Genomic DNA, 908,224 nt, shown 5'->3' with positions numbered 1-908,224 from the left:
CCGCCCTCGGGCGCCGGTCTGCTGTCGATGGCGCGCAACCGGCCCAGTGTCCGGTCGACGGCGTTCTCGGCCCGCTCCTCCTCCACGGTCAACAGCGTAGCGACCACCTCCGACACCGTTCGCGGGCTCGCCCCATCGGGCGTCCGGAGGAGGTGACCAGACCCATCCGGTGGATGACTGTCCGCGCCGGGCGGGTACGTGATACTCACCCGGAGAGCAAGCGCTGCGACGAGCAGTGACCGCCGATGACGAGGAGGCCGCCCGTGCCGATCGCCACGCCCGAGATCTACAACCAGATGCTGGACAACGCCAAGAGTGGCGAGTTCGCCTACCCGGCGATCAACGTGACCGGTACGGAGACCCTGAACGCGGCGTTGCGCGGGTTCGCCGAGGCGGGTTCGGACGGCATCGTCCAGATCTCCACCGGCGGCGCCGAGTTCCTGTCCGGGACCCGGGTGAAGGACATGGTCACCGGCTCGGTCGGCCTCGCCGAGTTCGCGCACGTGGTCGCCGACAAGTACCCGGTCAACATCGCCCTGCACACCGACCACTGCCCGAAGGACAAGCTCGACGGCTTCGTGCGGCCGCTGATCGCGGTCAGCCGGGAGCGGGTCGACCGGGGTGAGAACCCGCTGTTCCAGTCGCACATGTGGGACGGCTCCGCGGTCGAGCTCGAGGAGAACCTCTCGATCGCGGCCGAGCTGCTCGACGAGGCGGTCAAGGCGAAGATCATCCTCGAGGTCGAGATCGGCGTCGTCGGTGGCGAGGAGGACGGCGTCGCCAACGACATCAACGACAAGCTCTACACCGCCCCCGGCGACTACCAGCGCACCGTGGAGGTGCTCGGTGCCGGTGAGAAGGGCCGTTACCTGCTCGCCGCGACGTTCGGCAACGTGCACGGCGTCTACAAGCCGGGCAACGTGAAGCTCCGCCCGGAGATCCTGAAGCAGGGTCAGCAGGTCGCCCGCGAGAAGCTGGGCGCCGGTGCCGCGGACAAGCCGTTCGATCTGGTGTTCCACGGCGGGTCCGGTTCGCTGCTCGAGGAGATCCACGAGTCGCTGAGCTACGGCGTCGTCAAGATGAACGTCGACACCGACACCCAGTACGCCTTCACCCGCCCGATCGCGGCGCACATGTTCGAGAACTACGACGGCGTGCTCAAGATCGACGGCGAGGTCGGCAACAAGAAGGCCTACGACCCGCGGTCGTACCTGAAGAAGGCCGAGATCGCGATGAGCGAGCGCGTGATCGAGGCCTGCGAGGCGCTCAAGTCCGCAGGCAAGGCCCTCTGAGTTTCCCGGGAGCGGTCGTCGGGGCCCCGGCCCCGATGACCACCCGCGGGCCGCGCGGCGCCACAATGGCGGCATGAGTCTGCACGGCAACCTGCTCGAGCCCGAGTCCACGCGGCTGCCGGTGGACCCGGCCGCCGCCGAGCTGGACGGCGGCGCCGACCCGGCCGGTGTGGCCGCGGCCAGCCCGTCGTCGAGCATCGCCTGGGCGGTGCTGGCCGAGCGGGCGCTGGACTCCGGCGAGACCGTCGCGGCCTACGCCTACGCCCGCACCGGCTACCACCGCGCGCTCGACCAGCTGCGCCGCAACGGCTGGAAGGGCTTCGGCCCGGTGCCGTGGTCGCACGAGCCGAACCGCGGCTACCTGCGCGCCTGTGGGGCGCTGCTGCGCGCCGCGGCAGCGATCGACGAGACCGCCGAGGTCGAGCGGCTGCGCACGCTGATCGGCGACTCCGATCCGGCCGCGCTCGCCGCGCTCGGCATCGACTGAGCCGCCCCGTTCCGGCGTGACGGGCACGAGGAGGCCGGTGGCCCGGCTGCGGGCGCGCGGCCGGCTCGGTGCGCGCCGGGTGCGGGCGTCCTGGCTGCCGATCCTGCAGTGCGCGGTCGCCGCCGGGCTCGCGCTGTGGGTGGCCGGCGACCTGTTCGGTCACGTCCGGCCGTTCTTCGCCCCGATCGCCGCGGTGATCAGCCTGGGCGTCTCGCTCAACTCGCGATTGCGCCGGGCCGCCGAGCTGGTCGTCGGGGTCAGCCTCGGGGTGCTCGTCGGCGACCTGATCATCGCCGAGATCGGCAGCGGGGTCTGGCAGCTGATGCTGGTCGTCGCGCTGGCCATCACGCTGGCCACCTTCTTCGACGGCGGCAACCTGATCGTCGCGCAGGCGGGTGCGTCAGCGGTGCTGGTCACGACACTGCTGCCGCCGGGCGACAGCGGCGGCATCGACCGCTGCGTGGACGCGCTGATCGGCGGCCTCGCCGGCATCCTGGTCGCCGCCGTCATCCCGGTGAACCCGATCCGGTTCGTCCGGCGGGCCGCCCGCCGGGTGCTCGACGACCTGGTCACGGTGCTGACCGACATCGCGTCCGCGCTGCGCGAGCACGACCGGGCATCCGCCGCGCGGGCGCTGCGCCGGGCCCGCGACACCCAGGACGGGATCGACGAGCTGCGGGCCGCGGTCGGGGGCGCCGGCGAGGTGGCGGCCGTGTCGCCGTTGCACCGGCCCCGCCGGCGGATGCTGCGCCGCTACCGCGAGCTGGCCGACCGGGCCGACTACGCGCACCGCAACGCGCGGGTGCTCGCCCGCCGCACCCTGACCGCCATCGAGGACGACGAGCGGGTCCCGCCCGAGCTGGTCGACGCGATCACCGAGCTGGCCGGGGCGGTCGGCGCGCTGATCCGCGAGCTGGGCCAGGACGGTGACCGGGAGCGTGCCCGGCCGGCGTTCCTCGACGCCGTCGGGCATTCCCCGGTGCTGTCCGACCGGCAGCTCACCGCCGGGCCGCCGGACGGCACGGCGGCGGTCTCGGTGCCGGTGCTCGTCGCGCAGATCCGGTCGATCGCGGTGGATCTGTTGCAGGCGACCGGGATGAGCCGGACCGAGGCGTTGCGCGCGCTCCGGGGACGGCTCCCCGACGCCGACTTGGGCTGATCGGGGGAGTGGGGGTTCCGTCACGGTGCGGTCACGGAGCAGAATCGGCGCTGCTCGGCGCCGGGACGACTCGTCCCCCTGCACGGTGTGGTGTGGCCGCCGCCGTCGCCCGCACCGATGCCCGCACCGCGAGCGTCGCCCAGTGATCGGGGTCCACCACGTGCAGTTGCTCATCCGCTACGTCCTCGCCCCGCTGGTCCGGCTGCTGTGGCGCCCCGCCGTCCACGGCGCCGACCGGATCCCGGCGCACGGCCCGGTGATCCTCGCCGCCAACCACCGTGCCGCGGTCGACACCGCCTTCATCCCACTGGTGGCGTCCCGCCGGGTGGCGTTCCTGGGCAAGGCCGAGTACTTCACCGGGCGCGGCCTGCGCGGCCGCCTGATGGCCTCGTTCCTCCGCGCGCTCGGCTACATCCCGGTCGACCGGGGGAACGCCCGTGCGGGGCTCGCCGCACTCGCCGCGGGCCGCGGCGTGCTGCAGGCCGGTGGCGTCTTCGGGATCTACCCGGAGGGCACCCGCTCGCTCGACGGCAGGCTGCACCGCGGTCACACCGGGGTGGCCAGCCTCGCGCTGTCGACCGGCGCCGTCGTCGTCCCGGTGGGCCTGCGCGGCACGGAACGGGTGCAGCCGGTGGGCCGGCTGTTCCCGCGCCTGGCCCGGGTGGAGATCCGGTTCGGGGCACCGCTGGAGTTCAGCCGCTACGAGGGGCTGGAGGGCGCGCCGGCGATCCGGCGCGCGGTCACCGACGAGATCATGGACGCCATCGCCGACCTCTCCGGCCAGACCTATGTGGACTCCTACCACCGGCGTCCGGACGAGTCGCTGTCCGCCGCCTGACGCTCAGCCCGGCAGCACCGGATGCCACGGCTCGGTGTGCTCGTACCAGGCCCAGCGCTTGATCACCCGCGGGTAGGGCTCGCCGTCCCGGACGGGGGTGGATCCGGTGGAGCCGATCTGGATCGCCCGCCCGGTCGTCGCCGTCACACCGCGTCCGCCGCGGACCCGCACCCCGGCCGGGCCCGCCTCGACGACGAGCGCCGGGATCCGGCCGTGGAACACCCGGGTGGAGTCGCAGTAGGCCTCGCCGTACAGGTCGCGGATCTCGCCGCGCCCGACCAGCACCCCGCCGTTGTCGTCGCGCAGCAACGGCTCGGGGCGCGCGGTCCCGGACCGGGCGAGCGCGGCGGCGTGGGCCGGCGCGGCCGGGACACCCCAGCAGGCGGCGGCCGCGGAGCGGCGGGACACCGGCAGGTAGGCCACCTCGGTGCCCAGCGCCCCGGCCCGCAGCAGCCGGACCAGTACCGCGGCCAGGTCGGCGTCGTCGCCGTGCACGATCAGCCGGACGCCGGGATGCTCGGTGAGCAGCGGATCGACCTCGGTCTTTCCGGGCCGCGGGCCGACGGTGACCGAGCGCACCGCTGGATCGGACGCGAGGGACGCCGGTACCCGTTCCCGGCGCCAGGCGGGGCGGATACCGTATGTCCGACGACGGCGGCGCTGCGGCACGCAGGCGAGCAGCACCGCTTCGGGATCGGTCGACACCACTGATCGAGTACCCTCCTCGCCGCGGAATCCGGTAACCACGCCCGGGCCCGCGGCCGTGACGAGCGTGTGTGAACTGGAGTCTCTTACATGCCCGCAATCGTGTTGATCGGCGCCCAGTGGGGCGACGAGGGCAAGGGCAAGGCGACGGACCTGCTGAGTGGCGAGTTCGGCTGGGTCGTCCGCTACCAGGGCGGCAACAACGCCGGGCACACCGTCGTCACGCCGGACGGGCGCGACTTCGCGCTCAAGCTCATCCCGTCCGGGATCCTGTCGCCCGGCGTCAAGAACGTGATCGGCAACGGCGTCGTGGTCAATCCCGAGGCGCTGATCGAGGAGAAGGCCGGGCTCGAGCGCCGTGGCGTCGACACCTCCGGCCTGCTGATCTCCGCCGACTCGCACCTGATCATGCCCTATCACGTGGCGATCGACCGGGTCACCGAGCGCTACCTGGGCAAGGCCAAGATCGGCACCACCGGCCGTGGCATCGGCCCGGCCTACCAGGACAAGGTGGCCCGGGTCGGCGTCCGCGCCGCGGACCTGCTCGACGAGAAGATCCTGCACCAGAAGGTGGAGGCCGCGCTCGAGCTGAAGAACCAGATCCTGGTCAAGGTCTACAACCGGCGCGCGCTGGACTTCACCGAGGTCGTGGACACCGTCCTGGAGCAGTCCAAGGAGTTCGCCGACAAGATCGTCGACACCCGGCTGCTGCTGAACGAGGCCCTGGAGCGCGGCGAGACACTGCTGCTGGAGGGCTCGCAGGGCACCCTGCTCGACGTCGACCACGGCACCTATCCGTTCGTGACCAGCTCCAACCCGACAGCCGGCGGTGCGTCGGTCGGGTCCGGAATCGGCCCGAACAAGATCACCCGGGTGATCGGGATCCTGAAGGCCTACACCACCCGGGTGGGCTCCGGCCCGTTTCCGACCGAGCTCACCGACGAGATGGGCGACTGGCTGCGCAAGACCGGCGGCGAGGTCGGGGTGAACACCGGCCGAGCCCGGCGCTGTGGCTGGTTCGACGCCGTGATCGGCCGCTACGCCGTGCGGGTCAACGGGATCACCGACGTGTTCCTGACCAAGCTCGACGTGCTCTCCGGGCTGGAGAACGTGCCGATCTGCGTCGGCTACGAGGTCGACGGCCACCGGGTCGACGAGATGCCGATGACCCAGACCGGCTTCCACCACGCCGTCCCGGTGTACGAGGAGATGCCCGGCTGGTTCGAGGACCTCTCCGCCGCCCGCACCTGGGAGGAGCTGCCGCCCGCGGCGCAGGCCTACGTGCAGCGGATCGAGGAGCTCACCGGTGCGCCGGTGTCCGCGATCGGTGTCGGCCCCGGGCGGGAGCAGACGATCACCCGCTGATCCCGGTCTGGCGGCGGCGCCGACCGGCGCGGGCGGTGAGCCCGGGTCAGTCCGTCGGTGAGCTGCGCTCGTCGGACACCGGGGTCACCCCGATCGCGGCCAGCGGGGCGAGCGCGGCGAGCGCGAACCCGATGCCGTAGCCGGTCGCGCCGACCAGCGCGCCCAGTGCGGCCGGCACCATCGAGGCGACGATGTTCTGCCCGGTGTTCTGGACTCCCAGTGCCCGTCCCGACCAGGACGGCCCGGCGAGCTCGGCGGTGCTGGTGAAGGCCAGCCCGTTCGGCGCGACGGTGACGACCGCGCCGACCGCCAGCATGGCCACCGCGAGCCATCCGGCGACGGCGTCGCCGAGCGCGAACAACAGCAGCACCACCGCCGCGGCGGCGGCGACCTGGCGCATCGGCCGCAGCCGGGATCCGACACGGTCCGACCAGACCCCGGTCGCGATCCGCCCGGCCGCGCCCGCGACCTGGCTGGCCGCGACGAACGCGCCCGCCGCGGCCACGTGCCAGCCCTGCTCGCGGACGAGGTACTCGGTGGCGAACGAGGCGACCGCGAACTGCGGCACGACCAGCAGCGCGCTCGCGCCGTGTACCCGCCACAGCACCGGGGTGCGGTACGGGGAACGGTCCGGCGCCGCACCGGGGCGCAGTGGCGCCCGCGGCGGGTTCGGCGCCAGGGCCGCGACCAGGACCGCCGTCACCAGGCACAGCACCGCGGGGAGCAGCAGGGCCCGGAACGGCCCGACGGCACCGGCGAGGGTGGGCAGGGTCAGCCCGGCCAGTGCGACGCCGAGCGGCTGGGCGGTCTGCCGGATCCCCATCGCGGCGCCCCGTTCGTGGGCGCCGAACCAGCCCATCACCATCCGGCCGCTGGCGGCGAACACCGACGCGGCACCCGCCCCGCCCAGCCCGAGCAGGACCAGCAGCGCCGGTCCGGGTCGCACCGGTGCCAGCGCGGCTGCGGCGACGGCGATCGCGCACAGCACGAGCCCGATGCTCATCACCCCGCGCTCGCCGTACCGGTCGGCGAACGCCCCCCACAGCACCAGCGTGCACAGCAGGCCTGCCGTGGGCGCCCCGACGTACGCACCGACCTGCGCCAGCGACAGCCCGGCGGAGTCGCGCAGCAGCGGCACCAGGAACGGCATCCCGTAGACGAAGGAGCAGGCCGCGGTCTGCGCGAACACACCGACCGCCAGCACCAGCCAGCGGCGACGGCTGCGGGTCACGTCGGAAGGCACTCGTCCACGCTAGGTGCCGTCTCACCAGGTGGCGAATCCGTCCCGGATGATGGGACGGATCAGGAGGCGCACTCCCCGGTGTCCACCGGCCGCGAGCCGCCGTCGGCCGCGACGCCCAGCGCCCGCGCGACCTGCTCGGCGGTCAGCACGAAACCGGTCTCCGAGTCGTCCAGCGCGGCGCCGAACACCACCCCGACGACCTGGCCGTCCGGGTTGATCATCGGGCCGCCGGAGTTGCCGGACCGGACCACCGCGCGGACGGTGTAGACGTCGCGCAGCACGCTGCCCTGCTCGTAGATGTCCGGGCCGCGCAGCCGGATCCGCTCGCGGACCTTGCCCGGCGTCACGGTGTAGGGCCCGTCCAGCGGGTAGCCGAGGATGATCACGTCGTCGCCGACCCGGGCCGGATCAGGGGTGAACCGCAGTGGCGCCTCGTCCAGCCCGGGGACGGCGAGCACCGCCACGTCCACATCGGCGTCGTAGTGGATCACCTCGGCGTCCAGCTGGCGGGTCCGGCCGGCCGCGGTGGTGACCTCGACCGTCGTGCTGGACGTGCCCGCGACGACGTGCGCGTTCGTCATGATCCGCTGCGGTGCGACCACGAAACCGGTCCCCTCCAGGGCCCGGCGGCAGGCGGGTGCGCGCCCCCGGACCTTGAGCACCCGGTCCCGGACCTCGGTCACGACCGGGGACTGCGCGAGCGCCGAGTCGGGTGGCCCGACCGCGGCGACCGGGGTGCGCGAGAACGGGCTGACGACGTCCGGGAAGCCGGAGTCGTCGAGGATCTGGCGCAGCTCGGCGGGCAGCCGCCGCGCGGCGTCGGGCATCACGCCGTCGACCCCGGCGAGCACCCGCGAGTCGCGGACGCCGCTGGTCAGGGTGGCGATGCTGGTCGAGGCCAATGGCAGCGCGATCAGCCAGGCGGCGACCACCACGGCCACCGCCTGCACCCCGGCACCGAGCGCCGAGTCGACCTTGAGGGTGCCCTCGCGCCGGATCCGGTCCCGGACGAAGCGCCCCAGATAGACCCCGGTCGCCTCGCCGAGCGCGACGAACAGCACCACCGCGCCGATCCCGAGCAGCACCTTGGCCGGCTGGGACTCCACCTGATCGGCCAGCAGCGGCGCCAGACGCAGGCCCAGCACCGCCCCCGTCAGTACACCGAGGAACGACAACAGCGCGACCGCGACCCCGTGCCGCCAGCCGGACGCCGCCGCCAGCAGCGCCAGGATGACGACCACGACGTCGACCCAGCTCAGGCTCACCGGCCCACCTCGTCGGGACGGTCGGCGGGGTCGATCACAGGTGCTCCTCGCGGGTGTCGCTGCTCCGCCCGGGCGGCCGCCCAGGCCTCGTCGAGGTTCTCGATCCGCGTGCCGTCCCAGGGGCGTTCCCAGCCGGAACAGTGCAGCAGTGCGGACAATAGGCCCCCGGTGAATCCCCAGATCACCAGCCCCGAGATGCGGAAGGCGGGCCCGGTGTAGCCGCTCGGGCCACGCACGGTGAAGCGGTTGGCCGGGTCGGCGAGCTCCCCGACCGGCACCCGGACCACTCGCGCGACCTCGGCCGGATCGATCGCCCGGACCGGTGCCGGGGTGGCCCAGTGCGCCAGTACCGGGGTCACCAGGTAGCCGGTCGGTGGGATGAACAGATCGGGCAGCACGGCCAGCGGTACGACGCCCGCCGGATCGAGCCCGGTCTCCTCCTGCGCCTCGCGCAGCGCGGCGTGCACCGGGCCGGCGTCGCCCGGATCCAGTGCCCCGCCGGGGAAGGCGACCTGTCCGGCGTGCGAGCGGAGGGTGGCGGCCCGTTCGGTGAGCAGCACGTCCGGGCCGTCGGGGCCGAAGAGCATCAGCACGGCCGCACGCCGCGCCGTGGCCTGCTGCCCCGCCGGATCGCGCCGCGGGCCGAACCAGCCCGGATCCAGCCCCAGCGCGCCTTCCACCAGCGGCTTCAGTGGCTCCGGTGCGGCGGCGGGATCCGGCTCGGGGACGACGACGGCGGTCACGAGAGCCGTTCCACGACGGCCTCGACATCGTCGGCGGTCCGGAACGGGACCGGCGGGTCGACCATCGCCGGGGAGCCGTCGGCCCGGACGACGTAGTTGAACGGGAGCACCGGCGGGGTGTCCAGCACCGCGCGCAGCTCGCCACGCGGGTCGGTCAGCGCCGGGAGCGTGATCCCGAGCTCCGCGGCCAGGCCGAGCGCGGCCACCGGATCGTCCTGGACGTCCACGGTCAGCACCGGGAGCGCCCCGGGCCGCTGCGCGTACTCCTGCAGGGCCGGGAGCTCCTCCCGGCACGGCAGGCACCAGGAGGCCCAGAAGTTGACCAGCACCGCCCGTCCGGCCAGCACCTCGCCGACGTCGACGGCGCCCTCGGCGCCCAGGCAGGGCACGGTGATCCCGGCCAGCGGCCCGGCCGGCGGCGCGCCGGTCGGCTCCGGGCAGGGAGCCAGGGCCGCGGACTCGCGGGCGGCGGCGAGCGCGGCCGGATCGGCGGCGGCCGGGTCGCCGTCGGCACGGTTCGCCTGCGCGGCAGCGCCCGGCGGGCCGCTCGCGGGCTGTGGGGCCGGTGCGGAGGGCCAGAGGGCCCATACCCCGAGCGCGACCAGCACGGCGACCACGGCGGTCGAGACGATCTCCGAGCGCGAGGCGCCTGTCCGGCTCACCGCCCGTCCCCGCTGCCGGTGACTCCCGCCAGCTCCAGCAGCCGGTCCCGCTCCGGGCCCTTGACCAGCGCGGCGGCCTCGGCCTGGTCGGTCGGCCCGGTGCCGTAGGCGGGGCAGTCGGCCGCGAGGGTGCACACCCCGCAGGCGGGCTTGCGGGAGTGGCAGACCCGGCGCCCGTGGAAGATCACGTGATGGGAGACGATCGTCCAGTCCCGGCGCGGGACGAGCTCGCCCACCGCGTGCTCGACCTTGACCGGATCCTCCTCGGTGGTCCATCCCCAGCGCCGCACCAGCCGCCCGAAGTGGGTGTCGACGGTGATCCCGGGGACGCCGAACGCGTTGCCCAGGATGACGTTGGCCGTCTTGCGGCCGATCCCGGGCAGCTTCACCAGCTCGTCCAGCGTGGCCGGCAGCTCACCGCCGTGCCGGTCGACGACGGCGGCGCCCAGGCCGGTCAGCGAGGTCGCCTTGTTCCGGTAGAAGCCGGTCGACCGGATCAGGGTCTCCAGCTCGGTGCGGTCGGCCCCGGCGTAGTCGGCCGCCGTCGGGTACCGGGCGAACAGCGCCGGCGTGACCTGATTGACCCGCTCGTCGGTGCACTGGGCGGAGAGGATCGTGGCGACGGCCAGATCCAGCGGAGTCGAGAAGTCGAGCTCGCAGTGCGCGTGCGGGTAGGCCTCGGCCAGCGCGCGCAGGATCCGGTTCACCCGCCGTGCTCGCCCGATCGGGTTCTCCCCGGCCGCGACCCGTGCGGCGAGACCGGCCGCCGCGCGCCGGGTGGGCCGGGCCGTCCGTCGGGCGGAGGTACTCACGTCACCGAGCGTACGGGTGACCCCCGACAGCCGTGCGCCGTGTCACCACCGGCCCGGTCCGGCAGTGCGGCTCCGCCGGCTCGGTCCGGCAGTGCGGCTCCGCCGGCGCCGTCCGCCCGCCCGGCTCCGTCGGCGGCCCGTGCGGGCGCGGCGAACGGTCCCGGGGCTCCGCCGAACGCCTGCTCGGTGCCGAACAAGGTCACGAACACGTCACGAAGCGGGCGGTCCGGCTACCCCCGGAGCATCGGCGAGCGAACCAGTAGGAGAGGATCGGAGGTGCCATGACTGCCTGGTTGAGCGTCCTCGTCCCGCTGCTCGTGATGTTCTTCGCGCTCGGGATGGAACGAGTCGAGTCCCGTCTGCGGGAATCCACGGTGCGACAGGACGAGCTGGACGAGATGCTGGAACAGCCACGTCCGGACGAGGTACGGGCCCTCTTCCGGTCCGGGACGAGCCGCGCACTGGAGCTGTTCCGGCTGCGCAACCGCCGTCGGCGGGGGACTCGTCGCAGCCAGGTTCCGTCGACGTGACAAGATCGTAACGGGGGCCGCGGCGCGCCCGGTACACGCAACAGGCCCGATCGGATGAGAGTCCGATCGGGTCAGTGGTGCGCACGTGTGTGGCGAAGGCCTCTACACTGACGCGCCGACGACCCGCCGTGACGATCGCGGCCGGTGAACGAGGAGCATTGCAGTGGATGAGGTTCTGATCCGGGCCGGGATCTTCCAGGGGGTTGAGCCCCAGGCCGCCGAGGCATTGACCGAGGCGCTGGAGTCCGCCGAGTTCTCCCGTGGGCAGGTCATCTTCTCCGAGGGTGAGCCCGGTGACCGCCTCTACATCGTGGCCGGGGGGAAGGTGAAGCTCGGCCGCAAGTCACCGGACGGCAGGGAGAACCTGCTCATGGTGGCCGGCCCGTCCGACATGTTCGGCGAGCTGTCGATCTTCGACCCGGGCCCGCGCACGTCCTCGGCGACGGCGGTGACCGAGGTTCGCTGCTACACCATGGACCGCAGCGCGCTGCGTGAGTGGATCGGCAAGCGGCCGGAGATCGCGGAGCAGCTGCTGCGCGTGCTGGCCCGCCGGCTGCGCCGTACCAACAACATGCTGGCCGACCTGATCTTCACCGACGTCCCCGGACGGGTGGCGAAGTCGCTGCTGCAGCTCGCCCGCCAGTTCGGCTCGCAGGAGTCGGGTCTGCTGCGGGTCACCCACGACCTCACCCAGGAGGAGATCGCCCAGCTGGTCGGCGCCTCCCGGGAGACCGTGAACAAGGCACTCGCCGACTTCGCGCACCGTGGCTGGCTGCGGCTGGAGGGCAAGAGCGTGCTGATCCTGGAGCCGGAGCGGCTCGCCCGCCGCGCGCGCTAAAACACTGGTACGCCCGTCCCAGATCATGTGATGCTGGGCGGCATGCCCGCCTCACCCTCCGACTACCGGGACGCCCTGGGCGCTCCCGGTGCGGCTGCGCCGGTGTGCGCATCGGTGATCGGCCGTTTCCCGATCGCGATGCACAGCCTCGCGACCCTGCTCTACGTCCGGGAGATCGACGGTTCCTACGCGATCGCCGGCGCGGTATCGGCGTCGTTGCTGGTCGGGACGGCGCTCGGCACGGTCGTGCAGGGACGGCTGCTGGACCGGCTCGGTCCTAGCCGCCTGTTGCTGCTGCTCGTCGCGGTCTACGCGGTCGCGGTCGGTGGGTTCGTCGCCTGTATCGAGGCGCGGGCCGCGCTGCCGGTGATCCTGCTCGTCGGGCTGCTCACCGGGCTCGTGACGCCGGCCATCGAGGGCTCGTCGCGGGCGCTCTGGTCGGACCTGGTGCCGGTCGGCCGTACCCGTGAGGCGGCCTACACCTACGAGGCGATCAGCCTCGAGACCTTCTTCATCCTCGGCCCGGCGCTCGCCGCGCTGCTCGCGGTCTCCACCCCGTGGCCCGGCACCGCGCTGCTGGTCGCCGCGGCTGCCGAGATCATCGGGACCACCTGGTTCGCGCTGACCCGCGCGGTCCGGCGGCGCTCGGCCCGGATCCGGGCCGCCCGGGCCTCCGGAACGCTGTCCCGCGACGCCGGCCTGCTCGGCGTGATCCGCCGCCCCGGGCTGCGCACGGTCGCACTGGCGGCTCTCGGGTTCGGGCTCGTCGCCGGGACGGCGGAGGTCGGGGTGCTCGCCGCGACGGCGTTCGCCGGATCGCCCGCGATGGGCGGGATCCTGCTGTCCGCGTGGTCGGTGGTCTCGGTGCTCGCCGGCGTGCTGTACGGGCTGCGCCCCCGGCCGCGGTCGCTGGGCCTGCGGCTACCGGTGCTGCTCGGCGCGTTCGGGCTGCTGGTGACGGCGATGGGCCTGGTCTCCCCGATCGGCTCGCTGGTGCTGCTGGCCGTGGTGATGATGGCGGCGGGCGCGCTGATCACGCCGCAGGTCACCGCGCACTCACTGGGGGTCGAGCGGACGGCCCCCGCCGACTCGGCCACCGAGGCGTTCAACTGGGTGGTGACGGCGGCGGTGCTCGGCGTCTCGGCGGGGCAGGCGATCTCCGGCGTGATGATCGACCGGTTCGGCCCGGCCGGGTACGCCGCCGGAGGAGTGCTCGGCATGCTGCTCGCGGTGGTGCTGTGGACCCGCCGGGAGACGATGGCCGGGACCGCCGAGCGCACCCCCGCCCGGAGCGCGTCGTGAGCGGGGCCGGCGCGCTGCGACGACTGCGGGACGTGGTCGCGGCCGACATGGCGGGCGCGGACGTCGCGCACGATCTCGGGCATCTGGACCGGGTCGCCGGGCTCACGGCCCGGCTCGCGATGCGCGAGGGCCGGGACGGGTTCGTCGCCGCCGTCGCCGCGTACGTACACGACCACCACCGTGCCGCCGAGGCGCGGCTCGGCCGGGTCGTCGCACCCGCGGAGTGCCGCGACGAGGCCCGGGACGCGCTGCGCCGGGCCGCGATCGAGGAGGCGCTCTGGGATCCGGTACTCGACGCGGTGGAGGCCACCGGCCGCTACACGTTCTCGGCCGGGGAGCCGGCCCCGGACCCGGTGGGGGCCGCCGCCGTCATCGCGGCCTGCCTGCACGACGCCGACATGCTCGACGCCATGGGCGCCATCGGGATCGCCCGCGCGTTCGCCTACGGCGGCGCGATCGGCGAACCGCTGTGGGATCCGTCCGCGCCGCCGTCGTCGCAGCGCTACCGGTCCGGGCCGACCGGTTCGGTGGTCGCGCACTTCCACGAGAAGCTGCTCCGGCTGCGCGGGGAGCTGCGGACCGCGGCCGGTCGGGAGATGGGCGAGCGCAGGCACGCCGCCCTGGAGGAGTTCCTGCGCCGCTTCCGGGAGGAATGGGTGGACGCGCACGGCGACGACGCGACGGCGCCGCCCGCGCCCTGAGCCCTCAGCCGCGGAGGTGGTCGAGCTGGGCCCGTACCGAGAGCTCCGCGGCGTCCCACAGCGAGGTGTCGACGTCGGCGTAGACCAGTTCGACGACAGCGCGCGGCGGCGCGTCCGGCCCGAGCTCCTCCAGCGCGGCGCGGACCTGCTCCAGGCGCTGCTCGCGGTGCTTGAGGTAGGTGTTCGCGATCTCCGCGGCGTCCGGCAGCTCCGGTCCGTGCCCGGGCAGCACCGGCGTGCCGGTGGGCAGCTCGGCGATCCGGCGCAGCGAGTCCAGGTACGGGCCGAGTGCGCCGTCCGGGTACGCGATGACGGTGGTGCCGCGGCCCAGCACGGTGTCCCCGGCGAGCAGTGCGGCACCGTCCGAACCCGGACCGGTGAGCAGCAGCGACACCGAGTCCGATGTGTGCCCCGGCGTCGTCATGACGGCCAGCTCGACGCCCGCCGCGGCGATCACCGTGCCGTCGGTGAGCGGCTCGGTGCCCGACACCAGCGACGGATCGGCGGCGTACACGGGAGCGCCGGTGAGCTCGACGAACCGGCCGATGCCGCCGGCGTGGTCGTGATGACGGTGGGTCAGGACGACCGCGGCGACCGGCGCACCGTCGGCCAGCGTCTCCAGGTGGGTGCCATCGTCCTCACCGGGGTCGACGACGAGCCGTTCCCCGGAGTCGGGTACCGACAGCACCCAGGTGTTGGTGCCCTCCAGCGTCATCGGGCCGGGATTGTGCTGCAACAGCACCGATGCCAGCGGGTGCACCGCGCGCAGGCTGCCGTAGAGCGGATGGCTCATCTCGGATCACTCATCTCACGGTCTCCTCGTAGCGCCAGTCCGGGTCACCGGGCAGGGTGATCACCGCGACCCGCCCCTCGCGCCGGACCTCCGGTGTCACCGGGGAGATGTCCCGGCGGGCGGCGGCGTCGAGCACCGCGGCGGCGCTCGGGTGCCGGGCCAGGTCCTGCAGGGTGTGCAGGGTCGGCGCCATCAGCGAGAGCTCGCCGGCGGTGTGCCCGGCCAGCGCCTCGGCGGGCGCCCACCAGCGGGCCTCCACGGCTTCGGTGGTCGCGTCGTCGGCGACCTGCCCGTCGGGGACCCTGGCCACCAGGAACGCGGTGTCGTAGCGGCGCGGGTTCACCGGCGGGGTGATCCACCGGGACCACGGGACCAGCAGGTCGGCGCGCAGCTCCATGTCGTGCCGGTCGAGCAGGGCGGGCAGCGTGACGCGGCGCCCCTCCAGGTCCGCGCGCCAGGTCGGGGCCTCGGCGACCGGCACCGGCGGGCATCCGGGCCGGGACGCCAACAGCACCCCGCACTCCTCGAACGTCTCGCGGACCGCGGCCGTCACCAGCGCGGCGGCCAAGGTCTCGGGCTGGCCGAGCCGGGAGCCGAACCGGGCCGGTCCGGGGCCCCGCCAGCGCGCCGGGTCGGGTACGTCGTCGGGCGACACGCCACCGCCGGGGAACACCGTCATCCCGCCGGCGAACGCCATCCCGGTGACCCGCCGCTGCAGGAACACCTGCAGCTCACCGCCCTCCGGGGAGTCCCGGAGGAGCAGCACGGTGGCGGCGGGTCTCGGCTCGACCGGCTGCGGCCGGGCCGGGTGCGGAGCTGCGGTGCCCATGGTTCCGGACCCTAGGTCATCGTCCCGGCACCCGGGCCGTGAGAATGCCCGCATGCGGATCGGTCTCGTCGGTGCCGGGCCCTGGGCCCGCACGGTGCACGCGCCGGCGATCGCCGGCCACCCGCGCTGGACCGCGGCCGGCGTGTGGGCCCGCCGCCCCGCGATGGCGGCCGAGGTCGCGGCGATCAGCGGCGGTCCCGTCCACGAACGGCTCGACGACCTGCTCGACGCCTGCGACGCCGTCGCCTTCGCGGTGCCGCCGCAGGTCCAGGGCGAGCTGGTGGCGCGGGTCGCGGCCGCCGGGAAGCACGTCGTGCTGGAGAAGCCGCTCGCCGCCGACCTGGCCGCCGCCGAGCGGGCCGCCGCCGCGATCGACGACGCCGGGGTGTGCTCGGCGACCGTCCTGACATTGCGGTTCGATCCGGCGATCCGGGCGTGGCTGGACGCGATCCCGGCCGGCCCGCACGGAGCGGACACCGTCGGCACCGCGCGCTGGCTCTCCGGCGCGCTGCTCGGCGGCCCGTTCGCGACGTCGGCGTGGCGGGCCGAGCACGGTGCGTTGCTCGACGTCGGACCGCACCTGATCGACCTGCTGGACGCCGCGCTCGGCCCGGTCACCGGCGTCGACCAGGCCCGCCGCGACGAACCGGACCTGTGGCGGATCGGGCTCGCGCACGCGGGTGGGGCGCACAGCTCGCTGACGCTGTCGCTGCGGATCCCGGTCGACCCGACCGAGTTCGAGGTGTCGGTCGTCGGCGCGGCGGGGCGGCACCGGCTGGACACCCGTCCGGCCGACGCGGTGGCCTGCTACGCCCGGCTGCTCGACGATCTCGCCGACGCGGTCGCGGCGGGCGACCCGCGGCTGCCGGTCGACGCCCGCCGCGCGCTGCACCTGCAGCGCGTCGTCGAGGACGTGCGGCGGGCCGCCGAACGGTGATCAGCCGGGATCGGCGCGCGCGGTCCCGTTCCGCGGTGTCGGCTCGCCGCCGGTCTCCCGGGCCGCGAGCTCCTCGTGCAGGCGCTGTAGGAGGTCCTGCTCGGTCGGGCTGAGCCGGTCGACCAGGCCGCCCGTCGGCTGCGGCCGGGGTTGCGGTGAGGGGCGCGGGATGCCGTTGCGGTCGGCGGGCGCCGTGGCGGTGTCATCGCCGGTCGTGTCCTCGGCGATGAGCATGTGCCGGGGGCGGTGCGCCCCGCCGGTCTCGGGTGGGGCCGACGGCGGCGGTGCAGGCGCGTGCACGATCGGCACGCCGGGCGCCGGGGTCGGGTCGTCGGTCCCGGCCGCGGGCTCGGTCCCTTCGGGGGCCGGTGCCTCGGGTGCCGGTGTCCCCGAGGTCGTGCCTGCGTCGCCGGTCCAGGCTCCGGACGCCCAGTCCTGCAGCCAGGCGGCCTCGTCCGTGGCCGGTCGAGCGGGGGTCCTGGACGGCACGGCCCGCAGCGGCGCCGGTCCGGCGTGGGGTCGGTCCGGCAGGCCGTGCTCGACGTGGGACCGGTCCGGCAGGCCGGGGGCGGCAGGGGATCGGTCCGGTAGGCGATGTTCGGCGTGGGGCCGGTCCGGCGGGCCGGCCTCGGCGGGGTACTCCGGAACCGATCCGGGTGCGCCGGACGCACTGTCCGGGGCCGGGGCCGGGGCCGGGGTTCCGGCTGTCGGGTGCGGCGACGGATCGCGGACCGGATGCCCGTTGCCGGCGGCCGGCCCGAACTCGGAGTGGGCCGGCTCCCGGTGGTCGATCACGCTGCCGGTCGCGTCCCAGGCGTCGGTGCGGGCGCCCGCGTCGGCCGGACGGGTGCCGCGGACGACGGACAGGCCGGTCTCCGGGGTCGCCGGCTCGCCGGGCCGGGGCACGGCGCGAACGGGCAGCGGGCCGTCGGCCGACCGGTACCCGGTGCCGCCACCGGGCTCCGGGCCGCCGGGCGGCGGCTCCGGGGCCCCGCCGGGATCGGTACCGCCGGGACCCGTGTTCGAGGGCCCGGTGCCTGCGGGCCGTCCGTCCGGATCGGCGGACTCGAACCAGTCGCCGCCGGTGGACCCGCGCAGCGCGCGGATCGGCGGTGAGGGCCGCGGCGCGGGATGTGCCGCCGCGGCGGGGGTGTCGAGGTCCGCCGCGGTGTCTGCGGGGGCCTGCCCGGCGGGGTCGTCCGGGCCGGGGAGCCCGGCGTCGAACGTCCCGGCGCCGGGCGCGGGGCCCGGACCGGCGCTCGACGGCAGGTCGCCCGGCGGATGCTCGATCACCGGGGCCGGCGGTTCCACCGGCGGGGCCGTGGCGACGGGTGGTGCGCCGGTCGGCGCGGCGAGTCGAGTCGGTGCGGAGGACTCGGTGGGCAGGGAGTGCTCGGTCGGTGCGGAGTACTCGGACGGTGCGGAGTGCTCGGCCGTCGCGGTGAGTTCGGACGGGGCGGAGTACCCGGACGAGGCGGAGTACCCGGTCGGTGTGCTGAACTCGGGTGACTCGGGTGACTCGGGAAGCGCGGGTGACCCGGAGAGCTGGGGTGCCCCGGAGTGCTCGGCCGTCGCGAAGGCCTCGGACTGTGCGAAGGCCTCGGTCGGCGGGGAGTACTCGGACCGCGCGGGGTATCCGGACGGTGCGGCGGGGTCGGACTGCGCGGAGTACTCGGACCGTCCGCCGAGTTCGGACGATGCAGACGGCGGGAGCGAATCGGACCGCCCGCCGGGCGCGGAGACGTCGGGCGCCTCGGCCGACTCAGGCCTCCCCGACGGCTCGGTCGGCGTGGACGGTCCGAACCGTGATCCGGATTCCTCCTGCTCAGGGGCTCCGGATCCGTGCGGCGCCGGACCGGGGCCCGGCTGCTCGTCGACGGGCCCGGGCTCCGGCTGGCTGTGCCGGTCGGGCTCGTCGTCGGTCTGCGGGAGGCCGTCGTCGGGTGCGGCGGACGCGACCGCTCGGAGGGCGGAGCGCGGTTCCCGCACCGCGTCGTCCTCGGCATCGCGCCGGTCGAGGATCGACGGCTCCGCGTGCCGACGGTCATCCGGGATACGGGCGTCCGGGGCAAGGGCATCGGAAGCACGAGCGTCCGGGGTACGGGCATCCGGGGTACGGGCATCGCCGGTCCCGGGCCACTCGTCGTCGGAGCCGGTCGAGGGCGCCGGGTCATCCGCACCGACCGGCAGCGGCACACCGGCCTCCCGGGCGGCCCGGTGGTAGGCGGTGTCCTCGTCGTCGTCGCCGAGCACCTCGACCGACACCGACAGTCCGGCCCCGCGCAGCGCGGTCTGCGCCTGGTAGGTCAGGACCTCGGCGGAACCCCCGCCACCGGTGCGGGCCAGCAGCAGCGGATGCGGCAGCGGTCCCGGTGCGGACCCGGCCGGCGTCGTCCGCCAGGCCAGCCGCCAGCCGCCGTCGGGGGCCGGGACACCGGTCAGCGCGTCGGCGACGGCCTCGGCGTCCGCGGCCGGTCCGCTGCCGGTGAAGCGGTGCGCCATCCCGGCGGCGGAGGCGAGGTCACCGCGGGGCAGGCAGCGGTCGGCGTCCGGCTGGATCCGCCGCGCCGCGGCCTCCGCGATCAGGTCGAGCCGCACCGACGGCGGCAGCACGACCCGTCCGGCGACCAGCTCGGCCACCAGCAGTTCCAGTGCGTGCCCCTCCTCGCCGACGGCGACGAGCTCCCGCCCGGTGGCGAGCAGGTCGTCGTCCACCCGGCCGGCCAGCTCCAGCAACAGCCGGTACGTGGGGTCGGACATGGGGCCTCCTTGTCAGCCGGTGGGTACCGGCGACCTGCTCCACAGCGACACGGCGGCGGAACACGCCGCCCCGTGGTAGGCGGCCGGCGGGTCGTCGCCGACCCAGACCTCCACCCGCGGAACGTGCTCGCGTGCACCCGCAGCAGGCGCTGCAGGGTGGCGGTCAGCTCGACCGGCCGGTCCGCGTCCCGGACCAGCAGGATCCGCGCGCCGTCGTCCCGGGTGGCGACGAGCAGCTCGCCGCCGCCCGCCGAGGACACGACCGACATGGCCGACCAGGCGGCCAGGTCCGCATCGCCCGGCCCGAACGACGGCGGGGGCGGGGACGTGCCGGGAAGCACCGCGTCGACCAGGCGTCGCGACGGCGACTCCGGCACCACGACCTCGGCCAGCAGCGCGCGTTCGGTGTCGGTGATCCCGATCCGGTGCCGCAACAGCGTCCGCGGCAGGGTGGCGCTCAGCGCGTCGGAGTCACCGCAGGCGAGCCAGTTCCGCATCCGCCACAGCAGCTCGTCCGGAACCCGGCCGGCCAGCTGCAGGAGCAGCTCGTGCCCGGCCGGCGTCGTGCGCTCCGCTGTGCCCATGTGTTCGTCCCGCCGGTTCCGCTCAGCCGACCTCGACGGTCAGCTCGACCTCGACCGGCACGTCCAGCGGGAGGACGGCCACCCCGACTGCCGATCGGGCGTGTGCCCCCGCCTCGCCGAACACCTCGCCGAGCAGGTCGGACGCGCCGTTGATCACACCGGGCTGCCCGGTGAAGGACGGATCGGACGACACGAAGCCGACGACCTTGACCACACCGGTGACGGCGTCGAGCCCGACCAGGCCGTCGATCGCCGCGAGCGCGTTCAGCGTGCAGATCCGGGCCAGGCCGTAGGCGTCCTCCGGCGTCACGCCGGCGCCGACCTTGCCGGTCGCGGCGATCTTCCCGTCGACGAACGGGACCTGCCCGGCGGTGAACACCAGGTTCCCGGTGCGCCGGGCCGGGATGTAGGCGCCGGCCGGCGTCGCGACCGCGGGCAGGGTCAGGCCGAGTTCCTTCAGGCGGGCGAGTGCGCTCACTGCTGCACCGGCCGCTTGAAGAAGGCGACGAGCTGCTCCGCGTTCGCGCCGGCCGTGACGGTGACCAGCTCCCAGCCGTCCTGACCGAAGTTGTCCAGGATCGCCTTGGTGTTGTGGATCAGCAGCGGGGCGGTCAGGTATTCCCATTTCACAGCCGGGGAGCTCATGGCCGGACTCTAACCCGGACATCCGAGGGCGGACCGCACTCCCGCGACGGATGGCAGTCTGACTGCGACGGGCGTCCGTGTGGGCCCCGCCTCGTCGACGGGCCGCCCGCGGGCGTGCTCCGTACGGTGAACGTGTGACGACGACCGTCCACCCCGGTCGGGGGGAAGACAGCGAAGACAGCGCGACCGGCACCGGTCGTCCGGAGGCCTGGCCCGCCGGACTCGCGCAGGCACGGCTGCATGTCGTGTCCGGCAAGGGTGGAACCGGGAAGACCACCGTGGCCGCGGCGCTCGCGCTCGCGCTGGCCACCGGGGGCAGGCGGGTGCTGCTGGTCGAGGTCGAGAACCGGCAGGGCATCGCGCAGGTGTTCGACACCGCGCCACTGCCCTACGAGGAGCGCCGGATCGCGGTCGCACCGGGCGGCGGCGAGGTGCGCGCGCTCGCGGTCGACACCGAGGCCGCCCTGCTCGAGTACTTCGAGATGTTCTACCGGCTCGGGATGGCCGGCCGGACGCTGCGCCGGATGGGCGCGATCGAGTTCGCCACCACCCTCGCCCCCGGCCTGCGCGACGTGCTGCTCACCGGCAAGGCGAAGGAGTGCGTCACCCGCAGCGAGGCCGACGGGCGGCCCGCCTACGACGCGGTCGTCCTCGACGCGCCGCCGACCGGCCGGCTGGTCACCTTCCTCGACGTCACGAAGGCGATGGCGGACCTGGCGAAGGTCGGCCCGATCCACAGCCAGGCCGAGGGCGTCAACCAGCTGATCCACTCGCCGCTGACCGCGGTGCACCTGGTCACGCTGCTCTCCGACCTGCCGGTCAGCGAGACCCTGGACGCGATCGCCGAACTGGACCGGGCGGAGATCGGGGTCGGCACCGTCGTGGTCAACCGGATGCGGGAGCAGTGGCTGCCGGACCGGTCGCTGACCGCGGCCGCCGGTGGACGGGTCGACGCCGGCCGGATCCGCAACGGTCTGCAGAGCGCCGGGATCGAGCTGGCGTCCGACGAGATCGACGGCCTCGTCGCCGAGACCGTGGAGCACGCCGTCGCCGTCGCCGGGGAGACCGCCGCCCTGCGCAGGCTGGACACCGAACCCGATCCCCCGCTGCCCAGGCTGACGCTGCCCGCCGTGCTCGGTGGCGTCGACCTGGGGGCGCTCTACGAGCTGGCGGAGTCGATGACCGCGCAGGGTGTGCACCTGGAGGCACGGCGATGAGCGAACCGGACGTGCTGGACGTCGACGCACTGATCGACGACCCGGAGACGAAGGTGATCGTCTGCTGCGGCTCCGGCGGTGTCGGCAAGACGACCACGTCGGCGGCATTGGCGCTGCGTGCGGCCGAGCGGGGCCGTCAGGTCGTCGTGCTGACCATCGACCCGGCCCGCCGGTTGGCGCAGGCGCTCGGCCTGTCCGAGCTGTCGAACGACCCGGCGCCGGTGGGCGAGGCCGACGGCGAGCTGGCCGCGATGATGCTGGACATGCGCCGCACCTTCGACGAGATGGTGCAGGGCCACGCGCCGCCCGACCGGGCCGAGAAGATCATCGAGAACCCGTTCTACCAGGTCATCTCCTCGTCGTTCTCCGGGACGCAGGAGTACATGGCGATGGAGAAGCTGGGGCAGCTCGTCGCCGCCGGGACGTGGGACCTGGTCGTCGTCGACACCCCGCCGTCCCGCTCGGCACTGGACTTCCTGGACGCCCCGCAGCGGATGTCCCGGTTCCTCGACGGCCGGATGATCCGGCTGCTGGCCGCCCCCGCCCGGGCCGGTGGCCGGGGATTGCGCCGGATCGTCGAGGCCGGGTTCGGGCTGTTCGCGAAGGCCGTCGGGACGATCATCGGCGGCCAGATGCTGCAGGACGCGTCGGCGTTCGTGCAGGCCTTCGACACCCTGTTCGGCGGGTTCGCCGAGCGGGCCGAGAAGACCTATGCGCTGCTGCGCTCGCCGGGGACGGCCTTCCTGGTCGTCGCCGCACCGGAACCGGACGCGCTGCGCGAGGCCGCGTACTTCACCGATCGGCTGACGTCGGAGGACATGCCGCTGGCCGGGCTGGTGCTGAACCGGACGCATCCGGTGCTGGCCTCGGTGTCGGCGGCCCGGTCCCGGGCCGCGGCCGAGCAGGTCGGCGGACCCGGCTCGCAGATCGCGGCGGCCGTGCTGCGGCTGCACGCCGACCGGGTGGACCTGCACGAGCGTGAGGAGCACCTGCTCACCCGGTTCTCCGCGGCACATCCGTCGGTGCCGGTGGCGCGGGTGCCGTCGCTGGCCGGGGACATCGCCGACCTGGACGGGCTGCGGAAGGTCGGGGCGCTGCTGGCGGTCGAGCCGGAGCCGGGGGCGGTCGCGACCGGGAGCTGAGGCGGATCAGGGCATCGTGAAGAAGATCATCGGGTTGCGGGTGGTCCCCCGGGCCCCGGTGATCCCGACCTCGGCCCGCACCGCGTCGAGCATCCGCAGGTTCTCCCGCGCGGCGGGCCGGGCCGCGGTGAACCACGGGACCGAGTCGGCCTTCAGCCGGCGGAGCACCTCGGCGCCCTCGGTGAACGGGCGGGCCCACCGCAGGTGGAACACGTCGTGCACGCTCGTCGGGGTGCCGGACGGGATCCGCGGGAACAGGTTCGCCAGGTACCAGCGGGCGAACCGGCGCCCGTGGTCGGCGTCGACGAACAGGTAGCCGGTGTCGGCCGGGACCTCGCCGATGGTGTCCCGCAGATCGCCCTGGTGGAACGTCCAGCGCTGCCCGGCCAGCTCGGCGGGCACGCTTCGCCGCACATGGTCGACCAGGTCGAACGAGTGCAGCCGGCCGTGGTCGTTGTCGCGCAGCGCGGACAGGATCCAGGTGGTCGACCAGCCGTGGAACGTCCCGATCTCCACCACCTGCGCCGGCCGGTGATGGCGGAGCAGCAGGTAGGTGATCTCGGCCTCGACGTCGTCGAGCTGCGGGACGACCGTGGGTGATTCCGCCAGGAACGCCCGCTGCTGCGCGATCACGGCGGCCAGGTCGTCGGCATGTGTCCGGTAGAGGTCGGACAGGAGCTCCGGCCACTCGGTGGTCTGCACGTGGGGAACCTAGCCAGCGGCACTACGCGCCACGCGGCCGACCGGCGTAATGATCGCTGCGGGCCTGCCCGAGCAGGTCGGCCCAGTCGTCGACGTCCGGGCGGCGGCGCAGCAGCGCCCGCCGTTCCCGCTCGGTCGTCCCACCCCAGACCCCGAACTCGACCTGCTGGTCGAGCGCGTGCGCCAGGCACTCGGTGCGGACCGGGCAGCCGAAGCAGAACTCGCGGGCCTCCCGCTGCCGGGCCCCGGTGACGAACAGGTCCTCGGCATCGGAGGCGCGGCACCGGGCGGCTGCCCGCCAGTTCCAGACCGTGCCCGAGGGCCGCAACCCGGCGGGCCGCAGCCGGGGCCGCCCGGTGCGGCGCGAGTCGATCTGGGTGACGTTGTGCTCGGTCATGGCGGCGGGTCCCTCGGTCCGGGCGGGCCTCCCGACGGGCCCGCGTTCGACACCGTCGATTCTCGGCAGCGGGGCGGTGCCGGGGCAGCGCGCAAAACTACGCAACCCGGGGACACGGACCTGACGGCTTCCTGACTCCGCGGGCCGTACTCTTGCGCCGTGAGGTTCCCCCGGCGCCTGCTCCGCCCGATCGGCGTGCTCGCGGGCCTGTGCGTCCTGCTCGGCGTGGTCACGGCCGGGATGGCGTTCCCGCTGGCCGGTGGGCTCGGGGTGCTGTCGAACGATGCCGGTGACAGCGTCACCTCCAGCTCGGCGGACCTGGTGAACAATCCCGTTCCGCGGACGACCACGCTGACCGACTCCGACGGGCGCCCGATCGCCTACCTGTTCGACCAGAACCGGACAGAGGTCACGAACGAGCAGATCTCACCCGCGATGAAGGCCGCGACGCTCGCCATCGAGGACCGCCGGTTCTACGAACACGACGGCGTCGACTGGCAGGGCACGCTGCGCGCCGTCGTCGCGAACTCCACCTCCGGCAACGTCGTCCAGGGTGCGTCGACGCTGACCCAGCAGTACGTCAAGAACTACATGCTCTACGTCGAGGCCCGGACCGAGGCCGAGCGGCTCAAGGCGACCGAGCAGACGGCGGCCCGCAAGCTCAAGGAGGCGCGGGTCGCACTGCAGCTGGAGCGCCAGCTCAGCAAGGACGAGATCCTCAACCGCTACCTGAACATGGTGTTCTACGGCAACGGCTCCTACGGCGTGGCGGCCGCGGCGCGGACGTACTTCAACACCACGCCGGACCGGCTGACGGTCCCGCAGGCGGCGACGCTCGCCGGGATGGTCCAGTCGACGACGCGCTACGACCCGGCCCGGCACCCGGAGACCGCCATGCAGCGGCGGAACGTGGTCATCGACCAGATGCGTGGCCAGGGCATGATCGACGACGCCCAGGCGAAGGAGGCCATGGCGGCCCCGATCGGGATCGCGAATCCGCTGGTCCGGGTGCCGAACGGCTGCATCGGCGCCGGGGACACCGGCTTCTTCTGCAAGTACGTCGTCCAGTACCTGACCGAGGCCGGCTTCACCGAGGAGCAGATCCTGCGCGGCGGCTACACCATCCGCACGACGCTGGACCGCCGGGCGATGGAGGAGGTCAAGGCCGCGCTGGACCGTGAGGTCGCCCCGGACACCCCGAACGTCGCGAACGTGATGTCGCTGGTGCAGCCGGGCAAGGACCAGCACCGGGTGCTGGCGATGGGATCGAGCCGCACCTTCGGGCTGAACGCGGACGCCGAGGAGACCAGCTACGGCCTGCCGTATCAGCCGGTGAACCTGGGCGCCGGCTCGACGTACAAGATCTTCACCGCGGCCACCGCGCTGGAGAAGGGCCTGGGCATCAACTATTCGATGCAGGTCCCGGCGTCCGGTTACGCGTCCCCGATCTACACCGACGGCGGCGGCCGGCCGATCCCGGTCCGCAACGCCAGCGAGGGGCTCCCGGCGCGGATGAGCCTGACCGACGCGCTCGCTCAGTCGCCGAACACCGCGTTCATCAAGCTGGAGGAGTTCACCGGCGTCCCGGACGTCGTCGACATGTCGGTCCGGCTCGGGATGAAGTCCCTGGCGACGACGCCGTTCGTCGACCCGGGCTCCGGCCGCCGGACCGACCGCTCGATCGCCGAGGTGATCAAGGAGCAGAAGCTGGCGTCGTTCACCCTGGGCGTGACACCGACCAGCGTGCTGGAGCTGGCCAACGTCGGCGCGACGCTGTTCTCCGAGGGCATGTGGTGCCCACCGTCGCCGATCGACTCGATCACCGACGCGAACGGCGAGGACGTCGAGATCACCGAGGAGCCGTGCCAGCAGGCCGTCGAGCCGGGCCTGGCGAACACGATGGTCCACGGCATGAGCCAGGACGACATCTCCGGCACCTCCGCCGCCGCGGCGCGCGCGGCCGGCTGGACGCGGCCGATGGCGGGCAAGACCGGGACCACTCAGCAGAACAAGTCCGCGGCGTTCCTCGGGGCGGTGCCGGAGATGTCCGGCGCGGTCATCACCTTCGACAACTCGAACTCCCCGCGACCGTTGTGCGACGGCGGCAACGGCCCGTTCGCCTGCGGCAACGGCAACATCTTCGGCGGGAAGACCCCCGCCAGGACCTGGTACGGCGCGGTGTCGCCGCTGCTGGGCGACACGCCGCCGACCCCGCTCCCGCCGGCCGACCCGCGCTACCTCGACGGCGGCGCCGAGTCCCGGATCCCGGATGTCGTCGGCCGCTCGGCGGGGGCCGCCCGCGCCGAGCTGGAGGGCGCAGGCTGGCAGGTGACGACCCGGACGGTCGACAACCGGGCACCGGAGGGCACCGTCGTCGGGCAGGAGCCGCGCGGAGCGGCACTGCCGGGCGAGCAGGTGACCCTGCAGGTCAGCAGTGGATCGGTGCCCGCCCCGCCGCCGCCCCCGGGGCCGCCGCAGGGTGCGCCCCCACCGGAGGGCGATGGTCCGCCACCCGAGAACGGTGGACCTCCGGACGGCGACCAGGGTGACGGTGGCCCGCCACCCGGCGAGAACGGTGACGGGCCCCCCGAAGGGGGCTGACGGGTACTCCGCCGGCCGGATCCGGCCGTCACCCGGTCGGGCGTGCGTCGGCGGCATACCGCTTCGGGACGAGGCATCCGGCCTGGTCGCGGCTTAGCATGCGGGGCATGGCCGTGCGGTGGAGGAGCAGGCGTACCGCGCCGGCCCCCGCCGACGACGGACGCTGGGGCGTGGCGCGGCTGGTCGCCGAGCGCGAGGCCGCGCGGCTCGCCGGGGAGCGGGCCGCGGCGGGCCCGGGGTCCGGTGGGCTCCGGTCCCCCGGGGCGGCCGGTGGGATCGCTGTGGCCCCCGAGCCGGAGCCCGAGTCCGGTCCGGCGAGCGGAGCCGAGCGCATCGACGCGGCCGAGCGCATCGACGCGGCCGAGCACATTGACGCGGCCGAAGGCGCCGGCTCGGCCGACGAGGCCCGTTCCGCCGAGGATGCCGGCCCAGCCGAGGATGCCGGCCCAGCCGAGGATGCCGGCCCAGCCGAGGATGCCGGCCCGGCCGAGGACACCGACCCGGCCGATGAAGCCGACACCGCCGAGGACGCCGGCCCGGCCGATGAAGCCGACACCGCCCAGGACACCGACCAGGCCGAGCACCCCGATCCGGCCGACAACACCCACCCGTCGAGCGACGACGACGAGACCGGCTCCGCGGTCGACACCCCTGCCGGGACCGGCAGCGGCTCCGGCACCAGCGCCGGGGAAGGCCCCGCCCCGGCGACGGCCCCGGCCGATCCCCCGCCGTCGCGCACCGGCCGCGCATCCACCCGGCCGTCCCGCGGCGGGACGGTCCCCGGACCGCGGACGCCGGACGAGCCGGGGACCCCCAGCCTGCCCGCGCCCCGCCGTGCACCCACCGGCCCCGCCCCCGGGCTGCCGTCCCCCCGGCGCCCGCGCGGCGGCGATGCCGAGCCGATCGGGCTGATCTACCGGCCGCCCGCGGTGTCGGCGCGGCCCCGGGTGGAGATCGAACCCGGGCTGATCGGCTTCTCCCGGCTGACCCGCGGACGCAACGGCGCGCGGGCGTTCACCCTGTTCTTCGTGGCGATCTACCTGGTGATCATCATCCAGACGCTCTCGACCATCGTCTGAAGCGCCCGGCGCCGCCCGCGGACCGTCGGACCCCCCGACTACCCTGGTGATCCGGACGGCCCCCCGAGAATCGTCGTCCGCCACGGTCGCGATCCGTGAGGAGGTGAGCCGCGATCGTCACGCCTGTGTCGCCGCAGCCCGCCTCCACCGCGCACCGGGTGTCCTCGGTGCTCGCCATCCCCGCGTTCCGCAGGCTGTGGTCGGTCACCGCGCTCACCTCGACCGGCGAGTGGATGTCGTTGCTGGCGCTCACCTCGCTGGCCACGCACCTCACCGCGGGCGCCGGCTACACCGCGCAGAGCTTCGCGCTGGGCGGCGTCGTCGCCACGAAGCTGATCCCGTCGCTGCTGTTCGGGCCGTTGGCCGGGGTGCTCGCGGACCGGTTCGACCGGCGCAAGGTGATGGTCACCTGCGACCTGCTCAAGTTCGGGCTGCTGATCTCGATCCCGTTCGTCGGGTCGCTGTGGTGGCTGCTCGTGGTCACCCTGCTGATCGAGCTGTGCACCATGTTCTGGATCCCGGCGAAGGACGCAGCGGTGCCCAACCTGCTGCGCCGCCCGGATCAGATGGAGGCCGCCGCCCAGCTCGGCCTGGTCGTCACCTACGGCGTCGCGGTGCTCGCGGGCGCCGGCCTGTTCGCACTGGTCAGCAAGCTCGCCCCGCTCATCGACGCCGATCCGGCGACCGCGGTGTACATCGCGCTGTTCGTCAACTCGTTCGCGTTCCTGATCTCCGCGCTGGTCGTGTTCTTCCGGATCCCGGAGGTGTCCGGCCGGACCGGCGCTGCGGACCGCAAGCAGGCACCGCCGTCGATGCTGTTCCTGCTCCGCGACGGCTTCCGGTTCGTCATCGACACCCCGTTGGTGCGGGGTCTGGTCATCGGCATCGTCGGCGCCTTCACCGCGGGCGGCGCGGTGATCGCCACCGCCAAGCTCTACGCGTCCAGCCTCGGCGGCGGCGACGCCGCGTACTCGGTGCTGTTCGGCGCCGTCTTCGCCGGACTGGCGATCGGCATGGGGATCGGCCCGCGACTGGCCCAGCGGCTGCCGCACAACCGGCTGTTCGGCACCGCGATCGTCGCGGCCGGGCTGTCACTCGTCGTCGTCGCGGTGGCCGTGCACCTGTTCATGGCGATCGCCGCGGTGATGTTCGTCGGCGCCTTCGCCGGGATCGCCTTCCTCACCGGCCTCACCATCATCGGCACCCAGGTCGCGGACGGGATCCGCGGCCGGATCAACGCCTTCGTCCAGTCGCTGGTGCGGCTGGTGCTGCTCGGCTCGATGTCGCTGGTGCCGGTCGTCGTCGGCCTCGTCGCCACCCGGACGATCACCTTCGGTGACTCCGAGTTCCTCGTCGACGGCACCCGGTTCGTGCTGGCCGGCGGCGGTCTCATCGCCGCCGTGGTCGGCGCCGTCGCCTACCGGCAGATGGACGACCGCGGGCTCGAACCGCTGGTCACGGACCTGGTCTCGGCGCTGCGCTCCGGGGAGCGGCGCACCGGCGCCGGCGTGCTGATCGCCGTCGAGGGAGCCACTCCGCAGGACACGGTCGACCAGGCCCAGCGGCTCGCCGGCACGTTGCGTGAGCTGGGGTACGACGTCGTCGAACCAGGCCACGAGGAGCACGGCGGGATAGCGACCGATCTCGCGGGGCTGCGGGCGAAGGCACTCGCCGCCGCCGCGGTGCGGGCCGACCTGGTCGAGCGCGTGGTGCGGCCGTCGCTCGACGCCGGGGCCGTCGTCGTCGTGGACCGGTTCGTCGCCGGCCCGCTCGCCCGCTTCGGGATCGCCGCCGAGCAGACCGGCACCGGGCCGGACGACGGTGAGCTGGCGAGCCTGGCCCGCTGGGCGACCGGCGGCCTGCGGCCCGACCTGACGGTGCTGCTCGACCGGGCACCGCAGCCCCGCACGGAGCCGGGGGTGGCCGGGATCGAGCACGCCCGGGTGCAGCGGCTGCTGGCCCGCGCACTGGCCCCGGAGCCGCAACGACACGTGGTCGTCGACGCCGACGGCGACACCGACGAGATCGCCGGCCGCGTCCGCGACCGGGTGCTCCCACTGCTGCCCGCTGCGCCGGGCGTCGTGGCGACGGAGGGTGCGTCATGAGCGTCTGGGCCGATGTGGTCGGCCAGCCCGCCGCCGTCGCCGAGCTGGGCGGCGCGGCGTCGGATCCCACCGCGATGACGCACGCCTGGCTGTTCACCGGGCCCCCCGGGTCCGGCCGGTCGAACGCGGCGCGAGCGTTCGCGGCGGCACTGCAGTGCCCGTACCAGGGCTGCGGCGAGTGCGCCGCCTGCCGGACCGTGCTGGCCGGCACGCACTCCGACGTGCGCGAGATCGTCCCCGAGGGCCTGTCGATCTCGGTCGCCGAGATGCGCTCGCTGGTGCAGCTCGCGGCCCGCCGGCCGGCGACCGGCCGCTGGCAGATCGTGATCATCGCCGATGCCGACCGGCTCACCGAGGGCGCCTCGAACGCGCTGCTCAAGGCGGTCGAGGAACCGGCCCCGGAGACGGTGTTCCTGCTCTGCGCCCCGTCGGACCATCCCGACGACGTGCCGGTCACGATCCGCTCCCGCTGCCGGATGGTGCACCTGCGCAGCCCGTCCGCCGAGGCGGTGGCGGGCGTGCTGCGCGACCGCGACGGGATCGATCCGGACCAGGCGCAGTGGGCGGCGTCGGTGTGCGGCGGGCACGTCGGCCGGGCCCGGCGGCTCGCCCGCGACGCCCAGGCGCGGACACGGCGGGAGGAGATCCTCGGCGTGCCGACGAAGCTGCGCCGGCTCGGCGACGCGTTCTTCCACGCCGAGGTGCTGATCCGGTCGGCCGAGGGCGAGGCCGAGGAGCTGCGCTCCTCCCGGGACGACGCGGAACGCGAGGAGCTGGCCGTCGCGATGGGTGCCGGCGGGACCGGCAAGGGCGCCGCCTCGGCCGCCCGGTCGGCGAAGGCGGCGGAACGCGACCTGGAGAAACGGCAGAAGAGCCGCGCCACCCGGACCCAGCGGGACGCGCTGGACCGCGCGCTGGTGGATCTGGCCGGTTTCTACCGGGACACCATCGTCGTGGCCTGCGGCGCGCAGGTGGCGCTGACCAACCCGGACCGGGACCGCGAGGTGCGGCTCGCGGCGGCCGAGTGGGGGCCGGAGTCGTCGCTGTGCCGGCTGGAGGCGGTGCTGGCCTGCCGGGACGCCCTCGAGCAGAACGTCAAGCCGCGGATCGCGGTCGAGGCGATGATGACCGCGCTGCACCGTGGATGACCGGCCGCTGATCCTCACCGCCCTGCTCGACGAGGCCACCGACCGTCATCTCGACGGGCTCCGCACGCGGCACTTCCCGCCGGAGCGGCTACAGGTCGGCGCACACCTGACCCTGTTCCACGCGCTGCCCGCGGAGTTCTCGTCCGGCGTGGTCGCCGACGTCGCCGCCGCCGCGGACCGGGCGCCGTTGCCGGCCCGGGTGGCCGGCATCCGGTCGCTCGGCCGCGGTGTCGCGTACACACTGGACTCACCCGCGCTGCTCGCGCTGCGCCGGGATCTCGCCGGACGCTGGAGCGACCACCTGACCCGGCAGGACGCCGGCAAGTCCGAGCTGCACGTGACCGTCCAGAACAAGGTCCCCCCGGAGCGGGCCCGTGCGTTGCACGAGCAGCTCACCGCCGGTTTCACGCCCTGGGACGCGACGGTGACCGGCCTGGCGCTGTGGCGTTACGACGGCGGGCCGTGGGAGCCCGGCCCGCGTTACCCGTTCAGCCGCTGACGGTCCGGGTCAGCACGACGCGATCGCTGTCGCTGCGCGGCGACCCGCGCAGCTCCGGCGGGCGCGGCAGCGCACCCGGCAGCTCGGCGAGGCCGACGGTCAGGTCGGAGACGGTGAGGGTGACCGGCTCGGGGCCGGGATCGGCGAGCTCCACGCGCACCCCCTGCGGGCCGACCGCGTTCAGCTGGATCTCGTCGAGCGCTCCGTCCGCCCGCACCGGTGGCCGCCCGGCCGGGGTGACGGTCACGGCGGGCAGCGGCCGATCGGTACGGACGGCGACGGTCGGTGCCCCGCGCGGGCTCGTGACCTGCACGACCAGCCGTTCCGGTGTCCGTTCGACGATCTCGGCGGACGGCCCGGACACCGGCAGCGGTGCCGCCGGGCCGGTGCGCACCGGGGTCGGCCCCGGCCAGGCCGGCACCTCGGCGGGCTCGGCGTCCGCGAGGTACCCGGCGGTCCAGTCCGCGGGTGCGGTGTCCGCGCTGACCCAGCGGGCCTCGCCGGTGTCGGCGTTCTGCAGGAACGACAGGTGCGACGACTGCGGCTGCGAGAGGTCCGGGCGGTCCAGCAGCAGCCCGGTCGCGCTCAGCGCCACCGCGACCGCGAGCGCCCCGGCGGGTACCGCGAGCCGCGCGGCCGGCGTGCCTCGGCCGGTGGCCGGCGACGGTGTTCCGGTGGGCACCAGCAGCGCGGTCAGAGCGGCGAACGTCAGTACCTGCACGGCGGCCGCGATGCCGTCCGCGATCCCGGACAACGTGAAGAGGTCCCAGCCCAGCGGGATCAGCAGCGCGACGGCCGGGACCGCGCCGACGGTGACGGCGACCGTCGCGGCCACCGGACGCCGGTCGAGGAACGTCGTGGCGAGCAGGCCGAGTCCGAGACCGAGGGCCGGCCACGCGAACAGGTACGACAGCCCGGGCAGCGTCGCGGCGGTCACCACCCCCAGCACGGCGAGCAGCAGAGCCGCCCCGGCCGCCGCGGCGGACCTCCCGGCCCATCGCCGAACCAGGAGGTACCAGACCGAGGTGAGCAGCACCGCGAGCGCGACCGCGGCCAGCTGCACCGGCTCGGGACGGTGCAGGAACGGCCCGGTATCGGCGTACGACGGGCGGATCGCCACCAGCACCTGCCACAGCCCGATCGAGGCGAGCGTCCCGGCGATCGCCGTCAGCACGACGCCACCGGCCGCGCCGAGCACTCGGGGCACGGTCAGCAGACCCCGCCGGCGCCCGGCCAGGACAGCGCCGGCCACGGCGACCAGGCCGAGCCCGGCGACCGGCCAGACCAGCGCTCCCGGGTACACGACCAGCCCGCCGGCGACGCGGAAGTAGGTGACGTCGTCCGACGGCGGAACCCCGGACACGGCGGGATCGAGCGGAGCGAGATCGCGGTCCCCCAGCACCCGGGCCAGCCCGAGTGCCGCCGCCCCGTGGCCCTGCACGCTGGCCTCGCTCAGGTTCGCCGGCGAGTCACCGTCGGTGTGGTACTCGATCGGCTGCTCGACGAACGCGAAGTTCATCCCGGGGCGGCCGGCGTCGAGCACCCGGGTGAGGTCGGTGTCGTTGGGCAGAATCCGGTAGGCCTCGGCCAGCGACGAGTCCCCGACCGGGTGCGGCACCGCCTCGGCGAAGGCCCGGACCAGCTCCGCGTTGCCGGGCGAGGTCTGGAACATCAGCGACGGCCCGGAGACACCGCGGGCCTCGAAGTTGAGCGTCACCGTGGGCCGCGGACCGAGCTCCTCGCGCACCCAGGCCTCGGCCCCGAGCAGGCCGATCTCCTCGGCGTCGGTGATCAGCACGATCAGGTCGTTGCGCAGCGGAGGCCCGGTCCGCAGCGCCCGGACGGCCTCCAGGATCGCGGCGACCGACGACATGTCGTCGGCGGCGCCGGGCCCACCGGCGACCGAGTCGTAGTGCGCGGCGAGCACGACGGCCCCGGTCGGATCGGTCCCCGGGAGCGTCGCGACGATGTTGTCGACCGGGGCGGCGCCCACCCGGCCGTCCCGCTGGATCACCCCGGTCGACGAGTGCAGCCGGGTGGACAGCCCGGCCGCCGTCAGCCGGTCCACGATCTCGTCCCGGGCCCGGGTGGCGGCCGGGCTCCCCGCCGGCCGGGGCTCGCCGGCCAGCTCCTCCACCGTCTGCATCGCCCGCCCGGCGCTGAACCCGTCGGCCGGCGAATCGGCCCCGACCGGGGCCGGGGCGCGGCCGTCCCACCAGCTCATCCCGGCAAGCAGCACGAGCACCAGGACCGCCACCCATCGCGTCAGCACGATCCGGATGGTGCCCGCTGCGGAGGCGCCGTGGCGTCCGACTTTCGGTTGATCATCGGGGCGGTGGGGGCTGCGGCGGGGGGCGCGGGGATGGTCGCTACACTTGGCCCGCAGCACGCCGCCTTAGCTCAGACGGCCAGAGCAACGCACTCGTAATGCGTAGGTCGCGGGTTCGATTCCCGCAGGCGGCTCCAGGAAAGCAGCAGGTCAGCCAGCATGGCGGGCCTCCTGCTTCACCATCGGAAGATCAGACACCGGCCGGTCGGTCCGCACCTGGTCCGCATCCGCTTTGATCTTGGCCTCTTGGAGGCGGTCCGCGACCGTGTCGAGGTCGTCGGCGAACAGGTGCGAGTACGTGCGCAGTGTGACGACCGGGCTGGAATGGCCCAGCACCGTCTGGACCACCACGACCGTCGCCCCGGCCGCGATCGCCATCGACGCCGCCGTGTGCCGGAGCCCGTGCGGACTCAGTCCGACGATCCCGACCCGCGCGGCCGCGTCGTCGAAGACGTTCCGGCGGAAGTTGCCTCCGCAGCAGCCCCGCCGAAGTATCGACCGAGGTGTCAGTTCCGGTCCCACGGCGCCGGTGCGGCCGACAGCTCCCGGTTCACCTGACCCATCCGGATCTTGAACACCACCCGAGCCGCCCACAGCCCGGCGAGGAGGACCGGCAGGAACAGCCATGGCGTCAACGCGGCCATCGCCACGATCGCGGCGAAGAACCCGGCGACGCCGACCGCCATCGCCGTCTCGCCGGCAGCCTTGCGGCCTTCCCGCATGGTCCGCTCGGACTCGAGGACGTAGTCGGCTGCGGCGCGTTCCTGCGGGGTCATCATCGCCCGCCGCTGCACCTCGGCGCGGTGGTGCAGCTCGTTCACCCGCCGCAGCTCGTCGCGTGCACTCACCGACTGGCCTCCCTGTCCTGGTATCCCCGCTGTCACATTCGTCCCGCCCGGTCGGCGTGTTAGCTGCGCCGAGAGTCCCGGCGTGACGTCGCTGCCTGTAGCATCAGATTTGATCTTGGTCTGGTGGGCACGGCCGGGCGTCCGGGTCCGCTACTCGCCCGCGACGAAGCTGGTCTACGAGCTCGTCGAGGTCTCCGACGAGCGACAGCTCGCCCAGCGCGATCGCCATCGCCTCCAAGCAGCCGTTCTCTGGCTGGACCCGTACCATCACCGCCTCGCAGCTCTGTGCCGCCGATCATCGACTGCTGCTGCGAAGGGGCGGGGTGTGGTGGCCACGGGCGAAGTCGTCACGAACTCCGTGTCGTCGCGCCGCACACAACGTTGCGTGAACCTATCGCTGGTCATCAGAGTTGATGACCAGCGGAAACACGGCGGTGATCGTCCTCGACGTGACGGCCGAACGGCCCAAGCAGGGCTCGTCCGGTAGCGGGAGGTCGGGGACGTGGACAAGCAGACGTGGGAGTCGATGCCCCAACAGGACCGCGAGGAGTGGGCCCGGTTCCAGGCATGGCAGCAGCATCAGTGGTCCGCATCGGACTCGACCCAGATCCCCGTCCAGCGGTCCGCGGCGACGGAATCTGCGTCGACGGTTCAGTCTCCGAAGCGTCGCCGCCGCTGGCCCTGGGCAATCCTCATCGGAGTGGTAGCCGTCGCTGCCGGTGCCGGGATGGCGCTCACGACCGCCCGGTCGACCGGCAGCGTCGAGACCGACAGCGCGACGGCTGCCTCACCATCTGCTGTTCCGACGGCGGAGGAAGCATTCGTCGCGGACGTGCTCGACACCCCCGGTCTCAACAGCACCATGACCGACCAGGCGATGGTCGGGATCGGGCGAGGTGCCTGCGATGTGATGGCCTACCAGGAGTACAGCCGCGAAGACCTGGTCGCCGAGCTCGGCACGTCGAAGCTGGGCCCGCAGGTCGCTGCGGTCATGGTTGATGCCGCCCACCGGAACCTGTGCCCGCAGTACACGTTCCCCTCGGCGTCCTCCGGCCAGTCCGGTGCCCCGGCTCCGGTCGCGACCGGGCCGGCGACGTCGGTGTCGGACGGCACCTACGAAGTCGGTGCGGACATCGAGGCAGGCCGCTACAAGACGGACGGTCCCATCGCCGGTGCGCGGGCCTGCTACCAGGCTCGGCTCAGCGACGACTCCGGTGACTCGTCGTCGATCATCGCCAACGACATCACCGACGGCCCGTCCTCGGTCACGATCGGTGCGGGCGAGTTCGTCAAGTTCTCCGGTGGCTGCACCTGGACCATGCAGGGGGCGTCGTGAGCCGCCACGTGTTGCTCGCGATCGTGGTCGTCGCGCTGGCTGGGTTCGGGCTCGCCGGGGCCGCCGGGGCCGCGCCCTCGAAGTCGCAGCCGGGGTCCATCCCGCTCGCCGTCGTGGTGTCACCGCCGGCAAAGAAGTTGTCTCTGCCGGTGGGTGGGCAGCAGGCGGTCACCGCGGTCACCGACGCACGGGCTGCGGTCCAGGCGCTGCCGAAGTATGTGCTCACCTGCGAACCGGCGGCGGCGGCGCGGTTCGACAACCCCGATGACCCGGACATGATCACGAACAAGGACTGCCTCGACCTCATCGCGGAGAAGGAAGCAGCGCACCGGGCCTTCGCCGAGCAGAACTGGGTCGACCGCGACTGCATCGGGTACGGCTGCTCACCCGAGCAGGACGCCGAGCTCAACGCGGCCGAGTCCGCGGCGCAGGACGAGTATTGGGCCCGGTGCGCCTACACCGCACCCGGAGTCGACGGCTGCTAGGCCGCGTCTCAGAACGTTGACGACGTCGCCGGCCTGGACGACCGGCAGAGAGGCTGTCGCTCGAGACGGGCGGGACGGCCCAGAATTCGGTTGACTCCCGACGGGGGCGTGCCCGCGTGCCGGGCTGTCTGACCTATCTCCGCCTTCCAGAACGAACGCGTTGGGAGCGAACCCCGACGTGAGATGCGCAGGTCGATCAGAGCGCCCGTTCGAGCCCCGCCCACAGTTCGGCGCGAATCGCCTTCTTGTCGATCTTGCCCACCGGGGTCTGGGGCAGGCGGTCGACGAACATGATCCGCTTCGGCGTCTTGATCGGACCCAACATCTCGCGAACGGCCCCTATGACGGAGTCCGGATCCACGGCGTCCGGCTCGTTCGGCACGACGAAGGCGACGACGGCCTCGCCCCATTTCGGATCCGGTGCCCCCACCACAGCGCAGCCCCGGACGCCGTCGAGGCGGAGGAGCGCGGCTTCGACCTCCGCCGGATAGACGTTGAAGCCCCCCGTGATGATCATTTCCTTCAAGCGGTCGACGATGTAGACGAACCCGTCGTCGTCGATGTAGCCGATGTCCCCTGTGTGGTGCCAGCCGAAGCGGCGGATTGCGGCGGTCTCGTCGGCCTGGTGCAGGTACTCGGGTGCCACGAGGGCGCCGCGAGCGACGAGCTCACCCCGTTCACCGGCTGGGAGAAGTCGGCCATCCTCTGCCATCACCGCAACCCGACTGGAGAAGGTCGGGCGGCCACAGCTCGCGAGTCTCTCGGGGTGGTCCCCGGCCACTGCCGCAGCGACATCCGAGGGAGACAACCAGGTCAGCACCATCGGGGACTCCGCCTGACCCCAGCACTGGGCGATACAAGGGCCGAACAGCTCGACCCCCTGTCCCAGTCGCTCGGGTGACACGGGCGCCGCGGCCAGCAGCAGCATCTGCAGACTCGAGCAGTCCCGAGGCTTCGTCCGCTGCTGGTCGAGTACGCCGTAGTAGGCGGTCGGCGGGAGGAACACGGTCGTGACGCGGTGCTTCTCGATCTGGGTCAGGACGTCGTCGGCGTCGAAGCCCGGCCTGAGGATGATCGTCGCGCCGACGGAGGCGTAGATGACCGCGACCCCGCCCGCGGCGTGCGTCATCGGTGCCACCGCGAGGTTCACCGGATGCTCGGTGATCGACCAGTCCCGGGTGGCCGTCTCGGTCAACGCCGCCCACACGGAGTTCGGAAATCGGACCGCCTTCGACTTGCCGGTCGTCCCGCCGGTCGGCCAGAGCGCGCAGGTGACGTCCGGGCTGCCGAACGGGTCATCCCAGTCGGGGACGGTGGTACCGGCTCCTGCGGCGAGGAAATCCGTCATCGACGTCGCGCCGGGGAAGGGCCGGTCGAGCGCGACCACCGCGCGCACGCCGGGCACGGCGGCACGGATCCGGTCCACGTCCGCGGCAAATGCCGAATGCAGGAACAGCCATCGACAGTCGACGGTGTTGGCGAAGTCCAGGGTCGCCGACAGCGAGTTGAGGGGGTTGAGCGGGACCCAGGCCCCGCCTGCTCGCCAGAGCCCCCACATCGCGAGGACCGCCTCCGGGCAGTTCGGTGCGAGCACCCCGACCGCGTCACCGACCTGAAGGCCTGCGGCGTGCAGGCCGGCCGCGTAGCGCCACGACGCCGCCCTGGCCTCGCCGTGGGTGATGATCGTCGAGTCCGTGACGATCAACGGCCGGTCGGGGTCGCGGTCTGCGCCCTTGTCGATGTAGTCGATGACTCGCATGCTGTGCCTTTCGGAGGACAGTGGCCGACGTTGCTAGCTGACGCTGCCGAAGCAGGCCGGCGGGCGGCGATCGGCCCAAGGAGCGGCCCGTTCGATCTGCGCGGCGAGCCGGTACAGGATGTCCTCGCGCCCCTGAGCGGCGACGAACGAGACCCCCAGCGGCAGTCCGGCCGGGCTGACGTACAGCGGGAGCGAGATCGCGGGCTGGCCGGTCGCGTTCCAGACGTGGGTGATCGGAACGTAGCGGTAGTAGCGGTTCGCGACGTCCTCGAAGGTCTCACCCGGACGCATCCCGAGCTCACCGATCGCCGGCGCGACATCCGCCGTCGTGGGCACCACCAGGACGTCGTGCCCCGCCTCCCACCAGGCGGCGGTGTTCCGGCTGGCGGCGTTCCGCCAGTCGAGGTAGTCGAGGAAGTCGACAGCCGTGTTCCGTCGGCCGCGCTCGAGCATCGACCAGACCCATGGCGAGAAGTCCTCGGGGGTCAGCGCGCGTCCGATCGCCTGTTCCATCGTGTTCGCGGTCGAGGCCATGTAGGCGCTGCCCATTTCGAGGTAGCGGTTCGCGACCCCCTCGGTCTCCAGGAGGCTCGGGCGGGAGTCCTCCACCTCGTGCCCGAGCGATGTCAGCAGCTCCAGTGCCGTGTCCACCGCGTTCTCGGCATCAACGCTGAACGACGCGAGGTCGTCGGCCGTCTCGCGCAGATAGCCGATCCGCAACCTGCCGGGGTCGACCGTCAGTTCCTCGACGTAGGGCCGCGCCGGCGGAGGAGCCGGGTAGGGGTCACCGGGCATCGCACCACCGATGACGTCCATCGCCAGCGCAGAGTCCCGGACCGTGCGGGTCAGCGCTCCCTCCTCGGTGTGGCCGTTGGCGAACTCGCCGAAGGCCGGTCCCAGCGAGGTGCGTCCACGCGTCGCCTTGAGCCCGACCAGGCCGCACCACCCCGCCGGGATCCGGACCGAGCCGCCGGCGTCATTGCCGTGTGCGAGCGGGACCATCCCGGACGCGACGGCAACGGCGGAGCCGGTGCTCGATCCCCCGGCTGACCGGGACAGGTCCCAGGGATTCGGGGTGACTCCCCACGCGTCCGTCTCGGCCGAGACCGTGGCACCCCATTCCGGTGTCGCGGTCTGCCCGAGCCGGACGAGGCCGGAGTCGGTCAGCTTCTGCGCCACGTAGGAGGTGATCGGCGCGCGGAAGTCGAGGTCCTTGAGGACCTTCCAGCCCGAGCTCTGTGGTTCCCCGGCGAAAGTCTGGAGCAGGTCCTTGGCCACGTAGGGCACGCCGCGCAAGGGACCGTTCGGCAGTGACGCGTCGGCTGCTTCGGAGCGGGCCCGGTCGAAGCGCTCGTAGACCACAGCATTGAGGTGCGGGTTCAGCTTCTCGACCCTGGCGATGGCCGCGTCGACCAGCTCCGACGCCGACACCTCACCCTCGCGAACCAGGGCCGCCTGCGCCGTGGCATCGAGCCACGCGATCTCCTCGGTGTCCACCCGAACTCCCTCACCGTCGATGGGCTCGGTCGACCCGGCGTCGAGGACGCCATCGACCCCATGTGACCCGGGACGCTATTGGAGATTCACCGACATCGTCAAGACAGTGCTCATCTTGCTGTCAGCCGCCGACGGATGCCTTCATGAGACTCACAGATCTTCACTTAGAGTCGGCGCGGTTGCCGGGACATCCGTGCGGGGGGCGTCGGTCACCGGCACACCTCCCGGCCGTGCGGAGCGCCTCGCCGGTGGAGCCACGACGTCGCGCTCGCGCCCTCACCGGCTCAGGCCGAGGACCGCCTTCGCCAGGCAGGCGGTGTTGGTGATGTGACCCGGGAGCGACCGCAGAGCATGAATCCGGCAGAGGCTGTTCATGAGACAGAACGCGGCGTGAACCGTGACCGCCGCTTCGGCCTCGGTGAGGTCGGGACGGCTGCTCAGGACCAGGGCGACCCATTCGGCGACGTAGTCGCGCTGGGCGCGGTGAAGCCCACCGGAGTACTCGGGGGGCAGATGGAGCGTCTGGGTCACCAGGATGGCGATGATGTGCGGATTGCGTACGGAAAAATTTGCATAATGGGTGACGAGACGGTCGAGTGCATCGGTAGCGCTCGCGGCATGGGCCAGTGCCTCGTGCAGGCCCAGCCACAGTGCTTCGTTGCCGCGATGGAGAGCGGTGGCGAGTACTTCTGGCTTGCTGGCGAAATGGTTGTAGACGCTCGCTCCCGCGATTCCGGCAGCGGCGCCGATGTCGATCAGGCCGACGGACGGGTAGCCGCGCTCGGCGAACAGGCGACACGCGATCATGAGCAGTGCTTCTCGACGGGACGCCGGCTGCAGGCCCACCGATCCGTCGTCGACGACGGACTGGTCGTCGGGCAGGGCGACGGTCGAGACGGCGTCGACCGCCGTGGTCAGTATGTCGACGACGCTCCGATCGTCGAGGTCGGTGTGGTGATACGTGGGGCTGTCCAGGACCGACAGTGTCGCCCACGATCGCAAATCGGCCGCGTCGTCGATGCCGGCGCCGACCCGTTTCGCGAGACCGCGCACCCGATGCCGGAGGGTCCGCTGGTTCTCCACCGGAAGGTGCCCGACCTCGCGTTGCCACAGCACACCGAATTCGCGGTGCTTCAGCACGAATCCCGCAAGTTCGGTGATCAGATCTCCGTCGAGTGCTTCCATCTCGGCGAGCAGTACGTCGAGCACGGTGAGGAGCATCGATTCTTTGCTGCTGAAATGCCGGTATAGCGCGCTCGGCCCGATTCCGACGTCCGCCGCGATCTCCGCCATCGAGACACGGTGGTATCCGTCGAGGTAGAAGCGGTGGGCGGCCGCGGCAATGATGTGTGCGCGACGGTCGCGGGGGCGGCGCCCGGATCGGGTCTCGACGGTCACGGCTGCAGTATCCGCCATCGTCATCGCCCGGGCGGCGCGGCGGTGGCGACGTATGGCGGCTCATCCCAATCGGGGGTGTAGGAGTTGGGGTCTGAAGCCGCCGGTCTCGAGCAGGCTTCGGGCGATGTAGTTGGTCAGGTTGCGGAACCCGAGTGCGGAGCCGCGCAGGTGTTCGAGCCGTCCGTTGAGCGCCTCGGTCGGCCCGTTGCTGGTGCCGGGTCGTTCGAAGTAGGCGAGCACGTCGGCGGCTCGCTTCTTCAGGGTCCGGCCCAGGGTGGTGAGCTCGGTGAGCACCTTGGGGACGCCGGCGCTGAGGTCGGTGATCAGCTTCTCCATGAGCTCGCGGCCACGTTGCCGGTCCTCGTGGCGATAGGCGGCGATCATGCGCTGGTAGACACCCCAGGTCGCCTCGACCTCGACGTGAGCGTCATCAACGAACAGCGCGCGTAGCCTGTCGCTCTGCTTGTCGGTGAGCAGGTCCGCGCCGGTGTGCAGCGTGCGCCGCGACTTGTAGAGCGGGTCGTCCCTGAACCCACGGTGCCCGTGGATCGCGAGTTGGACCCGGCGCCGGCACCTGTCGAGGGCGTCACCGGCCAGGCGCACGACGTGGAAGGGATCCATCACCGTGACCGCGTCCGGGATCTCCTCCGCAGCGGCGGTCTTGAACCCGGTGAAGCCGTCCATCGCGACCACCTCGACCGCGTCACGGAAGGCGTCGTCGCGGTCGGCGAGCCAGGTCTTGAACGCCGCCTTCGACCGGCCCTCGACCATGTCCAGCAGCCTTGCTGGGCCGGCGCCATCGCGGACCGGGGTGAGGTCGATGATCACGGTGACGTACTTGTCGCCACGCCTGGTGTGGCGCCAGACGTGCTCATCGACGCCAATGACCTTCACGCCCTCGAACCGCGTGGGGTCGTTGATCAGCAGCCGATTGCCTTCGGCCAGGACCGCGTTGTTGGCGGTGTCCCACGCGACCCCGAGTCCCTCGGCGACACGGGCGACGGTGAGGTGTGCGACCACGATCCCTTCCAGCGCCCACCGCAACCCGGTGCGCGAGAGCTTCGCGCGTGGCTCCGCCGCGGCGCTGGTGTCTTGGCGCCACACGTGTCCGCAGTTGCCGCCGCTCATCTGAAAGTGACCACTGCTGATCAGTGGAAGTGACCACCCTTGCGACCCGCCGACTGAGATCCACCACCAGTAGGCGGGCCCCCTCGACGCTCCGGTTGAACCGGCCGGAAGTCGTCGAGGGAGCCCACTCGGGATGCTCGCATGGGAGTCGTACGTGGAAGCACAAGCACTACGCGCGCAGGGATGGACGATCTCCGCGATCGCCCGGCATCTGGGCGTCACACGGGTGACCGTGCGCCGCTATCTGAGCGGCGAACACACGCCGGGGCAGCGGGCCCGCAGCGTGCCGGATCCGTTCGAGGGGTTCGCCGAGTACTGCCGGCTGCGGCTCGGTGCGGACCCGCATCTGTGGGCGACCACGTTGTTCGACGAGGTCACCGCGCTGGGCTATGCGGGCTCGTATCCCTCGTTCACGCGCGCGCTGCGCGCCCGGGAGCTGCGCCCGGCCTGCGAGCCGTGTCGGTCGGGCAAGACCAGCCAGCGGGCGGTGATCGCCCATCCGCCGGGCGCCGAGACCCAGTGGGACTACCTGGAGCTGACCGACCCGCCCGCGCACTGGGGGTTCGCCGGCAGCGCGTTCGTGCTGCTCGGGGTGCTGGCGCACTCGAGCCGGTGGCGGGGCTGGATCACCGAGTCGCTCGATCAGCCGCACCTGATCGAAGGCCTCGACCAGGTCGTCGGCCGTCTCGGCGGGGTGACGCGGCGGTGGCGGTTCGACCGGATGTCCACGGTGTGTCATCCCGGCTCGGGCCGGCTCACGGTCAGCTTCGGACCGGTGGCGGTGCACTACCGGGTCGGGATCGACATCTGCCCGCCGCGGCACGCCTGGCGCAAGGGCGCGGTGGAGAAGAGCGCGCACGTGATCGCCCAACGCTGGTGGCGCACCCTGGCCGACGACACCACCCTCGCGGGGGCCCAGGCCGGGCTGGACCGGATCTGCGCCCGCCTCGACGGACGCCGCCGCGCCGACGCCGACGGGGGCAAGACGACCGTGGGCGCGCTGGCCGAGGCCGAGCCGTTGCGGGCGGCACCGGCGCCGCTGCCGGCGGTGCTGAGCGTCGAGCGCACCGTGTCCGAGCAGGCCCTGGTCGCGTTCCGCGGCAACCGCTACTCGATCCCACCCGGGCACACCGGCGAGATCGTGACCGTTCGCCACCAACTCGGCACCCCGGCACTGGACATCGCCACCGCACGCGGTGTCGCGCTGGCGCATCACCTGCGGTCCCCGGACGGAGCCGGCGCACTGGTGCGCCTCGACGAACACGTCGACGCCATGACCCGGGTGGTGCTCGCCGAGTTCACCGACCGCGCGCCCTGCCCGCGCAAGCACCGCCGCCCACCCACCGCCGACGCCCTGGCCGAAGCGGATCGGATCCGCCACGCCCAGGCCGGCCCGGCCAGCGGCGAGCAGGTCGTCATCGACTTCGACGCCTACGCCTCCGGCACCCGCCCGCTGCGCGGACGCGCCCACACCGGCGAGACCAGCGGACAGGATGGGCGGGAGAGCTCATGAACACCCACCGGCCCGACCATGCGGTCAACCAGGCTGAACCCGACGGCTCGAGCGAGGCGGCGACCTATCAGCGGCTGCGCGCTCACCTGGAGGTCCTCAAGCTGGGCACGGCCGCCGAGGCGTTGACCGGGGTGCTCGACGCCGCCCGCGCCGAGCAGCTCTCGCCCACCGCGGTGATGGAACGGCTGCTCGGGCTCGAGGTCTCCCACGCCGAGGCCCGTCGGTTGGCCGGCAGGTTGCGGTTCGCCTGCCTGCCGCACTCCTGGACCCTGGACGAGTTCGACTTCGCCGCCCAACCCGGGGTCGACGAGAAACTCGTGCGTGAGCTCGCGGCGCTGCGCTTCCTCGACGACGCCGGCAACGTCCTGTTCGTCGGTCCACCCGGCACCGGCAAGACGATGCTCGCGGTCGCACTCGCCCGGGCCGCGGTCGATGCCGGGCACCGGGTCTACTTCACCACCGCCGCCGAACTGGCCAAACGCTGCCGCAAGGCCGCCTTGGAAGGACGCTGGGCCACCGCGATGCGGTTCTACTGCGGCCCCCGGCTGCTGGTGATCGACGAGTTCGCCTACTCCCGCACCGCGCCGGACCCGGACGCGAACGCCGCCCTGTTCGAGGTGATCAACCGCCGCTATCTGAAGTCGTCGACGATCGTGACCAGCCACGCCGGAGTGGCCAGCTGGGGTGACCGGCTGGCCGACCCGATGCTGGCCGCCGCGCTGCTCGACCGGCTGCTGCACCGGGGCATCGTCGTCGCCATCGACGGGCCCTCCTACCGGATGCGGGCCCACCAGCAACGCAGTAACCAACTCCGGCTGGCGCTCGGCGAGCACGACCCGACCGGGCAGGGCCGATCATGACCATCCTGGGCGAGCACCCCTGCCCGGCCTGCGGCCGGCAGGTCACCGTGACCCGACGCAACCCCAACCGCCGGTTCTGCTCCTCGCGCTGTCGAGCCGCGCATCACCGCGACCACCCGCACACCGCCCCGGACGTCGTCCCGGACGCCGTTCCCGGCTCGTTCAACACCGCGAACGCCGTCACGCGCGATGCCCTCACCAGCCCGAACGGCGACCACGCCGTTCCCGACGCCGTCCCGAACGCCGTCCCACCCGGGCACGCCGTTCCCGCCGCGAACGGCGTCCAACGCTGCCCGCACTGCCGCACCGAGCTGGCCGTCATCACCGTCGTCGTCCCCGCCGGCGCCGCCCACATCCGCACCCCGGAGGTGACCCACATGACCCCGACCTGACCACTACTCTGGCCGCGCCAGGGTGGTCACTTCCACCGATCAGAACTGGTCATTTTCGCTGAGCGCCAGCACAGTCGGCACAGCGGTAGCGGCGCACTACAACTTCCAGCACGGTCGGTCGCCAGCCCAGCGGCTCGTGGGCCAACCGCCGGATCACGGTGTCACGAGCAGCGCCTTCGCTGCCGCACCGTCGGCAAGACTGATCTGGTTCCACCACGCGGCACGCGAGGACCGCACGATCCGGTTCAAGTCGTTGCCCGGTCACGCTCAGACCGAGGCCGTCGAGTCGAGCGAAGGCGGTCAGGTCAGGGCGGCCGAAGCCGGCCGGCGGGGTAGCGTCGGACACGTCGAGGTCTTTCGGATGGATGGCGTAGGAACCTCCATCGTCGGGAGACCTCGACGTCTATCTGCGGACCGACGCGCCGACCTACACCCTCATCTGGGAAGAGCCTGATTAGGTCGTCGGTTCGATTCCGACAGGCGGCTCCGGCGAACAGCCCCTGACCTGCGCAAACGCAGGGCAGGGGCGGTTCGGTTCTGGTGGTCGCGCAATGCGCTGGCCTCACGGCTCTGCCCGACACCGACGTCGCTCTCCTCTGCGACGGACCCCTCGCCGGCTGAGCGCTCGCGGCCGGCATCCTGTCCGTGTGCCGATATGCCTCGCTCCGCTCGGCAACGCAGCGTGGCGTTGTGTCGCGACCTGGACGTGCGAGGTGTCAACGGTGCGTCGGCGCAGCGATCGTTGTGTGCGCAGCGAGATGCTCCATGCCGCACGCGCGGCGCGCACGAACGCAACGCCCCGGAACGCCAACGACCCGTCATCGCTGCGACGCGCAACGCGTCTCCCGTCACGGCAACGGATCGCAACCACGACCCGTCCACGGCGCCTCGCGGGACGGAGGGCAAGTTGACACAGTTGCGCTGCCATGGAACCGGCGCTGGGTGGCGTCCCCGTTGGTGGTGGAAGTAGCGGCCCTGTCCGGCGTGGCTGACTTCGTAGGAGGGGCCACCGCGTGAGTCTCTGCGTGTACCCGCCAAGGAACACGTAGAGAGGTGCCACGCGATGGCCCTGGACCAGTCTGCCCTGCTCGAAGTCCTCGATGCACTCAAGGTCGCCGATGTCGGTGACCGTGTCCGCACTGCCGCGGAGACGATCTATCAGGCGTTGATCGAAGCCGAGCTCACCGACACGATCGGCGCTGCGCTGCACGAACGCAGCGATGCCCGCACTGCCCAGCGCAACGGGCACCGCACCCGTACCCTGTCGACCACCGCCGGCGATTTGGAGCTGCGGATCCCCAAGCTGCGCACCGGGAGCTTCTTCCCGTCGCTGCTCGAGCGCCGACGCCGGGTCGACCGGGCGTTGTTCGCGGTGGTGATGGAGGCCTACCTGCACGGCGTCTCGACCAGGAAGGTCGACGACCTGGTCAAGGCCCTCGGCGCCGACTCCGGGATCTCCAAGTCCGAGGTCTCACGGATCTGCGCCGACCTCGACACCGAAGTCGGAGCGTTCCGCGACCGCTCGCTGGCCGAGCAGCGCTTCCCCTACGTGTTCCTCGACGCCACTTACTGCAAGGCCCGGGTGAATCACCGCGTGGTCTCTCAGGCGGTGGTGATCGCCACCGGTGTCCGCGCCGATGGCTGGCGGGAAGTTCTCGGGTTCGCCGTCGGCGACTCCGAGGACGGGGCGTTCTGGACCGCGTTTTTGCGCAGCCTCAAGGCCCGCGGCCTCGGCGGGGTGCAACTGGTGATCTCCGATGCCCACACCGGGCTCACCCAGGCCATCTCGGCGGTGCTGCTCGGCGCGGCCTGGCAGCGCTGCCGGGTGCACTTCCTGCGCAACGTCCTGGCCCAGGTCCCCAAGGGCAACGCCGAGATGGTCGCCGCCGCGATCCGCACGATCTTCGCCCAGCCCAAGGCCGACATGGTCCGCGACCAGCTCAACGTGATCGCAGGGATGCTCGGCCGCCAATCAGCGAAGGTCGAGACCATGCTGCGCGACGCCGCCCCTGACCTGCTGGCCTTCGCCGATTTCCCTGCCGCGCACTGGAAGAAGATCTGGTCGACCAACCCGCTGGAACGGCTGAACAAGGAGGTCAAACGCCGCACCGACGTGGTCGGGGTGTTCCCCAACCCCGAAGCGCTGCTGCGCCTGGCCGGCGCCGTCCTGGTCGAAGCCCACGACGAATGGCAAGCCGGTGACCGCCGCTACCTCGGCGAAGCCACCATGGCACTACTCGCCCCGCCACCGGCCGGCGACCAACCAGTGGCAGGACCCGAACTCATCACGGCATGATCTGACCTGCAGAGACCCTCGCGAGCGACTTACACCAACCGAGGGGACGTCACCCCGCGCGCGCCGCGCCTGGCTCTCTCGATGACCACCGGTGAAACAGTGCCGCTCCAGGCTTGCGCCTGGTGTTGCCTGGCCTCCTCGTGATCGGCCCGTCGGGGATCGTCAACGTGGTGCGGGTGTCGAGGCGGTCGGGTCCGACGGCTCGGCGGGGCGCGATCGTCTCGTGCGTTGGCGGACTACGGGAGCTTGGACGCGAGGACGTCGGCCGCCAGGATCTCGGGTGCTGCGCCGAGGAGGTGCTGGTTGGCCATCAGGGCTGCGACGATGGCGCCGTTGGCGTGGGCGTCGCGAGCGGCCTCGTCGGGGAATGCATCGAAGATCCAGAAGGTGTCGGCGTGGGTCCTAGCCGCGAACCAGACAATCGTTCCTACTTCTTCGTTGGCGAGTGCGACAGCGCCAGCGAGCAGATCGGCGAGCGCGTCGTGCTGTCCATCGGCCGCGACGATCTTGGCGACGAAGGCATACGGAAGTGATGCGGGTGTGGACATGAGGGGTTCTCCTTGAAGTCGGGGTTCTTCGTGGGGCGAGTTCAGCGTATGACGAGCGAGGGCCGGTGGGGAGTGGCGTATACGGCAGTATTGCTATTGTTCGCGCCATGCGTATCGGACTGATCGCGATCGACGGCTGCTTCGGTTCGGCGGTCGCGTCGGTCATCGACATCGTGCGGGTGGCCGACGGAGCCCGCGGCGATGTCGACCCGCGGATCGACCCGATCGAACTCGCCATCCTCGGACCGAAACGGCGAGTGACCACGACGGCATCGATGACCCTGTCGGTGGACCACCCGCTGTCGGAGTCCGGAGAGTTCGACGTGGTCGTCGTCCCTGCGCTTGGAACCCTCACGGCCGCCGCGACCCACGACGCCCTCCAGAGCCGAGATGCTCGTTCGGTCATCGCCTCACTCGGGCGCCTCGACGACGCGACCACCCGGATCGCCGCGGCGTGCACCGGCGTGTTCGCCGTCGCCGAGACCGGACGGATGCATCATCGGCGGGCGACGACCAGCTGGTTCCTGGGGCCGGAGTTCCTGAAGCGCTATCCGACCGTCGCCCTCGATCTCGACACCATGGTCGTGGTCGACGGGAACCTCGTCACCGCCGGCGCCGCCTTCGCCCACATCGACCTCGCGCTCTCACTCGTGCGATCGATCAGCCCCGACCTGGCCCAACATGTCGCCAAGCTCCTCATCATCGACGAGCGCCCGTCGCAGGTGGCCTTCGTCGCCTACGAACATCTCCGGCACGAGGACCCGATCGTCGTCGAGTTCGAACGCTTCGTGCGCGTCCGCCTGGACGAACCGTTCAACGTCGCCGTCGTCGCGCAGTCGCTCGGCACCAGCCGGCGCACCCTCGAACGACGAGTCCGTGCGGCGCTCAACCTCACTCCGCTCGGCTTCGTCCAACGGCTTCGCATCGAACGAGCTCGGCACCTCTCAGCAACCACGGACCTCACCTCCGCCGAGATCGCGCGACGGGTCGGCTACGCGAACGCCGAGACTCTGCGGGTCAAGTCCGCTGGCGTGGTGTGTGACGACTACCGCGTGATCTTCTAGTTCTGTCAGGCGCTGAGCGCCGGGATCGTGTCTGTTGAGGTCACCTCCTCGCTGCTGGAGCCGGTGCCGGGGACTGCGGTGACGCGGGAGCGGGCGAGGACCTCGAGGCCGAGGTAGCGGCGTCCCTCGGCCCATTCGTCGTGTTGCTCGGCCAGCACGGCGCCGACGAGACGGATCAGCGAGTTGCGGTCCGGGAAGATGCCGACGACGTCGGTGCGACGCCGGATCTCGCGGTTGAGTCGCTCGGAGGGGTTGTTCGACCAGATCTGTCGCCAGACCTCTTTCGGGAAGCTGGTGAAGGCCAGGACGTCGGCGCGGGCGGTGTCGAGGTGCTCGGACACCGTCGGGAGTTTCTCCGCCACGCCGTCGAGGACCCGGTCGAACTGGGCGTGAACGCTGGTGGCGTCGGGCTGGTCGTAGACCGAGTGCAGCAGCGCCCGCACCCACGGCCAGCTGGACTTGGGGGTAGCGGCCATCAGGTTCGCCGCGTAGTGCGTCCTGCAGCGCTGCCAGGCAGCGCCGGGCAGGGTGGCGCCGATCGCGTGGACGAGCCCGGCATGAGCGTCGCTGGTGACCAGCCGGACCCCGGACAGGCCGCGGGCGGTCAGGTCTCGGAAGAACCCGAGCCAGCCGGCTCCGTCCTCGGCGGAGGTGACCTGCAGGCCGAGGATCTCCCGGTGCCCGTCAGCGTTGACGCCGGTGGCCAGCAGAGCGTGCACGTTGACCACCCGCCCGCCCTCACGCACCTTCAAGACCAGGGCGTCGGCGGCGATGAAGGTGTACGGGCCCTGGTCGAGCGGGCGGGTCCGGAACTGCTCGACCTGGCCGTCGAGGTCTCGGGCCATCTCCGAGACTTGCGACTTCGACAGTCTGGTGATCCCGAGGGACTCGACGAGCTTCTCCATCCGCCGCGTCGACACCCCGAGCAGATAGCAGGTCGCGACCACCGTCGTGAGTGCCCGCTCCGCCCGGCGGCGACGTTCCAGCAACCAGTCGGGGAAGTAGGAACCGTTGCGCAGCTTCGGGATCGCTACGTCGATGGTGCCCGCGCGGGTGTCGAAGTCACGGTGTCGGTAGCCGTTGCGGATGTTCGTGCGGGCCTCGCTGCGCTCGCCCCACGCTGCCCCGCACACTGCGTCGGCATCGGCGGACATGAGTGTGTTGATGAACGTGGTGAGCATCTGGCGCAGCAGATCGGGACTCGCCTGGGACAGCTGCTCGTGCAGGAACTCGGAGGGGTCGATACTGGAGGGTGCGGTCATCGCGTGGAACTCCTGAAGCACTGTGGAAGGTCTCCAGAAGATCACGCGGTGGCCGCCCCACACCTCGACGCCACGGCCCTGACCAGGACCGGGTCGCACACCACCTTGGTGGACGCCACTACTCTGCGCTCCCTCCTGCGCAGGGAGCGACGCCGTTCCTGACCTATCGCCATGCCTGTAGCCGGTGTCCTAGCGCTCGGTTGGAACCACCGGTGACGTCCCCTCGGTTGGTGTAAGTCGCTCGCGAGGGTCTCTGCAGGTCAGATCATGCCGTGATGAGTTCGGGTCCTGCCACTGGTTGGTCGCCGGCCGGTGGCGGGGCGAGTAGTGCCATGGTGGCTTCGCCGAGGTAGCGGCGGTCACCGGCTTGCCATTCGTCGTGGGCTTCGACCAGGACGGCGCCGGCCAGGCGCAGCAGCGCTTCGGGGTTGGGGAACACCCCGACCACGTCGGTGCGGCGTTTGACCTCCTTGTTCAGCCGTTCCAGCGGGTTGGTCGACCAGATCTTCTTCCAGTGCGCGGCAGGGAAATCGGCGAAGGCCAGCAGGTCAGGGGCGGCGTCGCGCAGCATGGTCTCGACCTTCGCTGATTGGCGGCCGAGCATCCCTGCGATCACGTTGAGCTGGTCGCGGACCATGTCGGCCTTGGGCTGGGCGAAGATCGTGCGGATCGCGGCGGCGACCATCTCGGCGTTGCCCTTGGGGACCTGGGCCAGGACGTTGCGCAGGAAGTGCACCCGGCAGCGCTGCCAGGCCGCGCCGAGCAGCACCGCCGAGATGGCCTGGGTGAGCCCGGTGTGGGCATCGGAGATCACCAGTTGCACCCCGCCGAGGCCGCGGGCTTTGAGGCTGCGCAAAAACGCGGTCCAGAACGCCCCGTCCTCGGAGTCGCCGACGGCGAACCCGAGAACTTCCCGCCAGCCATCGGCGCGGACACCGGTGGCGATCACCACCGCCTGAGAGACCACGCGGTGATTCACCCGGGCCTTGCAGTAAGTGGCGTCGAGGAACACGTAGGGGAAGCGCTGCTCGGCCAGCGAGCGGTCGCGGAACGCTCCGACTTCGGTGTCGAGGTCGGCGCAGATCCGTGAGACCTCGGACTTGGAGATCCCGGAGTCGGCGCCGAGGGCCTTGACCAGGTCGTCGACCTTCCTGGTCGAGACGCCGTGCAGGTAGGCCTCCATCACCACCGCGAACAACGCCCGGTCGACCCGGCGTCGGCGCTCGAGCAGCGACGGGAAGAAGCTCCCGGTGCGCAGCTTGGGGATCCGCAGCTCCAAATCGCCGGCGGTGGTCGACAGGGTACGGGTGCGGTGCCCGTTGCGCTGGGCAGTGCGGGCATCGCTGCGTTCGTGCAGCGCAGCGCCGATCGTGTCGGTGAGCTCGGCTTCGATCAACGCCTGATAGATCGTCTCCGCGGCAGTGCGGACACGGTCACCGACATCGGCGACCTTGAGTGCATCGAGGACTTCGAGCAGGGCAGACTGGTCCAGGGCCATCGCGTGGCACCTCTCTACGTGTTCCTTGGCGGGTACACGCAGAGACTCACGCGGTGGCCCCTCCTACGAAGTCAGCCACGCCGGACAGGGCCGCTACTTCCACCACCAACGGGGACGCCACCGAACCACCTCTCAGCACGTCGCGTCGACGCTCCTGCGTCGCCCCTGGACGACCCACTCGACACGCCCGCAGCACAGGCCATGTGACGTGCCCCGGCTTCCCGGACGGTCGGGGTTGGGTGGCTGTGATGTCGCTGCGTTCTCGTCGAGGGGGTCAGCAGACCCGATCAGGGTCGATTGGGATGAGCCGCGAAGGCGGTCAGGTCAGGGCGGCCGAACCCGGCCGGCGGGGTAGCGTCGGACACGTCGAGGTCTTTCGGATGGATGGCGTAGGAACCTCCATCGTCGGGAGACCTCGACGTCTATCTGCGGACCGACGCGCCCGGCCGACCTACACCCTCATCTGGGAAGAGCCCGTATGGCGGCCTGGGAGCCGTCGCTCCTGACGCGACGGGAAGCCTCGGAGGCCGGGGCGTCACGCGCCGGCGGCCCGACGGATGCGGCGCGCGCCGGAGCGCGGGACGCAGCTGCTCTCGTGGGGAAAACTTCTGAGGATTCTGTGATCCAGCATGCTTGCTGGTCGAAGCCTGGCGTGCTTCCCTAGGATAGCTATTTGCCATTCACATGATGACCGTGGGTGGCTGCCCGGGAGGGCGACGCCGGGGTCAGGGATCTGGTCGGGCGTCGCCCGGCGACGCGTGACCTCGCTGCTCGCTCTTCACCTCGCATCCGTGTACACGACCAGTTTGGGAATGACCATGACCCGAGTCGCCATCGTCGGCGGAGCTCGAACCCCCGTCGCGAAGATGGGGCGTGCCTACCGTGACGTCCACCCCGCAGACCTTCTCGCCGTCTCGATCGGAGCTGCCCTCTCCGACGCGGGCGTCGAGGCCGGCAGAGTCGATCAGGCGCTGTTCGGGGCCACCGGACAAGCCGGTGGTCAGGCGCAGAACGTCGGGCGGAACGCGTGGCTCGCCGCCGGCCTCCCCCACGAGGTTCCGGCGATGACCATGGACGCGCAGTGTCCGTCGAGTCACCTGGCAGCCCACCTGGGAGCCGCGACGATCGCGAGCGGTGACGCGTCGGTCGTAGTGGTGGGCGGAGTCGAGTCACTGACGCGAGTGCCCATGTTCACGACTGCGCAGGCCGGGCTGGATCGACCGATCCCGGCAACCCTCACGGAGCGATGGGACATGCCGCACCAGGGCGAGTCCGCCGAACGCGCCGCCGACAGGTACGCGATCTCGCGTCGAGCGTGCGACGAGTACGGGGTCCGGTCCCACCAGGCAGCAGCTGCTGCCTGGAAGGCCGGCCGGTTCGACGACGAAGCCACCTTCGTCCGGGCCGACGGAGCACCCCTGCTCCGGTCCGACGAGGGGGTGCGCGCCGACTCCGACATCGTCAAGGCGAGCGCGCTTTCCCCGGTGTATCGACCGGATGGGGTGAACACCGCAGCGAACTCGAGCCAGCTGTCCGACGGAAGCGCCGCGCTCGTCCTCGCCTCCGAGGAGATGTGCGAGCGAGACGGCCTCTCACCACTGGCCTGGATCAGGTCGGCGACCTGGGTCGGCAATGACCCCGACATCATCTTCGACGGGCCCGTCGACGCCACCGAGAAGGTCCTGGATCGCGCGGGAATCAGGACCGAGGACATCGCTCTGGCAGAGGTCCATGAGGCATATGCCGTTCCGGTACTGATCTGGCAGCAGCACTTCGGTTTCGATCTCGACCGCATCAACGTCGACGGCGGTGCGATCAGCATCGGGCACCCGTTCGGGGCGTCCGGAGCGCGGCAGATGCTCCACCTCGCCCATGCTCTCCGGCATGCCGGCGGCGGGCTCGGTCTCGCGACGATGTGCGGCGGCGGCGGAGTGGCCACGGCGACGATCATCGAGTCTGCTGTTTAGGCGGTTCGGGCGGGGGCGAACCGGCCGGTCGCGACGAGCACGACGACCAGCACCAGGGGCACGATCCAGCCGCTCCAGCCGAGGATCGTCGCCTGTGTGGTGTCGATGGTCGCACCGGCCTGGGAGAACAGCAGGAACGACCCGGCAGTGGCGTTGAACGCCGAGTGTCCGAGGGCGGCGGGCCACACCGACCCGGACCGCAGTCGCAGCCAGCCCAGGATCGCGCCGACCAGGACGCACATCGCCGACATCGCGGCGATGGCGAGCCAGCCCGGGGCGTCCGGGTAGTTGTAACCGAGCAGCAGGACCGGGGCGTGCCAGGTCCCCCAGATCACCCCGGAGACCAGGATCGCCGGCACCGGCCCCAGCGGCATCAGCTTCGGCAGCAGCCAGCCCCGCCAACCGATCTCCTCACCGAGCGCCGGCAGTACCCCGACGAACGCCGCCAGCGGGATCAGTGCAATCTGCACGGCAGCGAGCACGCCGAGCGACCCGGGTACCTGCCCGGATCCCACCTGGTCCGCCAGCGTCTGCCGGAACCCGGACAGGCCGGTGAAGTCGGCCGGATAGACCCCGATCAGCGCGCCCACCGGGAGTGACACCAGGACCACCGCCATGCAGACGGCGATCCCGGCCGCGATCCAGCCGAAGAGCCTTCCCACCGGACGCAGCGGCCACAGTCCGAGTGCCCGTGCCCGGTGTGCGGGTCGCTCCACGAGGAACACCACGACGACGGCGGCGATCGCCGGGGTCACCATCATCAGCATCGCCGTCGGGGTGAACACGGGATCGGCGAGACCATCACCGAGCCAGAGCGGCAGCGCGACGAGCCAGGCCAGCCCGAACGCCAGCACGAGGAACACGGCGATCGACCGCAGGTCGCGCCGCTCGATGCGCCCGGCGGCCGGACGCGTGACCGGCCCGGCGGCCGGGACGGTGCTCACGAGGTCTCCTGCGGGCGGATGAACAGACCGGCGATGCTGCGGTCGTCGCGGTAGCTGATCCGGGCGGTGTAGTCGCCCGCCTCCATGCAGAGCCGGGTGTCGGTGACGGTCACGTCCCCGGCGCGGACGACCTCGGGCGCCCCGTGCTCCTCGAATGCGCCGGACAGGCCGATGATCTGCGCCCACGCGGCGGCGAGCGAGTCCTCGGACAGGCCGTCGCGCATCGTCGCGTCGAACCGGGCGGTGACCTGCGGCCAGCGCCCGGCGGCCAGGTCCTCGATGGTCGCGACGGCCAGTTCGGCGGCGCCGGGCAGTGGGGCGGTGTTCATGGGTTCTCCCGTTCTGGGGTCGAGCGGTTTGCCGTAGCGCTGGAAGGCCGCCTGCCGGGACACTCCGAGCACGTCGCCGATGCTCTGCCACGTCGCGCCCGCCTGCCGGGCCTCCTGCACCACGACGCGCACGACGTCCTCGGCGGCGGCCCGGACGTCGAGGGCGTGCGCAATGGGTCCCGCCGGATCGCCGTCCGCGGTCAGGACGCGAGCCGCCAGCAGGGCGTCGGAGCGAGCCCTCAGCTCGCTCACCGCATCTGTCAACGTCACCTTCACGTTGTCAACTTTAGCCTGACAGGTCGTCGCCGACCACCAGGTGTCGGTGGTGCCTGTCACGGTGGCTCGCCAGGTCCGCACCCGGCCCTCCGGCGAGCATCGCGTCGTTGCGCTCGACGTCGGCCGGGCGGACCGGCTCCCCGCGATCGGCCGCGGCCGCGAGCTGCTCGACCTCCTGCGCGGAGCGCTTCGTCGCGTCCTTGTGGCGCACCCGGTCCGAACTGAACCGGGCGTCGTCGCAGCAGGCCCGGGATCGCCCACCCGGGGCGCGCGGTGCTACAGGGTCGCTCCGGCATCGACCGGGAGCAGTGCGCCGGTGACGTAGCGGGCCTCGTCGGAGGTCAGGAACAGCACCGCATTGCTGACGTCGCGGACCTCGACCCACGGGACCGGCATCGCGTTCATCTCCCGGCACCGCTCCCGGATGTCGTCGGGACCCGGGCTGGGCAGGTCCGGCCGGAACAGGGCGCACATCGCCGGATTGGTGACCATGTCGGTGTCGACGCCGGTGGGCAGCACGCAGTTCACCCGGATCATCCTGGGCGCCAGCTCGATCGCCAGGCTGCGCATCATCCCGGTCAGGCCGTGCTTCGCCGTGACGTAGTGCGCCAGGTTCGGGCGGGCCCGCAACCCGGCGGCCGAGCTGGTCAGCACGATCGACCCACCACCGGCGCCGGTCAGGTGCGGTATCGCGGCCTGCGCGGTGTTCCACGCCCCGGTGAGGTTGACGTCGATCACGTCCTGCCAGGTGGTCTGCCCCATCTCACCGGCCCCGGCGAAGCTGAGGATGCCGGCGTTCGCGCAGGCGATGTCCAGCCTGCCGAACTCCTCGACCCCCGTGCCGACCGCGGCACCGAGCGCGACCGGGTCGCGCACGTCGGCCTCGACCGCCACGATCCGCCCGCCCACCGCCCGGACCTCGTCGACCGTCCGCTCCAGATCCGCGGACGTCGCGAGCCGGTACGGCACGGAGTCGATCTGCCGGCAGATGTCCACCGCGATCACGGCGGCACCTTCCTCCGCCAGCCGCACCGCATGGCTGCGGCCCTGACCGCGGGCCGCGCCGGTGACGAGCGCGACGCGGCCCGCGATCCGTCCGGTCATCCCACTCGGCTCCCTCAGTCCATCCGCACGGTGGAGAAGTCGTGGTCGCCCACGATCGACACGGTCACCCCGTGCGTGACGTGCGGTGCATCGGCCTCGATGGAACCGGGGAAGCAGACCGGGACCACCGGTGCGCCGAGCTCGGCGGCATCGGCGACGACCTGCCGCACCGGGCCGGTGCGGTCCGCCTCGTCGGTGGACTGCCGGGCGAGATCCACCAGCTCCGCCCCGCCGGGTGTCGTGAAGTCACCCGGGTTGAACGTCCCACCGGGCAGATAGAAGTCGGTCAGGAAGGTCGTCGGATCGGGCCGGCCGGACTCGTACTGCCCGCCGACGGCGTCGAAGTTGCCGGTCTGTCGCAACGCGGTCAGTGACGGGTTGTCCATGATGTCGAGGTTCACGGTGATCCCGATCCGGGCCAGCTCGCCCTGGATCGCCTCGCCGAGGCGCTGGTAGGTGGTGATGTTCGAGACCGCCAGGGTGAACGTGAACCCGTCGGGCAGGCCGGCCTCGGCGAGCAGTGACTTGGCCTGCTCCGGGTCGTACTCGGGCTGGCCGACCTCGGGGGAGTGCGCCCAGTGCGTCTCCGGGTAGGGCTGACCCGCCGGACTGCAGTTGCCGTCGTAGAGGGTCTGGGCCATGGTCGCCCGGTCCAGCGCCAGTCCGATCGCGCGCCGCACCCGCGGATCGCCGAACTCCGAGCGGCCGGTGTTGAGCAGCATCGAGTGGAAGACGGTGCGTTCGAAGACCGTCGTGCGCATGCCGGACTGCTCGGCCTGGTCGATCTGGGACGGGAAGATGAAGCTCGCGTCCAGCTGCCCGGAGCGCAGTGCGTTCAACCGGGCGGTGTCGTCCGGGAAGCCGTGGATCTCGATGCCGTCCAGCTCGGTCGTGTCGGCATCGCGGTAGCCGTCCCACCGGGCGTAGGCGGTCCGGCCGCGGGTGAGCTCGGTCAGCTGGTACGGGCCGGTGCCGACCGGGTTGCGGGCGGCCTCGTCGCCGTCCAGCAGTGCCGGGCTGATCATCATCCCGGCCTCGCTCGCCAGCACACCGACGAGATGACCACCCGGCGCGTTCAGCCGCAGGACCACGTGCGTGTCGTCGACGACGTCGACGCTGTCCACCGTGGTCAGGCTCCGGGCCGTGAGGGTGCCGGAGCGTGCGGCGGCCTCCAGGTTGGCCCGCACCGCCTCGGCGTCGAACGGGGTGCCGTCCTGGAAGGTCACCCCGGGGCGGAGGGTGAGTGCGAGGCTGCGGCTGTCCTCGGCGAGGGTCCACTCGGTGGCCAGGGCGGGCTCGTACCCGCCGTCCGGGGTGGACTTGATCAGGGTTTCGTACACCGGGGTCAGGAAGATGTTGTACGCGGGCGCGCTGAGGTGCGGATGCATCGTGATCGGGTCGCCGCCGAAGCCGACCCGGAAGACCTTCGGACGATCGTCGCCCGCTGCACTGCCACAGGCCGTGAGCAGGAGCAGGGCGGTCACGCCCGCCAGCGCGACGGTGAGTCGACGGGCCATGGAGTCTCTCCTTTGAGATCTCAGCTGTCCTATAATCGGACAACTAGTCCACTATGTAGATAGTATCCGCGGGAGAGTGCGCTGGGAAGGGCCGATGATCCGTGCGGGCCGCGCCATCGCGGCCGAGTGCCGATTGCCGGTGCCGGAGCGCTGACCTGCACCTGCGCACGCCGGAACCCCGGGTCCGGCGGTGCCGGACCCGGGGTCGTCCACGCCCATCCGGGCCGTGTTCAGCCGGCCGGGAGGTGACTCCGCAGGTGATCGGTGAAGTCGGCGAAGTCCAGGGCCAGCTGCTCGGTCGTCCAGCCACCGGACCGGTGGGTCACGAACGCCTCGGACGGGTGCGCCCACACCGAGAACCGGTCGCCGCCGAACCCGAAGTACTGCCCGGTGACCTTCGCCGACTCCGCCGCGCTCAGGTACACGACCAGCGGCGCGACATCGGCGACCGTGCCGGTTCCGTTGTGCCGCAGGTGCTCGGGCACGGGTCCGCCGGCCTCCACCTGCTCGACGACCTCGGCCATCCCCGGGATCGTGGCTGCCATCCTGGTCAGCGCCTTCGGGATGACGGCGTTCACCGTCACCCCGATCCTGGCCAGCTCCACCGACCAGACCCGGACCAGCCCGACGATCGCCGCCTTGGAAGCGGCGTACGCGGTCTGCCCGAAACTGCCCAGCTGGCCCGCCGGTGACCCGATGAGGATCAACCGGCCGCCGTCACCCTGCTCCTTGAACTGCCTGGCGGCGGCTCGGCCACAGGTGATGGTGCCGCGGATGTGGCTGTCCAGCACCATGTCCATCTCGTCGTCGGCGAGCTTGAGCAGGGTCCGGTCGCGCAGCGCACCCGCGTTGGTGCACATCACGTCCAGCCTGCCGAACTCGCTCACCGCCCGCTCGACGAGCTGCTCGGCGGTCTCGGTCGGACCGACCCCGCCGACGTGTGCGACGGCCCTGCCGCCCGCCCCGGTGATCGCGGCGACGGTCTCGCCGGCCGCGTCGGCGTCCAGGTCGTTCACCACCACCGCGGCACCTGCGGCCGCCAGCGCCTCGGCGTAGGCGCGGCCGAGGCCGCGTCCGGAGCCGGTGACCACCGCGACCCGTTCACTGAGATCGATGTTCTGCATCCGTTGCGTTCCGTTCCCTGATCAGCCGGCGATCTTGATGGAGGCGAAGCCGTAGTCGCCGTACGTCGGCACCTCGAAGCCGGTGACGCCATCGCGGAAGGCAGCGACCCAGATGACGTTGCACACCGGGATCACCGGCGGTCCCGCCTCGAAGACCTCGCGGAACAGCTCCCGGGTCGGTCCCTCCCGCTCGGCCGTGTCGTCGGCCGCCCGGGACTCGGCGAGCAGGGCGTCCAGACCCGGCAGCGAGAAGTTCCCCGGGTTGTAGGTGCCGCCGGGCATGTAGAAGTCCACGGCGAACTGGCTGCTGTCCGGTCGCCCGGCCTGCAGCAGCGACACCGTCGCGCTGAAGTTGCCGGTCCGCCGGGCCTCGACCATCTGGCTGAACTCCAGCGGCCGGACGTCGGCGCGGAACCCGGCTTCGGTGAGCTGGGCCTGCAACGCCTGGGACAGGTTCTGGTAGGTCGTGTTCGGACCGTGTGCGAGCTCGATGGCGACCCCGTCCGGGTAACCGGCCTCGGCCAGCAGGGCCTTCGACCGGGCCGGATCGTGGAACCTGGAGATGTCGTTCAGCTCGGGCACGTTCGCCCAGAAGCCCGGGCCGAACGGCTGCACGCTCGGGGTGCACTCACCCGCGAACAGGCTGTCGTTGACCGCCTCACGGTCGATGGCGTAGACCAGCGCCTCGCGGACCTTGGGATCGGCGAACTCCGGCTGTCCGGTGTTGAGCAGGATCCCGTTCAGCGTGCTGTTCGGGCCCTTGACCACGCTGAGCCCGTTCGCCTCGGCCTCCCGGATCTGGCCGGCCGAGATCGTCGTGCCGTCGGTCTCCCCGGAGACGACCGAACGGAGCCGGGTCGGCTCGTCGGAGAACACCAGCATCTCGATGCCGGCGATCGAGGTCTCGGCGGCGTTCCAGTAGTCCTCGTTCTTGCTGAACGTGACCTTGCCCTGCTGCAGCCCGGTGAGGGCGAACGGGCCGGTGCCGACCGGCTTCGTGCCGAGGTCCGGATCGTCGATCGCCTGCGGCGACACGACGATGCCCGCCTCGCCCGCCAGGGCGTTGACCATGTAGCCGGACGGGGCGTCGAAGGTCAGCCGGACCGAGTTCGGCCCGGTCGCCTCCACCGTCTGCAGCGGTGCGAGCACGGTCTTCTGCGCACCCGACTCGCGGAACGCCTCGAGCGAGGTGACCACCGCGGCCGAGTCGAACGGCGCGCCGTCGGTGAAGGTGACCCCCTCGCGCAGGGTGAGATCGAGGACCCGGTTGTCGTCGGACAGCTCCCATTCGGTGGCCAGGCCCGGCTCGATGTCGCCCGCGGGGGTGCGGCCGATCAGGCTCTCGTAGACCACGTCCAGGAAGACCGGGTCCAGCGGCGCGGCCTGCCGGGGATCGAACGAGGTGGGCATGCCCGGAACCGCGTACTTGAAGACCGCGTTCGGGTCGTGCTCGCCGCCGCCCGGCTCCGTCGCACCGCCTCCGCCGCCGCAACCCGCGACGATCAGGGCGGACACGGTCAGCAGGCCGAGCGCACGGCACACCGTGCCTCGCCGGCTACCGGGGCGTCGGCTACCAGGACGTCGGTGACCGGGACTCGGACGAAGGTGGTTTCGGTGCTCTCTCACGTGACCTCCATTGGCCAGTGCGGGAATTCGGGGGATCGGGACCTGACCACCGGTCAGGCCGGGTGCAGACGCTTACCGGCGATCGCGGCACCCTCGGCGAGCGAGCGGAGCTTCGCCCAGGCGATCTCGGCGTGGCCGACCCGCGAACCGATGCCGCAGTCGGTTCCGGCCTGCAGGTTCTCCGCACCGACCACGCTCGCGAAGTTGACCAGCCGCTCGGCCACCAGCTCGGGGTGTTCCACCAGGTCGGTCGCGTGGCTGACGACGCCGGGGGCGAGGATCTTGCCCTCCGGCAGCTTCACGTCCTGCCAGACCCGCCACTCGTGCGCGTGCCGGACGTTGCCCGACTCGATCGCGTACGCGCCCGCGTTCACCTTCACCAGCAGGTCGGCGATGTGCACCAGCCCGATGTCCTGGGTGTGCGGCCGGTGCCCGCTGCCCCAGCAGGAGTGCATCCGGATCTGCTCGGACGGCAGCCCCGCGATCGCGTGGTTCAGCACCTCCACCGCGAACTCCAGGTACCGGCGGAGCTCCTCGACCGTCCACTCCGGATGGAACTGCCAGGTCGTCGCGAACTCCGGCTCGTCGATCTGCAGGACGAGGCCGGCGTCGGTGACGGCCTTGTACTCCTCGCGGAGCGCCTCGGCGACGGCGAACATGTATTCCTGCTCGTCGGCGTAGTGCGCGTTGCGCGCGCCGGCACCGAGGCTGAGCGGGCCGAGCGCGGCGATGAAACCGTCCACCGGCTTGCCCTCGACCGCCGACGTCAGCGCCGCCACGTCGGCGGCGATCGCGTCGTGGCCGGTGTAGCGGATCGGGCCGGTGCAGACGCGCTCGGTGGTCGGCAGGCGCGGCGCGGCGCCGGGCGTGGCGAAACCGGGCCGGACCGGCCCGCCGGAGCCGGTCAGCCACAGCCCGGACTCGTAGGTACCGGGGAAGTCGGCCTGGTCCCGGGCGGCGACGAAGGCTCGCTTCGGCCCGATCGCCGGGTCGATGTCCAGCACCTCCCAGCCGGTCACCCTGGCGTGGATGTAGCCGCTGTAGCCCGCCATGTTCGCGGCCTTGACGTACTCCCCGTCGTTGATCACGTCCAGCCCGCAGTCGATCTGCTGGGCGACGACCTCGGCGACGGCCCCGGGGAGCCGCTCCTGCAGCCGTTCCCGCGACGGCTCGCCGTCGCCGATCAGCTCGTCCAGGTCGGCGGGGCGGGGCAGGTTCCCGCCGTGGGTGGTGAGAATCCGGCCGGGTTCGCGCCTCATGGGGTCTCCTCGTCGAAGGTCGGGATGAGTCGGGTGAAGAGCTGGTCGGCGTACTCGGGGCCGACCCGCCCGGTGGCGATCGCGAAGCTGTGGGTCACCTCGGCGACGTAGAGCGCGCCGGTGGAGTCGCGGGCGATGCCGTGCGGCGCGATGAACGAGCCGTGCCCGCGCGTCTGCGGCCTGCCCTGCGCGTCGAGCACGGACAACCGGGACGGGAGGTCCTCGGTCACCTCCCCGTGCACGAACGAGCGGGTACCCGCGGGTCGCCACAGCTCGACGACGGACACCGTGCCGTCCCGGCCGACCACCAGGTCGCACGGCCGCTGCAGATCCGTCCACTGCTCGAGGAACTCCCCGTCGGGGGAGAAGATCTGGATCCGGTCGTTCTCCCGGTCCGCGACGTACACCCGCGCGTCCGGACCGATGTCGATCCCGTGCGGCAGGTGGAACTCGCCGGGACCGGTGCCGACCGAGCCCCAGGACCCGATCAGCTCACCGTCCGCGGTGAAACGATGCACCCGGCAGTTGCCGTAGCCGTCGGCGACGTAGAGCTCCCCGTTCGGTGCCACGGCGAGCGCGGTGCACCGGTTGAACGGGTCGCCCGGATACCGGACCCGCTCGACGCTGTGCACCCGGACCGGCCGGTCGCTCGTGTACCCGGTGTCGGACGGGGTGCCCGCGGTGCCGATGACCGCCAGCAGCTCGCCGGTCGGGGTGAACCGGCGGACGGTGTGGTCGCCGGCGTCCACGCAGTACACCGAGCCGTCCGGGCCGACGGTCAATCCGTGCGGGGTGGTGAACATGCCCCGGCCCCAGCTGCGGACGAACCCGCCCTCCGGATCGCGCACGATGACCTGCCCGTCGGAGCGGGTCAGCAGGTAGACGTGGTCGTCGGCATCGGTGTCGGTGTCGGTGACGTCGGTGTAGGCCGGCCCCGCAGGCCGCCCCGCCCAGCGCGGGTCCGCGCGCCAGCCGGCGATCATGACCGCTCCGCTCCGGCCGGCAGCCAGCCCCACGGGTGCGGTCCCCAGTGGGGCGCGATCAGCTCGCCGGCGCGCACGGTCTGCACCGGCCGCAGGCCGTGCGCGCCGGGGAAGGTGTCGCCTGCGGTGTCCACGAACTCGAAGTCGCCGTCGACGACCTCCAGGATCGTGAGGTCGGCCTCCCGGCCGACCTCGATCGCGCCGAGCTCGTCGGACTTGCCGATCGCCGCCGCCGCGTCCGTGGTGGTCATCCGGACGACCTCGGTCAGCGAGTAGCCGACGGCCATGAACTTCGCCATGCACTCCATCAGGCTCTGGAACGACTCGCCCATCGCGGTCAGGTCGCTGGACACGGTGTCCGGCGCCAGCCCGGCGTCGCGCTGCCTGCGGGCCACGTCGAACCCGAAGTTCCCACGGCCCAGCGCGGCGTCCAGCACCACGCCGCGCTCGCGGGCCTCGGTCAGCAGCGGCAGCATCAGGTCGTCGGCACCGAGCACGCCGCCGTGGTTGGGCGTGCACAGGTGGGTCAGCACGTCCCCCGGGGCGAGCTGTTCGATCGCGTACCGGGTCACCGGGGTGAGCAGGTGCGGATCCGGGCGGCGACGGGCGGACAGGTCGCCGATGTGCACCATCAGCGGGACCCCGTGCTCCTGGGCCACCTGCCTGCTGCGGCCCAGGATCTCCTTGCCGTGCTCGGCCATCAGCGGCCCGACCAGCCGGACCTTGATGCCCTGCACCAGGCCGGGGTTGGCCGTGACGCAGCGGCCGATCGCGTCCGGATCGATCTCGGTGAGCGCGTTGACGTCCACCATGGTCGGCATGGTGTGGGCGTAGCTGCCGATGTTGAGGTACGGGATCACCCTGGTCCGGGCCCGCGGCTGGATGTACGCCGAGAAGACGCCGATGTTGGCCACGCCGACGGAGCCGGCGTCGAGCACGGTGGTCACCCCGGACCGGACCCCGATGGTGTCCGGATCGCAGCCCTCCATCCCGACGCCGGGGGTGATCGCACCGTGGGCGACGTGGGTGTGGATGTCGAGCAGGCCGGGAACCACGTACTGCCCGGGGGCCCGCACCTCGACGACCCGGGCGACGCCGTCGGTCGGGAGATCGTCACCGATCGCCGCGATCCGGCCGTCGGCGATCGCGATGTCGGTGCGCCGGTCGATCGAGCGGCCGGGATCGAGGACGTGTCCGCCCTTGATGAGCAGGTCGACGTGCATGTGTCTCCTTTCGGGGGCCGGGCTAGAAGTGCGCCCAGCCGGTGGGCAGGGCGTCGAGCTGCACCACCCAGGAACGTTCGAGCTCGGAAATCCGGTCGGCCAGGCCGGCCGCGGTGAGGACGTCCCGGCCGTCGGCCCCCGGCCGGCGGGCAGCGGGCCCGGGGCCGACCGGGATCCGTTCCGCACGGACGACCGGGCCCGGCATGACCACCTCGCCGACCTCCTCGGAGATCTGGGTGATCGACAGGCCCTGGCCCCTGGCCCGTGGATCGGTCATCAGCTCGGCCAGACCGACCACCTCGTGCGCGGCGACACCGGACTCGCCGAGCAGCCGCACCCAGTCGGTCGCGGTCCGGCCGCCGAACGTGCCCGGCCGGCCGTCCGGGCCGGTGCCGAGCAGCGCGGTGAGCCGGTCCTCCTGGCCGGGCGTGGCGGCCACGAACAACCAGCGGTCCGACGCCCGGTGGAACCGGTGCCCGGGGCGCAGCCCGAGTGCCTCCGGGCCGCGCGGTTCGTCGCCCGGTGCGGTGGACACGGCGTAGCGGGCCTGGTGGTAGACCCCGGTCCGGGTCAGCGAGACGTGCCCCGCGCCACCGCGGCCGGTGCCGGCCCGGCGGTACACCCCGAGCGCGACCGCGAACGCGGCGAGCATGCCGGTGCCGTAGTCGAGCACGTTGTAGGGCCCCAGCACCGCGGGACCGTGGGTACCGCCGGTGCGCTCGGCGAGACCGGTGGCCGCCTGGCCCTGGGTCTCGTAGCCGCGCCGGCCCGCCCAGGGGCCGCTGCCGCCGTAACAGCTCACCGACACGTGCACCAGCTCCGGGCGGCGGGAGGTGAGCTGCTCGTGGCTGAGCCCGTAGCGCTGTGCCGTCCCGGCCGGCAGGTTGTGGGTGACCACGTCGGACTGCTCGATCAGCTGCCAGAGCACCTGCTCGCCCGCCTCGGACGTGACGTCCAGCAGCATGGTCCGCTTGCCCCGGTTGACCACGCCGTGCGCGCCGATCCGGCGTTGTGGGACGTTGATCTTGGTGACGTCGGCGCCGAACTCGGCGAGCACCCGTCCGGCGCTGGGACCGGCGAGGATCTGGGTCAGATCCAGCACCCGCAGCCCGGCGTAGGGGCCGTCGGCGGTGTCGGCGGCGGGCGGTGCGGGGGTGCCGGCCCGGACCTGCTCGCCGGTGGGCCGCCGCCACCCGGCCAGCACCTCGCCGGGATCGGCGGCCGCGGCGGGGGCCGCCCGGCCGGTCGGATCCGGGGTGCCGTCGAACACGACGGCGGCACCGGGCACGGTGAGCGGCCCACGGATCGGGTCGATCACCGAGACGGCCTGCCGGTCGGCCACCGCCTGCTCGGATCCCATCCACTCGACGGTGGTCCGGACCGCCGCCAGGGGTGTTCCGGCGGTGGCCGCCAGCTCCTCCCACTCGGCGGCGGGCCGGGAGGCGAACAGGCCGGTCAGCCGCGCACGCAGCGGGCCGGGATCGGCGGCGCTGCGGGCCCGGTCGGCCAGCCCCTCGCCGATCCAGTGCCCGACGCCCGCGGCGTCGAGGAACCAGCGCAGGAAGCGGTTGGTCGCTCCGATCGGGTTGAACTGGACGTAGCGGCCGTCGGCGCAGCGGTAGCAGCCGCTGCCGAGAGTCGAGATGGCCCGCTCCGGTGGCAGCCCGGTGGCGACCGGATACGCGCCGGAGCCGCCGATCGCCTCGAACATGGCCGCGTAGAGCGAGATCTCGAGCCGGTCCCCGAGGCCGGTCCGGTGCCGCTCGGTGAGCGCGGCCACGATCGCGACCGCACTGCAGAAGGCGGCGAAGTTCGACGCGACCGGGACGGCGGTGTAGGTGGGCCGGTCCGGGTCCCAGCCCGGTGGGGCGTTGCCTGCCCGTGGGCGGCAGTTCCCGGTCGCGGCGGCGATCACACCCTCCCAGCCCTGCACGCCCGCCCGCGGATCGGCCGCGCCGAAGCCGGGGATCGCGCAGTACACGAGCCCGCGATTGGCCGCCCGCAGCTGCGCCCAGCCCAGTCCGAGCCGATCGGTGACGCCCGGCCGGAAGTTCTCCACCAGCACGTCGGCCTCGGCCGCCAGCGCACGGGCCGCGGCGAGACCGTCCGGGGCCTTCAGGTCGAGCTCGACGCGGCGCTTGCCGCGGTCCAGGAACGGATCGGCCGCTGCGGCGCCGGGCCGGGCCACGCGCACGACATCGGCGCCCTGGTCCGCCAGCAGCAGCGCCGTCAGCGGGCCCGCGACGTGGTGGCCCAGGTCGAGCACCCGGACGCCCGCCAGCGGTGCGCTCATCGGAGGGTCTCCACCGGCCCGGCGGCGTCGATGCCGGCCGGGGCCGGGCTCGACGGCTGGTGCCGCAGGCAGGCGACGCGCCGGGTCGGCGACAGCTCCAGCAGCGGAGGATCGTCGGCCGCACACGCGTCCATCGCGACCGGGCACCGGCTGCGGAAGCGGCACCCGGACGGCGGCGACGCCGGGTCCGGCAGGTCGCCCTGCAGCACGGTGCGCCGCCGGGACCGCTGCAGCTGCGGGTTCGGCACCGGCACGGCCGAGAGCAGCGCCCTGGTGTACGGGTGCCGGGGGTCCTCGGCGATCTCCTGGGCGGTGCCCTCCTCGACGATCCGGCCGAAGTACATCACCGCGATCCGGTGGGCGAGGTGCCGGACGGTGGCGAAGTCGTGCGAGACCAGCAGCACCGCCTGGCCGCTGTGCTGCTGGATGTCGAGCAGCAGATTGAGGATCTCCGACCGGGTGGACAGGTCGAGTGCGGAGGTCGGCTCGTCGGCGACCAGCACCTCGGGACCCAGCGCCAGCGCGCGGGCGATGCACACCCGCTGGCGCTGCCCGCCGGAGAGCTCGTCCGGGCGCCGGTGGGCGAACTCGGGATCCAGGGTGACCCGTTCCAACAGCGGGCCCGCGGCGTCGAGGGCCTCGGAGCCGCTGATCCGGCCGTGCACCACCAGGGGTTCGGTGACCGCGTGCCCGACGGTCTTCGTCGGGTCCAGCGCGCCGTACGGGTCCTGGAAGATGAACTGGAGCCGGGAACGGAGCTCCTTCAGCTCCGCGCCACGTACCCGGGTGACGTCGCGGCCGCAGACCTCCACGGTGCCGGTGTCCGGTTCGGCGAGCCGGGCGATCAATCTGCCGACCGTCGTCTTGCCGGAGCCCGACTCACCGACCAGGCCGAGGGTCGTCCCGGCCCGCACCGTGAGATCGACGCCGTCCACCGCGTGCACCGACCGCAACGGCCGGCCGAACAGGGTCCGGGTCAGCGGGAAGCTCTTCACCAGGCCGGAGGCCCGGACGACCACCGCCGGATCCGGGCTCGTCGGATCAGACACGGGCCACCCCTTCCAGAGTCAGTTCGCCACCCGAGACCCGCCCGCACCGGGTGCGGTGACCGTGCTCCAGCTCGGTGTCGACCTGCGGCAGCGCGCACTGCTCGGGCAGGCCGTGCCCGCAGCGCGGGCGGAACCGGCAGCCGTCCGGGAACCGGCCCGCCGGCGGGACCCGGCCGGGAATCACGTTCAGCCGGGTGCGCGGACTGCCGGACTGCGGGACGGCCGCCAGCAACGCGCTCGAGTACGGATGCTGCGGGTCGTAGAACAGCCCGTCGATCGAGGTCCGCTCGACGACGTGGCCGGCGTACATCACGACGACGTCGTCGCAGAAGTCGGCGACGACACCGAGATCGTGGGTGACCAGCAGCACCGCCAGGTCCATGTCCCGCTGCAGGTCGCGCAGCAGCTGCAGGATCTCCGCCTGGATCGTCACGTCCAGTGCGGTGGTCGGCTCGTCGGCGATCACCAGCCTCGGGTCGCAGGCGATCGCGCCGGCGATCATCACCCGCTGCTGCATCCCGCCGCTGAGCTCGTGCGGGTAGGAACGGACCCGCTGCGCGGCGTTCGGGATGCCGACCCGGTCCAGCAGCTCCGCCGCGCGCAGGTGCGCGGTCCGCCGGCTCTCGCCCAGGTGTAGCCGGCGGGCCTCGGCGATCTGGTCACCGACCGTCATGGTCGGGTTGAGGCTGCTCATCGGTTCCTGGAAGACGATGCCGACCGGCCCGCCGCGCACCGAGCGCAGCTCGCGCTCGCGGCACCGCAGCAGGTCGACGCCGTCGAAGTGGACCGAGCCGGACCGGACCGGCAGCCCGGGCGGCAGCAGCCGCAGCACGGCCATCGAGGTCAGGCTCTTGCCGCACCCGGACTCGCCGATCAGGGCCAGCGAACGTCCCCGGTGCACGTCGAACGTGACGTCCTCGACGAGTCCGCGCTGGCCGGGCTCGCCGGGCAGGTCGATGGTCAGGCCGCGGACCGAGAGCAGTGGTTCCCCGGCCGGGCGCGATGGTGCGGTCACATCCGCCTCCGGATCCCGACGGCGTCGCGGATCGCGTCGCCGATCGTGTTGAACGACAGCACGGTCAGCACCATCGCCACGCCGGGCGGGATGACCGCGTAGGGCGCGTCGAACTGGCTGGCGTAGGCCGCCTTGAGCATCGATCCCCAGCTCGCGTCCGGGGGCTGTACGCCGAGCCCGAGGAAGCTCAGGCTCGCCTCGACGAGCAGTGCCACCCCCATCAGGATGGTCACCTGGACCATGACCGGCGCCGCGATGTTCGGCAGCACGTGGACGGCCAGGATCCGGCGTTGCGAGGATCCGATCGCCGTCGCCGACTGCACGAAGGTCTCCTCGGTCACCGCGAGTGCGGCGCCGCGGACGATCCGGAACATCGTCGGGGTGAAGATGATCCCGACCGCGATCATGGTGTTGACCAGGCCCGGCCCGAGCACCGCGACGATCGCCAGCGCACCCACCAGCGCGGGCAGCGCCAGCACGGTGTCGGCGAGCCGCCCGGTGACGGCGTCCACCCAGCCACCGCGGATCGCCGCCAGCAGGCCCAGCGGCAGCCCGATCGCGACCGCGATCCCGACCGAGATCAGCGGGGCGATGATGGTGATCCGGGACGCGGTGATGATCCGGCTGAGCACGTCGCGGCCGAAGTCGTCGGTTCCGAACAGGTGGGTCCAGCTCGGGTCGGCGAACCGGTTGGCCAGGTTCTGGGCGTCCGGGTCGTGCGGGGCGACGAGCGGCCCGATGATCGCGAGTACGACCAGCAGCGCGACGACGCCGACCGAGGCGGCGCTCGCCGGTCGCCCGACCACGGCGCGCAGCACCCGGTTCCGGCGCCTCGGGCTGCGCGGCGGCGGGGTCGCAGCGGGATCCACCCGGGCGGCCGGCTGCCCGGCCGGCTCCATCGTCCGAGGCTCGGGGGGAGGATTCATGCGGCTCTCACCTTCGGGTTGATCCAGCCGTAGGCCAGGTCGACGACGAGGTTCACGACCACCACGACCAGCGCGCAGAACAGCACGTAGCCCTGGATCACCGGGTAGTCGCGTTGCAGGACCGAGTTGACCGCCAGCGAGCCGAGACCGGAGATGCCGACCACGGCCTCGATCACGATCGTGCCGCCGATCAGCCGGCTGGTCTGCAGGCCGAGCACGGTGACCACCGGGATCGCCGCGTTGCGCAGGACGTGCCTGCCGATCAGGTGCGGCGTCGAGGCCCCGCGGGCCCGGGCGGTGCGGATGTAGGGCCGCGCGAGGACGTCCGCGACGCAGCCGCGGGTGTGCCGGGCCAGCTCGGCGGCGGTGGCCAGACCGAGCGCGGTCGCCGGGATCAGGATGTGCGAGAGCCAGGTGCCGAAGCCCCGGTCGAGCGGGACGTAGGTGGTGGCGGGCAGCCATCGCAGGGTCAGCGCGAAGACCGACACCAGCAGCATCGCCACCCAGAAGCTGGGCATCGCGATACCGAGGGTCGCCAGGGTGGAGACCGCGCGGTCGATCCAGCTGCCCTGGCGCAGACCGGCGATCACGCCGGCGCCGACACCGAGCAGCAGGGCCAGGATGATCGCGGTGAGCGTGAGGGCCAGGGTCGGCGGTGCCACGTCGAGGATCGCCTGGGTGACGGGCTGGTTGGTGAACAGCGAGTTGCCGAGGTCCCCTTGCAGGACTCCGCCGAGCCAGGACAGGTACTGCTCGTACACCGGACGGTCCAGGCCCAGCTGTGCGCGGATCCGGTCGACGTCGGCGACCGAGGCGTTGTCGCCCGCGATCACCTCTGCCGGGTCTCCGGGGATCAGCTGGACCATCAGGAAGGTCAGCAGTGAGACGAGCCAGAGAACGAGTAGGCCTCCACCGATCCGGCGGATGACCATCCGTGAGTTCATCGTCGCTCCGTCCGACGCTGGGCGGTGGTGACGCAGCCGCAGAGGGGGATGCTGGTCGCGGCGATCGTCCGATTATTGGACTTTCTGTTCGTTTACTGACACTTATCGTGCACCGTGGTGTGGTCCACGTCAAGGTGCGGACCGGCAGCAAACGCTGCTGCGCAGCGCGGATGCCGTGCGGCCGTGGAACGATCGGGCGCCCCCGGGCGGAGACGCCGCTGCCCCACCGCCGGGCCGCGGCGTACTCGCCGGGCCGCGGATCGGTGGGGCAGCGGTGGAGGGCGTCGGTGCACGTCGGGGCACGGCGCCGCGGGCCGCGGGCGGCCGTCGTTCCCGGGCGCCTGCGGCGAGATGTGGCCGAGCGGTCAGATGCCGCCGTCGGCGATCAGCCGGGCGGTGTCCAGCAACCGGCCGGCGACGTGCTCGACGTCCACGTCGCCCATCGAGACGACGCCGATGGCGGCGTCGAGGGAGTGCCCGTCCCCGTCGAACAGAGGGACCGCGATCCCCACCGCTCCCGCGGTGAGCCGCCCGCGGGAGACCGCGTAACCGGCCTCCCTGGCGTCCCGCACGGCGTCCGGATCCGAGGTCCGCGGCTTGCGGGCCATCAGGATCGCCAGGCCGCTCGCGCCCTGGGCCAGCGGATGCCGGGCACCGCTGTGCTGGGACAGGTGGAAGACCGAGGCGGGCGGCTCGAAGACGGACAGCGCGACCGCGTCGTCGCCCTCGGCGACGACACACTGCGCGGTGACCTCCAGCTCCTGCGCGAGCCGGCGCAGATGCGGTGCCGTCGCCCGGCGCAGCTCCGGATTGGCCTGCCGGGCCAGCTGCATCACGCCCAGGCCCAGCCGGTACCGGCCGGAGCTGCCCTCGGCCACCAGCCGGTGCGCGCGCAAGGTGGTGAGCAGCCGGTAGACGGCCTGCCGGTGCACCCCGAGCGAGGTCGCCAGCTCGGCGACCGTCATCTCGCGGTCCTCGTTCGCCAGCAGCTCCAGCAGTCGCAGCCCACGATCGAGGGTCAGCGAACCGCTCTGTGCCGGCCCGTCGCCGTCCCGCACCTCCGCGCTCATCTGCGACACCTTCCCCGACCTAGGCTGTGACCACCGGCTCCTGTCCGCCGGGCGTGACGGAGGGTCGTCACCCTATCGCTCGGCATCCGCCCGCTCACGATGCGCACGTCCGGTCGGCGGCGGCGGCGGCCGCTCCGGCGATCCGGCCGAACGCCATGCACTCGGCGAGACTGGCACCGCCCGCCGGGTAGAGCAGCCCGTGTATCGAGCCCAGCTCGCCTGCCGAGTACAGGTTCCCGACCGGGGTGCCGCCGACGCCGCGCACCCGGGCGCCCGCGTCCCGGCGTGGTCCGCCGACGGTGTGCGAACCGCCCGGGTACAAGGGCACCGCGAAGAAGCGCCGTCCGTCGAGGGGGACCAGGGTCGAGGGTGCACGTCCGAACTCCTCGTCCCGGCCCGCGGCGCAGGAGGCGTTGTAGCGCCGCACCGACTCGGTCAGCGCTTCCGCGTCGACGCCGCAGAGACCGGCCAGCTCGTGCAGCGTTGCGGCGCTCCGGATCCAGCCGCGCTCCAGCTCGGCGACGTTGTCACAGCTCCAGGTGTAGTCCTGCACCGGGCCGGCCGGGCCGGAGTAGGTGGGGACCAGCGGGCCCTTGTCGAAGCGCCGCTCGTCGAAGATCCACCAGGTGGGGATCCGCGGATGCGAGAGCCGCTGCGCGTCCATCCCGAGCAGCTCCAGGTGCGCGGCGTGCTGACGGCCCGGCTCGGCCAGGAACCGCTGCCCGGCGCCGTCGACGAACACCGCTCCCGGGTTGACCGCGCGGTCCGGGTCGGGCCCGAACCGTCCGGTGCCCCAGACGTCGATCCCGGTCCCCCCGGTGTAGCCGTTGCCGGGGAACCGGGCGACGAAGTGCCCCGGCCAGACGTTCATGTGCCACAGTTCGGCGCCGACCTGCTGGGCCATCCGGATCCCGTCGCCGGTGTTGTCCTGGCTGCCGTAGAACCAGGCCCGGGGAACCGGCAGGAACTGGCGTTGCAGAGCCGGATCGCCCTCGAACCCGCCGACCGCCAGCACCACGCCGCGCCGGGCTCCGATCCGCTGCTCGCGCCCGCCGTCGTCGACCCGGACGCCGAGCACGTCGCCGTCCGGGCCGGTGATCAGTCCGGTCGCCGCGGCGCCGAACCGGACCTCGATCCCGCGTTCGTCGACGAGCGAGCGGAGCAGACCGAACAGCGGGCAGCCCGGCCAGCGGGCCGCCCGCTCGGAGGGCAGCACCCGGTGCACCGTGACCGAGCCGTGGTCGGGCAGCGCGTCGTGCTCGCCGTGCAGGTCCAGGACGCTGTACTCGCCGCCCTGCGCGGTCAGCCAGGCCGGGTTCGCCGCGGTCTCGACCGCCCACGTCCGGATCAGTTCCGGCTCGACGGCCGTGTCTTCCCCGGACACCGCATAGGACGCCGTCAGATAGCGGCACGCGGCGTCGATGTCGTTGGGCACCAGGAAGAAGCCCGCCGCGTACCGGCTGTTCGGCCGATGCCGCTCGGCGGTCTGTTTCTCCAGCACCAGCACCTGTGCGCCGGCGTCGTGCGCGGTCACCGCGGCGACCGCGCCCGCGTCACCGAGCCCCAGCACGACGACGTCGACCGTGCGATCGAATCCTGTCCCGGGCATCAGCACCTCCTCAGCCGGTCTCCGCGGCGAGGCCGAACAGTCGCACCGCGTTCTCCTTGAGGATCTTCGGCCGGACCTCGTCCCGGAAGCCGGCCGCGGCGAAGTCCTCCAGCCAGCGCTCCGGAGTGATCATCGGGAAGTCCGATCCGAACAGCATCTTGTCCTTGAGCAGGGTGTTCGCGTACTGCACCAGCTGCGGCGGGAAGTACTTCGGAGACCAGCCGGACAGGTCGATGTAGACGTTCGGCTTGTGCATGGCGACCGACAGGGCTTCGTCCTGCCAGGGGAACGACGGGTGCGCCAGCACGATCTTCAGGTCCGGGAAGTCCACCGCGACGTCGTCGACGGCCATCGGGGTCGAGTACTTGAGCCGCAGCCCGCCGCCACCGCGCTGCCCGGCGCCTGCGCCGGTGTGCCCGGTGTGGAACAACGCGACCATCCCGTGTTCCTGCAGCACCTCGTAGAGCGGATAGGCCATCCGGTCGTTCGGGAAGAAGCCCTGTGACGTCGGGTGGAACTTGAAGCCCTGCACCCCGTGCTCGGTGATCAGGCTGCGGGCCGCCCGGACACCTGCCGCGCCGCGGTGCGGGTCGATGCTGGCGAACGGGATCAGCACGTCGGAGTGCTCCGCGGCCAGGTCGGCGATCTCCTCGTTGGGCGGGTTCGGCTCCCGGCCGGTCTGGTGCGCCGAGTCCACGGTGAACACGACCGCCGCCATCCGCCTGGCGCGGTAGTACTCGGCCAGCATCGGCACGGTGAAGCGGGTGACCTTGTCCGTCTTGAAGTACTTCGCCATCGCGTCGAAGCTCTCCGACCGGTCGGGCGCGGACGCCTCGGCGACCGAGAGCTGCACGTGGGTGTGCACGTCGATCGCGTCGACGGCATCGGGGTCGATCCTGCGGGTCATGTCGCCTCCCCGGCCGTGACGACGGTGGCCGAGCCGCCGAGCACGGCTCGTCCGTCCTGGTTGGTGGTGGTCAGTGTGACCTCGGCGAGCTGCTCGTCGCCCTCGGCCCGCACCTCGTCGATCCGTGCGGTCACCGTGAGGGTGTCGCCGGGCCAGGTCGGGGCCTGGAACCGGGCGCGGTAGCGGCGCACGTTCGCGGTGCCGAACCAGTCGACGAGCACCTGCCCGGCCAGCCCCATCACCAGCATCCCGTGCGACATCACCGTCGGGTGGCCCGCGACCTGCGTGGCGAAGGGCTCGTCGGTGTGCAGCGGGTTGAAGTCCCCGCCGGCTCCGGCGTACATCACGATCTGGGTCCGCCGGAGGTTCTCGACGACGACCTCGGTCCGCTCCTCGCCGACGGTCACGGCGACCGGCGCGGCGCTCATGCCGAGCCCTCCGCCGGACGGGTGCGGACGGTCACCGCGGTGGCGCGGGCGACCAGCTCGCCGTCGGCGTCGTGGAAGTCGGTGTGCCGCTCGGTGAAGTCCAGCACTCCGGAACGGCCCTCCTTGCTCCAGGTCCGCCCGTCCCGCTTGCTCGGGACCAGGGTCTCGCCGACCTGCAGCGGGCGGTAGTAGGTGAACTCCTGCTCGGCGTGCAGCCCGCCACCGCCGGCTCCGGCACCGCCCGGGCCGGCGCCGGAGCCCTGCCACGGCTGTCCCGGTCGCATCCGCAGGGGCCAGTCCGGGTCGAAGTGGGCATAGGCGATCGGGAAGGTCGGCGGCACGCCGCCGTCGGGCTCGGCGCCGAGCGCCCTGGCGAACGCCAGCACGTGCCCCCGTTCGATCGGGAAGCTCCGCTGGGTCATCTGTTCTCCTCCTGGTTCCGGGTGGCGAGCTGCTTCGCCCGGGTGCGGTCGACCTTGCCCGCCGGGGTGCGTGGCACCGCGTCGATACGGATCAGCGTGCGGGGATGCTTGTAGCGGGCGAGCCGGGCGTCCAGGTGCGAGATCAGTGCCTCGTCGGAGTGCCCGCTGAGCTCGCCGGCCACCAGCGCGGTGACCTCCTGGCCCCAGCGCGGGTCCGGCATGCCGATGACGACGGCGTCGGTGACGGCAGGGTGCGCGACCAGCGCCTGCTCGACCTCCTCCGGGAAGACCTTCTCGCCACCGGTGTTGATCACGCCGTCGCCCCGGCCGAGCAGGATCAGCTTGCCGTCGGCGTCGAGTGAGGCCAGGTCGCCGGGGACCGCGTAACGCACCCCGTCGATCACCCGCCAGGTGCGCGCGGTGCGCTCCGGATCACGCAGGTAGCCGACCGGCTGCGGGCCGGCGCTGGCCAGCACACCCACCCGGCCGCTGCCCGGCTCGACGTCGCGGTCCTGTTCGTCGAGCACCCTGGCCACCGGTGCCAGATCGAACCGGCCGTCTGCCAGGTCGGCATCGCGGCTCGCCTCGGCGACCCCGAACGGACCGCCCTCGGACGCGGAGATGTTGTCCACCAGCGTCATCGACCCCTCGGCGAGCAGGGAGCGTTTGACATCGACGCTCCAGGCCACTCCGGAGCTGGTGATCCGGCGCATGCTGGAGATGTCGTACGGGGTGCCGGTCGCGCGTTGCTCGCCGAGCGCGTCCACCAGCGGCCTGCCGAACGCGTCGCCGACGATCACCATCTCGGTGGCCCGCTCACGGCCCACCACCTGCCAGACCTCGTGTGCGTCCAGCGAGTGCGAGGTGCAGAAGCAGACGGTGCCGCCGCCGAGCAGCGTGCGCATCGCGTGGAAGAAGCCGGTCCCGTGCATCAGCGGCGACATCGGCAGCACCACCGGGACGGCGTCCCGCTCGCGCAGCCCGGCGACCGCGGCCCGGACCTCCGCCGGATCGGCCGGGGCGGCGATGCCCTGCTGGCGGAAGACCGAGCCGAGGATGCCGAGCAGGCCGGTGCGGTCCCAGATCACGCCCTTCGGTCGGCCGGTGGTTCCCCCGGTGAGCAGGATGATCCCGTGCTCGAACCCGGTCTCGTCGACGGCGGTGACCGGCTCCCCGCCCGCCGCGGCGTCCGCGTAGGACGCCGCGGTGCCGGCCGCGGAGTCGCCGGTCCGCAGCACCGCGGTCAGTTTCGGCAGCGAGCCGGCGACCCCGCCGACGCGCTCGGTCAGGCTCTCGTCGTGCACCAGCGCCACGGCCTCCACGTGATCGAGCACGTAGGCCAGCTCGGGTTCGCGGTACCGGTAGTTGATGTTGACCGGGACCGCGCCGATCCGGAAGGCGGCGAGCACCGTCTCCAGGTACTCGACCCCGTTGTAGAGGGCGATCGCCACGGTGTCCCCGAGGCCGACGCCGCGCGCGGCGAGCGTCCCGGCGACCCGGTCGGCGCGCGCGTGCAGCTCGGCGTAACTGATCCGCACGTCGCCGTGGGACACGGCGATGCGGCCGTCCGCGGCGTCGCCCGCCGCCCGCAGGGCCGCGGACACGCTCATCGGACTCTCATGGGTGGGCAAGGTGGCCTCCGATCCGGGAGTGCCCGCGAAGGAGGTCGCGGGAGATGATCATTCGTTGCATCTCGTCGGTGCCCTCGAAGATCCGCATCACGCGTACCGACCGGTACCACCACTCCAGTGGGAGCTCCCTGGTGTAGCCCAGGCCGCCGTGGATCTGGAGTGCACGATCCACCACCCGGCCCACCATCCCGGTGCAGTACAGCTTGGCGAGGGCCGCGGCGTGCCGGGCGTCGGCCCCCCGGTCGGCGTCCCACGCCGCCCGCAGTGCCAGCCAGCGGCCGGCTTCCAGCTCGGTCTCGGAGTCGGCGAGCATCCAGCCGATGCCCTGGTTGGAGCCGATCGTCCGGCCGAAGGTCTCCCGGGTGTTCGCGTAGCTCACGGCCATCTGCAGGCATCGGGTCGCGATCCCGACGCACTGCGCGGCGATCGTGTGCCTGCCCTTGCCGATCCAGCGCATCGCCAGCTCGAAGCCCGTGCCGACCTCGCCGAGGACCGCCGAGTCCGGCACCCGGACGTCGTCGAGGAACAGCGTCGCCGGCTCGTGCCAGCTGCCCATCGTGGGGATCGGGCTGGAGGTCCATCCCTGCTCGCGGTCGATCAGGAACGCGGTGATCCCCGGTTCGGCGACGGCGAAGACGATGGCGTAGTCGGCCTCGTGGCCACCGGTGATGAAGGTCTTCTGGCCGTTGATCAGCCAGTCGGCGCCGTCCCGGCGGGCGGTGGTGCTGATCGCCCGGGCGTCGGAGCCCGCGCCCGGCTCGGTCAGCGCGAAGCAGCCGCGCCGCACGCCCTCGATGGTGGGGCGCAGGTAGGCCTCCTGCTGGGCGGGCGTGGCGGCGAACAGGATGTTGTCCGCGGCCCCGCCGAACCGGAACGGCACGCAGGTCGTCGCCAGCTCCGTCGTGACCAGCGACTGCAGCATCGCCGGAAGGTCCATCCCGCCCCACTCGGCAGGGGTGGCGAGCCCCCAGAACCCGAACTCACGGGCCTTGCGCTGCAGCTCGGCCAGCTCGTCGTGCGGCAGGCCGGGCTCGCCGGAGCGCTCGCGCCGCAGGAACTCCGGCTCGCGCGGCAACAGCTCACGTTGCACGAACCGGCGGACGGTGTCCCGGATGTCGCGATCCTCGACAGTGAGTGCGAAGTCCATCGGAGGATCAGGTCCCGTTCCGGGCAGGCAGGTCGTAGGCCCGCGCGTTGGAGATCATCGCCGCGTCCATCATCCAGGCCTTCGCCCGCCGCGGATCCGCGGCGATGTCGGACATCTGCTGCTGGAAGCGGCGCCGCTGGTGCTCGTCCGACTCGGCCAGCGCGGTCGTGGTCCGGTGGGTGATCTCCTGGACCGTCTCCACCGCAGCCTTGCGCCGCCGGGTGGCCCACAGGTCCAGCACGCTCTCGTCGAGCTCGCCGCGGAGGTGGCCGGTGAGCTGCACGGACAGGTCGAACGCGTCGTGGATCCCGCTGTTCAGGCCCATCCCGCCCATCGGGCTGTTGATGTGCGCCGCATCGCCGAGCAGCAGCACCCGGCCGTGCCGGAAGCTGTCCACCACCCGCTGGTGCACCGCATAGGTCTTGCGTTCGAGCAGCACCAGATCGGGCTGGTCGCCGAGCAGCGTCCGCAGCCGCTGCCCGACGTAGGAGTCGGAGACGGCCTCCTCGCTGCTCACCTCCGGCGGCACCGAGACGACCACCCGCCACACGTCCGGCACCCGCAGCACCAGCAGATGCTCCACCGGGTCGGAGATGTAATTGACGTCGCAGATCCCCGGCAGCAGCGTGTCGATCGGGTAGTCGATGGACAGCACCAGATAGCGGTGCTCGTAGGTGAGCCCCTCGAACGGGCAGTCGAGCACCTTGCGAACTGTGCTGCGCGCCCCGTCGGTCGCCAGCGCCCAGCGAGCGGTGCTCCGGTGCGGCCCGGACTGCAGCACCACGTGGTCGCCGGCGTCGCGCAGGTCGCTGATCCCGCGGCCCATCCGGATGGTCACATCGGGATGTTCGGCGGCGAGTGTGTCCCGCAGGATCTGGGTGTACTTGTACTGCTCGAGCTGCAGCCGGAACGGGTACTCGGTCTCGTCGCCGAGCGCACCGAAGTCGAACTCGGCGATCAACCCGTCCGTCCGGTCCCGGACCTGGTAGCGCGGTGCGATCAGTCCGGCGGCGAGCATCGCGTCCGCGATGCCCAGGTGCCGGGCGATCTCGACGGTCGGCGGGTGGAACGTCGACGCCCGCCACTCGGTGCTGAGCTCGGGCTCGGACTCGAAGACGGTGACCCCGATCCCGGCCCTGGCCAGCGCCAGCGCCGCGGTCAGCCCGACCGGCCCCGCACCGACGACGGCGACCTCGGTGTCGGTATCCGTGCCGCTGCCGCTGCCGCTGCCGGTGCTGCTGCCGGTGCCGCTCGCGCGCCCCCGTGCGGTGCTCATCAGGTACTCCACTCGACGATGTGGTCGCACATGCGTGCGGCCAGCTCGGGGGTGCCCTGGAAGTAGTGGTCCGCGCCGGCGATCTCGACCAGCTCACGCCGGTCGTGCCGGACCGCGTCGTACATCCCACGGGCGTGGCTGGGGAATGCGGCACAGTCGGCGGAGCCGTACACCACCATCACCGGGGCGCTCACCCCGCGCAGTCGCTGGTAGGCGTTCGCCCGGCTGTGCGTGTGGCTCCACTGGCTGAGCCAGGACCGCAGGCTGGTCAGGTGCCCCAGCGATGCCGGCTGGGTGTTGGCGGTCCACGGATCGCCCCACAACGTTCCGGCGCGGCGGTCCGACGGATCCAGCGTGAGATCGGTGAACCGCAGGTCGGCGGCCGTCCCGTGGACGACGAACGGCAGGTCGTCCGGGCCCGGGCGGTCCAGCTTCGTGAGCTGGGTGAGCCGCTCGAACGCCCACCCGGAGATCCGCTCGTTGCGGGCGATCTGCGCGGCCCGGTAGCGCTGCACGAACTCCGCCGGGTACGGCGGCCCGTGCTGCGGGTCGAACATGTCCAGCCCGGGGTCCCGGCCGAACGGGTCCTGTTCGTCGACGATCGCGGGATCGAGTCCCTCGGTGTACACGGTCGCCCGCCCCGGGTGGGCCATCGCCATGACCAACCGGTCGGCCGGGATCAGCCCGGCGCCGGCGAGATCGACCGGGTCGCCGGCCGGGGTCTCGGTGATCGTCGGGTTCTCGGCCTGCTCCTGGTACAGCGCGGCCAATCCGCCGCCACCGGAGTTGCCGACCAGCACGATCTCGGAGTACCCGAGCCGGTGCAGGTGGGCGATCGCGGCACCGATGTCCAGAACGCAGTTCTCCATGATCAGTGCGGAGTCGTTCCCGACGTAACGGGTGCACAGGCCGACCGCGGCGACGCCGCGTTCGGCGAGATCGGACAGTGCGTAGTGGCCGAGGAAGTTCGACGCCGGGTGCACGATCAGCACGGCGGTGGTCGGGGTGCGGCGGTCGTCCCGCCAGAGGGTGGCCCAGATCTTGCCGCTGAGCCTGGCCACGCCGGAGTTGATGTCCAGACGTTGCCCGGCGGGCATCGGGATTCCGAGCAGTTCGCGGATCAGCACGTGCGGCCCCTCACCCGCGCTGGTTCCAGGCGTGCAGGTTGGCAGCCCCCTCGTGGGCGTCCTGCTCGGTGAGCTCGCGGGTCTGCAGGGTGAGCTCGATCCGGACGCCGTTGGGATCGAAGACGTAGAGCGACTCCCAGACGCCGTCGTGATCGACGATCCCGTTGACCTCGACCCCCTCGGTCTCGAAGTGCGTCTTCCAGGCCAGCAGCTCCTCCATCGAGTCGATGTTGAGCGCGAGGTGCCGGATCCAGGACGGCACCGCGTCCGGTTCGTACGCGGGCAGGCCGTCGACCTCGAAGAACGCGATCGCGCTGCCGTCGCCGAGCCCGAAGAAGGTGTGCAGGAACGGGGTCTTCGCCCCGCTGGAGGGCACCTCCTCCTGCCGGATCGCGGCGATCAGCGGGCACCGCAGTACCCGTGTGTAGAAGTCGTGCGTCCGTTGCGAGTCCCACGTCGGGTACGCGATGTGGTTCAGCGAGCGCGGGGCCTGCAGTTCCGAGGCGACGGTGTCGGCCATGATGCCTCTTCTCGATTATTGGACAGTGAGCCCGGTATCCGTACGGATAGTGCGGCCTGAAAAGGGGTGTTGTCAACCGATCACCCGCGGGCGGCGACACAACGGCCGGCCCGCTGCGGGCAGGGGTCGGCGGCGCCACCGGAGGTCGTCCGGTGGCGCCGCTCGTTGCCCGCCGGGCCGGGCGGATGTCAGCAGGTCACGGCGTGACGACGCTGCGCAGGGCGCGTCCGGCGAGCAGCTCGTCGAAGCCGCTCTGGGCGTCGGCCAGCGGGTAGCTGCCGGTGAGATAGCGCTCGAGCGGCAGCTCGCCGTCCAGGTAGCGGCGCGCGAGCATCGGCAGGTCGCGGTGCGCGTCGCAGTCGCCCCAGATCGACACCCGCAGCGAACCGCCGGTCAGGAACAGCTCGCGCAGGCCCAGCTCGACGGTGTCGCCGACCTTCGGTGCACCCACCACCACCAGCCGGGAGCCCACCGCCCGGACCTTCAGCGCCAGGTCGAGCGTGCGCGGACCGCCGACCGCGTCGAGCACCACGTCGGCGCCGCGGCCCCCGGTGATCCGGCGGACCGCCTCCACCGGGTCGGCGGCCCCGGCGTCCACCGTGTGCGTCGCCCCGAACGCGGTCGCCGGCTCCAGCTTCCCGGCCTGCACGTCGAGCGCGATGATCCGCTCGGCCCCCGCTGCGGAGGCCCCGGCGACGGCGGCCAGGCCGACCGCGCCGCAGCCGATCACCACCACGTCGTCGGACGGGCCGACCTCGGCGGTGTGCACCGCGGCGCCGTAGCCGCTCGGCACGCCGCAGCCCAGCAGCGCGGCGATCTCCGGCGGCACCCGCGGGTCGATCGGGACCACGTTGGCCGCCGGCACGATCGTCCGCTCGGCCAACCCGCCGACACCGAGTACCGGGGTGCCCGACACGCCGTCGGCGAGCGGGATCGGCGGGCGGCGCAGGAGCCGGGCCGCGCACCGGGTGGGATGCCCGGCCGTGCAGTGCCTGCACCGGCCGCAGGCCACCATCGGGGCGACCACGACGGTGTCCCCGATCCCGAGGCCGGCCCCGATGCCGTCCCCGGCCTGTGGGCCGAGTGCCGCGACCCGGCCGGTGACCTCGTGGCCCACCACGTACGGGAAGTCGGTCCCCGAGGTGCCGTGCATGAAGTGCACGTCGCTGTGGCACAGCCCGCAGGCGGTCACCTCGATCGCCACCTCGTCGCGCACCGGATCGCGCAGCGGGACGGTCTCCACCGCGATCGGTTCGTGCGCCCGGCGGACGACGGCGGCGCGATAGGTGTCTGTCATCTCGGCTCCTCCGGTGCGGTGGCTGCGGCGGGTTCGGCGTACCAGCGATGTGCTGCCTGCGGTGCGGTGTCCACGACGACCGTCCGGAGCTCGGTGTAGGCCTCGTGGCCGATCCGGCCGAGCTCCCGGCCGACGCCGGACAGGCCGACGCCGCCGATCGGGGCGTCCGGGGCGAGCGCGCCGTAGGAGTTGATCCAGAAGTATCCGGCGCGGACCGCGCGCGCGGTGTGCAGCGCACGTTCGAGGTCCCGGGTCCAGCACCCGCCGACCAGGCCGAACGGTGAGTCGTTGGCCAGCTCGACGGCGCGTTCGACGGTGTCGAAGCTCTGCACGGTGAGCACCGGCCCGAACGCCTCGTCCCGGATGATCGACGGCCCGGCGCCCGCCGGGGGATCGAGGTCCCGGAAGTCCAGCACGGTGGGCGCCAGGAAGGCACCGTCCGGGTGCACGTCGGCGGGTCTGCTGCCGCCGGCCCGTGCCGTGGCGCCTGCGGCGACGGCGTCGTCGATCATCCGCTGCACCCGTTGCTCCTGCTGCCGGGAGATCAGGCAACCCAGGTCGCTGGCCGGGTCGAACGGGTCGCCCACCCGGATCGCGCCGGCGATCCGGGCGATCCGCTCGGTCACCTCGTCGGCCACGGAGCTCTGCACCAGCAGCCGGGAGCCGGAGAAGCAGCGCTGCCCGGCGTTGCGGAAGATCCCGCCGACCGCGGCGTGCACCGCGGAGTCCAGGTCGGCGTCGGCGTAGACGATGTTGGCCGACTTGCCGCCCAGCTCCAGCAGGGTGCGCTTCATGCCGTCGGCGGCGTCCCGCATCACCTGCCGGCCGACCTCGGTGCTGCCGGTGAAGGAGACCATGGTGACGGCGGGATGGGTGACCAGCGCCCGGCCCACGTCGCCCGCTCCCTGCACGACCTGCAGCAGGCCGTCCGGCAGGCCGGCGGCGGAGAGCAACTCGGCCAGCGCCGGTGCGGCCAGCGGGCTCTGCTCGGGGGCCTTGAGCACGATCGCGTTGCCCGCGGCCAGCGCGGGGCCGGCCTTCTGCGCGGCGAACATCAGGGTCGCGTTGAACGGGATGATCGCGGCGACCAGGCCGACCGGATCGCGCAGGGTCAGCTTCAGGGTGCTGCCGTCGGCGGGCAGGGTGGAGCCCTCCAGGCCGGTCGCCCAGTTCGCGGCGCTGCGCAGGTGGGTGGCCGCGACCAGCACGTCGCCGCGCGCCTCGGCGAGGGTCTTGCCGTTGTCCAGGGTGATCAGCCGGACCAGCCGGTCGGCACCGGACTCCAGCAGGCCCGCCGCGTCGCGCAGGATGCGGGCCCGCTCGTGCGGGCCGGTCCGGGCCCAGCCGGGCTGTGCGGCGAGCGCACCGGCGATCGCGTCGTCGAGCAGCGCCGGGGCGGTGCCCGGCACCGTGGTGATCACGCTGCCGTCGCCCGGGTGCAGATCGGGGATCGGCGGGCCGCCGCCGTCGCGCAGCCGGCCGTCGATGTAGGTGTGCCGGTCGGGTACGGCCGGGTGCTCGGTCATCGGACCTCCTCTGGGCGGCGCCGGGCGCCGACGGCCCTGGCGGGGCGGCGCGGTCCGGTGCGAACGAGCGAGCGCTCTTACGTGGGAAGCGCTGCGACGCTACCATGCGATGCATTAGATATGGGACGTAAAGTCCGATAGTTGTTGACAGAGTTGTCGACACAGTTGTTGAGACAGCTGTTGAGGAGATCCCGTGGAGTACACCCATCTCGGCCGCAGCGGGCTGACCGTCAGCCGCCTGGTCCTGGGCACCGACAACTTCGGTACCCAGACCACCCCGGAGGACGCGGCGGCGATCATGGACCGGGCGCTGGACCTGGGGATCAACGTCATCGACACCGGTGACGTGTACGGCTGGCGCTTCGGCGAGGGGTACACCGAGCAGATCATCGGGACCTGGCTTGCCGGCGGTGCCGGGCGCCGGGACCGGACGGTGCTGGCCACCAAGCTCTACGGCCAGATGGCCGAGTGGCCGAACAACTCGGGCCTCTCCGCACTGCACATCCGGCGGGCCTGCGAGGCGTCGCTGCGCAGGCTCGGCGTGGACCACATCGACCTCTACCAGATGCACCACATCGACCGGACCACGCCGTGGGAGGAGATCTGGGAGGCGATGGACCTGCTCAAGACGCAGGGGAAGATCGTCTACGTGGGCTCCTCCAACCACCCCGGATGGCACATCGCCGCCGGTCAGGAGGCCGCCGCCCGCCGGGGCAGGCCCGGCCTGGTCAGCGAGCAGACCATCTACAACCTGCTCGAACGCACCGCGGAGCTGGAGGTGCTGCCCGCCTGTGCGCACTACGGCGTCGGCATGATGCCCTGGTCGCCGCTGGATGCCGGGCTGCTCGGCGGGATCCTCCGGAAGGAACGCGAGCAGACCATGGGCGGGCCGCTGCCCGGCGCCCGGATCGCCACCCACCGGGGCAAGCGGCTGGCCAAGCTGGATCGGCACCGCGACGCGGTGCAGGCCTACGAGGATCTCTGCGACGAGCTCGGCGCGAAGCCCGCCGACGTGGCCGTGGCCTGGCTGCTGGCCCGCCCCGGGGTCTCCGCGACGATCATCGGCCCGCGCACCGTCGATCAGCTCGTCGAGGCGACCGGCGCCTTCGACGTGCACCTCGGCGACGAGGTGCTGGCCCGGCTGGACGCGATCTTCCCCGGGCCGGGCCCCGCCCCGGAGGCCTACTCCTGGTGAGCCCGGCGGCATGGCCCCCTCCGGATCCCGGAAGGGGCCGTGCCGGCTCAGCGGAAGGTCTGGCGCAGGCCGAGCAGCCTGCCGACCCCGCGCTGCTCCAGGTACTCCGCGTGGTCCCGTACCCCGTGCACGTAGGTGTCGAGGTAGCCGGCGGTCTCGCCGGCGACCGCGCGATCCCGGTACTCGACGAGCTGTTCGCGGTCGTAGCCGTAGTGCCCCGGCGAGGACAGCGGATGCGCCCCGTACGGCGCGTGCGCCACCTTCTCCACGATCGCGCCGGGCATGGACACGATCCGCGGGTCCGGGGACGGCGCGTACTCGTCGAGCACCTCGTCGGTCGAGACGATGACGTGGTCGCTGGCCTTGGCCATCACGTCCTCGAACCGGCGCTGACCGAAGATCTGCACGTTGCCCTTGCGGTCGGAGACCTGCGCGTGGAACAGCCCGAAGTCCGCGCGCAGCGCGGGGATCGTGGTGACCGTCCGCCCGGTGTAGGGGTCGGTGGTGGTCCGGATCATCGGGTTGACCTTGGGCAGGTCGGTGCCCTCGTAGAGCGGGGGGAGCGCGACGAACGGCAGCTTGCTCGCCCCGGCCCGGAAGCCGTAGACGACCCAGGCCTCGTCCGCCTCGATGATCTCGATCGACTTCTCCTGCGCGGCCCGGCGGAAGTTCGGGGCCAGCCCGAGGAACTCCAGCCCGACGTAGGACACGTGCAGCTTCCGCACGCAACCGGCCGCGATCAGCATGTCGACCGGTGCGCCGGCGCTGGGGGTGGGGATCAGCTCGAGATCGCGCACCCCGCGCCGGATCAGCGCGTTCACCAGTGCCATCGGGCTGTTGTGCGAGTGCACCCCGCCGAGGGCGATGGTGGCGCCGTCCCCGATGTCGGCGACCGCCTCCTCGGGGGTGGTCACCTTGCTCGTGCTCGCGTCCACGCTCACCGTCCGGACTCCTTCGTCGCGGTGCCGAGCAGGGCCAGGCCCGTGCCGCTCGACAGCTCAGCTCTTCTGATCTTGCCGCCCTCGTCCACCGGCAGGGAGTCGACGAACTCGACCTCCCGGGGACGCTTGTAGGCGGACAGCTGACCGGCACAGTGCTCGATCACCTGCTGTGCGGTCACCTCGCTGCCCTCGGTGCGCTGCACCAGGGCCTTCACCGACTCGCCGTACCGCTCGTCCGGCACCCCGAGCACCGCGGCCCGGTGCACCCCGGGGCAGCTCTGCAGCACCGCCTCCACCTCACCGGCGTAGACGTTCTGCGCCCCGGAGCGGATCACGCCCTGCGCCCGGTCGGCGAGATAGATGTAGCCGTGCTCGTCGCGCCAGGCCATGTCGCCCAGGCGCAGCCAGCCGTCCCGCAGCACCGCCCGGGTGGCCTCCGGCTGGCTCCAGTACCCGGAGAACACGCTCGCCGCTCGGATCCGCATCTCGCCGACCTCGCGCGGTGCGACCACCCGGTCGTCGGCGTCGACCAGCTGCACCTCGGCGAACGCGGCGGGCCGGCCCACCGGCACGATCGAGGTCGGCCGGTCGGCGAGCAGCCGGTCGTGGTCGTCCGGGGTGAGCAGGGCGGCGAAACCGCCGGCCTCGGTGGCACCGAACGCGTGGTACAGCCGCACGTCGAGCGCCTCGACCAGGGAACGGATCAGGTTCCACGAGGTCGCCGCGCCGCCGTAGCCGATCAGCGAGAGCGTCCGGGCGCGGCCCGCGGCGAGTCCCGGGAGCGCCGCGACCAGGTCGACCAGCATCGTCGGCACCAGGAACGCGTGTGTCACCCCGTACCGCTCGACGTCGTCGACGAAGGCCGCCGCGTCGAACCGCTTGCGCAGCAGCAACGGGACACCCAGGTAGGCGGTGGTGGTCACGAACGACGCACCGACCCCGAGGCTCAGCGGCATCGAGATCCAGGTGGGCCCGCCACGGGGGACGTCGACCTCGCACAGGTAGTTCGCGGTGCTGGCCAGCTGCTGGTCGTGGGTGGCCATGCAGCCCTTCGCCGCCCCGGTGGTGCCGCTGGTGTAGCGCAGCGAGCGCAGGTCGGCGCCGCTGAAGACACTGACCCCACCGCACTCGCCGGGGACCGGCCCGTCGGCACCGGAGGCGACCAGCTCGTCGAAGGACTCGACGGGTACGTCCGTGTCGCCGGCGTCCACCGGGCCGACGGTGACGATCCGCCGGACCGCCGGGGCACCGGCGGCGGCCTCCACCGCGGTCGCCGAGTCGCAGATGACCACGGAGGCGCCGGAGTGCACCAGGATGCGGCGCATCTCGGTCGTGGTGAGCTTCGGGTTGACGCCGACGGTGACCAGGTTGGCCTTCCACAGGCCGTGGTAGGCGACGACGACCCGGTGGTCGTTGGCCAGGACGAGCGCGATCCGCTCCTGCTCGCGACAGCCGCGGTCGATCAACGCGTGCGCCAGCCGGTCGGTCGCGGTGTCCAGTTCGGACCAGGTCAGCTCGGCCTCGTCGGTGATGACGGCCGGTCGGTCGGGGCGGCGTACCGCGTTCTGCCGCAGGAGGTTCTCGATGCGCATGGCGGCTCCGGATCGGTCAGGAGGGGGCTCAGGCGGGGAGTGCGTTCTCGATCAGGTCGACGACGAACGCCGGGTGCTCGACGTGCAGGTGGTGCCCGGCTCCCGGCACGACCTGCACCGGGTGCCCGAGCGTCGCGCTCATCTCGTCCGGCCGGACGCCCGGATCGGCACCGCCGCAGGCGAGCCGGACGGGCCCGGTCACCCGTGCGGCGACCCGGGCCAGTTCGTCGGCGTCGGCCGGCGGATCGGCGGCGGTCCGCCGGTCGACGGCGAGCTGGTAGCCGCCGTCGCAGGCCAGGACGCCGGTGTCCAGCAATGCGGTGTCCGCATCCGCGGAGATGCCGCTGACCAGTGCGAACCGGCTGCGTGCCGGCTCCGGAGCGGGGAAGACCCGGGGTGCGCGGGCGGCCCGGCCGGCGCGGGCGGCGAGCTCCTCCTCCGCCCAGCCGACCCGGACGGCGAGCACCGCGGCCGCGCCGACCTCGATCCCGTGTGTGCCGTCGGCCAGGCTCAGCGCGACCAGCCCGCCGAGCGAGTGCCCGACGACCAGGTCGATCCGCCGCCCAGGGGGTATCGCTCGCGCGACCGCCGCGGCGTAGTGCGCGTGGTGGTAGTCCGGCAGCCGGTCGGACCGGCCGTGGCCGGGCAGGTCGACGGTCAGTACCTCCCAGCGGGCGCGGCGCCGGGCGATCTCGGCGAGCGTCGGCGCCCAGACCGCGGCGGTGGCGCCGGCGCCGTGCAGCAGCAGTACCCGTGGCCCGGATCCACCGGTCCGTTCCAGGTGGACGCGGGGGCCGGTCACGTCGCGCCGTCCAGGAACCCGGTGACGGCCGCGGCGAACTCGGCGGGCCGTTCGATCTGCGGATAGTGCCCGGCACCGGGGACGGTGCACGCCCTGGCCTCCGGGATCCGACCGGCCAGCTCCTGCCAGGTGTCGTCCGGGACGAGCGCGTCGTGCTCGCCGCGGACGAGCTGCACCGGCAGCGTGATCGCACCGTAGTCCCGGCGCGGCGCCCGGACCTGTGGGCGCCCTTCGGTGCCGGACCGGGCGGGGGAACGCAGTGCGGCGGCGGCCCCGGTCTCCCAGGCGCCGGGCAGGGCGGCGATCTCGTGCCTGCGCCGGAGCAGGTCCTCGTCGTCGCGGTAGGCCGGATCGTGGAAGAGCACCGCCATCGACGGGCGCAGCCCGTCCAGGGTCCCGTCGAAGGTCTCCAGGACCTCCCGGCCCGCCGCGACCGGCGGTGCGAGCCCGATGCCCGCGGCGACCACGGTGCGCAGCGGCCACGCCGCCCGGTCCCGGGCGGCCATGTCCAGCAGCATCCGCGCGCTCAGCGACGTCCCGACGGCGTGCACCGCGTCCACGTCCAGGGTGCGCAGCAGCGCCGACACCTGCGCGATCATCAGCCTGCGCTGCCCGCCCGCGAAGTCGCGGATCTTGCTGCTGCGACCGAAGCCGACGAGATCCGGCGCCAGCACGCGGTACCGGCCGGACCAGTGCGGGATGCAGTCCGCCCAGGTCAGCTCGGCGGCTGCGCCGTACTCCCCGCCGTGCAGCAGGAGCAGGACGGGCCCGTCCCCCGCCTCGAGGTAGTGCGTGCGGATCCCGTCGGCGACGACGTAGCGGCTGTGCAGGGTCATCGACCACCGACCGCGCCGTACCGGCGGAGCACGCCGTCGGTGTCGACCTCGGTGCGCAGCAGGTGCAGGTCCTCGGCGCTCGGCGGCTCGACGACCTGCAGGTCGTCGGCTACCGGCAGGTCGAACCCGGTGGCCTCCTGCACCTGCTCGACGGTCGTCCACGGGTGCAGCCGCGCGAGGCGCATGTGCTTGGACTCCGGCTCGAAGTCGAACACCCCGAGCGGGGTGAAGACCCGCCGCGGCCCGGAGGACTCGGGCCGGAACACCTTGCTGCGCGAGTCGCCGCCGTCCAGCCAGCCGGCGCCGCTGACGAAGTCCACCCGGTCCACGAACACCCGCGGGGTGTGGTGCTCGGTGTAGATGAAGCTGGACTTGAAACCGCCGGAGAAGACCAGCCCGATCGTTCCGGGCCCGCGCACCTTCGGGTTCTCCCAGTCCCCGATCATCGCCATGTTCAGGTTGCCGAACTTGTCGATCTGCAGGCCGCCGAGGAAGGCGAAGTCGAACCGGATGGCGGTCTCGAAGTCGACGACGTCGTCCAGGCTGTAGTGGTACTCGCTGGTGACCAGGTTCCGGTAGTCGGCCGAGGACTCGGTGAGCCGCCGGATCTTCGGGTTGGACGCCCCGCTGCCACCGCAGAAGAAGGTGAGGTTCGGGGCGTGGGTGAGTTGGGCCAGCCGCAGGCCGGCTGCGGGGATGTGCGACGCGGCGCCCACCGAGCCGAACTCACCGTCGCTCATCTCGTGGGCGATCGAGATGGCCATCATCTCGGCCCAGCTGTAGGTCTCGCCCGACACGGCGCCTCCCACTCTCCTGCGGCGGCAACCCTTGCACACCCGTGAGTTCACGATTAACGTACACTACGTCCGATTGTTGTTACAACACGCTGCGGATGGGGAGTGTCGATGACCGGAGCCACCGCGATCGAACGGGTCCTGCACGGGCTCGTCGACCTGCACTGTCATTCCGGGCCCAATCCGTTGCCCCGCCGGTTCGACCACGTCGAGGCGGCCCGGGACGGTGCCCGGCTCGGGATGCGTGCGCTGCTGGCCAAGTCGCACCACCACAACACGGTGATGGACCTGCTGGCGGTGCGCGAACAGCTGAGTGGGCTGTCCACGCAGGTCTACGGCGGGATCGCGCTGAACCAGTTCGTCGGCGGCATCAACCCGTACGCCGTCGAGCTGAGCCTGCGGATGGGCGGGCGATGCGTCTGGTTCCCGACGATCTCGTCCTCGGCGCACATCGATCACCACAACTCCGGTGGTGGTTTCCCGACGCCGACGATCCCGTTGAGCAGTAGCCGGACCGATGTCCGGGACGCCTCCGGCGCACTGCTGCCGCAGGCCCGCCGGGTGATCGAGCTGATCGTCGAGGCCGATGCGCTGCTCTCCGCCGGGCACCTCGCGCCGGACGACGTCCGGCTGGTCTTCGGCACGGCCGCCGAGCTCGGCGTGAGCCGGATGGTGCTCAGCCATCCCAACTTCGTGATCGGCTCGGACCCGCAGCAGTGCCGCGAGTTCACCGCGCTCGGCGCCTACATCGAGCACGAGACCGCGATGTACGACCCCGAGGTGGCGCAGGCCAAGGGCGGGCCGGAACAGCTGATGGAGTGGATCTCGGCGATCGGGCCGGAGCACACCGTGCTGGCCTCCGACCTCGGCCAGCACGGCCGTCCGATGCCGGTCGACTCCTTCATCCGGGTGGGCGGGGCGCTGCTCGACCTGGGGCTGCCGGAGAAGGACCTGGGGATGATCGTCCGGGACAACCCGTCGTACCTGCTCGGCCTGGACCGCTGACCGCCACGAGACGGAGGAACGTCGTGTACAGCCCCACCGACCCCCGGGCGACGCTGCCCGGGGGTACCGCGACCCGGTCCGACGAGCCGGTCGCCGAGTTCCAGGCGTTCGCGCTGGACGACCTGGCGCCGTCCGAGGTGAGCGAGGCGGGCAGCCGCACCTGGAATGTCCGCGGGCAGAACTTCGTGCTGGCCTACACCCGGGCCGTCGCCGGCGACCCGCTGGCCCGGCCGGCCGAGCTGCAGCGGCACGAGTACCTGGTCGTCGTCCCGCACGACGGAGGGAACGTCCGGATCGGTCACGACACCGCGGGCGCCGCCGAGCTGGCCGGCCGCGGGATCGCGATCGTGCCGGCCGGGGGGAGCGACCTCACCGCGGCCGGCGACCTCGATCTGGTCCGGCTGTTCGACGTCCGGGCCGCCGATCTGCTGCCGCGCTGCCACAACGCGGAGAGCTACCGGGAGCCGCACCCCAGGGTGGCCCGGCCGGAGCCGTGGCCGGACCCGGTCGGTGGGCCACGGATCCGGGTGTACCGCAACGCCGACCACCCGGTCTCGCCGGACCGGTTCGGGCGGATCTTCCGGTCCAGCGCGTTCATGGTGAACTTCGGCGACCCGAAGCACGGGCCCCGTGACCCGGACCGGCTCTCCCCGCACCACCACGACGACTTCGAGCAGTGCTCGCTGACCGTGGCCGGGGACTACGTGCATCACGTCCGGACCCCGTGGACGGCGAAGCTCTCCCAGTGGCGGCCGGACGTGCACGCCGAGATCGGCAGCCCCGGCGTGGCGATCATCCCGCCGCCGACCGAGCACACCAGCCGGGCGATCGGCGACGGAGAGCACCAGCTGATCGACATCTTCAGCCCGCCGCGGGCCGACTTCTCGGCCAAGCCCGGATGGGTCCGCAACGCCGACGAGTACCCGGCCCCGGAGTGGGTGTCCGGTGGCTGACCTGCCCGGCGCGCTCACCGGCCGGGAACCGGGCGCCCCCGCGGTCGGGGCCTGGATCAAGCTGGCCACCACCGAGAGCGTGGAGATCATGGCCGCGGTCGGGATCGACTTCGTGGTCATCGACCTCGAACACGCCCCGCTCGACCTGCAGACCGCCGCCGGGATGATCGTGCTGGCCCGCGCGTACGGGATGACCCCGCTGGTCCGGGTGCCCGGCCACGAACCCGCCACGATCGGCCGGGTGCTCGACTCCGGTGCCTGCGGGATCCTGGTCCCGCACGTGGACGACGCCGAGCAGGCCCGCGCGGTGGTGTCCGCGATGCGGTTCCCGCCGCACGGTGCGCGGGGCGCCGGCGGGACCAGCCGGGCCGGGCGCTGGGGCCTGCTGTCCCGGGCGGAGTACACCCGGTTCGGCAACGAGCAGGTGCTGTGCATCCCGCAGCTGGAGAGCGCGGAGGCGATCGAGGCGGCGCCGGAGATCCTGGCGGTGGACGGGGTGGACGCGGTCTTCCTCGGCGCCGGGGACCTGGCGTTGTCGCTCGGGCTCGGCGCCGGCGAACCTGCCGTGCGCGCGCTGCTGGACACCGGCCGGGCCGCCGCCGCGGCCGCCGGGAAACCGTGCGGGGCGGCGAGCGCCGGTGTGGACGGTGCGCTGCGGGCCGCCGAGCTGGGACACGGCTTCGTGGTGATCGGCAACGACGCGACCCTGCTCGCCAGGGCCGCCGACGCGCTGGTCGGTGGAGTGCGTGCCGGATTGCGGGGGACCCGGTGACCGGCTGTCCGCTCGTCGGAGCCTGGGAGCTGGTCGGCTACGAGGTACCGGACGCCGAACCGGGCGAGCGCTTCCCGCTCGGCCGGGAGCCGCTCGGGCGGCTGATCTACACCGCGGCCGGTGACCTGGCCGTGCACTACATGGCCGGGGACCGGCCCGCGCCCGCGACCGCGAACTGGCGGTTCACCACCGATGCCGAGAAGCTCGCCGCGGTCCGCGCCTACGGCGGCTACTCCGGCCGCTACACCTGGCACGGCGACCGGGTATCCCACCACGTCGAGGCCTGCATCCACCCCAACTGGATCGGCACCACGCTCGTCCGGCGGGTCGAGCTGACCGGCACCGACCTGGTGCTGCGGGTCGCGGAGCCCGGCCCGGCACCGACGCCGGTGCTGCGCTGGCGTCGCCGCAGCTGACCCGTCAGAGAGAGGATCGACGAGGTGCTCATCGATGCGCATGCCCACCTGGTCACCGACGAGCCGGGCTACCCGCACCTTCCCGGCGCGTCGCCGAACGCCCTGATGCCCGTCGAACGGCTACTGGAAGCGTTGCGGGACAACGGAGCCGATGCCGCGATCGCGGTGCAGCGGGCACATGTGTACGGCTTCGACAACAGCTACGTGCTCGATGCCGCCGCCCGGCACCCGGACCGGGTGCGGGCGATGTGCGTGATCGACGGGCAGGCCCCGGACGCGGTAGGCACCGTGCACCGGCTGGCCGAGCGCGGTGCGGTCGCGATCCGGCTCACCGCCCCCGGCGGCGATCAGCACGGCGGCCCGGCCGGGACCGGCTGGTTCGCGGGACCCGAGGCCCGCGCGGTCTGGGCCGCCGCGGCGGACACCGGATTGTCGATGTGCCTGCACATCTACCGGTGGAACTCCGCGGAGGTGCTGCGCGGGCTGCCCGCAGTGCTCGACGCGGTGCCCGGCGTCCCGGTCGTGCTGGACCACATCGCCGCGGTGGACGTGACCGGGCCGCCGGCCGGGGCCGAACCGTTGCTCGCGCTGACCGATCACGAGCAGGTGCACGTCAAGATCACCACGTTGAACCTGGCCCGGTTCGACGACCCGGCCCGCCCGGTGGACTGGTCGGTCGCGCGGTTCGGTGCGAGCCGGGTGCTGTGGGGCTCGGACGTCACCCAGACCCGCGGCGAGTACGCCGGCATGGTCGCGACCGCGCGGCGCGCGGTCGCCGGGCTCTCCGCGGCCGACGCCACCGCGGTGCTCGGCGGCACCGCGGCCCGGCTCTACGGCCTCCGGCCGGCGACGGCGGGATGAGCCCGGTGCTCGTCGACACGCACGTGCACCTGTTCACCGGGGCGCTGCCGATGGCCGCGCACGCGTGGACGGTGCCCGAGCGCGCCCTGCCGGTCGAGGAGTTCGAGACGCTGATGCAGCGGCACGGGGTGACCCACGGGGTCGTCTCCGCGATGAGCCTGCTCGCCGACGACGCCTACACGGTGGCCGCACTCCGCCGGAACCCGAGGCTGCGGGGCACGGTGACGGCCGGTCCCGGCACGGATCCGGCGGAGCTGCGTGCCCGGTGCACCGCCGCCGGCGTCGCCGGGATCCGGTTCCAGTGGCGCAGGCGCGCCGAGCTCCCGGACCCGGCCGATCCGGGCTACCGGCGGGTGCTGGACACGGTCGCCGATCTGGGCATGCACGTCGAGCTCAACGTGGAACGCGATCGTCTGGCTCCGGTGCTGGCCGGGCTGTGCGGGCACGGGGTGCCGGTCGTCGTGGACCACTTCGGCGACCCGCATCCCGAACTCGGCTACCGGACGCCGGGCGGCGAGGCACTGCTGCGCGCGCTGGACACCGGACGGGTGCGGGTCAAGCTGTCCGCCGGGTACCGCTTCCGGCCGGCCGCGGAGCGGCTCGTCGGTACTGCTGCGGAGCTGATCTCCCGGGCCGGGCCGGACCGGGTGTTCTGGGGAAGCGACGCCCCGTTCGTCGGGGCCCGCGAACCCACCGGCTACGCGGCCGAGCTGGCGTCGTTCGCCCGGATCGTGCCCGATCCGGCGGTCCGCGAGCGGATCCACCACGCGGCGCACGACTACTACTTCGGCCCCGCCCGATGACGGGCCGCTCGACGTGACGGGCCGCTCGAGGGGGCCGGGATCAGCGCTCTCCGGCCACCGCCAGGACGGTGTCCACCGGATCCCCGTTGGGCACCACGACCAGGCCGCCGGCCAGCGGACGGACCTGCTGCGCCAGCTCGGTGGCCAGCTCCAGGCCGACCCGCTGCCCACCGCTCCCGGCCCGGTCCAACAGATCCAGCACCCGGGGCGGGACGTGCACGTCGGGTACCTCGTGGGTCAGGTACTCGGCCTCGGCGAACCCGCTCAGCGGGCGGATCGAGACCAGCACCGGAGGGAGCGGCTCACCGATCTGTTCCAGCAGCCGCTCCAGGTCCTCCACCGCGTAGACCGGCCGGGTGATCAGGAACTGGGCGCCGGCCGCGATCTTGTCCCGGGCCCGGGCGGCCGCGGCGGCCAGGTCCCGGCCGCCCGGGTTGATCCGCGCGCCGATCTCGAAGGTGGTGCGGGTCGGCAGCGGGAGCCCGTAGAAGTCGGTGCCGTCGTTGAGCCCGGTGAGCAGTTCGATCAGGCCGATCGAGTCGACGTCCCAGATGCCGTCCACGTGCGGGTAGTCACCGACCAGCGGTGGATTGCCGGTCTCGCAGACGATCCGGTGCATGCCGAGCGCGTGCGCCCCGAGCAGGTCGGCCTGCAGGGCCATGATCGTGCGGTCCCAGGTGGACACCGTGGCCACGGTGTCCACCCCGAGCCGCTGGTGCAGGTGCAGCGCGAGGTCGACCGGGCTGAGCCGGGCGCGCACCCCGCCTCCCGCGCCGACCGAGATCAGGTTCACCCCGTGCTCGTGCAGCCGGCGCGCGGCGTCGACGGCCTGTTCGGTGCCTCCCCGGTCGTCCGGGGTCAGCTCGACCGCCAGCAGGTCGCTGTGGCCCGGGTCCCGGACGGCGGGCGCCGGCGCCGGTGCGGCGGGGACGGTGCCGGTCACCGTCGTCCGCCGGCGTGCCTGGCGTTCCCGGACGAGCTCGACGACACCGGCGAGCTGGGTCGGTGTGGTCCCGCAGCATCCGCCGACGACCCGGGCCCCCACCTCGACCAGCTGCCCGACGTAGCGCACGAGGTACTCGGCGTCGATGTCGTACTCGAACCGGGCCGGCCCGGTCCGGCGCGGCAACCCGGCATTGGGCTGGCCGGTCACCGGCAGGTCGGTGTGCTCGCACAGTTCCCGCACCACGTCGAGCATGTGCCGCGGGCCGAGCGTGCAGTTCGTCCCGATCGCCGCGACCTCGATCTCACCGAGCGCGTGCGCCACGTCGCGGGCCGGGTGGCCGCTCAGCGTGCGACCGTCCGGGCCGAACGTGGCCTGGGCGATCACCGGTAGGTCGGTCTCCTCGACCGCGATCCGGGCGGCCTCGAGCAGCTCGTCCAGGTGTCCGAAGGTCTCCAGGACGATCAGGTCGACTCCGGCCCCGTCGAGCAACCCCAGCTGCTCGGTCACCGCGTCGGTGCGGGCCGACGCGGAGACCCGTCTGCGCTGCTGGACGCTCACCGCGGGGGACACCGATCCCGCCACCAGTACCCCGGGCCGGGCGCCGGCGGCCTCCCTGGCGATCCGCACCGCGTCGCGGTTGATCTCGCCGAGCCGGTCGGCGAGGCCGAACTCGTGCAGCCGCAGCCGGTTGGCACCGAAGGTGTTGGACTGGACGATGTCCACCCCGGCGTCGACGTAGCGGGCGTGCACCGCCCGGACCAGATCCGGGTCCGAGCAGGACAGTGCGGGCAGTGACTGGTCGAGGGCGTTGCCCGCGGCGTGCAGCATGGTGCCCATCGCGCCGTCGCAGACCAGCACGCGGCCGCTCACCATCGCCCGGAACTCGGAGACCGTCAGGCTCATGATCCGTACCTCGACCCTTCGATGATCTCGACCGCGATCTCGGCCATCAACCGGTCCCGGTGCAGGTCGAGGCGCAGACCGGTGATCTCCTCGACCCGGCGCAGCCGGTAGGCGACGGTGTTCGGATGGACGTGCAGCCGGCGCGCGGTGCGGCTCGGGCTGCTGTTCTCCTCGAAGTACACCGACAGCGTCGTCAGCAGGTCCGCGCCGGTCGAGGAGCCGTCCGCGAAGAGCTGCCCGAGCACCTCGTCGCCGAACCGGCGCAGCTCGGCCGGGTCCGGGAACTGCAACAGCAGCCGGTGCACCCCCAGCTCGGCGAACGGCACCACCGCGCCCGGGACGGGTGATCGCAGGCCCGCGGTGAGTGCCCGGCGGGCCTCCGAGTACGAGCGGGCGACCTGCGCGGCCGCCCGGCACTCGTTGCCGATCCCGATCGCGGGAACCGCCACGCCGCGCCGGTGCAGTTCCTCGACGAGCCCCTCGGTCAGCTCCAGTGCCCGGGCGACCGCGGCCGGGAGGGCGGTCCCGGAGGTCGCGCCGTCCGGTTTCGTGCCGCTCGGAGGTGGTGCACCGGGGGGCCGGGCGGTGGTGCTCGCGCCGGGACCGGGCAGGACCGCGACCACCTCGTCGGCCCGGACCGCGAGGATGGCCTCCGGGGCGAGCGCGCCGAGCACCTGCTCGACGATCGCCGCGGTGGCCGGGGCATCGGAGTCGCGGGGCAGCGGTACCACGGTGACCGCATGCGGAAGCGCCTCGTCGTAACCCAGGTGCTGGGCCCACTGCGTCGCTTCGCCGCGGTCGATGTCGCGGGCCAGCAGCAGGCCCTCGACCAGTTCGCGGCGGGCCCGCCCGGCTGCGGCCGTGACCACCAGGTCCCGGCCCAGCAGCACCCCGCAGACCATCGCGGCGTGCTCGCCGGCCAGCAGCATCAGGTCCTCGCCGAGCCCGGTGTCGTTCGGCCCGTCCCGCTCCGCGGTGGACAGCAGGTAACCGGCCAGATCCTTGCCGACCGAGACGGGTGCGACGCCCACCGGTGTCTCCTGCCGGTGCCCCGGAACCTGCAGCGCGCGCCGGTTGCGCGCGGCCGCCGAGAGGATCCGGCTGAACCCGGCCGTCCCCGCGTGGTCCCGCGCGATCGCCAGGATCTCGGTGGCGGTGCAGGGGCCCGCCTCGGCGAGTACCTCCAGCCCGCGATCGAGCACCGCGACCGATGAGCCGGTGGCCGAGGCGAGCAGGCCGACGATCGCATCGAGATCGTTCTGCTGGGCGGCGGCCGCCGACAGGTGGCTGCACATCGCGACGAACCGGCGCAGCCGGAGCAGCTTCTCCGCGATTTCCGGTCGACCGGCGGCATCGGGAGACGGGTGCTCGGTGCGGCTCGGTGTCGAGTCCGCTGCTGCCATGTCAGCACAGTAGGGCCATCCCGAGGCGGGAGGCAACGACCGTTTCGCCGTCCATTGAAATCGACTGTGATATGACACAAAAAGTACCGATGTCGAGTAGTGCGGTGCCACATGTCGGCCGGATCGTGCCTCGATCCAGGGGGTCGGAGCACGTTGTGTAGGACGACAGTCCCGGGCCCGGATGTTCTGGCGATCGACCCGATGACCGACGACCGGATGACGTGTCAGGCTACTTCACATCGCATTCCGGCAATTCCTGTGGAAGACCGGATGCGTTCTCGTCGAGCAACGGTGTCCGAAGGGAGTGCGATATGGAGACCGAACGGTTTTCCTGGCCGAGGCCCTTCCGGCCGCGGATCCCCGGCTCGGGTGGCTACCGATCGAATCGGCTGCTGCGGCGCAACGCCGTATGGGCCCGGCTGGGCGCACTCCTGGAACGCACGCCGTGGGGGTACCGGCTGTTCACCGCGACCGAGCGGGTGACGAAGGAGCAGCTGTTCGGCTGCCGGATGTGTGGCCAGTGCGCCCTGCCGACGACCGGCTACACCTGCCCGATGACCTGCCCGAAGGAGCTGCGCAACGGCCCGTGCGGCGGGGTGTCACCGACCGGGATGTGCGAGGTGCATCCGAGCCTGCGGTGCGTCTGGGTGCAGGCCTACGAGCGTGCGGAGGCCAACGGGCACACCGGCGACCTGGATCTGCTGCACCACCCGGCGGACCACCGGGAATGGGGCCGCAGCGCATGGGTGAACCACTGGCAGGGGCACGAGACGCCCCCGGCGGACCCGGGTCCGCTGCTGCACCGTCAGCTCGGTGTGACCCCGCGATGAGCGGCGGACTGCGTGCGGCGCTGGCCGCGGGGCGGTTCGCCCTGACGGCCGAGCTCGGACCGCCCCGCGGCGCGGACACCGAGGACTTCCTGCACCGGGCCCGGTTGCTGTCCGGCTGGGTGGACGCCGTCAACATCACCGACAACCAGGGCGCGCGGGTCCGGATGTCCAGCCTCGGTGGCGCGGTCATCGCCGGACGGGCCGGCCTGTCGCCCGTCATGCAGCTGACCTGCCGGGACCGGAACCGGATGGCCCTGCAGTCCGACCTGCTCGCCGCCGGTGCGCTGGGCGTGCCGCAGGTACTGCTGCTGACCGGCGACCACCCCCGGTTCGGCGACCACCCGGAGAGCAGGCCGGTGTTCGACGTCGACGCGGTGCAGGCGATCGGGATCGCCCGCGCGATGCGGGACGACGGCGTGCTGCTCTCCGGGGAGCCGCTCTCGGCGAACCCGGGCTGGCTGATCGGGGCGGTGGAGAACCCGTTCGCGCCGCCGGCCGGATTCCGGGCCCGGCGGCTGGCGAAGAAGGTCGCGGCGGGGGCCGAGTTCGTCCAGACGCAGTACGTGTTCGACGTCGAGCCGCTGCGGCGGTGGATGGCCGAGCTGGTCGATCTCGGGGTGCCGCCGCGGTGTGCGGTGCTGCCCGGGGTGGGCCCGATCCGGTCGCTGCGGATGCTGGAGTTCCTGCGTACCGGGGTCCCCGGCATCTCGGTGCCCCCCGCGGTGGAGAAGCGCCTGCGCGGGGTGCTGCCGGGCCGGGTCGCCGAGGAGGGCATCCGGCTGTGCGTGGAGACGCTGCAGCAGCTACCCGACATCCCGGGGGTGTCCGGAGCACACGTGATGGCGTTCGGCTTCGAACGCGGTGTGCCGGAGATCCTCGATCGCGCCGGGCTCGGGCCCGTGCCGTGCGAGCCCGACCGACCCGTCGTCGTATCCGGAAGGTGAGCGCCGTGCTACTGGACGTCCGACCACACAGCAGGCTCCGCGGGGCCCGCGCGGTGAACCTGAACGACGCGGTGCTCCCCGTTCTCGACGCGGTGACCGCCAGCGACGTCGACCTCAGCCGGGTACGGGTGGTCGCCGACTGGGTGCAGTACCGGGACAACTTCCGCGGCGTCGTGCAGTCCCGGCGGATCGGTCAGGCCACGCCCGACACCGGCGGCCTGCCGCCGCCGGAACCGCTCGGTGTCCGCGACGACGACCTGGAGATCGCCGTGGACCTGCGCCGCTCGGGCTCGGTCCGCCCCGAGGAGCTGCACGAGCTGACCGCGGCGGCGCTCTCGGCCACCGGCGACGACCTCCCGCTGGAGGACTGGGGGCCGGGCAGCCGCAGCTGCGTGTGGGACTTCAACGCGCTCTACTGGTCGGCCCTCGAGCTCTGGGAGAAGTCCACCGGCCGCGGGTACGAGCAGGCGCTGCCCGGCGGGGAGAGCGACGCCCGCAACACCGAGGCCGCCCGCGAGCTCATCCTGGAGCTGTTCGGGGTGTGGGACCGTCTCGTCACCGCTCAGGCGCTGCCCGACGAGCTGTACGTGCTGGAGATCGGGGTCGGCAACGGCGGTCAGGCGAAGGTGTTCCTGGACGAGTTCGCCCGGCTCGACCAGGAACGGGGGAGCGACTACTACCGCCGGCTCCACTACCTGATGTGCGACTACTCGGCGCACGTGCTGGAACTGGCCAGGCAGGCGGTGGCCGAGCACGCCGAGCAGGTCAGCTCGTTCACCCTGGACGCGACCCGGCCGTGCACCGCGCTCGGCTTTCTCAAGTACAAGATCTTCCTCGTCTACGTGTCGAACGTCTACGACAACCTGCCCACCGACGAGGTGGCTCAGCTGGGCGGGCGTACCTACCAGGTCGAGATCAGGGCGCAGCTCTGCGCCGCCGACGCGGCCGAGCTGGCCGGGTCGATCGGGATCGGGATCGACCGGCTGCCCGACGTCGTGCACCGGCTGCTCCGGCTCGGGCCGTCGCTGCTCGCCGACGCGATGCCGGACCGGTTCCCGGACACCGGCGCCGCGGTCGACTTCTGGCGACGGGCCTGGGCCGCGGTGCGGCTGGACGAGCGCTACGTCCCGCTGGCCGGGCTGGACACCTACGACCTGGGCGGCGGGACCGACCTGGGTGGTGAGCTGCTGCGGCCGCTGCTGGAGTCCGGCGCCGACGTCCGGATGCACGTGAACAACGGTGCGCTGCAGAGCTTCGTGGACAGCCTGCGGCTGCTGCACCCCTACGGGCGGCTGGTCTGCCACGACCTGTTCGTCACCGAGATCGAGGGGTACCGCACGCACTTCCGGGGCCCGGGGAAGTACGACGGTTCGGTCGTCAACTGGGTGAACGGCCCGTTGCTCGCGCACGTGGGCCGGCGACGCGGGTTCGACGTCCGCTACGAACGGTTCCGGCACCGTGCGGGCGGCGGAAACATCGTGACGATGACCGCGCAGGCCAGGGACTGATGGCCGTGCTGCGGACATCGGTGGTGGGCTCCTATCCGGTCCCGGACTGGATGGAGCGGCTGAAGACCGAGTACTGCCGGGGCCGGATGAGCCGGGCCCAGCTGCTCGACGTGCACGAGACGGCGATCAAGGCCGCACTGCGCGACCAGGAGCTCGCCGGGATCGACATCGTCTCCGACGGCGAGCTGCGCCGGGACAACGACCTGGACTACCTGCTCGCCCGGATCTCCGGGATGGAGATCCCGCGGACCACGAAGGACTTCTACTTCGACTACTACGACGTGCGCGTCGGCACGCCGCTGCCGGCTCCGTCCGAGGCGACCTCGCTCGGCCTGGCCGACGACTTCGGGTTCACCGCGGCGCAGACCGAGCGCCCGGTGAAGTTCTCCTTCACCGGCCCGTTCTCGCTGGCCCGCCACGTCCGCAACGACGCCTACCCGGACCGCCGCGAGCTGGTGCTGGCGATCGCCCGGCTGCTCGGTGCCGAGGCGCACGCGCTCCTCGCGCGGGGCGCCACCCACCTGCAGATCGACGAGCCGTTCCTGGCCGGCTACCCGGACGAGGTGGGGCTCGCGGTGGAGGCGATCAACGTCGTCACCGCGGGTGTGCCCGCCGAGTGGGGGCTGCACGTCTGTTACGGCAACCGCTACGCCCGGCCCTCCTGGGAGGGGCACTACGACTTCCTGTTCCCCGCGGTGCTGGACGCCTCGGTGGACCACCTGGTGCTGGAGTTCGGCCGCAAGGGCCTCGGTGACCTGCCGATCGTCGCCGAGCAGGGCTGGGACCGCGGCGTCGGGCTGGGCGTGATCGACGTGAAGAGCCGGCGGGTGGAGAGCCCCGAGCTCGTCGCCGGCCGCATCCGCCGGGCGCTGGAGCTGTTCCCCGCGGAGCGCCTGGTGATCAATCCGGACTGCGGGCTGCGGCACCTTCCCGGCCCGATCGCCAGGGCGAAGCTGCACGCGATGGTCGCCGGGACCCGGCTGGTACGCGACGAGCTCACCGGCACCGCCGGTCCCGCCCGTGCACTCCCGCCCGACGACGCCGGCCTCCCGGCGACGCGCCCCGACCCCGAACCCGAACCCGATCACGGTCCGCCGGTGCCGGTACCGGCCGTGACCTCCGACGACACCCCCTCCGAGCACCGAGGAGACCTGAGACGATGACCTCGTCCGACGACCACGACTTCCTGTTCACCTCCGAGTCGGTGACCGAGGGCCATCCCGACAAGATGGCCGACGCGATCTCCGACGCCGTGCTGGACGCGATCCTCGCCGAGGATCCGGAGGCCCGGGTGGCCTGCGAAACCCTGATCACCACCGGGATGGTGGTGCTGGCCGGGGAGATCACGACCACGGCGACCGTGGACTACACCGGCATCGTCCGGGACACGGTGAACCGGATCGGCTACGACCGCGGTGACTTCGGTTTCGACGGGCACAACTGTGCGGTGCTGGTCGCGCTGGACAAGCAGTCCCCGGACATCGCCCAGGGGGTCGACGAGGCGCACGAGCACCGTGGGCGGACCTCCGACGACGAGCTGGACCAGGCCGGCGCCGGCGACCAGGGGATGATGTTCGGTTACGCCTGCGACGAGACCCCGGAGCTCATGCCGACCCCGATCGCGCTGGCACATCGCTTGTCGCGCAGGCTCTCCGAGGTTCGCAAGGACGGCACGCTGCCCTATCTGCGGCCGGACGGGAAGACCCAGGTGTCGGTCCGCTACCGGGGCGGTCGCCCGGTCGCGGTGGAGCGGGTGCTGGTCTCCACCCAGCACGCCGAGGACGTCACGACCGAGCAGATCCGTTCCGACATCTGGGAGCACGTCGTGGTCCCGGTGCTGCCCGCCGAGCTCTACGACGCCGCGACGCTGCGCGCGGAGCTGCTGGTCAACCCGACCGGGCGGTTCGTGATCGGCGGTCCGGTCGGCGACGCCGGACTGACCGGACGCAAGATCATCGTCGACACCTACGGCGGCTTCGCCCGGCACGGCGGCGGGGCCTTCTCCGGCAAGGACCCGTCCAAGGTGGACAGGTCGGCGGCGTACGCGGCCCGCTACGTGGCGAAGAACCTGGTCGCGGCCGGCCTGGCGGGCCGGGCCGAGGTCCAGGTCGCCTACGCGATCGGGGTGGCCCGGCCGGTGTCGGTGCTGGTCGAGACCTTCGGCTCGGAGACGGTCGACCGGAAGCTGATCGAGGAGCTGGTGGCCGAACACTTCGACCTGCGCCCGGCGGCGTTCCGCGACTACCTCGACCTGCGCCGGCCGATCTATGCGGCGACCTCGGCGTACGGCCACTTCGGCCGGACCGATGTGGACCTGCCGTGGGAGCGCACCGATCGGGCCGAGTCGCTGCGCGCCGCCGCCGGCCGCGCCACGGACGCCACCCCCGCGCTCGCCGGAGGTGTCCGATGAGCCACCCGAAGCTGCAGAACCGTGGCGGGCTCGACTTCGCGATCGCCGACATCGGCGGGCACGAGGCCGGGCGTAAGGACATCCGGCTGGCCGAGAACGAGATGCCGGGTCTGATGGACCTGCGTCGGGAGTATGCTGAGGCCAAGCCGTTGCACGGTGCCCGGATCGCGGGCTCGCTGCACATGACGACCCAGACCGCGGTGTTGATCGAGACCCTGGTCAGCCTGGGGGCTGATGTGCGGTGGGTGTCGTGCAACATCTTCTCCACCCAGGATGATTCGGCGGCGGCGACGGTGGTCGGTCCGCACGGCACGCCGGAGAAGCCGGCGGGTGTGCCGGTGTTCGCCTGGAAGGGCGAGTCGCTCGAGGACTACTGGTGGTGCACCGAGCAGCTGTTCAAGTTCACCGATGAGGCCGGCAACGTCGTGGGGCCGAACATGATCCTCGACGACGGTGGTGACGCGACGCTGCTGGTGCACAAGGGTGTGGAGTTCGAGCAGACCGGTGTGGTGCCGAGCTTCGCCGATGACGACCTGAGCGTCTCGGACGAGGAGCGGGTGGTGTTCGACACGCTGCGGCGCAGCCTGGCCGAGGACCCGAAGCGCTGGACGACGATCAACTCCGACATCCGTGGGGTCACCGAGGAGACCACGACCGGGGTGAACCGGCTCTACCAGCTGGCTGAGCAGGGCAAGTTGTTGTTCCCGGCGATCAATGTGAACGACTCGGTGACGAAGTCGAAGTTCGACAACAAGTACGGCATCCGGCACTCGTTGCTCGACGGGTTGAACCGCGCCACCGATGTGCTGATCGGCGGCAAGGTCGCGGTGGTGGCCGGTTACGGCGACGTCGGTAAGGGCTGTGCGGAGGCCCTGGCGGGTCAGGGTGCGCGGGTGATCGTGTCGGAGATCGACCCGATCTGTGCGTTGCAGGCGTTGCTGGAGGGCTTCCAGGTGGCCCGGGTGGAGGACGTCATCGGTTCGGCGGACGTGGTGGTGACCACGACGGGGAACAAGGACATCATCACCACCGAGCTGATGGCGAAGATGAAGCACCAGGCGATCCTGTGCAACGTCGGTCATTTCGACAACGAGATCGACATGGCCGGGCTGGGCCGGATCCCGGGCATCAACAAGGTCAACATCAAGCCGCAGGTCGATGAGTGGATCTTCCCGGACGGGCACACGATCCTGGTGCTGTCCGAGGGGCGGCTGATGAACCTGGGCAACGCGACCGGGCACCCGTCGTTCGTGATGTCGAACTCGTTCGCGAACCAGACGATCGCCCAGATCGAGCTGTTCACCAAGCACGACGAGTACAACAAGGACGTCTACCGGCTCCCGAAGCACCTCGACGAGAAGGTCGCGAAGGTGCACGTGCTGGCACTGGGCGGGGAACTGACCACGCTGTCCAAGGACCAGGCCGAGTACATCGGTGTCGACGTCGAGGGCCCGTACAAGCCCGAGCACTACCGCTACTGAGAGGCACGCATGACTGCCGTCCAGAGCCGTGCCGTGTCGCCACGGACCGCTCCGACCGAGAACCCGGACGAACTGGCCCGGCTGGTCGTCACCTGTATCGACCGCCCGGGCGTCGTCGCCCGCGTGTCGAGCTTCCTCGCCGAGCACGCGGCCAACATCGTCCAGTCCGATCAGGACACCACCGGCCCCTCCGGGGGGCGGTTCTTCCTGCGGATCGTCTTCCACCTCTACGACCTCGCGGCGCAGCTGCCCGCGCTCGAGCACGCCTTCGCGGTGGAGGTCGCGCGCCCGCTCGGCGCGGACTACAGCTTCCGGCCGGTCGCCGCGCGCACCCGCACCGCGGTCTTCGCGTCGCGGCACGACCACTGCCTGCTGGACCTGCTGTGGCGGACCCGCCGCGGCGAGCTCCCGATCGACGTGGTCCAGGTCGTCTCCAACCATCCGGATCTCGCCGACGACGTCCGCGCGTTCGGCGTCCCCTTCACCCACATCCCGGTCGGCCGGGGACCGCAGGCGAAGGAGGATGCCGAGCGCAGGCAGCTGGAGCTGGTGCGCGGCTGCGGCACCGAGCTCGTGGTGCTGGCCCGCTACATGCAGATCCTCTCCGCGAACTTCCTGCACTCCGTCGGCGCACCGGTGATCAACATTCACCACTCCTTCCTGCCTGCCTTCGCCGGCGCCGGTCCCTACAGCCGTGCCAAGGAGCGCGGGGTCAAGCTGATCGGCGCCACCGCGCACTACGCCACCGAGGACCTCGACGAGGGCCCGATCATCGAGCAGGACGTGGTCCGGGTCGACCACCGCGCCACCGTCGCCGAGCTCACCCGCCGCGGCGCCGACATCGAACGGACCGTCCTGGCCCGCGCCGTGGCCTGGCACTGCGACGACCGCGTCCTCGTCGACGGGCGCACCACCGTCGTCTTCTGACAGGAGCATCCACCATGACCATCGGCACCATCGCCGTGTCCGGGTCGATCGCCACCGACCACCTCATGAGATTCCCCGGCCGGTTCGCCGACCACATCCTCATCGGCAAGCTCGACCGGCTCTCGCTCAGCTTCCTCGTCGACCAGCTCGTCGTGCACCGCGGCGGCGTGGCCGCCAACATCGCCTACGGGATGGGCCTGCTCGGACGACGCCCGCTGCTGCTCGGCGCGGTCGGGGCCGACTTCGACGACTACCGCCGGCGGCTCGAGGAGAACCGCGTGATCTGCGACGAGGTGCTGGTCGTCGAGTCCGCACACACCGGCCGATTCACCTGCACGACCGATGCCGACGAGTGTCAGATCGCCTCGTTCCATCCGGGCGCGATGAGCGAGTCGAAGACCATCACCATCGCCCCGGTGCACGCCCGGCACGAGATCTCGCTGATCCTGATCGGCGCCTGCGACCCGGACGCCATGATCACCCACACCCGGCAGGCCCGTTCGCTGGGTGTCGACTTCGCCGCCGATCCCTCCCAGCAGCTGCCCCGCCTCGACGGTCAGCAGTGCCGGGAACTGATCGACGGCGCCCGCTACCTGTTCACCAACGAGTACGAGTGGCAGCTGCTCCGGGAACGGACCCGCTGGTCGGCCGAGGAGATCACCCGCCGGGTCGGGCTGCGGGTCACCACCCTCGGCCGGGCGGGCGTCGAGATCGCCGACCGGGACGGGCTCGAGCTGCGGATCCCGGCCGTCCCGGCCCGGGAGGTGCTCGATCCCACCGGGGTCGGCGACGGTTTCCGGGCCGGTTTCCTGTCCGGGATCGACGCCGGCCTCACCCCCGAGCGGGCGGCACAGCTCGGCGCGCTCGTCGCCGTGCTGGTCATCGAGACCGAGGGCGCCCAGGAATGGTCGATCTCGGAGGCCGATCTGCCCCGGCTCGCCGACGCCTACGGCGACGACGCGGTCACCGAGATCGCGCCGGTCCTGCAGTACGGCCGCACCAGCACCGTGAGCGCCGGCTGAACCGTCTCGGGGTCAGATCGGGTCCAGGATCCGGCTCAGGAACTGCCGGGTGCGGGCCCGTTCCGGCTCCACGAGCACCCGCGACGGCGGCCCGGACTCCGCGACCACGCCGCCGTCGACGAACAGCACCTGGTCGGCCACCTGCTGGGCGAACCGGATCTCGTGGGTCACGAGGACCATCGTCCGGCCGGTGGCCGCCAGGTCCTTGATCACCCGCAGTACGTCGCCGACGAGCTCGGGATCGAGCGCCGACGTGGGTTCGTCGAACAGCATCAGTTCCGGCTCCAGGGCCAGCGCCCGGGCGATTCCCACCCGTTGCTGCTGGCCGCCGGAGAGCTGGTACGGGTACTGGTCGGCCTTCTCCGCCAGGCCCACCTGCTCGAGCAGCCGCCGGGCGTCGTCGACGGCCTCCTCGCGGGGGCGCTTCTGGACGACGATCGGACCCTCGACGATGTTCTGCAGCACCGTGCGGTGCGGGAACAGGTTGTGCGCCTGGAACACCATCGCGGTCTGGGCGCGGAAGCGGGCCAGCGTCGCCCGGTCGATGGGCCCGGCGAAGTCGACGGTGACGTCGCCGATGCCGATCACTCCGGCGTCGGGACGGTCGAGGGCGTTCAGCGAGCGCAGCACCGTCGTCTTGCCCGAGCCGGACGGCCCGATCACCGCGGTGACGGTCCCGGCAGGCACCGCGAACGAGATGTCGCGCAGAACCTGGAGCGTCCCGAAGGACTTCTGCAGGCCCTGCACCCTCAGCAGGTCGCTCATCGCGCCACGTACCTCTCCAGCCGTGTCTCCACCCGGACCTGCACCGAGGACAGCAGCAGGCAGAGGACCCAGTAGTACACCGCGGCGACACCGTAGAGGGCGAAGAAGTCGAAGGTGGGCGCCGCCGCCAGCTGCGCCACCCGCAGCAGCTCGGTCACCAGGATGGTCGAGGCCAGCGACGTGTCCTTGACCAGCGAGATGAGCGTGTTCGACAGCGGGGGGACGGCGGTCCGCGCGGCCTGCGGGAGGATCACCCGCCGCAGCGTGGTGGTGTACCCCATCCCGATGGTCTGCGCGGCCTCCCACTGCCCCTTCGGGATGCTGAGGATCGCCGCCCGGATCACCTCGGCCGCGTAGCCGCCGACGTTGAGGCTGAACGCGATGATCGCCGCCGGGAACGGGTCGATCACGAGGCCGAGATCCGGCAGCGCGTAGAACACGATGAACAGCTGCACCAGCAGCGGCGTGCCGCGGATGATCGAGATGTAGACGCGGGCCGCCCAGGACAGCGGTGCGATCGAGGAGATCCGGGCCAACGCCAGCAGCAGCGCCAGTGCGAGGCCGATGACGAAGCTGATCGCCGTCAGCGGGATGGTCATGGTGACCGTGGCCTTCAGCATCGGCCACAGGTTGCGGCCGATCAGCTCCCAGGTGTCGGGATCCATCTACCGGCCGCTGACGTCCGCGCCGAAGTACTTCTCCGACAGCTGCTCCAGCGTGCCGTCGGCCTTCAGCTCGGCCAGTGCGCGGTCGACCTCGGCGATCAGCCCGCTGTCCTTGCGCGCGGCGAACGCCTGCTCGCTGGTGTCGCCGGTGGTGCCGGCGACCTTCACCCCGCGGTCGCCGGTGGTCTTCTCGTACTCGCCGACGGCGAGGGTGTCGTTGACGGTGGCGTCGACCCGGCCGTCCTTGAGCAGCCGCACGGCCTGCACGAAGCCCTCGACCGCTTCGACGTTCGCTCCGGCGCCGCGGGCGACCTCGGCCCAGTTGCTGGTCGCGGACTGCGCGGTGGTGCGGCCCTGCAGGTCGGCGAGGGTGCTGATGGCGGTGTCGTCGGCGCGGGTGACGATCACGCCCTCGGACACGGTGTACGGGGTGGAGAGGTCGTAGCGCGCCTTCCGCTCGTCGTTGATCGTGACCTGGTTGGCGACGAGGTCGATGCGCTGGGACTCCAGCGCGGCGAAGATCGAGTCCCACGGGGTCTGCACGAACTCGACCTCGCGGCCGAGCTTGCCGCCCACGGCGCGGGCGACCTCGACGTCGTAGCCGGTGAGCTCGCCGTCCGGGCCCTGGAAGCTGAACGGGCTGTAGGTGCCCTCGGTGCCGATCCGCAGTGTGTCCGAGCCGGCGCTGCAGCCGACGAGGGTGGTGAGGGCCAGTAGTGCGGCGGCCATGGCCAGGAACGTGCGGCGCACGAGGTCTCCTTCTGCGGTGGAACAGGGGGACGGGTTGCGACACCCCCGCAAGATCAGGGAACAGTAGGCCGGACGGTCCAGCACGTTCAACGTGCGAGGCCGGGCGGTCGCCGCATCAGCGCAGCGGCCGCTCCGACGCGAACTCCCAGATGATCGACGTCAGGTCGGGCCCGGCCCGGTCGGTGAAGGTCCCCGACGCCCGCGGCCCGGACCACGTGTGCCCCATGCCCTCGACCAGGTAGGAGTCGATGCTCGCCTGTCCGGGGACCCGGTGGCTGGTGCGGGTGTAGGGGTACGCGCCGGGCGGTTCGACGCGTTCGACCTCGTCGGGCGTGGTGTCGACGTCGGGCTGCCCGGTCTCGATGAGCGCGCCGAGCACCAGCCACTGGCGCACCAGGCGTTCGGCCATGAACGGCGGCACGACGTCGTCCTGGTCGCCCTGCACGACGATCAGCGGGACCTGCCGGGCGCGCGGTCCCATCGCCTCCAGTGCGAGGTACGCGGTGTCGACGGGGGTGACGGTGTCCAGGTCGTGCTCGGCCCGGTGGAAGCGGTACTCGCCGCCCGCGACCGAGGTCGCGGTCGCGATCAGGTCCGGGTAGGTGGCCGCGAGGATCACGGCGGTTCCGGCGCCGGAGGACGCGCCGGCGACGTGCACCCGGGTGGGATCGGCGCCGTACCTCTCGACGACCTGCCGGATGGCTCCGGCGATCAGCTCGGGCTCGCCCCGGTCCCGGTCCTGGTGGTCCGGGGACAGCGAGTTCCAGCAGAGGAACCCGTTGCGCAGCAACGACTGGGTCGGATAGACGACGAGGAAGCCCTCCCGGTCGGCGAGATCGTCGAACCGGGTCATCGACTTCATCGAGTTCAGCCCGTAGCCGGTCATGCCGCAGCCGTGGATCGCCACCATCACCGGCATCGACCGGTCGGGCCGCCAGGACGGCGGCACGTGCACCTGATAGGCCAGGTGGCCCTCGGCGCTGGAGTAGCTGCTGAGGTGGTCGGTCCCGGCGCCCGGATTCCGTGCCGCGGCGGTACCGGCGACGACACCCACCAGCACCAGCGCGCCCGCGAACACGGCCGCCAGCCGGCCTGCGATCCGCCGTCGACTCATACCGGCTGCCACCCCGCTCCGTTCCGGTCCGATGTGACCACTGTGTTCGCTCCTGTCCTCGTCGGGGGCCAGTACAGACCGTGCCGCGACGGCACGGTCAAGCCGGGGTCCTCCACCCGGTCCCACCGGTCCGGCGGTCCTCGACACAGGGGCTAGCGTTCCGGAACGCGTTTCGGCCACGGGAGGCACCTCCTCGGGCCGGCGGGAGGAGGCAGCACGATGTCGGAGCGGATGGCCCGGCTCTGGTTGCCCGAGTGGCGGCGCTCGGGGGTGAGCTCGGTGGTCGCCCTGCTCGGGGGAGGCACGCTGGTCGCGGTCCTGAGTGCACTGGACACGAGACTTGCGCTCGTCGATGGCTGGGTGCTGGTCCTGCTCGTCTACCTGAGCGTCTACCTGGTGCTGACGACCACGACCTTCGTGACGGCGACGCCGGCCCAGATCCACGACTGGGCGCGCCGGGAGAGCCGGGGGACGGTTCTGGAGCGCTACGTGCTGGGCACCGCTCCCGGCCCGGGTGTCTCGATCTTCATCGTGGCGACCGCGTTGGCGGTCGCGGTGCTCTGGCTGCCCGGCCACGGCGGCGGCAGCCTGCCCGATCCGGTCCGGATCGCGGTGGCGGTCGCGCTCATCGTCGTCGGGTGGGTGTGCGTGCTCGTCTCGTTCGCGGTCGCCTTCCACGCGGACGACATCGTCGAGGACCGCACCGCCCTGCGGTTCCCCGGCGACGCCGAACCGGAGTGGGCGGACTACGTCTACTTCGCGGTCTCGGTGATGACGACGTTCGGCACCACCGACGTCACCGTGCTCTCGCGCGAGATGCGCCGGACCGTCTCGGCGAACGGGGTGATCGCGTTCGTGTTCAACACGGTCACGATCGCCGCGACGGTATCGGCGCTGACCAGCTTCTGACGGTGCCCCGGGCCTCATCAGAGTTGATGAAAAGCGGAAACGCGCCGACGGCCGTACTCGACAGGACGTCTGAACAGCTCACGGAGGGCTCGTCCGGACGGTGGAGGTCGAGGACGTGGACAGGCCGGCCTGGGAGCCGATGACGCAGCAGGAACGCGACGAGTGGGCCCGGTTCCGGATGTGGCAGCGGTACCGGCACAGCGATCGGCACGCCGTCGCCGTGTCCCAGACACCGCCGGAGATGCCCGGCACGTCGAAGGCCCGGCGGATCCTGCTCGGGGTCTCGACGCTGCTCCTCGTCGTGACCGGCGCCGTCGCGCTGTCCGCCGCGGAGAGCACGATGACCGGACGGATGACCGTCGTCGGTGACGCCACCGCACCGGCGTCGGCGGAGCACGGTGGTGACCGCTGCGTCGCCCAGGGCCGGCACCACGACATCGCCGAGGGTGCGGCGGTGGTCGTCCGGAATGCCGGCGGTGTGGTCGTCGGCGTCGGAGGTCTGCAGGCCGGACGCTCCGGTTCCGGCGGCTGTGACTTCCCGTTCACCGTGGCCGGTCTGCCCTGCTCCGAGCGCTACTCGGTGCAGATCGGAACCCGGGACCGGGTGAGCGTCACCGCGGCCGAGGTCCGGAACGACGAGATCCGGCTCGGCGCGAACTGACGGGCCGGGTCAGCGGGCGGAATCCTCCGCCCGGGGTGCGTACGCGCGGAGGAACGCCTCCACCCCGAGTGCTACCGCCGCCGCGACGAGCGTGTCGTCGGCGTCGGCGGAGCCACCGGCGGTCAGCTCGGGGAGCTGTGCCTGGGTGAGCGCGATGAAGTGCTGGGCGGCGACGTCGGCGTCGTCGATGTGCAGCAGGCCGGCGTTGCCGAGCCGGGCGAGCCGGCCGGCGAGTGCCTCCCGGATGGGGCCGAACCCGGCCCGGCGGACCTCCTCGAACACTGCGGGATCGCGCCGGCTCTCGGCGAGCACCAGCCGGGACAGCGAACCGGCGCACCCGTCGCGCTGGCACCGGGTGAGCGCGACGCCGAGCTCGCCCAGCCCCGCCCGGAACCGGTCGGGATGCAGGTCCAGCGCGACGACGTGCTGGTAGGAGACCTCGTTCACCTGCCGGGCGATATCGGCCATCGTCTCCCGGAACAGCTGCTCCTTGCCGCCGAAGTAGGAGTAGACGGTCGGCTTCGACACCCCCGCGGCGCCGGCGATCGCGTCGACGCTCGCCCGTTCGTAGCCGGCCTCGCCGAAGACGGGCCCGGCGGCGTCGAGGATGGCGCGCCGCTTGTCGCGTTTGCGCACCGGCGGTACCGCCGGTGCCGCCGCGGCCTCGATGTCCGTCGTCCCCACGTACGCAGCCTAGCAACGCTCTACTTGAACGGCATTGAACTTTACTACACCGTTTAGTAGCTTGCCGAGCATGACAACTGGTTCGGTGCGGGCCGTCGACGGCCCGGGTACCCACAGGGTGCTCGTCTCGATGGCGCTCGCGGCGTTCATGGCCGTGCTCACCGGGACGACGGTCACCTCGACACTGGAGGCGCTCGGGGCCGAGCTCGGCGCTCCGATCTCCGGCGTCGTCTGGATCACCGTCGTCTACCTGGTGGCCGCGTCCGCCGCGGTCCCGCTGGTCGGGTGGCTGTCGGCGCGTTGGGGTCCGGCCCGGCTGCTGCAGGCGGCCCTGGTCGGTTTCGCCCTGAGCTCGCTGCTGTGCGGCTTCGCCTGGGACCTGAACAGTCTGGTGGTGTTCCGGGCGGTGCAGGGGCTGTCGGGTGGCCTGCTGGAGCCGGCCGCGATCGCGGTCGTCGGCCTGGTGACCCCCGCGGACGCTCTCGGCCGGGTGATGGGGCTGGTCTCGCTGGTGATCAACGTCGGGCCGGTGGCCGGTCCGCTGATCGGCGGTGCGCTGGTCGGGGCCGGCGCGTGGCCGTGGATCTTCTGGCTGAACGTCCCGCTCGCGGTGCTGGTGGGGCTCGGTGCCTGGCGGCTGGTCCCGGGGACGCGCTCGACCGGTGACCGCGCCGCGGTCGACGTCCGCGGCCTGCTCCTGCTGCCACCGGGATTCGTGCTGCTGCTGCTCGGGTTGAACCGGGCGGGCGCCGGCAGCGGTGCGCCGACCGTCGCCGTCTGTGTGCTGCTGGGGCTCGCACTGCTGGCCGGCTACGTCCGGCACGCGCTGCGCGCACCCGCCCCGCTGCTGGACGTGCGGTTGCTGCGGATCCCGTCGTTCGCGGCGGCGCTCGGTGTGATGAGCGCCGTGGGGCTGGTGATGTACACACAGCTCACCGTGCTGCCGGCCCTCGCCGTGCGGAGCATCGGTCTCGGGCCGGGATGGCAGGCGTTCCCGGTCGCGGTGCTCGGGCTGGGGCTGATGATCTCGATGACGTCGTCCGGGCGGGTCAGCGACACGACCGGCCCGCGGATCCTGGTCCGCGGCGGCGCGTCGGTCACCGCGGCGGCGGCGATCCTGATCCTGGCCGGGCACGCCCGCTGGCCGGCGGCCGCGGTACTCGCCGTGGTGTTCCTGCTCGGGCTCGGCTTCGGTGCCGTCGCCGCCCCGACCTTCGCCGGGCTGTACCGGGTCCTGCCCCGGGAGTCGATGGCGCAGGGCACCGCCGCGCTGTTCATCGTCGTCCAGCTCTTCGCCTCCGCAGGGGTGACACTCGTCGGCTTTCTGACCGCGGCCTCGGTCGATCCGGTCGGGACCGCCTACGGGGTGGTGGCGGTCGCAGCACTGCTGGTGGTCGCGGCGGCGCGGCTGCTGCCGGGGCGGCCGACGCTCACCCGATGACCCGGGATGCGTCGCGGTGCGGGGGTAGGGGTCGCCGGTCGACCGGGCCGAGCCGTCCTACCCACGGACGGGTGCTGGTCACCGCTCCGCCGCGCGCGGTCCCGTCGTCGCCGCGAGGGTGTCCACATGGGAACCACACGCGCACCGTTCGTGGCCGGGCTGTTCGCCGCCGGCCTGCTGCTCGCCGGTTGTGGCGGCGACCCGGCCCCGTCGGCGGCCGGGGAGATGGCCGCACCGCCCGCGCAGGCGGCCCCGGAGGAGGCGGCCGGATCCGCCGACCAGGCCGCCGCGGCGGCCCGCTGCACCGACGCGGTCCTCACCGCCACCGTCAACGAGCCCACCGGTGAGGGACAGCAGCGGACGGTCCTGGCCTGGCGGAACACCTCCGATCAGCCCTGCACGATGACCGGCTTCGGCGGGGTCGACCTGCGCGGACCGGACGACCCGACCTTCGGGCCGTCGTACTCGCTGCCGCGCTCGGCGGAGGAGCCGACCGCGATCACGCTGCAGCCCGGCGGCACCGGGATCACGACCATCACCACGCTGTCCGGCGGGGACTGGACGCCCACCGAGGTCGTGGTCACCGCGCCCGACGAGACGACATCGCAGACCCTGCCGTGGCGCGGTGGCCCGGTGCAGCGTCAGGACGGCGCGACCCGGCCCGGTTCCTTCATCGGCCCGGTGGAGCAGGGCTCGATCTGAGGGCCGGGCCGGGCCGGACCGGACGGGGACGGCACCGTTCAGAGCGCGAGCTGCCCGACGAGCAGCCCGGCACCGATCGCGACCATCGCCCCGCCGGAGACCCGCGACACCACGCGGGTCCAGGCGGGGCGGGCCGCCAGGAGCCGTCGCGAGCCGATCCCGACCGCGAGGTAGACGACACCGCAGCAGGCGACGTGGACCGCGCCGAGCAGCAGGATCTGCCCGCCCACCGGCCAGGCGCCGGACGGGTCGGTGAACCGGGGCAGCAGCGTGAGGAACAACAGCAGGGCCTTCGGGTTCAGCCCGCTGGTCCCGGCGCCCTTCGCGGCCTGCCGCAGCCACGCGCCGGTACCGGGCACGGCTTCGGCGCCGGTACCGGGGACCGTGCCGGCCGGGCGGGCCAGCCCGGTCAGCCCCAGCCAGATCAGGTAGGCGGCGCCGACCCCGGTGAGCACGGTCAGCGTGGCCGGGGAGCCCGCGACCAGCGCGGCGACCCCGGCGGCGACCGCCCCGGTCAGTGCCAGGTGCCCGGCGAGCAGTCCGGCCACCGCGGGCAGCACGGTCCGCTGCGCCAGGCCCGCCCCGATCACGTACGCCCAGTCCGCGCCGGGGGTGAGCACCAGCAGCAGCGACAGCCCCCAGAACGCGACGACCGCCTGCACCGCCATGTCCATCTCCTCCCCACTCGTACGTCCTGGGGGGAACGCTATGGCGGCCGGGCCGGAAGGTGTTTCCAAGATTGCGCGGTGCGGGCCTCGGCGGGGGAGAATTCTCGCTGTGGACGCCATCGACCGGAAGATTCTTGCCGAGCTGCAGCGTGACGGCCGGATCACCGTCACCGAGCTGGCCGAGCGGGTCCGGCTCAGCGTGTCGCCGTGTCACCGTCGGCTCCGTGCGTTGGAGGAGTCCGGCGCGATCGCCGGCTACCGGGCACATCTCGATCCCGGCGTGCTCGGCCTGGGCTTCGACTCGCTGGTCTTCGTCACCATGCGCGACGCCGACCGGGACACCGTCACCGCCTTCGAGGCGGCCGTCGCGGGCATCGCGAACGTCGTGCAGGCGCAGCGCCTGTTCGGCGATCCCGATTACCTGCTCCGGGTGATCACCCGGGACCTGTCCGCGTTCCAGAAGCTCTACGACGACCGGCTCGCCGCGCTGCCCGGCGTGCAGCGGCTCAGCTCGACCCTGGTGATGAAGAGCGTCGTCGAGGACCGGCCGCTGCCCGTGTGAGGCCCGCCGGGACGGATACCCGCGTGCAGGAGGTGGAGCGATGCAGCCGATACATCTGCCGCACGCCGCCGTCGTCCGTTCGGCTGCCCGGTACCTGCGCCATCTCGGGCTCGACCCGGACCCGTCCGGCCCGTCCGACGTGCAGAAAGTGGTACCCGGCGATCTGCACCGAAAAGGTGAGTAACCATACGCTGAGTAATATGCGGGCACGATGGTGTTGCCGAGTTTGATGGCGACGATTCCGGCCGTTACCTTGTTTGCAGCCGGCACGGGCTCCCCCTTTTTTGTCAGCGTGCCGGCAGGTGCCGGGACCGCGGATCCGCGTCCCGTAACTCATCAGGAGAAGAACTGTGCTGAAGAAGAAGGCCGGCCTCGTCGTCGCCGCGTCCGCCGCGGGCCTGCTCGCGCTGACCCCGCTCGCGTTCGCCGGCAACGACGGCAACGTGATCGACAAGGACGCCAAGGGTGTCGTCGCGGGCGTGAACGGCAACAACGCCCAGGTGCCGGTCCAGGCCTGCAACAACAACGTCCCGGTCAACGTGCTGGGTGTCCAGGTTCCGGTCGAGGACGCGGCCGCCGCCAACGGTCTGACCGGTGCCGCCGGCATCGCGGGCGAGGGCCAGGCGCGCTCGGGCGACTCGGCCACCGACCAGTCGGACACCTGCGCGCAGGAGGCCGGCGCCGGGGACTCGATCGACAACTGATCGTCCCTGAGATCGCCGGGGGTGCCCCGGGACCGTACGCGGCCCCGGGGCACTTTCGTGTTTCCGAGCCCCTCGCCGGACACGCTGTGTGTGCGGATCCCGGAATCGCGGGCGGTTCGCCCGATTTCCGGACAACCGTATCGTGGGAGTAACCATACGCACAGTGATATCGCCACTCGATGGGGTCAACGAAATTGTTTCCGGGGTGTCCGGTGGATAGATTGCAGCGCAGTCGGCACGGGCTCCCCCGTTTTGTCAGCGTGCCGGCAGGTAACCGGGGCCGTCTTCGCACGGGCTCGAGACTCATCAGGAGAAGAAAACTGTGCTGAAGAAGGCCGGAATCATCGTCGCGGCGTCCGCCGCCACCCTGCTCGCGGTCAGCCCGCTGGCGTTCGCCGGTGACTACGCCGCCGAGAGCTCGAAGGACGCGAAGCACCACGGCTCGCACGACGGCGGCGCGATCGACAAGAGCGCCGACGGCGGTCTGGTCGGCGCCCTGAACGGCAACAACATCAACGTGCCGATCCAGGTCTGCAACAACAACATCCCGGTGAACGTGCTCGGCGGGCAGGTCCCGGTCGAGAGCGGCGCGCTGCTCAACGGCCTGACCGGTGCCCTGGGCCTCGGCGGCGACGCGAAGACGAAGTCGGGCGACTCGGTCACCGACCAGTCCGACGCCTGCGCGCAGGAGGCCGGCGCCGGCGACTCGATCGGCTGATCGTCTCTCGTCGTGCCCCCGTCGACCGGCCGGTCGACGGGGGCACTGCCGTGTCCGGGGGCGGTGGGCAGGGGCCGGTTCAGCCCGCCGATCGGCGCCGGTCGCGCCGGGCCCGGGCGTCGCTCCAGCGCCGACGCTCCTCGTCGGTGCCGGGGACCAGCTCCGGTACCGGCACCGGGCGGCGGTCCTCGTCCATCGCGACCATCGTGAAGTAGCAGCTGATCGCGTGCCGCCGGGTGTGCTCGGTGATGTTCTCGGTGGCCACCCGGATCCCGACCTCCATCGAGCTGCGGCCGGTGTGGTTGACCGAGGCCTGGAACGTCACCAGCTCCCCGATGTAGATCGGCTCGCGGAAGCGGACCCGGTCCACCGACAGCGTCACGACGTAGGTCTGGGCCCAGCGGCTCGCGCAGCTGAACGCGACCTGATCGAGCAGCTTGAGGATCGACCCGCCGTGCACGTTGCCGGAGAAGTTGGCCATGTCCGGGGTCATCAGGACGGTCATCGCGAGCTGGTGGCGGGGTGGCTCCCCGGGCGCATTCACCCGCCGGAGGCTAGCGGTCCCGGCGGAGATGTCCCGAACGTCGCGATCTCGGCTGCCACTGCGGCCCAGGCGTCCGACTGCGGATCGACGACGCCGAAGTGCTCCACCCCGGGCAGGACCACCAGCCGGGTGCCCGGATGCCGAGCCAGGTAGGACTCCGAGATCGCGAGCGGGACGCGGTCGTCGGTGTCGCCGTGCACGATCGTCACCGGCCCTGGCGGCGTCGGTCGCAGCGCCGGGTCCAGCTCCGGATGCTCCGCCGCCGGCCCGCCCAGGTACTCGCGCACCGCGCCGTCGCCCAGATCGCGGTCGTCGGCGAGCGCGAGATCGGCGACCGGTGCCAGCGCGACGGTTCCGTGGACCAGGCCGGGCTCGGTTGCGGCCGCGTGCAGCACCAGGTGCCCGCCCGCGGAGTGGCCGACCGCGACGACCGGGCCGGAGTGCTCGTGTGCCGCGCGCAGCCCGGCCAGCACGTCGGCGACCGTCGCCGCCGGGTCGCCGGGGATCCGCCGGTACTCCAGCGAGGCCACCGGCCAGCCCGCCTCGTTGAGCGCGCCCGCCATCGGTCGCAGGTGCACCCGGTCGAACCGGGGCCGCCAGAACCCGCCGTGCACGAGCGCGACCAGCGGGCGTCCGGGCTCCCCGTCCGGCCACAGATCGAGGACCTGGTCGGGGTGCTCCCCGACGGTGACGGTGCGCGGCGGCTCGGGGGCCGACCGGGACAGGACCGGGGCGGTAGTCACGAAGGTGGTGTAGCACGATCGGCCGGGCGCCGCGCGCGCAGCGTCTTGCGCACCTCGATCCAGGACACCGCGAGCACCGGCACCAGCACCGCCGTGAGCCACTGGGCGCCGGTCAGCGGCACCAGCCGCAGCGCCGCCCGCAGCGGGGGCACCGTCATGACCATGGCCAGCGACGCCGCCGTCACCATCGTCCACAGTGGCAGGAACCGGTTCGAGAACAGCCCGGCCCGCAGCAGCGGCGTGCGTTCGGTCCGCATCACCCAGGCCAGCGCGAGGTAGCCCGACATCCAGCCCACGAAGGCGAGTGTCTGTGCGGTCGCGGTGTCCGTCCCGGTGTACGACGAGACCAGGTAGAGCCCGCCGACCGCGGCGAACAGCGAGGCGCCGCCGGCCAGCAGATCGGCCACCAGCGGCCGGTCGAGGAAGCGCTCCGACCTGCCCCGTGGCCGCCGGTCCATCGCGTCGCGCTCGCTGCGCTCGGCGGCGAAGGTCGCCGTGCCCGCGACGTCCATGTACATCTCCAGGACGACGATCTGGATCGGCGCGAACGGGATCGGCAGGCCGGCGGCGACCCCGGCCGCGGCCGTCGCCACCAGGCCCGCCTTGCAGGCCAGGTAGTACTTCACGCCCTTGCGCAGGTTGTCGTGCAGCGTGCGGCCCTCGCGCAGTGCGCGGGTGAGGGTGGAGACGTCGTCGTCGGCGAGGACCAGATCGGCGGCGTCCCGGGCGACGTCGGTGCCCGACGACCCCATCGCGACGCCGACGTCGGCGCGGGCCAGCGCCGGGGCGTCGTTCACCCCGTCCCCGGTGACCGCGACGACCTCCCCGCCGTCCTGCAGCGCGGTGACCAGCCGCAGCTTGTGGGCGGGGGTCACCCGGGCGAACAGCGTCACCCGGGTGAGGGCGGCGGCGAGGTCGTCGTCGCCGAGCAGGTCCAGCTCCGGGCCGGTGAGCAGCTCGGCACCGGGGATCCCGACCTGCGCGGCGACCGCTCGGGCGCACGCCGGATGGTCGCCGGTCACCATCAGCACCCGGATGCCGGCGCGGTGCGCCGCGTCGATCGCGCCGGCCGCTCCGGGCCGGGGTGGGTCGGACAGCGCGACGAGCCCGGTGAGCTCCAGGTCCCGCTCGGCGTCCTCGACCCGGCCGGGGAGCTCGGTGGCCGTCCGGGTCGCGACCGCGATCACCCGCAGGCCCATGGCTGCGAGCTGCTCCGCGCGGGCGAGTACCGCCGGATCCGCCACCCGGCAGCGGGCGAGCACCGACTCCGGGGCCCCGGTGGTGACGACCCGGTGGTCCGCCAGCACCACCGTCATCGATTCGCGGACCGGATCGAAGGCGAACCGGCGCACCGGTTCCGGCGCCGGTGGCAGACCGCGGTCGCGGGCCGCGACCAGGAACGCGACATCGGTCGGGTCGCCTGCCCAGCCACCGTCGGGTTCCGGGGTCGCCTCGGTGCAGGCGGCGCCGGCGGCGAGCAGCTCGTCAGTGGTGCCGGCCACCGGTTCCGCGTGGTCGACCGCCATCCGGTTCTCGGTCAGCGTGCCGGTCTTGTCGGTCGCGATGACGGTGACCGCGCCGAGGGTCTCGGCGGCGCGCAGCCTGCGGACCAGCCCGCGGCGCCGGGACAGCCGGTGCGCGCCGAGCCCCAGCACCAGGCTGATGATGATCGGGAGTTCCTCGGGGACGGTCGCGAACGCGAGCGTCAACCCGGTCAGCACCATGTCCCGCCACGGCTGCCCGCCCAGCACACCGATCAGTGGGACCAGCACGCTGAACCCGATCGCCAGCGTCGCGAGCGCCTTCGACAGGTCCCGCATGGCCTGCTGCAGCGGGGTGCGCGGTGGTCGCCCGGCGACGATCAGACCGGTGATCGCACCCAGCTCGGTCGAGGTCCCGGTGGCGACGACGACACCGCGGGCCCGCCCGGCGACGACGGTGGTACCGGCGAACGCCAGATTGGCGCGGTCGCCGAGCGGAACTGCCTCGTCGAGCACCCGCCGGGCGTCCTTGGCGGCGGCCACCGACTCGCCGGTCAGCGCGGACTCGTCGATCCGCAGGCCCCAGGTCTCGGTGAGCCGGACGTCCGCGGCGATCCGGGCGCCGGCCGCCAGTGGGAGCACGTCGCCGGGCACCAGGTCCTCGGTCGGGACCGAGCGGGTGCGGCCGGCGCGCAGCACCGGTGTGGTCGGGGCGGTCAGTGTCCCCAGTGCGGCGATCACCGACTTCGCACGGAACTCGGCGAACACCTCGACCAGCACCACCACGACGATGATCGCGACGATGGCGACGGTGTCCTCCAGGCGGCCCCAGAGGCCGTAGAGCACCGCCACCGCGACCAGCAGCACCATCATCGGCTCGGTGATCTCGTCCGCGAGCACCTGCCGGAAGGTGACCCGGCGGGGGACGACCCACCGGTTGGGTCCGTGCTCGGCGAGCCGGGCGGCGGCCTCGGTGTCGTCCAGTCCGGCCACCGGGTCGGTTCCGAGATCCTCCACGACCGAGTGTGCGGTCGCGGAGTGCGCGCTCATTCCTCGCGCGGCGGCAGGTCCGGCGCGACACCCTCGGCGCGGTAGACGGCCGCGGTGAAGGCCTCCATCGACCGGCGACAGCGGTCCAGCATGGCCTCGGCGTCCTTGAGTCGTTCGTCCGGGAAGAAGTCCCGGGCCGTGATCTTGGCCAGCCAGCCGGTGAGCCGGTCGATGTCCTGCTCGTTCTCCTCCAGTTCGGCGAAGGAGAAGTTGTCGCGCGCCGACTCCTTCTCCAGCTCGGCCAGCAGCGCGCCGGTGCGCTCGGCGAACTCGGCGAACTCCTTGGCGCGCTCGGCGCGGAACCGGGCGACGATCCCGTCGTCGTCGCGGGCGACGGTCTCCATCGCGTACGCGGAGCCGCCGTGTTCCCGGACGTAGCCGGCCAGGCCGTCGAAGAACTCCCGGTGGGTGTCGGTGGCGGGCAGCACCCACGCGCCGTTCTGCAGGCCGACGGCGCCGGCGGCCCTGGCGCGCCGCCACAGCGTCACCCGCGGACTCGACGGCGAGGCCGGCAACTGGGCGAGCAGCAGGACCCAGCCCTCGGTTGGCATGGGAGCGACGTTACGGGCGGGGTCAAGCACATGCAACAGGTGTTTCATCGCCGGTGGCAGCTCCGGGCCCGGAACGGCAGGCTGTCCCCATGTCCGCCTCCGCGTCCCGGCTCGGCCTCGGTCTGGCCGCCATCGCCCGCCCCGCCTACATCACCTCCGGCCGCGCGGAGCGGCTCGGCGCCGTCCGCGACGTCGAGACCCTGCGGACACGCACCCACGAGCTGCTCGACGCCGGCTACGCGGCGGGCGTCCGCTACCTCGACGTCGCGCGCTCCTACGGGCGCGCCGAGGAGTTCCTGGCCGGCTGGCTGGCCGCCCACCCGGAGATCGACGACGTCGAGATCGGGTCCAAGTGGGGATACCGCTACGTCGGCGGCTGGCGGATGGATGCGGAGCGCCACGAGATCAAGGACCACTCGCTGGACGCCTTCACCGAGCAGTACGCGCTGACCGGCGAGCTGCTCGGTGACCGGCTCGGGATCTACCACGTGCACTCGGCGACGCTGGACACCGGCGTGCTCGACGACACCAGGGTGCACCGCGCGCTCGCGCACCTGCGCGAGCGCGGCGTCCGGATCGGGATCTCCACCTCCGGTCCCGCGCAGGCCGACGCGGTACGCCGCGCGCTGGAGGTGCGGGTGGACGGCGAGCCGCTGTTCACCTCGTTCCAGTCCACCTGGAATCCGCTCGAGCCCTCGGCCGGGCCCGCGCTCGCCGAGGCGGCAGGCACCGGTGCCCTGGTGATCCTCAAGGAGGTGTTCGCGAACGGCAGGCTGGCTCCGGGCGGAGATCCCGCCGCCGTCGCGCTCGCCGATCGGTTCGGCGTGCCGGTGGACCAGCTGGCCGTCGCCGTGGCGCTGGCCAATCCGTGGGCGTGGCGGGTGCTGCTGGGGCCGGTGGACACCGCACAGCTCGGCAGCAATGTCGACGGTGCGCGGTGGACGGTCCCGGCCGGGGCCGCCGACGAGCTGGCCGCGCTGGCCGAGCCTGCCGAGCGGTACTGGACGGCCCGCTCGGCCCGCCCCTGGTCGTGACCGGCAGGGGGCCCCACCCGGGGTGATCGTTGCGTTGCGGACCGATACCGCGTTTCCTGCCGGGCGGACGCTCGTTTACCTTGCAGTCACCTGACGGCCGACGTCCCGACGCCTGTCCTGCGCCTCCCGTTCCCCGAACGACGCGGAGCCACCCGGACGCGGCGGCGGGCCGACTCCCCCGGCCGCGCAGAAGGAGGGGACATGACCGCCCAGCACCACCTGGCGCGCAGCGCCGACGAGGACCCGGCGACCGAGGTGATCCCGCGGTTCGACGACCGCGAGGCGGGTGCCCGGGCCCCCGCGCCCGCCGAGCCGTCCCCGGCGGCGCAGCCGCCGGTCGGGGCGCCGCACCTGGCCCTGCTGCGGCCGTCCCGGGTGGTGACCGTCGCCGGGGTGATCGCGGCGCTGCTCGCGATCGCCCACTTCGGAGCCGCCGTGTACGGGATCGGCCGCCCCGGGTTCGAGATCCCGGCACCGATCCGGCTCGGCAACGAGCTGAACATCTCCACCTGGTTCAGCTCGGCGGTGCACCTGGCGAACGCCGCGGTCCTCGCGCTGATCGCGGCGAACTCGGTGCGCCGGGAGCGCTGGCGGTGGATCCTGCTGAGCCTGGCCTGCGCGGTCGTCGCGATGGACGAGACCGCCGCGAACCACGAGCAGATCGGCTGGATCATCCACACCACGTTCGGGACCAGCGGCCTGCTGACCTACGCCTGGATCATCCCGGCATCGGTGCTGGTCCTGATCGTCGCGGTGCTCTGCCTGCCGATGCTGCTGCGTCGCCCGGGCAGCTGGATCGTGATCGCCGGTGCGGCGGTGTTCCTGTTCGGCGCGGTGGGCCTGGAAGCCGTCGGTGGTGCGGTGTTCGAGCAGACCGGCGACGTGCACGCGTTCGGCTACAACCTGCTGGCCGGCGCCGAGGAGACCTGCGAGATGGCCGGGCTGGTGATCGCGTTGGCCGGGCTGCTGCGGATCGCGGGCGGCAGCGGCCTGCGGATCGCCGGGACCTTCGTGGACGGTTCGCGCTAGCCGACGCGCGAGGTCCGCTTCGGCTCCACCAGCCGCAGCACCAGCTCGGTCCGCCCGCCCTCGGCGCCGAGCGCGGAGAGCAGCCGGGGCAGTGCGTGGTCGTCGATCAGGTCCCGCAGCGTGGCCAGGTCGGCCCCGGTCTCCGCGGTGACGTCGAGGTGCACTACCGGCCGGGTCCGGTCGCCGACGAGCACCGCGGCGGCCCGCTGGACCCCGTCGTAGGACTCGACGTCGGCGGCGAGCGCGGCGGCGGCGTGATCGGAGTGCAGCCGGGTGATCCCGGCGTCGCGGCCGGCGACCTGCGCGGCGGGCAGTGTCCAGTCCGAGGTCCGCGGCCGGCGCCGGGCCTGGGCCAGCAGCCAGCGCAGCGCCAGCAGCCCGACGACGACGGCCGCCGCCAGCGTCACCCACGGCACCCAGGCCGGCGGGTCGAGCGCGCCGGGCAGCAGCGGGGCGGACGGATCGAGCCCGGGCAGCAGCGACCGCAGCGATCCGCTGCCGAACGCCAGCCCGGCCGCGCCCGCGATCAGCAGCACGAGGCCGATCAGCAGCAGCAGGCTCCGGTTGAGGCGGGCCGGGGGGTTCGCGGCGGCCATCACGACTCCTTCGTTCCGGTGACCTTCACCCGGACCCGCGGACTGCGGGACGGGCCGATCGCGGCGAGCCGCTCGGACACCGCGTCACGGACCGCGGTGCGCAGCGCCGTCGCGTCGCCGAACGAGGCGTGCGCCGACACCGACGCCGTCCGCCGGGTGCTCGACACGTTCGCCCTGGCGATCCCGTCGACGCCGGTCGCGGCGTCGGACAGCGCCCGATCGAGGCTGCGCCGGGTGATGCCGGTGTCGGTCACGGTGGTGCCGGCCCCGTCCCGCCCGGCCAGCGGCAGCACCGTGGGGGTGCCGGGCCGCAGCGCGACCAGGAGCAGGAGCAGACCGACGAGCGCGAGCACCCCGGAGAGCGCCAGGAACGCGACGTCGGCGCCGGTCAGGCCGGCCCCGAACGCGTTCAGGTCGGCGAACGGGAGCACCGGCTGTTGGCCGATCAGCTGCTGCACGACGGCGACCGCCAGCAGCACGCAGGCCGCCAGCAGCACGAGGGCGACCAGCGAGGCGGCGACCGAGCGACGGGGACGGCGGATCATGCGAGATCCCTGCCCGTCGAGGACGCCCGCGGGAGGGTCAGCGCGGACACCGCGATGTCCACCCTGGCCACACCCAGACCGGTGAGCGACTCCACCTGCCGCACGACGTGTGCGCGGGCCCGGTCACAGGTCGCGGCGACCGGGGACGGGTAGGCGACGGAGATCCGGGCGTCGAGCCGGACCGACCGGCCGGAGACGGTGGCGGACACGCGGGGGCGCCCGCCTGCCTCGTCGCGGCCGAGCATCCGGTCGACGGTCCCGGACGTACCGCCGACACCGTCGGTCTCGGCCAGCGCGGCGATCGCGATCTTCTCGACGACCTGATCGGCGACGTCGACCCGGCCGCGCTGATCGACGGCCGGATCGGCGCCGGGTTCGAGCACCACGGTCGGGGCGTCGTGCGGGTGCGGCGGAGCCGTGGGCGACTCCGGGACGGTGGCGGTCACGACCGGCTCACCGGACCCGGTCGGAGCCGCGCCCGGTCAACCCGGAACGCTCCGAGAGCTCCGTGAGGTCGAGCCCGCCGTCCAGCCAGCGCCCGGCGAGCAGGCCGATCGCACCCAGCACGAGTGCGATGACGAACCCGCCGAATCCGCCGACGACCCCGGCGATACCGAGGAGCAGGCCGGCGAGCAGGCCGATCTGAGTGTTGTTGAGGATGGGCATCGCGCTCACGTCCTTGCAGAGGAGTGGATGGAGCTCCGGCGATTCAGCCGCGTTCCGCGGACGGGTGCTCGATCTCGCCGGCGTAGTCGCCGACCACCACGTCCACCCGTGCCGACCCGACGATCGGCTTCAGCACGGCGCGGACCTGGCCGGCGACCTCGGCAACCGTCGCCGGGTAGCGGCCGACCACGTGGATCTCGACCGCGTCGCCGTCCGGTGTGGACCGCAGCCGGACACCGCCGATCCGGCGCCCCGGCAGGTAGGTGGCGACCTCGCCGAACCGGCCGCCGTGCAGCCGGGCCACCGCGGGGCAGCTCAGCGTGGCGACGGCGATCCGGTCGGCGTCGGTTCCGGCCGCGGCGACCGGCGCGTTCACGCCACCCGCGACGGGGTGTCGATCCGCTTCGTCTCCTTGGCGTCCTCGTGGTCGTCCTCGGACGGCAGGTGCACGTCGTCGACGGAGATGTTGACCTCGACGACCTCGAGCCCGGTCATCCGCTCCAGGGCGGAGATGACGTTGCGGCGCACGGCCTTCGCCAGGTCCGCAATGGACACGCCGTACTCGACGACGACGTTGATGTCGACCGCGGCCTGCTTCTCGCCGACCTCGACCGAGACGCCCTGCGAGGCGTTGGTCGTGCCGCCCGGGATGCGCTCGCGCAGCGCGCCGAAGGCACGGGCCGCCCCGCCGCCCAGCGCGTGGATGCCGTTGACCTCACGAGCGGCCAGCCCGGCGATCTTGGAGACGACGGTCTCCGCGATCCGGGTGCTGCCGTGCTCGGACTGCAGAGCCGACGGGGTGCCGGTGACGGCGGGGGTCTTCGCGTCGGTGGTGCTCATGGTTGTTCACGCCTCCTGGTCGTGGCCCGAGATCCGTCGGGCCGGGTGAGGAACCGGATCGGGCCTGGATGACTTCCAGTGCCCAGTTGATCCGCCCGACACACGTGTGAGGTGTCGCAACGGTGGATCCTCACGCGAAGGTGTGAGTGACAGTGGTCACTATCGTGGCGGGAGGCCGATCGTCCATGCGCTGACCTCGCGCAGCGCCACCTGCCAGCAGGCCGGATCGACGTAGTTCGGCCCGGCCGCCGCCGTCGGCACGATCAGCGCGTCGGTGAAGTAGATCCAGTGGATGTCCTTCACCGGGATGTCCCGGCCGGGCCGCTCGTCGCCGCGGCCCTCGGCCATCTCGTCGAACATCTGCGCCATCGCCTGCGCCGACTCGTTGCGCGGGTCGTCGGCGGTGAGACCGCGCAGCTGATCACCGAGGCGATGCAGCCAGGCGGCGGGATGCACCGCGTTGCCGAACACCAGCCCGGCCGGGGTGGCCACGGTGAGCGGGACGCTGTTGCGCTCGTCCCGGTAGGCGATCGAGAGCACCGCCTGCAGGTAGCTGGGCGCCGAGAGCTCGGGGATCGTCACCACCCGCTGGGCGTCGGCCATACCGCCGGGACCGTCCGCGTCGACCGTCATGGGGCGCAACGCTAACGGTGTTCACGCAGGCTGCGACAGGTCCACGTCGCCCTGACGACAACTGCCGGACGGTTCAGTCGATGCTCCGCCGTCCGGTGCAGCCGGATACTCAGGAACGCCGGGTGCGGGCCGGGGCGCCGATTCCCCCGGTACGCGGCTGCGGAACCGCGGACCCGCCGCCGGGCTGCGCCGGCAGCGTGACCGGCCGGACGACGAGCGCGAACCGTGCCCCCGCCGCTCCGGGGCCGACCCCGTCGACGGTCTCGTGCCGGCGGGCGTCCAGGCCGCGTGCCGCGGCCGCCGCGTGCAGCCCGTCGTGCACCGCGTCCGCGGTGTTCACCTGGCCGAAGTCGCCGCGGTAGTGGTACGCCAGCAGCGCGCCGCCGGGCCGCAGTCGGTCCAGCAGGGCCGCGATGCCGACCCGCAGGGTCACCGGCTCCCAGTAGTAGAGGACGTCGCTGCAGACGATCAGGTCGAACGTGCCGTCCGGCATCTCGCGCGGCAGTGTCCGGCGGACGAACGTCCCCGACGGGACACGGGCGGCGGCCCGCTGCACGGCCGCGGTGGAGATGTCGACGCCGAGCAGTGAGTCGGCGTGCCCGGCGAGCCGCACCGACAGGTCGCCCTCGCCGCAGCCCACCTCCAGGACCCGCCGGAAGCGGCGACCGGACAGCGCGTCCATCACCGCGGCGTACTTCTGCTGCTCGTAGGGATTCAGACCGATCGAGTACGGATCGGGATGCCGGTAGAGCCGGTCGTGCGTGCGCCGCCCCCAGCCGGGCTGCCAGAGCCAGGTCTGCCCGGCCCAGCGGGGGTCCGCGTCGTCCCGGCCGATCCGGGCGAGCCCGCGGATCGGCGCCGCGGTGGCCCGGACCCCTGCGCTCAGCGTCAGCCGGGCTGCCCGGCGGGCGAGTGCGACCGGCGACGGGCGTGCGGTCTGGTCATCAGCCATCGGGCGCTCCGGGGAGGGTGGGGAACGGGCGGGGGTACGACCGGTGTGTCGCACGTGGGCGGGTCCGGCGTTACCCGAACGGCCGAGCAATCCCCGATGCGGTGACACGACGACGCCGGCACCCCGGGACGGGGCGCCGGCGTCGCGGCGGGGCGTGCCGAGCCCTACTGCGGGGTCACCTCGGCCATCTCGTTCCAGGCGTCGCCGTCGATGTCCTGGTAGTTGATCTTCGGCTTCTCCGAGACCACGGTGGACATGAAGGGGAAGAAGTTCTGTGCGTGATCGGTCTGGACGTGCGCCGTGCCGGCGTCGCCGTCACGGAACACCTCCACGATCACGAACTCGTTCTCCTTCTCGAAGTTCTCGTGGTAGTCGAAGGAGATGTTGCCCGGCTCCGAGTTCACGTTCTTCTTGTACTCGGAGATCCCGGACAGCCACTCGTCGCGCTTGTCCGGGCGGATCTGCGCCTTGAGGACGATGAGGATCACGCCGGCCTCCTGTTCACGGTCGTCGGTTCACGGTCGTCGGGAACGTCGCGGGCGATCCTTCCACGGACCGCACCCGTCCGAGCGTCTCAATGCTGGACGCCCGGTGGTTGTCCCGGGCGGGAAATCGGGTGCGGGTGTGCTCCGTCCGGCCTAGGGTCGGGCGCTTGTGAGCACTCCCGTGGCCGGCCCGTCGTCCGCTCGTCCACGGTGGAGGACCGTGCTGTGGTTCCTGCACGGCCTGCTCCGGTTCCTGCTGATCGTCTGGATGATCCCCTACGCCTGGTCAAAGCTGAACCTGACGCAGATGGGGCAGCTCGACTACTCCGCGGCGCTGACCACGATCGGCGAGAAGAGCCCGATGGGTCTGCTGTGGACGTTCATGGCGTACTCACCGCTGATCCAGTTCCTGGCCGGGCTGGCCGAGCTGGTCGTGATGCTGCTGCTGGTGTTCCGGCGGACCGCGTGGCTCGGCGGTGTGCTCGGGACGGCTGCACTGGGCACGGTGTTCCTGCTCAACATGACCTTCGACGTGCCGGTGAAGCAGCCGGCGCTGATCCTCACGATCGGCTTCCTGCTGGTCGCGGTGCCGGAGCTGGGGCGGGTGCTCCGGTTCGTGGCCGGCCGGCCGGTCGCCGGGACCGACGGCGTCCCCCGGTTGCTGCCGTGGCCGCGGGTGCGTGCGGTGACCCGGTGGCTCTCCCCGGTGCTCGGCGTGCTGGTCGTGCTGCTCGGTGGCGTCCTGTTCTGGCAGGTGCAGCCGCCGCGGGTGGGGTCGGAGCTGGCGCTGCCGGGCGTCTACCGGGTGGTCGAGGACCCGGCACCGCCCGTGGCCCGGCTCGCCGACGACACCCGCTGGCAGTCCGTCGCGTTCGGGCAGTGGGTCTACGACGGCCCGGAGGTCCCGATCCCGAGCTTCCCGGTCCCCGGGGAGGCCGGGCTGTCGATCCGGGCCGCGAACGGCGATCTCGTCGTGGGGAACTACCGGCCGGTCCGCGACGGAGTGGTCGAGCTGACGCTGCGGGAGGTGACCTCCGGGGCGCAGTCGATGTTCGGCGAGGTCGACCGCACCGTCGAGCTGAGCTGGGAGGTCCGGCCGGACGGGCGGGTCGCGCTGCGCGGCGACGGGCAGGACCTGCTGCTGGAGAGCGATCCGGAGCTGAGGTTCCTCTACGACCGCGGCTTCTCCTGGAACGTGGGCAACGAGGCCGCCGTCAACCGGTGAACCTAGGCTGTGGGGCATGACCCACGTCCGGCTCGGGCTCGCCGAGTGGACGGTTCTCGCCGTCGCCGGTGAGCGGCCGGTGCACGGATTCGCGATCGCCGCGCTCACCGCGGCCGACGGGCACCTCGGCCGGGTCTGGCAGATCCCGCGCCCGGTCGTCTACCGGGCGATCGGCAGGCTCGTCGACGCCGGCCTGATCACCGCGGAGGCCGTCGAGACCGGTGGCGGCCCGCCGCGGACGCTCTACGCGTCCACCGCGGCGGGCCGCGAGCAGGTCGACGCCTGGCTGGCCGCGCCGGTGCCGCACGTACGGGACCTGCGGTCGGAGTTCCTGCTGAAGCTGGCGGTGCTGCACCGGCGCGGCGAGGACCCGGCGCCGCTGGTCACCGCGCAGCGCCGGGAGCTGGAGCCGATCGTCGAGGCGCTGCGCATCGAGCGGGACGGCACCGGCGACGGCGGCACCGGGCCGGGCGAGATCGACGACTTCGATCGGATGCTCGTCACCTGGCGGCTGGTCTCGGCGGAGGCCGCGCTGGCCTTCCTCGACCAGATGTGACCCGGGCTTGACGACCTCGAACGGATACCGGATAGTTCTGGTATCCACTATGAGGGAGCGGTCGGGATGGACATGCGGATCGGGGACCGGGAGCGGGAACACGCGATCGAGCAGCTCGGGCGGCACGTCGGGGACGGGCGGCTCGACCTGGCCGAGTTCGACGAGCGGAGCGGGCGGGTGACCGCGGCGCGCACCCGGCCGGAGCTGACGGCCGTGCTGGCCGATCTGCCGCGGTTGCCGGATCCGGCGCGCGCCGCCATGGCCCGGCGGGCCGTGCTCGCAGTCACCTGGGGTCCGTGGCTGGTCACCGGCGTGGTCTGCCTGGTGGTCTGGGCGGCCGTCGCGCTCGCCGGTGGGGGTGTGCACGCCTGGCCGCTCTGGGTGCTCGGCCCGTGGGGTGCGCTGCTGGTGCTCGGCACCATGGTGCTGCCGGCCGTGCCGGTCGCCGGGCGGTGGGATGGCCGGCGCCCGGAGCGGGTATGCCGGGCACATGCCCCGACCTGACCTGACCTGGATCCCGCGCCTGCTCGGCGTGGCCACCGCCGCCTACGGTGCGGCGATCACTGCCAAGCCGGAGCTGTTCCTGCGGCCGACGAAGCTGGTCGAGGACGGCGGGGAGCCGACGTCCGAGCAGCGGACGTTCACGATGGCGATCGGCGGCCGGGACCTCGCGTCCGGCCTGGCCATGGTGTTCGCCCCGGCGGGCACACCGCTGAAGACCGCGATCGCGGTCCGGGTCGGCGCGGACGTCGCCGACCTGGCCGTGCTCGGCTCCCGGTTGCCCGATCGCGACGCCCGGGAGAAGGCGACGATGGTCGCCGCCGGCTGGGGTGCGCTCTGCGCGCTGTCGTTGCTCGCCGCGGACCGCCCGGCACGCCGGGGCTGAGGAGTACCGACTGCCACCCCGGCATATGACAGCGGCGCCGCTCTCCACGATGATCGTCGGATGGCCACGAGTACCGGGGGCGACCCCCACCTGGAACGTGCGTACACGCTGAGCGGCCCGGACGACGCCCGGGCGCTCTACGACGACTGGGCAGCCACCTACGACGCCGATCTCACCGGCGAGGCGCAGGGTTACGTCGCGCCGTCGGTGAGCGCCGACGCCGTCGTCGCCGCGGCGGGGGCCGGCGGCGAGGTGCTGGACGCCGGTTGTGGCACCGGTCTGGTCGGGGTGGAGCTGAACCGGCGCGGTGTCGGCACGATCGACGGCCTGGACCTCTCGCCGGGCATGCTGGAGCAGGCCCGCGCGACGGGCGTCTACCGCGATCTGCGCGAGGCCGACCTGACGGCCGCCCTGGAGCTCCCCGACGACCGCTACGACGTCGTCGTCTGTGTCGGGACGCTGACCCACGCGCACGTCGGGCCGTCGGCGCTGTCCGAGTTCGCCCGGGTGATCCGGCCGGGCGGGTTCCTGGTCGCGACCGTGCTGGACGACGTCTGGGAGTCCGGCGGCTACCGCGCCGAGGTGGACCGGCTGTGCGCGGGCGATCTGCTGGAGGCCGTCTCGATCGAGATCGCCCCGTACCGCTCGGCTCAGCAGGTGGACTGCCGGCTGCTGGTCCTGAGGGTGCGGTAGCGATGAGTTCCACGGGCACCGACCGTGGCCCGGTCGTCGGGCGCCGCATCCTGATCGTGCTGCTGGCGCTGACCGCGCTGGTGCACGCCCGGCTGGCCGCCGGTACCGGGGCCGAGGGGCCGATCCTGGCGGCGCTGGACGGGATCGTCGCCATCGTCGCGGGTGTCGCGCTGGCGATGGTGGTCCGCCGGGCCGACGCTCCCGCATTGCTGACGGCCGCGGTGGCCGGCGGTCTCGGGGTGGCGCTGTTCCTGGTGCCCGGCCTGGTCGCGATCGCGGGCGGCAGCTCCTGGACGGCCTGGCTGGACCCGTGGATGTTCGGTGCGCTGCTGCTGGACGCGATGGTGGTCCGGATCGCCGTGTTCACCATGCGCAAGGTCGGTGACCCGGGCTCGAAGACCCCGTGAACATCTCCGGAATGAAAGCAAGAGACGTCGGTCGAAGATCGCTCGTGATCGGCGTTCACCAGTTCTGACCTGCGGCGATGGCTATTGTCGTTATACCGGTGTGATACGTCACCGGCGTTCGGCTTGACCCGATCTCGGGATGTCGGCGACCTTCGGGGTCGCTTCCGGTCGTCTTCGGCCGGGGCGTGCACCGAAGCGCCGGCACCACCACGCCAGGACGGCCCCGTCCCATGGTCGCCGGTCCGTCTATCCGTCACGGACGGGACGGGGCCGCGGGCCACGGGCGTATCGCCTGTGAGACCGGACGTCGCTCCCCGCGTCGGACGGCCCGCCCGGAAAGTCGTGGGTCCGGACCCAGGTGAGAATCACGATGAGCAGCACCCGTATGTCCATCCGTGGGCGTTTTGTCGGAACTCTGACCGCCGGCATCCTGGCGTTCGGGGCCCCGCTCGCCCTGGCCGGCACCGCGAACGCCGCCCCCGAGACCTCGACCCCCGTCGCGCCGGCCGCCGCTGTCGCGCCGACCCAGTCGGTGCCCACCTCGACGTGGGACAAGCTCGCCGAGTGCGAGTCCAGCGGCAACTGGAGCATCAACACCGGCAACGGTTACTCCGGTGGCCTGCAGTTCTCGCCGACGACCTGGAAGGCGTTCGGCGGCTCCGGGCAGGCGCACAACGCCAGCAAGTCCGAGCAGATCCGCGTCGCGGAGAACGTGCTCGAGGGCCAGGGCTGGGGCGCATGGCCGTCCTGCTCCAGCCAGCTCGGCCTGCGCTGAGCCCAGCGCACCCCGACCACGGGCGGCGACCGGTGTTCACCGGCGCCGCCCGTGGTCGTGTGCGGGGCCGCTCAGGCGGCGCGCAGCCCGGCGACGACCTCACGCACCAGTGCGGGATCGGCGTCGTACGGGGTGTTCAGCGACACCCGGTCGACCAGCTCGCCGTAGCGCGCGACGATCCCGGCCGACACCTCGTCCGGGGTCCCGGAGACCGCGAAGAGATCCAGCACGTCGTCGTCGACGAGACCGGCCATCTCGTCCCAGGCCTGCCGGCGGGACAGCCGGTTGAGCCGGTCCGCGAGCTCGCCGCGATCGTGATGCTCCAGCACCGGCCGGTACGGCGGGGTGGAGGCGTAGAACGCGATCTGCCTGCGCACCCCGGCCGCGGCCGCGGCCCTGGCGTCCGGGTCGGCGCCGAGCACCGCGAACACCGGCAGGCACACGTCGAACCCGTCCAGCCCGCCCGTGCCGTCCTCGCCCCGGCCGCGGCGCAGCGCGGGCAGCGTGACCTCCGCGAGGTACGACGGCGAGGTCAGCGAATGCGCGAGCAGGCCGTCGGTGACCCGTCCGGCGACCTCGGTCATCCGTTCCCCGACCGCCGCGAGCATCACCGGCGGGGGCCCGTGCGGGTTCGGTCCCGGCGAGAAGAACTCGGTCATCAGGGTGTGCGAGTAGAACTCGCCCTCGTAGTGCAGCCGGTCACCGGTGGCCCAGGCCTCCCAGATGGCGCGCAGCGCCAGTACGAAGTCCTCCATCCGCGCGGCCGGCCTGCTCCACGGCATTCCGAACCGGCGCTCGATGTGCGGTTTCACCTGCGAGCCGAGCCCGAGATCGAACCGCCCGCCGGAGACCAGCGTGACGTCGTTGGCCTGGTAGGCCAGTGTCATCGGGTTCCGGGCGAAGGCCACCGCGATCGCCGACTGCAGCCGGATCCGGCTGGTCGCGCGGGCGGCGAGCGCGAGCGCGACGAACGCGTCGTGCGAGGTCTCCGGCACCGAGAGGGTGTCGTAGCCGTCCTTCTCCGCCTCGATCGCCGACTGCTCGGTCTCCAGTGGGCCGGCCGAGAAGCCCCCCGTGGTGTCGACGCGCACTATCCGTCCTTCCGTTCGGGGACGACCCGGTCCAGCCAGGTCAGCAGATCGGCGACGATCTCGTCGCGGTTGGTCTCGTTGAACACCTCGTGCCGGGCGCCCGGCCAGATCCGGAGCGTGACGTCGTGCAGCCCGGCCGCGGCGTAGCGCTCGGTGAGCGGGCGGACGAGTGCCAGGCCGCCGTTGACCGGGTCCTCGTCGCCGACCACGACGTACACCGGCAGCCCGCCGGGGATCCGCTTGAGCGTGCCGAGCTCGGCCAGCGGGCGGGCCGCGGCGAACATCGCCCGGGTGCCGGGCAGGTCCAGGCCGAAGCCGCAGCGGGCATCGCCGACGTAGGCGTCGACCTGGGCCGGGTCGCGGGAGAGCCACTCGTATCCGGTGCGCTGCTCGAACGGCGCGTTGAACGAGGACAGGTCCAGTGGGCCGGACAGGTCCAGGCCCTGCTCCATCAGGTCGAGCACGGCGGTGCCGGAGAGCACGACCGCGTCCGGCGGGTCCGCGTCGGCGATCAGGAACTGCTGCACCGCGAACGAGCCCATGCTGTGCCCGAGCAGCACCAGCGGCACGCCCGGATGCGCCGACCGGGCGAGATCCGAGAGCAGCCCGACGTCGGTGACGAGCCGGTCCCAGCCGTCCTCGCCGAGCACGCCGTAGCCCTCGGGCCCGCCCGCCGTCGCACCGTGCCCGCGGTGGTCCTGGGCGTAGACGGCGAAGCCGCGCCCGGTCAGCTGCTCGGCGAGCGCGACGTAGCGCAGCGCGTGCTCACCCATGCCGTGGGTGAGCTGGATGATCCCGCGCACGGCGGAGCCCTCGGGGAGCCAGCGGTAGGCGGTGACGGCGGTGCCGTCGCGGCCGTCGAGGATGAAGGTGTCGGTCGTCATGGGAGCGCCCCGCCGTCGATCGGATCGAACTCGACCGGATCGTCCGTCACGGCACGACGGGTGGTCAATGCTCGCTGCGGTGGAACACACTGCCCCCATGACGACCTTCGTGCTGGTGCACGGCGCCTGGGGTGGCGCGCACGGCTTCCACCTGCTGCGCCCGCGGCTGCGGGCGGCCGGTCACGACGTCGTGACGCCGTCGCTGACCGGGATCGGCGAACGGGTGCACCTGGCCGGGCCGTGGGTCGACCTGTCGGTGCACGTGCGCGACGTGGTCAACGTGGTGCTGCACGAGGACCTGCGCGACATCGTGCTGCTGGGGTTCTCCTACGGCGGCATGGTGGTCACCGGGGCGCTCGACGAGATCGGCGACCGGGTGCGCGAGCTCGTCTACCTGGACGCGTTCGTCCCGGACGACGGCGACTCGGTCGTCACGCTCGCGCCGGCGCTCGCCGCGGTCGTGCCCGCGCCCGGCGCGGACGGGCTCGGGGCGCCCTGGCTGGTACCGGGTCCGGAGCGGCACTACGACGATCCGGCGGAGGCCGCGTGGTCCGCGCCGCGGCGCTCGCCGCAGCCGGTGCGGACGTTCACCGAGCCGGTGCGGATCTCCCGCCCGGTGGAGGAGTGGCCGCTGCGCAGGACCTACCTGCGGGCCGTCCGGGAGGACGTCACCGGCGGGGCCTTCGCCGCCGCGGCCGCCCGGGCGAGGAGCTCCGCCGCCTGGCACTACGCCGAGATCGACTCGACACATCTGGTGCCGCAGAACCGGCCGGACGAGCTCGCCCGGATCCTGCTCGATCTGGCCGGGTGAGCGCGGGATCCGAGAGCCGGTGCGGACGGCCGGGGGCGGGCTCAGGAGGCGGTGCGGCGGAGCCCGGCGGCCAACCGGCTGGTCAGCGGGTCCGGAGCGGCCCACCGGGCGACCGGCACCCCGCCCTCCTGCACCTCGCGCACCCACTGGATCCCGCGCAGCGCGTTGACCAGGAACAATCCGTCGGCCTGCCGGAGCGCGCCGAGCGGTAGCGGGGCGATCCGGATCGCCCCGGGAGCCTGCAGGTCCAGCACCGCGCGGCGGCCGGTGCCGGGCAGGATCCGGCCGTCCAGCGGGGGCACCCACAGCCGTCCACGGTGGATCGCGGCGACCGCGGAGCGGGTGGACTCCAGGACGTTCCCGGCCGGGTCGCACAGCAGCGGGGTGTGCTCGCCGGTCGCGGCCTCGTGCCCGGTCAGCCAGCGCCGGTCGGCGAACTTGTGCGACTCGCCGTCGGTGCCGCGGCGGACGGCGAGGACCAGGCCGGGCTGGTCGCCGAGCGGTACCGGCCCGGCCCAGGCGGACGCGTGCACGACGACCCGCGCCGGATCACCGGGCAGCGCCTCGACCCGCAGCCGGTGGTGCCCGGTCAGCCCGTCGGCGGCGGCGGTGATCTCGGCCTCCAGCGAAGCGGTCAGCACCCGGCCGGTGACGGCGAGGTAGCTGCGCCGCAGCCGGGCCGTGTGCTCCCCGATCCGGCGCACCCGGCCGTCGACGCAGGCCAGCGTCTCGAACAGGCCCTCGGCGCGGTCCGCGGGCCGGGTCACGGTGCCCGGCCGCGGTGGCGGCGGGCCGCCCAGCGCCGCGAGCACCGGTGCGGCCTTGGTCAGGCACTCGGCGAACTCCTCGGCCGGATCGGAGTCGACGGTGATCCCGCCGCCGACACCGAGCCGCCCGCGCCGGTCGCCGTCCGGCCCGGCCGGACCGAGGTCCAGGGTGCGGATCGCGACGTTCAGCTCCAGCCCGGCCAGCGGGCTGACCCCGCCGACGGCACCGGTGAACAGGCCGCGCTCCCGGTCCTCGCAGTCGGCGATCACCTCGCAGGCCCGGATCTTCGGGGCCCCGGTGACGGAGCCGGGCGGGAACGACGCGGCGAGCAGGTCGCGGTCGGTGACGTCGTCGCGCAGCGTCGCGCACACCTCGGAGACCAGGTGCCACACGCCGGGATGCGGCTCCACGGCGAGCAACCGGCCGGTCCGGACGCCGCCGGGCGTCGCGACCCGGGCCAGGTCGTTGCGCATCAGGTCGACGATCATGACGTTCTCGGCGGCGTCCTTCACCGACGCCGCGAGGTGGCGGCGTTCCCGTTCGTCGTCGGCGCCGGTGCGCGGGCGGGTCCCCTTGATCGGCGCGGTGCGGACCCGGTTCCCGCTGCGGTGCAGGAACAGCTCCGGGCTCGCGCTGAGCGCCACCCGATCGGGGGCGACGACGAGTGCCGAGCGCGCCGGTGGCGCGGCGCCGACCAGCGACGCCCACGCCTCGTGCACGTCGCCGTGCAGCCGGACCCGCAGCTCGGTCGCGATGTTGGCCTGGAAGATCTCGCCGCGCCGGATCTCGGAGATGCACCGCTCGACGGCGGCCAGATGCGCGTCGCGGTCCGGCCACCGCTCGACCTCGAGCCGCACCGGCGCCCCACCGGGACCGGGCCGCTCCAGGTCCGCGAGCAGCGCGGCGAGCCGCCGCTGCGCCGAGTCCTCGTCGGGATGGATCGGGAGCTCGCCGGGCCGGGCGCCGTCGGCCTGCTCTGCGACGAGTGCCTCGAACCACCAGCGCTCCCCGTCGTGCCGCAGCACGTCCCGGTACCAGCCCAGCACCGAACCGGGCCGGGCCCCGGGCTCGGCGTAGTCGAGCGCGCCGAACCAGCCGCCGCCCACCGCCCGCTGCTCCGGGCCGCTCGCCGGCCGGGGGATCGAGCCGAGCACCGCGAACGGGTCCGCATCCGACGGCGCGACCAGCGCCGGATCGCAGGCCACCAGCGCTCCCCAGGCCCAGCCGCCGTCGAACGCGACCATCCGCTCGCGGTGCGCGAGCCGGCGGACCAGCTCGGCTGTCCCCGCGGTGACGGGCAGCGGCCGTGCGTGCAGCCGGGGCCGGGCCGGGGCGGGTGCGGTGGAGGTCACCGCCAGAGCATGCTGACCCGATCGATGGCCGGGAAGGGGCCGGTGGCGTAGTGCACGTCCGCGCCGGCGGTCTCAGACCCAGCTCGCGGGCCGGCGGGCGATCCCGTGGATCCGGTCCACCTCCCCGGGATCGAGTACCGGGGTCATCCCGCGCAGGGCGTGCACCAGCGCACCCTCGGTCGCGACGACCACGTCGTCCGGCCAGCGGCGCACCCGGACCGGGGTGCCCACCACCGCGATCACCGGCCGCACCGGCACGTCGGCACCGCCCGGCCCGAGCCGCGGGAGCAGCAGCTCGCGCACCCGGGCCGCCTCGCCCCTGGCACGCGGCACCGCGTCGGTCGCGGTGCCGGAGACGACCAGCCGGTCGCCGTCGAGCAGCACCGTGCGGTGCCGGTGGTGCCTGGTGTTGATCACGCAGATCCCCGGCGGCCCGATCAGGACGTGATCGAGATCGGCGGCCCCGCCGTCGAGCGGGACGGAGTGCAGCACCCGCCAGCGCGGCGGCCGGTGCAGCAGCCGGTCGCGGCGGGTGCGGCCGGTCAGCGGTTCCAGGAGCCGGGCGGTGCGCAGCTCGCCGTCGGCGCCGAGCCGCCAGTTGCGGTCCGGCAGGCCGGTGCCGCGGACGTGCGCGGCGACGTGCCCGGCCCGGCGCCCGGGGTGGTGGCGGGCCAGGTCGAGGGTGCGGGAGCGGTCGATCAACGGGCTGATGTCGGTCATGTCCGCGAGTGTGGTCCCGACCCCCGACAGGAACGGCTCCCACGGCGGTACCGTCGTCGGTCGAGGGGCGTCGGGAGGTGATCGGCGTTGGGTGCTGCGGACCCGCGATTCGAGTCTCCGGTCGACCGGGCGATCCGGGAGGCCGTCGAGCGGGGTGACTTCGACGACCTGCCCGGCAAGGGGCAGCCGCTGCCGGGGGCCGGTCGGACCGGCCCGGTGGAGGAGAACTGGTGGGTGCGCGGCTATCTGGAGCGCGAGGGGCTCTCGGGCGAGGCGCTGCTCCCACCGTCGGTCCAGCTCCGCAAGGAACTCGACCGGATCGACGACACCGTCGCCCGGTTCACCGACGAGCGACGGGTCCGCGAGCACGTCGCGGAGATCGACGCCCGGGTCGTCGACCACATGCGGTACCCGGTCGGGCCCCGGGTGCCGATCCACAGGCCCGACGCCGACGCGGTGGTCGCCCGATGGCGGGCCACCCGGGTGCGGCGCGGTCGGCCGGCGCCCGTGCCCCACGACAGCGCCGGGAGCGCGGCGGAGCCGGTCCGGGACCGATGGTGGCACCGGCTCAGGCGCCGCTGACGGGCGGCGGCCCGGGTCAGGCGCGCGCCGGGTCCCGGGGTGCGAAGTGCCCGGGTGAGGCCAGTGGCCGGTCGGTCTCCAGCAGCGTCTTCAGTGCCGAGAGGATCGCCGGCCAGCCCTCGCCGACATCGCGCATGTCCTGGTCGCCCTGCTCGTCCGGGGTGAAACCGGTGTGCACGACCCGCAGCCGTACCGCCTCGTCGCCGAACGGCTCGACGGTGAACTCGACGAGCGTCGGCGGTCGTCCGCGCTGCTCCTCGGCGCGCCCGGTGAAGGTGTAGGAGAGCCGGTGCGGCGGCTCGACGGCGACGATCTCGCCGACGAAGTCCTCCCGGTCCGGATGGAGCGCCTCCAGTCTGCTGCCGACCTGCCAGTCCGAGGTCAGCTCGGAGCCGCCCCAGTACTGCATCGTGAACGCAGGCGTGGTCAGCGCCCGGAACACCTGCTCGGCGGTGCTGCGGATGTAGGTCGTGTACACGTACGTGCGGTCACTCGGTTCGGTCATCGCGATCCTCCAGCGCGGCGCGCAGCGACGTGATCGCCTGCACCCGGCTGCGCTCGAACTTCCCGATCCACCGGTCGTGGATCTCCTGGATGGGCACCGGGTCGAGATGGTGGAGCTTCTCCCGGCCACGGCGTACGACGGACAGCAGTCCGGCCGACTCCAGCTGGGCGACGTGCTTGGACACGGCCTGCCGGCTCATCTCCAGTCCGTCGCACAGCTCGCCGAGCGTCTGCCCGCCCCGTTCGTGCAACCGGTCGAGGATGCGGCGCCGGGTCGGGTCCGCGAGGGCCCGGAAGACGGCGTCCACGTCGGTCACGCAGCCAATTATGCAACCAAATGGTTGCATGTCAACCGCGGCGCAGCCGTCCCCACGGTTTCTCCACCGACAGCACGGACGCGGACACCAGCATCACCTGGTGCAGCACCGAGCTGAGCAGCAGCGGCCACAGCAGCGACGGATCGGTCGCCGCGGCGTCGATCCAGCCGCTGTTCAGCGTGACCGAGCCGGCGATGACGGCGAGTGCGAGGACGGTCTTCACCACGACCCACCGGTACCGGAACAGCCCCCACGGGGTCCCGATGCCGAGCGCGGCCCCGGTGAGCACGGTCCCGACCGCGAAGAACGGGATGACGCCCCCGCCGACCAGCGCCATCGTGGGTATCGCGAACCCGGCGTCCGATCCCTGGAGGAGCACCGCGGCCGGTAGCACCAGCATCACCGCGGCCAGCCCGGTCCAGCCGATCGCCAGCACGACGTGCGCGATCCGCAGTGCGGCCCGCGGGCGGCGGGCCAGCCGGCGCGGCGGGGCCGCGACACGCCGGTCGACGGTCCGGGTCATCGCAGCTCGTCGGGCACGGACCCGTCCGGCGAGGGCTCGCGCTCGGCCCGGCGGGAGTGCACGAACAGGATCAGCGACATCAGCAGCAGCGGCCCGACCGGCACGAACGGCGCCGGCCCGATCAGCCAGGTCAGCAGCATGAGCAGGAACACCGCGGCGCTCACCCCGGCGTGCACCGCCAGCAGCCGGCGGGCCCGTGGTGTCAGCGGCCCGCGGCGGGGGCGCGGTGGCCGCGCCGGCCGGGGCAGGTCGGAGACCAGCGGGACCAGCTCGTCGCGGGTCCGCGCGGCGTAGGCGGTGGCCTGCCGCTCGTCGGCCTCGGCGAGGGTCAGCCTGCCCTCGGCGGCGGCCCTCCGCAGCCGGTCCGTCACGTGTTCGCGTTCGGTGTCGGAGGCGAGGACGGCGGCACCGCCGGGAGGGACGGTCCGGTGCGCGGGCTGTGGGGCGGTCGTCTCGGTGTCGGTCATGCCGGGAAGCCTGGTCGCCGGGGGTGGGTACGCGCGTCCGTCCGCGGTCGCCGATCGGCCTGCTGCCCCGGTGCCGGTCCGGCCGCCCCGGATACTCCCGCAGTGGTAGCCCCGGTGTCTCCGCGTGGACGACGCAGGTCGTCGGTCCCCCGGTCTACCGTGACGCCCGTGCCCACCCCGACCCGTCCGAGCTGGTGGGGCGGGGTGCTGCGGACCCTCGTCCTGCCGGCGGTGGTCGCGCTGCTCACCGCGGGTGGCACCGCGTTCGCGCTGAACCGGCCGTGGGGTGGGCCGCCCGGCGGAGCGCTGGACGGGATCGGGATCGCGCTGCTCGCGATCGGGCCGCTCGCCCTGGTGTTCCGGCGGGCGAACCGGGTCGCCGCGCTGGCGGTGACCGCGGGCGCGGTGGTCGGCTACCTCGGGCTGGGCTACCCGCCCACCGGGCCGACCGGGCTCGCGTTCGCGGTCGCGCTGGTCTCCGCGGTGGCGGCCGGGTCCCAGCACCGGGCGCTCGCGGTGGTGGCTGTCGCGGCGGCGGTGCTGCTCGGCTGGGTGCTGCTGTCCGGCCGGGAGGTGCCGTGGGCGGCCGTCGGTCCGGTGCTCGCCTGGCTGGCCGCGCTCATCGCGGCGGGGCTGCTGTGGCGGGTCCGCCGGGAGCGGAGCGAGCAGGCCCGCCGCGCCGCGGAGGAGGAGCGCCGGCGCCGGGTCGGTGAGGAGCGGCTGCGGATCGCCCAGGAGCTACACGACGTGCTCGGCCATCACGTGTCGCTGATCAACGTGCAGGCCGGGGTGGCGCTGTTCCTGATGGACGACGATCCGGAGCAGGCCCGCACCGCGCTCACCGAGATCAAGCGGTCCAGCCGGGATCTGCTCCGCGAGATGCGCTCCACCCTCGGTGTGCTGCGCGGTGTCGACGAGGCGGCCCCCCGGCTGCCCACCCCCGGCCTGGACCGGCTCGACGCGCTGCTCGACGAGGCCCGCGCCGCCGGGCTGCCGGTGCAGCGGCACACCACGGGCGAGCCGCGGCCGCTCCCGACCGGTACCGATCTCGCGGCGTACCGGATCGTGCAGGAGTCGCTGACCAACACCCGCCGGCATGCCGGTGCCGCGACCGCGGTCGTCACCCTGACCTACTCCGCGGACGCCCTCGAGCTGCGGATCGACGACGACGGCCGTGGCCCCGCCGACGGCGTCACCGACGGCACCGGGCTGACCGGCATGCGGGAGCGCGCCCGGTCGGTCGGCGGCACCCTGCAGGCCGGGCCCGGCCCGGCGGGTGGGTTCCGGGTGCTCGCCACCCTCCCCGCGGGCAGGGTGGAGTCATGATCCGCGTGCTGCTCGTCGACGACCAGGCCCTGGTCCGCTCCGGCTTCCGGGCGCTGCTGGGCTCCCAGCCGGATCTCACCGTCGTCGCCGAGGCCGCCGACGGCGCGCAGGCGGTGGCGGCGGCCCGCGAGCACCGGCCGGACGTGGTGCTGATGGACATCCGGATGCCCGGCACCGACGGCATCACCGCGACCCGCGAGATCAGCGCCGATCCCGCGCTGAGCGAGGTGAAGGTGATCGTGCTGACCACCTTCACCGACGACTCGTACGTGTTCGACGCGATCCGCGGCGGCGCCAGCGGCTTCCTGGTGAAGGACGCCGAGCCGGCCGACCTGATCCGCGCGATCCGGGTCGTGCACGACGGCGAGGCGCTGCTCGCGCCGGGCGTCACCCGCACCCTCATCGCCGAGTTCGCGGCCCGCTCCCGCAGCGGCCCGGCCGGGGCGGCCCGGCTGGACGCGCTGACGGAGCGGGAGCGGGAGGTGCTCGTCGAGGTCGCCGCCGGACTGTCCAACGACGAGATCGCCGCCCGTCTGTACATGAGCCCGACCACGGCGAAGACACACGTCAGCAGGTCGATGAGCAAGCTCGGCGCCCGGGACCGCGCGCAGCTGGTGGTGCTGGCCTACGAGTCCGGGCTGGTCCGCCCGGGGTGGACCGGATGAGGTGGCAGGATCACGGCGTGACCACCGTGTACGTGTTCAACGGTCCGAACCTCAACCTGCTCGGCGTCCGCAAGCCGGAGGTGTACGGCACGACCGTGCTCGCCGACGTCGAGGCGCTGTGCGCGACGGCCGCCGCCGGGCACGGCCTGGAGCTCGACTTCCGGCAGACCAACCACGAGGGCACCCTGGTCGACTGGATCCAGGAGGCCGGTGCCGCGGTCGTGCGGGGCGAGGCGCTCGGCCTGGTGCTGAACGCCGCCGCCTACACCCACACCTCGGTGGCGCTGCACGACGCGATCGAGGGTGCCCAGCTGCCCACCGTCGAGGTGCACATCTCGAACGTGCACGGCCGGGAGGAGTTCCGGCACCACTCCTACGTCTCGCCGGTGGCAGCCGGGATCGTCGTCGGGTTCGGGGTGGACGGCTACGCGCTCGCCATCGACGGCCTGGTCCGCAAGCTCCGGCCGGTGCGCTCCGCCTGAGGGCTCACCCCTCCATCGCCGACATGTCCATCCACACGAACTCCCAGCGGTGACCGTCCGGGTCGTCGACGCTGCGGCCGTACATGAAGCCGTGGTCCTGGGTCTCCCCGCCCGGGCTGCCACCGGCGGCCAGGCCGGCGTCGGCGATCCGGTCGACCTCGTCCCGGGTCTCGACGCCGAGCGCGTTGATCACCTCGCGGGCGCCGGCCGGGTCGGCGGTGCCGGCCTGCTTGGTGAACTCGATGAACCGCTTCTCGGTCATCACCATGGCGACGATCGCGTCGCTGATCACGAACGAGGCGGTCTGCTCGTCGGAGAACTGCTCGTTCAGCGTGAACCCGAGCGCGCCGTAGAAGGTCTTCGCGACGTCCAGGTCGGCGGTCGGCAGGTTGACGAAGATCATGTTGGGCATCGCGGGTCCCCCGGGGGATCGGTGGCGCCGGGGCCCGGCGCCGTACGAAGGAGTTGACCGCGACCGTTGCGGGAACTCATCGGTGCCCCCGGGACGGATCTCGGCGGCGGGTGCCCGGCGGCCGGAGCCCACGGGGTCCTCGGGCAGGATCGGGGCATGACCGTCAGATGGGGAGTCGTCGGGCCGGGCCGGATCGCCGAGATGGTCGTGCGGGACTTCACGCACGTGCCCGACGCCGAGGTGGTGGCCGTGGCGTCGCGTTCCGCGGAACGCGCGGGGGCGTTCGCGAGCCGGCACGGCATCGGCCGCACGCACACCGGGTACCGCGCGATCCTCGACGACCCGGAGGTGGACGTCCTCTACATCGCCACCCCGCACCCGCAGCACCGCGCCGTCGCGCTGGCCGCGATCGAGGCCGGCAAGGCGATCATGGTGGAGAAGGCGTTCACGGTCAGCTCGGTCGCCACCCGGGAGATCGCCGCCGCGTCCCGGCGCACCGGAGTCTTCGCCATGGAGGCCATGTGGACGCGGTTCTTCCCGGCCGTCGTCCGGCTCCGTGAGCTGCTCGCCGACGGCGCGATCGGCGAGGTCAGGTCGGTGCAGGCCGATCTCGGCGTACGGAACCTGACCGACGCGGGCGACCGCTACCTCGCGCCGGAGCTCGGCGGGGGCGCGCTGTTCGATCTCGCCGTCTACCCGATCTCGTTCGCCCAGATGGTGCTGGGCGAGCCCTCGGTGATCGCCGCGACCGGGGCGCTCGGCCCGACCGGCGTCGACCTGGAGGAGTCGATCCTGCTGGGCTGGCCGGACGGGCGCAGCGCCGCCCTGCAGGCCAGCCTCCGGTGCGCGATGCCCGGCTCGGCCCGGGTGATCGGCACCGATGGCTGGATCGAGGTCCCGCCGCGCTTCCACCATCCGGACCGGATCGAGCTGCACCGGCACGGCGCCGAGCCCGAGGAGATCGTGCTGCCCGCCACCGGCGGCGGCTACGCGCACGAGATCGCCGAGGTCACCGCGCGGGTCGCGGCCGGGGAGCAGGAGAGCCCGGTGATGCCGCTGGCCGACACGATCGCGGTGCAGGACGTGATGGCGGCCGTCGCCGACCAGCTCGGGATGATCCCGGAGGAGGGTCCCGCCACCCTGTGACCGGTCGGGTGGATGATCTTTACCCGGCGCAACGCCGGGTGTAGACCGGGCCAGATCCTCACCCCGGTCCTGCAGACGGCCGCCGGCTTCCACTGGGGTTTCGGCCTGGCCGCCGTCGGGATGGCGCTCGGCCTGGCCCAGTACACGGTCTTCCGCCGGAACCTGCCGCCCGAGGGGCGGATCGTCCCCAACCCGCTCCCGCGCGCCGGACGCGTGCGGGCCGGCCTGATCGGTGCCGTCGCGATCGCCGGTCTGCTGGTGCTGACGTTCACCGGGGTGATCACCGCCGGGCGGCTGGACTACATCGTCACCGCGATCGTCGCGGTCGCGGCCGTCGGCTACTTCACCCTGCTGCTCGCCAGCCCGAAGGTGGACCGGACCGAGCGCAGGCGGGTGCTCGCGTTCCTCCCGATGTGGGTCGCCAGCGTGGTGTTCTGGGTGATCTTCCAGCAGATCTTCACGGTGCTGACGATCTACGCCGACGAGCGGCTCGACCGGTCGGTGTTCGGCCTCTTCGTGCTGCCCGCGGGGTCGGTGCAGGCGATCGAGCCACTGTTCGTGGTGCTGCTCGCCGGGGTGTTCGCGGCGGTGTGGACGAGGCTCGGACCGCGCCAGCCGTCGTCGCCGATGAAGATGGCGATCGGGACGATCGTGGTCGGCGTCGGGTTCCTGCTGTTCGTGCCGCTCGCGGGCACCGGCCCGAACGGCACCCCGCTGCTCGCGGTCGCCGGCATCCTGCTGGTCTTCTGCCTGGCCGAGCTGTTCACCTCACCGGTCGGCCAGTCGCTGTCCACCAAGCTCGCGCCGCAGGCGTTCCGGACCCAGATGGTGGCGCTGTTCTTCCTGTCGGTCTCGATGGGCACCGTGCTCGCCGGGGTGCTCGCGCAGTTCTACAGCGCGGAGAACGAGGCTGCGTACTTCGGCGTCACCGGCGCGGCGGCGATCGTGGTCGGGCTGGTCGTCGTCGCGATGGTCCCGCGATTGAAGATCCTGATGGAGGGCGTCCGCTGATCGAACACCGGTTCGAGTTGTCCCCAGCTGTGTGCACACCTGTGGACAACTCGGCCGGTCCGTGGGCGGCGCTCACCGGCGGCGGGTGCGCCGGACCGACGGCAGGTCCAGTCCGCTCCCGGTCATCTCCCGGGAGACCCGCACGACGTGCGCGCGGACGTCCGGATCCAGGTCCGCGACCCGCAGTGCCAGCAGTTCGAGGATCGAGGCCAGGCCGAAGGCGAACTCGGGGCGGGCCAGGCCGGCGTAGTGCGCCTGGACCGCCTCGTGGCGCAACCGGGCCGCGGCGGCGAGCACCGTCTCGCGGTCCGCGCGCAGCGCGGCGGACCGACGTCGTTCGTGGGCGTTCATGCTCCCCCGTGGGTGGGCGTTCCGGGTCCGGCCCGGGGGAGCGGGCCGGGACCAGGGTGCCTCCCGGCCCCGCCCCACCGCCAGGCGTGTCCCCGAGATGTCGCACACACGTTCGAGTGGAGCGGAACTCAGAGCGACAGCAGTGCCACGGCGAGTGCCGAGGTGGCGGTCCGGAGGTGGTTCGCCCGTGTCCAGCGCCGGTCGAACGCCGACCACGGACCGCCGCGGTCCAGCGCGGAGTTGAGCGGGATGTTCACCGCCGCGGTCACCGCGAAGCCGGCGAGCCCGGCCACCGCCCCGGCGATCCGCAGCGGCTCGCCGTCGAGCGCCCCGCCGACCAGCGCCGCGCCGCAGGCGAGCGCGGTCCCGCCGAACAGCGTCCCGAACACCGGGTTCAGGATCACCCGGTTGACCTCGCGCATGGTCGCGGCCGCCTCGGCCTCCGGACGCCGGCGCAGGGCAGGCAGCACCGCCGTCGAGAACGCCAGATAGACCCCGCCGAGCAGGCCGGACCCGGCCGCGGCGAGCGCGGCGCTCACGCGGCCACCTCCTTCGCCCACTCCTCGACGGTCAGCACGCCCGTCGTGTCCGCGCGCCGATCGTGTGCGCGCACCCGCCCCTCGTTGAACGCCCGGTTCATCGCCACCTGCAGCCGGGCGACGTCGGCCGGGAGGCCCACCTCCCGCAGCAGCCCGATCAGCTCCGCATCCGGGAGCCGGGTGTAGCCCGCGTCCGGGACACCGAGCGCCGGCCCGAGCGCGGCGACGACCTCGGGCACCGTCCGGTCCGCGGGCCCCGGCACCTCGACGACCGCCGGTGCGGCCGGATCGAGCAGCGCGGCCGCGGCGGCCCGGCCGACGTCGCGGGTGGCGACCATCGGCAGCGCGAGATCCGGGTCGATCGAGTCGGCGTGCGCACCGTGCTCCCGGATCGCGTCGAACGCGGGCCGGAACGACTCGAGGAACAGGCCCGGCCGGATCCGGGTGACCCGGGCGTCCAGGGTCGCCAGCCGCTGCTCCTGCTCGTACAGGCCGCCGAGGAAACCGGTCGCGGCCAGATCCGGCCCGCCGGGGACCTCGGCGCCGAGCGAGCTGAGCGCGACCACCCGGCCGACACCAGCGCCGCGCAGCGCCGCGACCACCGACTCGCCGATCCGGCGCTGGTGTGCGGCGTAGTCCGGTTCGCCGGGGTCGAGCGGCTGCAGGGTGAACGCGGCCGCCGCGCCGTCGAACGCGCGGAGCAGGAAGCCGGTGTCGGTCAGGTCGCCGATGCACGGCTCGGCGCCGGCCGCGGTCGCGGCGGCCAGCCGGCCGGCATCGCGCCCGACGGCCCGTACCGCGACACCGGCCGCCCGCAGCTCGTGCACGACCTGCGAGCCGACGTTCCCGGTCGCTCCCAGAACGGTGATCACGATGTTCTCCCCTCGTCGATGTAGATCCAGCATCGACGGCGACGACGGGACGGACGATCCCCATCCATCCGGGTTTCATGCTCATTCGTCCACAGCTGGGGATCGTCTGTGGATGAACTGTCATGCTGTACACATGCACGCCGCGCCACCGTTCCCGGTCGCCGACCCGGTCGGCGAGGCGCTGCACGTCCTGCGGATGGACGGGGTCTTCTACTGCCGCTCCGAGCTCGGCGAGCCGTGGGGGATGACGCTGCCCGCGACACCCGGCTGTCTCTGGTTCCACGTCGTCACCTCCGGCGGCTGCCGGTTGACCGTCGGGGGCCGGGACGGCGGGCACGACGTGCTGCTGCGGCCCGGCGAGCTCGCGCTCGTCCCGCAGGGCGCCGGGCACGTGCTGCGCAGCGCCCCGGAGGTGCTCGCGCCGGACATCCGGTCGATCCCGCATCCGATGCTCGACGGCCGCTACGCGCTGCTCCGGCACGGCGGCGACGGCCCGGTGACCCGGATGGTGTGCGGCGCCGTGCGGTTCGGCCATCCCGCGGCCGGCGATCTCGTCGATCGGCTGCCCGGCCTGATCCGGGTCGAGCCCTCGCCGGTCGGCGACCGGGTGCAGGACACCCTGCGGCTGATCGCCGCCGAGGTCGAGGACGGCCGCCCCGGTGCCGCCGCGGTGATCACCCGGCTGGCCGACGTGCTGGTCATCCAGGCCGTGCGCGGCTGGCTGGAGCGTGATGCGGCGGCCCGCACCGGATGGCTCGGCGCGCTCGCCGACGAGCGGATCGGCCGGGCGCTCGCCGCGGTGCATCGGGAGCCGGAGCGGGGCTGGACGGTCGCGTCGCTGGCGGCCACCGCGACGATGTCCCGGTCGGCGTTCTCCGCGCGTTTCACCGAGCTGGTCGGTGAGCCGGTGATGGGCTACGTGACGCGCTGGCGGATGCACGCGGCCGTCGACGTCCTGTCGGGGGGAGATGCCACGGTGGCCGAGGTCGCCCGCCGCTTCGGCTACCGGTCGGAGGCGGCGTTCGCCCGGGCCTTCGTGCGGGTGGTCGGCGAGCCCGCGGGGCGGGTGCGACGGCGCACCGCGGGCCGCGGGCCGGCCGGGCTCGGTGCGTTCGCCGACGCGATCTGACCGCTCGTCCGAGAGCTCGGGGTGTCGCACACACGTTCGACGCAGGGGTGTTACGCTGCGACGACGCGGCCCGGGTGCGGCCGCCGGTACTGGTCGATTGCCCGCTATCGGCCAATATCGCGACTGCAGTAGAGAGCGGTATGCGGTGCCATCGAGCGTGCTCGATGGCGATGTATCGACGTGTCTCGGCCACGGGCTAGAAAGTGGTAGAGGATCCGATCGGAGCGTCGATGCCGGTCCATGCCGGTTTCTCGGAGAAGTCCGAGAAACGGGTAGACGACGGCATCAAGTCGCTCCGATGCCGTCGTCTGCGCTTCTCTAGTGCTGATCCGAGAGAGCGCGATGGTGTCTGATCGAGCCGGTTACAGGTGCGCCAGCTTGTCCGGGTTGCGGACCGCGTAGATCGCGGTGACCAGGTCGAGCCCGTCCACCTCGGCCACCTCGAACAGCATCACCGTGTCCACGGCGCCGCCGTCCCGCACGAGCACGCCGGGCATCCCGTTGAACACGCCGAACTCGGGGCCCGGCGCGGGGATCGGCCACCGGGTGATCCCGATCAGGAACCTGGCCACCCGGTCCCGGCCGACGATCGGCCGGGCGGCGGCCGATGCCCGCCCGCCGCCGTCGGACATCTGGACGGCGTCCGGCGCCAGCAGGGCCGTCACCGCCGCGACGTCCCCGCCGAGCGCCGCACCGACGAAGGCCTCGGCGACCCGCCGGGCCCGGTCCGCCGGCACCGAGAACCGCGGCCGCCGTGCCTGTACGTGTTCGCGTGCCCGGTGCGCGATCTGCCGCACGGTGGCAGCCGGACGGTCCAGCGTCACCGCGATCTCGTCGTAGTCGATCCCGAACGCCTCCCGGAGCACGAACACCGCCCGTTCGTCCGGCGACAGGCTCTCCAGCACCAGCAGCATCGCGACCGTGATGTCGTCGGTGCGCAGTGCCCGGTCGGAGGCGTCCCCGCCGGTGGGCAACGGCTCGGGCAGCCAGGTGCCGGGATAGGTCTCCCGGGTCCGGGCGGTGCTGCGCAGCCGGTTCAGCGCCTGCCGGCTGACCAGCCGGGCCAGGTAGGCGCGCGGATCGAGCACCTGCGCGTGGTCGACCTCGGTCCAGCGCAGCCAGCTGTCCTGCAGCACGTCCTCGACGTCGGCGACGCTGCCGAGGATGTCGTAGGCCAGCCGGAACAGCAGTCCGCGGTGGGCGCCGAACTGGGCGAGCGGATCCGCGTCCTGGCCGGTCATGCCGCCCGGCTCCGGATCGCGCGCAGCGTGTAGCGGACCACCTGCTCCTTGACCGCCGCCCCGGCGCGGCCGCCGATCGCGATCCGTCGCGGTGCGTCGTGCGTGTCGACCCACTGCACCAGCGCGACGCCCGGGCCGAGCGCCAGGCACTGCGCGCCGTAGGCGACCGAGGCCGCCGGTGCCGCCCGCCCCGCGAGACCGGCCAGCACGGTGCGCCCCGCCGCGTTCCCGAGCGGGACGGCCGCCTGGCAGCTGGCCCGCACGAAGCCGACCTCCGGCGGAGCGCTGATCGCATCTCCGGCGCCGACGATCCGCGGGTCGCCGATTCCGGTCAGCGTCGCGTCCACCAGCAGCCGTCCGGCGTCATCGGTCGGCAGCCCGCTGCGCCGGGCCAGCTCGGGGACCGCCGGCGGGGTCGCCCACACGACCACGTCGGCGCCGAGGTCCGTCGCGCCGGTGACCCGGGTGCGCTCCCGCAGCTCGATGCCCAGTGCTCGCAGCCGGGTCCGGACCCGCTCCCGGCTGCGGCTCGGCAACCCGGCCGCGACCACGGAGTCGGTCACCAGCCGGACCGTCAGGTCGGTCCGCGCGGCGGCCAGCTCGGTGGCCGTCTCCACCCCGGTCAGGCCACCGCCGACGACGGTGACGGCGCGCCCCGCAGGCAGCGCGGCGACTGCCGCGTGCAGCCGGCGGGCGTCCTCCAGCGAGTCGACCCGGTACGCCCCGGCGCCGGGCTCCGGGTTGCCGCTGCCGACCGCGTACACGAGCCGATCGAACCGCAGTACGGCGCCGTCGTCGAGGGTCACCGTGCCGTCGCCGACGGACACGGCGAGCCCGGGACGGTGCTGCACCCGCGGGTGCAGCACCGTCCGCAGCGGCACCGTCGCCTCCCCGCTGCCCGCCGCGAGCCGGTGCAGCCGGATCCGTTCGACGAACACGTCCCGCGGGCCGACCACCGTCACCTGTGCGTCCGAACCCGCCGCGATCCGGTTCGCCGCCGCAACACCGGCGTAGCCCGCTCCGAGCACCACCACCGCACGTCCCATGACCGTCCCCTTCCGTCGTCGTCGGTCGGGATGGAGACACCGGCGGGCCGCCCCGGCGTGACAATGTGTGGCACGGGTCACTTCGGTGTGCATGCCAGGGTGGGGCCATGAGTGGCGTGGCGGTGGTGACCGGGGCCGGATCGGGCATCGGGGCGGCGGTGACACGCGGGCTCCTCGACGCGGGCTGGCGGGTCGCACTCGCCGGCCGGCGGACCGACCGGCTGGACGCGGTCGCCGCCGGGCACACCGAGGCACTCACCGTGGCCACCGACGTGACCGATCCCGGATCGGTCGCCGAGCTGTTCGCCGCCGTGACCGGCCGCTGGGGCCGGGTCGATCTGCTGGTCAACAACGCGGGCACGTTCGGCCCCGGCGGCACCGTCGACGAGATCGCCGTCGAGGACTGGACGGCGACGGTCGCGACCAACCTGACCGGCTCGTTCCTGTGCGCGAGGGCGGCGTTCGGCGCGATGCGCGCCCAGCAGCCGCAGGGCGGCCGGATCATCAACAACGGGTCGATCTCGGCGCACGCCCCGCGCCCCGGCAGCGCCGCCTACACCGCGACCAAGCATGCGGTCACCGGGCTGACCAAGTCGCTGTCGCTGGACGGCCGGGAGTTCGGCATCGCCTGCGGGCAGATCGACATCGGCAACGCGGCGACCGACATGACCGCGGGCATCGCGACCGGCGCGAAGCAGGCGGACGGCACGGTCCGCCCGGAGCAGACCTTCGACGTGCGGCACGTCGCGGAGGCGGTGGTCTACATGGCCGGGCTACCGCTGTCGGCGAACGTGCAGTTCCTGACCATCGCCGCGACGACGATGCCGTGGCTCGCCCGCGGCTGAGCGGGCCGCTACGACCACCGCTTCACGAAGTCGGCGACGGCGGCGTTCACCTCCGCCGGATCGGAGGCGCTGAGGAAGTGCTGCCCGCCCTCGACGATCCGCAGCTCGGCGCCGGGGGAGTTGACGAAGCGCGCGATCCCGTCCTCGGCGTTGGCGACGGAGTAGACCGCGTCGGCGGTGCCGTGCATCCACAGCACCGGGCAGCGGACGTCGTCCAGCCTGCCGTGCAGGCCGTCCCGGTCCCGCAGGTTCACCGTGCTGACCCGCAGCCGGTGCCTGCCGTCGTCACCGGTGTAGGTGGCCTGGTAGGTGGCGCGCCAGAACGCGCGGTCCGCGTCCGACACGGTGTCGCCCAGGCCGGCGGCGAGTACGGCGTCGACGAACTCGCCCGGCACCACCCAGTCGTCCCCGACCGGCTCGGCGAGTGCGTCCACCGACGGCGAGCAGAACTCGATCCCGTCCCAGCAGCCGAGCTCGCGGCTGCGGGGGCTCTCGAAGTCCATCGACGTGCCGAGCGGGATGATCCCGCGGATCCGGTCGGGCGCGAGCAGCGCCATCCGGGCGGCGATCCAGCCGCCCTGCGAGGTGCCCAGCACGAACGCGTCCAGGATGTCGAGCGCGTCGAGCACCTGCAGGTTCGCGACGGCGCTGTCCCAGTAGGTGAAGTGCCGGTGCCCGGCCTGCGTCGCGCCGTGCCCGTACGGCTCGATCGCGAGCAGGTTGACGACCCCGGCGAGGGCCGGGTCGTCGAACTGCGGGCGGTACAGGTCGGCCGTGGTCGTGAACGAGTTGACCAGGACGAGCGTCGGGAGCGCCGGGTCGTACGGCCGGCCGAAGCGGAAGCCGATCGTGGAACCGCCGAGGTGGCTGACGCCGGTGGTGTCGGTGCTGCTCATGGGATCTCCTGGGATCGTCCGGAACGGCTGTGGGCCGGCCGGTGGAAAGCGTCTCGTTGTGAGACACGGACCGGCCTCCGGGGTGGGATACTTCCGTGACCCCTGTCACGGGAGGGTTTGATGGCCCGGACGATGCACGTCCTGCGACTGATCGTTCACGCCCGCTCACGGCAGCCGGTGCTGCTGCTCGGCGAGGCCGGTGGGGACCGCTGTGTCCCGGTATTCCTGAGACCGCCGCAGGCCGAGGTGATCGCGGCCGGCCGGCGGGACGACTCCAGCGTGGCCCTCACCCAGGACGTGCTGCTCCCGGTGCTGGAGGCGCTCGGGCGGACCTGCGAGTCGGTCGAGATCAGCGATCTCGCCGACGGCGTCTACACCGCCGAGCTGGTGTTCGACGGCGACGTCCGGGTGCAGGTCAAGCCGTCCGACGCGCTGTCGATCGCGGTCCGCGAGGGGCTGCCGATCGGGATGGCCGAGCACGTGCTCGACGAGGTCGGCCAGCCGATCGACGAGGTACTGCCGCCCGAATCGGAGGACGCCAGCGGGATCGCCGCGCAGGCCCGCGCAGCCACCGGCGGGGTTCCCGGCGAGCAGTCCGAGCATCCCGAGCAGCAGCTGCGCGAGTTCCGCGAGTTCATCGACGACGTCTCGCCGGAGGACTTCAAGTAGCGCTCAGCGCCCGGTACCGGCCGCCGAGCTCCAGCAGCGAGTGGTGCGCACCCCGCTCGATGATCCGGCCGTGCTCCAGGACGAGGATCTCGTCGGCGTCCCGCACCGTGGTCAGCCGGTGTGCGATGACGATCGCCGTCCGGCCCTCGAGCGCCTCCGCGAGTGCCGCCTGCACCGCGGCCTCCGACGTGGTGTCCAGGCTGGCGGTGGCCTCGTCGAGCACCACGATCCGGGGCTTCGCGAGCAGCACCCTGGCGATCGTCAGCCGCTGCCGCTCACCACCGGAGAGCCGGTAACCCCGCTCACCGACGACGGTGTCCAGGCCGTCCGGCAGGGACGCGACCATCTCGTCGAGCCGGGCCCGGCGCAGCGCCTCCCACAGCTGCGCGCCGGTCGCGTCCGGGGCGCCGATCCGCAGGTTCGCGGCGACCGTGTCGTGCAGCAGGTGCCCGTCCTGGGTGACGAAGCCGACCGCCCGGTGCACCGAGTCGGCGGTCAGGTCGCGCACGTCGACGCCGCCGATCCGGACGGCGCCGGAGCTCGCGTCGTAGAGCCGGGCGACCAGCTGGGCGACCGTCGACTTGCCGGCGCCGGACGATCCGACGAGCGCGACCATCCGGCCGGCCGGTGCGGTGAAGGAGACGTCGTGCAGCACCTGCTCACCGCCGCGGGTGTCCAGCGTCGCGACCTCCTCCAGCGAGGCCAGCGAGACCTGGTCCGCGGTCGGGTAGGCGAACGACACCCGATCGAACTCGACGTCGAGCGGCCCGTCCGGCACCTCCCGGGCGTCCGGCCGGTCCCGGATCGCCGGCTCCAGGTCGAGCACCTCGAAGACCCGCTCGAAGCTCACCAGCACCGTCATGATCTCCATCCGCGCCCCGGCCAGCGCGGTCAGCGGCTGGTACAGCCGGGTCAGCAGCATCGCCAGGGACACGACCTGGCCCGCGGACAGCGCGCCGGCCAGGGCGAACCCGCCGCCGACGCCGTAGACCAGTGCCACCGCCAGCGACGACGCCAGGATCAGCGCGGTGACGAACACCCACTGCAGCATCGCCGAGCGCACCCCGATCGCGCGCACCCGCTCGGCCCGGTCGGCGAACTCGGCGGACTCCTGCGCCGGCCGTCCGAACAGCTTGATCAGGGTGGCGCCGGGCGCCGAGAAGCGCTCGGTCATCCGGGTGCTCATCGCCGCGTTGTGGTCGGCGGCGGCGCGCTCGAGCGCGGCCAGCCGGCGGCCCATCAGCCGGGCCGGGAGCAGGAACGCGGGCAGCAGCAGCGCCGCGAGCACCGTCACCTGCCAGGAGATCGCGAGCATCACGCCGAGCGTGAGCAGCAGCGTCACCAGGTTGGACACCACACCGGCGAGGGTGTCGGAGAACGCCCGCTGGGCCCCGAGGACGTCGGAGTTCAAGCGGGAGACCAGTGCGCCCGTCCGGGTGCGGGTGAAGAACGCGACCGGCATCCGCTGCACGTGGTCGAACACGGTGGTGCGCAGCTGGTGGATCAGCCCCTCGCCGAGGTTCGCCGAGAGCCACCGGGTGACCAGGCCGAGTGCGGCCTCGGCGACCGCGGCCGCGGCGATCAGTCCGGCGACGACGCCGAGCACCGAGAGCGGGGCGCCGGTGGTGATGGCATCGGTGGCCCGCCCGGCCAGCAGCGGCGTGACGACGGTGAGGACCGCGCCGAGGGTGCTGGTGGCGAGGAACCACGCCATCCGCTTGCGGTGCGGGCGGGCGAGCCGCAGTATCCGGCGCCCGGTCTCCCCGGCGGGCCGCTGCCGGTGCCCCGGCTCGGTGCCCGCGTTGCGCATGGCCATGTAGATGCTCGCGTCCATACGACGGACGCTATGACCTGAAGTTCACTTCAGGTCAATGGATCAGGACTCCTCCAGGTCGGGGAGCGTCCAGGGCCGCACGACCAGCACCAGTGCCAGCCCGGCCAGCGCGATCGCGCCGAACATCGAGATGCCCAGCGCGGCGGCGTCGTTGCCGAGCAGGCCGACCACCGGGGAGGTCGCGGCGCCGATACCGAACTGCAGCGAGCCGAGCAGTGCGGCCGCCGTGCCCGCCGTCCGGCCGTGCCGGGCCAGGGCCAGCGCCGGAGCGTTCGGCAGAATGAAGCCGCAGGTCAGCAGCAGCGCCCAGATCCCGGCGAGCACGGCAGGCAATCCGCCGGTCCCGGTCGTGGTCAGGACGGCCAGCACCAGCCCGACCAGCACTCCCGCGGCCACCGCCACGGTCATCACCCGGCGCGGCTCCAGGGTGCGGAGCAGGACCGGGTTCAGCTGGGTGCCGACGACCAGCCAGATGGCGCCGGCGCCGAACAGCAGCCCGAAGGTCTGCTGGTCCACCCCGAACTGTTCCTGGAAGACGTACGCGGCGCCGGAGACGTAGCTGAACAGCGCGCCCATCGCGAGCCCGGCGACCAGCACCAGACCGACGAACGCGCGGTCGCGCAGCAGCATCCCGTAGGTGCGCAGGGTGGAGCCGAACCGGGCCGACCGGCGGCGTTCCGGGGGCAGCGTCTCGGGCAGCCCCGCGGTGACCACGGCCAGCATCACCAGGCCGTACAGGGCCAGGAACAGGAACACTCCGCGCCAGGACGTCCAGGTCAGCAGCAGCCCGCCGAGGGTCGGCGCGAGCACCGGCGCGGCGCCCATCACCAGGATCAGCCGGGAGAGCATCGTCGCGGCGGCCCGGCCGGTGAACAGGTCCCGCACGACCGCCAGTCCGACGACCGCGCCGGCCGCCGCCCCGACCCCCTGCAGCACGCGCAGCACGGCGAGCACCTCGATCGAGGGCGCCACCGCGACCAGCGCCGATGCCAGCACGTGCAGGCCGGTGCCGATCAGCAGCGGCAGCCGGCGGCCGTAGGCGTCGGACAGCGGGCCGATCAGCAGCTGACCGAGCGCGAGCCCGGCCAGCGTGCCGGTCAGCGTCAGCTGGACCGTCGTGCCCGACACGCCCAGGTCCTGGCCGACCTGGGGCAGTGCGGGCAGGTAGGTGTCGATGGTGAGCGGCCCGAGCGCGATCAGTGCGCCGAGGATCAGTGCGATCCGCAGCCTGCTCGGTGCCGCGGTGGTCGTGAGTGTCACCCGGTCCCCCTCTGCGGGGCCACGGATGTGTGGCCCCGCAACGTCCAACCCCACCGGCGGTGACGGAGATTCCGGCGGCGGTCCGGCGATCGGGTGACCGCGCTCACGCGACCGGCGCCCGGGTCGCGGGCTCCAGTCGCACCTCGATCCACTTCGAGGTCGGGCAGCGGGACTCGTCGGCGTAGGAGTCCAGGGCGACCAGCGGGTTGGTCTCCGGGTAGTACGCGGCGATGCAGCCCTTCGGCGTCGAGTACGAGACCAGCCGGAAGTCGTCGGCGCGCCGCACGGTGCCGTCCGTCCACTCGCTCACCAGGTTCACCCGGTCGCCGTCGGCGTAGCCGAGCTCGCGCAGGTCGGCGGGCGAGATGAAGACCACCCGGCGGCCGGAATGGATGCCGCGGTAGCGGTCGTCCAGGCCGTAGACGGTGGTGTTGAACTGGTCGTGGCTGCGCAGGCTCTGCAGCACCAGCCGTCCCTCGGGGAGTGTGGTGACGGTCAGCGGGCTGACCGCGAACTCGGCCTTCCCGGACGTCGTCGGGAACTCCCGGGAGTCCCGGGGCGGGTGCGGGAGCGTGAAGCCGCCCGAGCGGGCCACCTTCTCGGTGTAGGCCTCGCAGCCCGGCACGACCCGGCCGATCCGGTCCCGGATGCGGTCGTAGTCGGTGGTGAACTCGGCCCAGGGGACGACGTGGTCGGCGCCCAGGGTGGCGCGCGCGATGTTGCAGACGATGTCGACCTCGGAGCGCAGCAGCTCCCCGGCCGGCTGCGAGCGGCCGTGCGAGGCGTGCACCGCCGACATCGAGTCCTCGACGGTGACCTGCTGCGCCCGGCCCCCGGTGAGGTCCTTCTCGGTCCGGCCGAGCGCGGGCAGGATCAGCGCGTCGGTGCCCGCGACCACGTGCGAGCGGTTGAGCTTGGTGGAGATCTGCACGGTCAGTGCGCACTGCTCCAGGGCGGGCTCGGTGACCCCGGTGTCCGACATGGCCTGCGAGAAGTTGCCGCCGAGGCCGACGAACACCTTGCCATGGCCTGCGGCCATCGCCTTCACCGTGGCGATCGAGTCGTTGCCGTGCTCGCGCGGCGGATCGAAACCGAACTCGTCGCGGATGCGGTCGAGGAACTGGTCGGGCATCTGCTCCCAGATGCCCATCGTCCGGTCGCCCTGCACGTTCGAATGGCCGCGGACCGGGCACAGGCCGGCGCCCGGCTTGCCGATCATGCCCTGCAGCAGCGAGACGTTGACCATCTCGCGGATGGTGTTGACCGCGTTGCGGTGCTGGGTGATGCCCATCGCCCAGCAGTTCACGGTCCGCTCCGAGGAGACCAGCATCGCGGCGGCCTTCTCGATCTGCTCCCAGTCGAGGCCGGTCGCGGCGACGACGGCGTCGCGGTCCAGGTCCTTGACGTGTGCCGCGTAGTCCTCGAAGCCGTTGGTGTGCCGCTCGACGAAGTCGCGGTCCAGCACGCTGCCCGGGTTGCGCTCCTCGGCGGCCAGCAGCAGGTGCCCGAACGCCTGCCAGAGCGCGAGATCGCCGCCCGATCGGATCTGCAGGAACTCGTCGGCGAGCCGGGTGCCGATCCCGGTCATGCCGCGCGCGTGCTGCGGGTTGTCGAATTTGAGCAGCCCGGCCTCGGGCAGCGGGTTGATCGCCAGGATCCGCGCGCCGTTCTTCTTGGCGAGCTCCAGCGCGGACAGCATCCGGGGGTGGTTGGTGCCCGGGTTCTGCCCGGAGATGACGATCAGCTCGGCCTCGTGCAGGTCGCGCAGCGACACCGAGCCCTTGCCGATGCCGATCGACTGCGACAGGCCGACGCCGGTCGACTCGTGACACATGTTCGAGCAGTCGGGCAGGTTGTTGGTGCCGAACGCGCGGGCGAAGAGCTGGTAGGCGAACGCCGCCTCGTTGGAGGCCCGGCCCGAGGTGTAGAAGTTCGCCTGGTCCGGCGAGTCGAGCGCCCGCAGGTGCTCACCGATCAGCTCGAACGCGCTCTCCCAGCTGATCGGCTCGTAGTGTGTGCCGCCGTCGCGGCGGACCATCGGGTGCAGCAGCCTGCCCTGGCTCTCCAGCCAGTGCGCGCTGCGGGTGCGCAGGTCCTCGATCGAGTGCCGGGCGAAGAACTCCGGGGTGACCTGGCGGCGGTCGCCCTCCCAGGCGACGGCCTTGGCGCCGTTCTCGCAGAACTCCGCGGTGTGCCGCTCCCCGGGCTCCGGGTCCGGCCAGGCGCAGCTCATGCAGTCGAAGCCGTCGACCTGGTTCAGGGTGAGCAGGTTGCGTGCCGTCTTGACCACGCCCTGCTCGGCCAGTGACCGCTTCATCGAGACGGCCACGGCCTTCGCCCCGGCCGCGCTCGTCTTCCGCTCGGTGACGCGGAGCTCGGACTCCTCGGCGTCGACCGGGGGATGGATCGGGGAGACGGACACGGGTACCTCACCTGCACAGACTTCAGCGTCGAACACAACAACCTTCACCGTCGAGCCTAAGCGCGCCGGGCCGTTGTCTCGTGCTGAACGACGGTGGATCGGCTCACACGGCGGTGGCCGCCCCGCGGCGGTGGCTGCCCGCGAGCTGCCGGGTGGCCACGTTGATCCGGTTCCAGGCGTTGATCGTCGCGATGGTGGTGACGAGCAGCGCCAGCGCGCGCTCGTCGAACACCGCGGCGGCGTCGTCCCAGACCTGGTCGGGCACCGGGTCCGGACGGTCGGCCAGCCGGGTCATCGACTCGGTGAGCGCGAGCGCGGCCCGCTCCTCGCGGGTGAAGTACGGCGCCTCCCGCCAGGCGGCGACCGCGAGCAGTCGCTCGGTGCTCTCACCGGCGGCGAGCGCGTCGTGCGAGTGCATGTCGACGCAGAACCCGCAGCCGTTGATCTGGCTGGCCCGCAGTCGCACCAGCTCCTGAACCCGGTGGGTGAGTGCGGTGTCGTCGCGGGTGGAGCGTTCCAGCTCGGACAGCGCGCGGTAGCTGTCCGGGACGTGCGAGTACGGCTTGGTCATTCGCGGTTGCATGGTCTCTCCTCAGCTGGTGAGTGCATTCCGGACGCGGTCGGCCGCATCCGGGGAGTAGCGCAGGGCGTCGGTGGCGACGTCGGCGAGCGAGCGGGCCGCCAGCTCGCGCCGCCAGGCCAGCTCGGCCCCGCGCATGCTCAGCGAGATCGCGCAGGAGTCGGCGTAGTCCCTGGCGGGATCGCCGTCCGGGCCGGCGGCCAGGATCGAGGTGCAGCGGAACGCGTCCTCGGGCCCCTCCAGGGCGACGACGACGTCGAGCAGCGTCACCTGCGACGGATCCCGTTCCAGGGCGAAGCCGCCACGCGGACCGGGTACCGAGACGAGCACCCCGGCCCGGACGAGTGCCTGGAGCTGCTTGTTCAGGTACGCCGCCGGCAGGCCGTAGAGCCCGGCGAGCCGGACGGTGGGTACCGGCGAGCCCGCCCACGCGAGATTGACGCAGCAGTGCAGTGCCCACTCCACGCCGCGTCCCATCCGCATGTCCTGGACACTACTAGTCCTGGATACAAATAGTCCAGGACTAATCGACGATGCGCCGTCCGGCAGTGAGACGGAGTCCGTATGTCGGGCGGATTGCCCCGGCCGAATGGGTGTAAGCGCGCGGTTACATCTCCGTCGGATGTCTGGAAGATCCGCTTCGGCCGACACACGATGACCCGGTCACATCCGCTCCCCGAAGGGAAACCTCCCCATGAGCAAGCGCCGCATCGCCGGAATCACCGTCGCCGGCCTGGCCGCCCCGCTGCTGATGCTGGGCCTCGCCGGCTCGGCCAGCGCCGCCGAGATCACCCCGATCGCCGAGTACGTCGACTCCACCGTCGCCGACCTGCTGTCGACCGTCGGCGGCGTGCTCGACGCACTGGGTCTCGCGGCCTGAGGTGCGTCCGCCCGTGCCGGGTCAGCCCGTCTCGACCTGGTCCGTGACCGGTTCGGCCGGGCTCCCCGGCGCGGGCGCCCACGCCTCGTCGTCGAGCATCGGGCAGGCCAGCAGGTTCTCCGGGATGCCGAACGCGTCGACCAGCGTGCGGGCGTAGGGCTGCAGCTCCCCGCACAGCTCGTTGACCAGCGGGCGGATCGAGCGGGACTCGGCGGCCGTCAATCGGCCGGTCTCCAGGTACCAGGCCCGCTCGCGGTCGATCACGTCGAGCACGTGCAGGTCGTAGACCCGCTCCAGCAGCGACCGCACCCCGTCGTCGTCGATCCGGCTCAGCGCCGCGGTGAACGACTCCTCGACGAGCGTGTCGACGTGCGCGCGGGCCGAGGTCAGCAGCAGGTCCTGGTTGGCGTTGAAGACGGTGAACTCGTCGTTGCCGGTGCGCATCGCCGGTGCCAGGCTCCGGATCGCGGCGGCCAGTGTGTCGTCGCGGCGCACCCGCATCAGCGCGCGGCGGCGCTCCCGGTCGGACAGGTCCAGGCCGCGCAGCGGCAGCCGCCGGGTCGCCGAGGCCAGCCCGGTCCGCTCGGACAGCACGCCCGCGAGCTGGCGGCCGAGCAGCGGCGCGATCTGCAGCGGATTGCCCCTGCGGATCGTCCGCCCGTAGTCCGACAGCAGCTCCTTGGCCAGCAGCTGCAGCAGCACCGTGTTGTCACCCTCGAAGGTGGTGAACACGTCGGTGTCGGCCTTCAGCGCGGGCAGCAGGTTCTCCTCCAGGTAGCCGGCGCCGCCGCAGGCCTCCCGGCAGGTCTGGATGGTCCGGGTGGCGTGCCAGGTCGCGATCGCCTTGATCCCGGCGGCGGACTGCTCCAGGGTGCGCTGCTCGCGGGCACCGACCGGGGCGGCGCCGGGTGCCTGGATGTCGTGCATCCGCGACACCAGGCTCTCCTGCGTGAAGTGCAGCGCGAAGGTCGTCGCCAGCGCCGGGAGCAGCTTGCGCTGGTGGGCGAGGTAGTCGAGGACTGCGATCTCCTCGCCGGTCGACGGGTTCGAGAACTGCCGGCGCCGCTCCCCGAACCGGACGGCGAGCGCGAGCGCCTTCTGGGTCGCCCCGCCCGCGCCGCCGGCCACCGAGATCCGGCCGCGCACCAGGGTGCCCAGCATGGTGAAGAACCGGGCCGTCTCGTTCTCGATCGGCGAGGAGTAGGTCCCGTCCTCGGCGACGTCGGCGAACCGGTTGAGCAGGTTCTCCCGCGGGATGCGGACCCGCTCGAAGCTCAGCCGCCCGTTGTCGACGCCGTTGAGGCCCGCCTTGCGGCCGTCGTCGCCGATCGTGACGCCGGCCGCCGGGTTGCCGTCGGAGTCCCGGATCGGGACCAGGAAGGCGTGCACGCCGTGGGTCCCCGCGTCGGTGACGAGCTGGGCGAACACCACGGCCATCCGGCCGTCGCGGGCCGCGTTGCCGATGTACTCCTTGCGCGCCTGCGGGTACGGCGTGTGCACCACGAACTCGCCGCTCGCCCGGTCGTAGGTGGCGGTGGTGTGCAGGTGCTGCACGTCCGAGCCGTGCCCGGTCTCGGTCATCGCGAAGCAGCCGAGCAGTTCGCCGTCGACGATCCGGCGCAGGTACCGCTCGTGGTGCCCCTCGGTGCCGAGCACCTGCACGGCGCCGCCGAACAGCCCCCACTGGACGCCCGCCTTCACCAGCAGCGACAGGTCGCCGTAGGCGAGCATCGCGAACGCGGTGACGACGCCGCCCACGTCGCCGCGCCCGCCGACCGACGGGGCGAACCCGCTGTGCGGGCGCCCGGAGGCGGTCAGGATCTTGAGCGCCTCGGTGATCCGGGCGCGGTACTCCTCGGACGACGCGTCCGGATCGGCCAGTACGCCTGCGGTGGCCAGCTGGTCGCGGGTCTCGCGCCGGACGTCGGCCCAGCGGCCGTCGACGACGTCGCGCAGCGCGTCCGCCGGGATCCGGTCCGGTGCGGGAAGGGTGCCTGTCGGGGTCATTTCTGAACCTCCTGCACGTGCGGTGCCAGGCCGGAGAGTCCGGACCAGGCGAGGTCGGTGAGGTGGGCGGTGAGCCGGTCGCGGGTGGTGCCGTCCGGGCGGGCCAGCCAGTCGTCGGCGGCGCCGCGGACCAGGCCGACGATCGCGTGCCCCCAGATCCGGGCGGCGGACGGGCCGTCGTCGCCGGTGACGTGGGCGCCGATCACGGTGGCGATCTCGTCGCCGATCACGGTGACCAGGTCGTTGACCGGGTCGGTGCTGCCGTCATCCCGGGGGGCGCGCCGGCCGGCGGCCGGGCCCTGGGAGAGCAGCGGCCGGTGTACCACGAACCGGTAGAGCTCCGGGTCGATCTCGATCAGCCGTAGATAGGCGTCGATGCCGGCGCCGACGGCGGCCCGTGGGCCACCCGCCGGATCGGCCAGCGCGTCGGCGGTGGCCCGGCGGACCTCGGTGAGCAGCACGTCGGCGACCGACTCGCAGATCGCCGCGTAGAGGCCGCTGCGGTCGCCGAAGTGCCGGTAGATGACGGTCTTGCTGGTTCCGGCCGCGGCGGCGATCTCGTCCATCCCGAGGCCGGCCCCCTGGTGGCGGATGGCGCCGATGGCGGCCGCGACGAGCTGGACGCGCCGCTGCTCGCGGTGCGCGTCCCACCGGCTGTCCCGCCTGTCTCGTCCCACCTTCACGAAACCAACAGTACCGTGTACCTTGAGTATCGGCTACCCGGTGGTAATCGCGACCACCACTTCCCAGCTCACCGGTCCTACCCCAGAAGGGACGACCTCATGCCAGCCAGCACTCGGCGGGCCGCCGTCATCGGCGGCAACCGGATCCCGTTCGCCCGGGCCAACCGCGCGTACGCCGGCGCGTCCAATCTCGACATGCTCACCACGACCCTGGACGGCCTGGTGGCCCGGTTCGGGCTGGCGGGCGAGCGGCTCGGCGAGGTCGTGGCGGGGGCGGTGCTCAAGCACTCGCGAGACTTCAACCTGACCCGGGAGGCGGTCCTCGGCTCCCGGTTGAACCCGGCGACCGCCGCCTACGACGTGCAGCAGGCCTGCGGCACCGGCCTGGAGGCGACGATCGCGGTCGCCAACAAGATCGCCCTCGGGCAGATCGAGTCCGGTGTGGCGGGCGGCGTGGACACCGCGTCGGACGCCCCGATCGCGCTGAACGACGATCTGCGCCGGGTCCTGGTCAAGCTCAACGCGGCGCGCACGCCGCTCGACCGGCTCAAGCTGGTCGGGCAGCTGCGGCCGGGGCAGATCGTCCCGGAGATCCCGCAGAACTCCGAGCCGCGGACCGGACTGTCGATGGGCGAGCACGCCGCCCGCACCGCGCTGGAGTGGGGCATCGGCCGCACCGAGCAGGACGAGCTGACCGTGCGCAGCCACCGCAACCTGGCGGCCGCCTACGAGCGGGGGTTCTTCGACGATCTCCTCACCCCGTACCTGAAGCTGACCAGGGACGACAATCTGCGCGCCGACTCGTCGGTGGACAAGCTCGCGAAGCTGAAGCCGGTCTTCGGCAAGGGCCCGGACGCCACGATGACGGCGGGCAACTCGACCCCGCTGACCGACGGCGCCGCGCTGGTGCTGCTCGGTTCCGACGAGTGGGCCGCCGAGCACCGGCTGCCGGTGCTCGCGCACGTCGTGGACGCCGAGACCAGCGGGGTGGACTACGTGCACGGAGGCGGAGCTTGCGGAGCCGACCATCAGCACGGAGGCGGAGCTCGCGGAGCCGACCATCAGCACGGACCGGACGGCCTGCTCACCGCTCCGGTGTTCGCCGTCCCGCGATTGCTGGAGCGCAACGGCCTTTCCCTGCAGGACTTCGACCTGTACGAGATCCACGAGGCGTTCGCCTCGGTGGTGCTGGTGCAGCGCAAGGCCTGGGAGGACGCCCGGTTCTGCAAGGAGCGCCTCGGCCGCGACGCCCCCCTGGGCGCGATCGACGACGCGAAGCTCAACGTCGCGGGCTCATCGCTCGCCGCGGGGCACCCGTTCGCGGCGACCGGCGGGCGGATCGTCGCCACCCTGGCGAAGCTGCTGCGGGAGAGGGCCGACACCGAGGGCCGCGACCAGCGCGGCCTGATCTCGATCTGCGCCGCGGGCGGCCAGGGCGTCGTCGCGATCCTGGAGGCGAAGAAGTGAACGACGTGCTGGCGTCCCTGTCCAACACCGGTATCGCGAAGCAGCTGGGGGTGCCGAGGGTGCCCGTGCTGCGCCGGCACCGTCCGGGCGATCCGCTGCTCGCGGGCCCGGTCCTGGTGGCCTCGGCCGGCGGGGCCGGTGGCCGGTTCGCGAAGGCCGTCGCCGCGTTCGTCGAGGAGAACGGGCAGCCCGTCGTCGGCGCGGCCGGAGAAGAGCGGCTGCACGGCGTCGTCGTCGATCTGTCGGAAGCTCGCACACTGGCCGATCTCGCTGCGGCGCAGCAGCTCCTGACGCCCGCGGTGCGCAAACTGGGCCCGTCGGGCCGGCTGCTGCTGATCGGCGCCGAGCCCGCGGACGCGTTCGAGTCCGGTGGTGCCGAGGCGGCCGCGGTGGCCCAGGCGCTGGACGGGCTGGTGCGCTCGGTCGCCAAGGAGCTGCGCGCCGGGGCCACGGCGAACCTGGTGGTGGTCGCGGCGGGCGCCCCACCGGTGGCGATCGACTCCTCGGTGCGGTTCTTCCTCTCGGCGCGGTCCGCCTACGTCGACGGTCAGGTGGTGCACGTGGCCGCCCCGATCGGTGTGCTGCCGGAGCCCGCCGAGGTGGACGACCCGCTGGCCGAGGAGCGGCCGCTCGCCGGGCGGGTCGCCGTGGTCACCGGGGCCGCCCGCGGGATCGGCGCGTCGATCGCCGACACGCTGGCCCGGGACGGGGCGACGATCGTCGCGGTCGACGTCCCGGCCGCCGGGCAGCGGCTCGCGGACACGGCGAACCGCACCGGCGGCACCGCGCTGCAGCTCGACATCACCGCCGCGGACGCCGCCGACCGGCTGCTCACGCACCTGGCCGACCGGCACGGCGGCGTCGACCTGGTGGTGCACAACGCCGGCATCACCCGGGACAAGCTGCTGGCGAACATGACCGCCGACCGCTGGGACGCGGTGCTGGCGGTGAACCTGGGTGCCCAGCTGGCGATCAACGACGCGCTGCTGGCCGGCGGGTCGCCGCTGCGCGAGGCGGGCCGGGTGGTCTGTGTGTCGTCGCAGTCGGGGATCGCGGGCAACCGCGGGCAGACCAACTACGCCGCCTCCAAGGCGGGGGTGATCGGGATGGTGCGCGCGCTGGCCCCGCGGTTCGCCGAGCGCGGAGCCACGATCAACGCGGTCGCGCCGGGATTCATCGAGACCGACATGACGGCGACGATGCCGCTGGCCACCCGCGAGGGCGGCCGCCGGATCAACTCGCTGCGCCAGGGCGGGCTGCCGGTCGACGTCGCCGAGGCGATCGGCTGGTTCGGCCGCGCCGAGTCCGGCGGGCTCAACGGGCAGATCGTGCGGGTCTGCGGCCAGTCCATGCTGGGGGCCTGAGATGGCGGGCGACACCGACGTGACCGAGCTGTCCGGGCCGCCCGCGCTGGGCCCGCTCTACGCCGCCGCGGCGGTACGGACGGCGCTACCCGGTCGGGCGGCCACCCTTCCGGACCGTGCGCTGGTGCGCCGCGGGATCGAGGTTGACCCGGCGCACCTGGTCGACTACGCGCGGGTCTGCGGGTTCCGGGTCGGCGACACGCTGCCGATCACCTACCCACACATGCTGACCTTCCCCCTGCAGGTCGCGCTGATGGCCGAGCGGTCGTTCCCGCTGCCGTTGCCCGGCCTGGTGCACCTGGCCAACCGGATCACCGTGCACCGGCCGGTCGGGGTGTCCGAGACGCTCGACGTGCGGGTGCACGCCGAGCACCTCACCGCGCATCCGAAGGGCGCACGGGTCGACCTGGTCGGGGTGGCGTCAGCAGCTGGCACGGCGGTGTGGGAGAGCCGCTCGACCTACCTGTCCCGCGGGTCGCGGGCGCCGTCCGTGGAGCAGGGCCCGGCGGTCCCCGACCCGGAGGTGCCGACCGGCCCGGCCGCCGCGCTGTGGCGGGTCCCCGGTGACATCGGACGCCGCTACGCGGCCGTCTCCGGTGACGTGAACCCGATCCACCTGCACCCGCTCACCGCGAAGGCGATGGGCTTCCCGCGGGCGATCGCGCACGGTATGTGGACCGCGGCGCGGGTGGCCGCGGCACTCGAGGGCAGGTGGCCGGACACACCGACCTTCGACGTCACGTTCCGCAAGCCGCTGCTGCTCCCGTCGGCCGCGGAGCTGGTGACCGCTCGCGACGGGGACGCGTGGCGGTTCGCGGTCCGCGGCGCCGGCAAGCCGGAGCGGATCCACCTGGCCGGCCGGATCGGCGGGTAGTCACCCGGCCGGGGCATCTGTATCGGTCCATGAGCCGGTACAGCAACCAAAACCCGGTGACGTGCGTCCACCCCTGTGTCCACCATTCGTCATCCGACACTCATGAGGAGGCCATGATGAACACCGCCGAGAGCACCGCCACGCGGGCCGACGTCGAGGAGCACGAGGACGAGGCGCACATCGTCCGCGGGCTGGACTGATCCCGGTCCGCTCTGCCGGAGCGGTGCCACCCGGCCCGGCGGCACCGCACTACGGTGAGGTCATGCTGGTCGAGCGCATGCGCCCGTTCACCTCCACGATCTTCACCGAGATCTCCCGGCTCGCCGCGCGGACCGGGGCGATCAATCTCGGTCAGGGGTTCCCGGACACCGACGGGCCCGCGTCGCTGCTGGCCGGCGCCGCCGCGAACATCACCGAGCACGGTCTCAACCAGTACCCGCCCGGCCCCGGCGTACCGGCGCTGCGCGAGGCCGTCGCCGAACACCAGAGGCGCTTCTACGGACTCGACGTCGACCCGGACGACGTGCTGGTCACCACCGGCGCGACCGAGGCGATCGCGGCGACCCTGCTCGGGCTCTGCGGCCCCGGCGACGAGGTGATCGCGTTCGAGCCGAACTACGACTCGTACGCCGCGACCGTCGCGCTCTCCGGCGCCACCCTGCGCCCGGTCCCGCTGCGCGCCCCCGACTTCGACTTCGACGACGACGAGCTGGCCGCCGCGTTCTCCGACCGCACCAGGGTGGTGCTGGTCAACACCCCGCACAACCCGACCGGTGCGGTGTTCGGTGCCGATCGGCTGAGCCGGATCGGCGAGCTGGCCCGTGCGCACGACGCGGTGATCGTGACCGACGAGGTCTACGAGCACATGACCTTCGACGACGCCCGGCACGTCCCGATGGCGACGCTGCCCGGGCTCGCCGACCGGACGCTGACGATCTCCTCGGCCGGCAAGACCTTCTCGGTGACCGGCTGGAAGGTCGGCTGGGTGCACGGCCCGCCCGAGCTCGTCGGCGCGGCCCGCGCGGTGAAGCAGTTCCTCACCTTCCACGGCGGGGCCCCGCTGCAGCCCGCGGTGGCGGACGCGCTCGCACTCGGCGACGACTTCTACGCCGGGATCACCGCCGACCTGACCCGCAAGCGCGACCTGCTCTCGGCCGGGCTGCGCGCCGCCGGCTTCGACGTGCTCACCCCGCGCGGCACGTACTTCGTGGTCGCCGACCCGCGCCCGCTCGGCCACGACGACGGCGTCGAGCTGGCCTGGCAGCTGCCCGAGCGCTGCGGGGTGGCCGCGGTGCCGGTGTCGGTGTTCTGCGCGTCCGAGGCGGGCGTCGCGGCGACCCGGCCGCTGATCCGGTTCGCCTTCTGCAAGCGCGACGAGGTGCTCACCGAGGCGGCCGAACGGCTCGCCACCCTGCGGACCTGACCCGATCACCCTTTCGGCCTAGGATCCGCCTCATGACGGATCAGCGGCCCGCGCAGCCGGGACGTCCGGTCGTCGGGCTCCCGGTGCGCGCGCTGCTCGCGCTCGTGGTCGTCGCGGCGAATCTCGGTGGCGCCGCCGTGGTGCTGGTGATCGCGTCGTTCGTGCTGCCCCGCGAGGAGCTGCTGGACGCGGTCGAGATCCGGCTGGTGAATCTCGTCGTGCTGTCGGGATACCTGCTGGTCACGATCCCGATCGGGATCTGGTTCGGCCGCCGGAAGCTGACCCTGCCGCGGCGCGCGAGGGATCTCGACCAGGCCGAACGCCGGCTGGTGCTGCGTGGCCCGTCCCGGATCACCTGGATGATCGCGTTCCTGTGGCTGCTGGCCGCGGTGCTGTTCTGCCTGCTGAACCTGCGCTACTCGGGGCGGCTGGCGTTCTCGGTGACCGCGACCGTCGCGATCGGCGGGGTCACCACCTGCGCGCTGTGCTACCTGCTGGTCGAGCGGATGCTGCGGCGGTCGGCGGCCCGGGTGCTGTCCGGGCGTCCGCCGCAGCGACGGCGCCTGGTGACCGGGGTGATGCTGCGCTCGGTCGGTTTCTGGGCGCTGGGCACCGCCGTCCCGCTGTGCGGGGTGATGCTGGCCGGGCTGATCGCGCTGGTCTACGGGGACTCCTCGCCGACCCAGCTGGCGGTGACGATGCTGGTGCTGGGCGGCACCGCGATCGGTACCGGACTGCTGACCGCGGTCGGCGCGGCCCGGGCGATCGCCGATCCGGTGCTGACCGTGCGGCGGGCGCTGGCCCGGGTGCAGGACGGCGATCTCGACGTCCGGGTCCCGGTCTACGACAACACCGAGCTGGGCCAGCTGCAGGCCGGGACGAACGGCATGGTCGAGGGCCTGCGTGAGCGCGAGCGGATCCGGGACCTGTTCGGCAGGCACGTCGGCCGGGACGTCGCGGAGGCCGCCGCGGCCGATGGCGACGGGATCCGGCTGGGGGGTGAGCTGCGGCCGGTGGCGGTCCTGTTCGTCGATCTCGTCGGGTCGACGACGATGGCGGCCCGGCGGCCCCCCGAAGAGGTCGTCGCGCTGCTCAACCGGTTCTTCGGCGTCGTCGTCGAGTGTGTCGAGCAGGCCGGTGGCTGGATCAACAAGTTCGAGGGCGACGCCGCGCTGGCGGTCTTCGGTGCCCCGACCGACCTGGACGACGCCCCCGGCGCTGCGCTGTCCGCCGCCCGCCGCCTGGGCCGGCGGCTGGCCGCCGAGATGCCGGAGATCGAGGCCGGGATCGGCGTCTCCGCCGGCGACGCCGTCGCCGGCAACATCGGCGATCCGCGTCGCTACGAGTACACCGTGATCGGCGACCCGGTGAACGAGGCGGCCCGGCTCACCGAGCTCGCCAAGTCGGTCCCCGGCCGGGTCGTCGCGGCCGCCCGCGCCGTCGACGCGGCCGGCCGCGAGGCCCGGCACTGGCGGGCCGGAACCGAGGTCACGCTGCGCGGGCGGGACGCCCCCACCCCGGTCCACACACCCGTCGAGGAGCAGGTGCTCACAGGGAGATGATCAGCATCGTCGCGCCGAACACGATGCCGGACGCGATCAGCGTGACCGTCGTGTAGCCGAGGATGTCGCGGATCTTCAGCCCGGCGATGGCCAGCAGCGGCAGCGCGAAGAACGGCTGGATCATGTTCGTCCACTGGTCGCCGTAGGCGATCGCCATCAGCGCGATCGCCGGATCGACGCCGATCTGGTTCGCCGCGTCGATCATGACCGGGCCCTGGACGGCCACCTGACCGCCGCCGGACGGGATGGCGAGGTTCACCAGGCCCGCGGACAGGAACGCGAGCAGGCCGAAGGTCACCGGCGTCGAGATGTTGACGAACCAGGCCGAGATGATCTCGACCAGGCCACTGGCCGTCATGATCCCGAGGATGCCCGCGTAGAGCGGGAACTGGAGCAGGATCTCGCCGACGTTCGCCGCGGCGTTACGGGTCAGCGTGATCATCTCCGACGGGTTCGCCACCAGCAGCAGGATCAGGCAGAGGAACGTCCAGTTGACGATGTCGATGGTCAGGCTGCCGCCGGTCGCGTAGTGGTGCACGAGATAGGCCACCAGCAGCAGCCCGAGCAGCGCGGTGAGGACGCGGCTGCCGTCCACCCGGTCGGCCGGGGTGCGCTCGTCGTCGGCCGGGCGGGGTGAGGCGACCGGCTCCTCGGTGCTGAACTCCCGGATCTTCTCGCCGGGCCGGGGCGCGACCAGGTAGAGCGCGCCGGCGACGGCCAGCACGGTCGCCACGATCGCGATCAGGTTCCAGGTGGAGTAGGTCGTCTCGCTGACCGGGATCGGCGCGCCGAGCTGCTCGGCGATGAAGGAGCCCTCGGTGGCGGCGAGCAGCGGGCCCGATCCCGAGTAACCCATGTGCCAGACGACGAAGCCGGAGAACCCCGCCGCCACCAGCATCGGGAAGTGCAGTGCCAGGCCCCGCTCGCGGCCCTGCGCGGCGACCTCGCGGGCGATCAGCGCCGCCACCACGAGACCGAGGCCCCAGGTGATCAGCGAGGCGATCGCGGCGACCAGGAAGACGAACAGGTAGGCCTGCATCGTCGTGCGCGGCACGGAGCCGAGCGCCCGCAGCAGCTTCTGCACCGGGCGGGTGTGCGCGAGCATGTGCCCGAGCAGCAGGATCAGCGCCATCTGGGTGATGAAGTCGAGCAGGCCGGAGAGGCCGTCGCCCCAGCTCGCGACGACGTCGACCGGGCCGGAGTCGGTGAGCGCCACCGCCATCAGGCCGACCACGAAGGTCAGGACGATCGCGAAGACCAGCGCCGACGGGATGTACCGCTCGACGACGGCGTTCACCGGGCGCATCGCGCGGGAGAGCGGGGTTCCGGTCGGGACGCTCGTGTCGGATCGGGCCATGCCGTGCACCACTCCCATCTGGATCAATAAGATTGACGAACGGAACATACGGGGCGAATGCCGTGATCGCCACGGTGTGATCCGGAGCGATCCGGAGCGATCCGGCAGGTGACGGTCGGCCACGGGCTGGGGCAGGATCGTCGTATGAGCAGCGCCGCCTCGGAGTTCAGCGAGCAGACCACCGCCGCGATCGCCCGTGCCCGCCGGCACTCGGTGGGGGATCTCCTGCACCGCACCGCGGCGCGCTACCCGGACCGGCTCGCCGTCGTAGACTCCGACACCCGCTGGACCTTCGCCGAGTTCGACGCGGCGGTGAACCGCTGCGCGGCCGCGCTCACCGACCGCGGGCTGGTCAAGGGCGACCGGCTGGCCCTGCTGTCGCACAACTGCCGTCAGTTCGGGGTGCTCGCCTTCGCGACCGCCCGGCTCGGCGTCGTCCTGGTGCCGGTGAACTTCATGCTCGGGCCGGAGGAGATCGCCTACATCCTCGACCACTCCCGGGCCGCCGCGTTCGTCGTCGAGGACGCGCTCGCCGAGACCGCGGAGAAAGCGCTCGGGCACTCGTCCGCCCCGGTGCGGGTGCGCGGCCGGATCGGGCTGTCCGGCGTTTCCGCCGGCGGCGACTGGGCCGACGTCGCGGAGTGGATCGACGGTGCCGGTAACCCGGGGGAGCCGGACGTGCACGTCGGCGACGACGACCCGCTCCGGCTGATGTACACCTCCGGCACCGAGTCCCGGCCCAAGGGTGTGATGCTGTCGTCGCGCTCGCTGATCACCCAGTACCTGTCCTGCATCGTCGACGGCGGGATGACCGACGACGACGTCGAGCTGCACTCGCTGCCGATGTACCACTGCGCACAGCTGGACTGTTTCTTCTCGGTCGACGTCTACCTCGGTGCGACCAGCATCATCGTGCCCGCACCGGACCCGGCGACCCTGCTGGCCACCATCGCCAGGGAGAAGGTCACCAAGCTGTTCTGCCCGCCGACGGTGTGGATCTCGCTGCTGCGCCACCCGGACTTCGACTCGACCGACCTGTCCAGCCTGCGCAAGGGCTACTACGGCGCGGCCGCGATGCCGGTCGAGGTGCTGCACGAGCTGTCCCGGCGGCTGCCGGACGTGCGCCTCTGGAACTTCTACGGGCAGACCGAGATGTCCCCGCTGGCGACGATCCTGCGGCCCGATGAGCAGCTGGAGCGGGCCGGCTCGGCCGGCCGGGCGTCGCTGAACGTCGAGACCCGGGTGGTCGACGACGCCGGCGTGGAGCTGCCGCCGGGGGAGGTCGGCGAGATCGTGCACCGCTCCCCGCACGCGGCGCTGGGCTACTACGACGACGAGGAGAAGACCGCAGCGGCGTTCGCCGGCGGCTGGTTCCACTCCGGCGATCTCGGCGTGATGACCCCGGACGGCTACCTGTCGGTGGTCGACCGCAAGAAGGACATGATCAAGACCGGTGGCGAGAACGTGGCGTCCCGCGAGGTGGAGGAGGCCCTCTACCTGCTCGACGGCGTCGCCGAGGTCGCCGTGTTCGGGGTCGTGCACCCGCACTGGATCGAGGCGGTCACCGCGGTCGTCGTGCCGAAGCAGGGCGTGACGCTCACCGAGGAGCAGGTGCACGCGCACGCCAGGGAACGGCTCGCCGGGTACAAGCGGCCCAAGTACGTGGTGTTCACCGACGCGCTCCCGAAGAACCCGAGCGGCAAGATCCTCAAGCGGGCGCTGCGCGACGCGCACGCCGACATCGCGGCCGAGCGGGGATGAGCCTCAGACGGTGAACTCGGCCTCGACGGTGGCCTGCACCGTCACGTCGTCGGGCCGCAGCAGCTCGCCCAGGCCGTCGCCGGAGCTCTCCGGCGCGGCGGCGAAGGACAGGCCGACGGCGCGGGCAGACGGTGCCGGATGCGAGCCGAGCAGCCCGACGTCGGCGACCTGGCGGGGCCGTACCGGGCCGAGATCGAGTGCGTCGGCGTAGTCCTGGGCGCGCTCGCGGGCCTGGCGCAGGGCCTCCTGGCGGACCGCCCGCTCCAGCTCGCGCCGGTGCTCGGCGGCCAGGTCCCAGCCGATCCCCTGTACCGTGACGCCCTCGATCGCGCCGAGCGAGGACAGCCAGCCGCCGAGCCGGGTGACGTCGTCGAACTCCACCGAGATCGACACCGATGCGTGGTACACGGCGGGGCGGGGCCTGCCCTTGTGCGACGGCTGCTGCACCGAGGTGCGGACCTGGCCGACGACGTAGCGGCGGACCGGGCCCGCGTCCGGGTCGTGCCAGCCGCGCACGTCGGCCAGTGCGGCCGTGGCGTCGGCCTCGACCCGGGCCCGCACCGGCCCCGGCTCGGCGCCCTGGGCGAGCACCACCAGGTTCGCGGTGCCCCGCTCGGCGGGTACCTCGCGCTCGAACTCGCCGCGCACCCTGATCACGACCTCGCCCGCCGGTGCCTCTGCCATGAGCGCGAGGGTAGTGGCCGTCGGTCCCACCGGAACCGCCGGTGGTCGACGCCGCGCCCAGCTGCTCAGGGTGTGGACGTCGCCGTTCTGCGGGACCTGCCGGCCTGGGCCGAACGCGACGGCGGGCCCGCCCGGTCGACCGCGGCCGGCAGCGGACCCCACCGCTCCTCGATGTGCCGGGCGCGGTCCGGTTCCGTCCGTCTCCGGCCGGGCACCGGGGGCCGCGGATGAAATGGCGGGCGTGGTTCGTCCATTCCGGACCCTGGTATTCGAACATATGTTCGTCTATGATGGACGCATGACCACGGTCATCGACGCCCCCGCCGCACCCGACCCGCCTGCCGGCCCTGTTCGGCCTGCCGTCTCTGATCCGCCGGCTGCCGCCGATCTGTTGGCAGTGCCGGACCTGTCGGCGGTGCCGGACCTGTACGCCGTGCGGGCTCGGTTCGAGCAGTTGGCGGCGGTGGTCGACGAGGTGTCGCCGTCACCGGTGCTGGTGGATCGGATGATCGCGCTGGTCGCCGTGCGCAACAGTGTGGAGGCGGCGCTGGTGGCCACCGAGCTGGCCTTCGCCCGTCGCCGCGCCGCCGACAGTGCCGCAGTGATCGACCCGGAGCGGCTCGAGCGCAGCATCGGCGCCGAGATCGGGCTGGCCAACCGGGCCTCGCCGACGGTCGGGCGCAACCGGATGCGCACCGCCCGGGATCTGCACGACGGTCTGGGGCATGTGCGCGGCCTGTTCGCGGCGGGGGAGCTCGACGGGTACCGGGTGTCGATCGTGGTCGGCGCGACCGCGCATCTCGATGCCGGGGAGCGGGCGGAGGTCGACCGGCGGCTGGCCGGGCACGACATCGCCCGGCTCGGGCCGGCGCGGTTGCGCAGCCTGGTCGCCGCGCTCGCCGCTGAGGTGGCGCCGGAGAAGTTCCGGCAGCGCTGCCTGGCCGCGCGGACGGGGCGGCGGGTCACCCTGCGGCAGGCCCCGGACGGGATGGTCGACCTGCGGGCGCACCTGCCGGTGGAGCAGGGGGTGGCCTGCTATGCGGCGCTGCGCCGGGCGTTCGACGCGGTCCAGGTCGATCCCGAGCCGCTGACCCGCAGCCGCGGGCAGGTCATGGCCGACACGTTCGTGGAGCGGGTGACCGGGCGGGTCACCGCCGAGCACGTCGACGTGCAGGTGCAGGTCGTCGTGCCGCTGGAGGCGTTGCTCGACGAGGGCAGCCCGTTGCCCGCCGAGGTCCCGGGGTTCGGGCCGATCCCGGTCGGGTTCCTGGCCCGGGCGCGCGGGCGCAGGCTGTTGCGGCGGCTGTTGACGGTGCGGGGCACGGTGATCGGTGGTGACTCCCGGGCGCGGTGTTTCCCGGCCGGGCTGGCGGATCTGATCCGGGCCCGGGACCGGCACCGGTGCACCGCTCCCTACTGCGACGCTCCGGCCCGGCACATCGATCACGTGGTGCGGGCCGCCGACGGTGGCCCGACCGGTTTCGACAACGGTCGCGCGGTCTGCGAGCTGCACAACCAGCTGCGTGAGCAGCCCGGGTGGTGGGTCGAGCCGACCGCCGAGGGCACCTGCACCACCACCCCGACCGGGCACTCCTACCTGCACCGGACGGAACCGCTGCACTCGTCAGGCCACTCGCGGCGCGACCACCCCGACACGCGGCCCGCTCAGCCCGGTGAGCCCGGCCGGCCGTCCCGCGGCGACGAGCAGTAGCTCCGGGTCGGGCCCGCGCAGCTCCGCGCCGTCTCCGAGGGTCCACCCGGAATCGGCCGACACCACCCGCGCGCCCCGCAGCGACCACCTCGGGCGGCGACTCGTGCACCCGGCCGAGCGGGCGGACGTCGGCCCGCGGGTGCTCGGCGGACAGGGCGAGAGCCTGGGGCCCGGGTAGTGGTCGTCAGGTGCGCGACGACGTCCCGCACAGTCCAGCCCGAACACAGCGAGCCGGTGATCCACTCGTCGTCGGTGAGCGAGTCGACGAGATCGGCGACCGCCACGCGCTCGGCGGACACCGCGCGGTCGATCGCCGCGCGGGGCACGGTCGGTGTTGTCATGCCGGGAGCGACCGGCCGGTCCCCGGGAAGTCATCGGCCCGGCAGGTCCGGCCGCACGGTTCAGGGCAGGAGCACGATCTTGCCGGTGGCGTGCCCGAACTCGACGGCGGCCAGCGCCTCGCCCGCCTCGTCCAGCGGGCGGGTCTGCTGCACCAGCGGATCGAGGTCGCCCGCGGCGACCAGCCGGGCCAGCTCGGTGAGCACCGCGGGGCTGCGGTCGCGTTCCACGGCCCGGCCGCCGAGCTCGGCGACGGTCGCCTTGTCGGCGACCGAGTACAGCGCCGCGGCCGGGACCAGCGGCGCGACGGTGCGCAGCGCGTCCCCGCCGACCAGGTCCAGCGCGCCGTCGATCCCGGCGGGTGCGGCGGCCCGGAGCCGGTCCAGCACCCCGTCGCCGTAGGCGACCGGGGTCGCGCCGAGCCGGGTCAACAGATCGTGCTTGCCGGGGCTCGCCGTCCCGACGACGTGCAGCCCCTGCAACCGGGCCAGCTGGATCAGCGGGAGCCCGACGCCCCCGCCCGCCCCGTTCACCAGCAGCGTCGCGCCCGGCTCCAGTGCCAGGCCGCGCAACGTGTCGAGCGCGGTCCCGGCGGCGACCGGCAGCACAGCGGCCTGCTCGGCGGAGACCCCGTCCGGCCGGTGCGCCGAGAACGACGCGATGGTGCGGGCGCGCGGCGCCCAGCCGCCCAGCATGCCGGGGCAGCCGCCGAACACCTCGTCCCCGACGGCGAACCCGCTGACGCCCTCGCCGAGCGCCAGCACGGTGCCCGCGACCTCCCGGCCGAGCACCGCGGGGCCCGGCACGCCGTAGGCACCGTTGCGGACCCGCCAGTCGCCGGGATTCACCCCGGCGGCGCGGACCCGCACCAGCAGCTCGTCCGGTCCGGGGACCGGCTCCTCGACCTCCAGGAAGGTCTCCTGCTCCGGTCCACCGGCCCGTCCGAACCCGTACGCGCGCATGGTCGCGGACCCTAGTGCCCCGTCGCCCGGCCGAGCTTCTCCCACAGGAACGCGTACGCCAGCGCCGCCATCCGCGCCGCCTGTGCGTTGTCCGCGGCGCCGCCGTGCCCGCCCTCGATGTTCTCGTAGTAGGTGACGTCGTGGCCGGCCGCCTCCAGCGCCGCGGCGAACTTGCGGGCGTGCCCGGGATGCACCCGGTCGTCCCGGGTCGAGGTCAGCAGGATGACCGGCGGGTAGCCGGCGTCGGCGTCGATCAGGTGGTAGGGCGAGAACGTCCGGATGAAGTCCCAGTCGTCGGTGTCCGGGTCGCCGTACTCGGCCATCCAGGACGCCCCGGCGAGCAGGTGGCTGTAGCGCTTCATGTCCAGCAGCGGGACCTGGATGACGACCGCGCCGAACAGCTCCGGGTAGCGGACCAGCATGTTCCCGGCCAGCAGGCCACCGTTGCTGCCGCCCTGCACGGCGAGCCGGGACGGCGCGGTGATCCGCCGCTCGACCAGGTCGCGGGCCACCGCCGCCATGTCCTCGTAGGCGCGGGGCCGGTTCTCCCGCAGCGCCGCCCGGTGCCAGCGCGGGCCGTACTCACCGCCGCCGCGGATGTTCGCGACCGCGTACACCCCGCCGCGGGTGAGCCAGGAACGGCCGGTCCCGCCCGAGTAGCCGGGGGTCAGCGCGATCTCGAAGCCGCCGTAGCCGTAGAGCAGGGTCGGTGCGGTTCCGTCGAACGCCAGGTCGGCGGGCCGGACCAGGAAGTACGGCACCCGGGTGCCGTCGTCGCTGGTGACGAAGTGCTGCTCGATCACGTGCCCGGAGGAGTCGAAGAAGGCCGGTGCGCTCTTGAGCGTCTCCGGCGGGCTGCCCACGGTCGCGATCGCCAGCGACGCCGGGGTGAGGTAGTCGGTGACGGTGAGCCACACGTCGTCGTTCTCGTCGCTGTCCACCGCGGACACACCGACGCTGCCGAACTCGGGTGCGCCGGGGAACTCCGCGCGGGCCCAGCCCTGCTCACCGGGGGTGAGCACGGACAGCCGGTTGACGACGTTCTCCAGCACGTTGAGCACCAGATGGTGCCGGGTCCAGGTGTACCCGGCCAGCGACGACTCGTCGGTCGGTGCGAACAGCACCTCCCAGGACGGGGTACCGGCCACGACGTCGTCGAACCGGGCGGCGAGCAGCGACCCGGCACGGAACCCCGCCCAGTCCTCGCGCAGCTCCAGCAGCAGCCACTCGCGTTCGACGTCGGCGATCGCCGAGTCCGGGACGTCGATCTTCCGCAGCTCGCCGTCGTCGCCGAGCAGGTACAGCTCGTCGGAGTAGAACTCCAGCGCCCGCCGCACGAAGGTCCGCTCGAACCCGGGGGTGTGGTCGCGGTACGCCGACACACTCAGATCGCCGGGCTCGCCGGAGTAGACGAGCTCGGCCTCGGCGAGCGGGGTGCCGCGGGTCCAGCGCCGCACGGTGCGTGGGTAACCGGACTCGGTGGTCGTGCCCTCGCCGAGATCGGTCGCCACCAGCAGGGTGTCCCGGTCCAGCCAGGACGCGCCGCCCTTCGCCTCGGGCCGCACGAATCCGCCGGGCACCCAGTCCCGGGTGACCATGTCGAACTCGCGGGTCACGTCGGCGTCCGCACCGCCCCGGGAGAGATCGATCAGTACCCGGTCCAGGTCGGGGCGCAGGAACCGGGCGCCGTGCCACACCCAGTTCTCGCCCTCGGCCGCGTTGAGCGCGTCGACGTCGAGCAGGATCTCCCACTCCGGGGAATCCGTGCGGTACTGCTCGGGGGTGGTCCGCCGCCACAGGCCGCGCGGGTTCCGCTCGTCGGTCCAGAAGTTGTAGAAGTAGCCGCCGCGGTGCCCGACGAACGGGATGCGGGCGGGGGCGTCGAGGACCTCCCGGATGCCGGACTCCAGCTCGGTGAACAGCGGTGCCGCGGTCAGCCGCTGCTCGGTGCGGGCGTTGCGCCCGGTCACCCACGCGAGTGCCTCGTCGCCGGTGACGTCCTCGAGCCAGGCGTGCGGGTCGTTCGTCATGCTCCGATCATGACTCAGATCCGGTAGTGCGCGTCGCGGGCGTCGGTCACCAGCATGTGGCCGGGCTCGTGGGTGATCGCCAGCGGCAGCCGGGACTCCAGCACGGCGGCCTGCGGGGTCACCCCGCACGCCCAGAACACCGGGACGTCGTCGCCGGTCATCCGCACCGGATCGCCGTGGTCGGGCCGGTCCAGATCGTCGATCCCGAGCGCCGCCGGGTCGCCGACGTGCACCGGGGAGCCGTGCACGTCCGGGTAGCGGGCGGTCACCGACACCGCGGTGTCCACCAGCGCGGCGGGCACCGGCCGCATGGAGACCACCAGCGGCCCGGACATCCGCCCGGCGGAGCGGCAGCGCCGGGTGGTGCGGTACATCGGCACCGTGCTGCCCTGCTCCAGGTGCCGCACCGGGACGCCCTCGGTGAGCAGCGCGTTCTCGAAGGTGAAGCTGCAGCCGATCAGGAAGGCGACCAGATCGTCGCGCCAGTGCTCCCGCACGTCGGCGGGCCGCTCGACGAGCTCGCCGTCGGCGTACACCCGATAGCCGGGCAGGTCGGTGCGGATGTCGCCGTCGAACAGGGCACCGGCGAGCTCGCCGGGCTCCAGCACGTCGAGCACCGGGCAGGGCTTCGGGTTGCGCTGGGCGAACAGCAGCACGTCCCAGGCGTACTCGCGGGGGACGGCGATCAGGTTCACCTGGGTCCAGCCCGCGCACCAGCCCGAGGTGCCGGCGACCAGACCGCCCCGGAACCGTTCGCGGGCCTGGGCCGGGGTGAGCTCGGCGGTGACGGTCATCGGACGAACGCCCCGATCGTGATCCCGGCGCCGGTGAGCGCGTCGCGGACCCGCTGCGCCATCGCGACCGCGCCGGGCGAGTCGCCGTGCACGCAGGCCGACTCGGCGCGCACCGCGACGTCGGTGCCGTCGACCGCGCGGACCACGCCGTCGGTGAGCATCCGGACGAGCCGGTCGGCGGCGGCACCGGCGTCGTCGAGCAGGGCGCCGGGCTCACGGCGCGGCACCAGCGCGCCGTCGGCGGTGTAACCGCGGTCGACGAAGAACTCGGCCACCGGCCGCAGCCCGGCCTTCTCAGCCTCGGCCAGCAGCTCCGAGCCGGGCAGCCCGAGCACCGGCAGCGCCGGGTCGTAGGCGCGGACCGCGTCGACGACCGCGCGGGCCTGCGCGGTGTGCGTGCGGGTCGCGTTGTAGAGCGCACCGTGCGGTTTGACGTACCGGACCCGGGTGCCCGCGACCCGGCAGAGCCCGTCCAGCGCGCCGATCTGGTAGATGACGTCGTCGGTCAGCGCGGCGGGCTCGATGTCGAGGAACCGGCGGCCGAAGCCGCGCAGGTCCGGATAGGACACCTGGGCGCCGACGGTGAGGCCGGCGCCGGCGGCGCCTGCGGTCGTCGTCCGCAGTGTGGACGGATCGCCGGCGTGGAACCCGCAGGCGACGTTCGCCGAGCTGACCAGGCCGAGCATGGCGTCGTCGTCGCCGAGGACCCACTGGCCGAAGGACTCGCCGAGATCGGCGTTGAGATCGATCCGCGTGTTCACAGCTTCCCCAGGCTCTCGGCGACGAACTGGTACCCGACGAACAGTGTGACCAGCCAGCCGAGGAAACCCGCCCCCAGCAGCCAGCGCGGGTAGCGATAGCCGCCGAGCAGGTCGCGCCGCCGCCAGGCCACCCACAGCAGGATGGTGAACCCGATCGGCAGGATCAGCCCGTTGAAGGCGCCGGCGAAGATCAGCAGGGTGACCGGCGCGGCCCCGGCGACCAGGAAGACCACCGTGCTGATCACGATGAACCCCACGGTCAGCAGCTTGGTGGTGCGCTCCGGGGTGCTCCGCGAGGTCAGGAAGGACACCGAGGTGTAGGCGGCGCCGATCACCGAGGTGATCGCGGCGGCCCAGAGGATCACGCCGAACAGCCGCAGACCCACCTCACCGGCCGCGGCGGCGAAGGCGGCCGCCGCCGGGTTGTCGCTGGCGGTCAGGTCCACCCCGGTGGTGACGACGCCGAGCACCGCGAGGAACAGCAGCACCCGCATGACGCCGGTGATCAGGATCCCCTGCACCGAGCTGATCGCGACCCGCCCGGCGTTCTCCGGGCCGGACAGGCCGGAGTCGAGCATCCGGTGCGCACCCGCGTAGGTGATGTAGCCACCGACGGTGCCGCCGATCAGGGTGGTGATCGCCAGCCAGCTGATCTCGTCCGGGAGCACGGTCTGCCGCAGCGCGTCGCCGACCGGCGGGCCGGACACGATCGCGACGTAGGCGGTCAGACCGATCATCAGCACGCCGAGCAGGACGACGATCCGGTCCAGCGCCATCCCGGCCCAGCGGACCGTGAAGATGCCGATCGCGAGCAGCGCGGACAGCGCACCGCCGATCGCCGGCTCCAGGCCGAGCATCGCGTTCAGGCCGAGACCGGCGCCCGCGACGTTGCCGATGTTGAACACCAGCCCACCCACCACGACGAGCGCGGTCAGCAGCCAGCCGGCGCCCGGCGCGACCCTGTTGGCCAGCTCGTGGGCACGCAGCCCGGAGACGCCGACGACCCGCCAGACGTTCATCTGGATCGCGATGTCGACCAGGATCGACACCAGGATCGCGAACGCGAACGCGGCGCCGAGCTGGGCGGTGAAGGTCGTGGTCTGGGTGATGAACCCGGGGCCGATCGCGCTGGTGGCCATCAGGAACATCGCCCCGAACAGGGCCGTCCTGGTCGCGGTTCGTGTCGGCCTGGCGGTGTCGTCGCTCATCGCTGCCTCCCGGGGTAGCGGTCGTCGAGCGCTGCAGGTCGGAAGAGTGTGGCGGATTGTTCTACGATCCTGCAATCCCAGAGAAGGGCATTCCTCGTTAGGATCCGGTTTCGTGAGCGACGTGAACACTTCCGTGCAGGACGCGCTGGCCTCGCTGTCGGCGTCCCGCACGATCGCGGTGCCCGCGTCCGAGCGGGTCTCCGACCGGATCCGGGTCGAGGTCGCCGAGGCGCGGCTGCGGGTCGGCGCCCGGCTGCCGGAACAGGCGCTGTGCGAGGCGCTCCAGGTGTCCCGCAACACCATCCGCGAGGCGCTGTCCCAGCTGGTCGCCGAGCGGGTACTGGTCCGGATCCCGAACCGCGGCGTCTTCGTCGCCAGGCCGGAGATCGACGACGTCCGCGACGTCTACTCCGCCCGCCTGGTGATCGAGCCGGGCGCGGTCAGGTACGGCCCGCTGGCGGACGACCCGGTGGCGCTGTCCGCGGTCCGCGCCGCCTACCAGCGTGGCCGCGCGGCCGCCGCGACCGGTGACTGGACCGGGGTCGCCGACGCGAACCAGCACTTCCACCGCGATGTCGTCGCGCTGGGCGGAAGCCCGCGGCTGGAACGGGAGATGGGACGCCTGCTGGCCGAGATGCGGCTGGTCTTCCAGCGGATGCCCCAGGTGCGCGAGTTCCACGAGCCCTACCTGGCGCGCAACGGTGCGATCGCCGAGCTGCTCGACGCGGGCCGGACCGAGGAGGCCGCCGACGAGCTGGCCCGCTACCTGGCCACCGCACGGGACCAGCTACTGGCGGCGTACGCCCTGCTGTGACCGGTGCAGGTCACCGGCGCGCAGCAGCATCGCCGCCCGGTGCCCGACCCGCAGCCGCTCCAGCGGCCGGACGCCGGCTGGCACCGGCACCGTGCGGCCCCGGTCCACGGCGACCAGGACCGCGCGTGCATCCAGCACCGACGCCACCGCGGTGAGGAACGCAGCGGTGCCGGGCGGGTCCCCGTCCGCCCCCGGCGTTGTCGTTGGCGTTGGCGTGGCCCATGTGGTCTGCCGGCCGTGTGGCAGGTCCGCGAGCACCACGTCCGGTTCCAGGTCGCCCAGCATCGCCCGGGTCCGGTCCCGGTCCAGCGCGTCCGCCACCCCGACCGACCAGGCAGGACGCCCGGCCGGGACCAGCGACCGCGCGCACCCGGCGGCCTCGGCGTAGGCCGGCTTGCGGTGCCGGGCGGACAGCGCGTCCAGCTCCTGCGCCCTGGCGGACAGGCCCCCGGTGCGGAGCAGCCCCAGGTTGCGCCGGGCCAGGTCCAGCGGCCCGGGATCGACGTCGGTGCCCACCAGCGCGGTGATGCCCGGGGCGAGCAGGCCGAGCACGGTCAGGGTGACACCGGCCCCGCAGCACGGGTCCCACACGGTGCCCCCGGGGCCGTCCAGGTGCGACCGGGCCCGGCCGAGCAGCTCGACGGTCAGCCGGACCGGCAGCGTCGGGCGCCCGGGCGCGGAGACCAGCACCGCGTCGAGCGCGGCGTGGTTGGCGGGCCCGGCATGCCTGTACTGCACGGGATCAGTGTGCCCCGATCACCGCCGGCGCAGGATCAGCACCATGCCGCCGACCAGGGTCACCACCACGAGCAGCACGGCCAGGATCCGGCCGCCACTGCCCGCGGACCCGGCCAGATAGCTGAGCGGGGCGGCGAGCACCAGCGCCAGGATCAGCGTCCACGCGACGATCTGCCGGGTCCCGGGCCGGGCCGGCCCGGGAGTGTTCTGGGCGTTCTCATGATCCTGCACGTCCGGTTCGTACCCGTTATCCGGTGTTCTTCATGCCTGCTGCGATCCCGTTCACGGTGAGCAGCAGCGCACGCTCCAGGTCCGGATCGGGCTCGTCGCCCGCCGCGCGGCGCTGCGCGAGCAGCTCGACCTGCAGGTGGTGCAGCGGCTCGAGGTAGGCGCCCCGGACCGACAGCGTGTTGCGCAGCACCGGATGCCGGGCCAGCAGCTGTGACTCCCCGGTCACCGCGAGCAGCTCCCGGCAGGTCAGCTCGTGCTCCTCCTTGATCTGCGCGAACAGGCCCTGCCGGGCCGGGTCGACCAGGGTGGAGACGTAGTTCGAGGCGATCCGCAGGTCGGTCTTGGCCAGTGTCATCTCGACGTTGCCGATCAGGTTCCGGAAGAACGCCCACTCGCGCATCCCGGCCAGGTCCTCGGCGTACCCGGCCTCGCGGGCGGCGCGCAGTCCGCTGCCCAGGCCGTACCAGCCGGGGACGACCATCCGGGTCTGTGTCCAGCCGAACACCCACGGGATGGCCCGCAGGTCGTCCAGCGTGGGGGTGCCCTGCCCCGGGCGCTTCGACGGCCGGGACCCGACGTTGAGCCGGCCCAGCTCCTCGACCGGGGTGGCCGTGGTGAAGAACTCGGGCAGGCCCTCGTCGCCGACCAGCCTGCGGTAGGTCTCGGTGGCGGCGGTGGACACGCAGTCCATCACCTCGTCCCAGCGGGCGAGCGTGTCGGCGGGCCACCGGGACGCCTGGTGCAGCAGCGACGCGTCCAGCATGGACGCCAGCAGGATCTCCAGGTTGTCGTGCGCGAGGCTGGGCAGTGAGTACTTGTCGGAGATGACCTCGCCCTGCTCGGTGAGCTTCATCGTGGCGTCCACCGAGCCGAACGGCGCCGAGGCGATCGCCTCACCGGCCGGGCCGCCGCCCCGGCCGACCGATCCGCCCCGGCCGTGGAACAGCCGCAGCCGCACACCGTGCTCCGCGGCCACGTCGCGCAGCTGGCGCTGGGCGCGGTGGATCTGCCACTGGGACGCGGTGATCCCGGCTCCCTTGTTGGAGTCGGAGTAGCCCAGCATGATCTCCTGCAGGTCGCCGCGGTTGGCGACCTGGCGGCGGTAGCCGGGATCGGAGAGCAGGCCCTCGAGCAGCTCACCGGCCCGCGACAGCTCCTCGACGGTCTCGAACAGCGGCACCAGATCCAGCGACGAGCGCGGATCGTCGCCGACCTCGACCATGTACGCCTCGCGGGCGAGCACGGCCACGGCGAGCAGGTCGTCGACGTCCTGGGTCATCGACACGATGTAGGTGCGCACCACGTCGTCGCCGAACTCGTGCTGCAGGGCGTGCACCGTGTCGAACAGGTCGAGCACCCCGGCGGCCGCCTCGGGGACGCCGTAGTGCCGCCGGAACAGCGGGCGCTTGCTGCGCAGCTCGCGCGAGAGCAGCTCGCGGCGCTCGTCGCGGGTCAGCTCGGCGTAGGGCCGGTCCAGCTCGCCGAGCTCGTCGAAGATCGCGCCGAGCGCGGCGTGGTGCTTCTGCGCGTGCTCGCGGACGTCGAGCTCCACCAGGTGCAGGCCCAGTGCCCTGGCCGAGCGGATCGCCCTGGCCAGGGTGCCGTCGGCGATCCGGGCGCCGTGGTGCCCGCGCAGCGACCGGTCGACGACCAGCAGATCGTCCAGGTAGCCGGCCGCGCCGAGGTAGTCGATCCCGGGCTCGTGCGCCGAGCCGGTCGCGATCCGGTGGCGGGTGTTCTCCAGCCGGGCCGCCACGTAGGAGAGCTTGAGCCGGTACGGCTCGTGTGCGTTGAGCCGGATGAACCGGTCGTGCACCCGGGGCAGGAGGCGTCGGTCCCGGGCCAGCGAGCCGCGCAGCTCCTCGGCCACCCCCATCACCCGGGTGGAGACCGACAGCTCCTGGATCAGCTGCTCGACCTGCTCGGCGTGGATCCGCAGGGCCCGGTCGGCGTTGAGCTCGAGCACCTCCCGGGTGACGGCCGGGGTGACGTTCGGGTTGCCGTCGCGGTCGCCGCCGACCCAGGACCCGAGCACCAGCGGACGCGCGTCGGCGGGGATCTCCAGGCCGGCGTCGGCGGCCTCGTGCGAGAACTCGTCGAGCAGGTCGGGGACGGTGCGCTCGCCGAGCCGGGCGGCGAACCAGGCGATGTTGCGCGCCTCGTCGATCACCATCGGCTTGCCGGGCCGGATGTCATCGGTCTGCCACAGCAGGTCGACCAGCGCGGCCAGCTCGTGATCGCCCGCGCCGCGGTCCAGCGCGTCCACCACCCGCCGCAGGATCCCCAGCACCGACTGCCGGGTGGACTCGGTGGGGTGCGCGGTGAACACGGGGCGCAGCTGGGCGCGGGCCAGCACGTCGGCGACCTCGTCCGGATCGGCCTCGGCGGCGAGCCGGCGCAGCACGGTGCGCAGCGGCCGCTGGTCCGGCGGCCGCAGCTCGCGCAGCTCGCGCGACCGGTGCAGCTGCTCGGCCACGTTGGCCAGCTGGAAGTACTGGGAGAACGCCCGGGCGAGCAGCACCGCGGTGCCGGTGTCGATGCCGTCGAGCAGCGCCGCCACGGTGTCCGGCCCGGTGGCCCCGCGGGCGCCGTGGCGCACCTTCTCGACGAGCTCCAGGACCTCGGGCCCGGCCTCGTCGGACAGGGTCCGGCCGAGCATCGTGGACAGCCGCCGGATGTCGGCGCGCAGCGCCCGGTGCTCCGACTCGCTGACCACGCCGGAGTGGGCGGCCAGCGAGTCGGGGGCGGGGCCGGTGCTCGCCGGGTCGTCGGTGCCGGGCACGGTCCGGGTCACGTGGTGCTCCGTTCTCCGCGGATGCCGCGGGTGGTGGGCGGAGGATCACCGGCATCGTGCCCCGGCCGTGGCCGGGCCTGCCATTGCGACACCCGGTCTTAACCGGGGAGAAACATGGCCCGGCTCGTCAGGCCGGGGCGCTGTCCAGGTCCCTGACGAGCAGGTCGGCCAGCGTGGCGACGGCGGTCTCGCCGTCGGCGTCGTCGGAGGATGTGAGCACCACCTCCTCGCCGGAGCGCACACCCAGGCCCATCACAGACAGGATGGACGCGGCGTCCACCGGGCCGCGCTCCCCGTCGGCGGTGCCGATGGTGACCTTCGCGGGCTGCTGTTTCGCGGCGGAGCAGAACAGGTTGGCGGGGCGGGCGTGCAGCCCCACGGACGATCCGACCTTCACTCGGCGCTCGGCCATGTCGGGTTCCTCTCTCGGTGGTCGGTCAGCCGGTGACCGGTGCGGCGGCGGGGGTGGTGCTCGCGGTGCCGGCGGGCTCGGTGCCCGGCGTGCGGCGCGCGGACTTCAGTCCGATCACCAGCGCGGCCGAGACCAGGGTGCCCGCGACGATCGCCAGCAGGTAGGCGAACGGGTTGCCGATCAGCGGGACCACGAAGATGCCGCCGTGCGGGGCCCGCAGCGTCGAGCCGAAGGCCATCGACAGCGACCCGGTCACCGCGGATCCGGCCATGATCGACGGGATCACCCGCAGCGGATCGGCCGCGGCGAAGGGGATCGCGCCCTCGGTGATGAAGGAGGCGCCGAGCAGCCAGGCGGCCCGGCCGTTCTCCTGCTCGGGCTTGGTGAACAGGTTCTTGCGGACGACGGTGGCCAGCGCCAGTGCGAGCGGCGGGACCATCCCGGCGGCCATCACCGCGGCCATGATCATCAGCGCCGTCTCGGAACCGGTGGACAGTCCGGCGACCGCGAAGGCGTAGGCGGCCTTGTTGACCGGCCCGCCCATGTCGAAGGCCATCATCAGGCCCAGCAGCGCGCCGAGCAGCAGCGCGTTGGTGCCGGACAGGCCGTTGAGCCAGTTGGTCAGGCCGGTGGTGGCTGCGGCCAGCGGCTGGCCGACGACCAGGAACATCACCGTGCCGACGACGGCGGTGCCGATCAGCGGCAACACCAGTACCGGCATGATCCCGGCCAGTGCCCGCGGCGGCTGCCAGAGCTTCAGCCCCATGATCACCGCGCCGGCGAGCAGGCCGGCGACCAGGCCGCCGAGGAACCCGGCCCCGGTCTGGACGGCGATCATGCCGCCGACGAAGCCGGGTACCAGCGCCGGCCGGTCGGCCATCGCGTAGGCGATGAACCCGGCGAGCACCGGTACCAGGAACCCGAAGGCGAGCCCGCCGATCTGGAACGACAGCGCCGCCCAGGAGGTGAGCGAGCCCGGGTCGAAGGTCAGCGTCGAGACGTTGCCGTCACCGATCGAGACGATGTCCGGGGCCTCGGTGATCTGGTAGCCGCCGAGCGCGAAGCCGAGCGCGATCAGCAGTCCGCCCGCGGCGACGAACGGGATGACGTAGGAGACGCCGGTCATCAGCCAGCCGCGCAGCCGGGAGCCGAAGCCGGTGCCGAACTGCTTGACGTCCATGTCCTGGGCGGCGCCGGTACCCGGGGACGCTGCGGGAGCCGCACCGCCGGTCCGGTCGGCGGCCCGGGCTGCAGCCTGCTCGATCAGCGCCGGTGCGCCGCCGATGGCCTTCTTGACCGGGCTGGTCACGGTGGGCAGATGGGCGAAGCGGTCCTTGTCGCGCACCTCGACGTCGGCGGCCAGGATGATCGCGTCCGCCTCGGCGATCTGCGCCTCGGTGAAGGGGGTGGACCCGGCCGAGCCCTGGGTCTCCACGACGATCTCGTGGCCCGCCTCCTCGGCGGCGACCTCGAGGGCCTCGGCGGCCATGTAGGTGTGCGCGATGCCGGTCGGGCACGCGGTGACGGCGAGGAGCTTCACGCCCCCACCTCCTGCTGGATGAAGGACGCGACGGCCGCCGGATCGGTGGCGCTGCGCAGCTCGCCGGTGAAGGACGCGCGGACCAGCCGGCGGGCCAGTGCGGCCAGCACCGTCAGGTGGTCGGTGTCCCCGCCCTCCGGGGCGGCGATCATGAAGATCAGCGTGGCCGGGCCGTCCTCGGCGCCGAAGTCGACGCCGGCGCTGCTGCGGCCGAACGCCAGGCTGGGCTCGGTGACGGCCGACGACCGGCAGTGCGGGATGCCGATCCCGCCGTCCAGGCCGGTCGGCATCTGCGCCTCGCGGGCCTCGATGTCGGCCAGGAAGGTGTCCAGGTCGGTCACCCGGCCGGCGTCCCGCAGCCGCCCGGCCAGCGCGGCGACGGTGGCGGTGCGGTCGGCGGACGGCACGTCGAGATCGACCAGATCGGCGGTGATCAGTGGGCTCATGCGGCATCTCCGGTGAGGGCGAGGGTGACGTCCGGCGTGGGTGCCAGTTCGACGTCGTCGATGCGGATGTCGGACGGGCCCGGCGCGGCCGAGCCGGGCAGACGGCAGGCGGCGGCGCCGTGGGCGACGGCCTGCCGGAGGGCGTCCGGGCCCGCTCCGCCCGCGGCCAGGAACCCGGCCAGGGTGGAGTCGCCGGCGCCCACCGTGCTGCGCACGGTGATCGGAGGGGTCCGGGCGTGGTACTCGCCGGACCGGTCGACCAGCAGGGCGCCACCGGCGCCCAGGCTGACCAGAACCGCACCGATCCCGCGGGCGCGCAGCTCGCGGGCGGCGACGAGCACGTCGCCGAGGCTGCCCAGCGGGCGCCCGACGAGCTCGGCCAGTTCGGCGTGGTTGGGTTTCACGAGATCGGGTGCGGCGGCCACCGTGTGCCGCAGCGGGGCGCCCGAGGTGTCGATCGCGATCCGCAGGCCCGGCCGGCGGCAGCGCCGGACGAGCCGGGCGAGGAAGTCCTCGCCGACCCCGCCGGGCAGTGAGCCACAGCCGACCAGCCAGCTCGCCTTCGCGCAGAGGGTCTGCGCCCGGGCGGCCAGCGCCTCGGTCTCGTCCGGGGTCAGTACCGGTCCCGGCTCGTTGATCTTGGTGGTGACGCCGCCCGGCTCGGCCAGGGTGATGTTGACCCGGGTGGCGCCGGCGATCGGGACCGTCACGGTGGTGACCTCGGTCGGCTCCAGCAGCGCGGCCAGCCGCTCGCCGGGTGCGCTCCCGGTCGGCAGCAGTGCGACGGTGCGGTGCCCGGCGGCGGCCAGCGCGCGGGCGACGTTCACGCCCTTGCCTCCCGGGTCGACCCGGACCGCGGTGGCCCGGTGCACGCCGCCCCGGTGCAGGTGCTCCAGCTCGACGCTGCGGTCCAGGCTCGGGTTCGGGGTGACGGTGACGAACAGCGGTCTCACGCGCGCACGACCTTCGGTCCGGCGGCCTCGACCGCGGCGGCGTCGGCCGGGTCGAGGCCGGTGTCGGTGATCAGGGTGTCGATCTCGGCGAGGGTCCCGAACCGCACGAACTGGTCGGTGCCGAACTTGCTCGCGTCGGCCAGCACGACGCTGCGGCGGGCCGCGCGGATCATCGCCCGCTTGATCGCGCCCTCGTCCGGATCCGGGGTGGTGAGGCCGTGCCCGGCGGAGAAGCCGTTGGTGCCGAGGAAGGCGAGATCGACGGTGAGATCGGCCAGCGCACCGGTGGCCCAGTCGTCGACGGTGGCCAGGGTGGTGCCGCGGACCCGGCCGCCGAGCAGCCGCAGCGCCAGGTTCGGCCGCCCCGCCAGGGTGGACGCGATCGGCAGCGAGTTGGTGACGACGGTGATGTCGCGGTCGCGGGGCAGCGCGCCGGCCAGCCGGGCGGTGGTGGTGCCGGCGTCGAGCAGGACCGTGCTGGCGCCGCCCAGCTCGGCGAGCGCGGCCTTGGCGATCCGTTCCTTCTCGGCGCCGGCCTGCGTGTCGCGCTGGGTGACCCCGGGCTCGAAGCTCAGCAGGTCGGCCGGGATGGCCCCGCCGTGCACCCGGCGGACCAGGCCCTGACGTTCGAGGGTGCCCAGGTCGCGGCGGATCGTCTCGGGCGTGACAGCGAGCTCCTCGGCGGTGGCGGCCACGTCGATCCGGCCCCGGTCCCGGGTCCGGTCGAGCAGCCACTGCTGACGCTCCGCTGCGTACATCTTTGTTCGCTCCCGCTTCGATGCTTGCTTGTATCTGAGTATGTGGGTTTTACTGTGTTTGTCAACGGGTCACGCTGACGTCGCCCACAGGAGCCCTCCATGCCGGTACTGAGCACGCTGAACGGAATCCCCGCGAGTCCGGGGCGCGCAGGCGGTCGCGTCGTGCGCGTCGCCGAGCCACCGGGTGAGCCGGCCGCCGGGCCGGCGCCCGCGGATCCGGCCGCCGAGGCCGCCCGGATCGCACCCGCCGTCGAGGTGGTGTCGCAGCGGCTGACCGCGCGCGCCGCGACCGTGTCCGGCGACGCGCGGGAGGTGCTGGAGGCGACCGTGACGATGGTCGGCGATCCCGCCCTGCTGGAGAACGCGCAGAACCTGGTCACCGGCGCCGGCCGGCCGGCCGCCCGCGCGGTGTGGGAGGCGGCGGGCGAGTTCGCCGACACGCTCTCCGCGATGGGTGGCTATCTGGCCGAGCGCGCCCGCGACATCCACGACGTGCGGGACCGGATCGTCGCCGAGCTGCTCGGGCTCCCCGCGCCGGGCGTCGCCGACCTCGATGCGCCGGGCGTGCTCGTCGCCACCGATCTCGCCCCGGCCGACACCGCAGGCCTGCGGCCGGGCGTCGCGCTCGCGCTGGTGACCGAGCAGGGCGGGCCGACCAGCCACACCGCGATCCTGGCCCGCTCGCTCGGCATCCCGGCCGTCGTCGGCTGCGCGGGCGCGTCGGCGCTGACCGAGGGGGCCGCGGTCACCGTGGACGGCGGCACCGGCGAGGTCCGTGCGGTCGCCACGGCGGAGGAGGCGACCGCGTTCGCGGCCGCGGCATCGGTCACCGCCGACTGGGACGGCGCCGGTCGCACCGCCGACGGCCGGCCGGTGCCGCTGCTGGCCAACGTCGGTGACGGGCCCGGGGCGGTCGCGGCCGCCGGCGCCGGCGCCGAGGGGATCGGGCTGTTCCGGACCGAGCTGGCGTTCCTCGCCGCGGCCGAGGAGCCCACCGCCGCGCGGCAGCGCGAGGTCTACACCGCGGTGCTGGCGGCGTTCGCCGGGAGACCGGTCACGGCCAGGACGCTGGACGCCGGCGCGGACAAGCCGCTGCCGTTCCTGTCCCTGGCGGGGGAGCCGAACCCGGCGCTGGGCGTGCGCGGGCTGCGGATCGCGCGGGTGCCCGGTGCCGGCGAGGAGGTGCTGGACCGGCAGCTGGCCGCGCTGGCCGCCGCGGCCGCGGAGACCGGCGCCGAGCTGAAGGTGATGGCGCCGATGGTGGCCACCGCCGAGGAGGCGCGCTGGTTCGTGCAGCGCTGCCGGGCGCACGGCATCGGATCGGCCGGGGTGATGATCGAGGTCCCGGCGGCGGTGCTGACCGCCGACGAGATCATGGCGGAGGTCGACTTCGTCTCGGTCGGCACCAACGACCTGGCCCAGTACCTGTTCGCGGCGGACCGCCAGTCCGGCCCGGTCGCGGCGCTGAACGACCCCTGGCAGCCCGCGCTGCTGCGGCTGCTCCGGCAGCTCGGCGAAGCCTCGGCCCGGACCGGGACCCCGGTCGGCGTCTGCGGCGAGGCCGCGGCGGATCCGGAGCTGGCCCCGGTGCTGGTCGGGCTGGGGGTGGCGGGCCTGTCGATGGGCTCGGGAGCGCTGGCGGCGGTCGGGGCCAGGCTGGGCGGGCTGACCGTGGACCAGTGCGTGGCCCGGGCCGACGCGGCCTGTTCCGCGGCCGATCCGGTCGCGGCCCGCGCGGCGGTGGCCGAGATCGACGGGTAGGTCCACCCCTCGGCGTCCGGACGATATCCGGGCGGCATTCGGGTGACGGCGGTCACCGGCGGTAGCTGTTTGCGTGTCCGAGTTCCGGCGCGGCTGAGCCGTTCGGGGCGGATCGGCCATTCGTCCCGCCGGAGTGTTCGTTCGCCGGGTCCGGGGATGGCCCACCTGGGCGTATGCCGTCGGCCGCAGGCGCGTGTGAATCCACCGGAGGTGGCCGTGTCCGGGTTGCCGCCGAGCACGGAGAGCGGTTTCGTCGGGACACGGCGTGATCCCGCATTTCCGGTCCGCGCCGATCGCCGAACCGGGGGAGGCCGATGATGCTCGGCAACGAGGGGCCGCTTGCCCATGCCGTCCGGACCGCTTCCGAGCGGGCCTATGTGGACGGTTTGACCGCGGGTGGGGAGGAGGCGTGGGCCCGGGCGTCGGGCGCGCGGCCCGAGCCGGCGTCGAAGCGTCTGCTCGTGCATCTGTCGCACTCGATCGAGCGGGCGGTGATGTCCGGGCCACGGGCCGATCCGACGGTGGTCGTCGCGCTGTTCCAGCGACTGGAGTTCTTCGATCGCGAGCGTGCGGTGTACGCGCGGATGGCGGAGGCGGGAGTCCGGGTCGTCGTCGGTTTCGTCGACGGTGACCGGCACGACGTCCCGGACGGTGTACACGCCGTCGTCCTCGATCCGACCGAGCCGCTCGCCGACGAGTGGACGGTCGTCGCGGCCGGCCCCGAGGCGGGTGCTTTCCTGGTCGCGACCGACCAGCACCGGCGGGACCCGCAGGAGAGCGGGGAGCAGGCAGGCCGGGTGTTCCTCGGCCGCTGGGGCTACTCGCAGGCACAGACCGGATCGGAGCTGGCCCGGCTGCGGTTCGCGCTCGGTGACCGGCTCGATCCCGACCTGCGCCGTACGATCGATCACCTGCTGGCCCGCTCGATGCCGTCGGGCGGAACCCCGGCGTCGTCGTCGGGTACCACCGGCGAGGCGTGGGCGACGACCTCGCTCAACCACATGATCGACCGGTTGTTGTCGGCCAGGGCCGGTACCCGGGAGCTCCGCGCCCAGCTCGCCGACGCCCAGCAGGCCGCGGCCGCCCGGGCCGCGGCCGAACTCGACCCGTCGAGTGGGCTGCCCACCGCCGAGGTGCTCGGCCGCTGGACGGGACCGGCCGATCCGGAGGCGCTCCCGGTCGGCATCGCGCTGTTCGATCTGCCCGAGCTGGCCGGTGACCGGGTGCGCGGCGACGCCCGGGCCGCCTACTTCGCCGCCCACCAGGTCGCGGCCGCGCTGACCCAGCCGCTGGGCCCGGTGGACACCGCGGTCCGGCTCTCCGAGCGGGAGTTCGCGCTGGTCGTGCCGGGCGCGTCCGATCGGCACCTGGCCGGGATGTGCGACCGGATCGGTGATCAGCTGCAGCTGGCGTCGCAGGGCTATCCCGGTGTCGGGCTGCAGGGCAGGCTCGCCATGATCGTCACGCGCGTACGGCCACTGCCGATCGACGATCTGCGGGCCGCGCTCGGGCACCTGCCCGAGCAGCCGTACGGGTACCGGCCGGTCGACGCCGGCGAGACCCCGGCCGGTGAGCGGATCGTGGTCGCGGCGACCGGCTCCCCGGGGGCCGATCCGGTGGCGCCGCCCCCGCAGGCGCACGCACCCGCCCCGCAGCGGGCCCCCGCCGATCCGGCGGACCCGGCCGAGGCGACACCGGCCCGGCGGCCGCGCCCCTACCTCGACGCCGGATCCGGGGGGCAGGGTGCGTCCCGCCCGGCCGGTGAGAACGATCCGCACGACGCCGCGCAGGAGGCGCTGCGCAGGCTGGTCAGCGGCGACGGCGGCGCCGACAACCGGTACGACGTGTTCGCCGATCTGTCCGAGCCCGGGTGGCCGCCCGCCGGCGGGGGGCACGGACAGCGCCGGCCGTGACTCCGCCGGTGCGTGACCTCGGGGCTCAGCTCCCGGCCGGTTCGTGGCGCAGGACGCGCTCCAGCACCGAGCGCACGGTCGGGTCCTCGACCGTGTAGTAGATGTAGGTCCCCTCGCGCCGGTTCTCCACCAACCCGGCCAGTCGCAGCTTGGCCAGGTGCTGGCTCACCGCGGTCGGGGCGGCACCCACCAGATCGGCCAGGCAGGCCACCGACGACTCACCCTGCAGCAGCGCCCAGAGGATCTTGATCCGGGTCGGATCGGCCAGCATCCGCAACGAGTCCGCCGCGCGGCGGACCTCGCCGTCGGGCGGCATCGCGAAGCCGGGGATCGACTCGTGCACGGGCTCGAGGATACCTGCGGAACTGCGCGGATGGGCAGTCAACTCGGCTGTATTGCTATCTGTTTGCGTATCTTCGTGAGTGCGCAGGTATGGTTCCGTTCATGCGAACCGCGCTCACGCTCCCGGAGGTCCGCTGGGCCGGGTCCGCTCTCGTCGCCTTCCTGCTCGCCACCGGCCTCGATCTCGCGGGCGGCCCCGGTCACCTGGTGACCGCGGCCTACCTGGCCTGTTACGCACTCGGCGGATGGGGGCCGGCCGTCGAGGGGATCCGGGCGTTGGCCGCCCGCCGGCTCGACGTCGACCTGCTGATGGTCGTCGCGGCGGTCGCCGCCGCCTCGATCGGGCACTGGTTCGACGGCGGGCTGCTGATCGTCATCTTCGCGACCTCCGGCGCCCTGGAGTCGGTGATGACCGCCCGCACCCGGGCCGGCATCGCGGCACTGCTCGATCTCGCGCCGGAGACGGCCACCCTGGTCGGGCCGGACGGCGGCGAACGGCAGATCCCGGCGGCCGAGCTGGTCGTGGGCGCGACCGTGCTGGTCCGGCCCGGTGAGCGGATCCCGGGTGACGGCCGGGTGCTCGACGGCCTCTCCGAGGTCGACACCGCCGGCCTGACCGGCGAACCGGTGCCGGTCCGCACGATCCCGGGTGACGAGGTGCTCGCCGGGACCGTCAACGGGACCGGGGTACTCCGGATCCGAGTGCTGCGCGACGCCGCGGACACCGTGGTCGCCGGGGTGGCGGCGCAGGTGCAGCGGGCAGCGGAGACGAAGGCCGACCGGCAGCTGTTCATCGAACGCGTGGAGCAGCGCTACTCGGTGCTCGTCGTCGCGGCGACCGTGCTGCTGCTGTCGGTGCCGCTGCTGCTCGGCGCCGGGTTCGAGGAGACCCTGCTGCGGGCGATCGTGTTCATGATCGTCGCCTCGCCGTGCGCGATCGTGCTCGCGACGATGCCGCCGCTGCTCGCCGCGATCGCGGTGGCCGGGCGCCGCGGGACGCTGGTCAAGGACGTCACGGTGCTCGAGGCCCTCGCCGAGGTCGACGCGGTGGTGCTGGACAAGACCGGCACGCTCACCGCGGGCCGTCCGCGGGTGGTGCGGGTGACCCCGCTCGGCGGGCGCCCGGCCGACGACGTGCTGGCGCTCGCCGCCGCCGCGGAGGCGGGCAGCGAGCACGTGCTGGGTCGCGCGGTGCGCCGGTACGCGCTGGATCGCGGGCTGGAACTGCCCGAGGCGTCCGGCTTCGCGGCGGTCCCCGGTGAAGGGGTGCGCGCCGTGGTCGGCGGTACCGAGATCGCCGTCGGGCGGCCCGAGCTCGCCGGCCGGCCGCATCCGGTCCTCGACGATGTCGTCCGCGAGCTGCAGCGGGACGGCCGGACCGCGGTCGTGGTGCTCGCCGACGACCAGCCGGCCGGTGTGATCGGGCTGTCCGACGAGCCCCGGCCCGGTGCCGGGGAGGCCCTGGAGGCGCTGCGCCGGACCGTCGGCGAACCGGAGGTGCTGACCGGCGACGCCCCCACCCCGGCCCGGGTGCTCGCCGGCCGGCTCGGCCTGTCCCGGTTGCGGGCCGGGCTGCTCCCGGCGGACAAGGTCGCGGTGCTCCGGGAGCGGCAGGCGTCCGGCCGCCGGGTGCTGGCCGTCGGCGACGGCATCAACGACGCCCCGCTGCTGGCCGGCGCCGACGTCGGGCTGGTGGTGGGTGGCCCGGCCGGTTCCGGTGGCGGTTCCGATGACGAGGCGCTGGGCGCCGGGGCGCTGTCGCTGCAGGCCGCCGACGGCGTCCTCACCCGGGATCCGCTCGGTTCACTGGCCCCACTGGTCGAGCTGGCCCGGCGGGCCCGGCGGATCGCCAGGGCGAACCTGGCGTTCGCCGCAACGGTGATCGTGGTCCTGGTGGCGTGGGACCTGATCGGGACCCTGCCGCTGGTCGTCGGCGTCGCCGGGCACGAGCTGTCCACCGTGCTGGTCTGCCTGAACGGCCTGCGGCTGCTGCTCAGGCGGGTGCCGCGTCCAGGCAGGCCAGCGCCATCCGCCGCAGCACGGCGACCCGGGCATCCGTACCGCGGGACGACCCCTGGATCGCCTGCGGTGCGTAGGGGGTGGAGTTGAGCAGCCCGAACACCCCGTGCGCGACGGTCCGGGCATCGGCGGGCGGGACGCCCGGGTGCACCCGGCGCAGGGTGTCCACCCACAGCTCGACGTAGGTGCGCTGCAGCCGCCGCACGGTCCGCCGGGCGTCGTCGGGCAGGTTCGCCAGGTCCCGGTCCTGCACCACGATCAGCTCCGGCTCGCGGGTGGTGAAGCCGATGTGGAACTCGACCAGGTCGATCAGCGAGTCCCGGGCGTCGTCGTGGTGCACCCGGGCCCGCCCGCCCTCCAGCAGTCGATCGCTGATCCCGATGAGCATCTCGGCGAGCAGCGCCTCCTTACCGGGGAAGTGCCGGTAGAGGGCCGGTCCACTGACTCCGACGGCCGCACCGAGGTCCGCGATGCTCACGCCGTGGAAGCCGTGCCGGGCGAACAGCCGCGCGGCCTCCGTGAGGATCTGCTCGCGCCGCGTCGGGGTGCTGTCCGGGGCGGCCATCGTCCGATCGTAGCGCTCCCGTTAACGTTCATTCACTGGTGTCGCGGGATGCTCCGCCCCTCGTCTCAGTCGGTGCACAGGTCGTCGCCGATACCCTCGTCGGTGTGATGGGCAAACTGGGCCGGCTGCGCGAGCGCACGGGCGTGCGTGCGGCCTCCGCGCTCGCCGCCGCGGCCGCGGTCGCGATGGTGCTCGTCGTCGCGGGGCTCTCGCTGGTGCTGCTGCTCGACCAGACGCTGAAGAGCAACAGCCGCAGCGCGCTGGAGGCGAACGCCGATCAGCTCGCGAACCGGATCGAGGCGAACTTCTCCGCCACCGGCGATGCGAAGCGCAACGCCATCGACGCTACCGGCAAGCGCACCGACATCGTCCAGGTCGTCACCGCGTACAGCGACGAGACCAACGCCCCGGACTGGATGGTCGGCTCCAACGGCGAGCAGCAGGACGTCCAGGTCATCGGGTCGTCGGACCCGCTGGACGGCCAGCCGAGGATCGTCGACTGGCTGCTGGCGCCGGACGAGAAGCGCTACGAGACCGACGTCCCGATCGAGGTCCGGGTCGGGCCGGACATGGCGGGCGGGGACCAGATCGAGGTCCAGGAGGTGATGGTCGTCGGGATCGGCGCCCGGGCCCAGGGCAGGCCGATCACCGTCTACGCCGCCCAGGAGCTCGGACCCGTGCACCAGGCGGTGGAGACCGTCGGCTGGCTGGTGCTCGGCGGCGTCCCGATCCTGGTGCTGGTCACCGGCTACTTCACCTACCTGTTCGCCGGCCGGGCGCTGCGCCCGGTCGAGGAGATGCGCACCCGGGTGGCCGGGATGGGGGAGAAGGACCTCGCCCAGCGCGTGCCCGAACCGGTCGCCCGGGACGAGGTCGGCCGCCTCGCCCGCACGATGAACCAGATGCTCGGCCGGATCGAGTCGTCGCAGACCACCCAGCGGCGGTTCGTCGCCGACGCCAGCCACGAGCTGCGCAGCCCGCTGGCCACCGTGTCGACCGGACTGGAGCTGCTCGGCACCGGAATGGCGAAGGACTCCGCCGACCGGGCCACGGTCGACACCCTGCGCGGCGAGACGGCCCGGTTGACCGGGTTGGTCGAGGGGCTGCTGTTCCTGGCCCGCGCCGACGAGCGCGGCATCGCGCCGCGCCGCGAGGAGGTGGACCTCGACGAGATCATCGAGGCCGAGCGGGTCCGGCCGTCCGCCGACACCGCCGTCGCCGTGCGGGTGTCGACCGAACCGGTGCGGGTGGTCGGCGACCGCGGTCAGCTGGTGCGGATCGTGCGGAACCTGGTGGACAACGCCAAGCGGCACGCGTCGTCGACGGTGCTGGTGTCGGTGCGGGCGGCCGACGGGGTCGCGGTGATCGATGTCGACGACGACGGCAACGGTGTCCCCGAGGCCGACCGCAGCCGGGTGTTCGAGCGCTTCGTCCGGCTCGACGAGGCCCGTTCGCGCGGTGACGGTGGCTCGGGTCTCGGGCTGCCGATCGTGTCCGAGCTGGTCGCCGCGCACGGCGGTACCGTCGCCGCGCTGGACGCGCCCGAGCTGGGTGGCGCCCGGTTCCGGGTGACGGTCCCGGCTGTCGCCGACGCCGCGGCCGCCGATCCCGGGCCGGCTGATCCCGAGGCCGCCGATGCCGGAACCACGGATATCGGAGCCACGGATATCGGAGCCACGGATGCCGGGGCTGTTGGTGTCGGGGTCGCGGGTGTCGGGGCTGCGGGTGCCGAGGTCGCGGGTGGCGAGGTCGCCGGCGCGGAGCCCGCTGGTGCCGGGCCGGTGCCCGCGGGGGCGCATCCGGCGATCACCGAGCCGGGCCCGCGGCCCGCGCGCCGCCCCGGTGAAGCGCCGTCGCCCGGTGCTCCGGGCCCGGCGACCGCCGCCTGGTGGGACACGCCCGCCCGGCCGTCCGGCGGTGGTGGCGTACCCGGCTCACATCCGACCGCCCGTCCGCCGCACACCGGGCCACACGCTCCGGAGCAGGTGCCGATCCGGCCGGACACCGTCGGCAGTCCCTACGACGAGAACGCCACCCGGCCGATCCCGGTGTACCGGGGCGGTCCGGCCACCACCGCTACCACCGCGACCGCTACCGACGCCGCCGACGCCACCGCCCGTGTCACGACGGGGGAGCGGGAGCAGGTGCGGGCGGCGCCGCGCGGGCGGCCGCCGATGCCGCACCGCCCACCGGCACCGCGCCGGGCCGAGGATCAGCGGGGCGGCGCCGGGCTCGGCTCGGACATCCGGTAGCCGACCCCGCGCAGCGTCTCGATGCTGTGCGTCCCGAACGGAGTGTCGATCTTGCGGCGCAGGTAGCCGACGTAGACCTCGACGACGTTGACCTCGCCGTCGTAGTGCGCGTCCCACACCGACCGCAGGATGTCGGTCTTGGTGACCACCTGCCCGGTGTGCGCCATCAGGTGCTCCAGCACGCCGAACTCACGCGGGGTCAGCGAGATCTCGATCTCGCCCCGGTGCACCCGGTGGGTGCCGGGATCCAGCGACAGGTCCCCGACCCGCAGCACACTCGGCGCGACCTCCCCGGCGCGGCGCAGCAGCGCCCGCAGCCGGGCCAGCAGCACGACGAACGAGAACGGCTTGGTCAGGTAGTCGTCGGCACCGAGATCGAAGGCGTCGGCCTCGTCGTACTCGCCGTCCTTCGCGGTGAGCATCAGCACCGGGGTCCACACGCCGCGGTCCCGCAGGTGCTGCAGGATCCGGTAGCCGGACAGGCCCGGGAGCATGATGTCCAGGACGATCACGTCGTGCCGACCGGACAGCGCGTACTGCAGTCCGGTGTCGCCGTCGTGCGCGACCTCGACCTCGTGCCCCTCGGCGGCCAGGCCGCGGCGGACGAGCTCGGCCAGCGGTTTCTCGTCCTCGACCAGTAGCAGACGCACGTGTCCCACCGTAGTGACCGACGCTGTGACGGGCCTGAGCGACCGACGCTGGACGAGCGAGGTTAATGACCGCTAACATGTTAGTGTTCGTTAACTTCGAGCGTGAGGTGAGCATGGTCGTCCCGGAACTGGCACCGAGGCTGGGGAGCGCGGTCGACCCGGCCGGCGAGCAGTACACCGCGAACGCCGCGGCGCACCGCGACCTGGTGGCCGATCTCAACGCGTCGCTGGCCACCGCCCGGCTCGGCGGGCCCGAGCGGTCGCGGACCCGGCACGTCGAGCGCGGCAAGCTGCTGCCGCGGGACCGGGTCGACTCGCTCGTCGACCCGTCGTCGCCGTTCCTCGAACTGTCGCCGATGGCCGCGCACGGCATGTACGACGACCAGGCCCCCGGCGCCGGGATGATCACCGGCGTCGGACGGGTGGCCGGCCGGGAGTGCGTGATCGTCGCGAACGACGCGACGGTCAAGGGCGGCACCTACTTCCCGATCACCGTCAAGAAGCACCTCCGTGCCCAGGAGGTGGCGCTGCACAACCGGCTGCCCTGCATCTACCTGGTCGACTCCGGCGGCGCCTACCTGCCCGAGCAGGACCGGGTGTTCCCGGACCGCGAGCACTTCGGGCGGATCTTCTACAACCAGGCGCAGATGTCCGGCCAGGGCATCCCGCAGATCGCGGCGGTGCTCGGCTCGTGCACCGCCGGCGGCGCCTATGTACCGGCGATGAGCGACGAGGCGGTGATCGTCCGGAACCAGGGCACGATCTTCCTCGGCGGCCCGCCGCTGGTGAAGGCCGCGACCGGCGAGGTCGTCACCGCCGAGGAGCTGGGCGGCGGCGAGCTGCACTCGCGGATCTCCGGGGTCACCGACCACCTCGCCGACGACGACGCGGACGCGCTCGCCCGGGTCCGCTCGATCATCGGGACGCTCGGCCCGCGCGCGCCGCGCCCGTGGGACGTCGCGCCCACCGAGCCGCCCGCGGTCGACCCGGAAGGGCTCTACGGCGCCGTCCCGACCGACTCCCGGATCCCGTACGACGTGCGCGAGGTCATCGCCCGGGTGGTCGACGGCTCGCGGTTCCACGAGTTCAAGGCCGAGTACGGCACCACGCTGGTCACCGGCTTCGCCCGGATCCACGGCCACCCGGTCGGGATCGTCGCGAACAACGGGATCCTGTTCTCCGAGTCCGCGGTGAAGGGTGCGCACTTCGTCGAGCTGTGCGACCAGCGCGGCATCCCGCTGGTCTTCCTGCAGAACATCTCCGGGTTCATGGTCGGCCGCGACTACGAGGCCGGTGGCATCGCGCGCAACGGCGCGAAGATGGTCACCGCGGTGGCGTCGACCCGGGTACCGAAGCTGACCGTCGTCATCGGCGGCTCGTTCGGCGCCGGGAACTACGCGATGTGCGGCCGCGCCTACTCGCCGCGCTTCCTGTTCATGTGGCCGAACGCCCGGATCTCGGTGATGGGCGGCGAGCAGGCCGCCACCGTGCTCGGGACGGTCGGATCGGGCGCCGATCCGGATGCGATCCGTGCCCAGTACGAGACCCAGGGGCACCCGTACTACTCCACCGCCCGGATCTGGGACGACGGCGTGATCGACCCCGCCGACACCCGCACCGTGCTCGGGCTGTCCCTGTCCGTCGCCGCCAACGCGCCACTGGCCGATCCGGCCTTCGGCGTCTTCCGGATGTGAGGCCCGACATGTCCCGCATGTTCGACACCGTGCTCGTCGCGAACCGCGGCGAGATCGCGGTCCGGGTGATCCGCACCCTGCGTGAGCTCGGGGTGCGCAGCGTCGCCGTGTACTCCGACGCCGACGCGGCCGCCCCGCACGTCCGGGCCGCCGACGAGGCGGTCCGGATCGGCCCGGCCGCGGCCTCCGCGTCGTACCTGTCGATCGAGGCCGTGATCGCCGCCGCGCGGGCCACCGGCGCCCAGGCGATCCACCCCGGCTACGGCTTCCTGTCCGAGAACACCGCGTTCGCCGCCGCCTGCGAGGAGGCCGGGATCGCGTTCGTCGGGCCGCCCTCGTCGGCGATCGACGCGATGGGCGACAAGATCCGCGCCAAGCAGACCGTCGCCAAGGCCGGCGTGCCGGTGGTGCCCGGCTCGGACGGCGCCGGGCTGTCGGACGACGATCTCGCCGCCGTCGTCGCCGAGGTCGGCTATCCGGTGCTGCTCAAGCCGTCCGCCGGTGGCGGCGGCAAGGGCATGCGCGAGGTGCACGGCCCCGACGATCTCGCCGACGCGATCGCCGGTGCCCGCCGCGAGGCCCGCAACTCCTTCGGTGACGACACGCTGCTCGTCGAGCGCCTGGTCACCACCCCGCGGCACATCGAGATCCAGGTGATGGCCGACACGCACGGCACCGTCGTGCACCTCGGTGAGCGCGAGTGCTCGCTGCAGCGGCGGCACCAGAAGATCATCGAGGAGGCGCCGTCGGCGCTGCTCGCCCCCGCGCAGCGCGCCGAGATGGGCCGCGCCGCCTGCGAGGCGGCCCGCGCGGTCGGCTACACCGGTGCCGGGACCGTCGAGTTCATCGTGGGCGGCGACCGTGCCGGGGCCGATCTCGAGTTCTTCTTCCTGGAGATGAACACCCGGCTGCAGGTCGAGCACCCGGTCACCGAGGAGGTCACCGGCCTCGACCTGGTCGAGCTGCAGCTGCGGGTGGCCGCCGGTGAACGGCTGCCGATCACCCAGGACGACGTCGTGCTCACCGGGCACGCGATCGAGGCCCGGGTGTACGCCGAGGCCACCGCCGTCGCGCAGGACGCACTCACCTTCCTGCCATCGGGCGGGCCGGTGCTGGCGTGGGCCCCGCCGCCCGGCGTGCGGGTCGACTCCGGGATCGAGACCGGCACCGTCGTCGGCTCGGACTACGACCCGATGCTCGCCAAGGTCATCGCGTACGGCGCCGACCGGGACGAGGCGCTGCGCCGGCTCGACGCCGCGCTCGGCGACACCACGCTGCTCGGGCTGGACAGCAACATCGGCTTCCTGCGCCGGCTGCTCGCCGACGACGACGTCCGTGCCGGACGCCTGGACACCGGCCTGATCGCCCGCCGCGGCGCCGCGCTCGCCGACACCGACGTGCCCGCCGACGTGCTCGGCGCGGTCGCCGGGAACACGCTGCTCGGCCTGGAGCCGAGCGGCGCGGTCGTCGACCCGTTCGACGTGCCGGGTGGCTGGCGGGTCGGCGAACCGGCCTGGTCGGTGCGCCGCCTGGTGACCGGCGGCACGGACGCCGTCGAGGTCCGGGTCCGCGGCCGGGCCGCCGGGTTCGACCTGGCCCTGCCCGAGACGGACGTCGTGCGCTGCCGCACCGCGGCCGTCGCACCCGGGGTGGTCGAGCACAGCCAGGACGGCCGCACCCGCCGCTACCGGGTCGCGCCGGCGCCCGGCGGGATGGTGTGGATCTCCCGTGACGGCCGTACCTGGGGCGTGCGGGAGCAGGAGCCGCTGGAGGCGGCGCGCACCGCGGGCGGTACCGCGGGCGGGCCGGTGCTGTCACCGATGCCCGGCACCGTGACCGTCGTCGAGGTCGCCGAGGGCGATGTCGTCGTCGCCGGTCAGAAGCTGGTCGTCGTCGAGGCCATGAAGATGGAACACGTGCTCACCGCCCCGGTCGACGGGACGGTGCGCGAGCTGAGGGCACGGGCCGGAGCCACCGTCGCGAAGGACGCGGTGCTGCTGGTCGTCGAGCAGGAGGAGACAGAGTGACCGGCACGGAGCAGACGAGCAGCGGGCAGACGAGTGCCGAGGACTACGAGGCGCTGCGCGCCTCGGTCGAGGAGTTCGCGCGCAAGGAGGTCGCCCCGGTGATCGGGGACCTCTACATCCGCGAGGAGTTCCCGTACGACATCGTTGCGAAGATGGGCGCGATGGGCCTGTTCGGCCTGCCCGTCGGCGAGGAGTACGGCGGCATGGGCGGCGACTACCTCGCCCTCTGCCTGGCCCTGGAGGAGCTGGCCCGGGTCGACTCGTCGGTCGCGATCACGGTCGAGGCCGGGGTGTCGCTGGGCGCCATGCCGATCTTCCGGTTCGGCACCGACGAGCAGAAGGCCCGCTGGCTGCCCGACATCGCCGCGGGCCGCGCGCTGGGCGCGTTCGGCCTGACCGAGCCCGGCGGCGGCTCGGACGCCGGCGCCACCCGCACCACCGCCCGGCTCGACGGCGGCGAGTGGGTGATCAACGGCTCGAAGTGCTTCATCACCAACTCCGGGACCGACATCACCTCGGTCGTCACGGTCACCGCGGTGACCGGGGAGAAGCCGGGTGGCGGCAAGGAGATCTCGGCGATCCTGGTCCCGGCCGGCACGCCGGGTTTCACGGTGAGCGAGAAGTACTCCAAGGTCGGCTGGAACTGTTCGGACACCCGTGAGCTCTTCTTCGACGACGTCCGCGTGCCCGAGGAGAACCTGCTCGGCGAACGCGGCCGCGGCTACGCCCAGTTCCTGTCGATCCTGGACGAGGGCCGGATCGCGATCGCCGCGCTCTCGGTCGGGCTGGCGCAGGGCTGTGTCGACGAGTCGCTGCGCTACGCGGGCGAGCGCGAGGCGTTCGGCCACACCATCGGCTCCTACCAGGCGATCCAGTTCAAGATCGCCGACATGGAGGTGCGGGCGCACACCGCACGGCTGGCCTGGCGGCACGCCGCGCAGCTGATGCTCGACGGGAAGCCGTTCAAGCACGAGGCGGCGATCGCGAAGCTGGTCGCCTCGAACGCCGCTATGGACAACGCCCGCGACGCCACCCAGATCTTCGGCGGCTACGGCTTCATGAACGAGTACCCGGTCGGCCGGTTCTACCGGGACGCCAAGATCCTCGAGGTCGGCGAGGGTACCTCCGAGGTACAGAAGATGCTGATCGCGCGGCACCTGGGTCTCTGACAGCTCCCGCCCCGGGGGAGTAGAACCGTACCCATGGGTAACTCCGAGGGGAACGACGCGCTCAACCACCAGGTCCGGCTCGCGGCGCGGCCGACCGGCACGCCGGGCCCGGAGGTCTGGGAGCACACGTCCGAGCCGGTGCCGGTCCCCGGCCCGGGCCGGCTCGTCGTGCGGGTCGGCCACATCTCGCTGGACCCGGCGATGCGCGGCTGGATGAACGCCGGGCGCTCCTACGTGCCGCCGGTCGAGATCGGCGCGGTGATGCGGGCGCTCGGGTTCGGCGAGGTCGTCGCGTCGGAGCATCCGGACTTCGCCGTCGGCGACACCGTCACCGGGATCTTCGGCGTGCAGTCCTACGCCGAGAGCGACGGCTCCGGGCTGCAGAAGGTGACCCCGTCGGCCGACGTGCCGCCGGAGCGCTACCTCGCGCTGCTCGGCATGACCGGGATGACCGCCTACTTCGGGCTGTTCGACGTCGGCGCGCTCGCCGAGGGCGAGACCGTCGTCGTGTCCGGCGCGGCCGGCGCGGTCGGGTCGGTCGTCGGGCAGCTCGCGAAGATCAAGGGCTGCCGGGTGGTCGGCATCGCGGGCGGCCCGGAGAAGTGCGCCTGGCTGGTCGACGAGCTCGGGTTCGACGCGGCGATCGACTACCGCACCGAGGACGTCCGGAAGGCGCTGCGCACCGCCGCGCCGGACGGCATCGACGTGTACTTCGACAACGTCGGCGGCGAGATCCTGGACGCGGCGCTCACCCGGCTGCGGCGCGGCGCCCGGGTGGTGATCTGCGGATCGATCTCCACCTACAACGCGACCGAGCCGCCGCCCGGACCGTCGAACTACATGAGCCTGCTGGTCAACCGGGCCCGGATGGAGGGCTTCGTGGTGTTCGACTACGCCGACCGCTACGGCGAGGCCGCGACCGAGCTCGCCGGGTGGCTGGCGCAGGGGCGCATCCGGAGCCGGGAGGACGTCGTCGACGGCACCGTCGCAGACTTCCCCGACGTGCTGCTGCGGCTGTTCCGCGGCGACAACACCGGCAAACTGGTGCTCCGGCTGACCCGCTGATCCGGGCCCGGTGCCGGGCCCTCCATCATGGCGGGGTGCGCCTCGCGATCGCCCGGACCGCCGTCGTCGTCTCGGGGGCGGCGATCCTCGTGGTCGAGACCCTCGCGACCCGGCTGGTCGCGCCCTACGTCGGGCTCACCCTGGAGTCGACCACCGCGGTGATCGGGGTGGCGCTGGCCGGGATCGCGGCCGGTGCGGCGCTCGGCGGGCGCTGGGCGGACCGGCACGATCCGGTGGCCGTGGCGGCGCTGATGCTGGTCGTCGGCGGGCTCGGGACGCTCGCGGTGCGCCCGGTCGTCCGGCTGCTGGGTCCGCTGCTCGGCGCCGGCCCGGCTGCGGCGGTGCTGCTGGTGGCGGCGTCCACCCTGGTGTCGGTCACCGCGCTGGCCGCCGTCACCCCCGCGGTGACCAAGGCCCGGCTGACCGGGCTGGACCGCTCCGGCGAGGTGGTCGGCGGACTGTCCGCGGCCGGCACACTCGGCTCGCTGGCCGGCAGCTTCCTCACCGGCTTCGTGCTGGTCGCGTTGCTGCCGGTGAGCGCGATCCTGCTGGTGACGGCGGCCGCCTGCCTGCTGCTCGGCCTGCTCGTCGCGCCCCGACGGCGGCGCGCCGACGTGCGCAAGGGCGGCGCGGCGGCGGTGCTGCTGGCGGTCGCGCTGGTCGCCGTGCCGGGCCGCTGCGACGCCGACACCACCTACTACTGCGCATCGGTCACCGCCGACCCGGCCGATCCGGCGGGCCGCTACCTGGTGCTCGACGACCTCCGGCACTCCTACGTGCGCCTCGGCGACCCGGCGCACCTGGAGTTCGCCTACACCCAGCGGTTCGCCGCCGCGATCGACACCGCGTTCGCCCCCGGGCGTCCGCTGGACGTCGTGCACGTCGGCGGCGGGGCGCTGACCATGCCGCGCTGGCTGGACGTGACCCGCCCCGGCGGTACGTCCACCGTGCTGGAGCTCGACGGCGGCGTCGTCGCTCTCGCCGTCCGCGAGCTGGAGGCGGGTGGCATCCCCGGCACGACCGTGCGCACCGGCGACGCCCGGGTCGGGCTGAGCGAGCTGCCCGACGACTCGGCGGACGTGGTGGTCGGCGACGCGTTCGGTGCCCGCTCGGTCCCGTGGCACCTGTCCACCACCGAGTTCCTCGACCACGTGCAGCGGGTGCTGCGGCCCGGCGGGCTGTACCTGCTCAACGTGATCGACCGGGACCCGCTGGACCTGGTCCGGGCATCGGTCGCCACGGTGGACAGCCGGTTCGGCACGACGACGGTGCTGGCCCGGCCCGACGAGTTCGCACCCGGCGGGGGCGGCAACCTGGTGCTGGTCGCCTCGGACCGGCCGGTCGACCCGGTCGCGCTGGACGCCGCGGTCACCGGCCGGGGTGAGCCCGGCGCGGTGCTCGACCCGGCCCGGACCGCCGCGTTCGCCGGGGACGCGCCGGTGCTCACCGACGACCGGGCCCCGGTCGACCAGCTGATCACCACCGCGGCGGGGAACCGCTAGGGTCGCCGACGTCGGGGCGGAACCATCGAGGGGGACACGACGTGGCGACCTGGGACGATCTGCAGTCCTACGTGCGGGTGCGGTACGAGATCGTCCGGCAGAGCGCCGACGAGCTGCGCTTCCGGCTGCCGACGACCGGGGAGCGGAGTCAGCTCGTCGTCGTGAAGCGGGTCGAGGAGGGCGCCGGGCGCCCCGGAGTCGAGGTGACCGACGCCGCAGCGGCCGTCGCCGATCCCGACCAGGTGTGGGTGCAGATCGAGTCCCCGGTGGCCCGGCTCGCCGAGGTCGATGTCGCGCGGGCGCTGGAGCTGGCCGGCCCGTCGCCGGTCGGTGGGCTGGCCGCGGAGGAGGGCGTCCTGGTGTACCGGCACTCGATCCCGCTGCGGCCGGCAGCGCTCGACGGCTTCGAGTTCCCGTTCCGGCAGGTCGTGCACCTGGCCGACGAGCTGGAGCACGCGCTGACCGGCCGCGACGAGCACTGAATCGGGGCTACCCGGCCTGCGGGGCACCCAGTCCCGCGAGGATCTCGCGCAGACCGGTCCGCGCCCGTGGAGCCAGCGGCCGGGCCGGTGCCCGGACCGTGGCGTCGTCGATGATGCCCCTGGCGACCAGCACCTCCTTGTGCACCGCCCAGGCCGGGCCCGGCTGGAGCCCGAAGACGATCAGCGGGAGCAGCCGGGCGAACCCGTCCCGCGCGCGGGCGGTCTCCCCGGCCGTCCAGTCGTCGAGGACCGGTCGGAGCAGGTCGGTGAACTCGCAGGCCGGCATGGTCCCGACCGCGCCGCCCGCGTACTCGTCGAGACAGAACTGGGCGTTCTGCCCGCCGAGCACGGCGAAGTCCCGGTCGGCGACGGCCTCCCGGACCGCGGCCACCTTGGGCGCGGTGGGCGGGGCCTCGACCTTCACCGAGGTGACCCCCGGCAGGTCGGCGAGCCGGGCGATCAGCTCCGGGGACATCGCCACACCGGTGACGCCCGGGGCGTCCTGGACCATCACCTCGCAGGCGGTGGCGGCGGCGACCTCGCCGTAGAACTCCACGATCTGCTGGGGCGACGGCTTGACCATGTAGGGCGGCAGCACCATCAGCGCGGTCGCGCCGTCCTGCTCGGCGGCCAGCGCCTGCTCGACGGCGGTCACCGTCGAGGTGGCGTTCACCCCGCACACCACCGGCACGGCGCCGGCGGCGGCGTTGACGGTCTGCACGACGGTGCGGGTGACGGTGCTGCGCTCGTCGGCGGTGAGGGCGAAGGCCTCGCTCGCCATCCCGGACACCGCGACCCCGTCGGCGCCGGACTCGAGCTGGAAGCTCACGAGCCTGCGCAGCGAGTCCGGGTCGAGTGCGCCGTCGGGCCCGAAGGGCGTCGCCAGGATGGGCATCAGTCCGCGGGTGGCGGTCATCGTGTCGTCTCCGATGTGGTGTGGGTGGCCAGGGCCTCGGTGTCGATCTCGATCCCGAGCCCCGGCCCGTCCGGCAGCTGCATGTGGTCGGCGCCCACCTGCAGCGGCGTCCGCAGGATCCGCTGCCCGACCTCGGTGGACGTGGGCTGGTACTCGAACGCGAGGAGGTCCTCGACGGCAGCGGCGACGTGCAGCCCCGCGGCCAGCGCGATCCCGAGTGCGACCGAGTGGTGCGGCGCGACCGGGACGTGCCGGGCGGCGCAGAGCTCGGCGATGCCGATCGCCTCGGTGATACCGGTCCGGCCGATGTCGGGCTGGGCGATCGCGAGTGCGTCCGTCGCGAGCCAGTGCGCGAACTCGAACCGGTTGCGCAGGCTCTCGCCGACCGCGATCGGGATCGTCTCGTCGCCGAGGGCGCGATGGCCACGGTCGTCCTCCGGGGCGAGCGGGGCCTCCAGGAACCAGGCGTCCCGCGCGGCGAGCCCGCGGGCGAGCCGCCGGGCGTCGTGGCGCCGGTAGGCCCAGTGCCCGTCGACCGCCACCCGCAGCGACGGCGCCGCCGCGCGGACCGCGTCCACGGTGGCCAGATCCTGCTCGACACCGTGTCCGAGATGGAGCTTGACGGCCGTCGCGCCACGGGCGACCCAGTCGCGTGCGAGTTCGGCCCGCTCGGCGTCGGAGGCGCGGGGCAGTCCCGAGACGTAGGTCGGGATCCGCTGCCGGTACGCGCCGCCGAGCAGGGTGGCGACCGGCACCTCCAGGAGCCGGCCGGCCAGGTCCCACAGGGCGATGTCGACGGCGGCGAGCGCGTCGGCCTGGTGCCCGACCAGGTGGCCGCGCTCGCGCATCAGCTCGGCGGCGGCCCGGCCGACCGGGCGCGGGCTGCGGGCGTCCGCGCCGACGAGCTGCCCGGCCAGGGTCGTGCGGACGACGGCGGCGACGATCTCGGGACCGACCGGTGCGAGCGCCTCACCCCAGCCGACGGTGCCGTCCTCGGCGGTCAGCCGGACCAGCACCGTCTCGAAGCGCGGCGAGTACAGGCTGCGCCACGGCGGCCGGACTGCGTAACCGTCGGCGGGCCCGGTGCCGTCGGGGAGGACGCCGAGATAAGGCTCGTCGTTGTCGATCTTCAGGACGAAGGTGTCTACGGCAGCTATTCGCATCGACACATCCACTGACTGGTTGACATCATGCACACAGCGGATAACGTACGTCATCGAGAGTGGATGAGTCGATAACGACGTCGATACGGAGGTGGCGATGGCCGGTGAGCAGCAGGCGACCAATCAGAGCGTCGAGAGGGCCGCGGCGGTACTCGCCGCGTTCTCCGACACACGGGCGCTGCGAGTCGCCGATGTCGCGAACCGGGCGGGCCTCGGCCAGTCGACGACCTCCCGGATGCTCGCGACCCTGGAGGCGCTGGCCTACGTCGAGCGGGATGCGGCAGGCACGTACCGGCTGGGGGCCGCGGTGATCGAGCTGTCCGCGGCGGCGCTGAACCAGCACCCGGTGTTCCGGGCCGGTCGCCAGCCCGTGCAGGACCTGGCCGGGCGCACCGGGCTCGGGGCGAACCTGTCGGTACTGCGCGACTGGTCGGTGTTCTACCTCGCCAACTTCGAGGGCCCGGACGCGCCGCGCGCGGCCACCCTGGCCGGCAGGCACAACCCGTTGCACGCCACCGGGATGGGGAAGTGCCTGCTGCTCGGCTCCACACCGGAGCAGCGCCGCGACGTGCTCGGCGAGCTGCAGTCCTTCACCCGGCACACCATCGCCGCACACGACCCGCTGGACGACGAGCTGGACCGAACCCGGGAGCGCGGCTACGCGACCGAGATCGAGGAGCTGGCCTTCGGGCGGGCCTGCGTCGCGGCCCCCGTGCACGACGCGGACGGCCTGGTCGTCGCCGCCGTCTCGATCTCCGGCTCGCTGTCGGTGATCGACCTGGCCCGGCGGGAGCGGGAGCTCTCGGTGCAGGCGATCGAGACCGCCGACGCGATCAGCGTGACGCTGGGATACACGAGCCCGGCCGAGGTCGGCACCGTCCCGCCGGCGGGGCGGTCGTGAGCGCCGCGGCGCCCACCTCGCGCCGGGGATTCCTCGGTCTCGCCGCGGCGGTGGCAACGGCGTCGCTGGTGGGATGCGGCCGGCAGCAGACCGGCACCGGTGACCTGGTCCTGGAGTTCCCGTCCTGGCAGGCGGAGGAGGGCAGCTTCGCGCCGTGGTGGCGCGAGCTCGTCGCCGCCTACGAGCAGCGGAACCCGGGGATCCGGATCAACCTCTACCCGATGCCGTTCGACAGCTACGCGGACCAGCTGACGATCCGGTTCGCCGCGAACCAGCGGCCGGACATCCTGCACCTGCCGGCCCGCAACGCCGCCGAGTTCGCCGGGCGTGGCTGGCTGGAGTCGCTGCAGACCCGGCTGGACGGCACCGACATCGTGTCGTCCTGGACGCCGCTGCAGGAGGAGATGGCCTCCGACGGCGACCACTACGGGGTCCTGCTGCTCGGCTACGGCTACAGCCTCTACTGCAACGAGTCCCTGCTCCGCGCCGCCGGGCATCCGGTGCCGCGGACCACCGACGAGCTGCTCGCGGCGGCCGAGGCGGTGACCGGCGGCGGCGTCTACGGCTTCGGCGCGACCACGACCCAGAACCCGGACAACTACACCGAGCTGGCGGCCTTCGTCGTCGGCACCGGAGGCAGCCTGTTCGACGGCGACCGGGTCACCGCGACCACTCCCGAGACGATCCGCGGCCTGGACGCCTATCGCCGGGCGGTCGCGCAGGCACCGCGCGGGATCCAGAGCCAGCAGCGCAACGAGCTGTTCCTCACCGGGAAGATCGCGATGCTGCTGGAGGGCCCGTTCTTCGCCTCCGAGCTGGAGGCCGCCGACGAGCGGATCCGGCCGGCGCTCACCGTCGCGCGGGCCCCCTTCGCCCGCACACCCGGCGGCACCTCGAACAGCATCCACATCCCCGAGGGCACCGATCCCCGGCGGGCCGACGCGGCCTGGGAGTTCATCCGGCTCGCCTGCTCCCCGCAGTGGCAGCACCGCTACCGGGAGCTGACCGGGAACCCGATACCGCGCCGGAACCTCGACGACGAGCCGGCCGCGGGGAGCGAGCTCGCACTCGTCCAGCAGCTCGCCGACGAGGCGACCTCGATCTTCCCCGACAGCGAGGCACAGCGGGAACGGTTCGGCCGGATCAGCGACATCGTCGCGGCCGCCGCGGTCTCGCTCATCACCGGCCGGGAGCCGACCACGGCGATCGCCGACACGCTCCAGGATCAGCTCGAGGAGGCGGTCAGCCCATGACCTCACCGGCCACCGGAACCACGACCGCGGACCCACCGGGTCCGTCCACCGGCCCCGCCCCCGGGCCGCGTCCGCTCCAGCGGCGCGCCCAGCGGCGCCGGCGGCTGTTCGCCTACGGCACGCTCGCACCCACCCTGCTGGTCGTCGCCGTGCTGATGGCCTACCCGCTCTACGTCGCCCTGGACCTGAGCCTGCGCGGCGGTCAGATCTCCGACCTGCTGGACCTGAGCGGCAATCCCTACACGCTCGGCAACTACGCCGAGGTGCTGAGCTCGTCCGGCCTGCTCGCCGACGTCGTCCGGTCCGTCGTCTACACGCTCGGGGTGGTGGTCCCGGCGTTCGCGATCGGGCTCGGTCTCGCGCTGCTGCTCAACCGGGCCTTCCCGGGCAGGCGGATCATCCGGCCGCTGGTGCTGCTGCCGTGGGCGGTGCCGGGCGTGGTCGTCGCCGCCGCGTTCAGCTGGATGCTCGACTCGTCCTACGGCGTGGTGAACTACCTGCTGCGCACGGTCGGGCTGATCGACGAGAACGTCGCCTGGCTCGCCGACAGCCGGACCGCGCTCGCCGCGGTGATCGTCCCGACGGTGTGGAAGTACTACCCGTTCTTCACCCTGATCCTGCTCGCGCAGCTGCAGTCGATCCCGGCCGAGCTGTACGAAGCGGCCCGGGTCGACGGTGCCTCGCCGGTGCGGCAGTTCCGGCACATCACCTGGCCTGCGATCGCGGGCGCGTCCACCCTCGCCGTCGTGATCACCGCGATCGGGGTGTTCCGCGAGTTCGACTTCATCTTCCCGCTCACCGGGGGTGGTCCGAACGAGGCCACCCAGACCCTGGCCGTGCGGATCTACACCGAGGCGTTCCAGTACTTCGAGATGGGCACCGCGACCGCGCTGGGCATCGTCACGATGGCGATCTGCGGGTTCTTCCTGCTGGCCGGTGGCCGCTCGATCCGACGGGAGTTCTCATGAGTGCCACGGCGCTCTCCGGTGGCCGCCGGTGGAGCCTGCTCGCACTGGCCGTCGTCGTGACCGGTGTGCTGATGTTCCCGGTCTACTGGATGATCATGACGTCGCTGGTTCCCAGCAACGACCTGCTGGTGGCCGAACCGCCGCTGGTACCGCCCGCGGACTCGGCGACGACCGAGGCGTGGACCGGGGTGATCGACGACCAGCCGGTCGGCCGCTGGCTGTGGAACTCGACGGTGACCACGCTCGGTGCGGCGATCATCTCGACCGCGGTGAGCACCCTGGGCGGGTACAGCCTGTCCCGGTTCCGGACCGCGGGTCAGCAGGCGATGGGATTCACCCTGCTGTTCAGCCGCATGCTGCCGGGAACCCTGCTGATCATCCCGTTGTTCGTGCTGTTCGCCGGGCTCGGGATGGTGAACAACCTCTGGTCGGTCACGCTGGTCAACATCGCGGCCACCGTTCCGTTCACCACCTGGTTGATGAAGGGGTTCGTCGACTCGGTACCCGCCGAGCTCGAACAGTCCGCGATGATCGACGGTTGCGGCCGGCTGCGCGCGCTCTGGTATGTGGTGGTCCCGCTGCTCAAGCCGGGGATCGCCGCGACCTTCGTCTACGCATCCATCCTGACCTGGGGTGACTTCCTCTTCGCCCGCACGCTGATGGGCGATCCGCAGGGCTGGACGGTGACCGTCGGGATCGCGACGTTCATCGGTGAGTTCAGCATCGACTGGTCCGGCCTGATGGCGATCGGCCTCATGTCGACGGTGCCGATGGTGCTGCTGTTCATCGTGCTTGAACCGTTCCTGTCCCGCGGGATGACGGCCGGGGCGGTGAAGGGATGACCGCCGCACAGGACCTGATGGCGACCCTGCGCGAGACCAGGCTGCTGGCCATCGTGCGCGGCGCGGACCGCGCGGCGAGTGTGGCCACCGCGCTGGCACTGGTCGAGGAGGGGGTGCGGGCGCTGGAGATCTCGCTGAGCGGCCACGAACCGCTCGCGGTGATCGAGGAGGTGGCGGCGCGCACGGCGGGCCGGGCCGCGGTCGGCGCAGGCACCGTGCTCACCCCCGCCCAGGTGGACGCCGCCGTCGCGGCCGGTGCCCGGTTCGTGGTGACGCCCGCGGTGGCCGGCTCCGTGCCGCACGCCGTCGCGGCCGGGCTGCCGGTGCTCTGCGGCGCCCTCACCCCGACCGAGGTGGCCACCGCGGTCGGGCACGGCGCCACCGCGGTGAAGATCTTCCCGGCGTCGACCGTCGGCCCCGGCTACCTGGACGCGCTGGCGGGGCCCTTTCCCGGCCTGGACACCGTGCCCGTCGGCGGGATCGGGAAGGACCAGGCCGTCGAGTACCTCGCCCACGGCGCCTGTGCGGTCGGGGTCGCCGGCCCGCTGTGCGGTGACGCCCCGGACGGCGGCGACCTGGCGGCCCTGCGGCACCGGACCCGCGCGTTCCTGCAGGCGGTGCAGCCGTGATCGATCTGCTGGTCGCCGGTGAGGTGATGACCGCGGTCCGCTGCGACGGCCCGCTGCGCCTCGGCGGGAGCGCGACGGTGTCGGTGGTCGGCGCGGAGGCCGGCGTCGCGATCGGCGCCGCCCGGCTCGGGCACAGCACGGCGCTGGGCGGCCGGGTCGGCGCCGACGAGTCCGGGGCACTGGTCCGGCGCACGCTGGCCGCCGAGCAGGTGGCCCTCGACGCCGTCGTCACCGATCCGGAGGCCACCACCGGGCTGGTGCTCTTCGAGCGCCGCACGCCCGACCTGACCCGGGTCGAGTACCACCGGCGCGGGTCGGCCGGGTCCCGGTGGGGGCCTGCGGACCTCGCTCCCGCGCTCGCCCTGCGGCCGCGGGCGGTACACCTCTCCGGGGTCACCGCGGCGCTGTCCGAGTCCTGTCGCGCGGCCTGCGCCGAGCTCGCCCGCCGGGCCCGCCTGCTCGGCGCCGTGGTGTCGTTCGACCTCAACCACCGCCCCGCCCTGTGGCCCGGCGACGTGGCGGGCCCGGAGCTCGCCGCACTGGCCGGGCTGGCCGATGTCGTGATCGGATCCCCCGAGGAGTTCGACCTGATCGGGGCGGCCGACCCGGCCGGCCTGCTGGCCGGGGTCCCCGGCGAGGTCGTGGTCAAGAACGGTGCACACGGCGCGACCAGCCACGACGCCGACGGGACCCGGCACCAGCCTGCGCTGCGGGTCCGGGCGGTGGACCCGGTCGGCGCCGGCGACGCCTTCTGCGCCGGCTGGCTCTCGGCCCTGCTGGACGGCGCCGACCGCACCGAACGGCTCCGCCGGGCGGTCACCGTCGGGGCCTTCGCGGTCACCGCCCGCGGCGACTGGGAGGGCCTGCCCCGCCGCGACGAGCTGTCCCTGCTGGGCCTGCCCGACGGCGCCGTCGTGCGCTGAGCACCGCCGCCCCGATCCCGCACGAACTCGACGAGGAGACCCCATGGCAGCCGTCACCTTCGACAAGGCATCCCGGATCTACCCGGGGACCCCGCCGGTGCGCGCGGTCGACACCCTGGACCTGAGCATCGCCGACGGTGAGTTCCTGGTCCTCGTCGGCCCGTCCGGCTCCGGCAAGTCCACCGCGCTGCGGATGCTCGCCGGCCTGGAGGACACCGACGAGGGCGCGATCCACATCGGCGACCGGGACGTCACCGACGCGGCGCCGAAGGACCGGGACATCGCGATGGTCTTCCAGTCGTACGCGCTCTACCCGCACATGACCGTCGCCGAGAACATGGGGTTCGCGCTGCGCCTGCAGAAGGTGCCACCGGCGCAGCGCCGCGCCAGGGTGGAGACGGCCGCCGAGCTGCTCGATCTCACCCGCTACCTGGACCGTCGGCCACGGGCGCTGTCCGGCGGGCAGCGCCAGCGGGTGGCGATGGGCCGGGCGATCGTGCGGGAGCCGTCGGTCTTCCTGATGGACGAGCCGTTGTCCAACCTCGACGCCAAGCTGCGGGTCGAGACCCGGGCCAACATCGCCGCGCTGCAGCAGCGGCTGGGCACGACCACCGTCTACGTCACGCACGACCAGACCGAGGCGATGACGATGGGCGATCGGGTCGCCGTGCTGCGCGACGGGCGCCTGCAACAGTGCGCCCCGCCGCGCGAGCTCTACGACCGGCCGGTCAACGCGTTCGTCGCCGGGTTCATCGGGTCGCCCGCGATGAACCTGCTGCCCGGCCGGATCGTCGACGACGGGATCGTCGTCGACACGCACCGGATCGGTGACGCGAGCGGATGGCGGCTCGACGAGCTCGGCGCGGACCGCGCGGCCCGGGTCGGCGTGCGGCCGGAGGGGCTGCGGCTCGCCGCGGACGGCCTGCCGATCGTCGTGGACCTGGTCGAGGAGCTCGGCTCGGACAGCTTCCTGCACGGCCGGTACACCGACGCCGGCGGCGAGGGGCACCGGCTGACCGTCCGGCTTCCGGCCTCGACGCCGTCCCCGACCATCGGGGGCGTCGTCCGGGTCGCCGTCGATCCCGCCGCGGTCCACCTGTTCCACCCGGGCACCGACGAGCGGCTGGGACAGCGGCGCAGCTCACACTTGACCTCAACCGGGGTTGAGGTCGTTGGCTGAGCCGCATGGCCGACTACACGCTTCCGGACCTGCCCTACGACTACTCAGCCCTGGCGCCGCACATCGCGCCGGAGATCATGGAGCTGCACCACTCCAAGCACCACAACACCTACGTGCAGGGCCTGAACGCCACCCTGGAGAAGCTCGCCGACGCCCGCGAGCGCAACGACTTCGGTGCGATCGTCGGTCTCGAGAAGACCCTCGCGTTCAACCTGGGCGGGCACGTCAACCACTCCGCGTTCTGGAAGAACCTCTCCCCGGACGGCGGCGACAAGCCCACCGGTGACCTCGCCTCGGCGATCGATGAGAACTTCGGCTCCTTCGACGCGTTCCAGGCGCACTTCACCGCCGCCGCCACCACCATCCAGGGCTCCGGCTGGGCCATCCTCGGCTACGACCGGCTCGGTGGCCGGCTGCTGATCCACCAGCTCTACGACCAGCAGTCCCAGCTGCCGGCCGGCCAGACCCCGATCGTGCTGCTCGACATGTGGGAGCACGCGTTCTACCTGCAGTACAAGAACGTGAAGCCGGACTACGTCAAGGCCTGGTGGAACGTCGTCGACTGGGCGGACGCCGCGCAGCAGTTCGCCGACGCGAAGGGCTGAGCGCGCTCAGCCCGGGACCGGGGCGGTGCCCGCCGGGTAGCCGGTGGCGCCGTCCCGGTGCCCGATCGGGGCGAGCTCGGTGACGGTCGGGTGGCCTGCGGCGAGCAGTGCGACGTCGGTGCCGGGCTCGGCCTCGCCGTACTACTCGGAGACCAGCGCCCGCAGGCCAGCGGGCCGCCCTCCGTCGGGCCCGCGGTGCACCATCCGCACCCGGACCGCGCCGGAGTCGCACAGTCGCGCCTCGCGCAGCGCGGGCAGCTCCGCGGGCGCGACGTCCGGGACGTTCACCGACCAGGCGGTTCCCGCGGGGCGGGCGGCGAGGCGCTCCAGCAGCTCCGGGAGCAGCCCGGTGGCCGCCGCCCAGTGCGGGTGCTCGGGCAGCCGCAGACCGCAGTGCAGCGAGAACGCGATCCCGGACCAGCCGTTCAGCGAGCCGGCCAGCACCGCCCCGACGGTGCCGGAGTGCAGCACCTGACCGCCGGTGTTCGCACCCGGGTTGATCCCGGACAGCACGACGTCGGGCTCCCGGGAGAACCAGCCCTGCCCGGCCGCGCGCACGATGAACCCGGGATCGGCGTCGACGCCGTAGGCCGGGATTCCGTCGAGCGCCGGGATCGTGTGCTCGGTGACACCGATGTGCCCGTCGGTCAGCACGCACCGGACCGATCCGCCGGCACCGCTGGCGTCCCCGGCCGGGGCCGCGACGATCACGTCCAGACCGGTGTCACGGGTCGCTCGGGCGAGCGCGTGCAGGCCGGGGGCGTGGATGCCGTCGTCGTTGGTCAGCAGGGCGAGGGGCACCCTCGTCACACTAGGCGCGGCCCGGCCTGACACCGGGACCGGTGGTGCAGCATGATCGGACACCGGAGCGGTCTGCGGACGGACTGCATCGATCCACCCGGCATCCGGAGGAGGACCGCGTGACGACCTGGGAGTACAGCAGCATCACGCCGGACGACCTGGCGATCGACACGCTGGGCCCCGCCCGGATCACCTCGCCGCTGGCCCCGCTGCTGGATGCCCGCCGCACCACCGAGCACTACGTCGACGCCGGCGACCGGGTGTTGCTCGACGACACCGCGGCCGGGCTCAAGTCGCGCGGGGTCGACGTCGAGGAGCTGCCCGGCCTGGAGCCGTGCGGCCCGCGCCGCCAGATCTACTTCGACCCGTCCAAGACCCGGGCCGGGATCGTCACCTGCGGCGGGCTGTGCCCCGGGCTCAACGACGTCATCGCCGGCCTGGTGCGCACGCTGACCTACCACTACGGCGTCCGCCGGGTCGTCGGGTTCCGCAACGGCTACCGCGGCTTCGTCTCCTCCTACGGCCACGACGTCGTCGAGCTGTCCCCGGAGTCGGTCCGTGACATCCCGGTCGACGGCGGCACCTTCCTCGGCACCTCGCGTGGCCCGCAGGACCCGGAGGAGATCGTCGACTGCCTCGAGCAGATGCACCTCAACGTGCTGTTCGTGATCGGCGGCGACGGCACCATGCGCGGCGCGATGGAGATCGCCAGGGTGGTGTCCGAGCGGGGCCTGCGGATCGCCGTCGTCGGGATCCCGAAGACGATCGACAACGACATCCCCTTCATCGACCAGAGCTTCGGCTTCCAGACGGCGTTCTCCCAGGCCAGCGAGGCCATCCGGTCGGTGACGGTGGAGGCCAAGTCCACCCCGGGCGGGGTCGGCCTGGTGAAGCTGATGGGCAGGCACTCCGGTTTCATCGCCTGCTACGCCTCGCTCGTCCGGTCCGACGCCGACGCGGTGCTGATCCCGGAGGTCCCGTTCGAGCTGGACGGCGAGACCGGCCTGCTGCACCACCTGCGGCGCCGGGTCGCCCAGCGCGGGCACGCCGTCGTGGTGGTGGCGGAGGGTGCCGGGCAGGAGATGCTGCCCCAGGTCGGCCGCACCGACGCCTCCGGCAACGCCAAGCTCGCCGACGTCGGGCCGTGGCTCAAGGAGCGGATCGCCGACTCCTTCACCGAGACCGGCACCGAGACCACCGTCCGCTACGTCGATCCCAGCTACCTCATCCGCAGCGTCCCGGCGAACCCGTACGACTGTGTGTACACCGTGCGGCTCGCGCAGGCCGCGGTGCACGCCGCGATGTCCGGCCGGACGTCGATGGTGGTCGGCCGGGTGCGCCGCCGGTTCGTGCACATCCCGATGACGCTCGCGGTGAGCCGGCGCAACCAGGTCGACCCGCACGGCGACCTGTGGATGGCCGTCCTGGAGTCCACCGGGCAGCCGTGGCGGTTCGGGGAGGACTCCGGCGCACCGACCAGGGCGCCGCACTCCTAGGGGCCCGGCCGGCGCTCAGTTCAGGTGCGCCCGGTGCCTGCGGGCCTCGACCCGCACCTCGTCGAGCACCTCGGCCCCGGAGCGGGATCCGCGGCCGGGCCCGTCGGCCCAGGACTCCATCAGCCGGGCCGCCTCGTCCCACCTGGCCTGGGCGGCGAGCACGTCGCCGAGCTGGCGGACCAGCTCGGGGCCCTGGTGCCGCAGGCCCAGCCGCATCCGCAGCACCCACTCAAGGTTCGTGTGGTCCTTGGTGCGGGAGTAGTTCGCACGCAGATTGTCGAGCATCCGGGCCAGGATCTGGCGGGTCGAGGTGCGGGGGAGCAGGCCCGGCCCGAACGGCACCTCCGGCCCGGCGCCGGTGGTGGCCCGGTACAGCGCCTCACAACCCGCGAGATCGAGCCGCCGCCCGTGGTCGAACATGTCGAGATAGCGCTGGGTGCCGGGCAGCCGGACGAGGAAGTGGCCCGGCATCCCGACCCCCTCCAGCGCCACCCCGGCCCGGCGACCGACCTCGATCGCCACCACCGACAGCGTGATCGGGATCCCGGTACGGCGGTCCAGCACGTCGGGCAGGAAGGAGTTGCGCGGGTCGCGGTAGTCCTCGGTGTTCGGGGTGAACCCGGCCTCGGTGAACAACCGGTGCAGCAGCGACTCCGGGCCGGTGACGCCGTCGGCCAGCTCGTCGAGGAGGGCGCGCGCCCGGACGGCGGCCGCCGCGGCGCTCGCGGGGTCGGCGGCGGCTCCGGCGGCGATGGCGAGGGCACCCTCGTCGAGCGAGGGTTCCGGGCCGGTCACCATCCGGAGGAAGCGGGACACCGGGTCGGCGGCGCGATCGGGCTGCGTCACCTGGTCACTCTGTCATCTCCCGGGCGGCGCCACACCGTCACGGCGGGTTCATCACGACCCGTACGACGGTGCCCTGCACCTGCCCCGGGTCGTCGTCGGCGGTCCACACCTGCAGCACGTCGGCCAGCTCCGAGGCCAGCCACAGCCCGCGACCGCGCTCGCCCGCCGGTGACGGGGCGGCCAGGCCGGGGAAGGCCAGCCGCCCGGGAACGGTGTCGGTCATCTCCGCGACCAGGCCGCCCGGGGTCCGCCACATCCGCAGCACCGGCGCCCCGGATCCGTGCTCGATGCCGTTGCTGACCAGCTCGTTCACCGCGAGGACCAGGTCCTCGACGCGGGCCGGGCCGAGCCCGGACAGCACTCCGTGGCGGTGCACGGTCCGGCGCATCTCGGACAGCCGGTGCAGCTCGACGGCGTCGACGAACAGCGGCACCCCCAGCTCGGCCGGTGGTCGCTGCGGGTTCTCCTGCAGCAGCTCGTGATCGTCGCGGCGGTGTGTGCTGGGCACGGCGGCACCGTCGACGAGGAACTCGTCGTGCAGCGCACCGGCCTGCTCGCGGGCACCGTCCCGGTCGGCGAAGCAGCACAGCATCTCGACCGGCAGCGCCCGCATCGCGTAGCCGATCGCGAGATCGAGCCGGGTCCAGTACGACGAGTCGATGCCGGGCAGCGCGACCGACTGGGCGACCGCGCAGACGCCCGTCGCGCCACCGGCGATCGCGTCCCGCACGGTGCGGCTCCAGCGGCCCGCGACGGTGAACGGCGGCGCCGAATGCAGTTCCTCCGGCTGTACGTACCGCACCCCGGCCTCGCCGCCGAGCGCCCGCTCCAGCTCCGATCGGCACCGGCGATCGACCACGACGATCGCCCGGCGTCCGCGTTCCAACGCTGCGGTGACCGGCCCGGTGAGGATCTCGGCCTGGTGCTCGGGGTCCCGGTACGGCACAGCCCGGTGCACGAGGATGGCGGGCGAGCTCATCGGCGGTCGCGTTCGGTCGTGTTCATCGGGGTCGGCGCTCCACGTTCGGGCCCGTCGGGCTGCAGGCCGTCCTACGCGCGCCGACGATAGCCAAGGTGGGTCGATCCCGCGGGACGGGGCGTGTGGGTTTGGTGACCTTCACCGACTCCGGGTACCCCTGGTGCGGTAGAGAACTGTGATCGGCACCGGCGGGTGTGCCGGAGTGAAGGGGAGTGGGCGGATGCGCGTCTTCGACGGGGTCGACGAGCTGCGGGCGGCGAAGGGGACCGAGATCGGTACCTCCGAGTGGTTCGCCGTCGAGCAGGAGCGGATCAACGGGTTCGCCGACGCGACGGAGGACCACCAGTGGATCCACATCGACGCCGAGAAGGCCGCCGACGGTCCGTTCGGCGGCACCATCGCGCACGGCTTCCTCACGCTGTCGCTGCTGCCCAAGCTGCTGCAGGAGGTCTACCGGATCGACGGGGTGAAGATGGGGGTCAACTACGGCCTCAACAAGGTCCGGTTCACCGCCCCGGTGCCGGTCGGCAGCCGGGTCCGGGCGAAGGTCGAGCTGGTCGACATCGCCGACGTCAGCGGCGGCGTGCAGCTCACGACCGGTGTGACGATCGAGATCGAGGGCTCCGAGAAGCCCGCACTGGTCGCCGAGTGGCTGACCCGCCAGTACGTCTGAGGAGGCGAGTTCATGCGTGATGCGGTGATCTGCGAGCCGTTGCGGACCCCGGTGGGCGGGTTCGGCGGGTCGCTGCGCGACGTGCCGGCGCACACACTGGCCTCGACCGTGATCGGGGCATTGATCGAGCGGACCGGGCTGGACCCGTCCGCGGTGGACGACGTGGTGCTGGGGCACTGCTACCCGACGATGGACGCGCCGGCGATCGGCCGGGTCGCGGCACTGGACGCCGGCCTGCCGGTGACCGCGGGCGGCATCCAGATCGACCGCCGGTGCGGATCGGGCCTGCAGGCCGTGCTCTACGCCGCGATGCAGGTGCAGACCGGCGCGGCGGAGGTTCTACTGGCCGGTGGCGCGGAGTCGATGTCCGGGGCGTCGTTCTACTCGACCGGGATGCGCTGGGGGGTCAAGGGTGGCCCGGGTGTGCTGCTGAACGACTCGCTGGCACGGGGCCGGGTGACCGCGGGCGGGAAGAACCACCCGGTGCCCGGCGGGATGCTGGAGACCGCGGAGAACCTGCGCCGGGAGTACGCGATCGCCCGCGAGGAGCAGGACGAGTTCGCGGTGCGGTCGCACCGGCGGGCGGCGGCGGCACAGGCCGCCGGCCGGTTCGCCGACGAGATCGTTCCGGTGACGGTGCCGGGGCGCAAGGCCGACACCGTGGTCGAGGCCGACGAGCACATCCGGCCGGACTCCTCGGTGGAGACGCTGGCGAAGCTGCGCCCGATCCTGGGCCGCGACGACCCGGCGGCGACGGTGACCGCAGGCAACGCCTCCGGCCAGAACGACGGCGCGTCGATCTGCGTGGTGACCAGCCCGGAGAAGGCGGCCGAGCTGGGCCTGCGGCCGCTGGTGCGGGTGGTGTCCTGGGGCCTGGGCGGGGTGCCGCCCGCGACGATGGGGATCGGGCCGGTGCCGGCGACGGCGAAGGCGCTCGACGCGGCCGGTCTGGGCCTGGCCGACATCGACCTGATCGAGCTGAACGAGGCCTTCGCGGCGCAGGTGCTGGCCTGCACCCGGGAGTGGAAGTTCACCGAGTCCGACTTCGAGCGGACCAACGTGAACGGCTCGGGGATCTCGCTGGGGCACCCGGTCGGTGCGACCGGCGGCCGGATCCTGGCCACCCTGGCGCGGGAGATGCAGCGCCGGGACGCCCGCTACGGGCTGGAGACGATGTGTATCGGCGGCGGGCAGGGCCTGGCCGCGGTCTTCGAGAAGGTCTGAGACGTGTCCCCGGGGCGGCCGGCGGCCGCCCCGGGAGCGTGCCTCAGTGGCCCGCCTGCTTGGCCCGCTCGTAGGACGCCTTGATCTCGCGCTCGGCGTCGGCGCGACCGACCCAGGTGGCGCCCTCGACGCTCTTGCCCGGCTCCAGCGTCTTGTAGATCTCGAAGAAGTGCTGGATCTCCGCCCGGTCGAACTCGGCCAGGTGGTGGATGTCGCGCAGGTGCTCCTGGCGCGGGTCGCTGGCCGGGACGCAGAGGACCTTGTCGTCGCCGCCGGCCTCGTCCTTCATCCGGAACATCCCGATCGTCCTGGCGCGGATCACGCAACCCGGGAACGTCGGCTCCTGGACCAGCACGAGCGCGTCCAGCGGGTCGCCGTCCTCGCCCAGCGTGTCGTCGATGAACCCGTAGTCGGCCGGGTACTGGGTGGCGGTGAAGAGGGTCCGGTCCAGCCGGATCCGGCCGGTCTCGTGATCGACCTCGTACTTGTTGCGGCCACCCTTGGGGATTTCGATGGTGACGTCGAAGTCCACGATTCGTTGCTCCTTGAAGAGGGTCACGGTCGCGCCGGGGCCGGGCGGACCGGGTGGCCCGCCCACTCCGGCGGTGTCTGTGCTGCCCCCTAGTGTGAGGGACCGGGGGTCCCCGGCGTCAGGCCGGTGACCCCCAACCGGTGAGGATGTGGCGGGTGTCGCACCATCCGCCGGGCAGGTCGGCCGGTTCCGGGGGCCCGGAACCGGACGTCACGAGCAGGAGGCGGAGTGGGACGCAGGCATCGCCGGCCGGACCGCAACACCCGGCGGGTCGCCGTCATCGCGGTTGCCGTGATGGCACTCGCCTCGCTGTTCGGCGCGGTCGCACTGGCCGGTCCGGAGACCCGTGACCGGCTCGGGCTCGGGGAGACGGCGGCCGCGTACCCGCCGGTCCCGATGCCGGCACTGCGCCCGCTGACCCCGACCGCACCGGTGCCGACCGCGGCCGGCATCACCCAGGCGTTGGCCGACCAGCTGGAATCGCCGGCACTGGGCGACGTCACCGGCGTCGTCATCGACTCATCGGCGCCCCGCGGGGTCGAGCCGCTGTGGGAGCGCGACGGCGGGAAGGCGATGGTCCCCGGCTCCACCACGAAGCTGCTCACCGCGGCCGCGGCGCTGCTGTCGATGAACCCGACCGACCGGCTCGCCACCCGGGTCGTCCCCGGCCCGGACCCGGACTCGGTGGTGCTGATCGGCAGCGGCGACCCGACCCTGACCGCGCTCCCGGCCGGGCAGAACGGGCTCTATCCCGATCCGTCCCGGATCGACGACCTCGCCGCCGAGGTGCGGGAGGCGGTCCAGGTGCCGGTGAACACCGTCTACGTCGACACCTCGCAGTGGAGCGGGCCGTCGCTCTCGCCCGGCTGGGGCCCGAACGACGTCAGCGACGGTTACGTCGCGCCGATGTCGCCGCTGATGCTCGACGGCGGCCGCACCGACCCGCAGGAGCAGGACGGCCCCCGCTCGGCCGACCCGGCCCGCGCGGCCGGGCAGGCGCTGGCGAGCGCGCTCGGCGCCGCCGAGGTCCGGGAGGGCACCGCCGCTCCGAACGCACCGGTGCTGGGCAGCGTCTCCTCCCCGCCGATCGCGAGCCTCGTCGAGTACATGCTCACGGCGTCGGACAACGTCACGGCGGAGGCGCTGGCCCGCCAGGTCGCGATCGTCCGGGACACCGAGGCGACGTTCGACGGTGGCTCGCGCGCGGTCACCGAGGCCCTGGTGCAGGCCGGCTACGATGTGACCGGCCTGCGGGCCGCCGACGGCAGCGGCCTGTCCCGGGAGAACCGGGTCCCGGCCCGGCTGCTCGGCGCGGTGCTGGCCTCGGCCGCTGCCCAGTCCGACAGCCCGGCCGACGTGCAGTTCCTCCGGCCGATCCTGACCGGGCTGCCGGTGGCCGGTGGCGCGGGCACGCTGACCCAGCGGTTCACCGACGGCCCGTCGATCGCCGGGCGGGGTGTGGTGCGGGCCAAGACCGGCACGCTCAGCGGCGCGTCCAGCCTCGCCGGTGTGGTCACCGACGTCGACGGCCGGCTGCTGGTCTTCGCGCTGCTGTCCAACGGCACCTCGCCCGCCGACGCCCGTCCGGCACTGGACCGGGTCGCCGCCACGCTGAGCCGCTGCGGCTGCCGGGGCTGACGCCGGTCGCTCGCCGGACCGACCGGCCGCGCGGTCGCGGGTAGCGTGGCGCCCATGCAGCCCGACGCGACCGGCCCGGCCACGATGACCGCTCCCGCCCCCGCGTCGGACCGGCGCGTCGAGCGGGGCCTGCCCGTCAACTGGTCGCTCGCCGCGAGCACCGCGGCCCGGCTGATGCCCGCGGGCCCGCGCACCACCCCGGCGGCCGCACGGGAGCTGGTCGAGCGGCTCCGGGTCGACTCCGCGCGCGCCGAGGGGCACGTCCGGGAGGTCACCGGCCTCGGCGCGGGCCTGCCGCTGCTGCCGGCCGACGTGCTGGACCGCCCGTCCTGGGCCCGGGCCGCGACCGAGGGGATGGACGCGCTGACCTCCGGCGCGCAGCTGCCCGCGTCGCCGTGGCCGCTGCGCAACGTCACCGCGGCCGGTTCCGGTGTGCAGCTCGGTGCGTTGCTCGCCTATCTCGGGGCCCGGGTGCTCGGCCAGTACGACCCGTTCGGCGGCCCGGGCGGCGCCGGCCGGCTGATCGTCGTCGCCCCGAACGTGCACGCCGCGACCGAGACGCTCGGTGTCGACGGCGAGCAGTTCGGGCTCTGGGTCTGCCTGCACGAGGCCACCCACCGGTTGCAGTTCACCGCGGTGCCCTGGCTGCGCGACCACTTCGCCGGTCTGGTTACCGAGCTGCTCTCGCTGCAGGAGCCGGACACCGCGAAGCTCACCCGGCTGCCGGATGCGATCCGCTCGCTGCGCGGCGAGGACGGCGCCAAGGGCGACGTGCTCGCGTTGGTCGAGCTGCTGCAGGGGCCCGAGCAGCGCGCGGTGCTCGACCGGCTGCTCGCACTGTCCACCCTGCTGGAGGGGCACGCCGATCACGTGATGGACGCCGTCGGCCCGGACGTCGTGCCGGACGTCGCGGTGATCCGCCGCCGGTTCACCGAGCGCCGCCGCGGCGGCGGGATCGTCGACCGGCTGCTGCGGACCCTGCTGGGTGTCGAGGCGAAGATGCGGCAGTACGCGGTCGGCGCGGCGTTCTGCCGGGAGATCGAGGCCGCCGTCGGGATGGACGGCCTCAACCGGGTCTGGGAGTCGCCACGGACGCTGCCGACCCGTGCCGAGCTGACCGAGCCGCAGGCGTGGCTGCGCCGCGTCGGCTGACGTGAGCGCCCCGGCCGTGCGGCGGGTGCGGGCGGCGGTGCACGAGGCCCTCGATCTGCTCGACGACGACGCACGCCGGGCCCCGCCGCTGGTCGGCTGCTCGGGTGGCGCGGACTCCAGCGCGCTGGTGCACGCGGTCCGGGCGGTCGTCGACGGGCCGGTGCACGCACTCGTCGTCGACCACGGCCTGCAGGACGGTTCCGCGGAACGCTCCGCCGCGCTGGCCGCCGCCCTGTGCGGGGCCGGTGTGGACGCGGTCGTGCGGCGGGTCCGGGTGGCCGGGCCGGGCGGCACCGAGGCCGCCGCCCGCCGGGCCCGCCGGGCGGCGCTGCTGGCGGCGCGCCCGCACCCGTCGTCGGTGGTACTGCTCGGGCACACCCTCGACGACCAGGCCGAGACGGTGCTGCTCGGGTTGGCCCGCGGCTCCGGGGCCCGCTCGCTCGCCGGGATGCGGCGGTGGTCGGCGCCCTGGCTGCGCCCGCTGCTGGAGCTGCGCCGCGCGGACACCGTGGCGGCGTGCGCCGAGCTCGGGCTGCCGGTCTGGGCCGATCCGCACAACGCCGATCCCCGGTTCACCCGGGTCCGGGTGCGCCGGGAGGTGCTGCCGCTGCTGGAGGAGGTACTCGGCGGCGGGGTCGCCCGTGCGCTCGCGCGCACCGCCGCCCAGCTGGGTGACGACGACGAGGCCCTCACCGAGGCGGCGGCGCGGCTGCGGCTGCTCGCCGAACCGTCGGGGCCCACCGGGCCCACCGGGTCCGCCGAACCGACAGGCCCGGCCGGGGCGCCGGACCGCCGGGCAGGACCGGCCGGGAGCCCGGACCGCGACGACCCCGGAACAGCGGGTCCCTGGCCGGCTACGCCTGGTGACCTACCGGACCCGGCTCCGCCGGCACAGCCGGGTGATCTGGGCGACAGCCGGACCGTCCTCGCCACCTCCACGGAGCACCCGGAACCCCCCGCGGAGGGCCACCGCGACCCTGTCGCACCACCCCTGGACACCGCGGCCCTGGCGGCCGCCCCGGCGGCCGTACGTCGCCGGGTGCTGCGTGAATGGCTCACCGGGCACGGGGTCCGGGCGCTGACCGACGAGCAGCTGCGCCGCGCCGACGACCTCGTCGGTCGATGGCGCGGGCAGGGCGGACCCACCCTCGGTGGTGGCTTGGAGCTGGTCCGTGCGCGTGGCAGGCTCGTGCTGCGTCACCGTCGCTGGGGACGTGACCGGGCGTGACCGACACTCCGGTGGCAGTCGACCGGGGCCGACGGTCCCGGCACGAGGGGGACGTGAGCGCGTGTACGACGGTGACATCTCGTCGGTTCTGGTCACCGAGGACCAGGTGCGGGAGAAGACCGCGGAGCTGGCCGGCCAGATCGCCGAGGACTATGCCGACGTCGTGCAGGGCGGCCGGGAGAACGACCTGGTGCTGATCGGGGTGCTCAAGGGCGCGGTCATGTTCATGACCGACTTCGCCAGGGCGCTGCCGCTGCCGACCCAGCTCGAGTTCATGGCGGTGAGCTCCTACGGCTCGTCCACGTCGTCGTCCGGGGTGGTCCGGATACTCAAGGACCTCGACCGGGACATCGCGGGCAGGCACGTCCTGATCGTCGAGGACATCATCGACTCCGGGCTGACGCTGAACTGGCTGCGGCGCAACCTGCAGACCCGCTCGCCCGCCTCGCTCGAGGTGGTCACCCTGCTGCGCAAGCCGGACGCGGTGAAGGTCGACGTGCCGGTCCGCTACGTCGGCTTCGACATCCCGAACGAGTTCGTCGTCGGGTACGGCCTGGACTACGCCGAGCGCTACCGGGACCTGCCCTACATCGGCACCCTGGATCCGAAGGTCTACGCCTGAGCGGTGCTCAGCCGATCCCGGGCCCGGCGGGCACGGCCAGCGCCCGCGGATCCACCCCGGACGGGGTGGCGGTGAACGGCGGGCCGGCCGCCAGGGCCAGTCCCGGCGGGCCGTCGGTGCGTTCGGCGTAGTCCAGCGCGCGCCGCAGATCGGTGTACTCGATGCTGGGCCGGTCCGCGGTCGTCGACAGGCTGGACAGGACGCCGAGTGCGCGGCCCTCGCCGTCCAGCAGCGGGCTGCCGGACTCCCCGGCCACGCCCGGCACCAGCGAGTACACCGAGTGGCCCCAGCCGCCGCCGACCTCGCCCGCGATCGCCCCGGCCCGCGCCCCGACGGTGCGCGCCCCGGTCGCGTCGGGCGGGTTGGCCAGTCCGAACACCGGGGTGCCGAGGGCAGGCGAGCCGCTCCGGACCTGCTCCGGGCCCCCGAAGAACGGCACCGCGGCGCCCACCGCCGAGCCGGCCTCGCGGGGCAGCTCGACCAGCGCCAGATCGTTGTAGGCGCAGGTGTCGGCGTCGCGTTCGCCGCGGGCCTGCATGGTGTTCCACGAGCTCCACGCCAGCGTCCCGGACACCGCCCGGTCGGTCCCGCGGACGGTGACCGGGGTGCCGATCGGCACGGCGGCGGAGGTGCAGCCGTCGGTCTCGGTCTCGTCACCGGTGCCGCCGCAGTGCGCGGCCTGCGCGAGGAACGTGCGGTCGCCGGAGGTGAACACGAACCCGGCGGTACACAGCCCGGCGCCCGCGGTCTCGGTCACCACACCCGGCCCGATCGGGGCCGGCCCCGGGAGCACCGCGGGCGCGACCGGCGCCGGCTGTGCGCGGGCCGTGGTCGCGACCCCCACCGGTGCCCCGGGAGTCACCGGGTCCGCCGACGGCGAGATGGCGAGGGTCAGTGCGGCCGAGACGGCCAGGCCGACGGCCAGCGCCGGCACCGTCCGGCGGGATCCGCCGCCCGCGCGCCATGTCATCCGATCCGCCCCTCCCGACCCGCAGAGCTGCCCGGTTCGGCCGGACGGAGCAGGACCCGAGCGCGGTGTGCCGCCGGTCCGACACCGAGCGTGCCGCACAGTTGTCCCACACCCGGCGCCGCAGGTGTGCGGCGGGACACCCCTGTGGGGGAACCGGGCAGGTCGGCCGGGCGTTGGTCCGGTGGACGGTCGGTACGACCGTGGACAGCCGGATCCGCCCGGCGCGCTCGCCACGGCGTGCGGCTATCCTGGCGGGTCAGGGCCGTCCGGCGGGGCGGTCGCACTCTCCGCCGCCGCTGCCGTGAACCACTCTCGGGAAGGTGAAGGCCACCCCGGCCGACGTTGCATGGACCGCAAGCGCCTGCTCCGCAACCCGTTGATCTGGATCCTCGTCGCGCTCCTGATCTATCTCGGGTTCAGCTTCATGTTCGACGACACCCGGGGATACACCGACGTCCCGACCTCGGTCGCGCTCGCGCAGATCCAGGAGGGCAACGTTCGCGACGCCCTCGTCGAGGACCGTGAGCAGCAGCTCCGGCTGACGCTGAACACCCCGTACGACGGCGAAACCCAGATCATGACCCAGTACCCGGCGCAGCTGTCCGGGCAGATCTTCGACTCGCTGCGCGGCGTGCCCGGCATTGGCGAGTACGACACCGTCGTGCGACAGGACTCGTTCCTGTCCTCGCTGCTGATCATGATGATCCCGCTGGCGCTGGTGCTGATCATCCTGTTCTGGTTCCTGAACAACGCCCAGGGCGGCGGGAACCGGGTGATGAGCTTCGGCAAGTCCAAGGCCAAGCAGCTGAACAAGGACATGCCGAAGAACACGTTCGCGGACGTGGCGGGCTCGGACGAGGCGGTCGAGGAGCTCCACGAGATCAAGGACTTCCTGCAGAACCCGGCCCGCTACCAGGCGCTCGGCGCGAAGATCCCGAAGGGCGTGCTGCTCTACGGGCCGCCCGGTACCGGTAAGACGTTGCTGGCCCGCGCGGTCGCCGGCGAGGCCGCGGTGCCCTTCTACACGATCTCCGGCTCGGACTTCGTCGAGATGTTCGTCGGTGTCGGTGCGTCCCGGGTGCGCGACCTGTTCGAGCAGGCCAAGCAGAACGCGCCCTGCATCATCTTCGTCGACGAGATCGACGCGGTCGGCCGCCAGCGCGGCGCGGGCCTCGGCGGCGGGCACGACGAGCGTGAGCAGACGCTGAACCAGCTCCTGGTCGAGATGGACGGCTTCGACGCCCGCGGCGGGATCATCCTGATCGCGGCCACCAACCGGCCGGACATCCTGGACCCGGCGCTGCTGCGCCCCGGCCGCTTCGACCGGCAGATCCCGGTCGGCGCGCCCGACCTGGCCGGCCGCCGGGCGATCCTGAACGTGCACAGCAAGGGCAAGCCCTTCGCCGACGACGTCGACTTCGAGTCGCTGGCCAAGCGCACCGTCGGCATGTCCGGTGCCGATCTCGCCAATGTGATCAACGAGGCGGCGCTGCTGACCGCCCGCGAGCACGGCACGCTGATCAACGGTGCGGCGCTGGAGGAGTCGGTCGACCGGGTGGTCGGCGGCCCGAAGCGCAAGTCGAAGATCGTCTCCGAGCGCGAGCGGAAGATCACCGCCTATCACGAGGGCGGGCACGCGCTGGCCGCCTGGGCGATGCCCGACCTGGAGCCGGTCTACAAGCTCACGATCCTGCCGCGGGGCCGCACCGGCGGGCACGCACTGGTCGTCCCGGAGGACGACAAGGGCCTGATGACCCGGGCCGAGATGATCGCCCGCCTGGTGTTCGCGATGGGCGGCCGGTCGGCCGAGGAGCTGGTGTTCCACGAGCCGACGACGGGCGCGTCCTCCGACATCGACCAGGCCACCAAGATCGCCCGCGCGATGGTCACCGAGTACGGGATGAGCGCCAAGCTCGGCGCCGTCCGGTACGGCCGCGAGCAGGGTGACCCGTTCCTCGGCCGGTCGATGGGCAACCAGGCGGACTACTCGCTGGAGATCGCCCACGAGATCGACGAGGAGGTGCGCAAGCTGATCGAGGCGGCGCACACCGAGGCGTGGGAGATCCTCAACACCTACCGCGACGTGCTCGACGACCTGGTGCTGGAGCTCCTGGAGCGGGAGACGCTGAACCGGCGCGACCTCGAGCGGATCTTCGGCTCGGTGGAGAAGCGTCCGCGGATCACCGCGTTCGACGACTTCGGCGAGCGCACGCCGTCGGAGAAGCCGCCGATCAAGACGCCGCGCGAGCTCGCACACGAGCGCGGCGAGGTGCTGCCCGACGAGCACCCGCGGACCCCGGCGCAGGTCGGGGCCGGCGCAGCGGGCAACGGCTACGGCTACGGCGACGCCCCGGGCATGCCCGGCGCGTCCCCGTTCCCGGCCGGAGGCTCGACCCGGGCCCGGCCGGACGCACCGGACGACGGCGGCTACGGCACCGGGAACGGCCACGGGGCCCACGGCGGGACCCCGGACGGCGGCGCCCACAACGGTGAGGCTCCGAACGGTGCTCCCCACAACGGCGGAGCCCAGGCGGGCAACGGCTGGGGCGGCGCTCCGTCCGGTCCCCCGCAGAACGGCTACCAGGGCGGCTACCCGCAGCCACGGCCCGCCGTGGCACCGAACTACGGGGCCCCGCCGGACTGGCGGCCCGCCACCACGCCGCGCGGCCAGACCTGGCCGCCGTCGAACTGGAGCGGGGCCGAGCAGAACCCCCAGCAGCGGAACCCCCAGCAGTACCCCGCACAGCAGCAGTACCCGCCGGGGCAGCACCCGCAGCAGGGCCAGGGCGACGACCCGCAGCAGGGTGGCCCCTCCCGCAACGGTCCGTGGACCGGTGCCGCGGGCAACGGCGCGACCGAGCCCGGTGAGAACCGGCGAGGCACGGACCCGGAGGCAGGACACTGAGCACGTCGACCACGGACGGTCACCCCGGAACCGTGCGCTCCGCCGCCGTCGCGGCGGGGATCGCCGACGCCGCGCCGGAGGGCATGGACCTCGAACGCGCAGCGAGGGCCGTCCGCGAGCTGTTGATCGCCATCGGGGAGGACCCGGACCGCGAGGGCCTGCGGGAGACCCCGGCGCGGGTCGCACGGGCCTACGGCGAGATCTTCGCCGGGATGTTCGTCGATCCGGACACGGTGCTGGAGAAGACCTTCGACGAGGGCCACGGCGAGCTCGTGCTGGTCAAGGACATCCCGATGTTCTCGACCTGCGAGCACCACCTGGTGCCCTTCCACGGGGTGGCGCACGTCGGCTACATCCCGGCGATCGACGGCCAGGTCACCGGCCTGTCCAAGATCGCCAGGGTGGTCGATCTCTACGCCAAGCGCCCGCAGGTGCAGGAACGGCTGACCGCCCAGGTCGCCGACGCGCTCGTGCGCAAGCTGAACCCGCGCGCGGTGATCGTCGTGATGGAGGCCGAGCACCTGTGCATGGCCATGCGTGGCATCCGCAAACCCGGCTCGCGAACCACCACGTCCGCGGTCCGCGGTCTGTTCAAGAGTTCCGCCTCCTCCCGCGCGGAGGCTCTGTCGTTGATCAGGGGATCGTGACGTGGTCGCCCCGGACGGAGCTCTCCCGGACCTGGGCCGTTGCGCGGTCATGGGCGTTCTCAACGTCACCCCGGACTCGTTCTCCGACGGCGGCCGCTACCTGAGCCGCTCGCACGCCGTCGAGCACGGGGTGGCGATGCGCGACGCCGGTGCGGATCTCGTCGACGTCGGTGGCGAGTCGACCAGGCCGGGCGCGCAGCGGGTGGACGCGGCGACCGAGCGGGACCGGGTCCTGCCGGTGATCCGCGAGCTGGTCGAGGCCGGTGTCCGGGTCAGCGTGGACACCACCCGCTCCGAGGTCGCCGCCTCCTGCGTCGAGGCCGGCGCCGCCATGGTGAACGACGTCTCGGGCGGCCTCGCCGACCCGCGGATGGCCGCAGTGGTCGCCGAGGCCAGGGTGCCGTGGGTGCTCATGCACTGGCGAGGGCACAGCTCCACGATGCAGCAGCTCGCCGGGTACGAGGACGTCATCGGCGAGGTCCGCCACGAGCTCGTCGCCCGGGTGGACCACGCGGTGATGGCCGGGGTGGATCCCGGCCGGATCGTGCTCGATCCCGGCCTGGGCTTCGCGAAGACGGCCGCACACAACTGGGCGCTGCTGCGCAGGCTCGACGTACTGATCGGGCTGGGGTTCCCGGTGCTCGTCGGGGCGTCGCGCAAACGGTTCCTCGGCGAGCTGCTCGCCGACGACGACGGCACGCTCCGCCCGCCCGCCGGGCGCGAGGTGGCCACCGCCGCGATCAGCGCGATCGCCGCGAACGCCGGCGCCTGGGGTGTCCGGGTGCACGACGTCGAGTCCACGATGGACGCGGTAGCGGTCAGCGCCGCCTGCCGGCTGGGTGCGACCAGGGCCCGGCCCGCGCCGGAGTCGTCCCGGGGGCCGGGCGGTGAGTGACCGGATCGAGCTGCGCGGGCTGCGGGTGTACGGCAGGCACGGGGTCTTCGAGCACGAGCGTCGCGACGGCCAGGAGTTCGTCGTCGATCTCGTCGTGCACGCCGATCTGGCGGCCGCGGCGGCATCCGACGATCTCGCCGACACCCTCGACTACGGTGCGCTCGCGCAGCTGGCCGCGGCGGTCGTCGGCGGGCCACCGCGGAACCTGATCGAGTCGGTCGCGGGTGCGGTCGCCGACTCCGTCCTCGACTCCGACGAGCGCATCCGCGCGATCGAGGTGACCCTGCACAAGCCGTCCGCCCCGATCCCGCTGACCTTCGACGACGTCGCGGTCGTGCTGCACCGGAGCCGGGCGTGACCCGCGCGGTGCTCTCCCTCGGCTCGAACCTGGGTGACCGGATCGGCCACCTGCGCGCCGTCGTCGCCGATCTGGGGCCGGCGCTCGTCGTCGCCTCGCCGGTGTTCGAGACGGCGCCGTGGGGCGTCACCGACCAGCCGGACTTCCTGAACGCGGTGCTGATCGCCGATGATCCTGCGCGAGACGCATGGGGCTGGCTGCGCCACGGCCAGGCCCTCGAGGACGTCTCGGGCCGGGTCCGTGAGCAGCGGTGGGGGCCGCGCACGCTCGATGTCGACATCGTGCAGGTCGACGGGCCGGACGGGCCGGTGCTCTCCGACGATCCGGAGCTGCTGCTGCCCCATCCCGGAACACCCGAGCGGGCCACGGTGCTGCTGCCGTGGCTGCTGGCCGACCCGGCCGCCGTCCTGCACGGGCACGGCCCGGTCGGCGACCTGCTGGAACGTCTCGGCCCGGGCGGCCGCGACGGCGTCCACCGGCGCGACGACCTGCCGCTGCACCCCGGCGGCCCGCGATGACCAGCCCCGAGCCGGGCCGGCGCCGCCCGGGTCCCGGGGAGGACCCCCGGCCCACCGTGACGCCGACCCGCTACCGCGACCTGGCCGCGATCGCGGTGGTCGCGACCCTGCTCGGCAATATTCTCGTCCAACTGACGTACTCGACGATCCCGGCGCTGCCGGTCGCTGCCGGGGTCACGCTCGGGGTGCTCGCGGTCGCCGAGTTCGGTGGCGGGATCGTGCTGCGTCGCCGGATCGAGCGCCGCGGCGGCGCGGAACCGGTGCCCCCGCTGGTGGCCGCGCGGGCGGTGCTCCTGGCCAAGGCGTCGTCGGTGGCCGGGGCGGTGATCGCCGGGCTGTGGGCCGGGCTGCTGGTGCACACGGTGCCGCGGGCCGACGTCGTGGTCGCCGCATTCCGGGACAGCGTGACCGCCGGGATCGGGCTGCTCTGTGCGCTCCTGCTGGTCGGCAGCGCGCTCTGGCTGGAGTACTGCTGCCGGGCACCCGATGAACCCGACGACTCCGGCGGCGCCGCCCGGACCTGACCCGTCGGAGTGTGACCCGAACCGTCGGCGCGTGCGGACGGGTGCACCGGCGACGGGTTCTCTAGGCTTTCGGGCCATGGGATCTCCCGCGGTGTCCGGACGCACCTACGCCCCGGTGCCGGCTCCCTCGGCGAAGCGACGCGGGGTCCTGCTCCCGGTCGTCGGTCTCGTCGTCCTCGCGCTGCTGACCGTCATCACCGTCGGGATCCTGCAGCGGGCGGTCGGGACGGCCGGCGTCGTCGTCGGCACCCTCGCGGCGCTGTTGCCGGTCGTCCCGGTGGTGGCGGCGTTCCTGTGGGTGGACCGGTGGGAACCGGAACCGCCGCGGATGCTGATGAGCGCCTTCCTCTGGGGTGCAGGCTTCGCGGCGCTGGTCTCGCTGCTGATCAACACCAGCGCGTCGGTGGTGCTCGACGCCGCGGCCGGACGCGGCGCGGGGGACCTGTTCGGCCCGGTCGTGGTCGCGCCGATCGTGGAGGAGTTCGCCAAGGGACTGTTCCTGGTGGGCCTGCTGCTGTTCCGGCGCCGCGAGTTCGACGGCATCGTCGACGGCATCGTCTACGCCGGGATCGTCGGTGCGGGCTTCGCGTTCAGCGAGAACATCCTCTATCTCGGGCGGGCGGTCTCCGACCCGCAGACGGCGGGCGTGCTGGCGACGCTGTTCGTCCGCGGCGTCGCCTCGCCGTTCGCGCACCCGCTGTTCACCTGCATGATCGGCATCGCGGCGGGGGTGGCGGTGGCCAGCCGCAGCGTCGGCGTCCGGCTGCTGGCGCTCACCGCGGGCTATGTCGCCGCGGTGGTGCTGCACGCGCTGTGGAACGGCGCATCGGTGCTGGCCGCGACGCCCGGCGCGTTCTACCAGATCTACGCCTTCGTGATGGTGCCGATCTTCATCGGACTGATCATGCTGGTGGTCTACGCCCGCCGCCGTGAGGCCCGGATCGTCGCCGCCCAGCTCCCCGGGTTCGCCGCGGCGGGCTGGATCGCGCCGAGCGAGGTGCCGCTGCTGGCCCGGCTGTCCCGGCGGAAGGGCTGGCGGACGCTGGTGCGCAAGCGCTCCGGGCGACCGGCGGCCAAGGCGGTCGCCGACTACCAGGCGGCGGTCACCGAACTGGCGTTCATGCGGAACCGGATCGCCCGCGGCGCGGTGCGGGAGAGCGCGCGTGCGCTGCACGACGAGAAGCTGGCAGCGGTGCTGCGGACCCGCGCGATCGCGGTGGGGGTGCCGGAGGCGCTGGTCGCGGCCTGGGCCCGGCAGCGGCCGTCCGGCTGGGAGCCGCCGCCCCCCGCCGCGCCGGACGGGAGCTTCTCCGGGGCGCACAAGATTCCGACCTTCGAGGACGCGCCGCCGCAGGTCGGCGACGCGCCGCCGCGGGGCTGGGTGTCGCGTCCCGAGCCGGGTGGTCCGCGGGCAGGAGCCGCCGCCCCGGCCGCGCGCCCCCGCTCCGGCCCGGGGCAGGGTGCGGGCTCCGCGGCCCAGCCGCAGCCGCCGGTCCAGTCCCAGCCACCGGTCCAGCCGCAGCCGCAGCCGTCGGGCCAGTCCCAGTCCCAGCCTCCGGGGCACCGGCCCGGGCCGGGGCACACACCCGGACCGGGGCTCGGCCCGCAGCGGGGTGCCGAGTCCGCCCCCGGGCCGCCGCAGCCGCAGCCGCAGTCGCAGCCGGATCCGGGCGAGGGCGCCACCCGGCCGGTCCGGCGACCCGACGATCCGGCGCCCCGGGGCCGCCATCACGACGATCCCGGCGACCCCGGCCCGACCCGCCCGATGCGCAGGCCCTGAGCACCGGTCGTGGAGCGCGGCGCCCGCACGGTGGGCGCTCGCGAACCGCGACCGGTGATCAGGTGAGTCCCGTCATAGCGGGTGCTCGGCGGTCCCGGCCCGCGTCTACCCTCGCGGCTGGCGCACGGCCACCGGAGGTCGCGTGCACCGCGGATTGCCCGACCGGTACCCAGACGGACCGGAGCGGGAGGAAACGGACTGAGTTGTGATCGATGCCGGCCGCCCTGCGCGGCTCGCCGTGGGTGTGGTCTCCGCCGGACGTGTCGGTTCGGTGCTGGGAGCCGCCCTCACCAGGGCAGGCCACCACGTGGTGGCCGCATCGGGTGTGTCCCGTGCCTCGGTGCGCCGGGCCGCGGAGCTGCTCCCCGACGTGCCGCTGCTGCCGCCGGACGAGGTCTGCACGCGTTCGGACCTGGTGCTGCTCGCCGTCCCCGATGACGTCCTGCCCGGCCTGGTCCGCGGTCTGGCCGCCGCCGGTTGCTTCCGCCCCGGCCAGATCGTGGTGCACACGGCCGGATCGCACGGTGTCGCGGTGCTGGAGCCCGCCGCGTCGCACGGGGTGCTGCCACTGGCGCTGCACCCGGCGCTGACCTTCACCGGCCGGCCCGAGGACGTCGAGCGCCTCGCGTCCTGCTGCGTCGGGGTCACCGCCCCCGGGGTGGCGGAGAGCGACGCGAGCCCGGAGCCTGCCGACCCGCGCGACGCCGTCGGATGGAGTGTCGCCGAGGCGCTCGTGCTGGAGATGTCGGCCGAGCCGGTACGCATCCCCGAGGCGGTCCGCCCGCTCTACCACGCGGCGCTCGCGCACGGCGCCAACCATCTGATGACGCTGGTCGGGGACTGCGTCCAGCTGCTGGAGTCGGCCGGCGTGCGGCCCGCCGACCGGCTGGTCGCCCCGCTGTTGTCGGCGGCGCTGGACAACGCACTGCGGCACGGTGACCGGGCGCTCACCGGACCGGTCGCCCGGGGCGACTCGGGCACCGTCCGGACCCATCTGGAACGCATCACCGCCGCGGATCCCGAGCTGGCCGCCGGCTACCGGGCGCTGGCCGGGCGGACCGCCCGCCGCGCCGCGGCCGCCGGGCTGCTGGACCGCGCCGCCCTGGACGACGTCGAGAAGGCCCTGGAGGAAGACCGGTGACCGCCACCACCCGCAACGGCTACGCGACCGGCAGGCTGACCGTGCACTCCGATCCGGCGAAGCTGACCGCGGTGACCCGGGCGCTGCGCGGCGCCGGGCGCAAGGTCGTGCTGATCCCGACGATGGGTGCCCTGCACGAGGGCCACCGGGAGCTGATCCGGCACGCCCGGCGGATGCCGGGCGCCGTGGTCCCGGTGGTGTCGATCTTCGTGAACCCGCTCCAGTTCGGAGCCGGGGAGGATCTGGAGCGCTACCCGCGCCCGCTGGAGGCCGATCTCGACGCCTGCCGTGAGGAGGGCGTCGAGCTGGTCCTCACCCCGGGCGTCGAGCACATGTACCCGCCCGGCTCGGAGATCCGGGTCGGGGCCGGGGCGCTCGGAGCGGAGCTGGAGGGCGCGGTCCGGCCCGGCCACTTCGACGGGGTGCTCACCGTCGTGGCGAAGCTGTTCCACATCGTCGGCCCGGACGCCGCGGTCTTCGGCGAGAAAGACTACCAGCAGCTCACCCTGGTCCGCCGGATGGTGCGCGACCTGGACTTCGGGATCGGCATCGTCGGCGTGCCCACGGTCCGGGAGGACGACGGTCTCGCCCTGTCCTCGCGCAACGTCTACCTCGATCCGGAGCAGCGGGTCCGTGCCGGGGTGCTGTCCCGGGCACTCGCCGCCGGCGCCGGGGTGTCCGCCCGCGGCCACGACGCGGTACTGACGGCCGCCCGGACCGCCCTCGACGGCGTGCCCGGGATCGAGCTCGACTACCTGGAGCTGCGTGGCGCCGATCTCGGCCCCGCCCCCGAGTCGGGGGAGGCCCGGCTGCTGGTGGCCGCCCGGTTCGGCCGTACCCGCCTGATCGACAACGTGCCCGTCGCGCTCTGAGCAGAGGAGACACCCCGTGTACCGCACGATGATGAAGTCCAAGATCCACCGCGCGACCGTGACCCAGGCCGACCTGCACTACGTCGGCTCGGTCACCGTCGACGCCGATCTGATGGCCGCGGCGGACCTGCTGGAGGGCGAGCAGGTGTCGATCGTCGACATCACCAACGGCGCCCGCCTGGAGACCTACGTGATCACCGGCGAGCCCGGCTCCGGGGTGATCGGCATCAACGGCGCCGCCGCGCACCTGGTGCACCCCGGCGACCTGGTCATCCTGATCTCCTACGGCTCCTACGACGAGGCCGAGCTGCGCGACTACCGGTCCCGGGTGGTGTTCGTCGACGCCGACAACCGGATCGCCGAGCTGGGCGCCGATCCCGGGCACGCCCCGGCCGGTTCGGGGCTCCTCTCCTCCGCGGCGCGGTAGCCGGTGCTGCTCTGCATCGACGTCGGGAACACCCACGTCTCGCTCGGGCTCTACCCGGAACCCGAGCCGGGCACCGACCCGTCATCGCTCTCCCCGGAGCCGGAGCACCGCTGGCGGATGCGGACCGACACCGGGGCCACCGCCGACGAGCTCGACCTGACGATCACCGGGATGCTCGGCCCGCGCTTCGCCGCGGTGACGGCGGTCGCCGCGCTGTCCACCGTCCCCGGCCCGTCCCGCGAGCTGCGCACACTGCTGTCGCGCTGGTCGGACCGGATGCGCACGCTCGTCGTCGGACCGGGCGTGCGCACCGGCGTCCCGCTGCTGGTCGATCATCCGCGCGAGGTCGGCGCCGACCGGGTGGTGAACAGCCTCGCCGCGCACCACCTGTTCGGTACCACCTGCATCTGCGTCGACCTGGGGACCTGCACGAACATCGACGTCGTCTCGGCGCGCGGCGAGTTCCTCGGCGGCGCGCTGGCGCCGGGGATCGACATCGCGATGCAGGCGCTCGCCGAGCGGGCGTCCTCGCTGCGCCCGGTCGACCTGGTGGAGCCCCGCTCGGTGATCGGCCGGACGACTGTGGAGGCCGTCCAGGCGGGCGTGCTGTACGGCGCGGCCGGGCAGGTCGACGGCCTGGTGCGCCGGATACTGGCCGAGCTCGGCGGGTCCGCGCAGCCGGTGACCGTGGCCGTCACCGGCGGACTCGCGGAACTGGTGTACGGCCGGGCGGACACGATCACCGAGCACGTCCCGGACCTCACGCTGCACGGCCTGCGGCTGACGCACCTGCGCCACCACCGCCCGGCGCGCTGAGGGTCGGCTGCGGCGGGACTGCGACGCGGTCGGTGCGCACCAGGTCGCCGTCGGGGGGTGACGGCCGGAGGTCGTGAGCGGCGCGGATAGCCTGACTTGTCGTGAACACTCCCGGCACCCCGAGCGACCCCGGATCCGAGGCGGACCTGCCCGAGCAGCTGCGGGTGCGCCGGGCCAAGCGCGCGGATCTGCTGGCCGCGGGCACCGAGCCGTATCCGGTGGAGGTCCCCCGGACGCACACGCTGCGCCAGGTCCGCGACGCCCATCCCGATCTTCCCGCGGACACCGCGACCGGCGAGACGGTCGCCGTCGCCGGCCGGGTGATCTTCGTGCGGAACACCGGCAAGCTGTGCTTCGCGACGCTGCGCGAGGGCGACGGCACCGAGCTGCAGGCGATGCTGTCGCTGGACCGGGTCGGGCTCGAGGAGCTGACCCGATGGAAGTCGGTCGTCGATCTCGGCGACTTCGTCCTCGTCCGCGGTGAGGTGATCACCTCCCGGCGGGGTGAGCTCTCGGTACAGGCCGACGAATGGTCGATGGTCTCGAAGTCGGTCCGCCCGCTGCCGACCGTGCACAAGGAGCTCTCCGAGGAGAACCGGGTCCGGCAGCGCTATGTGGATCTGATCGTCCGCCCGCAGGCGCGGGAGACCGTGCGTTCCCGGTCCGCCGTGCTGCGGACCCTGCGCGAGGCGCTCACCGGTCGCGACTTCGTCGAGGTCGAGACGCCGATGCTGCAGCTGCTGCACGGTGGCGCGACCGCGCGCCCGTTCGTGACGCACGCGAACGCGCTCGGCTCCGATCTGTACCTGCGGATTGCGCCGGAGCTGTTCCTGAAGCGCTGCGTGGTCGGCGGTATCGAGCGGGTCTTCGAACTGAACCGGGTGTTCCGTAACGAAGGTATCGACTCGACGCATTCGCCGGAGTTCGCGATGCTCGAGGCCTACCAGGCGTACGCCACCTACGACGACATGGCCGTGCTGACGCGTGAGCTGATCCAGTCCTCGGCGCGGGCGCTGTTCGGCTCGACGACCGTCCGGCACCACGACGGCACCGAGCACGATCTCGGCGGCGAGTGGCGTTCGATCACGCTCTACGGCGCCGTCTCCGAGGCCGTCGGGCGGACAGTGAGCCCGGACACGGAACTGTCGGATCTGCAGCGGATCGCGGCCGAGCACGACGTCGACGTGACCGAATACCCGACAGCCGCGCAGATCGTCCTGGAGTTGTTCGAGAAGCTGGTCGAGCACACCCTGACCGAGCCGACGTTCGTCCGTGACTTCCCGGTCGAGGTGCGGCCGCTGACCCGTGCGCACCGCGACGACCCGCGACTGTCCGAGTCCTGGGATCTCATCGTGTTCGGGGTCGAGCTCGCGACCGCGTACTCCGAGCTGGTCGACCCGGTGGAACAGCGGGAACGGCTCCAGGCGCAGTCGCTCAAGGCAGCGGCGGGCGATCCCGAGGCGATGCAGCTCGACGAGGACTTCCTGCGCGCGATGGAGTACGGCATGCCGCCCACCGGCGGGCTCGGGATGGGCGTCGACCGGTTGCTGATGACGCTCACCGGACTCGGTATCCGGGAGACCATCCTGTTCCCGCTCGTCCGCGGGGAATCCTAGGCGGCCGCGGTGTGTGGTCGTCCCCGGTCGCGGTGTTCGCGGCCGGGGACGACCACTATCAGAGGCTCGATCGAGTGGCTTTCGACTCGATTTCCCATTGAACTCGACCCTTGCTCGACGGGGCGAACTTTTCTCGGTTACTGTGTATTCGAGCTGGTTCTGGTGTTACGCACGGCAGCATAATTGCGTCAGGGTATTGCCCTGGTGCGCGCCGGGCCGGTTCGCACACATATACCTGCACGGTCTTTCAGGGAGGCTGCGACTATGGCGCAGATCAAAGAGGTCCGACTCGTCGACGATCTGACCGGCGACGCGGCCGACGAAACGATCGAGTTCGGACTCGACGGCCGCAGCTACGAGATCGATCTGACCGGTGACAATGCGAAGAAGCTGCGCGACGTCCTCGCCGACTACGTGGCCGCCGCCCGTCGTGCGGCCGGCCCGGCGCGTCGTCGCGGTGCCGCGTCGAGTTCCGCGGCCCGCCGGCCGTCGGTCGATCGCGAGCAGAACCAGGCGATCCGTGAGTGGGCCCGCAAGCGCGGGATGAAGGTCTCCGACCGCGGCCGGATCCCGGCCGAGGTGCTCGAGGCCTACCACCAGGAGAACTGAGACTCGCACGTTCGACGTCGAACCGGTCACATCAGGCAAGGCTTGCCTGAGTTATATGGTCGGGAGGGGTACCGTCGCCCGGGCCCCTTCCCACCCCGACCGGGAGGTAGCCGCCATGGCCCGTCGTGTCACCGAACTCGAGGTTCTCCGGACCGAGCGTCTGAGCCCGCACCTGGTGCGCGTCGTCGCCGGTGGTCCGGGCCTCGCGGAGTTCCCGGAGACCGGGTACACCGACCGCTACGTGAAGCTCCTCTTCCCGCAGCCGGGCGTCGAGTACCCCGAGCCGTTCGACATGGACCGGGTACACGCCGAGCTGCCCCGCGAGCACTGGCCCGTCCAGCGGACCTACACCGTGCGGGCGCTCGACCACGACGCCGGCGAGCTCGTCATCGACTTCGTGCACCACGGCGACACCGGCCTGGCCGGGCCGTGGGCGGCCTCGGCGAAGCCGGGGGACCGGCTGCGGCTGGTCGGCCCGGGTGGCGCATACGCGCCGGATCCCGAGGCCGACTGGCACCTGCTGGTCGGCGACGAGTCCGCGCTGCCCGCCATCTCCGCGGCGCTGGAACGCATCCCGGCCGGTCGGCCGGCCGTCGCCGTCCTGCAGGTCGACGGCCCGGACGACGAGCTGAAGCTCCCGGGCGACGCCGATCTCACCGTGCAGTGGCTGCACCGGTCCACCGCGGGCGGCGACCCGGACAGCGTCCAGCTCCCCGACGCCGTCCGGGCACTGAACTTCCGGCCGGGTCGGGTGCACGCCTTCGTGCACGGCGAGGCGATCGCGGTCCGCGAGCTGCGCCGCCACCTCGGCCGCGAACGCGGGGTCCCCCGGGACGACCTGTCGATCTCCGGGTACTGGCGGCGCGGCCGCGACGAGGAGGGGTTCCGCGAGTTCAAGGCCGCCGAGCGGGCGCGCGAGGAAGCCGCCGCGCAGGCCGGCTGACCGCACCCGGGAACACGGGCGGCGGAACCCGTGTTACGCCCGGCAGTCCTCCTGTGCACGTCAGGTGGAGGCGCCGGAGGCCGGTCGACCGATACAGTGGTATGAGGTCTTCCCCTGCGGGGGCGGCCGGGCGTGGTGTCACGCGAGGCGCAGTGCTGGTTCCGGCATGCCGGGGCAGGGCAGAAGATGCTGGTCGCGCTGTACGTGAGGCGCAGCAGGCAAGGAGTGCGAATTGTTCGAAAGGTTCACCGACCGAGCGCGACGTGTTGTCGTCCTGGCCCAAGAAGAGGCCCGGATGCTCAACCACAACTACATCGGGACCGAGCACATCCTCCTTGGCCTGATCCACGAGGGTGAGGGTGTCGCCGCGAAGGCACTCGAGTCCCTCGGAATCGCTCTGGAGGGCGTGCGGCAGCAGGTCGAGGAGATCATCGGCCAGGGCCAGCAGGCCCCGTCCGGCCACATCCCGTTCACCCCCAGGGCGAAGAAGGTGCTGGAGCTGTCGCTGCGCGAAGCGCTGCAGCTCGGCCACAACTACATCGGTACCGAGCACATCCTGCTCGGGCTGATCCGCGAGGGCGAGGGTGTCGCGGCCCAGGTGCTGGTCAAGCTCGGCGCCGACCTCAACCGGGTCCGCCAGCAGGTGCTCCAGCTGCTGTCCGGCTACCAGGGCAAGGAGCCCGCCGAGAGCGGCACCGCGGGTCGCGGCGAGGGCACCCCCTCGTCGTCGCTGGTGCTGGATCAGTTCGGTCGCAACCTCACCCAGCAGGCCCGTGAGGGCAAGCTGGACCCGGTCATCGGCCGGGAGAAGGAGATCGAGCGGATCATGCAGGTCCTCTCCAGGAGGACCAAGAACAACCCGGTGCTGATCGGTGAGGCCGGCGTCGGCAAGACCGCCGCGGTCGAGGGCCTGGCCCAGGCGATCATCAAGGGCGAGGTCCCGGAGACGCTGAAGGACAAGCAGCTCTACACCCTCGACCTGGGCTCGCTGGTCGCCGGTTCCCGCTACCGCGGTGACTTCGAGGAGCGCCTCAAGAAGGTGCTCAAGGAGATCCGCACCCGCGGCGACATCATCCTGTTCATCGACGAGATCCACACCCTCGTCGGTGCCGGTGCCGCCGAGGGCGCGATCGACGCGGCCTCGATCCTGAAGCCGATGCTCGCCCGCGGCGAGCTGCAGACGATCGGCGCGACCACGCTCGACGAGTACCGCAAGTACGTCGAGAAGGACCCGGCGCTGGAGCGGCGTTTCCAGCCGATCCAGGTGTCCGAGCCCTCGGTCGCGCACACGATCGAGATCCTCAAGGGTCTGCGCGACCGGTACGAGGCGCACCACCGCGTCACGATCACCGACGACGCGCTGGCCTCGGCCGCGACGCTGGCCGACCGCTACATCAACGACCGCTTCCTCCCGGACAAGGCGATCGACCTGATCGACGAGGCCGGGGCCCGGATGCGCATCCGCCGGATGACCGCTCCGCCGGACCTGCGGGAGTTCGACGAGAAGATCGCGAACGTCCGCCGGGACAAGGAGTCGGCGATCGACGCGCAGGACTTCGAGCGGGCCGCGCACCTGCGCGACCAGGAGAAGACCCTGCTCGGCGAGAAGGCCGAGCGCGAGAAGCAGTGGAAGTCCGGCGACCTCGACGTGGTCGCCGAGGTCGACGGCGAGCAGATCGCTGAGGTGCTGGGCAACTGGACCGGCATCCCGGTGTTCAAGCTGACCGAGGAGGAGACCACCCGGCTCCTCAAGATGGAGGACGAGGTCCACAAGCGGATCATCGGCCAGGAGGACGCGGTCAAGTCCGTGTCCCAGGCGATCCGCCGGACCCGTGCCGGCCTGAAGGACCCGAAGCGCCCGTCCGGCTCGTTCATCTTCGCCGGCCCGTCCGGGGTCGGTAAGACCGAGCTGTCCAAGGCGCTGGCGAACTTCCTGTTCGGCGAGGACGACGCCCTCATCCAGATCGACATGGGTGAGTTCCACGACCGCTACACCGCCTCGCGGCTGTTCGGTGCCCCTCCCGGGTACGTCGGCTACGAGGAGGGCGGCCAGCTCACCGAGAAGGTGCGGCGCAAGCCGTTCTCGGTGGTGCTGTTCGACGAGATCGAGAAGGCGCACCAGGAGATCTACAACACGCTCCTGCAGGTGCTCGAGGACGGCCGTCTCACCGACGGCCAGGGCCGCACGGTCGACTTCAAGAACACCGTGCTGATCTTCACCTCGAACCTGGGCACCCAGGACATCTCGAAGGCCGTGGGTCTGGGCTTCTCCTCCGGCAACGACGAGGCGTCGAACTACGAGCGGATGAAGACCAAGGTCAACGACGAGCTGAAGAAGCACTTCCGCCCGGAGTTCCTGAACCGCATCGACGACATCATCGTCTTCCACCAGCTCAACCAGCAGCAGATCATCGAGATGGTCGACCTGATGATCGGGCGGGTGGAGAAGCAGCTGGCCAACAAGGACATGGCCATCGAGCTCACGGACAAGGCCAAGCAGCTGCTGGCGCGCCGCGGGTTCGATCCGGTCCTCGGCGCCCGGCCGCTGCGCCGGACGATCCAGCGCGAGATCGAGGACCAGCTGTCGGAGAAGATCCTCTTCGGCGAGATCGAGGGCGGCCAGATCATCCTGGTCGACGTCGAGGGCCTCGACACCGACGCTCCCGAGGACTCGAAGGCCTACGACGACAAGGCGCACTTCGTGTTCCGCGGAGAGCCGAAGCCGTCGGAGCCGGTCCCGGACACCCCGCCGACCGCACTGGCCGGCGAGGAGTGAGCTGAGCACCCTCGGTGCCTGACGCAGGGCCCGTCCCGGACATCCGGGGCGGGCCCTGCGTCGTCTGCGGGGCTCAGGCCGGGAGGTCGGCGCAGGTCACAACCAGATCCGCCCGTCCGCGGCTCGTCTCGACCAGCCGGGCGTTCGGCTCGTCGGTGCGTTCCACCCAGGCCCGTGCGTGCTCCGGGGACTTGCCGAACCGCACGTGCCGGGCCACCAGGCGTTCCCGGCGCAGCGCCTGGTCGGTCTCGTGGAACCAGATCTCGTCGAACGCGGCCCGGACGGCCCGCCACGGCGGGGTGTCGACGAGCAGGTAGTTGCCCTCGCTGACGACGAGCCTGCACTCCGCGGGCACCGGGACGGACCCGGCCACCGGCTGCTCGATCTCCCGGTCGAACGCCGGCGCGTACACCGGTCCGGGCTCCCGCGCCGGTGCGCCGCGCAGCCGCTGTAGCAGGGCCGCGTAGCCGGCGGCGTCGAAGGTGTCCGGTGCGCCCTTGCGGTCCCGCCGGCCGAGCCGGGCCAGCTCCACGTCGGCGAGGTGGAAGCCGTCCATCGGGACGTGCACGACCGGCAGCCCGGTCGCGGTCAGTGCCCGGACCAGCGCGAGTGCCAGGGTGGTCTTCCCGGCACCCGGGGCCCCGGCGACGCCGAGCAGCGCCCGCCCGCGCGCCGGGACCAACCGCGACGCCCGATCCACCAGGTCCTCGAACCGCTCGACGCGGGGCTGCTCCGGCATGCCGACCATGATCCCTGTTTCGGGAGTGCAGCGGGCCGACAGCGACACCTGCACTCCCGAAACAGGGATCATGCTCGCCGGCCGGGACGAGTGGGGTGGATCAGCCGTCGGGCAGCGCCAGGTCGCGATGGTCCCCGTCCGGTAGCGCCCGCCGCAGCCGGTCCCGCAGCTCGGTGTCCGGATCGCTGTCCGGATCGGCGCGCAGCAGCGCGAGCAGCGCCTCCGGATCGCCCGAGCGCAGTACGGCGGTACGGGTCGAGGCCACCAGGTGCTCGCGCTCGGCCCGCACACCCGGCGACTCCGAGGTCGGCAGCAACGGACCGCGGGCCGCCTCGGCCGCGGCGTCGCGGACCCGCCCGTGCCGCAGCGCCTCGCGCAGCCGGAGGAAGTCGGCGTCCACCCGGGCGGCGAGCCGATAGGGCTGGGTACGGACGGTGTCCTCGCCGACGCAGCGGCGCAGCCGGTGCATCTCGGCCCGGACGGTGATCGGGCGCCCCTCGTCGCCGTAGAGCGCGCCGGCGAGCTGGTCGGCCGTCAGCCCCTCTGGGTGCAGCGCGAGCAGGGTGAGCACCTCGGCGTGCCGCAGCCCGAGCCGCAGCGGCCGGCCGTCGCGCCGGGCGACCGGCGCCCTGGCCCCGAGGAACGGCAGGGTGAGCGCCGGCAGCACCGGACCCGAGGGTGTGGGCACCCGGAGCAGCCAGCCCTCGCCCAGCGGCTCCAGCACGGCCTCGGCGCCGCCGTCGAGCAGGATCCGGTCGCCGCGCTCGGGCAGCGTCACCCGGACAGGGAAGCGGTGCGCCGGGGTGGCGGCCAGCACCCGGCCGTGTGGTGACAGCAGCGCGCCGGGGACGTCGCCGAGCCGGGACAGGTGCGGCAGGTTGGTGTCCCGCAATCGCCGGTCACGATCCTCCAGCAGCGCCGCCAGCCGGTGCTCGGCGAGCCGCGCGGCCGCGGTGACCAGCGACAGCGTCATCGGATGGAACGACTCCTCCGGCCCGGTGACGTCGACGGCGCCGATCTGGCGGCCGGTCTCCGGGTCGTGCACCGGAGCGGCCGCGCAGGTCCACGGGTGATAGGCGCTGACCAGGTGCTCGGCCGAGTGGATCCGGACCGGCCGGTCGTCGGACAGCGCGGTGCCCATCGCGTTGGTGCCGACCGAGTCCTCGCTCCAGCGGGTGCCCTCGACGAGCTCGACCCGCTCGGCCCGGCGCAGCACCTCGCGCGCACCCTCCCGCCACAGGATGTGCCCGCGCTCGTCGGTCACGATCATCATGTGCCTGGCCTGCTCGGCCGCGGCGACGAGGGTCTCCCGCAGCAGCGGCAGGACCTGCGCCAGCGGATGTCCGGCGCGCAGCTCGGCGACCTCGCCCGGCTGGTAGGTGTGCGAGGGCCGGGACCGCTCCGGATCGACGGCGGCGGCCAGCGAACGCTCCCAGGACGCCCGGATCTCCGGGCGCACCTCCGGTGCGGCCGAACCGGTCAGCGCGGCGCCACGCGCCCGCTCCAGCCCGCCTCGTTCACGCGTCACGACACTCACCCTATGGTTAGCTCAGCCTTACCTGAATCGAATCCGCGGGATCGGCACTCTCCGGAGGTTCAGGTTCCGCATCTGCGTGCAACCCCTGTGCAACCCCCACCTTCCTAGTGTCCGGCATCACGCGCAATGCAGTGATATCTCCACGGACATCCCCCACGGACATCCCCCACGGGAAGGACCATCGATGGCCACGTACGCGGCACCGGGTCAGCCGGACAGCGTCGTCTCGTTCAAGCCTCGCTACGACCACTTCATCGGCGGCGAGTACATCGCGCCGGCGAAGGGCCAGTACTTCGAGAACCCCACCCCGATCACCGGGGAGAACTTCACCGAGGTCGCCCGCGGCACCGCCGACGACGTCGAGAAGGCCCTCGACGCGGCGCACGGCGCCGCACCGGCCTGGGGCAAGACCTCGCCCACCGAGCGGGCGAACATCCTGAACAAGATGGCCGACCGGATCGAGGCGAACCTCGAGGCGGTCGCGATCGCCGAGTCCTGGGAGAACGGCAAGGCCTGCCGGGAGACCCTGGCGGCCGACATCCCGCTGGCGATCGACCACCTGCGCTACTTCGCCGGTGCGATCCGGGCGCAGGAGGGCGGTCTCTCCCAGATCGACGACGACACCGTCGCCTACCACTTCCACGAGCCGCTGGGCGTCGTCGGCCAGATCATCCCGTGGAACTTCCCGATCCTGATGGCGATCTGGAAGCTCGCCCCGGCGCTCGCCGCAGGCAACGCGATCGTCCTCAAGCCGGCCGAGCAGACGCCGGTCTCGATCCACGTCCTGCTGGACCTGGTCGCCGACCTGCTGCCGCCCGGTGTGCTCAACATCGTCAACGGGTTCGGCGTCGAGGCCGGCAAGCCGCTGGCGTCCAACAAGCGCATCTCGAAGATCGCCTTCACCGGTGAGACCACCACCGGCCGGCTGATCATGCAGTACGCCTCGGAGAACCTGATCCCGGTCACCCTGGAGCTGGGTGGCAAGAGCCCGAACATCTTCTTCGACGACGTCGCCTCCCAGCAGGACGCGTTCTACGACAAGGCGCTCGAGGGCTTCGCGATGTTCGCCCTCAACCAGGGCGAGGTCTGCACCTGCCCGTCGCGCGCGCTGATCCAGGGCGGCATCTACCAGGAGTTCCTGGAGCAGGCGGTCAAGCGCACCGAGCAGATCAAGCAGGGCAACCCGCTCGACACCGACACCCAGATCGGTGCGCAGGCCTCGAACGACCAGTTCGAGAAGATCCTGTCCTACATCGACATCGGTCGTCAGGAGGGGGCCAAGGTCCTCACCGGTGGCGAGAAGGCCGATCTCGGCGGCGACCTCTCCGGCGGCTACTACATCAAGCCGACCGTGTTCGAGGGCAACAACCAGATGCGGATCTTCCAGGAGGAGATCTTCGGTCCGGTCGTCTCGGTGGCCCGGTTCTCCGACTACGACGACGCCATCCGGACCGCCAACGACACGCTCTACGGCCTCGGCGCCGGCGTGTGGAGCCGGGACACGAACACCGCCTACCGGGCGGGTCGCGACATCCAGGCCGGCCGGGTGTGGGTGAACAACTACCACGCGTACCCGGCGCACGCTGCCTTCGGCGGCTACAAGCAGTCCGGCATCGGGCGCGAGAACCACAAGCAGATGCTCGACCACTACCAGCAGACCAAGAACGTCCTGCAGAGCTACTCGCCGAACGCGCTGGGCTTCTTCTGATGGGGCAGCCGGACGCAGCCGTCACCCCCAGGGTGGCGCTGACGCCGGCCGCCGCCGCTCTGCTGGTGACGCTCACCGAGCTGCACGGCCCGCTGATGTTCCACCAGTCCGGCGGATGCTGCGACGGCAGCGCCCCGATGTGCTACCCGGACGGTGACTTCAAGATCGGCGGCTCGGACGTCCACCTGGGAGATCTCCGGGTGGACGGGATCGAGAAGCCGATCGGCTTCTGGATGTCGGGGTCGCAGTACGAGTACTGGAAGCACACCCACCTCACCGTCGACGTGGTGAAGGGGCGCGGCAGCGGATTCTCGGTCGAGGCGCCGGAGGGCGTCCGGTTCCTGATCCGCTCCCGGCTGTTCACCGACGACGAGTGGCGGGACCTGAACGAGAGCTGACCCACCGCGGGCCCGGACACGCCGTCCGGGCCCGCGGTGCGTCCGTACGAAGGAGGACACCGATGTCCGCACCGCACACCCTGCGCGGGCTGATGGGGCTGCCGGTCGAGCCGGCGCCGCTGGGCCGGTCGGCCCTGATCATGATCGATCTGCAGAACACCTACACCGACGGCGTGATGCGGCTGGAGAACGTCGAGCCCGCACTGGAGGAGGCGGCCGTCCTGCTGGACCGGGCCCGCTCCGCGGGGGCCCGGGTGATCCACGTGCAGCACGACGCCGGCGAGGGCAGCCCGTACGACGTCACCGCCCCGATCGGCGCGATCCACGACTCGGTGGCGCCGCGCGACGGCGAGGCCGTCGTGGTCAAGAACTTCCCGAGCGCGTTCGTGCACACCGGACTGGCCGAGCTGCTGGAGGGTTACCAGGACCTGGTCCTCGCCGGGTTCATGACGCACATGTGCATCAACTCGACGGCCCGCAGCGCGTTCTCCGCCGGTCACGTCCCGACCGTCGTCGCCGCGGCGACCGCCACCCGGGACCTGCCGGGGGTCGACGGGACCGTCCGGGCCACCGAGGTGCACGCCGCGGCGCTGGCCGGGCTCGCGGACCTGCCGGCGATCGTCGTCCCGGGTCAGAAGTCCGTTCCGGACTGAGCGGTTCCGGGATCAGGCGTTCAGGAGTTCGTCGATCGCGGCGAGGGTCGCTGCGGCCCCCGCCGCGATCCCGACGCCGCGCCCGTGCCGCACCTCCGGTTCCCGGACGTTGATCCGGACCAGCGCCCCGGTCGCCGCCGACGCCAGCTCCGAGCGGCGGCGCACCGTCGGCAGCGCCGTCCCCGCCCCCAGCTCGACGACGGCGAGCCCACCCCGGTGCGCGGCCAGCCAGTCCACGTGCTGCTGCAGCGCGGGCGCGGCCTGCGTGTCGTCCCAGCCCGCGTCGCCGAACATCAGGATCGCCGGGCGGGCGAGCCCGCCGCAGCCGGGACAGGCAGGCAGCTCGCCGATCGCACGCATGCTGTCCGGATCGATCGCCACGTGCACGTCGTCGGCGGGCCACACCCGGTATCCGCACAGCCGCAGGCACTGCAGGTGGTGGATCGAGCCGTGCACCTCGGCGACGTCGCCCGCCGGGAACCCGGCGCGCTGGAACTGACCGTCGACGTTGGAGGTGAACACGGTGGTCGGGAGGCGCTCGGCCCAGCGCCGCAGCACGGCGAACCCCGGGTGCGGGACGGTCCGCCGGTACAGCGCCAGGCGGTGCCCGTAGAAACCCCAGGCCAGCGCCGGATCGTCGGCGAAATGCTCCGGATCGGCGAGCTCGGCGAACCGCAGGCCGAGCCGGGCGTACGGCGGGTAGGCCCGCCAGAAGCCCTCGTCGCCCCGGAAGTCGGGCAGGCCCGAGTCGACACCCATCCCGGCCCCGGCGGTGATCAGCAGCGCATCGGCGCCGCCGATCAGCGCCGCGGCCGAGCGCAGCCCGGGATCGATCAGGACCCCGCCGCGATCTGCTCGAGATCGACCACCTCGAACTCCAGCAGCGACGCGCCCTTCGCGACCGGCTTCGGCGAGCGCGCACCGGCGTGCGCCTCGGCGGCCGGCCCGTCCCGCCACGCCTGGAAGGCCTCCTCGGTCTCCCAGTGCGTCACCACGAAGTACCGGTCGTCACCGGCGACCGGGCGCAGCAGCTGGAACGAGATGAAACCCGGCTGCCCGTCGACGGCGTGCAGGCGGTTCGCGAACCGCTTCTCCAGCTCGGGCCCGGCGTTCTCCGGAACCTCGATCGCATTGATCTTCACTACGGCCATGGGCCCACGTTAGCCGGGACCCGCCTCGTCGACGCGCATCCGCCAGGCGTCACCGACGAGTTCGGCCAGCCGGTCCGTCCCGACCAGCTCCAGCCGCACCATCACCAGCGGGAACGGCTCGTAGCCCCGGGCGGTGAAGAACAGCTCGGGCTCGCCGCGCAGCAGCGCCTGCTTCTCCGCCTCGTCGCCGACGTAGAGCACCGCGACGTCGGTCCGGATCACCCGGCGGCTGCCCGGCACCCGCTCCGGGTAGGACCACACGAACCCCTTGCCGCGAACCCGGAAGTCGAACCCCTCGCTCGGGATCTCCACTGCGTCGTCCAGCTCGAGCGCCAGCCGCCGCACATCGTCCTCTCCGGCCACCGCAGCAGCTTAGTACTGCAACGGCGTTTCGACGTGTCGTGAGAGGCTGATCCGGGTTCGGCGGTGATGATCGCCGGGTGGTGGATCTTGCTGGATGGGTAGCGGCGTTGGACCAGGTCATCGCGTCGATCGGGCCGCGGTTCTTCCGTCGTGAGCCCCGCGCGCGGGCCGGGGCGTATGTGCGCGGCCTGCTGGCCGGGTTGGAGCGCAAGAACGGGTGGACTCTGGCCGAGCATGCGGGGGCGGTCTCGCCGGACGGGACGCAGCGGATGCTGCGCATCGCTGACTGGGACGTCGACGGGGTCCGCGACGACGTGCGCGACTACGTCCTCGACGCCCTCGGCGACCCCGCAAGTGAGGTGTTCGTGGTCGACGAGACCGGGTTCATCAAGAAGGGCCTGCGTTCGGCGGGAGTGCAACGCCAGTACACCGGTACCAGCGGCAAGGTCGACAACTGTCAGCTCGGGGTGTTCCTGGCCTATGCCAGCTCGAAGGGGCGGGCGTTGATCGACCGCGAGCTCTACCTGCCGACCTCGTGGACCGAGGACCGGGACCGCTGCGCCAGAGCTGACGTGCCCGATGAGGTCGGGTTCGCCACGAAGCCCCAGCTCGGGCTGGCGATGCTCGCCCGCGCCCACGCCTGCGGGGCCCTCACACCCCGCTCGTGGGTGACCGCCGACGAGATCTACGGACAGAATCCGACCTTCCGCACCTGGCTGGCCGACCGGGAGATTCCGTTCGTGCTGGCCACTCGCAACGACGACGTCCTGACCAGCCCGGACGGGCATCGCCGCCAGGCCAAGGTCCTCGCCACGATCGCCGGCGCCCGCGACCCCGACACCGGCCGCAGCGGGTGGGAACGGCGCCAGGTCGGCGCGGGTGCGCACGGAGAGCGGATCTATGACTGGACCACCGTCGCCCTCGACCCGGCCGGCCTGCCCCACGGGTGGGGGCACTGGCTGCTCGTGCGCCGCCAGACCGAACCCGGGCAGGGCAAGACCACCCGGGAGCTGGCGTTCTACCGCTGCGCCGCCCCCGCGGCCACGCCGCTGCGCGAGCTGGTCCGCGTCGCCGGCGCACGCTGGGCGATCGAGGAATGCTTCCAGACCTCCAAGAACGAAGCAGGCCTCGACCACTACCAAGTCCGCTCCTACCGAGCCTGGTACGCCCACATCACACTGGCCATGCTCGCCGCCGCCTACCTGTCCGTCACCCGCGCACAGGAGGCCGAAAAGGGGGATCTCCAGCCGAGCGGACCGGGCTGATCCCGCTGAGCGGCAACGAGATACGGCGTCTGCTCGCCACCCTCATCCTCACCCCAGCCGCCTGCCTGGCCAGCACACTCGCCTGGTCCACCTGGCGCCGACGACGCCAGCACCAGGCCCGGACCTGCCACTACCGCCGCCGCGGCCAACGCCCACCAGCCTGACAAAACGCCGTTGCAGTATTAGGGTGACGCGGTGCGGTGGGTCCTGCGCAGTTCCGACGGGGTGGATCTGGCGGTCGCCGGGCTCGGTGGCGCCGGGCGCCCGGTCGTCCTGCTGCACGGCCTGATGAGCTGCGCGGCGAGCTGGGAGCCGCGCGCCGCCGCGCTGGCCCGGCACGGCCGGGTGCTGGCGCCGGACGCCCGCGGGCACGGTCGCTCCGGGCGCCCCGAGGGTGCGGACCCGGCGGCCTGGTCCCCGGACCGGCTGGCCCGCGACGTCGTCGAGCTGCTCGAACGCACCGGCCCGGCTGCGCTGGTCGGCCACTCGATGGGCGGGCTCTCCGCGCTGCTGGCCGCCGTCCGGCGCCCGGATCTGGTCACCGCGGTCGCCGTCGAGGACCCGCCGCCGGACCTGACCGGCAGCCCGCCCGGTCTGCTCGACGACATGCGTGCCTGGTTCACCGCGGTCGCCGGGCCGCACCCGTCCCGGGCGGCGCTGGAGGCGGTGTTCGGCCACCCGCGGCCCGAGGTGGGTGCACACATGGGGCACTGCAGCGTCCGGCGGGACGACGGCTGGTGGCTCGCCTGCGATGTCGGCGACGCCTGTGCGATCGCGGAGCACTGGCTGCGCCGGGGCCTGCTCGACGAGATGTCGGAGGTCCGCACGCCACTGCTGGTCGTCGAGGCGGGGGAGTCGGTCGCCCCGCCGGGGCAGCTCGCGCTGCTCGCCGCCCGGGTCCCCGGTGCCCGGCACCTGCGGCTGCCCGGGACCGGTCATCTCGTGCACGACGCCGATCCGGCGGGCTGGGCCGCCGCGGTGAGCGCGCTGCTCGACCGGACCGCGGCCGGCTGAGCGCGGCCGGCCCGGCGTCAGGGAGCCAGCACGGTGGTCTCCCCGGTCCGCGAGTCGTGCAGCTCCACGGCGACGATCCCGGCCCGCACCGGGGGTGCCGGGTGCAGCAGCGTGAAGGCCTCCGCGGGGCGTCCGGTCGCGAGCACGACGTGCGGGAGCCACGAGCCGGGCAGGTGCGCGGCGTGCGCCCCGCGGACCCGCCCGGCGAGCGCGTCGTGCACCGCGGTGTGCACGGCGAGCACCTCCGGATCGGTGACGGCCGCGAGCACCAGCGCGTCGTCGTCCCCGGTCCGGGAGCCGAGGGTGGCCAGCCAGAGCGCGGGCAGCGCGACCAGTCGCAGCTCGGCCACGAGCGCGTCCCTGGCCGGTCTCGGGATCGTCCCCGCGGCGGCGACGGTGACGTCCGGGACACCGGCCGCGGCGGGCAGCCCGGCGGTGCTCAGCCGCGCCCGCAGCGCCCCGAGCTCGCGCACCGCGGCGGGATCGAGCCGGAACCGGACGATCGCGGGCATCAGGCGGGCAGTGCGAAGCGGCCGTCGTCGGTCTGCTCGGCGAGGCCGTCGACCAGCAGCGAGTGCAGGCAGCGGTCGCGCTGGCCGGCGTCCGGCCAGACGGCGTCCAGTGCGGACCGGCCGACCGGCCCCGGGGCGCTGCGCAGCACGTCCATCAGCTTCCCGCGCACCTGCCGGTCGGTCCCGGCGAAGCCCTGCACCGGCTTGCGGGGGCCGTCGTAGGCCGGCCGGCCCGCGGCGACCCAGGCGCAGTCCGCGGCGACCGGGCAGCCGGTGCAGCGCGGCGCCCGCGCGGTGCAGATCACCGCGCCGAGCTCCATCAGGCCGGCCGAGACGACCGCCGCCGTCGCGTCGTCCGGCGGCAGGAGCGCGTCGACGTCGGCGAGATCGGCTCTGGTCCGGGCCGGGCCCGCATCGCCCTGCCCGTGCACGGCGCGGGCCACCACCCGCCGGACGTTCGTGTCGACCACCGGGGCACGCAGTCCGAAGCCGAACGCGGCGACCGCCCGCGCGGTGTAGGAGCCGACGCCGGGCAGCGCCTCGAGCGCGTCCACGTCCGACGGGACGGCGTCGCCGTGCTCCCGGGCAATGGCGGCCGCGGCGTCGTGCAGCCGGATCGCCCGGCGCGGGTAGCCGAGCTTGCCCCAGGCCCGCAGCACGTCCGCCCGCGGCGCCGCGGCCAGCGCGGACGGTGCCGGCCAGCGCCGCATCCACTCCGCCCAGATCGGCTCGACCCGGGCCACCGGTGTCTGCTGGAGCATGAACTCGCTGACCAGCACCCCCCACGGCGTCGTCTCCGGACGCCGCCACGGAAGGTCCCGGGCATGCTCGGAGAACCACGGGTGGATCCGCTCGGCCAGCACCCCACCAGTGTCGCCGGTGTCCGAACGTGATCACGGATCGGGCAGCACAACCGCGTCCGGGGGAACCGTCGGGTGCCCGATCCGGGCTCGGCGGCGGCGGTCGCGGGCACGAGCGGTGAGCCGGGGTGGGGTCGGTCAGCCGGTGGGGCGTCCCCCGTTCCCTCACAGGGGTACAACCCGGCCTACCTGGCCCGCCCCGGCGCGGCGGCGACGACATCGAGTAATCATCGATCTACCGTCAGTGACATGTTGGACCCGGTGGGCCCCCTGCCGGCGTCGGTCTACTGGCGTCGGCGCGCAGTCGCGGTCGGTGCCGCGCTGCTCGCGCTGTTCGCGATGCTGTGGCTGACCACCTGGCTGCTCGTCCCCGGAGCAGCCGGTGAGAACACCACACCGACCGGCGTCGCAGCGGTGTCGACCTCCGACAACGGAGCGGCGGCTCCGGCATCCCCGGCCCCGGAGTCCCCAGCCCCGGGCGCACCGCAGCCGCCGCTCCCCGCCACCGCCGATCCCGGAGCGAGTCCCGGGTCGGCGGACGAGAGGGAGTCCACCGGGCCCGCGGCCCCGAACGCGGGCCCGGTGGACGAGACGGTCCGGCCCGACGACACCCCGCGCCCGTCGGTGCTGGTGCCCGACGCCACGTCGTCGCCCGCGACCGGGCCGGTGCCCTGCGCCGACGGGATGATCGAGGTGCGGGCCGAGACCGGGCAACCGAGCTATCCGGCCGACGCGAGTCCGGAGCTGCGGCTGGTCGTCACCAACATCTCCGGCGAGGCCTGCGTGCGCGACCTGGACGGGGCCGAGCAGGAGATCGCCGTGTGGAGCGGCAACGGCGCGGACAAGCTCTGGTCGTCGAACGACTGCTCGAACCCGGCCACCGACGACCTGCGCACCCTGGTGCCGGGTGAGCCGGTCGCGTTCGCGGTGACCTGGAGCGGACTGCGCTCGGAGCCCGGCTGTGCGGCGCAGCGGGCCCGGGTCGAGCCCGGCGGCTATCGCGTTCTCGCCCGGCTCGGTGCGGTCGTCAGCCCGCCGGCCCCGCTGCTGATGGGCTGACCGGGCTCAGCGCAGCCGGTCCATGATCTGCTTCAGCGACGCCGCCTCGGTGATCCGCATGCCGGTCGAGCCGACCTCGGAGTCCGGCGGGACGATCGCTCTGGTGAAACCGAGCCGGGCCGCCTCCGCGAGCCGTCGCCCGATGCCGTGCACCCGGCGCAGCTCGCCGGCCAGCCCGAGCTCGCCGAGCACGACGAGATCGGCCGGCAGTGCGATGTCGCGCTTGGCGGAGACGACGGCGAGCGCGACCGCCAGGTCCGCGGCCGGCTCGGTGATCTTCATGCCGCCGACGGTTGCGGTGTAGACCTCGGCGTCGTGCAGCTTCAGCCCGCCCCGGCGTTCGACGACGGCGAGCAGCATCGGCACCCGGGAGGGGTCCAGTCCGGTCACCGCCCGCCGCGGGCTGGGGATGTTCGCCCCAGCGACCAGCGCCTGCACCTCGGCCAGCAGCGGCCGCCTGCCGTCCATCACCACGGTCACCGCGGTACCCGGCTGCACGCCGTCCCCGCCGTGGCCGAACCGGCCGAGGAAGAGCCCGGACGGGTCGGGCAGCCCGACGATGCCCGAGTCGCGCAGCTCGAAACAGCCGACCTCGTCGGCCGGGCCGAACCGGTTCTTCACCCCGCGGACCATGCGCAGCGCGGAGTGCTTGTCGCCCTCGAACTGCAGCACCACGTCGACGACGTGCTCGAGCACCCGCGGGCCCGCGATACCGCCGTCCTTGGTCACGTGCCCGACCAGCAGGACGGCCAGGCCGCGCTCCTTCGCGAGCGCGGTCAGCCCGATGGTCACCGCGCGGGTCTGGGTGACCCCGCCGGGGGTGCCGTCGACCCCCGCGGTGGACATGGTCTGGATCGAGTCGATCACCAGTAGCGACGGCTTCAGCGCGTCGACGTGCCCGAGCACCGACTCCAGGTCGGACTCGGCGGCGAGATAGAGCTCGTCGTGCAGTCCACCGGTCCGCTCGGCCCGCAGCCGGACCTGCCCGGCGGACTCCTCACCGGAGACGTAGAGCACCCGGTCCCTGGCCGCGACGCGCGCCGCGACCTCCAGCAGCAGGGTCGACTTCCCGACGCCGGGCTCACCGGCGAGCAGCACGACCGCACCGGGTACCAGTCCGCCGCCGAGTACCCGGTCCAGCTCGTCGACGCCGGTCGGGCGGGCCCGTGCCGCGTCGAGCTCGACATCGGCGATCCGGCGGGCCGGCGTGCTCGGGGCGCCCGCGACGACGGTCCGGCCGTTGCCGCGCGGCGCCTCGATCTGTTCGAGGCTGCCCCACGCCTGGCAGCCGGGGCAGCGCCCGACCCACTGCGCGGTGCGGTGATCGCACTCGGTGCAGCGGTAGCCACCCGAGCGGGACGCCCGGGTCCGGGTGGTCAGTTGCCGGCGGCGCCGCCGGCGCCGCTGCCCTCGTTGCCCGGGGCGGACTCGACGCCCTCGCCGTCGGTCACCGAGGTGTCCTGCTCCTCCTCGGCCGGGAGCTCCGGCGGGGCCGGAGCGGCCTCGGCCTCGGCGGAGAAGTCGTCCCGCTCCGGGGTGCCCCCGACCGGGAGGTCCTCGGTCGGGATGGCGGCGGGGACATCGGCGGTGACCGATCCCGCGCGCTCGAAGACGAACGTGATCTCGATGTTGTCGGCCGAGCCGATCGGCTGGGTCAGCCCCTCGAGGGTGATGTCCAGCGGGCGGCTGGTGGTCGGTGTCAGCGGGAAGTTGGCCGCCGAGACGAGTGCGACGTCCTGCGGGAGCACGGGATCGCCGTCGATCAGGACGTTCGCGGCGGCCGGGGAGCTGACCGACACCAGCCGGTCGGCGACGCTGCCCGAGTTCACCAGCGTGGCGCGCAGCGGCGCCGAGGTGCCGCGGGCGTAGAGCGCGGCCTCGCTGGCGGGCGACTCGGGATAGGCGATCTGCACGTCCCGCAGGTCGACCGAGCCGACCGAGGCGTTGACGCCGTTGGTCGCGGCGACCTGCTGCGCGGTCTGCGAGAGCTGTCCTGCCCCGCAGCCGCTCAGCAGCAGGCCGGTCAGTGCGACGGCTCCGGCGACCCCGGCCAGGGTGCGGACGGGGCGGCGGTTGCGGCTCACGGTCGGCGTGTCCTTCCTGCCGGCCGGGAGCTGCTCCCGGCACGCGTACGACAAGTGTGGACCGGCGCGGAGGAGCCGCCCGATCCGCCCGGGATCCTAGTCGGGTGCCCCGGGCCGGTGTGCGGTCGGGCGTCCGCCGGTCGGTGCCGTCGGGTGCGTGACGGTCCGGTGGAGCGCAGGTGACGGGCTCGGGCCGGGTCCGGTCGGGCGCCCCGTCACACCTCCGGGAACACGTTTACCCGGTGTTGTCAACCCCCTGACCTGCGATGACGGTGAAAGCCGCCCACCGGTCCGTCCGTGCGGCGTGTTAATCTGGACTCAGCGAAAGGGGCCAGAGGACACATGGTTTTCAAGGTCGGAGAGACCGTCGTCTACCCGCACCACGGTGCCGCGCTCATCGAGGCGATCGAGATGAGGACGATCAAGGGCGAGGAGGTGCAGTATCTCGTCCTGAAGGTTCAGCAGGGAGACCTGACGGTTCGCATTCCCGCCGACAACGTCGAAGTCGTCGGTGTGCGGGACGTCGTGGGTCAGGAGGGTCTGGATCGGGTCTTCGAGGTGTTGCGTGCGCCGCACACCGAGGAGCCCACGAACTGGTCCCGGCGCTACAAGGCGAACTGGGAGAAGCTCACCTCGGGCGACGTGAACAAGGTCGCAGAGGTCGTGCGTGACCTGTGGCGTCGCGAGAAGGATCGGGGACTGTCCGCAGGCGAGAAGCGCATGCTCGCCAAGGCGCGTCAGATCCTGGTCAGCGAGCTCGCGCTGGCCGAGGGCACCGACGAGGAGCGGGCCGAGATCCTGCTCGACGAGGTGCTCGCCACCGCGAACGCCTGAGCGTCGCGGCGTGAGTGGATCGCCCGTCGTCGCCGTGCTGCCTGCGGCGGGGTCGGGGGTCCGGCTCGGCGCCGGGGTGCCGAAGGCGTTCGTCGAGATCGGCGGCGTGCCCATGCTGGTGCGCGCCGTCGACGGACTGCTGTCGTCCGGCGTCGTCGGCCACGTCGTGGTCGTCGTGCCGGTCGAGCAGCTACGTGATGCGGTCGGGTTGCTCCCGGACCGGCCGGTGACGGTCGTGCCCGGTGGCGCCGACCGCACCGCGTCGGTCGCGGCCGGTCTGGCCGCGATCGGACCGGACGCCGAGGTCGTGCTGGTGCACGACGCCGCACGTCCGCTGACTCCCGCCGGTGTCGTCCGGCGGGTGGTCGATGCCGTGCGGGCCGGTGCACCGGCGGTGATCCCGGTGCTGCCGGTGACCGACACCGTCAAGACGGTGGACGACTCCGGGACCGTGGTGTCCACAGTGGATCGTTCCGCGCTGCGTGCGGTGCAGACCCCGCAGGGCTTCCGGGCCCGTGAGCTTCGTCTCGCCTACGCGCGCGGTCCCGATCCGGCGACCGACGACGCCGGCCTGGTCGAGGCACTCGGCGAACCGGTCGCGACCGTCGCGGGCGATCCGCTCGCGTTCAAGGTGACGACCGGCTGGGACCTGCGATTGGCCGGGCTGCTGCTCGAGGACGCATCGGCACACCCGGCCGGAGGAGCACGGAGCATCGGATGAGGGTCGGGATCGGAACCGACGTGCACCCCGTCGAACCGGGCCGCGACTGCTGGGTCGCCGGCCTGCTGTGGGCCGGTGTGGACGGCTGCGCCGGGCACTCCGACGGTGACGTCGCCGCGCACGCGCTCTGCGACGCGCTGCTCTCCGCCGCCGGTCTCGGCGATCTCGGGGCGGTGTTCGGGACCGGCCGCCCGGAGTGGTCCGGTGCCTCCGGCGCCGCGCTGCTGGCCGAGGTCCGCAGGCTGCTCGAACACGACGGCTGGACGGTCGGGAACGCCGCGGTCCAGGTGATCGGGAACGACCCGAAGATCGGCCGCCGGCGCGCCGAGGCCGAGCGGGTGCTCACCGGCATCGTCGGCGGCCCGGTGTCGGTCTCCGGTACGACCACCGACGGTCTCGGCCTCACCGGGCGCGGCGAGGGCCGGGCAGCGGTGGCCACCGCCCTGCTCCTCGCCGCTCCGGGGCCGGCCGCTCAGGGATAGGCGGTCGCGGTCCGCTGCTGGATCTGCTCGGGATCGAGCTCCTCGTTGCGCGCCGCGACCATCCAGACGTGCCCGTACGGATCGGCGATCCGGCCGGCCCGATCGCCGTACGAATGATCGGCGACCTCGAAGACCACCCGGCCGCCGCCGGTCACCATCGCCGCCGCGACCGCGTCCGGGTCGTCGACGTACAGCGCGAGGATCACCGCGCCGGCGCCGGTGGGCGCCTGATCGACGTCGTCGGCGTCCTTGACGGCCCACACGGCCGGACCGGCCCGGAGCAGGGCGTGCACCACCCGGCCGGATCCGTCGGTGTAGCGCTCGAGGAGTTCCGCGCCGAATGCCGCGGCGTAGAACGAGATGGCCGCGTCGGCGTCGGACACCACGAGTCTGGGATGGAGCTGCTCAACGGTCATGGCGGACACCTTGCCGCTCGGGCACCGCCGGTGTAGTGGACGAATCGGAGAGCCGTACCCTGGTGATGTGAGCCTCAGACTTCTCGACTCAGCGACCAGGGAGCAGCGTGACTTCACGCCGCTGCGGGCCGGAGCCGTGTCGATGTACGTCTGTGGCGCCACCGTGCAGGGCCTGCCGCACATCGGTCACGTCCGGTCGAGCCTCAACTACGACGTGCTGCGGCGCTGGCTGAGCCACGCCGGGTACGACGTGACGCTCGTCCGCAACGTCACCGACATCGACGACAAGATCCTCCGCAAGTCCGAGGCGGCGGGCCGTCCGTGGTGGGAGTGGGCCGCCACCCACGAGCGGGCCTTCACCGCCGCCTACGACGCGCTGGGCTGCCTGCCCGCCTCGATCGAGCCGCGCGCGACCGGGCACATCACGCAGATGACCGACCTGATCCAGCGGCTGATCGACCGCGGGCACGCCTACGCCGCGGCCGGTGACGTCTACTTCGCCGTCCGCACCCTGCCCGAGTACGGCACGCTCTCCGGCCAGAAGGTCGACGACGTCCACCAGGGGGAGGGGCTCAGCGGGAACAAGCGCGACTCGCTGGACTTCACGCTCTGGAAGGCGGCGAAGCCGGGTGAGCCGAGCTGGCCGACCCCGTGGGGGCACGGCCGTCCCGGCTGGCACCTGGAGTGCTCGGCGATGGCGACCGCGTACCTGGGCCCGGAGTTCGACATCCACGGCGGCGGCCTGGACCTGGTGTTCCCGCACCACGAGAACGAGCGCGCCCAGTCGCACGCGGCCGGTGACCCGTTCGCCCGGTTCTGGCTGCACAACGCGTGGGTGACCATGGGCGGCGAGAAAATGTCGAAGTCGCTTGGCAACACGCTGCAGATCGAGTCGCTGCTGCAGCGCGTGCGCCCGGCGGAGCTGCGCTACTACCTGGTCGGCCCGCACTACCGCTCGGCCATCGAGTACTCCGACGCCGCACTGGACGAGGCGGTCGCCGCCTACCGGCGGATCGAGTCGTTCGTGAACCGGGTCCGGGAGCGGCACGGGCTGCCCGAGCCGTCCGCGGGCGTCCCGGCCGAGTTCGCCGCCGCGCTGGACGACGACCTGGGCACCCCCGGTGCGCTGTCGGTGATCCACAAGCTGGTGCGGGAGGGCAACTCCGCGCTCGACGCGGGCGATGCGGGGACGGCGTCGCGGGCGGCGTCCTGCGTGCGTGCCACCACCGGCGTGATGGGCCTGGATCCGCTGGCCGCAGGCGGTGTCGCCGAGGAGTCGGGTGACAGCGCCCGGGAGGCGCTGGGCACACTGGTGGAGTCGATGCTGGAGCGCCGCCAGGCGGCGCGCGCGGAGCGCGACTTCGCCACCGCGGACCGGCTCCGCGACGAGCTGCTGGCCGCCGGGATCGCCGTCGAGGACGGTGCCGGCGGCTCCACCTGGACTCTCAAAGACGCTTAGGACGCCCGATAACGATGGCTGGCAATTCCAAACGCCGCGGAGCGATCCGCAAGGACGGCACCAAGAAGGGGATGGTCGTCGGCTCCGGCGGCCAGTCCCGCCGCGCGCTGCGCGGCAAGGGGCCGACCCCGCCCGGTGACATGCGCCCCGGGCACCCGAAGCAGAAGGCCGCCGCCCGCCGGTCGGCCCAGCAGGAGCAGCAGCAGCGCCGCCGGCCGGTGGCCGGCCGTCGTGGTGACGGCGAGACCCCGGAGACGGTGCTCGGCCGCAACCCGGTCGTCGAGTGCCTGCGTGCGGGCGTCCCGGCGACCGCGCTGCACATCGCCACCGGCATGCCGGCCGACGACCGGGTCGCCGAGGCGATCGCGCTGGCGGCGGGCGCCGGGATCTCGATCCTGGAGGTTCCGCGCAACGATCTCGACCGGATCGCCGGTGGGGCGCTGCACCAGGGGATGGCGCTGCAGGTCCCGCCGTACTCCTACGCCCACCCCGACGAGCTGCTCGAGCGGGCCGCCGACTCCGGCCGGCCGGCACTCGCGGTCGCCCTGGACGGCGTCACCGATCCGCGGAACCTCGGCGCGGTCGTCCGGTCGGTGAGCGCGTTCGGCGGGCACGGCGTGATCGTCCCGCAGCGCCGCGCCGCCGGGATGACGGCGGTGGCCTGGCGGACGTCGGCCGGTACCGCCGCGCGACTGCCGGTGGCGCGGGCCACGAACCTCACCCGGACGCTGCGCGAGTACGCCTCGGCCGGACTGATGGTCGCCGGCCTGGCCGCCGACGGCGACGTCTCCCTCGACGAGTTCGATCTCGCCACCGGGCCGCTGGTGCTGGTGACCGGATCGGAGGGCAAGGGCCTGTCCCGGCTGGTCCGGGAGACCTGCGACGTCACGGTCTCGATCCCGCTGGCCGCCGCCGTCGAGTCGCTGAACGCCTCGGTCGCCACCGGTGTGGTGCTGGCCGAGGTGGCGCGCCGCCGCCGCATCGGCAGCTGACGGCGGCACGCCCCGCTCAGGTACGCACGGCCCCGGCGGCCTCCAGCCGGCGCAGCCGGAACGCCACGACGACGACGAGTGCCGCCGTCGTCGTCACGACGAGCGGGGTGGCGTGCCAGCCACCGACCGCCTGCGCCAGCGCGCCGACCGCGACCGGACCGGCGACCATCCCGATCCCGATGCCCTGCACCACCAGCCCGTTCGTCACCGGGACCAGGCCGGAATGCGGGGCGAGCACCGGCACCCCGGCGAGTACCGCTGCCGGCAACAGCCCGCCGACCCCGGAGAACACCAGCGCGCAGGCGTAGCCGGCCGCGAAGCTCAGCGCCGGTGCGTACACCCCGATCGCTGCCACGCCCATCACCGCGGCGGCCACCGCGATCAGCAGCCACCGCGGGATCCCGCGCCGCAGCAGGATGCCGGCACCGAGATTCCCCAGCGCGTTCATCAGCACGACGGCCGCGGTCAGCAGACCGGCGGTGGCCGGGGTCAGGCCCTGCTCGGCGTACACCGTCGGGAGGAACCCGGCGACCGCCACGAACTGCAGGGAGTACCCGGCGAAGGCGAGCGCGAGCAGTCGCGGCCCCGGTGCCCGCACGGCCGTGGCGATGTCGCGGAACGCGGCACCGGCCGGCCTGCCTGTGCTGGTCCTGCCTGTGCCGGTCCGGCTCGCGCCGCTCCGGCCGGTGCCGAGCATCCGGACGGCGAGCGCCGCGACGGCGACCAGGATGACGGCGTTGACCAGCCAGAGTCCGCGCCAGCCCGCGGCGGCCACCAGGAACGGTGCGACCAGGATCATCGCCGCCTGCCCGCCGGGCATGTAGGTGCCCCACAACCCGAGTGCGACGCCGGAATCGCGCTCGGTGGCGGCCCTGGCGACGAGCGAGGGGGCCGCCACGGCGACCACCACGAACCCGGTGCCCTCCACGACGGTGCTGATCAGCAGCATCCAGGGTCCGGTCGCTGCGGCGCCGGCCGCGCTCCCCAGCGCGACGACGACGAGCCCGGCCGGCACCGCGCGCTCCGGGCCGAACCGCCCGGTGACCACGCCGACCAGTGCTCCGGTGAGTGCCGCGACCAGGTTGAAGCTGCCGAGCACGGCGCCGGACAGCGCGGCGCCCATGCCGAGCTCGGCGGCCACCGTGGGCAGGGCAGCGGCGAGCTTGCCGACCTGGAAGGCGACCACCAGCCCGGCCGAGACCAGGATGGCGATGACACTCCAGTCCGTCCTCGTGCCGGGGGCGGCCGGCACCGTCCGGCCCGCCCGGGTGGTCACGGGGCGACCGCGAGCGAGCGCCCACGGGCGAACGTGGCCGTGACCTCGGCGAGGCGCCTGCCCTGATAGCGGGCGGCGGCGAGCACCTCGTCGGTCGGGGTGCCGGAGCCGTCGTCCAGGGCGCTGACGCCGTACGGGTTGCCGCCGGCGGCGTCGATCGCGGGATCGGTGTAGCCGACCGGGACGATGAACGAGCCCCAGTGCATGAGCGACTGGTAGAGCGCCAGCAGTGTCCCCTCCTGGCCGCCGTGCGGGCTCCCGGCACAGGTGAAGGCGCTGACCGGCTTGTCCGCCAGCAGGCCCGCCGACCACAGCCCGCTGGTGCTGTCGATGAACTGGCGGAGCTGGGAGGCCGCGGCGCCGAAACGGGTCGGGGTGCCGAAGAGGAACCCGTCGGCCCAGGCGAGGTCGTCGAGCGAGGCCTCCGGTACGTGCGCGGTCTCGTCGAGATGGGCACGCCAGCCCGGCACACGATCGATCACCGAATCCGGTGCGAGCTCGGCGACCCGGCGCAGCCGGACGGTGGCACCTGCCTCGGCCGCTCCGTCGGCCGCGGCCCTGGCCAGGTGGAACACGTTGCCGGTCGAGCTGTAGTAGAAGACGGCGATCTGGGCGCTCATGGCGGGTCCCCTCGGACGGTGCGTGTCGGACCCGGCAGAAGCTATCAGAGAGAAAGTCACTTACCAAAAGGTATTTGCCTACCGCTGGTATCGTGGTTCCCATGGCGCACCGGTACGACCTCGGCGAGGGCTTCTGCCCGCAGTACCACCACGCCGTCGAGCTCATCGGCCGCCGGTGGAACGGCGCGATCCTGCGCGAGCTGCTGCTCGGCTCCACGCGTTTCGGTCAGATCCGGGAGGCGATCCCGCAGCTGACCGACAAGATGCTGGCCGGTCGGCTGCGCGAGCTGGAGGCCGAGGGCGTGGTCAGCCGCACCGTGCACCCGGAGACTCCGGTGCGGATCGAGTACGGACTGACCGACAAGGGGCGCGACCTGGAGGGGGCGGTCGCGGCGCTGAGCCGGTGGGCCGACCGGTGGGTGCCCGAGTCGGAGGCGCTGCTCGTCGAGGCTCCCGCCGGGCGGTCCTGACCGGCGGTCTCAGGCGCGCGCGACGCTCCGGCCGCGCAGCCGGGCGACCAGCCGGCACAGCAGGTAGGCGACGAAGCCGATGGTCGCCACGTAGGCCGACACCGGCAGCCCCGGCGCCAGCGACAGGATCGTGCCGCCGACCAGGGCCACCTCGGCGATCACCACCGCCACGATCGTCGCGCGCACCGGGTTGGCGGTCACCCGGTTCGCCGCGGCCCCCGGGACGATCATCACGGCCAGCACCAGGATCGCTCCGACGATCGGCACCGCGAGCGCGGTCACCAGCCCGATCAGCACGGCGAAGACGAGCGACAGGGCGCGCACCGGCACCCCGCGGGCGAGCGCGACGTCCGGATCGGTGCTCGCGAACAGCAGTGGCCGGTAGACCACCAGCAGGGTGAGCAGCACCAGCACCGCGACGACGGCGAGCACCCGCAGGTTGGTCCCGTCGACGGCCACGATCGAGCCGGTGAGCAGCCCGAACCGGTTCGCCGAGCGGCCCTCGTAGAGGGACAGGAACAGCACGCCGAGCCCGAGTCCGAAGGCGATCACGACCCCGATCACCGAGTCCCGCTCGCGTTGCCGAAGGCCGAGCACCCCGAAGACGGTCGCCGCGACGACGGCGCCGACCACCGACCCGAGCCCGACCTCGAGCCCGATCAGCAGTGCGGCCGCTCCGCCGGTGAAGGCGAGCTCGGCGGTGCCGTGCACCGCGAACGCCATACCCCGGCTGACGACCAGCGGGGTGAGCAATCCGGCGACCAGCCCGAGTACCGCGCAGGCGATCAGCGCGTTCTGTACGAACGGCTCGGCGAGCAGCGCCAGGGTGCCGTCGAAGGAGAACAGCCGGTCGATCACGCCGGGACCCCGCCGTGCTCGGCATGCAGGCCCGCGTCCTCCGCGCCCACCACGACGAGCCGGTCCCGCACCCGCAGCACGTCCACCTCGGTGCGGTACAGCTCGGAGAGCACCTCGGAGGTCATGACCTGCTCGGTCGGTCCGATCCGGAACCGGCCGTCGACCAGGTAGAGCACCCGGTCGACCAGTGGCAGCACCGGATTGATCTCGTGGGTGACGAACAGCACCGCGGTGCCGTCGGTGCGCCGGCGTTCGTCGATCAGCCGGGTCACCGTCCGCTGGTGCGACAGGTCCAGCGAGAGCAGCGGCTCGTCGCAGAGCAGCAGCGCCGGGTCGCCGACGAGCGCCTGGGCGACCCGCAGCCGCTGCTGCTCGCCGCCGGAGAGCCGGCCGACCGGAGCCTCGGCGTACCCGGTGCCGCCGACCGCGGCGAGCGCCCGGTCGACCCGCGCGCGTCGTTCCCGGCGCGCGGCGGGCCGGGCCCAGCCGGGCCCGAACCGGTGCCCGTCCAGGCCGAGCCCGACCAGGTCCCGCCCGCGCAGCGGCAGGTCGGGATCGAGCTGCTGCTGCTGGGGGACGTAGCCGATCTCCGGGCTGCCGCGGCGCGGCGCGGCGCCGGCGACCCGGACCTCGCCCTCGGAGAGGGTGAGCAGTCCCAGCAGGACGCGCATCAGCGTCGTCTTGCCGGAGCCGTTCGGGCCCAGCACCGCGACGAACTCCCCGGGGGCGACGTCGAGATCCAGACCGGACCACAGGGTCCGGTCACCGAACCGCAGGCCGGCCCCGCGCAGGGTGAGCGCCGGGAGCGGCGCGGCCTGCGTGGTCACCGCGAGAGCGCCGCGTTCAGCTCGTCGAGGTTGGTGTTCATCCACTGAACGTAGTCGTCGACGCCGTCGGGCAGCGTCTCGCTCATCTCGACGATCGGGACGCCCGCGGTCTCGGCCGCGGCCCGCACCTGGTCGGTGCTCGCGGACTCGGTCTGGCTGTTGACGATCAGCACGTCGGCCGGGGGCTGGTTGCGGAACAGATCCAGGGTCCGCGCGACGACGGCGGCCGGCGGGTCGGTGCCCTCCTCGACCGCCGAGGAGAACTCCTGCGGCGTCACGTTCTCCAGGCCGGCGGCGTCGAGCAGGTAGTCCGGGACCGGCTCGGTGACGACGACCCGGGCGTCCGGGTGGTTGCGGCCGATGTCGGTCGCCTTCGAGGTCAGCTGGGCGACGCCACCGGAGACGGCCTGCGCGTTGCTCCGGAAGTAGTCGGCCGCCGACGGGTCGATCTCGGCGAGCCGGTCGGCGAGCTGCTGGGCGACCTGCTGCACGGTCGGGAGGCTGTACCAGACGTGTTCGTTGAACGCGCCGTGGTCGTGGGCCTCGCCGTCCTCGTGGTCGTGGCCCTCCTCGCCCTCGTGCGAGTGCCCGGCCTCACCCTCACCTTCGTGCGAGTGCCCGGCCTCGCCCTCGTGCGCGTGGCCCGCCTCGTCGGCACCCTCCAGGCCGGAGGCCTCGACCGCGTCGACGACCGGGGCCCGGTTTCCGGAGGAGGAGATGAGCCCGGTCATGAACGCGTCGTAGCCGCCGCCGTTCATGACGATCAACTTGGCGTCACCGACGGTGACCGCGTCCTGCGGGGTCGCCTCGTAGCCGTGCGGGTCCACGTTCGGCGAGTCGATGATCGACTCGACCTGCACGTAGTTGCCGCCGACGGCGCGGGCGACGGCGCCCCAGGCGTCGGTCGAGGCGACGACGGCGGTCTGCGGGATGTCCGGGCTGGTCGGGGCGTCGATCTGGCCGGAGCCACAGGCGGACAGGCCCAGCGAGAGGGCCGCGAATCCGGCCACCAGCGCGGCCGGGCGGAGCGGGGAACGGGGCACGACCGAACTCCTATCAACGTATCGGCATGTATTTATCGAAAATCGTTCTCAAATTCACTCTACCGTCGTGCCGCGCTGCGAAGATGTGATCCCTGCGCCTGGGCCGGGGCGGGCTTTCACCCGGGTGACGGCGCCGCTACCGTGCGAGGCGTGACCGGCCCCCAGCACACGCGGCGTCCGGCGACGCTCGCGTCGCTGGCCGCCGAACTCGGCGTCTCCCGGACGACCGTCTCCAACGCCTACAACCGGCCCGACCAGCTCTCCGCGCCGCTGCGCGAGCGTGTCCTGGAGGCGGCACGGCGGCTCGGCTACCCCGGTCCGGATCCGGTCGCCCGCTCGCTGCGCACCCGGCGGGCCGGCGCCGTCGGGCTGCTGCTCACCGAGGCGCTGAGCTACGCCTTCCGCGATCCGGGGGCCACCGGCTTCCTCGAGGGCCTGGCGCTGGCCTGCGAGAAGGCGGGCACCGGGCTGCTGCTGGTGCCGGCCAGCCCGGAGCACTCCGACGTCGACTCCGTCTACCAGGCCGGGGTGGACGGCTTCGTCGTCTACTCGGTCAGCGAGGACGATCCGCACTTCCGCGCCGTGCTGCAGCGGCCGGTGCCGACCGTGGTGTGCGACCAGCCCGCCGGCGTCGAGGGCGTCGACCGGGTCGGGGTGGACGACCGCGCGGGCACCCTGGCGCTCGGCCGCTACCTGGTGGAGCTGGGGCACCGGCGGATCGGCGTGCTGTGCATGCGGCTCAGCTCCCAGCGGCACGACGGGCCGGTCGATCCGGAACGGCAGGGGCGCAGCACGTACAGCGTGCAACGGGAGCGGTTGGCCGGCCTGCGGGAGGCCTTCACCGAGGCCGGGGTCAGCTGGTCGGCGGTGCCGGTGATCGAGCGGTTCGAGCACTCCGCGGAGGCGGGTGCCGACGGCGCGGCGGCCCTGCTGGACGCGTACCCGGGGATCACCGCGGTCGTCTGCACCTCCGACATCCTCGCCCTCGGAGCGCTCGGCGAGGCCCGCGAGCGCGGCCTGCGGGTCCCCGAGGACCTGTCGATCGCCGGGTTCGACGGCGTGCCCGAGGCCGACCGGGTCGGGCTGACCACGGTCCGGCAGCCGTTCCGGGAGAAGGGCCGGGAGGCCGGGCGGCTGCTCCTGGAACGCGGCGACCGCAACGTCTCCGAGCACGTCACGCTGCCGACCGAGCTCGTCGTCGGGACCACGACCAGGGCGCTGCGGCAGTCGGGGGAGTTCTTCTCGGGATGGTGAGGCTGACCGGGCTCTTCCGGTACCCGGTGAAGTCGTGCCGCGGAACGCCCGAGGACCGGCTGCTGGTGGAGCGTGCGGGTCTCGCCGGGGACCGGCGCTGGATGGTCGTCGATCCCGGCGGCGTGATGGTCACCGGCCGCAAGCACCCTCGACTGGTCCTCGCGGTGCCGCGGCTGACCGGCGACGGCGGCCTGGAGGTGACCGGCCCCGGGCTCCCGGTGCTGCAGGTCGCCGAGCCGGACCCGGCCGTCGGGGCCGTCCCGGTGCGGGTGCACCGCTCGGACACCGCCGGTGTGCCCGCCGGACCTGGGCCCGACGAGTGGTTCTCCCGGCTGCTCGGCGCCGATGTGCGGTTGGTGCACCTGGACGACCCGGACCGCCGCCGCCCCGATCCCGAGTTCTCCGAGCCGCAGGACCGGGTGTCCTACGCCGACGGGTTCCCGCTGCTGCTCACCTCGCAGGGCTCCCTCGACGCGCTGAACGACCTGATCGCCGACGGCCCGAACGCCGCCGAGGGGCCGCTGCCGATGAGCAGGTTCCGGCCGAACGTCGTGGTGTCCGGGGCGGCGCCGTGGGCGGAGGACGGCTGGCGGCGGATCACGATCGGCGACGCCGCGTTCCGGGCGGTGAAGCCGTGCGCCCGCTGCGTGTTCACCACGGTCGACCCGGAGACGGCGGCCAAGGGCCGCGAGCCGATGGTCACCCTCGCGCGGCACCGCCGGGCCGGCACCGGCGTGCTGTTCGGCGTCAACCTGATCCCCGACGAGCCCGGCGCTGAGCTGCGGCTCGGCGCCGAGCTGAGCGTCACGGAGCAGGCTCGCTCCTGATTCCGTCAGCCCTGATTCCGTCAGCCCTGGTTCCGGCGGCCCTGATCCCCGCAGCCCTGGCGTCGGCGAGCCGGTGCAGCAGCCGTCCGAGCTCCTGCGGATCGGCGACCCGGTACCCGGCCGCGGTGTCGCCGTCGCCGACCTTGATCCCGACGTCGTCCCCGGTGAGCGTGCCGAACACGGTCTCGTCGGTGATGTCGTCCCCGGCGAACAGCACCGGACCGGCCCCGAGCGCCTCGCGCAGCGCGGCCACCGCGGCGCCCTTGGTGGTACGCAGCACGGTGAGGTCCAGTACGTCCTTGCCCGCGGTGGCCTCGATACCGTCGCGCACCCACTCGGCCCCGACCCGCTCCAGCAGCGCGGCACCGGCGGCCGGCTCCATCCCCCGCACGTGCACGGCGGCACCGGCGGGCTTGGTCTCCAGCCGGGAGCCCGGCGTGCCGTCGACGAGCTCGCGCAGGCCCTCGATCAGCGCGGAGCGCCGCCGGGCCTGGGCCTCGTCGAGCAGGCCGCCCCGGCCGAGCAGCGCGGAGAGCTGCGCGTCGAACTCGGCGCCGTGGCTGCCGACCAGCCCGATCGGCGGGCCGAAACCGGAGACGGCTGCGAGATCGTCGCGCCCGCGACCGGAGACGAGCACGACGGTCGTCGCGTCCAGGCCGGCGAGCCTGCGCACCGCGTCGGCGGACCCGGGCAGCGGGCGGGACGCCGACGGGTCGTCGACCAGTGGTGCCAGCACGCCGTCGAAGTCGAGCGTCACCAGCAGCCGGTCGGCGCCGGCGATGCGGTCGAGTGCGGCGGTGAGGCCCCCCGTCACTGCGAGACCTTCACGCCGAGTGCCTCCAGGAACGATCGCGCCCACCGGTCGACGTCGTGATCGAGCACCTGGCGGCGCAGCGTGCGCATCCGCTTGCGACCCTCGTCGACGTTCATGGTGAGCGCCGCGAACAGCGCCTCCTTGACCCCGTCGGTGTCGTGCGGGTTCACCAGCAGGGCGCTGGTGAGCTCGATCGCGGCGCCGGCGAACTCGGAGAGCACCAGCACGCCGCCGTCGTCGTGCCGGGCCGCGACGTACTCCTTGGCGACCAGGTTCATGCCGTCGCGCAGCGGGGTCACCAGCATGACGTCGGCGGTCAGGAAGAACGCGACCAGCTCCTCGCGGGGCAGCGAGCGGTGCAGGTAGTGCACGGGGGGATGGCCGACCCGGGCGAACTCGCCGTTGATCCGGCCGACCGAGAGCTCGATCTCGTCGCGCATCTGCTGGTAGTGCTCGACCCGCTCGCGTGACGGGGTGGCGAGCTGGATCATCACGGTGTCGATGGCCGACTCCGCTCCGCTGCGCGACGTGTCACCACCGGTGACCCGGTTCTCCTCCAGGAGCTCGTGGAACGCGCGCAGCCGTACGTCGATGCCCTTGGTGTAGTCGAGCCGGTCCACCCCCAGCACGATCCGCGCGGGGTTCCCGAGCTCCTCGCGGATCTGCGCGGCGCGCTTCAGGACCGGTTCGCTGCGCGACAGCTCGTCGATCTGCTTGGAGTCGATCGAGATCGGGAACGCGCCGAGCCGGACCTGGCGGCCCCCGTAGCGCACCACCTCGGGATCGCGGTCCGGCGTCGCGCCGGTCAGCTCCTGGGCGAGCCAGTGGAAGTTGCGGACACCGCCGTCGGTGTGGAAGCCGACCAGATCCGCGCCGAGCAGCCCCTCCATGATCCGGGTCCGCCACGGGAGCTGGCGGAACAGCTCCACCGGGGGGAACGGGATGTGCAGGAAGAACCCGATCCGCAGGTCCGGTCGCAGCTCGCGCAGCCGCCCCGGGACGAGCTGGAGCTGGTAGTCCTGCACCCACACCGTCGCGCCGTGCGCCGCGACCCGGGCGACCTCCTCGGCGAACCGCTGGTTGACCGCCGTGTACGCCCGCCACCAGTGCCGGTGGAACTGCGGCTGGGCGACGACGTCGTGATAGAGCGGCCAGAGCGTGCCGTTGGAGAAGCCCTCGTAGTAGTCCTCGACCTCCTGGGCGGAGAGCCGGACCGGGTAGAGCGACAGGCCGTCCTCGACCAGGGGCTCGACGTCGACGTCCGGCACGCCGGGCCACCCGACCCAGGCCCCCTCCCTGGCCCGCAGCGTCGGCTCCAGCGCCGTGACCAGGCCTCCAGGGCTGCGCTTCCATCCGGTACTGCCGTCCGGCCGACGTTCGTAGTCGACCGGCAGCCGGTTGGCCACCACCACCAGATCCGCCGCGGTCACCGGCTCGCCGTTGGTCACATACCCTCCTCGACGCGCGGGCCGCGGGCACGTCCCGGGCCCGCGGCCGAGCCTACTTCGACTCGGCGGGGGAGGCCGGGGTTCCGGCGGCGTCGGAGTCCACCGCGAGCATGTATCCGCTACCGGTGGAGGGGTTGTCCCCGGCGGTCGGCGTCTCCTCCGGCCTGCGCCGCGGGCGGGTCACGAACTGGCCCAGCGCCACACCGGACGCCAGCGCGAGGCCGATCGCCAGCGCGATGGTGACCGTCACCAGTCCTTCCGAGACGCCCTCCACGGCCAGCTGGTAGAAGCCGCGGTAGGCGGCCAGGCCGGGGAGCAGCGGGGTGACACCGGCCAGCGTCACCACCATCGGCGGGGTGTCGGTGCCGCGCCGGAGCAGCCCGGCCGCGAGACCGACGACCAGCGCCGCGGCCCCGGTCGCCGGCACCGCCCCGATCCCGAACACCTGGGTCAGCACGCCGTAGACCGCCCAGCTCGCCGCGCCGACCGCGCCGGCGATCGGCAGCGAGCGCAGCGGGGCGTACCCGGCGAGCGCGTAGAACGCGGCCGCGAGCGCCCCGGACATCACGGACAGACCGAACTGCCCCACGCTGGACGGGAGATCGCCGGACACCTCGATCGGCACGTCGAACTGGAAGCCCAGCTGCAGGCCGAGCACGACCCCGGTGAGCAGGCCGGCCGACAGCAGCGATATCTCCACGATCCTGGCCGCCGCTGTCAGGTAGTAGCCGGTCAGGGCGTCCTGCACGGTGGACACGACGCTCAGCCCGGACAGCAGCACGGTGATCCCGGCCGCGACGATGAACGACGGTCTGGTGCCGGCCGGGAACAGCCCGATCGAGATCAGCAGGATCGTCGAGGCGGTCACCAGGAACCCGCCGAGTGCCTGCTGGAAGAACGACGCGACCCCCCACCGGGCCAGCAGCCTGCCGATCCGGTCGATCACCGCCGTGGTGACGAAGGCCGCCGTCGCGGTGATCGGACCGCCGCCGAGCAGCAGCGCGATGGACGCGGCCAGGCCGGCCCAGCCGAACGTCGCGACCCAGCGCGGGTAGGGGTGCGGGCTGCGCACGACGTCCGACACCCGCGACGACGCCGCGCGGACGTCCAGCTCGCCCGCCTCCAGGTCACGGACGATCTGCTCGGTCTCGGCCAGCCGGGACAGGTCCAGGGTGCGGTAACGGACCAGCCGCATCGTGGTGACCGGATGGGCCGCGTTGCCGCGGTGGCAGCACATCGTGATCGAGGTGAACGTGATGTCGACGTCCACCGCGGGCAGCCCCGCGGCGTTGGCCAGCCGCAGCATCGTCGCCGTGACCTCGTCGACCGACTCGCCGCTGGACAGCTCGATCTCGCCGATCCGCATGCAGAGGTCGAGGACCTGCTGGACCTGGGCGTCGTCGGGGACCTGCGGGCCGAGCATCAGCATCGGCACGGTCGAGGGGCCGGGTGTCAGCAGCCGTTTCGCGTCCCGCCGCAGGGCACCGCGCAGTCGCCGCGCGAACCTGTCGGCGGTCGGGGTGTCCTCGGCCACGGTCGGCTCACCTCTCCTCTGCTCGTGCGGCCTCCCAGGCTAGGGATGCCTTCGGGCCGGGCGACGGCGGCACGGCTGCATGCGTCCTGTGCGACGGGTGGGAAGGCCGGGAGGTTGCGATCGGGGCGGGGAGCTAGGCTGGAATCACCTGCCGGTGTAGCTCAGTGGTAGAGCAACTGTCTTGTAAACAGTAGGTCGTCGGTTCGATCCCGACCACCGGCTCCGCTCCTCCTCACCTGCTCGTCGGGTGCGACCCCGCCGGACTCCGTCAGCCGAGCCGTCGAACCCGTCCGCCGGCCGGAGGGATCGGTGCGCAGCAGGGATCATCCGGTTCGGGTGCCGGAGCGACGCCGATGTGATGCCGCCCACCGCCACGAGGGCCGACGGTGAGCCCGGGCAGGCGCCGGATCCGGGCGGCGCGGACCGCGTTGAGGACGACCAGGACCTCGGCGGCCTCGTGGACGACGACAACGGTGGCCAGGCCGAGCACGCCGAGGGCGGCGAGCGGGATGAGCGTGCCGATGATCAGCAGTGAGAAGCCGACGTTCTGCAGCATGATGGCCCGCGCGCGGCGTGCGTGAGCGAGATTCTGGGGCAGGTGGCGCAGATCCTCACCCATGAGCGCGACGTCCGCGGCCTCGATCGCGACGTCGGTGCCCATCGCGCCCATGGCGATGCCGACATCGGCGGTGGCGAGAGCGGGGGCGTCGTTGACGCCGTCGCCGACCATGGCGACGGGGCGGCCGCGGGCGATGTCGGCCAGCAGCGTGGCCTTGTCCTCGGGCCGTAGTTCGGCGTGGACGGTGTCGATGCCGGCCTGCCGGGCGAGGGAGCGGGCCGTGCGCCGGTTGTCGCCGGTGAGCATGGCGACCTCGATGCCGAGATCACGGATCCGCCGGACGGCGTCGGGTGCCTCGTCGCGCAGCTCGTCGCGGACCGCGACCGCGCCCAGCAGCGCCCCGTCGCGTTCGAGCAGGACCACGGTGGCGCCCACGTTCTGCAAGTGTGTCAGGTCGTGGGCGAGTGGGCCGGGGGCGATCCAGCCGGGCTTGCCGAGCCGCAGGGCCGCCCCGTCCCGGGTTCCGGTGAGGCCGTGGCCCGCCACGGCGGTGACGTCGTCGGCGGGAACGACCGTGATGGCCCGTGCGGGATCTTCGGCTGCGTCGAGGACGGCGCGGGCGAGCGGGTGTTCGCTGCGGGCCTCCAGCGCGGCAGCGACCTCGAGGACCTCGCGCTGTTCGTGCCCGTCGGCGGCCAGGACGTCGACGACCTCGGGCCTGTTGCGGGTGAGGGTGCCGGTCTTGTCGAGGGCGATCGCCCGGATGCGGCCCAGTTCTTCCAGCGCGGCTCCGCCCTTGACCAGGGCGCCGTGCCGGCTCGACGCTCCGATCGCGGCGACGACGGTCAGCGGCACCGAGATCGCGAGTGCGCACGGGGACGCGGCGACGAGGACGACCAGTGCTCGTTCGATCCACACCCCGGGGTCGCCCAGCAGCGATCCGATCGTGGCGATGAGCGCGGCGAGCACCATGATGGCGGGCACCAGTGGGCGGGCGACGCGGTCGGCGAGGCGCTGTCCGGAGCCCTTGCGTTCCTGGGCCTGTTCGACGATGTGCACGATCCGGGCCAGTGAGCTGTCCGAGGCCGGGGCGGTGACCTCGATCTCGATCGCCCCGCCGCCGTTGATGGTTCCCGCGTGCAGGATGTCGCCGGGGCCGGCCTCGACCGGGACGGACTCCCCGGTGATCGCGGAGGTGTCGAGGTTGGTCCGTCCTCTGCGGACGACGCCGTCGGTCGCGGCGCGCTCGCCGGAGCGGAGCACGAGGAGATCACCGACGACGAGGTCGTCGGGGGAGACCGTGACCTCGCGGCCGTCGCGGATCACGGTGGCCGTGGGGGGCACCAGACCGAGCAGCGCTCGAAGTCCGCGCCGGGTCTTCGTGACCGCGTAGCGCTCGAGGCCCTCGGCGATCGAGAACAGGATTCCGAGCAGCGCCGCCTCGGCGATCTGTCCGAGGGCGACCGCCCCGATCGCGGCGATGGTCATCAGGGTGCCGACACCGATGCGGCCCCGGCACAGGCTCCGCAGCGCGCCGGGAGCGAAGGTCGACGCCGCGATGACGGCGGCAGTGAGCTCGATCCCGCCGATCAGGAGCGTCGGCCCGCCGGTCGTGACACCGATCGTCCAGGCGACCGCGATCAGGAGCGCCGCGACGGCGGCGCGTTGCAGCTCCCGGATCTGCCGGACACGGGCAGGTCCCTCGTCGATCTCCGGGGGCGAGCCCGTCGTCGTCCCGGGGCCGCAGCAGGCGTCAGGCACGATCGCCTCCGTCGGCGGGAACGTCCTCGTCGAGGTCCAGCAACGCGCCCAGTACCGTCACTCCTCGGCCGGACAGCCGGTACATCACCATCCGGCCGTCCTTGCGGGAGGTCACGACGCCTGCGCCGCGCAGCTGCCGCAGATGGTGGGACACCAACGCCTGCGAGCCCCCGACGATCCACGCCGTGTCGCAGACGCACAGCTCGTGCCCGGTCAGCAGGGCCATCGCGATCCGCAGTCGCGTCGGGTCCCCCAGTCCTCGTGCGACGCCGGCGGCGGGTTCGAGACCCGCCGCTCCCGGCAGCTGCGCGCGGATCAGCTCCGCGCGGGGCAGGTCCAGGCACAGCAGCTCACAGCGGTCGTCAGCAGGCACACAAACAATCTAATGCTTGTCGATATATTTGTACATCGCGGAGCTCGTTGATCGGTTCCCCTCGTGGTCGCTCGGGGACGTCGCGGCGTTGCCGCCGAACACCATGGTCTCCCTCGAGCAGATCAGCACCCTCGATGCAGACGTGATCTTCGCGGTCTCACAGGACGGTTCCCCGATGGAGGAGATCCCCGGGTGGGGCAACCTGACCGCGGTCCGCAACGGCACCGCACAGCAGCTGGATCTGGGCGGGTCGATCTCGTTGCTGGCGCCGAGCCTGCTGAGCATCGATCACTTCCTCGACACCGCGGAACCGACGTTCGCCGCGATGGACGGAGTCGCGGCGGGGTGACCCGGCGCAGCGGCTGCGGCGCGGGGGCACCCCGCGTGGTGCCGGTTGTTGCCCGGTCGTCCGCTCAGACCTCGTTGTTCCAGACGTCGGCTGCCCAGCGCCCTTCGTCGCCCGGTCGCAGGGCGACCTCGCGCGCCTCGGTGAGCACGAGGCCCCAGTCCGCGTCGCGGCCCGAATCCCACGCCGCGAGCAGGCACGGCTCGCCGAACCCGAGGTCGTTCAGTCGGCGGACGAAGACGGTGTGCTCGGCGGCGCCGCTCGGGCGGTGACCGAGGGCCTGCTCGTCGGACCGGAGGCCGGGCGGGCGTAGCGGCCCGCCCGTCAGGCGCGGCCCGGCTGCAGGTGCCGGCCGAGGAAGTCCTCGACGTACCCCAGCACGGTGTCCGGGTGGCTCTCGATCAGGAAGTGTCCCCCGCCGGGGACCAGGTGGATCTCGGCGTCCGGCAGGTCGGTGGCGAACGCCCGGGCGCCGGCCGGGCCGAAGATCTCGTCGTTCTCGCCCCACACGGCGAGCAGCGGGACCTGCGTCTCCCGGAACCAGGCGTGCAGCTGCGGGTAGAGCGGCGGGTTCGTCGCGTAGTCGCGGAACAGGCTCAGCTGGGCCCGTTCCGCGCCGGGGCGGGCCATCGAGGCGGCGTCGACGGTCCAGGTGTCCGGGTCGACGAGCTCCGGACGGTGCACGCCGTGCAGGTACTGCCACCGGATGGCGGGTTCGCCGAGTGCGGCGCGCGCCGCCGGCTCGGTGTCCGGTCCGGGGTTCTTCGCGTAGGCCCACACCGGCGCCCAGAAGTCCTCGACGAATCCGGCGTCGTAGGCGTTGCCGTTCTGGCTGATCACGGCGGTGACCGACGTCGGCCGGCGCAGCGCGAGCCGCCAGGCGATCGGCGCCCCGTAGTCCTGCACGACGAGCGCGAACCGGTCCACGCCCAGCTCGTCGAGCAGCGCCTCGGTGACGTCGGTCAGGGCGTCGAAGGTGTAGTCGAACGCGTCGGTGCCGGGTGTGTCGGAGTGGCCGAACCCGATGTGGTCCGGCGCGATCACCCGGTAGTGCTCGCCGAGCGCCGGGATCAGTGCCCGGTACATCCGTGAGCTGGTCGGGAACCCGTGCAGCAGCAGCACGACCGGCGCGTCGCGGTGCCCGGCCTCGCGGACGAACACCCGGTGCCCGGCGACCTCGTGATGGCGGTACTCGACCTCGGCCGTCCTCGTCATTCCAACCTCCTATAACTATTTAGATGGTTAGAACCAAGCACGGTCGGCGGTCCGCGTCAAGCCGGACCGGCGGCTACCCTGGGCCGATGCCCGACGTCCGTCCGCTCACCGGGGAACCGCTCCCGCTGGATCTGCTCAACACCCGGTGGATCGAGAGCGGGACCGAGCGGGATCTGCTGGCGACGCCGGAGGGGGCCGCGTCCTGGCTCGCCGGGCACGGGTTCGACGGGCCTGCGGGCGAGCCGGTGACCGCGGCGCTACGGCGGGCCCGCGCCGTCATGACCGATCTGCTGGACGAGCCGGGTACCGGCACCGCGATCGCGTTCGACGAGCTCCTCGCCCGCGGCAGGCTGCGCCGCGGCTACGGCCCCGGCGGCGCCGTCACCCGCCCGGAGACCGGCGACCCGGCCTGGCTGCCGGCCTGGACCGCGGCCGAGGCACTGCTCCGGCTGCTGGAGACGCGCCCGGAACGGGTGCGCCGCTGCGCGCACGACGGCTGTGTCCTGCACTTCCTCGACACCACCCGGAACGGGACCCGGCGCTGGTGCTCGATGGCGTCGTGCGGCAACCGGTCGAAGTCGAACCGGCACTACGCCCGCACCCGCGGCGGGCCGGACGCCTGACCCGGAGGATCAGGGCAGCAGCCGGTACCGGCGCGCCTGCACGACCGCAGCGCGCCGGTTCGTCGCGTGCAGCTTCCCGAGCAGGCTCTTGACGTGCCCCTTCACCGTGTACAGCCCGACGCCGAGTGCGGTCGCGACGTCCCGGTCGCCCAGCCCGGCGGCCACCAGCGCCAGCACGTCGCGTTCCCGCGGGGTGAGACGCACCGCGGGACCGGTGCGGTCGTCCGGCCCGGGCACCAGCTGCTCGGCGGCGGCGCGCACGGCGCCGGCGAGCGGCTCGTCGTCGAGCCGCGCGGCGAGTGCGCACAGCTGCGAGTAGGCGTCCTGCACGCGGGTGCGCAGCTCGGCGGCGTCGTCGAGTCCCTCGTCGCCGGTGCGGACGACGGCGGTCACCGCCAGCTCCTGCTCGAGCGCCCTGGCCTCCTCGACGACGACGTCGAGCACCCGGTCCAGACCCTGGTGCGGGGTCCGGTGCGAGGCGTAGAGCACCGCGACCGGGCGCCGGGCGACCACCACCGGCACCGCGGCGAGCGCGCGCAACCGCTCGGCGCGGATGATCGCGTCGTACCGGTGGGTGATCATGCCGTTCGCGACGTAGTCCGGTACCGCCAGCGCGCGCTGCCGCGCCACGACCCGCCCACCGAGCCCCTGCCCCGGCTCCAGGGTCGTCCCGCGCAGCGGCCCGACGACCTCGCCGTCGAAGTGCTCCAGCAGCACCCCGCCGGGGCCGACCCGGCCGCCGAAGGCGAGCGAGCTGCCGGTGCTCCGCCGGATCCTGGCCAGTGCCCGGCCGATGCTCGCGGGCAGGGTGTTGTCCGGGAATGGGGCCGTGCCGCTACCCCTCGTCGGAGGGTGGGCATCGACGCTCGGCACGACCACAGTCTCGCCCGGTACGAGCGGGGCATTCAAGACGCAGTCGAGGAGCAGTCATGTCGGACGTCGCCGAGACCCTCAGCCGCTGGCTGCAGGAGTACGGATCACCCGGCGCGAACGCGGCGGAGCTGCTGTGCGACCGGCACGACCCGGCCGCCGTCGCCTTCCGGTTCGTCGACGTCGCCGCCGACGGGGACCCGTCCTGCACCACGACCACCTACGGCGACCTCGCCGAGGGGTCCCGGCGGCTCGCCACCGCGCTCGCCGGGCGCGGGATCCGGCGTGGTGACCGGGTCGCGGTCCTGATGTCCAAGCGCCCCGAGCTCGTGCTCACCCTGCTCGCGATCTGGCGGCTCGGCGCGGTGCACGTCCCGCTGTTCACAGCCTTCGCCGAGGGGGCGATCCGGCTGCGGGTGGAGAGCGCAGGCGTCCGGCTCGTCGTCACCGAGCCCGCGGAACGGCCGAAGCTCGACGCCCTGGACGGCCTCGACGTGCTCGTCACCGGGGACGCGTTCGACGAGCTGGTCGCCGGCAGCCGGCCGTGGGCCGACGCCGAGGCGGTCGGTGGCGACGGGGCGCTGCTGCAGCTCTACACCAGCGGCACCACCGGGAAGCCGAAGGGTGTGGTGGTGCCGGTGCGGGCGCTCGCCTCCTTCCACTGTTACCTGCACCATGGGCTCGGCGTCACCCCGGACGACGTCTACTGGAACGCCGCGGATCCCGGCTGGGCCTACGGGCTGTACTACGGCATCGTCGCCCCGCTGCTGGCGGGGCGGGCCAACCTGCTGTTCCGGGGGAACTTCACACCGGCCTCCACGGTGGCGGTGATGCGCACCTTCGGCGTCACCAACTTCGCCGGCGCCCCCACGATCTACCGCGCGCTGAGCAAGAGCGGCGCGGTCGAGGGGGTCACGCTGCGCCGGGCGTCGTCGGCCGGTGAACCGCTCACCCCGGACGTCGTGGCCTGGGGGGAGAAGACCTTCGGGACCCCGATCCGGGACCACTACGGCCAGACCGAGCTCGGCATGGTGATCGGCAACCACTGGCACGAGGACGTCGTGCACCCCATTCGGGACGGTTCGATGGGCCGGGCGCTGCCCGGGATCACCGCGGACGTCGTCGGGGGCCAGATCGCGATCGACGCGACCGCCAGCCCGCTGTTCTGGTTCGCCGGCTACCACGAGGCGCCGGAGCGGACCGCCGAGCGGTTCACCGGGGACGGGCGCTGGTACCTCACCGGCGACACCGGACGGGTCGACCCCGACGGCTACTTCTTCTTCGCCGCCCGCGACGACGACGTGATCCTCGCCGCGGGCTACCGGATCGGCCCGTTCGACGTCGAGAGCGTGTTGATCACCCATCCGGAGGTCACCGACGTCGCGGTGGTCGGACGGCCCGATCCCGAGGGCATCCGGGGCGAGGTCGTCGAGGCGTTCGTGGTCACCGCGGCCGGGGTCACCGCCGACCGGCACCAGGCGCTGGCCGGTGAGCTGCAGGCACTCGTCCGGGACGGCTACTCCCGGCACGCCTACCCGCGGACGGTGCACTTCGTGCCGGAGCTCCCGAAGACTCCCAGCGGCAAGATCCAGCGCTACCTGCTGCGCGACCGCTGAGCATCCGGCGCGGGATTCCGCTCCCGGAACGACCGGACGGCGGCCACGACAGCGGTCGAGACGCCGGCCGGGTCCAGGCACGGGCAGGTCCCGCAGAACGGCGGCGGCCCGCCCGGTGGGGTGGTCCGGAACGCCAGGCAGCAGGCCCGGCGGGACACCGTCATCCAGGGGGCGCCGTCGACGTCGACGGTCCCGACCGTGACGAGCCGGTCCAGATCGGCGCGTCCCAGCAGGTCACGTGTCTGCGTGACGAGCCGGTCGGGATCGCGCCGGTGCCACGACAGGTGCAATGCGCTCAGCGCCACCGCGTGCGCGACCGAACCGCGCAGGACGCGCCGCCCGGCCCGGGTCCTGGCGGCCAGCTCGTCGGCGAGCGGGAGCAGGCTCCCGGTCAGCAGGCCGGCGCAGAGCGCGGCCGGATCGGCCCGGGCCGCGATCCCGGGTTCGGCGAACGCCAGCCAGCCGGGCACCTGCTCGTCCGGGCCGAGCGCGACGTTGCCGGGCCGTGCGTCGAGCAGCGTGTCGAGTTCGTGGAACGCGGCCAGCACCGGGGCGGCCAGCCGCAGCGCGTAGCGGTCCAGCAGCAGCACCGCGGCGACCGCCCGGCCGGGTGCGGACCGGTCGGCGGCGGCCCGGGCCAGGGTGTCGTCCAGCCGGGAGCCGAGCGCGACGGCGGCGGGCGTCCAGCCGGGCGGGCGCCCCGAGCGCGCGACGAACCGGTCGCCCAGCGGGATGCGGGCGACCGGCACGGTGCCGGGGGCCGACGGGAAGATCATCGGGACGGGCCCGGCCCGCGGGGAGCGCGGACCGGGCCGCCGGCGTCGTCGCTCAGGACCGGGCCGGATCGACCGTCACCGGTTCCCGGCGGGCCTCGTGATGGTTCGCGTTGCGCGGCGTGGCCAGCACCTGGCGGGTGCGATCGTCGAGTGCGGCCGAGTCGGACAGCGCGCCGCTCGCGGCGAGGGTGTGCTCCAGCGCCTCGAGCCAGTGCAGGTAGTAGCTCCACGGCTCGCCGCCGTCGCCGGCCTCCCACTGCCGGATCGAGTCGATCAGCGACAGCTGGAACTCGCTCCACTCGTAGTGGCCCTCGTGGTGGGCTGCCACCGCCATCGCGAACGCCCGCAGCTCCCACGGCTCGGAGAACGGCCGGTCCGCGCCCGGCATGTCGCAGACGAGCTTCTGCACCCGGCGCCGGGCGTCGCCCAGCTCGGTGGCGTCGCTGCGGATCCCGGTGCTCGTGCCGCTCATGCCGCGGCCCCGACCGGACGCGGCGCGCCGACCCCGATCATCGAGTCACGGGTGACCAGGGCGGCGAGCTCGTCCTCGGAGAGGTGCTCGCTGCCCGCGGGGCGCTGCGGGAGCACCCAGTAGCGCAGCTCGGAACTGGAGTCCCAGACCCGGATCTCGACCGAGTCGGGCACCGGGAAGTCGAAATCCTCGGCGAGCACGGTGCGCGGTTCCCGCACGATCCGGGCCCGGAACGGCGGCGCCTTGTACCAGTTCGGGGGCAGGCCGAGCACCGGCCACGGGTAGCAGGAACACAGCGTGCAGACGATCACGTGGTGGACGGTGTCGGTGTTCTCGACGGCCACCATCTCCTCACCCTGCAGGCCGCCGACGCCCAGCTCGCGGCAGGCGGCCGAGGCGTCGGCGAGCAGCCGCTCCTTGAAGGCCGGGTCGGTCCACGCCCTGGCGACGACCTTCGCGCCCAGCTGCGGGCCGACCTCGTTCTCGTAGACCTCGGCCAGCCGGTCGACCGCCGCGGTGGTCATGACGCCCTTCTCGATGAGCAACGCCTCCAGGGCCTTGACCCGGGCGGTGATCTCCTCCTGCGAGCGGAGTGCGGTGTCGGTGGGCTTCACGGTCATGGTTCAGACTCCCTGGGTGGCGGGGACGAGCGTGAGGTACGGCTCCCACACGTCGAAGTAGTTGGCGCCGTTCGGGTCCGCGTACTCGGCGCCCCACAGCTCGGTGGCCTCGAACCGCACGGTGTAGAGGTGCTCGGGGCAGTCGCCGAGCCCGTTGCCCGCGGTGTCGGGGTAGAGATACGTGCCGTGCGCCGCACTGATCACGCCGCGGCGCCCGCGGATGTAGCGGGCCCGGCGGGTGTGGCCGTACGGGCTCTCGGAGGAGATGACGACCTCGTCGCCGACCGAGAACTGCGCGACCTTGTCCGACTCGCGGTGGGCCGGGAACCCGTTGGTGACCGCCCAGTCGACGAACTCGACGATCTCGGTGTCGGTCTCCCGCTGGGGCAGCGGCGCGTCCGGGTTCTCCAGGTAGTACGTCGTCCGCGCCTCCAGCTCGGCCGGGTCCAGCATGCCCGCGGCCGCGGCGTAGTGCTCGACCGAATGCGCCCAGTGCTCGTAGTAGTTCGAGATCAGGTACTCACCCGGCTCCATCTTCTCGATGCCGTGCCGGAACTGGTCCACGTTGAACAGCCCGGCCCGGGCGCTCTGCGCGAACATCGAGAAGGCGCGCTTCTCCCAGTCCGCACGGAACACCGGCTCGGACATGTGGTCGTTGTCGACCTTGCCCAATCCGTCGGTGCCGCCGAGGTCGAAGACTCCGTTCACTGCTGTTCTCCTACGGTCGTGAGCGCCGGCGGGGCGGGAAAGCCGCCGACGGCCTGCTCGAAGGTGTGTGCGACGCGCAGCACGGTCGCGTCGTCGAAGCGCTTGCCGACGATCATCAGACCGGCCGGTAGCCGGTCCACCAGGCCGGCCGGCACGCTCGCCGCCGGATGCCCGGTGACGTCGAACGGGGCGCAGTTGCCGATCATCCCGAGCGCGGTGGGCAGGTAGCTGTCCAGGCCGGCGTCGAGCCCGATCAGCTCCGGGGCGGTGTAGGGCAGGGTCGGCATGACCAGCACGTCGTAGCTGCTCAGCGCGGCGTCGTAGGCCGCGCGCAGGTCGAGGGCCAGGTTGCGGGCCATCGCGTAGTACGAGCCGCCGCCGTGCCCGAAGGTGTAGCCGCCGGACAGGCCGACCAGCTTGACCGTCTTGGACAGCTCCGCGCCGCGTTCGATCCGCTGCCGCGCGTAGTGCGCGATCAGCTCGGGATCGTAGAGACCGGGGTAGTTCATCCCGTAGGCGTTGCCGGTGACCATCTGGTACGCGGCACCCTCGGTGGCGATGACGTTCCAGACCGCCATGCCGTCGAGGTGCCAGGGGATCGACACCTCCTCGGCGGTCAGTCCTGCCTCGCGCAGGGCGCCGATCGCCTCCCGCACGGTCCGGTCGACACCCGGGTCGCTCTCCGGGCGGCCGAAGCCCTCGGTGACGATCCCGATCCGCAGCCCGGCCGCCGACTCGCCGAGTGCGGCGAGGTAGTCGACCGGCTCCAGCGAGGTGGGCTGGCGGGCGTCGAGCCCGTCGACGCCGGCGAGCACGCCGAGCATCAGGGCCGCGTCGGAGACGGTCCGGGTGATCGGTCCGAGATGGTCGATCGTCGCCTCGATCGGGAACGCCCCGGTGTAGGGCACCAGACCGTGCGTCGGCTTGTGTCCGACCGTGCCGGAGAACGCGCTGGGGATGCGGATGGAGCCGCCCTGGTCGCCGCCGACGGCCAGATCGACCGCGCCGCTGCCGACCAGCGCGGCGCTGCCGCTGGACGAGCCGCCTGCCGCCCGCGAGGGGTCCCAGGGGTTGCGCACCGGCCACGGCCGGGAGGTGAAACTGGCGCCGGAGAAGCACAGGTCCTCGCAGACCGCCTTGCCGGTGATCGTCGCCCCGGCGGCGAGCAGCCGGGTCGCGACGGTGGCGTCGCGGAGCGGGACGAAGCCCTCGACGGTCGCCGAGCCGTTGGTCATCGGGACCCCGGCGAGCGAGATGTTGTCCTTGAGGGCGACGGTCCGCCCGGCGAGCGGGCCGTCCGCGGCGCCGGGCACCGACGTCGTCACGTACCAGCCACCGAGTGGGTTGTCGGCCGGTTCGGCCCAGGCGCGCTCCGGCGCCTCGGGCGCGGAGGCCCGGTAGAGCTCCTCGACCCGGTCGGTCGCGCTGAGCGTCGCGGTCACGGCGGGCCCGAACTCGGCGAGCTCGGCCTCGGACAGCCCGAACGCGTGCTGGGAGTTGATCGCCGCGAGTTGCGCGGGATCGGGGGGTGGAATCGCCATCGAGCGGTACTCCTCACATCCGGGGGGATGCGAGAAAGCTAAGGAGCCCGCACTGTCATGTCAATGTTTGTCGACGCGTTGACAGGAGATCTGATGTGGACGACAAGCGCCCGTCATCTGTCCGAGATCAGGACCGGCCCTCGACATCGGACATCGACCCGAAGGTGGACCCGCGGGCCGCGGCCAGGTAGAGCGGCTGCTCCATGTGATGGCTGCCCTCCAGCGCGATGGTGCCGCGCGGCACCTCGTAGCGGCCCCGCCGGATCTCGTCGGCCACCGGCGTCGGCTCGGTGGACCGGACGTGCCGCGCCGCGGCCGCCCACACGTGGATCGCCTCGAACATCGACTCGGACAGGCTGGACAGCGGCGGCGCCCAGCGGCCGAACCGCTCGCGGTAGCGCTCCAGCAGCGTCCCGTTGCGTTCGGTCTGCAGGTGCTGGAAGTAGCCGGACACCCCGTGGATGCCTTCGGACGCCTCGAACCCGATCCGTTCCAGGGTGGCCTCGTCCATCGCCGGGCCGAGGCTGACGGTGTGGTCGCGCAGGCCCATCGCATGGCACTGTCGCTCGAACGCGGCCGCGTCGGCGCCGACGAAGGTGTCCAGCACGATGTCGGCCCCGGCGGCGGCGATCCGCTCGATCAGCGGGCCGAAGTCGCGGGCGCCGAGCGGGGCGTAACCCTCGCCGACCAGCACGGCGCCGCTGTCCGGGAGCACCTCGCGGGCGACCCGGTTCACCGCCCGCGGCCAGACGTAGTCGTTGCCCGCCAGGAACCAGCGCCGCCCGCCGGCCGACTGCATCAGCGGCCGGGCCGCCAGCGTGATCTGGGTGTGCGGCCGCTCCCCGAGCCGGATCCGCAGCCGCGACTCGCCACCGCCCTCGTTCATGTTGGTGTGCACGACCAGCACGTCCCGGCCGGTCAGCGCCGCGGACACCGCCTGGTAGGTCGCCGACGTCGTCATCAGGAAGATCGTCCGGCAGCCCGCACGGGCGAGTCGCAGCGCCTCCAGGGCGCCGGTGCCGGGATCGGTCGCGTCGTCGGCGTGCAGCAGCTCGACCGGGTGCCCGTCGATCCCGCCGTCGGCATTGACCTCGTCGACCGCGAGGGCGGCGACGTTGGCCACGGCCGAGGCGAACAGGCTCCCCGAGCCGGACCGGCTGGTGAGGGCGCCGATCCGGGGGCCGGTGGCGGCGCTGTCGCGCACCGGGTGCCCGCGCCGGCGCATCAGCCACTCCATTCCCTGGGCGTCGATCCCGGCGTCGAGCCGGATCCGGGTGCCGCCCGGGGCCGCGGCGAAGCGCAGCCGGATGCGACCCCGCCACGGCTGGTCGTGGGTGATCGTGATCATGTGCGGCCTGCGGAGGCCGCTGATCCGGCCGAGGACGTCGACCGGAGGGCCCTCGCCGATGGGTGCCTGCAGGGTCACCGGCTGGCCCAGCGCGACCCGGTCGCAGTGCGCACCGAACAGCCAGCCGCCGCCGTCGCGGCCGAACCGATCGAAGACGACACCGGGTGCGACGGCGGCGAACTCCTCCACCGCGACCGCGATCGTCCCCATGTCGGCGGGCGGGGTGCCGATCAGCGGGGTCCGGTGGCGCGCCGGGTCACCCGGCTGCCTCCTGCCGTCCGGCCGCGTTCTCCGCAGCGGACCGGGCCTCGCCGAGCGAGGACTGGAAGAGGCTCCTGAGCAGCGCGATCACGTCGGCCGCGGCGCCGCCGGGCTCGATCGAGTAGTAACGGAACCGGCCGGACCGGCGCTCGCTGACCAGGCCGGCGATCCGCAGCACCCGCAGGTGGGTGGAGACCGCGGTCCGGCCGACCGAGGTGATCCGGTCCGCGAGCTCGCCGGCGCTGCACTCGTCGCTCTCGGCCAGCACCGTCAGGATTCGGCGGCGGACCGGATCGGCGAGCGCGTCGAAGGCGAGACCGGCGTCCCGGCCGCCCCCGGCGAACGCGTCAGGATCCGTTGACATGCCAAGGAGTCTAACCGGGGTGCGGCGCTGCGTGTGGGTAACCCGGCACACTCCCGCCGGCGGCAGCGGGGCGAGCAGTCGATCGCGGTGATCCGTCGGACCCTTCCCCGGGCCCCGGGAATGGGTATCGTCCTCCCGACAACTGAAGATCGGGCTGTACGAGCCCGCGCGGAAGAGACCTGTCGGACGACGCGGCACCCCTGGTGCCCGGGCAGGCACCGGAGGAGCAAGCACCCCGCCAAACTCTCAGGTACCCCCCACCGCCCGGGCCAGGCCACTCTGGAAAGCAGGCGTCGGACACGCCTCGCCGATGGTGTAAGCCGGTCGTGCGCCGGTGAATCTCTCAGGCTCGGGACAGAGGGGGATCGTGTGGGCGGCACCGTCCACGCGTCACACCCGGGGTGACCACCACGATGACCGAGCTCGATCAGCGCCGGCCCGAGCTGCCGCGTTCCGCGTTGCACGACACGCCCGCCGCACCCCGCGCGGCCGTCAGCGACCTCCGCCGGCCGGGCGATACCGGTCCGGTACGGCAGCGACCTCCCCGGGCGCCACGCGCCGCGGCGCCGGCCGGCCCTCCGGTGCTCCCCGCCGCCGGCGAGGTGACCGGCGGCGTGCTGTCCCCGACTCTGCACCACCCGGTCGCGATCGCCGTCGGCGATCGGGCAGTCTCGGAGCCCGGCACCGCGCTCGCCGTCGACGTCCGAGGCTGGTCCGAACCGGTCGACGTCGACCTGCCCATCCACACCCGTTCCGAGTGAGAGGACCCGACATGTCAGTTCCCGACGACCTGCGCTACACCGAGCAACACGAGTGGGTACGGGTCGAGGGTGGCACCGTCACCGTCGGCATCACCGCGCACGCCGCCGAGGCGCTGGGCGACGTCGTGTTCGTGCAGCTGCCCACGGCGGGCGACGCCGTCACCGCGGGCGAGGCCTGCGGTGAGATCGAGTCCACCAAGTCGGTGAGCGACCTGTTCGCCCCGCTCGACGGGACCGTCACCGCCGTCAACGACGCCCTCGACGACGCGCCCGAGACCGCGGGCGAGGACCCCTACGGCAGCGGCTGGTTGTTCCGGGTCGAGCCCGGCGACGCCGGCGTCCCCGAGCTGCTGACCGCCGCCGAGTACCGCTCGCTGACCGAGGAGAAGAGCGCGTGAGCGACACCTTCACCGCATCACTGGCCGACGTCGACCCGGAGGTCGCGAAGGCCGTCGACGCCGAGCTGAACCGGCAGCGCGACACCCTGGAAATGATCGCCTCGGAGAACTTCGCCCCGGTCGGGGTGCTGGAGGCCCAGGGCTCGGTCCTGACCAACAAGTACGCCGAGGGCTACCCGGGCCGGCGCTACTACGGCGGCTGCGAGCACGTCGACGTCGTCGAGCAGCTGGCGATCGACCGGGCCCGCGAGTTGTTCGGCGCCGAGTACGCCAACGTGCAGCCGCACTCCGGTGCGCAGGCCAACGCGGCCACGATGGCGGCGCTGCTGCAGCCAGGCGACGGGATCCTCGGCCTCGACCTGGCGCACGGCGGGCACCTCACGCACGGCATGAAGCTCAACTTCTCGGGCCGGCTCTACCGGGTCTCGGCCTATCACGTCGACGCCACGACCGGCCTGGTCGACATGGCCGAGGTCGAGCGCGTCGCCCGCGCCGAGCAGCCGAAGATGATCATCGCGGGCTGGTCGGCGTACCCGCGTGAGCTGGACTTCGCCGAGTTCCGGCGGATCGCCGACGAGGTCGGCGCGCTGCTCATGGTGGACATGGCGCACTTCGCCGGGCTGGTCGCGGCCGGGGAGCACCCGAGCCCGGTGCCGTGGGCGGACGTCGTCACCACCACCACACACAAGACGCTCGGCGGCCCGCGCGGCGGGCTGATCCTGGCCCGCGCCGAGCACGCGAAGAAGCTGTCGTCCGCGGTGTTCCCCGGCCAGCAGGGTGGCCCGCTGGAGCACGTGATCGCGGCCAAGGCGGTCGCGTTGCGGATCGCGGCCACCGAGGAGTTCGCCGAGCGCCAGCGGCGCACCGTGCAGGGCGCCCGGCTGCTCGCCGAGCGGCTGGTGGCCCAGGACTGCGCGGACGCCGGCATCCGGGTGCTCACCGGCGGCACCGACGTCCACCTGGTGCTGGTCGACCTGGTGAACTCCGAGCTGGACGGCCGGGCCGCCGAGGACCGGCTGCACGACGTCGGGATCACCGTGAACCGCAACGCGGTGCCGTTCGACCCGCGCCCGCCGATGATCACCTCCGGGCTGCGGATCGGTACCCCGGCGCTGGCCACCCGCGGGTTCGACGCCGATGACTTCCGTGAGGTCGCGGACATCGTCGCCGAGGCGCTCGCCCCGGCCTTCGACGCCGCGCGGGCGACCGTCCTGCGCGAGCGTGTCGCGGCCCTGGTCGCGCGTCGCCCGCTCTACCCGGGGCGCTGACCCGAGGGCTGCTCGGGGATCGGGGCGACCGGACGCCTGCCGGGGTGGGCCTCGGCCGGCCCGCCCGCCCCGGTTCCCCGAGCAGCTCCGCGAGTTCCTCGAGGGTCGCGGTCGGCGCCGGGGAGTCACGCTCGGCCCGGCCGAGCAGCAGCACTCGACCCTCGGCCGTGGGCGGAACGAGCGTCACGCCGCGTTCCGCGGAACGTGCCGGATGGGCCGCGTCGCGTTCCGCGGAACGCGCCGGATGAGCCGGATGAGGGCCCACCGCGTTCCGCGGAACGCGCCGGACGGGAGCCCGCTGCGTTCCGCGGAACGTGCCGGAGGGGAGCCCGCTGCGTTCCGCGGAACGTGTCGGACGGGAGCCTGCCGCGTTCCGCGGAACGCGCCGGTTGCTCCGTCCGGAGCAGCCTCAGTGCACGCTGAGCACTATCCCGGTGCCATCGGCACCGGCTTCGGCGGACTCGATCGGTTCCACCGGCCCGACCGGCCGGCTCAGCGGGGTCTGCGGTGTGCGGTCGATGCCGAAGCTGAACACGTCGGGCCGGGCGTAGTGGCCCGCGCCGTCGGCGAAGTACTTGGCGAACGGGATCACGCCCAGATCGAGATCGGCGGTCACCACCCGCTCGGTGTCCCGGTGCGGCTCGGCCAGCCACTGGCCGTTCGGGCCGACGAAGCCGGTCAGCCCGCCGCCGAGGGTGGGTGCATCCGGCCCCGGAGCGACGTCCAGCCGGTCGATGATCTCCTGGGTGACCATCCCCTGGGAGACGATCACGTAGGTCTGCGCGCAGATCGCGTGCGCCTGGGCGAGGGTGGTCGAGTAGTGGTCGAAGTCGCCGGCGTTCGGGTCGGCGTGCGTCGCGTTGATCGCCGGCCAGGCCGCCACGTGGATCTGCTCGCCGAGCGTCGCCAGCGCGTAGCGGGGCAGGTCCATGCTGTGCTCGAAGCAGATCAGGCCGCCGAGCCGGGCGAACCCGGTGTCCACGACGAACACGTCCTGGCCGTCGCCCCGGCCCCACACGGTCCGCTCGACATTGGTCGGGTGCAGCTTGCGGTGCCGGGCGACCAGCCGCCCGTCCGGGCCGAAGTAGGCCTGGGTGTTGTAGAGGGTGCCGCCCTCCCGCTCGTCCACGCCGAGCACCACCCACACCCCGGCGTCGCGTGCGGCCGCCCCGATCGCCGCCGACTCCCGGCTCGGCAGCTCGATCGAGTTCGCGAACAGCTCGGCGAACAGCGGTGCCGCGTACTTGGTGGTGTGCGACCAGATCCAGTGCGGGTAGCCGGGCAGGAAGGTCTCGGGGAACACCACGAGCCGGGCACCGGTCCGGCCGGCCTCACGGATGAACTCGCAGGTCCGCTCGACACCGGCGGCCAGGTCCAGGAACGGGGCGGCGGCGTGCACCGCCGCCACCCGGACGATCTTCTCAGCCATGGGCAGGACGCTACGAGCGATCGCCCGACCCGGCTTGACGATCCGTGCAGCCGCCACCGGGCCGGTCCCGGAAGCCGGATGGTGGCGCGCCGAACTCGGCCCGGAACAGCCTGCTGAAGTGCGCGGCTCCCGAGAACCCGCAGGCCGCCGCGACCTCGGCGATCTGCAGGTCGTGCCGGTCCGGTCCGGTGAGCAGCCCGCGCGCCCGCTCCAGCCGGGCGTGCCGGATGGTCGCCGCGACCGACCGTCCCTCCGGTGCGAACGCCAGGTACAGCGTGCGCCGGGACACCCCGAGTGCCTCGGCCAGGTACTCCGGATCCAGCGCCGTGGAGTCGATCCGCCGGTGGATCAGCTCGGTCGCGGCCGCCCGCAGACGGTCCCGGCCGGGTTCGGTGACCCGCCGGTCCGGGTCCAGCGTGACGAGCTGGTCCAGCAGCAGGTCCCGGGCGCGTTCGGTGAGCCCGGCCGCGGCCGCACCGAGCAGCGTGTCCCGGACCCCGGCCAGCGCCGGGCCGTGCAGCGCGCGGGCCGCGATCCGCTCCAGCCGGCCGTCGTCGAGTTCCAGCGCGTCCCGGGGGATCAGCGTGACGAGCAGGCCGAACGGGGCGTCGCTGCCCACCGAGTAGGGGCGCGAGGTGTCGTAGACGGCCAGCTGGCCCGGGCACAACACGACCCGGCGGCCGTTCTGGGTGACGGCCGTCCGGCCGCGTACCGGCAGCGCGACCTTCACGTGACCGGCACCCGCGCCTCCGGCGAGCGCCGGGGTACGGACGGCGAGGTGCGCGGTGGCCGACAGCTCGCACAGGGTGATCCCGGCGGTGCGCCGGGCGCCGATCGTGCCGTCCACCGATCGGGAGGGCGACCGGATCTCCAGCGGCACGAGGAAACGTGCCGTCGCGTCCGACCAGACCCGGCGACGCTCGGCCGACGGCACGCTCGCCGCGTCGAAGCGGCCCAGCCGGTGCCGGTCGGGGGCGGCGTGCTCGGTGGCGGCCATACCGGACAGCTATAGCCGTCTGCGGCCCCGGACGGGAGCCCCCGTGGGCACGATGCCCCGCCGATTCCGGCCGGCGCGGCGGATGCCGGGCGCCGCTGCACCGTCCGGCGCACCGCGCGGCGGCGGACGCCGCGACGGACGTGCGCCGCAACCGGTCCGGTTGCCGATCCGGAAATACTCGGCGGGCCGGAGTGCGTTGTGCCGGACGAAACCTGCACACCGAGGTGATGGGACATGACGGACTACCGGTGCTCCACGGAGTTCACCGTGGCCCTCGTGATCCCGTTCGCGGGTTCGGAGGCGCTCTACGGTCCGTCCTGCCTGCTCTGTGCCCAGCTGGCCGCCGAGGAGATCAACTCCGAGGGCGGGATCCTGGGCCGGGGAGTCCGGATGATCGTGGTGGACGGCGGCGCGGGCCCGGCGCGGGTCGCCGACGAGGTGGGACGGCTGGTCGACGCGGGCCGGGTGGACGCCGTCGTCGGCTGGCACACCTCGGTGGTCCGGCAGCACCTGGTCCCGCGGTTGCGCGGCCGGGTCCCGTACGTGTTCACCGCGCTCTACGAGGGCGGCGAGACGACCCCCGGGGTGTTCGCGATCGGGGAGACCCCGGAGATCCAGCTCTTCCCCGCGTTGCGCTGGATGGGCGAGGAGATCGGGGTGCGGCGCTGGTTCGTGGTCGGCAACGACTACGTGTGGCCGCGCCGCTCGACCGAGCTCGTGTGCCGGTTCCTCCGCGAGCGCGGGGCGGCGCCGCTGGACGGGGCGCAGTTCGTCGGGCTCGGGACGGTGGACTTCGGACCGGTGCTGCAGCGGATCGAGTCCGGCAGCGGCGACGGGGTGCTGATGCTGCTCGTCGGCCGGGACGCGGTGGAGTTCAACCGGCAGTTCGCCCGGCGCGGGCTGGAGGACCGGTGTGCCCGGTTCTCCCCGCTGATGGACGAGAGCATGCTCGCCCAGACCGGCGCCCGGGCGTCCCGGGACGTGTTCACCGCCGCCGGATACTTCGAGTCGTTGCCGACCGCGGAGAGCCTCGGGTTCGGGGCCCGCTACGTGCGCCGGTTCGGCCCGGAAGCGCCGGTACTGAACGCTCCCGGCGAGTCCTGCTACGACGGTGTCCGGGTACTGGCCGAGCTGGTCGGGCGGGCCGGGACCGCCGAGATCGGTCCGCTCACCGAGGTCGCCGACCGGTCCTGTCACGACGGCCCGCGCGGGACGGTGCGGGTCACCGGGGCCCGCACCGAGCAGCGCATCTACCTCGCCACCGCGGACGGCGCCGACTACGACATCCTCGCCTCGATCTGAGCTCGGCGGCCCCGCCGAGCCGGGTCGATCCGGCGGGCCGGCCGGGATCAGTCCCCGGTGGCGACCCGGTCCCGCTCGGCGAAGAACCGGGGCGCGACCGCGCCCGATGCGGTGGTGACCAGCGCGATCCCGACCAGCAGTAGCGCGGGCAGGGTGGAGGTCCCGGCGCCGACGGCGAGCAGCGCGGTGGCCACCAGCGGCACGAACCCGGACACGACGCCCGCGAGATTGGCCGACAGGGCGACGCCGCTGTAGCGCAGGTGCGGCGGGAACAGCTCGGTGAGCAGCGCCCCGGACACGGCGTAGGGGATCGAGAGCAGAGCGGTCGCCACCGTGACCCCGATGATCACCGCCGCCGCGGCGCCGGTGTCGATCAGCCAGAACGCCGGGAACGCCATCAGCGCCGACGCGATGCCGCCGGCCACCGTCACCCGCCACGCGCCGTACCGCTCGGCGAGCCGCCCGCCCAGGATCAGCACGCCGATCTCGATCGCGGCGGCGACCAGGGTGGCGCCGAGCATCAGCGATCTCGGCAGGCCGAGCTGGGAGGTCCCGTAGCTGATCACGAACGTGGTGATCAGGTAGAAGCCGCCGACCCCGAGCAGCGTGGTGCCCGCGCCGACCAGCAGCTGCGGCCAGGCCCGGCGCAGCACCTCACGGACCGGCGACGAGGACCGCTCGTCCTGGGCCAGCATCCGCTCGAACAGCGGGGACTCCTCGACCCGCCTGCGCAGCCACACCGCGATCCCGAGCAGCGGGAACGCCGCCAGGAACGGGATCCGCCAGCCCCAGGCGTCGAAGCTCTCCGGGGGCAGCTGGGCGACCGCGAGGAAGGCGCCCGAGGACAGCAGCGTCCCGACCGGGGAGCCGATCTGCGGCATCGCGGCGTAGCGGCCGCGTCGCTCCGGCGGGGCGTGCTCGACGGCCAGGGTGACCGCGCCGCCCCACTCGCCACCGACCGCGACGCCCTGCAGCAGCCGCAGCAGGGTCAGCAGCAGCGGCGCCGCGATCCCGATCGCGGCGAAGTCGGGCAGCAGGCCGATCAGCCCGGTCACGATCCCGATCATCGTGACGGTGATGATCAGACAGCGTTTCCGGCCGATCCGGTCGCCGAGATGCCCGAAGATCACCGCTCCGAGCGGGCGGGCCGCGAAGCCGACCGCGAACGAGGCGAACGCGGCGAGGGTGGAGACCAGCACGTCGTCGGTCGCGAAGTAGAGCCGGTTGAACACCAGCGCGGCCGCGGTGCCGTAGAGGAAGAAGTCGTACCACTCCAGCGCGGTACCGACGAATGCCCCGAAGGCGACCTTCCGTGCCTCGGCGTCGGTCACGGTGACCCGCCCGCCCGCGTGCCCGCTCGTCTGCCCGCCCGCCGTCTCGCCGGCCATGCCGCCTCCCGGTCCGTCCGTGTGGGTCGTGCCAGCATCGGCGTCCCGGCCGCCCGGCGGAACTCACGTTCGCCGCGATCTCCCGGCGCCGGACTGTGCGTCTGCACAACGAAACACCGCTGTGACGTTCCGGCCCGGCTGCTGTGCAGCTGCACAGCAGCGGTCGCACAACCGGCGGCGCGGCGCCGATGGCCGTCCCGTCCCGGCCGTGCTCCGATGGAGGACCGGCGAACGAGGATGACCGGCGAACGAGGAGGACCCGATGACCGCTGACGGCCCGGCCTTCCTGGCGGACTTCGCGACCCTGTCCGGCTTCGGCGCCACCGAACGCGGCGGCGTGCACCGCGAGGCCGCGTCCGATGCCGACACCGAGCAGTGGGCCTGGTTCGGGCGATGGCTGGCCGCGCGCGGCTTCACCGTCGTCCACGACCGGATCGGCAACCAGTTCGGGCTGCTGGAACGCACGCCGGGGGCGCCCTACGTACTGGTCGGATCGCACCTGGACAGCCAGCCGTTCGGCGGCCGCTGGGACGGCGCCTACGGGGTGCTGGCCGCGGCGCACGCCGCGCACCGGCTCGCCGGCGAGCGCCATCCGCTGAACCTGGCGGTGGTCAACTGGTTCAACGAGGAGGGCTCCCGCTTCACACCCAGCATGTTCGGCAGCGCGGTGTTCACCGGAGCACTCGATCTCGGCGCGGCGCTCGACACCCGGGATCCGGCGGGGATCCGGGTCGGTGACCGGCTCGCCGCGACCGGCCGGACCGGCACCGGTGCCCCCGCGCTCGCCGGCATCGCCGCCTACGCCGAGATCCACATCGAGCAGGGCCGGGTGCTCGAGGACACCGGGAGCACGATCGGCCTGGTCGAGGCGACCTGGGCGGCGCGGAAGTACGACCTGCGGGTGATCGGGGAGCAGTCGCACACCGGATCGACGGTGATGGCCGACCGGCGGGACGCGCTGCTCGGTGCCGCCCGGCTTGTCGTGCTGGCCCGCGAGCTCTCCGACGAGCTGTCCACCGCGGACGCGCCGCTGCACACCTCGGTGTCCCGGATGAAGGTCGAGCCGAACAGCCCGGTCACCGTCGCCCGCGAGGCCACTCTGAACCTGGACCTGCGCTCCCCGGACGAGCCGCTGCTGGCCCGGGCCGATGCGCTGCTGCACGAGCGGGTCGCCGGGATCGAGCGGTCGGCGCGGGTCGAGATCGTGATCGCCGGGTCGCACGGCTGGGGGGTGCAGCCGTTCCCGGCGGCCGGCGTGGAGCTGGCCGGGGAGGTCGCCGACGGGCTCGGCCTGAGTCACCGGCGGATCCCGACCGTCGCCGGGCACGACTCGGTCAATCTCAACGGGCACGTCCCGACCGTCATGCTGTTCGTCCCCAGCGTCGCCGGGATCAGCCACAACGAGCGCGAACACACCACCGACGCCGACGCCTGCGCCGGGCTGGACGTGCTGACCGGGGTGCTGCGCCGGCTCGCCGCAGGGGAGATCAGCGGCCGCTGAGCTGGCAGGGTGACGCGGATGGACACCGAGGACGCCTGGGCCCGGACGGTGGCCCGGCTGCGGCGCCGGATACCGGAGCTGGCCACCGCGTTCCTCGCCCGGCTCGACCGGGACGGCCACTACGACGACCAGCCGGTCACCCCGGCCGACCTGCGCGGCACCGCCGAGGAGTCGCTGGCGCTGCTGGTCGACCAGCTCGCCCGGGCCGACGGCCGGATCGAGCTCGGGGATCTCCCCGACCGGCTCGGCAGGCACCGGGCCCGCCAAGGCGTCGACCTCGACGACCTGGTCCGCGCGGTCCGGCTGGACTTCCCGGTCCTCTGGTCGGCGCTGCTCGACCAGGACGCCGACGCCGCCGTACTGGTCCGGCACGCCGACCAGGTGTGGGCGGTCGTCGACGCCTACGCCCGCGAGGTGCACTTCGCGTTCCTCGACGAGCAGGCGCTGCTGGCCGAGCAGCAGCGTGACGAGCAGCGCCAGCTGCTCGACCTGCTGTTCCGCGCCGGGATTCCGGTCGAGCACCGGGTCGCCCGGCTGGCGGTGGCGCTCGGGATCGGCGAGCACGCCACGTTCACGGTCTGCGCCGCCCTCGCCGATCACGCCGCGACGCTGCGCGGGCGGGCCGCCCGCACGGCCGGGGTGCACCTGCGCGACGTCGAGTTCGGGGTGGTGGCGTTCTGGCCGGCCGACCTGCCGGGCGCGGCCCCGCCGGAGCAGCGGCTCACCGCCGGCATCGGATGTGTCGTCCTCGGCGATGTCGCCGGGCTCGGTGCGGTGCCGGGGGCGGCGGCCGCCGCGATCCGGATGGCGCACCTGCTCCCGCCGGCGGCGACCATCCCGCACGGGCCACGCGAGGTGTGGCCGCTGGTCGCCCGGCACGCGCTGGACGACCACGGGGGACTGGCCGGCGCGCTGCTCGGCGGGCTCGACGCGGCCCGGCCGGAGGAGGCCGAGCTGCTGCGCGAGACCGCGGTGGCCTACCTGGACTCGGGCAGCATCTCGACGGTCGCCGCGCAGCTGTACTGCCACCGCAACACGGTGCTCAACCGGCTGCGCCGGTTCGCCGTGCTGACCGGACTCGACCTGACCCGGCCGCGGGACGCCGCGCTGGCCGTCGTGCTGCTCGCCGGGTGAGCGATCAGGGGCCGGTCGCGCCGACCAGGCGCAACGCGAACTCCACCTGTGCCCAGGCCACCTCGTTCTCGCTCGGCCCGGCGTCCTCCCGGAACCAGACGGCGACGCCCATCCCCAGGTCGAGGATCGCGTACGACGCCAGCTGCGGATCGGCGACCCGGAACGCGCCGAGCTCGGCCCCTTCGGCGATCAGCGAGCGGAACCGCTGCTCGTAGGTGTCGCGCAGGCCGAGGATCACCGAGCGGTGCGGTTCGAGCAGGCTGCGCAGCTCGCGGTTCCCGACGAACGCCTCCCGCCGGTGCCGGGCGTGGAACCGGACGTGCGCGTCGACCGCCCGCCGCAGCCGTTCCACCGGATCGGCCACCCCGGACACCGCGGTGTCGTGGTCGTGCAGCAGTGCGGTCATCGTCGCGTGCATCAGCGAGGCGAGCAGGTCCTGTTTCGAGCTGACGTGCTTGTAGAGGCTGGGCCCGCGCATGCCGACCGCGGCACCGATGTCGCCCATCGTCGCCGCCTCGTAGCCGCGCCGGACGAACTCCTCCAGCGCGGCCGCCCGGATCTCCGCGTCCCGCACGGCTAGCAGTCTATCCCGAGCTCTGTGACAAGTCCGGCAGCATCTTGCGTAGACCAGCGGACATGGTGGCTAATCACTGGCTAATACCTATTAGCCGAACAAGGAGGAGAGATGGCCGTCGACTTCGAGCCGGATCCGTTGGTCGCCGAGCTCGCCGCCCGTACCGCCCGGTTCGTCCGGGAGGAGGTGATCCCGATCGAGGTGGCGAACGACGGCGTCGCCGGGTCCGAGCAGGTCCGCCGCGAGCTGCAGGCCGGCGCCCGCGCGGCCGGGGTGTTCGCGCCGCACGCGGCCGAGGAGTTCGGCGGTCACGGCCTCGACATGCGCGGGCGCGCCACGGTGTTCGAGGAGGCCGGCTACTCGCTGCTCGGCCCGATCGCGCTGAACATCGCCGCCCCGGACGAGGGCAACGTGCACATGCTGGAGCAGATCGCGAGCGACGAGCAGAAGGCGCGCTACCTCGCCCCGCTCGCGGCGGGCGACGTGCGGTCCTGCTTCGCGATGACCGAGCCGGCCCCCGGCGCCGGATCCGATCCGGACGCGCTGAGCACCACCGCGACCCGGGTGCCCGGCGGCTGGCGGATCGACGGCCGCAAGTGGTTCATCACCGGCGCCGACGGCGCCGGCTTCGCGATCGTGATGGCCCGCACCGCGGGCGTCCCCGGCGACCGTGGCGGCGCCACGATGTTCCTGGTCGACGCCGACAACCCGGGCATGCGGATCGGCAGGCACATCCCGACGCTCGACGAGTCCCTGCACGGCGGGCATCTCGAGGTCACCTTCGACGACTGCCGGATCGGTGACGACGCCGTGCTCGGCGAGGTCGACCAGGGCTACCGCTACGCCCAGGTGCGGCTCGGCCCGGCCCGGATGACGCACTGCATGCGCTGGCTCGGGATCGCCCGCCGGGCCCAGGACATCGCGGTGGCGCACGCGTCACGGCGGCGGCTGTTCGGGTCCCGGCTCGGCGACCTCGGCATGGCCCAGGCGATGATCGCCGACAACGAGATCGACGTCTCGGCCGCCCGCGGGCTGATCCTGCGGGCCTGCTGGGAGCTGGACCGGGGCAGGCACGCCGGGACCGAGGTGTCGGTCGCGAAGGTCTTCACCGCCGAGGCCGTGTGGCGGGTGGTGGACCGGTCGCTGCAGCTCTGCGGGTCGCTCGGCGTCTCCGGGGACGTGCTGCTGGGCCGGTTCCTGCGCGAGGTGCGACCGTTCCGGATCTACGACGGCCCGTCCGAGACGCACCGCTGGTCGATCGCCCGCCGGGTGGTCGGCCGGGCCGCGGCAGCCGCGGACAGCGCCGCGGACGCAGCTGTGGACAGCGCTGTGGGCGCAACTGTGAACGGAACTGCGAACGGAACTGCCGCGGGTGGGACGGCCGGACCGGCGGGCGCGCGGTGAGCGGCCCGGACGGGCTCGACCTGGTCGCGCTGGACCGCTTCCTGACCGATCACGTCGAGGGCTACCGGGGCGGGGTCACCGCGGAGCTGGTCTCCGGGGGCCGCTCCAACCTGACCTACCGGGTGACCGACGGCGCCGCCACCTGGATCCTGCGTCGCCCGCCGCTGGGCACGCTCACCCCGTCGGCGCACGACATGGGCCGGGAGTTCCGGTTCGTCGCCGCGCTGGCCGGCTCCGGCGTCCCGGTCGCCCCGGCCGTCGCACTCGCCGACGAGTCGGTGCTCGGGGTGCCGTTCGCGCTGACCGGGTTCGTCGACGGGATCGTGGTGCGCGGCGAGGCAGACCTGGCCGGTTGGTCCGACGCGATGGTCCGGGACTGCGCGTTCGCGCTGGTCGACACGCTCGCGGCGCTGCACGCCGTGGACGTGACCGCGGATCCGGTCGCCGGGCTCGGGAAGCCCACCGGCTACCTGCGCCGTCAGGTCGACCGCTGGTACTCGCAGTGGCAGCGGGTGCGCACCCGGGATCTGCCCGACGTCGACACACTGCATGCCCTGCTCGACGCGTCCTGCCCGGCGGAGAGCGCCGCGGCGGTGGTGCACGGCGACTTCCGGATCGACAACGCCATCCTGGATCGGGCGGACCCGTCCCGGGTGCTCGCCGTCGTCGACTGGGAGATGGCCACCCTCGGCGACCCGCTCGCCGATCTCGCCCTGCACACCGTCTACCGGGACGAGGTGTTCGCGCCGGTGCTGGCCGGGACGGCCGCCTCGACCAGCGCCCGGATGCCGGCCCCCGACGAGCTGGTCGCCCGGTACACCGCGGTGTCGCAGCGGGAGCCGCGGGACTGGGCGTTCCACCGCGGACTGGCCTACCTGAAGATCGCGGTGATCGCCGAGGGCATCCACGAGCGGCACCTGCGCGGCGACACCCGCGGAGAGGGGTTCGAGGGCATCGGCGACGCGACGGCTCCGCTGGTCGCCGCGGGCCTGACCGCGGCCCGGGGATCCGCCGGCTGACGAGGCGCGCGAGCCCGCGGAACCCCGGCCGGGGTTCCGCGGGCGGCCCGAGCGGATCAGTCCTTGCTGAATGCGTCCTTGACGTTCGAGGCCGCGTCCTTGACCTTCTCGCCGGCGTCCTTCAGCGAGGCCTTGCTCTGCTCGGCCTTGCCCTCGACGCGGAGCTCGTTGTCACCCGTCGCCTCGCCGGCCTTCTCCTTGGCGACGCCGGCGGCGTTCTCGGCCTTGTTCTTGATCTTGTCGGTGAACGACACGATGACCTCCTGGGGGTTGCCTGCGAGAGTGGGAGTGCCCAACCGGGCACTCCCTCACACGGATGTGGTGCTGATCACCGGATCGGGTGGGCTCAGCCGAGCCCGGCGCGCTCCCGCTCCCGGGCGCGGATGCCCTCGTCGGAGCAGAAACCGCGACCGGTCCGCTTCAGGCAGAGCAGCCCGCGCAGCCGGCCGTCGTCGCCGACCACCGCGAGCCTGCGCCGGCCCTCGCGAGCCATGCCGTCCCAGGTGTCCCGCAGGTCGGCGGCCGGGCCGACGGTCCGGCCGGCCAGCCCGCCGGCCGCTACGGCCGGTGCGTCGCCGGCGAGCCCGGCCAGGTCCGCCCGCTCCACGACGGCGCGCAGCAGTCCGCCCTCGACCACCAGCAGCGCGTGCACCTTCGGCCTGCCGAACAGCTCCCGGGCCTGCGCGACCGTCGTCGCCGGTCCACAGGTCTTCGGGAAGGTGTGCATGGCGGAGGCGACGGTCTGCCCCACGACGGTCCCGGTCACGCTGCTCCCCTCGCTCGGCGTCCGGCGTTCCCCACCAGCATCCGCGTTCGCGGCCACCCGCGGTAGGCCGGGCGGTGTGCGCATTCCCCTCACTGCGGGCGGAAAACCGCCAGCGCCCCGGCGAGCATCGCGTAGTAGCCGGTCAGCCACACCAGCGCGGCGAGGGTGTCCCGGCCGAGCGCCTGCAGCGCCGCGGCGTACCGGTCGTCGTCGAGGTCGCGGGTGACCAGCAGGGTCCGGACGACGTCCAGCGCGGCCGCCTCGGCGTCGTCCAGACCGTCCGGGACGGCGCCGTCGAGCAGCGCCTGGAGCTGATGGGCGGACAGGCCGGTCTCCCGGGCGAGACCCTCGTGCGCGGCCCACTCGAACGCGCTGCGGTGGTGCACGGCGACGGCGAGCACGGCCAGCTCGCGCAGCCGGGGCGGGAGATCGTCGTCGAACCGCAGGGCCGCGCCGACCTGCTGGACGGCGTCCCCGATCCGGGGGGAGAACAGCATCACCCCGAACGGCCCGAGCAGCCGGTCCCGCTCGTCGGTCAGCGGCACCCGGGCCTGCGCCTTCCGCGGGCCGGTGGCGATCCGGGCGTGCAGCGCGGCCCGCGCGGGATCGAGTCCGGCCGGGTCGAGCGGGTGGGTGCGGGGCCGGCCGGCCGGCTCGGGGCGGCCATGCAGGTCGTCGGGCGTCACCGTCGAAGAGTAGGGCGCCGACCGCTGGCGCAACCGGCCCCGGCGCCGGGAGTATCGGGGGCGACACCGTCGTCCGGGAGGTCCCGTCATGGCCAAGCCGTTCGCCTCGTCCGCGGACACCGCAGCGAAGGAACAGACCCTCGAAGTGCTCGCCGACGGCGTCTACGCGCTGACCGCCGACGGCGACCCGAACATCGGCGCGATCGAGGGCGAGGACTTCCTGGTCTGCTTCGAGGCGCTCGCGACCCCGGTCGCCGCCCGGAAGTGGCTGGCCCGGCTACGGGAGCACACCGACAAACCGGTGCGCTACCTGGCCCTGAGCCACTATCACGCGGTACGAGTGCTCGGCGCCGCCGCGTTCGACGCGCAGACGATCCTCGCGCACCGGGCCACCGCCGAGCTCATCGACGAGCGCGGCCTGCAGGACTGGGAGAGCGAGTTCGCCCGGATGCCGCGCCTGGCCGAGGCCGCCGACTCGGTGCCCGGCCTGACCCACCCGACCCTGACCTTCGCCGACCGGCTGAGCATCGACCTCGGCGGCGACCGCGGCGAGCTGGTGCTGGCCCATCACGGTCGTGGGCACACCGAAGGCGACATCGTGGCCTGGCTGCCGCGGCACCGGATCCTGTTCGCCGGCGATCTGGTCGAGGCCCGGGCCGCGCTCTACACCGGCGACGCGTTCCACCGGGACTGGTCGACAAGCACCCTGGACGCGATCCACGGCTACCGGGCCGAGCAGCTCGTCGGCGGTCGCGGCGCGGTCAGCCGGGGCCGCGCCGAGGTGGACGCCGCGATCGCCCAGACCCGGCACTTCCTGCAGGTCATGCTCGACGAGGTGGGCGCTGTGCAGCGCCGGGGCGGGACGCTGCGGGAAGCGTTCGACGCCACCCACGCCGCCCTGGTCGACGACTACGGGCACTGGCCGATCTTCGAGCACTGCCTGCCGTTCGACGTCTCCCGGCTGTGGGACGAGCTGTCCGGGATCGAACGCCCGATCATCTGGACGGCCGAACGCGACCAGGAGGTCTGGGCGCAGCTGCAGGACGCCTGATGTGGCCGCACGAGCCGGTACTGGTGGTCGGTGCCGGTCCGGTCGGGCAGACGGTGGCGCTGCTGCTGGCCCGCTGGGGGGTGCCGTCGGTGCTGCTGGAGCGGCGCCCCGCGCGCGACGCCGCCGGATCCAGGGCGATCTGCCAGCACCGGGACGCGCTGGACCTGTGGGAGGCGGTCGGCGCCGGCCGGCGGATCGCCGACGAGGGGATCACCTGGACGACCGCCCGGACGTTCCACCGCGACGCCGAGATCTTCAGCCACACCCTGACCGATCCCGGCCACTCGCCGTTCCCGCCGTTCGTGAACATCTCGCAGAGCCGCACCGAACAGCTGCTCGACGAGCGCATCGCCGCCGCCCCGCTGGTCGATCTGCGCTGGTCGCACGAGGTCACCGGCCTTGTCCAGGACGCCGACGGCGTCACCGCGCGCACCCGGGCAGGCGAGCTCCGGGGCTCCTACCTGGTGCTCTGCTCCGGGGCGCACAGCGGTGGGCTGCGCCGCGGGCTCGGGATCGCCTTCGACGGGCACAGCTTCGACGACCGGTTCCTGATCTGCGACGTCCGCGCCGAGCTGCCCGGCCGGGCAGCCGAGCGGTGGTTCCACTTCGACCCGGCGGCGAACCCGGGCCGGCAGATCCTGGTGCATCCCTGCCCGGACTCGACGTTCCGGATCGACTGGCAGGTGTCCTCCGACGTCGCCCCGGAGAGCGAGACCGCGCCGGAGGCGCTGCACGAGCGGATCCGCCGGGTGCTCGGTGACGTGCCGTTCGAGGTGCTGTGGTCGTCGGTCTACCGGTTCCACGCGCGGCTCGCGGACCGGATGCGCGCCGGGCGGGTGCTGCTCGCCGGGGACGCGGCGCACCTGATGTCGCCGTTCGGGGCACGCGGGCTGAACTCGGGCGTCGCGGACGCCGAGAACGCGGCCTGGAAGATCGCTTGGACCGGGTACGGCCGAGCCTCGCAGGAGCTGCTGGAGACCTACCACGACGAGCGGCACGCGGCGGCCCGGGAGAACCTGGCGGTGACGGCGGCGACGATGGACTTCCTGGTCCCGCCGGACGCGGAGCGGGCCCGGCACCGCGCCGACGTGCTCGCCCGGGCGGCGGGCGATCCGGCGGCTCGCGCGCTGGTGGACTCGGGCCGGCTCAGCGAGCCGTTCCGGTACGTCGGGTCGCCGCTGACGACTCCGGATCCCACCCGGCCGGCCGCCGGTCGACCGGCCCGCGGCACGGCACCGCCCGCCGCACCGGGCGTCCTGGTGCCGGACACCCCGCTGACCCTCCCGGACGGCACGACCACCCGGCTCCGCGCCGTCGCCCGGGACGGGTTCCTGCTGCTCGGCACGGCCGGAGCCGATCTCGATGCGGTCCGCGCCGCCGCGGGTACCGCGCCGGACCCGGTCCGGGTGCTGCCGGTCGAACCCGGATCGGCGGTGGCACGAGTGCTCGAGAGCCGGCCCGGCGAGCTGTGGCTGCTGCGCCCGGACGCGCACGTGGCCGCCGTCCTGCAGCGACCCGGGCGCGCCGAGACGCTCGCCGCACTCGACCGCGCCACCGCGCGGACCGGCCCACCGATCCCCACCGGGGAGGAGACGACCGATGGCGTACTACCGCAGAGCCGGTGAGATCCCGCCGAAGCGGCACACCCAGCACCGCGCCGCCGACGGGACGCTGTACCGCGAGGAGCTGATGGGGGAGGAGGGCTTCTCCTCGGACTCGTCGCTGCTGTACCACCGCGGGGTGCCGTCGGCGATCGTCGACGCGTCCCCCTGGGACCCGCCGGACCAGGAGCTCACCGGGAACCGGCCGCTGATCCCGCGGCACCTGCGGCTGCACGGGCTCGGTGCGGCGGACTGGAAGGCGGTCGATCCGGTCACCGGGCGGCGGCTGGTGCTCGGCAACGCCGACGTCCGGATCTCCTACGTCGTCGCGGGGGAGACCTCGCCGCTCTACCGCAACGCCGTCGGCGACGAGTGCGTGTACGTCGAGTCCGGCGCCGCCGTGGTGGAGACGGTGTTCGGCGCGGTCGACGCCCGCGAGGGCGACTACGTGATCCTCCCGCGGTCCACCACGCACCGCTGGGTGCCGACCGGCTCGGACCCGCTGCGGCTCTACGCGATCGAGGCGAGCTCGCACATCGGGCCGCCGGCCCGCTACCTGTCCCGCTACGGCCAGCTGCTCGAACACGCCCCGTACTGCGAGCGCGACCTGCACGGGCCGGACGGCCCGCTGCTGGCGGACGGCACCGACGTCGAGGTCCTGGTCAAGCACCGCGGCGGGGAGCACGGCATCACCGGGACCCGGCACGTCGTGCCCACCCACCCGTTCGACGTCGTCGGCTGGGACGGCTGCCTGTACCCGTACACCGTCAACGTCGCCGACTTCGAGCCGATCACCGGCCGGGTGCACCAGCCGCCGCCGGTGCACCAGATCTTCGAGGGCCGCAATTTCGTGATCTGCAACTTCGTGCCGCGCAAGGTCGACTACCACCCGCTGGCGGTGCCGGTGCCGTACTACCACTCCAATGTGGACTCCGACGAGGTGATGTTCTACTGCGGCGGCGACTACGAGGCCCGCAAGGGCTCGGGGATCGGGCAGGGCTCGATCTCGCTGCACCCGGGCGGCCACTCGCACGGCCCGCAGCCCGGCGCGGTCGAGCGGTCGCTCGGCGCGGAGTACTTCGACGAGCTCGCCGTCATGGTCGACACCTTCGCGCCGCTGGCGCTCGGCGAGGGTGGACGGGCGGTGGAGGATCCGGCCTACGCCTGGAGCTGGGCCGGGCGCGGCCCGGGAGTGTGACGGCACGCTCCTGGGCTGCATGCCCGGTGAACCGGGTGTTCTCCCGGGCTGAACTGGGCGGTGGTACCAGCAGCAGATGGGCTGGTTGCCGAGTTCGTCGGGCTGAGGTGTCCTCGGTGCACACCCGAGCACCCACCGGAGGTGACCCGATGACCGTCGAGCACACCCTCACCGACGCCGAACGGCTGGCCGAGCTGGACGCCGACGCCCTGCGCCGCCTGGTCGGCCTGGTCGAGCACGACGACTCGCACGATCCGTTCCCGGTGACCGGCTGGGACGCGGTGATCTGGGCGGTCGGCAACGCGACCCAGGCCGCCCTGACCCACCAGGTCGTGTACGGGATGGAGCTGGTCGCCTACTCCGGCCCGGAGACCGGCAACCGCGACCACCAGGCCTACGTGCTGCGCTCCGGGGCGGTCCGGTTCGAGCTGCGCGGCGCCGTCGACCCGGTCAGCCCGGTCGCCGACCACCACCGCGCGCACGGCGACGGCATCGTCGACATCGCCATCGAGGTGCCCGATGTGGACCGCTGCATCGACCACGCCCGCGCACACGGCGCCACCGTGCTCGTCGAACCGCACGACGCCACCGACGAGCACGGCACCGTCCGTACCGCCGCGATCGCGACCTACGGCGACACCCGGCACACCCTCGTCGACCGCTCCCGCTACACCGGCCCCTACCTGCCCGGATACGTCGCCCGGTCGTCCACGGTGGCCCGCGGGCCGCGGCTGTTCCAGGCGCTCGATCACGTCGTCGGCAACGTCGAGCTCGGCCGGATGGACACCTGGGTCGACTTCTACCGCCGGATCATGGGCTTCACCAACATGGCCGAGTTCGTCGGCGAGGACATCGCGACCGAGTACTCGGCGCTGATGAGCAAGGTCGTCGCCAGCGGCAACCACCGGGTGAAGTTCCCGCTAAACGAGCCGTCGCCGGGCAGGCGGCGCTCGCAGATCGACGAGTACCTGCAGTTCTACGGCGGCCCCGGCGTCCAGCACCTGGCGCTCGCCACGAACGACATCCTGCGCACCGTCGACGAGCTCCGCGCCCGCGGCGTCGAGTTCCTCGACACCCCCGCCGCCTACTACGACGATCCGGACCTGCGCGCCCGCATCGGGCAGGTCCGGGTGCCGATCGACGAGCTGCGCTCGCGCGGGATCCTGGTCGACCGCGACGAGGACGGCTACCTGCTGCAGATCTTCACCAAGCCGGTGGGGGACCGGCCGACCGTGTTCTTCGAGCTGATCGAGCGGCACGGCTCGCTGGGCTTCGGCAAGGGCAACTTCAAGGCCCTGTTCGAGGCGATCGAGCGGGAACAGGAGCGCCGCGGCAACGTGTGAGCGCCGGCTCGGACCTGGAAGCCGCTCAGCCCTGGATCCGCGGCCACGGCCGGTCGGACTCCAGCGCGAACGCCAGCTCCAGCAGGGTGCGCTCGTCCCCGGCGGCGGTGGACAGGTGCACCCCCAGCGGCAGCCCGTTGGCCGCCGTCCCGGCAGGTACCGCGATCGCCGGTGCGCCCGCGACGTTGCACAGCGGGGTGAACGCCACGTAGTCGAGCAGCCGCCGGGTGAGCTCGTCGAACCCGACCGTGGGGCTCAGCCACCCGATCTCCGGAGGGGTGTGCGCCAGCACCGGTGAGAGCAGCACGTCGTGCCGGGTGAACAGCTCGGTGTAGGACTGCGCGACCCGGCGCAGCCGGTGCAGGAAAACCGGGGTGCGGGCCATCGCCTTGCGGTAGTGGTCGGCCAGGCCGTGGGTGAGCGCGTCCAGCCGCTCCGGGTCGAACGTGCGGCCGTGCAGCCATCGCCCGCCGGTGACCACCGAGAACGCGAGCAGTCCCCAGTAGTCCAGGAAGTCATCGACGAACCGGGAGCCGATCCCGGTCGTCGCCGGCTCCACCAGGTGCCCCTGCTTGCCGAGCAGCTCCGCCATCTCGGTGACCGCGGTCCGGGTCTCGGCGTCGATCTGCGCACCGGTCGGGGAGTCCAGGACCAGGCCGATCCGCAGCCGGCGCCGGGCCGGGCCCTCGACCAGGCCGACCGGCGGCAGCGCCGGATTGCGGCGGTACCGGTCGGCGGCGGCGAGGAAGGTCGCGGTGTCGCGCACCGACCGGGAGACGATCCCGTCGGCGACCAGGTCGATCGGCATCCGGGCGCCGTTCGCGTTCGGCGCGAGCCTGCCCCGGGTCGGCTTCAACCCGACCAGCCCGCAGGCCGCCGCCGGGATCCGGATCGATCCGCCGCCGTCGTTCGCGTGCGCCACCGGCACCACCCCGGCGGCGACCAGCGCGGCCGACCCGCCGGACGACGCCCCGGCCGAGAACCGGGGATCCCACGGATTGCGGGTCGGCTCGGCGACGGCGTACTCGGTGGAGGCGTTCAGGCCGTACTCGGGCATCCGGGTCAGGCCCAGCACGTCCAACCCGGTCGCCAGCAGTTGCCGGGTGACCTCGGCGTGCTCCCGCGCCGGTGCCGGGACGTACGCGGTGGTGCCGTTGCCGACCGGCCAGCCGCGGACGTCGGTGTTGTCCTTGACCAGGGTGGGGACGCCCGCGAGCGGTCCGGCCCGCTCCCCGGACACCGGATCGGCGATCCGGTCCAGGGCCAGGCCGCGCAGCTGCGGATCCACCAGCGCGGCCCGCTCGGCGACCGCGTTCCGCAGCTCGGCGGCGGAGGTCTCGCGCCGTCGGACCCGATCCGCCAGCTCGACGGCGTCGGCATCACCCAGAGCGTCGTCGGAGAACGCATGCACCCGGCTCATGTCTGGGCATCATGCTCCCCGGCGCCGTTCCACGGTCGCAGGACCCACCCCGTCCCCGGCGGCGCTCCTCAGAGGAGGCCGGCGGAGCGGGCGGCGAGGACGGCCTTCGTCCGGTTGTGCACGCCGAGCTTGCGCATCGCGCTGCGCAGGTAGGTCTTCACCGTGTCCACCGCCAGACCCATGTCGGCGGCGATCTCGGCGTTGCTCGCACCGACCGCCACCAGCCGCAACGCCTCGGCCTCCCGCGGAGCGAGCAGGGTCCCCGGGGGTGCGTCCGGGGACGGCCGGGAACCGGCGAGCGCCCGGTGGATCTGGTCGAGCTTGGCCCGCAGCCCCGGATCGGCGGTCGTGCGGGCGAGCACCGCCAGCTCGTCGAGCGCCGTGCTGCGCTCCGAACCCGCCCCGCCACCCGGGCCGGGGGTGGCCGGTTCCAGCATCGCGGTCACGTCCCGGGCGACCTGCGTGGCGATCGCACCGGTCCGGCGGACCGCGACGTCCCCGATCGGTCGGTCCTCACGGACGGCCCCGTAGACCATCCCGCGGACCGCCCCGCCCACCATGATCGGATAGGCGAGGATCGAGGTCAGCTTCTCGTACTCGACGACCGGCAGGTCGTAGTCGTGGGTGATCCCGGACGTCGACGCGTAGTCGTTCACCCGGCACGGACGCTTGCGCAGCATCGCGACGCCGCCGAGGCCACGCCCGGACACCACGTCGAGCTGGCGCAGCGAGTCGCCCAGCGTGCCCGCGAGCCGGGTGATCGTGAGCTTCTGCCCGGTCACCGCGCTCCGGGTCGCGCCCCCGAAGACCACCGGCAGGCCGGTGCTGCGGTGCAGCTCGCCGAGCCGCCGCGCCAGCGAGGCCTCGAGCGACCGGGCCACGACGTCCTCGGACGCGTCGGCGGCCGCTGTCCACGCCGGATCACCGTCGACCACGGGTGCCCTCCATCGGTGCGCGCGAATGTGCTTCTCATCCGCGTCCCGGATGCGTTGTCGCATGTGTCCCGGTCGGCGTCAAGCCGCCTGCGGCACCACTACCCCCCGAAGTGGGTATCCCTACTTCAGTGGGTAGCGGCGCTGCGGGCCGCTCGGTGACTCTCTCGTCCACCCATCGGGCTCGACCCCACCGTGGCCGATCCCCCATCCGCTCGACGAGGAGCCCAGCCATGTCCGACGCGTCCCCACCGGAGACGACGAAGCCGGTCCCACTCCGCAGGGTCGCCGCGGCCAGCTGCGCCGGCACGACGATCGAGTTCTACGACTTCTTCATCTACGGCACCGCTGCGGCGCTGGTCTTCCCGACGGTCTTCTTCCCGGCGCTCGGCGCGACCGCGGGCACCGTCGCGTCGTTCGCGACGTTCGCCGTCGCGTTCTTCGCCCGCCCGGTCGGCGCCGTCATCTTCGGCCACTACGGCGACCGGATCGGCCGCAAGCGCACGCTGATCTCGACCCTGCTGATGATGGGGATCGCGACCGTCCTGATCGGTCTGCTGCCCCCGGCGGAGACGATCGGCGTCGCCGCACCGCTGATCCTGGTGTTCCTGCGCTTCTGCCAGGGCTTCGCCGTCGGCGGTGAGTGGGCCGGCGCGACCCTGCTGACCGCGGAGTACGCACCCAAGGAGAAGCGCGGCTTCTACGGGGTGTTCCCGCAGCTCGGCCCGGCGATCGCGTTCGCGCTGTCGTCCGGCACCTTCCTGGTCACCGGGCTGATCATGGGCGACGACGACGACGCCTTCCTGACCTACGGCTGGCGGATCCCGTTCATCCTCTCGATCGCCCTGGTCGGCGTCGGGCTCTGGGTGCGGCTGTCGATCGAGGAGACCCCGGCGTTCAAGGACGCGCAGCGGCGGGCGAAGTCCGAGGCCGCCACCCTGGACCGCAGCAAGCGGCTGCCGTTCCTGGAGGCCGTCCGCGCCCAGCCGCGCGAGGTCATGCTGTCGGCCGGCGCGCTGACCATGCTGTTCGCGTTCTTCTACATGGGCACCGCCTATCTGACCGCCTACGGCACCAACCCGGACGGTGCCGCGCTGTCCCGCCCGGTCGTCCTGAGCCTGGGCATCGGCGCCTCGGTGATCTTCGGTGCCGGCATCGTGATCTCCGGGATCCTGTCCGACCGCTTCGGGCGGCGGAACGTCATCCGGGTCTCCTGCATCGCAGGCATCGTCTGGGCGCTCGCGCTGTTCCCGGTGCTGGACATCGGGACGCCGCTGGCCTTCGGGATCGGCCTCTCGGTCACCCTGGTGATCTTCTCGGTCTCCTACGGGCCGGCCGGGTCGTACCTGCCGGAGCTGTTCGCGGCCAAGCACCGCTACACCGGCGCCGGGCTCGGCTACAACCTCGCGGGCGTCTTCGGTGGCGCCATCCCGCCACTGCTCGCACCCGGCCTGGCCGCGTCGTTCGGCAGCGTCGCGATCGGCGTGATGCTCTCGGTCACCGCGGTCATCTCGCTGATCAGCGTCTCGATGCTGCGTGAGACCCGCAACCGCGCCCTGGAACACGAGATCGAGCGGACGGAGACGCCGGCATGAACACCAACCACGAGATCCTCCGGGACGCGCGGGACCGGCTCGTCGCGCTGCACGGCGAGCACGAGAAGGCGGTCGCCGACTTCCGCTGGCCCGAGCTCTCCGGCCCGTTCCAGTGGGCCCACGACTGGTTCGACGTGATCGCCGAGGGCGACGACCGGCCGGCGTTGCAGATCGTCGAGGAGGACGGCGGCGCCGGCTCCTGGAGCTTCGACGAGCTGCGCCGCCGCTCCAACCGGGTCGCCCGCTGGCTCGCCTCGCACGGTGTCTCGCGCGGCGACAGCGTGCTGGTCATGCTCGGCAACCGGGTCGAGCTGTGGGAGTCGATGCTCGCCGTCATGAAGCTCGGCGCGGTCATCATGCCGACCACGACGGCGCTCGGGGCGGTCGACCTGCCCGGCCGGCTCGAACGCGGCGACGCCAGATTCGTGATCGCCGACGTCTCCTGCGCGGACCGGTTCGAGGGCCTGCACGACGGCCGGGTGCTGGTGGCCGTCGGCGGATCGGCGCCGGGCTGGCTGGACTACACCGACGCGGACACCGCGCCGGCCGCGGAGGCCGAGGCCCCGCTCGAGCACCCCGGCACCACCGCCGAGGACCGGCTGCTCCTCTACTTCACCTCCGGCACGACCAGCCGGCCCAAGCTGGTCGAGCACACCCAGGCGTCCTACCCGGTGGGGCACCTGAGCACGATGTACTGGCTGGGGCTCGCCCCGGGCGACGTGCACCTGAACATCAGCTCGCCGGGCTGGGCGAAGCACGCCTGGAGCTGCTTCTTCGCCCCGTGGATCGCCGGGGCGACGATCTTCCTCTACAACTACACCCGGTTCGACGCCGCGGCGCTGCTCGGGACGCTGCGTACCCGGCAGGTCACCACGTTCTGCGCGCCGCCCACCGTGTGGCGGATGCTGATCAAGGCGGACCTGTCCGGCGGGCCCGGATCGTTGCGCGAGGTGATCGCGGCGGGCGAGCCGCTGAACCCGGAGATCATCGAGCAGGTCCGGCAGCACTGGGGGCTGACCCTGCGCGACGGGTTCGGGCAGACCGAGACCACCGCGTCGGTCGGCAACACCCCCGGCTCACCGGTCAAGCCCGGGTCGATGGGGCGTCCGCTGCCCGGCGTCCCGGTGGTGCTCGTCGACGAGACCACCGGCGAGGTCTCGGACACCGAGGGCGAGATCTGCATCGACCTGGCCCGGCGCCCGATCAGCCTGATGACCGGCTACCTGGACATGCCCGAGCGGACCGCGGAGGCGATGGCCGGCGGCTTCTACCACACCGGGGACACCGCGACCCGGGACGCCGAGGGCTACCTGTTCTACGTCGGACGCACCGACGACGTGTTCAAGGCGTCGGACTACAAGGTCTCCCCGTTCGAGCTGGAGAGCGTGCTGGTGGAGCATCCGGCGGTGCTGGAGGCGGCCGTGGTGCCGCAGCCGGATCCGGTGCGGCTGGCGGTGCCCAAGGCGTACGTGGCGCTGGCCCCCGGCTTCGAGCCGACCCGGGAGACGGCACTGGGGATCCTCGCGCACGCCCGCGCGAACCTGGCCCCCTATCTGCGGGTGCGGCGGCTGGAGTTCGCGGAGCTGCCGAAGACGATCTCCGGGAAGATCCGCCGGGTCGAGCTGCGCACGCGCGAGACGGACGACCCGGGTGCGGTCGCCGCCGTCGAGTGGCGCGACGACGCGTTCCCCGAGCTGCGGGGCTGACGCGGGCCGTCGGCGCGCGCGGCTCCTCAGCGGGCGTGCACGCGCCGGCGGCCGGCGGTGGCCCGGACGATCACCAGCCTGCCCAGCACGAGTGCCACCCCGACCGCGATCCCGGCGACGAGCAGCAGCCACGGCCGGCTCTCCAGGTCGGCGGCGAGCCGGTCGCCCGCCGCGTACCCGATGCCGACGAGCACCGCGGCCCGCACCGCGGTCGCCGGGATCACCCAGGACAGGAAGCGCTGGTAGCCGACGTTCGCCAGGCCGGCAGCGAGATAGGCGGGGATCGCGCCGATGTCGACGAGCTTGGCCCCGATCACGATCCGGGGCAGGTGCGTGTGCACCTCGCGGGTGAGGGCCTCGCGGCGGGCGTCGGTCAGCCCGAGCCGGACCAGCACCCGCGCGACGGCCGGCCGGTCGCCGTGCCTGCCGAGTGCGTAGAGCAGGGTGTCGCCGACGACGTCCGCGACCACCGCTGCCAGCCAGACTCCCCACCAGGGCAGCTGCCCGGCCCCGGCCAGCGCGGCCGCGGCGACGGTGACCACCGGACCCTCGAGGAACGCTCCGAGGCCGATCACGAGGAGCGACCGGATCGGCGCAGCCGGAATCGCGGCCAGCAACGCGGCCACGGTGTCCGACAGTCCGATCACGCAAGCCTCCGATCAGGTACCACCCGGAAATGGTGCCCTGCCCCCCGATGCGGCCGGACGCCGCCCCGTGCCACCGGGCCGGACGCCACCCGTCACCACGTGTGACGTCCCGGGGGTGGGACAGGTTCCCCCGGTCGGCGCAGGAGCGGCCGGACGGGCGTCGATGCCACGTCCGATCGGTCGAGTGTCATCGGCCGACCAGCCCTGGTGGGCGCCGTTGCCCGCTGCACCGATGATGGCACCGGACGCGCCGCCCGGCACGCCGGTGGTGTCCCTGTGGGTGTGCGCGGTGCAATTCTGGGGCGGTGCTGCTGTGGCTCGAGCTCCTCGTCGCCGCCCTCGTCCTCGCGGGCGGGGTGGCCCTGCTCGTCGTGGGGGCGCTGGTGACCGGCGTGATCGTGGTGCTGCTCGGCGGGGTGTGGGTGGGTTCCTGCGTGCGCAGGCTCTGAACGCTCCCGCGCTCAGCGCCGCGCCCGGTCCGGTTGCGCCCGGTCCGATCGTGCCCGGTCCAGCTGTGCTCCGACGGTGCCGGCGATCCGGGCGAGTGCGTCCACGTCGTCGTCGGTGAGGATGTCGAAGACCAGCTCGCGGACCGATTCCACGTGACCGGGTGCGGCCTCCTCGATGGCGGCCCGCCCCTGCTCGGTGAGTACGACGAAGTTGCCGCGGCCGTCGTCGTCGCACTCCTCGCGGGTGATCAGCCCGCGCCGCTGCATCCGCGCCAGGTGATGGGACAGCCTGCTCTTCTCCCACTCCAGCGAGCTCGCCAGCTCCAGTACCCGGACCCGCTCGTCCGGCCGGTCGGTGAGCGCCACCAGCACGTCGAAGTCCGCGATCGAGAGCCCCGACTCGGCCTGCAGCCTGCGGTGCAGCTCGGCCTGCAATCTCGCCTGCATCCGCAGGTACCCCCGCCACGCCGCCTGCTCGCGGTCGTCCAGCCACCGTGTCACGGGCCCAGCCTACCGGAATAGTTGACGCGTCATCTATGTTGGGAGAGAATGTAGATGACAGATCAACCATCTCGGAGGTAGTCGTGCAGTTCGGAATCTTCTCGGTCAGCGACATCACGACCGACCCGACCACGGGCCGGACGCCGACCGAAGCGCAGCGGATCTCCGACGTCATCGCCATCGCACGCAAGGCCGAAGAGGTCGGGCTGGACGTGTTCGCGCTCGGCGAGCACCACAACCCGCCGTTCTTCTCGTCCTCGCCGACGACGACGCTGGGCTACATCGCGGCGCTGACCGAGCGGCTCCAGCTGTCCACCGCGACCACGCTGATCACCACGAACGACCCGGTGAAGATCGCCGAGGACTACGCGATGCTGCAGCACCTGTCCGGTGGGCGGATCGATCTGACGCTCGGCCGCGGCAACACCGGCCCGGTGTACCCGTGGTTCGGCCAGGACATCCGGCAGGGGATGAACCTCGCCATCGAGAACTACGCGCTGCTGCGCAGGCTCTGGGACACCGAGGTGGTCGACTGGGAGGGGCGCTTCCGCACCCCGCTGCAGGGGTTCACCTCGACCCCGCGCCCGCTCGACGACGTCGCGCCGTTCGTCTGGCACGGCTCGATCCGCAGCCCGGAGATCGCGGAGCAGGCCGCCTTCTACGGCGACGGCTTCTTCCACAACCACATCTTCTGGCCGGCGTCGCACACCAAGCGGATGGTCGAGTTCTACCGCAAGCGCTGGGAGCACCACGGCCACGGCCTGGCCGAGAAGGCGATCGTCGGGCTCGGCGGTCAGGTGTTCATGCGGTCCAACTCGCAGGACGCGGTGCGCGAGTTCCGGCCCTACTTCGACAACGCGCCGGTCTACGGGCACGGGCCGTCGCTGGAGGACTTCACCCGGGAGACCCCGCTGACCGTCGGCAGCCCGCAGCAGGTCATCGACCGGACCCTCGGGTTCCGCGACTACGTCGGTGACTACCAGCGCCAGCTGTTCCTGATCGACCACGCCGGCCTGCCGCTGAAGACCGTGCTGGAGCAGCTGGACATCCTCGGTGAGGAGGTCGTGCCGGTGCTGCGCAAGGAGTTCGCGGCGCTGCGCGGGCCCGGCGTGCCGGACGCGCCGACGCACGCCACGCTGGTCGCGGCGAAGGCCGCGGGCACCCAGGACAAGGAGACGGAGGCCGCCTGACGGCCGTCGTCCTCGCACACCGTCACCGCACTGCTGAAGGGATGAGCATCATGAGCTCCACCGAAGCCGGCACCGGCGTCCCGGCCCTCGACGCCGAGCGCGACCGGATCCGCCGGACGCACCTGAAGCCCACCGGCGAGCGGCCGTCGTCGACCGCCCGCGGGCTGCACCACACCGCGCTGGTCAGCTCGGACGTCGAGCGGACCGTGCGCTTCTACCAGGACGTGCTCGGGTTCCCGCTGACCGAGCTGATCGAGAACCGGGACTACCCGGGCTCGTCGCACTTCTTCTTCGACATCGGCAACGGGAACCTGCTCGCGTTCTTCGACTTCCCGGGGCTCGACGTGGGCCCGTACGCCGAGGTGCTCGGCGGGCTGCACCACATCGCGATCAGCGTCGAGCCGCAGCGGTGGGAGGCGCTCGTCGCGAGCCTGACCGCCGCCGGCGTCGAGCACGAGGTGCACTCCGGGGTCTCGGTCTACTTCCGCGATCCCGACGGTGCCCGGATCGAGCTGATCGCCGACCCGCTCGGCGAGATGTACGGCGAGCACGTTCTTTAGTGCCAGTGCTTCAGTGCCAGTCCTTCAGTGACAGTGCTTCAGTGCCAGTAGGCGAAGGTCCGGAACTCGATCGAGTGCCGCGGACCGGTGGCGCCCGCCGCCGGATCGTGGAACGCCGAGTGCGGCACCCGCCAGGCGCGGGACCGGTCGGAGTCGTGGAACTTGAAGAACAGGACCTCGTCGGAGTCCATGCCGGGGAAGTACCACCAGCGGTGGTCCGGGTTCCGGTGGAACTCCGAGCCGTGGGTGACCGGTTCGAGCCCGTCGACCGGGCCGAACGGGTCGGCGGGCAGCTCGTCGACGAAGTACAGCGTGTTCGGGAGCCCGTCGGTGTCGGCGACGCTGCGGAAGTCGCACAGCGCCAGCGGCCAGTCCTGCGGCGGTGGGCTGAACACCCGCCAGGTGCTCGTCGCGACCGCCCGGCGGTATCCCGGGCCGTCCGGGAACGCCTCGGCGTAGGCGGCCGCGGCCGCGCGGGGCGCGCCCTCCGGTGCGTAGTCGCAGTGCACCAGCCCGGCCTGCGGCTGCGAGCCGGAGCTCCCGGGATCGGCCGAGCGGCGCAGCACGCCGCCCCGGGACACCACGGCGTCGGCACCGAGCAGCTCCTGCACGAGATCGGTCACCTCGCTCCGGTAGATCCGCTGGACCTGCTCGGGATCGGTGAAGTCGGTGACCGCGCTGCGGTGCCGGGCGAGGGTGAAGCCGTGCACGTCGACGTCGAAGGCCTCGTCGGTGGCTCGCCCGTCCCGCACGGTCACCCGGTGGGTCTCGTACCGGCCGGTGTTGACGCTCGCGCCGGGCGCGGTGAAGCGACGCAGCACCGTCGAGTCCGGTGCCAGGTAGCTCAGGTCCGCAGCGGTCGTCCGATCACCGGGCACAGACCCTGCCTCGGGCACTGGTTCGGGCACTGGTTCGGGCACGGACACCGGGTCGGGCACGGTCACGGCGGCTCCCCTCGTCGGGCTCGCCGATCAGCGAACCCGAGTCCCGCTGCCACCGGGAGCCCGGTTTCCGGCACGGGGAAGCCCGTTCACGGCCGGACGCTGACGTGCACGTGGTCGAAGTGCCCGCCGGTGGCGTCGTCGGGGTCGTAGACCCCGCCGCCGTCGTAGGGCCGGCCCCAGCCGGCCCGGCCGTCGCCGGTATCGCCCGTGCCGCGGTACCAGATCCGGCCCTGCCAGATCACGTACCGCACCCGCAGCTCGGCGGAGTTCTCGCGCAGCCAGTCCGCGACCGCCCAGCCCTGCTCCAGGTCGGTCCCGGCGGGGAACTCGCCGTACCCGGCGGGGAAGAAGTCGCAGGCCCGGCCGGCGGGATGGTCGCTGGAGGGGTTCCAGGCGTGCTCGGACCAGCAGCTGAGTGATCGGACCGGGGCACCCGGTCCCGGCTCCCCGAACCGGGCCACCGCGGCGTCGTGCAGACGCAGCGCGCTCGGCGTGAGACAGCCCGTCGACGTGGGATCGTCCTCGGTGCACTCCTCCGGAGGAGGCGGATCGACGAGCTCCCACAGGTCGTCGGTGGTCAGCCCGCGGCGCTCGGCGAACCACACGAGCGCGCCACCGAGCAGCACGACCACCAGGAGGACGCCCAGCAACCCGGCGATGCGTCGGCCCACCGTTCTCGGCACGATCTCCAGCGTACGGCGATGAGTTCCGGACGCGCGGCCGGTCGGATCCGGTGCAGGCCGACCCGACCGGAGGTTCCCGTGAACGGCACCGCAGACACCGCAGGCACCCTCACCGACGCCGTACTGGACCTCGCCGGTGCCCGCATCCACTTCGACGTCCGCGGGACCGGCCCGCTGCTGGTGCTGGTCGGCTCCCCGATGGGTGCGGACGGGTTCGCCGCGACGGCCGGGCTGCTCGCGGCCGATCACACCGTCGTCACGTTCGATCCGCGCGGCACCGGCCGCAGCCCGGTCGACGACGCCGACGCGGGCTCTCCGGTCGCGGTGCGCGCCGCGGACCTCGCGGCGCTCGTCGAGCATCTCGGTCAGGGCCCGGCGACGCTGGTCGGGTCCAGCGGCGGCGCCGTCGTCGCGCTCGCGCTGCTGCAGACGCGCCCGGAGCTGGTGCGCGCGGTCGTCGCGCACGAGCCGCCGTTGCAGGAGCTCCTGCCCGACGCGGCCGCCCGCCGCGCCACCGGCGACGAGATCGTGCGGCGTTACCGGGAGCAGGGCGCGGCTGCGGCCTGGGCGCTGTTCATGGCGGCGGCGAACCTGCCCGGCGGGCCGCCGGAGGGACCCGGGGACGGGGTGCGGCCGGAGTCACCGAGGGGGCCGGGCCTGCCGACTGTGCTGAGCCTGCCGATCGCGCCGACGGGGCCGACAGCGCCGCTGGTGTGCACGGCGCGGGGACCGGGCTGCCCGGCGCGGACGGCCCGGGCGCGGACCGGGAACGCCAGGACGCCGACGAGCGGCACTTCTTCCTGTACGAGATGCGCGAGACGGTCCGCTGGGTGCCCGATCCCGGCGCCCTGCGCGGCGGCCGGGTGACCGTCGGGATCGGTGAGGACTCCGACGGCCGGCTGTGCGACCTGACGTCGCGCGCACTGGCGGACCGGCTCGGGGTGACGCCCGAACGGTTCCCCGGCGGGCACGTCGGGTTCATGGAGCATCCCGCCGCGTTCGACGCGCGACTGCGCGAGGTGCTCGCAAGGCTGTGAGCGCGGATCAGCCCCCGATCCCGCCGAACAACGGCGAGGTGCTCAGCGCGTCGCGCAGCTCCAGCCAGGCGACGAACCCGTACACCGCACCCGCGAGGAAGATCAGGCAGGACAGCGACACCAGCACGTAGGTGATCACCCGCAGCACGGTGAGGGCGGCCGGGTCCTTCGCCACCGTCGGCGGCCGCTGCTGGATCGGCTGCTGGAACTGCTGCTGCGGCTGCTGCTGGGCAGGCGCAGCGGCCGCAGCCGGCGCGGATCCGGTGGCCGGTGTGCTCCCCGAGGTGCCGAACCGGGCGGCGGCGGCCTCGGCGACGGTGGCCGGCCGGTTGCCCGCACCCCCGGCCGGCCGGGCCGCGACCGCAGGCGCAGCGCGCTGCACGGGTACGGCCGCCGTCGGCCCGGTCGCCAGTTCGGAGTCGGTCGGTCCGGCATCGGTCCGCTCGGAGCCGGCCCGCGCGGGGTCGGGGTCGGCCCGCTCGGTCACCGCCGTCACCGCTCCCGGACCGCCGGGGGCCTCGTCCCGGTCGTCGGCGGAGCCGTAGCGCGACGCCGTCCGGGCCGGTTCGGTGGAGTAGGGCGGGCCGCCGTCGATGGCCGTGCCGCCACGCGACGCCGGATCGCCGTACTCGCCGTAACCCGGCCGGGACCCGGGCCCGGAGCCGTAGGCAGGGCCGGAGCCGTAGGCCGGGCCGGTGCCGTGCGCGGGCTGCCGGGCCGCACCCGGGGACGGTTCGAGGTGGGCAGGCTGTCCGGCGCCACCGGCCGGCTGCTCGGGCACCTCGCCGCCGTAGCCACGCTGGTCCAGATCACCCCGCCCGTGCGGGGCGGGCTGGCCGTGCCTGCCCGGATCGCCGTAGCCCCCCGGATCGCCGTAGCCACCCGGGTCGCCGTGACCACCCGGGTCGCCGTAGCCACCCGGGTCCGCGCCGCGGTGCATCTCGGCCGGGCGCTCGCCGTACAGGTCGTCGGGGCCGTCGGCGGCCGGGACGGGCCGCTCGACCGGACGCGAGGGCCGCAGATCCGGGTAGCCGCCGGCGTGCTGCTCGCCCTGGTACGAGTCGTCCGGGAAGAAGTCGTGCTCGGAGCGGCCGTGCCGGGCCTGCGGGGAGGGCCGTGCACCGGCGGTCCCGTCGGCGGGATGGGGCCGGGGCTGTTGCGGGCCGGTCATGCGGACCTCCGGTGTGAGTGCTGCGGCTCGGTGCTGCGGTGACTCCGACTGCTGTGACACCCATACCGCCGCACACACCCACGGCGTTAGCCCCTGCGGCCTACAGTCACCTGGTCCGGTGAGCCGATCTCACGGTGTGTACACGCCGGTCGGCTCTGCGTGGTAACCCTTCGCCCCGACGGCCGCGGCGAGCGGGCTGCCCGGACCGGCCCCGGAGCGCAGCCGTGCGGCGATCGCTCCGGCGTCCCACCGCGGCCGCCAGCCCAGCTCGGCGACCGCGCGCGCCGACGAGTAGACGCGGTCCACCTCCGGCACCGCCCAGCCCCGCTCGCGCAGCAGCGCGGCCACCTCCGGCGCCCGGCGGGCGAGCACCGCGGGAACGTCCCGGCCGAGCTCGGGGAGGTCGTCGCGGGTGAAGGGGGTGGGTGCGCTGATCACGTACCGGGCGAACCCGAGCTCCGGCGCCCGCCGGGCCGCCGCCAGGTGCGCCGACACGACGTCGGCGAGATCGACCCGCCGGTGGCAGAACTCGACCAGCTTGGACGCCGCGTCGTCGAACCGCAGCCGGATCTCCTCCCGGTCGTCGGCCTCCGGGAAGAACCGCGAGGTCCGCAGTACCACCACCGGCAGCCCCGGATCCTGCGCCGCCAGCTCGCACAGCTCCTCGGCGGCGGTCTTGGTGGCGCCGTAGACGTTGCGCACCCGCGGCACGACGCTCTCGTCGATCCAGGTCACCGCCCCGTCCCCGACGAGTGCTCTGCCGAAGGCCGAGGTCGACGAGGTGAACACCACGCCGGTGACACCGGCCGCCGCCGCGCACTCCAGTACCGCGAGCGTGCCGGAGACGTTGCTGTCGACGAAGTCCTGCCGAGTGTGCGACCCGACGTGTGGCTTGTGCAGCGTCGCGGTGTGCAGGACGTGCGTGACGCCGGTCATGGCAGCGGCGAGGGCGTCCCGGTCGGCCAGCGGGGCAACGACGTCGGTCCACGGCGACGGCACCCGGTCCAGCCCGGTGACCGGGACACCGTCGGCGCGCAGCGTGCGGACCAGGGCCTCCCCGAGGTGCCCCGAGCTGCCGGTGACGAGGAATCTCTCCATCGGCGGAGCCCAGCACGGCCACCCGCCGGTGACCAGCGGATTACCGCTCCAGCAGGGCCACCAGCTCGCCGATCACCACGCGCAGCTCCCGCGCGAACGCCTCCATCGGCCCGGCCTGATCGGCCGGGGTGGACAGGTGCAGGTGGAACCGGTCCGGCAGCAGCACGTAGGCCACCCCGATGCAGCGCGAGCTGGTCGAGCCGAAACCGAAGTACCGGACGTTGCGCGACGGCGCCGAGCTGGTCGACAGCCAGTCGTCGCGCATGATCGTCCAGCCGGGGGAGGAGAACACCGCGAGCGGCTCGGTCGCACCGAGCTGCGCGCCGCGCCGGCGCTGGATCCACTCCAGCTCCCACAGGTGCTGCTCGGGCGCGTCCCCCTGCTGGCACTGCCGGGCGCGGGCGACGTGCGCATCCGCGGCGGCCCGGAAGGCGGCGCGCCGGTCGTCACCGGAGGCATGCGGGTCCTGCATCCGGTCGACGAAGGCGACCATCTCGGGGGTCACCACCCGCATCGCCTCGGTCCGGCCGCGCCGGAACTGCCGGGTCGCGATCGACTCGTAGGTGGCCCCGGTGAGGCCCTTCGCCCGCCGGTGCGCGACCTGATAGGCGGCCTGCACGAAGGCGTCCGGTGAGAAGCCCAGCGCCTTGGCCGTGTCGGCGCCGAAGTCGTCGAAGGAGACGAGCGTGGTCGCGGTACCGGCGAGGAACGCGGCGAACTCGTCGTGCGCCCGGCGGACGGTGCCGCGCAGCTCGTCGTCGAGCACGAAGCCCAGCTCGGCGACGGCGGGCGCACCCTGGGGGCGGGCCCCGGCCCGCTCGGCGTGCACCGCCACGGTGTCCGCGAACATCGCGTCGACCAGGGTGAGCACGGTCGTGCCGTCCAGCTCGCAGTGCTCGATGTTCACCCCGGCGGTCCCGTCGGGCAGCACCACGATCGACAGCGCCTTGTCGAACCAGCGGTTCCCGGAGTCCCCGGCCAGCAGCGTCCGGGCGGCGGCGCTCTCGTCGGCCGGGACGTCGTCGTCCAGGCAGATCGCGAACAGCGCACGCTCGACGAGATCGACCGCGCCGGCGTTCGCCGGGTCGAGCCCGGTCAGCCGGTCCCGCACGGCCGCCCACTCGGCGCGGGCCAGCGTGGTCAGCGAGCCGACCGCCTCGTCGAGCCCGGTGCGCGCGGGGTGCGCGGAACGGATCGCGCGCAGCGCGGCGGCGATCTCGTCCACCGTGTGCAGCGCCCCGTCGGGGCCGAACACGTCGAGCCGGTGGATCCGGCCCCGGCTCAGCACGACGACGTGCCGCTCGGTGGACGGGCCCGGCCACGCGTCGCTGTAGGGGGTGCGGACGGTGTCCTGCGGGTCGCCCGGGATCCGGGTGGTGGAGAAGACGTGCCTGCTCTGGTCCATCGACTGCGGCCCGCCCCGCCCGGCCGGCGCGGCGAAGGTGCCCGCGTCGAGGTCGACCTTGTGCCCGATCGCCGCGGTCGCGAGCTCCGCCGCGCGCAGGCACTGGTCGGACGTGCCCGGTCCGAACAGGAAGAAGAAGTTCGCGTTCAGCGCGATCCGGTCCCGGCGGCCCAGGTAGCGCGACGGCCAGAACTCGTCGAGCCAGCTGTGGGCCGAGGCGTCGAACCGCTCCAGGTCGGCCTGCAGCACCGACGCTGTGCCGCCGGGGACGAGCAGCTCGGCCGCTGCGTCGGCGGTGCGGGTGTACTCGTCCGGGGTGAGCAGCGGTGCGCACCACTGGAGGAACCGGTCCACCGAGGCGGACACGGTGGGCAGCGGAACCTTCGGGAGGCCGTCGTCCGCCGCGAAGGTCGAGGGTGTCTGCTCCGTCACGCGATCAGTCCATCAGTCCGTCGACCCGGACCGAACGTGGCCCCCCGTGCGCGGGCAGTACCCGCCCGAACAGCTGCCGGGTGCGCTCGGCGCTGCCGACGACCCCGGGGCGACCGCTGTAGGAGAAGATCGCGGTGTGCCGGGCGGTCGCGCCGCGCACCTGCGTGACCCGGTGCAGCGAGTAGCGGCCGCGGAACAGCTGCAGGTCCCCGGGCCGCAGCCGGAGCCTGCGCACCCGGTCCCCGCCGTCCCCGGCCAGCACGGCGGCGACCTCGGCGGTGTTCTCCGCGTCGGCGGACCGGATCCCCGGGACGTACTCGAAGATCCCGCCCTGCTCCGGCGCCCGGGTGAGCAGGCTGATCGCGACCTCGTTGGTGTCGAAGTGCCAGGGGTGCGAGCGACCGTCGGCGACGACGTTGAGGCACAGCCCGGCCAGCGGATCGGCGAGCTCGTGCAGCTCCGGCACCCCGACACAGGCGGCGAGGAACGCGCGGAACGCCGGATCGGGATAGAGCCGGTGGATCAGCCCCGCGGCCGGGATCCGGTCCCGGGCGACGAAGGCGTTGCCCCGTTCCAGCGGCACCCGGGCGGGATGGTCGGCGGGCAGCGCCGGATCCGGCTCGGTGTTGTAGACGTTCACCACCCGGGTCTCGTGGTGGGCCAGCGGGGCGATCTCCTCACCCTCGGCGCGCAGCCGGTCCTGGAAGGACGCCCGCACGAAGCCGGTGAGCACCGCGCAGCCGTCCGATTCCAGGGAGTCCCGGGCCTCGTGCACCGCGGCCGTCCAGCGCGGCGATCCCGGCTCGTGCAGCGGGTAGCGGGTCAGATCGACCGGTTCCAGGCTCGGTCGCACCGATCAGCTCCTTCGGCCCCCTGGCGGCGCCGGCGCCGCCCGTCGATGGTCACCCCCATCCAAACCGCTGCCGGCGCGCACTGTCCACGGGGAGTGACCGGACGATCAGGGTCGGTGTCCCCCGGCGGGCCAGGGCACACTGCGGGGCATGACCGTTCTCGTCACCGGTGCCTCCCGCGGGGTCGGCGCGGCCACCGCCCGGTTGCTGGCGGCCCGGGGCCGGGACGTCGTCGTGGCGCACCGGGCCTCGCCCGATGCGGCCGGGCAGGTGGTCGCCGACTGCCGTGCGGCGGGCGTGCAGGCCCGCGCGGTCGCCGCCGACGTGACCGGCACCGACGGCGTCGAGCAGCTGTTCGCCGCCGCGGCGGACATGCCGGCCCCGCTCACCGGAGTGGTGGTGAACGCCGGCGGTGCGCCGTCCCGGCAGCGCCTGGAGGACATGAGCGACGAGCGGATCGACGGTGTCCTCGCGCTGAACCTGCGGGCCGCGCTGATCTGCTCGCGGGCCGCGGTGCGCGCGCTGTCCCCGCGGCACGGCGGCACGGGTGGGGTGCTGGTGCACGTGACGTCACGGGCCGCGGTGCTCGGCTCGCCCGGCGAGTGGAACGACTACGCCGCGGCCAAGGCGGGCGTCGAGGCGCTGGTGGTGGGCCTGGCCAAGGAGGTCGCCGCGGACGGTATCCGGGTGGCGGCGGTCCGGCCGGGACTGCTCGACACCGACTTCCACGCCAGGGCCGGTGAGCCGGGGCGGGCGGCCCGGATGGCGCCGTCGATCCCGATGGGCCGGGCCGGGCGTCCGGACGAGGTGGCGGCCGCGGTGGCCTGGCTGCTCTCCGACGAGGCGAGCTACGTGACCGGCGCGGTGCTGGACGTGGCCGGCGGCCGGTAGGGCGCCGGGGGGAGCGGACGGATCAGGAGCTGCGCACCGAGCGCGCCAGTGACGCCCACGAGCGCCGGCGCGGAGCGCGGCGCCCGATCCCGGAGGTCTCCGCGCACAACAGGCAGCGGTCGCCCGGGGGTGAGGCGAGCGAGGCCGGGAGTACGACGTGCCCGCACATCGCGGTGCACTGCCCGGCCCCGGAGGCCAGCGAGTCGGCGAGCACCGCGTGCGGGACGACGTGGCTGAACCCGTCGCGGGCGCAGGTGACCGCCACATTCTGTTCGGGTGCCGGAGCGGATGGCTCGGCCGGGAGGGTCGGCGACGGCACCTGACGCGCACCTGCGGGCGGTACCGACACGGTTCTCCTCCGGTTGATGTGCGGCGGAATATCCATGGTCACCCCGGCGCCGTGCAGATGCAAGTGCATCCGCACGAACGGCCGAATCCGACTCGGCCCTGTCGCGGAGCGTGGCGAGCGACACCACGACGGATTCTGCGCGGCTTCCGGGGCGCGCGGCGGTGGGTCCCGGCGGCCCCCGGAACCCGGCCGCTTGCTGGGAGGACGTCCGATTCGTCCGGCCGGTTGCCCGATGTGCCCGTGGTCACAATGGTGATGGCCCGAGTCGGTGCTCCGGGCCGTCAGCGGCTGCAACCGGTCGTCCGGGCCGTTAATCTCGACCGACATGATCGCACCCGAGCAGGCCGAGCCTCGGGCGTCGACGTCGTTCTCCGGGGCAACGAGCCCTGCGGAGAAGACCGACGCCGATGCCGATGGTGACCCTTCGTACGAGATCGTGTCGCCGGACCAGGCCGACGGAGTCGAGATGTGGCGGCTGGCGGTGGAGTCGCAGACGCTGGATGCGAACTCCCGCTACGCCTACGTCCTCTGGTGCCGCGATTTCGCAGGCGCGTCCGTGATCGCCCGCCGGAACGACGGCCGGGCGGTCGGCTACGTGACCGGCTACCTGCGCCCGGAGCGTCCGCACACGTTGTTCATCTGGCAGGTGTGCGTGGACCCGGTCGCCCGTGGCGCCGGTCTCGCCGGCCGGATGCTGGACGCGGTGTGGGACCGGACCGCGCAGGACGCGGCCACGGACCGGATGGAAACGACCATCACCCCGGACAACGAGTCGTCCATCCGGCTGTTCAGCTCCTTCGCCCGACGACACGACACGACGATCGAGCGGGAGGACCTGTTCGGTCCCGACCTGCTCGGTGACGAGCACGAGCCGGAGCACCTGTACCGCATCGGCCCGATCGCAGCAGAGAAGGTTGACAACACATGACCGTTTTCGAGGATCTCGAGTCCCAGGTCCGGAGCTACTGCCGAAACTGGCCGGTCGTCTTCGACACGGCCAAGGGCAGCCGGCTGACCGACGTCGACGGCAACTCCTACCTCGACTTCTTCGGTGGCGCCGGGGCGCTCAACTACGGGCACAATCCCGAGGTGCTCAAGAAACCGCTGCTGGAGTACCTCGGCCGCGACGGCATCACCCACGGCCTGGACATGTACACCACGGCCAAGGGCGAGTTCCTGAACACCTTCCAGGAGAAGATCCTGGCTCCGCGCGGCTTGGAGTACAAGGTCCAGTTCCCCGGCCCGACGGGCGCCAACGCCGTCGAGTCCGCGCTGAAGCTGGCCCGCAAGATCACCGGCAAGGAAGCGCTGATCAACTTCACCAACGCGTTCCACGGGATGACCCTGGGCGCGCTGTCGGTGACCGGTAACTCGATGAAGCGCGGTGGCGCCGGTATCCCGCTGGTGCACTCGACCCCGATGCCGTTCGACAACTACTTCGACGGCAAGATGCCCGACTTCCTGTGGTTCGAGAAGGTTCTCGACGACACCGGATCGAGCCTCAACGAGCCGGCCGCGGTGATCGTCGAGACGGTGCAGGGCGAGGGCGGCCTGAACCCGGCCCGCATCGAGTGGCTGCAGGGTCTCGAGGACCTGTGCCGCCGCAAGGGCCTGCTGCTGGTCGTCGACGACGTCCAGATGGGTTGCGGCCGGACCGGCCCGTTCTTCTCCTTCGAGATCGCCGGCATCAAGCCGGACATCGTCACGATCTCGAAGTCCATCTCGGGCTACGGCCTGCCGATGGCGCTGGTGCTGATCAAGCCGGAGTACGACCAGTGGGGCCCCGGCGAGCACAACGGAACGTTCCGCGGCAACAACCCGGCGTTCGTCACCGCGACCCACACGCTGCGCAACTGGTGGTCCGACGACACGCTCGAGCGCGACACCATCCGCAAGGGCGAGAAGATCGAAGAGGGCTTCCACAAGATCATCGCCGACAACCAGGGCACCGAGATGTTCGCCAAGGGCAGGGGCCTGGCGCGGGGCATCCAGTTCGAGGGCGAGGGGCTCGCGGAGAAGATCGCGGGCAAGGCCTTCGAGCACCGGATGCTGCTGGAGACCGCCGGCCCGAACGACGAGGTGCTCAAGCTCCTGCCGCCGCTCACCACCACCGATGACGAGATCGACGAGGGGCTTGCGATCATCGGGGAGTCCGTCCGTAGCGTCATCGGGAGCTGATACCCACATGATCGTCCGCACCATCGACGAGATCACCGGAACCGAGCGGGACGTCGAGTCCGAGAACGGGCAGTGGCGCAGCAAGCGCATCGTGCTCGCCGACGACAAGATCGGGTTCTCGGTCCACGAGACCACCCTGCAGCCGGGAACGATCAACGACTTCTGGTACGCCAACCACATCGAGGCCGTCTTCATCACCGAGGGTGAGGGCGAGATCTACGACAAGGACAACGACGTCACGTACCCGCTCAAGCCCGGCTCGATCTACGTGCTGAACGGCAACGAGCGGCACCAGCTGCGTCCGAAGACCCAGATCAAGTGTGTCTGCGTCTTCAACCCGCCGGTGACCGGCCGCGAGGTGCACGACGAGAACGGCGTGTACCCGCTCATCACCGAGGAGAGCTGAGGCTCTTCCCGGCGCACTTCCGAATAGGGGCGTTTCCGCTGCATCGCAGCGGGAACGCCCCTTTCGGTCCGTCAGGTCCGACCGACCCCCGTCCGAAGGGATAGCGAGCAACACCGCAAGGAGGAATGTCCATGACTGCCGTGGCCGGCAGCGACGACCTGACCCGTCCGCAGGAGACGGGTGACCGCTACCACACGCGCGTCTCGCGGGAGCCCGCGTTCATCGAGCGAGTGGAGCCCACCGTGTGGGGGGACCCCGGGAGCGCCGGGATGTTCGGTGCGCAGGAGCTCGCCGCGCACTCCCGGGACGGCTTCGTCCAGGTTCCCGATCTGCTCACCGGCGACGAGGTCGCCTTCCACCAGGCCGAGCTCGACCGTCTCGCGAACGATCCGGCCGTCCGCGCGGACGAGCGGTGCGTGATCGAGAAGTCGTCCGACGAGGTGCGCTCGATCTTCGAGGTGCACCGGATCTCGGCGGCGGTCGCGCGGCTCGTCCGGGACGAGCGGGTGCTGTCCCGGGCCCGCCAGATCCTCGGGTCCGACGTCTACCTCCACCAGAGCCGGATCAACTACAAGCCCGGTTTCGGTGGGGGCGGCTTCTACTGGCACTCCGACTTCGAGACCTGGCACGCCGAGGACGGCATGCCCACCCCGCGTGCGGTCAGCTGCTCGATCTCGCTGACCGACAACCACCCCTACAACGGCTGCCTCATGATCATGCCGGGCTCGCACCGGACGTTCGTGTCCTGCGTCGGCGAGACGCCGGCGGACTACTACCGGACGTCGCTGACGGAGCAGGAGATCGGGACCCCTGATCCGGACTCGATCACGGCGATGGCCGACCGGCACGGGATCGCGATGATGACCGGCCGGGCCGGTTCCGCGACCTGGTTCGACTCGAACTGCCTGCACGGCTCGGGGGACAACATCACCCCGTACTCGCGGTCGAACATCTTCCTGGTGTTCAACAGCGTCGAGAACGCTTGTGTGGAGCCCTTCTACGCGCCGAAGCCGCGTCCCGAGTACATCGGCGCGCGTGACGTCACCCCGGTGCGCTGACCGGGGCCCCCGGCACTGCGGGGCTGCCCGATCCGTCGACGCGCAGGCAAGGCATAGGGCACCCTTACCGGGTGGCCCCCGATCCCGCCCCCCGTGCAGCGCCCCGACAGGACCCCGGCCTGGCCGAGTTGCTCGGTGGCCGGGCCGGAGCCGTGGACGCCTCGGTCCCGGTGGCCGCCTTCGTCGTGACCTGGCTGATCACCGGCTGGACCGGTGCGGTGTACCCGATCAACTGGGGTGCCGGTGCGGCGATCGTGGCCGGTGCGGTGGTGGCGGGCTGGCGGATCCGTGCCGGGCGAAAGCCGCGCGCGGTGTTGTTCGGGCTCGCGGGGGTGGTGGCCGCGGCCGCGATCGTGCTGATCACCGGCCGGGCGTCGGACTTCTTCCTGGTCCAGATCGTGTCGAACGCCGGTAGCGCGCTCGCCTGGGCGATCTCGATCGTCGTGCGCTGGCCGCTGCTCGGGGTCGTCGTCGGCGGGCTGCTGGGGCAGCGGACCCGCTGGCGCCGCGATCCCGATCTGCTGCGCGGCTACCAGCGGGCGTCCTGGGCGTGGGTGTCCCAGTACGTCGTGCGGCTCGCCGTGTTCCTGCCGTTGTGGGCCGCGGATCAGGTCGTGCTGCTGGGGCTGGCACGGACCGTTCTGAGCCCGGTGCTCGTGGGTCTGAGCGTGCTCGCGTCGTGGCCGTTGCTGCGTACGGCGCTGCCGGACGATCACCCGGGGATTCGTCACCCCCGGTGACGCGACGCAACGACCGGTGACGCTAGAATCGTGATCACAACGTGACTTTCACTCACCCGTGTGAGGGCTGCCACTTCAGGTGATCATCGGGTGCGTTCGCGCGCTCCCGGACGTTCTCCACTGCGGATCCGCCGGACCACGACCCTTGCAAGGAGCCATGCCTCAGCAACGCCCCCCCGAGCCCGGACCCGGTGACGACCCGCGCGGCGTCCCCGGCGGACACCGCACGGCTCATCCGTTGCCCACCGGCCGTCCCGTCGCACCCGACGCACCACGCGTCCCGGTCCAGCGCCGTACCGCCCCGTCCCGGCCCCCGCAGAGCTCGCCCCCCGGCGTCCCGCCGGTGCGGCCGTCGCGGGCCGCGCAGCGGCCCACCCGGGTCGTGCCGGGGCCGGGCGTCCCGCAGGGCACACCGCCCGGCGGTCACCCGCAGACCCGGGCCTACCCGGGCGGTCCGGGAGCGGCCGGCCCCGGCGGCCCGCACGGCCCGGTGGGCGGCGGTCCCGGCGGTGGCGGTGGTACCGGTGGCACAGGCGACGGCAAGGAGCCGGCCGGCGGGGAGACATCGTCGCTCAAGGCGGACCTCAGCCCCACGAAGATCGCCGCGGGCGCCGGCGCCGCCGTCGTCACGGCGATCCTCGGGTCGTTCCTCGGCGCGGTCGGCACGGTGATCGGTGCCGCGCTCGGGTCGATCATCTCGACACTGGCCACCACCCTGTTCACCCGCTCGATCGAGGTGAGCAAGGAGAAGGCGGTCGAGCTGGCGAAGAAGGGCACCGTGATCGCGGCGCGCGAGCCGGGTGGTCGCCCGGTCGCCGGCCCGACCGGCGAGGAGACCGTCCTGCTCGATCCCGCGCAGGCACCGGGCCGGACGCAACGGGCCGCGTCCGATGCGAAGCCCGGCCGGATCCGGCGGGTGCGGCTGACCCGCAAGACGATGATCGTGTCCGCGGTGATCGGCGTCGTCACCTTCGCGGTGTCGATGTTCCTGATCACCGGGTTCGAGTTCCTCAAGGGCTCGCCGATCGGCGGCGGCGGCGAAGGCACCTCGATCGGCCGCGCCGTCGGCGGCCCGCCGCCGCAGGAGACCACCGAGCAGGACGACGGCACCGGCTCCGGTGACACCGATTCGACCGGATCCGAGACCTCGACCAGCGAGTCCGAGAGCAGCACCTCCACCTCGGAGTCGACCGAGAGCACCGGCACCTCCGAGCCCGGTCAGCAGGGCAGCTCCGGCTCCGATCAGGGCGGCTCGCTGCAGGACCGGCTGAACCGGGTGCTCCCGACCGAGCAGCCCGAGTCCGGCCGGCAGCAGTCCGGGCAGGACGGCGGCAACACCGGCGGCGGCAACACCGGCGGCAACAACTGACTCAGCGGGGCAGGCGGGCCCGCAGCCGTTCGGCTGCGGCCCGCGGGTCCTCGGCGCCGGTGATCGCTCGGACGACCACGATCCGGGTGGCTCCGGCGTCGAGCACCTCGTCGAGCCGCTGCTCGTCGATCCCGCCGATCGCGAACCACGGCCGCTCCGGCGCGCGCTCGGTGACCGTGCGCACCAGATGCAGCCCCGGTGCGGGACGCCCCGGCTTGGTCGGCGTCGGCCAGCACGGGCCCGCGCAGAAGTAGTCGACACCGTCCTCGCGCGCCGCGGTGAGCGTCTCGTCGGCGCTGTGCGCGGACCGGCCGATGATCACGTCGTCGCCCACCACCCGGCGGGCCCAGTGCACCGGCAGGTCGTCCTGGCCCAGGTGCAGCACGTCGGCGCCGGCGGCCAGCGCGACGTCCGCCCGGTCGTTCACCGCGAGCAGCGCACCGTGCCTGCGGCAGGCGTCGCCGAGGATCTCCAGGGCCGCCAGCTCGGCCCGTGCCTCCAGCGGGCCCTCCGGGCCGCCCTTGTCCCGGAGCTGGACGATGTCCACCCCGCCGGCGAGCGCCGCGTCGGCGAAGGCGGCCAGATCGCCCTGCTCGGAGCGGGCGTCGGTGCACAGGTACAGGCGGGCGTCCGCGAGCCTGTCCAGGCGTCGGGAGCGGGTATCGGTGTGGGACACGGCCAGCACGGTACGGCGTAGCCTGGGGCGGTACGAGATGAACCACGGGAGCCCGGCGAGCGGGCTGAGAGGGGACCCGGTCGCGGTCCCGACCGTCGAACCTGATCCGGGTCATGCCGGCGCAGGGAGTGAGGTGGAAGTTCCATGACCGCCCTTCGGAGCGGCCGGCTGGCCGTCGTCGGTGCCGGTGCCATCGGGTTGTCCGCGGCCCGCGAGGCGGCCCGGGCGGGCTGGCGGGTCACCGTGTACGACCCGGCCCCCGCGACCGGGGCGTCCTGGGTGGCCGGCGGGATGCTGGCGCCGGTCACCGAGGCGTGGCCGGGCGAGGAGGACCTGCTGGCGCTGGGCCTGGACTCGGTCGCGCGCTGGCCGGAGTTCGCCCGCGCGCTGTCCGACGAGACCGGGACCGACGCCGGGATGCACCCCGCCGGCACCGTCGTCGTCGGGACCGGGTCCGGGGACCGCGACGAGCTGAACTCGCTCGCCGGGTACCTGGAGTCGCTGGGCCGGCCGGCGCAGCGGATGACCGGCCGCGAGCTGCGCCGGCTCGAACCGTCGCTGGGCCCGGACGTCCGCGGCGGGCTCTCGGTGCCCGGTGATCCGTCGGTGGACAACCGGCGGCTGCTGGCTGCACTGCGCGCCGCCTGCGAGCGGCTCGAGGTGACCGTCGACGAGCGCGCCGTCACCGAGGTGCGGGAGGCCGGCGGCCGGGTCACCGGGGTCGGGCTGGCCGACGGCACCGGTGCCGGCGCCGACGCGGTGCTCGTCGCCGCCGGGGCGCACTCGTCGGCCCTGCATCCGGCGCTGGACGGGCTCGTCCGCCCGGTGAAGGGCGAGATCCTGCGGCTGACCCGGCGGGCCGGTGCGCTGCCGCCGCCGTCTCGTACGGTCCGGGCGGTCGTCGACGGCCGTCCGGTGTACGCGGTGCCCCGCGTGGTACCCGGGCACGGGGACCTGGTGGTCGGCGCGACGACCGCGGAGAACGGGTTCGACACCGCCGTCACCGTCGGCGGGGTCCGGGACCTGCTCCGGGACGCCGAACGTGTGCTGCCCGGGATCGCCGAGTACGAGCTGACCGAGACGGCGGCCGGGCTGCGGCCGGGAAGCCGGGACAACCTGCCGTTGATCGGCCGGATCGGGCCGGACGGGATGTTCGTGGCGACCGGGCACGGGCGCAACGGCATGCTGCTCGTCCCGGTCACCGCCGCCGCGGTCGCCGCGCTGCTGCGCGGCCAGGACGTGCCGGACGCCGCCCGTGCGGCCGACCCCCGCCGGTTCGCCCCGGTCGGGGCCGAAAGGAGCTGACGTTGCAGATCGTGCTGAACGGTGCGAATCACGAGATCGAGGGCGAGCCGGTGCTCGCCAGGGTGCTCGCCGACGCCGGGGTGCCCGAGCGGGGTGTCGCCGTCGCCGTCGACGGTGCGGTGGTCCCGCGGGCGTCCTGGGGAGAGCATCGGATCTCCGAGGGCGCGCGGGTCGAGGTACTGACCGCGGTGCAGGGGGGATGAGCATGAGCGAGCAGGCCGACGCGCCGCTGATCATCGGCGACGAGAAGTTCGACTCCCGGCTGATCATGGGGACCGGGGGCGCGGCGAACCTGGAGATCCTGGAGCGGGCGCTGGTCGCGTCCGGGACCGAGCTGACGACGGTGGCGTTGCGCCGGGTCGACGTCACCGGCGGGACCGGGTTGCTGGACCTGCTGCGCAGGCTCGGGATCCGGGTGCTGCCGAACACCGCGGGCTGCCGCACCGCGGCCGAGGCGGTGCTGACCGCGCGACTGGCGCGGGAGGCACTGGAGACGGATCTGGTGAAGCTGGAGGTCGTCGCCGACGAGCGGACCCTGCTGCCGGACCCGGTGGAACTGCTGGACGCCGCCGAGCAGCTCGTCGACGACGGGTTCACCGTGCTGCCCTACACCAATGACGACCCGGTGCTGTCCCGCAAGCTGGAGCAGGCCGGCTGCGCCGCGGTGATGCCGCTCGGCTCCCCGATCGGCACCGGCCTGGGCATCCGCAACCCGCACAACATCGAGATGATCGTCGCCGAGGCGGGCGTGCCGGTAGTGCTCGACGCCGGCATCGGCACCGCGTCGGAGGCGGCACTGGCGATGGAGCTGGGCTGCTCCGCGGTGCTGCTCGCCACCGCGGTCACCCGGGCCGCGGATCCGGAGCGGATGGCCACGGCGATGCGCCGCGGTGTCGAGGCGGGCTGGGCCGCCCGGCACGCCGGCCGGATCCCGCGCCGCTACTGGGCACACGCGTCGTCCCCGGAGCCGGACCCGGCCTGACGGCTGACGGCTGACGGGCACACCCGTGACGGGTGGCACTCCCCGCCGCGGTCGGTGATCCCTAGCGTCGGTTCCATGGGGATCGGGGAGAGCCGGACCGGGGTGACGGAGTCGCCGGTGGACACCGCACGGTGGGTGGTCCCGGTGCTCGCCGTCGTGGGTGCGGGGATCTGCCTCGTCACCCTGATCGCCGGGCCGGCGGCGTTCACTGCTGCGGGCGGGCCCGCGCTGCTCTCCGGCCTGCTGGCGGTCGCGGTGCTGGCGCCGCTCGCGCTGTTCGCGGCCCGTGGACGGCCGGGGGCGGGGCGCGCGCTGGTCGTCGCGGGCGGGCTCGTCGTGCTCACCCACGTCGTCCACACCCTGCCCCGGGTCGGCGTCTTCGCCGGGCTCGACTGGAACTGGCAGGGCAAGACCCTGGAACTGCTGTGGCTGGCGGTGCTGCTGCTGGTCCTGCATCGGTGGGCGCGAACCGCTGCGGGGCTGCGGCGGCCAGAGCCGGGCACGCTCGGCCCGGCTCTACGGCTGATCGTCGGCTGGTTCCTGGTCGTCGCCTGTCTGGTGGCGTTCTCCCTGGCCGATTTCGGTCCGGTCGACGGCGAGCGGATGCTGTTCGACGTCGCGCATCCGAACCTGGTCGAAGAGCTGCTGTGGCGCGGGGTGCTGCTGGCGGTGCTGGATCGCGCGTTGGGCGCGCCGTGGCGCTTCTTCGGAGCGCGGGTCGGCTGGGGGTTGGTGCTGACCAGCGTGGGATTCGGCCTGGGGCACGGCCTGCTGGTCACCGGCGAGGGGCTGCTGTTCGACCCGGCGGCGATCGTGCTGACCGGGTTCGCCGGGCTGCTGCTGGGCTGGGTGCGTGCCTACACCGGCTCGGTCTGGCTCGCCTACCTGGCGCACTGCGCACCCGAGGTGGGCATCGCGGCTGGTGAGCTGCTGCGCAGCTGAACCGCCCGGCTCCGCGGCGGAGTCACACCCGGGGTCGCAGGCCCAGCGCGGTGAGCTCCAGCGCGGCGAGGCCGGCGACGACGGCCGGGTCCCCGGCCCGCCACGCGGCCGCCGGATCGGGAGCGATCCGGGTCAACCGGGAGACCGGCACCCGGGCCAGCGCGCGCACGGCGAGCAGGTCCGGGGCACTCGCCCGCGCGGCCACCGCGGCCCCGGCCCGGCGGGCGTAGTTCAGCCGAAGCGGGAGCCAGCCCAGCAGCACCGGCATCAGCATCAGCAGCGGCACCACCACCAGCGACCCGGTCGCCAACGTCCCGACGGTCCGTCCGAACTCGTGGCCCGCGGTCGCGAGATCGGCACCGGCCCGGGTCGCCGGGTCGAGCGCGACGGCGAGATCGGCCCCGACGAACGGGAGCGACGACACCGCGCCGGCCATCCCGGTGAACACCTCCGACATCCGCCCGCCCGCCGCGACGAGCGAGCGGCCGGGGCCCTCCAGGGTGCGCAGGCCGTCGTGCACCGCGATCCCGGCGAGCACCGCCAGCGCCGCCCACAGCACGGCGAGCAGATCGGCGACGACCTGCCGGGCCAGACGAGCGGGACGTTCGGCATACCAGCGCATCGGCACTGTCTACCGGCCCCGAAACCCGATCGCGCGGGCAGGGCCGGGCGTGCTGCGATCGGCGCATGGGAGGAACCAGCGCGACGACGGGCATCTACCACAGCGAGGCAGGAGCGACCGTCGTCCGCGAGCGCTACGAACAGCAGCTGGACGCCTGGCCGGTGCCGGTGCAGCGGTACCGCATCGCGACCGGCCACGGCACGACCGCCGTGCTGACCTGCGGGGATCCGACGGGCAGCCCATTGGTGCTGCTGCACGGCTCCGGGGCGAACAGCGCGGTGTGGCGGGACGGCGTCGAGCTCCTGGCGGCCACCCGACGCGTCCTGCTGGTCGATCTGCTCGGCGAGCCCGGGCTCAGCGACCCGGTCCGGCTCGATCTCACGACGCCGGCGACCGCCGACTGGCTCGCCGGGATCCTGGACGAGTTCGAGATCGGTGCCACCGACATCGCCGGCATCTCGCTCGGCGGATGGACCGCGACCGACTTCGCGACGCGGCATCCGGGACGGGTGAACCGGCTGGCCCTGGTGTGCCCCGCGGGGATCGGGGACCAGACGTTCCGGAAGGTCGCCCCGGCGTTCCTGCTGAGCGCGTTCGGGTCGCGCGGACGGCGGCGCTCAGCGGAGATCGTCACGGGTCTGGACGGTCACGAACATCCTGAGGTGCTGGATGAGATCTGCCTGCTCTTCGAGCACTTCCGCCCGCGCACCGCCCGCTTCCCGCTGTTCGACGACGCCGCCCTGAGTCGGCTGACGATGCCGATGCTCGCCCTGCTGGGCGAGCGGGACCGCGTCTTCGATCCGGTGCGGACCCGGGAGCGGCTCGTGCGGCTCTGCCCGGACGCGCGGGTCGAGCTGGTGCCCGGCGCCGGACACGCTGTGCTGGGCCAGGTCCCGCGGATCGTGCGGTTCCTGGACGAGCCGTGACCGCCGGTCCTCAGGCCGCCGCGGCGGGGACCACCGGAGGGAGCAGGGCGTCCAGGAACAGCCCGGGATCGAGCCGGTCGCCGTACCAGTCGGGGGTGAGCGTGCGACCGTCGATCCCCAGGCCGGCGCTCGTGTTCCGGTCGACCAGAACCTTCTGGTCACCGCTCAGGGGTGCACCGGCCCCGGTGACCGGCACGCCGTCCGGACGCCGGAACTCCCAGCGCCCGTCGGTGTAGCGGATCAGGTAGCCGTGGTCGTGCACCAGCCGGTGGTGGAACCCGCAGAGCAGGACCAGGTTGTCGATGTCGGTGTTTCCGCCGCGCAGCCAGTGCTGTACGTGGTGGGCGTGCAGGTACCGGGTGCTGCCGCAGGCGGGGAACCGGCAACCCCCACCGTCCGCGCAGTCGCGGGCGGTGAGTGCGGCGATCTGTGCCGGGGAGGCGAGCCGCCGGGAGCGGCCCAGGTAGAGCCGGTTCCGGCTGCGATCGTCGAGCAGGGCCCGGCTGCGGGCGTCGCAGGCCAGGCGTTCCGCGGTGGGGCCGGGGATCTCCGGCCCGTCCGCGAGCCGGGCGGTCCCGGTGCTCGCGTCGATGTGCACGACGACCCGGGCCTCGCCACGGGCGACCACGGGTGCGTCCGTGCCCTGCCTGCGGACGAGCTCCAGCAGTGCGTCGGCCCGCCGGGCCCCGTCCGGGGCGGCGGCCGGGCCGGGGGCCTGTTCGGGGTCCTGCCCGACCGGGATGGGCGCCGGGACCAGGGCGGTGAGGGCGGCGACGAGCTCCGCGCCGTCCTCGGGGGTGAACCGGCCGCGGACGACCAGGGACCCGTCGGTGTCGTGGTACCAGCTCAGGGTGCGGCGGGCGGCGGTGACCGTGGGCGGGGTCGCGCGGCGGCGGACCGCCCGGACGACCGTCTCGACGTGGCTCGCGGTGCCGGAGCGGGCGAGGTTCAGCAGGATCTGTTCCGCGACGTCGGGATCGGCGACGGAGACGCCGGCCGGTGCTGTCGTGGTGCCGGTGCCGGTGCCGGTGCCGGTGCTGACGTCGAGGTCCGGGTCGGACTCGGCATCCGGGTCGAGAGCCGGGTGGGGGCCGTCGCCGGTGGGATCGAGGCCGGGCTCGGGAGCGGTGCCGGTGGTGTGGCCGAGGGCAGGCTCGACGGCGGGATGGGCAGCGGGATCGACAGCCCGGCCGGGTCCGGCATGGGGGGCGTCGTCGTCCGTGTCGACGGACGGGGCGCCTGCGGTGCCCTCGTCGGAGCCACCGGGCACGACCTGGCCGCCCGCCTGCGGGGTGCCGCCGCCGGGAGCGGCTGCCCGGGATCCGGGGGCCTCGGATCCGGCCGCTCCCGGTGTGGTGATCCGGTCGGCGATGCGGGCCAGCGCCGCGGTGTCGGAGCCGGTCACCCGGGTGATCGCCCGGACCTTCGAGTAGGAGATCCGCCCGGCCGCGAACTCGGCCCGGATCCGCGGGAGGTTCTCCAGGGCGTGGGCGATACGCAGGTGCTCCGTCGCCGTCCGCATGCTCATTCCCGCCCGCCAGGAGAGCCAGTGGGCGCAGGAACGCACGCCGACGCCGCCCCAGCCGTCGCGGCGGTCGAACTCGGCCAGGAGCTGCAGGAACCGGCACTCCGCCGCCGCGATGTGCCCGGCCAGCCCCAGGAGCTCCGACTCCAGCTCGGGCAGCGGCTTCGGCGGTAGCAGCGGATCGGGCCCTGTGCCGTGGTCGGTGCTCATCGGTTCCCCCTGCGTCGGGACGTCCGTCGTCGAACGTGTGTTCGCACAAGAGTGCACCAGGGGTCCGACAACGAGCGGCCGCCGACTCCGGTTTCGCGTTCCGCGGAACGCGCCGGCCGCGTTCCGCGGAGGGCACTGGAACGCCTCGGGCTGCGTTGCGCGGAACGCATCGGAACGCACCGGGTCAGGTCTCTGCGGAGCACACCGGAACGCACCGGGTCGCGTTCCGACCGATGGCGCCGGGCTACAGCCGCCCTGGCCCGGTGGCCACGAGACCCGCCTCGGCACGGTGGGACACCAGGAGCTCGCGCATCAGGTTTCCCGGGTGGCCGTGGCTGTGGCGGCGGCCCCGGAGCCGAACTGCATTGCCGAGCCCGTGCGCTGGTCGCTCGCTGGACTCCCGGATCTCGCTCGGCCCGGCCACGCTGCCCTGGACCGTCTCGTGCGCGGTGCCGTCCTTCCTCGAGCGAGGGGTGCCACCATCGTGCGCCGGGCATGTCGCTGTCCGGCTAGGACCACTCACAGCCGATCCCGTCGTTGTCCCGGTCCAGGTGCGGGCCGTATCCGGGTTGTCCGCGATGGACGGGGGCGGCGCCGGCTGCGCGGGCGGCGGCGCAGTTCTTGAACGCCTCGCCGGCGGGAGCCCTCGCCGGGGCGGGCGCGGCCGGAGGTGATGCGGTTCGGGGCGGCGCGGGTGCGGGAGCATCCACCGGTGCCGGTGCCCGGGCCGCGGGTTGCTGTCGTGTGCTCAGCTCTGCGCCGCAGCTTCTCTCCGCGCCCAGCGCGCGCAGGGATGCGAGGTAGGTCGAGGCGGCATCGTTCCGGCCGTCGTAGACGCCGGTATGGGTGCCATGGGAGACCATGTACCTGCCGAAGTCTCCTACTCCGGGAGCTTCCACATAGCGCAGCAGGCGGTCGTGACGATCGCGGTCGACGCCCGGCTCGGCCCGTAGCGTCACGGTCTTTCCACGCAGGGCATCGCGCGCGGCGATGGTTGCGGCGAGGCCGCCGGACGTGCCCGATTCGCAGGAATCGATGCCCAGCACCCGGACCCGGTCGCCGGCAGCGAGGACGATCGTGTCGCCGTCGATGATCTGCGACACGCGCCGCTGACCGGTCACCGTCCCAGGAAGGTCCGCCCCGGTGGTCTCCGCCGATACCGGGCTCGACAGCTCCGGCGCAATCCCTGCCCGGGAGAGCGCCGGTTCCGTCGAGCCCCCTGTCGCGCCGGCTGCTGTGCGTCCACCCGTTCCGGCCAGGGTCTCCTCGTCCTGGCCGGTGATCGCGGCGAGGACCGATATCAGCAGCAGGAACCCACCGAGGACGAGCCACGGCTGGTGGCGGTGGGCACGCCAGTAGTCGTCGTCGCGGAGACGCCGGCGGGCGTTGTTCACAGCGACCGCTCCGGTGGCGTCCGCTCGACCGGCACCTGTGAGCTGGTGAACGACATCGCCGAGGTGAATCCGCCCGGCGGCCCGGCCAGCCGCATCGGGTCGGACCCGGTCGTCACGATCTCGCCCGGCCGAATCGAGGTGCCGCCGCGGCCATGTCCGCTGCGGCCACATCTGTTACAGCCACGTTTGCTGTGGCCACGTTCGGCGGCATCTCCTCGACTGCCGGCGGTGGCGCCGCGCCATATCCGGTGATCGTCGGTGCCGAACGGGCAGAGGTGAGGAGACGGGGGGAGACCTTCACCGCGTGACTACCGGTTCCGGCGAGCGCAGCGTCATCCCGGAGCGCGGGAGCGCCGGAGGAGATCGTCAGAACTGATGATCTCCACTCACGGCCCGATCGCACCTCACCGCCGCAGGGGCAGGGGCAGGGGCAGGGGCAGGGCCGGCCGCGTTCCGCGGAACGCACGTGAACGCCTCGGGCTGCGTTCCGCGGCACGCACCGGGCCGGGGTCCGCGTACTGCACCGGAACGCGCTGGAGAGCACCAGCCGCGTTCCGCGGAACGCGTCGGGCTACAGCAGTCCCAGCTTGGTGGCGGCGTAGACCGCCTCGGCTCGGCGGGACACCATGAGCTTGCGCATCAGGTTCCCCACGTGAAACTTGACCGTGGTCTCGGAGATGAACAACTCGGTGCCGATCGCGCGGTTGGACAGCCCACGGGCCAGCAGCCGCAGTACGTCCAGCTCCCGGTCGGTGAGCCGTTCCCGGTCCGGCATCCCACCGGACAGCGACCGCACCATCGCCGAGGCCGAGCGGGCGTCGAACGCGCTCTCCCCGCGGGAGACCGCCCGGATCGCCCGGACGAGCTCGGTGGTGTCGACGTCCTTGACCACATAGCCGCGCGCCCCGGCCTGCACCGACTCGACGACGAGCCGGTCCTCGGCGAACGTGGTCAGCACGAGCACCCCGATCCCGGGGTGGTCGGCGCACAGCTTGCGGCAGACCTCCAGCCCGTCGGTCTGCGGGCCCGAGGCCAGTTTGAGGTCCAGCAGCACCACCTGCGGGCGGCTCGCGGCGACGGCGGCGATGGCCTCGGCGGCGCTGCCCGCCTCGCCGACCACCCGCAGGTCCTCCTCGCGTTCCAGCACGGCCCGCAGGCCCTGCCGCATGATCGAGTGGTCGTCCACCAACACGATCCGGATCGGCCGGACAGCCGGTCGCTCCCGGCGGGCCGTCCCACCACCCCGTACGTCCGTGGTGCTCACGGGATCTCCCTCCCGGCCGCCCCGGACGGGACGTCCACCTGCACCTGCAACCCGCCGATCCGGGACCGGCGGAACCGCAGCGTGCCACCCATCTCCCGGGCCCGCGCGTCCATGTTGACCAGACCGCGGTGCTCGCCCGACGGGCCGCGGACCGACGCCGCGCGCAGCGTGCGGCGGATCTGGTCGGGCGACGCCCCGCCGTCGTCGGAGATCGAGAGCCGCACCCGGTCGGGCTGGTAGGCCAGCCGGACCACCGCCCGGGACGCCGACGCGTGCATCGCGGTGTTGAACAGCGCCTCGCCGGCGATCCGGAACAGCGACTGCTCGTGCTCGTGCGGCAGCGCCGTCGGGGTGCCGCCGATCGTGACCTCGACCCGCAGCTCGTCGGGCATGTGCACGGTGGACAGCTGCCGCAGCATCGAGGGCAGGTCCTTGTCGGCGTGGTCGTCGTCGTTGAGGGCGTAGATCGCCGAGCGGAGCTGCTCCACCGCACGGCGGGTCAGGTCCTTGGCGGTGCTCAGGTGCTCCAGCAGGCGGGGATCGTCGATCTCGCTGCGGCAGAGCTCGATGTGCATGCCGGCGGACAGCGCGTACTGGGTGACGCTGTCGTGCAGCTCGCGGGCGATCCGGTGCCGCTCGTTGTCGAGCACCTCGCGCTGGCGGGCCGCCCCGAGCGCCTGCTGGGTACGCATCAGCTCGTCGTTGCGGGTGCGCAGGTCCTCGGCCTGCGCCGCGGTGCGGGCGTGCAGCCGCTCCGCCCGGTCCAGCAGTGCGCAGTTCTGCAGTGCCGACGCGGTCTGGCCGGCCAGGATGCGCAGCACCGAGTGGTCGGTGTCGTCGATCTCCCGGTCCGGCGGGGTCCAGGCGACGAACCCGCCGACGGTGCGGCCGTTCAACCGGATCGGGACGTGCAGGTGCCGCCGGCCGGAGTCGTCCTCGGCGCCGGTCCCGCCCTGCAGCAGCGCGATGTGCCTGCGCACCCGGTCCGGCACCATCCGCAGGTCGGCCCACTCGACTCCGTCCGGCCCGATCACCACGTGCCGGGGCACGGCGTCGGTCAGTTCGCCGTCGACCAGCGCGAGCACGACCCAGTCCGCCGACAGGTGGTCCGCTGCGGCGTCGGCGACGGCGCGGACCAGCGCCTCGGAACCCTCCATCGTGCGCACCAGCGCGGCAGAGATCCGGTCCAGCGAGCCGATCACCCGCCGCAGCCGTTCGGCGTTGACCCGGTACTCCGAGTAGAACGACGGTTTGCCCGAGCGGAGCCCGGTGAGCGCGTCGAGATCGGGCCGCGGCCGGGGCCCCGCGCTCCGATCCGCATGGGGCGAGGGGGTCCGGCGGCTCGGGAAACGTGCCGCGGCGGTCATCGGGCGGGGGACATGGCGGGCAGCACTACAAGGCCTCCCGGAACAGGTCCTCGATCTGGGCGACGGTCGCCGTGCGCGGGTTGGTGGTCAGGCAGGCGTCGCCGAGGGTGAGCCGGGCCAGCCGCGGCACGTCCGCCTCCCGGACCCCGATCGCGCCCAGCCCGGTCGGCACGCCCACCTCGTCGGCGAGCTTGCGGACCTCGGTGGCGACCATGTCGACGGCCTCGTCACCGGGTATCCCCGGGCGGGCCGGCAGCCCCATGGCCTGCGCGATCGGCACGAACCGGGTGGGCTCCTGGGCCCCGTTGAACCGGATCACGTGTGGTAGCAGCACCCCGTTGATCAGTCCGTGTGGCAGATCCAGCATGCCGCCGACCTGATGGCTCATCGCGTGCGTGGCGCCGAGGATCGCGTTGGTGAAGGCGAGACCGGCCTCGAGCGCGGCCTGGGCCATCGCGGTGCGCGGGCCGTCGTCGTGGCGGCGGATCATCGTGGTCGGCAGGTTGGCGTGCACCAGCGCGACCGCGTGCAGTGCGTGCGTGTCGGTCAGCGGGCCGTGCGCCAGCGACACGAACGCCTCGATGCCGTGGGTCAGCGCGTCCAGCCCGGTGGCGGCGTTGAGCCAGTCCGGCATCGTCACCAGCAGCCGCGGGTCGATCACCGAGACGTCCGGGACCAGCGCCCGCCCCATGATGGTGATCTTGGTGAGCCGTTCGGTGTCGGTGATGATGCAGAACTGCGAGACGTCGGCCCCGGTCCCCGAGGTCGAGGGCACCATCACCAGCGGCGGGATCGGGTTGGAGATCCGGTCGATGCCCTCGTAGTCCAGGATCGTGCCGCCGTTCGCGGCGAGCAGCGCGACGCCCTTCGCCGCGTCGATCACCGAGCCGCCACCGATACCGACGACGACGTCGCAGCCGGAGCTCTGATACCGCTCGAACCCGGCCTGGATCTCGTGGTCCTTGGGGTTCGGGGTGATGTCGTTCCACAGCTGCGGCTGCAGCCCGGCGGAGCGCAGGTAGCGCAGCAGCTCGGCCGGCCAGCCCGCCTCGGTGACGCCCGGGTCGGTGACCACGAACGGCCGGCGGGCACCCAGCCGGACGGCCGCATGTGCCGACTCGGGCAGCGAGTCGGGCCCGAAGACGATCTCCGGGGCGTGGAACTTCGACAGCCGCGGACGCGCCTCGCGCGGACACTCCGGCGAGCGGACCGTGTAGCCGCCGTCGGAACCGGGATGCGCCGGACCGCCGTCCAACACCAGGACGGTGTCCCGCGCGGCGCTTCCGGATGTACCGGTGAGGACCACGCTGCCCTCCTCCCGCTTCGAGCGTACGGCCCACGGTACAGGGAGATCCGCAGGTCGGGGGAGTACAACGCCCTGTCCGAAAGCAGGGGCGGATCAGGACGCGTGGATCGGTCCCTCCCGCTCCGCCAGCGGAATCCCGGCTCCGCCCCAGTGCTGCGCGATCATCTCGGCGGCGATCGACACGGCCGTCTCCTCGGGCGTCCTGGCCCCCAGGTCGAGTCCGATCGGCGACGACATCCGGGCGATCTCGGCGTCGGTGACGCCCCGCTCCTGCAGCCGCTCGATCCGGTCGTCGTGGGTGCGCCGCGAGCCCATCGCCCCGATGTAGCCGACCGCGGGCAGCCGCAGCGCGACCTCCAGCAGCGGCACGTCGAACTTCGGATCGTGGGTGAGCACGCACAGCGCGGTGCGCTGGTCGATCCGTCCCGCGTCGGCCTCCGCCTGCAGGTAGCGGTGCGGCCACTCGACGACGACCTCGTTCGCGCCGGGGAACCGGCTCGCCGTCGCGAACACCGGACGGGCGTCGCAGACGGTCACCCGGAACCCCAGGAACGAGCCCATCCTGGCCACCGCCGCGGCGAAGTCGATCGCGCCGAACACGATCATCCGCGGTGGCGGGGCGAACGACTCGACGAAGACCTGCAGGCCCTCGCCGCGACGCTCGCCGTTGACGCCGTAGGTGAGGGTGGCGTTACGGCCGGAGTCGAGCAGCCCGCGGACGTCGTCCCGGACGGCGTCGTCGATCCGGTCCGAGCCGGTACCGCCCTCGACCCGGTCCGGCCACACGATCAGCCGGGTGCCGAGCCGTTCGACCGGGCCCGCGACGACGGTGGCGACCGCCACCGGCTCCTCGGCCCGGATCGCCTCGCTGATCCGGCCGAGCTGGTCATACGTCTGCGGGGTCACCTTCTCCACGAAGATGTCCAGGATCCCGCCGCAGGTCAGGCCGACCGCGAACGCGTCGTCGTCGGAGACTCCGTAGCGCTGCAGCACCGGCCGGTCCTCGGCGAGCACCTGCTGTCCGAGCTCGTAGACCGCGCCCTCGACGCAGCCGCCGGACACCGATCCGACCGCCTCGCCGCCCGGGCCGACCAGCATCGACGCACCGGGCTGGCGCGGTGCGGAGCGGAAGGTACCGACAACCGTCGCCAGCGCCGCGGGCTCGCCCTTGCGCCACCAGCCTTCCAACTGGTCGATGACGTCACGCATCTCTGACCACCTTCAGCAGTTTCTCGAGCGTGTCCAGGCTGTGCCCGGCCAGTAGATCGTCCAAGTGCGGGAGGGCCGCAACTATTCCGCCCTGGACCGGCGAGTAGCCGTCCTTGCCCGCGTGCGGGTTCACCCAGACCAGCCGATGGGCCAGCCGGGACAGCTGCTCGATCTGCTCGCCGAGCAGCTCGGTCCCGCCCCGCTCCCAGCCGTCGGAGAAGACCACGACGACCGCGCGCCGGGCCGCCCCGCGGCGTCCCCAGCGGTCCACGAACGCCTTGAGCACCTCACCCAGACGGGTCCCGCCCGACCAGTCGGGGATCGCCTTCCCGGCGGCCCCGAGGGCGCGCTCGGGATCGCGCTGGCGCAGCTCGCGGGTGATCCGGGTGAGCCGGGTGCCGAGTGTGAACGCCTCCACCGAGCGCGGTGCGCGGCGCACGAACACGTGGGCGAAGCGCATCAGCGCATCCGCGTAGGGCTCCATCGATCCCGAGACGTCGATCAGCAGGACGACCTTGCGCGGCCGCCGCGACGCGTTCCGGCGCCGGATCGAGGACAGCTCGCCCTGGTTGCGCAGCGCGGTGCGCAGGGTCTGCTGCGGGTCCGGCACGCCCCGGAGCGCGCGGTGTTTGCGGCGGGACGCCCGGGTCGGCGGCTCCGGCCGGAGCAGCGTCATCAGCCGGCGCAGGTGCTCGCGCTCGGCCGGGGAGAGTTCGGCCAGGTCGCGGTTGCGCAGTACCTCGGTGCCGGTGGCGGCGGCCTTGATCTGCGGGCCGTCGTCGGTGTCGTCGTCGCCGGAACCCTCCCGGCCGGGGACGAGCGCTGCCAGCTTCGGCGGGGCCGGTGGGCGCTCGTCGCGGTTGGTCGCGCGGCGCCCCTGGGACGGTTCGAACCAGGCCGGGAACGCCAGGTCGTAACGCAGGACGTCGTCCGGGTCGGCGCACAGCGTCAGCCGACCGGCCCAGTAGGCCTGCTCCCGGTCGGTCACGTCCAGGGTGTCGAGTGCCTCCACGAACGCCGCGACCCGGTCCCCGGTCACCGGGACCCCCGCGGTGCGCAGCACCTCGGTGAAGCCGACCAGCCCGGTGAGCAGGGTGTCGGCGTCGAGCTGTTCGACCGCCGGCACGGTCAGGACGCCAGCAGCGTGTCGAGCTGTTTGTGCACGCGGTCGGCGTCCTCCCGGTACTTGAGCACGGCGCCGAGGGTGCGCGCGGCGGACTCCGGGTCGAGGTGCCGGGCCCCGATGAGCTGCAGGGCGCGCGCCCAGTCGAGGGTCTCCGCGACGCCCGGCGGCTTGATCAGGTCGGAGTTGCGCAGCTTCTGCACCGCACGCGCGACGGCGGCGGCGAGCCGCTCGGGCACCTCCGGCAGCCTGCTGTGCAGGATCTCGATCTCGCGCTCGATCGAGGGGTGCTCCAGCCAGAGGTAGAGGCAGCGGCGCTTGAGCGCGTCGTGCACCTCACGGGTCCGGTTCGAGGTGAGGACGACGATCGGTGGTGTCTGCGCGCGGATCTCACCGAGCTCGGGGATGGTGACGGCGTGCTCGGTGAGCACCTCCAGCAGGAAGGCCTCGAACTCGTCGTCGGCGCGGTCGATCTCGTCGATGAGCAGGACCGAGGGGCTGGTGCGCAGGGCCCGCAGGATGGGGCGGGCGAGCAGGAAGCGCTCGTCGTAGAGGCTGTGTTCGACGGCGTCGGCGTCGAGTGCGCCGCCGGTGCCGGTGGTGGCCTCGAGGGTGCGCAGGTGCAGCAGCTGGCGGGGGAAGTCCCAGTCGTAGAGGGCCTGCGCGGCGTCGATGCCGTCATGGCACTGCAGCCGGATCAGCGGGGCGTCGAGGGTCTGCGCCAGTGCCTGCGCGAGAGCGGTCTTCCCGGTGCCCGGCTCGCCCTCGCAGAACAGCGGCCGGTTCATCTGCATGGCCAGATAGGTCGCCGTCGCGAGCCCGTCGTCGGCCAGGTAGCCGGTCGCGCGCAGTGCGGCGGCGAGCTCGGCCGGTCCGGTCGGGCCGGCACCGGCGGGTGCGGAGTCGTTCACCGAACCAGCATGCCGGACGGGGACTGGGTTGGGCCACAGCAGGCGGCCGCGGGCCCCCGCCACCGGTGGGGGCGGACGACTCCACCCCATCCCCGTACAGACGAACGAGCGGCCCGGAAGGTTCGAGATGCTTCCGATCAGGAACAGTTCATACTCGCGTGATACGTACGTGATGTGACGTCGTTGACCAGCACCTTTAGGGCGGATCTGATAATCACAAGCATGTAACCATGATTTCGCTCACCCTCTCGCTGTTTGACGAATTCTTTCTGTGCATTCACCTTTCTCGGCGGCCGGTCCGACCGGAACGGCCAGCTGAACGAGCCAACATCCGGGCCCGCCGCGCCGAACATCCCCGTCCTGCGGCAGCCCGGTCCGTCGAGGACCAGGAACGGGACGGGGACGACAGCAAGTACTTCCGCGGGCGTCATCGACGTCGCTCCCCGGTCCCGATCGACGCTCCCCCGCGACGAACGGTGGGCACATCTGTGCCCGGGGACCACTTGCGCGGACGTGCGACCTGATCGGGCCGGCGCGGTGGGAGCACAGCAATGTCTCAGGGACCCAAGGGCCGAAGTCTCCTGCGCGTGGCCGTGGCGGGACTTGTCACGGTCGGCGCCACGGCTGCGATCGCCGGGACCGCCAACGCCGCCCCGGACAGCGTCTGGGACCAGCTCGCGCAGTGCGAGAGCGGTGGCAACTGGTCGATCAACACGGGTAACGGGTACTCCGGCGGGCTGCAGTTCGCGCCGAGCACCTGGCGCGCCTTCGGCGGCACCGGTTCGGCGCACAACGCCAGCCGGTCCGAGCAGATCGCGGTCGCCGAGCGGGTGCTCGCCTCGCAGGGCTGGGGAGCCTGGCCCGCCTGCTCCTCGAAGCTGGGCATCCGCGGCCACTCGGCCGACCCGGGCAAGCGTGTGAAGGCGTCGGCCCCGGCCGCGCCCGCCGCTCCGGCGGCGTCCGGCGGCGGCTACACCGTCAAGTCCGGCGACACGCTGGGCCGGATCGCCGCGGCGAACGGCACCTCCGTCTCGCGGCTCGCCTCGCTGAACGGCATCTCGAACGTGAACGTGATCAGTGTGGGGCAGACCCTCAAGCTGGGCTGATCGGTGCTCCCGCCGCCCCGGACCGCCATCCGGGGCCGCGGTACGGGGTAGCGGTGTCCCCAGCGCCGGCCCCGGCGGACGACGGCCCGGGCCCTCCTCCCTGCGCGGAGGGGCCCGGGCCGTTCCGTCGCTCAGGTCGAGTTGACCCACTCGTCGGTGCCGTCGGTGAAGCGCTGGTGCTTCCACACCGGCAGCAGCCGCTTCACCTCGTCCACGAGCTCGGCGCAGGCGGTGAACGCCTGGCCGCGGTGCTCGGCCGCGACCGCGCAGGCCAGCGCGACCTCGCCGATCGCCAGCGGGCCGATCCGGTGGCTGACCGCCAGTGCGCGCACGCCCGGGGTGTTCGCGGCGACCTGCTCGGCCACCTCGGCGACGATCCGGGCCGCGGTGGGATGGGCGCTGTACTCCAGCCCGTGCACCGATCTCCCGCCGTCGTGGTCGCGGACCACCCCGGCGAACGTCACGACCGCGCCGGCCGCCGCGTGCTCGACGAGCCGCGCGTGCTCGTCGACGTCGAGCGGCTCCTCGCCGACCGCGGCGCGCAACACCTGTGCACCCATCAGTGGTCACCTCCGCGCAGCTGGTCGACGGCGTGCTCGAGGACGTGCTCGAGCACCCCGAGACCGTCCTTGACCCCGCCCGGGGAGCCGGGCAGGTTCACGATCAGGGTCCGGCCGGCCACACCGGCCAGGCCACGGGACAGCACGGCGGTCGGGACGACCGCCTCACCGGCCCGCCGGATCGCGTCGGCCAGCCCCGGCACCTCGTGGTCGATGACGGCCCGGGTGGCCTCGGGGGTGGCGTCGGTGGGCGAGATGCCGGTGCCCCCGGTGGTGATCACGACGTCGACGCCGTCGCCGATCGCGGCGCGCAGCGCCCCACCGACCGGCTCGCCGTCCGGGACCACCGCGGGATCGGGTGTCTCGTATCCGCGCTCGCGCAGCCAGGCGGTGATCACCGGCCCGGCTCGGTCGGCGTAGACGCCGGCGGCGGCCCGGTTCGACGCGGTGACGACCCGCGCGCTCCGGCCGCTCACGACCGGTCCTCCGGCCGGGTCCAGTGCCCGGTCTTCCCGCCGTCCTTGCGTTCGACCCGCACCGCGTCCAGCACGGCCGCCGGGTCCACCGCCTTGATCATGTCGTGCAGGGTGAGGCCGGCGACGGCGACCGCGGTGAGGGCTTCCATCTCGACGCCCGTGCGGTCGGTCGTCCGCACCTCGGCCCGGATCTCGACCTGTCCGGCCGCGCCGTCGGTTCCGCTGACCAGGTCCAGGGTGACCCCGCTGATCGCGATCGGATGGCAGAGCGGCACCAGGTCCGGGGTGCGCTTGGCGCCCATGATCCCGGCGATCCGGGCGGTGGCCAGCGCGTCGCCCTTGGGCAGGCCGTCGGACTCCAGCAGGCGGACGACCTCGGCGGTGGTCCGCAGTACCCCGGTGGCGACCGCGGCACGGCGCCCGGGCTGCTTCTCCGAGACGTCCACCATGCGGGCCGCCCCGGCCTCGTCGACGTGGCTGAGCTCGCTACTCACCCGGCCGACCCTACGGTGGCGCCGGACACGCGGCGTGGTCGGCCCGTCCCGCCCGCGGCATGATAAAAAGTGATGTGCATCACGTTTGTTGTTTACAACACACTGTTTCCGTAGGCGTTTCTCAATCGTGATCGGGCATTGCGACCAGCGGAAACCATTCAATCGATCTTGATGTGTCCGGTACGTCCGGAGACACGCCGGGTGTTCGCCGGCTTTCGCGTCGACCTGACGTCACCTACCTTCGATCCCGGCCCGACCGACTCCCCTATGCGGACGGGCCCCGGTGCCGTAGTGCTCCCTGTCCGGCGGCCACCGGTCCCCGAGGTTCGACGTGGGACAGGGCCGACAGTCAGGCGGATCCGGCGGCCACTCCCCGGCCACGGATCCGGCGCCCAACTCCCCGGGCGCTGGTCGGACGGCGCCACGGGGGAGATCCGTGCCATGGCTCGATACCGCGGCAAGCACCGCAAACCCAGCACGACCGGGCGGACGATCGCCCGGACGGCCGTCGCAGGCGCCGTGCTCGGCGCCCCCATGATGGCGATCGTCCCGGCCGCGAACGCGGCGAGCGACGCCACCTGGGACAAGCTCGCCCAGTGCGAGAGCGGTGGTAACTGGTCCATCAACACGGGCAACGGCTACTACGGCGGGCTGCAGTTCAGCCCGAGCACCTGGAAGGCGTTCGGCGGTGGCGAGTACGCCGCGTCCGCGCACCAGGCCACCCGCGCCGAGCAGATCGCCGTCGCCGAGAAGGTGCTGGCCGGGCAGGGCTGGAACGCCTGGCCCTCGTGCTCGAAGAAGACCGGTGCCTCGGGGTCCGCCACCCCGCGCACCGTCGAGCGTGACGCGGGCAGTCAGGCCCCCGAGCGCGTGAAGCTCAGCGCCCCGGCCCCTGCCCCCGCGTCGGGCAGCACCTACACCGTCCGGTCGGGCGACACGCTCGGCAAGATCGCCGCCGCACACGGCGTCGGGCACTGGAAGAACCTGCTGGCCAAGAACCCGCACCTGGGTGCCGGCCAGATGATCCACCCGGGCCAGGTCGTCAACGTCTGACCCGACGAGGCGTCACGCCCCGGCCAGGCGCCGCAGCTGGGCCGGGGTGTCGACGTCGTCGGGGACGGCGACGTCGCCGCACTCGACCAGTTCCAGCGCCGGGTGCCCCGCCAGATAGCTGCGGGCGCCCGCGTCCCCGGTGGACGATCCGGCCACGCCGGACCAGTGGTCCCGGCCGAGCAGCACCGGATGGCCCGGCACGCCGTCGTAGGCGGCCCGGCGCAACGACGAGTGCCCCGCACCGTCGGCGACCCGGCGGATCGCCTCCGGGCCCACCCCGGGCAGATCGACGAGGTGCACCAGCGCGGCGCCGGTCCCGGGCAGGTGGGTCAGCGACCCCAGGCCGCGCCGCAGCGACGCGCCCATCCCCTCGTCCCAGTCCTCGGCGACGACCCCCCCGACGTCGCTGCCCGCGGTGCCGAGGCCGGCCGCGCGCAGCACGTCGGTGACGTCGTCGGCCCGGGCGCCCAGCACGACCGTCACCGGTCCGCAGCCGCCCGCCTGCAGTGCTTTGACCGCGCGGACGGCGAGTGGTTCCCCGTGCAGCCGGACCAGCGCCTTCGGAGTCCCCATGCGACGCCCGGCGCCGCCGGCGAGGAGCAGGCCCGCGACCACGGTCAGCGGTTGATCTCGGTGACCGGGTGCTCGTAGGGCACGGTGTCCACAGGGAACTCGACGTCGCCGAACGGCGACATGTTGCCCTGCACGGTGCCCATGAGCTCGGTGACCGCATGCCCGCCGTCCGGCAGGTGCGGCCAGTTCGGGTCGATCCGGTTGGGGTCGGCGGGCTTGGACGCCATCGGTTCCTCCAGCATCGTGCGGTGTCACCGTCCAGTATCGCCGACGTCCGGTGCCCCTGTCCGCCCCGGTGCGGCGCGCGCCACCCGACTACCCTGGCGGTGGTGCAGACGTCCCTGGTCGAGTGGCTGCGCGGGCAGGACGACGGGTTCCTCGCCGCGTTGCTCCGTGCGCGCCCGGACCTCGCCGTCCCCCCGCCCGGTGATCTCACGGTGCTGGCGACCCGGGCCTCCATCCGGGCGTCGGTGCAGCGTGCCTGTGAGGAGCTCGGCACGGTCGCGCTGACCGTGCTGGAGGCGCTCGTGCTGGCCGGTGCGACCCGCTCCCCGGTCGACGGGACGTCGGCGACGGCCGGTCCGCGCGGCTGGCTGGGCCCGGACGTCGACGGGCCGACCTTCACCGAGGGAGTCGCCCCGCTGCGGGACCGGGCTCTGGTGTGGGGCCCGGACGACGCGCTCTCCGCGGTCCCGGCCGCCGCCGAGGTGATCGGGCCGTTCCCGGCCGGGCTCGGCCGGGAGGTGGCGGGCCCGGCGGCCACCTCCGAACTGGACGCGCTGCTGGCCGACACCACACCCGAGGAACGCAAGGTGATCGAGGTGCTGGCCAAGGGGCCGCCGATCGGCCGCTCGCGCAGTGCCGGCGACGGGTCCGGCGCGGTCGGCGCGCTGGTCGCGCGCGGGCTGCTGCTGCGCCGCGACGCCGACACCGTGGAGCTGCCGCGGCAGGTCGCGCTCGCGCTGCGTGGCGACCGGCCGATGGGCCCGCTCGATCTGTCCCGGCCGGACGTCCCGCTGCGCGAGCGGGATCCGTCCGTGGTGGACGGCACCGGTGCCGGTGCGGCGCTGGAGTTCCTGCGCCGGGTCGATCTGGTGCTGGAGTTCCTGGCGGCCGACGGGCCGGGCGTGCTGCGGTCCGGTGGGTTCGGGGTGCGCGACCTGCGCCGGGCGGCGAAGGAGGCCGGCACCGACGAGGCGACGGCCGCGCTGATCCTGGAGATCCTGCACGGCGCCGACCTGATCGGGGAGAGCGAGTCGAGCACACCGGAGTGGCTCCCGACCCCCACCTCGGACATCTGGGGCAGCGCACCGGAGGAGTCGCGCTGGGCGGTGCTGGCCCGGACCTGGCTGGAGCTGCCCCGGCTGCCCGGCCTGGTCGGCCGCCGGGACGACGCCGACAAGCCGATCACCGCGCTCTCCGACGGGCCACGCAGGCCGCCGGCGCCGCGCGACCGGCGCCGGATCCTGCAGTCGCTCGCCGACCTGCCCGCGGGCACCTCGGTGGGTTCTGCACCGGACCTGGCCCGGATCCTGGCCTGGGCGGCGCCGCGGCGCGGTGGCCGGCTGCGCGACGAGCTGGTCGGCTGGACGGTCGCCGAGGCGACCACCATCGGCGTCGTGGCGCTCGACGCGCTGACCACCGCCGGACGGGTGCTGCTCGATCCGGCGACCCGGGAGGCCCGCAACCCGACCGCGGTGGCGGCCGCGCTGCACACGGCACTGCCCGCCCCGATCGAGGAGATCCTGCTGCAGGCCGACCTGACCGCGGTCGCGCCCGGCCGGCTGTCCGCCGACCTGGCGCACGAGCTGTCGTCGCTGGCCGAGGTCGAGTCGGCGGGCGGGGCCACCGTGTACCGGTTCACCGAGCGGAGCCTGCGTCGCGCGCTCGACACCGGCCGGACCGCTGAGGACGTGAAGGACGTCCTCGAGCGGCGGTCCCGGACGCCGGTCCCGCAGACCCTCACCTACCTGGTCGACGACGTCGCCCGGCGGCACGGCCGGCTGCGCGGTGCCGCCGTGGCCTGCTTCCTGCGTTCCGACGACGAGGTGCTGCTCTCCGAGGTGCTGGCCAAGGAGGGCACCGCGGAGCTGGGACTGCGCCGGATCGCGCCGACCGTGCTGGTCAGCTCGCTGCCGCTGGCCGAGGTGCTGGACGGGCTGCGGGCGGCCGGGTTCAGCCCGGCCGCGGAGGACGCCGGCGGCGCGGTGCTCGATCTGGCCGTCCGGGGCAGGCGGGCGGAGTCGCGGCGGCGCGGAGCGGCCCCGCGTACCGGGGCCGTCGGGAGCGACGGCACCGCCGACCGGACCGACGAGCTGGTGGAGCGGCTGCGGGCGGGGGACGCGCTCGCCGGGGTGCGGGACAGCGTCGTGGGCCGCCGGGAGGCCACCGGATCCACCGGGAACCTGGCGTCGTTGCAGGCGGCGGTGCGTGAGGGCCGGACCGTCTGGATCGGGTTCGTCGACAGCCACGGCGTCGCGGGCGATCGGGTACTCGCCCCCACCTCGGTGGGCGGGGGCGTGGTCGAGGGCCGCGACGCGCTCGACGGTGAGCTGCGCCGGATCCAGCTGCACCGGATCACGTCGATCGCGCCGGTGGAGCGTTAGTCAGCGGGCGCCGGCGGTCATCCGCTGGTGCATGGCGTGCTGGACCAGCGCGATCAGGGTCTCCTTGGTCGACTGCCGGTGCCGGGCGTCGCACACCACCATCGGGACCGCCGGATCGATCGACATCGCCTCCCGGACGTCCTCCAGCTCGTGCTGCAGGTGCCCGTCGAAGATGTTCACCCCGATCACGTAGGGCAGGTTGCGGTCCTCGAAGAAGTCGATCGCGGCGAACGAGTCGGCGAGCCGCCGGGTGTCCACCAGCACGACGGCGCCGATCGCGCCGCGGACCAGGTCGTCCCACATGAACCAGAAGCGCTGCTGGCCGGGCGTGCCGAACAGGTAGAGCACCAGGTCGGAGTCCAGCGAGACACGGCCGAAGTCCATCGCGACGGTCGTCGACCGCTTGTTGGGGGTGGCCGAGAGGTCGTCGTGCGACGCACTCGCCTCGGTCATCACCGCCTCGGTGGTCAGCGGCATGATCTCCGAGACCGATCCGACGAACGTGGTCTTGCCGACGCCGAACCCACCTGCCACGACGATCTTGGCCGACATCGTCGCGGCACGCGCGACGGGCCTGGGCGGCTGTGGCGGCTGTGGCCTAGAGCCGACGGAGTCCACTCAACACCCTTTCCATCAGCGCGAGGTCCGGCACGTTGCCGGGGGTGCTCGCGGTCTGGTGAACGGTCACCGTGCCGCTCGAGGCCATGTCCCCGAGCAGCACCCGGGCCACGCCCAGCGGAAGCGAGAGCAGCGCCGCGACCTCGGCGACCGAGCGGGTCTGCTCGGCCAGCAGGTCGGCGACGGTGCGGTGCTCCATCGGTAGCCGTTCGAGCTGGCTGCGGGCCCGGCTGCTGACCGAGACGAGGGTCTCGACGGCCAGCTCGTAACCCGATTTCGTGCGGCCACGGGTCCACGCGTAGGGCCGCACGAACGAGGCCCCACCGGCAGCGGGCGGGGGCGGCGTCGCCGCCGCGGGTCCCGGACCCGGGTACGAGGTGGCCGGGTCGCCGCGACTCGCGTCCCGCTCACCCGGGGTGGGCGGCAGCCCGTAGGCCGCCGACCCGCGGATCGGCTCGCCGATCGGCCCGGTCATCTCGGCGGGCGACGGCGGTGGCTCCTGCGCGGAGCCCTCCTCCGGCGCCTCGTCGTCGGCCCGGCCCCAACCCCATCGCCGCTTCCTGGGCTTGCGCTTGGAGTCCAGGCTGAACCCGTTCATGACGTCGGCGAACGTGGGCTCGGGCCCCTGCCCACCCGGGTCCTGTGTCATCGGATCTCACCTACCCTGGCCGATCCTGCTGCGATGGGGGTCATGACGTGTTCTCAGGGTCCGAAGGAGCCCTGCAGCTCCGCGCGGAGCTCCGGGGTGAGGAGCTGGCCGACCCGGTCGACCAGCAGCGTCATCTCGTAGCCGACCAGGCCGATGTCGCAGCTCGGCGACGCGAGCACCGCCAGGCAGGAACCGTCGCTGATGGACATCAGCAGCACGATCCCGCGGTCCATCTCGACCACGGTCTGCACCACACCGCCCGCGTCGAAGCAGCGGGCCGCACCCTGGGTCAGGCTGATCAGGCCGGATGCGACGGCTGCCAGCTGGTCGGCGCGGTCGCGGGGGAGCCGGTCCGACGCGGTGAGCAGCAGCCCGTCGGCCGACACCACGATCGCGTGCGCGACCCCGGGGACACGCTCTGCGAAGTTGGTGACCAACCAGCCGAAACGGCTCTGGCTGGGCTGTGCCTGCGGTGCCCTCACTGGTTCTCCTCAGGGTCGGACTGGTTCGTTCGGTCACCGGACGGCTCGGGGGTGCCGTCGGTCGTGGTACGTGAGGCGTACTGCCTGCTGGAAGCGCTCTCCCGGCCCTGGCGTACACCCTGCTGGTAGCTCGCCAGCCGGCCGCGCACGCTCTCCGCGTTGCGCGACTCGCCTGCCGGAGCGGGGCTGAGCACGGTGGATCCTGCCGCACTGCCGGGGAGCAACCGCGCGCGCGGTCGCCGCTTGGGCAGGCCGGCCGAGGTGGTCTCGTCCGCATCGTCGGTCCCGGTCTCCTCGCCGGCGACCTCGCGGGCCTGCCGCCAGGCGTCGTCGGCGGGGGAGGAGAAACCGCCTCCCGTACCGGGCTGCCCGGACGGCGCATCGGGCTGCACGGCCGGGCCGTCGGCCTGGGCGGGCGAGCCGTCCTGCCAGCGGACCGGCACCGAGCGGTTCGAACGGAACCACGCCGAGGCGATGTCGTCGAAGATCGGCGTGGTCTGGCTCATGTCGAAGCCGTTCTGCGACCGGGCCGCTTCCAACGCTCCCGGGCGACGCAGCTGGCCGCGGTCGCCCTCGACCGGCACCTTCGGCGCGAACAGCTCGTCCTGGGTCGGCCCCGGACGTCCGGCGGGGGGCCCGCCGTCGACCGGGCCGCGCGCGGTGACCTGCCGCTTGGGCAGCGGGGCACCGTTCGGGGCGTGCGTGGGCGGGCCGTCCGGGCGCTGCGCGGGGCCGCCCCGTCCGGGGCCCGGCGAGGGCCGGCGGGTGGGCAGTGCCGCACCGGGCATCACCGGTCGCGGCGACGGGCCGGGCCGGACGCCGTTCGGGCGGGTTCCGGGCGGGCCACCCATCGGCTCCCGGCCCGAGGGCCGGACCGTGGGGATCGAGGTGGTCGCGGTCGAGGCGTCGTCGGGCGCCTCGGGACCGGCCTCGGGCCCTGCATCCGGCCTGCTGCCCGGCCTGATGTCCGGCGCCGTGCCGGGCACGGCAGCAGCACCAGCAGCACCAGCAGCAGCGGCCGGGGCGTTCTGACCCTCGGCCTCGCCCTCGGCGTCCGGGCCGGGCGTGGCTGCCGTCGGCTGCCCGGTCCCGGCGGGCGCGTCGGCGGTACCGGCGGCGACGGCGTCGCTCCTGGTGTCGCCCCCGGTGCCGTACGCCGTGTCGTCTGCCGTGTCGTCTGCGGCGGCGCCTGCTGTGTCGGCTGTGGTGTCGCTGTCGTCCCGGCTGTCCGCGGACCGGTCGGAGTCGGCGACGGTCGCCTCGTCCGCGTCGGCGGTGTCCCCGCGCGTCTCGGCGGCCTCGAGTGTGGTCTCCGCCGCGGCCCCGGTACCGGCGACAGCCGCTGCGGGAGTCTCCTCGCCGTCGCGGGCTGTGTCGTGGGCTCCGGCGTCCTGGCCGCTGCCGTTGGGATCGCTGCCGTTGGGATCGCTGCTGTTGAGACCGCTGCCGGGGAGATCGCCGTCATGGACGTCGCCGTCGTGGCTGTCGCTGCCGTCGCGGTCACCGTCGGCCGCGGCGGGCGGCGGGCCGTCACCGGTGGCGGCGTCCATGACGACGGTGTCGTCGAGGTCGCGCTCACCGGAGCGGGCCGCGGCCGCAGCCGCGAACGCACCACCGAGTCCGAGGGCGGCCGCGGGGCCCACGCCGGAGCGCTCCGGCGTGTCCTGGTCCTCGGGGGTGGTCGCGTCGGACTCGGCCCCGGCGGGGTCCTCGTCCGGGCCGGGCTCGTCGTCGTCACCGGTGGAGACCGGCGGCGTGCCGGGCCGGTCCGGCCCGGGGCCCTGCGGCGGGAGGCCGCCGCCGGCCGGGGTGTCGCCGGTGCCGGTGGCCGATCCGCCGGTGGCCGTGTCGTCGATGGGGGTGAAGACGTCGGCCGGGGTGCGCCCCTCGGTCGCCGGTGCCTCCGGGGACGGCGCGAACGCCTGCAGCCCGGTCGGGGCGGCCCCGTTCGGCGCGATCTCCGTCCCGTTCACCGCATCACCGGCGGCTTCCGGGGCGTTCTTGCGCAGTGACGAACCCGGCCGCCGGGTCGGCAGTGCCGCGGCGGAGCCGTTGCGGGACCCGCCGGTGACGGTGCTGCCGGCCTCGAACGTCGGGGTCAGCGGCCCGTCGGAGCCGGCGACCATCGACGGCAGCGACCCACCGCGGCCTGCGCCGTTGACCGCGACCCGGCGGTCGCCGGCCTCCGGCGCCGGGCGCGGGGTGGCGGGCTCCGGCGGCTCCGGGGCGGGCGGGAGCTGTGCCTGCGGGGGCTGCTGGACCGGCGCCGGGAAGGCGGCGGGGCCACCGTCGCGGCGCGGCTCGGGCAGCTGTGCCGAGGGCACGAGATTCGTCGGGACGGTCACCGAGGCGCTCAGCCCGCCGGATCCACCCCCGATGGCCGCCGATGCCAGCCGGACACCGATCCGGTGCCGCGCGGCGAGCCGGCCGACCACGAACAGCCCCATCCGGCGCGACGCCGAGACGTCGACCTCGGCCGGGCCGGAGAGCCGCTGGTTCGCGTCGGACAGCTCGGCGTCGAGCATGCCGACACCGCGGTCGGAGATCTCGATCAGCAGCGACTCGTCGGCGGTCCGGGTCGTGCTCATGACGACCTGGGAGTCCGGCGGGGAGAAGTTCGTCGCGTTGTCCAGCAGCTCGGCCAGCAGGTGCACGAGGTCGTTCGCGGCGCGACCGGCGATCGTGGCGTTCGGCGGGGTCTGGACGACGACCCGCTGGTACTGCTCGACCTCGGACACCGCGGCCCGCAGCACGTCCACCACCTGCACCGGCGCCACGTTCCGCTTGGCGAGATCGGTGCCGGCGAGCACCAGCAGGTTCTCGCTGTTGCGTCGCATACGGGTCGCGAGGTGGTCGAGCTGGAACAGGTTGGACAGCTGGTCCGGGTCCTGCTCGTTGCTCTCCAGCTGCTCGATCAGCTGCAGCTGGCGCTCGACGAGCGCCTGCGAGCGCCGGGACAGGTTGACGAACATGCTGTTGACGTTCTGTTGCAGCGCGACCTGGTCGGCCGCCAGGCGGATCGCCTGGCCGTGCACCGCGTCGAACGCCCTGGCGACCTCGCCGATCTCGTCCCGGCTGTCCAGCGGCACCGGCTCCACCAGCGCGTTCGGCGCCTGGCCGGAGCGCATACCCTCGACCGCGGCCGGGAGCTTGCGCTCCGCGACGTCCAGCGCCGAGGTACGGAGCAGCCGCAGCGAGCGGACCATCTGCCTGCCCAGCAGCAGGATGATGCCGCCGGTGAGCAGCAGGGTCAGCATCAGCAGCACCGAGTTGAGGCCCGCGGTGTTGCCCGCCTGCTCCGCGGCGGCGTTCCGCTGGCCGACGAACGCCTGTTCCGCGGCCTGCGTCGACTCGTCGACCGCCTGCGTCGAACGGTCCACCGCGGCGTTCCACGCGGCCGCGTCGACCTGCGGCGCCTGACCGGCGGGAGTGGCGAGGACCTGGTCGCGCAGCGCGGTCCGCTCGGTGTCGGCCGGTCCGGCGGCGAAGTCGCCGAACGCGCCGGCCTGGTCCTGGGGCAGCGCGAGCGCGACGTCACCGGCGGCGGTCCGGAAGGCGGCCTCGGCGGAGTTCATCAGGGCCCGCTGGGCCTCGTCGAGCTGTCCGGACGCGAGCGCGCCGTTCACGACCGTGCGCTCCAGCTGGAGCGACTCGCGGGCGGTCGCACCGGCGGCGATCGCGGTGGTCAGACCGGCCGTGTCGGCGGTCTGCAGACGGCCGACCAGTGCCCGGTCCAGCGCGAGTGTGCGCTGCACGATCGAGGTGTAGCGGGTGGTCACGTCGGCAGCGGGGGTCGGGCCGTCCGCGACCTGCGAGCGGATCACCGGGAGCTGGCCCAGCGTCGTCTCGGCCTGCCGGCGGGCGGTGGCCAGCTGCGGCTCCTGCTCCTCCGCGGCGTCGAGCTGCGCGGTGGTCTCCCGCAGTGCCTCGTCGGTCGTGGCCTGCGCGCCGTCGATCTGCGCGCGGTCCCCGAGCCGGTTCCCGGCGACGAAGGTGGCGGCCACGTCCCGTTCCGCCTGCAACGCCCCGGTGAGCGTGTCGATCTGCCGGTGGACGTCCACCAGGCCACTCCCGCGGCCGAGCTCCTCGGCGACGTTGGCCTGGTCGACGACCCGGATCGCACCGATGCTCAGCGCGAGCACCGTCGGAACCAGGCCCACGACCACCAGCTTGGTGACCAGGCTCCAGTTCCGGGGGTCGAGTCGCTCCGAGAGGGTGCTCGGGCGTTCCGTGTTGGTCACGGTGGTCACGGCGAGGTCTCCCTGTCGGTCTCCGGTCCGGGCACGGGCATGGGCGCTCCCGGGTGGTCCCGGCGGTCGGCGGGCGGCCGGGGCGGCCGTGTGGCGTCGCGGAGGGGGAGCATCAGCGGGTCCGGTGCGCCTTTCGGGTCACGACGGACCCTCCCGACCGTCTCCGCGCCGACACGGATGCGGCGGTTGCCGCGCTCCGGGGGAACCGGGCGGATATGATCGTGCAGGGTCTCGTCTGTGCAGGACGGACGGCTCAGGAGTCTAGCCCCCATGACGGGGTGGTCCCGAGCGGCGTAGCGGCCCTCACCGTCCGATCACGTGACGTGACGCACGTCGACCGCTCGTCTCCGCTCGTCGCCCGGCGGTCTTGCACTGCTCCGATTTCCGACGTCGAAGGGATCCGTTCCGTGACCGACGGTCCACTGATCGTGCAATCCGACAAGACCCTTCTGCTCGAGGTCGACCACCCGGACTCGGCGGAGGCGCGGGCGGCGATCGCCCCGTTCGCCGAGCTGGAGCGGGCCCCGGAGCACGTGCACACCTACCGGGTCACCCCGCTCGCGCTGTGGAACGCGCGTGCCGCCGGTCACGATGCGGAGCAGGTCGTCGACGCGCTCGTCCGGTGGGCCCGCTACCCGGTGCCCCAGCCGCTGCTGGTCGACGTGGTCGACACGATGGGCCGCTACGGGCGGCTGCAGCTGTCCAACCACCCCACCCAGGGGCTGGTGCTGACGGCGCTGGACCGCGCGGTGCTGGAGGAGATCCTCCGGCAGAAGAAGATCAGCCCGATGCTGGGCACCCGGGTCGACGACGACACCGTCGTGGTCCACCCCTCCGAGCGGGGCAGGCTCAAGCAGGCGCTGCTCAAGGTCGGCTGGCCCGCGGAGGACCTGGCCGGCTACGTCGACGGTGAGGCGCACCCGATCGACCTGGTGCAGGACGACTGGACGCTGCGCGACTACCAGCAGCAGGCGGTGGACGGGTTCTGGGACGGCGGCTCGGGTGTGGTCGTGCTGCCCTGCGGCGCGGGCAAGACCCTGGTCGGTGCGGCCGCGATGGCCCGCGCCGGGGCGACCACGCTGATCCTGGTCACCAACACGGTCGCCGGGCGGCAGTGGAAGCGGGAGCTGGTGGCCAGGACGTCGCTCACCGAGGACGAGATCGGTGAGTACTCCGGGGAGCGCAAGGAGATCCGCCCGGTCACGATCGCCACGTACCAGGTCGTCACGCGCAAGACCAAGGGCGAGTACCGGCACCTGGAGCTGTTCGACTCCCGGGACTGGGGTCTGGTCGTCTACGACGAGGTGCACCTGCTGCCGGCCCCGGTGTTCCGGATGACGGCGGACCTGCAGTCCCGTCGCCGGCTCGGGCTCACCGCGACGCTGGTCCGGGAGGACGGCCGCGAGGGCGACGTGTTCTCGCTGATCGGCCCGAAGCGCTACGACGCGCCGTGGCGGGACATCGAGGCGCAGGGCTGGATCGCCCCGGCCGAGTGCATCGAGGTGCGGGTCACGCTGACCGACGCCGAGCGGATGACCTATGCGACGGCCGACTCGGAGGAGCGGTACCGGTCGGCGGCGACGGCGCGCACCAAGCTGAACGTCGTCCAGGCGATCCTGGACCGGCACCGCGGCGAGCCGACCCTGGTCATCGGCGCCTACCTCGAGCAGCTCGAGGAGCTGGGCGAGAAGCTGGACGCGCCGATCGTGCAGGGCTCGACCCGCAACCGGGAGCGGGAGCGGCTGTTCGACCAGTTCCGCAACGGCGAGATCGACCGGCTGGTCGTCTCCAAGGTCGCGAACTTCTCCATCGACCTGCCGGAGGCGACGGTCGCGGTGCAGGTCAGCGGCACCTTCGGGTCCCGCCAGGAGGAGGCGCAGCGGCTCGGTCGGCTGCTGCGTCCCAAGGGCGACGGCCGGCAGGCGCACTTCTACTCGGTCGTCTCCCGGGACACCGTGGACACCGACTACGCGGCGCACCGGCAGCGGTTCCTGGCCGAGCAGGGCTACGCCTACCGGATCGTGGACGCCGACGACCTGCTCGGTCCGGCGCTCCCGGACGCCGGCTGACCGGCACACCGACCCGGGGCGAGCGGGTCCGGCGTCCCTGAGCCCGGGGGTTCGGGGTCCGGGTCGGTCTCCGGGTCGATCCGGAGTCCGCGGGGCCGGGCGCCGGGCAATCTCTGATGCATGGACACCACCGCGCAGAACACCACAACGCAGAACACCACAACGCAGAACACCGCAGGCAGCACCTCCGATCCGGCCGCCGGCCCCGAGCCCACCACCGGCCCCGATGCCGGTACGGCAACCGGTACGACCCCGCCCCGCACGGACGGCGCCGCGGGCACCGCGACCCCCGGCGTCGGCGAGCGGCTGGCCTCGTTCCGGCTGCGCCGCAGCGCCACCGACAAGATGCTCGCCGGGGTCTGTGGCGGGCTGGCCGCGGACCTGGGAGCCGACCCGGCCCTGCTCCGGATCCTCTTCCTGGTGGCGACCCTGGCCACCGGCGGCGCCGCGGCGCTGATCTACCTGGCCATCTGGCTGATCGCGCCGGTCGGGTGAGGCCGGTGCCGCCGGGCGCCGGACGGGAGACCGGTCGGCTCGGCGACGACGACTCGACGGGCCGGCGGACCGCCCGTCGGCCCGGTCGTCACCGGCGGCGGCGACCCGACCAGTTGGCGAGGCGCTCGGTCGGACCGGCGCCGGGCGCCGGATCGACCACCGCCGCGAAGGGAACCGGTCCGCCGCGCGGCTCGGCCGGGAGCAGGACTCGTGCCGCGGCGAGCGCCGCGGCCGCGAGGTCCGGGTCGGCCTCCGGGTTCTGCCCGGTCGCGACGGCGAGGTCCCAGCCGTGCACCAGCGTCTCGTTGAGGAAGGCCCACAGCGCGACGCGAACGGGAACCTCGCCGAACGCGAGCCGGACGGTCCGATCGAGCGGGACCTCCCCGCCCGGTGCCGACCAGGCGGCGCGGAGCGCGGCGGCCTCGGCCACGTAGGCGGTGGCCGGATCGGGCAGGACGTCTTCGCTGACCAGCGGTGCGGCCATCGGGTCGGTGCCGGCGGCGATCGCCGCCGGACGGCGCACCGTGGTCACCAGGTGCGCGAGCAGTGTGCGGGTGTCGAACCCGTGGCACGGTGTCGGATCGGCCATCCGGTCGTGCGGAACCGCGCCGGCCAGCGCGGCGACCCAGTCCAGGGCCCGGAAGTAGAGCGGCCGCGGGTCCCCGGCCGGGATCTCGGGAGCGATGGTGGACGTCGTCTCGTTCGTCATGACGACGACCCTGTCGCCGAATCACGACATCTCCTGTCAGGTATGGCCACGCCGTCCGATGTCTCTGCCGGATGTCGCTGCCGGATGTCGCTGCCGGATTGTCTCCGCCGGATGTCTCTGCCGGGCCTCTCTGGAACGCTCGGAGCCGTGCGCGCGGATCGACTGCTCTCGCTGGTGCTGCTGCTGCGGTACCGGGGCCGGATGACCGCTGCCGACCTGGCCGCCGAGCTGGAGGTGTCGGAGCGGACCGTGCTGCGCGACGTCGAGGCCCTGTCCGTCGCCGGCATCCCGGTCTACGCCGAGCGTGGCCGCTACGGAGGTTTCGCCCTGCTGCCGGGCTTCTCCATCGATCTCACCGGCCTCACCCCTGGCGAGGCGGTGGCTCTACTGACCTCGGGATCGTCCGCGACATCCGGTGCGCTCGGCCTGCACAGCGAATTCTCGTCGGCCATCCGGAAAGTGGTGGCGGCCATGCCGGACCGGGCGCGTGCCGAGGCCGTCGGTGCGGCGGAACGGGTGCTGGTCCGGCAGGGCGGGCTGCTGCGCGATCCGGCGGATCCCGGTCCCGTCCCGGTCCTGACCGCCGTCCAGCAGGCGGTGTTCGGTGGTACCCGGCTACGGATGCGCTACCGGCCCGGCGGCCCGGCCGGTACGGACGGCCCAGCCGGCGCGGGCCGGGGTGGGGCGACCGAGCGTGTCGTCGACCCGATCGGACTCGTCCAGGCGTCCGGGCGCTGGTATCTGCTGGCGCTGCGCGACGGCGTGGATCGCACCTACCGGGTGTCCCGGATCGAGGCGGCCGAGCCGCTGGACGAACCGGCGCACCGCCCCGACGGCGTCGATCTGGAGGAGCTGTGGCTGCGCAGGAGGGCCGACTTCCGGAGCCGGCACCCGGGAGTGCGGGTCCGGTTGCGGCTGCCAGTCGCGCGGCGTGAACGGCTGGAGCCGATGACCGTCGAGTCGGAGTGCGCGTCCGGCGACGTCCTGGAGGTCACAGCGGCGTTCGGGGATCTGCGGCACGCCGCTGCGTCGATCTGGTCGCTGGTCCCGGAGATCGAGGTGCTGGAGCCCGCCGAGCTGCGCGCCGCGTTGCACGCACGGGCTGTCGCGGCAGCTGCGGCGCTCGCCCCTGCGGCGGCCACGACACCTCGCACCGGCCTGTGCCCGGAGCCGGGTGCCGGGCCGGGCACGGAGCTCGCGGGCCCGCGTCCGTCCGCGCACTGAGGCACATCGCGGTCCGCACACGCCGCGAGGGCGGCACCGGTGAACCGGTACCGCCCTCGCGGATGGTGCAGTGCTGGGTGGGGCCTGGATCAGAAGTCCATGCCGCCCATGCCGCCGGTCGGGTCGGCGGGGGCGCCGCCGCCCTTCTCCGGCTTGTCGGCGATGACCGCCTCGGTGGTCAGGAACAGCGCCGCGATCGAGGCTGCGTTCTGCAGCGCCGAGCGGGTGACCTTGGCCGGGTCGATGATTCCGGCCTTGACCAGGTCCTTGTACTCGCCGGTGGCGGCGTCGAGGCCCTCACCGGTCGGCAGGTTGCGGACCTTCTCCGCCACGACGCCGCCCTCGAGGCCGGCGTTGATGGCGATCTGCTTGAGCGGAGCCTCCAGCGCGACCTTGACGATGTTCGCGCCGGTGGCCTCGTCACCGTCCAGGCCGAGGCCCTCGAACAGGCCGGCACCGGCCTGGATCAGGGCGACGCCGCCGCCGGCGACGATGCCCTCCTCGACGGCCGCCTTGGCGTTGCGGACGGCGTCCTCGATGCGGTGCTTGCGCTCCTTGAGCTCGACCTCGGTGGCCGCGCCCGCCTTGATGACAGCGACGCCACCGGCCAGCTTCGCGAGGCGCTCCTGGAGCTTCTCGCGGTCGTAGTCGGAGTCGGTGCGGTCGATCTCGGCGCGGATCTGGGCGACCCGGCCGGCGATCTGGTCGGCGTCACCGGCGCCGTCGACGATGGTGGTCTCGTCCTTGGTCACCACGACCTTGCGGGCGGTGCCCAGCAGCGACAGGTCGGCGGTGTCGAGCTTGAGGCCGACCTTCTCCGAGATGACCTCGCCACCGGTGAGGATGGCCATGTCGGCCAGCATCGCCTCGCGGCGGTCACCGAAGCCCGGCGCCTTGACGGCCACGGACTTGAAGGTGCCACGGATCTTGTTGACGACCAGGGTGGCCAGGGCCTCGCCCTCGACGTCCTCGGAGATGATCGCCAGCGGCTTGCCCGACTGCATGACCTTCTCCAGCAGCGGGAGCAGGTCCTTGACCGTCGAGATCTTGGACGAGACGAGCAGGACGTAGGGGTCCTCGAGCTCGACCTCCATCCGCTCGGCGTCGGTCACGAAGTAGGGCGAGATGTAGCCCTTGTCGAAGCGCATGCCCTCGGTGAGCTCGAGCTCGAGCCCGAAGGTCTGCGACTCCTCGACCGTGATGACGCCTTCCTTGCCGACCTTGTCCATCGCCTCGGCGATGAGCTCGCCGATCTGCTTGTCGGCGGCGGAGATCGACGCGGTGGCCGCGATCTGCTCCTTGGTCTCGACCTCCTTGGCGCTCTTCAGCAGCGCCTGGGAGACGGCCTCGGTGGCCTTCTCGATGCCGCGCTTGAGCGACATCGGGTTCGCGCCGGCGGCCACGTTGCGCAGGCCCTCACGGACCAGCGCCTGGGCCAGCACGGTGGCGGTGGTGGTGCCGTCACCGGCGATGTCGTCGGTCTTCTTGGCGACCTCCTTCACCAGCTCGGCGCCGATCTTCTCCCAGGAGTCCTCGAGCTCGATCTCCTTGGCGATCGACACACCATCGTTGGTGATGGTCGGCGCGCCCCACTTCTTCTCCAGGACGACGTTGCGGCCCTTCGGGCCCAGCGTCACCTTGACGGCGTCGGCGAGGGTGTTCATGCCCCGCTCGAGGCCCCGACGGGCCTCCTCGTCGAACGCGATCTGCTTCGCCATGGGGGTGTTGCCCTCCGATAGAGGTGAGTCGAGTGATCGGGTGCGGTGCCCGCGACGGACGGCCGGCTACCCTGCGCCGGCCTCACCGACCCGACCTGGCACTCCACGGACACGAGTGCCAGTGGGTGCTGTGCCCGTTTCTAGCACTCGGGTGTGGTGAGTGCAAGCGACGGGGTCCGAATGCCGGCCGCCCGGCCGCGGGGGCAGGATGACCCCATGACCACCGCACCCACCTGGTCGAACTCCGGTCCGCGATCGGTTGCCGAGCACGCCGCCGCGATCGCCGCGCTGCTCCCGCCGACCGGCGTGGAGCGGGTCCCGCTGGCGGAGGCGAGCGGGCGGGTGCTGGCCGAGGACATGACCGCCGGCGTGGCGCTGCCGCCGTTCGACAACTCCGCGATGGACGGTTACGCGGTGCGGGCCGCCGAACTCACCGGCGCATCGGACGACACCCCGGTGACGCTGCCGGTCGCCGAGGACATCCCGGCCGGGCGCACGTCGGTGCCGCCGCTGGCGCCGGGCACGGTCGCCCGGATCATGACCGGCGCGCCGCTCCCGGGGGGCGCCGACGCGATCGTGCCGGTCGAGCGGACCGACGGCGGGACCGAGCGGGTGCGGATCTCCGCCGCGCCCGATTCCGGCGCCTACGTCCGCCGGGAGGGCGAGGACACGACCGCCGGGGCGGTACTGTTGCGCGCCGGCACGGTGCTCGCGGCGCCGCAGATCGGACTGGCCGCCGCGGTCGGCCGCCCGGACCTCGCGGTGCACCGCCGGCCGCACGTGCTGGTCCTGTCCACCGGCTCGGAGCTGGTCGCCCCCGGCGAGCCGCTCGCACCGGGGCAGATCTACGAGTCCAACGGGACGATGCTCGCGGTCGCCGTCCGGGAGGCGGGCGCGACCGCGGAGCTGCTCTCGTTCGTCCCGGACGACGTCGACCGCTTCCGTGCGGTGCTGGCCGAGCGGATCATCGCGTCGCCTGCCGCCACGCGCCCCGATCTGGTCCTGACCTCCGGCGGGGTGAGCGCCGGGGCCTACGAGGTCGTGAAGGACGCGATGACCGGCCACGGTGTCCGGTTCGGGAAGGTCGCGATGCAGCCCGGCGGTCCGCAGGGCTGCGGACGGCTGGATCTCGGTGAGGTGTCCGTCGCGGTAGCGACGCTGCCCGGCAACCCGGTCAGCTCCCTGGTGTCGTTCGAGGCGTTCGTGCGGCCCGCGCTGCGGGCCGCGATGGGACATCCGGCCCCGCACCGCCCGGTGGTGACCGTCCGGCTGTCGGGGGAGCTGTCGTCCCCGGCGGACAAGCGGCAGTTCCGGCGCGGCGTGCTGGACGCGACCACCGGGACGGTCGCGGAGATCGGTTCCACCGGCTCGCACCTGATCGCGGCGCTGGCCCGCGCCGACTGCCTGATCGACGTACCCGCGGACGTGACGACGGTGGCCGACGGATCACCCGTCGCGGCCTGGTTGATCGAGCCGTAGGCGACCCCTGATCGCGCCGAACGGTCGCCGGTGGCCGGGGTGGCGTCCGGCGTGACGTTGCCGCAGGACTGCGCTCTGCGATGGGGTGTCACCCGCCCGGCGCCAGGGCTGGGCTGAAAGTGTGTCCCACATCATAGGCAGACGGGGCAACGATCTCACCGCGAGCGACGTCTATCCGTGTAGGCGTTCGGCCGAAAGAGGTAGATCACGGTGGACATCCATCGTGATCTGGACTGCCGGTCGTCGGGGAGGAATACTTTTGTCGTGAAGGGGTAACCCCTTCACAGCACAGGACCCACCGCCCGTCGCTGGGGAGCGGACGAGCGGTTCCAAGGCCGGGGTCGTCGTCTCGGGGGACGGCGGCCCCGGCCCTTTTCCTGCCCGGGAGCGGGCGATCGTGCCAGTGCGCCGTCGCCGGTCCGCACGGGGGTGCGGTCGTCCCGCCGGACGAGGGCCGTCGGGCCCCGCGTAGCGTGGCGATCCCCAACCGGATCATCAGGAGCCGACGACCCGCCATGGCCGAAGGAACCGGGACCTCGCCGACCCACATCGTTCGTCTGGTCCGCGACGCGATCCCGCCGATGCACCCAGGGGGCCGGCCGATCGTCGCCGCGGTCGCGCTCGTCGCCGCCGGGGTGCGCGCACTCAGCGGCCGGGGCGCGCTGCCCGGGCTGCTCGCGACCGGCGCCACCGCGCTGTTCTTCCGGGATCCGGTGCGGACCCCGACCCAGCGGCCGGGCGCGGTGCTCGCGCCCGCCGACGGCACCGTCGCGACCGTCACCGAGGTCGTCCCGCCCGCCGAGCTCGACCTGCCACGGGTGCCGCACCCGCGGGTGTCGATCTTCCTGACGGTGCTGGACGTGCACGTGCAGTGGGTACCGGTGCACGGACGCGTCGTCGGCGTCCGCTACGAACCGGGCAGGTTCCTCTCCGCCGACCTGGACAAGGCGAGCGAGGACAACGAGCGCAACGCGATCACCTTCCACGCCGCCAATGCCGGGTTCCGGGTCGGTGTCGTGCAGATCGCAGGCCTGCTGGCCCGCCGGATCGTCTGCGGGCTGTCGACGGGCGACGAGGTCGCGGCCGGCGAGCGGTTCGGCCTCATCCGGTTCGGCTCCCGGGTCGACACCTACCTCCCTCCGGGGACACTGCCGCTGGTCCGGCCGGGCCAGCGCACCGTCGGGGCCGAGACCGTGCTCGGTGTCGTCCCGGCGGAGGGCTGAGCGGATGACGATCGGGCCTCCGGAGAAGGGGTACCCGGCCGGCGTGCGACTGCTGCCCAACGCGGTCACCGTGCTCAACCTGTGCGCGGGCCTGTCCGCCGTCTATTTCGCCCTGCAGGGCCGGTTCGACATGGCCATCGGCGCGGTGCTCGCGGCGGCGCTCTGCGACGCCCTGGACGGCGGCCTCGCCCGCCTGCTCGACGCCTCCAGCCGGATCGGCGCCGAGCTGGACTCGCTCGCCGATCTGGTGTCGTTCGGCGTCGCACCGGCGCTGGTGATCTACATCTGGGCGTTCGAGGACACCCGGGCCGGCTGGATCGTCGCGCTGGTGTTCGCCGTCTGCATGGCGCTGCGGCTCGCCCGGTTCAACACCCTGCTCGACGACGACCAGGCCCCGCCGTTCGCGCGGGAGTTCTTCGTCGGTGTCCCGGCGCCGGCCGCGGCCATGACGGCAGGCATCCCGCTCTACCTGTGGCTGCACCTGGGGCCCGGCTGGTGGTCGGCCGAGCCGGTGGTCGCGGTCTGGGCGCTGTTCACCGCCGGTCTGATGGTCAGCCGGATCCCGACCGTGTCGCTCAAGACGGTCCGGGTCCCGCAGCGGGCGATCGCCCCGCTGCTCGTCGGTGTCGGGGTGATCGCGGCGGCACTGTTCACGGTGCCCTTCCTCGGCATCACGATCGCCGCGACCGGCTACCTGCTGCTGCTTCCCTACACCGCGTACCGGTACCGCTGGCTGGCCCGGCACCCGGAGGCGTGGGACGTCCCGACGCGCCAGCGCCGGGCCGTCGCCCGGGCGGCCCGCTCGGCCCGGCACCTCGGCCTCCGGCCACCGCTGCGCCGCCGGGTCGCCGGCCGGGCCGGCGCGATGGCGCGGGGGGTCCGGCGCAGGCTGGACCCGGACGGCGCCGCCCGCCGGGAGAACGGCCGTGCGGACGCCGGGCGTGCGGACACCGGCCGGGCGGGCAACGGACGGGCGGTGCACGGTCCGGGGGTCGCCCCGGCCCCCCGCGGGTCCGGGCGCCGCCTCGGGCTGCGCCGCCGCTGACCACTAGCGTGATGCGGGTGGGAGACCCCTCGCTGACCCTGGTCGCACGCCTGGCCCCGGCGGCCACCGACGCCCGTCGCGGGGTGATCCGGCTGCATCCCGAGGTGCTCGCCGGGCTCGGCCTGCGCTCCTGGGACGCGGTGACCCTCACCGGCTCCCGGCGGACGGCGGCGCTCGCCGTCGCGGGTGACGCCGCGACACCGCACGGCCAGGCCGTGCTCGACGACGTGACCCTGTCCAACGCCGGCCTGACCGACGGCGCCGCGGTCGTCGTCGCGCCGGCGGCGGTCTCGGCGGCCAGGGAGGTCCGGCTGATCGGCTCCCGGCTCGCGACCGCGACCGTCGGCCCGGCCACGCTGCGGCTCGCGCTGATGGGGAAGGTACTGGTCCGGGGGGACGCCGTCTCGCTGCTGCCGCAGGACATCGCCCCGCCGCCCGGCGCCGACGTGCACTCGGTGCGCCGCGCGCTGACCACGGCGGTCGGTGGCGCGTGGACCTCCGAGCTGCTGACCGTGGCGATCGCCGACCCGGACGGCGGCCCGGTGGTCGTGGCGCCGTCCACCGTGGTCGGCTGGCAGGGCGGCGCGGACACCGGGACGATCGCGGTGCAGGCCGGCCGGGGCGCCGCGACCGCCACGGCCGGGCCGGGCGGCGTGGGCGGCGCGACCGGGTCCCCGGCAGGCGCCCCCGCCAGGGGCTTCGCCTCAGCCGGCACCGCCGCCGGGCCCGGGGCTGCCGGGAACGGGGCTGCCGGGAACGGGGCGGCGCCGGAGACCGGACCACCGCCGCTGTCGATCGACGACCTGGCCGCGAACGAGCCCGTCGCCCGGCGGCTCCTGGACTGGCTGGAGCTGATGTTCCGCCGTCCCGAGCTGCTCACCCGGCTCGGCGGGGACGCGCGGCTCGGCGTGCTCGTCAGCGGCCCGGAGGGCGTGGGCAAGGCGACGCTGGTGCGCAGCGCCGGCGCCGCGGCCGGGGCCCGCTGCGTCGAGCTCGTCGCCCCCGCGGTCGCCGCGCTGGAACCGGCGGCCGCCGCCGAGCGGGTCCGGGCCGCGATCGCGCAGGCACGTCCGACCGCGGACGAGCCCGCCGTGCTGCTGGTGCACGACGCGCACGCCCTGCTGCCCGCGTCGAACCCGCCCCCGCTGGCCACCCTGGTGCTCGACGAGCTGCGCGCCGCGACCGCGCCCGGCGGGCCGGCACTCGTCGTCACCAGCGCCGAGCCGGAGTCACTGGATCCACGGCTGCGCGCTCCCGATCTGGTCGACCGCGAGCTCACCGTGTCGTTGCCGGACACCGCGACCCGCCGGGCGCTGCTGGAGCGGCTGCTCTCCGACGTGCCACGCGGCCGGGACGTCGATCTCGGCGCGATCGCCGCCCGGACCCCCGGGTTCGTCGTCGCCGATCTCGCCGCGGTGCGTCGCGAGGCGGCGATCGCCGCCGCCCTGCGCGGCGCGGGCGACGGCGCCGATCAGGTGGAGGAGGTCCGGCAGCAGGACCTGCTGGACGCCGTCGGCTCGGTCCGGCCGATCTCGCTGTCCGGCGGCGGGGCCCTGAGCCACGGCGGCCTGACCTTCGACGACGTCGGTGACATGGCCGAGGTCAAACAGTCGCTGACCGAGGCGGTGCTGTGGCCGCTGCGCCATCCCGACTCGTTCGCCCGGCTCGGGGTGGACGCGCCGCGCGGGGTGCTGCTCTACGGCCCGCCCGGTGGCGGCAAGACGTTCCTGCTGCGCGCGCTGGCCGGATCCGGCGATCTCAACGTGTTCGCGGTCAAGGGCGCCGAGCTGCTCGACAAGTACGTGGGGGAGTCCGAGCGTGCGGTCCGGGAGCTGTTCCGCCGGGCCGCGGAGGCCGCCCCCGCGCTGATCTTCCTGGACGAGGTCGATGCGCTCGCCCCGCGCCGGGGCGGATCGACCGACGCCGGCGTCGCCGACCGGGTGGTGGCGGCACTGCTCACCGAGCTGGACGGTGCGACGCCGCTGCGCGAGGTCGTCGTCGTGGGGGCGACGAACCGGCCGGACCTGATCGATCCGGCGTTGCTGCGGCCGGGCCGGCTGGAGCGGCTGGTGTTCGTCCCGCCGCCGGACGCGGCGGCCCGTGCCGACATCCTGCGGGCCGCGGGACGCGACGTCCCGCTCGGCGACGACGTCGATCTCGACGAGCTCGCGGGCGACCTGGACGGCTACTCGGCAGCGGACTGCGCGGCGCTGCTGCGCGAGGCCGCGCTGACCGCGATGCGGGAGTCGCTGGAGGCGGGCGAGGTGACCGCGGCGCACGTCACGGCGGCCCGGCGGGCGGTCCGGCCATCGCTGGACCCGGAGCAGGTCGCCGAGCTCGAGGCCTACGCGCGTCGGCGCAGCGACTGACCCCGGACGGACGACGACCCCGGGCGGGATGTCCCGTCCGGGGTCGTCGGCGCGCTGGGGAGCAGGTCGGTGTCAGGCAGCCGAGAAGTCCCGGGTGACGATCACGATCACGCCGGGCGTCGCGTCCTGGATGCCGTCGAAGCGGGGCTCCGCGCGGATACCGAACTTCTGGGCGATCTCGTCCGCCGCGGCCTTCTCGGCGGTACCGGTCCGGTAGTAGACGGTGGTCGCGGGGATCACGCCCTCCGAGTAGTTCTGCACCTGGGAGACGTTCCAGCCGTTGCTGCGGAACTTGCCCGCCGCCTGCTCGGCGAGACCGCGGACCGTCGAGTTGTTGTAGATCCGCACGGCGGGGCGCACCGCAGCGGCGGAACCCTCGCTCGCGGCGGCGCCACCCGGTGCGGGGGCGGGCGCGGGCGGCGGCGGCGTGTCGGCGGCACCGGCGCCGTCGAACCCGGGTGCGCCGGGCGTGCCCGGGGCGCCGGGGGTGAAGGGGGAGGTGCCGGGTGCGCCGTCGGCGCCGTCGCCACCGGGGGCGGGCGCCGCCCCGTCGGTGCCGTCGGCCCCGTCGGCTCCGTCCGCACCGGGTGCGGGCGGCGCGCCGTTCTCGCCGGGGGTGGGATCGGCCGTCGCGGACGGCGGTGCGGCCTGCGGGTTCTCGTCACCGCCGCCGAGGCCGGACAGCCCGACGACACCGGCCACCGCACCGACACCGATCAGTGCGATCCCGGCGATCTTCAGCGGCGAGATTCCGCCGGATGCGGGTGCGGTCATCATGACCTCCGATAGGGGCTCGATCTGCGGCTCACGACTGCCTCCGGGCTTCGGAGGCTCAGGGCTCGAGGCCGAGGCGACGGGCGGCGCGGGTGCGCTGACGGCTGGAACGCAGCCGGCGGAGGCGCTTGACGAGCAGCGGATCGACGGCCATCGCCTCGGGCTTGTCGACCAGCGCGTTCAGCACCTGGTAGTAGCGGGTCGCGGACATGTCGAAGAGCTCGCGGATCGCCTGCTCCTTGGCTCCCGCGTACTTCCACCACTGGGCCTCGAACGCGAGGATCTCGCGCTCCCGGCGGTCGAGCTCGCGGGAGGGGGTGGCGGAGCGCCGGTGCGCTCCGCGGCGTTCCGAGAGGGACCCAGCGGACTCCATCACGCTCCTCGAGCGGCCGACGAACTGACGGCGATGGCCCGCCACGGAGCCGCCGCCGATGGGAATGACATGGCTGTCATTCGAGGTCGGATTGAACCACACGGGACCGACGGCGAGCCGTCGCGACGCGCCCCGCTCCGCCCGAAACCCACCGGCCGGGGGCGGCACCGTCACCCGGAGCGGGTACCGCGCGGCGCGACCGTACCCTGCGACGGTGACGGTTCTGCGCATCCGCATGGTCGGCGATCCCGTGTTGCACCGGCCCACCCGCGCGGTCGGGGCGGCGGACATCGGGGAGGACGAGCTGCACACGCTCGTCGAGGACATGTTCGAGACGATGGCCGCGGCCAACGGCGTCGGGCTCGCGGCCAACCAGGTCGGGATCGACCTGCGGCTGTTCGTCTTCGACTGCCCGGATCCCGAGACCCGGACGATGCGCCGCGGCCACGTGCTCGATCCGGTGCTGGAGACCGGCGAGATCCCGGAGATCATGCCCGATCCCGACGACGACCAGGAGGGCTGCCTGTCGGTCCCGGGCGAGAGCTTCGCGACCGGTCGTGCCGAGTGGGCCCGGGTCACCGGCACCGATGTCGACGGCAACCCGGTGGACGTCGAGGGCAAGGGCTTCTTCGCCCGCTGCCTGCAGCACGAGGTCGACCACCTCGACGGCTACCTCTACCTGGACCGGCTGATGGGCCGCAACCAGCGAGGTGCGAAGAAGATGCTGCGCCGCAACGGCTGGGGCAACCCGGACGACTCGTGGGACCCGTCGGCGGTGGAGGCGGAGGACGTGCCCCGGGGCTGACCCCGAACTCACCCCGAGGTCGTCCGGGTAGTCATACCCCGGTACTAGGGGTCGACCTGCGGGAACCGGTCCCGCGGCCGATGTGGCGACCCACCCCCGGCGGGCACCGTAGAGGCCATGGTGCTCACGATCCTCGCAGTCATCCCGTTCCTCGCCGTGCTGCTGGTCATGGCCGCGCAGCCGCTGTTCGAGCTGTGGGACGCCCGTGCGTCCGAGCGGACCGCCGCGGCCGCCGACGACGCCCTGCCGATGCCGGAGATCCCGGCGACGGCGTTGCCGACGGCGTTCCCGGAGTCCCTGGGCGACGTCAGCGCGGTGCTGTCCGCCATCCCGCACCCCCGCCGGCCGGCCCCGGTGCTGCGTGCCGTGCGCTGAGCGCACGGCACGCACCCCCGCGGGCCCCGGCCCCGGCCGGGTTCACTCCACGAGCTTGTTCTCCCAGGCCCACGCTGCGATCTCGACCCGGTTGCGGGCGTCCAGCTTGGACCCGATGTTGGCGATGTGGGTCTTCACCGTCGACAGCGACACGAACAGGTCCCCCGCGATCTCGGAGTTCGTCCGGCCCCGCGCGACCGCCCGGACCACCTCCAGCTCGCGCGGTGACAGCGTGCTGTGCACGTCGGCACGGGCCGGCTCCGGCTCCGTCAGCCGCTGCAGCAGCCGCACGGTGACCGTCGGCGAGACCAGCGCGTCCCCCGCCGCAGCGGCCCGCACGGCCTCCACCAGCAGCCGCGGTCCGGCCGTCTTGAGCAGGAACCCGCAGGCCCCGGAGCGCAGCGCGCCGTAGACGTACTCGTCCAGGTCGAAGGTCGTGACCACCACGATCCGCGGCGGGTAGGGATCCGCGGACAGCGCCCGGGTCGCGGCGATCCCGTCCATCCCGGGCATCCGGACGTCCATGAGCACCACGTCCGGACGCAGCTCGCGGGCCTTGGCGACGGCGTCGGTACCGGTCGCGGCCTCGCCGATCACCTCGATGCCGTCCTCTGCGGACAGGATCAGCCCGAAGCCGGTGCGGACCATCTCCTGGTCGTCGGCGAGCAGGACCCGGATCGGGGTCACCGGCCGCCGCCGGCGGGCACCTCGGCGACGACGATCCACCGGCCGGGCCCGTCCGGGCCGGCGTGCAGCGACCCGCCGAGGGCCTCGACCCGCTCACGCATCCCGGCCAGCCCGAACCCGCCCGGGTCGCGCAGCGGATTGTCGGTCCCGATCCCGTCGTTGTGCACCACGGTCACCAGTCTGCCCGCCTGCAGGTGCAGCCCGACCGACACCGCCGTCGCGCCGGGGGCGTGCCGGTGCACATTGGTCAGTGCCTCGCGGACCACCCGGAACGCGGTCGCGGCGACCGCGGGTCCGAACGTGGCCGTGCGCACCTCGGGCGAGATCTCCAGCCGGGCCCGGGTGCGGGTCGGGTCGAAGCGGCCGACGAGATCGTCGATGTCGTCCAGGCCGTGCCCGGGCGCACGGTCGGCGCCACCGTCGGGGCCCGAGCGCAGCACCCCGACCATCCGGCGCATGCCGTCGAGGGCCTCGGCGCCGGCCCGCTCGATCGACTCCAGCGCTCGGCCGGCCTCCTCCGGCCGGCTGCCCGCGACGACCACCCCGGCCTGGGCGGCCACCACGATCGCGGTGACGTGGTGGGCGACCGTGTCGTGCAGCTCCCTGGCCAGCTCCAGACGTTCGTCGTTGCGGGTCTGGGCGAGCTGCGCCGAACGGCGCATCCACAGCTCGCGCAGCGCGGTCGCGACGACCATCGTGCCGGCCCAGCCGACGGTGGTCAGGCTGGCGAAGACCTCGCTGTCGTTGGTCGGTACCCGCATCAGCGGCATGCCGACGATCACCACCAGCGAGACCGCCGCCGTCACGACCACGACCCGGACCGGCGCGATGCGCACCGTCGCAACGGTGATCACGGCGAGCGCGAACATCTCGGTCAGCGAGATGAACGGGAGCCCACCGGTGATCCACCCCAGGACGGAGCCCAGCGCGGACAGTCCGAACGCGACCGCCGCGATCGGCTGCCGGCGCGCGTCCGGCCGGTACCGGATGAGCACGATCGTGCCCACGAGCAGGCCGAAGACCGCGCCGCTCGCCTGCCAGCCCCCGCTGCCGAAGCCCAGCCCCAGCACGACGTCGCACCCGGCCCAGAACAGGTAGAGGAGCAGCTCCAGCCCGGCGAGTGCGAGTCGGCCGCGACGGGTTCCGGTGCTCATGGAGCACACCGTAGGACGCGCCGAAGAGGCCGGACCTCGGTCGGAAGTACGACGACCCGGACGGGTAGGCCCTACCACGGGCCGATGCCACCGCCCCCGATCACCGGCAGGGTGATCGACATGATCGAGGGGTTGAGGAATCCGGCCGATGTGCCGGGGCGGGTCGCCGCGGCGACGGTGAACCTGGTCCGCACCTACGGGCAGGGCCGGGCCGCGGTGCGCGCGCTGGACGGGATCACGCTGTGGTTGCCCGCGGGGCGGTTCACCGCGGTGATGGGGCCGAGCGGGTCGGGTAAGTCGACTCTGCTGCACTGCCTGGCCGGACTGGACCGGCCGACCTCCGGACAGGTGCTGCTGGGCGAGACCGATCTCGGAGCCCTGAACGACTCCGCGCTGACCCAGGTCCGGCGTGACCGGATGGGCTTCGTGTTCCAGGAGGGGAACCTGCTGCCGCACCTCACCGCGGGGGAGAACATCGACCTGGCCGTCTCGCTCGCCGGGCGCCGGCCCAACCACGCCTGGCGGGCGGAGCTGGTCGAGCGGCTCGGCATCTCCGACCGGCTCACCCACCTGCCGTCGGAGCTGTCCGGCGGGCAGCGCCAGCGCGTCGCCGTGGCCAGGGCGCTGCTCGGGCGACCGGAGATCATCGTCGCCGACGAGCCCACCGGCGCGCTCGACACCCGTTCCGGGCACGAGCTGCTGGGCCTGCTGCGGGCCTGCGTCGACGACTACGGCCAGACCGTCGTCATGGTGACCCATGATCCGGTCGCGGCTTCCGCGTCGGACCAGGTCCTGCTGCTGCGCGACGGTCGCGCCGCGGGCCGGCTCGACCGGCCCAGCCCGGACCGGGTGCTGTCCGCGATGGGCGCGCTGACCACCACCGACGACCCCGCACGGGCCGACGTCACGATCACCGGCCCGGTGGTCCGGTGAACCCGGCCACCCGTGCCGCCGTCGCCGGCGCCCGCCGCAGCCCGCGCCGGCTGCTGCTCACCGGGCTGGCGGTGCTGGTGGCGACGGTGTTCGCTGCCGCGTCGGTGCTGCTGACCTCGACCCTGCGAGCGGACCTCACCGAGAACTCCTCCACCGTTCCCGCCGGCGCGACGTTCGCGCTGGAGGCCGACGGCAGCGGGGGCGGTGCCGGGGGGAGGGCCGGCGTATCGGTCACCGACGACACGACCGATACCGCCGCTGTGGTGGACCGGCTCCGGACGGTGCCCGGGGTGACCGCGGCGTCGGCATCGGCCGAGACGATGGTCCAGGTCGTCGCGGGCAGTGCCAGCGGCAGCTGGATGATCCGCACCGACCCGATGACCGGGCCGTTGAGCACCCTGGCCACGCCCACCGACGGCCGGCTGCCGGCCGGACCGGACGAGGTGCTGATCGGAGCGGGTACCGCGGAGCGCACCGGGCTCGGCTCCGGCTCCACCCTCGAGGTCGACGGCCGGACGCTGACCGTCACCGGTGTGGTGCCGGTGCGGTACGAGTACAGCGACGCGCTGGTCGTGCAGGAGACCGACCCGGCCGTCGCCGGGTTCTTCGGCAGCCGGATCGCCGTCGCCGGTGACCCGGATCCGGCCGCGCTCGCCGCGGTCAGCGGTGTCACGCAGGTCCAGCCCGCCGAGGAGCAGCGGGCCGAGGACCTCGCCAGGGCGTCGACATCGGCGAACGCACTGCTGGCCGGCCTGTCGGTGTTCGTCGGACTGGCGCTGGTCGCGGCGGCCGTGGTGGTCGCCTCCACGTTCCGGATCATCCTGGCCCGGCGCACCCGCGAGCTGGCGATGCTGCGCTGTGTCGGTGCCAGCCGCGGACAGGTGGCCCGGTCGGTGCTGGTCGAGGCAGCGCTCACCGGTCTGGTCGCCGGGGTCGCGGGCGCGCTGATCGCCGTCGGCGGCGGGTGGGCGGCGCTGGCGGCGGCCGGTGCCTCCGGTGCCGATGTCCCGGCGCTCGTCGTGCCGTGGGGGCGGATCGCGGGATGTGTGCTGCTCGCCGTCGTCGTGACGGTGCTGGCCGCGCTGTCGCCGGCGCTCGCCGCCGGGCGGACCCCGCCGGTGGTGGCGCTCGGTGCCGCGGACGCGACCGGGGCCCGCGCGCCGCGGGCCCGGATCCGGCTGCCGCTCGCCGCGCTCGCGGTCGTCGCGGCGGTGGCGCTCGCGGTGGCCGGGCTCGGTATCGGGGAACCGGGGCTGGGGACCGCCGCGGCCGCGCTGTCCGGGCTGGCGGTGTTCGCGGCCATCGTGGTCGCCGGGCCGTTCGTGGTGTCCGGGGTGGCCGCGCTGGTGGCGCCGCTCGTCGCCCGCTGGGCTCCGGGCCGGATCGCGGTGGGCAACGCGCGGCGGATGTCGCGGCGTACCGCGGCCATGACGACCGTGCTGTCGCTGGGAGTGGGTCTGACCGCGGCGCTGCTGGTGAGCGTGGCCGGTGCCTCGGCCGACATACAGGCCACGATCGAACGCAACTACCCGGCCGACATCGTGGTGATGCCCGGTGGGGACGACGAGGCCGCGACACTGGCGGCCCAGCTCGACAGGTCCCCGGACCTGACCGCCCGGGTCGACGACGGACTCGTGCTCGTGGATCCGGTGGCGGGCGCGGACCCGGTCGCGGTACGGACCGCAGTGGTGGGCGGGGCGGGCGACGCCCCGGTCATGTTCACCGCGGATCTGCAGGAACAGACGGAGTCCGCGATCGGCGTCGTCCGCTGGATCGGACTCGGGCTGGTCGGGGTGACGCTGCTGGTCGCCGTCGTCGGCGTCGGGGTGACGATGGCGCTGTCGGTCAGCGAGCGCACCCGGGAGATCGCGCTGCTGCGCACGGTGGGGCTGTCCCGGGTCGCCGCGCGGCGTGCGGTGGCCGCCGAGGCGACGCTGGCCGGTGTGGTCGCGGCGGTGCTCGGGGTGGTGCTGGGCGCCGTCTACGGCGTGCTGGCGTTGCGGACGACGGGTATCGGTTCGCTCACCGGGCTACCGGTGGGCCAGCTCGCCGGGCTGGCCGCGGGGGTCGTGGTCGTGGCGGTGCTGGCGTCGGTCGGTCCGATGCGCCGGGCCGGGCGGGTCGAGCCCGCACACGGCGTCATCGCGTGAACCCCGGTCGCGCGCCCGCACGAGGGGTCGGGCGCGCGACCGGCAGGGGGTCAGCTCTTGGGCTCCAGCACGAACACCGGGATGACCCGGGAGGTCTTCTCCTGGTACTCGGCGTAGGGCGGGTAGGCCTCGACGGAGCGCTCCCACCACGTCCGGCGCTCGTCGCCGGTGACCTCGCGGGCGACGAGGGTGCCGGTCGAGGTGCCGTCCTGCACCTCGACCTCGGGGTTCGCCAGCACGTTGTGGTACCAGGCGGGGTGCTCCGGGGTGCCGCCCTTGGAAGCGATCATGGCGTAGGCGCCGTCGTGCTCGACCCGCATGACGGGTACGTAACGCTTCTTCCCCGACTTCGCGCCGGTCGTCGTCACCAGCACGATCGGGCGATCCAGGACGGTCACGCCGTCGGTCGTCCCGTTCGCCAGGATCTGCTCGGTCTGCTCGCGGACCCAGTCCGTCGGGCTCAACTCGGCTTGGTTGCTCATGCAGGCAGAGAACCCACGACGAGCGAAGATCATTCCCGGCATCCGGGTGAGACGCGCCGAAGGGCTGGCGTGTCGCGGTGCGCGGTGCCTACGGTCGGGGCACATCTGAAAACGCGGGAGCTCCGTCGCGCGGGGCTGAGAGGGCGGGCCGATCGGCCGCCGACCGCAGAACCGGCCGGGTAATGCCGGCCAGGGAGGACTGTCGTCATGACGACCGCTCACGTGCGCCCGCAGGTCACCACCGGCCCGATCGCCGGATCCACCAAGTCCTATGTGGACGGGCCGGACGGGATCTCGGTCCCGGTCCGGCGGATCGGGCTCTCGAACGGGGAGCACCACGACGTCTACGACACCTCCGGCCCCTACACCGATGCCGATGCGGAGATCGACGTGCGGGCGGGACTGCCCGCGCTGCGCGCTCCGTGGGTGGCGTCGCGGGAGCCGGGGACCCAGCTGTCGTACGCCAGGGCCGGGGTGATCACACCGGAGATGCGCTTCATCGCGATCCGCGAGCAGTGCGACGTCGAACTGGTCCGGTCCGAGGTCGCCCGCGGTCGCGCGGTGATCCCGGTGAACGTCAACCACCCCGAGTCCGAGCCGATGATCATCGGCAAGCGGTTCCTCACCAAGATCAACGCCAATATCGGGAACTCCGCGGTCTCCTCCTCGATCGAAGAGGAGGTGGAGAAGCTGGTCTGGGCGACCCGATGGGGTGCCGACACCGTGATGGACCTGTCCACCGGCCGCGACATCCACGAGACCCGGGAGTGGCTGCTGCGCAACTCGCCGGTCCCGATCGGCACGGTGCCGATCTACCAGGCACTGGAGAAGGTGGACGGCGATCCGACGAAGCTGTCCTGGGAGGTCTACCGGGACACCGTGATCGAGCAGTGCGAGCAGGGCGTCGACTACATGACGGTGCACGCCGGCGTGCTGCTGAGGTTCGTGCCGCTGACCGCCAAGCGGGTCACCGGGATCGTCTCCCGCGGCGGTTCGATCATGGCCGCGTGGTGCCTGGCGCACCACCGCGAATCGTTCCTCTACACCCGCTTCGCCGAGCTGTGCGAGATCCTGCGCCGCTACGACGTCACCTTCTCGCTCGGTGACGGGCTGCGCCCCGGATCGATCGCCGATGCGAACGACGAGGCCCAGCTGGCCGAGCTGAAGACGCTCGGCGAGCTGACCCGGATCGCCCGCGAGCACGACGTGCAGGTGATGATCGAGGGCCCCGGCCACGTCCCGATGGACAAGATCGTGGAGAACGTGCGGCTGGAGGAACAGTGGTGCGACGAGGCACCGTTCTACACCCTCGGTCCGCTGGCCACCGACATCGCGCCCGGCTACGACCACATCACCTCCGCGATCGGTGCCGCCCGGATCGCCGAGGCCGGTACCGCGATGCTCTGCTACGTCACCCCGAAGGAGCACCTGGGCCTGCCCAACCGGGACGACGTGAAGGTCGGCGTGATCACCTACAAGATCGCCGCGCACGCGGCCGACCTGGCGAAGGGGCACCCGCACGCCCAGTCCCGTGACGACGCCCTGTCCCAGGCCCGGTTCGAGTTCCGCTGGCGGGACCAGTTCGCGCTCTCCCTGGACCCGGACACGGCGCAGTCCTATCACGACGAGACGCTGCCGGCGGGGCCCGCGAAGTCGGCGCACTTCTGCTCGATGTGCGGGCCGAAGTTCTGCTCGATGAAGATCACCCAGGACGTCCGGGACTACGCCGAGGCGCATGGTCTGACCAGCGTCGAGGCGATCGAGGCCGGGATGGACGAGAAGTCCGACGAGTTCCGGGACGAGGGCGGCCGGGTCTACCTGCCGATCGCCTCCGCCGGGGACTGACCGGCCGGGCGCGGTGCGGGACGACTCGTCGGGGGGTCGTCCCGCGCCGCGCCCATCCCGCTGCGTATCGCGGGGCCGACGATCCCGGCCGCCGCGACCCCGGGTCCCGGGCCCGGGTTACGGTCGGGTCTGCAGGTGCGGGAGCTCGCCGACGAGCGGGCTGAGAGGGCGGGGAGACGCCGCCGACCGCGTACCGGCCGGGTAATGCCGGCCAGGGAGTGAGGACTCGACCATGGCCGAACCCACCGTCGGTACGACCCCGCCACGGGTGCTGACGATCGCCGGCACCGACTCCGGGGGCGGCGCCGGCATCCCGGCCGACCTGCGGGCGTTCGCCGCCTGCGGGGTGCACGGCTGCGTCGCGGTGTGCGCGGTGACCGTGCAGAACACCGTCGGTGTCACCGGCGTGCACACGATCCCGGTGGAGACGATCGCCGGGCAGATCGCGAGCGTCGCGGCCGACATCGGGCTGCAGGCCGCGAAGACCGGGATGCTGGCGAACGCCGAGATCATCGAGGCCGTCGCGGCGGCCTGCGACGAGCACGGGATCGGCCGGGACCGGGCGACCCCGCTGGTCGTCGATCCGGTCGCGGCGTCGATGCACGGCGATCCGCTGCTCGCCGCCGAGGCGCTGGACGCCTACCGGCACACCCTGTTCCCGCGGGCCACCCTGATCACCCCGAACCTGGACGAGATCCGGCTGCTCGTCGAGCACGACGTGCACGACCGGGACGGTCAGTACGCCGCCGCGAAGGCGCTGCACGCGCTCGGCGCCGGCGCCGTCCTGGTCAAGGGCGGGCACCTGGCCGAGGACACCGACGGCTGCCTCGATCTGCTCTTCGACGGCGACACCTTCGTCGAGCTGCCCGGCCCGCGTTTCGCCACCGGCAACACGCACGGCGGCGGCGACTCGCTCGCGGCGTCGATCGCGTCCGGACTGGCCCGCGGGCTCGATCTGGAGTCCGCCGTCCGGTTCGGGAAGCGCTACATCGTCGACGCCGTGCGGCACTCCTACCCGCTGGGCGCCGGGCACGGCCCGGTCTCGCCGTTCTGGGCGATCCGGCCGTGGTGGGAGGAGTCCGAGAGGTAGACCAGCAGCCGGTGCTCGGGGGTCCCGGGCAGCTCCGGTGCCTCGTAGTGCCAGCTCCGCCCGGACCAGCGTTCGGTCCCCGACCAGGCCGGGATCCGGACGGCGGCGCGGTAGCGCGCGCCGAAGTCCGATCCCGGTGCCGCCCCGAGTTCGGCGGCGAGCGCCGCCGCCGGCCCGTCGCCGAGCTCGGCCGCCGAGCGCAGCCGGGCGGCCCACTCGTCGGCGAGTGCGTCCCGGTCGTCGAGCAGGTCCCCGGCGCGCGGATCGGTGACCACGAACCGGGCGATGTTCGCCGTCACCGGGAGCCCGAGCCGGTCGGTGCCCGTCGACCGTGCGAGCACCTCGCCGCAGCGGTCGATCACCAGCGCGGGCTCGGCGTCGAGCCGCTCCAGCAGCTGCAACACCGACGGCCGCACGACCCGATCGGCGGCGGAGCACCGGTCGTCCCCGGCGGAGACCTTGACCAGACCCGCTCGCGGTACCCGCTCGTGCACCCGTTGATCGGTCTGCGCCGGGCCGACCAGGTGGCCGAGGTGATGGCGGCGGCCGATCTCACGCTCCCGGCCGAGGCACGCGACCGGCTGGAGGCGGCGGTCCCCTACGAGCGTGGCCCGCTCGCCGACTTCCTCGAATCGTCCGCGGCCTCGCCCGCGGTGTTCGGCGACGCCGAGGTGATCGGCCGCCGACCGCCGCTCCGCCGACGCCCTGCATCGCAGGTTTCCTGATAATCGGAGACGGATACGGGATCGGATCCGCAGATGCGGATCCGTCGGGCGATAAGGGTGCCCTGACCTGCGCAATCGTCCGGTTTCGCCCGTCGCATACGGCCCGGGACGGCTATACGCTCGGCGGCGATGAGCATCTTGGGCACCCGCGTCGTCCGCACCGAGGATCCGGTCTTCCTCACGCGCGGCGCGACCTACACCGACGACCTGACCGACGAACGGCTGACCGGGGCGTTGCACCTGACGCTCGTCCGCTCGCCGCTGGCCCACGCGACGATCTCCTCGATCGACACCGCGGCCGCACTCGACGCGCCCGGCGTGGTCGCGGTGGTCACCGGGGCCGATCTCGACATCGCGCCGGCGCTGCTGTTCCCGGGCGCGAACAAGGCGATGACGCGGCCGTTCCTGGCGACCGACCGGGTGCGCTTCGTCGGCGAGCCGGTCGCCGCCGTGCTGACCGACGAGTTCTACCAGGGCGAGGACGCCGCCGAGCTGGTCGACGTCGAGTACGAGCCGCTGCCGGTGGTGATCGATCCGCTCGCCGCCGCCGACGACGAGACCCTGCTCTTCCCGGAGGCCGGCACCAACACCGCCGCCGCCTACGGGCACGACTCCGAGCCGGATGCGGACTTCTTCTCCGGCTGCGAGGTCGTGGTGACCCGGGACCTGGTGAACCAGCGCCTGGCCGCCGCGCCGCTGGAGACGCGGGCCGCGAGCGCGTTCTGGGAGGGCGACCACCTCACCGTCTACATGTCGAACCAGAACGCCCAGGGCGGCCGCGACGAGGTCGCCGGCTGGCTGGGCCTGGACAAGGACAAGGTCCGGGTGATCCTGCCCGACGTCGGTGGCGGATTCGGCGCGAAGATCGGCTCCGATCCGGAGTTCGCGCTGGTCGCGTGGCTCGCGCGGCAGCAGGGTCGTCCGGTGCGCTGGAACGAGTCCCGCTCGGAGAACATGACCGGGATGGTGCAGGGCCGCGCCCAGCGCCAGACCATCACGATCGGCGGCACCCGCGCCGGGAAGGTGACCCACTACCGGCTCGACGTCGTGCAGGACCTGGGCGCCTACCCGCGCCTGGGCACCTTCCTGCCGATGTTCACCCGGATGATGGCGCCGGGCACCTACGACATCGAGAACGTCGACTCGCGCGCCCGCGCCGTCGTCACCAACACCACCTCGATCGCCGCCTACCGTGGCGCCGGGCGCCCGGAGGCCACCGCCGCGATCGAGCGCGCGATGGACCTGTTCGCCGCCGAGATCGGCAAGGACCCGGCCGAGGTGCGCAAGCTCAACGTCGTCGCCCCGGAGAAGTTCCCGTTCACCACCAAGGGCGGCGTCGAGTACGACTCCGGCGAGTTCGCCAAGGCGATCGACCTGGCGCTCGCCGAGTCCGGCTACGAGGGGCTGCGCGCGGAGCAGAAGGCGCGCCGCGAGCGTGGCGACGTGCGGCAGCTCGGCATCGGCGTGTCGTCCTACGTGGAGATCACCGGCGGTGGCGCCTTCGCCGAGGACGCCTCGGCGCAGGTGCACGAGGACGGCACCGTCACCGTGCTGACCGGTACCTCCCCGCACGGCCAGGGGCACGCGACGGCGTGGGCGATGCTCGCGTCCGAGCAGCTCGGGATCGGCCTGGACAAGATCACCGTCAAGCACGGGGACACCGATCTGGTGCCGCGTGGCGGGGGCACGATGGGCTCCCGCTCGCTGCAGACCGGTGGCGTCGCGGTGCACCAGGCGTCCGGTGAGCTGGTCGATCTCGCCAAGCAGCGCGCCGCCGACCTGCTCGAGGCCAGTGTGGACGACCTCGAGCTGGACCCGGAGAACGCCGCGATCACCGTGGCCGGCGTCCCCGGGAAGTCGGTGACGCTGGCCGAGCTGGCGTCCCGCGAGGAGCTGAAGGTCGAGACCACCTGGGACGGCAAGAAGCCGACCTTCCCGTTCGGCGCGCACGTCTGCGTCGTCGAGGTCGACACCGAGTCCGGCAAGGTCACCGTCGAGCGGATCGTCGCGGTCGACGACGCGGGGCCGATCCTGAACCCGCTGCTCTGCGACGGGCAGCGGCACGGCGGCATCGCCCAGGGCATCGCGCAGGCGCTGCTCGAGGAGGTGATGTACGACGAGGAGGGGCAGCCGCTCACCGGTACCTTCGCCGACTACGGCATCCCCTCCGCGGCCGAGCTCCCGAGCTTCGACCTGGTCGAGATGACCACCCCGACCCCGGTCAACCCGATGGGCTACAAGGGCATCGGCGAGGCCGGGACGATCGGATCCACCCCGGCGACACAGAGCGCCGTCATCGACGCCCTGTCGCACCTGGGTATCACGCACATCGACATGCCCCTGACCCCCATGCGGGTCTGGGAGGCCATTTCGGAGGCCGGCAAGTGAAGGTAGAGATCACCGTCAACGGCGAGCGCACCAGCGCCGACGTCGAGCCCCGGCAGCTGCTCGCGCACTACCTGCGCGACTCGGTCGGGCTGAAGGCCACCAACATCGGCTGCGACACCACGTCCTGCGGCGCCTGCACGGTGCTGCTCGACGGTGAGGCCGTCAAGTCGTGCACGGTGCTGTCGGTGCAGGCCGACCAGCAGGCCGTCACCACGATGGAGGGCCTCGACGGCGCCTCCGACGGCCGCCCGGAGCACCCCGTCACCAAGGCGTTCCACGCCGAGCACGGTCTGCAGTGCGGGTTCTGCACCCCGGGCATGGTCATGTCGGCGGTGTCGCTGATCAGCCACGACAGCGACCTGGACGAGCGCAAGGTCCGGGAGGGCCTGGAGGGCAACCTCTGCCGCTGCACCGGGTACCACAACATCGTCCGTGCGGTGCTCGTCGCGGCCGGCAAGGACCCGGACGCCGAGCAGAAGTCCGAGGCCGAGTCCGACGCGCTGCGCACCGCACCGGGCTTCTCCCGCGGAGAGGCAGGCGCATGATTCCCCTCGCGTTCGACTACGCCCGCCCGGACACCCTCGACGACGCCATCGCGCTGCTCGCCGAGAAGGGTGAGGACGCCAGCGTGCTGGCCGGCGGCCACTCGCTGATCCCGGTGATGAAGGTGCGCCTCGGCGCGCCCGAGTTCGTGATCGACATCGGCCGGCTGCGGGAGCTCTCCTACATCACGCTGGACGAGGCCGCAGGCGAGGTCGCCATCGGTGCCGGGACCAAGCACCGGGACGTGGTGGACTCCGAGCTGCTCGCGGCCGAGGTCCCGCTGCTGCCCGCCGTCGCCCGCACCGTGGGTGACCCGCAGATCCGGGCCCGCGGCACCCTGGGCGGCACCCTCGCGCACGCCGACCCGGCGGCCGACCTGCCGGCCGCGGCGCTCGCGCTGGACGCCACGGTGGTCCTGCAGGGGCCGCGCGGGAAGCGGAACGTGCCGATCGGCGAGTTCTACACCGGGGTGTTCTCCACCGTCCGCGAGCCGGACGAGCTGATCGTGGAGATCCGGTTCCCGCGCAGCGGGGACGCCGGCTGGGCCTACGAGAAGTTCACCCGGCGCAGCAACGACTGGGCGATCGTCGCCGTCGCGGTCTCCGGCGACCGGATCGGCCTGGTCAACATGGGGTCGACGTCGCTGCGGGCCACCGCGACCGAGCAGGCACTCGCCGAGGGGCGCTCGATCGCCGAGGCGGCCGCGCTGGCCGCCGAGGGGACCGAGCCGCCGTCGGACACGCACGGCAGCCCCGCCTACCGGACGCACCTGGTGCAGGTGCTCACCCGGCGGGCGCTGGAGACGTCCCGCGGGCAGCGCTGACGCAGGTCACAGCGACGCCCGACCCGGCCGGGGTGCGTTCCGCGGAACGCACCCCGGCCGGCGTGCCGGTGCCGGTACCGGGGGAGTCGCGTTCCGCGGAACGCGGTTCAGACCAGCCCCGCCTCCTGGGCGGCGATCGCGGCCTGGGTGCGTGAGCGCAGCCCCAGCTTCGCCAGTACCCGGGAGACGTGCGTCTTCGTCGTCCCCTCCGAGATCACCAGCTCCGCCGAGAGCTCCGCGTTGGACAGCCCCCGGCCGAGCCCGGCGAGCACGTCGGTCTCGCGGGCGGTGAGCCGGTCCAGCCCGGGGACCCGTGCCGGCCGGGGGGAGCCCGCGTAGCGGCTGATCACCCGGCGGGTCACCTCCGGCGCCAGTACGCCCTCGCCGCGGGCGACGGCGCGCACCCCGTCGGTCAGCCGGACGGCGTCGACCGACTTCAGCAGGAACCCGGCCGCCCCCGCGGCGAGCGCGCCGTCGACGAGCTCGTCGAGATCGAACGTGGTCAGCACCAGCACCTGCGGGGATCCCGGCAGCTCGATGCTCGTCGCGGCGAGTATCCGGCGGGTCGCCTCGATGCCGTCGATCCCGGGCATCCGGATGTCCATCAGCACCACGTCGGGCCGGTGCTCCGCGGCCGCGCGCACCGCGGCGAGCCCGTCCCCGACCTCGGCGACGACCTCGATGTCGGGGGCGGACCCCAGGATCAGCACCAGCCCGGTGCGGACCGCCTCCTGGTCGTCCGCCACCACCACGCGGATGCTCACCGGGTACCTCCGCCGAACGGGAGTGCGGCGCGGACCAGCCAGCCGTCGCCGTCCGGCCCCGCGACCAGGGTGCCGCCGACCGCGCGGGCCCGCTCGGCCAGACCGGCCAGGCCGGTGCCACCGTGCAGCGCCGGGCCCTCGGTCGCCGGTCGGCTGCCCGGCTCGTTGCGGACCTCGATGACGAGCTCCTCCCCGACGGTCCGCAGCCGGACGGCGACCGGCGCGCCGGGGGCGTGCTTCGCCGCGTTGGTCAGCGACTCCTGCACGATCCGGAAGCCGGCGAGCTCGACGGGGGCACCGACCTCGGTCCCCGGGGGGCGATCGTCGACGTGGCGGACGGTCAGCCCGGCGGCGCGGACCTCGTCGAGCAGCCGGTCCAGCTCGGACAGCCGGGCCGGTGCGGTGTGCGGGTCGTGCGGGCCGCCGGTGCGCAGCAGCCCGATCATCGTGCGCATCTCGCCGAGTGCCGCCACCCCGGACTCGCGGACGGTGCCGAGCACCCGGCGCATCATCGCCGGATCGGCGCCGGAGTGCAGCGCGGCCTCCGACTGCAGCGCGATCGCCGACAGCCGCCCCGCGACGACGTCGTGCAGGTCGCGGGCCATCCGGGCCCGTTCCTCGGCGACCGCCGCGTCCCGTTCCCTGGCCGCCGCCCTGGCCGCCTCCCGGGCGCGGGCGCGCTCGACCTCGGCGATGTCGGCGTGCCGGCGCACCTCCAGCCCCCACACCGTGGGCACACCGACGACCAGGACCAGATTGAACAGGCTCAGGATCGCCAGCCGCCCGCCGCCGAACACCAGCGCGGCCCCGGCGAGCAGTGCCACCACGATCCCGGAGCAGACCGCGACGATCTGCGCGGTGCGCCGCGGCGGGTACCGGACGGCGCAGTAGAGCAGATCGGTGAACACCACCAGGGTCCCGACGTCGGTGCGCGACTGCCAGACCACCCCCACGGCCAGCGCCAGCGTGCCGAGGGCCAGCCCGGCCGGGGCCAGCGCCCGCCGCAGCACCGCACCCAGGCAGGCGAGCGCCAGCACGGTGACCGCCGGGACCGTCATCCCGCCGCCGTCCCCGGACCACGGCACCCCCACATCCGGGAGCGCCCACATCAGCAACAGCCCGAACGCGAACCAGCCGAGCGCGACCCCGGCGTCCCGGACCGGCAGCGGCAGCCCGCGCAGATCGGTACGGAGATCGGCACGGACACGGAGCACCCCGACATCCCAGCACGTCCCGGGCGGTCCGTGCGTCCGTCGAAGGAGGTACGACCGGATCGGTCGTGCGCCGGACGACCGGGGCGGCGTGACCGGACACGATCGTCGGCCATGGGGGAGATGTTGCTCGCCGAGCCACTGCTGTGGCTGATCGGCGCCGCCGAGATCGGGTTCTGGCTGTTCCTGGCGGCCGGTCTGGCCGCCCGTTACCTGCTGCGCCGCACCGGACTCGGCGCCGCGCTGCTGCTCGGCGTACCGCTGATGGACGTGGTGCTGATCGTCGCCGCCACCGCGGACATCGCATCCGGCGGCGAGCCGTCCCGGGTGCACGGACTGGCCGCGGTGTATCTCGGCGTGACCGTCGCGTTCGGACATTCGCTGGTCCGCTGGGCGGACGCCCGGTTCGCGCACCGGTTCGCCGGTGGGCCGCGCCCGGTGCGGCCGCCGCGCGGCGGCCGGGCCCGGATGCGCTACGAGTGGCGCGAGTTCGGGAAGGTCGTGCTGGCCTGGGTGATCGCGGCCGGGGTGCTGTGCCTGCTCACCGTGGTCGGCGGGCGCGGGATCCCGGAGCTCGCGCAGTGGCCTGCCGACCCGATGTGGGCCTGGCTGCTGCGGGTGTCGACGGTCGCCGCGATCTGGTTCGTCGCCGGTCCGCTGTGGGCGACCGTGCTGCCCGGCGCCGACGACCGGGAGCGGGACCGTGTCCGGGCCTAGGCTCGCCGCGCCGGACGTCCTGCGCGGGCTGGCCATCGCCGGCACCTTCGCGACCAACGTGTGGGTGTTCGCCGATCCGCGCGGGCCCGCTGCGGTGTTCGCCGGGTTCGCCGGCGGCTGGTGGCTCGACGCCGTGTTGCGCGCGGTCGCGAACGGGAAGTTCCTGGCGCTGCTGACGCTGCTGTTCGGGATCGGGATGGAGCTGCAGTACCGCTCCGCGGTGCGCCGCGGGCTGCGGTGGCCGGGGCGCTACCTGATCCGGGCCGGGATCCTGTTCGCCGAGGGCCTGCTGCACTACGTGCTGGTGTTCGAGTTCGACGTGCTGATGGGCTACGCGATCGCGTCGGTGCTGGTGGCCTGGCTGGTCGGGCGGTCGCGGACGGTGCGGCTGGTCGCCGCCGGGCTGGCCGGCGCGTTCGTCGTGCTGGTCGTCGGGGCGGTCACCCTCGGCGCGTTCGCGCAGACCGGCGATCCGGTGCTCCCGCCGTACCCGGCGACCTGGACCGGGCAGGTGTGGCTGCGGCTCACCCAGCCGCTGCTGTTCCGGATCGAGCTGGTGCTGATCGTGCCGTCGGCGGTGGTGCTGTTCCTGGCCGGTGCGGCGCTGCTGCGCGCCGGGGTGTTCGACGACGGCGGCGCCCGGCTCCGGCGGACGCTGATGCTGCTCGGATCGGCCGGGGTGCTGCTGAACGTGGTGGCGGTGCTCGCCGGGCCGGCCTGGTTCGCCGTCGAGCGTTACCTGGTCGCGCCGCTGGTGGCGGCCGGGTTGCTCGGGCTGGTGCCGGAGGTGCTGAACCGGATGCGCGACCCGGCCGGGCCGGTGCGGCGCGGCCTGACGGCGATCGGCCGGACGGCGATGACCTGCTACGTCGGCCAGAACATCCTGGCCGCGCTGCTGTTCCACGCCTGGGGGTTCGGGCTGAGCGGCGCGCTCGCCGGGATGGCCCCACCGGCCCGTACGGCCCTCGTGGTCGCGGTCTGGGCCGGGGTGATGACGGCGTCCGCGGTGGCGTCGGCGTGCTGGCTGCGGTCGCACGACCGGGGCCCGCTGGAGTCGATCGCGCACCGCGCGGCCGGCCCCGGAGCTCCCGGAGTTCCCGGCGGTCTCAGAGATCGACGACCAGCCAGCCGCCGTGATGCTCGGTGACCTCGAACGGGCGCCCGGTACGCGCGCCGATCCGGTCCAGGACGGCCGTGTCGAAGGTCCGCACGTGCCCCCAGGCCGGGTTCGGCTCGTCCTCGAACGGGACGGCGACGACGACCCGCCGCCGGGCCAGACGCAGCATCTCGGCGACCACCTCGTCGCCGTCGGCCTCGGGCAGGTGCTCGATGAGGTGCACCGCGAACACGGTGTCGGCGCAGCGGTCCGGCAGCGCGACGGCGCGCGCGTCGGCGACGTGCGTCTCGACGTCGGCACCCAGCTGCGGGGCCATCCGGGCCAGCAGGCCGACCGTGCCGCCGGTGAGGTCGGTGGCGGTGACCCGGTGCCCGTCGCGGGCCAGCTGCAGGGACAGGAAGCCGAAACAGCAGCCCAGCTCCAGGACGTCGTCGCCGACGACGAGGGTGCGGGCGTGGGCGTGCACCGGGGCGGTCTCGGCGTTCGTCCCGCCCGGCTCCGGTTCGCCGGCCAGCGCGTCGAGGGTGTTGCGGTAGAAAGCGAGCCAGGCGTCGTCGGGGAACTCCGGGTCCTTCGCCGCGCTCGCGACACAGGCCACGAACGCCTCCTCGAACCGCTCGGCGGGCAGCAGCCCCGGCTGGACGAGGGTGCGGTCCAGCCAGCCGGCGAGATCGTTGCTGAGCCGGTCGGTGTCGATCATCGGCGCTCCTGGGCGGGACGGGGCCCTTCACGCTAGGTCGCCGGTGTGCCGCGCACCATCTCCGACCATCCGGGTCCTCCCCCTCCGGACGGCCGGGCCGGTAGCGGCCGGACGGCTATGTGGGCAACCCTGTGGACAGCCCCGCGGACGATTCCGCGAACAGCCCCGTTGCCAGGGCCACGGCCAGCGCGGCGGCCCGGACGATCGGCTCCGCGCTGCGCTCGGCCTTCGAGCCGGCCAGCCCGCCGTCGTAGACGAGCTGGATCCGGGCGGCGGTCTCGTCCGGGTCCGGATGCCCGAGCTGCACCAGCGCGTCGCGGAACGCGGTGCGCTGCCGGGCCCGGTGCTCGGCGACGACCGGGGCGACCGGCGAGGCCGGTCCGGGGAACTCGGTCGCGGCGTTGAGATAGAGGCAGCCGCGGTAGCCGCGCCGGCGGGCGGCCGACGAGGCGAGTTCGAAGGCGGCGCGGATCCGGCCGAGCGGGTCGTCGGCGAGCCCCCGCACCGCGCGCTGCCAGCGGAGCAGGTCGTTGTGGTCGGCGCGCTCCAGGTAGGCGGTGACCAGCGCGTCCTTGGAGCCGTAGTGCGCATACAGGCTGGCTCGCGCGACCCCGGCGGACGCGATCACCCGGTCGATGCCGACGGCCCGGATGCCCTCGCGGTCGAACAGCGTGGCCGCCGCGTCGAGCAGGCGTTCCGCGGGACCGAGGGTGGTAGGGGGCGCAGGCGGCACGAGACGAGCATAACTCCGCACTGGACAGATAGACCGATCTGTCTGTTACCGTCGTCGGTGTGAGGACGTTCTGGCTGGTGAAGCGCCGCCACGTCGACCTGCTCCGGGTCGTCGCCGCGGCGTGTCCCGGCTCCTCGCCGCAGGCCTGATCCAGGTCTGCCGCGCGCCTGCGCGCGCTGTCTCGTATCCCCACGTGCTCCGCGTCCCCGCCTGCGGGCGGCCACGCGCGCCGTGCATCCCGACCCCGGAGGTCGCACCATGTCGCTGTTCCTGTTCGAGTTCGTCCCCGCCACCGCCGAGCGGGACGCGGTGACCGCGCTGCTCGGTGAGGTCGACCGCGCCTCCGCCGCGGCCGGCGCGACGCTGATCGAGTCGCAGGTCACCGGCGGTCACGACCGGGTCTTCTCGGTCGTCGAGGCGGACTCGGCCGACGGTCTGGCCGGCCGGTTCGACGCGCTGCCCGGGGTGGCCGAGGTCGCCGGGCCGGACGAGGTGCGCCTGGTCGGCGCCGATCTCGACGAGCTCAAGAAGACCAAGCCCGCCGCCGGCTACCTGGTCGAGTGGGACTTCCCGGACGGCCTCGACATGGACACCTACCTGGCCCGCAAGAAGGCGAAGGCGCCGCTGTACGCCGACGTCCCCGAGGTCAGCTTCCTGCGTACCTACGTGCGCGAGGACATGACCAAGTGCCTGTGCTTCTACGACGCCGAGGGCGGCGAGGAGGACGTGGTCCGCGGCCGCAAGGCCGTCGACACCCCGATCGACCGGCTGCACACCCTCGCCGGCGGCGACCGGTGACCGCGCCCGCCACCGAGCTGCTCGGCACCTGGTTCGCCGACGCGGCCGGGCCGGTCGACCGCGGGGAGGACGACGTCCGCACCGGGTTGCGCATGCTCGGTGAGCGGGACCTGATCGCGCCGTCCGGTTCCGGTGCGGCGCACGCGGTGCGCCTGGTCGAGGGGATCGCCCGCGACTGCATGAGCTCGGCGTTCGCCACCTGGGCGCAACGGATGACCGTCGAGTACCTGTCGCACGCCGACCGGCCCGACGCCGCGCTCACCGATGCGGTGCGGCGGGCCGGCCGGATCGGCGCCACCGCGATGGCGCCTGCGCTGCGCGACCTGGCCGGGCTGGAGCCGGTCCCGGTGGTGGCGACCCCGGCCGCGGACGGCGGGCTGGTGCTCGACGGGCCGATCCGGTGGGCGTCCAACCTGTTCGACGACGCCGTCGTCGTGCTCCCGGTCCGGCTGGGTACCGACGGCCGGGCCGTCGTCCGGATCTGTACCACCGACGACGGCGTGCACCGGGCGCCGCGCCCGACGCTGCTCGCGCTGAACGGGACCGGCTCCACCTCGGTGCGCCTCGAGGGTGTCCGGGTCGCGCCCGAGGCGGTGCTGTCCCGCGACATGCGGTCCTTCGTCGGCGCCATCCGGCCGACGTTCCTGCTGGTGCAGAGCGCGTTCTGCAGCGGACTCGCCGGCCGGTCCGCGGACGCGGCCCTTCAGGGGGCCACCGGGACGTCCGAGCCGCTGGCCCCGGACGCGCGGGCGGTCGCCGAGCGGGCCGCCGACGTGCACGACCGGCTGCACACACTGGCCGCCGATCCGGCGGCGGCCGGCCCGGCGGAGCTGCTGCGGCTGCGACTGGACGCCGCGAGCACCGCCACCGACGCCACCCGGGTCGAGTCCGCGGTCCGAGGCGGAGCCGGCTACGTCGCGAGCAGCGACGTCGCGCGCCGGCTCCGCGAGGGCGCGTTCCTCCCGGTCCAGGCCCCCACGGAAGGACACCTCAGATGGGAACTGTCGCGCTCGCTCTGACCGGCGCCGTGCGCCGCTACGGCCCGCGGACCGTGCTGGACGAGGTGGACCTGGAGATCGAGCGCGGCGACCGGCAGGTCGTGCTCGGTCCCACCGGCAGCGGGAAGTCCACCCTGCTGCGGGTCCTCGCCGGCCTGGAACCCCTCGACGGCGGCACCCTGCACCGGCCCGGCGACCCGGTCACCGCGACCGTGTTCCAGGAGCCGCTGCTGCTGCCGTGGCTGACGGTCCGGGAGAACGTCCGGCTGGGTGGGAGGTACCGCGCCAACCGGAGCCGGTTCGACGACGCGCACGCCGACGCCCTGCTGGACCGGTTCGGGATGGCCGGGCACGCCGAGGCCCGTCCCGCGGCATTGTCCGGCGGACAGGCCCAGCGGGTCGCGATCGCCCGCGGGATGGCGGTCCGGCCCGACGTGCTGCTGCTCGACGAGCCGTTCGGGGCGCTCGACCCGGCGACCCGCGCCGAGCTGCAGACCTGGCTGCGCGGGTTCGCCCAGGAGGAGGGCCTGACCCTGGTGCTGGTCACCCACGACGTCGACGAGGCGCTCTACCTGGGCACCCAGGTCACCGCACTGGACGGGGACGGCGGTATCGGCGGCCGGTGGACCCCGGCGGCGTCCGAGACACCCGGCGGGCATCCGCTGCGCGACGAGGTGCTGGCCGGCTACCGCTCCCAGGTGGTGGCCGCCCGGTGAGCGGCACCAGCAGGCGCACCCTGCTGCGCGCCGCGGCCGGGCTGGGCGCCGTCGCCGCCGTCGGCGGTGGGATGGCCGGGATCGCCGATCTCGCCACCGCGGGCCGCAGCACCGCGCGCTCCGGCGCCGGGCTGCGGATCGGCTACCTGCCGATCACCGACGCCTCCCCGCTGCTGGTCGCGCACGCCCAGGGCCGGTTCGCCGAGGCCGGGCTCGACGTCGAGCGGCCGGTGCTGTTCCGCGGCTGGGAGTCACTCGCGCAGGCGTTCCTGGCCGACGAGGTCGACGTCGTCCACCTGCTGATGCCGTTCGCGGTGCAGCTGCGCTACGCGCTCGGCGCCCGGTTGCAGATGATCGCCTGGAGCCACACCAACGGCTCCGCGCTGACCGTCGGCCACCAGGTGCGTGAGCTCTCCGACCTGGCCGGTCAGCAGGTCGCGATCCCGTTCTGGTGGTCGATCCACAACGTGATGCTGCAGCGGATGCTGCGCGGTGCCGGACTGCGCGCCGTGGTGCGCGAGCAGCCGTCGGCCCGGGACGGCACGGTCGGGCTCGTGGTGCTCAGCCCGGCCGACATGCTCCCCGCGCTGGACACCGGGCGGGTCGCCGGCTACATCGTCGCGGACCCGTTCAACGCCGCCGCCGAGATCCGCCGGGTCGGCCGGATCGCGCACTTCGTCGGGGACTCCTGGCGCCGGCACGCCTGCTGCGTGGTCGTCGTGCGGTCCGATCTCGTCGACTCCGACCCGGGTGCCGTGCAGGGCGTCACCGATGCGATCACCGGAGCCCAGCAGTGGATCGACGGCGCCCGCGCCGACGCCGCATCGGTGCTCTCCACCGGCCGCTACCTGCCCCAGCCGCTGCCCGCGATCACCCGCGCACTGGACCAGCCGCCGCGCTCCCCGCTGCATCCGGACTGGTACGGCGAACGGATCGGTTTCGAGCCGTTCCCGTTCCCCGGCTACACCGGCGCGCTGGTCGAGTCGATGCGCGACACCGTCGTCGACGGCGACACCTCGTTCCTGGACGGCCTGGACCCGGCCTCGGTGCACGCCGACCTGACCGACGACCGGTTCGTCCGCCGCAGTATCGAGCGGCACGGCGGCCCGGCCGCGTTCGGTCTGCCCGCCTCCCTCACCCGCACCGAGGAAGTGACCCCCGTATGAGCGCCGCCCCGCCCCGCCCGGCCCCGTCCCGCACGAGCCCGCCGGGCAGGTCCGGCCCGTCCGGCGGTGCCGGACGGCTGCTCGCGCCGCTGGCCGGGACCGCCGTCGCCGTCGCGCTGTGGTGGCTGGTGACCACCCCGCTGGCCGCGCCGGACAGCATGCTCCGGGCGTTCGCCCCGCAGCAGGCGGTGCCCGCGATCGGGGCGCTCGCCGCCGACGGGGTGCTGCTGGAGGACATCGCGACCAGCCTGTGGCGGCTGCTGCTCGGCCTGCTCGTGGCCGGGGTGCTGGGCATCGCGATCGGGCTGGCGGTCGGTTCGTCGGCGCTGCTGGAGCAGGGCACCCGGCCGGTGTTCCAGTTCCTGCGGATGGTCTCCCCGCTGGCCTGGGCGCCGGTCGCGATCGGGGTGTTCGGTATCGGGCACCGGCCGGTGGTCTTCCTGGTCGCCGCCGCGGCGGTGTGGCCGATCGTGCTGAACGTCGTCGCCGGGGTGCGAGCCGTCGACCCGAAGCTCACCCTGGTCGCCCGGTCGCTCGGGGCGAGCCGCCGGGAGACGCTGTCGACGGTCGTGCTGCCGACGGTCCGGCCGCATCTGCTCACCGGGGTGCGGCTCGCGCTGGGGATCGGCTGGGTGGTGCTGGTGCCCGCGGAGATGCTCGGCGTCACCTCGGGACTGGGCTACGAGATCCTCAACTCCCGTGACCAGCTCGCCTACGACAAGGTGATGGCGGTGATCCTGGTGATCGGGGCGCTCGGCTACGGGCTCGACGCGGCCGCCCGGCGGCTGCTGGGGGCACCCGCGACCGGCTGAGTGCGGGACGGGCGGACCGGGACGTCGCGACCCTGTCGCCCGGGACGGTGGCTCCCCGAACCTGGTCACCGAACCCCACCCGGACCCGGGAGCCGACATGCATCCACTCGAACCGTCCGCCCGTGACACCCGCCGGCCGACCCGGCCCGCAGCGGCGGAGGCGCCCCGGCCGGTCGCGCGGACGGCCGGCCGGGCACGGGTCGCCGCGGCCGGGCTCGCCATCGCCGCCGCGGTCGCTGCGGTCAACCTGCTCGTCCGCCCCCTGGCCGCCGACGCGACGGCCGATCGCGCGGCGGTGCTCGCCGTCCGGGAGGCGGTGTGGTTGTTCGGCGCCGTGGGCGGCATCGCCACCGGAGCCGTGTTCGTGGCACTCGGTCTGGTCGTGTGCCTGGTCGTCCCGGCCGGTCGCGGGTACGCGTCGGCGACCTCGGGTGCGGCCCTGACGGTCCTCGGTGGGATCTCCTTCGCCGCCGGCTTCTTCGCGTTCGGGGTGTCGAGCTGGTTCGCGACCCTCCCGCTGGACGACCCGGCGGCGTCGGTGGCGTTGTTCGACGCGGTGCAGGCCGACGCGATGCGGTCGTTCGGCCCGCAGCTCGCCGGGTTCCTGCTCGCCTCGGTGGGGACGGTGCTGCTGGCCGTCGCGCTGTGGCGGTCGCGCACCGTCCCCCGGTGGCTGCCCGCGACGACGGTGCTCGCCCTCGTCGCGATGTTCCTGGTCGGGGGCGGGTTGCTCTACGATCTGCTGCACGCGGCCTTCATGGCCACGCTGGTGGTGCTCGCGGTGTACTGCTGGCGATCGGGACCCCGGCTCACGCCCTCGTCCGGTCGGACCGACCCGTGAGCAGGTCCGTGCGCGACGAGTTCCGAGGCGGCCGCTGTGGCGACAGGGACGACGGGAGCTGCCGGCCCGGCGGGAGCCGCCGGGTCCATCGGCGCGGCCCCGATGGTGGCCGGCGACGGCGGGCCGGGCCCGGCCCCGCCGGTGCAGAGCAGGCGGCTCCTCGGCGTCGCCCGGACGGCGGTCGTCGCGGTCGGCACGGTCCTGCTCGGGGCCCAGCTGGCCGTCGGTGTGCTGACCGTGACCGGTGCACCGGCACTGCCGGAGGTGACCTTCGCCCCGTGGACCTCTCCCGCCGGGCGGGCGGTCCTGGCGGCCTGGGGTGTCGACGTGCGCTGGTGGGCGGTGGGCTACGTGGCCGTCGCGCTCGCCACGACAGCCGTGTCGGCGGTCGCGGCATGGCTCGTCCTGCGCGGTGAGCCCTCCCCGTACCGGCTCCATCTGGGGCTCTCCCTGGTGCTGTTCGGGACGCTCGGGTCCGAGTTGGCGCTGGTCGCGGACGCGTTGTTCCCGCAGGCAGGCGGGTTGGGCCGGCGTCTGCAGGGGCTGGGCATCGTGCCGCTGTTCCTGGCCGCGTACGTCTTCCCCGACGGCCGGTTCGTGCCGTCCTGGGCACGCTGGCCGTTCGCCGGCTGGCTGGTGTTGCTGGCGGCGGCCTCCCTCGTCGATGACGACGGTCGGGCCGCGGGATGGAGCCCCGCCGAGGACGTGGCGATCATGCTGCTGTTCGGCAGCTGCGTCGCCGCCCAGGTGTTTCGGTACGTGCGTGTCTCCGGCCCGGTCGAACGGCTGCAGGCGCGCTGGTTGCTCGCTGCGGTCATGGCCTGGTTCGTCCTGGCCGTCGTGCTCATCGCCACCCCGCTGCGCTCGCTGATTCACGAGGCGAGCCCGGCCGGGCTCGCCTCGTACGCCGTGGTGCTGCCGCTGAGCAGTGCTGTACTGGCGCTGGTGCCCGCGGCGATCGCGGCGGCGGTGCTGCGGTACCGGCTCTTCGAGATCGACCTGTGGGTGAGCCGCACCGTGGTGCACGGTGTGCTGACGGCGTTCGTCGTCGTCGTGTACGCACTCGTCGTCGGAGGTGTCGGCAGCCTCTGGCCGATCGGGAACCCGGCGCTGTCGGTCCTCGCCGCGGCGCTGGTGGCGCTGGCGTTCGCGCCGGTACGCGCCGTCGTGCAGACGCGGGTGGAGCGGCTGGTGCTCGGCGAGCGGGGCGACCCCCACCGGGCGCTCGCCCGGCTGGGCGACCGGCTGCGCGGGACGCTCCTGCCGGAGGACGTCGCTCCGGCGCTGGTCGACGCCGTGCGGGAGGCGCTGCGCGTGCCCTGCGCAGCGGTGTCGGTACCCGATGGCACCGGCGAGCGGCTGCTGGCCTGCTCCGGCCGGTCGGGGACCCCGGTCGACGGTGTCGACCTCACCCACCGGGGCGAGTACGTGGGCCGGCTGCTCGTCGGCAGGCGCAGCCCCGGGGAGCGGTTCGCGGCGGCCGACCTGCGGCTGCTCGCCGATCTCGCCGGGCACTGCGGGACAGCGCTGTACGCGGCACGGGAGTCCGACCGTCTCCGGATGCTCGCGGCCGACCTGCAACGTGCCAGGACCCAGCTGGTCACGGCCCGCGAGGAGGAACGCAGGCGGCTCCGCCGAGACCTGCACGACTCGCTCGGGCCGGCGCTGGGCGGGCAGATGATGGTGATCGGCGCGGCCCGGTCGCTGCTGGAGACCGATCCCGCTGCTGCCGACCGGCTGCTCGGCGACCTGGGCGGTCTGTGCGGGCAGGCGCTCGACGAGGTGCGCCGGCTCGCCAGGGAGCTCCGCCCGCCGGCGCTCGACGACGCGGGCCTCGCCGCTGCGCTCGACCAGGCTGCGGAGCCACATCGCCGCCACGGGCTGGAGGTCCGGGTGGACGTCGCGGATCTGTCGTCGTCACCGGCCGCCGTGCAGTCGGCCGTCTACCGGATCGCGGTGGAGGCGATGACGAACGTCGCGCGGCACGCGGGCGCCACGTGCTGCGCGGTGACCGTTCGCCACACGGGAGATGGTCTCGACCTGGAGATCACCGACGACGGCCGCGGTCCGGCGCCGGACGCCGGCGCCGGGGTCGGAACGGCATCCATGCGGGAACGCGCCGAGGAGCTCGGCGGCTGGTGCGAGATGCGGTCGGGAGCGGCCGCCGGGACGGTCGTGCTGGCCCGGCTGCCGCTCCCGCGAGACGGCGACGGGGGCGCGAAGTGACCGAATCGAGCCGGGTACGCGTGTTGGTCGCCGATGATCACCCGACGGTCCGCTACGGACTGCGTGCGGTGCTCGGTTCGGACCCGTCGGTGCAGCTCGTGGGAGAGGCCGGGGCCGGGGAGCAGGTGGTGGCGCTCGCGGCCGAGACGGTGCCGGACGTCGTCCTGATGGACGTCACCATGCCCGGCCTCAACGGGATCGAGGCGACCCGGCGGATCCTCGGCGCGACGCCGTCGGTGCGCATCGTCATGCTGACCATGTACGACGACAGTGCGTCGGTGCTCGCCGCGGTCCGCGCCGGTGCCCGCGGCTACCTCCTCAAGGGCGCCGACCGGGACGAGATCCTCCGCGCGGTGCACGCCGCCGCGGGCGGGGCCGGTGTGTTCGCCGCTGCGGCGACCGAACATCTCGCCGCCCGGGTCACCGGAGCGCGAACGCCGGGGGCGGCGGCGGGTGGTCTGCCCGGACTGACCGAACGGGAGCGGGAGCTGCTCGACCTCATGGCCCGGGGGCTGACCAACGCCGCGATCGCCGATCGGTTCCGGATCAGCCCCAAGACCGTCCGGAACCACACCTCGACGATCGTCGCCAAGCTCGGGGAGCAGGGCCGGGCCGGTGCAGTGGCGCGGGCCAGGGCCGCCGGGCTCGGCGGTCCGGACGAGGCAGGCTGACGCCACCGACGGTTCAGACGGCGTCGTGTGCCGCGACCAGCCGGGCCTTGAGCGCGGTGTCCTTGTTCACCGGGTCGTGCGCGCCGTCGGGGACGGTGCCCGCGGCGACCGCGATCGCGTTCATGGTGCCGACCATCCGGCACAGGTGCGCGATGCGGCGTTCGGTCGCGTCGATCGGCGGGAGGCCCTCGACCAGGGCCAGCGTGCGGTCGACCCAGATCACCTCGGCGTGCAGCCCGGCTTCCTCCAGCACCGCGCGCAGCCGGACCGCGATCTCGTGCCGGGACAGGCCGTTCCAGCTCTCCAGGGTGCGCGCGTCGAGCGGGAACAGCCGCCCCCGGTCGCGCAGCCAGATCAGTTCCAGGGCGTGCGCCCGGCCGTAGGCGCAGTAGACGCAGCCGTTCGCCAGGGAGATCGTGAGCCCGGCGAGATGGGTCCGGATGGGCCCGAGCACCCGCAGCGTCACGAGGAACCGCGGGAAGTTCAGCGCGAACCAGCGCAGCGCCGGCCCGTTACCCATCGTCGCCACCATCGCCGGGATCACCCCCGGCATGTATCCCCACAGCGCGGTGCACATGCGCGCGAGCATGCGTACCACGAGCCCACCGTCACCCATCGCGGGACGCTCCTTCTCAGGGGGGACGACCGACTGTACCTCCGCGAGGACGGAACGTGATGATGATTCGGTCGAACGGCCTAGAACACGCGTGCTGGACGCCGCTCAGCGGCCGATCAGCTCACCTGCCATCTCGTTGGTCGTCGTCTCCAGGCCCGACAGGTCCCGGACCACCCGGACGCGGTCGCAGAACTCGGCGTAGGTGGGCAGGTCGCAGCGGCCCAGTCCCCAGGAGTAGCGGGGCTCGGGGGTCAGCCAGATCGTCTCCCGCGCGCGGCGGGTGATCTCGATGAACGCCTCGGTGTTCGGGTCGTTGCCGTTGCCGCGGCCGTCGCCGAGTACCAGCACGGTGGTCCGCCGGGTGACCGCCGACCCGTGGTCCTCCAGGAACTGGCCGAACGCCAGGCCGTAGTCCGAGTTGGCGTCGACGTCGAGCTGGTCGCCGCCGAAGACCAGCCCGAGTGCGTGCTCGACCGGATGATCGGCGAACAGGTCGGTCACCTCGACCAGGTCGGCCACGAACGCGAACGAACGCACCTGGCCGAACAGGTCCTGCAGCCCGTGCACCAGGTGCAGGGTGAACCGGGCGGTGGCCCGGACCGACAGCGAGACGTCGGCGAGCACCACCAGTCGTGGCTTGTCCTCCTGCCGCGCCACGGTGACCGGGGCGAACGGCACCCCGTCGTAGCGCATGTTGCGGCGCATGGTCCTGGCCGAGTCGATCCGGCCGCGCGGGGACACCCGGCGCCGGTGGGTCAACGCGCCGTGCAACGACTTGGCGAGCCGGCGCAGCGAGTCCTCCAGCTGCATCCGTTCGGTCTCCGACGCCCGGTCGACCTCGGCGACGCGTTCGGCGTCGTCGTGCCCCTCGACGATCCGCTGCTCGATCTCCAGCAGCTTCTCCAGATGCGCCTTCAGCAGCTCGGGGAGGTTCTCCAGCACCCCGGTGAGTCGCCTGCGCAGCGCGGCGGCGTCGTCCTCGGTGCCATAGGTGGAGGCGTCCACAGCGTCTTCCGCGGAGGACAGCCAGCCCAGCAGCGCGTCCTGCTGGGCGACCGAGAGATCGGCGTCGACCTTGGTGCCCTGGGCCTGCGAGATGTCGCCGGGCAGACCGCCACCGGAGAACCGGTCGGTCTCGATCTGCACCCGCTGCCCCTCGGCGACGTCGCCCGCCTGCTCCTTGGAGAGCACGATCTCGTCGGTCATCGAGGCCATGTCGATCTTGTTGGCCTCCTGGTGCAGGTTGTACTGCTCGGCCAGGTCCTCCGGGTCGAAGAAGTCCCGGATGTCGGCCGGTGTGCCGTGGTCGTGCCCCTCCTGCGGGGTCTCCGACGGCTCCTCGGACAGCGTGAAGTTCTCCAGCGGCGTGTCGTCGGTCATGTCGCCGTGCCCGTGCCCGTGGCCGTGGCCGGTGTCCGACTCGCCGACCTTGACCAGGGAGAAGAACAGGTCGAAGACCTCGTCGTAGGTGGCCTCGTCGCGCCGGTCCTTCACCAGCGCGACGCGCAGCGCCTCCTTCAGGACGCCCCGGTCGGACAGCACCCCCGGCTGGGCGGCGCAGGCCATCGCGTCCAGGGCCTCGGAGACCGAGATGCGTACCGCCCGGATCCGCAGGAGCCGGACGAAGCGGTGGATGCTCGCTTCCACGTCGCGGCCCTCAGAGCGGACGCTTGCGGGCGCCGAACGACCGGGCCCCCTGGCCGGGGGTCACGCTCCGCAGCGGTGGGGCGGCTCGTCCGGCAGCGGCCGTGTTGCCGTAGCCGTCGGCGTGCCGGCCGGGCTGGTCCTTCGCGGCGCGGCGGGCGCGGCCGTCGACGTCACCGTCGTCCGGATCGTCGGTGCGGGGCCGGTCACCGTCGCGGGGCCGGTCGCTGCCGCGCGGCGGCTCGTCGTCGTGCGAGTGGTCCCCATCGTGCCCGTGGCCATGGCCGTGTCCGTGCCCGTGGCCGTGCTCGGTGACGACCGCGTTCGGGTCGACCAGGCGCGGGATCGCGTCGAGTGCCTTGCGGACGTCCTTGTCGTACTTCACGACGACCGAGACGGTGTCCGACAGGATCTGCGAGTCGAGCTCTTCGACCCCGAGTACGGCCAGGGTGCGCGCCCAGTCGATGGTCTCCGAGATCGACGGTGCCTTGCGCAGCTCCAGCTCGCGCAGCCCGCGCACCACCCCGACGAGCTCCTCCGCCAGCTGGTCGGTGAGCCCGGTCTTCTTCGACCGCACGATCTCCAGCTCGCGCTGGGCCGAGGGGTAGTCGAGGAACAGGTGCAGGCAGCGGCGCTTCAGCGCGGCCGCGAGGTCACGGGTGTTGTTCGAGGTCAGCAGCACGTAGGGGCGGTGCTTGGCGACGAAGGTTCCGACCTCGGGCACCGAGATCTGGTACTCGCCCAGCGTCTCCAGCAGCACCGCCTCCAGGGCCTCGTCGGCGCGGTCGACCTCGTCGATCAGCAGCACGCACGGCTGCTCGGACCGGATCGCCTCCAGCAGCGGGCGCGGCGCCAGGAACCGCTCGGAGAAGAAGACGCTCTCCTGCGACCCGATCCGGTCGACGGCCGACTCCAGGTCCGGGGCGTCCTCGACGACCTGCCCGATCTTCTCGCGCAGGATCTGGGTGTACATGAGCTGCTTGCCGTAGTCCCACTCGTACAGGGCCTTGGTCTCGTCCTGCCCCTCGTAGCACTGCAGGCGCAGCAGGCGGCGTCCGGTGGCCAGCGCGAGCATCTTCGCCAGCTCGGTCTTGCCGACACCGGCCGGCCCCTCCAGCAGCAGCGGCTTGTCCAGCCGGGTGAGCAGGAAGACCGTGGTCGCGAGCCGGGTGTCGGCGATGTAGCCCTGCTCGCGCAGGGTCTCCACGACCTGGTCGACGGACTCGAACGGCGCCGTGTCCGGCACGGGGCTCTCAGCGCTCGTGGAGTCGGGAACGGGAGTCACGCTGGGAATCTCCTTCACAGGCCGCACCGGAGTCGTGGTGCGGCGGGCCGCGCAGCCGACGGGCCCACCCATCGCGAGTATGACCTCGCGCGGGTGGGCCCGCTGGCGCGAACTGGGATCGGGCCGGCCGGACGATCAGCTGAGCAGGTCGTCCAGATCGCCGTTGATGGAGTGCTCGACGACCGGGCGGACGGTCTCGAAGGTGCACTCCTTCGGGTTGCCCGGGGTGCAGGCGTCACCCAGGACGTGGTTGGTGATGCGGTCGACGTCCGCGGCGTCACCGACGATGGTCGGCGCGTTCTCGTAGAACTTCGTCGGGCCGATGCCCAGCCGGTTCTTCGAGTAGGTGTCCTGCTTGACGTCGGCGAACTTCTCCGGGATGCCCACGTCGCGCAGCAGCCGGATGGACGCGGCGAGCGCGGCGTCGGCGGCCTGCGGCTTGGTCATGCCACGGGTGTCGACGCCCATCGCCTCGGCGATGTCGGCGAAGCGCTCGTAGACGACCGGCATGTTGAACGCCCACACGCGGGGCAGCGCGATGGCGTTGTTCAGGCCGTGGTGGGTGTCGTAGAACGCCGACACCGCGTGGCTGATCGAGTGGATGATGCCGAGGCCACCGGAGTTGAACGCCTGGGCGGCGATGTACTGCGCGTACATCATGCCCTCGCGGCCGGAGAGCTCCTGGCCGTTCCACACGGCCTTGCGCAGGCTCTGCGAGGTGAGCTTGATCGCGTGCAGCGCGTTGCCGAGCGACGGCTGGAAGTCCAGCCGCGAGACGTAGGGCTCGGAGGCGTGCGCGAGCACGTCGAAGCCGCACTGCGCGGTGTAGTCGATCGGGCAGTCGAAGTAGAGCACCGGGTCGTCGATCGCCAGGGTGGTCACCGAGGCGTCGTCGAACGCGACGTACTTGTGCGGGTTGTCGGGGTCGGTCGTGGTGTCGGTGATCACGTACGCCCACGAGGTCTCGGAGCCGGTGCCGGCCGTCGTCGAGACCGCGATGTGCGGCGGGTTCGCCGGGTTCTCGGACTTGTTGAAGCCCTCGAACTCGTTGACGTTGCGGCCGTCGTGGGCGACCGAGACGCGCGCGCCCTTGCAGGCGTCGTGCGAGGAGCCGCCGCCGATCGAGACGAACGAGTCACACTTGTTCTGCTGGTAGAGGCCCACAGCGTCCATGACGTTGTAGTCCTTGGGGTTCGACTCGACCTGGTCGTACACGACGACCTCGAGGCCGTGGTACTTCATCGACTCGACGATCTTGTGAACGATGTCGGTGCCGCGCAGGCCCGACGTCATGACCAGCGTCTTCTTGAAGCCGAGCTTGAGGGCTTCCGGGCCGATGAGCTCGTGCGCGCCGGGACCCATCAGCGCCCGGGGGAACGGGTGGAACTCCTTGATGGGGAACGGCTTGAGCAGCTCGTCTACCTGCATGGCAGCCCTTTCTGAGCACGCGGGTGGGGTCGAGCCGCACGCTAGGACCGGTTGTGGTCCCGGGCACAGGGGTGATCGCGATTACCCCTCGGCAGACCAGGCAGGGGACCCGTCTGAACGGAGGGGGGCAGGGTTAGGTCGCCCTCGACCGAGGGGAGGGCGACGTGTTGCCAAGATATGGCAACAGTCAGGAAAAGGCAACAGTCCGGGGACTGCGCCCGGTGGGTTATGGTCGGTCCGCCGACGGTTCGTGGCGCTCCCCGCGGGGGGTGCCGCGAGACAACAGGGAACCCGGTGCGAATCCGGGACTGCCCCGCAGCGGTGAGTGGGAACGACCGCCGTCATCAGCACTGGGAACCGACCCGGGAAGCGACGGCCAGTAGGCACGAGCACGACGCCCACGAGTCCGAATACCTGCCGCCGGTGCGTGCGCCGACCGGCGTGCGCGGATCCGTGGCCTCGAGGGAGGGCCGAACGGACGACCGGGTGCGCACCGTGCCCGCCGGCGCCACAGTCGGCACCGGTGTGGATGCGTCCGGGACGTGCCGTCGTGCCCTGCTCCGGCGGTGACGGGTCCTCCACCGCGCTCGCGAGGAGAGAGGGCTGTGAGTATGGCCAATTCTGTGCCGTCCGTTTCCAGTACCGGCAGCACCGTCCTGGGCTACCCCAGGATCGGGCCGAACCGGGAACTGAAGCGTGCCGAGGAGGCGTTCTGGGCCGGCCGGTCCGACGCCTCGGCGCTGCACGAGGTGGCGGCAGGTCTGCGCCGCGACACCTGGACCACGCTGCGCGATGCGGGGCTGGACCAGGTCCCGGGCAACACGTTCTCGTTCTACGACCACATTCTGGACACCGCGCTCGCGGTCGGCGCCGTCCCGGAGCGTTTCGCAGGCATCAGCGACCCGCTGGAGCGGCTGTTCGCGATGGCCCGCGGCCGGACCGGTGCTCCGGCCTGCGAGATGACCAAGTGGTTCGACACGAACTACCACTACCTGGTTCCCGAGATCGGCCCGGACACCCGGCTCGCGCCCGGATCGCGCAAGGCGATCGAGGAGTTCCGCGAGGCGCTGCGCTCCGACGTCGTGACCCGCCCGGTGCTGGTCGGGCCGGTGACCCTGCTGCTGCTCTCGAAGCCCGCCGAGGGGGCGCCGGAGGGCTTCCGGCCGCTCGACCTGCTCGGCCCGCTGGTCGAGGTCTACCGGGACCTGCTGGCGGAGCTGGCCGACGCCGGCGCCGAGTGGGTCCAGCTCGACGAGCCCGCCTTCGCCGCGGACCGCTCCGAGGACGAGATCGCCGCGCTGCGCAAGGCCTACGACCGGCTCGCCGCCGCGCCGCGCCGGCCGAAGATCCTGGTCGCGTCCTACTTCGGCGAGCTCGGCCCGGCGCTGCCGGTGCTGGCCTCGACGGCGGTCGAGGGCCTGGCCCTGGACCTGGTCGCCGGCGCGTCCGACCTGGACGGGATCGACGGCATCGAGGGCATCGGCGGCAAGCTCGTGCTGGCCGGTGTCGTCGACGGCCGCAACGTGTGGCGCACCGACCTGGACGCCGCGCTGGTCACCGCGTCGCGGCTGGTCGGCGTCGCGGGCCGGGTGGAGATCTCGACGTCGTGCTCGCTGCTGCACGTCCCCTACGACCTGTCGGTGGAGACGTCGCTGCCCGGCGACGTCGCCGACATGCTGGCGTTCGCCCGGCAGAAGGTCGACGAGGTGGTGCTGATCGGCCGTGCGCTGCACGAGGGCCGGTCGGCGGTGGCCGCCGAGTTCGACGCCGCGAAGACGACCCGCGAGCGGGTCGCGGCGGCCGCCCGCCGCAACGAGAGCGTCCGGGCCCGGCTGGCCGAGCTGGGTGCCGACCACTACCGGCGCGGTGCCGGCGACGTCCGGGCGAAGGTGCAGCGCGAGGCGCTGGGCCTGCCGGACGTGCCGACCACCACGATCGGCTCGTTCCCGCAGACCGCCGAGATCCGCAAGGACCGGGCGGCCCACCGGGCCGGCCGGATCGACGCGGGCGAGTACACCGAGCGGATGCGCCGGGAGATCGCCCGGGTGGTGGCGCTGCAGGAGGAGATCGGGCTGGACGTGCTCGTGCACGGCGAGCCCGAGCGCAACGACATGGTCCAGTACTTCGCCGAGAACCTGGACGGCTTCGCCACCACCGAGCTCGGCTGGGTGCAGTCCTACGGCTCGCGCTGTGTGCGGCCGCCGATCCTGCACTCGGACGTGTCCCGCCGCGACGGCAACCCGATCACCGTCGAGTGGGCGACCTACGCGCAGTCGCTCTCGGAGAAGCCGGTCAAGGGCATGCTGACCGGGCCGGTCACGATCCTGGCCTGGTCGTTCGTGCGCGACGACCAGCCGCTGGGGGACACCGCCCGGCAGGTCGGGCTGGCCCTGCGCGACGAGGTCGTCGATCTGGAGGCCGCCGGCATCCGGATCATCCAGGTGGACGAGCCCGCGCTGCGCGAGCTGCTGCCGCTGCACGAGCGGGACCGTCCCGCGTACATGGACTGGGCGGTGGACGCGTTCCGGATGTCCACCGGCGGGGTCGTGGACGGCACCCAGATCCACACCCACCTGTGCTACTCGGAGTTCGGTGAGGTGGTCGGCGCGATCGACGGCCTGGACGCCGACGTCACCACCGTCGAGGCGGCACGATCGCGGATGGAGGTGCTCGCCGATCTCGGACCCGGCATCCCGCGCGGGCTGGGGCCGGGCGTCTACGACGTGCACTCGCCGGAGGTCCCGGACACCGACGAGCTGGCCGGCCAGCTGACCGCGGCGCTGCGGCACATCGGCTCGGAGCGGCTCTGGGCGAACCCGGACTGCGGGCTGAAGACCCGCGGTGAGCCGGAGACCGTCGAGGCGCTCACCAACCTGGTCGCGGCCGCCCGCCGGGTCCGGGCACAGACCACCGGCTGACGCCGGTGCGCCCCCGCGGCGTCGCACCGGACCGGCCGTCACGGTGTGCGCCGCGGGGGCATCCCTCACGTTCTGTTGAGTGAACAGGTCTGCAGATGTAGGCATGGCCTGTGATCGTGACGACCCCGGGCGTGCGAGTGCTCGCCGCCCTGACCACTGCCGCAGCGCTGCTCCTGGCCGGCTGCGGCTCCCCGTCCGGCGGTGGGACCCCCGATCCCGCCGGTGAGCTGACCGTGGCACTGCAGTTCCCGCCCCGCGCCGACTACGCCTTCGACGCCGACGACGGCAAGCTGCTCAGCTTCCTGGGGGTCGGCGAGACGCTGACCACGGTGGACGACGAGGCCGCGGCCGCCCCCGGCCTCGCCACCGGCTGGGAGCAGGACGGCGACTCGTGGCGGTTCACCCTGCGCCCGGGTGTCGAGTTCCACGACGGCACCCCACTCACCCCGGAGGCGGTGGTGACCGCGCTGCGCTACGTCGCCGGTGTCGAGGCGCCGCCGCGCTCGATCCGCGACATCGGGTTCGAGATCGAGGCCGACGGTGCCGACGCCGTGCGGATCAGCACCACCGAGCCGGACCCGGTGATGCCGCTGCGGATGTCCAGCGGCAACCTCGCGATCCTCGCCCCGGCGGCATACGCCGCCGGGGACGCCCCCGACTACCTGCGCAGCGGGACCGGGCCGCTGGTGCTCGAGACGGTGAACGGGGTGGAGTCCGCGGAGCTGACCCGTTTCGACGGCTACTGGGGTGAGCCCGCAGGCGCCGCCCGGGTCACCGTCCGCTACGTCGAGGACCCGCAGGCCAGGGCGCTCGCCGTGCAGGCGGGCGACGTCCAGTTCGCCGAGGGCCTGCCCGCCGCGCAGCTGGAGCAGGTCCGCTCGGCGGGCGCCGAGGTCGTCGAGTACGAGGGCGCACGGACGGTGCCGTTGCAGCTCAACCAGTCCCGCGCGCCGTTCGACGACGTGCGGGTGCGCCGGGCCGTGACCGAGGCGATCGACCGGCCGGTGCTGGCCGGGCAGGTGCTCGCGGGCAGCGCGCAGCCGGCCGCCGACCTGTTCGGCCCCGCGGTCCCGTGGGGTGCGACCGAGCCGCCGGCGGGCGCCGACGTCGAGCGGGCGCGGGCGCTGCTCGCCGAGGCCGGGTACGGCCCGGAGAACCCGCTGACCGTGCAGCTGTGGACCTTCCCGAACCGGCCGGAGCTGCCCACCATCGCGAACGCGGTGCAGGCGATGCTCGGCGAGGCCGGGATCCGGGTCGAGATCACCGTCGGCAACTACGAGGCCCAGGAGCCCGAGGTGCTCGCCGGGAACTACGACATGTTCCTCAACTCGCGCAGCTACCTGTCCGACTTCCCGGACGCGGCCAGCACGCTCACCTCGGACTACACCTGCGCGGGCAGCTACGCGATCGACCAGTACTGCAGCCCCGCCTACGACGCGCTCGTCGACCGCCTCAACGGCACCGTCGACCCGGCGCAGCGCAGGCAGCTGTTCGCCGAGGCGGCCGGGATGCTCGACACCGACGCCGTCGGGGTGATGCTGGTGCACCCGCTCAACACCGCGGTGCTGCGCGGCGCGACCGGGTTCACCCCGGACCCGCTGCAGGTCCGGCCGGTGCTGCCGCAGCTGATCCCGGCCGGGTGACCGGACTCCTTCTCCTCCTGCGCCGGCTGCTGGTCGTGCCGCCGGTGCTGCTCGCCGCGTCGGTGCTGGTGTTCGCGTTGCCCCGCTGGATGGCGGTGGACCCGGCCCGCGCGGTGCTGCGGGCACGCACCGCCGAGGCCGTCCCGGACCCGGCGACCGAGGCGCGACTGCGGGTCGAGCTCGGGCTGGACCGGCCGGTCGTCGAGCAGTACCTGCGCTGGCTCGGCGGCGTGCTGCGTGGCGACCTCGGCTACGGCTACGTGTCCCGCACCCCGGTCCTCGAGCAGGTCGGCAGCGCGGCGATGGTGTCCGGCCTGCTCACGGTGCTCGCGCTCGCGCTGGCCGCGGCCGTCGGGATCCCGGCCGGGGTGTACGCGGCCCGCCGCCCGGGTGGCCGCTGGGACCGGTTCCTGGGCGCCGGGACGATCGTCGGGGTCGCGGTGCCCGAGTTCGTGCTCGCGCCGTGGCTGGTGCTGGTCTTCGGGGTGTGGGCCGGATTGCTGCCGGCGATCGGCTGGGGCGACCCGGCGCATCTGGTGCTGCCGGTGCTGACCCTCGCCGCGTATCCGGGGGCGCTCGCCGCGCAGCTGGTCCGGGCCGAGACGGTCGGCATCCTGCAGCGCCCGCACGTGCTGCTGGCCCGGTCGAAGGGCCTGTCCGGGCAGCGCGTGTTGTGGCGGCACGGGGCCCGGCTGGCGACCACCTCGGTGACCGCGCTGGCCGGGATGTTCGTGGCCGGGCTGCTCGGTGGCTCGGTGGTGGTCGAGGTGGTCTTCGGCATCCCGGGCCTCGGCCGGCTGTTGCACCGCGCGGTCCCGGCCCAGGACCTGCCGGTGATCCAGGCCGGGACGTTGATCGTGGTGGCGGTGGCGGTGACGGCCGGTGTGCTGGTGGAGGCGATCGCCACCGCACTGGACCCGGTCCGGCGCACGGCGGAGCGGGCCGGATGACCCGGCGCCGGGGATCCGCCGTCCCGGTGGCGGTCGCGCTGGCGATCGGGCTGCTGGTGCTGCTCGCCGGGCCGCTGCTGCTGCCCGATCCGGACCGGGCCGACTTCGCGGGCCTGCTCGCCGGGCCGTCCGCCGCGCACCCGCTGGGGACCGACCAGCTGGGCCGTGACCTGCTGTCCCGGCTGCTCCACGGCGGACGGCTGACGATCGGGCTGAGCCTGTTCGCGGTGCTGCTGACCGGTGCCGTCGGGGTGGCGGTCGGGATGCTCGCCGCGGTGACCGGCCCGTTCGGACGACTGGTGATGCGCCTGGTCGACGTGCTGGCGGCGATCCCGGTGGTGCTGTTCGGGCTGCTGGCCGCGGTCGTACTCGGCCCGGGGACCGGCTCGCTGCTGGTCGCGGTGACCGCGATCGCCTGGACGCCGTTCGCCCGGCAGGTGTACCTGCTCACGCTCGCCGAGATCGGCCGCGAGTACGTGACGGCCGCCAGGGCGCTCGGCGCCGGACCGGTGCGGGTGCTGGGCGGGCACGTCGCGCGCAACCTGGCGCCGCCCCTCGCCGCGCACGCCTGCGTCCGGTTCGCGAGCACCCTGCTGACCGTCTCCGGGCTGTCGTTCCTCGGGCTCGGCGTCCAGCCGCCGGTCGCCGAGTGGGGCGCGATGGTGGCGGAGGGGCGCGAGTACCTCTTCACCGCGCCGCAGGTGGTGCTGGTGCCCTCGGCGGCCGTGGTGCTGACCGCGGGGATCGCCCTGTGGTGGGGACGGCGCTGGGACCGGGTCGGCGCCCGGTGATCCCGGGGGTGCCGGCCGCCGCCGGGGGAGGGCAGGGTGCGGGGATGGACGCCGTTCGGGAGCTGCTGACCGGATACCTCGACGACCCGGACGCGGGCTGGAGCATGGGCGCACCGGGCGCGATCGCGGAGTTCGTCCGGCTGCCGGGCGAGCCGGTCACGACCGGTCCCGGGACCGTGCTGACCGGGCGGGGCGGGATCCGGGTGGATCCGCCCCCGGGCACCCGGCCGGTCGCCTACCGCACGCCGGTCGGCCCGGCGGAGCACTGGAACCACGCGGTCGCGCTGTGCCTGCCCGCCGACGCCGCGCGCCGGGCCGGCCGGACGGCCGTCACCGTGCTCGGTCCGGACGCCGGGGCGCTGCGTGCCGACGACCGGGACGGCGTGCTCGTCGACCTGGGGCTGGGCACGCCGACGGTGGACGCCTGCGTGCGCGCCGCCGATCCGGAGCTGCTGGGCCGGTTGCGGGAGGCACAGGGCGGACCGCTGGACGGCGGGCTCACCGCAGCGCTGGTCTCCGCCGGGCCGCACCGGGTGTTCCTGACCGCGGCCGGCCGGGTCGAGGTGTACGCGGCGATCCCGCCGCCGGACGGGCGCTCACCGGACGGTCCGCACACGCACCTGCTCCCGGACGTGCTGCGCGCCGGGCGCACGCATGCCGCGACCGTCCCGGTCCCCGCCGGGTACCTGCCGTGCGCGCACCTCTACCCGGCCCATCCGCTGACCGATCTGACCGGCGGCCGCCGCCCGTTCGACGCCGGCCGGCTCGCCGCGTTCGACCGGCTGCTCGCCCGGTTCGGCGACCCCGCCCAGCGGGCGATCACCGCCGAGGTGACCCGCGCCGTGCACGCGGCACAGCGGCCCGGCCGGCGCCCGGCCGACGCGCCGGGTCGGGCGGCGCAGGCCGTCGCGCTGCGGGTGCTCGCGCACACCGGCGCCGATCCGGACGTGCTCGCCACCTGGCGCGGCCGGGCCGCCCCGGAGCCGGACCTGCTGGATCCCGGCGGCGACCGCAACGCCGGGTGACCCGGCCTCAGCGGATCCCGCGGTAGCCGTCCCGGCCGGTGTCGCGCCGGCGTTCCACACCGTCGAGTACCAGCGCGACCTTGTCCAGCACGTGCTCCCTCGGTGCGGTCATGATCGCCAGCACCTCGGAGCGGACCGGTTCCTCGAGCGAGTCCAGGTAGGCCGCCGCGGCCTCGGAGATGTCGCCGGGGCCGCCGTCCGGGCCACGGACGAACCGGGCCTGGCCGGCACCGTCGGCGACGATGTCGAGCGCCGCGTCGGCGACCCGGACCGCGGCGCCGGGGGTGAACCCGGCGTCGCGCAGCACGGCGATGATCCGCCGCATCCGCCTGCCGGAGACGGTGGCGAGATCGGCGTCGAAGTCCTGGAGCAGGCCCGAGTAGCGCATCAGCAGGTCGAAGGCCAGCGCCGCCTCGTCCTCCAGGAAGGCGCGCCATCCCCGGTCCGCCGGGGGCAGCGGGGAGCGGGCGAAGATCAGCTCGACCGCGGCGGCGGCGATCTCCTCCAGGCCGTCCACGTAGCGGTACAGGGTGCCCGGCGCGACACCGAGCCGCTCCGCGACGGCCGCCACCGACAGCCGTTCCACGCCGACCTCGACGGCCGCCTCCACGATCTCGTCCCGGGTGAGCCGTGGCTTGGGGCCCGGCCGGTTCCCGGCGCGTGGTCCCGGAGTGATCGACACTCCGGGACCGTACGCCGGGTGGGATTGCAAACGCCATTCATGGATAGCTAAGGTTTCCCTAATCAACGGGAGGTGGCTGTGCGGGTTCGTGGATGGGTTCCGGTCGTCGTCGCGGCGTTCGTGCTGGTTGCGGGCTGCGCCGGGCCGGTGGCAGGGGAGCCGGCCGGCCCGCCCGGCGAGCCGGGCGCGTTCCCGGTGACCGTGCCGCACGGGCAGGGGGAGGCGGTGGTCCCGGGGCCACCGCAGCGGGTCGTCGTGCTCGGCGCGGGTGACGAGCAGATCGCCACCGCACTCGGCGCCCCGATCGTCGGAGCGGTCCGCAATCCCGTCTCCGACGACGGTGGGTGGCTGGGTGTCGATCCGCCCCGCGCGGCCGAGGTGGGCGTGCTCGACTCGATCGAGCCCGATCTGGAGGCGATCGCGGCGCTGCGCCCCGATCTCATCCTGATGACGACCGCGCAGCCGTCGTTCGCCGCCGTCCATCCGCAGATCGCGGCGATCGCCCCGACCGTGTCGTACCGGACCGAGCTGCTGCAGGACCCGGGCGACGAGCTGACCCGGATGATCGGTGCCGCGCTCGGCAAGCCGGCCGAGGCGCAGGATCTGATCGACCGCTCGGCCGCCGCGATCGACCGGTTCGTCACCGAGCACCCGGCACCGGGCAGCTACCTGTTCGGCCAGTTCGTCGGTGGGACCGCCTACCTCGTCACCGCCCCGCACAGCCCCTCGGTCGAGTTCTTCGAACGGCTCGGAGCGACCCCGGAGCCGCAGGTCGCCGCGCTGCCGCTGTGGCAGGCGGGGATGGTGGCGCTGGCGGGCGAACAGCTCCCGCTGATCGGTGCGGCCGAGCTGGTGATCATCGGTACGCCGACCGCCGACGACGAGCGGGCGCTGCGCACGCACCCGCTGGTCGAACGCACCCCGGCCGCCGCGCAGGGGCGGCTGCACGTCGTCTCCGCCGACATCGCAGCACTGCTGCTCACCCCCAATCCCGCCTCGGTCCCGGTGCTGCTGGAGACCCTGCGCCCGATCCTGGAGGCCTCATGACCGCGAGCACCGTCGAGCACGCCCCACCCGAACCGGGCATCGATCCGGAACCGGACCCGAAGGCCCGCGCCCGCGCCGAGTCCGCCGCGCTGGCCGAGCTGCTCCGGCCGGTCCGGGGCACGATCCGCACCGCGCAGGTGCTGGCCGCGATCGGCGCGGCGGCCGGGCTGGTGCCGTTCGTTGCGCTGGCCTGGCTGGCCGCGGCGCTGCTGGAGCCCGGACCGCCGGAGCGCGCGGTCGTGCTCGGCGCGGTCTGGCTGATCGTCGGCGGGCTCGGCGCCCGCGGCGCGATCAGCGGCCTCGCGCTGGCACTGACCCACTTCGCGGACGTCCGGCTGCAGGCGCTGCTGCGCCGCCGGATGGTCGCCCACCTGGGGCGGGTGCCGCTGGGCTGGTTCTCCGAGCGATCCTCGGGGGTGGTCCGCAAGGCCGCCCAGGACGACGTGCACGACCTGCACCAGGTCGTCGCGCATCATCCGGCCGAGTGGGTCGCCGCCTGGGTGCTGCCGATCGCCGGGATCGGCTACCTCGCCTGGCTGGACTGGCGGCTGGCGCTGCTCGCGCTGGTGACGCTGCCGTTCTACGCGGCCGCCTACGCGTGGATGATGCGCGGCTACACCGCCAAGGTCGCTCAGATGAACACCGGCAACGCCCGGATCAGCTCGGCGGTCGTCGAGTTCGTGTCCGGCATCGCGGTGGTCAAGACGTTCGGCCAGGCCCGCCGGGCGCACCGCGGCTACGCCGACGCCGCCCGCGACTTCGGCCGGTTCTACGCCGAGTGCGTCCGCCCGATGCTGCAGGTCGAGGCGTTCGCGACGATGGCGATCTCGGCGCCGGTGGTGCTGCTCGTCTCCTGCGCGGGCACGGCCTGGTTCGTCGGCGCCGGTTGGGTCACCCCGGTCGAGGCGATGACCGGCATCCTGGTCTCGCTGGTCGTCCCGACGACGATCATGGCGCTCGGGTTCGGCGCGTCCAACCGGCGCACCGCCGCGGCCGCCGCGCTGCGCATCCACGAGCTGCTGGCGACCCCGGTGCTGCCGGCGCCGGAGAGCCCGCGCGAGCCGGACGGGCACCGGGTCGAGTTCTCCGGTGTCCGGTTCTCCTACGGCGCCGGTGCCGAGGTGCTGCGCGGGATCGACCTGGACTGCCCGGCGGGCACGGTCACCGCGCTGGTCGGGCCGTCGGGTGCCAGCAAGACCACCCTGGCCACGCTGGTCGCCCGGTTCCACGACGTCGCCGGCGGGCAGCTGCGGATCGGCGGGGTGGACGTCCGCGACATCGATCCCGCGGTGCTCTACCGGCACGTCGGGTTCGTGCTGCAGGACGTGCAGTTGCTGCACGGCACGGTCGCCGACAACGTCCGGCTCGGCCGGCCGGGTGGGTCCGGCGGCGCCACCCCCGATGCCACCCCCGATGCCACCCCCGATGCCGCCACCGACGAGGAGTTGCACGACGCCTGCCGGGCGGCCCGCATCCACGACCGGATACTCGCGCTGCCCCGCGGCTACGACTCCGTCGTCGGCGAGGACGCGCTGCTCTCCGGCGGCGAGGCGCAGCGGGTGTCGATCGCCCGCGCGCTGCTGGCCGACACCCCGGTACTGGTGCTCGACGAGGCGACCGCGTTCGCCGATCCGGAGTCCGAGGCCGAGATCCAGGACGCGCTGTCCGAGCTGGCCCGCGGCCGCACCGTCATCGTCGTCGCGCACCGGCTCTCGACGATCACCGGCGCCGACCGGATCGCGGTCGTCGACGCCGGGCGGATCGTCGAGTCCGGGACGCACGACGAGCTGCTCGCCACCCAGGGCCGCTACGCCACGATGTGGGCCGCGCACCGGTCCGGGGAGGACTCCCGATGATCTCCGACCTGCTGCTGATCCTCGGCCCGCAGCACCGCCGCCGGATGTTCACCTACCTGGCCTGGGTGATCGGCTTCGGGGTGCTGCAGGGCATCGCGACGGTGCTGCTCGTCCCGTTCCTGGAGGCGCTGCTGGTCGGTGACACCGCGGCCGCCTGGACCTGGACCGGTGCGCTGCTGATCGCCGTCGTACTGGCGTGCGTCGCCTACCACGTGCAGGCCATGCGCGGCTTCGGTGTGGCGCTGGTGGTGCTGACGACGATGCACGAGCGGCTCGGCGACCACATCTCGGCGCTGCCGCTGGGCTGGTTCTCCGCCGAGCGGGTCGGCCGGCTCTCCCGGCTGGTGACCGGCGGCACGATGATGGTGGCCGGGCTGTTCGCGCACCTGCTGACGCCGCTGGTCGTCGCGATCGCCACCCCGGCCACGATCGCGCTGGCGATGCTGCTGTTCGACTGGCGGCTCGCGGTCGCCACCGGGATCTGCGCGCCGCTGCTCTGGCTGGCGTTCCGGTTCGCGGCCGGCTGGGTGGGGCGCGGCGACGAGCTCGACGACGCCGCTGCGGTCGCCGCCGGGAACCGGGTCGTCGAGTTCGCGCGTGCCCAGCGGGTGCTGCGCGCCTTCGGCCGCGGAGCGGGCGGCTACGCCCCGCTGGAGGACGCGATCGAGAGCCAGCGCCGCGCCGGGCGCCGCTCGCTGTGGCTGGCGACCGCCGGCATCGTCGCGGGCGGGTTCGCGGTGCAGGTCGCGTTCAGCGTGCTGATCCTCACCGGCGCCTATCTCGCGCTGGGCGGCACCCTCGATCCGGTCCGGATGATCGCGCTGGTCGCGCTGGCCGCCCGGTTCACCGGCCCGCTGGCCGAGGTGGGCGACTACGCGGGTATCGTCCGGATCGCCCGCAACGACCTGCGCAGGCTGGTCGCGGTGCTGACCGAGAAGGCGCTGCCGGAGCCGGAGACGACGGCCGCCCGGCCGGAGCCCGGCGTCGTCGAGCTGGACCGGGTGAGCTTCGGCTACGAGCCGGGGGCGCCGGTGCTGCGCGAGGTCTCGCTGCGGATCCCGCCCCGCTCGACGGTCGCGCTGGTCGGCGCCTCCGGATCCGGCAAGACCACGGTGACCCGGCTGATCGCCCGGTTCTGGGACGTCGACGCCGGGACCGTCCGGGTCGGTGGCGCCGACGTCCGCGACCAGACCACCGAGGACCTGATGGCCCAGCTGGCGCTGGTCTTCCAGGACGTCTACCTGTTCGACGGCACGCTGGAGGACAACGTCCGGCTCGGCAGGCCGGACGCCGCCCCGGCCGAACTGGCCGAGGCGGCCCTGCTGGCCGGCGTCACCGAGATCGTGCGGCGGCTGCCGGACGGCTGGGCGACCCGGGTCGGTGAGGGCGGGACCTCGCTGTCCGGCGGGGAACGCCAGCGGGTGTCGATCGCCCGTGCGCTGCTCAAGAACGCCGACGTCGTGCTGCTCGACGAGGCGACCGCCGCCCTGGACCCGGAGAACGAGCGGTTCTTCACCGAGTCGATGCGGGTGCTCGCGCAGCGCTCCACCGTGCTGGTGATCGCGCACCGGCTGCCGACGGTGGTCGGGGCGGACCGGATCGTCGTGCTCGACGACGGCCGGATCGCCGAACAGGGAACGCACGCCGAGCTGCTCGAGCTCGGTGGCCGCTACGCCACCTTCTGGGAGTCCCGCCGCCGTGCCCGCGGCTGGCGGCTCGTCCCGGCCCGCACCCCACAGGAGAGCCCGTGACCCAGCCACTGCCCCCCTACGTCCTCGGCCGGGTGGCCGGGGTCGAGCCGCTGACCCCGCTGATGCGCCGGATCACCCTGGAGTCCGACGACTGGCGCGGTGCGACCTCGATCGCGCCCGACCAGCAGGTGAAACTGTTCCTGGCCCGGGACGGCGGGATCCCCGAGATTCCCGGCGCCCCGGAGGACGGCAGCGGTGTCGCCGGGTGGTACGCCCGCTACCTGGCGGTCCCCGAGGAGCGCAGGCCGTGGATGCGGTCGTACACGGTGCGCTCGCTGGATCCCGACGGCGGCCGGATGGTGATCGACTTCGTGCTGCACGGGCTGGACGACGGGCACGCCCCGGCCGGTCCGGCGAGCCGGTGGGCGGCCGGTGCCGCGGTCGGTGACGTGGTCGGCGTGCTCGGCCCGGCCGTCGCCGGCTACCGGACGCCGTCCGGGCAGCCGGTCCGGCTGCTGGTCGGCGACGAGACGGCGCGCTCCCGGCGATCGCGGCGACCCTGGAGTCGCTGCCCGCCGACGTCGGCGCGGTGGCGGTGGTGCAGGTGGCAGGCCCGGCCGAGGAACAGCAGCTGAGGTCGCCGGCCGCGCTCACCGTGCACTGGGTGCACCGGCCCGGCTCGCTGCTCGACGCGGTGCGGACGGTGCCGCTGCCGGACGCCACGGACCAGGTGTTCGCCTGGGTGGCGGGGGAGGCGTCGGCGGTCCGGGCGGTGCGCAGGCATCTGGTCGGCGATCGCGGCCTGGACAAGCGCGCGGTCGCCTTCACCGGCTACTGGCGGGCCGACCTGACCCAGGACGACGCGCCCACCGAGCAGGACCTGGCGGACGCCACCGAGCAGATGGCGGACCAGACCGCCCCGTGAGCGGTCTCATCCCATCAGGTGAGGCAGCCCCTTGTTGAGGACAGCCTCACTTCATAGATTCGTCCTGTGGTGACATCGGACCCGTACGTCGCGCTGGTCACCGGCGCCGCCCGTGGCATCGGCGCCGAGGTGGCGTCGGCGCTGGCGGCGCAGGGCCGCCCGGTGGCCCTGCTCGACCGGGATCCCGGCGTCGCCGGTACCGCGGCCGCGCTGGCGGCCGGCGGTGCGCAGGTGCTGCCGCTGGTCGCCGACGTCGCCGACGCCGGTGCGGTGGCCGACGCGGTCGACGCCGCCGAGCAGGAGCTCGGCCCGCTCGGTCTGCTGGTCAACGCGGCCGGTGTGCTGCGGACCGGATCCGTGCTCGACGCCGACGACGCCGATCTCGCGGCCTGCCTGGCCGTCAACACCACCGGGGTGTGGAACGCCGGGCGGGCCGCCGGCCGGCGGATGTACGGGCGCGGCTCGGGCGCGATCGTCACGGTCGCCTCGGACGCGTCCCGGACCCCGCGGGCCGGGATGGCGGCCTACGCCGCGTCCAAGGCCGCGTCGGTCTCGCTGACCCGCACGCTGGGCCTGGAGCTGGCACCGCACGTGCGGTGCAACGTCGTCTGCCCCGGCGCGACCGACACCGCCATGCAGCGGGCGCTGTGGCCCGACCCGGACGACGACACCGGTGCGGCCGCCGTCGTGGCCGGGGCGCCGCAGCGCTACCGGCTCGGCATCCCGCTCGGGCGGATCGCGCAGCCCGGCGACGTCGCCGCCGCGGTGCTGTTCCTGGCCGGGGACGCCGCGCGGCACATCACGATGCAGACCCTGACCGTCGACGGCGGCGCGAGCCTCGGCTCGTGATCGGCCCGCCCGTGATCGGCCCCGGCCCGTGACCGGACCCCCACCCGGAAGGACGCACCCGTTGACCGATCTCGACCACGTGCCATGGCCGCCGGAGGTCGCCGCCCGCTACCGCACGCTCGGGTACTGGCGCGGCCAGACGTTCGGCGCCTGGCTCTCGGAGCTCGCCGCGACCCACCCGGAGCGCACCGCGGTCGTCGGCCGGACCGGGACCGTGGCGCAGCGGTGGACCTTCGCCGGGCTCGACGACCGGGCGCACCGGCTCGCGGCCGGGCTGCACGGGCTCGGGATCCGGCCCGGTGACAACGTGCTGCTCCAGCTGCCGAACGTGCCGGAGTTCCTGTCGGTGGTGTTCGCGCTGTTCCGGCTGGGTGCCCGGCCGGTGTTCGCACTGCCGGCGCACCGCGGGACCGAGCTGCGCCACGTCGCCGAGTGGTCCGGCGCGACCGCCGTGATCACCGTCGACGCACACGCCCGCTTCGATCACGGCGCGCTCGCCCGCGCCACCGCCGACGCGGTGCGCACGGTCCGGGAGGTGGTCGTCCTGGACACCGGATCGGGCGGCACGACCGACGGCGCGGCCGGGCTGGCCGAGCTGGCCGCGGCGGATCCCGACCACGAGCCGGCGGACCGGGATCCGGGCGAGGTGGCGTTCCTGCAGCTCTCCGGCGGGTCCACCGGACTGCCCAAGCTGATCCCGCGCACCCACGACGACTACCTGTACAGCGTCCGGGAGAGCGCCCGGATCTGCGGCCTGCGCCCGGACAGCGCGTACCTGGCGGTGCTGCCGGTGGCGCACAACTTCCCGCTCAGCTCGCCGGGGGTGTTCGGTGCCCTGCACGCGGGAGCGGCCTCGGTGCTGGCCCCGGCGCCGGACGCCGCCACCGCGTTCGAGCTGATCGAGCAGGAGCGGGTGACGATCACCGGGCTGGTCCCGCCGCTGGCCGCCGCCTGGGCCGAGGCCGCCGGGCGCAGCACCCGGGACCTGTCCAGCCTGGAGGTGGTGCTGGTCGGTGGCGCCAAGTGCGGCCCCGAGCTGGCGTCCCGGATCGGCCCGGCACTGGGCTGCCGGCTGCAGCAGGTGTTCGGGATGGCCGAGGGCCTGGTCTGCTACACCCGGCTCGACGACCCGGACGAGCTCGTCCTGACCACCCAGGGGCGCCCGATCTCAGCGGACGACGAGATCCGGGTCGTGAACCCGGACGATCCGGCCGCCCCGTCGGACGCGCAGGTGCCGCCCGGCCGGTCCGGGGCACTGCTCACCCGCGGGCCGTACACGATCCGCGGCTACTTCCGGGCCGGTGAGCACAACGCGACGGCCTTCACCGCGGACGGCTTCTACCGCACCGGCGACCTGGTGCGCCGCGGCCCGACCGGGCACATCGAGGTCGTCGGCCGGGTGAAGGAGCAGATCAACCGGGGTGGCGAGAAGGTCGCCCCGGCCGAGGTGGAGGACCACCTGATGGCGCATCCGGACGTGCTGGACGCCGCCGTCGTCGGTGTCCCCGACGAGTACCTCGGCGAGCGCACCCGGGCCTGGGTGGTGCCGCGCCCCGGTGCTGCACCGACCGGCCCGGTGCTGCGGCGCTTCGTCCGCGAGCGCGGGGTGGCCGCGTTCAAGATCCCCGACCTGGTGGAGATCGTGCCCGGATTCCCGGTCACCGGGGTCGGCAAGACCAGCAGACGCGAGCTGCGCGAGGCGCTGCGGGACGCCACCGGTCCGAGCAGCCCCGCCGATCCGATCCACCTTGAACACGAGGAGCGCACACCATGACCGTGTCACCTGCCGAGGACCGGGTCCGGGCGGACGTCGCCGCGCTGCTCGGCTGCGATCCCGCGACCATCGGCCCCGACGACGATCTGCTCGACCTGGGGCTCGACTCGGTGCGGATCATGTCGCTGGTCGAGCGGTGGCGCGCCGACGGTGCCCCCGACCTGAACTTCCCGGATCTCGCCGAGGAGCCGGTGCTGCGCCGCTGGGCGGAGCTGCTGCGCGACGCACGATGAGGGGGTGACGTTCCGGACAAAATCCGGCCACATGGTGGATCTAGTGGCGAGACGTGACATATGAACAACCTGTCAAGTGTCTTGTGAGCTCGATCGACGATGTGGAGCCGCGATGTCCGTCCGGTCCGTTCCCCGCCGGATCATTCCGGTCGCCGTGACGGCGGTCGCCGTGCTGGCCCTCGCGGCCTGCGGCGGCCCGCCCGCACCCGAGGCCGGCGGCGCGGCGGGCGAGCCCGTGACCGAGGTCAACTGCGGGATCGAGGTGACCGTCCCGGCCCCGCCGGAGCGGATCTACGCCTTCTACCAGCCCGCGATCGAGACGCTGCACGCGCTCGGGGTCAGCGACCGGCTGGTCGGCACCGCCTACCTCGACGCGCCGGTGCTCGACGAGTTCGCCCGGGCCCAGGAGGACGTCGCCTACCTGCCCGATCTCCCCACCCGGGAGGTGCTGCTCGCCGCCGAGCCGGACTTCGTGCTGTCCGGGTACAACAACTCCTTCGCCGCGTCCGGGGCCGAGACGGTCAGCACCCGGGCCGACCTGGCCGAGCTGGGCGTCCGGACCTGGATCAACGCCCCGCTGTGCCCGACCGAGGACGGCGCGTCCGACGAGGCCATCGATCCCGCTCAGGTGTCGATGGACACGATCTACGACGACCTGCGCTCGCTGGGCCGGTTGCTGGGCGCGCAGGAGCGGGCCGACGAGCTGGTCGCGGACCTGCAGGGGCGGGTGACCGCGGTGCAGGAGCGCGTCGAGGGCAAGCCGAAGCCGCGGGTCGCGATCCTGCTCAACGACGACGACGGCAGCTACCGGGTGGCCTCGGGCATCGACTTCGGGAGCCGGATCCTGGAGATGGCGGGCGCCGAGAACGCGTTCGCCGACCTCACCGAGCGCCGGCACGTGGCGGTGTCGAAGGAGGAGCTGATCGCCAGGGACCCGGACATCATCCTCACCTCGACCTGCTGTGACCCGGCCACCGTGGACGCCGACGGGGAGTCCGACGTCGCGCAGATCATGGGCGATCCGGCGCTGTCGGGCAGCACCGCGGTCCGGGAGAACGCGGTGCACCCGTTCCTGTTCGCGAACCGGGCCGCCAGCCTGCGCGCCCCCTACGCCGCCGAGCAGGTCGCGGACCTGGTCCACCCGGAGTGAGCGTCCCCGCCCCGGCGCGGCCCGCCGGGGTCCGGGTGCGGGCGGCGGCCCCGTGGGCGCTCCCGGCGGTGGTGCTGCTGGTCGCGGTCGCGGTGCTGGCGTCGCTGAAGGTGGGTGCCCGCCCGCTGGGCTGGGCCGAGCTGCACGCCGGGCTGTGGCACTTCACCGGGACGCAGTCCGACATCGTCGTGCGGCACGTCCGGCTGCCGCGCACGGTGGCCGGGCTGCTGGCCGGGATCTGTCTGGGGCTGGCCGGGGCCGTGGCACAGGGCGTCACCCGCAACCCGCTGGCCGGGCCGGGCACGCTCGGCGTGAACGCGGGCGCGGCCGGCGCGATGATCGCCGTCATCGCACTGGCCGGCGTCGGGTCGCTGAGCGGATACGTCTGGTTCGGCTTCCTCGGCGGTGCGCTCGCGGCCGCGGCGGTCTACGCGATCGGCGGCTCCGGCCGGGACGGGGCCACGCCGGTGAAGCTGGCGCTCGCCGGGGCGGCCGTCTCGGCCCTGATCATGGCGATGACCTCGGCATTCGTCCTGCTCGACCGGGACCTGTTCGCCCGCTACCGGTACTGGGTGATCGGGTCGCTGGCGCGCGCCGATCTGGTCACGGTCGGCCAGGCGGTGCCGTTCGCGGTGGCCGGGGTGCTGCTCGCGGTGATCCTGGTGCGCCGGCTCGATGCGGTCGCGCTCGGCGACGACACCGCCCGCAGCCTGGGTGCCCGGCCGGGGACGACCCGGGTGACCGGCCTGGTCGCCGTCGTCGTGCTGGCCGGGACGGCGACCGCGGTGGCCGGCCCGGTCGCCTTCGTCGGTCTGGTCGCGCCGCACGCGGCCCGGCTGCTGGTCGGGACGGCGCACCGGTGGGTGCTCCCGCTGTCCGCGCTGCTGTGTGCGGCGGTGGTGCTGCTCGCCGACGTCGCCGGCCGGGTGGTGCTGGCCCCCGAGGAGGTCCAGATCGGGGTGACCGCGGCGCTGCTGGGCGGGCCGGTGTTCCTGTACCTGGTGCGGACCCGGAAGGTAGCCGCCCTGTGAATGGTGACCGCCCTGTGAGTGGTGACCGTCCTGTGAGTAGCGGGATGCTGGTCGTCCGCCGCGGGCCGTTCTCGGCCCGGTTTGGGGTGCGCGGGCTGCTGCTCGCCGGGTGCACCTGGCTGGGCGCGGTACTGGTCGCGCTGTGGGCCACGGCGGTGGGTGAGTACCCGATGCCGCTGTCGACGGTGCTCGACACGCTCGCCGGCAACGGCACCCTGATCACCTACGACGTGGTGGTGAACCACCGCATCCCGCGTGCCCTGACCGGGGTGCTGGTCGGCGCGGCGTTCGGCGTCGCGGGCGGGGTGCTGCAACGCCTCGCGCAGAACCCGCTGGTCAGCCCGGACGTGATCGGGATCAACGCGGGTGCCTCGGCCGGCGCCGTCCTGATGATCATCGGGTTCGGGGCGACCGCGGTCTGGGTGACCGGCGGTGCGCTGGTCGGGGCCGGGGTGGCTGCCGTCGCGGTGTACGCCGTCGCCTACCGCAACGGCTTCTCCGGCTACCGGCTGGTGCTGGTCGGGATCGGGGTGGCCGCGATCCTCAGCGCGGCGGCGACCTTCCTGCTCAGCCGGGCCGACATCAACGCCGCGTACCAGGCCGCGGTCTGGCTGGTCGGCAGCCTGTCCGGGCGGTCGTGGCCGGACGTCGTTCCGGTCGCCGCCGGGCTGTGCCTGCTGCTGCCGCCGATGCTGGCGCTGACCCGCAGGCTGGCGGTGCTCGAGCTCGGCGACGACCTGGCCCGGGCGCTGTCCCCGCGGGTCGGCCGGGCCAGGGTCGGATTGCTGGCCGGTGCGGTCGGGCTGCCGGCGCTGGCCACCGCGTCCGCCGGGCCGGTCGGGTTCGTGGCGCTGGTGGCACCGCAGATCGTCCGCCGGGTGCTGCGCGAACGCAGTCCCGGCCTGCTCGCCTGCGCCGGGACCGGCGCGTTCGTGGTGGTGACCGCCGATCTGGTGGCGCGTACCGCCTTCGCGCCGCGGGAACTCCCGGTCGGCGTGCTCACGGCGCTCGTCGGGGCGCCCGTACTCATCGCGCTGCTGGTGCGCGGCAACCGGATCGGAGCAAGCGGATGACCCTGACCGGCCACGACCTGAGCCTGGGCTACACGGCCGGGCAGCCGGTCGTCGACGGGCAGTCGGTGCAGATCCCGGACGGCCGGATCACCGTGATCGTCGGGCCGAACGCCTGCGGCAAGTCGACCCTGCTGCGCGGGCTCGCCGGCCTGATGCGCCCGCAGGCGGGCCGGGTGCTGCTCGACGACACCGAGCTGTCCCGGCTGCCCGCGACCGAGCTCGCCCGCCGGCTCGGGGTGCTGCCGCAGCAGCCGACCGCACCGGACGGGATCACCGTCGCCGATCTGGTCGGCCGCGGGCGGCACCCGCACCAGCGCTGGTTCCGGCAGTGGTCCGAGGACGACGAGCAGGCCGTCACCGCCGCGCTGGCCGCGACCGGGCTGACCGATCTCGCGGACCGGCCGGTCGCCGAGCTGTCCGGCGGGCAGCGCCAGCGGGCGTGGATCGCGCTGGTGCTGGCCCAGGGCCCGGAGACGATGCTGCTCGACGAGCCGACCACGTTCCTCGATCTCGCACACCAGCTCGACGTGCTGGAGTTGATGCGCACGGTCAACGTCGAGCAGGGCCGGACGGTGGTGATGGTGCTGCACGACCTGGAGCTGGCCGCGCGCTACGCCCACCACCTGATCGCGATGGCCGGTGGCCGGATCGTCGCCGAGGGTGCGCCGGGCGAGGTGGTCACCGAGGAACTGGTGTCGTCGGTGTTCGGGGTGGACGCGCTGGTGACGGCCGATCCGCTGACCGGCACGCCGCTGGTGCTGCCCCGGCCGCGCAGGTGAGCTGATTCACTGCTGGACTGAGCAGGTGCTCATGTATCAATCTTCTCCATGAGGATCGACGAACTCGCCCGCCGGACGCCGCTGTCGCGGCGGGCGCTGCTGCTCGGCGCTGCCGGCCTGGCCGGTGCGGTGGCGCTGGGCGGGTGCGGCAGTGCCACCACACCGGCCTCGCAGGACGCCGGCCCACCCCGGCCCGGTGGCCGGCTGCGGGTCGCGCTGGCCGGTCAGTCGCCGTCGGCGGACGTGCTGGACCCGCACGTCGCCGGGTCGGCCGCCGCCGGTGCGATCGCCAAGAACGTCTGGGACCGACTCGTCGCCTACGAGAACGACCTGACGCTGCGCTACCGGCTCGCCGAGTCGCTGGAGCCCAACGCCGACGGCACCGAGTGGCGGATCACCCTGCGGCCCGGCGTGAAGTTCAGCGACGGCAGTCCGCTGACCTCCCGGGACGTGCTCTACAGCATCGAGCGGATGCTCGACCCGGCCAAGCCGTCGTCGGCCGATCTGTCGATGGTGGATCCGGCCCGGAGCAGGGCCGACGGTGATCTCGCGGTGCAGGTCGCGCTGTCCGAGCCGCTCGCCGATCTCGGATCGGTGCTCGCCGGCTGGTACGTCTACGTGGTCAAGGAGGGCAGCGACACCTTCGACGCGTCCTCGCTGCCGGTCGGCACCGGACCGTTCGTGCTCCGCGAGTGGTCCCCGGGGGACCGGGCGCTGCTGGTGCGCTACCCGGAGTACTGGGACGGTGTCGCGCACCTCGACGAGGTCGAGATCCTGCAGATCGCGGAGCCGCAGGCCCGGGTGAACGCGTTGCGCTCCGGCGAGGTCGACATGATCGACCAGACACCGGCGCTGCACGCCAGGACGCTCGCCGACGAGGGCACGTTCCGGTTGGTCGAGCCCCGGCTCGGCACCATGGCGGCGCTCCAGATGCGGGCCGACACCCCGCCCTTCGACGACGTCCGGGTGCGGCAGGCGCTGCGCATGGCCGTCGACCGGCAGGCGATGGCCGACACCGTCTACCTGGGGTTCGCCGAGGTCGGTAACGACCTCTACGGCCTGGGCGCCCCGTTCTACGCCGGCGACATCGCGCAGCGCGCGCACGATCCTGCCGGGGCGCGCGAGCTGCTCCGCCAGGCCGGTCAGGAGAACCTGACCGTCACCCTCACCACCGCCGACTCCAGCCCCGGCCAGCTCGACTCGGCGACGCTGTTCGCCGAGCAGGCCCGCGAGTCCGGGATCACGGTGAACCTGGAGACCGTCCCGGCCGACAACTACGCCGCCCAGGTCTCCGGGCAGCGCGCGTTCACCCACAACAACTGGTGGAACTACAGCCTGGACTACTTCTACGGCCAGACCACCACCTCGGACGCGCCCGGCAACGCCGGCTGGCGGAACCCGGAGTGGGACGCGAAGTTCGTGACGGCCCGGGGCACCCTCGACGTCGACGAGCGGGCCGCGCTCTACGCCGAGCTGCAGCAGACGCTGTGGGACTCCGGCGGGCTGATCCTGCACAACTTCGTCAAGCAGCCCGTCGGGATCGCGCCGACGGTGCAGGATGTGCCCGAGTTCGTCCTGGGCAACGACGACTGGGCCAACTACCGCGGCGTGTGGCTGTCGGAGTGACCGGATGACCCGGTACGTCCTGGGCCGGCTCGGCGGTGCGGCGCTCGTGCTGGTCGTGGTGTTCGTGCTGTTCGAGACGCTGCCCGGGGACGCCGCCGAGACGATCCTGGCGCAGAGCGGCCGTTCCGGTGCACTGCCGCCCGAGCAGGTCGCCGCGCTGCGCGCCGAGCTCGGGCTGGACCGGGGTCCGGTCGAGCGGTTCGGGTCCTGGGCGGGTGGGCTGCTGCGCGGTGATCTCGGGACCTCGCTGCTGTCCGGCCGCCCGGTCACCGACGTGCTCGGCGACCGGATCGGGAACAGCCTGGTACTGGCGTCGGTCACGGTGCTGTTGCTGCTCCCGCTGGCACTCGCGCTCGGTCTGCTCGCCGGGGTCCGGGCCGGGAGAAGGACCGACCGCTCGGTGAGCACCGGCGCGCTCGCCGCGGAGGCCGTGCCCTCGTTCGTGATCGGGGTGGTGCTGATCGCGGTCGTCGCGCTCGGCTGGCGCTTGCTGCCCGCGGTGTCCCTGGTGCCGTCGGGGACGAGCCCGCTGGCCCGCCCGGAGGTGCTCGTGCTGCCGGTGCTCACGCTGCTCGCCGGGCTGGTGCCGCATCCGGTGCGGGTGATCCGGGCCCGCACCGCCGAGCTGGTCGCCACCGAGCCGGTCCGCACGGCGGCACTGCACGGCGTCGGGCACACCAGGCTGTTCGCCCGGTACGTGGCACCGGTCGCGCTGGCCGCGGCGCTGCCGCCGATCGCCGGATCGGTGGCCGGGCTGGTCGGTGGGGTCGCCGTCGTCGAGACGGTGTTCTCCTACCCGGGGCTGGCCCAGGAGCTGGTGCGGGCGATCGCGCTGCGCGACTTCCCGGTCGTCGCGGCGGCCGCGGTGCTGATGGCGGTGTTCGGGGTGGCGGTGCACCTGCTCGCCGATCTCGCCGCACTGGCCGCCAGCCCGCTCGCCCGCCGGGCGGTCCTGGACGGGCGCCGGTGACCGGCCGGACCCCGGCGGCCCTGGTCACCGGGCTGGTCGCGCTGCTGGTGGTGGCCGGGCCGCTGCTGGCACCGTGGGATCCGGGCGCGACCGTCGGTGTCCCGTTCGACGGTCCGTCCGCCGGGCACCTGCTGGGGACCGACCGGCTCGGTCGCGACGTGCTGTCCCGGGTGCTGCACGGTGGCTGGCGGCTGGCGCTGATCACGGTGGCCGCGCTGGCCGCGGCATATCTGGTCGGGTTCCCGGCCGGGCTGCTCGCCGGTCTGCGCCGGGCCGCCGACGGTCCGGTGATGCGGCCGGTCGACGTGCTCGTCGTGCTGCCGTGGTTCCTGGTGCTGGCGGTGCTGGCGACGGCGGCCGGTCGCGGGGCCCCGGCGCTGGTCGCCGCCGGTGCGCTCACCGCGTTGCCGTGGGTGGTGAAGGTGGTTCGCGGCGCCACGCTGGAGGAGGCGTCGGCGGGCTACGTCGAGGCGGCGCAGGCCCGTGCCGAGCCGCTGCGCCGGATCGCCGTCGTCGAGGTGGCGCCGAACATCGTGCCGGTGGTCGCCGCGGACGCCGGGATGCGGCTGACGGCGACCCTGTCGGTGATCACCGCGGGCGGCTACCTGGGGCTCGGGCTGGCACCGAACACCCCGGACTGGGCGCTGGAGATCGCGGCCAACCAGAGCGGGCTGACCGTGCAGCCGTGGGCGGTGCTCGGCCCGGCACTGATGATCGTGCTGCTGGTCGTGTCGGTGAACCTGCTGGCCGATTCGCGCGCCGCCCGGGACACCCCGCGCCGGCCGGTACCGGTGCCGCCGCGGGCCGGGCACGGGCCCGACGCGCTGGTCGCTCGCGGGCTCTCGGTGCACGACGCCGGTGGCCGTTCGCTGCTGTCCGGGATCGACCTGGTGCTCGGGGACGGCCGCGGGCTGGCCGTGGTCGGACCGTCCGGCTCGGGCAAGAGCACCCTCGTCCGCGCGGTGACCGGAGCGCTCGCCCCCGGTCTGCACGCCGGTGGGGAGATCCGGTTCGGTGGCGGCCCCGGCCGCCGCGCGGCCGGCTGGGTCCCGCAGGACCCGGCGCTCGGGCTGAGCCCGTCGGTGCGGATCGGTGTCCAGGTCCGTGACGTGCACCGTGCGCACGGCGCCGGTACCGGCGCGGACGCGGTGTCCGCCACCCTGACGGGGGTGGGGCTGCCCGGCGACCCGGCGTTCCTGCGCCGCTACCCGAACCAGCTCTCCGGGGGCCAGCAGCAGCGACTGCTGCTGGCGCTCGCCCTGGTCGGGGACCCGAACCTGCTGGTGCTCGACGAGCCGACGACCGGCCTCGACCCGGACACCTCCGCGGCGGTGCTGGACGTGGTGCGCGAGCGGCGGGCCCGGGGCGTCGCGCTGCTGGTCGTCACGCACGATCTCGGCGCGGTGCGCGATCTCGTCGACGACGTGCTCACCGTGGTCGACGGTGCTCCGGCCGGGCCGCAGCCCGTCACCACGGTGCAGGCAGCCCTGGTGCGGGCGGCCCCGGCGCAGGCCGCCCCGGGGCGGCGCCCGTCCGCCGGGATCGCCCCGGAGCCGCTGCTGCGGGTCCGCAGGCTCACGGCCGGGTACCGGGCGCATCCGGTGCTCGACCGGGTCGATCTCGACATCGGTGCCGGCGAATGCGTCGGGCTGGTCGGGAACTCCGGTGCCGGCAAGAGCACACTGGCCCGCTGCCTGGTCGGGCTGCACCGGCCGGCCGGTGGCACCGTCGTGCTGGACGGCGTGGCGCTGGCCGGCCGGGCCGGTGCCCGGACCCGCGCCCAGCGCGGCGCGATCCAGTACGTGTTCCAGAACCCGGCCCGGTCGCTGAACCCGCGCCGGACGGTGGCCGGTGAGATCGCCGCCCCGATCCGGATCTTCGGCACGCAGGTGCCACCCGCCGTGCTGCTGGAACGGGTCGGGCTCGACGCCGGCCTGCTCGGCCGGCGCACCGACCGGCTCTCCGGCGGCCAGCAGCAGCGGGTCGCGCTGGCCAGGGCGCTGGCGGCCGGTCCACGGCTGCTGGTGTGCGACGAGATCGTGTCCTCGCTGGACCCGGCGAACCGGCGGGCGATCCTGGACCTGCTGCGCGAGCTGCGGCGCTCGGAGGAGCTGTCGGTGCTGTTCGTCAGCCACGACCACGAGGCGGTCGACGCGCTCGCCGACCGGGTGCTCGTCGTCGACGACGGGACACTGCTGCCCGCCGCCGGTCAGCCGGTCACCGAGGGGTAGGGCACGAAGGTGCTGCGATCCTCCGCGATCGCCGGTGCCTGGTCCAGCCGGGGGAAGGCGCGCTGCGGGCACTGCTCCCGGCTGCAGACCCGGCAGCCCGCCCCGATCGGGGTGGCGGCGGCCGGGTCGTCGAGGTCCAGCCCGGCGGAGTAGACGAGCCGGTGCGCGTGCCGCAGCTCGCAACCCAGCGCGATCGCGAACGTCTTCCCCGGCCGGCCCCACCGGCGCTGCGAGCCGTGCACGGTCCGGGCGACCCACAGGTAGCGGGCACCGTCCGGCATCGCGGCGACCTGCACGTCGATCTCCCCGGGCGAGCCGAACGCCCGGTAGACGTTCCACAGCGGGCAGGTCCCGCCGCCGCGGGAGAAGTGGAACCCGGTCGCCGACTGTCGCTTCGACATGTTCCCGGCCCGGTCCACCCGGACGAAGGAGAACGGCACCCCCGGCGCGGACGGGCGCTGCAGCGTGGAGAGCCGGTGGCAGATCGTCTCGAAACCCTGCCCGAAGTGGTCGGCCATCCGCTCGATGTCGTAGCGGAACTCCTCGGCGGTCGCCCGGAACTCACCGTAGGGCAGCACCAGGGCCGCGGCGAAGTAGCGGGCCAGCCCGATCCGGGTGAGCGTGCGCGTCTCGGCCGCGTCATCGCCCGCCGGGGTGTCCTCGGCGGCGAGTGCCTCGATCGTGTGCTCCTGCTCGAGGAACGCGAGCTGGGTCGCCATCCGGAAGGCCTGCTGGCCGGCCCGCAGCGCCGGGGACAGCCGCAGCATCCGGTTCACCCGGTCGTAGCGGTGCAGCTCGCCGGATCCGCCGGCGTCGTCCTCCAGCCCGGCGATGCCGACGCCGTGCGTGCCGCGCAGCCGCTCCGCCAGTGCCCGCCGGACCTCGCCGCGGCGCAGCCCGATCGTCTCGGCGAGCTCCTCGGCGGCGTCGTCGAGATCGGCGATGTGGTTGCGGCGCCGGTAGAAGAAGTCCCGGACCTGTTCGTGCGGTGAGGCCGCGTGCACCCGGTCGCTGCCGTCGCGCGGGGTGTCGGTGGCGGCGGTGAGGTGCTCGTCGGCCCGCCGCCAGCGCCGGTAGAGCTCCAGCACCGCATCGGCCGCCGACGGGAGCTCGGTGGCGAGCCGCTCGATCTGGCCGGTGGGAACCGCCTCGGCGACCGAGGTCTCGGCGAACACCTCGTGCAGTTCGGCGACCAGCCGCTCCGGGCGGCGCGCGGCGAAGAACGCGGCGTCCACCCCGAACACCTCGGTGATCCGCAGCAGGACCGGGACGGTCAGCGGGCGGGAGCCGTGCTCGATCTGGTTCAGGTAGCTCGGCGAGATCCCCAGGGTGCGTGCCAGCTCGGCCTGGCTCATCGAACGCGTCTCCCGCAGCGCGCGCAGCCGGGTCCCCGGCACCCCTGACTTCGACATGCCGGAACTGTATCGAAACTCGCTATTTGCAACATTTGCAAAAACGCTCCGGAAGATGTGCAGATCTTGGCAATCGGCCACCGTCGCCGATCGCCGTCACGGCTCCGATGCTGGTCATACCCCGTTCGAACAGCGCAGTGCGGTTGTCCGTCATCCCGGGCGCCGTGTGCGAACAGACACGGACGAGAACATTCGCAGAAGGAGCACGACATGACCGGGAGCACCCGGCAGGAGCGCATCGACGAGCTCGAGCGGCAGTGGGCGACCGACCCGCGGTGGGCCGGCATCACCCGCGGGCACAGCGCGGCCGACGTGGTGGCGCTGTCCGGCAGCGTCCAGGAGGAGCACACCCTGGCCCGGCTCGGCGCGGAGCGGCTCTGGCGGCTGCTGCACGAGCGCGACTACGTGCACGCGCTCGGTGCGCTGACCGGCAACCAGGCGGTGCAGAGCGTCCGGGCCGGCCTGGAAGCGATCTACCTGTCCGGCTGGCAGGTCGCCGCCGACGCGAACCTCGCCGGCCAGACCTATCCGGACCAGAGCCTCTACCCGGCCAACTCGGTCCCCGCGGTGGTGCGCCGGATCAACAACGCGCTGCTGCGTGCCGACCAGATCACCACCCTGGAGAACCGGGAGGACAGCGACCCGCACTGGCTGGCCCCGATCGTCGCCGACGCCGAGGCCGGCTTCGGCGGCCCGCTCAACGCCTTCGAGCTGATGAAGTCGATGATCGAGGCCGGCGCGGCCGGCGTGCACTGGGAGGACCAGCTCGCCTCCGAGAAGAAGTGCGGCCACCTCGGCGGCAAGGTGCTGATCCCGACCGGCCAGCACGTCCGGACGCTGAACTCGGCCCGCCTCGCCGCCGACATCGCCGGCGTCGGGTCGGTGATCGTGGCCCGCACCGACGCGCAGGCCGCGAACCTGATCACCTCCGACGTCGACGAGCGGGACCAGCCGTACCTGACCGGTGAGCGCACCGCGGAGGGCTTCTTCCGGGTCAACGGTGGCCTGGAGCCGTGCATCACCCGCGGCCTGGCCTACGCGCCGTACGCGGACCTGCTCTGGATGGAGACCTCCGTCCCGGACCTGGAGCTGGCCCGCAAGTACGCCGAGGCGATCAAGGGCGAGTTCCCGGACCAGATGCTCGCCTACAACTGCTCGCCGTCGTTCAACTGGCGCCGCCACCTCGACGACGACACCATCGCCCGCTTCCAGCGTGAGCTGGGCGCGATGGGCTACTCGTTCCAGTTCATCACCCTGGCCGGCTTCCACGCCCTGAACCACTCGATGTTCGACCTGGCCAAGGGCTACGCGGCGAACGGGATGACCTCCTACGTCGCGCTGCAGGAGCGCGAGTTCGCCGCGGAGGCCGAGGGTTACACCGCGGTCAAGCACCAGCGCGAGGTCGGCACCGGCTGGTTCGACGCGGTCTCCACCGCGGTCAACCCGGAGTCCTCGACGACCGCGCTGGGCGGGTCCACCGAGGCCGAGCAGTTCCAGCACTGATTTCTCCCCGACCGGCGGGGCGGCGCCCGCCGCCCCGCCGGTCACCCCCATCCCGGACACGGAGGCACCGTGAGTGAGATCGAGAGGGTCGGCGTCGTCGGCGCCGGTCAGATGGGCGCGGGCATCGCCGAGGTGTGTGCCCGCGCCGGGTGCGACGTCGTCGTGGTCGAGCAGGGCGGGGAGGCCGCCGAGGCGGGCCGTGAGCGGATCCGGGTCTCCCTGGACCGCGCGGTGGACCGGGGCCGGCTCACCGGGGCCGAGCGGTCGGCCGCCGACGGGCGGCTGCGGTTCGTCACCGACGTCGGTGAGCTCGCCGACCGGCAGCTGGTGGTCGAGGCGGTGATCGAGGACGAGCTGGTCAAGGCCGACCTGATCACCCGGATCGACAAGGTGCTCGCCGATCCGTCGGCGATCATCGCCTCGAACACCAGCTCGATCCCGATCATGAAGCTGGCGCACGGGACCGACCGGCCGGGCAACGTGATCGGGCTGCACTTCTTCAACCCGGTCCCGGTGCTGCCGCTGGTCGAGGTGATCGGCTCGCTGACCACCTCGCCGCAGACCCGGGAGCGGGTGGAGGCCTTCGTCACCGGCACCCTCGGCAAGCAGATCGTCCGGGCGGCGGACCGGGCCGGGTTCGTGGTGAACGCGCTGCTGGTGCCCTACCTGCTCGCCGCCGTCCGGATGGTGGAGACCGGCCGGGCCACCCCGGCCGACGTCGACCGGGGCATGAAGCTCGGCTGCGCGCACCCGATGGGCCCGCTGGAGCTGGCCGACCTGATCGGGCTGGACACGGTCGCCGCGATCGCCGAGTCGATGTACGCGGAGGACCGCGAGCCGCTGTACTCGCCGCCGCCGCTGCTGCGCCGGATGGTCCAGGCGGGCCTGCTGGGCCGCAAGGCCGGCCGCGGGTTCCACGCCTACCCCGAGCCCGGCGCCGGAGGGGGCTGAGATGCTCAGCACCGAGATCCCGGCCCGGCGGCGCCGCGCGCTGCTGCGCGAATCGCTCGCCGGCCGCACCGGCCCCGCGCTGCGGTTCCGGTCGGTGCCCACCGCGGCCGCCGCGGGCCGGGCCGCTGCCTGCGGCCTGGACGGGGTGCACCTGGCCTGGGCCGATCTCGGCCCGTCGGGCGAGGTCGTGGCCGGGATCGTGCGGGCGATGCCGCTGCCGGTACTGGTCGACCTCGGCGGGATCGCCGACGTCGAGCGGGCGGTCGAGCTGCTGGAGGTGGCGGGCGTCTCGGCGATCCTGCTGGACGACCTCGCCCGCCCGGATCCCGCCGGTGCGGCGGGTCCGCCGCCCGGATCCGACGACCCGGTGACCCGGCTCGCGGTCGCGCTGGGCGCCCGCCGGGACCCGGACCTGCTGATCGGTGTGCGGCCGGCCGTCCGCAGCACCGAAGGACTGATCGACGCGGTCGACCGCGCCAGGGCCCAGGTGGCCGCCGGCGCCGATCTGATCGTCGTCGGGCGCCCGGAGACGGAGGCCGGGTACACCGTCCTCCGCGAGGCGCTCGACATCCCGCTGCTGGTCGACGCGACCGCGTCCGACCACAGCCCGCCGCCCACCCCCCGGCGGCTCGCCGAACTCGGCATGGACGTCGTGATCCACCCCGTCACCCTCCCGCGGACCGCGCCGGACGCCGCCGAACGCGGCGTCATCGCGACGCGCGACACCCGACACGCACGGGCGGGCGGCGGTTCCGCCGCCCGCACAACGGAGGAACACCGATGACCGAGAACGCCCGACGTGGCCTGGTCGGCGTGGTCGCCGACAGCACCGCGATCTCCGACGTCGACCCGGACCACAACCAGCTGCTCTTCCGCGGCTACCCGGTCGGGGAGCTGGCCCGGCGGCACACCTTCCTCGACGTCGTCGCGCTGCTGCTGTCCGGCGAGCTGCCGGACCCGGACGAGCGCGCCGAGCTGGACCGCCGGGAGCGGGCCGGGCGCGCGCTCGATCCCGCGCTGGCCTCGCTGCTGGCCTCGCTGCCGGTCGACTGCCACCCGATGGACGTGCTGCGCACCGCGGTCAGCTGGCTCGGCGCGTTCGACCCGGACGCCGGGGACACCTCCCCGGAGGCGAGCCGGGAGAAGGCGGTCCGGCTGATCGCGCTGCTGCCGACCGTGGTCGCGCTGGACCAGCGCCGCCGCCGCGGGCAGCAGCCGATCGCGCCGCGTGCGGACCTGCCCTACGCGGAGAACTTCCTGCACATGGCGTTCGGTGAGGTCCCGGAGCCCGAGATCGTGCGGGCCTTCGAGGTCTCGATGCTGCTCTACGCCGAGCACAGCTTCAACGCCTCCGCGTTCGCCGCGCGAGTGGTCACCTCGACCAGGTCGGACCTCTACAGCGCGGTGGTCGCCGGGATCGGCGCGCTGAAGGGCGCGCTGCACGGCGGCGCGAACGAGGCCGTGATGAACCAGTTCGCCGAGATCGGCGACCCGGACGCGGTCGACGAGTGGCTCGCCGCCCGGATCGAGGCCGGGGACACGGTCATGGGCTTCGGCCACCGGGTCTACAAGCGGGGCGACTCCCGGGTGCCGGTGCTGCACCCGCACCTGCGCCGGACCGCGGAGCTGCGTGGCGGCCGTGAGCTGATGGCGTTCTACGAGGTGCTGGCCGGGGCGATGCTCCGGGACAAGGGCCTGCGGCCGAACCTCGACTACGCGGCCGGCCCGCTCTACCACCTCATCGGCTTCGACCCGCCCATGTTCGCCGCGCTGTTCGCGATGTCGCGGGTCAGCGGCTGGACCGCGCACGCCGTCGAACAGGCCGGCGACAACATCCTGATCCGTCCCGTCGCCACCTACGACGGTAAGGGCAAGCGGGAGGTGCCGGTCATTTCCTGAGTTCTTTCCCGAGGTATCCCGAAAACCGGGAGGGCAGTCGCCCTTCCGGTTTTCGGCATGCCATTTTCCGCATTCATCGACGTGTCTCTGGTCACGTATCCGCTGGTATTGGACATAGATGGACGTCCGACTTTATGGTCGACGTTGTTTACTGCTGCCGTGCGAAGGAGCTGTTGTGGCCGCGATCGACGTGCTCGAACACCGCCTGTCCGGAAAGCCCTGGTCGGGGTCGTCCGAGCGGTTCTCCGATGTGTACGACCCCAATCGCGGAACGGCCCGGGCGCGCGTCCGGCTCGCCGATGAATCCGATGTGGACGAGGTCGTCCGGGTCGCCGTCGAGGCCCAGCGGGAGTGGGCCGCCTGGAACCCGCAGCGCCGGGCCCGGGTGCTGCTGCGGTTCCTGCAGCTCGCGAACCAGCACCACGACGAGCTGGCCGCGCTGCTCTCCGCCGAGCACGGCAAGACGCTGCCGGACGCCCGCGGCGACATCCAGCGCGGCCTGGAGGTGATCGAGTTCGCCGCCGGTGCCCCGCACCTGCTCAAGGGCGAGTACTCCACCGACGCCGGCGGCGGGATCGACGTCTACTCGATGCGCCAGCCGCTCGGCGTGGTCGCCGCGATCACCCCGTTCAACTTCCCGGCGATGATCCCGCTCTGGAAGCTCGGACCGGCGCTGGCCTGCGGCAACGCCGTCGTGCTCAAGCCCTCCGAGCGGGACCCCTCGGTCCCGATCCGGATCGCCGAGCTGTTCGACGAGGCGGGCCTGCCGCCCGGTGTGCTGACCGTGCTGCACGGCGACAAGGTGGCGGTGGACGCGCTGCTCGTGCACCCGGACATCCAGGCGGTCGGCTTCGTCGGCTCCACCCCGATCGCGCAGTACGTCTATGCGACCGCCACCGCGCACGGCAAGCGCGCCCAGTGCTTCGGCGGGGCGAAGAACCACCTGATCGTCATGCCGGACGCCGATCTCGACCAGGCCGCCGACGCGATCTCGGGCGCCGCGTTCGGTTCCGCGGGCCAGCGCTGCATGGCCGTGTCGGTGGCCGTCCCGGTCGGTGAACAGACCGCGGACGCGCTGGTCGCCAAGCTCGCCGAGCGGGCCCGGAACCTGACGATCGGCCGCTCCGACTCGGAGACCGCCGACCTGGGTCCGCTGGTCGGGGCGGATGCGGCGCAGCGGGTGACCGCGGCGATCGCGGCCGGCGCCGAGGAGGGTGCCGAGCTGGTCGTCGACGGCCGCGGGATCACCCCGCCCGATGGCGGCGAGGGCGGCTGGTTCGTCGGCGGCACGCTGTTCGACCGGGTCACCACCGACATGTCGCTCTACCGGGACGAGATCTTCGGTCCGGTGCTGTCGGTGGTCAGGGCAGCGGACTACGAACAGGCCCTGCGGCTGCCCAACGAGAACGTCTACGGCAACGGCGTCTCGATCTTCACCCGGGACGGCGACGCGGCCCGGAACTTCGCCGCGCGGGTGAACACCGGGATGGTCGGGGTGAACGTACCGATCCCGGTGCCGATCGCGTACCACACCTTCGGCGGGTGGAAGGCCTCCGGATTCGGCGATCTCAACCAGCACGGACCGGATTCGTTCAAGTTCTACACCCGCACCAAGACCGTCACCTCGCGCTGGCCCTCCGGGATCAAGGACGGCGCCTCCTTCGTGATCCCGACCATGTCATGAGTGCCGCACCGGCCGACCTGGCCGAGCTGACCGAGGAGCAGCGGGCACTGGTCGAGACCGCCGAGGCCTTCGCCACCGAGTGGATCGCCCCGCACGCGGTGGAGTGGGACCGGGACAAGCACTTCCCGCTGGACGTGCTGCGCGAGGCGGCCAAGCTGGGCATGGCCGGGCTCTACGTCGCCGAGGAGCACGGCGGGACCGGGCTGAGCCGCTACGACGCGGTGCTGGTGTTCGAGGCGCTGGCGACCGGCTGCCCCTCGCTGGCCGGTTATCTGTCCATCCACAACATGGTCGCCGGCATGATCGACCGGCACGGCACCGCCGAGCAGCGGGCCCGGTACCTGCCCGCGCTGTGCACGATGGACGAGCCGGCCAGCTACTGCCTCACCGAGCCGGACGCCGGATCGGACGCGGCGGCGCTGCGCACCAGCGCCGTGCGCGACGGCGAGCACTGGGTGATGGACGGCGTCAAGCAGTTCATCTCCGGGGCCGGGACGTCCGAGCGCTACCTGGTGTTCGCCCGTACCGGCGGGCCGGGCGCCGGCGGGATCACCGCGTTCCTGGTGCACCGCGACGCCCTGGAGTTCGGGCCGAACGAGGCCAAGATGGGCTGGAACGCCCAGCCCACCCGGCAGGTGGTGCTGCGCGGGGTCCGGGTGCCCGACACCGACCGGCTCGGCGACGAGGGCGGCGGGTTCCGGATCGCGATGGGCGGGCTGGACGGCGGGCGGCTGAACATCGCCGCCTGCTCGCTCGGCGGAGCCAGGTCCGCGCTGGACCGGGCGATCGCACACCTCGCCGACCGCCGCGCGTTCGGCGAGCCGCTGTCCGGCAGGCAGGGCCTGCGGTTCCGGGTGGCCGACGCGCACACCGAGCTGGCCGCCGCCCGGCTGCTGCTGCACCGGGCGGCGCGGGCCGCCGACGCGGGCGAGCCGGACGCCACCCGGCTCTGCGCGATGGCGAAGCGGCTGGCCACCGACACCGGTCACGAGGTCGCCGACGCGGCGCTGCAGCTGCACGGCGGCTACGGCTACCTGGCCGAGTACGGCATCGAGAAGATCGTGCGGGACCTGCGCGTGCACCGGATCCTCGAGGGAACCAACGAGGTCATGCGCGTGATCGTCTCCCGCGGACTGATGGGAGCGGAGTCATGAGCAGCGGGCCCACGAACGACGTGCGGGTCGAGCGGACCGGCGGGATCGGCCGGATCGTGCTGGACCGGCCGAAGGCGATCAACGCCCTCACCCACGAGATGGTGCTGACCATCGACGCCACCCTGCGCGCGTGGGCCACCGACGACGGCGTCGGCGCGGTGGTCCTCACCGGGGCCGGCGAGCGCGGACTGTGCGCGGGCGGTGACATCCGTGGCATCCACGCCGACGCGCAGGTGGGCGGCGCCGCCACCCGCGACTTCTGGCGGGACGAGTACCACCTCAACGCGCTGATCGGGCGCTACCCGAAGCCGTACGTGGCGGTGATGGACGGCCTGGTGATGGGCGGCGGCGTCGGTGTCTCCGGGCACGCGAGCCACCGGATCGTCACCGAGCGGACCCGGCTCGGCATGCCCGAGGTCGGGATCGGGCTGGTCCCCGACGTCGGCGGCACCTGGCTGCTGTCGCGGGCGTCCGGTGAGCTGGGGCTCTACGCCGCGCTGACCGGGGCCGTGCTCGGGGCCGGCGACGCGCTCGCCATGGGCTTCGCCGACTGGTACCTGCCGACCGGCAAGCTCCCCGCGCTGATGTCCGCGCTGGCCGACCTGCGGGTCCCGGCCGCGGAGCTGCCCGAGGCGCTCGGCGGTCTGCTGCAGGACCTGGCCGAGCCCGAGCCGGAGCCGGAGCTGTCGGCGTACCGGTGGTGGATCGACCGGTGCTTCGAGGCCCCGACGGCGGAGGAGATCGTGCACCGGCTCGCCACGTCCGGGGTGTCGGAGGCCGAGGACACCGCCAAGACGATCGGCCAGAAGTCGCCGTCCTGCGTGAAGGTCGCGCTGGCCGCGATCCGCAGGGCCCGGTCGCACCGGTCCCTGTCCGAGGCGCTGAACCAGGAGTACCGGGTCTCGCTGCGCTGCCTCGCCGCGCCGGATCTGGTGGAGGGCATCCGGGCCCAGGTGATCGACAAGGACCGCACACCGCGCTGGAACCCCGCGGTGCTCGAACAGGTGGACGACGCCACGGTCGAGGGCTACCTGGCCCCGCTGACCGACGTCGCCGAGCTGGGACTGGAAGGTGAACGATGAGCCGCATCGCCGTCGTCGGGCTGGGGAACATGGGCGGGCCGATGGCCGCCAACCTGGTCGCCGCGGGACACACCGTCACCGGGTACGACCCGGTGCCGGCCGCGCGGGAGACCGCAGCACGGGCCGGGGTGGACGTCGCCGGTAGCAGCCCGGAGGCCGTCACCGGTGCCGAGGTGGTGATCACCATGCTGCCCAGCGGCAAGCACGTCACCGACGTCTACGCCGAGCTGCTGCCCGCGGCACCGGCCGGAGCGCTGTTCGTGGACTGCTCGACGATCGACGTCGGCTCGTCCCGGGCGGCCCACGCGGCCGCGGCCGCTGCCGGACACCGGTCGGTCGACGCACCCGTGTCCGGTGGCGTGGTCGGCGCCGAGGCCGGGACGCTCACCTTCATGGCGGGCGGCGCGCCCGAGGCGATCACCGACGCCGAGCCGGTACTGGCCGTGCTCGGCAAGCGCACCGTGCGCTGCGGCGACCCGGGCGCGGGCCAGGTGGCGAAGATGTGCAACAACATGGTGCTCGGCGCGTCGATGATCGCGGTGTCCGAGGCGTTCGTGCTGGCCGAGAAGCTGGGCCTGGAGCCGCAGGCACTGTTCGACGTCGTCTCCACCTCGTCCGGGCAGTGCTGGGCGGTCAGCACCAACTGCCCGGTCCCCGGGCCGGTCCCGGGCAGCCCCGCCAACCGGGACTTCACCGGCGGGTTCGCCGCCCAGCTGATGCTCAAGGACCTGCGGCTGGCCCAGGACGCCGCCGCCGAGGCCGGGATCGAGCTGGCGATGGGCCGGCGGGCGACCGAGCGCTACACCGAGTTCACCGAGCGCGACGACCGGGTGCAGGACTTCTCGGCGATCGTCACCGACATCCGGAAGGGCGGCTGAGATGGGCGGGTACTCGACGATCGTGGTGAGCACCCCCGCCGAGGGGGTCGGCCTGGTCCGGCTGGACCGGCCCAAGGCGCTCAACGCGCTGAACCACCAGGTGATGACCGAGGTGATCGACGCGGTACGGGCGTTCGACGCCGATCCGGTGATCGGTGCGGTGGTGATCACCGGCTCGGAGCGGGCGTTCGCCGCCGGCGCGGACATCTCCGAGATGGCCGGGCTCTCGCACCGGGAGGTGACCGAGCAGGACCTGTTCGCGGGCTGGGACGGCCTGCGCGGACTGCGCACCCCGGTCGTCGCCGCGGTCGCCGGGCACGCACTGGGCGGCGGCTGCGAGCTGGCGATGATGTGCGATCTGCTGATCGCCGCGGACACCGCCCGGTTCGGCCAGCCGGAGATCAAGCTCGGGGTGATCCCCGGGATGGGCGGTTCGCAGCGGCTGACCAGGACTGTCGGTAAGGCCAAGGCGATGGACCTGTGCCTGACCGGGCGCACGATGGACGCCGAGGAGGCCGAGCGGGCCGGGCTGGTCAGCCGGATCGTCCCGGCCGCCGAGCTGGTGGACACCGCCGTCGAGGTGGCGGCGACGATCGCCGGGATGTCCCGGACCGCGGCCGCCGCCGCGAAGGAGGCCGTCGACGTGGTCTTCGAGTCCACCCTGGCCGAGGGGATCCGGTTCGAGCGGCGCACCTTCCACGCGCTGTTCGCCACCCCGGACCAGAAGGAGGGCATGGCGGCCTTCCTGGAGAAGCGCGCGCCCGACTACCGGCGGTGAGTCACCGCGGGGCGGCCCCGGTTCCGGCCGGGGCCGCCCGCCCGGTTCACAGCACGACCAGCGGGCAGGCGGCGCTCGGATGTTCCAGGACCGTCGCCGTCACCCCGTAGACCCCCCGGATCCGCTCGACGGTCAGCACCTCGGCCGGCGTCCCGGAGACGACCGCCCGGCCGTCGTCGAGCAGCACCAGCCGGTGGCAGTAGCGGGCGGCCAGGTTCAGATCGTGCAGCGCGACCAGGGTGGGCAGGCCGAGCTCGCCGACCAGCTCGAGCAGCGCCAGCTGGTGCGCGATGTCGAGATGGTTGGTCGGCTCGTCCATCACCAGCAGCGCCGGCCGCCCGACCAGTGCCCGCGCGACCAGCGCCCGCTGCCGCTCGCCGCCGGAGAGCGTGTCCAGCCTGCGCCCGGCGAGCCGGGTCAGATCGAGCAGCTCCAGCGCGGCGTCGACCAGCGCGTGATCGAGGTCGTCGTCGGCCTGCAGCGCGCGCTTGTGCGGCGAGCGGCCGGTGGCGACGATCTCCCGGATGGTGAGCGGGAAGTCGGTGGGCACGTCCTGCAGCACCACGCCGACCCGGCGGGCCACCTCGCGGGCGGGCGCCCGGCGCACGTCGATGCCGTCCACCAGCACCCGGCCCGACGCCGGCCTGCCCACCCGGTAGACGGTGCGCAGCAGCGACGACTTGCCGCTGCCGTTCGGGCCGAGCAGGCCGACCACCTCGCCGGGGCCGACGGTCAGCGACACGCCGTCGACCAGGGTGGCGGTGCCCGCCGTGACCACGACGTCCTCGACGACCAGCGGGGTCACCGGGCCACCTCCCGGCGGCCGTCGCGGCGCAGCAGCCAGACGAAGAACGGCCCGCCGACCAGCGCCGTCACGATCCCCACCGGGATCTCCTCCGGGCTGATCACGGTCCGCGCGACCAGATCGGCCAGCACCGTGAACACCGCGCCGACCAGCACCGCGACCGGCAGCGCCCGGCGGTGCGCCGAGCCGACCAGGAACCGCACCACGTGCGGCAGCATCAGCCCGACGAAGCCGATCACCCCGGACACCGCGACCGTCACCCCGACCAGCACCGCGACCACGACGAACACCCGCCTGCGGAACCGGTGCACGTCCACCCCCAGCGCGCCGGCGCTCTCGTCGCCGGCCAGCAGCAGATCCAGCTCGCGGGCCCTGGCCACCAGCAGGAACAGCCCGGCCACCAGCACCACCGCCGGGACCACCAGCAGGTCCCAGCGGGCGGAGCCGAAGCCGCCGAGCGTCCAGAACAGCACCTGCGAGGCGAGCATCGGGTTCGGCGCGGTGAGCACCAGCAGGCTGGTCAGCGCGGACAGCACCGACCCGACGGCGACCCCGCCCAGGATCAGCCGGAGCACGGTGATCCGGCCCGCCGATCGGGCGATCGTCAGCACCACCGCGAGGGTGACGAGCGCGCCGCCGAAGGCCGCCACGTTCAGCGTGAGCGCCCCGGCGCCGAGCAGCCCGAACCGCATGACGACCACCGCGCCGGTGGCGGCGCCGGCCGAGACCCCGATGATCCCGGGCCCGGCCAGCGGGTTGCGCACCACGGCCTGCAGGACCATCCCGGCGACCGTCAGCGTCGCGCCGACCAGCGCGGCGAGCAGCACCCGGGGCAATCGGGTGTCGGCGACGATCAGGTCCTGTGCCCTGGTCCAGTCCGGATCGGGGACCAGCGCCGGGCCGCCGAGCCGGTGCGCGAGGATCCGCCAGGTCTGCGACCACGGCACCGCCACCGAGCCGGTGGCCAGCGCGAACCCGACCGCCGCGACGAGCAGCACGGCCAGTCCGGCCAGCACGACCGGCAGCCCGAAGCGGCCGCTCGCCGCGCCGCGCCGGGAACCGGGACCGGGCGCCGGGAGCGGGCCGTCGCGCCGCAGCACGGCGACCAGCTCGGCGCGCCGGCTCACCGGAACCGGTCGGGATGCAGGTCGCGGGCGAGCTGCTCGACGGCGTCCACCGAACGCGGGCCGGGCTGGGCGAGGGAGAGCCCGACGGTCGGGAACGCGTTCGTGGCCAGCGCGGGGACGTCGGCGACGGCCGGGGTGGCCCGCAGCGTCTCGATCTTCGACTCGACGCTCGGCTCCAGGTAGTCGTAGATCAGGATCACCGCGGGACGGCGCTGCGCGACCTGCTCCCAGGACACCTGCGGCCAGCGCTCGTCGACGTCGTCGAACACGTTCCGGCCGCCGGCCCGCTCGATGATCTCGGTGAGGATGGCCTTGCCGCCCGCCGTGCGCGGCGCGTCGGCACCGCTGTTGTAGACGAACACCGGCACCGGTTCGACGGTCCCGAGCTGCTCGGTGACGGTGTCCAGCCGGTCGCGCAGCCCGGACACCGACTCGGCGGCCCGGTCCGGCACCCCGAAGACGGCGCCGATCCGGTCGATCTCGCCGAACAGGTCGTCGAAACCGGAGCGGCCGTCGCGGCAGGACTCGGGATTGAGGTGGGTGCGGACACCGAGCTCGCCGAGCCGCTCCCTGGTGTGCCCCGATGACTCGGAGAAGCCGTCCGGGTAGCCGGCGTAGACGAAGTCCGGCTCCACGGCGAGCAGCTGCTCCAGCGACGGCTGCCCGGGGGCGATCACCGGGACCGAGCCGTAGGCCTCGGCGTACTGCTCGCCGATCGGCCGGTTCTTCAGATACGCGGTGCCCACCATCGAGTCCTGCAGGCCGAGCTCCAGCATCAGCTCGGTCGCGTTGGAGGTGAGCGTGACCGCCCGCGCCGGGGGCGCGTCGTAGACGGTCTCGACACCGCAGTTGTCGTCGACGACCGGGAAGCCGTCGGCGGTGCCCGCGGTGGTGGGGGAGTCCTGCACGGCGGCGCCGCAGCCGGCGAGGAACAGCAACGAGGCGGCGGCGAGCGCGGCGCCCGGTGACGGTCGGGATCGGAACACCTGGACAACCTATGAAAGATTGATCAGGTGTCCAGCTTGGAATGGGGTGTTCTGACCCACGCCGCCGGGTCGCGCGACTCGGCGACCGAACTGGCCGACACCGTGCGGCTGGCGGTGCGCGCCGAGGAGCTGGGTTTCGGCTCGTTCTGGGTCGCCCAGCACCATCTCGGCGCCCAGCAGGGGCACGCGTCGTCGCCGCTGGTGGTGCTGGCCGCGGTCGCCGCGCGCACCGAGCGGATCGGGCTGGGTACCGCGGTCGTGGTCGGCGCGCTGGAGCATCCGCTGCGGCTGGTGGAGGACGCGGCGACGGTGGACGCGCTCAGCGGCGGGCGGCTGGAGCTGGGGCTCGGCGCGGGATCGGATCCCGGGGTGGCGGAGGCGTTCGGGATCCGGCCGCAGGACCGGCACGCGCGGCTGGACACCGTGCTGGACGCGCTCGCCGAGGCGGACGTGGTCCCCGCGGCGGGCGGGCTGCGGGACCGGCTCTGGCTGGCCACCTCGTCGGAGGCGGGGGTGCGGACCGCCGCGGAGCGCGGCACCGGCCTGCTGTCCGGGCGCCGCTCCGGCCCTGCCGGCCCGGACGACGCGCGCTCCGCGGATCTGCTGGCCCGGTTCCGGGCGGCCGGCGGGCGCCGGGTGGGTCTGTCCCGGCCGCTGGTCCCCGGCGCCTGCGGGGAGGAGGTCCGCGACCTGCTCGCGCCGCACATCGCGCGCTCCGGCCGGGACCCGGTGGCCCATCTGGCCGCAGGCAACGTCTACGCGGGCACCGAGCACGAGGTGGCCACCGGCCTCGCCGCGGACCCCTGCCTGCCGTACGCCACCCGGCTGCTGTGCCACGTCCAGCCCGCCCGGCTGACCTTCGCCGAGCTCGATCCCATCCTGCGCCGCGTCGCCCGGCTGGCCCGGGGTTTCCGCGACGGGCCTGACCCGAGAGAGGATCACCGCCGTGCATCCACCGCCTGAACCGTCCGACCAGATGCGAGCACAGGCCGAACGGCTGCGCGGCCCGGACGGCCGCTACCTGCTGCCGCCGACCCCGGCGTCCGCGCCGTGGACCGGGGGCAGGCTGTTGCGCGTGGGGCGGGCGTTCGCGTTGCTGCGCCAGGACACCTGGGCGCCGGACGTGTTGCAGCGGGCCGTCCTCGGTGACCACACCGGGACCCTGGACCGGGTGGTGCTGCCCGATCCGTCGACGCCGGGGGCGGCGGCATCGGTCGCCGAGCTGGTCCGGCTCGCCGCCCGCTACACCGACGCGGACCGGCTGCCCGGCCGGACCCAGCTGGTCGTGCGCTGGCCGTCCGGGGACACCGGCACCGCCGCCGCGTTCGCCGCGGCCGGGCTGCGGCTGGACGCGCTGATGGGGGAGCGGGCGGCCGAGCCGCTGCCCGGCCACCCGGTGGCCGGCGTGACGGTCCGGATCGCCGCCCCCGCCGATGTGCCGGCCGTGGTCGATCTCGCCGTCGAGGAGACCCGCTATCACGTGGCGATCTCCCCGTTCACCCGGGACGTCGACGCGGTCCGCGGCTGGACCTCCAGCGCGGTACTGGCCGCCGACCCGGCCCATCCGGTGTTCGTCGCCGAGCGGGACGGCCGGGTCGTCGGCTACGCGGCCTGCGAGCTCGTCGACACCCCGGACGACGGCCTGGTGCACCCGCTCCCGCCGGGCCGGACCGGGCACCTGCGCTCGGTCGGGGTCACCGCCGCCGGGCGCGGCCGGGGCACCGGCACCGCGCTGGTGCACGCCGCCGGGCCGGTTCAGGCCCGGTGGAACCGCGGGGCGCGCCGCTGAAGGAACGCCCGCACCGCCTCCCGGTGGTCCCGGCTGCGGATCAGCTCCGCGCACCGGGCCACCAGCTCGGCGCGGGCGGTCCGCCGGTCCTGGCCGACCGCCCGATCCACCGCCGCCTTGGTCGCCTCCACCGCCAGCGGGGACCGGCCCGCGATCCGGTGCGCCGTCGCCAGCGCTGCCGGGAGCAGTGCGTCGGCGGGGACGACCTCGCGGACCAGGCCGGTCCGCAGGGCCGTCGCCGCGTCGCACGGCTCGCCGGTCAGCAGCATCGCCTTGGCCGGGCCGAGGCCGATCAGCCCGGGCAGCCGCCAGGTGCTCATGATCAACCCGACGTTCACCCCGGCCGCGACGAAGAAGGCGTCCTCGGCGGCGATCCGGATGTCGCAGGACAGCGCGAGCTCCAGCCCGCCACCGATGGCGCCGCCGGTGACCGCGGCGATCGTCGGGACCCGCAGCTGCTCCACCCGGTCGACGGTGGCCAGCAGGGTCTCCAGGAACCCGGTCCCGGTCCGGTCCCCGGTCAGGTCGGCGCCGGAGCTGAAGTGCCCGGTCGTCCCCGGTGAGGACGACCGCCCGCACCTCGGGATCGGCCTCGACCCGGTCCAGCGCGTCGCGCAGGGCGGCCTGGACCGGGCCGGACAGCATCCCGGCCGGCCGTCCGTCGAGGGACAGCACCGCGACGTGCGGGCCGTCGAGCCGCAGCCGGACGCCGGTCGGGACGCCGGTGGTGGTCACCGGGCGGGGACCTCGCGACGGGCCGGCCCCTGGTAGGTGGCCAGCGGGCGGATCAACGAGTTCGCGGCCAGCTGCTCGGTGATGTGCGCGGTCCAGCCGGTGATCCGGGACATCACGAACAACGGGGTGAACATCGGGATGTCGAACCCCATCAGGTGGTAGAGCGGACCGGCGGGATAGTCCAGGTTGGGGTGCAGGCCCTTCTCCCGGTGCATCGCGGTGGCCAGCGCGGTGTGCGTGGCGAGCAGGTCGTGCGCCCCGGTGAGCTCGACGACCTCCTCCAGCGAGCGCTGCAGGGTCGGGACCCGGGAGTCGCCACGCTTGTAGACCCGGTGCCCGAAGCCCATGATCTTCCGCTTCCCGGCGAGCGCCTCGGCCAGCCAGGCCTGCGCAGCCTCCGGGCCGTCGATCTCGGCGAGCATGTGCATGACCGCCTCGTTCGCACCGCCGTGCAGTGGGCCCTTCAGCGCCCCGATCCCGGCGACCACGGCGCTGTACAGGTCGGACAGCGTCGAGGTCACCACGCGCGCGGTGAAGGTGGACGCGTTGAAGCTGTGCTCCGCGTAGAGGATCATCGAGACCTCGAACGCCCGCACCACCTCCGGCGCCGGGACCTCGCCGAACGTCATGTGGAAGAAGTTCTCCGAGTACCCGAGCGACGGGTCCGGCGCGATCGGGTCCTGGCCGCGGCGTCGGCGCTGGTCGATCGCGACCACGGTGGGCAGCGCGGCCAGCAGGCGCAGCGACTTCGTCGCGTTCGCCCCGGCGTCGTCCTCCCGGACGTCCTCCGAACCGAGCCAGCTCACCGCCGTGCGCAGGGTGTCCATCGGATGGCAGGTGGTCGGGGTGGCCATCAGCAGGGCCTGCAGGCTGCGGTCGATCGGGCGCAGCGCCCGCTCGCGCTCGGTCAGCGCGGCCAGCGCGGTGGCGTCCGGGAGCTCGCCGGTCCAGAGCAGGTGCGCGACGTCGAGGAAACCGCGGTGCGCGCACAGGTCCTGCACCGGGTAGCCGCGGTAGAGCAGCGAGTTGGTCTCGGAATCGACCTTCGAGATCGCCGTGGTGTCGGCGACGACGCCGGCCAGTCCCTTGTGCACCTCCGGCGGTGCATCGGTGACGGTCATGACGGGTCCTCCTCCAGGTATCCGGCGAGCCGCGCGTCGAATGCCGCGTACTCGTCGTATCCGAGCAGTTCGTAGAGCCTGCTCCGGGTCTGCATCCGCTCGACGACGCCCTGCTGGGAGCCGCTGCGGCGGATCTCGGCGAGACCGGCCTCGGCGGCGCCCATCGCCAGCCGGAGCAGGGTCACCGGGTAGATGACGACGTTGATGCCGAGCTTCTCCAGGGTCTGCGCGGACAGCAGCGGGCTCTTGCCGAACTCGGTCATGTTGGCCAGCAGCGGGACGTCGAGCGCGTCCCGGAACGCGGCGTACTCGCGCTCCTCGGTCAGCGCCTCCACGAAGACCATGTCCGCGCCCGAGTCCACGTAGGCCTTCGCCCGGTCGATCGCGGCGTCGAGGCCCTCGACGGCGCGGGCGTCGGTGCGGGCGCAGAGCACGAACGCGTCGTCCCGGCGGCCGCGGACCGCCGCCCGGATCCGGGTGCACATGTCCGCGGTGGACACCAGCTCCTTGCCCTCGAGGTGGCCGCACCGCTTGGGCTCGACCTGGTCCTCCAGGTGGCAGCCGGAGATCCCGGCGTCCTCGAACGACCGGATCGTGCGGGCCACGTTCGCCGGGCCGCCCCAGCCGGTGTCGGCGTCGACCAGGGTCGGCAGATCGGTGCTGCGGGTGATCGTGGCGGCCCGCCCGGCGACCTCGGTGGCCGTCATCAGGCCGACGTCGGGCAGTCCCAGCTCGGCCGACAGCACCGCCCCGGACACGTACACGCCGTCGAAGCCCTGCTCGGCGATCAGCATCGCCGACAGCGCGTTGAAGGCGCCGGGGAACTGCAGCAGCCTGCCATCGGCCAGTGCCTCGCGGAACGCGACCCGCTGCTGGTGCGCGGTGCTGCTCGATCCGAGCATGCTCAGAACACCCCGCGCCCGGAGGCCACGGCCAGATCGGGGAGCACCACCGTCAGCTCGCCCAGGTCCGCGGCCGACAGCTCCGGCAGGCGCAGCGCGTGGTCGAGGAAACGGTCCTGCTCGACCCGGTCGACGACGTCGCGGGACAGGTCCCGGAACTTGCCGACGTAGGCGTCGCGGCCGAACGGGCGGGCGCCGAGCGGGTGTGCGTCGGCGACGGCGATCTCGTCGGTCAGCGTCGAACCGTCGGTGAAGGTGACCTCGACCCGGCCGCCGAACGCCTTCTCCGCCGGGTCGTGCGAGTGGTAGCGCCGGGTCCACTCCGGGTCCTCGACGGTGGAGATCGCGTGCCAGAGCCCGACCAGCTCGTCGTCGGCCGCCCGGTGCGGCGGGTAGGAGCGCTCGTGGTGGAAACCGCCGTCGAGCAGCGCGACCGCGACGATGTAGGGGATCGAGTGGTCCAGGGTCTCCCGGGAGGCCTTCGGGTCGTACTTCTGCGGGTCGCCGGATCCGGAGCCGATCACGTAGTGCGTGTGGTGGCTGGTGTGGATGACGATGCTGCGCACCTGTCCGGGGCCGCCCGCCTCGCGGATCCGCGGGCCCAGGCGGCGGGCCAGGTCGATCAGCGCCTGGCTCTGGTACTCCGCGGAGTGCTCCTTGGTGTAGGTCTGCAGGATCGCCTGCGGTGCCTCGCCGCGGACCGGGAGCGCGACGGTGTACCCGGCGTCCGGCCCGTCCAGCATCCAGGCGATCACCCCGTCCTCGCCCTCGTAGATCGGCGACGGCGCGCCCTCGCCGAGCATCGCCCGGTCCACGGCCTCGATCGCGACCTTGCCCGCGAACGCCGGGGCGAACGCCTTCCAGGACGAGATCTCGCCCTTGCGCGACTGCCGGGTCGCGGTCGTGGTGTGCAGGGCCTGCTGCACCGCCTGGTAGGTGACCTCGGTCGGCAGGTCGAGCAGCGCGCCGATCCCCGCGGCCACCGACGGGCCGAGGTGCGCCACGTGGTCGATCTTGTGCGCGTGCAGGCAGATCCCGGTGACCAGGGCGACCTGCACCTCGTAGGCGACGGCGATCGCCCTGGTCAGCGCGGCCCCGTCGGCGCCGGTGTGCTGGGCCACCGCCAGCAGCGGCGGGATGTTGTCGCCCGGGTGCGAGTAGTCGGCCGCCAGGAAGGTGTCGTGGTAGTCCAGCTCGCGCACGGCGACGCCGTTGGCCCAGGCCGCCCACTCCGGGGAGACCCGCTCGCGGGTACCGAAGACGACCGCGCCCGTCCGGTCCTGCGCCGCGGCGTGCCGCAGCGCCTGCGCGCGGGCCGCGACGACCGGTCCGCGGTTCACCGATGCGGTCGCCACACCGGCGTTGTCGATCAGCCGGTTGACCACCATGTCGGCGACCTCGGCGGGCGGTTCGACGCCGTCCGCGGCGACCTCGGCGATCTTCCAGGCCAGCTGATCGGCACGGGCGAGGTTCTCCTCGCTGCGGTGCACCCTGACCTTGTGGTCGACGGTCATGCGATCTCCTCACTCATGATCGGGTAGGTCTTCGAGGGGTAGCGGTGGAGATGGGCGGGACGAACCGGGGTTCCCGGTACTCCGCGTGCATCGCCTCGGCGACGGTGCGGACGGTGTCGAGCCGCACCGGATCGGCGAGCTCGAGCGGGCCCATCGGGTGCGCACACCCGACCCGCATACCGGCGTCGATCGCGTCGTCGTCCTTCAGTACTCCGCAGACCGCGCCGAGCACGCGCGACTTGACCGTCCGGTCCTCGGGCACCGCCTCGATGACGAGATCGCGATCGGCGAGCTCACCGGTGTCGGTGGACCAGCGCAGCCGCCAGGCGGCGCGTTCGCGCTCCGGGGAGGACAGCCGCCCGGCGCGGACGGCGCGATCGAGGGAGCGCAGCACCCGCTCGCGGCCGGCGGCCGCGGTCGCCGGGCAGCGCTCCACCACGAGCACGTCGCGCTCGGCCCGGGCGCAGGCCTCGGCCACGGCCGCGCCCATCGTTCCCGCGCCGATGACGCCGACCCGCTCGATTCCCGGCACGCCCCGACTCCTCCCGCTCCTGCTGTGTCAGGAGCCTGGACCAGCGGGGGAGCCGGTGGCGAGGGAACCAAGGAGGCGAATCCGTGCGTACTTCCGGGGCGGTTCTGCGAATTCTGCGAAGGATCAGGCGTAGAGGCGCTCCGCGTTGCCGCGCAGGACCGCGCGGGCCAGCTCGCCGTCCCCGGTGGCGGCGACCAGGCGGGCGTACTCGCCCTCGCGGTCGCCCCAGGGCTCGTCCGAGGCGAACAGCACCCGATCGGCCCCGATCCCGCGCTTCTCGATCTCGGCGGCGAGCCAGCGCGGCGCGAAACCGATCGCCCAGCTGGTGTCGGTGTAGACCTGCTTGCCGCGCTCGATCCAGTCGAAGAAACGGCCCCCGACGAGCTTGATGTGCCCGCTCATCCCGCCGCCGAGATGCACCAGGTGCAGCCGGACGTCGTCGGCGTAGCGCTCCACGAGCTCGCCGACCTGGTCGATGTCGGAGGCACCACCCGGCGAGGTGTGCACGTGCACGGTGAGGTCGTGGGTGCGGGCGGCGGCGAAGATCGCGTCCAGCTGCGGGGCGCAGGCCGGATCGGTGGGGCTCCCGCCGAGCAGGAAGCTGATCTTGATGATGCGTACCCCCGGCTCCCCGGCGAGCGCGAGCGCGGCGGCGGTGCCTGCGGCGTCCTGCGGGCGCGGGGACGCCCAGATCCCGGCCCGGACCCGGTCGTCGGTCGCGGCGGCCTCCAGGCACAGTCCGTTCAGCGCGAACGACGGTGCCGGATCCGGCACCCCGTAGTTCGGCATCACCACGGCCAGCTCGGTGCCCTCGGCATCGAGGTCGCGGCGCAGCTCGTCGATCGTCGCCCTGGCCGAGACGTCCGGATTGACCGGCGGCCCGCCGTAGAACGGGTAGGCGGGGAGCACCCCGAGGTGGCGGTGCGCGTCGTGCGGGAGCAGGGCGGTCGCTGCGGTCACGGCACCCAGTCGAACAGAACGGCCCGGCCGCGTGGTGCGGCCGGGCCGATCCGTCACAGGGTCTTCACACGGATCTGACCGCGCTGTCGTACGCCGGGCCCGTGGCCGGGCCGGCCGGGCGGATCAGTCCCACTCCAGGGATCCGCCGGTGCGGTACTCCGTCACCCGCGTCTCGAAGAAGTTCTTCTCCTTGCGCAGGTCCATCGCCTCGCTCATCCACGGGAACGGGTTGTCCGCCTGCCCGAACAGCGGCGCGAGCCCGATCTGCTCGGCCCGGCGATCGGTGATGAACCGCAGGTACTGCTCGCAGGACTCGGCGGTCAGGCCGAGCATCCCGCGCGGCATGGTGTCGCGGGCGTAGGCGACCTCCAGCTCGCACGCCTCGTGCAGCATGCCGCGGATCTCCCGGGCGAACTCCGGCGTCCACAGGTGCGGGTTCTCGATCTTGATCTGGTTGATGCAGTCGATGCCGAAGTTCAGGTGGATGGACTCGTCGCGCAGGATGTACTGGTACTGCTCGGCGATCCCGACCATCTTGTTGCGCCGCCCGAGCGCCAGGATCTGGGCGAAGCCGGTGTAGAACCACATGCCCTCGAACACCACGTAGAACGCGATCAGGTCGCGCAGGAACGCCCGGTCGTTCTCCGGGGTGCCGGTGCGGAAGTCCGGATCGGACAGCGCCTGGGTGTAGCGCAGCGCCCAGGTGTCCTTGTCGGTGATCGAGGGGACCTCGCGGTAGGCGTTGAACAGCGTGCCCTCGTCCAGTCCGAGCGACTCGCAGACGTACTGGAAGGTGTGCGTGTGCACGGCCTCCTCGAACGACTGGCGCAGCAGGTACTGCCGGCACTCCGGGTTGGTGAGGTGCCGGTAGACGGCGAGCACGATGTTGTTCGCGACCAGCGACTCCGCGGTGGCGAAGAAGCCGAGGTTGCGGGTCAGCATCAGCCGCTCGTCGTCGGTGAGGCCGCCCGGGGTGCGCCACAGCGCGATGTCGGCCTGCATGGCGACCTCGGTCGGCATCCAGTGGTTGGCACAGCCGGCCAGGTACTTCTCCCACGCCCAGTGGTACTTCATCGGGAGCAGCTGGTTGACGTCGGTCCGGGCGTTGATCATGCGCTTGTCGTCGGCGTGCACCGGGGCGGCGCCGCGCTCGATCTCGCCGAGGCCGGTCGCATCGGTCGTCGGGACGGTCACTGGCAGGCCTCGCAGTCGGGGTCGTCGATCGAGCAGGCGGCGGCGGGATCGAGATCGAGCTCCATCCCGGCGGTGCCGTTCGCCGGGGCGGTGCCGTTCACCGGGACCGCCGGGGCCGCGCCGTTCACCGGGACCGCGGGCACGGTCGCCGCCGAGCCGCTGCCCGTCGCGCCGCTGCCGGTCGCGCCGCTGCCCGCCGAACCGTTGCCCGCCGGGTTCCCGCCGCTGCCGGTCGGCACCCCGGTGAGTCGCCCGTCGGTGCCCTTGAGGGTGGACTTCTCCACCGACGTCGCGGCCCGGGTCCGCAGGTAGTAGGTGGTCTTGCAGCCGCTGCGCCAGGCCAGCCGGTACAGCTCGTCGAGCTTGCGCCCGCTCGGACCGGCCAGGTACAGGTTCAGCGACTGCGCCTGGTCGAGCCACTTCTGCCGGCGCGACGCGGCCGCGATCAGCCAGCGCGGCTCGATCTCGAACGCGGTGGCGTACAGCTCCTTGAGGTCGGCCGGCACCCGGTCGATCTCGGCCAGCGAGCCGTCGAAGTACTTGAGGTCGGCGACCATCACCTCGTCCCACAGGCCACGCTGCTTGAGGTCGCGGACCAGGTGCGGGTTCACCACGGTGAAGTCGCCGGACATGTTGGACTTCACGTACAGGTTCAGGTGGATCGGCTCGATCGACTGGGCGACCCCGCAGATGTTCGAGATCGTCGCGGTCGGCGCGATCGCCAGCACGTTGGAGTTGCGCATGCCCTGGGTGCGGACCGTCTCGCGCAGCGTGTCCCAGTCGAGGGTGGTGGAGCGGTCGACGTCGAGCTCGCCCTCCTCGCGGGCGGCGGCGAGCAGCTCCAGCGAGTCGATCGGCAGGATCCCCCGGCTCCACAGCGAGCCGTCGAAGGAGGCGTAGCGGCCACGCTCGGCGGCCAGATCCGACGACGCCGCGATCGCGTGGTAGCTCAGCGCCTCGGCGCTGCGATCGGCGAACTCGACGGCGGCGTCGCTGCCCGGCGCGATCCGCTGGAGGAACAGCGCGTCGGAGAAGCCCATCATCCCCAGGCCGACCGGGCGGTGCCGCAGGTTGGACCGGCGGGCCTCCGGGATCGTGTAGAAGTTGATGTCCACGACGTTGTCCAGCATGCGGACCGCCGTGGTCACCGTGCGCTGCAGCTTGTCCGTGTCGAGCCCGTTCGGCCCGATGTGCGCGGCCAAGTTGACCGAGCCGAGGTTGCAGACCGCGACCTCGCCGTCGGCGCCGGCCTGGGTGTTCAGGGTGATCTCGGTGCACAGGTTCGACGAGTGCACCACCCCGGCGTGCTGCTGCGGGCTGCGCAGGTTGCACGGGTCCTTGAAGGTGATCCACGGGTGCCCGGTCTCGAACAGCATGGTCAGCATCCGGCGCCACAGGTCGACCGCGCGCACCGTGCGGTGCACCCGGATCTCGCCGCGCTCGGCGGCCTGCTCGTACTCGCGGTAGCGCAGGGAGAACGCGGTGCCGTAGAGATCGTGCAGGTCGGGAACCTCGTCCGGGGAGAACAGCGTCCAGGAACCGTCGGCCTGCACCCGGCGCAGGAACTCGTCGGGCACCCAGTTCGCGGTGTTCATGTCGTGCGTGCGGCGCCGGTCGTCGCCGGTGTTCTTGCGCAGGTCGAGGAACTCCTCGATGTCGACGTGCCAGGTCTCCAGGTAGGCGCACGCCGCGCCCTTGCGCTTGCCGCCCTGGTTGACCGCGACGGCGGTGTCCCCGGCGATCTTGAGGAACGGCACGACACCCTGCGAGACACCGTTGGTGCCCCGGATGTGCGCGCCGAGGCCGCGGACCGGGGTCCAGTCGTTGCCCAGGCCGCCGGAGTACTTCGCGAGCAGCGCGTTGTTCCGGTAGCCGCCGAAGATCGAGTCCAGGTCGTCGTCGACGGTGGTGAGGAAGCACGACGACAGCTGCGCCCTGGTGGTGCCCGAGTTGAACAGCGTCGGGGTGGACGCCATGAAGTCGAAGCTGGACAGCAGCTCGTAGAACTCGATCGCGCGCGCCTCGCGGTCGACCTCCCGGATCGCCAGGCCCATCGCGACCCGCAGGAAGAACGCCTGCGGCAGCTCGAACCGGGTACCGCGCTCGTGCAGGAAGTAGCGGTCGTAGAGGGTCTGCAGGCCGAGGAAGCCGATCTCGGTGTCCCGCTCGGGACGGATCGCGGCGGTGACCCGGTCCAGGTCGAACGTGGCGAGCTCCGGATCGACCAGCCCGATGTCGATCGCGCGGCTCAGGTAGTCCTTGGTGTACGTGGCGTAGCGCTGCGCCATCGTGGCCTGGTCGGGCGTCTCCCGGGTGCCGGACAGATGCGAGACGGCCTCGGCGCGCAGCCGGTCGAGCAGCAGCCGGGACGCCACCAGCGAGTAGTCCGGCTCCCGCTCGACCAGCGTGCGGGCGGCCATGACGAGCGCCTGGGCCAGTTCGTCGGCGGTGATGCCGTCGTAGACGGTGCGGTCCAGCTCGGCGAGCACCGGCTCCCGGCTCACGTCCTCGATCCCGGCCAGCGCCTCGGCGAGCACGGTCTCGACACGGTCGCGGTCCAGCGGGACCCGGCTGCCGTCGGGCTGGGTGACGTGCACGGTCGGCAGATCGGTGGTGGCGGTCTCGGGTCCGGTGTCCCGGGCCTGCGCGTGCTGCTCCCGGTAGAGCACGTAGGAGCGGGCGACCTTGTGGTGCTCGCCCCGCATCAGGGCCAGCTCGACCTGGTCCTGGATCTGCTCGACGTGCACGCCGGGCGCGGGATGCCGGGCCAGTGCCGCGACAACCTGATCGGTCAGCTCGCCGACGAGATGGTGCAGCCGTGACGACGCCGACGCGGAACCGCCCTCGACGGCGAGGAACGCCTTGGTCATCGCCACCGAGATCTTGCCGGCGTCGAAGGTCGTCTCGGAGCCGTCGCGCCGGATCACCCGCAGACCGGGAGGAGCTGCGCCGTGCGTGGATGCAGGGGGAGCGGTGCTTGTCGTCACGGGTCTCTCTCCTCGCGAGTCGCCGTCGGCCCGTGACCCGCGCGAGGAGGCGACGGCGGACCAGTGCCCGCCGCGCCCTGGCGCCCTCCCGCGAGGCCCCGGAGCTGCACACGCCGGCGGCGTGCACACCGGTGGCAGGTCTTCGGACTCACGGGCGTCGTGCACGCTCCTACTGGCCGTCGCTTCCCGGGATCGCTCCCAGTGCTCGTTGACGGCGGTCGTTCCCGCTCACCGCTGCGGGGCAGTCCCGGAGTCGCACCGGATTCCCTCTTGCCTCATCGGTCCGTGCGGGATCGATGAACCACCAGCGCCGCGGACACTACATCTTGGGTTGGTTCCTGTTCGAGACCCCAAGGGGTCGGTGCGTTGCGACGAATCGTCACGGCCGGTGAACGGTGCAGGTCCGCCCCGGCGGGTCGCCGCGAGAGGCTCGTGCGGGCCACTCGGACAGGTGATGATCGTCGCTCTTCCGATAGCTAGATGAAAATGACTACTGTTTCAGACATGAGACTTCGACGGCTCCCCCCGCTCGTCCCGGCGCTCGCGCTGCTCGCGGTGCTCGCCGGATGCGGAGCCGCCGGGCCGGGTACCGATCCGGCCGCCGGGGAGCGGACCGCACCGCGGATCGAGCGCGCCGCGGCGCCGCTGGAGCCCGCCGGCACCGTCACCGACCCGAACGGCACCGAGCTGTCGCTGCCCACCCCGCCGGAGCGGATCGTCTGCCTCACCGGGCTGTGCGACGACATGCTCGTCGAGCTCGGCATCACCCCGGCCGGTACCTCGACGCCCGCGCTGCTCGCGAACCCGGTGCTGCTCGGCGAGGCTGCGGCCGCGCAGGTCCCGACCGTCGCGGGCAGCTTCGGCAGTGAGGACGTCGAGTCGATCGCCGCCCTGGATCCGGACCTGGTGATCGGGCTCGGCGGGGTGCACGATCCGCTGCGCTCCGCGGTCGAGCAGTTCGCGCCGCTGTGGACGGTCGAGCCGTCGACCTGGCAGGACTCGGTCGGTTACCTGCGGGCGCTCGGGGCGCTGACCGGCCGGACCGGGGAGGCGGTGGCGGCCGAGGAGCGGTTCCGCGGCACCCTCGCCGACGCCGTCGACACCACCCGGGAGACCGGGCAGGCCGACCGGACGGTCGTGCTGATGTACGGCAGCGCCGACACGATCGGCGTCGACACCACCGCATCGGTCAACGGCGACCTGCTCGCCCAGCTCTACGACTACCCGTTCGCACCGCGCAGCGCGGACGTCGAGTCCGGGTCGGCCTACAACGTCGAGGAGATCCTGGCCGGGCAGCCCGACGTCGTACTGGCCTTCTCGCTGCTGTTCTCCGCCGAGGACCGCACGCTGACCGACCAGCTCGCCGACAACCCGGTTTGGCAGCAGGTCCCGGCCGTGGCGCAGGGTGCGGTGCACGAGATGGACCCGCGGCTGTGGGGCAGCGGGCGCGGCACCCGCAGTCTGGGCGCGATCGTCGAGCAGTCGCTGGCCGTGGTGCCGGGCAGGTGAGGATCGCGCTCCTGGTGGTCGCCGGGACCGCGCTCGTGGTCGCCACGCTGTGCCTGGGCACGCCGTCGGTGCCGCCGTGGCAGCTGCCGGCGGTGCTCGGGTCCGGTTCCGGGATCGAGCACGTCGTGGTCACCGAGCTGCGCGCGCCCCGGCTCGTCCTGGGCGCGCTCGCCGGGATCGCGCTCGGGACCGCGGGGATGCTGCTGCAGGACGCGCTGCGCAACCCGCTCGCCGTCCCCGAGCTGCTCGGGGTCTCCTCCGGCGCGGCGGCCGCGGTCGCGATCACGATCGTGACCGGTGCCGCGGTGCCGTTCGCGCCGCTGCTGCCCGCGATCGCCGGTGCCGCGACCGGGGCGCTGCTCACCCTGCTCGCGGTGCGCGGGGCCGTCGGACCGGCCGCCGTGCTGCTGATCGGGGCCGGGGTGAGCGCGGCGCTGCAGGCGCTGCTGCTCACCGCGGTCGCGCTCACCGGCTCGCAGGAGCAGGGGGTGCTCGTCCGCTACCTGCTCGGTTCGCTCACCGGCACCACCTGGCCGACGGTCGCTACGGTGCTGCCCGGGCTCGCGATCGGGCTCGGGCTCGCAGTGCTCGCGCTGCCGGCGCTGGGGCTGCTGCGGCTCGGCGACGGCACCGCATCGGTGCTCGGCCTGCGCACCGCGACCGCCCGGATCGCGGTGCTGGCGGTGGCCTGCCTGCTGGTCGCCGCGGTCGTCGGCCCGTGCGGCCCGGTGGCGTGGGTCGGTTTCCTGGCGCCGCAGCTGGTGCGCCGGTTCCGTCCGGCGGCCGCACCGCTCACCCGGCTGGTCGCCTGCGCGGGAACCGGGGCGGTGCTCGTCGTGGCCGCGGACCTGCCGGCCCGGACCGTGCTGTACCCGGTGGAGCTGCCGGTGGGTGGGCTGACCGCGGTGGTCGCCGTCGTGCTGGGCGTGCTGCTCCTGGCCGGACGCCGGCGTCCCCGGCCCGCCCGGCCGGTACCGGTGGGGCCGTCGTGACGGCCCTGCTGCGGCTGCTGCTGCTCACCGCCGGTGCCGCCGTCGCCGGGACGGCCGGCCTGCTGGTCGGCACCGCGGTGTCCCCGATGGACGCGGTGTCCGCACTCGCCGGGATCGGCGATCCGCCGGCCCGCGAGCTGGTCATCGGCCTCCGGATGCCCCGGGTGCTGGTCGGGTTCGCCGCGGGCGCCTGCTTCGGTGTCGCCGGTGTGGTGCTCCAGTCGGTGCTGCGCAATCCGCTGGCCTCGCCGGAGGTCACCGGGGTCGGCTCCGGCGCGGTGCTGGGAGCGGTCGCGGCGACCCTGGCCGGCGGTGCGGTCGCCGGCCCGATCGGGGTGCTCGCCGTCGCCGTGCTCGGCGGGACGCTCGGCGGCGGTGTGCTGTGGCTGCTCGCCGGCCGGGCAGCCGGCCCGGGCACCGCCGATCCGCTGCGGCTGGCGGTGTCCGGCGTGGTCGTCTCGGCGGTGCTCGCCGGTGGGACGCTGCTGCTGCTCACCGCCCGGCCGCAGCTGGCCGGGTCGCTGGTGCGCTGGCTGGTGGGGTCGCTCAACGGCCGCGGCTGGGAGCACTGGAGCGCGGTCTGGCCGGTCGCGCTGGTCGTGCTCGTCGCGGCGGTGCTGCTCGCGCCGGTACTGGCCCTGCTCGCCGTCGACGACGACCACGCCCGCGGTGTCGGGCTCGCGGTCGGGCCGTGGCGCAGCGTCGTCGTGCTGGTCGCGGTGCTGGCGACGGCCGGCGCGGTGGCCGTCGCCGGGGCGCTGGCCTTCGTCGGGCTGCTCGCCCCGCACCTGGCGCGGGCGGTGCTCGGCCCGGCCGGTGCGGATCCGCGCCTGCTGGTGCCCGGCGCCGCGCTGGCCGGTGCAGCGACCGTCGCCGCCGCCGACGTCGTCGCGCAGGCGGTGACCGTGCTCGCCCCCACCGGGGACCGTCCGCTGGGGATGCCGACCGGGGCCGTCACCGCGGTCGCCGGTGCGGTGGTGTTGATCGTGCTGGTGCGCCGCAGCTCGCGCGCGGTGCTGGGAGGGGAGTCGTGAACGAACCGTTGCTGGCGAGCGGCGTGCGGGTCGCGTTCGACGGGCGCACCGTGCTCGACGGCGTCGATCTCGGGGTGCGGAGCGGACAGTGGACGTCGTTGGTCGGTCGCAACGGCTGCGGCAAGACCACCCTGCTGCGGGTGCTCGCCGGACTGCACCGGCCCGACGGCGGCACGGTGTCGGCCGGTGGCCGGGACCTGGCCACGCTGTCCCGCCGCGAGACCGCACGCCGGATCGCGGTGCTGCCGCAGTCGATGCCGCCGCTGGGCGGGGTGACGGTGCGGGCGCTCGTCGCGCAGGGCCGCTACGCCGTGCGCGGCCCGCTCGGGATGCTCGGTGGTGGCGCCGACGCCGTCACCACCGAGGCGCTGCGCGCCACCGGCACGCTGGCCTGGGCCGACGTCCCGGTCGAGCTCCTCTCCGGAGGGGAGCGGCAGCGGGTCCGGCTGGCGCTGGCACTCGCCCAGGACGCGCCGGTGCTGCTGCTCGACGAACCGACCACCTACCTCGACGTCCGTCACCAGCTGGAGGTGCTGGACCTGGTCCGCGAGCTGCAGCGCGAGCGCGGGCTGACCGTCGTCGCGGTGCTGCACGACCTGGCGCAGGCCGCGCGCTGTGCGGACCGGGTGATCGCGCTGCGCGAGGGCCGGGTGCACGCCGACGGCACCCCGGAGGAGGTCGTCGACGCCGGCCTGCTGGCCGAGGTGTTCGGGGTCCGCGGCGGGGTCTCCCGCCGGGAGGGCCGGCTGACCTGCCACTACCTCGACGTCACGACGCCCGGGCCGCGGTCCGCAGCGCCGGGCTGAGCCAGGCGAGCGCCACCCCGGCGGCGAGCACGGCGGCACCGGCCAGCAGCCCGGCCCGGGGCCCGCCGACGACGGCCACGGTGCCGGCCAGCGCCGCGCCGGCCGGGGTGCCGACGCCCCAGGACAGCATCCGGGCGGTGGTGCTGACCCGGGCCCTGGCATGCGGCGGGCACACCTGCTGGCGGTAGGTGACGGCGTTGAGCACGACGGTCGAGTAGGCGCAGCCGAACGCGACCGCGGCGAGCAGCGCCGGGATCCAGTGCGTCGCGGCGCCCACCAGCAGTGAGCAGAGCAGCGAGACCGGCAGCGCGGCGAGCGCCAGCCGGGCCCCGCCGTGCCGCCCGGTCAGCCGCGGGACCAGCCGGGACGCGAGCAGCCCGCCGATCCCCCAGCAGGCGAACAGCAGCCCCAGCCGGGGATCGCCGGACGGCGCGATACCGAGGACGGTGTCGGCCCACGGCACCGCCATCGCGGCCCAGGCGCCACCGGCGACCGCCTGCGTGGTCCCGACCAGGGTGAGCGTGCGGATGGTGCGGTGCTGCCACAGGATCGTCAGCCCCTCACCGACGTCGGCCCGGATCCGGGTGCGCGGACCCGGCCGCCGGACCGACAGCGCGCCGGCGATCGAGCGGACCAGCAGCGCCGAGGACAGCGCGGTCAGTGCGGTCACGCCCAGCAGCCCGGCCGGGGCGAGCACGGCCACCAGCAGCCCGGCCAGCGGCGGTACCAACAGCTCGACGACCGTGGTGGCGCCGAACAACCGCGACCACGCCTCGGTCAGCCGGGCCTCGCCGACCAGGGTGGGCAGTGCGCCGAAGTTGGCGGCGTCGAAGAACACGAAGCAGGTCTGTGCCAGCACCGCCGTCGCGAGCACCTGCCACGGGCCGAGCACGCCGAGCCACCAGGCGAGCGGGATCCCGGCGAGCAGCACGGCCTGCGCCAGGTCGGTCCCGACCATCACCGTGCGCCGGTCCACCCGGTCCGCCAGCGCGCCCGCGACCAGCCCGAACAGCAGGTAGGGCAGGGCCTCGACGGCAGCGACGGCGGCGGTCCAGGCCGGCGAGCCGGTCAGCCGGTAGACCAGCACGGGCAGCGCGACGGCGGCGACCAGGCTGCCGGAGACCGACACCACGCGGGCGGTCAGGTACCGGCGCAGGGCGGCATCAGAGCCGGGCACGCAGATCCCTCCGTCGGGGTGGTCGGGTTGCGCACCGTCAGCGGGACGGCAGGGTCGCGTCGACGACGAGATATCCCGCGTCGAGCCGCACCGGCCTGTCCGGTGCACCGGCGAGTGCCTCGATGTCGTCGAACATCGCCGTCGCGCGCCCGACCGGCCCGGCCGCCGCGGCGGCGTGCGCGGGGGAGTGCCTGCGCAGGAAGGTGGTCATCGCCGCCGGCGAGTCGAAGTGCCACGGGAGGCCGCGTTCGGCGATCCGGATCCCGGTGAACCCGGACAGCCGCTGCTCCACGGCTTCCGGGCGCCCCCAGTCCAGCGGGTCCGCGACCCCCGGCGGGGTGCCGGTGTGTGTCCGCATGACGGTGCTCATCCGCCCCATGAACCCGTCCGGCGTCCACGCCGTGAACCCCAGTCGCCCGCCGGGCACGAGCACCCGCCGCAGTTCGGCCAGCACGACCTCCGGCCGGGGAGCGAAGATCATCCCGAAGCTCGACACGACGACGTCGGCGACGCCGTCGGGCAGTGGCAGGTCCTCGGCGTCGCCCTCCAGCCAGACGATGCCGGTCCCCGCGGTCCGCTCCCGGCCGAGCTCGACCATCCGGGGTGCGAGATCGGTCGCGAGCACCGCGGCGCCCCGTTCCCGGAGCTCCAGGGCGGCGCTGCCGGTGCCCGCGGCGACGTCGAGCACCTGCTCCGTGCCTCCGGGCGCGACGGCGTCGACCAGGTCGCGGGCGGCCGGGGCGAGCAGGCTGGAGAGGGGCCGATAGTCCGCGCCGCTCCAGAGGCTGCGCATCGCGGTCGTGTATCCATCGGGAACGGTCACCGTCTAACAGTATCGATATCCATGTTCGACAAGGAAGGATGTGTGACGTCCGGGTCCCGCGTCGACCGGGAGCGTGTCCCGGCGACGGGCTCGCGCCGCTGCGGGGAGGCCGGCCCGTGCCGTTCGGCGGTGCCGGTGCTGTACTCGTCCGGCCGAACCGGTCCGGCCGTGACCGGCGCGCTGCCCCACCTGTTCCACCGTTCCGGCCGATCGGCCGGGCACATCCGAAGGAGGACCGAGTTGCCGGTTACCGCCGATCTCGATGCCGAGGGCTGGCTGCGCCGCTGGGACGCCCAGCAGGAGCGCTACGTCCCCGATCGCGAGGAGCTGTTCGGGCTGGCGCTGGACGCCGTCGCCGGCCTCGAAGCCGCTCCGGGACGGCTGCTCGACCTGGGCTGCGGTCCCGGTTCGCTGGCGTCCCGGGCGGCGGCCCGGTTCCCCGATGCCGAGATCGTCGGCGTGGACGTCGATCCCGTGATGCTCGAGCTCGCCCGGCGCACCACCGGTGACCGGGTGCGCTGGGTGGACGCCGATCTCGCCGCCCCGGACTGGTCCGACCCGCTCGGTGGCCCGTTCGACGCGATCGTCTCGGCGACGGCGTTGCACTGGCTGCAGGAGTCCGCGCTGCCGGCGCTCGCGGACCGGCTGGCCGGTCTGCTGCGTCCCGGCGGGGTGTTCGTGAACGTCGACACGCTCCTCGCCGACCCGGCTGCACCCAGGCTCGCGGCACTGACCCGGCGACTGCGCGAGGAGCGGACGGCCCGCGGGCTCGCCACCGGCGAGGACTTCCGCACCTGGTGGGACGCGCTGTCGGCCGAGCCGGCGCTGGCCGCCGAGTTCGCCGAGCGGGAGCGCCGGTTCGCCGGTCACGTCGCCGGCGGGTCCTCGCTCCCGGCCTGGGAGGACGCGCTGCGCCGGGCCGGGTTCGCCGAGGTCTCGACGCTCACCCAGACCTTCGACCGGCGGATGCTGGTCGCGCTGCGCTGAGCCGGGCGGTGTCGAGCGGCGCCGGGCCGGGCCGAGCGGGGCCGGGCCGAGCCGTGCGGCGCCGGGCCGAGCCGAGCCGAGCGGGGCCAGGCCGGGCCGGGCCGGGCCCTCAGCCGAGCCGGGCGCCGGCGAAGTTGGCCCAGGCGAAGGTGTTGGGCCGGGCCGGCTCCAATCCGGACACCTCCGCGGCGACGCCGACGTTCCAGTCCCGCACCGCCCACACCAGGCCGCCGGAGTCGGCGCGGAGCAGCTGCATGATCCGGCCGAACCCGGTGGCCCGGGCCGCCTCGTCGTCGGTCCCGATGGCGTCGTAGTAGAGCCGGTCGATCTCCGGGCTGCGGTAGCCGGTGAAGTCGTAGGTCGGGGTGCTGGTCAGCATCCGGCGGCCGATGTAGTCCGGGATCGGCAGCGATCCGGTGCTGTTCTGGGAGAACACGCCCTGCTCCCGGATGGTCCTGAAGTAGTTCTCCGAGGGCAGCGTGCGGGCGCTCACCCGCAGCCCGATCGCCGTGAGCTGCCGGGCGACGATCGTGGTGGCGGCGTCGAAGTTCGGATCGGCGCCGCTGGTCTGCAGCTCGATCGCCTGGCCCTGCGCGCCGGCCTCGGTGATCAGCGCGCGGGCCCGGTCCGGGTCGTGCACGACCTGCTCGACGTCCGGGTAGTACTGCAGGCCCTGGCCGAACATGTCGTTGCCGGGCCGGCCCCGGCCGAGCAGCGCGACCCGGACCAGCTCGTCGCGGTCGATGCCGTACCGGACCGCCTCGCGCAGCCGGGCGTCGTCGAACGGCGGACGGTCCACCCGCATCACCAGGAACTGGTTGGCCGCAGCCGGTGCGGACAGCGCGCTCGCGCGGCTGTCACCGTCCAGCCGGGCGGCCCCGGCCGGGGTGAGATCGTGCGCGTAGTGGACCTGGCCGGACAGCAGCGCGCCGATCCGGGCCTCCTCGTCGTCGACCGGCAGGAACTCCAGCTCGCCGATCGCGGGCCGGCCGTCCCAGTGGTCGTCGAACGCGGTGTAGAGCGCGGGGCCGCCGGGGCTGAACGAGCCGAACCGGAACGGCCCGGTGCCCACCGGGGAGTCGAAGCCGGTCGCGCCCTGCTGCACGATCTCGGTGCCCGGCGCACCCCAGGCCAGAGGGAACAGGAAGTTCGGCCGGTTCAGGACGAGCTCCAGCTCGGTGGCCGAGGTCGCGCGGGACGCGGTGAGGTCCAGGTCGCGGAACAGGGCGGCGGCGATCGCGGTGGTGTCCGGATCGACGATCCGCCGCAGCGAGTGCAGGACGTCGTCGGCGGTCAGCGGCCTGCCGTCGTGGAAGCGCGCGTCGCGCAGCACGATCCGCCAGCGGCTGCCCGTGGGGTCGCTCTCCCAGGACTCCGCGAGCCGGGGCTGCGGGGTCATGTCCTGGGACCAGCCGACGAGGGTGTCGAAGCACGCCTTCGCGCGGGCCTGGTCGACATAGAGCGGAAGCACGTGCGGATCCAGCGACTCCTGGGAACCACCGGACGCGAAGGCGACCCGCAGCCGGTCCGTCCCGGATCCGGGGGAGCCGCCGCAGCCGGCGAGGGTCAGTGCGGCCATCCCGAGGCCGCCCACGATGAACCCGCGCCGGCTGATGTCTGGAATCACGAACCGGACCTTAACCCGCTCACCTGAACATCCAGTCAGATGTGTGCCGCACCCGACGAAGGTCGAATCGCCGGGCCGCGGCGGACGCCCGGGAGCACCGTCGTCGCCGCTCCGGGAGCGCTGTTGTCGCCGCTCCGGGAGCGCTGTTGTCGCCGCTTCGGGAGCGCTGTCGTCGCTGTTCCGCGAGTACCCGGGATGCCGTCGCGCCGTTGCGGCGAGCGGGCGGGTGGGGTGACCGCGACACCTGCAGCGGCGCGGTCCGGCTGCTGTCGGGATCGCTGTGCCGGGCCGTGCTCCGGCACGGTCGCGGCGACCGAACCCGCGTTCACCGCATTCACGGCGTTCACCGCGGTCGGCAGGTGCACGGTCCGGGCCGGATCGTGCTCGCCGAGCGTTCCGCGGAACGCGGTCCGTGCTGTCCCGGGTGCTGCGGAGCGCGTTCCGCGGGACCGGGGTGGACGGTTCCGGCACTGCCGGGCGCGTTCCGCGGAACGCGAGCGGAGGGTTCTGGCCGTGCCGTCGCGGTGTGTTCCCCGGGGGGCGAGGTGGACGGCTCCGGCGCTGCCGGGCGCGTTCCGCGGAACGCGACGGGAGGGGTCCTGGCCTGCCGTGGGGTGTGTTCCGGGGAGCGGGGGTGGACGATTCCGGCACTGCCGGGCGCGTTCCGCGGAACGGGGACGAGGGGCCCCGGGTGATGGTGGAGTGCGTTCCGCGGAACGCGCCCGGGAAGGGTCCGGCCGTGCCGGGGCGTGTTTCCGGAGTGGAGATGGGTGGCGGGGTGCCGCTGAGTGCGTTCCGCGGAACGCAGCGGGAGAGGTCCCGCCGTGCCGAGGGCGGTGTTCCCGGGACCCGAGGTGGGCGGCCCCGGCACTGCCGTCCGCGTTCCGCGGAACGCGGACGTGTGGGTTCCGAGCGGTTCGCCGGCCGCCGCGATCGGCTCTCAGCGGGCGCCCGCCGGCTCCGCCGCGTCCCCGGCGATCCGGCCGTCGGCCAGCGCCAGCACCCGGTCGGCCACGGCGACCGTGGCCGGATCGTGGCTGATCAGCAGCACGGCCAGGCCGTCGTCGCGGCGGGCCCGGGCCAGCTCGTCGAGCAGCAGCCTGCGGTGTGCGCCGTCCAGCGCCGACGTCGCCTCGTCGGCTATCAGTACCGCCGGGCGGGCGAGGAGTGCCCTGGCGACCGACGCCCGCTGCAACTGGCCGCCGGACAGCTCGCCCGGTCGCCGGGCGACGGTCTCCGCGGACAGGCCCAACCGTTCCAGCAGGGCGCGGGCATCGGACCGGGCGTCGGCCACCGGCAGCCCGCGCAGCAGCACCGCGGGCCGGGCCACCTGGTCGAGCACCGGCCGGTGGTCGAGGAACGCCGACCGGCAGTCCTGGTGCACGTACTGCACCGCGCGAGGGCCGCGGCCGCCACCGCCGCTGCTGCTGCCACCGCCGCTGTCGCTGCCACCGCTGCCGCTGCCGCTGCCGTACCTGCCGCCGTCGACGACGACGTCCCCCGAGTGCGGCGCAAGTCCGGCGAGGGCCCGGCCGAGCGTCGTCTTCCCCGCACCGGACGGCCCGGTGACGGCGAGGCACTCACCCCGCTCCAGGGTGAGATCCACTCCGGACAGCAGCGGGGTGCCGTCCGCCGCCCGGACGCCCAGCCCGGTCACCACGAGCAGCGGCGCGCCCGCCGTGCGCGGAGCGGGCCGGGCCGGCCGTGGTGCCGGCGGCCCGAGCACGGTGGCCGGGTCACCCCGCCGGACGACCCGGCCGCCGTCGAGCAGCAGTACCTCGTCGGCCAGCCGGCGGGCGGTGTCCAGATCATGGGTGAGCAGCACCAGTGCCGTCCCGCCCGCGGCCAGGGCGGCGAGCCGCCCGACCACCGCGTCGGTGGTGACCGGGTCCAGCCCGGTGGTCGGCTCGTCGAGCACGACGACGTCGGGCGCGGTCACCAGGGTCTGGGCCAGCGCCATCCGCTGCTGCTGCCCACCGGAGAGTTGATGCGGGAACCGGAGCGCCAGCCGTGGCTCGGCGCCCAGACCGGCCCGCTCCAGGGCGTCCTCGACGGCGGCGGTGCGGGCCGCCCGCCGGGCCCGGCCGCTGCCGTGCACGATCGCGGCCAGCTCGTCGAGCACCGGCCCGGTCCGGCGGACCGGATCGAGCACGACGCCCGGGTGCTGCGGCAGGTGCCCGACCCGCCCGGCCCGGGCCCGCCGCAGCGCCGCCGGACCGAGCCCGAGCAGCTCGGTGCCGCTGGTGCGGACCGAGCCGCCGAGCGTGACGCCGGTGTCCGACTCGCCGAGCAGCGCCAGCCCGAGGGTGGACTTCCCGGCCCCGGACGGGCCGAGGACGGCCAGTACCCGGCCCGCCTCGACGGTGAGACCGACATCGTCGAGCAGGGCCGCCGCGCCCGCCGTGGCGGTGAGCCCGCGGACCTCGAGCACGACGGCCGGGCCGGGCCGGTTCATGCCACGGCTCCTGTCATGCCACGGCTCCTGTCATGCCGCAGGCTCTGTCATGTCGCGGTTCCTGTCATGTCGCAGCCCTCGTCATGTCGCAGCCCCCGTCATGTCACGGCACCCGTCCGGTCGGCCACCCGGTCCACCAGCAGGTTCGTCCCGGCGGCGAGGGAGATCAGCAGCCCGGCCGGGACGAGCAGCGCGGCCGGCGCGAGGAACAGCGACGCGGTGTTCTGCTCGATTACCACCGCCCAGTCGACGACGTCCGGCGGCAGCCCGATGCCGAGGAAGTTCGCGCTCGCCAGCAGGGTCAGCACGAGCACGGCGCGGGTGCCGGCGTCGACCAGCACGGCGCCGGAGACGAACCGGCCGGTCTCCAGCAGATGGATCCGCCACCACGGTTCGCCGGACAGCATCATCGTCTCCAGCGCCACCCGCCGGGCCGGGGCGGCCGCCGCGCCGCGCACCAGCCGGACCACCGCCGGGAGCTGCACCACCGCGGCCGCGGCGAGCAGCCAGCCGATCCCGCGGCGCCCGGTCCCGGCCAGCACCATCAGCAGCAACAGCGACGGCAGGATCAGCAGCATGTCCAGGGCGCGCTGGGACAGCGCGGCGAGCCCGCGGCGCGAGGTCGCGGCCAGCGCGAGCCCGAGCGGCACCCCGGCGAGGTAGGTCAGTGCCAGTGCGCCCGCGGTCAGCAGCACCACGGTGGTGCCGCCGGTCAGGGCGAGCTGCAGCACGTCGCGGCCGAGCGCGTCGGTGCCGAGCAGGTGCACGGGCCCCGGTGGCAGTAGCGGCGACGGCTCCGCGTCGGACACCAGCAGCGGCGCGAGCAGCGGCCCGGCCAGCGCGAGCACCAGCGGGACCCCTACCAGGAGCAGGGCGAGCGCGGTCACGGGTTCTCCTCCCGCACCGGGGTCAGCCGCGCGGACACCAGGTCCACCATCAGGTTGACCACGATCGTCGTCGCCGCGAACAACAGCGCGTAGCCCTGCACGAGCGGCACGTCCCGCAGTTGGACGGCCCGGACGAACCCGGCCCCGACGCCGGGCAGCGCGAACAACGCCTCCACCACGACGACGCCGCTGAGCATCCCGTCGCTGACCCGGGCGAGCTGCTGCAGCGCCGGCGCGATCCCGCCGGGCAGCACGTGCCGGGTCAGCACGACGCGTTCGGTCAGGCCGAGCCTGCGCAGGTGCGTGACGTGCGGCGACCGGTCCGCCTGGACGACGCCGAGTCGCACCTGCCGGGACAGCCGTCCCAGCTGGGAGACGACCAGCACCGCGACCGGGAGCACCAGCACCGCCGGGGTGAGCAGCGATCCGCCGCCCGCGGTGGCGGGCAGCCAGCCGAGCTGCAGCGAGAACAGCCCGACCAGCAGCAGGCCGAGCGCGAACTCCGGCGCGGCCTGCAACGCGGCGACGACGCCGGTGGACACCCGGTCCACCGGCCGGCCGGGCCGGCGCCCGGCGAGTACCCCGATGCCGACCGCGAGCGGCACGGTCACCAGCAGCGCCGTCCCGCCCAGCAGCACGGTCGCACCCAGCCGGTGGGTGAGCTCCTCGAGCACCGGCCGGCCGGTTACCAGCGAGTTCCCGAGATCGCCGCGCACCAGCCCGGCGGCCCAGCCGGCGAACCGCTCGACGGCAGGCCGGTCGGTTCCCAGCTCGGCCCGCAGCCGCTGCACCTGCTCGTCGGTGGCGTCCGGACCGAGCACGATCTCGGCGGTCTCGCCGGGCAACAGCGCGGTGAGCGCGAAGACCAGCACCGACGCGACACCGAGCGCAACGCCGGCGACCCCGATCCGCCGGACGGCCCGGCGCCACGCCGGGGCGCTCCGGCCCGCCGGGGCCACGGCCGGTGCACTCACCCGGTCGCGACCCGGTCGAACCGGGCCAGGAGGCGGCCGCCCGGTTCTGTGTCCCCGTCCCCGGCGGTGGACGGCCGGCTGAGCTCGGGGCCGAACCGATCGACCCCCGGCAGCCTGCCCGGCGCCGTCAGCTCGCGGAACGCGCGCAGCACGCAGGACCCCCACTGCCATCGGATGAACAGCTGAACATGATCACAGCCGACGGTGGCCTTTCAAGAGTGGCCGTCGTGCAGGGGCCCTCACCCCAGCCGGGCGCGGTCGAACCGGGCCCAGCGTGCGGTGTCCGGCCGGGCGGCCTCCACCCCGTCCAGATCGGCCGAGATCCCGACGTGCTCGTCGCAGTCCGCCCAGACCGTCGCCGCGTCGCGCAACAGCACATGGGCGCGGCGCAACGCGTCGGAGCGGGCTGCCTCGTCCGGGGTGGCGGTGGCCTCCGCCAACAGCCGGGCGACGTCCTCGCGGGGGGCGAACGGCCGTTCCGCCGGTGGCGGGCCGATCGGCTCACCGTCCGGGCCGACGCCGCCGTCGGGGCCGATGTCCCCCTCCGGTCCGACGCTGCCGTCCGGCCCGAGGTACCCGCCCGGCCCGGTGGCCCTGTCGATCCCCCTGTCGACACCGCTGCCGACACCCCGGCCGCCGTCCCCGCCGGTGGTCGGCCCCGGGACCGGGGAACTGCCGTCCGCCGCGACCCGCAGCTGCAGCGGGATCGGCTGCGCCGGCACCCGGCGGAACGCGATCCCCGGGGTCGGCTCGGCACCGGTCGGGTCCGGCTCGCGCAGCTCGGCGAACAGCCCGATCTCCTCCAGCTGCTCGCCGATCACGGCCGCCGCGGGCCGGGACAGCGGATCGAACGGATCGAACAGCAGCGGGACGGTGACCCCGGCGGCACCCGCCGCGGCAACCAGCTCGGAGGCCCGGCCGACGTCGCGGACGACCGGCGGGACGTCCGCCGGGTGGTACTCCAGTCCCGGCCCGAACAGGTCGTCGCCGGGAGCACCGAGATCCAGCAGCACCCGGCGGACCAGGGCCTCCCGGTCGATGCCCAGCCGCACCGCCTCGCGCAGCCGCGGATCGTCGAACAGCTCCCCGGGCGCCCCGCCACCGTCCGGCCCGGGGTCGCCGCCGCCCAGGTCGGCCCGGCCGAGCCGGTCCGCGCGGCCGCTGCCGACCTCCAGGAACCGGGTCGCCGAGCCGGGCGCGGACAGGATCCGGGTCCCGGTCCGTCCCATGATCCGGCGCACGCTGTGCGGGAAGAGATCGTGCGCGTAGTCGACCCGGCGGTCGAGGAGCGACTGGTAGCGGTGCTCCTCGTCGTCGTCGACCAGGAACCGCACCTCCGGCGACGCCGCGGCGCCCAGCCAATGCGCGTCGTGCCGCAGCAGCACCTCCGGGCCCACCGGGTGCGGCCGGAACGCGCCGGTGCCGATCGGGGCAGCGCCGTCGCCGTCGCGCACGATCCCGGTCCCGGGCGCCCCCAGTACCAGCGGGAACAGGAAGTCCGGCGCGCCCAGGACGATCTCCAGCTCGGTCGGCGAGACCGCCCGGCTGGCGGTGAGGTCGACACCGCGCAGCAGCGGCGCGGCGCTCGCCCCGGTGTCCGGGTCGGCGATCCGCCGCAACGAGGCCAGCGCGTCGGCCGCGGTGATCGGCCGCCCGTCGTGCGCGACGGCGGCCCGCAGCCGGATCCGCCATCGGGTGCCCGTCGGGTCCGGCTCCACCGACTCGGCGAGGTGCGGCACCGCCCGCATCTCCGGCGACCAGACCATCAGCGTGTCCGCGACGGCGGCCGCGCGGGCCCGGTCCACCGGCCGCCACACCTGGTGCGGGTCCGGCGGCGGGAGCGGGCCGGCTCCGGCGAACACCACGGTGAGCGGCGGCGCAGCGGCGTCCGCGGTCCCACCGCAGGCGGCGAGTGCGGGGATCCCGGCCAGTGCGGCCGCGGCGCCGGTGACGCGCAGGAACGAACGACGGCTCAGGGGCACCGCACCAGGGTGCCCCTGCCCCGTCCGGTACCGCAGCAGGGGGCCGGTCAGGACAGCGCGTGACCGAGTTCCCCGGCTCCGGCCAGCAGCTCGTCGGCGTCCCGGGCGACCAGGACGTGATCGACGATCTCCGCGTACTCGCCCATCGCGCACGACGCCTGATTCCAGTAGCGGCGCGGCTCCGGGGTGATCCAGCCGACCCGGTACGCCCGGCGGGCCAGCCTGCGCAGCTCCTCGGCGCCCGGCGGCAGCCCGTTCGACCGCGCGTCGCCGACGAACAGCACCGCGGTCCGGGCGTTCACCGCGTCGGCGAACTCCTCGTTGATCCCGCTCAGCACCCGGCCGTAGTCGCTGGTGGCGTCGATGTCCAGGCCGGGTGCGGCGAGCACCGCGGCGAGCGCCCGGTCGTCGGTCGCGGGCAGCAGCAGCCCGGTGACGTCGACCGGGGTGTCGACGAAGGCCAGCACCCGGCAGCGGAACGCCTGCCGGTGCAGCGTGCGGGCCAGGCGCAGCACGAACGCGGTGATCGACCGGACCGACAGCGACACGTCGGCGACGACGAGCAGCCGCACCCGGTCCGGCACCTTCCGGCGGACCAGCAGGTGGAACGGCACCCCGTCGGTGCGCATGCTGCGCCGGACCGTGTGCCGGACGTCCAGCGGCCCGCGCGCGTGCTCGCGCGGCACCCGGCGCGGCGCACCGCGCATCCGGTGCAGCAGTTCGTGGCAGGCCCGCTGCATGTCGGCGGGTTCGGGGGAACGGTCGGTGTCCGGCGGGGCTGGGGCCCCGGCGCCGGTCCCGGTCCGTTCGGCGAGCTGGGCGACGAACTCGGTGATCGCGTCGACGAGCCTGCCCAGCTGGGTCGCCGAGAGCAGCTCGCCCGCCGGGCCGTCGGCGTAGACGGAGTGCGGGTCGTACCCGGCGAGCCACGCCAGGATCGCCTCCGGGTCGTCGAGGTCGATCCGCCCCGACGCCTGAGCCGTCGATCCCGACGTCAGCTCCTTGCCGACAGCTGCCCCGGCCCGCTCCAGGTCCACGGTGTGCGTCGTCCCGCGCCGGCCACGGTCGTCGGCCGAGGACACCGACAGGTCCCGGTCGGACCCGCCGAGCGAGAAGTCGTCGTCGTCACGATGCGGGTTGAAGCCCTTCTCCTGCTCCGGTGCGTCGAGCAGGTCGCCGACGTCGGCGCTGTCCGGGTCGTGATCGGCGTAGCGGCCGAGTGGATCGTCGCCGTCGGCGAGTTCCAGGTCGGTCGGCAGCCCCTCGGCGGCGGGCCCGCGCGGGCCGGGACCGTCTCCGCCGTCCCCGCCGGTGCCGGGCAGCTGCCCGAAGAACGCGTCGAAGGCGCGCTCGAAACCGGGGCGCTCGTGTGCGTAGGCGACGGTGACCGCGCGCAGCCCGGTGCGCAACCGGTCCAGGTCGGACGCGCCGAGCATCGCGAGTACCCGCCTGACCTCGATCGCCTCGGCGGGCGATACAGCGACCCGCTGCGTCCGCAGCACCCGGGTGAACGCCGCCGAGAGCACCGAGAGCACCCACGGCCCGGTGTCGCGGGCCGGTGCGAAGCCGCCCGGCCGCGGAAGCCCGGGAGCGGAGGCGCCGGGTCCGGAGGTGCCGGGTCCGGGGCGGTCCGGTGCCGTCACCGCCGGCCGCCCCGGCGGTTCCGGTCGGCGGCCGCGCGGGACCCGGTGGAGGCGGCCCGCCCGGCGCCGAAGGCCCCGGCCGTGGTGCTCGCCGCGGTGTCCGGCCGGTCGCTGCCGGCGGTGGGCACGATGCCGGGGCCGGGCTCGTCGTCGTCCAGCCTGCGGACCGCGAGCTCCCGGTCCGAGCCGTACTTGAGCAGCGCGGACAGCAACGCTGGCCGCACCTTCTCCAGCTCGCCCGCCGACCGGAGGCCGAGCACCGCGGCGGCCCGGGCGGCGTCGATGACCTCCGAGATCGACGGCGACTTGCGCAGCGGGAAGCCGCGCAGCAGGTGCGCGAGCTCCACCACGTCGGTGACGACCTCGGGAGCCACCTGCGGTGCGCGCCGGGACACGATCTCGGTCTCCCGCTCGGGGGTCGGGAAGCCCACCGCGAAGTGCAGGCAGCGGCGTTTGAGCGCGGGCGACAGCTCGCGGGTGTCGTTCGAGGTGAGCACCACCCACGGGATCGAGCGGGCGGTGAAGGTACCGATCTCGGGGACCGTGACCTGCTGCTCGGCGAGCACCTCCAGCAGCAGCGCCTCCATCGACTCCTCGGTGCGGTCCACCTCGTCGACCAGCAGCACCACCGGGTCCGGGGAGAGCACCGCTTCCAGCAGCGGCCGGGTGGACAGGAAGTGCTCGGTGTAGAGACCGGTGTCCTCGGTCTGCAGCCGGGCGGACGCCTCGGCCATCGTCGTCGTCCCGGACAGCAGCTCGCCGATCCGGTCGCGCAGCATCTGGACGTGCATCAGCTGCTTGCCGTAGTCCCACTCGTAGAGGGCACGGCCGTCGTCGAGACCCTCGTAGCACTGCAGCCGGACCAGCCGTCTGCCGCTCGCCGCGGCGAGCGAGGAGGCCAGCTCGGTCTTGCCGACACCGGCCGGTCCCTCCAGCAGCAGCGGCCGCTCCAGCGCGGTCGCCAGGTGGACCACGACGGCGAACTCGGGATCGATGACGTAGTTCTCGGCTGCCAGGGCCTCGGTCAGCGCCTCGGGGCTGTCGAACGCGGTAGTGGGGGACACCGTTCTCCTCGTGCGCGTGCAGGGGCCGCCGCGCCCGGGGCTGTCCGGGCGCGGCGGCGGGTTTCGCCAGTAGGACCTAGTAGGACTTGGTGAAGGCGTGCTCGACGAGCGGGACCAGCGATTCGACCGTGCACTCGCGGGGGTTACCGGGGGTGCAGTAGTCGCCCATCATGTGCTCGGCGATTCGGTGGATCGTCTTCTCGTCGGTGGGGATGCTGTTCCCGCGACCGGCGTACTTCCCGGTGTTCATCCGGTTCTTGTCATAGCTGTCGGACTGCAGCACACCGAAGTTGTCCGGGATGCCGACGTCCTTCGACAACCGGATCGCCTCCTCCACGGCGGCGTCCGCGGCCTGCACGGTCGTCATGTTCGTGGTGTCGACGCCGAGCGCGGTCGCGATCTTGGCGTAGCGCTTGTACCGCGAGGGCAGGTTGTACTCCCACACCCGGGGCAGCGCGATCGCGTTGTTCAGCCCGTGGTGGGTGTCGAAGAACGCCGACACCGCGTGCGACGTCGAGTGCACCAGGCCCAGACCGCCCGAGTTGAACGCCTGCGCCGCGATGTACTGCGCGTGCATCATCTTGGCGCGGGCCTCGAGGTTGCGCGGCTCGTAGGTGGCCTCGCGCAGGTACTGCCCGACCAGCTCGATCGAGTAGAGCGCGTTGCCCAGGGACGGCTCGAAGTCCAGCCGGGACACGAACGGCTCGGAGCCGTGCGCGAGCACGTCGAACCCGCAGTAGGCGGTGAAGTGCTGCGGGCAGCTGTAGTAGAGCAGCGGGTCGTCCAGCGCGAGGGTGGTGACGACGGCGTCGTCGAACCCGACCCACTTCTGCGGGTTGTCCATGTCCGAGGTGTTGGTGATGACATAGGCCCAGGACGTCTCGGACCCGGTTCCCGCGGTGGTGGAGACCGCGATGTGCGGCGGGTTCTCCATGTTCGTGGACTTCGAGAAGCCCTCGAACTCGTTGATGTTGCGGCCGTCGTGGGCGATGACGACGCGGGCGCCCTTCGCGGCGTCGTGCGACGAACCGCCGCCGATCGAGATGATGCCGTCGCAGCGCTCGCTGGTGTAGAGCGCGGCGGCGTCCATGCAGTTGTAGTCCTTGGGGTTGGACTCCACCTGGTCGTAGACGACGACGTCGACGCCCTGGTACTCGACCTTCCCCTTGAGCTCCTCGATGATGCCGGAGCCGCGCAGGCCGGAGGTGACGAACAGGACCCGCGTCATGCCCAGGTTCTTCGCCTCGACGCCCAGGATGTCGTGTGCGCCGACCCCCAGAAGCGCCCGTGGGAACGGGTGGAACTCCTTGATCGGGAAGTCCCAGATCTGGTTGAGCTCGATGGCCATTGGCTCTCCTCGACGGCCTCGTTGGCGTTCGGACGAGCACAACAGTTGCTGTTGCAGATCGCTGGCAACAGCTACGGACGGGTACCTGACCCCCTGTCCGTCGGTCCGGTCAGGTACCCCGTCCGACCGGACGGGACGCCGTGGCGCCGGCCAGGTCAGGGGCTCAGGGCAGCTGCGGTGCGGTGAACCCGTCCGGGCCGGGCGGGTACGGCAGCACCGCGCGGATCGCCTCCGCGGGCACGGCGCCGTACGCGTGCGGGAAGCGCATCGACTCCGGGTCGCCGGGCACGCCGGGCTCCCACCGGACCTCGACGCCGGCGTCGGTGAGCACCGCCGGATCGACGACGAGCAGGGACAGGTCGGTCCGCCCGGCGAACAGACGCTGCGCGGGAAGGGCGACCTGGTCCGGGGTGGACAGATGGACGAAACCCACCTCGTCCAGCGAGGGTGGCGCGATCCGTCCGGCGAGCTCGTAGGCGGCCCGCTCGGCGGGGGTGCACAGGTGCAGCAGCGTCTCGTCCACCGTCATGCGGCCAGCATGCCCTCCCGTCCGAACGGACGGGCGTCCCCGCAGGTTCTTGCTTTCCGGCACCGGGTGCCAATAACGTCCGAGCTGCTGCCCACGCCGGCCGGCGGGGCGGTCGGACACCTCTCTCGTCGAGAGCGGTTTTCTGCGGAGGTAGCCCATGAGTGAGCACCAGAACGAGGACACCCTGGTCGAGGAGACCCTCGTCGAGGAGGTCTCCATCGACGGCATGTGCGGTGTCTACTAAGCCGCTCGACGCCACGGTGCCGGACGGTGCCGCGGGGTCCTTCGACCCCGCGGCGCCGTACCGGGTCAGCGAGAGCGTGTCGCTGCGCCCCGAGCCGTTCGGTGCCCTGGTGTACGACTTCACGACCCGCAAGCTGTCCTTCCTCAAGACCCCGGAGCTGGTCGAGGTCGTCAAGGGCCTCGGGGACCAGCCCGACGCGCAGTCCGCGATCGAGGCCGCCGGTGTCCCGGAGACCCAGCACGAGGCCTACCTGAAAGCCCTGGCCGGGCTGCTGCGCTCCGGCACGATCGTCTCCCGCTAGACCCTCCCGCCACCGCCGACCACCACACAGTGAGGTGCCCGTGAAGCTGGTCGACCACTTCCAGTACGGCCTGAACTCGCCCATCTGCCTGACCTGGGAGCTCACCTACGCGTGCAACCTCGCGTGCGTGCACTGCCTCTCGAGCTCGGGCCGGCGCGACCCGCGTGAGCTGACCACCGCCGAGGCCAAGGCGGTGATCGACGAGCTGCAGCGGATGCAGGTCTTCTACATCAACATCGGCGGCGGCGAGCCGACCGTGCGCCCGGACTTCTGGGAGCTGCTCGACTACGCGATCGCGCACGACGTCGGGGTCAAGTTCTCCACCAACGGCGTGAAGCTGGACAAGGCGCGCGCCGCGCAGCTCGCCGCGACCGACTACGTCGACATCCAGATCTCGATGGACGGCGCGACGGCCGAGGTCAACGACTACGTCCGCGGCCCGGGATCGTTCGACATGGCGATCACCGCGCTGGAGAACCTGGCCGAGGCCGGCTTCCAGGCGCCGAAGATCTCGGTCGTGATGACCCGGGAGAACGTCGACCAGCTCGACGAGTTCAAGGCCATCGCCGACAAGTACGGCGCCCAGCTGCGGATCACCCGGATGCGCCCGTCCGGCCGCGGCGCCGACGTGTGGGACGAGCTGCACCCGACCCAGGCCCAGCAGAAGCAGCTCTACGACTGGCTGGTGGCGAACGGCGACCAGGTGCTGACCGGCGACTCGTTCTTCCACCTGTCGGCCTTCGGCGAGGCGCTGCCCGGGCTGAACCTGTGCGGCGCGGGCCGGGTGGTCTGCCTGATCGACCCGGTCGGCGACGTCTACGCCTGCCCGTTCGCGATCCACGAGAACTTCCTGGCGGGCAACGTCCGCGACGAGGGCGGCTTCAAGGAGGTCTGGGAGCACTCGGAGCTGTTCACCGAGCTGCGCCAGCCGCAGACCGGTGGCGCCTGCGCCTCCTGCCAGCACTACGACTCGTGCCAGGGTGGCTGCATGGCGGCCAAGTTCTTCACCGGCCTGCCGCTGGACGGCCCGGACCCGGAGTGCGTGCAGGGCTACGGCGAGCAGATGCTGGCCGCCCGCGACTCCGGGACGGTGATCCCGAAGTCCGACGTGGACCACTCGCGGTCGGCGCCACGGAACTCCCGCGCACCGAAGCAGCCCACGATGCTCTCGCTCGCCCCGCCGCCGCGCCGGCCGGACCGGGCCTGCGACGAGAACCCGCTCGCCGGGTTCGCGCCGGACGCCGCGCCCGCGGCGCAGCCGGTCGCGGGGAGCTGAGCACGCAGCTGCTGACGGGGCCCGTCGACCTGCGCGGTCGGCGGGCCCCGTCGCGCGTGCTGTTCGGTCCGCACGAGACCAACCTCGGGAGCGGCGCCCGCGGCATCTCCGATGATCACGTCGCCTACTACGCCGAGCGGGCCGCCGGTGGGGCCGGGCTGGTGGTGGTCGAGCCGGCATCGGTGCACCCGTCGGACCATCCGTACGCCTACGCGCCCGCGGCGTCCGGTCCCACCGCACGCGGCTGGGCCGCGGTCGCCGAGGCCTGCCGGGCGCACGGCACACTGGTGCTCGCCGGGCTCGCGCACGCCGGCGGCCAGGGCTCGACCGCGCACTCCGGGCATCCGTTGTGGGGGCCGTCCGCGGTGCCCGACGTCGTCTCCCGCGAGGTCCCGGTCGCGATGGACGCCGCGCAGATCGGCGAGCTCGTGCTCGGCTTCACCACGGCCGCTCGTTCGGCTGTGGACAACGGTGTGGACGGTGTGGAGATCTCCGCCGGACAGCACTCGGTGCTGCGCCAGTTCTGCTCCGGGCTGACCAATCACCGCGCCGACGCCTACGGCCGCGACCGGTCGTTGCTGCTCCGGCAGGTGCTCGCCGCCGTCCGCGCGGAGATCGGCCCGGAGCCGCTGCTGTCGCTGCGGTTGTGCGTCGACGAGCTCGCGCCCTGGGCCGGGATCACGCCGGACGACGGCATGGCACTGGCCCGGGCGGTCGCCGATGACGTCGACCTGCTGGTCCCCGTCGTCGGCAGCGGGCTCTCGGTGGCGGCGACCCGGCCGGACCTGCACACCCCGGAGGCGTTCCTGCGGGAGCGGTGCGGGGCGGTGCGCCGCGCGGTGCGCGGGGCGGCGCTCGTCGTGCTCGCCGGGAGCGTCGCCGCACCCGGGATCGCGGAAGAGGCGCTGGCCTGCGGAGACGCGGATATCGTCGAGATGACGAGAGCGCAGATCGCGGATCCGGCACTGGTCGCGCTGGTCCGCGCGGGGACGCCCGAGCGGGTGCGGCCGTGCCTGCTGAGCAACGCACTCGCCGCTGCCCGGGACCCACGCAATCCCGTCGTCGGGGACGAGCTGGAGCCGCGTTCGGGGCACGAACGCACCGAGCCCTCCGTGGCCGGGGGCCCCGCCCCGGGTGCCGCCCCCGCCCGTACCGGTGACCGGCCGGAGCGGGTGCCGGTACTGGTCGTCGGTGGCGGCCCGGCCGGGCTCGAGGCGGCCCGGACGCTCGCGCTGCTCGGTCATCCGGTGGCACTGCACGAACGCTCGTCCCGGCTCGGCGGGATGCTGCACGCCGCGGCCGCGCTGCCCGGGCGGGACCGGATGGCCCTCCCGGTGGCGTGGTGGGAACGGGAGATCCGGCGGCTCGGGGTGCTGATCGAGCTCGGCTCCGAGCTCGACGCCACGGCGCTCGCGGCCGCCGAGGCCCGCGGCGAGGCGGTCCTGCTCGCGACCGGCTCGGGCCCGGCGCCGTCCGGGATCGAGGCGGACGTGCCGGTGCTCCCGGTCGCCGAGCTCGTGCACCCGGACCGTGGTGGGGTCGCGGTGCTCGCGGCGGCCGGGATCCCGGACGGTGCCCCGGTGCTGGTCCGCGACCCGATCGGTGACTGGAGCGGCCCGGGTGCGGCGGAGCTGCTGGTCGCCGCCGGATACCGGGTCACCCTCGCCACGCCGGACGCGGTCGCCGGGCACCAGCTCGGCCGCTGTGGGGACATGGCACCCGCGAACGCCCGGCTGGAGCGGGCCGGCGTCGTGCGGGCGCTGTTCAGCGCGGTGCGCCGGGTCCGCGACGGTCGGGCCGAACTGGTCGACGTGCACACCGGTGCGCGCACCACGGTGGAGTGCGCGGTCGTCGTGGACTGCGCGGCGCGGCTGCCGGACCGGACGATCCCGGACGGTCCCGATCGCTGGAGTGCGGGCGACCGGGTGGCGCCGCGCACGCTCGCCGAGGCGGTCCGGGAGGGCCGCCGCGCCGCCATGGCGCTCGGCGGGCGCCGCGGAGTCGGCTCGGCCGACGGCGAGCGGCGCCGGATCGCGCTGGTGCCCCCTGCGCCGGGTCGCGCCGCGGCACCCGCCGGAGAGTGCACCCTCGGCACGTCACTCGGCACGGTGCAGGCCGGTGCGGGGTACGCCGCCGTGCCGGGGCCGGTCGCGTACCCCGGCAACCGCTCGGCACCGGTGTCCGGGAGCGGACCGCGGCGCGCCGCCCGCCCACCGGACCGGGCCTCGCCTGCGCGCCTCGGCGACCCGCTCCGCCTGGGCCGCCACGAGCTGCGGAACCGGATCGTCTTCACCGCCCATCTCACCGGTTTCGCCGAGGACGGCCTGCCCACACCCCGGCACACCGCCTACTACGCGGCACGGGCCGCGGGCGGCGCCGGACTGGTGATCACCGAGGAGCACGCCGTGCATCCCGGCGACCGGCCCTACGAGCGGCTGATCCGCGGACACGATCCGGCGGTGCTGCCCGCGTACCGGGCGCTCACCGACGCGGTGCACGCCCACGGCGCCGTCGTGCTCGCCCAGCTCAACCACAACGGTGCGCAGGGCTCCGGGATGTACTCCCGGGAGCCGGTCGTCGGGCCCTCCGCGCTGCCGGACCCGATGTTCCGGGAGGTCCCTGCGGAGCTGGACGCGGCCGGGATCGCGGAGATCGTCGCCGCGTTCGCCGACGTCGCCGCCCGCTGCGTCGACGGCGGGTTCGACGGCGTCGAGCTGCAGTGCTCGCACGCGTCGCTGCTCCGGCTGTTCCTGTCCCCGGCCACCAACCGGCGCACCGACGCCTGGGGCCGGGACCGCGCGAAGATCGTGCTCGACGTCGTCGCCGCGGTCCGTGCGGCGATCGGTCCCGATCCGGTGCTGGGCCTGCGGATCGGCGCCGACGAGCGGATCCCGGGCGGGATCACCCCGGACGACGGCGCCGGGCTCGCCCGCCGGCTCGCCGCGACCGGCGCGATCGACCACCTCAACACCTCGATCGGTGTCGCGACCTCGACGCTGCACCTGATCGAGCCGTCGATGCACGTGCCGTCCGGCTACGCCGGGCATCTCGCCGCCCGGCTGCGCAGCGCCGTGCGGGAGACCGGCTCGGACGTCCCGGTGATCGGCGTCGGACGCTTCACCACCCCGGCCCAGGCCGCCGCCGCGCTGGACCGCGGCGAGTGCGACCTGGTCGGCGTGGCCCGCGGGCAGATCGCCGATCCGGAGTTCGCCGCGAAGGCGCTCGACGGCCGCCCGGTGCGCCGGTGCGTCGGCTGCAACCAGGACTGCATCGGCCGGGTCGGGCTGAACCTGCCGCTGGGCTGCACGGTCGCTCCGGCGGCCGGCCGGGAGTGGCTCGCCGGTCCCGCCGCGCCGGACCGGCCGACCCGCCCGGCGGGGGCCCGCCCGCTGCGTGTCCTGGTCGCCGGTGCCGGACCGGCCGGGCTCTCCGCCGCGGCCGCGCTGGCCGGTCGCGGCCACGACGTCACGCTGGTCGAGCGCGCCGCCCGCACCGGCGGCCGGCTCGCGCTCGCGGCCGCCGCGCCGGGCCGGGCCGAGCTCGCCCACGTCACCGAGGACCTGCTGCGGGCGGTGCACGAGGCCGGCGCGCACGTCCGGTTCGGGACGGTGGTGGACCGTGCGTTCGTCGACGAGCACCGACCGGACGCGCTGGTGCTGGCCACCGGGGCCCGTCCGGTGCCGCCGCACTGGGACCCGGACCGGCTGAGCATCCCGGTCGACGACGTCCTGGCCGGTGCCCCGATCCCGGACGGCCCGGTGCTCGTCGTCGACGAGCTCGGGTTCCACCAGGCCACCTCGGTCGCGGAGCTGCTGGCCGCCCGCGGGCACGAGACCGAGATCGTCACCCCGGCGCTGGTGGTCGGCCAGGATCTCGGGCTGACCCTGGACCGTGAGGGGTTCCGGCGCCGTGCGCACGCGGCCGGCATCCGCTGCAGCACCGACCGGGCGGTGCTCGGGGTGCTGCGTACCGGTGAGCAGAGCAGAGCGGTGGAGCTGCTGCACCACCCGACCGGCCGGATCGAGCGACGCGAGGTCTCCGCCGTCATCGCCGCCACTGCCGCCACTGCCGCCACTGCCGCCACTGCCGCCACTGCTCCGTCCACCTCGTCGTTGTCCCCAGGGCCCTGTGCACAGCTGTGGATACCGGCGGGAGAGGATGGCCCGACGGTGCACCGGATCGGCGACGCGCTGACGCCGCGTCGTGCCGACGCGGCGATCCGCGAGGGCGCCGCAGTCTTGACCTGAAGTCAACTCCACCTCTTAGCGTCGGGACCATGACCACGGAGACCCCCCTGACCAGCGGTGATCGCGCCGGGCCCCGCGAGTGGATCGGCCTCGCGGTACTCGCCCTTCCGCTGCTGGTGCTCGCGCTCGACATCAGCGTGCTCTACCTCGCCGCGCCCGCACTGGCCGTGGACCTGCAACCCTCGGCCACCCAGCAGCTGTGGATCCTCGACATCTACGGCTTCCTGATCGCCGGCTTCCTGATCACCATGGGGACCCTCGGCGACCGGATCGGCCGTCGCCGGCTGCTGTTGATCGGGGCCGCCGCGTTCGCCGTCGCCTCGGTGCTCGCGGCCTTCGCGCCGACCGCCGAGCTGTTGATCGCCGCCCGTGCGCTGCTCGGCATCGCGGGGGCCACCCTGATGCCGTCCACCCTCGGCCTGATCTCGACGATGTTCCCCGATCCGGTCCAGCGCCGGTTCGCGGTCGCGGTGTGGATGACGACGTTCTCGGTCGGGGCCGCGATCGGCCCGCTGGTCGGTGGCGCGCTGGTCGACGTGTTCTGGTGGGGGGCGGTGTTCCTGATCGGTGTCCCGGTCATGCTGCTGCTGCTCGTGCTGGGCCCGCTGCTGCTCCCCGAGGAGCACGGCAGCAGGGCCGGACGCCTCGATCCCACCAGCGTCGTCCTCTCGCTCACCGCGATGCTGCCGCTGGTCTACACCGTGAAGAACACCGCCGCCTATGGCCCGGAGGCGATCACGCTCGTCCCGGCGGCGGTCGGCCTGCTGTCGGGGGTGCTGTTCGTCCGGCGGCAGCGGCGGCTGACCGATCCGTTGCTCGACGTGGCGCTGTTCACCCGGCCGGTGTTCACCGCCGCGGTGCTGGTGCTGCTGGTCGCGCTGCTCGCGGTGAACGGCCTGTTCTTCGTGCTGCCGCAGTACCTGCAGCTGGTCGGTGGCGCCTCGGCGCTCACCGCGGGGCTCTGGATGCTGCCGCTCGCCGGGGTCACCGTCGTCGGATCGCTGCTCACCCCGGTGCTGGCCCGCCGGTTCGGTGTCCGGACGGTCGTCGCGGCGGCGGCCGGGCTGGCCGCGATCGGCTCGCTGCTGGTCGGCCTGGTCGGCGCGGGTGGTGGCACGGTGGCGGTGATCGTGCTGGTCTCGGGGACGGTGCTCGGGCTGAGCCCGATCGGCGTCCTGGCCACCGATCTCGTGATCGGGTCGGTCCCGGCGGCCCGGGCCGGGTCGGCGGCGTCGATCTCGGAGACGGCCGGTGAGCTGGGGGTCGCGCTCGGTGTCGCGGTCACCGGCAGCGTGCTCGCCGCGGTCTACACCGGACGGCTGGTCCTCCCGCCGGGGCTGCCGGGCGAGGCCGCCGAGCGGTCCCGGGAGGGTCTGGCCGGTGCGGTCACCGCGGCCGAGTCGCTGCCGCCGGGGCTCGGCACCGCCCTGCTCGACGCGGGCCGGTCGGCCTTCACCGCCGGGTTCGGTGTGGTCGGGCTGGTCGCGTCCGGCCTGATGGCCGGTGTGGTGCTGCTCGCGCTGACCGCGCTGCGGCACGCCGACCGGTGAGGGCAGGCTGTACCCCGTGCTGCTCGACGAGCTGACCTGGCCCGATCTCGACGATCCCGGCGCCCGGCCGCGGACCCTGCTGGTCCCGGTCGGCTCGACCGAGCAGCACGGCCCGCACCTGCCGCTGGGCACCGACACGTTCGTCGCCGCCGCGGTCGCCGCGGCACTGCACGACGCCGATCCGGAGCTGGTGCTCGCCCCCGCGATCCCGTACGGCGCGGCCGGCGAGCACGAGGGTTTCCCCGGCACCGTCTCGATCGGCACCGAGGCCCTGCACACCCTGCTCCTGGAGTACGGCCGCTCGGCCTGCCGGTGGGCGGCGCGGCTGGTGCTGCTGAACGGGCACGGCGGGAACGTCGCGGCGCTGTCGTCGGCGGTGCGGCTGCTCCGGCACGAGGGCCGGGACGCGGGCTGGCTGCCCTGCGCCGCAGCGGTACCGGGGGTCCCGGCGGATGCACACGCCGGCCGCTACGAGACCTCGCTGCTGCTGCACCTGGGCCCCGGACGGGTCCGGGCCGACCGGGCCGCGGCCGGCGAGACCCGCCCGCTCGCCGAGGTGATCGACGCGCTGCGGGCCGGTGGGACCGCCGCGGTCAGCCCGAACGGCGTGCTCGGCGACCCGGCCGGGGCGACCGCCGGCGAGGGCCGCACCCTGCTGGCCGCGATCGTCGGGGCCGCGACCACGGCGATCGCCGGCTGGGACCCGGATCCGGCGACCGGCCGCCTGCGCGTCCCGCGGTGATCGGCGACCGGGCACCGATCAGGCGCCCGGCGGTCGTCCCGCTCCCGAGCGGTGATCAGTCGTCCCAGGTCAGAACGGTCGTCCGGCCCGGACCGGTCACGACGGCCAGGCCGGGGCCGTGCGTCATGGGCGACGCGTCGCCGGCCCGGCCGGTGATCCGGCCGGTCGCGGGATCGGCGGCGACCAGGCCGGTGCGGCGGCCCTGCAGCAGCAGCCGGTCGCCGACCGTGTCGGCGCGCTGCACGCCGTCACGCAGCGTCGGGCGCACGAGCTCCCCGGGCAGCTCCCAGCGCAGCGCCCCGGTCGCCGGGTCGAACGCCGTCACCCCGCCGGGTTCCGATGGCTGCAGCAGCAACGCCGGGTCCCCGGGGCGCCCCGGCGACCGGACCGCGACGCCGGGCCGCAGGTGCGGGTCGAACCGCTCCGAGCTCCACAGCAGCGCCCCCGATCCCGGTTCGACGCCGTGCAGCCCGGTCCCCGAGCGCACCAGCAGCACCCCGCCGGCCACGCCGAACGGTCGCGGCAGGTCGTCGGTGAGCGACCAGCCGGGCTCGCCGGTGCCGAGCCGGAAGGCCTGCACCCCGGACCGGTCCTCGCCGACCGCGAACACCGTGACGACGTCTCCGGCGACGACCGGCGCCACCCCGCCGTCGTGCACCCGGTAGTCCCGCGACCAGTGCTGTTCGCCGGTCGCGCGGTCCAGCAGTCGCAGCCGGGACCGGTCGGCGTCCTGCTCGGCGACGAGTGCTCCGCGCCCGGTGTCCAGGACGCTCACCCGTGCGTCCCCGGACACCGCGGTGCACCAGCGCAGCTCGCCCGATGCCGGATCGAACGCCGAGACCTCGCCGCCGCCGTGCACCAGCACCGAATCGCCGGTGAGCAGTACCTCGGGTGAGTACCGGCCGCGGGGCAGCGTCGCGGCCCAGAGCGGGGTGCCGTCCGCGGCGGCGTACCCGGCGAGCAGCTGCCGCTCGTCGGCGCCGAGCTGGACCGTCACGATCCGGTCCCCGGTCGCCGCGGTGCCGGTGATCTCCGGCAGCGCGGTGCCGTCCGGGCCCCGGATCCCGGACCAGAGCCCCCAGCGGGGGGTCGCCGGGATCCCGGCCGCGGCCGGCCCGGCGATCGCGTCGCTCTCCGCCCGGGCCGTGAGCTGCCGGGCCGAGGAGGTGTCGGCGCCGGACTCCGCCCCGGCCACCGCCTCCGGGTTCCCGCCGGCCGAGCAGCGGCCGGCCGCGACCCCGGCGACCACCGCCAGCCCGGCGACCAGGACCGCCGCGACCACCATCACCGTCCATCGCTGCCGCATGCGGGGATCCTCACCCACCGGCCGCGACCGCGGGTCCGCAGTTCCACCCGGTCAGTGCGTCAGCAACGGCACGAGCTGCTCGGCGGAGGTGAACGACCCGTGTTGCCCGGGGAACGACGCCAGGTACGGCTCGAACTCGGTGCGCACCACCGCGGCCGTGCCGCGCAGCGCGACCACCACGTCGCCGATCCGGTCCAGCACCCGGTCCGCCACCGGCCCGAACCAGCCCTCGGCGACGGCCTGGTCGCGTAGGACGACCACGGCGTCGTCGCCGAGCACGGCCCGCCAGGCGGCCAGCACGTCGTCCGCCGCGCCGGGCTCGGTGTAGACGTGCCGGGCACGCGGATCGCCGCCGAGCAGTGCGACACCCTGCTGCAGCTCGGGGGTGGTGTCGGCGTCGACGGTCCGGTCCACCGTGACCATCCCGTGGTCGCCGGTGACGGCGAACAGGGTCCCGGCGGGCAGCGCCTCGATCAGCATCCCGGCCAGCGCGTCGATCTGCCGGAGCTGCCAGCGCCAGGCCGGGCTGCCCGGGCCGTACACGTGGCCGAGCTGGTCGAGATCGGCGTGATAGCCGTACACCAGCCGTGGGCCGGGCACCCGGTCGTCCACACCGGACAGGATCTCGGCGGCCAGGTCGCCCAGCGCCCCCACCCCGCGGTACTCGCCGCCGCGCAGCCCGGACCGGGTCAGCCCGGACGTCCGGAACTCGCGGTGCGACACCACCCGCACGTCGACGCCCGCCGCCGCGGCCCGTTCCAGCGCGGTCGGCTCCGGCTGGACCTGCTCGGGGACGAGCGTCTCCCGCCGGTCGCGGCGGCCCTCCGACCAGCCCAGCGCGTCGAGCAGCCGCCCGTCCACCCGGAAGCTCAGGCCCAGCGTCCCGTGTGCGCCCGGCGGCAGGCCGGTGCCCAGTGAGGTCAGGCTGATCGGGGTGGTCGACGGGAAGCCGACGGTCAGCGGCCCGGCGTCGGTGAGCCCGGCCAGCACCGGCGCGTCCGCGGCGTGGGTGTGCAGGAGCTCGTGACCGAGCCCGTCGACCAGCAGCAGCACCGCGGCCCGGGCCGGCGGGAGCACCAGCGCGGGCGGCCGGTCGTCGAGCGGCGAGCCGATCGCGTGCAGCAGCGCGGGAACGACCTCGGACAGGCTCGCGGTGCCGTAGCGGGGGAGGAGATCGGGCATGCGCCGGAGTGTGCCGCCCGCCCCGCCGGGGAGTCGACCCACCGCACCCGGGGATGGAACGCTCCTCCGGTGACCGCCGCCGACATCCGCCCCGACCGTCCCGCCACCGTGGTTGCCGGCCCGGGCCCCGCCGACCGCAGGTTGCCGGACGGGTTCCGGGTGCGGCTCGACCGGCGGGCCCGGCCGATCGACGGCGGCGCCGCGCTGCTCGGCGGTGCCCCGCCGCGGCTGGTGCACCTCTCCGCGCGGGCCCGGGACCTGCTGCCCGCGCCCGGTGCTGCGCTGGTCGTGGAGGGGCCGACGCACCGGGCACTGGCCCGCACGCTGCTCGACGCCGGGCTCGCCCATCCGGTGCCGGGCGCCGGGCCGCACGGGCCGGCGGAGGTGACCGTCGTCGTCCCGGTGAAGGACCGGCCGCTGGACGCGCTGCTGGCGGCGCTCCCGATCGGCTCGCTGGGCGGGCTGGTGGTGGTGGACGACGGCTCGGCCGAGCCGGATCCGTTGCGGCGCAGCGTCGAGGCGGCCGGTGGGCGGGTGCTGCGGCACGACACCGCCGGTGGCCCCGCGGCGGCGCGCAACGCCGGCCTGGCGCTCGCCCGCACCCCGTTCGTGGTGTTCCTCGATTCCGACGTGGTACCCGAACCGGGGTGGCTGGAGCCGCTGCTCGGGCATCTCGCCGATCCGGCGGTCGGGCTGGTCGCCCCGCGCATCGTCGCGCTCGATCCGGCCGCGGGCGAGGGCCTGCGCGGCCTGGTCGGCCGCTACGAGGCGGTCCGGTCCTCGTTGGACCTGGGGCCCGATCCGGCGCTGATCGTCCCGCGTTCCCGGGTCGCCTACGTGCCCAGCGCGGCGATGCTGGTCCGGGTGGCGGCCGTCGGGGAGGCGGCGTTCGATCCGGGGATGCAGGTCGCCGAGGACGTCGACCTGGTGCTGCGGCTGCACGCCGCCGGCTGGGCGATGCGGTTCGAACCGGCGGCCCGGGTGGCCCACGACCACCGCACTCGTCCGGTGGAGTGGCTGCGCCGCAAGGCGTTCTACGGGACCGGCGCGGCCCCGCTGGCGCTGCGGCATCCGGGCGCGGTCCCGCCGATGGTGCTCTCCCCGTGGACGGCGGCGGTCTGCCTGCTGCTGCTCGCGCAGCGCCGGGGGGCGGTCGCGGTCGCCGCCGTCGTCACCGCAGTGGCGACGGAACGGCTGTCGCGCAAGCTGACCCGGCTCGACCGGCCGCGCCGTAGCGCGGCCCGGCTCACCGCGCTCGGGCTCTCCGGCGCGCTGTGGCAGCTCGCCTCGGCGTTGACCAGGCACTTCTGGCCGGTTGCCGCGCTGGCGCTGCCCTTCTCCGCGCGGGCCCGCCGGGCGGTGCTGGCGGCGGCGCTGGTCGAGGGCGCCGCGGACTGGTGGCTGCACCGCGATCACGACCCGCGGGTGCGGATCTCCCTGCCGGCTCATCTCGTCGCGCACCGCCTCGACGACCTGGCCTACGGTGCCGGGCTCTGGTGGGGGGCGTGGCGCCACCGGACGACGGCACCGCTGCGTCCGACCGGCCCTGGACCACGCCGTTGACCTAGGTTAGGCTGGCCTGAATCGTGACCTCCGGACCACTCCGTCCGGGTTGGTCTGAACGAGTGATTCGCCCGCCGGTGCCGATCCGATTCTGCGGGCCTCTTGCGAGTTCGTCTCCGCGGGTGCGGTCGAGCCGTCCGAGTGGCCCCGGTCCCGCCTGCGACACGCCGTCCGACCGGTCGTCGCGGCTGCGCCGTCCGCCTTGCCTGCTTGCATGATCGGGAGTGTGATGTGGGCGCCGCCACACGCGTGGCGGCAGATGGTAGGCGCGTCGACGCGGTCGCGACCGCGCTCGACGTTCCTCGACCAGTCCCCGGTAGACCCCGCGCGGCCGAGTGCGTGGTCGCGTACGAGGAGTGAGAGTTCATGACAGAGGTCCGGGTCACCGTCGACGGCGTGAACTACGCCGACGACGTCGAGCCCCGCATGTTGCTCGCGCAGTACCTGAGGGAGACGCTGGGCAAGACGGGGACGTTGATCGGCTGCGACACCAGCAACTGCGGTGCCTGCACCGTGAGTCTGGACGGGCAGAGCGTGAAGTCCTGTTCGGTCCTCGCCGTCCAGGCCGACGGCGGCGAGGTGACCACCATCGAGGGCCTCGCCCGCGACGGGAACCTGCACCCCGTGCAGGAGGCGTTCCGGGAGTGCCACGGCCTGCAGTGCGGCTACTGCACCCCCGGAATGATCATGGCTGCGGTGGACCTGCTCGGGGACAACCCCGACCCGTCCGAGCAGGAGGTCCGGGAGGGCATCGAGGGCAACCTGTGCCGCTGCACCGGCTACCAGAACATCGTGCGGGCGGTGCAGTCCGCGGCGAAGAACATGAAGCCGGGCGCTCAGGCCCCGGCCGGCCAGACGGCCACCCCGGTCGCTGGAGGGAACTGAGTTGACCACGACCGCCGAACCCACCACACCAGAGATCGGCAAGGCGCGCGTCCGCAAGGAGGACGAGCGCCTCATCACCGGTCGCTCCCGCTACACCGACTCGATCACCCCGCCCGGGACGCTGCACATCGCGGTCGTCCGCTCGACCCTGGCCCGGGCGACGATCACCTCGATCGACAAGTCCGAGGCCGAGAAGGCGCCCGGCGTCTTCGGCGTGTTCACCGCGGCCGACCTGGGTGCCGAGGAGGTCGGCCTGCCCTGCGCATGGCCGATCACGCCGGACCAGAAGGCCCCGCAGCGGCCGGTGCTCGCCGTCGACCGGGTGAGCTTCTCGGGTGAGGGCGTCGTCGTGGTCGTCGCGCGGTCCGCCGCAGCGGCCCGCGACGCGGCCGAGCTCGTCGAGATCGACTACGAGCCGCTCGACCCGATCCTGGACATGGAGGCCGCCGCCCAGGACGGCGCCGACCTGGTGCACCCGGACCTGGGCAGCAACGTCTCCGCCACCTGGGTCTTCGACTCCGGTGCCGCGGGCACCGGCGGCGACGTCGCCGAGGCGATCAAGACCGCCGAGGCCGCCGACGACCAGATCGTGGTCAAGCGCCGGTTCCGTCAGCAGCGCCTCATCCCGGCGTTCATGGAGCCCCGCTCCTGCGTCGTGGACCCGACCGGTGAGCAGCTGACCATCTGGGCCGCCACCCAGGTGCCGCACATCCTGCGCACCATGACCACGGTGACCCTCGGGGTGCCCGAGTCGAAGCTGCGGGTGATCGCCCCCGACGTCGGCGGTGGTTTCGGCGGCAAGATCGGTGTGCTGCCCGAGGAGATGCTCTGCGTGCTGCTCGCGCAGAAGCTGCGTAAGCCGGTCAAGTGGACCGAGACCCGCAGTGAGTGCATGCTCGCCGCGCACCACGCCCGGGACCAGATCCAGGACCTCACGATCACCGCCAGGTCCGACGGCACGATCACCGGCCTGGACGTGCACCTCTACGCGGACATGGGCGCCTACCTCGGCCTGGTCGGCCCGGGTGTGCCGATCCTCGGTGCGTTCATGTTCAACGCGATCTACAAGATCCCGGCGCTGAAGTTCACCTGCTCCAACGTCTTCACCAACAAGACGCTGACCGACGCCTACCGCGGCGCCGGGCGTCCGGAGGCCACCTTCGGCATCGAGCGGATGATGGACGAGCTCGCCGTCGAGCTCGGCCGGGACCCGATGGAGCTGCGCGAGCAGAACTGGATCAAGCACGAGGAGTTCCCGTTCGACACGGTCGTGGGCCTGACCTACGACACCGGCAACTACGAGCAGGCCACGCAGCGCGCGATGGAGCTGTTCGACTACGCCGGCCTGCGCCGCGAGCAGGAGGAGCGCCGCCGCTCCGGCGACCCGGTCCAGCTCGGCATCGGCATCTCGACCTTCACCGAGATGTGCGGCCTCGCCCCGTCCCGCGTGCTCGGCTCGCTGGACTACGGCGCAGGCGGCTGGGAGGCCGCCAGCATCCGGATGCTGGCCACCGGCAAGGTCGAGGTCACCACCGGTGCGTCGGCGCACGGCCAGGGCCACGAGACGGCGTTCTCGCAGATCGTCGCGGACAAGCTCGGCGTGCCGTTCGAGGACGTCGAGATCCTGCACGGTGACACCCAGGTGGCGCCGAAGGGCCTCGACACCTACGGCTCCCGGTCCCTGGTGGTCGGCGGTATCGCGATCGTCAACGCGGCCGAGAAGGTCGTGGAGAAGGCGAAGAAGATCGCCGCGCACCTGCTGGAGGCGTCCGAGGACGACCTCGAGTTCGCAAACGGTCAGTTCACCGTCAAGGGCACCGACAAGGGCAAGGCGATCCAGGAGATCGCGTTCGCCACGTTCATGGCGCACGACTACCCGGAGGGCATGGAGCCCTCGCTGGACTCGGACGCCGTGTTCGACCCGGAGAACTTCTCCTTCCCGCACGGCACGCACCTCGCCGCGATGGAGGTCGACACCGACACAGGCCGGGTCACCCTGCGCAACTACGTCTGCGTCGACGACATCGGCAACGTGATCAACCCGCTGATCGTCGAGGGCCAGGTGCACGGCGGCCTCGCCCAGGGCATCGCGCAGGCGCTGTTCGAGGAGGCGAACTACGACGACCAGGGCACTCTGGTCAACGCCACGCTCGTCGACTACACGATCCCGTCCGCGGCGGACCTGCCCAGCTTCACCACCGAGACCGTGTCGACCCCGTCGACCACGAACCCGCTCGGTGTGAAGGGTGTCGGCGAGGCCGGCACGATCGCCTCCACCCCGGCGATCCTGAACGGTGTGCTCGACGCGGTCCGCCACCTCGGCGTGTCCGAGCTGGACATGCCGACGACCTCGCAGCGGGTCTGGCGGGCACTGCAGAAGGCGAAGGGCCACTCCGTCCAGGAGACCCCGAGCACCACCCACTCGCCCGGCGCCGGACTCGGCTCCATCGACCCGAACCACCCCAAGGGAGAGGTCCAGTGATCCCGGCGAAGTTCGACTACGTCCGGCCCTCCTCGGTCGAGGAGGCCGTGCAGGCCCTGCAGACCGCGGGCGAGGACGCCAAGATCCTGGCCGGTGGGCAGAGCCTGCTGCCGGTCCTGCGGCTGCGGATGGCGGCCCCGTCGACGGTCATCGATCTCGGGGGCATCCCCGAGCTCAAGCGGATCGGCGAGGACGAGAAGTACGTCATGGTCGGCGCCATGGCCACCCACCACGAGGTCATGCGCAACGAGCTGGTCAAGCAGCACGTCGAGCTGATCGCGCAGGCCACCGAGACCGTGGCGGACCCGCAGGTCCGCCACCGCGGCACCCTGGGCGGCGCGCTGGCGCACGCCGACCCGGCCGGTGACCTGGGCGCGGCGGCGCTGGCGCTGGACGCCGAGTTCGTCATCCTGGGATCGGGCGGCACCCGCCTGGTCACCGCGGCGGACTTCTTCCAGGACTACTTCACCACCGCCATCGGCGAGGACGAGATCCTCACCATGGTCCGGTTCCCGAAGTACACCGGCTGGAAGACCCACTACGAGAAGTTCAACCGGGTCGCGCAGGCCTGGTCGATGGTGGCCATCGCGGTCGCGCTCAAGGTGGACGGCGGCACCATCTCCGAGGCGCGCGTCGGGCTGACCAACATGGGCAGCACCCCGATCCGGGCGACCGGTGTCGAGGCGGCCCTGGTCGGCCAGGCGGCCGGGCCGGACGTCGCGAAGGCGGCGGCCGAGCACGTCACGGAAGGGACGTCCGCTCCGAGTGACGCGGACGCCGCAGCCGACTACCGTGAGCACCTGGCGAAGGTGCTCACCGGGCGGGCCGTGCTGGCCGCGGCCGGCTGAGGACCGCTGACGTTCGCAGTAGCACGCCGAAGGGGCGCCGGGCCGGGGAACTCCTCCCGGGTCGGCGCCCCTTCGCACGAGGAGGCATACAGAGATGCAGCTGGAGAACAAGTTCACGATCGCGGCGCCGATCGAGGACGCCTGGAAGGCGCTCAACGACCCGGAGCTCATCGCACCGTGCTTCCCCGGGGCCACCCTGACCGAGTACGAGGGGGACTCGTTCCAGGGCACGGTCAAGGTCAAGCTGGGCCCGATCTCGCTGACCTACAAGGGCAAGGGCACCTACATCGACCGGGATGACGCCAACCACAAGGTCGTCATCGACGCCTCGGGCCGGGACGCCCGCGGCAACGGCACCGCCAAGGCGGTCGTCACCGGCACCATGGTCGCCGACGGCCCGGACAAGACCTCGGTCACGATGGTCACCGACATGACCGTCACCGGGCGTCCCGCCCAGTTCGGCCGCGGGGTCATCTCCGATGTCGCCGACAAGATCATCGGCCAGTTCGCCTCCTGCGTGGCGGACAAGCTGACCGGTCCGGGTGGCGACGCGGCGTCGAACGGGGCGGGCCCGAAGCACGCCGCCGACGAGACCAGCCCGATCCCGGCGGTCCCGCCGGCTGCCGGCGAGACCGCGGCCCCGGCGACGTCGGCCCCGAAGCCGGTCGCGCCGCGGCAGCCGCAGAGCAGCCAGATCGAGGCGATCGACCTGCTCGACTCGGCCGGCGCCCCGGTGCTGAAGCGGCTCGCGCCGGTGCTCGGCGGGCTCGGCGTGCTGGCGCTGATCTTCCTGGTCGTCCGGCGCGCCCGCGGCGGCAAGAAGAAGAAGGCCTGATCTGCGGGGAGCGCAGGTGCGTCCGGGTGAGCACAACGGGCTGACCGACGTCACCGGCCTGCGAGTCGGACACGCCGGGCTGACCGGGCCGGGTGCGCGCAGCGGCAGCACCGTCGTGCTCGCCCCGCCGGGCGGCGCGGTCGCCGGTGCCGACGTCCGCGGGGCGGCACCCGGCACCCGGGAGACCGACCTGCTGGCGCCGACCGCGAGCGTGCAGCGGGTGCACGCGGTGACGCTGTCCGGCGGGAGCGCGTACGGGCTCGACGCCGCGTCCGGCGTGATGGGGCGCCTGGAACGGGACGGCGAGGGCTTCGCCGTGCCCGGTGCCCTCGTCCCGATCGTCCCGGCCGCGGTCGTGTTCGATCTCGGCCGGGGCGGGGACCCGGGCGCCCGCCCGACCGCACGGACCGGCGCGGCCGCCTACGACGCCGCGCGGCACGGACCGGTGCCGCAGGGCTCGGTGGGTGCCGGGACCGGTGCCGTCTCCGGCGGACTGCGTGGCGGGATCGGCACCGCATCGGCGGTGCTCGGTACGGGCGCGACGGTCGCCGCGCTGGTGGTGCTCAACTCCGCCGGGTCGGGCGTCGATCCGCGGACCGGTGAGCTGCTGGGTGCCCGATGGGGGCTGCCCGGCGAGTTCCCCGCGGACCTGCCGTCGCCGGCCGCGCTGGCCCGGATCGCCGAGCTGTACGCCGGGCACGCACCCTCTCCCGGGACGGCGACCACGCTGGTCGTCGTCGCCACCGACGCGACGCTGGACAAGGCGGGCTGCACCCGGCTGGCGACCATGGCCCACGACGGGCTGGCCCGCGCGATCCATCCGGTGCACACCATCCGGGACGGCGACTGCGCCTTCGGCCTGGCCACCGGCACCGGGCCGGTCCCGGATCCGGACGCCACCTATCTGATCCAGGCCGTCGCGGCGGACGTGACCGCCCGGGCGGTGGCGCACGCGCTGCTCGCCGCGGCCGCCGCGCCGGACCGGCCGTCCTACGCGTCGTTGCTGGCCACCGGTCCATGATCCGCGTCCTGGGAGTGCTCGTGCCCGTGCCGGCACCCTGCACTCCCAGGATGCGGATCATGCCCGGTCCGGGGACGGCCCGGACGCCCTCACTACAGTCGTGGGAGTGTCGACCATCAGTCCGGACGAGGGCGTGGCGCGCCGGTTGAAGGCACTGGCCTGCACGGCGCCGCTGCACGACCTCGACGCCCGCAAGGGGCGTCTGGAGTGGGACGCGGTCGATTATCAGATGGCCGAGATCGGCCTGCAGGCCATCGACCAGGTCACCCTCGCGATGGACTTCGACCACGGCGCCGACCACGCCGAGGTGGTCCGGCGGCTGCAGCCCTTCGTCGCCGCGCAGGTCCCGCACGCGCCCCGCGCGGAGCACGCCAGGGTCGCCCAGTGGGTGATCGACAACCTGATCAACGTCGGCAGCATCGACCGCGGGTTCGCCGTCGAGTACGGCAGCACCGACGCCCAGGGCCGCTACCAGCGCCGCCGGTTCGACTTCAAGCTGCTGGTGGAGGTCGCCGCCCCGGACGGCGGGGTGTACCTGCGCGCCTCCGACGAGGCGATCAACGTGCTGGTCGGGGCGCTGGACACCGACGTCGAGTCCGCGCAGGAGGCGGCCGAGACGAAGCTGGAGACGCTGATCGTGCGCGGCAGGCTCGGCGACGCGCGGCTGGCCGCGGAGCAGGCCCGCTACCGCACCGTGCAGTACGCCGAGTCGTTGCGCCGCAAGCTCGAGGCGACCCGGCGCGACGTCCGGTCGGTGGACTGGCTGGACGCGGTCCCGCAGCTGCTCGACGAGGCCCTCACCCACATCGAGGCCCGCTACCGCGCCGAGACCGTGATCAAGGCCAACATCGCCGACGCCCGCGACGAGGCCGTCGAGCCGGAGCGTCGCAGGCAGGCCGCCGAGTTGGTCGAGGTCGTCGACGACTGCATCCAGCGGCACACCCAGCTGCAGGCACGATTGCAGGAGGCCGGATCGGCGTTCCGGGCCGAGCAGGATCGCCAGCAGTTCTCCGGGAAGCCGAAACGGGCCTCGGTGGACGTCTTCGGGCAGCTCCTGCGGCCCGCGCTCGGCCTCACCGTGGGGGCGGCGAACGATCCGGTGACGGCGTACTTCGCGGCCGGCACCGGGGTGGGGAACCCGTCGGTGCCGAGTCTGGGCGGGCTGGTCGAGACGCTGCTGACCCCGCCGACCGACCGGGACCCGTTCGGCTCCGAGGTGCCGGAGCCCGAGCTGGCGCCGCAGCCCCGGGAACGGTTCGGGGAGCAGGCGTGGCAGCACGTCGACGCCGTCCTGCCCGCGCCCGAGCAGGAGCCGGTGCGGCTGTCCGAGGCGCTCGCCCGGTCCCGGGAGGCCGATCCGGAGCTGCCGCAGCTCGTCGCGCTGCGCGCCCTGCACGCCGTCGGGACCGCGATCGGCACCGCCCGCACCCAGGGTGATCCGTCGGTGCTGATCGCGATCGACGACGGCACCGTGCTCGACGATCCGGAGTACGGCGGTGCGGACCTGTTGCTGGCGGTGGCCGGTGTCGAGGGGGAACGGCGGGTGAGCGGGAATGCGTGACGTCGAGACCGCGGCCCGGCTGGTCGCGTTCGGGATGCGGCCCAAGGCGCTGCCCGGTCGCGATCCCGACTACGCCGAGCTGGTGCGCCGCTACCGCGAGGACGACGAGTTCCGCGACACCGTGCAGCGGATCGCCTCCGGACTGGGGCTGGTGGTGCTGGCCGTCGACTCCGCGCCGGGCATCGTGCTGGCCGCGACCGAGGGCTCGGTGTTCGAGATCCGGATGGACACCTATGCCCGGCGGACCGCCCTGACCAACCGGCAGGCCGACAAGGTGTTGCACGGCATCGCGCATCTCGCCGTCGCCGCGCTGGCGTTCCCGCGGCCCGACGATCTCGGGGACGACTCCTACGTGGGCCGGGTCTCGGTCGAGCTGGTCGACGGTGCGGTCCGCGAGGCCTGCCGGGTGCTGGGGGAGCGGGCCGCCGGCCCGGCCGATCCGGAGTCCGACGCGCCGCAGCTCGAGGAGGTCTGGCGGGTGTGGCTGCGCCGCCCGGAGGCCACCGCGACCAAGGACGGCCGGGCCGGCGAGTCCACCACCCGCGGCATCGTCGGGAAGGCACTGCGGTTCCTCGCCGACCAGGGCTTCCTGGTCCCGGTCGGGGCCGAGGGCGCCTACCGCACGACGCCGCGCTACCAGGTCCAGGTGCGTGAGCTGGCCGCGCAGCGGGCGTTCGACGAGCTGCTGTCGCTCAACGTGCTCCCGGTCGGCGCGGCCGCGGGCTCCCTGGTCGCGGAGCCCGCCGGGGCGCTCGACACCGGCCCCGCGACGGAGGGGGATCCGGGAACAACCGCTCACCCGGTGAGCGGATCCGAGCAGGAGGAGGGGGCGGCGGTCGGCGATCCGGCGGCCGGCGTCGCGGCGCCCGGCGACCCGGGTACCCCTCCGTCGTCAATCGCTCACCAGGTGAGCGATAACGCGCAACAGGACACCCCGGAGGACCCGGCTCCGGCGACCGGAACGGACGGGCCCGATGTATGAGCTGACCCGGGCCCGGCTGTTCTCGGTCGGCCCGACCGCCGCCCGCTACCAGGACGTCTCGCTGGATCTGCGCGGCGTCGGACGTCCGGTGAAGGTGGCGGTGCAGGAGGACCTGTTCGCCCCGGACGCGCTCGACCGCAGCACCCCGCGGCGGCCCTCGCCGGCGTCGGTGCTGTTCCTGGAGAACGGCGGCGGGAAGTCCGTCCTGCTCAAGCTGATCTTCTCGGTGCTGCTGCCGGGGCGGCGGCAGGTGGTCGGGACGACCAGCACCACGGTGCTGGAGAACTTCGTGCTCGCCGAGGACGTCGCCCACGTCGTGTGCGAGTGGATGCACGTCGGCACCGGCGCGCTGCTCGTCACCGGCAAGGTCTCGGAGTGGCGGGGGCACGTCGCCTCGTCCGACCCGGAGAAGCTGGCCGACGCCTGGTACGCGTTCCGGCCGGTGCCCGGGTTCGGCATGGACGACCTGCCCTTCACCCACGAGCGGAAGCGGATCACCCTCGCGTCGTTCCGGGAGCGGCTGCACACCGCGCACCGCGATCACCCGGAGAGCGAGCTGGCCTGGGAGACCGGGCACCGGGACTGGACCCGCCATCTCGTCGACGTCGGTCTGGATCCCGAGCTGTTCCGCTACCAGCGGGCGATGAACGCCGGCGAGGGCGAGGCCGCCGAGGCGTTCTCGTTCTCCAGCGACGAGGCGTTCGTCGACTTCCTGCTGCGCGCCGTGCTCGATCCGGAGGAGCCGCAGAACGTCGCCGAGCTCGTCGCCGGGTACGCCGACCGATTGGCCCAGCGCGAGGAGCTCGAGACCGAGCGGGAGTTCGTCGACGGCACCCTGGCCCGGCTCGAACCGATGGTGGCCGCCGAGGACGCCGCCGTGACCGCACGGTCCGCGGAGACCACCGCCCGGGACGCGTTGCGGACCACGGCCGAGGCCATCGCGGCCCGGCGGCTCGCCGAGAGCACCCGCGCGGAGACCACCGCGACCGCGGCGACCGAGGCCGTCGCGGCCGAGCAGGAAGCCGCCCGGGTGTCGGAACGGTTGCAGGACACCGTCGGTGAGCTGCGCCGGCTGACCGCGGTGCTGGCCGTCGACGCGGCGGCCGCAGCCGCCGATGCGGCCACCCGGGAACGGGACGAGACGGCGGCCGTGTCGACCGCGCGGGACGCCGTCGAGCCGGTCCTCGCCCACCGGGTCGCCGCCGCCGAGGCCGGCCGGCTGCGGGCGCGGGTCGACGAGGAGGAGCAGAAGGCCCGCCCGGCCCTGCAGGCCCGGCAGGACGCCGCCCGGGCACTCGCCGCCTCCCTGCTGCGCACCGCCGCCGAGGCGGAGGCGGCCGCCGAGACGGCCGAGGACGCCCGCGCCGACGCCGAGGAGCGGGCCGCCGCCGCTCGCGCCGAACAGGTGGAGCGCACCGCCGACGCCGCGCGCGCCGAGAGCTCGGTGTCGACGGCCGTCGAGGCACTGGCCGACCTGGACCGGCGGATCGCGGCCGCCGTCGCCGCCGGGCACCTGAAGGAGGGGTCCGGCCCCGACGACGTCGAGCACGAGGCACCCGCCGCCGAGCAGGACGCGTCGGCGACCGCCGCCGCGCTCGCCGACGCCGACAGCGCCGCCGCCGGGATCCGGAAGGAGCGCCGCGCCGCCGAGTCCCGCCGGACCGTCGCCCAGGACGCCGCCGCCACGGCCAGGGCCGCCGCCGCGACCGCGGAGACCACTCGCGCCGGCGCGGCGGGGGAGAGCGACGATCTGGCGGGCGAGGTCCGCCCGGCCGAGTTGCTCGGCCTGGAACGGATCCGGCCGGACGCTGACGCGGAGCTGGTCGTGGAGACGCTCACGACCGCGATCCGCGGGTCCGAGCGGGAACGGACCGCGCTGCTCGGCGACCAGCGGCGCGACGAGCGCGCACTGGCCGCCCTCGGCGACGGCGGCCTGCTGCCCGATCCGCCGGAGATCGAGTCGGTGCTGCAGGTGCTGGAGAGGGCCGGGATCACCGCCTGGTCCGGGCGCCGCTACCTGGCGATGCTCCCGGCCGGCGACCGCACGGCCGTGCTCGAGCGGCTGCCGCACCTGGCGGGCGGGGTGCTGCTCAACGAACCGGGCGACGCGGCGCGGGCCCGCGACGAGCTCGACGACGCCCGGCTGCTGCCCGCCTGCCTGGTCGCCGTCGGCTCCACCGCCGCGCTGACCGCCGCCGGTGCCGTCGCACCCGGGATCGAGCTCGTCGTCCCGCCGAACCCGGCGCTGCACGACGAGGACGCCGCCGAGCAGGTCCGGGTCCGGCTGGTCGCCGAGACCGCGGAGCGGACCGCCCGGATCGCCGAGCTGGAGTCCCTGACCGAGTCCGACCGGCGGCTGCGGGACCGGTTCACCGCGCTGCGGGACCGCCGTCCGACCCTCGACGAGCTGACCGACGCCGCCCGGGCCGCCGACGCCGCCCGCGACGAGGCCGTGGCCGACTACGAGCGGGCCCGCGCCGAGGTCGCCGCGCTCGACGAGCGGGCCGACCGGCTCACCGCCGACCGGCCCGGCCTGGAGCGGTCCGTCGCCACCGCCCGCCGCCGCGCGGAGGCGCTGACCGCGCTGCGCGAGGAGCTCAGCCGCCGGCCGGGCCTGGAGGAGCGGCGCCGCACCGGTGGCACCGACGCCACCCGCCTGCGGGAGGAGGCCGAGGCCGCCGGGACCGCCGCCGTGAAGGCAGGCCGGGAGGCCGCGGCCGCCCAGCAGACCCGGGACCGGCAGCGCGGCATCGCGGCGACGGTCCGGGACGAGGCGGCCGCACTGCCACTGGAGGAGACCCCGGATCCGGCCACCGGATCCGGCGGTGCCTCACTCGCCGAGCTGCGCGACGAGTTCCAGCGGGCCCGCGACGCCTACGCCTCGACCGCCGTCGACACCGACCTGCGCGGTGCGCTGGAGCGCGCCGAGGCCGACGCCGCCGAGCGCCGGATCGCCGTCGACGGGCTGCCCCGCTCGGTGGTGGAGGCGGCGACCGCGTTCCTGCACACCCCCGACGGCGCCGACGCCACCAGCCGGCGGGCCGCCGCCGAGCAGGCCAGGGCCGCCTACGAGGAGGCCGAGGAGCGCCGGCAGCGGGCGAACACCGAGGTCGAGGTGCTCCGCCGGGAGCTGGCGTCGCTGCCCGCCGAGCCGCGCCCGATCGACCCGTACGAGCAGCCGCGCGACGCCGAGCACGGGCGGGAGCTCGTCACCGCCGCCTCGGCCGACCTGGACACGGCCGGCCGGGAGCTGGAGCGCGCCCGCCGGACGCGGCAGACCGCCGAGGACACCCACCGGACGGCGGTCGAGCTGGCCCGCGGGTTCGGGCACGTCGTCGACGGGCTGGAGGAGACCCCGGAACCGGGCGGGATCCCGTTCGACGGCGACGTCGACGAGGCGCTCGCCGCGCTGAAACGCAACCAGGCGGCGCTGCGGGAGGTCGCCGGGGACCGGACGCGTGCCGAGAAGACGGTGCGCGACGGTGTCGACGCCGTCGCCCGCTTCGCCCAGGACCCGCGGTTCGCGACGCTCGCCTCCCCGGTGCACCGGCACATCGCCGGCGTGGATCGCACCGAGATGCCCGGGCTGGCCCGCGAGTGGATCGGTGCGCTGCGGCCGCGGCTGCGCTCGCTCGACGACGATCTCGGCAACATCGAGCGGCACCGCTCCGGCATCGTCACCCGGCTGTCCGGGATGGTCGGCGAGGCGCTGCGCACGGTCCGGCTCGCACAGAAGCTCTCCCAGCTCCCGGACGGCCTCGGCGACTGGTCCGGCCAGCAGTTCCTGCGGATCCGGTTCGAGGAACTGCCGGACGCCGCGCTGCGCCACGAACTCGGGATCGTCGTCGACCGGACCGCCTCCGGCCTGGCGAACGGCGGCTCCGGGCGCGCCCGGGACCGCCGCGACGGGATGTCGATGCTGCTGCGCGGGGTGCGTGCGGCGATGCCGAAGGGCGTCCGGGTCGAGATGCTCAAGCCGGACGCGGTGCTGCGGACCGAGCGGCTGCGGGTGTCCGCGATCAAGGACGTGTTCTCCGGCGGCCAGCAGCTGACCGCGGCGATCGTCCTGTACTGCACGATGGCGGCACTGCGGGCGCACCAGCGCGGGCACGGCAGGCGCGCGCACGCCGGGGTGTTGTTCCTGGACAACCCGATCGGCCGGGCGTCCGCGGGGTACCTGCTGGAGCTGCAGTTCGGGGTGGCGCAGGCGCTCGGGGTGCAGCTGGTCTACACGACCGGGCTGTTCGACGCCGGTGCGCTGTCCGCGTTCCCGCTGCTCATCCGGCTCCGGAACGACGCCGACCTGCGGGCGGGCCGCAAGTACCTGTCGGTCGACGAGCGGGTCACCCGCTCGGTGCCCGACGGCGAGGGCGGTGGCCGGATCAGCGCCGCCCGGGTCTACCGGCGCCCGGACGCCGAGCCTGTTCCACCGGCCGCCCCGGCTACCGAGCCTGCCGCGTCGCCCGGCGGGGCTGCCGGGCCTGCTGTGCCGGCCGGTGGGGCTGCTGAGCCCGCTGCGCCGCCGGGCCGGGCCGGCGAGCCTGTGGCGTCGACTGCCGAGCCCGCTGCGCCGACCGGACCTGACGCGTCCCGGGACGCGGGCGCGACCGGGCCGGAGTGAGCACCCCCGGGCCCGCCGCGCTGCTGGCGGCGTTGCGCGCCACCGGCCGGACCCGGATCGACCGGGCCGGGCTGTGGCGGGCGTTCCTCGATGCCGTCCCGTCGGCGCAGGGCTCGGCCGAGGCCCGGCGGATGCTCGCCGCGGCCCTCGACGAGCTGGCCGGCACCGGTGCGCTGACGCCGACCGCGGCCACCGACGACGGCGTCCCTCCGCTGCCGCGCGCGGTGCGCCTGACCCGGCCCGCCGCGGCTCCCGTCGCGCGGGAGGCGGCCGACCCGTGGCATCCGGAGCTGGCCGCCGCGGCCGCCGTGCGGGCCCCGGCGGAGGCGGTGCGGCAGGTCAACCGGTGGCTGTTCGCCGGCGGGACGCGCGCCGGGATCGTCGGGCTGCGGGAGCGGGCGCTGGAGATCACCGGCGACGAGAAGGCGTTCGACGCGGGCCTGCCGGTCCCGCTGACCCCGGAGATCCTGCGCGCGGAACGGGTCGCGCTGCCGATGCACCGCGAACGCCTCCCCGGCGGCGGCCCGGTGCTGCTGGTGGTGGAGAACGCCGACACGTTCCACTCGCTGCTCCTGGCGCTGCGCGGCGATCCGGGCCCGATCGGGACGCTGGGCTGGGGCGCCGGATCCGCGTTCCTGTCGTCGGTGTCGTCCCTCGCGGCGGACCCGCCGGCCGCGATCCGCTACTTCGGCGATCTCGACGCCGCCGGACTGCGGATCCCGGCCCGGGCGTCGGTGCAGGCGCAGGCGCAGGCACTGCCCGCGGTGCGTCCGGCGCCCGGCCTCTACCGGGCCCTGCTCGCGCACGGGCGGCCGGCACCCGCCGGTCCGGCCGATCACTCCGACGTCGAGTGGCTCGATCCGGGCCTGCGCGGCCCGGTGCGGGAGCTGTTCGCGACCGGGCACCGGATGGCGCAGGAGGCGGTCGACCGGCGAGTGCTCGGCTCCGGCCGGGACTGGCGGGACGGCCTCGATCCCTGACCATGATCCCTGTTTTGGGAGTGCTCGTGCCGGGATCTGCACCCTGCACTCCCAAAACAGGGATCTTGTCCGGGCGGGCCGGGCGCCGGGCGGGTTACGAGCCGGGCACGCCGAGCGGCCAGGCCCCGTCAGCCGCCGGCGAACGGCGGCAACACGTCGAGCACCGAGGCGTCGCGCAGGACGGTGCTCCGGTCGCGCACCGCGAACTCGTCGAGCAGGAAGCTGCAGCGGTCGAGCACGGTGCCGAGCTCCGGGCCGTGCGCCGACCGCAGGAGATCGACCGCGTCGGCGACGGTGGCCCCCGAGCCGAGCTCGACGATCTCCTCCGCCGTCCCCGCGGCGGCCTTGGCGGCGGCGAAGTAGCGCACGGTCAGCGTGCGGGTCGCGATGCCCGTGCCTGTGCGGCTGTCGATTCCGGTGGTCATTCCGGTCATCCTCCGATCGAGCTCATCGGGCGGGTGGGCTGCAGGAACCCGGGATCGTCGATGCCGTGCCCCGCCTTCTTGCCCCACATGGCGTGCCGCCAGGTGTCGGCGATCTCGGCGTCGGTCGAGCCGCCGCGCAGCATTGCCCGCAGGTCGGTCTCGCCGGTGGCGAACAGGCAGGTGCGGACCTGCCCGTCGGCGGTGAGCCGGGTGCGGTCGCAGGCCCCGCAGAACGGCCGGGTCACCGAGGCGATCACCCCGACCGTCGGGGCGCTGCCGGACGTGCCGGGTGTGCGCAGCGGCGATCCGTCGCGCCGGCCCAGCACCTCGAACCTCTCGGCCGGTGCGCCGCCGCGGTCCTCGCCGGACTCGCGGAGCACGAACCGCTGCTCGAGGCGTTCCAGGATCTCCTCGGCGGTGATCATCTCGGAGCGCCGCCAGCCGTGCTGGGCGTCGAGCGGCATCTGCTCGATGAACCGCAGCTGGTAGCCGTGCTCCAGCGCGAATTCCAGCAGGTCGGCGGCCTCGTCGTCGTTGACCCCGCGGAGCAGCACGGTATTGATCTTGACAGGCTTGAGTCCGGCCGCGTGCGCGGCGGCCAGTCCGTCGAGCACGTCCTGCAGCCGGTCCCGCCGGGTGATCTCGGCGAACCGCTCCGGGCGCAGGGTGTCCATCGAGACGTTGAGCCGGTTCACGCCCGCGGCGGCGAGCGCCTCGGCGCGCCGGGCCAGCCCGATGCCGTTGGTGGTCAGCGAGATGTCCGGCCGCGGCTGCAGGGCCGACGCCGCGGACAGTACGTTCTCCAGGCCCTTGCGCAGCATCGGCTCGCCGCCGGTGAACCGCAGCTCCTCGATGCCGAGCTCGTGCACGGCGACGGCGATCAGCCGGTTCAGCTCGTCGTCGGTGAGCTGCTCGTCGCGCGGCATCCAGTCCAGGCCCTCGGCGGGCATGCAGTAGGTGCAGCGCAGGTTGCAACGGTCGGTGAGCGAGATCCGCAGGTCCGTCGCGACCCGGCCGAACCCGTCGACGAGGCGGGTGTCGGCGGGGCGGGACGGGTCCCGGGGCGGGCCGCCGCGCAGCGCCGGCAGGCCGAGCTGGGTGGTCATGTCCGCGAGGCTAACCCCCTGCGCGTCGACCGGCACAGGGCGGATATCCGCAGCTCAACGCGGTTATCCGCAGCAGCGGGAGCGGCCCCGTGCGGCTCGTCGCAGGTGCGGAACTAGTCGCGTTGTACCTAGTCGAAAGATTAGGTACGTCGTGACTACTACGGCTCACGTGTGCGCCTTGAGCTCCTGCCGTGCGACCGACCGGATGTGTACCTCGTCCGGGCCGTCGGCGAACCGCAGAGCCCGCGCCCAGGCGTAGAAGTAGGCCAGCGGGAAGTCGTCGCTCATCGCGCCACCGCCGTGCACCTGCATCGCCCGGTCGATCACGGCGCAGGCCATCCGCGGCACCACGACCTTGATCGCCGCGATCTCGGTGGCCGCGCCCTTCGCGCCGTGCTCGTCGATCAGCCAGGCGGTCTTGAGGGTCAGCAGGCGTGCCTGCTCGATCTCCATCCGGGACAGCGCGATCTGCTCGCGCACGACGCCCTGGTCGGCCAGCGGCCTGCCGAACGCCACCCGGGCCTGTGCCCGCTCGACCATCAGCGACAGTGCCCGCTCGGCCATCCCGATCAGCCGCATGCAGTGGTGGATCCGGCCCGGTCCGAGCCGGGCCTGGGCGATGGCGAACCCGCCGCCCTCCTCGCCCAGGATGTTCGAGGCCGGCACCCGCACCCCGTCGAGCACCAGCTCGGAGTGGCCGTGCTGGTCCTGGTAGCCGAACGTCGGCAGGTGCCGCACGATCCGCAGGCCCGGGGTGTCCCGCGGGACCAGGATCATCGACTGCCTGCGGTGCGTCGACACCGTGTCGTCCGAGTCCGGGGAGGTCTTGCCCATCACGATGAAGATCCGGCAGCGCTCGTCGGCGGCGCCGGAGATCCACCACTTCCGGCCGTCGATCACGTAGTCGTCGCCGTCGCGGCGGATCCGGGTCTCGATGTTGGTGGCGTCGGAGGAGGCCACGTCCGGCTCGGTCATCGCGAACGCGGACCGGATCTCGCCGGCCAGCAGCGGCTCCAGCCATTCCTGCTTCTGCGCCTCGGTGCCGAACAGGTGCAGGGTCTCCATGTTCCCGGTGTCCGGGGCCTGGCAGTTGATCGCCTCCGGCGCGATCACCGGTGACCAGCCCGACACCTCGGCGACCGGCGCGTACTCCAGGTTGGACAGGCCGGACAGGGACGGCAGGAACAGGTTCCACAGGCCGCGCTCGCGGGCCTGCTCCTTCAGCGTCTCCACCACCGGCGGCAGGTCCCACTCCTGGGGCGTGCTACGCCGCTGCGCGCGGAAAGCGTCGTACTCGGCCTCCGCGGGCAGTACCCGCTCGTCGAGGAAGGCGCGCATCCGCACCGTGTAGTCGGTCGCCGCTGCACTGGGTGCGAAGTCCACGGCGCCGATCAGAACACACCGGGCGGACCGTTGCGCGCGGGCGTCCACCGGTGTGTGCGTGGCATCCGCCGTGGCACCGCCGCAGGCGCGACCTTAGTATCCACGGCGTGCCGCACTTCAGGATCTCCGAGGCCGCCCGCCTGCTCGGCGTCAGCGACGACACCGTCCGCCGCTGGGTGGATGCGGGGACGCTGCCCGTGCAGGCCGACGCGTCCAACCGCAAGGTCATCGACGGCGCCGCGCTGGCCGAGTTCGCGCGCGAGCACGCCTCCGTCCCGCCGGATCCCTCGGTGGTCCAGCGCTCCGCCCGCAACCGGATGGTCGGCCTGGTCACCTCCGTCATCGCGGACACCGTGATGGCCCAGGTGGAGATGCAGTGCGGTCCGCACCGGGTGGTCTCGCTGATGAGCAGTGAGGCCGCCCGCGATCTCGGTCTGGAGCCGGGCGCGCTCGCCGTGGCAGTGATCAAGTCCACCAACGTCGTCGTCGAGACGCCGGGCGGAGCTCTGTGACCACGACCGCTCCCGCCCGCCGGGAGCGCGCAGCCGACCGGCACGGAACCGGGGTCGGCCTGCCGGTCTGGATGTGGATCCCGGCCGGGCTCGGGTTCCTGGTGATCGCGCTGCCGGTGTTCGGGCTGCTGTGGGAGGCCGACTGGGTGGCGATGCCGGCCCTGCTGACCAGCACCGCTGCGCTCTCGGCGCTGCGGCTCTCGCTGCTCACCGCCGGTGTCTCGACCACGCTGTGCCTGCTGCTCGGCGGCCCGCTCGCGGTGGTGCTGGCCCGCGGCCGGATCAACCGGTTGCCCCGGCTGATGCGCGCGGTCCGTTCGATCGTGCTGCTCCCACTGGTGCTGCCGCCGGTCGTCGGCGGGCTCGCCCTGCTGTTCCTGCTCGGGGCGAACGGCCTGGTCGGGCGAGGGCTCGACACCGCGTTCGGGATCTTCATCCCGTTCACCACGGTCGCGGTGATCCTGGCCCAGACGTTCGTGGCGATGCCGTTCCTGATCGTCGCGCTGGAGGGTGCGCTGCGGACCGCGGGTGAGCGCTACGAGGCGACGGCGGCCACCCTGGGCGCGTCCCCCGGGCTCGCCTTCCGCCGGGTGACGGTGCCGCTGGTGCTGCCCGGTCTGGCGTCCGGGCTGGTGCTGGCGTTCGCCCGCTGCATGGGGGAGTTCGGGGCGACGATCGCGTTCGCCGGGAGTCTGGAGGGCACCACCCGGACGCTGCCGCTGCTGGTCTACCTGCAGGGCGAGACCGACGTCGCGGGGGCGGTGGCGCTGTCGCTGTTGCTCGTCGTCGTGTCGCTGATCGTGATCGTGGTCGGCCGCCCGCGCGGGATGGACGGCCGCGGATGAGCGGCGTCGAGCTCGCGGTCCGGCTGGACCGCGACGGGTTCGCCCTCGATCTGGAGCTCTCCGTCGCCGACGGGGAGGTGCTCGCGGTGCTGGGGCCGAACGGGGCCGGGAAGTCGACCCTGCTCGGCGTGCTGTCCGGGTTGCTGCGGCCGGACCACGGACGTCTGACGGTCGACGGCCGGACCCTGCTCGACACCCGGACCGGTGAGTTCGTCCCCCCGTTCCGGCGTGGGGTCGGTCTGCTCGCACAGGAGCCGCTGCTGTTCCCGCACCTGTCCGCGCTGGCGAATGTCGCCTTCGGTCCCCGGGCACAGGGTGTGCCGCGGGCCGAGGCGGACGAGCGCGCCCGTGCGCTGCTGGCGGCGGTCGGGGTCGAGCAGCTCGCCGGGCGCCGCCCGGCGCAGCTGTCCGGCGGGCAGCAGCAGCGGGTCGCGCTGGCCAGGGCGCTGGCGCCCCGCCCCGGCCTGCTGCTGCTCGACGAGCCGCTCGCCGCGCTGGACGTGGATGCCACCCCGGCGATGCGTTCGCTGCTCCGCCGGGTGATCGCCGACGGCGGGCAGACCGCGCTGCTGGTCACCCACGACGCGCTGGACGCGCTGGTGCTGGCCGATCGGGTGGTCGTGCTGGAGGCGGGTGGGATCGTCGAGCAGGGGCCTGCCCGGGAGGTGCTGGCCCGGCCGCGCAGCGCCTTCTCGGCCCGGATCGCCGGGCTGGACCTGGTGCCGGGCACCGCGGACGGTGCCGGGCTGCGCACCGCCGACGGGGTGGAGCTGCACGGGCAGGCGATCGAGGTCGCGATCGGCGAGCCCGCGGTGGCGGTGTTCCCGCCGGCCGCGGTGTCGGTGCACGCGCTCCGGCCGGAGGGCAGCCCGCGCAATGTCTTCCGGGTCCGGGTGGCGGCGCTGGAGCCGCGCGGCGACACCGTGCGGCTGCGGGCAGGTGCCGTCGACGGTGGTCCGGACTGGGTGGACGGGCTGGCCGCGGACGTCACCCCGGCCGCGGTCGCCGAGCTGGGCGTGGAGCCGGGGCACGAGCTGTGGTTCGCGGTGAAGGCCGCCGAGGTCGCGGTGCACGGGCGCCTGGGTTGACAACGGCGCGCGGGCGCTCAGGTTGACACAGCGCGCGGGCGCTCAGGTTGACACAGCGCGCGGGCTGACCCGCCCCGCGGCCGGCTACACATCCGTCACCCCAGCAGCCACAGGATTCACCCGCGCCACCATCGTGTCTCTCGCCCCACCGGCAACGGCCGAATATCGTCGCTTTCCGTGAGCCTCCACCGTTCCCGAGCCGCCGTCGCGGTCACTGCCGGTGCACTGGCCGTCGCGCTCGGTGTTGTTCTGGCGCCGGTCGCGTCAGCGGCCCCGGACGCCGGCAGCAGCACCTCGAGTACCGCGCCCAGCACGGCGCCGAAGAGCCCGGTGGGCGACCTGACCGGATACCTGGTGCAGACCGCGACGGCCGGCCAGACCCGGGCCGCGGTGGAGGCGGTCGGCGCGACGCCGAGCGTCACCTTCGACACGGTGCTGCACGGGTTCGCGGCCCCGCTCGACCCGGCGCAGGCGGCCGAGCTGCGGGAACGTCCGGGAGTGGTCGGGGTGGAGGAGGACCGCACGGTCAACCCGCTGGACCCGCAGGGCAGCCACCAGGCCGCCCCGTCGGACGACCGGGAGGGCCCTGGCGGCGACGTCGCCGTCACCGAGCAGGCCCCCGGGAACTGGGGGCTCGACCGGATCGACCAGCCCGATCTGCCGCTGGACGGGCGATACCAGCGCACCGCGACCGGTTCCGGGGTGGACGTGTTCGTGCTCGACACCGGGGTGGACGCGCGGCATCCGGAGTTCGGCGGCCGGGCGCGGCTGGAGGTCAACACGATCGACGACCGCGACGAGGACTGCGACGGGCACGGCACCGTCGTCTCCGGGATCGCCGCGTCGAACAGCTACGGTGTCGCCCCCGAGGCGAACGTGCGCGGGGTGAAGGTGCTCGACTGCAACGGCACCGGCACCCTGTCGTCGCTGCTGGCCGGGCTCGACTGGGCGGTGCAGAACAAGCGCGGCCCGTCGGTCGCGGTGATGTCCTGGAGCTACGGCGACTCACCGATGCTCCGCCAGGCGATCCAGCGGATCCTCGACGCCGGGATCTTCGCCGCGTCGTCGGCCGGCAACACCGGCGGCGACGACTGCACCGCGCTGCCGCGGGCGGTGGACGGTGTGCTGGTCGTCGCGAACTCGACGATCGAGGACCGGCGGGCGTCGAACTCCTCCACCGGGCGTTGCGTGTCGATCTACGCGCCGGGAAGCCGGATCGTGGCGCCGGTGCCGGGCGGCGGCACCGCGTCCTACAGCGGGACGTCGATGGCGGCGCCGTTCGCGGCGGGCGTCGCGGCGCTCTACAAGCAGGCACAGGGCGACCGGCCCAGCGCCGCCGTCAAGCGGTGGATCATCGACAACTCGGTCGGGGGCCGGATCGACGGCGGCTCCACCGGCAACACACCGAACCGGTTGCTGCAGACCGGCGGGCTCTGAGCCGGCGCCGGTCTACCGTCTCGGCCATGCCCGGAACGCACGAGAGCCCGGCGGATCTGGCCGCACTGGAGTCCGGGTACCTGGTCCCGGGCACCCCGCAGTGCCCGACGTTCCGGGAGAACACCGAGTGGCGGACGATCATCGACGGGATCGACTACTTCGCCCAGCTGTGTGAGCTGTTCGACCGGGCCGGTCCCGGCGACTCGGTGCTGGTCACCGGACTGAATCTGCAGCCGGACATGGACCTCACCGGCGCCGAGCCCGGCGACGACGACTACGAGGCGCTCGCCGACCGGCTGGCCCGGCTGGCCGACGACGGCGTCGACGTGCGGGTGCTGCTCACCGCGGCGGTGTTCTCCGGATCGGTGCCCGGCATCGCCGTCGGGCCGTTCCGGGCGAACGCGTTCGCAGCGCTGGAGCTGCGCCGCCGCCGCTCGCTGCGCGGCCGGGTACTGCTCGACTGGTCCGGTTCCGGCATCGGCTGCCACCACCAGAAGATCGTGCTCGCGCACGTCGGCGGCACGCTGACCGCCTTCGTCGGTGGCCTCGATCTCTCGGCGAACCGGTTCGACGCCGAGCCGCACGACCGGCTCTCGATCGGCGACGAGCGCTGGGGCTGGCACGACGGGGCCGTCCGGCTGCGCGGCCCGGCCGCCGGCCGGGTGTGGGAGGTGTACCGCGCCCGCTGGACGGAGGCCGCGACGTTGCCGCCGCGGTCGTTCTACCGCCCGCCGGTCCGCTGGGAACCGATGAACCCCGAGCCGTTCGCACCCCCGCTCCCACCGGCGCCCGAGATCGAGCCGTACGACGCGCCCGGCACCGCGGTGCAGGTGCTGCGCTCGTTGCGCCCGTGGAAGATCGACCACTTCGGCACGCTCTACCGCAGGCACTGGACGGTGCTGCCGCGACGCGGCGTCCAGGAGGTCTTCCACGCGCTCGCGACCGCGATCCGCGGTGCGCGGCACTACATCTACCTGGAGGACCAGTACTTCTTCGAGGTCCCGGGCGGCCGGCGCGCGTTCCGGCTCTACGGCCTGCTGCGCGACGCCGCCGCCCGCGGGGTGCGGATCGTGCTGGTCTGCTCCGGCCGCCGGGACCCGGCCGACGCGGGGATCAACAAGTTCCGCCGCAGGGTCACCGGGGACGTCCAGCGTGGGGTCATCGACCAGCTGGACCCGGCCGACCGCGGCAACGTGATCATGCACCGGATCGAGGGGCTCACGGTGCACACCAAGCTGATGCTGGTCGACGACGTGTACGCGGCCGTCGGCTCGGCGAACTTCTTCTCCCGCTCGATGCGCGGCACCGACACCGAGCTGAACGCGGCCTTCGTGACGACCGGGGACCAGGTGCGTGATCTGCGGGTCCGGCTGTGGGCCGAGCACCTGCGCACCGAGCTGACCGACGAGCTGCGGCCGCGGCTGGAGGATCTCGACCTGGCGCTCGGGATCTGGCGGCCGGAGTGGCTGCCCCCGCAGGCCCCCGCCGGGACCTGGCGGGTGCCCGGTTATCCGGCCGGGTTCGATCCGGCCGAGCGCGTCCTCGTCCCGGTCGGGCCGTGGCCCGAGCCGTCGCCACGCCCACTGCGCCGGGCGGCCCGCGGTGCCCGCCGGAGCGCCGCCAAGGTGGCCGAGTCGGGCCGGCGGGCCGGCCGCAGGCTCTCCTCCTGAACGCCGCGATTCCCTACTTACGGGGGTAGCGGGGTGTTGGCAGGGTGCCTGCTCCGGGGACAGGATGTGCCAGCCGCCTCCGGGCGCCGAACCGCGCAACCGCCGCAACTGCGGCAACCGCTGCAACCGCACTGCCGAGGAGAACATCGTCGTGACCTCCACCGTGGCCGGAGCCCCCGCCGTCCCGTCGTACGCCTCCGGGATCTCGGACACCCCGCTGCTCGGCGACACGATCGGCGACAACTTCGACCGGACCGCCGCCGCGTTCGGCGACAACGACGCGCTGGTCGAGGTCTCCACCGGGCGGCGCTGGACCTACACCCAGCTGCGCGAGGCGATCGACAAGCTGGCCTGCGGCCTGCTCTCCGCCGGGGTGCAGACCGGGGACCGGCTCGGGATCTGGTCGCCGAACACGGCCGAGTGGACGCTCACCCAGTACGCCACCGCCAAGATCGGCGTCGTCCTGGTCAACATCAACCCGTCCTACCGGACGCACGAGCTGGAGTTCGTGCTCAAGCAGGCCGGGATCTCCACGCTGGTCTCGGCGGCCGAGTTCAAGACGTCGAACTACCAGAAGATGATCGCCGAGGTGCGGCCGAACTGCCCGGACCTGCAGCGCGTCGTGATCACCGGTTCGGACGAGTGGAACGCGCTGGCCGACGGCGGCGCCGCCCCGGACCGGGTCCGGCTGGCGGAGGTGCAGGCGTCGCTCGGCGCGGACGACCCGATCAACATCCAGTACACCTCGGGGACGACCGGGTTCCCGAAGGGCGCGACGCTCTCGCACCACAACATCCTGAACAACGGCTACTACGTCGGGAAGCTCTGCAACTACACCGAGGCCGACCGGGTCTGCATCCCGGTGCCGTTCTACCACTGCTTCGGCATGGTGATGGGGAACCTGGCCTGCACCACCAGCGGTGCCACGATGGTCATCCCGGCCCAGGGTTTCGACCCGAAGGCGACCCTGCGGGCCGTCGAGCAGGAGCGCTGCACCTCGCTCTACGGGGTCCCGACGATGTTCATCGCCGAGCTCAACGATCCCGACTTCGAGTCCTACGACCTGTCCAGCCTGCGCACCGGGATCATGGCCGGCTCGCCGTGCCCGGTCGAGGTGATGAAGCAGGTCGTGGAGCGGATGGGGATGGGCGAGGTGACGATCTGCTACGGCATGACCGAGACCTCGCCGGTCTCCACCCAGACCCGCGCGGACGACTCGCTGGACCGCCGGGTCTCCACGGTCGGCCGGGTGCACCCGCACCTGGAGATCAAGGTCGTCGACCCGGAGACCGGGAAGACCGTCCCGCGTGGCGAGGCCGGTGAACTCTGCACCCGCGGCTACTCGGTGATGCTGGGCTACTGGGACCAGCCGGACAAGACCGCCGAGTCGATCGACGCCGCCCGCTGGATGCACACCGGCGATCTCGCCGTGATGGACGACGACGGCTACCTCAACATCACCGGCCGGATCAAGGACATGGTCATCCGGGGCGGCGAGAACGTGTACCCGCGGGAGATCGAGGAGTTCCTCTACACCCATCCCGACGTGGTGGACGCGCAGGTCGTCGGTGTTCCGGACGAGCGCTACGGCGAGGAGCTGTGCGCCTGGGTGATCCTGCGCGATGGCGCACCGGAGCTGTCCGTCGACGCGCTCAAGGAGTTCGCCACCGGCAAGCTCGCGCACTACAAGATCCCGCGCTACGTGCTGGTCGTCGAGGAGTTCCCGATGACGGTCACCGGCAAGGTCCGCAAGGTCGAGATGCGGGAGCGCTCGGTCGGCCTGCTCGACCTGGAGACCGCGGCCGGCGTCCGAAACGCCTGACTCCCGGCGGCCCGGGGCGGTACGATGGGCTGCGACGCGTCCGGGTGACCTGAGCACGGTGAGTCACGGCCACTCCGGGCGCGTTTGTCGTGCACGCAGCAATCGCAGGGAATCGAGGAACACGGTGCCCACCGGCAGGGTGAAGTGGTACGACGCGGAGAAGGGCTTCGGCTTCCTCTCCCAGGACGACGGCGAGGACGTCTACGTCCGCAAGGCGGCACTCCCGGCGGGGGTGGAGGCGCTCAAGTCCGGCCAGCGCGTCGAGTTCGGCATGGCGGAGGGGCGGCGCGGTCCGCAGGCGCTGTCGGTCCGGCTGGTCGAGAAGCAGGCGTCCGCCGTCGAGAACACCCGGCGTCCCGCGGAGGAGCTGCACGGCCTCGTCGAGGACATGATGCGGTTGCTGGACAACAAGATCCAGCCCGCGCTGCGGCACGGCCGCTATCCCGACCGCAAGACCTGCAAGCTCGCCGCCGAGGTGGTCCGCGCGGTCGCCCGCGACCTGGACGGCTGACGCCCCGCGGGGCGGCCGGAAATGCCGGGCGCCTGCGCGGCGTTCGGGCAGGCGTGCGCCTGTCGTTGCTGGACCGTTCGCGGACCCGGGCCGGGGAACCCGACTCGGCCGCGCTGCGGCACACCGTGGCGCGTGCCCGCCGCGCCGAGCAGCTCGGTTACCACCGGTTCTGGGTGGCCGAGCATCACGCCGTGCCCGGGATCGCGTCCGGCAGCCCGCCGGTGCTGATGGCGGCGGTGGCCGCGGCGACCGCGCGGATCCGGATCGGCTCCGGCGGGATCATGCTGCCCAACCACCAGCCGTTGGTGGTCGCCGAGCAGGTCGCGATGCTCGCCGCGCTGTATCCCGGCCGGATCGATCTCGGCATCGGGCGCTCACCCGGCTTCACCGCACCGGTCCGCCGGGCCCTGCGCGCGGCGGCCGCCGACGACGACGCGTTCCGCGCCGACCTGGCCGAGCTGCGGTCGTTCCTGGACGGCACCGGCCCGGTCACCGTCCGGCCCCGTCCGGAACGGTCGGTCCCGCTGTTCCTGCTGGCGACCGGCGCCGGATTGCGGCTCGCCGGTGACCTGGGGCTCCCGGCCGTCGTCGGCGGTCCGGTGCTCGACGACCGGGCCGCACTGGCCGACTACCGCGAGCGGGCCGGGGACGCCGCACATCTCGTGGTCTCGGCCGACGTCCTGGTCGGGCACCCGGATCTGGCGCTGTCCGAGGCGTGGGCGCTCGCCGCCGCCCGGAGCACCGGCGAGTTCCCGCCGCTGGAACCGCCGGACCCGGACCGCCGGACGACCGCGCGGCAGCGCGAGGTCGTGGCCCGGGCGCTGGCCCGCACCCTGGCCGGCGACTCCGACACCGTCGCCGAACTGCTCGATGACCTGGTCGACCGGACCGGGGCGGACGAGCTGATGGTCAGCTCGTCGACCTGGGACTCCGAGGCTCTGGCCGAGTCCGACGCGGCGCTGGCCCGGTTGCTGGTGGGCGGCCGGGCGCGTACCGGGGCCTGAGGGAACTCACTGCCGACGTCTCCGGTACCGGGTCCGCAGGTACTCGTCGACCCAGTTCCTCGAGCTGCGCCACTGGCCGTCCGGGCCTTTCGTCGCCTGCAGGGCTCCCCGAACCGCTGCGGTCCGCAGCGCAGTCGAATTGGCCTCGTCGGAGGCAAGCGCGGCGAGCGGGACGAGGCGGGCCGGGCCCGCGACCGCCGGCACGACGAACTTGTAGAGGTTGTCGAGGATGGCCCGGGCGATGAGCTCACCCAGGCTCCCGGGGTCGCCCTTGTCCGCACGCCGGAGCGCGGACAGGTAAGCGCTGCGCTGCTTCTTGTAGATGATCGCCGGTGGAAACCCCGAGCGCACGAGTAGAAGGTTCAGGACCAGGCGCCCGGTCCGCCCGTTGCCGTCCAGGAACGGGTGGATCTGCTCGAACCGGCAGTGCAGCCGGGCGACGCTCTCGGCGAACTCCTCGGACGTGGCGTCGAGTTCGCCGACCTCGCCGATCCATGCGTGCATCTCGCTGTCCACCAGGACGTGGGACGGCGGGAGCATGCCTCCGGGGAAGGGGTGGATGTCGTGCCGGCGGAAGTTCCCCGGGGTCTCGTCGGGACCGGCGTCGGGATGCGGGGCGACGTCCCAGACCGCGTGCATCGCCATCCGGTGGATGTGGCGGATCTCCTGGAGCGTCAGCGGTTCGGGTGAGGCTCGGTCGGGCTCGATGGCCTGCCCGTACACCCAGTCCGACGCGTCCGCGTAGCCGCGGACCTCCATGTACTCACGGAGCTCCTTGTCGCCGACCGCACGGCCTTCGGCGAGGAGCTTCTCGACCTGTTTGAGGACGAGCGTATTGCCCTCGAGCGCGGTCGAGTGGTGCGCCTCCTCGAACCAGATTCCACGCCAGATGTCCGCGGCCTCGAGCGGGCTGGGGAGTCCACCCATCCGCTGCCAGAGCTCGTCGATCTGGACACGCAGACGGGCATAGACCGCCTGCCGGGAAGGTCGACCGCGCGGGCTCATGGCGCTCCATCGTTCGTACGCTCTCGGGCGACCGAATTGAACCGTACACATTCGCTGTGCGGGGCGGATCGAGCGACGATGTCGAAGTGTACGGCTGAGCGGGACGGAATCGAACCGTACAACTCGGTGCCCCGCACCCCCGGCCTCAGCTCGCCGGCTGCTCCCCGACCAGCACCCAGGTCGCCCGGACCGGGAACTCCAGCGCCTCGGTCTCCGGGTCGATCGCCGGGGCCGCGCCGAACAGCTGCACCTGCGCGGTGACCAGCCGATCGGTCTCGGAGGGCAGGATCAGCGTGTACTCGCCGCGGCTGCCCGGGGTGGCGATGTCGCTGCGTTGCTCGATCGGTGTCGGGTCGTCGCCGCGGGTGAAGGCGTAGGCGACCTGCCATGGCCCGGCCGACACGTCCTCCGGCACGGTGATCCGGATCGGGGTGCCGGCCGGCACGTCCGCGGTGACCCGGGAGTTCGGCTCGTCCGAGCAGTTCTCCATCCGGTTGTCGCAGAACTGGGTCGGTGCCGCCGTGAGGGAGGCGCCGTCCACGTCGAACGTGACGGTGGGGCGGGACGTCCCGCAGCCGGCGAGCAGGACGGCGGCGACGGCGAGCATCCCGGCGAGCGCGCGGCCGGTCCGGCGGGATCGGGTGATCACGGCGGCCAGCCTACGGACCGCTCCCGGCGGCCGGCGTCAGTGCATCGCGGCGGTCGGCTGCGGTGCCGTGCGGGCCCCGAGGCCGGGCACCAGTGTCCCGCCGCGGCGCACCATCACCGACTGCAGCGCGAACACCGCGATCACCCCGGCGGCGATCAGGAAACCGGTCCGGAACGTGTCGTGCGGGGCGAGCACGCCGATCGCGCCACCCAGCACCCAGGCCAGCTGCAGGACCGTCTCGGAACGCCCGAACGCCGAGGCCCTGGCGTGCTCGGGGAGATCGCGCTGGATCACCGCGTCCAGACAGACCTTGGCCAGCGCGCTCGCCGTCGACGCGATCAGGGCCACCACGACCGCCGCCGGGACCCCGGGCAGCAGCGCGGCGCCGGCCGCGGCCAGCACGGCCGCACCGGCGGCGGTCAGCACCACCGGCTCGACCCGGTCGAACCGGCTGCGCGCGCCGATCGCGTTGCCGAGGAACAGCCCGGCGCCCGCGGCCGCGCCGACCACGCCGATCACCAGTACCTGGCGGGTGGGGTCACCGCCGGCCTGCTCGGTGCCCGCCTTGACGACGAACGCGACGAACAGGGTCAGGAAGCCGGTCAGCACCCGGACCGCGCCGGTGCCCCACAGCGCCACCAGCACCGACCGGGTCGCGGGGACCTTGCCGCGCCGGGCCCCGGGCCGGGCGGCCGGGACCGCCGCCGGGACCTCGCCCGCGGTCGACTCCACCCACCGCGGGATGCGCAGGCACAGCACCGCTCCGGCGACGCCGAGCGCCGCCGTCCACCACAGCGCGCCCGGCGAGCCGAACGCCCAGGCGGCACCGGCGGCCACCGCACCGGCGACACCACCGGCGGCCATCCCGAAGGTGGTCAGCCGGGAGTTCGTGGTGGCCAGGGTGATCGACGAGGGCAGCACCCGCGGCGTCACCGCGGCCTTGAGCACCAGGAACGACTTGCTCAGCACCAGGATCCCGAGCGCCGCCGGGTACAGCACCCAGGTGTCGAGGTGGAACACCAGCACCACGGCGAGCACCGCCCGCCCGGCACACGACACCGCCATCGCGATCCGCCTGCCCCGCTGCAGCCGGTCCAGCATCGGGCCGATCACCGGCGCGACCAGCGCGAACGGTGCGACGGTGATCGCCAGGTAGAGCGCGACGTTGGCGGTCGACTCGGCGGTCGCGGCCGCGAAGAACAGGGTGTTCGCCAGCGCCACGGCCACCGCCGCGTCGAGCGCGTAGGTGAACATCGTGGCGTAGGTCAGCGCGGTCAATCCGGAGCCGTCCGCCCCGTCGGCGGTCGCGGCCCGCCGGAACAGCCCGACGGCCCGCCCGGTCAGCTCCCGGGTGCGGTGCACCGCGACCCGGGTGACGGTCAGCTTCCGCGGGCCGGACGAGGGGTCGGGCGCCGGTTCGCGCAGCGTCGGATCCGACGCGATCGGTGTGGTGCTCGGATCGGGCCGCGGGACCCGCTCGGTGCGTTGCTCGGCGGAGGGGGAACCCGCTGCGCGGGCGCGGCGGCGCCGGAACGGGTTCGGGGCCATGCCCCCATTGTGCGCCGGGGGACCGACGGTTTTCGCACCCACGGGGTCGTCCCGGCGCGTCATCACCCGGCCGGACGTACCGCGCCCGGCTCCGGCGGTGCCGTGAGCCGCACCCGGAACGTCGTGGGCCACAGCTTCCCGGTCAGCAGGTACTCGTCCCCGGCCACGTGTGCGATGCCGTTCAGCACGTCGGCGCCCCGTCTGCCGGCCGGATCGAGCAGCCCGGAGGCGTCCACCACGAGATCCACGGTGCCGGTCGCCGGATCGATCCGGACGATCTCGTCGCTCTGCCACACGTTCGCCCACACCCGGTCGCCGACGCACTCCAGCTCGTTGAGCTCCGGCTGCGGGGAGCCGTCCCGGGTGACCGCGACCGAGCCGGTCTCGGCGAGATCGGCGGGATCGTGGAAGCGCAGCCGGTCGGTGCCGTCGGAGCGGACGATCCGGCCGTCGTCGGCGAGGCACAGGCCCCAGCCCTCGCCGTCCACCGGGACCTCGCGGCGCAGCGCCAGCGTCTCCCGGTCCCATTCCAGTGCGACGCCGTCGCGCCAGGTGAGCTGCCAGATCGCGTCACCGGACACGGTGATCCCCTCGCCGAAGTAGGCGGGTGGCAGCGGCGTGGCCGCGCGCAGCGCCCCGGTGTCCGGGTCGAGGGCCCGGATCTCGGACTCGCCGACCCGGCCGGTGCCCTCGTAGAGCACGCCGTCGTGCAGCTCGAAGCCCTGGGTGAACGCGGCCGGGTCGTGCGGGATCTCGGCCAGTACCTCCGGGCGGATCACCGGTGCGGCTCCGGGCGCCGGGGCGGCGGCGCCGCACGCCGAGAGCACGAGGAGGAGGGGGAGCAGCAGCGCAACGGGCACCGGCCCAGGATGCCGGGAGCCGGGTGGCACACTGGTGAGGTGACTGCTGGTGACGACACCGCCTCCCCCGAGGGAGCCACCGTGCCCCAGGCGCCCGCACCGCCTGCAGCGACGGAACCGCGGGTCGCGCCGCCCGAGCTGTTCGACGCCGTCGACATCGCCCGGGCCGCCGCCGTCGAGGAGGCCGCCGACGAGCTGGGTCGCGCCGCCGCCGTCGCCGCGGTGGGCCTGCATCTGGGCGCCGGCGCCGAGGACGACGGCTCGGTGACGCACTCGTTCGTCGCCGAGCTGCCCGGGTACCGCGGCTGGCGCTGGGCCGTCACGGTCGCCAGCGCCGGGCCGAGCGAGCCGGCGACGGTCTCGGAGTCGGTGCTGCTGCCCGGTGACACCGCCATCGTCGCGCCGACCTGGGTGCCGTGGGACCAGCGGGTCCGGCCCGGTGACCTCAAGCCGGGCGATCTGCTGCCGCCCCCGGCCGACGATCCGCGACTGGTGCCCGGCTACGTCGACAGCGGCGACCCGGCGGTCGAGGAGCTGGCCGGCGAGGTCGGCCTCGGCCGGGAGCAGGTGCTCTCCGCGGACGGCCGTGCCGCGGCCGCCGACCGCTGGCAGCAGGGTGACCGCGGCCCGGCGGCCGAGCTCGCCCGGGCCGCGCCCGCGTCCTGCGGGACCTGTGGGTTCATGCTGCCGATCGCCGGCTCGCTGCGCGGGGTGTTCGGGGTGTGCGCCAACGGTTCCGCCCCGGCGGACGGGCAGGTCGTCGCGGTCGGCTTCGGCTGCGGCGCGCACTCGTCGGTGACCGAGACCGGTGGTTCGCCGGTGTACGTGTCGGCGCTGGTCTACGACGACGGTGTGGACCTCGAACCGGTCGGTTCGCACTGAGCCGACCTCCCGCGGGCGGATCCGCCGATCCGTTCGACACCGCGGCGTTGCGGGCGGGGGTGCTGGCGGCGTGGTCGTCGTCGCCGACCCGGTTCCGGGAGGACGTCAACGCCGAGGACGACCTGCGGCGCGGCGGGTACGCCGAGACCTGGGTCGCCGAGCTTCTGCAGAACGCCGCCGACGCCGCCGCGGCGGGTGCGGCGCCGGGCCGGGTGCTCGCGCGGGTGCACGACGGCGAGCTGCGGATCGCGAACACCGGCGCCCCGCTGGACGCCGCCGGGGTCGCCGCGCTGGCCGCGCTGCGCGCGTCGGCGAAGCGGGACGCCACCGGGGCGACCGGCCGGTTCGGCGTCGGCTTCGCGGCGGTGCTCGCGGTCTGCTCGCAGCCCCGGCTGGTGACCGCGCAGGGCGCGATCGCGTTCTCCGCCGAGCGCACGGCGGCCGAGGTGACCGCGCTGGGCGGTGCGGCGGCCGATGAGCTGGCCCGCGACCCGCGGGTCCCGGTGCTGCGACTGTGCTGGCCGACGTCCGAGGAGCCCCCGCCGGACGGGTACGCCACCGAGATCCGGCTCCGGCCGGACTCGGCCGATCCGGCGACGCTGCTCGCCGAGCTCGCCGTTGCCGCGGCGGATCTGCTGCTCGCGCTGCCCGCGCTGGGCGAGGTCGCCGCCGGGGACACCGTGCTGACCCGCAGCGACCTGGGCGGGGGCAGGATCCGGATCGGTGACCGTGAGCTGCTGCTGGCCGGTGGCCCGGCCCGCTGGGCCCTCCCGTACGTCGACGGCCGCCCCGTCCCGTACCCGCCCGACGCGGGGGAGGTGTTGCACGCCCCCACCCCCAGCGCGGAGCAGCTGTCGCTGCCGGCGCGGCTGCTCGCGCCGTTCCCGCTGGACCCGGACCGTCGCCGGATCCGGGCCGACGACCCGGGCACCGGTGCGCTGGTGGAGCGGGCGGCCCACGCGTTCACCGAGCTGATCGGGGTGGTCGAGCCGCACTATCGGACGATGCTGGTGCCCGAGCCGGGCTTCCCGCGCTCCCCGCTGGACGGCCTGCTGCGGACCGCGATCGCCGCCGCCCTCGGCTCCTCGCCGTGGCTGCCCGCCGCCGGCGGCGGGGTGCTCGCACCGGACCGGGCGGAGTACCTCGATCTCGGCGGCGACACCCCCACCGGCCTGCCCGAGCTGCTCGCCGCCGCCGATCCGGCGTTCGACCGGCTGGTCGCGTCCGGCGTCGTCCCGCCGCCGGGCCTGCACGTCGACCGGCTGGGTCCGGCGGCGCTGACCGAGCGATTGACCGGAGTCGACGCCGGGCCGTCGTGGTGGCGGGAGCTGTATGCGACGCTCGCCCCGGCGGTCGACGCGATCCCCGGTCTCGCCGCGGAGCTCGGTGCGCTGCCGGTGCCGCTGACCGACGGCCGGCTGGTGCCCGGCCCGGCGACGGTATTGCTGGCCGACGGTGCCACCCCGGACCTGCCGGAGTTGCGGACCGCGCATCCCGACGCGGCGCATCCGCTGCTGCGCAGGCTCGGTGCCGCCGACGCCGACCGGGAGACGCTGCTCGCCTCCCCGGCCCTGCTCGACGCCGTCGAGCGCTCGGTCGACGACGCCGAGGCCGGTCTCGACACCGAACCGCTCGCCCGCGCCGTGCTGGCGCTGCTCGACACCCCGTCCGCGGCCCGGGACCCGCGGTTCGGCGCGCTCGCCCTCACCGACGACGACGGTGTCCCGGCCCGTGCCGACGAGCTGGTGCTGCCCGGATCCCCCGTCCGCGACCTGCTCGATCCGGACGCACCGGTCGGGATCCTGGACGCCCGCTGGCTGGACGCGGGGAAGGACGCGCTGGTCGCGGCCGGAGTGCTGGACCGGTTCGTGGTGGTCGACTTCGATCCCGAGGTACTGCACGACGCCGACCGCTACGACGCCCACCGTGCCGACGCAGAGCGCTGTGACGCCGACGGTGCCGAGGCCTCCGCGGTCCGGGATCTCGATCTCGTCGACGACGACGCCTGGCCCGCCGCGCTGGCCCTGCTCGCCGCCGACCGGGACACCCGGGCTGCGATGCTCACCGGGTACACCGCCTGGTGGCTGTCCCGCAACGTACGGATCGGCGGCCGGCTGCCCTCGACCTGGCGGCTGCCGTCGGCGAGCACCCTGGCCGGGCTCTACGATCCCGTCCCGCCGCTCGACGGTCTCGGCGACGACGCGATCCTCGTCGCGATCGGGGTGCGCAGCGGGATCACGATCGACGGCGCCGACGAGGCCGTCGAGCTGCTGGACCGGCTCGCCGATCCGGCCCGCCCGGTCACCGGCGACGTCGCCGGGGTCGCGCACACGGCGCTGGCCGCCGCCCTGCGGGCCGGCGTGTTCGATCTCGACGATCTCGACCCGCCCGATCACGTCCGGACGCTCACCGGTGAGGTCGCCCCGGCCGATCGCGCCGTCGTCGTCGACATGCCGTGGGTGCTGCCCGCGCTCGACGACGTGCCGGCGGTCCCCGGCGGCGACGACCCGGACGCACTCGCCGAGCTGCTCGACCTGCCGGTGGCGTCCGCCCGGGTCACCGGCATCGTCCGTGGTGCGGGCGAGCCGGTCGCCTGGACCGCGGTCGCCGAGGTCGTGCTGGCCTGCCGAGCGATCGGCGTCGACCCGCCGGAGGGCGAGCTGCGGCGGCACGAACGGCTGGCCGTCGAGCTCGACGACGGCGGCACGGTCACCGTCCCGGCGTGGCCGGGGGCGGACGGCGGGTGGCACGCGTCGGACCCGCTCCGGGCGCTGGTGGCCGAGCTGGCCGCGCAACGGCGTGTCAGGATGATGTCGTGACGACAGAGCTTCCGCGCCGGGTCGCGGTGCTCTCGGTACACACCTCACCGACCGAGCAGCCCGGCACCGGCGACGCGGGCGGCATGAACGTCTACGTCGCACAGACCGCGATCCGGATGGCGCGCCGCGGGGTCGAGGTCGAGATCTTCACCCGGGCGACGTCGTCGGAGCAGCCGCCGACGGTCGAGCTCGCGCCGGGCGTGACCGTCCGGTTCGTCGCCGCCGGTCCGTTCGAGGGGCTCGGCAAGGACGACCTGCCCGCCCAGCTGTGCGCTTTCACCGCGGGGGTACTGCGGGCCGAGGCCCGGCACGACCCGGGCTGGTACGACGTCGTGCACTCGCACTACTGGCTCTCCGGCCAGGTCGGCTGGCTGGCCCGGGACCGCTGGGGGGTGCCGCTGGTGCACACCGCGCACACCCTGGCGAAGGTGAAGAACGCCGCGCTGGCCGCCGGGGACACCCCCGAGCCGCGGGTCCGGCTGATCGGCGAGGACCAGGTCGTCGCCGAGGCCGACCGGCTCGTCGCGAACACCGAGATCGAGGCCAAGCAGCTGATCGAGCTCTACGACGCCGACCCGCGGCGCACCGTCACGATCCCGCCCGGGGTGGACACCGACCGGTTCCGGCCCGGTGACCGGGCGGCCGCACGGGCCGCGCTGGACCTGCCGCACGATGCCGTGGTGCTCGCGTTCGTCGGGCGGATCCAGCGGCTCAAGGCGCCGGACGTGCTGCTGCGGGCCGCCGCCGAGCTGCTCGCCCGGACGCCGTCGCTGCGGGACCGGCTGGTGGTGCTGGTCGCGGGCGGGCCGTCCGGGTCGGGACTGGCCGAGCCGACGTCGTTGCAGGAGCTGGCGGCCGAGCTGGGCGTGACCGACGTCGTCCGGTTCCTGCCGCCGCGCGGCGGCGACGAGCTGGTCACCGTCTACCGGGCGGCCGATGTGGTGGCGGTGCCCAGCCACAACGAGTCGTTCGGGCTGGTCGCGCTGGAGGCGCAGGCCTGCGGGACGCCGGTGGTCGCGACCCGGGTGGGCGGGCTGCCGGTGGCGGTCGCCGACGGCCGGTCCGGGCTGCTGGTGAGCGGGCACGACATCTCCGACTGGGCGGACGCGCTCGGCGAGCTGGCCCTCGACCCGGCCCGCTGCGAGCGGATGGCGGGCGTCGCGGCCGGGCACGCGCGGCGGTTCTCCTGGGACCGTACGACCGACGCCCTGCTGGGCGCCTACGACGAGGCCCGCGCCGAGTTCCGCGCGCGGGAGGGGGGCAGGCGATGACCGACCTCGATCCGGTGATCTCCGGGGCACTGGCCGACATGGACGTCGAGCACGTGCACCGCGGGCAGGGACAGTGGCTGGTGACGCTGCCCGGGGAGGCCCGGCTGCAGACCCAGACCTGGCTGCTGGCGCGTGAGCAGACGCTCGGCGTGCAGGCGTTCGTCTGTCGTCGTCCTGACGAGAACGCCGAGGGCGTCTACCGGTTCATGCTGCTGCGCAACGCCCGGCTCTACGGCGTGCACTACTGCCTGGATCGGGCCGGCGACATCCACCTGGTCGGCAGGCTGCCGCTGCACGCGGTCACCGCCGAGGAGATCGACCGGGTGCTCGGCCAGGTGCTGCAGGCCGCCGACGGCGACTTCAACACGTTCCTGGAGCTCGGGTTCGCCTCCTCGATCCGGCGCGAGTACGCGTGGCGCAGCGAGCACGGCGAGTCGACCGCGAACCTGGCGGCGTTCGAGCATCTGATCGACCAATAGCGGCGGGAGACCGCGGCGCGCGGATCGTGGTCGAGTGGATCGGTTTGCGGCGCAGCAGTTCCGCCCGGAGCGCCGGCGGGCCGCGCGGCGTCGTCCGGCGCGGCGCCCCGCGATCGGCGGTCGTTGTGCCCCGGAATGGTGGCCGATGTCCGGTCGTCGGGCGTGGGGCGCTGCGCGTCGAGCGGTGACCCGCGGGTAACTTTTGCCGACCGCGCGGCGGCGGGGAACCCGGGTAGTGCTTAGCATGTTGCGAAGCTCCGGGTGTGCCTCCCGCCACCCGGCTCCCCCCGAAGGACCTCGCGAAGGAGCGACGCCTTGTCGATGCGCAGCCCGTACCCGGACGTCGAGATCCCGGAAGTTTCGCTGACCGAGTTCCTGTTCGCCGACGGCTTCGGAGACCGGGCCGACGCGCCCGCGTTCCTCGACGGCACGACCGGCGACCAGCTGACCTTCACCGAGTTCCACGGCCTGGTCGAGAAGATCGCCGGCGGGCTGGCCGCCCGCGGCATCGGCAAGGGCGACGTGGTCGCCCTGTTCGCGCCGAACCTGCCCCAGTGGGCGGCCCTGTTCCACGGCATCCTGCGTGCGAACGCCACCGTGACCAGTGCGAACTCGATGTACACCGGCGGCGAGCTGGCACACCAGCTCACCGACTCCGGCGCGACGACGCTGATCACCGTGTCGCCGTTCCTGGACCGGGCGCTGGCCGGTGCCACCGAGGCGGGCCTGTCCGCAGACGCCGTCCTGACCATCGACAAGGCCGAGGGCCACGACTCGCTGGCCGATCTCGTCTCGTCCGGGGCGCCTGCCCCCGAGCTCACCACGACCGCGGACGACACCGCGGTGCTGCCGTACTCCTCCGGCACGACCGGGCTCGCCAAGGGCGTGATCCTGACCCACCGCAACCTGGTGGCGAACCTGCTCCAGGTGCACGTCATGGGCAGCGTGACCGACCAGACGAAGATCATGGCGTTCCTGCCGTTCTTCCACATCTACGGCATGACCGTGATGATGAACCAGGGCCTGCACACCCGCGCCACGGTCGTCACGATGCCGAAGTTCGATCTCGAGCAGTTCCTGTCGATCACCCAGAAGTACGCGGTCGACCGTCTCTACATCGCCCCGCCGGTCGCCGTCGCGCTGGCCAAGCACCCGATCGTCGACTCGTACGACCTGAGCTGCGTGAAGACGATCTTCTCCGGGGCGGCCCCGCTGGACGGCGAGCTCGGCCGCGCCGTCGCGAAGCGGCTGAACTGCACGGTCCTGCAGGGTTACGGCATGACCGAGCTGTCCCCGGTCAGCCACTGCATGCCCGACGACCGCGGCGACCTCGACCTGAACTCGTCCGGCTTCGCGCTGCCGAACATCGAGTGCAAGCTGGTCGATCCGGAGTCCGGCAAGGAGGTCGGCGTCGGCGAGCGCGGCGAGCTGTGGGTGAAGGGCCCGAACGTGATGGTCGGGTACCTGAACAACAGCGACGCCACCGACGCCACCAAGGACGCCGACGGCTACCTGCACACCGGTGACATCGCCGTCGTCGACGACGAGGGCGTCTACTCGATCGTCGACCGGGTCAAGGAACTGATCAAGTACAAGGGCTACCAGGTGCCGCCCGCCGAGCTGGAGGCGCTGCTGCTCACCCACGACAAGATCGCCGACACCGCGGTGATCGGGGTCAAGGACGCCGAGGGCGAAGAGGTGCCCAAGGCGTTCGTGGTGAAGCAGGCCTCCGGTGCGGATCTGACCGAGGACGACGTGATGGCCTTCGTCGCGGAGAAGGTCGCCCCGCACAAGAAGGTGCGGGTCGTCGAGTTCATCGAGCAGATCCCGAAGTCGGCGTCGGGCAAGATCCTGCGCAAGGATCTGCGTGCCCGGGAGACCGAGCAGGCCTGACTCTCCTGACCGACCGGGACGGCGTCGCGAACCGCGGAAACGCGGGGGCGGCGCCGTCTCGTCGTCTGTGGGGTGTGGGGGCGTACCGGGCGATCCGGGGGTGTCCACGGAACAGGCACGGAACGATCATGAAGGCCAAGGCGAGTGTGGGCCCGGGTCTCTGGTCTCTGTAGTTGTGGTCAGAGTGGGAGGCCGGTCTGGTATCCGCGATCATCTAAGATTCCACGAATGCCACCCATCTCCTCGTACGGATCCCGATTCCTGGGCTTGTTGGTCCTCGCCTCGATCCGGACAAGTCTCAGCTCATCGGTCGCTCCGTAAGTACGCCCGCGACGTTCCCCTTGGGTGAAGAACAATCCGGCATCGACTATTTGTTGTAGATCGCGGGTCGCTGTCCGTTCCTCGACGTCGGCCAGCTTCAGGTAGCTGGACCGCCGCATTCGTAAGCCGAGTGAGCAGTCGTACAGGGCGGGAACGGATCTTTCCGGTAGCCGCTTGCGCCGGGCAATTTCTTCGAGCTGTGCCCACATGTACGACGCCTCGGCGAGCCGTCCGACCACTGTCTGTGCTTGCATGTGGTGAGCTCGCAAGATGAACTTCACCCAGGGTCTGGTCGAGTTTCCTGGATTCCAGGCACCCTGCCCGACTTTTCCGAGTACCGAATAGTAGTCTGGCGTGTTCTTTCCGAGGAATTCTTCAATGCTGCTGAACTCGGGGGCGACGATGCTGTCGCGAGCAAGGATCAGAGTCTGCAGGCAGCGTGCCATTCTCCCATTTACTTCGCGAAATGGATGGATCATCACCAGGTTCAGGTGTGCCATTGCGGCGCGGACGTAGTTGGGTGCCCCCTGCTCTTGTGGAATGGTCTCGACCAGCTCCTGGCACAGCTCGGGAACTCGTTGAAAGTCGGGCCCTTCGTACACGATCTCATCTCTTGATTCGTCTACAACGAAAACTGAATTGAGTCGGTACCGGCCCGGACTCTTCAGTACGTCATGTGCGAGCATCATGTAGTGAAGGCTTCGAATCAGACTCTGGTCCAGCTCGAAATGAGGATCGTCTGCCAGCTGGAGCACGTAGCTCATGGCGGTGCGGTAGCCGCGAATCTCGGCCCAGGTCGCCTCGTCTGCTGACAGTGGCTCCTCTTCCTCCACCGCTGCGACCGCGTCCTCGTCGCTGACGTCGTACCCTTCGATGCTGTTGCTGCCCTGGATTGCCTTCGCGAGCAGGTTCCTTCGGAGCTGACCGGTCCAGCGCCGCGGCTCACGTAGGGCGTACCTCATGTCCTTGCGGAACGTGTCGATCTGCTCGATGACCTGCATGTCCAGGTCGTCGAGTGTGGGCGGTTGAAACAGCATGGCGGGCTCCGGAGTCGCTTGGCGCTATGTCTCATACTAAGAGACATGTGTCTGTGTGTCACGGACAATGCGCCAAGGCGGCTTGAGTGCAGCGTCCCGCGCAACCGGGCCGCTCCAGCGGTGGGCGGCTGTTGTTCCGTCGGGGGGCGCCGGGGAGACCGGTGGTCGAGTCGACACGCCGCGGGTGACTCGCTCTGGCTCGATCGAGGCATGTTCGGCGTGCAGTTCCTGGGCAAGGACCTGCGGGCCCGGGAGAGCGAGCGGGAGTGGCTTCCCTGACCGGCCGAGGCGACGTCGTGACCTGTGAAAACGCAGGGACTGCGCTGTCTCGTCGTCGGTGGGGGTGATCGGGTGTCGCGGGGCGATCTCTCCACTCCGCACGGTCCGGCGGGTCAGGAGTCCGGCAGTCCGAAGCGCGGGCGACCTCGACGGCTCGGCGCAGGAGGTTGCGGCGCACGTTCTGCGCCGATGTCGTGACGCTGATACCCGGGACGGCTGTGCCGAGGTCGAGCAGCAGTTCGGAGTCCGCGATCTCCTCGTGCAGACCGTGGGGACGGGTCCCTCAGCGCAGGTGCGTCACGATCGCACTGTTGATCGCATCCGCGTCGTGGGTCGGCATGGTGTGGTGGCTCTGCCCGGGCACGATGGATACCGAGGCGTCCGGTAGGAGCCGCTCGGCGGCCAGGGCGGCCTTTCTCGCATCGAGTGCGCGCGAGCGCTCGCCCAGCAGCACCAGGGTTGGATTCGTGAGGGTGCGCAGCCGGTCTTCGGAAGGACGCCGAGGCAGGACCACCTTCGTGGTGCGGACCTCCCCGCCGAGCGCCGCCAGGTGCAGCCATGCAGGGTCGAGCGGTGCACCGTCGGTCTCCCAGCGGAAGAAGCTCCGGATCGCCTGTGCGCCGGGGCGCACGAACTGGGGGACGGCGCGGATCAGGTACGCCAGCGGCATGCCGACCAGGCAATCGGTCGGGTCGAGCAGGACGAGCCTGCGGATCCGCCGGGGCGCGTGCAGCGTGTAGCTCAAGGCGAGCCACGCTCCGTACGAGTGCCCGGCCAGTGCTGTGACGGGGAGGTCGAGCCCGTCGAGGAGGGAGTCCAGCCACGCCATCAGGTCGGCCGAGTCGTGCAGCGGCCGGCCCTCGTGCACGCTCCTGCCGGCGTCGCCGATCTGATCGACGGCGTACACGCGATGATTCTCGGCCAGCGCGGCGATGTTGTTGAACCACACGGTGCTCGTCGCGCCGCCGCCGTGCAGGAGCAGCAGCGGCGGTGCGTCGGCCGGACCTGCGACATGCACGTGCGTGAGGCCGAAGTCCGATGGGACGTCGCGGCAGCCGGCCGCGACGGGCCACTGGGCGAGCACCGCCGCGTAGGCGGCGAAGAACTCGTCTCGCGCGGTCGCGCTCGTGAATGCCGGACGAACCTGTCCCGGCGAGCCTTGCTCGGGCATGTTCGGTCACCACCCCGATATACTTGGACGGTCAAAGTATCAGATGGGATCGCAAACGCATGCCGACGAGCGACGAGCAGTCCGCCATGACGCTGGTCCACCAGCTCCGGGCGGTCACCGTGGAACTGGATCTACTCGGTGCGGAGTTCGCGCGGAAGCACCGTCTGCATCCCACCGATCTACGAGCGTTGATTCATCTGCTCGATGCCGAGCGAGCCGGCATCTCGGCCACGCCCACCTGGCTCACCGAGCAGATGGCGCTCGACGCGTCGTCGGTGACCGCGCTGATCGGGCGCCTGGTGAAAGCGGGGCACGTCCGCCGGTACCGCGACCCGTCGGACGGGCGGCGTGTGCTGCTGGAGGTCGACGAGCAGGCCGTCGCCTTGGGCTGGTCCTTCTTCGGACCGCTGATCAAGGACCTGGTCGGCACGCTGCGCTCCTTCGAGCCCGCCGACCTCGATGCAGTCACCCGATTCCTCGCTGCTGCGGTCGCGGCGATCGAACGGCAGCGGTCGCAGCGCGACGACCGGACGGGCGAGGCCCCGAGACGCGGCTGATTCCTCGCCGACCTGCATCAGCCGGAACGACGCTGCGATGCCCCGGTCGCGATGGGACAGGTGACTCCTCGGGCTCGGCCTGAACCCGACACCGCTCGGGAGTTCGGATCGACCGGAGGGCCTGGAACGCACCTCGCCCGATGACGGCCGCTGTGTGCCACTCGGCGTCCCGGCAGACCGGTACCGGATCGCCGGGCGAGGGCTCGTCAACAGGGCCTGGCCCGGTTCCACGACACCCAGCGACGTGTGGGGTGTCCACCTCTGGCCCGGCACCGATCCCACCGGACCCGGCACATCTTGCGATGGACCGTTCCCTCCTGGTGCGAACGGCACCGACCCGGTGGCGGGAGTGCCATGCTGGCCGCATGGACCCGGCTGATCAGGCGCATCAGGCGCATCAGGCGCATCAGGTCGACATGGCGACGCAGCGTCTGGCGGTCCTCGACGCCGTCGTGATGGCTCAGGACCGGTACGCCGAGGTGTCGGACGCGATCGCTGCCTCGGCGGACAGGTACGCCGCGCGGGCGGCGATCAGCCGGCTTCTCGGCGTCCGCGAGGACATGGCTGCGCGCGCGATCACCGAACTCGTCTGGTTCCGGCTCACCGTGGCTGATCGGCGGCAGACCCGGGAGGAGCGGGACGAGATCATCGCCGAGCTGCGGGCCGCGGGGGTCGAGCCGACCTGGTCGAGCGCGCCGTGACCTGACTCCGTGCCTGCTGCGGAACGGGTGCGGTTGCCCGGCGGCTGAGGCGTCCCGTCCCTGCTGCTCGGTGCGGGGCCTCACGGTTCCTGTGCACGGACCTGCGGGCCCGGGAGGGACTGAACCGGGCGGCGACCACGGGCCACGACCGACTGATCGCATATCTCCCGGCAGAACCGGCGGCATCGAGCTACGGTCCGGGACCGTGACCGCTCGCCCTGCTCCTCGGCCCGCGCCGGCGACCTACCTCATCACCGGCATTCAGGCCGCCGGGAAGTCCTCCGTCGCCCAGGCGCTCGCGACCCGGCTGCCCGCACCTGCGGTCCACGTCCACGGCGACCAGTTCCGGCGCTGGATCGTCACCGGGCGGGCCGACATGAGCCCCGACCCGACGACCGACGCGATCGATCAGCTCCGCCTCCGTCACCGGATCACCGCAGCCACCTGCGACCAGTACGCCGGCGCGGGGTTCCACGTCGTCGCCCAGGACGTGCTCCTCGGACCGCACCTTCGGTTCACCGTCGATCTCATCAGCTCGCGGCCGCTGCATGTCGTCGTCCTGGCGCCGAGCCCCGATGCGATCGCCGGCCGCGAGGCGGGGCGGGCGAAGGACAGCTACGACCGGTGGACCATCGAGCAGCTCGACCACGGCCTGCGCCACGAGACTCCGCGCATCGGACTCTGGCTCGACAGTTCCGACCTCGGCGTCGACGAGACCGTCGATGCGATCCTGGCCCGCCATGAGGAGTCGCTCGTGGCCCGGCCCGAACAGTAGGAGTGCCGGCCCCTGGCGGGGGCACCGGTTCGTCCTCGGGAGGTCTCGGCTCTGCGCTCCGCGGCTTCGGCCCGGTCACCGCCGCCAGAACAGGTGGTGGGTCACCCCGCTCGAACTGGGCACGACGTCGAGGTGGAAGCGCTCACGCAGTTCGTCGGGGGACTCCCAGAGCCGCGTCCCGGATCCGAGCGTCCACGGCAGGACCGCCACGTGCAGGGTGTCGACGAGGTCCGCGTCGAGGAACTGGCGGACGACGGACGCCCCACCACCGAGACGGACGTCCTTGCCGTTCGCGGCCTGTCGTGCCTTCTCCAGCACCGCGGCCGGTTCGCCGTTCACGAAGTGGAAGGTCGTGTCGCTCAGCGTGAACGACGGACGATCATGGTGGGTCAGTACGAACACCGGGGTGTGGAACGGCGGTTCGTCGCCCCACCAGCCGCGCCATTCGAGATCGGGCCAGGGCCCACGCTGGGGGCTGAACTTGTTGCGCCCCATGATCTCGGCTCCGATGTGGTGGGTGAAGTCGCGGGTGAGGTAGTCGTCGAGGCCGCGGCTCCCACCCGAGTCGGTCCGGCCGGGCCAGCTCGCGGTGGCGCCGGCCCACGCGAACATCTCGCCCGGGTCGGCGTGGCCGAACGGCCGATCGAGACTCTGATCGCTGCCGGCGCCGAAGCCGTCCGCCGAGACGGTGAAGTTCTGGACTCTGAGAAGTTGGGCCACACGGGGTGGACTCGGCGGCCCGCGCAGACTCATCGCTGCCCGGCACAGGCCGGGCCGGGTTCGGCCCGGCCGGGTTGCGTCAGCTCCGCGTCCGGTCGACGAGTGACGGCAGCACCGCCGACACGCGCCCGGCGCCGTCCTCCGCCTCCACGATGCGCTGCAGCTCCCCGGCGCGACGCCGGTAGCGCTCCTCGCGGGTCGCGGCGACGAGCGCATCGGTGAGCCGGTCGGCGGTGAGGCGGCGGAGCGGGACCGCGCCGGGGGAGGCACCGATCGAGACCAGGCGGGACGTGCCGGCGCCGGCCGTCGGCGGTGGTGTTCCCGGCCTCGGGGTCGCCGCGCAGGAGCCGGAACTCCAGGCCGGCGTCCGTGACCATGGCGCGGAACCGTTCGTTGGCGGCGACCGCGACGTGGTGGCCGTCGGCGGTCAGTCGCCGGCCCAGTCCGGTGTACGGGGCGACGTCGCCGGTCGACCCGGGTGCAAGGACCAGAACCCGCATGTCTTCTACAGTATGTAGAAATCAGCTGTGATCACCAGGCGTCCGTCGACGAGTGCGCACCGGCCCCGGGCTACGACACCGTCGGTGACGGACGCTGATCGTGTGTGAGCCGGGCTACCGTCGGGGCGTGACACGACGCCCCGGCCTGCTCGGAGTCCACGACGTCGACCTGCCGGACTGGCGCCGGCTGCTGGGTGCGCTGCACGCCCGTTACGAGGTGGGCTCGTTCGCGGCCCGTGCCGCGTTCGTCGCAGAGGTTGCGGAGCTCTGCGATCCGGGCGACGCCCCGGCGCGGGTCGAGCTGGACGCGCGGCGGGTCGGCCTGATGCTGCGCGACGACGAGGCCGGTGGGGTGACCGCGCGAGAGGTACGGCTGGCGGACGGGATCAGCGCGCTCGCCCGCGCACACCAGCTCGCCGCCGTCCCGGCGCAGGTGCTGGAGCTCGCCCTGGACACCCCGTCACGGGACGCGGTGCTGCCGTTCTGGACGGCGGTCCTCGACGGCCGCGAGGCCGACGGCGCCGTGGTCGATCCGGCGGGCGCGCTCCCGCCGCTGTGGTTCCAGGAGACCGGGTCGTCGGAGCCCGGCCGGCAGTGGTTCCATCTCGACGTCACGGTCCCGCCGGAGGTGGCCGACCGGCGGATCGCCGCCGCGGTCGCCGCGGGCGGACGGGTCGTCGACGACAGCCGGGCCCCGGCCTTCGTGGTGCTCGCCGACCCGGACGGAAACCGGGTGTGCGTCTGTACCGAGCTGGGCCGGGACTGAACGGTCAGGACGGGTCGCGCACCGCGGCGACCGCCTCGATCTCGACCAGCTGGTCGTCGTAGCCGAGCACGGTGACGCCGAACAGCGTGCTCGGCGGGTCGTGGTCGCCGAACCGGTCCCGGACGGCCTCCCAGGCCGCCACGAGGTCCGACTGGCGCGTCGAGGCGACCAGCACCCGGGTGCTGATGACGTCGTCGACGGCGGCGCCGGCGTCGGCGAGCGCGGTGCGCATGGTGTCGAAGGCGGCCCGGGCCTGGCCGGCGTAGTCACCGACCGCGGCGGTGCTGCCGTCCGGGTTCAGCGGGCAGGCCCCGGCCAGGAAGATCAGCCGTGCGTCGGCCGGGGCGGTCGCGGCGTAGGCGTATTCGGCGACGTCGGACAGGGTGGCGGAGCGGATCAGGGTCACGGTCTTCGGCATCGGCCCGGACGCTACCGGCGTCGTGTCTGCTGTTCACCCGATTTCGGTCGCACGGCGACGCCGGTCGCCCGGCCGGCTCGCCCGCCGGTCGGCGAGCCGGTCAGTCCGGCCGGCCGGTCGCCGCGACCCCGATCCCCATCCCGACGAGCGCGAGGCCACCCGCCCCGCCGGTCGCCCGGAGCCGCCCCGGGGAGCGCGCGAACCAGTCGCGGGCGCTGCCCGCGCCGAGCGCCCACCCCAGGTCCACCATGGAGGCCAGTGCGCAGAACAGCAGACCGAGAACGAGCATCTGACCGGCTGCCGTGCCCCGGGAGGGATCGACGAACTGCGGCAGCACCGCCGCGAAGAAGACGATCGCCTTGGGGTTCGTGAGCCCCACGACCAGCCCCTGCCGGAACGCCCGCCGCCCGGCGCGCCCGGTGGCCGCATCCGACGGATCGGGCGCGTCGCCGCGGTGCCGCCACGCCTGCACACCCAGCACGATGAGGTACGCGGCCCCGGCGAACTTCAGCACGGTCAGCGCGACGGCGAAGCGCTCGATGACCGCACCGATCCCCAGCGAGACCGCGGCGACGATCACCAGCACGCCGGAGAGGTTCCCAGCCACCGTCGCGAGCGCGGCGCGGCGGCCGAGCGCGACGGCCCGGCCGATGATGAACAGGACACTCGGACCCGGCACGACGACGAAGACGAGGGTTCCGAGCAGAAACGCGACGATCGCCGCGGTACTGGGCACGGCGGGGACGGTACGCCTCCGGACTCCCGGCGTCGCCGGGGATTCCAGGCCCGAGCCGCGCTGTGCCACGGCGTAACGTCGCTGGTCGCGGTTGGTGCCGTCCGCGGGGTCCGCCCGGCGGAGGGACACGTGTGCTCGATCCGAGCTGGGTCTTCCTCGGTGCGGCCCTCGGCCTGGCCGGCAGCGTGCGGTACGCGATCGCCACGCTGACCGGGACCGCCCGGCCGAACCTCGTCACGTGGACGCTCTGGGCGGGCGTCCCGCTGATCGCTTTCTTCGCACAGATCAGCGCGGGTGTCGGTCTGCCGGCGGTGCTCACCCTGGGGGCCGGTGTCGGGCCGTTGCTGGTCGTCGTCGCAGCGCTGAGCACCCGCCACGGGCTGGCCCGGATCGGGGTGTTCGACGTCGTCTGCGGGACCGTCGCGGTCGTCGCGCTGGTGGTCTGGCTGGGGTTCGACGAGGCGCCGCTCGCGGTGCTCCTCGCGGTGGCCGCCGACGCGGCGGCCGCGTTGCCCACCATCCGCAAGGGGTGGCGCGATCCCGGCTCGGAGAACCTGCTCTTCTACGTCCTGGTCGGTCTCGGCGCGACCCTCACCCTGTTCACCGTGACCAGCTGGGAGCCGTCGGCCTGGGCCTTCGCCGCCTACATGCTCGTCCTGTGCGTGGTGATGATCGCGGTGGTGACGCTGCGCCGGTGAGCCGGTGGCGTGCCGGCGGCGCACCGGATCAGCGGTACGCGACTCCGGCGCCGAGCACGACGAGCGCCACCAGGACGGCGGCGTTGATGATCCAGTGCTCGACCAGGATGGCGACGAACTCGCGGATGGTGGCGCTGGGCCAGTAGTAGCCGGCCGTCTGCGACCCGACCACCTGGCCGTCGACGCCCGCCTTGCGGGTCATCAGCGCCGCGCGGAAGGCGTGGAAGTTGTTGGTGACCACGACGCACCGGTACCCGGGGTGCCGCTCCGTCATGAGCGCGTGGCTGTTGCCGAGGTTCTCGAATGTCGTCATCGAGCGGTCCTCGCGCACGACCGACTCCTCCGGCACCCCGTTCGACACCAGGTAGTCGGCCATCGCGTGGGCCTCGGGCACCGGCTCGTCCGAGCCCTGCCCGCCGGAGGTGACGAGCAGCGGGGCGCCACCCCTGGCGATCTCGGTCTGCCACAGCGAGGTGGCCCGGTCCAGCCGGCTCGCGAGCAGCGGCGGTACCCGGCCGCCGATCAGCCGCGATCCGAGCACCACGACGAAGTCGAAGCCGGGCCGGGGCCGCAGCCGGCCGTAGAACCAGCTGTAGGCGAGGTAGCAGCAGAACAGGAACCCGAGATAGGTGACGACGAGCAGGGCGATGAGGGTCGCCGCCACAGCCGGATCGTTGTCCCCGAGATACCCCCCGAGCAGCGGCAGGACCGGGACGGGGAGACAGGCCAGGCCGGCGAGCAGCGAGAGCAGGTTCCCCGGCCTGCGCCCCTCCCGCCGGACCATCACGACGCCGTTGAGGATCAGGAAGATCGCGAGGATCAGGACGACCAGCGCCGGGGTGCCGAGCAGGATCACCTGGAAGAGGTCGAACGCGACCGGGCCGAGCCGGTAGGCCTCCCCGATCAGCCCGAGGCCCAGGCAGACCGCGGTGAAGCCGAGCAGCACGGCGTTGCGGAACCTGCGCCGGTCGCGGACCACCCCGACCACGAACGCGACGGCGAAACAGGCCGCGAAGATGTAGAAGATCCACATGCCGCTCACCCGCTCCCGGTGGCGGTCGCGATGTGTCCCCGTCGGCCGTGTGTGCCGCCCATGCCCCGCCCGTCCGTCGTCTGTGGACGCGGACGTTATCGACGCGCCGCGCTCCGGCCGGGTATCCCGGGCCGGTTCGCGCGGTGCGTGCCCCTTTCGATACCGCACGGCGGGGCCGCGACCGGGTGTCGGGGGCATGATCGCCGGCGTGGCTCATGCGGCGCCGGCCGGACGGGGCCGGCTACGGGGTCGCTGCATCGGGTCGATCCACCGGGGTGGGACGAACTCCGGCAGCCCGTGCCGGATCCGGATGATCCACTCCGAGTGGTGCATCAGGCGGTGGTGGACCCTGCAGAGCATCACGCTGTTGTCCAGTGCGGTGGCGCCGCCGGTCTCCCACGGAACGATGTGGTGGACCTCGCACCAGGACGGCGGCCGGTCGCAGCCTGGGTGCGCGCAGCCGTGGTCGCGGGCGGTGACGGCGCGGCGCAGCCCGTCGGGGACGGTGCGCCGGGTGCGGCCCACGTCGAGCGGCTGCCCCGCGCCGTTCATGACGATCGGGACGATGCCTGCGTCGCAGGCCAGCATCCGCAGGCTCTCCGGGGTCGTCGTGCCGCCGAAGTCGAGCACGGCGGCGCGGGCGCGGCGCTGCAGGTCGTCGAGCCCGATCAGCACGCTGATGACCGGGCGGCGGCCACCGGTGTCGGGGACGGTGCCGCGATCGAGCGCGTGCGCGCAGATCTCGGCCAGTGCCTCGGCCCGGCGCTCCTCGGGCCGGCGCTCGTCGAGGCCGTCGCGCGGGGCGGACAGGGCGTCGGCGGCGGTGGCGATCGCGTCGAACAGGGCGGCGTCGTCGTACCGGCCGGTGATCCGGCCGCCGGCGCCGCTCCGGTGCCCGACGACCGTGAGGGTGTTGAGCTGTGGTGGCGGTGCGTCGTCGGGCTCGGGGTCGTCGTCGTCGAGTGCCTCGATCAGCCGGGTGGCCCAGGTGCGCAGCTCCGCCGGGTTGTAGACGGTGGCGTGCTCGGCTATCCGGGCCTCGGCCTGGGTCAGCCGCTCGGGATCGATCCGCCGGGCGGCGTGGCTGCCCAGCACGGCGGCGATGACGTGCACGTGCCCGAGCCCGATCCGGCCGTCGGCGAAGCGCTCGGCGGTGGCCGGGAGCGCGGCCGGCAGGATCGTGCCGTCCAGCGCGGTGCGGGGACGGACGTGCCCGGCGGCGACCGTGCGGCGGCGCGCCTCGGCGCGCTCCCAGTTCAGCAGGTCGGCCAGGGCGAGCTCGGGGGATCGGTAGCCGCGCTCGGCGAAGGTGCCCTGCCGGTCCAGGGTCGCGATCGTGGCGACGGCGGTCCGGTCGAGGCGGCGGGTCGTCTCCTCGCACAGCGCCAGTACCGACAGCAGTTCGTCGGCATCGGCGGCCGGACCGGCGGCGGCCTCCAGCGCGGTCATCGCCTCGGTGAGGAGGCGGTGCGCGGTGCCGAGCCGGCCGGTGGGCATGCATCCACTGTACTCGAACATTTGTTCGATAGCCAGTGATATTCGCAGGTCGGAGCTGTTTCGGCAAGGTCGTTGTGATGCTGCCGTTGCTCAGAGCGGCAGCTTGTACCCCAGGTGACTCGCCTCGAAGCCCAGTCGCTCGTAGAGCCGGTGTGCCTCGGTCCGGCGGGTGTCCGAGGTCAGCTGCACGAGCACGCACCCGCGCCGCCGGGCCTCGTCCACGGCCCATCGCAGCAGCGTCTCGCCGAGTCCGGCGCCGCGGGCGGCTCCGGCGATCCGGACCCCCTCGATCTGCGCCCGCAACGCCCCTCGGCGGGACAGTCCGGGCAGTAGTGACAGTTGCAGCGTCCCGACGATCACGCCGTCCCGCTCGGCGACGACCAGGAGTTCCGACGGGTCGGCGTCGACCCTCGCGAACGCGGCCAGGTACGGATCGAGATCGTCCGCGGACTCGCGGCTCGCGCCGATGCCGTCGTCGGCGAGCAGCGCCGCGACGGCGCCGACGTCGGCCTCGACCGCTCGCCGGATCACGGTGCCGGTCACCGCTGATCACCGCCGGAGGCGATCTCCCGCAGCGCCAGGATGTGCGCGCTCACCTGCGCCCGGCCCTCATTGGTCAATCGGACCCATGACTTGCGCGCCGGCCCGGTCGGTTCCCGCCACGACTCGACCAGTCCGGCCGTGGCGAGCGACTTGAGCTGTTTGGACAGTGCGGAGTCCGACAGTCCGATCCGGTCCCGGATGAACCTGAACTCGACATCGCCCGCCGCGACCAGGGTGGCCGCGATCCGCAGCCGGGTCGGATCGAGGAGCAGCGGGACGAGCCGGGCGTCCGCCGCGGGCTCAGGCACTGTCCTGCGCCCGCGGCAGCATCCGGGTGACGGCCACGTATCCGGCAGGCCGGGAGACGGCGAGTACCAGTCCGGCGATCGTGTTGGGCCGCTTCAGGCGGCTGCGCCGGATCAGGTGCACGGCCAGTCGTTCGGCCGCGTACCAGCCCAGTGCGACGGCGCCGATCTTCGCCGCGAGCGCCGGCTGCGGGTCGTCGCCCGGCGGGTACGGGTTGATCTGACTCCCCTGCACCTCCAGCAGGGGGATCGCCAGCAGTGCCGCCTGGATCACGGCCGAGGCGGCCATCCGCCGGCGCGGGTCGGCGATCTCGTCCTTGGCGGCGAAGTCGAGGAAGGTCAGTACGGACGTGGCGGCCAGCATGATCGGCACGTTCTTCCGGTCCGCGGTGTCGACGGCCCGGCGGGCGGCGTCGACCTCGGCGACCGCCGCGGCGGCGTCCTCGGGTGTGGGTCGGGTGGAAATGGGTGTCCTCCTTGCTCGGTAGGACAGTGGTACCAGACAACTTTCCCGCAAGGCAAGTAGATTGGCGGCTCAGCCGTGGGCCCGGCCGGTGCCGCCCGGCTCGGTCACCTCCGCGACGGCCGAACGCCGCACGTGCGAACGGGCGTGCACGACGGCGTCACCGAGATCGTCGATGAGGTGCGACGGGTGGCGCAGCGCGTCGATCGCACCGACCCGCCGCAGCATCGTCCGATGTTCCCCCTGCACGCCCTTGACCAGCACGGTGAGCCCGGACGCCTCCAGATCGCCGATCAACTCGCCGAGCGCGCGGGCGCCGGTGGCGTCCAGCATCCCGATCCGGGACAGTCGCAGGATCACCACGAGCACGCCGTCGTCGACCGAGCGCTCGGTGATCGTCCCGAAGACCCGCTCGGCGGCGCCGAAGAACAACGCACCCTCCAGCCGGAACAGCGCGATGTGCTCGTCGCCCTGCTCGGCCGGCCCGGGCAGCGGCTCGCGGTGCACGTCGGTGGACCGCGCGACGTGCCGCAGTGCCAGGAACGCGGCGACCCCGATGCCGACCTGGATCGCCTGCACCAGGTCGAGCGCGACCGTGACCACCGCCGTCACCGTGAACGTCAGTGCCGCGCCGCGCCCGGCACCGAGCACCGCCCGGATCGTCGCCGCCGGGATCATCCGGACGCTCGTCACCAGCAGCACCCCGGCCAGCGCGGCCAGCGGGATCGCCGACGCCGGGCCGGTCGCGAGGTAGAGCACCGCGAGGATCACCAGTGCGTGCACGACGGCGGCCAGCCTGGTCCGCGCGCCGGATCGCACGTTCACGGCGGTGCGGGCGATCGCCCCGGTGGCCGGCATCCCGCCGAACAGCCCGCTCGCGACCGAGGCGAGCCCCTGACCCACCAGCTCGCGATCGGGATGGTGGGCGGTGCGGTTCATCGAGGTGGCGACCCGCGCCGAGAGCAGCGATTCGATCGCGGCGAGCGCGGCCACCGCGAGCGCGGCTCCGGCCAGCTCGCGCAGCAGGCCGGGATCGATCGCCGGGATCGACGGCAGTGGCAGCGCGTCGGGCAGGGCGCCGATCCGGGCGACCGGCGCGTCGGTGAGCTCGGCGACCAGGGTGGCGACGGCGACGGCGACCAGGGACGCCGGGATCGCCGCGTGCAGCCGCGGCAGCAGCAGTGTCCCGGCGGCGACCAGCGCGACCGTGCCGAGCGCCCACAGGGTCGGGGTGAGGTCGGTGGCGGCCACCGCACGTCCGACCGCGTCGAGGGCGGTGACCAGCGTGTTGCCACCGGGCTCGATCCGCACCGCGAGCACCGCGGGTACCTGCTGCAACGCGATGATGCAGGCGATGCCGAGGGTGAAGCCCTCGACGACCGGCCACGGCAGGACCGTCACCACCCGGCCGAGCCGGGCCAGCCCGGCGACCAGCACGAGCACCCCGGCGAGCACAGCGACCAGCGCCACCGCCCCGGCGCCGTGCACGGCCACGATCGGGGCGAGCACCACGGCCATCGCCCCGGTCGGCCCGGAGACCTGCACGTTCGAGCCGCCGAACACCGCCGCCACGATCCCGGCGACGACCGCGGTGACCAATCCGGCCGCCGGGCCGACCCCGGCACTGGCGCCGAACGCCAGTGCGAGCGGGAGCGCGACGACGCCGACGGTCAGCCCGGCGGCCAGGTCGGCGCGCAGCGTGCGCGGCCGCAGGTCGTAGTCGCCGGTGGTGGGGAGCAGCCCGCGCAGGCTTCTCACCGGCTGGGCTCGGTGGTCGCGTCGAGCAGCGTCGCCGGGGTCGCACCCGGTAGCGGGGGCAGCGCCCTGGCCGCCTCCAGCCGGGCCTCGTCGCGGGTCAGGCTCGACAGCAGGAACGCCCTGGCGACGACCAGCAGCTCGGCGACGAGCGGCTCGGCGAGCCGGTAGTCGACCGCGTTGCCGGTGCGGGTGGAGGTGACCACTCCGGCCCGGCGCAGCACGGCGAGATGCTGGGAGAGCTGGGACGCCTCGCAGCCGGTGGTCTCCAGCAGCCGGGTGACCCCGGCGCCGTCCTCACCCGCCGCGGCGAGCTCCTCGAGTACCTGGATCCGGGCCGGGTGCGCAAGGCACTTGAACAGGTCGGCCTTGATCCGGTACAGCGGTTCGGTGCTACGCAGGCGTGCGGGCATTCGCCGTCGACCTCCTCGTTTGATGGAAATCTTAATCCATCAAATGGTGATCACGACCGCGCGGTCTCCTCCGGCGTCTCGCCGAACTCCTGGGCGTAGGCGACCCGGAAACGTCCGAGGTGGGTGAAGCCCCAGCGGGCGGCCGTCCGGGCGGGATCGGGGCGATCGTCGTCGAGCAGGTCCCGGCGGGCGCCGTACAGCCGGCTGTGCCAGAGCACGAGCGCCGGATCGACCCCGGCCCGGCGCAGGCTCGCCAGCGCGGTCCGGGCGGGCATATCGGTCAGCCGGACCAGATCGGCGGGACCGATCGGGAGATCGGCGTGGGAGTGCAGGTAGTCGACCACCCGGGCGACGACGCCCCGGCCCAGGTGCGGAACCGGCCGCCGGCTCCGCTCGGGCTCGCCGTCGAGCGCGGTGTTCGGGAACGTCGCCAGGAACGTCACCGCGAGCCGGTGGAACGCGGCGTCGAGGACCATCGGGTTGTCGAGCAGCAGCGGGTTGCCCAGCACCCGGTCCCGGACGTGCACGAGCACGGCGTCCCACCACCGGGCCGCGGCCCCGGAGACGGGCAGCAGCCCGGTGACGGCGAACCGCTCGGCCGGGATCCCGTGCATCTGCTCGGCGAACGCGGCGACCCGGCGGGCGTCCAGCGCGGCGACGTCCAGATCGATGTCCTCGACGACGTCGCGGAACCGGCCCCGCACCGGCAACAGCGCGACGTCACCCGCGCCGAGCCGGATCGAGCCGTACGCCTCGGTGTCCCACTGCATCCGGCCGTCGCAGACGGTGTCCACGACGTACCGCTCCTGAACCGGGTCCATCAGGGCGTCGATCCCGAGGGTGACCCAGAGCTGGCTCAGTTCGAGGCCGGGAACGACGAGCGTGTCGTGCCCCAGCTCGAACGCGCGCCCGCTCTCCCCGGGCCGCACCGAGGTGGCCGCGTAGTGCTCGGCGGCGAACTGCTCGACGGCGGCCGGCTCGCTCGAGCGGAAGCTGATCCGGACGACTCCGGTTCCGGGAACGCCATCGGCCATGTCGTCCTCCGTGCGGGTCGCCCGGGTGGGCCGTTTCCGGAACGTACCCCCGCCCGGACGGCCGCGCGACCCGACCTGACCAGCGGATCAGCGGGTCTCGGCGACCACCCAGGACAGGTAGTCGGCACTTCCTCCGGTGACCGCTGCCGCGATGATCTCGGGGACGTCGTAGGTGTGCCGTTCCCGCAAATGGCCGGTGAGGGCGTCGACCCGGTCGGCGGCGGTCTTGATCTCCACCCGCCACTCCTGCTCGGTCTGCACCGCGCCGTCCCAGCGGAAGACACTGGTGACCGGGCCGACGACCTGCGCGCAGGCGCCGAGCCGGGCCGCCACCGCGCCGGCCGCCAGATCGCGCGCGGCCGGCTCGCTGTCGGTGGTGGTCACGACGGTGCAGACGGGACCGGGGACGGCACCGGGGACGGCACTGTGCTCGCTCATGCCGGGCACCGTAGTGCGCCGGTTCTACACATGTGGATCAGCTGTGGACAGCCGGTCCGGCCAGCGCCGCGACGTCGTCCGCGCAGCCCCAGGAGAGCGTGATCCCGGAGCCGCCGTGGCCGTAGTCGTGGATGACCCGCGGACGGTCGGTGGTGGCGGGTTCGGCCTCCAGCCGGACCTCCGGGCGGGCCGGGCGCAGTCCGGCCACGTGCTCGAGCACCGGCGCCCCGCGCAGCGCCGGTGCGATGTCCAGGCAGCGCTCGATGATCGCCGCGCCGACCGCCGGATCCGGGGTGGCGTCCCAGGCCCCGTCGTCGAGGGTGCCGCCGAGAATGCAGTCGTGCTCGCGCGGGTGCACGTACGCGCGGCCCGCCGGATGCGCCTCGTCGCGTACCGACAGGACCAGCCCGGGGTTCCGGACGCGGACGATCTGCCCGCGCACCGGTGTCACCGAGGCGTCGCCGACCAGCGTGCGCGCACCGAGCCCGGAGCAGTGCACGACCAGATCGGCGTCCGCACCGGCCTCGGTCAGCGACGCCACCCGCCGCCGTTCCAGCGTGATGCCGCGGTCCCTGGCCAGCCCGGCCAGCCACGGCAGGTACACCGGCATCTCGACCAGCGGCACCGCGAACCGCAGTCCGTGCGGGTAGCCGGGCGGCAGCTCGTCGCGCCGTGCGGGGCGCAGGGGGCCGACCGCAGCAGCCCACCACTGCGGCTCCGGCTCGTGCCGGTACAGAGTCAGCGACTCGCGCATCAGCACGCCGGGGACGCCGTCGCGGGCCTGCGCGGCGAGGGTGTCGAAGGTGCGGCGGCCCCAGTCGAGGACCTTGTCCCGCGGCCCGGAGCGGGTCGGGAACCACACCGCGGCCGCCAGGTGCGAGGTCGACTCGTGCACCGCGAGATCGGACAGCACCCGGACCGACCAGCCCTGCTCGCTCAGCCGGACCGCGCAGCTCAGCCCGGTGATCCCGGCACCGACGACGACCGCCCGGCCGGCCATCCCGGATCAGCCTTCGTAGGCGGCGTCGAAGAACGCCAGTTCCAGGTCGACGGCGCGGACGAACAGCGCCGCCACCCGTTCCCGCCGCTGCGGGTCGAGATCGGCGGCGACCCGATCCAGCTCGGCGCGCAGGAACACCACCCACTCCTCGAACTCGACGCCGCGGTGCAGTTCGATCCACTCCCGGCAGATCACGTCGTCCGGGGTCGGGGTGTCCGGCCGGGACGCCCAGTCCAGGTACAGCCACTCGGCGACCACCAGCACCGCGAGGGCTTCGGGGTATCCGTCCTCGCGCGCCGAGTCCATCAGCTCCAGGAACCCGACGGTGGGGGCGGCCCGGACCGGTGTGGCGGTCCCGTCGAGCTCGCCCAGTGAACGCTCGAAGTAGTCGTTCTCCGGCCCGGCGACCAGCCCGAGCTGGCGGGCCAGCCGGACCCGGGGCGACGGCCGGTCGGCGTTCGCGACCGCGGCGCCCAGCAGCGCGACGAACGAGTCGACGAACTGGAAGTCCTGCTCCAGGTAGCGCCGCAGGACGGCGCGGTCCACCGTTCCGGCCCACAGCTCGTCGACGAAGCGGTGCCCGACCGCCGCGTCCCACACCGTCGTGCTCGACTCCCGCAGCTGCCCGCTGAACGACATGGCGCCCACGTTAGGGGGCCCCGGCGGGCGGGAGGCCGTCACCCCGGCCCCGTCGCCTACGGTGAACGGATCATCGACCCGAACGGGGAGTGCCGAGATGGGTGGGCGCGCGCTGGTCCGCGGCGACGGGACGCCGCTGTGGCAGCAGCTGCTGGCCGACCTGCGCCGCCGGCTGGAGGACGGCGAGTTCGAGGCCGCCCTGCCCGGTGAGTTCGCGCTCGCCGCCGAGTACTCGGTGAGCCGCTACACCGTCCGGGAGGCGCTGCGCCGGATGCGGGAGGACGGCGCCGTCGTCGCTAGCCGCGGCCGGGTCGCCCGCCCGGCCGGTCCGGCCGCGATCGAGCAGCCGCTCGACGAGCCCTACTCGCTCTACGTCGCGGTCGAGGCGGCCGGCCGGACCCAGCGCAGCGTGGTCCGGACCTTCGAGGTGCGGGCCGACGGCGTCGTCGCCGCCCGGATGGGGCTGGAGGAGTCCACCCCGCTGGTGCACCTGGAACGGTTGCGCCTGGCCGACTCCGAGCCGCTCGCCGTCGACCGGGTGTGGCTGCCGGAGGAGCTCGCCGCGCCGCTGCTGGACGTCGACTTCTCGCACACCGGTCTGTATCCGGAGTACCGGCGGCGCTGCGGGATCAGGGTGGACGGCGGCAGCGAGAACATCCGGGCGGTCATTCCCGGCCGCGGCGAGCAGGAGCTGCTCGGGATCGGCGACGGTGTCGCCGCGCTGGCCATCGAGCGGCTCGGGCTGGCCGGTGGACGGCCCGTCGAGTGGCGGCACACCCTCGTGCGCGGTGACCGGTTCTCGGTCACCGCGCAGTTCTCCGCCCGCGCCGGGTACCGGGTGGACCTGTCGGAGACGGCGGACCGGCCGGCCGGCCGGTGAACCGCCCGGCTCCGACGGCGCGGGGACGTCCGGGCCGACGCGGCAGTGACCCCGACCGGCAGTGACCCCGACCGGCAGTGACCCCGACCGGCAGTGACTCCGACCGGCGGTGATCCCGACCGGCGGTGATCCCGACAGGGCCCGCGGCGGGCTGCGCGTTACGCCGGGACGGACACCCCGAGCCCGCCCGTGGTGTCGGCGCCGTAGCGGGCGATCTCGGCGGCCAGGTCGAGCCGCTCGGTGCGCATGCCGGTGTCCTCGCCGAGCAGGGCCGCGGGCACCAGCCAGCAGACCTCGAACTCCAGCCCGTCCGGGTCGTGGGCGTAGAGCGCCTTGGTGGAGCCGTGATCGGAGGCACCGACCAGTGCGCCGGCGGCGCGCAGCCGCTGCTCGATCGCGGCCAGCTCGCCGAGGGTGTCGACCTCCCACGCGAGGTGGTAGAGCCCGACCGTCGAGCGCCCGGCCTGGGACGCCCCGGCCTGCTCGCCGATCGAGAACACGGCCAGATCGTGGTCGTTGGACGAACCGGCGGCCTGCAGGAACGCGCCGCGGCCACCGGGGAGCTCGGTCACCGTGCGGAAGCCGAGCACATCGGCGTAGAAGGCGACGCTGCGAGCGGCATCGCGGACGTAGAGCACGGCGTGGTTGAGGCGCTGGACGGGCATGATCACTCCCAGAATGTTGAACTCTCAATCGAATCGTACGTCCGGCGGTCCGGAAGTTCAATGCCGGCGCGGGGCCGGGCTCAGCGGGAGACCAGCCAGGTGAGTACGACGGCGGACCGGGTGTGGTCGACGTTCGGCGCCATCCGCAGCCGCTCCAGGGCGTCCTCCAGCGAGCGGACGTCGCGGGAGCGGAGCAGCACCAGGGCGTCCGCCTCGCCGGTGATCGTCCCGGCGGTGACGACCTCGGGCACCGCGGAGAGCATCCGCTGCAGCTCACCGGGTGCGACCGTGCCGCGGCAGAACAGCTCCACGTAGGCGGCGACACCGGGGCCCTGCTCGGCGTCCGGGTCGACATCGACGGTGAAGCCGCGGATGATCCCGCGCTCGGTCAGTCGGTCCACCCGGCGGCGCACCGCGGACGCCGAGAGCCCGATCCGCTCGCCGAGCTCGGCCCAGCCGATCCGGCCGTTCACGCGCAACAGGTCCAGCAGTCGCCGGTCGGTCTCGTCCATGCGTCGCACGCTAGCTTCGTGCGCGAGATCGGTACATCACGCGCCGATCGTGCGCACTTAGGCGGGATACGCCGGGCACGTGCGCGTCACGATGTGCCCATGACCGTCTCGGTGCTGATGTGCCCGCCCACCCACTTCGCCGTCAGCTATCGGATCAACCCGTGGATGCGCCCGGAGCAGCCGACCGACGCCGTGCTGGCGCTGGCGCAGTGGCGCAACCTGCGCGCGGCCTACCGCGATCTCGGGTTCGACGTGCGTCTGGTCGATCCGTCGCCCGGCCTGCTGGACATGGTCTACGCCGCCAACGGGGGCACGGTGATCGACGGGATCGCGCTCACCGCGCGGTTCCGGCACGCCGAGCGGGCCGCCGAGGGCCCGGCCTACGCCGCCTGGTTCCGGTCGGCGGGCCTCGATGTGCACGATGCGCACCACGTCAACGAGGGCGAGGGCGATCTGCTGCCGGTCGGCGCCACGATCTACGCGGGCAGCGGCTTCCGCACCGACCCGCGCGCGCACGACGAGGCCGCCCGGGTGTTCGGCCGGGAGGTCGTCGGGCTGCGGCTGATCGACCCGCGCTTCTATCACCTGGACACCGCGTTCGCCGTGCTCGACCCGGCCGGTGGCCCCGGCTCGGTGGCCTACCTGCCCTCCGCGTTCGACGACGCGTCCCAGGAGGTGCTGCGGTTCCGCTTCCCGGACGCGGTGATCGTCACCGAGCCGGACGCCGCGGTGCTCGGGCTCAACTGCTTCTCCGACGGTCGCACCGTCGTGCACGCCCCGCAGGCCGAGAAGTTCGCCGCCGAGCTGGCCGAGCGCGGCTTCGGCACGGTCGGGATCGACACCTCCGAGCTGCGCCGCGGCGGCGGCGGGATCAAGTGCGCCACCCTGGAGCTCCGGCGATGACCGCCGTCGAGGGCCTGACGGACGCGCAGATCGCCCTGTCCGACCGGTACGGCGTCGCCACCTACGAGCCGCTGCCCGTGGTGCTGTCCGAGGGGCGCGGCGCCTGGGTCACCGACGTCGACGGCAACCGCTACCTCGACGCGCTCGCCGGTTACTCGGCGCTGAACTTCGGACACCGGCACCCGGCGCTGGTCGCCGCCGCGCACCGCCAGCTCGACACCCTCACGCTGACCGCGCGGGCATTCCACAACGACCGGTTGCCGGGGTTCCAGCGCGATCTCGCCGAGCTCACCGGCACCGACGCGGTGCTCCCGATGAACACCGGCGCCGAGGCGGTCGAGTCCGCGATCAAGGTCGCCAGGGCGTGGGGGTACCGGGTCCGCGGGGTCCCCGACGGTCGGGCCCGGATCGTGGTGGCCGGGGGCAACTTCCACGGCCGGACGACGACCGTCGTCGGCTTCTCCGACGACCGCTCCGCCCGCGAGGGCTTCGGCCCGTTCGCGCCCGGTTTCGATCGCGTCCCGTTCGGCGACGCCGGCGCGCTGGCCGCGGCGCTCACCGACGACACGGTCGCCGTGCTGATCGAGCCGGTACAGGGCGAGGCCGGGGTGATCGTGCCGCCTGGCGGTTATCTCGCGCAGGTGCGCAGGCTGACCGCGCAGCGCGACGTGCTGCTGATCTGCGACGAGATCCAGTGCGGGCTCGGCCGCGCCGGTGCCACCCTGTGCACCGAGCTGTCCGGAGTCCGGGCCGATCTCTACACCCTCGGTAAGGCGCTCGGCGGGGGGATCGTGCCGGTCAGCGCCGTCGTCGGGCGCCGTGACGTGCTCGGCGTGCTGCGTCCAGGGGAGCACGGCTCCACCTTCGGCGGGAACCCGCTCGCCTGTGCGGTCGGTTCCGCGGTGTGCGGGCTGCTGGCCGACGGCTCGTTCCAGGAGCTCGCCCGTGCCCACGGTGCGCACCTGGGGGAGCGGTTGCGCGCACTGCCCGGGCTCACCGCGGTGCGCGGGATCGGGCTCTGGTTCGGCTGTGATGTCGATCCGGCGGTCGGTACCGGTCGGGAGGTGTGCGTGGAGCTGGCCCGGCGCGGGGTGCTGGCGAAGGAGACACACGGTGCCACCGTCCGGCTCGCGCCGCCGCTGGTGATCACCCACGACGAGATCGATCTGCTGGCCGACACCCTGAGGGCGGTGCTCCGGGACCTGTCCGGCTGACGTCCCGTCAGCCCGGCCAGCCCGGCCAGGCCCAGCTCACCAGCACCGCCTGGATCGCGGTGCCCACCAGGAGTGCGACCAGGGCGGGCCACCGGCGTCGTCCGCCGAGCAGGTTCCACCGGGCAGCCAGCAGCGCCGCGGACGCGAGACCGGCCACGGTGCCGGCCGCCGTCGCGACCTGCCAGGTCCGGACGAGGGGACCCGCGGACGGCACCCACTCGGCCGTACCGGTCAGCAGCGGCCACACCGGCAGGAGCGGTCCGGCGACGACGAGCACCAGGGTGATCGCGGCCCACACCGTGCCGAGGGTCCGCAGCGCTCCACCCCGGGTGGAATCCCCGCGTCGCCGCCGCCACCCGGCCCGGACCGCGCTCCCGAGAACCGCGAGCGCCACCAGCACCCCGGTCACGAGCACGGGGCCGACGACGATCCGGTCGGACCACCAGGGGGCCGGCACCAGCGTCTGCTCCAGCATCGCGCGGTCACCGCGCAGCAGGTGCACCTCGCCGCCGCCGGCGCGGACCCCGGCGATGCAGCCGGCCGGATCGCACCACCGGTCGCCCCGGGCCGGGGCGTAGCGCCGGTCCCCGACGACCAGATCGTCACCGTCGCGACCGACGACGACCCGCGACGACAGCGTCCGCAGTGCCCGTTCCGGTCCCCGGTCGGCGAACAGCCGCTCCTGGAAGACCCCCACCGGCTCCGCGGCCTGCGTCTGCTCCGGCCAGGGGCCCGGCAGCGGCTCGTACCCGTGCGGCGGGCGTTCCCGGGCCTCGGCCCGTCCGGACGCCACCGCCCAGCCGGCGACCTCGTCCACCACCCCCGGCGCGAACGGCATGGCGTCGGCACCGTCGGTCGGGACGGCGGCGAACACCCCGATCCCGGACTCGGGGAGCACCGCTGCCCAGGCGACCCCGTTCGCGCCGGCGTGCTCGACGACGCGCACACCCGCACGGTGCGCCTCGAAGAACGCCTGGGTGTGGCCGGGGCCGCCGTGCGGTGGGCGGACCGCGGTGGCCAGCGCCTCGGACACGACCGGAGCCGGGATCCGGCCGTCGTCGGCGACCAGGGCGTGCAGCAGCGCCGCGGCGTCGTCGGCGGACCAGGTCAGCCCGGCCGCCGGGCGTTCGTGCACGGCGGGCCACGGCGCGGGGGCCCAGCCGTCGCCGTCCGCGATCACCGGGACGACGGCCTCCGATGCGGGATCGGCCGGGAAGTCCGCGGTCGTCGCGCCGGCCGGACGCAGCACCAGGGCGCGGGCCGCCTCGGCGAACGGCAGCCCGGTCGCCCGCTCGATCGCCGCACCGAGCAACGCGTGGCCCGCGAGCGACGAGTAGTGCAGGCCGGTACCGGCCGGGCGGTCGAGCACGGGTGGCTGCTGCTGGAGCCACGGCCCGAGCAGCGGGGCGACGTCGCCGGGCCCGGCCGGTGGATCGGGGTGCATCAGGAGCGGCTCGGTCAACCCGGAGTGGTGGGTCAGCAGGTGTCTGCCGGTGACCGGGGTGCGCGCCCCCGGATCGCGCCGGTCGACCGGCGCGACACCGGTGGACGTCGGTATCCCGGCGTCGAGATCGAGGACGCCGTCGTGGTGCAGCCGCAACGCCGTCAGCGCGGTCACCACCTTCGACACCGACGCGACCGGCAGCGGCGACTCGGTGGTCAACGGAGCAGGGGCCGACGGAACAGGGGCCGACGGGTCAGGGGTCGCCGGAGCAGGGCTGCCGGTGTCCCCCCACGCCCGGACGAGCAACGGACCGTCGGCGTCCACGACGGCCACCACCGCGCCCGGTGTGCTGCGCCCGACGTGGGCAGCGGCGAGCCGCTCGATGCGCCCCGCCAGATCGCCGGCGTCCACGGCAGCGGTCGGCCTGCCGGTCGCCCCGGCCGCCCCGGTCGCGGCGAGAGCCGGGAGCGCGGCACCGACGACCGGCACGGCGAGCAGGACGGTGACGAGCAGCGCGCCGGTGAGCGCTCCGCTGGTCCATCGGCGCACGGGCACTCCTGCCGGTCGGGGAACGCGACAGTCACGACAGCGCGGTCCGGTCAGCAGAGCTGTTCGGACGGCAGCACGGTTCGGAGAGCAGCGCGGGTCGGCCGAACGCTACCGACGGAACGTGCGGGTGGACACGTTCGGTGTGCGGCGTGCGGACCTCACCGCGCGCGGGTGGCAGGCTGGACCCATGCCGACCCTCGTACTGTTGCGCCACGGCCAGAGCGACTGGAACGCGAAGAACCTGTTCACCGGCTGGGTGGACGTGCCGCTGTCCCCGCAGGGTGAGGCGGAGGCCCGCCGCGGCGGTGAGCTGCTGAAGGAGGCAGGCGTCGCCCCGGACGTCGTGCACACCTCGCTGCTGCGCCGCGCGATCTCCACCGCGAACCTGGCGCTGGACGCCGCCGACCGGCACTGGATCCCGGTGCACCGCGACTGGCGGCTCAACGAGCGCCACTACGGAGCCCTGCAGGGCAAGGACAAGCGCCAGACGCTGGACGAGTACGGCGAGGAGCAGTTCATGCTCTGGCGCCGCTCCTACGACACCCCGCCGCCGCCCATCGAGAAGGGCTCCGAGTTCTCCCAGGACGCCGACCCGCGCTACGCCGGCGTCGACGCGCCGCTGACCGAGTGCCTCGCCGACGTCGTCGACCGGTTCCTGCCGTACTGGACCGAGGCCGTCGCGCCCGACCTGCGCGACGGCAAGGTCGTGCTGCTCGCCGCGCACGGCAACTCGCTGCGCGCGCTGGTGAAGTACCTCGACGGGATCTCCGACGCCGACATCGCCGGTCTCAACATCCCCACCGGCATCCCGCTGGTCTACGACCTCGACGAGGCACTGGCGCCGACCACGCCCGGTGGGCGCTACCTCGATCCGGAGGCGGCCCGGGCGGCGATCGCGGGGGTCGCGAACCAGGGCCGGTGAGGCCCCGGCCGTGAACCGGCGGTGAACGCGGGCCGAACACTGTCGCCCGGGTGGGTCGCGGGCGTCACCTTCGCGGGTCCGCGCTGGCCAGTGGGCACCCCCGCTTGCCTACCATGCAGCCGTGACCACGCTCGCGTGGCTGATCGCGGCCGCCGCGCTCGGCCTGGGCCTGCTGGCCGGGGCCGCGCTCGCGCGACGGTCGTCGTCCGGCCGCCCCGACCACGACACCGACCCGGTTCTCCGCACACGGGATGCGGAGCCGGGTGGCCCGACGCTCGGTGAGCTGTTGCACCGCACCTTCCGGGCGTCGTCGTCGGGGCTCGCTGTGGTCGGCGCCGGTGGCGAGGTGCTGTTGCACAACCCGCGCGCCGAGGCACTCGGCGCCGTCGCCGACGATCGGCTCGACCCACGGGCATGGGCGGCCAGCCAGCGGGTGCTGGCCGGTGACCGGCTGGTCGAGGTCGATCTCTCGCCGCTGGACCGCACGCCGCGCGGGCCGGTCGAGGTACAGGCCAGGATCCGGCAGCTGGGCGACGGCTTCGTGCTGGTCGAGGCGGTCGACACGTCCGAGATAGCGCGGCTGGAGGCCACCCGCCGGGACTTCGTCGCGAACGTCAGCCACGAGCTGAAGACCCCGGTCGGTGCGGTCGCGCTGCTGGCCGAGGCGCTGCTCGACTCGCTGGACGGGCTGGAGCCGGCCGCGGGTTACGGCGAGGACGCCGCCGAGGTCCGCCGGTTCGGGGAGAAGCTGCTCCGCGAGGCGACCCGGATGGGCAACCTGGTGTCCGAGCTGATCGCGCTCTCCCGGCTCACCGGGGCCGAGCGGCTGCCCGAGCTCGCCGAGGTCGACGTCGACGACGTCGTCGGCGAGGCACTCGCCCGCAGCCGCAACTCGGCCGAGTCGCACGGGGTCGAGATCATCGCCGACCCGCGGTCCGGACTGGTCGTCGACGGGGACCGGACGTTGCTGGTCACCGCACTGACCAATCTCGTCGAGAACGCGATCGCCTACTCACCGGCCGACTCCTCGGTGTCGGTGAGCAGGCGCGCGGTCGACGGCTCGGTCGAGATCGCCGTCACCGACCGCGGGATCGGTATCGCCCCCGAGCACCAGCAGCGGGTATTCGAACGCTTCTTCCGGGTCGACCCGGCCCGGTCCCGGGCCACCGGTGGGACCGGGCTCGGCCTGGCGATCGTCAAGCACGTCTGCGCCAACCACGGCGGCGAGGTGCGGCTGTGGAGCCGCCCCGGCACCGGATCGACCTTCACCGTGCGGCTGCCCGCCCGGCTCGGGTTCGCCGGTGCGGAACCCGCCCCCCAGACCGCGACAACCGGAGGATGAGATGACCAGGGTGCTGATCGTGGAGGACGAGGAGTCCTTCGCCGACCCGCTCGCGTTCATGCTGCGCAAGGAGGGCTTCACCACGGCCGTCGCGGTGAACGGCAACGACGCGCTGTCCGAGTTCGACCGCAACGGCGCCGACATCGTGCTGCTGGACCTGATGCTCCCCGGGATGAGCGGCACCGACGTCTGCAAGGCGCTGCGCTCCCGCTCCGCCGTCCCGGTGATCATGGTGACCGCCCGGGACAGCGAGATCGACAAGGTGGTCGGGCTGGAGCTGGGCGCCGACGACTACGTCACCAAGCCGTACTCGGCGCGCGAGCTGATCGCCCGGGTGCGCGCCGTGCTCCGGCGTGGCGGCGAGGGTGCCGGGGAGACCGAGGGCGGCAGCGGGGTGCTGGAGTCCGGTCCGGTCCGGATGGACGTCGAGCGGCACGTCGTGTCGGTGAACGGCGACGACGTCGCGCTCCCGCTCAAGGAGTTCGACCTGCTCGAGTACCTGCTCCGCAACGTCGGCCGGGTGCTCACCAGGGCCCAGCTGATCGACCGGGTGTGGGGCGCCGACTACGTCGGCGACACCAAGACCCTCGACGTCCACGTGAAGCGGCTGCGCTCCAAGGTCGAGGACGATCCCTCGGCCCCGAAGCACCTGGTGACGGTGCGCGGCCTCGGGTACAAGTTCGACGTGTAACGGCACCGGGTCATGGGGTTGCCCGGGGGTCGATAACGGCTCGGTAACCTGTGCGCGTGCGACTGGCCGTCCTCGACGTGGGATCCAACACCGTGCATCTCCTGGTGGTGGACGCCCATCGTGGTGCCCACCCCAAGCCGATGTCCTCCGACAAGGACCAGCTCCGGCTGGCCGAGCACCTCGATCGCGGGGGTGCGCTGAGCAAGGAGGGGGTCAAGGCGCTGCTGGAGAGCGTGCACCGGGCCCGGGACACCGCGCGTGAGGCGGGCTGCGACGACCTGATGGCGTTCGCCACCTCCGCGCTGCGCGACGCCACCAACTCGGCCGAGGTGCTGGCGAAGGTGCAGCGGGAGACCGGCGTCGCGCTGGAGGTCCTGCCCGGTGAGGACGAGGCCCGCTGGACCTTCTTCGCCGTCCGCCGCTGGTGCGGCTGGTCCGCCGGGCGGCTGCTGGTGCTCGACATCGGCGGCGGGTCGCTGGAGATGGCCGTCGGCCGCGACGAGACCCCGGACGTCGCCGCGTCGCTGCCGCTGGGCGCCGGCAGGCTGACCCGCGACGCGTTCACCGCCGATCCGCCGCCGCGGGCCGAGGTGGCGGCGCTGACCGAGCGGGTCCGCGACGAGATCGCCCCGGTCGCCGCGCGGCTGCGTGAGGCGGGCCGGCCGGACCGGGCCGTCGGGACGTCGAAGACCTTCCGGACACTCGCCCGGCTCGCCGGGGCGGCGCCGTCCAGCGCCGGGCCCCGCGCGCACCGCACCCTCACCTCGCTCGGGCTGCGTCAGCTGTCCGCGTTCGTGACCCGGATGTCCGGGCCGGATCTCGCCGAGCTGGACGGGGTGAGCGCCAGCCGGGCGCACCAGCTGGTGGCCGGGGCGGTCGTCGCCCAGGCCGCGATGGACGCGCTCGGTGTCACCGAGCTCGACATCTGCCCGTGGGCGTTGCGCGAGGGTGTAATCCTGCGTCGCTTCGACATGCTCGACGGAACGAACGGGGACGACCGCTCGGCGCAGACTTCCGGGGGCGGACTTGGACCCTTGACAACACACAGGGCACGGTGGTCGTGATGAGTGTGGACAGCGCGGGATTCGGAGAGCCGCGCCAGCGGACGGTTGCCGAGCTGCTGGCGGCGAACGGCGGCTCCCAGAGTGGGCGCCGCCGCCGTCGCCGTGCCTCGGAGGACGACGAGCCGGGCGGCGCCCCGGCACCGGGGCCGGGAGGCGGCGCGCCCGCGGCACCCCCCGAGCAGGGGCCGCCACGTGGCCCCGCGGGCGGGGACCGGATGCGTCCGCCCGCGCCGCTCGCCGAGCACCCGTCGTTCCCGTCCGCCCGCCGGCCCGATCAGGCGGAGGGTCACGGCCGGCCGGGCGCCCCCGGCGGCCGGCGCGGCGAGCCGTTCGTGCCCAACGGGAACGCACCCAACGGGAGCCACCGCGGCCCGGCCAACGGCGCCGGCCCGGACGGGCATCCGCCGCAGGCCTTCGCCCCGGGGAACCGGCCGAACGGCCACCCGCCCGAGGTGCACCGTGGCGGTCCGCCGCCCGGATACGGCGGTCCGAACGGCGCCGGCCGCCCCGACGAGGCGTACGGCCGCCCCGGCCGCCCGGACGACGGCCCGCCCCAGCAGCCCGGCCGCCCCGGCCGGCCGGCCGACGGTGCCCCGCAGGCCTACGCCGCCCGTCCCGGCGATGGCTCGGATTCCTACCCCGACTCCTACGCTGACTCCTACGGCGGCTACCCGGACGAGATCCCGACCAGCAGGCTGGGTGCCCGCCGCCCGGCCACCGACACCGACGACGACGGCGGCCCGCCCACCCAGTTCGGCGCGCCCCCGCTCGACGACGGCCCGCCGACCGGCGCCTACGACCCGTTCGTCGACGACCGGGACGACGCCTTCGACGGTGGCCGCACCGGCGTGCTCGCCCCGGAACGCCGGGACCTGTGGGACGACGCCCCCGAGGAGCACGACCCGCAGTCGTCCGAGCACGACGACCCGGGCGACGAGCCGGACGACGGCGCCCCGCGCGGCCGCCGCGGCAGGCGCCGCGATCCCGAGGAGCACGACGACCTCGACGGCGCCCAGCCGCCGGCCGGTCTGGACGACGCGGCCGCCGCGGGAGCGGCGGGCACCGGCCAGGCCTGGGCGGTCGTCATCGCGCAGTGGATCGGCGGTGCGGTCGCCGGCGCCGCGATCTGGGTGCTGTTCCGGTTCCTCTGGTTCTCGTTCCCGATCGTCGCGCTGGCCTCCGCCGTGGTGCTCACCGTCGGGCTGGTGCTCGGCGTGCGGGCCCTGCTGCGCAACGACGACCTCAAGACCACCCTGTTCGCGGTCCTCGTCGGCCTGCTGCTGACGGTGTCCCCGGCGCTCCTGGTGCTGTTGGACAGGTAACGATGAGCGACGGAGAGGCGACTCCACGGATTGTGGCACCGTCTTTCCGTCTGCCCGCACCCGCCGACTCCTCCATCCCTCCGGTCCTGCTGTCCACCGCGTCGGTCTATCCGGAGGGTGTCGCAGCGGCCTTCGAGATCGCCGCCGATCTGCACTACGACGGCGTCGAGCTGATGATCTGGACCGACCCGGTCAGTCAGGACCCGCGCGCCGTCGAGCGCCTCGTCCAGCGGCACGGAGTCCCGGTCACGGCGGTGCACGCGCCGTGCCTGGCCGTCACCCAGCGGGTGTGGGGGGCCGATCCGGTGCACCGGCTCCGCCGCACCGTCGAGGTCGCGGCGCGGCTCGGCGCCCGGACCGTCGTGGTGCACCCGCCGTTCCGCTGGCAGCGCCGTTACGCGGGGGTGTTCGCCGACGAAGTCGCCCGGGCGAAGGAGTTCCGCGGGGTCACGCTGCCGGTGGAGAACATGTTCCCGGTGACCCGCGGCGGGATCAGCACGGTCCCCTACGCGCTCGGCCACGACCCGACCGATATCGGGTTCGGCGCCTACACCCTCGATCTCTCGCACACCGCCGCCGCAGGCGTGGACGCGCTCGCCCTGCTCGACCGGATGGGCGACGACCTCACCCACCTGCACCTGACCGACGGCTCGGGCGCCCCGAAGGACGAGCACCTGGTCCCCGGGCGGGGCGCGCAGCCGTGCGCCGAGGTCTGCCAGCGGCTCGCCGACAACGGATTCGCCGATCGCGGCGGCACGGTCGCGCTCGAGGTGTCGACCCGGCGCTGCCGGACCCGGCAGGATCGGGTCGGGCTGCTCGCCGAGTCGCTGCTGTTCGCCCGCCTGCACCTGGCGCAGACCGGCCGTCCGGCGCCGGTCGCGGCCGGTAGTCGCTGAGATCTCCTTACTCGTCGGTAACCGGCGGGTTAGCCTGGTCGCCATGAGCAGCTCCACGCTCCGCACCGGACGCCCCTTCGCCGAGGCCCGGGTGCTGGACGATCTCGGTGACGGCCGGTTCCGCGCACGCCTCGACGAGGTCTGGGCGGTCGGCACCAAGGCCTTCGGCGGGCTGCTGATGGTGCTGATGGCGCAGGCCGCACTGGCCCGGCTCCGGGCCGATCTCCCGGCCGGTGCCCCCGATCCCGATCCGCTCGCCGTGTCGGTGGACTTCCTGCGGGCTCCCGACCTGGGGCCGGTCGAGCTGACGGCGACCCCGCTCAAGATCGGGCGCACGATCTCGTCGGTCGCGGTGCGGCTGGAGCAGAACGACAGGCTGATGCTGCACGCCACCGTCACCGCGGGCGTGCTGCCCGACGGCGAGCCGAGCTGGGAGACCGCCGCCGAGCTCGGCCCCGAGCCGGACGCCGATGCGCTGGACCCGGCACAGGCACAGGGCGAGGCCCGCGGGCTCGCCGCTGCCTGCGACCTGCGGTACCCGGCGACGGCGCTGCCGTTCCTGCGGGGCGAGACCGGACCGCCGGAGATGGCGGGCTGGGTGCGGCCGCGCGGCGAGGAGCCGGACGTACTGTTCGCGCTGCTCGCCGGTGACATCCTGCCGCCGACCGTGTTCAACCTCGGCGGGGGGCCCGGCTGGGCGCCGACGGTGCAGCTCACCGCGCTGCTGCGGGGCCGCCCGGCGCCGGGCTGGCTGCGGGTGGTCTCCCGGTCCCGGACGGTCGCGGGCAGCCAGTTCGACGAGGACGTCACGGTCGTCGACGCGCGTGGACGGACCGTCTGCCAGGCCCGTCAGCTCGCACTGGCGCCGCTGGGGCGCTGACGGCGGCGCCTAGGGTGCTGCCCATGAGTTCGAGGATCGCGGTACTGGGTGGCGGGCGGATCGGCGAGGCGCTGCTCGGCGGGTTGCTGGCGGCCGGGCGGGAACCGGGCGACCTGGTCGTCGCGGAGAAGTTCCCGGCCCGCGCCGAGGAGCTGTCCGGGGCGCTCGGGATCACGGCCGCTCCGGTGGCGGACGCGGTCCGCGGGGCCGCGACGGTGGTCGTCGCCGTCAAGCCGCAGGACGTCGTCGGGCTGCTCGGCGAGGTCGCCCCGGTGCTCGAACCGGGCGCGCTGGTGGTGTCGCTGTGCGCCGGGCTGCCGACCTCGCTGTTCGAGGGGGCGCTGCCGGGCGGGACCCCGGTCGTGCGGGTCATGCCGAACACCCCGATGCTGCTCGGTGCGGCGATGTGCGCGATCTCCGCGGGCGCCCACGCCGGCGACGAGCATCTCGCCGAGACCGAGGCCCTGCTCGGGACGGTCGGCGCGGTGCTGCGGATCGACGAGTCGAAGCAGGACATCGCCACCGCGGTCTCCGGTTCCGGTCCGGCCTACTTCTTCCTGGTCGCCGAGGCGATGATCGAGGCCGGGGTCGCGCTCGGCCTGACCCGGCCGGCGGCCACCGAGCTGACGGTGCAGACCGCGCTCGGTGCGGCCCGGATGCTGCGCGAGACCGGCGAGCACCCCGCGGTGCTCCGGGAGAACGTCACCTCCCCGGCCGGGACGACCGCGGCCGCGCTGCGCGAGCTGGAGCGGCACGGGATCCGGTCCGCCTTCGCCGACGCGGTCACCGCCGCGCACGACCGTTCCGTAGAGCTCGGCCGCAGCTGACCCTCCCCGACCGGGCCGACCTGCCGACCTGCAGGGCCGGCTGGCCGTCCGGGCCGAGGAAGCCGATTGCCCTCCGTATTCGCCCGATCAGCGCATCGGATGACGCAATGACACCCTGGCGCGCCGAGATGTGCCACGATTGGGCCACCCTCTGGCGGACCGATCGTCACAGCCGTCCCGGTAGACTGCATGCGCATCCCCCACCACCGGGCGTCCGGGGGCCCTTGTCGGGGGAGGAAGGCGGTGCTCGATGGTGGCGGAACGATCCGAGCCTCTGCGTCCGGCCCAGGTCCAGTTCCTGACCGTGGCCGAGGTCGCCTCGATGATGCGGGTGTCCAAGATGACCGTGTACCGGCTCGTGCACTCGGGCGAGCTGCCCGCTGCCCGGGTCGGCCGGTCGTTCCGGGTGCCGCAGCGAGCCGTGGAGGACTACCTCCGCAACGCGTACTTCGACGCGGGCTGAGTAGTCCCCCGTCCGGAGGGCGGTACCGGCCCCGGTAGACTGACGAACCGGCTGCCGACTCCCACCGGTCGCCCGTCCTGCGTGCGTATGCGTGGGCGGCCCGCTTCGAGGCCACCCGGTGGTGCGGTCGCGGGCGATCTGCGTCGATACAGGAGGAGCACCTATGGGCTCGGTCATCAAGAAGCGCCGCAAGCGGATGTCGAAGAAGAAGCACCGCAAGCTGCTGCGCAAGACCCGGGTGCAGCGCCGCAAGCTCGGCAAGTGACTCGCGCACCGGCCGCGTGCCCGCTACGGCGGGTACGCGGCCGGTGTCGTTGTGCGGTCTGATTCACCCACACGTCACACGTTTCGCATGCGCCGGCGAGTGCCCCGGACGGCGAGTCGGACTACCATCGGCCCCCGGCCCGGGAGATCGGTCGGAGCAGCGACGATGCTCGCCCGGCCCGGGGATCCGGGTCCGCCCGCCTGCCTGCACCGTCCGCCGCCGCCGTCGTCGTCGTGTGCAGCAGGCTCCGCCCGAGCCGGCACGCCCCAGCCGGCACCGCCCGGTGAGGTCCAGGGAGGTCGCTCCATGTCCCAGCCGACTCCGAACGTCGTGCTGGTCACCGGTGTGAGCGGGTTCCTCGGCGGACATCTCGCCGCCCGGCTGGCGGCGAACCCGGACATCGACCGGGTGCTCGGCGTCGACACCGTCCCGCCGCCACGCGACCTGCTGCGGCGGATGGGCCGGGCCGAGTTCGTCCGCGCGGACATCCGCAACCCGTTGATCTCGAAGGTCATCTCCACCGCAGGCGTCGACACCGTCGTGCACGCGTCGCTCTCCGCCAGCCCGGCGTCGTCGGGCGGACGGGCGACGATGAAGGAGATGAACGTCATCGGCACGATGCAGCTGCTCGCCGCGTGCCAGAAGGCGTCGACGGTGCGGCGGGTCGTGCTGAAGTCGACGACCGCGGTGTACGGCTCCAGCCCGCGCGATCCCGCCGTCTTCGACGAGGCGACCGGGCCGAAGGACCTGCCGTCCGGCGGCTATGCGAAGGACGCCGCCGAGATCGAGGGGTACCTGCGCGGTTTCAGCCGGCGCCGGCCCGATGTCACGACCACCGTGCTGCGGTTCGCCAACTTCATCGGGCCCCGGATCGACACCGTCCTGAGCCGCTACTTCGCGCTCCCCGTGGTGCCGACCGTGCTCGGCTACGACGCCCGGATGCAGCTGCTGCACGAGGAGGACGGGCTGGCCGTGCTGGAGCGCGCGGCGACCCACGAGCTCCCCGGCGTCTACAACGTCGCCGCACACGGGGTGCTGATGCTGTCGCAGGCGATCCGGCGGGCCGGGAAGATCGCCGTCCCGGTGCCCAGCACCGCGGTCAGCCCGGTCAGCCGGGTGCTGCGCGGCGCCCGGGTGGTGGACTTCTCACCGGAGCAGATGCGGTTCCTGAACTTCGGCCGGGTGGTGGAGCTGCGCCGGCTGATCGACGACTTCGGTTTCGAACCGCGCTGGACCACGACCCAGGCGTTCGACGACTTCGTGCGCGGCAAGGCCCTGCGGCCGGTGCTCGGGCAGGAACGGATCGCCACCGTCGAGCGCGGGCTGCTCGGCCTGGCCAGAGCGTTGCGCTGATCGTGTGGGCGGAGCGGACGACGTGCGCGGGCGGCGTGACAGGACAGGGAGCAACGGCATGACCGAGGCACGGGTGATCCCGATCAGGGGCGAGCGCGGCCCGGCCCGGGCGGCGCGCGGCGAGGAGCAGGTGCGACCGGCCGCCGTCCCGCCGGTACCGGAGACCGACGACGCCGAGGACCAGCCCGCCTGGGAGGCCGCGCTCGAGCAGGCGCTGGACTTCCTGCGTCGCCGGCTCGCCGGGGACTACCAGGTCGACGACTTCGGCTTCGACGCCGAGCTGACCGACGCGATGGTGCTGCCCGCGCTGCGCCCGCTCTACAAGCGCTGGTTCCGGGTGGAGACGATCGGCACCCACCACATCCCGGAGACCGGCGGGGCGCTGCTGGTCGCCAACCACTCCGGGACGCTGCCGCTGGACGCGGTGATGACGACCGTCGCCGTACACGACGACCACCCCGCACACCGCCACCTGCGCCTGCTCGGCGCCGACCTGATGTTCCGGCTGCCGGTCTCCGGCTCGCTGGCCCGCAAGTCCGGGGCGACCCTGGCCTGCAACCCGGACGCCGAGCGCCTGATGAGCTCCGGCGAGGTGGTCGCGGTGTTCCCGGAGGGCTTCAAGGGCATCGGCAAGCCGTTCCGCGACCGCTACAAGCTGCAGCGCTTCGGGCGCGGCGGGTTCGTGTCGGCCGCGCTGCGGACCGGCGTCCCGATCATCCCGTGCTCGATCGTCGGCGCCGAGGAGATCTACCCGAAGATCGGTGATCTGGCCCCGCTGGCCCGGCTGTTCGGCGCCCCCTACTTCCCGATCACCCCGACCTTCCCGCTGCTCGGCCCGGCGGGGCTGATCCCGCTGCCGTCGAAGTGGTACATCGAGTTCGGCGAGCCGATCCCGACCGATCGGCACTCGCCGGCCGACGCCGACGACCCGATGCTGGTCTTCAACCTGACCGACCAGGTGCGGGAGACCATCCAGCACACCCTGTACCGGCTGCTGTCCCAGCGCCGGAACGTGTTCCTGGGCTGACCGGGTGACCGATCGGCATCGGCCCGGCCCGCTGCGCTGGCTGTTCTACGCGGTGGGCGGGTCGCTCCCGGCCCGGTACCGGACCTGGGTGCTGCACGACACCACCTGCCGGACCTGGCACCTGCGCCACTTCGGCCGGACCGTGGTGATGCTGAGCGTGCTCTCGGTGCCGCTGATGCTGCTGGTCCCCGGGCCGCTGTGGCTGCGGCTGACCGCGGTCCTGCTCGGCTGGCTGGTGTCGCTGCAGTACGCGCTGTTCGTGATGGAGGAGTCGGTGGAGAACCGGGTGGTGAAGGCGGGCTACCCGGCCGGGACCGCCCGGGCCACCCGCGCCGAGGCGACGGCCGGGGAACGCGCGGAGGCGGCCCGCCGCTACGCGCAGCGCTACCGCGGCGACAGCTGACCCGGCGGGCCGGTACGCGCGTCTCGTGGGCCGCGCGGTGTCAGCGCTTGCGGTAGGCCATCCCGGCGGCGACCGCTCCGGCCAGCGCACCGGCACCCAGTACCGACGGCACGCCGATCCGGGCCGCCTTGCGCCCGGTACGGAAGTCGCGGATCTGCCAGCTCCGGGCCTTCGCGACGTCCCGGAGCTCCGAGTCCGGGTTCACCGCGACCGCGGTGCCGACCGCCGAGAGCATCGGGACGTCGTTCACCGAGTCCGAGTACGCGGTGCAGCGGCGCAGATCCAGGCCCTCGGAGGCGGCCAGCGCGCGGACCGCGTGGGCCTTCGCCGGGCCGTGCAGGATCTCGCCGACCAGGCGACCGGTGTAGAGCCCGTCCTCGGACTCGGCGACGGTCCCCAGTGCACCGGTCAGGCCGAGCCTGCGGGCGATGATCCGGGCGAGCTCGACCGGGGTCGCGGTGACCAGCCAGACCCGCTGGCCTGCGTCGAGGTGCATCTGGGCCAGCGCCCGGGTGCCGGCCCAGATCCGGTCGGCCATCAGCTCGTCGTAGATCTCCTCGCCGAGCGCGACCACCTCGGCGACCGGGCGCCCCGCGACGAACGACAGCGCGGTGTCCCGGTGCCCGGCGATACCGCCCTTGTCCTCGCGGCCCCCGATCCGGAACTTGAGCTGCTGCCAGGCGAACCCGGCCAGGTCGGAGGTGGTGAAGAACTTGCGGGCCGCGAGTCCACGGGCGAAGTGGAAGATCGACGCGCCGACCATCATCGTGTTGTCGACGTCGAAGAACGCGGCCGCGGTCAGGTCCGGCGGCGGGGCATCGGCATCCGGCGGTTGCTGATCCGCGCTCTCCGCCGCGATCGCCGCGGCGGCCGAGGCCTGGCCGGCACGCTGGGCCGGATCGAGGGCGGTCGCGCGTTCGAGTACGCCGGGCTCCTCGGCCAGCCCGGTCTCGCCACCGGTGCCGGTGGCGTCGACCCGAACCTCGTCGGGAACGGACCCGGGATCACTCACCACGGCGGCCTTCCTGATACGACGGCATCACGCGCCCCGCGGTACCCGGGCGCGGTCCCAGCCTACTGGTGGAACAGCGGAGCGGGCCCGGCCCGGCGGTGAGACGCCGGGACCGGACCCGCACGGGGGTGCCTCGGATCTCAGCCGATCGTCACCGGGCCGAGGCCGGGCAGCAACGGCGGGATCGTGATCGGCGGCAGCAGCCGGTCGTCCGACGGGGTCGACGACGAGCTCTCCGACGGCGACGAGCTGCTCGGCGAGCTGCTCGTCGACGGGCCGGAACCACCGAGCAGCGGCAGGCCGCTGTTCGGCTCACTGCTACCGCTGCCGGTGCTGGTCGGCGCCTCGGAGGTTCCGCTCCCGGGGCTCGACGTCTCCGGCTCGGTCGTCTCCGAGCTGGGTGCGCCGCTGCCGGAGGATGCGCCGGCGCCGTCCGGGGTGGCGGTCGCCGACTGGCGGGATGCGCCCGGAGCGGTACCGCTGCCGGTGCGGCACTCGCCGGGAACCGGGCCCAGGTCGTCGACCGTGCCGCCGCTGTCGGCGATGCAGCCGGTGTTCGCGCGCAGTGCCTCGGCCCTGGCGAGTACCCGGTCGAGCAGCTGGATCGCCTCGGCCGTCTCGGGACGGCTCTCGGCGGGCAGCTGCTCCTGCAGGCCGGTGATCCGGCCGGACTGGGCCGCGGCCCAGGTGCGCAGCTCCGCGAGCCGGGCCGCGTCGGACCCCTCGGCGCCGGCACCGGTCAGCATCAGCCTGCTGCCGGTGCTGGTGGCCCGGTCGAAGTCCTTCATGGCGGCGGCGACCGCGTTCGGCGACGGCGGCGTCGCCCGGGCGATCAGGTTCTCCAGCTCGTCCACCCGGGAGCGGGCGAGATCGAGCTGCCGGTCGGCCTCGGCCTGCTCGCCGACGGTGAAGACCCCGCCGACGCTTTCGCTGGCCCGCTTCACGCCGTACATGGCGTCACCGGGCAGCGCGTCCCGGCTGACCGTCGAGGTGACCCCGGCGATCACCGCGAGCGCGGCGAAACCGCCGACGATCACGCCGAAGCGCTTGCGCACGCTCGGCCTGCGCCGGTCCAGCATCCGCGGCGGCCGGCTGGTCTCGTCCCGGCCGGGTCCCGCGTCGGTGTCCCGGGCGGGGCCGGGCGCGGCGCCCGCGACCTGCTCGGGGTGATCGGGATGGTGGGTCGGAAGGACGTGCCGCCCGCGGCGCGGCCGCGTCTGGCGGGTGCCGGGGTCGTCGGACTCCGGCTGGTGCTCACCCGCCGAGCGGCGGGTCGAGACGGCCTCGTGGTCCAGGTCGTCGGCGATCGGCGGGCCGATCGGCGCGGTCAGGTCGGACCGGTCCAGGTGGTCCACCCGGTCCCCGGGGCGCCCGCCGAACGGGGACGCGGGGCCGGGCTGCTGGCCGACACCCTCCTGCGCCAGCACCTCGAACAGCCGCTGCCGCATCCGGGCCGAGGCGTGCGGGTCCGGTGAGAGGTCACGACGCGAGCGGTCCAGCGCGGCGGAGAGCGCGATCTCGTGCGCCAGCTCCTCCGACGCGGGCGCGCCCGCCGGGGCCCGGTCGACGTCGTCCCCGCCCCGGTGCCTGTCGTCCCATGCCCTCGGCATGCCGCCCGTCCTCACTGCAGTCTCGCGCTGCTCGTCGGCGCGTTCACAGCGCGCTGGTCTGCACAACGACCGACCGGCGCGGAGGTTACGGGGTCCAGACCGTTCACCGCATCGAGTAGTGCGTTCACCGCAGTGATCTGCGTCTGCTCTCCCGTTGCGGCTGTTCGGGCCGCATAGGCGCTCATCGCAGTCCGTCCGGGAGCAGCTGGGCCAGGCGGCGCACCGCCCGGTGCTGCAGGGCCTTCACCGCACCCTCGTTGCGGTCCATGAGCTCGGCGGTCTCGGCGACCGAGAGCCCGCGCAGGAAGCGGTACTGGATGCACTCGCGCTGATCGGGGTTCAGCTTGGCGATCGAGGCCAGCAGCTCGTCGTTGGTCGCCATGTCGAGGACCTGCTGCTCGGGGCCGCTGGTCGCCGGCGAGTGGTCGGCGATCTCCGAGGTGGTCTGCTCCAGCCGGTACCGGCTGGACTTCACGTAGTCGAAGATCAGGTTCCGGGCGATGGTGACGAACCAGGCGCCGATGTCACGGCCCTGGTAGCTGACCGAGGAGATCCGGCGGAGCGCACGGACGAAGGTCTCCTGGGTGACGTCCTCGGCGAAGGAGCGGTCGCCCATCCGGAACAGCACGTACCGGAAGACGACGTCGTGGTAGCGCTCGTACAGCTCGCCGAACGCGGCCGCGTCGCCCGCCTGGCAGGCCTCGACCAGCGCCCAGGAGCTGTTGGCGTCCTCCACGGCGCGGGCGGCCTCGTCGGCCGGGTCCTGCTCCGGCCGCGGCAGCCCCTGCGAGATCTGCGGTGCCCGCCGCGGTGACGGCATCTCCTGCTCGGTCCGGCCCGGGTGGCCCGGACGGGTGGCGGTGCCGCTCGTGTGATTGGCGGCCGGTCCGGCCGGGTAGTCGGCGGACCGGGAGTCGTGCGGGGGAGCGTCGAGGGGAGCGGACGCGATCGGCCCCGTCGGCGCGGACGGTGCAGAGGTCGCTGAAGTCACGGACACCTCCCCGTCCGGCTGGGGGCGGACGGCGTCGGGTCGGTCTCGAGCGGGATCGGGGGCCCGGTCGGGACGGACGGCTGGGTCGGGCGAATGGACGTGCTCTGCGGAACGTGGGGGGACGTTCTCGGGGCGTTCTCGGGGGCGGAACAGCCGCTGCGGTCGCATCGGCCGGGTCATGGATCCCGGTGATCCGGTCGCGGGACCGCCCGACGGGCGGCGCGGCACGGGGTACCCCGCGCCGTGCGGCGCGGCAGGCGCAGCGGGGCGCTGGCGACGAGCTGCATGCCACTCCCTCGGGTGAGTCGCGCGACGAACCGGCGGTTCACGCGTTGAACCTCGTGTAGCGGCGGAGCATAAACGTTGAGGCGGTGGCGCAATGCACTCGCCGCCTTTCACCGCGCCCCGTTCCGTCGAGCGGCCTGTTGGGCGCGGTCAGTGAACTGTTAGCTCAGCGTGTCCGAATCGACACGGTCCGTATGCGCGACGAGCGGTGCCGCCGCCGGGCGGTGTCCGGTCCCGGGGTTTGCCAGACTGGGTGACGTCGCGCACCGAGGAGGAAGACGTCCCGTGTCGAGTTCCCGTCCCGCACCAGCCCATCTCGCGGACCTGGTCTCCCGCAACGCAACCGAGCGCCCCGGACACGACGCCGTCCGTGATCTCTCCGGTGCCGCCCCGCTGACCCTGAGCTGGGCGGCCCTGGACGCAGCGGTCAGCGCGGAGGCCGCCCGGCTGCGGGCGGCCGGGGTGCGCCCCGGTGACCGGGTCGCGATCGGCCTGCCGGACGGCGCGGCCTACTGCGTCGCGGTGTTCGGCGCGTTGCGTGCGGATGCGATCGCGGTGCCGTTCGGCACCGGATCGGTGACCCGCGAGCTGGAGATCGTGTTCGAGCAGGCCGCACCGGTGGTCGTCGTCGCGGCGGCCGGTGACCGGGTCGCCGCGGGCTGCGCGCAGGGCTGCGGTGCCCGGCTGCTGCCGCCGCCGGACCCGGCGGCACCCGCGCCGGACGCCCCGGCCACGGGCGGGCCGGCCGATCCGGAGCGGGTCGCGCTGATCGTCTTCACCTCCGGGACCACCGGGCGGCCCCGCGGGGTACAGCTGACGCACCGCGCGCTGCTGGCGAACCGGGCGCAGGCGGCCGAGCTGCGGCCGGCCCCGGTGAACGGGGTCGACCGGGTGCTGCTGGCGCTGCCGCTCTACCACGTCTACGGGTTCGCGGCGGGATTGCTGCAGGTCTGCTGGATGGGCGCGACGGTCGTCCTGCCCGGCCCGTTCGACCCGGAACGGCTGCTGGCGACGGTGGTCGAGGAACGGGTGAGCGTGATCGCCGCGGTGCCGTCGCTGTTCCGTTCGTTGCTGGACCTGCGTGACGCCCCGGCCGAGGGCCCCGATCGGCTCCGCTCGGCGATGGGCGGGGTGCGGTTGTGCACCTCCGGCGGGGCGCCGCTGCCGTCGTCCTGGCTGGCGGACTTCCGGGGCGCGACCGGTCTGGAGCTGCACGAGGGCTACGGCCTGTCCGAGGGTGGCCCGGTGATCACGACCAACGACCTCGGCCGGCCGGCGAAGCCCGGATCGGTCGGGCGGCCGCTGCCCGGGATCGAGCTGCGGCTGGTCGACGCCGCCGGCCGTCCGCTCAGCGAACCCGAGCCGGAGCCCGAGCCCGACGAGCTCGAACTCGAGGTCGGCTCCGAGCCCGACGACGACACCGGGCTGATCGCGCTGCGCGGCCCCAACCTCTTCTCCGGCTACTGGCCGGACGGCTCCGGCGGGCCGGACGCCGACGGCTGGTTCACCACCGCCGACGTCGGCTACCTCGACGCCGACGGCGACCTGTTCCTGGTGGACCGTTCGTCGGACCTGGTCATCGTGAACGGGTTCAACGTCTATCCGCGCGAGATCGAGCAGGTCGTCGCCGAGCTGGACGCGGTCGCCGAGGTCGCGGTCGTCGGGGTGCCCGACGACCGCACCGGCGAGGCGGTGAAGGCCGTCGTGGTGGCGGTCCCGGGGGCCGGGCTGACCGTCGAGCAGGTCGACGAGCACTGCGCCGCCCGGCTGGCCCGGTTCAAGCGGCCCACGGTCGTGGCCTTCGCCGACGAGCTGCCGCGGACACCGACCGGCAAGATCGCCCGCCGGACACTGGCGCGGATGTGAGCGCCCGCGTGCGGCTGCTGACCCGGGCCGGCTGCCACCTCTGCGAGGAGGCCGCCGAGGTGCTGCGCCGGGTGTGCGCCGAGACCGGCACCGGATGGGACGTGCTGGACGTCGACTCCGATCCCGACCTGCGCGCCGAGTACGGCGACCAGGTCCCGGTGGTGCTGCTCGACGGGCGGGAGCACGACTCCTTCCGGGTCGACGAGGCGAGACTGCGGGCCGACCTGGCCGCCGGATGAGCCGGGGATGACGGCGGCGGCCCCGGCGGCGCGTCCCGGCCGGCTGCGCGCGACGTCGGCCGCCGTCGCCGCGGCCGCGCTCGGCGTCGGTGCCGGGCAGCTCGTCGCGTTGCTGACCGGGCCGGGTACCGGGCCGGTGGACGCGGTCGCCGGGCGGGTGGTCGCGCTGACCCCACCCGCGATCGCCGGGTTCGCGACGGTCGGGATGGGCCTGGGCAGCCGGGCGACCGTCGTCGCCGGGGTGCTGATCGTGCTGCTGGTCGCGGTCGCCGGGGCCGGGGCGCTGTCCGGGCGCTCGGACCGGCCGGGGACCGGCGGGCTGGTGGTGCTCGGCCTGCTGGCGGTGCTCGCGGCCGGGACGGGTGCCGGTGCCGGACCGCTGGACGTGCTGCCGGGGATCGTCGCGCTGGTCGCCGGGGTGAGCGTGTTCCGCAGGCTGCACCGCCTCGCCGCCCGGATCCCGGCCGGCCCGGTGCTGCCCGACGGGCGGCCGCTGCGCGAGTCGCTGACCCGTCGCCGGTTCCTGCGGGCGGCCGGCCTGGCCGGTGCGGGTGGGGCCGCCGCGGTGGCGGGCGCCGGGCTGCTCGCCCCGCGGCTGCCGTCCGGCCGGATCGGGCCGGCCCGGGACGCGCTCACCGCGCGGCTGCGGGCACTCGCCGCGGCGGGCCGGATCCCGCCTGCCCCGGCGGTGCCGGCCGGGGCGCAGTTCCCCGGCGGGACCGCGTTCGCGACGCCGGCCGCGGACTTCTACCGGATCGACACCGCCCTGCGGGTGCCCGCGGTGGATCCGGCGACGTGGGCGCTGCGGGTGCACGGGATGGTCGGCCGCGAGCTGCGGCTGACCCTCGACGACCTGCTGGAACGACAGCTCGTCGAACGCTGGGTGACGCTGTCCTGCGTCTCCAACGAGGTCGGCGGTGACCTGGTGTCGACCACCCGCTTCACCGGCGTCGAGCTGGCGCCGCTGCTCGCCGCGGCGTCCCCGGATCCGGCCGCCGATCAGCTGCTGTCGACGTCGGTCGACGGCTGGACGGCGGGCAGCCCCGCGTCGCTGGTGCTGGACCCGGCGGCCGGTGCGCTGCTCGCGGTGGCGATGGACGGCGAGGCGCTGCCGGTCGAGCACGGCTTCCCGGTGCGGATCGTGGTGCCCGGCCTCTACGGCTACGTCTCGGCGACCAAGTGGGTCACCGACATCGAGTTCACGACGTTCGCCGCGCGCGCCGACTACTGGCGGGTGCGCGGCTGGGCGCCGCCCGGGCCCACCGAGACGGCGTCCCGGATCGACTCGCCGGGGGCCTTCGCGAGCCTCCCGGCCGGCCGGGTCGTGGTCACCGGGGCGGCCTGGGCGGTGCCGCGCGGGATCTCCCGGGTGGAGGTCGGCGTCGGGGCCCCCGAGGGCGCCGGATGGGTGGAGGCCGAGCTCGGCCCGGTCCCGGCGGGCGGGGCGACCTGGCGGATGTGGCGGGCCGAGCTGGACCTGCCCGCGGGCGGGCACACGATCGTCTGCCGGGCGACCGATGGCGAGGGGATCGTGCAGACCGCGCAGCAGCGCTCGCCGCTCCCGGGGGCGGCGACCGGCCTGCCCGCGCGGCCGATCACCGTGACCTGACCTGTGCCGAGAGCTGTGTCACCCCCGAGCGGACCACCCGGGCCCGGGGTGTCACGGGCGCCGACGTCTCCGACCTCGCACGGTGAGCGGTTCGTGCCGGTCGATCACCGGTAGCTCCAGGTGAGCGGCCGCATCGAGCACGATCCGGACCAAGATCGCAACTTTGTGCGGGCCTTCACAAGCGGCTACCGTGGATTTTCGTCGCCCGGCCCGGTGACCTCGCGCCATCGGGCCTGCCCGAGCGCGCACCGTCCGGTCGTCGTACCGGCCGGGCCGTGGTCCGGGCTCGGCGACCGTGCTCCTGCGTTGCAGGGGTGCGGCCAGCACATTCTCGACCGGAGCACGATCAGTTTCGATGACCGACCGTCCGCGGACAACCCCCCGTGTACCGGACGAGCGCCGGAACGGCACCGCGCCCCGCCCGCCCGAGACCGACGCCGGAGGAGGAAGGCCCGTGAGTCTGCGGCCCGACACCGGTGCTCCGTCCGGCGCCGAGGCCGACGGTGAACGCCCGGTGCGCCCGGTTCCCGAGGCCACCGTCTCCCGGCTCGCCGTCTACCTGCGGGTGCTCGGCGAGCTGCGTGAGCAGGGCGTCGAGACGGTCTCCTCCGAGGAGCTCGCGGGTGCGTCCGGGGTCAACTCGGCGAAGCTCCGCAAGGACCTCTCCTACCTGGGCTCCTACGGCGTCCGCGGGGTCGGCTACGACGTCACCTCGCTGCAGGGCAGGTTGCAGGGCGAGCTCGGTATGGACCACCGGCAGTCGGTCGGCCTGGTCGGGGTGGGCAACCTCGGCCAGGCGCTCGCCGGGTACGCCGGGTTCGCCGGCCGCGGGTTCCCGGTCAGCGCCCTGTTCGACGTCGAGCCCGATCTGGTCGGCATCGAGATCAACGGCATCCGGGTCCGGCACGTCCGCGAGATCCCCGAGGTGTGTGCCGCCCACGGCGTCACGATCGGGATGATCGCGACCCCCGGACCGGCCGCGCAGAACGTCTGCGACCTGCTCGTCGAGGGCGGCGTGCAGTCCATTCTCAACTTCGCTCCGGTACTGCTTCAGGTGCCGGACGACGTCGAGGTCCGCAAGGTCGACCTGTCGGTCGAGCTCCAGGTCCTCGCGTTCCACGTGGCCCGGCGGCACATCGCCGGCGACGTGGCGATCCCGGCGGACACCCCCGACGGGGCCGCCGGCGCAACGGGCGAGACGAACGGATCGGTGGTGTCCCCGCGATGAGCGTCCTCGTGGTCGGCCTGTCGCACCGCAGCGCGCCGGTCGAGGTGCTGGAGCGCCTCGCGGTGGCGCCGGGCGACGTGCCCAAACTACTCGAGGAGATGCTCGATCGAGCGCACGTCGAAGAGGCGGTACTGCTCTCGACCTGCAACCGGATCGAGGTCTGTGCGGTCGTGGACGCGTTCCACGGCGGCCTCGGCGACGTCACCGACGTGCTCGGCAGCTATGCCGGGTTCCCGATCGGTGAGCTGTCGGACCATCTCTTCGTGCACTACGCCGGCTCGGCAGTCCAGCACATGTTCCAGCTGGCGGCGGGCCTGGACTCGATGGTCGTGGGGGAGTCGCAGATCCTCGGCCAGCTCCGCGGGGCCTACGCCACCGCGGACGAGTCCGGCTCGGTCGGCAAGGTGCTGCACGAGCTGGTGCAGCAGGCGCTGCGGGTCGGGAAGCGGGTGCACGCCGGAACCGGGATCGACGAGGCGGGCGCCTCGATCGTCTCCGAGGCGCTGCGTGACGCCGATCGCGAGCTCGGCGGCACCGGTCTGGACGGGGCGCGTGCCGTCGTCGTCGGGGCCGGCGCGATGGGCGCGCTCGCGGCGGCGCACCTGCGCCGTGCCGGGGCGTCCGAGATCGTCGTGCTGAACCGGTCGGCCGAGGGCGCCGAGCGGCTCGCGGAGAAGGTGCGCGAGCAGGGCACCGCGGCGCGTACGGCGCCGCTGGACTCGTTGACCGACGAGCTGCGCTCGGCGGACCTGCTGCTGGCCTGCACCGGGGCGATCGGGCACGTGGTGCACGCCGACCCGGTCGCCGAGGCGCTGTCCGGCGGGCGGTCGCGGCCGCTGGTCGTCTGTGACCTGGGGCTCCCGCGCGACGTCGATCCGGCGGTGGGTGAGCTGCCCGGCGTCCGGATGGTCGACCTGGTGACCCTGCAGCGCAGGCTGCTCGACGTCTCCGACGACGCCGCCGGTGGCTCGATCGCGCTGGCCCACCGGATGGTCGAGGCGGAGGCCCAGCAGTACCTGGCCGGGCAGCGCTCGGCCGAGGTCACCCCGACCGTGACGGCGCTGCGCCGGCGCGCCTCCGAGGTCGTCGACGCCGAGCTCCTGCGCCTGGACTCGCGCCTGCCCGACCTGGACGGGCGGGTCCGTGAGGAGCTCTCGCGGACCGTCCGCCGGGTCGTCGACAAGCTGTTGCACACCCCGACGGTGCAGGTCAAGCGCCTGGCCGAGGGGCCGGACGGGGACAGCTACGCCGCCGCGCTGCGCACCCTGTTCGAACTCGACCCGCAGGCGGCCGCCGCGGTCGCCGCCCCGGTCCGCGGCACCGACGCGACCGTGGACGGCACCGACGTCACGGCCGCGCTGAACGCCCCGCTCGACCGCACGCCGTCGATCGGGTCCCGTCCCCCGGAGCAGATCTCGTGAGCGTTCTGAAGATCGGGACGCGCCCGTCGAAGCTGGCGGTCGCGCAGTCCACCACGATCGCCGACCGGCTGATCGCCGCCGGGCACCCGTGCGAGCTGGTCACGATCTCCACCAGTGGTGACCGCTCGTCGGCGCCGATCCCGCAGCTCGGGGTCGGGGTGTTCGTGTCCCAGCTGCGCGACGCGCTGTACGCCGGCGAGATCGACGTGGCCGTGCACTCGTACAAGGACCTGCCGAGCGCGCAGCCCGACGGGTTGACGGTCGCGGCCGTCCCGGTGCGTGAGGACGTCCGGGATGCGCTGGTCGGCAACGGCCGGGTGCTGGGGGAGCTGGGCCGTGGGGCCAGGGTCGGGACCGGGTCGCCGCGCCGTACCGCGCAGCTGAACGCGCTCGGCCAGGGGCTCGAGGTGGTGCCGATCCGGGGGAACGTGGACACCCGGATCGGGAAGGTCCGGTCCGGTGAGCTGGACGCGGTGGTCATCGCCGCGGCCGGGCTGCGCAGGCTGGGCCGCATCGACGAGGCGGACGAGCTGATCGATCCGCTGCAGATTCTGCCGGCACCCGCTCAGGGGGCGCTCTCCGTCGAGTGCCGTTCCGGCGACACCGATCTGATCGCGGTGCTGGCCGGGGTGCTCGACGACGCGGCCGTCCGGGTCGCCGTCACTGCCGAGCGGGCGGTGCTGGCCGGGCTGGACGCGCGCTGCGACACCCCGGTCGGGGCGCTGGCCGAGGTCGTCTCCGATCTCGACGACGACGGCCGGGCGGTGGACCGGCTGTCCCTGCGCGGAGCGCTGGGGATCGGGGACATCGGGGTGGGCGACGTGGTACGCGCGTCGGCCACCGGAGACATGGACGACGCAGAGAAGCTCGGGGCCGCGGTCGCGCACGAGCTTCTCGACCTGGGAGCCGAGGACCTGCCCCCCGCAGGTGCCGGTGGTCCCGCAAACCGCTGATTCGGGAGTTTCTTGAAATGACAGGACCTGCCAACACCTCGGGGCGGATCGCCTTCGTGGGCAGCGGACCGGGGGACCCGGCGCTGCTCACCGTGCGCGCCAGGGATGTTCTCGCCGGCTCGCCGCTGGTGATCACGGACCCGGACGTACCGGAGGGCATCCTCGCGCTCGCCGCCGACGGCGCCGAGGTGCGCCCGGCGGTCGGCCAGCCCGCCGACATCGCGAGTGACCTGCTGGCGGAGGCCGGCCAGGGCCGTTCGGTGGCCCGGCTGGTCTCCGGTGATCCGCTCACCAACGACGCGGTGGTGGCCGAGGCGCTCGCCGTCTCGGCCTCCGGGACGGCGTTCGACGTGGTGCCGGGCGTGCCCGCCTCCACCGCGGTGCCGGCCTACGCCGGTGTCGCGCTGGGCTCCGCGCACGTCGAGGCCGACGTGCGGGCCGGCGTCGACTGGGCCGCGCTCGCCGCCAGCCCGGGACCGGTCGTGCTGCACGCCACCAGTGCGCTGCTGGCCGACGTCGCGTCCGGGTTGTCCGCCCAGGGCGTGCCCGCGGAGACCGCGGTCGCGATCACCGCCGGTGGCACCACGTCCACCCAGCGGACGATCTCGTCGTCGATCGGCAAGCTGGCCGGCGACGGCAGCGACCTGGAGGGCGCGCTGGTGCTGACCGTCGGCGACGCCGCCGGTCGCCGCGGTGAGCTGTCCTGGTGGGAGTCGCGCGCGCTGTACGGCTGGCGGGTGCTGGTGCCGCGGACCAAGGACCAGGCCGGCGTGATGAGCGAGCGGCTGCGCATGCACGGTGCGATCCCGGAGGAGGTGCCGACGATCGCCGTCGAGCCGCCCCGGTCGCCCGCGCAGATGGAGCGCTCGGTGAAGGGCCTGGTCGACGGCCGCTACCAGTGGGTCGTGTTCACCTCCACCAACGCGGTGAAGGCCGTGTGGGAGAAGTTCGCCGAGTTCGGCCTGGACGCCCGCGCGTTCTCCGGCGTGAAGATCGCCTGCGTGGGCCGCTCCACCGCGGAGAAGGTCCGCGAGTTCGGCATCGAGCCGGAGCTGGTCCCGGACATCGACGAGGCCCAGTCGTCCACCTCCGAGGGGCTGCTGGAGATCTTCCCGCCGTACGACGACGTGCTGGACCCGGTCGACCGGGTGCTGCTGCCGCGCGCCGACATCGCCACCGAGACGCTGTCCGCCGGGCTGCAGGAGCGCGGCTGGGAGGTCGACGACGTGACGGCCTACCGGACCGTCCGTGCGGCCCCGCCGCCCGCGCCGATCCGTGAGGCGATCAAGACCGGCGGGTTCGACGCGGTGTGCTTCACCTCGTCGTCGACGGTGCGGAACCTGGTCGGCATCGCCGGCAAGCCGCACGCCCGCACGCTGGTCGCCTGCATCGGCCCGGCCACCGCCGAGACGGCCCGCGAGTTCGGTCTGCGGGTCGACGTGCAGCCCGAGGAGGCCCGGGTCCCGAGCCTGGTCGACGCGCTGGCGAGCCACACGGCCAAGCTGCGCGCCGAGGGCAACCTGCCGCCGCCGAAGAAGGTCAAGGCGCGCCGCCGCTGAGCGGCGCATCGGCACAGCCGCTGAGCGGCGCATCGGCACAGCCGCTGAGCGGCGAGTCGATACAGCCGCTGAGCGGCGAGTCGATACAGCCGCTGAGCGGCTCGCGTGTGATGTCACGGCCCCGTCTCCCACCTCGGTGGGGGGCGGGGCCGTCGCCTCATGCGGCGGCGGCCTTCACCAGGGTCCGCAGGCACATCTCGCGGGTCTCCCGGGGGCTGCGCCCGGCCGGTTCGGGGAGGTAGAAGGCGGCGAACAGGCCGCACCAGATGTGCCCGGCCAGCCAGTCGGCGTCGAGCTCGCGGTCGATGGTGCCGTCGGCGTGGCCGCGGTGCACGATCCCGGCGACGAGCCTGTCCTCCTCGTTGTCGGCGGCGTCCTCCTCGGTGATCTCGCCGCGCATCCACCAGGCGAAGACCTCGCGCGCGTCGATCATCTCGCCGCAGAGCCGGGTGTAGGCCTCGAGGCCGGTGCCGTCGTCGGGGCGGGAGCGGCGGATCGCGTCGGCGTACTCGCCGACGACGAACGAGTCGACCGCGGCGGCGAGGGTGGCCCGGTCCGGGTAGTAGCGGTGCAGCGTGCTCCGCGCGACGCCGGCGGCCTCGGCGACCTCGCCGAGTGCGGCGCCGGGATTGCCGGACAGCACCTCGATGGCGGCGCGGAGGATCGCCCGCCGGGTCCGCTCCTTCGTGGGGCTCTCCTGCTCCTCGACCGTCACGTAGCGACCATAACAAATAACTCATGTGCGAAATTGGGACAGTTGTGTCTTACTTGAAGGCATGACTGTCGTGACCGAACCTCCTTCCCGGATCGGGATCCTGTGGGACCACGCCCGCCCGCACCTACCGACGCTGGTGTTCGGTCTCGTTCTGGCGCTCGCCGGATCGGCGATGGAGCTGGCGAGCCCGCTGGTGACCAAGTGGGTGCTCGACACGGTCGCCGACGGCGGGTCCCTGTCCGGGCCGGTGCTGCTGTTGATCGGGCTGCTCGTGGTCGGCGCCGGCATCACCTGGTGGCAGTGGGTCGTGCTCGGGACGCTCGCCGAGCGGATCGTCTACGACGCCCGCGAGAACATGATCGTCCGCTACCTGCGGGCCAAGGTGCTCCCGCTGCTGGCCCGCCCGGCGGGGGAACTGGTCACCCGGGTCACCTCGGACACCGTGCTGCTGCGCGAGGCGGCGTCGTCCAGCCTGGTCGGGCTGCTCAACGGCGCGGTGATGCTGGTCGGGTCGCTGGTGCTGATGACCGTCCTCGACCCGATGCTGGCGCTGGTGACGTTCGGGGCGACCGCGGTCGTCGTCGTCCTGTTCTCGGTGCTGCTGCCCGCGATCGCGACCGCGCAGGAGCGGGCCCAGGGCGCGCTGGGTGACCTGGGCGGTTCGCTGGACGGGACGCTGCGCGCGGTCAAGACGGTCAAGGCGGCCGGCGTCGAGGACACGGCGCAGGACCGGCTGGTCGCACACGCCGCGGACGCGCGCCGGTTCGGCGTGCGGGCGGTGCGCCGGGAGGCGCTGGTCTGGACGATCGCCTGGGCCGGCCTGCAGGCCGCGATCGTGCTGATCCTCGGGGTCGGGGCGTGGCGGGTCGCGGCCGGCGAGATGAGCGTGTCGACGCTGGTCGCGTTCCTGCTGTACGCGTTCGGGCTGATGGGGCCGATCATGGAGCTCAGCCAGAACCTGAGCACGCTGCAGTCCGGGATCGCGGCGGCCGGCCGGATCCGGGAGGTCCGGGCGCTGGAGTCGGAGCCGGCCTCCGACGGATCCGGTCCCGCTCCGGCGGCCACCGGCGGGGTCGAGCTGCGGGGTGTCGACGCCCGGTATCCGGGTGCGGCCGAGCCTGCGGTGCGCGGGCTGGATCTGGTCGTGCCGGACCGTGGGCACGTGGCGGTGGTCGGGCCGTCCGGCGCCGGGAAGACGACGCTGCTGTCGCTGCTGCTGCGCTTCGTCGATCCGGAGCGCGGCGAGCTGCTGCTCGGCGGGGTGCCCTACGCCGAGCTGGACGCGCACCGGGTGCGCAGGCACTTCGCCTACGTCGAGCAGGAGACGCCGGTGGTCCCCGGGACGATCCGGGAGAACCTCACGCTGGCCGTCCCGGACGTCTCCGAGGAGCGGATCGCCGAGGTGCTGCGCAGCATCCACCTCGATGCCGTGGTCGCGGACCTGGAGCTCGGCCTGGACACGCCGCTGTCGGACACCTCGGTCTCCGGTGGGCAGCGGCAGCGGATCGCGCTGGCCAGGGCACTGCTCGCCGAGCCGCGGGTACTGCTGCTCGACGAGGCGACCGCCCAGGTCGACGGGCTCACCGAGGTGGCGATCCAGACCGTCGTGCGGGCGCAGGCGCAGCGCGGTGCGGTGGTGACCGTGGCGCACCGGCTTTCCACGGTGCTCGACGCCGACGAGATCATCGTGATGGAGGCGTCCCGGGTCGTGGCCCGGGGCACGCACGCCGAGCTGCTGGGGACCAGCGATCTCTACCGGGGCCTGGTGGAGGCGCTGCGGATCCGGACCGACGCCGCCCCGGTGGGCTGACCCGGCCGGGGACGGCGCCCGGCCGGGGGCGCTCTACCCTGGGTCAATGGCTTTCCCGGCGCAGCGTCCCCGCCGCCTGCGGACCACCCCCGCGATGCGGCGGATGGTCTCCGAGACCGAGGTGCGACCCCGGCAGCTGGTGCTGCCGATGTTCGTCCGCGAGGGCGCCACCGAGCCGGTGCCGATCTCGTCGATGCCCGGCGTCGTCCAGCACACCCGGGACAGCCTGCGCAAGGCGGTCGCGCAGGCGGCGTCGGCCGGCGTCGGCGGGGTGATGCTGTTCGGCGTCCCGCAGGTGCACGACGCGACCGGCTCCGGCGCCGTCGACCCGGAGGGGATCCTGAACGTCGCGCTGCGCGATGTCCGCGACGAGGTCGGCGACGATCTCGTCGTGATGTCGGATCTCTGCCTGGACGAGTTCACCGACCACGGTCACTGCGGTGTGCTGGACGCCGACGGCCGGGTCGACAACGACGCCACCCTCGACGTGTACGCCCGGATGGGCGTCGAGCAGGCCCGCGCCGGGGCGCACCTGGTCGGGCCGAGCGGGATGATGGACGGCCAGGTCGGCGTCATCCGGGAGGCGCTGGACGAGGCCGGGTTCGCCGACACCGGGATCCTCGCCTACACCGCGAAGTACGCCTCGGCCTTCTACGGGCCGTTCCGGGAGGCGGTGAACTCGCAGCTGCGCGGTGACCGCAAGACCTACCAGCAGGACGGCGGCAACGCCCGCGAGGCGCTGCGCGAGCTGGCGCTGGACCTCGACGAGGGCGCCGACATGGTGATGGTCAAGCCCGCGCTGGCCTACCTGGACGTGCTGGCCAGGGTGGCCGACGTCGCGGACGTACCGGTCGCGGCGTACCAGATCTCCGGTGAGTACGCGATGATCGAGGCCGCGGTGGAGCGGGGCTGGCTGGAGCGGGAGCGCACCATCCTGGAGACGGTCACCTCGATCCGCCGGGCCGGCGCCGACGTGATCCTCACCTACTGGGCTACCGAGGTCGCGGGCTGGCTGGACCGGTAGTGGAGCGACACCACCTGCCCGCGGTACCGCCGAACGTGGCAAACCGGACACCCGTCCGGCTACCGTGGTGGGCGTGAGCAACAACCCCGGCGAGCAGGGCGCGCCCCAGTACTACCGGCCCGGCCCGTCGACCGGGCACTACCCGCAGTACCCGCAGAACCCGTACCCGAACGGCTGGACCCCGGCCGCCGCGCCCGCCCCACAGGCGCATCCGCAGCCGCAGCCGCATCCACAGCCACATCCGCAGGCACATCCACAGGCACAGGCGCAGCCCGGCCCGCAGTGGAACACCGGGAGCGCGCCGCAGGGCTGGGGTCAGCCGCCGGCGGGCCTCGCTCCGGGCGGGACGACACCGGTCGCCCGGCCGCGGCAGGTGGTCACCGCGCTGATCCTGCTGATCGCGGCGGCGCTGCCGTTCGTGCTGATGGGCGCCGCCGCGATGGTCGCCCAGGTCGATCAGGCGACCCTGGACCAGGCGGGCGTCCCGCGGGCCGAGCTCGATGCGGTGATGGCGCAGGCCGGCGTGACGATGGAGCAGCTGACCCAGCTGGTCCGGGTGATGGGCGGGGTGTTCCTGGTCCTGGCGCTGGTCTACGCGGCGCTCGCGGTGGTCGCGTTCCTCGGCCGGCCGGGTGCGCGGCTCGCGCTGGCGGTGCTCACCGCGGTCTACGGGCTGCCGCTGCTGCTGCTGATGGCGCCGACCATCCCGGTGTTCGCGGTCGCGATCCTGGCGATCTCCTCGGCCGGGGTGGTGCTGCTCTACGGGCAGGCCGCGCGGGAGTGGTATGCGTCGCGCAAGGTCGGGGCCGCACGGCGCGCCGGGTGACGGCTGGGAGACTGGCCGGGTGAGCAGCGCGCAGAACCTCGAGCCGAAGGAGTCCGCCCGCCTCTTCGAGCGGGCGGCCGAACTGATCCCGGGCGGGGTGAACTCCCCGGTCAGGGCGTTCAACTCGGTCGGCGGTACGCCGCGGTTCATGGTGTCGGCACAGGGCTACGAGCTGACCGACGCCGACGGCGCGAACTACGTCGATCTCGTCTCGTCCTGGGGGCCGATGATCCTCGGGCACGCGCACCCGGCCGTCGTCGAGGCGGTGCGGGCGGCGGCGTCGAACGGGCTGTCGTTCGGCACCCCGACCGCCGGTGAGATCGACCTGGCCGCCGAGATCGTCGACCGCACCCCGGTCGAGCAGGTCCGGCTGGTCAACTCCGGCACCGAGGCGACGATGAGCGCGATCCGGCTGGCCCGCGGCATCACCGGGCGCAGCGTGATCGTGAAGTTCGCCGGCTGCTACCACGGCCACGTCGACGCACTGCTCGCCGAGGCGGGCTCCGGCGTCGCCACGCTCGGCCTGCCGACCAGCCCCGGCGTCACCGGTGCACAGGCCGCGGACACCGTGGTGGTGCCCTACAACGATCTGGAGGCGGTGCGGGCGGTCTTCGCCGAGCGCGGCGCCGACATCGCCTGCGTGATCACCGAGGGGGCGCCCGGGAACATGGGCGTCGTCCCGCCGGTGGAGGGCTTCAACGCCGCGCTGCGCGATCTCTGCCACGCGCACGGCGCGCTGCTGGTGATCGACGAGGTGATGACCGGGTTCCGGGCGTCGCGCCAGGGCTGGTTCGGCTGCGACGGCGTCGCGGGCGATCTCTACACCTTCGGCAAGGTGATGTCCGGTGGGCTTCCGGCGGCCGCGTTCGGCGGCTCGGTGGAGCACATGTCGTTCCTGGCGCCGGCCGGGCCGGTCTACCAGGCGGGCACCCTCGCCGGGAACCCGGTGGCGGTCGCCGCCGGTCTCACCACGCTGCGCAACGCCGACGAGGCCGCCTACGCGACCCTGCAGGCCAACGCCGACCGGCTCGGTTCGCTGATCACCGCCGCACTGGACCGGGAGGGCGTCGGGCACACCGTGCAGTACGCGGGCACCATGCTCTCGCCGTTCTTCACCGACGCCCCGGTCACCGGCTACGCCGACGCGAAGTCGGCCGAGACCTGGCGCTACCCGGCGTTCTTCCACGCGCTGCTCGCGCACGGGATCTACCCGCCGCCCTCGGCGTTCGAGGCCTGGTTCGTCTGCACCGCCCTGGACGACGACGCGTTCGCCCGGATCGAGGTCGGGCTCGCGGCCGGGGCGAAGGCGGCGGCCGCGGCCACCCGCCCGGACGGGGCCTGAGCCGTGGGCGACCGGACCACACCCGCGCCGACCGGCCCGGTCACCGTGGTGCACCTGCTCCGGCACGGCGAGGTGCACAATCCCGAGCGGGTGCTCTACGGCCGCCGTCCCGGCTACCGGCTCTCCGACCACGGTGAGGCGCAGGCCAAGACGGTCGCGCTGTACCTCGGCGGCAACGACATCGCCGCCGTCGTCGCCTCCCCGCTGCAGCGCGCCCAGCAGACCGCGGGCCCGATCGCCGAGGCGCACGACCTGCCGATCGGCACCGACGAGAACCTGATCGAGGCCGGGAACCTGTTCGAGGGCAAGCGGTTCGCCGTCGGCGACGGCGCGCTGCGGCGGCCACAGGCGTGGCGGCTGCTGCGCGACCCGTTCACGCCGTCCTGGGGCGAGCCGTACCTCGACATCGCGCACCGGATGCTCGGCGCGCTGCACGGAGCGCGGTTGCTCGCACCCGGCCGGGAGGTCGTCTGCGTGTCCCATCAGCTGCCGGTCTGGACGCTGCGCCGGTACCTGCTCGGGCAGCGGCTCTGGCACGACCCGCGCCGCCGCCAGTGCGCGCTGGCGTCGCTGACCAGTGTCGAGTTCACCGGGGCCCGGATGACCGGCCTGCGCTACGCCGAGCCCGCCGGATCCAGCGGTGCGATGGTGATCGGCGCATGAGACGGCTCGCGGTCCCGCTGCTGGCGGCGCTGGCGCTGCTCGCCGGCTGCGGCGTCGGGACGGACGCCGTCGCCGGATCCGGCGAGTTCGCGTTCGTCGCGCCGGGCGGCGAGACCCGGATCGTCTACGACCCGCCGGAGAGCCGCGGGCCGATCACCGACCTGCGCGGCGAGAGCCTGATGAACCCGGGCGCCGAGGTCGGGATCGGCGACTTCCCCGGAACCGTCCGTGTGATCAACATCTGGGGCTCCTGGTGCGGCCCGTGCCGGACCGAGGCGCCGGAGCTGCAGGCCGTCGCCGACGCCGCCGAGGGCGACGCCGTGGTGCTCGGCATCGACGTCCGCGACGACCGGCAGGCCGCCCTGGACTTCAAGACCGACCGCGGCCTGAGCTACGACTCGATCTTCGACCCGGCCGGGCGGACCCTGGCCCGGCTCGACGGCTACCCGCGCAACGTCGTCCCCTCGACGATCGTGCTGGACCGCGAGCAGCGGGTCGCCGCGGTGTTCCTGACCCCGGTCGGGAGCTCGGACCTGATGCCGCTGATCTCCCGGCTCGCCGAGGAACCCGCCCCGGGGGCTCCGGGGGCGGGCTGACGGAGCGCGACCGGACCGTTGCACTACACGTTGTAGAACCCGCTGGCGGGTGTGCGCGGCGGCCCTTCTACCCTGGGGTGCGATGGACCCGACGACCGCCCTCGCGATATCGGGGCCGCTGCTGCTGGCGGCCCTGGTCTCGGTGCTCGCCGGGCTGGTCAGCTTCGCCTCGCCGTGCGTCGTCCCGCTGGTCCCCGGTTACCTCGCGTACCTGGCCGGTTTGGTCGGTGCGCAGCCGCCGCCGGTCACCGAGGCGGAGGCCCGTGAGCGGGAGAGCGCACGGCGCAGCGGGACCGCGGTCGAGCAGCGGACCCGTCCGGACGGACGCTGGCGGGTCGCCGGCGCCGCGCTGCTGTTCGTGGCCGGGTTCACCGTCGTGTTCGGCGCGATCATGGTCGGCGCCGTGTGGCTGTCCGACGTGCTGATCGAGAACGAGGCCGTGCTGCAGCGGATCGGCGGCGTCGTCATGATCGTGATGGGTCTGGCGTTCGCCGGCCTGATCCCGGCCCTGCAGCGCGAGTACCGCTCGCACTGGACGCCGCGCGCCGGGCTGGCCGGGGCGCCACTGCTCGGCGCGGTGTTCGGGCTGGGCTGGGTCCCCTGCATCGGCCCGACGCTGGCCGGTGTGGTCGCCGTCGCCGCGGGCACCGGTGGCGGCTCGTTCCGCGGCGTCGTGCTGATCCTCGCGTACTGCGCCGGCCTGGGGATCCCGTTCGTGGTGATCGCGCTCGGCGCGTCCCGCGCGGTCGGGATGCTGGGCCGGTTGCGCCGGCACACCCGCACGATCCAGGTCGCGGGCGGAGTGCTGCTCGTGCTGGTCGGCGTGCTCCTGGTGTCCGGGGTGTGGGCGCGCTGGCTGATCCAGCTCCAGGTGTCGATCGCCGGGTTCACCCCGCCCATCTGACATGACCTCGCCCCCCACCGCCCCGCCGCAGCCGCCGGTCACCACACCGGACGGCGAGCCGCCGGCGCGCTCCGGCCGGCTCGGCCCGGTGACGGCGTTCCTGCGCAACACCTGGCGCGGGCTGACCAGCATGCGCACCGCGCTGGTGCTGCTGTTCCTGCTGGCGGTGGCCGCGATGCCGGGCGCGCTGATCCCGCAGCGCTCGCTGAACGAGTTCCTGGTCGACGACTTCTACGCCGACTACCCGACCGCCGCCCCGATCATCGAGGCGCTCGGCGGGTTCGAGGTGTTCGCCAGCCCGTGGTTCGCGGCGATCTACCTGCTGCTGATGATCTCCCTGGTGGGCTGCGTGCTGCCGCGCTCGGTGGAGTACTGGCACAGCATGCGGGCGGCCCCGGTCGGCACCCCACGGAACCTGGCCCGGCTGCCGCACCACGTCGACGGCGAATCGACGGAGCCGCCGGACGCCGTCCTGGAGCGCACCCGGCGGTTGCTGCGCGGCTGGCGCCGGGTGGAGCGTTCGGAGCCCGGCGGGGCGACGACGGTGTCCGCCGAGCGCGGCTACCTGCGCGAGACCGGCAACCTGGTCTTCCACCTGAGCCTGATCGGGCTGCTGCTCGGCTTCGCGGGCGGCAAGCTCTACGGCTACGAGGGCGACGTGATCGTCCGGGCGGACGGCGCCGAGTTCTGCAACAGCTCGATCCTCGGCTACGACACGTTCCGGGCCGGGCTGCGGGTGGACGGCACCGACCTCAACGAGTTCTGCGTGCGCGTCGAACAGTTCGACGGGACCTGGCTGCCGAACGGGCAGCCGGCGACGTTCGGTGCGCAGATCGGCTACCAGACCGGTGAGGACCTGGCCGACGGCGTCACCGACTGGCGGCAGAGCGAGATCACGGTCAACAACCCGCTGCGGACCGACGGCGACCGGGCCTACCTCACGGGCTACGGCTACGCGCCGGAGTTCACCGTGACCTGGCCGGACGGCCAGAGCCGCACCGGCGGGATCCAGTGGCGGCCGGTCGACCAGAGCGGCAGCCAGCTCTCCGAGGGTGCGACGAAGTTCGAGCAGCCGGGCATCACCGATGCGGAGCAGCGCCGCACCACCCAGCTCGCGGTGACCGGCACGTTCGCCCCGACCGGGGCGGTCGACGCCGACGGCAACCTCGCGTCGGTGCACCCGGACCTGCGCGCACCGACCGCCGACGTCGCCATCATGCGCGGCGATCTCGGCATCGACGACGGCCGCGGCCAGTCGATCTTCACGGTGGACCAGCAGAAGATCGACGACGGCGAGCTCGTGACGGTGGCCGATGACCGGCTGGGGATCGGCGACAGCGTCACGCTCGACGACGGCACGGTCGTCCGGTTCGACGGCGTCACCCCCTGGGTGAACCTCCAGGTGGGCCACGACCCGGGGCAGATCTGGGTGCTGGTCTTCTCGATCGTGATGGTGGCAGGACTGGCCCTGTCGCTGGGGATCCGGCGGCGCCGCCTCTGGGTGCGGGTGGACGCGATCGACGGCGGCAGCCGCATCCAGCTCGGCGGGCTGGCCCGGACCGACCGGGCGGGCTACGGCGAGGAGTTCGATCGGCTCGGTTCCGAGCTGCTCGACCCGACGGACAAGAAGGACGGTTGACACCGATGCTCGTCGATCCGATCACCTCGATGTGGAGCGACCGGCTGTTCCAGGCCACGCTCGTCGTGCTCCTGATCGCGATGATCTTCACGTCGCTGGAGTACGCGGCGTCCCGGGTCGCCCGGGCGCCGCGCAGGCCGGCGGCCGTCGGGGCAGGTGACAGCGGCTCGGACGCTGAGATCTCCGACACCCCCGAGGAGCAGGACGAGGCCGACGCACCGGCGTCCGGCCGCACCCGGGCCGACCGGTACGGCCGGATCGGGATCTCGCTGATGATCCTGGCCGTGGTGCTGCACGCCGGCTCGATCGTGCTGCGTGGGCTGGCGACCTACCGCTGGCCGCTGGGCAACATGTACGAGTTCACCTCGGCGCTGTGCCTGATGGCGGTCGGTGCGTGGCTGGTGCTGGTGCACAGGCACCCACCGCTGCGTCCGGCCGGGGTGTTCGTGCTGACGCCGACCCTGCTGCTGATGTTCATCACCGGCACCGTGCTGTACGCCGAGGCCGCTCCGGTGGTCCCGGCCCTGCAGTCGTACTGGATCATCATCCACGTCACGACCATCACGCTGGCCTCGGGAATGCTGCTGGTCCCGGGCGTCGCGAGCCTGCTGTTCCTGATGAAGCGCAACGAGCGCCCGGCCACGCTCGCCGCGAAGCTCCCGGGCGCCGAGGCACTCGACCGGTTGGCCTACCGGGTGACGGTTCTGGCCTTCCCGCTCTACACGTTCGGGATCATCACCGGAGCGGTCTGGGCCGAGGCGGCCTGGGGCCGGTTCTGGGGCTGGGACCCGAAGGAGACGGTCGCGTTCGTCGCGTGGGTGCTCTATGCCGCCTACCTGCACGCCCGCGCCACGGCGGGCTGGCGGACCTCCCGGGCGGCATGGATCAACTCGGCCGGCTTCGCCACGATCGTGTTCAACCTGTTCTTCATCAACATGGTGGTTGCCGGGCTGCACTCGTACGCGGGGGTGTGAGGCGCCTCGACCACCGGGTTCAGCACGGCTACCGTCGGCTCCCGTGAGCGAGAACGGTTCCGGCGAGCAGCCCGACGGGTCGGTGGGTCGCTACGTGCGGGAGCGCTGGGGCGCGGCGGAGACGTCCGGACGGTCCTTCGGACGGCGTCGTCGCCCGTCCGGTGATGACTCAGCGCAGCCGGCGAGCGGTGCGCAGCAGGCCCCGTCGCAGCCCCGGTCGCCGTCGGCGGCCGAGCGGGCGGCGTCGGCCCCCGCGCCCGGCCGGGCCGCGGTCGGCACCCAGACTCCGCCCGCCGGTTCGGCGTGGGGCAGCGAGCTGCCGGAGATCGACGACGACCTGGTCGACGAGATCGACCCCTCGACACCACCGCACGGGCTGGACCTGTCGGCGCTGCACGCGAACCCCGGCACGGGGCAGCCGGCGGAGCGGCCCGCGGAACCCGGGTACGCCGCGGAGGCGCACTCGGACGACGGCCGTCACCGGGCACCCGAGGACGTCTACCCGACCGGTACCGACGTCGGTCCCGACGACACCGGTCTCTACCGCTCCGGTGGTGCCACCGATCCGGAGCCGTGGTGGACGGTGCCGAGCCGGGCCGGTCACGACGACGACCGGGACGGCGAGCTGATCTGGCGCCGTCCGGACCCGGTGGCCGAGGACGTCCACCCGCACGACGACGACGCCGACGTGACGGCCACCGACGCGCACGCGGTGGTCCCCGGAACGGCCTACGCCGAGCCCACAGCCGGGCGAGTGGACCAGGACGACCCCGATCAAGGCACTGCGGTCGCGCACGACCGGGCCGTAGACCGGACGGGGCACCCGGCCGATCCGGCCCCGGACCAGCACGCGCCGGGCAGCCCCCCGGGTTCTTCGGGTGGCGGTGCGTCGGACGGCTACCCGGCCGGCGGATCCCCGGGCGCCTCGGCGTGGGGCTCTGCCTGGGGCTCGCCGGGGGGTGACGCGGTGGGTGGTGGCTCTGCCGGTGGTGACCCGACGGATGGTGACCCGACGGGTGGTGGCCCGGCCGATGATGGCGCGGCGGGTGGCGACACGGCAGGTGCCGGCTCCCCGGGTGGAGCCGCGGGCGGTGGAGACGCGAGTGGCGACGCCCCGGCAACCGGTGGATCGGCCGGTGCCGCCGCCGGCACAACCGCTGCCGCCGGTGCCGCAGCCGGCATGACCGCGGGCGCCGCCGGCACAACCGCGGCCGGTGCTGGTGGCGGTGCTGGTGCTGGTGGCAGTGACGGTCCGGCGGGGTCGCGCGGGGCCCCTGCGGCCCGCGGATCGGGCCGGCAGGCGACCGGTCGTCCGGTGTCGGACCGGCCGTGGCGGAGCTCGTGGGACCGCGACGCCGCCGAGCGGGAGGCCTCCGACCGGACCCGCCGGGACAACGGCTCGCGCGTCGACGGTTCGCGCCCCGATGGCTCGCGCGCCGACGGCGCCCCTCCGGCGCCGGAGGCCGCGTCCCGCCGGCCACGCTGGACCGCGCCCGAGGCGGTCGAGGCCCGATCCGGGCAGCACCGGCGCGGCGACGGCTCACACGGCGGCCTTGACCTGACCCCGCACCGGGCGAGCAGCTCACGGCGCCCGCCGGAGAGCGGCTGGCGCAAACTCGTCTACCTGCTCACCGGGGGACTGGTGAACCCGGGGGAGAGCCCGGCGGAGCTGCACCGCCGGGATCTGGTCTCCCGACTGAACCGGCCGCTGCTCAACGCGCACAAGATCGCGATGCTGAGCCTGAAGGGCGGTGTCGGGAAGACGACCGTCACCGCGACCCTGGGCGCCACGTTCGCGTCCCACCGCGGGGACCGGGTCGTCGCGGTGGACGCGAACCCGGACCGCGGGACGCTCAGCCAGAAGATTCCGCTGGAGACGACCGCGACCGTCCGGCACCTGCTCCGCGACTCCGACCGGGTGCGTCGCTACACCGACGTCCGCTCGTACACCTCGCAGGGACAGTCGCGGCTGGAGGTGCTGGCCAGCGAGCAGGACCCTGCCGTGTCGGAGGCGTTCAGCGAGGACGACTACCGGCGCGCGGTCGACCTGCTCGAGCACTTCTACAACCTGGTCCTGACCGACTGCGGTACCGGCCTGATGCACTCCGCGATGTACGGGGTGCTGGGCATGGCCGATCAGCTCGTGATCGTGTCGTCCGGATCGATCGACGGGGCCCGCAGCGCCTCGGCGACGCTGGACTGGCTGGACGCACACGGCTACGGCAGCCTCGTCCGGAACGCCGTCGTCGTGATCAACTCGGTGTACCGGCGGGCGGGCGGCGGCGTCGACCTGGACCGGGTCGCGGAGCACTTCGCCGGCCGCTGCCGGGCGGTCGTCCGGGTGCCGTTCGATCCGCACCTGGAGGAGGGCGCCGAGATCGATCTCGACCGCCTGGAGGAGCCGACCCGCACCGCGCTGCTGGAGCTGGCCGCCGCCGTGGCGGACGGTTTCCCGGTCTGACGGCCACCCCGGTGTGACCGGAAACACCGGAGGGCGGCCACCGGAGCCGGTGGGCCGCCCTTCGGTCAAGACTTCTTGGGACTCTGGTCGGGTCGTTCGGAGGGGCTGCGCACCGCTCGGGCCGGGTCAGGTCCGTTCCGGTGGGTCCTCCTGGTTGCGGACCTTCTCGTCGAGTTCACGTAGGAAGTCCGGGTCGTCGTCGGGACCGGTCGCGCGGGGCTTCTGCGCCTTCTGACCGGTCATCCAGGGGAGCTCGGGCTGCGGGAGCCTGTCGGTGACCACCTGCTCGGACCGAAGGGTCCGGACGAGCAGCACCGCGACGACGGCCGCGCCGAGCAGAAGGATCAGGAACAACATCAGGCCACCTCCGCTGTCCAGCGTAGCGAAGGTGGCCTGACGTGCGGGTGAAGTCCCGGGTTCAGCGGAGGCCGGGGCTGGCCTCACTGGTGAGGTCGGCCAGCAGTCCGCGGACCTCGGACTCGCGGAATCGGCGGTGGCCACCGGGCGTGCGGATCGAGCCGATCCGGCCGGCGGACGCCCAGCGCGTCACGGTCTTGGGGTCGACACGGAAGAGCGTGGCGACCTCGCCCGGGGTCAGCAGTCGCTCGGGGGCCTGTGTCGGAGCTGCCATGAAATCCTCCCGGAAGTGCAGCGTGGCGCCGAGTCGCGGTGCCGGGAGGGATCTCCCGAAGCGCCTCGGAGCGGTCACCGCTTGTTGTTCCGGGCCATCGTGACACCACAGACCCCAGGTACTCGAACGGTTGTCCGGAGGTAAAGGGTTCTTAAAGGGCAAAGCTGATGAAATTCCTGAAGCGGACATCGCGGGTCGTTCCGGTACGGACGTGCACGGCTCCGGGCGCCGGGCGCGGGCCCGTACCCTGGACGCCATGACGTCCCCGACACCCCCGCCGCAGGCCGCGGCGAGGGCTCGCGCCGGCGAGCCCGGCCTGGCCGCCACGGTGGCGCTCTACACGCTCGCCCGGCTCGGTCTGCTCGCCGTCATCGCCCTGCTGCTCGGACTCGCGGGCGTGCCGCTGATCGTCGCGCTGCTGGTGGCGCTGATCGTCGCGCTGCCGCTGTCGATGCTGCTGTTCCGGGGGCTCCGGTCCCGGCTGGATCGTGCGCTCGCGGTCGCCAACGCCCGCCGTTCGGCGGAGCGGGAGTCGCTGCGGGCCCAGCTGCGCGGTGACGACCGGGACTGACCCGGTCCGTCGGGCGTGGTGACGCCACGCACCGGCACGATGCGTTCCGCGGAACGCACGCACCCGAGGCTTCCCGGTGGCGGCGGATTCGGCATCGGCGGTCGGCAGGCACCCGGGAGCCCGTGCAGCACGACCCCGGGACGGCCGGCCTGAGCGTTCCGCGGAACGCGGCTGCGGTTCCGGAGACCGGTCGGCCGGGGGCTCGGCGGAGTGCGGTCGCGGTCTCGATACCGGTCGGCCGCGCGTTCCGCGGAACGCGGCCCCGGTTCCGGTGTCGGTCGCTTGCGCGTTCCGCGGAACGTGGCTGCGGTCCCAGGGCTGGGCGGCTGGGCGTTCTGCGGAGTGCGGTCCCGGTGCCGGTCGGTTGCGCGTTCCGCGGAACGCGGGCTCGGCGGTGGTGCTGGTTTGGCTGGGTGCTCCGCGGACTCCGGCCCCGGCCCGGCTCTGGTCCTGGCGCTGGTCGGCCCCGCGGTTGGGGCGGCTGGGCGTTCCGCGGAACGCGGCCGCGGTCCCGATACCGGTCGCTTGTGCGTTCCGCGGAACGCGGCGCTCCGTCTCCGTCTCCGGCGCTGGTCGGCCGGCCGTTCGGCGGAGCGCGGCCGTGGTCCCGGTGCCGGGCGGCCGCGCGTTCGCGTTCCGCGGAACGCGACCCGAACCCGTGAGCCGCCCCGGGACTGTCCCGTCCGTCCCCTCCCCGGCCGCACACCGGAGGGGACCGCCGCCGATCCGCACCGGGCCCCGGCACCCGGCCGGGAGGGGCCGAGCAGCCGGACCGTCCCCGGCGCGACGGTCCGGCCGCCGGCTACCGGCGAGGCCGACCGCCAACCGTCAGCCGACGGCGAGGCCGACCGCCACCGCCAGTGCCCAGGCGAGCAGCAACAGGCCGGTGTCGCGGAGCACCGGGATCAGGTCCGGGCCATCGGCTCCACCGAGGACCGCGCGTACCGGGCGCACAGCGGCGGGCAGGGCCACCAGCACGATCAGCAGCCCCGGCCGGTCGAACGCGGCCGCGACGGCGATCACGAACGGCACCAGGGCGAGCGCCACGTAGAGCGCCCGGGTGGAGCGCCCACCCAGCCGCACCGCGAGCGTCGACTTCCCCGCGATCCGGTCGCCGGGGATGTCCCGCAGATTGTTGGCCACCAGCACGGCACAGGTCAGCAGGCCGGCGCCGACGGACGCGCCGACGGTGGCCGAGTCCACCGCCCCGGCCTGGGTGAGCGCGGTGCCGAGTACAGCGACCGGGCCGAAGAACACGAACACCGCGACCTCGCCGAGGCCCGCGTAGCCGTACGGGCGGCTCCCGCCGGTGTAGAACCACGCCCCGACGATGCACAGCGCACCGACGGCGATCAGCCACCACTGCCCGGACACCGCGGTCAGCGCGATCCCGGCGAGCGCCGCGACGCCGAAGCAGCTGAACGCGGCCGCCTTCACCGTCGCGGGCCGGGCGGCCCGGGAACCGACCAGCCGCTGCGGTCCGACGCGCTCGTCGTCGGTGCCGCGGATGCCGTCGGAGTAGTCGTTGGCGAAGTTCACCCCGATCACCAGCGCGATCGCGACCAGGAGCGCGAGCAGGGCGGAACCGGGGGCGACGACACCGGCCCCGAGCGCCGAGCCGGTACCGACGAGGACGGGGGCGATCGCCGTGGGCAGGGTGCGCGGACGCGCACCCTCTATCCACTCTGCCGTGCTGGCCACGACGAGGAACCTATCCCGCGACGGCGCCGGCGGCGTGCCGGGAGTGCCGCCCGGGAACGACGGCGGCCCCACCCGGATCGTCGGTCCGGGCGGGGCCACCGTGCGGGTTCGCGGTCAGCGGACGCCGGAGGGGGCGCGCTGGGCCGAGCCGGGGATGGGAGCGCCGGCCTGCGGGGCACCGTCCGGAACGGACCCCGGAGCACCGTCCGGAACGGACCCCGGAGCACCGTCCGGGGCGGACCCCGGAGCACCGTCCGGGGCGGACCCCGGAGCACCGTCCGGGGCGGACCCGGGAGCACTGCCCGGGGCGGACCCCGGAGCATCATCCGTCCCTGCCGCCGGAGTCCCGCCGGCGGGAGCGACCGTGGCGTCCTCCGGCGCTGCCGTCGGACCGGTGCTGTCACCGGCCGGGGCGTCCCCGGCCGCCGGCTCGCCGGGCTCGCCGGCCGGGGCGTCCCCGGGCACGGCAGGCCCGTCGGCCGGATCGGCGGGGTCACCGGCCGGGTCGGCGGGATCCCCTGCGGGGTCGGCCGGCGCGTCGCCGGCGTCACAGCCCGGCAGGTCGGTGGGCAGCCCGCCGAGCACCGAGGTGGGCAGGTACTGCCCGTCGCCGATCCGGACGAAGCCGCCGTCGCCGTCGCCGTGGGTGCACTGCACCGGGACCTCGGTGGTGTTCACCGCGATCCCGACCGACTCCGCGCCGGCCTCGGGCCGGGCGAGGATGTCGGTGTCCGGCTCGTCGCCGATCCGGACGGCCGACAGCTTCTGCGAGCCGGTCCACAGGTAGTCGACCTGCACCTGCGAGTTGTCCTTGAGGCCCAGGACGTCCCAGAAGATGCCGTCGCCGAGGTCGATCCCGGCCGGATTGGCCACCCGCCGCCCGAACTGGTCCTTGCCGCCGTTGTGCCCGTTGCGCGCGGCCGCGGCCTGCGGGACGCCCTGCTGCAGGTCCTTCCACATCTCCCGCTGGGACGACGGGTTCCAGTAGTCGTCCTTGGTGTTCCAGGGCCCGATGTCCCAGACCGGCGCGATCGCGCAGCGGCCGTTCGGCGCGCAGACCTTCACCGAGTAGTCGGTCTTGCCCTTGCCGGAGAGCGCGCGCCGGGACGGCAGCGCGACGAACCGGTCCCGTGGGACGATCTTGTGCCCGTTCGCCGTGGTGCCGCCGACGAGGCCCTCCCGGGTGGCGAACACCGAGTAGCTGCGTGCGGCGGCCTCGGTGAGCGGCCCGGTCTCGGTCTCGGTGGTCGGGGTGGCGGACAGGGTCACCTCGCGCACGGTCGGCCGTGCGTCCTCGGTGGCGGTGAGCACCAGCCTGCCCTGCACCTCGCGGGCGGCCTCGGGCAGCTCGGTCCGGTCGTTCTCGGCGGGGATCCACTCGGTCCAGCCGCCGCTCGCCTTGCGGCCGCGGACGTCGATCGTCGCGCTCGACCCGCTCGGGGTGTCGGAGACGAGCTCCGAGCGCACCTCACGGGTCGGTGCGTCGAGGGTGTGCGGCTCCAGGGTGAGGAGCCCGGTCGGAACGACCTCCACCGGATCGGCCGACGCCTCGGCGTCGCCGTCCTCGACGGGGGCGCCGACGGCGGTCGCCGGGTCGAACCGGGCCCCGCCATCGTCGACGACGACGCCGGGCCCGGTGCCTTCGCTCAGCTCCGGCTGCCAGCTGGTGACCGGCTCGGTCGCGGCGGCCGGCACCACGGCGACGGCACAGAACGCCCCGGCCGCGACGAGCAGACCGACGCTCCGCAGCCCGGTCCGCGTGATCCTGCGCATCTGGACAAACCCCCGCTGCATCGGTGTTTCTGGTGTTACTCGTGTGCTTCAGGTGACGGCCGGGGGCCCGGTGTTGTGTGAGGACCCTGTGTCGCCAGTGGCTGCAGCACACTCGATGTGCGGGCGGGGCGCAACGCACGCTGTGTGAAGCGACCCCATGGTGTGTACGTCCGTATCACCGTTCCGGGTGGCGACTCGGGGGTTCGATCTCACCTTCAGCAACCGACGAGGGGGTCGCCGGTCCGTTCACCGGGTGCGCAGGAGCGCGGCGACCGCGGCCCGGTCCGGCTTGCCGATGCCCCGCTCGGGCAGCGCCGCCGCCCGGCGCAGCACCCGTGGTACGGCGGCCCGGCCGCAGGCCGCACGGACGGCGTCGCGCAGCGCCGCATCATCCGGGCCATCAGTGAGACCGCCGTCCGGGCCATCGACGAGACCGCCGTCGGGCCCCTCGCCCTGGCCGGCGTGCGGGAAGCCCTCCAGCACGACCAGGGCGCCGACGACCTGCCCCCACTCGTCGTCCGGGAGACCGACCACGCAGGCCGCGCGGACCCCGGGCACACCGAGCAGGGCCCGCTCGACGGCGGCCGGTGCGACCTTCTCCCCGCCGGTGTTCACGACGTCGTCGGCCCGGCCCAGCACGGCCAGCGCGCCGTCCGGGCCGATCGAGCCGAGATCGGTGGTGCGGAAGCCGGCGGGGCCGAACGCCTCCGCGGTGGCGTCCGGCGCCCCGAGATATCCGGCGGCGACGACCGGGCCGCCGAGCACCACTCGTCCGGAGCCGGGCTCGATCGTGACGGTGACCCCGTCGAGCGCGACACCGTCGTAGACGCAGCCGCCGCAGGTCTCGCTCATCCCGTAGGTGGTCACGACCCGGATCCCGGCGTCGGTGGCCCTGGCGCGCAGCCCGGGATCGAGCGCCGCACCGCCGATGAGCACCGCGTCGTATCCGGCCAGCGCGAACAGCGGCGCCGAGCCGTGATCGAGCACCCGGGCGAGCTGGGTGGGGACGAGGCTGGTGTAGCGGCGCGCACCGAGCCCGATCCGGGCGGTCGCACGGGCGAGGCCCTCGGGGCGGAAGCCGTCCCGGAGGTCCTGCACGACGGGCTCCGAGCCGGACAGCAGTGCCCGCAGCACCACCTGCACCCCGGCGACGTGCTCGGCGGGCAGCGCGAGCAGCCAGCGACCTGCTCCGCCGAGCCGGGCCTCGGTCGCGGACGCGGAGGCGCGCAGCGCGGCGGCGGTCAGCGCGACGTGCTTGGGCTCCCCGGTCGAACCCGAGGTGGCGACGACGACGGCGAGCCCGTCCGGCAACGTGCCGTCCGCCGCGGCGCGGGCCACCGGCCCGGGCAGCGCCGGCTCCGCACCCGGTGCGACCCGGACCGGGAACACCGCGGGGCCGGTGCCGTCGAGGGCGGCCCGCAGCGCGGCGGCCAGCCGGTCCACCGACTCCGGGGAACCGTCCACCCCGATCGCACGCACGTCCACGGGTGATCACCCTGCCACCTGCGGGCACGGTCACCCGGCGTGGCCTCCGCGCAGCGCGGTCATCACATTCGGGGAACACGGCACGGGATCCGCAACGGCGGCCGCCCGGGAGACGACAGGCGGGGTGAGAGCGGCGGCGCACCCGGCCCCGCTCCCCGGAGTCGAAGGAGCTCCCCATGCCGCACCCCGCACCCACCGCCGGTACGTCCCCGACCGGCGCCCCGCGCTCGCTGCGCTGCCGGCGCCCGGCCGCGTACGGGCACCGGGCCGCCGCCGGTGAGCTCGCGGCACTGGCGTTCCTGGTGCCGGTCCGGGCCGAGCAGCCCGCGCCCGCCGTGCAGCCGCCCGCCGAACAGTCGACCGCTGTGCAGCCGCCCGCCCCGCAGCCCGTGCCCGCCGTCCTGCCGCTGCCCGTCGCGCTGCCCCGGCCGCGCGCGGCCGCGGAGTGAGTGGCACCGGAGTCGAGCGGCCGCGGAGTGACGGGCCCGGAGTGAGTCGCAGCAGAGCGACCGGCCGGGAGTGAGTGGGCCAGGATTGGGCAGCCGCTAGTAGTACCAGGGGAACGGCGACCAGTCCGGCTCCCGCTTCTGCAGGAACGAGTCCCGCCCCTCGACCGCCTCGTCGGTCATGTAGGCCAGCCGGGTCGCCTCCCCGGCGAACAGCTGCTGGCCCACCAGCCCGTCGTCGGCCAGGTTGAACGCGTACTTCAGCATCCGCTGCGCGGTCGGGGACTTGCCGTTGATCTCGGTCGCCCACTGCAACGCCGTGCTCTCCAGCTCGGCGTGCGGCACGACCTCGTTGACCGCGCCCATGTGGTGCATCTGCTCGGCGGAGTAGGTCCGGCCGAGGAAGAAGATCTCCCGGGCGAACTTCTGCCCTACCTGTTTGGCCAGGTAGGCCGAGCCGTATCCGCCGTCGAACGAGCCGACGTCGGCGTCTGTCTGCTTGAACCGGGCGTGCTCGGCGCTGGCCAGGGTCAGGTCCGCGACGGCGTGCAGCGAGTGCCCGCCGCCGGCGGCCCACCCGTTGACGACCGCGATGACCACCTTCGGCATGAACCGGATCAGCCGCTGGCACTCCAGGATGTGCAGGCGCCCGGCGCGGCCCTGCTCGACGGTGTCCGCGGTGTCGCCGGAGGCGTACTGGTAACCCGTGCGGCCCCGGATCCGCTGGTCGCCGCCGGAGCAGAAGGCCCGCTTGCCGTCCTTGGGGGACGGTCCGTTGCCGGTCAGCAGGACGCAGCCGACGTCGGCGCTGGTGCGGGCGTGCTCGAGCGCGGTGAACAGCTCGTCGACGGTGCCGGGACGGAAAGCGTTGAGCACCTCGGGGCGGTCGAACGCGATCCGCACCGCGCCGGTGGACACCGCGCGGTGGTAGGTGATGTCGCGGAAGGCGAACCCCTCCACCGGCTTCCAGGCGTCGGGATCGAAGGTCTCGGAGACGGGCATGGGCCCGAGCCTAGGTGTCGCTCAGTCCCGGACCCGCGAGGCCAGTGCCCGGGCCACGGCGAGCGCGGTGCCGTCGATCGGCCCGTCCTGCGCACACCACACCTCGGACAGCACGCAGACGGCGAACCCCCAGGCCAGGGTCCGGTCCTGGTCGAGGTCGAGCACATCGGCGAGTTGTTCGACCCGGGCGGGTGCCCGTCGGGCCAGCTCGGCCGGGTCGGCGTCGAGCGGGTTGTACAGGATCTGTCCGCAGTCGTAGCCCGGATCGCCGGTCCGGCCGTGCGGGTCGATCGCCAGCCAGGGTTCGCGGGTCGCGGCGAGCACGTTGGCATGGTGCAGGTCGCCGTGCAGCAGCACCTCGCGGGGCGTCGAGTCGCACAGCTCGCGCCACAGCGCCGCGGCGTGTTCCACGAGCTCGCGGGGCAGCGGATCGTCGCCGGGGAAGCGGCGCAGGTGCTCGGTGAATGCGGCCTGTTCGGAGCGGATGTGCTCCGGCCCGTCCGGGATCGGTGCCCGGTGCAGCTCCCGCAGCCGGTCGGCGATCACCGCGGTCGCCTCGGCGTCCGGCAACGCGCTGAGATCGGAGCCGGGCACGGCGCGTTCGAGCAGCAGCGCCCCGCGGGCGGCGTCCGACCACAGCAGCCGGACGGCGCCGTGGCCGTCGTAGGCACGCAGCGCGGCGATCTCGGCGTCGAGATGACCGTCCGGCACACCGGCCTTGAGCACGCCCGGGCTGCCGTCGGGCAGGGTGACCGCCCGGACCGCGTGGAACGACTGCGGCAGCACCGGCCCCGGCACCAGGCCGAGCTCGCCGGTCAGGCCGGCGATCAGGTCGTCCAGGCCGTTCAGCCAGACCCGCCCGGCGTCGCCCCAGGTCCGTGTGACGGTGCGGTACAGCGTGCCCGGACCCGGGACGGGCGGCCGGGCGCCGGGATCGACGGGACCGGAGCCGGACACGGCCGCCAGCCTGCCACGCGGTTCAGGGCCGCGCGGACGGGAACCTCGGCGGCCGCTTCTCCCGCAGCGCCGCGGCGCCCTCGACGACGTCGGGCCCCATGAAGGTCAGCATCTCGTAGGCCGCCGACTGGTCGAACGTCGGAGCGGCCGCCCGCAGCCACGAGTTGAGTGCCCGCTTGGTGAGCCGGATCGACTGCTGGGACCCGGTGCCGAGCGCGTGTGCGACGCGCAGCGCCTCGTCGAGCACCTGGTCGCGGGGGAGCGCCTTGGCGACCATCCCGATCCGCTCCGCCTCGGCACCGGTCAGCATCTCCCCGGTCAGCAGGTAGTAGCGCGACTTCGCGAGCCCGGCGAGCAGCGGCCAGATGATCGCCGCATGGTCACCGGCGGCGACACCGAGCTTGACGTGCCCGTCGCCGATCGTGGCGTCCTCGGCGCAGATCGCGATGTCGGCGAGCAGGCCGACGACCACCCCGGCCCCGACGGCGACCCCGTTGATCGCCGACACGATCGGCTTCTCGCAGTCGATCATGTTGTAGACCAGGTCGGACATCTCGGTGAGCATGGCCGAGACCCGGTCGTGGTCGCCTGCCATGCGCTCGACCATGCCCAGATCACCGCCGGCGGAGAACGCCTTCCCGGCTCCGGTGATCACCGCGACGCGGGTGAGCGGGTCCTTGGAGATCTCCCGCCAGACCCGGGCGAGCTCGCCGTGCAGTACCTCGTCGGTGGCGTTGTAGCGGTCCGGGTTGTTGATCGTGACGAGTAGCACGCCGTCGTCGCGGCGCTCGAACAGCAGCTGCTCGTAGGCGGTGGGGTCGAGGGTGGTGGGAGTGGTCACGGACGGGCTCCTTCCGATGGGCCGGCGATCTCGAACAGGCCGGCGGCGTCGTCGGCGGCAGCCTGGGCGGCCGCCTTGTAGTGGATCTTCTTTCCGGTCGCGGTCAGTGGCAGCGAGTCCACGAAGCGGTAGCCCCGCGGCCGCTTGAAGTCGGCGAGCATCGGATGTGCGCGGCAGTGCGCGTCGCACTCCGCCGCGGTCAGCCCGTCGACGGCGGGAACGACGTAGGCGACGACTCGGCGCCCCCACCGCTCGTCGGGAACCCCGACGACGAGCGAGTCCGCGACACCCGGGTGCTCGTTGAGCGCCTCCTCGACCTGCACCGGGTGCACGTTCTCGCCGCCGGAGACGAGCATGTCGTCCTTGCGGCCGACGATCGTCACGAACTCGTCGGCGTCCCAGGTGGCGAGGTCACCGAGCCGCACCCAGCCGTCCACGAACTTCTCCGGCTCGGCGCCGCCGGTGTAGGCGTAACCCCCCTTGGGGGAGCGGACCACGACCTCGCCGATCTCCTCGGAGTCGCGGGCGACCACGGTTTCCGGACTGGTGTTCCCGGCGTCGTCGATCCGGGCGACGCGCACGTCGTCGTCGGTACTGGCGCGCCCGGCCGACCCGGCGTGCGCCGGCAGGTCCTCGGGACGCAGGAAGGTGTTCCAGAACGTCTCGGTGGTGCCGTAACCGTTGAAGATCCGCGGGGTGAGGAGCTCCTGGTAGCGCAGGCAGGCCCCGCGCTCCAGCGGGGCGCCCATCGTGACGATCCCGCGCAGCGTCGACAGGTCACGCGGCCGGTCTGCCTGGGCGCGGGCGAGCATCTCGAGGTTCGTCGGTGCGCCGATCAGGTAGGTCAGCCCGAGCTCGACGACGAGATCGAGGCAGCGGTAGGGGTCGAATGCGCGCAGCGGGACGACGCCCGCACCGACGTAGAACGCCGGGTTCGGTCCGGCGGCGTACAGCCCACCGCGGTGGAACCAGGGCGTCATGTTCAACGTCCGGTCCTCCGGCCCGAGCGGGAAGTGCATGATCACGTCGTGTGCGCTGAACACCTCGACCAGACTGTTCAGCGGGACGCCCTTGGGCATGCCGGTGGTGCCCGAGGTGTAGAGCCGGGTGGTCTCGTCGTAGGTGGTGCGTCCCGGGGCGGGCGGGGCGCCGTCGCGGGAGAGTTCGCCGATCCGGACCGCTCCGGGCAGCGGATCCCCGGCACCGGTGGCGACGACGAGCGCCGGCCGATGCGCGGCGAGCGCGAGCGCGTCGCGCACGGTGCCGGTCAGCTCGGTGTCGTAGACGAACACCCGGGGGGCGCTGTCGTCGAGGACGTGCGCGATCTCGCCGGCGGCGAGCCGGAAGTTGATCGGTGAGCCGACCGCACCCGCGGCCTGGGTCGCGAGGTAGAGGCGGGCGAAGGCGGGTGAGTTGAAGAGCTGGTAGGTGACGACGTCGCCGGGTTCGACGCCGGCGTCCACCAGCCCGGAGGCCAGCGAATCGACCTGCGCCGCCAGCTCGGCGTAGGTGTGCTGCTCGCCGGTCTCCGGATCGATCATCGCGGTGCGACCGCCGAACCGGCGCACGGTGCGCCGGAACCCGGCCAGGTAGGTGAAGTCCCGCTCGAACCACTCCCGGAAGGGGTGGGGATCGTAGGTGTACATCGGCTCCTCCTCGTCGAGGGCGTGCAACGGCTCAGCTGAATGCGGACAGGCCGGTCAGATCCCGGCCGACGATCAGGGACTGGATGTGGTCGGTGCCCTCGTAGGTGTGCACCACCTCCATGTCGGTGAGGTGGCGGGCGACGTGGTTCTCGATCAGCAGGCCGTTGCCGCCGAGCAGGTCGCGGGCGTCGAGGCACACCTGCCGGGCGCGACGGGCGTGGTGCAGCTTCGCCAGCGACGCCATCGGTCCGGTCCATTCGCCGCGCTCCTGCAGCTCCGCCATCCGCACGCACCACAGCTGCATCGTGACGACCTCGGCGAGCATCCCGGCCAGCGTGCTCTGGACCAGCTGGAACCCGGCGATCGGGCGGCCGAACTGTTCGCGCCCGGCGGTGTACTCGAGCGCGATCTCGAACGCGGCCATCGCATGCCCGAGCGACTCCCACGCCGCCCCGCCGCGGGTGGTGGCCAGTACCCGGGACGCGTCGTGGAACGAGCGGGCGCCCGGCAACCGGTTCGCTGCCGGGACCCGCACGCCGTCGAGCACGACGTCGGGCTGCCACACGGCGCGCTTGCCGATCTTGCCGGTGATCAGCTCGGTGGAGTAACCGGGCGGGAACCCGTGCTGCGGGTCGGACTCGACGACGAACGCACCCACCCGGCCGTCGTCGGCGTCGCGGGCCCAGACGACGACCACGTCGGCGAAGCCGGCGTTGCCGATCCACCGCTTGGCACCGTCGAGGACCCAGTGCTCCCCGTCCCGTCGTGCGGTGGTCTCCAGCCGGACGGAGTCGGAGCCGTGCCCGGGCTCGGTGAGGGCGAACGCGCCGACCGTGTCCAGCGCGGCCATCGAGGGGAGCCAGCGGGTCCGCTGCTCGTCGTCGCCGAGCAGCGCGATCGTGCCCATCGCCAGGCCGGACTGCACCCCCATGAACGTGGTGATGCTGCCGTCGCCGCGGGCGAGCTCGCGGATCACGATCCCGGCTTCGAGCGGGCTCAGCTCGGGGCAGCCGGGGCCGCGTGCGGTGTAGCCGGCCACCCCGAGCTCCGCGAGCCGCGGTACCAGCGCGAACGGGAACTCGGCGCGATCCCAGTAGTCGTTGATCACCGGCAGGACCTCGGCGTCGACGACGGCGCGAACCCGGTCCCGCAGCTGCTGCACGCGCGGCGGCAGGTCGGCGTCCACCCGGTAGTAGTCGATCATGACGAGCCCGCCGTGAACGCGGGGATGCCGGTCAATGCCCGGCCGAGGATCAGGGTGTGGATCTCGTCGGTGCCCTCGTAGGTGCGGACGGCCTCCAGGTTCGTGGCGTGCCGCAGCGGCGGGTACTCCGCGGTCATCCCGTTGCCCCCGAGCAGCGTACGTGCCGTGCGGCAGACCTCGATCGCCTCGCGGACGTTGTTGAGCTTGCCGATCGAGATCTGCTCGTGCCGCAGTCGGCCGGCGTCCTTCAGGCGCCCGGTGCGCAGCGCGACCAGGGTGCCCTTCTGGATCTCCAGCATCATGTCGACGAGCTTCTGCTGGGTGAGCTGGAACGCCGCGAGCGGCGTGCCGAACTGCCTGCGGGCGCCGGTGTAGGCGAGCGCGGTCTCCCACGCGTCGCGGGCCGCGCCCATCGCGCCCCACATGATCCCGTAGCGGGCTTCGTCGAGGCAGGTGAAGGGCCCTCGCAGACCCAGCGCACCGGGCAGCAGCGCGTCCCCGGTGAGCCGCACCCCGTCGAGCACGACGTCGGCCTGCACCGAGGTCCGCAGACCCAGCTTCGGCTCGATCGGCGTGGCGGAGAACCCGGGCGTCGCGGTGGGAACGACGAAGCCGCGGATCCCGTCCGGTGTGCGGGCCCAGATGATGGCGATGTCGGCGACGGTGGCCAGGCCGATCCAGCGTTTCGCACCGTGCAGTACCCAGCCGTCCCCGTCGGGCTCGGCGCGGGTCCGCATTCCCGACGGGTCGCTGCCCGCCTCCGGTTCGGTGAGGCCGAAGCAGCCGATCAGTTCTCCGGCGGCCATCGGTGGCAGCCAGCGTTCCCGTTGCTCGGGAGAGCCGAACCGGTCGATCGCGGTCATCGCGAGCGAGCCCTGCACGCTGACCACGGTGCGGATGCCGGAGTCGGCGGCCTCCAGCTCCATCGCGGCCAGCCCGTACTCGACGGCGCCGCGGCCGGGACACCCCGGGCCGTGCAGGTGCATGCCGAGCAGGCCGCGCCTACCCAGCTCGGGTAGCAGGTCCCGGGGGAAGTGTGCGCGCTCGAACCAGTCCGCGACGTGTGGGGTGATCCGTTCGGTGGTGAACCGGCGGACCTCGTCGCGCCATTCGCGTTCCGGCCCGGACAGCAGGCCGTCGAGGTCGAGCAGGTCGTGCGGGTCGGGCATCGTGGCTCCCGGGTGCTCAGACCATCGACAGGCCGCCGCTGACGCTGACGGTCTGGCCGGTGAGGTAGGCGGCGTCGGGGGATGCGAAGAAGGCGACCGTCGCGGCGAGGTCCTCGGGCTGCGCGAGCCGGCGGAACGGGATGGCCCTGACCAGGGCGTCGCGCAGCGTGTCGTTGCCCTCGACGACCGAGGCGAACAGCGCGGTGTCGGTCGGGCCGGGACAGACGCAGTTGGCGTTGATGCCGTGCCGGGCGACCTCGCGGGCGAGGGTCTTGGTGAAGGCGACGACCCCGCCCTTGGCCGCGGAGTAGACGGCCTCGCCGGTGGAACCGACCCGGGCGGCGTCCGAGGCGAGATTGACCACCGTCCCGCTGCCCTGGGCGATCATCGTCGGGACGACGGCGTGCGCGGTGTGCAGCACGCCGTAGAGGTTGATCTGCACGATCCGGTCCCAGTCGGCCGGGTCGGACTCGACGAACGGGCCGACCTTGTCCCATCCGGCGTTGTTCACGAGCACGTCGATGCGGCCGTAGACGGCGCGGACCTGCTCGACCATCGCCCGGACCGATGCCGGGTCGGTGACGTCCGCGGCGATCCCCACGGCCGTGCCACCGATCTCCGCTGCGGTGCCGGCGGCCGTGTCCGCGTCGACGTCGGTCACGGCGACCGACGCACCCTCGTCCGCCAGCCGCTCGGCGATCGCCCGGCCGATTCCGCGGCCGGCGCCGGTCACTACGACGGTCCTGTCGTCCATCCTGCCCATGGTGTTCTTCTCCTCAGGTCGTCTCAGGGGGCGAGCTCGCGGCCCAGCCGGCGGCGGGCGATGACGAGCTTCATGATCTGGGCGGTGCCGTCGCCGATCTGCAGGCCGAGCACGTCGCGCATGCGCTGCTCGATCGGCAGTTCGGTGCGGTAGCCGTACTGGCCGTGCAGCAACAGGCACTGCGTCACCGCGTCGTGCGCGGTCTTCGGGGCCCACCACTTGCACATCGCGGCCTCGGCGGTGTGCGGTGCGCCGGAGTCGGCCAGCCACAGCGTGCGGTGGCACAGCGCGCGGGCAGCGGCGAGCAGCGTGTCGGCCTCGGCCAGGGGGAACGCGACGCCCTGGTTGACCGAGAGCGGGCGGTCGAAGGCCGAGCGGGAGGACACGTACTCCCAGGTCTCGTCGACGGTCTGCTGGGCGCAGCCGACGCACTGCAGCCCGATCAGCGCGCGGGAGAAGTCGAACCCGGCCATGACCTGGCCGAACCCCTCGCCCTCCTGGCCGATGAGGTGGTCGGCGGGGACCCGGACACCGTCGAGATGCGCGGCGCCGCGCCCGACCGCGCGGGTCCCGGAGTCGGGATAGGTCTCGATCGTGACGCCCGGCGCGTCGAGCGGGACGAGGAACGCGCTGATCCCACGCCCGCGCCCGGCGTCCGCGCTGGTGCGGGCGAACACCACCACCGCCGCGGCATCGGCGGCGAAGGAGAGGGACTTGACCCCGTCGAGCACCCAGTCGGAACCGGTGCGGGTGGCGGTCAGCCGGGGGGCTCCGGCGTCGGACCCGGCGTGCGGCTCGGTCAGCCCGATCCCGACGACGTCCTCGCCGGAGCAGATCCGGGGAACCCAGTGCCTGGCCAGCTCGGGGTCGCCGGCGCGGGCCAGGATCTGTCCCGCCAGCGCCCCGACGACCGGCAGATAGCCGACGTTGATGTCGCCGCGCCCGATCTCCTCCAGGACGAGGCCGGTGGTGAGCCGGTCGGTACCACCGCCACCGAGGGATTCCGGCAGCTGGGGCCCGATGAGGCCGCGGTGGCCCATCTCGCGGCGCAGCTCCGGCCCGATGCGCCCGGCGCGCTCGCGGCCGGCGTAGCCGGGCAGCAGCTCCGTCTCGGCGAACCTGCGGGCGCGCTCGCGGTACGCCTGCTGGGTGTCGGTGGGGGCGAGGTCCACGCTGTCGTCCTCCTGGTCTGTCGACTGCGGCGTCGAATGCTGACCAGAGTGACAAAATTTGAATCATGAGTCAATGTTCGACCCGTGCTCGGGCGGCGCGGGACCGGTGCGAGACTGGACGACGGAGGTGCAGGGATGACGGACGCGACCGTTCCGGGTGTGGTGTCCCCGGGCTCGGGGGCCTCGTCGGTCGCCGAGCCGGCAGCAGCGGACGCCGCGCCGGTCGGGCGGGTGCAACGCAAGCGGGACAGGCGGATCCGGCAGATCCTCACCGCCGCGGCGGAGCTCGTCGGGGAACGCGGGTACGAGGCCGTCAGCCTGGAGGAGGTCGCCGAGCGGCTCGACGTCACCAAGGGCTCGCTCTACCACTACTTCTCCGGGAAGGACGCCCTGGTCACCGCGGCCATCGAGACCCTCGGTGACGACTGGACGGCCCGGCTGGAGGGGCTACCCGCCGGCCGGGAGGGGACGGCGGAGCGGCGGCTGCGGGCGCTGCTGGGTGAGCACGTGCGGATCGCGGTCCGCGAGTACCCGGCCGCCCTGAGGCTCTTCCTGGTGCCCAGCACCTGGCCCGCCGACCAGCGCACCCGGATCAAAGAGTTGCGCCGCAGACACGACGCGGTCTTCCGCGCGGTCCTGAACGAGGGCGTCGCAGGCGGGGAGTTCTCGGTCGTCTCGGTGGACGCGACCCTGCAGTGCCTGCACGCGTCGATGAGCCAGGCGCCGGAGTGGGTGGGCGGGCTGCGGCGCGCGGAGCAGGAGCGGGTGCTCGACGACCTCGTCGAGACGCTGATGAAGCTCGTCGCGCGCTGAGCGCGGTCCGGATGCGCACATCCCGATGGGCGGGGCAGACTCGGGCCTCCAGTGCCCGATGCCGTGCGACCCAGGAGGCGTCCATGACGATCCCGTCCGTCGACCTGACCGAGGAGACGATCTTCACCTGGGGCGCGCCGCCCCTGAAGTTCGGCGCCGGAGCGATCGACGAGATCGGCTTCGAGATGACCGGGTACGACGCGAGCCGGGTCCTGATCGTCACCGACCCCGGGGTGCGCGCGCTGGGGATCCCGGAGCGGATCGCCGAGTCGCTGCAGCGCTACCGGATCTCCAGCGAGATCTTCGACGGCGTGCACGTCGAGCCGACCGACGACTCGATGATCAAGGCCACCGAGTACGCGCGGGCCCAGGGCCCGTGGGACGGCTTCGTCGCGGTCGGCGGTGGCTCCGCGATCGACACCGCGAAGGCGATCAACCTGCTGACCAGCGGCCCCGGCGAGCTGATGGACTACATCAACAAGCCGATCGGCAACGCGAAGGTGCCCGAAGGGCCGCTCAAGCCGCTGATCGCCGTCCCGACCACGGCCGGCACCGGCTCGGAGTCGACCGCGATGTGCGTGCTGGACATCCTGTCGATGAAGGTGAAGACCGGGATCAGCCACTGGCGGCTGCGCCCGACGCTGGCCGTGATCGACCCGCTGCTCACGATGTCGCTGCCGCCGGAGGTGACCGCGGCGTCCGGGATGGACATCGTGTGCCACGCGGTGGAGTCCTACACCGCCCGCTGGTACAGCACGTTCGACCGCAAGAAGCCGGAGGAGCGGGTCACCTACTGCGGCTCGAACCCGGTGTCGGACCTGTGGTGCGAGAAGGCCATGACGCTGCTGGCGCGCTCGTTCCGCACGGCCGTGCACCACGGCGCGCAGGACGTCGAGGCGCGCTCGGACATGATGATGGCCGCGACCTTCGCCGGGATGGGCTTCGGCAACTCCGGGGTGCACATCCCGCACGCGAACGCCTATCCGATCGCCGGGATGGTGCGCGACTTCCGGCCGTCCGGCTTCCCGCAGGACGAGCCGATGGTGCCGCACGGCATGTCGGTCTCGCTGACGGCGCCGGAGGCCTTCCGGTTCTCCTTCTCCTCGGCCCCGGAGCGGCACCTGAAGGCGGCCGAGCTGATGGACCCGCGGGCCGAGCGGCGCAACGACGAGCGCGAGCAGCTGCCCGGGGTGCTGATCGACCTGATGCGCGACATCGGAATCCCGAACGGGATCGGCGGCGTCGGCTACACCGAGGCGGACGTGCCCGACCTGGTGCCCGGCACGATGAAGCAGCAGCGACTGCTCGCCACCTGCCCGCGCACCCCCACCGAGGACGACATCGCCGCCATCCTCACCCGCTCGGTCGAGAACTGGTGAGACCGGCGAGCCGGGGGACGGGGGGATCGGCGCTGTAGCGTCGCGGGCGTCCCGACCTGCTGGGAGGAGCTCCGTGAGCACCGCTGCGCGCCCCACCACCGCGTACCGCACCCTCGAGAACGACCTGCGTGCCGCCGTCGGCGGCGAGATCCGGTTCGACGCCGCCAGCCGCGCCATGTGGTCGGCCGACGCGTCGAACTACCGCGGCATCCCGATCGGGGTGGTCTCGCCCCGCGACGCGGCCGACGTCGAGGCGGCGATGGCCCTCTGCCGGGAGCACGGCGTCCCCGTGCTCCCCGTCGGGTCGCGCACCTCGATCGCCGGGCAGGCGGTGAACACCGCGGTCGCGCTGGACTTCCGCACGCACATGGACGCGATCCTGTCCGTCGACCCGGACGCGCGGACCGCGACCGTGCAGCCGGGGGCGGTTTGTGACGCCGTGCGGGACGCCGGGAAGCCGCACGGGCTGACCTTCGGCCCGGACCCGTCGACGCACAACCGCTGCTCGATCGGCGGGATGATCGGCAACAACGCCTGCGGATCGCACTCGGTGGCCTGGGGCAAGACCGTCGACAACGTGCACTCGCTCGACGTCCTCACCTACCGCGGCGAGCGGATCACCCTCGGCGGTACCGGCACCGAGCGGGGCGCGATCCCGGACGCGCTGCGGGCGCTGGGCACCGAGCTCGCCCCGGAGATCGACGCGCACGTCCCCGAGCTGACCCGCCGGGTCTCCGGCTACAACCTCGACCAGCTGGTCCCCGGCAACGTCAACCTGGCGAAGGCGCTGGTCGGCACCGAGGGCACCTGCGCGACGATCCTGGCCGCGACCGTCGATCTCGTCGAGTCGCCGCCGGCGCGGGCGCTGGCCGTGCTCGGCTTCCCGGACGCCTATCACGCCGCCGACAACGTCATGATCGTCCGCGAGCAGCAGCCGCTCACCATCGAGGGGATGGACGCCGGGCTGATCGCGTCGCTGCGCGCGCTGCGGCCGAACGAGACGACCAGCCGGATGCTGCCCGAGGGCAAGGGCTGGCTCTACGTCGAGACCGGCGGCGAGAACCGGCCCGCCGCGGAGGCCGCGGCGCAGGCGGTGGCGGCCGCGATGAAGCCCTACACCACCGGCGCCGTGATCGTCTCCGAGCCGGCGCAGATGGCGGCGCTGTGGCGGGTCCGGGAGGAGGGCGCCGGGCTCGTCACCCGCTCGCCGGAGGGCGGCGAGGCCTGGCCCGGCTGGGAGGACGCCGCCGTCCCGCCCGAGAAGTTCGGTGCCTACCTGCGGGAGTTCGACAAGGTCCTGGAGCGGCACGGCCGCAAGGGGATCTACTACGGCCACTTCGGCGACGGCTGCCTGCACGTCCGGATCGACTTCGACCTGCTCACGAAGCCGGGGATCGCGAACTTCCGGGAGTTCATGACCGACGCCGCTGACGTCGTCGTCGCGCACGGCGGCTCGCTGTCCGGGGAGCACGGCGACGGCCAGGCACGCGCCGAGCTGCTGCCCCGGATGTACCCGCCGCAGATCATCGCCGGGTTCGAGCGGTTCAAGGAGATCTGGGACCCGGACGACCGGATGAACCCGGGCCGGGTCGTCCGGCCGGCGACGATGGACGAGAACCTGCGTACCTGGGTCGGCATGCCGACCATGCCGGACGAGCCGAAGCTCGCGTTCGGCCACGACCGCGGCAGCTTCCACCGGGCCACCCGGCGCTGTCTCGGCGTCGGCAAGTGCGCCGTCGACACCGGCTCCGGGGTCATGTGCCCGAGCTGGAACGTGACCAAGGAGGAGAAGCACTCCACCCGCGGCCGGGCCCGGCTGCTGTTCGAGATGGCGAACGGCGAGGTGATCACCGACGGCTGGCGTTCCGACGAGGTCGCCGAGTCCCTCGATCTGTGCCTGTCCTGCAAGGGCTGCAAGTCCGACTGCCCGGTCGGGGTCGACATGGCCTCGTACAAGACCGAGTTCCTGGCGAACCGCTACCACCGCCGGATCCGGCCGCGCTCGCACTACTCGATGGGCGCGCTGCCGCGCTGGATGCGGCTGGTCGGCACGCTGCCCGCCGCGGCCGTCGACGGGCTGAACCGGCTGGCCCGGGTGGGGTTCCTGGCGAAGATCGCGAAGAGGGCCGGCGGTATCGACGCCCGCCGGGCGATCCCGCCCATCGCCCGCGAGACCTACACCTCCCGGGCCGCCCGCGGCGCGCCGATGTCGGCGGTGCCCGATCTCGGTGTCGAGCCGGGCTCGCGTGGCCCGCTGCTGCTGTGGACCGACACCTTCACCGACCACTTCGACCCGGACGTCGCGGCCGACGCGGTCGCCGTGCTCACGGCGCTCGGCTACCGGGTGGAGCTGCCCCCGCGCAACGTCTGCTGCGGCCTGACCTGGACCTCCACCGGCCAGATCACCGCGGCCCGGCGGGTGCTGGCGCGCAGCCTGCGGGCGATCGGCCCGGCGCTCGACGCGGGTGTCCCGGTCGTCGGGCTGGAGCCGTCCTGCACCGCCGCGCTGCGCAGCGACGCCGCCGAGCTGCTGCCCGACGAGCCCCGGGTGAAGGTCCTGGAGAACCAGGTGTCGACGCTGGCCGAGCTGCTCGCCCGGCACGCCGACGAGCTGTCCGCGGTGGCCGGCACCGGGAACGGGGCGGCGCTGGTGCAGATCCACTGCCACCAGCACGCCGAGCTGGGCAGCGAACCGGACCGCGCGGTGCTGGCCGCGCTCGGCGTCGACGCCACCGTGCTCGACTCGGGCTGCTGCGGGCTGGCCGGGAACTTCGGCTTCGAGGACGGCCACTACGACGTGTCGATGGCCTGTGCGGAGCGCGCCCTGCTGCCCGCGGTCCGGGCCGCCGACGAGTCCGTGGACCTGCTCGCCGACGGGTACTCCTGCCGGACCCAGGTCCGTCAGGCAGGCGAGCGGGAGCCGGTGCACCTGGCCCAGATCGCGCACCGCGCACTGCGCGGCTGATCGCGATCCCGCACCCGCGGTGATCACGAGCAACGACGACGGAGGAGACCGATGGCCGACGACCGACGGGCGCTGGTGCTGGGCGGCGGCGGGCTGACCGGCATCGCCTGGATGTACGGGCTGCTGGCGGGCCTGCTCACCGACGGCGTCGACCTGCGCGGCGCCGATCTCGTCGTCGGGACGTCGGCCGGGTCGGTGGTGGGCACCAACCTGGCCGTCGGCCGCGATCCGGCCGCGCTCGCCGCGACCCAACTGGCCCCGCCCTCCGGCGAGATCGCCGCGAGCCTCGGGCTGCGGCTCGGGATCCGGTACGGCGTCGCCGCGCTCGCCGGCCCGCGGGACGCGACCCGGGTGCGGGCCCGGATCGGCCGGCTCGCGCGCGACACCGACACGGTCGACGAGGCCGAGCGGATCGCGGTGATCCGGTCCCGGCTCGACGGCGCGGACTGGCCCGCCGATCGCGATCTGCGGGTCACCGCCGTCGACGCGTACACCGGCGCGTTCCGGGTCTTCGGCCGCGACGACGGCGTCGAGCTCGCCACCGCGGTCGCCGCCAGCTGCGCGGTGCCCGGCGTCTGGCCGCCGGTCACGGCCGCCGGTACCCGCTGGATCGACGGCGGGGTCCGTTCCATGGCCAACGCCGATCTCGCCGCCGGGTACGGGCGCGTCATCGTGCTGGCACCGCTGTCCGGCGGGCTCGGCGGGGCGGCCTCGCCGCGGGTCCAGGCCGAGGCGCTCGGCGCGCTGGCCCGGGTCGCGGTCGTCGAGCCGGACCGGCGTTCGCGCCGCGCGTTCGGGCGCAACCCGCTCGATCCGGCCCACCGTCCGGCCTCGGCGCGGGCCGGCCGGGCGCAGGCGGCGGACGTCGCCGCCGAGGTCGCGCGGGTCTGGGGCTGAGCCGGCGGTGCCCCCGCGCCGGACCCGCCAGGAGCGCAGCGACGAGCGCCAGCGCGCGATCCTCACCGCGGCCACCGAGATCCTGGTCGGGGAGCGGATGAGCGCGGTGACCCACCGCAGCGTCGCCGCCAGGGCCGGTGTCCCGGGCGGGGCGATCCGCTACTACTTCTCCACCCGCGAGGACCTGCTCTCGGCGGTACTGGCCGATCTCGACCGGGCCCGGCGCGACGCCGCGCAGGACGCGTCCACGGTGCCCCCGGGGGCGGTCCCCGGCACCGCCGAGCTCGTCGACCGGCTGGTCCGCAGCGGCCTCGGCGCCCCGCTCGACGACGACACCCTGCGCGGTGTCGTCGGCTCGCTCGCCGACGCCGCCCGGGAGAGCCCCCGGCTGGCCCGTGAACTCGCCGAGCAGTGGGCCGGGATCGAACGCGACGTGGCGGCGACGCTGCGGGCCTGCGGGCGCCCGGAGCGCCACGCCCGCCGCTACCTGCTGCTCATGGACGGCGCGCTGCTCGCCGCCGCCGTGCAGGGCCGCACCTGCCTGGCCGGGTTCGTCGCCGACGAGCTGGCCGCCGCCCTCGACGGGGAGTAGCCCCGGCCGTGTCGCGGAGCACACCACACTCCAAAAAGTGGTGCAGGTGCATCAATTCTCCTTACTCTGGGACCGTCTCCCGCCGAGCGGGCGCTCCGACCAGGACCTGGTACCCCCATGACCGCGCCTCCGCGCTCCTTCACGCTCACCCTCGCCGTCGTCGTCGGGCTGGGCCCGTTCGCGATCGACATGTACCTCGCGTCGCTGCCCGACATCGCGGCCGAGTTCCGCGCCCCGGTGTGGGTCACCCAGCTGACGCTGACCGGCTACCTGCTGGTGCTCGGCCTCGGGCAGCTGTTCGCCGGCCCGCTGACCGACGCCGTCGGCCGCCGCACCCCGCTGCTGGCCGGGCTCGCGCTGTTCACCGCGGGCTCGGTCGCCGCCGCGCTCGCCCCGTCCATGGCGGTCCTGGTGGCCGCCCGGCTGCTGCAGGCCGCGGGCGGTGCGGTCACCGTGGTCGTCGTCAACAGCTCCGTGCGCGACCGCGCCGAGGGCGACGCCGCCACGAGGCTGTACGCGGCGCTGATGGTGGTGGTCGCCGTCGCGCCGATCATCGCGCCCGCGGCCGGTGGTGCGCTCGACGGCGTCGCGGGCTGGCGCGCGGTGTTCGTGGCGCTGGCCGTGCTCGGAGCGCTCACCCTGTTCGCGGCGGTCCGGTTCCTGCCCGAGTCGCTGCCGGTCGCCGCGCGCACCCCGTTCCGCCCGGGGGCGACGCTGCGCGGCTACGGCTCGCTGATGCGCGACCGCGCGTTCGTGGTGCCGGCCGCCGCGATCTGCACCGTCTTCGGCTTCCTGTTCGCCTACATCGGTGGCGCGTCGTACGTCTACCGCGGCACCTACGGCCTGGGTGCCAGCGAGTTCGGGCTGCTGTTCGGGGCGACCGCGGTCGCCGTTGCCGTCGGGGCCGGTGCCGCGCACGTGCTGGCCGACCGGCTCGCCGCACGGACGAACGCGGTGCTCGGGGCGGCGCTGATCGTCGCCGGGGCGATCGGTGCCACCGTCGCCGCCGTCGCCGGGCTACCGATCTGGGTGCTCGCCGTCTGCTTCGCGGTCGCACTCGCCGGGCTCGGGATCACCGAGCCGGTCCTGATGGGGGCGGCCATGAACGCCCGCTCGGACGGGCTCGGATCGGCGAGCGCGGTGCTCGGGGCGTGCCAGTTCGTGCTGGGCGCGGTGGGCACGGCCGCCGCGGGTGCGGCGGCCGCCGCCGGGCCCGTCGTCTGGACCGGTCTGCTGCTCGGCATCGCGGTCGTCGCGGCGCTGCTCACGCTCGCGTTGCCCCGGGCACGTATTCCCGCCGGAGACCGATCCCACGGGGCTGCATGAGCGCGCAACGACCCGGGTAGCCGAGGGCATGACTGTTCCCACGATCAAGCTGAACGACGGCCGCGAGATCCCGCAGCTGGGCTTCGGCGTCTTCCAGATCGAGGCCGGGCGCACCGCGGAGACCGTGAAGGCGGCCCTGGACGTGGGCTACCGGCACATCGACACCGCGCAGATGTACGGCAACGAGGAGGGCGTCGGGCAGGCGATCGCCGACTCCGGGATCCCGCGCGACGAGCTGTTCGTCACCACGAAGCTGAACAACGACGGGCACGGCCGCTCCGAGGCCGTCCGCCGCCTCGATCAGAGCCTGACCCGGCTCGGTCTCGATCATGTCGATCTCTACCTGATCCACTGGCCGCGGCCGGGCGAGGACCGCTACGTCGAGACCTGGCAGGGATTCGAGGATGCCCGTGACGCCGGCAAGGCCCGGTCGATCGGCGTCTCGAACTTCCAGATCCCGCACCTGGAGCAGCTCGCGGCGCAGACCTCGACCGTGCCGGCCGTGAACCAGATCGAGTTCCATCCGCAGCTGGTGCAGCGCGAGCTGAGCGAATACCACCGGGAGCACGGCATCGCGACCGAGGCGTGGAGCCCGATCGGCCAGGGCAAGGGCCTGCTCGACGCCCCGGAGCTGGCCGAGCTGGCGCAGCGGCACGGTCGCTCGGCCGCCCAGGTCGTCCTGCGCTGGCACATCCAGCTGGGCAACATCGTGTTCCCGAAGTCGGGCAACCCGGACCGGATCCGGGAGAACTACGAGATCTTCGACTTCACCCTGTCCGACGCCGACATCGCCGCGATCGAGAAGCTGCACACCGGCGCCCGGCTCGGCCCGGACCCGGACACCTTCGGCTGAGGTCTCATACGCCCGGGTAGGGGGCGGCCGCGCGGGCCCGTGCCGGCGCGGCCGCCCACCACGCGAGGACGTGGTTCGCGAGCGGGGCCTGCATGCCGTGCCGTAGCGGCAGGTGATGCAGGTCACCTCCGGTGTTCCCGGAGCGCACGGGCCGATCTGCCCGCCGAACGGCCCGGCTCCCGGGAGCCGCGGTGGACGCGCCCCGCCGGATCCGTACGGTGGGGACGATGTTGGCGATCACCGAGAACGCTGCCGAGGCCATCAAGACCCTGAGCACCGACGCGGAGCTGCCCGAGGACGGCGGCCTGCGGATCACCGCTCCGGACCCGGAGCAGGGCCTGGAGCTGGCGCTGGCCCGGACTGCCGATGCACAGGACACCGTGCTCCGCGGCGAGGGCATCACCGTCTTCCTGGAGCCCACCGCGGCCCAGATGCTCGACGACAAGGTCCTCGACGTGCAGCCCGTCCAGACCGACGCGGGCGAGCAGGAGCTGCGCTTCGCGATCGTCGCGCAGGACGACGCCGAGGAGCCCGCCCAGGGCTGACCCGCCCGGGGCCCTGCCGGGGTCAGGACTCCAGCAGGGTCCCGTCGCGGACCTCCCAGCGGCGGGTGGCGCGGACCGTGTCGAGCATCCGCCGGTCGTGGGTGACCAGCAGGACCGTTCCGGCGAACCCCTCCACCGCCTCCTCCAGCTGCTCGATGGCGGGCAGATCGAGATGGTTGGTCGGCTCGTCGAGCACCAGCAGGTTCACCCCGCGGGCCTGCAACAGGGCCAGCCCGGCGCGGGTCCGCTCACCGGGCGAGAGCGACGCCGCGGGCCGCAGCACCGCCTCCGAGCCCAGCGCGAACTTCGCGAGCAGCGTCCGCACCTCGGACTCCGGCCAGTCCGGCACCTGCTCACCGAACGCGCGCAGCAGCGCGTCCTCGCCGAGGAACGCCCCGCGGGCCTGGTCGATCTCCCCGACCAGCACACCCGAGCCGAGCCCGGCCGCACCGGACTCCGGCTCCAGCCGCCCGAGCAGCGCGGCCAGCAAGGTCGACTTCCCGGCCCCGTTCGCCCCGGTGACGACGACCCGGTCGGCCCACTCGACCTGCGCGGTCACCGGGCCGAGCACGAACCCGCCGCGGCGCAGAACGGCGCCGTCCAGCCGCGCGACGACCGAACCCGAGCGGGGCGCGGACGCGATCGTCATCCGCAGCTCCCACTCCTTGCGGGGCTCCTCGACGACGTCGAGCCGCTCGATCGCCCGCTCGGTCTGCCGGGCCTTCGACGCCTGCTTCTCGCTGGACTCGGCGCGCAGCGCGCGCACGTTCTTGTCCGGGTCCTTCGTCTTGCGCCGGGCGTTGCGGACGCCCTGGGCCATCCAGTTCCGCTGCATCACCGCGCGGTCCTTGAGCGACGAGAGCTTGTCGGAGTACTCGTCGTACTCCTCGCGGGCGTGCCGGCGGGCGGTCTCCCGCTCCGCCAGATAGGCCTCGTAGCCGCCGTCGTAGATCCCGATCCGATGTTGCGCCCGGTCCAGCTCGACGATCCGGTTCACCGTGCGGGACAAGAACTCCCGATCGTGGCTGACCAGCACCGTCGGGGTCCCGCCGCGGCGGCCCAGTCCGCCGACGAACGCCTCCAGCCGGGCCAGACCGTCCAGGTCGAGATCGTTGGTCGGCTCGTCGAGCAGCAGCAGGTCGTAGCGGGACAGCAGCAGCGCGGCCAGGTTCGCCCGGGCGGCCTGCCCACCGGAGAGTCCGGTCATCGCGGCCTGCGGGTCGACGGCGAGGCCGACCTCGCGCAGCACGTCGCCGGAGCGCTCCTCCATGTCGGCTCCGCCGAGCGCGAGCCAGCGGTCCAGCGCCGTCGCGTACCGGTCGTCGGCACCGGGTGCACCCTCGCCGAGCGCCTCGGCGGCGGAGTCCATCGTGGACTGCGCGGTGGCGACGCCGGTCCGGCGGGCGAGGAACCCGGCCACCGTCTCGCCGGTCCGCCGGTCCGGCTCCTGGGAGAGCAGGCCGACGGTCGCGTCCGGCGGGGCGAGCGTCAGTGCCCCCGCGTCCGGCGCGCGGGTGCCCGCGAGGATCGAGAGCAGCGTGGACTTGCCGGCGCCGTTGGCGCCGACCAGGCCGATCACGTCGCCGGGGGCGACGACCAGGTCCAGGCCGGAGAACAGGGAACGATCGCCGTGCCCGGCGGCGAGGCCGGAGGCGTGCAGGGTCGCGGTCATGTCCCGCGGAAGGTTACCGGGGCCGGTCAGAGGTGGGCGCCGAGCAGCCGGTGCAGGGCCTCCCAGTGCCGCTGCTCGGCCCGCTCGTCGTACGACGGCACGTCGGGGACGGCGAAACCGTGCGCGGCCGGATAGGTCTCCACGGTGTGCTCGACACCGGCGTCGGACAGCGCCGTCTCGAGGAGCCTGCGCTGCTCGTCGGGGAACGACCGGTCGTTCTCGGCGCCCGCGACGTAGACGGTGGCCCGGATCCGGTCGGCCAGCCGGTGCACGCTGGCGGGGTCGTCGGTCGCGACGTTCCCGGCGTGGAACGAGGCCGCGGCCGCCACCCGCTCCGGCTGCGTCGCCGCGGTGCGCAGGCTCATGACGCCGCCCATGCAGTAGCCGGTGACCCCGATCCGGGTGCCGCTCACCTCGGGCCGGTCGAGCAGCGCGGTCACCCACGCCTCGGCGTCGACGGCGACCAGGCGCGGCTCCAGCGAGGCGATCATACTCATCAGCCGCTCGCGCTCGGCGTCGTTCGAGAACACGGTGGACATGTCGAACGGCGCCCAGTCGCCGTGCCGGTGGTAGACGTCGGGCAGCAGCACGGCGAAGCCCAGCGTCGCGAGATGGGCGGCCATGTCGTGCATGGCCTCGCGCACCCCACCGGCGTCGACGTAGAGGATCACGCCGGGCCACGGGCCGGTGCCGTCGGGCGTGTGCAGAAAGGCCGGGGCGGCGCCGTCCGGCGTGGCGATCGTCAGGTCGGTGCGTGGCATCGGATGGCTCCCGGGGGACGAAGATCGGGTCGTCCCCGTTCTACGCCGCCGGGAGCCGGATCGCTCACCCGCGCTGCAGCACGTCGTCGTCGAGGCGCCGGGTGCGGGTCTCGGAGTAGCCGGCGACCGCGATGATCGTGACGACCGTGCTGGCCGCGATGTAGGCCGCGATCGCGTACCCGCTGCCCGTCGCGACCAGCAGCGACGCGGCGATCAGCGGGGCCAGGCCACCGGCGAACACCGAGGCCAGCTGGTAGCCGATCGAGATGCCGGAGTAGCGCACCTTCGTGCCGAACAGCTCGGACAGGAACGCGGCCTGCGGGCCGTACATGGCGCCGTGCAGCACCAGGCCGACGGTGACCGCGATCGCGGTGAGCGCGAAGTTCCGGGTGTCGATCAGGAAGAAGAACGCGAACGCCCAGAGCCCGACGCCCACCGCACCGAACAGGTACACCGGCTTGCGGCCGACCCGGTCGGAGATCGCACCCCAGAGCGGGATGGTCACCAGGTGCACCGCGGCGCCGATGAGCACCGCCCCCAGCACGAACGACGACGGCAGGTCGAACCGTTCCTGCAGGTAGGTCGCGATGACGATGGTGAAGATGTAGTAGGAGACGTTCTCCGCGAAGCGGGCGCCCATCGCGGTGAGCACCTCGCGCGGGTACTCGCGCAGGACGTCCAGGATCGGCATCGTCTCCTTCTCACCTGCCGCGGTGCGCTCGGCCGACCTGGCCTGGGCCTCCCGGAACACCGGGGACTCCTCGACGGCGAGCCGGACGTAGAGGCCGATCAGCACCAGCACGGCGGAGAGCAGGAACGGGATCCGCCAGCCCCAGGACAGGAACGCCTCCTCGGACTGCACCAGTGCCATCACGCCGAGCATCGCCTGGGCGAGCAGCTGCCCGGCGGGGGCCCCGGCCTGCGGCCAGCTCGCCCAGAATCCGCGGTGCTCCGGTCTGCCGTGCTCGGAGACGATGAGCACCGCGCCGCCCCACTCGCCGCCGAGCGCGAAGCCCTGGATGATCCGGAGCAGCACCAGCAGGATCGGCGCGAGCACCCCGATCGTGGCGTAGCCGGGCAGCAGGCCGATCGCGAAGGTCGCGAAGCCCATCATCAGCAGGGACAGCACCAGCAGCTTCTTGCGGCCGATCTTGTCGCCGTAGTGGCCGAAGACCAGGCCGCCGAGCGGGCGGGCGACGAACCCGACCGCGAACGTGCCCATCGACAGCAGGATCCCGACGGCACCCTCGCTGTCCGGGAAGAACACCATCGGGAACACCAGCGCGGCCGCGACACCGTAGAGGAAGTAGTCGTACCACTCCACCGTCGTGCCCAGCATGCTCGCGGCGACGACCCGCACGATCGGCGTGTGCGACCGATCGGATGCGGTGCCGGGTCCGTTGTCATCGGGTCCCGGCGCGGTGGCGCCGGACTGTGTGTCGGACACGGTCTCTCCCCATCGTGAGACTGGCTACCTCGGTCGGTTGCGCCACGATAGGGCGAGAGGGTCACGTTTTCACCGGTTGCGGCCACACCCGTCGTCCGGGTGTGACGTGGCCCGGCCACACCCGGAGGCCGGTGGCCGTCAGACTGGACCCATGGCCGACGACGAGTACCTCCCACTGCCCGGCGGGTTCGACCGCGTGCTGGTGGTGGTCGCGCACCCCGACGACATGGAGTTCGGCGGGGCCGGGGCGGTCGCGCGCTGGACGTCGGAGGGCACCCAGGTCGCCTACCTGCTGGTCACCCGGGGGGAGGCCGGCATCGACACGATGTCGCCCGACGAGTGCGCCGTGGTCCGCGAGGCCGAGCAGCGGGCCGCCTGCGCCGCCGTCGGGGTGCGGGACTGCGAGTTCCTCGACCACCCGGACGGGATCGTCGAGTACTCGGTCGCGCTGCGCCGCGACATCGCCGCCGCGATCCGCCGGCACCGGCCGCAGCTCGTCGTCACCAGCAACCACCGGGAGTTCTGGGACGCCGAGGGCATCCACCTGAACCAGGCCGATCACATCGCCGTCGGGCGGGCGGTGATCGACGCCGTCCGGGACGCGGCCAACCGGTGGATCTTCCGCGACGTCGGCGAGAAGTGGGACGGAGTGCAGGGGATCGCGCTCGCCGGATCGCCACGGTCCCGGCACGCGGTGGACATCTCCGGCCACCTCGACGCCGCCGTCGACTCGTTGAAGGCGCACGAGCGGTACCTGGCGGCGCTGTCCGGCGAGATGGCCGACGCGGACACCTTCCTGCGCCGGTCGGCGGAGGAGGCCGCCACCCGGCTGCCCGGCGCCTCGGCGGCCGCGATCTTCGAGTGGCTCGGCCCGTGACCGCCGTCGCGGCGGCGACCGCGACGGCCGCCATAGGGTCGGGGCCGTGAACGGTTCCACCGCCCAGGCCAGGGTGATCGTCGACGAGCTGGTGCGCTCCGGCGTCACCGACGCGGTCCTCTGCCCCGGTTCCCGCAACGCGCCACCGGCGTTCGCGCTGGCCCGGGCGGACGAGCTCGGGCTGCTCCGGCTGCACGTGCGGATCGACGAGCGCACCGCGGGCTTCCTCGCGCTCGGGCTGGCGACGGCGTCCGGCCGGCCGGTCCCGGTGGTCGTGACCTCCGGGACGGCGGTGGCGAACCTGCACCCGGCGATGCTCGAGGCATCGCACGCCGGAGTGCCGCTGCTCGCGCTGACCGCGGACCGCCCGCCGGAGCTGGTCGGCACCGGGGCCAGCCAGACGATCGCCCAGTCCGGGATATTCGGAGCCGCCGTGCGCTGGTCCGGCTCGCTCGCGGTGCCCGCCGGCGGGACCGGGGCGGCGGGCGTATCGGAGGCGGAGGTGCGCCGCTGGCGATCCGGGGTGGCCCGGGCACTGGCCGCGGCCACCGGCGGCGGTTCGGGTCCGCCCGGCCCGGTCCAGCTGGACCTGCCCTACGCCGAGCCGCTCGTCCCCGATCCCGACGGCGACGACCCGCAACCGGACGGGGCGGGCCTGCTCGGTCCGTGGATCCCGGCCGGGCGTCCCGGCGGCGCAGCCTGGACGGTGGTGCCCCGACCGGCCCGCGCGCTGCCGCCGCTCCCGCTGGACCCGGCCGCCCGGACCCTGGTGATCGGCGGCTCCGGTGGCCCGCGCGCCGATCCCGCCCTGCTCGGCGGGGCCCCGCTCGCCGCGGAGCCGTCGTCGCCGTGGTGGCCGCACGCGCTGCGCGCCGCACCGTGGCTGCTCGACCGGCCCGAGCTGCGGCCGTCCCAGGTGGTGGTGCTCGGCCGGCCGACCCTGCACCGCGCGGTCGCCCAGCTGCTCGCGGATCCGGACGTCGCCGTGTACGCCGATCCCGGGCCGGACGGCGCCTCCTGGACCGACGTGCCCGGCACCGTGCGCGCGGTGGGCGCGCTGCCCGCGCTGGACCCGCCGGACGCCTTCGCCTACGCCTGGAGCGCCGCCGACCGGGCAGCGGCGAAGGCGCTCGACGCCGCCCTCGACGGTGATCTCGCCGCGGGCGCACCCGGGCTGCGGCTGGCCAGGGACCTGGTCGCCGCTCAGCCGGACGGCGCGCAGCTGGTGCTCGGCTCGTCGAACCCGGTACGCGACGTCGCGCTCGCCGCGGCGCCCCGGGACGGCCTGGTCGTCCGGTCCAACCGCGGGGTGGCCGGGATCGACGGCACCGTCTCGACGGCGATCGGTGCCGCACTGGCGCACGACGGCCCGACGACGCTGCTGCTCGGCGACCTGACGCTGCTGCACGACACCACCGGTCTGGTGGTGGGCCGCTCCGAGCCGGTCCCGGACCTGACCGTGGTGGTGCTCGACGACGACGGCGGCGGCATCTTCCACCTGCTGGAGCAGGGCGGCCCGGAGCACGCGACCGCGTTCGAGCGGGTGTTCGGCACGCCGACCGGCGCGGACCTGATCGGGCTGGCCCGCGCGCTGGGCTGGGTGGCGGTGGACTGGTCCGGTGACCGGGCGGAGCTGGCGGCCCGGGCCGGGGCCGGTCGGCGGCTGGTCCGGGTCGCGGCGACCCGGAGCGGGCTGCGGGACGCGCACGCCGCGCTGGCCGTGGCCGTGGGCGAGGCGATGGCCTGACTCCCGTGCCCGCGGCGGCGCGGCACCCGGGTCGATGCACAGTCGTGACTTGACCCCTCTCCGGTGTGCCTGCTAATCATTCCTTACCGGTAAGGAAACAATGAGGATTCGGGGCACAATGAGGTGGCAGGTGAGCCGGCGTGGGAACACGCGCCGGGCGATGACCGTGGCGGCGGTGGCGGCACTCGGGGTGGCGACGGTGGTCGCGACGGCGCAGGCCGCGCCCGGCCAGGCGGCCGAGCGGGACTGGCTCGACATCGAGGTGTTCGCCGAGATCCCGGCACCGGGACATCCGGAGGGGATCACGGTGGCCGACGACGGGACGGTGTTCGTCGGGACCCAGCAGCACGTCAGTGAGCCGCACACCGGACCGTCGAAGATCTTCGCGTTCGATCAGTCCGGTGAGCTCCGCCGGGAGTACGTGATCGAGGGGCAGGACCCGCGGCACGGCGCCGGAATCGTCGGCATGGCCCAGGACGGCGACGGCGTCGTCTATGCACTCGACCGGTACCCCCAGCGGGTGATCGCACTCGATCCGGCGACCGGGGAGCAGTCGGACTACGCGACGTTCACCCAGGTCAAGAGCCTCTGTGTGCAGGCGAGCGCGCTCACCCTGGTGACCCAGTGCGCGATCCCGGACGGACTCAACTTCGGGCCGGACGGCTCGCTCTACGTCACCGATGTCGCGCAGGCCCTGATCTGGCGGATCCCGCCGGGCGGTGGCGAGGCCGAGGTGTGGTTCTCCGACCCGCGGATCGAGAGCGTGTTCGGCGCCAACGGGATCGAGTTCGTCGACGAGAACACGATCATGTTCGCGCAGTCGCTGACCGGTCCGCTGGACGGTGTTCCGCCGCGCCCGGACACCAGTCGCCTCTACACGATCGGGATCGAGCCCGACGGCAGCGCGGGTGAGCTCGAGCTGTTCTGGGAGAGCAGGCCGGCGGACGGCATCGACGGTTTCGCGATCGCCGAGTCCGGCAACGTCTACGCCGCGCTGGCCTTCGCCAACGCCGTCGTCGTGGTCTCCCCGGACGGGCGGGAGATCGCCCGCAACCCGGCGAACCCGGTGGAGAACCTGGCGCTGGACGTGCCGATGGACGATCCGGCGAGCGTCGCCTTCTCCGGCGACCGGGTGCTGGTCACCAACCACACCCTGTTCATCGGCAACCCCGCCTCGTGGGTCGTCTACGACGTCCACGCCGGGGAACCGGGCCGGGCCCAGTTCCGTCCGCAGGTCCGCTGAGCGGCGTGGCGAACATGTCGGGACGGATGGACGGCCGGGTCGCACTCGTCACCGGTGGTGCCTACGGCATCGGGGCGGCGATCGCAGCACGGTTCGCGGCCGAGGGTGCCGAGGTGGTGGTCGCCGACATCGACGGTGCCGAGGCCGCCGAAGGGGACGGCGTCGCCTGCCGGCTCCGCTGTGACGTCTCGGTCGCCGACGACGTCGCCGCCGCGGTCGCCGTGGCCGAGGACCGGTTCGGTGGGCTGGACATCATGGTCAACAACGCCGGGCTCGGCTCCGCGTGCGATCTGGTCGATCTCGACGACGAGCAGTGGGCCCGGGTCATCGGGGTCAGCCTCACCGGCACGTTCCACGGGATCCGGCACGCCGCTCCGGCGATCGCCAGGAGGGGTGGCGGCGCGATCCTGAACGTGTCCTCGCTGGCGGCCGGGCGTGCGTTGCCGGGGATGGGTGCGTACTCGGCGGCGAAGGCCGGCGTCGAGGCGCTGACCCGGACGGCGGCGGTCGAGCTGCGTGGCTCCGGTATCCGGGTCAACGCGGTCGTGCCCGGCCTGATCCGGACCGCGGCCGCGCGTGCGGGCGGCGCGGCCCTCGCCCGCGGGCTCGGCGTCGACGACCTGCAGGACTACCTGGACCAGCGGCAGGGCCGGTGGGGGGAACCCGAGGAGGTCGCGGAGGTGGCCGTGCATCTGGCGGGGGACGGTGCCTCCTTCACGTCGGGCCTGCTCTACACGATCGACAACGGCGGCAGCGCGTCCTGACGACGGACGGCGCGGAAAGGTGGAGATGATCCCGACGGAGGAGATGCCGGAGCATCGGCGTGAGTTCGTGGAGTCGCTGCGCGGGTTCGCCCAGCGGGAGTGCGGGACGCGCGAGCAACGCCGTGCGCTGACCGACGACGACCGCATCACCCACAGCCCGGAACTGTTCGCGAAGCTGGCCGGCCTCGGATGGATCGGGTGTGCGATCCCGGAGGGCTACGGCGGCGGGGGCGGCCGGATCGGCGACGCCTGCCTGCTGGTGGAGGAGATGGCCTACGGGAAGGTGCCGCTGTTCGGGCTCGGTGTCTCGCTGGTGAGCAGCACCGTGGTGGAGCGGTTCGGCACCGAGTCGCAGAAGAAGGACATCCTGGGTGGTGTCTGCCGGGGCGAGGTGCTGGCCACGGCCATCAGCGAGCCGGGGACCGGGTCGGACGCGGGATCGATGATCTGCCGCGCCGAGCGGCGCGGGGACCGGTACGTGATCAACGGGCAGAAGACCTGGATCTCCTGTGCGCACATCGCGTCCCGGATCCTGGTGCTCTGCCGGACCGGCTCCGGCGGGGACAAGCACGACGGGATCACCATGCTCGACGTCCCGGCGGACAGCCCCGGCCTGGAGATCCGGCCGATCGCGACGCTGGGCGGCGACGAGGTCAACGACGTCTATCTGACCGACGTCGAGGTCGGCGCGGACCGGGTGATCGGGACCGAGGGCGGCGCGTGGCACCAGATCATGCGGTGCCTGAACACCGACCGGCTGATGTGCGGGTCGATGTTCCTCGGGCACGCCCGGCGGGCCTTCGACGACGCGCTGGACTACGTCCGCGAGCGTGAGCAGTTCGGCCGGCCGATCGGCAGCTTCCAGGCGATCCGGCACCGGATCGCCGATCTCGCGACCGAGCTGGAGTGCTGTCGCCTGCTGGTCCGCGACGCCGCCCGCAAGCTCGACCTCGAACCCGACCGGCAGGTCCCCCGCGAGGCTTCGATGATCAAGCTGAAGGTCACCGAGACCGCCAAGCGGATCGCGATCGAGGGCATGCAGCTGATGGGCGGGGCCGGCTACACGCTCGAGTACGACATGGCGCGGCACCTCCGGCAGTCGATCGTGTCGACCGTCTACGCCGGAACCAGTGAGATCCAGCGGGAGATCATCGGCCGCTCGTACGGCCTCTGACCAGCCGCTGGGGTACGAGTCGGTCTCAACGAGGAGAACAGACGTGAGCAGAACTTTCCAGACCGTCGTCGACGGCGGCGACTACTTCGAGGGCGTCCGGTGGCACGAGGGGCGCTGGTACGCCTCGGACGCGTTCCGCGGTGTGGTGTGCGCGTTCACCCCGGACGGGACGCGGGAGGACCTGATGCAGGTCGACGCCCTGTGCTCCGGGCTCGGATGGCTGCCGGACGGCTCGCTGCTGGTGGTGTCCATGAAGGACCGGACCCTGCTGCGGCGCGCACCGGACGGGACGGTGTCCACCCATGCCGACCTGGCGTCGGTGTCCCCGCACTGGATCAACGACATGACCGTCGATCGGTTGGGGAGGGCCTGGGTCGGCACCATCGGGTTCGCGATCGTCGACGGGGCCGATCCCGAGCCGGGTGCTCTGTTCCGGGTGGATCCGGACGGCACGGTGTCGGTTGCGGCGGACGGGCTGTGGTGCCCGAACGGTGTGGTGGTGACCGCCGACGGTGGCACCCTGATCGTCGCGGAGAGCTTCGCCGCCCGGTTGACCGCGTTCACGATCGGCGCCGACGGTGCACTGGGCGATCGTCGCGTGCTGGCCCGGTTCGGCGCGGCCCCCGAGCCGGCCGGCGCCGCCGAGATGCTGGGGGCCGCGGAACTCGCACCGGACGGGCTCGCGATCGACGCCGACGACCACGTCTGGGCGGCGGACGCGGTGGGGAGGCGCTGCGTGCGGGTCTCGCCGGACGGCGAGACCGTCGAGGAGGTGGCGCACCCGCGGGGCACCAACGTCTACAGCTGCGCGCTGGGCGGGCGCGACGGGCGGACACTGGCACTCGCCGCGGCCGACGGGTTCTTCGAGGCCGCGCAGGGGGTGACGGGTACCGCCGAGCTGGTCACGACCGCGGTCGAGGTGCCCGCCCGGCGATGACGGCACCGACGCCCGCGGTGAGTACTCCCGCCACGCTGCTGCGCAAGGTCGCGGTGACCTACGCCGGGCGGACCGCCGTGACCTGCGGTGACCGGGAGCTGTCCTACGCGGCACTCGCCGAGCGGTGCAACCGGCTGGCGAACGCGCTGAGCGGCAGCGGGATCGCGATGGGCGACCGGGTCGCGATGCTCGGGGACAACTGCCTGGAGTCCCTGGAGCAGATCGTGGGGACCGGTATCGGCGGGTTCGTGCGCTGTTCGCTGCACGCGCACGACGCACCGGCCCGGCACCGCTACCTGATCGGGATGACCGGGTCGCGGGTACTCGTGGTGCAGGACCACTACTACGACGCCCTGGTCGACGAGCTGGACGAGCTGAACGAGCTGGAGCTGGTCGTCGTCCTCGGTGATCTGCCGGCGACCCGGGGGCGGATCCCGGTGGTCGGCTACGAGGAGTGGCTCGCGGCCGCCTCTGCCGAACCTCCCGGAACGCTGCTCCCCGGGGATCACCCGAACGTCATCCGGTTCACCTCGGGGACCACAGGGTTCCCCAAGGGCATCGTCATCTCGGTGGCCGGGACGATGGCGATGGGCAACGAGCTCGCGCTCGTGCTGCCCCGCTTCGACACCGACGATCGCTATCTCGCCGCGGGCCCGCTCACCCATGCCGCGAGCATGTTCATCTACTCGCTGCTCGCGGTGGGCGCCACCACGATCGTGCTGCCGCGCTTCGATCCGGCCGGGTTCCTGCGGATCGTCGAGCAGGAGCGGGTCACCGCGACCCTGCTCGTCCCCACGATGATCCAGATGGTGGCCGAGCACCCGGACGCCGCGACCCGGGACGTGTCCAGCCTGCGCGCCGTCATGTACGGGGCCGCGCCGATCTCGACCACGACGTTGTCGTCGGCGCTGCGGCTGTGGGGAAACATCATGTATCAGCTCTACGGGCAGAGCGAGGTGGTGCCGATGTCGGTGCTCGCTCCGCGGCACCACCACGTCGAGGGCACCGAGGTGCAGCGGCGCCGGCTCGGCTCGGCGGGGCTCCCCACTCCCAACTCGTACTTCCGGATCGTCGACGACCGGGGTGCGGAGCTGCCGACCGGAGAGATCGGTGAGATCGAGGCATCCGCCCCCTGTGTCCTGGCCGGGATCTGGCAGAACGACGAGGCCGCCGCCGAGCGGATCACCCCCGACGGCTGGATCCGTACGCGGGACATGGGTTATGTCGACGAGGACGGGTTCCTCTTCCTCGCCGACCGCAAGGAAGACCTGATCAACTCCGGGGGCTTCAACATCTGGCCGGCCGAGATCGAACAGGCGCTCACCGATCATCCCGCGGTCGATGACGCGGCCGTCGTCGGTGTCGCGCATCCGAAGTGGGGCGAGACGCCGCAGGCCGCCGTCGTACTGCGGGCGGGCCACACCGCGACCGAGGACGAGCTCGTCGAGTGGACCCGCGAGCGGGTCGGCTCGTACAAGAAGGTCACCGGTGTGCTCGTCGTGGACGAGTTGCCGCGCACGCCGCTGGGCAAGCTGCTGCGCAGCCAGGTCCGGGAGCGCCACTTCGGTTCCGCCGGCATCGGTCGTGCCTGATGCGATCGGTCTTCTATCCGCTGCCGGCCAGCCAGGTCTGGGTACTCATCGCCTTCGTGGCAGGTGCCGGGAGCGCGTTCCTGCCCGGGGTCGGCGCGGTGGAGTTGCTGGGCGTCAGCCTCACGGCCTGGCTGTTGTTGCTGCTCATGGTGCTCGTCCCGATCGTGACGATCGTGGTGACGAGCACCGAGACGGACTGACCCGGGGCGTTCGGCGCCCTCCACCGGGCCGGGCGTCCGCCCTCCCGGTTCCCGAGACCTCCAGGAGAATCAGATGGCGATCACCGTGGTGCTCGTCTACTTCGTGGTCATCATCGCCATCGGGCTGTACGCCCGGCGGCGGGCCGCGGCCTCCACCGACGAGTTCTTCGTCGCGGGCGGCACCATCGGCACGTTCACGAACTCGTGGGCGTTCCTCGCGACACTGGCGAGCGGCGGCACGATCATGGCCGCGGTGGGGATGACGGTCTTCCTCGGCCTGCCCTACACGGTGGCACTCGCCGCGGGTGGGCCGGTCGGCTTCGCGATGGCCTCGATCCTGGTCGCGCGGCCGATGCGGCGGGTGGGGCGCTACACGGTCCCCGACCTGTTCCGGGCCCGGTTCGACAGTGCGGTGATCCGGTGGGCGGCACCGGTCGTCATCGTCATCGCGAGCACCGTCTACATGGTCTCCCAGATCACCGTGTCCGGGATCATCGCGACCGCCCTGCTGGGGTGGCCGCACGAGATCGGTGTGCTGGTCACCGGCGGGATCTTCATCCTCTACACCGCGCTCGGCGGCTTCCTCTCGGTCACCTGGAACGACGTCTTCCAGGGCTTCCTCATGGTGGGGATGACCGTGGCGTTCGCGATCATCGCGATCGTCTCGGTGCCGAGCTTCACCGACGTATTCGTCACGGCGACCGTCGAGTTCCCGAGCTACGGGGCGGTCGGCGAAGCCCTGCCGGTCTGGTCCTACGTCGGCGGGTTCGTCACCTCGGCCACCACGATCTGCATCCTGCCGCACGTGATCATGCGGGTGTACTCGGCGCGCAACGCGCGTTCGGCGCGGCTGTCGCTGAACTACGCGATGATCCTCTACGGGGTGATCATCCTGGCCGTGACGCTGGTGCTGGCCCCGGTGTCCACCACGCTGCCCGGCGTGCGGGAGATGAGCCCCGACACGGTCTTCTTCGCGCTGTCCGGGGCGATGCTCTCGCCGTTCATGCAGGGCATGATCGCCGCCGCCGTGCTCGCCGCCGTGATGTCGACGACGGCCGGGCTCCTGATGGCCTGCAACTCGGCCATCGCGAACGATCTCTACGCCCGCATCCTGCGGCCGGGAGCGACGCAGCGGCAGACCCTGCTGGTCGCGACCGTCACCACCTGGGTGGTCGGGATCGTGGCCACGTTGTTCGCGCTCGATCCGCCGGAGTTCCTCGTCCTGCTCTACATCGCGGCCATGGGGTTCCTGTCCTCGGCGTTCTTCGCGCCGATGGTGCTCGGGATCTGGTGGCGGCGGTGCACCTCGGCCGCCGCCGCGGCCGGCCTGGTGGTGGGGGCGGCCTCGTACGCCGTGGTGTTCCTCGCCCTGGACATGCCCAGCTCCTCGGAGATCCTCGTCGGCATCCCGATGTCGTTCCTCGCGGTCGTCGTGGTCGCGCTCGCGGGGCCGGCGCCCACGGCGGAGGAGGTGGCGGTGGCGGAGCGGGCGCACGCGCCCGCCGGGCCGGGGTGAGCAGACGGACCTGTGGCTCCCGCCCGAGGCGATGGTCGACGGGAGCGGTCCGTCCACGTTGACGGGCGCAGGCCAAGTTCTTACTATCTGGATAGTAAAGATTGGGCGCAGTAGTGGATGCCGACGACTCGGGCGGGATCCGGAAGAGCGACGAAGGGACCGACGCAATGGTGCGGATCGGGATCGACACCGGTGGAACGTTCACCGATCTCGTGGTTGCCGACGGGGACGAGATCCGGATGGCGACGAAATCGCTCACCACGCACGGGGAGCTGGCCGCTGGGCTGCTGAGTGCGCTGGGCAAGGCCGAGCTCGAGCCCGGCGAGGTGGAGAGCGTCGTGCACGGCACGACCGTCGCGTTGAACGCGATCCTCACCCGGCGGGGTGCGCTGGTCGGGTTGCTGACGACGCGGGGCTTCCGGGACCTGCTCGACATGGGGCGCGGCTGGCGCTCCGCCGACGCGCTCACCGACCCGCGCTGGCGGCGGCCGCACGAGCTGCGGCCGATCGTCGAGCGGCACCTGCGCCGCCCGGTCGCCGAGCGGGTACGCGCTGACGGTTCGGTGCTCGTCCCGCTCGACGAGGCAGGCCTGCTCGCCGAGGTGGACGAGCTGTACGAGCAGGGCTGCCGGAGCATCGCGATCTGCTTCCTGCACGCCTACAAGTTCCCGGCCCACGAGGAGCGGGCGGCCGAGCTGATCCGGGAGCGCTATCCCGACGTCGGGGTCAGCCTCTCCTCGGCGGTCGCCCCGTTCCCGCGGGAGTACAATCGGCTCTCCACCTGTGTCCTCAACGCCTACGCCCAGCCACTGATGCAGAGCTACACCCGCTCGGTCGAGGAGCGGCTCGCCGGTGCCGGGCACGCGGCCCCCCTGAACTTCATGACCAACGACGGCGGGGTGAGCACTCCCGCCGCCGTTTCCGCACGCCCGGTGACCACGCTGAACAGCGGCCCCGTCGGCGGCGTGATGGGGGTGCAGAGCTACTCCCGCTCGTTGGGGCAGCCGAACCTGGTCGGCTTCGACATGGGCGGGACCAGCACCGACGTCGCCGTGATCGCCGAGGGCAGGGCCTCGACGAAGCGTGAGCTGGAGCTGGAGCACGACCTGATCGTGAGCATGCCGGTGCTCGAGATCCACAGCATCGGGGCCGGTGGCGGCAGCATCGCCGCATTGGACGCCGCGGGCGGCGTGGCGGTCGGTCCGCAGAGCGCGGGCAGCGTCCCCGGGCCGGCCTGTTACGGCCGCGGCGGGGAGGTCCCGACCGTGACCGACGCACTGCTGCTGCTCGGCTGGCTGGATCCGAAGACCCCGCTCGGTGGGGAGATCCGGCCCGACATCGCGGCGGCCGAGCGTGCGTTCGGTCCACTGGCCGAGGGGCTGGCGACCACTCCCGAGCAGGTCGCGGGCACCGTCGCCCAGGTCGCGATCCACAACATGGCCGAGGCCATCCGCCAGCTCACCGTCTATCGGGGCGTCGATCCCCGCGAGTTCGGTCTGCTCGCCTACGGTGCCGCCGGACCGCTTGCCGCGACCCAGGTCGCCCGGATCCTGGAGATGCCCCGGGTGGTCTTCCCGGCGCTGGCCGGCGTTTTCTCGGCGTTCGGCCTGCTGGAGGGGGCCGGGTTCGACGAGGAGGTCGTCCCGGTGATGGCGATCGCGTCCGAGGAGGTCGCCGTCGGCGCGTTCGCGACGATGCGGGAGACCGCCGTGAAGGTCCGCGAACGGTTCGGGCATCCCGACGCGCACGCCGAGTTCGTCGTCGACGGCATGTACGCCGGGCAGCGGTGGGAGCTCCCGGCGCTGGTCGACCCGACCCACTCGGATCCGGCCGCGCACCTTGCGGAGCGGTTCGGTGAGGCGCACCGGCGCCAGTACGGCTACCAGCTGCCGGCACCGGTGCAGATCGCCAACCTGCGGGTCCGGCTGGTGGTCCCGGAGTCCCGGGCGCCGCGCCCGCCCGCATTGACCCGGACCGATCCGGCACGGCCGCACGCCGGCCGGGACATCGTCGTCGGCGGAGAACGTGTCACCGCGTCGGTCTTCCGGACCGAGGAGCTCGCGGCGGGCCAGATCGTGCACGGCCCCGCCGTCATCGAGGCACCCAGCTACACCGGCGTCCTGGTCCCGGGCGACGTCGCCCGGATCAACGAGGTCGGGGACATCGTGGTCGAGTTGGAGGAGAACGTCCGATGAGCGCAAGCGTCGAGGGTGCCACGGTTGCACCGACTGCCGATGAGGTCAGATCCACCTACGGGCTCGATCTCACCACCGCCGAGGTGCTCCGGCACGCGCTGCGGTTCGTGTCCCTGCAGATGCAGTTGAAGATCAACACTGCGGCGCTGAGCCCGCTGCTGAACGAGGTCAACGACTTCGGGATCGGCCTGCTCGGGCCGCGCGACCCGGATCGCGACCTGGACTTCGACGCGATCGCGATGGCGACCGCGGCACCGGGGCACTACGTGATCAACCAGTTCTACGCGCGGATGGCGATCGAGCACTTCGGGGTGGAGAACTTCCGGCCCGGCGACGTGATCGTCTACAACGATCCGTACCGCGGTGGCAGCCACGTCAACGACGTCGGTGCCCTGATGCCGATCTTCGACGGTGACGCGCTGATGGGCTTCGCGGTCAGCATCACGCACTGGCTCGACATCGGCGGCCCGGTTCCGGGGGGTCTGGGCGCCGGGCTGCAGCGGGACATGTACTCCGAAGGCATCAAGATCACCCCCAGGCGGCTCTACCGGGAAGGTGAGCTGGTCGCCGAGACCTTGGAGCTGTTCACCGAGCAGACCCGGATCCCGGATCTGTCGGTGAACGATCTGCAGGTGATCCGAGCTGCGCTGCAGCTGGGTGCGGACATGGTCGGGCACTACGTGCGCCGCTACGGCGCCGATGTCTACCGCAGCGCGGCCCAGTACACGGTGGACTACTCCGAGCGGCTGGTGCGCAGCGCACTGACCCGGATCCCGGACGGTGTCTACGAGGCGCAGGACCACCTGGACAACGACGCGGAGGGTAATCCGATGTTGTTGCGCTGCACCGTGCGCAAGCACGCCGACCGGATCGAGGTCGACTACTCGGGGACCTGCCGCTCGGAGTGGTTCGGCTACGCGGCGCAATGGTCGGACACCGTCTGCGCCGCGCACCTCGGGGTGGCAGCGATTCTCGACCAGACCGGGATCACGCCGAACGCCGGCGGTTACCGGCCGATCGACGTCGTCGTCCCGCCCGGATCGTGCCTGCACGCTCTGCCGCCGATGTCGACCAACGCCGGGCACACCATGCTGCTGACCAAGGCGCTGAACCTGGTCAAGCAGGCCCTCTCGCAGGCCGACCCGGAGCTGGCCGTCGGCGAGAACTACGACGACGTTTCGGTGATCGGGTTCGCGGGGCTGGACGACCGCGGCCCGGCGCCGGTGCCGTTCGTCGCGATGCGGCCGTTCTCCGGCCCCTACGGCGGAACCCGGCGTGGCGACGGCTGCGCGTTCACCCTGGTCGAGGGCGGTAACTGCGTCGAACCCTCGATCGAGCTCGACGAGATCGCCTACCCGGTGCTGATCCTGGAACGCGAGTTCGTCGCCGACACCGCGGGGCCCGGCGAGAACCGCGGTGGCCCGGCGAACCGGGTGCTGCTCTCCCCGCAGGTCGACGTCGAGTCGCTCTACCAGGTCGACCAGTGCCGGTTCCCGACCAAGGGGGTGATCGGCGGCGGTGCCGGTGCCCTGGGGTCGATCACCGTGCACCGCGCCGCCGTCGAGGAGTGGGCGGCCGGCCGGGAGCTGGCCGATCCGGAGGTGGTGGCCGGGATCGCGGACGCGGCGACCGGTCGTCCGGTCGCGTCCGAGGACGTGCCGGGCGCCGAGTTCCGGCTGAGCAAGCGGGCCGGGGTCCCGTTCGGCGCCGGTGACGTGATCGCGGTCCAGCTGCCGGGTGGTGGCGGTTACGGAGCGCCGTCCCGGCGCAGCGACGAGGCCGTCCGGCGGGACCTGCGGGACGGGATCTACACGACCGAGACGCGGGCCCGCGGTGCGGTGTCCGGCGCGGAGGGAGAGTGACGTGCTGTACCCCCAACCGACCGAGATGACCCTCGACGAGCCGGTCGAGCACGTGGACCGGCCCTGTGCGGCCTGTGGTGCCGCCGAGCTGTACCGCTACCGGCTGGCCGACTACCGGGGCTGGCTGCGGGTCGTGAAGTGCCGCAGCTGCCTGATCACCGCGGAGCGCGAGCGCATCCCCGCCCCGCCGCAGGGCACGTCGTGAGCTGGACACCGCCGACCTCGCTGGACACGCCGCTGCCGCCCTTCGAGCTCGAGCCGATGGACCGGGTGTTCAGCGTCGTCGTCGAACGATGGGCCGCGCATGACCCCAACCGCGAGTGCCTGGTGCAGGACGACGGCAGCGCCCTGACCTACGGCGAGCTGGACCGGGCGGCGAGCACCATCGCCGCCGGGCTGCGCGAGCTCGGCATCGGGGTCGGGGACCGGGTCGCGACCCTGCTGGAGAACGATCTGCGGGTCGTCCAGGTCGGGATCGCACTGTCCAAGCTGGGGGCGGTCGAGGTCCCGGTGAACCCGGCCCTGGTCGGCGCCAGCATGCGGCACGTGCTGGCCGACGCAGACCCGACGGCTTCGGTCGTGGCACCACGGTTCCGGGACGCGCTGGTCGCGTCGCTGCCCGACGGCGGGGCCCCGGTGCTGGTGTCGGCCGGGCCGCTCGACGGTTCGGCGGAGCCGGGTCCGTCGCCGTCGGTCGAGGAGATGCTGGCCGGTCCCCCGGTGGAGCTGCGGACCTCCGCAGAGGTCCGGGCGAGCTCGCCCACGGCGATCATGTACACCTCCGGGACGACCGGCCTGCCCAAGGGCGCCCTGCTCCCGCACCATCACTGCTTCCGGATCGCCCAGCGAACGGCCGGGGCACTCGCCCTGACCACCGAGGACACGCTGATCTCGATCCTGCCGCTGTTCCACGCCGGCGGGCGGTACATGAACGTCGGTGCCTGCCTGCTCTCCGGCGCGCGCTGCGGGTTCGTCCGCCGGTTCAGCGGTGCGGCCTACTTCGACCAGGCGCGGACGTTCGGCGCCACGGTCATGCACGCCGTCGTCTCGGTGGGGCACTTCCTGCTGGCCCAGGAGCCCTCCGCGGCCGATCGCGACCACACGATCACCAGGGGCCTGCTGGCCCCGCGCCCGACGGCGGTGGGGGACGCGTTCACCGAGCGCTTCGGGTTCGAGGTGTTCGAGGCCTACGCCAGCACCGAGAGCAACATCTCGGTGTTCAACCTGGACGGGCGCAAGGGTGCATGCGGGCGTGCGTACCCGCCGTACCGGGTCCGGATCGTCGACGAGCACGACCGGGAGCTGCCGGCCGGGGAGACCGGCGAGATCGTGGTCGATTGCGACGAGCCGTGGTCGACCTTCGCCGGCTACTGGAACCAGCCGGCGACCTCACTGGAGGTGCTGCGGAACTTCGGCCTGCACACCGGCGACGCCGGTTACCTCGACGCCGACGGCTTCCTGCACTACGTCGACCGGATCAAGGACATGATCCGGCGCCGCGGGGAGAACGTCGCCGCCCAGACCGTCGAGGACGTGGTCAACATGATCGACGGGGTGGCGGAGTCGGCCGCCTACCCGGTTCCCTCGGAGTTCGGCGAGGAGGAGATAGCGGTCGCCGTGATGGCCCGCGCCGGACACGCACCGACCTCGGAGCAGATCGTCGCGGTCTGCCGGGAGAAGTTGCCGCGTTTCGCGGTGCCCCGCTACGTGCGCTTCGTCGACGACCTGCCACGGACCGAGACCGGAAAGATCCAGAAGTTCCGGCTCAAGCAGGCCGGAACGACCGGCGCCCACGACCACCCGGAGGTGCGTCCATGAAGTTTCTCGTCCGTCAGGCACTCGACGAGGGCGGTGACGTCACCCGCGACCACCTGCAGCCGATGGCCCGGGTGGTGGCCGGCTCGCTGGAGGACCCGCCGCGCGGACCGGTCGTCTGGCTCGGCGGTTGCGGCGACATCGAGACGAGCGAGTTCTTCATGCTCTTCGAGGCTCCCGACCAGGAGACGATGGACGCCGCCGCCGCGAACCTGCCCGGTCTCGTCTCGTGCCGGCGGGTGATGGCGGTGGATCGGTCCACGCTGGCCCGCGGCCTGATGCTCGGCCTGGCCAAGGATTACGAGGACCGTCGCGCGGCCGAGGATGCGCACCGTGCGTGAGGTCGTCGTCAGCGGGGTCGGGATGACCCGCTTCGGGAAGCACCCGGACCGGCCGGTCTCCTCCCTGGTCGCCGAGGCGACCGGGGAGGCGCTGGCCGACGCCGGGACGACCGCGGCCGATCCGGCGATCGGCGCGGTCTACTACGGCAACGTCCTCGGCGGCCTGCTGCAGGGCCAGGAGTCGGTCCGCGGGCAGCACGCGATCCGGGCGACCGGGCTGTCTGGGGTGCCGCTGGTCAACGTCGAGAACGCCTGCGCCTCCGGGGCGACCGCACTGCACCAGGCGTGGCTCGCGGTGGCGTCCGGGCAGGCCGAGACCGCGGTCGCGATCGGGGCCGAGAAGCTGGTCGTGGCGGAGAAGGGACGTGCCCAGGCGGCGCTGACCTCGGCGCTGGACCAGGAGCGGCTCGACGAGATCCGCGACGAGCTCGGGAGCCGGGACACCGGATCGGTGTTCATGGACGTCTACGCCCGCTTCGCCGCCTGGTACCAGGAGTCCTCCGGCGCGACGCCGGAGGACTTCGCGATGGTCGCGGTCAAGAACGCCGCGCACGGGGCGCTCAACCCGAAGGCGCAGTACGGCCGGGAGCTGACCGTCGCCGACGTGCTCGGCGCCCGGCGGGTCACCGGCCCGCTGACGGTGCCGATGTGCGCACCGCTGTCCGACGGGGCTGCGGCGGTCGTGCTGACCACGCCCGAGCGCGCGCGGCGGGACGGGGCGGACCCGGTCCGGCTGCTCGCGACCGCACTCGGCTCCGGGCGTCCCGGACGCTACGGCGAGCTGGTGCCGGAGGTGGCCCGGCGGGCGTTCCGGACGGCAGGCGTCGAACCCGGCGAGATCGACGTCGTCGAGTGCCACGACGCGGCCGCACCGGCCGAGCTGATCGTCCTCGAACAGCTCGGGCTGTGTGCCGAGGGTGCCGCCCCGGCCCTGCTCCGCGACGGGGCGACCCGGATCGGCGGTCGGCTCCCGGTCAACCCGAGCGGCGGGCTGCAGTCGAAGGGCCATCCGCTGGGCGCCACCGGGCTGGCCCAGGTGGTGGAGCTGGCCGACCAGCTGCGCGGCCGCGCCGGGGCCCGGCAGGTCGACGGCGCCCGGTACGCGGTGGCCGAGAACGCGGGTGGCTACCTCGGACCCGACGCCGCGGTCGCGGCCGTCACCGTCCTGGGAGGGAACCGAACATGAACGACGACGACAGCACCCGGCCGCGGGTGCGGCTCGAACACCCCGCCGACGGGGTCGCCAGGGTGGTGCTGACCCGCCCCGCGAAGCTCAACGCGCAGGACCGGCGGATGCTGCACGAGCTCGACGACGCCTACCAGACCGCCGTCCGCGACGAGTCGGTCCGGGTGATCGTCCTCGCCGCCGAGGGCGACGACTTCTCCTCCGGCCACGACCTGGACGTCGACCGGGCCTTCGACATGGACGGCGTCACCCCGCGCACACTCACCGGCGGCTTCGACGCCCCCGGCGCCGAGGGCTGGTACGCCGTGGAGGAGGAGGTGTTCCTGGGGCTGTGCCTGCGCTGGCGGGAGCTGCCCCGGCCACTCATCGCGCAGGTGCAGGGCCGGGCCATCGGCGGGGCACTGGAGCTGATCTGGCCGTGCGATCTCATCGTCGCCGCCGACGACGCCGTCTTCCTCGACCCGACCAGCGCGTTCGGTGCCGCGGCGGCCGAGTACTTCGTGCACCCCTGGGAGCTGGGGCACCGCCGGGCCAAGGAGATGCTGTTCACCGGCGATCCGATCGGCGCCGAGGACGCCCGCGCGCTCGGCATGGTGAACCGGGTCGTGCCACGGGCCGACCTGGAGGCCGAGACGCTGGCGCTCGCCCGGCGGATCGCGGCCCGCCCGCAATTCGGCATCCGGCTGGCCAAGCGCGCGGTCAACCGGGCGCTCGACCTGCAGGGCATGCGCTCCACGGTGGAGTCCACCTTCGACACCCACCATCTCGCGCACGCGCACAACCGGGAGCTCTTCGGCAGCCTCGTCGACCCGTCCGGGCCGGCGATCATCCGTGCCGATGCGCAGCGCGGGCCCGATCACCGCACCACCGAACGGAGTGACGAAGCGTGACACAGGACGACGTCCGGTTCGAGATCCGGGGCAGTGCCGCCTGGATCACCCTGAACCGCCCCGAGCGGCGCAACGCGCTGTCGGTCGAGCTGCTCGACGGCGTCGCGACCGCGCTGCGCACGGCCGAGGGCGATCGTGCCGTGCGCTCGGTCGTGTTCGCCGGTACCGGTCCGATGTTCTGTGCCGGCGCCGATCTCACCCGGGTGCTCGACGAGCTGGGCGGCGCCGGGGTGACCGACTTCCTGCGCCGGGCGGCCGGGCTGTTCGACCAGGTCGCCCGGCACCCGAAGCCGGTGATCGCGGCCGTGCACGGCGGCGTGGTCGCCGGTGGGCTGGAGCTGGTGCTGGCCTGCGATCTGGTGCTGGCCGCCCGCGGTGCCACCTTCGCCGACGGGCACGCCCGGTACGGCATGTTCCCCGCCGCGGGTGGCGCCACCCGGCTGCCCCGGCGGATCGGTGCCAACCGGGCCAAGCAGCTGCTGTTCACCGCGGAGGGCTGGAGCGCCCAGCGGATGTACGAGGCGGGCCTGGTCACCGAGGTGGTCGACGACGACCGGCTGGCCGCCGCCGCCCAGCAGCTCGCCGACCGGATCGGCCGGCTCAGCCCGCTCGGTCTGGCCCGGATCAAGGACGTCGTCGACACCGGCCTGGAACGCTCGCTGGAGGATGCGCTGGCCTACGAGCTGGCCGCCTGCGCGGAGTACACCGGCAGCCGGGACTTCGCGGAGGGACTGCGGGCCTTCGCCGCCCGTCGCGAGCCGGAGTTCGTCGGCGAATGAACGTGACGGGGAAGGTCGCGGTGGTCGCCGGCGGTGCGTCGGGTCTCGGCCGGGCCGTGTGCACCCACCTGGGGCAGGCCGGTGCGTCGGTGGCCGTGCTGGACCGGGACGGGATCGGTGCGACGGCACTCGCGGCGGAGCTGCCCGCGGCGATCGGGATCGAGGCCGACGTGGCCGACGCCGGCGCGGTGGAGCGCGCGCTGGACCGGACGCTGGCCGAGTTCGGCGCCGTCCACATCGGGGTCAACACCGCCGGGGTGGTCGACGCGGCCCGGATCGTCTCCCGGCGTGGACCGGCCGCCCTCGACGACTTCGAACGCGTGGTGCGGATCAACCTGTGCGGCACCTTCAACGTCATGCGGGTCGCGGTCGCGGCGATGCTGGCGAACGAGCCGGACGAGGACGGCGAACGCGGCGTCATGATCAACACGGCGTCCGGGGCGGCCTACGACGGGCAGAGCGGCCAGGCCGCCTACAGCGCCAGCAAGGCCGGCGTGATCGGGCTGGCGCTGCCGGTCGCGCGGGACCTGGCGGGCACCGGCGTCCGGGTCAACACGATCGCACCCGGCCTGTTCGAGACGCCGATGACCGGCTCGCTGCCGGACCGGGTGCGGACCGGGATCGAGCAGACCCTGGTCGAGCCGTCCCGGATGGGGCGGCCCGAGGAGTTCGCGAGGATGGTCCGGTCGATCGTGGAGAACGGGTATCTCAACGCCGAGTGCATCCGGCTCGACGCCGCGGTCCGCCCGCCGGCGCGCTGAGCGGTGCGTTCCGGCCGGTAACGTTCGAGGAGGTGCCCGGCGGGGCCGCGGCACCGAGGAGGAGAGGGATGGCACGGCAGCGAGCCACCAGCGTCCAGGAGCTCGTCGACGCTGCGGCGAGGGTGTTCGAGCGCAAGGGCTACGTCGACGCCACGATCAGCGACGTCGCGGCCGAGGCCGGGGTCAGCAAGCCCACGCTCTACCAGTACGTCGAGTCCAAGGGCTGGCTGCTGGAGACCATCGTCGAGCAGGTCATCTACCCGCTCCGGCACGGCGTCGAGGAGATCGTCACCAGTGGGCGCTCCCCGCGCGAGAAGCTCGAGGCCTACCTGCGGCTGCAGGTGGACTCGGCCGTCCGGTACCGGACCTACTACCGGGTGCTCACCGCGGACGAGCACCAGCTGTCACCGCAGGGCCTGCGGAACTACCGGTCGTGGGCACGTGACGTCAACCATGCGGCGGAGAAGCTGCTGCACGACTGCGTGCAGGACGGGGTGGTCCGGGACGACCTGGACATCCCGACCATGGTGAACCTGATCAACGGGATGCTGTTGTCGGTGTCCCGCTGGTACCACGGCTCCGGCCGGCTGGGCCCCGACGACCTGCACGCCCAGGTGCTGGGCCTGCTGACCGGATACGTGCTCCCGGTGCGGGACTGACCCGGTCAGCCCTCCAGCGCGTCGCGGACGGCGCGCATCTTGGCGGCGGCCTCCCGCACCTCGGCGTCCGGATCGGAGTCGGCGACGATCCCGCATCCCGCGAACAGCCGTGCGGTGCGGCCCTGCAGCTCGGCGCAGCGCAGCGCGATGCCCATCTCGCCGCCGCCGTCGGCGTCGAGGTAGCCGACCGGGCCCGCGTAGCGCCCGCGGTCGAGACCCTCGATCTCGCTGATCAACGCGGTCGCGTCCGGGGTCGGGGTGCCGCCCACGGCGGCGGTCGGGTGCACCGCGCCGATCAGCGTGAGCAGCGACGCCGGCCGGGCCGGGTCGAGCCGGGCGCGCACGTCGCTGGCCAGGTGCGACACGTTCGGCAGGGTCAGCACGGCCGGGGTCTCCGGCACCGTCAGCTCGGCGACCAGCGGGCGCAGCGTCGCGGCGAGCGAGTCGACGGCGTAGGCGTGCTCGCGGCGGTCCTTCGCGGACCCGTAGAGCGCCGCGCCCACGTCGTCCCCGGAACCGGAGGGCCACATCGTCCCGGCCAGCACCCGGGACTCGACGATCTGCCCGGCGCGGCGCAGCAGCAGCTCGGGGGTGGCGCCGACCAGCCCGTCGACGGCGAAGCTCCAGCAGGTGGGGTAGCGGCGGGCGAGGCCGTGCAGCAGGAACCGGGCATCGAGCGGTGCGTCCGCGTGCGCCAGCAGGTCGTGCGCGAGCACCGCCTTCGCCAGCTCCCCGGCGCGCATCCGGCGGACCGCCTCGGCGACGGCGACCCGGTAGCGGTGCGCGGGGACGTCACCGTCGGCGTAGCGCAGCCGCCCGCCGGGGCGCACCGGCGACGGCGGCCGCAGCGCCGTCGCCGCGAACGGCGCGTCGGCCGGGGTGATCTCGGTGATCCAGGCGCGGTTCCCGCGCCGCCCGACGACCACCCGCGGCACCACGAGCACCGAACCGGGGGAGTCGTCGGTGAAGGTGAAGGACGCGAACGCGACGGCTCCGGTGCCGGGCAGCCGGACGTCGTCGGTGTGGTCGTCGAGCCCGTCCACGACCGAGCTCCACCAGCGGTCGGCCTCGGCGAACCGGTCGGGGCCCGATCCGGTGAACCGGGCGACCTCGCCCCACCCCACGAGTCCCTCGTCACCACGGACCCAGCACAGCTCGCCCGAGTCGCCGGGGAGCGTGTCCAGCAGCGGTCCGTCCAGCCGGAGCGGGCGGGTGCGGACGCGCAACGCGGTGGTGGCCGGTGCGACAGTCACAACCCGAGAGTAGGCAACCTGCGGTACCGGTGCGGCCCCCCGGGGCGAGGTCCCGGCCACACCCGGGTGGCCGACACTTCCTAGAATCGCCGATCGTGACCAGTCCGACGGGCGACGTGCTGACCGAGACCCGGTCCGCGGCGGGCCGCCTCCTGAGCAGGGTGCGCTACCGCGTTCCGGAGATCGTCGCGGGTGTCGGCGCCACGCTGAGCCTGCTGGCGGTGATCGCGCTGGGCGGGGCGTTCCTGAACGACGCCCAGATCGACGCGCATCGCGGGACGACCGCGGCGACCGTCCTGGACGGGTCGGACTACTGGCGGACCGTCGTCCGGTTCGTCGACGACCAGGGCCGCCTGCAGACACCGGGATCGGGGATCTCGTACCCGGTCGGGCTGACCCCCGGCGAGAACATCTACGTCGAGTACGACACGACGGAGCCGACCAGGGTGCGGGTCGCCGGGCGGTCCGCGGTGGACGGGATCCTGCCGGTCGCCGGGGGTATCGCGGCGGTCTGGGTGGTCGTCGGACCGGCCTACGTGGCCCTCCGGCGGCGCCGCGACCGGCGGAACTGAGGTCACCGCAGGCGCTGCGGGCGCCGAGCCGACCGCGGGCGCCGGGTGCTCCGGGGGCGCTGCGGGGACCGCGGGCACCGAGGGGACTGCCGGGGTGTCAGCCCTGCCACAGCGCGGCGACCTCGGCCGCGGCCTGCGGTGCGACGACCAGCATCCCGCCCTCGGGCATCGGCGCCGACCGGCCGTCCCGGCCGAGCACCAGCGCCCCGGCCTCGGTGGCCAGGCAGAGCGCCCCGGCGACGTCCCACTCGTGGTACTGCTCCAGGGCCGCGGCGACGGCGTGCCCCAGCGCGACCTGGGTGATCGCCAGCGCGGCCGACCCGAGCACCCGCACCCCGGCGTGTGCGGACCGGCAGCGCCGCAGGAACCCGGGATCCGGGTCCTCGGCGCAGACCAGGGCACCGGCGAGCCCGACCGCCCGCGGGGCCGGCACCGGCACCCCGTTCGCCCGGAACCCCCGTCCGCGGGCGGCGGCGTAGATCTGGCCGCGTCCCGGATCGGCGACCACGCCGACGACCGGGCCGTCGCCGTCGACCAGGGCCAGGCTGTAGGCGCACCAGGGGAGCCCGGCGACGTAGTTCGCGGTGCCGTCGACCGGGTCCACCACCCAGCGCAGGGCCGCGCCAGCGGCACCGGCGTCCGCGCCGTACTCCTCGCCGACGACCGGGCAGCCGGGGAAGTCCGCCGCCAGCACCCGCCGGGTGTGCCGTTCCAGGGTCCGGTCGGTGTCGGTGACCCAGTCGAACGGATTGGCCTTGACGCTGCCGGAGTGCTCGTGGCCGAGCGTCGCGGTGATCACCTCGGCGGCGTCGTTGGCCAGCCGGCCCGCGGTCTCCAGCGCGCGGGAGAGCAGCGCCGGGTCCACCGGGCGGGCGGGTCGGGAGGTGCGCGGGAGGACCGTCATGCCGCCCGAGTCTCCGGGCGGGGGATGACCCGGTCGCGACCGCGAGATGACCACCGCGCGCCGGGAACACCAACTCGCGTGCGCCGAACCCGATGTTCGCGCGTCGTTCGGCGGCCGATCACGCCGCGGACCCGGCCCGGCGTTCCGCCGCGACCACTGTCGGATCGTGCGCGTCGCGATCGTCTCCGAATGCTTCCTGCCCGTGGTCAACGGTGTCACCAACTCGGTGCTGCGGGTGTGCGAGCACCTGCGCGCCCACGGGCACGACGTCCTGGTGATCGCCCCCGGGACGGGGGAGCCCACCGAACACGACGGCGTCCCGGTCGTCCGAATACCGGCGGTCGGGTTGCCGGTGGTCAACTCGATGCCGGTCGGCGTGCCGAGCCGCCGGGTGCTGACGGCGCTGCGCGCGTTCCGGCCGGACGTCGTCCATCTGGCCGCCCCGTTCGTGGTCGGTGCCCGCGGACTGGCCGCCGCCCGCCGGCTCGGCATCCCGACCGTCGCCGTCTACCAGACCGACGTCGCCGGGTTCGCCTCGTCGTACGGCCTCGGCCTGACCGCCCGCGCGGCCTGGCGCTGGACCTGCCGGCTGCACTCGCAGGCCGACCGCACACTGGCCCCGTCCAGCTGGGCGACCGGCGCGCTGCGCGAGCGTGGTGTGCCGCGGGTGCACCAGTGGGCACGCGGCGTCGACACCCGGCGGTTCACCCCGTCCCGGCGCAGCGCGGCCCGGCGGGCCGCGCTGGCCCCGAACGGCGAGCGGCTGATCGGCTTCGTCGGCAGGCTCGCCCCGGAGAAGCAGGTCGACCGGCTGGCCGTGCTGGGCGGGCTGCCGGGGACCCGGCTGGTCGTCGTCGGCGACGGGCCGAGCGCCGACGGATTGCGCGAGCGGCTGCCCTCGGCGGCGTTCCTCGGGCACCGCGGGGGCGACGAGCTCGCCGAGATCTACGCCAGCCTCGACGTGTTCGTGCACACCGGGCAGTCGGAGACGTTCTGCCAGGCGGTGCAGGAGGCTCTCGCCTCCGGCATCCCGGTGGTCGCACCGGACGCCGGCGGCCCCCGCGACCTGGTGCTGCCCGGCCGCACCGGATATCTGGTGGCGCCCCGGCCGGAGCCGGCCGCCGAGCCCGGCGATCCCGCCACCGACGCCGCCGACCGCGAGCTGATCGAGGCCGTGCGGGCGCTCTGCGATCCCGACCGCAACCGGGCCTTCGGCGCGGCCGCCCGGCAGTCGGTCCTGCGCCGCACCTGGTCCGCGGTCGGTGACGAGCTGCTGGCGCACTACGCCCAGGTGCTGCGCGAAGCCCCGCAACGCCTGGCTGCGTGACCGTGGCCGCCCGGCACGGGTGCGTAGTCGTGCGGAGGGCCGGGAGCGGTGGCGGCAGGCAGGCTGGCGGGCATGACAGCTCTGGGCCGCAAGATCGTCGTCGAACCGCAGGGCGAGCTCCGCACGGTGGACACCTCGGGCGCGGTGGCCCTGATGGGCCGCCTGCTGCACGCCGATCCCGCGATCCGGGCGGCGGCCAGGGCGGAGGTGCTCGCCGCGCCGGAGCGGATGATGCCGCCGGTGCTGTTCGCGTTGTCGGCGAACCTGGTCGCCGAGGGCGAGATGGCCGACGCCGCGGCCTGGTTCTACGCCGCGCAGGTCAGGGCCCGGTTCGACGCGGTGCGCTGCACCGACACCACGGCCGCGTCCGCGCTCGCGGTGCTGCGGGACCGGTTCGGCGAGCCGGTGAACCGCTGGGCGTTCGCCGATCCGGCACGCGTCCGGCGGGCCGCGGTCCGGGGCGTCGCCTGGGACCGCAGCGCGCCGCACGACTACGACCACCGCTGGATCGCGCTGCACGGGATGGGCGCGTTCACCGGGCCGTCCGCCGAGGTGAGCATCCCGTGTGAGGAGTGGGAGCCGGCCGCGGCCCGGGTTCGTGCCGAGTACCTGACCGGGCTCCGCGAGGTGCTGGCCGAGCACTTCGGCCGCTGAGCCGGGCCGGTGCGTAATCTCGTGGGGTGTCCCGCGCCGAACTCGATCGGAACCCGCACGACGTCGCCCGCATGTTCGACGGCGTCGCCCGGCGCTACGACCTGACCAACACCGCGCTCTCCGGCGGGCAGGACCGCTACTGGCGGATGCAGACCCGCCGCGCGCTGGCCCCGCGGCCGGGCGAACGGGTCCTCGATCTCGCCGCGGGCACCGCGGTGTCCACCGTGGAGCTCGCGAAGGACGGCGCCTGGTGCGTGGCCGCCGACTTCTCGCTGGGGATGCTGCGCGCCGGTGAGCACCGGGACGTGCCGAAGGCCGCCGCCGACGCGATGGCCCTGCCGTTCGCCGACGGCGCGTTCGACGCCGTCACGATCTCGTTCGGCCTGCGCAACGTGGCCGACCCGGAGGCGGGGCTGCGCGAGCTGGCCCGGGTCACCCGGCCCGGCGGGCGCCTGGTGGTCTGCGAGTTCTCCACCCCCACCTGGGCCCCGTTCCGCGCGCTGTACCAGCAGATGGTGCTCGGGCACGTGCTGCCCGCGGTGGCCCGCACGCTGTCCTCGAACCCGGATGCGTATCTCTATCTCGCCGAGTCGATCCGGGACTGGCCGGATCAGGCCGCGCTGGCGCGGAAGATCGCCGACGCCGGCTGGGGCCAGGTTGCCTGGCGGAACCTCACGGTCGGCGCCGTCGCGCTGCACCGGGCCGTCAAACCGGTCTGACACCCCGGCTCTGCCGGTCCCCTCTCGTTGCGCTGCAACGTGTCGTAATTCGTCATGCGATCCACCGATACGGATTCCGGCGACACGTCCTACACTCGTCCCGACGTTCGTGAAGTTTTTCACAAGCGTGGTGGCCGACAGGTCGGTCGGAAGGGCTCGACCTGGGTGGACATGCGCCGTGACCGGCGGTGTTCCGTCCCAGGTAAGGCTCGCCTGGGTCGTTCGTCACAGGGTGGCGCACCTAAGGTCTCCGGCGACCGGCTTGTGGATCACCACTACCAACGGCGGTGGCCGCGCGACTACGAAGGTGTACGGATGCTCGATCCCTATCTCCCGCTCGTCCTGCTGTTCGCGTTGGCAGCCGGATTCGCGCTGTTCTCGGTCGCCTCGGCCCCGCTCATCGGACCGCGTCGGTACAACCGGGCGAAGCTGGACTCCTACGAGTGCGGAATCGAGCCCTCGCCGCAGCCGATCGTCGGTGGTGGACGGATCCCGGTCGCCTACTACCTCACCGCGATGCTGTTCATTCTGTTCGACATCGAGCTGGTGTTCATGTACCCCTACGCCGTCATCGCGGATGCGGTCGGTGTCTTCGGGTTCGTGGCCATCACGCTCTACATCGCCACCATCGCCTTCGCGTACGCCTACGAATGGCGTCGCGGCGGACTCGAGTGGAGCTGACGGAGCCGAAATGGGACTCGAGGAGAACCTGCCCAGCGGTGTTCTGCTGACCAGCGTCGAGAAGCTGGTCAACTGGACCCGGAAGTCGTCGCTCTGGCCCGCCACCTTCGGCCTGGCCTGCTGCGCGATCGAGATGATGACGACCGGTGCGCCGCGCTACGACCTCGCCCGGTTCGGCATGGAGGTCTTCCGGGCCTCGCCCCGGCAGGCCGACCTGATGATCGTCGCGGGCCGGGTGAGCAACAAGATGGCCCCGGTGCTGCGCCAGATCTACGACCAGATGCCGGAGCCCCGCTGGGTGCTGGCGATGGGCGTGTGCGCCAGCTCGGGCGGCATGTTCAACAACTACGCGGTCGTCCAGGGCGTGGACCACGTGGTGCCGGTCGACATGTACCTGCCCGGCTGCCCGCCGCGGCCGGAGATGCTGATGGACGCGATCCTGAAGATCCACGCCAAGATCTCCGACGAGCCGCTCGGCCCGAAGCGGGCCGCCGAGCTGGCCGAGTCCGGCTACCGGACTCCGATGGTCCCCTCGTCGATCAAGTTCGCGCCGAAGCACAAGGGCCTGGGTGCGCTGAAGAACACCCACACGCCGGACGTCCCGAACTACCTGGAGCCGGGCTCCCAGCCGAAGCCGCGCGCCGACGCGCTCCCGGCGGCGGAGTCGGAGCGCGCCGAGCTCCCGTCGCTCGCCGACGCCGCGCGGCAGCAGCAGCTCACCGGGGGTGAGGACAAGTGACCGAGCCGACCGGAACGTCCAAGGACGAGGCCGCCGAGCCGAAGGCCGCCGGCATCGGCGACGAGCCCACCGGCGGGCCGCACTCCTCGGCGCAGGAGAGCGGCGCCGAGCTGGAGCAGCAGCAGGCCGCCGCCGGCGGCGACGCGCTGGCCGGCACCCGACCGGCGTCCGCCATCTCGGAGACCCGCACCCGGGCCGGCATGTTCGGTGTCCGCGGTACCGGCGACACCTCCGGCTACGGCGGGCTGCGGCTGCCCGGCCACGCGCCGGCCCCGGCCGAGCGGCCCTTCGGTGGCTGGTTCGACGAGTTCGCCGACGAGCTGGGTGCCGCACTCGACGAGCGGGCCATCCCGCGGGACTCGATCGAGCAGGTCACCGTCGACCGCGACGAGCTGACCCTCTACATCGTCCCGGCGCGGCTGAACGCGGTGGCCCGCACCCTGCGCGACGACCCGGGCCTGCGTTTCGAGTTCTGCTCGGGAGTGTCCGGTGTGGACTACTCCGCACCGGACGGCGAGCCGGTCGACCGGCCGCTGCACGTCGTGTACCACCTGCTCTCGATGACCTACCGGCGGCGCGTCCGGCTGGAGGTCGCACTGGACCTGGAGCAGCCGCACGTCGACAGCGTGGTGGACGTCTACCCGACCGCCGACTGGCACGAGCGCGAGACCTGGGACATGTTCGGCATCGTCTTCGACGGCCATCCGGCGCTGACCCGGATCCTCATGCCGGACGACTGGGACGGCCACCCGCAGCGCAAGAGCTACCCGCTCGGCGGCATCCCGGTGGAGTACAAGGGCGCGGAGATCCCGCCCCCGGACGAGCGGCGGGCCTACTCGTGACCGGCCGATCCCGGCAGCGACCGGACGAGCGGAGGACGAATCCGTGACCAGCACGACACCGAAGCAGGACCCTTACGCCGCGCCCGGGCGCCCGACCACCGAGGGCACCGTCTACACGGTCACCGGTGGTGACTGGGACACCCTGATCGATGCGGAGCAGGACGACCGCATCGTCATCAACATGGGTCCGCAGCACCCGTCCACGCACGGCGTGCTGCGCCTGGTCCTGGAGCTCGAGGGCGAGACCGTCACCCAGGGCCGCGCCGTCATCGGCTACCTGCACACCGGCATCGAGAAGAACTGCGAGTACCGGACCTGGACCCAGGGGGTCACGTTCGTGACCCGCGCGGACTACCTGTCCCCGCTGTTCAACGAGGCCGCCTACTGCATGGGCGTCGAGAAGCTGCTCGGCGTCACCGTCCCGGACCGGGCCGAGCACATCCGGGTGCTGCTCATGGAGCTGAACCGGATCGGCTCGCACCTGGTCGCGCTGGCCACCGGCGGCATGGAGCTGGGCGCGCTGACCGGCATGACCTCGGGCTTCCGTGAGCGCGAGGAGGTCCTGCACCTGCTGGAGCACCTCACCGGGCTCCGGATGAACCACGCGTTCATCCGCCCGGGCGGGCTCGCCCAGGATCTCCCGGCCGACTACAAGGAGAAGATCACCGACTTCCTGAAGGTGATGAACTCCCGGCTCCCGGACTACGACAAGCTGCTCACCGGCCAGCCGATCTGGCGCCAGCGCCTGGAGGGCATCGGCTACCTGCCGGTCGACGGCTGCCTGGCGCTCGGCGCGTCCGGCCCGATCCTGCGGTCCGCCGGCCTGGCCTGGGACCTGCGCAAGCACATGCCGTACTCGGTCTACGACCAGTACGACTTCGAGGTGCCGACGGCCACCGAGGCCGACTGCTACGCCCGGTACCGGCTGCGCGTCGCCGAGATCCACGAGTCGCTGAAGATCATGGAGCAGGCGCTGGTCAAGCTCGACGAGGTCGGGCCGGGCCGGGTCATGGTCGACGACCCGAAGGTCGCCTGGCCGGCGCAGCTGTCGATCGGCAGCGACGGCATGGGCAACACCCTCGAGCACGTTCGCAAGATCATGGGTCAGTCGATGGAGTCGCTGATCCACCACTTCAAGCTGGTCACCGAGGGCTTCCACGTCCCGCCGGGCCAGGCCTACGCGGCGGTCGAGTCGCCGCGCGGCGAGCTGGCCGCGCACCTGGTGTCCGACGGCGGCACCCGCCCGGTCCGCGTGCACCTGCGCGACCCCAGCTTCGTGAACCTGCAGATGATGCCCGCGATGAGCGAGGGCGGCCAGGTGGCCGACGTGATCGCGGCCGTCGCCTCGATCGATCCCGTGATGGGAGGTTGCGACCGATGACCCTTCCGGAGGGGAATCCCGAGTCGAACTCGGCCGCCCCGGTGACGCCGACCGAGCGACAGTTCCCGGCCCCGCCGGAGCCGTCGCCGGTCTCGCCGATCTTCGACGAGGTCACCCGGCAGCGGACCAAGGAGATCATCTCCCTCTACCCGCAGTCGCGTTCGGCGCTGCTCCCGCTGCTGCACCTGGTGCAGTCGGTCGAGGGCTACGTCAGCACCGACGGCATCCGGTTCTGCGCCGAGGCACTGGGCCTGACCACCGCCGAGGTCTCCGCGGTGGCCACGTTCTACACGATGTACAAGCGCAGCCCCTGCGGCGAGCACCTGGTCAGCGTGTGCACCAACACGCTGTGCGCGGCGCTCGGCGGTGACGACATCTACGAGCGGCTGCGCACCCGCCTCGGTTCCGAGGACCGGCCGCTGCGGCACGAGGAGACGGCGGGCGAGCCCGGCTCCCCGGGGTCGATCACCCTGGAGCACGCCGAGTGCCTCGCGGCCTGCGACCTCGCGCCGGTACTGCAGGTCAACTACGAGTACTTCGACAACCAGACGGTCGACTCCGCGGTCGAGCTGGTCGACGCGCTGCGCCGTGGCGAGAAGCCGCAGCCGACCCGCGGCGCCCCGCTCACCGACCTGCGCACGGTCGAGCTGGAGCTGGCCGGCTTCACCGACGACGCCGCCACCGTGAACACCACGGCACGGGTGGAGGGCCCGTCGGCGGCGATCGAGTCGGTCCGCGGTGTCCGGCTCGCCGAGGAGAACGGGTGGACCGCCCCGGCGATGCCGGACGAGGCCCCCGCGATGCCCGCGCTACCGGAGAAGAAGTGATGAGCACTCCCGATCCGATCACTCCCGTACTGACCCGGCGCTGGCTGTCCCCGCGCTCCTGGTCGATCGACACCTACACCCGGCTCGAGGGCTACTCCTCGCTGCGCACCGCGTTCGCCGCGCACCCGGACCAGCTGATCCAGCTGATCAAGGACTCGGGTCTGCGCGGCCGCGGCGGTGCCGGGTTCCCCACCGGCATGAAGTGGGGCTTCATCCCGCAGGACGACGGCAGCGGCAAGGGCCCCGGCGCGAAGCCGAAGTACCTGGTGATCAACGCCGACGAGGGCGAGCCGGGTACCTGCAAGGACATCCCGACGATGATGGCCGACCCGCACTCGCTGATCGAGGGCTGCATCGTCACCTCCTACGCGATCCGCGCGAACTTCTGCGCGATCTACGTCCGCGGCGAGGCGCTGCACTGCATCCGCAGGCTGCGCGCCGCCGTCCGGGAGGCGAAGGAGGCCGGCTATCTCGGGCACGACATCCTCGGTTCCGGGTTCGACCTGGAGATCGTGGTGCACGCCGGGGCGGGCGCCTACATCTGCGGCGAGGAGACGGCGCTGCTGGACTCGTTGGAGGGACGGCGCGGCCAGCCCCGGCTCAAGCCGCCGTTCCCGGCGACGTCGGGTCTCTACGCCAGCCCGACCGTGGTGAACAACGTCGAGACCATCGCGTCGGTCCCGGCGATCGTGACCGGCGGCGCGGACTGGTTCCGCTCGATGGGGCGGGAGAAGTCCCCGGGCCCGAAGATCTACTCGATCTCCGGGCACGTGGAGCGCCCCGGCCAGTACGAGGCACCGCTCGGCATCACGCTGCGCGAGCTGCTGGAGCTGGCGGGCGGCATGAAGGACGGTGTCCCGCTCAAGTTCTGGACGCCCGGCGGTTCCTCGACACCGCTGCTGACCGCCGAGCACCTCGACGTCCCGCTGGACTTCGAGGGTGCGGCGGAGGCCGGCTCGATGCTCGGCACGACGGCGGTGCAGGTCTTCAACGAGACCGTCTCGGTGCCGTGGGCGGTCATGAAGTGGACCGAGTTCTACAAGCACGAGAGCTGCGGCAAGTGCACCCCCTGCCGGGAAGGAACGTTCTGGCTGGTGCAGGTGCTGCAGCGGATGGTGCGCGGTGAGGGGACGGCCGCGGACATCGACATGATGGTCGACGTCTGCGACAACATCCTCGGCCGCTCCTTCTGTGCGCTGGGAGACGGGGCGACGAGCCCGATCACCAGTGCGATCCAGTACTTCCGCCAGGAGTTCGTCGACCTGATCGCGTCGCAGCCGGACGTGGACAGGCCCGAGCAGCTGGCGGACGTGGAGCTTGCGCAACGGACCGACGGAACAGCACTCACGGGAGCCTCCACATGACGCTCACACCGGAGAAGAACACGACCGAGGAGACCCCGGTCCCCGAGGGGCACGTCCGGCTCACCATCGACGGCCACGTCGTCGACGCCCCCAAGGGCGAGCTGCTGATCCGGACCTGCGAGCGCATCGGGATCGTGATCCCGCGGTTCTGCGACCACCCGCTGCTCGACCCGGCAGGCGCCTGCCGCCAGTGCCTGGTCGAGGTCGAGATGGGCGGCCGGCCGATGCCGAAGCCGCAGGCCAGCTGCACCATGACCGTCGCCGACGGGATGGTGGTCAAGACCCAGAACACCTCCGAGCGGGCGGACAAGGCGCAGCAGGGTGTGATGGAGCTGCTGCTCATCAACCACCCGCTGGACTGCCCGATCTGCGACAAGGGCGGCGAGTGCCCGCTGCAGAACCAGGCGATGGCACACGGCCGGGCCGACTCCCGGTTCGTCGAGCGGAAGCGGACCTTCCCCAAGCCGCTGCCGATCAGCTCGCAGGTGCTGCTCGACCGCGAGCGCTGCGTGCTCTGCCAGCGCTGCACCCGGTTCTCCGAGGAGATCGCCGGGGACCCGTTCATCGACCTGCTCGAGCGCGGCGCGAACCAGCAGATCGGGATCGCCGAGGACCAGCCCTTCCAGTCCTATTTCTCGGGCAACACCATTCAGATCTGCCCGGTCGGCGCGCTGACCAGCGCCGCGTACCGGTTCCGGTCGCGGCCGTTCGACCTGCGCTCCACCCCGGGCACCTGCGAGCACTGCAGCTCCGGCTGCGACATGCGGACCGACTCCCGGCGCGGGACGGTGCTGCGCCGCCTCGCCGGCAACGATCCCGAGGTGAACGAGGAGTGGCTCTGCGACAAGGGCCGCTTCGCCTTCCGCTACCTGGGCAGCGCCCGCCGGATCACCCGGCCGCTGGTGCGCCGCGCCGACGGTGAGCTGGAGGAGGCCTCCTGGACCGAGGCGCTGCAGATCGCCGCGGACGGCCTGAGCGCCGCCCGGGACGGCGCCGGCATCGGGGTGCTGCCCGGCGGCCGGTTGACGGTCGAGGACGCGTACTCCTACGCGAAGTTCGCCCGGGTCGCCGCCCGCACCAACGACATCGACTTCCGGTCCCGGCCGCACTCCGGCGAGGAGCTGGAGTTCCTCGCCGCGCACGTCGTCGGGACCGCGCCGGAGGGCGTGCCGGGCGAGGCCGCCGTGACCTTCGAGAAGATCGAGAACGCGCCCGCGGTGCTCACCGTCGCGACCGACCCCGAGGAGGAGTCGGGCATCGTCTTCCTCCGGCTGCGCAAGGCGTGGCGGAAGAAGGGGCTGCGGCACTTCCAGGTGGCGCCGTTCACCACGACCGGTGCCGAGAAGACCGGCGCCACCGTGCTGCACGCGGTTCCGGGTGCCGAGGCCGCCGTGGTCGCGGACCCGGGTGCCGACGCGACCGCCGCCCTGGAGCAGCCGGGTGCGGTGATCCTGGTCGGTGACCGGGCCGCCGAGTCGCCGGGGCTGTACTCCGCGGTGTCGGCGCTGGCCGCCCGCACCGGCGCGTCGATCGGCTGGCTGCCCCGCCGGGCCGGCGACCGCGGTGCGCTGGAGGCCGGTGCGGTGCCGACCCTGCTGCCCGGCGGACGCCCGGTGACCGACGCGGCCGCCCGCGCCGAGCTCGAGCGGCTGTGGGGCTCCGGCCCGCTGCCCGCCGAGCCGGGCCGCGACGGTGACGCGATCCTGGCCGCCGCTGCGGCCGGCGAGCTGGCCGCCCTGGTGGTCGGCGGGGTCGACCCGCACGACATGGCGGACCCGCAGGCGGCGATCACCGCACTGCGCGAGGTCGGGTTCCTGGTCAGCCTGGAGATCCACACCTCGGCGGTGACCGAGCTCGCCGACGTGGTGCTCCCGGTCGCGCCGGACGCCCAGCGTTCCGGCAGCTACGTCAACTGGGAGGGCAGGAACCGCCCGTTCGGCGTCGCCCTGGACGCGACCGGTGTGCTGCCGGACTGCCGGGTGCTCGACACCCTCGGCGTCGAGATGGACACCGACCTGTTCACCCAGACCCCGGCCGCCGCGGCCGGTGAGCTGGCCCGGCTGGGAACCCGCCGCGCCGGGACGCTCGCGCCGTCGGTCGCGGCGGGCGAGCCGCGGCGGCCGGGCTACGGCCAGGCCGTCCTCGCCACCTCCCGCCAGCTGGTCGACGACGCGTCGCTGGCGATCGACGAGCCGGCGCTCGCCGGCACGGCACGCCGGCCCTACGTGAAGCTGAACGCGGCGACCGCCGAGCGGCTCGGGCTGACCGAGGGCGAGGACGCTGCCGTCCGGACCGACCGGGGCACGATCACGCTGCCGGTCGCGCTCGCGGACACCCCGGACGGCGTGGTGTGGCTGCCCACCTGCTCGCCCGGATCGCACGTGCGACCCACGCTCGGCGCCGGGCACGGTGACCTGGTCGGAGTGGTTCCGGCCACCGGAAACGGAAGTGCGTCGTGAACCTCCTCCAGACCCCCGACGGTCTGACCCGCACCCAGGAGCTGCTGGCGAGCGACCCGATCTGGCTGACCCTGCTCAAGGTGCTCGGCCTGTTCGTGATCGGGGTCGTGCTGACCCTGTTCATGATCAACTGGGAGCGCAAGGTCGTCGGCCGGATGCAGCACCGGCCCGGTCCGAACCGGACCGGCCCCGGTGGCTGGCTGCAGAGCCTCGCCGACGGGCTGAAGCTGGCGTTCAAGGAAGACATCATGCCGGCGATGGCCGACAAGAAGGTCTACTTCATCGCCCCGATCATCTCCACGATCCCGGCGTTCGTGGCCCTGTCGGTGATCCCGTTCGGCGGTGAGGTCACGATCTTCGGGCAGCAGACGGTGCTGCAGCTGGTCGACGTCCCGGTCGGCGTGCTGGTGGTGTTGGCCTGCTCCTCGATCGGTGTCTACGGCATCGTTCTCGGTGGCTGGGCGTCCGGCTCGCCGTACTCGCTGCTGGGCTCGCTGCGCTCGGCCGCCCAGGTCATCTCCTACGAGATCGCGCTCGGTCTGGCCGTGGTCGGTGTGGTGCTCTACGCCGGGTCGCTGTCCACCGCGACGATCGTCGGGGCGCAGGCGCAGGGCTGGTACGTCTGGCTGCTGTTCCCGAGCTTCGTGGTGTTCGTGATCGCGATGGTCGGCGAGACCAACCGGGCGCCGTTCGACCTGCCCGAGGCCGAGTCCGAGCTGGTCGGTGGTTTCCACACCGAGTACTCGTCGCTGAAGTTCGCGCTGTTCTTCCTCGCCGAGTACGTGAACATGGTGACCGTCTCGGCGATGGCGGTGACGCTGTTCCTCGGTGGCGGGATGTGGCCGTGGCCGTTGAGCTTCCTCAACGAGTACGGCTGGATGCAGTTCGTGGCCTTCATCCTGAAGACCCTGCTGTTCCTGTTCATGTTCATCTGGCTGCGCGGGACCCTGCCCCGGTTCCGCTACGACCAGTTCATGAAGCTGGGCTGGAAGGTCCTGGTCCCGGTGATGCTGGTCTGGATCGTCGCGATCTTCGGCATCCGCGCCTTCCAGTCGACCGGCGGCGACAACATCGTGCTGCTGGTCTCCCTGATCGGGTTCGCGCTGGCCGTCGTGCTGGCGGTGGCGTTCCTGCTGCCGGACAAGCAGGTGCAGGCTCCACCGGTCGAGCCGGCATCGGACTATCCGGTGCCACCACTGGACCTCGAGGTCCCCGAGTCACCACCGAAGCGCCGCAAGGCCGTGCGGGCAGGACAGGAGGCCGAGTAGATGTTCGACTTCTTCAAGGGATTCGGCGTCACCTTCTCGACGATGTTCAAGAAGGTCGTCACCGAGGAGTACCCGGAGGACTTCCCGCCCGCCGCGCCCCGCTATCACGGTCGCCATCAGCTCAACCGGCACCCGGACGGGCTGGAGAAGTGCGTCGGCTGTGAGCTGTGCGCCTGGGCCTGCCCGGCCGACGCGATCTACGTCGAGGGCGGGGACAACACCGAGGAGGCCCGGTACTCACCGGGTGAGCGCTACGGCGCGATCTACCAGATCAACTACCTGCGGTGCATCGGCTGCGGCCTGTGCATCGAGGCCTGCCCGACCCGGTCGCTGACGATGACCAACTTCTACGAGCTGGCCGACGACAACCGGCAGGACCTCATCTACACCAAGGAGCAGCTGATGGCTCCGCTGCTACCCGGCATGGAGCAGCCGCCGCACCCGATGCGTCTCGGCGAGGACGAGCAGGACTACTACGTGCAGGGCCCGACCCTGGCGAAGACGTCGGTCCTGGACCAGACCGGGGAGCAGATCCGGTGAGCGCGCTCGTCGAGCGGTTCTCGACCACGGGCGCGGCGGCGCTGGCCCAGGCGGCCGGCGAGGTCAGCACCGGCGAGGCGATCGCGTTCTGGGTGCTCGGCCCGGTGGCGCTGGCCGGCGCGCTCGGCCTGGTCTTCGCCCGGCACGCCGTGCACGCGGCGCTGCTGCTGGTGCTGACGATGTTCTCGATCGCCGTGCTGTACCTGGTGCAGTCCGCGCCGTTCCTCGGCTTCGTGCAGATCATCGTCTACACCGGCGCGGTGATGATGCTGTTCCTGTTCGTGCTGATGCTGGTCGGCCGGGACTCCAAGGACTCGGTGATCGAGGTGCTGCGCGGACAGCGCGCCGCGGCACTGGTCTTCGGCGTCGGGCTGGCCGCGCTGCTGGTCGGCGGCCTGTCCCGCGGGCTCACCGACGTCACCCCGGCCGGTCTGGCACAGGGCGGGCTCGGCTGGAACGGCAACGTCCCCGGGCTCGGCCGGCTGATCTTCACCGACTACCTGCTGGCGTTCGAGCTGACCGCGGCACTGCTGATGGTCGCCGCGCTCGGCGCGATGGTGCTGACCGGATCGCAGAGCTCGCTGCACGCGAAGCTCAGCCAGCGCGAGACGGTGCTGCGCCGGCTGCGCGGCGAGCACGCCCGTGTCTCGCCGCTGCCGGGTCCGGGCGTCTATGCCACCGCGAACTCGGTGGCGGTGCCCGCACTGCTGCCGGACGGCTCGATCGCACCGGAGTCCCTCTCCGAGATCATCGAGTCGGTGTCGGTGGACGTCCCGGACACCACGACGCCCGACGCGCACTCGCTGACCGGGCGGTCGGCACCCGACCGGACGATCGAGTCGGGCGAGGCGAGCGGCACCGGGGCGGGCCCCGCAGGCGATACCGGGGCGGGCCCCGCAGGCGATACCGGAGAGCACCGATGACCCCCGAGTACTACCTGCTGCTCTCCGCGCTGTTGTTCACCATCGGCGCGGTCGGTGTGCTGGTCCGCCGCAACGCGGTCGTGGTGTTCATGTGCATCGAGCTGATGCTGAACGCGGTGAACCTGTCGCTGGTCACGTTCTCCCGGATCCACGGGAACCTCGACGGCCAGGTGATGGCGCTGTTCGTGATGGTCGTCGCCGCCTGCGAGGTGGTCGTCGGACTCGCGATCATCACCGCGATCTTCCGCACCCGTCAGTCGTCCTCCGTGGACGACGCGAACCTGCTCAAGTACTAGGAGCCCCCGGGTGATCCTCCAACTCGCACAGTCCGTCGCGGCAGCGGACGGCGTGGCTCCGGCGACCGGCGCCGCGTCGCTGGCCTGGTTGCTGATCGCGCTCCCCGCCGCCGGTGCGCTCGTCCTGTTCATGGCGGGCCGCCGGGCCGATGCCTGGGGCCACTGGCTCGGCGTCGCGACCGTGGTCGGCTCGTTCGTCATCGGTCTCGCGATCTTCGCGCAGACGCTCGGCCTCGGTCCGGACGAGCGGCTGCGCGAGCAGTCGCTCTGGTCCTGGATGGAGTCCGGCGCGCTCGGCGTCGACTTCGGACTCCGGCTCGATCCGCTGTCGATCACGTTCGTCCTGCTGATCACCGGTGTCGGCGCGCTCATCCACCTCTACTCGGTGGGCTACATGAGCCACGACCCGAACCGCAGGCGGTTCTTCGCCCAGCTGAACCTGTTCGTCGCGGCGATGCTGGTGCTGGTCCTGGGCAACAACTTCGTGATGCTCTACCTCGGCTGGGAGGGCGTCGGCCTGGCGTCCTACCTGCTGATCGGGTTCTATCAGGACCGGCCGGCCGCGGCGACCGCGGCTAAGAAGGCCTTCATCATGAACCGGGTCGGCGACGTCGGCCTGGCGATCGCGATCTTCCTGATCTGGCTGGAGCTCGGCAGCCTGCAGTACTCCGAGGTCTTCGCCCGGATCGGCGAGGTCTCCGGTGGCACGGTCCTGGCGATCACGCTGCTGCTCCTGCTCGGTGCCTGCGGCAAGTCCGGTCAGTTCCCGCTGCAGGCGTGGCTGCCGGACGCGATGGAGGGCCCGACCCCGGTCTCGGCGCTGATCCACGCGGCGACCATGGTCACCGCGGGCGTCTACCTGATCGCCCGCGCGTCGCCGATCTACAACCTGTCCGAGACCGGACGGCTGGTGGTCTGCCTGATCGGCGTGCTGACGCTGATGATCGGCGCGATCGTCGGCTGCGCCTACGACGACATCAAGAAGGTGCTGGCCTACTCCACGGTCAGCCAGATCGGCTACATGGTGCTGGCCGTCGGGCTCGGCCCGGCAGGTTACGCGCTGGGCATCCTGCACCTGCTCACCCACGGCTTCTTCAAGGCCGGGCTGTTCCTCGGTGCCGGATCGGTCATGCACGCCATGAACGACGACGTCGACATGCGCCGCTTCGGCGGCCTCTGGCGCAAGATGCCGATCACCTTCGTGACCTTCGGGCTCGGCTATCTCGCGCTGATCGGCTTCCCGTTCCTGTCCGGCTACTTCTCCAAGGACGCGATCATCGAGGCCGCGTTCGCCCAGGAGGGCTGGCAGGGCTGGGTGTTCGGCGGCCTGGCGACCCTGGCGGCCGGTCTGACCGGCTTCTACATGACGCGGCTGATGCTCATGACCTTCTTCGGCAAGAGCCGCTGGAAGGAGATCCGGTCCACCGACGGCCGCGAGTACCACCCGCACGAGTCGCCGGCCTCGATGACGGCGCCGATGATCGTGCTGGCGTTCGGCTCGGTGTTCGCCGGGTTCCTGCTCTACCCGGTCCTGCCGGGCTGGCTGAGCCCGTCGGTCGGTGAGCGGGTGGCCGCCGAGGGCGGTCCGCTGCCGCACGCGGTGATCCCGTTCCTGGTGGTCGGTGTCTCGCTGCTCGGCGTGCTGCTGGCCTACCTGTTCGTCGGTCGCTCGCCGGTCCCGGTGGAGCGCCCGCAGCGGGTCTCGCCGGTGGTCGCTGCGGCCCGTGCCGATCTCGGCGCGAACGCCTTCAACGAGGCGTTCCTCGAGCGGCCCGGGATCTGGCTCACCCGGCTGCTGGTCTTCTTCGACAACCGCGGGATCGACGGCCTGGTCAACGGCACGGCCGCCGCCTTCGGCGGTGGATCCGGCAGGCTCCGCCGGACGCAGACCGGGTTCGTCCGGTCCTATGCACTCTCGATGCTCGGCGGCGGGGTCCTCATCGTCGCCGCGATGCTGGCGGTGAGGTTCGCCTGATGATCGACCCCATTGTTCCGGGAAGCGGCGGAAACCCGCTCCTGATCGTCCTGCTCCTGGTGCCGCTGGCCGGCGCCCTGGCGCTGTACCCGGTACGGCACAACGCGGCGACCGCCAAGGCGGTCGCGATGGCGACCGCTCTGGTCGAGCTCGCGCTCGTCGTCGTGGCGTGGTCGCTGTACTCCATCCCGGCGGCACAGGCCGGGACCCGGTTCCAGTTCGAGTTCTCGGCGCCCTGGATCCCGGCCTTCGGCACGCACATCGCGTTCGGGGTGGACGGCATCTCGCTGGCGCTGATCGCGCTCACCGCGTTCCTGGTGCCGATCCTGCTGCTGTTCGCCTGGACGGAGAAGCTGCCCGAGGGCCGCTCGGTGGCCGGCTACTTCGGCCTGCTGCTGGCGACCCAGGCGACGCTGGTCGGGGTGTTCGCCGCGACCGACGTGTTCCTGTTCTACGTGTTCTTCGAGGCCATGCTGGTCCCGATGTACTTCCTGATCGGCCGCTTCGGCGGTCCGCGACGGCAGTACGCGGCGGTCAAGTTCTTCCTGTACTCGCTGCTCGGCGGGCTGATCATGCTCGCCTCGCTGATCGGGCTGTACGTGACGAGCGCCGAGCAGCTCGGCCGGGGCACGTTCACCTGGGCGGACCTGCAGGCGATCGCCGCCGACACACCCACCTCGGTGCAGATCTGGCTGTTCCTCGGGTTCTTCATCGCGTTCGCGATCAAGGCCCCGCTGGTCCCGTTCCACACCTGGCTGCCCGACGCCGGTGCCGAGGCGCCGATCGTCGCCGCGGTGCTGCTGGTCGGTGTGCTCGACAAGGTCGGCACCTACGGCTTCCTGCGCTACCTGCTGCCGCTGTTCCCGCAGGCCAGCCAGGTACTGGCACCGCTGGTGCTGGTGCTCGCGGTCGCCGGTGTCATCTACGCGGCGCTGCTCGCCGTCGGCCAGACCGACATGGGCCGGTTCGTCGCCTACACCTCGGTGGCGCACTTCGGCTTCATCGCGCTCGGGGTGTTCGCGTTCTCCAGCCAGGCGTTCGCCGGTGCCACCCTCTACATGGTCAACCACGGGCTCTCCACCGGGATGCTGTTCCTGATGGTCGGCATGCTGATCGCCCGCGGCGGGTCCCGCCTGATCGCCGACTACGGCGGTGTCGCGAAGCTCGCCCCGGTGATGGCCGGCTGCCTGCTGCTGGCCGGGATGAGCTCGCTGGCGCTGCCGGGGACGAACGCGTTCATCTCCGAGTTCCTGGTGCTGATCGGCTCGTTCCCGACCCGGCCGGTGTTCACGATCATCGCGACCGTCGGGATCATCTTCGCCGCGCTGTACGTGCTGTGGTTCTACCAGCGCACGATGCAGGGGCCGGTGCGCGGCAGCGCGGTGATCGCCGCGCTGGAGCGCGGTGGCGCCGGTGGCCCGGGCACCATGCTGGACCCGGGGGTGGCCGCGGACCGGAAGAAGTCCGGCTTCCCCGACCTGGGCCGCCGTGAGATCGGGCTGCTCGCACCGCTGATCGTGGTGATCGTGGTGCTCGGCTTCTACCCGGCCCCGGTGCTCGACGTGATCAACCCGTCGGTGACGGCGACCATGGCCGAACTCGGCCTGCCCGACCCGGTGCCCGCTGGAGGGATCGTCCGATGAGCTTCGCCTCCCAGGTTCCGACGCAGATCGAGATGCCCTCGATCGACTGGGCCGCGTCGGCGCCGCTGTGGATCGTGTTCGCCGGGGCGTGCGTCTCGGTGCTGCTGGAGGCGTTCCTGCCGCGCCACCAGCGCTGGCCGGTACAGGTGCTCACCACCGGGCTGACGCTGCTCGCGGCGCTCGTCGCGCTCGCCGGGTACGCCCTGTCGAGCCCGGAGCCGGTGCTGACCTTCGGTGCCGCGCTGGCGGTGGACGCACCCGCGCTGTTCCTCTGGGGCACGCTGATCGTGCTGACGATCCCCAGCCTGCTGCTGCTCGCCGACCGCTCGGTCGAACCCGGCGGGGTGTTCGTCGCCTCCGCCGCCGAGCGGGCAGCGGCCCGCTCGGGTGGCAACGGGACGAGCGCTGCCACCGGTGGTGGCGGCGGGTCCTCCGCGGAGCACGTCGACCGCTCCTACGGCACGCCGGACCAGACGCCGACGATGCAGACCGAGCCGTTCCCGTTCGTGCTGTTCGCGCTCGGCGGGATGATGGCCTTCGTCGCGGCGAACGACCTGCTGACGATGTTCATCGCGCTCGAGGTGCTGTCGCTGCCGCTGTACCTGCTCTGCGGCCTCGCCCGCCGCCGACGGCTGCTCTCCCAGGAGGCGGCCGTCAAGTACTTCCTGCTGGGTGCCTTCGGCTCGGCGTTCTTCCTGTACGGGATCGCGCTGCTCTACGGCTACGCGGGCTCGGTGCGGCTCTCCGAGATCTCGGATTCGGCCGCGGGCTCGCTGGCCTCGGACACGCTGCTGTTCGCCGGCCTCGCGCTGCTGCTGGTCGGGCTGCTCTTCAAGGGCTCGGTGGCGCCGTTCCACACCTGGACGCCGGACGTCTACCAGGGCGCGCCGACACCGGTCACCGCGTTCATGGCGGCCTGCACCAAGGTGGCCGCGTTCGGCGCGATCGCCCGGGTGCTCTACGTCGCGTTCGGCTCCACCGTGTGGGAGTGGCGCCCGGTGCTGTGGGCGGTGGCGATCGTCTCGATGGTCGTCGGCGCCGTGCTGGGCCTGACCCAGACCGACGTGAAGCGCATGATCGCGTACTCGTCGATCGCGCACGCCGGGTTCCTGATGCTCGGCGCGATGGCGATCACCCCGGACGGCACCGCCGGGCTGCTGTTCTACCTGGTGGCATACGGCTTCACCACGATCGCGGTGTTCGGTGTCGTGTCGCTGGTCCGCGGACCGGACGGCGAGGCGAGCCACCTGTCGGCGTGGGCCGGGCTGGCGAAGCGCTCGCCACTCACCGCGGGGATCATGACGTTCCTCCTGCTCGCGCTCGCCGGTATCCCGTTGACCAGCGGTTTCACCGCCAAGTTCGCGTTGTTCTCGGCGGCCGCCGCGGACGGCATGGTGCCGCTGGTGGTGATCGCGCTGGTCGCCTCGGCGGTCGCCGCGTTCTTCTACCTGCGGGTGGTCGTGCTGATGTGGTTCAGCGAGCCCGCCGAGGACGGCCCGACGGTCGTCGTCCCGGGCGCGTTCACCACGGTGGCCATCACACTGGGCACCCTGGCGACGCTCGTACTCGGGATTCTTCCCACACCCGTCCTCGAATGGGCCGCCGCCGGCGCGTTCATCGGCTGACGTTCGTACGCTGTGGGGGTGGAGACACAGAGTGTGGCCGGGGTCCGGATGGCCGATCCGATCCTGGCCGAGGCCACGGCCGACGGGCTGAAGCGGGTCGAGGACCTGCTGCGCCGCGAGGTGCACAGCGACTACGAGTTCGTCACCGAGACCTCGTTGCACCTGATCGAGGCGGGTGGGAAGCGGTTCCGGCCGCTGTTCACGCTGCTCGCGGCCCAGGTGGGGCCGCATCCGGAGCGCGACGAGGTGATCACGGCGGCGGCTGTGGTGGAGCTCATCCACCTGGCGACGCTGTACCACGACGACGTGATGGACGAGGCCGCGATGCGCCGCGGCGCGGAGTCGGCCAACTCCCGCTGGGACAACTCGGTCGCGATCCTCACCGGGGACTTCCTGTTCGCGCACGCGTCGCGGCTGGTCGCCGATCTCGGCCCGGACGCGGTCCGGATCATCGCCGAGACGTTCGCCCAGCTGGTGACCGGGCAGATGCGGGAGACCCGCGGCCCGAAGGCGTCCGACGACCCGGTCGAGCACTATCTGCGGGTGGTGGGGGAGAAGACCGGATCGCTGATCGCGACCTCGGGCCGCTACGGCGGGATGTTCTCGCTGGCCCCCGAGGAGCACGTGGAGGCGCTGCGCCGGTTCGGTGACCTGATCGGCACCGCCTTTCAGATCTCCGACGACATCATCGACATCGCCAGCCCGGCGGACGACTCCGGCAAGACCCCGGGGACCGACCTGCGGGAGGGCGTGCACACGCTGCCGATGCTGTACGCGCTGCGCGACGGCGACGACTCGCCGTCGTCGCGCAGGCTCCGCCGGCTGCTGGCCGCGCCGATCACCGACGACGGTGAGGTCGCGGAGGCGCTGGAGCTCCTGCGCTCCGGGCAGGCGCTGGTGAAGGCGCGGGAGACGGTCGCCGGGTACGCCGACCGGGCGCGCGCCGAGCTCGCGGTGCTGCCGGCCTGCTCCGCGATCGACGCGCTGCGGACGCTGACCGACTACACCGTCGAACGCACCGGCTGAGCCGCGCGGCGGGCCCGCCGCACCAGGTCGACGGTGAACAGCGCCAGCGCGATCCAGACCAGTGCGAAGCCGATCCAGCGGGCCGTGGGCATGTCCTCGCCGACGGCGAGCACGCCCCAGAGGAACTGCAGGGTCGGATTGATGTAGAGCAGCACGCCCAGCGTGCTGAGCGGGATCCGGCGCGCGGACGCGCCGTAGAGCAGCAACGGCAGCGCCGTGGCCGGGCCCGCCGACAGCATCAGCAGCAGGTGCCAGGGGCCCAGATCGAGGAACGTCCCCGCGCCGGAGCTCTCCAGCACCAGCAGGAACACCGCGGCCGGGAGCACGAGGACCAGGCCCTCGGCGGTGAGGCTGGCCGCCGCCGGCAGCCGCACCGTCGCCTTCAGCAGGCCGTAGGTCCCGAACGAACAGGCCAGCGCCATCGACAGCCAGGGCGGCGAACCCGCCCCGATCCCGATGACCAGCACGGCGACCGCGGCCAGTGACAGCGCGACCCACTGCGCGACCCGGAGCCGTTCCCGCAGCACGACGACGCCCAGCAGCACCCCCACCAGCGGGGTCATGTAATAGCCGAGCGCCACCTCCACGACCCGGCCGACCGACACGCCCCAGATGAACAGCCCCCAGTTCACCGCGATGAGGACCGCGGCGGCGCAGGTGGCGAGCCAGCCCCGCAGGTCGAGCCCCCGCAGGTGCCGCCAGCCGCGCAGCACCGTGAGCACGGCGGCCATCAGCACCGTCGTCCACACGATCCGATGGGCGAGCACCTCGACCGGCGCGGCCGGATCGAGCAGCGGCCAGAACGCCGGGAACATGCCCCACAGCACGTACGCGCCGACGCCGGCGGCCAGGCCTGTCCGGTCCAGCTCGTCCCGACCGGGGGTGGTTCGTTCGGGCGAATGCGTGCTCATCTCGTTACCGCTCCGTCGCCCGACACAGGCACCATGATCCAGCAAGGGCATGGAGACGCACGACCGCGATGACGGCGTGCACGATCCGTGATACCAACCACTGCGCCAGGGAGGCTCCCTGGCGGACGGAGGTCCGGTCATGGGCTGGATGTGGGCACTGCTCGCGATCGTCGTCGTGCTCGTGGTGGTCGGGCTGCTGGTGGTCCGGGCGCGCAGCAACGGCGGCACCGCCGAGGACACCGGCGGAGCCACGGCGGCAGCTGCGGCGCCGGGGACAGCTGCGGCACCGGAGGCTTCGGACGCACCCGGGGCACGGGGGACCGTGGGGACACCCGGGGCACCGGGGACCGCGGACGCACCCGGGGCACCGGGGACTGCGGAAACGCCCGAGGCACCCAGGACCGCGGAGGCACCCGGGGCGCCCGGGACGTCGGACGCACCGGAGCTGCGGGAGGCAGCGGCCGAGCCGGCACCCGGCCTGTTCGACACCGCGACACCGGTTGATCCCGCCGCCGCGGCCGCCGGGGCGCACACCCCATCGCCGGACGCCGGCCGGACCGAGTCCGATCCCGGACCCGAGCAGGAACCGGAGCCTGATCCCGGACCCGAGCCGGGGCCTGGCCGGGCCTCGCCGGACGGTGCCGTCGGCGACGGTCCCGGCTCGCCCGACGAGCCGTCGCCGGTGCCACAGCCCCGCTCGTCGGACGATCCCGGGCCGGTCGTCCCCGAGCAGCAGCATTCCTCGGCCGCCGACGCCGATGCCGATGCCGCCGACGATCCCGGACCGGCCGTGCCCGAGCAGCAGCACGCCTCGGCCGACGACGACGAACCCGCCGGACGGCACGCGCTGCGTGCCGACGTCGAGCCCGAGCCGCTCCCGGAACCGGTGCTGCCCGCGCAGACCGGGCCGCCGGAACCACTGGCGGCGTTCCGCTCCGCGCGGCCGGCCCCGCAGGGCTCCACCGGCGGCTCGGCGCTCGCCGCGCTGGACGCGCGGCTGATCGGGCCCGCCGCGGCCTCGGCGCCGCTGCCCGAGGGCGTGCGGCCGGGCCCGTACCTGGGATCGATCCTGGCACCCGAGGACGGCTCCGAGCCGCCCACGAGCCATCCGGTGAAGGTGCACAGCGGGTCCCGCCGGTTCCACACCACCGAGTCGCCGTACTACGTGCGGACGCGCGCCGACCTCTACTTCGAGAACGAGTCCGGGGCGCGGGCGGCCGGGTTCATCGCCTGGCACGAGCGGCCCGGCGCGCGCTGAGGCGCCGCCACCGTCCCTCCGAGCCCTCCGGCGGACACGAACGGCCCCGGCGCGGATCGCGCCGGGGCCGCATCGCGGGATCGGTCAGAGGATCGTCCAGGTGTCGCGGCCGTTGAGCAGGGTCTGCAGGTCGGCGTTGCCGGTCTGCTTGGCGTGCTGGACCTGGGCGCGGGCGGCGTCGTCGTAGGTGGTGCGGGGGGCGTTGCGGAAGATCCCGGTGACGGTGTGGGTGAGGTCTTGGTCGGAGAGCCGGGACAGTGCGAAGGCGAGTTCGTGGTCGGTCGCGTCGTGGGTGACGATCCGGGTGGGGTCGACCGTTGCGGCTTCGACGACGGCGAGGCCGAATCCGTCCTGGATGACGGCGTGGGTGCCCAGGCCGTCGTCGCCGGCGGGGCCGAAGCGGATGGGTTCGCCGTGGGTGACGGGGACGACGCGTTGTTCTCGGGTGTCGGGTTTGCGGAGCACGTCGAAGCTGCCGTCGTTGAAGATGGGGCAGTCCTGGAAGATTTCGACCAGTGCCGAGCCGCGGTGTGCTGCGGCGGCGGACAGGACCGCGGTGAGGCCCTTGCGGTCGGAGTCCAGGGCGCGTCCGACGAAGCTCGCCTCGGCGCCGAGCGCGAGCGAGATGGGGTTGAAGGGGTGGTCGACCGAGCCCATGGGGGTGGACTTGGTGACCTTGCCGACCTCGCTGGTGGGGCTGTATTGGCCCTTGGTGAGGCCGTAGATCCGGTTGTTGAACAGCAGGATCTTGATGTTGACGTTGCGGCGCAGGGCGTGGATGAGGTGGTTGCCGCCGATGGACAGGGCGTCGCCGTCGCCGGTGACGACCCAGACCGAGAGGTCTTCGCGGCTGGTGGCCAGGCCGGTGGCGATGGTGGGTGCGCGGCCGTGGATGGAGTGCATCCCGTAGGTGTTGAGGTAGTAGGGGAAGCGGCTGGAGCAGCCGATGCCGGAGACGAACACGGTGTTCTCGCGGCGGATGCCCAGGGTGGGCAGGAACTGGCGGACGGCGGCGAGCACGGCGTAGTCGCCGCAGCCCGGGCACCAGCGGACCTCCTGGTCGGAGGTGTAGTCCTTGGCGGTCTGCTTGGCGTCGGTGGTGGGGACGCCGTCGAGCCCGCCGATCGAGGGGAGACCGAGATCGGTGCTCATGCGTGGGCCTCCAGTCCGGTGAGGTGGTCGAGGAACACGTCCTGGAGTTCCTCGGCGCCGAAGGGCAGCCCGGCGACCTTGGTGTAGGACTTGACGTCGACCAGGTGGCGGGCGCGCAGCAGCATGGCGAGCTGGCCGAGGTTCATCTCGGGGCAGAGCACCGTGCGGTACGAGCCCAGGATCTCGCCGAGGTTGGCCGGCATCGGGTTCAGGTTGCGCAGGTGCGCGGTGGCGACCGGGTGGCCGAGCTTGCGCACGCGCCGGGCGGCGGCGTTGATCGGGCCGTAGGTCGAGCCCCACCCGATGACCAGTACCTCGGCGTTGCCGTCGGGGTCGTCGACGGTCAGGTCGGGGACCTCGATGCCGTCGATCTTGGCCTGACGCAGCCGCACCATCCGGTCGTGGTTGTCCGGGTCGTAGGAGATCGAGCCGCGCCCGTCGGCCTTCTCCAGCCCACCCACGCGGTGTTCCAGCCCCGCGGTGCCGGGGATCGCCCACGGCCGGGCCAGGGTCTCGGGATCACGCAGATACGGCCAGAACTCGCCCGACCCGTCGGGGGCGTTCGGCTCGGTCGCGAAACCGGGATCGACCGTGGGCAGCGACTCGGCGTCCGGGATGCGCCACGGCTCGGAGCCGTTGGCCAGCGCACCGTCCGACAGCAGCATCACCGGGGTCCGGTAGCGCACCGCGATCGCGGCAGCCTCGACCGCCGCGGAGAAACAGTCACCCGGCGTGGCCGGGGCGATCACCGGCAGCGGCGCCTCACCGTTGCGCCCGTGCAGGGCCTGCAGCAGGTCGGCCTGCTCGGTCTTGGTCGGCAACCCGGTCGAGGGGCCACCGCGCTGCACGTCGATCACCAGCAGCGGCAGCTCCAGAGCCACCGCCAGCCCGACCGTCTCGGCCTTGAGCGCCACCCCCGGACCGCTGGTGGTGGTCACCCCGAGCGAGCCGCCGAACGACGCCCCCAGGGCGGCACCGACACCGGAGATCTCGTCCTCGGCCTGGAAGGTGGTCACCCCGAACGCCTTGTGCTTGGACAGCTCGTGCAGCACGTCCGAGGCCGGGGTGATCGGGTAGGTACCCAGGAACACCGGCAGCCCGGTGGACTGTCCGGCGGCGACGATCCCGTAGGCCAGCGCCACGTTCCCGGTGATCTGACGGTAGGTGCCCGGCGCCAGCTGGGCGGGGGCGACCTCGTAGGTGACCGCGAACGCCTCGGTCGTCTCGCCGTAGGCGTGCCCCGCCCGGAACGCCAGCACGTTGGCCTCGGCGATGTCGGGGCGCTTGGCGAACTTCTCGCGCAGGAACCGCTCGGTCGACTCCGAGGGCCGGTGATACATCCACGACAACAACCCGAGGGCGAACATGTTCTTCGCCCGCTCGGCGTCCTTCTTCGACAGCCCCGTCTCCTCCAGCGCACCCCGGGTCAGGGTCGCCATCGCGACACCGTGGGTGGCGTAGGCCTCCAGGGAGTCGTCCTCGAGCGGGTTCGCGTCGTAACCGACCTTGGTCAGGTTGCGCTTGGTGAACTCGTCGGTGTTCACGATCAACACCCCGCCCGGGGGCAGATCGGCGATGTTCGCCTTCAACGCTGCCGGGTTCATCGCGACCAGCACGTCCGGGCGGTCACCCGGGGTCAGGATGTCGTAGTTCGCGAAGTGCAGCTGGAACGACGACACCCCCGGCAACGTCCCGGCAGGAGCCCGGATCTCGGCAGGGAAGTTCGGCAGCGTCGACAGGTCGTTACCGAAGTTCGCCGTCTCCGAGGTGAACCGGTCACCGGTGAGCTGCATGCCGTCACCGGAGTCGCCCGCGAACCGGATCACCACCCGATCGCGTTGCACGACTCTCGAGCCCTGCGCGTCTCCGGAGTCACGTGCCTCGACAGGAGTGTCGCTGGTGGTCATGGGCAGATCGGCCCCCGGTTCCGTCGATAGTGCGCTGTTGAGTCGAGGTTAACTCCCGAATCGGACCAGCGTCGCGCAGCCCTCGACGACGTCACAGGTCCGGTCCACGTCGTGGGAGTGACCTCACTCACTTCCTGCTGATCTTCTTCTGCAGGGCGGCGACCCGTTCGGCGAACGCGGCCGAGTGCACGGACTCGGCCTGGGCGCGGACCTCGATGTCGGTGGCGTCGGCGTGTGCGTCGAGCCGGGAGGTGACGCGCATGGTGGCCTTCGTGGTCTCGATCAGGTCCCGCGGGGCGGCCGCGGCCCGGCCGGCCAGCTCATGCGCGGCGGCCAGCAGCGCGTCGTCGCTGTCGTAGGCGCGCCAGGCCAGGCCGACCCGCTCGGCCTCCCGGGCGTCGAGGACGTCACCGAACAGCGTCATCGCGGCGCTCCCCTGGGCGCCCAGCGCCCGCTGCGCCATCCAGGTGAACCCGCCGCCGGGGTGCAGCCCGAGCTGCATGAACCGGACGTCGAACCGCGCGGTGGGTCCGGCCAGCCGGACGTCGCAGGCCAGCGCCAGGTTGATCCCGGCGCCGACGGCCGCGCCGTTCACCGCCGCCAGCGTCGGCAGCGGGCAGGACGCGAGGGCCAGGAAACCGGAGTAGACGCGCTTGAGCGTCGCCGGATCCGCCTGCTGCAGCTCGGCGAGATCGCCACCCGCGCAGAACGCCGGCGGCTCGCCGGTGACGACGATCGCCCCGACCCCTGGCTCGGCCACCGCCTCGTCGACGGCGGCGACGAGGTTCGTCGACAACTCCAGGTTCAGCGCGTTGCGCCGGGCCGGGTTCGACACGGTGAGCACCGCGACGCCCTCGGTGATGTCGGTGCGGACCTCTGTGCTGACCCCACTGTCCCTGACCCCACTGTCGCTCATGGCTGGGATCATGCCCCGGCGGCCGGGCCGGGCGCACCCGCGCCGGGTGGCGCCGGGTCACATGCCGGCACCGGCGGGAACGTCGTGACCGGTTCGTCCGTTCGACGAGGTGAACCCCCTGCAGGACCGCACGGAAGGTGAGGCGGCGTGCACAGCCACATGAACGGCTTGAAGACGGCCGTGCTTCTCGGCGCGATGAGTGCCCTGATCCTCGCGATCGGAGGCCTGATCGGAAGTCGCGGCGGCCTGATGATCGCGCTGGTGGTCGCGTTGGCGATGAACGGCTGGGCCTACTTCAACTCGGCGAAGCTCGCGCTGCGCTCGATGCACGCGCAGCCGATCACTGAGGCCGAGTACCCGCAGCTGTTCCGAATGGTGCGCGAGCTCAGCCAGAAGGCGCGCCAGCCGATGCCGGCGCTCTACATCAGCCCGACCGACGCGCCGAACGCGTTCGCGACCGGCCGCAACCCGCGCAACGCCGCGGTGTGCGTGACCACCGGCCTGATGCAGCTGCTCGACGAGCGCGAGCTGCGGGCCGTCATCGGGCACGAGCTCAGCCACGTCTACAACCGGGACATCCTGATCTCGTCGGTGGCCGGGGCCATGGCGTCGGCGGTGTCCTTCATCGCCAACATGGCGATGTTCGCGTCGATCTTCGGCGGCGGCGACGAGGACCGCCCGAACCCGATCGCGATCATCCTGGTCGCGATGCTCGGGCCGATCGCGGCCGGCATCGTGCAGATGGCGGTCAGCCGCTCCCGGGAGTACCAGGCCGACGCCTCGGGCGCCGAGCTGACCGGCGACCCGCTGGGGCTCGCCTCGGCGCTGCACAAGCTCAAGTACGGCACGGCCGCGGCGCCGCTCCCGCCGGACCCGCGGCTCACCTCGCAGTCCCACCTGATGATCGCGAACCCGTTCCGGCCGGGGGAGCGGATGGCCCGCTGGTTCTCCACGCACCCGCCGATGGAGGAGCGGATCGCGCGATTGCAGCGGATGGCCCGCTGACAGCGTCCGTACGGATGTGTCGCCGATCGCGGATTCGTAACGGTGCCGGGGGGCCCGCGCGATGAAGGGGTGGCAGAGCTCCCCCTGCGGAAGAGGACCGATGAGCGAGACCCCGAGCCGTAAGCCCCGGCACGCGCTGTCCGACACGGGGCCCTCCGTGCCGGTGCAGCACGGCCCGTGGGACGGCGCCGGAGCCGACGTCACACCGCGGGCATCCGTCCCGGAACAGGCCGTCTCCCCGGAGGCCGGCGACTTTCCGGTGGCCGACCGGCACACCGCCGTCCCGGAGCAGGCGCCGGCGGGCGACCGACCGGCCGCCGCCCCGGACCGGGCCGGTGCGCCCGGTGATCCCGGCGACGCGCCCACCCAGGCGCTGCCCGTGATCCCCCGCCCGCGCACCGACGGCACCCCGTCGGTCGCGCGGCTCCCCGAGCCGATCCGGCCGGGCCCGGTGCGTGAGGCCACGGCCGGGGCGCCGAGGGTGCCCGGCCTGCCGGACCTGCCGTCGACGGTGCGGCCGGTGCTGCCCGCCGCACTGGGCGCGGCGACCGCGCTGCTGCTCACCCTCGGCGTCGTCGCCGGTGTGAACGGTGCGCCGGACCCGGCTCCCGCGCCGCCCGCGCCGGTCTCGGAGCCCTGACGGTCTGCTTCGATCGCCCCATGGGCATCGCGTGGGACGACTACCGCAGGCACGACGCCGTCGGGCTGGCCGCGCTGGTCGCGGCCGGTGAGGTGAGCGCCACCGAGCTGCTGGAGGCGGCGACCGACCGCGCCGACGCCGTCGAACCGACGATCAACGCGATCCGGCACCGGATGACCGACGCCGCGCGGGCCCGTGCCCGGGGCGAGCTGTCGGGGCCGTTCGCCGGGGTCCCGTTCCTGGTGAAGGATCTCGCCCAGCACATCGCCGGGGTGCCGACGGGCAGCGGCTCGCGCGCGCTGGCCGGGTACCCGCGGCCCGAGACATCGACGGTGGTCCGGCGCTGGACCGACGCCGGACTGGTGATCTTCGGCCGGACCGCGACCCCCGAGTTCGGAGCCCGCGCGGTGACCGAGCCGGTCGCCGGCGGTCCGACCCGCAACCCGTGGGACCCGGGCCGCACCCCGGGCGGCAGCTCCGGCGGGGCGGCCGCCGCGGTCGCGGCCGGGATCGTGCCCGCCGCGGGGGCGAGCGACGGCGGCGGCTCGATCCGGATCCCGGCGGCGGCCTGCGGGCTGTTCGGGCTCAAGCCCGGCCGCGGTGTCGTCCCGTCCGGGCCGGAGGTCGACGAGGGGTTCCACGGCGCCGCGGTGCAGGGTGTGGTGTCCCGGACGGTGCGCGACTCCGCGGCCATGCTCGACGTGCTGGCCGGGCCCGCGCCGGAGGGGCCGTACCGGGTGCAGCCACCGGAGCGGCCCTACGCCGAGGCGGTGCGTGACGATCCGGCGCCGCTGCGGATCGGGCTGAGCACGGCGTCCCCGCTGGGCGGGCCGGTGGACCCGGAGGCGGTCGCCGCCGTGACGGGCGCTGCGGAGCTGCTCAGCTCGCTCGGACACGTCGTCGAGGAGTCCGCCCCGGCCGTCGACGGCCGCCGGCTGGCCACCGACTTCCTCACCACCTGGTTCGCCATGATCGCCGCCCAGGTGGACGGGGCGCGGGCGCGCACCGGCTGCGGTGAGGACGCGTTCGAGACCGAGACCCGGGTGATGGCCGCGATCGGGCGGGGCACGAGCGCGCCGGAGTACCTCGCCGCGCAGGCACGCTGGCAGGAGCACACCCGCGCGCTCGCCACCTTCCACGAGCGCTACGACCTGCTGCTCACCCCGACCCTGGCCCGGCCGCCGTGGCCGATCGGCGAGCTGGATCTCGCCGGTCCGGTGAAGCTGGTCGCGCGTGGCCTGCTCACGCTGCGCGCCGGCGGCCTGCTGGGGCGGATGAACCTGGTCGAGGGCCTGGTCGACGCCAACTTCGCGCCGGTGCCGTTCACCCAGCTCGCGAACCTGACCGGCCGCCCGGCGGCGACGGTGCCGCTGCACACCACCGCAGGCGGTCTGCCGCTCGGCGTCCAGTTCGTCGGACGCCCGGGTGCCGAGCCGCAGCTGCTGGCGCTGGCCGCCCAGCTGGAGCGGGCCCGGCCGTGGGCGGACCGGATGCCCGCCCTGTAGTCAGTCCCCGAGCAGCCGGAGCAGGTCCCGCACCCGGGCCCGCTGCCGCTCCGGATCGGCGGGCGCATGATGCAGCAGGCCGTCCAGCGCGTGCACGACGGTCCGCGCACGCTCCACCGGATCGCTGGTGCCGGGGAGCCGGGCGAGGTGGAACGCGACCTCGGCCACGCAGTCGGCGCGCAGCCGGTCGACGGCGGCGACCCCGGTGGCGGTGCGGGTCGCGAATCCCGCGAACAGCGCGTGCAGGTGCGGGTGGTCGGCGTGCAGCGCCACCGCGGTGTCGGCGATCTGCAGCACCGCCGCGAGTGGCTCGGGCGGGTCGGCGCGCAGCGCGGCGAACCGGGAGTCCAGCGTGGACCGCGCCTGCTCGACGTGCCGGGCGACGAGCGCGTCGAGCAGCGCCTGCTTGTGCGGGAAGTACTGGTAGAGCGAACCGATGGAGAGACCGGCGCGCTCGGCGATCCGGTTCGTCGTCGCCGCGAGACCCTCCCGCCGGAAAACCTGAGCAGCCGCCGTCAGGATGATCTCCACGGTCTCCCTGGACCGGGTCTGACGTGGTGTTCTGCGCACGGCGCCACTCCCTGCGGACGCGAGTTGTCGGCTCCCATCCGACCACGGAGGCTGGTCAGGTGACCAGCGTCCTGTTCGTGGATTATCCGCTCCGGTTGCTTCCCGGCCTGATCGTGCTCACCGCGTTGTTCCTGGCGCTGGGCCGGTCGGCGCCGCTGTTGCGGATCGTGGTGCTGGTGCTCGGTTTCGTCCTCGTGCGGGACACGATGACCCCGCTCGGTCTCTGGTCGCTCGGGACCACCGGTGGCGCGACGTGGCTGCGGTTCGCGCCCGATCCGCTGGTGCTGCTGACACTCGGTGCGGTCGGCGCGGGCGGTGCACTCGCGATCGCCTACGGGCCGCGGGACCTGCGCGGGCTCGTCGTGTGGGGTGGTCTCGGGCCGCGGGCATTGCTGACCGCGCTCGGTGCGGCCGCGGTCCTGCTCGTTCCGCTGCTCGTTCTGTTGCGGACGGCTCCGGTGGAGCAGCGCGGCGGCGCGGTGGCACTGTCGTTGCTCCCCGCGGTGGCGGTACTGGCATTCGGCGGGAACCTGTTGGAGGAGGTGCTCTTCCGCGGGTTGCTGCAGGGGTACCTGAGCGGTCCGCTCGGCTACCCGCCCGTGCGCACGATCCTGCTGTCCGGGTTGTTCTTCGCGGCCGGGCACACCTTCCTGGCGACGACCGTCACCGGCCTCGGCTGGCCGGTACTCGCTTTCACAACGGCGGAGGGGGTGCTGTGCGCCTGGGTCCGGCACCGGCACGGGGTGCTCGCCGCGACCGTCACACACGGGACGGTGATCCTGGTGCTGGCCTCCGGGCTGTGACCCGGTCGCAGCTGTTCGTGCGGCCGAGACGGGTGCGGCCGCGCGATGCCGCACCGATGTGGGCAGGAATCGGCGCCGGTGGCCGCACGGGACGGGCCGCGCCCGCCGTGCGGCCACCACGCCGCCACACGCGCCCGACGTCAGCGCTGGTAGGTCGCGGTGATGGTCGCCCTGGCCAGGGTGTGGGTGAACAGGTTGAACCCGAGGAACGCCGGGGTGGCGGTCCGCGGGACGCCCAGTCTGGGCACGTCGACGGCGTGCACGACGACGAAGTAGCGGTGCACACCGTGCCCCTCCGGCGGGGCGGCACCGAGGTACTGGTGGATCCCGGCGTCGTTGGGCAGGGCCAGCGCGCCCTCGGGCAGCCCGGTGCCACCGGGATCGCCCGCGCCCGCGGCCAGCTCGGTGACCCCGGCCGGGATGTCGGCGACCGCCCAGTGCCAGAAGCCGCTGCCGGTCGGGGCGTCCGGGTCGTGGACGGTGACGGCGAAGCTGCGGGTGGCGACGGGGAAGTCACGCCAGCTCAGCTGGGGCGAGCGGTCCTGGCCTCCCGCGCCCATGATGCCGCTGACCTGCGGTGTGGCCAGCGGAATGCCGTCGGAGATGTCGGTGCTGGTCAGGGTGAAGCTCTCGACCTCGGGCAGGAACCGATACGGGTCGGGTGGTGCGGACACGGGTGCGGTCATCCCGGTCTCCTCTCTCAGTTCCGGCCGGTGCGGAAGTCGGATGCGATGAAGTCGGCCTGACGGGTCGCCAGGGCGACGATGGTGAGCGTGGGATTGGCGGCCGCGCCGGTGGTGAACACGCTGCCGTCGGTGACGAACAGGTTCGGCACGTCGTGCGCGCGCCCGAACCGGTCGACGACGCCGTCGCCGGGACGCTGACTCATCCGGCAGGTACCGAGGTTGTGCGTCGACGGGTAGGGCGGGGTCTCGATCGTGCGGTGTGCACCGACCGCCTTGTAGACCGCGGCACCCTGCTGCTGACCGTGCCGGCGCATCGCGACGTCGTTCGGGTGGTCGTCGAAGTGGACGTTCGCGACCGGAATGCCGTGCTCGTCGACCGTGTCGGACAGCGTGATCCGGTTGGTTCCCTGCGGCATGTCCTCGCCGACGATCCACATGCCGGCGGTGTTGAGGTAACCGTCGACGATCTCTGCCAACTTCGGTCCCCAGCTCCCGGGGGCGACGAACTTGGCGAAGAACGCGGGTCCGAGTGCGATCGTCTGCATGTAGTAACCGCCGACGAATCCCCGGCCGGTATCGAGTCGGGACTCGTCGGCGATCACTCCCGCCATCGTCTCGCCGCGGTACATCCGGACCGGCTTGTCGAACTGCCCCCACACGGTTCCGGTGGTGTGACGCATGTAGTTGCGCCCGACCTGACCGGAGGAGTTCGCCATACCGTCCGGGAACCGGGTCGACGCCGAGAGCAGCAACAGCCGCGCGGTCTCGATCGAGTTGCCCGCGACCGAGACGACCGCGGCGCGCTGGCGGCGCAGGGTGCCGTTGCGGTCGACGTAGAGCACCCCGGTGGCCCGGCCGTCCGGTCCGTGCAGGATCTGCACCGCCTGGCTGTCCGGCCGCAGGTCCAGATTGCCGGTGGCCTCGGCCTTGGGCAGCTCGGCGACCAGGGTGGACCACTTGGAGCCGTGCTTGTCGCCCTGGAAGTTGAACCCGTCCTGGATGCTGGCGGGACGGCCGTCGTAGGGCTCGGCGTTGGTCGCGTACGGGCCGGTGGAGTAGTCGCGGTAGCCGAGCTTGTCGGCGCCGTTCGCGAACACCTTGTAGTTGTTGTTCGCGGGCAGCGGCGGACGCCCGTGCCGGTGCGTCACCCCCATCTTGATCTCGGCCTGGTCGTAGTACGGCTCGAGCTCGGACAGGGTGATCGGCCAGTCGAGCAGGTCGGCGCCCTCGATGTCGCCGTAGGTGGTGCGGGCGGCGAACTCGTGCGACTTGAACCGCGGGCAGGCACCGGCCCAGTGCGTCGTCGTACCGCCGACGGCCTTGACGATCCAGGCGGGCAGGTTCGGGAAGTCGTCGGCGATCGCCCAGCTGCCCGAGGTGGTGCGCGGGTCGGTCCAGGCCATCTGGCCGAACGCCGCCCATTCGTCGTTGTGGTAGTCCTCGCCGGTCAGGTGCGGTCCGGCCTCAAGGACGACGGTCTTGAAGCCCCGCCGGCACAGCTCGTGGGCCAGGGTGCCGCCGCCCGCGCCGGAGCCGACGATCACCACCACGTCGGAGTCGTCGTAGTCGAAGCGGGTCATGCCGAAGCCTCCTGCCGGCTGTCGTCGCCGTAGCTCTCGATGCGTGGATCGGGCAACCAGTCCAGGTCGTTGAAGCCCCGGTCGATGTAACCGCCCTTGTCGTAGGAGGCGCCCTCGTAACCGAGCACGTCCCAGACCTCGTGGTCGTCGTAGAGCGCGACCACGGCGACGTCGACGATCCCGGTGAAGAACGGTGTGTCGGCGATCCCGCGCAGCACGACCGCGGCGATGTCGGGATCGAGGCGGGAGAACGGGACCTCGCGCTGCCGGTCGAGATCGTCGAGCCCCTGCAGGAGCTGTGCCTGCAACCGCGGGTTCGCCGCGGCCGCGTCGACCACGGCCTGCGCCGCTCGTTCGTAGGGGCCCATCGGGAACGTGTCGTGCGGGAACGCCGCACGCAGCAGATCGACCAGCAGCCGGCGCTGGTCGTCGGACAACAGGGTGGGCATCGTCGTCTCACCTTCTTCGTCGAGCGGGAACGGGCACAGGTGTGCCGTCGGAGGAATGCGGCAGTTCGTGCGGAAAGGAACTCAGAACCCGTTGCGGATTCCGTACACGTCGAGCCGTCGGTACAGGGTTGCCCGGCTGATGCCGAGGTCGTGGGCGGCGCGGCCCATGGTCGTGCCCGGTTCGGCGAGGGCCCGCAGGATCTCGTCGCGCTCGACCATCTCGATCCGCGACAGCGCCCGCCGTGGTGCGCCGCCGGCCACCTCGGGCGGCAGATGCTCGGTGTCGACCACGTCGCTGCGGGACACGGCGGCCTCCACCACCGCGCGGAGCTGTTCCACGTTGCCGGGCCATCCGAACGCGTCCAGGCTCCGCCGCGCGGCGTCGGTGAACCGGACCTCGCGGCCGCGGCGGGCCGCGGCGAACGTCCGGGCCAGCGGCGTGATGTCCTCGCGGCGGTGCCGCAGTGGCGGCAGCTCCACGTAGCCGTCGACCAGCGGGCGCAGCGCCGCGGGCACGGCGTCCGGGTCGCGGGCGGTGAACGCGAACGCCGGACGACGCCCCGGATCGATCGTGCGGAGCATCCCGGCCAGCTTCGATGCGACCGTCGGGGTGAGCCCGTCGACCTCGCTCACCACGATGCTGGTGGCGTCCTTGCCCAGCTCCGGGGTCCAGAGGTCGAGCCAGGCCTCGGCGCTCCGGTCGTTCGGCGGCCGGGCCGCGAGCACCCGTCCGCGCGGGTGGGTGCGGGCGAGCGCGGCGGTGAGCAGCGCGGTGCGCCCCACCCCGTCCTCACCGACGACGGCGACGATCCGCCCCGCCGACAGTGCGGCCTCGAGCTCGTCCAGTGCGCTCGCGCGGGCCCGGGACGGCGGCGCCGGTGCCGGCTCCGGCGGATGCAGCAGAACCCGGAAGACCCGCCCCTGGGTGACCGGCCGCGGGCTCCGCCCGTGGTGGCGGGCCAGCATCAGCGCGGCCGCACTGCTCGCGGCGCTCTGCGCGAGCGCCAGCAGCAACGGATCCGAGCGCTGCGACCACGTGGTGAGGTTGACGCTGCCGACGAGCTCGCCGGTGACCGGGTCCGACACCGGGGCGGCGGCGCAGGTGTAGCCCCACAGCTCGGTGCAGAAGTGCTGATCGGCCCGGACCAGCGACGGCGCCCGGTCGACCAGGGCCAGGCCCAGCCCGGTCGTCCCGGTCTCCCGCTCGCCGTAGTCGAAGCCGGGTGCGAGATGCACCGTGTCCAGCGCGCTGAGCAGCGAGCGTTCCCGGCAGTACCGGTCGAGAACGATCCCGTCGGCGTCGGTGAGCATCAGGCTGACCGGCTCGTCGGCCAGCGTCTCCTGCAGCCCCTCGAGCACCTCGCGTCCACAGCGGAAGAACAGTGACTCGTCGTCGACCGCGCCACAGAACGACGGCATCACCTCGTCCAGCGACGCGCCGAACTCCGTGCTGCGCCGCCAGGACGCGGTGATCCGCTCCGGTACCCCCGGACCGTCACCCGTACCTCTCGACCGTGCGATCTGCTCCCGCTCACAGAGCCTGGCTGAGCCGTCCATGTCCTCACGACCTCCGAGGCGTCGTTGCGCTCATCAGACGCCCCGACTGTGGCACGCCGGAGCGGGTCGGCGCGCCCACCCGTCGTCTCAACCTGCGACAAGATCGACGTCTCGCCCGCGGGCGGGCTCTCGGTGTGCGGTCGATCTCTGCGCCGGGACCCGTCGTCGGAGGTCGGCTGCGAGAAGACCGGTGCCGGTGCCGGTGCCGACGTCGAGCGCGGTGTGCGAGCCCTCGGGTACGGCGTTCAGGACCAGCCGGTGGTAGTGGATGTTGTGGTTCCACCGGTCGCGGGGGCTCACGGGCTCGCGGTGCCCCGGCGCAGCCCGTCCACGACGAGGGTGACGACGCCGTCGGCCTCGGCTCGCCACCCGGGACGCGCATGGGCGGCGCCGATGCCGTGCAGCGCCATCAGCACCGCACCGGCGTCGATGTCGTCGCGCAGGGACCCCTCCGCGATGCCCTTGGCCACCAGCTCGGCCACCGCGTCCTCGAGCTCGTGCCCGCTCGTGTTCCGCTCGCGGGAGCCCGCGGACATGAGGGTGGCCAGTGTGCGGGCGAGGCCCTGGTGCGCGTCGATGTGGTCGACCATGTCCCGCAGGAAGACCGCCAGCGCCTCGTCCGCGGGTCGGGTCGCCCCGAGGCGGCGGGCGTGGTCGCTCATGGTGGCGATCTCGGAGCGGTAGACCGCCTCGGCCAGCGCCTCGCGGGTGGGGAAGTTCCGGTAGAGCGTGCCGGTGCCCACGCCGGCCAGCCCGGCGAGATCGTCGAACCGCATGTCGAAGAACCGGCCGGCGACGAAGACCTCGCGAGCTGCGGCGACGATCGCCTCGCGGTTCCGCCGGGCGTCGGCGCGCAGCGGCTTCTCGATGGTCACGCGGCACCTCACGTCGAGGGTGGAGATCGTCTTCCCATCGTGCCCCAGCTCTCAGTCACAGGACAGGGCCTGTGCCGGGCAGAGGTGCACCGCCGCCCGAGCCGACTCGACCGAGCCGGCCTCCGGGGCCGCGACCCGGACGATCACCATCCCGTCGTCGTCCTGGTCGAAGAGGGCGGGCGCGGTGAGTACGCACTGGCCCGCGCCGACGCACCTGTCGGTGTCCGCGACGATCTTCATCACCAGGTCACCGGAAGCTGGTGCAGGCCGAAGATGGCGGCGTCGTCCTTGAAGGGCAGCTCGTCGACGTCGGCGGCGAGCGCGAGGGTGGGGATGCGGCGGAACAGGGTGTCGAACACGATCTGCAGCTCCATCCGGGCCAGGTTCTGCCCCAGGCACTGGTGTGGCCCGAACCCGAAAGCGACGTGGTGGCGGGCGCCGCGTTCGATGTCCAGCTCGTCGGGGTCCGCGAACGCCCGCGGATCGCGGTTCGCCGAGTACGTCAGCGCCAGCACCCCCTCGCCCGCGCGGATCAGCTGCCCGCCGATCTCGGCGTCCTCGACGCACAGCCGTGCCGTCGCCGCGTCCACGATCGTGAAGTACCGCAGCATCTCGTCGACCGCGGCGATGGTCCTGGTGGGATCGGCGCGGATCAACGCGAGCTGCTCGGGATCACGCAGGAACGCCACCGTCGACAGCGAGATCATGTTCGCCGTCGTCTCGTGCCCCGCCACGAGCAGCAGGATTCCCATGCCCACCAGGGCCGGCCGACGGTAGGAGCCCTGCTCGCGCAGGGTGTGGATCTGCCGCCCGAGCAGATCGTCCGGCGGGTCGGTCTCCTTCTCCGCGATCAACTCGTCCAGGTAGTCGCGCAGGGCTGCGATGGCGGCGGCTCGCTCCAGCGGTGGCGTCCCCCGGGCGATCAGCGCGGTCGACTTCTCCTGGAAGAACGCGTGCGCGGAGTAGGGCACGCCGAGCAGCTCGCAGATCACGAGCGACGGGATCGGCAGCGACAGTTCCTCGACGAGGTCGGCGGGCCGGGGCCCGGTCAGCAACGCGTCGATCCGCTCGTCGACGATCTCCTGGACCCGTGCCCGCAGCGCCTCGGTGCGGCGCACGGTGAACTCGCCGAGCACCGCTCGGCGGGCCACCGGGTGTTCGGGCGCATCCATGCTGATCAGCGTGGGCTCCTCGTCGGGACGCTTGACCGCGGCTGCGCCCGCCGTCAGCTCCGGGAAGTCCGGTCGCCGGCGGTCGGAGCTGAACCGGCGGTCGTTGAGCACGGCGCGGACGTCCTCGTGCCGGCTGACCACCCACGCACGCCCACCGTCGGGCAGCCGGACCTGCGCGACCGACTCCTCCTCGCGGATCCTCGCGTACGCCGGCGGCGGAGCGAACGGGCAGGTACGGGACTGCGGGAACTCGTCGACGGTCGTCATGTCGTCCTCCGGTGCGTGGGTGGTGGGTGGCGGGCGGGGGTGGGACTTCAGCCGGTCCCCGCCCTGGCGAAGAGATGCTCGGCCGCCTCGAGGCGGGGGGTGGCGATACCGAGCCGGCGCGCCTCGGCGAGGGCGTCCCGGCAGACCGCACGCGGCTCCTCGGCTGCGGGATCGGCGTGCGCCTCGAAGTTGTGGCGCGCGGACGGGATGGCGACGGTCGCCAGGGCGAGTGCGCCGCCGACCGCCCACGCGGGCGCACGCAACGGGAGGAGACCGAGCCGGTGGCGGCTCAGGTCGACACCGCGTGCCTCGAGGACCGGCAGCAGCTCACGGCCGGTCAGCATCGCCGCACGCAGGTCCCCCGGTGCCCCGACGAGGTCGGCCAGCACGCCCCGCCGCAGCCCCTGCGAGTGCATCCCGGCGTCCGCCGCGAAGTGGATCAACAGCCAGCCGCGGAAGTCGGGCTGCTCGCGGATCCGCAGGCCGGCCTCGCGGAAGATCGTGCGGACGGCCGACTCACGTCCGGTGGGCGCGGTGCCGAGGGTGCCGAACAGGACCGACGGCAGCATCGTCGCGCGCAGCACGCCGTCCGCGCCGAAGCCGCCGCCCGCCTGCGGGAAACCCCAGGCGACCTGGTCGGCGGGGAGATCGCCGATCGCGGCGAGCGGCTCGTCCCAGATGTTGCCGAAGACCAGCACGGTGGCCCGGCCGATCCGCGGCGCCAGGAACTCTGCGGCCTCGGCGAGGCTGTGGTGCCCCACGCTCAGCACGATCAGGTCGAAGTCGTGATCGGCCTCGAGCTCCTCCCGGAGGCGCACCGGCCACCGCTCGACGACGCGCCGCCCCCACGGCCGGTGCCGCATGTCGGCCAGCTCGAGGTCGATCGCGGCGCCGTAGGTCGCGGCGCGCCCCGGGCGGACGTAGAACTCCACCTCGTGCCCGGCCTGTTCCAGCACCCGGCCGTACACCGAGGCGATCACGCCACGGCCGAACATCAGGACCTTCACATCGCACCTCGCCAAGATCTGGAGATTATCTCCACTTCAAGATATGGAGACAATCTCCAGTTGTCAACGCGATGGCGGCCGGTTGGCGGTTCACCGGGCCCGGCCACCCGGTTATGGCGCGCCTCACATCGCCATCGCGAAGTTATGCGCTTAGATTCCCCGTCTAAGCGCATAGACCTCCAACGAAGGCGGGCCAGAACTCGTGCATCAGGACGGTGGCGAAGGAGCCGGCTCCGACGACCGCCCCGGTTCGGGCGGGATCGTCGTGGTGATCGGTTCGATCCACGACGATCGCTTCTCCTACGTCGACCGGCTGCCGGCGCCCGGCGAGACCGTGCTGGCGGGCAGCTCCGACCGCGGGATCGGCGGCAAGGGTGCCAACCAGGCCATCGCCGCCGCGCGGCTCGGGGCCGGCGTCACGATGACCGCGATGGTCGGTGAGGACGAGGCCGGGCTCGCCGCGACGGCCGGACTGGCGGGCCACTCGGTCTCGGTCGACACGGTCGGCCGGGTCGCGGGCGAGGTCACCGGCTACGCCGCGATCACGGTCGACGCCGCCGGGGAGAACTCGATCGTCGTCCATTCCGGAGCGAACCAGGCCCTCGATCCAGGGGCTGCGGAGCGGGCTGTCGCGCAGCTGCCGGCCGATCGACGTGCGGTCGTCGTCTGTCAGTGCGAGATCCCGCAGGCGACCGTGGCGGCCGCAGCGGCCGCGACCCGCGCTCCGCACCGCTTCCTGCTCAACCTCGCGCCGGCGGTCCCCGTCGATCCGGGGACGCTGCGGCGGGCGAACCCCCTGGTGGTGAACCTCGTGGAGGCCGCGCAGGTGGCCGGTCATCTCGGCGTGACACCGGAGGGGAACAACCCGCGGGACCTGCTGACGGCGCTGCTCGGGTACGCGCCCGCGGTGGTGATCACTCTCGGCGCCGACGGCGCACTGATCGGCGACGACAGCGGCGTCGAGCACGTGCCCGCGGTCCGGCCCGCCGAGATCGTGGACACGACCGGCGCCGGCGACGCGTTCGTCGGTGCGGTCGCGGCCTACCTCGCCTCCGGCGCGACCTTGCCCGACGCGGTCCGGGCCGGGTGCGCGGCCGGTTCCGTCGCGGTCTCCCGCCGGGGGACCGCGACGTCGTACCCGGACGTGGCCGACCTGGCCACGGCCGGCACGGCGGCGCACCGTGGGTAGGCGCGGCCGGGTCACCCAGGCCGACGTGGCTCGCGCCGCCGGGACCTCCACCGCGGTGGTCAGCTACGTGCTCAACGAGGGCTCCCGGCCGATCTCCGCGGCCACCCGGGAGAAGGTCCTGCGCGCGATCGAGGAGGTCGGCTACCGGCCCAACGGTGTCGCCCGCGCACTCGCGTCCGGATCGACACGGACCCTCGGCCTCGTCGTCCCGGAGCTGGCCAACCAGTTCTTCGCCACGCTCGCCCACGCGCTGGAGGCCGAGGCCTCGAAGTACGGCCTGGTCCTGCTGCTCGGTGACTCGGCCGAGAGCGTCGCCCGGGAGCGGGAGCTCGTCGACACCTTCGTCGCCCGCCAGGTCGACGGGCTCATCTACGTCGGCGTCGGCCCGCACGATGCGGTGCAGGCCGCGACCTCGGCCGGGCTGGCCGTCGTCGTGCTCGACCGGACCACCGACGACGAGCGGACGGCGTCGGTCGTGATCGACAACGTGGGCGGCGCGCGGGCCGCCACCGAGCACCTGCTCGGCCACGGACGCCGGCGGCTCGGTGCGCTGCTCGGCCCCCGGGACGTGCCCACCTCCCGTGCCCGCCGTACCGGCTGGCTCGATGCGCTGACCGCGCACGGTGTGCCCGCCGACGAGGGGCACGTCCGATGGGCGGCGTTCAGCCGGGCAGGCGGGTACCGGGCAGGGCTCGAGCTGCTCCGTACCGATCCGGCGCCGGACGCGGTGTTCGTCGCGAGCGAGGATCAGGCGCTCGGCCTGCTCTGCGCCGCAGCCGAACTGGGGGTGGCCGTACCCGGGGACCTGGCCGTCGCCAGCTTCGACGGGACGGACGCCTCGCGTTTCTCGGTGCCACCACTGACCACCGTCGCGCCCCGGTTCGACGAGATCGCCCGGCGGACCATCGAGCTGCTCCGTGCCGGTGCCTCGACCCCGGGCGCCGAGATCTGTGCGTCGGACCTGGTGATCCGGGCGTCCTGCGGCTGCCCGTGGCCCACCGGGGCCGACACCGTCCCCCCACCTTCCACCGACGAGAGGTGACCTTCGTGAGACCCCGACTCCTGCGCCGAGCGGCCACCGTGGTCGCCGCGCTGGCAGTCGTCGCCGGATGCGCTGCGGCCCCGGCCGGCGACGCACCCGAGACGATCGTGTTCCTGAACCCGCACGCGGGGGCCTATGACGACGTCGTCGCCGAGTTCGAGGCGCGCAACCCGGACATCCGGGTCGAGCAGCAGAGCGTTCCGTTCGATCAGATGGTGTCGCAGACCCAGGCCCGCCTGGCCTCCGGCGACACCAGCGTGGACGTCGTCTCGGTCGACCCGCCGCGACTGGCCGGCATGGTCACCCAGGGCTTCCTCACCGACGAGAGCGCATCGGCGGACCTGCTGGAATCCACGTCCAGCCAGGTCGGCATCAACTCGGTGACCGTCGACGACCGCCCCTGGGCCTACCCGCTCTGGACCAGCGACGCCTTCCTCTTCTACAACCGCGACGCACTCACCAGGGCCGGCGTACCGATTCCCGGCCCGTCCGACGCCGACCGGCTGACCTGGGACCAGGTGCTCGACGGCGCCCGGACGGTCGCCGAGGCGGACACCGCCCGGTACGGCTTCGGCATCGACCAGGTCGACCGCTACTACGCACTGCAGCCGATCCTGGAGTCGATGGGTGCCGGGCCCGGGCTGGAGGGGCCGGACAGTCTCACCGCCGCGGTGGACACACCGGAGTGGAAACGGTTCGGCGCGTGGTACCGCGACCTCTACACCGACGGCCTGGCTCCGCGTGGCGTCGACCCCGGGCAGATGGCCGACCTGTTCGCGTCCGGCGGGCTCGGGTTCTACCTCTCCGGTGCGTCGAGCATCACCAAGATCGCCGAGAGCGATCTCGCCGGGAACTGGGGGATCGCCCCCGCGCCGTACGTCGCCGGTGGTCCGGTGGTGACCCCGACCGATTCCTGGGGCGTGGGCATCAGCGCCTACAGCGAGAAGCAGGATGCCGCCCGCCGGTTCGCCCAGTTCATGACCCTCGATCCGGAGGGCGTGAGCGCCGCCTCGCGGACGATGAACCTGCCCCCGGTCGCCACCGCCGCGATGCCCGCCTACCTCGACCATCTCGCCGAGGTCGCGCCGGCCGAGACCGCCGGGATCGGTGACCTGCTCGAGATCGATCTGGAGCGCCATGCCCGGCACCGGCCGACCAGCGTCGGCTACGTCCAGTTCGAGACGACGCTCAACCGGGCATTCACCGATCTGCGCAACGGCGGCGATGTCGACTCGGTCCTGGCCACCGCCCAGGACACCCTCGTCCGCCAGCTCGACCGGCAGCGCGAGCTCGCCGGCGACCACTGACCCCCGATTCCGACAGGAGTATCGCCGTGGCCACTCCGCTCCGGGAACCCGCCCCGGCACGGGATCGCACCACCGCCGGGGCGCCGGCGCCGGTGCCCCGCCGCCGCACCTCACGTGACGTCTGGACGGCGGCGCTGTTCTTCCTCGCGCCGGCCGTCGTCGCGCTGCTCGCGCTGCGCATCATCCCCACGCTGTCCGCGGTGGAGACGTCGATCCCGTTCGGGACCGATCGTGCGCTGTTGTCCAACTTCACCTATATCTTCAGCGATCCCGACTTCCTCGGGTCGCTGCGCGTGACGCTGCTGTTCAGCCTCGTCGTCAACCCGATCCAGATCGGGCTGGCGCTGGCACTGGCGGTGCTGCTCACCAAGAAGCTGCCCGCGGTCGGCCTGTGGCGGACGCTGATCCTGCTGCCGATCGCGGTGCCGCAGGCGGTCTCGGCGATCATCTGGCTGGTCCTGATGCGGCCGGACGGTCCGCTCAACGGCGTCGCGAACGCGCTCGGGCTCCCGTCGGTCCCGTGGCTGGTCAGCCCGGACGTCGCGCTGGCCTCGATCGTCATCGTGTGCTCGTGGGTCGGGGTCGGCTACTGGATGACCTTCCTGGTCACCGGCATCCGGGACATCCCGACCTCGCTGTACGAGGCGTCGTCGATCGACGGGGCCAACGGCTGGCAGCAGTTCCGCTCGATCACCCTGCCGGGCCTGCGTCGTCCGCTGCTGTTCGTGCTGGTCGCCGACACCGTATCCAATCTGTTGATCTTCGCGCCGGTCCGGGTGCTCACCCAGGGCGGTCCGCAGGGATCGACAAACATGATCATGTACGACATCTCCGAGCGGGCCTACACGCTCGGCGACACCCAGGCGGCGTCCGCGGGGACGCTGGTTCTGGTCGTGATCGTGGTCGCGATCGTCGCCGTCCAGTTCCGCCTGCTGCCCGGGAAGGACTGAACCGTGGCCGAACACGCGCTGCGGCGGGAACGCCGCACCGGCAACCTGAGCCTGCTCATCGCGGTACCGGTGGCGATCGTGTCCATCGCCCCGCTGCTGTGGGCACTGATCTCCTCACTGCGGGCCGGGGACGAGATCTTCGCCCACCTCTATCCGCTGACCTGGCGGACCGTCGTCCCCGAGTCGATCACGCTGGACAACTACATCGCGGTGCTGACCGGGCCGTTCGCGATGTCGCTGGTCAACTCGGTGATCGTGGCGTTCTTCAGCGTGACGATCGGGTTGTTCGTCGCCGCGATGGCCGGATTCGCCCTCGCCGCACTGGACTTCCCCGGCCGGGGTGCGGTCTTCGCGCTGATGGTGGTCAGTTTCCTCATCCCGTTCGAGGCGATCGCGATCCCGCTCTCGACCTCGTTCCGGGACTGGGGGCTGGCCAACACCTACGCCGGGCTGATCCTGCCGGCCATCGGCAACGGTCTGTCGATCTTCCTGCTGCGCCAGTTCTTCCTCGGGATCCCGAAGTCGCTGTCCGAGGCCGCCCGGCTCGACGGGCTGTCCTGGTTCGGCGTGTTCTGGCGGATCTACCTGCCGCTGTCGAAGGCCCCGCTGGTCGGTGCCGGATTGATCCTGTTCGTGTTCCAGTGGCAGTCGTTCCTGTGGCCGCTGCTGATCGCGCCCGCGCCGTCGGTGCGGGTGGCGCCGGTGGCGATCGCCGACTTCGCCCAGGAGGCCGGTGTCGACTACGGCCAGATGTTCGCCGGCGCGATCCTCGCCTCGGCCATCCCGCTGATCCTGCTGCTGCTCTTCCAGCGGCAGTTCACCAACTCGCTCGCGTCGTCGGGCAGCAAGGAGTGAGGCCCGTGCCCACCAAGGTCATCATCGACTGTGACCCCGGCAACGGGGTACCGGCCACCGACGTCGACGACGCACTGGCCATCGGTCTCGCACTGGCGTCGCCGGACCTGGACCTCGCCGTCGTGACCATCGTGGACGGCAACACCCCGCGCGACGTCGGGTTCGCCTGCGCCCGGACGCTGCTCGACGCCGCGGGCTCTCCGGAGGTCGGCGTGCACACCGGCGCCGCGCGCGCCCTGCTGGAGCCGCCGGCACCCTGGGCCGACCGGCGCTCGGCGAAGCGCGACTCGGCCGAGGCATCCGCGTTGTGGGACGGCATCCCCGGACCGGCCCCGCACGACCCGGGCCACCGGCACGACGCGGCCGCGGAGATCGCCGCGCGGATCGCGGCGGAGCCCGGCGAGATCACGCTCGTCGCGATCGGGCCGCTGACCAACATCGCGCACGCGCTCGCGCTGCACCCCGGCCTGGCCGACGACGTGGCCCGCATCGTGATCATGGGCGGGGCCTTCGACGTGCCCGGCTACCTGCAGGAGCTCAACTTCGGCATGGACCCGGAGGCGGCGCGGGTGGTGCTGGCCAGCGGGGCGCCGATCACGCTGGTGCCGCTCGACGTCACCGCGACGACGGCGCTGCGGCTGCCGGACCTGGACCGGCTCGCCGGCGGAGGCGGGGCGCTCGTCGACTACCTGTGCCGCACCACCGCGCCGTGGATCCGCTACTCCGAGCAGGTCCGGGGCAACGACGGCTGCCGGCTGCACGATCCGCTCGCCGTCGCGCTGCTGCTGGATCCCGATCTCGTCGAGACCGAGGAGCGGGTGGTCGACGTGCAGGTCGACGGCCTGACCCGCAGTCGTCCGATCGGCTGGCGGCCCGGCTCGCTGGTTCTGCACGCCGGCCTCGACGTGCCGGACCGGGCACCGGTCCGCGTCGTCACCGGCGTCGACAACGCCCGCCTGGTCGACCTGATCGTGGACACCCTCACCCGCTCCTGACCGGGCGCCCTCCCGCCAGAAAGGACGCAGTCTCATGGCCGAGGTCTGCTACCGCAATGCCTCCCGCATCTACCCCGGCACGCCGCCGGTGCACGCCGTCGACGAGCTGAGCCTCGACATCGCCGACGGTGAGTTCCTGGTGCTGGTCGGTCCGTCCGGGTCGGGCAAGTCCACCGCACTCCGGATGCTCGCCGGACTGGAGGACGTCGACGCCGGCGCCGTCCGGATCGGCGACCGCGACGTCACCGAGCTCGCGCCGAAGGACCGGGACATCGCGATGGTGTTCCAGAACTACGCGCTCTACCCGCACATGACGGTCGCGCAGAACATGGGCTTCGCGCTGAAGCTGGCCCGAAAGCCCAAGGACGAGGTCCGGCGCCGTGTGGAGGAGGCCGCGGGCCTGCTCGACCTGGTCCCGTACCTGGACCGGCTGCCGAAGGCACTGTCCGGCGGGCAGCGTCAGCGGGTGGCGATGGGCCGGGCGATCGTCCGCGAGCCATCGGTCTTCCTGATGGACGAGCCACTGTCCAACCTGGACGCCAAGTTGCGGGTGGAGACGCGCGCCAACATCGCCGCGCTGCAGCAGCGGCTGGGCACCACCACGGTCTACGTGACCCACGACCAGGTCGAGGCCATGACGATGGGGGACCGGGTCGCGGTCCTCAAGGACGGCCTGCTGCAGCAGGTCGACTCGCCACGCCGGCTCTACGACCACCCGGACAACGCCTTCGTCGCCGGGTTCATCGGCTCGCCGGCGATGAACCTGTTCACCGTGACCCTGAGCGCCGACGGTGCTCGCTTCGGCGACACCCCGATCCCGCTCACCCGCGAGGTCCGTAGCCGGGCCGGCGAGCTCGGGCTCGACGAGGTGCTCGTCGGTGTCCGCCCGGAGAACCTCACGCCCGCCGGAGCGGAGGCCGACGGCATCGAGCTCGCGGTGCAGCTCGTGGAGGAGCTGGGGGCCGACGCGTACGTCTACGGCAGGCCGCCCGGCGAGCAGGACGGCAGGCCCGTCGTGATGCGGGTCGACGGCCGGGCCGACGTCCGGACCGGCGGCACGGTCCGGGCCGCGATCCGCGACCCGGAGGCCGTGCACGTGTTCGTCCCCGGGAGCGGCGAGCGCATCTGACGCGTCCGGCGCTGCCCGGGGCGGCGGTTGTCCTGTCACCCCTGAGCCTGCCGTCTCGGCAGGTCAGGGTGGCCGGCTACCGGTAGTTCGTGAACTGGAGGGCGATCCCGAAATCCTTGGACTTCAGCAGCGCGATCACGGCCTGCAGGTCGTCCTTCTTCTTGCCCGACACCCGCAGCTGGTCGCCCTGGATCTGGGCCTGGACGCCCTTGAGCTTCTCGTCCCGGATGGCCTTGCTGATCTCCTTGGCCTTGTCCTGGGCGATGCCCTGCAGGATCTTCCCGGTGGCCCGGTAGACCTTGCCGGAGATCGCGGGCTCGTCCGCCTCGAACGCCTTCAGCGAGATGCTCCGCTTGATCAGCTTCTCCTTGAAGACGTCGAGGCCGGCCCGCAGGCGCTCCTCGGTGTCGGACTCGAAGACGACCGCCTCCTCCCCGGACCAGGCGACCGTGGTGTTCGTGCCACGGAAGTCGAACCGCTGCGACAGCTCCTTGGCGGCCTGGTTCAGGGCGTTGTCGACCTCCTGCCGGTCCACCTTGCTCACGACGTCGAACGACGGGTCGGCCATCTCTGGGTTCCTCCTCGGGGTGGGGCCCCCTCGTCGGGGCTCCGGGCATCGTGTCGTATCCTCGTTCACGCACCGAGAGAGATCGACGTGCACCCCGGCTGGTTGCCCGAGCGGCCAAAGGGAGCGGACTGTAAATCCGTCGGCGTAGCCTTCCCAGGTTCGAATCCTGGACCAGCCACCAGGGTTGAGAAGGGCCCCCGAGCAGCGGAAACGCTGCGACGGGGGCCCTTCTCGTTGTCCGGGTGTGTCCGGCTCCGACCCGCTGTCTACGGGTGTTCGCGGTCGCTACGCGGTCGCGATCATGGTCGGTCCTCATGAAGAGCGTCCTCGATGCGGCGGCGGGCGATCTCTTCCTGACCGACGATGAACTTGGCATGGACCCGGAGCAGGACGTCGACACTGTGGCCCACCCACGCCGCGACCTGCGGAGCCGGGACGCTGCTGTTGAACCACGTGGAGACTGCGGCGTGCCGGGGGCCGGCCACGCGGGCCCCGTCGCTCGCTCACCGCACCTCCGGCCCGTTCGCGGCGCCGTGACCGACTGCCCCGTGGGTCGCCCAGCGGCGGACTCGGCCGCGGACGTCAGCTCCAGTCGGACAGATCGGTGTCCGCTCGACCATCCGTGCCGACCGCCGCAAGCGTCCGGAGCGTCGCATCGACGGCCGGGTCTCCGACCAGGGTGCGCCACCCGGCGACCTCTCGGCGGAACGCGGTGGCCGACAGCAGCAGCAGCCGCCGTCCGTGGGGAGTCACGGTCAGCGTGCGCTCGCGCCGGTCCGACTCGTTGCGTTCTCGCCGGATCAGGCCCTGTTCCTCCAGGCTGCGGGCGGTCTTGGTGGCCGCCTGCTTCGAGACGCCCAGTCGCTCGCCGAGCTCCACGCTGGTGCACCCGTCGGCGATGGCCTGCAGTGCGAAGCCATGGTGAGCCCTGATCCCCGGGTACCCCTGCTCGGCGAGGTGCTGATGCACCGAGTCGACCAGGCCTCGGAAGGCGCGCATGAGCAGGAAGGGCGCCATCACGTCGTCCGCGGACTCCATCGGGCCAGCCTAGAGGGCTTCCGACAACCGAGTTGTCGGTATATGGTCAATGCAGTTGACTATTGGAAGGAGTCATCGATGCATCTGACCACCGAGACCGCCCGCACGTTCGCGATGCACGGCGTCACGTTCACGTCGTTCGCTGCCTCGGCCAGCGGTGCGACGTCCCTGGCCGCGTGGCGCGCCGAGTTCGCTCCCGGGACCCCGGGGCAGACGCACACCATGAGCTGTGAGGAGGTCCTGTACGTCATGGACGGTCTCCTCGATGTCGAGGTCGACGACGACAGCTTCACGGCACGGGCTGGAGACGCCGTTCTCGTGCCTGCCGGGTCGGCGTTCCGCATCAGCAACGACAGCGACGAGACCGCTCGCGTCTGGGCCACCACCACGCTCGGGATGACCGCGCGCATGAACGGGAGCGGCGATCAGATCGCCCCTCCCTGGGCTCAGTAGGCGCAGGTGCAGCTGTCGTTCGTCGTGATGACGATGCTGGCCGACCCGTCTGATTCCGCATGGCGGTCTCGGCTCACCGCGAGTCGCTTCGGGCGCGCGCGTGCGGCCTGCGCCTCCTGCGCAGCGGCTGCGGCCCGGTAGACCTCGCGCCCGCCGTGACGGCGGACCTCCCGTGAGATCACCGACCGATCACGCCCTACGGCCAGAGCGATGTCCTTGTAGGACACCCCTCTGCGAGGCCGCGAGAGCACGGAACATCCTGTCCTGCCGAATCAGCCAGGATCGGGTGCCACGAGCAGCTGAGCTCGAGGCCGCCTCCGGCGGCGCGGGTTCGGCCATGCCGGCCCCCGGCCTTCGTATGAGCATTCCCCAGCCGAGGACCACCGGACGCTTCCATGGCCGGATCGCACTGATCACCGGAGCGGCCCGCGGCCAGGGGCGTAGCCACGCAAGGTGAATCCAGCTCTGGTGGGATGCTCAGCAACGATCTTGGCCTCAAGCAGGTCCTCGACCGTGCTGAGGACGGATCGGGGCCCGTCCAGAATCCGTGGGCGGCTTCGTTCCGCGCTGACCCCCACACGGGCAACCGTAGGTCAAAGACAGTGCATCCGCCCCTGGATAGACCCGGACCTTCCGTTCTCCGTCGCTCACTGCATCTCCGGCGCGTTCGCGGCGCCGGTGCCGTCTACCTGGCCACGAACGGGGGCCGGAGCCCTTCATTCCGACGCTGTCCCGGAGCGTGCAAGCCGAAAACCCACGTCATCGAGCCGTAACGTCGGGTGGCTACGCCGCCGGACGGAGGCGCGGCAACTCCAGTGCTCGTCGAACCATCCTCCGCCGCGCAGCACCCGGTAGGTCCCGTACACCTGCGGATCGTAGACGTCCCAGCACCATTCCCACACCAATCCGAGCGTGTCGTGCAGGCCCCACGGGTTCGGTGCCTTCCCGCGGACTTGGCGGATCTGCTCGCCGGAGTTTTCGCGGTACCAGGCAATGTCATCGAGATCGCCGTATCGGGGGCCCCTCGTTCCGGCCCTGCAGGCGTACTCCCACTCGGCTTCGGTGGGAATCCGGTAACCATTCCGGGTGGGGTTCCAGGTGATGCGTTCACCGGGCTCGTCGATGACATAGGCGGGAGAAAGGGTATGGCGAACAGAGAGAGCGTTGCAGAATCGCACGGCGTCCCACCACGTCACATCGACAAGGGGGAGCCTTCCGTCCTTCGACATCGAGTCATGGACGGAGTCGTACAGCGCCACCGTGACCGGACTGTCGGCGATCGCGAACGGGGCGACCTCGATGAGCCAGTCTCGCTCGCTGCGACGATCGGAAAGGCGCACCTGCCCTCCTGGCAGGTCCACGAGACGGAGGTCGGCGACGTCGGTCACGCGGGCGACGGTAGCCGACGTCGATGCCGGCATCCGCCACGATCGAGCAGCTGCGGAGGAGCGGCAGGGTGGCGTTCCTCCGGCGACAGCGCTGCCGGCAGGCTGACCGCGGACGGCGTGGCCACCCGGCTCCTGTGTGCCAGGCGACTACTTGTCTCCGGAGCCGATCCGATCGTGCAGCAGCGTCACGCCTGCCCCGGACAGCTCGTCGAGATACGCCGGGCGGCCCGCGAGCGTCATCGTGAGCGCCTCGGTGGTCCCCGAGACCACGGGGCCTTCGCCGTGCCGGAACGGGCCGTCCGTGGCCTCCAGCCGGAGTCCGGTGGCCAGGGTCTTGCTCGGCACGGTGAAGTCCCGGCTGACGAATAACCGGGCCACCTCGGTCGTCGCCTCGACACTCGCGGATCCGGGCAGTCCCAGCGATCGGCGGATGTCCTGGCTGTGGACGACGACCTCCCCGAGCCACGCGGCGGTGTGTCCGGACGCGGCCGTGGTGCTGTCGATCACGGCCCGGAACCGCTGCAGGGTGTCGGCCGGTGAGATACCGCGCTGCTCGGTCAGGCGCCGGTCGTTGTGGACGTCGAAGTCACCGCGCGCTCCGACGACGCTGCGCAGCCACCGGAACCTTCCCAGGGACGCTGCTGCGGTCAGGTGCGCGACGACCTCCTCCACACTCCAGCGCTCGCACAGTGACGGTGCGCTCCACTGTTCCTCGTCCAGGCCGGTCAGGTCGTCGGCGAGGGTGGCGCGTTCTGCGTGAGCAAGGCCCCAGAGGTGGGCGCGGGTCGGCTGCACGATGGCCTCGGTCATGGACGATCTCCCTTGTCGGATTCGCTTCACATCATCGGACCGCCGTCGCGCGCGAGAATCATCGGAGCGCGCCCGATGAGGCTCTGCTCGGGGCGTCGCGGGATTGCTGGCCGTCGGTGTCGTCACGAGCCCCGGGGTCGGTCCGCCGGAGACGGCGGCAGAGGCGATGTGCGAGACCGCGTGGGGGACCCACGGAGCCGTTGCTCCTTCGGCAGGTGAGCGTCGTCCGCACCGGTGCCGTACGTCGTGATGGCGATGTTGGCCGACCCGCCTGGGTTCGCGTTGGGGTCCCTGCCCGCCAGCCGCACCAATCCGAGGCCATCCTGATCGACGCGCACGTACAGGACATACGGGCGCTGTGTGCGGTCGCTCTCGGCCCACCTGATCACCGCATGAACGTCGTTCGCCCCACGGATCTCGTACTCGTCGGAGCTCGTGCCCTCGTAGAAGTAGACCCGGTACGTCGGGGTGTCGCACTCCCACCGCTGATCGCGGGGGTCGACTCGGAGGACCTCCATCGGCGCAGCCTGCCCGCAGCGGTCGAGCGAGGCAACGAGGTTCGTTATCACGTGCACGGTGACCTGTCTCGGCATGCGCGGCGAGGCGGCTCCAGGCTATCGAGCAGACGCCGCCAGTCCGATACCGAACGACGTGAGAATCCCACCACTGACTCGCATCAGCCACTTCTTCACGCGGGATCGCACCATGATCGAGCGCGCGGACGCGAAGAGCGCAGTATAAGCGACCAGTGAAGCAAAGCCGATCACGGCGAATGTGACACCGAGAACCGCTACCTGAAGCACGGCGTTCGGTCCTGCCTGGACGAACTGCGGGATGATGCTCGCGTACACCAGGACTGTCTTCGGGTTCGCCATATCGCAGATGAAGCCCTCGCGAAATGAGGGGCGCGTACTTCCTGTGGCTTCGGTCGATCCACTGTCATGTTTGCCGTCATCGCTTCGCCAGAACAGCAGACGGATGCCGAGATAGATCAAGTAGGCGGCGCCCGCCAGCTTGACGACGAGAAAGGCCGGTCCGCTGGCGACGAGCACGGCGGTCAGTCCGAAAATTGACGCACTTGCCCAGACGAGGTCTGCGCAGAAGATGCCCCAGGCAGTTCTCAGCGCATGTCGAGCACCGTGTAGTGCTGCGTTCTTCATGATCAGTGTGACCGCGGGTCCTGGTACGAGTACGAGGAGGGCTGCGACGCCGGCGAACGTCAGGACCTGCACGGGCATATCGCACACCATAGGTCTCGGGCGGCCCATGGCCCAGCGCGCGGCGACGACCCGCTCCGTCCGGCAGAGTGCCGCCAACTTCCGAGGGCCCGTGAGGGCCGGGTCGGTCGGGCGCCGCGGGTTCGGAGGCGTAGGTCCGACCGGTGGGGAGGGGGTGGCCGGAGTTCGCTCACCAGGTGAGCGGTTTCCGCCGACAGACGAGTCCATCGGTGCCCGGCTGGCCCGGACATCGAGGAGGCGGACGGGCACAGGGTGTCTGGTTCCGGAATTCGCTCACGTGGTGAGCGGACTCCGGCCGGGGAGGGGGCCACGGGACCGCGCCGGCGATCGGGTGACCTGATGAGAGCGTGTTGTGGAACCTGAGGCGTGCCCGGTGTGGCGGAGCTGGTACTCGTGCCGGCGGGGCTGCACCGCGAGCTCCCGCAGGTCGGGTTCGTCCGGGTCGAAGCTGGCTACGTCAACTCCGTCGATGCCGGACTGATCGGCTGGGCGCATGAGCACGAACAGCTCGAGATCGTGTGCGTTCCGCGGAACGCGGACGTGAACGGGTTCCAGGCGCTGGTCCGGCACCGGCCCCGGGATCACCGTGGACGAAGAGTGCGGCCTGACCCTCGGGCTCGGCCCACGCTCGATACCGCTCGGAGATCAGGGGAGTGGGTGGGACGGCGATCTACTCGCGGTGCCCCGACACAGCAGCCGAGGGGCGGCGCGCAAGGCAGGACCGAATACCGTGCACCCCGCCCGGGGGACGAGAGCGCGCTGCGAGGAGATGGATCACCACCGGGGCCCGGCCGACACCACCGCGCGCTTACACCGATGCGGCGATGACCTCGGCCGCCGGCGCCAGCAGACACTCCGACGCGGTCCGTCCGGTCTGCGCGAGGTAGGTGTCCACGAGCCTGTTGCCGGCCGCGTATCCCGCCCCCGTCGGGAGACCGACCGGCTCACCGCCGAACCTCGCGGCATGCGCGTCCCCGAACACCCAGGCGGAGAAGTTCTGCATCCCGGTCACGTCGAGCCCGGTGAGAACTCGGCGGAACACCTCGTCGTCATCGGCAAGGGGTACTCCGATCCGGGTCCGTCCCAGTTCGTCGCCGTACAGCTCGCGGGCGAAGGCATCGGCCAAGCCCTCGGAGACCACGTACTCGCCGACGGTGACCGTGGCCGGATCCCATACCACGTTGCCGGGCGCGTACCGGGCGTTGTGGTTCAGCTCGTGCACGGCCGTTGCCTCCAGCCGGGCCAGGTTCTCCGGCGACGGCCAGACGTTGAGGTAGAGATACCCGGGCATCGAGCCGTTGGCGGTCATCCCGAGGTTGACGTCGTGGAAGAACTCGTCGGTCGGGTGTCCCAGCACCAGAAGCACGGTGGCGTCGGGTACCTGCAGACCGGGATCGGCCCGTTCGAGAAGCGTGGCCGCCCGGCGCAGGGCATCACCGATCCGCTCCCACGCGTTCGCTTCCTCCAGCCGCCGGAGACCGTCCAGCGACAGATCGACGTCACGGTCGAGGGGAAAACCGGGGCCCATCCGGTGCATCCGGATCAGGTCGGGCTCGCCGGGATAGAAGCGGTACAGGCCCGCCGCCGGCTCCAGCGCCGTGCGCAGCAGATCGGCGCGATCCTGCTCGGCCGCGTGCAGGATCTCCCGCATCGCCGGTCCGGTGTCCAGCACGGTGAAGGTCATGCTCCGAGCGTCGCGTCTCCAGTCGGTGGAGGTGCAAGCCGATATCGGCACCGGATCCGGGCCGACCGAGCCGCACGCCCGGCACCGATGCCGACCTCAGTGGTCTGACCAGCGGTTCTGCAGGACGCAGTCGGCACAGACGTTCCCGCCGGGCAGCCGGTAGTACAGGCAGCAGGAGCGGCGGCGGTAGGTCCAGAGCTGGTCGGGCGCGACCGGATCACGGCGCTCTCCCTCCTCGCTCAGCCTCGGGTGCGCCAGCATGTCCGCGGCAGCGTCGGCGACCTGCCGGGCGAGGTCCGGGCGCTGGATGTCGAGCACCCGCTTGGCCCCGGCGACCGAGGACGCCACGTTGCCCCACAGCACCGTCGGCGAGACCCCGAACCCGTCGTGGATGGCCTCCACCAGCGGCACCAGGATCTCGTCGACGACCGGGAACCGGGCGACGGTGTCCCGGGACGGGACGAACCGCACCGGGTCCAGCGCCACCACGTCGCCGGCGGGGGTGGCCGACCACCACACGGTGGCGCGGGTCGTGTCCACGGCGACGTCGTGCATCGCCATCGCGGCCACCGGCCCGGAGACGAGCTTCGCCGCGAGCCCCTGCGCGGTGATCGAGGCGGCGATCCGGCGGCCGAGCCGGCCATGGGCGTCCAGCGCGACGCGGGTGCGCTCGATCCGCTCGTCGAGCTCGCCGAGCAGGGCGGTGCACGGGCGGACGACGCGGCCCTCGGCGCGCTCGGCGACGACGTCGCGCAGCTCGAAGAAGGGCCCCACCGCGGCGAGGTCGGCCAGCACACGGGAGATCGACGGCTGCATCGACGGCTGCGCAGTGTCCGGCCCGTCCGGCGGTGCGCCGACGAGGCTGTCCCCGGAACCGATCATCGGACGAATGTCCTCTCCACAGCGAACACGAGCAGCGCCATTGTGAGCACGACAGCAGCCTGCAGCACCACCGACCGGATCGCGAGCATTCCCAGCATCGCCGCCCACAGCATCGCCCGCGCCGTCACGGCGGGTCCGTCCCGGCCGTGCCGGTGACCGGGCGGGCCGTCACGGCGCGCGGGAGGGCCAGGCCCGTGACGATCCGCGCGGCGGCTGCCCCTGCGCGCCGGCCGGGCGGTACCGGGTCCTCGGCGGCCCGCGCGGTCTCACCCGCGGCGGGCTCGACGTAGGCGGGCCGGTCCAGCGGCAGCTTCGCGTGGTGGACGACGACCCGGCCCCGGCTGTCGATCCCGATCCCGGTGTCGAGCCGGGACCGCAACGCAGCGCGGTGCGCGAGCGCGGTCGCGGCATCGGCGGCGTCCGGCCCGTCGCGGTCGGCGGAGGAGGGGGTGCCGGAGGAGGGGGTGCCGGAGGAGGGGGTGCCGGAGGAAGGGGTGCCGGAGGAAGGGCCCGCGGAGGAGGAGCCGGCGGAAGAGGAGCCGGCGGAGGAGGGGCCCGCGGAGGAGGGGGACGGGCCGGCGGCGGCCGCGATCAGCGGCACCCCCTCCTCCTCGATGCCCGCGCAGACCTGGCGGAGCACCTCGGCGGGCGCATCGGGGTGGTGCCGGACGAGGACGGCCGGGCGGTCCGGGTCCTCGACGGCACTCATAACGCCACCTCCACCGGGACCGCGGCGTAGGAGTCGACGAGGCCCGACGCGACGGCGTTGCGCGGGCCCTCGGTGCCGTGCACGTTCCCCGTGCCGCAGACGATGCCGTGCCCGGCGAGGGCGTCGGAGATCATGTCCGGGATCTCGAAGTCGAGCGCCGAACCGCCGAGCAGCACGACGAAGTCCAGCACCCGCAGCGACCCGCCGGGCGCGACCTGGCGCAACGCGCGCAACGCGTTCACCACGAAGACGCGCCGCTTCGCCTCGCGCCGCACCCGCCGGACGTGGTCGATGCCGTGCCGGGTGTCGATCGGGACCGGACCGTCCGGGGTCATGCAGACCACGCGGGCGAAGATCTCGGGCGGCAGCGGCTCGGTGAAGAACTGGACGGTGCCGTCCTCGTGCCGGATGTGGAAGAAGCTCTCCACCTTGGCCAGTGGGTGCCACTTCACCGCCTCCGCGGTGTCCCGGTTGTCCAGCGCCAGCTCGGAGTCGATCAGCTTCGTGACCAGCTCCCCGGCCCCGGCCACGTGCACCGCGGTGCACTCGCCCTCGCGGGTCAGCAACGCCGCGTCGGTGGAGCCACCACCCAGGTCGAGCACCGCGATCGGCTTGTCGGTGCCGGGCGTGGTGAGCGCACCGCGGACGGCCATCTCGCCCTCCACCCCGCCGATCCGGGCCGCACAGCCCAGCGCCTCGGCGACCCGGTCGGCGACGACCTGCATGCGGCTGCGACTGGTCCGGACCATCGCCGCGAGGGCGACGGCGTTCTCCAGCGAGACCTCCCCGGCCAGGCCGCCGCGGACCTCCCGCGGGACGAAGGTGTCGATCGCCAGCACGTCCCGGATCCGGATGTCGCCTGCGCTCTGACCGGTGACGTCGGTCATCGTGTCGCGGACCCCGGCCAGCATCCCGCCGACATGGGTGCCCGGCTCCCCGGTGGCGTCGTCGAGCGGCTGCACCCTGGCCAGGTGCTCCATGATCGAGTCGGCGCCCGCGTCGACGTCGACGCGCAGCGTCTTGCCCGCCCCGGTCAGGACGAGCTCGCCCACCGGCACCTTGCGATCGGTGACGTCGCCGGCCGGGGTCCGCACCACCACCGCGGACCGGTTGCCGGTCAGCGCCCGGGCCACCGGCGAGACCTGCTTGGTCTGCTCCGGGGTCAGGCCGAACACCGTGGCCAGGCCGTAGGAGTCCGACAGCGTCCGGATCGTGCGGCCCGCCGCGGCCACCTCGACGGCGGCCGGCATGCCGAGCGGGACACGCTCGACGGCGCCGACCTCGTCGACGATCGGGATCGACACCGAGATGCGGTTGGCCACCAGCACCGCGTCGTCGGCGGCCAGGACCGCGGCGACGAGCTCGACGCCCCGTTCCACCGCCGCGTTGAGCACGGCCGCGACCCGGTCGAAGTCCCAGCCCCGTTCGACGACCACGATGACCGGGCCGTCGGGGACGGCACCGTCGGCCAGATCGGCGACCGCGACCGTCGTCCCGACCCCCACCCCGCAACCGCCGGGGGTCGCGGGGTTGTGCCCGATCATCGTGGACTCGGTGATGATGGTCTCGGTGATCGTCTCCATGGCGAGACCGCTGATCACCGGGGTGGCCTCGTTGAGCAGCACCAGGTCCAGGGACTCCGGTGCCCGCCCCGCCCGCTCCAGGGCGCGGCGCACCGCGGTGACCGCGCCCTGGGCGTTGTCCGGGGTGCCCTTGACCCCGGTGGTCCCGGTCAGTGCCGTACCGAGGTACTCGACCCCGCCGTCGAGCTCCGCGACGCACGCCTCCGTCGTGGAGTTGCCGATGTCGACGCCGACGACCAGCATCTGCGCTCTCCCTTCCTCGACCCGGTGGCTCAGCCCGCGTGGCTGAGCGAGGACGCGATCTCGACCTCGACCGGCCCGGCGTCGCTACGGATCTGCTCGAACTCCTTGAGGTGCAGCAACGCCGCCTTGGCCTGCCAGCGCGGGCGGGCCATCTGGTCGTTGCGGGTCGGCACCGGCCGCGGGGACTCGCCCTTGGCGTACTGCGCGGCGTTCGAGCCGATGCCGCGGAAGACCTCGGCGTCGAGCAGCGGCGACTGCGGGAACAGCTCCAGGTTGGACAGCCGCGGCAGGTCCTTCTGGTGGATGATCGTGGTGCCCCGCGACAGCAGGCCTACCGCGATACCCGAGCCGGACAGCTGCGCACCGGTGTAGGCGATCGCGGCGAGATCGGCGGTGTTCCAGACCCGGATGATCCGGGCGGTCACCCCCTGCTCCTCGATGCCGGCCAGGCACTGGCGCAGCACCTCGCGATGGGGGACGTCGACGATGGTCTTGGTGAAATAGCCGCCGAAGGCCGGCGACACGGCGACGACGACCTCGTCGGAGCGGGTGCCGCGCTCGGCCGGGCCGATCTCGCGCAGGGACAGCGGGGTGTCGCTCATGAGGTGATCTCCCCGGTGGTCGGGACGGTGATCAGGAGGGTGATCGGGCGGGTGATCAGGAGTGCGATCGGGAGAGCGGCGGAGGTGCTCACGAGACCTCCTCCTCCGGGTTGTCGGCGCTGGTGACGTGGCGCAGCCGCTTGAGCTGCTCCCACCGCTCCCCGGTGAGCCGGTAGCCGGTGCCGGGACCCGCGTAGTCGTTGGCGTCGTTGATGGCGGCCCGGGCGACGAAGTTCTCGTCGAGGATCGCCGAGGTCTGCAGCAGATCACCGGCCACCCGCTGACGCAGCACCTGCAGGTAGTTCTCGGCGACCGAGTGGAACCCGGTGCGCTCGAGCATCTTGACCAGGTCCAGGCCGGTGATGCCGCGGTCCATCACGGACTGGGCGCCCTTGAGGTCCTCGAGGACGTCGCGGACCGGGTAGTCGGCGCTGGAGTTGGCATAGGTGGCGGCCTCGATCTCCTCGTCGGTGATCCGGGGCAGGTCCAGCTCGGCGAACACGGCCTGCATGGCGCGGGCGGCCAGGTTGCGGGCAGCGAGGATCTCGCTCTCGCGCACGTGCCGCAGCCCGCCGTCGATCTGCAGGTCGCGCTGGATGGTGTTCCAGTCGTCGTAGTCCTCGACGTCGAGGTTCGACCCGGCGAACATGTTGTCCGAGTTCGGGACGCCGGAGAAACCGGAGCACACCAGGTCCTGACCGGCCATCAGCTGCGGCATCAGCCGGCTGGTGCGGCGCATCGCCGAGTGCGAGAACGACTGGTCGTTGCCGGCTGCGCACTCCAGGTCGACCATCGAGCAGATCAGGTTCTCCGCCGCGACGGCGCGGATGCCGCCGGGAACCGCACCGGGCACGCCGATGCAGCTGATCGAGCCGTTCTGCAGGCCCTGCACCCCGGCGCCCTTGGCCATCAGGATGCAGCGGATCTCCAGGTACAGCATCGAGCGGCCCTCGGCGTTGCCCATCTGCACCTCCGAACCGGTGCCCGAGGTGAACCGCATCTTGATCCCGCGCGAGGCGTAGGCGCCGGCCAGGAACGTCTTCGACCAGGGTGTGTCGTCGCCGTCGACGAACACCGACTCGGTGCCGTACACCGAGATGGTCTCGGCGTAGCCGGTGATGCCGCGCATGCCCAGCGCCAGCTCGGTGGCCTCCTCCAGTGCGCACTGGGTGATCACGCCGCCGCGGCCGGACTGGGCCCCGATCTGCAGCCCGATCGCGACCAGCGGGGCGTACCGCAGCACGCCCAGGGTGGTCTCGAGCTCGGCGAACCCGCGCAGGGCGGCCTCGGCGGCGTCGGCGGCGACCTGGATCGGGTTGTCCAGCGCGCTGGTCGAGTGCGCCTGGTTGGCGGGCGTGCGGCGGGCCCGCATCTTCTGCATCGACATCATGATCTCGACGACGTTCATCAGCTTGACGACGTCGAGCAGCTTCGCCGGGGTGAGCCCGCGGGTGATGTCGAGGACCTCGGCCCGGGTGACGGTCGGGTTGAGCAGCATCCGGGCGATCTCGTCCGAGGCGACCGCGGTGGACCGCTCGGCGACCTCGACGTCGATCGAGTGGTCGGCGATGAAGGTGTCCATGAAGTCGAAGTCGGCCCGCTCCCGGCCGTCCATCTCGACGATGACACCGTCGCGCACCCGCACCGACGGCGCGGGATCGAACGCGCTCTCCATCGCGACCAGGCCCTTCTCGGGCCACTCCTCGACGAAGCCGTCGAGGTTCACCGGCCGGGACTCCAGCATCTGGGTCCGCAGCGAGGTGCGGGGGGCGGTGTCGGACCGGTTCGTCTCGGGCAGCGTGCTGGTCATGATCAGGCTCCTTCGCCGGCGAGCAGGTTGCGGGCCTCGTAGACCTCCGCGGCCTCGCGGACCAGGGCCGCGCAGTTCGATGCGCTGTAGACGGACTCGAGTCGCTCGGCGATCTCGGTCAGGCGTTGCCGGGTGGAGGCCCGGGGGCGCAGCGCGTTGTAGATCGCCAGCACCTCCTCGTCGGGCACCGCGGTCAGCTCGGCGGCCCGGCGCATGTTCTCGGCGAGCTGCCGGCGGCCGACGGAGTCGGAGATCTGGCCCTGCAGGTTGAGGGTGTCGGCGCTGACGCGCAGATCGTCGGCGGTGATCTCCCCGGCGACGACGGCCGGCATGGTCACCTCGGCGATCGGCTTGCCGCTCGGGGTGCGGATCAGGTCCGGGCGGTTGACCGACAGCGGGTAGTCCGCCGGTCCGAGCGTGGTGGTCATCGGGTCTCCTCCAGGGGGGTCGGGGCGCGGTGCTCCGAGCCGGACGGCTCGGTCGGTCCGGGCTGCGGGACGCGGCCGGTGGGCACCTCGCCGGCGGCCGCGGCGGCGGCCCCCGCGGGGCCGAGGTAGCGCTCGACGAGCAGCACGAACAACCCGCCACCGACGACCGCGCCGATCAGCGGCGCGATGATCGGCAACCAGAAGTAGAGGACGCCGTCGGCGGTGTGGAATGCGGTGTCGTATCCGGTGAGGAACGAGGCCAGCCGCGGGCCGAGGTCGCGGGCCGGGTTGATCGCGTAACCCGCGTTGGTGCCGAACGCGACACCGATACCGACGACCAGCAACCCGATCGTGACCGGGGCCATGTTGGCACCGGGCGGGTTGTTCAGGGCGTTGGTCAAGGCGAAGATCACGAAGACCAGGATCGCGGTGCCGACGACCTGGTCCAGGAACGCGGTGGGGATCGAGACACCCTCGCCCGGGAGCGTGGAGAAGATCGTCTGGGTGGCCACGGTGTGCTCGGGATCGAAGCGTGCGAGGGCATCGGCGTAGACGGCCCGCACGATCAGCGCCGCGACGAACGCGCCGGCCAGCTGGGCCAGCGAGTACGGCAGCACCTTCCGCCAGGAGAAGCCCTTGAACACCGCCAGTGCGAACGTCACGGCGGGATTGAGGTGGGCGCCGCTGACCCGGCCCGCGACGTAGACACCGAGCATGACGCCGATGCCCCAGCCCCAGACCAGGCTGTTCCAGTCGCCGGACGCGCCTTCGGAGGTGACGACCTGGGCCACGACGCCGCAGCCGAACAGGATGAGGATCATGGTGCCGGCGAATTCGCTCGCCAGCTCGCCCGCGAGGCTGTTCTTCATGGTCGCTTCTTCTTCGTCGCGGCCGCGGATCAGGCGAGCGCCGCGACGGCGGCCTCGGCGACGGTGACGTCCTGCTCCACGGATCCGGCGCTGACACCGACCGCCCCGACGAGCTCCCCGTCGCGGTGCACCGGGATCCCGCCGCCGAAGGCGACCATCCCGTCGGCGGTCTGCTCCAGGCCGTAGAGCTCGGCGCCGGGCTGGACCAGCGGCATCAGCGCGGCGGTCGGCAGGTTCATCAGGATCGAGGTGCGCGCCTTGCGCTGCGCGATGTCGATGCTGGCGCGGATCGCGCCGTCCTGGCGGGCGAATGCGACCAGGTGACCGCCGGCGTCGACGATCGCTACGTTCATCGGCTGGCCGATCTCGGTGGCCTTGGCCAGTCCGGCGGACAGGGCCTTCTCGGCGTCCTGCAGGGTCAGGCTGCTCATGGGAGACCGTCACTCCTCGTCGAGTCCGGACCGGAGGAACACCGCTCCTCCGGTGATGCACGACGACGCTATGGCCGGGGTCACGTCCCTGGAATGGGGAGTTCTCCTACCTGCCCATGGGGAGGGGGCCGATTGCCCGATCAGGCAGGGGTTGCCGGTCCGAGGTCGGCCATCGACAACCGGGCCAGCATCGTGCGGTTGCGGGCGCCGGTCTTGCGCAGCAGCGCTCCGACGTGCTTCTCGACGGTCTTGGCCGAGATCTCGAGCCGGGTCGCGATCTGCTTGTCCGCCATCCCCTGCTCGACCAGTGCGCGGACCTCACGCTCGCGTCGGGTCAGCGCCGCGTCGTTGCCGCCGGCGACCGGGAGCGGGCGCGCCGGGGAGACGGGTACCCACGCGGCGCGCGGCGACGGCGGTGCGAGCCGGCCGGCCGGATGGTGCGGGAGCCGGACGCGGACCCTGGTGCCCCATCCCTGCACGCTGTCGATCTCCACGACACCTCCCACAGCGCGGGTCCGTGCGGCCACGGCGGCGAGCCCGGATCCGTCCCCGCTGCCGGGCCCGGCCCGGTCGAGCGCGACGGCCGGATCGAAGCCCCGGCCGTCGTCCTCGACGAGCAGGCAGAGCTCGCGGTCGTCGTAGAGCACGCCGACCCGGATCCGGCAGGGTCCGGCGTGCGCCCGGGCGTTCTCCAACGAGGCGCGCAGCACGTCCAGCGCGCTCCGGGCGAGCTCGGGGCGCACCGGGCGTTCGGTGCCGGAGACGACGACCCGCGCCGGGCGCGGATCGGCGGCGAAGGCCCGGCAGACCTCCGCCCGCACGAGATCGGGCAGCGCGTCGGCGGCGGGCACCGGCAGCCGGTACCGCGGCGAGACGATCGCGACGGCGCGCGCGGCGTAGAGCTCGGCGCGGACCAGTTCGATGTCCCAGGCGGCCGCCGGTGCCGGGATCCCGAGGAACGCGCAGGCTCCGAGCAGGTCCTCCCCGTTCCACATCGGGGCGACCAGCACGGAGCCCTCGGACCACGGCCCCGAGCGCCACGTGCGGTCGACCGATGCCACGACGGCCTCGGCGTCGACGACGTCCGCTCCGGAGCCGGGCGCGTGGGCTGCGGCGACCGCCGGCCCGTTCCCGTCCACACCGGACAGCACGACGGCCGATCGCGGACAGCGCATGTCCCGCGACGCGCCGCGCAACATGCGCACGAGCTCCGAGGTCATGGCGGCCCGGTCGACGACCCTGTCCTGGCCGAGGAGCACCGGTCCTCCATGCATCCGACATGCATCTAAGTTGCATGCGTCAAGCGGACAATAGGGCCGCGACCTGGGCTCGGGCAAGGTCCTCGGTTCGGGAGCCCCGCTTCGGTCGGGCATGATGTGGCCGTGGAACGGCCCCTGACCGCGACCGAGCGCGCCTACCGGTTCGCCAAGGCAGGCATCCTGGACGGATCCCTGCCCGCCGGTGAGCTGATCAGTGAGGGCCAGATCGCCCGGCCGCTGGAGCTGAGCCGCACGCCGGTGCGCGAGGCGTTCCTGCAGTTGCAGGCCGAAGGGTTGCTGCGCCTGTTCCCCAAGCGCGGGGCCCTGGTGGTCCCGGTCTCACCGGACGAGGTCGAGGCGGTGATCGAGGCCCGCCAGGTGATCGAGTCGTACGCGGCGACCGAGCTGGTGCGCCGCACCGACGCGATGCTGGAGGAGGTCACGTCGCAGATGCAGGAGTGCATCGACGAGCAGGTGCGCGCCGACGCCGACGGCCGGGGCATGGATTTCGTCGAGGCCGACCGCCGGTTCCACACGCTGCTCGTCCGGTCGACCTGTGGGTCCATCCTCGTCGACGTGTACGAGGGACTGCGCGATCGTCAGGTGCGGATGAACCTCGGCGCGATCGTCCGGGTCGCCGGCCGGTCCGAGCAGATCCTCGCCGACCACCGTGCGTTCCTCGCCCTGTTGCGGGCACGGGACTCCGAGACCGCGGTCGCCACCCTGGCCGTGCACCTGGACGGGACCCGCCGCGGCGCGGTCGGCGGTCCGGCGTGGGGTGGTCGCGCCGGGTGACCGGGCTCGGCTCTCCGGTCCGTTCGCGGCGCCGTGACCGGTCCGCCGGCGCGGCGTCGCCCGGGACCGCGGCTGATCACGAGAGGTTCGGCGACACGTCACGGGCCTGCACCCACGCTCGGCGGCAGGTCGTCATGATCCGGAATCCGCACCGCTGCAGGAACGCGACGAGATCGGGCTCCTCGGGCTCGGTGTAGGCCAGGAGCCGGTCGACCCGGGCGAGCCGGAGCCACTGCGCACCGGCAGCGAGCAGCGTGGACCCGACGCCCTGCATGCGGCTGTCCCGGGCGACATGCAGATTCCCCACGTCCGCCCAGCCGGCCGGACCCGTCACCTGCCCCGGACCCGCGATCGTGGTGTCGATCTCCAGACAGCCCAGCTCCCGGTCCCCGGCCACGGCGCTGAACCGGGTACCGCACTCGCCGAGAGTTCTCATGATCGTCAGGTCCCCGCGGGCATCGCCGGGAAGGTCCGCGACGTCGGCGAGGAGCACCTGTTCGCTGCTGCGGCTCTCGAACCCGAGCGCGTCGAGCAGCCGAGCGACATGGGGCCACTGGTCGGCCACGCCGGTCAGTCCGGGCGCCGGGAGCGCGAAGTCGGCGAGCACGGCGCGGACGCTCCAGGAGCGCATGACCGCTGTTGCCGCGTCGGCCACAGCGCGGCCGGCCAGGTGGGCGTCGGGCCAGTGCGACGCGTCGGGCCAGTGGAGCAGCCAGCGCAGTTCGCCGGAGTCGCGCAGCTCCGGGCCGACGTCGGTGGAATCGTCGTAGCGGACCAGGTGGGCGGCGGCGGCTATCCGGCCACGCTGCTCGGCGATCAAGGTGAGGCGTTCCCGGACCCAGGGGCCCACGATGAACTCGGCCGGCTCGTGCTCGATCCGGCTCAGCACGGTGTTGACCGAGATGGACGCCCCCGGCAGCGCCGCTTGGGCGTGGCTGTTGACCAGACTCGTCAGCTGGTCGCGGTCGCTTCGACGGAACGCTCGTACGGTGATGGCAGGCATGGGTCTCCCTCGTCGACGCGGTGTCGGGGATCCGCTGCCTGTGCGGTACCCGTCGACGGTAGCCGGTCGGCAGTGCGGTCGTACAGGTTCGATGCCCCTCGGCCCTGGTACGCATGGCAGGTGCATCCCGTCCCGGACCCGAACGCGGCCGCACCGAGCGGCCGCGGACATCGGACCGGACGGATCCTGCGCCGGCTCGCGCTCGTCACCTTCCACGGCACCCGGCAGAGCGTCCCGACCGTCGTGGCCTGCTTCGACGACGGGTGTTACGGCCGGATCGGTGGTGGGGGCGAGCGTGGTGTCGCGGTCCTCAACCGGGCGGTCATGCTGTCCCCGCGCGGGATCGACGTCGGGATCCTGGCGCACGAGCTGTCGCACGTCGAGCTCCACCACCGGCTCGGCGATGCCCGGGCGCAGGTGCCGCAGTGGTTCGACGAGGGGCTCGCCGTCATCGCCGGAGACGACCGGCGCTACATCGGTCCGCCCGGTGCGGCCGACCGCTGCCTGGTCCGCGCCGACGGCCCCTCCCTGCCTCGTTGGACGAGTGGCTGGCGGCCGCGAGCGCGGACGTCGAGGTGTACGCCGAGGCGGCGTGCGAGGTCTCCCGGTGGCTCGCGGACCACGACACCCCGCGACAGGCCACCGCACATCTGGTCGAGGGGCTCCGGTCGGGCGCGAGCTTCACCGGCCTCGTCCGGTAGCCCGAGCCTCCGGCGGTCCCGGCCGGCAGGGGTTTGACAGCCCTCGCGGCCCTCAGCGTGACTCCGGGTCCTGACCACGCGCGGCCCGCCCGCCGTCCACCGGCAGCACCACTCCCGTGACGAAGCCCGCTGCGTCGGAGAGCAGGTAGGCGACCGTGTCGGCCACCTCGCCGGGCCTCCCGACCCGGCCCAGCGGATGGATCTCGGCCATCTCCCGCCCGATCCTGGCCGCGTCGTCGGCGCCCGTGTCGTCGAGCATCGCCTCGTACCGGTCGGTCGTGATCGAGCCCAGTGCGACCGCGTTGACCCGGATCCCGTCCGCGCCGTGGTCGACGGCGGCGGCCCTGGTCAGGCCTTCGATCGCGGCCTTCGCGGTGGCGTAGGGGAGCGCGCCGCGGACGGCGCGCCGGGCCTGGTGGCTCGACATGTTCACGATCGAACCCGGTGTGCCCTGTGCGCGGAACCGGCGCACCGCGACGGCCGTGCCCACGACGGCCGGGGCCAGGTTCGCGGTGATCAGCGCGACCAGCTCGTCGGGGGCCGCGGTGTGCAGGGCCGCATCCCGGAAGACGGCCGCGTTGTTCACCCAGCCGGAGAGCTGGCCGAGCTGCTGTGCGAGATCGGCGGCCCGCTCGGCGGCGGCCGGGTCGTCGGCGCCTCCGACGACGGCGGCGACCCCGGGCCCGGCCGGATGGGTGTCGGTCCACCGGGCACAGCCCGGATCACGTTCCAGGACGACGACGGCGTCGCCCCCGGCGAGCAGCTTCTCGGCGATGGCGCGGCCGATACCGCGACCGGCACCGGTGACCACGTGCGAGCGGACCATCCGCTCATCCTCCCCGCGCCGGCGACCCAATCCCAAGCGATTCCCAAGAATTCCGGGGTCCGATGGAAACGGTCGTCGGTTGCCGGGATTCTCGCCGCAGGGGGATGAATCGGGGGGACGAATCGCGGGCGCTCCGCTGTCGCGGAACGCGGTCTCGTCCTGCTCACCGGACACCCCGGTGTCCGTCGACGAACGACGAGAGGATTCTCAGTGACGAGGATGTCCACCAGTTCCGGATGGGGCCGAACGCGATCGTTCGTGGTGCCGGTTGCGGCGACCGCGATCCTGCTGTCGACCGCCGTCGCCTCCGCGCAGGAGTACGACCACCGCTCCGTGGGGCTGGTCGCCCAGCAGGAACAGGACGAGCCGATCCGGGACGAGTTCTTCTGGCTCGCCGAGATCAACAAGGCGACCACCGTCATCAACAGCGAGGAAGGGCTGCTGGACGAGGCGATGGTGCCGGGCATCGCCGACGCCCTGCAGAAGGTGATCGACGACGGCGCCGCACCCGGTGCGAAGCGCCCGTCGACCGTCGTCGCCTTCGAGCCGCTGCTCATCGAGGCCGGCTCGACCGACGTCACCCTCTCTGCCAAGATCACCTGAGACAGGTTGAAGTCAGCGGTTCACAGTAGAGGGCGTGATCGGAGATCCTGGTGCTCGTGTCATCGGAGGAGCGTCGCGGTGCGGGGGCCGGCAGCAGCGGGTCGACGGCGTCGTCGTCGGGTCCGCGGTCGGCTGGTGGTCCGTCGCCGCGTCCGTCGCGTAGGTCGTTCAGCGCGGAATACAAGCTGGCGATCGTCGCGGAGTATGAGAACGCGCCGAACGGTGAGAAGGGCGCGGTCCTGCGCCGGGAGGGCCTGTATTCGTCGCACGTGATCGAGTGGACCCGGGCCCGGGACGTCGGCGCGCTGGAGGGCGTAGCCGATTCGAGGCGGTCGGCGAAACGTCCGAAGCGGTCGGCGGAGGCGGCCGAGTTGGAACGGCTCCGGGCCCGGAACGCGAAACTCGAATCCGACCTGACGAAGACGCGGACCGCGTTGGACATCATGGGAAAAGCGCACGCGCTCTTGGAGCAGCTGTCCGAGAGCGCGGACGACCAGGAACCACCGGCGCCGCGGAAGCGGCGTTGAACGGCGCGTTCACCGAGTTGCGCGCCGCTGAGGTGTCGATCAAGGCGGCGTGCGCGTTGACCGGTCGGTCGCGGGCCACGCACTACCGCCGCGCCGACCCGGCGGGGGTGACGCTCGGGCCGCTGCACGGCCCGCACCGTGCGCGCCGGCTCCCGCCCTCGACGATCACCGACGACGAGCGTGCCGCCGTGCTCGCGCTGCTGAACTCCGAGGACTACCGGGATCTGGCCATTCCGCAGGTGTGGGCCCGGGAGCTCGACGAGGGCCGGTGGTGGTGCTCGCAGTCGAGCATGTACCGGATCGCCCGCGCAGCGGGTCAGAACCGGGAACGGCGCGCCCAGGCCACGCATCCGCCGCGGGTGCGCCCGGAGCTGGTCGCTCATGGCCCGAGCGAGGTGTGGTCGTGGGACATCACCGCGCTGAAGGGCCCGCGGAAGGGCGAGTGGTACAAGCTGTATGTGGTGCTCGACATCTTCTCCCGCTACGTAGTCGGATGGCTCGCCGCGAACGCTGAGGATGCCGTCGTGGCGAAGGATTTCCTCGCCGACGCAGTCGCCCGCAACCACGTCATCCCGCAGACGATTCATGCCGACCGGGGCGGGTCGATGACCTCGAAACCGGTATCGGAGCTGATGGTCGATCTCGGTATCTGCCGGTCACATTCCCGGCCGCAGTGCTCGAATGACAACCCGTTCTCCGAGGCGCAGTTCAAGACGCTGAAGTACGTGCCGGACTTCCCGGACCGGTTCGGCTCGCTCGCTGATGCCCGCGCGTTCTGCGAGCGGTTCTTCGAGCACTACAACCACGAGCATCGGCACTCCGGCATCGGCATGCACACCCCGGCGTCGATCCACTTCGACACCGCGACCGAGGTCCGGGCTCAGCGTCAGACCGTCCTCGACCGCGCACACGCCCAGTATCCCGAGCGATTCAGTCGCCGGCCCAGCCCGCCGCGCCTGCCCGAGCAGGCGTGGATCAATCAACCCGTCCTACAGCCAACTCAGTAAGATCAACTGTCTCAGTTGACTTGACAGCTACCGTCACGCTGCTGCACGCCGGCCGGTCCAGCCAGGACATGCACGCCACCTACCGTGCGGCGATCCTGCGGGACAAGCTGCTCGAGCTCGCCGAGCAGCTGAACACGACGTCCCGGACGCTGGTGGAGCTCGCCGCGAACCACACGGCGACGATCGTGCCGAGCTACACCAACGGTGTCGCCGCCCAGCCGAACAGCTACGCGCACCAGCTGCTCGGCCACGCCGCGGGCCTCGACCGGGACGCACAGCGGATCCGCGAGGCCTACGCCCGCGTCGACCGTTCCGCGATGGGGACCACGGTCCTCAACGGCACCGGCTGGCCGTTGGACCGGGAGCGGATGGCCGAGTACCTCGGTTTCGGCGCGGTCGTCGACAACGCCTACGACGCCTCGCAGATCTCGTCGATGGAGCACCCCGTCGAGGTCGGATCGATCGTCACCTCGGTGGCGCTGCACAGCGGGAACTTCGTCGAGGACGTTCTCACCCAGTACGCGCAGACCCGGCCGTGGATCCTGCTCGAGGAGGGTGAGGGGAACACGTTCGTCTCCTCGGCGATGCCGCAGAAGCGCAATCCCGGCCTGCTCAACGACACCCGCAGCGACGCCTCGCAGGCCGTCACGCTCGCCCAGGGGCCGGTCTTCCAGACCCACAACATCACCCCCGGCATGCCCGACCCGAAGGAGGTCGACAACAACACCGAGGTGGTCGACGCCGGGATCAAGGCACTCGCCGGTCTCGACGAGGTGCTGAAGGCACTCGTCGTCAGCCCGGAGCGGGCGCTCGAGGAGGTCAACAGCGACTGGACGGCGTCCCAGGAGATCGCCGACATCCTCATGCGTGACCACGGACTCCCGTTCCGCGAGGGGCACCACGTCGCGTCGGAGATCGTCACGTTCGCGCGGTCGGAGAACATCGGCCCGCTGCAGTTCCCCTACCCCGAGGCCCAGCGCATCTACACGGAGTCGGTCGCCGGGACGGACAACCCGCAGGAGCTGCCGCTGACCGAGGCCGAGTTCCGGGCCGCGCTCGATCCGGTCGCGATCGTGAACAACCGGACGACCTCCGGCGGATCGCAGCCCGCCGAGGTGGAGCGGATGATCACCGAGGCGCGGGAGCGGCTGACCGCCCAGGACGAGTGGATCGGGCAGCGCCGCGAGCACGTCGCGACCTCGCTCGCCGAGCTCGACGAGGACTTCGCCGGGCTCCGCGGCTGACGGCCGGACGATCGGGACTCAGCGCAGCCCGGTGTCCAGGTCGATCATGAGTTGCGCGACCCGGCTCCGCCCGGCGGGGGCGGGCGGGTAGCGCCGCAGCACGTCGACGAGTGCGCCCGGTGCCCGGCGCCGGGCACCTTCGATGTGCCGGTCACCCACCGCGGGATCGTCACCGGCGGCGAGTTCCAGCGCCCTGGCGGCGTGCGCGGCGGCCCGCAGGATGTGCCCGACCTGGGTCGCCCGTGCGATCGGGTGCAGGTAGGCGGAGGCGGCCGCGTCACCCGCGGCGTGCGCCGCGTGCCTGCCCGGCCCGGTCGTGGCGACCTTCGCGGCCCGGTGCGCGTCCAGCGCGGTGACCCGCTGCAGCCGGGACCGCTCGGCACCGTCGACGAAGACCCGGGCGGCCTGCACGGCGGCGCGCGGGCGCGGATCGTCCGGGGCGGCGTCCTCGAACAGCGGGAGCACCTCCTCGGCGCAGGACAGCGTGTAGCCGGCCACCACCCGCAGCTCGTCCATGGTCAGCGCGAGGTCACCGGGCCCGATCCGTGCCATCCGCCGAGTATCCGGCGATGTCACCGCACCGGGGCGCCGGGGCCGAGCGGGATCCCCAGTGACCACCAGACGAGAAACAGCACGGTCCAGGCCGCCGTCATGAACAACGCCAGCGGCAGCGTGAACGAGACCAGGGTGCCGATCCCGGCGCCGGCCCGGTAACGCTGCAGGAAACCCAGCGCGAGCAGGAAGTACGGGCTCATCGGGCTGATCGAGGTGGACCCGGAGTCGGCGATCCGGAAGACCGCCTGGGCGGTGTCCGGTGGCACGTCGAGCAGCATCAGCATCGGCACGACGACCGGTGCGGTGATCGCCCACATCGCCGTCCCGCTGGTGATCACGATGTTGAGCACCAGCAGGAACCCGAGCACGGTCAGCAGCACCAGCCAGGTCGGCGCGCCGATATCGCGCAGCAGGTCCGAGGTGGCCACCGAGAGCAGGGTCCCGACGTTCGTCCACTCGAAGTAGGCGAGGAACTGGGAGATCGCGAAGAAGAACACCAGGACCGGGGCCACCGTGACGATGCCCTTCGCCATGATCGCGGGCACGTCGTCGAACGTCCGGATCACGCCGGTGCGGATGCCGAAGGCGATGCCGCCGATCCCGAAGACGACGGCGATCAGGAAGGCGACCCCGGCCATCAGCGGCGAGCCCTCGGCCCCGCCGTCCCCGCGCAGCGGCGCACCGGCCGGAGCGGTCAGCAGCAGCGTGACGGTCAGCAGGGTGAGCACCGCGAGGAACGCCCAGCGCAGGCCGGACCGTTCGTCCGCGGAGAGATCGAGCCCTTCGTCGTGCGATCCGGTGCCCTCGTCCGGTTCGAGATTGTCCCGTCGGGTCAGCAGCAGCTCGGTGACCAGGGTGATCACGGCGGCGAGCAGCAGCGCGGACGCGATGTTGAAGTACCAGTTCGCCAGCGGGGTCACCACCGCGTCCGGATCGACGATCCGCGCCGCGGCGGTGCTGATGCCCGCGAAGACCACGTCGTTGGGCGTCGGGACCGGATTGGCGTCGTAGCCCGACGCGATCGAGGTGTAGGCGACCACCACCCCCAGGATCGGCGAGCGTCCGACGGCCTGGAACGCGATCCCGCCGAGCGGGACGAGGATGACGTAGGCGGCCGCCGACGCCACCGTCGAGACGGTCCCGAGGAAGGCGAGCACGAACACGACCAGCGACGCGGGCACGTTCGCGAGCGACGCGCGCAGTGCGGCCCGAAGCAGCCCGGTCCGCTCCGCCAGCGCCACGCCCATGATCACCACCATGATCGTGACCAGTGGCGGGAAGCTGCGATAGGAGTCGAGCGCCGCACCCACGGCGAACGCCAGGCCGTCGCCGCTGAGCAGGTTGCGTACCGGCACCCAGCCGCCGCTTCCCGGGTCGGTGGCGCCGATCCCGGCCGCCGCCAGCCCGAGGCTGAGCAGCCCGAGCAGCGCCGACAGCACCCAGAACAGCCAGAACGGGTGCGGCAGCCGGTTGCCGAGCCGTTCGACGACGTCGAGCGCGCGGACCACGGAGGGCAGCCGCCCGCCGGTGTCCGGTGCTGCGGGCATCGGCGCTCCCTCGAAATCCGTCGTCGCTGACGGTGGATCCTGGCACGCTGCCGGGCTGCGTCCGGCGTGACGGGCGCAGCGGGGTGCCGTGGTCGGCGCCCCGGAGATCCCGTGTCAGCCGGCGGGCAGCGCCGGGTCCGCCTTCAACCCGACGCCGGAGAGCTTCAATCGCCGGGCCTCGCTCATCAGCATCGCCAGCGTGGTCGCCGCCGCCGCGTATCCGGTGCCGTGCGGCGGCCGGATGTTGGACAGGCAGTTGCGCTCGGAGTCGCGGCGGCCACGGCGGGCGTCGTAGGTGAAGTAGACGCCGAGCGAGTCGACCGAGCTCATCCCGGGACGTTCCCCGATCAGCACCACCGTGCTGCGTGCGCCGACCGCGGCGGCGATCTCGTCGCCCAGCGCCACCCGCGCCTGAGTCGCGACGACCACCGGTGCCACCCGCCAGCCGTCGAGCCGGTCCAGGATCTCGGCGAGCATCCCCGGCCCGTGTTCCTGCACCGCGCGCGGCGAGAGCCCGTCGGCGATCACCAGCACGACGTCGTACTCGCCCGCCGGCAGCTCGGTGCCGGGTGCGAGCAGCCGGCCCAGATCGGGCCGGGTCAGGTACTCGGCACGGTCCCGCGGGGCGCCGGCGGCCCACAGCGTGTCCACACCGAGCGCGGCGACGGCGCCGGTGAGCGCGTCGACGTCCAGCGGCGAGTGCACCGCGTCCCGGGCGGCGGCGTGCGCGGCCCGCAGCTCCAGCAGCCGGGCCGTGGGCAACGCGTCACCGGCCCGGCCCAGCGCGACCCGGGCGCGGGTGGAGGCACGCAGCACGTCGAGCGGATCGGTCCCGCTCACCGGACACCCGCCGTCAGCGTCCGGATCGCGGCTCCGGGCAGCTCCCGCACCCGGCCGTCCGGGGCGAGCATGTCCATCGTGGTCAGCCACTGCTCGAACTCCGGTGCCGGCCGCAGCCCGAGCACCTGGCGGGCGTAGAGCGCGTCGTGGAACGACAGCGACTGGTAGTGCAGCATCACGTCGTCCCCGCCGGGTACGCAGATCACGAACGAGCATCCGGCCGCGCCGAGCAGGGTGAGCAGCGCGTCGGTGTCGTCGGCGTCGGCCTCGGCGTGGTTGGTGTAGCAGACGTCGACGCCCATCGGGACGCCCAGCAGCTTCCCGCAGACGTGGTCCTCCAGCCCGGCCCGGGTGATCTGCTTGCCGTCGTGCAGGTACTCCGGCCCGATGAACCCGACGACGGTGTTGACCAGCAGCGGATCGAACGCCCGCGCGACGGCGTAGGCGCGCGCCTCCAGGGTCTGCTGGTCGACGCCGTGATGGGCGCCGGCGGACAGTGCGCTGCCCTGGCCGGTCTCGAAGTACATGCAGTTCGTGCCGACGGTGCCGCGCTCCAGCGACAGTGCCGCCTGGTGCGCCTGGCCCAGCAGCTCCAGGGTGACGCCGAAGCCCTCGTTGGCGGCCTGGGTACCGGCGATCGACTGGAAGACCAGATCCACCGGGGCGTCACGCTCCATGATCTCGATCGACGTCGTGACGTGCGCCAGCACGCAGGACTGGGTCGGGATCGCATAGCGGCTGCGGATGTCGTCGATCAGGTGCAGCAGCTCCGTGGTGCGCTGCGGCGAGTCGGTGGCCGGGTTGATCCCGATCACCGCGTCACCGCAGCCGAGCAGCAGACCGTCCACGATGGACGCGGTCACTCCGGCCGGGTCGTCGGTCGGGTGGTTGGGCTGCAGTCGGGTCGCCATCGTGCCCGGGCGCCCGACGGTGGAGCGGAACGCGGTCTCCACCGGTGTGCGGCGGCCGACCGCGATCAGGTCCTGCAGCCGCATCAGCTTCGTGGTGGCCGCCACCATCTCCGGGGTCAGTCCGGGCGCCAGCGCGGTGATGTCGGTGGCCGGCGAGAGCAGGTGCTCGCGGAACCCGCCCACGGTCATCGACGAGACCGGTGCGAACGCCTCCGGCGAGTGGGTGTCGACGATCAGCCGGGTGACGTCGTCGGTCTCGTAGGGCACGACGTGCTCGGTCAGGAACGTCGCCAGCGGCAGGTCGGCGAGCAGGCTCTGGGCCGCGACCCGCTCCTGCTCCGACGACGCCGCGACGCCGGCGAGCACGTCCCCCGAGCGTTCCGGGGTGGCGGCGGCCAGCAGGGCCGCCACATCCTCGAACTCGTAGGTGTGCCCGCCGAGGGTGGCCCTGCGCCGCGTCATGTCAGCTCTTCCTCCGCCTCGGCCAGCGCCGCGAACTCCTCGTCCGGAGCGGCCGCCACCAGGTGGTGCCGCGAGTAGAGGCCGAAGTACACCATGAACAGCGCGAAGGCGCCCAGGGTCGCGCCCGCCGCGATCGGATCGACCAGGAACGTCGCGATCACCGCCAGCACCGCGATGACCAGCGCGAACCCGGTGGTGACGGTGCCACCCGGCGTCCGGTGGGGCCGGGCCATGCCCGGCTCGCGGCGGCGCAGCACGATGTGGCCGACCATCATGAGCACGTACGACAGCGCTGCCCCGAACACCGCCATGTTCAGCAGCACCTCGCCCTGCCCGGTCAGCGACAGGCAGAACCCGACCGAACACCACCGGACCGGCGAGCGCGATCGCGGTGATCACGAACATCGCCTTGAGTGCCTCGCCGACGCCCGCGATGTGGATGCCCACGAAGATCACGTATGCGGCCAGGTGGACCCACCAGCCGTCGGTGATGCCGAGCAGGCCGAGCGACTCGACGTAGTGGCCGATGAAGGTGGCGATCGCGGCCGACGCGATCGCCTACTCGACGAGGATCGCCGTCCCGGTGGCGAAACGCCCCACGGGCCCGGTGCCCGGCGCGCGAACGTGTAGCCGCCACCGGCCGCCGGCAGCGCCGACGACAGCTCCGCCATCCCCAGCACCTTCGCCATGTGCATGGCGGCGATGACGATCCCGGCGATCAGCAGGCCGCCGAAGCCGCCTTCGGCGAGGCCGACGTTCCAGCCGGAGTAGTCACCGGAGATGACGTAACCGACCCCCGGGCCGGCCGGCAGCACCCAGCGGGCGGCTCCGCTGCGGAGGCCGCGTCTGCCCCGGGTAGTCCTCGGTCGGCCCGGTCATGGGACACGTCTCCGCTCGTCGAGGTGAGCGGATCGTAGGTGTGACCCCCGGTCGTGCGGGATACGTCGTTGTGACGAACTGTTGCGTCTCGCAGTGAACCCGGACGGGGTCGTTGTCGACGCGACAGGGTGACGCGTCGACCCACCCGTGACGGAGGGTCGATCACGGTGCGTGGTCCCGGAAAAGGGTACGCGTCCGTTCGGGTCTCGCCCGGTCACGTTCTGTCGCGGAATGCGGCCGGAAGCGACGGAACCGCGGAGGACGGGTTGCCGGATGAGAGCAGTATCCTCGCAGAAAGTAATGCCTGTCGTCCGATAGTGGTAAGGAATTCGTTGGATCGAGGGTCGACCGGATAGCGTTCTGTGCATCGGCGGGGCTCCCGAACCCACGCCGAACACGCCGGTCCGAAACGGACCCCGTACACAACGGAGAACTAACTGTGCTGAAGAAGGCTGGAATCATCACCGCCGGCGTCACCGCTGGGCTGCTCGCCGTCTCGCCGCTGGCGTTCGCCGGCGATGGTGGTTGGGACCACGGCCACAAGCACGGCGACAAGACCGTCGTGAACGCCGACCAGATCAACAACATCGACCAGGACCGCAACTCCTCGCAGCGCGGTCTGGTCAACGTCGGCGACGTGAACGCGCTGAACAACGCCAACGTGCTGTCCTGCTCGCTGAACAGCGCCGACATCGCCGCCAGCGTGCTGGGCATCCTCGGCGGCCAGGCCACCAACGGTGCCGACGCCCCGAGCGTCTCCGAGTGCTCCCCGGGCTCGACCTCGCAGACCAACGTCCAGGGCTGATCTGCGCCTGAGGTCACCAGGGCCACAGATTCCGTGAGCCGTCTCTCGCGGAACCGTTGACCCGGTCCTTTCCGAATTCCCCGCTCTCCGAACCGGAGCGGGGAATTCGGCATTTCCGCTCCTCTCCCGGCCGGGGATCTCCGGGGCTACGATCGCCGGACCGGGGACCGGCCGGTGGCCATCGTCGCGCCGAGCGGCACCAGCGCCGCGATCAGCGCCAGATCCGAGGCGAGCACGACCGGGCCGATCGTGCCCGGGCGCCCGATCACGAACAGGACTCCGGCGACGGCGAGCAACGCGCCCGGCATCCGGGCCCCGGCTCGCAGGAGCAGCCATCCGCTGAGCGCCAGGCCGAGCGGGGTGAACCAGCCCCACGGCAGGAACGCGAGCACCGCGAGCAGCGGTACGTCCTCGCCGGCCCGGTCGAGCAGGACGGTCCCGGTCGCCGCGTGGTACATCGCCTGGATGTTGAACGCCGCCCCGGCGACCAACCCGATCGTGACGACCGCGGCCACCCGGGGAGCGGCCCGCGGCGCCACCGGCTCCACCGCGCGCAGCACGCCGGGCACCGCGATCGCGAGGGCGAGGCAGGCCCACAACCCGACCGTGCCTCCGAGCACGCCGCTGTTGACGCCGTTCTCGACGAACAGGAACAGCAGGCTGCTCCCCAGCAGCAGGAACGGTCCGAGCACGGCGGCGGTGCCGGCGATCCGGCCGGCGGTCGCCGGGACGGTGTGCGAGATCGTGTCGGTCACGACGGGTCTCCTCCCTCCCGGGGCACCCGCCCCGGGACCGCCGCCCACACTCGACCGGTGGTGGACGGAGGCCCAGCGTGCGGCCCGGCCTCCGGTGGTGCGGCCGTCCGCACCACCGATGGCCGGTCGACCCCCTGTCCGGGCGCGGGCGGGCACCCGATACTCGGCCGATGACCCTGCACCGGCGGCTGCCGACCGTGCTCGCGGTCACCGGGACCGTCGTGGTGCTCGTCGCACTCGCGACAGTCCTGGCCCGGGGCCGGGGCCCGGCCGTGCTCTACGGGTTGTACTTCTGGCACAACGGCCCGTCCGCGCTCGTCCTGCTGTGGACCGGGCGGTTCGTGTTGCAGCGACGCCCAGGACACGGCTCCGGTGTGGTGCTGACGATGGTCGGCCTGCTCCATGCCGGGCACGCGGCGACCGCCGCGGCGGCGGACGCCGCACTCGTCCGGGCGGGGCTGGACACACCGCTGACCGTCGCGTTGACCGACACGATCGTGGTCGCTGATCTCCCGCTCGCCGCGACCGTCCCGCTGTGGGTGATGAACTGGCTCTGGGTGCCCGCCGCGGTGCTCACCGTGGTCGCGCTCCCGGCGCTGTTCCCGGACGGGACCCCACCGCGCAGCGGCGGCCGGGTCACCGCGGTGGCCGGGACGCTCGGCGCCGCCCTGCTGGTCGGCGCGTTCGCCTGGGACGCCTGGCCTACCGCGACCTGGGCGGTCCCGGACCGCCCGGCCGCGATCGGGGTGCTCTCGGTGCTCGGCGGTGTCGCTGTGCTGGTGGCGGCATCCGTCGCGCTGTCGGGGCTGGCCGGCCGGTGGCGGCGGGCCGATCCGGTCGAGCGCGGCCCGTACCGGGTGATCGGCGTCGTACTGGCGCTGTTCGCGCCGGTGGGGGTGCTGACCCACCCGTGGCCGGCACTGTGGATCCCGGCGATGCTCGTGCTGATCAACCTGCTGGTCGTCTGTTACGGAGTGGCCGCGGCCCGTTACCGGTTGCACGAGATCGAGCCGGTGCTCGGTCGCGCGGCCGTCGCGGTGGCGCTCTCCGCGCTGGTCGCGGTGGTCTACCTGGCCGTGGTCGTGGGGGGCGGCGGGCTGCTGGGGCGGCTCGGTGGCGGGGCGTCGGACGGGGCTCTGCTGGTGCTCTCCGGTGCAGTGGTCGTGGCCCTGCTGGTCGAGCCGGTTCGCAGGCACACCCGGCGGTTGACCGAACGGCTGCTGTACCGGCGCGACACCGACCGGCTCGGCGTCATGTCCCGGCTGGCGGCGCGGGCCAGCGGCACCGCGACCCTGCCGGAGGTGCTGTACGACGTCGCGAACCTGCTGGTGCGCAGCACCGGAGCCGCGCGCGCCGAGGTATGGCTGGGCGGCGCGCGGGTTGCGGGTGCAGGCACCGCACCGAAGCGGTCCGCAGAACTGCGCGTCCCGATCGAGGCCGGCGACGAGCTGCTGGGCGAGCTGCGGCTGCTCGCCGTTGCACGCGCCGATCTGGTGCGCGACGCTCCGACGCTGCTCGACGACGTCGCCCGTGCACTCGGCCCGGTGGTGCGGACCGCACGCCTGGCCGACGAGCTGCAGGAACGGCTGACCGAGCTGGCCGAGTCCCGGCGACGGTTGGTGGAGGCGCACGATGCGGCTCGCCGCGGGATCGAGCGCGACCTGCACGACGGCGCACAGGCCCGGCTGATCGCGCTGCGGATGCGGATCGGTGTGCTGCTCGTCGAGACCGGGGATCCCCGGCTGGCCGGGCTCGGGACCGAGGTGGAGGCGATCGTCCGCAGCCTGCGTGATCTCACCCGCGGCCTGCACCCGCCGCTGCTCGACGAGCACGGCGTCGTCGCAGCGCTGCGTGCCGGGACCCGGACCCTGCCGGTACCGGTCATCGTCCACGCCGACGGTTTCGGCCGTCGTCCGCGGGCGGTGGAGACGGCCGTGTACCTCAGCTGCCTGGAGGCTGTGCACAACGCGGTGCGGCACGGGTCGCCGTCACGGGTCGTGGTCGAGCTGACCGGTGGCCCGTACGGGCCCGCCTTCACCGTGACCGACGACGGTGGCGGGTTCGATCCCGGCACCGTCGGGACCGGGACCGGGACCGGGCTGACGAACATCGCGGACCGGATCGCCGCACTCGGCGGCCGGGTCCGGATCGAGGGCCGAGCCGGCGCAGGCACCCGGATCACGGGTGACCTGCCCGGTCAGCCGGAGGTCGCGGAGAGGTAGACCAGCACGGCCCGCACCCGGCGGTGCACGGCGTCGTCGCCCGACTCGAGGCCGAGCTTGCCGAACACGTTGGTGATGTGCTTCTCCACGGCGCGGTCGCCGAGCCGCAGCCGGTCGGCGACCGCGCCGTTCGACAGCCCCTCCGCGACCAGCTCCAGCACCTCCCGCTCGCGCCCGGTCAGGCCGGCCAGCGGCGACGCGGCCCGTCCGGACCGGGCTGCCACCAGCGCCTCCACCACCTGCGGGTCCAGCACCGTGCCGCCGGCCGCGACCGCTCCGATCGCCCGGCGCAGCGTGTCCAGGTCGCCGATCCGCTCCTTCAACAGGTACGCCCGCCCGGCGGCGCCGGGGGTGAACAGGCGCAGCGCCCAGTCCGGCTCCACGTATTGCGAGAGCACCACGACCCCGGTGGACGGGTGCCCGGCGGCAAGCTCCTCGGCCGCCCGGATGCCCTCGTCACGCAGCCCCGGCGGCATCCGGACGTCGGTCACGACCACGTCCGGCCGGTGGTCGGCGACCGCCCGCTGCAGCTCGGGCAGCGTGGGGACCCTGGCCACCAGATCGAGTTCCGGATCGGCATGCAGCAGTGCGGCCAGCCCCTCCCGGATGAGGTAGCTGTCCTCGGCTGCCACCACCCGCAGCGCCATCCGGGGAACCTAGCCGGTCTCCGGCGCCCGGGGATCGAGCATCCGGACGAACACGACCACGCGCGGCCGGTGGTTCCGCCGGACTCGACGGGCCCGGGCCGTCCGGTGTGGAGCGGCTCGCCGGCGCGCCGGACCCGGTCAGGGGTGGTACGGCAGCACCACGTGCGACGGGTGGTCGGGGCCGTGCAGTACCTCGTAGTGGATCCGGCGGCCGGTCACCGCGGTCGCCATCCGCTCGCCCGTCCCGTGATTGCGGGCGAACCGGGGGAACGCCGCCCCCGCGATCTGTACCCGGAGCCGGTGCCCGGCCCGCACCCGGTACCCGGTCGGGCTGAGCGCCAGCCGGACGACTGTGGTGCCGTCCGGGGCGGTCGCCTCCCGCCCGGGGACGAGCCGGTGCATCGCGTCGGTGATGTTGAGCGACGTCCCGTCCGGGGCGACGTCGCAGACCCGCACGAACACGTCGCCCTCGGCGGTGTCCGTGCCCTCGGCCGCGGTCCGCACGTACACCACCGCGGACACCTGGCCGAGCAGGTCGAGATCGGTCTCCTGCGGCGGCCCGGTGTAGACGAGCACGTCGTCGCGGGCCTCGATGTCCCGGTTGTCGTGCTGCTTCGACGGGGGCTGCAGCATCGGCCCGCCGACCGTCGGTGTCGGGTCCGCCGGGTCGTAGACGAACGGGTCGGCGACCGCTCCGGCGCCCGGCGCCTCGGGCAGCAGCCGCCCGCCCGGAGCCAGGTACCACTCGCTGGGCTGGGCGTCCGGCGGTGGCCAGCACGGCAGGTCGGTCCACCGGTCGGCGTGCTGGACGTAGGCGCGTACCGGCGCCCGGCCGTCGTCCGGCCCGTCGTGCAGGTGCACGCCGAGCCAGTGCGTCATCTCGTGCGCGATCGTCGACACCGAGCCGGGATCGCCGTGGTTCCACGGGCCGATCGTGATCCGGGCGGTCGCGCCGCCCCGCTGCAGCGCCGTGAAGTCGACCAGCTGCCGGTCGACGAAGAGATCCCACCAGCCGGTGACCATGCAGACCGGTGGCATCGCGGCGGCGTCGAAGCCGTCGTGCTCGGCCGGCGCCCAGAACTCACGCGGCTGCTCGGCGTGCTCGACGAAGTCCCGCCAGAACATCACCGGCGCACCGCTGAGGGCGACGTCGGCGGCCTGCAGCGGGAGCGAGGTGACGGCGCGGCGCTTGCGCCTGCTGAACACCGGTGTCGCCAGGAAGCCGGTGACGGCGCCGATCCGCTCCTGCCTGCCGATCTGGTTGACCCAGCCGGCCAGGTTCAGCAGCCCGGGGGCGCCGCCGGGATAGAACGTACTGGTGAACTCGGACGCCGTGATGTCGGCGTTCATCGAGCACAGGCCCGGATCGGCGTAGGGCGCAACCGCCCACTGGGTGTGGCCGACGTAGCTGGGGCCCACCATCGAGACCCGTCCGTCGCACCACGGCTGGGAGCGAACCCAGTCCAGGGTGTCCAGCCCGTCCGCGCTCTCGTGCAGGAACGGCCGGAACTGGCCGCCCGATCCGAACGTGCCGCGGGTGCTCTGCACGAGCACCTGGAACCCGCGCCGGGCCAGCAGCGACCCGATCATCGAGCCGAGTCCGTGGCGGCCGTAGGGGGTACGCATCAGCACGGTCGGACGCGGCTCCCCGGGGCCGGGGCGCCGGTAGAGATCGGCGAGCAGCACCACCCCGTCGGACAGCGGGACGCGCAGGTCCCGCTCCCGCACGTACGGCACCGGCGGGCCGGTGAACCCCAGACGCCGGTCGATCAGACGCTCCGCGAGCGCGGCCATCGCCACCTCCCCCCTCGGACCCGCGCGGCTGCGGGACCAGCCCGATCGTAGGAGAACCCGGTTGCCCCCTCGGGGCGGCGGCCGGTAACCAATCCGGGTGGTGGATGCTCCGAGGGTCCCTCCGGTGCTCACGGACGGGGTGGTGACGCTGCGCGGGTTCGTGGAGTCCGATGTGGCCGCGATCGCCGCCGAGGTCTACCGGGATCCCGAGGTCCGGCGCCGGACCTCCCTCGGCCCGCACCTGGGGATCGCCGACGCCCGCGGCTGGGTGGACCGGGTCGCGGCGAACTGGGCGTCCGGTGGCGGCCGGCGGGCTGGGCAGGCACCGGCTGGCGCTGGGTGCGTCCGCCGCGAACACCGCGAGCAGGCGGGTGGCCGAGCGGGCCGGGTTCCGGCAGGCCGGGCGGTTCCGCGCGGACGGCGTGTGCGGGTTCGCGGGGGAGATCGTCGACGACGGCGTCTGGTGCGAGCTGCTCGCCTCCGATCGGTGATCGACACGTTCGCGGCGCACGTCGGAACCGTCGGTGACCCCGCGTAGCCTGCGCCGGGTGCAGGTGCTGCGGATGGCGTGTTGTGACCGGGAGTGGGTCGGGGCGGACCGGGCCCACTGCTGCAGCCGTTTCGGGGGCTGCGGCGGGGTGTTCGACGATGCGGAGCTGTGGGACACCCACCGCCCGCGCGGCACCTGCGTGGCCGATCCCGGGGAGCTCGGCATGGTCGCGACCCGCAACGGGATCTGGCTGCGGCCGCTCGACGAGGCGAGCTGACCCGGCCGAGGCTCACCCGGCGGCGCGGCTGATCCCGCGGAACACCGCGTCGTGCTCGCCCGGGTTGCGCACCAGCACCAGGTCCAGCCCGGTGAACCACAGCACCGACCCGGTACCGAACCGCCTGCGGCCGCCCGCCGCGCAGAGCAGCTCGATCATCCCGACGTCCACCACGACCAGCGCGCCCCGCCACTCGTCCTCGTGATGGGGCCGGGAGGCGCCCGGCGGCAGCGTGACGGTCCGGGTGCGGAACGTCGGTGAACCCGGCACGGACCCGCCCTCCCCACCGCCGGTGCTCCCGGCACTACGGAGGGAGACCGGACGGACGCGCCGAAGTCATCGGTTGCACCCGCCGGCGCAGGGCCGGAACCGTTCACGGGCCACCGGTCGCGGCGCGGCCACCGCCCACCGCCCCGTGGGGGGTGCGGGCCGACGCCCTAGTAGGTTCGCGCGACCAGGGGGTACATCGTGACGCAACGACGCCAGCCGCGGTTGGGGGCGATCGAGTCGACGTCGCTTCCGGCCGCGCACGCCCGCGCCCGCGACGCCCGCCGGCGCCGCCCGGTGGCGGCGGATCCGGCGGCCGCGGGACTGGCCGACGATCTTGATCTCGGGGCCGCGCCGGGCCGCACCGACGCGCTGTGCACGCTGCTGCGTGCGGCGGTGCTCGACCACTGGGTCCGGGATTTCGTGCACCGGCACCCGGCGGGGACGGTGGTGGAGCTCGGCCCGGGGCTGGACTCCCGGGCGGGCCGGCTCGGCACCACCGGCCCGGCGCACTGGATCGACGTGGAGCTGCCCGAGGTCGCGGACCTGCGGCGCGAGCTGCTGCCGGGCCCGGCGCACCTGGTGGCCGGATCGGCGCTCGACGAGGACTGGCTGGAGCTGGCGGGGGAGCTGCCGGGGCCGTACCTGGTGGTGTCCGACCAGGTCCTGTCCCTGCTCCCGGAACAGGGTGTGCAGCGGATCGTGTTCACCGCGGCCCGGATGCTGCCCGGTGCGGAACTGGTCACCGACGTGCTGTCCCGGACCGCGGCCGGGCGGCTGGGCAGCGGGCCGCTGCGCGAGCTGGAGGTGGACTGGACCTGCGAGGACCCGCGCGAGCTGGAGCCGTGGGGCCTGCGCCTGCTCGACGCCTGCGGGGTGGGGGACCCGCCCGCCGGTGTCGCCGGGCGGCTGCCGCGAGCCACCCGGGCGCTCGCGACCGCGCTGCGTGCCGCACCGGCGATGCGCGGGCAGCGGCTGGCCCACTACGAGATCCTGCCCGGCTGACCGGGATCGTCGTGGCCGGACCCGGCTCCCCAGTCGGACCGGCCACGACGTGACGTCGACCCCCGAGGTCGCGCCCGCCCGGCCGTGGGCCGGACACGACCGGTACGACGAGTGGGATCGCCTCCGGTGACGGCGCGCACGGCCGGATCATCAGAAGTGGGGAGCGCTCCGGTGGGTAGGCTCGGCACGGTGACGGTTCCGAAGATCGAGGCGGATCCGGCGGAGGTCGGGCTGGACGCGACCCGGCTCGCCAGGATCGACACACACTTCCGCCGCTATGTCGACGAGGGCAAGCTCCCCGGCTGGACCATCGCGGTGGCCAGGGGGGACCGGCTGGTGCACCTGTCGCACCACGGCCGCCGCGACGTCGAGGCCGGGCTCCCGGTCACCGACGACACGATCTGGCGCATCTACTCGATGACCAAGCCGATCACGTCGGTCGCGGCCCTGATGCTCTGGGAGCGGGGCGCGCTCGAGCTCACCGATCCGGTGTCCCGCTACATCCCGGCGTTCGCCGAGCAGCGGGTCTACCGCGGCGGCTCCGCCCTGAACCCGGGTACCGACGCGGCCCGGGAGCCGGTCCGCGTGCACCACCTGCTGACCCACACCGCCGGGCTCACCTACGGCTTCCACCACGCGCACCCGGTGGACGAGATGTATCGGTCCAAGGGCTACGAGTTCGGGGCACCGGAAGGCGTCGACCTGGCGACGGCGGCCGAGCAGTTCGCGTCGTTCCCGCTGTTGTTCCAGCCCGGCACCGAGTGGAACTACTCGGTGGCGACCGACGTGCTCGGCCGGGTCGTCGAGGTCGCCTCCGGGCAGCGGCTCGACGAGTTCCTGCGCACCGAGATCCTCGATCCGCTCGGGATGAGCGACACGACGTTCTCGGTGGCGCCGGACTCGCCGGAGGCCGCGCGCCTCGCCGCCCTCTACAACGCCCGTCCGGGCGGCGGGCTGGTCGTCAACAAGGTGCTCGCGCGGGCGGCGACCCGCGAACCGACCTACCTGTCCGGTGGCGGCGGGCTGCTCTCCACCGCGGGGGACTACCTCCGGTTCGCCCGGATGCTCGCCCGCGGTGGCGAGCTCGACGGCGTCCGGATCATCGGGCCGCGGACGCTGGCCCGTGCCACCCGCAACCACCTGCCCGGCGGCCAGGACCTGGAGACCGTCGGGCGGCCGATCTTCTCCGAGTCGGCGTTCGCCGGTGTCGGGTTCGGCCTCGGCTTCTCGGTCGTGATCGACGGCCCGGCCGGCAAGCAGCTCGCCAACGAGGGCACGTTCGCCTGGGGCGGGCTCGCCTCGACGGCGTTCTGGGTGGACCCGGTCGATGACGTCGTCGCACTGTTCTTCACCCAGCTGGTCCCGTCCAGCACCTACCCGATCCGATCCCAGCTCCAGACGCTGGTCCAGCAGGCGGTGATCGACTGATGAAACCGGCATCCCCCGCGCTCGCGTTCGCCATCCAGACGGTGGTCGTCGCGGCTTCGCTCTGGGTCGCGACCGTGCTGGTCAGCGGGATCGACGTGGCGGCCGGCTCGACCGGCGCCCGGGTCGGGACGCTGCTCGGCGTGGCGCTGCTGTTCGGCGTGGTGAACGCGGTGGTCAAGCCGATCGTGGCGACGATCGGCTGCCCCCTCTACATCATCACCCTGGGCCTGTTCGGGCTGATCGTGAACGCGCTGATGTTCATGCTGACCGGCTGGCTGTCCGGGGTGCTGAACCTGCCGTTCGTCGTCGACGGGTTCTGGGCGGCCTTCTGGGGCGCCATCATCGTCGCGATCGTCTCGTTCTTCCTGAACCTGGTGGTCCCGGACCGCTTCGACCGGCGCTGAGCCCGGTGGGCGGGTGTCACCCCGCCCACCGGTCGCAGGTCACACCGGCCAGGTCTCCTGGCGGTGGGCGCCGTCCCAGAACATCCACTCGTAGCGCGAGGTCGTCGTGAAGTGCGCCCGCATCCGGCCCAGCTCGGTGTCCGAGACCGTCGCGCCGATCCGGTCGGTCGCGTCCAGCACGGCGTCGACGACGGCCCGGAACTCCTCGCCCGCGTACATGTCGATCCAGCGCTGGTAGAGCGGGTCCGGAGAGCCGGCACCGACCAGGTGCTCGCCGACCTTCGCGTAGATCCAGTAGCAGGGCAGGACGGCGGCGACGCCCTCGGCGTACGAGCCGCCGTGCGCCGCCGCGAGGATGTAGCTGACGTAGGCGCTGGTGGCCGGCGCGACCGGTGTCGACCTGGCCTGCTCGGAGGTCAGGCCGAGGCCGTCGAGCAGATCGGTGTGCAGCTCGCGTTCGGCGGCGATCGCGCCGGCGGCGTGTTCGGCGAACATGACGGTGTCGTCGTCGTCCGGGGCCTTCGCCGCACACACCGTGAGGGCCTTCGCGTAGCCGCGCAGGTAGTGCGCGTCCTGGATGATGTAGTGCCGGAACGCGTCGTGCGGCAGCGAGCCGTCGGTCAGCCCGGTGACGAACGGGTGGGCGAGGATCTTCGCGTGGATGGTCTCGACGTCCGACCAGAGCAGGTCACGTGTGCGGTGCGCCATGAGGATCACCGTAGTGGTGGCGCGGGGCCGGCAGCCGCCGCAGCGACACCCGCCGGACCGCACCGCATGCGCCGGATTCAGCCCCGTAACGCCTGGTCGACACGCTGTCAATCCGGCGGTGACACGCCGGTGAGACGCTGAGCACTTCGAGGCGGAGAACAGCGGCGGGCCGGTCACCATGAAACGAGGCGGGTGGCTCAGCGCGGAGAGCGCGCCCTGTCACATCCACTGTCACGTCGCCTGTCACGGAGGTGAGGGCATGAGCGCACCGGCGCCCATGGAGCACCACGAGAAGATGCGGATGCGGGCCGCCGCATTCCGGGCCACCCGGGTCTACCCGGGCCCGGTCGGTGAGCTGATCTCCCGGGAGCTGCTCTCCTGGGAGGACTTCGGCTACCGGCTCGGCGGGAACCGTCTGGTGATGGATCTGGTCGACGACGTGCTGAAGTCCCAGCCGGCGTCGCGGTCCGACGCGGCCTGAGCCCCGCGGTCCCGGCGACGCGCGCTCAGCGCAGCGTGCTGCCGGCGACCTCGGCCGCCGGCCCGGTCGGCGGGTCGCCGTCGGCGAGTCCGGCGACGGCGGCGGCCAGCACGACCATCGCGGCGAGCGTGGTCAGGCTCCCGAGCCGGGCGAGCACGGTGAAGACCCGTGCCGCCGTGCCTCCGGTGACCCGGTGCCGACCGGCGCGGTCCCCGGCCGCGGGTGCCGCGGAGCCCTGGGCAGGCGGTGGCGGTGTCGTGGAGCGCCGGGCAGGCGGTGGCGGTGTCCCGGAGCGCTGGGCAGGCGGTGGCGGTGTGCCGGCTCCCCGGCCGGCCGGGCGCTGCCGGTCCGCACCCCGGGTGCCGGGGCGCTCCACCGGCTGACGCACGGGGGTCGCGGATCGCGGAGCCGGCAACCGGCGGGTGTCCGCCGCGGGCGAGCGGTCCGCGCCGCCGTGCCGCGGGGCCGGGACGTCCAACCGGTGCGCGAGATCGAGGTACCGGACCTGCCCCTCGGGCAGGGCGCGCGGTGCTGCCGCCTCGGTGGTGCCGACGGGGCGGCGCGGGCTCGGGATGCGGATGACGGGCGCGGACATGACGATCACCACGATCTCGGGGGAGTCGATACGGGGTCTTCGGGATCCGGTGCGCGCCGCCGGTTCCTGTTTCTGCCCGTCTTGTCGTGTCAGGTGCTCACCCTGTTATCCGGTGACGGGTTACGCCAATCGTCGGAGTGAGTGCTCCACCCGTCAGGGGCACGAAAACACCCGTACGTCGTCCGATGCGTCACTCAGGGTTGTCGAACATCACTCCGTTGCGCGGGTCACCTGGTCCGGGAGACGACCGATCAGGCCGCGTGCGTGCGCCAGCGACACCGCCTCGGTGCGCCCGGACGCGCCGAGTTTCGCCATCACCCGGGACAGGTGGACGCTGACCGTCTTCTCGCTGATGAACAGCCGCTCGCCGATCGCCCGGTTGGTGAGCCCGTGCGCGACCTGTTCGAGCACCGCATGCTCGCGCGGCGTGAACGGGGACGGCCGCGCCGGCCCGCCGGAGGGCACGCCCTCACCGGCCCGGCCGGCCAGCTCGGCGACCGCCGATGCCAGCGGCGCCGCACCGAGCCGCTGCGCGGTGCCTGCCGCGACCGCCAGATCCTCAGCCGCGGCGCGGCGGTCGGCGGCGCCCGCCGCCGGGCCGCGACCGGCGCCGACCGCGCGGTCCAGGAGAGCCGCCGCCCGCCGCAGGCGTGCCTGCGCGGCCCGGTAGTCGTCGCCGTAGCCCGCGAAGGTGTCGACGACCGCGGTCCACGCGGCCGGGTCGGAGCTGCCCGCCGCCCGGCCGACCTCGGCCCGGGCCCGGCCGAGCCAGGCCCGGCCCTCCGGGCCGATCGTGGTGCCGCGTGGCAGCCCGGTTCCGGTGACCTGCTCGGCGAGCGTCAGCAGTTCGGCGGCGGCCTCCCGGAAGGTGGAGTCTGGTTTCCCCTCGGCGCGGGCCGCGACGGCGAGATCGGCCTGGGCACCCGCGCCGAGTGCGCAGAGCGCGATCTGGCCGAGGTGGCTCGGGAGCTCCCGCGCCACCTCGTCGATCGCGGCCCGGGCCCGCCGCGCGGCGAGCCCGGGATCGTCGCGCAGGCAGGCCGCCTCCACCCCGACCATCCCGAGCAGCATCGGGATCTGGTCGTGCGGCGGCGGCTCGGCGGCGAGGAGCTCCAGCAGCCGCTCGGCATCGTCGAGCTCGCCGCGGGCCACGGTCACCAGCGCCCCTGCCGCCGCCAGCACGCCGGTGACCTGCACCGGGACGGTCGGGTCGATCCCGTGGGTGATCCGGGTGACGGCGTCCCAGCCGCCGCGCTGGAACTCCACCCGGGCTTGCACGACCTGGAAATCCAGGCCGTACCCGACCCAGGACAGGCCGTACCCGGCGGCGCGCCGGCTGCCGTCGTCGAACTCGGCCGCGGCGGCGTCGAGCAGGCCCTCCTCCAGCAGCGACACCCCGCGGGTCCACACCGTCCGCAGCTCGACGGTCCGGCTACCAGCCGCCGCGGCCAGCTCGGCGGCCTGGGCCAGCAGCTCCCGGGCGCCGGCGGGGTCGCCCTCCACCTGGGCGCAGAAGGCCAGCGTGATCAGTGCGTCGGCGTGCGCCGCCAGCAGGTCCCGGCGCTCCGGACCGGTCAGCGCGGCGCGGTCGGTGCCACCGACCACCTCCAGCGCGGTGCGCGCGTGCGGCCAGGCCGGTTCCGGCCGGTCCGCATTGACAAGTGTGCGGGCGAGGACCGCGTGGGCCCAGGCGAGATCGGGGCCCGGCGGTGTGCCCGCCAGCAGCCCGATCGCGGTCTCGGTGGCGCCGATCGCCTCCTCCACACCGGTACCGCGGTCGAGCAGGCGCATCGCGTACCGGATGCGGGTGTCGGCCCGGGCCGACGGGCCCTCGCGCTCGTCGGCGACCCGGACGGCGAGTGCCCCGAGCGCGGTCGCCCGTTCGGGATCCCCTGCGGCGCCGGCGACCCAGGCCGCATCGCGCAGCAACACGCTCTCGGCGACCCCGGCCACCCGCACCGGATCGGGTACCGCGGGCCACAGCTCGAGGGCCCGCTCGATGTGTACGAGCGCCTCGGCCGGGCCGTGCCGCCGCTGTGCCTCGCGCGCGGCGAGCACCGACGCGGCGAGCGCGCGCGGCAGGTCGTGCGCGGCGACCGCGTGCCGGGCCAGGTCCGCCGCGGTGCCCGGCTCGTCGCCGCGGGCGGCCAGCAGCTCGGCGAGCCGGGCGTGCCGGCGGACCCGCTCGCCCGGGAGCAGATCGTCGTGGACCGCCTCCCGCAGCAGCGCGTGCCGGAAGGCGTAGGCATCCTGGTCGTCGGTCCGCACCGGCACCAGGACGTGGTGTGAGACCGCTTCGCGCAGCCCGGCTGCGAGCTCGTCGGCGGACAGCTCCGCGGCGTCGCGCAGGAGATCGTGGGGGATCCGCCGCTCGGCCAGCGACGCCACCTGCAGCACCACCCTGGCCTGATCGGAGAGCTGGTCCAGCCGGGTCAGCAGGACGTCGGCGAGTGCCTCGGGGAGCTCGGCGCGACCGGCCGCGACCATCTCCTCGGCGAAGAACGCATTGCCGCCGCTGCGATCGGCGATCCGGTGCAGGGTCTCCTCGGGCAGCGGACTCGCCACCGTGGACGCGTGGTGCCGGACCAGCGCCAGCACGTCGGCCGCCGGGAGCGGGCCCAGCTCCAGCCGCGCACCGCGGGCAGCCGGACCAGCTCGGCCAGGGTGCGCCGGAGCGGGTGCCTGCGGTGCAGATCGTCCGACCGATAGGTGGCGAGCACGAGCAGTCGCTGCGAGCCGAGCCGTGCGAGCAGGTAGCTGAGCAGCTCGCGGCTGGACCGGTCGGCCCAGTGCAGATCCTCCAGCACCACGAGCACCGGCGCCTGCGCCGCGGCGGCCCGCAGTGCCCCGGCCACACCGTCGAAGACGGCCAGCCGATCGAGTTCCCGGTCGGCCGCGACATCCTCGGGCGGTGGGCCACTGCCGGGCACCAACCCGCGCAGCGCCGGCCGGTCGGTCAGCAGCTCCCGGCCGCTGACCGGAAGCCCGGCGAGCACCTCGGAGAACGGGAGGTAGGGCAAGGGCGCGGGGCCGGTGTCCAGGCAGCGGCCGACGACCACGGTGATCCCGGCCGCGGACGCCGCGGTCGCGAGCTCCCCGGCGAGCCGGGACTTGCCGATCCCCGCGTCACCGGCGAGCAGGACGGCGCCGGCCCGGCCCTCGACCGCGCCCGCCAGCTCGGCCTGCAGCCGCCCCAGCTCGGCCACCCGGCCGAGCAGCGCCGGACCGGGGCCCGGCGCCACCTCGCCGGGCCCCGGCGGGAATGCCACCGGTCCGGCCACGGCGTCATCGTGACACGGGGGCCCGACAATTCCGGCCGGGTTCCGCGGCGCCGGACCCCTCGGTGCGAGGCGCCGGCTCCTTGACGGCGTCCGCTGCCCGGCCGCGCAGCCGGAACAGCCGGAACCGGCGGCGGGCCGACCCGCCAGACCCGGCCGACCCGGCCGACCCGGCCGACCGGGCGGACCGGGCCAGCCGGTCGGCGTCGGCCTCGGCCCGCAGCTGGTCCTGCCGCTGCCGGGCGATCGAGCCGTGCAGGTCCGTGGCGTAGGGGTTCGCGGCGTGCGGGGAGGAGGTGACGTGGCGAGGCATACCCAGGACACTCGGCCTGAGGCCCTGCCCGGCACATCGGGCGATCACGTACCTCCGGCGACCGCCGGGCCACCCACCGCGGGTAAGGGGCCCTCAGGAGGGCGGCGGCAGCAACCCGCGGCGGTAGGCCGCGACCAGGTTGTGCGGGACCAGATGCCGCTTGCCCGCCAGGGTGACCGGCACCAGGTCCGGCGGCTGTGCCTTCCACTGCGAGCGGCGGTGCCGGGTGTTCGCGCGCGACATCCGGCGCTTGGGGACTGCCATCAGCTCTCTCCTTCTCGTTCGATCCCGACGGTCGGGTCGTTCCGGACGGGGTCGTCGCAGGGTTCGTCGTGCGCCCAGCCGAACGGGTCCGGCAGCCCGGCCCAGGCGGCCTCGCCGGCGGCGATCTCGGCGTCGGAGAGCAGGGCGTCGCGCAGCACGGCGTCGATCTCGTCCGGATCGGCGTCGTGGCAGAGCACGACGAGATCCTGGGCGCGGTCCCCCCAGCGCGGGTGCCAGGCCAGTGCAGCCAGCGCCCGCCGCTGATCACCGGCTTCGGCCCATGCCTGGTCGTCCGCGCCGTCCAGCCAGTCCCCGGCGTGCCCGATCCGCATCCCGCCGCCCGCGCTCTCCAGCCACAGGACGGCCGCCGGCCGGGTGGCGAGCCAGATCCGGCCGCGGCTCCGCACGACCCCGTCGAGCAGGGTGTCGATCGCCTCGTGGAGCCGATCGGGATGGAACGGGCGACGGGCCGAGAACAGCAGGGTCCGGACGCCGTCGGTGGCGTCCAGCGGCGGCGTGCCCCGCAGCAGCGGATCGTGCACCCCGCCGGGGACCCCGCGCCGGGACTCGTCGCCGACGCCGTCGCAGAACAGCCGGTGGTCGCCGCCGGAGGGGAGCAGCCGCGGGGCGGTCGGGGCGAGCCGGTCGAGCACCGCCGCGGTCCGCCGGTCGGCGACGTCGTCGCCCTGCAGCGCCCGGGTGGTCACGATCACGTCGGCGAACTCGGCCTGGCCGACGGCGAGCTGGGCGACGGTGCGCTCGTCCTCGGGCAGCGTGCTCAGGCCGCGCTCGGGCAGCGTCGCGTCACCGGTGGCGTCGGTCAGCCAGCTGTCCGGATCGAGCACCGTGACCACGCCACGCAGATCGACCAGGTCGGTGACCAGGCAGGGCTCGGTGTCGCCGCCGGGCTCGAACAGCACCGAGCCGAGCGCCCAGCAGACCGGCTCCGGTTCCAGCCGCGGGTCCAGGTGCAGGACGACCCGGGACACCGACCCGGCGAGCTGCGCCAGCGTCGGCAGCACGTCCTCGCGAATGGTGCAGCTCACGCATCCGTGGGCGAGTTCCAGCACGGTGTGCTCGTCGCGGTTCCCGGTCCGGAACCGCCGGTGCACCCGGCCCTGCGCGAGATGCCGCAGATCGTGATGCAGCACGGCCAGGCCCGGGTCGAGCTCCCGCATCCGCGCGATCGTCCGCTCCGTCCCGTCGTGCGACGTGCCGCACAACACCACCAGCTCGGTCATGCCTTCCTCCCGGAGTCGACGTGGTCACGGTCGGGTGTAGCGTAAACGAAAACGATTCCCATTGTTGAGGAGGAGGGTCCATGGCCAAGACGACGGACGTCCGGCCGATCGTCAAGCTGCGATCGACGGCCGGCACCGGCACGACGTACGTCACGCGTAAGAACCGCCGCAACGACCCGGACCGGCTGGTGCTGCGCAAGTACGACCCGAGGATCCGCAGGCACGTCGAGTTCAAGGAGGAGCGCTGAATGAAGCTCGCGAAACGAACGTCCGCCCCGAAGCCGACCCGCTCCGCGTCGCTGCGCACGCCGCGGCGCAAGCCCAATCCGCTGCTCGCCCGTGGTATCGAGCACGTGGACTGGAAGGACGCGGCACTGCTGCGCACGTTCATCTCCGACCGCGGCAAGATCCGCGCCCGCCGGGTCACCGGCCTGACCGGGCAGCAGCAGCGCCGGGTCGCCGTCGCGATCCGCAACGCGCGGGAGATGGCCCTGCTGCCCTACCCGCACGCGGGGCGGTGAGCGCGTGTCCCGTCGTTGTGACCTGACCGGGCGCGAGCCCGGCTTCGGCAAGAACGTCTCGCACTCGCACCGCCGCACCAGCCGGCGGTTCGATCCCAACGTGCAGCAGAAGCGCTACTGGTACCCGGCCGGCGGTCGCTGGGTGCGGCTGCGGCTCTCCGCGAAGGGCATCAAGACGGTGGACCGGATCGGTGTCGACGTCGCCGTCGAGCGGATCCGGGCGAACGGGGTGCGTGTCTGATGGCCACCACCGGGCAGATCGCCAAGAACGAGCGACGCAAGCGGATCGTCGCGCGCCACGCCGAGCGTCGGGCCGAGCTGAAGGCCGTCCTCGCGCGGCCGTCGTCGGGCGAGCAGGAAAAGGCCGCCGCCGCGGCCGAGCTCCGCCGCCAGCCGCGCGACGCCAGCGCGACCCGGGTGCGCAACCGGGACTCGGTGGACGGGCGTCCACGCGGGCACCTGCGCAAGTTCGGGGTCTCGCGGGTCCGGCTGCGCGAGCTGGCGCACGACGGCTCGCTCCCCGGAGTCCGCAAGTCGAGCTGGTAGAACGGGTCCTCACCTGCACGAACCCGGTTCCGGGGCCCCCGCTGCGGGGCCTCGGAACCGGTGTGTAAAGTTGGTCGCGCCGGTGAGCGGAGAGCGCAGAATCCCTCCGAGAACCGGCGGCGCCGGCCCCCTTAGCTCAGTCGGCAGAGCGTCTCCATGGTAAGGAGAAGGTCTACGGTTCGATTCCGTAAGGGGGCTCTGGAAGTTGCCTCGCCGTGTACGGCGGGGCTTCTTGCATGACGGTGTAGCTCAGTCGGTAGAGCAAGCGGCTCATAATCGCTGTGTCGCCGGTTCAAGTCCGGCCATCGTCACAGTGCTGACGGAACACGTCGGCGCACGACACGAAGCACCTGCTGGGAGGCACCCGCGATGGCCAAGGCCACGGACGTGCGGCCGAAGATCACTCTGGCCTGCGAGGAGTGCAAGCACCGCAACTACATCACCAAGAAGAACCGGCGGAACGATCCCGACCGGCTCGAGATCAAGAAGTTCTGCCGGAACTGCGGGACCCACCGGGCGCACCGCGAGACCCGCTAGCGTCGGTGGTCGATCAGTCCTGGGTCGGGCGTGTGCTCGACCCGGTCGGGCCGTACCAGGTCGGCCGGGAGAAGATCCGCGAGTTCGCCGTCGCCATCGGTGACGGCGATCCGCTGTTTCACGACGTCGATGCGGCGCGTGCAGCCGGTCATCCGGACCTGCTCGCCCCGCCGACGTTCCCGGTCTGCTTCACGATGCCGGTGATCGAGGCCTTCCTGAAGGACCCGTCCTTCGGCTGGGACTACACCCGCATGGTGCACGGCGACCAGCGCATCTCCTTCCACCGGCCGGTCCGCGCCGGTGACGAGCTGACCACGGTCGTGCACGTCGACGAACTCCGCACCCGCGCGGGCAACCACATGCTGACACTGCGGTGCGAGGTGTCCGACGCAGCGGGTGAGCCGGTGGTGACCACGCAGTCGATGCTGGTCAGTCCGGCCGGAGACGACACATGAGCGCCCCGTTGACACCCGGGTCCGCGGCCGCGGTGGCCAAGGGCGACGCTCTGCCCTCCTTCGAGGTGCGGCTGACCAGGGGTGATCTCGTCCGCTACGCGGGCGCGTCCGGCGATCTCAATCCGATCCACTGGAGCGACCGGGTCGCCGGCATCGCCGGACTGCCCGGTGTGATCGCACACGGGATGCTCTCGATGGCGCTGGCCGGGCGGGTGCTGACGGCCTGGACCGGTGATCCGGCGTCGGTGCGCAGCTACGGCACCCGGTTCACCCGGCCCGTGGTGGTGCCCGACGACGACTCCGGCGCCGTCGTCGAGCTCGGTGGCACGGTCGCCGAGGTGCGCGACGAGGACGGTGTGCGGATCGCCGTGGTCGATCTCAAGGCGATCTTCGACGGCCGGACGGTCCTCGGGCGGGCGCGCGCCGAGGTGGTCCTTCCGCACTGAGGACCCGGGGTGCGGGCCCCCTGCGGGGGGTGCCGTACACTCGGTCCAGCCGGGCGCGCCGGATGATCGGTCGCGCCCGTCCCGCCGCCCTCAGGGGTGGTTCGGGGCATAGGGGTGTAGCTCAATTGGCAGAGCAGCGGTCTCCAAAACCGCAGGTTGCAGGTTCAAGTCCTGTCACCCCTGCCACGACGCCGCAGATCGCCGGACCGTCCGGCGGCGCGGCCGACGGCGCGGACGACGAAGCAGAGCAGGTTCTCTCACACGGAGGACGTGACCGACGGCGGGCGGAAGCCCGTCGCGTGCGGAGGGGCGAGGAGGGCTCGTGAGCGACGAGAACGAGTCGGAGCGGCCCGACCGGGAGCGCCCGAGCAACGCCGCCGACCGCCGTGGGCGGCGAGCCTCCGGGGGATCCGGTGGCTCCGGTGCCGACGGCACCCCGGCGAAGGGGCGCGCCACCCCGTCCCGTGCCGCAGCGGCGGCCACCAAGGAGAAGAAGGTCTCTCCGATCGGCCGGATCGTCCGGTTCCTGCGCGAGGTCGTCGCCGAGCTCCGCAAGGTCATCTGGCCGAACCGCTCCCAGATGGTCAAGTACACCATCGCCGTTCTGATCTTCGTGTCGTTCATGGTGACCCTGGTGTTCCTGCTCGACTCGGCGTTCGCCGAGGGCGTCGCGTTCCTGTTCGGCAGGGACTGACACGAGCGGTGGACCGGGCCGACCGGTGACGACCGACATCGATAAGGAAGCGAGTAGGACGTGACCTCCGACAGCAACGCGTACGACGAGACGGCTGACGAGGCCGTGCTCGACGCGGTCGCCGAGCAGGCTGCCGACGAGACGCTGCCCGAGCAGTCCGTCCAGGACGCCGACATCGAGGCGGCGTACGGCGAGGACGTGGTTTCCGGCGACTACACCGACGCCGACGACGACTCGACCGCCGGTGCGGCCGCCGAGTCGATCGACGGCGACGCCGCCGACCGGCCGGCCGACGACGAGGCCGACGACGACGAGGCCGGCGACGACTCCGCTGCCGTCGACAGCGATGACGACACAGCCGCAGCCGACGACACGGCCGAGGCCGGCGAGCCCGTCGAGGAGCCGGCCGAGGACGTCGACCCGGCCGAGGAGCTGCGCGCCGCGCTGCGCCGGGCCCCCGGTGACTGGTACGTCGTGCACTCCTACGCCGGCTACGAGAACAAGGTGAAGTCGAACCTCGAGACCCGGGCGCAGACCCTGGACGTCGAGGACTACATCTTCCAGGTCGAGGTGCCCACCGAGGAGGTCACCGAGATCAAGAACGGGCAGCGCAAGAAGGTCCAGCGCAAGGTGCTGCCCGGCTACATCCTGGTCCGGATGGAGCTCAACGACCAGTCCTGGGGCGCGGTGCGGAACACCCCGGGCGTCACCGGTTTCGTCGGTGCCACGTCCAAGCCGTCGCCGCTGACCATCAACGAGGTCGTGAAGTTCCTGCTGCCCAAGACCGAGGCCCCGGAGAAGAAGGCGGAGACCGGCAAGTCCGGTGCCGCCTCCGGTGGTTCCTCCTCGGGCGGCGCCACCACGACCGTCGAGGTCGACTTCGAGGTCGGCGAGTCGGTGACCGTCATGGACGGGCCGTTCGCGACGCTCCCCGCGAGCATCAGCGAGGTCAACGTCGACGCCCAGAAGCTCAAGGTGCTGGTCTCGATCTTCGGCCGGGAGACCCCGGTCGAGCTCGGATTCAACCAGGTCTCCAAGATCTGAGGCGCCTTCCGAGGAACGCCCGTGGCGTGGCAGGGCCGCGCGGCGTGCACATCGATCACGACAGGACAAGGACATGCCCCCCAAGAAGCGGAAGCTCTCCGCGATCATCAAGCTGCAGATCCAGGCCGGCGCGGCGACGCCGGCACCGCCGGTCGGCCCCGCGCTGGGCCAGCACGGCGTCAACATCATGGAGTTCTGCAAGGCCTACAACGCGGCCACCGAGGCCCAGCGCGGCAACGTCGTGCCGGTCGAGATCTCGGTGTTCGAGGACCGCTCGTTCACCTTCGAGCTGAAGACCCCGCCGGCGGCCCGGCTGCTGCTCAAGGCAGCGGGCGTCGACAAGGGCTCCGGCGAGCCGCACAAGACGAAGGTCGCGACGGTCACCAAGGCCCAGGTCCGCGAGATCGCCGAGACCAAGTTCCAGGACCTGAACGCCAACGACCTGGACCAGGCGACGAAGATCATCGCCGGTACCGCGCGGTCGATGGGCATCACGGTCGAAGGCTGAGCGAGGCTCGCCGAGCGAGTATCGACACCGAGCGAGGCTCGCCGAGCGAGTATCGACACCGAGTGAGGCTCGCCGAGCGAGTATCGACACCGAGTGAGGCTCGCCGAGCGAGTATCGACACCGAGCGAGGCTCACCGAACGAGGCTTGCCGAGAGAGCTTCGATACAGAGCGAGTATCGATACTGAGCTCACTTTCCGTACGCGTGGGAGAGCCGGGCGCGGCTCGGACCACGGCCTGACCTCATACAAGGAGACGAGGACAGATGGCACAGCGCAGCAAGGCCTACCGCGAGGCCGCCGCGAAGATCGACGCGGACCGCCTCTACTCGCCGCTCACCGCGGCGACCCTGGCCCAGGAGACCTCCAGCAAGAACACCGACGCGACCGTCGAGGTCGCGCTCCGGCTGGGCGTCGACCCCCGCAAGGCGGACCAGATGGTCCGCGGGACCGTGAACCTGCCGCACGGTACCGGCAAGACCGCCCGGGTGATCGTGTTCGCCACCGGTGACAAGGCCGTCGAGGCCGAGGCCGCCGGTGCCGACGCCGTGGGCGCCGAGGACCTGATCGAGCGCATCCAGGGTGGGTGGCTCGACTTCGACGCCGCCATCGCCACCCCGGACCAGATGGCCAAGGTCGGGCGGATCGCCCGCATCCTGGGCCCGCGTGGCCTGATGCCGAACCCGAAGACCGGCACCGTCACCCCGGACGTCACCAAGGCGATCAACGAGATCAAGGGTGGCAAGGTCAACTTCCGGGTCGACAAGCAGGCCAATCTGCACCTGGTGATCGGCAAGGCCTCGTTCGAGACCGAGAAGCTGGTCGAGAACTACGGCGCCGCGCTGGACGAGATCCTGCGGCTCAAGCCGTCCGCCGCCAAGGGTCGCTACGTCAAGAAGATCACCGTCTCGACGACGACCGGCCCGGGCATCCCGGTGGACCCGAGCCGCACCCGGAACCTGCTGGTTCCGGACTCGGAGGAGCAGGACTGACCTGCTGCCCCACGACGACGTCGACGCCCCCGGCTCCACGGAGCCGGGGGCGTCGACGTGTACGGGGTCAGGACCAGTCGGCGAGTACGCCGTCGGCGTCCTCCGGGCCGGATCCGCGGGTCGCGGTCTCGGTGCCGGTCCGGGAGAAGCGCGGTGCCGGCGCGGCCTGGCGGACGCCGTCGGCGGTGACGATGGTGTCGCGGGCCGTCAGGTGCGGGTTCCCGGCGGCCTCGCCGAACGAGAGCACCGGGGTGGTGCAGGCGTCGGTGTGCTCGAACACGGCGGCCCACTCGTCCCGTGGCTTGGAGGCGAACACCTCGGCGAACCGGGCGCGCATCGTCGGCCAGCGGTCCCGGTCGTACTGCGGGCCGAGCTCCTCGGCGTCCAGTCCGAGACCGGTGAGGAGCTGGGCGTAGAACTGCGGCTCCAGCGCCCCGACCGCCATGTGGCCGCCGTCGGCGCACTCGTAGGTGTCGTAGAACGGTGCGTGCCCGTCGAGCAGGTTGGTGCCGCGCTCGTCGACCCAGGCGTCCTGGGCGAGGAAGCCCCAGAACATCTGGTTCAGCACGCTGACGCCGTCCACCATCGCGGCGTCGACGACCTGGCCCTCGCCGGAGGCCTTGACCTCCCAGAGCGCGGCCAGTACGCCGATGACGAGCAGCATCGATCCGCCGCCGAAGTCGCCGACCAGGTTGAGCGGCGGCACCGGACGTTCCCCGGCGCGGCCGATGGCGTGCAGCGCGCCGGTCAGCGAGATGTAGTTGATGTCGTGCCCGGCACGGGGTGCCATCGGGCCGTCCTGGCCCCAGCCGGTCATCCGGCCGTACACCAGGCGCGGGTTGCGTGCGTGACAGTCGTCCGGGCCGACCCCCAGACGTTCGGTGACACCTGGCCGGTAGCCCTCCAGGAGCACGTCGGCCTTCTCCACCAGCCGCAGCACGGTCTCCCGGCCCGCCGGGTCCTTCAGGTCGGCGGTGACCGTGCGCCGGCCGCGCAGGGTGGGATCGGGCGCCGCGTCGGAGCCGATCTGCAACCCACCCGACGGGCGGTCGATCCGCACCACGTCGGCGCCGAGATCGCCGAGGATCATCGCGGCGTGCGGCCCCGGTCCGATCCCGGCCAGCTCGATCACCCTCAGTCCGGCCAGCGGACCCTTGCCCCGTGTCACCGGCGGCCTCCCCGTTGCTGTGTGTGTTTCCGGGGACGATAACCGGCGCCGGTCCGTTACTCGTAGTCCCAGACGTCCTTGCCGAGGTCCCGGACCGGATGGTCGGTGCCGTCCCGTTCCTGGATCGTGTAGGTGTAGCGGCCGTGCTGCCAGCCGTCGCGCCGGGCTACCTCCAGCAGGCAGGCCTCGGCCCAGTCGTGCCATTCGTCGAAGCCTTCGGGGAGCGGATCGGGGATGTCGCACTCGATCTCGCTGATCGGGTGCAGGACCCCGCGCAGCGGCTGCCACATCTGGACGTCCAGCCAGAGGCTCTCGAGACCCGCGCCACCGGTCGTCGTACTGCCCATCGTGGTACCTCCGGGAGCCGGGTCCGGCCGTGCCGGGGCGCGACCGCCGGTTGTCGTGACCGGACCGGCAGTATCGCCAGAGCACGTCCCGGATGGGCCGACCGGAGGCACCATGACCACCCGATCGGGTGATCAGGCTGCGGTCAGGAGATCCTGGCGTCCCTCGGCCTCGAGCTTGCGCTGGTAGGGCCCGAACAGCCGCTTCGCGGTCGGCAGCAGCTTCAGCAGCTTCGACACCGGGCCCTTCGCGCGGACCTCGCCCTTGGCCATCGCGACCGGGAGCACCACCTTGCCCAGCCAGAATCGGTTGCCGGTGTCGGCCGACATGAACAGCTCGATGTTCGGCGTCGGCCCGTTGCCCGCTCCGGTGTGGATCTCGGAGCTGGGCATGTCGACGGTGAGCACGGCGTCCGGGTCGGTGTAGGTGATCCGCAGGACGATCCCGGTCGGCGCCAGCTTGGCGACCAGATCGGGGTCGTCGAGGCCGAGCCGGAAGACACCGCCCAGGTATTCGTAGACCTCGGCCTCGTCGGCGAACACGGCCATCAGCGCCTCCTCGCGAGATGTTCGGCGGTCGATCCGCCGTACGGCGCGGGCGAGTCTGCCCGGTGATCGACCGGCGCCGCGCCCCGCGACCGGGCCAGTGCTGGCCCACACGGGCCGGTCCGGTCGTGCCGGGTCAGTCGAGCAGCCCGCACCGGCCGGCCAGTGCGGCCGCCTCGATCCGGTTCGTCGCGCCGAGCTTGTGCAGCAACGAGGCGATCATCCGCTTCGCGGTCCGTTCGCTGACCAGCAGCGGCCGCGCGATGTCGGCGGTCTCCAGCCCTCTGGCGAGCAGCGTCCACAGCTCGATGTCCCGCTCGCCCAGCCGGTCGAGCAGACCGTCGGCGGTCCGGTCGGCGGCGCCGAGCAGCGCGTCCAGCAGTTCGGCGCGCAGTACCCGGACCCCGGCCACGATCGCGAGCAGAGGAGCCACCAGCACCTCGGGATCGGCCGACTTGCCGAGGTAGCCCTCGGCGCCGGCCCGCATGGCCGCCGCGGCGAGCTCCAGGTCCTCGGTGCCGGACAGCGCCAGCACCCTGGTCGCCGGGTAGGCAGCCTTGATCCGGCGGATCGTCTCCACCCCGCCCAGCGGGGGCAGGGCCAGATCGACGATCGCGATGCCGGCGGCGTGCTTCCCGACGAGTGCGACGGCGTCCTCACCCGCGGTGGTGGACCCGGCGACCCGGAAGGTTTCCCCGGCCCGTGACTCGAGCAGCAGTGCCAGACCCTGGGAGAACAGGGCGTGGTCGTCCACGATGACGACGACGTGTGGCTCGGCTGGCACGACGGCGAGCCTAGTGTGGTCGCCGCCGACCATCCCGGGTGGCGCCGGGAGACGACGTCTCCGGTAGGGAGCGGGCCGCCCCGATGATCAGCCGAATCTCGCCGGACGGTCCGCCGGAGGACCTCGCAGCGGAGCTCCCGGAACGGACCGCCGAGGAGCGCGCCGCCGTCGTCCTGCGGGTGTGTGTGGTCCTCGCCGCCGCGCTGCTGCTGGTCGTGCGGCCCGAGCTCGCCCGCGGCGGGACCGCGCTCGCCGCCGGCCTGATCGGGGCCGCCGCGGTGTACGCGCTCGCGCTCGCCGCTGCCGCGATCCGGCGGGATGCGCTGCCGGTCCGGCCCGCCGTCATCACCGGTGTCGACGGTGCGCTCGCGGTGCTCGCCTGCGGACTGACCGGTGGGGTGTACAGCCCGGTGGTGGCCGCGCTGCCGCTGGTGGTCATCGCGATCGCGCTGCGCGGTGGTGACCGGGTCGGCCGGGTGGTCGCACTGGTGCTCGGCCTCGCCTACGGGGTGGCCGGGCTGCTGGGCTCCGACCCGGCGGTGCCGGTCACCGAACGGATCTTCATCGGCCTGTGGTGGACCGGGTTCCTGTTCGGGACCGCGGTGCTGGTCGGGGTGCTGGTCCGGCTGCTGGAGGCCCAGCTCGCCGACATCGCGACCACCCGGGCCCGCGCGGAGAGCGAGCACGAGCGCTACCTGTCCGAGCGGGCGCTGCGCGACCGGCTGGTGTCCCAGAGCCGGGCCAGGCTGGACGGCGCTCGGGTGGTGCTGCACGAGTTCCGCACCCCGGTGGCGTCGCTGTCCGCGTTGTCCGCCGATCTCGCCGCGGAGCGCCTCACCGGTGACGCCCGCCGGACCGCGGCCCGGCTGCTCGCCGATCACGCGGCGCACCTGCAGGACATGCTGGACGGGTTGGCCGACCTGGCCGTCACCGACGGCAGCCCGCTCGGCCGGGATCGGCCCCGGCGGGTTCCGCTGGCGGAGCTGGCCGACGGAGTCCTGGACGCCGCCGCCATCGCCGCGCACCGGCGTCGTCCGATCGTCGCGGCACCCGGGGCCGCCGTGCGCTGCGATCCGCAGCGGCTGCGCCGGCTGCTCACCAACCTGGCCGAGAACGCGGCTCGGCACAGCGGCGACGAGCCGGTCGAGCTGTACCTGGCGCACGACGGCGCGATCCTGACCGCGGAGGTGCGCGACCGCGGCCCCGGCCTGCCCGCCGGGCAGGAGGGGGTGGTGACGGCGAAGGGCGTGGCGCTGGGGGAGCGGCGCGGCACCGCCGGGCTGGGGCTGTGGATCGCCGAGGCGCTCGCCTCGGCGATGGACGGCGAGCTGAGCCTGCTCCCGCGCGAGGGCGGCGGCCTGGTCGCCCGGCTCATCCTGCCGCTGCCCGCCGCCTGAGCCCGCCGGTGGCACCCGGGGGCCACGGCTGGCGCGGGCGGCTGGTGTGCCGGTGGGCCGGGCACCGGCCATGATCGGCCGCCATGCGGACGACGGCAGCGGTGCTGTGGGAACCGGGCGGCAAGTGGGAGATCGAGGAGCTCGATCTGGACCCGCCGAACGCCGGTGAGGTGATGGTCGAGCTCACGGCCTCGGGGTTGTGCCACTCCGACGAGCACCTGGTGACCGGGGACCTGCCTGCGGTGCTGCCGATGGTCGGCGGCCACGAGGGTGCCGGCCGGGTGATCGAGGTCGGGCCGGGCGTCGTCGATCTCGCGGTGGGCGATCCGGTCGTGATGACCTTCCTGCCCTCCTGCGGGCGCTGCCCGTACTGCTCCAAGGGCCTGCCGAACCTGTGCAACGACGGCGCGGGCGCCACACTCGGGCCGCAGCTGGACGGCAGCTACCGGTTCCGCAGCTCGGACGGCACCGAGATCGGGCAGATGTGCCTGCTCGGCACGTTCGCCCGGCACACCGTGGTCCCGGTGAAGTCGGTCGTGAAGATCGACGAGGGGTTCCCGCTGGATCTGGCCGCGCTGGTCGGATGCGGGGTCACCACCGGTTTCGGCTCCGCGGTGCGCACCGCCGAGCTGCGGGCCGGCGACACGGCCGTGATCGTGGGCGTCGGTGGGATCGGTGCGAACGCGGTGCAGGGCGCCCGGATCGCGGGCTGCCGGTACGTCGTCGCGGTCGACCCGGTCGAGTACAAGCGGGACCGGGCACTGGAGCTCGGCGCCACGCACGTCGCGGCGAGCATCGACGAGGCGTGGGAGACGGTCAGCGAGCTGACCCGCGGGCAGCTCGCCGACGCCGCGATCCTCTGCACCGGGGTGGCCGCGGGTGCCGACCTGCAGCCGGCGCTGCAGCTGGTCGGCAAGCGCGGCCGGGTCGTCGTCACCGCGCTGGCGAACGCCGACGAGGAGACGGCCACGCTGTCCCTGCTGGACCTGACGCTCTACGAGAAGCAGATCCGCGGTGCGCTGTTCGGCAGCTCGGCCGCCCAGCACGACGTGCCGCGGCTGCTGGAGATGCACAACCTGGGACAGCTGAAGCTGCGTGAGCTGATCACCCGGGAGTACTCCCTCGACCAGGTCAACGAGGGTTACGAGGACATGCGGGCAGGGCGCAACATCAGAGGCCTCATCCGGTACTGAGCAGACCGCTCCGACGGCGAAGGGGCCGCACGTTGAGCATCACCGCACCGACGACCGGGATCCGGCCGGACCGCTACCACCGGCGTGACGAGCTGGCCGCGCTGGATCCGGCCACCGACCACGTCGAGATCTACCGGGCGCTGTCCGGGCTGGAGTTCCCGTGGGACATCCAGCAGGCGCTGTCGATGGCGCTGTTCCGGACCTACGCGGTCCCCTCGATCGGGCGGCTGCTGGCCGACACCGGCGAGTTCACCGAGCGCACCCAGAAGCGCTACGACGACACCGGACTGATCCTGGACACGGTGCTGGCGAACGGCTTCGAGCACGCCGAGGGGCGCGCGGCGATCCGCCGGATGAACCAGATGCACCGCTCCTACGACATCTCGAACGACGACCTGCGCTACGTACTGTGCACCTTCGTCGTCGTGCCGCTGCGCTGGGTGCAGCGCTGGGGATGGCGCCGGCACACCGAGGTCGAGAAGGTCGCGACCGCGAACTACTACCGCGAGCTCGGCAAGCACATGGGCATCCGCGACATCCCGGAGACCTGGCGGGACTTCGAGAACCTGCTGGACGCCTACGAGGCCGAGCACTTCGGGTACGACCCGGGCGGGCGGGCCGTCGCCGACGCGACCCTGGACCTGGCGACGACGTTCCCGCCGAACGACCGCGCCCCGAGGGCGCTGAGCCGGGCCTTCCTGCTGGCGCTGCTGGACGAGCCGCTGCTCGACGCGCTCGGCTACCCGTTCCCCTCGAAACCGGTCCGGATGGCAGCCGACGCGGCGCTGCGGGCCCGGGCCGTGGTGGTCCGCCGGATGCAGGTGCGGACCGAGCCGTTCTCGCTGGAGCAGTCGCCGAGCATCCGCAGCTACCCGGACGGCTTCGACGTCCGTGAGCTGGGCACCTTCCCGGCGACCTGCCCGGTGCCGCACGGCGGACGCGATCGGAACCCCGCCGGCTGACCCCGCGCCGGCCGGAGCCGCCCGGGCGGGGGTTCCGGAGCTGCGTCCGACGCTCCCGAACCCTCCGTTTCGACCTGTACATGACATAGATTATGTTATGTCTCCGTTCCGGGCTCACCCGACGGACAGGGTGCCGGATCCGCCTGCGTGGCACCCTTGTCCGCGCACGGCGGACGAGGGAGGCGGGGGCAGGTGGCAAGACGAGCCGGTGGCCAGATCGCCGCCGAGCAGTACTACGAGGCCGCCATGTCGATCCTCGCCCGGGACGGCGCAGCCGGCCTCAAGATCGGCCCGCTCTGCCGCTCGCTCGGCGTGACCAGCGGGTCCTTCTATCACCACTTCGGCGGCTGGGCCGGCTTCGTGCGCGGGCTGCTGCAGCACTGGGAGGCCGAGCAGACCGATCGGGTGGTCGAGCTGGCCCGTGCGCGCGTCGATCCGGTGGAGCGGATGACCGTCGTCGAGCGGCTCACCGTGGAGCTGCGGCACGACGCCGAGGCCGCGATCCGGGCCTGGGCGCAGATCGATGGCGAGGTCGGCCGAGCCCAGGCCAGGGTGGACCTGCAGCGCCGGATCGCCCTGGAGCGGGTGGTCGCCGACGTGGTCGCCGACCGCGCCGACGCGCACCGGCTCGCGGTGTTCGGGATCTCGCTGATGGCCGGGTTCCAGCAGACCTGCGATCCGCGTGACCGCGATCTGCTCCGCGACCTGTTCGACGACTTCCGGCGGCTGATCCTCAGCCACGCGCCCGAGTCGATGCGGGTCGTGACGCCGCCGATCGGGTGATCATGCGACCGGATGGAGCGCGGCCGGCGCCGATTCGGGAACGGTCACGATCCGACCGTTCGGCCCAGGGGACTGCCCGCTCGGGAGTAACTGTTACCCACGGTCCGCAACATCTCGGCCCGAATGTCGACGCTGGGTCACCATAACGTAGTACATGGTATTGAGCGGCCGCCGGGCTTGCCCATACCTCCGAGTAACCCCTGCCCTTCCGCCTCGTTGTGCCGTTCAGCACCGTCGAGTGGCCAGTGCTCCCCCGCGCTCCCCGCGCCCCGGGCCACACCGGTGCAACCGAACGGTCGATTGCGCAAGGAGGCGGCACGTGACCGGTGTCGAGGTGAAGGTCGAAGGGCTGACGAAGTCCTTCGGTCGGGCCAACATCTGGTCGGACGTGTCGCTGACGCTGCCTCCGGGTGAGGTGTCGGTGTTGCTGGGCCCCTCGGGTACCGGCAAGTCGGTGTTCCTGAAGACGCTGATCGGGCTGTTGAAGCCGGAGCAGGGTTCCATCGTGATCGACGGTGTGGATCTGGTGCGTTGCTCGGAGGCCGAGCTCTACGAGGTCCGCAAGCTGTTCGGGGTGTTGTTCCAGGACGGCGCGTTGTTCGGGTCGATGAATCTGGTCGACAACATCGCGTTTCCGCTGCGGGAGCACACGCGTAAGTCCGAGACCCAGATCCGCGACATCGTGGCGGAGAAGATGGAGATGGTCGGGCTGCAGGGCGCGGAGGGCAAGCTGCCGGGGGAGATCTCGGGTGGCATGCGGAAGCGGGCGGGCCTGGCCCGGGCGTTGGTGCTGGATCCGCAGATCGTGCTGTTCGACGAGCCGGACTCGGGCTTGGATCCGGTGCGGACGGCGTACTTGAATCAGTTGATCATCGATTTGAATGCGCAGACGGATGCGACGTTCCTGATCGTGACGCACGACATCAATTCGGCGCAGACGGTGCCGGACAACATCGGGTTGTTGTATCGGAAGCATTTGGCGATGTTCGGGCCGCGGGAGGTGCTGCTGAGCTCGGACGAGCCGGTGGTGGCGCAGTTCTTGAACGGGCGTCGTGAGGGTCCGATCGGTATGTCGGAGGAGAAGGACGCCGCGCAGGCGGCGCGGGAGATGGAGGAGGCGGGTGAGCTCGAGGGGCTGCCGCCGATGAAGCCGCAGCTGGCGGCGTCGCCGGGCATGCCGGACCGGGCTGCGGTGCACCGGCGCCGCGAGCGGGTGGACGCGATGCTGCACGAGCTGCCTCCGGCGGCTCAGCGCGCCATCCGGGAATCCCGTGGCGAGGGTGAGCAGGGCTCGGCCTGGGGGCCGGTCAGCGACGGCAGCACCCGTGAGGTCGCCCGGGAGTCGGGCTACCCGGGCGACACCGCCGACACCGACGACCGGCCCACCGACATCCACCCCCGGATCACCGACGACACCCCGGCGCCGCCCGGGCGGCACCAGCTCTCGGACGACGACCGATGACCGCGCCCAGTCCGGTCGTCCGGGCGCTCACCCCGGTCGGCAAGTTCATCGGCCTGGGCATCGAGATCGGCAAACAGTCGCTGCGCAGGCCCTTCCAGTGGCGCGAGCTGATCGAGCAGATCTGGTTCGTCACGAAGGTCTCGGCGCTGCCGACGGCACTGTTCACCATCCCCTTCGGCGCCACGATCGCGCTGCTGCTGGGTGAGCTGACCCGCCAGTTCGGCGCCCAGTCCCAGACCGGCGCCGGTGCCGTGCTCGCGATCGTGCAGCAGGCCGCGCCGATCGTCACGGCGCTGCTCATCTCTGGTGCGGGCGGCAGCGCCGTCTGCGCGGACCTCGGCGCGCGGACCATCCGCGAGGAGATCGCCGCGATGGAGGTGCTCGGCATCTCGCCGATCCAGCGCCTCGTCGTGCCCCGGGTGCTCGCGATGGGCATCTGTGCGGTCGTGCTGAACGGGCTGGCCACCGTCGTCGGCGTGTCCGGCGGCTACTTCTTCAACGTGATCATCCAGGGCGGCTCGCCCGGCGCGTACATCTCCAGCTTCTCGGCGATCGCGCAGGTGTCCGACATCGTCGTCTCGGAGATCAAGGCCTTCCTGTTCGGCATCGTGGCCGGCGTCGTCGCGGCCTACCGCGGCCTCAACCCGCCGCCCGGGGCCAAGGGCGTCGGCGACGCCGTCAACCAGGCCGTCGTCATCTCGTTCGTCCTGGTCTTCCTGATCAACCTGGTCCTCACCGCCCTGTACCTCGAGCTCGTCCCGCCGAAGGGCTTCTGACACATGGCCACCACCCAACTCGGAGCACGGGTCCGCAGGGCCGCGCAGGCACCGCTGAACCAGCTCGAGGAGCTGGGCGACCAGCTGTCGCTCTACATCCGGTCGATCCTCTGGATCCCGAAGACTCTCACCCGCTACCGCAAGGAGGTCGCCCGGCTGCTGGCCGAGGTCTCCTTCGGCTCCGGCGCGCTGATCGTCATCCTCGGCACGGTCGGCGTCATGGCGTCGCTGTCGCTGTTCGTCGGGTCGCTGGTCGGGCTGCAGGGCTTCCGGGCGCTCGACGCACTCGGTGTCGAGGCGATGACCGGCTTCATCACCGCGTACTTCAACACCCGCTCGATCGCGCCGCTGGTCGCCGCCGCGGCGCTCACCGCGACGCTCGGCGCGGGATTCACCGCGCAGCTCGGCGCGATGCGGATCTCCGAGGAGATCGACGCGCTGGAGGTCATGGCGGTGCCGTCGGTGCCCTACCTGGTGACCACCCGGGTGATCGCCGGGATCATCGCGATCGTCCCGATCTACACACTCGGCCTGCTGGCCAGCTACGCGGCGGCCCGGCTGAACGTCACGTTGATCAACGGGCTGCCGGGTGGCACGTACGACCACTACTTCAACCTGTTCCTACCGGTCAGCGACGTGCTGCTGTCCTATCTCAAGGTGATCATCTTCGCCACGGTGATCATCCTGATCCACTGCCACTACGGCTACTCGGCCAAGGGCGGACCGGCCGGCGTCGGTGTCGCCGTCGGCCGCGCCGTGCGGCTGTCGATCGTCAGCACCGCGATCATGGACTTCTTCCTGACGCTGGTGATGTTCGGTACCTCGACCTCGGTGCGGGTGGCCGGATGAGATCCACGAAGAGAGTGCTGCAGGGGCTCGCTTTCGTCACCGCGATCGTGGTGCTGATCGGGCTCGCGATCGGCCAGTACGCGGGCGCGTTCTCCTCCGGCGTCCCGGTCACGCTGAACATCGCCCGGGTCGGCACCCAGATGCAGGAGCGCGCCGACGTCAAGGTGCGCGGGCTGATCGTCGGCGAGGTCGACCAGGTCACCACGGACGGCGAGACCACCAGCATCCGGATGTCGATGAACCCGGACATGATCGACCTGATCCCGGAGAACGTCGAGGCGCAGCTGCTGCCCAAGACGCTGTTCGGGGAGAAGTTCGTGTCGCTGGTCCCGCCGGTCGCCCCCTCGACCGCGCGGCTCGCCGCGGGCGCGACGGTCCCGGAGGATCGCAGCCGGGCGGCGATCGAGGTGGAGCGCGTCCTCGACGAGCTGCTGCCGCTGCTGGAGACGGTGCGACCGCAGGATCTGGCGACCACGCTCGGCTCGCTGTCCCAGGCGTTGCAGGGTCGCGGCGACCAGCTCGGCGAGACCCTGGTCGCGCTGAACACGCTGACCGAGGGGCTCAACCCGGCCGTCCCGGACCTGCAGGAGGACATCCGCCAGCTCGCGGTGTTCGCCGACAACCTCGACGCCGCCGCACCCGACCTGCTCGACGCGGTCGACGACCTGGCCGTCACCAGCGCGACGATCGTGGAGAAGCGTGAGGGGCTGCGCGAGCTCTACCGCTCGGTCACCGGCGCCTCCGACGACCTGCGCGCCTTCCTCGACGCGAACGGGGAGAACCTGATCGGCGTCGCTTCCGCCAGTCGTCCGACGCTGGAGACGCTGGCCCGCTACTCGCCGGAGTTCCCCTGCCTGACCCGCCAGCTCGTCGATCTCGTCCCGAAGATCAACGACGCGATCCGGCCGGGCACCGACCGGGTCGGCGTGAACATCACGCTGGAGATCGTCGCCAACAAGGGCAAGTACCTGCCGAGCCAGGACGAGCCCGAGTTCAGCGACGACCGCGGCCCGCGCTGCTACCCGATCCCGACCCCGGACGGCACCCAGTACCCCCCGGACGGCCCGTTCCGCGACGGTTCGGTGCCCGGCCCGCCGCCCGCCGGGCAGCCGATGGGCAACCCGGAGGAGTTCGGCGTCGAGACCTTCGGGACCTACGACGGGACGACCAGCTTCGACCTGGTGCAGGACCAGAGCGCGGAGAACGCGGCGGGCCTGTTGCCCCCGCTGACCGGCGCGCTCGGGCAGCTCGGGATCGAGCCGGCGTCGCACGAGGGCTCGGTCGACATGGGGGTCGCCAACTCGGCCGGTGAGCAGGAGGTCGTCGCGCAGCTGCTGGCCGCCCAGCAGGGCGGCTCCCCGCAGGCCGTCCCCGCGTGGAGCAGCACGATGGTCGGCCCGCTGCTGCGCGGTGCGGAGGTGACGCTGACGTGAGCCGCTTCCCGCTCTCCGCACTGGTCAAGTTCCTGGTGTTCGCGGTGGTCACCGCACTCGGGACGACAGTCCTCGGCCTGACGATCGCGAACGCCCGTGGCGGCGACACCACCGAGTACACCGCCCGGTTCACCGACGCGAGCGGCCTGCTGCGCGGCGACGACGTCCGGGTCGCCGGGGTCGTCGTCGGCTCGATCACCGACGTCCGGGTGGTCGACCGGCGGGTCGCCGAGGTCGCGTTCAACGTGGACTCGACCACCCCGCTGCCCGCGTCGGTGAGCGCCGGGCTCAAGTACAAGAACCTGATCGGCCAGCGGTACCTGGCGCTGGAGCAGGGCCCCGGCCCGACCGGCGAGACGCTGCCGGCCGGCGGTCAGATCCCGCTGGAGCGCACCCGTCCGGCGCTGAACCTGACGGTGTTGTTCAACGGCTTCCAGCCGCTGTTCCAGGGCCTCGACCCGGAGCAGATCAACCGGCTCTCGATGGAGATCGTCCAGGTGCTGCAGGGCGAGGGCGGCACCGTGCAGAGCCTGCTCGCGTCGACCTCGTCGCTGACCAACTCGATCGCCGACCGGGACCAGGTGATCGGCCAGGTGATCGACAACCTGAACGCCGTCCTGCAGACCGTCAACGAGAACGACGAGGGCCTCAACGAGCTGATCAGCTCGCTGCAGGCGCTGGTGTCCGGGCTGGCGCAGGACCGGGAGCCGATCGGCGAGGCGATCGAGTCGATCGGGACGCTGACCCAGGTCACCGGTTCCTTCCTGGAGGACGCTCGGCCGCCGCTGCGCGACGACATCCGCAACCTGGGCGACCTGGCGACCGAGCTCGACGAGGGCAGGCCGACGATCGAACGGTTCCTGGAGTACGCGCCGTTCAAGCTGAACCGGATCGCCCGGGTCGGCTCGCACGGCAGCTGGTTCAACTTCTACCTCTGCGGGCTGGACGGGCAGGTCGGGCTCTCCCCGATCATTCCGCCGACCTCGCTGGAGGACCTCGGCCTCGAGGGGCTCGCACAGAACCCCGAGCGCCGCTGCGGCCCGGACCCGTCCGGGATCGGCGCGGGCAACATCGCCCCGACCGACGGATCGGCGCCCGGCGACAGCCGGGCCCAGCCGGAGTCGAACCCGCTGATGCGTGACCCGGGCACCGAGTCGGTCCAGCAGCTCCTCGAGCCTGCCGCACCGGCCGGTCCGGGCGGCGTCGGCGGCGGCGACCCGGCAGCGCTGCTGGCACCGGGAGGCAACTGATGGCACAGGTGGGGCAGAAGCGGCCCGTCCTGGTCGCCACGATCGGCCTGGTGACCGTCGTGGCGCTGACACTGGCCGCGTTCAACTTCGAGGCGATCTTCTCCGGGGCGACCCGCTACACCGCGGAGTTCCCGGAGGCGGCCGGACTGCAGGCACAGGACCGGGTGACGATCGCCGGAGTCGAGGCGGGCCGGGTGCAGAGCGTCGAGCTCGAGGGTGACCGGGTGCTCGTCGACTTCACGGTGGACGACGCCTGGGTCGGCAACCGGACGACGGCCTCGATCGAGATCGCCACCCTGCTCGGCTCGAAGTTCCTCGCGCTGGACCCGCGCGGGGACGCCGAGCAGGACCCGGCCGCGCCGATCGGCCGGGACCGCACCAAGTCCCCGTTCGACGTCGTCGACGCCTTCAACGAGCTGTCCGGCACCATCGACCAGCTCGACACCGACCAGCTGGCCACCAGCCTGGACACGCTGTCGGACACCTTCCGGGACACCCCGCCGGAGATCCGCGGGGCACTCGACGGCCTGTCCCGGCTCTCGACGACGATCTCCAGCCGGGACGCCGAGCTCAAGCAGCTGCTGGCCAACACCCGGCAGCTCTCGACGACGCTGGCCGACCGCCGGGGCGACGTCGTGAAGCTGGTCGACGACGGCAACCTGCTGCTCGCCGAGCTGCAGCGCCGCAAGGACGCGATCAGTGCCCTGCTCGACGGGGTCCGGACGCTGTCGGTGCAGCTGCGCGGCCTGGTCGCGGACAACCAGGAGCAGCTGCGGCCGGCCCTGGAGACCCTGGACCGGGTGCTCGCGGTGCTGGAGGAGAACCGGGACAACCTCGGCGAGATCCTGGACAAGGAAGCGGTGTTCATCCGCGTGTTCGGCAACGCGCTCGGCAACGGCCGGTGGTTCGACAACTACCTGTGCGGGCTGCTCCCGCCGGCGATCCCGCTCGGGGGTGACTGCTGATGGGCGGCTGGGCGAACGACCGCCGCGCGATCCAGCTCGGCGCACTGGTCGCCGTGGTCGCCGTGCTCGCGGCCACCGCGGTCTGGATGATCACCTCCGGCGGTGGCCGCCCGGTCACCGCGTACTTCACCAACGCGGCCGCGCTGTTCGAGGACAACGACGTCCGGGTGCTCGGCGTGCCGGTCGGCAAGATCGACCGGATCACGCCGGAGGGCGACCGGGTGCGGGTCGACATGACCATCACCGACGACGACGTCCGGCTCCCGGCCGACGTGCGGGCCGCGGTGATCTCGCCGAGCCTGGTCACCGGCCGGTACGTGCAGCTGACCCCGGTCTGGACCGGCGGTCCGGAGTGGGACGGCTCGCCGATCCCGCTGGAGCGGACCGCGTTCCCGCTGGGCGTCGACGACCTCACCCGGACCGCGACCGAGCTGTCCCGGGCGCTGGGCCCGCAGGGCGCCAACGCCGACGGCTCGCTGAACGACGTGCTCGACGTCGCCGCCCAGAACCTGGACGGCAACGGGCGCGCCCTCAACGACACGATCCGCAACCTCGGCGGGCTCTCGGCGACGCTCAGCGGCTCCAGCGACGACCTGTTCGGCACCGTCACCGAGCTGCAGAAGTTCGTCGCCACGCTGCGCGAGAACGATCCCGGGGTGCGTGAGCTCAACGAGCGGCTCGCCGACGTCACCGGGTTCCTCGCGGGCCAGCGGGGCGAACTGGGCGGGGCGCTGCAGGAGCTCTCCTTCGCGCTCGGTGAGGTCTCCGGCTTCGTCGAGGACAACCGCGGCGCGCTGCGCTCCAACGTGGACCGGCTGGCCAACGTGACCCAGGAGGTCGTCGACCACCAGCGTGCGCTGGCCGAGATCGCCGACTCCGCGCCCGCCGCACTGGGCAACCTGGCGAACATCTACAACGGCTCGTCGGAGACGCTGGACACCCGCGCGAACATCAACGAGCTGGCCTACCCGGCCCCGGTGATCGTCTGCGAGCTGCTGCGGCGGACCGGCGCGACGATCCCGGGTGACCTGCTCGAGCCGGTCACCGGGCTCTGCGGCGATCTTGCGCCGATCCTGGACGGGATCGTCCCGCTGCCGTCGCCGCAGGAGATCATCACCCAGCTCCAGCAGGGCGGCCCGGCCGGCAACGCGGCCGTGCCGCAGCTGCTGCCCGGCTCGCCGCTGTCGCTGACCGATCCGGGCTCGCAGCTGCGTGACCCGGGTACCGCACCGCCGCCGGAGCCCGGACCGGCCCCGGACGCGGCACCGACCCCGTCGACGCCCGCCACCCCGGCACCGTCGTCGGGCAGGCAGGCCACGCCGACCCCGGTGCCCGAGCAGCAGGAGCGCCGCGGCGGTCTGCTCGGCGGCCTGTTCGGAGGTGGATCGTGATCGGCAGGACCGGCCGGATCGGCCGGGTGGCCGCGCTGCTGACCGTGGCCGCGGTCGCCGCGAGCGGCTGCGGAGTGATCAACGGCGGGCTCCGCGGGGTCCCGCTGCCCGGCGGCGCGAACCTCGGCGACGACCCCTACCCGGTGCGCATCGAGTTCCCGGACGTCGTCGACCTGGTGCCGCAGTCGATCGTGCGGGTCGGCGACGTGCCGGTCGGCGCGGTCGAGTCGGTCTCGGTCGAGCCGGAGCGCTGGAACGCCGTGGTCACCGTCCAGGTGAACGGCGACGTGCGGCTGCCGGCGAACGCCACCGCCCGGGTGCGCACGACCTCGCTGCTCGGCGAGAAGTTCGTCGAGCTCGCCTCCCCGGCCGGCCCCGCGCAGGGTGACCTCGCCCGGAGCGGGGAGATCGCGCTGGCGAACACCAGCCGGGCCGCCGAGGTGGAGGAGGTGCTGGGCGCGCTCTCGATGCTGCTCAACGGCGGCGGCGTCGCGCAGATCCGGACGATCGCCACCGAGCTGAACAACGCACTGTCCCGGCCGGGAGCCCGAGGTCCGCGCGCTGCTGGGCAACCTGGACCAGCTGGTCGGCTCGCTCGACGACAGCAAGGACGACATCAACCGCGCCCTGGACAGCGTGAACCGGCTGTCCGCGACGCTGGCCGACCGGCGCGGACAGATCCGCACCGCGCTCAACGACATCAGCCCCGGCCTGCGCGAGCTGGAGGCCCAGCGGGCCCAGCTGGTCGGCATGCTGCAGGCGCTCGACCGGCTCTCCGGGGTCGCGACCGACGTGGTCAACCGCTCCCGCGACGACCTCATCGCCGATCTGGAGGCGCTGCGGCCGATCCTGCGCAACCTGGCCGACTCCGGGCAGGACCTGCCGAACTCGCTGGAACTCCTGCTCACGATCCCGTTCACGGACGCGGCGACCGACGCCGTCGCGGGTGACTACGCGAACCTGTACGTGAAGCTCGATCTCGACCTGGGATCGGTGCTGCGCAACATCCTGAACACCCGCCAGTCCGGGCTGCCGCTGGACCCGGCCCAGCTGGCCCAGCTCCCGCCGACCGCGCAGCTGCTCACCCCGCTGCTCGGCGGCGAGGCCCCGGTCGCCCCGCCGGTGCCCGGAGTGCCGCAGCTGCCGCTGCTCGGGCCGGAGCAGCCGGCACCGGCTCCCGCCCCGGAGGACGGGGCCGCGACGCCGGCACCGCCCGGCTCGACCCAGCCGCCGTCCCCGACCCCGACACCGGCTCCCGAGTCGAGCCGCGGCGGCCTGCTCGGCGGGCTCTTCGGAGGTGGATCGTGATCACCAGGACCGTCCGCTGGCAGCTGGTCGCGCTGGCGATCGTCACGATCGTCGGGGTCGGCTACGCCGGTTTCCGCTACGCCGGGCTGGACCGGATCTTCGGCGCGACGACCTACCCGGTCACCGTGCAGCTCGCGGAATCCGGCGGGATCTTCAGCGGCGCCAACGTCACCTACCGGGGCGTGACGGTCGGCCGGGTCGGCCCGCTGACGCTCTCCGACGCCGGTGTCGACGTCCAGCTCGACATCGACAACGGCGCGCCGGAGATCCCGGCCGACGCCACCGCCGTGGTCGGGAACCTCTCGCCGATCGGCGAGCAGTTCGTCGACCTGCAGCCGGTCGCGGACGGCGGCGAGCTCCTCGCCGCAGGCACCGTCATTCCGCAGGAGCGGACCCGCACCCCGATCGAGATCAACACCTTCCTCACCGAGCTGGACCAGCTCGTCTCCACCGTGCCGCAGGACTCGCTGCGCACCGTGGTCGCCGAGCTCGGCCAGGGCTTCCAGGACACCGCGCAGCCGCTGCAGCAGCTTCTCGACACCTCCGGCGAGTTCACCAGGGCCGCGACCGATGCGCTGCCGCAGACGACCGCGCTGATCCGGGACGCCCGGCCGGTGCTGACCACCCAGAACGAGATCGCGCCGCAGTTCCGCGAGTTCGCCGGCGGCCTGCGGGAGATCACCGAGCAGCTCCGGGAGTCCGACCCGGATCTCCGCCGGATCATCGACGACGGACCGCGGACCGGTGAACAGCTCAGCGCGCTGATCCGGGAGAGCGGACCGGGGCTGGGCGAGTCGGTCGCGAACCTGCGGACCGTCGCCGAGCTGCTCGAGCCCCGGCAGGCCGGGCTGCGCCAGATCCTGGTGACCTATCCCGGACTGGTCGCCATCGCGCCGAAGGTCGTGCCCGGCGACGGGACGGCCCATCTCGGCCTGGTCGTGAACCTGTTCGACCCGCCGGTGTGCACCCGCGGCTACCAGGGGACGGCCAACCGCGGCGGGCTCGACGTGAGCGAGACACCGGTCAACGAGGAGGCCCGCTGCGCCGAGCCCCCCGGCAGCCCCACCTCGGTCCGCGGGATGCAGAATGTGCCCAGGCCGGAGCCACTGGCGGTGCAGGACTACTCCGGTAACTCCGGGCACCCGAGCTTCGGCGGGGGACCGGTGGACCGGCCCCGCGACGTCGGGCCCGCGCCCCGGCCGAACGCCGGTTCGCTCGGCGACGACGCGGTCCGCCGGACCAGTGGCCCCGATCTGGTCTCCGACGCCGCCCAGATCCTGCTGGGTGGTTGAGCGGCGTGAGCCACGAGCGCGCAGGCAGCACCGCGGTCGTGTCCCGCACGGGACGCGACCGGCACGACGACCGCGGGAGCCGTGACCGTCCACCCGGACGGTCCGCCCCACGGCCGGTTCACCGGTCGCCCTCCGGCGCGACCACCGAGCGGCTGTGCCCCCGCAGCCGGGAGGAGGAACGCTCCCCATGACCACCGAACTCGACGACCGTCCACCCGCCGATGCCGATCCGGGGCGCTCCGGGCCCGGCCGCTGGGCCCGGGTGCTGCCGATCGCAGCGGTGCTCGCGGCGGTCGCGGCGCTGGTGCTCGGCGCGCTCTGGCTGTTCGCCCTGAACAGCGACTCGGTCGAGGTCGCGCAGGCCCGGGACGAGGCGCTGCGCGACGCCCGGCAGGCCGTCGTCAACCTCAACACCCTCGACCACGCCGATCCCCAGCGCGGGCTGGACCTGTGGATCCAGTCGTCGGCGGGCTCGGTACGCGACGAGTTCGTGCAGAACCGCGACGCGTACGCCCAGCTGGTGACCGAGCAAGGCCGCACCACCTCCGCCGAGGTCACCGACGCCGCCGTCACCGAGGTCGACGCCCGGGCCGGCACCGCGCGGGTGCTCGCCGGCGTCGACGTGACCGTCACCGCCGAGGGCGGCGAGCCCGCGGTCACCCGCCAGCGGATCGAGCTCGGCATGTTCCGGACCGACGACGGCTGGAAGGTCGACGCCCTGGAACCGCTCATGACGCCCGGCGCGGGCGGCTGATCGCGCCGGCCCGGCGCGCGTCCCCGAGCGTCCACCCACCGGCGGCCCGTACGGCCGCCCCGCTACCAGGTCGACCACCCCAGGAGGTCACCGCATGTCCACCCCCCGTCGCCGCCCAGCGGGTGGCATTCGCAGGCCGCAGGTAGCCGGACGGCCGCGCACGGCCCGCACCGGAACCGAGCACGACGAGCACGACGAGACAGGCGGTCGCCCGCTCGACGAGAGCCCCGACGGCCCCGACGGCCCCGACGGCCCCGACGGCACCGACAGCACCGACGGCAGCCTCGCTGCCGGTGCGCCGGCCGCCGGCGCCCGTGCGGCAGCCGCCGGCCGCCCCGGCCCGGACGCAGCGCACGCCGACACCGCCGCCGAGCACGACACCGCCGCCGAGCACGACACCGCCGCAGCGCACGAGCGCGACGCAAGGCACGACCCCGGCTCGGCGCACGACCCCGAACCCGAACCCGATGGCGCGGCGGACCCCGGCACCGACGGCACCGCGCGGCGGCGTCCGGCGCTGCTCGCCGCCCCGGTGAGCACCCGGGGCGCGGCGGCACTGCTGGCCGTCACCGTGCTGCTCACCGCGGCGGCGGTGTTCTTCGGCATCTCCTGGTACCGGACCGCGTTCACCGGCTCGGCCGCGAACGCGGCGCTCACCGACGTCGGCGCCACCGCCCAGGTGAGCGAGCAGGTCGGAGAGGCCGTCACCAAGGTCTACTCGTTCGACCACGCGCGACTGCAGCAGGCCGAGGACGACGCCCGCGCCGTCATCACGCCGGAGTTCGCGCCCGAGTTCGACCGGATCTTCGGCAGCGTCCGGGAGCTGGCCCCGCAGCAGAACGCGGTCGTCACCGCGACGATCCCGAAGTCCGCGGTCGCCCGGATCGACGGGACCGACGCCTCGGTGTACGTCTTCGTCAACCAGGTCATCCGCCGCGAGGACGACGCGGGCGTGCCGCAGGAGGGTGCCGCGGCGGCCCGGCTGCGGGTCGATGCCCAGTTCGTCGACGGCCGGTGGAAGATCTCCGCGATGACCCCGGCCTGAGCCCTCCCGCACCCCCGGTGCACGGGGGTGCGGGCCGCGGGCGTAGGGTTGTCCGCGATCCACCGAAGACCGCAGGTCTGCTTCCGGACTCGTCCGGGAGCACGAAGGTCCCGGAGCACCGGGCGACCCGCGCAGGAGGACGAGGCGATGCCGGGCGCCGAGCGCCCGCACGAACTTCCACGCCCCGTGCCCTGCGCACGGGGCGTTCGTCGTCTCTCGGGGTCCGTGCGGTGGCACACCGCAAGAGCACGAGGACCAACCACCCGAGAGGAGGGCAGCCATGGCACGACCTGACAAGGTCGCGGCGGTCGACGAGATCGCCAACCGGTTCCGCGAGTCATCCGCGTCGGTCGTCACCGAGTACCGCGGGCTCAGCGTCGCCAAGCTGACCCAGCTGCGCCGGGACCTGGGTGCGAGCGCGAACTTCCGCGTCGCGAAGAACACCCTCGTCAAGCGCGCGGCAGCGGACGCCGGGGTGCAGGGTCTTGACGACCTGCTCGCCGGGCCGACCGCGATCGCGTTCGTCCAGGGCGAGCCGGTCGACGCAGCCAAGGCGATCAAGACCTTCGCCAAGGACAACCCGGGCCTGTCCATCAAGGGCGGGTACATGGACGGGCGCGCCCTGTCCGTCGCCGAGGTGGAGCAGCTCGCGGACCTCGAGTCCCGCGAGGTGCTGCTCGGCAAGCTCGCCGGCGCGATGAAGGCCAACCTGTCGAAGGCCGCGACGCTGTTCAGCCAGCCGGCCTCCCAGGTCGCCCGGCTCGGGCAGGCGCTGGCCGACAAGAAGGCCGAGGGCGAGCCCGCCCCGGCCGCGGCCGACGGCGACTCCGCCGAGAGCTGATCTCCACCACCCCCTGTCTGCTGTAGAGAAAGGACGCCATCATGGCGAAGCTGTCCACCGACGAGCTGCTCGACGCCTTCAAGGAGCTCACCCTCATCGAGCTTTCGGACTTCGTGAAGAAGTTCGAGGAGACCTTCGACGTCACCGCCGCCGCTCCGGTCGCCGTCGCGGCCGCGGGCCCGGCCGGCGGTGCCGCTGCTCCGGTCGAGGAGGAGAAGGACGAGTTCGACGTCGTCCTCGAGAGCGCCGGTGACAAGAAGATCCAGGTCATCAAGGTCGTCCGCGAGGTCGTCTCCGGGCTGGGCCTGAAGGAGGCCAAGGACCTCGTCGAGTCCGCCCCGAAGTCGCTGCTGGAGGCCGTGGGCAAGGACGCCGCCGAGGCTGCCAAGGCCAAGCTCGAGGAGGCCGGCGCGAAGGTCTCCCTCAAGTGACCTCACGCTGAGCCGGGCGTGCCTCGCACGCCCACTCGCCCGACGGGGCGGGACCCGGACCGGGTCCCGCCCCGTCGTCGTTCCGGTGGCCGCTGGCCCGGTGGGCGGCCGGAGAGTGGCGACGATCATGTAAATTGCCCGGAACGGGCTAGGTGACTACCGGTCGTCCCGGGCATCCGACCGCTCATCGACGGATCGGGACTTGACTCGGTGCGCCGGGCAGGTCACTCTTGGGTCGCGGTGGTTGCCTGAATGCTGGAATCGGTGACCTGTCTCGACAGCTGCGTTCTGAGCAGCTATAGTCATTCTTTGCGCTGCCTGCGGCCAGGCTCTGCGCGCTTGCTACCGGGAAGTATCCGGGCCGGGACTGGTTCTGCCAGGCCGACCGCCGGAGAGGGTCCGGCGGAGCGCGTGTTGGGTCGAACCGCGCTCGGCAGTGCCTAGACAACAGACGGCGTGCGACGTGGGCCGGCTGCCGACACCTGGATCCGGGGGAGACCCGATCGGATCGAGGGAGACGGTAGCGCTCGCCACCGGCGTACGCCAGACGAGAAGCGCAGTTCTCGGAAGGACGCATCTTGGCTGTCTCCCGCGCCGCCGCGACCACCTCGACCCTCTCCGCCACGGCGAACCCGAACTACCCCGGCGCACCCACCCGGGTCACCTTCGCGAAGATCGCCGAGCCGCTGGAGGTCCCGGATCTGCTCGACCTGCAGATCCAGTCCTACGAATGGCTGGTGGGCAGCGAGGCCTGGTTCCAGCGCCGGATCGAGGCCGGTGACGAGCTTCCGGTGAGTGGTCTCGAGGAGATCCTCACCGAGATCTCCCCGATCGAGGACTTCTCCGGGTCGATGTCGCTGTCCTTCTCCGACCCGCGCTTCGACGAGGTCAAGGCCTCCGTCGAGGAGTGCCGGGACAAGGACATGACCTACGGTGCCCCGCTGTTCGTCACGGCGGAGTTCACCAACAACACCACCGGTGAGATCAAGTCCCAGACGGTCTTCATGGGCGAGTTCCCGGTGATGACCGACAAGGGCACCTTCATCATCAACGGCACCGAGCGTGTCGTGGTGTCCCAGCTCGTCCGGTCGCCCGGTGTCTACTTCGACCACGCGATCGACAAGACGACCGAGAAGGACGTCTACTCCGTCAAGATCATCCCGAGCCGGGGTGCGTGGCTGGAGTTCGACGTCGACAAGCGGGACACCGTCGGCGTCCGGATCGACCGCAAGCGCCGCCAGCCGGTCACCGTGCTGCTCAAGGCGCTGGGCTGGAGCGCCGAGCAGATCGGCGAGCGCTTCGGGTTCTCCGAGACGATCATGACCACGCTGGAGAAGGACAACACCGCGGGTCAGGACGAGGCGCTGCTCGACATCTACCGCAAGCTGCGCCCCGGCGAGCCGCCGACCCGCGAGTCGGCGCAGGCGCTGCTGGAGAACCTGTTCTTCAAGGACAAGCGCTACGACATGGCCAAGGTCGGGCGGTACAAGGCCAACAAGAAGCTCGGCGTCGGCATCGACAAGTCGATCGGCACGCTGACCGAGGAAGACGTCGCCACGACCATCGAGTACCTCGTCCGGCTGCACGCCGGCGAGACCTCGATGACGATCAACGGCAACGAGATCCCGGTCGAGACCGACGACATCGACCACTTCGGCAACCGGCGCCTGCGCACCGTCGGCGAGCTGATCCAGAACCAGGTGCGGGTCGGGCTCTCCCGGACCGAGCGCGTCGTCCGTGAGCGGATGACCACGCAGGACGTCGAGGCGATCACCCCGCAGACCCTGATCAACACCCGGCCGATCACGGCCGCGATCCGGGAGTTCTTCGGCACCTCGCAGCTGTCGCAGTTCATGGACCAGCACAACCCGCTCGCGGGCCTGACCCACAAGCGCCGCCTGTCGGCGCTCGGCCCGGGTGGTCTGTCCCGTGAGCGTGCCGGCATGGAGGTCCGCGACGTCCACCCGTCGCACTACGGCCGGATGTGCCCGATCGAGACCCCGGAGGGCCCGAACATCGGCCTGATCGGGTCGCTGTCCTCGTTCGCGCGGGTCAACCCGTTCGGGTTCATCGAGACCCCGTACCGCAAGGTCGTCGAGGGTGTCGTCACGACCCAGATCGACTACCTGACGGCCGACGAGGAGGACCGCTTCGTCGTCGCCCAGGCCAACGCCCGGCTCAACGAGGACGGTTCGTTCGCCGAGGACCGGGTGCTGGTCCGCCGCAAGGGCGGCGAGGTCGACCTGATCTCGCCCGCCGGCGTCGACTACATCGACGTCTCGCCGCGCCAGATGGTGTCGGTCGCGACCGCGATGATCCCGTTCCTCGAGCACGACGACGCGAACCGCGCCCTGATGGGTGCGAACATGCAGCGTCAGTCGGTGCCGCTGCTCCGCTCGGAGTCGCCGCTGGTCGGCACGGGCATGGAGCTGCGCGCCGCGGTCGACGCCGGCGACGTGGTCGTCGCCCGGCAGGCCGGTGTGGTCGAGGAGCTGTGCGCCGACTACATCACCGTGATGGACGACGAGGGGCAGCGCGAGACCTACCGCCTCAACAAGTTCCGCCGGTCGAACCAGGGCACCTGCAACAACCAGAAGCCGATCGTCGACGAGGGCGCCCGGGTCGAGGTGGGCCAGGTGCTCGCCGACGGGCCGTGCACCGAGAACGGCGAGATGGCGCTCGGCAAGAACCTGCTGGTCGGGATCATGCCGTGGGAGGGCCACAACTACGAGGACGCGATCATCCTCTCGCAGCGCCTGGTGCAGGACGACGTGCTGACGTCGATCCACATCGAGGAGCACGAGGTCGACGCCCGGGACACCAAGCTGGGCGCCGAGGAGATCACCCGGGACATCCCGAACGTCTCCGAGGACGTGCTCGCCGACCTCGACGAGCGCGGCATCATCCGGATCGGTGCCGAGGTCCAGCCCGGCGACATCCTGGTCGGCAAGGTGACGCCGAAGGGCGAGACCGAGCTGACCCCGGAGGAGCGGCTGCTGCGCGCGATCTTCGGTGAGAAGGCGCGCGAGGTGCGCGACACCTCGCTGAAGGTTCCGCACGGTGAGAACGGCAAGGTCATCGGCATCCGGGTCTTCTCCCGCGACGACGACGACGAGCTGGCCCCCGGCGTGAACGAGCTGGTCCGCGTCTACGTGGCCCAGAAGCGCAAGATCTCCGACGGTGACAAGCTCGCCGGCCGGCACGGCAACAAGGGCGTCATCGGCAAGATCCTCCCGGTGGAGGACATGCCGTTCCTCGAGGACGGCACGCCGCTCGACATCATCCTGAACACGCACGGTGTCCCGCGACGGATGAACATCGGCCAGATCCTGGAGACCCACCTCGGGTGGATCGCCAAGACCGGCTGGGAGATCGACGGCACGCCCGAGTGGGCTTCCCGGATGCCGGAGGAGCTGTACTCGGTGCCGGCCGACACGAAGACCGCGACCCCGGTCTTCGACGGTGCCCGCGAGAACGAGATCACCGGCCTGCTGGGCAGCACGCTGCCCAACCGGGACGGTGAGCGGATGGTCGGTTCGGACGGCAAGGCGAACCTGCTGGACGGGCGCTCCGGTGAGCCGTACCCGTTCCCGGTCGCGGTCGGCTACATGTACATCCTGAAGCTGGCCCACCTGGTGGACGACAAGATCCACGCCCGGTCGACCGGGCCGTACTCGATGATCACCCAGCAGCCGCTGGGCGGTAAGGCGCAGTTCGGTGGCCAGCGCTTCGGTGAGATGGAGTGCTGGGCGATGCAGGCGTACGGCGCCGCATACACCCTGCAGGAGCTGCTGACGATCAAGTCCGACGACGTGGTGGGCCGGGTCAAGGTCTACGAGGCGATCGTCAAGGGCGAGAACATCCCGGAGCCGGGGATCCCCGAGTCGTTCAAGGTGCTGCTGAAGGAACTTCAGTCGCTCTGCCTGAACGTCGAGGTGCTCTCCAGCGACGGAGCGGCGATCGAGATGCGGGACGCCGACGACGAAGACCTCGAGCGCGCAGCGGCGAACCTGGGCATCAACCTGTCCAGCCGCCCCGGCTCGGAGTCGATGACCGTCGACGACGTCGTCAACTGACCCTGCCGCTGTAGACACTGTCCGACTAGCTAGCTATTAGCGAAGAAACAGAGGACATACGTGCTCGACGTCAACTTCTTCGACGAACTGCGTATCGGCCTGGCCACCGCCGAAGGCATCCGCCAGTGGTCGCACGGCGAGGTCAAGAAGCCGGAGACCATCAACTACCGCACCCTGAAGCCGGAGAAGGACGGGCTCTTCTGCGAGAAGATCTTCGGTCCGACCCGGGACTGGGAGTGCTACTGCGGTAAGTACAAGCGCGTCCGGTTCAAGGGCATCATCTGCGAGCGCTGCGGCGTCGAGGTGACCCGCGCCAAGGTTCGTCGTGAGCGGATGGGCCACATCGAGCTGGCCGCCCCGGTTACGCACATCTGGTACTTCAAGGGCGTCCCGAGCCGGCTGGGCTACCTGCTCGACCTGGCTCCCAAGGACCTCGAGAAGATCATCTACTTCGCGGCCTACGTGATCACCTCGGTGAACACCGAGCTGCGGCACAACGACATGTCCACGCTCGAGAACGAGATGAGCGTGGAGCGCCGGCGGATCGAGCAGACCCGCGACGCCGACCTGGAGGCACGGGCCCAGAAGCTCGAGGCCGACATCGCCGAGCTCGAGGCCGAGGGCGCCAAGGGCGACGTGCGACGCAAGGTCAAGGACGGTGGCGAGCGGGAGATGCGCCAGCTCCGCGACCGCGCCCAGCGTGAGCTGGACCGGCTCGAGGAGATCTGGAGCAGCTTCACCAAGCTGGACGTCCAGCAGCTCATCGCGGACGAGTCGATCTACCGCGAGCTGTACGACCGCTACGGCGACTACTTCACCGGCGCCATGGGCGCCGAGGCGATCCAGACGCTGCTGAAGAACTTCGACATCCCGGCCGAGGCCGAGAAGCTGCGCGAGATCATCCGGTCCGGCAAGGGCCAGAAGAAGCTGCGTGCGCTCAAGCGGCTCAAGGTCGTCGCGGCGTTCCAGACCACCGGCAACTCGCCGATGGGCATGGTGCTCGACTGCGTGCCGGTCATCCCGCCGGACCTGCGCCCGATGGTGCAGCTCGACGGTGGCCGGTTCGCGACCTCGGACCTGAACGACCTGTACCGCCGGGTCATCAACCGGAACAACCGCCTCAAGCGACTGATCGACCTCGGCGCGCCCGAGATCATCGTCAACAACGAGAAGCGGATGCTGCAGGAGGCCGTCGACGCGCTGTTCGACAACGGCCGCCGCGGCCGGCCGGTGACCGGGCCGGGCAACCGCCCGCTCAAGTCGCTGTCCGACCTGCTCAAGGGCAAGCAGGGCCGGTTCCGCCAGAACCTGCTCGGCAAGCGCGTCGACTACTCCGGCCGTTCGGTCATCGTCGTCGGCCCGCAGCTGAAGCTGCACCAGTGCGGTCTGCCCAAGCAGATGGCGCTGGAGCTGTTCAAGCCGTTCGTGATGAAGCGGCTGGTGGACCTCAACCACGCGCAGAACATCAAGTCCGCCAAGCGGATGGTCGAGCGCGGCCGCTCGCAGGTGTGGGACGTCCTCGAAGAGGTCATCTCCGAGCACCCGGTGCTGCTGAACCGGGCGCCCACGCTGCACCGCCTCGGCATCCAGGCCTTCGAGCCGCAGCTGGTGGAGGGCAAGGCCATCCAGCTGCACCCGCTGGTCTGCGAGGCGTTCAACGCGGACTTCGACGGTGACCAGATGGCGGTGCACCTGCCGCTGTCGGCCGAGGCACAGTCCGAGGCCCGCGTGCTGATGCTGTCGTCGAACAACATCCTGTCCCCGGCGTCCGGCCGCCCGCTGGCGATGCCGCGTCTGGACATGGTGACGGGTCTGTTCCACCTGACCCGCCAGCGCGACGACGCGCAGGGTGCCGGCAAGCACTACGGCTCGTCGGCCGAGGCGATCATGGCCTACGACCGCAAGGTGCTCCACCTCCAGGCGCCGATCAAGATCCGGCTCCCGCAGGTGGCGCCGACGGCGGGTGTCGCTGCCGAGGCGGTCACCGAGGACGGTGTCTGGACGGCCGACACGACGCTGGGCCGGGTGCTGTTCAACGAGCTCCTGCCCGCGGACTACCCGTACGTCAACGAGCCGCTGCCCAAGAAGCGCCAGGCCGCGATCATCAACGACCTGGCCGAGCGCTACTCGATGACCGAGGTCGCGCAGGTCCTGGACCGGCTGAAGGACGCGGGCTTCTTCTGGGCGACCCGCTCCGGCGTCACCCTCGCCATCGACGACGTCGTGGTTCCCCCGCGCAAGCAGGAGATCCTCGACTCGTACGAGACGAAGGCCGACCAGATCAACAAGCGCTACCAGCGCGGTGCCCTGTCGCACCAGGAGCGCAACGACGAGATGGTCAAGATCTGGTCGCAGGCCTCGGAAGAGGTCGCGCGGGCGATGGAGGAGAACTTCCCCCAGGACAACCCGATCCCGACGATCGTGCAGTCCGGTGCCGCGGGCAACATGGCCCAGGTCCGCCAGCTGGCGGGCATGAAGGGCCTGGTGGCGAACCCCAAGGGTGAGTACATCCCGCGGCCGATCAAGTCGAACTTCCGCGAGGGCCTGTCCGTGCTGGAGTACTTCATCTCCACGCACGGCACCCGGAAGGGTCTGGCGGACACCGCGCTGCGGACCGCCGACTCGGGTTACCTGACCCGTCGTCTGGTCGACGTGTCGCAGGACGTCATCGTCCGCGAGGTCGACTGCGGCACCGAGCGCGCCATCCCGATGGCGGTCACCGAGGAGACCAGCGACGGGCGGCTCATCCCGCACCGTTACCTGCGCACCTCGGTGTACGCCCGTACCTCCGGCGAGGAGGTCACCGCGCCCGACGGCACGGTCATCGTCCGCAAGGGCGACGACCTCGGTGACCCGGCGCTGGACGCGCTGGTCGAGGCCGGCGTGAAGACGGTCCGGGTGCGGTCCGCGCTGACCTGCGCGTCGGCCACCGGCATCTGCGGCCGTTGCTACGGCCGCTCGATGGCGACCGGCAAGCTGGTCGACGTCGGCGAGGCCGTCGGCATCGTCGCCGCGCAGTCCATCGGTGAGCCGGGCACGCAGCTGACGATGCGTACCTTCCACATCGGTGGTGTGGCCGGTGACGACATCACGACCGGTCTGCCGCGTGTCACCGAGCTGTTCGAGGCCCGGGTCCCGCGCGGTAAGGCGCCGATCGCCGACGTCGACGGCCGCATCCGCATCGAGGACGGCGACCGCTTCTGGAAGATCACGCTGATCCCGGACGACGGCAGCGAGGAGATCGTCTACGAGAAGCTGTCCAAGCGGCAGTGGCTCGGGATGACCTCGGTCGACGGTGCCGAGCGGCCGCTGGCCGACGGCGACCACGTCACGGTCGGTCAGCTGCTCCTCGAGGGCACGGCGGACCCGCACGAGGTGCTGCGTGTCATGGGCCCGCGTGAGGTGCAGCTGCACCTGGTGCGTGAGGTGCAGAAGGTGTACCGCACGCAGAGCGTGGACATCCATGACAAGCACATCGAGGTCATCGTCCGGCAGATGCTGCGCCGGGTGACGATCATCGACTCCGGTGCGACCGAGTTCCTGCCCGGCGCGCTCGCCGAGCGGGGCGAGTTCGAGTCGGAGAACCGGCGCGTGGTGGCCGAGGGCAACGAGCCGGCCTCCGGCCGTCCGGTGCTCATGGGGATCACCAAGGCGTCGCTGGCGACGGAGTCGTGGCTGTCCGCGGCGTCGTTCCAGGAGACGACCCGGATCCTCACCGATGCCGCGATCAACGGAAAGCGCGACAAGCTCGTCGGGCTCAAGGAGAACGTGATCATCGGAAAGCTGATCCCGGCGGGTACCGGCATCAACCGGTACCGCAACATCCAGGTCCAGCCCACGGAGGAGGCCCGCGCGGCCGCCTACGCGCTGCCGAGCTACGACGACGGCTTCTACAGCCCCGACGTGTTCGGCACGGGCACCGGTGCCGCGGTGCCGCTGGACGACTACGACTTCGGGCGCGACTACCGCTAGGTGATCGCACGCCCCGGGCCCGCGACGGCGGACCCGGGGCACCGGAGAGGTCCCGGACGGGGCCGGACACCGCTCTCCCGTGGTGGTGTCCGGCCCCGTTCGTGCGTCCGGGCCCGGCTCGGCCGCCGCAGCCGGCACCCGCCCCGCACATCCCTTTGCCCCGCCGCACACCCTCTGCAACAGGTGTGCGGCGGGGCGAGAGGATGTGCGGCCGGGCGAAGGGATGTGCGGTGCGGGGCCCGAACCGCCGAGCGGACCGCTCGGCCTGCGGGCGCCCGGGCACGGGCGGGACAGCCCGGCTCGGCGCAGCGCTGTGCGGCCTGACTCGGCGCTGCGCCGTGTGGCGTAGCACCGTGCGGCGCGGGGAGGGCGCCGTGGTCGGTCAGCGGGAGCAGTCGGCGCGCAGCGCGAGGCCGAGGGTGCGCAGCGCCTCGTCGGCTTCGGCGAGCAGCCCGGCGAGCACTGGGAAGGCGTGCCACATCCCGTCCACCCTGGAGTAGCCGACCGGGGTGCCCGCGGCCCGCGCCCGCTCGACGAGGGTGTCGGAGTCGTCCACCAGGATCTCGTCGGCGCCCGCCACGACGTGCAGCGGCGGGAGTCCGGCCAGATCGGCGTCCAGCGGGCGGAGCTCGGGTGCGCCGGTGTGCCTGCCCGCGTAGTCCGAGGCCGCCGAGGGCAGCCAGCCCGGATCGAGCATCGCGTCGGTCGGGGCGTTGCGCGACATCGCGTCCGCGGTGCAGGTCAGGTCGAGCCACGGGGAGATCAGCCCCAGTGCACCGGGCAGCTCCTCGCCGTCGGCGCGCAACCGCAGCAGCAGCGCCATCGCGAGGCCACCACCCGCGGAGTCACCGGCGACCGCGATGCGTTCGGCCGGGTGCCCGGCGGCGCGCAGCGCATGCCAGACGGCCAGCGCGTCGTCCAGGGCGGCCGGGAACGGGTGCTCCGGCGCGAGCCGGTACGCGGGCACGTGCACCGGAGTCCCGGTCGCGCGGGCCAGGCCGGCGACCAGCGGCCGGTGCGAGACGGCCGAACCGACGAGATAGCCGCCCCCGTGCAGGTAGATCACCCGGTGCGGGCCGAACGCGCCGGCCGGCGCGACCACCTCGGTGGGGACCCCGCCGAGTTCGCCGTGCGCGCGACGGGTGCCGCGGGGGAGCGGGATCGACGCACCGACGAGGTCGAGACCGCGGCGGCGGAGGCCAACGGGTAGAGTGGGCGACAGGAGCGGCGCGACGAGCGCACGCGTGGCGAATCGGTTGACAGCCGTCGGCAGGTGCATACCGGACGGTAACCGGAATCGCGGGCTGCCGAGAGGTTGCCCGCATCCGGTGCGGCACACCGATCGCCCATCTCCGACCCGGACGCGCTGAGCGGCCGACGGTCTGCGACGAGCGGGTGAGTCCGCTTGCCAGCGGCCGTCGTCTACGGCATGGTCCGGGTCAGCAGGTCTCCTCCGGAGCTCATCTCCGGTGGATCAGAGGTCTTCCGAAGCCCCCGGAGGACCCGGAGCGGAGTCCGAGAGGGACCCGCTTTGACCGCCTCCAAGAGGGCCGAGTACCCTCATGTCTTGCGCTCGGCTCCGGTCGAGCGAGTCCGCGTGCCCCGTGGCGTACAGGTCCGAGCGGTTACATCCCGGCCGGACCGGCACTGCGTCCCGGTGACGGGCACGGTGGACGTCCCGACAGCCTCCGCGGGGCCTTTCCGGCTCCGAGCGTGCCCGGGGCGACACGCCCGACCTCGGGGATCGGAGCGACGGGCGGCCCGCGAGCAGCGACTCGCCGAGGCCGCTCCGGCGCCCGCCTCCCGCGGCACCGGCAGGGCAGCAGTGCGAACACAGAACAGCGACGAGCGAGACAGTCGAGCCACCGACGGGAAGAAGTAGACGGTTCATGCCCACGATCCAGCAGCTGGTCCGAAAGGGCCGTGAGGACAAGGTCGCGAAGACCAAGACGGCCGCGCTGAAGGGGAGCCCCCAGCGCCGCGGCGTCTGCACGCGCGTCTACACGACCACGCCGAAGAAGCCGAACTCCGCGCTGCGCAAGGTCGCCCGCGTGCGCCTGTCGAGCGGCATCGAGGTCACCGCCTACATCCCCGGTGAGGGCCACAACCTGCAGGAGCACTCGATCGTGCTGGTGCGCGGCGGGCGAGTGAAGGACCTCCCGGGTGTGCGTTACAAGGTGATCCGCGGATCGCTGGACACCCAGGGCGTCAAGAACCGCAAGCAGTCCCGCAGCCGCTACGGCGCGAAGAAGGAGAAGAGCTGATGCCCCGCAAGGGCCCCGCCCCGAAGCGTCCGCTGGTCTCGGACCCGGTCTACGGCTCGCCGCTGGTCACCCAGCTGGTGAACAAGGTGCTCAAGGACGGCAAGCGTTCGCTGGCCGAGCGCATCGTCTACGCCGCCCTCGAGGGCACCCGTGACAAGACCGGCACCGACCCGGTCGTCACGCTGAAGCGCGCTCTGGACAACGTGAAGCCGGCCCTCGAGGTCCGCAGCCGCCGTGTCGGTGGCGCGACCTATCAGGTCCCCGTCGAGGTCCGTGCCGTCCGGCAGACCACGCTGGGCCTGCGCTGGCTGGTCACCTACTCCGGCCAGCGCCGCGAGAAGACCATGATCGAGCGCCTCATGAACGAGCTGCTCGACGCGAGCAACGGCCTCGGTGCGAGCGTCAAGCGGCGCGAGGACATGCACAAGATGGCGGAGTCGAACCGGGCCTTCGCCCACTACCGCTGGTGACCGGCGAGGCGTCGGGCGCCAACTCGCGATCGAGGGAGAGCTGAGCTAGTGGCAGCACAGGATGTGCTGACGGACCTCACGAAGGTCCGCAACATCGGCATCATGGCCCACATCGACGCCGGTAAGACCACCACCACCGAGCGGATCCTGTATTACACCGGGATCAACTACAAGCTCGGTGAGGTGCACGACGGCGCCGCCACCATGGACTGGATGGAGGAGGAGCAGAAGCGCGGCATCACGATCACGTCGGCCGCGACGACCTGCTTCTGGAACAACCACCAGATCAACATCATCGACACCCCCGGGCACGTCGACTTCACCGTCGAGGTGGAGCGGTCCCTGCGGGTGCTCGACGGCGCCGTCGCGGTCTTCGACGGCAAGGAGGGCGTCGAGCCCCAGTCCGAGCAGGTCTGGCGCCAGGCGACCAAGTACGACGTCCCCCGCATCTGCTTCGTCAACAAGATGGACAAGCTGGGCGCGGACTTCTACTTCACCGTCCGCACCATCAAGGATCGGCTGAACGCGACCCCGCTGCCGCTGCAGATCCCGATCGGGTCGGAGCACGAGTTCATCGGTGTCGTCGACCTGGTCGAGATGCGCGCGCTCACGTGGCGTGGCGAGGTCGCCAAGGGCGAGGACTACGCGGTCGAGGAGATCCCGGCCGACCTGCAGGAGCGTGCGAACGAGTACCGCACGATGCTGGTCGAGGCCGTCGCCGAGACCGATGACGAGCTCATGGAGCTCTACCTCGGCGGCGAGGAGCTGACCACCGAGCAGATCAAGACCGGGATCCGCGCGCTGGTGACCAACCGCGCCGCGTACCCGGTGCTGTGCGGCTCGGCGTTCAAGAACAAGGGTGTCCAGCCGATGCTGGACGCGGTCATCGACTACCTGCCGTCGCCGTACGACGTGCCGCCGGTCGAGGGCTTCCTCACCGACGGTGAGACCCCGGCGAGCCGCAAGCCGTCGAAGGACGAGCCGTTCGCGGCGCTCGCGTTCAAGATCGCCGCGCACCCGTTCTTCGGCAAGCTGACCTACGTCCGGGTGTACTCGGGCCGGGTCGCGTCCGGCGCGCAGATCATCAACTCGACCAAGGACCGTAAGGAGCGCATCGGGAAGCTGTTCCAGATGCACTCCAACAAGGAGAACCCGGTCGACGAGGCCATCGCCGGCCACATCTACGCGGTGATCGGTCTGAAGGACACGACGACGGGCGACACGCTCTGCGACCCGCAGAACCCGATCGTCCTCGAGTCGATGACCTTCCCGGACCCGGTCATCCAGGTGGCCGTCGAGCCGAAGTCCAAGGCCGACCAGGAGAAGCTCTCCCTGGCGATCCAGAAGCTGGCCGAGGAGGACCCGACGTTCCAGGTCTCCCTGGACGACGAGACCGGCCAGACGATCATCGCCGGTATGGGCGAGCTGCACCTCGAGGTGCTGGTCAACCGGATGAAGTCCGACTTCAAGGTCGAGGCGAACATCGGTAAGCCGCAGGTCGCCTACCGGGAGACCATCCGGCAGGCGGTCTCGAAGTACGAGTACACGCACAAGAAGCAGACCGGTGGTTCGGGCCAGTTCGCCCGCGTCATCATCAGCGTCGAGCCGCTCACCGGCGGCGACGGTGCGCTGTACGAGTTCGAGAACAAGGTCACCGGTGGTCGCATCCCGCGGGAGTACATCCCGTCGGTCGACCAGGGTGTCCAGGACGCCATGCAGTACGGCATCCAGGCCGGCTACCCGGTGGTCGGTGTGAAGCTGACGCTGCTGGACGGGCAGTACCACGAGGTCGACTCCTCGGAGATGGCCTTCAAGGTCGCCGGTTCGATGGCGTTCAAGGAGGCGGCCCGCAAGGCGAGCCCCGCGATCCTCGAGCCGATGATGGCCGTCGAGGTGATGACGCCCGAGGACTACATGGGTGACGTCATCGGCGACCTCAACTCCCGCCGCGGCCAGATCCAGGCCATGGAGGAGCGGGCCGGTGCCCGAGTCGTGAAGGCGACCGTGCCGCTGTCCGAGATGTTCGGCTACGTCGGCGACCTGCGGTCGCGGACCCAGGGCCGGGCGAACTACACGATGGTCTTCGACTCCTACGCGGAGGTGCCGCAGAACGTGGCGAAGGAGATCATCGCGAAGGCGACGGGCGAGTAAGCATCGCAGTGAGCGCCAGCGAGCGAGGAGCGGAGCGACGCCGGAGCCGAGCAGTCGGTACTGCGAAGGCGACGGGCGAGTAGAAGCTCCCCCCGGGAGGGCTCCGGCCCGACCTGCTCGTAGGGGGCGGGCCGCGGATCGGTAAGGTCCGCGGCCCGCACCCCACACACACCAGACCTGCCGTCAGCTCGGCGGAGAACAAAGACAGTCCAGGAGGACCCAGCAGTGGCGAAGGCGAAGTTCGAGCGGACCAAGCCGCACGTCAACATCGGCACCATCGGTCACATCGACCACGGCAAGACCACGCTGACGGCGGCCATCACCAAGGTTCTGCACGACAAGTACCCGAACCTCAACGAGGCTTCGGCGTTCGACATGATCGACAAGGCGCCGGAAGAGCGCCAGCGCGGTATCACGATCTCGATCGCGCACGTCGAGTACCAGACCGAGAAGCGGCACTACGCGCACGTCGACTGCCCCGGGCACGCCGACTACGTGAAGAACATGATCACCGGTGCCGCCCAGATGGACGGCGCGATCCTGGTGGTCGCCGCGACCGACGGCCCGATGCCCCAGACCCGCGAGCACGTGCTGCTCGCGCGTCAGGTCGGCGTGCCGTACATCGTCGTCGCCCTGAACAAGGCCGACATGGTCGACGACGAGGAGATCATGGAGCTCGTCGAGATGGAGGTCCGTGAGCTGCTGTCGGCTCAGGACTACCCGGGCGACGACCTCCCGATCGTCCGCGTCTCGGCGCTGAAGGCGCTCGAGGGCGACGCGACCTGGGGCGAGGCCATCGTCCAGCTGATGGACGCGGTCGACGAGGCCATCCCGGAGCCCGAGCGGGACATCGAGAAGCCGTTCCTCATGCCGGTCGAGGACGTCTTCACGATCACCGGTCGCGGCACCGTCGTCACCGGCCGCATCGAGCGCGGCATCGTGAAGGTGAACGAGACCGTCGACATCGTCGGCATCCGCCCGAACAAGACCACCACCACGGTCACCGGTGTCGAGATGTTCCGCAAGATCCTCGACGAGGGGCGTGCCGGCGAGAACGTCGGTCTGCTCCTGCGCGGCATCAAGCGGGACGACGTCGAGCGCGGCCAGGTCGTCGTGAAGCCGGGTTCGATCACCCCGCACACCGAGTTCGAGGGCCAGGTCTACATCCTGGGCAAGGACGAGGGCGGCCGTCACACCCCGTTCTTCAACAACTACCGTCCGCAGTTCTACTTCCGGACGACCGACGTGACCGGTGTGGTGACCCTCCCGCAGGGCACCGAGATGGTCATGCCGGGTGACAACACCACCATGAGCGTTCAGCTGATCCAGCCGATCGCCATGGAGGAGGGCCTGCAGTTCGCCATCCGTGAGGGTGGCCGGACCGTGGGTGCCGGACAGGTCACCAAGATCAACTCCTGAGGTGGCGGGGCGGCCGGTCGGCTCGATCCGGCCGGCCGCCCCGTAACCACCCCCCCCGTAGAGGGAGCTGCACGACCGTGTGGCATCCTTGACGGGTTGCACGATGAGCATGGCGCGCGGAAGCGCCACCCCTGTTCCCGGACCTCCGGTAGTTCAGGAGTTGCGCACCACGCGCCATGTTCGTTGTGAGCCCCGGCCGCGAGGCCGGGATAACCGAGCGACATGCCCGCCCCAAGGGGGTGGGACGCGGTGACCCGGGCACGACCATGGGGATCGAGCGCGACACGCCCGACCTCGTGGACCGGAGAGCCCCGGCAGGAGACCAGTTCCGGATACCGGAACTCCTCCAGGCCGACAGACCTGAACAGAGCACGGGCCGCAGGCGGCCGCAGACGGTGGAGCTCGCGCCGTGCTGTCTCGATCGGGGCCGACACCGCGCAACCCCCGCGGCAGGAAGAAGAGGACGACCGACGACCATGGCGGGACAGAAGATCCGCATCAGGCTCAAGGCCTATGACCACGAGGCAATCGACGCGTCTGCTCGCAAGATCGTGGAGACGGTGACGCGTACCGGTGCCCGGGTCGTCGGCCCCGTGCCGCTGCCGACCGAGAAGAACGTGTACTGCGTGATCCGCTCACCGCACAAGTACAAGGACTCGCGGGAGCACTTCGAGATGCGCACGCACAAGCGGCTGATCGACATCCTCGACCCGACGCCGAAGACCGTCGACGCGCTCATGCGCATCGACCTCCCGGCGAGCGTCGACGTCAACATCCAGTAGGCGTGGGGGCGAAGACGATGAAGACGACTGCAACCAAGCAGACGAAGAAGGTCACCGGGATCCTGGGCACCAAGCTCGGGATGACCCAGGTGTTCGACGAGAACAACCACGTGGTGCCGGTCACCGTCGTTCAGGCCGAGCCGAACGTCGTGACCCAGGTGCGCTCCGAGGAGGCCGACGGCTACACCGCCGTCCAGCTGGCCTACGGCGCCATCGACCCGCGCAAGGTGAACAAGCCGGAGACCGGCCACTTCAGCAAGGCCGGCGTCACGCCGCGCCGCCACCTGCTGGAGCTGCGCACCTCCGACGCCGCCGACTACACGCCGGGCCAGGAGGTCACCGTCGAGGCATTCGCCGAGGTGGCCGAGGTCGACGTGGTCGGCGTGACCAAGGGCAAGGGCTTCGCCGGTGTCATGAAGCGTCACGGCTTCCACGGCCTGGGCGCCTCGCACGGCACCCAGCGCAAGCACCGTTCGCCGGGCTCCATCGGCGGCTGCGCCACCCCTGGCCGCGTGTTCAAGGGTGTGCGGATGGCCGGCCGGATGGGCTCGAACCGCCAGACCACGCAGAACCTGAAGGTTCACCGGGTGGACGCCGAGCGCGGCCTGCTGCTCATCAAGGGCGCGGTCCCCGGTCCCCGCGGTGGGCTCGTCGTGGTGAAGACCCCCGCGAAGGGTGATGGCAAGTGAGCACCGTGCAGATCAAGACCCCCGAGGGCACCGCGAGCGGCAGCGTCGAGCTGCCCGAGCACGTCTTCGACACGACGGCGAACATCGCGCTGATGCACCAGGTGGTGACCGCGCAGCTGAACGCGGCCCGCCAGGGTTCGCACGACACCAAGACCCGGGCCGAGGTCCGCGGTGGTGGCCGCAAGCCGTACCGGCAGAAGGGCACCGGTCGCGCCCGTCAGGGCTCGGTCCGCGCGCCGCAGTTCGCCGGCGGTGGCATCGTGCACGGCCCGACTCCGCGGGACTACTCGCAGCGGACCCCGAAGAAGATGAAGGCCGCCGCCCTGCGCGGTGCCCTCTCCGACCGGGCCCGCGCCGGCCGCGTGCACGTCGTGTCCGAGTTCCTGGCCGAGGGCACGCCCTCGACGAAGGCCGCCCGCAAGGTCCTCGGGACCGTGCTGCCGGGCGCCGAGAGCAGCCGGGTGCTGGCCGTCGTCGAGCGTGGCGCCGAGACCACCCTGCTGAGCCTGCGGAACCTGCCGCAGGTCCACCTGATCGCGCCGGATCAGCTGAACACCCACGACGTGCTGATCAACGACGTCGTGCTGTTCACGCAGGCGGCGCTGGACGAGTTCCTCGCCGGCCCGATCGCGAAGCCGAAGGCTGCCGGCCGGCGTGCAGGCACCGCTGAGGAGGCCGACAAGTGATCACGGACCCGCGGGACGTGCTGCGCGCGCCGGTCGTCTCGGAGAAGAGCTACGGGCTGCTCGACGAGCGCCAGTACACCTTCGTCGTCGCACCGGACGCGAACAAGACCCAGATCAAGATCGCCGTGGAGAAGGTGTTCGGGGTCAAGGTGACCAGCGTCAACACGCTGAACCGCCCGGGCAAGCGCAAGCGCTCCCGCACCGGCTACGGCAAGCGCAAGGACACCAAGCGCGCGATCGTCACGCTCTCCCCGGAGAGCAAGGCGATCGACGTCTTCGGTGGCCCGGCGAGCTGAGGGAGCGAGCAGACCGATGGCCATTCGTAAGTACAAGCCGACGACCTCGGGCCGCCGTGGCTCGAGCGTCGCGGACTTCGCCGAGATCACCCGGGACCACCCGGAGAAGTCGCTGCTGCGTCCGCTGCACAACCGCGGCGGTCGCAACGTGCACGGGCGGGTCACCGCGCGGCACCAGGGCGGCGGCCACAAGCGCGCCTACCGGCTGATCGACTTCCGTCGTAACGACAAGGACGGAATCCCGGCCAAGGTCGCGCACATCGAGTACGACCCGAACCGCACCTCGCGGATCGCACTGCTGCACTACGCCGACGGCGAGAAGCGCTACATCATCGCGCCGGCCAAGCTGAAGCAGGGCGACCCGATCGAGAACGGTCCGCGGGCCGACATCAAGGTGGGCAACAACCTGCCGCTGCGCAACATCCCGACGGGCACCGTGGTGCACGCGATCGAGCTCCGCCCCGGTGGCGGCGCCAAGATCGCGCGCTCGGCGGGCTCCGGCGTCCAGCTGGTCGCCAAGGACGGGCCCTACGCGCAGCTGCGGATGCCCTCCGGTGAGATCCGCAACGTCGACGTCCGCTGCCGGGCGACGATCGGTGCGGTCGGCAACGCGGAGCACGCCAACATCAACTGGGGCAAGGCGGGCCGGATGCGGTGGAAGGGCAAGCGCCCGACCGTCCGTGGTGTCGCCATGAACCCGGTTGACCACCCGCACGGTGGTGGTGAGGGCAAGACCTCCGGTGGCCGTCACCCGGTCAACCCGGCGGGTACCCCCGAGGGCCGCACTCGCAAGAACAAGCCCTCCGACAAGTTGATCGTCCGCCGGCGCCGTACCGGCAAGAAGCGCTGAGCAGGGAGGTAAAGATGCCGCGCAGCCTGAAGAAGGGCCCCTTCGTGGACGACCACCTGCTCAAGAAGGTGGACGCCCTCAACGAGTCCGGCAAGAAGACCGTCATCCGTACGTGGTCCCGTCGGTCCACGATCATTCCGGACATGATCGGTCACACCATTGCGGTGCACGACGGCCGCAAGCACGTGCCGGTGTTCGTGTCCGACTCGATGGTCGGGCACAAGCTGGGCGAGTTCGCCCCGACCCGGACCTTCCGGGGACACATCAAGGACGACCGCAAGGCGCGTCGGCGCTAGAAGCCGGCCCGAGTAGCGACTAGGAGAGGTGGAGAGAGATGGCTGACGCTGTGAACACAGCAGCCGACACCACCGGCGCTGCGCTCGAGCCGACTCGTGCGCGCGCCGTGGCTCGGTTCGTCCGTAGTTCGCCGATGAAGACCCGTCGTGTCGTGGACCTGGTCCGCGGCCTGCCGGTCGACGAGGCGCTCGCGATCCTGCGGTTCTCGCCGCAGGCGGCGGCCGAGCCGGTGGCGAAGGTCGTGGCGAGCGCCGCGGCCAACGCCCAGAACAACCTGGACCTGAACCCGGACACCCTGGTGGTGGCCGTGGCGATGGTCGACGAGGGCCCGACGCTCAAGCGCATCCGGCCGCGCGCCCAGGGGCGTGCGTACCGGATCCGCAAGCGGACGAGCCACATCACCATCGAGGTCGAGTCCGTGCCGAGCAAGGCCGGCCGTCGTGGTGCGAAGGGGAGGGCCCGCTGATGGGGCAGAAAATCAACCCGCACGGCTTCCGCCTGGGCATCACCACGGACTGGAAGTCCCGCTGGTACGCGGACAAGCAGTACTCCGAGTACGTCAAGGAGGACGTCGAGATCCGCCGCATGCTCTCCAAGGGCATGGAGCGGGCCGGCATCTCCAAGGTCGAGATCGAGCGGACCCGGGACCGGGTGCGGGTGGACATCCACACCGCCCGTCCGGGCATCGTGATCGGCCGGCGTGGCGCCGAGGCCGACCGGATCCGGGGCAACCTCGAGAAGCTGACCAAGAAGCAGGTCCAGCTGAACATCCTCGAGGTCAAGAACTCGGAGTCGGACGCGCAGCTCGTCGCCCAGGGCGTCGCCGAGCAGCTGTCGAACCGGGTCGCCTTCCGGCGTGCGATGCGTAAGGCCATCCAGTCGGCCATGCGCAGCCCGCAGGTCAAGGGCATCCGGGTCCAGTGCTCGGGCCGCCTCGGCGGTGCCGAGATGTCCCGGTCGGAGTTCTACCGCGAGGGTCGGGTCCCGCTGCACACGCTGCGCGCGGACATCGACTACGGCCTGTTCGAGGCGCGGACCTCCTTCGGCCGGATCGGCGTGAAGGTCTGGATCTACAAGGGTGACGTCGTCGGAGGCCGCCGTGAGGGCGCGCCCGCCGCCGAGGCCCCCGGTCGCGGCCCGCGCCGCGAGCGTCCGGCCCGTCGCCGTTCGGGTGCCTCGGGCACCACCGCGACCAGCACCGAGGCGGGGCGCGCCGCGCAGAGCAGCCAGGGCGGCGCGGCCACCGCGACCGTCGAGGCCCCCGCGTCCGGTGACAACCAGAGCAACGGTGGGGAGAGCTAGAGATGCTGATCCCACGCAAGGTCAAGCACCGCAAGCAGCACCGGCCGAAGCGTAAGGGCATGGCCAGCGGCGGCACGGCGGTCACCTTCGGCGACTGGGGCATCCAGGCGCTGGAGCCGGCCTACGTGACCAACCGGCAGATCGAGTCGGCGCGTATCGCGATCAACCGGCACATCCGTCGTGGCGGGAAGATCTGGATCAACGTCTTCCCGGACATCCCGATGACGAAGAAGCCCGCCGAGACCCGGATGGGTTCCGGTAAGGGTTCGCCGGAGAAGTGGGTCACGAACGTCAAGCCGGGACGGGTGCTGTTCGAGATGACCTTCCCGAACAAGGAGACCGCCCACGAGGCGCTCCGCCGGGCCATCCACAAGCTGCCCATGAAGTGCCGGATCGTGTCCCGTGAGGGTGGTGACATCTGATGGCGAGCACTGGCAACACCAAGGCCGCCGAGCTGCGCGAGCTCTCCGACGAGGAGCTGGTCGTGCGCGTCCGGGAGGCCAAGGAGGAGCTGTTCAACCTCCGCTTCCAGATGGCTACCGGGCAGCTGGACAACAACCGGCGGCTGCGGGCCGTCCGCCACGACATTGCGCGCTGCTACACGGTGATGCGCGAGCGTGAGCTCGGCCTGTCCGCCGCCCCGACCGAGAGCGAGGGCGCGGCGTGAGCACTGACAGCAGCACCGAGCAGAACGAGCAGCGCGGGGAGCGCAAGGTCCGCGAGGGCCTGGTCGTGTCCGACAAGATGGACAAGACCGTGACGGTGTCCCTCGAGGACCGCGTCAAGCACCCCCTGTACGGCAAGGTCATCCGCCGGACCAGCAAGGTCAAGGCGCACGACGAGGAGAACACCGCCGGCATCGGCGACCGTGTCCGCCTCATGGAGACCCGTCCGCTGTCGGCGACCAAGCGCTGGCGGCTGGTGGAGATCCTCGAGAAGGCCAAGTAGGAGAGTCACGTGATCCAGCAGGAGTCGCGGCTGCGCGTCGCCGACAACACCGGTGCCAAGGAGATCCTGTGCATCCGGGTGCTGGGCGGCTCCGCGCGGCGCTACGCCGGGATCGGCGACGTCATCGTCGCCACGGTCAAGGAGGCCATCCCCGGCGCCGGCGTGAAGCGTGGTGACGTCGTCAAGGCGGTCATCGTGCGCACCAAGAAGGAGAAGCGCCGTCCCGACGGCAGCTACATCCGATTCGACGAGAACGCCGCTGTCCTGATCAAGCCGGACAACGGACCTCGGGGGACCCGAATCTTCGGCCCGGTCGGGCGCGAGCTGCGCGACCGCAAGTTCATGAGGATCATCTCCCTCGCTCCGGAGGTGCTCTGATTTCATGAAGGCGAAGATGAAGGTGAAGAAGGGCGACACCGTTCTGGTGATCGCCGGTAAGGACAAGGGCGCCAAGGGCAAGGTCATCGCGGCCTACCCGGAGCGTCAGCGCGTGCTGGTCGAAGGCGTGAACCGGATCAAGAAGCACACCCGGATCAGCCAGAACCAGCGTGGAGCCGAGAGCGGTGGGATCGTCACCCAGGAGGCGGCCATCCACGTCTCGAACGTGATGGTCGTCGACTCCGACGGCAAGCCGACCCGGATCGGCAAGTCGAAGGTGGAGGGCGAGGACGGCACGTCCCGCCGGGTCCGGATCTCCAAGCGCAACGGGAAGGAGATCTGAGATGACCACCGCAGAGAAGACCCTCCCGCGTCTCAAGCAGCGCTATCGCGACGAGATCCTCGACAAGCTCCGTGAGGACTTCGGCTACACCAACGTCATGCAGATCCCCGGCCTGACCAAGGTCGTGGTGAACATGGGTGTCGGCGACGCCGCCCGGGACTCGAAGCTGATCGACGGCGCGCTGCGCGACCTGGCCATCATCACCGGCCAGAAGCCGCAGCTGCGCCGCGCGACCAAGTCGATCGCGCAGTTCAAGCTGCGCGAGGGGATGCCGATCGGCGCCAAGGTGACCCTGCGGAACGACCGCATGTGGGAGTTCCTGGACCGGCTGCTGACCATCGCGCTGCCGCGTATCCGGGACTTCCGGGGCCTCTCCGGCGACCAGTTCGACGGTCGCGGCAACTACACGTTCGGCCTGACCGAGCAGTCGATGTTCCACGAGATCGATCCGGACAACATCGACCGCCCGCGTGGCATGGACATCACCGTGGTGACCACCGCGACCACGAACGCCGAGGGCCGGGCGCTGCTGCGTCACCTGGGCTTCCCGTTCAAGGAGAACTGAGCGAATGGCGAAGAAGGCGCTCATCAACAAGGCGAACGCGACGCCCAAGTTCGCGGTTCGCGGTTACACCCGCTGCCAGAAGTGCGGCCGGCCGCGTGCGGTCTTCCGTAAGTTCGGCCTCTGCCGCGTGTGCCTGCGCGACATGGCGCACGCCGGCGAGCTGCCGGGTGTGAGCAAGTCCAGCTGGTGATCCGAGAGGCCCCGCGCCGCGGGGCCCGGGTCGACCCGATCGCCGAAGGCCGCACCGGTACGGCGCCCCGGACAGGGGCGCCGCGCCGGGTACGCGGAACCACGGTGGGAAAGAGACAGACACCATGACGATGACCGATCCGATCGCAGACATGCTGACCCGTCTGCGGAACGCGAACTCGGCCTACCACGACCGCGTGGTGATGCCGCACTCCAAGCTGAAGGTCTCCATCGCGGAGATCCTGCAGAAGGAGGGCTACATCGCCGCCCATCACACCGAGGACGCCGAGGTCGGCAAGTCCCTGGTCGTCGAGCTGAAGTACGGCCGCAACCGTGAGCGGAGCATCGCCGGCCTGCGCCGGGTCTCCAAGCCCGGTCTGCGGGTCTACGCGAAGTCGACGAACCTGCCGCGGGTCCTCGGGGGCCTCGGCGTGGCGATCATCTCGACCTCGCGGGGTCTGATGACCGACCAGCAGGCCTACCGGAGTGGCGTGGGCGGCGAAGTCCTCGCCTACGCCTGGTGAGAGAGGGGTAACGAACGATGTCTCGCATCGGAAAGCTGCCCGTCACCGTTCCGTCCGGCGTGGAGATCACCATCGACGGCCGTACGGTCACCGCGAAGGGCCCCAAGGGCACCCTGTCGCACACCGTCGTCGAGCCGATCTCGGTCGAGCGCGACGATGACGGTGCGGTGCTGGTGAAGCGCCCGAACGAGGAGCGCGAGGTCCGGGCCTTCCACGGCCTGTCCCGCTCACTCGTCAACAACATCGTGGTCGGCGTGAGCGCCGGCTACGAGAAGAAGCTGGAGATCCACGGCGTCGGCTACCGGGTCGCGCTCAAGGGCTCGAACCTCGAGTTCGCCCTGGGCTTCTCGCACCCGGTCGTGATCGAGCCGCCGGAGGGGATCACCTTCGCGGTGGAGTCCCCGACCCGGTTCTCGGTCTCCGGAATCGACAAGCAGGTGGTCGGCGAGATCGCCGCCAACATCCGGAAGCTGCGCCGCCCGGACCCGTACAAGGGCAAGGGTGTGCGGTACGCCGGCGAGCAGGTCCGCCGCAAGGTCGGAAAGACGGGTAAGTGATGGCCGAGACGAACGACACCGTGTCGGGTGCCGCCCGGCGGCGGATGGCGTCGCAGGTGTCGCGGGTGCGCCGCGACTCGCGCATCCGTCGGCACGCCCGGCTCCGCAAGAAGATCTCCGGAACGCCGGTGCGTCCGCGCCTGGCGGTCAACCGCTCGTCGCGGCACATCACGGTGCAGCTGATCGACGACCTCGCCGGGCACACCCTGGCGCACGCGTCGACGCTGGACACCGAGGTCCGCGGTGTGGAGGGCGACAAGAAGGCCAAGGCGGCCAAGGTCGGCGAGCTGATCGCCAGCCGCGCCAAGGAAGCCGGCATCTCCTCGGTCGTGTTCGACCGCGGTGGGCTGCGCTACCACGGGCGGATCGCCGCACTGGCCGACGCCGCCCGCGAGGGAGGCCTGGAGTTCTGATGGACCAGACCGAGAAGACTGAAGGGATCGTCTGATGCCGGGACGTACGCGGCGTGACGGCGGAGGGCCTGGCGGCGGTAGCAACGACAACCGCAACAGCCGGGACCGCCGCGACGGTGGCCGTGGCGGGGCGGCCCAGGACAAGACCCCGTACATCGAGCGGCTGGTCACGATCAACCGCGTGGCCAAGGTCGTCAAGGGCGGCCGCCGGTTCAGCTTCACCGCGCTGATGATCGTCGGCGACGGTGACGGACTGGTCGGCGTCGGCTACGGCAAGGCCAAGGAGGTGCCGGCGGCGATCGCCAAGGGCGTCGAGGAGGCGAAGAAGAACTTCTTCCGCGTCCCGCGCATCGGCGGCACGATCGTGCACCGCGTGCAGGGTGAGGCCGCCGCGGGCGTCGTCATGCTGCGCCCGGCCTCGCCCGGTACCGGTGTCATCGCCGGCGGCCCGGTCCGCGCGGTGCTGGAGTGCGCGGGGATCTCGGACATCCTGTCCAAGTCCCTCGGCTCCGACAACGCCATCAACATCGTGCACGCCACGGTGGCGGCGCTGAAGGCGGTGCAGCGTCCGGAGGAGGTCGCGGCCCGCCGCGGCCTGCCGCTCGAGGACGTCGCGCCGGCCAGCATGATGCGTCAGCGCGCCGAGGCCGACGCGGCGAGGGTGTGAGCGACATGGCCACGTTGAAGATCACCCAGGTGAAGAGCCGGATCGGGGCCAAGCAGAACCAGCGCGACACGCTGCGTTCGCTCGGCCTGCGCAAGATCCGGCAGACGGTGGAGCGCCCGGACACCCCGCAGAACCGCGGGTACGTCCACACGGTGCGCCACCTCGTGACCGTGGAGGAGGTGGCGCAGTGAGCGAGAACGACAACTCCGTGATCAAGCTGCACGACCTGCGTCCGGCCCCGGGTTCGAAGACCGCCAAGACCCGGGTGGGTCGCGGTGAGGGCTCGAAGGGCAAGACCGCGGGCCGCGGCACCAAGGGCACCAAGGCCCGCAAGACGGTGTCGCCGCGCTTCGAGGGCGGGCAGATGCCGCTGCACATGCGGCTGCCGAAGCTCAAGGGCTTCAAGAACCGCTTCAAGGTCGAGTACCAGGTGGTGAACGTCGGCGACCTCGCCGGTCTGTTCCCGCAGGGTGGCGAGGTCGGCCCGGCCGAGCTCGTCGAGGCCGGCGCGGTGCGCAAGAACCAGCTGGTGAAGGTGCTCGGCGAGGGTGAGCTCTCGGGCGTCGCCCTCACCGTCAAGGCACACAAGTTCTCCGCCTCCGCCCGGGAGAAGATCTCCGCGGCGGGTGGCTCGGTGTCCGAGCTCTGACGAGCCGGACCCGAGGGCAGAACGTCGCCACGGCGCCGTCCACGGTGCCCCTGATCCGCTCCGGCGGGCGGGGCCCGTGGGCGGCGCCGAGGTGTTTCCGAGCCGCTGTTAGAGTCACGATCGGCCCTCGGGCCCACGTGCAGCGGGACCGGCGCAGTCATGGCGCCCCCGCAGGGAGGGACCGTTCGGTCCCCACCCGGCCCGGGAGGCGCGGAATGCGCCGCCCAGCCGGCCGACCCCGTCCGGGGCCGGCGCAGGCGGTGTCGGGCCGCCGACGTCGTAGGAGGATCACCGAGTGCTCAGCGCAGTCCGGTCGGCCCTGACCACGCCGGATCTCCGCAAGAAGATCCTCTTCACGCTGGCGATCGTGGCGGTGTACCGGCTCGGGGCGAACATCCCCTCGCCGGGGGTGTCCTACCCGAACATCCAGGAATGTGTCCGCCAGGTCGAGGGCGGCGACAATGCGAGCGTCTACTCGCTGATCAACCTGTTCTCCGGCGGGGCACTGCTCCAGCTGTCGATCTTCGCGCTGGGCATCATGCCCTACATCACCGCGAGCATCATCGTGCAGCTGCTGCAGGTCGTCATCCCGCGGTTCGAGCAGTTGAAGAAGGAAGGCCAGTCCGGCCAGGCGAAGCTCACGCAGTACACCCGTTACCTGACGATCGGTATCGCGATCCTGCAGGCGACCGGGTTCGTGGCGCTCGCCGAACGCGGACAGCTGTTCCAGGGCTGTGCGCTCCCGATCATCCCGGACTCGTCGGTCTTCACCCTGGTCGTCATCGTGACCACGATGGTCGCCGGCACGACGCTGGTGATGTGGCTCGGCGAGCAGGTCACCGAGCGCGGTGTCGGCAACGGCATGTCGCTGCTCATCTTCGCCTCCATCGCGCACCGGATCCCGGCCGAGGGCCGGCTCATCCTGGAGAACTCCGGCGGTCTGGTCTTCGCCGGTGTCTGCGTGTTCGGTCTGGCCATCATCGCGAGCGTCGTCTTCGTCGAGAACGGCCAGCGCCGGATCCCGGTCCAGTACGCCAAGCGGATGGTCGGGCGCCGGATGTACGGCGGCACCTCGACGTACCTGCCGCTGAAGGTCAACCAGGCCGGCGTCGTGCCGGTGATCTTCGGTAGCTCGCTGCTGTACCTGCCCGACCTGGTCGCCCGGCTCGCCGGGAACGAGGGCGGCTGGTTCCAGACGTTCGTACAGACCTATCTGGTCGATCAGTCCAGTCCTGTGCACATCATCATGTACATGGCGCTGATCATCTTCTTCACGTACTTCTACGTCGGGATCACGTTCAACCCGGACGACCGCGCCGAGGACATGAAGAAGTACGGCGGCTTCATCCCGGGCATCCGGCCGGGCCGCCCGACGGCCGAGTACCTGAACTTCGTGCTCAGCCGCATCACACTGCCGGGCTCGCTCTACCTGGGCATCATCGCGGTGCTCCCGAACTTCTTCCTCGGCATCACCGGTACCGGTCAGAACCAGAACTTCCCGTTCGGCGGCACTGCGGTTCTGATCATGGTCACAGTGGGCCTCGACACCCTGAAGCAGATCGAGAGCCAGCTCATGCAGCGGAACTACGAGGGTTTCCTGCGTTAGGCTCGCCGAAGCGTGGCCGTGCGGGACCCCGGTCGGGGCCCCGGCCTCGGATCGGGTGTTGCGGCACCGTGGCGCCGGCGGCGATGCCGGTGTCGGGTAGATGAGACTTCAGGAGGTCGGGTTCGCGTGCGACTCGTTCTGGTGGGACCGCCTGGTGCGGGCAAGGGGACGCAGGCCGAGCGGATGGCCGAGCGGCTGGACGTCCCGCACATCTCGACGGGCGACCTGTTCCGCGCCAATCTCCGCGACGAGACCGAACTCGGTCGCGAGGCGAAGCGGTACATGGACGCGGGGGACCTGGTCCCCGACGAGGTGACGGTGGGGATGGTCCGTGACCGTCTCGGCGACGCCGACACCACGAAGGGGTTCATCCTCGACGGTTTCCCGCGCAACACCGCCCAGGCGGCGTCGCTCGGCGAGATCCTGAAGGACAAGGGCCTCGAGCTCGACGCGGTCGTGCAGTTCGACGTCGAGGACGAGGTGGTCGTGCAGCGGCTGCTCGGCCGCGGGCGCAGCGACGACAACGAGGACACCATCCGTAACCGGCAGCGTGTGTACCGCGAGGAGACCGCGCCGCTGCTGGACCACTACCGTGACCAGCTGGTCACCATCGACGCGGTCGGTGAGGTCGGCGAGATCACCGACCGGGTCTTCGAGGCGCTGAAGAAGCACGGCGCCTGAGACCCGGCGCAGGCCGCCGGCCGGCACCGCGAGGAACCGAGGGAACGCATGAACGGACGGGGCGGCCTGCGCGGCGCCATCGCCCGCTACCGGGGTCGGGACATCGAGCTCAAGACCCTGCGCCAGCTCGAGGCGATGCGGGAGGCGGGCGCGCTGGTGGCCGCCACCCTCGCCGCCGTCACCGAGCAGGCGAAGCCGGGTGTGAGCACGGCCGAGCTCGACGCGCTGGCCGAGCAGACCATCAGGGACGGCGGCGCCGTTCCGTCGTTCCTCGGCTACCACGGCTTCCCGGCGAGCATCTGCGCGTCGGTGAACGCCCAGATCGTGCACGGCATCCCGTCGTCGACGCAGGTGCTGGCCGATGGTGACCTGCTCTCGGTCGACTGCGGCGCGATCCTGGACGGCTGGCACGGTGACTCCGCGGTGACCATCGCGGTCGGTGAGGTGGCGCCCGCGGATCTCGCGCTGTCGGCGGCCTGCCGGTCCGCACTCGACGCCGGCATCCTCGCGGTGCAGCCGGGCGCTCGGCTCACCGACGTCTCCTACGCGGTGCAGGAGGCCTGCCGTGCGGCCGCCGAGGCGGACGGTGCCGACTACGGGATCGTCGCCGAGTACGGCGGGCACGGCATCGGGACCTCGATGCACATGGACCCGTTCCTGCCCAACCACGGCGAGCCGGGGCGTGGCCCGCGGCTGCGTCCCGGGATGGCCCTCGCGGTCGAGCCGATGCTCGTCGCGGGTGACCCGGAGACCCTGGAGCTGGACGACGGCTGGACCGTCGTCACCGCCGAGGGCGGCCGCGCCGTGCACTGGGAGCACACCGTCGCCGTCACCGAGGACGGCCCGTGGCTGCTGACCGCGCCGGCCGGAGCGCCGGACCGCCCCGGCGCCTGATCGCGCTGCGGCGCCGGATCGATCCGGCGCCGCGGGATCGACCGGGCGCGGCCGAATCGGACCCGGTGCGGCTGGATCGGTTCAGTGCTGCCGGGCCGGTAGCGCGCCGTCGGATCGATACAGCTCCGCCGGGATCGACGGCCGGAAGCTCCCCCACGGGGTAGTCCCGGTCACGTCGTGGGGCCGCTGACCATTGCGGGTGGACTAGGTTCCCGGCATGGGCGAAGAGGCCGGGCGGGACGACCCGCAGAAGACGGTCACTGTCGGTGTGCCGAAGGAGATCCGGGCAGGCGAGCGCCGGGTGGCGCTGGTGCCGAAGGTGATCGGGAAACTCGGTGGGCGTGGAGCGACCGTCGTGGTCGAGGCGGGTGCCGGCGCGGGTGCGCTGATCCCGGACGAGGAGTTCACACAGGCGGGCGCCACGATCGGCGATCCCTGGGCGTGCGACGTGGTCGCGGTGGTGAACCCGCCGACCACGGAGCAGATCGGGAAGCTCCGCAGGGACCAGGTGCTGATCGGGTTCCTGTCGCCGCTGACCCACCCGGACACGGTGGCGCAGCTGCGGGACGCCGGCGTGACCGCGTTCGCGATGGAGTCGATCCCGCGGATCTCCCGGGCACAGGGGATGGACGCGCTGTCGTCGCAGGCGAACGTCGCGGGCTACAAGGCGGTGTTGGCCGCGGCCGAGCACTCCACCCGCTTCTTCCCGATGCTGACGACCGCGGCGGGCACCGTGAAGCCGGCCACCGCGCTGGTGCTCGGGGTGGGTGTCGCCGGGCTGCAGGCACTGGCCACCGCGAAACGGCTCGGGGCTCGGACCACCGGCTACGACGTCCGGCCCGAGGTCGCCGACCAGGTCCGCTCGCTGGGTGCGCAGTGGCTCGATCTCGGCATCGACGCGGCCGGCGAGGGCGGCTACGCGCGCGAACTCACCGACGAGGAACGGGCGAAGCAGCAGCAGGCCCTGGAAGACGCGATCACCGGGTTCGACGTCGTGATCACCACGGCGCTGGTGCCGGGCCGGGCCGCGCCGCGGCTGGTCAGCGCCGCGGCCGTACAGGGCATGCGGCCGGGCAGCGTGATCGTGGACATGGCGGGGGAGGCGGGCGGCAACTGCGAGCTCACCGAGCCCGGCGAGACGGTGGTCCGGCACGACGTGACCATCCTGTCCCCGCTGAACCTCCCGTCCGGAATGCCCGAGCACGCCTCCGAGCTCTACGCGCGCAACGTCACCGCGCTGCTGGAACTGATGGTCACCGACGGCGATCTGTCCCCGGACCTCTCCGACGAGGTACTGGCGAAGTCCTGCGTGACGCGTGAGGAGGAGGGTTCCTGATGGACTCCGGACTGCTGGCGAACATCGCCATCCTGGTACTGGCCGGCTTCGTCGGCTTCGCGGTGATCTCGAAGGTCCCCAACACCCTGCACACCCCGCTGATGTCGGGCACCAACGCCATCCACGGCATCGTGCTGCTCGGCGCGATCGTGGTGCTCGGGCGCGAGGAGGTCGGCGTCGCCGACGCGATCATCCTGGTCGTCGCGATCGTGTTCGGGGTGATCAACGTGGTCGGTGGCTTCCTGGTCACCGACCGGATGCTCGGCATGTTCAAGGGCAAGCAGCCGGGTAAGGCGGGCGCCGGCACCGGCGCCGAGAAGAACGGGAGCGGCTCGTGAGCGGCCACGCGGAGATCCTCGCCGCCACCGACACCCTGGGGACCGGCCCGCTGGCCGTGATCGTCCCGGTGCTCTACATCATCGCGTTCGCGCTGTTCATCTACGGCCTGTCCGGGCTGACCGGCCCGAAGACCGCGGTGCGCGGCAACTGGATCGCCGCGGTCGGTATGGCGATCGCGGTCGGTGCGACGCTGCTGCTGGTCCAGGCGAACTGGCTGCTGATCATCCTCGGCCTGGTGGTCGGCACCATCCTCGGCGTCCCGTCCGCGCGCAACGTCAAGATGACGCAGATGCCGCAGATGGTCGCGCTGTTCAACGGCGTCGGCGGTGGCGCCGTGGCGCTGATCGCGTGGGCCGAGTTCCGCAACACCGACGGCTTCGTCGACACCGCGGTCTACATCGTCATCGCCACCATGTTCGCGGCCATCGTCGGCTCGATCTCGTTCTGGGGCTCGCTGATCGCGTTCGGCAAGCTGCAGGAGATCCTGCCGGGTCGCCCGATCGGCCTGGGCCGCGTGCAGCAGCCGCTGAACCTGCTGTTGCTGGTCCTCGCGGTGGTGGCGGCGGTCGTCGCCGGGCTCGGCGGGGCCGGTGAGATCTGGGTGATCGCCGTGCTGGTGCTGGCCGCGGTGGTCGGCGTGCTGGTCGTGCTGCCGATCGGCGGCGCCGACATGCCGGTCGTCATCTCGCTGCTGAACGCGATGACCGGCCTCTCGGCGGCGGCCGCCGGGCTCGCGCTGAACAACACCGCGATGATCGTCGCCGGCATGATCGTCGGTGCCTCCGGCTCGATCCTGACCAACCAGATGGCCGTCGCGATGAACCGGACCATCCCGGCGATCGTGGCCGGCGGCTTCGGGGGGACGCAGGCGGCGGCGGCCGACGACGGCGTGGAACGGACCGTCACGTCCACCTCGGCGGCCGACGCGGCGATCCAGATGGCCTACGCGTCGCAGGTGATCGTGGTCCCCGGCTACGGCATGGCGGTGGCGCAGGCCCAGCACGCGGTCAAGGACATGGCCAAGCTGCTGGAGAGCAAGGGTGTCGAGGTCAAGTACGCGATCCACCCGGTGGCCGGCCGGATGCCCGGGCACATGAACGTCCTGCTCGCCGAGGCCGACGTCTCCTACGACGCGCTCAAGGAGATGGACGACATCAACGACGAGTTCTCCCGCACCGACGTGACGCTGGTGATCGGGGCGAACGACGTCACCAACCCGGCCGCCCGCAACGACCCGTCGAGCCCGATCTACGGGATGCCGATCCTGAACGTCGACGAGTCGCGCAACGTCATCGTGCTCAAGCGCTCGATGGGATCGGGCTTCGCCGGCATCGACAATCCGTTGTTCTTCATGGACAACACCTCGATGCTGTTCGGCGACGCGAAGCAGAGCGTGAGCCAGGTCAGCGAGGAGCTGAAGGCGCTGTAGTCGCCGCGGCCGCGGGGACCTGCGCGGACTCGCAGCGCCGGCGGGGGCCGGTACCGTTGCCGGTGCCGGCCCCGTGGGTCACCCCCGCGTGCAGTCGCCCCGCCGGACCTCCGTACACTTGACAGCTGGTGCGCTCTGTGGCGCCGGTCCGTCGTGTTCACACGCCCGGCCCGGGCCCGTTCGTGCGCATCCACCGCCCCGCCGGTCGTCAGTCCGGCAGTGCGGAGCAACCGACACCTGTCACGGATAGCGGAGGACATGGCCAAGAAGGACGGGGCGATCGAGGTCGAGGGCCGGGTCGTCGAACCCCTGCCGAACGCGATGTTCCGGGTGGAGCTGGAGAACGGCCACCGGGTACTCGCGCACATCAGCGGGAAGATGCGCCAGCACTACATCCGGATTCTCCCGGAGGACCGGGTGGTGGTCGAGCTGTCGCCCTACGACCTCAGCCGCGGCCGCATCGTCTACCGCTACAAGTGACTGCCGTGCTCGTCACGGTCGGTCGCATGCCCCAGAAGAACAACGGACAGAGGCAGACGACGTGAAGGTCAAGCCGAGCGTCAAGAAGATCTGCGACAAGTGCCAGGTGATTCGCCGTAACGGCCGGATCATCGTGATCTGCTCGAACCTGCGCCACAAGCAGCGTCAGGGCTGATCACCGCCGGTCACGGCGAGCCACGCGTCGCGATCCTCTGATCGCTTCAGCAGAAGCCCCCGACGTACCTACCGGGCCACGAGGGCCCGATAGCACCCCCGGAACCAGGCCGGGGCCCGTATCGCAGCGGCGGAACGGGACGGACGTCGGGAAGACCTGGAACGAGAACCGAATGGAGACAACGCCGCATGGCACGTGTTGCCGGCGTCGACCTCCCCCGCGACAAGCGGATGGAGATCGCGCTCACCTACATTTTCGGGGTCGGACGAGCCCGGTCCAAGGAGATCCTCGAGGGAACGGCGATCAGCCCGGACCTCCGGTCGAAGGATCTGACCGACGAGGACGTCACGAAGCTCCGCGACTACATCGAGGAGCACCTGCGGGTCGAGGGTGACCTGCGCCGCGAGGTGCAGGCGGACATCCGCCGCAAGATCGAGATCGGCTCGTACCAGGGCATCCGCCACCGTCGCGGTCTCCCGGTCCGCGGCCAGCGCACGAAGACCAACGCGCGCGGCCGCAAGGGCCCGAAGAAGACCGTTGCCGGTAAGAAGAAGGCAGGTAAGAAGTAATGCCGCCCCGCGCACGTCAGGGCACCGGACCCAAGAAGGTCCGCCGTCGCGAGAAGAAGAACATCGCGCACGGGCACGCCCACATCAAGAGCACGTTCAACAACACGATCGTGTCGATCACCGACCCGAACGGTGCCGTCATCGCCTGGGCCTCGTCCGGCAACGTCGGCCTCAAGGGCTCGCGCAAGTCGACGCCGTTCGCCGCCCAGCTGGCTGCCGAGAACGCGGCCCGCAAGGCCGCCGAGCACGGCATGAAGAAGGTCGACGTCTTCGTGAAGGGCCCGGGTTCGGGTCGCGAGACCGCGATCCGCTCGCTGCAGGCCGCCGGCCTCGAGGTCGGCACCATTTCCGATGTCACCCCGCAGCCGCACAACGGCTGCCGTCCGCCCAAGCGGCGCCGGGTCTAGGGGAAGGGGACTACAACCATGGCTCGCTACACCGGCCCCATGACCCGCAAGTCGCGCCGACTGAAGACCGACCTCGTCGGCGGCGACCAGGCGTTCGAGCGTCGTCCCTACCCGCCCGGCCAGCACGGCCGGATCCGGATCAAGGAGACCGAGTACCTGCTGCAGCTGCAGGAGAAGCAGAAGGCGCGCTTCGGCTACGGCCTGCAGGAGAAGCAGCTCCGCGGCTACTACGAGGAGGCGCACCGCCGGGAGGGCAAGACCGGCGATGAGCTGCTGAAGATCCTCGAGTCGCGCCTCGACAACGTCGTGTACCGGGCGGGTCTCGCCCGTACCCGGCGGATGGCCCGCCAGCTGGTGAACCACGGCCACTTCCTGGTCAACGGGAAGCGCGTCGACATCCCCAGCTACCGGGTCTCGCGCTACGACATCATCGACGTCCGCGAGAAGTCGCGGAACACGGACCCGATCGTGATCGCCCGGGAGACCCAGGGCGAGCGGCCGGTTCCGGCGTGGCTGCAGGTCGTTCCGTCGACGCTGCGCATCCTGGTCCACCAGCTGCCCGAGCGCGCTCAGATCGACACCCAGGTCACCGAGCAGCTCATCGTCGAGTTCTACTCGAAGTAGCTCGACATCCCGCCGCCCCGCAGGGAGGGGCGGCGGTCTTCACTGCGACATCAAATAGCGGTTGTCGCAGGTGCGAAGGAGGCACATCCCCATGCTGATCTCTCAGCGACCCGCCCTCACCGAGGACGTCGTCACCGAGACCCGGTCCCGGTTCGTCATCGAGCCGCTGGAGCCGGGCTTCGGTTACACCCTCGGCAACTCCCTGCGCCGGACGCTGCTCTCGTCCATCCCCGGCGCCGCCGTCACGTCCATCCGGATCGACGGCGTCCTGCACGAGTTCACCACCGTGCCGGGGGTCAAGGAGGATGTCACCGACATCATCCTGAACCTCAAGGAGCTCGTCGTGAGCTCCGAGGAGGACGAGCCGGTGACCATGTACCTGCGCAAGCAGGGCCCGGGAGCGGTCACCGCGGGCGACATCGTGCCGCCCGCCGGTGTCACCGTGCACAACCCGGACCTGCACATCGCCTCGCTGAACGACAAGGGCCGGCTCGAGGTCGAGCTCGTCGTCGAGCGGGGCCGCGGGTACGTCCCGGCGATGCAGAACAAGGCCACCGGCGCCGAGATCGGCCGGATCCCGGTCGACTCGATCTACTCGCCGGTGCTGAAGGTGACCTACAAGGTCGAGGCGACCCGAGTCGAGCAGCGGACCGACTTCGACAAGCTCGTTCTCGACGTCGAGTCGAAGCCGTCCATCACCCCGCGGGACGCGCTGGCGTCGTCCGGCAAGACCCTGGTCGAGCTGTTCGGCCTGGCCCGCGAGCTGAACGTGGACGCCGAGGGCATCGAGATCGGCCCCTCCCCGCAGGAGGCGGACACCATCGCGGCGTTCGCGATGCCGATCGAGGAGCTGGACCTCACGGTCCGCTCCTACAACTGCCTCAAGCGCGAGGGCATCCACACGGTCGGCGAGCTCGTCGGCCGCAGCGAGGCGGACCTGCTCGACATCCGCAACTTCGGCGCCAAGTCGATCGACGAGGTCAAGATGAAGCTCGTCGGTCTCGGCCTGGCACTCAAGGACAGCCCGCCCGGGTTCGACCCGTCGGCGGCGGCGAGCGACTACGGTGCCGACGGTGACAGCGGGTTCGACCCCGGCACCTTCGGTGACGACGGTCAGGACTACGCAGAAACGGAGCAGTTGTAGCCATGCCCCAGCCCACCAAGGGGGCCCGCCTCGGCGGGTCGCCCGCGCACCAGCGGCTGATCCTGGCCAACCTGGCGACCTCGCTGTTCGAGCACGGCCGGATCACCACCACCGAGGCCAAGGCCCGGCGGCTGCGTCCGTACGCGGAGCGGCTGATCACCAAGGCCAAGGCCGGCGACCTGCACAACCGTCGCCAGATCATGAAGGTGATCCGCGACAAGTCGGTCGTGCACCGCCTCGTCACCGAGATCGGCCCGTTCTTCGCGGACCGCAACGGTGGCTACACCCGGATCACCAAGACGATGCCGCGCAAGGGCGACAACGCCCCGATGGCGGTCATCGAGCTCGTCCAGCAGAAGACGGTCACCGACGAGGCGAACCGCGCTCGTCGCGCGGCCGCCTCGCAGGCCGAGGCCACCGCCCCGGCGGACGAGGCCACCTCCGCTCCGGCGGACGAGGTCACGGCCGAGGAGACCGTCACCGAGGAGAACACCTCCGCGGAGACGGTTGCCGAGGAGAGCACCGAGGCTCCGTACGGCGAGGGCAGCCACGCCCCGCTGGACGACCCGGCGCAGGCCCCGGAGGGCTTCGAGATCAAGGGCAACGCCGACTCGATGCTCTACCACGTCCCCGGTTCGTCGCACTACGACCGGACCGTGGCCGAGGTCTGGTTCGCCAGCGAGGAGGCCGCCGAGGCCGCCGGCTTCGCGAAGCCGCCGTCGCAGCAGGGGTCCGACTCCTGAGTCGGTCGCACCACGCCCACGGGCCCGCCGTCCAGCCGGACGGCGGGCCCGTCGGCGTTGCCGACCCGTTCCGGGTCCGGCTGGACATCGCCTACGACGGCACCGACTTCTCCGGCTGGGCCGCGCAGCCCGACCGGCGCACGGTGCAGGGGGTGCTCACCGATGCGCTGTCCACCGTGCTGCGGGTGCCGCTGCGGCTGACCGTGGCCGGACGCACCGACGCCGGGGTGCACGCGTCCGGCCAGGTCGCCCACGTCGACCTGCCCGGCGAGCTCGATCCGCAGGTCGACGGGCTGCTCCGGCGGCTCAACCGGCTGTTGCCCGCCGACGTCCGGGTCCACGGGATCACCCGGGTACCGGACGCCTTCGACGCCCGGTTCTCGGCGCTGCGCAGGCACTACCGCTACCGGGTCGGCACCGCGCCGTACGGGGCCGAGCCGCTGCGCGCGCGCGACACCGTGGCCTGGCCGCACGCCCTCGATCCCGGCGCGATGAACGCCGCGTCGGCGCTGCTGCTCGGCGAGCACGACTTCGCCGCGTTCTGCAAGCGCCGCGAGGGGGCCACGACCGTGCGGGCGCTGCAGCGCCTGGAGTGGGCGACCGCCGACGGCGAGCCGGAGGTGCTCGTCGCGTCGGTGTCCGCGGACGCGTTCTGCCATTCGATGGTGCGCAGCCTGGTCGGCGCGCTGCTGGAGGTCGGCCGCGGGCATCGCGGAGTCGACTGGCCCGCCGCACTGCTCACCCGGACGGCGCGGGCGTCGGAGGTGCTGGTGGCGCCGCCGCACGGGCTGTCGCTGACCGGCGTCGACTACCCGGCCGACGATGAGCTCGCCGCACGTGCTGAGACGACCCGGCAGATCCGGGTCGCCGGGGCGTAGCAGCGGCCGGTCAGACACGGCGGGCACGCACGGCCGCGACCACCAGCCACACCAGACAGACCAGGTAGGCGATCGCTGCGGCGTTGCCCAGCAGCCGGAACCAGTCCGGGACCGGCTCGCCGCCGCGGCCGCTGATCTCGAGGATCCCGGCCACCCGTCCGTATCCACGGTTGTCGGTCGTGAACAGGGCTGCCACCAGCAGGAACGGCACCAGGGCGACGAACGGCACGGTCAGTCCCGCGGGCAGCGAGCGGTGGCGCAGGTACAGCGTTGCGAGCACGGGCGGGACGAGCAGCAGCAGCGGCCCGACCAGCAGCATGAGGAAGGCGAGCAGCAGGAATCCGTCCGCGCTGAAGCGCACGACAGCGGCGGCGAGAAGGGCGGTGACCTGGAGTAGGACGTTCCACGTCGGTGACATGGTCGGATGATGCCGTTCGTTCTCATTGTCGGGTTTCCGTATGACTACCCGGATCGGCAGAGCGGTGGATCCGCCAGGGCAGTAGGTTCGCCCGATGGATCCGAGCTGGCTGGACGTCGCGATCGCCGAGGCCCGGGCCGGGCTGGCGTCCGGCGGGATCCCGATCGGCGCCGCCCTCATCGGGCCGGACGGCGAGGTGCTCGGCCGCGGGCACAACCGCCGGGTCCAGGACGACGACCCGTCTGCGCACGGTGAGACCGCCGCGTTCCGGAACGCCGGGCGGCAACGCGACTACCGGGCGACCACGATGGTCACCACGCTGGCGCCGTGTTGGTACTGTTGCGGGCTGGTCCGCCAGTTCGGGATCGGCGCGGTACTCGTCGGCGAGGCCCGGACGTTCCACGGCGGGCACGACTGGCTGGCCGAGCACGGTGTCCGGGTGCGGGTGCTCGACGACGAACGCTGCGTGGCGCTGATGACCGCCTTCGTCGGGGAGCACCCGGAGCTGTGGAACGAGGACATCGGGATCGTCGGGTGAGTGACCTAGGGTGGGGACCGTGACGACTTTCGCCGTGCTCTACACCTACACCGACGACCACGACCGGCGGCTCGCCGTCCGCCCGGAGCACCGGGCCTACCTGGAGGCACAGCCCGGCATGCTGGTCGCCGGGGCCTGGGCGCCGGACGAGCCCGCGGGCGGCCTGCTGATCTTCCGGGCCGACGACCGGGCCGCGGTGCAGACCATCGTGGACGGCGACCCCTACAACGCGGCCGGCGTGATCTCCGACGTGCAGATCCGCGAGTGGGCCCCGCCGCTCGGCCCGGTGGCATCGGCGCTGAACGACAAGGCCTGAGGCTCGCCCGGAGCCGATCAGGACCAGGGGCGCAGCACCCGGCCGGCCCAGGCGGCGAGCAGCGGCTCGTCGTGGCTGACGGCCAGCACCCCCAGTCCGCGGTCCGACACCTCGGCCGATACCACCGAGACCAGGGCCGCGGTGGTGGAGGCGTCCAGCATCGCGGTCATCTCGTCGCAGAGCAGGTAGTCCGGCCGGGGCGCCAGCGCCCTGGCGAGACAGGCGCGCTGCAGCTGTCCGTCGGACACCTCGTGCGGGCGGCGCGAGCGCAGCTCGGTGGTGAGCCCGACCAGCCGGGCGACCTCGGCGACCCGGTCGTCGACCTCGGAGCCGGGCAGGCCGGCGGCGCGCAGCGGCTCGGCGACGATCCGGTCCAGGGTGAGCCGCGGATCGGCCGCGGCACGCGGCGACTGGAAGACCACCCCGATCCGCCGGCGCAGCGCCGCCGGAGCATCGAACCGGAAACGGCGTACCGGTTCGGAGTCCACCGACACGGTGCCCGACCACGGGGCGTGCAGCAGCGCCAGCACCCTGGTCAGGGTGGACTTCCCGCAGCCCGACGGCCCGGCCAGCCCGAGCACCGTGCCCGGTTCCACAGTCAGGTCGACCCGGTCGACGACCGGCTGCCCGGGCCGCCAGCCCGCGGTCACCGCCTCGGCGCGCAGGCTCACGACGCCCACCCCACCGGCCGGTGACAGGAGACCGTCCGGTCGCCGCGGCGGACCGGCACCGGATCGCCGGAGCAGTCGTCGCGGGCCGGGCAGCGCGGGGCGAACGCGCAGCCCTCGGGCAGCGCGGAGAGCTCCGGTGGATGCCCCGGGACCGGGGTGAACCCGGCGTCCGGCAGCGCCCCGAGCAGACCGGCCGTGTACGGATGCCACGGGTCGGTGAACACGCCGTCCGCGGGGCCGGTCTCGACCAGCCGCGACGCGTACATGACGGCGACGTCGTCGGCGACGGCACGTGCCGCACGCAGGTCGTGGGTGATCAGCAGGACGGCCCGGCCCTCCGCCGCCAGCCCGGCGAGCAGCCCGGTGACGTGCTCCACCAGCGGCCGGTCCAGCCCGGCGGTCGGCTCGTCGGCGAGCAGCACCGGCGGGTCCCCGGCCAGCGCCATCGCGAGGCCGGCCCGCTGGGCCTGCCCGCCGGACAGCTCGTGCGGGTAGCGCGTCGCGACGTCGGCCGGCAGCGCGGCCCGCGCCAGCAGCTCCGCGGCGGAGGTGGGCGTGCCGAGCCGGGTGACGGCCTCGCGCAGCTGCGCCCCGACGGTGCGGGTGGGGGTGAGATGGGTGGCCGCCGACTGCGGGACCAGCCCCAGCAACCGGCCGCGGACCCGGTCGCGCAGGGCCGGCTCGGGGGCGCCGAGAAGCTCCAGCGGCCCGTCCGGTGTGGACAGCGTCGCCCGGCCGCGGACCGAGGCGGTGCCGGGCAGCAGCCCGGTCAACGCCTCGGTGAGCACCGACTTGCCGCAGCCCGACTCGCCGACCAGCGCGGTCAGCCGTCCCGGGCACAGGTCCAGATCGGCGTCGGTCACCGCGCGCACCGTGCGGGCCCGAGGGCCGCGGCCCACCCGGAACGCGACGTCGAGCCCGCGGACGGCGAGCACCGGCCGGCCGCTCACAGCGCCTGCTCCGAACGACGGCGGGGCAGCGAGCGGTCCCGCCACCAGGCGGCGATCCCGGCCACCGAGAGCGTCGTCGCGGCCAGCAGCACGCTCGGGAACACCACGATCCACCAGGACCCGAGCAGCACCGCCTGGCGCCCCTCACCGAGGATCGTGCCCAGGCTCGCCAGATGTGGTGGCAGGCCGAGTCCGAGGAAGCTCAACGCGGTCTCGTGCCAGACCGCGTGCGGCAGGATCAGTACCGCGGACAGCACCGCCTGCGGCAGCACCGCGGGCAGCAGGTGCCTGCGCAGCACCCGCCACCTGCAGGCCCCACCGGAGATCGCGGCGTCGACGAACGGGCGACCGCGCAGCGACAGGATCTCCGCGCGCACCACCCGGGCCACCGTCGTCCAGTGGGTCAGCCCGATCGAGGCGATCACGGCGAGCACACTGCCCCGGTAGAGCGCGACGATCACGATGCCGAGCAGCAGGTGCGGGACGGCGTTCACGGCGTCCACGACCCGCATCAGCAGCCGGTCGTACCAGCCGCCGAGCAGCCCGGACAGCGCGCCGAACAGTGTCCCGATCACCGTCGACAGCACCGCGCAGGCCGCCGCCACCTGCAACGACACCCACAGCCCCGCGAACGAGCGCAGCAGCACGTCACGCCCGACCGAGTCGGTGCCGAACGGGTGCTCGGCCGACGGCGGCAGGCGGATCGCGTCGTAGTCGACGGCGCCTTGGTCGAGCCCGCCCAGCCAGGGCACGAGCAGCGCACCCAGCACCAGCACGCTCAGCCCGGACGCCCCGGCGATCAGCCGGTTCCGGCCGGACCCGCGGCGCCCGCGCGGCGATCCCGGCCGCGGCCGGCCGGCCGGTCGCCACTCGCCGGCCGGGCGCGGCGCCTCGGTGTGCAGGGTGAGACCCGTCTGCTCAGACATCGGCGTCCACCCGGGGATCGAGCATCAGCACCGTCAGGTCGGCCACCAGCGAACCGGCCAGCACCGCCACCGCGGAGAGCAGGGTCAGCGCGGCGAGCAGCGGGAAGTCCACCGCCAGCGCGGCCGTCACGACGGCGGCGGCGATCCCCGGCCAGGAGAACACCGTCTCCACCAGCACGGCCCCGGTGACCAGCTCGGGCAACCGGTTGCCCAGCACCGTCACGAACGGCAGCAGTGCCGTCGGCAGCGCGTGCCGCAGCACCACGACCCGCTCCGGCAGCCCGCGCGCGCGGGCCCCGGTGACGTGGTCGTCGTCCAGTGAGGAGATCAGCGACGACCGGACGTGCAGCACCAGCCACGGTGTCTGGGACACCCCCAGCACCAGCGCGGGCAGCACCAGATGGCGGCCCACCTGCGCAACGGTCGGCGCCGCCCCGGCATCGGTGAGCCCGGCGACCGGCAGCACCGGCCACGCCACGGCGAACACCGCGATCGCACCCAGCGCCAGCACGAACGGCGGCAGCCCCTCCAGGGTGTGCCCGACGGCGGTGACCGCCCGGTCGAACCAGCCGCCCTGCCGCCAGGCCGCGACGGTCCCCGCGACCAGCGCCAGTACCAGCGAGATCAGCAGCGCGCAGGTGACGAGGAGCAGCGTCCAGGGGAGCCGCTCGGCGATCACCTGGGCCACCGGCTGGCGCATCGACAGGCTCTGCCCCAGGTCACCGGAGAGCAGACCGCCGAGCCACCGGCCGAGCTGGACCCAGACCCCGCCGTCCAGGCCGAGCGCCCGCTCGGCGGCCGCGATGTCGGCGTCGCTCGCCGAGAAGATCCCGACCCCGAAGTACTGGTACACCGGCCGGAACGGGGACGCCGCGGCCAGCAGGAACACCCCGACCGCCACCACCAGCACGGTGGGCACGCCGAGCAGTACCCGGAGCCCGACGAGCCGGGCGACGGCCCGTCCGCGCCCGCGGTGCGCGGCCGCGGCCACCGGTGCGGTCACCGCCGGGGTGTCCAGTCCTCGAGGTTCCACCACGGCCCCCAGGTGACGCCGTGGGTGTGCGGCTCGACGACCTCGACGTAGCCGTCCCAGGCGTCCCGGGAGACGTAGCTGTGACCGAGGAAGGCCAGGAACACCATGCCGGGATCGGCCACGTAGGCCCGCTGGAAGTCCTTGATCCGTTCGACCCGGGTGGCCTCGTCGGGGGCACGCAGTGCCGCGTCCAGGGCCGCGTCCACCTGCGAGTCGGCGTAGGAGCCCGGGTTGTTGAAGCCGTCCGCGGCGTTCGCGGAGTGCAGCAGCTGCCATGCCTTGAACCCGGGATCGAACGGGTCCCCACCGCCGAGCACGACGGCGTCGCTCCCCATCCGCGGCTCGATCGCCTCCCAGCCGAGCCCCTCCAGCCGGACCTCGACTCCGGCGGCGCGCACGTCCGAGGCGAACGCCTGCGCGAGATCGCGCCGGACGGTGTCGGTCGCCGGGTACATCAGGCTGAAGCTCGCCTGCTGCCCGTCCCGGGCACGGATCCCGTCCGGCCCGGTGACCCAGCCCGCCTCGTCCAGGATCCGGGCGGCCTCGGCCGGGTCGTGGGTGAACGTCGCCGACGGCTCGACCAGCTCCGGGAGCACGCCGGGGATCGGGTGGTAGGCGGGTTCGCCCTGGCCCGCGAGCAGTGCGTCGATCATGCCCTCGCGGTTGACCGAGCGGTTCAGCGCGGCCCGGATCGCCGGGTCCGCGGTGACCGGGTTGGCGAACGGCAGCGCGATGGTGCGGTAGTCCGCGGAGGCGTGCTCGCGCAGCGCCAGGCCGCTCTGCTCGGCGACCGGGCGGGCCAGCGCGGGCGGCAGCACCGTCCCGTCGAACTCGCCGGCGGCGGTGCGCTGGGCGCGGGTGTTGTCGTCGGTGGCGAAGACGACCGTCACCCGGTTCACCGTGGGCGCCCCGCCCCAGTAGTCCCGGTTCGCCTCCATGATCATCGTGTCGCCGCGGCGCCACTCGACGAGCCGGTACGGGCCGGTCCCGAGTGCCTCGGTGTTCACCGGCAGATCGGCGACCGGACCGCCGCCGTCGAGCACCTCGGACGGCAGGATCCCGGAGGTCAGGCGCTCGGGGAACGCGCCGTAGGGGTAGGCGAGGTCGAACCGGACGGCGTCGTCACCGACGGCCTCGACGCCCTCGAGCATCGGGACGCTCGACCGGATGGCCGCCGCCCGGTCCGGATCGAGCACCGCGGAGTAGGTCGCGACCACGTCCTGGGGATCGAACGCCGAGCCGTCGTGGAAGGTGACGCCCCGGCGCAGCGGGACGGTCCAGGACCGCTGATCCGCCGACGGGGTCGGCGCGGCCGCGGCCAGTGCCGGCTGCAGTGTCCGCTCGGCGTCCCTGGCGAACAGGCCGTCGTAGAACTTGCTCGCCCCCTCCGAGCCGTACCCGAGCAGTGGGTTGAGGTCGTCGGGCTCGTAGCCGTCGGCGAGCGTCATGGTGGTGCCGTCGCCCCCGGGGGCCGCCTCGCCCGGCCCGGGCGTCGGTGCGGCACAGCCCGCGAGGACCAGGCCTGCCAGCAACGGGACCGCGATGTTCCGCAGCGTGATCACGCTGTGGCACATTATGGGCAACTACGTTGATCTGGCAACGACCACGGACCGTCCGGTCAGGGGAGTGGTTCCACGCAGCGTGTGCCGAACGGCCACGGCCGGGTGGAGGCCCGCCTACCGTCCGGGCGATGAGCTCCGATCCCGACCGCGGCGGTCCGGCGGCACGCGTGCAGCGGGCCCCGGCGACCACCCGCGACCAGGTGGACGCCTACCGATTCGGCCTGCGCCGGATGGAGGCCGCGCTGGTCAGGGCCGATCCGGTGCCGCTGCACGAGCAGCTCCGCTCGCAGCGCCGCGCCGTGTTCGCCGGCGTGCTCCTCGGGCTGCTGGCGCTCGGGGTGACCGCGCTGCTGGCCCGGAACGATCCGGCGCCGGACTGGCAGCGGCTCGCGCTGGTCCGCGGGGAACGGTCCGGGGTGCTCTATGCCGTCACCCCGGACCCGCCGCGGCTGGTCCCGGTCCCGGACGCGGTCGGCGGACGGCTGGTGCTCGCCGCGCTCGGGCGCACGGACGGGGCGGACGCGGTACCGGTCGCGGTGCCCGACGCCGCGCTCGCCGGTGCGCCCCGCACCCCACCGGCGGCGGTGCCCGCAGCGCTCGGCGCGGCCTTGGACGGGGTCGCGGTGCCGCCGGCCTGGGCGGTCTGCGACAGCGCACCGGGCGGCCCCGGGCCGGGGACCGCGACCGTGCTCGCCGGGTCGCTCGGCGCGGTACCCGACGGCCCGCCGTCCGCGGTGCTGCTGAGCGTCGACGGCGGTGCGACCTACCTGGTGCACGATGACCGCAGGCACCGGCTCGACCCGGAGGACCGGGCCGCCCTCGACGGCCTCGGCCTGCTCGGCGCCGGGATCCGCCGGGTCGGTGACGGCCTGCTGTCGGCGATCCCGGAGGGCCCGCCGCTGCGGCTGCCGGAGGATCCCGGGGAGGTGCTGGTCGATCGTCCGCTCGGCGGACCGGCCGGGTACCACCTGCGGACCGCCGACGGCGTGGCCCCGATCCCGGTCACCCTGGCCGGCGCCGTGCTCGCCCGGACCGGGCAGGACGCCCCCGCGGAACTCCCGTCCGGTGAGCTCGCGTCGGCCCCCGCGGCGAGCCTGCCCGGCGCCGATGCCTGGCCCGTCGCCCGGGTGCGGGTGAGCGATGCGCCGGTGCTGTGCCGGACCTGGCGGGACGGCCGGGGCGGGTTGTTCCTCGGCGACCGGACCCCGGTCGCGGACGGTGCGGTGCCGGTGGCACTCACCGGGGCCGACGGCCCCGGTGAGCGGCTCGACGAGGTGGTGCTGCCCCGGACCGGCCCCGGTCCGCTGCGCGCCGCCCCGGCCGGGGGCGGCGGCGGGACCCGGTGGCTGCTGGCGTCCTCCGGGGCGGTGTTCGGCATCGCGGACGATCCGACGGCCGCCGCGCTCGGGACCGCCGATCCGGGCGCCGCCCCGGCCGAGCTGGTGCGGCTACTGCCGAGGGCCGGATCGCTGGACCTGGCGGACGCCCGCGACACGACCGACGTCCCCGGCTGAGGCAGCCGGCCACCCGGGTGCCGGGACGCCGCCCCGGTGTGCGGGGCGGCGGCGCACGGCGGTGAGCGCCAGTGCGAGCGCACCCCCGGCCGCCGCGACGGCGCCCACCCCGGCCGCGGCGGGGAGCTCCGGCGGCTGCGGCGCCGCGACGGGCAGCGGGACCCGGGCGGTACCGGCCGGGCCGCCACGATGCCGCGGGGCCAGCAGCAGCGGCTCCGCGGTGAGGGCCGCCGCCGGATCGACGACCCCGCTACCGACCCGGTCGTCGCGACCGGCGGCCGGGCGGCGTGCGGTCGCCAGGATCCGGCCGGCGACCTGGTCGGCGGTGAGCATCGGGAACCGTTCGCGCAGCAGCGCGGCCGTCCCGGCGACCACCGGCGCCGCGTACGACGTGCCGCTCACCACGCTGCCCTCCGGCCCGGCCGGAGCGGGCAGGTCGACGCCCGGCGCGGCGACGTCGACCCACGGTCCGGCGATCGAGAACCCGGCCGGCTCGTCGAGGGCGTCCACCGCTCCGACCGCCAGCACCTCGTCGTAGGACGCCGGCAGCGGCCGCAGGCCCGGGGCGCCGGTACAGGTCCCCGACGGGTCGGTGTTGCCTGCCGCCGCGACCAGGAGTACGTCGGCGGCGACGGCCTCGGTGACGGCCGCGTGCAGGACGCTGCCGGCGTCGTCGGCCACCTCGGCGGGCACGCACACCACCTGCGAGACGTTGATCACCGACGCGCCGAGTGCGACGGCCCGCTCGATCGCCGAGGCCAGGGTCGCGATCTCACCCGCCGGCCGTTCGGCCCCGTCGGTGTCGTCCACCACGAACCGGGTGGACGACTGGCGCAGCGACAGCAGCTCCGTTGCCGGTGCGATCCCGGCACCGCCCCCGGTCACCGGATCGGCCGCTCCGGCGAGTATCAGCGCGACGCCGGTCCCGTGGCCGTCGCAGTCGGTCAGCCCGTCGCCACCGGTCAGGTAGTCCCCGCCGCCGCGCACCCGGCCCGCGAGCCGCGGCAGCGGCGCCACCCCGGTGTCGATCACCGCGACCAGCTGGCCTGCGCCGGTGGCCAGACCGGCCGGTGGCGGTGACGGTGGTGGCGCGGCACCGGGGCCGCCGGGACCGGTCGGCGTGCATTCGACGGTCTGCCGGAGCCCGTCGGCGGGCCCCGGCGGGCCCGGATCCGCGGCCGCCGGACCCGCCGTGGCCAGCACCGTCGCGGCGCCGACGAGTACCGCGCCGACGGTGCGCGCGGCGGCCGCCCGCGTCCCCCTCACAGCCCGCGGACCAGGCTGAACAGGCCCATCGCGGCGAGCGACGCCGGGATCGCCGCGGCCGTCAGCACCAGCTCGGCGATGTCGAGCGCGCGGCGGGCGGGCGGTGACGGCGTCGTCCGCAGCGCCATCGCGCCGATCGCCGTCGCCAGCAGCAGGGCGGCCCCGGCGACGAGCCGCGGCACCGGGCCGAACGCGAGGGCCGCCGGGACGGCGGCCACCGCGACGGCCAGCACCGCGGTGCCCGCGAGCACCTGGGCCGGGACCGGTTCGGCGAGCGCCCTGGCCCGCATCAGCAGCACCGCCGCGGTGACCGCGAGCAGCACACAGCCGGCCACGCCGCCGGTCACGGTGGCCACCACCGCGGCACCTGCGGCCGGCACCGCGGTCCCGGCGAGCACCCCGGCGTACAGCCCGCGGGCCAGTCCCGCACGGACGGCGAGCGTGTCGCCGGGCGGCATCCGCTCGGCGGCCGCGAGCTCCCCGGCGTCGGCCGGGACCGGTGGCGCGGGCATACCGGCGAGCCGCAGCGCCAGCCGCGGCAGCAGCGGCCCCAGCGCGAGCGCCGGTGCGGCCAAGCCGGCGGCGACGGCTCCGGCGGGTGCGTCGAGCAGCAACCGGGCGAGTGCGGCGAGCGCGGTACCGGTCCCGGCGACCGCGATCGCGAGCAGCACCGGGGACACCGCCCGGGCGATCACCTGAGCGACGGCCGCGGTGATCACCGCGCCGGCGGCGGCGAGCAGCAGCGCACCGGCTCCGGGCGGGCCGGGTGCGAGCAACAGTCCCGCGGTCGCCGCCGCCGGGACGGCACACAGCGCCGCGGCCGCCCCGGTGCCCGGCTCGGACCGGGCGCAGCGGTGGGCCACCGCGAGCGCCGCGACAGCCATGACGGCCGCTGCGGCGGCGGCCAGCGGGCGCACCGGCCCGGCGACCGTGGACAGCACCGCGCAGCCGGCGACGGTGCTGAGCAGCGCGGCGCAGAGCCCGCCCCGGCGGCCCGGGGCCGACCGGTCACGGGCCTCGCCGACGGCGTGCGCGACGGCCTCGGCGGCGTCGTCGAACACCGGGGGAGCGGGCGCCGGGCGCGCGGGTCCGAGATGGAGCAGCTCGCCGTCACGGACCCGGAGCTCGTCGAGTGTCGCGTCGGCCGGCAGCGGCCCGCCGGCCGGGCCGGTGAACCGCCAGACCTCCGGAACTCCGGTGTGCACGGGGCCACCGACGAGCTCGCGCACCATCGGCACCAGCTCGGCGACCGGCACGTCGGCGGGTAGCGCCAGATCCGCCCGTCCGCGCGGGGTGAGCACGGACAGCCGCACCCAGCGGCCGGTCGGTCCGGTGGTGGAGCCCACGGGTGGGGGCAGGACGAGGGTCACGGTCAGGCTCCCGGGGGAGTTGTCGGAAACGGCCGTGCAGCGGGCCGAGCGCTGCGAGTATTCGCCGGTCCCGGCCCCGGCCGTGGGCGTTCGGGACAACTCGTGTCCACAGAGGAGGTCTGCGGTGGGCGGGACGATCGGGTTGCGGCGACCACGCCGGTCGGTGCCGGAGATGCCCGGCGGGGAGCTGGTGCCGGAGCCGCCGCCGGAGCCGGAGCGGCCGGTCCCCGGCGGGCTCGCCCAGCGGCTGCTGCCGCTGATGATGGTCGGTGGCGCGGTGCTGTTCGTGGTGCTCGGCCGGGGCGAGGCCGGGACGTGGCTGTTCGGCGGGATGTTCGCGCTCTCGGCACTCGGAATGCTGCTCACCGGCGGCGGGCGCGGCGCCGGGGCGCGCACCGCGACGATGGACGAGGACCGCCGTGACTACCTGCGTTATCTCGAGGTGCTCGGCGGCCGGGCCCGGGAGACCGCGGCGCAGCAGCGCCGTGCGCTGGAGACCGTGCACCCCGATCCGGGTGCCTGGCCGGACGTGCTGGCCGCGGGCCGGCTCTGGGAGCGCCGCCCCGCCGACGACGACTTCTGCCGGCTGCGGGTGGGCCGCGGCACCCAGCGGCTCGCCGCCCGGCTCAGCGCACCGCACACCGGTCCGCTGGAGAGCCTGGAACCGCTCTCGGCGCTCGCGCTGCGCCGCTTCCTGCGGCGACACTCCACGGTGGACGATCTGCCAGTCGCGGTGGATGCCAGGGCATCGGCGACGATCTGGGTCGAACCCGACCCCGGCGCGACACTCGATACGGCCCCCGATGCCGGGCTCGACGCGGCACTCGATCTGGCCCGCGCCCTCGTCGTCCAGTACGTGCTGTGGCACGGGCCGGACGACGCGCGGCTGGCCGTCGTCGCACCGGGGGCGGCCGCCGGGCGCTGGGACTGGGTGAAGTGGTTGCCGCACACCGGGCATCCGAGCCGGTCCGACGCGATCGGCCCGCTCCGGATGGTCACCGACGATCCGGACCGGGTCCGGCGCTGGTGGGTGGACGAGCCGTCGTCGGGCGACCGGCACCTGCTGGTGGTGCTCGACGGCGCCGCCGACACCCCCGGCGCATGGGCCGGGGTACCCGGGGTCACCGTGCTGCGGATCGGCCCGGCCCGCGGACGGCGTCCCGCGGTGTCGGTGCTGCGGCTCGCCGTCGGCGCCGAGCCCACCGGCGTCCGCACGCTGCGCCGTGGCGGCCCCGGCGGGTCACTCGTCGGGGTCCCGGACGCGGTCACCGGGGCGGAGGCCCGCGCGCTCGCCCGGCGGCTCGCGCGCTACCGGCCGGACGGCCCGGCCGATCCCGGCGGCCCGGGTGGACCGGTGGACGTCCGGGCTCCCGGGCTGGGGCCGCTGCTCGGACTCGGACCGGTGGAGCCGGGCGCGATCGCGGCGCTGCGCGGACGCCGCGGCCCCACCGAACGGCTGCGGGTGCCGCTGGGCACCGACGCCGCCGGCAGGCCGGTGCTGCTCGACCTGAAGGAGTCGGCGCAGGGCGGCGCCGGGCCGCACGGGCTCTGCATCGGCGCGACCGGCTCCGGCAAATCCGAGCTGCTGCGGACGCTGGTGCTCGGCCTGGCCGCGACCACCGGCGCGGACGAGCTGAACCTGGTGCTGGTCGACTTCAAGGGCGGCGCGACGTTCCTCGGGCTGGCCGGGCTGCCGCACGTCTCGGCGGTGATCACGAACCTGGCCGAGGAGCTGACGCTGGTCGACCGGATGGCCGACGCGCTCGCCGGTGAGATCACCCGCCGCCAGGAGCTGCTGCGGGCCGCCGGGAACCTCTCCTCGCTGGCCGAGCACGACGCGGCCCGGCGCGGCGGGGCGGCGTTGGATCCGCTGCCGTCGCTGCTGGTGGTGGTCGACGAGTTCTCCGAGCTGCTCGCCCAGCGCCCCGAGATGATCGACCTGATGGTCACGATCGGCAGGCTCGGCCGGTCGCTCGGGATCCACCTGCTGCTCGCCTCGCAGCGGCTGGAGGAGGGGCGGCTGCGCGGCCTGGAATCGCACCTGTCCTACCGGATCGCGCTGCGGACGTTCTCCGCCGCCGAGTCCCGCGCCGTGCTCGGTGTGCCCGACGCGCACCTGCTCCCGCCGACCCCCGGCTCGGCGTATCTGTCCGCGGGCACCGACGAGCTGGTCCGCTTCCGGGCCGCCTACGTGTCCGGCCCGCAGGACGATCCGCCGGGGCGCTACCGGGGGCCCTGCGGGCCACGCCGCGCGTTGCCGTTCGCGGTGGCGCCGGTGGTGCTGCCGGACCCGGCCGGACCTGCCGGGCCGGCCGAACCTGCCGAACCTGCCGGGCGCGGGCGCGGGGCCGGGGCACCGAGCGTGCTCGACCGGGTGGTCGCCGCGGTGAGCGGCCCCGGCCCGCGGGCACACCGGGTGTGGTTGCCACCGCTGGAGGAGCCGCCGCCGCTGACCGCGGTGCTCGGCGAACCGGTCGTCCGGCCGGGGCGCGGGCTGCAGGCGCCCGTCCCGGCGGGCCGGGCACCGGTACCGGTCGGCCTCGTCGACCGGCCCTACCTGCAGAGCCGGGACCTGCTCACGCTCGATCTAGCACGGTGTCAAGTAGAGGGGACATAATCGTGGTGTGACCTCCCGCCGTGCAGCCGTATACGTCCGCATCTCTCGCGACCGTGTTGGCGCAGGTCTAGGGGTCGAACGGCAGGAACAGGACTGCCGGGAACTCGCCGAGTCCGTCGGTGTCAGCATCGCCGCGGTCCACACCGACAACGATCTGAGCGCCTACAGCGGCAAGGCCAGGCCGGGCTATCTCGCGCTGCTCGACGATGTGCGCGCCGGTCGAGTCGACGTCGTGCTGTGCTGGCACACCGACCGGCTGCACCGGTCACCGGCCGAGTTGGAGGAATGGATCGCGGCATGTGATCCGCACGGCGTCGAGGTTCACACGGTGAAGGCCGGCCCTCTCGACCTTGCGACGCCGTCGGGGAGGATGGTCGCCCGGCAACTCGGCGCGGTCGCCCGATACGAGGTCGAGCACATGATCGAACGGCAGAAGTCAGCGAAGGCGCAGGCTGCCTCGGCGGGCCGGTACCGCGGCGGGCAACGTCCGTTCGGGTTCGAGCCGGATGGGCTGACCGTCCGACCGAAGGAAGCGCGCATCATCGCCGACCTGACCGTGCGCGTGGCGGCAGGGGAGACCCTCAACTCGCTGGCGCGAGAACTCAACTCCGAGGGCGTGACCACCTCTACCGGCAGGCGGTGGGACGCCCGCGCAGTCCGCAAGCTGGTGATGCGGGCGCGCAACGCAGGGCTCGTCGAGCACAACGGCGAGGTCGTCGGTTCCGCCGAGTGGCGAGCCATCGTCGAGCCGGCGCAGTGGCGCAACGCGGTCCGGGTCGTCACGGCGGAGGGGCGTCGTCCCCCGTGGACGAAGAACGAGCTCTACCTCGGCACCGGGATCTTCGAGTGCGGGGTCTGCGACGACGGCACGACGATGCGGGCTGCGAGCGGGAAGGCTCGGGATGGCGAGCGGCGACCGACGTACGTGTGTCGCAACGGGTGGCACCTCGGGCGGCGCATCGCCTCACTCGACAGGTTCGTGAGCAAGGTCGTCCTCGGGCGGTTGTCGCGGCCGGACGCTCGCGTCCTGGTCGCGCCCGAGTCAGCTCGCCTTGATCTCGGCGAACTGCTCGCCGAGCGGGCGGACGTCGAGGGGCGCCTCGGCGAGCTGGCCGCCCTGTTCGCCGACGGCGCGATCACGGGCCCCCAGCTCGCCGAGGCGACACGGAAGCTACGCGCCGAGGGTGATCGGCTGGACCTTGCCGTTGCGGCCGCGGAGGGCGTCTCTCCGCTCGCAGGGGTGGCCGACGCCGACGACGTCCAGGCTGCATGGACCGCGGCTCCGGTCTCGCGCCGGAAGGCCATCGTTCGCCACCTGCTCCGGGTGGTGGTCCTGCCCGCGCCGAAGGGCCGGCCGCGGGGGTGGACGGCCGACAGCGAGGATGGCTACTTCGACCCGCGCGGCGTCAAGATCGAACCGCGGGTGTAGGCGGCGACCGCCCGGTCATTCACGCACTTGCATAGTCATGCGTCGATGACGCCGTTCTGACCTGCGGATCTTACATAACATCGATTATAGGCTTCCGCTCCGCGCGTTCTCGCAGGTCAGAGCGTTATGCACTATTCAAGATCGATTATCGCCCGAATCTCACGCTCCGTGACGCTTGAGCAGTGAATAGGAGATACGGTCTCGCGCCGGGAGTTGTCGGGGGTGTCCGCCATGATGCGGGTTCCTCGCCAGGGATGAAGGAAGGGGGCCCGCCCGCGGAGCGTGTCGCGGGCGGGCCCCGGTGGGATCGGTCAGGCGGCCGTGTCGGGGCCGGCCTCGGCCGCGGAGTCGACGAGCGCGCCATCCTCGCCGAACGAGCGCACCCGGGCCTTGCCTCCGATCTCGGTGGTGCTCCACTCGCGGCGCAGCACCGTCGGGGCGTCGGCGCCCGCGGCGGCCTGCGACGGCTCGACCCGGAATCGGCCGAGGTCCCGGCTGAACGACTCCGTCGCGCGGGTGGCGGCGGCCTCGGCGGCGTCGAGGGCCTGGCGGTCGCGGATCGGCTTGGCCTCGGCAGCCGGCAGGACAGCGACGAGCGCGTCGTCGACCTGGCCGAGGGTCTCGCCGAGGTAGCGCGGGTCCGGGACGCCGGCGCTCACCCCGTCGCTCGTGCCGAGGACCGCCCGGGCGTGGGCGGGCAGCTCGGCCCGAATCGCGCGCAGGGTGGCGGCGTCGCCGGCCTCGCGGGCGTCGGCGAGCACCTCATCGAGGGTGCGGCCGCCGTCGAGCTGGGCGGTCACCCGCGACCAGGCGCGCGATTCCTGCAGCTCGGCGAGGAGACGCTCGTCGGTGCCGCGCCGGTCGGTCGCGGCGGCCTGCTGCTCGCGCTCGGCGGTCACGATCCGCTCGACGTCGGCGCGGGCAGCATCGAGAGCCTGACGGGCGCCCCCCTCGGCGGTGGTGAACGCACGGCGGACGGCCTCGGCGCCGACCTCCTCGACGTCCGCGGCGACGTCGTACGCCTTGCGGAGGGCGGCGAGGTAGGTCTCGCGGGCCTCGGCGAGGCGGGCGGGCACGCCGTCGAGGGTCTGACGGTCGGTGGTGCGGCGGCGCTGGTCGGCGGCGCGCTCACGCTCGACGCCGAGGCGGTCGAGGGCGTCGAGGACGCGGGGGTTGTGCTTGGTCATGGGATCTCCTTGGTGGTGGGGATGGCCGGCGCCCGGGTCGCACCGGTGGTCTGGCGGTAAGCGCGCTGCTCGATCAGCGCGGCCCTGGCGCCGAGCCGTTCAAGGGCGGCGACGGCCTCGTCGGCGAGGCGGTTGGTGTCCTGCTCGACGTCCTCGTCCCAGCAGTCGCGCAGGCGCCGAAATCGGCGCTGCAGCAGTCCGTGTGCCCGGGCGACGTCGCGGTCGCCGGTGCGTCGCTCCCGGCGGTCCTCAGTCGGCATCGAGCGGCCCCATCCCGCGCCGGGCACGTGCAGCGTTGGCCTTTTCGATGAGGGCGTTGCCCTCCTGACGGAGTCGAACCTTCCGCGGAGGGCGCGGGTCGGCCTCGCGGGCACGCTCGGTGAGGGCGCCGAGCGTCTCCACCGTCGCCGCTGTGAGCGCGCGGGCCGTGGCCCGGGCCTTCGGGTCCCTCGCTCGCCGGAGACGCGCCAGCGCGGTCCTGAGACCGTTGTATGCCGTCTGCAGCTCGGTCCTGTCGGCGTCGTGGTCGGCCAGCTCGGCGGCGGGGACATGGGCGAGCTTGGTCCCGCGCGCGCCGGGGCGCACGTACGCACGCGCGCGAGGGCTGTCCGGGGCGCCCGGCAGCACGGCGTCGCCGTCCGGGGCGGTCACGCAGCCACCGCCTGGTCCTCGGCCGGGGCGGGGACGCCTCGGCGACGGGCGCACGGGCAGACCTCTGCGCCAGCCGGGCACCACCGGCGCGGGGCCTCGCACCGTGGCGGGGCCGGCGGGCCGGCGAAGGCGGCCAAGCCGGGCGGGATGCTGTCTCGCCGCTCGCGAACCGGGGTGGGCCGGCGCCGGACCGGACTGGCCTCGGTGGTGGCCCGGACGAACGCCGCGCGGGCGGCGACGCGGGCTGCAGCGGGGTTGACCATGGAGTGCTCCGTTCGGGGGGTTGGGCGGGTGGTGGTCCGCGCGGGTCGCGCGCGCGGGGTTCCTGCGCATCGGCGATGCGGCGAGGGCTGTGCGATCACGACGCAGCTCGCGACGGGGGGATGTCCTCCCACCGGAACCGGGCGGGCGCCGGGCGCGTCTCGGCCGGCGGCTCGGGGTCGAGGCCCCACAGCCGGCGCGACTCCGGCGAAAGCGGCTGTTTCCGAACCCTCACGGCCTCGTGGGCGGTCGAACCGGGCTCCGGGGTGGTCGCGGGGCCGGTCGGGGCAGCGGGCGGCTCAGGGACCGTCGGGGCGGGCACGAGCACCGGGCCGAGGCCCTTCCGGCGACGCTCGCGGTCGGCCCACCCGCGCCATCGGGTCTGCATCGCGTCAGACACCGAGTCGCCGAGGCGCTCCGATGCCTCGGCGATGACGTCGGCCCAGGCGTCGCCGCGAGTCAGCCGCGTGACGGCGGCGCCCTGGACTGCGCGCAGGTTCAGGTCGTCGGCGATCTTGGTGACCTGGGCGATGTCCATCGCCAGGGCGGAGGCGATCTCGTCGTGCGCTTCACCTCGGCCGAGGGCCGCCACGGCTTCCTGCCTATCGACCTCGCCGCGGACCGTTTCAACCTGCCTCGCCGAGCGGTTGAATCGAGCCCCGATCTGTGTGGACGACTCGCCGGCGCGCGACGCCGCGACGATGGCAGCCCGGTCGGCAGCGCTTGGCACTCCGCCCTTGAGTCGCTTCTTCGCCGGGGCCGCGCCCGTGCTCGACTTCGCCGGGGCCGTGCGATTCTTCGCCGCGGGCCGAGCGGTGGACGCCTTCGCCGGAGCGGCCTGCTGCTCAAGCTCGTTCGCGATGCACTTCCGGATCCACGCCGGCTCGTTCTTGACCCCGCCCCCGGCGAGCTTGCGGGCGATCCACTGCTCGGCAGCGGCCGGGCTCTTGCCCAACCGCTCGACGACCTCGGTGACGAGTGCATCGCCGGTCGAGGGCGCCGCAGCGGTCGCCGTAGCCCCAGCGGAGGCGGCCGCGGTAGCGGCGTCCGATCTCTCTCCTCTCCCCCTCCCTAGGGGTCGGGAGGAGTCGAGAGGATTCTCGGCAGAATCTGCCGGGTGCTTGTCGGCAGAATCTGCCGGGTGCTTGTCGGCAGAATCTGCCGGGAGCCCCTTGTCGGCAGATTTCGCCGACAACGCGTCACCGTGCCGGCGGCCGAGATCCCGGATCGGGACGAGCAGCGGGAGGCGCCACCGGACGACCCGGTGCAACCGTGGTCCCGACCAGCCGTCCCGGACGATCGCGCCGCTGCGCTCGAGCTGGGCGAGCGCGTCTCGGACCGCTCGCGGGCTGCACCCGACCCGCGCCGCGATGGTGTCCTGGGACAGGAAGCACGTCGGGTCGTCGCCGGTGCCGACCGGTGTCGTCATCGCCGCGAACACCAGTCGCGCAGTGGCCTTGAGATCAGGGCGAACCTCGGCGACGTACCGAACCACCCACCCGGCATCGAGCGCCGTCACCGGTGACCCGCCATCGCCTGGCGCCCACCAGGGGTGTCCACGGCCGTGGACGCCCTTTCGTCGTCGTGTGCGGCGGTAGCGCGCAGCATCTCGCCGGTGCGGGCGGCCTTCCGACGCTCGGCCCGGTTCGGCAGCACCATCCGCGCGCCGCAGGGGCACCGGCCGCCGGCCTGGACGAGGCGGCGCCGGGCGAGGCCCTCGCGGACGGCCGGCGGGTAGTGCTCGGCGATCTCAGGGGCGACGACGAGGGCACGCTCGCCGTTGACGACGGCAGGGGTGACGTCGTGTCGGGGAGTCGTTCGGGGAGCTGGCATCGGCTATCCTGGGGGTGTGTGATGGGCGTGCGGATGGCGAGTCCGCGGGACCTTGCGAACGGCCGGGAGTGGACGCCCGGCCGTTCGCGCGTTTCGGGGGGTCTACGCGGCCGAGCGCCGCGGCGCCGGGATCTCGCCCGGGGCGCGGGCCGTCCGGGGCGCGGGGGACGCCTCCGGGCGCAGTAGCGCTGCGATCGCGCTCCGTTGCACCTCGGTGAGCGGTGGGAACGTGTCGACCAACTCACGGATGTAGTCGTCGATACTCTGCGGCTCCGGGCGGGCGTCGGTCACGCTGCCACCGGGCCCTCAGCCATCGAGCGCGCGAGGGCCTCTACGTCGGCGGGCCGGAACCGGCGGTGTCCGCGGGCCGGGAGTCGCTGGCACGGGATCAAGCCAGCATCGGCCCAACGGGCGATGGTCAGCGGAGCGACACCGAAGTGTCGAGCGAGATCACCCGTAGTGAGATCGAACTCGGTCTTTGCCACCAGTTGCACGCTAAGCGGGACGGTCTGCGGCGCGGTGTTGGTCACGGAAGAAACGTACGTCCCGGATCGGTGTTCTGTCCCGACCTCAGGCCTACGGCGCGTCGCTCTGACCTGCGAAAAGTAGCATGGCTGGGCCGTGCTACAGAACGAGCGAGGCGCCCAATACGTCCACACTGGACGCTATCGCCGCGGCGGTCGATCGACCCGCGCCCACCCGATCCGGCGGACGGTGAGCCACGCGGAAGCAGCCTCGACGCCGTCACGCTCCGCGACGTCCAGCCACTCGGCGAGCTGCGGGCGCAGCTCCGGCCAGTCCTCCGGCTCGACGGCGATGGTGTCCGTGCCGCCCTGGTCCTCGGCGGCGATCTCCTCGTCGGTCTGCTCGCGGCGCATGCCGGCCCACTCCCGGAAGCCCTGTGACCAGGCGACCTGACGTCGTCCGCGGGACGCCTGCTCCCATTCGAGCCAGCGCTCGCAGTCGTCGGCATTGCCGTCGGCCAGGGCGTCGGCGAGCAGGGCGAACGGCGGCCGGTTCCCGCGACGGCCCTCCTTCAACGTGCCGCCGGTGATCTCGATCGTGATCTTCGAGAGGTACTCGGCGACGGCGTCGATCGAACCGGCACCGAGGTCGACCGGCCGGACGTCGAGCCCACCTCGATCCTCAAGGGGCGCAGCGAGTCCCGCGCGGAGCAACGCTCGTTCCCACCGGCCGAACATGTCCGATCCGAGCACCTCGGCCAGCTCCCGCGACACGGGGCCGTCGAACGCCACCAGGGCGTGCACGTGCAGGTGCCACCCGTGCTCGCCGTGCGTCGCCTCGATCACCCGGACCATGCCGAGCACGCCGAACCGCTCCCGCTCCCGCTCGACCGCCCGTCCAGACGTGACTGCGCGCCACGCCTTGGACAACGCCCGCCACAGCTCGCCGAGGGTCTGGCCGCGGTGGTGGCGCATCGTCAGGGTCAGCATGTGCACCGATCCACCGGCCTCTGCGACGGCGGCCAGCACGTCGCGCAGTTCGTCCGAGCGCTGCGCGGCGATCTTCCGCGCGCACACCGGGCACGCCCACGGTGAACCGCAGGACTGCAGTCCCGCGACGCCCGCTCGACGGTTCCCCTCCCCATCGGTCGACACCCGCAGGACCGGACCCCCCACGGTCGAGGTCGTGACCCGGCCGCAGTTGCGCAGGCGCGGCAGGCTCGTCCACCGCCACAGCCGGGCGCGGGCGGTCAGAGCCTCACGGCGGCGGGTGCGACGACGTTCCTCCCGACCGGGCACCACGTCCTGACCGGCGGCGGAAGAGTTGTCCGCAGTAGTACCGCAGTAGTACCCAGGCGCCCCGGCGCGCTCGCTGCGCTCGCGCCGCCGCGCGCTCGACCTCCGGCCGGCGCGCGGCGCGGCGCATGCTCGGCGACCCGGCTCACTGGGTGCCACCGCGGCCTCCGGCGGGCCTCCACACGGCTCCGAGGGGGGTGGGCTGCTGGTCCCCTCGCCACAGCACGACGGCGCCTGACGGCAGCACGGCCCCGGCGCGGGCCGCAAGCCTGGTCGGTCGGCCGGCGGTGATGGCGGCGGGTTGCGACCCGCGCCGGGGCCGTGCAGGGCGATGCCCGCCGACGCGCTGCGACGAGGGGACCAGCAGGGGCCGGGTCATGCGGCGACCGCCGCGGCGAACTCCGGGTACCCGCCGATGTACGGGGCGCGGATGCGGGCCACGGGGTGTCCGGGGCGGCTGACGAGGGCGATGCCGGGCAGGGCGGCCGTGTGCGCGTCGGCAAGCGCGGGCGGGGCGCCGGGGTGGAGTAGCTCGACCGAGGCCCTGTTGTCGCACCGGAACGAGATCCGCAGCGAACACATCGCCCTCTCGAACGCACCCACCACGGATGCCTCCGCGCGCTGGGCGAGGATGACGACGCGGACGCCGGCCTTGGCGCCCTCGGCCAACAGGCGGGACACCAGCGCACGGACGCGGGCCCCGGGGTCGTCGCCGCGGGTCTTGGCCGCGTCGAGGACGCGCAGCAGGCCGGGATACTCCTCCAAGATCACGAACAGCAGCGGCCGGCCGAGGCTGACGGCGATTGTGTCGCGGTCGGCGGGCAGGTCCCGGATGCGGTCGTCCATCTCGGCGACCACGGCGGCGAGCACCTTCTCGTGGGCGCCGGGATCGACCAGCCCGGAGGCGAGCCGGTCGGCGTGCCGGGACCCGGCGAGCGGACGCCACAGCAGGCCGGTCGGGTCGCACCCGGCGATGAGCGCGTCGGGGCGGTGGGCGAGCTGGGCGAGTAGCGAGTACGTCCAGACGCTCTTGCCGGAGCGGGTGACGCCCTGGCAGACCGCGTGCGGCAGGTCCGCGGGGGCAATGCGCAGGTCTGCGCCGGACTCGTCGCGGCCGAGGTGCAGGCCGGCCCCGGCGAGCAGCGGGACAGTGCCAGTGAGGGGGTCGCTGTCGAGCAGAGCGACACGGACGTGCCGATGGCCGATCGGCTCGACGTGCAGGCCCCACGCGTCCATGTGCGGCGCGATGCGCGGGGCGAGGTCGACGACGTCCGCAGGCAGCATCCCGGGCTGTAGTTCGACGACGAGGATCGTCGGCGGGCCGAGGGTGATGTCGACGATCTTGGGCGGGATGATCGTCGGCCCGCTGACGGTGTCGACGACGCGGACGAGGCTCGCGCCCTCGCAGGCCCGGACCCACATCGTGACGAGCTGCTCGACGAGGGCCTCGCCCTCACGGTCGTGGCGGTGACGACCGAACATGACGGGTTCTCCTGACGTGGGGACGGCCCCGCCCCGGGGATGCGGGACGGGGCCGTCGAGGGGATGGCGAGGAGTCGGTCAGGCGGCGTTCTGCTCGCCGTGGTTCTGAGCGCCCTTGCGGCCGCTCACCGGGCCCTCGATGGCGTCGGCGGTGAAGCTGTAGGCGACGCGATTGCTGCCCTGCGCGACGTAGCCGAAGGCGACGAGGTTGCGGAACGCCACGGGCTGCCACTTCTCGGTGCGCGGCTCGTCGTACGAGGCGACCTTGACGCTGACGACCTCGGCGCGGTCGGCCTCGTCGTCGTCGACCAAGACGTCGACCGTCCACATCGGAACGCCCTCGTCGTTGGTGTCCTGGGCGTCCGGGACGCGGCGACGGGAGCCGTCGGCCAGCTCGGCGTACTTGGCGCGGGCGGCGGTCTTGCCCGTGCCGACGAATGCGACGCGGGCAGTGTCGACGGGGATTCGGCGCATGGTGATCTCCGGTTCTGTGCGGGTGGCGATGGGTGACGACCCGGACCGGTAGCGGTGCGGGACAGGTGAGGGCCGCAGGTGGCGGCAGGGGTGGATCAGCGCCGGGGACGGCGCAGGGTGAGCCGGTCGTGCCGGTGATGCCGGGCGGCGCAGCGACGACGTGAGACGGCGTGACCGGCGAGGGCGCCGACGGCCAAGCCGAGCAGGACGCAGAGCGTGCCCACGGCGACGAGGAGAACGGCGCAGGTCACTCCGGCTGCGCGAGGAGGGACTCGGCGAGTCGAGACAGGGACGGCTCGTCCGGATACGCAGCGGCGAGGTCCTCAAGTTGCTCCCCGACGAACGTCACGAGGCGCTCGTCGTAGGCCGTGACCGCGGCAAGGGCTGAGGCCGCGAGGTAGCGATCAGCGGCTGCGAGGTCGTCGCGAGGTCGCGCGTCGTCGGCGAAGGCGTCAGCGAGCACGTCGAGGGCGACCAGCAGAGCGCAGACGACGTCGGCGAGGTAGTCGGGGAGCGTGCGACGCAGCTCGATCCGCAGAGCGCGGGCGGCGCGCTGACGCTGGGCGACGTCTAAGACGGGCGATACAGTGCTCACGGGGCGGACCTACTTCCGCTCAAGGTCCCGGGGCCCGGTGTTGGTAGCACCGGCCGGGACCGCTGTATATGAGGTCCCCTCTAGCTTGGTCCCAGACCTGTCCGGTGCGGCCGGGCATCTCGCCGTGGTCGGCGGGCCCCGCTCGGGCAAGTCGACGACGCTGCGCACGATCGTCACGGCGCTCGCGCTCACCCGCACCCCCCACGAGCTCGGCGTGCATCTGCTCGACCTGGGCGGGGGTGGCCTCGGGCCGCTGGCCGGGCTGCCGCACGTCGGGACGGTCGCCGACCGGCGCCGGAGCGATCTCGTGCGGCGGGTCGTCGCCGAGGTCGTCGCGACCGTCGACCGGCGCGAGCAGCTGTTCGCCGCGCACGGGATCACCGGGATCGAGGAGTTCCGGGCCCGGCGCGCCGCCGGGGACCTGCCGGACGAGCCGTGCACCGACCTGCTCCTGGTCGTCGACGGCTGGAGCGCGCTGCGGTCCGGTTTCGAGGACCTCGACGAACGGCTCACCGCGCTCGCCTCCGGGGGCCTCGCCTACGGCGTGCACATCGCGGTCACCGCCGCCCGCTGGGCCGAGTTCCGGCCCGCACTCAAGGACCAGCTGGGCAGCCGGATCGAGCTGCGGCTGGGCGATCCCGGTGAGTCCGAGGTGGACCGGCGCCGGGCCGCGACCGTGCCGGTCCGGCCCGGGCACGGGCTGGCCCCGGACGGCGCCCCCGCGGTGCTCGCCGCCCCGTGGACCGAGCCCGGCACCGATCCCGCACCCGCGATCGCGGCCGCCTGGGACGGGCCGTCGATGCCGGAGGTCCGGCTGCTCCCTGAGCGGATCACGGTCGAGGAGCTGCCCGCCGGGGACGGGCGCGGGCCCGCCATCGGGGTCGACGAGGACCGGCTCGCGACCGTCGAGCTCGCGCCGGACGAGCCGCACCTGCTCTGCTTCGCCGACTCCGGCGGCGGCAAGACGAACCTGCTGCGGTTGCTGGCCCGTGACATCGCCCGCCGGTGGACGCCCGAGCAGGCCCGGATCGTCGCGATCGACCACCGGCGGACACTGCTCGGCGGGATCGACGCCTCCCATCTGCTCGCGCACACCTCGACCGCGCAGGCCACGGCGGAGGCCTGCGCGGACATCGCGGACTCGCTGGGGCGGCGGCTGCCGGGGCCCGGTGTCTCCCCGCAGCAGCTGCGTGACCGGTCCTGGTGGAGCGGGCCGGAGCTGTGGCTGCTGGTGGACGACTACGACCTCGTCGTCCCCTCCGGCGGGTCGGCGCCGCATCCGCTGCTGCCGCTGGCCGAGTACCTGCCGCAGGCCCGTGACGTCGGGTTGCACGTGGTGCTGGCCCGGCGGACCGGCGGCGCGGCCAGGGCACTGTTCGATCCGGTGCTCGGCAGGCTGCGCGAGCTCGGTGCACCGGGCCTGGTCGGGTCGGGGAGCCCGGACGAGGGCGCGCTGCTGGAGAAGGTCAAGCCGCAGCCCGGACCCCCGGGACGGACGGTCCTGGTCGACCGCAGGCACGGCGCCCGCCGGATGCAGCTCGCCTGGACCGAACCGGGATGAGCGGGTTCGCGGTCGCGGTGCACGCCCGTCCGGACCGGGTGCTGCTCGCCGCGGCCGGCCCGGACGGGATCAGGCTGCTCGCCGCCGCACCGGGCGGCACCGATCCGGCGACCGCGGTCGCGGACTTCTTCGGTGACCGTCCGCCCGCGGTCGTCGTGCGGGTCGGGGCGACCCCCGGCGGCGCGTTCCCCGGATCTCCGCGGGTGGAGGCGGTGCCGGTCGCGGTGGCGGCACTCGCGGTGGGACCGGCACCGCGGGCCGGCCCGGTAGTGGTGGCCGAGACCTGGTCGGGCCGGACCGGGGTGGTCGTCGTCCGGGACGGCGCCGTCGAGCCGGTGGCACGGGCACAGTCGCTCGGCGCGACGGCGCTGGCGGCAGGGGCGGTCGAGATCGTGCTGCTGGGGGAGCCGGAGTCGGTCGCCTCCGCGCCCTGCCCGGTGCGACCGGCCGGACCGGTGGACCCGGACGACCCCGACGATCCGGCCGCGGTCGCCGGGGCCGGACCGGACACCGCCGCGGTGCTGGGGGCGGCGCTGCTGGGGGCCGGGTTGCTGGCAACGGCTGAGCCGGAAGCCGGGGTCGTGCGGCCGGGGCCGTGCACCGTGGGCGACCGGCCCCACCGGCCCCACCGGCCCCACCGGCCCCGCCTGCCCCGCGCGCTCCGCCGGGCCGCGCTCCCCGCCGCCGTCCTGCTCGGGACGGTGCTGCTCGGGGCCGGACTGCTGGCCGGCGATCCGGGGCCCGGCCGGCGGCCCGGACCGCCCGCCGAGGGGATCGTCGTCCAGTACGGGTACGCGGCGGCGCTGCCCGCGGGCTGGGAGCACACCGGCGGCGACCCGATCCGCCGGCGCATCCTGCTCAGCCCGGTGGGGCGCCCGGACGGCGCGGAGCTCGTCGTCGTCGAGCGCAGCCCGCTCGCCTACGACGCCGGGCGGGAGCCGGACCGCGCCCGTCGCGAGCTGGCCGCAGGACTGGCCGGAGCCAGGGGGGTGACCCGGCCGCAGGCGGGTGCGGCCCCCGGGACGCACCGCTACCGCCAGGAACCCGGGGACGGCACCGTCGTCGACTGGCTCGTGCTGTTCACCGGCACCGATCAGCTCGTCGTCGGCTGCCGCAGACCGATGGCGGCCGAGGCGCCCGCCGCCTGCGCCGAGGTCGCCGGATCGTTGCGCCTGGTGCGGTGATCCGTTCCCGGTCGCGAACACCGGTCCGGGAACGGGGAGTGGCGGGCCGGCGCCCCTGGCACGGTGCGCCGGTCGGGCAGCCGCCCGGCCGGAACGGGACGGGGTGGGCGGATGGCCCAGGGATTCGGCACGACGACCGACGAGATGGCCCGCGCGGCGGGCCGGGTGCGGGAGGTGAGCGAGGCCGTCAACGGTGAACTGGGCGGGCTCCGCTCCCGGCTCGAGGCGACACGCGGGCAGTGGGCGGGTGCGGCCGCCACGGCGTTCACCGCGCTGATGGCGGAGTGGGACGCCGAGGCGAAGCGGCTCAACGTCGCACTCGCCGACATCGCCGAGCAGCTCGGCGGGACGGCCACGGCCTACCAGCGGGTCGAGGACGAGAACGCGCGGAACGTCTCCGCGATCACATCGGCGCTGGGCTGAGGGGAGCAGGCATGGGATCGGAGATCAGGGTCACGTTCGCCGCGATCGACCAGGCGGCGGCGGACATCGACGGCGCCAGGGCGAGGATCACCGCGCAGCTGGGGGACCTGCAGAGTCATCTCGCCCCGGTGGTGGCGGGCTGGACCGGTGACGCGGCGAGCCGGTACAACGAGGCGCAGCAGCGCTGGGACCGCTCCGCCACCGACCTCACCGGGACGCTGCAGCGGATCCGGGCGCTGGTGTCCGCGGCGGGTCAGGGCTACCAGGACGTGGAGCGGATGAACGCGGGCCGATTCGGCGTCTGACCATCCCGGGAGCGGGCGACGGACCCCCCTCGCGCCCGCTCCCGGGGCCGCCGGGTACTCTTGACACTCGTTGTGCAGCGGTGGAGACCCGCGGGCGCCGACCGTCGTTCCTCGAGCAGGTACGAGGCAGCGAACTCCGGCGGGCGAGCGTCCCTCCGGCGTCCACCAGCGGCACGCTAGGAACCACACCAGTGTGGGTCGGATCCGAGCGGACGACTCCGCCGGCCCCGCCCACCGCAGCCGAGAACGACGACGAGGTAGATCCGTGCCCACGTACAGCCCCAAGCCCGGCGACATCACCCGCGCCTGGCACGTGATCGATGCCGACGACGTGCGCCTCGGTCGGCTCGCCACGCATGCCGCCACGCTGCTGCGTGGCAAGCACAAGCCGACCTACGCGCCGCACGTCGACAACGGCGACTTCGTGGTGATCGTGAACGCGGAGAAGATCTCGGTGTCCGGCAACAAGCGGACCGACAAGTTCGTCTACCGCCACTCCGGCTTCCCGGGTGGCCTCCGCCAGCGCTCGGTCGGCGAGATGATCGACAGCCAGCCCGACCGCCTCGTCGAGAAGGCGATCAAGGGCATGCTGCCGAAGAACCGTCTCGGGCGTGCGATGGCCAAGAAGCTGAAGGTCTACGCCGGTCCGGAGCACCCGCACGAGGCGCAGCAGCCGCAGCCGTTCGAGATCACCCAGGTCAGCCAGTGACCACCCCGAGCAACGAAGAGGGACAGCCCGTGACCAGCCCCGAGAACGGACCCGACGAGGTCGTCGACGCGGTCGAGACCGAGGGTGCGGCCGCCGAGGCGACCGAGACCGAGTTGACCGAGACCGTCGGCGAGGCCGTCGGTGACGTCGAGGCCGCGGACGACGCGGTCGAAGGCGTCGACGAGGTCGACTACTCGATCGACGACAACGCCGACTTCGACGCCGACGCGTTCGCCGCCGAGGCGCCGCTGCAGGGTGACCGTCCGGTGCAGACCGTCGGCCGCCGCAAGGAGGCCGTGGTCCGCGTCCGGCTGCTGCCCGGCACCGGTGGGTTCACCCTGAACGGGAAGCCGCTCGAGACCTACTTCCCGAACAAGCTGCACCAGCAGATCGTGAAGGAGCCGCTGGTCCTCGTCGAGAAGACCGAGCGCTTCGACATCTTCGCCAACCTCAAGGGTGGCGGCACCGCGGGTCAGGCCGGCGCGCTGCGCCTGGCCATCGCCCGTGCGCTGGTCGAGCTGGACTCCGAGGACCGCCCGCCGCTGAAGAAGGCCGGCTGGCTGACCCGGGACGCCCGCGCCGTCGAGCGCAAGAAGTACGGCCTCAAGAAGGCCCGCAAGGCGCCCCAGTACTCCAAGCGCTGATCGCAGACCGGATGCGTCGCCTTTTCGGGACAGACGGCGTCCGGGGCCTGGCCAACGGCGAACTCCTCACTCCGGAGTTCGCCGTTGGTGTCTGTGCCTCGGCCGCGCGCACCCTGTCGAACGGAGCCGGTCGCCGGCCCGTCGCGGTCGTGGGCCGGGACCCGCGTGCGAGCGGGGAGATGCTGGAAGCCGCCGTCGTCGCGGGCCTGACCTCGGCCGGTGCCGACGCGATCCGGGTCGGCGTGCTGCCCACCCCCGGCGTCGCGCACCTGGTCGCCGAGGCGGGCGCCGATCTCGGCGTGATGATCTCCGCGTCACACAACCCGATGCCCGACAACGGCATCAAGCTGTTCGCCGCCGGCGGCCACAAGTTGCCCGACGACGTCGAGGCCGAGATCGAACGCGGGCTCGGCTCCACCGCGGACCGCCCCACCGGTGATGCCATCGGACGGGTCTGGGACGCCCCGGACGCGACCACCGTCTACGTCGACCACCTGCTGTCGGCCGCCCCCGGCTCGCTGAACGGCCTGAAGGTGGTCGTCGACTGCGCGCACGGTGCCGCATCGGTCGCCGCGCCGGAGGCCTACCGCCAGGCCGGTGCGGACGTGATCGCGCTGCACGCCGAGCCGGACGGCCTGAACATCAACGACGGCGTCGGATCGACCCACCTGAAGCTGCTGCAGCACGCCGTCGTCGAGCACGGGGCCGATCTCGGGATCGCGCACGACGGCGACGCGGACCGCTGCCTCGCGGTGGACGGTGCCGGGGACGTCGTCGACGGCGACCGGATCATGGCGGTGCTCGCACTCGCCATGCGCGATGCCGGTGAGCTCGTCCACGACACGCTGGTCGCCACCGTGATGAGCAACCTGGGCCTGCACATCGCCATGCGCGAGGCCGGGATCACCCTGGACACCACCAAGGTCGGTGACCGGTACGTGCTGGAGCGGCTGCGCGAGGGCGGTTTCTCGCTCGGTGGTGAGCAGTCCGGGCACGTGGTGCTGCCGGGCCACGCCACCACCGGTGACGGCCTGCTCACCGCGCTGCGGCTGATGAGCCGGATGGCCTCGACCGGGTCCTCGCTGGCCGAGCTGGCGTCGGTCATGACGCCGCTGCCGCAGGTGCTGCGCAACGTCGTGGTCGGCGACCGGGACGCGGTCGCCGCGTCCGACCGGGTCGCCGAGGCCGTCGCGAAGGCCGAGGCCGAGCTCGGGGACACCGGGCGGGTGCTGCTGCGCCCCTCGGGCACCGAGCTGCTGGTCCGGGTGATGGTGGAGGCGCCGACCTCCGAGGAGGCCGACTCCGTCGCCGCCCGGCTGGCCGACGTCGTCGCCGCTGCGAGCTGAGCCGCCTCCGGTCGAGCGTTGCGTGCAGGTCGGCGCTGTCGTGCTGCGACGCCCGGCCGGCTGTCGTGCCGCAGCGTCGGGCCGGCCGTCGTGCCGTGACGTCGGGCCGGTCGTTGTGCCGCAGCGTCGGGCCGGCTGTCGTGCCGTGACGTCGGGCCGGCCGTTGTGCCGCAGCGTCGGGCCGGCGGGCGTCCCGCACGGCCCGCCCGGCCGTCGTTCGCGATCGTGAATGCATCGAGGTGCCCGACGGCCGGATCGGCCAGGGTGCCGGGATGCGACCGGAGCTGCGGCGGGACCCCGATGCACTGGACCGGGTAGCGGCCCGCCTGGACGACCTCGTGGCCGATCTGCGGGCGGCCGTCGGCGCCGGTCCGGCCGGCGAGCACGGCATCGACGCGCTGCGGATCGCCGACGAGCTCGAGTCGCTCGCCGGGACGGCCCGCTACTGCGCGGGCACGGCCCGTGCCGCCGACGCGGCATCGGCGGCGGCGTTCCGGGCGGTGCCGGGGCACCCGGCAGGGCCGGTTCCGGCCGGGCCGCCGACGGTGCGCACCGAGCTGGACCCCCGGTGACCGGGGCGGAGGAGCAGAGCGCCGCGCTGCGGCGGCTCGTGGAGCGGCTGGACGACACCGCCGGTGCGCTCGCCGCGGTGCGCGGGGCCCTCGCCGCCGCCTGGGACGACGCCGCGGGCCGGGAGTGGAGTGACCGGCTCGATCTGGTGCGCCGGGCGACCGACCGGCTGGCCGCCGACGCCGCGGCCGAACGGCTGCGCCTCGACGCGTTGGCACCCGACCCGGAACGGCCCCCCACGGCACCCGGCCCCATCGGAACCCGCACCACCGACCGCCGCGGCGTCGTCGCGCCCCTGCTGCCGCCGCTCGATCCCGACCGCTGATCACGAATCGGGAACCGGATCGTTCGCCCGGCGAGCGTCCTGGTTCCCGATTCGTGATCAGGCGCGCGGGAGCCCGGTCAGCGTCCGATGCCCAGCAGCCCGCCGGACGACTCCTGCTGCTCGTCCTCGGGCGGGGTGAGATCGACCAGCGGAGCTCCCGGGACGTCCCCCGAGGTCAGAGCGGACACCCGCTTCTCGCCGATCAGCTCCTGCATCAGGAACGCGGTGACCAGCGCACGGGTGATCTTGCGGGTGCGGTGCTGGGGGCGGTTCTGCAGCAGCAGGCTCGACCAGTGCCTGCCCTCGCAGAAGCCGAGGTGGCCGGCCTTCTCGATGCTGCGCACGGTGACCTCACCACCGGCCGCCCTGCCGATCGGCTCGGCGTGCCCGGCGGACGGGGCCAGCGAGTCGATCGCGGCGGCCAGGTGCAGGGCCGGCGCGGTCACCCGGCTCGCGGCCTCGATCGCGGACGGCGCCGTCTCGGCCGGGGCGAGCGTCACCAGCGCACCGAGCCGCTCCCGGCCCGCCGCGGCCAGGATCGCCGCGCCCCCGCCGATACCGTGCCCGATCAGGGCGGTGCGGCGGGCGTCCACACTGATGTGGCCGTCGCCGAGCCGGACGCCGACACAGACGTCCAGGACGGTGTTCAGGTCCGCCGAGAACCGGGACACGCTCGGGATCGGGCCGCGCTGGGTGTTCGGTGCCGCGGCGACGAAACCCCAGGTCGCGAGGTGGCGCAGCAGCTCGTGATAGCGGCGGACCGGCTGCATCCAGGCGTGCCCGAGCACGACGGCGGGCAGCTGATAACCCTCGGCGGGGGTGTAGACGATCCCCGGCAGCCCGATCAGGCCGAGATCGCCGAACCGGACCGGGTTCGGCCCCGGCCGGGAGAGCACGCCGAGGGCGTCCTTGGCCCCCTTCATGGACGGGGGACGGGTCATGCTGGTCCGGGCCACGGACGGCACCGTACCGGTGCAGGTCACGAGCTGCCCGCCGTGCCGCCCCACCGGGCGTGGCGTCGTTCGTACCCGGCGCCGGAAGATCGCCGATCGGGCGTCGATACGCTCAGTCGTATGTGTGGCATCGTCGGTTACGTCGGTCATCAGGTCGCACTCGACGTGGTTCTCGGCGGTCTGCGCCGCCTGGAGTACCGCGGGTACGACTCCGCCGGTGTCGCCCTACCGAGTGCCGGTGACCTGCTGGTGGAACGGAAAGCGGGCGCGCTCGCGAACCTGGAGGCCAGGCTCGACGAGATCGGCCGGGAGGGGTTCGTCAGCACGTCCGGGATCGGGCACACCCGCTGGGCGACGCACGGCCCGCCGACCGACCGCAACGCGCACCCGCACCGCAGCAGCGACGGGAAGGTCGCGGTCGTCCACAACGGGATCATCGAGAACTTCATGGAGCTGCGCGCCGAGCTGGAGGCGCGTGGGATCTGGGCCGAGTCCGACACCGACACCGAGACCGCGGCGCACCTGGTCGCCATCGCCTACGCCGAGGGCGAGACCGCCGGGGACCTCCCGGCCACCGTGCGCGCGGTCGCCCGCCGGCTGGCCGGAGCCTTCACCCTGGTCGTCACGCACGCCGACGACCCGGACCGGATCGTCGCCGCCCGCCGCAACTCGCCGCTGGTGCTCGGCATCGGCGACGGCGAGACGTTCCTGGCCTCCGACGTCGCGGCCTTCATCGAGTACACCCGCTCCGCCGTCGAGCTCGGGCAGGACCAGGTCGTCACCATCACCCGGGACGGCTACGAGGTCACCGACTTCCACGGTGAGCCGGTCACCGCGAGCCCGTTCGAGGTGACCTGGGACCTGGCCGCCGCCGAGAAGGGCGGCCACGACTACTTCATGCTCAAGGAGATCGAGGAGCAGCCGACCGCGATCGCCGACACCCTGCGCGGGCACCTGGTCGACGGCCGGATCGTGCTCGACGAGCAGCGGCTCACCGATCAGGACCTGCGCGACGTCGACAAGGTCTTCGTGGTCGCCTGCGGCACCGCCTACCACTCCGGGCTGCTCGCGAAGTACGCGATCGAGCACTGGACCCGGATCCCGGTCGAGATCGAGCTGGCGAGCGAGTTCCGCTACCGGGACCCGGTGCTGGACCGGTCCACGCTGGTCGTCGCGATCTCCCAGTCCGGCGAGACCGCGGACACCCTGGAGGCGCTGCGGCACGCCAAGGACCAGAAGGCCCGGGTGCTGGCGATCTGCAACACCAACGGGGCGCAGATCCCGCGCGAGTCGGACGCGGTGATCTACACCCACGCCGGGCCGGAGATCGGCGTCGCCGCGACCAAGACGTTCACCGCCCAGGTCGCGGCGAACTACCTGGTCGGCCTGGCCTTGGCGCAGGCCCGCGGCACCAAGTACCCGGACGAGGTGGTCCGCGAGTACGAGCAGCTGGAGGCCATCCCGGCCGCCGTCGCGGAGGTGCTCGAGTCGCTGGGCGAGGCCCGCGCGCTCGGGCAGGAGCTGGCGCCGTCGAAGGCGGTGCTGTTCCTGGGCAGGCACGTCGGCTACCCGGTGGCCCTCGAAGGTGCGCTCAAGCTCAAGGAACTCGCCTACATGCACGCCGAGGCGTTCGCCGCGGGCGAGCTCAAGCACGGACCGATCGCGCTGATCGAGGACGGCCTGCCGGTCGTCGTCGTGATGCCGTCACCCAAGGGCCGCGCCGTGCTGCACTCCAAGCTGCTGAGCAACATCCAGGAGATCAAGGCCCGCGGGGCGCGGACCGTGGTGCTCGCCGAGACCGGTGACGAGACGGTGCGGCCGTTCGCCGACCACCTCTTCGAGCTGCCCGCCGTGCCGACCCTGCTGCAGCCGCTGGTGGCGACGATCCCGTTGCAGGTCATCGCCGCCGAGATCGCCAGGGCCCGCGGCTACGACGTGGACAAGCCGCGGAACCTGGCGAAGTCGGTCACCGTCGAATGACCGGCGCGCGCGGGCACCGTCGATCATGAACCGGCACTAATCTCCGGCCCCATGTACGGGCTGTACACCGCGGATCAGGTCAGGGCGTCCGAGGGCGCGATGGCGGAGACGGTCGCCGACGGGGTGCTGATGCGCCGCGCCGCCGGCGGTCTCGCCGCGCAGCTGCGCGAGTTCCTCGGCTCCACCTACGGACGCCGGGTGGTGCTGCTGGTCGGAGCGGGCGACAACGGCGGCGACACGCTGTGGACCGGGGCCGAACTGCGCCGCCGTGGCGCGCAGGTCACCGCGCTGCTGCTGGCACCCGACCGGGCCCATCCCGCCGGGCTCGCAGCGCTGCGGCGGGCCCGCGGACGGGTGCTGCCGGTGCACGACGGCACCCTGGACGCGGCGCGCGAGCTGGTGGCCGGCGCCGACGTCGTGGTCGACGGGATCGTCGGCATCTCCGGGCGCGGCCCGCTGCGTGATCCGGCGCCCGCCCTGGTCGCCGCCGCGGCGGATGCGGGGGTCCCGATCGTCGCCTGCGATCTGCCGTCCGGGGTCGACACCGACACGGGGCGGACCGACGGCCCGCACGTGCGGGCCGATCTCACCGTCACCTTCGGCACCCGCAAACCGGTGCACGCACTGGCCGCACCGCTGTGCGGGCCGGTCCGGCTGGTCGACTTCGGACTCGGCCCGTACCTGGGGGAGCCGCACGCGTGGGTGCTCGGCGACGCCGACGTCGGACGGTGCTGGCCGGTCCCCGGCCCGGACGACGACAAGTACTCCCAGGGTGTGGTCGGGATCGCCGCCGGCTCGGCGACCTACCCGGGGGCCGCGGTGCTGGCCGCCGGGGCCGCCGCGCTGGCCACCTCCGGGATGGTGCGGTTCGCCGGATCGGCGGCCGACGAGGTGCGCCGGCATCGGCCGGAGATCGTCGCCACCGGGGACATCACCGACGCCGGGCGCACCCAGGCGTGGTCGGTCGGCCCCGGTATCGGCACCGGAACGCCGGGCCGGGCCGTGCTGGACGCGGTGCTGGACCGGGAGGTGCCGGTCTGCATCGACGCCGACGGGATCACCCTGCTCGCCGGCGACCGGACCCTGCGGGAGCGGATCCACGGGCAGCCGGTGGTGCTCACCCCGCACGCCGGGGAGTTCGCCCGGATCGCCGGTGACCTGTGGCACGAACACGGCGGCGACCGGATCGCGGCGGCCCGGGCCGCGGCGTCCTGGCTGGGGGTGACGGTGCTGCTGAAGGGGAACGCGACCGTCGTCGCCGCCCCGGACGGGCGGGTGCTGGTCGATCCGGCCGCCGACTCCTGGGCCGCCACCGCGGGCTCCGGGGACGTGCTGACCGGCATGATCGGTGCCCTGCTGGCGGCCGGGACGGACCCCTGGTGGGCTGCCGGCTGCGCGACGCTCGTGCACGCCAGGGCCGCGACCCTCGCCGCAGGCCGGCACGGTCAGCCGCCGGTGCCGGCGCCGGCGTCGTCGTTGCAGGCCGCGATCCCGGCCGCGCTGAGCGGGGTGCGCGCCGCGGCGGCCGCGGACCCGGCACCCCCGGGTGCTTCCCGGGGGTGACCGATGCGGGATGCGATGATCGGACCGTGCTGCCTGCCACCGAACCCGTGCCCGGTGCGGCTACCGCCACACCACCGGCCGGCGGACCGCGCGCCGAGGCCCTGATCGAGCTGGACGCCGTGCGGCACAACGTCGCACTGCTGTCCGGGGCGGCGGCGCGCTCCGGCGCCGAGACGATGGTCGTGGTGAAGGCCGACGGCTACGGCCACGGCGCACCCGGCGTCGCACGGGCCGCGCTCTCGGCCGGGGCGACCCGGCTCGGTGTGGCGACCCTCGACGAGGCACTCGCGGTGCGCTCCGCCGGGATCGACGCGCCGCTGCTGAGCTGGCTGCACCTGCCCGACGAGGACTTCGCCGCCGCCGTCGCGGCCGGGGTGGAGCTGTCGGTGTCCTCCCGCGAGCATCTCGCCGCGGTGCTCGCCGGTGCCCGCGCCGCGGGCCGGCCGGTCCGGCTGCACCTCAAGGCCGACACCGGGCTCAGCCGCAACGGCTGCCCGCCCGGCGAGTGGGCCGGCCTGGTCGACGACGCCGAGGTGGCCGCCGCCGACGGGACCGCCGAGCTCACCGCCGTCTGGTCGCACCTGGCCCGGGCCGACGAGCCCGGCGACCCGAGCATCGACGCCCAGGCGGCCCGGCTGCACGAGGCCGTCGCGCACGTCCGCGCCCGCGGCTTCGCCCCGCTGCGCCACCTCGCCAACTCCGCGGCCACGCTGACCCGCCCGGACCTGCACCTCGACCTGGTCCGGACCGGGATCGCCGCCTACGGCCTGGACCCGATCGCGCAACCGGCGGACAGCCCGCTGCGCCCGGCGATGACGCTGCGCGGGCGGGTCGCGCTGGTGAAGACGGTCCCGGCCGGCGAGGGCGTGTCCTACGGCCACGAGTTCGTGTCGACCGGACCGCGGGTGCTGGCGCTGGTCCCGCTCGGCTACGCCGACGGCGTCCCGCGCCGCGGGAACGACCGCGGCCGGATGCGGGTGCGGATCGGCGGCACGATCCGGCCGGTCGCCGGGCGGGTGTGCATGGACCAGTTCGTCGTCGACTGCGGGACGCCCGGTGCGCTCGAGGTCGCCGTCGGGGACCCGGTGGAGCTGTTCGGTACCGGCGCCGCCGACGGGCCGACCGCCCGCGAGTGGGCCGACGAGCTCGGCACCATCCACTACGAGATCGTCACCGGGATCAAGGGCCGGGTACGGCGGACGGTGCGCGACGGAGGAGGGGCGTGAGCCGCAGGGGTTGGACGGTCGCGGGGATCGCCGGTGGCCTGGTCGGCGCGGCGGGTGCCGCCGCCGGTGCCGGGGTCGCCGCGCAGCGCCGCAAGATCGCCTCGGCGCGGCGCAGCCTGGCCACCGAGATGGCCGAGCACGGCGGTACGCCCTCGCCCGGCCGGATCGGCGAGGAGAGCTCGGTGATGGCCGACGACGGCATCCGCCTCGCCTGCGAGGAGGTCGCGCCCGCCGACGGGTCCGAGCCCGCCGTGACCGTCGTACTCGTACACGGCTTCGCGCTGGACCGGCGGACCTGGCAGGAGCAGCGCCCGTTCCTGGCCGGGATGACCGATCCGTCGGTGCGGATGGTGCTCTACGACCAGCGCAGCCACGGCCGCTCCGAGCGGGCGCCGCAGGAGAGCTGCACCATCGACCAGCTCGGCCGTGATCTCGACGCGGTGATCCGCGCGCTGGTCCCGGAGGGGCCGCTGGTGCTGGTGTCGCACTCGATGGGCGGCATGACGGTGATGGCGCTCGCCGAGCAGCATCCGGAGCTGTTCCACGAGCGGGTCGCCGCGGTGGCGCTGGTGTCGACGTCGGCGGGGGAGATGGCGGCGTCCGGGTTGCCGGGCACGTTCCTGTCCCGCCGCAACCCGGTGATCCGCACGCTCGGCGGGCTCGCCGCCTGGCAGCCGGGCCTGGTCGAGACCGGGCGCCGCGCGCTCGGCGACATCATCTGGGCGATCACCAAGCGGTTCGCCTACGGCGACCGGCAGGTCGATCCGCGGATGGTCGACCTGGTCGACACGATGATCGACTCCAACGCGGTGGGTGCGCTCACCGACTTCGTCGACACCCTCGGCACGCACGACCGGCTCGCGGCACTGCCCGGCCTGTGCTGCGCCGAGGTGCTGGTGCTCGCCGGTGACGGCGACCGGATCATCCCCTACCGGCACAGCGAGGTGATCGCCGACGCGATCCCGACCGCGCGGCTGGTGCGGCTGCCCGGGGTCGGGCACGTGCCGATGCTGGAGCAGCCGGAGAAGGTCGACGCCGAGCTGGACGCGTTGATCGGGCGGAGCCTGGAACGCACCCGTGGTGGCGGGTTCCGGCGCAGGCGTCCCGAGCACGGCCCGGACCGGGTCCCCGGAGCCGGCGACGCGGGGTCCCGGCCCCGGCGGCGCTCCGGCGTCCTGCGGGGGGCCGGCCGGGCGAAGCGGAAGGGGCACGAATGATCCCCGCGGCGGGTGCCGCCGCGGTGCGCCGGGAGCTGCCGACCGTCGCCGACACCGAGTGCTTCGGCGAGGAGCTGGGCCGCGAGCTCGTCGCCGGGGACGTGCTGCTGCTGGCCGGTCCGCTCGGCGCGGGCAAGACCGCGCTGGTCCGGGGCCTGGCCCGCGGCCTCGGGGTGACCGGGCAGGTCGCCTCGCCGACCTTCGTGATCGCCCGCGAGCACCCGGCGTCCGGGGACGGGCCGGCGCTGGTGCACGTCGACGCCTACCGGCTGGGCGGCCCCGACGGCTCCGTCGACGTCGCCGCCGAGCTCGACGATCTCGACCTGGACACCGAGCTGGACCGGGCGGTCGTCGCCGTCGAGTGGGGGATCGGGGTCGCCGACCGGCTCACCGAGCGCGCCGTCGAGGTCGTGCTGGAACGCCGGGACGACGAGACCAGGGTCGCCACGCTGCGCCGCACCGCACGCCCGTAGGCTGGCCGACCGTGCTGGTACTGGCCCTGGACACCGCGACCCCGGTCGTCACCGCAGGCCTGGTCTCGCTGGCGGACAGCCCGCGGGCCCTCGCCGTCCGCGCGCACGACGGTCGCAGGCACGGCGAGCTGCTGATGCCCGCCGTCCGCGCGCTGTGCGCGGAGACCGGGCGGACGCTGTCCGAGGTCGGCGCCGTCGTCGTCGGCGTCGGGCCGGGGCCCTTCACCGGGCTGCGGGTCGGGATCGCCTCGGCCGCCGCGCTCGGGCACGCGCTCGGCGTCGCCGTGCACGGCGTCTGCTCGCACGACGCGCTCGCGCTCGCCGCGGCCGGGATCGACGAGCCGGGCGCGGAGCATCCGCAGGGCGGGCCGGGCAACCTGCTCGTGGTGACCGACGCGCGCCGCCGCGAGGTGTACTGGGCGGCCTACGACCCGGCGGCCCGCCGGCTCAGCGGTCCCGCCGTCGAACCGCCGGAGAGGCTGGCCGACCGGCTCGGCGAGCTCGCGATCGGGACGGTCGTCGGGGACCCGGCGTTCGCCGACCGGCTCGGCGTCGCGATCACCGGTCCCGCCGCTCCCACGCCGGCCGGCCTGGCCGGGGTTGCCGCGGCCGCGCTGCGGGCCGGCCGGGAGCCCGAACCGCTCGAGCCGCTGTACCTGCGCCGCCCGGACGCCGTCGAGCCCACCGGCCGCAAGCGCGTCACCGCATGAGCACGACCGTGACGATCGGGCCGCTCTACCGGGCCGACGCCGAGCGCTGTGCGGAGCTGGAGCAGCTGCTGTTCGCCGGCGACGACCCGTGGAGCGCGCAGGCGTTCCGGGACGCCGTCACCTCCGGACAGGCCTACCTGGCCGCCCGCACGGACGCCGGGCTGGTCGGCTACGCGGGGCTCGCGATCGTCGCCGGGCCGCCGCAGGCGGAGGCCGAGGTGCACACGATCGGCGTCGACCCGGCCTGGCAGCGGCACGGGATCGGCCGGGCCCTGCTGGCGAAGCTGCTGGAGGTCGCCGACGAGCTGCGCGCCACCGTGTTCCTGGAGGTGCGGACCGACAACGAGCCGGCCCGCACGCTGTACGAGCGGCACGGCTTCGAGATCGTCGGCATCCGCAAGCGCTACTACCGCCCCTCCGGCGCCGACGCGCACACCATGCGCCGCGACCGGCGCGGCGACTGATCGGCTACCGGCCGGCGGCGACGTCGTCCAGGGCGGCCGCGGTCACCTCGGCGAGCAGGTCGAGGTGCTCGGCCGTGGTGGTCAGCGGCGGGGAGAAGCCGACGGCCGAGCCCATCGGGCGGATCAGCACACCGCGCTCGCGGGCCGCGCGGAAGACCCGCTGCGGCAGGTCCGGTGCCCCGGCGAGCCGCTCCGGATCGAACGCGAGCGCGCCGAGCACACCGGTGCCCCCGCGCGCGTGATCGACCAGGGGGTGGTCGGCGATCCCCCGCAGCCGCTCCAGCAGCTGCGGCTCCAGCTCGTCCGCCCTGGCGAGCAGGCCGTCCCGCTCCATCAGGGCGATCGTCGCGCTGCCCGCGGCGCACGCCGCGGGATGACCGGCGTAGGTCTGGCCGTGCCGGAACATCCGGCCAGGGGTGTCCCAGAACGGCGCGGCGATCCGCTCGGACGCCACGATCCCGCCGAGCGGCTGGTAGCCCGACGTCACGCCCTTGGCGAACACGGCGATGTCCGGGCGGACCCCGAAGCGCTCCACCCCGAACCAGTCGCCGAGCCGGCCGAACCCGCAGATGACGGCATCGGCGACGAACAGCACCCCGTGCCGGCGGCAGACCTCGGCGGCGGCCTCGATGTAGCCCTCCGGGGGCGGCAGCACGCCGCCCGCACCGATCACCGGCTCGCAGAAGAACGCCGCGACCCGCTCCGCGCCGAGATCGACGATCGCCTTCTCCAGGCCGGCGGCATCGTCCCACGGGGTCTGCACGACGTCCGGCACGAACGGCCCGGCCAGCCGGTTGCCCGGGATGCCGGCCAGCGAGGTGCCCAGGCCGTGGGTGCCGTGGTAGCTGTGCTCACGGTGCAGCAGCACCGTCCGCTGCGGTTCGCCGATCGCGCCGAAGTACTCCCTGGCGAGCTTGGCCGCGGTCTCGATCGAGTCGCCGCCGCCGCTGGTGAAGAAGACCTTGCCGCCGTCGAGCGGGGCGCGGGCGGCGATCTCGTCGGCGAGCCGCTCGGCGGGCTCGTTAGTGAAGTCGGTGAACGTCGAGTACGCCTCCAGCCGCCCGAGCTGCTCGGCGACGGCGTCGACGATCTCCCGCCGGCCGTGACCGACGTTGGCGTACCAGAGGCTCGCGGTGCCGTCGAGGTAGCGGGTTCCCGCGTCGTCGTAGACCCAGACGTCCTCGCCGCGGGTGATCGTCACCGGGTTGTCGCGGACGGAGTGCATGGCGGCGAACGGATGCCAGAACGCGGACATCGGCGGACCTCCTCGGCGGGGGCGGGGACTCACCTCCGACGCTAGCCCCGAACATCGGCCGCCGGATCCCGGTGGATCCACACCTGTGGACGGCTCGGTTGTGTTATCCACAAGGGTGTGGATCTCGACGACCTGCTCGACCGCGAGGAGTTCGGGCTCGTCACGGTGGTGCCGGGCCGGCGGCGCCCGGTGCTCGGCGCGCACGTCGTCGAGATCGGCCGGCCGACCCGCTGGCTGCCGCCGGGCTGGGTGCTGCTGACCACCGGGCTGCGGCTCGGCGATCCGGCCGAGTACCGGGAGCTGGTCGCGGAGCTGTCCGACGGTGACGTCGCCGCGCTCGGCTTCGGGATCGGCATCGTGCACGACGCGATCCCGGCCGAGCTGGTCGACGAGGCGGACCGCCGGGGCCTGCCGCTGTTCGCGGTGCCGGAGGCGACCCCGTTCCGGGAGATCGTCCGCGCCGTCGACGTGGCCGTGCTGGACCGCGACCGGGACACCTTCCGCCGGTCGGCCGCGATCACCGACACGCTGACCGGCCTGCTCGGCGGGCCGGAGCCACAGGAGGCTCTGGTGCACGGGCTCGCCCGCGCGTTGCGCTGCGGGGCCGCGCTGCACCGGCCGGACGGGTCGGTGCTCGCCGCCGATCCGGCGTCCGGGCGGGCCGGTGCCGCGGAACGCTGGACCCGGTTCCGCGGGCTCGCCGTCACCGGGCCACCGGTCGAGGTGGTGGACGCCGACGGGCTGTTCGCCGCCGCCGTCCGGCCGGGTGGTGAGCTGCGGGCCTGGCTGGTGGCGGGGGCGTCGCGCGGAGCGGCGCCGGTCCCGCTGATCGTGCGGGCGGTGACACTCGTGGCGCGGCTGCTCGGCGGGCTCACCGCGGCCGGGGACGACGACGCGGCCCGCCGGCGCCGGGACCGGGCCGCCGAGCTGAGCCGGCTGGTCGCCGGGGACGGAGCGGACGCCGGGCGCACCGGCCCGGCCGCCGACCGGGACCGGACGGTGCTCGTGCTGGTCACCGGGGCGGTGCTCGCCGACGCCGAGCGCACGCTGGACGGTCTGCGCGCGCCCTACCTGCTCGGCGAGCTCGACGGCGCGGTGGTGGCCGTCGTCGGGGAGGGGACGCCCTCCGGTGCGCTGCCGGTGGCGGGATCGGCCGTCGTCGTGGCCGGTGCGCCGCTGGGGCCCGGCCACCGCAACGCCCGGCTCGCCGCCCGCCGCTCGGCGCTGACCGGCGGGGGGCCGGTCCGGGCCGGGGACCTCGGCGTCCTGGACCGGATGGTGATCGAGATCGGTGACGAGCGGGCCGCGGAGCTGACCGATGGGCTGCTCGCGCCGCTGGATCCGACCCTGCTCGACACGGTCCGGACCTGGCTGGCGCACCGCCAGGACGTGCCCGCGACCGCGCGGGCGCTGCACGTGCACGAGAACAGCGTCCGGCACCGGCTCGGCCGGGTGCGGGCGCTGGTGGGGGACCTGCGGGACCCGGCCGTGCTGGCGGGGATCTATCTGGCGCTGCTGGCCGAGGGGTGATCACGGATCGGGAACCGGACCGATCGGTGAGCGAACGTCCCGGTTCCCGATCCGTGATCATCAGGTCCAGTGCGCGACGGCCCGGCGCCGCAGCAGCTCCCGGTACTCGGCCGTGGTGTCCGGGTGCAGCTCGCCGGTGCCCCAGTCGACGATGACGCCGTAGCGGCGCACCAGATCGGCGGTGTCCAGCTCACCGTCCCGGTAGCGACGCGCGACGTCGGCCGGATCGGCCTCCAGCCAGCCGCGCCGGGCCGAGCGGATCTGATCCCGGGCCTCGCCGGTCGCCTCGGCGTCGATCTCGTACCGGTCGAGCTCGGGATCGACGGCGCGGACCACGACGCCGTAGTCGCGCTCGGCGCCGGCGAGCGAGACGTAGCCGTCGATCACGTCCTCGACCACGGCCGCCGGGTCCCGGTCCAGCGGATCGCCCAGCCCGCCGCCACCCGCGGACGGCCGGGTGAAGGTGTCACCGGGCTCGACCTGTACACCGGAGAAGGTCGCGCCGAGGAACCGCGGCTCGTCGGAGTCCCGGTTGAGCCACACCCCGTGCGGCACCGACGGCAGCCCGCCCTCGATCCCCCAGGTGACCGACCGGGAGCGGTCGCAGCAGTAGGACATGACCGTGCCCGCGCAGTCGGTGAGCGTCCCGCCCTTCTCCAGCCCGCAGCCGCCGCGATACCGGCCGGGACCGCCGGAGTCCGGCACGATCCGGTGCTCGGTGATGAGCACGGGGGAGAGCCGCTCCTGGCCCTCGACCGGCTGCACCGCGAGCCCGGGGCCGAAGACGGGAGCGGTCGCGCTCGGTCCGTCCTTGGACGAACGGGCGCCCCAGCCACCGGCCATCCAGTCGTACCACATGAAGAACGGCCGATCGGCCGTGCGCGCGTCCCGGCCGCCGATCAGCAGGTACTCCAGGTTGAACGCGCAGGCCATGGCCCGCTCCGGCATGACCGAGGACCACATCTCGAACAGGCCGTTCATCAGCTTCTCGTAGGGCCCCGAGCAGAACCCGGTGACCGCGTACGGCCAGCCCGCGTTCACCACCGTCCCCTCCGGGCCGATGTCTCCGCGCACGACCCGGTAGAAGCCGGAGTTCAGCGGCACCTCGGGGAAGAAGGTCTTGGTGCCCGCGTAGAGCGCGGAGAACGTCGTCCCGTAGCCCGAGTTCAGGAACGTCGAGACGACCGGGGCACTGCCGTTCAGGTCGTAGTGGACGCCGTCGCCGTCGATCGTCATCCGGATCCGGACCGGGATCAGCCCCTCCCCGGCGCCCGGATCGGCGTCCAGGTGGTCGACGGTCTCCCAGGTGCCGGTCGGCAGCTCGGCGAGCCGGGCCCGCACGAGCCGCTCCACGTAGTCCTGCACGCCGGCCATCGCGGCCACCACGGTGTCCCGGCCGTAGCGCTCGACCAGCCGCAGCACCTCCCGCTCGCACACCGAGGTCGCCTCGGCCTGTGCGTTGAGGTCGCCCTCGGCGCTGTAGGGCGAGCGGGTGTTGGAGACCAGCAGCTGGGCGACGTCGTCGAGCCGGTGTCCCCGGCTCCACACCCGCAGCGGCGGGATCCGCAATCCCTCGCCGAAGTGCTCGCCCGCGTTCACGTCGAACGATCCCGGGACGGAGCCGCCGATGTCGGCCCAGTGCCCCTTGTTCTGCGCGTACCCGATGATCTCGTCGCCGACGAAGATCGGCCGGATGAAGCTGACGTCGTTGAAATGGGTGCCGCCGCGGTACGGGTCGTTCACGGCGAAGACGTCACCGGGGTGGATGTCGTCGCCGAACTGTTCCAGGACCGCCTTGCACTGGAAGTGCAGCGTTCCGACGTGCACGGCGATGTCGTCGCTGCCCTGCATGACGGTGTTGCCCTCGGCGTCGCAGAGGGCCGACGAGAAGTCGCGGGCGTAGATGACGAACGAGTAGCAGGTCCGCATGATCTGCTCGCTCATCAGATCGACCGCGGTGACGAAGGCGTTCTTGAGGACCTCGAAGGTCACCGGGTCGAGTCCGCCCGGGGTCCGGCTGCTCATGGGGTACCTCCGGCGATCCGGATACGGATGTTGAGCCATTCGTCGACCTCGGCCCGGCTGCCCGGTGGGACGAGGGTCGTCGAGTCCAGCTGTTCGACGACCGCGGGGCCGTCGAGGGTGTGTCCGGTGCGCAGCCCGTCCCGGTCGTACACGGCGGTGTCCACCCAACCCGATCCGGCGAAGTGCACCGGCCGCCTGCGGTCGGGCTCCGGCTCGCCGGTCGCCACCGGATGCGGGGGGAACGACGGCTTCGGCGTGGTGCCGATCGCGGTGAGGCCGAGCTGGTAGATCTCGACCGGGGTGTCGTCGCGGCGGAACGCGTGCTCGCGTTCGTGCTGCTCGTGGAACCGCGCCACCGCCTCGCCGAGCGCGTCGCCGTCGCGCCCGCAGTCGACCTGCAGCGAGCGCCACTGCCCCAGGTAGCGCATGGAGACCGTGCGCTGCAGGACGACGTCGGCGTCGGCGACGCCCTCGGCGTGCATCCGGGCGGTGGCCTCGGACTCCAGCCCGGCGAACGCGTCCTCCAGGTCGGCGGCGTCGATCTCGTCGGTGCGGCCGCCGAACATGGCGGACAGGTCGTGCCGGATGTCGACGAGCAGGCAGCCCAGCGCCGAGGTGACGCCGGGATTGGGCGGGACGATCACGGTGGGGATGTTCAGCTCACGGGCGATCTCGGCGCCGTGCAGGCCACCGGCCCCGCCGAACGCGACGAGCGCGAAGCCGCGCGGGTCGTAGCCGCGACGGATGGAGATCAGCCGGACCGCGTCGGCCATGTTGGCGTTCGCGACCTCCAGCACGGCCTCCGCGGCCCGGTCCACGTCGAGGCCGAGCGGATCGGCGACCGTGCTGCGCAGTGCCTTCTCGGCGAGGTCCGGCCGCAGCTCCTTGGCGCCACCGGCCAGCGACCGCCCGAGCCTGCCGAGGTGCAGGTTCGCATCGGAGTTGGTCGCGAGCTGCCCGCCGCCGTCGTAGCAGGCCGGCCCCGGGTCGGCGCCCGCCGACTGCGGCCCGTTGCGCAGCGACCCGGCGTCGTCGATGTGCGCGATCGATCCGCCGCCCGCGCCGATCGTCAGTACCTCGATCGACGGGAAGATGATCGGGTACCCGAACTCGACCGACCACTCCTTGGTCATCCGCAGCGAGCCGCCGTGGATCAGCGAGAGATCGGTGCTGGTGCCGCCCATGTCGAGGCCGATGGCGTCCGGGAACCCGCACTGCACGGCGACGTGCCGGGCCGCGATGGCGCCCGCGGCGATCCCGCTGGCGGCCAGCCGGACCGGATAGCGCTCCACGGTGCGCGGGGTCATCGACCCGCCGCCGGAGTGCAGCAGCAACAGGTCCTCGGTGTACCCGCCGTCGCGCAGCTCCTCGGCCAGCCGGCTCACGTAGCCGCTGACCAGCGGGGCCAGCACGGCGTTCGCGACCGTCGTGGTGAACCGGTCGTGCTCGAAGATCTCCGGGAGGATCTCGGCGCTGGTCGACACCGACGCCCCGGGGAGCTCCTCCTCGAGGATCTCCCGCATCCGGATCTCGTGCACCGGATTGGCGTAGGAGTTGACGAAGCAGACCGCGACGGTCTGCGCCCCGCGCCGGCGCAGCAGCCGGGCGAGCTCGCGGGCGGCGGGCTCGTCGAGCGGGGTGACGATCCGGCCGGCGTGGTCGACCCGTTCCGGCACCTCGAACCGGTCGCGGCGGCGGATGTAGGGGGGCGCGACGTCGGCGTAGGCGTCCCACAGGTCGTCGCGGGTCCCGTCGCGGATCTCGATGACGTCCCGGAAACCGTGGGTGGTGACCATCGCCGCCGGCCGGAAGCTGCGGGTGATCAGCGCGTTCGTCGCGACCGTGGTGCCGTGCGAGAACAGCGACACCCGGCGCAGGTCGATCCCGCCGCGGGCGACACCGTCGAGGACGGCGCGCATCGGGTCGTCCGGGGTCGAGGGCACCTTCGTGACCTGCACGTCGTGCCCGTCCTCGTCGAAGACACAGACGTCGGTGAAGGTTCCCCCGACGTCGATCGCGACCCGTTGTCTGCTCATCGGTCCTCCGTCGCTTCCGCACGTCCCGTGACGGGGCCCACTCTGACCGGTGCACTTTCCGCTCGTCACTGTCGGATCTACAGTCGGGAGCTCCATCTTCTGTCCAATCGCACGAGGACGGCCCATGAGCGGATCGGGTGCGCTGACGTTGCGCCTGCTGGTCGCCGAGCCCGGCCTCGGGCTGGCTCCGCTCGGTGATCCCGATCTGGACGTGCCGGTCCGGGGTGCGCACTCGATCGAGATCGCCGACGCGGCCCGGTGGCTGCGCCCCGGGACGCTGATGCTGACGACCGGGCTGCGGCTGGCGGCGGCCGCGCCGGACGACCGGCGGTGGACGGAGCTGGCCGCGGAGCTGGCCGGGGCGCGGATCGCGGCGATCGGGTTCGGGACCGGCATCGTGTTCGACGAGGTCCCGGCCGGCCTGCGCCGGGCGGCAGCGCAGCAGGGGATCCCGGTGCTGACCGTGGATCCCGAGGTCCCGTTCACGCGGATCGAGGAGGCGGTCACCCGCGGGGTGCTCGCCGACGAGAGCTACCTGCTGCGGCGGACGGTCTGGCTGCAGGACGACCTGCTCGCGGCGCTGGTCTCGACCGACCCGACCGACGCGCTGATGGAACGGCTCGGGGCGCTCGCCCGCGGCTCGGCGGCCCTGTTCGACGCGTCGGGGCGGACCGTGGCGGCGACCGGCTCGGCGCCGTTCCGGCTGATCGCGGACGAGCTCGCGGGCGGGGCGCGCACGTTCACCGTCGGCCGGTGGGACGTGCGCCGTCGCGCGCTGCGGATCGGGCCGTCCGACTACCACCTGGTGATCGCGTCGCGGGAGCCCCGGGTGCTCGACGACCTCGGCGACGACCTGCTCCGGACCGCGGGGCGGGTGCTCGCCGCGGCGAGCAGCGTCCGGGTGCTGACCGCGGACCAGGAACGGCTGGAGGCAGGCAGGTTGCTCTCCGCGCTGCTGGCCGGATTGCCGTCGTCGCGGGTCCGGCAGACGTGGGAACGGCTGCGCACCTTCGGATTCCGCCCGGGGGAGTCGTTGCGGATGGTGCGCTGGGACGCTCCGGAGCCGTCCCGGCCCGGATCGCGGTACGAGTCCATCGGCCGGCCGGAGGAACCGGCCAGGCTGCTGGTGCGTGCGGATCCCGATCCCACGGAGTCCGGCGCCGGCGCGAGTGCGTTGCTCGCCGACGACGAGCCGGGGGCGCGCTGGCTCGAGTCCGCCGCGGCGACCGGTGCGGTCGGTGCCAGCGGTCCCTTCACCGACCTGACCGTCTGCCCGGAGCGGGCGGAGGAGGCGGGTACCGCACATCGGCTCGCCCGGCAGACCGGGCGGGGCGGCCTCGTCCGGCTGGACGAGGTGAGCTACGCGACCTGGCTCGCGGCGACCCGGTACGGCGATCCGCGGGCGGCCGACCGGTTCGAGCGTCAGTTCGGTGGGCTGGCCCGCGCGCCGGACCTGCTCGACACGGTCGTCGCCTACCTGGCCTGCGACCAGGACGTCGGGGCGTCGGCCCGGCGCCTGCGGCTGCACCCGAACACCGTCCGGTACCGGTTGCGGAAGGTGGAGTCGCTGCTCGGTTCGCGGATCGCCGCGGCGTCCACGGTCGCCGACCTCTACCTCGCGTTCCGCGACGAGATCGAGGGACTCCGGGACGTGCCGCCGGTCAGCTCGTCGCCGACAGGTAGGCCATCAGCCGCAGCTCGTCGTCGGTGAGCGCGAGTGTCCGCATCGGCAGCAGCTGGGCCAGCTGCTCGGGGGTGCGGGCGCTGGCGATCGGCGCGGTGACCGACGGCTGTGCGGCCAGCCAGGCCAGTGCGACGGCCGGGACCGGGACGCCGTATCCGGCGGCGATCTCGTCCAGTCCGGCGAGTACGGCGCGGCCGCGGGAGTCGAGATAGGCGGTGGCGCCCTCGGCGCGCGGCCCTTCCGGAGCCGGCGAGTCGGGGCGGTACTTGCCGGTGAGGAACCCCTTGGCCAGGCCGTAGTACGGGTACACGGCGAGCTCGTCGGACTCCGCCAGTGGCGCCAGCGCGAGCTCGAAGTCGTCGCGCTCCATCAGGTTGTAGTGCGGCTGGATCGCGGTGAAGGCGGTCAGCCCGTCGCGCCCGGAGATCTCCAGTGCCGAGCGCAGCCGCTCCGCGGAGAAGTTCGACGCGCCGATCTCCCGGACCAGACCCTCGCGGACGAGTGCGTCGAACGCGTCGAGGGTCTCCTCCTGCGCGGTGTCCGGGTCGTCGCGGTGTGCGTGGTAGAGGTCGATCCGGTCGGTGCCCAATCGGCTCAGCGACTCGCGGGCGGCGGCCGCGATGTTCGCTGCGGAGAGCCCGGTGCGCCCGGGCTGCGCGCCGACCTTGGTGGCCAGGTGCAGCGTGTCCCGGTTGCCCCTGGCCCGCATCCACTCGCCGAGGATCGTCTCGGACCGGCCGGGGTCCGGCCGGGTGTAGGCATCGGCGGTGTCGATCATCGTCCCGCCGGCGTCGACGAACGCGTCCAGCACCGCGAACGACGTGTCCCGGTCCGCCGTCCAGCCGAACACGTTCGCTCCGAGAACCAGGTCAGCCACGGCTGTGGACGCTACCCTCCGGCTTGCACCGATCTTCGTGCCACGCGCGGGTGAAGAACCGGTTGAGCCCCCGTCGCGGTTCTGGCACTCTCATGAGTAGAGTGCCAATGCGCGCGACGGACACCTGTCGCCCCGGCACCCGCGACGGCGGGGCGGGAGGGCGTACGCGGGCGCTGCTGACACCGGACATACCCGTGACACCCGATTCACCCCAGGAAGGGGAGGTCATCGTCGTGGCGAACATCAAGCCGCTCGAGGACAAGATCGTCGTCCAGGCCAGCGAGGCGGAGACCACCACCGCCTCCGGCATCGTCATCCCGGACACCGCCAAGGAGAAGCCCCAGGAGGGCAAGGTCCTGGCCGTCGGCCCGGGTCGGGTGGACGACAACGGGAACCGCGTCCCGCTCGACGTGGCGGTCGGCGACGTCGTCATCTACTCGAAGTACGGCGGCACCGAGGTCAAGTACAACGGCGAGGAGTACCTGATCCTCTCCGCCCGCGACGTGCTGGCCGTCGTCAACTGACGCCGAGCATCTCGTGAACGCACCGCCCCGGCGGGTCCACTCCGAGGGGTGGCCCGGCCGGGGCGGTCGTTTTTCTCCCCCATGACGAGAGGTTGAGAGTAGACAGATGGCGAAGCAGATCAGCTTCGACGAGGAGACCCGTCGCGCACTCGAGCGTGGCGTGAATCAGCTCGCCGACGCGGTGAAGGTGACGCTCGGCCCGCGCGGCCGGCATGTCGTCATCGACAAGAAGTTCGGTGGTCCGACCGTCACCAACGACGGCGTGACCATCGCCCGCGAGGTCGACCTCGAGGACCCCTTCGAGAACCTCGGGGCCCAGCTGGCCAAGACCGTCGCGACCAAGACGAACGACGTCGCGGGCGACGGCACCACCACCGCCACCGTGCTCGCGCAGGCGCTGGTGAAGGAGGGCCTGCGCAACGTCGCGGCGGGCGCCGCCCCGTTCGCGCTCGGCCAGGGCATCGCGGCCGCCGCGCAGAAGGTGTCCGACGTCCTGCTCTCCAAGGCGACCCCGGTCGACGCGGGCAGCCACATCGCCCAGGTCGGCGCCATCGCCTCCCGTGAGCAGGAGATCGGCGACCTGATCGCCCAGGCGATCCAGACCGTCGGCAACGACGGCGTCATCACCGTCGAGGAGGGCTCCACCCTCTCGACCGAGCTGGAGATCACCGAGGGTCTGCAGTTCGACAAGGGTTACCTGTCGCCGTACTTCGTGACCGACTCCGAGTCCATGGAGGCGGCGCTCGACGACCCGTACATCCTGCTGCACCGGGACAAGATCGGGTCCATCCAGGACCTGCTCCCGCTGCTGGAGAAGGTGCTCGGCGAGGGCCGGCCGCTGCTGATCATCGCCGAGGACGTCGAGGGCGAGGCGCTCTCGACCCTGGTCGTGAACTCCATCCGCAAGACCGTCAAGGTCGCCGCGGTGAAGTCGCCGTTCTTCGGTGACCGGCGCAAGGCGTTCATGGACGACCTGGCGATCGCCACCGGCGGTCAGGTCATCAACCCCGAGGTCGGTCTCAAGCTGAACGAGGCCGGTCTGGAGCTGCTGGGCCGGGCCCGGCGCGTCGTGGTCACCAAGGACAACACCACGATCGTCGAGGGCGGCGGCGAGAAGGCCGACGTCGAGTCCCGGGTCGCGCTGCTCAAGCGCGAGATCGAGGAGTCCGACTCGGACTGGGACAAGGAGAAGCTCCAGGAGCGCCTGGCCAAGCTCTCCGGCGGCGTCGCGGTCATCCGCGCCGGCGCGGCCACCGAGACCGCGCTCAAGGAGCGCAAGCACCGCATCGAGGACGCCGTCGCGGCGACCCGGGCGGCGGTCGAGGAGGGCATCGTCCCCGGTGGCGGTTCCGCGCTGGTGCACGTCGCCGCGGAGCTCGACGGCGGCCTCGGCCTGACCGGTGACGCCGCGACCGGTGTCGCGATCGTCCGCAAGGCGCTGTCGGCGCCGCTGCACTGGATCGCCGAGAACGGCGGCGACGAGGGCGCCATCGTGGTGTCCCGGGTCGCGGAGAAGGGCTGGGGGACCGGGTACAACTCGGCCACCCGCAGCTACAGCGACCTGATCGCCGACGGGGTCATCGACCCGGTCAAGGTGGTCCGGTCGGCGGTGGAGAACGCGTCCTCCATCGCGCGCATGGTGCTGACCACCGAGAGCGCCGTGGTGGACAAGCCCGCCGAGGAGCCGCCGGCCGCCGCCGGTGGTCACGGCCACGGGCACGGGCACTAGTCCCGGAGCTGGGCAACACACGAACGAGGGCGGGCGGTCGAATCGACCACCCGCCCTCGTTCGTGTCGTGGCAGGGACGCGGAACCGGCGTCCGGATCGCTCAGGCGGAGCCCAGCGTCTTCTCGATCGGCTGCGGATCGGCGACCTTGAGCGTGCGGCGCGGGCCACGGATGATCGTGTCACGCTCGGACTCGGACAATCCGCCCCAGATGCCGTACGGCTCGTGCACGTTCAGCGCGTGCTCCCGGCACTGTGCGAGCACCGGGCACTCCTGGCAGACCTGCTTGGCGCGCGCCTCGCGCCGGGCGCGCGCGGGACCGCGCTCACCCTCGGGATGGAAGAAGAACGCGCTGTCCATCCCCCGGCAGGCTCCCTCCATCTGCCAGTCGTAGATGTCGGCGACCGGGCCGGGAAGCCTCCGGATGTCCGCCATGTTCGTCACCTGCCTTTGACCTCGGACCTGTTGAGGTCCAGATTCCCTGGGTCGGGCAGGCGCAAACCTGATTCGAGGTGAACGATTGTGCACGTCCGGACGTCGGGCCCGGGTGCCGTCCCGGCCGCGGACGTGCTGGGCCTGCTCGCCGGTCCGGCCACTGCCCCTGCTGCCGCTGCCGCCGCCGCGGCCGACCGGTCGGATCCGTTGCGGCGCTGGGCGGCCGGGGTGGCATTCGGCGGGCTCGGGTACTACGCCGCCGCCGCGGCGATCCTCGAACCGCTGTCCGGCTCACCGGAGGCCGGGCCGGATCTGCGGGCGCACGCGATCGTCACCCGGGCGTCGCACCTGCGGCAGCTGGGTGGGCACGGCGCCGCGGCGGCGCTCGACGGCCGGGCGCTGCGCACGGTAGTCGCCGGCACGGAGCTCCTCGGGGCGGAACCTGTCGGCACGGAACTCGTCGGCCCGGAGTTGGTCGGCCGGGAGTCGGTATGCCTAGCCCGCGACGTGCCGGATCCGTGGGGGCTCGGTGCCGGTGCCGCCGTGGCCGACGCGCTCACCGGGCTCGCGGCGGACGCGCTCGGCCGATTCGACACCCGCACCGCCGGCGGCCTGCTCGCCCGGGCCGCGCCGTGGTGCGGTGGGCACGGTCACCGGAGCCGGGTGCGGCACGACTGGGTGGTGGCCGAGACCGCGCTGGTCGCCGGCGACCCGGCCGCGGCACTCGAGGCGGCCGGGCGGGCGTTGTCCGGCGCCCGGCTGCTCGGTTCGGCCCGGCACGTCCTCAAGAGCCGCCTGGTCCGTGCGGTGGCCGCGGGGGTCGCGGGCGAGGACCCGGCCGAGGTGCTCGCCGAGCTGGATGCCGTCGCGGCGGCGGCGTGGGAGAGCGGTCTGCTGCCGCTGCACCGGCCCGCGTTGCTCGCCGGCGACGATCTCGCGGTCCGTACGGGGCTGCGGCCGCCATCCGGACCGGGCGATGGTCCGTCCGCGGGAGCCGGCCGTACACGTACCGGACACCGCACGGCCGATCGGGCGATGCCGGACGGCCTTCGTCCTGCGGACGCCAGGGCACGACACGCCGGAGCGTCACGATTCGATACGCGTAGTCGCCAAACGGATGCGGAGGGTCGCCGAAGTGCGGTGTTGCGCACGGTGAGCGTCTTATATACGCGAAGTGACCGCCCTGGGCGGGACCTGCTGCGGGAGTAGTGCCCGCAAGTGGGCTCGGAGGATGTACCGTATGGACTACTCCATTCGGCGACCCTTCACCCACATGACGCTGATCCAGGCGGGGCGAGGTTCCGAACGGAGGCAACAAATTCGCCCCGACCGTGTCAAGGTGAGAGGGTCACCCGCCGATTCGGAGGGTGAATATCACCCGGCTGCAGGAAGCTGCAGGAAGGAATCGTCGTGACGACGGTACTCATCTGCGACGATCGTCGCAGCGTCCGCGAGGGATTGACTCGCGTCATGTCCGCGGTCCCCGGGGTCCAGCGCATCGACTGCGTGGCCCACGGGGACGAGCTCCTCGCCCGCTACGCCCGCCAGTCCGTCGACGTCGTCCTGGTCGGGACGCAGCGCGCGGTCCCCACCGGCGTGGAGGCCACCCGGCGTCTCGTCGCGGCGCACCCGCAGGCGAACGTCATCGTGTTCGGTGCTCCGGACGACGCGGGCAGCATCGCCGCCGCGATCGCCGGCGGGGCCCGTGGCTACCTGCGTTGGGACGCCTCGCGTCCCGAGCTGGTCGCCGCGCTCGCGCACACTCTGGCCAGCACCTCGGTGCCGACCCCGCGGGTGCCGACCGACCCGGGTGTCCAGCTCACCGAGCGCGAGCTGCAGGTGCTGCGCGGGATGAGCCAGGGCAAGAGCAACGGCCAGATCGGCCGCGAGCTCTACCTGTCCGAGGACACCGTGAAGACCCACGCGCGGCGGCTGTTCCGCAAGCTGGGTGTCCGGGACCGGGCTCAGGCCGTCGCACACGGCTTCCGTCGCGGTCTGGTCTCCTAACAACGCGGTCCGGTCTGCTGAGAGCAGAGCCCTCCACCGCATCCTTGCGTGGCGCCTCCGGAGTCCCGATCCGGCACGCCCGCGACATCCGGTCGGCGCCGCACCACCGGCGCGACACCGGATGTGCCTGTCGAGCCGGGCCGACCCCCGCGGTCCGGCACAGTGCGCATCGCGCACCCCGCGCGGCCCGCAGCTCCGGGCCAGCGGCACCGGTCGTGCTCCCCGCGACCGGACCCGCATGCCGAGCCCGCCGCGCTGCTCCTGCCGCGGGTGACAGCGCTCCCGTCACGTTCCAGCTGAGCTGCCGCGGAGTTCCGCTGAGCTCCTGCGGACTTCCCGTCGAGCTTCTGCTGAGCTTCTGGGAGTCCCCGTCGAGCACCTGCCGATGAGCGGTCGTCCCCGCGCCGGGAAGTGTCACCTCGTTGCTCCTGCTTCACTCTCGTCTCTCGCGTCTCCGGTGTTACACATCCGCACGAGGTCGTTCGACCCTCACAGCGCCGAGCCGGTCAGCACCGGCGCCGGGCGGTCCGTCCTCGGTGTCCGGGTCCTTGATATCGCCGCGGGCGACGCGGAGCGCCGCGGTGCGGCCCGGACGGACCGTTCGCCGACCGTGCCCGGCTGATGACCGCGTGCACCCGACACGCCGCGCAACCCGACACTCCGCACGATCGTCTGACTCCGTGTGGAGCAACTCCCGCGGGCGTACCGCGCTCGGATACGGTGGGCGGATTGTGGCCCCCGCGTGTTCTGAGGCGGGTTGCCTCCACGATCGGATGACACTGACGGAGTCTCGTAACGCCTGGGCGGTTCCCCACGATGAGTGAATCAAGAGACGTACCCGACGAGTGGATCGAAGCGGCCATGGCCGGCGATCGCTCCGCGGTCGAGCGCGTTCTCACCATGATTCGGCCCCTCGTCGTGCGCTACTGCCGCGCCCGACTGGGGACCGACCGAGGGTCCGTCTCGGCGGACGATGTCGCCCAGGAGGTGTGTGTTGCAGTGCTGACGGCGTTGCCGGGGTACCGGGTGCAGGGCCGCCCGTTCCTCGCTTTCGTCTACGGCATCGCGTCGCACAAGGTGATCGACGCGCACCGTGCCGCATCCCGGAACCGGTCCGAGCCCGTCGCGGACGTGCCGGACCGGATCGAGGTCGCGGACGGTCCGGAGAGCAAAGCCCTTCAGGTGGAACTGTCCGAGGAGATGTCCAGGCTGCTGGAGGTCCTCCCGGAGAAACATCGGGAGATCATCGTGTTGCGGGTGGTCGTGGGGTTGTCCGCGGAGGAGACCGCGGCGGCCGTCGACTCCACACCGGGCGCCGTCCGGGTGGCACAGCACCGGGCACTGACCCGGCTGCGGAAGATCATGAGTGAGGAGGTGGTCCGGGATGCGTGACGACCAGGGTCCGGTCGGTCCGGGCTCGCCTCCGCCGTCCGGGGACGGCTGGGAGCGACCGCCGGCACCGGTGACCCGCGGCCGCTTCGGCGAGCCGCGCACGGGCCGCCACGGTGGCCCGAACGGCCCCGACGGCTCCAACGGCCCCAATGGTTACGGCTACACCCATCCCTCCGGCCACAACGGGCACCCCGCCCCGCAGCCGGTCGGCAGGCGGTTCGCCGAGCTCGACGACGAGGGGCCGGTCGACCTGGTCGAGCTGCAGGCCGACGACGAGCTGATCAACGCGCTGTCCTCGGGGCTCGGCCTGTCCGGCCCCGGCCGCCAGGGTTACGACGTCGACGACCGGCTGGTCGCGATGCTGTCGTCCTGGAAGGACGAGGTCGATCGCGAACCGGTCCCGGAGCTCGTCGGCACCGACGAGGCCGTCGAGATGCTGCAGCCGGCGAAGCCGTCGCGGAAGGTCTCCTTCCTGCGCCCGTTGGTCGCCGCCGCGGCGGTGGCCGCCTGTGCGCTCGCCGTCGTCTCGATCAGTGCGCACGAGGCGGTGCCGGGCGACACGCTCTGGGGCGTCTCGAAGGTGCTCTACAGCGAACGCGCCGAGCAGGTGCAGGCCGCGTCCGACCTGCGGCAGGGCATCGAGCGGGTCAACGCGAAGCTCGCGGTCGGTGACACGGTGGGTGCCCAGCAGGATCTGGCCTCGCTCGGCCCGCTGGTCGACAAGGTCGGCCCGGACGACCAGACCTACTTCGAGCAGCAGAACCGGTTCCTGACCGCGAAGGTCGCCGAGACGCCGCCCGGCACCCCGACCGATCCGCGGTCGCCGCTGCGCGACGGCACGCCGGCTCCGCCGCCGCCGGTGTCGGAGGGTCGTCCGGATCCCGACGTGCCGGCGCGGCCGCAGCAGCCCTCCCCGCCGCCGGGGCCGACCAGCCCGGGTGGTGGCACCACCGGTGGTGAGGGCAGCTCCGGCCCGGCCGATCCCAGTGGATCGACCGATCCCCGGGTGCTGTCCGGCCCGGAGGGGGACACGCCCGACCCGTCCGCGACGACGCGACCGGATCCGACGGAGCCGTCGCCGACGACCGAGGGCTCGGCCGATCCGACGACCACCACGTCGTCGACCCGGCCGACGGCCTCCGGTGAGGGCAGCACCGACCCGGACGAGCCGGCGTCGTCCACCGCGACCGGGGCGGTCAGCAGCAGTCCCAACTGAGCGGCACGGCGACGAACGACAGAGGGCGGGCCCCCGCGGGGCCCGCCCTTCGTCTGTGTGCTGCAGGTCGCTGTGCGGCGTACGCCTCAGTCGTCGGCGAGCGTCGCGTCCGCGTACCCGCGGCAGTACTCCCAGGTGACGTAGTGCGCGGGATCGGGATCGTAGGCCGGCTCGTGCGGCCGCATCCGGCCCTCGTCGAGCAGCTGCTGCAGGCTCGCGCGCAGCAGGTTCCACTCGTGGAAGTGCTGCTCACCGCAGTCGGCGCAGTCGACGACGATGCCCCGGACCCCACGGCCGGACAGCAGCGCCTGGTAGACGGCGAGATCGGCGAGATCGGCAAGGATCTCGCCTCGGTCGGCCTCGGTCAGCGGTGGGCCATCGGGGTCACCGGAGACCGATCCGGTGATCTCGGCGTGATCGTCCAGCGCCCCCATGGAGCGCGCAGGGTCATCCGGGTCTCCGGCGAACGGGTCCGGTGGCAGCGCCTCTGGTGACACGCTGTACACGGTACCGGGGCACAGGGCCGGGCCCCGGCCCACCCCGCAATGGTGGACGTACGATGGCAACGGCGCGGCGGGCGCCCGCCGCGGTAGCCGTGACTGCAAGGAGCCTCCTGGAGATGACGAGCGAGATCGGCGGCCTGCCCGACAAGTTCGCGATGCTCGGCCTGACGTTCGACGACGTCCTGCTGCTCCCTGCCGAGTCGGATGTGGTGCCCAGCGCCGCCGACACCTCGAGCCAGGTCACCCGGCGCGTCCGGGTCCAGGTTCCGCTGGTGTCGTCCCCGATGGACACCGTCACCGAATCCCGGATGGCCATCGCCATGGCCCGGGCCGGTGGGCTGGGAGTGCTGCACCGCAACCTGTCCCCGGAGGCCCAGGCGGCCCAGGCGGAGGTGGTCAAGCGGTCCGAGGCCGGCATGGTCACCGATCCGGTGACCTGTTCGCCCGACGCGACGCTGGCCGACGTCGACGCGCTGTGCGCCAAGTTCCGGATCTCCGGGGTACCGGTGACCGGCGAGGGCGGCAAGCTCGTCGGCATCATCACCAACCGGGACATGCGCTACGAGGTCGACCAGGAGCGGTCGGTCGCCGAGGTGATGACCAGGGCACCGCTGGTGACGGCGAAGGTCGGGGTGACGGCGGAGGCGGCCCTCGGGCTGCTGCGCAGGCACAAGCTGGAGAAGCTGCCGATCGTCGACGGCGACGACGTGCTGCGCGGCCTCATCACGATCAAGGACTTCAACAAGACCGAGCAGTACCCGCTGGCCACCAAGGACCCGGACGGGCGGCTCGTGGTCGCCGCGGCGGTCGGTGTCGGTGACGACGCCTACGCGCGCGCCATGCTGCTGGTCGAGGCCGGCGTGGACGTGCTGATGGTCGACACCGCGCACGGGCACTCCCGGCGGGTGCTGGAGACCGTCGCGAAGCTGCGCGCCGAGGTCGGCGACCAGGTCGACGTCGTCGGCGGGAACGTCGCCACCTACGAGGGTGCGCTGGCGCTCGTCGAGGCCGGGGCGGACGCCGTCAAGGTCGGTGTGGGGCCGGGCTCGATCTGCACGACCCGGGTCGTCGCCGGTGTCGGTGCGCCGCAGATCACCGCGATCTACGAGGCCACCAGGGCCTGCGCCCCGGCGGGCGTCCCGGTGATCGGCGACGGCGGTATCCAGTACTCGGGTGACGTCGCCAAGGCGATCGCGGCCGGTGCGTCGACGGTGATGCTCGGCTCGTTGCTCGCGGGTACCGCGGAGTCGCCGGGTGAGGTCGTCCTGGTGGGCGGCAAGCAGTTCAAGACCTACCGCGGGATGGGATCGCTGGGCGCGATGCAGGGGCGGGCCGGCGCGGCCGGGCGCTCCTACTCCAAGGACCGCTACGCGCAGGACGACGTGCTCAGCGAGGACAAGCTGGTCCCGGAGGGCATCGAGGGGCGGATCCCGTTCCGCGGGCCGCTGTCGTCGGTGGTGCACCAGCTGGGCGGCGGTCTGCGCTCGGGCATGGGCTACGTCGGCGCGCAGACGATCCCGGAGCTGCAGCAGGCACGCCTGGTCCGGATCACCGCGGCCGGGCTGAAGGAGAGCCACCCGCACGACATCACGATGACCGTCGAGGCGCCGAACTACGCCGCCCGCTAGACCGCGCCGCGAGGACGCCGCTTAGGGTGTGCTCGTGCGTGACCTCGTGGAGATCGGGATGGGCCGGGAGGCCCGTCGTGCCTACGACCTCGGCCAGATCGAGATCGTGCCGTCGCGGCGGACCCGCAGCTCGAAGGCGGTGTCGACGGCCTGGCAGTTGGACGCCTACCGGTTCGACATCCCGCTGGTGACCCACCCGACCGACGCGGTGGTCTCGCCGTCGTCGGCGGTGCGGGTCAGCGAGCTGGGTGGGCTGGCGGTGCTGAACGCCGAGGGCCTCTGGGCCCGGCACGGTGACGCCGAGGGCGCACTGGCCAGGGTGGTGGAGGCCGCGACCGGCGACGAGCCGGACACGGCGCTGGCGCTGCTGCAGGAGCTGCACCAGGCGCCGATCCAGCCGGACCTGATCGCGGAGGCGTTGCGCCCGCTGCGCGACGGCTCGCACACGGTCGCCGCCCGGGTCAGCCCGCAGCGGGCCCGTGAGCTGACCCCGGCGCTGCTCGCCGCCGGTGTCGAGCTGCTCGTGGTGCAGGGCACCATCGTCTCGGCCGAGCACGTCTCCGACGGCGAGCCGCTGAACCTGAAGGACTTCATCGCCGACCTGGACGTCCCGGTCGTCGCCGGCGGGGTCGGCGACTACCGCACCGCGCTGCACCTGATGCGCACCGGCGCGGCCGGCGTGATCGTCGGGTACGGGCAGTCGACCGCCACCACCACCGACGAGGTGCTGGGGGTGGGCGTGCCGATGGCGACCGCGATCGTCGACGCCGCCGCGGCCCGCCGTGACTACCTGGACGAGACCGGCGGCCGGTACGTGCACGTGATCGCCGACGGCGGCATCGGCACCTCCGGCGACATCGCCCGCGCCGTGGCCTGTGGTGCGGACGCGGTGATGCTCGGCGAGCAGCTCGCCGAGGCCACCGAGGCGCCGGCCGGGGGCCTCTACTGGACGTCGTCGGCGGCGCACCCGTCGCTGCCGCGCTCCGAGGTGACCGGCCTGGGCCGGTCCGGGCGGGCGCTGGAGCAGGTGCTGTTCGGCCCGACCGACAGTCCGTACGGCACGACCAACCTGTTCGGTGCGCTGCGCCGGGCGATGGCCAAGACCGGCTACTCGGACCTCAAGGAGTTCCAGCGGGTCGGGCTGAACCTGCGCACCTGAGGCAGGGTCCGGCCGCCAGGTTCACGCCCGGCTGCCGGTGACGGCGCCGACGAACTCCACCGCCCGCTCCCGCAACCCGATCCGGCGCTCGTCGGTGGTGGTCCCGGGGGCGGGGCGCAGGGCCGCCGTCGGGTGCTCCACCCGCACGTGCCGGGCGCAGCCGAGATCGGCGCAGATGTAGGTGCCGACGGTGTCGCCGTGCCGGCCCGCCGCGCCTTGGCGCGGCGCGGCGAACAGCGCGACCCCGCCGACCGAGTGGGTGGTCCGGCAGAGCGCGCACATCGCAGCGGTGCGGGCGGTCCCGGTGGCCGTGCGGAGCATGATCCCGGCCGGTCCGTGGTCGGTCGGGACCAGTAGCACGGCCCGTTCCGGTGCCTTCGGGTCCCGCCAGCCGTGCACGTCGTCGAGATGATCGGGATCGAGGTCGCGGACCCAGGCCGGCAGGGTCATCCGGCTCGCCTCGCCCTTGGAGCAGTTGGTCATGGCCCGGCGGATCCGGGTCTCGGCGGGGACGCTCACGATCGGCAACGCTAGGCGCCGGACCGGCTACCGGTCGAACGGGTTCCGGCGCCGGTGCATGATGGTCGCAGCGTTGTCCCGCAGGTCGAGGAGGACCCGATGAGCCGACCCACCGCCGGAGCTGCCATGGGTGGTGGCCGGGCGTTCGTCGACGCCACCGGCACCCCGGTGCCGCTGCGCGGGCCGGTGCAGCGGGTCGTGGCGACGGATCCCGAGGTCGGAGCGCTGCTGGTGGAGCTGGGTGCCCGGGTGATCGGCTGCGCCGGGCCCCTCGACGGCGCCGAGCCGGTCGGTGCCGAGCGCGCGCCCGATCCGCAGGCCGTCGCGGCGCTGCGGCCGGACGCGATCGTCACCGGGCTCAGCGACGGACGGCACGATCTCGCCGATCCCGCGGTGCTGGGCCGGCTGCGGCAGGCCGCGCCGGTCGTCGCGGTGGACCTGGCCCGCCGCGCCGCGACCGCCGCCGACCTGCGCGCACTGCTCGGTGCGGTGAACCCGCCCCCGCACCGCTCGCGCGGGCGGCACGAGGACTGAGCGCTCGTCAGGCGGAGGCTCCCTGCATCGATCGGACCCCGACGGTCAGGCCGACCGCGGCGGTCGCCAGCGCGGCGAGCAGGCCCCACAGCACCACCGGATCGGCGAACGTGCCGGCGAACAGCACCCGCTCGGCGTCCACGATCCAGGTGAGCGGGTTGACCAGCGACGCGACCCGCATCCAAGCCGGCCCGGTCTCCAGCGGCAGCATCATCCCGGACAGGATCAGCAGCGGGAACAGCACCGACTGCTGCACCGCCCAGAAGATCCACTCGGTCTTCCGGGCGGCGATCGCCAGTGCGTAGGACAGCGCGCCGACGCCGATCCCGAAGATCCCCAGGATCAGCAGCCCGGCCAGCACGTGCAGCGGGTACAGCACGAACCCGAACGGCACTGCGACCAGGGTGACGATCGCCGCCTGGACGACCAGCGGGGTCAGTTCCTTCAACGCCCGGCCGATCATCAGCGACGAGCGGGCCAGCGGGGTCGCGAGCATCCGCTCGAAGGCCCCGGTCATGATCTCGAACTGCAGGTTCGCCCCGGTCATCGACGTGCCGAACATCGCGATCATGACGACGACGCCGGGCAGGAACCACTGCAGCGACGACTCGCCGAACACGCCGGTGTCCCCGGCGACGCCGGCCAGCAGCGGCCCGAACAGTCCGAGGAAGACCAGCGGCTGCAGCATCGAGAAGATCAGCGAGAACGGGTCCCGCACGATGGTCAGGGTCTCCCGCCACCAGACGTTGCCGACGTCGGTGAGCACGCCGGTGGCCCGTGGCCCGGCCGTGGTGATGCTCATCGTCAGGCCTCCCCGTCACGCAGGCTGCGGCCGGTCAGGCGCAGGAAGACGTCGTCGAGGGTGGGCCGGCGGGACTCGGCGGCGCGGACATCGATCCCGGCGTCGCGCAGCCGTCCGAGCACGGCGGGCAGCTCGCGTGCCGCGGCGGCGACGCCGACGGTCAGGGCGTGCCCGTCCGGCACGCTCCGTTCCTCGACCTCCGCGACGGGGCCGGGCGGGCCGGGTGCTCCGGTGAGCGCCGGGACGATCGCGTCGGCGAGGACCGCGCGTGCGGCCGGGACGTCCCCGGCGGCGACGGTGACGGTCAGCCGGTCACCGGCCTGCTCGCTCTTCAGCCGCTCGGCGGTGTCGTCGGCGATCACCCGGCCGTGGTCGATGATCACGACCCGCTCGGCCATCGCGTCGGCCTCGTCGAGGTAATGGGTGGTCAGCACGATGGTGGTGCCGTGGTCGGCGCGGATCCGCATGATGTGCTCCCACAGGTTCGCCCGGTTCTGCGGGTCCATCCCGGTGGAGGGCTCGTCGAGGAACAGCAGCCGCGGCGCGTGGATCAGCCCGAGTGCGATGTCGAGGCGGCGCTTCTGCCCGCCGGAGAGCGACCCGACCTTGCGCATGGCCAGTGGCCGCAGATCGAGGGTGTGCATCAGGCGCTCCGCGCTCGCGGTGCTCTCGGCGCGGCTCATCCCGTAGAAGCGGCCCTGCATGAGCAGTTCGTCGTGCACCCGGTAGTTGTGCCCGGCGCCGTCCTTCTGCCCGATGTAGCCGATCCGGCGGCGGACCTCGGCCGGGTGCGCCGCGACGTCGACGCCGGCGACCTCGGCCCGCCCCGAGGTGGGCGGCAGCAGGCTGGTGAGCATCCGCAGCGTGGTCGACTTGCCCGCCCCGTTCGGCCCGAGGAAGGCGACGAGCTCCCCGGCGCCGACGTCGAGATCGATACCGCGAACGGCCTCGACCTGCACCTGGCCGACCCGGAAGTGCCGGGTCAGCGATTCGGTGTGAATCACAGGATCCTTTCATCGTACGCTGTACTGAGTATGGGCTGGCTAAAGTACGCCGTACGGAAGGACCACGCCAGGGAGAATTCGTGACCGACGACGAGCCACCCGCGGGAACCCCGGCCGGGCAGGCGATGATCGAGCTGCTCTGGGACCCGCCGCCCGCCCCCCGCCGCGGGCCGCGCCAGCGACTGACCCTGGAGCAGGTCGTCGACGCCGGGATGGCGGTGGCCGCCCGCTCGGTGGACGACCTCTCGATGCGCAAGGTCGCCCAGGAGCTGGGCGTCGGCACGATGAGCCTCTACACCTACGTCCCCGGCCGGGACGAGCTGTTCGAGCTGATGGTGGACCGGGCGTGGCGGATGCGGGAGTTCCCGGACCGGGCCCTGCCGTGGCGCGAGCAGGCCGCGTTCCACGCGCACGAGGCCTGGCGGATGTACCGCGCGCATCCCTGGCTGATCAGCTCCAACCTCTGGCGGATGCCGCTGGGGCCGCACGTGCTCGACGTCCAGGAGGACCTCTACCGGGTGATCCTGCTGACCGGGCTGGACGCGGTCACCGTGGTCCGTTCGGCGGGGCTGATCGAGTCGCACGTGTTCGGTGCCGCCCGGGCCGAGATCACCGACACCAGGGTCGCGTCGCGGACCGGGGTCACCCAGGGCGACCACTACTCGGCCCGGGCCGGGTTCTGGGGAACCTACTTCAGCGAGGAGCGGTTCCCCTCGATGCTGACGCTCTGGAACGCCGGCGGGTTCGACGACGACAACCCGGACGCGGACTGGGGGTTCGGTCTGGAGCTGATCCTGGACGGGATCGGGCGGCTGGCGGAGGAGTCAGCCGGTTCCCGCTGACCGAGGGCCGTTGCGCTCGCGCCGCCCGGTGGAACTCCGGGTCTGCCGTGGCCCCGCGAGCAGTTGCTCCGGCGTGATCGTCACGGGCCGGGACGGTACGGCCGCCGGGTGACGCGTGTCGCGTCGTTACCCTGGTCGGGTGCAGACCCCGACCGTCCTCGTCGTGGACTACGGCGCCCAGTACGCGCAGCTCATCGCCCGGCGGGTGCGGGAAGCCGACGTGTACTCCGAGATCGTCCCGGCGACCACGCCCGTGTCCGAGATCGTCGCCCGCGAACCCGCCGCCGTGATCCTCTCCGGCGGCCCGGCGAGCGTGTACGCCGAAGGCGCCCCGGCGCTCGATCCGGCGCTGTTCGAGGCCGGCATCCCGGTGTTCGGCATGTGCTACGGCTTCCAGGCGATGGCCCGTGCGCTCGGCGGGGAGGTCGCCCCCGACGGCACCCGTGAGTACGGCCGCACCGAGGTCACGCTGACCGGCACCCCCGGCACGCTGCACGAGGGCCTGCCCCGCACGCACCCGGTGTGGATGAGCCACGGCGACTCGGTGACCGCGGCGCCGGAGGGCTTCACCGTCACCGCGTCCACCGACCGGGTCGCGGTCGCCGCCTTCGAGGACACCGAGCGCCGGCTGGCCGGTGTGCAGTACCACCCGGAGGTCGGGCACTCGCCGCACGGCCAGGAGGTGCTGCGCCGGTTCCTGCACGACGTCGCCGGCATCACCCCGGGCTGGACGACGGCGTCGATCATCGACGAGACCGTCGAGGCGATCCGGGCCCAGGTCGGCGACGGCCGCGCGATCTGCGGGCTGTCCGGCGGGGTCGACTCCGCCGTCGCCGCCGCGCTCGTCCAGCGGGCCATCGGGGACCGGCTGACCTGCGTGTTCGTCGACCACGGGCTGATGCGGTCCGGGGAGCGCGAGCAGGTCGAGAAGGACTTCGTGGCCGCCACCGGCGCGACGCTGCACGTCGCCGAGGCCGCCGACCGGTTCCTCGGCGCGCTGGCCGGGGTCACCGATCCGGAGCAGAAGCGCAAGATCATCGGCCGGGAGTTCATCCGGGTCTTCGAGACGGCCACGGCAGAGGTGGTCGCCGACCACCACGTCGGCTTCCTGGTGCAGGGCACCCTCTACCCGGACGTCGTCGAGTCGGGAGGGGTGGACGGCTCCGGGAACAACACAGCGGTGATCAAGAGCCACCACAACGTCGGCGGACTGCCCGACGACATCGAGTTCGACCTGGTCGAACCGCTGCGCGCGCTGTTCAAGGACGAGGTCCGCAGCGTCGGCGCCGAGCTCGGGCTGCCCGAGGTGATCGTGGGCCGCCAGCCCTTCCCCGGCCCCGGCCTGGGCATCCGGATCATCGGCGAGGTCACCCGCGACCGGCTGGAGACGCTGCGTGCCGCCGACGCGATCGCCCGCGAGGAGCTGACCGCCGCCGGGCTGGACCGCGAGATCTGGCAGTGCCCGGTGGTGCTGCTGGCCGACGTCCGCAGCGTCGGGGTACAGGGCGACGGCCGCACCTACGGGCACCCGATCGTGCTCCGCCCGGTCAGCTCCGAGGACGCGATGACCGCGGACTGGACCCGGCTGCCCTACGAGGTCGTCGAGCGGATCTCCACCCGGATCACCAACGAGGTGTCCGAGGTGAACCGGGTCGTCATCGACGTGACGAGCAAGCCCCCGGGCACCATCGAGTGGGAATGACGTGATGCGGGGCGGGACCGGTGAACCGGTCCCGCCCCGGCCCGCCCGGGTCCAGCGGCGCTCGACCCCCGTCGGAGCCGCGACCTCGCGGGCGGAACGGACGTCGGCAGCGCTCCCCAGCCCGCCGACACCCGTCGTCTCCCCTTAGTCGTCCGCGGTCGCCCGGGAGTTACGCACGCTCGCGACCAGGAATGCGATCCCGGCCACGACGGCGGTCCCGGCGAGCAGCCAGCGGATGTCGATGACCTCCCACGGGCCCGTCCCGGTGATCCCCGCCGCGGCGACCAGCAGCGACAGCAGCCCCGCGATCAGGGCGACCGCGTCCGGCCGGGTCCGCCTTCCGTCCTGGCCGGTCTCACACCGCTCAGCCACGCTGCACCTCCACCGCTCCCATCTCGGCCCGCAGGTCGAGTTCCAGTACCCGTCCACCGGGGCCGTCCGGCCCGGGATCGGTCACGTCGAGCCGGGCGTCCTGCCCCGCCCGGGACTGCCCGTCGACGGTCACGTCGCCCCATCCGGTGGAACCGCGGACGACGAGATCGGCGTCCGCGGGGACGCGGACCGTCACCGCTCCCGCCCCCACCTCGGCCCGGGTGCGCACCGGGCCGTCGGCGCCGGGCGTGGCGGTGAGATCGAGCCGGGTCAAGTCCAGATCGATGCTGCCGGTGCCGCGCCGGTACTCCGGTGCCAGCTGGGCCGCCGTCACCGGGGCGTCCACGATGGGGCCCATCCCGCCGCGGACCGCCCAGCCGTCCGGCCCCAGCGCCCCGTTCAGCAGGGTCGCCAGCCAGGTCGTCAGCGCGAGCAGCACCGCGAACGGGATCAACCAGCGTCCGGCCCGCCGGAACGCGCCCATCAGCAGCCCGATCCCGACGACGGCCAGCGCGGCCCCGGGCACGGCCGACGGGGGCAGCGCGCCGGGCGCGGCCAGCACCACGACCCCGACCATGCCCGCGGCGACCAGTGCCACCGCGAGGGTCACCGGGGTCAGCTTGGAGCGCGGCCGCGGCGGCGGCGCGGGTTCCGGGCCCGGCTCGGGCAGGTCCCAGGCGAACGGTGCGACACCCAGCGGATCCCACTTCGGTGGCGTGCGCGCCGGCTCGACGGGCGCGGCCTGCGGTCCGGGCTGCGCGCCCGGCGCCCCGGCGGGCTGCCCGGGGAACTGTCCGGGAACCTGCCCAGGAAGTTGCGCTGTCGTCGCACCCGGTGTCGCCCAGGGCACCGGCGGGGTCGGGGTGAGCGCGGCGGCCCGGCCACCGGGACGCGCCCCGCGGGTCACGTGCACCCCGACCAGCAGCGCCAGGGTGACGATGGTGGCGATCAGCCGGTCCATCGGCATCACCAGCGGGATCGCCAGCAGGGCCGCGATCGTCAGCAGCACCGCGGCCAGCACCGACGTCGATCCACGCTGCGGTGGCGGACCCCCCGGCCGCCCCGCGTCCGGAAGCACCGCGCACCCGGCGAGGTACATCGGCAACCCCGGCCCGACGATCGTCGCGACGACGAAGCCGACCCGCACCAGCGTCGGATCCAGCTCGTAGCGACGGGCCAGCGCCGCGGCGACCCCGGCCAGTTTCCGGTCGTCGCGCGGCCGCAGCGGCCGTGACTCCCACATGTCGCGCAGGGTGTCTGCGCCCTGCACCCCCGTCCCAGGGGCCCCCGATCCGCTCATGACGGTCACTCTGCCCGGCCGCCGATCCCGGTGTCTCCGGGACAACCCCGAGTCGACCCCGGATCCGGACCGGAGGGCCGGGGGGCCGAGTCGTGTGACGATGGACGGGTGAACAGCCCGAACCCGCGCACCGCGAGCCCGCCCGAGGCCGCCGTGCGCACACCTGACGCGGCGCCCGCCGCCGGGGTGCATCCGGGGCCGCCCCGGGAACCGGGCGGGACGGAGCCGGCCCCGGCCGGCGCCCCGGTGCCCGGCACCCCGGCCCACGGCCCCGCGGCCGCGACCGCACGGTTCGCGGCCCCGCTCACGCGGCGGCGCACCGGACGGCTGCTCGGCGGCGTCTCGGGCGGGGTCGCCGACCACGTCGGTGTGGACGTGCGGTGGGTGCGGGCGGCGTTCGTCGTCCTGACCTTCCTCGGCTGGGCCGGGGTACTGGCCTACGGCCTGCTCTGGACGTTCGTCCGGCAGGAGGAGGATCCGGTCGAGCGCACGGTCACCCGTTCCGAACGGCTGCAGGCGGCCGGACTGCTGGCCCTCGGGCTCGGGCTGTCCCTGGTCGCGGCCACGTCCGGCGCCTCGGTGCTCGGCTGGATCGCCGGGCCGCTCGGGCTCGCCACGGTGGGTGCGGCCGTCGTCTGGCGGGAGGCCGACGAGGCGCAGCGCAGGCGATGGGCGCGCGACGCCCGCAGCCGGGTCGTCGGCGGGCGGGCGGCGCTGCTGCGCACGCTGCTCGGCGCGAGCCTGGTTCTGACCGGGCTGGCGGTGTTCCTGGTCGGGAACCTCGATCTCGGTCAGGTCCGGTTCGGGATCCTGGCCGCGGTCGCCACGCTGCTCGGCGTCGCGGTGCTGACCGTGCCCTGGTGGCTGCGGCTGGTCCGTGATCTCGGGGAGGAGCGGCAGGCCCGCGCCGTCGAGGCGGAGCGGGTGGAGATCGCGGCACACCTGCACGACTCGGTGCTGCAGACGCTGGCCCTGATCCAGCGGCAGGCCGGCAACTCCCGCGAGGTGCAGCGGCTGGCCCGCGGCCAGGAGCGGGAGCTGCGGGCCTGGCTGTACGGGCCGGGCGGTCGCGCCCGCGGTGGCGACGGCAGCGCCGCGGCGACCGAGACGACACTGTCCGCGGCGATCACCCGGGTGGCCGGCGAGGTCGAGGACACCTACGCCGTCACGGTCGGGCCGGTCGTGGTCGGCGACGCCGAGCTGAACGGCGACCTGCGCGCACTGGTGCTCGCGGCGCGCGAGGCGATGGTGAACTCGGCCAAGCACTCCGGCTGCTCCGAGGTGGACGTCTACGTCGAGGTCGAACCGGGTGACGACGACGAGCCCGGCACCGCTGAGGTGTTCGTCCGGGACCGCGGGCACGGCTTCGACCCGGACGCGGTGGACGGCGACCGGCACGGTCTCGCCGACTCGGTGCACGAACGGATGCGACGACACGGCGGTACGGTCCGGATCCGCACCGGCGCGGGCGAGGGCACGGAGGTGCGGCTGTCGATGCCGCTGGGGGAGAAGGAGACGGCATGAGCGAGGACAGCGGTTCGATCCGGGTCTACCTGGTCGACGACCACGCACTGTTCCGGTCCGGGGTGCGCGCCGAGCTGGATCGCGGCGACGGCCGGACGCCGGTGGTGGAGGTGATCGGTGAGGCGGGCTCGGTGGACGAGGCCGTCGCCGGCGTCGGGCACCTGGCCCCGGACGTCGTGCTGCTCGACGTGCACCTGCCCGGCGGCGGCGGCGCGGAGATCCTGCGCCGGGCCCGGGCGGCGGGCACCGAGTCGGTGTTCCTGGCGCTGTCGGTGTCCGACGCGGCCGAGGACGTCATCAGCGTGATCCGCGCCGGTGCCCGTGGCTACGTCACCAAGACGATCTCCGGCCGGGACCTGTCGGACGCGGTGCGCCGGGTACGGGTCGGGGACGCGGTCTTCTCGCCGCGGCTGGCCGGGTTCGTGCTGGACGCCTTCTCCGACCGTCCCGGCGCCGCGCCGCCGGTCGATCCGGAGGTCGACCAGCTCACGAAGCGTGAGCGGGACGTGCTGCGCCTGCTGGCCAGGGGCTACGCGTACAAGGAGATCGCCGGGGAGCTGTTCATCTCGGTGAAGACGGTCGAGACGCACGTGTCCAGCGTGCTGCGCAAGACCCAGACGTCGAACCGGCACGAGCTGTCCCGCTGGGCGACCGACCGCAGACTGGTATGACGGCGGCCGGCCCCGGACCGTGTGGTCCGGGGCCGGCGTCGGGTCGGTGTCGTGCTCAGCCGCCCAGCAGCGAGCCCGCGCCCTTCGTCACACCGCCGAGGACCCCGCCGACCGGCTCGGTGACACCGGAGAGCACGCCGCCGACCGGCTCGGTGACGGTGCCCAGGGTCTCGCCGACCGGCTTGGTGACGGCCTGCAGCGGCTGGGTGGACTCGTTGCCCTCGTCGGAGGAGCCGGAGTCGTCGGATCCGGAGTCCCGCTTCGCCGAGGTGTCGAGCAGGCTGGTCACCGGAGCGGCCGCCTCGAGCAGCGGCCCGGTGAGCGGCTCGGTCGCGCTCAGCACCGGCTCGGTGACCGGGGAGAGCGCCCCCAGGACGGGGGTCGTGACCGGCTCCAGGGTGTCGGTGACCGGCTTCGTCAGCGGCTGCACCGCGTCGGTCACCGGAGTGACGGCCGAGGTCACCGGGGACAGGGTGCCGCCGAGGGTCTCACCGACCGGTGCCGCGGCCTGTGCGACCGGGGCGACCACGCCGCCCACCGTCGACCCGACCGGGCGGGTGGCCTCGGTGATGTCCTGCAGCGGACCGGTGCTGGTGCCGCCCTGCGCCGGCCCGGCCGCGGTGACCGGCTCGATCAGGTTCGTCGCGGGCGGGCGGGACGGGTTGTTCAGCGCCGCGACGACCGGGACCGCGCCGATCGGCGAGCCGGTGGCGGTGGAACCGGTGCCCGGATCCGCTGAACCGCCCGGATCGGCCGAGCCACCCGGGGAGGACGGTGCCGGCGACAGGATGCCGGGCAGCAGCCCGCCGCCCTGACCGGCCTGGCCGCCCTGCTCCGGGGCGCGCTGCACGGGCACCGCTGCTGCGGCGCTCGGGCCGGAGCCGGTGGAGACCTGGCGGACCGTGCCCGCCGCGGCGGACGCGCCCGCCTGCTGCGGGAACGCGACCTCCATCCAGTCGGTGGCGCCGGGCGCGGTCGTCGGGAGGTTCTCCAGCGGCGACTGCAGCGCGACGTTCGCGGGCAGGTACTGGCCCGGCAGCGTCTCGGTCTGGGCGCTCGCCGGCAGCCCGACGCCGGGGAACAGCCCGTCCGCGGCGGCCTGGGCGTCCGACGGGTGCGTCGCGGCACCGTTGTAGATCGCGGCGCCGAGCACCGAACCGGCGGCGACGAGCGCCCCGGCGACGGCACCGGCCCGGCGGCGCCCGGACGCCGGGCGGTCGGCACATTCCCGGGCCGCCGCGGCCGCGGAACGCGGCTGGGGAAGATCGATGTCGGGCCAGCCTCCGGGGGCACCGGCGGCCGGGACGTCGGAGCTCGCGCCGGCGACCGGCGAGCGGCCCTCCCGGCGCAGCAGGTCGCCCACGGACAGCACCGGGCCGGTCAGCGGACCTGCCTCGTCACGGGATTCACGCGCGCCTGCCGTGTGCCGGGCCAGCAGTTCGGCGACGCTCACTACCTCACGGTGCCCGGTGGCGCTCGGGGCGCCGGGGAGCGGGGCACCGGCGGGGGTGTCGGTCACGGCCGCACGTCCTCCTTCGGGGTCATTTCGACCAGGGAAGATGTACCGGATGAGCGGCTCCGCCCCAAGTGGTGACCCTCCGCTCGTCGCAGGTCACCCTTTCGAGTGATTCCCGTTCATCGGGCGTATCCAACCGTTCGTCCTGCTCGTTCGCGGCACAGGCAACCTGTGTGTGAGGTGGCCGGGCCGGAAGTCCCAGGTCGGTCACCCGCTGCGTGCGGAACCGGTCACGGAGCGGGTACGCCGGGCGAATCGGCGAGCGGTTGTGATCTGATCGACCGACACGCCGTGCGCGGTCCGCCTGCTGGGAACCGCGCCGACCCAGTGCCGACCCGGTGCCGACACCAGTGCCGGTTCAGCGCCCGCCGAGCCGGCCGCGCCCGAGGCGCAGCAGCATCATCGCGAGTTCCCGGCCCTCGGCTCCGAGTGCGTCGAACCGGTCCAGCACCGCCATCTCGCGGCTGTACACGATCCGGGGGCCGCCGGCTGCCATCCGTGCCGCACCGATCCGCTTGGAGACCTCGGTCCGCCGCAGGATCGCGTCCAGGATCTCGGAGTCGAGCCGGTCGATCTCGGCGCGCAGCGCGTCGATCTCGTCGTCCGCGGCGGTGGGGACGGAGTCGGTGCGGGTGCCGGGCGGGGTGGGGTCGGTGGCGGACATGGGCTCCTCGTCTCGGTCGGTTCGGTGATCGGGTCCGGGGACCGAGGACGCGCGAACGCCCCGGGTCCGCGGACTCCGGGGCGTGCTGGTGGCTCTGCGCTCAGGCGGCGGGCGCAGGGGGCACAGCGGGTACCCGGGTCCGGGACCCGGGCCGAAATCGCCGGCTGCCGCCGTACGCACTGTGCACGCGCGCCAGTCTAGACCACCGGCCGGTATCCCGGCCGCGGGTTCGGGGATGTCGGACCCCCGGCGTACGGTGTTCGACACGATGAGTGCCTTGTTCGAACTCCCCGGAACGAGCCAGGGCGGGCCCGCCGCCGAGCCGAAGACCTCGCGCGGGCGCCAGCTGCTGGAGGGTCTCAACGACCGGCAGCGCGACGCGGTGACCCATGCGGGCTCGCCGCTGCTCATCGTGGCCGGCGCGGGCTCGGGCAAGACCCGGGTGCTCACCCACCGGATCGGCTGGCTGCTCGCCGAGCGTGGCGTGCACCCCGGCGAGATCATGTCGATCACCTTCACCAACAAGGCGGCGGCCGAGATGAAGGAGCGGGTCGACGCGCTGGTCGGCCGCCGCTCCGGCCCGATGTGGGTGTCGACGTTCCACTCGATGTGCGTGCGGATCCTGCGCCGGGAGGCCAAGCATCTGGGGGTGCGCAGCGCGTTCTCGGTGTACGACGCGGACGACTCGCGGCGCCTGGTCGGCATCGTCGGCCGGGACCTGGAGCTGGACCCGAAGAAGTTCGCCCCGCGTGCGCTGGCCGCGCAGATCTCGAACCTGAAGAACGAGCTGCTCTCCCCGGACGACGCCGCCGAGCGGGCGGCGAACGACCACGAGCGCCGGATCGCCGAGGTCTACGGGGTCTACCAGTCCCGGCTCCGCCAGGCCAACGCGTTCGACTTCGACGACCTGATCATGGAGACGGTCTCGCTGCTGGACCGGATGCCCGCGGTCGCGGAGTACTACCGGCGCCGGTTCCGGCACGTGCTGGTCGACGAGTACCAGGACACCAACCACGCGCAGTACGAGCTGGTCCGCCAGCTGGTGCTGCCGGCCACCGCGCAGGCGGCCCCCGCCGAGCTGTGCGTGGTCGGCGACTCCGACCAGTCGATCTACGCCTTCCGCGGCGCGAACATCCGCAACATCGTCGAGTTCGAGCAGGACTTCCCGGAGTCGCGCACGATCCTGCTGGAGCAGAACTACCGCTCCAGCCAGACCATCCTCACCGCCGCGAACCGGGTGATCGCCCGCAACACCGAGCGCCGGGACAAGCGGCTGTGGTCGGATGCCGGCGACGGCGAGAAGCTGGTCGGCTACGTCGCCGACAACGAGCACGACGAGGCCTCGTTCATCGCCCGGGAGATCGACCGGCTGGTCGACACCGGCGAGTACCGCAACTCCGACATCGCCGTGTTCTACCGGACCAACAACCAGTCCCGGGTCTTCGAGGACGTGTTCCTCCGGGTCGGGCTGCCCTACCGGGTCGTCGGTGGGGTCCGCTTCTACGAGCGCCGCGAGATCCGGGACGCACTGGCCTACCTGCGGGTGCTGTCCAACCCCGAGGACACGGTCAGCCTGCGCCGCATCCTGAACGTGCCCAAGCGTGGCATCGGCGACCGGGCCGAGGCGGTCGTCGCCGAGTTCGCCGAGCGGGAGCGCACCTCGTTCGCGCACGCGCTGCGCACCGCGGCGGAGGAGCCGGCGCGGCTGCCGGCGCTCGCCACCCGGTCGCAGCGCAACATCGCCGCGTTCGTCCGGATGCTCGACGAGCTGGGCGAGCTGGTCGAGCGTGGGGACGACACCGCCGAGATCCTGGAGGCGGTCTACGGCCGCACCGGGTACACCGAGGAGCTGCAGGCTTCCGAGGACCCGCAGGACGGCACCCGGATGGACAACCTGGCCGAGCTGGTCACGGTGGCCCGCGAGTTCGCCGGTGACGCCGCCGTCGCGGATCTGGCGGCGGCCGAGTCCGCGGCCGAGTCCGTAGCCGAGGGCGCGCCCGACACTGCGCCGGATACCGCACCGGACACTGCACAGGCCGGCCCGAACGACGACGACGAGACCGGCGTCCCGGAGCCGGGCTCGCTCGCGGCGTTCCTGGAGCGGGTCGCGCTGGTCGCCGACGCCGACTCCATCCCGGACGACGACTCCGGCCTGGTCACCCTGATGACCCTGCACACGGCGAAGGGGCTGGAGTTCCCGGTCGTGTTCCTGACCGGCTGGGAGGACGGGATCTTCCCGCACCTGCGCGCCCTCGGGGACCCGAAGGAGCTCGCCGAGGAGCGCCGGCTCGCCTACGTCGGGATCACCCGCGCCGAGCAGCGGCTCTACCTGTCCCGGGCGATCGTCCGGTCGGCGTTCGGGCAGCCGAGCACCAACCCGGCGTCCCGCTTCCTGGACGAGGTGCCGCCGGAGCTCGTCGACTGGCGGCGCACCGAGGAGCAGCTGGTGTCGGAGCGGCCGTCCGCCCCGGTCGGCCGGTTCGGGTTCGGCCGTCGCTCCGGCTCCGACCGCGGCGACTGGAAGGTCCCCGAGCGCAGCCTGAACAACCAGGCCCTGCAGCTCGACGTCGGCGACCGGGTCAACCACGACAAGTACGGCCTGGGCACGGTGATCGCCGCGGACGGGTCGGGCCCGCGGGCGACGGTGACGATCGACTTCGGCAGCGGCGGGACGGTCCGGCTGATGCTGATCGGCGGCGTGCCGATGCAGAAGCTGTAGGGCCCGGGCGGGTCAGTCGTCGTCCGGGTCGGCGGCGGCCTCGCTGCGGGTGACGATGTCGGTGCTGCCGAACGCGCCGGTCACGTCGACCTGGACGGTGCGCCCGCCGGTGTTCGCGCACGCAGTCTCGCAGTCCACCGAGCCGAAGGCCTTCCAGCCGCCCACCGTGACCCGCGCGTCGTCGGGCACGACGACCCGGACCGAGCCGAACAGCACGCCCATCTCGACCCGGTCGCGGTCCTCGGCGACACCGACCGTGCGGCTCCCGAACACGACCGTGCCGTCGGCCCCGCCCAGCAGGTGCGATCCGCCCCACAGGGCGGCGGCGACCAGCGCGATCGTGGTGAGCGTCCCGCCCGCCGCGCGCGCCCATTCCAGGCCGAGCTCGCGGGCCCGGGACGGGGCCGGCGTCGCGTCCGCGCGCCGGGCGGGCGCACGATCGGGCGGGAGATCGCCGGTCAGACCGGTGAGCTCGGAGTGGTGCCGCGCGGCCCACGCCTTCGCCGCCCGCTCCTCGTACTCCTCGAGCGTCAGCCGTCCCTCGCCGTGTGCGCGTTGCAGCCGGTCGTCGACCGCCCGCCGCTCGGCGTCCCCGATCCGATAGTCGTCCCCCATCCCGACATCCTGTCGGGTCCGGTCGGGGCAGCGGAAGCCGGGACCCGCCTCAACAGTTCTGGGGATTCCGCGCGGCCCGGGACCTTCGGACGGTGTGCGCGCCCCGGGGCGGCGCGCACCCTCGCCGGGCAACCGCCTGAACCGGCTCAGGCGTCCCGGCTGCCGGTGGCGCCGCTGATGTCGAGCCCACGCTCGGCGAGCCAGGGCCGCGGATCGGTCTTGGTGCCGTCGGCCTCCCACACCTCCAGGTGCAGGTGCGGGCCGGTGGACTGGCCGCGGTTGCCGACCTCGGCGATCTCCTCGCCTGCCGTGACCTGCTGGCCGGTCTCCACCATCGAGCGGTTGATGTGCCCGTAGACGGTGGCTGTGCCGTCGTGGTGCCGCAGCACGACCCACATGCCGAACCCGCTGGCCGGGCCGGACTCCTCGACGACGCCGTCGGTGAGCGCGAAGATCGGGGTGCCGATCGGGGCGGCCAGGTCGACCCCGTAGTGCTGGACGCCCCAGCGGGCGCCGAAGCCGGAGGTGAACCGGCCCGAGGTCGGCATCACGAACGGCTCGCCGGCGTACACGACGGCCTTGGGAGCGCCCTGCGACATCGCGGTGGACAGCGCGCTCTCGACCTTGGCGGCCTGCTCACCGAGCCGGGCCGCCTTGGTCAGGTTCTCGACGTCGACCGCCGCGGTCTGCGCGAGGTCGGGCACCGACGACGGCGCCGCCAGCTGCTCGCTGCCGATCGCCGAGGTGACCGCGGGAGTGATGGTGTCGGCGGGCCGCGGCTCGGCGGTCACCGGGAGCATCGCCGAGGCGGCGATCCGCTCGTAGGACTCCTCCACCGACGGCGCACCCGCCAGCGCGGGGATGCCGAGGGTGCCCGCGACGGTCTGGCCGGCCGCGACCAGTGCACCGCCGGCAGCGGCGGCGACCGTCACGCGGGTACGCGAGACCGTCGGCGGTGGCGCCGGGAGCCGGTGGCCGCCCGCGGTGACCGGCACACGGGGGAGTGTGCCGGACCGGAGCTCCGGTCGGATGGCGCCGCTGGGGGAGCGGTGGCGCGCCAAGACCTGCCCTTCTGGTGTTCAGGGCGCCGCGAGCCGCTCGCCGGTGGTCGTCGGAGTGGGGGCTCCGTCGGGGGGTGGCGCCGTTCGGGGAGGGCGCCGACCACCGTGATCGGTCCGTGACGTGGACGACGCGACGTTAACCCGCGAGTCGCGGTGTGGCAACGGCGCGCCACCGGCCGGTTGCGGACGGTCGGAGATCATCGACGACCGGTCGGGCGGGTGCGGGGAGCCGCGCCCGCGTCGTCAGGAGGCGGGGGCGCTGCGCCGGCCGGCCGGGCGCAGTGAGCCGCGCAACCGGCGGTCGCGCACCCGGTCGTGCTCGCGCCGCTCCTGCTCGCCGCGGGCCAGCGTGCTCGCCACCCAGTGCACCGTCCGCCGGTCGATCGGCAGCGACAGGTGCCCGACGTCGTCGAGGCCCAGCTCCTGCACGTCGAGATCGGGATGGCGCAGCCGGGAATTGCGCTGCGGGAGGATGACCTCGTCCATCCGCGACCACACCACGAGGAAGCGGGTCCGGCAGCCGGGCGCCGGCTCCGTGAGCTCGCGCAGCACGTCCGAGCCGGGCCGCAGCTGGCGGCACAGCGCGGTCGGTGCGAGCCGGGCGAGGTTGCTGCCCGAGTGCGGGCTGCCGAGTGTGACCACGGTGTCGACGACGGCGTCGCCACCCATCCGCTGCACGTAGTAGCGGGCGATGACACCGCCCAGCGAGTGCCCGACGATGTGCACCTTCTCCGAGCCGGTGGTCTCGCGCAGCCGTTCGACGTGGCCGTGCAGCTCGTGCGCCGCACTGCGCAGGTCACCGGTGAGCAGGCTGTAGTTGATGGCGTTCACCACACCGAACCCGCGGCGGCGCAGCTCGTGTGCGAACACCGTGAACACCGAACGGTTGTCCATGATGCCGTGGATCAGCAGGATCGGCGTGCCCGCCGCGGCCGGGTCGGCGACCACCAGGCTGCGCTTGACCGGGGGCAGGCTGTCGGTGCGGTAGTGGCCGTGCGGGCGGACCGTCTCCTCCACCAGGCCGACCGGGTAGAGCGCGACGTGCGCGGCGAGCCATGCCCACTCCACGGCCAGGCCACGCAGGCCTGCGGGGGAGGTGAAGGTGCGCAGCGCGTACCCGGCTGCCTGCCCGAGGTCGAGGGCCAGGGACGGGACCCCGGCGGCCACCGCGCGCAGGCGCCGCCAACCGGACAGCGCCGTCGCCATGATCGAACGATAGGTCAGAAACGCCACCGCAACCAGACGGCACAACGGGCGAAACCGGCCGGGGCTCGTCGCCCGCGGTCGCCGGTGGTTGCTCCTGCGGGGTGACAGCTGTCACCAGGACCAGGTCAGGACGGGTGCGGCCGGTCTGGTTAGGCTCCCCGACGCAGCACGACCGACGTCCGCGACCGCTGCCGCCTCCCCAGTGCGGGGTGCGCCCGGGGGGAACCCGGGCCGCGCCGGTCGCGACGAGAGCGAAGTGGAGCGGGAGAGCCGAGTGGACCTGTACGAGTACCAGGCGAAGGATCTCTTCGCCGCGCACGGAGTCCCGGTGCTGCCGGGCAGGACCGTGGACAACGCCGCCGACGCGGCGGCCGCGGCGGCTGAGCTGGGCACCGCGGTCGTGGTGAAGGCTCAGGTCAAGACCGGCGGGCGGGGCAAGGCCGGCGGCGTGAAGCTGGCCGAGAACGCGGACGAGGCCAAGGAGAAGGCCGAGGCCATCCTCGGGCTGGACATCAAGGGTCACACCGTCCACCAGGTGCTGGTGACCGAGGCCAGCGACATCGCCGAGGAGTACTACTTCTCGTTCCTGCTGGACCGCTCCAACCGCACCTTCCTGGCCATGTGCTCGGCCGAGGGCGGCATGGAGATCGAGCAGCTGGCCGTCGAGCGTCCGGACGCGCTGGCCCGGATCGCGATCGACCCGATCGCCGGTGTCGACAAGGCCAAGGCCGACGAGATCGTCGCCGAGGGCAAGATCCCGGCCGCCGTCGCCGACGAGGCCGCGAACGTCATCGTGAAGCTCTGGGAGACCTTCGTCTCCGAGGACGCGACGCTGGTCGAGGTCAACCCGCTGGTCCGTGACCCGCAGGACAAGGTGATCGCGCTCGACGGCAAGGTCACCCTGGACGAGAACGCCGACTTCCGGCACCCGGCGCACGCCGAGCTGGTCGACGAGCGCACCGAGAACCCGCTCGAGGCGAAGGCCAAGGCCAAGGGCCTCAACTACGTCAAGCTCGACGGGGGCCAGGTCGGCATCATCGGCAACGGCGCGGGCCTGGTCATGAGCACCCTGGACGTCGTCGCCTACGCCGGCGAGGCGCACGGCGGCGTGAAGCCCGCCAACTTCCTCGACATCGGCGGCGGCGCCTCGGCGCAGGTCATGGCCGACGGCCTGGACGTCATCCTGGGCGACGACGAGGTCAAGAGCGTCTTCGTCAACGTCTTCGGTGGCATCACCGCCTGTGACGCGGTCGCCAACGGCATCGTCGAGGCGCTGAAGATCCTCGGCGACGACGCGACCAAGCCGCTGGTCGTCCGGCTGGACGGCAACAACGTCGACGAGGGGCGCCAGATCCTCGCCGACGCGAACCACCCGCTCGTCACCGTGGTGGGCACGATGGACGACGCGGCCGCCAAGGCCGCCGAGCTCGCGAACGCTGGAGCCTGAGACATGTCGATCTTCCTCAACGAGAACAGCAAGGTCATCGTCCAGGGCATCACCGGCGGCGAGGGCACCAAGCACGCCACCAAGATGCTGGCGTCGGGCACGAACATCGTGGGCGGCGTGAACGCCCGCAAGGCCGGCACCACGCACACGGTGGGCGACAAGGACGTCCACGTGTTCGGCACGGTCGAGGAGGCGATGAAGGAGACCGGCGCCGACGTGTCGGTGCTGTTCGTCCCGCCGAAGTTCGCCAAGGACGCCGTGATCGAGGCGATCGACGCCGAGATCCCGCTGGCCGTGGTGATCACCGAGGGCATCCCGGTGCACGACTCGGCGTACTTCTGGGCGCACGCCGTCGCCAAGGGCGCTGAGACGACCCCGGGGGCACCCCGAACCCCGAGGACCCGGATCATCGGGCCGAACTGCCCGGGCATCATCTCCCCCGGGAAGTCCAACGCGGGCATCATCCCGGCGAACATCGCCGGCCCCGGCAAGATCGGTCTGGTGTCGAAGTCCGGCACCCTGACCTACCAGATGATGTTCGAGCTGCGTGAGTTCGGCTTCTCCACCGCGATCGGCATCGGCGGTGACCCGGTCATCGGCACCACCCACATCGACGCCCTCGAGGCGTTCGAGGCGGACCCGGAGACCGAGGCGATCGTGATGATCGGCGAGATCGGTGGCGACGCCGAGGAGCGGGCTGCCGACTTCATCAAGGCCAACGTCACCAAGCCGGTCGCCGGTTACGTCGCGGGCTTCACCGCCCCGGAGGGCAAGACGATGGGCCACGCCGGCGCCATCGTGTCCGGCTCGGCCGGCACCGCGCAGGCGAAGAAGGAGGCCCTCGAGGCCGCGGGCGTGAAGGTCGGCAAGACGCCGTCCGAGACCGCCGCGCTGATGAAGGAGATCCTCTCCGCGAAGTAGGCGGCAGCTGACGCACCACACACGCGCGGGCCCCGGGATCACTCCCGGGGCCCGCGCGTTCGCGTGGTGCGTCACCCGACCGTGGAACCCGATCGGCTAGCGTGCGATCCAGTAGCCCTGTCGTCGACGCCGCGCCCGCCGCGGCCGCTGGAGTAGCCGTCATGACGAGCAACCAGCCCGCCTCCCCGGGCGCGGCACCCCCTGCCCGGTCCGCGGGCGCCGGCGATCCCGGCACGCTCCAGGCGGGTCCGGTCCGGCTCGCGGTACTCGGCGGTGGGGTGCTGGCCCTGCTCGCCCTGATCGCGGCGTTCTTCGACGCCGGGGCGGGCAGCCTGCTCCCGCTGACGCTGGTCGTCGGTGGCGGGATCGCCGGCACCCTGTCGCTGCTGCCCGGCACCGGCCGCACCCTGGTCGCCGGCGTGACGCTGAGCGGGACCGGGGTGCTGACGATGCTGTTCCTGTTCACCGCGAGCGGCAGCCCGGTGTCCGCGGGTGCCGCGGGCTGGATCACGCTGGCGGCGGCCCTGCTGTCGGTGGCCGCCCTGCTCTACGGGCAGCTCCTGCTGTCCGGGGTGCTGTCGGCGCCCGCGCCGCGCCCGGCCCGGCCGTCGCACGTCCCGGAGCAGCAGTGGGGCACGCCGGGGCTGCCGCAGTCCGGCTATCCCGGTCAGCCCGGTCCGGGGCAGCAGCAGCCGGGGTACGGCCAGTACGGCGCCGCCCCGGCCGCCCAGTACGGCGGGGGACATCCGATGGCGCCCGGTTACGGCCAGCAGGCCCAGCCGGGCGGTCACTACCCGGGGCAGTACGGCCAGCCCGGGTACGCCGTGCCGCAGCCGGGTGGCTACGCCGGCGGGACGTCCGCCGCCGGGGCCCCGTCCGGCGGGGCGTTCTCCGGTGTCGCCTACGGCGAGCGTCCGGTCGCGGCCCCCGGGGCCGGGGCGTACGGCCAGCAGCCCGCCGAGGCGGCCCAGCATGCCCCCGGCGGCGCCGCGCCGCAGGGCTGGGCGCCGCAGTACGACGCCGCAGCGCCCTGGACTCCGGGCGGGCAGGCGCCGGGTGCACCGGCTCAGGCTCCCGGCTCGCAGGCACCGCCGCAGCAGACCCCCGTTCCGCAGTCGTCCGAGCAGCAGGCCCCGACGAGCCAGCCCCCGACGAGCCAGCCGCAGTCCGGTCAGCAACTGGCCGGTCAGCAACTGGCCGGTCAGCCCCCGGCCACCCAGCCGCCGTCCGCCGAGTCCCCGTCCCCGTCCCCGGTCCAGCACGCCGCGCCGCAGCAGGCGCCGGTGGAGGCACCGCCCGGCACCCGCCCCTACAGCGGCGAGGAGATCCCCGGCGCCGAACCGGGCACGGGCGGCGGGCACCGCTACCCGGATCCCGCCGGGGCCGCTCCGGCCGACGAGGCGACCCGCGCGCTGCGCGCCGAGGGCGGCTCCTCGTCGGGCTGACCCGGGTGCCGGCCGCCACCGGTGACCGCCGTCCCCGGCGTGCCTGCCGTCGGTGGCGTCCCGGCGCTGCGACCCTGACCGGGTGAGCATCCCGTCCCGGCCCACCCGCGGCCGTCCCGCTCCCCGTTCCCGGACGTCCGGCTCCGGGGCGGCACGGGCCCGCGGCGGTGGCCGTGACACGGCCGTCGCCGAGCGCGGGCGGCCCCGCGGCGAGAACCTCCGGGACGGTTCCGGCAGGCGCGGGGAGCGGGGTGGCCCGGGGCACGGTCTGGACCGGCTGCGGGTGCTGCTGGCCTCGACGATGGGCGCGGTGCTGGCCGGCTACACGATGCTGGTGCCGGTCGCCGCACTGCTCACCGGCACCGGTGGTGCCCCGGTGACGGCGGACGGGGCACTCGCCGCCGCCGTCCCGATGTGGCTGGCCGCCCACCAGATCCCGATCGCGCTGAACGGTCATCCGCTCGGGGTGCTGCCGTTGCTGCCGACGATCGTGGTCGTCGTGATGGTCGCCTGGTTCTCCCGCTGGGCGGTGCTCCGGCTGGGCGGGCGGGTCCGGCACGACGCGGGTGCCGTCGTCGCGAGCCAGGCGGGCGCGGCCGCTGCGGTCGCGGTGCTGGCCGGTGCGCTGCTGCCGCGGGAGATGGCGGTGACCGCGCCGTGGGCCTCCCTGGTCGGTGCGGGACTGATCGGCGGCACGGCCGCCGGCGTCGGCGTCGTCCACGCCTGTGGGTTCCCGGTGGCCTGGCGCCGGGTGCTGGCGGGCTGGCCGGGGGTGGCGCTGGCCGGGGTCCGGGTGGCGGCCACCGGGCTGCTGCTGACCGCCGCGCTCGTGCTGACCGCAGCACTGGTGTTCACCGCACCGGCGGTGACCGAGGTCGCGGCCCGGCTCGGCCCGGGCGTGGGCGCCGCGTCCGGGGTGCTCGTGCTGACCGTGGGCTACCTGCCGAACGCCCTGGTCGGCGCTCTGTCGTGGGCGACGGGGCCGGGTGTGTCGATGGGCGTCGCCGCCTCCGGCCCGTTGACCGCCGAACCCGGCCCGATGCCGCCGTTCCCGCTCACCGCGCTGCTCCCGGTGACCGCCGTGCCGACCGCGGCGCCGCTGGTGCTGCTGCTCCCGGTGGCCGTCGGTGTGCTGACCGGCCTGGCCTGCCGGCGTGCGCTGCCGACCGGCGCGCCCACCGCGGACCGGATCGCGGCACCGCTGACCGCCGCCGTGGTCACCGCCGTCGGGGCGTCGGTGCTCGCCACCGTGGCCGGGGGATCGCTCGGTGGCGGCCCGTACGACCCGGTCTCCTTCCACGGCGGCGCGGTCTTCGGAGCGGTGCTGCTGCTGATCGGCCTGCCGGCGCTGCTCACCTGCGCCGGGCCGGAGCTGGCCCGGCACGTCCCGATGGGGAACGCGGCCGGTGACCGCCCGGCGCCACGCCCGGTGCCCGTGCGGCCCCGCGGCACGCGGCAGGGCCGCCCGGCCACGGTCGGGGACCTGGTGGAACGGCACCGCACCTCGGGGGCCGGTAGGCCCGGGCGCGCACCCGCAGCAGCAGCCGGCTCCGAGCCGGACGGCACCGACGCCCCCGACAGCTCTGCCGACGGTGACAACGCTGCCGCCCGTGACAACGCGGCCGCCCGTGACAACGCTGTCGCCCGTGACAACGCTGTCGGCGGCCCTGACGACGCCCCTGACGGCGCTCCCCACGATGCTGCTGCCGGCGCTCCCGATGATGCCACTGCCGCTGCCGCTGATCGGGATGCGGCCGGTGCTGCGGCCGATCCCGGTGCTGCCGGGAGACCGGACGACGAGCCGGGCCGCTGACCGCACCGACCGGCCGGGCAGGGCCCCGGCGCCGACCGGCCGGCCCCCGCCTACCCTGGCTCGTGCAGCAGGACGGCCTGCGAGGCGATGTCGAGGGAGAGCGGTGGGAGCGGACGAACAGCCGGTGACCGGCCGGTTCCGGATCGTCGTCCTGGTCTCGGGTGGCGGGACCCTGCTCCAGGCGTTGCTCGACGCGGCGGGCCCGGAGTACCGGGTGGTCGCCGTCGGGGCGGACCGCTCCGGGGCCGCCGGACTGGACCGGGCCGCGGCAGCGGGGCTGCCGACTTTCGTCGAGCGGGTCGGTGATCATCCGGACCGGGCGGCGTGGAACCGGGCACTCGCCGTGGCCGTGACGGCACACCGGCCCGACCTCGTCGTCGGGGCCGGTTTCATGAAGCTGGTCGCACCGGCTTTCCTGGACGCACTCGGATGCCCGATGCTGAACACGCATCCGGCCCTGCTGCCGGCGTTCCCCGGCGCGCACGCGGTGCGTGACGCGCTGGCCGCCGGGGTGGACGTCACCGGCGCGACCGTGCACGAGGTCGACGCGGGACTGGACACCGGGCCGGTGCTCGCGCAGGCGGAGGTGCCGGTGCTCCCGGGCGACGACGAGACCGTCCTGCACGAGCGGATCAAGACCGAGGAACGACGGCTGCTGGTCGGGACGGTGCGGCGGCTCGCCGCATCGGGGACCACCGCCTCCGAACCCACGAGGTGAACATGAGTGAGCGCAGGCCGGTCCGCCGGGCCCTGATCAGTGTCTACGACAAGGCCGGGCTGCTGGACCTGGCGACCGGGCTGCACGCCGCGGGGGTGGAGATCGTCTCGACCGGGTCGACCGCTGCCCGGATCGCCGACGCCGGTGTGCCGGTCACCGCGGTCGAGGAGGTCACCGGGTTCCCCGAGTGCTTCGACGGCCGGGTGAAGACGCTGCACCCGCGGGTGCACGCCGGGCTGCTGGCCGACACCCGCAAGCCCGAGCACCTCGACCAGCTGGAGCAGCTGGGCATCGCGCCGTTCGACCTGCTGGTGTCCAACCTGTACCCGTTCCGGGAGACCGTGGCGTCCGGCGCGAGCCGGGACGAGATCGTCGAGCAGATCGACATCGGCGGCCCGGCGATGGTGCGCGCGTCGGCGAAGAACCACGACAGCGTCGCCGTGGTGGTCGATCCGGGCCGCTACGAGTGGGTGCTGGAGCAGGTCGCCGCGGGCGGGTTCGTGATCGAGGACCGGCGCGGGCTGGCTGCCGAGGCGTTCCGGCACACCGCGGGGTACGACGTCGCGGTGGCGTCCTGGATGGGGGCCGATCTGGCGCCCGAGGAGGACGCCGGGCCGTTCCCGACCTGGATCGGCGCCACCTGGAACCGCGCGCGGTCGTTGCGCTACGGCGAGAACCCGCACCAGGCCGCCGCGCTGTACACCGACGGTGCCCCCGGCCTGGCCGGTGCCGAGCAGCTGCACGGCAAGGAGATGTCGTACAACAACTTCGTCGACGCCGACGCCGCCTGGCGGGCCGCGCACGACCACGGCGACCGGCCGACCGTCGCGGTGATCAAGCACGCGAACCCGTGCGGCATCGCGGTCGGGACGGACGTCGCGCAGGCGCACCGGAAGGCCAACGCCACCGACCCGGTGTCGGCCTTCGGCGGCGTGATCGCGGTCAACGGTGAGGTCTCGGTGGAGCTGGCCGAGCAGGTCGCGGAGATCTTCACCGAGGTGCTGCTCGCCCCGTCGTACGCCGACGGTGCGCTGGAGGTGCTGCAGCGCAAGAAGAACATCCGGCTGCTGCGGATCCCCGGTGAGGTCGCCCGGGCCGCGGTGGAGCTGCGCCCGATCTCCGGCGGGGTGCTCGTCCAGCAGCGCGACCTGGTCGACGCCGACGGTGACGACCCGGCGGCCTGGAAGCTCGTCACCGGGGACCCGGTCGCCGAGGAGACCCTCGCCGACCTGGCGTTCGCCTGGCGCGCCTGCCGTGCGGTGAAGTCGAACGCGATCCTGCTCGCGCACGACGGCGCCGCGGTCGGCGTCGGCATGGGTCAGGTCAACCGGGTGGACGCGGCCCGGCTCGCGGTGCAGCGCGCCGGTGACCGGTCGCGCGGCTCGGTCGCGGCCTCGGACGCGTTCTTCCCGTTCCCGGACGGGCTGGAGGTGCTGCTCGACGCCGGTGTCGCCGCGGTCGTGCAGCCCGGCGGTTCGGTGCGCGACGAGCTGGTGGTCGCGGCCTGTGCGAAGGCGGGCGTCGCGATGTACCTGACCGGAACGCGGCACTTCGCGCACTGAGTCCGCTCTCCGCGGCCGTCGGCCCGGGTCGCCGTGTGCGGCCCGGGCCGCGCCGTGTCCGGGGCTTCTCGCGGTCCGCACCGCGGAAACTGTCGGGGTGGCGTGCGACGGTGCTCCGCATCGGCCCGGACATCCCCCGACCGGGGGCTGCGCAGGGCCGATCCGGCCTCTATGATTCGAACATCAGTTCGAGCATGCGTCGTCTTCCCCACGGCGTGCCGGACAGGTTCCGACCGGTCAGCGGGCCGGTCGCGGTGCGTGGGAGCGGGGGAGGTCCGTGTGGTGAGGGCTGTGGATACCGGTGCGGGTGGGGACCCGGAGCCGGTGTTCGACCCGGCGGAGGTGTCGGGTCCGGTGATCGGAGCCGGCACGTGGTGCGCGGGGGCGGACGGGGATCCCGTCCCCGTCGGTCACGCCGGCCCCGGAAGCGGGTACGCCGGGCCCCGTGCTCCGGAGGGCGGGCGGGAGCCGCTCGCCGGGGCACGGGGCCCGGCCGGGGGTGGCGTGCCGCCCGCGGACCGGCTGGCCACGGCCCGTCGGGTGCTGCACCGGATGGAGGCCAGGGCGGATCCCGAGCGGTCCCGCCCGCGCGCAGGCCCTTGCACCGGATCCGCGCGCCCGGCCGGGGTCACCATCGGAGCCGCCGCCGGGGCCGCGGCTGCCCCGGTGGATCCGCTGGGCCCCGGCGATCCGGTGCTGCCGGTGCTCGGCCCACTGTCCGGGCTGCTGCCCGGCGGCGGGTTGCGTCGCGGCTCCACGGTCGCGGTCGGTGCCGGGGCGGGCGCCGGTTCGCTGTTGTTCGCGCTGCTGGCGGCGGCGTCCGCGGAGGGAGCGTGGGCGGGAGTGGTCGGCCGGCCGGGCCTGGGGGCGACGGCGGCGGCCGAGAGCGGTGTCCGGCTGGACCGGTTGGCGCTGGTCCCGGATCCGGGGGCCGACGTGGTCCCGGTCACCGCGGCCCTGCTCGACGGGCTGGATCTGGTCGTGGTCGCCGGTCCGGAGCGGGCCGGGTTGCGCGCGGCGGACCGTCAGCGGCTGATGGCCCGGGCCCGGCAACGCGGGTCGGTGTTGCTGGCGCTGGGTTCCTGGCCGGGAGCCGACCTGCGGCTGCACTGCGAGCGGGCGCACTGGGAGGGGGCCGGTCGCGGGGCGGGCCGGCTCCGGTCGCGCCGGGTGGAGGTGCGCGCGCACGGCCGCGGGATCGGGCTCGCGGGCCGGGGTGCCGAGGTGCTGTTGCCGGGCCCGGGCGGGACCGTCGTCGAGGTCCAGGCCGAAGCCGGGATACCCGCGGTGCGGGTGGCCGGATGAGTGCCGAGGCCCGGGTACTCGCGGTCTGGTCCCCGGACTGGCCGGTCACCGCGGCGGCCCGGGCCGCGCACGTACCGGTGCACCGTCCGGCGGCGGTGTTCCATGCCAATCGGGTGCTGGCCTGCTCGGCGACCGCCCGCAGGTACGGGGTGCGGCGCGGGCTGCGCAGGCGCGAGGCGCAGGCCCGCTGTCCCGGGCTCGCGGTGCTCGCGCCGGATCCGGGCCGGGACGCGCGGCTGTTCGAGCCGGTCGCCGCGGCGGTCGAGGAGCTCGCCCCCGGCGTCGAGGTGGTCCGGCCCGGGCTGCTGGTGCTGCCGGCCCGCGGCCCGGTCGGCTGGTTCGGCGGCGAGCGGGCCGCGGTGGAACGGTTGATCGACCAGGTGGCGCTGCGGGCCGCCACCGAGTGCCAGATCGGGATCGCGGACGGGATGTTCGCCGCCGAGCTCGCGGCCCGCCGCGGTCGCGGGGTGCCTGCGGGCCGGTCGGCGGAGTTCCTGGCCCCGCTGGAGGTCGCCGAGCTGGACCGGGATCCGGATGTCGACCGGTCCACGCTGGTCGATCTGCTGCGCCGGCTCGGCCTGCGGTCGCTGGGGGCGTTCGCGGCGCTGGCCGAGGCCGACGTCGCCTCCCGGTTCGGCGCCGACGCGGTGGCCGCGCACCGGCTGGCCAGGGGCGTCGATCCGCGGCCCCCGGCCCGCCGGGTGCCGCCGGAGGAGCTGGCCGCGGCGATCGAGCTGGACCCGCCGGTGGACCGGGTGGATGCGGCCGCGTTCGCCGCCCGCGGGCTGGCCACCCGGCTGCACGAGGCGCTCGCCGGGCACGGTCTGGCGTGCACCCGGCTCGGGGTGCACGCGCGCACCGACAGCGGGGAGGAGCTGCTGCGGGTCTGGCGCTGCGCCGAGCCGCTGACCCCGGGCGGCACGGTCGACCGGGTGCGCTGGCAGCTCGACTCGTGGCTCGGGCGCGGCGGCTCCGGCACGCTGGTCGCGCTGCGCCTGACCCCCGAGGACACGGTGCAGGCCGGGGCGCTGCAGCGCGGGCTGTGGGGCGACGTCGGCGAGGCCGACGAGCGGGCCGGGCGGGCGCTGGTCCGGGTGCAGGCGCTGCTCGGGCCGGAGGCGGTGCTCACCGCGGTCCCGGCCGGCGGTCGGGACCCCGGCGAGCGGATCCGGCTGGTGCCCTGGGGGGAGGAGCGGACCGCCGAGGTCGCGGGCACGTCGCCGAAGGATCCGCCGGCGTCCTGGCCGGGGCGGTTGCCGGCACCGTCGCCGGCGACGGTGCCGCCGGAGCCGGTACCGGTCCGGCTGTTCGCGGCCGGTGGCGCCGAGGTGCACCCGGCCGCCCCGGACCTGCTCGACGGCGCCCCGCACCGGATCTCCGGTGGTGGTGGCCCGGACCGGGAGATCACCGACTGGGCCGGTCCCTGGCCGATGGGGGCCCGCTGGTGGGCACCCGGCGATCCCGGCCCGGCGGTGCGGGTGCAGGCCGTCCTCGCCGACGGGACGGCACTGCTGCTCGTGCACCGGGCCGGCGGCTGGGCGGTGGCCGGTGTCTACGACTGAGCGACGCGTGCCGCCCACCGGCTCACCGGGCCGGAACGCCGGTCAGGTCCACCGCGAACCGGCCGATCGCCGAGCCCATCGCGGTGAGGTTGCGGTCCAGCGCCGTCCGGTCGATGTTGGTCAGCCGGTCGCACGCGGTGTGGTAGCACGGATCGAACGACTGGCCCGCCGTGCCGCCCCACTTCTCGGCCTGCTCCGGCGTCTTCTGTTTCTCGGCGCCGGTGAACAGGCCACCCGCCGGGACCCCGGCGTCGATGAAGGGCCCGTAGTCCGAGCGGCCGTCGAAGGCGGTGCCCTCCGGGCCGGGCACCCCGGCGGCGACGAGCGCGTCGGTCAGCACCCGTTCCGCGGTCTCCGAACCGGGCGGTCCGGCCTGCCCGCCGAGGCCGTCGGAGTCGTCGCCGTCGTAGACGAGGTAGGCCGGGTTCGGGGAGGCGACCATGTCGAAGTTCAGGTAGAGCGCGATCCGGGCCAGGTCCGGTTCGGAGAGCCCCTCGACGTACTTCGTCGCGCCGACCAGGCCGATCTCCTCGGCGCCCCACCATGCGAAACGCACCTGCTGCCCGGCGGGCGGAGCCGGGCCGAGCTTCTGCGCGACCTCCAGCAGCGCCGCGCTGCCGCTGCCGTTGTCGTTGATTCCGGCCCCCTCGGGCGCCGAGTCCAGGTGCGCCCCTGCCACCAGCACCCGGTCCGGGTCGCCGGTCGTCGTCTCGGCGATCACGTTGCGCGAGGTCTGCTGCTCGATGGTGGTGTCCAGCAGCAGGGTGGCCTGCTGCCCGTCCTGCAGGCCGGCACCCGCGGACCTGGTCACCGATGCCGTCGGGACGACCTCCGGGGTGTCCTCGAGGGTGGCGGGCAGCGCCGCGTCCTCGGTGTTCACGATGATCACGGCGCCGGCCCCGGCCGCGCCGGCCAGCTGGGACTTCTGCCCGAACGGGCAGACGCCCCGCTCGACGACGGCGATCGCCCCGGCCGGCATCCCGGCGTAGTCCTCCGCCTCGCAGCCGGGGGTCGGGTCCTGCGGGGCGCGCGCCCGCACGGACAGCGGCGCGGTCAGCCCGCCGGGCGGGGTGGCGGGGGAGAAGCTGAGCACCTCGGTGGGGACGGGCGCGTCCGCGACCGTCAGCCGGGCGTCGTTCGAGGTGAAGGTGCGGACGTCGAACGAGGGGGTCTGCACCTCGTATCCGGCCGCGCGCAGCTCGCCCACGACGTAGTCGACGCTCGCGTCGTAACCCGATGTGCCGACCGCGCGGTTGCCGTCGTTCGCGTCGGCGATCCGCTCCAGCTCCTGCAGGTGGGCGTAGGCGGCATCGGCGCTGACCTCGGCCGCGAGCCGCTCCGGCAGACCGGGATCGGCCTGGCCGCCGCTGCTCGCCGCGGAGGTCCCGGTGTCCAGCGTCGCCGTCGCGCCCGGCTCGGCGGGCACGTTCGCGCAGGCGGCCAGCGCGGCCGCGGCGACCCCGGCCCCGAGCACGCGCACCAGCCGGTGGGTGGCGCGCCGACCCGGTGTCCCGGCGCGGCCCGCCGCTTCCGTCGTTCCCGTCGTTCCCACCCGCATGGCCCCCCACCCCTGCTGTCCGGCCCGGCGCCGGTCGAAGTCCGTGCCGTCCACAACGGCCGGGCGTCCGGCATCGGGTGTGGACACGCCGTGCAACGGCGATCGCCACACGGTAGCCGTGATCGAACGGCCGGGCTCGCCACGACCGTGGATTCCGGGGTGCCGATCCATGGCGGATCCACGGCCGGGTCTCAGTCACTCCACAGGTTCGGCTGGTGGACTCGTCGGTGTCGGCGCAGGACCGGAAGCGGCTCGCCGGCGATCGACGGGGACGTCCGAGTGGCCCCGCGGCCCGGCGCTGGGGAGCGGCCGGTGCCGCGGCGGAACTCGGTACAGCCGTGCGGGGCCGGCCGGCGCTGGGGAGCAGCCGGCCGGTCCCCGCACGGCAGCTCCGTCGTGTGCCCTCTCCGGATCGGGTCGCACCCGACCATCGTCATCGAACTTTTGTTCGACTATGCTCGGCATGTGGGCTGGCAGAATCCGGATGTCCCGTGGTCCGAGCTGGAGGGTGCGCTCTCCGGCCGTGCGGTGACCGGTTCGTCCCTGCGCGGTGGCCCGGAGGAGGGCGACGGGGGCGACTCACCGGCCTGGTCGGCGCACCGTGGCCCCTACGAGCCGCCCGAGGGGCTGCGCCCGGCCGCGGCGGGTGCGGTGCCCTATGCGGAGCTGCACTGCCACTCGCACTTCAGCTTCCTCGACGGCGCGAGCTCCCCGGAGGAGCTGGTCGAGCGGGCCGCCGAGCTGGGGCTGGAGGCGGTCGCGCTCACCGACCACGACGGCATGTACGGCGTGGTCCGGTTCGCCGAGGCGGCCCGGGCGCTCGGGATGCGGACCGTGTTCGGGGCCGAGCTGAGCCTGGGCCTGTCCGCCCCGCAGGCCGGCGTCGCCGACCCGGAGGGAGAGCACCTGCTCCTGCTGGCCCGCGGCCCATCGGGCTACCGGGCGTTGTGCCGCACGATCTCCGCCGCGCAGATGCGCGGCGGCGAGAAGGGCCGCCCGGTCTACGACCTCGACGAGGTGGTCGCCGACACCGCGGGTGCGGTGGTCGTGCTCACCGGCTGCCGCAAGGGCGCGGTGCGCCGGGCACTCGACCGGGGCGGGCCGGCGGCGGCCGCAGTCGCGCTGGAGAACCTGGCGCAGCGGTTCGGCCGGGAGCACGTCCGGGTCGAGCTGACCGCGCACGGCGATCCGTGCGACACCGAGCGGAACGACGCGCTGGCCGCGCTGGCCGCCGCGGCCGGGATCGGCACCGTCGCGACCACCGCCGCGCACTACGCGACGCCGGACCGGGCGCCGCTGGCCGCTACGGTCGCCGCGGTGCGGGCCCGCCGCGGCCTGGACGAGATCGATCCCTGGCTGCCCGTCGCGGGCACCGCGCACCTGCGGTCGGGGGCGGAGATGGCGCTGCGGTTCGACGACCGGTATCCGGGCGCGGTCGCCCGGGCCGCGGAGCTGGGCCGGGAACTGGCGTTCGAGCTGCATCTGGTCGCCCCGGACCTGCCACCGTTCGACGTGCCGCCGGGGGAGACCGAGGCGACCTGGCTGCGGAAGCTGACCCGGATCGGCGTCATGACCCGGTACGGCAGCGAGGCCGAGCATCCGTTCGCCGCGCACACCGTGCAGCGTGAGCTGGCGATCATCGAACAGAAGAACTTCCCCGGCTACTTCCTGATCGTGCACGACATCGTGGACTTCTGCCGTCGCTCGGGGATCTTCTGCCAGGGCCGGGGATCCGCGGCGAACTCCGCGGTCTGTTACGCGCTGGGCATCACGAACGTCGACGCGGTACGCCACGGTCTGCTGTTCGAGCGGTTCCTGTCGCCGGACCGGGACGGTTACCCCGACATCGATCTGGACATCGAGTCCGGTCGCCGGGAGGAGGCCATCCAGTACGTGTACCGCCGCTACGGCCGGTTGTTCGCCGCGCAGGTCGCGAACGTCATCACCTATCGCCCGCGGTCGGCGGTCCGAGACACCGCCCGGGCGCTCGGGTTCTCACCCGGCCAGCAGGACGCATGGAGCAAGCGGGTGGAGCGGTGGCACGCCCTGGAGGCGGAGGCGCTGCCGCAGGACATGCCCGATCGGCTCGTCGAGCTCGCCGGGCAGCTGATGGGGGCGCCCCGGCATCTGGGCATCCACTCCGGCGGGATGGTCATCTGCGACCGGCCGGTGTCCGAGGTCGTCCCGGTGGAGTGGGCCCGGATGGCGGACCGGACGGTCGTGCAGTGGGACAAGGAGGACTGCGCCTCCGCGGGGCTGGTCAAGTTCGACCTGCTCGGCCTGGGGATGCTCACCGCGCTGCACCTGATGGTGGATCTGGTGGCCCGGCACGACGGCACCCGGATCGAGCTGCACGAGATCGGCGAGTCCGATCCGGAGGTCTACGCGATGCTGTCGCGGGCCGACTCGGTCGGGGTGTTCCAGGTGGAGTCCCGGGCCCAGATGGCGACGCTGCCGCGGCTGCGCCCGCGCGAGTTCTACGACCTGGTCGTCGAGGTCGCGCTGATCCGGCCCGGCCCGATCCAGGGCGGCTCGGTGCATCCCTACATCCGCCGCCGCAACGGTCTGGAGGACTGGGAGCACGATCACGAGCTGCTGAAACCGGCACTGGACAAGACCCTGGGCATTCCGCTGTTCCAGGAGCAGATGATGCAGATCGCGGTCGACGTCGCCGGGTTCTCCGCCGCCGAGGCCGACGAGCTGCGCCGGGCGATGGGGGCCAAACGCTCCACCGAGCGGATGGAGCGGCTGCGCGATCGGTTCTTCGACGGGATGGCGGCGAACGGGATCACTGGTGAGCTGGCGTCGAGGATCTTCACCAGGATGCTGGCGTTCGCGAACTTCGGGTTCCCGGAGAGCCATTCGATCAGCTTCGCGGCGCTCGTCTACTACTCGGCCTGGTTCAAGCGCTACCACCCGGCGGCCTTCTGCGCGGCGCTGCTCAACGCCCAGCCGATGGGTTTCTACTCGCCGCAGTCGCTGGTCGCCGACGCGCGACGGCACGGGGTGCTGGTCCGCGGGCCGGACGTGAACTCCGGCGGGGCCGACGCGATCCTGCAGGCGGTGGGCGAGGACGAGCCGGAGAGCACCGGCGGATGGGCGATCCGGCTCGGCCTGTCCGGGATCCGGACGATCGGCTCCGAACTCGCCGGGGTGATCGAGGCGGAACGGGCCGCGGCGGGGTCGTTCGCCGATCTCGCGGACCTGGCCCGCCGGGTCCGGTTGACCGGACCGCAGGCCGAGGCGCTGGCTACCGCCGGTGCGTTCGGCTGCTTCGGGGTGGACCGGCGGGAGGCACTGTGGGCGGCCGGTGTGGTCGCGGGGGTGCGTCCGGAACACCTGCCGGGGACCGCCGTCGGCCTGGCGGCGCCCGCGTTGCCCGGGATGACCGAGGCCGAGCTGACCGTCTCCGACGTCTGGGCCACCGGTGTCTCTCCGGACAGTCATCCGGTGCAGCACCTGCGCGCCGAGCTCGATGCGCTCGGTGCGGTCCGGATCGACCGGCTCGACGCCGTCGGGCGCCGGGAGCAGGCCCGCCGGAACGAGCATCAGCACCGGTCCGGGCCGGACGCACCGCCCCGAGTGCTGGTCGGAGGTCTGGTCACGCACCGGCAGCGTCCGGCGACGGCGGGCGGGGTGACGTTCGTGAACCTGGAGGACGAGTCCGGGATGCTCAACGTGACCTGTTCGGAGGGGCTGTGGGCCCGGTACCGGTCGGTGGCGCTGGGCAGTGCCGCGCTGCTGGTGCGCGGCCGGCTGGAACGCAGCCCGGAGGGGGTGCTGAACCTGCTGGCCGATCGGTTGCAGCGGATGCCGCTGGCGGTCACGGTGCGGTCTCGCGACTTCCGCTGAGGCGCCCACCCCCGCAAGGGTGGGCGCCCCGGCGCGGTCAGGACCGGACGAGCGGATTGCCCATCGCCATCGCGCGTCCACCGAGGGTCTGACCGAACGCGTCGAACAGGATGTAGGCGAACACCGCGCAGAACGCGAACGTGGTGATCCCGGCGATCGGGAAGAGCCCGGCGTTTCCGGCCGTCACCCCCAGGTAGGCGAGCACGAACGTGATGTCGACCAGTACGAACCCGATGGTGAACATCAGCGGCAGCCGCAGGGTGGCCAGCGTCAGCAGGATGAAGACCAGGGTGAACGACAGCAGGTAGGTCGACTGGATGGATCCGATCTGGGCGGTGGACAGCGCCTCACCGGTGCCCGCATCGATGATCCAGCCGTTGTTCAGTGCCATCAGCAGCACGCCGAAGCTGGTCCAGAACGCGGAGAAGACCCCGAAGATCGCGGCGGAGACGCTGTCCCCGACCCGCAGGGCGGAGATCGCGGCGATCATCATGAACAGGCCGGCCGAGAAGGTCAGAGCGGGAATCATCCCGCCGGGCAGTGCGGTGGTGTCGAGGTAGCCGACGAACCACAGCCCCAGCGTGATGCCCGCGGGCAGGAAACAGATCAGGCCCAGCAGTGCGGGGTTGGCGGTCGGCGGTGCAACCGCCGCGGGCGGTGCCGCGGGGGCTGCAGCGGCGGTCTCGCTCTCCACGCTCATGGGTAACTCCTCGTCGAGTTGTGGCCGGTCCGGCACCGGCTGTGTGATTCTGCTCTCGTCGAGATCGTTTCCGGCCCCTCCGGAGGACCAGACCGCGCCCCCTCCTCCAGATGCACGCTCCGCGCGAATCTGCGCAGGTCACGGTCCGGTGTTCCACTACCTTCCCGGCACGTACGCGCCATTCGATCAGGTTCGGTGACCTGTCCGGGTACCTGCGAGGATGGCCGGGTGAGCGCACGGGTGATGGACGGCAAGGCGACGCTGGCGGACCTGCTGGAGGACCTGCGGTCGCGGGTGGAGAAGCTGGTGGCGGCGGGGGTGACCCCCGGGCTGGGCACCGTGCTGGTCGGGGACGATCCCGGTTCGCAGGCCTATGTGCGGGGTAAGCACCGGGACTGCGCCAAGGTGGGGATCACCTCGCTGCAGCGTGAGCTGCCCGCCGACGCGAGCCAGGCGCAGGTCGAGGACGTGATCGACGAGCTGAACGCGGACCCGTCCTGCACCGGGTTCATCGTGCAGCTGCCGCTGCCCGCCGGGCTCGATGCGGGTGCTGCGCTGGAGCGGGTCGACCCGGCCAAGGACGCCGACGGCCTGCACCCGGTCAACCTGGGGCGTCTGGTGCTCGGCGAGCCGGGCCCGCTGCCGTGCACCCCGCGCGGGATCGTGGAGCTGTGCCGCCGCTTCGACGTGGAGCTCGACGGCGCCCGGGTGGTGGTCGTCGGTCGTGGTGTGACGGTCGGGCGTCCGCTCGGCCTGCTGCTGACCCGCCGCAGCGAGAACGCGACGGTGACCCTCTGCCACACCGGTACCCGTGACCTGTCGGCGCACCTGAGGGAGGCCGACGTCGTGGTCGCAGCGGCGGGGAAGGCCGGACTGATCGGCGCGGACCAGATCCGGCCGGGTGCCACGGTGCTGGACGTCGGTGTCACCCGGACCGATCTCGGTCTGGTCGGGGACGTCTCTCCGGAGGTGGCCGAGGTGGCCGGGAAGCTGGCCCCGATGCCCGGTGGCGTGGGCCCGATGACGCGGGGGATGCTTCTGACGAACGTCGTCGAGGCAGCCGAACGCAGCTTGTCGGAGTGAGCAGCCGGACCGGGCACGGACTGCGGGCCCGCCTGCGTGCGCACTGGCCGCTGCTCGTGGTGCTCCTGATCGCCCTGGTCGGTCTGCAGCGGGTGGTGACCGAGCACTGGCGGGAGGGCTCCGCGCTGTTCGCGGTGGCGTTGCTGGTCGCGACCGGCTTGCGGGTCACGCTGCCGCAGGACCGGGTGGGGCTGCTCGCGATCCGCGGCCGGTACACCGACGCACTGATCTACGGCGGATTCGGTGTCGCGGTCCTGCTGCTCGCCCTGACGATCACCAGCAGCTCGCTCACGGTCAGCTGACCGCGGACCGGCCGGCGGCGCCGCTCAGCGCCGGGTGTCGCCGGGGGTGGCGGGACTGGCCGGGCGCCGGGTCGGCGGACGGCGCGGACCGGCCGGTCGCTTGCTGCCGGGCCGGCCGGGGCCGGTGCTGGTGGCGCTCGGCGGGACCGGCCGGGCGGGGCGGGGGTCCCGGGGCGGCGCGGTCGTCGGGTGCTCGATAATGATCATCGCTATCGAGATTCTACCGGCGCGGTGCGCACGCTCGGTGACCGGGGATGGTCCGGACGGGTCGATGATCATCCCGGGCGATCGTCGTTGATCACCCGATGATCGCAACGAAGATCGTCGAATGCACCCGACCGGCGGTGCCGTGCCCCGATCCGGATATCGGATCGCGAACTCTGCGTCAGGGCTGCTGCCGGGTCGGCAGGGTGAGGATCTCGGCGCCGTCGCGGGTGATCGCGATCGTGTGCTCGCTGTGTGCGGTGCGGCAGCCGGTCGCGCTCCGGAGGGTCCAGCCGTCCTCGTCGGTGACCAGCTCGTCGGTGTCCGCCATCACCCACGGCTCGAGCGCCAGCAGCAGTCCGGGGCGCAACCGGTAGCCGCGCCCGGGGCGTCCGGTGTTCGTGATGTGCGGATCCTGGTGCATCGTCGTGCCGATGCCGTGCCCGCCGAACTGGGTGTTGATCGCATACCCCAGCCCGCCGAGTACCGAGCCGATGGCGTGGGAGATGTCGCCGATGCGGGCTCCCGGGCGGGCGGCCGCGATCCCGGCGGCCAGTGCCTGTTCGGTCGCGTCGATCAGCGCGAGGCTCGCCGCTTCGGCGTGGTCACCCACGACGAAACTGATGGCGGAGTCCGCGGCGATCCCGTCCACGGTGAGCGCGAGATCGAGGGTGAGCAGGTCGCCGTCGGCGAGCCGTCGGTCGTGCGGGCGTCCGTGCAGGACGGCGTCGTTGACGGCCGTGCAGACGTGGTGGCCGAACGGGCCGCGCCCGAAGGACGGCGCGTAGTCGACGTAGCAGGACGTCCCGCCGCCCTCGGCGATCAGGGTGGCGGCCAGCCGGTCGAGATCCAGCAGGTTCGTGCCGGGCGTGCTGTGGCTGCGCAGCTCCTGCAGGACGTCGGCGACCAGTGCGCCGGCGGACCGTGCGCGGGCGACTTCTGCGGGGTTCAGGATCTCGATCACGGGTGCCCTCCGGCGGCGTCCAATAACAATACCGGTCAAACTGTACCGGTACTATCATCGGCGTCATGGTCAGGCTTCCGCTCACCCCCGCCGAGATCGAGCGCGGTCGTCGCCTCGGCTGTCTCCTCCGCACGGCCAGGGGGAGGCGCTCGATGCTCGACACCGCGCTGGACGCCGGCGTCTCGCCGGAGACGCTCCGCAAGATCGAGTCCGGCCGGGTCGCCACCCCCGCCTTCCCGACGATCGCGGCGATCGCCGACGTCCTCGGTCTCTCGCTGGACGAGGTGTGGGCCGAGATCTCCCGCCCGGAGGTCGCGGCGACGGCGCCGCCTGCGGCGTAGCGGCGACGCGACGAGGGCCCGTCCTGACCGGACGGGCCCTCGTGCGCTGCGGGTGCGGGTAGCGGATCAGGCCTTGCCGGCGAACCCGTCGATCGTGGCGTTGAAGGTGGCGCTCGGGCGCATCACCTCGTCGACCCGGGCCCGGTCCACGTAGTAGTAACCGCCCAGGTCGACCGGCTCGCCCTGGACCGCGTTCAGCTCGGCGACGATCGCCTCCTCCTGCTCACCGAGGGTGCCGGCGAGCGGGGCGAACACCGCCGCCAGCTCCGGGTCCTCGGTCTGCGCGGCGAGCGCCTGCGCCCAGTAGAGCGCGACGTAGAAGTGGCTGCCCCGGTTGTCCAGCTCGCCGGCCTTGCGCGAGGGGGACTTCCCGTTCTCCAGCAGCTTGCCGGTCGCCTCGTCCAGGGTCTGGCCGAGCAGCTTCGCGCGGAGCGGGTCCGGCGACTTCGAGGCCAGCATCTCCAGCGACACGGCCAGCGCCAGGAACTCGCCGAGCGAGTCCCACCGCAGGTGGTTCTCCTTCTGCAGCTGCTGGACGTGCTTCGGGGCCGAACCGCCTGCGCCGGTCTCGAACAGGCCGCCGCCGTTCATCAGCGGGACGATCGAGAGCATCTTCGCCGAGGTGCCCAGCTCGAGGATGGGGAACAGGTCGGTCAGGTAGTCGCGCAGCACGTTGCCGGTGACCGAGATGGTGTCCTCGCCCTTGCGGGCGCGCTCCAGGGTGTAGCGGGTCGCCTCGGCGACATCGAGGATCTCGATGGTCAGGCCGTCGGTGTCGTGCTCGCCCAGGTACTTCTCGACCTTGGCGATCAGCTGCGCGTCGTGGGCGCGCGCGGAGTCCAGCCAGAACACGGCGGGGGAGCCGGTCGCGCGGGCCCGCTCGACGGCGAGACCGACCCAGTTGCGGATCGGGGCGTCCTTGGTCTGGCAGGCGCGCCAGATGTCGCCCTCGGCGACCTCGTGCGACAGCCGGACCTCGCCCGAGCCGGCGTCGACCACCCGGACGGTGCCCGCCGACGCGATCTCGAAGGTCTTGTCGTGGCTGCCGTACTCCTCGGCCTTCTGCGCCATCAGGCCGACGTTCGGGACGGTGCCCATCGTCGTCGGGTCGAAGGCGCCGTTGGCGATGCAGTGCTTGACGGTCTCGTCGTACAGCTCGGCGTAGGACGAGTCCGGGATGACGAACTTGGCGTCCTGGGTCGCGTCGTCGGCGTTCCACATCTGGCCCGACGACCGGATCGCGGCCGGCATCGAGGCGTCGATGATCACGTCGCTCGGCACGTGCAGGTTGGTGATCCCGCGCGCGGAGTCGACCTGGGCCAGCGCCGGGCCGGTGGCGTAGGCGTCGTCGATCGCCTTCTCGATCGCGGCCCGCTTGTCGGCGGGCAGCTTCTCGATCGCGGACAGCACCGACGCCAGGCCGTCGTCCGGGTCGGCGCCGACCGACGCCAGGTCCTCGCCGTAGGTCTCGAAGACCTCCGGGAAGTAGGCCCGCACCGCGTGCCCGAAGATGATCGGGTCGGAGACCTTCATCATCGTGGCCTTGAGGTGCACCGAGAACAGGACGCCCTGCTCCTTCGCCTCGGCGATCTGCTCGGTCAGGAAGCTGCGCAGGGCCTCCTTGCGGAGTACGGCGCCGTCGATCACCTCGCCCTCGAGGACCTTCACCGATTCCTTGAGGACGCTGACGGTGCCGTCGGCGGCCACGTGCTCGATCCGCACGGCGCCGTCGGACGGCGCGGTGAACGACGTCTCGGAGTGCCGGAAGTCCCCGTCGGACATGGTCGCGACGTGGCTGCGCGAATCGGCGCTCCAGGCACCCATCGAGTGCGGGTGCTTGCGCGCGAAGTTCTTCACCGACAGCGGCGCGCGCCGGTCGGAGTTGCCCTCGCGCAGTACCGGGTTGACCGCGGAGCCCTTGACCGAGTCGTAGGCGGCGCGGGCGGCCCGCTCCTCGTCGGTCCCGGGGTTCTCCGGGTAGTCCGGGATCGCGTACCCGCCGGCCTGCAGCTCCCGGATCGCGGCCTTGAGCTGCGGGATCGAGGCACTGATGTTGGGCAGCTTGATGATGTTGGCGTCCGGCGTGGTCGCCAGCTCGCCCAGCTCGGCGAGCGCGTCCGGTACGCGCTGCGCGTCGGTCAGCCGGTCCGGGAACTTCGCCAGGATCCGGCCGGCCAGCGAGATGTCGCGGGTCTCCACGTCGACCCCGGCCTGCCCGGCGAACGCCTCGATGACCGGCAGGAAGGAATGGGTCGCCAGCGCAGGCGCTTCGTCGGTGTACGTGTAGATGAGCTTCATCGCGTGTCTGGCCTGCCTCGGCTCGTCGTCGGATCTCCTGCGACGGGTGGCGCGGGGGGACGAGCCCGGGGTGACCGGGCGGGTCCCCGGCGCGGCGACCCGCATCTGCGCGCACACGCTATCCCGCACCCACCCCGCGACGCCCGCAGGAGTAACCGGTCCGACACCCCGGTCGGTGGATCTCCCCGCCGTGCCGGAGCGGTTACCGTACGTGCGACGACGGTGGCGGGAAGGGGACCACACGCGTGGCGAAGGTGAAGCTCGGGCTGTCCCGGAAGTCGTTGCTGACCGGCTGGCCGCTGGTCGGCCTGATCGGGGTCGGTCTGACCGCGATCGCCCTGGGCTACGGCGGTGCGACCGGGAGCCTGGAGAACGCGTGCACGGTGACCGTCCAGGCGGCCGAGGTGACCGTCCGGGCCGCGCCGAGCGCGACCGCGCAGGCGGTGGAGACCCTCCGCAACGGCCAGGAGGTCCCGGCCGAGGCGATCGTCGACACCGGGTTCCGCAAGCTCACCGGCGGCGAGCGGTGGGTCCCGTCGGACAGCGTCGCCGCGACGGCGGGGAGCGTCTGCTGAGCCCGTTCCGGGCGGTGGCGGACGGTGCGGGAGAGTAGGCGGGTGGTTGCCGTCCGTGTTCTCAGCACCGTGAACGTCAACGGCGTCCGGGCCGCCTCGACCAAGGGGTTGCTCGACTGGCTGGCGGGTACCGCGGCCGACGTCGTCTGTCTGCAGGAGGTCCGGGCCCGCCCCGAGGAGCTGCCCGAGGCCTTCCGGGCGACCCTCGACGAGCACGGCTGGCACCTGCGGATGGCGCCGTCGGAGACCGCGAAGGGCCGCAACGGCGTCGCGGTGCTGAGCCGGGCCGAGCCGGAGGCGGTGCGGGTCGGGTTCGGCGATCCGGCCACCGACCTCGACGGCCGCTACCTCGAGGTCGACCTGCCCGGCGGGGTCACCGTCGGGTCGCTCTACCTGCCGAAGGGGCTCGCCGGGACCGAGAAGCAGGACGCCAAGGACGCGTTCTGCAAGACCTTCGGGGATCACTTGCGTACCGCGTTCGGCCGGTGCGTGGCCACCGGCCGCGAGATGGTCGTGGCCGGCGACTGGAACATCGCACCGACCGAGCTGGACCTGCGGAACTGGCGGGGCAACCGGAAGAACTCGGGCTTCCTGCCGCACGAGCGGGCCTGGTACGCGGGGCTGCTGGAGCACGGCTGGGCCGATCTGGTCCGCGACCAGCACCCGGACGTCGACGGGCCGTACTCGTGGTGGAGCTACCGCGGGCGGGCCTTCGACAACGACGTGGGCTGGCGGATCGACCACCTGCTCGGCACACCCGGTGTCGCGGCCGCCGCGACCGGCGCCGCCGTCGAGCGGGCGCCGTCGCACGACCGGCGCTGGTCCGACCACGCCCCGGTGACGGTCCGGCTGGGGGAACCCGGATGACCGGGACCGGCGTCGTCGGCGGCCGTTACGTGCTGCTCGACGCACTGGACCGGCGGGGTCTCGGCCCGGTCCGCCGTGCCGAGGACCGGATCACCGGACGATCGGTGGCGGTCACCGAGATCGCGGTTCCGGCGCACGGCGACGGCCTGCGGGAGCGTCTGCTCGACGAGGTGCGGGCCGCGGGCCGGCTGCAGCATCCCGGGGTGGTCGGCGTCCTCGACCTGATCACCGACCGGACCCCGGACGGTGCGCTGCGCGAGTACCTGGTCACCGAGCATCCGGACGCCCGGCCGCTGAGCGGGCTCGTCGAGGGTGGACCGATCGCCCCGAACCGGGCTGCGGCGATCGGCCGGGACGTGCTCGCGGCGCTGCGCGCCGTGCACGCCGACGGCGGCACCCACGGCGGCCTCGATCCGGACTGCGTGCTGCTGGCCCCGGACGGCTCCGCGCTGGTCACCGATCTCGGCCTGGCCCGCGCCGTCGGCCGGGCACCGGGGATGTTCGCCCCGCCCGAGCGTCGCGACGGGATCGGCGACTCCCCGGCGGCCGACCTGTGGAGCCTCGGTGCCCTGCTGCAGCACACCGCGGGCAGGCGGATCCCGCCCGGTGGCCCGCTGGAGCGGGCGATCGCCGGGCTGACCGCCGCCGAGCCCGCGGACCGGTCCGGCCCGGACGAGGCGCAGGCGTTGCTGGAGCGGGCCGCCCGGCCCCGCCCGGCCGGTGGTGACCAGGACCGCAACCGCCGGATCCTGCTGGTGGTGGCCGGGCTGTTGCTGGTCGCGGTCGTCGCGATGCTGCTCTGGGCGACCCGCTGAAAACCGGTGGAGACGGTCGGCAGGATGGGGTCATGACCGAGCACCCCGCCGACCATCCGCGGGTCGCCGCGGTGAAGGAGGCGCTGCGCGCCGCGGGCGCCGATCCGGCGTCGATCGCCGGGATGATCCTGCTCCCGGACGCGGTGACCACCGCTGCCGCTGCGGCCGCGGCGCTCGACGTGGAGGTCGGCCAGATCGCCAACTCGCTGGTGTTCGATGCCGACGGCGAGCCGCTGCTCGTGCTCACCTCGGGGCGGCACCGGGTGCACACCGGCCGGGTTGCGGCCCTGATCGGGGCGCGGACCGTCGGCCGTGCCGACCGGGACCTGGTGAAGGCGGCCACCGGGCAGGTCATCGGCGGGGTGGCGCCGGTCGGGCATCCGGCTCCGCTGCGCACGCTGGTCGACGTCGCGCTCGACGACTACGACCGGGTCTGGGCGGCCGGCGGGGTCGCACGGTCGGTGTTCCCGACGACGTTCGCCGAGCTCGTCACCGTCACCGGGGGTGCGGCGGCACAGGTCGGAGAGTGACCCGCGCCACGTGTTGAGTACCCGTTGAGGATCGACGGTCGCTGTGGTGATGCGGGAAACCTACTGTGGGTCCATGGCCGACACTCCTGCCGTCTCCGTTCCGGCCGAGGCCGCCCCGCCCGCCTCCGCGATCCGGCGGGCGCTGCGGCGCGTCCGGGACGGGGCGACGCTGGACGTCACCGAGGCCGCGGTGCTGCTCGCCGCGCGCGGTGACGATCTCGACGAACTGCTCACGCACGCGGGCCGGGTGCGCGACGCGGGGCTGGTCGAGGAAGGGCGCCCCGGCGTCGTCACCTACTCCCGCAACGTGTTCATCCCGCTGACCCGGCTGTGTCGGGACCGGTGCCACTACTGCACGTTCGCGACGGTGCCGCACCGGCTCGAGTCGATGTTCCTGGAGCGCGACGAGGTCGTCGAGATCGCCCGTCAGGGCGCCGCGCAGGGATGCAAGGAAGCGCTGTTCACCCTCGGCGACCGGCCGGAGGACCGCTGGCCGCAGGCCCGCGAGTGGCTCGACGCCCGCGGCTACGAGTCCACCCTCGACTACGTCCGGGCGTGCGCGATCGCGGTGCTGGAGGAGACCGGGCTGCTGCCGCACCTCAACCCGGGCGTCATGTCCTGGGAGGAGGCGACCCGGCTCAAGCCGGTCGCGGCCAGCATGGGAATGATGCTGGAGACCACCTCGCAGCGGCTGTTCGAGAAGGGCGGCCCGCACTTCGGCAGCCCCGACAAGGAGCCCGCGGTCCGGCTGCGCGCGCTGACCGACGCCGGCCGGGTCGGCATCCCCTTCACCACCGGCATCCTGATCGGGATCGGGGAGAACCGCACCGAGCGGGCCGAGTCGCTGTTCGCGATCCGCTCCACCGCGCGGGCGCACGGGCACGTGCAGGAGGTGATCGTCCAGAACTTCCGGGCCAAGCCGGACACCGCGATGGCGCACGACCCGGACGCCGATCTCGACGACCTGGCCGCGACGATCGCCGTCGCCCGCGTGGTGCTCGGCCCGAAGATCCGGCTGCAGGCCCCGCCGAACCTGGTCGGCGAGGAGTTCGGACTGATGGTGCGCGCCGGCATCGACGACTGGGGCGGGGTGTCCCCGGTGACCGTGGACCACGTGTCCCCGGAGCGGCCGTGGCCGGCCGTCGACGAGCTGGCCCGGGTCACCGCCGCCGAGGGCTTCGAGCTGCGGGAGCGGCTCACCGCCTACCCGAAGTACGTGCGGGCCGGGTCGCCGTGGATCGACACCCGGCTGCACGGTCACGTCGCCGCGCTCGCGACCGCCGACGGGCTCGCGGATCCGGACGCCGTCGTCGAGGGGCGGTCCTGGCAGGAGCCCGACGGCGGGTTCGCCTCCACCGGGCGCACCGACCTGAACAGCACCATCGACACGACCGGGCGCACCGACGACCGGCGCGGTGACTTCGGCTCCGTCTACGGCGACTGGGACTCGGTCGCCGCCGAGCTGGCCGAGCAGCGCTCCCGGGCACCCGAGCGGCTCGAGGGCGACGTGAAGGTGGGTCTGGAGCTGGCAGCGTCCGACCCGGCGGCGCTGCTCGACCCGGCGCACGCCGCGGCGGCGATGGCGGTGCTCACCGCCGACGGGTCGGCGCTGCAGACCCTCGTGCGGCTCGCCGACGACGTCCGCCGGTCGGTGAACGGCGACGACGTCACCTACGTCGTCAACCGGAACATCAATTTCTCGAACGTCTGCTACGTCGGCTGCCGGTTCTGCGCGTTCGCCCAGCGTGAGCGGGACGCCGACGCGTTCCGGCTCTCCCTCGACGAGGTCGCCGCGCGGGCCGCCGACGCCGCCCGGGACGGCGCGACCGAGGTCTGTATGCAGGGCGGGATCGACCCGCAGCTGCCCACCTCGTTCTACGGGGACCTGGTCCGTGGGGTGCACGAGGCCGTGCCCGGGATGCACGTGCACGCGTTCTCCCCGATGGAGATCGTCTCGGCGGCGGCCAAGGCCGGCGTGTCGATCCGGGAGTGGCTCACCGAGTTGAAGGCCGCCGGCCTCGGCTCGATCCCGGGCACCGCCGCGGAGATCCTCGACGACGAGGTCCGCTGGGTGCTCACCAAGGGCAAGCTCCCAGCGTCGCAGTGGATCGAGGTCGTGTCGACGGCGCACGAGCTGGGCATCCCGTCGTCGTCGACGATGATGTACGGCCACGTCGACGAGCCCCGGCACTGGCTCGGACACCTGCGCACGCTGGCGTCGATCCAGGACCGGACCGGGGGCTTCACCGAGTTCGTGCCGCTGCCGTTCGTGCACCACAACTCGCCGATCTACCTCGCGGGCCTCGCCCGGCCGGGGCCGACCGAGCGGGACAACCGGGCGGTGCACGCGTTCGCCCGGCTCGCGTTGCACGGCCGGATCGACCACATCCAGGTGTCCTGGGTGAAGCTCGGCGACGATCTCGCCGCCGAGGTGCTCGCCGGTGGGGCCGACGACATGGGCGGCACCCTGATGGAGGAGACGATCAGCCGGATGGCCGGCTCGGAGAACGGCTCGGAACGCTCGGTGGAGGAGCTCACCGCGATCGCGCACGGTGCCGGGCGCCCGGTGCGGCAGCGGACGACCACCTACCGGGGGGAGCCGTCGGCGCTGACCCCGGCCCGGCCCCCCGGTCCGACGATGCTGCCCCTGACCCCGGCCTGATTCGCGGGCCGCCGCCTGCGCGGAGCCACCGCCGTACGACCGGACCGTCGTACGGTGGTGGCATGAGATGCCCTGTGTCAACCCGCCGCTTGTTGATCTTCGAGGAGGCGTTGGAGGGCGCGGTGTCGGGTGGGGTCGTAGGCGAGGTTGTCCTGCCAGCAGTGCCAGATGACGAACAGCCAGGCGCGGCCCAGGATCCGGACCGCGTGGGCGTGGTCGTGCCCGCGGTCGCGGGCGCGTTGGTAGAGGTCGTCGGCCCAGGGGTTGGCGCGTCGCGAGTCGCCGGCGAAGTCGCAGACGGCGTCGCGGAGTTGTTTGTCGCAGGCCCAGCGGAAGCCGACCGAGCGGTGTTTGCCGGACTGGCGGGTCGACGGGGCGACGCCGGCCAGGCAGGTCAGCGCTTCGGGAGTGGGGAAGCGGGCCCGGCAGTCGCCGATCTCGGCGAGCAGTCGGGCGGCGCGGACTCGTCCGGCTCGCGGGAGGTTGGTGAACACGTGGGCGTCGGCGTGCTCGGCGAGCTGGCGCTCGATCTGGGCCGACACGGTGGCGATCTGCGTGTTGAGCGTGGTCAACACGTTGGTCAGGGCGTGGGTGATCTCGGTGTTGATCTCGGCGTCGTGCCCGGTCAGGCCGCGGGGCGCGGTGCGCAGACGGGCGTGGAGCACGGCCGGGGCGGTGCGCCCGCAGTAGCCGACCTCGCTCAGCCAGGCGGCCAGCCCGGCGGTAGTGAGCGCGTCGATGTGGTCCTGGGTGGCGAAGCTGCGCAGGAAGGTCAGGCTGATCGCGGAGTCGATGTGGGCGAAGAGCCCGACCACGCCGGGCAGCACGGTGCGCAGGTGCGCGCGCAGCTGGTTGGCCACCGCGACCCGGTGGCCAACGAGGTCCTTGCGGGTGCGGCAGGCCCGGCGCAGGGTCGCGGTCTCGGGGCGGTCCGGGGTCAGCGGGGCCAGGCGGGCGCGGTCGGTGCGCAGGGTGTCGGCCAGGACGTAGGCATCGAAGCGATCGTCCTTGTTCCCGGCCGAGCCGTAGCGTCCGCGCAGGTTCTTGACCTGGTTGGGGCTGATCACGACCACGGTGATCCCGGCCTGGAGCAGGGTGTCGACGACGGGGCCGTCGGGGCGTTCGATCGCGACCTCGGCTGCCCCGGCGCGGCGCAGGAGCGCGACCAGTTCCCGCAGACCGGCCGCGGTGTGGTCGATGGTGTGGCGGCCGATCTGGGTGCCGCGGTGGTCGACGATCGCGACCGCGTGGTCGTCACGGGCCCAGTCCAGACCGGCGGTGACATCACCGGGCGGGTCGGCGGGCAACGTGGCGTGGGCGTGGGCGTGGGCGGGGTTGCGGGTGCTGGTGGTACTGGCAGACTGCATGTCAGCCTCCTCGCTGCTAGTCCCAGTGGGGAGGCGCCTTCATGTGGTGCCGGGATGCGGCTGCCGGTTCGCTCACTGATCGGCGCTCAACGGCGCTCAGCCCTGTCGACGGTCCGCGCATCCCGGGTGTCCGCTGGGCCCCGCAGATCTCATGCTGGACCTCGACCGAGTCGAGCGAGCAGGGCGATGACCCAGCGGCACCTCGGGCGCATCGGCAACCCAATCACGATCACCGACACCCGGAGGGTGGACCAGTGAGCGTGCTCGGAGAGATGTTCCCGCGGAAGCGGATCCACGAGGACTCGGACGCCGCGCAGGGTGGCGAGCAGTGGCGGCTGGGCCCGATCGACCTGGAGAAGGGCGTCGTGACGATGGAGTCGGCCGGCGCCGAACCGGCCGGTGAAGAGGTCGAGTCGCACACCGGCGAAGCCGCGGACGGCGACGAGTAGATCGGCACGTCGATCGACGCGGAGCCGACGCTCGGATCGCCGCGGAGCGCGCCGGACCGGCACGCACGACCGGCCGGACCGTGGCGACCTCCCCCTCAGCGCCGCCGCGGATCCGGACCGGCCGTCCGGGTGGATCGAACCCCCCGAGCCCGGTCCACACTCCGCCGTGTCCGCCGGCGATCCCCGTTTGCACGGGTCGGCTTCGATCGGCAGAGTCAGACTTTCACAGTACGATCATGTCCGGGGCAGGTCAAGGGAGGCGGCACGTGCAGGCGCAGAAGCTGGGCGCCGTGGGGCGCGGGCTCGGCCTGCTCGCGGATACCTGGACGCTGCTGATCCTGCAGCGGGCGGCGCTCGGGGTGCGCAGGTACGCCGGATGGCGGGACACCCTCAACATCTCCGACGCGACGCTGTCCGCGCGACTGCGGTCGCTGGTCGATGCGGGCCTGCTGGAGACCCGTCCCTATCGCGAGGGCGGCCGGGAGCGGCGCGAGTACGCACTGACCGAGCGCGGCGCCGACATCTGGAAGCTGTTGCTCGCCACCTGGCACTGGGAGAAGACCCGGGTGCCGCGCGAGGTGCCGCTGCCGGACATCGTGCACCGGGCCTGTGGTGCCCCCGCCGGCGTGCTGACCTGCTGCGGGTTCTGCGGCGAGCAGGCCGGCCCGCGGGACACCGAGGTGTACCGGACGCCCGGAACGCCGGGTCTGGAGCAACTCGCCCGTCAGCACCCGCGACGCACCCGCGGTCGGCTCCCCGAGGACTCGATGTCCCTGCTCCCGGGGGCGATGGAGATCATCGGCGACCGCTGGGGGGCCACCGTGCTCGGTGCCGCGCTGACCGGGCTCCGCTCGTTCAGCGCGATCGCCGACGCATTGGCGATCTCCCCGGAGGTGCTCTCCGACCGGTTGCGCCGGTTCGTCGAGCTGGGGGTGCTGGAGCGGACCGGGGCCGGTGCGTACCGGCTCACCGAGAAGGGGATCGCATCGTTCCCGATCTTCGCCTGTCTGGTCGACTGGTCGCATCGCTGGCACGCCGGGGTCGACGGGTCGCCGATCGACTTCACGATCCGGCACCGCGCCTGCGGTGCGGTGCTGCAGGTCCGGCTGGTCTGCGACCGGTGCGGCGAGGCGTTCGACCGGGGCTCGGTCTCGCCGGTACAACCGAGCTGACCGCGCCCGTGCGGGGCTGCGAAGATGCCGTTCATGACCGACCGCCGTCCCCGCGTGCTCTCCGGAATCCAGCCCACCGCCGACTCGTTCCATCTCGGCAACTACCTGGGCGCGCTGCGGCAGTGGGTGGCGCTGCAGGAGAGCCACGAGGCGTTCTACTGCGTGGTCGACCTGCACGCGATCACCGTGGAGCACGACCCGAAGGAGCTGGCGCAGCGGACCCGGGTGGCCGCGGCGCAGCTGCTCGGCCTCGGCCTGGACCCGCAGCGGTGCACGCTGTTCGTCCAGTCGCACGTGCCCGAGCACGCCCGGCTGAGCTGGGTGCTGGAGTGCATCACCGGCTTCGGCGAGGCCGGCCGGATGACCCAGTTCAAGGACAAGTCGGCGCGTCACGGTGCCGACCGGGCGACCGTCGGCCTGTTCACCTACCCGGTGCTGCAGGCCGCGGACATCCTGCTCTACCAGGCCGACCAGGTTCCGGTCGGTGAGGACCAGCGCCAGCACCTGGAGCTGACCCGGAACCTGGCGCAGCGGTTCAACCACCGCTTCGGTGCGACCTTCCAGGTGCCGGAGCCCTACATTCCGCAGGCTACCGCGAAGATCTTCGACCTGCAGGACCCGACGGCGAAGATGAGCAAGTCGGCGTCGTCGCCGTCCGGGATCGTGGAGCTGCTGGACCCGCCGAAGACGTCCGCCAAGAAGATCCGCTCGGCGGTCACCGACAACGAGCGTGAGATCCGCTACGACCCGGAGACCAAGCCGGGCATCGCGAACCTCCTGACGATCAACGCGGCGATGACCGACCGGAAGGTCTCCGAGGTCGAGGCCGAGTACGAGGGCCGCGGCTACGGCGATCTCAAGAAGGACCTCGGCGAGATCGTCGCGGCCTTCGCGGAGCCGTTCGCCGAGCGGGTCCGCGGCTATCTCGCCGATCCGGCGGAGCTGGACCGGGTTCTGGCGCACGGTGCCACCCGGGCGCGCGAGGTGTCCGGCGCGACACTGGCCGCAGTTCACGAGAGGATCGGCTTCCTCCCGCCCGCAGGCTGACGAGTCCCGGGCGGGCGAGCACGACCGACCCCGGGGGAACGATGGCCGACAACCGTCCGACGACGACGGCGCACCGGTTCGACGAGGACGAGGAGGAGGGCCCGACCTTCCTGGAGCGTCAGCGTGAGAAGCACCCCTGGCTCGACCACCTGGTCCGGGCCGGGGAGCGCTACACCGAGAACCACGGTGACCACTACGCCGCGGCGATCACCTACTTCTCGATCCTGGCGCTGGTGCCGCTGCTGATGGTGGCCTTCGCCGCGGCCGGTTTCGTGCTGCGCGGCAACCCCGAACTGCTCGAGGAGCTGCGTGACGGCATCGCGTCGGCGGCGCCCGGCGGGCTCGGCGAGACGCTCGGCCAGGTCGTCGACACCGCGGTCGACCGGGCGGGCGCGATCGGCCTCATCGGTCTGGGGGGTGCGCTCTACTCCGGGATCGGCTGGATGAGCAACCTGCGCGAGGCGCTCACCGAGCAGTGGGGGCAGCGTGACGAGGCCCCGCCGATGATCAAGCGGCTGGCGTTCGACCTGCTGGCGCTGGTCGGGCTCGGCCTGGCGATGGTGCTGTCGTTCGCGATCGCCTCGGTCACCGGCTCGCTCGGCGTGACCCTGCTGGGGATGGTCGGGCTCGGCGGGGTGGGCTGGGCGATCGTGCTGCTGAACATCGTCGGGTTCCTGGTCGGCCTGCTCGGGAACTGGCTGGTGTTCCTCTGGGTGATCGCCCGGCTGCCCCGCGAGCCGGTGACCTTCCGCAGCGCGGCGAAGGCGGCGCTGCTCGGCGCGATCGGCTTCGTGATCCTGCAGCGGGTGATGGTCCTGTACCTGGGCAGCTTCGGCGGCACGCCGGTCGGCCAGGCGTTCGGGCCGATCCTCGGTCTGCTGATCTTCATCTTCTTCACCTCCCGGTTCCTGCTGTTCGTGACGGCCTGGGCAGCCAGTGCCGAGGAGAACGACCACGGGCCGCGCGACATCCCGGGGCCCGCCGTGATCCGGCCGCAGTACGTCGTGCGGGAGGGTCCCGGGGCGCTGGCCTCGGCCGGTCTGGTCACCGCCGGGGTGATCGGCGGGGCGCTGGGACTGCGGGCACTCGGCCGGCGCCGCCGCTGAGCCCCGATCCACCTCCTTCCCGGTGCCCTGTCAGAACGGCGGGGCATCGTCGACACCTCGATCAGCGGTCGCAGCCTCCGGGTTGTCGGAGGGTGGTGGTGTGTCCGGGTTCGTGAGGTGGGGCCGGTAGTCGTGCGGTCGGGTCGTCTCCTGGCGGCCGCACGGGCTGATCCAGGTGAGCGACCCGTCCTCTCCGGCGACGACCTGCCAGCCGGGTGCGTCTTTGAGTTTGTGGTGGTGCAGGCACAGACCGTGCAGGTTCGCCGCGTCGGTCATACCACCGTCGGCCCAGGGGACGAGGTGGTCGAGATCGCGGATCGGTCTGCTGCACAACGGACCACGACAGATTCCATCGCGAGCCCGCACCAGATCAGCCAGATCGTCGGGCGGGGCGTAGGTGCTGCGCCCACGATCGCGGACCTCCCCCGAGAGCGGATCCACCACCAACCGCGCCCACACCCCACCGGCGGCCAGTGCCCGGGCTGTGGTCGCCGGGATCGGCCCGTGTCCGACCAGTTCGGCCGGGCGGTCATCGCCGAGCAGCGTGTCGAGCGAGACCACGACCTGGATCAACGGCTTGCGCCCGATCGCCGCCACCGGATCCGCCCTGGCCGCCAACACCTGAGCGACCACCTCGGCCAGCGCCTCGGGCGACAGACCCGCCGACGCGGCAGTATCGGCGACGCCGGCTTCCCGGGTTCCCCCGGTGGCCCCACAGGATCCGTTGACCCCATGGGATCCGATGGCCCCGCGAGCCCAGCTGGTTGTGGCACCGTCAACCGGTCCGGCACCGGCCGGCCGGGCTGCGCCACCTCCAGCACCTGCACCGCCTCCAGCACCTACACCGGCTGCACCGTCTCCGCCGGCTGCACCGGCTGTCGTGCCCGCACCGACTGTGGCGTTTGCTCCGGCGGCGAGGACCTGGCAGACGGCCTCTCGGACCGCGGCCAGGTCGGTGATCGACACCGTGCCCTGCAAGAGTTGGTGGGCCAGGTCGACCCGCCGCTGCTCCAGCGTGCGCGGGTCGTCGGCGCCCAGGGATCTGGCCAGCCGGTCCACCGACCGCCACGACGCCTCGGTCTGCTCGGCGGCGGCGGAGAGCCACAACGAGGCCATCCCGTCATCGGACCGGCTGATCGACATCCGCCGATCAGCCTTGGCCCGCTCGTGCCGCCGCGCCGCACCCTGCGGGTCCACCCGCGCCACGGTGCGACGCAACCGATCCTGCAACAACCGGCGGGGCGCGGCAGCCGCGCCGGGCAACACTCGTGCCTCGACCTCCCGCGCCACCTCATCGGTCAGGACGCTCGTGGCGTGTGCGATCGCGTCGGCCTTGCGCTCGTCGATCCGGCCCGCCTCCCACTCCGCCAGGGTCGCCGGAAGCACATGCGCGAACCTGACCGCGCCCGCGAGCATGCAGCGGGCCTCCTCCAACGACACCCGCAACGTGAGTGCGACCTGGTCGGGTAACCACCGCCCCACCGGCGCCGCCGCACCCGAATCCGCGCCCGGTGGCGGCGCGCTGCTGCCCGGTGGGTGCCGGTCGGCGAACACGGCCAGCATCCGGGTACGCAGCGCCGAGGCCCAGCGTTCCATCCGCTCGGCACCCTCGACCACATCGAGCAGCTGGGCATCGTCGAGCAGTTCGGGGCTGTCCCCGGCGAGCTGACAGTCCAACGCCAACGCGAAACCCACCGGCCGATCCGGATCCACCGTGACGGCCGGATCGTCATCCCCGCACAGCAGTCCGCACAGCTCGCGGGTCATGCCGTGCGGGCACGGATCGGCCGCGACCGCCTCCGGGCTGAGCAACCCACCATCGATGTCGAACATGTGTTCGAGTCTACCGGGGATTGTGTGCCGCTCTCTAGAACGAGTTCCAGGCAATTCCACACAGGACGCAGATCGGGGTGGTGACGCGATCCGTCGGACAACCGAGGTCCGGCGCGACGCGTCCGGCTGGACAAGCGAGGTCCGGGGTGACGCTTGATGCCGGGCCGCCGAGGTCCGGGCGTGACGCTTCCCGCCGGGCCGCCGAGGTCCGGGCCTGTCGGGCGCTCCCGTCCGTAGCGCCTGCTGGTCAGCGGTGCCGGGAGCGACGACGCGGGCAGTGTCCGCGATCCCGGACCACCGGTGGATCCGGACTCAGCGCCGCAGCCGGCGTCGCAGCACGGCCACGGCCGCTGCGACCACGCCGACCGCGGCGGCCACCCCTCCGACGACGGCCGCCTCGGCCGGACCGGCCCCCTCGGCACCGGCTTCGGGTGCACCTCCGGACGGCTCCGGATCGCCGGAGGGCCCGGTGCCCTCCGATGACCCGGAGCCTTCCGATGATCCAGCGCCCTCCGCCGGCCCGGAGCCCTCCTGTGCGGCGGGGTCCCCGGGGGCCGCGGGGCTCCCGGGAGCGGCGGGCTCGCCGCCTCCGGGCGGGACCTGTGCCACCAGCGTCCCGATTCCGTTCGCGGTGACGCCGAATCCCCAGTCGAGCAGCGCGCGTGCCTGGTCGACCATCCGCAGCGGCTGCGGCTCGCCGCGCACCAGCGCCACCACCAGCCGGCGCCCGTCCCGCTCGACGGCGCCGACATAGGTGTGCCGCGCCGCGTCGGTGAACCCGTTCTTGCCACCCAGGAAGCCGGGTGTGCCGAACATCCGGTCGCCGTTGCCGAGCTCGAACCCCGGACGGTCGGCGAACCCCGGGAACGCGATGCCAGGGGCCCTCAGCACGGCGGCGATCCGCGGCCGGTCCAGTGCCTCCCGCAGGACCAGCGCGAGATCGTAGGCCGACGACGACATGCCCGGCCCGTCGAGCCCGGACGGCGTGGCCGGCCGGGTGTCCAGCGCGCCGAGCCCGCGGGCGGTGTCCCGCATCGCGGCGAGCGTCGCCGGGGTGCCGCCGAGCTCGCGGGCGAGCGCATGCGCCGCGTCGTTGCCCGAGGCCAGCAGCAGGCCGTGCAACAGCTGCTCGACGGAGTAGCGGCCGCCGGGGCCGATCCCGGCCCGGCTGCCCTCGATGTTCGCGTCCTCGACGGTGCCGGTGACGATCCGCTCCGGCGGCAACCCGTCGTCGACGACGAGCGCGAGCAACAGCTTGATCGTCGACGCCGGCCGGTGCCGGGCGTGTGGCGCGCGGGCGGCGAGCACCGCGCCCGAGTCCAGATCGGCGACCAGGTACGACGCCACCCCGACCGGCGGTGGCGGGACCGGCCCGGCATGCGCCTCGGCGCAGCCGGTGAGGCCGCCGACCGGCGGATCGGGCACCGGCAGCGGCGCCACCGGCGCGGCCTCCTCCTCGGCGGGCGGCCCCGGCGGTACCTCCTGGCCGGGGCAGAGCCCGGCCACGTACGCCGTGCCGGCCGGTGACCCGGCAGCCGGCATCGCGGCGGATGGCATCGCGGCGGACGGCAATCCGGCGGGCGGCAATCCGGCGGGCGGCGAGCCGGCGGCCGGCATTGCGACTGACGGCAGCGCGACCGGCGGTGCTGCGACCGGCGGTGCTGCGACCGGCGGCACTGCGGCGGACGGCACTGCGACGGATGGCACTGCGACCGACGGCACCGCGACGGGCGGCACCGCGACGGCGGGGGCCGCCACGGCGGGCGCCGCGCCGAGCAGTAGCAGTGGAAGCGACAGCAGGAGGAGCCGTCCCGGGACGGCGAGCGCCGCGATGCGGGACACGGCCCGCGGGCTCGGGGCGCTGGTCACCCCGGAAGCATGCCCTACCGGGCCGCGGACTCCACGATCGTCCGCACCCGCTGCAGGCTCTGCTCCAGCCCGTCGCGCATCAGGGCCTCCCGGTCCCGGCCGAGCAGCCCGCTGCGCTGCAGCAGCCGGATCGGCAGCGCGGGTGTGCCCACGCCCTCCCGCCAGGCGACGAGATGGGTGCCCGCGCCGTCGTCGGTGGGGGTGAGTGTCCAGCCCCATGCCGTCTTCGACTCGGTCACCACGAAGGTGAACCGGCGGCCCGGCTCGCACTCGGTGACCCGGCAGTGGGTCGGCCAGCGGATCACACCGTGCCGGTTGAGCCCGACGAACCGTGCACCCGTCGCGGGGCCGGTGGCACCACCACTCCAGCGGCCGCCGACGGCCTCCGGGCTCCACTCACCCGCCCGGGTGATGTCGGAGATCAGGTCCCACACCCGCTCCGGTGCGGCCTGCACGGTCAGCTCGGCTCGATCCACGACGGCTTCGTCCCCTTCGACGCGACTGGCCCGGTGGAGATCGACTCCGGGCGCGCGGAGACTACCGCCCGCCCGCTTCTCGACCGCCTGTCGACGCGTTCTGTCACAGCGCTGTTGCGACCCTGCCGCTCGGCACGGTGAGCGGTTACCGTCCCGCGGGATGCGCGCCGCCGACCGGCGGGCGCCGGAACGGGGGAGGACGTTCGTGCGGAACAACCAGCGCATCGGACGGCGAGGCAGGTTCGCGACCGCGATCGCGGTCGGGGCCGTCGCGGCACTCGCGTTGTCGGGCTGTGCCCGCGACACCGGCGGCGGGGGAGCCGCGCAGGGTGAGTGCGAGCGGGTCGCACCGCCGTCGGTCCCGGCGGCGAGCGCGGAGCCGGCCCCGGAGGCGGCGCCCGCGGACGCGAGTGCGCTGCGGGTCGGCCTGGCCTACGACATCGGCGGGCGCGGCGACGCGTCGTTCAACGACGCCGCCGCGGCAGGTCTGGACCGCGCGGTGTCCGAGCTCGGCCTGGTCCGGGAGAACACCCGGGAGGCCACCGCACAGCCCGGCGAGAGCGAGGACGCCGGGACGACCCGGTTGCGCCAGCTCGCCGAGGGCGGGTTCAACCCGGTGATCGCGGTCGGCTTCAACTACGCCAACGGCGTGCAGACCGTCGCGACCGAGTTCCCGGACACCCAGTTCGCGATCGTCGACGACGACACCGTCGACCTGCCGAACGTCACCCCGCTGGTGTTCGCCGAGGAGCAGGGCTCGTTCCTGGTCGGCGCCGCGGCCGCGCTGAAGACCGAGACCTGCCGGGTCGGCTTCGTCGGCGGCGTGGACAGCCCGCTGATCCAGAAGTTCGACGCCGGCTACGAGCAGGGCGCCAAGGCCGTCGCGCCGGACATCCAGGTCGACTCCGCGTACATCTCGCCGGCCGGTGACTTCACCGGGTTCAACGACGCCACCCGCGGCACCGAGATCGCCGCCGGCCAGTACGACGGCGGAGCCGACATCTCCTTCGCCGCCGCCGGGCAGTCCAACCAGGGCGTGTTCGCCGCCGCGCAGACCGCGGGGCAGCGGGCGATCGGGGTCGACTCCGACCAGTACAACTCACCGCAGCTGACCTCCGTCCGCGACGTGATCATGACGTCGATGATCAAGCGGGTGGACGTGGCGGTGTTCGACTACGTCAACGCGGTCGCCGGGAACACGGTCGAGGCGCTCCCGGAGCGGTTCGATCTCGCCAACGACGGCGTCGGCTACTCCACCTCCGGTGACTTCGTGGACGACATCGCACCGCAGCTCGAGGCCTACCGGGCCGCGATCATCGCCGGTGAGATCGAGGTCCAGTCCACCCGGTGACCGAGCAGCAGAACGCGGTCGAACTGCGCGGGATCACCAAGCGGTTCCCGGGCGTCGTCGCAAACGACTGTGTGGACCTCGCCGTACGCGGCGGCGAGGTGCATGCGCTCTGCGGCGAGAACGGTGCCGGCAAGTCGACCCTGATGAAGATCCTCTACGGGATGCAGGCACCCGACGACGGCACGATCGCCGTCGCCGGGGAGCCGGTGCACTTCCGGAGCCCGGCCGATGCGATCGCCGCCGGGATCGGGATGGTGCACCAGCACTTCATGCTGGCCGACAACCTCACCGTCGCCGAGAACGTCCTGCTCGGGGCGGAGAAGCGGCACGGTATGCGGAAGGCGGCCCGCGCGCGGATCGCCGAGTTGTCCCGGACCGTCGGCCTGTTCGCGGGGGGCGCCGACACTCGTTCCGCCGGCGCCGGTCTCGACCTGCTCGTCGAGCACCTCGGCGTCGCGGACCGGCAGCGGATCGAGATCCTCAAGGTGCTCTACCGGGGCGCCCGCACGGTGATCCTGGACGAGCCGACCGCGGTGCTCGTCCCGCAGGAGGTCGACGAGCTGTTCGCGACCGTCCGGTCCATGCAGGCCGACGGCTACACCTTCCTGTTCATCTCGCACAAGCTCGACGAGGTGCGTGCGATCGCCGACCGGATCACCGTGATCCGGCGCGGCCGCACCGTCGGCACCGCCGATCCGGGGTCGGTCACCAACTCGCAGCTGGCCGAGATGATGGTCGGCTCCGAGCTGCCGTCGCCGGAGACCCGCGAGTCGACGGTGACCGAGCGGGAGGTGCTCCGCGTCGAGGGGCTCGGGCTGGCCGACCCGGCCGGCGGCCGGGACCTGCTCGACGGCGTCGATCTCGTCGTGCACGCCGGTG

At 73.2% G+C, this 908,224-nt stretch carries 880 protein-coding genes, 6 tRNA genes, 7 pseudogenes and 5 riboswitches (2 of these 898 running past the window's edge); of the genes and pseudogenes, 510 read left to right on the top strand and 383 right to left on the bottom strand.

The annotated features are described in order from the left end of the window. Positions 1-107, bottom strand: the 5' portion of a protein-coding gene (locus Pdca_RS32665; protein WP_373865517.1) for an RNA polymerase sigma factor. Its footprint begins 592 nt before the window's first position; 107 of the gene's 699 nt are visible here — the first part of the coding sequence; it begins with the start codon at positions 105-107; the stop codon falls past the left edge of the window. 156 nt (positions 108-263) lie between these two features. On the opposite strand from Pdca_RS32665, the gene fbaA reads away from it, so the two are divergent. The 4 genes from fbaA to Pdca_RS32645 all read left to right on the top strand — a co-directional run bounded on the left by fbaA (position 264) and on the right by Pdca_RS32645 (position 3,776). After that, entirely contained in the window at positions 264-1,292 is a 1,029-nt protein-coding gene (gene fbaA / locus Pdca_RS32660; RefSeq protein WP_085914557.1) for a class II fructose-bisphosphate aldolase, read from the top strand. 73 nt (positions 1,293-1,365) lie between these two features. After that, positions 1,366-1,779: a DUF3151 domain-containing protein gene (locus Pdca_RS32655; RefSeq protein ID WP_085914556.1), complete on the top strand. Its 414-nt coding sequence runs from the start codon at positions 1,366-1,368 to the stop codon at positions 1,777-1,779. Positions 1,780-1,816: 37 nt separating this feature from the next. Continuing rightward, entirely contained in the window at positions 1,817-2,938 is a 1,122-nt protein-coding gene (locus Pdca_RS32650) for an FUSC family protein (protein WP_232021320.1), read from the top strand. A gap of 160 nt (positions 2,939-3,098) precedes the next feature. Then, positions 3,099-3,776, top strand: coding sequence for a lysophospholipid acyltransferase family protein (locus tag Pdca_RS32645; RefSeq protein WP_085914611.1), 678 nt, complete (start codon positions 3,099-3,101; stop codon positions 3,774-3,776). A gap of 3 nt (positions 3,777-3,779) precedes the next feature. Here the strand turns inward: Pdca_RS32645 and Pdca_RS32640 are convergent, their stop codons facing one another. Then, a complete protein-coding gene (locus tag Pdca_RS32640) occupies positions 3,780-4,355 on the bottom strand; it encodes a hypothetical protein (RefSeq protein ID WP_085914610.1) in 576 nt (191 codons plus the stop codon). A 216-nt stretch (positions 4,356-4,571) separates the two neighbouring features. Between Pdca_RS32640 and Pdca_RS32635 the strand changes: the two genes are divergently transcribed. Then, on the top strand, positions 4,572-5,846 hold the full coding sequence (locus Pdca_RS32635) for an adenylosuccinate synthase (RefSeq protein WP_085914555.1): 1,275 nt from the start codon (positions 4,572-4,574) through the stop codon (positions 5,844-5,846). 46 nt (positions 5,847-5,892) lie between these two features. Here the strand turns inward: Pdca_RS32635 and Pdca_RS32630 are convergent, their stop codons facing one another. From Pdca_RS32630 to nth, 5 genes are read right to left on the bottom strand one after another with little or no spacing between them, the layout of a single operon-like run. Beyond that, positions 5,893-7,089 carry an MFS transporter gene (locus Pdca_RS32630; RefSeq protein WP_232021319.1) on the bottom strand — a complete coding sequence of 399 codons (1,197 nt, stop codon included), beginning with the start codon at positions 7,087-7,089 and terminating at the stop codon, positions 5,893-5,895. A gap of 59 nt (positions 7,090-7,148) precedes the next feature. Further along, positions 7,149-8,348 carry a MarP family serine protease gene (locus Pdca_RS32625; RefSeq protein WP_085914608.1) on the bottom strand — a complete coding sequence of 400 codons (1,200 nt, stop codon included), beginning with the start codon at positions 8,346-8,348 and terminating at the stop codon, positions 7,149-7,151. A gap of 2 nt (positions 8,349-8,350) precedes the next feature. After that, positions 8,351-9,097, bottom strand: a complete 747-nt coding sequence (locus Pdca_RS32620; protein WP_085914554.1) for an NUDIX hydrolase — start codon at positions 9,095-9,097, stop codon at positions 8,351-8,353. After that, complete coding sequence (locus tag Pdca_RS32615; protein ID WP_085914553.1) at positions 9,094-9,759, bottom strand: TlpA family protein disulfide reductase; 666 nt, start codon at positions 9,757-9,759, stop codon at positions 9,094-9,096. The genes Pdca_RS32620 and Pdca_RS32615 overlap by 4 nt, the downstream gene beginning before the upstream one ends. Further along, positions 9,756-10,571 carry an endonuclease III gene (gene nth / locus Pdca_RS32610; RefSeq protein WP_179956589.1) on the bottom strand — a complete coding sequence of 272 codons (816 nt, stop codon included), beginning with the start codon at positions 10,569-10,571 and terminating at the stop codon, positions 9,756-9,758. Before nth ends, Pdca_RS32615 begins: the two co-directional genes overlap by 4 nt. A gap of 281 nt (positions 10,572-10,852) precedes the next feature. Between nth and Pdca_RS32605 the strand changes: the two genes are divergently transcribed. From Pdca_RS32605 to Pdca_RS32590, 4 genes are all read left to right on the top strand, one after another. Beyond that, positions 10,853-11,101, top strand: coding sequence for a hypothetical protein (locus tag Pdca_RS32605; protein ID WP_085914551.1), 249 nt, complete (start codon positions 10,853-10,855; stop codon positions 11,099-11,101). A 163-nt stretch (positions 11,102-11,264) separates the two neighbouring features. Then, on the top strand, positions 11,265-11,939 hold the full coding sequence (locus tag Pdca_RS32600; protein WP_085914550.1) for a Crp/Fnr family transcriptional regulator: 675 nt from the start codon (positions 11,265-11,267) through the stop codon (positions 11,937-11,939). 42 nt (positions 11,940-11,981) lie between these two features. After that, entirely contained in the window at positions 11,982-13,241 is a 1,260-nt protein-coding gene (locus Pdca_RS32595; protein ID WP_085914606.1) for an MFS transporter, read from the top strand. Next, complete coding sequence (locus tag Pdca_RS32590) at positions 13,238-13,942, top strand: HD domain-containing protein (protein WP_125911648.1); 705 nt, start codon at positions 13,238-13,240, stop codon at positions 13,940-13,942. The genes Pdca_RS32595 and Pdca_RS32590 overlap by 4 nt, the downstream gene beginning before the upstream one ends. Before the next feature lie 4 nt (positions 13,943-13,946). On the opposite strand, the gene Pdca_RS32585 is transcribed toward Pdca_RS32590, so the two are convergent. After that, a complete protein-coding gene (locus Pdca_RS32585) occupies positions 13,947-14,735 on the bottom strand; it encodes an MBL fold metallo-hydrolase (protein WP_085914548.1) in 789 nt (262 codons plus the stop codon). A 10-nt stretch (positions 14,736-14,745) separates the two neighbouring features. Next, entirely contained in the window at positions 14,746-15,564 is an 819-nt protein-coding gene (locus Pdca_RS32580) for an NUDIX hydrolase (protein ID WP_232021318.1), read from the bottom strand. Between the two features lie 52 nt (positions 15,565-15,616). Between Pdca_RS32580 and Pdca_RS32575 the strand changes: the two genes are divergently transcribed. Further along, positions 15,617-16,501 carry a Gfo/Idh/MocA family protein gene (locus tag Pdca_RS32575; RefSeq protein WP_085914546.1) on the top strand — a complete coding sequence of 295 codons (885 nt, stop codon included), beginning with the start codon at positions 15,617-15,619 and terminating at the stop codon, positions 16,499-16,501. Here the strand turns inward: Pdca_RS32575 and Pdca_RS37685 are convergent, their stop codons facing one another. The 3 genes from Pdca_RS37685 to Pdca_RS32560 form a co-directional block, all read right to left on the bottom strand. Beyond that, positions 16,502-19,261 carry a hypothetical protein gene (locus Pdca_RS37685; protein ID WP_125911647.1) on the bottom strand — a complete coding sequence of 920 codons (2,760 nt, stop codon included), beginning with the start codon at positions 19,259-19,261 and terminating at the stop codon, positions 16,502-16,504. 606 nt (positions 19,262-19,867) lie between these two features. Continuing rightward, positions 19,868-20,323 carry a RidA family protein gene (locus Pdca_RS32565; RefSeq protein WP_085914544.1) on the bottom strand — a complete coding sequence of 152 codons (456 nt, stop codon included), beginning with the start codon at positions 20,321-20,323 and terminating at the stop codon, positions 19,868-19,870. Then, positions 20,320-20,490 (bottom strand): Sp36 family protein, encoded by a 171-nt coding sequence (locus Pdca_RS32560; RefSeq protein ID WP_085914543.1) that lies wholly within the window; start codon positions 20,488-20,490, stop codon positions 20,320-20,322. Before Pdca_RS32560 ends, Pdca_RS32565 begins: the two co-directional genes overlap by 4 nt. A gap of 236 nt (positions 20,491-20,726) precedes the next feature. On the opposite strand from Pdca_RS32560, the gene Pdca_RS32555 reads away from it, so the two are divergent. Continuing rightward, positions 20,727-21,707 carry an ATPase BagA gene (locus Pdca_RS32555; protein ID WP_085914605.1) on the top strand — a complete coding sequence of 327 codons (981 nt, stop codon included), beginning with the start codon at positions 20,727-20,729 and terminating at the stop codon, positions 21,705-21,707. Then, entirely contained in the window at positions 21,704-22,849 is a 1,146-nt protein-coding gene (locus Pdca_RS32550) for an ArsA family ATPase (protein WP_085914542.1), read from the top strand. The genes Pdca_RS32555 and Pdca_RS32550 overlap by 4 nt, the downstream gene beginning before the upstream one ends. 6 nt (positions 22,850-22,855) lie before the next feature. On the opposite strand, the gene Pdca_RS32545 is transcribed toward Pdca_RS32550, so the two are convergent. Further along, positions 22,856-23,551, bottom strand: coding sequence for a class I SAM-dependent methyltransferase (locus tag Pdca_RS32545; protein ID WP_085914541.1), 696 nt, complete (start codon positions 23,549-23,551; stop codon positions 22,856-22,858). Positions 23,552-23,573: 22 nt separating this feature from the next. After that, positions 23,574-23,948: a WhiB family transcriptional regulator gene (locus tag Pdca_RS32540; RefSeq protein WP_085914540.1), complete on the bottom strand. Its 375-nt coding sequence runs from the start codon at positions 23,946-23,948 to the stop codon at positions 23,574-23,576. 159 nt (positions 23,949-24,107) lie between these two features. Between Pdca_RS32540 and Pdca_RS32535 the strand changes: the two genes are divergently transcribed. The 5 genes from Pdca_RS32535 to Pdca_RS32515 all read left to right on the top strand — a co-directional run bounded on the left by Pdca_RS32535 (position 24,108) and on the right by Pdca_RS32515 (position 31,380). Further along, a complete protein-coding gene (locus Pdca_RS32535) occupies positions 24,108-26,549 on the top strand; it encodes a penicillin-binding protein (protein ID WP_232021316.1) in 2,442 nt (813 codons plus the stop codon). Positions 26,550-26,656: 107 nt separating this feature from the next. After that, positions 26,657-27,628: a hypothetical protein gene (locus Pdca_RS32530; RefSeq protein ID WP_125911646.1), complete on the top strand. Its 972-nt coding sequence runs from the start codon at positions 26,657-26,659 to the stop codon at positions 27,626-27,628. A gap of 125 nt (positions 27,629-27,753) precedes the next feature. Next, positions 27,754-29,733, top strand: a complete 1,980-nt coding sequence (locus Pdca_RS32525; RefSeq protein WP_085914538.1) for a bifunctional MFS transporter/dTMP kinase — start codon at positions 27,754-27,756, stop codon at positions 29,731-29,733. Next, a complete protein-coding gene (locus Pdca_RS32520; RefSeq protein WP_085914537.1) occupies positions 29,730-30,881 on the top strand; it encodes a DNA polymerase III subunit delta' in 1,152 nt (383 codons plus the stop codon). Before Pdca_RS32525 ends, Pdca_RS32520 begins: the two co-directional genes overlap by 4 nt. Continuing rightward, positions 30,874-31,380 carry a 2'-5' RNA ligase family protein gene (locus Pdca_RS32515; RefSeq protein ID WP_085914536.1) on the top strand — a complete coding sequence of 169 codons (507 nt, stop codon included), beginning with the start codon at positions 30,874-30,876 and terminating at the stop codon, positions 31,378-31,380. Before Pdca_RS32520 ends, Pdca_RS32515 begins: the two co-directional genes overlap by 8 nt. On the opposite strand, the gene Pdca_RS32510 is transcribed toward Pdca_RS32515, so the two are convergent. Further along, positions 31,370-33,652, bottom strand: coding sequence for a M20/M25/M40 family metallo-hydrolase (locus Pdca_RS32510; RefSeq protein ID WP_125911645.1), 2,283 nt, complete (start codon positions 33,650-33,652; stop codon positions 31,370-31,372). The genes Pdca_RS32515 and Pdca_RS32510 overlap by 11 nt on opposite strands. A gap of 117 nt (positions 33,653-33,769) precedes the next feature. Here Pdca_RS32510 and Pdca_RS32505 point away from each other — a divergent pair. Further along, positions 33,770-33,846, top strand: a tRNA-Thr gene (locus tag Pdca_RS32505). A gap of 13 nt (positions 33,847-33,859) precedes the next feature. On the opposite strand, the gene Pdca_RS32500 is transcribed toward Pdca_RS32505, so the two are convergent. Then, positions 33,860-34,231, bottom strand: a complete 372-nt coding sequence (locus tag Pdca_RS32500) for a tyrosine-type recombinase/integrase (RefSeq protein WP_232021315.1) — start codon at positions 34,229-34,231, stop codon at positions 33,860-33,862. Then, complete coding sequence (locus Pdca_RS37290) at positions 34,216-34,557, bottom strand: hypothetical protein (RefSeq protein WP_232021314.1); 342 nt, start codon at positions 34,555-34,557, stop codon at positions 34,216-34,218. Before Pdca_RS37290 ends, Pdca_RS32500 begins: the two co-directional genes overlap by 16 nt. Positions 34,558-35,284: 727 nt before the next feature. Between Pdca_RS37290 and Pdca_RS32495 the strand changes: the two genes are divergently transcribed. Beyond that, positions 35,285-35,893: a DUF732 domain-containing protein gene (locus Pdca_RS32495; protein ID WP_158092241.1), complete on the top strand. Its 609-nt coding sequence runs from the start codon at positions 35,285-35,287 to the stop codon at positions 35,891-35,893. Then, on the top strand, positions 35,890-36,378 hold the full coding sequence (locus tag Pdca_RS32490; protein WP_085914532.1) for a hypothetical protein: 489 nt from the start codon (positions 35,890-35,892) through the stop codon (positions 36,376-36,378). Before Pdca_RS32495 ends, Pdca_RS32490 begins: the two co-directional genes overlap by 4 nt. 196 nt (positions 36,379-36,574) lie before the next feature. Here Pdca_RS32490 and Pdca_RS32485 read toward each other — a convergent pair whose 3' ends face one another. The 4 genes and pseudogenes from Pdca_RS32485 to Pdca_RS32470 form a co-directional block, all read right to left on the bottom strand. Then, on the bottom strand, positions 36,575-38,137 hold the full coding sequence (locus tag Pdca_RS32485) for an AMP-binding protein (protein ID WP_085914531.1): 1,563 nt from the start codon (positions 38,135-38,137) through the stop codon (positions 36,575-36,577). Positions 38,138-38,170: 33 nt separating this feature from the next. Then, a complete protein-coding gene (locus tag Pdca_RS32480; protein WP_158092240.1) occupies positions 38,171-39,634 on the bottom strand; it encodes an amidase in 1,464 nt (487 codons plus the stop codon). Positions 39,635-39,910: 276 nt separating this feature from the next. Continuing rightward, complete coding sequence (locus Pdca_RS32475) at positions 39,911-41,032, bottom strand: TetR/AcrR family transcriptional regulator (protein WP_158092239.1); 1,122 nt, start codon at positions 41,030-41,032, stop codon at positions 39,911-39,913. A gap of 60 nt (positions 41,033-41,092) precedes the next feature. Beyond that, positions 41,093-42,145, bottom strand: a pseudogene (locus tag Pdca_RS32470) (ISL3-like element ISPfr2 family transposase); the annotation flags it as partial. Between the two features lie 148 nt (positions 42,146-42,293). On the opposite strand from Pdca_RS32470, the gene Pdca_RS32465 reads away from it, so the two are divergent. Genes Pdca_RS32465 through yacG form a run of 3 tightly spaced genes read left to right on the top strand, consistent with a single transcriptional unit; the run spans position 42,294 to position 44,925 of the window. Beyond that, positions 42,294-43,673 carry a Mu transposase domain-containing protein gene (locus tag Pdca_RS32465; RefSeq protein WP_085916918.1) on the top strand — a complete coding sequence of 460 codons (1,380 nt, stop codon included), beginning with the start codon at positions 42,294-42,296 and terminating at the stop codon, positions 43,671-43,673. After that, a complete protein-coding gene (istB, locus tag Pdca_RS32460) occupies positions 43,670-44,533 on the top strand; it encodes an IS21-like element helper ATPase IstB (RefSeq protein WP_085916919.1) in 864 nt (287 codons plus the stop codon). Before Pdca_RS32465 ends, istB begins: the two co-directional genes overlap by 4 nt. Beyond that, the gene (gene yacG / locus Pdca_RS32455; protein WP_085916920.1) at positions 44,530-44,925 is read left to right on the top strand and encodes a DNA gyrase inhibitor YacG; all 396 of its coding nucleotides are present in this window, start codon (positions 44,530-44,532) and stop codon (positions 44,923-44,925) included. The genes istB and yacG overlap by 4 nt, the downstream gene beginning before the upstream one ends. A gap of 52 nt (positions 44,926-44,977) precedes the next feature. Here yacG and Pdca_RS32450 read toward each other — a convergent pair. Further along, positions 44,978-45,271 (bottom strand): annotated as a pseudogene (locus Pdca_RS32450) (transposase family protein); the annotation flags it as partial. A 717-nt stretch (positions 45,272-45,988) separates the two neighbouring features. Here Pdca_RS32450 and Pdca_RS32445 point away from each other — a divergent pair. Next, positions 45,989-47,221, top strand: coding sequence for an IS256 family transposase (locus Pdca_RS32445; protein ID WP_125911554.1), 1,233 nt, complete (start codon positions 45,989-45,991; stop codon positions 47,219-47,221). 236 nt (positions 47,222-47,457) lie between these two features. Here the strand turns inward: Pdca_RS32445 and Pdca_RS32440 are convergent, their stop codons facing one another. After that, complete coding sequence (locus tag Pdca_RS32440) at positions 47,458-47,769, bottom strand: putative quinol monooxygenase (RefSeq protein ID WP_006247389.1); 312 nt, start codon at positions 47,767-47,769, stop codon at positions 47,458-47,460. Between the two features lie 65 nt (positions 47,770-47,834). Here Pdca_RS32440 and Pdca_RS32435 point away from each other — a divergent pair, with 65 nt between their 5' ends. After that, positions 47,835-48,833, top strand: coding sequence for a GlxA family transcriptional regulator (locus Pdca_RS32435; RefSeq protein ID WP_456300192.1), 999 nt, complete (start codon positions 47,835-47,837; stop codon positions 48,831-48,833). A gap of 5 nt (positions 48,834-48,838) precedes the next feature. Here Pdca_RS32435 and Pdca_RS32430 read toward each other — a convergent pair whose 3' ends face one another. Beyond that, the gene (locus tag Pdca_RS32430; protein ID WP_125911373.1) at positions 48,839-50,095 is read right to left on the bottom strand and encodes an IS256 family transposase; all 1,257 of its coding nucleotides are present in this window, start codon (positions 50,093-50,095) and stop codon (positions 48,839-48,841) included. A 265-nt stretch (positions 50,096-50,360) separates the two neighbouring features. Then, entirely contained in the window at positions 50,361-51,593 is a 1,233-nt protein-coding gene (locus Pdca_RS32425) for an IS256 family transposase (protein ID WP_125911554.1), read from the bottom strand. A gap of 818 nt (positions 51,594-52,411) precedes the next feature. On the opposite strand from Pdca_RS32425, the gene Pdca_RS32410 reads away from it, so the two are divergent. After that, positions 52,412-53,560 (top strand): thiolase family protein, encoded by a 1,149-nt coding sequence (locus Pdca_RS32410; RefSeq protein ID WP_158092317.1) that lies wholly within the window; start codon positions 52,412-52,414, stop codon positions 53,558-53,560. On the opposite strand, the gene Pdca_RS32405 is transcribed toward Pdca_RS32410, so the two are convergent. The 27 genes from Pdca_RS32405 to Pdca_RS32275 form a co-directional block, all read right to left on the bottom strand. Beyond that, positions 53,557-54,504 carry a CPBP family intramembrane glutamic endopeptidase gene (locus tag Pdca_RS32405; protein WP_197719870.1) on the bottom strand — a complete coding sequence of 316 codons (948 nt, stop codon included), beginning with the start codon at positions 54,502-54,504 and terminating at the stop codon, positions 53,557-53,559. The two genes, Pdca_RS32410 and Pdca_RS32405, sit on opposite strands and share 4 nt — an antisense overlap. Further along, positions 54,501-55,109 (bottom strand): DUF3887 domain-containing protein, encoded by a 609-nt coding sequence (locus Pdca_RS32400; RefSeq protein ID WP_197719869.1) that lies wholly within the window; start codon positions 55,107-55,109, stop codon positions 54,501-54,503. The genes Pdca_RS32405 and Pdca_RS32400 overlap by 4 nt, the downstream gene beginning before the upstream one ends. A 10-nt stretch (positions 55,110-55,119) precedes the next feature. Further along, positions 55,120-55,320, bottom strand: a complete 201-nt coding sequence (locus tag Pdca_RS36170; protein WP_174824362.1) for a hypothetical protein — start codon at positions 55,318-55,320, stop codon at positions 55,120-55,122. A 65-nt stretch (positions 55,321-55,385) separates the two neighbouring features. Then, positions 55,386-56,213, bottom strand: coding sequence for a mycofactocin-coupled SDR family oxidoreductase (locus tag Pdca_RS32390; RefSeq protein ID WP_085915925.1), 828 nt, complete (start codon positions 56,211-56,213; stop codon positions 55,386-55,388). Positions 56,214-56,227: 14 nt separating this feature from the next. Continuing rightward, positions 56,228-57,730, bottom strand: coding sequence for an ABC transporter substrate-binding protein (locus tag Pdca_RS32385; protein WP_085915926.1), 1,503 nt, complete (start codon positions 57,728-57,730; stop codon positions 56,228-56,230). Positions 57,731-57,960: 230 nt separating this feature from the next. After that, a complete protein-coding gene (locus tag Pdca_RS32380) occupies positions 57,961-58,854 on the bottom strand; it encodes an SDR family NAD(P)-dependent oxidoreductase (protein ID WP_085915927.1) in 894 nt (297 codons plus the stop codon). Positions 58,855-58,875: 21 nt separating this feature from the next. Beyond that, on the bottom strand, positions 58,876-60,396 hold the full coding sequence (locus tag Pdca_RS32375; RefSeq protein ID WP_085915928.1) for an ABC transporter substrate-binding protein: 1,521 nt from the start codon (positions 60,394-60,396) through the stop codon (positions 58,876-58,878). A 137-nt stretch (positions 60,397-60,533) separates the two neighbouring features. Next, the gene (locus tag Pdca_RS32370) at positions 60,534-61,739 is read right to left on the bottom strand and encodes a cobalamin-independent methionine synthase II family protein (protein WP_085915929.1); all 1,206 of its coding nucleotides are present in this window, start codon (positions 61,737-61,739) and stop codon (positions 60,534-60,536) included. Then, entirely contained in the window at positions 61,736-62,722 is a 987-nt protein-coding gene (locus Pdca_RS32365) for a peptidyl-alpha-hydroxyglycine alpha-amidating lyase family protein (protein WP_125911642.1), read from the bottom strand. The genes Pdca_RS32370 and Pdca_RS32365 overlap by 4 nt, the downstream gene beginning before the upstream one ends. Beyond that, positions 62,719-63,945 (bottom strand): amidohydrolase family protein, encoded by a 1,227-nt coding sequence (locus tag Pdca_RS32360; RefSeq protein WP_085915931.1) that lies wholly within the window; start codon positions 63,943-63,945, stop codon positions 62,719-62,721. The genes Pdca_RS32365 and Pdca_RS32360 overlap by 4 nt, the downstream gene beginning before the upstream one ends. Positions 63,946-63,967: 22 nt before the next feature. Beyond that, positions 63,968-66,238 carry a CaiB/BaiF CoA-transferase family protein gene (locus Pdca_RS32355; protein WP_085915932.1) on the bottom strand — a complete coding sequence of 757 codons (2,271 nt, stop codon included), beginning with the start codon at positions 66,236-66,238 and terminating at the stop codon, positions 63,968-63,970. Further along, positions 66,235-67,287 carry an ABC transporter ATP-binding protein gene (locus Pdca_RS32350; RefSeq protein ID WP_085915933.1) on the bottom strand — a complete coding sequence of 351 codons (1,053 nt, stop codon included), beginning with the start codon at positions 67,285-67,287 and terminating at the stop codon, positions 66,235-66,237. Before Pdca_RS32350 ends, Pdca_RS32355 begins: the two co-directional genes overlap by 4 nt. Continuing rightward, positions 67,280-68,302: an ABC transporter ATP-binding protein gene (locus Pdca_RS32345; protein ID WP_085915934.1), complete on the bottom strand. Its 1,023-nt coding sequence runs from the start codon at positions 68,300-68,302 to the stop codon at positions 67,280-67,282. The genes Pdca_RS32350 and Pdca_RS32345 overlap by 8 nt, the downstream gene beginning before the upstream one ends. Further along, positions 68,299-69,228, bottom strand: coding sequence for an ABC transporter permease (locus Pdca_RS32340; RefSeq protein WP_197719868.1), 930 nt, complete (start codon positions 69,226-69,228; stop codon positions 68,299-68,301). Before Pdca_RS32340 ends, Pdca_RS32345 begins: the two co-directional genes overlap by 4 nt. Beyond that, the gene (locus tag Pdca_RS32335; RefSeq protein WP_197719867.1) at positions 69,225-70,172 is read right to left on the bottom strand and encodes an ABC transporter permease; all 948 of its coding nucleotides are present in this window, start codon (positions 70,170-70,172) and stop codon (positions 69,225-69,227) included. Before Pdca_RS32335 ends, Pdca_RS32340 begins: the two co-directional genes overlap by 4 nt. Before the next feature lie 365 nt (positions 70,173-70,537). Beyond that, positions 70,538-71,242, bottom strand: a complete 705-nt coding sequence (locus tag Pdca_RS32330) for an IclR family transcriptional regulator (RefSeq protein WP_125911641.1) — start codon at positions 71,240-71,242, stop codon at positions 70,538-70,540. 94 nt (positions 71,243-71,336) lie between these two features. After that, complete coding sequence (locus Pdca_RS32325) at positions 71,337-72,851, bottom strand: FAD-dependent oxidoreductase (RefSeq protein WP_125911640.1); 1,515 nt, start codon at positions 72,849-72,851, stop codon at positions 71,337-71,339. A gap of 10 nt (positions 72,852-72,861) precedes the next feature. Further along, positions 72,862-73,758 carry an amidohydrolase family protein gene (locus Pdca_RS32320; RefSeq protein WP_085915939.1) on the bottom strand — a complete coding sequence of 299 codons (897 nt, stop codon included), beginning with the start codon at positions 73,756-73,758 and terminating at the stop codon, positions 72,862-72,864. After that, positions 73,755-74,186, bottom strand: coding sequence for a MaoC/PaaZ C-terminal domain-containing protein (locus Pdca_RS32315; protein WP_085915940.1), 432 nt, complete (start codon positions 74,184-74,186; stop codon positions 73,755-73,757). Before Pdca_RS32315 ends, Pdca_RS32320 begins: the two co-directional genes overlap by 4 nt. Then, positions 74,183-74,608, bottom strand: a complete 426-nt coding sequence (locus Pdca_RS32310; RefSeq protein WP_085915941.1) for an FAS1-like dehydratase domain-containing protein — start codon at positions 74,606-74,608, stop codon at positions 74,183-74,185. Before Pdca_RS32310 ends, Pdca_RS32315 begins: the two co-directional genes overlap by 4 nt. After that, complete coding sequence (locus Pdca_RS32305; protein ID WP_085915942.1) at positions 74,605-76,218, bottom strand: AMP-binding protein; 1,614 nt, start codon at positions 76,216-76,218, stop codon at positions 74,605-74,607. Before Pdca_RS32305 ends, Pdca_RS32310 begins: the two co-directional genes overlap by 4 nt. 7 nt (positions 76,219-76,225) lie before the next feature. After that, a complete protein-coding gene (locus Pdca_RS32300) occupies positions 76,226-77,386 on the bottom strand; it encodes an acyl-CoA dehydrogenase family protein (protein ID WP_085915943.1) in 1,161 nt (386 codons plus the stop codon). Positions 77,387-77,393: 7 nt separating this feature from the next. Next, positions 77,394-78,662 carry an FAD-dependent oxidoreductase gene (locus tag Pdca_RS32295; protein ID WP_125911639.1) on the bottom strand — a complete coding sequence of 423 codons (1,269 nt, stop codon included), beginning with the start codon at positions 78,660-78,662 and terminating at the stop codon, positions 77,394-77,396. Next, positions 78,662-79,789 (bottom strand): alpha/beta hydrolase, encoded by a 1,128-nt coding sequence (locus tag Pdca_RS32290; RefSeq protein ID WP_085915945.1) that lies wholly within the window; start codon positions 79,787-79,789, stop codon positions 78,662-78,664. Before Pdca_RS32290 ends, Pdca_RS32295 begins: the two co-directional genes overlap by 1 nt. Positions 79,790-79,799: 10 nt before the next feature. Continuing rightward, positions 79,800-80,309: a VOC family protein gene (locus tag Pdca_RS32285; RefSeq protein ID WP_085915946.1), complete on the bottom strand. Its 510-nt coding sequence runs from the start codon at positions 80,307-80,309 to the stop codon at positions 79,800-79,802. Between the two features lie 196 nt (positions 80,310-80,505). Next, complete coding sequence (locus Pdca_RS32280; RefSeq protein WP_085915947.1) at positions 80,506-81,606, bottom strand: zinc-binding dehydrogenase; 1,101 nt, start codon at positions 81,604-81,606, stop codon at positions 80,506-80,508. Next, positions 81,603-83,132, bottom strand: a complete 1,530-nt coding sequence (locus Pdca_RS32275) for an aldehyde dehydrogenase family protein (RefSeq protein ID WP_085915948.1) — start codon at positions 83,130-83,132, stop codon at positions 81,603-81,605. Before Pdca_RS32275 ends, Pdca_RS32280 begins: the two co-directional genes overlap by 4 nt. Positions 83,133-83,325: 193 nt before the next feature. On the opposite strand from Pdca_RS32275, the gene Pdca_RS32270 reads away from it, so the two are divergent. Next, positions 83,326-84,327, top strand: a complete 1,002-nt coding sequence (locus tag Pdca_RS32270) for an aldo/keto reductase (protein ID WP_085915949.1) — start codon at positions 83,326-83,328, stop codon at positions 84,325-84,327. A 47-nt stretch (positions 84,328-84,374) separates the two neighbouring features. On the opposite strand, the gene Pdca_RS32265 is transcribed toward Pdca_RS32270, so the two are convergent. Genes Pdca_RS32265 through Pdca_RS32245 form a run of 5 tightly spaced genes read right to left on the bottom strand, consistent with a single transcriptional unit; the run spans position 84,375 to position 89,295 of the window. Then, entirely contained in the window at positions 84,375-85,268 is an 894-nt protein-coding gene (locus Pdca_RS32265) for a CoA transferase subunit A (RefSeq protein ID WP_085915950.1), read from the bottom strand. Then, entirely contained in the window at positions 85,265-86,860 is a 1,596-nt protein-coding gene (locus tag Pdca_RS32260; RefSeq protein WP_085915951.1) for a class I adenylate-forming enzyme family protein, read from the bottom strand. Before Pdca_RS32260 ends, Pdca_RS32265 begins: the two co-directional genes overlap by 4 nt. 28 nt (positions 86,861-86,888) lie before the next feature. Continuing rightward, on the bottom strand, positions 86,889-87,662 hold the full coding sequence (locus tag Pdca_RS35895) for an alpha/beta fold hydrolase (RefSeq protein WP_158092318.1): 774 nt from the start codon (positions 87,660-87,662) through the stop codon (positions 86,889-86,891). Next, positions 87,659-88,498, bottom strand: coding sequence for an alpha/beta fold hydrolase (locus Pdca_RS32250; protein WP_085915952.1), 840 nt, complete (start codon positions 88,496-88,498; stop codon positions 87,659-87,661). The genes Pdca_RS35895 and Pdca_RS32250 overlap by 4 nt, the downstream gene beginning before the upstream one ends. After that, a complete protein-coding gene (locus Pdca_RS32245) occupies positions 88,495-89,295 on the bottom strand; it encodes a CoA-transferase subunit beta (RefSeq protein WP_085915953.1) in 801 nt (266 codons plus the stop codon). The genes Pdca_RS32250 and Pdca_RS32245 overlap by 4 nt, the downstream gene beginning before the upstream one ends. A 108-nt stretch (positions 89,296-89,403) precedes the next feature. On the opposite strand from Pdca_RS32245, the gene Pdca_RS32240 reads away from it, so the two are divergent. Genes Pdca_RS32240 through Pdca_RS32215 form a run of 6 tightly spaced genes read left to right on the top strand, consistent with a single transcriptional unit; the run spans position 89,404 to position 94,102 of the window. Next, complete coding sequence (locus Pdca_RS32240) at positions 89,404-90,297, top strand: DUF6282 family protein (protein WP_085915967.1); 894 nt, start codon at positions 89,404-89,406, stop codon at positions 90,295-90,297. A 23-nt stretch (positions 90,298-90,320) separates the two neighbouring features. Continuing rightward, positions 90,321-91,250: a cupin domain-containing protein gene (locus Pdca_RS32235; protein WP_085915954.1), complete on the top strand. Its 930-nt coding sequence runs from the start codon at positions 90,321-90,323 to the stop codon at positions 91,248-91,250. Continuing rightward, positions 91,243-92,022 carry an HpcH/HpaI aldolase family protein gene (locus Pdca_RS32230; protein ID WP_232021313.1) on the top strand — a complete coding sequence of 260 codons (780 nt, stop codon included), beginning with the start codon at positions 91,243-91,245 and terminating at the stop codon, positions 92,020-92,022. Before Pdca_RS32235 ends, Pdca_RS32230 begins: the two co-directional genes overlap by 8 nt. Beyond that, positions 92,019-92,438, top strand: a complete 420-nt coding sequence (locus tag Pdca_RS32225; RefSeq protein WP_158092319.1) for a lipocalin-like domain-containing protein — start codon at positions 92,019-92,021, stop codon at positions 92,436-92,438. The genes Pdca_RS32230 and Pdca_RS32225 overlap by 4 nt, the downstream gene beginning before the upstream one ends. 24 nt (positions 92,439-92,462) lie before the next feature. Further along, the gene (locus Pdca_RS32220) at positions 92,463-93,299 is read left to right on the top strand and encodes an amidohydrolase family protein (protein WP_158092320.1); all 837 of its coding nucleotides are present in this window, start codon (positions 92,463-92,465) and stop codon (positions 93,297-93,299) included. Then, positions 93,296-94,102: an amidohydrolase family protein gene (locus tag Pdca_RS32215; protein ID WP_085915956.1), complete on the top strand. Its 807-nt coding sequence runs from the start codon at positions 93,296-93,298 to the stop codon at positions 94,100-94,102. Before Pdca_RS32220 ends, Pdca_RS32215 begins: the two co-directional genes overlap by 4 nt. Positions 94,103-94,142: 40 nt before the next feature. Here Pdca_RS32215 and Pdca_RS32210 read toward each other — a convergent pair whose 3' ends face one another. Continuing rightward, entirely contained in the window at positions 94,143-95,951 is a 1,809-nt protein-coding gene (locus Pdca_RS32210) for a bifunctional homocysteine S-methyltransferase/methylenetetrahydrofolate reductase (protein ID WP_085915957.1), read from the bottom strand. After that, on the bottom strand, positions 95,948-97,354 hold the full coding sequence (locus Pdca_RS32205; RefSeq protein WP_085915958.1) for a PucR family transcriptional regulator: 1,407 nt from the start codon (positions 97,352-97,354) through the stop codon (positions 95,948-95,950). The genes Pdca_RS32210 and Pdca_RS32205 overlap by 4 nt, the downstream gene beginning before the upstream one ends. A gap of 311 nt (positions 97,355-97,665) precedes the next feature. Here Pdca_RS32205 and Pdca_RS32200 point away from each other — a divergent pair, with 311 nt between their 5' ends. From Pdca_RS32200 to Pdca_RS32165, 8 genes are read left to right on the top strand one after another with little or no spacing between them, the layout of a single operon-like run. Continuing rightward, positions 97,666-98,184, top strand: coding sequence for a methylenetetrahydrofolate reductase C-terminal domain-containing protein (locus Pdca_RS32200; RefSeq protein WP_085915959.1), 519 nt, complete (start codon positions 97,666-97,668; stop codon positions 98,182-98,184). Continuing rightward, positions 98,181-99,128 carry a methylenetetrahydrofolate reductase gene (locus tag Pdca_RS32195; RefSeq protein ID WP_085915960.1) on the top strand — a complete coding sequence of 316 codons (948 nt, stop codon included), beginning with the start codon at positions 98,181-98,183 and terminating at the stop codon, positions 99,126-99,128. Before Pdca_RS32200 ends, Pdca_RS32195 begins: the two co-directional genes overlap by 4 nt. A gap of 5 nt (positions 99,129-99,133) precedes the next feature. Then, complete coding sequence (locus Pdca_RS32190; protein ID WP_125911636.1) at positions 99,134-100,636, top strand: hypothetical protein; 1,503 nt, start codon at positions 99,134-99,136, stop codon at positions 100,634-100,636. Then, positions 100,636-101,799 carry a uroporphyrinogen decarboxylase/cobalamine-independent methonine synthase family protein gene (locus Pdca_RS32185; RefSeq protein WP_085915962.1) on the top strand — a complete coding sequence of 388 codons (1,164 nt, stop codon included), beginning with the start codon at positions 100,636-100,638 and terminating at the stop codon, positions 101,797-101,799. The genes Pdca_RS32190 and Pdca_RS32185 overlap by 1 nt, the downstream gene beginning before the upstream one ends. Then, entirely contained in the window at positions 101,796-103,046 is a 1,251-nt protein-coding gene (gene metK / locus Pdca_RS32180) for a methionine adenosyltransferase (RefSeq protein ID WP_085915963.1), read from the top strand. The genes Pdca_RS32185 and metK overlap by 4 nt, the downstream gene beginning before the upstream one ends. After that, complete coding sequence (gene ahcY / locus Pdca_RS32175; RefSeq protein ID WP_125911635.1) at positions 103,043-104,527, top strand: adenosylhomocysteinase; 1,485 nt, start codon at positions 103,043-103,045, stop codon at positions 104,525-104,527. Before metK ends, ahcY begins: the two co-directional genes overlap by 4 nt. Positions 104,528-104,536: 9 nt before the next feature. Beyond that, positions 104,537-105,454, top strand: coding sequence for a formyltetrahydrofolate deformylase (gene purU / locus Pdca_RS32170; RefSeq protein ID WP_085913385.1), 918 nt, complete (start codon positions 104,537-104,539; stop codon positions 105,452-105,454). 14 nt (positions 105,455-105,468) lie between these two features. After that, complete coding sequence (locus Pdca_RS32165; RefSeq protein ID WP_085913384.1) at positions 105,469-106,476, top strand: carbohydrate kinase family protein; 1,008 nt, start codon at positions 105,469-105,471, stop codon at positions 106,474-106,476. Between the two features lie 12 nt (positions 106,477-106,488). Here Pdca_RS32165 and Pdca_RS32160 read toward each other — a convergent pair whose 3' ends face one another. The 4 genes from Pdca_RS32160 to Pdca_RS32145 all read right to left on the bottom strand — a co-directional run bounded on the left by Pdca_RS32160 (position 106,489) and on the right by Pdca_RS32145 (position 109,770). Then, positions 106,489-107,241, bottom strand: a complete 753-nt coding sequence (locus Pdca_RS32160) for an amino acid ABC transporter ATP-binding protein (RefSeq protein WP_085913383.1) — start codon at positions 107,239-107,241, stop codon at positions 106,489-106,491. Further along, positions 107,238-107,906 (bottom strand): amino acid ABC transporter permease, encoded by a 669-nt coding sequence (locus Pdca_RS32155; protein ID WP_085913382.1) that lies wholly within the window; start codon positions 107,904-107,906, stop codon positions 107,238-107,240. The genes Pdca_RS32160 and Pdca_RS32155 overlap by 4 nt, the downstream gene beginning before the upstream one ends. Beyond that, a complete protein-coding gene (locus tag Pdca_RS32150) occupies positions 107,907-108,656 on the bottom strand; it encodes an amino acid ABC transporter substrate-binding protein (RefSeq protein ID WP_197719866.1) in 750 nt (249 codons plus the stop codon). Positions 108,657-108,771: 115 nt separating this feature from the next. Then, on the bottom strand, positions 108,772-109,770 hold the full coding sequence (locus tag Pdca_RS32145; RefSeq protein ID WP_085913381.1) for an extracellular catalytic domain type 1 short-chain-length polyhydroxyalkanoate depolymerase: 999 nt from the start codon (positions 109,768-109,770) through the stop codon (positions 108,772-108,774). Positions 109,771-109,989: 219 nt separating this feature from the next. Here Pdca_RS32145 and Pdca_RS32140 point away from each other — a divergent pair, with 219 nt between their 5' ends. Beyond that, positions 109,990-110,679, top strand: coding sequence for a DUF1345 domain-containing protein (locus tag Pdca_RS32140; protein ID WP_085913380.1), 690 nt, complete (start codon positions 109,990-109,992; stop codon positions 110,677-110,679). A 115-nt stretch (positions 110,680-110,794) separates the two neighbouring features. Further along, positions 110,795-111,340, top strand: coding sequence for a hypothetical protein (locus tag Pdca_RS32135; protein ID WP_125911634.1), 546 nt, complete (start codon positions 110,795-110,797; stop codon positions 111,338-111,340). A gap of 9 nt (positions 111,341-111,349) precedes the next feature. On the opposite strand, the gene Pdca_RS32130 is transcribed toward Pdca_RS32135, so the two are convergent. Next, positions 111,350-112,024 carry a TetR/AcrR family transcriptional regulator gene (locus Pdca_RS32130; protein ID WP_197719865.1) on the bottom strand — a complete coding sequence of 225 codons (675 nt, stop codon included), beginning with the start codon at positions 112,022-112,024 and terminating at the stop codon, positions 111,350-111,352. Positions 112,025-112,094: 70 nt separating this feature from the next. Here Pdca_RS32130 and Pdca_RS32125 point away from each other — a divergent pair, with 70 nt between their 5' ends. Continuing rightward, on the top strand, positions 112,095-113,465 hold the full coding sequence (locus Pdca_RS32125; protein WP_085913378.1) for an MFS transporter: 1,371 nt from the start codon (positions 112,095-112,097) through the stop codon (positions 113,463-113,465). Positions 113,466-113,591: 126 nt separating this feature from the next. After that, positions 113,592-114,167, top strand: coding sequence for a DUF4232 domain-containing protein (locus Pdca_RS32120; protein ID WP_232021312.1), 576 nt, complete (start codon positions 113,592-113,594; stop codon positions 114,165-114,167). Positions 114,168-114,205: 38 nt separating this feature from the next. Here the strand turns inward: Pdca_RS32120 and Pdca_RS32115 are convergent, their stop codons facing one another. Continuing rightward, positions 114,206-114,835 (bottom strand): LysE family translocator, encoded by a 630-nt coding sequence (locus tag Pdca_RS32115; RefSeq protein WP_085913377.1) that lies wholly within the window; start codon positions 114,833-114,835, stop codon positions 114,206-114,208. A 109-nt stretch (positions 114,836-114,944) separates the two neighbouring features. Between Pdca_RS32115 and Pdca_RS32110 the strand changes: the two genes are divergently transcribed. The 3 genes from Pdca_RS32110 (at position 114,945) to Pdca_RS32100 (ending at position 116,819) form a co-directional block, all read left to right on the top strand. Continuing rightward, on the top strand, positions 114,945-115,397 hold the full coding sequence (locus tag Pdca_RS32110) for an Lrp/AsnC family transcriptional regulator (RefSeq protein ID WP_085913376.1): 453 nt from the start codon (positions 114,945-114,947) through the stop codon (positions 115,395-115,397). Positions 115,398-115,747: 350 nt separating this feature from the next. Then, complete coding sequence (locus tag Pdca_RS32105) at positions 115,748-116,101, top strand: hypothetical protein (protein ID WP_373865545.1); 354 nt, start codon at positions 115,748-115,750, stop codon at positions 116,099-116,101. 322 nt (positions 116,102-116,423) lie between these two features. Then, on the top strand, positions 116,424-116,819 hold the full coding sequence (locus tag Pdca_RS32100; RefSeq protein WP_085913375.1) for a hypothetical protein: 396 nt from the start codon (positions 116,424-116,426) through the stop codon (positions 116,817-116,819). Positions 116,820-116,898: 79 nt separating this feature from the next. On the opposite strand, the gene Pdca_RS32095 is transcribed toward Pdca_RS32100, so the two are convergent. Genes Pdca_RS32095 through Pdca_RS32080 form a run of 4 tightly spaced genes read right to left on the bottom strand, consistent with a single transcriptional unit; the run spans position 116,899 to position 121,188 of the window. Beyond that, positions 116,899-117,363, bottom strand: a complete 465-nt coding sequence (locus tag Pdca_RS32095; protein ID WP_197719864.1) for an acyl-CoA thioesterase — start codon at positions 117,361-117,363, stop codon at positions 116,899-116,901. Continuing rightward, positions 117,360-118,106, bottom strand: a complete 747-nt coding sequence (locus Pdca_RS32090) for an alpha/beta hydrolase family protein (RefSeq protein WP_085913373.1) — start codon at positions 118,104-118,106, stop codon at positions 117,360-117,362. The genes Pdca_RS32095 and Pdca_RS32090 overlap by 4 nt, the downstream gene beginning before the upstream one ends. Further along, positions 118,103-120,637: a cation-translocating P-type ATPase gene (locus tag Pdca_RS32085; protein WP_085913372.1), complete on the bottom strand. Its 2,535-nt coding sequence runs from the start codon at positions 120,635-120,637 to the stop codon at positions 118,103-118,105. Before Pdca_RS32085 ends, Pdca_RS32090 begins: the two co-directional genes overlap by 4 nt. After that, complete coding sequence (locus tag Pdca_RS32080; RefSeq protein WP_085913371.1) at positions 120,634-121,188, bottom strand: Chromate resistance protein ChrB; 555 nt, start codon at positions 121,186-121,188, stop codon at positions 120,634-120,636. The genes Pdca_RS32085 and Pdca_RS32080 overlap by 4 nt, the downstream gene beginning before the upstream one ends. An 89-nt stretch (positions 121,189-121,277) precedes the next feature. Between Pdca_RS32080 and Pdca_RS32075 the strand changes: the two genes are divergently transcribed. Both Pdca_RS32075 and Pdca_RS32070 read left to right on the top strand, forming a co-directional pair. Continuing rightward, positions 121,278-122,222 carry an aldo/keto reductase gene (locus tag Pdca_RS32075; protein ID WP_085913370.1) on the top strand — a complete coding sequence of 315 codons (945 nt, stop codon included), beginning with the start codon at positions 121,278-121,280 and terminating at the stop codon, positions 122,220-122,222. Positions 122,223-122,423: 201 nt separating this feature from the next. Beyond that, positions 122,424-123,251, top strand: coding sequence for a hypothetical protein (locus Pdca_RS32070; RefSeq protein ID WP_085913369.1), 828 nt, complete (start codon positions 122,424-122,426; stop codon positions 123,249-123,251). Here Pdca_RS32070 and Pdca_RS32065 read toward each other — a convergent pair. From Pdca_RS32065 to Pdca_RS32025, 9 genes are all read right to left on the bottom strand, one after another. Then, the gene (locus Pdca_RS32065) at positions 123,248-123,847 is read right to left on the bottom strand and encodes a hypothetical protein (protein WP_085913368.1); all 600 of its coding nucleotides are present in this window, start codon (positions 123,845-123,847) and stop codon (positions 123,248-123,250) included. The two genes, Pdca_RS32070 and Pdca_RS32065, sit on opposite strands and share 4 nt — an antisense overlap. Continuing rightward, positions 123,847-124,392, bottom strand: coding sequence for a DUF6286 domain-containing protein (locus tag Pdca_RS32060; RefSeq protein WP_085913367.1), 546 nt, complete (start codon positions 124,390-124,392; stop codon positions 123,847-123,849). The genes Pdca_RS32065 and Pdca_RS32060 overlap by 1 nt, the downstream gene beginning before the upstream one ends. Then, positions 124,389-124,838 (bottom strand): Asp23/Gls24 family envelope stress response protein, encoded by a 450-nt coding sequence (locus tag Pdca_RS32055; protein ID WP_232021311.1) that lies wholly within the window; start codon positions 124,836-124,838, stop codon positions 124,389-124,391. The genes Pdca_RS32060 and Pdca_RS32055 overlap by 4 nt, the downstream gene beginning before the upstream one ends. A gap of 7 nt (positions 124,839-124,845) precedes the next feature. Beyond that, positions 124,846-125,058 carry a hypothetical protein gene (locus Pdca_RS32050; RefSeq protein WP_085913366.1) on the bottom strand — a complete coding sequence of 71 codons (213 nt, stop codon included), beginning with the start codon at positions 125,056-125,058 and terminating at the stop codon, positions 124,846-124,848. Between the two features lie 43 nt (positions 125,059-125,101). Then, on the bottom strand, positions 125,102-125,434 hold the full coding sequence (locus tag Pdca_RS32045; RefSeq protein WP_197719863.1) for an Asp23/Gls24 family envelope stress response protein: 333 nt from the start codon (positions 125,432-125,434) through the stop codon (positions 125,102-125,104). Next, complete coding sequence (locus Pdca_RS32040; RefSeq protein ID WP_085913365.1) at positions 125,431-125,898, bottom strand: Asp23/Gls24 family envelope stress response protein; 468 nt, start codon at positions 125,896-125,898, stop codon at positions 125,431-125,433. Before Pdca_RS32040 ends, Pdca_RS32045 begins: the two co-directional genes overlap by 4 nt. 159 nt (positions 125,899-126,057) lie before the next feature. Beyond that, positions 126,058-126,531 (bottom strand): hypothetical protein, encoded by a 474-nt coding sequence (locus tag Pdca_RS32035; RefSeq protein WP_085913364.1) that lies wholly within the window; start codon positions 126,529-126,531, stop codon positions 126,058-126,060. Positions 126,532-126,640: 109 nt separating this feature from the next. Next, entirely contained in the window at positions 126,641-127,483 is an 843-nt protein-coding gene (locus Pdca_RS32030; protein ID WP_085913363.1) for a class I SAM-dependent DNA methyltransferase, read from the bottom strand. 164 nt (positions 127,484-127,647) lie between these two features. Further along, on the bottom strand, positions 127,648-127,971 hold the full coding sequence (locus tag Pdca_RS32025; RefSeq protein WP_085913362.1) for a putative quinol monooxygenase: 324 nt from the start codon (positions 127,969-127,971) through the stop codon (positions 127,648-127,650). A 217-nt stretch (positions 127,972-128,188) separates the two neighbouring features. On the opposite strand from Pdca_RS32025, the gene Pdca_RS32020 reads away from it, so the two are divergent. The 7 genes from Pdca_RS32020 (at position 128,189) to Pdca_RS37680 (ending at position 132,510) form a co-directional block, all read left to right on the top strand. After that, positions 128,189-129,193: a hypothetical protein gene (locus tag Pdca_RS32020; protein WP_085913361.1), complete on the top strand. Its 1,005-nt coding sequence runs from the start codon at positions 128,189-128,191 to the stop codon at positions 129,191-129,193. 16 nt (positions 129,194-129,209) lie between these two features. After that, positions 129,210-129,749 carry a PadR family transcriptional regulator gene (locus Pdca_RS32015; RefSeq protein WP_085913360.1) on the top strand — a complete coding sequence of 180 codons (540 nt, stop codon included), beginning with the start codon at positions 129,210-129,212 and terminating at the stop codon, positions 129,747-129,749. 66 nt (positions 129,750-129,815) lie between these two features. Continuing rightward, positions 129,816-130,253, top strand: coding sequence for a DUF1707 SHOCT-like domain-containing protein (locus Pdca_RS32010; protein WP_085913359.1), 438 nt, complete (start codon positions 129,816-129,818; stop codon positions 130,251-130,253). Continuing rightward, positions 130,240-130,635, top strand: coding sequence for a hypothetical protein (locus Pdca_RS32005; protein WP_085913358.1), 396 nt, complete (start codon positions 130,240-130,242; stop codon positions 130,633-130,635). Before Pdca_RS32010 ends, Pdca_RS32005 begins: the two co-directional genes overlap by 14 nt. A 60-nt stretch (positions 130,636-130,695) precedes the next feature. Then, entirely contained in the window at positions 130,696-131,328 is a 633-nt protein-coding gene (locus Pdca_RS32000) for a class I SAM-dependent DNA methyltransferase (RefSeq protein WP_085913357.1), read from the top strand. A 2-nt stretch (positions 131,329-131,330) separates the two neighbouring features. Next, positions 131,331-131,735, top strand: coding sequence for a hypothetical protein (locus Pdca_RS31995; protein WP_085913356.1), 405 nt, complete (start codon positions 131,331-131,333; stop codon positions 131,733-131,735). A gap of 370 nt (positions 131,736-132,105) precedes the next feature. Further along, on the top strand, positions 132,106-132,510 hold the full coding sequence (locus Pdca_RS37680; RefSeq protein WP_269462825.1) for a transglycosylase family protein: 405 nt from the start codon (positions 132,106-132,108) through the stop codon (positions 132,508-132,510). Positions 132,511-132,581: 71 nt separating this feature from the next. Here the strand turns inward: Pdca_RS37680 and Pdca_RS31985 are convergent, their stop codons facing one another. Then, complete coding sequence (locus Pdca_RS31985; RefSeq protein ID WP_085913354.1) at positions 132,582-133,601, bottom strand: TIGR03617 family F420-dependent LLM class oxidoreductase; 1,020 nt, start codon at positions 133,599-133,601, stop codon at positions 132,582-132,584. Continuing rightward, positions 133,601-134,485 (bottom strand): alpha/beta fold hydrolase, encoded by an 885-nt coding sequence (locus Pdca_RS31980; RefSeq protein ID WP_085913353.1) that lies wholly within the window; start codon positions 134,483-134,485, stop codon positions 133,601-133,603. The genes Pdca_RS31985 and Pdca_RS31980 overlap by 1 nt, the downstream gene beginning before the upstream one ends. 97 nt (positions 134,486-134,582) lie before the next feature. On the opposite strand from Pdca_RS31980, the gene Pdca_RS31975 reads away from it, so the two are divergent. Continuing rightward, positions 134,583-135,296 carry an alpha/beta hydrolase gene (locus tag Pdca_RS31975; RefSeq protein ID WP_085913352.1) on the top strand — a complete coding sequence of 238 codons (714 nt, stop codon included), beginning with the start codon at positions 134,583-134,585 and terminating at the stop codon, positions 135,294-135,296. Between the two features lie 41 nt (positions 135,297-135,337). On the opposite strand, the gene Pdca_RS31970 is transcribed toward Pdca_RS31975, so the two are convergent. Together Pdca_RS31970 and Pdca_RS31965 are read right to left on the bottom strand one after the other, a co-directional pair. After that, positions 135,338-137,416 carry a bifunctional chorismate-binding protein/class IV aminotransferase gene (locus Pdca_RS31970; RefSeq protein ID WP_085913351.1) on the bottom strand — a complete coding sequence of 693 codons (2,079 nt, stop codon included), beginning with the start codon at positions 137,414-137,416 and terminating at the stop codon, positions 135,338-135,340. Positions 137,417-137,488: 72 nt separating this feature from the next. After that, positions 137,489-138,136, bottom strand: coding sequence for a nuclease-related domain-containing protein (locus tag Pdca_RS31965; RefSeq protein WP_085913350.1), 648 nt, complete (start codon positions 138,134-138,136; stop codon positions 137,489-137,491). 87 nt (positions 138,137-138,223) lie between these two features. Here Pdca_RS31965 and Pdca_RS31960 point away from each other — a divergent pair, with 87 nt between their 5' ends. Then, positions 138,224-138,718, top strand: a complete 495-nt coding sequence (locus tag Pdca_RS31960; protein WP_085913349.1) for a DnaJ family domain-containing protein — start codon at positions 138,224-138,226, stop codon at positions 138,716-138,718. A 16-nt stretch (positions 138,719-138,734) separates the two neighbouring features. Here Pdca_RS31960 and Pdca_RS37875 read toward each other — a convergent pair whose 3' ends face one another. Genes Pdca_RS37875 through Pdca_RS36545 form a run of 4 tightly spaced genes read right to left on the bottom strand, consistent with a single transcriptional unit; the run spans position 138,735 to position 140,529 of the window. Further along, positions 138,735-139,223 (bottom strand): SRPBCC family protein, encoded by a 489-nt coding sequence (locus tag Pdca_RS37875; protein WP_085913348.1) that lies wholly within the window; start codon positions 139,221-139,223, stop codon positions 138,735-138,737. Then, the gene (locus tag Pdca_RS37870; protein WP_085913347.1) at positions 139,207-139,539 is read right to left on the bottom strand and encodes an ArsR/SmtB family transcription factor; all 333 of its coding nucleotides are present in this window, start codon (positions 139,537-139,539) and stop codon (positions 139,207-139,209) included. Before Pdca_RS37870 ends, Pdca_RS37875 begins: the two co-directional genes overlap by 17 nt. 31 nt (positions 139,540-139,570) lie before the next feature. Continuing rightward, entirely contained in the window at positions 139,571-140,062 is a 492-nt protein-coding gene (locus tag Pdca_RS36550; protein WP_166665878.1) for a hypothetical protein, read from the bottom strand. Then, complete coding sequence (locus tag Pdca_RS36545) at positions 140,059-140,529, bottom strand: DUF1707 SHOCT-like domain-containing protein (protein WP_166665877.1); 471 nt, start codon at positions 140,527-140,529, stop codon at positions 140,059-140,061. The genes Pdca_RS36550 and Pdca_RS36545 overlap by 4 nt, the downstream gene beginning before the upstream one ends. Positions 140,530-140,697: 168 nt before the next feature. Between Pdca_RS36545 and Pdca_RS35880 the strand changes: the two genes are divergently transcribed. The 3 genes from Pdca_RS35880 to aroQ are packed head-to-tail and all read left to right on the top strand — an operon-like array spanning position 140,698 to position 143,002. Beyond that, positions 140,698-141,855 carry a sensor histidine kinase gene (locus tag Pdca_RS35880; protein WP_158092185.1) on the top strand — a complete coding sequence of 386 codons (1,158 nt, stop codon included), beginning with the start codon at positions 140,698-140,700 and terminating at the stop codon, positions 141,853-141,855. Then, complete coding sequence (locus Pdca_RS31935) at positions 141,852-142,520, top strand: response regulator transcription factor (protein WP_085913345.1); 669 nt, start codon at positions 141,852-141,854, stop codon at positions 142,518-142,520. Before Pdca_RS35880 ends, Pdca_RS31935 begins: the two co-directional genes overlap by 4 nt. Positions 142,521-142,537: 17 nt before the next feature. Next, entirely contained in the window at positions 142,538-143,002 is a 465-nt protein-coding gene (gene aroQ / locus Pdca_RS31930) for a type II 3-dehydroquinate dehydratase (RefSeq protein WP_085913406.1), read from the top strand. A gap of 4 nt (positions 143,003-143,006) precedes the next feature. Here the strand turns inward: aroQ and Pdca_RS31925 are convergent, their stop codons facing one another. Next, positions 143,007-143,414 (bottom strand): VOC family protein, encoded by a 408-nt coding sequence (locus tag Pdca_RS31925; RefSeq protein WP_085913344.1) that lies wholly within the window; start codon positions 143,412-143,414, stop codon positions 143,007-143,009. Positions 143,415-143,570: 156 nt separating this feature from the next. On the opposite strand from Pdca_RS31925, the gene Pdca_RS31920 reads away from it, so the two are divergent. Next, complete coding sequence (locus tag Pdca_RS31920; protein ID WP_085913343.1) at positions 143,571-144,560, top strand: Gfo/Idh/MocA family protein; 990 nt, start codon at positions 143,571-143,573, stop codon at positions 144,558-144,560. Positions 144,561-144,572: 12 nt separating this feature from the next. Beyond that, a complete protein-coding gene (locus Pdca_RS31915) occupies positions 144,573-145,571 on the top strand; it encodes a peptide MFS transporter (protein ID WP_085913342.1) in 999 nt (332 codons plus the stop codon). A gap of 72 nt (positions 145,572-145,643) precedes the next feature. Here the strand turns inward: Pdca_RS31915 and Pdca_RS31910 are convergent, their stop codons facing one another. The 3 genes from Pdca_RS31910 to Pdca_RS31900 form a co-directional block, all read right to left on the bottom strand. Beyond that, entirely contained in the window at positions 145,644-145,922 is a 279-nt protein-coding gene (locus Pdca_RS31910; protein WP_085913341.1) for a hypothetical protein, read from the bottom strand. 128 nt (positions 145,923-146,050) lie between these two features. Further along, on the bottom strand, positions 146,051-146,461 hold the full coding sequence (locus Pdca_RS31905; protein WP_085913340.1) for an anthrone oxygenase family protein: 411 nt from the start codon (positions 146,459-146,461) through the stop codon (positions 146,051-146,053). Beyond that, a complete protein-coding gene (locus Pdca_RS31900) occupies positions 146,458-147,333 on the bottom strand; it encodes an NmrA family NAD(P)-binding protein (protein WP_158092184.1) in 876 nt (291 codons plus the stop codon). Before Pdca_RS31900 ends, Pdca_RS31905 begins: the two co-directional genes overlap by 4 nt. 133 nt (positions 147,334-147,466) lie before the next feature. Here Pdca_RS31900 and Pdca_RS31895 point away from each other — a divergent pair, with 133 nt between their 5' ends. Next, entirely contained in the window at positions 147,467-148,462 is a 996-nt protein-coding gene (locus Pdca_RS31895; RefSeq protein WP_085913338.1) for an AraC family transcriptional regulator, read from the top strand. Between the two features lie 362 nt (positions 148,463-148,824). Here the strand turns inward: Pdca_RS31895 and sigJ are convergent, their stop codons facing one another. Together sigJ and Pdca_RS31885 are read right to left on the bottom strand one after the other, a co-directional pair. After that, positions 148,825-149,703, bottom strand: coding sequence for an RNA polymerase sigma factor SigJ (sigJ, locus tag Pdca_RS31890; RefSeq protein ID WP_085913337.1), 879 nt, complete (start codon positions 149,701-149,703; stop codon positions 148,825-148,827). Then, positions 149,700-150,749: an NAD(P)/FAD-dependent oxidoreductase gene (locus Pdca_RS31885; RefSeq protein WP_158092183.1), complete on the bottom strand. Its 1,050-nt coding sequence runs from the start codon at positions 150,747-150,749 to the stop codon at positions 149,700-149,702. The genes sigJ and Pdca_RS31885 overlap by 4 nt, the downstream gene beginning before the upstream one ends. A gap of 107 nt (positions 150,750-150,856) precedes the next feature. Between Pdca_RS31885 and Pdca_RS31880 the strand changes: the two genes are divergently transcribed. After that, complete coding sequence (locus tag Pdca_RS31880; protein ID WP_085913335.1) at positions 150,857-151,594, top strand: SDR family oxidoreductase; 738 nt, start codon at positions 150,857-150,859, stop codon at positions 151,592-151,594. Between the two features lie 8 nt (positions 151,595-151,602). Here Pdca_RS31880 and Pdca_RS31875 read toward each other — a convergent pair whose 3' ends face one another. Beyond that, entirely contained in the window at positions 151,603-152,490 is an 888-nt protein-coding gene (locus tag Pdca_RS31875; RefSeq protein WP_085913334.1) for an alpha/beta fold hydrolase, read from the bottom strand. 120 nt (positions 152,491-152,610) lie between these two features. On the opposite strand from Pdca_RS31875, the gene Pdca_RS31870 reads away from it, so the two are divergent. Next, the gene (locus tag Pdca_RS31870; protein ID WP_085913333.1) at positions 152,611-153,159 is read left to right on the top strand and encodes a bifunctional nuclease family protein; all 549 of its coding nucleotides are present in this window, start codon (positions 152,611-152,613) and stop codon (positions 153,157-153,159) included. On the opposite strand, the gene Pdca_RS31865 is transcribed toward Pdca_RS31870, so the two are convergent. The 5 genes from Pdca_RS31865 to Pdca_RS31845 all read right to left on the bottom strand — a co-directional run bounded on the left by Pdca_RS31865 (position 153,152) and on the right by Pdca_RS31845 (position 159,738). Further along, a complete protein-coding gene (locus Pdca_RS31865) occupies positions 153,152-154,993 on the bottom strand; it encodes an ABC transporter ATP-binding protein (protein WP_085913332.1) in 1,842 nt (613 codons plus the stop codon). The genes Pdca_RS31870 and Pdca_RS31865 overlap by 8 nt on opposite strands. Before the next feature lie 42 nt (positions 154,994-155,035). Then, a complete protein-coding gene (locus Pdca_RS31860; protein ID WP_085913331.1) occupies positions 155,036-156,253 on the bottom strand; it encodes a multidrug effflux MFS transporter in 1,218 nt (405 codons plus the stop codon). 103 nt (positions 156,254-156,356) lie between these two features. After that, positions 156,357-158,675 (bottom strand): FdhF/YdeP family oxidoreductase, encoded by a 2,319-nt coding sequence (locus Pdca_RS31855; RefSeq protein ID WP_085913330.1) that lies wholly within the window; start codon positions 158,673-158,675, stop codon positions 156,357-156,359. Between the two features lie 103 nt (positions 158,676-158,778). After that, the gene (locus tag Pdca_RS31850; RefSeq protein WP_085913329.1) at positions 158,779-159,258 is read right to left on the bottom strand and encodes a carboxymuconolactone decarboxylase family protein; all 480 of its coding nucleotides are present in this window, start codon (positions 159,256-159,258) and stop codon (positions 158,779-158,781) included. Between the two features lie 9 nt (positions 159,259-159,267). Then, positions 159,268-159,738 (bottom strand): RrF2 family transcriptional regulator, encoded by a 471-nt coding sequence (locus tag Pdca_RS31845; protein WP_085913328.1) that lies wholly within the window; start codon positions 159,736-159,738, stop codon positions 159,268-159,270. A gap of 211 nt (positions 159,739-159,949) precedes the next feature. Between Pdca_RS31845 and Pdca_RS31840 the strand changes: the two genes are divergently transcribed. Further along, the gene (locus Pdca_RS31840) at positions 159,950-160,135 is read left to right on the top strand and encodes a hypothetical protein (RefSeq protein ID WP_085913327.1); all 186 of its coding nucleotides are present in this window, start codon (positions 159,950-159,952) and stop codon (positions 160,133-160,135) included. 21 nt (positions 160,136-160,156) lie between these two features. Here the strand turns inward: Pdca_RS31840 and Pdca_RS31835 are convergent, their stop codons facing one another. Both Pdca_RS31835 and Pdca_RS31830 read right to left on the bottom strand, forming a co-directional pair. Next, positions 160,157-162,142: an acyl-CoA dehydrogenase family protein gene (locus Pdca_RS31835; protein ID WP_085913326.1), complete on the bottom strand. Its 1,986-nt coding sequence runs from the start codon at positions 162,140-162,142 to the stop codon at positions 160,157-160,159. Continuing rightward, positions 162,139-162,825, bottom strand: coding sequence for a TetR family transcriptional regulator (locus Pdca_RS31830; protein WP_085913325.1), 687 nt, complete (start codon positions 162,823-162,825; stop codon positions 162,139-162,141). Before Pdca_RS31830 ends, Pdca_RS31835 begins: the two co-directional genes overlap by 4 nt. Positions 162,826-162,924: 99 nt before the next feature. Here Pdca_RS31830 and Pdca_RS31825 point away from each other — a divergent pair, with 99 nt between their 5' ends. The 5 genes from Pdca_RS31825 (at position 162,925) to Pdca_RS31805 (ending at position 169,515) form a co-directional block, all read left to right on the top strand. Continuing rightward, positions 162,925-164,292: an acetyl-CoA C-acetyltransferase gene (locus tag Pdca_RS31825; RefSeq protein ID WP_085913324.1), complete on the top strand. Its 1,368-nt coding sequence runs from the start codon at positions 162,925-162,927 to the stop codon at positions 164,290-164,292. Next, positions 164,289-165,656, top strand: coding sequence for a 3-oxoacyl-ACP reductase (locus Pdca_RS31820; protein ID WP_085913323.1), 1,368 nt, complete (start codon positions 164,289-164,291; stop codon positions 165,654-165,656). Before Pdca_RS31825 ends, Pdca_RS31820 begins: the two co-directional genes overlap by 4 nt. A gap of 1 nt (position 165,657) precedes the next feature. Continuing rightward, the gene (locus tag Pdca_RS31815) at positions 165,658-166,530 is read left to right on the top strand and encodes a MaoC family dehydratase (RefSeq protein WP_085913322.1); all 873 of its coding nucleotides are present in this window, start codon (positions 165,658-165,660) and stop codon (positions 166,528-166,530) included. Positions 166,531-166,792: 262 nt separating this feature from the next. After that, positions 166,793-167,953 carry a pyridoxal phosphate-dependent aminotransferase gene (locus Pdca_RS31810; protein WP_085913405.1) on the top strand — a complete coding sequence of 387 codons (1,161 nt, stop codon included), beginning with the start codon at positions 166,793-166,795 and terminating at the stop codon, positions 167,951-167,953. A 32-nt stretch (positions 167,954-167,985) separates the two neighbouring features. Further along, positions 167,986-169,515, top strand: a complete 1,530-nt coding sequence (locus Pdca_RS31805) for an adenylate/guanylate cyclase domain-containing protein (RefSeq protein WP_085913321.1) — start codon at positions 167,986-167,988, stop codon at positions 169,513-169,515. On the opposite strand, the gene Pdca_RS31800 is transcribed toward Pdca_RS31805, so the two are convergent. Further along, positions 169,502-170,872 carry a short-chain fatty acid transporter gene (locus Pdca_RS31800; RefSeq protein WP_197719862.1) on the bottom strand — a complete coding sequence of 457 codons (1,371 nt, stop codon included), beginning with the start codon at positions 170,870-170,872 and terminating at the stop codon, positions 169,502-169,504. The two genes, Pdca_RS31805 and Pdca_RS31800, sit on opposite strands and share 14 nt — an antisense overlap. 144 nt (positions 170,873-171,016) lie before the next feature. On the opposite strand from Pdca_RS31800, the gene Pdca_RS31795 reads away from it, so the two are divergent. Next, positions 171,017-172,633, top strand: coding sequence for an acyl-CoA synthetase (locus Pdca_RS31795; RefSeq protein WP_085913320.1), 1,617 nt, complete (start codon positions 171,017-171,019; stop codon positions 172,631-172,633). Between the two features lie 3 nt (positions 172,634-172,636). Here Pdca_RS31795 and Pdca_RS31790 read toward each other — a convergent pair whose 3' ends face one another. Further along, positions 172,637-173,317, bottom strand: a complete 681-nt coding sequence (locus Pdca_RS31790; protein WP_085913319.1) for an SIMPL domain-containing protein — start codon at positions 173,315-173,317, stop codon at positions 172,637-172,639. Between the two features lie 298 nt (positions 173,318-173,615). Here Pdca_RS31790 and Pdca_RS31785 point away from each other — a divergent pair, with 298 nt between their 5' ends. Beyond that, complete coding sequence (locus Pdca_RS31785; protein WP_125911633.1) at positions 173,616-175,028, top strand: HNH endonuclease; 1,413 nt, start codon at positions 173,616-173,618, stop codon at positions 175,026-175,028. On the opposite strand, the gene Pdca_RS31780 is transcribed toward Pdca_RS31785, so the two are convergent. The 6 genes from Pdca_RS31780 to Pdca_RS31755 are packed head-to-tail and all read right to left on the bottom strand — an operon-like array spanning position 174,983 to position 181,122. Beyond that, on the bottom strand, positions 174,983-175,369 hold the full coding sequence (locus Pdca_RS31780; RefSeq protein WP_232021310.1) for a maleylpyruvate isomerase family mycothiol-dependent enzyme: 387 nt from the start codon (positions 175,367-175,369) through the stop codon (positions 174,983-174,985). The two genes, Pdca_RS31785 and Pdca_RS31780, sit on opposite strands and share 46 nt — an antisense overlap. Positions 175,370-175,429: 60 nt before the next feature. Next, a complete protein-coding gene (locus tag Pdca_RS31775) occupies positions 175,430-176,329 on the bottom strand; it encodes an NADP-dependent oxidoreductase (protein ID WP_085913317.1) in 900 nt (299 codons plus the stop codon). Positions 176,330-176,340: 11 nt separating this feature from the next. After that, positions 176,341-178,359: a prolyl oligopeptidase family serine peptidase gene (locus tag Pdca_RS31770; protein ID WP_085913316.1), complete on the bottom strand. Its 2,019-nt coding sequence runs from the start codon at positions 178,357-178,359 to the stop codon at positions 176,341-176,343. A 14-nt stretch (positions 178,360-178,373) separates the two neighbouring features. Beyond that, the gene (locus tag Pdca_RS31765) at positions 178,374-179,153 is read right to left on the bottom strand and encodes a putative hydro-lyase (protein ID WP_085913315.1); all 780 of its coding nucleotides are present in this window, start codon (positions 179,151-179,153) and stop codon (positions 178,374-178,376) included. After that, positions 179,150-179,914 (bottom strand): LamB/YcsF family protein, encoded by a 765-nt coding sequence (locus Pdca_RS31760; RefSeq protein ID WP_197719861.1) that lies wholly within the window; start codon positions 179,912-179,914, stop codon positions 179,150-179,152. Before Pdca_RS31760 ends, Pdca_RS31765 begins: the two co-directional genes overlap by 4 nt. Further along, positions 179,911-181,122, bottom strand: a complete 1,212-nt coding sequence (locus Pdca_RS31755; protein WP_085913314.1) for an NRAMP family divalent metal transporter — start codon at positions 181,120-181,122, stop codon at positions 179,911-179,913. The genes Pdca_RS31760 and Pdca_RS31755 overlap by 4 nt, the downstream gene beginning before the upstream one ends. A gap of 112 nt (positions 181,123-181,234) precedes the next feature. Here Pdca_RS31755 and Pdca_RS31750 point away from each other — a divergent pair, with 112 nt between their 5' ends. After that, on the top strand, positions 181,235-181,936 hold the full coding sequence (locus Pdca_RS31750; protein ID WP_232021309.1) for a GntR family transcriptional regulator: 702 nt from the start codon (positions 181,235-181,237) through the stop codon (positions 181,934-181,936). On the opposite strand, the gene Pdca_RS31745 is transcribed toward Pdca_RS31750, so the two are convergent. The 8 genes from Pdca_RS31745 to Pdca_RS31710 all read right to left on the bottom strand — a co-directional run bounded on the left by Pdca_RS31745 (position 181,910) and on the right by Pdca_RS31710 (position 189,808). Beyond that, positions 181,910-182,674, bottom strand: coding sequence for a hypothetical protein (locus tag Pdca_RS31745; RefSeq protein WP_085913313.1), 765 nt, complete (start codon positions 182,672-182,674; stop codon positions 181,910-181,912). The two genes, Pdca_RS31750 and Pdca_RS31745, sit on opposite strands and share 27 nt — an antisense overlap. Positions 182,675-182,692: 18 nt before the next feature. Then, the gene (locus tag Pdca_RS31740; RefSeq protein ID WP_085913312.1) at positions 182,693-182,905 is read right to left on the bottom strand and encodes a hypothetical protein; all 213 of its coding nucleotides are present in this window, start codon (positions 182,903-182,905) and stop codon (positions 182,693-182,695) included. A 16-nt stretch (positions 182,906-182,921) separates the two neighbouring features. Beyond that, positions 182,922-185,699, bottom strand: a complete 2,778-nt coding sequence (gene ppc, locus Pdca_RS31735; protein WP_166665876.1) for a phosphoenolpyruvate carboxylase — start codon at positions 185,697-185,699, stop codon at positions 182,922-182,924. Positions 185,700-185,826: 127 nt separating this feature from the next. Then, on the bottom strand, positions 185,827-186,111 hold the full coding sequence (locus Pdca_RS31730) for an HPr family phosphocarrier protein (RefSeq protein WP_085913311.1): 285 nt from the start codon (positions 186,109-186,111) through the stop codon (positions 185,827-185,829). 25 nt (positions 186,112-186,136) lie between these two features. Next, positions 186,137-187,651 (bottom strand): PTS fructose transporter subunit IIC, encoded by a 1,515-nt coding sequence (locus Pdca_RS31725; protein ID WP_085913310.1) that lies wholly within the window; start codon positions 187,649-187,651, stop codon positions 186,137-186,139. Next, entirely contained in the window at positions 187,648-188,097 is a 450-nt protein-coding gene (locus tag Pdca_RS31720; protein WP_085913309.1) for a PTS sugar transporter subunit IIA, read from the bottom strand. The genes Pdca_RS31725 and Pdca_RS31720 overlap by 4 nt, the downstream gene beginning before the upstream one ends. Next, positions 188,094-189,041, bottom strand: coding sequence for a 1-phosphofructokinase (gene pfkB / locus Pdca_RS31715; RefSeq protein ID WP_085913399.1), 948 nt, complete (start codon positions 189,039-189,041; stop codon positions 188,094-188,096). The genes Pdca_RS31720 and pfkB overlap by 4 nt, the downstream gene beginning before the upstream one ends. 5 nt (positions 189,042-189,046) lie before the next feature. After that, positions 189,047-189,808 carry a DeoR/GlpR family DNA-binding transcription regulator gene (locus Pdca_RS31710; RefSeq protein WP_085913308.1) on the bottom strand — a complete coding sequence of 254 codons (762 nt, stop codon included), beginning with the start codon at positions 189,806-189,808 and terminating at the stop codon, positions 189,047-189,049. 99 nt (positions 189,809-189,907) lie between these two features. On the opposite strand from Pdca_RS31710, the gene Pdca_RS31705 reads away from it, so the two are divergent. Continuing rightward, positions 189,908-191,569, top strand: a complete 1,662-nt coding sequence (locus Pdca_RS31705; RefSeq protein WP_085913307.1) for a putative PEP-binding protein — start codon at positions 189,908-189,910, stop codon at positions 191,567-191,569. Between the two features lie 317 nt (positions 191,570-191,886). Then, positions 191,887-193,482: a DICT sensory domain-containing protein gene (locus Pdca_RS31700; RefSeq protein WP_158092182.1), complete on the top strand. Its 1,596-nt coding sequence runs from the start codon at positions 191,887-191,889 to the stop codon at positions 193,480-193,482. A 25-nt stretch (positions 193,483-193,507) separates the two neighbouring features. Here the strand turns inward: Pdca_RS31700 and Pdca_RS31695 are convergent, their stop codons facing one another. Further along, a complete protein-coding gene (locus Pdca_RS31695) occupies positions 193,508-193,825 on the bottom strand; it encodes an ArsR/SmtB family transcription factor (protein ID WP_085913305.1) in 318 nt (105 codons plus the stop codon). Between the two features lie 101 nt (positions 193,826-193,926). Here Pdca_RS31695 and Pdca_RS31690 point away from each other — a divergent pair, with 101 nt between their 5' ends. Beyond that, entirely contained in the window at positions 193,927-195,933 is a 2,007-nt protein-coding gene (locus Pdca_RS31690) for a heavy metal translocating P-type ATPase (RefSeq protein WP_085913304.1), read from the top strand. On the opposite strand, the gene Pdca_RS31685 is transcribed toward Pdca_RS31690, so the two are convergent. Continuing rightward, positions 195,818-196,408, bottom strand: a complete 591-nt coding sequence (locus tag Pdca_RS31685; RefSeq protein WP_085913303.1) for an SACE_7040 family transcriptional regulator — start codon at positions 196,406-196,408, stop codon at positions 195,818-195,820. The genes Pdca_RS31690 and Pdca_RS31685 overlap by 116 nt on opposite strands. A gap of 107 nt (positions 196,409-196,515) precedes the next feature. Between Pdca_RS31685 and Pdca_RS31680 the strand changes: the two genes are divergently transcribed. Continuing rightward, positions 196,516-198,660: a sensor histidine kinase gene (locus tag Pdca_RS31680; protein ID WP_085913302.1), complete on the top strand. Its 2,145-nt coding sequence runs from the start codon at positions 196,516-196,518 to the stop codon at positions 198,658-198,660. On the opposite strand, the gene Pdca_RS31675 is transcribed toward Pdca_RS31680, so the two are convergent. Further along, the gene (locus tag Pdca_RS31675) at positions 198,621-199,310 is read right to left on the bottom strand and encodes a response regulator transcription factor (protein WP_085913301.1); all 690 of its coding nucleotides are present in this window, start codon (positions 199,308-199,310) and stop codon (positions 198,621-198,623) included. The genes Pdca_RS31680 and Pdca_RS31675 overlap by 40 nt on opposite strands. Before the next feature lie 77 nt (positions 199,311-199,387). On the opposite strand from Pdca_RS31675, the gene Pdca_RS31670 reads away from it, so the two are divergent. The 6 genes from Pdca_RS31670 to Pdca_RS31645 are packed head-to-tail and all read left to right on the top strand — an operon-like array spanning position 199,388 to position 207,249. Then, positions 199,388-201,004, top strand: a complete 1,617-nt coding sequence (locus Pdca_RS31670) for a carboxyl transferase domain-containing protein (RefSeq protein ID WP_373865507.1) — start codon at positions 199,388-199,390, stop codon at positions 201,002-201,004. A 17-nt stretch (positions 201,005-201,021) separates the two neighbouring features. Then, the gene (locus tag Pdca_RS31665; protein WP_085913397.1) at positions 201,022-203,031 is read left to right on the top strand and encodes an ATP-binding protein; all 2,010 of its coding nucleotides are present in this window, start codon (positions 201,022-201,024) and stop codon (positions 203,029-203,031) included. After that, entirely contained in the window at positions 203,028-204,200 is a 1,173-nt protein-coding gene (locus Pdca_RS31660) for an acyl-CoA dehydrogenase family protein (protein WP_085913300.1), read from the top strand. The genes Pdca_RS31665 and Pdca_RS31660 overlap by 4 nt, the downstream gene beginning before the upstream one ends. 33 nt (positions 204,201-204,233) lie before the next feature. After that, the gene (locus tag Pdca_RS31655; RefSeq protein WP_085913299.1) at positions 204,234-205,265 is read left to right on the top strand and encodes an NADP-dependent oxidoreductase; all 1,032 of its coding nucleotides are present in this window, start codon (positions 204,234-204,236) and stop codon (positions 205,263-205,265) included. A gap of 35 nt (positions 205,266-205,300) precedes the next feature. Then, positions 205,301-206,767 (top strand): fused MFS/spermidine synthase, encoded by a 1,467-nt coding sequence (locus Pdca_RS31650; protein WP_085913298.1) that lies wholly within the window; start codon positions 205,301-205,303, stop codon positions 206,765-206,767. Between the two features lie 41 nt (positions 206,768-206,808). After that, positions 206,809-207,249 (top strand): hypothetical protein, encoded by a 441-nt coding sequence (locus tag Pdca_RS31645; RefSeq protein WP_085913297.1) that lies wholly within the window; start codon positions 206,809-206,811, stop codon positions 207,247-207,249. Between the two features lie 7 nt (positions 207,250-207,256). Here the strand turns inward: Pdca_RS31645 and Pdca_RS31640 are convergent, their stop codons facing one another. Together Pdca_RS31640 and Pdca_RS31635 are read right to left on the bottom strand one after the other, a co-directional pair. Beyond that, the gene (locus Pdca_RS31640; protein WP_085913296.1) at positions 207,257-208,165 is read right to left on the bottom strand and encodes a dihydrodipicolinate synthase family protein; all 909 of its coding nucleotides are present in this window, start codon (positions 208,163-208,165) and stop codon (positions 207,257-207,259) included. Next, positions 208,162-209,328, bottom strand: coding sequence for a mandelate racemase/muconate lactonizing enzyme family protein (locus Pdca_RS31635; RefSeq protein WP_085913396.1), 1,167 nt, complete (start codon positions 209,326-209,328; stop codon positions 208,162-208,164). Before Pdca_RS31635 ends, Pdca_RS31640 begins: the two co-directional genes overlap by 4 nt. A gap of 97 nt (positions 209,329-209,425) precedes the next feature. Between Pdca_RS31635 and Pdca_RS31630 the strand changes: the two genes are divergently transcribed. From Pdca_RS31630 to Pdca_RS31595, 8 genes are read left to right on the top strand one after another with little or no spacing between them, the layout of a single operon-like run. Beyond that, positions 209,426-210,229 carry an IclR family transcriptional regulator gene (locus Pdca_RS31630; protein ID WP_085913395.1) on the top strand — a complete coding sequence of 268 codons (804 nt, stop codon included), beginning with the start codon at positions 209,426-209,428 and terminating at the stop codon, positions 210,227-210,229. Continuing rightward, on the top strand, positions 210,226-211,482 hold the full coding sequence (locus tag Pdca_RS31625; protein WP_158092181.1) for an ABC transporter substrate-binding protein: 1,257 nt from the start codon (positions 210,226-210,228) through the stop codon (positions 211,480-211,482). Before Pdca_RS31630 ends, Pdca_RS31625 begins: the two co-directional genes overlap by 4 nt. Beyond that, on the top strand, positions 211,479-212,450 hold the full coding sequence (locus Pdca_RS31620) for a carbohydrate ABC transporter permease (protein ID WP_085913294.1): 972 nt from the start codon (positions 211,479-211,481) through the stop codon (positions 212,448-212,450). The genes Pdca_RS31625 and Pdca_RS31620 overlap by 4 nt, the downstream gene beginning before the upstream one ends. Next, positions 212,447-213,292 (top strand): carbohydrate ABC transporter permease, encoded by an 846-nt coding sequence (locus Pdca_RS31615; RefSeq protein WP_085913293.1) that lies wholly within the window; start codon positions 212,447-212,449, stop codon positions 213,290-213,292. The genes Pdca_RS31620 and Pdca_RS31615 overlap by 4 nt, the downstream gene beginning before the upstream one ends. After that, complete coding sequence (locus Pdca_RS31610; RefSeq protein WP_085913292.1) at positions 213,289-213,921, top strand: bifunctional 4-hydroxy-2-oxoglutarate aldolase/2-dehydro-3-deoxy-phosphogluconate aldolase; 633 nt, start codon at positions 213,289-213,291, stop codon at positions 213,919-213,921. Before Pdca_RS31615 ends, Pdca_RS31610 begins: the two co-directional genes overlap by 4 nt. After that, positions 213,918-214,844, top strand: a complete 927-nt coding sequence (locus Pdca_RS31605) for a sugar kinase (protein ID WP_232021307.1) — start codon at positions 213,918-213,920, stop codon at positions 214,842-214,844. Before Pdca_RS31610 ends, Pdca_RS31605 begins: the two co-directional genes overlap by 4 nt. Before the next feature lie 43 nt (positions 214,845-214,887). Next, the gene (locus tag Pdca_RS31600) at positions 214,888-216,024 is read left to right on the top strand and encodes an ABC transporter ATP-binding protein (protein WP_085913291.1); all 1,137 of its coding nucleotides are present in this window, start codon (positions 214,888-214,890) and stop codon (positions 216,022-216,024) included. Between the two features lie 5 nt (positions 216,025-216,029). Next, entirely contained in the window at positions 216,030-216,629 is a 600-nt protein-coding gene (locus tag Pdca_RS31595) for a superoxide dismutase (protein ID WP_085913290.1), read from the top strand. Between the two features lie 141 nt (positions 216,630-216,770). Here the strand turns inward: Pdca_RS31595 and surE are convergent, their stop codons facing one another. Beyond that, positions 216,771-217,430 carry a 5'/3'-nucleotidase SurE gene (gene surE / locus Pdca_RS31590; RefSeq protein WP_232021305.1) on the bottom strand — a complete coding sequence of 220 codons (660 nt, stop codon included), beginning with the start codon at positions 217,428-217,430 and terminating at the stop codon, positions 216,771-216,773. A gap of 119 nt (positions 217,431-217,549) precedes the next feature. Here surE and Pdca_RS31585 point away from each other — a divergent pair, with 119 nt between their 5' ends. Next, positions 217,550-218,926, top strand: a complete 1,377-nt coding sequence (locus tag Pdca_RS31585) for an ATP-dependent 6-phosphofructokinase (RefSeq protein WP_085913289.1) — start codon at positions 217,550-217,552, stop codon at positions 218,924-218,926. A 15-nt stretch (positions 218,927-218,941) separates the two neighbouring features. Here the strand turns inward: Pdca_RS31585 and Pdca_RS31580 are convergent, their stop codons facing one another. Further along, positions 218,942-219,772 carry a transglutaminase family protein gene (locus tag Pdca_RS31580; RefSeq protein ID WP_197719860.1) on the bottom strand — a complete coding sequence of 277 codons (831 nt, stop codon included), beginning with the start codon at positions 219,770-219,772 and terminating at the stop codon, positions 218,942-218,944. A 37-nt stretch (positions 219,773-219,809) separates the two neighbouring features. Then, positions 219,810-220,751: an ATP-binding protein gene (locus Pdca_RS31575; protein ID WP_085913288.1), complete on the bottom strand. Its 942-nt coding sequence runs from the start codon at positions 220,749-220,751 to the stop codon at positions 219,810-219,812. 220 nt (positions 220,752-220,971) lie between these two features. Between Pdca_RS31575 and Pdca_RS31570 the strand changes: the two genes are divergently transcribed. Next, entirely contained in the window at positions 220,972-221,424 is a 453-nt protein-coding gene (locus tag Pdca_RS31570; RefSeq protein WP_085913287.1) for a MaoC family dehydratase, read from the top strand. A gap of 12 nt (positions 221,425-221,436) precedes the next feature. After that, positions 221,437-222,648, top strand: a complete 1,212-nt coding sequence (locus Pdca_RS31565) for an acetyl-CoA C-acetyltransferase (RefSeq protein ID WP_085913286.1) — start codon at positions 221,437-221,439, stop codon at positions 222,646-222,648. 43 nt (positions 222,649-222,691) lie between these two features. Here Pdca_RS31565 and Pdca_RS31560 read toward each other — a convergent pair whose 3' ends face one another. Continuing rightward, positions 222,692-223,180 carry an inorganic diphosphatase gene (locus Pdca_RS31560; RefSeq protein WP_085913285.1) on the bottom strand — a complete coding sequence of 163 codons (489 nt, stop codon included), beginning with the start codon at positions 223,178-223,180 and terminating at the stop codon, positions 222,692-222,694. Between the two features lie 228 nt (positions 223,181-223,408). Between Pdca_RS31560 and dacB the strand changes: the two genes are divergently transcribed. The 4 genes from dacB (at position 223,409) to hpt (ending at position 227,820) form a co-directional block, all read left to right on the top strand. Beyond that, the gene (gene dacB, locus Pdca_RS31555; RefSeq protein ID WP_085913284.1) at positions 223,409-224,818 is read left to right on the top strand and encodes a D-alanyl-D-alanine carboxypeptidase/D-alanyl-D-alanine endopeptidase; all 1,410 of its coding nucleotides are present in this window, start codon (positions 223,409-223,411) and stop codon (positions 224,816-224,818) included. A gap of 84 nt (positions 224,819-224,902) precedes the next feature. After that, positions 224,903-225,970: a zinc-dependent metalloprotease gene (locus Pdca_RS31550; protein WP_085913393.1), complete on the top strand. Its 1,068-nt coding sequence runs from the start codon at positions 224,903-224,905 to the stop codon at positions 225,968-225,970. Position 225,971: 1 nt separating this feature from the next. After that, the gene (gene tilS / locus Pdca_RS37270) at positions 225,972-227,198 is read left to right on the top strand and encodes a tRNA lysidine(34) synthetase TilS (RefSeq protein ID WP_085913283.1); all 1,227 of its coding nucleotides are present in this window, start codon (positions 225,972-225,974) and stop codon (positions 227,196-227,198) included. 61 nt (positions 227,199-227,259) lie between these two features. After that, on the top strand, positions 227,260-227,820 hold the full coding sequence (gene hpt / locus Pdca_RS31540) for a hypoxanthine phosphoribosyltransferase (RefSeq protein WP_085913282.1): 561 nt from the start codon (positions 227,260-227,262) through the stop codon (positions 227,818-227,820). Positions 227,821-227,827: 7 nt separating this feature from the next. Here the strand turns inward: hpt and Pdca_RS31535 are convergent, their stop codons facing one another. After that, complete coding sequence (locus Pdca_RS31535) at positions 227,828-228,790, bottom strand: hypothetical protein (RefSeq protein ID WP_085913281.1); 963 nt, start codon at positions 228,788-228,790, stop codon at positions 227,828-227,830. A 346-nt stretch (positions 228,791-229,136) separates the two neighbouring features. Between Pdca_RS31535 and ftsH the strand changes: the two genes are divergently transcribed. The 15 genes from ftsH (at position 229,137) to Pdca_RS31460 (ending at position 245,617) form a co-directional block, all read left to right on the top strand. Further along, positions 229,137-231,695 (top strand): ATP-dependent zinc metalloprotease FtsH, encoded by a 2,559-nt coding sequence (ftsH, locus tag Pdca_RS31530; protein ID WP_085913280.1) that lies wholly within the window; start codon positions 229,137-229,139, stop codon positions 231,693-231,695. Positions 231,696-231,778: 83 nt separating this feature from the next. Further along, entirely contained in the window at positions 231,779-232,342 is a 564-nt protein-coding gene (gene folE / locus Pdca_RS31525; RefSeq protein ID WP_085913391.1) for a GTP cyclohydrolase I FolE, read from the top strand. Position 232,343: 1 nt separating this feature from the next. After that, a complete protein-coding gene (folP, locus tag Pdca_RS31520) occupies positions 232,344-233,237 on the top strand; it encodes a dihydropteroate synthase (RefSeq protein ID WP_373865534.1) in 894 nt (297 codons plus the stop codon). Beyond that, positions 233,230-233,595, top strand: a complete 366-nt coding sequence (folB, locus tag Pdca_RS31515) for a dihydroneopterin aldolase (protein ID WP_085913279.1) — start codon at positions 233,230-233,232, stop codon at positions 233,593-233,595. Before folP ends, folB begins: the two co-directional genes overlap by 8 nt. Further along, positions 233,592-234,113: a 2-amino-4-hydroxy-6-hydroxymethyldihydropteridine diphosphokinase gene (gene folK / locus Pdca_RS31510; protein WP_085913278.1), complete on the top strand. Its 522-nt coding sequence runs from the start codon at positions 233,592-233,594 to the stop codon at positions 234,111-234,113. The genes folB and folK overlap by 4 nt, the downstream gene beginning before the upstream one ends. A gap of 56 nt (positions 234,114-234,169) precedes the next feature. Then, entirely contained in the window at positions 234,170-234,637 is a 468-nt protein-coding gene (locus Pdca_RS31505; RefSeq protein ID WP_085913390.1) for a DUF3180 domain-containing protein, read from the top strand. Positions 234,638-234,713: 76 nt separating this feature from the next. Next, entirely contained in the window at positions 234,714-236,417 is a 1,704-nt protein-coding gene (locus Pdca_RS31500; RefSeq protein ID WP_085913277.1) for a PrsW family intramembrane metalloprotease, read from the top strand. Between the two features lie 208 nt (positions 236,418-236,625). Beyond that, positions 236,626-237,558: a Rossmann-like and DUF2520 domain-containing protein gene (locus Pdca_RS31495; protein ID WP_085913389.1), complete on the top strand. Its 933-nt coding sequence runs from the start codon at positions 236,626-236,628 to the stop codon at positions 237,556-237,558. Further along, on the top strand, positions 237,555-238,430 hold the full coding sequence (gene panC, locus Pdca_RS31490; RefSeq protein WP_085913276.1) for a pantoate--beta-alanine ligase: 876 nt from the start codon (positions 237,555-237,557) through the stop codon (positions 238,428-238,430). The genes Pdca_RS31495 and panC overlap by 4 nt, the downstream gene beginning before the upstream one ends. A 16-nt stretch (positions 238,431-238,446) precedes the next feature. Then, positions 238,447-238,857: an aspartate 1-decarboxylase gene (gene panD / locus Pdca_RS31485; RefSeq protein WP_085913275.1), complete on the top strand. Its 411-nt coding sequence runs from the start codon at positions 238,447-238,449 to the stop codon at positions 238,855-238,857. Positions 238,858-238,860: 3 nt separating this feature from the next. Continuing rightward, complete coding sequence (locus tag Pdca_RS31480; RefSeq protein WP_085913274.1) at positions 238,861-239,673, top strand: type III pantothenate kinase; 813 nt, start codon at positions 238,861-238,863, stop codon at positions 239,671-239,673. 101 nt (positions 239,674-239,774) lie between these two features. Continuing rightward, positions 239,775-241,289: a lysine--tRNA ligase gene (gene lysS / locus Pdca_RS31475; RefSeq protein WP_085913273.1), complete on the top strand. Its 1,515-nt coding sequence runs from the start codon at positions 239,775-239,777 to the stop codon at positions 241,287-241,289. A 264-nt stretch (positions 241,290-241,553) separates the two neighbouring features. Beyond that, a complete protein-coding gene (locus Pdca_RS31470; protein ID WP_085913272.1) occupies positions 241,554-241,898 on the top strand; it encodes a histone-like nucleoid-structuring protein Lsr2 in 345 nt (114 codons plus the stop codon). A gap of 115 nt (positions 241,899-242,013) precedes the next feature. Further along, on the top strand, positions 242,014-242,841 hold the full coding sequence (locus Pdca_RS31465; protein ID WP_085913271.1) for a siderophore-interacting protein: 828 nt from the start codon (positions 242,014-242,016) through the stop codon (positions 242,839-242,841). A 232-nt stretch (positions 242,842-243,073) separates the two neighbouring features. Continuing rightward, a complete protein-coding gene (locus Pdca_RS31460) occupies positions 243,074-245,617 on the top strand; it encodes an ATP-dependent Clp protease ATP-binding subunit (protein ID WP_085913270.1) in 2,544 nt (847 codons plus the stop codon). A 73-nt stretch (positions 245,618-245,690) separates the two neighbouring features. On the opposite strand, the gene Pdca_RS31455 is transcribed toward Pdca_RS31460, so the two are convergent. Both Pdca_RS31455 and Pdca_RS31450 read right to left on the bottom strand, forming a co-directional pair. Beyond that, entirely contained in the window at positions 245,691-246,356 is a 666-nt protein-coding gene (locus Pdca_RS31455; protein WP_085913388.1) for a nucleoside/nucleotide kinase family protein, read from the bottom strand. Between the two features lie 100 nt (positions 246,357-246,456). After that, positions 246,457-247,884 carry a GAF domain-containing protein gene (locus tag Pdca_RS31450; protein ID WP_085913387.1) on the bottom strand — a complete coding sequence of 476 codons (1,428 nt, stop codon included), beginning with the start codon at positions 247,882-247,884 and terminating at the stop codon, positions 246,457-246,459. A 193-nt stretch (positions 247,885-248,077) separates the two neighbouring features. On the opposite strand from Pdca_RS31450, the gene exaC reads away from it, so the two are divergent. From exaC to Pdca_RS31435, 3 genes are all read left to right on the top strand, one after another. Next, positions 248,078-249,601, top strand: a complete 1,524-nt coding sequence (gene exaC, locus Pdca_RS31445) for an acetaldehyde dehydrogenase ExaC (RefSeq protein WP_085913269.1) — start codon at positions 248,078-248,080, stop codon at positions 249,599-249,601. Further along, positions 249,601-249,999: a DUF779 domain-containing protein gene (locus tag Pdca_RS31440; RefSeq protein WP_085913268.1), complete on the top strand. Its 399-nt coding sequence runs from the start codon at positions 249,601-249,603 to the stop codon at positions 249,997-249,999. Before exaC ends, Pdca_RS31440 begins: the two co-directional genes overlap by 1 nt. Before the next feature lie 62 nt (positions 250,000-250,061). Then, positions 250,062-250,652: a cysteine hydrolase family protein gene (locus Pdca_RS31435; protein WP_085913267.1), complete on the top strand. Its 591-nt coding sequence runs from the start codon at positions 250,062-250,064 to the stop codon at positions 250,650-250,652. Between the two features lie 12 nt (positions 250,653-250,664). On the opposite strand, the gene Pdca_RS31430 is transcribed toward Pdca_RS31435, so the two are convergent. The 3 genes from Pdca_RS31430 to Pdca_RS31420 all read right to left on the bottom strand — a co-directional run bounded on the left by Pdca_RS31430 (position 250,665) and on the right by Pdca_RS31420 (position 252,166). Beyond that, entirely contained in the window at positions 250,665-251,411 is a 747-nt protein-coding gene (locus Pdca_RS31430) for an SIR2 family NAD-dependent protein deacylase (RefSeq protein ID WP_174824377.1), read from the bottom strand. 74 nt (positions 251,412-251,485) lie between these two features. Continuing rightward, positions 251,486-251,803 (bottom strand): antibiotic biosynthesis monooxygenase family protein, encoded by a 318-nt coding sequence (locus Pdca_RS31425; protein ID WP_166665874.1) that lies wholly within the window; start codon positions 251,801-251,803, stop codon positions 251,486-251,488. A 9-nt stretch (positions 251,804-251,812) separates the two neighbouring features. Next, positions 251,813-252,166 carry an MmcQ/YjbR family DNA-binding protein gene (locus Pdca_RS31420; protein ID WP_085913265.1) on the bottom strand — a complete coding sequence of 118 codons (354 nt, stop codon included), beginning with the start codon at positions 252,164-252,166 and terminating at the stop codon, positions 251,813-251,815. A 77-nt stretch (positions 252,167-252,243) separates the two neighbouring features. Between Pdca_RS31420 and Pdca_RS31415 the strand changes: the two genes are divergently transcribed. Both Pdca_RS31415 and Pdca_RS31410 read left to right on the top strand, forming a co-directional pair. Then, positions 252,244-253,431 carry an IS701 family transposase gene (locus tag Pdca_RS31415; protein WP_408635018.1) on the top strand — a complete coding sequence of 396 codons (1,188 nt, stop codon included), beginning with the start codon at positions 252,244-252,246 and terminating at the stop codon, positions 253,429-253,431. A gap of 195 nt (positions 253,432-253,626) precedes the next feature. Then, positions 253,627-254,445: an alpha/beta fold hydrolase gene (locus Pdca_RS31410; protein WP_085910372.1), complete on the top strand. Its 819-nt coding sequence runs from the start codon at positions 253,627-253,629 to the stop codon at positions 254,443-254,445. 17 nt (positions 254,446-254,462) lie between these two features. Here Pdca_RS31410 and Pdca_RS31405 read toward each other — a convergent pair whose 3' ends face one another. Continuing rightward, the gene (locus Pdca_RS31405; protein WP_085910373.1) at positions 254,463-254,957 is read right to left on the bottom strand and encodes a hypothetical protein; all 495 of its coding nucleotides are present in this window, start codon (positions 254,955-254,957) and stop codon (positions 254,463-254,465) included. Then, complete coding sequence (locus tag Pdca_RS31400) at positions 254,957-255,820, bottom strand: HhH-GPD family protein (protein ID WP_085910374.1); 864 nt, start codon at positions 255,818-255,820, stop codon at positions 254,957-254,959. Before Pdca_RS31400 ends, Pdca_RS31405 begins: the two co-directional genes overlap by 1 nt. Positions 255,821-256,066: 246 nt before the next feature. Between Pdca_RS31400 and Pdca_RS31395 the strand changes: the two genes are divergently transcribed. Beyond that, complete coding sequence (locus Pdca_RS31395) at positions 256,067-256,876, top strand: hypothetical protein (RefSeq protein WP_085910375.1); 810 nt, start codon at positions 256,067-256,069, stop codon at positions 256,874-256,876. Between the two features lie 6 nt (positions 256,877-256,882). On the opposite strand, the gene radA is transcribed toward Pdca_RS31395, so the two are convergent. Both radA and Pdca_RS35875 read right to left on the bottom strand, forming a co-directional pair. After that, positions 256,883-258,256 carry a DNA repair protein RadA gene (radA, locus tag Pdca_RS31390; protein WP_085910681.1) on the bottom strand — a complete coding sequence of 458 codons (1,374 nt, stop codon included), beginning with the start codon at positions 258,254-258,256 and terminating at the stop codon, positions 256,883-256,885. Further along, on the bottom strand, positions 258,253-258,960 hold the full coding sequence (locus tag Pdca_RS35875; protein WP_158092019.1) for a copper chaperone PCu(A)C domain-containing protein: 708 nt from the start codon (positions 258,958-258,960) through the stop codon (positions 258,253-258,255). Before Pdca_RS35875 ends, radA begins: the two co-directional genes overlap by 4 nt. Before the next feature lie 342 nt (positions 258,961-259,302). Here Pdca_RS35875 and Pdca_RS31385 point away from each other — a divergent pair, with 342 nt between their 5' ends. Genes Pdca_RS31385 through ispF form a run of 3 tightly spaced genes read left to right on the top strand, consistent with a single transcriptional unit; the run spans position 259,303 to position 260,997 of the window. After that, positions 259,303-259,794, top strand: a complete 492-nt coding sequence (locus Pdca_RS31385; protein WP_085910376.1) for a CarD family transcriptional regulator — start codon at positions 259,303-259,305, stop codon at positions 259,792-259,794. 10 nt (positions 259,795-259,804) lie between these two features. After that, positions 259,805-260,515 carry a 2-C-methyl-D-erythritol 4-phosphate cytidylyltransferase gene (gene ispD / locus Pdca_RS31380; RefSeq protein WP_085910377.1) on the top strand — a complete coding sequence of 237 codons (711 nt, stop codon included), beginning with the start codon at positions 259,805-259,807 and terminating at the stop codon, positions 260,513-260,515. Further along, complete coding sequence (gene ispF, locus Pdca_RS31375; protein ID WP_085910378.1) at positions 260,512-260,997, top strand: 2-C-methyl-D-erythritol 2,4-cyclodiphosphate synthase; 486 nt, start codon at positions 260,512-260,514, stop codon at positions 260,995-260,997. The genes ispD and ispF overlap by 4 nt, the downstream gene beginning before the upstream one ends. Here the strand turns inward: ispF and Pdca_RS31370 are convergent. Further along, positions 260,988-261,413 carry a VOC family protein gene (locus tag Pdca_RS31370; RefSeq protein WP_166665873.1) on the bottom strand — a complete coding sequence of 142 codons (426 nt, stop codon included), beginning with the start codon at positions 261,411-261,413 and terminating at the stop codon, positions 260,988-260,990. The two genes, ispF and Pdca_RS31370, sit on opposite strands and share 10 nt — an antisense overlap. A 67-nt stretch (positions 261,414-261,480) precedes the next feature. Between Pdca_RS31370 and cysS the strand changes: the two genes are divergently transcribed. Both cysS and rlmB read left to right on the top strand, forming a co-directional pair. Continuing rightward, a complete protein-coding gene (gene cysS / locus Pdca_RS31365) occupies positions 261,481-262,872 on the top strand; it encodes a cysteine--tRNA ligase (RefSeq protein WP_085910379.1) in 1,392 nt (463 codons plus the stop codon). A gap of 14 nt (positions 262,873-262,886) precedes the next feature. Further along, positions 262,887-263,864 carry a 23S rRNA (guanosine(2251)-2'-O)-methyltransferase RlmB gene (rlmB, locus tag Pdca_RS31360; RefSeq protein ID WP_085910380.1) on the top strand — a complete coding sequence of 326 codons (978 nt, stop codon included), beginning with the start codon at positions 262,887-262,889 and terminating at the stop codon, positions 263,862-263,864. A 16-nt stretch (positions 263,865-263,880) separates the two neighbouring features. On the opposite strand, the gene Pdca_RS31355 is transcribed toward rlmB, so the two are convergent. Together Pdca_RS31355 and wrbA are read right to left on the bottom strand one after the other, a co-directional pair. Beyond that, positions 263,881-265,140 (bottom strand): MFS transporter, encoded by a 1,260-nt coding sequence (locus Pdca_RS31355; protein ID WP_085910381.1) that lies wholly within the window; start codon positions 265,138-265,140, stop codon positions 263,881-263,883. Beyond that, positions 265,137-265,760, bottom strand: a complete 624-nt coding sequence (gene wrbA, locus Pdca_RS31350; protein WP_085910382.1) for an NAD(P)H:quinone oxidoreductase — start codon at positions 265,758-265,760, stop codon at positions 265,137-265,139. The genes Pdca_RS31355 and wrbA overlap by 4 nt, the downstream gene beginning before the upstream one ends. Before the next feature lie 101 nt (positions 265,761-265,861). Between wrbA and Pdca_RS31345 the strand changes: the two genes are divergently transcribed. Next, on the top strand, positions 265,862-266,230 hold the full coding sequence (locus Pdca_RS31345) for a winged helix-turn-helix transcriptional regulator (RefSeq protein WP_085910383.1): 369 nt from the start codon (positions 265,862-265,864) through the stop codon (positions 266,228-266,230). A 9-nt stretch (positions 266,231-266,239) separates the two neighbouring features. Here the strand turns inward: Pdca_RS31345 and Pdca_RS31340 are convergent, their stop codons facing one another. Genes Pdca_RS31340 through Pdca_RS31330 form a run of 3 tightly spaced genes read right to left on the bottom strand, consistent with a single transcriptional unit; the run spans position 266,240 to position 268,958 of the window. Continuing rightward, a complete protein-coding gene (locus tag Pdca_RS31340) occupies positions 266,240-267,085 on the bottom strand; it encodes a metal ABC transporter permease (protein WP_085910683.1) in 846 nt (281 codons plus the stop codon). Further along, positions 267,085-267,915, bottom strand: a complete 831-nt coding sequence (locus Pdca_RS31335; RefSeq protein ID WP_085910384.1) for a metal ABC transporter ATP-binding protein — start codon at positions 267,913-267,915, stop codon at positions 267,085-267,087. Before Pdca_RS31335 ends, Pdca_RS31340 begins: the two co-directional genes overlap by 1 nt. Further along, complete coding sequence (locus Pdca_RS31330) at positions 267,912-268,958, bottom strand: metal ABC transporter solute-binding protein, Zn/Mn family (RefSeq protein WP_158092020.1); 1,047 nt, start codon at positions 268,956-268,958, stop codon at positions 267,912-267,914. The genes Pdca_RS31335 and Pdca_RS31330 overlap by 4 nt, the downstream gene beginning before the upstream one ends. Before the next feature lie 150 nt (positions 268,959-269,108). Between Pdca_RS31330 and Pdca_RS31325 the strand changes: the two genes are divergently transcribed. Together Pdca_RS31325 and Pdca_RS31320 are read left to right on the top strand one after the other, a co-directional pair. After that, positions 269,109-270,212, top strand: a complete 1,104-nt coding sequence (locus tag Pdca_RS31325) for a LacI family DNA-binding transcriptional regulator (RefSeq protein WP_085910386.1) — start codon at positions 269,109-269,111, stop codon at positions 270,210-270,212. Beyond that, positions 270,206-271,039 (top strand): MOSC domain-containing protein, encoded by an 834-nt coding sequence (locus Pdca_RS31320; RefSeq protein WP_085910387.1) that lies wholly within the window; start codon positions 270,206-270,208, stop codon positions 271,037-271,039. Before Pdca_RS31325 ends, Pdca_RS31320 begins: the two co-directional genes overlap by 7 nt. Here the strand turns inward: Pdca_RS31320 and otsB are convergent. From otsB to Pdca_RS31305, 3 genes are read right to left on the bottom strand one after another with little or no spacing between them, the layout of a single operon-like run. Further along, positions 271,017-271,853: a trehalose-phosphatase gene (otsB, locus tag Pdca_RS31315; protein ID WP_085910388.1), complete on the bottom strand. Its 837-nt coding sequence runs from the start codon at positions 271,851-271,853 to the stop codon at positions 271,017-271,019. The two genes, Pdca_RS31320 and otsB, sit on opposite strands and share 23 nt — an antisense overlap. Next, the gene (locus Pdca_RS31310; protein ID WP_085910389.1) at positions 271,850-273,301 is read right to left on the bottom strand and encodes an alpha,alpha-trehalose-phosphate synthase (UDP-forming); all 1,452 of its coding nucleotides are present in this window, start codon (positions 273,299-273,301) and stop codon (positions 271,850-271,852) included. The genes otsB and Pdca_RS31310 overlap by 4 nt, the downstream gene beginning before the upstream one ends. Before the next feature lie 52 nt (positions 273,302-273,353). Next, positions 273,354-274,835: a threonine/serine exporter family protein gene (locus Pdca_RS31305; protein WP_085910390.1), complete on the bottom strand. Its 1,482-nt coding sequence runs from the start codon at positions 274,833-274,835 to the stop codon at positions 273,354-273,356. Positions 274,836-274,985: 150 nt separating this feature from the next. On the opposite strand from Pdca_RS31305, the gene Pdca_RS31300 reads away from it, so the two are divergent. Further along, positions 274,986-275,057: transfer RNA gene (locus tag Pdca_RS31300), tRNA-Thr, on the top strand. 46 nt (positions 275,058-275,103) lie between these two features. Here Pdca_RS31300 and Pdca_RS31295 read toward each other — a convergent pair. Beyond that, positions 275,104-277,155, bottom strand: coding sequence for a heavy metal translocating P-type ATPase (locus Pdca_RS31295; RefSeq protein ID WP_085910391.1), 2,052 nt, complete (start codon positions 277,153-277,155; stop codon positions 275,104-275,106). After that, positions 277,148-277,528, bottom strand: coding sequence for an ArsR/SmtB family transcription factor (locus Pdca_RS31290; RefSeq protein WP_085910392.1), 381 nt, complete (start codon positions 277,526-277,528; stop codon positions 277,148-277,150). Before Pdca_RS31290 ends, Pdca_RS31295 begins: the two co-directional genes overlap by 8 nt. 16 nt (positions 277,529-277,544) lie before the next feature. On the opposite strand from Pdca_RS31290, the gene Pdca_RS31285 reads away from it, so the two are divergent. Beyond that, positions 277,545-277,877: a hypothetical protein gene (locus tag Pdca_RS31285; protein WP_125911631.1), complete on the top strand. Its 333-nt coding sequence runs from the start codon at positions 277,545-277,547 to the stop codon at positions 277,875-277,877. 321 nt (positions 277,878-278,198) lie between these two features. Here the strand turns inward: Pdca_RS31285 and Pdca_RS31280 are convergent, their stop codons facing one another. Beyond that, positions 278,199-279,089, bottom strand: coding sequence for an alpha/beta fold hydrolase (locus Pdca_RS31280; RefSeq protein WP_085910394.1), 891 nt, complete (start codon positions 279,087-279,089; stop codon positions 278,199-278,201). 86 nt (positions 279,090-279,175) lie between these two features. On the opposite strand from Pdca_RS31280, the gene Pdca_RS31275 reads away from it, so the two are divergent. Then, the gene (locus Pdca_RS31275) at positions 279,176-279,712 is read left to right on the top strand and encodes a CGNR zinc finger domain-containing protein (protein ID WP_085910395.1); all 537 of its coding nucleotides are present in this window, start codon (positions 279,176-279,178) and stop codon (positions 279,710-279,712) included. 9 nt (positions 279,713-279,721) lie between these two features. Here the strand turns inward: Pdca_RS31275 and Pdca_RS31270 are convergent, their stop codons facing one another. Continuing rightward, positions 279,722-280,585: a helix-turn-helix transcriptional regulator gene (locus tag Pdca_RS31270; RefSeq protein ID WP_197719859.1), complete on the bottom strand. Its 864-nt coding sequence runs from the start codon at positions 280,583-280,585 to the stop codon at positions 279,722-279,724. A gap of 56 nt (positions 280,586-280,641) precedes the next feature. Between Pdca_RS31270 and Pdca_RS31265 the strand changes: the two genes are divergently transcribed. Further along, the gene (locus Pdca_RS31265) at positions 280,642-282,198 is read left to right on the top strand and encodes an AMP-binding protein (protein WP_085910397.1); all 1,557 of its coding nucleotides are present in this window, start codon (positions 280,642-280,644) and stop codon (positions 282,196-282,198) included. Here Pdca_RS31265 and Pdca_RS31260 read toward each other — a convergent pair. The 7 genes from Pdca_RS31260 to Pdca_RS31230 form a co-directional block, all read right to left on the bottom strand. Continuing rightward, positions 282,177-282,974, bottom strand: coding sequence for a hypothetical protein (locus Pdca_RS31260; protein ID WP_085910398.1), 798 nt, complete (start codon positions 282,972-282,974; stop codon positions 282,177-282,179). The two genes, Pdca_RS31265 and Pdca_RS31260, sit on opposite strands and share 22 nt — an antisense overlap. A gap of 52 nt (positions 282,975-283,026) precedes the next feature. Beyond that, the gene (locus Pdca_RS31255; RefSeq protein WP_085910399.1) at positions 283,027-283,446 is read right to left on the bottom strand and encodes a nitrile hydratase accessory protein; all 420 of its coding nucleotides are present in this window, start codon (positions 283,444-283,446) and stop codon (positions 283,027-283,029) included. Further along, positions 283,443-284,066, bottom strand: coding sequence for a nitrile hydratase subunit alpha (nthA, locus tag Pdca_RS31250; protein ID WP_085910400.1), 624 nt, complete (start codon positions 284,064-284,066; stop codon positions 283,443-283,445). The genes Pdca_RS31255 and nthA overlap by 4 nt, the downstream gene beginning before the upstream one ends. A 3-nt stretch (positions 284,067-284,069) precedes the next feature. After that, on the bottom strand, positions 284,070-284,774 hold the full coding sequence (nthB, locus tag Pdca_RS31245; protein WP_085910401.1) for a nitrile hydratase subunit beta: 705 nt from the start codon (positions 284,772-284,774) through the stop codon (positions 284,070-284,072). Further along, the gene (locus Pdca_RS31240) at positions 284,771-286,315 is read right to left on the bottom strand and encodes an amidase (protein ID WP_085910402.1); all 1,545 of its coding nucleotides are present in this window, start codon (positions 286,313-286,315) and stop codon (positions 284,771-284,773) included. The genes nthB and Pdca_RS31240 overlap by 4 nt, the downstream gene beginning before the upstream one ends. 127 nt (positions 286,316-286,442) lie before the next feature. Continuing rightward, positions 286,443-287,873, bottom strand: a complete 1,431-nt coding sequence (locus tag Pdca_RS31235; RefSeq protein ID WP_085910403.1) for a substrate-binding protein — start codon at positions 287,871-287,873, stop codon at positions 286,443-286,445. A 46-nt stretch (positions 287,874-287,919) separates the two neighbouring features. Continuing rightward, positions 287,920-288,288: an ArsR/SmtB family transcription factor gene (locus Pdca_RS31230; RefSeq protein WP_085910404.1), complete on the bottom strand. Its 369-nt coding sequence runs from the start codon at positions 288,286-288,288 to the stop codon at positions 287,920-287,922. 159 nt (positions 288,289-288,447) lie between these two features. Beyond that, positions 288,448-288,561: riboswitch (glycine riboswitch) on the top strand. Beyond that, positions 288,562-288,656, top strand: a riboswitch (glycine riboswitch). A gap of 45 nt (positions 288,657-288,701) precedes the next feature. On the opposite strand from Pdca_RS31230, the gene Pdca_RS31225 reads away from it, so the two are divergent. The 3 genes from Pdca_RS31225 to glyA are packed head-to-tail and all read left to right on the top strand — an operon-like array spanning position 288,702 to position 290,715. Then, positions 288,702-289,049: a glycine cleavage T C-terminal barrel domain-containing protein gene (locus tag Pdca_RS31225; protein WP_125911630.1), complete on the top strand. Its 348-nt coding sequence runs from the start codon at positions 288,702-288,704 to the stop codon at positions 289,047-289,049. Positions 289,050-289,060: 11 nt separating this feature from the next. After that, complete coding sequence (gcvH, locus tag Pdca_RS31220; protein ID WP_085910406.1) at positions 289,061-289,447, top strand: glycine cleavage system protein GcvH; 387 nt, start codon at positions 289,061-289,063, stop codon at positions 289,445-289,447. Further along, positions 289,444-290,715 carry a serine hydroxymethyltransferase gene (glyA, locus tag Pdca_RS31215; protein WP_085910407.1) on the top strand — a complete coding sequence of 424 codons (1,272 nt, stop codon included), beginning with the start codon at positions 289,444-289,446 and terminating at the stop codon, positions 290,713-290,715. The genes gcvH and glyA overlap by 4 nt, the downstream gene beginning before the upstream one ends. Before the next feature lie 409 nt (positions 290,716-291,124). Here the strand turns inward: glyA and Pdca_RS31210 are convergent, their stop codons facing one another. After that, complete coding sequence (locus Pdca_RS31210) at positions 291,125-292,144, bottom strand: carbon-nitrogen hydrolase family protein (RefSeq protein WP_085910408.1); 1,020 nt, start codon at positions 292,142-292,144, stop codon at positions 291,125-291,127. Between the two features lie 10 nt (positions 292,145-292,154). After that, positions 292,155-293,141, bottom strand: a complete 987-nt coding sequence (locus tag Pdca_RS31205) for an AraC-like ligand-binding domain-containing protein (protein ID WP_085910409.1) — start codon at positions 293,139-293,141, stop codon at positions 292,155-292,157. Positions 293,142-293,375: 234 nt separating this feature from the next. Here Pdca_RS31205 and Pdca_RS31200 point away from each other — a divergent pair, with 234 nt between their 5' ends. Next, entirely contained in the window at positions 293,376-294,443 is a 1,068-nt protein-coding gene (locus tag Pdca_RS31200; RefSeq protein WP_166665872.1) for a substrate-binding domain-containing protein, read from the top strand. Between the two features lie 47 nt (positions 294,444-294,490). Here the strand turns inward: Pdca_RS31200 and Pdca_RS31195 are convergent, their stop codons facing one another. Next, complete coding sequence (locus tag Pdca_RS31195; RefSeq protein ID WP_085910410.1) at positions 294,491-295,831, bottom strand: MFS transporter; 1,341 nt, start codon at positions 295,829-295,831, stop codon at positions 294,491-294,493. A gap of 262 nt (positions 295,832-296,093) precedes the next feature. Between Pdca_RS31195 and Pdca_RS31190 the strand changes: the two genes are divergently transcribed. Next, positions 296,094-297,332: a M20 family metallo-hydrolase gene (locus Pdca_RS31190; protein WP_085910411.1), complete on the top strand. Its 1,239-nt coding sequence runs from the start codon at positions 296,094-296,096 to the stop codon at positions 297,330-297,332. Between the two features lie 18 nt (positions 297,333-297,350). After that, positions 297,351-298,466 (top strand): helix-turn-helix domain-containing protein, encoded by a 1,116-nt coding sequence (locus Pdca_RS31185; RefSeq protein ID WP_085910412.1) that lies wholly within the window; start codon positions 297,351-297,353, stop codon positions 298,464-298,466. Positions 298,467-298,470: 4 nt separating this feature from the next. On the opposite strand, the gene Pdca_RS31180 is transcribed toward Pdca_RS31185, so the two are convergent. Next, the gene (locus Pdca_RS31180; protein WP_085910413.1) at positions 298,471-299,040 is read right to left on the bottom strand and encodes a TetR/AcrR family transcriptional regulator; all 570 of its coding nucleotides are present in this window, start codon (positions 299,038-299,040) and stop codon (positions 298,471-298,473) included. A gap of 111 nt (positions 299,041-299,151) precedes the next feature. Between Pdca_RS31180 and Pdca_RS31175 the strand changes: the two genes are divergently transcribed. Then, positions 299,152-300,444, top strand: coding sequence for an acyl-CoA dehydrogenase family protein (locus tag Pdca_RS31175; RefSeq protein ID WP_085910414.1), 1,293 nt, complete (start codon positions 299,152-299,154; stop codon positions 300,442-300,444). Further along, entirely contained in the window at positions 300,441-301,463 is a 1,023-nt protein-coding gene (locus tag Pdca_RS31170) for a phosphotransferase family protein (protein ID WP_085910415.1), read from the top strand. The genes Pdca_RS31175 and Pdca_RS31170 overlap by 4 nt, the downstream gene beginning before the upstream one ends. 56 nt (positions 301,464-301,519) lie before the next feature. Here the strand turns inward: Pdca_RS31170 and Pdca_RS31165 are convergent, their stop codons facing one another. The 3 genes from Pdca_RS31165 to Pdca_RS31155 all read right to left on the bottom strand — a co-directional run bounded on the left by Pdca_RS31165 (position 301,520) and on the right by Pdca_RS31155 (position 302,915). Further along, positions 301,520-301,759: a CsbD family protein gene (locus Pdca_RS31165; protein WP_373865536.1), complete on the bottom strand. Its 240-nt coding sequence runs from the start codon at positions 301,757-301,759 to the stop codon at positions 301,520-301,522. 50 nt (positions 301,760-301,809) lie between these two features. After that, positions 301,810-302,229 (bottom strand): CBS domain-containing protein, encoded by a 420-nt coding sequence (locus Pdca_RS31160; RefSeq protein ID WP_158092021.1) that lies wholly within the window; start codon positions 302,227-302,229, stop codon positions 301,810-301,812. A gap of 89 nt (positions 302,230-302,318) precedes the next feature. Further along, positions 302,319-302,915, bottom strand: coding sequence for a carboxymuconolactone decarboxylase family protein (locus Pdca_RS31155; protein WP_158092022.1), 597 nt, complete (start codon positions 302,913-302,915; stop codon positions 302,319-302,321). An 88-nt stretch (positions 302,916-303,003) separates the two neighbouring features. Here Pdca_RS31155 and Pdca_RS31150 point away from each other — a divergent pair, with 88 nt between their 5' ends. The 4 genes from Pdca_RS31150 (at position 303,004) to hppD (ending at position 308,108) form a co-directional block, all read left to right on the top strand. Beyond that, positions 303,004-303,966 (top strand): MBL fold metallo-hydrolase, encoded by a 963-nt coding sequence (locus Pdca_RS31150; RefSeq protein WP_085910419.1) that lies wholly within the window; start codon positions 303,004-303,006, stop codon positions 303,964-303,966. Next, positions 303,966-305,591, top strand: coding sequence for an FAD-dependent monooxygenase (locus Pdca_RS31145; protein WP_085910420.1), 1,626 nt, complete (start codon positions 303,966-303,968; stop codon positions 305,589-305,591). The genes Pdca_RS31150 and Pdca_RS31145 overlap by 1 nt, the downstream gene beginning before the upstream one ends. Continuing rightward, entirely contained in the window at positions 305,566-306,765 is a 1,200-nt protein-coding gene (locus Pdca_RS31140) for a homogentisate 1,2-dioxygenase (protein WP_085910421.1), read from the top strand. The genes Pdca_RS31145 and Pdca_RS31140 overlap by 26 nt, the downstream gene beginning before the upstream one ends. A gap of 149 nt (positions 306,766-306,914) precedes the next feature. After that, positions 306,915-308,108, top strand: coding sequence for a 4-hydroxyphenylpyruvate dioxygenase (hppD, locus tag Pdca_RS31135; RefSeq protein WP_085910422.1), 1,194 nt, complete (start codon positions 306,915-306,917; stop codon positions 308,106-308,108). Between the two features lie 25 nt (positions 308,109-308,133). On the opposite strand, the gene Pdca_RS31130 is transcribed toward hppD, so the two are convergent. Next, complete coding sequence (locus Pdca_RS31130) at positions 308,134-309,528, bottom strand: amidase (RefSeq protein ID WP_085910423.1); 1,395 nt, start codon at positions 309,526-309,528, stop codon at positions 308,134-308,136. A 68-nt stretch (positions 309,529-309,596) separates the two neighbouring features. Beyond that, positions 309,597-310,463, bottom strand: coding sequence for a LuxR C-terminal-related transcriptional regulator (locus Pdca_RS31125; RefSeq protein ID WP_158092023.1), 867 nt, complete (start codon positions 310,461-310,463; stop codon positions 309,597-309,599). 230 nt (positions 310,464-310,693) lie between these two features. On the opposite strand from Pdca_RS31125, the gene Pdca_RS31120 reads away from it, so the two are divergent. Next, the gene (locus tag Pdca_RS31120) at positions 310,694-312,055 is read left to right on the top strand and encodes an MFS transporter (protein WP_085910425.1); all 1,362 of its coding nucleotides are present in this window, start codon (positions 310,694-310,696) and stop codon (positions 312,053-312,055) included. Continuing rightward, positions 312,052-313,761 carry an AMP-binding protein gene (locus Pdca_RS31115; protein ID WP_085910426.1) on the top strand — a complete coding sequence of 570 codons (1,710 nt, stop codon included), beginning with the start codon at positions 312,052-312,054 and terminating at the stop codon, positions 313,759-313,761. Before Pdca_RS31120 ends, Pdca_RS31115 begins: the two co-directional genes overlap by 4 nt. Positions 313,762-313,787: 26 nt before the next feature. On the opposite strand, the gene Pdca_RS31110 is transcribed toward Pdca_RS31115, so the two are convergent. Further along, positions 313,788-314,408 carry a DedA family protein gene (locus Pdca_RS31110; protein WP_085910427.1) on the bottom strand — a complete coding sequence of 207 codons (621 nt, stop codon included), beginning with the start codon at positions 314,406-314,408 and terminating at the stop codon, positions 313,788-313,790. A 305-nt stretch (positions 314,409-314,713) separates the two neighbouring features. Here Pdca_RS31110 and Pdca_RS35870 point away from each other — a divergent pair, with 305 nt between their 5' ends. Continuing rightward, complete coding sequence (locus Pdca_RS35870) at positions 314,714-314,857, top strand: hypothetical protein (protein WP_158092024.1); 144 nt, start codon at positions 314,714-314,716, stop codon at positions 314,855-314,857. Between the two features lie 12 nt (positions 314,858-314,869). Here the strand turns inward: Pdca_RS35870 and Pdca_RS31105 are convergent, their stop codons facing one another. Then, complete coding sequence (locus Pdca_RS31105; protein WP_085910428.1) at positions 314,870-315,358, bottom strand: MarR family winged helix-turn-helix transcriptional regulator; 489 nt, start codon at positions 315,356-315,358, stop codon at positions 314,870-314,872. A gap of 83 nt (positions 315,359-315,441) precedes the next feature. On the opposite strand from Pdca_RS31105, the gene Pdca_RS31100 reads away from it, so the two are divergent. After that, positions 315,442-316,548 (top strand): LLM class flavin-dependent oxidoreductase, encoded by a 1,107-nt coding sequence (locus Pdca_RS31100; protein ID WP_085910429.1) that lies wholly within the window; start codon positions 315,442-315,444, stop codon positions 316,546-316,548. Positions 316,549-316,598: 50 nt separating this feature from the next. Beyond that, a complete protein-coding gene (locus Pdca_RS31095) occupies positions 316,599-317,108 on the top strand; it encodes a VOC family protein (protein ID WP_085910430.1) in 510 nt (169 codons plus the stop codon). Between the two features lie 38 nt (positions 317,109-317,146). Here the strand turns inward: Pdca_RS31095 and Pdca_RS31090 are convergent, their stop codons facing one another. Beyond that, a complete protein-coding gene (locus Pdca_RS31090) occupies positions 317,147-317,986 on the bottom strand; it encodes a CmcJ/NvfI family oxidoreductase (protein ID WP_085910431.1) in 840 nt (279 codons plus the stop codon). Between the two features lie 152 nt (positions 317,987-318,138). Further along, positions 318,139-318,735 carry a VldE C-terminal domain-containing protein gene (locus Pdca_RS31085; protein ID WP_125911629.1) on the bottom strand — a complete coding sequence of 199 codons (597 nt, stop codon included), beginning with the start codon at positions 318,733-318,735 and terminating at the stop codon, positions 318,139-318,141. A 78-nt stretch (positions 318,736-318,813) separates the two neighbouring features. Between Pdca_RS31085 and Pdca_RS31080 the strand changes: the two genes are divergently transcribed. Both Pdca_RS31080 and Pdca_RS36535 read left to right on the top strand, forming a co-directional pair. After that, positions 318,814-319,602, top strand: a complete 789-nt coding sequence (locus Pdca_RS31080; RefSeq protein WP_197719858.1) for an alpha/beta fold hydrolase — start codon at positions 318,814-318,816, stop codon at positions 319,600-319,602. Beyond that, positions 319,566-319,772 carry a hypothetical protein gene (locus tag Pdca_RS36535; RefSeq protein ID WP_197719857.1) on the top strand — a complete coding sequence of 69 codons (207 nt, stop codon included), beginning with the start codon at positions 319,566-319,568 and terminating at the stop codon, positions 319,770-319,772. Before Pdca_RS31080 ends, Pdca_RS36535 begins: the two co-directional genes overlap by 37 nt. Positions 319,773-319,779: 7 nt before the next feature. Here Pdca_RS36535 and Pdca_RS31075 read toward each other — a convergent pair whose 3' ends face one another. The 4 genes from Pdca_RS31075 to Pdca_RS31060 all read right to left on the bottom strand — a co-directional run bounded on the left by Pdca_RS31075 (position 319,780) and on the right by Pdca_RS31060 (position 324,731). Next, on the bottom strand, positions 319,780-320,943 hold the full coding sequence (locus Pdca_RS31075) for a hypothetical protein (RefSeq protein WP_085910433.1): 1,164 nt from the start codon (positions 320,941-320,943) through the stop codon (positions 319,780-319,782). Positions 320,944-321,072: 129 nt separating this feature from the next. Further along, complete coding sequence (locus Pdca_RS31070; protein ID WP_085910434.1) at positions 321,073-322,041, bottom strand: NAD-dependent epimerase/dehydratase family protein; 969 nt, start codon at positions 322,039-322,041, stop codon at positions 321,073-321,075. A 40-nt stretch (positions 322,042-322,081) separates the two neighbouring features. After that, positions 322,082-323,878 (bottom strand): choline/carnitine O-acyltransferase, encoded by a 1,797-nt coding sequence (locus Pdca_RS31065; protein ID WP_085910435.1) that lies wholly within the window; start codon positions 323,876-323,878, stop codon positions 322,082-322,084. A gap of 4 nt (positions 323,879-323,882) precedes the next feature. After that, a complete protein-coding gene (locus Pdca_RS31060) occupies positions 323,883-324,731 on the bottom strand; it encodes a HalD/BesD family halogenase (protein ID WP_085910436.1) in 849 nt (282 codons plus the stop codon). A 148-nt stretch (positions 324,732-324,879) separates the two neighbouring features. On the opposite strand from Pdca_RS31060, the gene Pdca_RS31055 reads away from it, so the two are divergent. Next, the gene (locus Pdca_RS31055) at positions 324,880-325,620 is read left to right on the top strand and encodes an SDR family oxidoreductase (protein ID WP_085910437.1); all 741 of its coding nucleotides are present in this window, start codon (positions 324,880-324,882) and stop codon (positions 325,618-325,620) included. A 22-nt stretch (positions 325,621-325,642) separates the two neighbouring features. Here Pdca_RS31055 and Pdca_RS31050 read toward each other — a convergent pair whose 3' ends face one another. Then, positions 325,643-325,939 (bottom strand): hypothetical protein, encoded by a 297-nt coding sequence (locus tag Pdca_RS31050; protein WP_125911628.1) that lies wholly within the window; start codon positions 325,937-325,939, stop codon positions 325,643-325,645. A gap of 298 nt (positions 325,940-326,237) precedes the next feature. Between Pdca_RS31050 and ectA the strand changes: the two genes are divergently transcribed. The 6 genes from ectA (at position 326,238) to Pdca_RS31020 (ending at position 331,720) form a co-directional block, all read left to right on the top strand. Further along, entirely contained in the window at positions 326,238-326,897 is a 660-nt protein-coding gene (gene ectA / locus Pdca_RS31045; protein ID WP_307724076.1) for a diaminobutyrate acetyltransferase, read from the top strand. Next, a complete protein-coding gene (ectB, locus tag Pdca_RS31040; RefSeq protein WP_085910440.1) occupies positions 326,894-328,147 on the top strand; it encodes a diaminobutyrate--2-oxoglutarate transaminase in 1,254 nt (417 codons plus the stop codon). The genes ectA and ectB overlap by 4 nt, the downstream gene beginning before the upstream one ends. A gap of 7 nt (positions 328,148-328,154) precedes the next feature. Further along, positions 328,155-328,553 carry an ectoine synthase gene (locus Pdca_RS31035; protein ID WP_085910441.1) on the top strand — a complete coding sequence of 133 codons (399 nt, stop codon included), beginning with the start codon at positions 328,155-328,157 and terminating at the stop codon, positions 328,551-328,553. A 131-nt stretch (positions 328,554-328,684) separates the two neighbouring features. Continuing rightward, entirely contained in the window at positions 328,685-329,611 is a 927-nt protein-coding gene (thpD, locus tag Pdca_RS31030; RefSeq protein ID WP_085910442.1) for an ectoine hydroxylase, read from the top strand. 71 nt (positions 329,612-329,682) lie between these two features. After that, on the top strand, positions 329,683-330,351 hold the full coding sequence (locus Pdca_RS31025) for a DUF3159 domain-containing protein (RefSeq protein ID WP_085910443.1): 669 nt from the start codon (positions 329,683-329,685) through the stop codon (positions 330,349-330,351). Positions 330,352-330,508: 157 nt separating this feature from the next. Then, positions 330,509-331,720 carry a hypothetical protein gene (locus Pdca_RS31020; RefSeq protein WP_125911627.1) on the top strand — a complete coding sequence of 404 codons (1,212 nt, stop codon included), beginning with the start codon at positions 330,509-330,511 and terminating at the stop codon, positions 331,718-331,720. 1 nt (position 331,721) lies between these two features. Here the strand turns inward: Pdca_RS31020 and thiE are convergent, their stop codons facing one another. Further along, positions 331,722-332,405 (bottom strand): thiamine phosphate synthase, encoded by a 684-nt coding sequence (gene thiE / locus Pdca_RS31015; protein WP_166665871.1) that lies wholly within the window; start codon positions 332,403-332,405, stop codon positions 331,722-331,724. A 26-nt stretch (positions 332,406-332,431) separates the two neighbouring features. Beyond that, positions 332,432-332,542: riboswitch (TPP riboswitch) on the top strand. Between thiE and thiO the strand changes: the two genes are divergently transcribed. The 4 genes from thiO (at position 332,541) to Pdca_RS30995 (ending at position 335,625) form a co-directional block, all read left to right on the top strand. Next, the gene (thiO, locus tag Pdca_RS31010; RefSeq protein ID WP_085910445.1) at positions 332,541-333,701 is read left to right on the top strand and encodes a glycine oxidase ThiO; all 1,161 of its coding nucleotides are present in this window, start codon (positions 332,541-332,543) and stop codon (positions 333,699-333,701) included. It overlaps the preceding riboswitch by 2 nt. Positions 333,702-333,712: 11 nt before the next feature. Then, positions 333,713-333,904 carry a sulfur carrier protein ThiS gene (gene thiS / locus Pdca_RS31005; RefSeq protein WP_373865533.1) on the top strand — a complete coding sequence of 64 codons (192 nt, stop codon included), beginning with the start codon at positions 333,713-333,715 and terminating at the stop codon, positions 333,902-333,904. 2 nt (positions 333,905-333,906) lie between these two features. Next, entirely contained in the window at positions 333,907-334,683 is a 777-nt protein-coding gene (gene thiG, locus Pdca_RS31000; RefSeq protein ID WP_085910447.1) for a thiazole synthase, read from the top strand. A 75-nt stretch (positions 334,684-334,758) separates the two neighbouring features. Further along, positions 334,759-335,625 carry a CPBP family intramembrane glutamic endopeptidase gene (locus Pdca_RS30995; protein WP_085910448.1) on the top strand — a complete coding sequence of 289 codons (867 nt, stop codon included), beginning with the start codon at positions 334,759-334,761 and terminating at the stop codon, positions 335,623-335,625. 22 nt (positions 335,626-335,647) lie between these two features. Here the strand turns inward: Pdca_RS30995 and Pdca_RS30990 are convergent, their stop codons facing one another. Continuing rightward, positions 335,648-336,247 carry a hypothetical protein gene (locus Pdca_RS30990; protein WP_125911626.1) on the bottom strand — a complete coding sequence of 200 codons (600 nt, stop codon included), beginning with the start codon at positions 336,245-336,247 and terminating at the stop codon, positions 335,648-335,650. Between the two features lie 65 nt (positions 336,248-336,312). Here Pdca_RS30990 and Pdca_RS30985 point away from each other — a divergent pair, with 65 nt between their 5' ends. Beyond that, complete coding sequence (locus Pdca_RS30985; protein WP_085910450.1) at positions 336,313-337,173, top strand: alpha/beta fold hydrolase; 861 nt, start codon at positions 336,313-336,315, stop codon at positions 337,171-337,173. A 10-nt stretch (positions 337,174-337,183) separates the two neighbouring features. Here Pdca_RS30985 and Pdca_RS30980 read toward each other — a convergent pair whose 3' ends face one another. The 8 genes from Pdca_RS30980 to Pdca_RS30945 form a co-directional block, all read right to left on the bottom strand. Continuing rightward, positions 337,184-338,908, bottom strand: coding sequence for a DUF222 domain-containing protein (locus Pdca_RS30980; protein ID WP_085910451.1), 1,725 nt, complete (start codon positions 338,906-338,908; stop codon positions 337,184-337,186). Positions 338,909-339,417: 509 nt separating this feature from the next. Continuing rightward, positions 339,418-340,473 carry an excalibur calcium-binding domain-containing protein gene (locus Pdca_RS37265; protein ID WP_232021303.1) on the bottom strand — a complete coding sequence of 352 codons (1,056 nt, stop codon included), beginning with the start codon at positions 340,471-340,473 and terminating at the stop codon, positions 339,418-339,420. Positions 340,474-340,873: 400 nt separating this feature from the next. Then, positions 340,874-341,470, bottom strand: coding sequence for a MadR family response regulator transcription factor (locus Pdca_RS30970; protein WP_232021751.1), 597 nt, complete (start codon positions 341,468-341,470; stop codon positions 340,874-340,876). A gap of 92 nt (positions 341,471-341,562) precedes the next feature. After that, positions 341,563-342,933, bottom strand: a complete 1,371-nt coding sequence (locus tag Pdca_RS30965; protein WP_085910453.1) for a MadS family sensor histidine kinase — start codon at positions 342,931-342,933, stop codon at positions 341,563-341,565. Positions 342,934-342,958: 25 nt separating this feature from the next. Continuing rightward, positions 342,959-344,239, bottom strand: coding sequence for an iron-containing alcohol dehydrogenase (locus tag Pdca_RS30960; protein WP_197719856.1), 1,281 nt, complete (start codon positions 344,237-344,239; stop codon positions 342,959-342,961). A 93-nt stretch (positions 344,240-344,332) separates the two neighbouring features. Beyond that, positions 344,333-345,448, bottom strand: coding sequence for an XdhC family protein (locus tag Pdca_RS30955; RefSeq protein WP_085910454.1), 1,116 nt, complete (start codon positions 345,446-345,448; stop codon positions 344,333-344,335). Then, complete coding sequence (locus tag Pdca_RS30950; RefSeq protein ID WP_174824375.1) at positions 345,441-346,574, bottom strand: vWA domain-containing protein; 1,134 nt, start codon at positions 346,572-346,574, stop codon at positions 345,441-345,443. The genes Pdca_RS30955 and Pdca_RS30950 overlap by 8 nt, the downstream gene beginning before the upstream one ends. A 2-nt stretch (positions 346,575-346,576) precedes the next feature. Next, the gene (locus Pdca_RS30945) at positions 346,577-347,482 is read right to left on the bottom strand and encodes an AAA family ATPase (protein WP_085910455.1); all 906 of its coding nucleotides are present in this window, start codon (positions 347,480-347,482) and stop codon (positions 346,577-346,579) included. A gap of 551 nt (positions 347,483-348,033) precedes the next feature. Between Pdca_RS30945 and Pdca_RS30940 the strand changes: the two genes are divergently transcribed. Then, the gene (locus tag Pdca_RS30940; RefSeq protein ID WP_085910456.1) at positions 348,034-348,588 is read left to right on the top strand and encodes a LysM peptidoglycan-binding domain-containing protein; all 555 of its coding nucleotides are present in this window, start codon (positions 348,034-348,036) and stop codon (positions 348,586-348,588) included. A 131-nt stretch (positions 348,589-348,719) separates the two neighbouring features. Here Pdca_RS30940 and Pdca_RS30935 read toward each other — a convergent pair whose 3' ends face one another. Genes Pdca_RS30935 through moaC form a run of 3 tightly spaced genes read right to left on the bottom strand, consistent with a single transcriptional unit; the run spans position 348,720 to position 350,118 of the window. Continuing rightward, positions 348,720-349,148, bottom strand: coding sequence for a molybdenum cofactor biosynthesis protein MoaE (locus Pdca_RS30935; RefSeq protein ID WP_085910457.1), 429 nt, complete (start codon positions 349,146-349,148; stop codon positions 348,720-348,722). Beyond that, positions 349,148-349,624: a MogA/MoaB family molybdenum cofactor biosynthesis protein gene (locus tag Pdca_RS30930; RefSeq protein ID WP_197719855.1), complete on the bottom strand. Its 477-nt coding sequence runs from the start codon at positions 349,622-349,624 to the stop codon at positions 349,148-349,150. Before Pdca_RS30930 ends, Pdca_RS30935 begins: the two co-directional genes overlap by 1 nt. Beyond that, complete coding sequence (gene moaC / locus Pdca_RS30925; protein ID WP_085910459.1) at positions 349,621-350,118, bottom strand: cyclic pyranopterin monophosphate synthase MoaC; 498 nt, start codon at positions 350,116-350,118, stop codon at positions 349,621-349,623. The genes Pdca_RS30930 and moaC overlap by 4 nt, the downstream gene beginning before the upstream one ends. Positions 350,119-350,559: 441 nt before the next feature. Here moaC and Pdca_RS30920 point away from each other — a divergent pair, with 441 nt between their 5' ends. Then, positions 350,560-351,171 (top strand): LysM peptidoglycan-binding domain-containing protein, encoded by a 612-nt coding sequence (locus Pdca_RS30920; protein WP_166665869.1) that lies wholly within the window; start codon positions 350,560-350,562, stop codon positions 351,169-351,171. Between the two features lie 12 nt (positions 351,172-351,183). On the opposite strand, the gene Pdca_RS30915 is transcribed toward Pdca_RS30920, so the two are convergent. Together Pdca_RS30915 and Pdca_RS30910 are read right to left on the bottom strand one after the other, a co-directional pair. Beyond that, entirely contained in the window at positions 351,184-351,786 is a 603-nt protein-coding gene (locus tag Pdca_RS30915) for a nucleotidyltransferase family protein (protein WP_125911625.1), read from the bottom strand. A gap of 2 nt (positions 351,787-351,788) precedes the next feature. Then, the gene (locus Pdca_RS30910; RefSeq protein ID WP_232021301.1) at positions 351,789-351,986 is read right to left on the bottom strand and encodes a hypothetical protein; all 198 of its coding nucleotides are present in this window, start codon (positions 351,984-351,986) and stop codon (positions 351,789-351,791) included. 84 nt (positions 351,987-352,070) lie between these two features. On the opposite strand from Pdca_RS30910, the gene Pdca_RS30905 reads away from it, so the two are divergent. Continuing rightward, positions 352,071-354,350, top strand: coding sequence for a helicase-associated domain-containing protein (locus Pdca_RS30905; RefSeq protein ID WP_085910461.1), 2,280 nt, complete (start codon positions 352,071-352,073; stop codon positions 354,348-354,350). On the opposite strand, the gene Pdca_RS30900 is transcribed toward Pdca_RS30905, so the two are convergent. The 4 genes from Pdca_RS30900 to Pdca_RS30885 are packed head-to-tail and all read right to left on the bottom strand — an operon-like array spanning position 354,351 to position 360,349. Beyond that, positions 354,351-354,968, bottom strand: a complete 618-nt coding sequence (locus Pdca_RS30900) for a GTP-binding protein (protein ID WP_373865532.1) — start codon at positions 354,966-354,968, stop codon at positions 354,351-354,353. Continuing rightward, on the bottom strand, positions 354,949-355,617 hold the full coding sequence (locus Pdca_RS30895) for a DUF742 domain-containing protein (RefSeq protein WP_085910463.1): 669 nt from the start codon (positions 355,615-355,617) through the stop codon (positions 354,949-354,951). The genes Pdca_RS30900 and Pdca_RS30895 overlap by 20 nt, the downstream gene beginning before the upstream one ends. Before the next feature lie 53 nt (positions 355,618-355,670). Continuing rightward, positions 355,671-356,099 (bottom strand): roadblock/LC7 domain-containing protein, encoded by a 429-nt coding sequence (locus tag Pdca_RS30890; RefSeq protein ID WP_085910464.1) that lies wholly within the window; start codon positions 356,097-356,099, stop codon positions 355,671-355,673. Beyond that, entirely contained in the window at positions 356,096-360,349 is a 4,254-nt protein-coding gene (locus Pdca_RS30885; RefSeq protein WP_085910465.1) for a nitrate- and nitrite sensing domain-containing protein, read from the bottom strand. The genes Pdca_RS30890 and Pdca_RS30885 overlap by 4 nt, the downstream gene beginning before the upstream one ends. Before the next feature lie 407 nt (positions 360,350-360,756). On the opposite strand from Pdca_RS30885, the gene Pdca_RS30880 reads away from it, so the two are divergent. Together Pdca_RS30880 and Pdca_RS37865 are read left to right on the top strand one after the other, a co-directional pair. Then, on the top strand, positions 360,757-362,418 hold the full coding sequence (locus tag Pdca_RS30880) for a DNA repair helicase XPB (RefSeq protein WP_085910466.1): 1,662 nt from the start codon (positions 360,757-360,759) through the stop codon (positions 362,416-362,418). A 120-nt stretch (positions 362,419-362,538) separates the two neighbouring features. After that, positions 362,539-362,913: a PspC domain-containing protein gene (locus Pdca_RS37865; protein WP_085910467.1), complete on the top strand. Its 375-nt coding sequence runs from the start codon at positions 362,539-362,541 to the stop codon at positions 362,911-362,913. 88 nt (positions 362,914-363,001) lie between these two features. On the opposite strand, the gene Pdca_RS30870 is transcribed toward Pdca_RS37865, so the two are convergent. Further along, entirely contained in the window at positions 363,002-363,622 is a 621-nt protein-coding gene (locus Pdca_RS30870; protein ID WP_085910468.1) for a TIGR03086 family metal-binding protein, read from the bottom strand. Positions 363,623-363,769: 147 nt separating this feature from the next. Between Pdca_RS30870 and Pdca_RS30865 the strand changes: the two genes are divergently transcribed. Beyond that, positions 363,770-364,846 carry a helix-turn-helix transcriptional regulator gene (locus Pdca_RS30865; protein ID WP_085910469.1) on the top strand — a complete coding sequence of 359 codons (1,077 nt, stop codon included), beginning with the start codon at positions 363,770-363,772 and terminating at the stop codon, positions 364,844-364,846. An 89-nt stretch (positions 364,847-364,935) separates the two neighbouring features. Here Pdca_RS30865 and groL (Pdca_RS30860) read toward each other — a convergent pair whose 3' ends face one another. Continuing rightward, positions 364,936-366,564, bottom strand: coding sequence for a chaperonin GroEL (groL, locus tag Pdca_RS30860; RefSeq protein WP_085910470.1), 1,629 nt, complete (start codon positions 366,562-366,564; stop codon positions 364,936-364,938). A 216-nt stretch (positions 366,565-366,780) separates the two neighbouring features. On the opposite strand from groL (Pdca_RS30860), the gene moeA reads away from it, so the two are divergent. From moeA to Pdca_RS30840, 4 genes are all read left to right on the top strand, one after another. After that, positions 366,781-368,043, top strand: a complete 1,263-nt coding sequence (gene moeA, locus Pdca_RS30855) for a molybdopterin molybdotransferase MoeA (RefSeq protein WP_179956588.1) — start codon at positions 366,781-366,783, stop codon at positions 368,041-368,043. A 515-nt stretch (positions 368,044-368,558) separates the two neighbouring features. Continuing rightward, positions 368,559-369,266, top strand: coding sequence for a phosphatidylserine decarboxylase (locus tag Pdca_RS30850; RefSeq protein ID WP_085910472.1), 708 nt, complete (start codon positions 368,559-368,561; stop codon positions 369,264-369,266). 4 nt (positions 369,267-369,270) lie between these two features. Beyond that, positions 369,271-370,311 carry a CDP-diacylglycerol--serine O-phosphatidyltransferase gene (gene pssA / locus Pdca_RS30845; RefSeq protein WP_085910473.1) on the top strand — a complete coding sequence of 347 codons (1,041 nt, stop codon included), beginning with the start codon at positions 369,271-369,273 and terminating at the stop codon, positions 370,309-370,311. Positions 370,312-370,328: 17 nt separating this feature from the next. Next, on the top strand, positions 370,329-372,680 hold the full coding sequence (locus Pdca_RS30840; RefSeq protein WP_232021300.1) for an AAA family ATPase: 2,352 nt from the start codon (positions 370,329-370,331) through the stop codon (positions 372,678-372,680). Positions 372,681-372,752: 72 nt separating this feature from the next. Here the strand turns inward: Pdca_RS30840 and Pdca_RS37675 are convergent, their stop codons facing one another. Both Pdca_RS37675 and Pdca_RS30830 read right to left on the bottom strand, forming a co-directional pair. Further along, positions 372,753-373,454, bottom strand: coding sequence for a LytR C-terminal domain-containing protein (locus Pdca_RS37675; RefSeq protein WP_125911624.1), 702 nt, complete (start codon positions 373,452-373,454; stop codon positions 372,753-372,755). 58 nt (positions 373,455-373,512) lie between these two features. After that, positions 373,513-373,827 (bottom strand): DUF3263 domain-containing protein, encoded by a 315-nt coding sequence (locus Pdca_RS30830; RefSeq protein WP_085910476.1) that lies wholly within the window; start codon positions 373,825-373,827, stop codon positions 373,513-373,515. 214 nt (positions 373,828-374,041) lie between these two features. Between Pdca_RS30830 and Pdca_RS30825 the strand changes: the two genes are divergently transcribed. Both Pdca_RS30825 and Pdca_RS30820 read left to right on the top strand, forming a co-directional pair. Continuing rightward, positions 374,042-374,632, top strand: a complete 591-nt coding sequence (locus Pdca_RS30825; RefSeq protein WP_085910477.1) for a peptide deformylase — start codon at positions 374,042-374,044, stop codon at positions 374,630-374,632. 117 nt (positions 374,633-374,749) lie between these two features. Continuing rightward, positions 374,750-375,007: a hypothetical protein gene (locus Pdca_RS30820; RefSeq protein ID WP_085910478.1), complete on the top strand. Its 258-nt coding sequence runs from the start codon at positions 374,750-374,752 to the stop codon at positions 375,005-375,007. Positions 375,008-375,049: 42 nt separating this feature from the next. Here the strand turns inward: Pdca_RS30820 and Pdca_RS30815 are convergent, their stop codons facing one another. Both Pdca_RS30815 and Pdca_RS30810 read right to left on the bottom strand, forming a co-directional pair. Continuing rightward, positions 375,050-375,694: a response regulator gene (locus Pdca_RS30815; protein ID WP_269462824.1), complete on the bottom strand. Its 645-nt coding sequence runs from the start codon at positions 375,692-375,694 to the stop codon at positions 375,050-375,052. After that, a complete protein-coding gene (locus Pdca_RS30810; RefSeq protein ID WP_085910479.1) occupies positions 375,691-376,848 on the bottom strand; it encodes a sensor histidine kinase in 1,158 nt (385 codons plus the stop codon). The genes Pdca_RS30815 and Pdca_RS30810 overlap by 4 nt, the downstream gene beginning before the upstream one ends. Before the next feature lie 84 nt (positions 376,849-376,932). Between Pdca_RS30810 and Pdca_RS30805 the strand changes: the two genes are divergently transcribed. Further along, positions 376,933-377,781 (top strand): ABC transporter ATP-binding protein, encoded by an 849-nt coding sequence (locus Pdca_RS30805; RefSeq protein WP_373865539.1) that lies wholly within the window; start codon positions 376,933-376,935, stop codon positions 377,779-377,781. Next, entirely contained in the window at positions 377,778-379,931 is a 2,154-nt protein-coding gene (locus Pdca_RS30800; protein ID WP_085910480.1) for an FtsX-like permease family protein, read from the top strand. Before Pdca_RS30805 ends, Pdca_RS30800 begins: the two co-directional genes overlap by 4 nt. Before the next feature lie 50 nt (positions 379,932-379,981). Here the strand turns inward: Pdca_RS30800 and Pdca_RS30795 are convergent, their stop codons facing one another. Next, positions 379,982-380,413, bottom strand: coding sequence for a nitroreductase family deazaflavin-dependent oxidoreductase (locus tag Pdca_RS30795; protein WP_085910481.1), 432 nt, complete (start codon positions 380,411-380,413; stop codon positions 379,982-379,984). Between the two features lie 207 nt (positions 380,414-380,620). Between Pdca_RS30795 and thiC the strand changes: the two genes are divergently transcribed. Next, positions 380,621-382,258: a phosphomethylpyrimidine synthase ThiC gene (gene thiC, locus Pdca_RS30790; RefSeq protein WP_085910482.1), complete on the top strand. Its 1,638-nt coding sequence runs from the start codon at positions 380,621-380,623 to the stop codon at positions 382,256-382,258. A 232-nt stretch (positions 382,259-382,490) separates the two neighbouring features. Continuing rightward, entirely contained in the window at positions 382,491-383,348 is an 858-nt protein-coding gene (gene thiD, locus Pdca_RS30785; RefSeq protein ID WP_085910483.1) for a bifunctional hydroxymethylpyrimidine kinase/phosphomethylpyrimidine kinase, read from the top strand. Here the strand turns inward: thiD and Pdca_RS30780 are convergent. Then, on the bottom strand, positions 383,270-383,842 hold the full coding sequence (locus Pdca_RS30780; protein WP_085910484.1) for an MmyB family transcriptional regulator: 573 nt from the start codon (positions 383,840-383,842) through the stop codon (positions 383,270-383,272). The genes thiD and Pdca_RS30780 overlap by 79 nt on opposite strands. Here Pdca_RS30780 and Pdca_RS30775 point away from each other — a divergent pair. From Pdca_RS30775 to Pdca_RS30760, 4 genes are all read left to right on the top strand, one after another. Next, entirely contained in the window at positions 383,837-384,073 is a 237-nt protein-coding gene (locus Pdca_RS30775) for a hypothetical protein (protein ID WP_085910485.1), read from the top strand. The two genes, Pdca_RS30780 and Pdca_RS30775, sit on opposite strands and share 6 nt — an antisense overlap. Before the next feature lie 129 nt (positions 384,074-384,202). Continuing rightward, on the top strand, positions 384,203-386,461 hold the full coding sequence (locus Pdca_RS30770) for a xanthine dehydrogenase family protein molybdopterin-binding subunit (RefSeq protein WP_085910486.1): 2,259 nt from the start codon (positions 384,203-384,205) through the stop codon (positions 386,459-386,461). Continuing rightward, positions 386,458-387,006, top strand: a complete 549-nt coding sequence (locus Pdca_RS30765) for a (2Fe-2S)-binding protein (protein WP_085910487.1) — start codon at positions 386,458-386,460, stop codon at positions 387,004-387,006. The genes Pdca_RS30770 and Pdca_RS30765 overlap by 4 nt, the downstream gene beginning before the upstream one ends. Continuing rightward, the gene (locus Pdca_RS30760) at positions 387,003-387,827 is read left to right on the top strand and encodes an FAD binding domain-containing protein (RefSeq protein ID WP_085910488.1); all 825 of its coding nucleotides are present in this window, start codon (positions 387,003-387,005) and stop codon (positions 387,825-387,827) included. The genes Pdca_RS30765 and Pdca_RS30760 overlap by 4 nt, the downstream gene beginning before the upstream one ends. Before the next feature lie 107 nt (positions 387,828-387,934). On the opposite strand, the gene Pdca_RS30755 is transcribed toward Pdca_RS30760, so the two are convergent. Beyond that, positions 387,935-388,591 (bottom strand): response regulator transcription factor, encoded by a 657-nt coding sequence (locus Pdca_RS30755; RefSeq protein WP_085910489.1) that lies wholly within the window; start codon positions 388,589-388,591, stop codon positions 387,935-387,937. Further along, complete coding sequence (locus Pdca_RS30750; RefSeq protein WP_085910490.1) at positions 388,588-389,805, bottom strand: sensor histidine kinase; 1,218 nt, start codon at positions 389,803-389,805, stop codon at positions 388,588-388,590. The genes Pdca_RS30755 and Pdca_RS30750 overlap by 4 nt, the downstream gene beginning before the upstream one ends. A 111-nt stretch (positions 389,806-389,916) precedes the next feature. Between Pdca_RS30750 and Pdca_RS30745 the strand changes: the two genes are divergently transcribed. Both Pdca_RS30745 and Pdca_RS30740 read left to right on the top strand, forming a co-directional pair. Further along, positions 389,917-390,519 carry a hypothetical protein gene (locus Pdca_RS30745; protein ID WP_085910491.1) on the top strand — a complete coding sequence of 201 codons (603 nt, stop codon included), beginning with the start codon at positions 389,917-389,919 and terminating at the stop codon, positions 390,517-390,519. Continuing rightward, entirely contained in the window at positions 390,506-391,666 is a 1,161-nt protein-coding gene (locus tag Pdca_RS30740) for a DUF418 domain-containing protein (protein ID WP_174824384.1), read from the top strand. The genes Pdca_RS30745 and Pdca_RS30740 overlap by 14 nt, the downstream gene beginning before the upstream one ends. On the opposite strand, the gene mftM is transcribed toward Pdca_RS30740, so the two are convergent. Further along, entirely contained in the window at positions 391,626-392,336 is a 711-nt protein-coding gene (gene mftM / locus Pdca_RS30735; RefSeq protein WP_085910493.1) for a mycofactocin oligosaccharide methyltransferase MftM, read from the bottom strand. The genes Pdca_RS30740 and mftM overlap by 41 nt on opposite strands. Positions 392,337-392,451: 115 nt before the next feature. Then, positions 392,452-393,069: a TetR/AcrR family transcriptional regulator gene (locus Pdca_RS30730; protein ID WP_085910494.1), complete on the bottom strand. Its 618-nt coding sequence runs from the start codon at positions 393,067-393,069 to the stop codon at positions 392,452-392,454. A 258-nt stretch (positions 393,070-393,327) separates the two neighbouring features. Here Pdca_RS30730 and Pdca_RS30725 point away from each other — a divergent pair, with 258 nt between their 5' ends. The 8 genes from Pdca_RS30725 (at position 393,328) to Pdca_RS30690 (ending at position 401,297) form a co-directional block, all read left to right on the top strand. Beyond that, positions 393,328-393,867 carry a DUF4242 domain-containing protein gene (locus Pdca_RS30725; protein WP_085910495.1) on the top strand — a complete coding sequence of 180 codons (540 nt, stop codon included), beginning with the start codon at positions 393,328-393,330 and terminating at the stop codon, positions 393,865-393,867. Beyond that, positions 393,864-394,886, top strand: a complete 1,023-nt coding sequence (locus Pdca_RS30720) for an acyl-CoA dehydrogenase family protein (protein WP_085910496.1) — start codon at positions 393,864-393,866, stop codon at positions 394,884-394,886. The genes Pdca_RS30725 and Pdca_RS30720 overlap by 4 nt, the downstream gene beginning before the upstream one ends. Continuing rightward, entirely contained in the window at positions 394,862-395,581 is a 720-nt protein-coding gene (locus Pdca_RS30715) for an ABC transporter ATP-binding protein (protein WP_085910497.1), read from the top strand. Before Pdca_RS30720 ends, Pdca_RS30715 begins: the two co-directional genes overlap by 25 nt. Continuing rightward, positions 395,578-396,747 (top strand): ABC transporter substrate-binding protein, encoded by a 1,170-nt coding sequence (locus Pdca_RS30710; protein WP_085910498.1) that lies wholly within the window; start codon positions 395,578-395,580, stop codon positions 396,745-396,747. Before Pdca_RS30715 ends, Pdca_RS30710 begins: the two co-directional genes overlap by 4 nt. Beyond that, entirely contained in the window at positions 396,744-397,559 is an 816-nt protein-coding gene (locus tag Pdca_RS30705; protein ID WP_085910499.1) for an ABC transporter permease, read from the top strand. Before Pdca_RS30710 ends, Pdca_RS30705 begins: the two co-directional genes overlap by 4 nt. 97 nt (positions 397,560-397,656) lie before the next feature. Further along, a complete protein-coding gene (locus Pdca_RS30700; protein WP_085910500.1) occupies positions 397,657-398,400 on the top strand; it encodes a hypothetical protein in 744 nt (247 codons plus the stop codon). Between the two features lie 36 nt (positions 398,401-398,436). Beyond that, positions 398,437-400,626, top strand: a complete 2,190-nt coding sequence (locus tag Pdca_RS30695) for a sensor histidine kinase (protein WP_085910501.1) — start codon at positions 398,437-398,439, stop codon at positions 400,624-400,626. After that, positions 400,623-401,297 (top strand): response regulator transcription factor, encoded by a 675-nt coding sequence (locus tag Pdca_RS30690; RefSeq protein ID WP_085910502.1) that lies wholly within the window; start codon positions 400,623-400,625, stop codon positions 401,295-401,297. Before Pdca_RS30695 ends, Pdca_RS30690 begins: the two co-directional genes overlap by 4 nt. Before the next feature lie 13 nt (positions 401,298-401,310). Here the strand turns inward: Pdca_RS30690 and Pdca_RS30685 are convergent, their stop codons facing one another. From Pdca_RS30685 to mdo (Pdca_RS30670), 4 genes are all read right to left on the bottom strand, one after another. Then, positions 401,311-401,913 carry a hypothetical protein gene (locus tag Pdca_RS30685; protein ID WP_085910503.1) on the bottom strand — a complete coding sequence of 201 codons (603 nt, stop codon included), beginning with the start codon at positions 401,911-401,913 and terminating at the stop codon, positions 401,311-401,313. A 105-nt stretch (positions 401,914-402,018) separates the two neighbouring features. After that, complete coding sequence (locus Pdca_RS30680) at positions 402,019-403,560, bottom strand: VWA domain-containing protein (RefSeq protein ID WP_085910504.1); 1,542 nt, start codon at positions 403,558-403,560, stop codon at positions 402,019-402,021. A gap of 10 nt (positions 403,561-403,570) precedes the next feature. After that, positions 403,571-404,842: an AAA family ATPase gene (locus Pdca_RS30675; protein WP_232021298.1), complete on the bottom strand. Its 1,272-nt coding sequence runs from the start codon at positions 404,840-404,842 to the stop codon at positions 403,571-403,573. A gap of 135 nt (positions 404,843-404,977) precedes the next feature. Further along, positions 404,978-406,270 (bottom strand): NDMA-dependent methanol dehydrogenase, encoded by a 1,293-nt coding sequence (mdo, locus tag Pdca_RS30670; RefSeq protein WP_085910506.1) that lies wholly within the window; start codon positions 406,268-406,270, stop codon positions 404,978-404,980. A 227-nt stretch (positions 406,271-406,497) separates the two neighbouring features. Then, positions 406,498-406,706, top strand: a riboswitch (cobalamin riboswitch). Between the two features lie 175 nt (positions 406,707-406,881). On the opposite strand from mdo (Pdca_RS30670), the gene metE reads away from it, so the two are divergent. From metE to Pdca_RS30645, 5 genes are all read left to right on the top strand, one after another. Further along, on the top strand, positions 406,882-409,188 hold the full coding sequence (gene metE / locus Pdca_RS30665; RefSeq protein WP_085910507.1) for a 5-methyltetrahydropteroyltriglutamate--homocysteine S-methyltransferase: 2,307 nt from the start codon (positions 406,882-406,884) through the stop codon (positions 409,186-409,188). Between the two features lie 116 nt (positions 409,189-409,304). Continuing rightward, entirely contained in the window at positions 409,305-410,831 is a 1,527-nt protein-coding gene (locus tag Pdca_RS30660) for an ABC transporter substrate-binding protein (RefSeq protein ID WP_232021296.1), read from the top strand. Beyond that, complete coding sequence (locus Pdca_RS30655; RefSeq protein WP_085910509.1) at positions 410,828-411,781, top strand: ABC transporter permease; 954 nt, start codon at positions 410,828-410,830, stop codon at positions 411,779-411,781. The genes Pdca_RS30660 and Pdca_RS30655 overlap by 4 nt, the downstream gene beginning before the upstream one ends. Next, on the top strand, positions 411,778-412,572 hold the full coding sequence (locus Pdca_RS30650; protein ID WP_085910510.1) for an ABC transporter permease: 795 nt from the start codon (positions 411,778-411,780) through the stop codon (positions 412,570-412,572). Before Pdca_RS30655 ends, Pdca_RS30650 begins: the two co-directional genes overlap by 4 nt. Positions 412,573-412,616: 44 nt before the next feature. Beyond that, positions 412,617-413,597: a DUF6925 family protein gene (locus Pdca_RS30645; protein ID WP_125911623.1), complete on the top strand. Its 981-nt coding sequence runs from the start codon at positions 412,617-412,619 to the stop codon at positions 413,595-413,597. Between the two features lie 7 nt (positions 413,598-413,604). Here Pdca_RS30645 and Pdca_RS30640 read toward each other — a convergent pair whose 3' ends face one another. Beyond that, positions 413,605-414,279 carry a TetR/AcrR family transcriptional regulator gene (locus tag Pdca_RS30640; protein WP_158092025.1) on the bottom strand — a complete coding sequence of 225 codons (675 nt, stop codon included), beginning with the start codon at positions 414,277-414,279 and terminating at the stop codon, positions 413,605-413,607. A 78-nt stretch (positions 414,280-414,357) separates the two neighbouring features. Here Pdca_RS30640 and Pdca_RS30635 point away from each other — a divergent pair, with 78 nt between their 5' ends. The 15 genes from Pdca_RS30635 to Pdca_RS30570 all read left to right on the top strand — a co-directional run bounded on the left by Pdca_RS30635 (position 414,358) and on the right by Pdca_RS30570 (position 431,514). Beyond that, a complete protein-coding gene (locus tag Pdca_RS30635) occupies positions 414,358-415,326 on the top strand; it encodes an ABC transporter substrate-binding protein (RefSeq protein WP_158092026.1) in 969 nt (322 codons plus the stop codon). Beyond that, entirely contained in the window at positions 415,323-417,182 is a 1,860-nt protein-coding gene (locus Pdca_RS30630) for an ABC transporter ATP-binding protein (protein WP_085910513.1), read from the top strand. The genes Pdca_RS30635 and Pdca_RS30630 overlap by 4 nt, the downstream gene beginning before the upstream one ends. Further along, entirely contained in the window at positions 417,179-418,933 is a 1,755-nt protein-coding gene (locus Pdca_RS30625; RefSeq protein WP_085910694.1) for an ABC transporter ATP-binding protein, read from the top strand. Before Pdca_RS30630 ends, Pdca_RS30625 begins: the two co-directional genes overlap by 4 nt. Further along, on the top strand, positions 418,930-419,508 hold the full coding sequence (locus Pdca_RS30620) for a siderophore-interacting protein (RefSeq protein WP_197719854.1): 579 nt from the start codon (positions 418,930-418,932) through the stop codon (positions 419,506-419,508). Before Pdca_RS30625 ends, Pdca_RS30620 begins: the two co-directional genes overlap by 4 nt. Then, complete coding sequence (locus Pdca_RS36530) at positions 419,463-419,798, top strand: siderophore-interacting protein (protein ID WP_232021295.1); 336 nt, start codon at positions 419,463-419,465, stop codon at positions 419,796-419,798. Before Pdca_RS30620 ends, Pdca_RS36530 begins: the two co-directional genes overlap by 46 nt. A 66-nt stretch (positions 419,799-419,864) precedes the next feature. Continuing rightward, entirely contained in the window at positions 419,865-420,647 is a 783-nt protein-coding gene (locus tag Pdca_RS30615; RefSeq protein WP_197719853.1) for an SDR family NAD(P)-dependent oxidoreductase, read from the top strand. A gap of 61 nt (positions 420,648-420,708) precedes the next feature. Next, the gene (locus Pdca_RS30610) at positions 420,709-422,421 is read left to right on the top strand and encodes a (2,3-dihydroxybenzoyl)adenylate synthase (RefSeq protein ID WP_085910514.1); all 1,713 of its coding nucleotides are present in this window, start codon (positions 420,709-420,711) and stop codon (positions 422,419-422,421) included. Further along, positions 422,418-422,654 carry a phosphopantetheine-binding protein gene (locus Pdca_RS30605; protein ID WP_085910515.1) on the top strand — a complete coding sequence of 79 codons (237 nt, stop codon included), beginning with the start codon at positions 422,418-422,420 and terminating at the stop codon, positions 422,652-422,654. The genes Pdca_RS30610 and Pdca_RS30605 overlap by 4 nt, the downstream gene beginning before the upstream one ends. A gap of 112 nt (positions 422,655-422,766) precedes the next feature. Beyond that, complete coding sequence (locus Pdca_RS30600) at positions 422,767-423,804, top strand: ABC transporter substrate-binding protein (RefSeq protein WP_085910516.1); 1,038 nt, start codon at positions 422,767-422,769, stop codon at positions 423,802-423,804. Next, the gene (locus Pdca_RS30595; RefSeq protein ID WP_085910517.1) at positions 423,801-424,835 is read left to right on the top strand and encodes a FecCD family ABC transporter permease; all 1,035 of its coding nucleotides are present in this window, start codon (positions 423,801-423,803) and stop codon (positions 424,833-424,835) included. The genes Pdca_RS30600 and Pdca_RS30595 overlap by 4 nt, the downstream gene beginning before the upstream one ends. 32 nt (positions 424,836-424,867) lie before the next feature. After that, positions 424,868-425,908, top strand: a complete 1,041-nt coding sequence (locus tag Pdca_RS30590; RefSeq protein WP_232021294.1) for a FecCD family ABC transporter permease — start codon at positions 424,868-424,870, stop codon at positions 425,906-425,908. Beyond that, entirely contained in the window at positions 425,905-426,687 is a 783-nt protein-coding gene (locus tag Pdca_RS30585; RefSeq protein ID WP_085910519.1) for an ABC transporter ATP-binding protein, read from the top strand. Before Pdca_RS30590 ends, Pdca_RS30585 begins: the two co-directional genes overlap by 4 nt. Positions 426,688-426,735: 48 nt before the next feature. Further along, positions 426,736-428,313: an ABC transporter substrate-binding protein gene (locus tag Pdca_RS30580; protein ID WP_085910520.1), complete on the top strand. Its 1,578-nt coding sequence runs from the start codon at positions 426,736-426,738 to the stop codon at positions 428,311-428,313. A 4-nt stretch (positions 428,314-428,317) separates the two neighbouring features. Continuing rightward, entirely contained in the window at positions 428,318-429,283 is a 966-nt protein-coding gene (locus Pdca_RS30575; RefSeq protein ID WP_085910521.1) for an ABC transporter permease, read from the top strand. Beyond that, positions 429,280-431,514, top strand: coding sequence for an ABC transporter ATP-binding protein/permease (locus Pdca_RS30570; protein WP_085910522.1), 2,235 nt, complete (start codon positions 429,280-429,282; stop codon positions 431,512-431,514). The genes Pdca_RS30575 and Pdca_RS30570 overlap by 4 nt, the downstream gene beginning before the upstream one ends. Here Pdca_RS30570 and Pdca_RS30565 read toward each other — a convergent pair. Beyond that, positions 431,493-432,926 (bottom strand): short-chain fatty acyl-CoA regulator family protein, encoded by a 1,434-nt coding sequence (locus Pdca_RS30565; RefSeq protein ID WP_085910523.1) that lies wholly within the window; start codon positions 432,924-432,926, stop codon positions 431,493-431,495. The genes Pdca_RS30570 and Pdca_RS30565 overlap by 22 nt on opposite strands. Positions 432,927-433,136: 210 nt before the next feature. Here Pdca_RS30565 and aceA point away from each other — a divergent pair, with 210 nt between their 5' ends. The 9 genes from aceA to Pdca_RS30520 all read left to right on the top strand — a co-directional run bounded on the left by aceA (position 433,137) and on the right by Pdca_RS30520 (position 442,855). Further along, positions 433,137-434,429: an isocitrate lyase gene (gene aceA, locus Pdca_RS30560; protein ID WP_085910524.1), complete on the top strand. Its 1,293-nt coding sequence runs from the start codon at positions 433,137-433,139 to the stop codon at positions 434,427-434,429. A 69-nt stretch (positions 434,430-434,498) separates the two neighbouring features. Next, on the top strand, positions 434,499-435,380 hold the full coding sequence (locus Pdca_RS30555) for a 3-hydroxybutyryl-CoA dehydrogenase (RefSeq protein ID WP_085910525.1): 882 nt from the start codon (positions 434,499-434,501) through the stop codon (positions 435,378-435,380). Position 435,381: 1 nt separating this feature from the next. After that, positions 435,382-436,164 carry an isocitrate lyase/phosphoenolpyruvate mutase family protein gene (locus Pdca_RS30550; protein ID WP_085910526.1) on the top strand — a complete coding sequence of 261 codons (783 nt, stop codon included), beginning with the start codon at positions 435,382-435,384 and terminating at the stop codon, positions 436,162-436,164. After that, a complete protein-coding gene (locus Pdca_RS30545) occupies positions 436,161-437,279 on the top strand; it encodes a bifunctional 2-methylcitrate synthase/citrate synthase (protein ID WP_085910527.1) in 1,119 nt (372 codons plus the stop codon). Before Pdca_RS30550 ends, Pdca_RS30545 begins: the two co-directional genes overlap by 4 nt. Positions 437,280-437,454: 175 nt before the next feature. Further along, positions 437,455-438,963 (top strand): CoA-acylating methylmalonate-semialdehyde dehydrogenase, encoded by a 1,509-nt coding sequence (locus Pdca_RS30540; RefSeq protein WP_232021293.1) that lies wholly within the window; start codon positions 437,455-437,457, stop codon positions 438,961-438,963. Then, entirely contained in the window at positions 438,960-440,117 is a 1,158-nt protein-coding gene (locus tag Pdca_RS30535) for an acyl-CoA dehydrogenase family protein (RefSeq protein WP_085910529.1), read from the top strand. Before Pdca_RS30540 ends, Pdca_RS30535 begins: the two co-directional genes overlap by 4 nt. Beyond that, positions 440,114-441,199, top strand: coding sequence for an enoyl-CoA hydratase/isomerase family protein (locus Pdca_RS30530; protein ID WP_085910530.1), 1,086 nt, complete (start codon positions 440,114-440,116; stop codon positions 441,197-441,199). The genes Pdca_RS30535 and Pdca_RS30530 overlap by 4 nt, the downstream gene beginning before the upstream one ends. Next, positions 441,196-442,077, top strand: coding sequence for a 3-hydroxyisobutyrate dehydrogenase (gene mmsB / locus Pdca_RS30525; protein WP_085910531.1), 882 nt, complete (start codon positions 441,196-441,198; stop codon positions 442,075-442,077). Before Pdca_RS30530 ends, mmsB begins: the two co-directional genes overlap by 4 nt. Position 442,078: 1 nt before the next feature. After that, positions 442,079-442,855 carry an enoyl-CoA hydratase gene (locus tag Pdca_RS30520; RefSeq protein WP_085910532.1) on the top strand — a complete coding sequence of 259 codons (777 nt, stop codon included), beginning with the start codon at positions 442,079-442,081 and terminating at the stop codon, positions 442,853-442,855. Between the two features lie 46 nt (positions 442,856-442,901). Here the strand turns inward: Pdca_RS30520 and Pdca_RS30515 are convergent, their stop codons facing one another. Genes Pdca_RS30515 through Pdca_RS30505 form a run of 3 tightly spaced genes read right to left on the bottom strand, consistent with a single transcriptional unit; the run spans position 442,902 to position 445,773 of the window. Beyond that, complete coding sequence (locus tag Pdca_RS30515; protein WP_085910533.1) at positions 442,902-443,660, bottom strand: ABC transporter ATP-binding protein; 759 nt, start codon at positions 443,658-443,660, stop codon at positions 442,902-442,904. Next, on the bottom strand, positions 443,657-444,787 hold the full coding sequence (locus Pdca_RS30510) for a FecCD family ABC transporter permease (protein ID WP_085910534.1): 1,131 nt from the start codon (positions 444,785-444,787) through the stop codon (positions 443,657-443,659). Before Pdca_RS30510 ends, Pdca_RS30515 begins: the two co-directional genes overlap by 4 nt. Beyond that, positions 444,784-445,773, bottom strand: coding sequence for an ABC transporter substrate-binding protein (locus tag Pdca_RS30505; protein ID WP_174824263.1), 990 nt, complete (start codon positions 445,771-445,773; stop codon positions 444,784-444,786). Before Pdca_RS30505 ends, Pdca_RS30510 begins: the two co-directional genes overlap by 4 nt. A gap of 27 nt (positions 445,774-445,800) precedes the next feature. On the opposite strand from Pdca_RS30505, the gene Pdca_RS30500 reads away from it, so the two are divergent. Both Pdca_RS30500 and Pdca_RS30495 read left to right on the top strand, forming a co-directional pair. After that, the gene (locus Pdca_RS30500) at positions 445,801-446,736 is read left to right on the top strand and encodes an LLM class flavin-dependent oxidoreductase (protein ID WP_158092027.1); all 936 of its coding nucleotides are present in this window, start codon (positions 445,801-445,803) and stop codon (positions 446,734-446,736) included. A 13-nt stretch (positions 446,737-446,749) separates the two neighbouring features. Continuing rightward, complete coding sequence (locus tag Pdca_RS30495; protein ID WP_125911621.1) at positions 446,750-447,562, top strand: GNAT family N-acetyltransferase; 813 nt, start codon at positions 446,750-446,752, stop codon at positions 447,560-447,562. Here the strand turns inward: Pdca_RS30495 and Pdca_RS30490 are convergent. Next, a complete protein-coding gene (locus Pdca_RS30490) occupies positions 447,529-448,056 on the bottom strand; it encodes an enoyl-CoA hydratase/isomerase family protein (protein ID WP_232021746.1) in 528 nt (175 codons plus the stop codon). The genes Pdca_RS30495 and Pdca_RS30490 overlap by 34 nt on opposite strands. On the opposite strand from Pdca_RS30490, the gene Pdca_RS30485 reads away from it, so the two are divergent. Then, on the top strand, positions 448,037-448,333 hold the full coding sequence (locus Pdca_RS30485; protein ID WP_085910538.1) for a hypothetical protein: 297 nt from the start codon (positions 448,037-448,039) through the stop codon (positions 448,331-448,333). The genes Pdca_RS30490 and Pdca_RS30485 overlap by 20 nt on opposite strands. On the opposite strand, the gene Pdca_RS30480 is transcribed toward Pdca_RS30485, so the two are convergent. The 7 genes from Pdca_RS30480 to Pdca_RS30450 form a co-directional block, all read right to left on the bottom strand. Then, entirely contained in the window at positions 448,294-449,418 is a 1,125-nt protein-coding gene (locus Pdca_RS30480; RefSeq protein WP_085910539.1) for a bifunctional 2-methylcitrate synthase/citrate synthase, read from the bottom strand. The genes Pdca_RS30485 and Pdca_RS30480 overlap by 40 nt on opposite strands. Continuing rightward, positions 449,415-450,320 carry a methylisocitrate lyase gene (gene prpB, locus Pdca_RS30475; RefSeq protein WP_085910540.1) on the bottom strand — a complete coding sequence of 302 codons (906 nt, stop codon included), beginning with the start codon at positions 450,318-450,320 and terminating at the stop codon, positions 449,415-449,417. The genes Pdca_RS30480 and prpB overlap by 4 nt, the downstream gene beginning before the upstream one ends. Before the next feature lie 2 nt (positions 450,321-450,322). After that, complete coding sequence (locus tag Pdca_RS30470) at positions 450,323-451,834, bottom strand: MmgE/PrpD family protein (RefSeq protein ID WP_085910541.1); 1,512 nt, start codon at positions 451,832-451,834, stop codon at positions 450,323-450,325. A 13-nt stretch (positions 451,835-451,847) separates the two neighbouring features. Then, a complete protein-coding gene (locus tag Pdca_RS30465) occupies positions 451,848-452,366 on the bottom strand; it encodes a 3-hydroxyacyl-CoA dehydrogenase NAD-binding domain-containing protein (RefSeq protein WP_085910542.1) in 519 nt (172 codons plus the stop codon). A 123-nt stretch (positions 452,367-452,489) separates the two neighbouring features. Next, on the bottom strand, positions 452,490-453,326 hold the full coding sequence (locus tag Pdca_RS30460) for an amidohydrolase family protein (protein ID WP_232021291.1): 837 nt from the start codon (positions 453,324-453,326) through the stop codon (positions 452,490-452,492). A gap of 123 nt (positions 453,327-453,449) precedes the next feature. Continuing rightward, positions 453,450-454,520 carry a ribonucleotide-diphosphate reductase subunit beta gene (locus Pdca_RS30455; RefSeq protein WP_085910543.1) on the bottom strand — a complete coding sequence of 357 codons (1,071 nt, stop codon included), beginning with the start codon at positions 454,518-454,520 and terminating at the stop codon, positions 453,450-453,452. Then, positions 454,517-457,507 carry a ribonucleoside-diphosphate reductase subunit alpha gene (locus Pdca_RS30450; RefSeq protein WP_085910544.1) on the bottom strand — a complete coding sequence of 997 codons (2,991 nt, stop codon included), beginning with the start codon at positions 457,505-457,507 and terminating at the stop codon, positions 454,517-454,519. The genes Pdca_RS30455 and Pdca_RS30450 overlap by 4 nt, the downstream gene beginning before the upstream one ends. Before the next feature lie 116 nt (positions 457,508-457,623). Next, positions 457,624-457,828, bottom strand: a riboswitch (cobalamin riboswitch). Positions 457,829-458,011: 183 nt separating this feature from the next. On the opposite strand from Pdca_RS30450, the gene Pdca_RS30445 reads away from it, so the two are divergent. Genes Pdca_RS30445 through Pdca_RS30430 form a run of 4 tightly spaced genes read left to right on the top strand, consistent with a single transcriptional unit; the run spans position 458,012 to position 461,848 of the window. After that, positions 458,012-459,016 (top strand): ABC transporter substrate-binding protein, encoded by a 1,005-nt coding sequence (locus Pdca_RS30445; protein ID WP_085910545.1) that lies wholly within the window; start codon positions 458,012-458,014, stop codon positions 459,014-459,016. After that, positions 459,013-460,008, top strand: a complete 996-nt coding sequence (locus tag Pdca_RS30440) for an iron ABC transporter permease (protein ID WP_085910546.1) — start codon at positions 459,013-459,015, stop codon at positions 460,006-460,008. Before Pdca_RS30445 ends, Pdca_RS30440 begins: the two co-directional genes overlap by 4 nt. Continuing rightward, the gene (locus tag Pdca_RS30435; protein WP_232021289.1) at positions 460,005-461,042 is read left to right on the top strand and encodes an iron chelate uptake ABC transporter family permease subunit; all 1,038 of its coding nucleotides are present in this window, start codon (positions 460,005-460,007) and stop codon (positions 461,040-461,042) included. Before Pdca_RS30440 ends, Pdca_RS30435 begins: the two co-directional genes overlap by 4 nt. After that, on the top strand, positions 461,039-461,848 hold the full coding sequence (locus Pdca_RS30430) for an ABC transporter ATP-binding protein (RefSeq protein WP_232021288.1): 810 nt from the start codon (positions 461,039-461,041) through the stop codon (positions 461,846-461,848). The genes Pdca_RS30435 and Pdca_RS30430 overlap by 4 nt, the downstream gene beginning before the upstream one ends. On the opposite strand, the gene Pdca_RS30425 is transcribed toward Pdca_RS30430, so the two are convergent. Then, entirely contained in the window at positions 461,811-463,025 is a 1,215-nt protein-coding gene (locus Pdca_RS30425; RefSeq protein WP_232021287.1) for an MFS transporter, read from the bottom strand. The genes Pdca_RS30430 and Pdca_RS30425 overlap by 38 nt on opposite strands. 37 nt (positions 463,026-463,062) lie before the next feature. Continuing rightward, complete coding sequence (locus Pdca_RS30420; protein ID WP_085910547.1) at positions 463,063-463,848, bottom strand: class I SAM-dependent methyltransferase; 786 nt, start codon at positions 463,846-463,848, stop codon at positions 463,063-463,065. 240 nt (positions 463,849-464,088) lie between these two features. On the opposite strand from Pdca_RS30420, the gene Pdca_RS30415 reads away from it, so the two are divergent. Continuing rightward, entirely contained in the window at positions 464,089-464,835 is a 747-nt protein-coding gene (locus tag Pdca_RS30415; protein ID WP_197719852.1) for a class I SAM-dependent methyltransferase, read from the top strand. A 109-nt stretch (positions 464,836-464,944) separates the two neighbouring features. On the opposite strand, the gene Pdca_RS30410 is transcribed toward Pdca_RS30415, so the two are convergent. From Pdca_RS30410 to Pdca_RS30370, 10 genes are all read right to left on the bottom strand, one after another. After that, entirely contained in the window at positions 464,945-466,462 is a 1,518-nt protein-coding gene (locus tag Pdca_RS30410) for an ABC transporter substrate-binding protein (protein ID WP_307724024.1), read from the bottom strand. A 940-nt stretch (positions 466,463-467,402) separates the two neighbouring features. Further along, positions 467,403-468,917: an ABC transporter ATP-binding protein gene (locus tag Pdca_RS30405; RefSeq protein WP_085910549.1), complete on the bottom strand. Its 1,515-nt coding sequence runs from the start codon at positions 468,915-468,917 to the stop codon at positions 467,403-467,405. Positions 468,918-469,015: 98 nt separating this feature from the next. Further along, a complete protein-coding gene (locus Pdca_RS30400; RefSeq protein ID WP_085910550.1) occupies positions 469,016-469,804 on the bottom strand; it encodes an ABC transporter permease subunit in 789 nt (262 codons plus the stop codon). Continuing rightward, positions 469,801-470,778 (bottom strand): ABC transporter permease, encoded by a 978-nt coding sequence (locus Pdca_RS30395; RefSeq protein ID WP_232021286.1) that lies wholly within the window; start codon positions 470,776-470,778, stop codon positions 469,801-469,803. Before Pdca_RS30395 ends, Pdca_RS30400 begins: the two co-directional genes overlap by 4 nt. Continuing rightward, positions 470,775-470,930 (bottom strand): hypothetical protein, encoded by a 156-nt coding sequence (locus Pdca_RS37250; RefSeq protein WP_232021285.1) that lies wholly within the window; start codon positions 470,928-470,930, stop codon positions 470,775-470,777. The genes Pdca_RS30395 and Pdca_RS37250 overlap by 4 nt, the downstream gene beginning before the upstream one ends. A gap of 87 nt (positions 470,931-471,017) precedes the next feature. Beyond that, positions 471,018-472,760: an ABC transporter substrate-binding protein gene (locus tag Pdca_RS30390; protein ID WP_085910552.1), complete on the bottom strand. Its 1,743-nt coding sequence runs from the start codon at positions 472,758-472,760 to the stop codon at positions 471,018-471,020. A 47-nt stretch (positions 472,761-472,807) separates the two neighbouring features. Continuing rightward, complete coding sequence (gene madC / locus Pdca_RS30385; protein ID WP_232021284.1) at positions 472,808-474,403, bottom strand: MadC family VWA domain-containing protein; 1,596 nt, start codon at positions 474,401-474,403, stop codon at positions 472,808-472,810. Beyond that, positions 474,400-475,467, bottom strand: coding sequence for a MadB family AAA-type ATPase (locus tag Pdca_RS30380; protein ID WP_085910553.1), 1,068 nt, complete (start codon positions 475,465-475,467; stop codon positions 474,400-474,402). The genes madC and Pdca_RS30380 overlap by 4 nt, the downstream gene beginning before the upstream one ends. 76 nt (positions 475,468-475,543) lie before the next feature. Next, complete coding sequence (gene mdo, locus Pdca_RS30375) at positions 475,544-476,815, bottom strand: NDMA-dependent methanol dehydrogenase (protein WP_085910554.1); 1,272 nt, start codon at positions 476,813-476,815, stop codon at positions 475,544-475,546. 163 nt (positions 476,816-476,978) lie between these two features. Next, positions 476,979-477,344, bottom strand: a complete 366-nt coding sequence (locus Pdca_RS30370) for a DUF952 domain-containing protein (protein WP_085910555.1) — start codon at positions 477,342-477,344, stop codon at positions 476,979-476,981. 157 nt (positions 477,345-477,501) lie between these two features. Between Pdca_RS30370 and mftA the strand changes: the two genes are divergently transcribed. The 6 genes from mftA to mftE are packed head-to-tail and all read left to right on the top strand — an operon-like array spanning position 477,502 to position 485,704. Further along, on the top strand, positions 477,502-477,588 hold the full coding sequence (gene mftA / locus Pdca_RS30365; RefSeq protein ID WP_085910556.1) for a mycofactocin precursor MftA: 87 nt from the start codon (positions 477,502-477,504) through the stop codon (positions 477,586-477,588). Then, the gene (mftB, locus tag Pdca_RS30360) at positions 477,578-477,889 is read left to right on the top strand and encodes a mycofactocin biosynthesis chaperone MftB (protein WP_085910557.1); all 312 of its coding nucleotides are present in this window, start codon (positions 477,578-477,580) and stop codon (positions 477,887-477,889) included. Before mftA ends, mftB begins: the two co-directional genes overlap by 11 nt. Before the next feature lie 40 nt (positions 477,890-477,929). Continuing rightward, positions 477,930-479,165 carry a mycofactocin radical SAM maturase gene (gene mftC, locus Pdca_RS30355; protein ID WP_125911620.1) on the top strand — a complete coding sequence of 412 codons (1,236 nt, stop codon included), beginning with the start codon at positions 477,930-477,932 and terminating at the stop codon, positions 479,163-479,165. Further along, positions 479,093-483,412, top strand: a complete 4,320-nt coding sequence (locus tag Pdca_RS37245; protein ID WP_269462872.1) for a mycofactocin system FadH/OYE family oxidoreductase 1 — start codon at positions 479,093-479,095, stop codon at positions 483,410-483,412. The genes mftC and Pdca_RS37245 overlap by 73 nt, the downstream gene beginning before the upstream one ends. A gap of 29 nt (positions 483,413-483,441) precedes the next feature. Next, positions 483,442-484,962, top strand: a complete 1,521-nt coding sequence (locus Pdca_RS30345) for an MFS transporter (protein ID WP_085910559.1) — start codon at positions 483,442-483,444, stop codon at positions 484,960-484,962. 16 nt (positions 484,963-484,978) lie between these two features. Continuing rightward, positions 484,979-485,704 (top strand): mycofactocin biosynthesis peptidyl-dipeptidase MftE, encoded by a 726-nt coding sequence (mftE, locus tag Pdca_RS30340; protein ID WP_085910560.1) that lies wholly within the window; start codon positions 484,979-484,981, stop codon positions 485,702-485,704. Positions 485,705-485,759: 55 nt separating this feature from the next. On the opposite strand, the gene Pdca_RS30335 is transcribed toward mftE, so the two are convergent. Next, on the bottom strand, positions 485,760-487,010 hold the full coding sequence (locus Pdca_RS30335; protein ID WP_085910561.1) for an outer membrane protein assembly factor BamB family protein: 1,251 nt from the start codon (positions 487,008-487,010) through the stop codon (positions 485,760-485,762). A gap of 51 nt (positions 487,011-487,061) precedes the next feature. Beyond that, a complete protein-coding gene (locus Pdca_RS30330) occupies positions 487,062-488,192 on the bottom strand; it encodes an alkaline phosphatase family protein (RefSeq protein WP_085910562.1) in 1,131 nt (376 codons plus the stop codon). Between the two features lie 69 nt (positions 488,193-488,261). Between Pdca_RS30330 and mftF the strand changes: the two genes are divergently transcribed. The 10 genes and pseudogenes from mftF (at position 488,262) to Pdca_RS30280 (ending at position 503,970) form a co-directional block, all read left to right on the top strand. After that, a complete protein-coding gene (gene mftF / locus Pdca_RS30325) occupies positions 488,262-489,755 on the top strand; it encodes a mycofactocin biosynthesis glycosyltransferase MftF (protein ID WP_232021282.1) in 1,494 nt (497 codons plus the stop codon). Positions 489,756-490,121: 366 nt separating this feature from the next. Further along, positions 490,122-490,640, top strand: coding sequence for a (2Fe-2S)-binding protein (locus Pdca_RS30320; protein ID WP_085910563.1), 519 nt, complete (start codon positions 490,122-490,124; stop codon positions 490,638-490,640). A 1-nt stretch (position 490,641) separates the two neighbouring features. Next, a complete protein-coding gene (locus Pdca_RS30315) occupies positions 490,642-493,122 on the top strand; it encodes a xanthine dehydrogenase family protein molybdopterin-binding subunit (protein WP_085910564.1) in 2,481 nt (826 codons plus the stop codon). Then, positions 493,119-493,970 carry an FAD binding domain-containing protein gene (locus tag Pdca_RS30310; protein WP_085910565.1) on the top strand — a complete coding sequence of 284 codons (852 nt, stop codon included), beginning with the start codon at positions 493,119-493,121 and terminating at the stop codon, positions 493,968-493,970. Before Pdca_RS30315 ends, Pdca_RS30310 begins: the two co-directional genes overlap by 4 nt. 94 nt (positions 493,971-494,064) lie before the next feature. Beyond that, positions 494,065-494,805 carry an SRPBCC family protein gene (locus Pdca_RS30305; RefSeq protein WP_085910566.1) on the top strand — a complete coding sequence of 247 codons (741 nt, stop codon included), beginning with the start codon at positions 494,065-494,067 and terminating at the stop codon, positions 494,803-494,805. Positions 494,806-494,821: 16 nt separating this feature from the next. Further along, complete coding sequence (locus Pdca_RS30300; protein ID WP_085910567.1) at positions 494,822-495,826, top strand: P1 family peptidase; 1,005 nt, start codon at positions 494,822-494,824, stop codon at positions 495,824-495,826. Positions 495,827-495,926: 100 nt separating this feature from the next. Then, entirely contained in the window at positions 495,927-497,387 is a 1,461-nt protein-coding gene (locus tag Pdca_RS30295) for a hypothetical protein (RefSeq protein WP_085910568.1), read from the top strand. Beyond that, positions 497,380-498,141, top strand: a pseudogene (locus Pdca_RS30290) (hypothetical protein); the annotation flags it as partial. The gene Pdca_RS30295 and the pseudogene Pdca_RS30290, both read left to right, overlap by 8 nt. A 220-nt stretch (positions 498,142-498,361) precedes the next feature. Beyond that, the gene (locus tag Pdca_RS30285) at positions 498,362-502,990 is read left to right on the top strand and encodes a hypothetical protein (RefSeq protein ID WP_085910569.1); all 4,629 of its coding nucleotides are present in this window, start codon (positions 498,362-498,364) and stop codon (positions 502,988-502,990) included. After that, positions 502,987-503,970, top strand: coding sequence for a DUF2399 domain-containing protein (locus Pdca_RS30280; RefSeq protein WP_085910570.1), 984 nt, complete (start codon positions 502,987-502,989; stop codon positions 503,968-503,970). The genes Pdca_RS30285 and Pdca_RS30280 overlap by 4 nt, the downstream gene beginning before the upstream one ends. Before the next feature lie 128 nt (positions 503,971-504,098). Here the strand turns inward: Pdca_RS30280 and Pdca_RS30275 are convergent, their stop codons facing one another. From Pdca_RS30275 to Pdca_RS30265, 3 genes are all read right to left on the bottom strand, one after another. After that, the gene (locus Pdca_RS30275; RefSeq protein ID WP_085910571.1) at positions 504,099-504,395 is read right to left on the bottom strand and encodes a MoaD/ThiS family protein; all 297 of its coding nucleotides are present in this window, start codon (positions 504,393-504,395) and stop codon (positions 504,099-504,101) included. Positions 504,396-504,400: 5 nt separating this feature from the next. Further along, positions 504,401-505,501 (bottom strand): GTP 3',8-cyclase MoaA, encoded by a 1,101-nt coding sequence (moaA, locus tag Pdca_RS30270; protein WP_085910705.1) that lies wholly within the window; start codon positions 505,499-505,501, stop codon positions 504,401-504,403. A 165-nt stretch (positions 505,502-505,666) separates the two neighbouring features. Beyond that, a complete protein-coding gene (locus tag Pdca_RS30265) occupies positions 505,667-506,884 on the bottom strand; it encodes an acyl-CoA dehydrogenase family protein (protein ID WP_085910706.1) in 1,218 nt (405 codons plus the stop codon). A 107-nt stretch (positions 506,885-506,991) separates the two neighbouring features. Between Pdca_RS30265 and Pdca_RS30260 the strand changes: the two genes are divergently transcribed. The 8 genes from Pdca_RS30260 (at position 506,992) to Pdca_RS30225 (ending at position 515,773) form a co-directional block, all read left to right on the top strand. Then, positions 506,992-507,396: a TOBE domain-containing protein gene (locus Pdca_RS30260; protein ID WP_085910572.1), complete on the top strand. Its 405-nt coding sequence runs from the start codon at positions 506,992-506,994 to the stop codon at positions 507,394-507,396. Positions 507,397-507,467: 71 nt separating this feature from the next. Then, entirely contained in the window at positions 507,468-508,241 is a 774-nt protein-coding gene (locus Pdca_RS30255) for an ABC transporter permease (RefSeq protein WP_085910707.1), read from the top strand. Next, on the top strand, positions 508,238-509,329 hold the full coding sequence (locus Pdca_RS30250; protein WP_085910573.1) for a sulfate/molybdate ABC transporter ATP-binding protein: 1,092 nt from the start codon (positions 508,238-508,240) through the stop codon (positions 509,327-509,329). Before Pdca_RS30255 ends, Pdca_RS30250 begins: the two co-directional genes overlap by 4 nt. A 177-nt stretch (positions 509,330-509,506) precedes the next feature. Further along, the gene (locus Pdca_RS30245; RefSeq protein WP_085910574.1) at positions 509,507-510,766 is read left to right on the top strand and encodes a S8 family peptidase; all 1,260 of its coding nucleotides are present in this window, start codon (positions 509,507-509,509) and stop codon (positions 510,764-510,766) included. A gap of 26 nt (positions 510,767-510,792) precedes the next feature. Further along, positions 510,793-512,436: a phospholipase D-like domain-containing protein gene (locus Pdca_RS30240; protein ID WP_085910575.1), complete on the top strand. Its 1,644-nt coding sequence runs from the start codon at positions 510,793-510,795 to the stop codon at positions 512,434-512,436. A gap of 163 nt (positions 512,437-512,599) precedes the next feature. Next, entirely contained in the window at positions 512,600-514,258 is a 1,659-nt protein-coding gene (locus tag Pdca_RS30235) for an AMP-binding protein (RefSeq protein ID WP_166666000.1), read from the top strand. Positions 514,259-514,382: 124 nt separating this feature from the next. Continuing rightward, positions 514,383-514,769 carry a cold-shock protein gene (locus tag Pdca_RS30230; RefSeq protein ID WP_085910577.1) on the top strand — a complete coding sequence of 129 codons (387 nt, stop codon included), beginning with the start codon at positions 514,383-514,385 and terminating at the stop codon, positions 514,767-514,769. Between the two features lie 53 nt (positions 514,770-514,822). Further along, entirely contained in the window at positions 514,823-515,773 is a 951-nt protein-coding gene (locus tag Pdca_RS30225) for an MsnO8 family LLM class oxidoreductase (protein ID WP_085910578.1), read from the top strand. A gap of 6 nt (positions 515,774-515,779) precedes the next feature. Here the strand turns inward: Pdca_RS30225 and Pdca_RS30220 are convergent, their stop codons facing one another. The 4 genes from Pdca_RS30220 to Pdca_RS37240 all read right to left on the bottom strand — a co-directional run bounded on the left by Pdca_RS30220 (position 515,780) and on the right by Pdca_RS37240 (position 519,835). Further along, a complete protein-coding gene (locus Pdca_RS30220) occupies positions 515,780-516,778 on the bottom strand; it encodes a Fic family protein (protein ID WP_085910579.1) in 999 nt (332 codons plus the stop codon). 145 nt (positions 516,779-516,923) lie between these two features. Further along, positions 516,924-517,427, bottom strand: coding sequence for a DUF2771 family protein (locus Pdca_RS30215; protein WP_085910580.1), 504 nt, complete (start codon positions 517,425-517,427; stop codon positions 516,924-516,926). Positions 517,428-517,463: 36 nt separating this feature from the next. Further along, positions 517,464-518,975 carry an MFS transporter gene (locus tag Pdca_RS30210; protein ID WP_232021281.1) on the bottom strand — a complete coding sequence of 504 codons (1,512 nt, stop codon included), beginning with the start codon at positions 518,973-518,975 and terminating at the stop codon, positions 517,464-517,466. A gap of 62 nt (positions 518,976-519,037) precedes the next feature. Beyond that, the gene (locus Pdca_RS37240) at positions 519,038-519,835 is read right to left on the bottom strand and encodes a glutaminyl-peptide cyclotransferase (RefSeq protein ID WP_085910581.1); all 798 of its coding nucleotides are present in this window, start codon (positions 519,833-519,835) and stop codon (positions 519,038-519,040) included. Positions 519,836-519,874: 39 nt separating this feature from the next. Between Pdca_RS37240 and Pdca_RS30200 the strand changes: the two genes are divergently transcribed. From Pdca_RS30200 to Pdca_RS30175, 5 genes are all read left to right on the top strand, one after another. After that, positions 519,875-520,717, top strand: coding sequence for a DUF3027 domain-containing protein (locus tag Pdca_RS30200; RefSeq protein ID WP_307724023.1), 843 nt, complete (start codon positions 519,875-519,877; stop codon positions 520,715-520,717). A gap of 47 nt (positions 520,718-520,764) precedes the next feature. Then, positions 520,765-523,536: a sacsin N-terminal ATP-binding-like domain-containing protein gene (locus Pdca_RS30190; RefSeq protein WP_158092028.1), complete on the top strand. Its 2,772-nt coding sequence runs from the start codon at positions 520,765-520,767 to the stop codon at positions 523,534-523,536. Further along, entirely contained in the window at positions 523,533-524,807 is a 1,275-nt protein-coding gene (gene mshA / locus Pdca_RS30185) for a D-inositol-3-phosphate glycosyltransferase (RefSeq protein ID WP_085910584.1), read from the top strand. Before Pdca_RS30190 ends, mshA begins: the two co-directional genes overlap by 4 nt. Continuing rightward, positions 524,804-525,286 carry a type III secretion system chaperone family protein gene (locus tag Pdca_RS30180; protein WP_085910585.1) on the top strand — a complete coding sequence of 161 codons (483 nt, stop codon included), beginning with the start codon at positions 524,804-524,806 and terminating at the stop codon, positions 525,284-525,286. Before mshA ends, Pdca_RS30180 begins: the two co-directional genes overlap by 4 nt. Before the next feature lie 321 nt (positions 525,287-525,607). Further along, positions 525,608-527,179: an AMP-binding protein gene (locus Pdca_RS30175; protein WP_197719850.1), complete on the top strand. Its 1,572-nt coding sequence runs from the start codon at positions 525,608-525,610 to the stop codon at positions 527,177-527,179. Positions 527,180-527,358: 179 nt separating this feature from the next. Here Pdca_RS30175 and Pdca_RS30170 read toward each other — a convergent pair whose 3' ends face one another. Together Pdca_RS30170 and Pdca_RS30165 are read right to left on the bottom strand one after the other, a co-directional pair. After that, a complete protein-coding gene (locus Pdca_RS30170; RefSeq protein WP_085910587.1) occupies positions 527,359-528,537 on the bottom strand; it encodes a Fic family protein in 1,179 nt (392 codons plus the stop codon). A 562-nt stretch (positions 528,538-529,099) separates the two neighbouring features. After that, entirely contained in the window at positions 529,100-529,987 is an 888-nt protein-coding gene (locus Pdca_RS30165; RefSeq protein ID WP_085910588.1) for an alpha/beta fold hydrolase, read from the bottom strand. A 59-nt stretch (positions 529,988-530,046) separates the two neighbouring features. Here Pdca_RS30165 and Pdca_RS30160 point away from each other — a divergent pair, with 59 nt between their 5' ends. The 3 genes from Pdca_RS30160 (at position 530,047) to Pdca_RS30150 (ending at position 532,020) form a co-directional block, all read left to right on the top strand. After that, positions 530,047-530,544, top strand: a complete 498-nt coding sequence (locus tag Pdca_RS30160; protein WP_232021280.1) for a MarR family winged helix-turn-helix transcriptional regulator — start codon at positions 530,047-530,049, stop codon at positions 530,542-530,544. 416 nt (positions 530,545-530,960) lie between these two features. Next, complete coding sequence (locus tag Pdca_RS30155; protein ID WP_125911619.1) at positions 530,961-531,245, top strand: hypothetical protein; 285 nt, start codon at positions 530,961-530,963, stop codon at positions 531,243-531,245. Between the two features lie 205 nt (positions 531,246-531,450). Next, positions 531,451-532,020 carry an AAA family ATPase gene (locus Pdca_RS30150; protein ID WP_085910591.1) on the top strand — a complete coding sequence of 190 codons (570 nt, stop codon included), beginning with the start codon at positions 531,451-531,453 and terminating at the stop codon, positions 532,018-532,020. A 75-nt stretch (positions 532,021-532,095) separates the two neighbouring features. Here the strand turns inward: Pdca_RS30150 and Pdca_RS30145 are convergent, their stop codons facing one another. Together Pdca_RS30145 and Pdca_RS36515 are read right to left on the bottom strand one after the other, a co-directional pair. After that, the gene (locus tag Pdca_RS30145) at positions 532,096-532,740 is read right to left on the bottom strand and encodes a dihydrofolate reductase family protein (RefSeq protein ID WP_085910592.1); all 645 of its coding nucleotides are present in this window, start codon (positions 532,738-532,740) and stop codon (positions 532,096-532,098) included. 29 nt (positions 532,741-532,769) lie between these two features. Next, complete coding sequence (locus tag Pdca_RS36515) at positions 532,770-533,240, bottom strand: glycosyltransferase (protein WP_197719849.1); 471 nt, start codon at positions 533,238-533,240, stop codon at positions 532,770-532,772. 127 nt (positions 533,241-533,367) lie between these two features. Between Pdca_RS36515 and Pdca_RS30135 the strand changes: the two genes are divergently transcribed. Further along, complete coding sequence (locus Pdca_RS30135) at positions 533,368-534,006, top strand: VOC family protein (protein WP_197719848.1); 639 nt, start codon at positions 533,368-533,370, stop codon at positions 534,004-534,006. Positions 534,007-534,010: 4 nt separating this feature from the next. Here the strand turns inward: Pdca_RS30135 and Pdca_RS30130 are convergent, their stop codons facing one another. Both Pdca_RS30130 and Pdca_RS30125 read right to left on the bottom strand, forming a co-directional pair. Continuing rightward, on the bottom strand, positions 534,011-534,424 hold the full coding sequence (locus tag Pdca_RS30130) for a RidA family protein (protein WP_085910593.1): 414 nt from the start codon (positions 534,422-534,424) through the stop codon (positions 534,011-534,013). A gap of 100 nt (positions 534,425-534,524) precedes the next feature. Continuing rightward, on the bottom strand, positions 534,525-535,160 hold the full coding sequence (locus tag Pdca_RS30125) for a LysE family translocator (protein WP_085910710.1): 636 nt from the start codon (positions 535,158-535,160) through the stop codon (positions 534,525-534,527). A 131-nt stretch (positions 535,161-535,291) separates the two neighbouring features. Here Pdca_RS30125 and Pdca_RS30120 point away from each other — a divergent pair, with 131 nt between their 5' ends. Then, positions 535,292-535,858, top strand: coding sequence for a hypothetical protein (locus Pdca_RS30120; RefSeq protein ID WP_085910594.1), 567 nt, complete (start codon positions 535,292-535,294; stop codon positions 535,856-535,858). Positions 535,859-535,886: 28 nt separating this feature from the next. Here the strand turns inward: Pdca_RS30120 and Pdca_RS30115 are convergent, their stop codons facing one another. The 11 genes from Pdca_RS30115 to Pdca_RS30065 all read right to left on the bottom strand — a co-directional run bounded on the left by Pdca_RS30115 (position 535,887) and on the right by Pdca_RS30065 (position 544,978). Then, complete coding sequence (locus Pdca_RS30115; RefSeq protein ID WP_085910711.1) at positions 535,887-536,891, bottom strand: YdcF family protein; 1,005 nt, start codon at positions 536,889-536,891, stop codon at positions 535,887-535,889. Positions 536,892-537,104: 213 nt separating this feature from the next. Beyond that, on the bottom strand, positions 537,105-538,388 hold the full coding sequence (locus Pdca_RS30110) for an HNH endonuclease signature motif containing protein (protein WP_158092029.1): 1,284 nt from the start codon (positions 538,386-538,388) through the stop codon (positions 537,105-537,107). 90 nt (positions 538,389-538,478) lie between these two features. Then, positions 538,479-538,931: a GNAT family N-acetyltransferase gene (locus Pdca_RS30105; RefSeq protein WP_085910596.1), complete on the bottom strand. Its 453-nt coding sequence runs from the start codon at positions 538,929-538,931 to the stop codon at positions 538,479-538,481. Next, positions 538,928-539,239 (bottom strand): transcriptional regulator, encoded by a 312-nt coding sequence (locus tag Pdca_RS30100; protein ID WP_197719847.1) that lies wholly within the window; start codon positions 539,237-539,239, stop codon positions 538,928-538,930. Before Pdca_RS30100 ends, Pdca_RS30105 begins: the two co-directional genes overlap by 4 nt. Continuing rightward, a complete protein-coding gene (locus tag Pdca_RS30095; RefSeq protein ID WP_125911618.1) occupies positions 539,232-539,753 on the bottom strand; it encodes a hypothetical protein in 522 nt (173 codons plus the stop codon). The genes Pdca_RS30100 and Pdca_RS30095 overlap by 8 nt, the downstream gene beginning before the upstream one ends. 18 nt (positions 539,754-539,771) lie before the next feature. Continuing rightward, positions 539,772-541,457: a SulP family inorganic anion transporter gene (locus Pdca_RS30090; protein ID WP_085910598.1), complete on the bottom strand. Its 1,686-nt coding sequence runs from the start codon at positions 541,455-541,457 to the stop codon at positions 539,772-539,774. Then, the gene (locus tag Pdca_RS30085) at positions 541,454-541,867 is read right to left on the bottom strand and encodes an ArsR/SmtB family transcription factor (protein WP_085910599.1); all 414 of its coding nucleotides are present in this window, start codon (positions 541,865-541,867) and stop codon (positions 541,454-541,456) included. Before Pdca_RS30085 ends, Pdca_RS30090 begins: the two co-directional genes overlap by 4 nt. Before the next feature lie 50 nt (positions 541,868-541,917). Continuing rightward, the gene (locus tag Pdca_RS30080) at positions 541,918-542,901 is read right to left on the bottom strand and encodes a helix-turn-helix domain-containing protein (RefSeq protein ID WP_085910600.1); all 984 of its coding nucleotides are present in this window, start codon (positions 542,899-542,901) and stop codon (positions 541,918-541,920) included. Between the two features lie 87 nt (positions 542,902-542,988). After that, entirely contained in the window at positions 542,989-543,339 is a 351-nt protein-coding gene (gene cutA / locus Pdca_RS30075; RefSeq protein ID WP_085910601.1) for a divalent-cation tolerance protein CutA, read from the bottom strand. A 37-nt stretch (positions 543,340-543,376) separates the two neighbouring features. Continuing rightward, positions 543,377-544,339 (bottom strand): FAD-dependent oxidoreductase, encoded by a 963-nt coding sequence (locus Pdca_RS30070; RefSeq protein ID WP_085910602.1) that lies wholly within the window; start codon positions 544,337-544,339, stop codon positions 543,377-543,379. Between the two features lie 6 nt (positions 544,340-544,345). Beyond that, positions 544,346-544,978, bottom strand: a complete 633-nt coding sequence (locus tag Pdca_RS30065) for a TenA family protein (RefSeq protein WP_085910603.1) — start codon at positions 544,976-544,978, stop codon at positions 544,346-544,348. Positions 544,979-545,075: 97 nt separating this feature from the next. On the opposite strand from Pdca_RS30065, the gene Pdca_RS30060 reads away from it, so the two are divergent. Continuing rightward, entirely contained in the window at positions 545,076-545,858 is a 783-nt protein-coding gene (locus Pdca_RS30060) for a GntR family transcriptional regulator (RefSeq protein WP_085910604.1), read from the top strand. Positions 545,859-546,016: 158 nt separating this feature from the next. Here the strand turns inward: Pdca_RS30060 and Pdca_RS30055 are convergent, their stop codons facing one another. Both Pdca_RS30055 and Pdca_RS30050 read right to left on the bottom strand, forming a co-directional pair. Next, the gene (locus tag Pdca_RS30055; RefSeq protein ID WP_085910713.1) at positions 546,017-546,523 is read right to left on the bottom strand and encodes a VOC family protein; all 507 of its coding nucleotides are present in this window, start codon (positions 546,521-546,523) and stop codon (positions 546,017-546,019) included. An 80-nt stretch (positions 546,524-546,603) separates the two neighbouring features. Next, positions 546,604-547,035, bottom strand: coding sequence for an Lrp/AsnC family transcriptional regulator (locus Pdca_RS30050; protein WP_085910605.1), 432 nt, complete (start codon positions 547,033-547,035; stop codon positions 546,604-546,606). Between the two features lie 99 nt (positions 547,036-547,134). On the opposite strand from Pdca_RS30050, the gene ddaH reads away from it, so the two are divergent. Together ddaH and rocD are read left to right on the top strand one after the other, a co-directional pair. Further along, on the top strand, positions 547,135-547,938 hold the full coding sequence (ddaH, locus tag Pdca_RS30045; protein WP_085910606.1) for a dimethylargininase: 804 nt from the start codon (positions 547,135-547,137) through the stop codon (positions 547,936-547,938). Then, a complete protein-coding gene (gene rocD / locus Pdca_RS30040; RefSeq protein WP_085910607.1) occupies positions 547,935-549,152 on the top strand; it encodes an ornithine--oxo-acid transaminase in 1,218 nt (405 codons plus the stop codon). Before ddaH ends, rocD begins: the two co-directional genes overlap by 4 nt. A gap of 7 nt (positions 549,153-549,159) precedes the next feature. Here the strand turns inward: rocD and Pdca_RS30035 are convergent, their stop codons facing one another. Then, positions 549,160-551,145 (bottom strand): serine hydrolase domain-containing protein, encoded by a 1,986-nt coding sequence (locus Pdca_RS30035; protein ID WP_125911617.1) that lies wholly within the window; start codon positions 551,143-551,145, stop codon positions 549,160-549,162. A 187-nt stretch (positions 551,146-551,332) separates the two neighbouring features. Between Pdca_RS30035 and Pdca_RS30030 the strand changes: the two genes are divergently transcribed. The 13 genes from Pdca_RS30030 to Pdca_RS29970 all read left to right on the top strand — a co-directional run bounded on the left by Pdca_RS30030 (position 551,333) and on the right by Pdca_RS29970 (position 562,600). Next, a complete protein-coding gene (locus Pdca_RS30030) occupies positions 551,333-552,067 on the top strand; it encodes a phosphoglyceromutase (protein ID WP_085910714.1) in 735 nt (244 codons plus the stop codon). Between the two features lie 121 nt (positions 552,068-552,188). Further along, positions 552,189-553,409, top strand: a complete 1,221-nt coding sequence (locus tag Pdca_RS30025) for a sensor histidine kinase (RefSeq protein ID WP_197719845.1) — start codon at positions 552,189-552,191, stop codon at positions 553,407-553,409. A 1-nt stretch (position 553,410) separates the two neighbouring features. Next, the gene (locus Pdca_RS30020) at positions 553,411-554,100 is read left to right on the top strand and encodes a response regulator transcription factor (RefSeq protein WP_085910609.1); all 690 of its coding nucleotides are present in this window, start codon (positions 553,411-553,413) and stop codon (positions 554,098-554,100) included. Between the two features lie 56 nt (positions 554,101-554,156). Continuing rightward, positions 554,157-555,164: a Ppx/GppA family phosphatase gene (locus Pdca_RS30015; RefSeq protein ID WP_085910716.1), complete on the top strand. Its 1,008-nt coding sequence runs from the start codon at positions 554,157-554,159 to the stop codon at positions 555,162-555,164. Next, a complete protein-coding gene (locus Pdca_RS30010; protein WP_125911616.1) occupies positions 555,164-556,486 on the top strand; it encodes a Yip1 family protein in 1,323 nt (440 codons plus the stop codon). The genes Pdca_RS30015 and Pdca_RS30010 overlap by 1 nt, the downstream gene beginning before the upstream one ends. Before the next feature lie 32 nt (positions 556,487-556,518). Continuing rightward, the gene (locus Pdca_RS30005) at positions 556,519-557,382 is read left to right on the top strand and encodes a sugar phosphate isomerase/epimerase family protein (RefSeq protein WP_232021279.1); all 864 of its coding nucleotides are present in this window, start codon (positions 556,519-556,521) and stop codon (positions 557,380-557,382) included. Positions 557,383-557,425: 43 nt separating this feature from the next. Beyond that, positions 557,426-558,262 carry a thioesterase family protein gene (locus tag Pdca_RS30000; protein WP_085910612.1) on the top strand — a complete coding sequence of 279 codons (837 nt, stop codon included), beginning with the start codon at positions 557,426-557,428 and terminating at the stop codon, positions 558,260-558,262. A 23-nt stretch (positions 558,263-558,285) separates the two neighbouring features. Beyond that, positions 558,286-559,089 carry a pyrroline-5-carboxylate reductase gene (proC, locus tag Pdca_RS29995; RefSeq protein WP_085910613.1) on the top strand — a complete coding sequence of 268 codons (804 nt, stop codon included), beginning with the start codon at positions 558,286-558,288 and terminating at the stop codon, positions 559,087-559,089. Positions 559,090-559,339: 250 nt separating this feature from the next. Beyond that, the gene (locus Pdca_RS29990) at positions 559,340-559,552 is read left to right on the top strand and encodes a helix-turn-helix domain-containing protein (RefSeq protein ID WP_085910614.1); all 213 of its coding nucleotides are present in this window, start codon (positions 559,340-559,342) and stop codon (positions 559,550-559,552) included. Between the two features lie 163 nt (positions 559,553-559,715). Beyond that, the gene (locus tag Pdca_RS29985; RefSeq protein ID WP_010241351.1) at positions 559,716-559,817 is read left to right on the top strand and encodes a 30S ribosomal protein bS22; all 102 of its coding nucleotides are present in this window, start codon (positions 559,716-559,718) and stop codon (positions 559,815-559,817) included. A 306-nt stretch (positions 559,818-560,123) separates the two neighbouring features. Then, complete coding sequence (locus Pdca_RS29980; RefSeq protein WP_085910615.1) at positions 560,124-561,170, top strand: NAD-dependent epimerase/dehydratase family protein; 1,047 nt, start codon at positions 560,124-560,126, stop codon at positions 561,168-561,170. A gap of 58 nt (positions 561,171-561,228) precedes the next feature. Next, positions 561,229-562,197: a lysophospholipid acyltransferase family protein gene (locus Pdca_RS29975; protein WP_085910616.1), complete on the top strand. Its 969-nt coding sequence runs from the start codon at positions 561,229-561,231 to the stop codon at positions 562,195-562,197. A 4-nt stretch (positions 562,198-562,201) separates the two neighbouring features. Beyond that, on the top strand, positions 562,202-562,600 hold the full coding sequence (locus tag Pdca_RS29970; protein ID WP_085910617.1) for a DUF5313 family protein: 399 nt from the start codon (positions 562,202-562,204) through the stop codon (positions 562,598-562,600). Positions 562,601-562,640: 40 nt separating this feature from the next. On the opposite strand, the gene Pdca_RS29965 is transcribed toward Pdca_RS29970, so the two are convergent. The 3 genes from Pdca_RS29965 to Pdca_RS29955 all read right to left on the bottom strand — a co-directional run bounded on the left by Pdca_RS29965 (position 562,641) and on the right by Pdca_RS29955 (position 566,042). Next, the gene (locus Pdca_RS29965; RefSeq protein ID WP_085910717.1) at positions 562,641-563,543 is read right to left on the bottom strand and encodes an HAD family hydrolase; all 903 of its coding nucleotides are present in this window, start codon (positions 563,541-563,543) and stop codon (positions 562,641-562,643) included. 209 nt (positions 563,544-563,752) lie between these two features. After that, entirely contained in the window at positions 563,753-565,222 is a 1,470-nt protein-coding gene (locus Pdca_RS29960) for a DUF5667 domain-containing protein (RefSeq protein WP_085910618.1), read from the bottom strand. Between the two features lie 181 nt (positions 565,223-565,403). Next, positions 565,404-566,042, bottom strand: a complete 639-nt coding sequence (locus Pdca_RS29955) for a sigma-70 family RNA polymerase sigma factor (protein WP_085910718.1) — start codon at positions 566,040-566,042, stop codon at positions 565,404-565,406. Positions 566,043-566,783: 741 nt separating this feature from the next. Between Pdca_RS29955 and Pdca_RS29950 the strand changes: the two genes are divergently transcribed. From Pdca_RS29950 to Pdca_RS29920, 7 genes are all read left to right on the top strand, one after another. Beyond that, entirely contained in the window at positions 566,784-568,364 is a 1,581-nt protein-coding gene (locus tag Pdca_RS29950; protein ID WP_174824262.1) for a class I adenylate-forming enzyme family protein, read from the top strand. Next, entirely contained in the window at positions 568,361-568,603 is a 243-nt protein-coding gene (locus Pdca_RS29945; RefSeq protein ID WP_085910619.1) for a glutaredoxin family protein, read from the top strand. Before Pdca_RS29950 ends, Pdca_RS29945 begins: the two co-directional genes overlap by 4 nt. Positions 568,604-568,610: 7 nt before the next feature. Next, a complete protein-coding gene (locus tag Pdca_RS29940; RefSeq protein ID WP_085910620.1) occupies positions 568,611-570,212 on the top strand; it encodes a molybdopterin-dependent oxidoreductase in 1,602 nt (533 codons plus the stop codon). A 454-nt stretch (positions 570,213-570,666) separates the two neighbouring features. Next, positions 570,667-571,440, top strand: a complete 774-nt coding sequence (locus tag Pdca_RS29935) for a redox-sensing transcriptional repressor Rex (RefSeq protein ID WP_232021278.1) — start codon at positions 570,667-570,669, stop codon at positions 571,438-571,440. After that, a complete protein-coding gene (locus Pdca_RS29930) occupies positions 571,437-572,861 on the top strand; it encodes a glutamyl-tRNA reductase (protein WP_085910622.1) in 1,425 nt (474 codons plus the stop codon). Before Pdca_RS29935 ends, Pdca_RS29930 begins: the two co-directional genes overlap by 4 nt. Continuing rightward, positions 572,858-573,814: a hydroxymethylbilane synthase gene (gene hemC / locus Pdca_RS29925; RefSeq protein ID WP_085910623.1), complete on the top strand. Its 957-nt coding sequence runs from the start codon at positions 572,858-572,860 to the stop codon at positions 573,812-573,814. The genes Pdca_RS29930 and hemC overlap by 4 nt, the downstream gene beginning before the upstream one ends. 17 nt (positions 573,815-573,831) lie before the next feature. Continuing rightward, complete coding sequence (locus Pdca_RS29920; RefSeq protein WP_085910624.1) at positions 573,832-575,373, top strand: bifunctional uroporphyrinogen-III C-methyltransferase/uroporphyrinogen-III synthase; 1,542 nt, start codon at positions 573,832-573,834, stop codon at positions 575,371-575,373. A 157-nt stretch (positions 575,374-575,530) separates the two neighbouring features. On the opposite strand, the gene Pdca_RS29915 is transcribed toward Pdca_RS29920, so the two are convergent. Further along, the gene (locus tag Pdca_RS29915) at positions 575,531-576,088 is read right to left on the bottom strand and encodes a TetR/AcrR family transcriptional regulator (RefSeq protein ID WP_085910625.1); all 558 of its coding nucleotides are present in this window, start codon (positions 576,086-576,088) and stop codon (positions 575,531-575,533) included. A gap of 70 nt (positions 576,089-576,158) precedes the next feature. Between Pdca_RS29915 and Pdca_RS29910 the strand changes: the two genes are divergently transcribed. The 10 genes from Pdca_RS29910 to Pdca_RS29865 all read left to right on the top strand — a co-directional run bounded on the left by Pdca_RS29910 (position 576,159) and on the right by Pdca_RS29865 (position 588,327). Beyond that, a complete protein-coding gene (locus Pdca_RS29910; RefSeq protein WP_232021277.1) occupies positions 576,159-577,898 on the top strand; it encodes an ABC transporter ATP-binding protein in 1,740 nt (579 codons plus the stop codon). Positions 577,899-577,944: 46 nt separating this feature from the next. Beyond that, positions 577,945-578,922: a porphobilinogen synthase gene (hemB, locus tag Pdca_RS29905; protein WP_085910626.1), complete on the top strand. Its 978-nt coding sequence runs from the start codon at positions 577,945-577,947 to the stop codon at positions 578,920-578,922. 73 nt (positions 578,923-578,995) lie between these two features. After that, positions 578,996-579,748 carry a hypothetical protein gene (locus Pdca_RS29900; RefSeq protein ID WP_125911615.1) on the top strand — a complete coding sequence of 251 codons (753 nt, stop codon included), beginning with the start codon at positions 578,996-578,998 and terminating at the stop codon, positions 579,746-579,748. A 19-nt stretch (positions 579,749-579,767) separates the two neighbouring features. Continuing rightward, positions 579,768-581,090, top strand: coding sequence for a glutamate-1-semialdehyde 2,1-aminomutase (hemL, locus tag Pdca_RS29895; protein ID WP_232021276.1), 1,323 nt, complete (start codon positions 579,768-579,770; stop codon positions 581,088-581,090). A gap of 3 nt (positions 581,091-581,093) precedes the next feature. Continuing rightward, complete coding sequence (locus Pdca_RS29890; protein WP_085910629.1) at positions 581,094-581,753, top strand: histidine phosphatase family protein; 660 nt, start codon at positions 581,094-581,096, stop codon at positions 581,751-581,753. Next, positions 581,750-582,349 carry a TlpA family protein disulfide reductase gene (locus Pdca_RS29885; RefSeq protein WP_085910630.1) on the top strand — a complete coding sequence of 200 codons (600 nt, stop codon included), beginning with the start codon at positions 581,750-581,752 and terminating at the stop codon, positions 582,347-582,349. Before Pdca_RS29890 ends, Pdca_RS29885 begins: the two co-directional genes overlap by 4 nt. An 82-nt stretch (positions 582,350-582,431) precedes the next feature. Further along, positions 582,432-583,253 carry a cytochrome c biogenesis CcdA family protein gene (locus Pdca_RS29880; RefSeq protein WP_085910631.1) on the top strand — a complete coding sequence of 274 codons (822 nt, stop codon included), beginning with the start codon at positions 582,432-582,434 and terminating at the stop codon, positions 583,251-583,253. A gap of 1 nt (position 583,254) precedes the next feature. Next, positions 583,255-584,892 carry a cytochrome c biogenesis protein ResB gene (gene resB / locus Pdca_RS29875; protein WP_085910632.1) on the top strand — a complete coding sequence of 546 codons (1,638 nt, stop codon included), beginning with the start codon at positions 583,255-583,257 and terminating at the stop codon, positions 584,890-584,892. A 5-nt stretch (positions 584,893-584,897) separates the two neighbouring features. Then, on the top strand, positions 584,898-585,866 hold the full coding sequence (gene ccsB, locus Pdca_RS29870; RefSeq protein WP_085910633.1) for a c-type cytochrome biogenesis protein CcsB: 969 nt from the start codon (positions 584,898-584,900) through the stop codon (positions 585,864-585,866). A 1,180-nt stretch (positions 585,867-587,046) separates the two neighbouring features. Then, entirely contained in the window at positions 587,047-588,327 is a 1,281-nt protein-coding gene (locus Pdca_RS29865) for a MinD/ParA family ATP-binding protein (protein ID WP_085910721.1), read from the top strand. Between the two features lie 126 nt (positions 588,328-588,453). Here the strand turns inward: Pdca_RS29865 and Pdca_RS29860 are convergent, their stop codons facing one another. Next, the gene (locus tag Pdca_RS29860) at positions 588,454-588,684 is read right to left on the bottom strand and encodes a hypothetical protein (protein WP_085910634.1); all 231 of its coding nucleotides are present in this window, start codon (positions 588,682-588,684) and stop codon (positions 588,454-588,456) included. 61 nt (positions 588,685-588,745) lie between these two features. Further along, positions 588,746-588,958 (bottom strand): BldC family transcriptional regulator, encoded by a 213-nt coding sequence (locus Pdca_RS29855; RefSeq protein WP_010224110.1) that lies wholly within the window; start codon positions 588,956-588,958, stop codon positions 588,746-588,748. Between the two features lie 256 nt (positions 588,959-589,214). Between Pdca_RS29855 and Pdca_RS29850 the strand changes: the two genes are divergently transcribed. Next, a complete protein-coding gene (locus tag Pdca_RS29850; RefSeq protein ID WP_085910722.1) occupies positions 589,215-589,529 on the top strand; it encodes a DUF4229 domain-containing protein in 315 nt (104 codons plus the stop codon). An 828-nt stretch (positions 589,530-590,357) separates the two neighbouring features. On the opposite strand, the gene Pdca_RS29845 is transcribed toward Pdca_RS29850, so the two are convergent. The 3 genes from Pdca_RS29845 to Pdca_RS29835 all read right to left on the bottom strand — a co-directional run bounded on the left by Pdca_RS29845 (position 590,358) and on the right by Pdca_RS29835 (position 594,482). After that, complete coding sequence (locus tag Pdca_RS29845; protein ID WP_085910635.1) at positions 590,358-591,230, bottom strand: 1,4-dihydroxy-2-naphthoate polyprenyltransferase; 873 nt, start codon at positions 591,228-591,230, stop codon at positions 590,358-590,360. Between the two features lie 114 nt (positions 591,231-591,344). After that, entirely contained in the window at positions 591,345-593,003 is a 1,659-nt protein-coding gene (locus Pdca_RS29840; RefSeq protein ID WP_085910636.1) for a hypothetical protein, read from the bottom strand. A gap of 246 nt (positions 593,004-593,249) precedes the next feature. Continuing rightward, entirely contained in the window at positions 593,250-594,482 is a 1,233-nt protein-coding gene (locus tag Pdca_RS29835) for an AMP-binding protein (protein WP_085910723.1), read from the bottom strand. A gap of 182 nt (positions 594,483-594,664) precedes the next feature. Here Pdca_RS29835 and Pdca_RS29830 point away from each other — a divergent pair, with 182 nt between their 5' ends. Next, positions 594,665-594,937, top strand: a complete 273-nt coding sequence (locus tag Pdca_RS29830) for a hypothetical protein (protein ID WP_085910637.1) — start codon at positions 594,665-594,667, stop codon at positions 594,935-594,937. A 96-nt stretch (positions 594,938-595,033) separates the two neighbouring features. Here the strand turns inward: Pdca_RS29830 and Pdca_RS29825 are convergent, their stop codons facing one another. The 8 genes from Pdca_RS29825 to Pdca_RS29790 are packed head-to-tail and all read right to left on the bottom strand — an operon-like array spanning position 595,034 to position 603,688. Continuing rightward, positions 595,034-595,936 (bottom strand): 1,4-dihydroxy-2-naphthoyl-CoA synthase, encoded by a 903-nt coding sequence (locus Pdca_RS29825; RefSeq protein WP_085910638.1) that lies wholly within the window; start codon positions 595,934-595,936, stop codon positions 595,034-595,036. 21 nt (positions 595,937-595,957) lie between these two features. Further along, entirely contained in the window at positions 595,958-596,893 is a 936-nt protein-coding gene (locus Pdca_RS29820; protein ID WP_158092030.1) for an aminoglycoside phosphotransferase family protein, read from the bottom strand. 22 nt (positions 596,894-596,915) lie between these two features. Further along, positions 596,916-597,734 carry an enoyl-CoA hydratase/isomerase family protein gene (locus Pdca_RS29815; protein ID WP_085910640.1) on the bottom strand — a complete coding sequence of 273 codons (819 nt, stop codon included), beginning with the start codon at positions 597,732-597,734 and terminating at the stop codon, positions 596,916-596,918. After that, positions 597,731-599,380 (bottom strand): class I adenylate-forming enzyme family protein, encoded by a 1,650-nt coding sequence (locus Pdca_RS29810; RefSeq protein ID WP_085910641.1) that lies wholly within the window; start codon positions 599,378-599,380, stop codon positions 597,731-597,733. The genes Pdca_RS29815 and Pdca_RS29810 overlap by 4 nt, the downstream gene beginning before the upstream one ends. 31 nt (positions 599,381-599,411) lie before the next feature. Next, positions 599,412-600,584, bottom strand: a complete 1,173-nt coding sequence (locus tag Pdca_RS29805; RefSeq protein ID WP_085910642.1) for an acyl-CoA dehydrogenase family protein — start codon at positions 600,582-600,584, stop codon at positions 599,412-599,414. Beyond that, positions 600,581-601,753: an acyl-CoA dehydrogenase family protein gene (locus Pdca_RS29800; protein ID WP_085910643.1), complete on the bottom strand. Its 1,173-nt coding sequence runs from the start codon at positions 601,751-601,753 to the stop codon at positions 600,581-600,583. Before Pdca_RS29800 ends, Pdca_RS29805 begins: the two co-directional genes overlap by 4 nt. Positions 601,754-601,769: 16 nt before the next feature. Then, positions 601,770-602,516, bottom strand: coding sequence for an SDR family NAD(P)-dependent oxidoreductase (locus tag Pdca_RS29795; RefSeq protein ID WP_085910644.1), 747 nt, complete (start codon positions 602,514-602,516; stop codon positions 601,770-601,772). Positions 602,517-602,539: 23 nt separating this feature from the next. Continuing rightward, entirely contained in the window at positions 602,540-603,688 is a 1,149-nt protein-coding gene (locus tag Pdca_RS29790; RefSeq protein WP_085910645.1) for an acyl-CoA dehydrogenase family protein, read from the bottom strand. Positions 603,689-603,823: 135 nt separating this feature from the next. Here Pdca_RS29790 and Pdca_RS29785 point away from each other — a divergent pair, with 135 nt between their 5' ends. From Pdca_RS29785 to Pdca_RS29750, 8 genes are all read left to right on the top strand, one after another. Beyond that, on the top strand, positions 603,824-604,501 hold the full coding sequence (locus Pdca_RS29785) for a TetR/AcrR family transcriptional regulator (protein ID WP_085910646.1): 678 nt from the start codon (positions 603,824-603,826) through the stop codon (positions 604,499-604,501). Between the two features lie 83 nt (positions 604,502-604,584). Next, positions 604,585-605,880, top strand: a complete 1,296-nt coding sequence (locus Pdca_RS29780; RefSeq protein WP_085910647.1) for a hydroxyacid-oxoacid transhydrogenase — start codon at positions 604,585-604,587, stop codon at positions 605,878-605,880. A 73-nt stretch (positions 605,881-605,953) separates the two neighbouring features. Then, complete coding sequence (locus Pdca_RS29775) at positions 605,954-608,845, top strand: FAD-binding and (Fe-S)-binding domain-containing protein (RefSeq protein WP_085910648.1); 2,892 nt, start codon at positions 605,954-605,956, stop codon at positions 608,843-608,845. A gap of 51 nt (positions 608,846-608,896) precedes the next feature. Next, positions 608,897-609,742 carry a patatin-like phospholipase family protein gene (locus Pdca_RS29770; protein ID WP_085910649.1) on the top strand — a complete coding sequence of 282 codons (846 nt, stop codon included), beginning with the start codon at positions 608,897-608,899 and terminating at the stop codon, positions 609,740-609,742. Between the two features lie 7 nt (positions 609,743-609,749). Then, complete coding sequence (locus tag Pdca_RS29765; protein WP_085910650.1) at positions 609,750-610,334, top strand: TetR/AcrR family transcriptional regulator; 585 nt, start codon at positions 609,750-609,752, stop codon at positions 610,332-610,334. A gap of 117 nt (positions 610,335-610,451) precedes the next feature. Beyond that, positions 610,452-611,660 carry a Bcr/CflA family efflux MFS transporter gene (locus Pdca_RS29760; RefSeq protein WP_085910651.1) on the top strand — a complete coding sequence of 403 codons (1,209 nt, stop codon included), beginning with the start codon at positions 610,452-610,454 and terminating at the stop codon, positions 611,658-611,660. Between the two features lie 28 nt (positions 611,661-611,688). Continuing rightward, positions 611,689-612,513, top strand: a complete 825-nt coding sequence (locus Pdca_RS29755) for an aldo/keto reductase (protein WP_085910652.1) — start codon at positions 611,689-611,691, stop codon at positions 612,511-612,513. A gap of 227 nt (positions 612,514-612,740) precedes the next feature. Beyond that, entirely contained in the window at positions 612,741-613,058 is a 318-nt protein-coding gene (locus Pdca_RS29750) for an adhesin (protein ID WP_085910724.1), read from the top strand. Positions 613,059-613,080: 22 nt separating this feature from the next. On the opposite strand, the gene Pdca_RS29745 is transcribed toward Pdca_RS29750, so the two are convergent. From Pdca_RS29745 to Pdca_RS29735, 3 genes are all read right to left on the bottom strand, one after another. Beyond that, entirely contained in the window at positions 613,081-614,730 is a 1,650-nt protein-coding gene (locus tag Pdca_RS29745) for an ABC-F family ATP-binding cassette domain-containing protein (protein ID WP_085910653.1), read from the bottom strand. A gap of 26 nt (positions 614,731-614,756) precedes the next feature. Next, positions 614,757-615,491, bottom strand: a complete 735-nt coding sequence (locus Pdca_RS29740; RefSeq protein WP_085910654.1) for a dienelactone hydrolase family protein — start codon at positions 615,489-615,491, stop codon at positions 614,757-614,759. A 64-nt stretch (positions 615,492-615,555) separates the two neighbouring features. Further along, positions 615,556-616,830 (bottom strand): MFS transporter, encoded by a 1,275-nt coding sequence (locus Pdca_RS29735; RefSeq protein WP_166665999.1) that lies wholly within the window; start codon positions 616,828-616,830, stop codon positions 615,556-615,558. Positions 616,831-617,089: 259 nt separating this feature from the next. On the opposite strand from Pdca_RS29735, the gene Pdca_RS29730 reads away from it, so the two are divergent. The 19 genes from Pdca_RS29730 (at position 617,090) to Pdca_RS29640 (ending at position 637,476) form a co-directional block, all read left to right on the top strand. After that, positions 617,090-617,815, top strand: coding sequence for a PIG-L deacetylase family protein (locus tag Pdca_RS29730; RefSeq protein WP_085910656.1), 726 nt, complete (start codon positions 617,090-617,092; stop codon positions 617,813-617,815). 46 nt (positions 617,816-617,861) lie between these two features. Beyond that, positions 617,862-619,562, top strand: coding sequence for a 2-succinyl-5-enolpyruvyl-6-hydroxy-3-cyclohexene-1-carboxylic-acid synthase (gene menD / locus Pdca_RS29725; protein ID WP_085910657.1), 1,701 nt, complete (start codon positions 617,862-617,864; stop codon positions 619,560-619,562). Between the two features lie 130 nt (positions 619,563-619,692). Continuing rightward, positions 619,693-620,805: an SMP-30/gluconolactonase/LRE family protein gene (locus Pdca_RS29720; RefSeq protein ID WP_085910658.1), complete on the top strand. Its 1,113-nt coding sequence runs from the start codon at positions 619,693-619,695 to the stop codon at positions 620,803-620,805. Between the two features lie 14 nt (positions 620,806-620,819). After that, entirely contained in the window at positions 620,820-621,569 is a 750-nt protein-coding gene (locus Pdca_RS29715; RefSeq protein WP_085910725.1) for an SDR family NAD(P)-dependent oxidoreductase, read from the top strand. Positions 621,570-621,594: 25 nt separating this feature from the next. Further along, a complete protein-coding gene (locus Pdca_RS29710) occupies positions 621,595-622,743 on the top strand; it encodes an acyl-CoA dehydrogenase family protein (protein ID WP_232021275.1) in 1,149 nt (382 codons plus the stop codon). A gap of 43 nt (positions 622,744-622,786) precedes the next feature. Beyond that, positions 622,787-623,680 (top strand): SMP-30/gluconolactonase/LRE family protein, encoded by an 894-nt coding sequence (locus Pdca_RS29705; protein ID WP_158092031.1) that lies wholly within the window; start codon positions 622,787-622,789, stop codon positions 623,678-623,680. Next, positions 623,677-625,272, top strand: coding sequence for a class I adenylate-forming enzyme family protein (locus Pdca_RS29700; RefSeq protein ID WP_085910660.1), 1,596 nt, complete (start codon positions 623,677-623,679; stop codon positions 625,270-625,272). The genes Pdca_RS29705 and Pdca_RS29700 overlap by 4 nt, the downstream gene beginning before the upstream one ends. Further along, on the top strand, positions 625,272-625,472 hold the full coding sequence (locus Pdca_RS29695; RefSeq protein WP_085910661.1) for a hypothetical protein: 201 nt from the start codon (positions 625,272-625,274) through the stop codon (positions 625,470-625,472). Before Pdca_RS29700 ends, Pdca_RS29695 begins: the two co-directional genes overlap by 1 nt. 73 nt (positions 625,473-625,545) lie before the next feature. After that, on the top strand, positions 625,546-626,988 hold the full coding sequence (locus Pdca_RS29690; RefSeq protein ID WP_085910662.1) for a sodium:solute symporter family protein: 1,443 nt from the start codon (positions 625,546-625,548) through the stop codon (positions 626,986-626,988). A gap of 167 nt (positions 626,989-627,155) precedes the next feature. Next, positions 627,156-629,183 carry a hydantoinase/oxoprolinase family protein gene (locus Pdca_RS29685; RefSeq protein ID WP_141286894.1) on the top strand — a complete coding sequence of 676 codons (2,028 nt, stop codon included), beginning with the start codon at positions 627,156-627,158 and terminating at the stop codon, positions 629,181-629,183. After that, the gene (locus Pdca_RS29680; RefSeq protein ID WP_085910664.1) at positions 629,180-631,045 is read left to right on the top strand and encodes a hydantoinase B/oxoprolinase family protein; all 1,866 of its coding nucleotides are present in this window, start codon (positions 629,180-629,182) and stop codon (positions 631,043-631,045) included. Before Pdca_RS29685 ends, Pdca_RS29680 begins: the two co-directional genes overlap by 4 nt. Before the next feature lies 1 nt (position 631,046). Then, complete coding sequence (locus Pdca_RS29675) at positions 631,047-631,250, top strand: hypothetical protein (protein ID WP_085910665.1); 204 nt, start codon at positions 631,047-631,049, stop codon at positions 631,248-631,250. Next, positions 631,247-632,863, top strand: coding sequence for an AMP-binding protein (locus Pdca_RS29670; RefSeq protein WP_085910666.1), 1,617 nt, complete (start codon positions 631,247-631,249; stop codon positions 632,861-632,863). The genes Pdca_RS29675 and Pdca_RS29670 overlap by 4 nt, the downstream gene beginning before the upstream one ends. Beyond that, the gene (locus Pdca_RS29665; RefSeq protein WP_085910667.1) at positions 632,860-633,201 is read left to right on the top strand and encodes a hypothetical protein; all 342 of its coding nucleotides are present in this window, start codon (positions 632,860-632,862) and stop codon (positions 633,199-633,201) included. Before Pdca_RS29670 ends, Pdca_RS29665 begins: the two co-directional genes overlap by 4 nt. Then, positions 633,194-634,387, top strand: coding sequence for a thiolase family protein (locus Pdca_RS29660; RefSeq protein WP_085910727.1), 1,194 nt, complete (start codon positions 633,194-633,196; stop codon positions 634,385-634,387). Before Pdca_RS29665 ends, Pdca_RS29660 begins: the two co-directional genes overlap by 8 nt. After that, positions 634,384-635,277 (top strand): enoyl-CoA hydratase, encoded by an 894-nt coding sequence (locus tag Pdca_RS29655; RefSeq protein WP_085910668.1) that lies wholly within the window; start codon positions 634,384-634,386, stop codon positions 635,275-635,277. The genes Pdca_RS29660 and Pdca_RS29655 overlap by 4 nt, the downstream gene beginning before the upstream one ends. Continuing rightward, a complete protein-coding gene (locus tag Pdca_RS29650) occupies positions 635,274-636,056 on the top strand; it encodes an enoyl-CoA hydratase/isomerase family protein (protein WP_085910669.1) in 783 nt (260 codons plus the stop codon). The genes Pdca_RS29655 and Pdca_RS29650 overlap by 4 nt, the downstream gene beginning before the upstream one ends. Further along, positions 636,053-636,817 (top strand): SDR family NAD(P)-dependent oxidoreductase, encoded by a 765-nt coding sequence (locus Pdca_RS29645; protein WP_085910670.1) that lies wholly within the window; start codon positions 636,053-636,055, stop codon positions 636,815-636,817. Before Pdca_RS29650 ends, Pdca_RS29645 begins: the two co-directional genes overlap by 4 nt. A gap of 68 nt (positions 636,818-636,885) precedes the next feature. Beyond that, positions 636,886-637,476, top strand: coding sequence for a TetR/AcrR family transcriptional regulator (locus Pdca_RS29640; protein ID WP_085910671.1), 591 nt, complete (start codon positions 636,886-636,888; stop codon positions 637,474-637,476). A gap of 5 nt (positions 637,477-637,481) precedes the next feature. Here Pdca_RS29640 and Pdca_RS29635 read toward each other — a convergent pair whose 3' ends face one another. Then, positions 637,482-638,729, bottom strand: a complete 1,248-nt coding sequence (locus Pdca_RS29635) for an isochorismate synthase (protein WP_232021274.1) — start codon at positions 638,727-638,729, stop codon at positions 637,482-637,484. A gap of 95 nt (positions 638,730-638,824) precedes the next feature. Here Pdca_RS29635 and Pdca_RS29630 point away from each other — a divergent pair, with 95 nt between their 5' ends. Beyond that, positions 638,825-639,301 carry a DUF3592 domain-containing protein gene (locus tag Pdca_RS29630; RefSeq protein ID WP_125911613.1) on the top strand — a complete coding sequence of 159 codons (477 nt, stop codon included), beginning with the start codon at positions 638,825-638,827 and terminating at the stop codon, positions 639,299-639,301. A 97-nt stretch (positions 639,302-639,398) separates the two neighbouring features. Here Pdca_RS29630 and Pdca_RS29625 read toward each other — a convergent pair whose 3' ends face one another. Further along, the gene (locus Pdca_RS29625; RefSeq protein ID WP_085910673.1) at positions 639,399-640,205 is read right to left on the bottom strand and encodes an inositol monophosphatase family protein; all 807 of its coding nucleotides are present in this window, start codon (positions 640,203-640,205) and stop codon (positions 639,399-639,401) included. Positions 640,206-640,371: 166 nt separating this feature from the next. Between Pdca_RS29625 and Pdca_RS29620 the strand changes: the two genes are divergently transcribed. The 18 genes from Pdca_RS29620 (at position 640,372) to Pdca_RS29535 (ending at position 660,494) form a co-directional block, all read left to right on the top strand. Further along, positions 640,372-641,532 carry a glycosyltransferase family 4 protein gene (locus tag Pdca_RS29620; protein ID WP_197719843.1) on the top strand — a complete coding sequence of 387 codons (1,161 nt, stop codon included), beginning with the start codon at positions 640,372-640,374 and terminating at the stop codon, positions 641,530-641,532. A gap of 72 nt (positions 641,533-641,604) precedes the next feature. Next, complete coding sequence (locus Pdca_RS29615; RefSeq protein WP_085910674.1) at positions 641,605-642,186, top strand: hypothetical protein; 582 nt, start codon at positions 641,605-641,607, stop codon at positions 642,184-642,186. A 26-nt stretch (positions 642,187-642,212) separates the two neighbouring features. Then, positions 642,213-642,905 (top strand): demethylmenaquinone methyltransferase, encoded by a 693-nt coding sequence (locus Pdca_RS29610; RefSeq protein ID WP_085910675.1) that lies wholly within the window; start codon positions 642,213-642,215, stop codon positions 642,903-642,905. A gap of 315 nt (positions 642,906-643,220) precedes the next feature. Continuing rightward, positions 643,221-643,586, top strand: coding sequence for an NADH-quinone oxidoreductase subunit A (locus Pdca_RS29605; RefSeq protein WP_085910676.1), 366 nt, complete (start codon positions 643,221-643,223; stop codon positions 643,584-643,586). 10 nt (positions 643,587-643,596) lie between these two features. Beyond that, the gene (locus Pdca_RS29600) at positions 643,597-644,325 is read left to right on the top strand and encodes a NuoB/complex I 20 kDa subunit family protein (RefSeq protein WP_085910677.1); all 729 of its coding nucleotides are present in this window, start codon (positions 643,597-643,599) and stop codon (positions 644,323-644,325) included. A gap of 53 nt (positions 644,326-644,378) precedes the next feature. Then, the gene (locus tag Pdca_RS29595) at positions 644,379-645,167 is read left to right on the top strand and encodes an NADH-quinone oxidoreductase subunit C (protein WP_166665998.1); all 789 of its coding nucleotides are present in this window, start codon (positions 644,379-644,381) and stop codon (positions 645,165-645,167) included. Positions 645,168-645,210: 43 nt separating this feature from the next. Then, positions 645,211-646,548, top strand: coding sequence for an NADH-quinone oxidoreductase subunit D (locus Pdca_RS29590; RefSeq protein WP_085910678.1), 1,338 nt, complete (start codon positions 645,211-645,213; stop codon positions 646,546-646,548). Then, positions 646,545-647,375: an NADH-quinone oxidoreductase subunit NuoE gene (gene nuoE / locus Pdca_RS29585; protein ID WP_085910679.1), complete on the top strand. Its 831-nt coding sequence runs from the start codon at positions 646,545-646,547 to the stop codon at positions 647,373-647,375. The genes Pdca_RS29590 and nuoE overlap by 4 nt, the downstream gene beginning before the upstream one ends. Continuing rightward, positions 647,375-648,739 (top strand): NADH-quinone oxidoreductase subunit NuoF, encoded by a 1,365-nt coding sequence (gene nuoF / locus Pdca_RS29580; RefSeq protein ID WP_085910731.1) that lies wholly within the window; start codon positions 647,375-647,377, stop codon positions 648,737-648,739. Before nuoE ends, nuoF begins: the two co-directional genes overlap by 1 nt. Then, a complete protein-coding gene (locus tag Pdca_RS29575) occupies positions 648,736-651,198 on the top strand; it encodes an NADH-quinone oxidoreductase subunit G (protein ID WP_085910680.1) in 2,463 nt (820 codons plus the stop codon). Before nuoF ends, Pdca_RS29575 begins: the two co-directional genes overlap by 4 nt. Before the next feature lie 23 nt (positions 651,199-651,221). Then, the gene (gene nuoH, locus Pdca_RS29570; RefSeq protein WP_125911696.1) at positions 651,222-652,466 is read left to right on the top strand and encodes an NADH-quinone oxidoreductase subunit NuoH; all 1,245 of its coding nucleotides are present in this window, start codon (positions 651,222-651,224) and stop codon (positions 652,464-652,466) included. Next, the gene (nuoI, locus tag Pdca_RS29565) at positions 652,467-653,006 is read left to right on the top strand and encodes an NADH-quinone oxidoreductase subunit NuoI (RefSeq protein ID WP_085915823.1); all 540 of its coding nucleotides are present in this window, start codon (positions 652,467-652,469) and stop codon (positions 653,004-653,006) included. Then, positions 653,003-653,929 (top strand): NADH-quinone oxidoreductase subunit J, encoded by a 927-nt coding sequence (locus tag Pdca_RS29560; RefSeq protein ID WP_166665868.1) that lies wholly within the window; start codon positions 653,003-653,005, stop codon positions 653,927-653,929. The genes nuoI and Pdca_RS29560 overlap by 4 nt, the downstream gene beginning before the upstream one ends. Then, a complete protein-coding gene (gene nuoK / locus Pdca_RS29555; protein WP_085915824.1) occupies positions 653,926-654,225 on the top strand; it encodes an NADH-quinone oxidoreductase subunit NuoK in 300 nt (99 codons plus the stop codon). The genes Pdca_RS29560 and nuoK overlap by 4 nt, the downstream gene beginning before the upstream one ends. Positions 654,226-654,355: 130 nt before the next feature. Next, on the top strand, positions 654,356-656,200 hold the full coding sequence (gene nuoL / locus Pdca_RS29550) for an NADH-quinone oxidoreductase subunit L (RefSeq protein WP_232021744.1): 1,845 nt from the start codon (positions 654,356-654,358) through the stop codon (positions 656,198-656,200). Further along, on the top strand, positions 656,200-657,843 hold the full coding sequence (locus Pdca_RS29545) for an NADH-quinone oxidoreductase subunit M (protein ID WP_085915825.1): 1,644 nt from the start codon (positions 656,200-656,202) through the stop codon (positions 657,841-657,843). Before nuoL ends, Pdca_RS29545 begins: the two co-directional genes overlap by 1 nt. Next, positions 657,840-659,468 (top strand): NADH-quinone oxidoreductase subunit NuoN, encoded by a 1,629-nt coding sequence (nuoN, locus tag Pdca_RS29540; RefSeq protein ID WP_085915826.1) that lies wholly within the window; start codon positions 657,840-657,842, stop codon positions 659,466-659,468. The genes Pdca_RS29545 and nuoN overlap by 4 nt, the downstream gene beginning before the upstream one ends. 48 nt (positions 659,469-659,516) lie before the next feature. Continuing rightward, positions 659,517-660,494: a polyprenyl synthetase family protein gene (locus tag Pdca_RS29535; RefSeq protein WP_166665997.1), complete on the top strand. Its 978-nt coding sequence runs from the start codon at positions 659,517-659,519 to the stop codon at positions 660,492-660,494. On the opposite strand, the gene rarD is transcribed toward Pdca_RS29535, so the two are convergent. After that, complete coding sequence (gene rarD / locus Pdca_RS29530; protein ID WP_085915828.1) at positions 660,470-661,405, bottom strand: EamA family transporter RarD; 936 nt, start codon at positions 661,403-661,405, stop codon at positions 660,470-660,472. The two genes, Pdca_RS29535 and rarD, sit on opposite strands and share 25 nt — an antisense overlap. Positions 661,406-661,544: 139 nt before the next feature. On the opposite strand from rarD, the gene Pdca_RS29525 reads away from it, so the two are divergent. After that, on the top strand, positions 661,545-662,663 hold the full coding sequence (locus Pdca_RS29525) for a sunset domain-containing protein (RefSeq protein WP_085915829.1): 1,119 nt from the start codon (positions 661,545-661,547) through the stop codon (positions 662,661-662,663). Positions 662,664-662,747: 84 nt separating this feature from the next. On the opposite strand, the gene Pdca_RS29520 is transcribed toward Pdca_RS29525, so the two are convergent. From Pdca_RS29520 to Pdca_RS29510, 3 genes are all read right to left on the bottom strand, one after another. Continuing rightward, entirely contained in the window at positions 662,748-663,815 is a 1,068-nt protein-coding gene (locus Pdca_RS29520) for a 2-oxoacid:ferredoxin oxidoreductase subunit beta (protein WP_085915830.1), read from the bottom strand. After that, positions 663,812-665,722, bottom strand: coding sequence for a 2-oxoacid:acceptor oxidoreductase subunit alpha (locus tag Pdca_RS29515; RefSeq protein ID WP_125911612.1), 1,911 nt, complete (start codon positions 665,720-665,722; stop codon positions 663,812-663,814). The genes Pdca_RS29520 and Pdca_RS29515 overlap by 4 nt, the downstream gene beginning before the upstream one ends. A 127-nt stretch (positions 665,723-665,849) precedes the next feature. Continuing rightward, the gene (locus Pdca_RS29510) at positions 665,850-666,638 is read right to left on the bottom strand and encodes an enoyl-CoA hydratase (protein WP_085915832.1); all 789 of its coding nucleotides are present in this window, start codon (positions 666,636-666,638) and stop codon (positions 665,850-665,852) included. Positions 666,639-666,785: 147 nt separating this feature from the next. Here Pdca_RS29510 and htpX point away from each other — a divergent pair, with 147 nt between their 5' ends. The 3 genes from htpX to Pdca_RS29490 all read left to right on the top strand — a co-directional run bounded on the left by htpX (position 666,786) and on the right by Pdca_RS29490 (position 669,788). Continuing rightward, positions 666,786-667,643, top strand: a complete 858-nt coding sequence (htpX, locus tag Pdca_RS29505; protein ID WP_085915833.1) for a zinc metalloprotease HtpX — start codon at positions 666,786-666,788, stop codon at positions 667,641-667,643. 100 nt (positions 667,644-667,743) lie between these two features. Beyond that, positions 667,744-668,283 carry a flagellar biosynthesis protein FlhF gene (locus tag Pdca_RS35865; protein ID WP_085915834.1) on the top strand — a complete coding sequence of 180 codons (540 nt, stop codon included), beginning with the start codon at positions 667,744-667,746 and terminating at the stop codon, positions 668,281-668,283. Between the two features lie 20 nt (positions 668,284-668,303). Next, positions 668,304-669,788 (top strand): amidase, encoded by a 1,485-nt coding sequence (locus Pdca_RS29490; protein WP_197719842.1) that lies wholly within the window; start codon positions 668,304-668,306, stop codon positions 669,786-669,788. On the opposite strand, the gene Pdca_RS36160 is transcribed toward Pdca_RS29490, so the two are convergent. After that, a complete protein-coding gene (locus Pdca_RS36160; RefSeq protein WP_085915835.1) occupies positions 669,789-670,358 on the bottom strand; it encodes a TetR/AcrR family transcriptional regulator in 570 nt (189 codons plus the stop codon). Between the two features lie 59 nt (positions 670,359-670,417). Here Pdca_RS36160 and Pdca_RS29480 point away from each other — a divergent pair, with 59 nt between their 5' ends. After that, positions 670,418-671,161: a CPBP family intramembrane glutamic endopeptidase gene (locus Pdca_RS29480; protein ID WP_085915836.1), complete on the top strand. Its 744-nt coding sequence runs from the start codon at positions 670,418-670,420 to the stop codon at positions 671,159-671,161. 140 nt (positions 671,162-671,301) lie between these two features. Here Pdca_RS29480 and Pdca_RS29475 read toward each other — a convergent pair whose 3' ends face one another. The 8 genes from Pdca_RS29475 to Pdca_RS29435 all read right to left on the bottom strand — a co-directional run bounded on the left by Pdca_RS29475 (position 671,302) and on the right by Pdca_RS29435 (position 678,754). Next, positions 671,302-671,835 (bottom strand): YbhB/YbcL family Raf kinase inhibitor-like protein, encoded by a 534-nt coding sequence (locus Pdca_RS29475; protein WP_085915875.1) that lies wholly within the window; start codon positions 671,833-671,835, stop codon positions 671,302-671,304. Positions 671,836-671,861: 26 nt separating this feature from the next. After that, a complete protein-coding gene (locus Pdca_RS29470; protein WP_085915837.1) occupies positions 671,862-673,427 on the bottom strand; it encodes a GMC family oxidoreductase in 1,566 nt (521 codons plus the stop codon). Next, positions 673,424-673,876 (bottom strand): hypothetical protein, encoded by a 453-nt coding sequence (locus Pdca_RS29465; RefSeq protein WP_085915838.1) that lies wholly within the window; start codon positions 673,874-673,876, stop codon positions 673,424-673,426. The genes Pdca_RS29470 and Pdca_RS29465 overlap by 4 nt, the downstream gene beginning before the upstream one ends. 81 nt (positions 673,877-673,957) lie before the next feature. Then, complete coding sequence (locus Pdca_RS29460; RefSeq protein ID WP_085915839.1) at positions 673,958-675,433, bottom strand: AAA-type ATPase lid domain-containing protein; 1,476 nt, start codon at positions 675,431-675,433, stop codon at positions 673,958-673,960. Positions 675,434-675,729: 296 nt separating this feature from the next. Then, on the bottom strand, positions 675,730-676,308 hold the full coding sequence (locus Pdca_RS29450) for a TetR/AcrR family transcriptional regulator (protein WP_085915840.1): 579 nt from the start codon (positions 676,306-676,308) through the stop codon (positions 675,730-675,732). Between the two features lie 51 nt (positions 676,309-676,359). Next, complete coding sequence (locus tag Pdca_RS29445) at positions 676,360-676,548, bottom strand: ferredoxin (RefSeq protein ID WP_085915841.1); 189 nt, start codon at positions 676,546-676,548, stop codon at positions 676,360-676,362. Then, positions 676,548-677,747 carry a cytochrome P450 gene (locus Pdca_RS29440; protein ID WP_085915842.1) on the bottom strand — a complete coding sequence of 400 codons (1,200 nt, stop codon included), beginning with the start codon at positions 677,745-677,747 and terminating at the stop codon, positions 676,548-676,550. The genes Pdca_RS29445 and Pdca_RS29440 overlap by 1 nt, the downstream gene beginning before the upstream one ends. Before the next feature lie 47 nt (positions 677,748-677,794). After that, the gene (locus Pdca_RS29435) at positions 677,795-678,754 is read right to left on the bottom strand and encodes a ketopantoate reductase family protein (RefSeq protein WP_085915843.1); all 960 of its coding nucleotides are present in this window, start codon (positions 678,752-678,754) and stop codon (positions 677,795-677,797) included. A 202-nt stretch (positions 678,755-678,956) separates the two neighbouring features. Between Pdca_RS29435 and Pdca_RS29430 the strand changes: the two genes are divergently transcribed. The 7 genes from Pdca_RS29430 to Pdca_RS29400 are packed head-to-tail and all read left to right on the top strand — an operon-like array spanning position 678,957 to position 686,221. Next, a complete protein-coding gene (locus tag Pdca_RS29430) occupies positions 678,957-679,943 on the top strand; it encodes a ribokinase (RefSeq protein ID WP_085915844.1) in 987 nt (328 codons plus the stop codon). Between the two features lie 25 nt (positions 679,944-679,968). Beyond that, complete coding sequence (locus Pdca_RS29425; protein ID WP_158092308.1) at positions 679,969-680,985, top strand: LacI family DNA-binding transcriptional regulator; 1,017 nt, start codon at positions 679,969-679,971, stop codon at positions 680,983-680,985. Between the two features lie 5 nt (positions 680,986-680,990). Then, on the top strand, positions 680,991-682,292 hold the full coding sequence (locus Pdca_RS29420; RefSeq protein ID WP_158092309.1) for an ABC transporter substrate-binding protein: 1,302 nt from the start codon (positions 680,991-680,993) through the stop codon (positions 682,290-682,292). A 26-nt stretch (positions 682,293-682,318) separates the two neighbouring features. Next, positions 682,319-683,242 carry a carbohydrate ABC transporter permease gene (locus tag Pdca_RS29415; RefSeq protein WP_197719841.1) on the top strand — a complete coding sequence of 308 codons (924 nt, stop codon included), beginning with the start codon at positions 682,319-682,321 and terminating at the stop codon, positions 683,240-683,242. Positions 683,243-683,245: 3 nt separating this feature from the next. Next, complete coding sequence (locus Pdca_RS29410; RefSeq protein WP_085915847.1) at positions 683,246-684,097, top strand: carbohydrate ABC transporter permease; 852 nt, start codon at positions 683,246-683,248, stop codon at positions 684,095-684,097. Between the two features lie 5 nt (positions 684,098-684,102). Then, on the top strand, positions 684,103-685,092 hold the full coding sequence (locus tag Pdca_RS29405) for a nucleoside hydrolase (RefSeq protein ID WP_085915848.1): 990 nt from the start codon (positions 684,103-684,105) through the stop codon (positions 685,090-685,092). Positions 685,093-685,126: 34 nt separating this feature from the next. Then, positions 685,127-686,221 carry an ABC transporter ATP-binding protein gene (locus tag Pdca_RS29400; RefSeq protein WP_085915849.1) on the top strand — a complete coding sequence of 365 codons (1,095 nt, stop codon included), beginning with the start codon at positions 685,127-685,129 and terminating at the stop codon, positions 686,219-686,221. A 76-nt stretch (positions 686,222-686,297) separates the two neighbouring features. On the opposite strand, the gene Pdca_RS29395 is transcribed toward Pdca_RS29400, so the two are convergent. Then, positions 686,298-686,789: a YajQ family cyclic di-GMP-binding protein gene (locus Pdca_RS29395; protein WP_085915850.1), complete on the bottom strand. Its 492-nt coding sequence runs from the start codon at positions 686,787-686,789 to the stop codon at positions 686,298-686,300. A gap of 96 nt (positions 686,790-686,885) precedes the next feature. Between Pdca_RS29395 and Pdca_RS29390 the strand changes: the two genes are divergently transcribed. Continuing rightward, positions 686,886-686,970, top strand: a tRNA-Tyr gene (locus tag Pdca_RS29390). Between the two features lie 401 nt (positions 686,971-687,371). Here the strand turns inward: Pdca_RS29390 and Pdca_RS29380 are convergent. After that, positions 687,372-687,827, bottom strand: coding sequence for a MarR family winged helix-turn-helix transcriptional regulator (locus tag Pdca_RS29380; RefSeq protein WP_085915852.1), 456 nt, complete (start codon positions 687,825-687,827; stop codon positions 687,372-687,374). A 78-nt stretch (positions 687,828-687,905) separates the two neighbouring features. On the opposite strand from Pdca_RS29380, the gene Pdca_RS29375 reads away from it, so the two are divergent. Next, a complete protein-coding gene (locus Pdca_RS29375; RefSeq protein WP_085915853.1) occupies positions 687,906-688,280 on the top strand; it encodes a cupin domain-containing protein in 375 nt (124 codons plus the stop codon). 68 nt (positions 688,281-688,348) lie between these two features. Here the strand turns inward: Pdca_RS29375 and Pdca_RS38130 are convergent. From Pdca_RS38130 to Pdca_RS29345, 5 genes and pseudogenes are all read right to left on the bottom strand, one after another. Next, positions 688,349-688,560: pseudogene (locus Pdca_RS38130) on the bottom strand (helix-turn-helix domain-containing protein); the annotation flags it as partial. A gap of 436 nt (positions 688,561-688,996) precedes the next feature. Further along, the gene (locus Pdca_RS29360; protein ID WP_232021272.1) at positions 688,997-689,668 is read right to left on the bottom strand and encodes a formylglycine-generating enzyme family protein; all 672 of its coding nucleotides are present in this window, start codon (positions 689,666-689,668) and stop codon (positions 688,997-688,999) included. Between the two features lie 147 nt (positions 689,669-689,815). Beyond that, positions 689,816-690,478 (bottom strand): maleylpyruvate isomerase family mycothiol-dependent enzyme, encoded by a 663-nt coding sequence (locus Pdca_RS29355; RefSeq protein ID WP_085915856.1) that lies wholly within the window; start codon positions 690,476-690,478, stop codon positions 689,816-689,818. 122 nt (positions 690,479-690,600) lie between these two features. Then, positions 690,601-691,071: a hypothetical protein gene (locus tag Pdca_RS36155; protein ID WP_174824399.1), complete on the bottom strand. Its 471-nt coding sequence runs from the start codon at positions 691,069-691,071 to the stop codon at positions 690,601-690,603. Positions 691,072-691,092: 21 nt separating this feature from the next. Next, complete coding sequence (locus Pdca_RS29345; RefSeq protein ID WP_158092311.1) at positions 691,093-691,716, bottom strand: LysE family translocator; 624 nt, start codon at positions 691,714-691,716, stop codon at positions 691,093-691,095. Positions 691,717-692,142: 426 nt separating this feature from the next. Between Pdca_RS29345 and Pdca_RS37230 the strand changes: the two are divergent. After that, positions 692,143-692,283: pseudogene (locus tag Pdca_RS37230) on the top strand (IS5/IS1182 family transposase); the annotation flags it as partial. A gap of 241 nt (positions 692,284-692,524) precedes the next feature. On the opposite strand, the gene Pdca_RS29340 reads toward Pdca_RS37230, so the two are convergent. The 11 genes from Pdca_RS29340 to Pdca_RS36150 form a co-directional block, all read right to left on the bottom strand. Beyond that, complete coding sequence (locus Pdca_RS29340) at positions 692,525-693,400, bottom strand: DUF2268 domain-containing putative Zn-dependent protease (protein ID WP_085915859.1); 876 nt, start codon at positions 693,398-693,400, stop codon at positions 692,525-692,527. A 96-nt stretch (positions 693,401-693,496) separates the two neighbouring features. Beyond that, positions 693,497-694,282 (bottom strand): (2Fe-2S)-binding protein, encoded by a 786-nt coding sequence (locus Pdca_RS29335; protein WP_085915860.1) that lies wholly within the window; start codon positions 694,280-694,282, stop codon positions 693,497-693,499. Beyond that, positions 694,279-694,410, bottom strand: coding sequence for a hypothetical protein (locus Pdca_RS37670; RefSeq protein WP_269462823.1), 132 nt, complete (start codon positions 694,408-694,410; stop codon positions 694,279-694,281). Before Pdca_RS37670 ends, Pdca_RS29335 begins: the two co-directional genes overlap by 4 nt. After that, entirely contained in the window at positions 694,407-694,991 is a 585-nt protein-coding gene (locus Pdca_RS29330) for a glycerol dehydratase reactivase beta/small subunit family protein (RefSeq protein WP_085915861.1), read from the bottom strand. Before Pdca_RS29330 ends, Pdca_RS37670 begins: the two co-directional genes overlap by 4 nt. Next, on the bottom strand, positions 694,988-696,817 hold the full coding sequence (locus Pdca_RS29325) for a diol dehydratase reactivase subunit alpha (protein WP_085915862.1): 1,830 nt from the start codon (positions 696,815-696,817) through the stop codon (positions 694,988-694,990). The genes Pdca_RS29330 and Pdca_RS29325 overlap by 4 nt, the downstream gene beginning before the upstream one ends. A gap of 29 nt (positions 696,818-696,846) precedes the next feature. After that, a complete protein-coding gene (locus Pdca_RS29320; RefSeq protein WP_085915863.1) occupies positions 696,847-697,419 on the bottom strand; it encodes a propanediol/glycerol family dehydratase medium subunit in 573 nt (190 codons plus the stop codon). 88 nt (positions 697,420-697,507) lie between these two features. Further along, positions 697,508-699,229, bottom strand: coding sequence for a propanediol/glycerol family dehydratase large subunit (locus Pdca_RS29315; protein ID WP_085915864.1), 1,722 nt, complete (start codon positions 699,227-699,229; stop codon positions 697,508-697,510). A 2-nt stretch (positions 699,230-699,231) separates the two neighbouring features. After that, complete coding sequence (locus tag Pdca_RS29310) at positions 699,232-699,657, bottom strand: diol dehydratase small subunit (RefSeq protein WP_085915865.1); 426 nt, start codon at positions 699,655-699,657, stop codon at positions 699,232-699,234. Further along, the gene (locus tag Pdca_RS29305; protein ID WP_085915866.1) at positions 699,654-700,526 is read right to left on the bottom strand and encodes an MIP/aquaporin family protein; all 873 of its coding nucleotides are present in this window, start codon (positions 700,524-700,526) and stop codon (positions 699,654-699,656) included. Before Pdca_RS29305 ends, Pdca_RS29310 begins: the two co-directional genes overlap by 4 nt. 29 nt (positions 700,527-700,555) lie before the next feature. After that, a complete protein-coding gene (locus Pdca_RS29300; protein ID WP_085915867.1) occupies positions 700,556-700,957 on the bottom strand; it encodes a GlcG/HbpS family heme-binding protein in 402 nt (133 codons plus the stop codon). A gap of 140 nt (positions 700,958-701,097) precedes the next feature. Beyond that, a complete protein-coding gene (locus Pdca_RS36150; protein WP_085915868.1) occupies positions 701,098-702,216 on the bottom strand; it encodes a LuxR C-terminal-related transcriptional regulator in 1,119 nt (372 codons plus the stop codon). 123 nt (positions 702,217-702,339) lie between these two features. On the opposite strand from Pdca_RS36150, the gene Pdca_RS29290 reads away from it, so the two are divergent. Further along, entirely contained in the window at positions 702,340-703,011 is a 672-nt protein-coding gene (locus Pdca_RS29290) for a GntR family transcriptional regulator (RefSeq protein WP_125911609.1), read from the top strand. Between the two features lie 76 nt (positions 703,012-703,087). Here Pdca_RS29290 and Pdca_RS29285 read toward each other — a convergent pair whose 3' ends face one another. Next, entirely contained in the window at positions 703,088-704,014 is a 927-nt protein-coding gene (locus Pdca_RS29285; protein ID WP_141287066.1) for a GNAT family N-acetyltransferase, read from the bottom strand. Between the two features lie 536 nt (positions 704,015-704,550). Here Pdca_RS29285 and Pdca_RS35850 point away from each other — a divergent pair. Then, complete coding sequence (locus Pdca_RS35850) at positions 704,551-704,715, top strand: hypothetical protein (RefSeq protein ID WP_158092312.1); 165 nt, start codon at positions 704,551-704,553, stop codon at positions 704,713-704,715. A 52-nt stretch (positions 704,716-704,767) separates the two neighbouring features. Here Pdca_RS35850 and Pdca_RS29280 read toward each other — a convergent pair whose 3' ends face one another. Further along, positions 704,768-705,541: an SDR family NAD(P)-dependent oxidoreductase gene (locus tag Pdca_RS29280; protein WP_085915871.1), complete on the bottom strand. Its 774-nt coding sequence runs from the start codon at positions 705,539-705,541 to the stop codon at positions 704,768-704,770. A 219-nt stretch (positions 705,542-705,760) separates the two neighbouring features. Here Pdca_RS29280 and Pdca_RS29275 point away from each other — a divergent pair, with 219 nt between their 5' ends. The 4 genes from Pdca_RS29275 to Pdca_RS29260 are packed head-to-tail and all read left to right on the top strand — an operon-like array spanning position 705,761 to position 708,922. Next, positions 705,761-706,144, top strand: a complete 384-nt coding sequence (locus tag Pdca_RS29275) for a hypothetical protein (RefSeq protein ID WP_125911607.1) — start codon at positions 705,761-705,763, stop codon at positions 706,142-706,144. 50 nt (positions 706,145-706,194) lie between these two features. Continuing rightward, positions 706,195-706,671 (top strand): transposase, encoded by a 477-nt coding sequence (locus tag Pdca_RS36145; RefSeq protein ID WP_179956585.1) that lies wholly within the window; start codon positions 706,195-706,197, stop codon positions 706,669-706,671. Then, complete coding sequence (locus tag Pdca_RS29265; RefSeq protein ID WP_125911267.1) at positions 706,668-707,678, top strand: IS3 family transposase; 1,011 nt, start codon at positions 706,668-706,670, stop codon at positions 707,676-707,678. Before Pdca_RS36145 ends, Pdca_RS29265 begins: the two co-directional genes overlap by 4 nt. A 20-nt stretch (positions 707,679-707,698) precedes the next feature. Further along, entirely contained in the window at positions 707,699-708,922 is a 1,224-nt protein-coding gene (locus Pdca_RS29260) for a lyase family protein (RefSeq protein ID WP_197719840.1), read from the top strand. Between the two features lie 18 nt (positions 708,923-708,940). Here Pdca_RS29260 and Pdca_RS29255 read toward each other — a convergent pair whose 3' ends face one another. The 5 genes from Pdca_RS29255 to Pdca_RS37860 form a co-directional block, all read right to left on the bottom strand. Further along, positions 708,941-709,474 carry a putative immunity protein gene (locus tag Pdca_RS29255; protein WP_085912538.1) on the bottom strand — a complete coding sequence of 178 codons (534 nt, stop codon included), beginning with the start codon at positions 709,472-709,474 and terminating at the stop codon, positions 708,941-708,943. A gap of 20 nt (positions 709,475-709,494) precedes the next feature. Next, positions 709,495-711,024, bottom strand: coding sequence for an AbgT family transporter (locus tag Pdca_RS29250; RefSeq protein WP_085912539.1), 1,530 nt, complete (start codon positions 711,022-711,024; stop codon positions 709,495-709,497). Between the two features lie 114 nt (positions 711,025-711,138). Further along, positions 711,139-711,864, bottom strand: coding sequence for an ethanolamine ammonia-lyase subunit EutC (eutC, locus tag Pdca_RS29245; protein ID WP_085912540.1), 726 nt, complete (start codon positions 711,862-711,864; stop codon positions 711,139-711,141). Further along, positions 711,861-713,237, bottom strand: a complete 1,377-nt coding sequence (locus Pdca_RS29240; protein ID WP_085912541.1) for an ethanolamine ammonia-lyase subunit EutB — start codon at positions 713,235-713,237, stop codon at positions 711,861-711,863. Before Pdca_RS29240 ends, eutC begins: the two co-directional genes overlap by 4 nt. Then, the gene (locus Pdca_RS37860; protein ID WP_307724083.1) at positions 713,234-713,548 is read right to left on the bottom strand and encodes a hypothetical protein; all 315 of its coding nucleotides are present in this window, start codon (positions 713,546-713,548) and stop codon (positions 713,234-713,236) included. Before Pdca_RS37860 ends, Pdca_RS29240 begins: the two co-directional genes overlap by 4 nt. Between Pdca_RS37860 and Pdca_RS37855 the strand changes: the two genes are divergently transcribed. Both Pdca_RS37855 and Pdca_RS29230 read left to right on the top strand, forming a co-directional pair. Then, a complete protein-coding gene (locus tag Pdca_RS37855; protein WP_307724084.1) occupies positions 713,547-713,867 on the top strand; it encodes a hypothetical protein in 321 nt (106 codons plus the stop codon). The two genes, Pdca_RS37860 and Pdca_RS37855, sit on opposite strands and share 2 nt — an antisense overlap. A 688-nt stretch (positions 713,868-714,555) precedes the next feature. Next, the gene (locus tag Pdca_RS29230; protein ID WP_085912542.1) at positions 714,556-714,921 is read left to right on the top strand and encodes a hypothetical protein; all 366 of its coding nucleotides are present in this window, start codon (positions 714,556-714,558) and stop codon (positions 714,919-714,921) included. A gap of 146 nt (positions 714,922-715,067) precedes the next feature. Here the strand turns inward: Pdca_RS29230 and Pdca_RS29225 are convergent, their stop codons facing one another. Continuing rightward, positions 715,068-715,676 (bottom strand): hypothetical protein, encoded by a 609-nt coding sequence (locus Pdca_RS29225; protein ID WP_085912543.1) that lies wholly within the window; start codon positions 715,674-715,676, stop codon positions 715,068-715,070. A 170-nt stretch (positions 715,677-715,846) separates the two neighbouring features. Between Pdca_RS29225 and Pdca_RS29220 the strand changes: the two genes are divergently transcribed. Next, positions 715,847-717,898 (top strand): ATP-binding protein, encoded by a 2,052-nt coding sequence (locus Pdca_RS29220; RefSeq protein ID WP_085912544.1) that lies wholly within the window; start codon positions 715,847-715,849, stop codon positions 717,896-717,898. Here Pdca_RS29220 and Pdca_RS29215 read toward each other — a convergent pair. Beyond that, entirely contained in the window at positions 717,874-718,545 is a 672-nt protein-coding gene (locus Pdca_RS29215; RefSeq protein WP_085912545.1) for a response regulator transcription factor, read from the bottom strand. The genes Pdca_RS29220 and Pdca_RS29215 overlap by 25 nt on opposite strands. 138 nt (positions 718,546-718,683) lie before the next feature. Then, positions 718,684-720,339, bottom strand: a complete 1,656-nt coding sequence (locus tag Pdca_RS29210; RefSeq protein WP_085912546.1) for a CocE/NonD family hydrolase — start codon at positions 720,337-720,339, stop codon at positions 718,684-718,686. A 299-nt stretch (positions 720,340-720,638) separates the two neighbouring features. Between Pdca_RS29210 and Pdca_RS36140 the strand changes: the two genes are divergently transcribed. Both Pdca_RS36140 and Pdca_RS29200 read left to right on the top strand, forming a co-directional pair. Beyond that, positions 720,639-720,830 (top strand): GNAT family N-acetyltransferase, encoded by a 192-nt coding sequence (locus Pdca_RS36140; RefSeq protein WP_085912547.1) that lies wholly within the window; start codon positions 720,639-720,641, stop codon positions 720,828-720,830. Positions 720,831-720,863: 33 nt separating this feature from the next. After that, on the top strand, positions 720,864-721,106 hold the full coding sequence (locus tag Pdca_RS29200; protein ID WP_232021271.1) for an FDXHR family putative zinc-binding protein: 243 nt from the start codon (positions 720,864-720,866) through the stop codon (positions 721,104-721,106). Between the two features lie 12 nt (positions 721,107-721,118). Here the strand turns inward: Pdca_RS29200 and Pdca_RS29195 are convergent, their stop codons facing one another. After that, a complete protein-coding gene (locus Pdca_RS29195; RefSeq protein WP_232021270.1) occupies positions 721,119-721,376 on the bottom strand; it encodes a hypothetical protein in 258 nt (85 codons plus the stop codon). A 198-nt stretch (positions 721,377-721,574) separates the two neighbouring features. Between Pdca_RS29195 and Pdca_RS29190 the strand changes: the two genes are divergently transcribed. From Pdca_RS29190 to Pdca_RS29180, 3 genes are all read left to right on the top strand, one after another. After that, positions 721,575-722,378 carry a class I SAM-dependent methyltransferase gene (locus Pdca_RS29190; protein ID WP_085912549.1) on the top strand — a complete coding sequence of 268 codons (804 nt, stop codon included), beginning with the start codon at positions 721,575-721,577 and terminating at the stop codon, positions 722,376-722,378. Positions 722,379-722,567: 189 nt separating this feature from the next. Beyond that, a complete protein-coding gene (locus Pdca_RS29185) occupies positions 722,568-723,806 on the top strand; it encodes a serine hydrolase domain-containing protein (protein WP_085912689.1) in 1,239 nt (412 codons plus the stop codon). Beyond that, complete coding sequence (locus Pdca_RS29180) at positions 723,806-724,210, top strand: phage holin family protein (protein ID WP_085912550.1); 405 nt, start codon at positions 723,806-723,808, stop codon at positions 724,208-724,210. The genes Pdca_RS29185 and Pdca_RS29180 overlap by 1 nt, the downstream gene beginning before the upstream one ends. A gap of 39 nt (positions 724,211-724,249) precedes the next feature. Here the strand turns inward: Pdca_RS29180 and tenA are convergent, their stop codons facing one another. After that, a complete protein-coding gene (gene tenA / locus Pdca_RS29175) occupies positions 724,250-724,918 on the bottom strand; it encodes a thiaminase II (protein ID WP_085912551.1) in 669 nt (222 codons plus the stop codon). A 259-nt stretch (positions 724,919-725,177) separates the two neighbouring features. Here tenA and Pdca_RS29170 point away from each other — a divergent pair, with 259 nt between their 5' ends. Continuing rightward, entirely contained in the window at positions 725,178-725,399 is a 222-nt protein-coding gene (locus tag Pdca_RS29170; RefSeq protein WP_232021269.1) for a hypothetical protein, read from the top strand. Between the two features lie 25 nt (positions 725,400-725,424). Here Pdca_RS29170 and Pdca_RS29165 read toward each other — a convergent pair whose 3' ends face one another. From Pdca_RS29165 to mrf, 6 genes are all read right to left on the bottom strand, one after another. Further along, complete coding sequence (locus Pdca_RS29165) at positions 725,425-725,994, bottom strand: hypothetical protein (protein ID WP_125911606.1); 570 nt, start codon at positions 725,992-725,994, stop codon at positions 725,425-725,427. 210 nt (positions 725,995-726,204) lie between these two features. Continuing rightward, on the bottom strand, positions 726,205-728,523 hold the full coding sequence (locus Pdca_RS38125; RefSeq protein WP_408635075.1) for a helix-turn-helix transcriptional regulator: 2,319 nt from the start codon (positions 728,521-728,523) through the stop codon (positions 726,205-726,207). Further along, positions 728,427-729,275 carry an AAA family ATPase gene (locus tag Pdca_RS37220; RefSeq protein WP_232021268.1) on the bottom strand — a complete coding sequence of 283 codons (849 nt, stop codon included), beginning with the start codon at positions 729,273-729,275 and terminating at the stop codon, positions 728,427-728,429. Before Pdca_RS37220 ends, Pdca_RS38125 begins: the two co-directional genes overlap by 97 nt. A gap of 4 nt (positions 729,276-729,279) precedes the next feature. Beyond that, complete coding sequence (locus tag Pdca_RS35845; RefSeq protein WP_158092132.1) at positions 729,280-729,585, bottom strand: hypothetical protein; 306 nt, start codon at positions 729,583-729,585, stop codon at positions 729,280-729,282. 93 nt (positions 729,586-729,678) lie between these two features. Then, entirely contained in the window at positions 729,679-729,849 is a 171-nt protein-coding gene (gene rpmF, locus Pdca_RS29150) for a 50S ribosomal protein L32 (protein ID WP_085912555.1), read from the bottom strand. Beyond that, entirely contained in the window at positions 729,849-731,090 is a 1,242-nt protein-coding gene (gene mrf / locus Pdca_RS29145; protein WP_085912556.1) for a ribosome hibernation factor-recruiting GTPase MRF, read from the bottom strand. The genes rpmF and mrf overlap by 1 nt, the downstream gene beginning before the upstream one ends. Positions 731,091-731,170: 80 nt before the next feature. Between mrf and rpmG (Pdca_RS29140) the strand changes: the two genes are divergently transcribed. From rpmG (Pdca_RS29140) to rplA, 14 genes are all read left to right on the top strand, one after another. Next, positions 731,171-731,338 carry a 50S ribosomal protein L33 gene (gene rpmG / locus Pdca_RS29140; protein WP_085912557.1) on the top strand — a complete coding sequence of 56 codons (168 nt, stop codon included), beginning with the start codon at positions 731,171-731,173 and terminating at the stop codon, positions 731,336-731,338. Further along, on the top strand, positions 731,339-731,611 hold the full coding sequence (gene rpsR, locus Pdca_RS29135; RefSeq protein WP_085912558.1) for a 30S ribosomal protein S18: 273 nt from the start codon (positions 731,339-731,341) through the stop codon (positions 731,609-731,611). A gap of 4 nt (positions 731,612-731,615) precedes the next feature. After that, a complete protein-coding gene (gene rpmB / locus Pdca_RS29130; protein ID WP_085912559.1) occupies positions 731,616-731,852 on the top strand; it encodes a 50S ribosomal protein L28 in 237 nt (78 codons plus the stop codon). Next, positions 731,852-732,157, top strand: a complete 306-nt coding sequence (rpsN, locus tag Pdca_RS29125; protein ID WP_085912560.1) for a 30S ribosomal protein S14 — start codon at positions 731,852-731,854, stop codon at positions 732,155-732,157. The genes rpmB and rpsN overlap by 1 nt, the downstream gene beginning before the upstream one ends. 125 nt (positions 732,158-732,282) lie before the next feature. After that, positions 732,283-732,355: transfer RNA gene (locus tag Pdca_RS29120), tRNA-Thr, on the top strand. Between the two features lie 40 nt (positions 732,356-732,395). Then, positions 732,396-732,468: transfer RNA gene (locus Pdca_RS29115), tRNA-Met, on the top strand. Between the two features lie 58 nt (positions 732,469-732,526). Then, positions 732,527-732,694, top strand: coding sequence for a 50S ribosomal protein L33 (gene rpmG, locus Pdca_RS29110; protein ID WP_085912561.1), 168 nt, complete (start codon positions 732,527-732,529; stop codon positions 732,692-732,694). Between the two features lie 5 nt (positions 732,695-732,699). Next, on the top strand, positions 732,700-733,149 hold the full coding sequence (locus tag Pdca_RS29105; protein ID WP_085912562.1) for a MaoC family dehydratase N-terminal domain-containing protein: 450 nt from the start codon (positions 732,700-732,702) through the stop codon (positions 733,147-733,149). Next, positions 733,146-733,595 (top strand): MaoC/PaaZ C-terminal domain-containing protein, encoded by a 450-nt coding sequence (locus Pdca_RS29100; protein WP_085912563.1) that lies wholly within the window; start codon positions 733,146-733,148, stop codon positions 733,593-733,595. The genes Pdca_RS29105 and Pdca_RS29100 overlap by 4 nt, the downstream gene beginning before the upstream one ends. A gap of 110 nt (positions 733,596-733,705) precedes the next feature. Beyond that, positions 733,706-733,781 (top strand) — tRNA-Trp (locus tag Pdca_RS29095). A 136-nt stretch (positions 733,782-733,917) separates the two neighbouring features. Next, complete coding sequence (gene secE / locus Pdca_RS29090) at positions 733,918-734,289, top strand: preprotein translocase subunit SecE (protein ID WP_085912564.1); 372 nt, start codon at positions 733,918-733,920, stop codon at positions 734,287-734,289. Positions 734,290-734,349: 60 nt separating this feature from the next. Continuing rightward, entirely contained in the window at positions 734,350-735,333 is a 984-nt protein-coding gene (gene nusG / locus Pdca_RS29085; RefSeq protein WP_232021267.1) for a transcription termination/antitermination protein NusG, read from the top strand. Positions 735,334-735,406: 73 nt separating this feature from the next. Next, complete coding sequence (gene rplK, locus Pdca_RS29080; protein WP_085912565.1) at positions 735,407-735,841, top strand: 50S ribosomal protein L11; 435 nt, start codon at positions 735,407-735,409, stop codon at positions 735,839-735,841. 263 nt (positions 735,842-736,104) lie between these two features. Continuing rightward, positions 736,105-736,830: a 50S ribosomal protein L1 gene (gene rplA, locus Pdca_RS29075; protein ID WP_085912566.1), complete on the top strand. Its 726-nt coding sequence runs from the start codon at positions 736,105-736,107 to the stop codon at positions 736,828-736,830. Positions 736,831-736,897: 67 nt separating this feature from the next. Here the strand turns inward: rplA and Pdca_RS29070 are convergent, their stop codons facing one another. The 4 genes from Pdca_RS29070 to Pdca_RS29055 all read right to left on the bottom strand — a co-directional run bounded on the left by Pdca_RS29070 (position 736,898) and on the right by Pdca_RS29055 (position 739,672). Then, positions 736,898-737,998 carry a CaiB/BaiF CoA transferase family protein gene (locus Pdca_RS29070; protein ID WP_085912567.1) on the bottom strand — a complete coding sequence of 367 codons (1,101 nt, stop codon included), beginning with the start codon at positions 737,996-737,998 and terminating at the stop codon, positions 736,898-736,900. A 56-nt stretch (positions 737,999-738,054) separates the two neighbouring features. After that, positions 738,055-738,345 carry a hypothetical protein gene (locus Pdca_RS29065; RefSeq protein WP_085912568.1) on the bottom strand — a complete coding sequence of 97 codons (291 nt, stop codon included), beginning with the start codon at positions 738,343-738,345 and terminating at the stop codon, positions 738,055-738,057. A gap of 132 nt (positions 738,346-738,477) precedes the next feature. Continuing rightward, positions 738,478-738,891 carry a sterol carrier protein gene (locus Pdca_RS29060; RefSeq protein WP_085912569.1) on the bottom strand — a complete coding sequence of 138 codons (414 nt, stop codon included), beginning with the start codon at positions 738,889-738,891 and terminating at the stop codon, positions 738,478-738,480. 133 nt (positions 738,892-739,024) lie between these two features. Then, positions 739,025-739,672: a response regulator gene (locus tag Pdca_RS29055; RefSeq protein WP_232021266.1), complete on the bottom strand. Its 648-nt coding sequence runs from the start codon at positions 739,670-739,672 to the stop codon at positions 739,025-739,027. An 83-nt stretch (positions 739,673-739,755) separates the two neighbouring features. Between Pdca_RS29055 and Pdca_RS29050 the strand changes: the two genes are divergently transcribed. The 20 genes and pseudogenes from Pdca_RS29050 to Pdca_RS28960 all read left to right on the top strand — a co-directional run bounded on the left by Pdca_RS29050 (position 739,756) and on the right by Pdca_RS28960 (position 765,852). Next, positions 739,756-741,069 carry a sensor histidine kinase gene (locus tag Pdca_RS29050; protein ID WP_085912571.1) on the top strand — a complete coding sequence of 438 codons (1,314 nt, stop codon included), beginning with the start codon at positions 739,756-739,758 and terminating at the stop codon, positions 741,067-741,069. An 83-nt stretch (positions 741,070-741,152) separates the two neighbouring features. After that, positions 741,153-742,262, top strand: a complete 1,110-nt coding sequence (locus Pdca_RS29045) for an NDMA-dependent alcohol dehydrogenase (RefSeq protein WP_085912572.1) — start codon at positions 741,153-741,155, stop codon at positions 742,260-742,262. 32 nt (positions 742,263-742,294) lie between these two features. Beyond that, the gene (locus Pdca_RS29040; protein WP_232021265.1) at positions 742,295-743,224 is read left to right on the top strand and encodes an oxygenase MpaB family protein; all 930 of its coding nucleotides are present in this window, start codon (positions 742,295-742,297) and stop codon (positions 743,222-743,224) included. A gap of 192 nt (positions 743,225-743,416) precedes the next feature. Beyond that, positions 743,417-744,007: a TetR/AcrR family transcriptional regulator gene (locus tag Pdca_RS29035; protein WP_085912573.1), complete on the top strand. Its 591-nt coding sequence runs from the start codon at positions 743,417-743,419 to the stop codon at positions 744,005-744,007. A gap of 319 nt (positions 744,008-744,326) precedes the next feature. Further along, positions 744,327-745,469, top strand: a complete 1,143-nt coding sequence (locus tag Pdca_RS29030) for an ABC transporter ATP-binding protein (protein WP_085912574.1) — start codon at positions 744,327-744,329, stop codon at positions 745,467-745,469. Further along, positions 745,466-746,245, top strand: coding sequence for an MlaE family ABC transporter permease (locus tag Pdca_RS29025; protein ID WP_085912575.1), 780 nt, complete (start codon positions 745,466-745,468; stop codon positions 746,243-746,245). Before Pdca_RS29030 ends, Pdca_RS29025 begins: the two co-directional genes overlap by 4 nt. 3 nt (positions 746,246-746,248) lie before the next feature. Next, positions 746,249-747,094: an MlaE family ABC transporter permease gene (locus Pdca_RS29020; protein ID WP_085912576.1), complete on the top strand. Its 846-nt coding sequence runs from the start codon at positions 746,249-746,251 to the stop codon at positions 747,092-747,094. Continuing rightward, the gene (locus Pdca_RS29015; RefSeq protein WP_085912577.1) at positions 747,091-748,527 is read left to right on the top strand and encodes an MCE family protein; all 1,437 of its coding nucleotides are present in this window, start codon (positions 747,091-747,093) and stop codon (positions 748,525-748,527) included. Before Pdca_RS29020 ends, Pdca_RS29015 begins: the two co-directional genes overlap by 4 nt. Continuing rightward, a pseudogene (locus Pdca_RS29010) lies at positions 748,524-749,504 on the top strand (MCE family protein); the annotation flags it as partial. The gene Pdca_RS29015 and the pseudogene Pdca_RS29010, both read left to right, overlap by 4 nt. A gap of 272 nt (positions 749,505-749,776) precedes the next feature. After that, positions 749,777-750,742 carry an MCE family protein gene (locus tag Pdca_RS29005; protein ID WP_085912579.1) on the top strand — a complete coding sequence of 322 codons (966 nt, stop codon included), beginning with the start codon at positions 749,777-749,779 and terminating at the stop codon, positions 750,740-750,742. Continuing rightward, complete coding sequence (locus Pdca_RS29000) at positions 750,742-752,133, top strand: MCE family protein (RefSeq protein ID WP_085912580.1); 1,392 nt, start codon at positions 750,742-750,744, stop codon at positions 752,131-752,133. The genes Pdca_RS29005 and Pdca_RS29000 overlap by 1 nt, the downstream gene beginning before the upstream one ends. Beyond that, positions 752,130-752,435 (top strand): annotated as a pseudogene (locus tag Pdca_RS37850) (MlaD family protein); the annotation flags it as partial. The gene Pdca_RS29000 and the pseudogene Pdca_RS37850, both read left to right, overlap by 4 nt. 259 nt (positions 752,436-752,694) lie before the next feature. Beyond that, complete coding sequence (locus Pdca_RS37210; protein WP_331852687.1) at positions 752,695-753,441, top strand: MCE family protein; 747 nt, start codon at positions 752,695-752,697, stop codon at positions 753,439-753,441. Continuing rightward, positions 753,438-754,733, top strand: coding sequence for an MCE family protein (locus Pdca_RS28990; protein ID WP_085912581.1), 1,296 nt, complete (start codon positions 753,438-753,440; stop codon positions 754,731-754,733). Before Pdca_RS37210 ends, Pdca_RS28990 begins: the two co-directional genes overlap by 4 nt. Before the next feature lie 187 nt (positions 754,734-754,920). Beyond that, the gene (locus tag Pdca_RS28985; RefSeq protein WP_085912582.1) at positions 754,921-755,487 is read left to right on the top strand and encodes a hypothetical protein; all 567 of its coding nucleotides are present in this window, start codon (positions 754,921-754,923) and stop codon (positions 755,485-755,487) included. A gap of 94 nt (positions 755,488-755,581) precedes the next feature. After that, the gene (locus tag Pdca_RS28980; RefSeq protein WP_085912583.1) at positions 755,582-756,532 is read left to right on the top strand and encodes a hypothetical protein; all 951 of its coding nucleotides are present in this window, start codon (positions 755,582-755,584) and stop codon (positions 756,530-756,532) included. Between the two features lie 280 nt (positions 756,533-756,812). Next, positions 756,813-757,373, top strand: a complete 561-nt coding sequence (gene rplJ / locus Pdca_RS28975) for a 50S ribosomal protein L10 (RefSeq protein WP_085912584.1) — start codon at positions 756,813-756,815, stop codon at positions 757,371-757,373. A gap of 41 nt (positions 757,374-757,414) precedes the next feature. Then, positions 757,415-757,804 carry a 50S ribosomal protein L7/L12 gene (gene rplL / locus Pdca_RS28970; RefSeq protein WP_085912585.1) on the top strand — a complete coding sequence of 130 codons (390 nt, stop codon included), beginning with the start codon at positions 757,415-757,417 and terminating at the stop codon, positions 757,802-757,804. Between the two features lie 578 nt (positions 757,805-758,382). Beyond that, positions 758,383-761,880, top strand: a complete 3,498-nt coding sequence (gene rpoB, locus Pdca_RS28965; protein WP_085912586.1) for a DNA-directed RNA polymerase subunit beta — start codon at positions 758,383-758,385, stop codon at positions 761,878-761,880. Positions 761,881-761,940: 60 nt separating this feature from the next. Then, entirely contained in the window at positions 761,941-765,852 is a 3,912-nt protein-coding gene (locus Pdca_RS28960) for a DNA-directed RNA polymerase subunit beta' (RefSeq protein WP_085912587.1), read from the top strand. Between the two features lie 382 nt (positions 765,853-766,234). Here Pdca_RS28960 and Pdca_RS28955 read toward each other — a convergent pair whose 3' ends face one another. Next, on the bottom strand, positions 766,235-766,954 hold the full coding sequence (locus Pdca_RS28955) for an alpha/beta hydrolase (protein WP_158092133.1): 720 nt from the start codon (positions 766,952-766,954) through the stop codon (positions 766,235-766,237). 787 nt (positions 766,955-767,741) lie between these two features. Between Pdca_RS28955 and rpsL the strand changes: the two genes are divergently transcribed. The 39 genes from rpsL (at position 767,742) to truA (ending at position 793,596) form a co-directional block, all read left to right on the top strand. Continuing rightward, positions 767,742-768,116 carry a 30S ribosomal protein S12 gene (gene rpsL / locus Pdca_RS28950; protein WP_010232377.1) on the top strand — a complete coding sequence of 125 codons (375 nt, stop codon included), beginning with the start codon at positions 767,742-767,744 and terminating at the stop codon, positions 768,114-768,116. Continuing rightward, positions 768,116-768,586 carry a 30S ribosomal protein S7 gene (gene rpsG / locus Pdca_RS28945; RefSeq protein WP_085912589.1) on the top strand — a complete coding sequence of 157 codons (471 nt, stop codon included), beginning with the start codon at positions 768,116-768,118 and terminating at the stop codon, positions 768,584-768,586. The genes rpsL and rpsG overlap by 1 nt, the downstream gene beginning before the upstream one ends. A 48-nt stretch (positions 768,587-768,634) precedes the next feature. Continuing rightward, positions 768,635-770,737, top strand: coding sequence for an elongation factor G (fusA, locus tag Pdca_RS28940; RefSeq protein ID WP_085912590.1), 2,103 nt, complete (start codon positions 768,635-768,637; stop codon positions 770,735-770,737). Between the two features lie 225 nt (positions 770,738-770,962). After that, positions 770,963-772,156 carry an elongation factor Tu gene (gene tuf, locus Pdca_RS28935; RefSeq protein ID WP_085912591.1) on the top strand — a complete coding sequence of 398 codons (1,194 nt, stop codon included), beginning with the start codon at positions 770,963-770,965 and terminating at the stop codon, positions 772,154-772,156. Between the two features lie 476 nt (positions 772,157-772,632). Beyond that, positions 772,633-772,938 carry a 30S ribosomal protein S10 gene (rpsJ, locus tag Pdca_RS28930; protein ID WP_003938093.1) on the top strand — a complete coding sequence of 102 codons (306 nt, stop codon included), beginning with the start codon at positions 772,633-772,635 and terminating at the stop codon, positions 772,936-772,938. 17 nt (positions 772,939-772,955) lie between these two features. Further along, a complete protein-coding gene (rplC, locus tag Pdca_RS28925) occupies positions 772,956-773,627 on the top strand; it encodes a 50S ribosomal protein L3 (protein ID WP_085912692.1) in 672 nt (223 codons plus the stop codon). Beyond that, on the top strand, positions 773,624-774,313 hold the full coding sequence (gene rplD / locus Pdca_RS28920) for a 50S ribosomal protein L4 (protein WP_085912592.1): 690 nt from the start codon (positions 773,624-773,626) through the stop codon (positions 774,311-774,313). The genes rplC and rplD overlap by 4 nt, the downstream gene beginning before the upstream one ends. Beyond that, a complete protein-coding gene (gene rplW / locus Pdca_RS28915) occupies positions 774,310-774,609 on the top strand; it encodes a 50S ribosomal protein L23 (RefSeq protein WP_085912593.1) in 300 nt (99 codons plus the stop codon). Before rplD ends, rplW begins: the two co-directional genes overlap by 4 nt. 16 nt (positions 774,610-774,625) lie before the next feature. Then, entirely contained in the window at positions 774,626-775,459 is an 834-nt protein-coding gene (gene rplB / locus Pdca_RS28910) for a 50S ribosomal protein L2 (RefSeq protein ID WP_085912594.1), read from the top strand. Between the two features lie 14 nt (positions 775,460-775,473). Beyond that, positions 775,474-775,755 carry a 30S ribosomal protein S19 gene (gene rpsS / locus Pdca_RS28905; RefSeq protein WP_020622935.1) on the top strand — a complete coding sequence of 94 codons (282 nt, stop codon included), beginning with the start codon at positions 775,474-775,476 and terminating at the stop codon, positions 775,753-775,755. 38 nt (positions 775,756-775,793) lie between these two features. Continuing rightward, a complete protein-coding gene (gene rplV / locus Pdca_RS28900) occupies positions 775,794-776,222 on the top strand; it encodes a 50S ribosomal protein L22 (RefSeq protein ID WP_085912595.1) in 429 nt (142 codons plus the stop codon). Beyond that, a complete protein-coding gene (rpsC, locus tag Pdca_RS28895) occupies positions 776,222-777,058 on the top strand; it encodes a 30S ribosomal protein S3 (RefSeq protein WP_085912596.1) in 837 nt (278 codons plus the stop codon). The genes rplV and rpsC overlap by 1 nt, the downstream gene beginning before the upstream one ends. Positions 777,059-777,060: 2 nt before the next feature. Further along, a complete protein-coding gene (rplP, locus tag Pdca_RS28890) occupies positions 777,061-777,480 on the top strand; it encodes a 50S ribosomal protein L16 (RefSeq protein ID WP_085912597.1) in 420 nt (139 codons plus the stop codon). Next, positions 777,480-777,725: a 50S ribosomal protein L29 gene (rpmC, locus tag Pdca_RS28885; protein ID WP_085912598.1), complete on the top strand. Its 246-nt coding sequence runs from the start codon at positions 777,480-777,482 to the stop codon at positions 777,723-777,725. The genes rplP and rpmC overlap by 1 nt, the downstream gene beginning before the upstream one ends. Continuing rightward, complete coding sequence (rpsQ, locus tag Pdca_RS28880; protein WP_085912599.1) at positions 777,722-778,006, top strand: 30S ribosomal protein S17; 285 nt, start codon at positions 777,722-777,724, stop codon at positions 778,004-778,006. Before rpmC ends, rpsQ begins: the two co-directional genes overlap by 4 nt. Before the next feature lie 9 nt (positions 778,007-778,015). After that, positions 778,016-778,384: a 50S ribosomal protein L14 gene (rplN, locus tag Pdca_RS28875; protein ID WP_068797776.1), complete on the top strand. Its 369-nt coding sequence runs from the start codon at positions 778,016-778,018 to the stop codon at positions 778,382-778,384. A gap of 16 nt (positions 778,385-778,400) precedes the next feature. Beyond that, on the top strand, positions 778,401-778,727 hold the full coding sequence (gene rplX / locus Pdca_RS28870) for a 50S ribosomal protein L24 (protein WP_085912693.1): 327 nt from the start codon (positions 778,401-778,403) through the stop codon (positions 778,725-778,727). 1 nt (position 778,728) lies between these two features. Then, complete coding sequence (gene rplE / locus Pdca_RS28865; RefSeq protein WP_085912600.1) at positions 778,729-779,292, top strand: 50S ribosomal protein L5; 564 nt, start codon at positions 778,729-778,731, stop codon at positions 779,290-779,292. Between the two features lie 4 nt (positions 779,293-779,296). Continuing rightward, positions 779,297-779,482 carry a type Z 30S ribosomal protein S14 gene (locus tag Pdca_RS28860; RefSeq protein ID WP_068797778.1) on the top strand — a complete coding sequence of 62 codons (186 nt, stop codon included), beginning with the start codon at positions 779,297-779,299 and terminating at the stop codon, positions 779,480-779,482. A gap of 124 nt (positions 779,483-779,606) precedes the next feature. After that, complete coding sequence (gene rpsH / locus Pdca_RS28855; RefSeq protein WP_010228487.1) at positions 779,607-780,005, top strand: 30S ribosomal protein S8; 399 nt, start codon at positions 779,607-779,609, stop codon at positions 780,003-780,005. Positions 780,006-780,022: 17 nt separating this feature from the next. Further along, entirely contained in the window at positions 780,023-780,562 is a 540-nt protein-coding gene (rplF, locus tag Pdca_RS28850; RefSeq protein ID WP_085912601.1) for a 50S ribosomal protein L6, read from the top strand. Then, a complete protein-coding gene (gene rplR / locus Pdca_RS28845) occupies positions 780,562-780,975 on the top strand; it encodes a 50S ribosomal protein L18 (protein WP_269462822.1) in 414 nt (137 codons plus the stop codon). Before rplF ends, rplR begins: the two co-directional genes overlap by 1 nt. Positions 780,976-781,009: 34 nt before the next feature. Beyond that, positions 781,010-781,642 (top strand): 30S ribosomal protein S5, encoded by a 633-nt coding sequence (rpsE, locus tag Pdca_RS28840; protein WP_085912602.1) that lies wholly within the window; start codon positions 781,010-781,012, stop codon positions 781,640-781,642. Between the two features lie 5 nt (positions 781,643-781,647). Further along, entirely contained in the window at positions 781,648-781,833 is a 186-nt protein-coding gene (gene rpmD, locus Pdca_RS28835) for a 50S ribosomal protein L30 (protein ID WP_085912695.1), read from the top strand. A gap of 17 nt (positions 781,834-781,850) precedes the next feature. Further along, entirely contained in the window at positions 781,851-782,291 is a 441-nt protein-coding gene (gene rplO, locus Pdca_RS28830; protein ID WP_085912696.1) for a 50S ribosomal protein L15, read from the top strand. A gap of 295 nt (positions 782,292-782,586) precedes the next feature. Beyond that, positions 782,587-783,897, top strand: coding sequence for a preprotein translocase subunit SecY (gene secY, locus Pdca_RS28825; RefSeq protein ID WP_085912603.1), 1,311 nt, complete (start codon positions 782,587-782,589; stop codon positions 783,895-783,897). 126 nt (positions 783,898-784,023) lie between these two features. Continuing rightward, positions 784,024-784,578, top strand: a complete 555-nt coding sequence (locus tag Pdca_RS28820; RefSeq protein WP_085912604.1) for an adenylate kinase — start codon at positions 784,024-784,026, stop codon at positions 784,576-784,578. 48 nt (positions 784,579-784,626) lie between these two features. Next, entirely contained in the window at positions 784,627-785,472 is an 846-nt protein-coding gene (gene map / locus Pdca_RS28815) for a type I methionyl aminopeptidase (protein ID WP_085912605.1), read from the top strand. 217 nt (positions 785,473-785,689) lie between these two features. Next, a complete protein-coding gene (locus tag Pdca_RS28810; protein ID WP_085912606.1) occupies positions 785,690-786,808 on the top strand; it encodes a Re/Si-specific NAD(P)(+) transhydrogenase subunit alpha in 1,119 nt (372 codons plus the stop codon). Then, the gene (locus tag Pdca_RS28805) at positions 786,808-787,146 is read left to right on the top strand and encodes an NAD(P) transhydrogenase subunit alpha part 2 (RefSeq protein ID WP_085912607.1); all 339 of its coding nucleotides are present in this window, start codon (positions 786,808-786,810) and stop codon (positions 787,144-787,146) included. Before Pdca_RS28810 ends, Pdca_RS28805 begins: the two co-directional genes overlap by 1 nt. A 50-nt stretch (positions 787,147-787,196) precedes the next feature. After that, positions 787,197-788,576 (top strand): NAD(P)(+) transhydrogenase (Re/Si-specific) subunit beta, encoded by a 1,380-nt coding sequence (locus Pdca_RS28800; protein WP_085912697.1) that lies wholly within the window; start codon positions 787,197-787,199, stop codon positions 788,574-788,576. A gap of 258 nt (positions 788,577-788,834) precedes the next feature. Continuing rightward, a complete protein-coding gene (gene infA / locus Pdca_RS28795) occupies positions 788,835-789,056 on the top strand; it encodes a translation initiation factor IF-1 (protein ID WP_010228514.1) in 222 nt (73 codons plus the stop codon). A 61-nt stretch (positions 789,057-789,117) separates the two neighbouring features. Next, positions 789,118-789,231: a 50S ribosomal protein L36 gene (rpmJ, locus tag Pdca_RS28790; protein ID WP_010228516.1), complete on the top strand. Its 114-nt coding sequence runs from the start codon at positions 789,118-789,120 to the stop codon at positions 789,229-789,231. A gap of 188 nt (positions 789,232-789,419) precedes the next feature. Next, positions 789,420-789,800, top strand: coding sequence for a 30S ribosomal protein S13 (gene rpsM, locus Pdca_RS28785; protein ID WP_085912608.1), 381 nt, complete (start codon positions 789,420-789,422; stop codon positions 789,798-789,800). Further along, positions 789,800-790,207 (top strand): 30S ribosomal protein S11, encoded by a 408-nt coding sequence (rpsK, locus tag Pdca_RS28780; RefSeq protein ID WP_085912609.1) that lies wholly within the window; start codon positions 789,800-789,802, stop codon positions 790,205-790,207. Before rpsM ends, rpsK begins: the two co-directional genes overlap by 1 nt. Before the next feature lie 18 nt (positions 790,208-790,225). Further along, a complete protein-coding gene (gene rpsD, locus Pdca_RS28775; RefSeq protein ID WP_085912610.1) occupies positions 790,226-790,831 on the top strand; it encodes a 30S ribosomal protein S4 in 606 nt (201 codons plus the stop codon). A 91-nt stretch (positions 790,832-790,922) separates the two neighbouring features. After that, positions 790,923-791,975 (top strand): DNA-directed RNA polymerase subunit alpha, encoded by a 1,053-nt coding sequence (locus Pdca_RS28770; RefSeq protein WP_085912611.1) that lies wholly within the window; start codon positions 790,923-790,925, stop codon positions 791,973-791,975. Positions 791,976-791,977: 2 nt separating this feature from the next. Continuing rightward, positions 791,978-792,718 carry a 50S ribosomal protein L17, sunset domain variant gene (gene rplQ / locus Pdca_RS28765; RefSeq protein ID WP_085912612.1) on the top strand — a complete coding sequence of 247 codons (741 nt, stop codon included), beginning with the start codon at positions 791,978-791,980 and terminating at the stop codon, positions 792,716-792,718. A gap of 80 nt (positions 792,719-792,798) precedes the next feature. Next, positions 792,799-793,596, top strand: a complete 798-nt coding sequence (gene truA / locus Pdca_RS28760; RefSeq protein WP_197720136.1) for a tRNA pseudouridine(38-40) synthase TruA — start codon at positions 792,799-792,801, stop codon at positions 793,594-793,596. Positions 793,597-793,606: 10 nt separating this feature from the next. Here the strand turns inward: truA and Pdca_RS28755 are convergent, their stop codons facing one another. Continuing rightward, positions 793,607-794,014: a hypothetical protein gene (locus tag Pdca_RS28755; protein ID WP_085912613.1), complete on the bottom strand. Its 408-nt coding sequence runs from the start codon at positions 794,012-794,014 to the stop codon at positions 793,607-793,609. 94 nt (positions 794,015-794,108) lie between these two features. Between Pdca_RS28755 and Pdca_RS28750 the strand changes: the two genes are divergently transcribed. Together Pdca_RS28750 and Pdca_RS28745 are read left to right on the top strand one after the other, a co-directional pair. After that, positions 794,109-794,552, top strand: coding sequence for a nucleoside deaminase (locus Pdca_RS28750; protein WP_085912614.1), 444 nt, complete (start codon positions 794,109-794,111; stop codon positions 794,550-794,552). A gap of 19 nt (positions 794,553-794,571) precedes the next feature. After that, positions 794,572-794,868, top strand: coding sequence for a YciI family protein (locus Pdca_RS28745; protein WP_085912699.1), 297 nt, complete (start codon positions 794,572-794,574; stop codon positions 794,866-794,868). A gap of 17 nt (positions 794,869-794,885) precedes the next feature. On the opposite strand, the gene Pdca_RS28740 is transcribed toward Pdca_RS28745, so the two are convergent. Genes Pdca_RS28740 through Pdca_RS28720 form a run of 5 tightly spaced genes read right to left on the bottom strand, consistent with a single transcriptional unit; the run spans position 794,886 to position 800,010 of the window. Continuing rightward, entirely contained in the window at positions 794,886-795,539 is a 654-nt protein-coding gene (locus Pdca_RS28740) for an ABC transporter ATP-binding protein (protein ID WP_085912700.1), read from the bottom strand. Beyond that, the gene (locus Pdca_RS28735) at positions 795,536-796,489 is read right to left on the bottom strand and encodes an oligopeptide/dipeptide ABC transporter ATP-binding protein (protein ID WP_085912701.1); all 954 of its coding nucleotides are present in this window, start codon (positions 796,487-796,489) and stop codon (positions 795,536-795,538) included. Before Pdca_RS28735 ends, Pdca_RS28740 begins: the two co-directional genes overlap by 4 nt. Next, positions 796,486-797,415: an ABC transporter permease gene (locus Pdca_RS28730; RefSeq protein ID WP_085912615.1), complete on the bottom strand. Its 930-nt coding sequence runs from the start codon at positions 797,413-797,415 to the stop codon at positions 796,486-796,488. Before Pdca_RS28730 ends, Pdca_RS28735 begins: the two co-directional genes overlap by 4 nt. Further along, complete coding sequence (locus Pdca_RS28725) at positions 797,408-798,418, bottom strand: ABC transporter permease (protein ID WP_232021263.1); 1,011 nt, start codon at positions 798,416-798,418, stop codon at positions 797,408-797,410. The genes Pdca_RS28730 and Pdca_RS28725 overlap by 8 nt, the downstream gene beginning before the upstream one ends. After that, on the bottom strand, positions 798,415-800,010 hold the full coding sequence (locus Pdca_RS28720) for an ABC transporter substrate-binding protein (RefSeq protein ID WP_232021262.1): 1,596 nt from the start codon (positions 800,008-800,010) through the stop codon (positions 798,415-798,417). Before Pdca_RS28720 ends, Pdca_RS28725 begins: the two co-directional genes overlap by 4 nt. A gap of 128 nt (positions 800,011-800,138) precedes the next feature. Between Pdca_RS28720 and eccB the strand changes: the two genes are divergently transcribed. Next, a complete protein-coding gene (gene eccB, locus Pdca_RS28715) occupies positions 800,139-801,524 on the top strand; it encodes a type VII secretion protein EccB (protein ID WP_085912617.1) in 1,386 nt (461 codons plus the stop codon). Here the strand turns inward: eccB and mycP are convergent. Next, complete coding sequence (gene mycP, locus Pdca_RS28710; protein WP_085912618.1) at positions 801,459-802,790, bottom strand: type VII secretion-associated serine protease mycosin; 1,332 nt, start codon at positions 802,788-802,790, stop codon at positions 801,459-801,461. The genes eccB and mycP overlap by 66 nt on opposite strands. Next, positions 802,787-804,160, bottom strand: coding sequence for a type VII secretion integral membrane protein EccD (eccD, locus tag Pdca_RS28705; RefSeq protein WP_158092134.1), 1,374 nt, complete (start codon positions 804,158-804,160; stop codon positions 802,787-802,789). The genes mycP and eccD overlap by 4 nt, the downstream gene beginning before the upstream one ends. A 124-nt stretch (positions 804,161-804,284) precedes the next feature. On the opposite strand from eccD, the gene eccCa reads away from it, so the two are divergent. Both eccCa and Pdca_RS28695 read left to right on the top strand, forming a co-directional pair. Then, positions 804,285-806,777: a type VII secretion protein EccCa gene (gene eccCa, locus Pdca_RS28700; RefSeq protein ID WP_232021261.1), complete on the top strand. Its 2,493-nt coding sequence runs from the start codon at positions 804,285-804,287 to the stop codon at positions 806,775-806,777. Positions 806,778-806,784: 7 nt separating this feature from the next. Further along, entirely contained in the window at positions 806,785-808,206 is a 1,422-nt protein-coding gene (locus tag Pdca_RS28695; RefSeq protein ID WP_085912620.1) for a recombinase family protein, read from the top strand. A gap of 311 nt (positions 808,207-808,517) precedes the next feature. Here Pdca_RS28695 and Pdca_RS28690 read toward each other — a convergent pair whose 3' ends face one another. The 12 genes from Pdca_RS28690 to Pdca_RS28640 all read right to left on the bottom strand — a co-directional run bounded on the left by Pdca_RS28690 (position 808,518) and on the right by Pdca_RS28640 (position 816,449). Further along, on the bottom strand, positions 808,518-809,393 hold the full coding sequence (locus tag Pdca_RS28690) for a hypothetical protein (RefSeq protein ID WP_085912621.1): 876 nt from the start codon (positions 809,391-809,393) through the stop codon (positions 808,518-808,520). Further along, on the bottom strand, positions 809,390-809,653 hold the full coding sequence (locus tag Pdca_RS28685) for a hypothetical protein (RefSeq protein ID WP_125911603.1): 264 nt from the start codon (positions 809,651-809,653) through the stop codon (positions 809,390-809,392). The genes Pdca_RS28690 and Pdca_RS28685 overlap by 4 nt, the downstream gene beginning before the upstream one ends. Then, positions 809,643-810,044, bottom strand: coding sequence for a hypothetical protein (locus Pdca_RS28680; protein ID WP_085912623.1), 402 nt, complete (start codon positions 810,042-810,044; stop codon positions 809,643-809,645). Before Pdca_RS28680 ends, Pdca_RS28685 begins: the two co-directional genes overlap by 11 nt. A gap of 358 nt (positions 810,045-810,402) precedes the next feature. Further along, the gene (locus Pdca_RS28675) at positions 810,403-811,824 is read right to left on the bottom strand and encodes a helix-turn-helix domain-containing protein (protein ID WP_085912624.1); all 1,422 of its coding nucleotides are present in this window, start codon (positions 811,822-811,824) and stop codon (positions 810,403-810,405) included. Then, a complete protein-coding gene (locus Pdca_RS28670; protein ID WP_085912625.1) occupies positions 811,821-812,138 on the bottom strand; it encodes a hypothetical protein in 318 nt (105 codons plus the stop codon). The genes Pdca_RS28675 and Pdca_RS28670 overlap by 4 nt, the downstream gene beginning before the upstream one ends. Before the next feature lie 102 nt (positions 812,139-812,240). Next, positions 812,241-812,429: a hypothetical protein gene (locus Pdca_RS28665; protein WP_085912626.1), complete on the bottom strand. Its 189-nt coding sequence runs from the start codon at positions 812,427-812,429 to the stop codon at positions 812,241-812,243. After that, on the bottom strand, positions 812,426-812,668 hold the full coding sequence (locus Pdca_RS28660; protein ID WP_085912627.1) for a MerR family transcriptional regulator: 243 nt from the start codon (positions 812,666-812,668) through the stop codon (positions 812,426-812,428). Before Pdca_RS28660 ends, Pdca_RS28665 begins: the two co-directional genes overlap by 4 nt. A gap of 135 nt (positions 812,669-812,803) precedes the next feature. Then, positions 812,804-813,757: a protein rep gene (locus Pdca_RS28655; protein ID WP_269462821.1), complete on the bottom strand. Its 954-nt coding sequence runs from the start codon at positions 813,755-813,757 to the stop codon at positions 812,804-812,806. Between the two features lie 516 nt (positions 813,758-814,273). After that, positions 814,274-815,380, bottom strand: a complete 1,107-nt coding sequence (locus Pdca_RS28650) for a hypothetical protein (protein ID WP_085912629.1) — start codon at positions 815,378-815,380, stop codon at positions 814,274-814,276. A 78-nt stretch (positions 815,381-815,458) separates the two neighbouring features. After that, on the bottom strand, positions 815,459-815,854 hold the full coding sequence (locus tag Pdca_RS28645; protein ID WP_085912630.1) for a hypothetical protein: 396 nt from the start codon (positions 815,852-815,854) through the stop codon (positions 815,459-815,461). A 95-nt stretch (positions 815,855-815,949) separates the two neighbouring features. Further along, positions 815,950-816,078: a hypothetical protein gene (locus Pdca_RS37665; protein ID WP_269462820.1), complete on the bottom strand. Its 129-nt coding sequence runs from the start codon at positions 816,076-816,078 to the stop codon at positions 815,950-815,952. Between the two features lie 23 nt (positions 816,079-816,101). Further along, complete coding sequence (locus tag Pdca_RS28640) at positions 816,102-816,449, bottom strand: hypothetical protein (RefSeq protein ID WP_085912631.1); 348 nt, start codon at positions 816,447-816,449, stop codon at positions 816,102-816,104. An 85-nt stretch (positions 816,450-816,534) separates the two neighbouring features. On the opposite strand from Pdca_RS28640, the gene eccCb reads away from it, so the two are divergent. The 9 genes from eccCb to Pdca_RS28595 all read left to right on the top strand — a co-directional run bounded on the left by eccCb (position 816,535) and on the right by Pdca_RS28595 (position 823,516). Beyond that, positions 816,535-818,010: a type VII secretion protein EccCb gene (gene eccCb / locus Pdca_RS28635; RefSeq protein ID WP_158092135.1), complete on the top strand. Its 1,476-nt coding sequence runs from the start codon at positions 816,535-816,537 to the stop codon at positions 818,008-818,010. Continuing rightward, positions 818,007-819,194 carry a type VII secretion-associated protein gene (locus Pdca_RS28630; protein ID WP_085912633.1) on the top strand — a complete coding sequence of 396 codons (1,188 nt, stop codon included), beginning with the start codon at positions 818,007-818,009 and terminating at the stop codon, positions 819,192-819,194. Before eccCb ends, Pdca_RS28630 begins: the two co-directional genes overlap by 4 nt. Positions 819,195-819,305: 111 nt before the next feature. Then, positions 819,306-819,617, top strand: a complete 312-nt coding sequence (locus tag Pdca_RS28625; protein ID WP_085912634.1) for a WXG100 family type VII secretion target — start codon at positions 819,306-819,308, stop codon at positions 819,615-819,617. 11 nt (positions 819,618-819,628) lie between these two features. Beyond that, on the top strand, positions 819,629-819,922 hold the full coding sequence (locus Pdca_RS28620; protein ID WP_085912635.1) for a WXG100 family type VII secretion target: 294 nt from the start codon (positions 819,629-819,631) through the stop codon (positions 819,920-819,922). Between the two features lie 265 nt (positions 819,923-820,187). Further along, positions 820,188-820,631, top strand: coding sequence for a 50S ribosomal protein L13 (rplM, locus tag Pdca_RS28615; protein WP_085912636.1), 444 nt, complete (start codon positions 820,188-820,190; stop codon positions 820,629-820,631). Next, positions 820,628-821,275: a 30S ribosomal protein S9 gene (gene rpsI, locus Pdca_RS28610; RefSeq protein WP_428842059.1), complete on the top strand. Its 648-nt coding sequence runs from the start codon at positions 820,628-820,630 to the stop codon at positions 821,273-821,275. Before rplM ends, rpsI begins: the two co-directional genes overlap by 4 nt. Positions 821,276-821,286: 11 nt before the next feature. Continuing rightward, positions 821,287-822,621, top strand: a complete 1,335-nt coding sequence (gene glmM / locus Pdca_RS28605) for a phosphoglucosamine mutase (RefSeq protein WP_085912637.1) — start codon at positions 821,287-821,289, stop codon at positions 822,619-822,621. Positions 822,622-822,860: 239 nt separating this feature from the next. After that, positions 822,861-823,193 (top strand): hypothetical protein, encoded by a 333-nt coding sequence (locus Pdca_RS28600; RefSeq protein WP_085912638.1) that lies wholly within the window; start codon positions 822,861-822,863, stop codon positions 823,191-823,193. Beyond that, positions 823,190-823,516, top strand: a complete 327-nt coding sequence (locus Pdca_RS28595; protein ID WP_085912639.1) for a hypothetical protein — start codon at positions 823,190-823,192, stop codon at positions 823,514-823,516. Before Pdca_RS28600 ends, Pdca_RS28595 begins: the two co-directional genes overlap by 4 nt. Before the next feature lie 77 nt (positions 823,517-823,593). Here Pdca_RS28595 and Pdca_RS28590 read toward each other — a convergent pair whose 3' ends face one another. Further along, positions 823,594-824,472, bottom strand: a complete 879-nt coding sequence (locus tag Pdca_RS28590) for a dienelactone hydrolase family protein (protein WP_232021258.1) — start codon at positions 824,470-824,472, stop codon at positions 823,594-823,596. Between the two features lie 117 nt (positions 824,473-824,589). On the opposite strand from Pdca_RS28590, the gene glmS reads away from it, so the two are divergent. From glmS to rimI, 7 genes are read left to right on the top strand one after another with little or no spacing between them, the layout of a single operon-like run. Beyond that, positions 824,590-826,449, top strand: coding sequence for a glutamine--fructose-6-phosphate transaminase (isomerizing) (glmS, locus tag Pdca_RS28585; RefSeq protein ID WP_085912640.1), 1,860 nt, complete (start codon positions 824,590-824,592; stop codon positions 826,447-826,449). 51 nt (positions 826,450-826,500) lie between these two features. Further along, on the top strand, positions 826,501-828,012 hold the full coding sequence (locus tag Pdca_RS28580; protein ID WP_085912641.1) for an NAD(P)H-hydrate dehydratase: 1,512 nt from the start codon (positions 826,501-826,503) through the stop codon (positions 828,010-828,012). 29 nt (positions 828,013-828,041) lie between these two features. Next, the gene (gene alr, locus Pdca_RS28575) at positions 828,042-829,238 is read left to right on the top strand and encodes an alanine racemase (RefSeq protein WP_232021738.1); all 1,197 of its coding nucleotides are present in this window, start codon (positions 828,042-828,044) and stop codon (positions 829,236-829,238) included. Further along, a complete protein-coding gene (locus Pdca_RS28570) occupies positions 829,235-830,455 on the top strand; it encodes an alpha/beta fold hydrolase (protein ID WP_232021257.1) in 1,221 nt (406 codons plus the stop codon). Before alr ends, Pdca_RS28570 begins: the two co-directional genes overlap by 4 nt. Next, entirely contained in the window at positions 830,452-830,928 is a 477-nt protein-coding gene (gene tsaE / locus Pdca_RS28565; RefSeq protein WP_174824400.1) for a tRNA (adenosine(37)-N6)-threonylcarbamoyltransferase complex ATPase subunit type 1 TsaE, read from the top strand. The genes Pdca_RS28570 and tsaE overlap by 4 nt, the downstream gene beginning before the upstream one ends. Before the next feature lie 11 nt (positions 830,929-830,939). Beyond that, entirely contained in the window at positions 830,940-831,638 is a 699-nt protein-coding gene (tsaB, locus tag Pdca_RS28560) for a tRNA (adenosine(37)-N6)-threonylcarbamoyltransferase complex dimerization subunit type 1 TsaB (RefSeq protein ID WP_085912643.1), read from the top strand. Next, positions 831,635-832,102, top strand: coding sequence for a ribosomal protein S18-alanine N-acetyltransferase (gene rimI, locus Pdca_RS28555; protein WP_179956587.1), 468 nt, complete (start codon positions 831,635-831,637; stop codon positions 832,100-832,102). Before tsaB ends, rimI begins: the two co-directional genes overlap by 4 nt. 4 nt (positions 832,103-832,106) lie before the next feature. On the opposite strand, the gene Pdca_RS28550 is transcribed toward rimI, so the two are convergent. After that, positions 832,107-833,357 (bottom strand): aminotransferase family protein, encoded by a 1,251-nt coding sequence (locus Pdca_RS28550; protein WP_085912644.1) that lies wholly within the window; start codon positions 833,355-833,357, stop codon positions 832,107-832,109. 117 nt (positions 833,358-833,474) lie between these two features. Between Pdca_RS28550 and Pdca_RS28545 the strand changes: the two genes are divergently transcribed. Continuing rightward, on the top strand, positions 833,475-834,887 hold the full coding sequence (locus tag Pdca_RS28545) for a PucR family transcriptional regulator (RefSeq protein ID WP_085912645.1): 1,413 nt from the start codon (positions 833,475-833,477) through the stop codon (positions 834,885-834,887). Positions 834,888-834,947: 60 nt separating this feature from the next. Here the strand turns inward: Pdca_RS28545 and Pdca_RS28540 are convergent, their stop codons facing one another. Both Pdca_RS28540 and Pdca_RS28535 read right to left on the bottom strand, forming a co-directional pair. After that, the gene (locus Pdca_RS28540; protein ID WP_085912646.1) at positions 834,948-836,912 is read right to left on the bottom strand and encodes a hydantoinase B/oxoprolinase family protein; all 1,965 of its coding nucleotides are present in this window, start codon (positions 836,910-836,912) and stop codon (positions 834,948-834,950) included. Beyond that, the gene (locus Pdca_RS28535; RefSeq protein WP_085912647.1) at positions 836,909-838,948 is read right to left on the bottom strand and encodes a hydantoinase/oxoprolinase family protein; all 2,040 of its coding nucleotides are present in this window, start codon (positions 838,946-838,948) and stop codon (positions 836,909-836,911) included. Before Pdca_RS28535 ends, Pdca_RS28540 begins: the two co-directional genes overlap by 4 nt. Before the next feature lie 124 nt (positions 838,949-839,072). Here Pdca_RS28535 and Pdca_RS28530 point away from each other — a divergent pair, with 124 nt between their 5' ends. Continuing rightward, on the top strand, positions 839,073-840,659 hold the full coding sequence (locus Pdca_RS28530; RefSeq protein WP_085912648.1) for a PucR family transcriptional regulator: 1,587 nt from the start codon (positions 839,073-839,075) through the stop codon (positions 840,657-840,659). Here the strand turns inward: Pdca_RS28530 and Pdca_RS28525 are convergent. Then, positions 840,610-841,509 carry an aldo/keto reductase gene (locus Pdca_RS28525; RefSeq protein WP_085912649.1) on the bottom strand — a complete coding sequence of 300 codons (900 nt, stop codon included), beginning with the start codon at positions 841,507-841,509 and terminating at the stop codon, positions 840,610-840,612. The two genes, Pdca_RS28530 and Pdca_RS28525, sit on opposite strands and share 50 nt — an antisense overlap. A gap of 233 nt (positions 841,510-841,742) precedes the next feature. Here Pdca_RS28525 and groES point away from each other — a divergent pair, with 233 nt between their 5' ends. Continuing rightward, positions 841,743-842,033, top strand: coding sequence for a co-chaperone GroES (gene groES, locus Pdca_RS28520; RefSeq protein WP_010225616.1), 291 nt, complete (start codon positions 841,743-841,745; stop codon positions 842,031-842,033). Between the two features lie 106 nt (positions 842,034-842,139). Further along, positions 842,140-843,762, top strand: a complete 1,623-nt coding sequence (groL, locus tag Pdca_RS28515) for a chaperonin GroEL (protein WP_085912650.1) — start codon at positions 842,140-842,142, stop codon at positions 843,760-843,762. A gap of 100 nt (positions 843,763-843,862) precedes the next feature. On the opposite strand, the gene Pdca_RS28510 is transcribed toward groL (Pdca_RS28515), so the two are convergent. Next, positions 843,863-844,195: a WhiB family transcriptional regulator gene (locus Pdca_RS28510; protein ID WP_085912651.1), complete on the bottom strand. Its 333-nt coding sequence runs from the start codon at positions 844,193-844,195 to the stop codon at positions 843,863-843,865. 87 nt (positions 844,196-844,282) lie between these two features. On the opposite strand from Pdca_RS28510, the gene Pdca_RS28505 reads away from it, so the two are divergent. The 4 genes from Pdca_RS28505 to Pdca_RS28490 all read left to right on the top strand — a co-directional run bounded on the left by Pdca_RS28505 (position 844,283) and on the right by Pdca_RS28490 (position 848,810). Beyond that, positions 844,283-845,404, top strand: coding sequence for a hypothetical protein (locus Pdca_RS28505; RefSeq protein WP_085912652.1), 1,122 nt, complete (start codon positions 844,283-844,285; stop codon positions 845,402-845,404). 201 nt (positions 845,405-845,605) lie between these two features. Next, positions 845,606-846,202: a response regulator transcription factor gene (locus Pdca_RS28500; RefSeq protein ID WP_010225624.1), complete on the top strand. Its 597-nt coding sequence runs from the start codon at positions 845,606-845,608 to the stop codon at positions 846,200-846,202. Positions 846,203-847,018: 816 nt separating this feature from the next. After that, complete coding sequence (locus tag Pdca_RS28495; protein ID WP_085912653.1) at positions 847,019-847,594, top strand: sigma-70 family RNA polymerase sigma factor; 576 nt, start codon at positions 847,019-847,021, stop codon at positions 847,592-847,594. Continuing rightward, positions 847,587-848,810 (top strand): anti-sigma-D factor RsdA, encoded by a 1,224-nt coding sequence (locus tag Pdca_RS28490; RefSeq protein ID WP_085912654.1) that lies wholly within the window; start codon positions 847,587-847,589, stop codon positions 848,808-848,810. The genes Pdca_RS28495 and Pdca_RS28490 overlap by 8 nt, the downstream gene beginning before the upstream one ends. Before the next feature lie 86 nt (positions 848,811-848,896). Here the strand turns inward: Pdca_RS28490 and Pdca_RS28485 are convergent, their stop codons facing one another. Then, positions 848,897-849,307, bottom strand: a complete 411-nt coding sequence (locus Pdca_RS28485; protein ID WP_158092136.1) for a DUF5319 domain-containing protein — start codon at positions 849,305-849,307, stop codon at positions 848,897-848,899. A gap of 122 nt (positions 849,308-849,429) precedes the next feature. Here Pdca_RS28485 and guaB point away from each other — a divergent pair, with 122 nt between their 5' ends. Both guaB and Pdca_RS28475 read left to right on the top strand, forming a co-directional pair. Next, on the top strand, positions 849,430-850,941 hold the full coding sequence (gene guaB / locus Pdca_RS28480; RefSeq protein ID WP_085912656.1) for an IMP dehydrogenase: 1,512 nt from the start codon (positions 849,430-849,432) through the stop codon (positions 850,939-850,941). A 34-nt stretch (positions 850,942-850,975) separates the two neighbouring features. Then, positions 850,976-852,100, top strand: a complete 1,125-nt coding sequence (locus Pdca_RS28475; protein ID WP_085912709.1) for a GuaB3 family IMP dehydrogenase-related protein — start codon at positions 850,976-850,978, stop codon at positions 852,098-852,100. A 21-nt stretch (positions 852,101-852,121) separates the two neighbouring features. Here the strand turns inward: Pdca_RS28475 and Pdca_RS28470 are convergent, their stop codons facing one another. Continuing rightward, positions 852,122-852,619 carry an FBP domain-containing protein gene (locus tag Pdca_RS28470; protein WP_085912657.1) on the bottom strand — a complete coding sequence of 166 codons (498 nt, stop codon included), beginning with the start codon at positions 852,617-852,619 and terminating at the stop codon, positions 852,122-852,124. Positions 852,620-852,718: 99 nt separating this feature from the next. On the opposite strand from Pdca_RS28470, the gene Pdca_RS28465 reads away from it, so the two are divergent. Next, entirely contained in the window at positions 852,719-853,153 is a 435-nt protein-coding gene (locus Pdca_RS28465) for a TroA family protein (RefSeq protein WP_125911601.1), read from the top strand. 7 nt (positions 853,154-853,160) lie between these two features. Here Pdca_RS28465 and Pdca_RS28460 read toward each other — a convergent pair whose 3' ends face one another. Next, positions 853,161-853,955, bottom strand: a complete 795-nt coding sequence (locus Pdca_RS28460; protein ID WP_085912659.1) for an ABC transporter permease — start codon at positions 853,953-853,955, stop codon at positions 853,161-853,163. Between the two features lie 2 nt (positions 853,956-853,957). Then, complete coding sequence (locus tag Pdca_RS28455; RefSeq protein WP_085912660.1) at positions 853,958-854,959, bottom strand: ABC transporter ATP-binding protein; 1,002 nt, start codon at positions 854,957-854,959, stop codon at positions 853,958-853,960. A gap of 80 nt (positions 854,960-855,039) precedes the next feature. Between Pdca_RS28455 and Pdca_RS28450 the strand changes: the two genes are divergently transcribed. Together Pdca_RS28450 and guaA are read left to right on the top strand one after the other, a co-directional pair. Beyond that, on the top strand, positions 855,040-855,801 hold the full coding sequence (locus Pdca_RS28450) for a TetR/AcrR family transcriptional regulator (RefSeq protein WP_232021256.1): 762 nt from the start codon (positions 855,040-855,042) through the stop codon (positions 855,799-855,801). 139 nt (positions 855,802-855,940) lie between these two features. Beyond that, entirely contained in the window at positions 855,941-857,503 is a 1,563-nt protein-coding gene (gene guaA, locus Pdca_RS28445) for a glutamine-hydrolyzing GMP synthase (RefSeq protein ID WP_085912661.1), read from the top strand. Between the two features lie 144 nt (positions 857,504-857,647). Here the strand turns inward: guaA and Pdca_RS28440 are convergent, their stop codons facing one another. Together Pdca_RS28440 and Pdca_RS28435 are read right to left on the bottom strand one after the other, a co-directional pair. Next, positions 857,648-857,875, bottom strand: a complete 228-nt coding sequence (locus tag Pdca_RS28440) for a hypothetical protein (RefSeq protein ID WP_085912662.1) — start codon at positions 857,873-857,875, stop codon at positions 857,648-857,650. Next, positions 857,868-859,175, bottom strand: a complete 1,308-nt coding sequence (locus tag Pdca_RS28435) for a PspC domain-containing protein (protein ID WP_158092137.1) — start codon at positions 859,173-859,175, stop codon at positions 857,868-857,870. The genes Pdca_RS28440 and Pdca_RS28435 overlap by 8 nt, the downstream gene beginning before the upstream one ends. Before the next feature lie 108 nt (positions 859,176-859,283). On the opposite strand from Pdca_RS28435, the gene Pdca_RS28430 reads away from it, so the two are divergent. Further along, on the top strand, positions 859,284-860,699 hold the full coding sequence (locus Pdca_RS28430; RefSeq protein ID WP_232021255.1) for an ATP-binding protein: 1,416 nt from the start codon (positions 859,284-859,286) through the stop codon (positions 860,697-860,699). Further along, positions 860,696-861,370, top strand: a complete 675-nt coding sequence (locus tag Pdca_RS28425; RefSeq protein ID WP_085912664.1) for a LuxR C-terminal-related transcriptional regulator — start codon at positions 860,696-860,698, stop codon at positions 861,368-861,370. Before Pdca_RS28430 ends, Pdca_RS28425 begins: the two co-directional genes overlap by 4 nt. A 55-nt stretch (positions 861,371-861,425) precedes the next feature. Here Pdca_RS28425 and Pdca_RS28420 read toward each other — a convergent pair whose 3' ends face one another. Next, complete coding sequence (locus Pdca_RS28420; RefSeq protein WP_085912665.1) at positions 861,426-862,889, bottom strand: hypothetical protein; 1,464 nt, start codon at positions 862,887-862,889, stop codon at positions 861,426-861,428. A gap of 355 nt (positions 862,890-863,244) precedes the next feature. Continuing rightward, on the bottom strand, positions 863,245-863,550 hold the full coding sequence (locus Pdca_RS28415; protein ID WP_085912666.1) for a chorismate mutase: 306 nt from the start codon (positions 863,548-863,550) through the stop codon (positions 863,245-863,247). Positions 863,551-863,818: 268 nt separating this feature from the next. On the opposite strand from Pdca_RS28415, the gene Pdca_RS28410 reads away from it, so the two are divergent. Next, a complete protein-coding gene (locus Pdca_RS28410; RefSeq protein ID WP_085912712.1) occupies positions 863,819-866,269 on the top strand; it encodes a UvrD-helicase domain-containing protein in 2,451 nt (816 codons plus the stop codon). A 12-nt stretch (positions 866,270-866,281) separates the two neighbouring features. Here the strand turns inward: Pdca_RS28410 and Pdca_RS28405 are convergent, their stop codons facing one another. The 3 genes from Pdca_RS28405 to Pdca_RS28395 form a co-directional block, all read right to left on the bottom strand. Further along, positions 866,282-866,884 (bottom strand): DUF1707 SHOCT-like domain-containing protein, encoded by a 603-nt coding sequence (locus Pdca_RS28405; RefSeq protein ID WP_085912667.1) that lies wholly within the window; start codon positions 866,882-866,884, stop codon positions 866,282-866,284. Positions 866,885-867,030: 146 nt separating this feature from the next. After that, positions 867,031-867,816, bottom strand: coding sequence for a M23 family metallopeptidase (locus Pdca_RS28400; protein WP_232021254.1), 786 nt, complete (start codon positions 867,814-867,816; stop codon positions 867,031-867,033). A 372-nt stretch (positions 867,817-868,188) separates the two neighbouring features. After that, on the bottom strand, positions 868,189-869,151 hold the full coding sequence (locus tag Pdca_RS28395; RefSeq protein ID WP_085912669.1) for an esterase/lipase family protein: 963 nt from the start codon (positions 869,149-869,151) through the stop codon (positions 868,189-868,191). A gap of 256 nt (positions 869,152-869,407) precedes the next feature. On the opposite strand from Pdca_RS28395, the gene sucC reads away from it, so the two are divergent. From sucC to Pdca_RS28355, 8 genes are all read left to right on the top strand, one after another. Next, complete coding sequence (gene sucC / locus Pdca_RS28390; RefSeq protein ID WP_269462819.1) at positions 869,408-870,598, top strand: ADP-forming succinate--CoA ligase subunit beta; 1,191 nt, start codon at positions 869,408-869,410, stop codon at positions 870,596-870,598. A gap of 3 nt (positions 870,599-870,601) precedes the next feature. Next, on the top strand, positions 870,602-871,519 hold the full coding sequence (gene sucD, locus Pdca_RS28385) for a succinate--CoA ligase subunit alpha (RefSeq protein ID WP_085912671.1): 918 nt from the start codon (positions 870,602-870,604) through the stop codon (positions 871,517-871,519). Positions 871,520-871,680: 161 nt separating this feature from the next. After that, entirely contained in the window at positions 871,681-872,964 is a 1,284-nt protein-coding gene (locus Pdca_RS28380; RefSeq protein WP_085912672.1) for a DUF5336 domain-containing protein, read from the top strand. 82 nt (positions 872,965-873,046) lie between these two features. Continuing rightward, positions 873,047-874,777: a cell division protein PerM gene (locus Pdca_RS28375; protein ID WP_085912673.1), complete on the top strand. Its 1,731-nt coding sequence runs from the start codon at positions 873,047-873,049 to the stop codon at positions 874,775-874,777. A gap of 103 nt (positions 874,778-874,880) precedes the next feature. Continuing rightward, positions 874,881-875,495: a phosphoribosylglycinamide formyltransferase gene (purN, locus tag Pdca_RS28370; protein ID WP_174824371.1), complete on the top strand. Its 615-nt coding sequence runs from the start codon at positions 874,881-874,883 to the stop codon at positions 875,493-875,495. Positions 875,496-875,497: 2 nt separating this feature from the next. Next, complete coding sequence (gene purH, locus Pdca_RS28365; protein WP_085912674.1) at positions 875,498-877,057, top strand: bifunctional phosphoribosylaminoimidazolecarboxamide formyltransferase/IMP cyclohydrolase; 1,560 nt, start codon at positions 875,498-875,500, stop codon at positions 877,055-877,057. A gap of 282 nt (positions 877,058-877,339) precedes the next feature. Further along, positions 877,340-878,362: a hypothetical protein gene (locus Pdca_RS37845; RefSeq protein ID WP_179956586.1), complete on the top strand. Its 1,023-nt coding sequence runs from the start codon at positions 877,340-877,342 to the stop codon at positions 878,360-878,362. Beyond that, entirely contained in the window at positions 878,359-879,924 is a 1,566-nt protein-coding gene (locus tag Pdca_RS28355; RefSeq protein ID WP_085912675.1) for a DNA polymerase Y family protein, read from the top strand. The genes Pdca_RS37845 and Pdca_RS28355 overlap by 4 nt, the downstream gene beginning before the upstream one ends. Positions 879,925-879,946: 22 nt before the next feature. Here Pdca_RS28355 and Pdca_RS28350 read toward each other — a convergent pair whose 3' ends face one another. Continuing rightward, positions 879,947-881,404, bottom strand: coding sequence for a M28 family peptidase (locus Pdca_RS28350; RefSeq protein WP_197719839.1), 1,458 nt, complete (start codon positions 881,402-881,404; stop codon positions 879,947-879,949). A 543-nt stretch (positions 881,405-881,947) separates the two neighbouring features. Between Pdca_RS28350 and Pdca_RS28345 the strand changes: the two genes are divergently transcribed. Further along, complete coding sequence (locus tag Pdca_RS28345) at positions 881,948-885,334, top strand: error-prone DNA polymerase (protein WP_085912676.1); 3,387 nt, start codon at positions 881,948-881,950, stop codon at positions 885,332-885,334. Between the two features lie 37 nt (positions 885,335-885,371). On the opposite strand, the gene Pdca_RS28340 is transcribed toward Pdca_RS28345, so the two are convergent. Continuing rightward, complete coding sequence (locus Pdca_RS28340; RefSeq protein ID WP_085912677.1) at positions 885,372-886,034, bottom strand: GPR1/FUN34/YaaH family transporter; 663 nt, start codon at positions 886,032-886,034, stop codon at positions 885,372-885,374. Positions 886,035-886,262: 228 nt separating this feature from the next. Between Pdca_RS28340 and Pdca_RS28335 the strand changes: the two genes are divergently transcribed. Then, the gene (locus Pdca_RS28335) at positions 886,263-887,117 is read left to right on the top strand and encodes a bifunctional methylenetetrahydrofolate dehydrogenase/methenyltetrahydrofolate cyclohydrolase (RefSeq protein WP_085912678.1); all 855 of its coding nucleotides are present in this window, start codon (positions 886,263-886,265) and stop codon (positions 887,115-887,117) included. Continuing rightward, positions 887,114-887,419 carry a DUF3017 domain-containing protein gene (locus tag Pdca_RS28330; protein ID WP_085912679.1) on the top strand — a complete coding sequence of 102 codons (306 nt, stop codon included), beginning with the start codon at positions 887,114-887,116 and terminating at the stop codon, positions 887,417-887,419. Before Pdca_RS28335 ends, Pdca_RS28330 begins: the two co-directional genes overlap by 4 nt. Positions 887,420-887,804: 385 nt before the next feature. On the opposite strand, the gene map (Pdca_RS28325) is transcribed toward Pdca_RS28330, so the two are convergent. Continuing rightward, entirely contained in the window at positions 887,805-888,587 is a 783-nt protein-coding gene (gene map, locus Pdca_RS28325; RefSeq protein WP_085912680.1) for a type I methionyl aminopeptidase, read from the bottom strand. A gap of 65 nt (positions 888,588-888,652) precedes the next feature. Between map (Pdca_RS28325) and Pdca_RS28320 the strand changes: the two genes are divergently transcribed. Further along, entirely contained in the window at positions 888,653-888,928 is a 276-nt protein-coding gene (locus tag Pdca_RS28320) for a helix-turn-helix transcriptional regulator (protein WP_085912681.1), read from the top strand. 66 nt (positions 888,929-888,994) lie between these two features. Here Pdca_RS28320 and Pdca_RS28315 read toward each other — a convergent pair whose 3' ends face one another. Continuing rightward, positions 888,995-891,226: an NADP-dependent isocitrate dehydrogenase gene (locus Pdca_RS28315; RefSeq protein ID WP_085912682.1), complete on the bottom strand. Its 2,232-nt coding sequence runs from the start codon at positions 891,224-891,226 to the stop codon at positions 888,995-888,997. A 245-nt stretch (positions 891,227-891,471) separates the two neighbouring features. Between Pdca_RS28315 and Pdca_RS28310 the strand changes: the two genes are divergently transcribed. The 5 genes from Pdca_RS28310 to Pdca_RS28290 all read left to right on the top strand — a co-directional run bounded on the left by Pdca_RS28310 (position 891,472) and on the right by Pdca_RS28290 (position 896,675). After that, entirely contained in the window at positions 891,472-891,801 is a 330-nt protein-coding gene (locus Pdca_RS28310; protein WP_085912683.1) for a hypothetical protein, read from the top strand. Positions 891,802-891,870: 69 nt separating this feature from the next. Further along, positions 891,871-892,668 (top strand): exodeoxyribonuclease III, encoded by a 798-nt coding sequence (locus tag Pdca_RS28305; protein ID WP_232021253.1) that lies wholly within the window; start codon positions 891,871-891,873, stop codon positions 892,666-892,668. Beyond that, a complete protein-coding gene (locus Pdca_RS28300; RefSeq protein ID WP_085912685.1) occupies positions 892,665-893,483 on the top strand; it encodes a protein kinase domain-containing protein in 819 nt (272 codons plus the stop codon). Before Pdca_RS28305 ends, Pdca_RS28300 begins: the two co-directional genes overlap by 4 nt. A gap of 32 nt (positions 893,484-893,515) precedes the next feature. After that, positions 893,516-894,013: a YbaK/EbsC family protein gene (locus Pdca_RS28295; RefSeq protein ID WP_085912686.1), complete on the top strand. Its 498-nt coding sequence runs from the start codon at positions 893,516-893,518 to the stop codon at positions 894,011-894,013. A gap of 73 nt (positions 894,014-894,086) precedes the next feature. Then, positions 894,087-896,675, top strand: a complete 2,589-nt coding sequence (locus tag Pdca_RS28290) for a bifunctional FO biosynthesis protein CofGH (RefSeq protein ID WP_085912715.1) — start codon at positions 894,087-894,089, stop codon at positions 896,673-896,675. A 77-nt stretch (positions 896,676-896,752) separates the two neighbouring features. Here Pdca_RS28290 and Pdca_RS28285 read toward each other — a convergent pair whose 3' ends face one another. Beyond that, on the bottom strand, positions 896,753-898,042 hold the full coding sequence (locus Pdca_RS28285; RefSeq protein WP_125911600.1) for an IS110 family RNA-guided transposase: 1,290 nt from the start codon (positions 898,040-898,042) through the stop codon (positions 896,753-896,755). A gap of 254 nt (positions 898,043-898,296) precedes the next feature. Between Pdca_RS28285 and Pdca_RS28280 the strand changes: the two genes are divergently transcribed. The 4 genes from Pdca_RS28280 to yhjD all read left to right on the top strand — a co-directional run bounded on the left by Pdca_RS28280 (position 898,297) and on the right by yhjD (position 901,816). Next, on the top strand, positions 898,297-898,491 hold the full coding sequence (locus Pdca_RS28280) for a hypothetical protein (RefSeq protein WP_125911599.1): 195 nt from the start codon (positions 898,297-898,299) through the stop codon (positions 898,489-898,491). Between the two features lie 266 nt (positions 898,492-898,757). Continuing rightward, entirely contained in the window at positions 898,758-899,663 is a 906-nt protein-coding gene (locus Pdca_RS28275; RefSeq protein WP_158092390.1) for a winged helix-turn-helix transcriptional regulator, read from the top strand. Positions 899,664-899,696: 33 nt separating this feature from the next. Continuing rightward, complete coding sequence (gene trpS / locus Pdca_RS28270; protein WP_085916893.1) at positions 899,697-900,710, top strand: tryptophan--tRNA ligase; 1,014 nt, start codon at positions 899,697-899,699, stop codon at positions 900,708-900,710. Positions 900,711-900,751: 41 nt separating this feature from the next. Next, the gene (gene yhjD, locus Pdca_RS28265) at positions 900,752-901,816 is read left to right on the top strand and encodes an inner membrane protein YhjD (protein ID WP_085916891.1); all 1,065 of its coding nucleotides are present in this window, start codon (positions 900,752-900,754) and stop codon (positions 901,814-901,816) included. Between the two features lie 30 nt (positions 901,817-901,846). Here the strand turns inward: yhjD and Pdca_RS28260 are convergent, their stop codons facing one another. The 3 genes from Pdca_RS28260 to Pdca_RS28250 all read right to left on the bottom strand — a co-directional run bounded on the left by Pdca_RS28260 (position 901,847) and on the right by Pdca_RS28250 (position 905,994). Further along, positions 901,847-903,709 (bottom strand): HNH endonuclease signature motif containing protein, encoded by a 1,863-nt coding sequence (locus Pdca_RS28260; protein WP_125911598.1) that lies wholly within the window; start codon positions 903,707-903,709, stop codon positions 901,847-901,849. A 252-nt stretch (positions 903,710-903,961) separates the two neighbouring features. Then, positions 903,962-905,518 carry a D-alanyl-D-alanine carboxypeptidase family protein gene (locus Pdca_RS28255; RefSeq protein ID WP_232021252.1) on the bottom strand — a complete coding sequence of 519 codons (1,557 nt, stop codon included), beginning with the start codon at positions 905,516-905,518 and terminating at the stop codon, positions 903,962-903,964. Between the two features lie 14 nt (positions 905,519-905,532). Further along, complete coding sequence (locus Pdca_RS28250) at positions 905,533-905,994, bottom strand: SRPBCC family protein (protein WP_085914852.1); 462 nt, start codon at positions 905,992-905,994, stop codon at positions 905,533-905,535. A 160-nt stretch (positions 905,995-906,154) separates the two neighbouring features. On the opposite strand from Pdca_RS28250, the gene Pdca_RS28245 reads away from it, so the two are divergent. Both Pdca_RS28245 and Pdca_RS28240 read left to right on the top strand, forming a co-directional pair. Further along, entirely contained in the window at positions 906,155-907,345 is a 1,191-nt protein-coding gene (locus tag Pdca_RS28245; protein ID WP_085914851.1) for a BMP family lipoprotein, read from the top strand. After that, positions 907,342-908,224, top strand: partial view of an ABC transporter ATP-binding protein gene (locus Pdca_RS28240; protein ID WP_085914850.1) — the 5' portion only. 659 nt of this gene lie beyond the right edge of the window; 883 of the gene's 1,542 nt are visible here — the first part of the coding sequence; its start codon is at positions 907,342-907,344; its stop codon lies off the right edge, out of view. The genes Pdca_RS28245 and Pdca_RS28240 overlap by 4 nt, the downstream gene beginning before the upstream one ends.

The organism is Pseudonocardia autotrophica (assembly GCF_003945385.1).
Taxonomy (GTDB): Bacteria; Actinomycetota; Actinomycetes; order Mycobacteriales; family Pseudonocardiaceae; genus Pseudonocardia; species Pseudonocardia autotrophica.
Note: the sequence above shows the minus strand (reverse complement) of the source record. Positions and strands in the feature narration are given on the sequence as shown.

Excerpts from the sequence above, each read along its gene's own strand:
- Pdca_RS29510 (WP_085915832.1), bottom strand. The coding sequence starts at position 666,638 with ATGAGCGACAGTGGGGTCAGGGACAGTGGGGTCAGCACAGAGGTCCGC.
- Pdca_RS32355 (WP_085915932.1), bottom strand. The coding sequence starts at position 66,238 with ATGAGCGCACCGCTGGCGGGCGTCCGGGTGCTCGACCTGGGCCACCAC.
- Pdca_RS30545 (WP_085910527.1), top strand. The coding sequence starts at position 436,161 with ATGACCGAGAACGCCCGACGTGGCCTGGTCGGCGTGGTCGCCGACAGC.
- Pdca_RS31615 (WP_085913293.1), top strand. The coding sequence starts at position 212,447 with ATGAGTGCCACGGCGCTCTCCGGTGGCCGCCGGTGGAGCCTGCTCGCA.
- Pdca_RS30810 (WP_085910479.1), bottom strand. The coding sequence starts at position 376,848 with ATGAGCACCGGAACCCGTCGCGGCCGACTCGCACTCGCCGGGCTGGAG.
- Pdca_RS32320 (WP_085915939.1), bottom strand. The coding sequence starts at position 73,758 with ATGACCCGCAGGATCGACCCCGATGCCGTCGACGCGATCGACGTGCAC.
- Pdca_RS29685 (WP_141286894.1), top strand. The coding sequence starts at position 627,156 with ATGGTGCGGATCGGGATCGACACCGGTGGAACGTTCACCGATCTCGTG.
- Pdca_RS29060 (WP_085912569.1), bottom strand. The coding sequence starts at position 738,891 with ATGGCCGTGTTCGCCGACGAGGCCGAGGTCTACGAATACCTGGGCGGT.
- Pdca_RS28410 (WP_085912712.1), top strand. The coding sequence starts at position 863,819 with ATGAGTGCCTTGTTCGAACTCCCCGGAACGAGCCAGGGCGGGCCCGCC.
- Pdca_RS28490 (WP_085912654.1), top strand. The coding sequence starts at position 847,587 with ATGCGTGACGACCAGGGTCCGGTCGGTCCGGGCTCGCCTCCGCCGTCC.
- Pdca_RS31895 (WP_085913338.1), top strand. The coding sequence starts at position 147,467 with ATGCACGCCGCGCCACCGTTCCCGGTCGCCGACCCGGTCGGCGAGGCG.
- rocD (WP_085910607.1), top strand. The coding sequence starts at position 547,935 with ATGACCGCCGTCGAGGGCCTGACGGACGCGCAGATCGCCCTGTCCGAC.
- Pdca_RS29795 (WP_085910644.1), bottom strand. The coding sequence starts at position 602,516 with ATGGGCAGGATGGACGACAGGACCGTCGTAGTGACCGGCGCCGGCCGC.
- Pdca_RS30550 (WP_085910526.1), top strand. The coding sequence starts at position 435,382 with ATGCTCAGCACCGAGATCCCGGCCCGGCGGCGCCGCGCGCTGCTGCGC.
- purU (WP_085913385.1), top strand. The coding sequence starts at position 104,537 with ATGACTGCCGTCCAGAGCCGTGCCGTGTCGCCACGGACCGCTCCGACC.
- Pdca_RS32440 (WP_006247389.1), bottom strand. The coding sequence starts at position 47,769 with ATGTCCACACCCGCATCACTTCCGTATGCCTTCGTCGCCAAGATCGTC.
- folE (WP_085913391.1), top strand. The coding sequence starts at position 231,779 with ATGGACCTCGAACGCGCAGCGAGGGCCGTCCGCGAGCTGTTGATCGCC.
- Pdca_RS29490 (WP_197719842.1), top strand. The coding sequence starts at position 668,304 with ATGGGCATCGCGTGGGACGACTACCGCAGGCACGACGCCGTCGGGCTG.
- nuoF (WP_085910731.1), top strand. The coding sequence starts at position 647,375 with ATGAGCACTCCCGATCCGATCACTCCCGTACTGACCCGGCGCTGGCTG.
- glmM (WP_085912637.1), top strand. The coding sequence starts at position 821,287 with ATGCGTCGCCTTTTCGGGACAGACGGCGTCCGGGGCCTGGCCAACGGC.
- mdo (WP_085910506.1), bottom strand. The coding sequence starts at position 406,270 with ATGCAGGTAGACGAGCTGCTCAAGCCGTTCCCCATCAAGGAGTTCCAC.
- Pdca_RS32330 (WP_125911641.1), bottom strand. The coding sequence starts at position 71,242 with ATGAGCGCGGAGGTGCGGGACGGCGACGGGCCGGCACAGAGCGGTTCG.
- Pdca_RS32275 (WP_085915948.1), bottom strand. The coding sequence starts at position 83,132 with ATGACCGAGCACCCGGCCGTACCCGACCGGCACACCTACATCGACGGC.
- Pdca_RS30830 (WP_085910476.1), bottom strand. The coding sequence starts at position 373,827 with ATGGAGTCCGCTGGGTCCCTCTCGGAACGCCGCGGAGCGCACCGGCGC.
- Pdca_RS29745 (WP_085910653.1), bottom strand. The coding sequence starts at position 614,730 with ATGACCGCGACCCTGCACGCCTCCGGCCTCGCCGCCGGGCACGGCGAT.
- Pdca_RS29355 (WP_085915856.1), bottom strand. The coding sequence starts at position 690,478 with ATGACCGAGGCCATCGTGCAGCCGACCCGCGCCCACCTCTGGGGCCTT.
- Pdca_RS28860 (WP_068797778.1), top strand. The coding sequence starts at position 779,297 with ATGGCGAAGAAGGCGCTCATCAACAAGGCGAACGCGACGCCCAAGTTC.
- Pdca_RS28690 (WP_085912621.1), bottom strand. The coding sequence starts at position 809,393 with ATGACCAAGCACAACCCCCGCGTCCTCGACGCCCTCGACCGCCTCGGC.
- Pdca_RS31195 (WP_085910410.1), bottom strand. The coding sequence starts at position 295,831 with ATGGCCGGCGAGACGGCGGGCGGGCAGACGAGCGGGCACGCGGGCGGG.
- rplJ (WP_085912584.1), top strand. The coding sequence starts at position 756,813 with ATGGCACGACCTGACAAGGTCGCGGCGGTCGACGAGATCGCCAACCGG.
- Pdca_RS32430 (WP_125911373.1), bottom strand. The coding sequence starts at position 50,095 with ATGACCGCACCCTCCAGTATCGACCCCTCCGAGTTCCTGCACGAGCAG.
- Pdca_RS29605 (WP_085910676.1), top strand. The coding sequence starts at position 643,221 with ATGCTCGATCCCTATCTCCCGCTCGTCCTGCTGTTCGCGTTGGCAGCC.
- Pdca_RS29315 (WP_085915864.1), bottom strand. The coding sequence starts at position 699,229 with ATGACCAGCACGCTGCCCGAGACGAACCGGTCCGACACCGCCCCCCGC.
- Pdca_RS29100 (WP_085912563.1), top strand. The coding sequence starts at position 733,146 with ATGAGCGCCCCGTTGACACCCGGGTCCGCGGCCGCGGTGGCCAAGGGC.
- Pdca_RS29045 (WP_085912572.1), top strand. The coding sequence starts at position 741,153 with ATGCGGACGACGGCAGCGGTGCTGTGGGAACCGGGCGGCAAGTGGGAG.
- Pdca_RS31370 (WP_166665873.1), bottom strand. The coding sequence starts at position 261,413 with ATGACCGTTGAGCAGCTCCATCCCAGACTCGTGGTGTCCGACGCCGAC.
- Pdca_RS29665 (WP_085910667.1), top strand. The coding sequence starts at position 632,860 with ATGAAGTTTCTCGTCCGTCAGGCACTCGACGAGGGCGGTGACGTCACC.
- nuoN (WP_085915826.1), top strand. The coding sequence starts at position 657,840 with ATGAGCTTCGCCTCCCAGGTTCCGACGCAGATCGAGATGCCCTCGATC.
- Pdca_RS30805 (WP_373865539.1), top strand. The coding sequence starts at position 376,933 with ATGCCACCGCCCCCGATCACCGGCAGGGTGATCGACATGATCGAGGGG.
- Pdca_RS32655 (WP_085914556.1), top strand. The coding sequence starts at position 1,366 with ATGAGTCTGCACGGCAACCTGCTCGAGCCCGAGTCCACGCGGCTGCCG.
- Pdca_RS31150 (WP_085910419.1), top strand. The coding sequence starts at position 303,004 with ATGGCCAAGCCGTTCGCCTCGTCCGCGGACACCGCAGCGAAGGAACAG.
- Pdca_RS31430 (WP_174824377.1), bottom strand. The coding sequence starts at position 251,411 with ATGGGTGTCGACTCGGGCCTGCCCGACTTCCGGGGCGACGAGGGCTTC.
- Pdca_RS31875 (WP_085913334.1), bottom strand. The coding sequence starts at position 152,490 with ATGAGCAGCACCGACACCACCGGCGTCAGCCACCTCGGCGGTTCCACG.
- Pdca_RS31800 (WP_197719862.1), bottom strand. The coding sequence starts at position 170,872 with ATGGCCCGATCCGACACGAGCGTCCCGACCGGAACCCCGCTCTCCCGC.
- Pdca_RS29850 (WP_085910722.1), top strand. The coding sequence starts at position 589,215 with ATGACGTCCCCGACACCCCCGCCGCAGGCCGCGGCGAGGGCTCGCGCC.
- rplV (WP_085912595.1), top strand. The coding sequence starts at position 775,794 with ATGGCTGACGCTGTGAACACAGCAGCCGACACCACCGGCGCTGCGCTC.
- Pdca_RS28465 (WP_125911601.1), top strand. The coding sequence starts at position 852,719 with ATGAGCCGACCCACCGCCGGAGCTGCCATGGGTGGTGGCCGGGCGTTC.
- Pdca_RS32485 (WP_085914531.1), bottom strand. The coding sequence starts at position 38,137 with ATGCGAGTCATCGACTACATCGACAAGGGCGCAGACCGCGACCCCGAC.
- Pdca_RS29690 (WP_085910662.1), top strand. The coding sequence starts at position 625,546 with ATGGCGATCACCGTGGTGCTCGTCTACTTCGTGGTCATCATCGCCATC.
- Pdca_RS36550 (WP_166665878.1), bottom strand. The coding sequence starts at position 140,062 with ATGACCCGGACCGTCGACCGGCGTGTCGCGGCCCCGCCGCGCCGGCTG.
- yhjD (WP_085916891.1), top strand. The coding sequence starts at position 900,752 with ATGGCCGACAACCGTCCGACGACGACGGCGCACCGGTTCGACGAGGAC.
- Pdca_RS32360 (WP_085915931.1), bottom strand. The coding sequence starts at position 63,945 with ATGCACGTCGACCTGCTCATCAAGGGCGGACACGTCCTCGATCCCGGC.
- Pdca_RS30010 (WP_125911616.1), top strand. The coding sequence starts at position 555,164 with ATGAGTGTGGACAGCGCGGGATTCGGAGAGCCGCGCCAGCGGACGGTT.
- Pdca_RS31230 (WP_085910404.1), bottom strand. The coding sequence starts at position 288,288 with ATGTCAACGGATCCTGACGCGTTCGCCGGGGGCGGCCGGGACGCCGGT.
- Pdca_RS29310 (WP_085915865.1), bottom strand. The coding sequence starts at position 699,657 with ATGACCACCACGCTCGGACCGGCGGACTACCCGCTGTCGGTCAACCGC.
- Pdca_RS37680 (WP_269462825.1), top strand. The coding sequence starts at position 132,106 with ATGAGCAGCACCCGTATGTCCATCCGTGGGCGTTTTGTCGGAACTCTG.
- Pdca_RS32250 (WP_085915952.1), bottom strand. The coding sequence starts at position 88,498 with ATGACCCTGCACAGCCGCTACGTCGTCGCCGACGGGATCCGCACGCAC.
- Pdca_RS32200 (WP_085915959.1), top strand. The coding sequence starts at position 97,666 with ATGGAGACCGAACGGTTTTCCTGGCCGAGGCCCTTCCGGCCGCGGATC.
- Pdca_RS31965 (WP_085913350.1), bottom strand. The coding sequence starts at position 138,136 with ATGACCGACATCAGCCCGTTGATCGACCGCTCCCGCACCCTCGACCTG.
- ftsH (WP_085913280.1), top strand. The coding sequence starts at position 229,137 with ATGGACCGCAAGCGCCTGCTCCGCAACCCGTTGATCTGGATCCTCGTC.
- Pdca_RS30965 (WP_085910453.1), bottom strand. The coding sequence starts at position 342,933 with ATGACCGCCGCGGCACGTTTCCCGAGCCGCCGGACCCCCTCGCCCCAT.
- Pdca_RS31185 (WP_085910412.1), top strand. The coding sequence starts at position 297,351 with ATGGACACCGAGGACGCCTGGGCCCGGACGGTGGCCCGGCTGCGGCGC.
- rpsR (WP_085912558.1), top strand. The coding sequence starts at position 731,339 with ATGAAGCTCGCGAAACGAACGTCCGCCCCGAAGCCGACCCGCTCCGCG.
- Pdca_RS32075 (WP_085913370.1), top strand. The coding sequence starts at position 121,278 with ATGTCCGCCTCCGCGTCCCGGCTCGGCCTCGGTCTGGCCGCCATCGCC.
- Pdca_RS30495 (WP_125911621.1), top strand. The coding sequence starts at position 446,750 with ATGCGAGCACAGGCCGAACGGCTGCGCGGCCCGGACGGCCGCTACCTG.
- Pdca_RS31130 (WP_085910423.1), bottom strand. The coding sequence starts at position 309,528 with ATGAGCCGGGTGCATGCGTTCTCCGACGACGCTCTGGGTGATGCCGAC.
- Pdca_RS31640 (WP_085913296.1), bottom strand. The coding sequence starts at position 208,165 with ATGACCGCCACCCGCGGACTGATGCCCATCCTGGCGACGCCCTTCGGG.
- rplE (WP_085912600.1), top strand. The coding sequence starts at position 778,729 with ATGACCACCGCAGAGAAGACCCTCCCGCGTCTCAAGCAGCGCTATCGC.
- guaB (WP_085912656.1), top strand. The coding sequence starts at position 849,430 with ATGACGAGCGAGATCGGCGGCCTGCCCGACAAGTTCGCGATGCTCGGC.
- Pdca_RS29545 (WP_085915825.1), top strand. The coding sequence starts at position 656,200 with ATGATCGACCCCATTGTTCCGGGAAGCGGCGGAAACCCGCTCCTGATC.
- Pdca_RS28730 (WP_085912615.1), bottom strand. The coding sequence starts at position 797,415 with ATGTCTGAGCAGACGGGTCTCACCCTGCACACCGAGGCGCCGCGCCCG.
- Pdca_RS31470 (WP_085913272.1), top strand. The coding sequence starts at position 241,554 with ATGGCGCAGATCAAAGAGGTCCGACTCGTCGACGATCTGACCGGCGAC.
- Pdca_RS29880 (WP_085910631.1), top strand. The coding sequence starts at position 582,432 with ATGGACCCGACGACCGCCCTCGCGATATCGGGGCCGCTGCTGCTGGCG.
- Pdca_RS31935 (WP_085913345.1), top strand. The coding sequence starts at position 141,852 with ATGATCCGCGTGCTGCTCGTCGACGACCAGGCCCTGGTCCGCTCCGGC.
- Pdca_RS31035 (WP_085910441.1), top strand. The coding sequence starts at position 328,155 with ATGATCGTCCGCACCATCGACGAGATCACCGGAACCGAGCGGGACGTC.
- Pdca_RS28530 (WP_085912648.1), top strand. The coding sequence starts at position 839,073 with ATGAGCGGATCGGGTGCGCTGACGTTGCGCCTGCTGGTCGCCGAGCCC.
- rplR (WP_269462822.1), top strand. The coding sequence starts at position 780,562 with ATGGCCGAGACGAACGACACCGTGTCGGGTGCCGCCCGGCGGCGGATG.
- metK (WP_085915963.1), top strand. The coding sequence starts at position 101,796 with ATGACCTCGTCCGACGACCACGACTTCCTGTTCACCTCCGAGTCGGTG.
- nuoE (WP_085910679.1), top strand. The coding sequence starts at position 646,545 with ATGACCCTTCCGGAGGGGAATCCCGAGTCGAACTCGGCCGCCCCGGTG.
- Pdca_RS29770 (WP_085910649.1), top strand. The coding sequence starts at position 608,897 with ATGGCCGACGACCGACGGGCGCTGGTGCTGGGCGGCGGCGGGCTGACC.
- Pdca_RS31320 (WP_085910387.1), top strand. The coding sequence starts at position 270,206 with ATGGTGAGGCTGACCGGGCTCTTCCGGTACCCGGTGAAGTCGTGCCGC.
- infA (WP_010228514.1), top strand. The coding sequence starts at position 788,835 with ATGGCCAAGAAGGACGGGGCGATCGAGGTCGAGGGCCGGGTCGTCGAA.
- Pdca_RS28380 (WP_085912672.1), top strand. The coding sequence starts at position 871,681 with ATGACGAGCAACCAGCCCGCCTCCCCGGGCGCGGCACCCCCTGCCCGG.
- Pdca_RS29165 (WP_125911606.1), bottom strand. The coding sequence starts at position 725,994 with ATGTCCGCGCCCGTCATCCGCATCCCGAGCCCGCGCCGCCCCGTCGGC.
- Pdca_RS30080 (WP_085910600.1), bottom strand. The coding sequence starts at position 542,901 with ATGGCCGATGGCGTTCCCGGAACCGGAGTCGTCCGGATCAGCTTCCGC.
- Pdca_RS31730 (WP_085913311.1), bottom strand. The coding sequence starts at position 186,111 with ATGGCCGAGCGCCGAGTGAAGGTCGGATCGTCCGTGGGGCTGCACGCC.
- Pdca_RS32205 (WP_085915958.1), bottom strand. The coding sequence starts at position 97,354 with ATGGCAGCAGCGGACTCGACACCGAGCCGCACCGAGCACCCGTCTCCC.
- pssA (WP_085910473.1), top strand. The coding sequence starts at position 369,271 with ATGACGATCGGGCCTCCGGAGAAGGGGTACCCGGCCGGCGTGCGACTG.
- Pdca_RS30700 (WP_085910500.1), top strand. The coding sequence starts at position 397,657 with ATGCATCCACTCGAACCGTCCGCCCGTGACACCCGCCGGCCGACCCGG.
- Pdca_RS30705 (WP_085910499.1), top strand. The coding sequence starts at position 396,744 with ATGAGCGCCGCCCCGCCCCGCCCGGCCCCGTCCCGCACGAGCCCGCCG.
- Pdca_RS37675 (WP_125911624.1), bottom strand. The coding sequence starts at position 373,454 with ATGACCGCACCCGCATCCGGCGGAATCTCGCCGCTGAAGATCGCCGGG.
- Pdca_RS29345 (WP_158092311.1), bottom strand. The coding sequence starts at position 691,716 with ATGCCCGTGCAGGTCCTGACGTTCGCCGGCGTCGCAGCCCTCCTCGTA.
- resB (WP_085910632.1), top strand. The coding sequence starts at position 583,255 with ATGACCTCGCCCCCCACCGCCCCGCCGCAGCCGCCGGTCACCACACCG.
- Pdca_RS28435 (WP_158092137.1), bottom strand. The coding sequence starts at position 859,175 with ATGAGCGGATCGGGGGCCCCTGGGACGGGGGTGCAGGGCGCAGACACC.
- Pdca_RS31925 (WP_085913344.1), bottom strand. The coding sequence starts at position 143,414 with ATGCCCAACATGATCTTCGTCAACCTGCCGACCGCCGACCTGGACGTC.
- Pdca_RS28460 (WP_085912659.1), bottom strand. The coding sequence starts at position 853,955 with ATGAGCATCACCACGGCCGGGCCACGGGCCACCGGCGTGCTCACCGAC.
- Pdca_RS31535 (WP_085913281.1), bottom strand. The coding sequence starts at position 228,790 with ATGACATGGCGCGCGGGCGGCGGATCCCGCCGGACGGTGCCGGCGCTG.
- Pdca_RS29275 (WP_125911607.1), top strand. The coding sequence starts at position 705,761 with ATGTCCACCAGTTCCGGATGGGGCCGAACGCGATCGTTCGTGGTGCCG.
- Pdca_RS30565 (WP_085910523.1), bottom strand. The coding sequence starts at position 432,926 with ATGTCGAAGTCAGGGGTGCCGGGGACCCGGCTGCGCGCGCTGCGGGAG.
- Pdca_RS29320 (WP_085915863.1), bottom strand. The coding sequence starts at position 697,419 with ATGAGCGACACCCCGCTGTCCCTGCGCGAGATCGGCCCGGCCGAGCGC.
- Pdca_RS30250 (WP_085910573.1), top strand. The coding sequence starts at position 508,238 with ATGAGCGGCGTCGAGCTCGCGGTCCGGCTGGACCGCGACGGGTTCGCC.
- Pdca_RS32335 (WP_197719867.1), bottom strand. The coding sequence starts at position 70,172 with ATGAACTCACGGATGGTCATCCGCCGGATCGGTGGAGGCCTACTCGTT.
- Pdca_RS28405 (WP_085912667.1), bottom strand. The coding sequence starts at position 866,884 with ATGGGGGACGACTATCGGATCGGGGACGCCGAGCGGCGGGCGGTCGAC.
- Pdca_RS32120 (WP_232021312.1), top strand. The coding sequence starts at position 113,592 with ATGGGAACCACACGCGCACCGTTCGTGGCCGGGCTGTTCGCCGCCGGC.
- Pdca_RS31775 (WP_085913317.1), bottom strand. The coding sequence starts at position 176,329 with ATGCGCGCGTACGGGTTCGGACGGGCCGGTGGACCGGAGCAGGAGACC.
- Pdca_RS29520 (WP_085915830.1), bottom strand. The coding sequence starts at position 663,815 with ATGAGCACCGATCTCGGTCTCCCCTCGATCGGCGGGCTCGACGGCGTC.
- Pdca_RS32260 (WP_085915951.1), bottom strand. The coding sequence starts at position 86,860 with ATGCGCATCGAGAACCTCCTGCGGCAGAACGCGGTACGCCGCCCCGAC.
- Pdca_RS28620 (WP_085912635.1), top strand. The coding sequence starts at position 819,629 with ATGGGATCGGAGATCAGGGTCACGTTCGCCGCGATCGACCAGGCGGCG.
- Pdca_RS29395 (WP_085915850.1), bottom strand. The coding sequence starts at position 686,789 with ATGGCCGACCCGTCGTTCGACGTCGTGAGCAAGGTGGACCGGCAGGAG.
- Pdca_RS30920 (WP_166665869.1), top strand. The coding sequence starts at position 350,560 with ATGGCTCGATACCGCGGCAAGCACCGCAAACCCAGCACGACCGGGCGG.
- rpsE (WP_085912602.1), top strand. The coding sequence starts at position 781,010 with ATGCCGGGACGTACGCGGCGTGACGGCGGAGGGCCTGGCGGCGGTAGC.
- Pdca_RS28315 (WP_085912682.1), bottom strand. The coding sequence starts at position 891,226 with ATGAAGCTCATCTACACGTACACCGACGAAGCGCCTGCGCTGGCGACC.
- Pdca_RS30990 (WP_125911626.1), bottom strand. The coding sequence starts at position 336,247 with ATGCGCTGGTATGCCGAACGTCCCGCTCGTCTGGCCCGGCAGGTCGTC.
- Pdca_RS30020 (WP_085910609.1), top strand. The coding sequence starts at position 553,411 with ATGACCAGGGTGCTGATCGTGGAGGACGAGGAGTCCTTCGCCGACCCG.
- rplA (WP_085912566.1), top strand. The coding sequence starts at position 736,105 with ATGGCACAGCGCAGCAAGGCCTACCGCGAGGCCGCCGCGAAGATCGAC.
- Pdca_RS29170 (WP_232021269.1), top strand. The coding sequence starts at position 725,178 with ATGAGCGCACCGGCGCCCATGGAGCACCACGAGAAGATGCGGATGCGG.
- Pdca_RS31680 (WP_085913302.1), top strand. The coding sequence starts at position 196,516 with ATGGGCAAACTGGGCCGGCTGCGCGAGCGCACGGGCGTGCGTGCGGCC.
- Pdca_RS31240 (WP_085910402.1), bottom strand. The coding sequence starts at position 286,315 with ATGGCGATTCCACCCCCCGATCCCGCGCAACTCGCGGCGATCAACTCC.
- Pdca_RS32240 (WP_085915967.1), top strand. The coding sequence starts at position 89,404 with ATGACCGGAGCCACCGCGATCGAACGGGTCCTGCACGGGCTCGTCGAC.
- trpS (WP_085916893.1), top strand. The coding sequence starts at position 899,697 with ATGACCGACCGCCGTCCCCGCGTGCTCTCCGGAATCCAGCCCACCGCC.
- Pdca_RS28425 (WP_085912664.1), top strand. The coding sequence starts at position 860,696 with ATGAGCGAGGACAGCGGTTCGATCCGGGTCTACCTGGTCGACGACCAC.
- Pdca_RS37855 (WP_307724084.1), top strand. The coding sequence starts at position 713,547 with ATGTTCAGCAGCACCTCGCCCTGCCCGGTCAGCGACAGGCAGAACCCG.
- Pdca_RS30060 (WP_085910604.1), top strand. The coding sequence starts at position 545,076 with ATGGGTGGGCGCGCGCTGGTCCGCGGCGACGGGACGCCGCTGTGGCAG.
- Pdca_RS31710 (WP_085913308.1), bottom strand. The coding sequence starts at position 189,808 with ATGTACGCAGCGGAGCGTCAGCAGTGGCTGCTCGACCGGACCCGGGAC.
- Pdca_RS31140 (WP_085910421.1), top strand. The coding sequence starts at position 305,566 with ATGGCGTACTACCGCAGAGCCGGTGAGATCCCGCCGAAGCGGCACACC.
- Pdca_RS29180 (WP_085912550.1), top strand. The coding sequence starts at position 723,806 with ATGAAACCGGCATCCCCCGCGCTCGCGTTCGCCATCCAGACGGTGGTC.
- Pdca_RS29760 (WP_085910651.1), top strand. The coding sequence starts at position 610,452 with ATGACCGCGCCTCCGCGCTCCTTCACGCTCACCCTCGCCGTCGTCGTC.
- Pdca_RS29535 (WP_166665997.1), top strand. The coding sequence starts at position 659,517 with ATGGCCGATCCGATCCTGGCCGAGGCCACGGCCGACGGGCTGAAGCGG.
- Pdca_RS30085 (WP_085910599.1), bottom strand. The coding sequence starts at position 541,867 with ATGCCCGCACGCCTGCGTAGCACCGAACCGCTGTACCGGATCAAGGCC.
- rlmB (WP_085910380.1), top strand. The coding sequence starts at position 262,887 with ATGGCTGGCAATTCCAAACGCCGCGGAGCGATCCGCAAGGACGGCACC.
- Pdca_RS31095 (WP_085910430.1), top strand. The coding sequence starts at position 316,599 with ATGAGCTCCACCGAAGCCGGCACCGGCGTCCCGGCCCTCGACGCCGAG.
- Pdca_RS37865 (WP_085910467.1), top strand. The coding sequence starts at position 362,539 with ATGGACACCACCGCGCAGAACACCACAACGCAGAACACCACAACGCAG.
- Pdca_RS32425 (WP_125911554.1), bottom strand. The coding sequence starts at position 51,593 with ATGGCCCTGGACCAGTCTGCCCTGCTCGAAGTCCTCGATGCACTCAAG.
- Pdca_RS30470 (WP_085910541.1), bottom strand. The coding sequence starts at position 451,834 with ATGACCGTCGACCACAAGGTCAGGGTGCACCGCAGCGAGGAGAACCTC.
- Pdca_RS29695 (WP_085910661.1), top strand. The coding sequence starts at position 625,272 with ATGCGATCGGTCTTCTATCCGCTGCCGGCCAGCCAGGTCTGGGTACTC.
- Pdca_RS31795 (WP_085913320.1), top strand. The coding sequence starts at position 171,017 with ATGAGCAGCGCCGCCTCGGAGTTCAGCGAGCAGACCACCGCCGCGATC.
- rpsL (WP_010232377.1), top strand. The coding sequence starts at position 767,742 with ATGCCCACGATCCAGCAGCTGGTCCGAAAGGGCCGTGAGGACAAGGTC.
- Pdca_RS30820 (WP_085910478.1), top strand. The coding sequence starts at position 374,750 with ATGGTGCTCACGATCCTCGCAGTCATCCCGTTCCTCGCCGTGCTGCTG.
- Pdca_RS32210 (WP_085915957.1), bottom strand. The coding sequence starts at position 95,951 with ATGAGCCTGACGGTCTCCGAGTTCCGGGCGATGGTGAGCGGCCGCGTG.
- Pdca_RS28645 (WP_085912630.1), bottom strand. The coding sequence starts at position 815,854 with ATGCGCCGAATCCCCGTCGACACTGCCCGCGTCGCATTCGTCGGCACG.
- Pdca_RS28285 (WP_125911600.1), bottom strand. The coding sequence starts at position 898,042 with ATGCAGTCTGCCAGTACCACCAGCACCCGCAACCCCGCCCACGCCCAC.
- Pdca_RS28755 (WP_085912613.1), bottom strand. The coding sequence starts at position 794,014 with ATGTCACCGACGTGGAACGTCCTACTCCAGGTCACCGCCCTTCTCGCC.
- Pdca_RS30685 (WP_085910503.1), bottom strand. The coding sequence starts at position 401,913 with ATGGGTGACGGTGGGCTCGTGGTACGCATGCTCGCGCGCATGTGCACC.
- Pdca_RS28805 (WP_085912607.1), top strand. The coding sequence starts at position 786,808 with ATGGACTCCGGACTGCTGGCGAACATCGCCATCCTGGTACTGGCCGGC.
- Pdca_RS30050 (WP_085910605.1), bottom strand. The coding sequence starts at position 547,035 with ATGGACGAGACCGACCGGCGACTGCTGGACCTGTTGCGCGTGAACGGC.
- groL (WP_085912650.1), top strand. The coding sequence starts at position 842,140 with ATGGCGAAGCAGATCAGCTTCGACGAGGAGACCCGTCGCGCACTCGAG.
- Pdca_RS28395 (WP_085912669.1), bottom strand. The coding sequence starts at position 869,151 with ATGGCGACGGCGCTGTCCGGTTGGCGGCGCCTGCGCGCGGTGGCCGCC.
- Pdca_RS31550 (WP_085913393.1), top strand. The coding sequence starts at position 224,903 with ATGACCGCTCCCGCCCCCGCGTCGGACCGGCGCGTCGAGCGGGGCCTG.
- Pdca_RS32385 (WP_085915926.1), bottom strand. The coding sequence starts at position 57,730 with ATGGCCCGTCGACTCACCGTCGCGCTGGCGGGCGTGACCGCCCTGCTC.
- Pdca_RS32125 (WP_085913378.1), top strand. The coding sequence starts at position 112,095 with ATGACAACTGGTTCGGTGCGGGCCGTCGACGGCCCGGGTACCCACAGG.
- Pdca_RS29280 (WP_085915871.1), bottom strand. The coding sequence starts at position 705,541 with ATGGTCCGCTCGCACGTGGTCACCGGTGCCGGTCGCGGTATCGGCCGC.
- thiG (WP_085910447.1), top strand. The coding sequence starts at position 333,907 with ATGAGCGAGCAGGCCGACGCGCCGCTGATCATCGGCGACGAGAAGTTC.
- Pdca_RS32185 (WP_085915962.1), top strand. The coding sequence starts at position 100,636 with ATGGCCGTGCTGCGGACATCGGTGGTGGGCTCCTATCCGGTCCCGGAC.
- Pdca_RS31465 (WP_085913271.1), top strand. The coding sequence starts at position 242,014 with ATGGCCCGTCGTGTCACCGAACTCGAGGTTCTCCGGACCGAGCGTCTG.
- Pdca_RS30630 (WP_085910513.1), top strand. The coding sequence starts at position 415,323 with ATGACCGCGAGCACCGTCGAGCACGCCCCACCCGAACCGGGCATCGAT.
- Pdca_RS31205 (WP_085910409.1), bottom strand. The coding sequence starts at position 293,141 with ATGGCCGCCACCGAGCACGCCGCCCCCGACCGGCACCGGCTGGGCCGC.
- Pdca_RS29885 (WP_085910630.1), top strand. The coding sequence starts at position 581,750 with ATGAGACGGCTCGCGGTCCCGCTGCTGGCGGCGCTGGCGCTGCTCGCC.
- ddaH (WP_085910606.1), top strand. The coding sequence starts at position 547,135 with ATGACCGTCTCGGTGCTGATGTGCCCGCCCACCCACTTCGCCGTCAGC.
- Pdca_RS31440 (WP_085913268.1), top strand. The coding sequence starts at position 249,601 with ATGGGGCAGCCGGACGCAGCCGTCACCCCCAGGGTGGCGCTGACGCCG.
- aceA (WP_085910524.1), top strand. The coding sequence starts at position 433,137 with ATGACCGGGAGCACCCGGCAGGAGCGCATCGACGAGCTCGAGCGGCAG.
- Pdca_RS29025 (WP_085912575.1), top strand. The coding sequence starts at position 745,466 with ATGACCGCGCCCAGTCCGGTCGTCCGGGCGCTCACCCCGGTCGGCAAG.
- Pdca_RS28685 (WP_125911603.1), bottom strand. The coding sequence starts at position 809,653 with ATGCCGACTGAGGACCGCCGGGAGCGACGCACCGGCGACCGCGACGTC.
- Pdca_RS30180 (WP_085910585.1), top strand. The coding sequence starts at position 524,804 with ATGACCGACCTCGATCCGGTGATCTCCGGGGCACTGGCCGACATGGAC.
- Pdca_RS30985 (WP_085910450.1), top strand. The coding sequence starts at position 336,313 with ATGGGAGGAACCAGCGCGACGACGGGCATCTACCACAGCGAGGCAGGA.
- Pdca_RS31020 (WP_125911627.1), top strand. The coding sequence starts at position 330,509 with ATGCCTCAGCAACGCCCCCCCGAGCCCGGACCCGGTGACGACCCGCGC.
- Pdca_RS30480 (WP_085910539.1), bottom strand. The coding sequence starts at position 449,418 with ATGACCGTCACCGATGCACCGCCGGAGGTGCACAAGGGACTGGCCGGC.
- proC (WP_085910613.1), top strand. The coding sequence starts at position 558,286 with ATGAGTTCGAGGATCGCGGTACTGGGTGGCGGGCGGATCGGCGAGGCG.
- Pdca_RS31435 (WP_085913267.1), top strand. The coding sequence starts at position 250,062 with ATGTCCGCACCGCACACCCTGCGCGGGCTGATGGGGCTGCCGGTCGAG.
- rpsJ (WP_003938093.1), top strand. The coding sequence starts at position 772,633 with ATGGCGGGACAGAAGATCCGCATCAGGCTCAAGGCCTATGACCACGAG.
- Pdca_RS31870 (WP_085913333.1), top strand. The coding sequence starts at position 152,611 with ATGGCCCGGACGATGCACGTCCTGCGACTGATCGTTCACGCCCGCTCA.
- Pdca_RS31055 (WP_085910437.1), top strand. The coding sequence starts at position 324,880 with ATGACCGTTCTCGTCACCGGTGCCTCCCGCGGGGTCGGCGCGGCCACC.
- Pdca_RS30600 (WP_085910516.1), top strand. The coding sequence starts at position 422,767 with ATGTCCGTCCGGTCCGTTCCCCGCCGGATCATTCCGGTCGCCGTGACG.
- Pdca_RS31880 (WP_085913335.1), top strand. The coding sequence starts at position 150,857 with ATGAGTGGCGTGGCGGTGGTGACCGGGGCCGGATCGGGCATCGGGGCG.
- Pdca_RS30625 (WP_085910694.1), top strand. The coding sequence starts at position 417,179 with ATGATCTCCGACCTGCTGCTGATCCTCGGCCCGCAGCACCGCCGCCGG.
- Pdca_RS30110 (WP_158092029.1), bottom strand. The coding sequence starts at position 538,388 with ATGCCCACCGGCCGGCTCGGCACCGCGCACCGCCTCCTCACCGAGGCG.
- Pdca_RS31630 (WP_085913395.1), top strand. The coding sequence starts at position 209,426 with ATGGCCGGTGAGCAGCAGGCGACCAATCAGAGCGTCGAGAGGGCCGCG.
- Pdca_RS30065 (WP_085910603.1), bottom strand. The coding sequence starts at position 544,978 with ATGTCGTTCAGCGGGCAGCTGCGGGAGTCGAGCACGACGGTGTGGGAC.
- Pdca_RS30970 (WP_232021751.1), bottom strand. The coding sequence starts at position 341,470 with ATGCGGCAGGGCCTGCGGGCCGTGCTGGAACGCGAGGAGGACCTGCGG.
- Pdca_RS30520 (WP_085910532.1), top strand. The coding sequence starts at position 442,079 with ATGGGCGGGTACTCGACGATCGTGGTGAGCACCCCCGCCGAGGGGGTC.
- Pdca_RS30850 (WP_085910472.1), top strand. The coding sequence starts at position 368,559 with ATGGCCGAAGGAACCGGGACCTCGCCGACCCACATCGTTCGTCTGGTC.
- Pdca_RS29955 (WP_085910718.1), bottom strand. The coding sequence starts at position 566,042 with ATGCCGTCACCGCGGCGGGCACCGCAGATCTCGCAGGGGCTGCCGCGG.
- rpsS (WP_020622935.1), top strand. The coding sequence starts at position 775,474 with ATGCCGCGCAGCCTGAAGAAGGGCCCCTTCGTGGACGACCACCTGCTC.
- Pdca_RS36515 (WP_197719849.1), bottom strand. The coding sequence starts at position 533,240 with ATGCGGGTTCTGGTCCTTGCACCCGGGTCGACCGGCGACGTCGCCCCG.
- Pdca_RS31575 (WP_085913288.1), bottom strand. The coding sequence starts at position 220,751 with ATGAGCTCGCCCGCCATCCTCGTGCACCGGGCTGTGCCGTACCGGGAC.
- Pdca_RS28495 (WP_085912653.1), top strand. The coding sequence starts at position 847,019 with ATGAGTGAATCAAGAGACGTACCCGACGAGTGGATCGAAGCGGCCATG.
- rplL (WP_085912585.1), top strand. The coding sequence starts at position 757,415 with ATGGCGAAGCTGTCCACCGACGAGCTGCTCGACGCCTTCAAGGAGCTC.
- Pdca_RS29525 (WP_085915829.1), top strand. The coding sequence starts at position 661,545 with ATGGGCTGGATGTGGGCACTGCTCGCGATCGTCGTCGTGCTCGTGGTG.
- Pdca_RS29975 (WP_085910616.1), top strand. The coding sequence starts at position 561,229 with ATGACCGAGGCACGGGTGATCCCGATCAGGGGCGAGCGCGGCCCGGCC.
- Pdca_RS32300 (WP_085915943.1), bottom strand. The coding sequence starts at position 77,386 with ATGGACTTCGCACTCACTGTCGAGGATCGCGACATCCGGGACACCGTC.
- hemB (WP_085910626.1), top strand. The coding sequence starts at position 577,945 with ATGGCTTTCCCGGCGCAGCGTCCCCGCCGCCTGCGGACCACCCCCGCG.
- Pdca_RS31225 (WP_125911630.1), top strand. The coding sequence starts at position 288,702 with ATGACCGAGCTCGATCAGCGCCGGCCCGAGCTGCCGCGTTCCGCGTTG.
- Pdca_RS31395 (WP_085910375.1), top strand. The coding sequence starts at position 256,067 with ATGTTGGACCCGGTGGGCCCCCTGCCGGCGTCGGTCTACTGGCGTCGG.
- Pdca_RS31850 (WP_085913329.1), bottom strand. The coding sequence starts at position 159,258 with ATGCAACCGCGAATGACCAAGCCGTACTCGCACGTCCCGGACAGCTAC.
- Pdca_RS32585 (WP_085914548.1), bottom strand. The coding sequence starts at position 14,735 with ATGAGCCATCCGCTCTACGGCAGCCTGCGCGCGGTGCACCCGCTGGCA.
- sigJ (WP_085913337.1), bottom strand. The coding sequence starts at position 149,703 with ATGACCGGCCAGGACGCGGATCCGCTCGCCCAGTTCGGCGCCCACCGC.
- Pdca_RS32030 (WP_085913363.1), bottom strand. The coding sequence starts at position 127,483 with ATGGCTGATGACCAGACCGCACGCCCGTCGCCGGTCGCACTCGCCCGC.
- rpsM (WP_085912608.1), top strand. The coding sequence starts at position 789,420 with ATGGCACGTGTTGCCGGCGTCGACCTCCCCCGCGACAAGCGGATGGAG.
- Pdca_RS29515 (WP_125911612.1), bottom strand. The coding sequence starts at position 665,722 with ATGACCACCAGCGACACTCCTGTCGAGGCACGTGACTCCGGAGACGCG.
- Pdca_RS31920 (WP_085913343.1), top strand. The coding sequence starts at position 143,571 with ATGACCGTCAGATGGGGAGTCGTCGGGCCGGGCCGGATCGCCGAGATG.
- Pdca_RS29990 (WP_085910614.1), top strand. The coding sequence starts at position 559,340 with ATGGTGGCGGAACGATCCGAGCCTCTGCGTCCGGCCCAGGTCCAGTTC.
- rpsN (WP_085912560.1), top strand. The coding sequence starts at position 731,852 with ATGGCCACCACCGGGCAGATCGCCAAGAACGAGCGACGCAAGCGGATC.
- Pdca_RS31385 (WP_085910376.1), top strand. The coding sequence starts at position 259,303 with ATGGTTTTCAAGGTCGGAGAGACCGTCGTCTACCCGCACCACGGTGCC.
- Pdca_RS30405 (WP_085910549.1), bottom strand. The coding sequence starts at position 468,917 with ATGAACCGGCCCGGCCCGGCCGTCGTGCTCGAGGTCCGCGGGCTCACC.
- rpmC (WP_085912598.1), top strand. The coding sequence starts at position 777,480 with ATGGCGAGCACTGGCAACACCAAGGCCGCCGAGCTGCGCGAGCTCTCC.
- Pdca_RS29250 (WP_085912539.1), bottom strand. The coding sequence starts at position 711,024 with ATGCCCGCAGCACCGGACACCGGCGGGCGGCTGCCCTCCGTGGTCCGC.
- Pdca_RS29330 (WP_085915861.1), bottom strand. The coding sequence starts at position 694,991 with ATGAGTGCCGTCGAGGACCCGGACCGCCCGGCCGTCCTCGTCCGGCAC.
- rplK (WP_085912565.1), top strand. The coding sequence starts at position 735,407 with ATGCCCCCCAAGAAGCGGAAGCTCTCCGCGATCATCAAGCTGCAGATC.
- Pdca_RS32140 (WP_085913380.1), top strand. The coding sequence starts at position 109,990 with ATGTCGGAGCGGATGGCCCGGCTCTGGTTGCCCGAGTGGCGGCGCTCG.
- Pdca_RS30715 (WP_085910497.1), top strand. The coding sequence starts at position 394,862 with ATGGGAACTGTCGCGCTCGCTCTGACCGGCGCCGTGCGCCGCTACGGC.
- Pdca_RS32595 (WP_085914606.1), top strand. The coding sequence starts at position 11,982 with ATGCCCGCCTCACCCTCCGACTACCGGGACGCCCTGGGCGCTCCCGGT.
- Pdca_RS31755 (WP_085913314.1), bottom strand. The coding sequence starts at position 181,122 with ATGAGCGACGACACCGCCAGGCCGACACGAACCGCGACCAGGACGGCC.
- Pdca_RS30760 (WP_085910488.1), top strand. The coding sequence starts at position 387,003 with ATGATTCCCCTCGCGTTCGACTACGCCCGCCCGGACACCCTCGACGAC.
- ccsB (WP_085910633.1), top strand. The coding sequence starts at position 584,898 with ATGCTCGTCGATCCGATCACCTCGATGTGGAGCGACCGGCTGTTCCAG.
- Pdca_RS32580 (WP_232021318.1), bottom strand. The coding sequence starts at position 15,564 with ATGGGCACCGCAGCTCCGCACCCGGCCCGGCCGCAGCCGGTCGAGCCG.
- Pdca_RS32015 (WP_085913360.1), top strand. The coding sequence starts at position 129,210 with ATGACCCACGTCCGGCTCGGGCTCGCCGAGTGGACGGTTCTCGCCGTC.
- Pdca_RS36155 (WP_174824399.1), bottom strand. The coding sequence starts at position 691,071 with ATGCCGAGACAGGTCACCGTGCACGTGATAACGAACCTCGTTGCCTCG.
- Pdca_RS29305 (WP_085915866.1), bottom strand. The coding sequence starts at position 700,526 with ATGAAGAACAGCCTCGCGGGCGAGCTGGCGAGCGAATTCGCCGGCACC.
- Pdca_RS29985 (WP_010241351.1), top strand. The coding sequence starts at position 559,716 with ATGGGCTCGGTCATCAAGAAGCGCCGCAAGCGGATGTCGAAGAAGAAG.
- Pdca_RS31665 (WP_085913397.1), top strand. The coding sequence starts at position 201,022 with ATGTTCGACACCGTGCTCGTCGCGAACCGCGGCGAGATCGCGGTCCGG.
- Pdca_RS32550 (WP_085914542.1), top strand. The coding sequence starts at position 21,704 with ATGAGCGAACCGGACGTGCTGGACGTCGACGCACTGATCGACGACCCG.
- Pdca_RS29020 (WP_085912576.1), top strand. The coding sequence starts at position 746,249 with ATGGCCACCACCCAACTCGGAGCACGGGTCCGCAGGGCCGCGCAGGCA.
- rplP (WP_085912597.1), top strand. The coding sequence starts at position 777,061 with ATGCTGATCCCACGCAAGGTCAAGCACCGCAAGCAGCACCGGCCGAAG.
- Pdca_RS30320 (WP_085910563.1), top strand. The coding sequence starts at position 490,122 with ATGACAGAGGTCCGGGTCACCGTCGACGGCGTGAACTACGCCGACGAC.
- map (WP_085912605.1), top strand. The coding sequence starts at position 784,627 with ATGAACGGACGGGGCGGCCTGCGCGGCGCCATCGCCCGCTACCGGGGT.
- Pdca_RS29445 (WP_085915841.1), bottom strand. The coding sequence starts at position 676,548 with ATGAAGATCGTCGCGGACACCGACAGGTGCGTCGGCGCGGGCCAGTGC.
- Pdca_RS31145 (WP_085910420.1), top strand. The coding sequence starts at position 303,966 with ATGTGGCCGCACGAGCCGGTACTGGTGGTCGGTGCCGGTCCGGTCGGG.
- Pdca_RS30585 (WP_085910519.1), top strand. The coding sequence starts at position 425,905 with ATGACCCTGACCGGCCACGACCTGAGCCTGGGCTACACGGCCGGGCAG.
- Pdca_RS29810 (WP_085910641.1), bottom strand. The coding sequence starts at position 599,380 with ATGTACACCTACGATCCCCACCCCTTCCGGGAGTGGTTCGAGCGGGAC.
- Pdca_RS31685 (WP_085913303.1), bottom strand. The coding sequence starts at position 196,408 with ATGGCCGCCCCGGACAGCACCCCGACGCGGCGCGAGCAGATCCTCACG.
- Pdca_RS31720 (WP_085913309.1), bottom strand. The coding sequence starts at position 188,097 with ATGAGCCCACTGATCACCGCCGATCTGGTCGATCTCGACGTGCCGTCC.
- Pdca_RS29575 (WP_085910680.1), top strand. The coding sequence starts at position 648,736 with ATGACGCTCACACCGGAGAAGAACACGACCGAGGAGACCCCGGTCCCC.
- Pdca_RS30995 (WP_085910448.1), top strand. The coding sequence starts at position 334,759 with ATGGGGATCGGGGAGAGCCGGACCGGGGTGACGGAGTCGCCGGTGGAC.
- Pdca_RS28295 (WP_085912686.1), top strand. The coding sequence starts at position 893,516 with ATGACCGAGCACCCCGCCGACCATCCGCGGGTCGCCGCGGTGAAGGAG.
- Pdca_RS30345 (WP_085910559.1), top strand. The coding sequence starts at position 483,442 with ATGACCACGGAGACCCCCCTGACCAGCGGTGATCGCGCCGGGCCCCGC.
- moaA (WP_085910705.1), bottom strand. The coding sequence starts at position 505,501 with ATGACCACCCAGCTCGGCCTGCCGGCGCTGCGCGGCGGCCCGCCCCGG.
- Pdca_RS30575 (WP_085910521.1), top strand. The coding sequence starts at position 428,318 with ATGACCCGGTACGTCCTGGGCCGGCTCGGCGGTGCGGCGCTCGTGCTG.
- Pdca_RS31810 (WP_085913405.1), top strand. The coding sequence starts at position 166,793 with ATGCTGGTCGAGCGCATGCGCCCGTTCACCTCCACGATCTTCACCGAG.
- Pdca_RS30335 (WP_085910561.1), bottom strand. The coding sequence starts at position 487,010 with ATGCGGCAGCGATGGACGGTGATGGTGGTCGCGGCGGTCCTGGTCGCC.
- Pdca_RS30605 (WP_085910515.1), top strand. The coding sequence starts at position 422,418 with ATGACCGTGTCACCTGCCGAGGACCGGGTCCGGGCGGACGTCGCCGCG.
- Pdca_RS31690 (WP_085913304.1), top strand. The coding sequence starts at position 193,927 with ATGCGAACCGCGCTCACGCTCCCGGAGGTCCGCTGGGCCGGGTCCGCT.
- Pdca_RS28540 (WP_085912646.1), bottom strand. The coding sequence starts at position 836,912 with ATGAGCAGCCGGACCCCGGGCGGACTCGACCCGGTGACCTTCGAGGTC.
- prpB (WP_085910540.1), bottom strand. The coding sequence starts at position 450,320 with ATGCTCGGATCGAGCAGCACCGCGCACCAGCAGCGGGTCGCGTTCCGC.
- Pdca_RS32040 (WP_085913365.1), bottom strand. The coding sequence starts at position 125,898 with ATGAGCACCACCGACGCGAAGACCCCCGCCGTCACCGGCACCCCGTCG.
- Pdca_RS29215 (WP_085912545.1), bottom strand. The coding sequence starts at position 718,545 with ATGGCGCTGCGGGTGGTGGCAGCCGAGGACAGCTACCTCATCCGGGAG.
- Pdca_RS31345 (WP_085910383.1), top strand. The coding sequence starts at position 265,862 with ATGGCGCACCGGTACGACCTCGGCGAGGGCTTCTGCCCGCAGTACCAC.
- Pdca_RS31780 (WP_232021310.1), bottom strand. The coding sequence starts at position 175,369 with ATGACAACACCGACCGTGCCCCGCGCGGCGATCGACCGCGCGGTGTCC.
- rplC (WP_085912692.1), top strand. The coding sequence starts at position 772,956 with ATGAAGACGACTGCAACCAAGCAGACGAAGAAGGTCACCGGGATCCTG.
- Pdca_RS29255 (WP_085912538.1), bottom strand. The coding sequence starts at position 709,474 with ATGGCACGGATCGGGCCCGGTGACCTCGCGCTGACCATGGACGAGCTG.
- Pdca_RS32390 (WP_085915925.1), bottom strand. The coding sequence starts at position 56,213 with ATGACCGGACGGATCGCGGGCCGCGTCGCGCTCGTCACCGGCGCGGCC.
- Pdca_RS29440 (WP_085915842.1), bottom strand. The coding sequence starts at position 677,747 with ATGACGACCGTCGACGAGTTCCCGCAGTCCCGTACCTGCCCGTTCGCT.
- Pdca_RS32085 (WP_085913372.1), bottom strand. The coding sequence starts at position 120,637 with ATGAGCGCGCACTCCGCGACCGCACACTCGGTCGTGGAGGATCTCGGA.
- Pdca_RS31565 (WP_085913286.1), top strand. The coding sequence starts at position 221,437 with ATGCGTGATGCGGTGATCTGCGAGCCGTTGCGGACCCCGGTGGGCGGG.
- Pdca_RS30285 (WP_085910569.1), top strand. The coding sequence starts at position 498,362 with ATGTATGAGCTGACCCGGGCCCGGCTGTTCTCGGTCGGCCCGACCGCC.
- Pdca_RS28650 (WP_085912629.1), bottom strand. The coding sequence starts at position 815,380 with ATGTTCGGTCGTCACCGCCACGACCGTGAGGGCGAGGCCCTCGTCGAG.
- Pdca_RS32340 (WP_197719868.1), bottom strand. The coding sequence starts at position 69,228 with ATGAATCCTCCCCCCGAGCCTCGGACGATGGAGCCGGCCGGGCAGCCG.
- Pdca_RS28980 (WP_085912583.1), top strand. The coding sequence starts at position 755,582 with ATGTCCACCCCCCGTCGCCGCCCAGCGGGTGGCATTCGCAGGCCGCAG.
- Pdca_RS32000 (WP_085913357.1), top strand. The coding sequence starts at position 130,696 with ATGGCCACGAGTACCGGGGGCGACCCCCACCTGGAACGTGCGTACACG.
- Pdca_RS32315 (WP_085915940.1), bottom strand. The coding sequence starts at position 74,186 with ATGAGCGCCGCGCCGGTCGCCGTGACCGTCGGCGAGGAGCGGACCGAG.
- Pdca_RS32215 (WP_085915956.1), top strand. The coding sequence starts at position 93,296 with ATGAGCCCGGTGCTCGTCGACACGCACGTGCACCTGTTCACCGGGGCG.
- yacG (WP_085916920.1), top strand. The coding sequence starts at position 44,530 with ATGACCATCCTGGGCGAGCACCCCTGCCCGGCCTGCGGCCGGCAGGTC.
- Pdca_RS31620 (WP_085913294.1), top strand. The coding sequence starts at position 211,479 with ATGACCTCACCGGCCACCGGAACCACGACCGCGGACCCACCGGGTCCG.
- Pdca_RS30330 (WP_085910562.1), bottom strand. The coding sequence starts at position 488,192 with ATGCCCGATCTCCTCCCCCGCTACGGCACCGCGAGCCTGTCCGAGGTC.
- rplQ (WP_085912612.1), top strand. The coding sequence starts at position 791,978 with ATGCCCCAGCCCACCAAGGGGGCCCGCCTCGGCGGGTCGCCCGCGCAC.
- Pdca_RS31825 (WP_085913324.1), top strand. The coding sequence starts at position 162,925 with ATGCCAGCCAGCACTCGGCGGGCCGCCGTCATCGGCGGCAACCGGATC.
- rplF (WP_085912601.1), top strand. The coding sequence starts at position 780,023 with ATGTCTCGCATCGGAAAGCTGCCCGTCACCGTTCCGTCCGGCGTGGAG.
- Pdca_RS30170 (WP_085910587.1), bottom strand. The coding sequence starts at position 528,537 with ATGCTGTTTCAACCGCCCACACTCGACGACCTGGACATGCAGGTCATC.
- Pdca_RS29930 (WP_085910622.1), top strand. The coding sequence starts at position 571,437 with ATGAGCGTCCTCGTGGTCGGCCTGTCGCACCGCAGCGCGCCGGTCGAG.
- Pdca_RS32530 (WP_125911646.1), top strand. The coding sequence starts at position 26,657 with ATGGCCGTGCGGTGGAGGAGCAGGCGTACCGCGCCGGCCCCCGCCGAC.
- Pdca_RS28300 (WP_085912685.1), top strand. The coding sequence starts at position 892,665 with ATGACCGGGACCGGCGTCGTCGGCGGCCGTTACGTGCTGCTCGACGCA.
- Pdca_RS32410 (WP_158092317.1), top strand. The coding sequence starts at position 52,412 with ATGACCCGAGTCGCCATCGTCGGCGGAGCTCGAACCCCCGTCGCGAAG.
- Pdca_RS32465 (WP_085916918.1), top strand. The coding sequence starts at position 42,294 with ATGCTCGCATGGGAGTCGTACGTGGAAGCACAAGCACTACGCGCGCAG.
- Pdca_RS32540 (WP_085914540.1), bottom strand. The coding sequence starts at position 23,948 with ATGACCGAGCACAACGTCACCCAGATCGACTCGCGCCGCACCGGGCGG.
- Pdca_RS29470 (WP_085915837.1), bottom strand. The coding sequence starts at position 673,427 with ATGACCCGCTTCGACTACGACGACTCCGACGTGGTGGTGATCGTCGGC.
- Pdca_RS29865 (WP_085910721.1), top strand. The coding sequence starts at position 587,047 with ATGACCGCGGGCGCCGCCGGCACAACCGCGGCCGGTGCTGGTGGCGGT.
- Pdca_RS29715 (WP_085910725.1), top strand. The coding sequence starts at position 620,820 with ATGTCGGGACGGATGGACGGCCGGGTCGCACTCGTCACCGGTGGTGCC.
- Pdca_RS29220 (WP_085912544.1), top strand. The coding sequence starts at position 715,847 with ATGACCCTGCACCGGCGGCTGCCGACCGTGCTCGCGGTCACCGGGACC.
- Pdca_RS31805 (WP_085913321.1), top strand. The coding sequence starts at position 167,986 with ATGACGGATCAGCGGCCCGCGCAGCCGGGACGTCCGGTCGTCGGGCTC.
- Pdca_RS30000 (WP_085910612.1), top strand. The coding sequence starts at position 557,426 with ATGAGCAGCTCCACGCTCCGCACCGGACGCCCCTTCGCCGAGGCCCGG.
- Pdca_RS29800 (WP_085910643.1), bottom strand. The coding sequence starts at position 601,753 with ATGCCCGACCCGCACGACCTGCTCGACCTCGACGGCCTGCTGTCCGGG.
- Pdca_RS28670 (WP_085912625.1), bottom strand. The coding sequence starts at position 812,138 with ATGCCAGCTCCCCGAACGACTCCCCGACACGACGTCACCCCTGCCGTC.
- Pdca_RS31175 (WP_085910414.1), top strand. The coding sequence starts at position 299,152 with ATGGCCGTCGACTTCGAGCCGGATCCGTTGGTCGCCGAGCTCGCCGCC.
- nuoL (WP_232021744.1), top strand. The coding sequence starts at position 654,356 with ATGGCGGGCCGCCGGGCCGATGCCTGGGGCCACTGGCTCGGCGTCGCG.
- Pdca_RS30370 (WP_085910555.1), bottom strand. The coding sequence starts at position 477,344 with ATGACGGTGGACGAGACGCTGCTGCACCTGTGCACCCCCGCCGAGCGG.
- Pdca_RS32065 (WP_085913368.1), bottom strand. The coding sequence starts at position 123,847 with ATGGCCGCCGCGAACCCCCCGGCCCGCCTCAACCGGAGCCTGCTGCTG.
- mftM (WP_085910493.1), bottom strand. The coding sequence starts at position 392,336 with ATGATCGACACCGACCGGCTCAGCAACGATCTCGCCGGCTGGCTGGAC.
- eccB (WP_085912617.1), top strand. The coding sequence starts at position 800,139 with ATGAGCTCCGATCCCGACCGCGGCGGTCCGGCGGCACGCGTGCAGCGG.
- Pdca_RS31405 (WP_085910373.1), bottom strand. The coding sequence starts at position 254,957 with ATGCCCGCGATCGTCCGGTTCCGGCTCGATCCCGCCGCGGTGCGCGAG.
- rpsC (WP_085912596.1), top strand. The coding sequence starts at position 776,222 with ATGGGGCAGAAAATCAACCCGCACGGCTTCCGCCTGGGCATCACCACG.
- Pdca_RS31455 (WP_085913388.1), bottom strand. The coding sequence starts at position 246,356 with ATGCCGGAGCAGCCCCGCGTCGAGCGGTTCGAGGACCTGGTGGATCGG.
- Pdca_RS29460 (WP_085915839.1), bottom strand. The coding sequence starts at position 675,433 with ATGGACGGCTCAGCCAGGCTCTGTGAGCGGGAGCAGATCGCACGGTCG.
- mftA (WP_085910556.1), top strand. The coding sequence starts at position 477,502 with ATGAGTGAGCACCAGAACGAGGACACCCTGGTCGAGGAGACCCTCGTC.
- Pdca_RS31235 (WP_085910403.1), bottom strand. The coding sequence starts at position 287,873 with ATGGGGACGATCGCGGTCGCGGTGGAGGAGTTCGCCGCCGTCGCACCC.
- istB (WP_085916919.1), top strand. The coding sequence starts at position 43,670 with ATGAACACCCACCGGCCCGACCATGCGGTCAACCAGGCTGAACCCGAC.
- Pdca_RS31815 (WP_085913322.1), top strand. The coding sequence starts at position 165,658 with ATGGCGGGCGACACCGACGTGACCGAGCTGTCCGGGCCGCCCGCGCTG.
- Pdca_RS29730 (WP_085910656.1), top strand. The coding sequence starts at position 617,090 with ATGGCCGACGACGAGTACCTCCCACTGCCCGGCGGGTTCGACCGCGTG.
- moeA (WP_179956588.1), top strand. The coding sequence starts at position 366,781 with ATGACCACCGCACCCACCTGGTCGAACTCCGGTCCGCGATCGGTTGCC.
- Pdca_RS29655 (WP_085910668.1), top strand. The coding sequence starts at position 634,384 with ATGAACGACGACGACAGCACCCGGCCGCGGGTGCGGCTCGAACACCCC.
- Pdca_RS30795 (WP_085910481.1), bottom strand. The coding sequence starts at position 380,413 with ATGAGCAACCAAGCCGAGTTGAGCCCGACGGACTGGGTCCGCGAGCAG.
- mdo (WP_085910554.1), bottom strand. The coding sequence starts at position 476,815 with ATGGCCATCGAGCTCAACCAGATCTGGGACTTCCCGATCAAGGAGTTC.
- Pdca_RS30935 (WP_085910457.1), bottom strand. The coding sequence starts at position 349,148 with ATGGGTGCACAGGTGTTGCGCGCCGCGGTCGGCGAGGAGCCGCTCGAC.
- Pdca_RS29920 (WP_085910624.1), top strand. The coding sequence starts at position 573,832 with ATGACAGGACCTGCCAACACCTCGGGGCGGATCGCCTTCGTGGGCAGC.
- Pdca_RS29710 (WP_232021275.1), top strand. The coding sequence starts at position 621,595 with ATGATCCCGACGGAGGAGATGCCGGAGCATCGGCGTGAGTTCGTGGAG.
- Pdca_RS32325 (WP_125911640.1), bottom strand. The coding sequence starts at position 72,851 with ATGCCCGGGACAGGATTCGATCGCACGGTCGACGTCGTCGTGCTGGGG.
- Pdca_RS32050 (WP_085913366.1), bottom strand. The coding sequence starts at position 125,058 with ATGCCCATCCTCAACAACACTCAGATCGGCCTGCTCGCCGGCCTGCTC.
- Pdca_RS32605 (WP_085914551.1), top strand. The coding sequence starts at position 10,853 with ATGACTGCCTGGTTGAGCGTCCTCGTCCCGCTGCTCGTGATGTTCTTC.
- cutA (WP_085910601.1), bottom strand. The coding sequence starts at position 543,339 with ATGAGCGAGCACAGTGCCGTCCCCGGTGCCGTCCCCGGTCCCGTCTGC.
- Pdca_RS29780 (WP_085910647.1), top strand. The coding sequence starts at position 604,585 with ATGACGATCCCGTCCGTCGACCTGACCGAGGAGACGATCTTCACCTGG.
- Pdca_RS30220 (WP_085910579.1), bottom strand. The coding sequence starts at position 516,778 with ATGAGCCCGCGCGGTCGACCTTCCCGGCAGGCGGTCTATGCCCGTCTG.
- rplX (WP_085912693.1), top strand. The coding sequence starts at position 778,401 with ATGAAGGTGAAGAAGGGCGACACCGTTCTGGTGATCGCCGGTAAGGAC.
- rpmG (WP_085912561.1), top strand. The coding sequence starts at position 732,527 with ATGGCCAAGGCCACGGACGTGCGGCCGAAGATCACTCTGGCCTGCGAG.
- rarD (WP_085915828.1), bottom strand. The coding sequence starts at position 661,405 with ATGAGCACGCATTCGCCCGAACGAACCACCCCCGGTCGGGACGAGCTG.
- Pdca_RS29465 (WP_085915838.1), bottom strand. The coding sequence starts at position 673,876 with ATGCCCACCCTGTTGTCCGACGACCAGCGCCGGCTGCTGGTCGATCTG.
- Pdca_RS30130 (WP_085910593.1), bottom strand. The coding sequence starts at position 534,424 with ATGCCGAAGACCGTGACCCTGATCCGCTCCGCCACCCTGTCCGACGTC.
- Pdca_RS29785 (WP_085910646.1), top strand. The coding sequence starts at position 603,824 with ATGACGGACGCGACCGTTCCGGGTGTGGTGTCCCCGGGCTCGGGGGCC.
- rpsG (WP_085912589.1), top strand. The coding sequence starts at position 768,116 with ATGCCCCGCAAGGGCCCCGCCCCGAAGCGTCCGCTGGTCTCGGACCCG.
- Pdca_RS31610 (WP_085913292.1), top strand. The coding sequence starts at position 213,289 with ATGACCGCCGCACAGGACCTGATGGCGACCCTGCGCGAGACCAGGCTG.
- Pdca_RS31770 (WP_085913316.1), bottom strand. The coding sequence starts at position 178,359 with ATGACGAACGACCCGCACGCCTGGCTCGAGGACGTCACCGGCGACGAG.
- Pdca_RS28750 (WP_085912614.1), top strand. The coding sequence starts at position 794,109 with ATGGATCCGAGCTGGCTGGACGTCGCGATCGCCGAGGCCCGGGCCGGG.
- purH (WP_085912674.1), top strand. The coding sequence starts at position 875,498 with ATGAGTGAGCGCAGGCCGGTCCGCCGGGCCCTGATCAGTGTCTACGAC.
- Pdca_RS30305 (WP_085910566.1), top strand. The coding sequence starts at position 494,065 with ATGCAGCTGGAGAACAAGTTCACGATCGCGGCGCCGATCGAGGACGCC.
- Pdca_RS32035 (WP_085913364.1), bottom strand. The coding sequence starts at position 126,531 with ATGACGGTCGACGCGGACGGTCCCGGCGGTATGGCCGACGCCCAGCGG.
- Pdca_RS32560 (WP_085914543.1), bottom strand. The coding sequence starts at position 20,490 with ATGAGCTCCCCGGCTGTGAAATGGGAATACCTGACCGCCCCGCTGCTG.
- ectB (WP_085910440.1), top strand. The coding sequence starts at position 326,894 with ATGACCGTTTTCGAGGATCTCGAGTCCCAGGTCCGGAGCTACTGCCGA.
- Pdca_RS31840 (WP_085913327.1), top strand. The coding sequence starts at position 159,950 with ATGAGCAAGCGCCGCATCGCCGGAATCACCGTCGCCGGCCTGGCCGCC.
- Pdca_RS30895 (WP_085910463.1), bottom strand. The coding sequence starts at position 355,617 with ATGACACAGGACCCGGGTGGGCAGGGGCCCGAGCCCACGTTCGCCGAC.
- Pdca_RS30940 (WP_085910456.1), top strand. The coding sequence starts at position 348,034 with ATGTCTCAGGGACCCAAGGGCCGAAGTCTCCTGCGCGTGGCCGTGGCG.
- Pdca_RS32295 (WP_125911639.1), bottom strand. The coding sequence starts at position 78,662 with ATGAGCACCGCACGGGGGCGCGCGAGCGGCACCGGCAGCAGCACCGGC.
- Pdca_RS28770 (WP_085912611.1), top strand. The coding sequence starts at position 790,923 with ATGCTGATCTCTCAGCGACCCGCCCTCACCGAGGACGTCGTCACCGAG.
- Pdca_RS31260 (WP_085910398.1), bottom strand. The coding sequence starts at position 282,974 with ATGATCTTCCCGTCGGCCCCCGGCACCGTGCCGGTCGCCCGCATCCCG.
- gcvH (WP_085910406.1), top strand. The coding sequence starts at position 289,061 with ATGTCAGTTCCCGACGACCTGCGCTACACCGAGCAACACGAGTGGGTA.
- Pdca_RS31980 (WP_085913353.1), bottom strand. The coding sequence starts at position 134,485 with ATGACGACCGACACCTTCATCCTCGACGGCCGCGACGGCACCGCCGTC.
- Pdca_RS31915 (WP_085913342.1), top strand. The coding sequence starts at position 144,573 with ATGATCTTTACCCGGCGCAACGCCGGGTGTAGACCGGGCCAGATCCTC.
- Pdca_RS28550 (WP_085912644.1), bottom strand. The coding sequence starts at position 833,357 with ATGTCCGCGTTCTGGCATCCGTTCGCCGCCATGCACTCCGTCCGCGAC.
- Pdca_RS32285 (WP_085915946.1), bottom strand. The coding sequence starts at position 80,309 with ATGGCCGACACCGTCGCCTCGGAACTGCAGGCCCCGCGCTCGCTGAAC.
- Pdca_RS32060 (WP_085913367.1), bottom strand. The coding sequence starts at position 124,392 with ATGATCCGCCGTCCCCGTCGCTCGGTCGCCGCCTCGCTGGTCGCCCTC.
- Pdca_RS31655 (WP_085913299.1), top strand. The coding sequence starts at position 204,234 with ATGGGTAACTCCGAGGGGAACGACGCGCTCAACCACCAGGTCCGGCTC.
- groL (WP_085910470.1), bottom strand. The coding sequence starts at position 366,564 with ATGGCGAAGCAGATCGCGTTCGACGAGGAGGCCCGTCGGGGCCTCGAG.
- Pdca_RS31765 (WP_085913315.1), bottom strand. The coding sequence starts at position 179,153 with ATGACCGTCACCGCCGAGCTCACCCCGGCCCAGGCCCGCGAACGGTTC.
- Pdca_RS31265 (WP_085910397.1), top strand. The coding sequence starts at position 280,642 with ATGTCGGACGTCGCCGAGACCCTCAGCCGCTGGCTGCAGGAGTACGGA.
- mmsB (WP_085910531.1), top strand. The coding sequence starts at position 441,196 with ATGAGCCGCATCGCCGTCGTCGGGCTGGGGAACATGGGCGGGCCGATG.
- Pdca_RS28245 (WP_085914851.1), top strand. The coding sequence starts at position 906,155 with ATGCGCGCCGCCGACCGGCGGGCGCCGGAACGGGGGAGGACGTTCGTG.
- ahcY (WP_125911635.1), top strand. The coding sequence starts at position 103,043 with ATGAGCCACCCGAAGCTGCAGAACCGTGGCGGGCTCGACTTCGCGATC.
- Pdca_RS29615 (WP_085910674.1), top strand. The coding sequence starts at position 641,605 with ATGACAGCTCTGGGCCGCAAGATCGTCGTCGAACCGCAGGGCGAGCTC.
- Pdca_RS37860 (WP_307724083.1), bottom strand. The coding sequence starts at position 713,548 with ATGGCGGTGTTCGGGGCAGCGCTGTCGTACGTGCTCATGATGGTCGGC.
- Pdca_RS31120 (WP_085910425.1), top strand. The coding sequence starts at position 310,694 with ATGTCCGACGCGTCCCCACCGGAGACGACGAAGCCGGTCCCACTCCGC.
- Pdca_RS31425 (WP_166665874.1), bottom strand. The coding sequence starts at position 251,803 with ATGGCCGTAGTGAAGATCAATGCGATCGAGGTTCCGGAGAACGCCGGG.
- Pdca_RS31885 (WP_158092183.1), bottom strand. The coding sequence starts at position 150,749 with ATGGGACGTGCGGTGGTGGTGCTCGGAGCGGGCTACGCCGGTGTTGCG.
- Pdca_RS29755 (WP_085910652.1), top strand. The coding sequence starts at position 611,689 with ATGACTGTTCCCACGATCAAGCTGAACGACGGCCGCGAGATCCCGCAG.
- Pdca_RS28355 (WP_085912675.1), top strand. The coding sequence starts at position 878,359 with ATGAGTGCCGAGGCCCGGGTACTCGCGGTCTGGTCCCCGGACTGGCCG.
- nuoK (WP_085915824.1), top strand. The coding sequence starts at position 653,926 with ATGACCCCCGAGTACTACCTGCTGCTCTCCGCGCTGTTGTTCACCATC.
- Pdca_RS28340 (WP_085912677.1), bottom strand. The coding sequence starts at position 886,034 with ATGAGCGTGGAGAGCGAGACCGCCGCTGCAGCCCCCGCGGCACCGCCC.
- Pdca_RS31500 (WP_085913277.1), top strand. The coding sequence starts at position 234,714 with ATGGGATCTCCCGCGGTGTCCGGACGCACCTACGCCCCGGTGCCGGCT.
- thiO (WP_085910445.1), top strand. The coding sequence starts at position 332,541 with ATGACCGCCCTTCGGAGCGGCCGGCTGGCCGTCGTCGGTGCCGGTGCC.
- Pdca_RS28510 (WP_085912651.1), bottom strand. The coding sequence starts at position 844,195 with ATGGCGGACATCCGGAGGCTTCCCGGCCCGGTCGCCGACATCTACGAC.
- Pdca_RS31070 (WP_085910434.1), bottom strand. The coding sequence starts at position 322,041 with ATGGAGAGATTCCTCGTCACCGGCAGCTCGGGGCACCTCGGGGAGGCC.
- Pdca_RS32145 (WP_085913381.1), bottom strand. The coding sequence starts at position 109,770 with ATGAGTCGACGGCGGATCGCAGGCCGGCTGGCGGCCGTGTTCGCGGGC.
- Pdca_RS32380 (WP_085915927.1), bottom strand. The coding sequence starts at position 58,854 with ATGCAGAACATCGATCTCAGTGAACGGGTCGCGGTGGTCACCGGCTCC.
- Pdca_RS30650 (WP_085910510.1), top strand. The coding sequence starts at position 411,778 with ATGACCCGGCGCCGGGGATCCGCCGTCCCGGTGGCGGTCGCGCTGGCG.
- Pdca_RS32115 (WP_085913377.1), bottom strand. The coding sequence starts at position 114,835 with ATGGCGGTGCAGGCGGTCGTCGCGTTCTGGGGGCTGTCGCTGCTGCTG.
- Pdca_RS37265 (WP_232021303.1), bottom strand. The coding sequence starts at position 340,473 with ATGTGGCCGCAGCGGACATGGCCGCGGCGGCACCTCGATTCGGCCGGG.
- Pdca_RS28580 (WP_085912641.1), top strand. The coding sequence starts at position 826,501 with ATGTACGGGCTGTACACCGCGGATCAGGTCAGGGCGTCCGAGGGCGCG.
- Pdca_RS30255 (WP_085910707.1), top strand. The coding sequence starts at position 507,468 with ATGTGGATCCCGGCCGGGCTCGGGTTCCTGGTGATCGCGCTGCCGGTG.
- rpmF (WP_085912555.1), bottom strand. The coding sequence starts at position 729,849 with ATGGCAGTCCCCAAGCGCCGGATGTCGCGCGCGAACACCCGGCACCGC.
- Pdca_RS35845 (WP_158092132.1), bottom strand. The coding sequence starts at position 729,585 with ATGCCTCGCCACGTCACCTCCTCCCCGCACGCCGCGAACCCCTACGCC.
- sucD (WP_085912671.1), top strand. The coding sequence starts at position 870,602 with ATGTCGATCTTCCTCAACGAGAACAGCAAGGTCATCGTCCAGGGCATC.
- Pdca_RS31600 (WP_085913291.1), top strand. The coding sequence starts at position 214,888 with ATGGCAGCCGTCACCTTCGACAAGGCATCCCGGATCTACCCGGGGACC.
- rpsH (WP_010228487.1), top strand. The coding sequence starts at position 779,607 with ATGACGATGACCGATCCGATCGCAGACATGCTGACCCGTCTGCGGAAC.
- Pdca_RS32445 (WP_125911554.1), top strand. The coding sequence starts at position 45,989 with ATGGCCCTGGACCAGTCTGCCCTGCTCGAAGTCCTCGATGCACTCAAG.
- Pdca_RS30155 (WP_125911619.1), top strand. The coding sequence starts at position 530,961 with ATGGCGACGCAGCGTCTGGCGGTCCTCGACGCCGTCGTGATGGCTCAG.
- Pdca_RS32310 (WP_085915941.1), bottom strand. The coding sequence starts at position 74,608 with ATGACCCAGCGGAGCTTCCCGATCGAACGGGGGCACGTGCTGGCGTTC.
- Pdca_RS28415 (WP_085912666.1), bottom strand. The coding sequence starts at position 863,550 with ATGTCCGCCACCGACCCCACCCCGCCCGGCACCCGCACCGACTCCGTC.
- Pdca_RS32155 (WP_085913382.1), bottom strand. The coding sequence starts at position 107,906 with ATGGATCCCGACACCTGGGAGCTGATCGGCCGCAACCTGTGGCCGATG.
- Pdca_RS29005 (WP_085912579.1), top strand. The coding sequence starts at position 749,777 with ATGGCACAGGTGGGGCAGAAGCGGCCCGTCCTGGTCGCCACGATCGGC.
- Pdca_RS31275 (WP_085910395.1), top strand. The coding sequence starts at position 279,176 with ATGCCCGACGTCCGTCCGCTCACCGGGGAACCGCTCCCGCTGGATCTG.
- Pdca_RS29940 (WP_085910620.1), top strand. The coding sequence starts at position 568,611 with ATGACGGCGGCGGCCCCGGCGGCGCGTCCCGGCCGGCTGCGCGCGACG.
- Pdca_RS30165 (WP_085910588.1), bottom strand. The coding sequence starts at position 529,987 with ATGCCCGAGCAAGGCTCGCCGGGACAGGTTCGTCCGGCATTCACGAGC.
- Pdca_RS30445 (WP_085910545.1), top strand. The coding sequence starts at position 458,012 with ATGAGACTTCGACGGCTCCCCCCGCTCGTCCCGGCGCTCGCGCTGCTC.
- Pdca_RS31845 (WP_085913328.1), bottom strand. The coding sequence starts at position 159,738 with ATGCGGATGGGACGCGGCGTGGAGTGGGCACTGCACTGCTGCGTCAAT.
- Pdca_RS29380 (WP_085915852.1), bottom strand. The coding sequence starts at position 687,827 with ATGGAGTCCGCGGACGACGTGATGGCGCCCTTCCTGCTCATGCGCGCC.
- Pdca_RS29645 (WP_085910670.1), top strand. The coding sequence starts at position 636,053 with ATGAACGTGACGGGGAAGGTCGCGGTGGTCGCCGGCGGTGCGTCGGGT.
- Pdca_RS32365 (WP_125911642.1), bottom strand. The coding sequence starts at position 62,722 with ATGATCGCCGGCTGGCGCGCGGACCCGCGCTGGGCGGGGCGGCCTGCG.
- Pdca_RS32370 (WP_085915929.1), bottom strand. The coding sequence starts at position 61,739 with ATGAGGCGCGAACCCGGCCGGATTCTCACCACCCACGGCGGGAACCTG.
- Pdca_RS31280 (WP_085910394.1), bottom strand. The coding sequence starts at position 279,089 with ATGACGAGGACGGCCGAGGTCGAGTACCGCCATCACGAGGTCGCCGGG.
- hppD (WP_085910422.1), top strand. The coding sequence starts at position 306,915 with ATGACCGTCGAGCACACCCTCACCGACGCCGAACGGCTGGCCGAGCTG.
- Pdca_RS30955 (WP_085910454.1), bottom strand. The coding sequence starts at position 345,448 with ATGCGTGACGTCATCGACCAGTTGGAAGGCTGGTGGCGCAAGGGCGAG.
- Pdca_RS29325 (WP_085915862.1), bottom strand. The coding sequence starts at position 696,817 with ATGCTGGTCGTCGGCGTCGACATCGGCAACTCCACGACGGAGGCGTGC.
- Pdca_RS32010 (WP_085913359.1), top strand. The coding sequence starts at position 129,816 with ATGGACATGCGGATCGGGGACCGGGAGCGGGAACACGCGATCGAGCAG.
- Pdca_RS29980 (WP_085910615.1), top strand. The coding sequence starts at position 560,124 with ATGTCCCAGCCGACTCCGAACGTCGTGCTGGTCACCGGTGTGAGCGGG.
- Pdca_RS29830 (WP_085910637.1), top strand. The coding sequence starts at position 594,665 with ATGCCGCACCCCGCACCCACCGCCGGTACGTCCCCGACCGGCGCCCCG.
- Pdca_RS29640 (WP_085910671.1), top strand. The coding sequence starts at position 636,886 with ATGGCACGGCAGCGAGCCACCAGCGTCCAGGAGCTCGTCGACGCTGCG.
- Pdca_RS29050 (WP_085912571.1), top strand. The coding sequence starts at position 739,756 with ATGATCAGCCGAATCTCGCCGGACGGTCCGCCGGAGGACCTCGCAGCG.
- mrf (WP_085912556.1), bottom strand. The coding sequence starts at position 731,090 with ATGACCGAGCTGGTGGTGTTGTGCGGCACGTCGCACGACGGGACGGAG.
- Pdca_RS29825 (WP_085910638.1), bottom strand. The coding sequence starts at position 595,936 with ATGCCCGTCTCCGAGACCTTCGATCCCGACGCCTGGAAGCCGGTGGAG.
- ispF (WP_085910378.1), top strand. The coding sequence starts at position 260,512 with ATGAGGGTCGGGATCGGAACCGACGTGCACCCCGTCGAACCGGGCCGC.
- Pdca_RS29340 (WP_085915859.1), bottom strand. The coding sequence starts at position 693,400 with ATGACCTTCACCGTGCTGGACACCGGACCGGCGATGCGGGAGATCCTG.
- Pdca_RS30870 (WP_085910468.1), bottom strand. The coding sequence starts at position 363,622 with ATGACGAACGAGACGACGTCCACCATCGCTCCCGAGATCCCGGCCGGG.
- Pdca_RS29625 (WP_085910673.1), bottom strand. The coding sequence starts at position 640,205 with ATGACGGTCCTCCCGCGCACCTCCCGACCCGCCCGCCCGGTGGACCCG.
- Pdca_RS29065 (WP_085912568.1), bottom strand. The coding sequence starts at position 738,345 with ATGGGCAGTACGACGACCGGTGGCGCGGGTCTCGAGAGCCTCTGGCTG.
- Pdca_RS29700 (WP_085910660.1), top strand. The coding sequence starts at position 623,677 with ATGACGGCACCGACGCCCGCGGTGAGTACTCCCGCCACGCTGCTGCGC.
- Pdca_RS31670 (WP_373865507.1), top strand. The coding sequence starts at position 199,388 with ATGTTAGTGTTCGTTAACTTCGAGCGTGAGGTGAGCATGGTCGTCCCG.
- Pdca_RS28535 (WP_085912647.1), bottom strand. The coding sequence starts at position 838,948 with ATGAGCAGACAACGGGTCGCGATCGACGTCGGGGGAACCTTCACCGAC.
- Pdca_RS31865 (WP_085913332.1), bottom strand. The coding sequence starts at position 154,993 with ATGGACGCGAGCATCTACATGGCCATGCGCAACGCGGGCACCGAGCCG.
- Pdca_RS32280 (WP_085915947.1), bottom strand. The coding sequence starts at position 81,606 with ATGACAGACACCTATCGCGCCGCCGTCGTCCGCCGGGCGCACGAACCG.
- Pdca_RS30210 (WP_232021281.1), bottom strand. The coding sequence starts at position 518,975 with ATGGCCCCGAACCCGTTCCGGCGCCGCCGCGCCCGCGCAGCGGGTTCC.
- metE (WP_085910507.1), top strand. The coding sequence starts at position 406,882 with ATGGCCAATTCTGTGCCGTCCGTTTCCAGTACCGGCAGCACCGTCCTG.
- Pdca_RS31785 (WP_125911633.1), top strand. The coding sequence starts at position 173,616 with ATGACCACGGTCATCGACGCCCCCGCCGCACCCGACCCGCCTGCCGGC.
- Pdca_RS30160 (WP_232021280.1), top strand. The coding sequence starts at position 530,047 with ATGCCGACGAGCGACGAGCAGTCCGCCATGACGCTGGTCCACCAGCTC.
- Pdca_RS31210 (WP_085910408.1), bottom strand. The coding sequence starts at position 292,144 with ATGGCTGAGAAGATCGTCCGGGTGGCGGCGGTGCACGCCGCCGCCCCG.
- Pdca_RS29400 (WP_085915849.1), top strand. The coding sequence starts at position 685,127 with ATGGCCGAGGTCTGCTACCGCAATGCCTCCCGCATCTACCCCGGCACG.
- Pdca_RS30275 (WP_085910571.1), bottom strand. The coding sequence starts at position 504,395 with ATGACCACCGGAATCGACAGCCGCACAGGCACGGGCATCGCGACCCGC.
- Pdca_RS31790 (WP_085913319.1), bottom strand. The coding sequence starts at position 173,317 with ATGGCAGAGGCACCGGCGGGCGAGGTCGTGATCAGGGTGCGCGGCGAG.
- rplB (WP_085912594.1), top strand. The coding sequence starts at position 774,626 with ATGGCCATTCGTAAGTACAAGCCGACGACCTCGGGCCGCCGTGGCTCG.
- Pdca_RS31700 (WP_158092182.1), top strand. The coding sequence starts at position 191,887 with ATGCTCGGCAACGAGGGGCCGCTTGCCCATGCCGTCCGGACCGCTTCC.
- Pdca_RS29015 (WP_085912577.1), top strand. The coding sequence starts at position 747,091 with ATGAGATCCACGAAGAGAGTGCTGCAGGGGCTCGCTTTCGTCACCGCG.
- wrbA (WP_085910382.1), bottom strand. The coding sequence starts at position 265,760 with ATGAGCGCCCAGATCGCCGTCTTCTACTACAGCTCGACCGGCAACGTG.
- Pdca_RS28985 (WP_085912582.1), top strand. The coding sequence starts at position 754,921 with ATGACCACCGAACTCGACGACCGTCCACCCGCCGATGCCGATCCGGGG.
- Pdca_RS31635 (WP_085913396.1), bottom strand. The coding sequence starts at position 209,328 with ATGCGAATAGCTGCCGTAGACACCTTCGTCCTGAAGATCGACAACGAC.
- Pdca_RS30055 (WP_085910713.1), bottom strand. The coding sequence starts at position 546,523 with ATGCCCGTCCAGCGCCTCAACCACGCCGTGCTCTACGTCCGCGATGCC.
- Pdca_RS31255 (WP_085910399.1), bottom strand. The coding sequence starts at position 283,446 with ATGAGCGGCACGAGCACCGGGATCCGCAGCGACGCCACCGAGCTGGGC.
- tsaE (WP_174824400.1), top strand. The coding sequence starts at position 830,452 with ATGATCCCCGCGGCGGGTGCCGCCGCGGTGCGCCGGGAGCTGCCGACC.
- Pdca_RS29210 (WP_085912546.1), bottom strand. The coding sequence starts at position 720,339 with ATGGCCGCGCTCGCGGAGCGTCTGATCGACCGGCGTCTGGGGTTCACC.
- thiC (WP_085910482.1), top strand. The coding sequence starts at position 380,621 with ATGACGACCGCTCACGTGCGCCCGCAGGTCACCACCGGCCCGATCGCC.
- Pdca_RS31570 (WP_085913287.1), top strand. The coding sequence starts at position 220,972 with ATGCGCGTCTTCGACGGGGTCGACGAGCTGCGGGCGGCGAAGGGGACC.
- Pdca_RS31975 (WP_085913352.1), top strand. The coding sequence starts at position 134,583 with ATGACGACCTTCGTGCTGGTGCACGGCGCCTGGGGTGGCGCGCACGGC.
- Pdca_RS28290 (WP_085912715.1), top strand. The coding sequence starts at position 894,087 with ATGGCCGACACTCCTGCCGTCTCCGTTCCGGCCGAGGCCGCCCCGCCC.
- Pdca_RS28630 (WP_085912633.1), top strand. The coding sequence starts at position 818,007 with ATGAGCGGGTTCGCGGTCGCGGTGCACGCCCGTCCGGACCGGGTGCTG.
- Pdca_RS29285 (WP_141287066.1), bottom strand. The coding sequence starts at position 704,014 with ATGCCTGCCATCACCGTACGAGCGTTCCGTCGAAGCGACCGCGACCAG.
- Pdca_RS31190 (WP_085910411.1), top strand. The coding sequence starts at position 296,094 with ATGACCGCTGACGGCCCGGCCTTCCTGGCGGACTTCGCGACCCTGTCC.
- Pdca_RS32070 (WP_085913369.1), top strand. The coding sequence starts at position 122,424 with ATGACCGCCCAGCACCACCTGGCGCGCAGCGCCGACGAGGACCCGGCG.
- Pdca_RS32160 (WP_085913383.1), bottom strand. The coding sequence starts at position 107,241 with ATGAGCGACCTGCTGAGGGTGCAGGGCCTGCAGAAGTCCTTCGGGACG.
- Pdca_RS29000 (WP_085912580.1), top strand. The coding sequence starts at position 750,742 with ATGGGCGGCTGGGCGAACGACCGCCGCGCGATCCAGCTCGGCGCACTG.
- Pdca_RS32635 (WP_085914555.1), top strand. The coding sequence starts at position 4,572 with ATGCCCGCAATCGTGTTGATCGGCGCCCAGTGGGGCGACGAGGGCAAG.
- Pdca_RS29860 (WP_085910634.1), bottom strand. The coding sequence starts at position 588,684 with ATGTTGTTCCTGATCCTTCTGCTCGGCGCGGCCGTCGTCGCGGTGCTG.
- Pdca_RS31595 (WP_085913290.1), top strand. The coding sequence starts at position 216,030 with ATGGCCGACTACACGCTTCCGGACCTGCCCTACGACTACTCAGCCCTG.
- Pdca_RS29600 (WP_085910677.1), top strand. The coding sequence starts at position 643,597 with ATGGGACTCGAGGAGAACCTGCCCAGCGGTGTTCTGCTGACCAGCGTC.
- Pdca_RS30070 (WP_085910602.1), bottom strand. The coding sequence starts at position 544,339 with ATGGCCGGCCGGGCGGTCGTCGTCGGTGCCGGGATCACCGGGCTGAGC.
- rpmD (WP_085912695.1), top strand. The coding sequence starts at position 781,648 with ATGGCCACGTTGAAGATCACCCAGGTGAAGAGCCGGATCGGGGCCAAG.
- rpmG (WP_085912557.1), top strand. The coding sequence starts at position 731,171 with ATGGCCAAGACGACGGACGTCCGGCCGATCGTCAAGCTGCGATCGACG.
- Pdca_RS30530 (WP_085910530.1), top strand. The coding sequence starts at position 440,114 with ATGAGCAGCGGGCCCACGAACGACGTGCGGGTCGAGCGGACCGGCGGG.
- Pdca_RS30115 (WP_085910711.1), bottom strand. The coding sequence starts at position 536,891 with ATGTGGATCTTCTACATCTTCGCGGCCTGTTTCGCCGTCGCGTTCGTG.
- Pdca_RS31835 (WP_085913326.1), bottom strand. The coding sequence starts at position 162,142 with ATGACCCCGACAGGCACCCTTCCCGCACCGGACCGGATCCCGGCGGAC.
- Pdca_RS32005 (WP_085913358.1), top strand. The coding sequence starts at position 130,240 with ATGCCCCGACCTGACCTGACCTGGATCCCGCGCCTGCTCGGCGTGGCC.
- Pdca_RS28320 (WP_085912681.1), top strand. The coding sequence starts at position 888,653 with ATGGTCAGGCTTCCGCTCACCCCCGCCGAGATCGAGCGCGGTCGTCGC.
- Pdca_RS30745 (WP_085910491.1), top strand. The coding sequence starts at position 389,917 with ATGGGGGAGATGTTGCTCGCCGAGCCACTGCTGTGGCTGATCGGCGCC.
- Pdca_RS29750 (WP_085910724.1), top strand. The coding sequence starts at position 612,741 with ATGTTGGCGATCACCGAGAACGCTGCCGAGGCCATCAAGACCCTGAGC.
- Pdca_RS29680 (WP_085910664.1), top strand. The coding sequence starts at position 629,180 with ATGAGCGCAAGCGTCGAGGGTGCCACGGTTGCACCGACTGCCGATGAG.
- Pdca_RS29840 (WP_085910636.1), bottom strand. The coding sequence starts at position 593,003 with ATGCGCAGGATCACGCGGACCGGGCTGCGGAGCGTCGGTCTGCTCGTC.
- Pdca_RS29740 (WP_085910654.1), bottom strand. The coding sequence starts at position 615,491 with ATGCCACGCACCGACCTGACGATCGCCACGCCGGACGGCGCCGCCCCG.
- Pdca_RS28810 (WP_085912606.1), top strand. The coding sequence starts at position 785,690 with ATGGGCGAAGAGGCCGGGCGGGACGACCCGCAGAAGACGGTCACTGTC.
- Pdca_RS30535 (WP_085910529.1), top strand. The coding sequence starts at position 438,960 with ATGAGTGCCGCACCGGCCGACCTGGCCGAGCTGACCGAGGAGCAGCGG.
- Pdca_RS29375 (WP_085915853.1), top strand. The coding sequence starts at position 687,906 with ATGCATCTGACCACCGAGACCGCCCGCACGTTCGCGATGCACGGCGTC.
- Pdca_RS30580 (WP_085910520.1), top strand. The coding sequence starts at position 426,736 with ATGAGGATCGACGAACTCGCCCGCCGGACGCCGCTGTCGCGGCGGGCG.
- Pdca_RS32080 (WP_085913371.1), bottom strand. The coding sequence starts at position 121,188 with ATGCCAACCGAGGGCTGGGTCCTGCTGCTCGCCCAGTTGCCGGCCTCG.
- Pdca_RS31115 (WP_085910426.1), top strand. The coding sequence starts at position 312,052 with ATGAACACCAACCACGAGATCCTCCGGGACGCGCGGGACCGGCTCGTC.
- exaC (WP_085913269.1), top strand. The coding sequence starts at position 248,078 with ATGGCCACGTACGCGGCACCGGGTCAGCCGGACAGCGTCGTCTCGTTC.
- Pdca_RS36545 (WP_166665877.1), bottom strand. The coding sequence starts at position 140,529 with ATGACCGACACCGAGACGACCGCCCCACAGCCCGCGCACCGGACCGTC.
- Pdca_RS37875 (WP_085913348.1), bottom strand. The coding sequence starts at position 139,223 with ATGACCGAACCGAGTGACCGCACGTACGTGTACACGACCTACATCCGC.
- Pdca_RS31705 (WP_085913307.1), top strand. The coding sequence starts at position 189,908 with ATGCCGGTACTGAGCACGCTGAACGGAATCCCCGCGAGTCCGGGGCGC.
- Pdca_RS30240 (WP_085910575.1), top strand. The coding sequence starts at position 510,793 with ATGCCCGGAACGCACGAGAGCCCGGCGGATCTGGCCGCACTGGAGTCC.
- nthA (WP_085910400.1), bottom strand. The coding sequence starts at position 284,066 with ATGACCGTGAAGCCCACCGACACCGCACTCCGCTCGCAGGAGGAGATC.
- rpsD (WP_085912610.1), top strand. The coding sequence starts at position 790,226 with ATGGCTCGCTACACCGGCCCCATGACCCGCAAGTCGCGCCGACTGAAG.
- thiD (WP_085910483.1), top strand. The coding sequence starts at position 382,491 with ATGGCCGAACCCACCGTCGGTACGACCCCGCCACGGGTGCTGACGATC.
- tenA (WP_085912551.1), bottom strand. The coding sequence starts at position 724,918 with ATGGCGCACCGCACACGTGACCTGCTCTGGTCGGACGTCGAGACCATC.
- Pdca_RS32305 (WP_085915942.1), bottom strand. The coding sequence starts at position 76,218 with ATGAGCGTGTCCGCGGCCCTGCGGGCGGCGGGCGACGCCGCGGACGGC.
- Pdca_RS30725 (WP_085910495.1), top strand. The coding sequence starts at position 393,328 with ATGTCGCTGTTCCTGTTCGAGTTCGTCCCCGCCACCGCCGAGCGGGAC.
- Pdca_RS29960 (WP_085910618.1), bottom strand. The coding sequence starts at position 565,222 with ATGCCGAGGGCATGGGACGACAGGCACCGGGGCGGGGACGACGTCGAC.
- Pdca_RS29855 (WP_010224110.1), bottom strand. The coding sequence starts at position 588,958 with ATGGCAGCTCCGACACAGGCCCCCGAGCGACTGCTGACCCCGGGCGAG.
- Pdca_RS31075 (WP_085910433.1), bottom strand. The coding sequence starts at position 320,943 with ATGACCGGCCCGCAACAGCCCCGGCCCCATCCCGCCGACGGGACCGCC.
- rimI (WP_179956587.1), top strand. The coding sequence starts at position 831,635 with ATGAGCACGACCGTGACGATCGGGCCGCTCTACCGGGCCGACGCCGAG.
- thpD (WP_085910442.1), top strand. The coding sequence starts at position 328,685 with ATGACTGCCGTGGCCGGCAGCGACGACCTGACCCGTCCGCAGGAGACG.
- Pdca_RS29335 (WP_085915860.1), bottom strand. The coding sequence starts at position 694,282 with ATGATCGGTTCCGGGGACAGCCTCGTCGGCGCACCGCCGGACGGGCCG.
- Pdca_RS32520 (WP_085914537.1), top strand. The coding sequence starts at position 29,730 with ATGAGCGTCTGGGCCGATGTGGTCGGCCAGCCCGCCGCCGTCGCCGAG.
- Pdca_RS30645 (WP_125911623.1), top strand. The coding sequence starts at position 412,617 with ATGGACGCCGTTCGGGAGCTGCTGACCGGATACCTCGACGACCCGGAC.
- Pdca_RS30175 (WP_197719850.1), top strand. The coding sequence starts at position 525,608 with ATGCGCAGCCCGTACCCGGACGTCGAGATCCCGGAAGTTTCGCTGACC.
- Pdca_RS32495 (WP_158092241.1), top strand. The coding sequence starts at position 35,285 with ATGGCGCTCACGACCGCCCGGTCGACCGGCAGCGTCGAGACCGACAGC.
- Pdca_RS32575 (WP_085914546.1), top strand. The coding sequence starts at position 15,617 with ATGCGGATCGGTCTCGTCGGTGCCGGGCCCTGGGCCCGCACGGTGCAC.
- Pdca_RS29735 (WP_166665999.1), bottom strand. The coding sequence starts at position 616,830 with ATGCTGGGCACGACGGTGGAGTGGTACGACTACTTCCTCTACGGTGTC.
- Pdca_RS31995 (WP_085913356.1), top strand. The coding sequence starts at position 131,331 with ATGAGTTCCACGGGCACCGACCGTGGCCCGGTCGTCGGGCGCCGCATC.
- Pdca_RS30030 (WP_085910714.1), top strand. The coding sequence starts at position 551,333 with ATGCCGACCCTCGTACTGTTGCGCCACGGCCAGAGCGACTGGAACGCG.
- Pdca_RS30770 (WP_085910486.1), top strand. The coding sequence starts at position 384,203 with ATGAGCATCTTGGGCACCCGCGTCGTCCGCACCGAGGATCCGGTCTTC.
- Pdca_RS28625 (WP_085912634.1), top strand. The coding sequence starts at position 819,306 with ATGGCCCAGGGATTCGGCACGACGACCGACGAGATGGCCCGCGCGGCG.
- Pdca_RS29300 (WP_085915867.1), bottom strand. The coding sequence starts at position 700,957 with ATGAGCAGCCTGACCCTGCAGGACGCCGAGAAGGCCCTGTCCGCCGGA.
- Pdca_RS31910 (WP_085913341.1), bottom strand. The coding sequence starts at position 145,922 with ATGAACGCCCACGAACGACGTCGGTCCGCCGCGCTGCGCGCGGACCGC.
- Pdca_RS29805 (WP_085910642.1), bottom strand. The coding sequence starts at position 600,584 with ATGATCGACTACTACCGGGTGGACGCCGACCTGCCGCCGCGCGTGCAG.
- Pdca_RS32165 (WP_085913384.1), top strand. The coding sequence starts at position 105,469 with ATGACCATCGGCACCATCGCCGTGTCCGGGTCGATCGCCACCGACCAC.
- Pdca_RS30980 (WP_085910451.1), bottom strand. The coding sequence starts at position 338,908 with ATGAGCACCGACCACGGCACAGGGCCCGATCCGCTGCTACCGCCGAAG.
- Pdca_RS32195 (WP_085915960.1), top strand. The coding sequence starts at position 98,181 with ATGAGCGGCGGACTGCGTGCGGCGCTGGCCGCGGGGCGGTTCGCCCTG.
- nuoI (WP_085915823.1), top strand. The coding sequence starts at position 652,467 with ATGTTCGACTTCTTCAAGGGATTCGGCGTCACCTTCTCGACGATGTTC.
- Pdca_RS29240 (WP_085912541.1), bottom strand. The coding sequence starts at position 713,237 with ATGACGCGGCGCAGGGCCACCCTCGGCGGGCACACCTACGAGTTCGAG.
- glmS (WP_085912640.1), top strand. The coding sequence starts at position 824,590 with ATGTGTGGCATCGTCGGTTACGTCGGTCATCAGGTCGCACTCGACGTG.
- rpsK (WP_085912609.1), top strand. The coding sequence starts at position 789,800 with ATGCCGCCCCGCGCACGTCAGGGCACCGGACCCAAGAAGGTCCGCCGT.
- Pdca_RS30910 (WP_232021301.1), bottom strand. The coding sequence starts at position 351,986 with ATGCTGGAGGAACCGATGGCGTCCAAGCCCGCCGACCCCAACCGGATC.
- Pdca_RS31200 (WP_166665872.1), top strand. The coding sequence starts at position 293,376 with ATGACGGACTACCGGTGCTCCACGGAGTTCACCGTGGCCCTCGTGATC.
- Pdca_RS35865 (WP_085915834.1), top strand. The coding sequence starts at position 667,744 with ATGAGCGAGACCCCGAGCCGTAAGCCCCGGCACGCGCTGTCCGACACG.
- Pdca_RS37685 (WP_125911647.1), bottom strand. The coding sequence starts at position 19,261 with ATGTCCGACCCCACGTACCGGCTGTTGCTGGAGCTGGCCGGCCGGGTG.